Source organism: Mycobacterium hainanense (assembly GCF_041890355.1).
Classification (GTDB): Bacteria; Actinomycetota; Actinomycetes; order Mycobacteriales; family Mycobacteriaceae; genus Mycobacterium; species Mycobacterium hainanense.
Map to the genome: position 1 here is coordinate 1,250,134 of NZ_CP169059.1, position 922,746 is coordinate 2,172,879.

At 67.3% G+C, this 922,746-nt stretch carries 808 protein-coding genes, 10 tRNA genes, 3 rRNA genes, 10 pseudogenes and 2 riboswitches (1 of these 833 only partly in view); of the genes and pseudogenes, 475 read left to right on the plus strand and 356 right to left on the minus strand.

Annotated features, from left to right (window positions below):
• Positions 1-171: 171 nt before the first annotated feature.
• From ACEL92_RS06020 to ACEL92_RS06030, 3 genes are all read left to right on the plus strand, one after another.
• Positions 172-1,497, plus strand: a complete 1,326-nt coding sequence (locus tag ACEL92_RS06020; RefSeq protein WP_374026095.1) for a PPE family protein — start codon at positions 172-174, stop codon at positions 1,495-1,497.
• A gap of 102 nt (positions 1,498-1,599) precedes the next feature.
• Complete coding sequence (locus ACEL92_RS06025; protein WP_374024730.1) at positions 1,600-1,896, plus strand: WXG100 family type VII secretion target; 297 nt, start codon at positions 1,600-1,602, stop codon at positions 1,894-1,896.
• A gap of 25 nt (positions 1,897-1,921) precedes the next feature.
• Positions 1,922-2,206: a WXG100 family type VII secretion target gene (locus ACEL92_RS06030; protein WP_374024731.1), complete on the plus strand. Its 285-nt coding sequence runs from the start codon at positions 1,922-1,924 to the stop codon at positions 2,204-2,206.
• A gap of 177 nt (positions 2,207-2,383) precedes the next feature.
• On the opposite strand, the gene ACEL92_RS06035 is transcribed toward ACEL92_RS06030, so the two are convergent.
• The gene (locus ACEL92_RS06035; RefSeq protein ID WP_374024732.1) at positions 2,384-4,234 is read right to left on the minus strand and encodes a putative bifunctional diguanylate cyclase/phosphodiesterase; all 1,851 of its coding nucleotides are present in this window, start codon (positions 4,232-4,234) and stop codon (positions 2,384-2,386) included.
• Between the two features lie 316 nt (positions 4,235-4,550).
• Between ACEL92_RS06035 and ACEL92_RS06040 the strand changes: the two genes are divergently transcribed.
• The 3 genes and pseudogenes from ACEL92_RS06040 to ACEL92_RS06050 all read left to right on the plus strand — a co-directional run bounded on the left by ACEL92_RS06040 (position 4,551) and on the right by ACEL92_RS06050 (position 9,219).
• A complete protein-coding gene (locus ACEL92_RS06040) occupies positions 4,551-6,701 on the plus strand; it encodes an Rv1355c family protein (protein ID WP_374024733.1) in 2,151 nt (716 codons plus the stop codon).
• A 25-nt stretch (positions 6,702-6,726) separates the two neighbouring features.
• Positions 6,727-7,206 (plus strand): annotated as a pseudogene (locus tag ACEL92_RS06045) (GAF domain-containing protein); the annotation flags it as partial.
• A gap of 177 nt (positions 7,207-7,383) precedes the next feature.
• The gene (locus tag ACEL92_RS06050) at positions 7,384-9,219 is read left to right on the plus strand and encodes a putative bifunctional diguanylate cyclase/phosphodiesterase (RefSeq protein WP_374026096.1); all 1,836 of its coding nucleotides are present in this window, start codon (positions 7,384-7,386) and stop codon (positions 9,217-9,219) included.
• Between the two features lie 102 nt (positions 9,220-9,321).
• On the opposite strand, the gene ACEL92_RS06055 is transcribed toward ACEL92_RS06050, so the two are convergent.
• The gene (locus ACEL92_RS06055; RefSeq protein ID WP_374024734.1) at positions 9,322-10,071 is read right to left on the minus strand and encodes a hypothetical protein; all 750 of its coding nucleotides are present in this window, start codon (positions 10,069-10,071) and stop codon (positions 9,322-9,324) included.
• Positions 10,072-11,280: 1,209 nt separating this feature from the next.
• Here ACEL92_RS06055 and ACEL92_RS06060 point away from each other — a divergent pair.
• Genes ACEL92_RS06060 through ACEL92_RS06070 form a run of 3 tightly spaced genes read left to right on the plus strand, consistent with a single transcriptional unit; the run spans position 11,281 to position 13,596 of the window.
• Entirely contained in the window at positions 11,281-12,231 is a 951-nt protein-coding gene (locus ACEL92_RS06060; RefSeq protein WP_374026097.1) for a GNAT family N-acetyltransferase, read from the plus strand.
• Positions 12,228-12,914: a DUF5642 family protein gene (locus ACEL92_RS06065; protein ID WP_374026098.1), complete on the plus strand. Its 687-nt coding sequence runs from the start codon at positions 12,228-12,230 to the stop codon at positions 12,912-12,914. The genes ACEL92_RS06060 and ACEL92_RS06065 overlap by 4 nt, the downstream gene beginning before the upstream one ends.
• 28 nt (positions 12,915-12,942) lie before the next feature.
• The gene (locus ACEL92_RS06070; protein WP_374024735.1) at positions 12,943-13,596 is read left to right on the plus strand and encodes a DUF5642 family protein; all 654 of its coding nucleotides are present in this window, start codon (positions 12,943-12,945) and stop codon (positions 13,594-13,596) included.
• A 74-nt stretch (positions 13,597-13,670) separates the two neighbouring features.
• Here the strand turns inward: ACEL92_RS06070 and ACEL92_RS06075 are convergent, their stop codons facing one another.
• Positions 13,671-14,267 (minus strand): alpha-ketoglutarate-dependent dioxygenase AlkB, encoded by a 597-nt coding sequence (locus tag ACEL92_RS06075; protein WP_374024736.1) that lies wholly within the window; start codon positions 14,265-14,267, stop codon positions 13,671-13,673.
• A gap of 89 nt (positions 14,268-14,356) precedes the next feature.
• On the opposite strand from ACEL92_RS06075, the gene arcA reads away from it, so the two are divergent.
• Positions 14,357-15,571 carry an arginine deiminase gene (gene arcA / locus ACEL92_RS06080; protein WP_374024737.1) on the plus strand — a complete coding sequence of 405 codons (1,215 nt, stop codon included), beginning with the start codon at positions 14,357-14,359 and terminating at the stop codon, positions 15,569-15,571.
• A 23-nt stretch (positions 15,572-15,594) separates the two neighbouring features.
• Here the strand turns inward: arcA and ACEL92_RS06085 are convergent, their stop codons facing one another.
• Positions 15,595-17,163, minus strand: coding sequence for a dolichyl-phosphate-mannose--protein mannosyltransferase (locus ACEL92_RS06085; RefSeq protein WP_374024738.1), 1,569 nt, complete (start codon positions 17,161-17,163; stop codon positions 15,595-15,597).
• Positions 17,164-17,188: 25 nt separating this feature from the next.
• Here ACEL92_RS06085 and rsmI point away from each other — a divergent pair, with 25 nt between their 5' ends.
• Positions 17,189-18,025 (plus strand): 16S rRNA (cytidine(1402)-2'-O)-methyltransferase, encoded by an 837-nt coding sequence (gene rsmI / locus ACEL92_RS06090; RefSeq protein WP_374024739.1) that lies wholly within the window; start codon positions 17,189-17,191, stop codon positions 18,023-18,025.
• Between the two features lie 3 nt (positions 18,026-18,028).
• Here the strand turns inward: rsmI and ACEL92_RS06095 are convergent, their stop codons facing one another.
• Genes ACEL92_RS06095 through ACEL92_RS06105 form a run of 3 tightly spaced genes read right to left on the minus strand, consistent with a single transcriptional unit; the run spans position 18,029 to position 21,430 of the window.
• On the minus strand, positions 18,029-19,282 hold the full coding sequence (locus ACEL92_RS06095; protein WP_374024740.1) for an aminodeoxychorismate synthase component I: 1,254 nt from the start codon (positions 19,280-19,282) through the stop codon (positions 18,029-18,031).
• A 58-nt stretch (positions 19,283-19,340) separates the two neighbouring features.
• Complete coding sequence (locus ACEL92_RS06100; RefSeq protein WP_374024741.1) at positions 19,341-20,252, minus strand: RNA polymerase sigma-70 factor; 912 nt, start codon at positions 20,250-20,252, stop codon at positions 19,341-19,343.
• Complete coding sequence (locus ACEL92_RS06105; RefSeq protein WP_374024742.1) at positions 20,249-21,430, minus strand: NAD(P)/FAD-dependent oxidoreductase; 1,182 nt, start codon at positions 21,428-21,430, stop codon at positions 20,249-20,251. The genes ACEL92_RS06100 and ACEL92_RS06105 overlap by 4 nt, the downstream gene beginning before the upstream one ends.
• Positions 21,431-21,721: 291 nt before the next feature.
• Here ACEL92_RS06105 and ACEL92_RS06110 point away from each other — a divergent pair, with 291 nt between their 5' ends.
• From ACEL92_RS06110 to ACEL92_RS06120, 3 genes are all read left to right on the plus strand, one after another.
• The gene (locus ACEL92_RS06110; protein ID WP_374026099.1) at positions 21,722-23,323 is read left to right on the plus strand and encodes a hypothetical protein; all 1,602 of its coding nucleotides are present in this window, start codon (positions 21,722-21,724) and stop codon (positions 23,321-23,323) included.
• Between the two features lie 379 nt (positions 23,324-23,702).
• Positions 23,703-24,380, plus strand: a complete 678-nt coding sequence (locus ACEL92_RS06115) for a TetR family transcriptional regulator (RefSeq protein WP_374024743.1) — start codon at positions 23,703-23,705, stop codon at positions 24,378-24,380.
• Positions 24,381-24,514: 134 nt separating this feature from the next.
• Positions 24,515-25,216: a TetR family transcriptional regulator gene (locus ACEL92_RS06120; RefSeq protein WP_374024744.1), complete on the plus strand. Its 702-nt coding sequence runs from the start codon at positions 24,515-24,517 to the stop codon at positions 25,214-25,216.
• A 96-nt stretch (positions 25,217-25,312) separates the two neighbouring features.
• Here ACEL92_RS06120 and metG read toward each other — a convergent pair whose 3' ends face one another.
• A complete protein-coding gene (metG, locus tag ACEL92_RS06125; RefSeq protein ID WP_374024745.1) occupies positions 25,313-26,854 on the minus strand; it encodes a methionine--tRNA ligase in 1,542 nt (513 codons plus the stop codon).
• A gap of 19 nt (positions 26,855-26,873) precedes the next feature.
• Here metG and ACEL92_RS06130 point away from each other — a divergent pair, with 19 nt between their 5' ends.
• The 5 genes from ACEL92_RS06130 (at position 26,874) to ACEL92_RS06150 (ending at position 32,893) form a co-directional block, all read left to right on the plus strand.
• A complete protein-coding gene (locus ACEL92_RS06130; RefSeq protein WP_374024746.1) occupies positions 26,874-27,725 on the plus strand; it encodes a TatD family hydrolase in 852 nt (283 codons plus the stop codon).
• A 166-nt stretch (positions 27,726-27,891) separates the two neighbouring features.
• A complete protein-coding gene (locus tag ACEL92_RS06135; protein ID WP_374024747.1) occupies positions 27,892-29,019 on the plus strand; it encodes a transglycosylase family protein in 1,128 nt (375 codons plus the stop codon).
• A complete protein-coding gene (gene rsmA / locus ACEL92_RS06140; protein ID WP_374024748.1) occupies positions 28,983-29,915 on the plus strand; it encodes a 16S rRNA (adenine(1518)-N(6)/adenine(1519)-N(6))-dimethyltransferase RsmA in 933 nt (310 codons plus the stop codon). The genes ACEL92_RS06135 and rsmA overlap by 37 nt, the downstream gene beginning before the upstream one ends.
• 60 nt (positions 29,916-29,975) lie before the next feature.
• Complete coding sequence (locus ACEL92_RS06145) at positions 29,976-30,932, plus strand: 4-(cytidine 5'-diphospho)-2-C-methyl-D-erythritol kinase (protein ID WP_374024749.1); 957 nt, start codon at positions 29,976-29,978, stop codon at positions 30,930-30,932.
• A gap of 326 nt (positions 30,933-31,258) precedes the next feature.
• Positions 31,259-32,893, plus strand: a complete 1,635-nt coding sequence (locus tag ACEL92_RS06150) for a fatty acyl-AMP ligase (protein ID WP_374024750.1) — start codon at positions 31,259-31,261, stop codon at positions 32,891-32,893.
• Positions 32,894-32,943: 50 nt separating this feature from the next.
• Here ACEL92_RS06150 and pth read toward each other — a convergent pair whose 3' ends face one another.
• From pth to ACEL92_RS06190, 8 genes are all read right to left on the minus strand, one after another.
• Positions 32,944-33,519 (minus strand): aminoacyl-tRNA hydrolase, encoded by a 576-nt coding sequence (pth, locus tag ACEL92_RS06155; protein ID WP_374024751.1) that lies wholly within the window; start codon positions 33,517-33,519, stop codon positions 32,944-32,946.
• A gap of 12 nt (positions 33,520-33,531) precedes the next feature.
• Positions 33,532-34,170 (minus strand): 50S ribosomal protein L25/general stress protein Ctc, encoded by a 639-nt coding sequence (locus ACEL92_RS06160; protein WP_374024752.1) that lies wholly within the window; start codon positions 34,168-34,170, stop codon positions 33,532-33,534.
• 187 nt (positions 34,171-34,357) lie between these two features.
• Entirely contained in the window at positions 34,358-35,239 is an 882-nt protein-coding gene (locus tag ACEL92_RS06165) for an oxidoreductase (protein WP_374024753.1), read from the minus strand.
• A gap of 92 nt (positions 35,240-35,331) precedes the next feature.
• Entirely contained in the window at positions 35,332-35,982 is a 651-nt protein-coding gene (locus tag ACEL92_RS06170) for an LpqN/LpqT family lipoprotein (RefSeq protein WP_374024754.1), read from the minus strand.
• A complete protein-coding gene (gene arsC / locus ACEL92_RS06175; RefSeq protein WP_374024755.1) occupies positions 35,979-36,323 on the minus strand; it encodes an arsenate reductase (glutaredoxin) in 345 nt (114 codons plus the stop codon). The genes ACEL92_RS06170 and arsC overlap by 4 nt, the downstream gene beginning before the upstream one ends.
• A complete protein-coding gene (locus ACEL92_RS06180) occupies positions 36,324-37,304 on the minus strand; it encodes a ribose-phosphate diphosphokinase (RefSeq protein ID WP_374024756.1) in 981 nt (326 codons plus the stop codon). It abuts the gene before it with no gap.
• A 91-nt stretch (positions 37,305-37,395) separates the two neighbouring features.
• Complete coding sequence (gene glmU / locus ACEL92_RS06185) at positions 37,396-38,871, minus strand: bifunctional UDP-N-acetylglucosamine diphosphorylase/glucosamine-1-phosphate N-acetyltransferase GlmU (RefSeq protein ID WP_374024757.1); 1,476 nt, start codon at positions 38,869-38,871, stop codon at positions 37,396-37,398.
• 168 nt (positions 38,872-39,039) lie between these two features.
• A tRNA-Gln gene (locus ACEL92_RS06190) sits at positions 39,040-39,111 on the minus strand.
• Positions 39,112-39,279: 168 nt separating this feature from the next.
• Between ACEL92_RS06190 and ACEL92_RS06195 the strand changes: the two genes are divergently transcribed.
• Positions 39,280-39,873, plus strand: coding sequence for a TetR/AcrR family transcriptional regulator (locus ACEL92_RS06195; RefSeq protein WP_156670229.1), 594 nt, complete (start codon positions 39,280-39,282; stop codon positions 39,871-39,873).
• Between the two features lie 19 nt (positions 39,874-39,892).
• Here the strand turns inward: ACEL92_RS06195 and lysA (ACEL92_RS06200) are convergent, their stop codons facing one another.
• Positions 39,893-41,233 (minus strand): diaminopimelate decarboxylase, encoded by a 1,341-nt coding sequence (gene lysA / locus ACEL92_RS06200; RefSeq protein WP_374024758.1) that lies wholly within the window; start codon positions 41,231-41,233, stop codon positions 39,893-39,895.
• A gap of 107 nt (positions 41,234-41,340) precedes the next feature.
• Between lysA (ACEL92_RS06200) and mfd the strand changes: the two genes are divergently transcribed.
• From mfd to ACEL92_RS06240, 8 genes are all read left to right on the plus strand, one after another.
• Positions 41,341-45,012 carry a transcription-repair coupling factor gene (gene mfd, locus ACEL92_RS06205; RefSeq protein WP_374024759.1) on the plus strand — a complete coding sequence of 1,224 codons (3,672 nt, stop codon included), beginning with the start codon at positions 41,341-41,343 and terminating at the stop codon, positions 45,010-45,012.
• Between the two features lie 49 nt (positions 45,013-45,061).
• Positions 45,062-46,048, plus strand: coding sequence for a nucleoside triphosphate pyrophosphohydrolase (locus tag ACEL92_RS06210; protein WP_374024760.1), 987 nt, complete (start codon positions 45,062-45,064; stop codon positions 46,046-46,048).
• 143 nt (positions 46,049-46,191) lie between these two features.
• Positions 46,192-46,920, plus strand: a complete 729-nt coding sequence (locus ACEL92_RS06215; RefSeq protein WP_374026100.1) for a lytic transglycosylase domain-containing protein — start codon at positions 46,192-46,194, stop codon at positions 46,918-46,920.
• 70 nt (positions 46,921-46,990) lie between these two features.
• Positions 46,991-48,280: a phosphopyruvate hydratase gene (eno, locus tag ACEL92_RS06220; RefSeq protein ID WP_374024761.1), complete on the plus strand. Its 1,290-nt coding sequence runs from the start codon at positions 46,991-46,993 to the stop codon at positions 48,278-48,280.
• A 1-nt stretch (position 48,281) separates the two neighbouring features.
• Positions 48,282-48,956, plus strand: coding sequence for a septum formation initiator family protein (locus ACEL92_RS06225; protein ID WP_374026101.1), 675 nt, complete (start codon positions 48,282-48,284; stop codon positions 48,954-48,956).
• Positions 48,949-49,437, plus strand: a complete 489-nt coding sequence (locus ACEL92_RS06230; RefSeq protein WP_374024762.1) for a DUF501 domain-containing protein — start codon at positions 48,949-48,951, stop codon at positions 49,435-49,437. The genes ACEL92_RS06225 and ACEL92_RS06230 overlap by 8 nt, the downstream gene beginning before the upstream one ends.
• Positions 49,431-50,375, plus strand: a complete 945-nt coding sequence (locus ACEL92_RS06235; RefSeq protein WP_374024763.1) for an exopolyphosphatase — start codon at positions 49,431-49,433, stop codon at positions 50,373-50,375. Before ACEL92_RS06230 ends, ACEL92_RS06235 begins: the two co-directional genes overlap by 7 nt.
• Positions 50,376-50,612: 237 nt before the next feature.
• Positions 50,613-52,217, plus strand: coding sequence for an MFS transporter (locus ACEL92_RS06240; RefSeq protein ID WP_374026102.1), 1,605 nt, complete (start codon positions 50,613-50,615; stop codon positions 52,215-52,217).
• Positions 52,218-52,269: 52 nt separating this feature from the next.
• Here ACEL92_RS06240 and ACEL92_RS06245 read toward each other — a convergent pair whose 3' ends face one another.
• The 6 genes from ACEL92_RS06245 to kdpF are packed head-to-tail and all read right to left on the minus strand — an operon-like array spanning position 52,270 to position 60,363.
• Positions 52,270-52,950, minus strand: coding sequence for a response regulator (locus ACEL92_RS06245; RefSeq protein ID WP_374024764.1), 681 nt, complete (start codon positions 52,948-52,950; stop codon positions 52,270-52,272).
• The gene (locus ACEL92_RS06250; protein ID WP_374024765.1) at positions 52,947-55,517 is read right to left on the minus strand and encodes a DUF4118 domain-containing protein; all 2,571 of its coding nucleotides are present in this window, start codon (positions 55,515-55,517) and stop codon (positions 52,947-52,949) included. Before ACEL92_RS06250 ends, ACEL92_RS06245 begins: the two co-directional genes overlap by 4 nt.
• A gap of 11 nt (positions 55,518-55,528) precedes the next feature.
• Positions 55,529-56,452 carry a potassium-transporting ATPase subunit C gene (locus ACEL92_RS06255; protein ID WP_374024766.1) on the minus strand — a complete coding sequence of 308 codons (924 nt, stop codon included), beginning with the start codon at positions 56,450-56,452 and terminating at the stop codon, positions 55,529-55,531.
• Position 56,453: 1 nt separating this feature from the next.
• On the minus strand, positions 56,454-58,604 hold the full coding sequence (gene kdpB / locus ACEL92_RS06260) for a potassium-transporting ATPase subunit KdpB (protein ID WP_374024767.1): 2,151 nt from the start codon (positions 58,602-58,604) through the stop codon (positions 56,454-56,456).
• On the minus strand, positions 58,604-60,274 hold the full coding sequence (gene kdpA / locus ACEL92_RS06265) for a potassium-transporting ATPase subunit KdpA (RefSeq protein ID WP_374024768.1): 1,671 nt from the start codon (positions 60,272-60,274) through the stop codon (positions 58,604-58,606). Before kdpA ends, kdpB begins: the two co-directional genes overlap by 1 nt.
• On the minus strand, positions 60,274-60,363 hold the full coding sequence (gene kdpF, locus ACEL92_RS06270) for a K(+)-transporting ATPase subunit F (RefSeq protein ID WP_050790038.1): 90 nt from the start codon (positions 60,361-60,363) through the stop codon (positions 60,274-60,276). Before kdpF ends, kdpA begins: the two co-directional genes overlap by 1 nt.
• 598 nt (positions 60,364-60,961) lie before the next feature.
• On the opposite strand from kdpF, the gene ACEL92_RS06275 reads away from it, so the two are divergent.
• Positions 60,962-61,534 carry a DUF6611 family protein gene (locus tag ACEL92_RS06275; RefSeq protein ID WP_374024769.1) on the plus strand — a complete coding sequence of 191 codons (573 nt, stop codon included), beginning with the start codon at positions 60,962-60,964 and terminating at the stop codon, positions 61,532-61,534.
• A gap of 157 nt (positions 61,535-61,691) precedes the next feature.
• On the opposite strand, the gene ACEL92_RS06280 is transcribed toward ACEL92_RS06275, so the two are convergent.
• From ACEL92_RS06280 to ACEL92_RS06305, 6 genes are all read right to left on the minus strand, one after another.
• Positions 61,692-63,212 carry a sensor histidine kinase gene (locus tag ACEL92_RS06280; protein WP_374024770.1) on the minus strand — a complete coding sequence of 507 codons (1,521 nt, stop codon included), beginning with the start codon at positions 63,210-63,212 and terminating at the stop codon, positions 61,692-61,694.
• The gene (locus ACEL92_RS06285; RefSeq protein ID WP_374024771.1) at positions 63,209-63,982 is read right to left on the minus strand and encodes a response regulator transcription factor; all 774 of its coding nucleotides are present in this window, start codon (positions 63,980-63,982) and stop codon (positions 63,209-63,211) included. Before ACEL92_RS06285 ends, ACEL92_RS06280 begins: the two co-directional genes overlap by 4 nt.
• Before the next feature lie 534 nt (positions 63,983-64,516).
• Positions 64,517-64,801: a WXG100 family type VII secretion target gene (locus tag ACEL92_RS06290; RefSeq protein ID WP_046182844.1), complete on the minus strand. Its 285-nt coding sequence runs from the start codon at positions 64,799-64,801 to the stop codon at positions 64,517-64,519.
• Between the two features lie 43 nt (positions 64,802-64,844).
• Positions 64,845-65,141 carry a WXG100 family type VII secretion target gene (locus ACEL92_RS06295; protein ID WP_007168951.1) on the minus strand — a complete coding sequence of 99 codons (297 nt, stop codon included), beginning with the start codon at positions 65,139-65,141 and terminating at the stop codon, positions 64,845-64,847.
• Positions 65,142-65,303: 162 nt separating this feature from the next.
• Positions 65,304-66,464: a PPE domain-containing protein gene (locus ACEL92_RS06300; protein WP_374024772.1), complete on the minus strand. Its 1,161-nt coding sequence runs from the start codon at positions 66,462-66,464 to the stop codon at positions 65,304-65,306.
• A 58-nt stretch (positions 66,465-66,522) separates the two neighbouring features.
• Entirely contained in the window at positions 66,523-67,428 is a 906-nt protein-coding gene (locus ACEL92_RS06305; RefSeq protein ID WP_374024773.1) for a PE domain-containing protein, read from the minus strand.
• 354 nt (positions 67,429-67,782) lie between these two features.
• Here ACEL92_RS06305 and ACEL92_RS06310 point away from each other — a divergent pair.
• From ACEL92_RS06310 to ACEL92_RS06320, 3 genes are all read left to right on the plus strand, one after another.
• Positions 67,783-67,859, plus strand: a tRNA-Leu gene (locus tag ACEL92_RS06310).
• Positions 67,860-68,003: 144 nt separating this feature from the next.
• Entirely contained in the window at positions 68,004-69,233 is a 1,230-nt protein-coding gene (locus ACEL92_RS06315; protein ID WP_374024774.1) for a class I SAM-dependent methyltransferase, read from the plus strand.
• A gap of 73 nt (positions 69,234-69,306) precedes the next feature.
• Positions 69,307-70,524, plus strand: coding sequence for a class I SAM-dependent methyltransferase (locus ACEL92_RS06320; RefSeq protein WP_374024775.1), 1,218 nt, complete (start codon positions 69,307-69,309; stop codon positions 70,522-70,524).
• On the opposite strand, the gene ACEL92_RS06325 is transcribed toward ACEL92_RS06320, so the two are convergent.
• On the minus strand, positions 70,521-71,531 hold the full coding sequence (locus tag ACEL92_RS06325) for a chemotaxis protein CheB (RefSeq protein ID WP_374024776.1): 1,011 nt from the start codon (positions 71,529-71,531) through the stop codon (positions 70,521-70,523). The genes ACEL92_RS06320 and ACEL92_RS06325 overlap by 4 nt on opposite strands.
• A gap of 254 nt (positions 71,532-71,785) precedes the next feature.
• Between ACEL92_RS06325 and ACEL92_RS06330 the strand changes: the two genes are divergently transcribed.
• The 10 genes from ACEL92_RS06330 (at position 71,786) to ACEL92_RS06375 (ending at position 81,429) form a co-directional block, all read left to right on the plus strand.
• Positions 71,786-72,568, plus strand: a complete 783-nt coding sequence (locus ACEL92_RS06330; protein ID WP_374024777.1) for a hypothetical protein — start codon at positions 71,786-71,788, stop codon at positions 72,566-72,568.
• Between the two features lie 109 nt (positions 72,569-72,677).
• Complete coding sequence (locus ACEL92_RS06335) at positions 72,678-73,433, plus strand: dienelactone hydrolase family protein (RefSeq protein WP_374024778.1); 756 nt, start codon at positions 72,678-72,680, stop codon at positions 73,431-73,433.
• Between the two features lie 12 nt (positions 73,434-73,445).
• Positions 73,446-73,721, plus strand: a complete 276-nt coding sequence (locus ACEL92_RS06340) for a DUF6295 family protein (protein WP_374024779.1) — start codon at positions 73,446-73,448, stop codon at positions 73,719-73,721.
• Positions 73,718-74,488 carry a DUF427 domain-containing protein gene (locus ACEL92_RS06345; protein ID WP_374024780.1) on the plus strand — a complete coding sequence of 257 codons (771 nt, stop codon included), beginning with the start codon at positions 73,718-73,720 and terminating at the stop codon, positions 74,486-74,488. Before ACEL92_RS06340 ends, ACEL92_RS06345 begins: the two co-directional genes overlap by 4 nt.
• A 146-nt stretch (positions 74,489-74,634) precedes the next feature.
• Entirely contained in the window at positions 74,635-76,050 is a 1,416-nt protein-coding gene (locus ACEL92_RS06350) for an ammonium transporter (protein ID WP_374024781.1), read from the plus strand.
• 12 nt (positions 76,051-76,062) lie between these two features.
• Positions 76,063-76,401 (plus strand): P-II family nitrogen regulator, encoded by a 339-nt coding sequence (locus ACEL92_RS06355; RefSeq protein ID WP_374024782.1) that lies wholly within the window; start codon positions 76,063-76,065, stop codon positions 76,399-76,401.
• Positions 76,402-76,786: 385 nt separating this feature from the next.
• Entirely contained in the window at positions 76,787-77,836 is a 1,050-nt protein-coding gene (locus ACEL92_RS06360; protein ID WP_374024783.1) for a YncE family protein, read from the plus strand.
• Between the two features lie 144 nt (positions 77,837-77,980).
• Positions 77,981-79,612 carry a long-chain fatty acid--CoA ligase gene (locus ACEL92_RS06365; RefSeq protein ID WP_374024784.1) on the plus strand — a complete coding sequence of 544 codons (1,632 nt, stop codon included), beginning with the start codon at positions 77,981-77,983 and terminating at the stop codon, positions 79,610-79,612.
• 33 nt (positions 79,613-79,645) lie between these two features.
• The gene (locus tag ACEL92_RS06370) at positions 79,646-80,530 is read left to right on the plus strand and encodes a class II glutamine amidotransferase (RefSeq protein WP_374024785.1); all 885 of its coding nucleotides are present in this window, start codon (positions 79,646-79,648) and stop codon (positions 80,528-80,530) included.
• Positions 80,531-80,559: 29 nt separating this feature from the next.
• A complete protein-coding gene (locus tag ACEL92_RS06375) occupies positions 80,560-81,429 on the plus strand; it encodes a patatin-like phospholipase family protein (protein WP_374024786.1) in 870 nt (289 codons plus the stop codon).
• Positions 81,430-81,450: 21 nt separating this feature from the next.
• Here the strand turns inward: ACEL92_RS06375 and ACEL92_RS06380 are convergent, their stop codons facing one another.
• Entirely contained in the window at positions 81,451-82,530 is a 1,080-nt protein-coding gene (locus ACEL92_RS06380; protein WP_374024787.1) for a patatin-like phospholipase family protein, read from the minus strand.
• Positions 82,531-82,622: 92 nt separating this feature from the next.
• The gene (locus tag ACEL92_RS06385; protein ID WP_374024788.1) at positions 82,623-83,066 is read right to left on the minus strand and encodes a lipoprotein LpqV; all 444 of its coding nucleotides are present in this window, start codon (positions 83,064-83,066) and stop codon (positions 82,623-82,625) included.
• 112 nt (positions 83,067-83,178) lie between these two features.
• Between ACEL92_RS06385 and ACEL92_RS06390 the strand changes: the two genes are divergently transcribed.
• Both ACEL92_RS06390 and ACEL92_RS06395 read left to right on the plus strand, forming a co-directional pair.
• On the plus strand, positions 83,179-83,769 hold the full coding sequence (locus ACEL92_RS06390) for a cysteine dioxygenase family protein (protein ID WP_374024789.1): 591 nt from the start codon (positions 83,179-83,181) through the stop codon (positions 83,767-83,769).
• On the plus strand, positions 83,769-84,218 hold the full coding sequence (locus tag ACEL92_RS06395; RefSeq protein ID WP_374024790.1) for a rhodanese-like domain-containing protein: 450 nt from the start codon (positions 83,769-83,771) through the stop codon (positions 84,216-84,218). The genes ACEL92_RS06390 and ACEL92_RS06395 overlap by 1 nt, the downstream gene beginning before the upstream one ends.
• On the opposite strand, the gene ACEL92_RS06400 is transcribed toward ACEL92_RS06395, so the two are convergent.
• The 4 genes from ACEL92_RS06400 to ACEL92_RS06415 all read right to left on the minus strand — a co-directional run bounded on the left by ACEL92_RS06400 (position 84,215) and on the right by ACEL92_RS06415 (position 88,225).
• Positions 84,215-84,484, minus strand: a complete 270-nt coding sequence (locus tag ACEL92_RS06400; protein WP_374024791.1) for a hypothetical protein — start codon at positions 84,482-84,484, stop codon at positions 84,215-84,217. The two genes, ACEL92_RS06395 and ACEL92_RS06400, sit on opposite strands and share 4 nt — an antisense overlap.
• A gap of 110 nt (positions 84,485-84,594) precedes the next feature.
• On the minus strand, positions 84,595-86,373 hold the full coding sequence (locus ACEL92_RS06405) for an alpha/beta hydrolase (RefSeq protein WP_374024792.1): 1,779 nt from the start codon (positions 86,371-86,373) through the stop codon (positions 84,595-84,597).
• 9 nt (positions 86,374-86,382) lie between these two features.
• Positions 86,383-87,174 carry an enoyl-CoA hydratase gene (locus tag ACEL92_RS06410; RefSeq protein ID WP_374024793.1) on the minus strand — a complete coding sequence of 264 codons (792 nt, stop codon included), beginning with the start codon at positions 87,172-87,174 and terminating at the stop codon, positions 86,383-86,385.
• Between the two features lie 13 nt (positions 87,175-87,187).
• Complete coding sequence (locus ACEL92_RS06415) at positions 87,188-88,225, minus strand: enoyl-CoA hydratase/isomerase family protein (protein ID WP_374024794.1); 1,038 nt, start codon at positions 88,223-88,225, stop codon at positions 87,188-87,190.
• A gap of 212 nt (positions 88,226-88,437) precedes the next feature.
• Between ACEL92_RS06415 and ACEL92_RS06420 the strand changes: the two genes are divergently transcribed.
• Positions 88,438-89,295, plus strand: a complete 858-nt coding sequence (locus ACEL92_RS06420; RefSeq protein WP_374024795.1) for a Bax inhibitor-1/YccA family protein — start codon at positions 88,438-88,440, stop codon at positions 89,293-89,295.
• Positions 89,296-89,439: 144 nt separating this feature from the next.
• Here ACEL92_RS06420 and ACEL92_RS06425 read toward each other — a convergent pair whose 3' ends face one another.
• Together ACEL92_RS06425 and ACEL92_RS06430 are read right to left on the minus strand one after the other, a co-directional pair.
• Positions 89,440-90,657, minus strand: coding sequence for an acetyl-CoA C-acetyltransferase (locus ACEL92_RS06425; protein WP_374024796.1), 1,218 nt, complete (start codon positions 90,655-90,657; stop codon positions 89,440-89,442).
• A gap of 85 nt (positions 90,658-90,742) precedes the next feature.
• Positions 90,743-91,705, minus strand: coding sequence for an SGNH/GDSL hydrolase family protein (locus ACEL92_RS06430; protein ID WP_374026103.1), 963 nt, complete (start codon positions 91,703-91,705; stop codon positions 90,743-90,745).
• A 244-nt stretch (positions 91,706-91,949) separates the two neighbouring features.
• Between ACEL92_RS06430 and ACEL92_RS06435 the strand changes: the two genes are divergently transcribed.
• The 4 genes from ACEL92_RS06435 to ACEL92_RS06450 all read left to right on the plus strand — a co-directional run bounded on the left by ACEL92_RS06435 (position 91,950) and on the right by ACEL92_RS06450 (position 96,503).
• Complete coding sequence (locus ACEL92_RS06435; RefSeq protein WP_374024797.1) at positions 91,950-93,017, plus strand: alpha/beta hydrolase fold domain-containing protein; 1,068 nt, start codon at positions 91,950-91,952, stop codon at positions 93,015-93,017.
• 69 nt (positions 93,018-93,086) lie between these two features.
• Positions 93,087-94,481 carry a cystathionine beta-synthase gene (locus ACEL92_RS06440; protein ID WP_374024798.1) on the plus strand — a complete coding sequence of 465 codons (1,395 nt, stop codon included), beginning with the start codon at positions 93,087-93,089 and terminating at the stop codon, positions 94,479-94,481.
• Positions 94,482-94,583: 102 nt separating this feature from the next.
• On the plus strand, positions 94,584-95,294 hold the full coding sequence (locus tag ACEL92_RS06445) for an RDD family protein (protein ID WP_374024799.1): 711 nt from the start codon (positions 94,584-94,586) through the stop codon (positions 95,292-95,294).
• Positions 95,295-95,342: 48 nt separating this feature from the next.
• Positions 95,343-96,503, plus strand: a complete 1,161-nt coding sequence (locus ACEL92_RS06450; protein WP_374024800.1) for a cystathionine gamma-synthase — start codon at positions 95,343-95,345, stop codon at positions 96,501-96,503.
• 34 nt (positions 96,504-96,537) lie between these two features.
• On the opposite strand, the gene greA is transcribed toward ACEL92_RS06450, so the two are convergent.
• The gene (gene greA, locus ACEL92_RS06455; RefSeq protein WP_374024801.1) at positions 96,538-97,032 is read right to left on the minus strand and encodes a transcription elongation factor GreA; all 495 of its coding nucleotides are present in this window, start codon (positions 97,030-97,032) and stop codon (positions 96,538-96,540) included.
• Between the two features lie 224 nt (positions 97,033-97,256).
• Entirely contained in the window at positions 97,257-97,682 is a 426-nt protein-coding gene (locus ACEL92_RS06460) for a DUF4307 domain-containing protein (protein WP_374024802.1), read from the minus strand.
• A 115-nt stretch (positions 97,683-97,797) separates the two neighbouring features.
• On the opposite strand from ACEL92_RS06460, the gene mca reads away from it, so the two are divergent.
• The 4 genes from mca to ACEL92_RS06480 are packed head-to-tail and all read left to right on the plus strand — an operon-like array spanning position 97,798 to position 101,351.
• Complete coding sequence (mca, locus tag ACEL92_RS06465; protein WP_374024803.1) at positions 97,798-98,670, plus strand: mycothiol conjugate amidase Mca; 873 nt, start codon at positions 97,798-97,800, stop codon at positions 98,668-98,670.
• Positions 98,667-98,969 (plus strand): hypothetical protein, encoded by a 303-nt coding sequence (locus ACEL92_RS06470; RefSeq protein ID WP_374024804.1) that lies wholly within the window; start codon positions 98,667-98,669, stop codon positions 98,967-98,969. Before mca ends, ACEL92_RS06470 begins: the two co-directional genes overlap by 4 nt.
• Positions 98,956-100,968, plus strand: a complete 2,013-nt coding sequence (locus ACEL92_RS06475; protein WP_374024805.1) for a thioredoxin domain-containing protein — start codon at positions 98,956-98,958, stop codon at positions 100,966-100,968. Before ACEL92_RS06470 ends, ACEL92_RS06475 begins: the two co-directional genes overlap by 14 nt.
• Before the next feature lie 11 nt (positions 100,969-100,979).
• Positions 100,980-101,351 (plus strand): nuclear transport factor 2 family protein, encoded by a 372-nt coding sequence (locus ACEL92_RS06480; RefSeq protein WP_374024806.1) that lies wholly within the window; start codon positions 100,980-100,982, stop codon positions 101,349-101,351.
• Here the strand turns inward: ACEL92_RS06480 and ACEL92_RS06485 are convergent.
• On the minus strand, positions 101,338-102,117 hold the full coding sequence (locus ACEL92_RS06485; protein WP_374024807.1) for a hemolysin III family protein: 780 nt from the start codon (positions 102,115-102,117) through the stop codon (positions 101,338-101,340). The genes ACEL92_RS06480 and ACEL92_RS06485 overlap by 14 nt on opposite strands.
• Before the next feature lie 156 nt (positions 102,118-102,273).
• Between ACEL92_RS06485 and ACEL92_RS06490 the strand changes: the two genes are divergently transcribed.
• From ACEL92_RS06490 to ACEL92_RS06500, 3 genes are all read left to right on the plus strand, one after another.
• Positions 102,274-103,062, plus strand: coding sequence for a (2Z,6E)-farnesyl diphosphate synthase (locus ACEL92_RS06490; protein ID WP_374024808.1), 789 nt, complete (start codon positions 102,274-102,276; stop codon positions 103,060-103,062).
• Between the two features lie 174 nt (positions 103,063-103,236).
• Positions 103,237-104,607, plus strand: coding sequence for a hypothetical protein (locus ACEL92_RS06495; RefSeq protein ID WP_374024809.1), 1,371 nt, complete (start codon positions 103,237-103,239; stop codon positions 104,605-104,607).
• Positions 104,608-104,820: 213 nt separating this feature from the next.
• Positions 104,821-105,246 (plus strand): hypothetical protein, encoded by a 426-nt coding sequence (locus tag ACEL92_RS06500; RefSeq protein ID WP_374024810.1) that lies wholly within the window; start codon positions 104,821-104,823, stop codon positions 105,244-105,246.
• 3 nt (positions 105,247-105,249) lie between these two features.
• On the opposite strand, the gene coaA is transcribed toward ACEL92_RS06500, so the two are convergent.
• Positions 105,250-106,188, minus strand: a complete 939-nt coding sequence (gene coaA, locus ACEL92_RS06505) for a type I pantothenate kinase (protein ID WP_374024811.1) — start codon at positions 106,186-106,188, stop codon at positions 105,250-105,252.
• Between the two features lie 125 nt (positions 106,189-106,313).
• Here coaA and glyA point away from each other — a divergent pair, with 125 nt between their 5' ends.
• From glyA to ACEL92_RS06530, 5 genes are all read left to right on the plus strand, one after another.
• Entirely contained in the window at positions 106,314-107,594 is a 1,281-nt protein-coding gene (glyA, locus tag ACEL92_RS06510) for a serine hydroxymethyltransferase (RefSeq protein WP_374026104.1), read from the plus strand.
• An 85-nt stretch (positions 107,595-107,679) separates the two neighbouring features.
• A complete protein-coding gene (locus ACEL92_RS06515; RefSeq protein ID WP_374024812.1) occupies positions 107,680-108,507 on the plus strand; it encodes an acyl-ACP desaturase in 828 nt (275 codons plus the stop codon).
• Between the two features lie 219 nt (positions 108,508-108,726).
• Positions 108,727-110,028, plus strand: coding sequence for a PhoH family protein (locus ACEL92_RS06520; protein ID WP_055404939.1), 1,302 nt, complete (start codon positions 108,727-108,729; stop codon positions 110,026-110,028).
• An 84-nt stretch (positions 110,029-110,112) separates the two neighbouring features.
• The gene (locus tag ACEL92_RS06525) at positions 110,113-110,988 is read left to right on the plus strand and encodes a polysaccharide deacetylase family protein (RefSeq protein ID WP_374024813.1); all 876 of its coding nucleotides are present in this window, start codon (positions 110,113-110,115) and stop codon (positions 110,986-110,988) included.
• Between the two features lie 91 nt (positions 110,989-111,079).
• Complete coding sequence (locus ACEL92_RS06530; RefSeq protein ID WP_374024814.1) at positions 111,080-112,540, plus strand: adenylate/guanylate cyclase domain-containing protein; 1,461 nt, start codon at positions 111,080-111,082, stop codon at positions 112,538-112,540.
• Positions 112,541-112,556: 16 nt separating this feature from the next.
• On the opposite strand, the gene ACEL92_RS06535 is transcribed toward ACEL92_RS06530, so the two are convergent.
• From ACEL92_RS06535 to glpX, 3 genes are read right to left on the minus strand one after another with little or no spacing between them, the layout of a single operon-like run.
• Positions 112,557-113,483: a hypothetical protein gene (locus ACEL92_RS06535; protein ID WP_374024815.1), complete on the minus strand. Its 927-nt coding sequence runs from the start codon at positions 113,481-113,483 to the stop codon at positions 112,557-112,559.
• Positions 113,484-113,498: 15 nt separating this feature from the next.
• Positions 113,499-114,911: a class II fumarate hydratase gene (locus tag ACEL92_RS06540; protein WP_374024816.1), complete on the minus strand. Its 1,413-nt coding sequence runs from the start codon at positions 114,909-114,911 to the stop codon at positions 113,499-113,501.
• A gap of 26 nt (positions 114,912-114,937) precedes the next feature.
• Positions 114,938-115,990 carry a class II fructose-bisphosphatase gene (glpX, locus tag ACEL92_RS06545; RefSeq protein WP_374024817.1) on the minus strand — a complete coding sequence of 351 codons (1,053 nt, stop codon included), beginning with the start codon at positions 115,988-115,990 and terminating at the stop codon, positions 114,938-114,940.
• 55 nt (positions 115,991-116,045) lie between these two features.
• On the opposite strand from glpX, the gene ACEL92_RS06550 reads away from it, so the two are divergent.
• From ACEL92_RS06550 to ACEL92_RS06560, 3 genes are read left to right on the plus strand one after another with little or no spacing between them, the layout of a single operon-like run.
• On the plus strand, positions 116,046-116,735 hold the full coding sequence (locus tag ACEL92_RS06550) for a DUF4245 domain-containing protein (protein WP_374024818.1): 690 nt from the start codon (positions 116,046-116,048) through the stop codon (positions 116,733-116,735).
• Between the two features lie 12 nt (positions 116,736-116,747).
• Positions 116,748-117,545 carry a dienelactone hydrolase family protein gene (locus tag ACEL92_RS06555; protein ID WP_374024819.1) on the plus strand — a complete coding sequence of 266 codons (798 nt, stop codon included), beginning with the start codon at positions 116,748-116,750 and terminating at the stop codon, positions 117,543-117,545.
• Positions 117,546-117,560: 15 nt separating this feature from the next.
• Positions 117,561-119,117: a carboxylesterase/lipase family protein gene (locus ACEL92_RS06560; protein WP_374024820.1), complete on the plus strand. Its 1,557-nt coding sequence runs from the start codon at positions 117,561-117,563 to the stop codon at positions 119,115-119,117.
• A gap of 9 nt (positions 119,118-119,126) precedes the next feature.
• Here ACEL92_RS06560 and ACEL92_RS06565 read toward each other — a convergent pair whose 3' ends face one another.
• The 4 genes from ACEL92_RS06565 to ACEL92_RS06580 all read right to left on the minus strand — a co-directional run bounded on the left by ACEL92_RS06565 (position 119,127) and on the right by ACEL92_RS06580 (position 122,368).
• The gene (locus ACEL92_RS06565; RefSeq protein ID WP_374024821.1) at positions 119,127-120,245 is read right to left on the minus strand and encodes an NAD-dependent epimerase/dehydratase family protein; all 1,119 of its coding nucleotides are present in this window, start codon (positions 120,243-120,245) and stop codon (positions 119,127-119,129) included.
• 62 nt (positions 120,246-120,307) lie between these two features.
• On the minus strand, positions 120,308-120,544 hold the full coding sequence (locus ACEL92_RS06570; protein ID WP_374024822.1) for an exodeoxyribonuclease VII small subunit: 237 nt from the start codon (positions 120,542-120,544) through the stop codon (positions 120,308-120,310).
• The gene (xseA, locus tag ACEL92_RS06575; RefSeq protein ID WP_374024823.1) at positions 120,534-121,784 is read right to left on the minus strand and encodes an exodeoxyribonuclease VII large subunit; all 1,251 of its coding nucleotides are present in this window, start codon (positions 121,782-121,784) and stop codon (positions 120,534-120,536) included. The genes ACEL92_RS06570 and xseA overlap by 11 nt, the downstream gene beginning before the upstream one ends.
• Positions 121,781-122,368, minus strand: coding sequence for a lipid droplet-associated protein (locus ACEL92_RS06580; RefSeq protein ID WP_374024824.1), 588 nt, complete (start codon positions 122,366-122,368; stop codon positions 121,781-121,783). Before ACEL92_RS06580 ends, xseA begins: the two co-directional genes overlap by 4 nt.
• An 88-nt stretch (positions 122,369-122,456) precedes the next feature.
• Between ACEL92_RS06580 and ACEL92_RS06585 the strand changes: the two genes are divergently transcribed.
• A complete protein-coding gene (locus ACEL92_RS06585; RefSeq protein ID WP_374024825.1) occupies positions 122,457-123,455 on the plus strand; it encodes a 4-hydroxy-3-methylbut-2-enyl diphosphate reductase in 999 nt (332 codons plus the stop codon).
• A 22-nt stretch (positions 123,456-123,477) separates the two neighbouring features.
• On the opposite strand, the gene ACEL92_RS06590 is transcribed toward ACEL92_RS06585, so the two are convergent.
• Entirely contained in the window at positions 123,478-124,644 is a 1,167-nt protein-coding gene (locus ACEL92_RS06590; protein ID WP_374024826.1) for a DUF6542 domain-containing protein, read from the minus strand.
• Between the two features lie 142 nt (positions 124,645-124,786).
• Here ACEL92_RS06590 and ychF point away from each other — a divergent pair, with 142 nt between their 5' ends.
• The 3 genes from ychF to ACEL92_RS06605 all read left to right on the plus strand — a co-directional run bounded on the left by ychF (position 124,787) and on the right by ACEL92_RS06605 (position 127,045).
• Positions 124,787-125,884 carry a redox-regulated ATPase YchF gene (ychF, locus tag ACEL92_RS06595; protein WP_374024827.1) on the plus strand — a complete coding sequence of 366 codons (1,098 nt, stop codon included), beginning with the start codon at positions 124,787-124,789 and terminating at the stop codon, positions 125,882-125,884.
• Between the two features lie 67 nt (positions 125,885-125,951).
• Positions 125,952-126,380: a hypothetical protein gene (locus tag ACEL92_RS06600; protein WP_374024828.1), complete on the plus strand. Its 429-nt coding sequence runs from the start codon at positions 125,952-125,954 to the stop codon at positions 126,378-126,380.
• Between the two features lie 86 nt (positions 126,381-126,466).
• Complete coding sequence (locus tag ACEL92_RS06605) at positions 126,467-127,045, plus strand: dihydrofolate reductase family protein (RefSeq protein ID WP_374024829.1); 579 nt, start codon at positions 126,467-126,469, stop codon at positions 127,043-127,045.
• Positions 127,046-127,100: 55 nt separating this feature from the next.
• On the opposite strand, the gene ACEL92_RS06610 is transcribed toward ACEL92_RS06605, so the two are convergent.
• On the minus strand, positions 127,101-127,445 hold the full coding sequence (locus tag ACEL92_RS06610; protein ID WP_374024830.1) for a VOC family protein: 345 nt from the start codon (positions 127,443-127,445) through the stop codon (positions 127,101-127,103).
• A gap of 190 nt (positions 127,446-127,635) precedes the next feature.
• Here ACEL92_RS06610 and ACEL92_RS06615 point away from each other — a divergent pair, with 190 nt between their 5' ends.
• The 3 genes from ACEL92_RS06615 (at position 127,636) to ACEL92_RS06625 (ending at position 129,461) form a co-directional block, all read left to right on the plus strand.
• Complete coding sequence (locus ACEL92_RS06615) at positions 127,636-128,280, plus strand: cysteine hydrolase family protein (RefSeq protein WP_374024831.1); 645 nt, start codon at positions 127,636-127,638, stop codon at positions 128,278-128,280.
• Between the two features lie 84 nt (positions 128,281-128,364).
• Positions 128,365-128,847: an SRPBCC domain-containing protein gene (locus ACEL92_RS06620; protein ID WP_374024832.1), complete on the plus strand. Its 483-nt coding sequence runs from the start codon at positions 128,365-128,367 to the stop codon at positions 128,845-128,847.
• Between the two features lie 32 nt (positions 128,848-128,879).
• Positions 128,880-129,461: a VOC family protein gene (locus ACEL92_RS06625; RefSeq protein WP_374024833.1), complete on the plus strand. Its 582-nt coding sequence runs from the start codon at positions 128,880-128,882 to the stop codon at positions 129,459-129,461.
• A 195-nt stretch (positions 129,462-129,656) separates the two neighbouring features.
• On the opposite strand, the gene ACEL92_RS06630 is transcribed toward ACEL92_RS06625, so the two are convergent.
• Entirely contained in the window at positions 129,657-130,151 is a 495-nt protein-coding gene (locus ACEL92_RS06630; protein ID WP_374024834.1) for a nitroreductase family deazaflavin-dependent oxidoreductase, read from the minus strand.
• A 75-nt stretch (positions 130,152-130,226) separates the two neighbouring features.
• On the opposite strand from ACEL92_RS06630, the gene ACEL92_RS06635 reads away from it, so the two are divergent.
• The 5 genes from ACEL92_RS06635 to ACEL92_RS06655 all read left to right on the plus strand — a co-directional run bounded on the left by ACEL92_RS06635 (position 130,227) and on the right by ACEL92_RS06655 (position 132,879).
• The gene (locus ACEL92_RS06635) at positions 130,227-130,598 is read left to right on the plus strand and encodes a hypothetical protein (protein ID WP_374024835.1); all 372 of its coding nucleotides are present in this window, start codon (positions 130,227-130,229) and stop codon (positions 130,596-130,598) included.
• 79 nt (positions 130,599-130,677) lie between these two features.
• Positions 130,678-131,076, plus strand: coding sequence for a VOC family protein (locus tag ACEL92_RS06640; RefSeq protein WP_374024836.1), 399 nt, complete (start codon positions 130,678-130,680; stop codon positions 131,074-131,076).
• Positions 131,077-131,196: 120 nt separating this feature from the next.
• Positions 131,197-131,556 (plus strand): hypothetical protein, encoded by a 360-nt coding sequence (locus tag ACEL92_RS06645; RefSeq protein WP_374024837.1) that lies wholly within the window; start codon positions 131,197-131,199, stop codon positions 131,554-131,556.
• Between the two features lie 139 nt (positions 131,557-131,695).
• A complete protein-coding gene (locus ACEL92_RS06650; RefSeq protein WP_374024838.1) occupies positions 131,696-132,256 on the plus strand; it encodes a peptidoglycan endopeptidase in 561 nt (186 codons plus the stop codon).
• Positions 132,257-132,555: 299 nt separating this feature from the next.
• A complete protein-coding gene (locus tag ACEL92_RS06655; RefSeq protein ID WP_374024839.1) occupies positions 132,556-132,879 on the plus strand; it encodes a putative quinol monooxygenase in 324 nt (107 codons plus the stop codon).
• On the opposite strand, the gene ACEL92_RS06660 is transcribed toward ACEL92_RS06655, so the two are convergent.
• Positions 132,880-133,572: a guanylate cyclase gene (locus tag ACEL92_RS06660; RefSeq protein ID WP_374026105.1), complete on the minus strand. Its 693-nt coding sequence runs from the start codon at positions 133,570-133,572 to the stop codon at positions 132,880-132,882. It abuts the gene before it with no gap.
• Positions 133,573-133,642: 70 nt separating this feature from the next.
• Between ACEL92_RS06660 and ACEL92_RS06665 the strand changes: the two genes are divergently transcribed.
• Positions 133,643-133,852, plus strand: coding sequence for a hypothetical protein (locus ACEL92_RS06665; protein WP_163681016.1), 210 nt, complete (start codon positions 133,643-133,645; stop codon positions 133,850-133,852).
• On the opposite strand, the gene ACEL92_RS06670 is transcribed toward ACEL92_RS06665, so the two are convergent.
• Positions 133,804-134,628 carry an adenylate/guanylate cyclase domain-containing protein gene (locus tag ACEL92_RS06670; protein ID WP_374024840.1) on the minus strand — a complete coding sequence of 275 codons (825 nt, stop codon included), beginning with the start codon at positions 134,626-134,628 and terminating at the stop codon, positions 133,804-133,806. The genes ACEL92_RS06665 and ACEL92_RS06670 overlap by 49 nt on opposite strands.
• Before the next feature lie 121 nt (positions 134,629-134,749).
• Between ACEL92_RS06670 and ACEL92_RS06675 the strand changes: the two genes are divergently transcribed.
• Together ACEL92_RS06675 and gnd are read left to right on the plus strand one after the other, a co-directional pair.
• A complete protein-coding gene (locus ACEL92_RS06675) occupies positions 134,750-136,156 on the plus strand; it encodes a glucose-6-phosphate dehydrogenase (protein WP_374024841.1) in 1,407 nt (468 codons plus the stop codon).
• A gap of 15 nt (positions 136,157-136,171) precedes the next feature.
• Entirely contained in the window at positions 136,172-137,194 is a 1,023-nt protein-coding gene (gene gnd, locus ACEL92_RS06680) for a phosphogluconate dehydrogenase (NAD(+)-dependent, decarboxylating) (protein ID WP_374024842.1), read from the plus strand.
• Here the strand turns inward: gnd and ACEL92_RS06685 are convergent.
• Entirely contained in the window at positions 137,191-138,054 is an 864-nt protein-coding gene (locus tag ACEL92_RS06685) for an alpha/beta fold hydrolase (RefSeq protein ID WP_374024843.1), read from the minus strand. The genes gnd and ACEL92_RS06685 overlap by 4 nt on opposite strands.
• Positions 138,055-138,175: 121 nt before the next feature.
• On the opposite strand from ACEL92_RS06685, the gene ACEL92_RS06690 reads away from it, so the two are divergent.
• The 3 genes from ACEL92_RS06690 to ACEL92_RS06700 all read left to right on the plus strand — a co-directional run bounded on the left by ACEL92_RS06690 (position 138,176) and on the right by ACEL92_RS06700 (position 140,908).
• Complete coding sequence (locus ACEL92_RS06690) at positions 138,176-138,649, plus strand: VOC family protein (RefSeq protein WP_374024844.1); 474 nt, start codon at positions 138,176-138,178, stop codon at positions 138,647-138,649.
• A gap of 111 nt (positions 138,650-138,760) precedes the next feature.
• The gene (locus ACEL92_RS06695) at positions 138,761-139,666 is read left to right on the plus strand and encodes an alpha/beta fold hydrolase (RefSeq protein WP_374024845.1); all 906 of its coding nucleotides are present in this window, start codon (positions 138,761-138,763) and stop codon (positions 139,664-139,666) included.
• The gene (locus ACEL92_RS06700) at positions 139,667-140,908 is read left to right on the plus strand and encodes a WS/DGAT domain-containing protein (RefSeq protein WP_374024846.1); all 1,242 of its coding nucleotides are present in this window, start codon (positions 139,667-139,669) and stop codon (positions 140,906-140,908) included. It begins immediately after the preceding gene.
• Here the strand turns inward: ACEL92_RS06700 and ACEL92_RS06705 are convergent, their stop codons facing one another.
• Both ACEL92_RS06705 and ACEL92_RS06710 read right to left on the minus strand, forming a co-directional pair.
• Positions 140,909-141,523 carry a MarR family transcriptional regulator gene (locus ACEL92_RS06705; RefSeq protein ID WP_374024847.1) on the minus strand — a complete coding sequence of 205 codons (615 nt, stop codon included), beginning with the start codon at positions 141,521-141,523 and terminating at the stop codon, positions 140,909-140,911.
• Positions 141,520-143,151 carry a pyruvate, phosphate dikinase gene (locus tag ACEL92_RS06710; RefSeq protein WP_374026106.1) on the minus strand — a complete coding sequence of 544 codons (1,632 nt, stop codon included), beginning with the start codon at positions 143,149-143,151 and terminating at the stop codon, positions 141,520-141,522. Before ACEL92_RS06710 ends, ACEL92_RS06705 begins: the two co-directional genes overlap by 4 nt.
• A gap of 141 nt (positions 143,152-143,292) precedes the next feature.
• On the opposite strand from ACEL92_RS06710, the gene ACEL92_RS06715 reads away from it, so the two are divergent.
• Positions 143,293-143,802 (plus strand): DoxX family protein, encoded by a 510-nt coding sequence (locus ACEL92_RS06715; RefSeq protein WP_374024848.1) that lies wholly within the window; start codon positions 143,293-143,295, stop codon positions 143,800-143,802.
• An 80-nt stretch (positions 143,803-143,882) separates the two neighbouring features.
• Here the strand turns inward: ACEL92_RS06715 and ACEL92_RS06720 are convergent, their stop codons facing one another.
• The gene (locus ACEL92_RS06720) at positions 143,883-145,247 is read right to left on the minus strand and encodes a flavin monoamine oxidase family protein (RefSeq protein WP_374024849.1); all 1,365 of its coding nucleotides are present in this window, start codon (positions 145,245-145,247) and stop codon (positions 143,883-143,885) included.
• 118 nt (positions 145,248-145,365) lie between these two features.
• On the opposite strand from ACEL92_RS06720, the gene prpD reads away from it, so the two are divergent.
• Positions 145,366-146,874: a 2-methylcitrate dehydratase PrpD gene (gene prpD, locus ACEL92_RS06725; protein ID WP_374024850.1), complete on the plus strand. Its 1,509-nt coding sequence runs from the start codon at positions 145,366-145,368 to the stop codon at positions 146,872-146,874.
• A 117-nt stretch (positions 146,875-146,991) separates the two neighbouring features.
• Here prpD and ACEL92_RS06730 read toward each other — a convergent pair whose 3' ends face one another.
• Entirely contained in the window at positions 146,992-147,207 is a 216-nt protein-coding gene (locus ACEL92_RS06730) for a hypothetical protein (protein ID WP_374024851.1), read from the minus strand.
• 123 nt (positions 147,208-147,330) lie between these two features.
• Here ACEL92_RS06730 and ACEL92_RS06735 point away from each other — a divergent pair, with 123 nt between their 5' ends.
• Positions 147,331-149,070 (plus strand): DUF3556 domain-containing protein, encoded by a 1,740-nt coding sequence (locus ACEL92_RS06735; protein WP_374024852.1) that lies wholly within the window; start codon positions 147,331-147,333, stop codon positions 149,068-149,070.
• Positions 149,071-149,107: 37 nt separating this feature from the next.
• Here ACEL92_RS06735 and metE read toward each other — a convergent pair whose 3' ends face one another.
• The 6 genes from metE to ACEL92_RS06765 form a co-directional block, all read right to left on the minus strand.
• On the minus strand, positions 149,108-151,378 hold the full coding sequence (metE, locus tag ACEL92_RS06740; protein WP_374024853.1) for a 5-methyltetrahydropteroyltriglutamate--homocysteine S-methyltransferase: 2,271 nt from the start codon (positions 151,376-151,378) through the stop codon (positions 149,108-149,110).
• 141 nt (positions 151,379-151,519) lie between these two features.
• Positions 151,520-151,716, minus strand: a riboswitch (cobalamin riboswitch).
• 522 nt (positions 151,717-152,238) lie between these two features.
• On the minus strand, positions 152,239-152,892 hold the full coding sequence (locus ACEL92_RS06745) for an SDR family oxidoreductase (protein ID WP_374024854.1): 654 nt from the start codon (positions 152,890-152,892) through the stop codon (positions 152,239-152,241).
• A gap of 83 nt (positions 152,893-152,975) precedes the next feature.
• On the minus strand, positions 152,976-153,818 hold the full coding sequence (locus ACEL92_RS06750; protein ID WP_374024855.1) for an SDR family oxidoreductase: 843 nt from the start codon (positions 153,816-153,818) through the stop codon (positions 152,976-152,978).
• Positions 153,819-153,895: 77 nt separating this feature from the next.
• Positions 153,896-155,176, minus strand: coding sequence for a TetR/AcrR family transcriptional regulator (locus ACEL92_RS06755; protein ID WP_374024856.1), 1,281 nt, complete (start codon positions 155,174-155,176; stop codon positions 153,896-153,898).
• A 273-nt stretch (positions 155,177-155,449) separates the two neighbouring features.
• Positions 155,450-156,553: an acyl-CoA dehydrogenase family protein gene (locus ACEL92_RS06760; protein WP_374024857.1), complete on the minus strand. Its 1,104-nt coding sequence runs from the start codon at positions 156,551-156,553 to the stop codon at positions 155,450-155,452.
• A complete protein-coding gene (locus ACEL92_RS06765) occupies positions 156,550-157,695 on the minus strand; it encodes an acyl-CoA dehydrogenase family protein (protein ID WP_374024858.1) in 1,146 nt (381 codons plus the stop codon). Before ACEL92_RS06765 ends, ACEL92_RS06760 begins: the two co-directional genes overlap by 4 nt.
• 166 nt (positions 157,696-157,861) lie before the next feature.
• On the opposite strand from ACEL92_RS06765, the gene ACEL92_RS06770 reads away from it, so the two are divergent.
• From ACEL92_RS06770 to ACEL92_RS06800, 7 genes are all read left to right on the plus strand, one after another.
• On the plus strand, positions 157,862-159,553 hold the full coding sequence (locus ACEL92_RS06770; protein ID WP_374024859.1) for a nitric oxide reductase activation protein NorD: 1,692 nt from the start codon (positions 157,862-157,864) through the stop codon (positions 159,551-159,553).
• 108 nt (positions 159,554-159,661) lie between these two features.
• Positions 159,662-160,504: a CbbQ/NirQ/NorQ/GpvN family protein gene (locus tag ACEL92_RS06775; protein WP_374024860.1), complete on the plus strand. Its 843-nt coding sequence runs from the start codon at positions 159,662-159,664 to the stop codon at positions 160,502-160,504.
• Between the two features lie 84 nt (positions 160,505-160,588).
• Positions 160,589-161,707 (plus strand): ABC transporter substrate-binding protein, encoded by a 1,119-nt coding sequence (locus ACEL92_RS06780; RefSeq protein ID WP_374024861.1) that lies wholly within the window; start codon positions 160,589-160,591, stop codon positions 161,705-161,707.
• The gene (locus ACEL92_RS06785) at positions 161,707-162,843 is read left to right on the plus strand and encodes a spirocyclase AveC family protein (RefSeq protein ID WP_374024862.1); all 1,137 of its coding nucleotides are present in this window, start codon (positions 161,707-161,709) and stop codon (positions 162,841-162,843) included. Before ACEL92_RS06780 ends, ACEL92_RS06785 begins: the two co-directional genes overlap by 1 nt.
• Positions 162,836-163,825, plus strand: a complete 990-nt coding sequence (locus ACEL92_RS06790) for an SDR family oxidoreductase (protein ID WP_374024863.1) — start codon at positions 162,836-162,838, stop codon at positions 163,823-163,825. The genes ACEL92_RS06785 and ACEL92_RS06790 overlap by 8 nt, the downstream gene beginning before the upstream one ends.
• A gap of 9 nt (positions 163,826-163,834) precedes the next feature.
• Entirely contained in the window at positions 163,835-165,049 is a 1,215-nt protein-coding gene (locus ACEL92_RS06795) for a cytochrome P450 (RefSeq protein ID WP_374024864.1), read from the plus strand.
• A gap of 90 nt (positions 165,050-165,139) precedes the next feature.
• Positions 165,140-166,624 (plus strand): aldehyde dehydrogenase family protein, encoded by a 1,485-nt coding sequence (locus ACEL92_RS06800; protein WP_374024865.1) that lies wholly within the window; start codon positions 165,140-165,142, stop codon positions 166,622-166,624.
• A gap of 77 nt (positions 166,625-166,701) precedes the next feature.
• Here the strand turns inward: ACEL92_RS06800 and ACEL92_RS06805 are convergent, their stop codons facing one another.
• On the minus strand, positions 166,702-166,992 hold the full coding sequence (locus tag ACEL92_RS06805; protein ID WP_374024866.1) for a hypothetical protein: 291 nt from the start codon (positions 166,990-166,992) through the stop codon (positions 166,702-166,704).
• A 209-nt stretch (positions 166,993-167,201) separates the two neighbouring features.
• Between ACEL92_RS06805 and ACEL92_RS06810 the strand changes: the two genes are divergently transcribed.
• Positions 167,202-168,470, plus strand: coding sequence for a cytochrome P450 (locus ACEL92_RS06810; protein WP_374024867.1), 1,269 nt, complete (start codon positions 167,202-167,204; stop codon positions 168,468-168,470).
• A complete protein-coding gene (locus ACEL92_RS06815) occupies positions 168,467-169,246 on the plus strand; it encodes a lysophospholipid acyltransferase family protein (protein WP_374024868.1) in 780 nt (259 codons plus the stop codon). The genes ACEL92_RS06810 and ACEL92_RS06815 overlap by 4 nt, the downstream gene beginning before the upstream one ends.
• A gap of 10 nt (positions 169,247-169,256) precedes the next feature.
• On the opposite strand, the gene ACEL92_RS06820 is transcribed toward ACEL92_RS06815, so the two are convergent.
• Positions 169,257-170,648: a wax ester/triacylglycerol synthase family O-acyltransferase gene (locus ACEL92_RS06820; protein WP_374024869.1), complete on the minus strand. Its 1,392-nt coding sequence runs from the start codon at positions 170,646-170,648 to the stop codon at positions 169,257-169,259.
• Between the two features lie 79 nt (positions 170,649-170,727).
• Here ACEL92_RS06820 and ACEL92_RS06825 point away from each other — a divergent pair, with 79 nt between their 5' ends.
• From ACEL92_RS06825 to ACEL92_RS06835, 3 genes are all read left to right on the plus strand, one after another.
• Positions 170,728-171,378 carry a maleylpyruvate isomerase family mycothiol-dependent enzyme gene (locus ACEL92_RS06825; RefSeq protein WP_374024870.1) on the plus strand — a complete coding sequence of 217 codons (651 nt, stop codon included), beginning with the start codon at positions 170,728-170,730 and terminating at the stop codon, positions 171,376-171,378.
• Positions 171,379-171,526: 148 nt separating this feature from the next.
• Positions 171,527-172,675: an acetyl-CoA C-acyltransferase gene (locus ACEL92_RS06830; RefSeq protein ID WP_374024871.1), complete on the plus strand. Its 1,149-nt coding sequence runs from the start codon at positions 171,527-171,529 to the stop codon at positions 172,673-172,675.
• Positions 172,672-173,475 (plus strand): crotonase/enoyl-CoA hydratase family protein, encoded by an 804-nt coding sequence (locus tag ACEL92_RS06835; protein WP_374024872.1) that lies wholly within the window; start codon positions 172,672-172,674, stop codon positions 173,473-173,475. The genes ACEL92_RS06830 and ACEL92_RS06835 overlap by 4 nt, the downstream gene beginning before the upstream one ends.
• 189 nt (positions 173,476-173,664) lie before the next feature.
• Here ACEL92_RS06835 and ACEL92_RS06840 read toward each other — a convergent pair whose 3' ends face one another.
• Both ACEL92_RS06840 and ACEL92_RS06845 read right to left on the minus strand, forming a co-directional pair.
• Positions 173,665-174,681, minus strand: coding sequence for an NAD(P)/FAD-dependent oxidoreductase (locus tag ACEL92_RS06840; RefSeq protein WP_374024873.1), 1,017 nt, complete (start codon positions 174,679-174,681; stop codon positions 173,665-173,667).
• A complete protein-coding gene (locus ACEL92_RS06845) occupies positions 174,678-175,178 on the minus strand; it encodes an isoprenylcysteine carboxyl methyltransferase family protein (RefSeq protein ID WP_374024874.1) in 501 nt (166 codons plus the stop codon). The genes ACEL92_RS06840 and ACEL92_RS06845 overlap by 4 nt, the downstream gene beginning before the upstream one ends.
• Before the next feature lie 189 nt (positions 175,179-175,367).
• Here ACEL92_RS06845 and ACEL92_RS06850 point away from each other — a divergent pair, with 189 nt between their 5' ends.
• Together ACEL92_RS06850 and ACEL92_RS06855 are read left to right on the plus strand one after the other, a co-directional pair.
• Positions 175,368-176,513: an NAD(P)H-binding protein gene (locus ACEL92_RS06850; protein ID WP_374024875.1), complete on the plus strand. Its 1,146-nt coding sequence runs from the start codon at positions 175,368-175,370 to the stop codon at positions 176,511-176,513.
• Positions 176,510-177,232, plus strand: coding sequence for a lysostaphin resistance A-like protein (locus ACEL92_RS06855; protein ID WP_374024876.1), 723 nt, complete (start codon positions 176,510-176,512; stop codon positions 177,230-177,232). Before ACEL92_RS06850 ends, ACEL92_RS06855 begins: the two co-directional genes overlap by 4 nt.
• Positions 177,233-177,239: 7 nt before the next feature.
• Here ACEL92_RS06855 and ACEL92_RS06860 read toward each other — a convergent pair whose 3' ends face one another.
• Positions 177,240-178,580 (minus strand): DUF2867 domain-containing protein, encoded by a 1,341-nt coding sequence (locus tag ACEL92_RS06860; protein ID WP_374024877.1) that lies wholly within the window; start codon positions 178,578-178,580, stop codon positions 177,240-177,242.
• 85 nt (positions 178,581-178,665) lie between these two features.
• The gene (locus ACEL92_RS06865) at positions 178,666-179,475 is read right to left on the minus strand and encodes an enoyl-CoA hydratase (RefSeq protein ID WP_374024878.1); all 810 of its coding nucleotides are present in this window, start codon (positions 179,473-179,475) and stop codon (positions 178,666-178,668) included.
• A gap of 97 nt (positions 179,476-179,572) precedes the next feature.
• On the opposite strand from ACEL92_RS06865, the gene ACEL92_RS06870 reads away from it, so the two are divergent.
• A complete protein-coding gene (locus ACEL92_RS06870) occupies positions 179,573-180,667 on the plus strand; it encodes a CaiB/BaiF CoA transferase family protein (protein WP_374024879.1) in 1,095 nt (364 codons plus the stop codon).
• A gap of 44 nt (positions 180,668-180,711) precedes the next feature.
• Positions 180,712-181,464: a 3-hydroxyacyl-CoA dehydrogenase gene (locus ACEL92_RS06875; protein ID WP_374024880.1), complete on the plus strand. Its 753-nt coding sequence runs from the start codon at positions 180,712-180,714 to the stop codon at positions 181,462-181,464.
• 131 nt (positions 181,465-181,595) lie between these two features.
• On the opposite strand, the gene ACEL92_RS06880 is transcribed toward ACEL92_RS06875, so the two are convergent.
• Positions 181,596-181,718 (minus strand): hypothetical protein, encoded by a 123-nt coding sequence (locus ACEL92_RS06880; RefSeq protein ID WP_003878506.1) that lies wholly within the window; start codon positions 181,716-181,718, stop codon positions 181,596-181,598.
• A gap of 310 nt (positions 181,719-182,028) precedes the next feature.
• Here ACEL92_RS06880 and ACEL92_RS06885 point away from each other — a divergent pair, with 310 nt between their 5' ends.
• Together ACEL92_RS06885 and ACEL92_RS06890 are read left to right on the plus strand one after the other, a co-directional pair.
• Positions 182,029-184,350 carry an MMPL family transporter gene (locus ACEL92_RS06885; protein WP_374024881.1) on the plus strand — a complete coding sequence of 774 codons (2,322 nt, stop codon included), beginning with the start codon at positions 182,029-182,031 and terminating at the stop codon, positions 184,348-184,350.
• 61 nt (positions 184,351-184,411) lie between these two features.
• Positions 184,412-185,041, plus strand: coding sequence for a class I SAM-dependent methyltransferase (locus ACEL92_RS06890; protein ID WP_374024882.1), 630 nt, complete (start codon positions 184,412-184,414; stop codon positions 185,039-185,041).
• An 11-nt stretch (positions 185,042-185,052) separates the two neighbouring features.
• Here the strand turns inward: ACEL92_RS06890 and ACEL92_RS06895 are convergent, their stop codons facing one another.
• A complete protein-coding gene (locus ACEL92_RS06895; protein ID WP_374024883.1) occupies positions 185,053-185,766 on the minus strand; it encodes an NAD-dependent deacylase in 714 nt (237 codons plus the stop codon).
• 37 nt (positions 185,767-185,803) lie between these two features.
• On the opposite strand from ACEL92_RS06895, the gene ACEL92_RS06900 reads away from it, so the two are divergent.
• On the plus strand, positions 185,804-186,169 hold the full coding sequence (locus tag ACEL92_RS06900; protein WP_374024884.1) for a GntR family transcriptional regulator: 366 nt from the start codon (positions 185,804-185,806) through the stop codon (positions 186,167-186,169).
• A gap of 26 nt (positions 186,170-186,195) precedes the next feature.
• Here the strand turns inward: ACEL92_RS06900 and ACEL92_RS06905 are convergent, their stop codons facing one another.
• Positions 186,196-186,717 (minus strand): DUF1697 domain-containing protein, encoded by a 522-nt coding sequence (locus ACEL92_RS06905; RefSeq protein WP_374024885.1) that lies wholly within the window; start codon positions 186,715-186,717, stop codon positions 186,196-186,198.
• 76 nt (positions 186,718-186,793) lie between these two features.
• Here ACEL92_RS06905 and ACEL92_RS06910 point away from each other — a divergent pair, with 76 nt between their 5' ends.
• Together ACEL92_RS06910 and ACEL92_RS06915 are read left to right on the plus strand one after the other, a co-directional pair.
• Entirely contained in the window at positions 186,794-187,237 is a 444-nt protein-coding gene (locus ACEL92_RS06910; RefSeq protein WP_374024886.1) for a PPOX class F420-dependent oxidoreductase, read from the plus strand.
• A 37-nt stretch (positions 187,238-187,274) separates the two neighbouring features.
• On the plus strand, positions 187,275-187,463 hold the full coding sequence (locus tag ACEL92_RS06915) for a DUF5302 domain-containing protein (protein ID WP_374024887.1): 189 nt from the start codon (positions 187,275-187,277) through the stop codon (positions 187,461-187,463).
• Between the two features lie 34 nt (positions 187,464-187,497).
• Here the strand turns inward: ACEL92_RS06915 and ACEL92_RS06920 are convergent, their stop codons facing one another.
• On the minus strand, positions 187,498-188,031 hold the full coding sequence (locus ACEL92_RS06920) for a nuclear transport factor 2 family protein (protein WP_374024888.1): 534 nt from the start codon (positions 188,029-188,031) through the stop codon (positions 187,498-187,500).
• A gap of 88 nt (positions 188,032-188,119) precedes the next feature.
• Between ACEL92_RS06920 and ACEL92_RS06925 the strand changes: the two genes are divergently transcribed.
• Together ACEL92_RS06925 and ACEL92_RS06930 are read left to right on the plus strand one after the other, a co-directional pair.
• Positions 188,120-188,692 (plus strand): HhH-GPD-type base excision DNA repair protein, encoded by a 573-nt coding sequence (locus ACEL92_RS06925; protein WP_374026107.1) that lies wholly within the window; start codon positions 188,120-188,122, stop codon positions 188,690-188,692.
• Between the two features lie 28 nt (positions 188,693-188,720).
• Positions 188,721-188,867 (plus strand): DUF1059 domain-containing protein, encoded by a 147-nt coding sequence (locus tag ACEL92_RS06930; RefSeq protein WP_067277197.1) that lies wholly within the window; start codon positions 188,721-188,723, stop codon positions 188,865-188,867.
• A gap of 71 nt (positions 188,868-188,938) precedes the next feature.
• Here the strand turns inward: ACEL92_RS06930 and ACEL92_RS06935 are convergent, their stop codons facing one another.
• Together ACEL92_RS06935 and ACEL92_RS06940 are read right to left on the minus strand one after the other, a co-directional pair.
• Entirely contained in the window at positions 188,939-190,096 is a 1,158-nt protein-coding gene (locus tag ACEL92_RS06935; RefSeq protein ID WP_374024889.1) for a hypothetical protein, read from the minus strand.
• Positions 190,097-190,128: 32 nt separating this feature from the next.
• On the minus strand, positions 190,129-190,800 hold the full coding sequence (locus ACEL92_RS06940; protein WP_374024890.1) for a hypothetical protein: 672 nt from the start codon (positions 190,798-190,800) through the stop codon (positions 190,129-190,131).
• Between the two features lie 189 nt (positions 190,801-190,989).
• Between ACEL92_RS06940 and ACEL92_RS06945 the strand changes: the two genes are divergently transcribed.
• The gene (locus tag ACEL92_RS06945) at positions 190,990-192,234 is read left to right on the plus strand and encodes a mannosyltransferase (RefSeq protein ID WP_374026108.1); all 1,245 of its coding nucleotides are present in this window, start codon (positions 190,990-190,992) and stop codon (positions 192,232-192,234) included.
• On the opposite strand, the gene ACEL92_RS06950 is transcribed toward ACEL92_RS06945, so the two are convergent.
• Positions 192,235-192,519, minus strand: a complete 285-nt coding sequence (locus ACEL92_RS06950) for a 4a-hydroxytetrahydrobiopterin dehydratase (RefSeq protein WP_374024891.1) — start codon at positions 192,517-192,519, stop codon at positions 192,235-192,237.
• Between the two features lie 24 nt (positions 192,520-192,543).
• Here ACEL92_RS06950 and ACEL92_RS06955 point away from each other — a divergent pair, with 24 nt between their 5' ends.
• From ACEL92_RS06955 to ACEL92_RS06965, 3 genes are all read left to right on the plus strand, one after another.
• Positions 192,544-192,948 (plus strand): (deoxy)nucleoside triphosphate pyrophosphohydrolase, encoded by a 405-nt coding sequence (locus ACEL92_RS06955; RefSeq protein WP_374024892.1) that lies wholly within the window; start codon positions 192,544-192,546, stop codon positions 192,946-192,948.
• Between the two features lie 216 nt (positions 192,949-193,164).
• Complete coding sequence (gene typA / locus ACEL92_RS06960) at positions 193,165-195,054, plus strand: translational GTPase TypA (RefSeq protein ID WP_374024893.1); 1,890 nt, start codon at positions 193,165-193,167, stop codon at positions 195,052-195,054.
• A gap of 45 nt (positions 195,055-195,099) precedes the next feature.
• A complete protein-coding gene (locus ACEL92_RS06965; protein ID WP_374026109.1) occupies positions 195,100-196,989 on the plus strand; it encodes an ABC transporter family substrate-binding protein in 1,890 nt (629 codons plus the stop codon).
• Positions 196,990-197,001: 12 nt separating this feature from the next.
• On the opposite strand, the gene ACEL92_RS06970 is transcribed toward ACEL92_RS06965, so the two are convergent.
• On the minus strand, positions 197,002-197,607 hold the full coding sequence (locus tag ACEL92_RS06970; protein WP_374024894.1) for a TetR/AcrR family transcriptional regulator: 606 nt from the start codon (positions 197,605-197,607) through the stop codon (positions 197,002-197,004).
• An 80-nt stretch (positions 197,608-197,687) separates the two neighbouring features.
• On the opposite strand from ACEL92_RS06970, the gene mshB reads away from it, so the two are divergent.
• The 4 genes from mshB (at position 197,688) to ACEL92_RS06990 (ending at position 202,666) form a co-directional block, all read left to right on the plus strand.
• Entirely contained in the window at positions 197,688-198,590 is a 903-nt protein-coding gene (gene mshB, locus ACEL92_RS06975; protein ID WP_374024895.1) for an N-acetyl-1-D-myo-inositol-2-amino-2-deoxy-alpha-D-glucopyranoside deacetylase, read from the plus strand.
• A gap of 93 nt (positions 198,591-198,683) precedes the next feature.
• On the plus strand, positions 198,684-199,145 hold the full coding sequence (locus ACEL92_RS06980) for a hypothetical protein (protein ID WP_374024896.1): 462 nt from the start codon (positions 198,684-198,686) through the stop codon (positions 199,143-199,145).
• 108 nt (positions 199,146-199,253) lie between these two features.
• Positions 199,254-201,872, plus strand: coding sequence for a bifunctional FO biosynthesis protein CofGH (locus tag ACEL92_RS06985; protein ID WP_374024897.1), 2,619 nt, complete (start codon positions 199,254-199,256; stop codon positions 201,870-201,872).
• A 29-nt stretch (positions 201,873-201,901) separates the two neighbouring features.
• Positions 201,902-202,666, plus strand: a complete 765-nt coding sequence (locus tag ACEL92_RS06990; RefSeq protein ID WP_374024898.1) for a maleylpyruvate isomerase N-terminal domain-containing protein — start codon at positions 201,902-201,904, stop codon at positions 202,664-202,666.
• An 8-nt stretch (positions 202,667-202,674) separates the two neighbouring features.
• On the opposite strand, the gene ACEL92_RS06995 is transcribed toward ACEL92_RS06990, so the two are convergent.
• Positions 202,675-203,007 (minus strand): hemophore-related protein, encoded by a 333-nt coding sequence (locus tag ACEL92_RS06995; protein WP_374024899.1) that lies wholly within the window; start codon positions 203,005-203,007, stop codon positions 202,675-202,677.
• A gap of 375 nt (positions 203,008-203,382) precedes the next feature.
• Between ACEL92_RS06995 and fdxA the strand changes: the two genes are divergently transcribed.
• The 6 genes from fdxA (at position 203,383) to ACEL92_RS07025 (ending at position 210,064) form a co-directional block, all read left to right on the plus strand.
• Positions 203,383-203,709, plus strand: a complete 327-nt coding sequence (gene fdxA / locus ACEL92_RS07000) for a ferredoxin (RefSeq protein WP_374024900.1) — start codon at positions 203,383-203,385, stop codon at positions 203,707-203,709.
• A 53-nt stretch (positions 203,710-203,762) separates the two neighbouring features.
• Positions 203,763-204,848, plus strand: coding sequence for a succinyldiaminopimelate transaminase (gene dapC / locus ACEL92_RS07005; RefSeq protein WP_374026110.1), 1,086 nt, complete (start codon positions 203,763-203,765; stop codon positions 204,846-204,848).
• An 89-nt stretch (positions 204,849-204,937) separates the two neighbouring features.
• A complete protein-coding gene (locus ACEL92_RS07010) occupies positions 204,938-207,301 on the plus strand; it encodes an amino acid permease (RefSeq protein WP_374024901.1) in 2,364 nt (787 codons plus the stop codon).
• Between the two features lie 435 nt (positions 207,302-207,736).
• Complete coding sequence (gene cysC, locus ACEL92_RS07015; RefSeq protein WP_374024902.1) at positions 207,737-208,420, plus strand: adenylyl-sulfate kinase; 684 nt, start codon at positions 207,737-207,739, stop codon at positions 208,418-208,420.
• A gap of 64 nt (positions 208,421-208,484) precedes the next feature.
• On the plus strand, positions 208,485-209,750 hold the full coding sequence (gene sat, locus ACEL92_RS07020) for a sulfate adenylyltransferase (protein WP_374024903.1): 1,266 nt from the start codon (positions 208,485-208,487) through the stop codon (positions 209,748-209,750).
• Positions 209,747-210,064 (plus strand): hypothetical protein, encoded by a 318-nt coding sequence (locus ACEL92_RS07025; RefSeq protein WP_068081209.1) that lies wholly within the window; start codon positions 209,747-209,749, stop codon positions 210,062-210,064. The genes sat and ACEL92_RS07025 overlap by 4 nt, the downstream gene beginning before the upstream one ends.
• Positions 210,065-210,073: 9 nt before the next feature.
• Here the strand turns inward: ACEL92_RS07025 and fadD21 are convergent, their stop codons facing one another.
• The 3 genes from fadD21 to ACEL92_RS07040 all read right to left on the minus strand — a co-directional run bounded on the left by fadD21 (position 210,074) and on the right by ACEL92_RS07040 (position 215,587).
• Complete coding sequence (fadD21, locus tag ACEL92_RS07030; protein ID WP_374024904.1) at positions 210,074-211,813, minus strand: fatty-acid--AMP ligase FAAL21/FadD21; 1,740 nt, start codon at positions 211,811-211,813, stop codon at positions 210,074-210,076.
• Between the two features lie 136 nt (positions 211,814-211,949).
• On the minus strand, positions 211,950-213,611 hold the full coding sequence (locus ACEL92_RS07035; RefSeq protein ID WP_374024905.1) for a PPE family protein: 1,662 nt from the start codon (positions 213,609-213,611) through the stop codon (positions 211,950-211,952).
• Between the two features lie 173 nt (positions 213,612-213,784).
• Positions 213,785-213,967, minus strand: a riboswitch (cobalamin riboswitch).
• Positions 213,968-214,009: 42 nt separating this feature from the next.
• Positions 214,010-215,587 (minus strand): PucR family transcriptional regulator, encoded by a 1,578-nt coding sequence (locus ACEL92_RS07040; RefSeq protein ID WP_374024906.1) that lies wholly within the window; start codon positions 215,585-215,587, stop codon positions 214,010-214,012.
• Positions 215,588-215,668: 81 nt separating this feature from the next.
• Between ACEL92_RS07040 and pruA the strand changes: the two genes are divergently transcribed.
• From pruA to ACEL92_RS07055, 3 genes are all read left to right on the plus strand, one after another.
• Positions 215,669-217,300 (plus strand): L-glutamate gamma-semialdehyde dehydrogenase, encoded by a 1,632-nt coding sequence (gene pruA / locus ACEL92_RS07045; RefSeq protein ID WP_374024907.1) that lies wholly within the window; start codon positions 215,669-215,671, stop codon positions 217,298-217,300.
• Positions 217,300-218,262 (plus strand): proline dehydrogenase family protein, encoded by a 963-nt coding sequence (locus ACEL92_RS07050; RefSeq protein WP_374024908.1) that lies wholly within the window; start codon positions 217,300-217,302, stop codon positions 218,260-218,262. Before pruA ends, ACEL92_RS07050 begins: the two co-directional genes overlap by 1 nt.
• A 119-nt stretch (positions 218,263-218,381) precedes the next feature.
• On the plus strand, positions 218,382-219,128 hold the full coding sequence (locus ACEL92_RS07055; RefSeq protein WP_374024909.1) for an MBL fold metallo-hydrolase: 747 nt from the start codon (positions 218,382-218,384) through the stop codon (positions 219,126-219,128).
• A 47-nt stretch (positions 219,129-219,175) separates the two neighbouring features.
• Here ACEL92_RS07055 and ACEL92_RS07060 read toward each other — a convergent pair whose 3' ends face one another.
• The 5 genes from ACEL92_RS07060 to ACEL92_RS07080 all read right to left on the minus strand — a co-directional run bounded on the left by ACEL92_RS07060 (position 219,176) and on the right by ACEL92_RS07080 (position 222,473).
• A complete protein-coding gene (locus tag ACEL92_RS07060) occupies positions 219,176-219,781 on the minus strand; it encodes a TetR/AcrR family transcriptional regulator (RefSeq protein ID WP_374024910.1) in 606 nt (201 codons plus the stop codon).
• Positions 219,782-219,792: 11 nt separating this feature from the next.
• Positions 219,793-220,962, minus strand: a complete 1,170-nt coding sequence (locus tag ACEL92_RS07065) for a lipid-transfer protein (RefSeq protein ID WP_374024911.1) — start codon at positions 220,960-220,962, stop codon at positions 219,793-219,795.
• A complete protein-coding gene (locus tag ACEL92_RS07070; RefSeq protein WP_374024912.1) occupies positions 220,959-221,426 on the minus strand; it encodes a MaoC family dehydratase in 468 nt (155 codons plus the stop codon). Before ACEL92_RS07070 ends, ACEL92_RS07065 begins: the two co-directional genes overlap by 4 nt.
• 82 nt (positions 221,427-221,508) lie before the next feature.
• Positions 221,509-221,928 (minus strand): Zn-ribbon domain-containing OB-fold protein, encoded by a 420-nt coding sequence (locus tag ACEL92_RS07075; RefSeq protein ID WP_374024913.1) that lies wholly within the window; start codon positions 221,926-221,928, stop codon positions 221,509-221,511.
• Positions 221,928-222,473, minus strand: coding sequence for a MaoC family dehydratase N-terminal domain-containing protein (locus tag ACEL92_RS07080; RefSeq protein ID WP_374024914.1), 546 nt, complete (start codon positions 222,471-222,473; stop codon positions 221,928-221,930). The genes ACEL92_RS07075 and ACEL92_RS07080 overlap by 1 nt, the downstream gene beginning before the upstream one ends.
• Before the next feature lie 291 nt (positions 222,474-222,764).
• Here ACEL92_RS07080 and ACEL92_RS07085 point away from each other — a divergent pair, with 291 nt between their 5' ends.
• The 4 genes from ACEL92_RS07085 to ACEL92_RS07100 all read left to right on the plus strand — a co-directional run bounded on the left by ACEL92_RS07085 (position 222,765) and on the right by ACEL92_RS07100 (position 228,043).
• On the plus strand, positions 222,765-224,234 hold the full coding sequence (locus tag ACEL92_RS07085; protein ID WP_374024915.1) for an aldehyde dehydrogenase family protein: 1,470 nt from the start codon (positions 222,765-222,767) through the stop codon (positions 224,232-224,234).
• A gap of 68 nt (positions 224,235-224,302) precedes the next feature.
• The gene (locus ACEL92_RS07090) at positions 224,303-225,211 is read left to right on the plus strand and encodes an alpha/beta fold hydrolase (RefSeq protein ID WP_374024916.1); all 909 of its coding nucleotides are present in this window, start codon (positions 224,303-224,305) and stop codon (positions 225,209-225,211) included.
• Between the two features lie 29 nt (positions 225,212-225,240).
• On the plus strand, positions 225,241-226,662 hold the full coding sequence (locus tag ACEL92_RS07095) for an acyl-CoA synthetase (RefSeq protein ID WP_374024917.1): 1,422 nt from the start codon (positions 225,241-225,243) through the stop codon (positions 226,660-226,662).
• 85 nt (positions 226,663-226,747) lie between these two features.
• On the plus strand, positions 226,748-228,043 hold the full coding sequence (locus ACEL92_RS07100) for an MFS transporter (RefSeq protein ID WP_374026111.1): 1,296 nt from the start codon (positions 226,748-226,750) through the stop codon (positions 228,041-228,043).
• A gap of 6 nt (positions 228,044-228,049) precedes the next feature.
• On the opposite strand, the gene dapD is transcribed toward ACEL92_RS07100, so the two are convergent.
• Positions 228,050-229,003 carry a 2,3,4,5-tetrahydropyridine-2,6-dicarboxylate N-succinyltransferase gene (dapD, locus tag ACEL92_RS07105; protein ID WP_374026112.1) on the minus strand — a complete coding sequence of 318 codons (954 nt, stop codon included), beginning with the start codon at positions 229,001-229,003 and terminating at the stop codon, positions 228,050-228,052.
• Positions 229,004-229,039: 36 nt separating this feature from the next.
• Between dapD and dapE the strand changes: the two genes are divergently transcribed.
• Complete coding sequence (gene dapE / locus ACEL92_RS07110; RefSeq protein WP_374024918.1) at positions 229,040-230,104, plus strand: succinyl-diaminopimelate desuccinylase; 1,065 nt, start codon at positions 229,040-229,042, stop codon at positions 230,102-230,104.
• A 90-nt stretch (positions 230,105-230,194) separates the two neighbouring features.
• Here the strand turns inward: dapE and ACEL92_RS07115 are convergent, their stop codons facing one another.
• A complete protein-coding gene (locus ACEL92_RS07115) occupies positions 230,195-232,318 on the minus strand; it encodes an AAA family ATPase (protein WP_374024919.1) in 2,124 nt (707 codons plus the stop codon).
• Positions 232,319-232,378: 60 nt separating this feature from the next.
• Between ACEL92_RS07115 and ACEL92_RS07120 the strand changes: the two genes are divergently transcribed.
• From ACEL92_RS07120 to ACEL92_RS07150, 7 genes are all read left to right on the plus strand, one after another.
• A complete protein-coding gene (locus ACEL92_RS07120) occupies positions 232,379-232,942 on the plus strand; it encodes a TIGR00730 family Rossman fold protein (RefSeq protein WP_374024920.1) in 564 nt (187 codons plus the stop codon).
• 69 nt (positions 232,943-233,011) lie between these two features.
• Complete coding sequence (fadD6, locus tag ACEL92_RS07125) at positions 233,012-234,796, plus strand: long-chain-acyl-CoA synthetase FadD6 (protein ID WP_374024921.1); 1,785 nt, start codon at positions 233,012-233,014, stop codon at positions 234,794-234,796.
• Between the two features lie 169 nt (positions 234,797-234,965).
• On the plus strand, positions 234,966-235,790 hold the full coding sequence (gene folP / locus ACEL92_RS07130; protein ID WP_374026113.1) for a dihydropteroate synthase: 825 nt from the start codon (positions 234,966-234,968) through the stop codon (positions 235,788-235,790).
• The gene (locus ACEL92_RS07135) at positions 235,787-236,776 is read left to right on the plus strand and encodes a glucosyl-3-phosphoglycerate synthase (RefSeq protein ID WP_374024922.1); all 990 of its coding nucleotides are present in this window, start codon (positions 235,787-235,789) and stop codon (positions 236,774-236,776) included. The genes folP and ACEL92_RS07135 overlap by 4 nt, the downstream gene beginning before the upstream one ends.
• 50 nt (positions 236,777-236,826) lie before the next feature.
• Entirely contained in the window at positions 236,827-237,174 is a 348-nt protein-coding gene (locus ACEL92_RS07140; RefSeq protein WP_374024923.1) for a DivIVA domain-containing protein, read from the plus strand.
• A gap of 2 nt (positions 237,175-237,176) precedes the next feature.
• Positions 237,177-237,755 (plus strand): DNA-3-methyladenine glycosylase I, encoded by a 579-nt coding sequence (locus ACEL92_RS07145; RefSeq protein WP_374024924.1) that lies wholly within the window; start codon positions 237,177-237,179, stop codon positions 237,753-237,755.
• A gap of 193 nt (positions 237,756-237,948) precedes the next feature.
• A complete protein-coding gene (locus ACEL92_RS07150; protein ID WP_003878471.1) occupies positions 237,949-238,122 on the plus strand; it encodes a DUF3117 domain-containing protein in 174 nt (57 codons plus the stop codon).
• A 23-nt stretch (positions 238,123-238,145) separates the two neighbouring features.
• Here ACEL92_RS07150 and glgA read toward each other — a convergent pair whose 3' ends face one another.
• Positions 238,146-239,309, minus strand: a complete 1,164-nt coding sequence (glgA, locus tag ACEL92_RS07155) for a glycogen synthase (RefSeq protein WP_374024925.1) — start codon at positions 239,307-239,309, stop codon at positions 238,146-238,148.
• A 150-nt stretch (positions 239,310-239,459) separates the two neighbouring features.
• Here glgA and glgC point away from each other — a divergent pair, with 150 nt between their 5' ends.
• A complete protein-coding gene (gene glgC, locus ACEL92_RS07160; protein WP_374024926.1) occupies positions 239,460-240,674 on the plus strand; it encodes a glucose-1-phosphate adenylyltransferase in 1,215 nt (404 codons plus the stop codon).
• An 86-nt stretch (positions 240,675-240,760) separates the two neighbouring features.
• Here glgC and ACEL92_RS07165 read toward each other — a convergent pair whose 3' ends face one another.
• From ACEL92_RS07165 to ACEL92_RS07190, 6 genes are all read right to left on the minus strand, one after another.
• Complete coding sequence (locus ACEL92_RS07165; protein ID WP_374024927.1) at positions 240,761-242,443, minus strand: CocE/NonD family hydrolase; 1,683 nt, start codon at positions 242,441-242,443, stop codon at positions 240,761-240,763.
• A gap of 17 nt (positions 242,444-242,460) precedes the next feature.
• Positions 242,461-243,135 carry an isoprenylcysteine carboxylmethyltransferase family protein gene (locus ACEL92_RS07170; protein WP_374024928.1) on the minus strand — a complete coding sequence of 225 codons (675 nt, stop codon included), beginning with the start codon at positions 243,133-243,135 and terminating at the stop codon, positions 242,461-242,463.
• Positions 243,136-243,142: 7 nt separating this feature from the next.
• Positions 243,143-244,786 (minus strand): ABC transporter permease, encoded by a 1,644-nt coding sequence (locus tag ACEL92_RS07175; RefSeq protein ID WP_374024929.1) that lies wholly within the window; start codon positions 244,784-244,786, stop codon positions 243,143-243,145.
• On the minus strand, positions 244,783-245,697 hold the full coding sequence (locus ACEL92_RS07180; protein ID WP_374024930.1) for an ATP-binding cassette domain-containing protein: 915 nt from the start codon (positions 245,695-245,697) through the stop codon (positions 244,783-244,785). The genes ACEL92_RS07175 and ACEL92_RS07180 overlap by 4 nt, the downstream gene beginning before the upstream one ends.
• A complete protein-coding gene (locus ACEL92_RS07185; RefSeq protein WP_374024931.1) occupies positions 245,687-246,325 on the minus strand; it encodes a TetR family transcriptional regulator in 639 nt (212 codons plus the stop codon). Before ACEL92_RS07185 ends, ACEL92_RS07180 begins: the two co-directional genes overlap by 11 nt.
• 100 nt (positions 246,326-246,425) lie before the next feature.
• Entirely contained in the window at positions 246,426-247,094 is a 669-nt protein-coding gene (locus tag ACEL92_RS07190; protein WP_374024932.1) for an O-methyltransferase, read from the minus strand.
• Between the two features lie 202 nt (positions 247,095-247,296).
• Here ACEL92_RS07190 and sigE point away from each other — a divergent pair, with 202 nt between their 5' ends.
• From sigE to tatB, 4 genes are all read left to right on the plus strand, one after another.
• Positions 247,297-248,064, plus strand: a complete 768-nt coding sequence (sigE, locus tag ACEL92_RS07195; protein ID WP_374024933.1) for an RNA polymerase sigma factor SigE — start codon at positions 247,297-247,299, stop codon at positions 248,062-248,064.
• Positions 248,065-248,170: 106 nt separating this feature from the next.
• On the plus strand, positions 248,171-248,566 hold the full coding sequence (gene rseA, locus ACEL92_RS07200) for an anti-sigma E factor RseA (protein ID WP_374026114.1): 396 nt from the start codon (positions 248,171-248,173) through the stop codon (positions 248,564-248,566).
• A 186-nt stretch (positions 248,567-248,752) separates the two neighbouring features.
• Positions 248,753-250,267 (plus strand): S1C family serine protease, encoded by a 1,515-nt coding sequence (locus ACEL92_RS07205; protein WP_374024934.1) that lies wholly within the window; start codon positions 248,753-248,755, stop codon positions 250,265-250,267.
• Positions 250,268-250,684: a Sec-independent protein translocase protein TatB gene (tatB, locus tag ACEL92_RS07210; RefSeq protein ID WP_374024935.1), complete on the plus strand. Its 417-nt coding sequence runs from the start codon at positions 250,268-250,270 to the stop codon at positions 250,682-250,684. It begins immediately after the preceding gene.
• 49 nt (positions 250,685-250,733) lie between these two features.
• On the opposite strand, the gene ACEL92_RS07215 is transcribed toward tatB, so the two are convergent.
• The 5 genes from ACEL92_RS07215 to ACEL92_RS07235 all read right to left on the minus strand — a co-directional run bounded on the left by ACEL92_RS07215 (position 250,734) and on the right by ACEL92_RS07235 (position 255,941).
• The gene (locus ACEL92_RS07215; RefSeq protein ID WP_374024936.1) at positions 250,734-251,882 is read right to left on the minus strand and encodes an Mrp/NBP35 family ATP-binding protein; all 1,149 of its coding nucleotides are present in this window, start codon (positions 251,880-251,882) and stop codon (positions 250,734-250,736) included.
• 33 nt (positions 251,883-251,915) lie between these two features.
• The gene (locus ACEL92_RS07220; RefSeq protein WP_374024937.1) at positions 251,916-253,304 is read right to left on the minus strand and encodes a lytic transglycosylase domain-containing protein; all 1,389 of its coding nucleotides are present in this window, start codon (positions 253,302-253,304) and stop codon (positions 251,916-251,918) included.
• 105 nt (positions 253,305-253,409) lie between these two features.
• Positions 253,410-253,952, minus strand: coding sequence for a DUF1003 domain-containing protein (locus ACEL92_RS07225; protein ID WP_374024938.1), 543 nt, complete (start codon positions 253,950-253,952; stop codon positions 253,410-253,412).
• On the minus strand, positions 253,949-255,256 hold the full coding sequence (locus tag ACEL92_RS07230; protein ID WP_374024939.1) for a magnesium transporter MgtE N-terminal domain-containing protein: 1,308 nt from the start codon (positions 255,254-255,256) through the stop codon (positions 253,949-253,951). The genes ACEL92_RS07225 and ACEL92_RS07230 overlap by 4 nt, the downstream gene beginning before the upstream one ends.
• A gap of 70 nt (positions 255,257-255,326) precedes the next feature.
• On the minus strand, positions 255,327-255,941 hold the full coding sequence (locus tag ACEL92_RS07235) for a DUF4190 domain-containing protein (RefSeq protein ID WP_374024940.1): 615 nt from the start codon (positions 255,939-255,941) through the stop codon (positions 255,327-255,329).
• 161 nt (positions 255,942-256,102) lie between these two features.
• On the opposite strand from ACEL92_RS07235, the gene ACEL92_RS07240 reads away from it, so the two are divergent.
• The 6 genes from ACEL92_RS07240 to ACEL92_RS07265 are packed head-to-tail and all read left to right on the plus strand — an operon-like array spanning position 256,103 to position 261,600.
• Positions 256,103-256,630 carry a general stress protein gene (locus ACEL92_RS07240; RefSeq protein ID WP_374024941.1) on the plus strand — a complete coding sequence of 176 codons (528 nt, stop codon included), beginning with the start codon at positions 256,103-256,105 and terminating at the stop codon, positions 256,628-256,630.
• Between the two features lie 26 nt (positions 256,631-256,656).
• On the plus strand, positions 256,657-258,069 hold the full coding sequence (locus ACEL92_RS07245) for an extracellular solute-binding protein (protein ID WP_374024942.1): 1,413 nt from the start codon (positions 256,657-256,659) through the stop codon (positions 258,067-258,069).
• Positions 258,070-258,080: 11 nt separating this feature from the next.
• Positions 258,081-258,998, plus strand: coding sequence for a carbohydrate ABC transporter permease (locus tag ACEL92_RS07250; RefSeq protein ID WP_374026115.1), 918 nt, complete (start codon positions 258,081-258,083; stop codon positions 258,996-258,998).
• A complete protein-coding gene (locus ACEL92_RS07255; protein ID WP_374024943.1) occupies positions 258,988-259,827 on the plus strand; it encodes a carbohydrate ABC transporter permease in 840 nt (279 codons plus the stop codon). Before ACEL92_RS07250 ends, ACEL92_RS07255 begins: the two co-directional genes overlap by 11 nt.
• Positions 259,828-259,831: 4 nt before the next feature.
• Positions 259,832-261,010 carry an ABC transporter ATP-binding protein gene (locus ACEL92_RS07260; RefSeq protein WP_374024944.1) on the plus strand — a complete coding sequence of 393 codons (1,179 nt, stop codon included), beginning with the start codon at positions 259,832-259,834 and terminating at the stop codon, positions 261,008-261,010.
• Positions 261,007-261,600: a suppressor of fused domain protein gene (locus ACEL92_RS07265; RefSeq protein ID WP_374024945.1), complete on the plus strand. Its 594-nt coding sequence runs from the start codon at positions 261,007-261,009 to the stop codon at positions 261,598-261,600. Before ACEL92_RS07260 ends, ACEL92_RS07265 begins: the two co-directional genes overlap by 4 nt.
• A 48-nt stretch (positions 261,601-261,648) precedes the next feature.
• Here ACEL92_RS07265 and corA read toward each other — a convergent pair whose 3' ends face one another.
• Positions 261,649-262,749, minus strand: coding sequence for a magnesium/cobalt transporter CorA (corA, locus tag ACEL92_RS07270; protein WP_374026116.1), 1,101 nt, complete (start codon positions 262,747-262,749; stop codon positions 261,649-261,651).
• A 193-nt stretch (positions 262,750-262,942) separates the two neighbouring features.
• Between corA and ACEL92_RS07275 the strand changes: the two genes are divergently transcribed.
• The 3 genes from ACEL92_RS07275 (at position 262,943) to ACEL92_RS07285 (ending at position 266,064) form a co-directional block, all read left to right on the plus strand.
• A complete protein-coding gene (locus tag ACEL92_RS07275) occupies positions 262,943-263,932 on the plus strand; it encodes a malate dehydrogenase (RefSeq protein WP_374024946.1) in 990 nt (329 codons plus the stop codon).
• Between the two features lie 66 nt (positions 263,933-263,998).
• Positions 263,999-265,198 (plus strand): NADP-dependent malic enzyme, encoded by a 1,200-nt coding sequence (locus ACEL92_RS07280; RefSeq protein WP_374024947.1) that lies wholly within the window; start codon positions 263,999-264,001, stop codon positions 265,196-265,198.
• Complete coding sequence (locus ACEL92_RS07285) at positions 265,195-266,064, plus strand: glycine betaine ABC transporter substrate-binding protein (protein WP_374024948.1); 870 nt, start codon at positions 265,195-265,197, stop codon at positions 266,062-266,064. Before ACEL92_RS07280 ends, ACEL92_RS07285 begins: the two co-directional genes overlap by 4 nt.
• Before the next feature lie 134 nt (positions 266,065-266,198).
• Here ACEL92_RS07285 and ACEL92_RS07290 read toward each other — a convergent pair whose 3' ends face one another.
• The 4 genes from ACEL92_RS07290 to ACEL92_RS07305 form a co-directional block, all read right to left on the minus strand.
• Positions 266,199-267,050, minus strand: a complete 852-nt coding sequence (locus ACEL92_RS07290) for an SDR family NAD(P)-dependent oxidoreductase (RefSeq protein WP_374024949.1) — start codon at positions 267,048-267,050, stop codon at positions 266,199-266,201.
• Between the two features lie 71 nt (positions 267,051-267,121).
• A complete protein-coding gene (locus tag ACEL92_RS07295; protein ID WP_374024950.1) occupies positions 267,122-267,949 on the minus strand; it encodes an SDR family NAD(P)-dependent oxidoreductase in 828 nt (275 codons plus the stop codon).
• 138 nt (positions 267,950-268,087) lie between these two features.
• Positions 268,088-271,804 (minus strand): multifunctional oxoglutarate decarboxylase/oxoglutarate dehydrogenase thiamine pyrophosphate-binding subunit/dihydrolipoyllysine-residue succinyltransferase subunit, encoded by a 3,717-nt coding sequence (locus tag ACEL92_RS07300; protein WP_374024951.1) that lies wholly within the window; start codon positions 271,802-271,804, stop codon positions 268,088-268,090.
• Between the two features lie 193 nt (positions 271,805-271,997).
• Complete coding sequence (locus ACEL92_RS07305) at positions 271,998-272,777, minus strand: hypothetical protein (protein ID WP_374024952.1); 780 nt, start codon at positions 272,775-272,777, stop codon at positions 271,998-272,000.
• Between the two features lie 219 nt (positions 272,778-272,996).
• On the opposite strand from ACEL92_RS07305, the gene ACEL92_RS07310 reads away from it, so the two are divergent.
• A complete protein-coding gene (locus ACEL92_RS07310; RefSeq protein WP_374024953.1) occupies positions 272,997-274,889 on the plus strand; it encodes an MFS transporter in 1,893 nt (630 codons plus the stop codon).
• Here the strand turns inward: ACEL92_RS07310 and ACEL92_RS07315 are convergent.
• Both ACEL92_RS07315 and ACEL92_RS07320 read right to left on the minus strand, forming a co-directional pair.
• Complete coding sequence (locus tag ACEL92_RS07315; protein WP_374024954.1) at positions 274,886-278,305, minus strand: TM0106 family RecB-like putative nuclease; 3,420 nt, start codon at positions 278,303-278,305, stop codon at positions 274,886-274,888. The genes ACEL92_RS07310 and ACEL92_RS07315 overlap by 4 nt on opposite strands.
• 44 nt (positions 278,306-278,349) lie before the next feature.
• On the minus strand, positions 278,350-278,952 hold the full coding sequence (locus ACEL92_RS07320; RefSeq protein WP_374024955.1) for an LppP/LprE family lipoprotein: 603 nt from the start codon (positions 278,950-278,952) through the stop codon (positions 278,350-278,352).
• Positions 278,953-279,074: 122 nt separating this feature from the next.
• Here ACEL92_RS07320 and ACEL92_RS07325 point away from each other — a divergent pair, with 122 nt between their 5' ends.
• Positions 279,075-280,775, plus strand: a complete 1,701-nt coding sequence (locus ACEL92_RS07325; RefSeq protein WP_374024956.1) for a DEAD/DEAH box helicase — start codon at positions 279,075-279,077, stop codon at positions 280,773-280,775.
• A complete protein-coding gene (locus ACEL92_RS07330) occupies positions 280,772-281,911 on the plus strand; it encodes an acyltransferase family protein (protein ID WP_374024957.1) in 1,140 nt (379 codons plus the stop codon). Before ACEL92_RS07325 ends, ACEL92_RS07330 begins: the two co-directional genes overlap by 4 nt.
• A 13-nt stretch (positions 281,912-281,924) precedes the next feature.
• Here ACEL92_RS07330 and ACEL92_RS07335 read toward each other — a convergent pair whose 3' ends face one another.
• The 3 genes from ACEL92_RS07335 to ACEL92_RS07345 all read right to left on the minus strand — a co-directional run bounded on the left by ACEL92_RS07335 (position 281,925) and on the right by ACEL92_RS07345 (position 284,809).
• Positions 281,925-282,503 (minus strand): TetR/AcrR family transcriptional regulator, encoded by a 579-nt coding sequence (locus tag ACEL92_RS07335; protein ID WP_374024958.1) that lies wholly within the window; start codon positions 282,501-282,503, stop codon positions 281,925-281,927.
• The gene (locus tag ACEL92_RS07340) at positions 282,503-283,744 is read right to left on the minus strand and encodes a cytochrome P450 (RefSeq protein ID WP_374024959.1); all 1,242 of its coding nucleotides are present in this window, start codon (positions 283,742-283,744) and stop codon (positions 282,503-282,505) included. The genes ACEL92_RS07335 and ACEL92_RS07340 overlap by 1 nt, the downstream gene beginning before the upstream one ends.
• 69 nt (positions 283,745-283,813) lie before the next feature.
• Positions 283,814-284,809 carry an amidohydrolase family protein gene (locus tag ACEL92_RS07345; protein WP_374024960.1) on the minus strand — a complete coding sequence of 332 codons (996 nt, stop codon included), beginning with the start codon at positions 284,807-284,809 and terminating at the stop codon, positions 283,814-283,816.
• Positions 284,810-285,415: 606 nt separating this feature from the next.
• Between ACEL92_RS07345 and ACEL92_RS07350 the strand changes: the two genes are divergently transcribed.
• From ACEL92_RS07350 to ACEL92_RS07375, 6 genes are all read left to right on the plus strand, one after another.
• Positions 285,416-286,147, plus strand: a complete 732-nt coding sequence (locus tag ACEL92_RS07350) for an alpha/beta fold hydrolase (protein WP_374024961.1) — start codon at positions 285,416-285,418, stop codon at positions 286,145-286,147.
• Between the two features lie 160 nt (positions 286,148-286,307).
• The gene (locus ACEL92_RS07355; protein ID WP_374024962.1) at positions 286,308-287,240 is read left to right on the plus strand and encodes a ribose-phosphate pyrophosphokinase; all 933 of its coding nucleotides are present in this window, start codon (positions 286,308-286,310) and stop codon (positions 287,238-287,240) included.
• A gap of 29 nt (positions 287,241-287,269) precedes the next feature.
• Positions 287,270-288,784, plus strand: coding sequence for a nicotinate phosphoribosyltransferase (locus ACEL92_RS07360; protein WP_374024963.1), 1,515 nt, complete (start codon positions 287,270-287,272; stop codon positions 288,782-288,784).
• Complete coding sequence (locus ACEL92_RS07365; RefSeq protein WP_374024964.1) at positions 288,784-289,461, plus strand: NUDIX domain-containing protein; 678 nt, start codon at positions 288,784-288,786, stop codon at positions 289,459-289,461. Before ACEL92_RS07360 ends, ACEL92_RS07365 begins: the two co-directional genes overlap by 1 nt.
• A 68-nt stretch (positions 289,462-289,529) precedes the next feature.
• Positions 289,530-290,501 carry a hypothetical protein gene (locus ACEL92_RS07370; RefSeq protein ID WP_374024965.1) on the plus strand — a complete coding sequence of 324 codons (972 nt, stop codon included), beginning with the start codon at positions 289,530-289,532 and terminating at the stop codon, positions 290,499-290,501.
• Positions 290,502-290,608: 107 nt separating this feature from the next.
• Positions 290,609-291,100 carry a hypothetical protein gene (locus ACEL92_RS07375; protein ID WP_374024966.1) on the plus strand — a complete coding sequence of 164 codons (492 nt, stop codon included), beginning with the start codon at positions 290,609-290,611 and terminating at the stop codon, positions 291,098-291,100.
• Between the two features lie 121 nt (positions 291,101-291,221).
• Here ACEL92_RS07375 and ACEL92_RS07380 read toward each other — a convergent pair whose 3' ends face one another.
• A complete protein-coding gene (locus ACEL92_RS07380; protein ID WP_374024967.1) occupies positions 291,222-292,589 on the minus strand; it encodes an FAD-binding oxidoreductase in 1,368 nt (455 codons plus the stop codon).
• Between the two features lie 86 nt (positions 292,590-292,675).
• Positions 292,676-293,929 (minus strand): MFS transporter, encoded by a 1,254-nt coding sequence (locus ACEL92_RS07385; protein WP_374024968.1) that lies wholly within the window; start codon positions 293,927-293,929, stop codon positions 292,676-292,678.
• Between the two features lie 83 nt (positions 293,930-294,012).
• On the opposite strand from ACEL92_RS07385, the gene ACEL92_RS07390 reads away from it, so the two are divergent.
• Genes ACEL92_RS07390 through ACEL92_RS07400 form a run of 3 tightly spaced genes read left to right on the plus strand, consistent with a single transcriptional unit; the run spans position 294,013 to position 297,041 of the window.
• A complete protein-coding gene (locus ACEL92_RS07390; RefSeq protein WP_374026117.1) occupies positions 294,013-294,840 on the plus strand; it encodes a uracil-DNA glycosylase in 828 nt (275 codons plus the stop codon).
• Positions 294,837-295,967 carry an FAD-binding protein gene (locus ACEL92_RS07395; protein WP_374024969.1) on the plus strand — a complete coding sequence of 377 codons (1,131 nt, stop codon included), beginning with the start codon at positions 294,837-294,839 and terminating at the stop codon, positions 295,965-295,967. The genes ACEL92_RS07390 and ACEL92_RS07395 overlap by 4 nt, the downstream gene beginning before the upstream one ends.
• A 42-nt stretch (positions 295,968-296,009) precedes the next feature.
• Positions 296,010-297,041 carry an LLM class flavin-dependent oxidoreductase gene (locus ACEL92_RS07400; RefSeq protein WP_374024970.1) on the plus strand — a complete coding sequence of 344 codons (1,032 nt, stop codon included), beginning with the start codon at positions 296,010-296,012 and terminating at the stop codon, positions 297,039-297,041.
• Positions 297,042-297,045: 4 nt separating this feature from the next.
• On the opposite strand, the gene ACEL92_RS07405 is transcribed toward ACEL92_RS07400, so the two are convergent.
• The 3 genes from ACEL92_RS07405 to ACEL92_RS07415 all read right to left on the minus strand — a co-directional run bounded on the left by ACEL92_RS07405 (position 297,046) and on the right by ACEL92_RS07415 (position 301,941).
• The gene (locus ACEL92_RS07405) at positions 297,046-300,966 is read right to left on the minus strand and encodes a diguanylate cyclase domain-containing protein (RefSeq protein WP_374024971.1); all 3,921 of its coding nucleotides are present in this window, start codon (positions 300,964-300,966) and stop codon (positions 297,046-297,048) included.
• Between the two features lie 89 nt (positions 300,967-301,055).
• Positions 301,056-301,502, minus strand: coding sequence for a nitroreductase family deazaflavin-dependent oxidoreductase (locus ACEL92_RS07410; protein WP_374024972.1), 447 nt, complete (start codon positions 301,500-301,502; stop codon positions 301,056-301,058).
• Positions 301,503-301,512: 10 nt separating this feature from the next.
• Positions 301,513-301,941: an HIT family protein gene (locus ACEL92_RS07415; protein ID WP_374024973.1), complete on the minus strand. Its 429-nt coding sequence runs from the start codon at positions 301,939-301,941 to the stop codon at positions 301,513-301,515.
• A gap of 47 nt (positions 301,942-301,988) precedes the next feature.
• On the opposite strand from ACEL92_RS07415, the gene ACEL92_RS07420 reads away from it, so the two are divergent.
• A complete protein-coding gene (locus tag ACEL92_RS07420; protein WP_374024974.1) occupies positions 301,989-303,380 on the plus strand; it encodes an amidase in 1,392 nt (463 codons plus the stop codon).
• A 10-nt stretch (positions 303,381-303,390) separates the two neighbouring features.
• Here ACEL92_RS07420 and ACEL92_RS07425 read toward each other — a convergent pair whose 3' ends face one another.
• Entirely contained in the window at positions 303,391-303,975 is a 585-nt protein-coding gene (locus tag ACEL92_RS07425) for a DNA-deoxyinosine glycosylase (RefSeq protein WP_374024975.1), read from the minus strand.
• Between the two features lie 256 nt (positions 303,976-304,231).
• Here ACEL92_RS07425 and ACEL92_RS07430 point away from each other — a divergent pair, with 256 nt between their 5' ends.
• On the plus strand, positions 304,232-305,377 hold the full coding sequence (locus ACEL92_RS07430) for an adenylate/guanylate cyclase domain-containing protein (RefSeq protein WP_374024976.1): 1,146 nt from the start codon (positions 304,232-304,234) through the stop codon (positions 305,375-305,377).
• Positions 305,378-305,657: 280 nt separating this feature from the next.
• A complete protein-coding gene (locus ACEL92_RS07435; RefSeq protein ID WP_374024977.1) occupies positions 305,658-306,242 on the plus strand; it encodes a hypothetical protein in 585 nt (194 codons plus the stop codon).
• Positions 306,243-306,278: 36 nt separating this feature from the next.
• On the opposite strand, the gene ACEL92_RS07440 is transcribed toward ACEL92_RS07435, so the two are convergent.
• From ACEL92_RS07440 to ACEL92_RS07465, 6 genes and pseudogenes are all read right to left on the minus strand, one after another.
• Positions 306,279-308,153, minus strand: coding sequence for a serine/threonine-protein kinase PknH/PknJ (locus ACEL92_RS07440; protein ID WP_374024978.1), 1,875 nt, complete (start codon positions 308,151-308,153; stop codon positions 306,279-306,281).
• 436 nt (positions 308,154-308,589) lie between these two features.
• Positions 308,590-310,368, minus strand: a complete 1,779-nt coding sequence (locus tag ACEL92_RS07445) for a serine/threonine-protein kinase (protein ID WP_374024979.1) — start codon at positions 310,366-310,368, stop codon at positions 308,590-308,592.
• Between the two features lie 127 nt (positions 310,369-310,495).
• Positions 310,496-311,638 carry a BTAD domain-containing putative transcriptional regulator gene (locus tag ACEL92_RS07450; RefSeq protein ID WP_374024980.1) on the minus strand — a complete coding sequence of 381 codons (1,143 nt, stop codon included), beginning with the start codon at positions 311,636-311,638 and terminating at the stop codon, positions 310,496-310,498.
• 264 nt (positions 311,639-311,902) lie between these two features.
• Positions 311,903-312,600, minus strand: a pseudogene (locus tag ACEL92_RS07455) (C39 family peptidase).
• A gap of 131 nt (positions 312,601-312,731) precedes the next feature.
• On the minus strand, positions 312,732-314,630 hold the full coding sequence (locus ACEL92_RS07460) for an ABC transporter ATP-binding protein (protein WP_374024981.1): 1,899 nt from the start codon (positions 314,628-314,630) through the stop codon (positions 312,732-312,734).
• The gene (locus tag ACEL92_RS07465; RefSeq protein ID WP_374024982.1) at positions 314,627-316,384 is read right to left on the minus strand and encodes an ABC transporter ATP-binding protein; all 1,758 of its coding nucleotides are present in this window, start codon (positions 316,382-316,384) and stop codon (positions 314,627-314,629) included. Before ACEL92_RS07465 ends, ACEL92_RS07460 begins: the two co-directional genes overlap by 4 nt.
• 237 nt (positions 316,385-316,621) lie before the next feature.
• Here ACEL92_RS07465 and ACEL92_RS07470 point away from each other — a divergent pair, with 237 nt between their 5' ends.
• Together ACEL92_RS07470 and ACEL92_RS07475 are read left to right on the plus strand one after the other, a co-directional pair.
• Positions 316,622-317,125: a DUF3558 domain-containing protein gene (locus ACEL92_RS07470; protein WP_374026118.1), complete on the plus strand. Its 504-nt coding sequence runs from the start codon at positions 316,622-316,624 to the stop codon at positions 317,123-317,125.
• Positions 317,122-317,664, plus strand: coding sequence for a DUF3558 domain-containing protein (locus tag ACEL92_RS07475; RefSeq protein ID WP_374024983.1), 543 nt, complete (start codon positions 317,122-317,124; stop codon positions 317,662-317,664). The genes ACEL92_RS07470 and ACEL92_RS07475 overlap by 4 nt, the downstream gene beginning before the upstream one ends.
• A gap of 3 nt (positions 317,665-317,667) precedes the next feature.
• Here the strand turns inward: ACEL92_RS07475 and ACEL92_RS07480 are convergent, their stop codons facing one another.
• Both ACEL92_RS07480 and ACEL92_RS07485 read right to left on the minus strand, forming a co-directional pair.
• Positions 317,668-318,168, minus strand: coding sequence for a histidine phosphatase family protein (locus tag ACEL92_RS07480; protein ID WP_374024984.1), 501 nt, complete (start codon positions 318,166-318,168; stop codon positions 317,668-317,670).
• 34 nt (positions 318,169-318,202) lie between these two features.
• A complete protein-coding gene (locus ACEL92_RS07485; RefSeq protein WP_374024985.1) occupies positions 318,203-319,570 on the minus strand; it encodes an HNH endonuclease signature motif containing protein in 1,368 nt (455 codons plus the stop codon).
• Between the two features lie 239 nt (positions 319,571-319,809).
• On the opposite strand from ACEL92_RS07485, the gene ACEL92_RS07490 reads away from it, so the two are divergent.
• The 3 genes from ACEL92_RS07490 (at position 319,810) to ACEL92_RS07500 (ending at position 324,909) form a co-directional block, all read left to right on the plus strand.
• Entirely contained in the window at positions 319,810-320,961 is a 1,152-nt protein-coding gene (locus tag ACEL92_RS07490) for an exonuclease SbcCD subunit D (protein WP_374024986.1), read from the plus strand.
• On the plus strand, positions 320,958-323,579 hold the full coding sequence (locus ACEL92_RS07495) for an AAA family ATPase (protein WP_374024987.1): 2,622 nt from the start codon (positions 320,958-320,960) through the stop codon (positions 323,577-323,579). The genes ACEL92_RS07490 and ACEL92_RS07495 overlap by 4 nt, the downstream gene beginning before the upstream one ends.
• Before the next feature lie 85 nt (positions 323,580-323,664).
• Positions 323,665-324,909 carry an alpha/beta hydrolase gene (locus tag ACEL92_RS07500; protein WP_374024988.1) on the plus strand — a complete coding sequence of 415 codons (1,245 nt, stop codon included), beginning with the start codon at positions 323,665-323,667 and terminating at the stop codon, positions 324,907-324,909.
• On the opposite strand, the gene ACEL92_RS07505 is transcribed toward ACEL92_RS07500, so the two are convergent.
• The 4 genes from ACEL92_RS07505 to ACEL92_RS07520 are packed head-to-tail and all read right to left on the minus strand — an operon-like array spanning position 324,896 to position 330,291.
• Positions 324,896-326,530, minus strand: coding sequence for an ABC transporter family substrate-binding protein (locus ACEL92_RS07505; RefSeq protein WP_374026119.1), 1,635 nt, complete (start codon positions 326,528-326,530; stop codon positions 324,896-324,898). The genes ACEL92_RS07500 and ACEL92_RS07505 overlap by 14 nt on opposite strands.
• 25 nt (positions 326,531-326,555) lie before the next feature.
• Entirely contained in the window at positions 326,556-328,394 is a 1,839-nt protein-coding gene (locus ACEL92_RS07510) for a dipeptide ABC transporter ATP-binding protein (RefSeq protein WP_374024989.1), read from the minus strand.
• Positions 328,391-329,317, minus strand: a complete 927-nt coding sequence (locus ACEL92_RS07515; protein ID WP_374024990.1) for an ABC transporter permease — start codon at positions 329,315-329,317, stop codon at positions 328,391-328,393. The genes ACEL92_RS07510 and ACEL92_RS07515 overlap by 4 nt, the downstream gene beginning before the upstream one ends.
• The gene (locus tag ACEL92_RS07520; RefSeq protein ID WP_374024991.1) at positions 329,314-330,291 is read right to left on the minus strand and encodes an ABC transporter permease; all 978 of its coding nucleotides are present in this window, start codon (positions 330,289-330,291) and stop codon (positions 329,314-329,316) included. The genes ACEL92_RS07515 and ACEL92_RS07520 overlap by 4 nt, the downstream gene beginning before the upstream one ends.
• A gap of 168 nt (positions 330,292-330,459) precedes the next feature.
• Between ACEL92_RS07520 and ACEL92_RS07525 the strand changes: the two genes are divergently transcribed.
• Positions 330,460-330,951, plus strand: coding sequence for a beta-class carbonic anhydrase (locus ACEL92_RS07525; RefSeq protein WP_374024992.1), 492 nt, complete (start codon positions 330,460-330,462; stop codon positions 330,949-330,951).
• Positions 330,952-330,954: 3 nt separating this feature from the next.
• On the opposite strand, the gene ACEL92_RS07530 is transcribed toward ACEL92_RS07525, so the two are convergent.
• Entirely contained in the window at positions 330,955-331,392 is a 438-nt protein-coding gene (locus ACEL92_RS07530; protein WP_374024993.1) for a PaaI family thioesterase, read from the minus strand.
• A 185-nt stretch (positions 331,393-331,577) separates the two neighbouring features.
• On the opposite strand from ACEL92_RS07530, the gene cysD reads away from it, so the two are divergent.
• From cysD to ACEL92_RS07545, 3 genes are read left to right on the plus strand one after another with little or no spacing between them, the layout of a single operon-like run.
• Positions 331,578-332,507 (plus strand): sulfate adenylyltransferase subunit CysD, encoded by a 930-nt coding sequence (gene cysD, locus ACEL92_RS07535; RefSeq protein WP_374024994.1) that lies wholly within the window; start codon positions 331,578-331,580, stop codon positions 332,505-332,507.
• The gene (gene cysC / locus ACEL92_RS07540; protein ID WP_374024995.1) at positions 332,507-334,357 is read left to right on the plus strand and encodes an adenylyl-sulfate kinase; all 1,851 of its coding nucleotides are present in this window, start codon (positions 332,507-332,509) and stop codon (positions 334,355-334,357) included. The genes cysD and cysC (ACEL92_RS07540) overlap by 1 nt, the downstream gene beginning before the upstream one ends.
• Positions 334,358-334,404: 47 nt before the next feature.
• Positions 334,405-334,890: an RrF2 family transcriptional regulator gene (locus tag ACEL92_RS07545; RefSeq protein WP_374024996.1), complete on the plus strand. Its 486-nt coding sequence runs from the start codon at positions 334,405-334,407 to the stop codon at positions 334,888-334,890.
• 3 nt (positions 334,891-334,893) lie between these two features.
• Here ACEL92_RS07545 and ACEL92_RS07550 read toward each other — a convergent pair whose 3' ends face one another.
• Positions 334,894-335,289: a VOC family protein gene (locus tag ACEL92_RS07550; protein WP_374024997.1), complete on the minus strand. Its 396-nt coding sequence runs from the start codon at positions 335,287-335,289 to the stop codon at positions 334,894-334,896.
• A 10-nt stretch (positions 335,290-335,299) separates the two neighbouring features.
• Positions 335,300-335,713, minus strand: coding sequence for a VOC family protein (locus tag ACEL92_RS07555; RefSeq protein ID WP_374026120.1), 414 nt, complete (start codon positions 335,711-335,713; stop codon positions 335,300-335,302).
• 69 nt (positions 335,714-335,782) lie between these two features.
• Here ACEL92_RS07555 and ACEL92_RS07560 point away from each other — a divergent pair, with 69 nt between their 5' ends.
• A complete protein-coding gene (locus ACEL92_RS07560) occupies positions 335,783-336,661 on the plus strand; it encodes an LLM class flavin-dependent oxidoreductase (protein WP_374026121.1) in 879 nt (292 codons plus the stop codon).
• Positions 336,662-336,724: 63 nt separating this feature from the next.
• Here ACEL92_RS07560 and ACEL92_RS07565 read toward each other — a convergent pair whose 3' ends face one another.
• Positions 336,725-338,440, minus strand: a complete 1,716-nt coding sequence (locus tag ACEL92_RS07565) for an NAD-binding protein (RefSeq protein ID WP_374024998.1) — start codon at positions 338,438-338,440, stop codon at positions 336,725-336,727.
• Between the two features lie 162 nt (positions 338,441-338,602).
• Here ACEL92_RS07565 and ACEL92_RS07570 point away from each other — a divergent pair, with 162 nt between their 5' ends.
• The gene (locus ACEL92_RS07570; RefSeq protein ID WP_374024999.1) at positions 338,603-339,898 is read left to right on the plus strand and encodes a tetratricopeptide repeat protein; all 1,296 of its coding nucleotides are present in this window, start codon (positions 338,603-338,605) and stop codon (positions 339,896-339,898) included.
• 87 nt (positions 339,899-339,985) lie between these two features.
• The gene (locus ACEL92_RS07575) at positions 339,986-340,471 is read left to right on the plus strand and encodes an NUDIX domain-containing protein (protein WP_374026122.1); all 486 of its coding nucleotides are present in this window, start codon (positions 339,986-339,988) and stop codon (positions 340,469-340,471) included.
• A gap of 44 nt (positions 340,472-340,515) precedes the next feature.
• Here the strand turns inward: ACEL92_RS07575 and ACEL92_RS07580 are convergent, their stop codons facing one another.
• Entirely contained in the window at positions 340,516-340,839 is a 324-nt protein-coding gene (locus tag ACEL92_RS07580) for a DUF732 domain-containing protein (RefSeq protein ID WP_374025000.1), read from the minus strand.
• 138 nt (positions 340,840-340,977) lie between these two features.
• On the opposite strand from ACEL92_RS07580, the pseudogene ACEL92_RS07585 reads away from it, so the two are divergent.
• A pseudogene (locus tag ACEL92_RS07585) lies at positions 340,978-341,145 on the plus strand (hypothetical protein); the annotation flags it as partial.
• Positions 341,146-341,164: 19 nt separating this feature from the next.
• On the opposite strand, the gene ACEL92_RS07590 reads toward ACEL92_RS07585, so the two are convergent.
• Positions 341,165-341,860: a glycoside hydrolase gene (locus ACEL92_RS07590; RefSeq protein WP_374025001.1), complete on the minus strand. Its 696-nt coding sequence runs from the start codon at positions 341,858-341,860 to the stop codon at positions 341,165-341,167.
• Between the two features lie 108 nt (positions 341,861-341,968).
• Here ACEL92_RS07590 and ACEL92_RS07595 point away from each other — a divergent pair, with 108 nt between their 5' ends.
• Positions 341,969-342,469: a nitroreductase family deazaflavin-dependent oxidoreductase gene (locus ACEL92_RS07595; RefSeq protein WP_374025002.1), complete on the plus strand. Its 501-nt coding sequence runs from the start codon at positions 341,969-341,971 to the stop codon at positions 342,467-342,469.
• Between the two features lie 29 nt (positions 342,470-342,498).
• Here the strand turns inward: ACEL92_RS07595 and ACEL92_RS07600 are convergent, their stop codons facing one another.
• Positions 342,499-343,263 (minus strand): alpha/beta hydrolase family protein, encoded by a 765-nt coding sequence (locus ACEL92_RS07600; RefSeq protein WP_374025003.1) that lies wholly within the window; start codon positions 343,261-343,263, stop codon positions 342,499-342,501.
• Positions 343,264-343,350: 87 nt separating this feature from the next.
• Positions 343,351-344,130 (minus strand): alpha/beta fold hydrolase, encoded by a 780-nt coding sequence (locus tag ACEL92_RS07605; RefSeq protein WP_374025004.1) that lies wholly within the window; start codon positions 344,128-344,130, stop codon positions 343,351-343,353.
• Between the two features lie 90 nt (positions 344,131-344,220).
• On the opposite strand from ACEL92_RS07605, the gene ACEL92_RS07610 reads away from it, so the two are divergent.
• Complete coding sequence (locus tag ACEL92_RS07610; RefSeq protein ID WP_374025005.1) at positions 344,221-345,987, plus strand: GNAT family N-acetyltransferase; 1,767 nt, start codon at positions 344,221-344,223, stop codon at positions 345,985-345,987.
• Positions 345,988-346,028: 41 nt separating this feature from the next.
• Here the strand turns inward: ACEL92_RS07610 and ACEL92_RS07615 are convergent, their stop codons facing one another.
• From ACEL92_RS07615 to ACEL92_RS07625, 3 genes are read right to left on the minus strand one after another with little or no spacing between them, the layout of a single operon-like run.
• Positions 346,029-347,096 carry a zinc-binding dehydrogenase gene (locus tag ACEL92_RS07615; RefSeq protein ID WP_374025006.1) on the minus strand — a complete coding sequence of 356 codons (1,068 nt, stop codon included), beginning with the start codon at positions 347,094-347,096 and terminating at the stop codon, positions 346,029-346,031.
• Positions 347,093-347,803 (minus strand): phosphonatase-like hydrolase, encoded by a 711-nt coding sequence (locus ACEL92_RS07620; protein ID WP_374025007.1) that lies wholly within the window; start codon positions 347,801-347,803, stop codon positions 347,093-347,095. The genes ACEL92_RS07615 and ACEL92_RS07620 overlap by 4 nt, the downstream gene beginning before the upstream one ends.
• Positions 347,800-348,558 carry a GntR family transcriptional regulator gene (locus ACEL92_RS07625; RefSeq protein WP_374025008.1) on the minus strand — a complete coding sequence of 253 codons (759 nt, stop codon included), beginning with the start codon at positions 348,556-348,558 and terminating at the stop codon, positions 347,800-347,802. The genes ACEL92_RS07620 and ACEL92_RS07625 overlap by 4 nt, the downstream gene beginning before the upstream one ends.
• Before the next feature lie 164 nt (positions 348,559-348,722).
• Here ACEL92_RS07625 and ACEL92_RS07630 point away from each other — a divergent pair, with 164 nt between their 5' ends.
• Positions 348,723-350,156, plus strand: coding sequence for an MFS transporter (locus ACEL92_RS07630; protein WP_374025009.1), 1,434 nt, complete (start codon positions 348,723-348,725; stop codon positions 350,154-350,156).
• A gap of 128 nt (positions 350,157-350,284) precedes the next feature.
• Here the strand turns inward: ACEL92_RS07630 and ACEL92_RS07635 are convergent.
• Positions 350,285-350,360 (minus strand) — tRNA-Arg (locus ACEL92_RS07635).
• 115 nt (positions 350,361-350,475) lie between these two features.
• On the opposite strand from ACEL92_RS07635, the gene argS reads away from it, so the two are divergent.
• The 21 genes from argS (at position 350,476) to ACEL92_RS07740 (ending at position 372,114) form a co-directional block, all read left to right on the plus strand.
• Positions 350,476-352,128 carry an arginine--tRNA ligase gene (gene argS, locus ACEL92_RS07640; protein WP_374025010.1) on the plus strand — a complete coding sequence of 551 codons (1,653 nt, stop codon included), beginning with the start codon at positions 350,476-350,478 and terminating at the stop codon, positions 352,126-352,128.
• Positions 352,125-353,543: a diaminopimelate decarboxylase gene (lysA, locus tag ACEL92_RS07645; RefSeq protein WP_374025011.1), complete on the plus strand. Its 1,419-nt coding sequence runs from the start codon at positions 352,125-352,127 to the stop codon at positions 353,541-353,543. Before argS ends, lysA (ACEL92_RS07645) begins: the two co-directional genes overlap by 4 nt.
• Before the next feature lie 3 nt (positions 353,544-353,546).
• Entirely contained in the window at positions 353,547-354,872 is a 1,326-nt protein-coding gene (locus ACEL92_RS07650; protein ID WP_374025012.1) for a homoserine dehydrogenase, read from the plus strand.
• Complete coding sequence (thrC, locus tag ACEL92_RS07655; RefSeq protein ID WP_374025013.1) at positions 354,869-355,951, plus strand: threonine synthase; 1,083 nt, start codon at positions 354,869-354,871, stop codon at positions 355,949-355,951. The genes ACEL92_RS07650 and thrC overlap by 4 nt, the downstream gene beginning before the upstream one ends.
• 4 nt (positions 355,952-355,955) lie before the next feature.
• On the plus strand, positions 355,956-356,903 hold the full coding sequence (gene thrB, locus ACEL92_RS07660) for a homoserine kinase (protein WP_374025014.1): 948 nt from the start codon (positions 355,956-355,958) through the stop codon (positions 356,901-356,903).
• A gap of 265 nt (positions 356,904-357,168) precedes the next feature.
• On the plus strand, positions 357,169-359,031 hold the full coding sequence (gene rho, locus ACEL92_RS07665) for a transcription termination factor Rho (RefSeq protein ID WP_374025015.1): 1,863 nt from the start codon (positions 357,169-357,171) through the stop codon (positions 359,029-359,031).
• Between the two features lie 149 nt (positions 359,032-359,180).
• Complete coding sequence (gene rpmE, locus ACEL92_RS07670) at positions 359,181-359,417, plus strand: 50S ribosomal protein L31 (RefSeq protein ID WP_374025016.1); 237 nt, start codon at positions 359,181-359,183, stop codon at positions 359,415-359,417.
• Between the two features lie 101 nt (positions 359,418-359,518).
• A complete protein-coding gene (prfA, locus tag ACEL92_RS07675) occupies positions 359,519-360,592 on the plus strand; it encodes a peptide chain release factor 1 (protein WP_374025017.1) in 1,074 nt (357 codons plus the stop codon).
• Positions 360,589-361,437, plus strand: a complete 849-nt coding sequence (prmC, locus tag ACEL92_RS07680; protein WP_374025018.1) for a peptide chain release factor N(5)-glutamine methyltransferase — start codon at positions 360,589-360,591, stop codon at positions 361,435-361,437. The genes prfA and prmC overlap by 4 nt, the downstream gene beginning before the upstream one ends.
• Before the next feature lie 75 nt (positions 361,438-361,512).
• A complete protein-coding gene (locus tag ACEL92_RS07685) occupies positions 361,513-362,172 on the plus strand; it encodes an L-threonylcarbamoyladenylate synthase (protein ID WP_374025019.1) in 660 nt (219 codons plus the stop codon).
• Between the two features lie 28 nt (positions 362,173-362,200).
• Positions 362,201-363,430, plus strand: coding sequence for a glycosyltransferase family 4 protein (locus ACEL92_RS07690; RefSeq protein ID WP_374026123.1), 1,230 nt, complete (start codon positions 362,201-362,203; stop codon positions 363,428-363,430).
• 218 nt (positions 363,431-363,648) lie between these two features.
• Positions 363,649-364,134 carry an ATP synthase subunit I gene (locus tag ACEL92_RS07695; protein WP_374025020.1) on the plus strand — a complete coding sequence of 162 codons (486 nt, stop codon included), beginning with the start codon at positions 363,649-363,651 and terminating at the stop codon, positions 364,132-364,134.
• Positions 364,127-364,882 (plus strand): F0F1 ATP synthase subunit A, encoded by a 756-nt coding sequence (gene atpB, locus ACEL92_RS07700; RefSeq protein WP_374025021.1) that lies wholly within the window; start codon positions 364,127-364,129, stop codon positions 364,880-364,882. Before ACEL92_RS07695 ends, atpB begins: the two co-directional genes overlap by 8 nt.
• A gap of 84 nt (positions 364,883-364,966) precedes the next feature.
• Positions 364,967-365,215 carry a F0F1 ATP synthase subunit C gene (locus tag ACEL92_RS07705; protein ID WP_024636915.1) on the plus strand — a complete coding sequence of 83 codons (249 nt, stop codon included), beginning with the start codon at positions 364,967-364,969 and terminating at the stop codon, positions 365,213-365,215.
• Between the two features lie 9 nt (positions 365,216-365,224).
• On the plus strand, positions 365,225-365,758 hold the full coding sequence (locus tag ACEL92_RS07710) for a F0F1 ATP synthase subunit B (protein WP_374025022.1): 534 nt from the start codon (positions 365,225-365,227) through the stop codon (positions 365,756-365,758).
• Between the two features lie 6 nt (positions 365,759-365,764).
• Positions 365,765-367,105, plus strand: coding sequence for a F0F1 ATP synthase subunit B/delta (locus tag ACEL92_RS07715; protein ID WP_374025023.1), 1,341 nt, complete (start codon positions 365,765-365,767; stop codon positions 367,103-367,105).
• Positions 367,106-367,170: 65 nt separating this feature from the next.
• On the plus strand, positions 367,171-368,847 hold the full coding sequence (atpA, locus tag ACEL92_RS07720) for a F0F1 ATP synthase subunit alpha (protein WP_374025024.1): 1,677 nt from the start codon (positions 367,171-367,173) through the stop codon (positions 368,845-368,847).
• A 6-nt stretch (positions 368,848-368,853) separates the two neighbouring features.
• Positions 368,854-369,762 (plus strand): F0F1 ATP synthase subunit gamma, encoded by a 909-nt coding sequence (locus tag ACEL92_RS07725; RefSeq protein WP_374025025.1) that lies wholly within the window; start codon positions 368,854-368,856, stop codon positions 369,760-369,762.
• A 23-nt stretch (positions 369,763-369,785) separates the two neighbouring features.
• Entirely contained in the window at positions 369,786-371,252 is a 1,467-nt protein-coding gene (gene atpD / locus ACEL92_RS07730; protein ID WP_374025026.1) for a F0F1 ATP synthase subunit beta, read from the plus strand.
• Between the two features lie 35 nt (positions 371,253-371,287).
• Complete coding sequence (locus ACEL92_RS07735; protein ID WP_067747732.1) at positions 371,288-371,653, plus strand: F0F1 ATP synthase subunit epsilon; 366 nt, start codon at positions 371,288-371,290, stop codon at positions 371,651-371,653.
• Between the two features lie 17 nt (positions 371,654-371,670).
• Complete coding sequence (locus ACEL92_RS07740) at positions 371,671-372,114, plus strand: DUF2550 domain-containing protein (protein WP_067747734.1); 444 nt, start codon at positions 371,671-371,673, stop codon at positions 372,112-372,114.
• A 15-nt stretch (positions 372,115-372,129) separates the two neighbouring features.
• Here ACEL92_RS07740 and ACEL92_RS07745 read toward each other — a convergent pair whose 3' ends face one another.
• On the minus strand, positions 372,130-372,714 hold the full coding sequence (locus tag ACEL92_RS07745; RefSeq protein ID WP_374025027.1) for a cob(I)yrinic acid a,c-diamide adenosyltransferase: 585 nt from the start codon (positions 372,712-372,714) through the stop codon (positions 372,130-372,132).
• 87 nt (positions 372,715-372,801) lie between these two features.
• Between ACEL92_RS07745 and murA the strand changes: the two genes are divergently transcribed.
• The 4 genes from murA to rrf all read left to right on the plus strand — a co-directional run bounded on the left by murA (position 372,802) and on the right by rrf (position 379,530).
• Positions 372,802-374,055, plus strand: a complete 1,254-nt coding sequence (murA, locus tag ACEL92_RS07750) for a UDP-N-acetylglucosamine 1-carboxyvinyltransferase (RefSeq protein ID WP_374025028.1) — start codon at positions 372,802-372,804, stop codon at positions 374,053-374,055.
• Between the two features lie 360 nt (positions 374,056-374,415).
• A 16S ribosomal RNA gene (locus tag ACEL92_RS07755) occupies positions 374,416-375,941 on the plus strand.
• 282 nt (positions 375,942-376,223) lie between these two features.
• Positions 376,224-379,324: ribosomal RNA gene (locus ACEL92_RS07760) — 23S ribosomal RNA — on the plus strand.
• A 93-nt stretch (positions 379,325-379,417) separates the two neighbouring features.
• Positions 379,418-379,530 (plus strand): 5S ribosomal RNA (rrf, locus tag ACEL92_RS07765).
• The 16S, 23S and 5S rRNA genes sit together here, the layout of an rRNA operon.
• 59 nt (positions 379,531-379,589) lie before the next feature.
• Here the strand turns inward: rrf and ACEL92_RS07770 are convergent.
• The 3 genes from ACEL92_RS07770 to ACEL92_RS07780 all read right to left on the minus strand — a co-directional run bounded on the left by ACEL92_RS07770 (position 379,590) and on the right by ACEL92_RS07780 (position 382,530).
• Positions 379,590-380,093 carry a methylated-DNA--[protein]-cysteine S-methyltransferase gene (locus ACEL92_RS07770; RefSeq protein WP_374025029.1) on the minus strand — a complete coding sequence of 168 codons (504 nt, stop codon included), beginning with the start codon at positions 380,091-380,093 and terminating at the stop codon, positions 379,590-379,592.
• Positions 380,090-381,577 (minus strand): AlkA N-terminal domain-containing protein, encoded by a 1,488-nt coding sequence (locus ACEL92_RS07775; protein ID WP_374025030.1) that lies wholly within the window; start codon positions 381,575-381,577, stop codon positions 380,090-380,092. Before ACEL92_RS07775 ends, ACEL92_RS07770 begins: the two co-directional genes overlap by 4 nt.
• Positions 381,578-381,645: 68 nt before the next feature.
• Positions 381,646-382,530 carry a LysR family transcriptional regulator gene (locus ACEL92_RS07780; protein ID WP_374025031.1) on the minus strand — a complete coding sequence of 295 codons (885 nt, stop codon included), beginning with the start codon at positions 382,528-382,530 and terminating at the stop codon, positions 381,646-381,648.
• Between the two features lie 90 nt (positions 382,531-382,620).
• Between ACEL92_RS07780 and ACEL92_RS07785 the strand changes: the two genes are divergently transcribed.
• Positions 382,621-383,868 (plus strand): MFS transporter, encoded by a 1,248-nt coding sequence (locus ACEL92_RS07785; protein ID WP_374025032.1) that lies wholly within the window; start codon positions 382,621-382,623, stop codon positions 383,866-383,868.
• A gap of 17 nt (positions 383,869-383,885) precedes the next feature.
• Here the strand turns inward: ACEL92_RS07785 and ACEL92_RS07790 are convergent, their stop codons facing one another.
• Together ACEL92_RS07790 and ACEL92_RS07795 are read right to left on the minus strand one after the other, a co-directional pair.
• Positions 383,886-384,266: a hypothetical protein gene (locus tag ACEL92_RS07790; protein WP_374025033.1), complete on the minus strand. Its 381-nt coding sequence runs from the start codon at positions 384,264-384,266 to the stop codon at positions 383,886-383,888.
• Positions 384,267-384,335: 69 nt separating this feature from the next.
• A complete protein-coding gene (locus ACEL92_RS07795) occupies positions 384,336-385,958 on the minus strand; it encodes an adenylate/guanylate cyclase domain-containing protein (protein ID WP_374025034.1) in 1,623 nt (540 codons plus the stop codon).
• 45 nt (positions 385,959-386,003) lie between these two features.
• On the opposite strand from ACEL92_RS07795, the gene nucS reads away from it, so the two are divergent.
• Together nucS and ACEL92_RS07805 are read left to right on the plus strand one after the other, a co-directional pair.
• Complete coding sequence (gene nucS / locus ACEL92_RS07800) at positions 386,004-386,675, plus strand: endonuclease NucS (protein ID WP_374025035.1); 672 nt, start codon at positions 386,004-386,006, stop codon at positions 386,673-386,675.
• A 22-nt stretch (positions 386,676-386,697) separates the two neighbouring features.
• Positions 386,698-387,000 (plus strand): hypothetical protein, encoded by a 303-nt coding sequence (locus ACEL92_RS07805; RefSeq protein WP_374025036.1) that lies wholly within the window; start codon positions 386,698-386,700, stop codon positions 386,998-387,000.
• On the opposite strand, the gene mce is transcribed toward ACEL92_RS07805, so the two are convergent.
• Complete coding sequence (gene mce / locus ACEL92_RS07810; RefSeq protein WP_374025037.1) at positions 387,001-387,468, minus strand: methylmalonyl-CoA epimerase; 468 nt, start codon at positions 387,466-387,468, stop codon at positions 387,001-387,003.
• Between the two features lie 78 nt (positions 387,469-387,546).
• On the opposite strand from mce, the gene ACEL92_RS07815 reads away from it, so the two are divergent.
• Together ACEL92_RS07815 and ACEL92_RS07820 are read left to right on the plus strand one after the other, a co-directional pair.
• Positions 387,547-388,740 carry an acetyl-CoA C-acetyltransferase gene (locus tag ACEL92_RS07815; protein WP_374025038.1) on the plus strand — a complete coding sequence of 398 codons (1,194 nt, stop codon included), beginning with the start codon at positions 387,547-387,549 and terminating at the stop codon, positions 388,738-388,740.
• 193 nt (positions 388,741-388,933) lie between these two features.
• Complete coding sequence (locus ACEL92_RS07820; protein ID WP_374025039.1) at positions 388,934-389,857, plus strand: tetratricopeptide repeat protein; 924 nt, start codon at positions 388,934-388,936, stop codon at positions 389,855-389,857.
• A gap of 25 nt (positions 389,858-389,882) precedes the next feature.
• Here ACEL92_RS07820 and glgB read toward each other — a convergent pair whose 3' ends face one another.
• Positions 389,883-392,078, minus strand: coding sequence for a 1,4-alpha-glucan branching protein GlgB (gene glgB, locus ACEL92_RS07825; protein WP_374025040.1), 2,196 nt, complete (start codon positions 392,076-392,078; stop codon positions 389,883-389,885).
• Between the two features lies 1 nt (position 392,079).
• Positions 392,080-394,194 (minus strand): alpha-1,4-glucan--maltose-1-phosphate maltosyltransferase, encoded by a 2,115-nt coding sequence (locus ACEL92_RS07830; protein ID WP_374025041.1) that lies wholly within the window; start codon positions 394,192-394,194, stop codon positions 392,080-392,082.
• 344 nt (positions 394,195-394,538) lie between these two features.
• On the opposite strand from ACEL92_RS07830, the gene glgP reads away from it, so the two are divergent.
• A complete protein-coding gene (gene glgP / locus ACEL92_RS07835) occupies positions 394,539-397,184 on the plus strand; it encodes an alpha-glucan family phosphorylase (protein WP_374025042.1) in 2,646 nt (881 codons plus the stop codon).
• A 2-nt stretch (positions 397,185-397,186) separates the two neighbouring features.
• On the opposite strand, the gene ACEL92_RS07840 is transcribed toward glgP, so the two are convergent.
• Both ACEL92_RS07840 and ACEL92_RS07845 read right to left on the minus strand, forming a co-directional pair.
• Positions 397,187-399,181 carry an ATP-dependent DNA helicase gene (locus ACEL92_RS07840; RefSeq protein ID WP_374025043.1) on the minus strand — a complete coding sequence of 665 codons (1,995 nt, stop codon included), beginning with the start codon at positions 399,179-399,181 and terminating at the stop codon, positions 397,187-397,189.
• Between the two features lie 33 nt (positions 399,182-399,214).
• Positions 399,215-400,522 carry a nicotinate phosphoribosyltransferase gene (locus ACEL92_RS07845; RefSeq protein WP_374025044.1) on the minus strand — a complete coding sequence of 436 codons (1,308 nt, stop codon included), beginning with the start codon at positions 400,520-400,522 and terminating at the stop codon, positions 399,215-399,217.
• 67 nt (positions 400,523-400,589) lie between these two features.
• On the opposite strand from ACEL92_RS07845, the gene clpS reads away from it, so the two are divergent.
• From clpS to rdgB, 8 genes are all read left to right on the plus strand, one after another.
• Positions 400,590-400,895, plus strand: coding sequence for an ATP-dependent Clp protease adapter ClpS (gene clpS, locus ACEL92_RS07850; RefSeq protein ID WP_374025045.1), 306 nt, complete (start codon positions 400,590-400,592; stop codon positions 400,893-400,895).
• Between the two features lie 25 nt (positions 400,896-400,920).
• Complete coding sequence (locus ACEL92_RS07855) at positions 400,921-401,508, plus strand: DUF2017 domain-containing protein (protein ID WP_374025046.1); 588 nt, start codon at positions 400,921-400,923, stop codon at positions 401,506-401,508.
• On the plus strand, positions 401,505-402,548 hold the full coding sequence (locus ACEL92_RS07860) for a P1 family peptidase (protein ID WP_374025047.1): 1,044 nt from the start codon (positions 401,505-401,507) through the stop codon (positions 402,546-402,548). The genes ACEL92_RS07855 and ACEL92_RS07860 overlap by 4 nt, the downstream gene beginning before the upstream one ends.
• Before the next feature lie 27 nt (positions 402,549-402,575).
• Positions 402,576-403,256, plus strand: coding sequence for a rhomboid family intramembrane serine protease (locus tag ACEL92_RS07865; RefSeq protein ID WP_374025048.1), 681 nt, complete (start codon positions 402,576-402,578; stop codon positions 403,254-403,256).
• A complete protein-coding gene (murI, locus tag ACEL92_RS07870; protein WP_374025049.1) occupies positions 403,253-404,074 on the plus strand; it encodes a glutamate racemase in 822 nt (273 codons plus the stop codon). The genes ACEL92_RS07865 and murI overlap by 4 nt, the downstream gene beginning before the upstream one ends.
• Positions 404,075-404,147: 73 nt before the next feature.
• Entirely contained in the window at positions 404,148-404,930 is a 783-nt protein-coding gene (locus tag ACEL92_RS07875; RefSeq protein ID WP_374025050.1) for a cyclic nucleotide-degrading phosphodiesterase, read from the plus strand.
• Between the two features lie 24 nt (positions 404,931-404,954).
• On the plus strand, positions 404,955-405,734 hold the full coding sequence (rph, locus tag ACEL92_RS07880) for a ribonuclease PH (RefSeq protein ID WP_374025051.1): 780 nt from the start codon (positions 404,955-404,957) through the stop codon (positions 405,732-405,734).
• 44 nt (positions 405,735-405,778) lie between these two features.
• Positions 405,779-406,384, plus strand: a complete 606-nt coding sequence (gene rdgB, locus ACEL92_RS07885) for an RdgB/HAM1 family non-canonical purine NTP pyrophosphatase (protein WP_374025052.1) — start codon at positions 405,779-405,781, stop codon at positions 406,382-406,384.
• Positions 406,385-406,451: 67 nt separating this feature from the next.
• Here rdgB and ACEL92_RS07890 read toward each other — a convergent pair whose 3' ends face one another.
• Together ACEL92_RS07890 and ACEL92_RS07895 are read right to left on the minus strand one after the other, a co-directional pair.
• Positions 406,452-406,802: a DUF3817 domain-containing protein gene (locus tag ACEL92_RS07890; RefSeq protein WP_374025053.1), complete on the minus strand. Its 351-nt coding sequence runs from the start codon at positions 406,800-406,802 to the stop codon at positions 406,452-406,454.
• A complete protein-coding gene (locus tag ACEL92_RS07895) occupies positions 406,799-407,179 on the minus strand; it encodes a hypothetical protein (RefSeq protein ID WP_374025054.1) in 381 nt (126 codons plus the stop codon). The genes ACEL92_RS07890 and ACEL92_RS07895 overlap by 4 nt, the downstream gene beginning before the upstream one ends.
• A gap of 97 nt (positions 407,180-407,276) precedes the next feature.
• Here ACEL92_RS07895 and ACEL92_RS07900 point away from each other — a divergent pair.
• Positions 407,277-407,359: transfer RNA gene (locus ACEL92_RS07900), tRNA-Leu, on the plus strand.
• Positions 407,360-407,537: 178 nt separating this feature from the next.
• Here ACEL92_RS07900 and ACEL92_RS07905 read toward each other — a convergent pair.
• Together ACEL92_RS07905 and ACEL92_RS07910 are read right to left on the minus strand one after the other, a co-directional pair.
• Positions 407,538-407,747, minus strand: coding sequence for a hypothetical protein (locus ACEL92_RS07905; protein ID WP_374025055.1), 210 nt, complete (start codon positions 407,745-407,747; stop codon positions 407,538-407,540).
• Positions 407,748-407,755: 8 nt separating this feature from the next.
• Entirely contained in the window at positions 407,756-408,046 is a 291-nt protein-coding gene (locus ACEL92_RS07910) for a hypothetical protein (RefSeq protein WP_374025056.1), read from the minus strand.
• A gap of 337 nt (positions 408,047-408,383) precedes the next feature.
• Between ACEL92_RS07910 and ACEL92_RS07915 the strand changes: the two genes are divergently transcribed.
• Positions 408,384-408,692: a hypothetical protein gene (locus ACEL92_RS07915; protein WP_374025057.1), complete on the plus strand. Its 309-nt coding sequence runs from the start codon at positions 408,384-408,386 to the stop codon at positions 408,690-408,692.
• Here ACEL92_RS07915 and ACEL92_RS07920 read toward each other — a convergent pair.
• Positions 408,689-409,114 (minus strand): thiol-disulfide oxidoreductase DCC family protein, encoded by a 426-nt coding sequence (locus ACEL92_RS07920; RefSeq protein ID WP_374025058.1) that lies wholly within the window; start codon positions 409,112-409,114, stop codon positions 408,689-408,691. The two genes, ACEL92_RS07915 and ACEL92_RS07920, sit on opposite strands and share 4 nt — an antisense overlap.
• Before the next feature lie 155 nt (positions 409,115-409,269).
• On the opposite strand from ACEL92_RS07920, the gene ACEL92_RS07925 reads away from it, so the two are divergent.
• The 3 genes from ACEL92_RS07925 to ACEL92_RS07935 all read left to right on the plus strand — a co-directional run bounded on the left by ACEL92_RS07925 (position 409,270) and on the right by ACEL92_RS07935 (position 414,750).
• Positions 409,270-411,852, plus strand: coding sequence for an ABC transporter ATP-binding protein/permease (locus tag ACEL92_RS07925; protein WP_374025059.1), 2,583 nt, complete (start codon positions 409,270-409,272; stop codon positions 411,850-411,852).
• Positions 411,849-413,585, plus strand: a complete 1,737-nt coding sequence (locus ACEL92_RS07930) for an ABC transporter ATP-binding protein (RefSeq protein ID WP_374025060.1) — start codon at positions 411,849-411,851, stop codon at positions 413,583-413,585. The genes ACEL92_RS07925 and ACEL92_RS07930 overlap by 4 nt, the downstream gene beginning before the upstream one ends.
• 88 nt (positions 413,586-413,673) lie before the next feature.
• Positions 413,674-414,750 carry a phosphotransferase family protein gene (locus tag ACEL92_RS07935; RefSeq protein WP_374025061.1) on the plus strand — a complete coding sequence of 359 codons (1,077 nt, stop codon included), beginning with the start codon at positions 413,674-413,676 and terminating at the stop codon, positions 414,748-414,750.
• A 5-nt stretch (positions 414,751-414,755) separates the two neighbouring features.
• On the opposite strand, the gene ACEL92_RS07940 is transcribed toward ACEL92_RS07935, so the two are convergent.
• From ACEL92_RS07940 to ACEL92_RS07950, 3 genes are read right to left on the minus strand one after another with little or no spacing between them, the layout of a single operon-like run.
• Positions 414,756-415,184, minus strand: a complete 429-nt coding sequence (locus tag ACEL92_RS07940) for a pyridoxamine 5'-phosphate oxidase family protein (RefSeq protein WP_374025062.1) — start codon at positions 415,182-415,184, stop codon at positions 414,756-414,758.
• Between the two features lie 44 nt (positions 415,185-415,228).
• The gene (locus ACEL92_RS07945; protein WP_374025063.1) at positions 415,229-416,050 is read right to left on the minus strand and encodes a mycofactocin-coupled SDR family oxidoreductase; all 822 of its coding nucleotides are present in this window, start codon (positions 416,048-416,050) and stop codon (positions 415,229-415,231) included.
• Positions 416,050-417,243 carry an acyl-CoA dehydrogenase family protein gene (locus ACEL92_RS07950; protein WP_374025064.1) on the minus strand — a complete coding sequence of 398 codons (1,194 nt, stop codon included), beginning with the start codon at positions 417,241-417,243 and terminating at the stop codon, positions 416,050-416,052. Before ACEL92_RS07950 ends, ACEL92_RS07945 begins: the two co-directional genes overlap by 1 nt.
• A gap of 100 nt (positions 417,244-417,343) precedes the next feature.
• Here ACEL92_RS07950 and fabG point away from each other — a divergent pair, with 100 nt between their 5' ends.
• The 6 genes from fabG (at position 417,344) to ACEL92_RS07980 (ending at position 422,909) form a co-directional block, all read left to right on the plus strand.
• A complete protein-coding gene (gene fabG / locus ACEL92_RS07955) occupies positions 417,344-418,141 on the plus strand; it encodes a 3-oxoacyl-ACP reductase FabG (protein WP_374025065.1) in 798 nt (265 codons plus the stop codon).
• Complete coding sequence (locus ACEL92_RS07960) at positions 418,138-419,364, plus strand: acetyl-CoA C-acetyltransferase (protein ID WP_374025066.1); 1,227 nt, start codon at positions 418,138-418,140, stop codon at positions 419,362-419,364. The genes fabG and ACEL92_RS07960 overlap by 4 nt, the downstream gene beginning before the upstream one ends.
• Positions 419,365-419,429: 65 nt before the next feature.
• Positions 419,430-420,551, plus strand: a complete 1,122-nt coding sequence (locus ACEL92_RS07965; RefSeq protein ID WP_374026124.1) for a CoA transferase — start codon at positions 419,430-419,432, stop codon at positions 420,549-420,551.
• 29 nt (positions 420,552-420,580) lie between these two features.
• Positions 420,581-421,774, plus strand: coding sequence for an acyl-CoA dehydrogenase family protein (locus ACEL92_RS07970; RefSeq protein ID WP_374025067.1), 1,194 nt, complete (start codon positions 420,581-420,583; stop codon positions 421,772-421,774).
• A 2-nt stretch (positions 421,775-421,776) separates the two neighbouring features.
• Entirely contained in the window at positions 421,777-422,469 is a 693-nt protein-coding gene (locus ACEL92_RS07975) for a GntR family transcriptional regulator (protein ID WP_374025068.1), read from the plus strand.
• 77 nt (positions 422,470-422,546) lie between these two features.
• Positions 422,547-422,909 (plus strand): hypothetical protein, encoded by a 363-nt coding sequence (locus ACEL92_RS07980; protein WP_374025069.1) that lies wholly within the window; start codon positions 422,547-422,549, stop codon positions 422,907-422,909.
• Here the strand turns inward: ACEL92_RS07980 and ACEL92_RS07985 are convergent.
• The 6 genes from ACEL92_RS07985 to ACEL92_RS08010 are packed head-to-tail and all read right to left on the minus strand — an operon-like array spanning position 422,906 to position 429,928.
• Positions 422,906-424,435, minus strand: a complete 1,530-nt coding sequence (locus ACEL92_RS07985; protein WP_374025070.1) for an AMP-binding protein — start codon at positions 424,433-424,435, stop codon at positions 422,906-422,908. The genes ACEL92_RS07980 and ACEL92_RS07985 overlap by 4 nt on opposite strands.
• Positions 424,428-426,032 carry a class I adenylate-forming enzyme family protein gene (locus ACEL92_RS07990; RefSeq protein ID WP_374025071.1) on the minus strand — a complete coding sequence of 535 codons (1,605 nt, stop codon included), beginning with the start codon at positions 426,030-426,032 and terminating at the stop codon, positions 424,428-424,430. The genes ACEL92_RS07985 and ACEL92_RS07990 overlap by 8 nt, the downstream gene beginning before the upstream one ends.
• Positions 426,022-427,506 (minus strand): AMP-binding protein, encoded by a 1,485-nt coding sequence (locus ACEL92_RS07995; protein ID WP_374025072.1) that lies wholly within the window; start codon positions 427,504-427,506, stop codon positions 426,022-426,024. The genes ACEL92_RS07990 and ACEL92_RS07995 overlap by 11 nt, the downstream gene beginning before the upstream one ends.
• On the minus strand, positions 427,506-428,297 hold the full coding sequence (locus ACEL92_RS08000; protein WP_374025073.1) for an enoyl-CoA hydratase/isomerase family protein: 792 nt from the start codon (positions 428,295-428,297) through the stop codon (positions 427,506-427,508). Before ACEL92_RS08000 ends, ACEL92_RS07995 begins: the two co-directional genes overlap by 1 nt.
• Positions 428,294-429,106 (minus strand): enoyl-CoA hydratase/isomerase family protein, encoded by an 813-nt coding sequence (locus ACEL92_RS08005; RefSeq protein WP_374025074.1) that lies wholly within the window; start codon positions 429,104-429,106, stop codon positions 428,294-428,296. Before ACEL92_RS08005 ends, ACEL92_RS08000 begins: the two co-directional genes overlap by 4 nt.
• A 9-nt stretch (positions 429,107-429,115) precedes the next feature.
• Positions 429,116-429,928, minus strand: a complete 813-nt coding sequence (locus ACEL92_RS08010; protein WP_374025075.1) for an enoyl-CoA hydratase/isomerase family protein — start codon at positions 429,926-429,928, stop codon at positions 429,116-429,118.
• Between the two features lie 132 nt (positions 429,929-430,060).
• Here ACEL92_RS08010 and ACEL92_RS08015 point away from each other — a divergent pair, with 132 nt between their 5' ends.
• Both ACEL92_RS08015 and ACEL92_RS08020 read left to right on the plus strand, forming a co-directional pair.
• Positions 430,061-430,768, plus strand: a complete 708-nt coding sequence (locus tag ACEL92_RS08015; protein WP_374025076.1) for a hypothetical protein — start codon at positions 430,061-430,063, stop codon at positions 430,766-430,768.
• The gene (locus ACEL92_RS08020; RefSeq protein WP_374025077.1) at positions 430,765-431,664 is read left to right on the plus strand and encodes an enoyl-CoA hydratase/isomerase family protein; all 900 of its coding nucleotides are present in this window, start codon (positions 430,765-430,767) and stop codon (positions 431,662-431,664) included. The genes ACEL92_RS08015 and ACEL92_RS08020 overlap by 4 nt, the downstream gene beginning before the upstream one ends.
• A gap of 20 nt (positions 431,665-431,684) precedes the next feature.
• Here ACEL92_RS08020 and ACEL92_RS08025 read toward each other — a convergent pair whose 3' ends face one another.
• The gene (locus ACEL92_RS08025; protein ID WP_374025078.1) at positions 431,685-432,497 is read right to left on the minus strand and encodes a TetR/AcrR family transcriptional regulator; all 813 of its coding nucleotides are present in this window, start codon (positions 432,495-432,497) and stop codon (positions 431,685-431,687) included.
• Positions 432,498-432,718: 221 nt separating this feature from the next.
• Between ACEL92_RS08025 and ACEL92_RS08030 the strand changes: the two are divergent.
• Together ACEL92_RS08030 and ACEL92_RS08035 are read left to right on the plus strand one after the other, a co-directional pair.
• A pseudogene (locus ACEL92_RS08030) lies at positions 432,719-432,832 on the plus strand (short-chain dehydrogenase); the annotation flags it as partial.
• Positions 432,833-432,851: 19 nt separating this feature from the next.
• Positions 432,852-433,859 carry a dihydrodipicolinate synthase family protein gene (locus ACEL92_RS08035; RefSeq protein ID WP_374025079.1) on the plus strand — a complete coding sequence of 336 codons (1,008 nt, stop codon included), beginning with the start codon at positions 432,852-432,854 and terminating at the stop codon, positions 433,857-433,859.
• A gap of 88 nt (positions 433,860-433,947) precedes the next feature.
• On the opposite strand, the gene ACEL92_RS08040 is transcribed toward ACEL92_RS08035, so the two are convergent.
• The gene (locus ACEL92_RS08040) at positions 433,948-434,187 is read right to left on the minus strand and encodes a CsbD family protein (protein ID WP_374025080.1); all 240 of its coding nucleotides are present in this window, start codon (positions 434,185-434,187) and stop codon (positions 433,948-433,950) included.
• Positions 434,188-434,467: 280 nt separating this feature from the next.
• On the opposite strand from ACEL92_RS08040, the gene ACEL92_RS08045 reads away from it, so the two are divergent.
• The 6 genes from ACEL92_RS08045 to ACEL92_RS08070 are packed head-to-tail and all read left to right on the plus strand — an operon-like array spanning position 434,468 to position 441,304.
• Positions 434,468-435,310, plus strand: a complete 843-nt coding sequence (locus tag ACEL92_RS08045; RefSeq protein WP_374025081.1) for an enoyl-CoA hydratase — start codon at positions 434,468-434,470, stop codon at positions 435,308-435,310.
• A gap of 30 nt (positions 435,311-435,340) precedes the next feature.
• Positions 435,341-436,543, plus strand: coding sequence for an amidohydrolase family protein (locus tag ACEL92_RS08050; protein ID WP_374025082.1), 1,203 nt, complete (start codon positions 435,341-435,343; stop codon positions 436,541-436,543).
• Between the two features lie 13 nt (positions 436,544-436,556).
• Complete coding sequence (locus tag ACEL92_RS08055) at positions 436,557-438,224, plus strand: acyl-CoA synthetase (RefSeq protein WP_374025083.1); 1,668 nt, start codon at positions 436,557-436,559, stop codon at positions 438,222-438,224.
• Positions 438,205-439,035: an amidohydrolase family protein gene (locus tag ACEL92_RS08060; protein ID WP_374025084.1), complete on the plus strand. Its 831-nt coding sequence runs from the start codon at positions 438,205-438,207 to the stop codon at positions 439,033-439,035. Before ACEL92_RS08055 ends, ACEL92_RS08060 begins: the two co-directional genes overlap by 20 nt.
• Positions 439,036-439,037: 2 nt before the next feature.
• Complete coding sequence (locus ACEL92_RS08065; protein ID WP_374025085.1) at positions 439,038-440,096, plus strand: acyl-CoA dehydrogenase family protein; 1,059 nt, start codon at positions 439,038-439,040, stop codon at positions 440,094-440,096.
• A gap of 14 nt (positions 440,097-440,110) precedes the next feature.
• Positions 440,111-441,304: an acyl-CoA dehydrogenase family protein gene (locus ACEL92_RS08070; RefSeq protein ID WP_374025086.1), complete on the plus strand. Its 1,194-nt coding sequence runs from the start codon at positions 440,111-440,113 to the stop codon at positions 441,302-441,304.
• Between the two features lie 80 nt (positions 441,305-441,384).
• Here the strand turns inward: ACEL92_RS08070 and ACEL92_RS08075 are convergent, their stop codons facing one another.
• The 5 genes from ACEL92_RS08075 to ACEL92_RS08095 form a co-directional block, all read right to left on the minus strand.
• Entirely contained in the window at positions 441,385-442,602 is a 1,218-nt protein-coding gene (locus ACEL92_RS08075; protein WP_374026125.1) for a CaiB/BaiF CoA transferase family protein, read from the minus strand.
• Between the two features lie 23 nt (positions 442,603-442,625).
• Positions 442,626-443,822 (minus strand): cytochrome P450, encoded by a 1,197-nt coding sequence (locus ACEL92_RS08080; protein WP_374025087.1) that lies wholly within the window; start codon positions 443,820-443,822, stop codon positions 442,626-442,628.
• Between the two features lie 143 nt (positions 443,823-443,965).
• On the minus strand, positions 443,966-444,859 hold the full coding sequence (locus ACEL92_RS08085) for a 2-hydroxy-3-oxopropionate reductase (RefSeq protein WP_374025088.1): 894 nt from the start codon (positions 444,857-444,859) through the stop codon (positions 443,966-443,968).
• 52 nt (positions 444,860-444,911) lie between these two features.
• Entirely contained in the window at positions 444,912-445,871 is a 960-nt protein-coding gene (locus tag ACEL92_RS08090) for an alpha/beta fold hydrolase (RefSeq protein WP_374025089.1), read from the minus strand.
• A 99-nt stretch (positions 445,872-445,970) separates the two neighbouring features.
• Positions 445,971-446,849 (minus strand): alpha/beta fold hydrolase, encoded by an 879-nt coding sequence (locus ACEL92_RS08095; protein ID WP_374025090.1) that lies wholly within the window; start codon positions 446,847-446,849, stop codon positions 445,971-445,973.
• Positions 446,850-447,729: 880 nt separating this feature from the next.
• Here ACEL92_RS08095 and ACEL92_RS08100 point away from each other — a divergent pair.
• Entirely contained in the window at positions 447,730-448,011 is a 282-nt protein-coding gene (locus ACEL92_RS08100) for a putative quinol monooxygenase (protein WP_231977686.1), read from the plus strand.
• A 122-nt stretch (positions 448,012-448,133) separates the two neighbouring features.
• On the opposite strand, the gene ACEL92_RS08105 is transcribed toward ACEL92_RS08100, so the two are convergent.
• The 4 genes from ACEL92_RS08105 to ACEL92_RS08120 all read right to left on the minus strand — a co-directional run bounded on the left by ACEL92_RS08105 (position 448,134) and on the right by ACEL92_RS08120 (position 452,075).
• Complete coding sequence (locus tag ACEL92_RS08105; protein WP_374025091.1) at positions 448,134-448,592, minus strand: cupin domain-containing protein; 459 nt, start codon at positions 448,590-448,592, stop codon at positions 448,134-448,136.
• Between the two features lie 129 nt (positions 448,593-448,721).
• On the minus strand, positions 448,722-450,374 hold the full coding sequence (locus tag ACEL92_RS08110; RefSeq protein WP_374025092.1) for an acyl-CoA synthetase: 1,653 nt from the start codon (positions 450,372-450,374) through the stop codon (positions 448,722-448,724).
• 8 nt (positions 450,375-450,382) lie between these two features.
• Positions 450,383-451,003 carry a PaaI family thioesterase gene (locus ACEL92_RS08115; RefSeq protein ID WP_374025093.1) on the minus strand — a complete coding sequence of 207 codons (621 nt, stop codon included), beginning with the start codon at positions 451,001-451,003 and terminating at the stop codon, positions 450,383-450,385.
• A 79-nt stretch (positions 451,004-451,082) separates the two neighbouring features.
• Positions 451,083-452,075 (minus strand): Rieske 2Fe-2S domain-containing protein, encoded by a 993-nt coding sequence (locus ACEL92_RS08120; protein ID WP_374025094.1) that lies wholly within the window; start codon positions 452,073-452,075, stop codon positions 451,083-451,085.
• A gap of 177 nt (positions 452,076-452,252) precedes the next feature.
• Here ACEL92_RS08120 and ACEL92_RS08125 point away from each other — a divergent pair, with 177 nt between their 5' ends.
• Genes ACEL92_RS08125 through ACEL92_RS08135 form a run of 3 tightly spaced genes read left to right on the plus strand, consistent with a single transcriptional unit; the run spans position 452,253 to position 454,794 of the window.
• Positions 452,253-453,371 (plus strand): alpha/beta hydrolase, encoded by a 1,119-nt coding sequence (locus ACEL92_RS08125; RefSeq protein WP_374025095.1) that lies wholly within the window; start codon positions 452,253-452,255, stop codon positions 453,369-453,371.
• A complete protein-coding gene (locus ACEL92_RS08130) occupies positions 453,371-453,751 on the plus strand; it encodes a nuclear transport factor 2 family protein (RefSeq protein ID WP_374025096.1) in 381 nt (126 codons plus the stop codon). Before ACEL92_RS08125 ends, ACEL92_RS08130 begins: the two co-directional genes overlap by 1 nt.
• The gene (locus ACEL92_RS08135) at positions 453,748-454,794 is read left to right on the plus strand and encodes a TIGR03857 family LLM class F420-dependent oxidoreductase (RefSeq protein ID WP_374025097.1); all 1,047 of its coding nucleotides are present in this window, start codon (positions 453,748-453,750) and stop codon (positions 454,792-454,794) included. Before ACEL92_RS08130 ends, ACEL92_RS08135 begins: the two co-directional genes overlap by 4 nt.
• Positions 454,795-454,798: 4 nt before the next feature.
• On the opposite strand, the gene ACEL92_RS08140 is transcribed toward ACEL92_RS08135, so the two are convergent.
• Positions 454,799-456,295 carry an acyl-CoA carboxylase subunit beta gene (locus tag ACEL92_RS08140; protein ID WP_374025098.1) on the minus strand — a complete coding sequence of 499 codons (1,497 nt, stop codon included), beginning with the start codon at positions 456,293-456,295 and terminating at the stop codon, positions 454,799-454,801.
• Positions 456,296-456,436: 141 nt separating this feature from the next.
• On the opposite strand from ACEL92_RS08140, the gene ACEL92_RS08145 reads away from it, so the two are divergent.
• The 8 genes from ACEL92_RS08145 (at position 456,437) to ACEL92_RS08180 (ending at position 463,289) form a co-directional block, all read left to right on the plus strand.
• Entirely contained in the window at positions 456,437-456,568 is a 132-nt protein-coding gene (locus tag ACEL92_RS08145; protein ID WP_374025099.1) for a hypothetical protein, read from the plus strand.
• A gap of 28 nt (positions 456,569-456,596) precedes the next feature.
• Complete coding sequence (locus tag ACEL92_RS08150; protein WP_374026126.1) at positions 456,597-457,817, plus strand: cytochrome P450; 1,221 nt, start codon at positions 456,597-456,599, stop codon at positions 457,815-457,817.
• 108 nt (positions 457,818-457,925) lie between these two features.
• Positions 457,926-458,750 (plus strand): SDR family NAD(P)-dependent oxidoreductase, encoded by an 825-nt coding sequence (locus ACEL92_RS08155; RefSeq protein ID WP_374025100.1) that lies wholly within the window; start codon positions 457,926-457,928, stop codon positions 458,748-458,750.
• A 56-nt stretch (positions 458,751-458,806) separates the two neighbouring features.
• Complete coding sequence (locus ACEL92_RS08160; protein ID WP_374025101.1) at positions 458,807-459,433, plus strand: TetR/AcrR family transcriptional regulator; 627 nt, start codon at positions 458,807-458,809, stop codon at positions 459,431-459,433.
• Between the two features lie 13 nt (positions 459,434-459,446).
• Positions 459,447-460,124, plus strand: a complete 678-nt coding sequence (locus ACEL92_RS08165; protein ID WP_374025102.1) for a hypothetical protein — start codon at positions 459,447-459,449, stop codon at positions 460,122-460,124.
• A gap of 2 nt (positions 460,125-460,126) precedes the next feature.
• Positions 460,127-462,031 carry a YhgE/Pip family protein gene (locus ACEL92_RS08170; RefSeq protein ID WP_374025103.1) on the plus strand — a complete coding sequence of 635 codons (1,905 nt, stop codon included), beginning with the start codon at positions 460,127-460,129 and terminating at the stop codon, positions 462,029-462,031.
• Between the two features lie 68 nt (positions 462,032-462,099).
• Positions 462,100-462,540 (plus strand): VOC family protein, encoded by a 441-nt coding sequence (locus ACEL92_RS08175; RefSeq protein ID WP_374025104.1) that lies wholly within the window; start codon positions 462,100-462,102, stop codon positions 462,538-462,540.
• Positions 462,537-463,289 (plus strand): SDR family NAD(P)-dependent oxidoreductase, encoded by a 753-nt coding sequence (locus ACEL92_RS08180; protein ID WP_374025105.1) that lies wholly within the window; start codon positions 462,537-462,539, stop codon positions 463,287-463,289. The genes ACEL92_RS08175 and ACEL92_RS08180 overlap by 4 nt, the downstream gene beginning before the upstream one ends.
• On the opposite strand, the gene ACEL92_RS08185 is transcribed toward ACEL92_RS08180, so the two are convergent.
• Entirely contained in the window at positions 463,261-463,866 is a 606-nt protein-coding gene (locus ACEL92_RS08185; RefSeq protein ID WP_374025106.1) for a TetR/AcrR family transcriptional regulator, read from the minus strand. The genes ACEL92_RS08180 and ACEL92_RS08185 overlap by 29 nt on opposite strands.
• A 40-nt stretch (positions 463,867-463,906) precedes the next feature.
• Complete coding sequence (locus tag ACEL92_RS08190) at positions 463,907-465,304, minus strand: FAD-binding protein (RefSeq protein WP_374025107.1); 1,398 nt, start codon at positions 465,302-465,304, stop codon at positions 463,907-463,909.
• Between the two features lie 87 nt (positions 465,305-465,391).
• On the opposite strand from ACEL92_RS08190, the gene ACEL92_RS08195 reads away from it, so the two are divergent.
• A complete protein-coding gene (locus ACEL92_RS08195) occupies positions 465,392-465,928 on the plus strand; it encodes a cupin domain-containing protein (protein WP_374025108.1) in 537 nt (178 codons plus the stop codon).
• On the opposite strand, the gene ACEL92_RS08200 is transcribed toward ACEL92_RS08195, so the two are convergent.
• A complete protein-coding gene (locus tag ACEL92_RS08200; protein ID WP_374025109.1) occupies positions 465,913-467,070 on the minus strand; it encodes a Zn-dependent alcohol dehydrogenase in 1,158 nt (385 codons plus the stop codon). The two genes, ACEL92_RS08195 and ACEL92_RS08200, sit on opposite strands and share 16 nt — an antisense overlap.
• 9 nt (positions 467,071-467,079) lie before the next feature.
• On the minus strand, positions 467,080-468,306 hold the full coding sequence (locus ACEL92_RS08205; protein WP_374025110.1) for a cytochrome P450: 1,227 nt from the start codon (positions 468,304-468,306) through the stop codon (positions 467,080-467,082).
• A 150-nt stretch (positions 468,307-468,456) separates the two neighbouring features.
• Between ACEL92_RS08205 and ACEL92_RS08210 the strand changes: the two genes are divergently transcribed.
• The 9 genes from ACEL92_RS08210 to ACEL92_RS08250 all read left to right on the plus strand — a co-directional run bounded on the left by ACEL92_RS08210 (position 468,457) and on the right by ACEL92_RS08250 (position 477,056).
• On the plus strand, positions 468,457-468,816 hold the full coding sequence (locus ACEL92_RS08210) for a Rieske (2Fe-2S) protein (protein ID WP_374025111.1): 360 nt from the start codon (positions 468,457-468,459) through the stop codon (positions 468,814-468,816).
• Positions 468,813-469,859 (plus strand): amidohydrolase family protein, encoded by a 1,047-nt coding sequence (locus tag ACEL92_RS08215; RefSeq protein WP_374025112.1) that lies wholly within the window; start codon positions 468,813-468,815, stop codon positions 469,857-469,859. The genes ACEL92_RS08210 and ACEL92_RS08215 overlap by 4 nt, the downstream gene beginning before the upstream one ends.
• Complete coding sequence (locus ACEL92_RS08220) at positions 469,856-471,013, plus strand: amidohydrolase family protein (protein ID WP_374025113.1); 1,158 nt, start codon at positions 469,856-469,858, stop codon at positions 471,011-471,013. Before ACEL92_RS08215 ends, ACEL92_RS08220 begins: the two co-directional genes overlap by 4 nt.
• A gap of 141 nt (positions 471,014-471,154) precedes the next feature.
• A complete protein-coding gene (locus ACEL92_RS08225; RefSeq protein ID WP_374025114.1) occupies positions 471,155-472,126 on the plus strand; it encodes an alpha/beta hydrolase in 972 nt (323 codons plus the stop codon).
• An 89-nt stretch (positions 472,127-472,215) separates the two neighbouring features.
• Positions 472,216-473,358, plus strand: a complete 1,143-nt coding sequence (locus tag ACEL92_RS08230; RefSeq protein WP_374025115.1) for an acyl-CoA dehydrogenase family protein — start codon at positions 472,216-472,218, stop codon at positions 473,356-473,358.
• Positions 473,355-474,596, plus strand: a complete 1,242-nt coding sequence (locus tag ACEL92_RS08235; protein ID WP_374025116.1) for an acyl-CoA dehydrogenase family protein — start codon at positions 473,355-473,357, stop codon at positions 474,594-474,596. Before ACEL92_RS08230 ends, ACEL92_RS08235 begins: the two co-directional genes overlap by 4 nt.
• Before the next feature lie 148 nt (positions 474,597-474,744).
• The gene (locus tag ACEL92_RS08240; protein ID WP_374025117.1) at positions 474,745-475,248 is read left to right on the plus strand and encodes an oxidoreductase; all 504 of its coding nucleotides are present in this window, start codon (positions 474,745-474,747) and stop codon (positions 475,246-475,248) included.
• A 13-nt stretch (positions 475,249-475,261) separates the two neighbouring features.
• Positions 475,262-476,755, plus strand: coding sequence for a molybdopterin-dependent oxidoreductase (locus ACEL92_RS08245; protein WP_374025118.1), 1,494 nt, complete (start codon positions 475,262-475,264; stop codon positions 476,753-476,755).
• A 1-nt stretch (position 476,756) separates the two neighbouring features.
• On the plus strand, positions 476,757-477,056 hold the full coding sequence (locus tag ACEL92_RS08250) for a hypothetical protein (protein ID WP_374025119.1): 300 nt from the start codon (positions 476,757-476,759) through the stop codon (positions 477,054-477,056).
• Here ACEL92_RS08250 and ACEL92_RS08255 read toward each other — a convergent pair.
• A complete protein-coding gene (locus ACEL92_RS08255) occupies positions 477,019-477,396 on the minus strand; it encodes a hypothetical protein (protein WP_374025120.1) in 378 nt (125 codons plus the stop codon). The genes ACEL92_RS08250 and ACEL92_RS08255 overlap by 38 nt on opposite strands.
• Positions 477,397-477,537: 141 nt before the next feature.
• On the opposite strand from ACEL92_RS08255, the gene ACEL92_RS08260 reads away from it, so the two are divergent.
• Entirely contained in the window at positions 477,538-478,032 is a 495-nt protein-coding gene (locus ACEL92_RS08260) for a DUF421 domain-containing protein (RefSeq protein WP_374025121.1), read from the plus strand.
• 4 nt (positions 478,033-478,036) lie between these two features.
• Here ACEL92_RS08260 and ACEL92_RS08265 read toward each other — a convergent pair whose 3' ends face one another.
• Both ACEL92_RS08265 and ACEL92_RS08270 read right to left on the minus strand, forming a co-directional pair.
• Positions 478,037-479,242, minus strand: coding sequence for an amidohydrolase family protein (locus ACEL92_RS08265; protein WP_374025122.1), 1,206 nt, complete (start codon positions 479,240-479,242; stop codon positions 478,037-478,039).
• Between the two features lie 164 nt (positions 479,243-479,406).
• Positions 479,407-480,438, minus strand: a complete 1,032-nt coding sequence (locus ACEL92_RS08270; RefSeq protein ID WP_374025123.1) for a hotdog fold thioesterase — start codon at positions 480,436-480,438, stop codon at positions 479,407-479,409.
• Positions 480,439-480,635: 197 nt separating this feature from the next.
• Here ACEL92_RS08270 and ACEL92_RS08275 point away from each other — a divergent pair, with 197 nt between their 5' ends.
• The gene (locus ACEL92_RS08275; RefSeq protein WP_374025124.1) at positions 480,636-480,947 is read left to right on the plus strand and encodes a hypothetical protein; all 312 of its coding nucleotides are present in this window, start codon (positions 480,636-480,638) and stop codon (positions 480,945-480,947) included.
• A 15-nt stretch (positions 480,948-480,962) separates the two neighbouring features.
• Here the strand turns inward: ACEL92_RS08275 and ACEL92_RS08280 are convergent, their stop codons facing one another.
• Complete coding sequence (locus tag ACEL92_RS08280) at positions 480,963-482,405, minus strand: aldehyde dehydrogenase (RefSeq protein ID WP_374025125.1); 1,443 nt, start codon at positions 482,403-482,405, stop codon at positions 480,963-480,965.
• Positions 482,406-482,573: 168 nt separating this feature from the next.
• Here ACEL92_RS08280 and ACEL92_RS08285 point away from each other — a divergent pair, with 168 nt between their 5' ends.
• The 11 genes and pseudogenes from ACEL92_RS08285 to ACEL92_RS08335 all read left to right on the plus strand — a co-directional run bounded on the left by ACEL92_RS08285 (position 482,574) and on the right by ACEL92_RS08335 (position 490,617).
• Positions 482,574-483,842 carry an aromatic ring-hydroxylating dioxygenase subunit alpha gene (locus tag ACEL92_RS08285; protein WP_374025126.1) on the plus strand — a complete coding sequence of 423 codons (1,269 nt, stop codon included), beginning with the start codon at positions 482,574-482,576 and terminating at the stop codon, positions 483,840-483,842.
• Between the two features lie 5 nt (positions 483,843-483,847).
• Positions 483,848-484,177 (plus strand): hypothetical protein, encoded by a 330-nt coding sequence (locus ACEL92_RS08290; protein WP_067301890.1) that lies wholly within the window; start codon positions 483,848-483,850, stop codon positions 484,175-484,177.
• Positions 484,174-485,436, plus strand: coding sequence for an amidohydrolase family protein (locus tag ACEL92_RS08295; protein ID WP_374025127.1), 1,263 nt, complete (start codon positions 484,174-484,176; stop codon positions 485,434-485,436). The genes ACEL92_RS08290 and ACEL92_RS08295 overlap by 4 nt, the downstream gene beginning before the upstream one ends.
• Positions 485,420-485,872 carry a MarR family winged helix-turn-helix transcriptional regulator gene (locus ACEL92_RS08300; RefSeq protein ID WP_067277637.1) on the plus strand — a complete coding sequence of 151 codons (453 nt, stop codon included), beginning with the start codon at positions 485,420-485,422 and terminating at the stop codon, positions 485,870-485,872. Before ACEL92_RS08295 ends, ACEL92_RS08300 begins: the two co-directional genes overlap by 17 nt.
• 123 nt (positions 485,873-485,995) lie before the next feature.
• Positions 485,996-486,268, plus strand: a pseudogene (locus ACEL92_RS08305) (2Fe-2S iron-sulfur cluster-binding protein); the annotation flags it as partial.
• A 35-nt stretch (positions 486,269-486,303) separates the two neighbouring features.
• Positions 486,304-487,047, plus strand: a complete 744-nt coding sequence (locus ACEL92_RS08310) for an SDR family NAD(P)-dependent oxidoreductase (RefSeq protein WP_374025128.1) — start codon at positions 486,304-486,306, stop codon at positions 487,045-487,047.
• Positions 487,048-487,066: 19 nt separating this feature from the next.
• Positions 487,067-488,335, plus strand: coding sequence for an aromatic ring-hydroxylating dioxygenase subunit alpha (locus tag ACEL92_RS08315; protein ID WP_374025129.1), 1,269 nt, complete (start codon positions 487,067-487,069; stop codon positions 488,333-488,335).
• A 4-nt stretch (positions 488,336-488,339) separates the two neighbouring features.
• Positions 488,340-488,675 carry a hypothetical protein gene (locus ACEL92_RS08320; RefSeq protein ID WP_374025130.1) on the plus strand — a complete coding sequence of 112 codons (336 nt, stop codon included), beginning with the start codon at positions 488,340-488,342 and terminating at the stop codon, positions 488,673-488,675.
• A 34-nt stretch (positions 488,676-488,709) separates the two neighbouring features.
• Positions 488,710-489,555 (plus strand): TauD/TfdA dioxygenase family protein, encoded by an 846-nt coding sequence (locus ACEL92_RS08325; protein WP_374025131.1) that lies wholly within the window; start codon positions 488,710-488,712, stop codon positions 489,553-489,555.
• Positions 489,556-489,562: 7 nt separating this feature from the next.
• Positions 489,563-490,108, plus strand: coding sequence for a carboxymuconolactone decarboxylase family protein (locus ACEL92_RS08330; RefSeq protein WP_374025132.1), 546 nt, complete (start codon positions 489,563-489,565; stop codon positions 490,106-490,108).
• Between the two features lie 104 nt (positions 490,109-490,212).
• The gene (locus ACEL92_RS08335; RefSeq protein WP_374025133.1) at positions 490,213-490,617 is read left to right on the plus strand and encodes a hypothetical protein; all 405 of its coding nucleotides are present in this window, start codon (positions 490,213-490,215) and stop codon (positions 490,615-490,617) included.
• A 10-nt stretch (positions 490,618-490,627) separates the two neighbouring features.
• On the opposite strand, the gene ACEL92_RS08340 is transcribed toward ACEL92_RS08335, so the two are convergent.
• From ACEL92_RS08340 to ACEL92_RS08360, 5 genes are read right to left on the minus strand one after another with little or no spacing between them, the layout of a single operon-like run.
• On the minus strand, positions 490,628-492,124 hold the full coding sequence (locus ACEL92_RS08340; RefSeq protein WP_374025134.1) for a class I adenylate-forming enzyme family protein: 1,497 nt from the start codon (positions 492,122-492,124) through the stop codon (positions 490,628-490,630).
• Entirely contained in the window at positions 492,121-493,056 is a 936-nt protein-coding gene (locus ACEL92_RS08345; RefSeq protein WP_374025135.1) for an acyl-CoA dehydrogenase family protein, read from the minus strand. The genes ACEL92_RS08340 and ACEL92_RS08345 overlap by 4 nt, the downstream gene beginning before the upstream one ends.
• Positions 493,053-494,210: an acyl-CoA dehydrogenase family protein gene (locus ACEL92_RS08350; protein WP_374025136.1), complete on the minus strand. Its 1,158-nt coding sequence runs from the start codon at positions 494,208-494,210 to the stop codon at positions 493,053-493,055. The genes ACEL92_RS08345 and ACEL92_RS08350 overlap by 4 nt, the downstream gene beginning before the upstream one ends.
• Entirely contained in the window at positions 494,207-495,304 is a 1,098-nt protein-coding gene (locus ACEL92_RS08355) for an acyl-CoA dehydrogenase family protein (protein ID WP_374025137.1), read from the minus strand. The genes ACEL92_RS08350 and ACEL92_RS08355 overlap by 4 nt, the downstream gene beginning before the upstream one ends.
• Positions 495,301-496,374 carry an acyl-CoA dehydrogenase family protein gene (locus tag ACEL92_RS08360; RefSeq protein ID WP_374025138.1) on the minus strand — a complete coding sequence of 358 codons (1,074 nt, stop codon included), beginning with the start codon at positions 496,372-496,374 and terminating at the stop codon, positions 495,301-495,303. The genes ACEL92_RS08355 and ACEL92_RS08360 overlap by 4 nt, the downstream gene beginning before the upstream one ends.
• Before the next feature lie 79 nt (positions 496,375-496,453).
• Between ACEL92_RS08360 and ACEL92_RS08365 the strand changes: the two genes are divergently transcribed.
• Positions 496,454-497,320 carry an LLM class flavin-dependent oxidoreductase gene (locus ACEL92_RS08365; protein ID WP_374025139.1) on the plus strand — a complete coding sequence of 289 codons (867 nt, stop codon included), beginning with the start codon at positions 496,454-496,456 and terminating at the stop codon, positions 497,318-497,320.
• Here ACEL92_RS08365 and ACEL92_RS08370 read toward each other — a convergent pair.
• Both ACEL92_RS08370 and ACEL92_RS08375 read right to left on the minus strand, forming a co-directional pair.
• Positions 497,283-498,002, minus strand: coding sequence for an SDR family oxidoreductase (locus ACEL92_RS08370; protein ID WP_374025140.1), 720 nt, complete (start codon positions 498,000-498,002; stop codon positions 497,283-497,285). The genes ACEL92_RS08365 and ACEL92_RS08370 overlap by 38 nt on opposite strands.
• Positions 498,003-498,012: 10 nt before the next feature.
• Positions 498,013-498,834 (minus strand): FadR/GntR family transcriptional regulator, encoded by an 822-nt coding sequence (locus ACEL92_RS08375; RefSeq protein WP_374025141.1) that lies wholly within the window; start codon positions 498,832-498,834, stop codon positions 498,013-498,015.
• Between the two features lie 65 nt (positions 498,835-498,899).
• On the opposite strand from ACEL92_RS08375, the gene ACEL92_RS08380 reads away from it, so the two are divergent.
• Positions 498,900-501,284, plus strand: coding sequence for a CoA transferase (locus ACEL92_RS08380; protein WP_374025142.1), 2,385 nt, complete (start codon positions 498,900-498,902; stop codon positions 501,282-501,284).
• An 18-nt stretch (positions 501,285-501,302) separates the two neighbouring features.
• The gene (locus ACEL92_RS08385) at positions 501,303-501,494 is read left to right on the plus strand and encodes a ferredoxin (protein WP_067899116.1); all 192 of its coding nucleotides are present in this window, start codon (positions 501,303-501,305) and stop codon (positions 501,492-501,494) included.
• A gap of 8 nt (positions 501,495-501,502) precedes the next feature.
• Here ACEL92_RS08385 and ACEL92_RS08390 read toward each other — a convergent pair whose 3' ends face one another.
• Positions 501,503-502,741: a cytochrome P450 gene (locus ACEL92_RS08390; protein WP_374025143.1), complete on the minus strand. Its 1,239-nt coding sequence runs from the start codon at positions 502,739-502,741 to the stop codon at positions 501,503-501,505.
• A 151-nt stretch (positions 502,742-502,892) separates the two neighbouring features.
• On the opposite strand from ACEL92_RS08390, the gene ACEL92_RS08395 reads away from it, so the two are divergent.
• From ACEL92_RS08395 to ACEL92_RS08420, 6 genes are all read left to right on the plus strand, one after another.
• Positions 502,893-504,020: an aromatic ring-hydroxylating dioxygenase subunit alpha gene (locus ACEL92_RS08395; protein WP_374025144.1), complete on the plus strand. Its 1,128-nt coding sequence runs from the start codon at positions 502,893-502,895 to the stop codon at positions 504,018-504,020.
• Between the two features lie 21 nt (positions 504,021-504,041).
• Positions 504,042-505,628, plus strand: a complete 1,587-nt coding sequence (locus ACEL92_RS08400) for an AMP-binding protein (RefSeq protein ID WP_374025145.1) — start codon at positions 504,042-504,044, stop codon at positions 505,626-505,628.
• A gap of 95 nt (positions 505,629-505,723) precedes the next feature.
• Entirely contained in the window at positions 505,724-506,149 is a 426-nt protein-coding gene (locus ACEL92_RS08405; protein WP_374025146.1) for a nuclear transport factor 2 family protein, read from the plus strand.
• Positions 506,150-506,211: 62 nt separating this feature from the next.
• Positions 506,212-506,685 (plus strand): MaoC family dehydratase, encoded by a 474-nt coding sequence (locus ACEL92_RS08410; protein ID WP_374026127.1) that lies wholly within the window; start codon positions 506,212-506,214, stop codon positions 506,683-506,685.
• Complete coding sequence (locus ACEL92_RS08415) at positions 506,682-507,131, plus strand: MaoC family dehydratase (RefSeq protein ID WP_374025147.1); 450 nt, start codon at positions 506,682-506,684, stop codon at positions 507,129-507,131. The genes ACEL92_RS08410 and ACEL92_RS08415 overlap by 4 nt, the downstream gene beginning before the upstream one ends.
• Entirely contained in the window at positions 507,121-507,657 is a 537-nt protein-coding gene (locus ACEL92_RS08420; protein ID WP_374025148.1) for a maleylpyruvate isomerase family mycothiol-dependent enzyme, read from the plus strand. The genes ACEL92_RS08415 and ACEL92_RS08420 overlap by 11 nt, the downstream gene beginning before the upstream one ends.
• A gap of 103 nt (positions 507,658-507,760) precedes the next feature.
• Here ACEL92_RS08420 and ACEL92_RS08425 read toward each other — a convergent pair whose 3' ends face one another.
• Positions 507,761-509,227: an aldehyde dehydrogenase gene (locus tag ACEL92_RS08425; RefSeq protein WP_374025149.1), complete on the minus strand. Its 1,467-nt coding sequence runs from the start codon at positions 509,225-509,227 to the stop codon at positions 507,761-507,763.
• 97 nt (positions 509,228-509,324) lie between these two features.
• On the opposite strand from ACEL92_RS08425, the gene ACEL92_RS08430 reads away from it, so the two are divergent.
• Positions 509,325-510,671, plus strand: coding sequence for a lipocalin-like domain-containing protein (locus ACEL92_RS08430; protein ID WP_374025150.1), 1,347 nt, complete (start codon positions 509,325-509,327; stop codon positions 510,669-510,671).
• A 12-nt stretch (positions 510,672-510,683) separates the two neighbouring features.
• Here the strand turns inward: ACEL92_RS08430 and ACEL92_RS08435 are convergent, their stop codons facing one another.
• Positions 510,684-511,856: an aromatic ring-hydroxylating dioxygenase subunit alpha gene (locus tag ACEL92_RS08435; RefSeq protein ID WP_374025151.1), complete on the minus strand. Its 1,173-nt coding sequence runs from the start codon at positions 511,854-511,856 to the stop codon at positions 510,684-510,686.
• A gap of 40 nt (positions 511,857-511,896) precedes the next feature.
• Here ACEL92_RS08435 and ACEL92_RS08440 point away from each other — a divergent pair, with 40 nt between their 5' ends.
• From ACEL92_RS08440 to ACEL92_RS08460, 5 genes are all read left to right on the plus strand, one after another.
• A complete protein-coding gene (locus ACEL92_RS08440; RefSeq protein ID WP_374025152.1) occupies positions 511,897-512,796 on the plus strand; it encodes a MerR family transcriptional regulator in 900 nt (299 codons plus the stop codon).
• 60 nt (positions 512,797-512,856) lie between these two features.
• Positions 512,857-513,579 carry a DUF1906 domain-containing protein gene (locus ACEL92_RS08445; protein WP_374025153.1) on the plus strand — a complete coding sequence of 241 codons (723 nt, stop codon included), beginning with the start codon at positions 512,857-512,859 and terminating at the stop codon, positions 513,577-513,579.
• A gap of 540 nt (positions 513,580-514,119) precedes the next feature.
• Positions 514,120-523,353 carry a fatty acid synthase subunit beta domain-containing protein gene (locus tag ACEL92_RS08450; protein ID WP_374025154.1) on the plus strand — a complete coding sequence of 3,078 codons (9,234 nt, stop codon included), beginning with the start codon at positions 514,120-514,122 and terminating at the stop codon, positions 523,351-523,353.
• A gap of 31 nt (positions 523,354-523,384) precedes the next feature.
• Positions 523,385-523,777 carry a holo-ACP synthase gene (locus ACEL92_RS08455; RefSeq protein WP_374025155.1) on the plus strand — a complete coding sequence of 131 codons (393 nt, stop codon included), beginning with the start codon at positions 523,385-523,387 and terminating at the stop codon, positions 523,775-523,777.
• Between the two features lie 246 nt (positions 523,778-524,023).
• Positions 524,024-525,349, plus strand: a complete 1,326-nt coding sequence (locus tag ACEL92_RS08460) for a dipeptidase (protein WP_374025156.1) — start codon at positions 524,024-524,026, stop codon at positions 525,347-525,349.
• A gap of 117 nt (positions 525,350-525,466) precedes the next feature.
• On the opposite strand, the gene bcp is transcribed toward ACEL92_RS08460, so the two are convergent.
• A complete protein-coding gene (gene bcp, locus ACEL92_RS08465; protein ID WP_374025157.1) occupies positions 525,467-525,940 on the minus strand; it encodes a thioredoxin-dependent thiol peroxidase in 474 nt (157 codons plus the stop codon).
• Positions 525,941-526,038: 98 nt separating this feature from the next.
• On the opposite strand from bcp, the gene ACEL92_RS08470 reads away from it, so the two are divergent.
• Entirely contained in the window at positions 526,039-526,266 is a 228-nt protein-coding gene (locus ACEL92_RS08470) for a DUF3618 domain-containing protein (RefSeq protein WP_067760600.1), read from the plus strand.
• Positions 526,267-526,270: 4 nt separating this feature from the next.
• Here ACEL92_RS08470 and ACEL92_RS08475 read toward each other — a convergent pair whose 3' ends face one another.
• From ACEL92_RS08475 to ACEL92_RS08485, 3 genes are all read right to left on the minus strand, one after another.
• On the minus strand, positions 526,271-528,013 hold the full coding sequence (locus ACEL92_RS08475; RefSeq protein WP_374025158.1) for a DUF3556 domain-containing protein: 1,743 nt from the start codon (positions 528,011-528,013) through the stop codon (positions 526,271-526,273).
• Between the two features lie 150 nt (positions 528,014-528,163).
• Positions 528,164-528,236: transfer RNA gene (locus ACEL92_RS08480), tRNA-Lys, on the minus strand.
• A 176-nt stretch (positions 528,237-528,412) separates the two neighbouring features.
• Positions 528,413-529,651 carry a GNAT family N-acetyltransferase gene (locus tag ACEL92_RS08485; RefSeq protein WP_374025159.1) on the minus strand — a complete coding sequence of 413 codons (1,239 nt, stop codon included), beginning with the start codon at positions 529,649-529,651 and terminating at the stop codon, positions 528,413-528,415.
• Between the two features lie 279 nt (positions 529,652-529,930).
• On the opposite strand from ACEL92_RS08485, the gene ACEL92_RS08490 reads away from it, so the two are divergent.
• The 3 genes from ACEL92_RS08490 to ACEL92_RS08500 all read left to right on the plus strand — a co-directional run bounded on the left by ACEL92_RS08490 (position 529,931) and on the right by ACEL92_RS08500 (position 534,603).
• Positions 529,931-532,285, plus strand: a complete 2,355-nt coding sequence (locus ACEL92_RS08490) for an MMPL family transporter (protein WP_374025160.1) — start codon at positions 529,931-529,933, stop codon at positions 532,283-532,285.
• 65 nt (positions 532,286-532,350) lie between these two features.
• A complete protein-coding gene (locus ACEL92_RS08495; RefSeq protein WP_374025161.1) occupies positions 532,351-533,253 on the plus strand; it encodes a DMT family transporter in 903 nt (300 codons plus the stop codon).
• A 153-nt stretch (positions 533,254-533,406) separates the two neighbouring features.
• Positions 533,407-534,603 (plus strand): Ig-like domain-containing protein, encoded by a 1,197-nt coding sequence (locus ACEL92_RS08500; RefSeq protein ID WP_374025162.1) that lies wholly within the window; start codon positions 533,407-533,409, stop codon positions 534,601-534,603.
• Between the two features lie 8 nt (positions 534,604-534,611).
• Here ACEL92_RS08500 and ACEL92_RS08505 read toward each other — a convergent pair whose 3' ends face one another.
• The 3 genes from ACEL92_RS08505 to orn form a co-directional block, all read right to left on the minus strand.
• Complete coding sequence (locus ACEL92_RS08505; protein ID WP_374025163.1) at positions 534,612-535,010, minus strand: hypothetical protein; 399 nt, start codon at positions 535,008-535,010, stop codon at positions 534,612-534,614.
• Between the two features lie 89 nt (positions 535,011-535,099).
• Positions 535,100-535,175, minus strand: a tRNA-His gene (locus ACEL92_RS08510).
• 45 nt (positions 535,176-535,220) lie between these two features.
• On the minus strand, positions 535,221-535,868 hold the full coding sequence (orn, locus tag ACEL92_RS08515; protein ID WP_374025164.1) for an oligoribonuclease: 648 nt from the start codon (positions 535,866-535,868) through the stop codon (positions 535,221-535,223).
• Between the two features lie 120 nt (positions 535,869-535,988).
• On the opposite strand from orn, the gene ACEL92_RS08520 reads away from it, so the two are divergent.
• Positions 535,989-537,551 carry a helicase HerA-like domain-containing protein gene (locus ACEL92_RS08520; protein ID WP_374025165.1) on the plus strand — a complete coding sequence of 521 codons (1,563 nt, stop codon included), beginning with the start codon at positions 535,989-535,991 and terminating at the stop codon, positions 537,549-537,551.
• 3 nt (positions 537,552-537,554) lie between these two features.
• Here the strand turns inward: ACEL92_RS08520 and cmrA are convergent, their stop codons facing one another.
• Complete coding sequence (gene cmrA / locus ACEL92_RS08525) at positions 537,555-538,361, minus strand: mycolate reductase (RefSeq protein WP_374025166.1); 807 nt, start codon at positions 538,359-538,361, stop codon at positions 537,555-537,557.
• Between the two features lie 186 nt (positions 538,362-538,547).
• On the opposite strand from cmrA, the gene ACEL92_RS08530 reads away from it, so the two are divergent.
• Positions 538,548-539,888, plus strand: a complete 1,341-nt coding sequence (locus ACEL92_RS08530) for an MFS transporter (RefSeq protein ID WP_374025167.1) — start codon at positions 538,548-538,550, stop codon at positions 539,886-539,888.
• A 5-nt stretch (positions 539,889-539,893) separates the two neighbouring features.
• On the opposite strand, the gene ACEL92_RS08535 is transcribed toward ACEL92_RS08530, so the two are convergent.
• Together ACEL92_RS08535 and ACEL92_RS08540 are read right to left on the minus strand one after the other, a co-directional pair.
• Positions 539,894-540,673: an MmpS family transport accessory protein gene (locus ACEL92_RS08535; protein ID WP_374025168.1), complete on the minus strand. Its 780-nt coding sequence runs from the start codon at positions 540,671-540,673 to the stop codon at positions 539,894-539,896.
• Between the two features lie 63 nt (positions 540,674-540,736).
• Complete coding sequence (locus ACEL92_RS08540; protein ID WP_374025169.1) at positions 540,737-541,393, minus strand: TetR/AcrR family transcriptional regulator; 657 nt, start codon at positions 541,391-541,393, stop codon at positions 540,737-540,739.
• 193 nt (positions 541,394-541,586) lie between these two features.
• On the opposite strand from ACEL92_RS08540, the pseudogene ACEL92_RS08545 reads away from it, so the two are divergent.
• The 10 genes and pseudogenes from ACEL92_RS08545 to ACEL92_RS08590 form a co-directional block, all read left to right on the plus strand.
• Positions 541,587-541,850 (plus strand): annotated as a pseudogene (locus ACEL92_RS08545) (CoA-transferase); the annotation flags it as partial.
• A pseudogene (locus ACEL92_RS08550) lies at positions 541,851-541,979 on the plus strand (succinyl-CoA--3-ketoacid-CoA transferase); the annotation flags it as partial.
• Positions 541,980-541,990: 11 nt separating this feature from the next.
• Complete coding sequence (locus tag ACEL92_RS08555) at positions 541,991-543,562, plus strand: carboxyl transferase domain-containing protein (protein WP_374026128.1); 1,572 nt, start codon at positions 541,991-541,993, stop codon at positions 543,560-543,562.
• Between the two features lie 5 nt (positions 543,563-543,567).
• On the plus strand, positions 543,568-545,574 hold the full coding sequence (locus tag ACEL92_RS08560) for a biotin carboxylase N-terminal domain-containing protein (protein WP_374025170.1): 2,007 nt from the start codon (positions 543,568-543,570) through the stop codon (positions 545,572-545,574).
• Positions 545,571-546,737 (plus strand): acyl-CoA dehydrogenase family protein, encoded by a 1,167-nt coding sequence (locus ACEL92_RS08565; protein ID WP_374025171.1) that lies wholly within the window; start codon positions 545,571-545,573, stop codon positions 546,735-546,737. The genes ACEL92_RS08560 and ACEL92_RS08565 overlap by 4 nt, the downstream gene beginning before the upstream one ends.
• Entirely contained in the window at positions 546,734-547,231 is a 498-nt protein-coding gene (locus ACEL92_RS08570; RefSeq protein WP_374025172.1) for a MaoC family dehydratase, read from the plus strand. Before ACEL92_RS08565 ends, ACEL92_RS08570 begins: the two co-directional genes overlap by 4 nt.
• Positions 547,228-548,049 (plus strand): CoA ester lyase, encoded by an 822-nt coding sequence (locus ACEL92_RS08575; protein ID WP_374025173.1) that lies wholly within the window; start codon positions 547,228-547,230, stop codon positions 548,047-548,049. The genes ACEL92_RS08570 and ACEL92_RS08575 overlap by 4 nt, the downstream gene beginning before the upstream one ends.
• A 261-nt stretch (positions 548,050-548,310) precedes the next feature.
• Positions 548,311-549,402 (plus strand): pyruvate dehydrogenase (acetyl-transferring) E1 component subunit alpha, encoded by a 1,092-nt coding sequence (pdhA, locus tag ACEL92_RS08580; protein ID WP_374025174.1) that lies wholly within the window; start codon positions 548,311-548,313, stop codon positions 549,400-549,402.
• Positions 549,399-550,445, plus strand: coding sequence for a 3-methyl-2-oxobutanoate dehydrogenase subunit beta (gene bkdB / locus ACEL92_RS08585; RefSeq protein ID WP_374025175.1), 1,047 nt, complete (start codon positions 549,399-549,401; stop codon positions 550,443-550,445). Before pdhA ends, bkdB begins: the two co-directional genes overlap by 4 nt.
• Positions 550,442-551,599, plus strand: coding sequence for a dihydrolipoamide acetyltransferase family protein (locus tag ACEL92_RS08590; RefSeq protein WP_374025176.1), 1,158 nt, complete (start codon positions 550,442-550,444; stop codon positions 551,597-551,599). Before bkdB ends, ACEL92_RS08590 begins: the two co-directional genes overlap by 4 nt.
• Before the next feature lie 83 nt (positions 551,600-551,682).
• Here ACEL92_RS08590 and ACEL92_RS08595 read toward each other — a convergent pair whose 3' ends face one another.
• Together ACEL92_RS08595 and ACEL92_RS08600 are read right to left on the minus strand one after the other, a co-directional pair.
• Complete coding sequence (locus ACEL92_RS08595; RefSeq protein ID WP_374025177.1) at positions 551,683-552,453, minus strand: enoyl-CoA hydratase; 771 nt, start codon at positions 552,451-552,453, stop codon at positions 551,683-551,685.
• Between the two features lie 339 nt (positions 552,454-552,792).
• Positions 552,793-553,206 carry a hypothetical protein gene (locus ACEL92_RS08600; protein WP_374025178.1) on the minus strand — a complete coding sequence of 138 codons (414 nt, stop codon included), beginning with the start codon at positions 553,204-553,206 and terminating at the stop codon, positions 552,793-552,795.
• A 351-nt stretch (positions 553,207-553,557) separates the two neighbouring features.
• On the opposite strand from ACEL92_RS08600, the gene ACEL92_RS08605 reads away from it, so the two are divergent.
• The 3 genes from ACEL92_RS08605 to ACEL92_RS08615 all read left to right on the plus strand — a co-directional run bounded on the left by ACEL92_RS08605 (position 553,558) and on the right by ACEL92_RS08615 (position 557,045).
• Positions 553,558-554,250 (plus strand): type 1 glutamine amidotransferase domain-containing protein, encoded by a 693-nt coding sequence (locus tag ACEL92_RS08605; protein ID WP_374025179.1) that lies wholly within the window; start codon positions 553,558-553,560, stop codon positions 554,248-554,250.
• A gap of 147 nt (positions 554,251-554,397) precedes the next feature.
• The gene (locus tag ACEL92_RS08610; RefSeq protein WP_374025180.1) at positions 554,398-555,870 is read left to right on the plus strand and encodes a biotin carboxylase; all 1,473 of its coding nucleotides are present in this window, start codon (positions 554,398-554,400) and stop codon (positions 555,868-555,870) included.
• Positions 555,867-557,045 carry a serine hydrolase domain-containing protein gene (locus tag ACEL92_RS08615; protein WP_374025181.1) on the plus strand — a complete coding sequence of 393 codons (1,179 nt, stop codon included), beginning with the start codon at positions 555,867-555,869 and terminating at the stop codon, positions 557,043-557,045. Before ACEL92_RS08610 ends, ACEL92_RS08615 begins: the two co-directional genes overlap by 4 nt.
• A 9-nt stretch (positions 557,046-557,054) precedes the next feature.
• On the opposite strand, the gene ACEL92_RS08620 is transcribed toward ACEL92_RS08615, so the two are convergent.
• Positions 557,055-557,360 carry a hypothetical protein gene (locus ACEL92_RS08620; protein WP_374025182.1) on the minus strand — a complete coding sequence of 102 codons (306 nt, stop codon included), beginning with the start codon at positions 557,358-557,360 and terminating at the stop codon, positions 557,055-557,057.
• A gap of 430 nt (positions 557,361-557,790) precedes the next feature.
• On the opposite strand from ACEL92_RS08620, the gene ACEL92_RS08625 reads away from it, so the two are divergent.
• Positions 557,791-558,717 (plus strand): cyclopropane mycolic acid synthase family methyltransferase, encoded by a 927-nt coding sequence (locus tag ACEL92_RS08625; protein WP_374025183.1) that lies wholly within the window; start codon positions 557,791-557,793, stop codon positions 558,715-558,717.
• A 157-nt stretch (positions 558,718-558,874) separates the two neighbouring features.
• Here ACEL92_RS08625 and ACEL92_RS08630 read toward each other — a convergent pair.
• A tRNA-Arg gene (locus ACEL92_RS08630) sits at positions 558,875-558,948 on the minus strand.
• Between the two features lie 187 nt (positions 558,949-559,135).
• Between ACEL92_RS08630 and ACEL92_RS08635 the strand changes: the two genes are divergently transcribed.
• The 5 genes from ACEL92_RS08635 (at position 559,136) to ACEL92_RS08655 (ending at position 568,131) form a co-directional block, all read left to right on the plus strand.
• A complete protein-coding gene (locus ACEL92_RS08635) occupies positions 559,136-560,383 on the plus strand; it encodes an alpha/beta hydrolase fold domain-containing protein (protein ID WP_374025184.1) in 1,248 nt (415 codons plus the stop codon).
• A gap of 140 nt (positions 560,384-560,523) precedes the next feature.
• Positions 560,524-561,990 (plus strand): wax ester/triacylglycerol synthase family O-acyltransferase, encoded by a 1,467-nt coding sequence (locus tag ACEL92_RS08640; RefSeq protein WP_374025185.1) that lies wholly within the window; start codon positions 560,524-560,526, stop codon positions 561,988-561,990.
• Positions 561,987-563,726: an HAD-IB family hydrolase gene (locus ACEL92_RS08645; RefSeq protein ID WP_374025186.1), complete on the plus strand. Its 1,740-nt coding sequence runs from the start codon at positions 561,987-561,989 to the stop codon at positions 563,724-563,726. Before ACEL92_RS08640 ends, ACEL92_RS08645 begins: the two co-directional genes overlap by 4 nt.
• Positions 563,723-566,071, plus strand: a complete 2,349-nt coding sequence (locus ACEL92_RS08650) for a glycerol-3-phosphate 1-O-acyltransferase (protein WP_374025187.1) — start codon at positions 563,723-563,725, stop codon at positions 566,069-566,071. The genes ACEL92_RS08645 and ACEL92_RS08650 overlap by 4 nt, the downstream gene beginning before the upstream one ends.
• 29 nt (positions 566,072-566,100) lie before the next feature.
• Entirely contained in the window at positions 566,101-568,131 is a 2,031-nt protein-coding gene (locus ACEL92_RS08655; protein ID WP_374025188.1) for a cytochrome c oxidase assembly protein, read from the plus strand.
• A 48-nt stretch (positions 568,132-568,179) separates the two neighbouring features.
• Here ACEL92_RS08655 and ACEL92_RS08660 read toward each other — a convergent pair whose 3' ends face one another.
• Positions 568,180-569,424 carry an HNH endonuclease signature motif containing protein gene (locus tag ACEL92_RS08660; RefSeq protein ID WP_374025189.1) on the minus strand — a complete coding sequence of 415 codons (1,245 nt, stop codon included), beginning with the start codon at positions 569,422-569,424 and terminating at the stop codon, positions 568,180-568,182.
• Positions 569,425-569,629: 205 nt separating this feature from the next.
• Between ACEL92_RS08660 and ACEL92_RS08665 the strand changes: the two genes are divergently transcribed.
• The 5 genes from ACEL92_RS08665 to ACEL92_RS08685 all read left to right on the plus strand — a co-directional run bounded on the left by ACEL92_RS08665 (position 569,630) and on the right by ACEL92_RS08685 (position 577,889).
• Positions 569,630-570,112 (plus strand): single-stranded DNA-binding protein, encoded by a 483-nt coding sequence (locus ACEL92_RS08665; RefSeq protein WP_374025190.1) that lies wholly within the window; start codon positions 569,630-569,632, stop codon positions 570,110-570,112.
• A 78-nt stretch (positions 570,113-570,190) separates the two neighbouring features.
• Entirely contained in the window at positions 570,191-571,867 is a 1,677-nt protein-coding gene (gene ettA, locus ACEL92_RS08670) for an energy-dependent translational throttle protein EttA (protein ID WP_374025191.1), read from the plus strand.
• 111 nt (positions 571,868-571,978) lie between these two features.
• Entirely contained in the window at positions 571,979-576,817 is a 4,839-nt protein-coding gene (locus ACEL92_RS08675; protein WP_374025192.1) for an NAD-glutamate dehydrogenase, read from the plus strand.
• Complete coding sequence (locus tag ACEL92_RS08680) at positions 576,814-577,227, plus strand: acyl-CoA thioesterase (protein ID WP_374025193.1); 414 nt, start codon at positions 576,814-576,816, stop codon at positions 577,225-577,227. Before ACEL92_RS08675 ends, ACEL92_RS08680 begins: the two co-directional genes overlap by 4 nt.
• Positions 577,215-577,889 carry a hypothetical protein gene (locus tag ACEL92_RS08685; RefSeq protein ID WP_374025194.1) on the plus strand — a complete coding sequence of 225 codons (675 nt, stop codon included), beginning with the start codon at positions 577,215-577,217 and terminating at the stop codon, positions 577,887-577,889. The genes ACEL92_RS08680 and ACEL92_RS08685 overlap by 13 nt, the downstream gene beginning before the upstream one ends.
• 61 nt (positions 577,890-577,950) lie before the next feature.
• Here the strand turns inward: ACEL92_RS08685 and ACEL92_RS08690 are convergent, their stop codons facing one another.
• From ACEL92_RS08690 to ACEL92_RS08705, 4 genes are all read right to left on the minus strand, one after another.
• A complete protein-coding gene (locus ACEL92_RS08690; protein WP_374026129.1) occupies positions 577,951-578,964 on the minus strand; it encodes a pyridine nucleotide-disulfide oxidoreductase in 1,014 nt (337 codons plus the stop codon).
• 92 nt (positions 578,965-579,056) lie between these two features.
• Positions 579,057-579,677 carry a DUF5134 domain-containing protein gene (locus ACEL92_RS08695; protein ID WP_374025195.1) on the minus strand — a complete coding sequence of 207 codons (621 nt, stop codon included), beginning with the start codon at positions 579,675-579,677 and terminating at the stop codon, positions 579,057-579,059.
• A 127-nt stretch (positions 579,678-579,804) separates the two neighbouring features.
• Entirely contained in the window at positions 579,805-581,397 is a 1,593-nt protein-coding gene (locus tag ACEL92_RS08700) for an alpha-amylase family glycosyl hydrolase (protein ID WP_374025196.1), read from the minus strand.
• A complete protein-coding gene (locus ACEL92_RS08705) occupies positions 581,397-581,792 on the minus strand; it encodes a globin (RefSeq protein WP_374025197.1) in 396 nt (131 codons plus the stop codon). Before ACEL92_RS08705 ends, ACEL92_RS08700 begins: the two co-directional genes overlap by 1 nt.
• Positions 581,793-581,934: 142 nt before the next feature.
• On the opposite strand from ACEL92_RS08705, the gene ACEL92_RS08710 reads away from it, so the two are divergent.
• The 3 genes from ACEL92_RS08710 (at position 581,935) to ACEL92_RS08720 (ending at position 583,326) form a co-directional block, all read left to right on the plus strand.
• Entirely contained in the window at positions 581,935-582,582 is a 648-nt protein-coding gene (locus ACEL92_RS08710; protein ID WP_374025198.1) for an HNH endonuclease, read from the plus strand.
• Positions 582,583-582,644: 62 nt separating this feature from the next.
• On the plus strand, positions 582,645-582,872 hold the full coding sequence (locus tag ACEL92_RS08715) for a hypothetical protein (RefSeq protein ID WP_374026130.1): 228 nt from the start codon (positions 582,645-582,647) through the stop codon (positions 582,870-582,872).
• Positions 582,859-583,326, plus strand: coding sequence for a DUF5130 domain-containing protein (locus tag ACEL92_RS08720; RefSeq protein ID WP_374025199.1), 468 nt, complete (start codon positions 582,859-582,861; stop codon positions 583,324-583,326). The genes ACEL92_RS08715 and ACEL92_RS08720 overlap by 14 nt, the downstream gene beginning before the upstream one ends.
• Positions 583,327-583,347: 21 nt before the next feature.
• Here the strand turns inward: ACEL92_RS08720 and pepN are convergent, their stop codons facing one another.
• Positions 583,348-585,924: an aminopeptidase N gene (pepN, locus tag ACEL92_RS08725; RefSeq protein WP_374025200.1), complete on the minus strand. Its 2,577-nt coding sequence runs from the start codon at positions 585,922-585,924 to the stop codon at positions 583,348-583,350.
• A gap of 105 nt (positions 585,925-586,029) precedes the next feature.
• Here pepN and ACEL92_RS08730 point away from each other — a divergent pair, with 105 nt between their 5' ends.
• From ACEL92_RS08730 to ACEL92_RS08745, 4 genes are all read left to right on the plus strand, one after another.
• A complete protein-coding gene (locus ACEL92_RS08730) occupies positions 586,030-586,653 on the plus strand; it encodes an Rv2466c family mycothiol-dependent reductase (RefSeq protein WP_374025201.1) in 624 nt (207 codons plus the stop codon).
• 211 nt (positions 586,654-586,864) lie between these two features.
• On the plus strand, positions 586,865-587,344 hold the full coding sequence (locus ACEL92_RS08735) for a ribose-5-phosphate isomerase (RefSeq protein ID WP_374025202.1): 480 nt from the start codon (positions 586,865-586,867) through the stop codon (positions 587,342-587,344).
• Positions 587,345-587,347: 3 nt separating this feature from the next.
• A complete protein-coding gene (locus ACEL92_RS08740; protein WP_374025203.1) occupies positions 587,348-588,148 on the plus strand; it encodes an Fpg/Nei family DNA glycosylase in 801 nt (266 codons plus the stop codon).
• A gap of 104 nt (positions 588,149-588,252) precedes the next feature.
• Positions 588,253-588,522, plus strand: coding sequence for a hypothetical protein (locus tag ACEL92_RS08745; protein ID WP_374025204.1), 270 nt, complete (start codon positions 588,253-588,255; stop codon positions 588,520-588,522).
• A gap of 55 nt (positions 588,523-588,577) precedes the next feature.
• On the opposite strand, the gene ACEL92_RS08750 is transcribed toward ACEL92_RS08745, so the two are convergent.
• Entirely contained in the window at positions 588,578-589,768 is a 1,191-nt protein-coding gene (locus ACEL92_RS08750) for a serine hydrolase domain-containing protein (protein WP_374025205.1), read from the minus strand.
• Positions 589,769-589,801: 33 nt separating this feature from the next.
• Positions 589,802-589,872: transfer RNA gene (locus tag ACEL92_RS08755), tRNA-Gly, on the minus strand.
• Positions 589,873-590,020: 148 nt separating this feature from the next.
• Here ACEL92_RS08755 and ACEL92_RS08760 point away from each other — a divergent pair.
• From ACEL92_RS08760 to clpP2, 4 genes are all read left to right on the plus strand, one after another.
• Positions 590,021-590,097: transfer RNA gene (locus ACEL92_RS08760), tRNA-Pro, on the plus strand.
• A gap of 65 nt (positions 590,098-590,162) precedes the next feature.
• Complete coding sequence (tig, locus tag ACEL92_RS08765) at positions 590,163-591,557, plus strand: trigger factor (RefSeq protein WP_374025206.1); 1,395 nt, start codon at positions 590,163-590,165, stop codon at positions 591,555-591,557.
• 126 nt (positions 591,558-591,683) lie between these two features.
• Positions 591,684-592,274: an ATP-dependent Clp protease proteolytic subunit gene (locus ACEL92_RS08770; RefSeq protein ID WP_067275410.1), complete on the plus strand. Its 591-nt coding sequence runs from the start codon at positions 591,684-591,686 to the stop codon at positions 592,272-592,274.
• Entirely contained in the window at positions 592,271-592,912 is a 642-nt protein-coding gene (gene clpP2 / locus ACEL92_RS08775) for an ATP-dependent CLP protease proteolytic subunit ClpP2 (protein WP_067275408.1), read from the plus strand. The genes ACEL92_RS08770 and clpP2 overlap by 4 nt, the downstream gene beginning before the upstream one ends.
• 55 nt (positions 592,913-592,967) lie before the next feature.
• Here clpP2 and mmuM read toward each other — a convergent pair whose 3' ends face one another.
• Positions 592,968-593,849 carry a homocysteine S-methyltransferase gene (mmuM, locus tag ACEL92_RS08780; RefSeq protein WP_374026131.1) on the minus strand — a complete coding sequence of 294 codons (882 nt, stop codon included), beginning with the start codon at positions 593,847-593,849 and terminating at the stop codon, positions 592,968-592,970.
• 321 nt (positions 593,850-594,170) lie between these two features.
• Here mmuM and clpX point away from each other — a divergent pair, with 321 nt between their 5' ends.
• The 16 genes from clpX (at position 594,171) to proB (ending at position 615,134) form a co-directional block, all read left to right on the plus strand.
• Positions 594,171-595,451: an ATP-dependent Clp protease ATP-binding subunit ClpX gene (gene clpX, locus ACEL92_RS08785; RefSeq protein WP_055400128.1), complete on the plus strand. Its 1,281-nt coding sequence runs from the start codon at positions 594,171-594,173 to the stop codon at positions 595,449-595,451.
• 36 nt (positions 595,452-595,487) lie between these two features.
• Complete coding sequence (locus tag ACEL92_RS08790; RefSeq protein ID WP_374025207.1) at positions 595,488-596,741, plus strand: MFS transporter; 1,254 nt, start codon at positions 595,488-595,490, stop codon at positions 596,739-596,741.
• A 230-nt stretch (positions 596,742-596,971) separates the two neighbouring features.
• Positions 596,972-598,951: a 2-oxoacid:acceptor oxidoreductase subunit alpha gene (locus tag ACEL92_RS08795; RefSeq protein ID WP_374025208.1), complete on the plus strand. Its 1,980-nt coding sequence runs from the start codon at positions 596,972-596,974 to the stop codon at positions 598,949-598,951.
• Positions 598,948-600,039 (plus strand): 2-oxoacid:ferredoxin oxidoreductase subunit beta, encoded by a 1,092-nt coding sequence (locus ACEL92_RS08800; protein WP_374025209.1) that lies wholly within the window; start codon positions 598,948-598,950, stop codon positions 600,037-600,039. The genes ACEL92_RS08795 and ACEL92_RS08800 overlap by 4 nt, the downstream gene beginning before the upstream one ends.
• A gap of 1 nt (position 600,040) precedes the next feature.
• Positions 600,041-600,646: a molybdenum cofactor guanylyltransferase gene (gene mobA, locus ACEL92_RS08805; RefSeq protein WP_374025210.1), complete on the plus strand. Its 606-nt coding sequence runs from the start codon at positions 600,041-600,043 to the stop codon at positions 600,644-600,646.
• A 1,005-nt stretch (positions 600,647-601,651) separates the two neighbouring features.
• Positions 601,652-602,218, plus strand: a complete 567-nt coding sequence (locus ACEL92_RS08810; RefSeq protein ID WP_374025211.1) for a transglycosylase family protein — start codon at positions 601,652-601,654, stop codon at positions 602,216-602,218.
• A gap of 73 nt (positions 602,219-602,291) precedes the next feature.
• Positions 602,292-603,548, plus strand: a complete 1,257-nt coding sequence (locus tag ACEL92_RS08815; RefSeq protein ID WP_374025212.1) for a trans-acting enoyl reductase family protein — start codon at positions 602,292-602,294, stop codon at positions 603,546-603,548.
• A 65-nt stretch (positions 603,549-603,613) separates the two neighbouring features.
• Entirely contained in the window at positions 603,614-606,271 is a 2,658-nt protein-coding gene (locus tag ACEL92_RS08820; protein WP_374025213.1) for a valine--tRNA ligase, read from the plus strand.
• Positions 606,268-607,713 carry a folylpolyglutamate synthase/dihydrofolate synthase family protein gene (locus tag ACEL92_RS08825; protein ID WP_374025214.1) on the plus strand — a complete coding sequence of 482 codons (1,446 nt, stop codon included), beginning with the start codon at positions 606,268-606,270 and terminating at the stop codon, positions 607,711-607,713. Before ACEL92_RS08820 ends, ACEL92_RS08825 begins: the two co-directional genes overlap by 4 nt.
• Complete coding sequence (locus tag ACEL92_RS08830; RefSeq protein ID WP_374025215.1) at positions 607,710-608,060, plus strand: DUF4233 domain-containing protein; 351 nt, start codon at positions 607,710-607,712, stop codon at positions 608,058-608,060. Before ACEL92_RS08825 ends, ACEL92_RS08830 begins: the two co-directional genes overlap by 4 nt.
• A 56-nt stretch (positions 608,061-608,116) precedes the next feature.
• The gene (gene ndk, locus ACEL92_RS08835; protein WP_374025216.1) at positions 608,117-608,527 is read left to right on the plus strand and encodes a nucleoside-diphosphate kinase; all 411 of its coding nucleotides are present in this window, start codon (positions 608,117-608,119) and stop codon (positions 608,525-608,527) included.
• Positions 608,528-608,857: 330 nt separating this feature from the next.
• Positions 608,858-611,686, plus strand: coding sequence for an Rne/Rng family ribonuclease (locus ACEL92_RS08840; RefSeq protein WP_374025217.1), 2,829 nt, complete (start codon positions 608,858-608,860; stop codon positions 611,684-611,686).
• 201 nt (positions 611,687-611,887) lie between these two features.
• Positions 611,888-612,199 (plus strand): 50S ribosomal protein L21, encoded by a 312-nt coding sequence (rplU, locus tag ACEL92_RS08845; RefSeq protein WP_007169506.1) that lies wholly within the window; start codon positions 611,888-611,890, stop codon positions 612,197-612,199.
• 15 nt (positions 612,200-612,214) lie between these two features.
• Positions 612,215-612,478, plus strand: a complete 264-nt coding sequence (rpmA, locus tag ACEL92_RS08850) for a 50S ribosomal protein L27 (protein ID WP_374025218.1) — start codon at positions 612,215-612,217, stop codon at positions 612,476-612,478.
• 83 nt (positions 612,479-612,561) lie between these two features.
• The gene (gene obgE / locus ACEL92_RS08855; RefSeq protein WP_374025219.1) at positions 612,562-614,004 is read left to right on the plus strand and encodes a GTPase ObgE; all 1,443 of its coding nucleotides are present in this window, start codon (positions 612,562-612,564) and stop codon (positions 614,002-614,004) included.
• A gap of 26 nt (positions 614,005-614,030) precedes the next feature.
• Positions 614,031-615,134: a glutamate 5-kinase gene (proB, locus tag ACEL92_RS08860; RefSeq protein WP_374025220.1), complete on the plus strand. Its 1,104-nt coding sequence runs from the start codon at positions 614,031-614,033 to the stop codon at positions 615,132-615,134.
• A 5-nt stretch (positions 615,135-615,139) separates the two neighbouring features.
• On the opposite strand, the gene ACEL92_RS08865 is transcribed toward proB, so the two are convergent.
• The 3 genes from ACEL92_RS08865 to ACEL92_RS08875 form a co-directional block, all read right to left on the minus strand.
• Positions 615,140-615,559: a DUF5313 domain-containing protein gene (locus ACEL92_RS08865; RefSeq protein WP_374025221.1), complete on the minus strand. Its 420-nt coding sequence runs from the start codon at positions 615,557-615,559 to the stop codon at positions 615,140-615,142.
• Between the two features lie 23 nt (positions 615,560-615,582).
• A complete protein-coding gene (locus ACEL92_RS08870; protein ID WP_374025222.1) occupies positions 615,583-616,074 on the minus strand; it encodes a MarR family winged helix-turn-helix transcriptional regulator in 492 nt (163 codons plus the stop codon).
• Between the two features lie 68 nt (positions 616,075-616,142).
• Entirely contained in the window at positions 616,143-616,793 is a 651-nt protein-coding gene (locus ACEL92_RS08875) for a TetR/AcrR family transcriptional regulator (protein WP_374025223.1), read from the minus strand.
• Positions 616,794-616,896: 103 nt separating this feature from the next.
• On the opposite strand from ACEL92_RS08875, the gene ACEL92_RS08880 reads away from it, so the two are divergent.
• Complete coding sequence (locus tag ACEL92_RS08880; protein WP_374025224.1) at positions 616,897-618,174, plus strand: cytochrome P450; 1,278 nt, start codon at positions 616,897-616,899, stop codon at positions 618,172-618,174.
• Here ACEL92_RS08880 and ACEL92_RS08885 read toward each other — a convergent pair.
• Positions 618,171-619,019 carry an NAD-dependent deacetylase gene (locus ACEL92_RS08885; protein ID WP_374025225.1) on the minus strand — a complete coding sequence of 283 codons (849 nt, stop codon included), beginning with the start codon at positions 619,017-619,019 and terminating at the stop codon, positions 618,171-618,173. The two genes, ACEL92_RS08880 and ACEL92_RS08885, sit on opposite strands and share 4 nt — an antisense overlap.
• A gap of 75 nt (positions 619,020-619,094) precedes the next feature.
• On the opposite strand from ACEL92_RS08885, the gene ACEL92_RS08890 reads away from it, so the two are divergent.
• Entirely contained in the window at positions 619,095-619,964 is an 870-nt protein-coding gene (locus tag ACEL92_RS08890; protein WP_374025226.1) for a hypothetical protein, read from the plus strand.
• A 35-nt stretch (positions 619,965-619,999) separates the two neighbouring features.
• On the opposite strand, the gene ACEL92_RS08895 is transcribed toward ACEL92_RS08890, so the two are convergent.
• Positions 620,000-620,539 (minus strand): cysteine hydrolase family protein, encoded by a 540-nt coding sequence (locus tag ACEL92_RS08895; RefSeq protein ID WP_374025227.1) that lies wholly within the window; start codon positions 620,537-620,539, stop codon positions 620,000-620,002.
• 59 nt (positions 620,540-620,598) lie between these two features.
• On the opposite strand from ACEL92_RS08895, the gene ACEL92_RS08900 reads away from it, so the two are divergent.
• Positions 620,599-622,641 carry an NAD(+) synthase gene (locus ACEL92_RS08900; RefSeq protein ID WP_374025228.1) on the plus strand — a complete coding sequence of 681 codons (2,043 nt, stop codon included), beginning with the start codon at positions 620,599-620,601 and terminating at the stop codon, positions 622,639-622,641.
• 47 nt (positions 622,642-622,688) lie between these two features.
• On the opposite strand, the gene ACEL92_RS08905 is transcribed toward ACEL92_RS08900, so the two are convergent.
• The 3 genes from ACEL92_RS08905 to ACEL92_RS08915 form a co-directional block, all read right to left on the minus strand.
• A complete protein-coding gene (locus ACEL92_RS08905) occupies positions 622,689-623,096 on the minus strand; it encodes a hypothetical protein (RefSeq protein ID WP_374025229.1) in 408 nt (135 codons plus the stop codon).
• A 100-nt stretch (positions 623,097-623,196) separates the two neighbouring features.
• Entirely contained in the window at positions 623,197-624,075 is an 879-nt protein-coding gene (locus ACEL92_RS08910) for a ribokinase (protein WP_374026132.1), read from the minus strand.
• 64 nt (positions 624,076-624,139) lie between these two features.
• The gene (locus ACEL92_RS08915) at positions 624,140-624,391 is read right to left on the minus strand and encodes a hypothetical protein (protein ID WP_374025230.1); all 252 of its coding nucleotides are present in this window, start codon (positions 624,389-624,391) and stop codon (positions 624,140-624,142) included.
• A gap of 149 nt (positions 624,392-624,540) precedes the next feature.
• On the opposite strand from ACEL92_RS08915, the gene ACEL92_RS08920 reads away from it, so the two are divergent.
• The 10 genes from ACEL92_RS08920 (at position 624,541) to ACEL92_RS08965 (ending at position 635,392) form a co-directional block, all read left to right on the plus strand.
• Positions 624,541-626,769 carry an adenylate/guanylate cyclase domain-containing protein gene (locus tag ACEL92_RS08920; RefSeq protein WP_374025231.1) on the plus strand — a complete coding sequence of 743 codons (2,229 nt, stop codon included), beginning with the start codon at positions 624,541-624,543 and terminating at the stop codon, positions 626,767-626,769.
• The gene (locus ACEL92_RS08925; RefSeq protein WP_374025232.1) at positions 626,766-628,211 is read left to right on the plus strand and encodes a mechanosensitive ion channel domain-containing protein; all 1,446 of its coding nucleotides are present in this window, start codon (positions 626,766-626,768) and stop codon (positions 628,209-628,211) included. The genes ACEL92_RS08920 and ACEL92_RS08925 overlap by 4 nt, the downstream gene beginning before the upstream one ends.
• 106 nt (positions 628,212-628,317) lie before the next feature.
• Entirely contained in the window at positions 628,318-629,577 is a 1,260-nt protein-coding gene (locus tag ACEL92_RS08930; RefSeq protein ID WP_374025233.1) for a glutamate-5-semialdehyde dehydrogenase, read from the plus strand.
• Positions 629,578-629,613: 36 nt separating this feature from the next.
• Positions 629,614-630,489, plus strand: coding sequence for an AAA family ATPase (locus tag ACEL92_RS08935; protein WP_374025234.1), 876 nt, complete (start codon positions 629,614-629,616; stop codon positions 630,487-630,489).
• A 6-nt stretch (positions 630,490-630,495) separates the two neighbouring features.
• Positions 630,496-631,944, plus strand: coding sequence for a VWA domain-containing protein (locus ACEL92_RS08940; protein ID WP_374025235.1), 1,449 nt, complete (start codon positions 630,496-630,498; stop codon positions 631,942-631,944).
• 171 nt (positions 631,945-632,115) lie between these two features.
• Positions 632,116-632,772 (plus strand): nicotinate-nucleotide adenylyltransferase, encoded by a 657-nt coding sequence (gene nadD / locus ACEL92_RS08945; protein WP_255398626.1) that lies wholly within the window; start codon positions 632,116-632,118, stop codon positions 632,770-632,772.
• Positions 632,769-633,158 carry a ribosome silencing factor gene (gene rsfS / locus ACEL92_RS08950; protein ID WP_374025236.1) on the plus strand — a complete coding sequence of 130 codons (390 nt, stop codon included), beginning with the start codon at positions 632,769-632,771 and terminating at the stop codon, positions 633,156-633,158. The genes nadD and rsfS overlap by 4 nt, the downstream gene beginning before the upstream one ends.
• Positions 633,155-633,829, plus strand: a complete 675-nt coding sequence (gene gpgP / locus ACEL92_RS08955; RefSeq protein WP_374025237.1) for a glucosyl-3-phosphoglycerate phosphatase — start codon at positions 633,155-633,157, stop codon at positions 633,827-633,829. Before rsfS ends, gpgP begins: the two co-directional genes overlap by 4 nt.
• Positions 633,819-634,556 carry a diglucosylglycerate octanoyltransferase gene (gene octT / locus ACEL92_RS08960; protein WP_374025238.1) on the plus strand — a complete coding sequence of 246 codons (738 nt, stop codon included), beginning with the start codon at positions 633,819-633,821 and terminating at the stop codon, positions 634,554-634,556. The genes gpgP and octT overlap by 11 nt, the downstream gene beginning before the upstream one ends.
• A 2-nt stretch (positions 634,557-634,558) precedes the next feature.
• Positions 634,559-635,392 (plus strand): DegV family protein, encoded by an 834-nt coding sequence (locus ACEL92_RS08965; protein ID WP_374025239.1) that lies wholly within the window; start codon positions 634,559-634,561, stop codon positions 635,390-635,392.
• A gap of 6 nt (positions 635,393-635,398) precedes the next feature.
• On the opposite strand, the gene ACEL92_RS08970 is transcribed toward ACEL92_RS08965, so the two are convergent.
• From ACEL92_RS08970 to ACEL92_RS09005, 8 genes are all read right to left on the minus strand, one after another.
• Positions 635,399-638,308 carry an RND family transporter gene (locus tag ACEL92_RS08970; RefSeq protein WP_374025240.1) on the minus strand — a complete coding sequence of 970 codons (2,910 nt, stop codon included), beginning with the start codon at positions 638,306-638,308 and terminating at the stop codon, positions 635,399-635,401.
• Positions 638,305-638,733, minus strand: coding sequence for an MmpS family transport accessory protein (locus ACEL92_RS08975; protein WP_374025241.1), 429 nt, complete (start codon positions 638,731-638,733; stop codon positions 638,305-638,307). The genes ACEL92_RS08970 and ACEL92_RS08975 overlap by 4 nt, the downstream gene beginning before the upstream one ends.
• Positions 638,734-638,940: 207 nt before the next feature.
• A complete protein-coding gene (locus tag ACEL92_RS08980; RefSeq protein WP_374025242.1) occupies positions 638,941-639,999 on the minus strand; it encodes a dihydrodipicolinate reductase in 1,059 nt (352 codons plus the stop codon).
• A 67-nt stretch (positions 640,000-640,066) separates the two neighbouring features.
• Entirely contained in the window at positions 640,067-640,717 is a 651-nt protein-coding gene (locus ACEL92_RS08985; RefSeq protein ID WP_374025243.1) for a GAP family protein, read from the minus strand.
• Positions 640,718-640,746: 29 nt separating this feature from the next.
• The gene (locus ACEL92_RS08990; protein WP_374026133.1) at positions 640,747-642,480 is read right to left on the minus strand and encodes an AMP-binding protein; all 1,734 of its coding nucleotides are present in this window, start codon (positions 642,478-642,480) and stop codon (positions 640,747-640,749) included.
• Positions 642,481-642,498: 18 nt separating this feature from the next.
• Complete coding sequence (gene pe, locus ACEL92_RS08995; protein ID WP_374025244.1) at positions 642,499-643,617, minus strand: acyltransferase PE; 1,119 nt, start codon at positions 643,615-643,617, stop codon at positions 642,499-642,501.
• Positions 643,618-643,673: 56 nt separating this feature from the next.
• A complete protein-coding gene (locus ACEL92_RS09000) occupies positions 643,674-646,673 on the minus strand; it encodes an RND family transporter (RefSeq protein ID WP_374025245.1) in 3,000 nt (999 codons plus the stop codon).
• 141 nt (positions 646,674-646,814) lie between these two features.
• Complete coding sequence (locus ACEL92_RS09005) at positions 646,815-648,236, minus strand: condensation domain-containing protein (protein ID WP_374025246.1); 1,422 nt, start codon at positions 648,234-648,236, stop codon at positions 646,815-646,817.
• A 289-nt stretch (positions 648,237-648,525) separates the two neighbouring features.
• Between ACEL92_RS09005 and ACEL92_RS09010 the strand changes: the two genes are divergently transcribed.
• A complete protein-coding gene (locus ACEL92_RS09010) occupies positions 648,526-659,559 on the plus strand; it encodes a type I polyketide synthase (protein WP_374025247.1) in 11,034 nt (3,677 codons plus the stop codon).
• A 10-nt stretch (positions 659,560-659,569) separates the two neighbouring features.
• On the opposite strand, the gene ACEL92_RS09015 is transcribed toward ACEL92_RS09010, so the two are convergent.
• The 3 genes from ACEL92_RS09015 to ACEL92_RS09025 are packed head-to-tail and all read right to left on the minus strand — an operon-like array spanning position 659,570 to position 662,270.
• Positions 659,570-659,992 (minus strand): PPOX class F420-dependent oxidoreductase, encoded by a 423-nt coding sequence (locus tag ACEL92_RS09015; protein WP_374025248.1) that lies wholly within the window; start codon positions 659,990-659,992, stop codon positions 659,570-659,572.
• Between the two features lie 3 nt (positions 659,993-659,995).
• The gene (locus ACEL92_RS09020) at positions 659,996-661,102 is read right to left on the minus strand and encodes an acyl-CoA dehydrogenase family protein (RefSeq protein ID WP_374025249.1); all 1,107 of its coding nucleotides are present in this window, start codon (positions 661,100-661,102) and stop codon (positions 659,996-659,998) included.
• Between the two features lie 7 nt (positions 661,103-661,109).
• Entirely contained in the window at positions 661,110-662,270 is a 1,161-nt protein-coding gene (locus ACEL92_RS09025) for an acyl-CoA dehydrogenase family protein (RefSeq protein ID WP_374025250.1), read from the minus strand.
• A gap of 193 nt (positions 662,271-662,463) precedes the next feature.
• Between ACEL92_RS09025 and ACEL92_RS09030 the strand changes: the two genes are divergently transcribed.
• Genes ACEL92_RS09030 through holA form a run of 3 tightly spaced genes read left to right on the plus strand, consistent with a single transcriptional unit; the run spans position 662,464 to position 665,878 of the window.
• The gene (locus ACEL92_RS09030) at positions 662,464-663,309 is read left to right on the plus strand and encodes a ComEA family DNA-binding protein (RefSeq protein WP_374025251.1); all 846 of its coding nucleotides are present in this window, start codon (positions 662,464-662,466) and stop codon (positions 663,307-663,309) included.
• A gap of 5 nt (positions 663,310-663,314) precedes the next feature.
• Entirely contained in the window at positions 663,315-664,883 is a 1,569-nt protein-coding gene (locus ACEL92_RS09035; protein WP_374025252.1) for a ComEC/Rec2 family competence protein, read from the plus strand.
• Between the two features lie 44 nt (positions 664,884-664,927).
• Entirely contained in the window at positions 664,928-665,878 is a 951-nt protein-coding gene (holA, locus tag ACEL92_RS09040) for a DNA polymerase III subunit delta (RefSeq protein ID WP_374026134.1), read from the plus strand.
• A gap of 7 nt (positions 665,879-665,885) precedes the next feature.
• Here holA and rpsT read toward each other — a convergent pair whose 3' ends face one another.
• Positions 665,886-666,146: a 30S ribosomal protein S20 gene (gene rpsT, locus ACEL92_RS09045; protein WP_163679804.1), complete on the minus strand. Its 261-nt coding sequence runs from the start codon at positions 666,144-666,146 to the stop codon at positions 665,886-665,888.
• A gap of 145 nt (positions 666,147-666,291) precedes the next feature.
• On the opposite strand from rpsT, the gene ACEL92_RS09050 reads away from it, so the two are divergent.
• The 4 genes from ACEL92_RS09050 to ACEL92_RS09065 all read left to right on the plus strand — a co-directional run bounded on the left by ACEL92_RS09050 (position 666,292) and on the right by ACEL92_RS09065 (position 670,476).
• Positions 666,292-667,965, plus strand: a complete 1,674-nt coding sequence (locus ACEL92_RS09050) for a circularly permuted type 2 ATP-grasp protein (protein WP_374025253.1) — start codon at positions 666,292-666,294, stop codon at positions 667,963-667,965.
• Positions 667,965-668,939 carry an alpha-E domain-containing protein gene (locus ACEL92_RS09055; RefSeq protein ID WP_374025254.1) on the plus strand — a complete coding sequence of 325 codons (975 nt, stop codon included), beginning with the start codon at positions 667,965-667,967 and terminating at the stop codon, positions 668,937-668,939. The genes ACEL92_RS09050 and ACEL92_RS09055 overlap by 1 nt, the downstream gene beginning before the upstream one ends.
• A complete protein-coding gene (locus tag ACEL92_RS09060) occupies positions 668,939-669,778 on the plus strand; it encodes a transglutaminase domain-containing protein (RefSeq protein ID WP_374025255.1) in 840 nt (279 codons plus the stop codon). The genes ACEL92_RS09055 and ACEL92_RS09060 overlap by 1 nt, the downstream gene beginning before the upstream one ends.
• Before the next feature lie 122 nt (positions 669,779-669,900).
• On the plus strand, positions 669,901-670,476 hold the full coding sequence (locus tag ACEL92_RS09065) for a hypothetical protein (protein ID WP_374026135.1): 576 nt from the start codon (positions 669,901-669,903) through the stop codon (positions 670,474-670,476).
• A gap of 3 nt (positions 670,477-670,479) precedes the next feature.
• Here the strand turns inward: ACEL92_RS09065 and ACEL92_RS09070 are convergent, their stop codons facing one another.
• A complete protein-coding gene (locus tag ACEL92_RS09070; protein WP_374025256.1) occupies positions 670,480-671,319 on the minus strand; it encodes a ribonuclease Z in 840 nt (279 codons plus the stop codon).
• A gap of 198 nt (positions 671,320-671,517) precedes the next feature.
• On the opposite strand from ACEL92_RS09070, the gene ACEL92_RS09075 reads away from it, so the two are divergent.
• On the plus strand, positions 671,518-671,946 hold the full coding sequence (locus tag ACEL92_RS09075; protein ID WP_374026136.1) for a CBS domain-containing protein: 429 nt from the start codon (positions 671,518-671,520) through the stop codon (positions 671,944-671,946).
• Between the two features lie 76 nt (positions 671,947-672,022).
• Here ACEL92_RS09075 and ACEL92_RS09080 read toward each other — a convergent pair whose 3' ends face one another.
• Complete coding sequence (locus ACEL92_RS09080) at positions 672,023-672,622, minus strand: type II toxin-antitoxin system PemK/MazF family toxin (protein ID WP_374025257.1); 600 nt, start codon at positions 672,620-672,622, stop codon at positions 672,023-672,025.
• Here ACEL92_RS09080 and lepA point away from each other — a divergent pair.
• From lepA to ACEL92_RS09095, 3 genes and pseudogenes are all read left to right on the plus strand, one after another.
• A pseudogene (gene lepA / locus ACEL92_RS09085) lies at positions 672,604-674,599 on the plus strand (translation elongation factor 4). The gene ACEL92_RS09080 and the pseudogene lepA overlap by 19 nt on opposite strands.
• A gap of 2 nt (positions 674,600-674,601) precedes the next feature.
• Positions 674,602-675,390: a sensor domain-containing protein gene (locus tag ACEL92_RS09090; RefSeq protein ID WP_374025258.1), complete on the plus strand. Its 789-nt coding sequence runs from the start codon at positions 674,602-674,604 to the stop codon at positions 675,388-675,390.
• 217 nt (positions 675,391-675,607) lie between these two features.
• On the plus strand, positions 675,608-676,342 hold the full coding sequence (locus tag ACEL92_RS09095; RefSeq protein WP_374025259.1) for a sensor domain-containing protein: 735 nt from the start codon (positions 675,608-675,610) through the stop codon (positions 676,340-676,342).
• Between the two features lie 74 nt (positions 676,343-676,416).
• On the opposite strand, the gene ACEL92_RS09100 is transcribed toward ACEL92_RS09095, so the two are convergent.
• Together ACEL92_RS09100 and ACEL92_RS09105 are read right to left on the minus strand one after the other, a co-directional pair.
• Positions 676,417-678,441, minus strand: a complete 2,025-nt coding sequence (locus ACEL92_RS09100) for a glycoside hydrolase family 15 protein (RefSeq protein WP_374025260.1) — start codon at positions 678,439-678,441, stop codon at positions 676,417-676,419.
• Between the two features lie 65 nt (positions 678,442-678,506).
• A complete protein-coding gene (locus tag ACEL92_RS09105) occupies positions 678,507-678,740 on the minus strand; it encodes a hypothetical protein (protein WP_374025261.1) in 234 nt (77 codons plus the stop codon).
• Positions 678,741-678,794: 54 nt separating this feature from the next.
• Between ACEL92_RS09105 and ACEL92_RS09110 the strand changes: the two genes are divergently transcribed.
• The 5 genes from ACEL92_RS09110 (at position 678,795) to ACEL92_RS09130 (ending at position 683,132) form a co-directional block, all read left to right on the plus strand.
• The gene (locus ACEL92_RS09110; protein ID WP_066952819.1) at positions 678,795-678,989 is read left to right on the plus strand and encodes a hypothetical protein; all 195 of its coding nucleotides are present in this window, start codon (positions 678,795-678,797) and stop codon (positions 678,987-678,989) included.
• A gap of 317 nt (positions 678,990-679,306) precedes the next feature.
• A complete protein-coding gene (locus ACEL92_RS09115) occupies positions 679,307-680,335 on the plus strand; it encodes a sulfate ABC transporter substrate-binding protein (protein WP_374025262.1) in 1,029 nt (342 codons plus the stop codon).
• Positions 680,332-681,219, plus strand: a complete 888-nt coding sequence (cysT, locus tag ACEL92_RS09120; protein ID WP_374025263.1) for a sulfate ABC transporter permease subunit CysT — start codon at positions 680,332-680,334, stop codon at positions 681,217-681,219. The genes ACEL92_RS09115 and cysT overlap by 4 nt, the downstream gene beginning before the upstream one ends.
• The gene (cysW, locus tag ACEL92_RS09125) at positions 681,216-682,028 is read left to right on the plus strand and encodes a sulfate ABC transporter permease subunit CysW (RefSeq protein WP_374025264.1); all 813 of its coding nucleotides are present in this window, start codon (positions 681,216-681,218) and stop codon (positions 682,026-682,028) included. The genes cysT and cysW overlap by 4 nt, the downstream gene beginning before the upstream one ends.
• Before the next feature lie 21 nt (positions 682,029-682,049).
• Positions 682,050-683,132 (plus strand): sulfate/molybdate ABC transporter ATP-binding protein, encoded by a 1,083-nt coding sequence (locus ACEL92_RS09130; protein ID WP_374025265.1) that lies wholly within the window; start codon positions 682,050-682,052, stop codon positions 683,130-683,132.
• A gap of 13 nt (positions 683,133-683,145) precedes the next feature.
• Here the strand turns inward: ACEL92_RS09130 and ACEL92_RS09135 are convergent, their stop codons facing one another.
• The 3 genes from ACEL92_RS09135 to ACEL92_RS09145 all read right to left on the minus strand — a co-directional run bounded on the left by ACEL92_RS09135 (position 683,146) and on the right by ACEL92_RS09145 (position 685,943).
• Complete coding sequence (locus tag ACEL92_RS09135; protein ID WP_374025266.1) at positions 683,146-683,889, minus strand: phosphoadenylyl-sulfate reductase; 744 nt, start codon at positions 683,887-683,889, stop codon at positions 683,146-683,148.
• Positions 683,886-685,553 carry a nitrite/sulfite reductase gene (locus ACEL92_RS09140; RefSeq protein ID WP_374025267.1) on the minus strand — a complete coding sequence of 556 codons (1,668 nt, stop codon included), beginning with the start codon at positions 685,551-685,553 and terminating at the stop codon, positions 683,886-683,888. The genes ACEL92_RS09135 and ACEL92_RS09140 overlap by 4 nt, the downstream gene beginning before the upstream one ends.
• 108 nt (positions 685,554-685,661) lie before the next feature.
• Positions 685,662-685,943, minus strand: coding sequence for an Ms4527A family Cys-rich leader peptide (locus ACEL92_RS09145; protein ID WP_374025268.1), 282 nt, complete (start codon positions 685,941-685,943; stop codon positions 685,662-685,664).
• Between ACEL92_RS09145 and hemW the strand changes: the two genes are divergently transcribed.
• Positions 685,942-687,114, plus strand: coding sequence for a radical SAM family heme chaperone HemW (gene hemW, locus ACEL92_RS09150; protein WP_374025269.1), 1,173 nt, complete (start codon positions 685,942-685,944; stop codon positions 687,112-687,114). The genes ACEL92_RS09145 and hemW overlap by 2 nt on opposite strands.
• A gap of 3 nt (positions 687,115-687,117) precedes the next feature.
• On the opposite strand, the gene ACEL92_RS09155 is transcribed toward hemW, so the two are convergent.
• The 3 genes from ACEL92_RS09155 to ACEL92_RS09165 all read right to left on the minus strand — a co-directional run bounded on the left by ACEL92_RS09155 (position 687,118) and on the right by ACEL92_RS09165 (position 690,290).
• Positions 687,118-688,335: a sodium-dependent bicarbonate transport family permease gene (locus tag ACEL92_RS09155; RefSeq protein ID WP_374025270.1), complete on the minus strand. Its 1,218-nt coding sequence runs from the start codon at positions 688,333-688,335 to the stop codon at positions 687,118-687,120.
• A 215-nt stretch (positions 688,336-688,550) separates the two neighbouring features.
• Positions 688,551-689,786, minus strand: coding sequence for a sodium-dependent bicarbonate transport family permease (locus ACEL92_RS09160; RefSeq protein ID WP_374025271.1), 1,236 nt, complete (start codon positions 689,784-689,786; stop codon positions 688,551-688,553).
• 291 nt (positions 689,787-690,077) lie between these two features.
• Positions 690,078-690,290 (minus strand): hypothetical protein, encoded by a 213-nt coding sequence (locus ACEL92_RS09165; protein ID WP_374025272.1) that lies wholly within the window; start codon positions 690,288-690,290, stop codon positions 690,078-690,080.
• A gap of 366 nt (positions 690,291-690,656) precedes the next feature.
• Here ACEL92_RS09165 and ACEL92_RS09170 point away from each other — a divergent pair, with 366 nt between their 5' ends.
• From ACEL92_RS09170 to ACEL92_RS09180, 3 genes are all read left to right on the plus strand, one after another.
• Positions 690,657-692,009 carry a salicylate synthase gene (locus ACEL92_RS09170; protein ID WP_374025273.1) on the plus strand — a complete coding sequence of 451 codons (1,353 nt, stop codon included), beginning with the start codon at positions 690,657-690,659 and terminating at the stop codon, positions 692,007-692,009.
• 155 nt (positions 692,010-692,164) lie between these two features.
• Positions 692,165-693,181, plus strand: coding sequence for an acyl-ACP desaturase (locus tag ACEL92_RS09175; RefSeq protein ID WP_374025274.1), 1,017 nt, complete (start codon positions 692,165-692,167; stop codon positions 693,179-693,181).
• Positions 693,182-693,415: 234 nt separating this feature from the next.
• Positions 693,416-693,598 (plus strand): hypothetical protein, encoded by a 183-nt coding sequence (locus tag ACEL92_RS09180; RefSeq protein ID WP_374025275.1) that lies wholly within the window; start codon positions 693,416-693,418, stop codon positions 693,596-693,598.
• 501 nt (positions 693,599-694,099) lie between these two features.
• Here ACEL92_RS09180 and ACEL92_RS09185 read toward each other — a convergent pair.
• The 6 genes from ACEL92_RS09185 to ACEL92_RS09210 all read right to left on the minus strand — a co-directional run bounded on the left by ACEL92_RS09185 (position 694,100) and on the right by ACEL92_RS09210 (position 700,046).
• Positions 694,100-695,014: a MerR family transcriptional regulator gene (locus ACEL92_RS09185; RefSeq protein WP_374025276.1), complete on the minus strand. Its 915-nt coding sequence runs from the start codon at positions 695,012-695,014 to the stop codon at positions 694,100-694,102.
• 1 nt (position 695,015) lies between these two features.
• The gene (locus ACEL92_RS09190) at positions 695,016-696,512 is read right to left on the minus strand and encodes a flavin-containing monooxygenase (RefSeq protein WP_374026137.1); all 1,497 of its coding nucleotides are present in this window, start codon (positions 696,510-696,512) and stop codon (positions 695,016-695,018) included.
• Between the two features lie 2 nt (positions 696,513-696,514).
• Positions 696,515-697,435, minus strand: a complete 921-nt coding sequence (locus ACEL92_RS09195; protein ID WP_374025277.1) for a ferritin-like domain-containing protein — start codon at positions 697,433-697,435, stop codon at positions 696,515-696,517.
• 26 nt (positions 697,436-697,461) lie between these two features.
• Positions 697,462-698,319 carry an SDR family NAD(P)-dependent oxidoreductase gene (locus tag ACEL92_RS09200; RefSeq protein WP_374025278.1) on the minus strand — a complete coding sequence of 286 codons (858 nt, stop codon included), beginning with the start codon at positions 698,317-698,319 and terminating at the stop codon, positions 697,462-697,464.
• 2 nt (positions 698,320-698,321) lie between these two features.
• On the minus strand, positions 698,322-699,326 hold the full coding sequence (locus tag ACEL92_RS09205; RefSeq protein WP_374025279.1) for an alpha/beta hydrolase: 1,005 nt from the start codon (positions 699,324-699,326) through the stop codon (positions 698,322-698,324).
• A 273-nt stretch (positions 699,327-699,599) separates the two neighbouring features.
• Positions 699,600-700,046 (minus strand): MarR family winged helix-turn-helix transcriptional regulator, encoded by a 447-nt coding sequence (locus tag ACEL92_RS09210; RefSeq protein ID WP_374025280.1) that lies wholly within the window; start codon positions 700,044-700,046, stop codon positions 699,600-699,602.
• A gap of 341 nt (positions 700,047-700,387) precedes the next feature.
• Between ACEL92_RS09210 and ACEL92_RS09215 the strand changes: the two genes are divergently transcribed.
• Positions 700,388-701,143, plus strand: coding sequence for a zinc-binding dehydrogenase (locus tag ACEL92_RS09215; RefSeq protein WP_374025281.1), 756 nt, complete (start codon positions 700,388-700,390; stop codon positions 701,141-701,143).
• A gap of 89 nt (positions 701,144-701,232) precedes the next feature.
• Here the strand turns inward: ACEL92_RS09215 and ACEL92_RS09220 are convergent, their stop codons facing one another.
• Positions 701,233-702,093, minus strand: coding sequence for an NAD-dependent epimerase/dehydratase family protein (locus ACEL92_RS09220; protein WP_374025282.1), 861 nt, complete (start codon positions 702,091-702,093; stop codon positions 701,233-701,235).
• A gap of 102 nt (positions 702,094-702,195) precedes the next feature.
• Here ACEL92_RS09220 and ACEL92_RS09225 point away from each other — a divergent pair, with 102 nt between their 5' ends.
• Both ACEL92_RS09225 and ACEL92_RS09230 read left to right on the plus strand, forming a co-directional pair.
• Positions 702,196-703,047: a helix-turn-helix transcriptional regulator gene (locus tag ACEL92_RS09225; RefSeq protein ID WP_374025283.1), complete on the plus strand. Its 852-nt coding sequence runs from the start codon at positions 702,196-702,198 to the stop codon at positions 703,045-703,047.
• Between the two features lie 204 nt (positions 703,048-703,251).
• Positions 703,252-704,322, plus strand: a complete 1,071-nt coding sequence (locus tag ACEL92_RS09230; protein WP_374025284.1) for an NAD-dependent epimerase/dehydratase family protein — start codon at positions 703,252-703,254, stop codon at positions 704,320-704,322.
• A gap of 10 nt (positions 704,323-704,332) precedes the next feature.
• Here ACEL92_RS09230 and ACEL92_RS09235 read toward each other — a convergent pair whose 3' ends face one another.
• The 8 genes from ACEL92_RS09235 to ACEL92_RS09270 form a co-directional block, all read right to left on the minus strand.
• Entirely contained in the window at positions 704,333-705,538 is a 1,206-nt protein-coding gene (locus ACEL92_RS09235; RefSeq protein WP_374026138.1) for an alpha/beta hydrolase, read from the minus strand.
• Positions 705,539-705,704: 166 nt separating this feature from the next.
• A complete protein-coding gene (locus ACEL92_RS09240; RefSeq protein WP_374025285.1) occupies positions 705,705-707,120 on the minus strand; it encodes a wax ester/triacylglycerol synthase family O-acyltransferase in 1,416 nt (471 codons plus the stop codon).
• A 33-nt stretch (positions 707,121-707,153) separates the two neighbouring features.
• Positions 707,154-708,317: an NDMA-dependent alcohol dehydrogenase gene (locus ACEL92_RS09245; RefSeq protein WP_374025286.1), complete on the minus strand. Its 1,164-nt coding sequence runs from the start codon at positions 708,315-708,317 to the stop codon at positions 707,154-707,156.
• A 21-nt stretch (positions 708,318-708,338) separates the two neighbouring features.
• The gene (locus ACEL92_RS09250) at positions 708,339-709,811 is read right to left on the minus strand and encodes an aldehyde dehydrogenase family protein (RefSeq protein ID WP_374025287.1); all 1,473 of its coding nucleotides are present in this window, start codon (positions 709,809-709,811) and stop codon (positions 708,339-708,341) included.
• Positions 709,805-710,599, minus strand: a complete 795-nt coding sequence (locus ACEL92_RS09255) for an SDR family oxidoreductase (protein ID WP_374025288.1) — start codon at positions 710,597-710,599, stop codon at positions 709,805-709,807. The genes ACEL92_RS09250 and ACEL92_RS09255 overlap by 7 nt, the downstream gene beginning before the upstream one ends.
• On the minus strand, positions 710,592-711,872 hold the full coding sequence (locus ACEL92_RS09260) for an amidohydrolase family protein (protein WP_374025289.1): 1,281 nt from the start codon (positions 711,870-711,872) through the stop codon (positions 710,592-710,594). The genes ACEL92_RS09255 and ACEL92_RS09260 overlap by 8 nt, the downstream gene beginning before the upstream one ends.
• A 119-nt stretch (positions 711,873-711,991) precedes the next feature.
• A complete protein-coding gene (locus ACEL92_RS09265) occupies positions 711,992-712,624 on the minus strand; it encodes a TetR/AcrR family transcriptional regulator (protein WP_374025290.1) in 633 nt (210 codons plus the stop codon).
• Between the two features lie 54 nt (positions 712,625-712,678).
• Positions 712,679-713,803 carry a dihydrodipicolinate reductase gene (locus tag ACEL92_RS09270; RefSeq protein WP_374025291.1) on the minus strand — a complete coding sequence of 375 codons (1,125 nt, stop codon included), beginning with the start codon at positions 713,801-713,803 and terminating at the stop codon, positions 712,679-712,681.
• Between the two features lie 136 nt (positions 713,804-713,939).
• Here ACEL92_RS09270 and ACEL92_RS09275 point away from each other — a divergent pair, with 136 nt between their 5' ends.
• Positions 713,940-715,085: an ABC transporter substrate-binding protein gene (locus ACEL92_RS09275; protein ID WP_374025292.1), complete on the plus strand. Its 1,146-nt coding sequence runs from the start codon at positions 713,940-713,942 to the stop codon at positions 715,083-715,085.
• On the opposite strand, the gene ACEL92_RS09280 is transcribed toward ACEL92_RS09275, so the two are convergent.
• Complete coding sequence (locus tag ACEL92_RS09280) at positions 715,077-716,135, minus strand: dihydrodipicolinate synthase (protein WP_374025293.1); 1,059 nt, start codon at positions 716,133-716,135, stop codon at positions 715,077-715,079. The two genes, ACEL92_RS09275 and ACEL92_RS09280, sit on opposite strands and share 9 nt — an antisense overlap.
• A 130-nt stretch (positions 716,136-716,265) precedes the next feature.
• Here ACEL92_RS09280 and ACEL92_RS09285 point away from each other — a divergent pair, with 130 nt between their 5' ends.
• The 3 genes from ACEL92_RS09285 to ACEL92_RS09295 are packed head-to-tail and all read left to right on the plus strand — an operon-like array spanning position 716,266 to position 719,542.
• Positions 716,266-717,504: a cytochrome P450 gene (locus ACEL92_RS09285; RefSeq protein WP_374026139.1), complete on the plus strand. Its 1,239-nt coding sequence runs from the start codon at positions 716,266-716,268 to the stop codon at positions 717,502-717,504.
• Between the two features lie 12 nt (positions 717,505-717,516).
• Positions 717,517-718,581: a dihydrodipicolinate reductase gene (locus ACEL92_RS09290; RefSeq protein WP_374025294.1), complete on the plus strand. Its 1,065-nt coding sequence runs from the start codon at positions 717,517-717,519 to the stop codon at positions 718,579-718,581.
• 19 nt (positions 718,582-718,600) lie between these two features.
• Positions 718,601-719,542, plus strand: a complete 942-nt coding sequence (locus tag ACEL92_RS09295) for an SDR family NAD(P)-dependent oxidoreductase (protein ID WP_374025295.1) — start codon at positions 718,601-718,603, stop codon at positions 719,540-719,542.
• Between the two features lie 39 nt (positions 719,543-719,581).
• Here ACEL92_RS09295 and ACEL92_RS09300 read toward each other — a convergent pair whose 3' ends face one another.
• The 3 genes from ACEL92_RS09300 to ACEL92_RS09310 are packed head-to-tail and all read right to left on the minus strand — an operon-like array spanning position 719,582 to position 722,317.
• Complete coding sequence (locus ACEL92_RS09300) at positions 719,582-720,682, minus strand: dihydrodipicolinate reductase (RefSeq protein ID WP_374025296.1); 1,101 nt, start codon at positions 720,680-720,682, stop codon at positions 719,582-719,584.
• A 40-nt stretch (positions 720,683-720,722) separates the two neighbouring features.
• Positions 720,723-721,526 (minus strand): SDR family oxidoreductase, encoded by an 804-nt coding sequence (locus ACEL92_RS09305; protein WP_374025297.1) that lies wholly within the window; start codon positions 721,524-721,526, stop codon positions 720,723-720,725.
• Positions 721,527-721,558: 32 nt separating this feature from the next.
• Complete coding sequence (locus ACEL92_RS09310) at positions 721,559-722,317, minus strand: SDR family oxidoreductase (RefSeq protein WP_374026140.1); 759 nt, start codon at positions 722,315-722,317, stop codon at positions 721,559-721,561.
• Between the two features lie 122 nt (positions 722,318-722,439).
• On the opposite strand from ACEL92_RS09310, the gene ACEL92_RS09315 reads away from it, so the two are divergent.
• The 3 genes from ACEL92_RS09315 (at position 722,440) to ACEL92_RS09325 (ending at position 725,265) form a co-directional block, all read left to right on the plus strand.
• The gene (locus ACEL92_RS09315; protein WP_374025298.1) at positions 722,440-723,282 is read left to right on the plus strand and encodes an SDR family NAD(P)-dependent oxidoreductase; all 843 of its coding nucleotides are present in this window, start codon (positions 722,440-722,442) and stop codon (positions 723,280-723,282) included.
• Positions 723,283-723,380: 98 nt separating this feature from the next.
• Positions 723,381-724,445, plus strand: a complete 1,065-nt coding sequence (locus ACEL92_RS09320) for a spirocyclase AveC family protein (RefSeq protein ID WP_374025299.1) — start codon at positions 723,381-723,383, stop codon at positions 724,443-724,445.
• A gap of 58 nt (positions 724,446-724,503) precedes the next feature.
• Positions 724,504-725,265: an alpha/beta fold hydrolase gene (locus tag ACEL92_RS09325; protein ID WP_374025300.1), complete on the plus strand. Its 762-nt coding sequence runs from the start codon at positions 724,504-724,506 to the stop codon at positions 725,263-725,265.
• On the opposite strand, the gene ACEL92_RS09330 is transcribed toward ACEL92_RS09325, so the two are convergent.
• Positions 725,200-726,012, minus strand: a complete 813-nt coding sequence (locus tag ACEL92_RS09330; RefSeq protein WP_374026141.1) for a mycofactocin-coupled SDR family oxidoreductase — start codon at positions 726,010-726,012, stop codon at positions 725,200-725,202. The genes ACEL92_RS09325 and ACEL92_RS09330 overlap by 66 nt on opposite strands.
• Positions 726,013-726,119: 107 nt before the next feature.
• On the opposite strand from ACEL92_RS09330, the gene ACEL92_RS09335 reads away from it, so the two are divergent.
• Positions 726,120-726,902 (plus strand): SDR family NAD(P)-dependent oxidoreductase, encoded by a 783-nt coding sequence (locus tag ACEL92_RS09335; RefSeq protein ID WP_374025301.1) that lies wholly within the window; start codon positions 726,120-726,122, stop codon positions 726,900-726,902.
• On the opposite strand, the gene ACEL92_RS09340 is transcribed toward ACEL92_RS09335, so the two are convergent.
• Positions 726,899-727,978 (minus strand): dihydrodipicolinate reductase, encoded by a 1,080-nt coding sequence (locus tag ACEL92_RS09340; protein ID WP_374025302.1) that lies wholly within the window; start codon positions 727,976-727,978, stop codon positions 726,899-726,901. The two genes, ACEL92_RS09335 and ACEL92_RS09340, sit on opposite strands and share 4 nt — an antisense overlap.
• A 29-nt stretch (positions 727,979-728,007) precedes the next feature.
• The gene (locus ACEL92_RS09345) at positions 728,008-728,796 is read right to left on the minus strand and encodes an SDR family NAD(P)-dependent oxidoreductase (RefSeq protein ID WP_374025303.1); all 789 of its coding nucleotides are present in this window, start codon (positions 728,794-728,796) and stop codon (positions 728,008-728,010) included.
• Positions 728,797-728,907: 111 nt separating this feature from the next.
• Here ACEL92_RS09345 and ACEL92_RS09350 point away from each other — a divergent pair, with 111 nt between their 5' ends.
• A complete protein-coding gene (locus ACEL92_RS09350) occupies positions 728,908-729,348 on the plus strand; it encodes a hypothetical protein (RefSeq protein ID WP_374025304.1) in 441 nt (146 codons plus the stop codon).
• Here ACEL92_RS09350 and ACEL92_RS09355 read toward each other — a convergent pair.
• Positions 729,338-730,957: a class I adenylate-forming enzyme family protein gene (locus tag ACEL92_RS09355; RefSeq protein ID WP_374025305.1), complete on the minus strand. Its 1,620-nt coding sequence runs from the start codon at positions 730,955-730,957 to the stop codon at positions 729,338-729,340. The genes ACEL92_RS09350 and ACEL92_RS09355 overlap by 11 nt on opposite strands.
• Positions 730,958-731,070: 113 nt before the next feature.
• Here ACEL92_RS09355 and ACEL92_RS09360 point away from each other — a divergent pair, with 113 nt between their 5' ends.
• From ACEL92_RS09360 to ACEL92_RS09375, 4 genes are all read left to right on the plus strand, one after another.
• Entirely contained in the window at positions 731,071-731,601 is a 531-nt protein-coding gene (locus ACEL92_RS09360) for a nuclear transport factor 2 family protein (protein WP_374026142.1), read from the plus strand.
• A gap of 136 nt (positions 731,602-731,737) precedes the next feature.
• Positions 731,738-732,958, plus strand: coding sequence for a CaiB/BaiF CoA transferase family protein (locus tag ACEL92_RS09365; protein WP_374026143.1), 1,221 nt, complete (start codon positions 731,738-731,740; stop codon positions 732,956-732,958).
• Complete coding sequence (locus ACEL92_RS09370) at positions 732,955-734,193, plus strand: cytochrome P450 (protein ID WP_374026144.1); 1,239 nt, start codon at positions 732,955-732,957, stop codon at positions 734,191-734,193. Before ACEL92_RS09365 ends, ACEL92_RS09370 begins: the two co-directional genes overlap by 4 nt.
• Positions 734,190-734,738: a hypothetical protein gene (locus ACEL92_RS09375; RefSeq protein WP_374025306.1), complete on the plus strand. Its 549-nt coding sequence runs from the start codon at positions 734,190-734,192 to the stop codon at positions 734,736-734,738. Before ACEL92_RS09370 ends, ACEL92_RS09375 begins: the two co-directional genes overlap by 4 nt.
• 35 nt (positions 734,739-734,773) lie before the next feature.
• Here the strand turns inward: ACEL92_RS09375 and ACEL92_RS09380 are convergent, their stop codons facing one another.
• The 5 genes from ACEL92_RS09380 to ACEL92_RS09400 form a co-directional block, all read right to left on the minus strand.
• The gene (locus tag ACEL92_RS09380; RefSeq protein ID WP_374025307.1) at positions 734,774-735,898 is read right to left on the minus strand and encodes a dihydrodipicolinate reductase; all 1,125 of its coding nucleotides are present in this window, start codon (positions 735,896-735,898) and stop codon (positions 734,774-734,776) included.
• 64 nt (positions 735,899-735,962) lie between these two features.
• Positions 735,963-737,204, minus strand: coding sequence for a cytochrome P450 (locus ACEL92_RS09385; protein ID WP_374025308.1), 1,242 nt, complete (start codon positions 737,202-737,204; stop codon positions 735,963-735,965).
• A gap of 15 nt (positions 737,205-737,219) precedes the next feature.
• A complete protein-coding gene (locus tag ACEL92_RS09390; protein WP_374026145.1) occupies positions 737,220-738,173 on the minus strand; it encodes an LLM class flavin-dependent oxidoreductase in 954 nt (317 codons plus the stop codon).
• A gap of 85 nt (positions 738,174-738,258) precedes the next feature.
• Positions 738,259-738,681 carry a nuclear transport factor 2 family protein gene (locus ACEL92_RS09395; protein WP_374025309.1) on the minus strand — a complete coding sequence of 141 codons (423 nt, stop codon included), beginning with the start codon at positions 738,679-738,681 and terminating at the stop codon, positions 738,259-738,261.
• Complete coding sequence (locus ACEL92_RS09400) at positions 738,681-739,730, minus strand: zinc-binding dehydrogenase (RefSeq protein ID WP_374025310.1); 1,050 nt, start codon at positions 739,728-739,730, stop codon at positions 738,681-738,683. The genes ACEL92_RS09395 and ACEL92_RS09400 overlap by 1 nt, the downstream gene beginning before the upstream one ends.
• A 94-nt stretch (positions 739,731-739,824) precedes the next feature.
• Here ACEL92_RS09400 and ACEL92_RS09405 point away from each other — a divergent pair, with 94 nt between their 5' ends.
• Entirely contained in the window at positions 739,825-740,730 is a 906-nt protein-coding gene (locus ACEL92_RS09405; protein WP_374025311.1) for an IclR family transcriptional regulator, read from the plus strand.
• 41 nt (positions 740,731-740,771) lie between these two features.
• Here the strand turns inward: ACEL92_RS09405 and ACEL92_RS09410 are convergent, their stop codons facing one another.
• From ACEL92_RS09410 to ACEL92_RS09445, 8 genes are read right to left on the minus strand one after another with little or no spacing between them, the layout of a single operon-like run.
• Positions 740,772-741,377: a TetR/AcrR family transcriptional regulator gene (locus ACEL92_RS09410; RefSeq protein WP_374025312.1), complete on the minus strand. Its 606-nt coding sequence runs from the start codon at positions 741,375-741,377 to the stop codon at positions 740,772-740,774.
• A gap of 21 nt (positions 741,378-741,398) precedes the next feature.
• Positions 741,399-742,568: a lipid-transfer protein gene (locus ACEL92_RS09415; RefSeq protein WP_374025313.1), complete on the minus strand. Its 1,170-nt coding sequence runs from the start codon at positions 742,566-742,568 to the stop codon at positions 741,399-741,401.
• On the minus strand, positions 742,565-743,017 hold the full coding sequence (locus tag ACEL92_RS09420) for a MaoC family dehydratase (RefSeq protein ID WP_374025314.1): 453 nt from the start codon (positions 743,015-743,017) through the stop codon (positions 742,565-742,567). Before ACEL92_RS09420 ends, ACEL92_RS09415 begins: the two co-directional genes overlap by 4 nt.
• Positions 743,014-744,123, minus strand: a complete 1,110-nt coding sequence (locus ACEL92_RS09425; protein WP_374025315.1) for an acyl-CoA dehydrogenase family protein — start codon at positions 744,121-744,123, stop codon at positions 743,014-743,016. The genes ACEL92_RS09420 and ACEL92_RS09425 overlap by 4 nt, the downstream gene beginning before the upstream one ends.
• Positions 744,124-744,144: 21 nt before the next feature.
• Positions 744,145-744,558, minus strand: a complete 414-nt coding sequence (locus tag ACEL92_RS09430) for a Zn-ribbon domain-containing OB-fold protein (RefSeq protein WP_374025316.1) — start codon at positions 744,556-744,558, stop codon at positions 744,145-744,147.
• Complete coding sequence (locus ACEL92_RS09435) at positions 744,558-745,130, minus strand: MaoC family dehydratase N-terminal domain-containing protein (RefSeq protein WP_374025317.1); 573 nt, start codon at positions 745,128-745,130, stop codon at positions 744,558-744,560. Before ACEL92_RS09435 ends, ACEL92_RS09430 begins: the two co-directional genes overlap by 1 nt.
• The gene (locus tag ACEL92_RS09440) at positions 745,127-746,335 is read right to left on the minus strand and encodes an acyl-CoA dehydrogenase family protein (protein WP_374025318.1); all 1,209 of its coding nucleotides are present in this window, start codon (positions 746,333-746,335) and stop codon (positions 745,127-745,129) included. Before ACEL92_RS09440 ends, ACEL92_RS09435 begins: the two co-directional genes overlap by 4 nt.
• Positions 746,335-747,528: a cytochrome P450 gene (locus ACEL92_RS09445; RefSeq protein WP_374025319.1), complete on the minus strand. Its 1,194-nt coding sequence runs from the start codon at positions 747,526-747,528 to the stop codon at positions 746,335-746,337. The genes ACEL92_RS09440 and ACEL92_RS09445 overlap by 1 nt, the downstream gene beginning before the upstream one ends.
• Positions 747,529-747,768: 240 nt before the next feature.
• Here ACEL92_RS09445 and ACEL92_RS09450 point away from each other — a divergent pair, with 240 nt between their 5' ends.
• Both ACEL92_RS09450 and ACEL92_RS09455 read left to right on the plus strand, forming a co-directional pair.
• Positions 747,769-749,229 carry an aldehyde dehydrogenase family protein gene (locus tag ACEL92_RS09450; RefSeq protein WP_374025320.1) on the plus strand — a complete coding sequence of 487 codons (1,461 nt, stop codon included), beginning with the start codon at positions 747,769-747,771 and terminating at the stop codon, positions 749,227-749,229.
• A complete protein-coding gene (locus ACEL92_RS09455; protein WP_374025321.1) occupies positions 749,226-751,616 on the plus strand; it encodes a CaiB/BaiF CoA transferase family protein in 2,391 nt (796 codons plus the stop codon). The genes ACEL92_RS09450 and ACEL92_RS09455 overlap by 4 nt, the downstream gene beginning before the upstream one ends.
• A 44-nt stretch (positions 751,617-751,660) precedes the next feature.
• Here the strand turns inward: ACEL92_RS09455 and ACEL92_RS09460 are convergent, their stop codons facing one another.
• The 3 genes from ACEL92_RS09460 to ACEL92_RS09470 form a co-directional block, all read right to left on the minus strand.
• Positions 751,661-752,137, minus strand: coding sequence for a MaoC family dehydratase (locus ACEL92_RS09460; protein ID WP_374025322.1), 477 nt, complete (start codon positions 752,135-752,137; stop codon positions 751,661-751,663).
• Positions 752,134-753,327 carry an amidohydrolase family protein gene (locus tag ACEL92_RS09465; RefSeq protein WP_374025323.1) on the minus strand — a complete coding sequence of 398 codons (1,194 nt, stop codon included), beginning with the start codon at positions 753,325-753,327 and terminating at the stop codon, positions 752,134-752,136. Before ACEL92_RS09465 ends, ACEL92_RS09460 begins: the two co-directional genes overlap by 4 nt.
• 99 nt (positions 753,328-753,426) lie before the next feature.
• Positions 753,427-754,056 carry a cysteine hydrolase gene (locus ACEL92_RS09470; RefSeq protein WP_374025324.1) on the minus strand — a complete coding sequence of 210 codons (630 nt, stop codon included), beginning with the start codon at positions 754,054-754,056 and terminating at the stop codon, positions 753,427-753,429.
• 50 nt (positions 754,057-754,106) lie between these two features.
• Between ACEL92_RS09470 and ACEL92_RS09475 the strand changes: the two genes are divergently transcribed.
• The gene (locus ACEL92_RS09475; protein WP_374025325.1) at positions 754,107-754,544 is read left to right on the plus strand and encodes a nuclear transport factor 2 family protein; all 438 of its coding nucleotides are present in this window, start codon (positions 754,107-754,109) and stop codon (positions 754,542-754,544) included.
• A gap of 7 nt (positions 754,545-754,551) precedes the next feature.
• On the opposite strand, the gene ACEL92_RS09480 is transcribed toward ACEL92_RS09475, so the two are convergent.
• Together ACEL92_RS09480 and ACEL92_RS09485 are read right to left on the minus strand one after the other, a co-directional pair.
• Complete coding sequence (locus ACEL92_RS09480) at positions 754,552-755,454, minus strand: TIGR03619 family F420-dependent LLM class oxidoreductase (RefSeq protein ID WP_374025326.1); 903 nt, start codon at positions 755,452-755,454, stop codon at positions 754,552-754,554.
• Positions 755,451-756,566, minus strand: a complete 1,116-nt coding sequence (locus ACEL92_RS09485; RefSeq protein WP_374025327.1) for an acyl-CoA dehydrogenase family protein — start codon at positions 756,564-756,566, stop codon at positions 755,451-755,453. Before ACEL92_RS09485 ends, ACEL92_RS09480 begins: the two co-directional genes overlap by 4 nt.
• Positions 756,567-756,816: 250 nt before the next feature.
• On the opposite strand from ACEL92_RS09485, the gene ACEL92_RS09490 reads away from it, so the two are divergent.
• The 4 genes from ACEL92_RS09490 to ACEL92_RS09505 are packed head-to-tail and all read left to right on the plus strand — an operon-like array spanning position 756,817 to position 761,732.
• Positions 756,817-758,013, plus strand: a complete 1,197-nt coding sequence (locus ACEL92_RS09490) for an amidohydrolase family protein (protein ID WP_374026146.1) — start codon at positions 756,817-756,819, stop codon at positions 758,011-758,013.
• 7 nt (positions 758,014-758,020) lie between these two features.
• Positions 758,021-758,980 carry an acyl-CoA dehydrogenase family protein gene (locus ACEL92_RS09495; protein WP_374025328.1) on the plus strand — a complete coding sequence of 320 codons (960 nt, stop codon included), beginning with the start codon at positions 758,021-758,023 and terminating at the stop codon, positions 758,978-758,980.
• Positions 758,977-760,179: an acyl-CoA dehydrogenase family protein gene (locus ACEL92_RS09500; protein WP_374025329.1), complete on the plus strand. Its 1,203-nt coding sequence runs from the start codon at positions 758,977-758,979 to the stop codon at positions 760,177-760,179. Before ACEL92_RS09495 ends, ACEL92_RS09500 begins: the two co-directional genes overlap by 4 nt.
• Positions 760,176-761,732, plus strand: a complete 1,557-nt coding sequence (locus tag ACEL92_RS09505) for a class I adenylate-forming enzyme family protein (protein ID WP_374025330.1) — start codon at positions 760,176-760,178, stop codon at positions 761,730-761,732. The genes ACEL92_RS09500 and ACEL92_RS09505 overlap by 4 nt, the downstream gene beginning before the upstream one ends.
• Before the next feature lie 70 nt (positions 761,733-761,802).
• Here the strand turns inward: ACEL92_RS09505 and ACEL92_RS09510 are convergent, their stop codons facing one another.
• The 12 genes from ACEL92_RS09510 to ACEL92_RS09565 all read right to left on the minus strand — a co-directional run bounded on the left by ACEL92_RS09510 (position 761,803) and on the right by ACEL92_RS09565 (position 773,657).
• Positions 761,803-762,981: an amidohydrolase family protein gene (locus tag ACEL92_RS09510; protein ID WP_374025331.1), complete on the minus strand. Its 1,179-nt coding sequence runs from the start codon at positions 762,979-762,981 to the stop codon at positions 761,803-761,805.
• Positions 762,982-763,292: 311 nt separating this feature from the next.
• Entirely contained in the window at positions 763,293-764,180 is an 888-nt protein-coding gene (locus tag ACEL92_RS09515) for a TIGR03619 family F420-dependent LLM class oxidoreductase (protein ID WP_374025332.1), read from the minus strand.
• 6 nt (positions 764,181-764,186) lie between these two features.
• The gene (locus ACEL92_RS09520) at positions 764,187-764,945 is read right to left on the minus strand and encodes an SDR family NAD(P)-dependent oxidoreductase (protein WP_374025333.1); all 759 of its coding nucleotides are present in this window, start codon (positions 764,943-764,945) and stop codon (positions 764,187-764,189) included.
• Positions 764,942-765,529, minus strand: a complete 588-nt coding sequence (locus ACEL92_RS09525) for an SDR family oxidoreductase (protein ID WP_374025334.1) — start codon at positions 765,527-765,529, stop codon at positions 764,942-764,944. Before ACEL92_RS09525 ends, ACEL92_RS09520 begins: the two co-directional genes overlap by 4 nt.
• 29 nt (positions 765,530-765,558) lie before the next feature.
• On the minus strand, positions 765,559-765,921 hold the full coding sequence (locus ACEL92_RS09530) for a hypothetical protein (protein WP_374026147.1): 363 nt from the start codon (positions 765,919-765,921) through the stop codon (positions 765,559-765,561).
• Positions 765,922-766,018: 97 nt separating this feature from the next.
• Positions 766,019-766,678, minus strand: coding sequence for a hypothetical protein (locus ACEL92_RS09535; RefSeq protein ID WP_374025335.1), 660 nt, complete (start codon positions 766,676-766,678; stop codon positions 766,019-766,021).
• Positions 766,679-767,284: 606 nt separating this feature from the next.
• The gene (locus ACEL92_RS09540) at positions 767,285-768,736 is read right to left on the minus strand and encodes a class I adenylate-forming enzyme family protein (RefSeq protein WP_374025336.1); all 1,452 of its coding nucleotides are present in this window, start codon (positions 768,734-768,736) and stop codon (positions 767,285-767,287) included.
• Positions 768,733-769,533, minus strand: coding sequence for an enoyl-CoA hydratase/isomerase family protein (locus ACEL92_RS09545; RefSeq protein WP_374025337.1), 801 nt, complete (start codon positions 769,531-769,533; stop codon positions 768,733-768,735). Before ACEL92_RS09545 ends, ACEL92_RS09540 begins: the two co-directional genes overlap by 4 nt.
• Entirely contained in the window at positions 769,530-770,345 is an 816-nt protein-coding gene (locus ACEL92_RS09550) for an enoyl-CoA hydratase/isomerase family protein (RefSeq protein WP_374025338.1), read from the minus strand. The genes ACEL92_RS09545 and ACEL92_RS09550 overlap by 4 nt, the downstream gene beginning before the upstream one ends.
• Positions 770,342-771,589 (minus strand): acyl-CoA dehydrogenase family protein, encoded by a 1,248-nt coding sequence (locus ACEL92_RS09555; RefSeq protein WP_374026148.1) that lies wholly within the window; start codon positions 771,587-771,589, stop codon positions 770,342-770,344. The genes ACEL92_RS09550 and ACEL92_RS09555 overlap by 4 nt, the downstream gene beginning before the upstream one ends.
• A gap of 6 nt (positions 771,590-771,595) precedes the next feature.
• The gene (locus tag ACEL92_RS09560) at positions 771,596-772,402 is read right to left on the minus strand and encodes an enoyl-CoA hydratase/isomerase family protein (RefSeq protein ID WP_374025339.1); all 807 of its coding nucleotides are present in this window, start codon (positions 772,400-772,402) and stop codon (positions 771,596-771,598) included.
• A gap of 4 nt (positions 772,403-772,406) precedes the next feature.
• Positions 772,407-773,657 carry a hypothetical protein gene (locus tag ACEL92_RS09565; RefSeq protein WP_374025340.1) on the minus strand — a complete coding sequence of 417 codons (1,251 nt, stop codon included), beginning with the start codon at positions 773,655-773,657 and terminating at the stop codon, positions 772,407-772,409.
• 52 nt (positions 773,658-773,709) lie between these two features.
• Here ACEL92_RS09565 and ACEL92_RS09570 point away from each other — a divergent pair, with 52 nt between their 5' ends.
• Positions 773,710-774,537 (plus strand): enoyl-CoA hydratase/isomerase family protein, encoded by an 828-nt coding sequence (locus ACEL92_RS09570; protein WP_374025341.1) that lies wholly within the window; start codon positions 773,710-773,712, stop codon positions 774,535-774,537.
• A gap of 11 nt (positions 774,538-774,548) precedes the next feature.
• On the opposite strand, the gene ACEL92_RS09575 is transcribed toward ACEL92_RS09570, so the two are convergent.
• Positions 774,549-775,415 carry an SDR family NAD(P)-dependent oxidoreductase gene (locus ACEL92_RS09575; protein WP_374025342.1) on the minus strand — a complete coding sequence of 289 codons (867 nt, stop codon included), beginning with the start codon at positions 775,413-775,415 and terminating at the stop codon, positions 774,549-774,551.
• Positions 775,416-775,523: 108 nt separating this feature from the next.
• On the opposite strand from ACEL92_RS09575, the gene ACEL92_RS09580 reads away from it, so the two are divergent.
• A complete protein-coding gene (locus tag ACEL92_RS09580; protein WP_374026149.1) occupies positions 775,524-777,038 on the plus strand; it encodes an AMP-binding protein in 1,515 nt (504 codons plus the stop codon).
• 19 nt (positions 777,039-777,057) lie between these two features.
• Here the strand turns inward: ACEL92_RS09580 and ACEL92_RS09585 are convergent, their stop codons facing one another.
• Both ACEL92_RS09585 and ACEL92_RS09590 read right to left on the minus strand, forming a co-directional pair.
• The gene (locus tag ACEL92_RS09585) at positions 777,058-777,462 is read right to left on the minus strand and encodes a Zn-ribbon domain-containing OB-fold protein (protein WP_374025343.1); all 405 of its coding nucleotides are present in this window, start codon (positions 777,460-777,462) and stop codon (positions 777,058-777,060) included.
• The gene (locus tag ACEL92_RS09590; RefSeq protein WP_374025344.1) at positions 777,462-778,607 is read right to left on the minus strand and encodes an acetyl-CoA acetyltransferase; all 1,146 of its coding nucleotides are present in this window, start codon (positions 778,605-778,607) and stop codon (positions 777,462-777,464) included. Before ACEL92_RS09590 ends, ACEL92_RS09585 begins: the two co-directional genes overlap by 1 nt.
• Before the next feature lie 52 nt (positions 778,608-778,659).
• On the opposite strand from ACEL92_RS09590, the gene ACEL92_RS09595 reads away from it, so the two are divergent.
• From ACEL92_RS09595 to ACEL92_RS09610, 4 genes are read left to right on the plus strand one after another with little or no spacing between them, the layout of a single operon-like run.
• A complete protein-coding gene (locus tag ACEL92_RS09595; protein ID WP_374026150.1) occupies positions 778,660-779,490 on the plus strand; it encodes an HpcH/HpaI aldolase/citrate lyase family protein in 831 nt (276 codons plus the stop codon).
• 45 nt (positions 779,491-779,535) lie between these two features.
• Positions 779,536-780,654 (plus strand): TauD/TfdA family dioxygenase, encoded by a 1,119-nt coding sequence (locus tag ACEL92_RS09600; protein WP_374025345.1) that lies wholly within the window; start codon positions 779,536-779,538, stop codon positions 780,652-780,654.
• Positions 780,651-781,736 (plus strand): hydroxyacid dehydrogenase, encoded by a 1,086-nt coding sequence (locus tag ACEL92_RS09605; protein ID WP_374025346.1) that lies wholly within the window; start codon positions 780,651-780,653, stop codon positions 781,734-781,736. Before ACEL92_RS09600 ends, ACEL92_RS09605 begins: the two co-directional genes overlap by 4 nt.
• Complete coding sequence (locus ACEL92_RS09610) at positions 781,733-782,557, plus strand: enoyl-CoA hydratase/isomerase family protein (RefSeq protein ID WP_374025347.1); 825 nt, start codon at positions 781,733-781,735, stop codon at positions 782,555-782,557. The genes ACEL92_RS09605 and ACEL92_RS09610 overlap by 4 nt, the downstream gene beginning before the upstream one ends.
• 36 nt (positions 782,558-782,593) lie before the next feature.
• On the opposite strand, the gene ACEL92_RS09615 is transcribed toward ACEL92_RS09610, so the two are convergent.
• Positions 782,594-783,781, minus strand: a complete 1,188-nt coding sequence (locus ACEL92_RS09615; protein ID WP_374025348.1) for an amidohydrolase family protein — start codon at positions 783,779-783,781, stop codon at positions 782,594-782,596.
• 342 nt (positions 783,782-784,123) lie between these two features.
• On the opposite strand from ACEL92_RS09615, the gene ACEL92_RS09620 reads away from it, so the two are divergent.
• Positions 784,124-784,915 (plus strand): TetR/AcrR family transcriptional regulator, encoded by a 792-nt coding sequence (locus ACEL92_RS09620; RefSeq protein WP_374025349.1) that lies wholly within the window; start codon positions 784,124-784,126, stop codon positions 784,913-784,915.
• On the opposite strand, the gene ACEL92_RS09625 is transcribed toward ACEL92_RS09620, so the two are convergent.
• Positions 784,904-786,076, minus strand: a complete 1,173-nt coding sequence (locus ACEL92_RS09625; protein ID WP_374025350.1) for an acyl-CoA dehydrogenase family protein — start codon at positions 786,074-786,076, stop codon at positions 784,904-784,906. The two genes, ACEL92_RS09620 and ACEL92_RS09625, sit on opposite strands and share 12 nt — an antisense overlap.
• 104 nt (positions 786,077-786,180) lie before the next feature.
• On the opposite strand from ACEL92_RS09625, the gene ACEL92_RS09630 reads away from it, so the two are divergent.
• On the plus strand, positions 786,181-787,200 hold the full coding sequence (locus tag ACEL92_RS09630; protein ID WP_374026151.1) for an acyl-CoA dehydrogenase family protein: 1,020 nt from the start codon (positions 786,181-786,183) through the stop codon (positions 787,198-787,200).
• Here the strand turns inward: ACEL92_RS09630 and ACEL92_RS09635 are convergent.
• Complete coding sequence (locus tag ACEL92_RS09635) at positions 787,179-787,595, minus strand: PaaI family thioesterase (protein ID WP_374026152.1); 417 nt, start codon at positions 787,593-787,595, stop codon at positions 787,179-787,181. The genes ACEL92_RS09630 and ACEL92_RS09635 overlap by 22 nt on opposite strands.
• 38 nt (positions 787,596-787,633) lie before the next feature.
• Complete coding sequence (locus ACEL92_RS09640) at positions 787,634-788,542, minus strand: enoyl-CoA hydratase (RefSeq protein ID WP_374026153.1); 909 nt, start codon at positions 788,540-788,542, stop codon at positions 787,634-787,636.
• A 124-nt stretch (positions 788,543-788,666) separates the two neighbouring features.
• Here ACEL92_RS09640 and ACEL92_RS09645 point away from each other — a divergent pair, with 124 nt between their 5' ends.
• The 4 genes from ACEL92_RS09645 to fadD4 are packed head-to-tail and all read left to right on the plus strand — an operon-like array spanning position 788,667 to position 792,969.
• Positions 788,667-789,752 carry a dihydrodipicolinate reductase gene (locus ACEL92_RS09645; protein WP_374025351.1) on the plus strand — a complete coding sequence of 362 codons (1,086 nt, stop codon included), beginning with the start codon at positions 788,667-788,669 and terminating at the stop codon, positions 789,750-789,752.
• Positions 789,753-789,793: 41 nt separating this feature from the next.
• Complete coding sequence (locus tag ACEL92_RS09650) at positions 789,794-790,405, plus strand: nitroreductase family protein (protein WP_374026154.1); 612 nt, start codon at positions 789,794-789,796, stop codon at positions 790,403-790,405.
• 2 nt (positions 790,406-790,407) lie between these two features.
• Positions 790,408-791,340 carry a TIGR03619 family F420-dependent LLM class oxidoreductase gene (locus ACEL92_RS09655; RefSeq protein ID WP_374025352.1) on the plus strand — a complete coding sequence of 311 codons (933 nt, stop codon included), beginning with the start codon at positions 790,408-790,410 and terminating at the stop codon, positions 791,338-791,340.
• A 42-nt stretch (positions 791,341-791,382) separates the two neighbouring features.
• Positions 791,383-792,969 carry a fatty-acid--CoA ligase FadD4 gene (gene fadD4 / locus ACEL92_RS09660; RefSeq protein WP_374025353.1) on the plus strand — a complete coding sequence of 529 codons (1,587 nt, stop codon included), beginning with the start codon at positions 791,383-791,385 and terminating at the stop codon, positions 792,967-792,969.
• Here the strand turns inward: fadD4 and ACEL92_RS09665 are convergent.
• The 3 genes from ACEL92_RS09665 to ACEL92_RS09675 all read right to left on the minus strand — a co-directional run bounded on the left by ACEL92_RS09665 (position 792,908) and on the right by ACEL92_RS09675 (position 796,976).
• A complete protein-coding gene (locus ACEL92_RS09665; RefSeq protein WP_374025354.1) occupies positions 792,908-794,155 on the minus strand; it encodes a hypothetical protein in 1,248 nt (415 codons plus the stop codon). The two genes, fadD4 and ACEL92_RS09665, sit on opposite strands and share 62 nt — an antisense overlap.
• Entirely contained in the window at positions 794,152-795,501 is a 1,350-nt protein-coding gene (locus tag ACEL92_RS09670; protein WP_374026155.1) for a hypothetical protein, read from the minus strand. The genes ACEL92_RS09665 and ACEL92_RS09670 overlap by 4 nt, the downstream gene beginning before the upstream one ends.
• Positions 795,502-795,593: 92 nt before the next feature.
• Positions 795,594-796,976 carry a condensation domain-containing protein gene (locus tag ACEL92_RS09675; protein ID WP_374025355.1) on the minus strand — a complete coding sequence of 461 codons (1,383 nt, stop codon included), beginning with the start codon at positions 796,974-796,976 and terminating at the stop codon, positions 795,594-795,596.
• 1,525 nt (positions 796,977-798,501) lie between these two features.
• Between ACEL92_RS09675 and ACEL92_RS09680 the strand changes: the two genes are divergently transcribed.
• Complete coding sequence (locus ACEL92_RS09680) at positions 798,502-799,479, plus strand: GGDEF domain-containing protein (RefSeq protein ID WP_374025356.1); 978 nt, start codon at positions 798,502-798,504, stop codon at positions 799,477-799,479.
• Positions 799,480-799,497: 18 nt separating this feature from the next.
• Here ACEL92_RS09680 and ACEL92_RS09685 read toward each other — a convergent pair whose 3' ends face one another.
• A complete protein-coding gene (locus ACEL92_RS09685) occupies positions 799,498-801,174 on the minus strand; it encodes a (2,3-dihydroxybenzoyl)adenylate synthase (protein ID WP_374025357.1) in 1,677 nt (558 codons plus the stop codon).
• A 100-nt stretch (positions 801,175-801,274) separates the two neighbouring features.
• Here ACEL92_RS09685 and ACEL92_RS09690 point away from each other — a divergent pair, with 100 nt between their 5' ends.
• The 10 genes and pseudogenes from ACEL92_RS09690 to ACEL92_RS09735 all read left to right on the plus strand — a co-directional run bounded on the left by ACEL92_RS09690 (position 801,275) and on the right by ACEL92_RS09735 (position 823,645).
• Entirely contained in the window at positions 801,275-804,790 is a 3,516-nt protein-coding gene (locus ACEL92_RS09690; protein ID WP_374025358.1) for an amino acid adenylation domain-containing protein, read from the plus strand.
• A 20-nt stretch (positions 804,791-804,810) separates the two neighbouring features.
• A complete protein-coding gene (locus tag ACEL92_RS09695; protein WP_374026156.1) occupies positions 804,811-805,551 on the plus strand; it encodes a thioesterase II family protein in 741 nt (246 codons plus the stop codon).
• Positions 805,544-806,860, plus strand: coding sequence for a polyketide synthase (locus ACEL92_RS09700; RefSeq protein ID WP_374025359.1), 1,317 nt, complete (start codon positions 805,544-805,546; stop codon positions 806,858-806,860). The genes ACEL92_RS09695 and ACEL92_RS09700 overlap by 8 nt, the downstream gene beginning before the upstream one ends.
• Positions 806,860-809,896 (plus strand): annotated as a pseudogene (mbtD, locus tag ACEL92_RS09705) (mycobactin polyketide synthase MbtD). The gene ACEL92_RS09700 and the pseudogene mbtD overlap by 1 nt, the downstream one beginning before the upstream one ends.
• A complete protein-coding gene (locus tag ACEL92_RS09710; RefSeq protein WP_374025360.1) occupies positions 809,856-816,383 on the plus strand; it encodes an amino acid adenylation domain-containing protein in 6,528 nt (2,175 codons plus the stop codon). The pseudogene mbtD and the gene ACEL92_RS09710 overlap by 41 nt, the downstream one beginning before the upstream one ends.
• Positions 816,380-820,789 carry an amino acid adenylation domain-containing protein gene (locus ACEL92_RS09715; protein ID WP_374025361.1) on the plus strand — a complete coding sequence of 1,470 codons (4,410 nt, stop codon included), beginning with the start codon at positions 816,380-816,382 and terminating at the stop codon, positions 820,787-820,789. The genes ACEL92_RS09710 and ACEL92_RS09715 overlap by 4 nt, the downstream gene beginning before the upstream one ends.
• A complete protein-coding gene (gene mbtG, locus ACEL92_RS09720; RefSeq protein ID WP_374025362.1) occupies positions 820,786-822,084 on the plus strand; it encodes an NADPH-dependent L-lysine N(6)-monooxygenase MbtG in 1,299 nt (432 codons plus the stop codon). Before ACEL92_RS09715 ends, mbtG begins: the two co-directional genes overlap by 4 nt.
• Entirely contained in the window at positions 822,062-822,280 is a 219-nt protein-coding gene (locus ACEL92_RS09725) for an MbtH family protein (protein ID WP_374025363.1), read from the plus strand. The genes mbtG and ACEL92_RS09725 overlap by 23 nt, the downstream gene beginning before the upstream one ends.
• Positions 822,281-822,448: 168 nt before the next feature.
• Positions 822,449-822,964, plus strand: a complete 516-nt coding sequence (locus ACEL92_RS09730) for a hypothetical protein (protein ID WP_374025364.1) — start codon at positions 822,449-822,451, stop codon at positions 822,962-822,964.
• A 177-nt stretch (positions 822,965-823,141) separates the two neighbouring features.
• Complete coding sequence (locus tag ACEL92_RS09735) at positions 823,142-823,645, plus strand: hypothetical protein (RefSeq protein ID WP_374025365.1); 504 nt, start codon at positions 823,142-823,144, stop codon at positions 823,643-823,645.
• On the opposite strand, the gene ACEL92_RS09740 is transcribed toward ACEL92_RS09735, so the two are convergent.
• The 3 genes from ACEL92_RS09740 to ACEL92_RS09750 form a co-directional block, all read right to left on the minus strand.
• Positions 823,639-824,505, minus strand: a complete 867-nt coding sequence (locus tag ACEL92_RS09740) for a sigma-70 family RNA polymerase sigma factor (protein WP_374025366.1) — start codon at positions 824,503-824,505, stop codon at positions 823,639-823,641. The two genes, ACEL92_RS09735 and ACEL92_RS09740, sit on opposite strands and share 7 nt — an antisense overlap.
• 14 nt (positions 824,506-824,519) lie before the next feature.
• On the minus strand, positions 824,520-825,119 hold the full coding sequence (locus ACEL92_RS09745; protein WP_374025367.1) for a carboxymuconolactone decarboxylase family protein: 600 nt from the start codon (positions 825,117-825,119) through the stop codon (positions 824,520-824,522).
• Positions 825,120-825,197: 78 nt separating this feature from the next.
• Positions 825,198-825,512, minus strand: a complete 315-nt coding sequence (locus ACEL92_RS09750; RefSeq protein WP_067276378.1) for a type II toxin-antitoxin system VapB family antitoxin — start codon at positions 825,510-825,512, stop codon at positions 825,198-825,200.
• A 207-nt stretch (positions 825,513-825,719) separates the two neighbouring features.
• Between ACEL92_RS09750 and hrcA the strand changes: the two genes are divergently transcribed.
• The 3 genes from hrcA to ACEL92_RS09765 are packed head-to-tail and all read left to right on the plus strand — an operon-like array spanning position 825,720 to position 828,768.
• Complete coding sequence (hrcA, locus tag ACEL92_RS09755) at positions 825,720-826,751, plus strand: heat-inducible transcriptional repressor HrcA (protein WP_374025368.1); 1,032 nt, start codon at positions 825,720-825,722, stop codon at positions 826,749-826,751.
• A gap of 58 nt (positions 826,752-826,809) precedes the next feature.
• On the plus strand, positions 826,810-827,955 hold the full coding sequence (gene dnaJ / locus ACEL92_RS09760) for a molecular chaperone DnaJ (protein ID WP_374025369.1): 1,146 nt from the start codon (positions 826,810-826,812) through the stop codon (positions 827,953-827,955).
• 18 nt (positions 827,956-827,973) lie between these two features.
• Complete coding sequence (locus ACEL92_RS09765; RefSeq protein ID WP_374025370.1) at positions 827,974-828,768, plus strand: 16S rRNA (uracil(1498)-N(3))-methyltransferase; 795 nt, start codon at positions 827,974-827,976, stop codon at positions 828,766-828,768.
• On the opposite strand, the gene ACEL92_RS09770 is transcribed toward ACEL92_RS09765, so the two are convergent.
• Positions 828,754-829,497, minus strand: coding sequence for a maleylpyruvate isomerase family mycothiol-dependent enzyme (locus ACEL92_RS09770; protein ID WP_374025371.1), 744 nt, complete (start codon positions 829,495-829,497; stop codon positions 828,754-828,756). The genes ACEL92_RS09765 and ACEL92_RS09770 overlap by 15 nt on opposite strands.
• Before the next feature lie 105 nt (positions 829,498-829,602).
• Here ACEL92_RS09770 and ACEL92_RS09775 point away from each other — a divergent pair, with 105 nt between their 5' ends.
• The 7 genes from ACEL92_RS09775 (at position 829,603) to ACEL92_RS09805 (ending at position 836,424) form a co-directional block, all read left to right on the plus strand.
• Positions 829,603-830,217: a TetR/AcrR family transcriptional regulator gene (locus tag ACEL92_RS09775; RefSeq protein ID WP_374025372.1), complete on the plus strand. Its 615-nt coding sequence runs from the start codon at positions 829,603-829,605 to the stop codon at positions 830,215-830,217.
• 86 nt (positions 830,218-830,303) lie between these two features.
• Positions 830,304-831,359, plus strand: coding sequence for a PhoH family protein (locus ACEL92_RS09780; protein WP_374025373.1), 1,056 nt, complete (start codon positions 830,304-830,306; stop codon positions 831,357-831,359).
• 30 nt (positions 831,360-831,389) lie between these two features.
• Positions 831,390-831,923: an rRNA maturation RNase YbeY gene (gene ybeY, locus ACEL92_RS09785; RefSeq protein ID WP_067301718.1), complete on the plus strand. Its 534-nt coding sequence runs from the start codon at positions 831,390-831,392 to the stop codon at positions 831,921-831,923.
• 62 nt (positions 831,924-831,985) lie between these two features.
• The gene (locus ACEL92_RS09790; protein WP_374026157.1) at positions 831,986-833,212 is read left to right on the plus strand and encodes a hypothetical protein; all 1,227 of its coding nucleotides are present in this window, start codon (positions 831,986-831,988) and stop codon (positions 833,210-833,212) included.
• Positions 833,209-834,513 (plus strand): hemolysin family protein, encoded by a 1,305-nt coding sequence (locus ACEL92_RS09795; RefSeq protein WP_374025374.1) that lies wholly within the window; start codon positions 833,209-833,211, stop codon positions 834,511-834,513. Before ACEL92_RS09790 ends, ACEL92_RS09795 begins: the two co-directional genes overlap by 4 nt.
• A gap of 64 nt (positions 834,514-834,577) precedes the next feature.
• Positions 834,578-835,477 carry a GTPase Era gene (gene era, locus ACEL92_RS09800; protein WP_374025375.1) on the plus strand — a complete coding sequence of 300 codons (900 nt, stop codon included), beginning with the start codon at positions 834,578-834,580 and terminating at the stop codon, positions 835,475-835,477.
• 167 nt (positions 835,478-835,644) lie between these two features.
• Entirely contained in the window at positions 835,645-836,424 is a 780-nt protein-coding gene (locus ACEL92_RS09805) for an SDR family NAD(P)-dependent oxidoreductase (RefSeq protein ID WP_374025376.1), read from the plus strand.
• Between the two features lie 20 nt (positions 836,425-836,444).
• Here the strand turns inward: ACEL92_RS09805 and ACEL92_RS09810 are convergent, their stop codons facing one another.
• From ACEL92_RS09810 to ACEL92_RS09820, 3 genes are all read right to left on the minus strand, one after another.
• A complete protein-coding gene (locus ACEL92_RS09810) occupies positions 836,445-837,902 on the minus strand; it encodes an aminotransferase class I/II-fold pyridoxal phosphate-dependent enzyme (protein WP_374025377.1) in 1,458 nt (485 codons plus the stop codon).
• Positions 837,903-837,930: 28 nt separating this feature from the next.
• On the minus strand, positions 837,931-839,565 hold the full coding sequence (locus ACEL92_RS09815; RefSeq protein ID WP_374025378.1) for an ATP-dependent DNA helicase RecQ: 1,635 nt from the start codon (positions 839,563-839,565) through the stop codon (positions 837,931-837,933).
• Positions 839,566-839,649: 84 nt separating this feature from the next.
• Positions 839,650-841,149 (minus strand): amidase, encoded by a 1,500-nt coding sequence (locus ACEL92_RS09820; protein WP_374025379.1) that lies wholly within the window; start codon positions 841,147-841,149, stop codon positions 839,650-839,652.
• Between the two features lie 62 nt (positions 841,150-841,211).
• Here ACEL92_RS09820 and recO point away from each other — a divergent pair, with 62 nt between their 5' ends.
• The 3 genes from recO to ACEL92_RS09835 are packed head-to-tail and all read left to right on the plus strand — an operon-like array spanning position 841,212 to position 843,383.
• Entirely contained in the window at positions 841,212-842,012 is an 801-nt protein-coding gene (gene recO / locus ACEL92_RS09825) for a DNA repair protein RecO (protein WP_374025380.1), read from the plus strand.
• A complete protein-coding gene (locus ACEL92_RS09830) occupies positions 842,005-842,898 on the plus strand; it encodes a decaprenyl diphosphate synthase (protein WP_374025381.1) in 894 nt (297 codons plus the stop codon). The genes recO and ACEL92_RS09830 overlap by 8 nt, the downstream gene beginning before the upstream one ends.
• Positions 842,899-842,954: 56 nt before the next feature.
• Positions 842,955-843,383 carry a hypothetical protein gene (locus ACEL92_RS09835; RefSeq protein WP_374025382.1) on the plus strand — a complete coding sequence of 143 codons (429 nt, stop codon included), beginning with the start codon at positions 842,955-842,957 and terminating at the stop codon, positions 843,381-843,383.
• A gap of 4 nt (positions 843,384-843,387) precedes the next feature.
• On the opposite strand, the gene ACEL92_RS09840 is transcribed toward ACEL92_RS09835, so the two are convergent.
• From ACEL92_RS09840 to ACEL92_RS09855, 4 genes and pseudogenes are all read right to left on the minus strand, one after another.
• Positions 843,388-844,389, minus strand: a complete 1,002-nt coding sequence (locus ACEL92_RS09840) for an alpha/beta fold hydrolase (RefSeq protein ID WP_374025383.1) — start codon at positions 844,387-844,389, stop codon at positions 843,388-843,390.
• Between the two features lie 118 nt (positions 844,390-844,507).
• Positions 844,508-845,499, minus strand: a pseudogene (locus ACEL92_RS09845) (IS481 family transposase).
• A 146-nt stretch (positions 845,500-845,645) separates the two neighbouring features.
• On the minus strand, positions 845,646-846,038 hold the full coding sequence (locus tag ACEL92_RS09850) for a Fur family transcriptional regulator (RefSeq protein WP_374025384.1): 393 nt from the start codon (positions 846,036-846,038) through the stop codon (positions 845,646-845,648).
• Complete coding sequence (locus ACEL92_RS09855) at positions 846,035-846,391, minus strand: ArsR/SmtB family transcription factor (protein WP_374026158.1); 357 nt, start codon at positions 846,389-846,391, stop codon at positions 846,035-846,037. The genes ACEL92_RS09850 and ACEL92_RS09855 overlap by 4 nt, the downstream gene beginning before the upstream one ends.
• A 232-nt stretch (positions 846,392-846,623) precedes the next feature.
• Here ACEL92_RS09855 and ACEL92_RS09860 point away from each other — a divergent pair, with 232 nt between their 5' ends.
• The 3 genes from ACEL92_RS09860 to ACEL92_RS09870 all read left to right on the plus strand — a co-directional run bounded on the left by ACEL92_RS09860 (position 846,624) and on the right by ACEL92_RS09870 (position 849,968).
• Complete coding sequence (locus tag ACEL92_RS09860) at positions 846,624-848,021, plus strand: glycine--tRNA ligase (RefSeq protein ID WP_374025385.1); 1,398 nt, start codon at positions 846,624-846,626, stop codon at positions 848,019-848,021.
• A 227-nt stretch (positions 848,022-848,248) separates the two neighbouring features.
• The gene (locus ACEL92_RS09865) at positions 848,249-849,448 is read left to right on the plus strand and encodes a PPE family protein (protein ID WP_374025386.1); all 1,200 of its coding nucleotides are present in this window, start codon (positions 848,249-848,251) and stop codon (positions 849,446-849,448) included.
• A 271-nt stretch (positions 849,449-849,719) separates the two neighbouring features.
• Positions 849,720-849,968: a hypothetical protein gene (locus ACEL92_RS09870; RefSeq protein ID WP_374026159.1), complete on the plus strand. Its 249-nt coding sequence runs from the start codon at positions 849,720-849,722 to the stop codon at positions 849,966-849,968.
• 22 nt (positions 849,969-849,990) lie between these two features.
• Here ACEL92_RS09870 and ACEL92_RS09875 read toward each other — a convergent pair whose 3' ends face one another.
• Positions 849,991-851,970 carry a TPM domain-containing protein gene (locus tag ACEL92_RS09875; RefSeq protein WP_374025387.1) on the minus strand — a complete coding sequence of 660 codons (1,980 nt, stop codon included), beginning with the start codon at positions 851,968-851,970 and terminating at the stop codon, positions 849,991-849,993.
• 89 nt (positions 851,971-852,059) lie between these two features.
• Between ACEL92_RS09875 and ACEL92_RS09880 the strand changes: the two genes are divergently transcribed.
• Genes ACEL92_RS09880 through dnaG form a run of 3 tightly spaced genes read left to right on the plus strand, consistent with a single transcriptional unit; the run spans position 852,060 to position 856,011 of the window.
• Positions 852,060-853,325 carry a deoxyguanosinetriphosphate triphosphohydrolase gene (locus ACEL92_RS09880; protein ID WP_374025388.1) on the plus strand — a complete coding sequence of 422 codons (1,266 nt, stop codon included), beginning with the start codon at positions 852,060-852,062 and terminating at the stop codon, positions 853,323-853,325.
• Between the two features lie 52 nt (positions 853,326-853,377).
• Entirely contained in the window at positions 853,378-853,986 is a 609-nt protein-coding gene (locus ACEL92_RS09885) for a superoxide dismutase family protein (RefSeq protein ID WP_374025389.1), read from the plus strand.
• 30 nt (positions 853,987-854,016) lie between these two features.
• Entirely contained in the window at positions 854,017-856,011 is a 1,995-nt protein-coding gene (gene dnaG / locus ACEL92_RS09890; protein WP_374025390.1) for a DNA primase, read from the plus strand.
• Here the strand turns inward: dnaG and ACEL92_RS09895 are convergent.
• On the minus strand, positions 855,986-856,252 hold the full coding sequence (locus tag ACEL92_RS09895; protein ID WP_374025391.1) for a hypothetical protein: 267 nt from the start codon (positions 856,250-856,252) through the stop codon (positions 855,986-855,988). The two genes, dnaG and ACEL92_RS09895, sit on opposite strands and share 26 nt — an antisense overlap.
• A gap of 129 nt (positions 856,253-856,381) precedes the next feature.
• Between ACEL92_RS09895 and ACEL92_RS09900 the strand changes: the two genes are divergently transcribed.
• A tRNA-Asn gene (locus tag ACEL92_RS09900) sits at positions 856,382-856,454 on the plus strand.
• 174 nt (positions 856,455-856,628) lie between these two features.
• Here ACEL92_RS09900 and ACEL92_RS09905 read toward each other — a convergent pair.
• The 8 genes from ACEL92_RS09905 to ACEL92_RS09940 all read right to left on the minus strand — a co-directional run bounded on the left by ACEL92_RS09905 (position 856,629) and on the right by ACEL92_RS09940 (position 865,486).
• Complete coding sequence (locus ACEL92_RS09905; protein WP_374025392.1) at positions 856,629-858,275, minus strand: NAD-dependent malic enzyme; 1,647 nt, start codon at positions 858,273-858,275, stop codon at positions 856,629-856,631.
• Between the two features lie 92 nt (positions 858,276-858,367).
• A complete protein-coding gene (locus ACEL92_RS09910) occupies positions 858,368-859,753 on the minus strand; it encodes an NtaA/DmoA family FMN-dependent monooxygenase (RefSeq protein WP_374025393.1) in 1,386 nt (461 codons plus the stop codon).
• Entirely contained in the window at positions 859,750-860,871 is a 1,122-nt protein-coding gene (locus ACEL92_RS09915; protein ID WP_374025394.1) for an LLM class flavin-dependent oxidoreductase, read from the minus strand. The genes ACEL92_RS09910 and ACEL92_RS09915 overlap by 4 nt, the downstream gene beginning before the upstream one ends.
• Complete coding sequence (locus ACEL92_RS09920) at positions 860,868-861,989, minus strand: LLM class flavin-dependent oxidoreductase (protein WP_374025395.1); 1,122 nt, start codon at positions 861,987-861,989, stop codon at positions 860,868-860,870. The genes ACEL92_RS09915 and ACEL92_RS09920 overlap by 4 nt, the downstream gene beginning before the upstream one ends.
• A 153-nt stretch (positions 861,990-862,142) precedes the next feature.
• The gene (locus ACEL92_RS09925) at positions 862,143-862,562 is read right to left on the minus strand and encodes a thioredoxin family protein (protein ID WP_374025396.1); all 420 of its coding nucleotides are present in this window, start codon (positions 862,560-862,562) and stop codon (positions 862,143-862,145) included.
• A gap of 46 nt (positions 862,563-862,608) precedes the next feature.
• Positions 862,609-863,298 carry a serine O-acetyltransferase gene (gene cysE / locus ACEL92_RS09930; protein WP_374025397.1) on the minus strand — a complete coding sequence of 230 codons (690 nt, stop codon included), beginning with the start codon at positions 863,296-863,298 and terminating at the stop codon, positions 862,609-862,611.
• A gap of 3 nt (positions 863,299-863,301) precedes the next feature.
• Entirely contained in the window at positions 863,302-864,234 is a 933-nt protein-coding gene (gene cysK / locus ACEL92_RS09935; RefSeq protein ID WP_374025398.1) for a cysteine synthase A, read from the minus strand.
• On the minus strand, positions 864,221-865,486 hold the full coding sequence (locus ACEL92_RS09940; protein WP_374025399.1) for a TQXA domain-containing protein: 1,266 nt from the start codon (positions 865,484-865,486) through the stop codon (positions 864,221-864,223). Before ACEL92_RS09940 ends, cysK begins: the two co-directional genes overlap by 14 nt.
• A 370-nt stretch (positions 865,487-865,856) precedes the next feature.
• Between ACEL92_RS09940 and ACEL92_RS09945 the strand changes: the two genes are divergently transcribed.
• Together ACEL92_RS09945 and ACEL92_RS09950 are read left to right on the plus strand one after the other, a co-directional pair.
• On the plus strand, positions 865,857-866,780 hold the full coding sequence (locus ACEL92_RS09945; RefSeq protein WP_374025400.1) for a family 2A encapsulin nanocompartment shell protein: 924 nt from the start codon (positions 865,857-865,859) through the stop codon (positions 866,778-866,780).
• A complete protein-coding gene (locus tag ACEL92_RS09950; RefSeq protein WP_374025401.1) occupies positions 866,767-868,812 on the plus strand; it encodes a family 2A encapsulin nanocompartment cargo protein cysteine desulfurase in 2,046 nt (681 codons plus the stop codon). The genes ACEL92_RS09945 and ACEL92_RS09950 overlap by 14 nt, the downstream gene beginning before the upstream one ends.
• A 15-nt stretch (positions 868,813-868,827) precedes the next feature.
• Here ACEL92_RS09950 and ACEL92_RS09955 read toward each other — a convergent pair whose 3' ends face one another.
• From ACEL92_RS09955 to ACEL92_RS09965, 3 genes are all read right to left on the minus strand, one after another.
• Positions 868,828-869,946 (minus strand): YeiH family protein, encoded by a 1,119-nt coding sequence (locus ACEL92_RS09955; RefSeq protein WP_374025402.1) that lies wholly within the window; start codon positions 869,944-869,946, stop codon positions 868,828-868,830.
• Between the two features lie 4 nt (positions 869,947-869,950).
• Entirely contained in the window at positions 869,951-870,115 is a 165-nt protein-coding gene (locus ACEL92_RS09960) for a hypothetical protein (protein ID WP_374025403.1), read from the minus strand.
• Positions 870,116-870,239: 124 nt separating this feature from the next.
• Positions 870,240-871,043, minus strand: coding sequence for a Stf0 family sulfotransferase (locus tag ACEL92_RS09965; RefSeq protein WP_374025404.1), 804 nt, complete (start codon positions 871,041-871,043; stop codon positions 870,240-870,242).
• A 611-nt stretch (positions 871,044-871,654) separates the two neighbouring features.
• Here ACEL92_RS09965 and ACEL92_RS09970 point away from each other — a divergent pair.
• Genes ACEL92_RS09970 through ACEL92_RS10020 form a run of 11 tightly spaced genes read left to right on the plus strand, consistent with a single transcriptional unit; the run spans position 871,655 to position 882,477 of the window.
• Complete coding sequence (locus tag ACEL92_RS09970; protein WP_374025405.1) at positions 871,655-872,422, plus strand: MlaE family ABC transporter permease; 768 nt, start codon at positions 871,655-871,657, stop codon at positions 872,420-872,422.
• The gene (locus ACEL92_RS09975; RefSeq protein WP_374025406.1) at positions 872,419-873,267 is read left to right on the plus strand and encodes an ABC transporter permease; all 849 of its coding nucleotides are present in this window, start codon (positions 872,419-872,421) and stop codon (positions 873,265-873,267) included. The genes ACEL92_RS09970 and ACEL92_RS09975 overlap by 4 nt, the downstream gene beginning before the upstream one ends.
• Before the next feature lie 4 nt (positions 873,268-873,271).
• Positions 873,272-874,540 carry an MCE family protein gene (locus tag ACEL92_RS09980; RefSeq protein ID WP_374025407.1) on the plus strand — a complete coding sequence of 423 codons (1,269 nt, stop codon included), beginning with the start codon at positions 873,272-873,274 and terminating at the stop codon, positions 874,538-874,540.
• An 11-nt stretch (positions 874,541-874,551) separates the two neighbouring features.
• Entirely contained in the window at positions 874,552-875,565 is a 1,014-nt protein-coding gene (locus ACEL92_RS09985) for an MCE family protein (protein ID WP_374025408.1), read from the plus strand.
• A complete protein-coding gene (locus ACEL92_RS09990) occupies positions 875,562-876,740 on the plus strand; it encodes an MCE family protein (protein ID WP_374025409.1) in 1,179 nt (392 codons plus the stop codon). Before ACEL92_RS09985 ends, ACEL92_RS09990 begins: the two co-directional genes overlap by 4 nt.
• A complete protein-coding gene (locus ACEL92_RS09995) occupies positions 876,737-878,086 on the plus strand; it encodes an MCE family protein (protein WP_374025410.1) in 1,350 nt (449 codons plus the stop codon). Before ACEL92_RS09990 ends, ACEL92_RS09995 begins: the two co-directional genes overlap by 4 nt.
• Positions 878,083-879,204, plus strand: coding sequence for a virulence factor Mce family protein (locus ACEL92_RS10000; RefSeq protein ID WP_374025411.1), 1,122 nt, complete (start codon positions 878,083-878,085; stop codon positions 879,202-879,204). Before ACEL92_RS09995 ends, ACEL92_RS10000 begins: the two co-directional genes overlap by 4 nt.
• A complete protein-coding gene (locus tag ACEL92_RS10005) occupies positions 879,205-880,683 on the plus strand; it encodes an MCE family protein (RefSeq protein WP_374025412.1) in 1,479 nt (492 codons plus the stop codon).
• A 14-nt stretch (positions 880,684-880,697) separates the two neighbouring features.
• Entirely contained in the window at positions 880,698-881,354 is a 657-nt protein-coding gene (locus ACEL92_RS10010) for an Mce protein (RefSeq protein ID WP_374025413.1), read from the plus strand.
• A complete protein-coding gene (locus ACEL92_RS10015; protein WP_374025414.1) occupies positions 881,351-881,974 on the plus strand; it encodes a hypothetical protein in 624 nt (207 codons plus the stop codon). Before ACEL92_RS10010 ends, ACEL92_RS10015 begins: the two co-directional genes overlap by 4 nt.
• Before the next feature lie 11 nt (positions 881,975-881,985).
• Entirely contained in the window at positions 881,986-882,477 is a 492-nt protein-coding gene (locus tag ACEL92_RS10020) for a CAP domain-containing protein (RefSeq protein ID WP_374026160.1), read from the plus strand.
• Positions 882,478-882,569: 92 nt separating this feature from the next.
• On the opposite strand, the gene ACEL92_RS10025 is transcribed toward ACEL92_RS10020, so the two are convergent.
• From ACEL92_RS10025 to ACEL92_RS10040, 4 genes are all read right to left on the minus strand, one after another.
• Positions 882,570-883,145: a rhodanese-like domain-containing protein gene (locus tag ACEL92_RS10025; protein ID WP_374025415.1), complete on the minus strand. Its 576-nt coding sequence runs from the start codon at positions 883,143-883,145 to the stop codon at positions 882,570-882,572.
• Between the two features lie 25 nt (positions 883,146-883,170).
• On the minus strand, positions 883,171-884,517 hold the full coding sequence (locus tag ACEL92_RS10030) for a rhodanese-like domain-containing protein (RefSeq protein WP_374025416.1): 1,347 nt from the start codon (positions 884,515-884,517) through the stop codon (positions 883,171-883,173).
• A gap of 286 nt (positions 884,518-884,803) precedes the next feature.
• Complete coding sequence (locus ACEL92_RS10035) at positions 884,804-885,076, minus strand: hypothetical protein (protein WP_374026161.1); 273 nt, start codon at positions 885,074-885,076, stop codon at positions 884,804-884,806.
• Between the two features lie 145 nt (positions 885,077-885,221).
• Entirely contained in the window at positions 885,222-889,442 is a 4,221-nt protein-coding gene (locus ACEL92_RS10040; RefSeq protein ID WP_374026162.1) for a molybdopterin-dependent oxidoreductase, read from the minus strand.
• A gap of 311 nt (positions 889,443-889,753) precedes the next feature.
• On the opposite strand from ACEL92_RS10040, the gene ACEL92_RS10045 reads away from it, so the two are divergent.
• Positions 889,754-890,221 (plus strand): LppP/LprE family lipoprotein, encoded by a 468-nt coding sequence (locus tag ACEL92_RS10045; RefSeq protein ID WP_374026163.1) that lies wholly within the window; start codon positions 889,754-889,756, stop codon positions 890,219-890,221.
• 30 nt (positions 890,222-890,251) lie between these two features.
• Here ACEL92_RS10045 and ACEL92_RS10050 read toward each other — a convergent pair whose 3' ends face one another.
• From ACEL92_RS10050 to ACEL92_RS10060, 3 genes are all read right to left on the minus strand, one after another.
• Positions 890,252-892,204, minus strand: coding sequence for an acyl-CoA dehydrogenase (locus ACEL92_RS10050; protein ID WP_374025417.1), 1,953 nt, complete (start codon positions 892,202-892,204; stop codon positions 890,252-890,254).
• Positions 892,205-892,269: 65 nt separating this feature from the next.
• A complete protein-coding gene (locus ACEL92_RS10055; RefSeq protein ID WP_374025418.1) occupies positions 892,270-894,678 on the minus strand; it encodes an ATP-binding cassette domain-containing protein in 2,409 nt (802 codons plus the stop codon).
• A gap of 80 nt (positions 894,679-894,758) precedes the next feature.
• A complete protein-coding gene (locus tag ACEL92_RS10060) occupies positions 894,759-895,232 on the minus strand; it encodes a MarR family winged helix-turn-helix transcriptional regulator (protein WP_374025419.1) in 474 nt (157 codons plus the stop codon).
• Positions 895,233-895,426: 194 nt separating this feature from the next.
• Here ACEL92_RS10060 and ACEL92_RS10065 point away from each other — a divergent pair, with 194 nt between their 5' ends.
• Complete coding sequence (locus tag ACEL92_RS10065; RefSeq protein WP_374025420.1) at positions 895,427-897,397, plus strand: ATP-binding cassette domain-containing protein; 1,971 nt, start codon at positions 895,427-895,429, stop codon at positions 897,395-897,397.
• The gene (locus ACEL92_RS10070) at positions 897,394-898,245 is read left to right on the plus strand and encodes a CbiQ family ECF transporter T component (RefSeq protein ID WP_374025421.1); all 852 of its coding nucleotides are present in this window, start codon (positions 897,394-897,396) and stop codon (positions 898,243-898,245) included. Before ACEL92_RS10065 ends, ACEL92_RS10070 begins: the two co-directional genes overlap by 4 nt.
• 571 nt (positions 898,246-898,816) lie before the next feature.
• Here ACEL92_RS10070 and ACEL92_RS10075 read toward each other — a convergent pair.
• Both ACEL92_RS10075 and ACEL92_RS10080 read right to left on the minus strand, forming a co-directional pair.
• On the minus strand, positions 898,817-900,517 hold the full coding sequence (locus ACEL92_RS10075) for an alpha-keto acid decarboxylase family protein (protein ID WP_374025422.1): 1,701 nt from the start codon (positions 900,515-900,517) through the stop codon (positions 898,817-898,819).
• A 39-nt stretch (positions 900,518-900,556) separates the two neighbouring features.
• On the minus strand, positions 900,557-901,945 hold the full coding sequence (locus ACEL92_RS10080; RefSeq protein WP_374025423.1) for an NAD-dependent succinate-semialdehyde dehydrogenase: 1,389 nt from the start codon (positions 901,943-901,945) through the stop codon (positions 900,557-900,559).
• A 381-nt stretch (positions 901,946-902,326) separates the two neighbouring features.
• On the opposite strand from ACEL92_RS10080, the gene ACEL92_RS10085 reads away from it, so the two are divergent.
• Complete coding sequence (locus tag ACEL92_RS10085; protein WP_374025424.1) at positions 902,327-902,557, plus strand: hypothetical protein; 231 nt, start codon at positions 902,327-902,329, stop codon at positions 902,555-902,557.
• A gap of 75 nt (positions 902,558-902,632) precedes the next feature.
• Here the strand turns inward: ACEL92_RS10085 and ACEL92_RS10090 are convergent, their stop codons facing one another.
• Both ACEL92_RS10090 and ACEL92_RS10095 read right to left on the minus strand, forming a co-directional pair.
• A complete protein-coding gene (locus ACEL92_RS10090) occupies positions 902,633-903,604 on the minus strand; it encodes an amidohydrolase family protein (RefSeq protein WP_374025425.1) in 972 nt (323 codons plus the stop codon).
• Between the two features lie 184 nt (positions 903,605-903,788).
• Entirely contained in the window at positions 903,789-904,139 is a 351-nt protein-coding gene (locus ACEL92_RS10095; protein WP_374025426.1) for a hypothetical protein, read from the minus strand.
• 55 nt (positions 904,140-904,194) lie between these two features.
• Between ACEL92_RS10095 and ACEL92_RS10100 the strand changes: the two genes are divergently transcribed.
• A complete protein-coding gene (locus ACEL92_RS10100) occupies positions 904,195-908,001 on the plus strand; it encodes a GAF domain-containing protein (RefSeq protein WP_374025427.1) in 3,807 nt (1,268 codons plus the stop codon).
• Between the two features lie 57 nt (positions 908,002-908,058).
• On the opposite strand, the gene ACEL92_RS10105 is transcribed toward ACEL92_RS10100, so the two are convergent.
• Positions 908,059-909,387, minus strand: a complete 1,329-nt coding sequence (locus ACEL92_RS10105; RefSeq protein ID WP_374025428.1) for an NAD(P)/FAD-dependent oxidoreductase — start codon at positions 909,385-909,387, stop codon at positions 908,059-908,061.
• A 305-nt stretch (positions 909,388-909,692) separates the two neighbouring features.
• Here ACEL92_RS10105 and ACEL92_RS10110 point away from each other — a divergent pair, with 305 nt between their 5' ends.
• Entirely contained in the window at positions 909,693-910,007 is a 315-nt protein-coding gene (locus ACEL92_RS10110) for a hypothetical protein (RefSeq protein WP_374025429.1), read from the plus strand.
• Between the two features lie 42 nt (positions 910,008-910,049).
• On the opposite strand, the gene ACEL92_RS10115 is transcribed toward ACEL92_RS10110, so the two are convergent.
• Both ACEL92_RS10115 and ACEL92_RS10120 read right to left on the minus strand, forming a co-directional pair.
• Positions 910,050-912,983, minus strand: coding sequence for an RND family transporter (locus ACEL92_RS10115; RefSeq protein ID WP_374025430.1), 2,934 nt, complete (start codon positions 912,981-912,983; stop codon positions 910,050-910,052).
• Entirely contained in the window at positions 912,980-913,438 is a 459-nt protein-coding gene (locus ACEL92_RS10120; protein ID WP_374025431.1) for an MmpS family transport accessory protein, read from the minus strand. Before ACEL92_RS10120 ends, ACEL92_RS10115 begins: the two co-directional genes overlap by 4 nt.
• A 395-nt stretch (positions 913,439-913,833) precedes the next feature.
• Here ACEL92_RS10120 and ACEL92_RS10125 point away from each other — a divergent pair, with 395 nt between their 5' ends.
• Genes ACEL92_RS10125 through ACEL92_RS10145 form a run of 5 tightly spaced genes read left to right on the plus strand, consistent with a single transcriptional unit; the run spans position 913,834 to position 919,044 of the window.
• A complete protein-coding gene (locus tag ACEL92_RS10125) occupies positions 913,834-914,979 on the plus strand; it encodes a 2,3-dihydroxybiphenyl 1,2-dioxygenase (protein WP_374025432.1) in 1,146 nt (381 codons plus the stop codon).
• 39 nt (positions 914,980-915,018) lie between these two features.
• Positions 915,019-915,936 carry a fumarylacetoacetate hydrolase family protein gene (locus ACEL92_RS10130; protein ID WP_374025433.1) on the plus strand — a complete coding sequence of 306 codons (918 nt, stop codon included), beginning with the start codon at positions 915,019-915,021 and terminating at the stop codon, positions 915,934-915,936.
• A complete protein-coding gene (locus tag ACEL92_RS10135; RefSeq protein ID WP_374025434.1) occupies positions 915,933-917,516 on the plus strand; it encodes a bifunctional 3-(3-hydroxy-phenyl)propionate/3-hydroxycinnamic acid hydroxylase in 1,584 nt (527 codons plus the stop codon). Before ACEL92_RS10130 ends, ACEL92_RS10135 begins: the two co-directional genes overlap by 4 nt.
• Positions 917,513-918,409 (plus strand): hypothetical protein, encoded by an 897-nt coding sequence (locus ACEL92_RS10140; RefSeq protein WP_374025435.1) that lies wholly within the window; start codon positions 917,513-917,515, stop codon positions 918,407-918,409. The genes ACEL92_RS10135 and ACEL92_RS10140 overlap by 4 nt, the downstream gene beginning before the upstream one ends.
• A 44-nt stretch (positions 918,410-918,453) precedes the next feature.
• Positions 918,454-919,044, plus strand: coding sequence for a hypothetical protein (locus tag ACEL92_RS10145; RefSeq protein WP_374025436.1), 591 nt, complete (start codon positions 918,454-918,456; stop codon positions 919,042-919,044).
• 100 nt (positions 919,045-919,144) lie between these two features.
• On the opposite strand, the gene ACEL92_RS10150 is transcribed toward ACEL92_RS10145, so the two are convergent.
• The 3 genes from ACEL92_RS10150 to ACEL92_RS10160 all read right to left on the minus strand — a co-directional run bounded on the left by ACEL92_RS10150 (position 919,145) and on the right by ACEL92_RS10160 (position 921,178).
• On the minus strand, positions 919,145-920,269 hold the full coding sequence (locus ACEL92_RS10150; protein ID WP_374025437.1) for a PPE family protein: 1,125 nt from the start codon (positions 920,267-920,269) through the stop codon (positions 919,145-919,147).
• A gap of 14 nt (positions 920,270-920,283) precedes the next feature.
• A complete protein-coding gene (locus tag ACEL92_RS10155) occupies positions 920,284-920,583 on the minus strand; it encodes a PE family protein (RefSeq protein WP_374025438.1) in 300 nt (99 codons plus the stop codon).
• Between the two features lie 241 nt (positions 920,584-920,824).
• Complete coding sequence (locus tag ACEL92_RS10160; protein WP_374025439.1) at positions 920,825-921,178, minus strand: response regulator; 354 nt, start codon at positions 921,176-921,178, stop codon at positions 920,825-920,827.
• A gap of 212 nt (positions 921,179-921,390) precedes the next feature.
• Here ACEL92_RS10160 and ACEL92_RS10165 point away from each other — a divergent pair, with 212 nt between their 5' ends.
• Positions 921,391-922,026, plus strand: coding sequence for a sigma-70 family RNA polymerase sigma factor (locus ACEL92_RS10165; RefSeq protein ID WP_374025440.1), 636 nt, complete (start codon positions 921,391-921,393; stop codon positions 922,024-922,026).
• Between the two features lie 37 nt (positions 922,027-922,063).
• Here ACEL92_RS10165 and ACEL92_RS10170 read toward each other — a convergent pair whose 3' ends face one another.
• Positions 922,064-922,746 carry the 3' portion of a response regulator gene (locus ACEL92_RS10170; RefSeq protein WP_374025441.1) on the minus strand. It continues 10 nt past the right edge of the window, so the window shows 683 of its 693 coding nt (coding positions 11-693); its start codon lies beyond the right edge, outside the window; it ends in the stop codon at positions 922,064-922,066.

A 922,746-nucleotide genomic window follows, 5' to 3' on the forward strand; every position in this document is an offset into this window, starting at 1 on the left:
GCTCGCTTTGCGGCGGCGTGGTGGTTGGCGGATCGGTCCACCGGCGGGCCGGTCCATATTCGGTCGGTCCATGTCCGTGATGGAGGAGCGCATGTCGTTCGTGTCCACGCAGCCAAGCGCTGATCGATGATCGATTTCGCAACGCTACCCCCGGAAGTCAACTCCGGGTTGATGTATACGGGCCCAGGCGCAGGACCGATGCTGACGGCTGCGGCGGCGTGGGACGTTCTGGCCACCCAGTTGTACGCGACTGCCTCGGCATACGGTTTGGTGATTTCGGACCTCGCGGCTTTGTGGCTCGGACCGTCATCGGTAGATATGGAGACCGCCGCGGCGCCCTTTGTGACTTGGATATCCACGACTGCCGACCTGGTCGAGGCAACCGGCACGCAGGCCAAGGCGGCAGTGGCCGCGTACGAGGCGGCGTTTGCCATGACGGTGCCGCCGCCAGTGATTGCGGCCAACCGCGCACTCTTGCACATGCTTGTCGCGACAAATTGGTTCGGCCAGAACACGCCGGCGATCATGGCCACCGAAGCCCATTACATGGAAATGTGGGCCCAGGACGCGACAGCGATGTACGGCTACGCTGCGGGGGCACTGGCGGCGTGCACGCTCGCCCCCTTCACCGTTCCTCCGCTGATGACCGCCGCGGATGCCTTGGCCGCACAAGCCGGCGCGGCTCAACAGGCGGTACAGACCGCCGCCAGCACCGCGGCTCAAACGGTGTCGCAGTTGAGTTCCGTGCTGTCTACCCAGCTCAGTTCCCTGCTCTCCGGCCAGCTGAGTTCGATCATGTCCGGTCAGCTGAGCACTCTGCTGTCGGGCCAGATGGGCTCGATGATGAGCAGCCAAATGAGCTCGATGCTGTCCGGCCAGCTCGGTTCCGTGCTCTCCGGTCAGTTGGGCACCGCGGCGTATAACGTGGTGCCGGCTACCACGGCGATGGGCTCCACATCGTCGTCCACATCGCCGGCCGCATCGTGGGCCACCGCTGCGTCGTTGCCCACGGCGCTTACCTCGAGTTTGGCGTCGGGCGCCGGCACCGTCGGGTCGATGTCCACTCTGGGTATGTCCGCGGGCGCGCTCATGCAAGGTTTGGGGCCGGGCGCGAGCCTCTTCGGTGGCCATCTCCAGTCGCTGGGATTCGCCGTGGGTAACGGGATCGGCTCGGGGAGCGGTGTTTTCGGCATGTCCGGGATGAGCAGCATGCAAGTGACCGCGGGTGTGGGCCGGGCGGCCTCACTCGGCATGCTCTCGGTGCCACAGAGCTGGGCATCGACAGCCCCGGCGTTTAACCAGGTCGGCTCTGCGTTCCCGGCCGGCAGCCTCGGCGCGACACCGGCGGCCGCCCCGGCAGCGTCGCCGGGCACGCCCAACGGAATGCCGATGCCCCCGAAACCCGCCGCGGCACGCGGCAGCGACGATCCTGGACGTCCTCCACTCAAGGCTGGCTACCGCCCCACCGTGGTGCAAGAACCGGTGTACGTCGGGTAGGGAAGGGGGCCATTTGAGAGTTACTAGCCGACGGCTATGCGGCCACGCAGCCGTCTAGTCGTCACAGTCCACCAACTATCCAGAAATTAAGGAGGCAGTCAGATGCCTATGCGATTTATGACCGACCCGCACGAGATGCGGGCGATGGCAGGACGTTTCGAAGTGCACGCCCAAACGGTGGAGGACGAGGCCCGCAAGATGTGGGCGTCCTCGATGAACATCGCCGGCTCGGGCTGGAGCGGCCAGGCCCAGGCGACCTCGTACGACACCATGGGTCAGGTCAACCAGGCCTTCCGCAACATCGTCAACATGCTGCACGGGGTTCGCGATGGATTGATCCGCGATGCGAACAACTACGAGCAGCAAGAGCAGGCCTCGCAGCAAATCCTGAGCAGCTAGTTGCTTTTCACGTTAGGAGTACAAGATGACCATTAATTACCAATTCGGCGACGTTGATGCCCACGGTGCCCTGATCCGGGCGCAAGCCGCGTCGTTGGAGGCCGAGCACCAGGCCATCATCCGCGATGTCCTTGCCGCCGGGGACTTTTGGGGCGGCGCCGGGTCCATGGCGTGCCAGCAGTTCATCACCGAGTTGGGCCGCAACTTCCAGGTGATTTACGCGCAGGCCAATGCCCACGGGCAAAAGGTGCAGACGGCCGGCAGCAACATGGCCAGCACGGACAGCGCGGTGGGCTCCAGCTGGGCCTAACTTTTCAGGCCCTCTCGGATGCGGCCGGGACGGCTCAGGACTGGTGTGCTGTTGCTCGGCGATTGCCGATCACACGCCGCTCAACCATGTGCCATGCCGGTCGCCGATCGGCATGGCACATTCCCTGTCGGCCAAAACATTCCACGTAACCGACGAGCCTAACTTGACCTCACCGATCTACACGGCGTCGTGGGCAAGCAAAGGCACACTCAGGCGTCCTGCGGCCAACAGTGGAGTCATTGCGTCCGCCGCAAGGGGACGCGATAGCAAGAAGCCCTGTCCTCGGTAGCACCCGTGCCGCATCAAAGTCAAAGCGGCGGCCGCGGTTTCGACTCCTTCGGCAACCAATTGCAGGTCGAATGCCTCTGCGAGCCCGATGATCGCCCTGACGATCGCTAAATCGCTGGAATTGGAGCCTAATTCACGCACGAAAGTCGTGTCGATTTTAAGCATGTCGACGGGCAGGGACTTCAGGTGGGAGAGAACGGCGAATCCAGTGCCGAAATCGTCGATGGCGATTTGGACGCCAACTTCTTTCAGGTCGGCGAGAGTGCGCTGGGTGTTCTCGACGTCGCCGACCACGATGCGTTCAGTGATCTCCAGACACACCGAGCCGGCATCGATGTTGAACTCGGCCATGCTGTCGGCGACCGTGCGGACGAACCCGTTAGCGACCAGCTGGATCGGCGAGACATTGAGCCGGAGCATGACATCAGGTCCAAGGCCGAGTGATTGCCACTTGCTGAATTCAGCACAAGCTGTTCTGATCACCCATCGGCCCAGTTTCCCCGCGGCATTGGTCGACTCGGCGATACCGATGAACGAATCCGGTAACAGCAGCCCATGCGCTGGGTGCTGCCAGCGGACCAGCGCCTCGACGGCCAAGATCTCGCCCGTCCGCATGTCCACCTCGGGCAGATAGTGGAGGATGAGTGCGTCGCTGTCGATCACGCCACGCAAATGCAGGTCAATGTCGTTCTGCAGAGTCGTCTTGAGCGACATGTCCTGGGTGAACACCGCAACCTCGTTGCCTCCGGCCCGCTTGGCCGTCAAGGCGGCTTGATCTGCCTGGCTGACCAGGTCGCCTGCGGTGTCACGGCCCGGAATGCCGATCGCGACTCCGACGCTGACACTGCGGCTGACCAGTTCGCCTCCGATCGAAACGCTGCACTGAGTCGTCAGCTGTAGCTGTCGAGCAAGCGATATCGCCTCGTCGGCCGACATCGACTCACTCGGAACGAAGACGAACTCGTCTCCGCCGACGCGGGCGATCACGCCCGGCCCAACTTTCAAACGCAGCCGCTGGGCGAACACCCTGATGAACCAATCGCCGGCGCTATGGCCCAGGTAGTCGTTGATGGATTTCATGCGATCGACGTCTAAGTACAGCACCGCGACTGGGCCGGCTCCTGACTTCGCTAGGCGCTCGTGGAGGTGTCCCATCAACGCTCGACGATTGTGCAGATCGGTCAGATCGTCGTGCTCAGCCAGGTATTGGAGCTTGTCTTCGGCAGCAAGATGAGCCTTAAGCTGTGCGAACAAGGCGGCAACCGCCTCGAGCAGAATGAGCTCCTCCGGAGCCCAAACCCTGTCGCCGAATTTGACCAGGCCGAGCAACCCAGTGGTTATCGCTCCTCCCCAAACCAAGGGGGCCGTGGCCACCGATGGCGGCGGCAACTCCTGGCCATCCTTGGCAACCGGGCATGGGAAGCCGTCGTTGGCTGGGTCTGGACGCACCACCGCAGGCCGTCGGGCATGCTCGGTGCGCGCAAACAGCGGATTGGCGTCAGGGAAGTAGACGACGGCCAGTGGATCCGGGCTCGGATGCTCGTAACGCGGTGGCCATTCCGCGACCAGCGTCGAGACCCGGGCCTTGTGATTGTTGTGGCGCAAGAAGCCGGCATCGACGTCGAACTCCTCGACCAGTTGCGCCAACACCCGTTCGATCACGTCTTTTGCCGTGCGCGGGTTGGCCAGCATCAGCTGAGTGGCAACGGAGGTGACGACACGATCCAGCCTGCCCGACATTTATGTCCTCCTGCACGGGCGATGCCCGCGGCGCGGGCCGGGGCTATCGTATCGTTGAATGGTTCGAAGCGTCGCGGTAACGGTCATTGTTCGAGGGCGGCATCGGACCGGGTTTTCGACCAACCGAACGTCAGCGCAATGGTCTGTGCCGTCTGCAGCACGAGTGGCTTAAAGTCCCTCGATCGCCGCCGCGCTCGGGTCTGGTCGCCGCGTGCCGGGCGCCGACGTCCATTCCGTACGGCTCGAGGTTGGCGCGCCTGAACAGCGGGTCAGCAGTAGAGTTGGCGAAGACTTTTAGCCAACTGAATCATCCGGTTTGGTCACCTATCCGTCACGGGATTACGACCGAGGAGCGACCATAACTTCCTGCACCGCTCGTATTCTCGACGCCGCTAATCCTGCGGACAACGCACTATTGGAGCAACTGCGCGCTGACCCGGCCGTCGAATTCATCGACCACCACGAGCAACAACTCGATGAATTGAGGAAGCTTCGCCCGCCTCCCGATCCGGACTTGCTTGCCGAACCCTGCCGATGGGCGTACTACCCATGGCGAAGGGCCGTCGTGGCGGTCCTGGGCCCCAGGGGGTTTCGGGCGGTGCGACTGGACCGCAACAGGAATCTGATCACCACCGAGGAGCAGGCGCGGCTCGCCGAGCTGCGTATCGGGGTGGCGGGTTTGAGTGTCGGCCATATCATCGCCCACACCTTGGCCGCGCAGGGCCTCTGTGGCGAGCTTCGGCTGGCGGATTTCGATCGTCTCGAATTGTCAAATCTCAACCGGGTGCCGGCGACCCTCCTGGATCTTGGCGTGAACAAAGCCGAAATCGCCGCCCGCAGGATCGCCGAACTCGATCCGTACCTATTGGTCCGCGTCCAGGACGCCGGACTGACCGTGGAAACCATCGATGAATTCCTCGACGGCCTCGACGTTGTCGTCGAGGAATGCGATTCATTGGAAATGAAAGTCAGGGTCCGGGAAGGCGCCAGGGCACGGGGGATACCGGTGCTGATGGCCACGAGCGATCGCGGACTGCTCGACGTGGAACGCTTCGATTCGCAGCCTGATCGGCCAATCCTGCACGGTCTGCTCGGCGACTTGGATCTTGCGCGGCTGGCGGGCATGAGTAGTCGTGAGATGGTTCCCTACCTGCTGCGATTCCTCGATGCCGAGCAGTTGTCTGCCCCCATCCTGGCGTCGGCGGTGGAACTCGACCGCACACTATCCACGTGGCCACAGGTGTGCGGTGACGTCGTTGTGGGCGCCGCTGCGGTCGCCGAGGCGGTGCGCAGGATTGGATTGGGTCAAGAGTTGCGGTCGGGCCGGACGTGCGTCGACGTGGGATGGTCACTCGATCAGCTGGCCGAACCTCAAATGGTCACCGAGGCTCCCGGCCCGCCGGCCAACCAGTCAAATCTCGAATTGCCAGGGGTTTTGGGCATCATCGCTACCGCGGCCATTCGGGCGCCGTCCGCCTCCAACGCGCAACCATGGCAGGTGGAGGCCGGCCCCGACGCCGTCACCATCCGGCTGGACCCGGAACACACGTCGATGTTGGATATCGGCTTCCGCGCCAGCGCAGTCGCGTTGGGAGCGGCCCTTTTCAATGCCAGAGTTGCCGCTGCCGCGCAGAAGGTGCTCGGACCGGTGATCCTGCAAGATGGTCACGTCGGTGCGCCGTTGCAGGCAACGTTGCAACTGGCCGACGGTGATGATCCTGAACTCGCCGCCCTCTACGAATCCATGCTGGAGCGTGAAACCAACCGTCGCATCGGGACGCGGCGCCCGATCGACGCCCGGACGACCGAACTTCTGCACACCATTGCCGAGCGTGAGGGAGCCCGACTCGACCTCCTCACAGAACCCGACGAGATCGGCGAGTTGGGAGCGATTTTCGCCGCGTCGGACCGTGCCCGATACCTGACGCCGCGATTGCATGCCGAGATGGTTGCCGAGCTTAGATGGCCGACTGATTCAGCTGCGGACACGGGCATCGACGTGCTCAGTCTCGAACTCGACCGCGGTGATCTTGCGCTGATCGGCATTTTGAAGCGCCCTGACGTCATGGCTCGTCTTGCCGAGTGGAGCGCCGGGAGCGCTCTCGGCGCGGATTCTCGCGTTCGCGTGTCCACGAGTTCTGCGATAGGCGTCATCTCGGTATCGGGGAGCGACTTGATGGACTTCGCCCGCGGTGGATCCGCCGCGGAGGCGTTGTGGATCGAAGCACAGCGGGAGGGGCTTGCCGTTCAGCCCATTTCGCCGGTTTTCTTGTACGCGCGAAATGTCGATGAGCTGGCCGAGGTGTCGGTGCCGTTTGCTGAGGAACTGGACGAGTTGCGGAGACGATTTCGGCAGCTTGCCCGCACACCGCGGGACAGTTCTGTCGCGCTTGTGCTGCGATTCGCCTTCGCAGGGCCGGCGTCCGTCCGTAGCCGACGGAGCATTGAGCGCGTCCGTTTGCAGTAGCGTCAATACCCGTTACGGTGTGGGAATGCCCAGCGTGTTGGACGATCTTGTTACCGCGGCGGCCGCCGATCTGACGGCGGCCACAGCGGCCAATCATGTCGTCATCAGCGAACGGGTATTGGCCGGGTTGATCACCCATTTCGGCGTCGAGTTCGGTTTTCTTCGCCACAACGACCCCACTATCCGCGCGACCGTGCTCGTTGCTGAATGGCCGCCGCGCGACAACGTCCCTGACCCCGATCCGATCGCTGTGGTCTACTTCGCCGATGCCGACCCGGTCTTCGCGGGAGCCGAAAACCTCCAAGCGCCAGCCGTTTTGCGTTCCGATGGCGTGGACGCCGACTACCAACTCAATATCAAGGAGGCGACGGGCACCGCTGTCGGCTCACTGGCCTGCGTGCCACTACTGTCCGGAGGCATCACCACCGGAGTTCTGGGAGTCGGCGATCTTGGTGACCGCCCCTGGTCATCGGAGGAGCTCAACGCGCTCCAGGCGATCGCCACCCTGTTTGCTCAGGTGCAGGCCCGCGTGCTCGCGGAGGGGCAGACTGACCACCCGGCTGCGACCGGTGACCTGACCGGCCAGGCGGACCTCGGTCCGATTGCACGTCCCGACGAGCGACTCGCTGACGGACAGCAAAATCCCGGCCTCCGAACGGCAACAGCGGCTACCGTAGGGGGGATGCCCGGTTCGTTGGACGATTTGGTCACGGGGGCCGCCGCCGAGTTGATGGCGGCCACGGCAGCCAACCACGTCGCCGCCAGTGAACGGGTGCTCGCTGAATTGGTCACCCATTTCGGCGTGGACTTCGGCTTTCTCCGCCACAACGACCACACGATCCGCGCGACGGTACTCGTCGCATCGTGGCCACCGCGGGAAAATGTTCCCGACCCGGACCCGATCGGTGTTGTGTATTTCGCCGGTGCCGACTCGGTCTTCGCGAGGGCCGAAACGATGAAAGAGCCCGACGTGTTGCGCCCGGAGCCGGCAAACGCCGACTACCAGCAAAATATCGAGGGCGCCACGGGCGTTCCTGCGAGCTCGCTGGCCTGCGTTCCGCTGTTGTCCGGCGACCTCACTACCGGCATCTTGGGCTTCGTCAAGTTCGGTGACAGGGAATGGTTGCCAGAAGAGCTCAACGCCCTCCAGGCAATTGCCACCCTGTTCGCGCAAGTGCAGGCCCGCGTCGTCGCCGAGGAACAGATCCACTACCTCGCCGAACACGACGACCTCAGCGGCCTAGTCAACCGCAGGGCGCTGATCGCTCATCTCGACGATCGACTTACCAAGGGCGAGCCAGGCCCTGTCTCGGTTATGTTCCTCGATCTGGACCGCTTCAAGGTCGTCAACGATCAACTGGGCCAAAATGCCGGCGACCGATTCATCGAGGCTTTCGCCGCGCTGTTGCGCGACGTCAGTGACGTGCCCGCGGTTATCGCGCGCTTCGGCGGAGACGAGTTCGTCGTGGTCCCGACGGCACCGATGGATATCGACAACGCCACTGCCTTCGCTCATCGGTTGCAGAGTCAACTGCACACCCACATCTCGATCGACGGCGAGATGCTCACCCGAACGGTCAGCATCGGGATCGCCACCGGACTTCCGGGCGAGGAAACCGCCTCCGACCTGTTGCGCCGCGCCGACCAGGCCACCAGGGCGGCAAAGCGTTCCGGCGGCGCGGAAGTCGCGGCCTTCAGCCCGGAGATGGCCGCGGATGAAACTTTGCGCAACGACGTCGAATTGCGGTTGCGCGACACAATCGACAGCGGCAGCGGCGACCTGGTGCTGCATTATCTTCCGGAATTCGACATGCAGACCGGCGAGGTTCTTGGCGCCGAGGCCCTTATCCGGTGGCAACACCCGACGCGCGGGCTCCTGATGCCGGATTCGTTTATCGGCGTCGTTGAATCAATCAACCTGGCCGGGAAACTCGGCCGCCTGGTCATGCGCTCCGCATGCGCGCAGTTGGAGCTCTGGCAATCCCAGGGTGTGGGGCATGGCTCCGTGATGCGCGTGAATGTGTCGCCTGTCCAACTGGTCGCGGACGGGATCGTTGAAACCGTTGCCGCCACCCTTGACGAGTTCGGCCTCGCTGCGAGCTCGGTATGTCTGGAAATCACGGAGAGTGTCGTGGTGGCGGACATCGACGCCACCCGCAAAACGCTCACCCGCTTGAAGGACATTGGTGTGCAGATCGCCATCGACGACTTTGGTACCGGCTACAGCGCGCTGGCCTACCTGAAGACCCTCCCGGTGGACTCGCTGAAGATCGATCAAGGATTCGTCCGTGAGCTCGGCACGAATGAGAGCGACCGGGCGATCGTGCAGTCAATCGTGGCTTTGGCCAACGCCTTCGGGCTTGACGTTGTCGCCGAGGGCGTGGAGACCGTAGACGCGGCAAGGGCGTTGCTGAATTTCGGGTGCCGGCACGCACAGGGTTTCCTGCTGTCTCGGCCCTTGGACGGCGCGACAATGGGTTCGTTGCTCGCCAAGCGGGTCGTACCGATGAACTTCTAGAGACGCCGACTCTCGAATCGCTCGATTGAATTCCCCATGGCTTGCCGGTGAATTACATCTGCGCCCCTTGTGGCAGCGCAGTCGCCTATCCGGACGGGGCCATCATGCGCGTTCGTAAAAGCGGCCTTCGGCGACGTGTTGCCGGTTGAAATCCTGAGTGACGCGGGTTGTTTCTCTGAGGATCTTGGCGACCTGTTCTCGTTCTGCATGCTTTACGAAATCGCGCCGATCCCACCACATCATTTTGGTCTGGTAACGCTCGTCGGGATAAGGCGTCGCGGGAATGCTTGCAACGACGCCCCCGGATGAACGCCACCGGTTCAACACGTAGGCGGCTGCTGTCGCCATACAGAACTGAACATCGAGCAAAGCCATCATGTGGAAACCGCTGCGCGCGAGCACGGCGGTAAGACACCGGTTCTGGTCACGATCATCGCTGACCCACGCCGACTTCATCTCCAGGACGCCGAACGGCACGCGGTCGTTGATCATGTCGCGAACGGCCTGCTGGCTAGGTTGCCCCGCCCACTCGGCGACCGCATGCGAATCATCGGCCGACTGCAGTGGACCTTTGGCTCGAACCCCCGCCACCATCTTGCCGTCGCTATCCATCGCGGCCAAGAACATGATGGTGTCGGCGCCGGTGCGCAACGCGTCCTCATCCAATGCGCATTCCACTCCGTGTTTTCGGTAGCTGCGCTGCGCGCCTCGCGCATAGTCGGACCACAGGCATCGATCGATCGACGGCTGGGAAACCACGAGCGTGCAGTCGGTGTCGGGATCGTGCCAGCTGAGATTTTCTCGGAGCCGGAATCCTGCGACGGACGCAGCGGTTTGCGAGAATGCGGTCATCGGCATCCTTCGTGTCGGGGCGCCGACTCTTCGTCTCTATTTCCGGCGCCTGGGGTACCTATGGGTTGGATTGATGCCTCTCGCGAGGCCGCGACCCTGCCGGACGCTGTAGTTCGTCCCGTGGACCTTTCTTTGTGGATGTTGCACAGACTTGCGGGATCTAAACTTCCAGCGCAACTCGGCCATCATATTACAAATCGGCTGCTACTCAACTACTAAAAACGTGTTCAATAAGTATCTTTTTGCTCTCAATGCGGCGACTGCCCCGGCGTTTGTGACTTATCGGTAATATCCGACCGGGCGGTCAAAGCCGGATGGCAATGTCGACCCGTCGATGTGGTTGCTCGCCGTGACAAGTTAGTTTTCGTCAGCTGCTGAGGATGTCCAAAATTGGCTCCGCCGCCGGCGCGCCACTCTACACACAACAGTGGCGCCGCACTCCAGGACCGTCGACGGCTGTGACCTGCAGGCCGTGCGCGTGGCGGATCGGTAGTCCAGCTGGTTGTGTCGCATGAAGGCGAGCGGCAAGCAGGCGCCGCGCATCAGCTGTGGTGCATTGAGAACTTACCCGGCGCGCGCACCGGCCCACCGGGGCCGCGTATCAGAGTTGTCAGCGCACGTGCTGCTTCTCGCCCAAACCGCAGCCCTGACGGATTTGATTGCGAGACCGCTTCTTTGTCGGCATTAATGATTAGGCCACTGCGGTTATTCATCGGTTTTGAGGACGTCGCCACAAATATGTATTGGGTTGTCTCGTCTCGTCGTATCTCTCCTACACCAGCTGGTATTGTACGTGTGTTGATCGGCGGGTTTCCCCGGCGCGACCACGCAAACAGTTATTTGCCCGCCCTTTGCCCGCGTTCGCGCCAATATTTCGCAGTTCGCCGTTTGCCTGCGCGACCTCCGGTCAGGCGGGTCGCAACACTCCAGTTGGCGACCCCGCCGTGGCGTCCCCGAGGCAGGAGGTGGTCAACCGTCCAACGCGCGATATCGATGCACGGAGGTCTCGTCCTTGCCGCACTACTGCGAGAAGCCATACCCTGGGTCGGGGTCGGACCGCGAGGTGGGCGGGAGGCCTGCCGCGGGTACGCGAAGACAGGGCGGGTTCATGGCATTGCGGGCACCGCAAGGGTCCATGGTGGGTGAGCCTAGGGCACCCGGGACATCCCAGTGGCCTTGACCGGCGCGCGCGCCGACGAGCTGGCGACCATGGACATCTTCAAGGGATGTCCTACCCCCGATCTCGCGCCGTTGGCGGCGTCCCTGCAACCGCTGCGCACCGGGTCCGGCCAAGTGCTGATGAAGCAGGGCGAGCAGGCCGTTTCATTCCTGCTCATCTCGTCGGGCCTGGTCGAGATCACCCACGTTGGCGACGACGGCGTAGTAATCGTTGAGCATGCCTTCGCGGGCATGCTGATCGGGGAGATCGCGCTCCTGCGCCATATCCCGCGGACCGCGACGGTCACCACCGCCGGGCCGCTGACCGGTTGGATCGGCGACAACGACGCGTTCGTCCGCATGGTGCACATCCCCGGGGTGATGCAGCGGCTGCTGCGCACGGTGCGCCAGCGGCTTGCCGGCTTCATCACGCCGATCCCGATCCGGGTCCGCGACGGCACACACCTGATGCTGCGCCCGGTTTTGCCGGGCGACAGCGAGCGGACCGTGCACGGACACATCCAATTCTCCAGCGAGACGCTGTACCGGCGCTTCATGACGCCGCGGATGCCCACCCCGGCGCTGATGCACTACCTGTCGGAGGTCGACTACGTCGACCACTTCGTCTGGGTGGTGATCGACGGCAGCGACCCGGTGGCCGACGCGCGTTTCGTGCGTGACGAGGCCGACCGCAGCGTCGCCGAGATCGCCTTCACCGTCGCCGACGCATATCAGGGCCGGGGGATCGGTACCTTCCTGGTCGAGGCGCTGTCCATCGCCGCCCGGGTCGCCGGGGTCGAAAGGTTCTCCGCACGAATGCTTTCCGACAATCTGCCGATGCGGGCCATCATGGACCATTACGGGGCGATCTGGCAGCGCGAGGACATCGGCGTCATTACCACCGTCATCGATGTGCCGCGTCGCCGCGACCGTGGGTTCCGGCGTGAGGTGGCCGCCCAGATCGAGCACGTCGCTCGCCAGATGATCGAGGTGGTCGGCTGAACCCGTTCCGGGTCGGCCCGGTTTCCGCGCTCGCGTTGGTGGTCGCCGCGTGCGGCCACACGCCCTCACCCGTTCCCTCGCCAGCGTCCACGAAACCGCCCGCGCCGAAGGCGGTCAACCCGGCCAACATCAAGCGCGTCGTCCGCGAGCTGCCGCCCGGCTACGAGGCGGCCACGGGGATCCCCAGCGGGGCGTCCCCCCGGGTGATCTGGGGCCTCGGGCCGGAGGCGTTGGACACCCACGCCAAACCGGCGCAATGCGGGCAGCTCGCCGACCCAGGCGACGGGCGTGACCAGACGGCCCAGGGCGTGTCCGGGTCGGGCAGCGGCGGCATCGTCGACGCGGTGGTGGTGGCTTTGCCGGGGCCCACCGACCTGCCCGGCGGCGTGGTGGCCGCATGTGGTCAGTGGACGATGACCGCCGGACGCACGACAGCAACCGTGCACCTGACCGACGCCCCGCACATCGACGGCGTCCCAACCGTCGGAATGGTGGCCGACGTCAGGTCCTCGGTCGAGTCGGGCACCGAGATAGATTCGCGCACATACACCTTCACCGCCTATCTGGGCGACTTTTACGCGTTCACCACGCTCATCACCGACCCGGGCTCGGTAGTGCCCGCGCTGCCACCGCAATTCGCCGCCGACCTGCTCGTCAAAACGGTGTCCACGTTGCGCAGCTGACGCACGCCCCTTGGGTAGATTAGCCACGGTGTTCAAGGTGGCGGTCACGGTCGCGGCGGTGGGTGTGCTCGCCGGCTGCTCGTCGGGGGCGTCGACCTCGGCGAAAGTCGACATCAAGAAGGTTGCCGACGTGAAGTCGAGCTTCGGGCCCGACTTCAAAGTCACCGACATCGGCGAACGGGGGATCGATCCCAAGGTGCTGTCCGGCCGCAAGCTCCCGGAGGGGCTGACGTTCGACCCCGCCAACTGCGCGAAGGCGGCGACGGGGCCGGACATGCCGCCGGATCTGCAGGGCAACATGGCCGCGGTGTCCGCCGAGGGCAAGGGCAACCGATTCGTGGTCATCGCCGTGGAAACCTCAAAAGCCTTGCCCCTCAACGAACCCGGGAAGGACTGCGCGAAGGTCGCGTTCTCCGGGCCGCAGCTGCGCGGTGGCATAGAAGTGGTCGACGCGCCGCAGGTCGACGGGACCCACACGCTGGGAGTGCACCGCGTGCTGCAGGCGTTGGGCGCCGGCGGCCCGCGCACCGGCGAACTCTACGACTATTCGGCCCAATTCGGCGATTACCAGGTGATCGTCACGGCCAATCCGCTGGTGATCCCCGGGCAGCCGGTCGCGCCGGTCGATACGCAGCGCGCGCGCGACTTGCTGGTGAACGCGGTGAAGGCCGTCCGGACCTAGCGCGATGACGGTGAGCGCCGGGACGGCGCGATTAAGGAATCGCGCAGTCGGATCTAGCGCGATTAATATAAGGCCTACCGCACGCCGCGCGGGCGGAACTGGATGCTGATGCGTGGACCCACCGGCGCCGACGTCTTGGGCACGGCGTGCTCCCAGGTGCGTTGGCACGACCCGCCCATCACCAGGAGATCCCCGTGCGCCTGCGGCAGCCGCAACGACGGGCCGCCGCCCCGGCGCCGCATGGCGAACGTGCGGGTGGCGCCGAGGCTGATGATCGCCACCATCGTGTCCTCGGAGCTGCTGCGGCCGATGGTGTCGCCGTGCCAGGCGACGCTGTCGGAGCCGTCGCGGTAGCAGCACAACCCGACCGTCGTGAACGGCTCGCCGAGTTCGCCGGCGTAGATGTCGTTGAGCCGGCGCCGCAACCGGGCCAGCAGGGGATGCGGCGGCTCGTCGACGGTGAGGTCGTGAAAGCTCACCAGCCGGGGCACGTCGACCACCCGGTCGTACATCTGGCGGCGTTCCTCCCGCCAGGGCACCGCGGTCAGGAGGGCGTCGAGCAGCTCGTCGGCCTCGGCGAGCCACCCGGCCCGGATTTCGATAAAGGCGCCGTCACCGAGTTGCCTGCGCTCGGTGTGCTGGAACAGGGAGCCTTGTACCGCCATCTCCACGACAGCCAGTCTATCGCACACCCGTTCGATCGCCGGGCGCGCGGCGGCGGCCGTGTGCTGGGAAGGTCGACCGCGGCGCGGCTACGGTTGTGGGTGTGATCGAGCTGGGCACCGATTCCGAGGTGGGAGCGCTGCGCGTCGTCATCCTGCACCGCCCCGGCGGCGAGCTGCGACGGCTGAGTCCGCGCAACATGGATCAGCTGCTCTTCGACGGGCTTCCCTGGGTCGCCCGCGCGCAGGACGAGCACGACCAGTTCGCCGAGGTGCTGCGCTCCCGCGGCGTGGAGGTGTTGTTGTTGGCGGACCTGCTGGCCGAGGCGCTGACTCACAGCGGGGCCGCCCGGATGCAGGGCGTGGCCGCCGCGGTCGACGCCCGCAGGCTGGGAGTGCCGCTGGCGCAAGCCCTTTCGGGTTACCTTCGGGGACTCGACGCCGACAGACTGGCCCAGGTGCTGATGGCCGGCATGACGTTCAACGAGTTGCCGTCCGACATCCGGACCGACGTGTCGCTGGTGCTGCGCATGCACCAGGGCGCGGACTTCGTCATCGAGCCGTTGCCCAACCTGGTGTTCACCCGCGACTCGTCGATTTGGATCGGTCCGCGCGTGGTGATTCCCACGCTGGCGTTGCGCGCCCGGGTGCGCGAGGCGTCGCTGACCGATCTCATCTACGCCCATCACCCGCGGTTCACCGGGGTGCGGCGCGCCTACGAGTCGCGCACCGCGCCCGTCGAGGGCGGCGACGTCCTGTTGCTCGCCCCCGGTGTGATCGCCGTCGGCGTCGGTGAGCGGACCACCCCGGCGGGCGCAGAAGCGTTGGCGCGCAGCCTCTTCGACGACGACCTCGCGAGCAAGGTGCTCGCCGTGCCGATCGCCCAGCGTCGCGCGCAGATGCACCTGGATACGGTGTGCACCATGGTCGACACCGACACCGTGGTGATGTACGCCAACGTCGTCGACACGCTCTCGGCGTTCACCATCGAGCGCACCCCCGAGGGCGTTGCCATCAGCGAAGAGGCGCCGTTCCTGGAGGCCGCCGCCAAGGCGATGGAGATCGACCAGCTGCGCGTCATCGACACGGGGCTGGACCCCGTCGTCGCCGAACGGGAGCAGTGGGACGACGGCAACAACACACTGGCGTTGGCGCCCGGCGTCGTCGTCGCCTACGAGCGCAACGCGCAGACCAACGCGCGGCTGCAGGACGCGGGCATCGAGGTGCTCACCATCGCGGGCTCCGAGCTGGGCACCGGCCGCGGCGGCCCGCGGTGCATGTCCTGCCCCGTGGCCCGCGATCGGATGCGTTAGGCGACGAACGGCGCGCCAGAAAGTCAGCGCCAGCTGGGCAGCCAGATCTCCATGTCCCACGTCTGCTGCGAAATCGGCAATCCGGTGAGCACCGGGAACAACCAGGCGAAGTTGGTCACGACCACGGCCACGTAACCACAGACCGCGATCAGCCCCAGCGTGCGTCGTTCCGAGCTCGTCCCGCGGGTTCGGCCGGGCGGGTAGAGGATGTCCCCACATATCAGGGCGATGCCCATCACCAGGAACGGCCCCATCGTCGCCGCGTAGAAGAAGTACATCTGCCGGTCGATGTCGGCGAACCAGGGCAGCCACCCCGCGCAATAGCCGGTCAGCACAACGGCGTAACGCCAGTCGCGGCGGACGAACGCGCGCCAGCACGCGTAGACCAGGACCGGCACCGCCAGCCACCACATGGCCGGGGTGCCCACCAGCATCTCCGCCTTGACGCACGACTGCGCACCGCACCCGGCGACGTTCTGCTGATCGATCGCATAGAGCACCGGCCGCAACGACATCGGCCAGGCCCACGGTTTGGACTCCCACGGGTGGTAGTTGCCGGCGGCGTTGGTCAGGCTCTTGTGGAAGTCGAAAGCCTTGGCGGTGTAATGCCATAGCGACCGAATGGCATCCGGCAGCGGGACCGCCGAGTGCGGGCCGATCGACTGGCCCACCTCGTGCCGATCGATCGCCGTCTCGGACGCGAACCACGGCGCGTAACTGGCCAGGTACACCGCGAACGGGATGAGCACCAGGGCGTAAGCCGTTGGGATCAGGTCACGCCGCAACACTCCCACCCAGGGCCGGGTCACCTGGTACTGGCGCCGCGCCGCCACGTCGAACGCCAGTGACATCGCGCCGAAGAACAGCACGAAGTACAGCCCGGACCACTTTGTCCCGCAAGCCAATCCGAGCAGAACGCCCGCCAGGAAGCGCCACCATCGCACCCCGAGCCGTGGACCCCACACCGTTTCGGCGGCGCGCCCCTGCAGGAGCGCGACGTGCATGCGCTCGCGCACCTGGTCCCGGTCGACGATCAGCGCGCCGAACGCGGCGACCACGAAGAAGGTGAGGATGCCGTCGAGCAGGGCGGTCCGCGCGGTGACAAAGCTGACGCCGTCGCAGATCACCAAAATCCCGGCGATCGCGCCGACCAGCGTGGAGCGACTGATCCGCCGGACGATGCGCGTAACCAGCACAACCAGCACCACGCCCAGCAGCGCGCCGGTGAACCGCCAGCCGACGCCGTTGTATCCGAAGACCGCCTCGCCGACCGCGATCAGCTGCTTGCCGATCGGCGGATGGACCACCAGGCCGAAGCCCGGGTTGTCCTCCACCCCGTGGTTGTGCAACGCCTGCCAGGCCTGGGGGGCGTAGTGCTTCTCGTCGAAGACGGGCGTGCCGGCGTCGGTCGGCGAACCGAGGTTGAGGAACCGGCTGATCGTGGCCAGCACGGCGATCACGCCCGTCACGACCCAGCCACGAATCTGATCGGTGGGACCGAAGTCGGCCACCGGAACCATCGGCCCCGGGCTGACCACGGGCACGACACGCTCCTGGCCGGCGACCAAGGCTTCGCGGGGCGGGGCGGACATCGGTGTCGATCGTAGGCTGTCCGTCATGACCACCGGCCGCCTGTTGCTGGGCGCGACCCCCTTGGGCCAGCCGTCGGACGCCTCGCCCCGCCTGATCGACGCCCTCGCCCACGCCGACGTGGTGGCGGCCGAGGACACCCGGCGGGTGCGGATCCTGGCGAAAGCCCTGGGCGTCACCATCACCGGGCGGGTGATCAGCCTGTTCGACCGGGTCGAGGCGGCGCGGGTGGATCCCCTGATCAGCGCGCTGCAGGCCGGCGCGACGGTGCTGGTGGTCAGCGATGCCGGGATGCCGCTGATCAGCGACCCCGGCTTCCGGCTGGTCGCGGCGTGCGTGGAGGCCGGGATCCCGCTGACGTGCCTCCCCGGCCCCTCGGCGGTGATGACCGCGCTGGCCCTGTCGGGCCTGCCCGCCGAAAAGTTCTGCTTCGAAGGTTTCGCCCCCCGCAAGAAGGCCGCGCGGCGCGCCTGGCTGGACTCGCTGGTCGACGAGCGGCGCACCTGCGTGTTCTTCGAATCGCCGCGCCGGCTCGCCGCGTGTTTGCGCGACGCCGTCGACCGACTCGGCGGCGCCCGGCAGGCGGCGATCTGCCGGGAACTGACCAAGGTGCACGAGGAGGTGGTGCGCGGGTCGCTCGAGGAGCTGGCGGCGTGGGCGGACGACGGGGTGCTCGGCGAAGTCACCGTCGTGCTGGCCGGCGCCACCCCACGCGCCGACCTGCCGTCGCTGGTGGAGCAGGTGGAGGAGCTGGTCGCCGCCGGTGCGCGCGTCAAGGACGCCTGCGGCGAGGTGGCCGCCGAGCATGCCGGGGTGCGCTCGCGCCAGCTCTACGACGCGGTGCTGCAGTCGCGCCGCGCGTGAGGGTCAGCCGGCCGAGAACGCGGCCGCGATGCGGGGCTGCCCGACGATGGGCGACGCCTTGTGCAGGCATTCGGCCCACTCCGCGTCGGGGTCCGAGTCGGCGGTGATGCCGCCGCCGACCCCCAGCACGGCGCCGCCGGCGGCGTCGAACTCGACCGTGCGGATGGCGACATTCAGTTCACAGCCCGCCACAGGAGAAGCCAATCCGATTGTGCCGCAATAGATTCCGCGGCGATTCGGCTCCCACTGCGAAAGCAGTTGGCGCGCCCGGTGTTTGGGGGTCCCGGTGACCGAGGCCGGCGGGAAGGCGGCGTCCAGCAGCGCCGACGTCGGCAGTTCGGCGGGCACCCGCGCCGCCACGGTGGACACCAGGTGCCATACGCCCGGGGCACGCCGCACCACCAACAACTCGGGCACGGTCACGGTGCCGACGATCGCCACCCGGCCGAGGTCGTTGCGCACCAGGTCGACGATCATGATGTTCTCGGCGACCTCTTTTGCCGACGCCCGCAGCGCCGACGGCCACGCGTCCAGGGGCAGGGTGCCCTTGATGGGGCTGGACGTCACGAGCGTCCCGCGCCGCCGCAAGAACAACTCCGGAGACAACGACGCCACCGCGCCCCACGGCCCGGCGACGTAGGCTCCCCGCGCCGGGGACGTGCGGGCGATGCCGTCGGCGAAGAAATCCAGCGGCGCCCCGGTGATCGTCCCGGTGAACTGCGTGCACACGCACGCCTGGTAGACCTCGCCGGCGCGGATGGCCTCCAGGCAGTTGAGCACGCCGTCGCGGTGGGCGGCGCGGTCGGCCGGTTCCCAGTCGACTCGGCAGTCGCGGACCGGCGAAGGCGCAGTGGCCAGCGCGGCGGCCAGCCAGTCCGGGATGGCCGCCCCGGAAAGGCTTTCGTACCACCACTGCCCGTCCCGGTCGCGGCGCAGCACGCAGTCGGTCCAGCCGCCGGCGGCTTCGGGGATGCGGTTCGGCCGGTCGTCGGCGCCCGGATCGGGATAGGAGAGGTAACCGATCCAGCCGCCGCCCACCGTCTGCGGGTCGACGGTCTGGGGATTCTGCTGGGCGGCGAAAGCCGCGTCGAGATCGACCGGCCGTGCCGACACGCTCGGGGCGATCACCGCCAGGGAGCCGAACCAGTCACCGGTCAGCGCGGCCGGCGGCGGCAAGCCGAGGCGTGCGGTGGCGTCACCGACGGCGCGCAGCACCTGGGGTGCGGCGCCAAGGTCGCCGAGTCGGTCGATACGCACCGTCCTAGCTTGACAGAAGGGCGGGTTTTCGCACTGCGGGCGTGGTCGACGGCCGAGGTTACCCGCGGCTGACGTCTCGGGCGGTCGCCAGGGCCGCCAGCTTGTCCGGGTTGCGCGTCACGTAGAAGTTGGTGATCTTGTCGCCGGCGATCTCGAGCGTGATCACCCCTTCGAGCTGATCGCCGAGGTAGAGCAGCACGGCCGGCGCGCTGTTGCAGGTCACCATTTCCACGTGGAATTCCGCGAGCTCGGTCGCCTTGCGGATCAGGCCGACGATGGCCCGGGCCACCCGCTCGGCGCCCACCACGGGCCTGCGGGCCGCGCTCACCTTGCCGCCGCTGTCCGCCGTCCAGGTCGCGTCCGGGGCGAGCAGCGTCATCAGCGTTTGGACGTCGCCGCTGGCGGCCGTTCGCAGGAACTGGGCGGTGAGCTGCGCGTTGCGTTGCGGGTCGGCCGCGTCAAACCTCTTGCGCCGGGCCCGCACGTGTTCGCGTGCCCGGTGCGCCACCTGCCGCACCGTCGGCGCCGGCCTGCCCACCGCCTCCGCGATCTCGCCGTAGTCGAAGCCGAACACCTCGCGCAGTAGGAACACCGCTCGCTCGTCAGGGCTCAGCGTTTCCAGTAGGACCAGCATCGCCATCGAAATGGATTCCGCCAGAACGACATCCGCAGAGGGATCCTGCTCGTCGAGCAGCAGCGGCTCGGGCAGCCACGGGCCCACGTACTCCTCGCGTCGGCGCGCGCCGGCGCGCAGCGCGTTGAGCGCCTGCCGGGTCACCAGCTGGGCCAGGTAGGACTTGGTGTCGCGGACCGTGGACAGGTCGACCGCCGCCCACCGCAGATAGCTGTCCTGCAGCACATCGTCGGCCTCGGTGGCCGAGCCCAACATCTCGTAGGCGATCGTGAACAGCAGCGGCCGCAGCACGGTGAATCGTTCGGCGTGTTCACTGCCGGCGGGCGGGCGCGTCATCGCAGCGCGATCGGGGCCGGTTCCTGCGCGGGCCGCTTGCCGCCCCTGAGCCAGAGGTAGGAGCCGGGCTTGGCGGCCTCGCGCCGGATGGCCCACAGCGTGCCCTTGCAGATGGCCTCCTTGATCGACGCGGCGGTCCGGCCGCCGATCGCCAGGTTCACCGGGGTGTCGTCGGTGCGGGCCAACTGGACCGTGCCGTAGGTCCGGCCGAGGCTGATGCACTGGCCGACGAACGCCTGGCTGAGCGTGGCGGGGGCGGTTCCACAGATGCGGCTGAGCACGGTGTTGGCCGCTTGCGCGCCCAGCGGCCCGGCGGCCTGGCAGCTCATCCGCAGCGGCTGACCCGACGGCGCGGCGGCGTCACCGGCCGCGACGACGTAGGCGTTGTCGACGCTGGTCAACGTCTCGTCGGTGAGCAGCCGGCCCAGCGCGTCGGTGCTCAGGCCGCTGCGGGCGGCCAGGTCCGGGACGGCGAACCCCGCGGTCCAGATCGTCGCCGCGCTCGGCAGCACCGCGCCGTCGGTCAGCACGACCGCGTCCCAGCGCACCTCGGTCACCGTCGCCGATTCCAGCACGTTCACCCCGAAGCCGCGCAGTCGCTTGGCGACCGACCGGCGGCCGCGCCTGCTCAGCGATGGGCCGAGCGCCCCACCGCAGACCAGGGTCACCTGCCGGCCTTGTTCGGCCAGTTCGGCGGCCGTTTCGATGCCGGTCAGCCCGCCGCCGACGACGGTGAGCGGCGCGGCCGCCGGCAGGTCGGCGAGCGCGTAGCGCAACCGCTGGGCGCCCTCCAGGTCGGCTATCGGATAGGCGAAGTCGGCTACCCCGGGCACTGTCGAAGGGGTCGCGCCGGTGCTGCCGACGGCGTAGATCAGGTAGTCGTAGTCGAGCTCGGCGCCAGAAGACAACAGGACGCGCCGGGCGGTGGCGTCGATGCGCTCGACGGTGTCGACGACCAACCGGATGCCGTCGCCGAGCAGCGTGGCGTAGTCGGCGGTCGCGGCGCCGGTGTCGGCGACCAACTGGTGCAGGCGGATCCGCTCCACGAACACGGGGCGGGCGTTCACCAGCGTGATGTCGATGTCCGGACGCTGGCGAAGATGGTTCGCGGCCAGGGTCCCGGCGTATCCGCCTCCGACCACGACGACATGAAATTTCTGGGCGGCCACCTCGGTCATTGCTGTCTCCTGTTCTCACGGGCCTGATGCCCTCGAGACACCGCGGCTTCCTCGAACGTGACAGGGCCACAGATATTGTGACCGGTCTCACTGCGACGGCCGTGAGACCGGGGGACGGCCGGGTGCTGCGTGCTAGGCTGCGCTACGCCAATTCGTGACCTGCCCCGCGTCGGAGACCCGCACCAGATAACCCAGGCAGTATGGGGCCACTTCAGTGAGCATCGGCGTGTCTTGGGAGAAGTAACCGTGAAGTCGAGGAAGAGCGCGCTGGTCGCTGTCGTGTGCGCGGCGATGCTGCTGAGCGGATGCGGCGGCAGAAGCGACCCCGGGCCACTGTCGGCCATGGTCAGTCCGGCCATTCCCCCGACCGCCCAGGAAATCGGAAACCCACTGCGCGGCCAATACGAAGAGGGCATGAATCCGCTTTTCCCACAAGGAAATTCCGCGCAGCGGTACGCGGCGTGGCCGGCATCGTATGACGCCAGTTTGCGGGTCTCGTGGCGGCAATTGCAGCCCGTCGACCCGCGCACGCTGCCGCCCGACGCTCCCGACGACCTCAAGTTCGACTTCAGCGCGATCGACGACGCGCTGACAAAGCTGGGCAGCCGCAACATGCGGCTGATCCTGGGGGTGTACGCCTACAAATCGTGTTGCAACGATTCCTATCCGGGCAACACCAACATCGCGATTCCGGACTGGATCCGCTCGGCGGCCACCAGCTATCCCGCGCCGCCCACCAGTTCCGCACCGGGAGTCGCGCAGGTGGTGCCGAACTGGAACGACGCCGACTACCTCAACAACTTCGGTCAGCTGCTCGCCGCGCTCGGGCGGCGCTACGACGGCGACGAGCGGCTCAGCGTCTTCGAGTTCTCCGGGTACGGCGACTTCGGTGAGAACAGCCTCGCGTACTTGCGTGACGCGCTCGGCGCGCCAGGGCCCACGCCGGACGATAGTCAGCCGAAGTTGGGCTATTACAGCCAGTTTCGCGATCAGACCATCACCAAAGCGTCCATTGCGCAGCTGGTGGCCGCCAACGTGGGCGCGTTCCCGCACACCCAATTGGTGACGACCGCCGAGAATCCGGAGATCGTCCGCGAGTTGTTCGCCGACGACGTGACGAGGAAGCTGTCCGCGCCGGTCGGCATCCGCGCCGATTGTCTCGGCGTGCAGTCACCCCTGCCGGAATGGGCCGAGTCCAGCGACTCGCACTATGTGCGGATCAACGACGCGGCCGTCAATGCGATCAAGCAGCGGCTCACCTCGGCGCTGGTGATCAGCCAGTGGTGTCGACTGCCGAACGGGACCGACCCGCGGTCCTACTACGAGAAGGCCCTGCACGACGTGGTCCGGTATCACGTCTCAATGACGTCGAGCGCGAACTTCCCGGACCGGGACGCGGCGTCGGCGATGGATCCCAAGCTCTATCTCTTGTGGGTCAAGGCGAACACCGCCGCCGGTTACCGGTATTCGGTGGAGGCCAAGCCCGGATCACAGTCGATCCAGGGCAAGATCGCCGCCATCTCCGTCGTCTGGACCAACTACGGCTCCGCGGCGGCCACCGAACAGTGGACTCCGGGGTACAAGCTGGTCGATTTCTCGGGAGCGGTGGTCCGCACCATCGCGGGGACCGTCAACCTCAAGTCGCTGGTCCACGACGACTCCAGCCCGTCACGCGAGGAGGCCGTTCCTGAGTCCTCGACGGAATCGGTGCGCGTCGACGTGACGGGCCTGGTGCCCGGGCATTACACACTGCGGGCGTCCGTGGAATGGCAGCAGCACAAGCCGGGCGCCTCGCACGTGGTGAACTACGCGCCGATGGCGCTGGCCCGCGACGGCCGCGACGGGGCCGGCTTGTATCCAATCGCAACGCTGGACGTCCCGCGCGACTCATGAGGCCATCGGCAGTTGGTATCGAATTACCGCCTCCGACCGATGAGTCGGATGAACCGGCGTGCCCGCGGAGGTCACTGTCGAATGAATTCGACTTGAGTACAATACCGCCCATACTGCGAGTATGATAAAAATGTATTTCAAGGACTTAAGGTTTTGTTGCGCGGGTACTGGTCATCGGCGTTGAGAACTCGGGTGCGAACCACGCGAGCTCATCAACTTGGCCTCCGGGCAAGCCGGTGGGCAACTGCCCACACGGAAAGGGCGCCCCGCTCGAGGAGGCATACGTGAAGGTGAACGCGAGCGACCGCTCGACGGTCGTAGCAATAGCCAACCCGAGGCTCGACGACAGAATGACGGCCGCCTCGTCCCGACGTTGGCGATGACGACTCGACCGACTGACGGCCGCTCGGATACGACGCGGCGGCAGATCCTGCGGGCGGCTGCACAGCAGTTCGCCCGACGGCCATACCATGATGTCGGTCTCGACGAGATTCTCACCGAGGCCGATCTGACCAAAGGCGCAATGTATTTCCATTTTCGTTCCAAGCACGCGCTTGCGGTCGCGATCATCGAGACGGGGACCGCCGCGGGTAGCGTCGCGTTGGAAGAGTTGCTCTCTCGAAACATGTCCGGGCTGGAAACGTTGATCGACTTCTCCTACCAGCTGGCCTGCCAGGACCTCCGTGTCGATCTGGTCAGGGCCGGGCTGAACCTGCTCGAGTCCGTCGGTCGCTCGGCGGGGCTGGAGGAGGCGCTGTTAGACGGATGGATCAAGGCGCTCGCAGCGGTTGCCAAGAAGGCGATTGCCGATGGTGACCTCCGCAAGCAATGTAATCCACAGGATGTGGGACGCCTCGTCGTGTCGCTTCATATGGGGCTGCGGCGAACAAGCAACCTTGACGAACCTGAGCGGTTCCTGCTCGAGCTCGAGAAGCTCTGGCACCTCATGCTGACCGGCGTGCTAGAACCCGATCGGATCGACTATTTCAGCCAATTCATCAGGCGGCGCACAGCGCTGGCGATCGGTGCGGTGCCGACCGGTGAGGACTTCATGTGACAGTCCTATCGTCAGGACAGTGAGGATTGCCATGAAGGATAGTTGCTAGGCTGCATATTCTTGGCCGACTGCTCGAAGGAGCAGTGCCGAATGCGGTTAGGTCCAATCGAACTCACCCCGGAGGTGCGGTAGCGATGGCGCGTCAGGTTCGATCGGAAGCAACGCGGCAAAAGATTTTGGATGCCGCGATCGAGGTATTCGGCGAGGTCGGATACGCGGCCGCCGCTTGGGGCACGATCATCGAGCGGACCGGGATGACCAAAGGAGCGATGTACCACCATTTCGATTCGAAGGAATCACTCGCGTCCGCCATCATCGAGGCGGGTTCGGATTCGCTTCTCATGGCGTTCCGTAACGTATGTGGCTCGTCATCACCGGCGCTCGAAAACATGATCCACGGCACGTTCACGATTGCTAACGTGCTCAGTTCGGACAAGATGGCCCGCGCCGCCGAGCAATTGGCTTTCGCGTTGACCGGATTCAACGACGCGGCCACCCGATTCTACGAAGCCTGTGTAGAGCTGATGGCCGCCGAAGCATCGCGGGCAAGCGCCGAAGGGGATCTACGGCCAGACCTCGATGCGACAGCGGTGAGCGAGTCCATCGTCGGCGCCGTCCTCGGAACGCGGTTGCTGTCTAACGCGATTCCCACCGCGGACCTTTCGGCTGACCTCGTCCGGCGGACAGCTCAAGTATGGCAAATCTTGCTGGCCGGAATGGTTACCGACGTCTCGCTTCCCTACTTCCAGCAATTTCTGGTTCGCGGGACTTTGCGCTATGCCCAGCCTCCGGCGGATCCTCGAGCCGCCAATGATTTAGCGCCAGATGTCAAATGATTAATGGTCAGTGGAACCCGTTGGGGCACAACACATTGCGCCTCGACTTAGGTGCTTGATGCTCTGTTCTCTTCGATCTTCGAGCTCGATCGCGCATCACTCGATTTGGTAGCGGGGGAAGACGCCGGTGGGCGGCGGCAACACCGTGCCGGGGGCCAACCGGGTGCCGATGGCGCTGAATGCGCGCCGGTCTTCCCCCTGTCCCAATAAGTCCAGCAGCTTAGCGGCCGACTCGGGCATCACCGGTTGGATCAGCAGCGCCGCGATGCGAACCGCCTCGCACGTCGTGTAAAGCACAGTCGCGAAACGCTTCTGGTCCGCCTCCGAGTCGCTCTTGCGCAACACCCACGGCTGCTGGGCGGAGAAATATCGGTTGGCGGCGCCCAGCATCAGCCAGATCGCCTCCAACGCCAAGTGCATCGCCTGCCCGTCGAAGGCGGCGCGCACGCGGTCCAGCAGGCCGTCGGCCGTCGCCAGCAGTTCGGCGTCGTCGGCGGTGAATTCCCCGGGCGTCGGCACCACCCCGTCCAGGTTCTTGGCCACCATGGACAGCGACCGCTGCGCCAGGTTGCCCAGCTCGTTGGCGAGGTCGGTGTTGATGCGCGTGACGATGGCGTCTTCGCTGTAGCTGCCGTCCTGGCCGAAGGGCACTTCCCGCAGCAGGAAATAGCGCAACTGGTCCACGCCGAACGTCTCGGTCAGCGCCACCGGGTCGACGATGTTGCCCACCGACTTGCTCATCTTCTCGCCCCGATTGAGCAGGAACCCGTGCGCGAAAACCCGGCGCGGCAGGTCGATCCCGGCCGACATCAGAAACGCCGGCCAGTAGACGGTGTGGAATCGGATGATGTCCTTGCCGATCATGTGCAGGTCGGCGGGCCAGTAACGACGGAACATCGGCGAGTCGGTGTCGGGGTAGCCAACCCCGGTCAGGTAATTGGTCAGCGCGTCGACCCAGACGTACATGACGTGATCGGGATGGTCGGGCACTTTGACGCCCCAGTCGAACGAGGTGCGCGAGATCGACAGGTCGCGCAGGCCGCCGGAGACGAAGCTGACCACTTCGTTGCGGCGCACTTCGGGGGCGATGAAGTCCGGGTTGGCCTCGTAATGGGCCAGCAGCTTGTCGGTGTACGCCGACAGCCGGAAGAAGTAGGTCTGCTCCTCGGTCCACGTCACCGGTGTTCCGGTCTCCACGGCGACCCTGGTCCCGTCGACGATGGCGGTCTCCGATTCGACGAAGAACCGCTCGTCGCGCACCGAGTACCAACCGGCGTAGCTGTCCAGGTAGATGTCCCCGGCGGCGTCCATCCGCCGCCAGATCTCCTTAGACGCCTCGTGATGGTCGGCATCGGTGGTGCGGATGAAGCGGTCGAAGGAGATGTTGAGCTTCTCCTGCAGGCGCTGGAACACGTCGGAATTCCGCCGCGCCAGCTCCGCGGTCGGGAGGCCCTCCGCCGCCGCCGTCTCGAGCATCTTGAGGCCGTGCTCGTCGGTGCCGGTCAGGAATCGCACGTCGAACCCGTCGAGCCGCTTGAACCGCGCGATGGCGTCGGTGGCGATGTACTCGTAGGCGTGCCCGACGTGCGGATTGCCATTGGGGTAGGTGATCGCGGTGGTGACGTAGAAGGGCCTCATCGAGAGTCCACCTTATTGTGTGCGCGTGAGCTCCAACCGACGAGAACGAGAAGCGCCGCCCGCACCCGAGCCGTTGGCGCCCCTGGTCGACGCGCACACCCACCTCGACGCGTGCGGCGCGCGGGACGCTGGCGACGTGCGTGCCATCGTGGATCGCGCCGCGGCGGTCGGGGTGGGGGCGGTGGTCACCATCGCCGACGACCTGGCGTCGGCGGCGTGGGTGACCCGCGCCGCCGAATGGGATCCGCGGGTGTACGCGGCGGTGGCCCTGCACCCGACCCGCGCCGACGTGCTGGACGAGGCCGCCCGCGGCGAAATCGAGCGGCTGGTGGCGCACCCCCGGGTGGTGGCCGTCGGTGAGACCGGCCTGGACCTGTACTGGCCCGGCCGCCTCGACGGGTGCGCGCAACCGGACACCCAGCGGGAAGCCTTCGCCTGGCACATCGACCTGGCCAAGCGGTGCGGCAAACCGTTGATGATCCACAACCGGGAGGCCGACGCCGAGGTGCTGGACGTGCTGGCGGCCGAAGGTCCTCCCGACACGGTGATCTTCCACTGCTTCTCGTCGGACGCCGCGATGGCCCGCCGCTGCGTGGACGCGGGGTGGTTGCTCAGCCTGTCGGGGACGGCGAGCTTTCGAAACGCCCGCGACCTGCGGGAAGCCGTCCCGCTGATCCCACCCGAACAACTGCTGGTGGAAACCGACGCGCCCTTCTTGACGCCCCATCCATACCGCGGCGCGCCGAACGAGCCGTATTGCCTTCCCTATACTGTCCGAGCGGTCGCCGAACTGGTGGGCCGTCCCGCCGAAGAGCTGGCGCAGGCCACGACGAGCAACGCTCGGCGGGTCTATGGGCTGGCTCCCGGTTAACTCGCTGCACCGGACGATTCCGTTAACAAATTCGCGCCGGAGTTGCCCAACTTTGGCCGGTTCGTTACCGTCTTGTGATCGAAAGGGTGGGGCCTACGGGCCCTAATTTGTCGCTTGGTGCTGATTAGGTCGTTGGAGTACTTGCTGTGTTCGGGATAGACGCGCGTTGACTGTATTAACAAAACTTCATCAGACACCGTCGCCGACGTTGCGGCTTATCGTCGGAGGATTGCTCCTAGTTCTGGCGTTCGCAGGTGGATTCGCGGTCTCCGCGTGCAAGACGGTGACGCTGACCGTCGACGGCATCGCGATGCGGGTCACGACCATGAAGTCGCGGGTCATCGACATCGTGCAGGAGAACGGCTTCGCCGTCGACGAGCGTGACGACCTGTACCCCGCCGGGGACGTCAAGGTTCACGACGCCGCCAACATCGTGTTGCGCCGCAGCCGGCCCCTGCAGATCTCGCTGGACGGCCACGACACCAAGCAGGTGTGGACGACGGCATCGACCGTCGACGAGGCCCTGGCCCAACTCGCCATGACCGACACGGCCCCGGCCGCGGCCTCTCGCGCTAGCCGGGTCCCGCTGGCCGGTATGGCGCTGCCCGTCGTCAGCGCGAAGACGGTCCGCATCACCGATGGCGGCGCGACCCGCACGGTGCACCTGCCCGCGCCCAACGTCGGTGGGCTGCTGAGCGCCGCCGGCGCCCCGTTGCTCGAGGGTGACCAGGCGACGCCGAGCGCGTCGTCGCCGATCGTCGACGGCATGGAAATCCAGGTGACCCGCAACCGGATCGAGCGGGTGACCGAGCGGATGCCGTTGCAGCCGAACGCCCGTCGGGTCGAGGATCCGGACATGAACATGAGCCGCCAGGTGGTCGAAGACCCGGGCGCCCCCGGCACCCAGGACGTCACGTTCGCGGTGGCCACCGTCAATGGTGTTGAGACCGGCCGACTGCCGATCGCCAACACGGTGATCACCCCGGCTCGCGAGGCGGTCGTGCGGGTGGGCACCAAGCCCGGCACCGACGTGCCACCGGTCACCAACGGCTCCATCTGGGACGCCATCGCCGGCTGCGAGGCGGGCGGGAACTGGGCGATCAACACCGGCAACGGCTACTACGGCGGTGTGCAGTTCGACCAGGGCACCTGGGAGCGCAACGGCGGGCTGCGGTTCGCCTCACGCGCGGACCTGGCAACCCGGGAAGAGCAGATCGCCGTCGCCGAGGTGACGCGCGAGCGTCAGGGCTGGGGCGCGTGGCCCGTGTGCAGCGGAAGAGCTGGTGCGAGCTGACGATCCGGCTGCTCGGTCGCACCGAGATCAGGCGGCTTGCCAAAGAACTTGACCTTCGGCCACGGAAATCCCTCGGTCAAAACTTCGTCCACGATGCCAATACGGTCCGCCGGATCGTCTCCACTTCCGGGGTCGGCCGGTCCGACGACGTCCTGGAGGTCGGACCGGGTCTGGGCTCGCTGACGCTGGCGCTGCTGGACCGCGGCGCCACCGTCACGGCCGTCGAAATAGACCCGGTGCTGGCCGATCGGCTGCCGCAGACCGTCGCCGAGCATTCGAACAGCGAAGTGCAGCGGTTCACCGTCCTCAACCGCGACGTCTTGACCCTTCGCCGGGACGAGTTGGCGGCGCAGCCCAACGCGGTCGTCGCCAACCTGCCCTACAACGTCGCGGTGCCCGCGCTGCTGCATCTGCTCGCCGAATTCCCCTCGATTCAGACGGTGACCGTCATGGTGCAGGCAGAGGTGGCCGAACGTCTTGCCGCCGAGCCGGGCGGTAAGGACTACGGCGTGCCAAGCGTCAAAGTCCGCTACTTCGGGTCGGTGCGCCGGTGCGGCACGGTGTCACCGACGGTCTTCTGGCCGATTCCCCGTGTGTATTCCGGGCTCGTGCGCATCGACCGCTACGCCACCCCGCAGTGGCCCACCGACGAGGCCTTCCGTCGCCAGGTGTTCGAGCTGGTGGACATCGCGTTCGCGCAGCGGCGCAAGACGACCCGCAACGCGTTCGTCGAGTGGGCCGGCTCGGGCAACGAGTCGGCGAGCCGGCTGTTGGCCGCCAGCATCGACCCGGCGCGCCGCGGTGAGACCCTGTCCATCGACGACTTCGTCCGGCTGTTGCGGCGATCGAGCGAGCGGGCCGACACCGCGACCCACCAGCAGGCGTCGCCGAGCTGAAGCGCGGCGCCGCGGGCGCCGCTGCGTGTGGTTGGCCGGCGGCAGCGATAGTCTGCTGCGATGTCCGCGTCTGACGGCAATACTGCCGCGCAGTGGGTGCCCACCGGGTCGGTCACCGTGCGGGTGCCCGGGAAGGTCAACCTCTACCTCGAGGTGGGCGAGCGCCGCGAGGACGGGTATCACGAGCTGACGACCGTCTTCCAGGCCGTCTCCCTGCTCGACGAGGTGACCGTGCGCAACGCCGACGTGCTGTCGCTCGAGCTCGTCGGCGAGGGCGCCGACAAACTGCCCACCGACGAACGCAACCTCGCCTGGCAGGCCGCCGAGCTGATGGCCGAACACGTCGGCCGGGCGCCCGACGTCTCGATCATGATCGACAAAGCCATCCCCGTGGCCGGGGGGATGGCCGGCGGCAGCGCGGACGCGGCGGCGGTCCTGGTTGCCATGAACTCGCTGTGGGAACTCAACGTGCCGCGCCGCGACCTGCGCATGCTGGCCGCGCGGTTGGGCAGCGACGTCCCCTTCGCGCTGCACGGCGGCACCGCGCTGGGCACCGGCCGTGGCGAGGAGCTGGCCACCGTGTTGTCCCGCAACACCTTCCACTGGGTGCTGGCGTTCGCCGACGGCGAGTTGCTCACCCCGGCGGTGTTCGCCGAACTCGACCGCCTGCGGGGGGCGGGCGACCCGCCCCGGCTCGCCGGGCCGGGCCCGGTGCTGGCGGCCTTGGCCGCGGGCGACCCGGAGCAGCTGGCGTCGCTGCTGGGCAACGAGATGCAGGCCGCCGCGGTGAGCCTGAACCCCAAGCTGCGTCGCACGCTGCGCGCGGGCGTCCAGGCCGGCGCCCTGGCGGGCATCGTGTCCGGATCGGGCCCGACGTGCGCCTTCCTGTGCTCCTCGGCGGCCTCGGCCGTCGACGTGGGTACCGAGGTGTCCGGGGCGGGCGTCTGCCGCACGGTGCGGGTCGCCAGCGGGCCGGTGGCCGGGGCGCGCGTGGTTCCGGCTCCCACCGAAGTGTGAAAATCACCCCAAAACGCGCATTCGTTTGGGCTGAACCCTAAGAGGAGTTTAAGATGATGCGCGGTGACGGGTAGCACTGAGCAAGACCACTTATTTTCGTCGTCCGCCGGAGTCCCCGGCGGACGACTGATGCTGCGGGCCTACCAGCGCTTTTCGGGCCCGGGCCGCGCTTGTCGGGCGACCGGACGCGGGGTCGCCGGCCCATCGCCGATTCGAGATCTAACCGCTGCGCGACTGTGTTTGCGAGCCTGCTGCGAAGTGCTTCCCGGTGGGCGGAATATGAAATCTCGGGCGTTGGGGCGAGCGCCGGAACCGAGGAGGTTTGTGTGAGCAGGTTTACCGAGAAGATGTACCGCAATGCCCGCACCGTGACGACGGGCATGGTCACCGGTGAACCGCACGAACCGGTCCGCCACACGTGGGGCGAGGTCCACGAACGCGCCCGCCGCATCGCGGGCGGCCTCGCCGCCGCCGGCATCGGCCTTGGCGACGCCGTCGGTGTCCTTGCCGGCTTCCCGGTGGAGATCGCCCCGACCGCGCAGGGCCTGTGGATGCGCGGCGCCAGCCTGACGATGCTGCACCAGCCCACCCCGCGCACCGACCTGGCGGTGTGGGCCGAAGACACGATGAACGTCATCGGGATGATCGAGGCCAAGGCCGTCATCGTCTCGGAGCCCTTCCTGGTGGCCATCCCCGTGCTCGAGGAGAAGGGCATCAAGGTGCTCACCGTCGCCGACCTGCTGGCGTCGGAGCCGATCGACCCCGTCGAGGTCGGCGAGGACGACCTGGCGCTGATGCAGCTGACGTCCGGGTCCACCGGTTCCCCGAAGGCCGTCCAGATCACCCACCGCAACATCTACTCCAACGCCGAGGCGATGTTCATCGGCGCCCAATACGACGTCAACAAGGACGTCATGGTCAGCTGGCTGCCGTGCTTCCACGACATGGGCATGGTCGGGTTCCTGACCATCCCGATGTACTTCGGCGCCGAACTCGTCAAGGTCACGCCGATGGACTTCCTGCGCGACACGCTGCTGTGGGCCAAGCTCATCGACAAGTACAAGGGCACCATGACCGCGGCGCCCAACTTCGCCTACGCGCTGCTGGCCAAGCGGCTGCGCCGCAACGCCAAGCCTGGCGACTTCGACCTGTCGACCCTGCGCTTCGCGCTGTCCGGTGCCGAGCCGGTCGAACCCGCCGATGTGGAGGATCTGCTGGATGCGGGCAAGCCCTTCGGCCTGAGCCCGTCGGCGATCCTGCCGGCCTACGGCATGGCCGAGACCACGCTGGCCGTGTCGTTCTCGGAGTGCAACGCCGGCCTGGTCGTCGACGAGGTCGACGCGGACCTGCTGGCGGCGCTGCGCCGCGCGGTGCCCGCCACCAAGGGCAACACCCGCCGGCTGGCCACGCTCGGCCCGCTGCTGCAGGACCTCGAGGCGCGCATCATCGACGAGAACGGCGACGTGATGCCTGCCCGCGGCGTCGGCGTGATCGAGCTGCGCGGGGAGTCGTTGACCCCGGGCTATTTGACGATGGGTGGCTTCATCCCGGCGCAGGACGAGAACGGTTGGTATGACACCGGTGACCTCGGCTACATGACCGAGGAGGGCCACATCGTGGTGTGCGGCCGCGTCAAGGACGTCATCATCATGGCCGGCCGCAACATCTATCCCACCGACATCGAGCGGGCCGCCTGCCGCGTCGAGGGGGTGCGGCCGGGGTGCGCGGTCGCGGTGCGCCTGGACGCCGGGCACTCCCGCGAGACGTTCGCCGTCGCCGTCGAGTCCAACGCCTGGCAGGACCCGGCCGAGGTGCGCCGCATCGAGCACCAGGTCGCGCGCGAGGTGGTGTCCGAGGTCGATATGCGGCCGCGCAACGTGGTGGTGCTCGGGCCGGGCACCATCCCGAAGACGCCGTCGGGCAAGCTGCGCCGGTCCAACTCCGTCAGCCTCGTCAGCTAGGGTTTTCGGGCGCCTTCGTCCAGAAGGCCCACCTTTGGCGGCCGGGGCACCTACCAGGCGTGGACGCGGTTCTGCGCCGGCTCTAGCCCCAGCTCGACCAGCAACTCCGTCGCGTCCGCGGCCTGCTCGCAAATGGTGGGCACCTCGCCGCGTTCGGCTGCCGAGAAGTTCTCCAGCACGAAGGCCGCGGGGTCTTTGCGTCCGGGCGGTCGGCCGATCCCGATGCGGACGCGCTGAAAGTCCTTGGTGCCCAACGCGGCCGCCACCGAGCGCAGCCCGTTGTGGCCCCCCTCGCCGCCGCCGATCTTCAGCCGGATGCGGCCGAAGTCCAGGTCGAGGTCGTCGTGCACGACGATGATGTCGGCCGGCGGCACCGAGTAGAACTTCGCCAGCGGCCCGACCTGGCGGCCGGACTCGTTCATGTAGCAGCGCGGCTTGGCGACCAGGACCGAGTGCCCGGCCAACCGGCCGCTGACCACCTCGGCGCCGGAACGCTTGTGCACCTTGAATTTTGAGCCCAATCGGTCGGCGAGCAGGTCGGCCACCATGAACCCGAGGTTGTGCCGGGTGCGGGCGTAGTTGTCTCCGGGGTTGCCCAGGCCGACCACCAGCAACGGCTCGGCCACGTTGCGGTCCGCCTACTCGGTCTCTTGGGGCTCGCCGGCGTCTTCGGCCTCGGCGGTCTCGGCTTCCTCCTGCGCGGCCTCGCCCTCGAGGTCCTCGGCTGTCGGGGCGGTCACCACGTTGACCACCAGCGTCTCCGGGTCCGAGATCAGGTTCACCCCGCGCGGCAGTTCGATCTGGCCCGCGGTGATCTGAGTGCCCTCCTCGACGCCCTCGACCGACACGGTCAGCTGCTCGGGGATGGACAGGGCCTCGGCCTCGATCTCGATGGCGTTGGCCTCCTGGGTGACCAGTGCACCGGGAACGGGGTCCCCCTCGACGATGACGGTGACCTCGACGACGACCTTCTCGCCGCGGCGCACGACCAGCAGGTCGGCGTGCTCGATCGTGCGGCGGATCGGGTGGATGTCGAGCGCCTTGGTCAGCGCCAGCTGTTCCTTGCCGTCGATGTCCAGGGTCAGCACGGCGTTGGTGCCCGCGTGGCGCAGCACGGCCGCAAAGTCGTGGCCGGGCAGCTCCAGGTGCTGCGGGTCGGAGCCGTGGCCGTAGAGGACGGCGGGGATTTTGCCTTCGCGGCGGGCTCGGCGGGACGCGCCCTTGCCGGTCTCGGTTCGCACCGTGGCGGTGAGCTGGTTGCCTGCGGACTTGGCCATCGTGTCGCTCCTAATGCTGGTCGGTGGGGGCACGGCCAGGGTCGCGACAATTCGTCGGTCTCCGTCGATAACGGTGCTGGCTGGCCAGCCACCCTCGCCGTGACGCCCGGTCAGGTTAGCGCATCCGCAGCTCGGAGCGGAAATTGCGGAGGTCTGCGTGCCCGGCCGGCAGGGGCGCCGACGGGTATCAGAGCGGGAATGTGGTGCCGGTGAGCTGCTCGGACAACTCCCAGAGCGCCCGGGCCGTCGCCGGGTCCTGCGCCCGCCGGCTGCGCGCCACGGGTTGGGTGCGGCCCAGCTGGCCGAACCGCGGCCCGACGAACGTGTCGCCCGGCAGGTCCTGCGACGCCGCGTACAGCGTCTGGCGGGCGCCGAAGTCCGCGTCGGTGGCCACCACCCGGGTGACCGCCGACATCATCGCGTCGCCGAGCTTGCGGCCCGAGGCCCCCTGCAGGTTGGTGTGCGAATAGCCGGGGTGGGCGGCCAGCGCGCGCAGCGTCGCACCGGCCGAATCCAGGCGCCGCTGCAGCTCGCTGGTGAACAGCAGGTTGGCGAGCTTGGACTGGCTGTAGGCCAGCCAGGGCGAGTACCGCCGCCTCTTCCAGTTCAGGTCGTCGAGGCTGATCCGGCCCGCCCAGTGCGCCATCGATGACACGGTGACCACCCGATCGGTGAGTTTGGGTAGCAACAGGTTGGTGAGCGCGAAATGCCCCAGGTGGTTGGTGCCGATCTGGCTCTCGAAGTGGTCGATGGTCTGCGCGTAAGGCGCGGCCATGATCCCCGCGTTGTTGATCAGCACGTCGACCGTGTCGATGCCGTCGGCGAATTCGCGCACCGACGACAGGTTCTGCAGGTCGAGTGGGCGCACCTCGACCGGGCCGGTCTGGGTGCCCCGTATCTGCAGCGCGGCCTTCTCGCCCTTGCGGACGTCGCGGACCGCCATGACCAGCGTGGCGCCCCGGCCGGCGAGCGCGCGGGCGGTCACGGCGCCCAGCCCGCTGTTGGCCCCGGTGACGATCACGGTGCGCCCGGCGAACGAGGGCAGGTCTGCGGCGGTCCAGTTCGTCATGGCTGACGAGCCTAATAGGGCTCGATCGGTGATCGGGACTGTGGTTCGGGCGCCCATCACGACCATGACGGCAATCTCGGCGGGGCCCGAACTCATTTCGCCGCGACGACGAACCCTCGCATGATCGCCTCGATGTCGGTGGACTGCGCCACCGCCTCGTTGGCCAGGTCGGTGATGGTGAGCTGAACCAGGTACCGCTGCTTGGCGGGCGGCGACCCGGTGGCGATGACGATCCGGTTGAAGCTGTGCAGCCGCGTGCCGTCCAGGTCGTAGCTGCCCTGGATCATCGACGAGGGAAAGCCGTTGTAGGGCGTCGTCGAGGCGTCGAGCTGCCTGAAGTTCTCGAACAGCTGGGCGTCGTCGTTGCCGTGCTGGATCACCTGCGCGGGATCGAAATCGCCATTCAGCTTGAACACCACCAGCCTGGCGGTCGGATACTTGTTGCCCTTGGAGATCATCACGGTCTGCGGCGAGATGTGCGGATTGCTGGCCACCGACCAGCCCGGGGGCGTCGGGATCGACACCGTCAAGTCGGGCAGGTTGCCTGGCGCCACTTGCTGGCCGGTGACGCCGATGTTCTGCAGATATTGCGACAGGGGCACGGGCTTTTCGACCCGCGTCGTGGTAGTCGTGGTCGTCGGAGTCGTCGACCAGACCGATTGGTAATCAGGCGGTTTGGGTCCACACGCGACCGCGGACAGGGTCAGCGCAATGGCAGCAGCGGCGGCGGACCCACGTCTCACAGAATCTCGCGGACCGCGTCGACCGGCCGGGCCAGCCGGGTGCACTTCGGTGTGACGACGAACGGCCGCTCGATCAGAATCGGGTGTTCGACCATGGCGTCGAGCAACTCGTCATCGGTCGCATCGGCGAGATTCAGCTCGGCGTAAAGCGATTCGCGCTTGCGCACCGCCGTCCGCACGTCGATCCCGGCGTCGTTGATCATCTTCACCAGCTCGCCACGCGACGGCGGGTTCTTCAGGTACTCGACGATCGTCGGCTCGACGCCGTTGTCGCGCAACAAGTCCAGCGTCTTGCGGGACGTGCTGCACCGGGGGTTGTGGTAGATGACGGTATCGCCCATCTAGGCGTCTCCGTCGAACAGCCCCGTGACGGAGCCGTTTTCGAAGACGGCGCGAATGGTGCTGGCCAGCAGCGGCGCGATGGACAAGACCGTGAGCTGGGGGAAGCGCTTCTCCTCGCCGATCGGCAGCGTGTTGGTGACGATCACCTCGCGGGCGCCGGAGGCCGCCAGCCGCTCGGCGGCCGGGTCGGACAGCACGCCGTGGGTGGCCGCGATGATCACGTCACCGGCGCCCTCGTCGCGCAGCAACTTGACCGCGCCGGCTATGGTGCCGCCGGTGTCGATCATGTCGTCGATCAGCACGCAGGTCCTGCCCTGCACCTCGCCGACGACCCGGTTGGACACCACCTGGTTGGGCACCCGCGGGTCGCGGGTCTTGTGGATGAAGGCCAGCGGGACGCCGCCCAGCGCGTCGGCCCACTTCTCGGCGATCCGCACCCGACCCGAATCGGGGGAGACCACGACCATGTTTCCGTCCGGGTAGTTGTCCCGGATGTACCCGGTCAGCAGGTTCTGCCCGCGCATGTGGTCGACCGGCCCGTCGAAGAAGCCCTGGATCTGGTCGGTGTGCAGGTCGACGGTCACGATCCGGTCGGCGCCGGCGGTTTTGAGCAGGTCGGCGACCAGCCGCGCCGAGATCGGCTCGCGGCCGCGATGCTTCTTGTCCTGCCGGGCGTAGGGGTAGAACGGCATGACGGCGGTGATCCGCTTGGCGCTGCCCCGCTTCAGCGCGTCGATCATGATCAGCTGTTCCATCAGCCAGTCGTTCACCGGCGCCGGGGCCGACTGCAGGACGAAGGCGTCGCACCCGCGGACCGACTCGTGGAACCGGACGAAAATCTCGCCGTTGGCGAACTCGCGCGCCGTCTGAGCGGTGACGTGGACGTCAAGCTCCTTCGCGACCTGCTCGGCCAACTCCGGGTGCGCACGGCCGGAGAAGAGCATCAGGTTTTTGCGGTTGTCGGTCCAGTCGTGGCTCAACGCACTGCCCTCGCCGTTCGGATCAAAAGTGGATGGCCAATCGTACGTAGCGAATGGTACGGAAATGCGGCCGGGTTACCAGGTAGCAAAGTCACAGTGTCTGTTCGGGCTCGGACGTCTCGTGGTTGGTCTTCGTCGCCTTTTCGGCCGCTTCCGCCGCCGCGCTGCCGGGCCGTTTGCGCTGCACCCAGCCTTCGATGTTGCGTTGGGGCCCGGCGGACACCGCGAGCGCGCCCGGCGGGACGTCGTCGCGGACCACGGTTCCCGCGCCGGTGTATGCCCCGTCGCCGACCGTCACCGGGGCGACGAACATGGTGTCCGACCCGGTGCGCACGTGCGAGCCGACGGTGGTGCGGGACTTGGACGTGCCGTCGTAGTTGACGAAGACGCTGGACGCTCCGATGTTGCTGTGTTCGCCGATGTCGGCGTCGCCGACGTAGGTCAGGTGCGGAACCTTGGTGCCGGTGCCGATCGTGGAGTTCTTGGTCTCGACGAACGCGCCGAGCTTGCCGTCGTCGCCCAACACCGTGCCGGGCCGCAGGTAGGTGAAGGGCCCGACGGTGGCGCCGGCACCGATGGACGACGACGTGCCGTGGGTGCGCACCACCGACGCGCCGTCGCCGACGGTGACGTCGGTGAGTGTGGTGTCCGGGCCGACGACGCAGTGGCCCCCAAGTTGGGTGCGGCCCAGGAGCTGCGTGCCGGGGTGGATGACGCTGTCGCGACCGATCGTGACGTCGACGTCGATCCAGGTGGTCGCCGGGTCGACCACCGTCACCCCGGCCATCTGGTGGGCCGCGACGATCCGGCGGTTGAGTTCGGCGCCCAATTGCGCGAGCTGCACGCGGTTATTGACGCCGGTCACCAACGCGCTGTCATCGACGCGCTGGGCGTGGATGGCCCGCCCGTCACCGCGCAGGATGGAGATCACATCGGTCAGGTACAGCTCGTGCTGGGCGTTGTTGGAGCTCAGCCGGCTCAACGCTGAGCGCAGCGCCGCGACGTCGAAGGCGTAAACCCCGGCGTTGACCTCGCGTATTTCCCGCTGGGACGGCGTCGCGTCGGCGTGTTCCACGATCGCGGTGGCCTCGTTGTCCTGGGTGCGCAGGATGCGGCCGTAACCGGTGGGATCGTCGAGCGTCGTGGTGAGCACCGTCGCGGCGGCCGATCCCGCGTTATGTGTCGCGATCAACTCGGCCAGGGTGTCGGAGTCGAGCAGCGGCGTGTCCCCGGAGGTGACGACGACCACGCCGGCGTAGTCCTCGGGCAGCGCGGACAGGCCGCAGAGGACCGCGTGACCGGTGCCCAGCGGCCGGTCCTGCAGGGCGACCTCGATGGGGCGGCCCAGGCTGTCGGCCGACTCGTCGACCAACGGCGCGACGCGCTCGTGGTCGTGCCCGAGGACCACGACCAGGTGTTGCGGGGCGACCTTGCTGATCGCGTGCAGCAGGTGGGACAACATGCTGCGCCCGGCGATCGTGTGCAGCACCTTGGGAATGTCCGACCGCATCCGGGTGCCCGGCCCGGCCGCGAGCACCAGGACCGCGGTATCACCACGAGACGCCATCAACTCTCCTCACCCGGCTTGAACGTCGTCTTCTTGCGACGACACGCCGTTAAGCGTGGCACCACACCTGATGTCGACGCAAAGACCGCATCGGTCCAACGCGCGACCGCAGGCCCCACGTACGGGGACCGTCCCGAATAGGCCCACCCCTGGACCCAAGGAGCAAAGCTCCGTCGCCAGGACTCGAACCTGAACTCTCAGAACCAAAATCTGATGTGCTGCCGATTACACCACGACGGACCGCGAAGCCCATCGGCCCGCGCCACCAAGAGACTTTAGACGGTTCGCGGCGCGATCGCGGCGCCGAGGGAAAGACGGGCGGTTCGGTCCCGGCGAAGCTATACGCTGATTGACGTGGCTGTTCTCGACAAGGAGCCGGATAAGGAGACACGCGCGCCGCGTGCCCGGATGACCGGTACCGAACGCCGACAACAACTCATCGGCATCGCGCGCTCGCTGTTCGCCGAACGCGGATACGAGGGCACCTCGATCGAGGAGATCGCGCTGCGCGCCAACGTCTCCAAGCCGGTCGTCTACGAACACTTCGGCGGCAAGGAGGGGCTCTACGCCGTGGTCGTCGACCGCGAGATGTCGGCGCTGCTGGACGGCATCACCTCGTCGCTGACCAACAACCGGTCCCGGGTCCGCGTCGAGCGCGTCGCGCTGGCGTTGCTCACCTATGTCGAGGAGCGCACCGACGGCTTCCGGATCATGATCCGCGACTCGCCGGCCGCGATCAGCTCGGGCACCTACTCCAGCCTGCTCAACGACGCCGTCAATCAGGTCAGCTCGATCCTGGCCGGCGACTTCGCCCGCCGCGGCCTGGATCCCGAGCTGGCGCCGCTGTATGCCCAGGCGCTGGTGGGCTCGGTGTCGATGACGGCGCAGTGGTGGCTCGACACCCGGGAGCCCAAGAAGGAAGTGGTCGCCGCGCACCTGGTCAACCTGATGTGGAACGGGCTGACCCATCTGGAGGCGGACCCCAGGCTGCAAGACAGTTGATGCCGAGGGTGGCTCGCCACTAGCCGCGGTCGCGGGCCAGGAGGTCGGCGACCGTTTCGCGGCGGACCAGCTCGCGCGCGCGACCGCCGTTGACCCCGACGACGGCCGGCCGGCCGACCATGTTGTAGTTCGATGCCATGCTGTGGTGGTACGCGCCGGTGCAGGCCACGGCCAGCAGGTCCCCCGGCCGCAGGTCGGCGGGTAGCTCGATGTCCCGGGCGATTTCGTCGCCGGCTTCGCAGTGCCGGCCGACCACGGTGACGAGCTGCTTGAGGCCCAGCGGTTTCCGGTTCGCCAGTGCGATGGTGTACCGGGCGCCGTACAGCGACACCCGGGGGTTGTCGCTCATGCCGCCGTCGACGGCGACGAAGGTGCGCCCGCCGGACTGCGCCTTCACCGAGCACACCCGGTACAGGGTGACCCCGGCGCGGCCGCTGATGGCCCGGCCGGGCTCCACCACCACGCTCGGGCGGGGGAACTGCTCGGCGGCGCAGGCCTCGTCGAGCGCGTCCTCGATGACGCGGGCCAGCATGTCGAGGTCGAGTTCGCGGTCGCCGGCAACGTAAGGGATGGCGTGCCCGCCGCCGAGGTTGAGCTCGGTCAGGATGACGCCATGCCGGGCCCGGATGTCGGACATCGCGGCGATCAGCCGGTGAATCGCTTCGCCGTACAGCGCCGGGTCGGTGACCTGCGAACCGATGTGGCAGTGCAGGCCGACCAGGTCGAGGATCGGGTGCGCCAGCACCCGTTTCACCGCCTCGGCGGCGTGGCCACCGGCGAGGGTGAAGCCGAACTTCTGATCGCTGACCCCGGTCGTCACGGCGCGGTGTCCGTGAATGTCGATGTCCGGGGTCACCCGGATGAGGACCGGTTGGCGCCCGCGCGCCAGGCCGGCGAGGTAGGCGATCTCCATGTAGGAATCCAGCACCACCCGCCCGACCCCGGCGCGCACGGCCTCGCGCAGCTCGTCGGGAGACTTCGCATTGCCGTGCATGATGATCCGCACCGGGTCCACCCCGCCGGCCAGGGCGACGGCCAGCTCACCGGCTGAGCAGACGTCTATGCCGAGGCCCTCGTCGCGGGCCCAGCGAGCCACGGCGGTGGTCAGCAGCGATTTCCCGGCGTAGGCGACCTGGACGCCGCGCAGCACCTTGCGATAGCGGCGGGCCCGGCGCCGGAAGTCGGCCTCGTCGACGACGTAGGCCGGGGTTCCGAACTCGTCGGCGATATCCGCCAGGGCCACACCGCCGACGCAGAGCCTGCCTTGCTCGTCGGGGTGGGCGGTGATGGGCCAGATCGCGGGATCGAACCGCGGCGGGGCCGCGTGACCAAGCGACGGCACGATGTCGAGCAATGTCATGAAACCAACGTGAGCCCGCGCGAAGCCAAGGGCCGTCTTCCTTACGAACCCTTGACGGCGCCGGGCTCAATATTGACGAATCCTGGCGCCCCTAGAATGGATTCATCATGACCGCACCGGGGCCTGCTCGCCCAGAACCCCCGATCGCGGGGCTCGTTGAATTGGCGCTCACCGCGCCGACCTTCCAGCAACTGATCGAAAGCGCGACCGAACGACCGGCCGAGCTTCACCTGGTGGGTCCAGCCAGCGCACGGCTTTTCGTGGCCAGCGCGCTGGCGCGGTTGGGGCCTTTGCTCGTGGTCACCGCGACGGGGCGCGAAGCCGACGACCTGACCGCCGAATTGCGCGGCGTCTTCGGCGATGCCGTCGCGGCTTTTCCGTCCTGGGAGACCCTGCCGCACGAGCGATTGTCGCCGGGCGTCGACACCGTCGGCACCCGGTTGACGGTGCTGCGCAGGCTGGCGCATCCCGACGACGAGCGATTGGGCCCGCCGCTACGCGTCGTGGTGACCGCCGTGCGCTCGCTGATGCAACCGATGACGCCGGAGCTGGGCCTGGTCGAGCCGGTCACGTTCAAGGTCGGCGAGGAGATCGCCTTCTCCGACGTCGTCGCGCGACTGGTGGAGCTGGCCTACACCCGGGTCGACATGGTGGGGCGGCGCGGCGAGTTCGCGGTGCGCGGCGGGATCCTCGACGTCTTCCCGCCGACCGCCGAACACCCGGTGCGCATCGAGTTCTGGGGTGACGAGGTCAGCGAGATGCGGATGTTCGCCGTCGCCGACCAGCGCTCGATACCCGACATCGAGGTCGAAACGGTGATCGCGGTCGCCTGCCGGGAGTTGCTGCTGACCGACGAGGTGCGCGAGCGGGCGGCCGCGCTCGCCGCCCGGCACTCGGGGACCGAGCCCGCCATCACCGGCAGCGTCACCGACATGCTGGCCAAGCTGGCCGAGGGCATCGCCGTCGACGGCATGGAGGCGCTGCTGCCGGTGCTGCGCCCCGGCGAACACGTGCTGCTGACCGATCAACTGGCCGAGGGCACGCCGGTGCTGGTGTGTGACCCCGAGAAGGTGCGCACTCGCGCCGCCGACCTGATCAAGACGGGCAGCGAATTCCTCGAGGCGTCGTGGTCGGTCGCCGCCCTCGGCACCGACGCGCCCGTCGACGTGGCGCAATTCGGCGGATCGGGGTTCGCCGAACTGGACGACGTGCGCGCCGCGGCGGCGAAGTCCGGTCACCCGTGGTGGACGCTGAGCCAGTTGTCCGACGAGTCGGCGGTGGAGTTGGACATTCGGGCGGCGCCGTCGGCCCGCGGGCACCAGCAGGACATCGACGGCATCTTCGCGATGCTGCGCGCGCACGTCTCGACCGGTGGCTACGCCGCCGTCGTCGCCCCGGGCGCTGGGACCGCCCACCGGGTCGTCGAGCGGCTCGCCGACTCCGACACCCCCGCCGCCATGCTGGAACCGGACGCGGCGGACACCGGGCTCAAGCCAGGGATCGTCAGCGTGCTCAAGGGTCCGCTCCACGACGGCCTGATAATTCCGGGCCATCCCGCCAACCTGGTCGTCATCACCGAAACCGATCTGACCGGCAGCCGGGTCACCGCCGTCGAGGGCAAGCGGCTGGCGGCCAAGCGGCGCAACACCGTCGACCCGCTGGCGCTGACGGCAGGTGACCTGGTGGTGCACGACCAGCACGGCATCGGGCGGTTCGTCGAGATGACGGAGCGCACGGTCGGCGGGGCGCGGCGCGAGTATCTGGTGCTGGAGTACGCCTCGGCCAAGCGCGGGGGCGGGTCCGACAAGCTGTACGTCCCGATGGACTCGCTTGACCAGCTGTCCCGCTATGTCGGCGGCCAGGCGCCCGCATTGAGCAAGCTCGGGGGCAGCGACTGGGCCAACACCAAGACCAAGGCCCGCCGCGCGGTGCGCGAGATCGCCGGCGAGCTCGTCGCGCTCTACGCCAAGCGGCAGGCCAGCCCCGGACACGCGTTTTCCCCCGACACGCCGTGGCAGGCCGAGATGGAGGACGCGTTCGGCTTCACCGAGACCGTCGACCAGCTCACCGCCATCACCGAGGTCAAGGCCGACATGGAAAAGCCGATCCCGATGGACCGGGTGATCTGCGGCGACGTCGGCTACGGCAAGACCGAGATCGCGGTGCGGGCGGCGTTCAAGGCGGTCCAGGACGGCAAGCAGGTGGCGGTGCTGGTGCCCACGACGCTGCTGGCCGACCAGCACCTGCAGACCTTCACCGACCGGATGGCCGGCTTCCCCGTGACCGTCAAGGGGCTCTCGCGATTCACAGACAACTCCGAGTCCCGCGCCGTGATCGAGGGACTGGCCGACGGCTCGGTGGACGTCGTGATCGGCACGCACCGGCTGCTGCAGACCGGGGTGCGCTGGAAGGACCTGGGGCTGGTCGTCGTCGACGAGGAGCAGCGGTTCGGCGTCGAGCACAAGGAGCACATCAAGTCGCTGCGGACCCACGTCGACGTGTTGACCATGAGCGCCACGCCCATCCCGCGGACGCTGGAGATGAGCCTGGCCGGGATCCGCGAGATGTCGACCATCCTGACGCCGCCCGAAGAGCGTTATCCCGTGCTGACCTACGTCGGCCCGCACGACGACAAGCAGGTCGCGGCCGCCCTGCGGCGCGAGCTGCTGCGCGACGGGCAGGCGTTCTACGTGCACAACCGGGTCAGCTCGATCGACCGCGCCGCTGCGCACGTTCGCGAGCTGGTCCCAGAGGCGCGGGTGGTCGTCGCGCACGGGCAGATGCCCGAGGACCGGCTGGAACGCACCGTGCAGGGGTTCTGGAACCGCGAGTACGACATCCTGGTCTGCACGACGATCGTGGAGACCGGCCTGGACATCTCCAACGCCAACACGTTGATCGTCGAGCGCGCCGACACCTTCGGGCTCTCCCAGCTGCACCAGCTGCGCGGCCGGGTTGGCCGCAGCCGCGAGCGCGGGTACGCCTACTTCCTGTATCCGCCGCACGCGCCGCTCACCGAGACGGCCTACGACCGGCTGGCGACCATCGCGCAGAACAACGAGCTGGGCGCCGGCATGGCGGTCGCGCTCAAGGACCTCGAGATCCGCGGCGCCGGTAACGTGCTGGGCGTCGAGCAGTCCGGGCACGTCGCCGGGGTCGGGTTCGACCTGTACGTGCGGCTGGTGGGCGAGGCCGTGGAGGCCTACCGCGCGGCCGCCGACGGGCAGACGGTGACCACCGCCGAGGAGCCCAAGGACGTGCGGATCGACCTGCCGGTGGACGCGCACCTGCCGCCGGACTACATCGCCAGCGACCGGTTGCGGCTGGAGGCCTACCGGCGGCTGGCGGCGGCTTCCGACGACGCGGCCGTCGACGCCGTCGTGGAGGAACTCGTCGACCGCTACGGCGCGCTGCCGGAACCGGCCCTGCGCCTGGTGGCGGTGGCGCGGTTGCGGCTGCTGTGCCGCGCCGCCGGCATCACCGAGGTGTCCGCCCCGTCGGCGGCCACCGTGCGGCTGTCGCCGATGACGCTGCCCGATTCGGCTCAGGTGCGGCTCAAGCGGATGTATCCGTCGGCGAGCTACCGCGCCACGACCTCGACCGTGCAGGTTCCCATCCCGCGGGCCGGCGGTGTGGGGGCGGCACGCATCCGCGACGTCGAGCTGGTGCAGCTGGTGGCCAATCTGGTGACGGCGCTGCAAGGAAAACCCCAGACTGACATTGATATAACGAGTGCGTCACCTGCAGCGATGTCCGGTGAGGAGCGACAAGCGCGATGATCCGCGCCGGCGACGATGCCAAGCTAAGCGGGCGAAAGGAGCGGCGCTGATGATCGTCGTCTTGTTCGACCCGCGTCGCCCATCGCTGGTCCCGGTGGAAGCGATCGAACATCTCAGCGGCCAGGTGCAGTACACCGAGGAGATGCCCGTCGCGGTGCCCTGGTCGCTTCCGGCGGCGCGTCCGGTGCACGCCGGGGACCCCGATGATCCGGCGCCGGTGCTTCTTTCGTCCGACCCCGACCATCCCGCCGTCACCGCGCGCCTGGCCGCGGGGGCCCGGCTGATCGCCGCGCCGGAGACCCAACGCGGCGAACGACTGGTCGATGCCGTCGCGATGATGGACAAACTGCGCACCGCCGGGCCCTGGGAGAGCGAGCAGACCCACGACTCGTTGCGCCGGTTTTTGCTCGAGGAGACCTACGAACTGTTGGACGCGGTCCGCAGCGGCAGCGCCGACCAGCTGCGCGAAGAACTCGGCGACGTGTTGCTGCAGGTGCTCTTTCACGCGCGCATCGCCGAGGACGCGCCGCAGCTTCCCTTCACCATCGACGACGTTGCCGTCACGCTGATGCGCAAGCTGGGCAACCGGGTGCCGGGCGTGCTTGCGGGCCAGACCATTTCGCTGGAAGAGCAGCTGGCCCAATGGGAAGAGCGCAAGGCCGCCGAAAAGCCCCGGAAATCGGTGATGGACGACGTGCATACCGGGCAGCCGGCTTTGGCGCTGGCGCAGAAGGTGATTCAGCGTGCCGAGAAGGCCGGCGTGCCCGCCGACCTCGTACCCGCCGACATCACCTCTGTCTCGGTGTCGGCCGATGGCGACGCGGAAGGCGCGCTGCGCTCGGCGGTTCTGGAGTTCGTCGACACGGTTCGGGAAGTCGAACGGGCGATTGCCGCTGCGCGCCGCGGCATCCGCGTCCCGGACGAGTTCGACGTTGCGCCCCTCGGGGAGGTCACCGAGGAGGAGTGGCGTGCGCACTGGCCGTCGAACGAGGCGCCCGATGCGGCTGCGGCGGACGCCGCGGGGGGCGACGCGTGACCGCGAAAGCTGCTTGGAGCTAACTGATAATTATCGAAATCCTGCGCCGGAGGACCCGACGCGGCCGGGCAACACGGCAACACATGGGACGATGGTTGTGCGAAGTTGGTGCAGGGGAGTTTGAGGGAGCTTTAACCAGCATGGTGTCGCCGAGGCGTTGGTTGCGCGCGGCTGCCGTGATCGGCGCGACCGCGATGCTGATGGCCTCCAGCTGCACGTGGCAGCTCAGCCTATTCATTCCGGAGGGCGTGCCACCGCCCGCGGGAGCGCCGGTGCCGCCGGTGGACACCCACGCCAGCGGCCGCCCCGCGGACCAGCTTCGGGCCTGGGCGGAACAGCGGTCGGCGACCCTCGAGATCCCGGTGATCGCACTGGAGGCGTACGCGTACGCGGCCCGGGTCGCCGAGGTCGAAAACCCCAAGTGCCATATCGCGTGGACCACCTTGGCCGGCATCGGCCAGGTCGAGAGCCATCACGGCACCTACCGCGGCGCCCGACTGGCGCCCAACGGGGACGTGAGCCCGCCCATCCGCGGCGTCCGCCTGGACGGCAGCGGCGGCACCCTGCGCATCGTCGACAGCGCGGAACAGGTGACCGACGACGACGGGGTGGTGCGGGCCATGGGGCCGATGCAGTTCATCCCGGAGACCTGGCGGTTGTACGGTGTCGACGCCCACAACGACGGCCGCGTCAGCCCGGACAACATCGACGACGCGGCGCTCGCGGCGGCCGGTTACCTGTGTTGGCGGGGAAAGGATCTGGCGACCCCGCGCGGCTGGATCACCGCGCTGCGGGCCTACAACAACTCGGGCGTCTACGCGCGTGCGGTGCGCGACTGGGCGACCGCTTATGCGGCGGGCCACCCGCTGTAGCAGGATGTAACGGGCTTTACCTAACGGCGGCCCGAGGCCGGCACCAGCTAGGAACACAAGGAGAAACTCAGTGCCGATTATCGAGCAGGTCGGGGCCCGCGAAATCCTCGATTCCCGCGGCAACCCGACGGTCGAGGTCGAGATCGCCCTGATCGACGGGACGTTCGCCCGCGCGGCGGTGCCGTCGGGGGCGTCGACCGGCGAGCACGAGGCCGTCGAGCTGCGCGACGGCGGTGAGCGGTACGGCGGCAAGGGAGTGCACAAGGCCGTGCAAGCCGTCCTCGACGAGATCGGCCCGGCGGTGATCGGGCTCAACGCCGACGACCAGCGGTTGGTGGACCAGGCGCTGGTCGATCTGGACGGCACCCCCGACAAGTCCCGGCTGGGCGGCAACGCGATCCTGGGCGTGTCGCTGGCGGTCGCCAAGGCCGCCGCCGATTCCGCCGAGCTGCCGCTGTTCCGCTACATCGGGGGACCGAACGCGCACATCCTGCCGGTGCCGATGATGAACATCCTCAACGGCGGCGCCCACGCCGACACCGCGGTCGACATCCAGGAATTCATGGTGGCCCCGATCGGCGCCCCCAGCTTCAGTGAGGCGCTGCGCTGGGGTGCCGAGGTGTACCACTCGCTCAAGTCGGTGCTCAAGAAGCAGGGCCTGAGCACCGGCCTGGGGGACGAGGGCGGTTTCGCCCCGGACGTAGCCGGCACCACCGCGGCGCTGGACCTGATCGGCAGCGCCATCGAGGCCGCCGGGTTCAAGCTGGGGGTCGACGTGGCGCTGGCCCTGGACGCGGCGGCCACCGAGTTCTACACCGACGGCACCGGATACGCCTTCGAGGGCAGCACCCGCACTGCCGAGCAGATGGCGGAGTTCTACGCCGGGCTGCTCGGCTCCTACCCGCTGGTCTCCATCGAAGACCCGCTCTCCGAGGACGACTGGGAGGGCTGGGCGGCCCTGACGACGTCGATCGGTGACCGTGTGCAGATCGTCGGCGACGACATCTTCGTCACCAATCCCGAACGCCTCGAGGAAGGCATCGAAAAGGGCGTCGCAAATGCCTTGCTGGTCAAGGTGAATCAAATCGGCACGCTCACCGAGACGCTCGACGCCGTCGCGCTGGCCCACCACAGCGGGTACCGGACGATGATGAGCCACCGCAGCGGCGAGACCGAGGACACCACGATCGCCGACCTCGCGGTGGCCGTCGGCAGCGGGCAGATCAAGACCGGAGCGCCGGCCCGCAGCGAGCGCGTCGCCAAGTACAACCAGCTGCTGCGGATCGAGGAGGCGCTGGGCGATGCCGCCCGGTACGCCGGCGACCTGGCGTTCCCGCGTTACGCGCCGGAGGCCAAATAGCTTGCCCGGCAAGCCGGATCCAAAACGGCGCTCCCCGGCATCGCGTCCGGGGAAGGCCGGTGATCCGGTTCGGCGGCGCCGCACGGCCAAGCCGTCTTCCAAGCCGTCTTCCAAGCCGTCCGCCACCGCGAAGCAGGCCAGCCCCCGAACGGTTTTCGAGCATGTGGTCGAGCCGATCAAGCGGCAGGCCGCGGATTCGGTGGAACAGCGGTCCGAGCAACGGCTGGGCTTCACCGCCCGGCGCGCGGCGGTGCTGGCGGCGGTCGTCTGCGTGCTGACGCTGACCATCGCCGGCCCGGTACGCACTTACTTCGCGCAGCGCACCGAGATGAATCAGTTGACGGCAAGCGAAGCCGCGCTGCGCCGCCAGATCGCCGACCTGGAGCAGCGCAAGGCCAAACTGGGTGACCCGGCCTATATCGCGGCGCAGGCCCGCGAGCGGCTCGGCTTCGTGAAACCGGGCGACATCCCGTTCCAGGTTCAGCTTCCGCCGACGGCGGCTCCCAGCGAGCCGGGAGGCCAGGCGGCAAAACCCGCCAGCACTGATCCCTGGTACACGTCGCTGTGGCACACCATCGCCGACGCGCCGCACCTGCCCCCGGCCAATGTGCCGCCGCCCGAGCCCGGTCCCGCCGGTCTTGGTCCGCCGCCCAGCCCGGCGGCGCCCGGTGGTTGATCCTGCCGACCTGGAGGCCGTGGCGCGTCAGCTCGGGCGCGAGCCGCGAGGCGTGCTCGAGATCGCCTACCGCTGCCCCAGCGGCGAACCCGGTGTTGTGAAGACCGCACCGAAACTTCCTGACGGCACACCGTTTCCGACGTTGTACTACCTGACGCATCCGGTGCTCACCGCGGCCGCGAGCAGGCTGGAGACGACCGGGTTGATGCGCGAGATGTCCGAGCGATTGCGGCGTGACCCCGAACTGGCGGCCGCGTATCGGCGTGCGCACGGATCGTACTTGGCGGAACGGGACGCGATCGAGCCGCTGGGGACGACGTTCTCCGGCGGCGGGATGCCGGACCGGGTCAAGTGCCTGCACGTGCTGATCGCGCACTCGCTGGCCAAGGGGCCGGGGTGCAACCCGCTCGGCGATGAGGCGCTGGCGATCCTGGCTCCCGACCCCGCCATGGCCGGCATCCTGGTGAGGGGGCAATGGTGAGCAGGCTCGCCGGAATCGACTGCGGGACAAACTCTATCCGGTTACTGATCGCCGACGTGCGCGACGGCCGGTTGCGCGACGTGCATCGCGAGACGCGGATCGTGCGGCTGGGGCAGGGTGTCGATGCGACGGGCGAGTTCGCGCCGGAGGCGATCGCCCGGACGCGGGGCGCGCTCGCCGATTATGCCGGGCTGCTCAAGCGGCACGGCGTCGAGCGGGTGCGGATGGTGGCCACGTCGGCGGCCCGCGACGTCGCCAATCGCGATGTCTTCTTTGCGATGACGGCCGAGGTGCTGGGTGCCGTGGTGCCGGGCGCGGTGGCCGAGGTGATCACCGGCGCCGAGGAGGCCGCGCTTTCGTTTCGCGGGGCGGTCGGCGAATTAGACCCTGCCTCAGGCCCTTTCGTCGTCGTCGACCTGGGTGGCGGCTCCACCGAGATCGTGCTCGGCGCAGACGCCGTGGTGGCGAGCTACTCGGCCGACATCGGCTGCGTCCGGCTGACCGAACGCTGCCTGCACTCGGATCCGCCGACACCCGGGGAGGTGGCGGCGGCCCGGGCGCTGGTGCGCGAGCGGCTCGATGTCGCGCTGGGCGCGGTGCCCGTCGAGGGGGCGCGAACCTGGGTGGGGCTGGCCGGGACGATGACGACGCTGTCCGCGCTGGCCCACAACATGACGACGTATGACTCTGCGGCCATTCACCTTTCGCGTGTTTCGTGCGAATATCTCCTGGCGGTGTGCGAGCGGCTGATCGCCATGCCACGATCCGAGCGCGCGGCGTTGCCGCCGATGCACGAGGGGCGTGCCGACGTCATTGGCGGCGGCGCGATCGTGGTCGAGGAGTTGGCCCGCGAACTGCGCGCCCGTGCCGGCATCGACGAGCTGACGGTCAGCGAGCACGACATCCTGGACGGCATCGTGTTCTCGATCGCGCAATAGCCCGCCCCCAAATATCGCGGCGTTGGGCGCAGTCATTTCGGCGCGCGCCGAACCTGGGCAGTTGCTCTAGACTTCAACTTCTGCACGACGTGGAAGGCGTGTTATGCCAGATCTGTCCGCCCGGCCGCCCGTGATCATGACGGGCATTCCGGTTGCTGCGGCGGTACACGGCGCCAGCCAGGCCGAGCGTCGCAAGTGCGTCGAACAGACGGGTGGCCGGTTATCAGCTCTGCGGTGATGTCGGGCGACGGCCATGCCGACGGGCGACCGTCGGCATGGGCGCCGTTGCGTAATCACGTCTACCGCGGGTTGTTGATGGCGCAGCTGGGCTCCAACATTGGGACGTGGATGCAAACCGTTGCGGCTCAATGGTTTTTGGTCGAGAAGCACAGCAGCGACGTCATCGTGGCACTTGTCCAGACGGCGACCCTTGCACCGACCTTGCTTTTCGGATTGTTCGCCGGCGCACTCGCCGATCTGTTCGACCGACGTCGGTTGCTGATTCTTCTGAACACGTATGCGGTGCTGGTCGCGCTGGCGCTGGCGGTTCTGACCTTCCTCGGCCGGCTCAGCCCTACCTCGCTGCTGCTATTTACCGCGGCGATTGGCTGTGCGGCCGCCCTTACCGCCCCGGCCTGGCAGGCGATTCAGCCCGAAATTGTTCCGCGTGAGCAGATCACGGCCGCAGCGACCCTGGGTAGCGTCGCGGGAAATGCGGCCCGGGCGATCGGACCGGCACTCGGCGGCGTTGTCGTGGCTTTGGCGGGCCCTGCCGCGGTCTTTGCAATCAACGCCATCTCGTTCGCCGGAATAATCGCTGTGCTGTTGGCCTGGAAGCGACCGAAACAGCTCAGCCCCATCGAGCGAGAACACCTCGCCCAAGCCGTGATCGCCGGCCTGCGATTCGTTCGTAACGGTCCCAATATTCGTCGGATCCTGTTGCGGGCGGCGCTGTTCCTGTTTCCCGCCTCGGCGGTATTCGCTTTGCTGCCGGTGGCCGCCGCGCGCAAGTGGCACCTAACGGCCAGTGGCTACGGTGTCGCGCTGGCGGCTATGGGATTCGGTGCCATCCTCGCCGTCGTCGTTGCCGGGCGGTTGCGCGAGCGAATTTCCGACAATGTTCTGCTGGCGGCGTCGGCGGCCGCGTACGGCCTCGCGCCGCTTGCGGTGATCTGGCTGCCGTTCGCCGCGGCGACGCCATTCCTGATGCTGTCTGGGATGGCGTGGCTGATCACGTTGACAACGTTGAACGCCGCCGCGCAGCTCTCGTTGCCGCGATGGGTCATGGCACGCGGGCTGGCCCTCTATCTACTGGTCGCGACGGGCTCTCAGGCACTCGGCTCGTATGCCTGGGGCGCGATAGCCACGCGGACGGATCTGCGCACGGCGCTGCTCGGTTCCGCGGTGATGCTGGGCGCAGTTGCTCTGAGCGTCGCCGTGCTTCCGTTGCGGCCGTCGACCGGAAAGCTGAAGGTCGGCGTATCCACAGCATGGCCGACTCCGACGTTGGTGTTCGAACCCTGCCCCAACGACGGGCCGGTTCTCGTCACCGTCCGTTACCGCGTGCCCGCTGACCGCCTCGACGAATTCGTCGAGGCGATACGCGCCGTCCGACGATCGCGGCTGCGAACGGGTGGTCACACTTGGCGGCTTTATCACAGCGTCGGACAACCGGATACGCTCCTCGAAAGGTTCACCGTCGCCTCTTGGACCGAATTCGAGCGTCAACGCACCCAGCGCTGGTTGGAATTCGACGACGAGGGCGTGATGACGGCGATCGCCTACACCGTTGACTACAACCGCCAACACGAGTACTACCTTCCGGTCCGGGTACGACCATGACGGGTCTGCTCGACGCCGCCCCGGGTGCGCGCCAGGCACGCCGGGCGCACACTCACACCTCGAACCGATACCCCATGCCCGACTCGGTCAGCAAGTGCTTGGGGTGTGATGGATCGTCCTCGAGCTTGCGTCGTAGCTGCGCCAAATAGACTCGCAGGTAATGTGTTTCGGTGGCGTATGCGGGTCCCCACACCTCTTTGAGGAGCTCTTCACGGCCGACCAGCTTGCCGCGGTTGCGCACCAGCACTTCCAGCATTCCCCATTCGGTGGGGGTGAGGTGGACCTCGGCGCCGTTCTTGGTGACCTTCTTGGCCGCCAGATCGACGGTGAAGGCGTCCGTCTCGATCACCGGCTGCTCCAGCTCGGCGGCGGTGGTGTTGCGGCGGATCGCTGCCCGCAGCCGCGCCAGGAACTCGTCCATGCCAAAGGGTTTGGTGACATAGTCGTCGGCCCCGGCATCGAGCGCCTCGACCTTGTCCGACGAGTCGGTGCGCGCCGACAACACGATCACCGGCGCGGTGAGCCACCCCCGCAGGCCGGCCAGCACGTCGATGCCGGAGATGTCGGGCAGGCCCAGGTCGAGGATCACCACGTCGGGTTTGTGCTCCGCGGCGGCGCGCAGCGCGCCGGTGCCGCTGGACGCGGTGATCACCTCGTATCCGCGCACGGACAGGTTGATGCGCAGCGCCCGCAGGATCTGGGGCTCGTCGTCGATCACCAACACTCGGGTCATCGCGCCCCAGCCGTCTCGGGCGCGGCCAATTCCACGACTACCGTCAGACCGCCGCCCGGGGTGTCCCCGGCCGTGATGGTCCCGCCCATGGCTTCGACGAAGCCGCGGGCCACCGACATGCCCAGGCCCACCCCCGTGGTGTTGTCGTGATCACCGAGGCGCTGAAACGCCTCGAAGATCTGTTCCTCGGCCCCATGCGGGATGCCGGGCCCCTCGTCGATGACGTTGATCAGCACCCGATCGCCGACGCGCCCCGCGTTGACTCGGACCACGCAGTCGGGGGCGTACCGCAGCGCGTTGTCGATCAGGTTGGCCAGCACGCGTTCCAGCAGCCCCGCGTCGGCCAGCACCACGGCGTCACCGACGTCGACTTTCACCCGGTCGATCGCGGAGCGGTAGAAACCGGTGGCCCCCTTGCCGATGCTGATCAGCGCCCGTTGCACCGTTTCCTCCAGGTACACCCGGCGCACGTCGGGGTGCACCACCCCGGCGGCCAGGCGCGACGAATCGAGCAGGTTTCCCACCAGCGCGGTCAGCTGGTCGATGGACTCCTCGATGGTCGCCAGCAGTTCCGCCGTGTCCGCGGGGGAGAAGGCGACGTCCTCGGCGCGCAGGCTGGACACCGCGACCTTGGCCGCCGCCAGCGGCGTGCGCAGGTCGTGGCTGACGGCCGACAGCAGGGAACGCCGCAACTCGTCGGCCCGTACGATCGCCTCGGCCCGGCTGGCTTCCTGGGTGAGCTCGCGCTGCCGGATCAGACCCGCGGCCTGCTTGGCCACCGCGCCCAGCACCCGCCGGTCGCGGGCCGAAAGCTTTCGGCCCGCCAACAGCATCCAGAACTCGTCGTCGCCGACCTCGATCGCGGTATCGGCCGAATCGACCGTGACACACGGGTCCCGGCCTACGCAGGCGACGACCTCGCCCCGCCTGCCGCCGCCATGGTCCTCCTCGCCGGGTTCGCGCAGCATGCTGACCGCGCGTTGCGAGTAGGTCTCGCGCACCCGCTCGAGCAGGGTCTCGAGATCCGCCCCGCGCAGCACCGAGCCCGCGAACAGCGTCAGCAGCTCCGCCTCCTGCGAGGCGCGTCGGGCCTCGCGGGTGCGCTTGGCCGCGCCGTCGACCAGCACCGCCACGGCGACCGCGATCAGAAGCAGCACGAGTTCGGTGATGGCGCTGCTGGGTTCATCGATGTTGAAGCTGTGTCGCGGAGGTATCAAATAGTAGTTGAGCAACAGCCCGGACAGCACCGCCGAAAGTACAGCGGGCGCAATACCTCCCAGGAGTCCGACCAACAACACCCCGACGAAGAACAACGCGCTCTCGCCTGCGGTATCCAAGTACCGGTCCAGCACCGTAACGTTGATCGCGCAGACGACCGAGGGCACGATGATGGCCGCCAACCAGGATGCGACCCGTTGCCCCTGGCGCGACAGCGTCACCGCGCTTCGTGCGCGCTTGCCTTCGTGCTCATGGGTGACGATGTGGACATCGATCTTGCCCGACCGCTCGACCACGGTCTGTTCGATGCCTTCATCGAAGATGCGTGCCAACCGTGACCGGCGGGAGGTCCCGACGACCAACTGGGTGGCGTTGATCTCGCGGGCGAAATCGAGCAGGGTCGTAGGTATATCGTCGCCGATGACCGTGTGCACGGAGGCGTCGAGGCTGCTCGCCAGCTCGCGGATTCTATTCATCCGTGTTTCTGACACCCCGGCCAGCCCGTCACCACGGATGACATGCACCACCATCAGCTCCGCGCTGGACTTCGACGCGATTCGCGATGCCCGCCGTACCAGCGTCTCGGATCCTGCACCGCCGGCGACCGCGACCACGACCCGTTCGCGGGCCTCCCACACGTCGGTGATCTTGTTCTCTGCGCGGTATTTCACCAGCGCGGTGTCCACCTGATCGGCCAGCCACAGCAACGCCAACTCACGCAGAGCGGTGAGATTTCCGGGTCGGAAGTAATTGGACAGCGCCGCATTAATCCGTTCGGGCGCGTAGATGTTGCCGTGGGACAGCCTGCGGCGCAGCGCTTCCGGTGTGATGTCGATGAGCTCGACCTGCGCCGCCTGCCGCACGATCGAGTCGGGTATGGTCTCCTTCTGTTCTATGCCGGTGATCTGCGCGACGACGTCGTTCAGGCTCTCCAGGTGCTGGACGTTGACGGTGGATATCACCGTGATCCCCGCGTCGAGTAATTCCTCCACGTCCTGCCAGCGCTTGGGGTTTTTGCTGCCCGGCGTGTTGGTGTGCGCGAGCTCATCGACCAAGACGACTTGGGGTCGACGCGCGAGGATGGCCGGCACGTCGACCTCGGCGAAACTGGCACCACGGTATTTGAGGTACCGCGGCGGGATCATCTCGATGCCTTGAAGCAGCTCAGCGGTCTTACGGCGCCCGTGCGTCTCGATGACCGCGGCCACGACGTCTGTGCCGCGCTCTAGGCGCCGGTGTGCTTCACCGAGCATCGCATAGGTCTTGCCTACACCCGGCGCCGCGCCGAGATAGATGCGTAGCTCTCCGCGTTTGGGATGATCGTTACGGCCCCTCATGTGAACCATCATCCCTCTCGGCGCTAACTGGTGACCGGATAACGCCGATCGAGTTGCAGGTTGAGTTGCAACACGTTGACACACGGTTCACCGAAAAATCCCAGGGTGCGGCCGCTTTGATTCTGCGCCAACACTTGGCGGATCTGATCCGCGGTGACGTGTCGCGCCTTGGCCACCCTGGCGACCTGAAGGTCGGCGTAGGCCGGTGAGATGTTCGGGTCGAGTCCGCTGCCGCTCGCGGTGACGGCGTCGGCGGGCACGGCGGGGTTTGCTGGTGCGGCACCGCGGATGGGCACGATCTGACCGATCGTGTAGTCCTCGCCGTACTTCGCGCATTCGACCCGCACGCCCTCGTAAAGCGTCACGAACGGCGCCGGGGTGGCCTGACACGGCTCGTTGACGCTGACCACCCGCGTCGGATGGGTGACGTTGCCGCGGGCGTCGCGGGGCCCGATCACCGACAGCACGGCGCCCACACCGCCACCGGTGCAAAACGGTCGCGACCCGTCGACACCTTCGAGCTGGCCCACCGCTGCGCTGCGCGAACACACGGTGGTCAGCAGGCTCGGCTTGAATCCCGCATCCGAGGCGGACTTGCCCGACGCCATAAGGGCCGGATCGGCGGGCGTGTCGACGATGCTCTCGGGCCCCAGATTGCTCGCGCTCGACGCCAGCGGGTCGTAGCCGTTGCCGGCCGCCGACGGGCGGCTTTGAAAGTACTGGGGCAACGGGTTTCCGTCCTTGTCGGTGAACAGCTGGCCGATCAGCCGGCTCCCGACCGGTTTGCCGTTGGCGGTCAGGATCGATCCCTCGGCCTTGTCATGTAGTCCCGGTATCTGCGCCACCAGCCAAATGAACAGCGGGTAGGCGACGCCGGTGATCACGGTCAGCACGAGCAGGGCGCGAAAGGCCGCCCAGTGCATGCGAACAAAACTCGAGAACTTCATGTCAGGACATCCCGGGGACGAATTGGATGATCAGGTCGATCGCCTTGATTCCGATGAACGGGGCGACGATCCCGCCGAGGCCGTATACGTAGAGATTGCGGCTCAACAGTTTTGACGCGCTGCTGGGTGTGTAGCGAACCCCACGCAGCGACAGCGGGATCAGCGCCACGATGACGATCGCGTTGAAGATCACCGCTGACAGGATCGCCGACTGCGGGCTGTGCAATCGCATGATGTTGATCATGTCCAGCCCGGGAAACAGCGCGACGAACATGGCCGGGATGATCGCGAAGTACTTGGCGATGTCGTTGGCGATCGAGAAGGTGGTCAACGCGCCGCGGGTGATCAGCAGCTGCTTGCCGATCTCGACGATCTCGATGAGCTTGGTGGGGTCGGAGTCGAGGTCGACCATGTTGCCGGCCTCTTTGGCGGCCGACGTGCCGGTGTTCATCGCCACGCCGACGTCGGCCTGAGCCAGCGCCGGCGCGTCGTTGGTGCCGTCGCCGGTCATCGCGACCAGCTTGCCGCCCTCCTGTTCCCGCTTGATCAGTGCAAGCTTGTCCTCGGGTGTGGCCTCGGCGAGGAAGTCGTCGACGCCGGCCTCGTCGGCAATCGCTTTGGCGGTCAACGGGTTATCGCCGGTGATCATCACCGTCCGGATGCCCATCTTGCGCATCTCGTCGAACCGATCGCGCATGCCCTGCTTGACGACGTCCTTGAGGTGGATGACGCCCAGCACCGACGCCTCACCGTCGCGGATCTCCCCGACGACCAGCGGGGTGCCGCCGCCGGCGGAGATGCCGTCGACAAGCTCGCCGAGCTGCTGGGGAACCTTGCCGCCCTGACCGCGTACCCATTCCGCGACGGAGCTGGCCGCGCCCTTGCGCAGCTGGTGCCCGTCGATGTCCACGCCGGACATCCGCGTCGCGGCGGAGAATTCCACCCAATGGGCGTGCGCGAGCTCGCCCGGCGTGCGCGCGCGCAGCCCGAAGTGCTGCTTGGCGTAGACGACGATCGAGCGTCCCTCCGGCGTTTCGTCGGCCAGGCTCGACAACTGCGCGGCGTCGGCGAGTTGCTCGCTGCTGACCCCGTCCAGGGGGACGAAGGCGCCCGCCTGCCGGTTGCCCAGGGTGATGGTGCCGGTCTTGTCCAGCAGCAGCGTGTTGACGTCGCCCGCAGCCTCCACCGCGCGGCCCGACATGGCGAGCACGTTGCGTTGCACCAGCCGGTCCATGCCGGCGATGCCGATCGCGGACAGCAACGCGCCGATGGTGGTGGGAATCAGGCACACCAACAGCGACACCATCACGATGCCGGTGACGCCGTTGGTGTTGAGGGCCTGGGTGTCCGGGACTCCGGGATTGTTCATCTTCGAATAGATCGCCAGCGGCTGCAGCGTGGCGACGGCGAAGATGAAGATGATGGTCAGCGCGGCCAGCAGAATGTTCAGCGCGATCTCGTTGGGAGTCTTCTGCCGATTGGCGCCCTCGACGAGCGCGATCATCCGGTCGATGAAGCTCTCGCCGGGCTTCTGGGTGATTCGCACGACGATTCGGTCGCTCAGCACGGTGGTGCCGCCGGTGACCGCCGAGCGGTCGCCGCCGGATTCGCGGATCACCGGCGCCGACTCACCGGTGATGGCCGATTCGTCCACGGAGGCAATGCCTTCGACGACATCGCCATCACCCGGTATCACCTGCCCGGCCTCGACCACGACGACGTCACCCTGCTGCAGAAGTGGAGCGGCGATCTCTTCTTCGGTGATCGGCGCGCCGGGTCTCCAGTCTCGGAGCCGCCGGGCCGGGGTGTGGGTCTTCGCCCGGCGCAGTGACTCGGCCTGGGCTTTGCCTCGCCCTTCTGCGACCGCCTCGGCGAGATTCGCGAACAGCACAGTCAGCCACAGCCAGGCCACGGTCAACCACGCGAACCAGGTCGCGTCGATGATTGCGAGCACCGTGCTCCAGGCCGCGCCGATCTCGACGATGAACATCACCGGGTTGCGCCACAGGGTGCGCGGGTCGAGTTTGCGCAGCGCATCCGGCGTCGACTTCCAGAGCATCTTGGGATCAAGCAGGCCGCCCTGAACGCGTTTTGTACTGGTCGGCGACGCGGACTGAGCCTTCTCAGCCGTTTCGATGGTGGAAGCGGTCATCAGTGGATTCCTTCAGCGAGAGGCCCGAGCGCGAGCATGGGCAGGAAGGTGAGCGCAACGAGGATCAGCGTGACGCCCGCGACCATCCCGACGAACTGCGGCCGGTGGGTGGGTAGTGTCCCGGCTGATTCCGGCGTCATCCCTTGTTTCGCCAGCGAGCCGGCCAACGCGAGGACGAGCACGATGGGCAGGAATCTGCCGAAGACCATGGCCAGCCCGAGGGCGGTGTTGTACCAGTTGGTGTTGACGCTGATGCCGGCGAAGGCCGACCCGTTGTTGTTGGCGGCGGAGGTGAACGCGTACAACACCTCCGACAGGCCGTGCGGGCCGGAGTTGAGCATGCCGGCTCGTTCGCCGGGCAGGGCCATCGCGATCGCGGTGCCGGTCAGCACGATCAGCGGAGTGACCAGGAAATAGCTTGCGGCAAGCTTGATCTCGCGAGGGTTGATCTTCTTGCCGAGGTATTCCGGTGTCCGCCCAACCATCAGGCCGGCGACGAAGACGGTGATTACCGCCAGGACCAGCATGCCGTACAAACCCGAGCCGGTGCCGCCGGGGGCGACCTCGCCGAGCTGCATATTGAACATCGTGATCATCCCGCCGAGGCTGGTGTAGGAGTCGTGGAAGGAGTCGACGGCGCCGGTGGAGGTGAGTGTCGTCGAGTCGGCGAACACTGCCGAGTTGGCGACGCCAAAGCGTTGCTCTACCCCCTCCATGGCAGAGCCGACCGCGGTCGGCACCGTGCCGTGGTGCTGCAGCTGGAACCACATCATGAAGGTCACGCTTATCGCGTACAGCGAGGCCATGACGGATGCGATCGCGTAGCCCTGCTTGGTGCTGCCCACCATGCGCCCGAAGGTGCGCGGCAGCGAGAAGCTGATCACCAGCAGCAGGAAGATCTCCAGCCAGTTGGTCCACCTGGTCGGGTTCTCGAACGGGTGGGCGGAGTTCGCGTTGTAGAAGCCGCCCCCGTTGGTGCCGAGTTCCTTGATCGCCTCCTGGCTGGCCACCGGGCCGCCGGTGACGGTCTGCTGCGCGCCGCCCAGGGTGGTAACAACTTGGTCGTGCAGGTGGAAGTTCTGGATCGCCCCACCGGCGACGAGCACGATCGCGCCGACAATCGAGATCGGCAGCAGGATGCGCAGCGTGCCGCGAACCAGGTCGACCCAGAAATTCCCCAGATCACCGGTGCGCCTCCGCGCGAACCCGCGCACCAACGCGATCGCCACCGCCATGCCGACGGCCGCCGAGACGAAGTTCTGCACCGCCAGCCCGGCCATCTGCACCAGGTGACCCTGCGTGGACTCGCCCGAGTAGGCCTGCCAGTTGGTGTTGGTGACGAAGCTGACCGCGGTGTTCCACGCGAGCCCCGGGGTCATCTGGGTGGCCGGATCATGCAGGTGCAGCGGCAGTTTGCCCTGCACCAGCTGGAACACCAACAGGAACAGGATGCTGATCGACGAGAACGCCAACACGCTGCGCGCGTAACCGCCCCAGGTCTGCTCAGAGCGGGAATCGACACCGATCAGGCGATAGATCGCCCGCTCGACGTACGAATCCTTGTCCGCCGTGTAGACGCGGTACATGTAGTCGCCCAACGGCACGTGCACTGCGACCAGCGCCAGGACGAGCACCGCGACAAAGACCAGACCGGCCGTCGTCCCGCTCATCAGAACCTCTCCGGGAACAGCAGTGCGCAGCCCAGGAACAGCGCGAGCAGGACGGAAAGCACCAAACCGACGATGTTTTCGTAGCTCACAGCCGCTCGACCAACTTCTGCACCAGGCCGAGGACGGCGAACACCGCCACCGTGAGCACGACAAAGGCCAGTACGCCCATCTTGTCTCCGTTCCGCGCCGATCCGCGTGCATGCGAAAGGACCTCATCGAGTCAGCCGCAGCGCTGTTCTCGGAGGCGAGTTCAGCTTGAAATTAATTGGGGCAGGTTCGATAGGGCCTTTGGTTGACACTTTTCTTACGGTGGTCCAGGGCTCCCTTACGGTTTGTTTACGCACGTTCGTTCGAACCTGCCAGCGACTCCTGCCCGGCAACGTCCGGACCGGCGGCGGCACGCTTTCTCATCCCAGCATCGGAATGTGTTGACCGACAGGGGTTTTGAGGCGGTGAGACGAGCGGTCTCATCGAGTGAGCTGTTGGCAGAGGGCTCGCCGGAACCAGCCACAAATTGGTACGCAGCTCTTCGCGCGCCAGTGCGGCGACACCACAGAAGGTTTGGCCGGTGCTTTCACCGATCCTGCGCACCGGGTCGATTAAGGTTCCGTAAACATTGGCGCCCCGGGCGTATGGATGCCGTTGTCATCCCGGCGCGTGCCGTGCTCTCGGCGTAGACCGAAATTCATGCGTGATCGCCAACACCGGACCGTTGAACGCGGCGTTACCGAACCACCACAGGGACGAGCAGCTGCGCCGCGCTGGCCCTCGCGGCTGCTCGACGGTGACCACCTTTGGGGCTCGTATGGGGCCGCGGTCAGCCAGTACGGTGTTCGCCGCTACAACCTGATGATCTATCCGCCCGGAACCAGTACCACCGACCGGCGGTTGGCAAGGCTGTGGCGTGCATGGCCGCTAACCGCTGCCGCGCTCATGCTGTTGTGCGTCATGGTGTTTGGCAATGCAATGGATTCACCTGATACCGTGCTGACAATCGCTGCGGTTGCCTACCTGAGTATCAGCATGCTCCTGTTTTTCAGGGCCGGGCCTCCCCGTGTTCGAGCCAGGTCGATGTCGATCATCCTCATGCCCAATACGGCCGACCTGCAGGAGCTGCGCAGATACACCCAATGGCGGACGTTGGTCGACATGCTGATCAAGGCCGACCGCATGCTGGCAACTCATGCGATCTCACCGGTCGAGCATGAGGCCATCTGGTGGGATGCCTACGACCGGATGGAAGAGAACGAGCGTGTGTGATGCGCTGACACCAACCCCAGGCGTCGAGGTGTTCCGGTGTCCGTCCAATCATCAGCCCGACTAGGGAAGCGAGCCGACAACTAGCGCGCTCGTCGGAGGAAACAAGCCAATCATGGCAAAAGACCGGCCTCGGGCGAGCGTACCTGCATGTCGCGCGTCAGCGGCTGCCGGGTTTTTCGATCATCGGCAGCCGGACTCGGAAAACCGTTCTGCCCTCGGTGGATTCGGCGGTGACGGAGCCGTGGTGTGCCTTGACGATCGAACTGACGATGGCCAGACCCAGTCCGGTTCCGGTTCCATTCAGCCTCGAGCTGTCGGCGCGGGCGAAGCGTTCGAACAAGCGGGGGAGAAGCTCCGGGTCGATGCCCGGTCCGTCGTCGGCGACGGTCAGTTCCGCGCACGGCGCATCGGGACCGTCGTGGCGGCAGGTGATCGCGGTCGTGACGGTGACCCCGGGCGGGTTGTGCACCCGGGCATTGTTGAGCAGGTTGCTGACCAGCTGGTGCAACCGTGCGTGATCGCCGCGCACCCACACCGGTTCGTCGGGCAGGTCCTTCAGCCAATGGTGTGTCGGCGCCGCGACCGCTGCGTCGTTGACGGCGTTGCCGACAAGCGCGGCGAGGTCGACGTCCTCGCTTTCCAGGTCTTGCCCCTCGCCCAGGCGGGACAGCAGCAGCAGCTCGTCGACGAGCAGCGTCATTCGCCGCGCTTCTGACTCGATGCGGGCCAGCGCGTACTCGGTGGTCGGCGGCAACTCCGAACTGTCCTGGCGGGTGAGTTCGGCGTATCCCTGAATCGCGGCGAGCGGGGTCCGCAGCTCGTGGCTGGCGTCGGTGATGAATTGCCGCGTCCGCAGGTCGGACTCGGCGCGTTGCGCCAGCGCGCTATCGACGTTGTCCAGCAACCGGTTCAAGGTGTGGCCGACGATGCCGACCTCGTTCTGCTGGTTGGTGTCACGCGGCCGGACCCGGACGCTGATCCGGTGGTCGTCGTCGGCGAGCGGCATGGCGGCGACTTCCGCCGCGGTAGCCGCCAACCGGCGCAACGGCCGCAGGGTATAGCCGACGACCCACACGGTGAGTCCGGCGGTGACCATCAGCGCCGCCGCGATGAGGAGGGTGGCGGTGACCTGTTTGCGGGCAATGATTTGGTCGGCGAGGTTCAGTGACACGCCGGCGATCAACACGTCCGGTCCATCGACGTGGCTCTTGAGCCGGTAATACCCAAGGCTGCCCAGGTTCTCGGACCGTGGCGGGCCGTTTGTCCATGACTGCTCCTCGATGGCGTGGACCGCGTCGGCGGGCGCCGGGCGCGCTTCGGCTTCCGAGAACACAGCCGACCCGATCAGCGTGCCGTCGTGCAACACCACGATCAGGTTTCCCGGCGTCTGATCGGTGAACTGCAGCATCGCCTCCGACAGTGGCTTGGCGCCGCCGGCCGGATCGCGTTCGCTCCGAACGTATTTGTGGTAGGAGTGGCCCAACGCGTCCAAGGACTCAGCGACGTCGGCGTCGCTCATCGCGGTGACGTAGCCGCGCAGGCTCAGCACGGAGACGATTCCGACCGTCATCAGCACCACACTGACCACGGCGAGCACGCCCAGCAACAGCTGGCGGCGTAACGAACGGGGCAGCCACCGCGGAAGATCGCCGGACAGGGCGTCCCGGTCGCGGGTCATTCCGGGGACCGCAACATGTATCCCACGCCGCGCACCGTGTGAATCATCGGTTCCCGTCCGGAGTCGATCTTCTTCCTCAGATAAGAGATGTAGAGGTCGACGATGCTGGTGCGCCCGGCGAAGTCGTAGTTCCACACGCGGTCGAGGATCTCGCTGCGGCTCAGCGCGCGGCGCGGATTACGCATCAGGAACCGCAGCAGTTCGAACTCGGTTGAGGAGAGCGATATCTGCGTGCCGCCCCGCGTCACCTCGCGGCTGGCCGTGTCCAGCCGCAGGTCGCCGACATTGAGGTTCTCCGCCGCGGGCGGCGTCTGCTGACCGGAACGGCGCAGCAGCCCGCGCAGCCGCGCCACGAGCTCTTCCAAGCTGAACGGCTTGGTCATGTAGTCGTCGGCGCCCGCCGTCAGGCCCGTGACCCGGTCCATCACCGAATCCCGCGCGGTGAGGAAGAGCGTCGGGGTGTAGGTGTCAGATTGGCGGACGCGTTCCAGGATTCGCAGCCCGTCGACGTCCGGCAGCATGATGTCGAGCACCAGCACGTCTGGACTGACCCTGTCGAACTTGGCCATGGCCTCGCGCCCGTTGTGGGCGATGTCGACAACCCAGCCCTCGTAGTGCAGCGCCATCTTGACCAAGTTGGTTAGCGCCGGCTCGTCGTCGACCAGCAGGACCCTGATCGGCGAGCCATCGGCACGATAAATCCTGGGCAGCTGCCCGAGGATGGCCTGGCGGGGGCGCTGGCCACCCGCGTAGTCCGACATTGCGGTCATGTTCCTCCATTCTGGCAAGACCCACACCTGACTGTCACGGAGTTCATAGAGTTCTCAAATGTGCGCGGGATGGCCGCGCCGTGTAAGTCGGCTCAGATAGGGGTTCTCTAGGAGTTCGGTCGGACAGCTTGCGGTGGCCCGGTTCGCCAAAAACTTTGGGTCGCAGGGCCGTTGGCTTGTCCACGCCCACAGTCGCGGGCGATGCATCCCGAAAGCGGGGTCACCCGGGTCGACTTGGATCATTTCAACGCGCCGATATTGCCGCGGTTGGGGTCAGGCCGAAATACGTGCGCTCGGTGCAGCGGACGACGAAATGCTGCTCGCACGAAACCAATCACCAAAGTTTGCGGCTTTGAATGTGTTTCGCGGCCGACTCCGAATGGCACGGCGCGGGAAAATAAGATCAGCAAAAGCCGCCGCTCATACCGGCATGGCCGGGCGGCCGACGGCACCGCTCGCCGGTGGCGGGTAAAGCGCGAAATCGAAAGGGCCCGCACACCGTGGTGTGCGGGCCCTTCGAGCGAAGAAGCGGTGTCAGGCCCAGCTGGACCCAACGGCGCTGTCGGTGCTGGCCATGTTGCTGCCGGCGCTTTGCACCTTCTGCCCGTGGGCGTTGGCCTGCTCGTAGATCACCTGGAAGTTGCGACCCAACTGGGTGATGAACTCCTGGCAGGCCACCGAACCCGCGCCGCCCCAGAAGTCACCCGCAGCAAGCACATCGCGAACGATGGCCTGGTGCTCAGCCTCCAAAGACGCGGCCTGGGCGCGGATCAAAGCACCGTGGGCATCGACATCGCCGAACTGGTAGTTAATGGTCATTGCTTAGCTCCTTAAAGTGTTGGACAGCAGTGGTTTTCGACTGCTAGCTGCTCAGGATCTGCTGCGAGGCCTGCTCTTGCTGCTCGTAGTTGTTGGCGTCGCGGATGAGCCCGTCGCGCACTCCGTGGAGCATGTTGACGATGTTGCGGAAGGCCTGGTTCACCTGACCCATGGTGTCGTACGAGGTCGCCTGCGCCTGGCCGCTCCAGCCCGAGCCGGCGATGTTCATCGAGGACGCCCACATCTTGCGAGCCTCGTCCTCAACGGTCTGGGCGTGCACCTCGAAGCGGCCCGCCATCGCCCGCATCTCGTGCGGGTCGGTCATAAAACGAGTTGCCATGTTCTTTCTCCTTGTTTTTCCAAGCCTTCGAACTCGAAGTACTTAACAGTTGCAAATGATGCGGCGGTGGCTGCGTATCGGACAGATTACGGCCTACCGGTTAACTGATCGCCTCAAACGGGTGACATGTACCCCCTTATTTCCCGTACCGGTATTCCGACATCAGACGACAACCTGCTTGGGCATGACGACCGGCTTGAAGCCGTATCGCGGCCCGGCGCCGTAGGCACCGGCGCCCTTGGCCGCCGCCGCCATACCGGGCATGCCGGGCATCGCGGCGACGGGCTCCGCTTCGGCCGCGGCCGTCCAGCCCGAGCCCTCGAGCGGGGCGGTGGAGGAAGCCAACGACGTCGCCGGGGCGGCCGCATTCCAGCCGGCCGGCACCGACAGCCCGCCGACCGCGGAGGCCTCGCCGAGGGCCGCCGACGCTCCAGCGCCCGACACCGAGCCCACCATCGTGCCCGGCACCATTCCGCCGGCAAGCGGCGTGACGGAGTCGGTGAGCGCGAACGGGATCGACGGCACGGAGCCAAGGGTGTGCCCCAGCGACACGGCCGTCGGGATGGTGTTGCACACCCACCATGCCGCGGTGTTGACGGCGCCGTTGATGCCGTTGAACACCGACGGGGTGCCGATGAAGTTGTCGATCGACCCCAGGATTCCCGTGGTCTGGAAGGGCAGGGTGGGGGCGGCCAGGGCCGCCGCGTTCGCGGCGGGAGCCAGCGCCTGAACCGTACCGCCGGTCGAATCCGCGGCGAGCGCGGCGCTGTCCGCGGCCCCGGCGGCCGCGGGGTTGGTGGTCGACGCCAGCGGCGTCACCGGGGTCAGCACCCCCGCCGCCGCCGACGCCGCCTGGTAGGCGGCCATCGCCGCGGCGTCCTGGGCCCACATCTCGGCGTACTCCGCATCCAGCGCGGCGATCTCGGCGGCGACACCCGGGAGAATCGCCAACGGCAACAACGACGCTTGCAAAGTTCTATTCGCCACGACTACTGGTGGCGGCACCACGGCGGCATACACCGCTTCGAACGCCGCGGCCGACGCCGTGGCCTGAGCGCTGGCCTGTTCCAGCGTGGCCGCGGTCTGGGTCAGGTAGGTGATGATCGGCTGGGCCGCGGCGGCCGCAGCGGCCGAACCACCGCCCGTCCACTGCTCGCTGGTCAACAACGAGATGATCGACTCCCACTGGGTCGCCGTCGTGCTGATCTCGGCACCGAGGTTGGCGTACGCTGCCGCGGCCGCCATGAGCGGCGCGGAGCCCGCGCCGGAGTAGATGAGAGTCGAGGTGATCTCCGGCGGAATCGCTGCAAAGTCAAGAACCATTGTGTTTCCTGCTCCTTTGTCTGTTGGAATTTGAAGTCTTCGAGGAAGTGGCCGAGGGCTAGACGGTCGCCGGTTTCGGCATGACGATCGGCTTGACGCCGTAGCGGGGGGCCCCAAATCCGGCACTGTTGCGCGCGGCCGCACCCATGCCCGGCATGCCCGGAATGATTGTGCCCGTGCCGGCCTGCGGTGCGGCGGCGGTCCAGCCCACCGTCTGCAGCGGCGCGGCGCTGGTTCCCACCACCGGGGTGGCGGGCGCGGCCCACGTCGGCGGCACGGAGAGTTTGCCGACCATGGTGGCCTGGCCCGCGGCGGCCATCGGCGCTGCGCCGAGGCCGGCCATGCCGCCACCGGCCATGCCGCCCGTCATCGGTGCCGTCGTGTCGGCCAGGCCCGCCGCGCTGGCGGCCGAACCGGCGGCGTCCGAAGCGGAGGTGTCCAGCAGACCGCCACCCGCCAGACCGATGAGGTCCGAACCGGCCGAGGCCCAGTTGCCGAACCCGATGTTGCCGATGTTGGCGCCGTTACCCGACAGGCCGAAGATCCCGCCGAGCATGTTCGGGTTGGTGCCGTTGCCGGTACTGCCGAGCAGGTAGGCAAGCCAGTCGAGCGGGGTGTTCCCCGGCTGCGCGGCGGCGGCGGCGAGCGGAGAAGCGGCGTTCGACAGCGCGGCCTGGCTCGCGTTGATGGCCTCAGTGTCGCCGTAGCTGCCGGAACTGATGCCCAGGGTCTGCGCGTAATTTTCCAGCAAAGTCTGGGCCTGGGCCGCGAGGGTCTGGTACTGGGTGCCGTACGCCGTGAAGATGGCCGCCTGCTGGGCCGACACCGGGTCGGCGCCCGCGGGAGCGATCACCGTGGTCGCCGCCGCGGCGCCGGCGTTCTGCGCCGCCAGGTTGGTGTTGATCCCCGACAGCAGCTGCTCGGCAGCGAGCATCTCTTCGGTCTGAGTTGTCAGAAATGCCATCGATTGCTCCTAATGTTGGAACGAGCCGACCCCCATGCGGTGGATCGACCTGTGTGTTCGCGTAACGGCCCCTGTGCGTTGGCGTAACACTAACGACCCACGACTCCACGGTCCCGACCGAAAGCGTCAGCGTGACAGCCGTTTACGGCTTTTTAACGATGATGTCGTCAGTTTTAACACGGCCCTGTCGGGCGACATAGCCGTGTCATCTGTCATCTGCCGTACAGCCGTGGTTAAGGCGCGCGGGCGCGGATCCTAGCCCATGGCCATTGGCGCCGCACGGTGGAAATTTCGCTTGTTCGACGGGGATGCGATGTCCAAGATTGGGCGCCCGCGCGCTAGATTCGCCGCCGGGCCCCCATAGCCCAATTGGCAGAGGCAGCGGACTTAAAATCCGCCCAGTGTCGGTTCGAGTCCGACTGGGGGCACCAGCACCAAACGGCCCTATGGGCGTCGTGGGGCCGCCCCGTTGCCGCCGGCATTTGATTTGGGGCCTGGCTCTGCTCGGCGCAGTAAGTTGGTCGCACCGTAAGTTGGTCGCACCGTCGCCGATTTACGAAGGAGCCAGTGCCGACGTGACCGAGGATCCGCGGACTGACGCCGTCTCTCGGCAATACGACCGATGGGAGTATCCGCCTCCGGTCCAAGACCTCGAGGCGTGGGCGGCCAACGGCCATTGGGATTGGTTCGACCCCTCCTGGAGTCATCAAATCTTCTGGCCGGACCGGGAGTACAAACCGGACCTCGACATTCTGGTTGCCGGATGCGGCACGTCCCAGGCGGCAGCGTGTGCCTTCATGAACCGAGGCGCGAGGGTCGTGGCGATCGACGTCAGCCGGTCCGCGCTGAACCACGAGCAGTACCTGAAAGCCAAGCACGGACTCGGCAACCTCGAACTGCACCTGCTTCCGATCGAGAAGGTGAGCGAGCTTGCACTCGACTTCGACCTCATCGTGTGCAGCGGCGTGCTGCACCACATGGCGGATCCGTTGACCGGACTGAAAGCTCTCGGCGGATGCCTGCGCACGGACGGGGCGCTGGCCGTCATGCTTTATGCGAAGTATGGGCGGATCGGCGTGGAGATCCTCGAATCGGTGTTTCATGACCTGGGGCTGTCACAGGACGAAGCATCGGTCCAATTGGTCAAAGACGCGATCGCGGTGCTCCCGGCGGACCACCCCGCCAGCAGCTATGTCAGGGTCGCGCGCGACCTGCTGTCGGACGGCGGCCTCGTCGATACGTTCCTGCACGCCCGTCAGCGCAGCTACACCGTCGCGGAATGCCTGGACCTCGTCAGTGCGGCCGGACTCGCTTTCCAGGGCTGGTTTCACAAAACGCCGTATTACCCGCATGACCTTTTCCCGCCGGGGAGCAGACTTCCATCGGTACTGAGCCAATTGCCGGACGCAAAACTGTGGTCAGTGATGGAGCGCCTGCAAACGACGAACGCCACCCACTATTTCATTGCCTGCCGCCCTGATCGGCCCAAGGAGCAGTACACCGTCGATTTCTCGGACCCGGGAGCGCTCGATTACGTTCCGCTGGTGCGAACGGCGTGCCGGCTGTCCGGCGACGAAATCTTCCTGCGCGGTGTGCAACTGAAGCTCAACCCGGCCCAGCTGCCCTTCGTCCAGCGCGTCGACGGTCGCCGGACGATTCGTGAGATATGTGAATCCGTGGCACAGCTCAAAGACTTCGACCGGGGCGGCGGTGCGCAGATTCAGGAATTCGGCCACACGCTGTTTCAGGCGTTGTGGCGGTTGGACTTCCTGGCGATGGCGTTGAAGACGGAACCCACGGATTAGCACGAGCTGGACCCGACCGTCGCACCGCGCAGTAGGTTGGTCACGACCGCAACCGCGAAGGAGCCGCGCCGAAGTGACCGACGATCCGCGGAGCGACGGCGTCTCCAGCCAATACGATCGCTGGGAATACCCGCCTCCGGTGGCCGATCTGGCGGCGTGGACCACGACGCACTGGGATTGGTTCGATCCGTTCTGGGCGCACCGGGTGTTGTGGCCGAACCGGGAGTACCAACCCGACCTCGACATCCTCATCGCGGGCTGCGGAACGTTCCAGGCGGCCCTTTTCGCGTTCATGAACCGCACCGCCAAGGTGGTCGCGATCGATGTCAGCCGGTCGGCGTTGAAGCATGAGCAGTACCTGAAAGACAAGCACGGCCTGGACAACTTGGAACTGCACCTGCTGCCCATCGAAGAGGTGGCGACGCTGTCGCGCGACTTCGACCTCATCGTGTCCACGGGCGTCCTGCACCACATGGCGGATCCGTTGACGGGGCTCAAGGCGCTCGGCGGCTGCCTGCGTGCGGACGGGGCGCTGGGCGTCATGCTGTACGCGAAGTACGGCCGGATCGGCGTGGAGATGCTCGAGTCGGCGTTCCGCGACCTCGGACTCGGGCAGGACGACGCGTCGGTCCAAATGGTCAAAGAGGCGATCGCGGTGCTGCCCGCGGATCACCCCGTCCGCTCGTACCTGAAGGGCGCGCGCGATCTGGTGTCCGACGGCGCCCTGGTCGACACGTTCCTGCACAGTCGCCAGCGAAGCTACACCGTTGCGGAATGCCTGGACCTGGTCGGCGCCGCCGGATTGGTATTCCAGGGCTGGTTTCACAAGACGCCGTACTACCCACACGACGTCGTCGCGCCGGCGAGCGGGTTCCAGGCGCTGCTGAACCAGCTGCCCGATGTCCAACTGTGGTCGGTGATGGAGCGCCTGCAACCCGCGAATGCCACCCACTTCTTCATGGCGTGCCGCCCCGAACGCCCGAAAGAGCACTACGCTATCGATTTCTCGACGCCCCAGGCGCTCGACTACGTCCCGCTGTTGCGGACGGCCTGCCTGCTGTCCGGGGACGACATTCACCTGCCCGGCGCCAAACTGAAGCTCAACCCGGCCCAGCTGCCGTTCGTTCAGCAGGTGGACGGCCGTCAGACGATCCGGGAGATCATCGAGCACGTCGCCCGGCGCGGTGCCGTCGGCCCCGAAAACGCTGGTCTAGTGCGCGAATTCGGGCAAAAGCTGTTCGAGTCGCTGTGGCGTCTCGACTTTTTGGCGATGGCGCTGCACACCGCTTAGCGGTTCAAGTCTTTCCGATTCTCGGCCTTGGCCGTCAGAAGGCCCTGGCGCAACGCGGCAATGGCGTGGGCGGCCCGATTCGCCGCGACGGTGTACCCCTCGAGATCCGCTGCGCTCTCGGCGTTCTCGGCGAGACTGCTGGACAGCCGCGCCGTGTCCTTCAGGTTGCGGATCGCCCCCCAGATCGCTTCTTCGAGTTCGTCGCCGTAGGCGACGAGCAGCGCCTGGGCCGTCCATGCGTGGCCCACTTGGCAGCGGTAGGCGTTGTCGCCCACCGACATCAGAGCGCCGTTGCAGCTCGGGCACGTGTACCCGGTCGGTGGGCCCAGGTCTTCCACGCCGACGGACGCGGCGAACTGGCTGTCCATCGCGATCTGATTCTCCAACTCGAGCCGGCCGTCGGGGTCCGCCGCCTGCTCCTCGATGTCGCGGTCGGCGAGCCGCGCGAGCAGGCTGCCGATCTCCTTCGCCGCGGCCGTGTGATCGGCCAGGCCGGCCTTGATGGCGTTCTTCGGCAAGTCGGGAAACAGCGCGTCGCTCGGTTCCTGAATCACGGTGACTCCTCCCTTGGCCTGGATGGCGCGCAGGCCGGCCACGCCGTCGTCGAGCAGTCCCGACATCAGGACGCCGATCGCGCGCGGCCCATAGTCCAGAGCGACGGAACGGAAGAGCGCGTCGATCCCGGGTCGGCGACCGCTCTCCCACGGCCCGTCCGCCAGCGCCACCCGGTGATCGCGGGCGAGCAGATGGTGGTTGGGTACGGCGGCGTATATGCGGCCGGCCTCCAGCACGGCGCCGTCGAGCGCCGCGACCGCGGGCAACGGGCCGTTTCGGTCGATGATCTGGGCCAGCAGGGACGGCGCTGCACGGCTCATGTGGATGACGATTATGACCGCATACGGGAAGTCCGGCGGCATACCCGCCGCCAGTTCGCTCAACGCCTCGATGCCGCCGGCGGACGCGCCGACCGCCACCACGCCCTCAGCCAGCGTTGCCGTGCGACCCATGGCTCAACCTAGCCTTGCCCTGTCCCGGGTGACCGCTTTGCAGATCCGTTCGGCTCCAACACTGGCCCCCGCGGGGCCGCGAGCCAAGGGCCATAAGCCCTCTCCATTCCCCCGTGCGTGCGGCGGGGAAAGCAATCGGCGCCACCGGGATCGGCACCGCAGAAGCCTAAGCGGCAGGGGTCCTAGGCCGCGGACCAAATTTTCGACCCGGCCGCCGGGGGCCACGGGAATCGTCGCTCATACACTGGCCCCTCGTGGGTATGCTGTTTGGTCTTGCACCGTGGATCGTCTATTGGGTGCTCGTCGGTAACGTCCCGTTGCCTGCCGCCGCGCTGGCCGGGCTGGCCGTCGCGGCCATCGCACTGGCGATCGGAAGTCTCACCGGCAAGCCGGAGCGGACGCTCGAAATCGGTTCCGCCGCAGTGTTTGTGGTGTTGACGGGGTTGACTTTTGCGCTCGGTGACTGGTTCTCCCAGCGGTGGATGCTGCCGCTGAGCACCGCGGGGTTCCTGGTGGTGGCGCTGGTCGGCACGCTGACCGGTAAGCCGTTCGTGCGCGCGTTCGCCGCCGCGGAGCAGGCCGCAGACGTGCGCACGACCGAGCTGTTCGGGCGGACCGTCAGCGCCCTGAGCTGGATGTGGGTGGGGACTCTGGCCGTCATGACGGTGTCGTCGGCGATCCCACCGATCGTCCGGGGTGACGCGACCATGCTGGACTTCAGAACTCCGTCGTCGTACGTGTGCTACTGGCTCATTCCCTTCACGGCGTTGGGCCTGGCGGCGCTCGCGTCGCGGGTGCTGCCCGAGCGGATGCTCGCCGGGATCGACGACGTCGCGCGCGAAACCTCCTTCGTTGCCTACGACGAGGCCACCATCGACGAGCTGTACTTCCTTGCCCAGGAGCACGCGAATCGGGAGGTCGGCCCGGGGAAGGAGGCCTACGACGTGAAGGTCGGGGGCATGGGCACCCCGTTGACCGGGGACGAGTCGCGCAAGTCGTGGCCCTCGACGTACAAGGTGCGCGACAAGCGGCGCTGACGGCGCCGGGGTCTTCCGATACGTTGGGTTCCGCGGGGCGGGCCAGGACCCGCCGCACGCGCCCCGCGTCCGCGTGCGGCCCATGCGGGAGCCCCCAAGAGGAGTCGCAATGAACGCGATCAGCCCAGACGCCATCCGCGCGGAAACGATCACCATCACCGGCCACGGCGGCGACGAGATCGAGGCCTACCTCGCGACGCCGCTCGCCGAGGGGGCACGCGGCGGAGTCGTGTGGATTCATCACATGCCCGGCTATGACCGCGAGACCAAGGAGTTCGTCCGGCGCCTCGCCGTCAGCGGCTACCACGCCGCGGCCCCGAACCTCTATTCGCGTGAGGCGCCGGGCGCGTCGCCGGACGACGCGGCGGCGGCGGCGCGCGCGGCGGGCGGCGTGCCGGATGAACGCCTGGTCGGCGACGTCGCGGGCGCGGTCGAGCACCTGCGCTCATTGCCGGGCGCCAACGGCAAGTTCGGCGTCATCGGGCACTGCTCGGGCGGGCGGCACGCGTACCTGGCTGCCTGTTCGCTGCCGTTCGATGCCGCCGTGGACTGCTATGGCGCCTTCATCGTCGAGGATCCGCCGGAGGGCATGCCCAAGGCCATGAAACCGATCCTGCAGCTGGCGCCGAACCTCAGTTGCCCGCTGCTGGGCCTGTTCGGGCTCGATGACCGATTCCCGGCGCCGGCCGCGGTGGCCGCGCTCGACGACGAGCTGAACAGGCTGAACAAGCCGCACGAGTTCCACTCCTACGAGGGCGCGGGCCACTCGTTCTTCTCCGTCGACCGGCCCGCATACCGGCCCGAGGCGGCGGTCGACGGCTGGCGGCGCATCGACGCCTTCTTCGCCACCAACCTGAAAGGCTAGGTCTCGCCGGTCATGTGCACCTATCTCACCGAACACATCGGGATCGACGGCAGCGGCAAGGGCGCCACGGGATGGTTCGGCGCCAGCCGCGCGACCGTGTACCTCGACCACCCGGTCCACGCACCCTACGGCCACACGGTCAACATCGACGTGATCAATCCGGAACTCGGGCCGTCGGCGCGGGTGGCGCTGGAGCTCACCGAGGAGAGCGCCCTTGCGCTGGCCGACGCCATCCGAAGGGCGATCTCCCACGCGCCGGCCGGGCTGGCCGCCAAGGACCAGAAATGATGGCCGAGCGTGATTACCCCGAGATGGCCGTCGCGCGCGGCAGAGTCGAGCCCGCGCCGCGCCGGGTGCGGGGCTATCTCAAAGACGCGTTGGTCTTCGACACCACCTGCGCGCTTTACGTGTGGGAGGTGCCGTACTACCCGCAGTACTACATTCCGCTGGCTGATGTCCGGCAGGAGTTCCTACGTGACGAGAACCATTCGCAGAAGGTGCAATTCGGCGCCTCGCGGCTGTACTCCCTGGAGGCATCCGGCCAGACCTATCCGTCCGCCGCGCGGGTGTTCGACGCCGACGGTGGTGGCCAGGTGGCCGGGACGGTGCGATTCGAATGGAATCCGTTGCGCTGGTTCGAGGAAGACGAGCCGATCTACGGCCACCCGCGCAATCCCTATTCTCGGGTGGACGCCCTGCGGTCGCACCGGCACGTACGCGTCGAGCTGGACGGAATTGTGCTGGCCGACACCAGGTCTCCAGTCCTGCTGTTCGAAACGGGTTTACCGACAAGGTATTACATCGACCCCACCGACATCTCCTTCGAGCACCTGGAGCCCAGCGCGACGCAGACGCTGTGTCCGTACAAAGGGGTGACGTCGGGATACTGGTCCGTGCGCTCCCGCGAAGCGCTGCATCCGGACCTGGCCTGGACCTATCACTACCCGTTGCCCGCGGTCGGCCAGATCGCCGGTCTGGTGGCTTTCTACAACGAGAAACTGAATATCATCGTCGACGGTGCGGCTTTGCCGCGGCCGAAGACGCAGTTCAGCTAGAGTCCGGCAGTTACGAAATCAATTCTTAAACTGGGGAACACACAGTCGAAACATTGCCATTCGACGCTTCACCCGACTACGGCGTCATTGCGCACCGCAGCCGATTCTGAAATAGCCTATGGCTCGAATTGGGGTGTGTCGGAACCATGTTGCCCTATCCAGATTGGGTTAACCCCGGAGACAACGCCTGGCAGTTGGTGGCGGCGACTCTGGTCGGCCTGATGAGCATTCCAGGCATCGCCGTCCTGTACGGCGGAATAGTGCAGAGGAAGTGGGCCGTCAACACGATGTTGATGGCCTTCACGGGGTTCGCCCTGGTACTCGTCGTGTGGGTGCTCTGGGGCTTCAAGATGGGCTTCGGCGAGCCGCTGAAGCTGGGCCCAGGCATGCTGGCGTCGGCGGTCGGGAAGCCGCGGACGATTCTGAGCAGCAACAACCAGCAGATCGCCTATATCCCGCTGCTGGATGGCACCATGCCGTCGTTTCGATTCCCCGAGACCACGCTGGCCTACTTCCAATTCGTGTTCGCCGCGATCACCCCGTTGCTGTTTCTCGGCAGCGTAATCGGCCGGATGAGCTTCAAAGTCTGGCTGGTCTTCGTCCCGCTCTGGTCGACGTTTGCGTACTCGGTCAACGCGTTCCTGCTGTGGGGCGGCGGTTGGTGGTCACACGCCGGGGCCCTGGATTACAGCGGTGGGTACGTGATCCACCTCGCCGCCGGGACGTCCGGGTTCGTCGCGGCCGCGGTGATCGGCCCGAGACTTGTGCGCGACCGGGAACGGGCCGTGCCGAACAACCTTCCCCTGGCCGCGGTCGGTGCGGGGATTTTGTGGTTGGGCTGGAACGGATTCAACGGCGGTGACCCGTACTTCTCGGGGGCCGATGCGTCGCTGGCTGTCATCAACACCAACCTGGCGACAGCGGTGGCATTGCTCACCTGGGTGATCTGGGACATCTTCGCGAGCAAGCAGCGCAAACCCACCTTCCTCGGCGCCGTCAACGGGATGATCACCGGCCTGGTCGCCATCACGCCGGCCGCCGGATTCGTCAATAGTTTCGGTGCGATGATCATCGGCCTGGTCGCTTCGACGCTTGTCTGGTTCTCGTGGAATTACTTAGGCAGGACAAGGCTTTTCAGGAAGGTCGATGACACGCTGGGTGTGTTTCACACCCATGGTGTGGCCGGCTTGGCGGGCGGGTTGCTCGTCGGAGTGCTCGCGGACCCGCACATCGTCGAATACCTGGGCGGCAGCACCGGACAGGACGTGACCTTCTCCGGTTGGCTGTACGGTCACCATCCCAAACAGATACTCATCCAGGCCGGCGCCGCCGGCACGGTCATCGTCTGGGATGCGCTGGTGACGTTCGTCATCCTGCGGGTCCTCGGGCTCTTTATGAAGTTGCGGTTGCCCGACGAGGTTCTTGACACAGGCGACCTGGGTGCGCATGACGAAGAGGCTTACCCCGACGAAACGCTCGTCAGCGGACGGCAAATTGAGCCGTTAGCGTCAGCGCGGGCCGAGTCGGTGGGCTCCCGGACCACCGAGTCGGCCGACGACTGAGGCGGCTACGCCATGAAACTGATCACCGCGATCGTCCAGCCCTTCACCCTCGACGACGTGAGGCACGCAGTCGAAACGGCCGGGGTGCTCGGCATGACCGTTTCCGAAGTCCAGGGATACGGCAGGCAACGCGGGCACACGGAGGTGTACCGGGGCGCCGAGTACGCGGTGAACTTCGTTCCGAAGATACGGGTCGAGGTGCTCACCGACGACGAGCACGTCGAGCGACTGGTTACGGCCATCACCGGCGTCGCTCGCACCGGCAAGATCGGTGATGGAAAGGTCTGGGTTTCACCGGTGCAGAGTGTGATTCGCATCCGCAGTGGTGAGCGCGACCACGACGCGCTCTGAGGCGCGGCCGGACGTGGGTGTGATGTTTGCCTCTGGAGGTCGCCGAAGCTAAGAATCTCTTACACAGGCGGTTTCACGCGCAGCTACCGGTGTTAGCGGCGCTCGGTAAACATCCTGGCAACCAAGCTGTTTATTGTTCGCTGCCGGAAAAGTGCCTGCCGAGGGCATATCGGAGCCTTAACGGATTCTCAGGCAGCGGGTGATCCAGGTTACTGCTCGGACGATTCATCGCACTTCGGTCGGGGAACCCGTGGCTAGACTCGCTTCGAGCAGCAACGTCAGCGCCGGTCGGCGCTGAAATCCGGTTGACCGGGGGCCGTAACTGTCGTGCCACGGGCCAGCGACATTTTCCTCCGCGCCGACAAAACAGCAAAGGCGGTGCAATGTGAGCAATGTGAACGGCCGCAAGGCTTTCCACAACGACCGAGATACCTTCGAGTGCCACCATGCATCGATGGTCCAGATTCCCGGGGGAAAGGGCCCGATCAGCGACATGGGTATCAACGCGGACGGCAGCCGGCTGATCGTCGCCAATCACGGCCGCGACACCGTCTCGATCATCGACACCGATGCGCGGCGGGTGGTGCAGACCGTCACCGGCCTCGGCGAGCCCTTCACGATCGCACTCAGCGGTGGGGACGCCCCCCGCGCCTACGTCAGCAGCGCGACGGCGGCATACGACTCCGTCGACGTCGTTGACCTCGCCACGAATACGCGCGTCGCGACGCATCCGCTGGCCAACAGCGTGAGCGGCCTCGCCGTGAGCGCTGACGGCCAATTCGTCTACACCGGCCGCAACAGCGCCCGGGGAGCCGACGTCACTGTCCTGGACACCACGACGGGCGACTTCGAGGTGATCGACCTCGCCTCCGCGCCGGGCACCACCGTGGACTGTGTGTGCATCGGCCCCGACGGGCGTCAGCTCTACGCCGCCACCAACGGCCCGTCGGGCGGCCAACTGGTCGAGATCGACACCCGGCGCTCGCGCGTCGCCGGCGCCTACGAGCTCGGATTACCCATCCGCGACATTGCGCTGAGCGACGACGGCGGCACGGCCTACGTGGCCAGTTGCGGCCCCGTCGTCGGCGCGGTGCTCGACGTCATCGACACCCGAACCCGCAAGATCACCGGCACCCGCAAGCTCAGCGAGGTCGCCGGTCCGCTCACCCGCTTGGCGCTCAGCCGCGACGGGCGTCGCGCCTATCTGGTCGGCGACGACCACGTGGCGGTGGTCTGCACGCGCATGCACGACGTCATGGGTGACATCACGGCGGTGCAGCACCCGTCCTGCGTGGTGGAAAGCCCCGACGGCAGATACCTCTACATCGGCGACTACTCCGGCGTGGTCACGGTGGCGCCGATCGCCGCGGGACTGGCCGACGAGTCGACCGCCCGGCTGCCCGCGCCGGCGCAGCGGGAACCCGTACTCGCTTAGGTTGATTGCCGACGCCGCCGCCGAACGCGGGCTTAGGGTGGAGGCTGCCGGCGGCCCCGCGCCCCCGGTTCGGGATGCGGCCACCCCGCGTCTCGTGCGTTGACTTCAGGCGATGCGGCGCCGACATCCAAAGGCGGTACCTCAATGGACAGCACGATGCAGGATTTTCCGTTGACGATCACCGCGATCATGCGCCACGGCTGCGGCGTGCACGGCGCCCGCACGGTGGCCACCGCCACCGGCGACAGCTACCGGCGGGCCAGCTACCGCGAACTGGGCCAGGACGCCGCCCGGCTGGCGAACGGGTTGCGCCGCCTCGGCGTCAAGGGCGACCAGCGGGTGGCGACGTTCATGTGGAACAACGCCGAACACTTGGCGACCTACCTCGCGGTGCCCTCGATGGGGGCCGTACTGCACACCCTCAACATCCGCCTCTTCGCCGAGCAGATCGCCTACGTCGCCAACGAGGCCGAAGACCAGGTGGTGCTGGTCGACGCGTCGCTGGCCAGGTTGCTCGCGCCGGTGCTGGGCGACCTCAAGACCGTGCACACCGTGATCGTCGTGGGGGAGGGCGACACCGCCCCGTTCGAGGAATCGGGCAAGACCGTGCTGCGATATGCCGATGTGCTCGACGCCGAATCCCCCGAGTTCGGCTGGCCGGAGCTCGACGAGAAGTCCGCGGCAGCAATGTGCTACACGAGCGGCACCACCGGCAACCCGAAAGGCGTGGTCTACAGCCACCGTTCGAGCTACCTGCACACGATGGCGGCCTGCACCACCAACGGCATCGGCGTCGGCGCCGTCGACAGCGTGCTGCCGATCGTGCCGATGTTCCACGCCAACGCGTGGGGCCTGCCCTACGCGGCACTGATGGCCGGCGCCGATCTGGTGTTACCCGACTGCCACCTCGACGCCCGCTCGCTGATCCGCATGGTCGAGGACCTGCGGCCGACCGTGGCGGGCGCAGTGCCCACCATCTGGAACGACGTGTTGCATCGCCTGGAGGACGAACCCGACCACGACATGTCGTCGCTGCGGCTGGTGATCTGTGGCGGATCGGCCGTTCCGCTGTCGCTGATGCGCACCTTCGAGGAGAACCACGGCGTTCAGATCCGCCAACTGTGGGGCATGACGGAGACGTCACCGATGGCCACCATGGCGTGGCCGCCCCCGGGAACTCCTGAGGAGCAGCATTGGGCGATCCGGGCAACCCAGGGGCAGCCGATCTGCGGCGTGGAGATGCGGATCGTCGACGATGACGGCACCGTGCTGCCCAACGACGGCGAGGCCGTCGGCGAGGTGGAGGTCCGCGGCCCATGGATCGCCGCCTCCTATTACCTGACGCCCGACGACTCGAAGTTCGATTCCGGCTGGTTGCGCACCGGTGACGTGGGGCGGATCGACGAGCGCGGCTTCGTCACCCTGACCGACCGGGCCAAGGACGTCATCAAGTCCGGCGGCGAGTGGATCTCCTCGGTCGAGCTGGAGAACAGCTTGATCGGGCACCCGCACGTGATCGAGGCCGCGGTCGTCGGCGTGCCCGACGAGCGCTGGCAGGAACGGCCGCTGGCCGTCGTGGTGGCCAAGGAAGGCACCACGGTCAGCGCCGAAGATCTGCGAAAGTTCCTCGCGGAGAAAGTGGTTCGCTGGTGGCTGCCCGAGCGGTGGGCATTCGTCGAGGAGATTCCGCGCACCAGTGTGGGCAAGTATGACAAGAAGGCCATCCGGGCTCGCTACGCCGAGCATGGCTACTGGGTGGTCGAGGCCCGCGACTGAGCTCGCGAGCTGACGCTCGGTACCGTCGACACCATGTGTCGACTCTTCGGGCTCCACGCCGGGACGGACGTCTGCACCGCGACGTTTTGGTTGGTGGACGCCCCCGACAGCCTGGCCGAGCAGAGCAGGAGAAACCCGGACGGCACGGGCGTGGGCGTCTTCGACGGTCGCGGCCGGCCGCAGCTGGACAAGCAGCCCATGGCGGCCTGGCAGGACGCCGCGTTCGCCACCGAGGCCCGCGACCTGACCGGCACGACGTTCATCGCGCACGTGCGTTACGCGACGACCGGTTCCCTCGACGTGCGCAACACCCACCCCTTCCTGCAAGACGGCCGGATCTTCGCGCACAACGGCGTGCTCGAGGGGCTCGACGTGCTCGACGACCGGCTCCGCGAGGTCGGCACCGAGGATTTGGTGCTTGGCGACACCGACTCCGAGCGGGTGTTCGCGTTGATCACCGCCTCGATCCGGGCGCTCGACGGCGACGTCGCCGCGGGCCTGACCGATGCGATGAGGTGGCTCGCGGCCAACGTGCCGATCTATGCGGTCAACGTGCTGCTGAGCACGGCCACCGACATGTGGGCGCTGCGCTACCCCGAAACCCATGAGCTCTACATGTTGGACCGGTCCGACGACGCCCCCACCCAGGCCCCGACATTCGACATGCGCAGCAACCGCATTCACGCGCAGTCTGAACATCTGTGCACCCGCCCGTCGGTGCTGTTCGCCACCGAACGCATGGACGACGACCCCCGCTGGCGCCTGCTGGAGCCCGGTGAGCTGGTCCACGTCGGGGCCGCGTTGCGCGTCGACCGCCGGCTGATCCTGCCCGACCCGCCTGCCCACCTGCTGCGCCGGGCGGAGTTGAGCGCACCGGTCCAAGAGGCGCAACACGCGCTGCCGGGCGCCCGACGCTAGCCGATGCCGGCCTGGCAGAGTGGGTGGGCGTGACAACCAGACGGGCGCTTGTACTGGGCGGTGGGGGGATAGCGGGAATCGCCTGGGAGACAGGCATTTTGCGCGGCATTGCCGACGAATCACCTGCGGCGGCCGGGCTGTTGCTGGATTCCGAGGTGCTGGTGGGCACCTCCGCGGGGTCGACGGTCGCCGCGCAGATCGGGAGTGGCGCCCCGCTTGCTGAGCTCTTCGACCGGCAGGTCGCCGAGGCGTCGGCCGAGATCGACTCCGGAGTCGACGTCGAGACGATCACCGAAATGTTCCTGAAGGCCTTGGCCGAGCCCTGCGCGGACCCGTCGGACCGGACCCGGCAGCAGATGCAGCGGATCGGCGCCGTGGCGCTCGCGACCGAAACCGTTCCGCCGCCGGTGCGCCGCCGCGTCATCGCGCAGCGCTTGCCATCCCACGACTGGCCCGACCGGGCGCTGCGGGTCACCGCAATCGACGTTGCCACCGGCGAATTGACCGTTTTCGATCGCGAGTCCGGTGTCGACCTCGTCGACGCGGTGGCGGCCAGTTGCGCCGTGCCAGGGGCGTGGCCGCCGGTGGCGATCGCCGGCCGCCGCTACATGGACGGCGGGGTGGCCAGCTTGGTCAACCTCGGTGTGGCCGCCGATTGCGACGCGGCGGCGGTGCTGGTGCCCTCGGGCGCGGACACGCCGTCGCCGTTCGGCGCCGGCCCGGCCGCCGAGATCTCCGCCTTCGCCGGCGCGACGTTCGCGATGTTCGCCGACTCAGGCTCGCTGGCGGCCTTCGGGCCCAATCCGCTGGATCCCGCCTGCCGCGTCGCGTCGGCACTGGCCGGACGCGAGCAGGGCCGCCGCGAGGCCGCTGCCGTCGCGCGCTTCCTCGGCGTCTAATCCGTTGCCGCAGGGCGGTTTTCAACCCTCGATCGCGGGCGGCGCGGCGCGGTCGTTCTCGAAGGCGTCCAACGCCTCGTCCGCCAGCGCGCGACCCACGCCGATCACCTCCGCCGCACGGTGAAACTCGAGGCCCCGGCAGATCGACCGCGGAACCTCGATCAACAAGTCGGGCGGGTAGACGGCCAGCGTGTGGCGCGCCAGCGCGGCCTGGGCGATGTCGATCGTCCGGTTCATCACCTCGAAGCTGCCCAGTTTAGGGACTTCCGGTGCGGCGTCGACCAATTCACCGGCCACCTCGTCGTCGGCCGCGTTCTCTTCGACGTCCGCATCGTCCGGCCAGCTTTCCGCGTCACCGGTGGACCCGCCGAACCTGCCCAGGACCGCCCGCGCGCTCGCCCGATCGAGCAGCGAACGCGCGGCCGTGGTGTCGAGCAGCGCCGAGGTGCTGCGCACCATGCGGTTCAGCCACTCGGCGGTGACCCCGGACTCCGTGTCGCGGTTGGCGATCGCCTCGCTGCCGCTGAGGCTCACCGCGATGGTCACGTCGGCGTTGACCGCCGACAGGGGCGCCATCGGCAGCGGGTCCAGGATGCCGCCGTCGGCCAGCAGCCGCCCGTCGACCTCGTGCGGGGCGATCACGCCGGGGATGGCGATGGAGGCGCGGATCGCGGTGTCGACCGGGCCGCGCTGAAACCACACCGACTTGCCGGCCACCAGGTCGGTCGCCACCGCGGTGAAGGGGATGGGCAACTGCTCGATGGCGACCGGGCCGAGGATGTCGCGCACGGCATCGAGGATCTTCTCGGCGCGCATCACCCCTGCCGCGCTGATGGAGAAATCAAGCAGCCGCAGGATGGTGCGCTGGGTCAGGGACTTCGCCCAATCGGCGAACTCGTCGCGGCGCCCGGCCGCCTCCAGGCCGCCGACCAGGGCGCCCATCGACGAGCCCGCGATGCCCACGATCTCGTACTCCCGGGCGCGTAGCGCCTCGATCACCCCGATGTGGGCGTACCCGCGCGCCCCGCCACTGCCCAGCGCCAACGCCACCCGGGTCGGCGACGGTCGGCGTCCAACCGCTGTGGCGGGTCCGTCCGGCATCCCTTCATTCTGCGCGGCGGCACCGGCCCGCACCGGCCGGGCCGGCGGCTTTTTCTACCCGTGAATTCAATTGTCCGGGTGATTCGGACGCGCTAGCCGCATTCGTCGTTGGCGGCGGCACGCGCGGCGGTGAGCACGGCCGCCTGCCGGGCCGGCGTCAGATCCGCCCAGCGGGCGTTCCAGCTGCCCGGGGTGCCCGACGGCGCGGCCTGCAGCATCGCCAGGTAGGGCTCGAACAGCGACTGACCGGTCCTGGGCTGGGCATCCATCCAGACTTTCGCGGCGTGACAGGCCTGGTAATACTCTTCCTCGGTCGAATCCGCGGGCACGTCGACCCGGGTCGTCACGCCCGCCGGGGAAAGCCCGACGGCGCCCGGGGGAGCCGCGCCGGGGCCATTGGGAATGGTCGCCGGCCGCGTCGACGAGGACGCGGGCCGGCCGCTCGGGTGGTCAGCGGAGCATCCCGCGACCGCCAACAGACTGGCCGCCACGGCGAGCGTGCCGCACAGCAGGGGTCGACAAGCGCACCGGCGCACCCTCCCAATCTATGCAACACTGGCGGCCGTGATGGAGCGCTTCGGATTTTGCGAGTGTTGTCGGCCGTAAGACGCCGCCGCCCGTCCGATCCGTTTTCTCTGGAGCTCCCCAATGTCTGTGCCCCTCGCCGCCCCGGCTGCGTTGCGCCACGTCTCGTCCCCATCGTCGGGACCGACCCGCCTGCGGGTGCCCGACCTCATGCACGCCACCGACCAGGCCGCCGACGACGTGCTGAGCGGGCGTTGTGACCACCTGCTGCCCCCGGGCGGGATACCGCAGACGCGGCGCTGGTTCACGCGCATCCACGGCGACGAGGAACTGGATGTCTGGCTGATCAGCTGGGTGCCCGGTCACCACACCGAACTGCACGATCACGGTGGATCGCTGGGGGCGCTGACGGTGGTGTCCGGCTCGCTCAACGAATTCCGCTGGGACGGCCGCGCCCTGCGGCAGCGGCGGCTGGACGCCGGCGACCAGGCCGGGTTCCCGCTGGGCTGGGTGCACGACGTGGTGTGGGCGCCCCGGCCCGTTTCTGTGCCGGTCTCGGGCCTGGCGGGCGCCAACCGCGGGCCGGTGCGTCCGTCGCTGAGCGTGCACGCCTATTCGCCGCCGCTGACCGCGATGTCCTACTACGAGGTCACCGGCCGAAATCGGCTGCGCCGCCAGCGCACCGAGCTGACCGATCAACCGGAAGGACCGTGATGAGCCGCATCGACGTTGTGCTGAGATCCGCCCGGCGGCGCCTCCGTCGCCTTCCCGCCGCCGAAGTGCCCGACGCGCTGCGGCGTGGGGCGGTGCTCGTCGACATCCGGCCGCAGGCCCAGCGCTTCCGCGAGGGCGAGATCCCCGGCGCGCTGGTGATCGAACGCAACGTCTTGGAGTGGCGGTGCGACCCCACCAGCAAGGCCAGGCTGCCCGAGGCCGTCGGCGACGACGTCGAATGGGTGATCGTGTGCTCGGAGGGCTACACCTCCAGCCTCGCAGCCGCCGCGCTGCTGGACATCGGCCTGCACCGCGCCACCGACGTCATCGGCGGGTATCACGCCCTCGCGGGTTCCGGTGTGCTGGAACAGCTTTCCGGTTCCGCGCCGGTGGAAGCCGGTCCCGGGGTGCTCGCCAACTCCGGCACCCCGAGCCGGCGTTGGCTTTAGCCTCCACCTCCTCCGCCGCCGCCACCGTCGCAGCCGCCGCAGTAGTAGTCGGCCCCGCCGCTGCTCACCGACGGACTGGGCGTCGGCGTGGGGGCAGGTGCGGGCGTGTCCACCGAGAGGGGCGTCCGGAGCGCACCGGCCACCGCGTTCGGCGCGGTGTGTTCCGGCACGCAGAGCGCGGCCGGCGGGACCACGATCAGCGCGCCCGCCATCACGAAGTTCGGGACAGCGTTACGGAAGGCGAGAGGGCCGGCCCGAGTCGTCATTGACTGCTCCTTTCAAGGGCTCATATGCAGTTCAAATGTTTCACCGGACGGGCGGCCGATCGGTCACGTCGTTGTTACTTTCATGTAAGCCCGGCGGCGGACGTTTGCCCTCAGTCGGCATGCAGCAGCGGACGCAGCTTGGCGGTCTTGTCCGGCGTCCAGCCGGGCGGTGGCAGCACCGCCGCCCAGCCGTCGGCGACGTCGGCTACGTAGTGGTGGCCATGACCGTCGGGTACGTCCACCGCCACCGCCATGTCGGCCGACACCTGCAGGAACGTGACGACCGGAATCCAGCGCGTCTGCGGTAGCACGTCATAGCCGCGCGGCTCGTTGAGCCAGTCCGGCTTGCTGAACAACAGGTCTGGCGTCCACCAGGCGATGGGGTCCGACGCGTGCTGCAGATACACCACCCGCGGGTGATCCCACGGCGCGTTGGGGCGGGTCAAATCCTTTGCGCGGGCGACGAATCGGACATACCGCCCGTCCTGGTAGATCGGCAACCACTCCGGGGATCCATTGTCACGTGTCGACGTCAGATCGGTCCAGATGGTGTTTTTGAAGGTCGGCCCGCTGAACAACGCCCCGTCGGTGCGCGCCAGCACGTTGTTCAGGCTCAGGAACGGCGCCTCGCCCCCGAACGATCCCAGGCTCTCGCCGAACACGACCAACTTGGGCCGGTTGCCCTCGGGCATCTGGCGGATCAGCTTGTCGACGGCCTCGAAGAGCGCCTGCCCGGCGTGCCGGGCGTTTTCCTTGTCCACCAGGAACGACAGCCAGCTCGGCAGGAACGAATACTGCATGCTCACGATCGCGGTGTTGCCGTTGTACATGTATTCCAGCGCCGAGGCTTCCGCCTCGTTGATCCACCCGGTACCGGTGGTGGTGCCCACCGCGACGACGGCGCGCTGCAGCCCGCCGGTGCGCGCCAACTCCTGTGCCGCCAGCTCCGCGGAGGCCGTGATGCCCTTCGACGAGTCCAATCCGGCGTAGGCCCGGATCGGCTCGGTTGCCGGCGCTCCGTTGAACGCGGTCAGATCGGCGACATTCGGACCGCCCTCGACGAAGAGGCGGCCCTCGCGGCCCAGCGACTCCCACGACACCAGCGACTCCGGGCCGCCCGATCGCAGCGGGGTCTTCGGGGGAGCGGTGTCCGGATTCATCTCATCGTTCGCCGAGGCGAACGTGTTGTTCATGGTGCGCATCGCGAACTTGAGCACGACGCCGTTGAGCACGGTGATGGTCAGGACCACCAGGGTCACGACCACGATGGTCGCCGAGAGCCGAAACGGCACGAACCGGTCCACCTGACCGACCAGAAATCCGACCAGCCAGCGGGTGAATTGACCCAGCTCGACCACCGCGAACAACACCACCAGGGACAGCACCGCGGCCAGCGGGTAGTCGTACCACTTCAGGTGCTCCACGCCCATCAGGTTGCGCACGTCGTCCTGCCAGACGTGAAACCAGATCGCCATGAGGACCTGGCCCACCACGCCGACCGGGATCAGCACCTTCCATGCCCAGGAGGGGGCCGGTGGGCTGTGATCCTTTTCGCGCATGAACCGCACCAGCCAGACCGAAAAGACACCCAGCCCGTAGCCGATGGCGCCGGAGAGCCCGCTGACCAGCCCCTGGAACAGCGGGCCGCGGGGCAGTAGCGACGGCGTCAGCGACAGCCAGATGAAGATCACCCCGACAGCGGTGCCGGTGAACGTGTAATGCCGCACCCACCAAGGCTTTTCGGTCCATGGCAGGGTCGGGGCGCGCCCGGCTCGCGACCCGGGTGCCGGTCGCGGCGCGACGCCCGGCTTCGCGGCCGCGGGCTCCTCGACGACGTTCGCCGGGTCCTGGTCTGCCTCGGTGGGTGTCGCGGAAACCGGTTCGCTCACGGGCGCGTCCTAGCGGTGGGTGAAGTTCGGCGGGCGCTTCTCGATGAACGCCGTCATGCCCTCGGACTGGTCCTCGGTCGCGAAGGTCGAGTGGAAGAGCCGACGTTCGTAGAGAAGGCCCTCGGACAGGGTGGATTCGAACGCGCGGTTGACGGCCTCCTTGGCCATCCGGGCCGCCGAGCGTGACATCTGCGAAATGGTGGTGGCGACGGCCTTGGCCTCGGTCAGCAAATCGTCGGCCGGCACCACGCGGGAAACCAGGCCGCTGCGTTCGGCTTCGGCGGCGTCGATGGTGCGCCCGGTCAGGATGAGGTCCATGGCCTTGGCCTTACCGATGGCGCGGGTCAGGCGCTGCGAACCGCCCATGCCCGGGAGCACGCCGAGTTTGATCTCGGGCTGGCCGAACTTCGCGGTATCGGCGGCGATCAGCACGTCGCACATCATGGCGAGCTCGCAGCCGCCGCCGAGCGCGTGCCCGGCCACCGCGGCGATGGTCGGCGTGCGCACGGCGGCCAGTTTGGCCCAGGCGCCGAAGAAGTCGGCGTCGAACGCGTCGGCGAACGTCAGGCCGGCCATCTCCTTGATGTCGGCGCCGGCGGCGAATGCCTTGGCCGAACCGGTGATGATGATCGCCCCGATGCCGGGGTCGTTGTCGAGCTCGGTTGCGGCGCTGGTGACTTCGTTCATCACCTGGGTGTTCAGCGCGTTGAGCGCCTTGGGCCGGTTCAGGGTGATGGTGCCGACTCGCCCGTCGCGTTCGACCAGGATGGTTTCGTAGCTGTTGGCAGTGGGGTCTGTCATCCAAATCGCCTTTCTAGAAACTCAAGTCATCGTCGACCGGGGTGAAGTACGCCTCGACGTCGGCGGCGCTCACCGCGTCCAGCGTCGCCGGCGACCACTTCGGGTTGCGATCCTTGTCGATCAACTGCGCCCGGATGCCTTCCACCAGGTCGTGCGACCGCAGCGACGCCGACGACACCCGATAGTCTTGAACCAGAACGTCTTTCACCGTCTCGAGTTTGGCGGCGCGCCGGACGGCCTCCAGCGCCACCGACAACGAGATCGGCGAGCGGGTGGAGATCAGGTCGGCCGCGTCATTGGCCGGGCCGGCGGCGTGCCCGCGAAGCGCGGCGACGATGTCTTCGACCGTGTCCCCCGCGTAGCAATCGTCGATCCACGGGCGTTGGGCCGCAAGCTCGCTCGGCGGCGGCTCGACGGCGTGCTTGGCGAGCGCGCTTTGCACGCCATCGGCGACGACCGCCCGGGTGAACGCCTCGAGATCCGCGTGCGGCACGTAGTGGTCGGCGAATCCCATCGCGATCGCGTCGGCCCCGGAAAACGGCGTCCCGGTCAGCGCGGCGTGCAGACCCAGCCCGCCGGGCGCCCGGGACAGCAGGAACGCCCCACCCACGTCGGGGACGAAGCCGATGCCGACCTCGGGCATCGCGATCTTCGAGGTGTCGGTAACCACGCGGATGTTCGCGTGCGCGCTGACGCCGACCCCGCCGCCCATCACGATGCCGTCCATCAGCGCCACGTACGGCTTGGCGAAATCCGTGATCTGGGCGTCGAGCAGATACTCGTCGCGCCAGAATCGCCGCGCCTCGACGCCGTCCTTGCGCGCGCTGTGGTAGATGGAGACCACGTCGCCCCCGGCGCACAACCCGCGCTCCCCGGCACCGGAGAGCACCACGGCGCGCACGGCGTCGTCGTCCGCCCAGTCGGTGAGGACGGCGCGCAGCGCGTCCACCATCCGCTGATTCAGCGAGTTGATCGCCTTGGGGCGGTTGAGCGTGATCAGACCGACGTCGCCGTCGATGCGGGTGAGAACCTCATCGGATTCGTCGGTCACGCCCTAACCTCCCATCGCCGGGTCACCCTCGACGAAAAATCTAGATCGTGACGACCGGCGCCATACCTGCGGGTAAGGGTTATCTTTAACCGGACGCCAGCAGCAAAGGCTCGAGGCGCCGGAAAATGCCCAGCTCCGCTGGGAACCCGGACGGAACGCTGCTCGTTGAAATTGTGTTCGCACAGCTCGATGCCAATAGAGAGGATCCGACGGTGCGGGAGACAAGCAACCCGGTATTTCGTTCGCTGCCCAAGCAGCAGGGCGGGTACGCGCAATTCGGCAGGGGCGCGCCCCCGGCGCAGGGCTATGGCTATGGAGCCGACCCCTACGCGGCGCCCTACCAAGCTCCGTACCAGGAGGCCAGGGCTTCGCGTCCGCTGACCATCGACGACGTCGTCACCAAGACCGGCATCACGCTGGCCGTGCTGGCGGTGTCCGCTGTGGTCTCCTACTTCCTGGTGGCGTCCAACCTGGCGCTGGCGATGCCGCTGACCATGGTCGGCGCGCTCGGCGGCCTGGGGCTGGTGCTGGTCGCGACCTTCGGCCGCAAGCAGGACAGCCCGGCGATCGTGCTGAGCTACGCCGTGCTCGAGGGGCTGTTCCTGGGCGCCATCTCGTTCGTCTTCGCCAACTTCTCCGTCTCGCACGCCAACGCCGGCGCGCTGATCGGGGAGGCGGTCCTGGGCACCTTCGGGGTGTTCTTCGGCATGCTCGTCGTCTACAAGACGGGCGCCATCCGGGTGACGCCGAAGTTCACTCGGATGCTGGTCGCCGCCATGTTCGGCGTGCTGTTCCTGATGCTGGGCAACTTCGTGCTGGCCATGTTCCACGTCAACGGCGGCACCGGCCTGGGCCTGCGCAGCGGCGGCACGATCGCCATCATCTTCTCGCTGGTGTGCATCGCGATCGCCGCGTTCAGCTTCCTGATCGACTTCGACGCGGCCGACCAGATGGTGCGGGCCGGGGCGCCGGACAAGGCGGCCTGGGGCATCGCGCTGGGCCTGACCGTGACGCTGGTCTGGCTGTACATCGAAATCCTGCGTCTGCTCAGTTACCTGCAGAACGACTAGCTCCGTCAAACGAAAAGACCGGCACGCCATGGGCGTGCCGGTCTTTTCGTGCCGGGCTCCGTCGCGCGTGCGCTCACGGCGGGCCTTCTCGGCGTGTCGCAGCCATGGGCGCACGTGCGACGACCAGCCGCGGTAATAGGGCGCTCAGCTGAGCCGCTCGATGATCATCGCCATGCCCTGCCCACCACCGACACACATGGTCTCCAGGCCGAACGTCTTGTCGTGCGTCTGCAGGTTGTTGATCAACGTGGTCGCGATCCGAGCGCCGGTCATGCCGAACGGATGGCCCAGCGCGATCGCCCCGCCGGACACGTTCAGCTTGTCCTCGTCCATGCCCAGCTCGCGCGCCGAGCCCAGCACCTGAACCGCGAAGGCCTCGTTGATCTCGTAGAGGTCGATGTCGTTGATCGACATCCCCGCCCGCGCCAGCGCCTTCTTGGACGCCTCGATGGGGCCGAGCCCCATGATCTCCGGCGACAGGCCGCTGACGCCGGTGGACACGATGCGCGCCAGCGGCGTCAGGCCGAGTTCCTTGGCCTTGGTGTCGCTGGTGATCACCAGCGCTGCCGCGCCGTCGTTCAAGGGGCACGCGTTGCCCGCGGTCACCGTGCCGTTGGGCCGGAACACCGGCTTGAGCTCGCTGACCTTCTCGTAGGTGGTGCCGGCGCGCGGGCCGTCGTCGGTGGTGACGGTGGTGCCGTCGGGGAGGGTCACCGGGGTGATCTCCCGCTCGAAGAAGCCGCTCTTGATGGCCTCCTCGGCTCTGTTCTGGCTGCGCACGCCCCAGTGGTCCTGGTCCTCGCGGCTGATGCCGGTGAGGATGGCGACGTTCTCGGCGGTCTGACCCATCGCGATGTAGACGTCGGGCAGGTTCCCGTCGGCCCGCGGGTCGTGCCATTCATCGGCGCCGCCCGCCGCGGCGGCGGTCCGCTCCTGGGCCTCGTCGAACAACGGGTTCTTGGTGTCGGGCCATGAGTCGGAGTTGCCCTTGCCGAACCGGGACACGGTCTCCACGCCGGCGGAGATGAACGCATCGCCCTCGCCGGCCTTGATGGCGTGGAACGCCATCCGGGTGGTCTGCAGCGACGAGGAGCAGTACCGGTTGACGGTGGTGCCGGGCAGGAAGTCGTAGCCGAGCTCGACGGCGACGACCCGCGCCATGTTGAAGCCGGACTCGCCGCCGGGCAGGCCGCAGCCCAGGATGAGGTCGTCGATCTGATGGGGGTTGAGTGCGGGGACCTTGTCCAGCGCCGCGCGCACCATCTGGGCGGCCAGGTCGTCGGGCCGCATGGAAACCAGCGACCCCTTCATCGCGCGGCCGATCGGCGAGCGGGCGGCGGAGACAATAACGGCTTCAGGCATGACGGTTCCCTTCAAATCCCTTCCGGATTCCGGCGAGTTCGCTGTGACAAACCGTTGACTTGACGCCGACGGACTAGGGACAAATCTAGTCGTTGCCGACCGGTGGGCACGAGGACGGGGCGGGTCCAGGCGCCGGGCGCCGCCACAGCCGCGACATCACGCTGGTTCGGGTGTGCCGCTGTCCGAGCACCGGCGGGGTCGTCGACGCCGCCAATTCCAGCGGCGGGATGTCGACCTCTTCGCCCAGCCCCTCGCACAGCGCCCGCAGCAGCGCGTCGGCAGCGATCGCGTACGCGGGGGCGGACGGATGGAATCCGTCGGGCGAGAACATCACCTGGGGCGTCGACCGGAACTGCGGTGTCAGCAGCTGCCCGAGCGGTACCGGCGTGCCGCCGGCGGCCCGAACCGCTGCGGCCTGGGCGCGCGCCAGTTGCGAGCAACGCTCGTGCGCCAGCGACCGAAGCGGTTGGGGGATGGCGGTGATGACACCCAGGTCCGGGCAGGTGCCGGCAATCACCACGGCCCCGCGGGCGCGCAGTTTGCGAACGCTGAGCCCCAGCCGCTGCGCCGACTGGCTGACGCCATTGAGGGCCGTCACGTCGTTGGCGCCCACCATGATCACCGCCGCGTCCGGCGGCGCCCCGGCCACGAACATCGCATCCACCTGGCCGCACACGCCTTTCGACGTGGCGCCGACGATGGCCTTGGTGCTCAGCCGGATTCGCTTGCCGGTCTGCTCGGCGAGGCCCCGCGCGATCCGCACCCCGGGCACTTCCTCCGCGCTCACGCACCCGTACCCGGCGGCCGTGGAATCACCGAAGATCATCAAATGCAGGTCGACGGGCATGCCGCGGTGCCACCGCTCCACCGGTCCGCCACCGCGGGTGTACACCCCGTCGGCGCGCGGCGGGATGTCCCATGATTTGGGGATGACGGTGCGCGCGTGCGTGGCCTGGCCGACGAGCAGGTTGCGCGCGCCCAGATAGGCAGTTCCTGTCGAGGCGAGGGCGCCTGCGGTGGCCAGGGCGATCGCCGAACGACGGGGCACCCGCATGGTCACGGACTCCAGTTTAGATGGGCTTGCATGTTTGCGGGGTCGGCCGGCCAACAATCCGGTCACGGCCCGACTCGAAGTTGGTAACGAATCAGACTCTTTAAATGTTCTCTTAAGAAGTGGCTGTCAAGCTGAGTTCGCGGGGTTGGCTGAGCGCCTCGAGCAAACGGCTGAACCAGACGCTCAGCTGCCTCGTCACATGCTGTGTCGCACTACGACGGCGTAGGAAGTGTTGAGCATGAGCGCACCCGGTCAGGTATCCGGCTCACCCCGGACCGCCCTTCGTCCTTATCAAGTTCTCAAGGCGCGTCGCGCCGAGACGCGCCGATACGCGATGAGCGACGGCACGCCGGTCGAGGTCCTCGAATCCGGGCCCAGCGTTGCTGCGCGATTGGCCAACCTGACGTCGCGGGTGACCATCCGGCCGGTCCTGTCCGTCGGCAGCCACGTCCCCAACTTCCCCTGGCCCTGGGGCCTGATCGACCTGGCGGCCCGGGTGGTGCTGCCGGTGTCTGCCACTGTCCGTGAGACGGTGAAGCTGCCCAACGCCTCGGCGCAGCTGGTGCGAGCGCCCGGAGTGCTGCCCGCCGACGGCACCCGGCGGGTGGTCGTCTACTTCCATGGCGGCGCGTTCCTGACGTGCGGGGCGAACTCGCACGGCCGCCTGGTCGAGGCGCTGTCTCAGTTCGCCGATTCGCCGGTCCTGGTGGTCAACTACCGGCTGCTGCCCAAGCACTCGATCGGGATGGCTCTCCACGACTGCCGCGACGGCTACCAGTGGCTGCGGCTGCGGGGATACCAGCCGGATCAGATCGTGCTGGCCGGCGACTCCGCCGGCGGCTACCTGGCGCTCACGCTGGCGCAACGCCTCCAGGAGGAAGGCGAGGAGCCCGCGGCGCTGGTGATGATCTCGCCGCTGCTGCAGCTGGCTAAGGAAGACAAACAAGCTCATCCCAACATCAACACCGACGCGATGTTCTCGCACCGGGCGTTCGACGCGCTGGCCGAGCTGGTCGCCACCGCGGCCGATAAGCACAAAGTCGCGGGGAAACCCGAGCAGATCTACGAGCCGCTCGAGCACATCAAGCCCGGCCTGCCGCGAACGCTGATCCACGTCTCCGGATCCGAGGTGTTGCTGCACGACGCGCGGCTGGCGGCGAGCCGGTTGGCCGCAGTCGGGGTGCCGGCCGAGGTGCGGGTGTGGCCCGGCCAGATTCACGACTTCCAGTTGGCCGCGCCGATGGTCCCCGAGGCGGTTCGGTCGCTGCGCCAGATCGGGGACTATATCCGCGAGGCCACCGGCTAACGCAACCGCTGTGGGCGCCGAGGGGAAGCACGTCGTGCACCGCCGGAACCTGCCTGACACGATGAACGCATGCGGATCGCCCAGCACATCAGTGAGCTCATCGGCGGCACGCCGCTCGTTCGCCTGAATTCCGTCGTTCCCGAGGGCGCCGGCATTGTGGCGGCCAAGGTCGAGTACCTCAACCCCGGGGGCAGCTCGAAGGACCGGATCGCGGTCCGGATGATCGACGCCGCCGAGGCGAGCGGCCTCCTCAAGCCCGGCGGCACCATCGTCGAACCCACCTCCGGCAACACCGGCGTGGGCCTGGCGCTGGTCGCGCAGCAGCGCGGGTACAAGTGCGTGTTCGTCTGCCCCGACAAGGTCGGCGAGGACAAGCGCAACGTGCTGCTCGCCTACGGCGCCGAGGTGGTGGTCTGCCCGACGGCCGTGCCGCCCGAGCACCCGGACAGTTACTACAGCGTCTCCGACCGGCTGACCCGGGAGATCGACGGCGCCTGGAAGCCCGACCAATACGCCAACCCGGAGGGCCCGGCCAGTCACTACGCCACCACCGGCCCGGAGATCTGGGCGGACACCGACGGCAAGGTGACCCATTTCGTCGCCGGCATCGGCACCGGCGGCACGATCACCGGCGCGGGCCGCTACCTCAAGGAGGTGTCAGGGGGTGCCGTGCGGATCATCGGCGCGGACCCCGAGGGATCGGTGTATTCGGGTGGTACCGGCCGGCCCTACCTGGTCGAGGGTGTCGGGGAGGATTTCTGGCCGGACGCGTACGACCCCACGGTGCCCGACGAGATCATCGCGGTGTCCGACTCGGACTCGTTCGACATGACCAGGCGGCTGGCCCGCGAGGAGGCGATGCTCGTCGGGGGGTCGTGCGGGATGGCGGTGGTGGCCGCGCTCAAGGTCGCCGAAGAGGCCGGACCCGACGCGCTGATCGTCGTGCTGCTGCCCGACGGCGGCCGCGGCTACATGGCGAAGATCTTCAACGACGCCTGGATGTCCTCCTACGGATTCCTGCGCAGCCGCCTCGACGGGTCGACCGAACAGGCCAGGGTGGGTGACGTGCTGCGCCGCAAATCCGGCGAGCTGCCCGACCTGGTGCACACGCATCCGTCCGAGACCGTGCGCGATGCCATCGGCATCCTGCGCGAGTACGGGGTGTCCCAGATGCCCGTCGTCGGCGCCGAGCCGCCGGTGATGGCCGGCGAGGTCGCCGGCAGCGTCTCCGAGCGTGAGCTGCTGTCGGCGGTCTTCGAGGGGCGGGCCAAACTTGCCGACGCCGTCTCGCTGCACATGAGCCCGCCGCTGCCAATGATCGGCGCGGGGGAGTTGGTCGGCGCCGCCGGTAAGGCGCTGCGTGACTGGGACGCGTTGATGGTCGTCGAAGAGGGCAAACCCGTCGGGGTGATCACCCGATATGACCTGCTCGGCTTCCTCTCCGACGGGCCGCGGCGACGCTGACGACGCGGCCGTCCGGCGTGCGACGATGTCTCGCCGGGCCGCTGCGCGCTCGGGTACTGTAATGCCGCCTGGCTCAGCTGGTTCGCAGTGGAAGGGGTGCTCATGACCGATCAACCGCCGCCCGGCGGCGCCTACCCGCCTGCGCCACCGCCCGGATCACCCGGTGGTCAGGAGCCCCCGCCCGCGCCCTCGGCACCGGCCGGCAGTTCCTACCCGCCGCCCCCGCCGCCGCCCGGCGGCGGCTCCTATCCGCCTCCGCCGCCGTCCTCCGGTGGGTACGCCCCACCCCCTCCGGGACCGGCGATCCGCACGTTGCCGACCGAGTCCTACACGCCGTGGCTCAACCGGTTCCTGGCGTTCGTGATCGACATTCTCCCGTACGCCGTCGTGCACGGCATCGGCACCGGGATCCTGGTCGCCACGCAGCAGACGGCCTGCGTCACCGACGTCACGCAGTACGCCGTCAACCAGTACTGCGCGACCCAGAACTCCACCCTCGGCCTGGCCGCGCAGTGGCTGGCGTCGCTGGTGGGGCTGTTCTATCTGATCTGGAACTACGGCTACCGCCAGGGCACCACCGGGTCGAGCGTCGGCAAGTCGGTGCTGAAGTTCAAGGTGGTCAGCGAGGTCACCGGGCAGCCGATCGGATTCGGAATGTCGGTGGTGCGTTCCCTGGCGCACTTCGTCGACGCGATCATCTGCTTCATCGGTTTCCTTTTCCCGCTGTGGGATTCGAAGCGGCAAACGCTGGCGGACAAGATCATGACGACGGTCTGCCTGCCGCTCGACGGAAGCGAGCAGCAGCCGGGCTAGTCGTGCGGGCGCGGAAGCCCGGGCGGCCGTCGCCTAGGCTGATCGTCGATGAGCGCCGACCGCACCGGACACTTCACCGGACTCGCCACCAAGGCAATCCACGCCGGGTACCGGCCGGACCCGGCGACCGGGGCGGTCAACGCCCCGATCTACGCCAGCAGCACCTTCGCCCAGGACGGCGTCGGCGCCCTGCGCGGCGGGTTCGAATACGCGCGCACCGGAAACCCGACGCGCGCCGCGCTGGAGACCTCGCTCGCGGCCATCGAGGAGGGCCGCTACGGGCGGGCGTTCGGCTCGGGCATGGCCGCCACCGACTGCGCCCTGCGGGCCATCCTGCGGCCCGGCGACCACGTCATCATCCCCAACGACGCCTACGGCGGAACCTTCCGGCTGATCGACAAGGTGTTCACGCAGTGGGGCGTTCAGTACACGCCGGTCGCGCTGTCCGATGTGGACGCCGTCCGCGCGGCGATCACGCCGCGGACCCGACTGATCTGGGTGGAGACGCCGACCAACCCCCTGCTGTCCATCGCCGACATCGTGGCCCTCGCCGAAGTCGGTAACCAGTCTTCGTCGAAGGTGTTGGTGGACAACACTTTTGCCTCGCCCGCGGTGCAGCAGCCGCTGGCGCTGGGCGCCGACGTGGTGCTGCATTCGACCACCAAGTACATCGGTGGCCACTCCGACGTGGTGGGCGGCGCGCTGATCACCAACGACGCAGAGTTGGACGCGGCCTTCGCGTTCCTGCAGAACGGCGCCGGCGCGGTGCCCGGCCCGTTCGACGCCTACCTGACCATGCGGGGCCTGAAGACCCTGGTGCTGCGGATGCAGCGGCACAGCGAAAACGCCGCGGCCGTCGCGGAATTCCTGGCCGGGCATCCGGCGGTGAGCGCCGTGCTGTATCCCGGCCTGTCGGACCACCCGGGGCACCGGGTCGCCGCTCGGCAGATGCACGGGTTCGGCGGCATGGTGTCGGTGCGCATGCGCGGCGGCGCACAGGCCGCCCGGGATCTGTGCGCCCGCACCGAGGTGTTCATCCTGGCCGAATCGCTCGGGGGCGTGGAGTCGCTGATCGAGCACCCCAGCGCCATGACGCACGCATCGACGGCCGGTTCGCAACTGGAAGTGCCCGACGACCTGGTGCGGCTGTCGGTCGGCATCGAAGACGTCGCAGACCTGCTGGCCGACCTGGAACAGGCCCTGGGCTAGTTATGCCCGAAGGCGGCCACCGGGCCAGCGCCCCCTACGAGTGATAGGGCTCCGCGCTGACGAGCGTGACCTCGACGGTGTTGCCGTTGGGCACGACGTAGCTGCGGGTTTCGCCCACCTTGGCGTCGATCAGGGCGCCGCCCAGCGGGGAGTTGGGCGAGTACACCTCGAGCTTGCCGTCGTTGACGCCCTCCTGGCGGGTGGCGATCAGGAACGTCTCGGTGTCCGATTCGTCGCCGTTGTAGTAGACCTTGACCACCGAACCGGGCAACGCGACGCCGGACTGCTTGGGCGCTTCGCCGACCTTGGCGTTGTTGAGCAGGTCCTGCAGCTGACGAATGCGGGCCTCCTGCTGGCCCTGCTCCTCGCGGGCGGCATGGTAGCCGCCGTTCTCGCGCAGGTCGCCTTCTTCCCGGCGGTCGTTGATCTCCGCGGCGATGACCGGACGATTCGCGATCAACTGATCGAGCTCCGCCTTCAGCCGGTCATGTGACTCCTGGGTCAGCCACGTCACCGAAGTGTCCGTCATCTCGTCGTGCTCCTCGTGTTGTTGTCGTTCCGCGTAAGCGCGTAAGCCTGTTAAACCCCGCCGACGGAGGTATCCGGGTTCTCTCCCCGAGTGCTGCCGATCCGTTGTGCTCACGGCCTTAATGCAGCAATACACGGTCCCATCAGGAACCGTGCATTCACCCATGTTACCACCGCGCAAACATCCGATGACCCCAAATTCGCAGTTCGGCTATTGTCAGGGGCTCACGACGGCCGCAGATAGGGGGGCACTTCGGTGCCGCACCCGTAGATGTCGGCCATCGCCGGCGGTTTGCTGGACTTCACCGTGGTGGTCAGCTGCACGGTGGGCGCCTCGGCCGGCGGGACCAGCACCTCCCGCCGGCCCGTCTCGCTGCCGTCCTTCGCCCGGACCCGCACGATGCAGTCCACCGGCCGCGACGGATCGGATCGCGTCACGCTGATCGTTACCGACGCGGTCTGGTCGTCGATCAGCCGATAGCCGGCCAGTGTGCCCGTCACGGGGCTGGTCCCGAGCCGGTGGTAGCCGACGACGGCGATCAGCAGGCCGGCGGCGACCACCAGCGAGCCCAGGCCCACGATCACCCAACGCCGGGGCACCCGCGAGCGCCCGTAGCGGCTCTCGGGACGTGAGGCGGAGGTCTCGGTCATCTGTGGGTATGCCTGGATGGTCGGCTGCCGGACTCTGGCCGGCGGCATGCAACGATCTGAAGAACTGGAATTATAGGTTCGCAACCGGCGACCAGTTGACCGACAAAGGGGGCACGTGAGCGAGCTGCGGTTGATGGCGGTGCACGCCCACCCCGATGACGAGTCCAGCAAGGGAGCGGCCACCCTCGCCCGATACGCTGACGAGGGCCACCGGGTCCTGGTGGTGACGCTGACCGGCGGTGAGCGCGGCGACATCCTCAACCCGGCGATGGACCTGCCCGAGGTGCACGGCCACATCGCCGAGATCCGCCGCGACGAGATGGCGAAGGCCGCCGAGATCCTGGGGGTCGAGCACACCTGGCTCGGCTTCGTCGACTCCGGCTTGCCGCAAGGGGACCCGCCGCCGCCGCTGCCGGAAGGCTGCTTCGCACTGGTGCCCCTGGAGGAGTCGGTCGAGGCGTTGGTCCGCGTGGTCCGCGAGTTCCGCCCGCACGTGATGACGACCTACGACGAGAACGGCGGCTACCCGCATCCCGATCACATTCGCTGCCACCAGGTTTCGGTCGGCGCCTTCGAGGCGGCAGGGGACTATCGGCGTTTTCCGGACGCGGGTGAGCCGTGGACGGTGTCCAAGCTCTATTACATCCACGGGTTCCTGCGGGCCCGGATGCAATTGCTGCACGACGAGGCCCTCAAACACGGTCAGGAGCCCCCCTTCAAGAAGTGGCTCGAGCATTGGGACGCCGCGCACGACCCCTTCGAGTCCCGGGTGACGACGCGCGTCGAGTGCTCGAAGTACTTCAGCCAGCGCGATGACGCGCTGCGGGCGCACACCACCCAGATCGACCCCGAGCACGACTTCTTCGCCGCGCCCATCGAATGGCAGCAGCGGCTGTGGCCGACGGAGGAATTCGAGCTGGCGCGCTCGCGGGTCCCCGTCCGGCTGCCCGAGGACGACCTGTTCGCCGGAATCGAGAGCGACGGGTGAACCACCTCTTGGCGATGACGAGCGCGGTGGCGGACGGCGCGCCGCAGCACACCGGGCCCGACTTCGGCAAGGCCAGCCCGATCGGGCTGCTGATCGTCGTGCTGCTGCTCATCGCCACGCTGTTGCTGCTGCGGTCGATGAACCGGCAGCTGAAAAAGGTGCCCGAGTCCTTCGACCCCAAGCACCCCGAGCCCGACCAGGCCGCCGACGAGGGTACCGACGCGGTCAATGACGGGCACACTCCGGGCCAACCGAACCCTCCGGAGCGGCCCCGGGGGTCCGGCGATGAGCCCGGCTGACGCGATCACGACCAACACCCTCGGGCTGGCCACCAGCCCGTATTTGCGTCAGCACGCCGACAATCCGGTGCACTGGCAGCAGTGGACCCCGCAGGCCCTGGCGGCCGCGGCCGAGCGCGACGTGCCGATCCTGCTTTCCATCGGCTACGCGGCCTGCCACTGGTGTCACGTCATGGCCCACGAATCATTCGAGGACGACGAGGTGGCCGCCGCGATGAACGCCGGGTTCGTCTGCATCAAGGTCGACCGGGAGGAGCGCCCGGACCTCGACGCCGTCTACATGAACGCCACCGTCGCGCTGACCGGGCACGGCGGCTGGCCGATGACGTGTTTTTTGACCCCGGACGGCCGGCCCTTCTTCTGCGGCACCTACTACCCGAAAGACAGCTTTCTGCAGCTTCTTTCGGCCGTCTCCAGCACCTGGCGCCAGCGCCGTGGCGAGGTGGAGGAGGCGTCCGACGCGATCGCCGGCGAGTTGCGTGCGATGGCGGCAGGCCTTCCTTCCGGCGGCCCGGACGTCGCGCCGGCGCTGTGTGACCACGCGGTGGCCGCGGTCCTCGACGACCAGGACACCGCGCGCGGCGGCTTCGGGGGCGCGCCCAAGTTCCCGCCCTCGGCGATTCTCGAGGCGCTGTTGCGCGATCACGAGCGCACCGGTTCCCAGGCGGCGCTGGACGCGGTTGCGCGCACCGGCAACGCGATGGCCCGCGGCGGCATCTACGACCAGCTCGCCGGCGGCTTCGCCCGCTACAGTGTCGACAACGCTTGGGTGGTACCGCATTTCGAGAAGATGCTGTACGACAACGCGTTGCTGCTGCGCGCCTACGCACACTGGGCCCGGCGCACCGGGGACCCGTTGGCGCGCCGCGTCGCCGCCCAGACCGCGCGCTTTCTGCTCGACGACCTGGCCGACGGTGCCGTCTTCACGTCGTCGCTGGACGCCGACGCCGACGGCCGCGAGGGCTCGACATATGTCTGGACGCCCGAGCAGTTGACCGAGGCGCTCGGCCCCGACGACGGCCTTTGGGCCGCAACGGTTTTCGCAGTCACCGCGACCGGCACCTTCGAACACGGAACCTCGGTGCTGCAATGCCCCACCGATCCCGACGACCCGCAACGGTTGGAGCGGGTGCGGGCCGCCCTGCTGGCCGCCCGTTCGACCCGACCCCAGCCCGGGCGTGACGATAAGGTCGTCACGTCCTGGAACGGCCTGGCGATCACCGCGTTGGCCGAGGCCAGCGTCGCGTTGGCCGACCCCGAGCTGGCCCGGGCCGCGCGAGACTGCGCGACCGCACTGCTGGGTTCACACCTCGTCGACGGGCGGCTGCGGCGGGCCAGCCTGGGCGGGGTGGTCGGCGACAGCGCCGCCATCCTCGAGGACCACGCGATGCTGGCCACCGGGCTGCTTTCGCTCTATCAGCTGGACGCCGACGCCGCGTGGCTGACGGCGGCGACCGAGCTGCTCGACACCGCGCTGCGGCACTTCGCCGACCCGGAGCAACCGGGTCGCTGGTTCGATACCGCCGACGACGCCGAGCGGCTGATGGTGCGGCCCGCCGACCCGCTGGACGGCGCGACCCCGTCGGGCGCGTCCTCGGTCGCCGAGGCGCTGCTGACCGCGGCGCACCTGGTCGACGGAGAGCGCGCGGAGCGGTACCTGCGGGCCGCGCGCGAGGCGCTCGGCGCGCACTCCCTGCTGCTGGAGCGCGCGCCACGTTCGGCGGGACACTGGGTGGCCGTGGCGGAGGCGGCGGTTCGGGGGCCGCTGCAGATCGCGGTCGCCTGCGATCCGTCGCGGTCGCCGCTGCTCGCCGAGGCGCGGCGGCTGGCGCCCGGCGGGGCGATCGTCGTGGGCGGCGAGAAGGACTCGTCGGCCCTGCTGACGGGCCGCGACCGGGTGGCCGGCGCCGACGCCGCCTACGTGTGCCGCGGCCGGGTGTGCGACCTGCCGGTGACCACCGCCGCAGACCTCGCGGTGGCGCTGGCGGCGCCGCGGTAGCGTGACGTTTCATGCCGAGCGCCGAACACATCACCGACACGGTCAACCGCTACATCGAACTGGTCGCCAAGGGCGGCGCCGACGAGCTGGTCGAGCTCTACGCCGATGACGCCACGGTCGAGGATCCCGTCGGCGGCGAGGTGCACATCGGCCGCCAGGCGATCCACGGCTTCTACTCGGCGGTCAACGACGTCCAGCGCGAATGCGAGCTGGTGACGCTGCGGGTGGCCGGCAACGAGGCGGCCTTTCATTTCCGCCTGACGATCGTCGCGGGGGAGCACCGCATGGTGATCGAGCCGATCGACGTGATGGCGTTCGACGAGGACGGCAAGGTCGCTCACATGAGGGCCTACTGGTCAGCGGCCGACGTCACCCACCTGTAGCCGCCAGCCAGGCGCCGGTCCCGGTGTAGAAGACCGCGAACCACATGGCGATGTAGTGCAGGATCGCCGCGACGGCGGTGAAGGCGTGGAAGATCTCGTGGTAGCCGAACGTGCTGGGCCACGGGTCGGGCCAGCGCAGCGCGTAGAAGATTCCGCCGACGCTGTAGAACACGCCGCCGGTGGCCAGCAGCACCATCGCGGCCACACCCGCCTCGTGGAGGATCGTGGGACAGAACCACACGGCCACCCACCCGAGCACGATATAGAGGGGTACACCCAGCCAGCGCGGCGACGTCGGCCAGCACACCTTGAGCAGGATGCCCGCCGCCGCACCGCCCCAGACGATGCACTCGACCAGCATCCCCGTCTGCTGCGGCATCGCCAGGCGGGCGAACGGCGTGTAGCTGCCGGCGATGAAGACGAAGATCATCGAGTGGTCGAGCCGCTTCATCAGGTTGCGGGCGGCCGCGGACTTCCACTGCACCCGGTGGTAGGTGGCGCTGACGGCGAACATCGCCACCGTGGCCGCCGCATACACCAGCGTCGAGTGCCCAGCGCGCGGCGAGGAGACCGCCCACGACACCGACACCAGTGTCGCGCCGGTGACCACGGCCAACCACGCCGAGTAGAAGTGGATCCAGCCGCGCATGCGGGGCTTGGTTAGGACGTTGGCCGCGCTTTCGACAAGCTGTTCGACCGTGTTGCCGGGCGTGATGGCCTCGGCTCCGCGTTCTGGGCTGGCGGGTGTGCTCGTCTGGCTGCTCATATCTCCTGGGGCCTCGTCGTACAGGTCGGGAAACTGCCAGTGGCTGCTTACCCGCCACAGTAATCGGCAACCGCCGTCCAGTTGTGTCGGCACCGCGGTGAGATCGCCGGATTGGCAGGGGGGAAATTGGTGTAGCTCACAGTAGGCTCAGTCTCCGTGGAAATTATCCCGCCGCGTCTCAAAGAGCCGCTGTATCGCGTCTACGAGCTGCGGTTGCGGCAGGGCCTGGCGTCGTCCAAATCCCACCTGCCCCGCCACATCGCGGTCCTGTGCGACGGCAACCGGAGATGGGCGCGCGACGCCGGCTACACCGACGTCAGCTACGGCTACCGCATGGGAGCCACGAAAATCGCCGAGATGCTGCGCTGGTGCCAGGAGGCCGGCATCGAGATGACCACGGTCTACCTGCTGTCCACCGAGAATCTGCAGCGCGATCCCGAGGAGCTGGCCGGCCTCATCGAGATCATCACCGATGTCGTCGAGGAGATCTGCGCACCGGCCAACCGCTGGAGCGTGCGCACCGTCGGCGATCTGGAGTTGCTCGGTGAGGAACCGGCCCGGCGGTTGCGCGGCGCGGTGGAGTCGACGCCCGTCGTGGCGCCGTTCCACGTCAACGTCGCGGTGGGTTACGGCGGCCGTCGCGAGATCGTCGGCGCGGTGCGGGCGCTGCTGAGCAAGGAGCTCGCCAACGGTGCGTCCGCCGAGGAGCTCATCGACGCGGTCACCGTCGACGGCATCTCCGAAAACCTCTACACCTCAGGGCAACCCGATCCCGACCTGGTCATCCGCACCTCGGGGGAGCAGCGCCTCTCGGGGTTCCTGTTGTGGCAGAGCGCGTATTCGGAGATGTGGTTCACGGAGGCGCACTGGCCCGCATTCCGCCGGGTCGATTTTCTGCGTGCCTTGCGTGACTACAGTCAGCGGCACCGCAGGTACGGCAAGTGACGATCGCAAGCGCGGCGGAGCCGGGCGCGGCGGGTCGGCACGAATCGGATGTGACGATCGCAAGCGCGGCGGAGCCGGGCGCGGCGGGTCGGCACGAATCGGATGTGACGATCGCAAGCGCGGCGGAGCCGGGCGCGGCGGGTCGGCACGAATGGGAAGTGACAAACTAAGTTCATGGCTGCGCTGTCGGCGGTGGTGTTCACGCTGAGCGGCTGGCTCGGGTTGTACCTGCTGGCTCGCGATCCACGCAAGCCGGTTCTGGTGCTGGCGGCGATCGGGCTGTGCGGCTTCGCACTCGTGGTGGGGTTGGACGCCGTGCGGACCGTCAGCCCCGCGGACGCGCACCTGCTCAGTCGCATCGAGATCTACCTGGTGGCGATCCCCGGCGTGGCATGGTTCGCCGTGCTCGCCGAGCTGTGCCGGCCCAGCGACGGTTCGAGGGCGCGCACCCGAGAGGTGTTGCTGGTGGCCGGGGTTGCGGCGCTGACGCTGGTCGGGGCGACGCTGGCCGGCAGCGTCGACGGGCCGCTGCGCGCGGGCCATTGGCTGATGTTCGCGGCGATCTCGGTATCCACCTTCGGCGCGATGGCCGTCGCGTTGCGGCAGCCCCGCCGGCCGCGGTCGGCCGTCGGGCTCGCCGTCGTCGCGACCCTGTTCTTCGCACTGGGCAACGCCATCCTGATCATTCCGCTAGGCCTGGTGCCCAGCTGGGTGGCCCTGGCGTCGACGAGCATCGACGTCCTTTCCCTCGGGATCGCCGTCGCGCTGTGGGACGCGTTCGACGAGGGCCAGGCGCTGCGCGCCGACATGCTCCGCTCGTTCGCCGGCTCGGTGGCGGTGGCGGTGTTGTTCGGCGCCCAGGCGCTGATCGGCCTCGCGCTGACCCGTGACGACCGCGCCGCGCAGACCGCGTTGACCGCGCTGTTGTTCACCAGCCTGGGGGTCGCGATCGCCGTGCAGGTGCTCGCGGATCCGCTGGCCGGAGTCCTCGACCGGCTGGCATTCTCGAAATCGCCTGCGCTGCGCGAGGATCGGGCCGCGCTGCGCAACACCGGCGCGGCGCTGCCGTTGCGCTCGGTGCATCCGCTCGACCACGTGGACGACGCCACGTTCGCCAGGCTCACCCGCCGCGCCCTGACGCACTACGCGGACCTGAGCAAGCTGGTCGCCAGCCCGTTGACCGCGTTGCCCATCATCGACGAGCGGCTCGCCGCCCGGGGCGCACCCGACCATCCGCTGGAACGGGCCAACGAGCTCAAGGCGGTTCTCGCCGAGGCGATCGGACGGCTCAAACCGCGCGACGCGGGTGACTTCGGGACCACCGATCAGTGGCGCCACTACAACTCGCTCTACTTCCCGTACGTCGTGGGTGTGCGCGCGTATGCGCAAAACGCCACCGCCTCGGGATTGGATCCTGTCGCCCGCCAGGCCTGGCAGTGGCTGGTCACCGAGGTGCCGCAACGCTCGCTGCACAACTGGCAGAATGCCGCCGCCCGGCTGATCGCCGCCGACCTGCGGGCCCGCATCCCGGTGACCAGCGACTAGCGTCGCGCCCCTCTGTGACTGTTGGGGCTGGTGAATGCCAGGCTGGCGTCTGTCGAATAACAATCGGGATTCGGGCCCGCAACCGGGAATAGCCAGGTGAACTCGCTGGTCTGTGTTTGCGTGGCAGTAGTTGGCAGTGCCACGAGTCGATATAGCAGTGGGCCGGCGGCACGCTGATGTTCGACCCCAATCGCCATCGCGAGGAGTAATCACATGATGTATGCATCTGGCGCACCCGGTCTGGCAACCCGACCCCTGTACGACGCGACTGATTCGCTGCTGCGTTTCGCGATGCGCGCCGACGCCACCCTGACGGGACTGTGTGGTTTGGCCATCGCCTTTCTCGCCGATCCGCTTGCATCGCTGACGGGGCTGACGTCGTTGCAGGAATACAGCCTTGGCGCCCTCTTCGTGCTCAGCGGCCTGGCCGTTTTCCTCGTTGCGGCGGCGCCGAACCTGCGCCGCGTCGGCATCGGTGTCATCGTGGCCAACATCGTGTTCACGCTGGCGGCGATCGTGGCCGCGGGCGTGCTGTCGCTGTCGGCGACCGGGATTGCCGCGACGCTGGCCATCGGCCTGTACACCGCGGCGTTCGCCGGGCTGCAGTACCTGGGGGTGCGCCGGCTCGAGACGGCGTGACCGCTAGAGCTTGCGCAGCCGGAGCCGGTTGATCGAATGGTCGGCGTCCTTGCGCAGCACCAGGGTGGCCCGGGGCCGCGTGGGCAGGATGTTCTCGACCAGGTTTGGCCGGTTGATGGATCGCCAGATTTCGCGCGCCGCGACGACGGCCTTGGTGTCGTTGAGGGCGGAGTAGTGGTGGAAGTGCGATTCCGGGTCCGCGAAGGCCGTGCTGCGCAACGACAGAAACCGCGATACGTACCACTGCTCGATGTCCTCGATGCGGGCGTCCACGTACAGCGAGAAGTCGAACAGGTCCGACACCATCAGGGTCGGCCCGGTCTGCAGCACGTTGAGGCCCTCCAGGATCAAGATGTCGGGATGGCGGACCACGTGCTTGGCCCCGGGAATGATGTCGTATTTCAGGTGCGAGTAGACCGGCGCGCACGCGTAGTCGGAGCCGGACTTGACCGACGTCACGAACCGCATCAGCGCCCGGCGGTTGTAGCTTTCCGGAAAACCTTTGCGGTGCATCAGGTTTCGCCGGTCGAGTTCGGCGTTCGGGTACAGGAAGCCGTCGGTGGTCACCAGGTCGACCCTCGGGTGGTGATCCCAGCGGGCCAGCAGGGCCTGCAGCACGCGGGCGGTGGTGGATTTTCCTACCGCGACGCTGCCGGCCACGCCGATCACAAACGGCACCGGCCGGCCCGGATTCTGCTGCGGCTCGCCGAGGAACTCCGCGGTGGCGGCGAACAACCGCTGGCGGGCGGCGACCTGAAGGTGGATGAGCCGGGCCAGCGGCAGGTAGACCTCTTCCACTTCGAGGAGGTCAAGCTGCTCGCCGAGGCCGCGCAGGCCCACCAGTTCCTCTTCGGTCAGGGCCAGCGGCGTCGACATGCGAAGCGCGCGCCATTGCTTTCGGTCGAACTCCACATAGGGGCTCGGCTCGCTAAGCCGCGGCATGGTGCAAGTGTTGCAGGGGCGGACGCGCGCCCGACGGCTGGGCTGGCTAAACCGTCGCTGGATAGACTGGCCCCGTGACTGCTGCACCCGACGCCCGTCCCGCTCGCTCCGGCACAGCCTCCCTCATGTCCTCCCCGCTCGCCGAGGTCGACCCCGATATCGCCGAGCTGCTCGGCAAGGAACTGGGCCGCCAGCGCGACACGCTGGAGATGATCGCCTCGGAGAACTTCGTGCCGCGCTCGGTGCTGCAGGCCCAGGGCAGCGTGCTCACGAACAAATACGCCGAGGGTCTCCCCGGCCGGCGGTACTACGGCGGCTGCGAGTACGTGGACGTCGTGGAGAACATCGCCCGCGACCGGGCCAAGGCGCTCTTCGGTGCCGACTTCGCCAACGTGCAGCCGCATTCGGGCGCGCAGGCCAACGCGGCCGTCCTGCACGCGTTGATGACGCCGGGGGAGCGCCTGCTGGGCCTCGACCTGGCCAACGGCGGCCATTTGACGCACGGAATGAAGCTGAACTTCTCCGGCAAGCTCTACGAAACCGGTTTCTACGGCGTGGATCCCACGACGCATCTGGTCGACATGGACGCGGTGCGGGCCAAGGCCCTCGAGTTCCGCCCCAAGGTCATCATCGCGGGATGGTCGGCCTACCCGCGGATCCTCGACTTTGCGGCGTTCCGCTCGATCGCCGACGAGGTCGACGCGAAGCTCTGGGTGGACATGGCACACTTCGCGGGGCTGGTCGCCGTCGGACTGCACCCCTCGCCGGTGCCGCACGCCGACGTGGTGTCCACGACGGTGCACAAGACGCTGGGCGGCCCGCGTTCCGGCCTGATCCTGGGCAAGCAGGAGTACGCCAAGTCCATCAACTCCGCGGTGTTCCCCGGCCAGCAGGGCGGACCGCTGATGCACGTCATCGCGGGCAAGGCCGTCGCGCTCAAGATCGCCGGCACCCCCGAGTTCGCCGACCGCCAGCAGCGCACCCTGTCCGGCGCCCGCATCATCGCCGACCGGCTGACCGCGCCCGACGTCGCCAAGGCCGGCGTGTCGGTGGTCAGCGGCGGCACCGACGTCCACCTGGTGCTGGTCGACCTGCGCAACTCCCCGCTCGATGGCAAGGCCGCCGAGGACCTGCTGCACGAAATCGGCATCACGGTCAACCGCAACGCGGTCCCCAACGACCCGCGCCCGCCGATGGTGACCTCGGGCCTGCGGGTGGGGACGCCCGCGCTGGCGACCCGGGGTTTCGGGGATGCGGAGTTCACCGAGGTCGCCGACGTCATCGCCACCGCACTGGCGGCCGGCACCGCGGCCGACCTGTCCGCCCTGCGGCAGCGGGTGACCCGGCTCGCCCGTGACTTCCCGCTGTACGACGGCCTCGAGGAGTGGACGCTGGTCGACCGCTGACGCGGAGCAGGGACCAAAGTCACCAGTTGTCGCGACACGGGCCGGGCGATTTCACGAACCTGTGTATGGGAGTTACAGTAACCGCATGGCACAGAAACCTGTAGCTAACGCGCTGACCCTGGAACTGGAGCCGGTGTGCGAGGCCAACATGGACCGCCACCTCAACACCGAGGAACTCTGGTTTGCCCACGACTACGTGCCGTTCGACCGGGGCGAGAATTTCGCCTTCCTCGGTGGACGGGACTGGGAACCGTCCGACGCGACGCTGCCGCGCGAGTACACCGATGCCTGCGAGATCCTGCTGCTGCTCAAGGACAACCTGGCGGGGCATCACCGCGAACTCGTCGAGCACTTCATCCTCGAAGACTGGTGGGGCCGCTGGCTGGGCCGGTGGACCGCGGAGGAGCACCTGCACGCCATCGCGCTGCGCGAATACCTGGTGGTCACCCGCGAGGTCGACCCGACCGCCAACGAGGAGGCCCGGGTCGCCTACGTCATGAAGGGCTACCGCGCGGACACCTACACGCAGGTGGAAACCTTGGTGTACATGGCCTTCTCCGAGCGCACCTACGCCGTCTTCTGCGAGAACCTGGCCGCGAAGCTCGAGGAGCCCATCCTGGCCGGGCTCATCGACCGCATCGCGCGAGACGAGCGGCGGCACGAGCTGTTCTTCTCCAACCTGGTCGAGCACTGCCTGCAATACACCCGCGACGAGACGATCGCCGCCATCGCGGCACGCGCCGCCGACCTGCAGGTGCCCGGCGCGGACATCGACTCCTACCAGGACAAGCTGCGCAACGTCGCCGATGCGGGCATCTTCGACCAACAGCAGCTACGGCAGGCGATCTCGGATCGCATTACCGAGTGGGGTGTGGCCGACGAGCCCGCCCTCAAGCAGTTCGTCATCGGCTAGCCGATTCTCGCGCGTGAGCGCGTAGACGTCGGCGCGCCTGCGCTGCTGCGAAGCGGCGACGAGAGTAGCGTCGTTCTCGATGGTCAGCGTCATGCTCAGCTGCCAGGGCGGCACCTCCCGTCATCACAACGGAAGGACCGGCCCCGGTCCTGGTGTCGCAGTTCCCGCCGACATGCCTGTGCGGGTCCGCGCGGGCTTACCCCGCTCGAGGAGCGCTACGTGACCGAAATCCGGACCTACGTGATCGACACTTCCGTGCTGCTGTCCGACCCGTGGGCATGTAGCCGGTTCGCCGAGCACGAGGTGGTGGTCCCGCTGGTGGTGATCAGCGAACTGGAGGCCAAACGGCATCACCACGAGTTGGGGTGGTTTGCCCGTCAGGCGTTGCGGCTATTCGATGATCTCCGGCTGGTGCACGGACGCCTCGATCAGCCCATTCCTGTTGGGGCGCAGGGCGGTACGCTTCACGTTGAGCTCAACCACACCGATCCGGCGGTGCTGCCCGCGGGTTTCCGCAGCGACAACAACGACTGCCGGATTTTGAGTTGCGCCGCAAACCTCGCTGCCGAGGGCAAGCGAGTCACGTTGGTGAGCAAGGACATTCCGCTTCGCGTCAAGGCCGCCGCGGTCGGCTTGGCCGCCGACGAGTATCACGCTCAGGATGTGGTGGCCTCGGGGTGGTCGGGCATGCGCGAGATCGAGACCGCCACCGAGGACATCGACGCGCTGTTCGCCGAGGGTGAGATAGACCTGGCCGAGGCGCGGGATCTCCCCTGCCACACCGGTATCCGGCTGCTCGGCGGAAGCTCGCACGCGCTGGGCCGGGTCAACGCGGACAAGCGTGTCCAGCTGGTGCGCGGCGACCGCGAGGCGTTCGGCCTGCGCGGCCGGTCGGCCGAGCAGCGAGTGGCGCTCGACCTGCTGCTCGACGAGTCCGTGGGCATCGTGTCGCTGGGCGGCAAGGCGGGCACAGGCAAGTCGGCGCTGGCGCTGTGCGCCGGTCTGGAGGCGGTGCTGGAACGGCGGACCCAGCGCAAGGTGGTGGTCTTCCGCCCGCTCTACGCCGTCGGCGGCCAGGAGCTGGGCTACCTGCCCGGCAGCGAGAGCGAGAAGATGGGGCCCTGGGCGCAGGCGGTCTTCGACACGCTCGAAGGGCTGGCCAGCCCCGCCGTGCTGGAGGAAGTGCTCTCCCGCGGCATGCTCGAGGTGCTGCCGCTGACCCACATCCGGGGCCGCTCACTGCACGACTCGTTCGTGATCGTCGACGAGGCGCAGTCGCTGGAGCGCAACGTCCTGCTGACGGTGCTGTCCAGGCTGGGTGCCGGGTCGCGGGTGGTGCTGACCCACGACATCGCCCAGCGCGACAACCTGCGGGTCGGCCGGCACGACGGCGTCGCCGCGGTGATCGAGAAGCTCAAGGGTCACCCGCTGTTCGCCCACATCACGCTGTTGCGCAGCGAGCGGTCGCCGATCGCCGCGCTGGTCACCGAGATGCTCGAGGAGATCGCCGGCCCGCAGTGACGGCGCCCAAGGTCGACTCACCCTGAAGGCCGCACCCACGGTTGACGCCCCGATCGCGCATCCATCGGCAGGTAAACTTCGACGGTGCCGAAACGACCCGACAACCAGGCCTGGCGCTATGGGCGCATGGTGGTCGGTGTCCTCGCGGCCGTCGCGGTGCTGGTCATCGGCGGGCTCACCGGCCATGTGACCCGCGCCGACAACCTGAGCTGCTCGGTGGTCAAGTGCGTCGCGCTGACGTTTGACGACGGGCCCGGGCCGTTCGACGAGCGACTGCTGCAGGTCCTGAAGGACAACGACGCGAAAGCGACGTTCTTCCTGATCGGCAACAAGGTCGCCGCCAACCCGGCGGGCGCCAAGCGGATCGCCGATGCGGGCATGGAGATCGGCAGCCACACATGGGAGCACCCCAACATGGCGACCATCCCACCGGAAGACATCGCCCCCCAATTCGCCAAGGCCAACGACGCGATCACCGCCGCGACGGGGCGGACGCCGACGTTGTATCGCCCCGCGGGCGGGTTGTCCACCGACGCCGTCCGGCAGACCGCGGCGAAGTTCGGTCTCGCCGAAATCCTCTGGGATGTCATCCCTTTCGATTGGGCCAACGATTCGAACACGGCCGCGACGCGCTACATGCTGATGACGTACATCAAGCCGGGTTCGGTGGTGTTGTTCCACAACACCTACTCGAGCACCGTCGATTTGGTCTATCAGTTCCTCCCTGTGCTCAAGGCCAACGGCTACCGGATGGTGACGGTCAGCGAACTGCTCGGTCCGCGGGCGCCCGGTAGCAGCTACGGCAGCCGCGAGAACGGGCCACCCGTCAACCAACTGCACGACATCCCGGCGAGCGACATCCCCACCCTGCCGAACACGCCGTCGCCGAAGCCGATGCCCAACTTCCCGATCACCGACATCCCGGGCCAGAACTCGGGCGGCCCGAACAACGGTGCCTAGGCCACACTCGGGGGCGCGCGCGGCCACCTGGCTCCGTACCAGTCGGCGTCCCAGGGCGGCGGCGACAGGGCAGCGAGAGTCCTTCCGCCGCTTGGCAATTGAATACGGCAGTTACCTCGCCCTGTCCTACGTCCTGGCCGTCGTCGAGGCGGCCGCCATCTTGATCCCGCTGCGGGGCCACACGTCCGTCGGCGCCAACTCCGACTTCGCGCAAACCAACACGGCGGCCGTCGTGGGGCTCGTCCTGTCGGGCATCGTCGGCGTCGCGGTGGCCGGGATGCTGAGCGTGGCCCCGACGCTGCGCTGGTATGTCGCCGGCGCCGAACCCGACCAGGCGCAGCGGGACGCCGCGATGAAGCTGCCGGGGCGGCAGTCGGCGATCCTGTTCGGGGCCTGGGCCGTGAGCGGCGGCATCTTCATGTTGCGGAACCTGGGCGGCGGCGCGCAGCTGCTGTTGCCCATTGCGCTGGGCGTCCTGCTGGGCGGGCCGGCGGCCGCCGGCACGGCGATGCTGTTGGCGCAGCGTGTCCTGCGGCCGATCATGCGCGCGGCCACGCTGGGCTGCGAGCCGCGGATGGCCGTGCCGGGCGTGTACGCCCGGCTGGTCCTGCTGTGGTTTCTGTGCAGCGCCTTCCCCATCGGGGTGATCGCGACGCTGGTCGTCCTGCGCTCCTACGGCTGGCTGATCGAGAAGTCGACATCGCTGGATGTCCCTATCCTGGTGGTCTCGCTGGCGGCGCTGGTGCTGGGGCTGCCGACCATGATCTTGACCTCCCGATCCATCTCGGATCCGCTCGGCGAGGTCGTCGACGCGATGGCGGAGGTCGAGCACGGCCGCATCGGAACCTACGTCGGGGCCTACGAACGCTCCCAGATCGGGCGGCTGCAAACGGGTTTCAATCGCATGGTGGCCGGGCTGGCCGAGCGCGACCGGCTGCGCGACCTGTTCGGGCGCCACGTCGGGGCGGACGTCGCCCAGCGTGCCATCACCGAGGGCGCCTCGCTGTCGGGAGACGTGGTCGAGGCGGCGGTCCTCTACATCGACCTGGTGGGTTCCACGCAGCTGGCGGAAAGCCGTCCGCCCCAAGAGGTTGCCGAGATCCTCAACGACTTCTTCCGCATCGTCGTGAACGCCGTCGACGAACACCAAGGGCTGATCAACAAGTTCGTCGGCGACGCCGCGCTGGCCGTCTTCGGAGTGCCGTTGCCCATCAGCGAGCCCGCCTCGGCCGCCCTGGCGACCGCCCGCGCCCTGGGCGCCCAATTGCGGCGCCTGCCGGTCGATTTCGGCATCGGCGTCTCGGCGGGCCGAGTCTTCGCCGGCAACATCGGCGCCGAGAACCGCTACGAGTACACGGTGATCGGCGACGCGGTCAACGAGGCCGCGCGGTTGGCCGATCTCGCCAAGACCGCCGACCGACGGATCCTGTGCGCGGCAGGTGCGATCGAGCGGGCCGGGGAAGCCGAGCAGACGCATTGGGCCGAGTGCTATTCCACGGTCCTGCGGGGACGCTCGGAAGCCACCCAGGTCTCGGCGCCGGCGTCGAGCTAGCGCCCGGGAAGCCGCGTCAGGACTTGTTGACCTTGAGCGCGTCGATGATCTTGCCGATGATGGCCGCCGACGCGGCGTCACCGATCGGGGTGCTGCCGACGAAGGCGGTGACGGGCTTGGTGTCGACGGTGATCACGGTGACGGAGTCGCCCTTGACGTTGCGGCTGGTGTCGGCGATCGTGATGTCGGCGTCGACCCGAGCGGCCTTGGTTCCGTCGACGGTGATCGACGAGGACTTCGCCGGGCCGAGCGTCGGCTGCGCGTTCGCGTAGCCGGGCCCGTTGGCGAGGCACTGCAACAGCTTCGACGCCTGCGCGGTGACGTCCATGCTGGAGACGAAGTTGGTGACGCCAACCTCGGCCGTCATCATCCACTGGCTGGCCCCGGGCACTTCCTGGGCGACGCCGACGGCGCCGATCAGGTTCGGGTTCTGGTCGTCGGAGAACACCGTCCAGTTGGGCGGCACCGAGCTGGCCGGGAACGAGAGCTTGCCGGCGGCGATCGAGTCCGTCCGCGGCATCTCACCGCCGGACACGTTCGGGGTGCAGTCGGTGGCGGTCTGCTGACCCCTCGGTGCGCTGCTGGTGCTGCTCGACGTCGACGGGGCGGCGGTCTGGGACTTGCCGTGGCCGCCACCCCGCATCACGATCAGCGTCGCCACCAGTGCGATGACGGCCAGGATGACGAGGCCACCGATGATCAGCCAGGGCAGCTTGGAGCCGGGCCCGCGCGGCGGGGGCCCAGGTGGATAAGGTCCGGGCGGGAACGGCTGTCCCGGTGGCGGATACCCCTGAGGCGGGTAGGGGTAGGGGCCGGTCGGCGGATACGGTTGCGGGCCGCCCTGCGGCGGGCCACCCTGCGGCGGGCCGCCCCAATAGGGTTGTTGCCCGTAGGGGTTTCCGTAGGGCCCCTGGCCGTAGGGACCGCCCGGGGGAGTCGTCATCGCTGCAACACCCGCCTACTTCGCCGGCTTGACCTTGGCCATCGCCAAGACGTCGAGGCGGCGGTCCAGTTCTTCTTCCGAGAGCTTCTCCCCGATCAGGCCTCGGTCGATCACGGTCTGGCGGATCGTCTTGCGCTCCTTGAGGGCCTGCTTGGCCACCGCGGCGGCCTCCTCGTAGCCGATCGCCGAGTTCAGCGGCGTCACGATCGACGGCGACGACTCGGCCAGCTCCCGCAGGTGGTCGACGTTTGCCTTGAGCCCGACGATGCAGCGCTCCGCGAACAGCCTCGACACGTTCGTCAGCAGCTTGAACGACTCCAGGATGTTGCGGGCCATCATCGGGATGTAGACGTTGAGCTCGAAGGCGCCCGACAAGCCGCCAACGGCGACGGCCGCGTCGTTGCCGATCACCTGCGCGGCCACCTGCGTAACCGCTTCGGGCAGAACGGGATTCACCTTGCCCGGCATGATTGAGCTACCCGGCTGCAGGTCCGGCAGCTGGATCTCGGCCAGGCCGGTCAGCGGGCCTGAGCCCATCCAGCGGATGTCGTTGGCGATCTTGGTGAGCGACACCGCGATGGTGCGTAGCGCGCCGGACGCTTCCACCAGGCCGTCGCGCGCCGCTTGCGCTTCGAAAGAGTTGGTGGCCGTGCGCAACTCGTTGAGGCCGGTGGAGGCGATCAACGTCTCGACCACCTTGGCGCCGAAGCCGTCGGGCGCGTTGAGGCCGGTGCCCACCGCGGTGCCGCCGATCGCCAGCTCGCCCAGCCGCGGCAGCGTGGCGCGCACCCGCTCGATGCCGGCCTTGATCTGGCGGGCGTACCCACTGAATTCCTGGCCGAGCGTCACCGGGACGGCGTCCATCAGGTGCGTGCGGCCGGACTTGACCACCGTCTGCCACTCGCGGGCCTTGCTCGCCAGCGCTTCGTGCAGCACCTCGAGCGCCGGGATCAGATGGCGCACCGCGGCCTCGGTCGCCGCGATGTGGGTGGCGGTCGGGAAGGTGTCGTTGGACGACTGCGACATGTTCACGTCGTCGTTGGGGTGCACCGTGACACCGTGGGCAGCCGCGATGCTCGCGATCACCTCGTTGGTGTTCATGTTGGAGCTGGTGCCCGAACCGGTCTGGAAGACGTCGATGGGGAACTGGTCGTCGTGTTGGCCGTCGGCGATCTCGGCCGCCGCGGCGATGATCGCGTCGGCCTTCTCCGGTGCCAGCAGCCCGAGGTCCTTATTGACCTGCGCGCAGGCCCCCTTCAGCAGGCCCAGCGCGCGGATCTGGGTGCGCTCGAGGCCCCGGCCCGAGATGGGGAAGTTCTCCACCGCGCGCTGGGTCTGCGCGCGCCACAACGCCTTTGCGGGCACCCGGACCTCGCCCATGGTGTCGTGCTCGATGCGGTATTCGGTGTCGGTGGCGCTGTCGGCCATAGGTAGCAGTCCTCGCTGGTGTCGGTTCAGGGCAGGGGGTAGGCGGCGGTGCTGTCGCCGGTGAAGTCGATGGCGGAGTACTCGTTGAGCTTCGAGAGCCGGTGGTAGGCCTCGATCATCCGCACGGTGCCCGACTTCGAGCGCATCACGATCGACTGGGTGGTGCAGCCGCCGGGGTAGTACTGCACGCCCTTGAGCAGGTCGCCGCTGGTGACCCCGGTGGCGCAGAAGAACACGTTCTCGCCGGACACCAGGTCCTCGGTGGTCAGCACCTGGTCCAGGTCGTAGCCGGCGTCGATGGCCTTCTGGCGTTCGTCGTCGTCCTTCGGGGCGAGCTGCGCCTGGATGGCGCCGCCCATGCAGCGGATCGCGGCCGCGGCGATGATGCCCTCCGGGGTGCCGCCGATCCCGGCCAGCATGTCGGTGCCCGACAGGTACCGGCAGGCCGAGATGGCGCCGGCGACGTCGCCGTCGGTGATCAACCGAATGCGGGCCCCGGTGGCGCGGACGTCCTCGATCAGCTTGGCGTGCCGGGGCCGGTCCAGGATGCACACGGTCATGTCGCGCACCGACAGCGCCTTGACCTTGGCGACGGCCTTGATGTTCTCGGCGATGGGCGCGGTGATGTCGAGCACATCGGCGGCCTCGGGCCCCACGGCGATCTTGTTCATGTAGAACACCGCCGACGGGTCGAACATCGCGCCGCGGTCGGCCACCGCCAGCACGGAGATGGCGTTGGGCATGCCCTTGCTCATCAGCGTGGTGCCGTCGATCGGGTCGACGGCGAAGTCGCACTCGGGGCCGTCGCCGTTGCCGACCTCCTCGCCGTTGTAGAGCATCGGCGCGTGGTCCTTCTCGCCCTCGCCGATGACGACGACGCCGCGCATCGACACCGTGTTGACCAGCTCACGCATCGCGTCGACGGCCGCACCGTCGCCACCCTCTTTGTCGCCGCGGCCCACCCAGCGGCCCGCAGCCATGGCCCCGGCCTCGGTGACGCGCACCAGTTCCAAAGCCAGGTTGCGGTCCGGGGCTTCACGACGTGGCCGCCCGGCCGGGCGGTCGCCCTCAACTGTCATGGTTGGTGATTGTCCCAGAAGCGGATCAGTCTGCCGGAACTGGGATACTCGGGGGATGACCGAAGAGCCGCCGCTGAATGCCGAGGTAGCCGGCGAGCCGGCCCCGGCGGCCGGACCCGCTGCCAGGCCGGCCAAACCGCGGTTGCTGCAGGACGGCCGCGACATGTTCTGGTCGCTGATGCCGCTGGTGCTCGGCTGCATCTTGCTGGCCGGCCTGGTGGGGATGTGCTCGTTTCAGCCCGGCAGTCACCAGGGCGCAATCCCCTCCTACGACGCGCCGGCCGCCTTGCGGGCTGACGCCTCAACGCTCGGCTTTCCCATCCGATTGCCCCACCTGCCGGCGGGCTGGCAGGCCAACTCCGGCGGCCGCGGCGGAATCCAGGGCGGACGGATCGACCGTTCGACCGGTCAGCGGGTGAACGCGGCCACCTCGATCGTCGGCTACATCAGCCCGACCGGGATGTATCTGAGCCTGACGCAGAGCGACGCCGACGAGGACAAGCTGGTGGGGTCGATCCACCCGACGGCTTATCCGACGGGAACGGTCGACGTCGCCGGCACCACCTGGGTCGTCTACAACGGCGGCGGACAAAGCGGGGCGGACGCCGAGCCGATATGGACCGCCCGGCTCAGTGCTCCGTCCGGGGCCGCCCAAATTGCGATAACGGGCGCCGGTGATGCTGATCAATTCCGTACCCTTGCCTCGGCGACGCAATCCCAGCCGCCGCTACCGACCAGCCGATAGAAGAGGACTCGCTTGAGCGCACCCCGAGCAGATCTGTCCGGGTGGTCGGCGGCGCCGTTCAACGGCGGGGGCTATACGCATGACGTCTATCGGAAGGGCGCCGGGCCGGGGGTGTTGTTGATCCCCGAGATTCCCGGGATCCATCCGTGCGTCCTCGCCTTGGGTAACCACCTGGTGGATAACGGCTTTACCGTCGCCATACCGTCGCTGTTCGGTCAGCCCGGGAAGCCGTCAACGCTGGGCTACGCCCTTGCCACCCTCGCCCGGGCTTGCGTCACAAGGGAATTCGCGGGGTTTGCCACCAACAAGCAGCGCCCGGTTTCGGTGTTCCTGCGCGCGCTGGCCCGTGACCTCGACGCGTCGACGCCGGGCAAGGGCATCGGCGTCATCGGCCAGTGCTTCACCGGAGGTTTCGCCCTGGCCGCCGCGGTCGACCCCAGCGTGCTGGCTCCGGTGATTTCCCAACCGACCATCCCGGTGGCTTTAGGGTCCACGCGACGCCGTAACCCCGGGCTGACCGAGGCGGAATTGACCACCGTGGCCGATCGGTGCGCCAACGACGGGTTATGCGCCATCGGTCTGCGGTTCAGCGAAGACAAGATGTCGCCTGCGGACCGGTTCGTCACGCTCAAGGAGCGGCTCGGCGACGCGTTCGAGGTGATCGAAATCGATTCGAGCCCGGGCAACGAGGGTGGTTTCCGCAAGACGGCCCACTCGGTGCTGACGGACGAGGTCCGCGAAGTGGACGGCCATCCGGCGTATGAGGCCCGCAAGCGGATCGTCGAGTTCCTCACCCAGCGCCTTACTTAGGAAAGCCCCACGCGCATGACTACTACGACCGGTGACCGGGTGGTCGAAACCACCTTCGGGCCCGTTCGCGGGGTCGACGACGGCCGCGTCAGCTCGTGGAAGGGCGTCCGCTACGCCGCCCCACCCGTCGGTGCCCTGCGCTTCCGGGCGCCGCAACCCCCCGAGCGGTGGACCGAGGTCGCCGACGCCAGCCGCTACGGGCCGGCCTGCCCGCAGCCCGTGTTCCCCAACATGCCGCTCGACCTGGGCGCACCGCAGGGCGAAGACTGCCTGCGGCTGAACATCTGGGCGTCGTCTGGCACACAGCCGGGTGACCGAAAGCCCGTGATGGTGTGGCTACACGGCGGCGCCTACGTGCTGGGATCGGGCAGCCAGGTGTTCTACGACGGCCGCCGGTTGGTCGCCGGCGGCGACGTCATCGTGGTGACGCTCAACTATCGGCTGGGGGCGCTCGGCTTCCTGGACCTATCGCTGCTGGATACTGGCCGTCGGCGCTTCGACTCGAATGTCGGGCTGCACGATGTCCTGGCCGCGCTGCGCTGGGTGCGCGACAACATCGCGGCGTTCGGCGGCGACCCGGGCAGGGTTACGATCTTCGGTGAATCCGCCGGCGCGGGCCTCGTCACGACGCTGCTCGCCATCCCGGCAGCCGCGGGCCTGTTCTGTGCCGCGATCGCCCAGAGTTCCCCGGCCACATCGGTTTACGACCGCAAGCGGGCCCGCAGGGTCGCAGCGAGCCTGCTTGACAAGCTCGGCATCGCCGAGTCCGAGGCCCAGCGGTTGGCCGAGGTGCCCGACGCCGCGATCCTGTCCGCCTCCCAACAGGTGTTCGACGAGGTGCCCGTGCGCCACCCGGGCACGCTCGCTTTCGTGCCGATCGTCGACGGTGAGCTGTTACACGACTACCCGGTCAAGGTGGCGCAGGATGGCCGCTCGCACCCCGTCCCGTTGATCATCGGCACCAACAAGCATGAGGCGGCGTTGTTCCGACTGATGAGGTCGCGGCTGATGCCGATCACACCGCACGCGATCACGTCCGTGTTCTCCCAGATCGCCGCCGAGCAGCCCGACCTGCAGTTGCCGACGCCGGAAGAGATCGGCTCGGCGTACTCGCATTCGCGCCTGCGTCGCAGGGCGCTCAGCATGAGCATCGCGACCGACGTCGGGTTCCGGATGCCGTCGGTGTGGTTGGCCGAGGGACACAGTGCGGTGGCGCCGGTGTACCTGTACCGGTTCGACTATGCGACGCCGCTGCTGAAGTTGCTGCTGTTAGGGGCTGCCCATGCCACCGAATTGCCTTACGTGTGGGGCAATCTCGGGGCGCCGAAGGATCCCACGCTGAAACTGGGCGGCAGCAAGACCGCCAAGGCGGTTTCCAAGCGAATGCGGACCCGATGGACGAACTTCGCCGCGTGGTCAACGCCGGCGGGCCCCGCCGGCGAGCCGGACTGGAGGCCGTACCGGCAGAACGACCGCGCCTGCCTCCTCATCAACGCGACCGACACCGTCGCGCAGGACGTCGACGGGAAGATCCGCGCCGCGTGGGGCAGCCAGATGGTGGGTTTCCGGTAGCTGCCGGCCTCACTGCCCCCCGCTGGCCGACGCCTTCGCGGACCCAACCTCCGCTTGGCTTTTCATGCGCTGGAACATGTCGACGTAATACGGGAGGCATTGCGACATCGCTTCTTCGGTGGTGAACGGAGGTTCGTAGCCGAGGTCGCGGCGCGCCTTGGCGATCGAAAAGTAGTTGTCCAGATAAAGCCGCTCGACGGCCAGCGGCTCGAGCAGCGGCGCCGGGATGCCGAAGCGGAAATGCAGCCGCTGCCAACCGGTCATCGCCATGCGGACCATGGGGCCGTTCACCCGCACCCGGGGCCAGTTCACGCCGCAGGCCTCGACCACCGGCCGGGCGAACTCGAACATGTTGATTGGTTCGCCGTCGTTGATGAAGTACGCCTGACCGGGCGCGGTTCCGCCTGGGACCAGGTGCCTGGCGGCCAGGATGAAACCGTGAATCAGGTTGTGCACGTAGGAGTTATCCAGGCGGGCCGATTTGCGGCCGATGAGCACCTTGACGTGGCCGGCGATCACGCTTTCGAATAGTTTGCGGAACATGGTCTGGTCGCCGCGCCCCCAGATCCCGCTGGGCCGAATCGCACACGTCAGCATGCCCCCAATACCGTTCTGCGACAGCATGAATCGCTCGGCTACCACCTTCGTTTCGGTGTAGAGGTCGTTGAATCGGTTGGTGTAGGGGAGCGTCTCGTCGCCACCGGGAATGTTCTGGCCGCCCATCACGACGCTGTTGGACGACGTGTAGACGAATCGCTTCACCCCTGCCGTCTGTCCGGCGTGCACCAGATTCTCGGTGCCGCCGACGTTCACCGCGAAGCTGCGCTGCCGGTAGGCGTCGGTCACCGACGCACCGCCCATCAGCTCGATGATGGCCGCGGTATGAAACACGGTGTCGATGCCGTCCACCGCTTCCGCGCAAACGGCGGTGTCGGTGATGTCGCCCTCGAGCACCTCCAGCTGCGGGTGCTGGGGAAGCGGCGAGGGCGCGCGGTCGAACGAACGCACCCGGCACCCGCGGTCCAGGAGGGTGGTCACCAGGTTGGCGCCGACGAAGCCGGAGCCGCCGGTGACCAGGACGCGGCCGAGTTCGGTGGTCAGTGCTGCGTCAGCCATGGACGAAAGCATAACTGAAACGTGTTTCAATTTCGAAAATGGGCATGGTCGCGGCATTCATAGAGTGGCCGAATTCAGGCGTCGTCCGCTTGGCCGGCGGCCAACGCATCCTCGATGCGCTTGCGGGCACCAGCTAAATGCTCCTCGCACCGTCGAGCCAGCTCTTCACCTCTTTCCCACAGCTTCAGCGACGCGTCGAGATCCAGGCCGCCCTGCTCCAACAGCCGCACCACTTCGATCAGTTCGTCCCGGCACGCCTCGTATCCGAGTTGACTAATAGGTGTAACCGACTGCTTGTCTTCAGCGGCCATCGGTCTGCCCTTCGCTCACCGCGGCGACCGCGCCGTCGGCCACCCGCACCCGCAGCCGGCTGCCCGCCGGCGCGCCGGAGACCGACCGCAGCACCGCCGGCGGCCCTGAGTCGGGCACCGTCTGCACCACCGCGTAGCCGCGGGCCAGCGTGGCGGCGGGGCCCAGCGTCGCCAACCGCGCGCTCAGGTGGCCGACGCGCTCTGTCTCGGCGGCGGCCAGGCGGGTGACGTCGCGGCGGATCGCCGACCGGGCGCGGTGGATCTCGTCGGCGCGCGCGGTCAGTGCCGTCAGCGGCTCGGCGAGCGCCGGCCGGCTGCGGATCTGGGCCAGCGTGCGTTGCTCGCGAGACACCCAGCTGCGCAGCGCCTGCGCGCTGCGCCGGCGCAGTTCGTCGATCAGCCGGAGTTCGGCGGCGGTATCGGGAACCACCTTCTTGGCCGCGTCGGTCGGGGTGGCGGCACGCAGGTCGGCGACCAGGTCGCACAACGGGTTGTCGGGTTCGTGGCCGACGGCGCTGATCACCGGGGTCCGGCACGCCGCGATGGCGCGGCACAGCGTCTCGTCGGAGAACGGCAACAGGTCCTCCACGCTGCCACCGCCGCGGGCCACCACGATGACGTCGACCTCGGCGTGGTTGTCGAGTTCGTGCAGCGCGCCGACGATCTGCGCCACCGCGTTGGGGCCCTGGACCGCGGTGTTGCGCAGCGCGAACCGGACGCCGGGCCAGCGTGCGGTGGCCACCGTCGTCACGTCGCGCTCGGCGGCGCTCGCTCGGCCCGTGATGAGGCCGATCATGTTGGGCAGGAAGGGGATTGGTCGTTTGAGCCGGGGGTCGAAGAGCCCTTCGGCATCCAGCAGCCGACGCAGCCGATCGATGCGTGCCAGCAGTTCACCGACACCGACGGCGCGAATCTCGCTGAGCCGCAATGAAAACGTGCCGCGACCGGTGTAGAACGATGGCTTGCCACACACCACCACCTGCGTGCCCTCGGCCAATTTCACCGGCGCGTTGGCCACCAGGTCGCGCGAACACGTCACGGACAGCGACATGTCGGCGGCCGGGTCACGCAACACCATGAACACCGTCTTGGAGTCGGGCCGCGCGCTGATCTGGGCCAGCTGGCCCTCGACCCATACCGTGCCGAGCCTGTCGATCCAGCCCGCGACGCGAATGGCCACCGCGCGCACCGGAAACGGGTTCTCGGCGGAGTTCGGTTCGGACTGTGCGGCCGGGGTCACTTCGCGTTCGCGCGGGTGATCCTGTTGGCGAGCAGCGTCTGAAAAGGCGCGCGCGCCTTCGTGGCCTGCTCGTAGGCCAGCAGGGCCTCGAGTTCGTCGACGCTCAGCGATTGCAGGCGGGCCCGCAGCTGCGCCAGCGTCAGCGCCGTATAGTCCAGCTCGGCCACCACCGATGGTTGCGGAACCGACGGCGTGTCCGCCGATTTCCTGCCCTGTTTCAACGGGGCGGCATCGGACGCGGCGTCGGCGAGGGAGTACAGCGCGAACCGTCCCTCGGTACGGCGATCGCCGTCGCCGACACCGCCCTGGGCCGGGCCGGGCGCTTCGACTTCACCGGCCAGGTCCTCGTCGAAGGTCGCCCATTCCGGCTGCTCGTCCTTCGGCGGAAAGATGTTCTCCAGGGTGCTGTCGCCCTTGATCGCCAGCTCGGCGAGGTTCTGCTGAAATCGCATCACAAGGTGCGCCGCCTGACTGGCTAACGTCATGGGGTACATCAGGATGGTTTTCGGCAGCTTCATGGTCTCCTCGACGGCGACTGTCGCCGCGCCGACCAGTAGCCGAACTCCATACGGTGCAGTAGCCATGGGTCCAAGATTGCCTTAAGCGACCGCTAACTCCAAGCCCGCCGGCGCGAGCTGGCAAGCCCGTGCCGGCAGAACGTACCCTGGTGTCATGCCGCCGACTGTTGACATGGGGATTCCCGGCGCGTCCAGCTCGGTAGCCAGCGATCCAGCCCGCAAGCGAGTGCTTCTGGCCGAGCCGCGTGGTTACTGCGCGGGCGTGGATCGGGCCGTTGAGACCGTCGAACGTGCGCTGGAAAAGCACGGCGCCCCGGTGTATGTGCGCCACGAGATCGTGCACAACCGGCACGTGGTGAACACGCTGGAGCAGGCCGGCGCCGTGTTCGTCGAGGAGACCGACGAGGTGCCCGAGGGCTCCATCGTGGTGTTCTCCGCGCACGGCGTGGCGCCGACGGTGCACGCCGCGGCGGCCGAACGCAACCTGCACACCATCGACGCCACCTGCCCGCTGGTGACCAAGGTGCACAACGAGGCCAGGCGGTTCGCCCGCAACGACTACGACATCCTGCTGATCGGCCACGAGGGCCACGAGGAGGTCATCGGCACCGCCGGGGAAGCCCCCGACCACGTCCAGCTGGTGGACGGGGTCGCCGCGGTGGACAACGTGACGGTGCGAGACGAGAACAAGGTGATTTGGCTCTCCCAGACGACGCTGTCGGTCGACGAGACGATGGAAATCGTTGACCGGCTGCGGCAGCGGTTCCCCAAGCTGCAGGATCCGCCTAGCGACGACATCTGTTACGCGACGCAGAACCGGCAGGTCGCCGTCAAGGCGATGGCCCCCGAGTGCCAGCTGGTGATCGTCGTCGGGTCGCGGAATTCGTCGAACTCGGTGCGCCTGGTCGAGGTGGCGCTGGGCGGCGGCGCCGCGGCCGCCCACCTCGTCGACTGGGCAGACGACATCGACCCGGCGTGGCTGGAAGGGGTGACCACCGTGGGCGTCACCTCCGGTGCGTCAGTCCCCGAGGTCTTGGTGCGCGGCGTGCTGGAGCGGCTGGCCGATTACGGCTACGACGTGGTGCAGCCCGTTACGACCGCGCAGGAGACGCTGGTGTTCGCCCTGCCGCGCGAGATCCGGTCTCTGCTCTGACACCTCGGGCGCCGCAGGGCGCTCAGCCGTCGTATTCCCAGGACTCCGTCGGTGGCCGCTGAGACCGGCCATACGTCCGCGACCGGTTCCGGCGCTCCGGGCGACGTTCGGCCGCGGGCTCGTCGCCCGCGCGCCGGTAACGGACCTGCGAGATGGGGTGATGCGTCCCGCCGTTGCCGTTCGGTGCGGCGCGGCGTCGCCTCGGCTCGTAGGCGGGCTCGTAGCGGTCGTAGCTGTCGAATCGGCCGAACGACTCCCCGGGCTGGTCGTACGGCTCCCCGAAACGGCTGCTCCGCGGCGCGGGCCGCTCGTAAGGCCGCTCGTAGGGGTTGCGCCGGGTGCGCGGCTCCCGCCGGCCTTCACGGGGCGATTGACCCCGTGGGTCCGGGTCGGCCTCCGGCCGGGGCCGGCGGCGCGACCGGCGGGGCGATTCCGCGGCGTCGTAGTCTCGGGCGGCCGCCGAGCCCTTCCGACTGCGCCGCTCGCCTGGTTCCGCCGCGTCGTCCAGCGGTTCCCGCGTGCGCCGGGAGTGGGCTCGGGCGGAGCGGGTGGTGGACCGCTCGCCGCGCGCGGTCCGGCGGGCCCGCGCCGAGGAACCGGCCCCGCGGCTGCGCCGCGCCTTGGCGGGCGTCGCCTCCTCGGCGTCGTCCTCCCCGGCTTCCGGACGCAGGAGCGACTGCAGTTTGGCGACGAGGCCGCCGAGGACCGACGTGCCGGATTCCGCGTCGTCGGAAGTGTGCGCTTCTTCCGCGGTCGGCCGGTGTGACATCCCGAAATACCATCTGACCAGCCCGATCAGCAGCACGATGCCGGCGGTTCCCAGCATCAGCGGGAAGCGCTCGATCAGGGGATAGCCGCAGTTGATCAGCAGATCTTTGAGATGGCCGACCTTGGCGTCGTGGAACAACCAATACGCGGCGGGCACCGCGCAGAAGAGGATCAGCGGGGGCTGGATGACCGCGGTGAACAGCCCGTCCTGGCGTACCGCGAGCACCGCCGCCACGCAGCCGGCTATATAGAAGCCGGCGAAGACGTGGGTCAGCTCCTTGTGGCCGGCGTCGATTCCGTATCCGATCGCGGTGGCGGTGACGGCGAGGAGCAGAGCGGCATACCACGGCACACCTGGGATATTTGGGTGGATCGACCGGTGGGAGGCTTCCACCGTCGACGTTGCCCGCTGTCCTGACACATGTTGACCGTACCGGCAATGGGCCGAAAGCCCCGTAAATACCCTGTAGCGATCCCGGGCGTGCCACGCCCCGGAGGCCGCGAGGCGCTCGAAAGGTCCACGACGACCCTCGTTACCCGCCGACCCCTAGACTTGGCTCCCTGTGAGCCTGAGCCTGGGAATCGTGGGTCTGCCGAACGTCGGCAAGTCGACTCTGTTCAACGCGCTGACCCGCAACGACGTGGTGGCGGCCAACTATCCGTTCGCGACGATCGAACCGAACGAGGGCGTCGTTCCGCTGCCCGATCCGCGGCTGGACAAGCTGGCCGAGCTGTTCGGGTCCGAGCGCACCGTGCCGGCGCCTGTGACGTTCGTCGACATCGCCGGAATCGTGAAGGGCGCCTCGGAGGGGGCCGGTCTGGGGAACAAGTTCCTCGCCAACATCCGGGAGTGCGACGCGATCTGCCAGGTGGTTCGGGTGTTCGCCGACGACGACGTGGTGCACGTGGACGGCAAGGTCGATCCGCGCGCCGACATCGAGGTGATCGAGACCGAGCTGATCCTCGCCGACATGCAGACCCTCGAGAAGGTCGTGCCGCGGCTGGAGAAGGAAGCCCGCAACAACAAGGAACGCAAGCCGGTGCACGAGGCCGCCGTCGCCGCGGAGGCGGTGCTGGATTCGGGCAAGACACTGTTTGCGGCCGGCGTCGACGCCGCGCTGCTGCGCGAGCTGAACCTGATGACCACCAAGCCGTTTCTGTACGTGTTCAACGCCGACGAGTCCGTGTTGACGGACGATGCCCGCAAGGCCGATCTGTCCGCGATGGTCGCGCCCGCGGACGCGGTGTTCCTAGACGCGAAAATCGAGGCCGAACTGCAGGAGCTCGACGACGAGTCCGCCGCCGAACTGCTGGAGTCCATCGGGCAGACCGAACGCGGGCTCGACGCCCTGGCCCGCGCGGGCTTTCACACCCTCAGGCTGCAGACCTTCCTCACCGCGGGCCCAAAAGAGGCCCGCGCGTGGGTGATTCACCAGGGCGACACCGCGCCGAAGGCGGCGGGTGTTATCCACACCGATTTCGAAAAGGGCTTCATCAAGGCCGAGATCGTGTCCTACGACGACCTGATCGCCGCCGGTTCCATGGCTGCGGCCAAGGCCGCCGGCAAGGTCCGGATGGAGGGCAAGGACTACGTCATGGCCGACGGGGACGTGGTCGAATTCCGGTTTGGATCAACGTCTACATCGAAAGCCAAGGCATAGGCCCTTCCGGCTGGACAGGTGTCCAGTTATCGTGACCTCACGCTGATGGAAGGGAGATGGGGCAGAGATGAGCAAGGTTCCGAGCCGGGAGGCTCGCTTAGCGCACGCGTCCAAGCACGCCGATCTGTGGAATGCGGGCAAGAAGGACGAGTGGGTGGCGTCATGGCGCACCATCTGTCCCGGCGAGGTCCGCATGTTCGACCCGGTCGGCACCGAGGAGAAGCACGGTTTTGCCACCGCCACGTCGGACGCTTTCGACATGTTTCAGTCGATCCTCAGGATCAAGATGATCACGGTTCAGGTCAATGGGAACGAGATGGCGTGGGTGTGCGAGAACCACTTCGGCACCGAACCGAACGTCGGCGTTGCATACAGCATCGAGACCTTCGCCTGGGACGACGACGGAAACCTGCTCATCAAGACCTACTATCCGATGCCGGAATCGGTTGGTGGCGACGCTGACCCGTATGCCCATCTGCTGGAAGGACAGCAGTAGTCCGCGGGCCGACGGCGACGTGGTGGAGTTCCGGTTCAATGTCTAAGGCTCGATGAGTTCTGCCGATCACGCAGGTCTCTAATACCGTGGGAATCCTCTGTTACACCGCGACGGTATCTCTCGACGGCTACGCTGCCGACGCCAGCGGCGACTTCCAGTGGTCGGCCCCGAGCGATCCGGTGTTCGCCGCCCATGTCGACCGCATGGCTGAGGTGTCGACCGAAGTGTTAGGGCGGAAGACTTTTGCGCTGATGCAGTACTGGGAGACCGATCCAGAGAACGAAGAGTGGGGCTCGGCGGAACAGGAGTTCGCCCAGCGCTGGCGGGGCATCCACAAAGTGGTGGTTTCGTCGACGCTGACGCGCGAAGCGGTCGAGTCGGACCGTGTCCGTCTGGTACCCGAACTGCCCTTGGCCGAATTGAAGCGGATCGTCGCGCAGTCCGAGGGCATAGTCGAGATCTTCGGACCCACCACCGCGGCCGCTGCGATCCGAGCTGGCCTGATCGATGAGTTCCAGTTCTTCGTGGTGCCGAAGATGGTGGGCGCAGGCCTACGTGCCCTACCTGACGGTGTGCGCCAGGACCTGAGTCTCGCCGGGCACAGCGTTTTCGACGACGGCACGGCGCACCTGCGCTACCTGTCTCAACGAGACGTTGCTCGGTGACTGAGTGCGGTGGAGTTCCGGTTCGATCTGTAGCCGACTCGCGGTCCCTCGGCAATCAGGTGTGGGTGCCGACGTTTATCACCCGCCCGGACGAATCGCGGTAGAAGAAGCGGCGTACACCCCACTCCTCCGAGGACAACGGGTGCACGATGTCAAGACCGGCCGCGACGGCTGCCGCGTGGGCGGCCACGACGTCGTCAACGAAGACCGAGACGTCAGGGTTGACCGGGGCCGTCGCATCAGTGGTCATCAGACCGATCTGACGGCCGGCGTGGTCGGCGAGGAAAGCGATCCATCCCATATCCATCACAACTCGCATGCCAAGCACGGCGGCGTGTTCCTTTATTCCGATGGAGACGTCTTCGACACTCAGGATGGGGGCGATTCGTTCGATCTTCATGCCGCCACAGAAGCATCTCCACCGATCCCGGTCCAGACGCTGAACGGAAGCCGAACTTCGTGGAGTTCCGGTTCAACGTGTAGCCGTGTTCTGATCAAACGCCTGAAGTGGGTGGTGCCGGCGGCCGCTTCCCGTCTGCGACGATGTAGCCGATGGTGAAACGCCGGTCGCGAGGCGTGGGAGGTTGTTGATGGACGATTACACCGAGCCGCATTGGGGCACAGCGGCGCTCGTGGTGATTGACCTCCAACGCGATTTCCTTGATGACGGTGTTTTTCCCGTGCCCGGCACGTCGTCCGTCGTCCCGAATGTCATCGAGCTGGCCGGAGCTTTTCGATCGGCTGGGCGGCCTATCGTTCACGTTGTCCGTCTCTATGAGCCAGGCGGGTCAGACGTGGACCTCCCTCGACGTCGCGCCGTAGAGGAAGGTGCCCGGCTCGCCGTGCCGGGTTCGAGTGGCGCTGAGCCAGCAGACGGGGTCCTGCCACCTGCGGTCTCTCTTGACGCGGCGCTTCTTGCCGACGGACGCCTACAGCACGTCGGGAGCAGAGAGGTGATCATGTTCAAGCCTCGCTGGAGCGCATTTCACCGCACTCAGCTCGAGCAGTGGCTTCGCGGGGAGGGCTGCGACACGGTGCTCGTCGCCGGCTGCAACCTACCGAACTGCCCGCGTGCGACATTGTTCGATGCCAGCGAGCGAGATTTCCGAACGGCGCTCGCCACCGATGCGGTGTCGCAGATCAGTGATGAGAGGCTTGCGGATCTCGCCCGTATTGGGGTGCGGCACTACAGTACGGCGGACGTAGTTGCCGCCCTGTCGACTGTGAACCGATGATCAGGCCGATGAAATTCCGGCTCTTCTTGTCTCGGACAGCCCGCTGCTGGTTAGACCGAGGACCGCTTCGGGAGCCTTGGCCCTATGGGACGAACTGACACCGCCTCGTTGGTGATCGCTGCCCCGCTGAGTCGGGTTTACAGAGCGCTGGTGGAACCCAAGTCACTTGTCGAATGGCTTTCGCCGCAAGGGATGTGCGGGAAGTTCGACCATTTCGACGCGCGGCCCGGAGGGTCTTACCGGATGACGTTGACCTATGCCGAGCCGCCCGATGCGGGCGGCAAGTCAAGCGACGAGTCGGATGTCGTGGTTGCTCGGTTCGTCGAGATCCTGCCCGATGATCGGGTCGTGCGGGCCGTCGACTTCGAATCCGACGACCCCGCTTACGCGGGGACGATGACCATGACGTGGGCGGTTACAGCGCTGGGCGCTGAGAGCACCCGTGTCGACATCCGGGCCGATGACGTCCCACCAGGCATCTCGGCGGACGATCACGTCGACGGTCTGCGGTCGTCGTTGAGCAATCTCGCGGACTACCTGACGGGTTGTCAGGCCGATCATGTTTGACGGCACCGTCGAGAGGGAGATGAGGGGGCACGATGCGGTGGCGTGGCGTCTGTCATATTGAAATTGCCGTGTTGGACTATGACGACTCGATCGCTTTCTACGATTCGCTGTTCGGCTGGCTCGGCTACAGCAGCTTCTCGTCGCTGAACATGGAGTATCAGTCGACGTATTACATGACGCGGGGTGTCAACCCGCACAGCTACATCGGGATTCAGCCCGCCCGTACCGGAGCGAAGCTGGCACACCGCGACCAAGCGGTCGGAATCAACCACATCGCGTTATGGGCCCGGAGTAGGGGAGAGGTCGACCGTTTCCATCGTGAATTCTTGATCGGACGGGATGTCCCTGTCACCGACGAGCCGAAGGAATACCCCCAGTACTGGCCTGGCTACTACGCTGTGTTCTTCGACGACCCGCTCAATGGGATCCACTGGGAGTTGGCGTGGGTACCGAAAGTTCCTACCCCACGCCAACTTTGGTCGTTCTATCGAGCAATTCACGCTTTCGCCAGGAGTCGGCCAGACCTGGCGAACACCGTGCCAGGCGTTGTCTGGCAGGCGAGGAGAACCCTGCCTGCCCGGTACCCTGCGGCACCGGCTCCGCCTCGAAGGTAGGGCCGCCGCCCGCGCGGTTCTCGTCTCGCACCCGGGCAGGCCGGACCGACACGCCCCATCCTGCCCGAGGCCGACTATTGCCCGGCGCAACGGAATTCGCTGCACCCGTAACCCCGCAGGGCACAACGCATTTCAGCATCGGCGGCGGAGCGGTGAGCGAGCTCGGACGTGGCGGACGGGAAGCCCGTCCGCCGGCTAGCGCGATTCCAGCCGAAAGATCGGAAGGTCGCGGCCCGCGGGCGCCGCCTTGTCCCGGTACTCGGCGTATCCCGAGTAGATCCGGTTGGCCAATTCGAATAGTCGGGCGTACTCGCCGGGATCGGTGACCTGCCGCGCGGTGAAGCGCTCGCCACCGAATTCGCAGTCCGGATGCGCCTTCAAGTTGTAGTACCACTGCGGGTGTTTGGTGCCGCCGAAGTTGGAGGCCAGCAGGATGACGTCGGGACCGTCATGGAAGTAGGTGAGTTGCACCTCGCGCCTCTGACCGGACTTCGCGCCGGTGGTGACGAGCGGCGCGTTGATGATCGAGCCCATGTTGACCCGCCCGCCGGTGAGGCGGAACAGGTACGGATCGGTATGGCGTGCGATGTGGCGGGCGATGAACTGTCCCGCTCGCGAACGTCCGAAGCGAACGCTTGCCCGATACAGCGGGCCCCGGGGCTTGTGCGGGTCCACGTACCTGAGCGGCATGCCCCGACCATACTGGGCTCGGCCGCGGAAGGTTTGGGGCTTGCTTGGATTTCGGTGCCGGGAAATGCTCTAGGGATGGGTGAACGTGTGTGGCCGTGCGTCCGGGGGTTCGGGCAAGCCTTGACGGGCGGCACGTTGGCGTTGGCCGCGCTCGGGCTGGCCGGGGGCGTGGCACACGCGGCCCCGACCGCCCACTGGTGCCCGGGCACTGTCTGGGACCCGAGCTGGGGCACCGTTTACAACTGGGACTGGGGTAAGTGCCACGACTGGCAAGGCCCGGCGGGCCAGAGTTTCCCGACGGGCGCGGGGCCGTGGGGGCCGGCGCCGATATGGGCTCCACCGCCGCCGCCTCCCCCGTCGTGGGCGCCCGGGGCCAAGCTGATGTGGAACCCGACCGGGCCCGGCAACTGGGGATTCTGGAACAACGGCATCTGGACTCCGGTCTAACCCGGCGTCCTTGTCGGTGGTGCTTCGTAGCATGCCCTCGTCGCACGCGCTCGCACGTCACCGCAGCCAGGAGGGCCCAATGAAATTCGTTTCCACCCGCATCATCACCGCCGATGTCAGACGGCTCGTCGATTTCTACGAGATCGTCACCCAGGTTCCCGCGGTATGGGGCAACGAGCTTTTCGCCGAGATCGCCACGCCGGTGGGCACGCTTGCGATCGGCAGCGACAAGACGGTGCCGCTGTTTGCGGCCGGATCCGCCGAACCCGCTGCCAACCGCAGCGCGATCGTGGAATTCCTGGTCGACGACGTCGACGCGCAGTACGAGCGGCTGCGCGAACACGTGGGGGAGGTCGTGACCGAGCCGACCACCATGCCGTGGGGAAACCGCGCGCTGCTCCTGCGGGATCCGGACGGGAACCTCGTCAACCTGTTCACCCCGGTGACCGAGGAGGCCCGCGTCAAGTTCGGATTGTGATTGGCACGCGACCGCGTTGGATGACGACGTGGCGACTCACCCGGTGAGGTGACAAGGCTTCGGCCGATGCGCCTCGCGCACCCGTGCGCGCGGTGCCCTCGCGGCGTTATGGTTTAGCTCGTGGCCGTTGAGGACAGCCCCGAAACACCCTCAGAATTCGACCGCGAGGCCGACGCGCTCGATAAGCGCGAGGAGAGGCTCGAAGAGCGCGAGGCCGAAGTCAAAAGGCGTGAGTGGCTGGCGGGTAGACGGGACCGGCTCGCCGACCAGCGAGACCGCGTCGCGGACGATCGCGAGCGTCAAGCGGACGAGCGGGAGCGGCGCGCGGACGAACGCGAGGGCACGGCCGAACAGCGTGAGCGTGGCCGGCTCGAGCGCCTGGACGAACAGGCGATGCGTAAGGAGGCGACGGCCCGGCGAGAGCAGGCCAGCATCGACCGGGAGATGGCGCAAACCGAACGCGGACCCGACTACACCTGAGTCCGCGCGTTTGCTGCTGGCCGGACCCGGCGCGGCGCCACGTTTGCTAGAAGTGCGGCGGACGCCATTGTCCGCGTTGCGAATGATGTAGGCCACAAATTTTGGTGAACAATAGTTGCCATTGCTACCGTCCCCGGCCATGGTAGTACTTGCAACATTGATGTCATTGATTAATCAGGTTTCCGGGACGCCTTATATTCCGGGTGGAGATTCTCCCGCTGGAACGGATTGCTCAGGACTCGTTTCGTGGGTTGCCAACGCAGCATCCGACAGGCCAGTCTTCGGCAACCGGTTCGACACCGGAAACGAAGAAGCGGCGTTGTTGGCACGGGGTTTCCAGTACGGGACCGCCCCCAACGCGCTAGTGATCGGATGGAATGGCGGTCACACGGCCGCGACGCTGCCGGATGGGACCCCGGTCGCCAGCGGCGAACGCGGTGGCGTGCACATTGGTGGTGCGGGCGCCTATCAGGCCGGGTTCACCCACCACATGTTCCTGCCGATGCCGCCCGATGGCGACGGCGCCCTTCCTCCTCCGCCGGACGCGCCGCCCCCGCCGCCCGACGCGCCGCCCCCGCCGCCCGACGCGCCGCCGCCGCCGCCGGAGGCGCCGCCCGTGTTGGTCGACGCGGCGGCCCCGGCACCGCCCCCGCCAGCGCCGGAATTGCCGCCCGGCGATCCCGGAATTGCGAATCCTTAACGAATTGAATTCGCGAGGGATTCGATTCGGCGCACAGGTTATTTCCGCGGTATATGGCTCGGGGCTCCGACAAAGTGAAATAGCTCAGAAGTCGTCGGATTTGTGACCTAGCCCACTTGAAGCGCCGGTCGGAGCTGCCCGCGAATTGTGTGGAAACGAAGCGAAGTGTGCCTCGGGCGTCGATCCAGACGTCCGGGGCACACTTTGCTGACCCGCCTGTGGCGGACGATCGATATGCTGGCGCTGCGCCCGTGTCGAGCGGGCGCAGCTTCTCCCAGCGAGCGAGGCGGAAACCGGCCATGATCTTCATCGTCGTCAAGTTCGAGACCAAGCCCGAGTGGACGGACCGCTGGACGGATCTGGTCGCCGCGTTCACCGCGGCAACCCGCGCCGAGGACGGCAACCTGTGGTTCGAGTGGTCGCGCAGCCTGGACAACCCGGCGGAGTACGTCTTGGTGGAGGCTTTCCGTGACGACGAGGCGGGGGCGCTGCACGTCAACAGCGATCACTTCAAGCGGGCGATGCAGGAGCTGCCGCAGGCCCTCACGTCCACCCCGAAGATCATCAACCAGACCATCGACGCCACGGGATGGTCGGAACTGGGCGAGATGTCGGTCGGCTAGCTAACCGACTTCGGCTACGGTCACGGTGATTTCGCCGCCCAGTTGGTAGCCCGTCGCCAGCGGAAGCGTGTCACCGCTCCAAAACTTGCCGGGGTCGAACCAGTTCGCGTCCTTGTCCGTGTTGAGCAAACCCATTTCCTCGTAGGTGATCGCCACCGCCTCCGCGCAATAGGCGGTGGAGAGGCTCATCTTGCGTTCCTCCCGGCGACGCCGGGTCTGCTCGCGAACCTTGCTGTCCACCAACGGGATTCCCCGTACCCAGTCGTTGATGGTCGGGAGCCGGCCGCGGAACCAGCGACCGGTGAGCCGCGCGGTGGTGGGAAACGCGGTTCCGTCCATCCGCGCGATCACCCGCAGCAGCTTGTTCTCCTGCTCGCGGGTGGGGTTGGGCGTCAGCTGGCGCAGCCAGCACCGCTGCTGGTACCGCTGCGTCCACTGCAGGATGGCCTGACGCAGATCGTTGAGCTGCACGCCCCGGTGGTTGGTGCCCGTCCACAGGTCGACGAGCTTGTCGCCCAACTCGGCGTGCCAGATCAACGGCGGCAGGTCGTCGATGGCCACCGTCATACCGACGTGGTTCACCGGTGCGTTCGTCAGCGTCTGAATGGCGCGGTCGGGCCCGGAGCGGCCGCGAAACAACCAAAGATCTCCGGTGCGAGTCTCAATCAGGGCTTGATCGAGGGTCAGCGTCATGAGCGTGTCGATGCCTGTGTCCGGTTGCAAGAGCACACAAGTTAATCACAGCCCGCATACGCTGGTATTCATGCGCAGAGTGTGGAAGTGGGTTGGGCTGGCCGGCGTCGCCGGTGTCGTCGCCGGCGGCGCGCTGGTGGCTCGCGACCAACGCAAACGACGCGCCTACACCGCGGACGAGGTCCGGTCGCGGCTGCATCAGCGGCTGGCCGAGTACGACGGGGAGGGCTTTCAGTCCAGGTCGGGATCGGCCGGCGCCTCCACGGCGAACAACGAATAAGTCCCCGAGAAGCCCTTCAGTTCTACCTCGCGGCCCTTGTCGAAGTGGATGTCGTCGCACTCGGAAAGGGCGTCCCGCACAGGCTGACTCACCAAGATCTCGCCGCCCGCGGCCTGGGCCGCCACCCGCGCCGCCATCGCGACGTTGCGGCCGAACAGATCATCACCGCGGCGCACCGACCGGCCCATGTGAATACCGATTCGAACGCGAATCTCCTCGTGCCGCTTGCGTTTTGCGTCCTTGCGCAGCGCGTGCTGCAGGTCGATGCCGCACCGCACCGCCTGGTCGGCGCGGGAAAAGGCGATCATGAAGCCGTCGCCCTGGCTCTTCACCACGTGACCGGACCGTCGCTGCACCAGGTCCGACACCAGCTTGTCATGTGCGCCAATGAGTTTGACCCAGGCGCGGTCACCGATCCGCTCGTTGAGCGCGGTCGATTCCTCGATGTCGGAGAACAGGATCACCACCCGGCCGTCCGGGGTGACCTTGGCCAGGTCGGGTCGTTCCACTTCCGCCCAGTCGGCGAGATCCTCGATCGAACCGCGCACGGCGGCGCCGAAGCCTTCTTTGCGGACCACGTTGGCGGTGTTCCACACGGTCTTGAGGGCCTCCCGCCCGCCCGACAGGAGCCAGCTGCGGGTGTCGGTCCGGTGCCGCAATTCGTCGATCTCCTTGCGGCTGCGCACCAGCAACCGCGAAAGCACGGCGAGCGCGACCGCTTCGATCACGGCGATACCGGCCAAGACGTACACCGTGATATGCAGCGCATCACCCACGCAAGCATCCTGCCAAGGCGCCGACGGCTTGCGGTTGTCGGGCCTGTGTGCGGTGTCTAGTGTTAGGTCCGACCGCCGCGGGTAGTGAGTCTAAAGAGCCAACGACTTCGGAGGTGCGGGCTTGGCTGACGGCGGGGACAACTCTTCCAACAAGCTGGTGATCTTCGGCATCACCGGCGATCTGGCGCGCAAGATGACCTACCGCGCCTTATACCGACTCGAGGCCCGCAAGTTGCTCGACATCCCGATCGTCGGCGTGGCCAGTGACGACATGCCGCTCGAGAAGCTGATCGAGCGCGCCCGCGAGGCCGTCCAGGGCTCCGGCGAGGAGTTCGACGACGCAGTCTTCGACCGGCTCGCCGGCCGGCTGTCCTACCTGCACGGCGACGTCACCGACGAAGAGCTGTACGGCCGGCTCGCGAAGGAGATCGGGAAGGACTGCCGGCCGCTGTACTACCTGGAAATGCCGCCGTCCCTGTTCGCGCCGATCGTCGAAAACCTCGCCAAAGCGGACCTGCTGGAATGCAGCCGTGTCGCCGTGGAGAAGCCGTTCGGCCACGACCTGGCCTCGGCGCGCGACCTCAACGCCCGGCTGCGCGCGGTGCTCGACGAGGACCAGATCCTGCGGGTGGACCACTTCCTGGGCAAGCAACCCGTCGAGGAGCTGCAATACCTGCGGTTCGCCAACAACGCCCTGGCCAAGCTGTGGGACCGCGACAGCGTCTCCGAAATCCACATCACCATGGCCGAGGACTTCGGCATCGAGGACCGTGGCAAGTTCTACGACGCGGTGGGCACCCTGCGCGACGTCGTGCAAAACCATCTGCTGCAGGTACTCGCGCTGGTCGCGATGGAACCCCCGGTCGGTCCCAGCGCGGACGACCTGAACGACAAGAAAGCCGAGGTGTTCCGGGCGATGCCGGCCCTGGATCCGCAGCGGTGCGTGCGCGGCCAGTACCGCGGCTACACCGACGTCGACGGGGTGGCGAAGGATTCGCAAACCGAGACCTACATCGCGCTGCGGACCGAGATCGACAATTGGCGCTGGGCCGGTGTGCCGATCTTCCTGCGCGCGGGAAAGGCGCTGCCGGAGAAGGTGACCGAGGTGCGGATGTTCCTGCACCACGTTCCGGGATTCTCGTTTCTGCCGAACCGCCGGCCACCCGAGCCCAACCAGATCGTGTTGCGCATCGATCCCGACCCCGGGATGCGGTTGCAATTGTCCGCCCAGGTCGGCGATGGATGGCACGACGTCCATATGGACTCGTCGTTCGCCGAGGATCTCGGGGAAGCCGTGCGGCCCTACGAACGGCTGCTGTACGCCGCGCTCACCGGGGACCGGCAGCTGTTCGCCCGGGAAGACGCCATCGAGGAGACGTGGCGGATCGTGCAGCCCGTGCTGGACAAGCCGAGCCGCATCCACCCCTACGACCAGTGCTCGTGGGGGCCGGAGGCGGCGCAGTCACTGCTCCACGGTCATAGCAGCTGGCAAGAGCCGTGGCTGCCCAAGCGCACGTCGTCACAGTAAGGAGAACGGGAAGAGATGCAGCTCGGGATGATCGGACTCGGCCGGATGGGCGCCAACATCGTCCGGCGCGTCGCCAAGGACGGACACGAATGCGTGGTCTACGACCACAACCCCGACGCGGTCAAGGCGATGGCGGGGGAGGAGCGGACCACCGGTGTGTCGTCGCTGCAGGAGCTCGCCGAGAAGTTGACCGCACCGCGGGTGGTCTGGGTGATGGTGCCGGCCGGGACCATCACGACGGGCGTCATCGAGGAGTTGGCCAAGACGCTGGAGTCCGGCGACATCGTCATCGACGGCGGCAACTCGTACTATCGCGACGACATCAGCCACGCAAAAATTCTGTCCGAGAAGGGAATTCATCTCCTCGACTGTGGCACCAGCGGTGGCGTGTGGGGCCGGGAACGCGGCTATTGCCTGATGATCGGCGGTGACGACGAGGCCTTTCTGCACGCCGAACCCATCTTCGCCAGCGTCGCTCCCGGGGTGGAGGCGGCGCCGCGCACGCCGGGCCGGGACGGCGAGGTCGCCCGATCGGAGAAGGGTTACCTGCACTGCGGACCGTCCGGCGCCGGCCACTTCGTCAAGATGGTGCACAACGGCATCGAGTACGGCATGATGGCCTCGCTCGCCGAGGGGCTGAACATCCTGCGCAACGCCGACATCGGCAAGCACGTGCAGGAGGGTGACGCCGAAACGGCGCCGCTGTCGAATCCCGAGTTCTACCAATACGACTTCGACATCCCCGAGGTCGCCGAGGTGTGGCGCCGGGGCAGCGTCATCGGCTCCTGGCTGCTGGACCTGACCGCGATCGCGCTGCACGATTCGCCCGATCTCAAGGAGTTCTCCGGGCGGGTGTCCGACTCCGGGGAGGGGCGGTGGACCGCCATCGCGGCGATCGACGAAGGGGTGCCTTCGCCGGTGCTGACGACGGCGCTGCAGTCCCGGTTCGCCTCGCGGTCGCTCGATGACTTCGCGAACAAGGCGTTGTCGGCGATGCGCAAGCAATTCGGCGGGCACGCCGAGAAGCCGGCCAACTAGTGGCGCTTGACGAACTTCACCACGGCGTCGCTGAACGCGTCGTTGTCGTCGCCGGCCGCGGTGTGTCCGGCGTTGGACAGCTCGACGAACTCCGCGCGGGGCACCGTGGCCAGGAAGTGCCGAACGCCCTCGGGGCTCACGACGTCGGACAGCTTCCCGCGGATCAGCAAAACCGGGATCGACAGGTGCTTCGCGGCCTGCTCGAAGTTCTCCGTGCGTAACTCGGGATCGTCGCCGGGCTTGGTCATGAACGCCGGATCCCAATGCCAATACCAACGGCCGTCGCGCAGGCGCAGGTTCTTCTTCAACCCCTCGGGGCTGCGCGGCTTGTCCCGATACGGCAGGTAGGCGGCGACGGCGTCGGCGGCCTCCTCCAGCGAGTCGAAACCGTCCAGGCCGCTGATCATGAAATCGCGGATGCGGGCGCTGCCGCCCTTCTCGAATCGCGGCACCACGTCGACGAGGACCAGCCGCGTCACCTTCGCCGGCCCGGCGCGATGGGCGGCGAGGATGCCGGTCAGCCCGCCCATGCTCGCCCCGATGATCATCACCGGCCGGCCGATCGCCTCGATCACCTGCAGGACGTCGGCGGTCAGGGTCTCGACGTCGTAGTCGGCGTTGGGCGCGCGATCGCTGTCACCGTGTCCGCGGCTGTCGAGCGCCACCACGTGCAGGCCCTCGTCGGCCAGTCTTTGACCGGTGTTTTTCCACGAATGCCGGTTCTGGCCGCCACCGTGCAGCATCAGGACGCTGGGCCGGCGCGCGCCGTCGGTCCCGCGATTCCATTCGTCGGCAACCAGCCTGATCCCGCCGGCTCCGGAAAACTCGACCGTCTCGGGTGTACTGGTGACGGTGCTCATGCGACCTGACGTTACATAGCGCGTATATGCACCGTTCGCCGGGGCGACGACGCGATGAGTTTTTGTCCTGGCCGGGGTCTACCAGGACGACACCCAAGAGCCAACAAGGAGGCCGCCGCCCATGCCATCGATCACCCCGTCGTTGTGGTTCGACCACGACTTGGAGGAGGCAGCCAAGTTCTACACCTCGGTTTTCCCGAACTCCCACATCGAGGGCTTCAACCGGACCACCGAGGCCGGGCCCGGCGAACCGGGCACCGTCCTGTCCGGCAGCTTCGTGCTGGACGGCACCCGGTTCATCGGAATCAACGGCGGCCCGCACTTCCGGTTCACCGAGGCGGTGTCCTTCACCATTCACTGCAAGGATCAGGAGGAAGTCGACTACTACTGGGAGCGGCTGACCGATGGCGGCGAGGAATCGCAATGCGGCTGGTGCAAAGACCGCTTCGGCTTGAGCTGGCAGATCGTCCCGGACCGGCTGTACGAGTTGATCGGTGGTTGCGACCGGGCGCGCGCGGCGGCGGCCACGCAAGCGATGTATGGCATGCGCAAGATCGTTATCGCCGAATTGGATCGCGCAGCCGCGCAGGCATAGCGAAACTCCCTGTCCCAGCTGCGTTTTGACCGCTTCCGGCATGCGGTCGGTGCGTCGTGGACCCACACGCGTTAGGTTGGTCCGTGCGGACGCGCCGAGCAGGGAGTGAACATGGGTGAACCGGGCTGGATCGACGTGCCGAGCCCTGCCGGGAACCTGAAGGCACTCACCTGGGGGCCCGGCGACGCCCCCCTTGCGTTGTGCCTGCACGGCTTCCCCGACACGCCATACGGATTTCGCAAGATCGCGCCCCGGCTCGTGGAGGCGGGCTGGCGGGTGGTGGCCCCCTTCATGCGCGGGTACGCGCCGTCCTCGATCCCGGCCGACGGCAGCTATCACGTCGGCGCGATGATCGACGACGCCCTGCGGGTTCGTTCGGTGGCGGGGGGCACCGACGGTGACGTGGTGATCGGCCACGACTGGGGCGCGATCGCCACCACCGGCCTGGCCGCCATGCCCGACAGCCCCTTCACCAAGGCGGTGATCATGTCCGTGCCGCCGTCGGCGGCCTTTCGTCGCCGGGCCGGCGCCGGCGAGCGCGCCCGGCTGGTGGCACACCTGGCGCGCCAGCTGTTGCGCAGCTGGTACATCATGTACTTCCAATTGCCTTGGCTGCCAGAGCGTTCCGAGTCGTGGGTGCTGCCGCTGCTGTGGCGTCGCTGGTCGCCGGGATATCGGGCCGACGAGGATCTGCGCCACGTCGACGCGGCGATCGGGACCCCGGAGAGCTGGCGCGCGGCGCTGGGACCCTACCGCGCCACGATCCGCAACACCCGGCCGCCCGCGCGGTATGCCAAGCTCAACGAGCTGTGGACCGAAGAGCCCGTGTGGCCGTGCCTGTACCTGCATGGCCGCGACGACGGCTGTATGACACCGGCTTTCGCCCGCTGGGCGGAGAAGGCGTTGCCGCCGGGCAGCGAGGTGGCCATTGTCGAACATGCGGGGCACTTCCTGCAGCTCGAACAGCCTGACAAGGTCGCCGACCTGGTGCTCGGGTTCATCGGCTCGCCCGGCTGAATGGCCGCGCAGCGGATGGCCGCCGTCGATGCGCAGTTCTACTGGATGTCGGCCAAGATTCCCAGCGACGAGTTCTTGCTGTACGCGTTCGACGGCGAGCCCGCGGACTACCCGGCCGCCGTCGAACAGGTCCGCAGGAGGGCCGGCGCCGAGCCGGCGCTGACGCTGCGCGTCCGCGAGGGCAGTCCGCTGACCTACCCGCAGTGGGTGCCGGCGGCCGTCACGCCCGAGTGGGTGGTCCGCCACGACCTCGACGACCAGACATGGGCCGGCTGCCTGGCGGCCGTCGTCGCCCTCGCCGGTGACCAACTTGACGTGCGCCGGACGCCCTGGCGGCTGCACGTCTTCACCCCCGTGCGGGGCGTCCCTGGCGCGATCGGGGCGGGCTCCGTGGCGGTATTGCAGGTTCCGCATGCGCTGGCCGACGGCGCGCGAGCAGCGGCCATGGCGGCCTGGCTGTTCGGCAGGCCCGATCCGGTGCCTGCGGTGCAGCGCCTGCGTGCGGGGTTCCTGCCCTGGCGAGCCGCGCGGGCGGCGCGGGCCCACCGCCGGCTGGTGGCCGAGACCCGCGCCGGGCTACTGGCCCCCCGGCCCGGTCCGCGGCCCCTGCTGGCGACGAACGCGCGCCCCGGCGCGGTCCGTTCGGTGCGCACGCTGGTGCGACACCGCACGGACTTGCGTGGTCCCACCGTCACCGTGGGCGCGCTGTCGGCGATCTCCACGGCGCTGTCCCACCTGGTGGGCGATGCAGCCGATACGCTGGGCGCCGAAGTTCCGATGGCCAAACCCGGTGTGGCGTACGCGCACAATCACTTCGGGAATGTCGTCGTGGGCCTGCACCCGGGGCTGGGGCTCGAGGCCCGCGACGAGCGGATCGCGACGGAGCTTGCCGACGGCCGGCGCCGCTTCGCGCACCAGGCGACGCGCTACGCCGACCGGGCTTTCGCCGCGGTTCCCGCGCCCCTATTGCGCTGGGGCATAAGCCAATTCGACCCCGACATTCGTCCCACACAGGTGTCCGGCAACACCGTCGTGTCCAGCGTCAACCGCGGGGCGGCCGATCTGACCTTCGGCGGTGCCCCGGTGGTGCTGACGGCCGGCTACCCGGCGCTGTCGCCGGCGATGGGGCTGACGCACGGCGTGCACGGCATCGGCGACACCATCGCGATCAGCGTGCACGCCGCCGAGACGGCCGTTCCCGACATCGACGCGTATCTGGAGTTGCTCGACGCGGCGCTGTAGCTACTGCGCGTCGCCGGAGCGGGCCGCTTCCTCACGCGTCAGGCCGACCGCGGCGATCAGCTCCTCATGCAGCTCGAACCACACGGTGTGGTAGGAGTCGATGAGCGGCCTGGTCAGCCATGCGGTGTCCCCGCCCCGCACTTTGCCCAGCGCCGCAGCAAGTTTCGTCGAGTAGGCGTTCAGCCGGGGCAGCTGCGCCGCGGCCGCCGTGATGATCGGCTGCACGCGGGCGTGCACATCGTCGAGGCGGGCCAGCACCGCGGCGTCGTATTCCGGGTCGTCGTGGGCGTTGGGAGTGCCGCTGGGGCCGCCCTTGAGCTGCCAATCGGTCACCACGGCTTTGAAATCGGCGTTGACGGAACGAAAGTCGTCATAGGCCGCCGCGATCGCGGCCCGGTCGACGCCCCTGCGCTCCTCGTCGAGCAGCGCCGCAAGCCGGTCACGCCCGCCGGGCGTGATTCGCACCGTCGCACCGTCGGCGAGCAATCCCGCCGCGGTCAGCCGTTCGACGGTCGTCGTGACGTCGGCAAGGTCGGAGTTCAAGGTGGCGGCCAGGTCGGCGGGACGCACCCGCCCCTTCAGCCGAACCGCTTGCAGCACCGCCAATTCGCTCATCGGTCCGTCCCGTCGGCCAGGCGCAGGGCGGTCAGCATGACGATCAGCGGGGTGGCCGAGACGACGTCGGTATGCCCGTTCTTCAGCGCCGCGGCCACCGCGGCCTCGGTGTTGTCCTCCAGCCGCAAGTGGCCGCCACCGGTGTGGGCGCGCAGCGGGCTGATCCGGCGGGCGATGTCGGCGAGCTCGCGCAATTCGGGCGTGTCGTTCTCCGACCATGCGGATAGGCTCAGGTTGCCTTCGCGGACTTCGCCTTTCGCGCCGTCGACGGTGATCAGTTTACCGGCCAACGAGGCGGCCACTCCGGGGCCGCAACCCACCACGGCCACACGCCCGAGTTCCCGGCTGACCACCGCCGCGTGGCTGGCCGCGCCGCCGACCTCGGTGACGATGCCTTGCGCGGCAAGCATGCCCGAAACGTCTTCGGGCCTGGTGTGGTCGCGCACCAGGATCACCGACTCGCCCCGTTCGGCGGCATCGAGCGCCTCGTCGACGTCGGTGTAGGCCTTGCCCGACGCCACGCCCGGACAGGCCGGCAACCCTGTGGCCAAAACCTTCGCCGCCAAGCGCGTTCCCGGCTGCAGCGCGGGCATCAGCAGGGTCTGCACGTGCGCCGGCGTCACGCGCCGCAGCGTCTCGGCGTCGTCGATCAGCCCCTCGTGCCGCAGCTGCAGCGCCAGGCGCACGGCGGCCTGCGCCGACCGCTCCGCGCCCCGAGTTTGCAGCAGCCACAGCTTGCCGTCCTCGACGGTGAACTCGATCTCTTGGACGTCGGACTCGAGCCGCTCCAATCTTCGTGCGGCGTCCATCAACTCGTCGTAGACAGCCGGCTGCTCGTCGCGAAGGGCGCTGATGGGTTCGACGTCGACCGATCCGGACACCACGTCATCGCCCTGGCCCCCGGGCAGCCATTCGCCCAACGGCTCGTTGTCCCCGGTAATCGGGTTGCGTGAAATCAGCACGCCCGCACCGGAATCGGGACCGCGGTTGCCGAACACCATCGCTTGCACGACGACCGCCGTGCCGCTCTGCTCGTCGACGCCGGAATGGGCGCGGTAGGCGACCGCGCGGGGTGAGTTCCACGAGGCGAACACGGCCTCGATGCCCGCGCGCAGCTGGACGTAGGGGTCGGGGGGCACCGCCTCGTGCTCGGCTGTGCCCACGATGCGCCGATACATCCGGTCGAACCGCCGGCGGGTATCGCGGGCGAATGCCGGGGCCGTGGCGGCCAGCGCCTGCTCGGCTTCATCGTTCATGCCGAGGTCAAGGATCGTGTCCATCATGCCCGGCATCGACTGGGTTGCCCCGGAGCGCACGCTGACCAGCAGTGGATGCGGGCCCCGCCCGAACGCGCGCGAGGTCTGCGCTTCCAGCCAACCCATCCGGTCGAGCACGTCGTCCCAAATGGCGTCCATCGCCGCCCGGGGATCGGCGAGGTACCGCAGGCCCACCTCTGTGGTGATACAAAACGCGGGCGGCACCGGCAGACCGTGGCGGCGCATCGCCTCGATGCCGTGGCCCTTGTTGCCCAACAGCTCCCGCGGGTGACTCGCTGTGCCGTCCAGTAACACCACGGATTGCCCGTCAGAAGCGGCCCCTGACGTGTGACGGCGGGCACCGCGTGCGATACGAGCCGTGGTGCACCCCCTTGTGATCAGCTGTCGAAAGGCCAACGTCGGAACGCCCGCAATGTTCCCACATGGGCCGACGGAGTTAGCTGATCGGCGGTCATGTTATCCGGCCCGCCCCCATGATCTAAGTTTGCAGGTATGACTCCCTACGACGTCGGGTTACTCATCCTGCGGCTGGTACTGGGCGTGACGTTGGCCGCGCATGGCTACAACAAGTTTTTCGGCGGCGGGCGCATCCCGGGTACCGCGCGGTGGTTCGAGAGCATCGGCATGAAGCCGGGCAAGTTCCACGCCACCGTGGCCGCCACGACCGAGATGGCGGCCGGGCTGGGCCTGGCCGCCGGTCTGCTGACACCGATCCCGGCGGCGGGCTTCGTGTCGTTGATGCTGGTAGCAGCCTGGACGGTGCACCGGGCCAACGGGTTTTTCATCGTCAAGGAGGGCTGGGAATACAACTTGGTCCTGGCCGTCAGCGCGATCGCCGTGGCCACCCTGGGCGCCGGCAAGCTCAGCCTCGACTACGTCGTCTTCGGCCACAACTGGATGGACGGCTGGCGCGGCCTGTTGATCTCGTTGGTTCTCGGCCTCGCCGGCGCGATCGGCCAGTTGGTGATCTTCTACCGGCCGCCCGCTAAGCAGGCTGGTTAGCTAGGGATCCTCCTCGTCGGACGCATGTTCGAAACTGACCCGCGCCGCCAGGGAATTGACGCAAGTGATTCGGACGGGCCCTAGGCGACCGCGGCGGTCTCGGCCTCCCGGACCTCAGCGGCCGCACGCTCACCGGAGCGGATCGCGCCGTCGATCCACCCACACATGATGGCCGAGCTCTCGGTGCCGGCCCAGTGGATACGCCCACACGGCTCGCGCAGGGTATAGCCGAATTCGGTCAGCACGCCGGTCGGTGCGTGCCCGATCATCCCGCCGCCAGAGTATTGCTCGATGGTCCAGTTCTGCTCGTGGTACTCCCGCGGCGACCTCGCCTTCTCGCCGAACCGGTCGATCAACTCGCCGACGAGCGCCGCCCTTCGCTCGGCCTCGTTGAGCTTCGTCAGCCGCCGCGCCGCGCGCCCTTCGGTGATGACACACATGACGCCGGGGTCGCCGGTGTCGGTGCAGGCGTCGATCGTCAGGGTGGCTGGGGAACCCGGTGCGGCGGACTGGCCGGACAGCCCGTCCGCGCGCCAGAAGGGCTCGTCGTAGACGATCGACGTCTTGATGACCGCGCCGCTCGGCATGCGCTGGTGCAGCATCGCCCGGTCCACCGGCAGCATCGGGTCGTAGACGATCGAGGGGGCGACCGCCAGCGGTATCGCCACGATGACCCGCCGGGCGCGGATCGTCAGGTCGGCCGCTGTCACCGTCACGCCGTCGGCGTCTTGGGCGATATGGCGGACCGGTTGCGAAAAGTGCAGCGCGTCGCCCAGTTCGGCCGCGATGGGACCGTAGATGGCGCCCATTCCGCCGACCGGGCGGGCGTCCTGGGAGCCGCCCTTGCCCGAGATCGCGAACGTCAGCCCGCCCGCCGACGCCGTCTGCAGCAACCCCCACAGCAACGACGTCTCTGACGCCGCCGAGGTGTAGAGGCCGGCAAACGCCATGTCCAGCATCTCGCGGGCCTGCTTGGACATGGTGCTCTGTTCGATCCACTCCCCGACGCTGATGCGGTCCCACTCGGCCGCCTGCTTGGCATCCCAGGGGGCTTCCCGCGGAAGCGTTTTGGCCATCTTCTCGATGGACAACAAACCAACACCGAGGTTGGCGACGGCCCACGGGCTCATCGTCCAGGGGACGGTGCCGCCATAGCGGTGCTTCTTGCCGTCGACGATCATCATCGCGTCGCCGTCGTTGTGCTGCTTGTACTCGGCGACGCCGAATTCGCCCATCAGCGCGTAGATCCGGTCCTGGCCCGGTCCGATCCACGCGCCGCCGCGATCGATCCACGTGCCGTCGGGACGGTATTCGGTGAAGGTGCGGCCGCCGACCCTGTCGCGCGCCTCCAGCAAGGCCACCGAATGGCCGGCCCGTTTCAGCCGCAGGGCGGCCGTCAGACCGGCGAAACCCGCTCCGACCACGCAGTAATCGACGTCTGACACGGCCGTCTCCTCAACCTGTGTTCCGCCCCAGCAGCAAACTACACCGCGGGCGGTTCCGGTGGTGGTCGGTTAACTCAGATTTCTGCGCGCCTTCTTGCCGGCCATAAGGTGCGGATTTGTGTTGACGCATACGGTTCGCGCACGGCGCAGCTCCGACGACTTTCCCCGCGACGAGCACCTGGCGGCCAAGATCGCCGAGGTCGCCGCCGACCCGGTTGCCGTCGAGCCGGCAACCGCGGAGATGGTGGCGAACCGAATCATCGACAACGCGGCCGTCAGCGCCGCCGCCGTGCTGCGCCGGCCCGTCACGGTGGCACGGCAGCAGGCGCTGGCCCATCCGGCGCCGCGCGGGGCCAGTGTTCTCGGCGTCGACGGAACCTATTCGGCGGAGTGGGCGGCCTGGGCCAACAGCGTCGCCGTGCGCGAACTCGACTTCCACGACACGTTTTTGGCCGCCGAATACTCCCACCCCGCCGACAACATTCCCCCGCTGGTCGCGGTGGCCCAACAGCTGGGACTGCCGGGCACCGACCTGATCCGCGGCGTGGTCACCGCTTACGAAATCCAGATCGACCTGGCCCGCGGAATCTGCTTGCACGAACACAAGATTGACCACGTCGCGCATCTGGGACCGTCCGTGGCCGCCGGCATCGGGACCATGCTGCGGCTGGATACCGACACGATTTACCAGGCCGTCGGGCAGGCGCTGCACCTGACCACCAGCACCCGCCAGTCGCGCAAGGGGCTGATCTCCAGCTGGAAAGCCTTCGCCCCCGCGCACGCGGGCAAGGTTGCCATCGAGGCAGTGGATCGGGCGATGCGCGGCGAGGGATCGCCGGCGCCCATCTGGGAGGGCGAGGACGGGGTGATCGCCTGGCTGCTGGGCGGCCCCGACCGCGAGTACCGGGTGCCGCTGCCCGCTCCCGGCGAGCCCAAGCGCGCGATCCTGGACAGCTACACCAAGGAGCACTCGGCGGAATACCAGAGCCAGGCGCCGATTGACCTGGCGCGGCGGCTCCGCGACCGGATCGACGACCTCCGCGACATCTCGACCATCGTGCTGCGCACCAGCCACCACACCCATGTCGTGATCGGGACGGGCTCGGGGGATCCGCAGAAATTCGACCCGGACGCGTCGCGGGAAACGCTCGACCATTCGCTGCCCTACATCTTCGCCGTCGCGCTGCAGGATGGGAGCTGGCACCACGAGCGGTCTTATGCCGCCGAGCGGGCCCACCGGCCGGACACGGTCGAACTGTGGCACAAGATTTCGACGGTCGAGGATCCAGGGTGGACCCGCCGCTATCACTCGCCGGATCCGGCGGAGCAGGCGTTCGGGGCGCGGGCCGAGGTCACGCTGAACAGCGGGGAAGTGATCGTCGACGAGCTGGCCGTCGCGGACGCCCATCCGTTGGGTGCGCGGCCGTTCCGGCGTCCGCAGTACGTCCAGAAGTTCACCGAGCTGGCCGGCACCGTCGTGGAACCGGCTGAGCGGGAGAGGTTTTTGGCCGCGGTGGCCGCGTTGGCCGACATGCGGGCGGGCGAGCTCGGGGCGTTGAATCTTCGGGTCGACCGCGGGGTGCTCGAGCGGGCGCCGGCGATCGCACCGGGCATCTTCAGTGAGTGAAATCGCGTGTGCGTCCACGGCTTTGCGTGTGCGTCCAGGGCTGGAATCCCGGCGGTTTCTCGCCCTCAGCACACACTGGATGCCTTCGGCGCACACTTTCGACGGGGGGACCGCCGGTTAGGCGGGCCCACCGTACTGCCACACCAGGTTGTGCGCGCCGGTCATCGTGGGATTGCACCACATCGTCCGCCCGTTGGCGTCCTGGGTGGTCGCGTGCAACACCGTGCAGGAATCGCCGGGACCCGGGGTGTCGGCACCGGCGACCGCAACGGGCGAGAGGGCGGCGAACGGCGCCAGCGCCGTGGCCGATATGACGATTCGAAGCCTGCTCATGGTGGACGCCTCCTATCGGCCGCGCCGATCCGGTTTCACGGTATCCGGGGGCCGGGTCAGAGGCAAAGATTTCTTGCGCGGCTCGAGTGCCGCCGAGCTAGAACACGTTTTAATCTGACCACCATGGGATTTCTCAAGCCTGAGCTGCCACAGCTCGACATGGCCGAGTGGAACAAGGGCAGCCGTAGCGAGAAGATCCGGCCGATGGCCAAGCACTGGGCCGAGGTGGGCTTCGGCACGCCGGTCGCGCTGCACCTCTTCTACGTCGCCAAAATCCTGCTCTACATCCTCGGCGCGTGGGTGTTCGCCTCGGCCACCAGGGGACTCGGCGGCTTCACGAACGTCGCGCATTGGTGGTCGGAGCCGATCGTGTTCGAGAAGGTCGTGCTGTACACGATGCTGTTCGAGGTGATCGGGCTGGGTTGCGGCTTCGGCCCGCTGAACAACCGGTTCTTCCCGCCCATGGGCTCGATCCTGTACTGGATGCGGTTCGGCACCATCCGGCTGCCACCGTGGCCGGACCGGGTCCCGCTGACCGAGGGCACCAAGCGCAAGCCGATCGACGTGGCGCTGTACGCGCTGTTCCTGCTGGTGACGCTGAGCGCGCTGTTCGCCGACGGCACGGGCCCGATGCCAGAGCTCGGCACGAGAATCGGGTTGCTGCCGGCCTGGAAGATCGTGCTCATCCTGCTGCTGCTCGGCGTCCTCGGCCTGCGGGACAAGGTGATCTTCCTGGCCGCGCGCGGCGAGGTCTACGCCACCATGGCGGTGACGTTCCTCTTCGGCGGGGTGGACATGATCGTCGGGTCCAAGGTGGTGTTCCTGGTTATCTGGATGGGCGCCGCCACGTCGAAGCTCAACAAACACTTCCCGTTCGTGATCTCCACGATGATGTCCAACAACCCGCTGGTGCGGCCCCGCTCGCTGAAGCGGCGATTCTTCGAGAACTTCCCGGACGACCTGCGGCCCGGGCGGTTGTCGCGATGGCTGGCGCACGTGAGCACCGCCATCGAGATGCTGGTGCCGCTGCCGTTGTTCTTCTGCCACAGCGGCTGGCCCATCACCGTGGCCGCCATCGTCATGGTGTGCTTCCACCTAGGGATCCTGGTGTCGATCCCGATGGGCGTGCCGCTGGAGTGGAACGTCTTCATGATCTTCGGTGTGCTGTCGTTGTTCGTCGCGCACGCCCGCCTGGGGCTGCGCGACCTGAGGCACCCCGTGGTGGTGGCGATACTGTTCGTCGTCATCGCGGGAATCGTCGTGCTGGGCAACATGTTCCCCCGCAAGATCTCGTTTCTGCCGGGGATGCGGTACTACGCCGGTAACTGGGACACCACCCTGTGGTGCATCAAGGGATCGGCGAGCGACAAGATCGCCAGGGGCATCGTGGCGATCGCCAGCATGCCGCAGGCCCAGCTGGAGCGGTTCTATGGCAGTCCGGAGGCCGCGCAGATCCCGCTCTACATGGGATATGCGTTCCGCGGGTTCAACACTCACGGTCGTGCGCTGTTCACCCTGGCGCATCGCGCGATGGCGGGCCAGAACGAGGACGACTACGTGCTGACCGACGGCGAACGCATCTGCAGCACCGCCATCGGCTGGAACTTCGGCGACGGCCACATGCACAACGAGCAACTGATCGCCGCACTGCAGGAGCGTTGCCACTTCGAGCCGGGCGAGGTGCGAGTGGTGTTGCTCGACGCGCAGCCCATCCACAAGCAGACGCAGGCGTACCGGCTGGTGGACGCGGCGACCGGCGAGTTCGAGCGCGGCACCGTCCGGGTCGCGGACATGGTGACCCGGCAACCGTGGGCCGACGACGTTCCCGTCGAGGTGCTTACAGACGAAGCCACGCCAGCGTGACGTTCGGCGCGGAGCGCCACGCTGGCGTGACACGCGGCTAGGCCCCGGCGCGCACCTCCTGCGCCGCGGCGACCATGTTCTTCAGCGACGCGGTCACCTCGTCGGGGTTGCGGGTCTTGAGTCCGCAATCGGGGTTGACCCAAAGCCGTTCCGCGGGAACGGCTCTCAGTGCCGCGCGCAACGACTCCGCCATCTCGGCGGTGCTCGGCACCCTCGGCGAGTGGATGTCGTAGACGCCCGGCCCGACGCTGTTGGAGAAGCCGATCGCGTTGAGGTCGTCCAGCACCTCCATGTGTGAGCGCGCCGCCTCGATGGACGTGACGTCGGCGTCGAGGTCGGCAATGGCCCCGATCACCTCACCGAATTCGGAATAGCACAGGTGGGTGTGGATCTGCGTGGAGTCCGCGACGCCGGAGGTGGCCAGGCGGAAAGACCCTACCGCCCAACGCAAGTAGTCCTCCTGATCCGCCCGGCGCAGCGGCAGCAGCTCCCGCAGCGCCGGTTCGTCGACCTGAATGACGGCGATGCCCGCGGACTGCAGGTCCACGGTCTCGTCGCGGATGGCCAGCGCCACCTGGTTGGCGGTGTCGGCCAGCGGCTGATCGTCACGGACGAACGACCAGGCCAGGATCGTGACCGGACCGGTCAGCATGCCCTTCACCGGCTTGTCGGTCAGTGACTGCGCGTACTTGATCCACTCGACGGTCATCGGGTGGGTACGGATGACGTCGCCGTAGAGGATCGGCGGACGCACGCAGCGGCTGCCGTACGATTGCACCCATCCGTTGGACGTCGCGAAGAAGCCCTCCAACTGCTCGGCGAAGTATTGCACCATGTCGTTGCGCTCCGGCTCGCCATGCACCAGGACGTCGAGACCCAGCTCCTCCTGCAGCGTGATGACGTCGGCGATCTCCTTGCGCATCCGCTTCTCGTACTCCGCCTGGTCGATCTCGCCGGCCCGCAGCGCGGCGCGCGCCTTGCGGATCGCCGAGGTCTGCGGGTAGGAGCCGATGGTCGTCGTCGGCAGCGGCGGCAGGTGCAGCCGCGCTTCCTGGCTGGCGCGGCGCTGCGCAGCGTCGCCGCGGTGGGTCCCGGTGGCCACGATCGAGTCGATGCGGTCCCGCAACTCGTCGTTGTCCAACCGGGGATCGCTCCTGCGGGACGACACCGCCGCATTGGACGCCGCGATCTCGTCGGCGACGGCCTCGCGCCCGTCGCGCAGGGCGCGCGCGAGCGTCACCACCTCGGCCACCTTCTCCTGCCCGAACGCCAGCCAGCTGCGCAGCGCGTCGTCCAGATCGGTTTCGGGTTCCAGCGAATACGGCACGTGCATCGTGGAGCATGAGGTCGAAACCGCCACGGCGCCAGCCGAACCCGTCAGGGTGTCCAGTTTGCCGAGCGCCGCCTGCAGGTCGGTGCGCCAGATGTTGCGCCCGTCGACGACGCCAGCGACCAGGGTTTTGCCGGACAACTCCGGGATGCCCGCCACCGCCGCGTCGGGGCCATAGACCAGGTCGACGCCGATCGCCTCGACCGGGGTGCGGGCCAGCCCGGCCAGGGAGGCGCCGGGATCACCGAAGTAGGTCGCGACGTAGATGCCGGGCCGGTTGCCCACCTTGCCCAGGGCGTTGTAGGCGGCCTCGGCGAGCGCGGGGGCATCGGGGGAGATGTCGGTAACCAATGCCGGCTCGTCGAACTGAACCCACTGCGCGCCGTTGTCCGCGAGCAGGGGCAACAGCTCCGAGTAGATTCCCACCAGCTCCTCGAGCCGCTCGATCGGCGCGCTACCGCCGTTGACCGCCTTGCTCAACAGCAGGAACGTGATCGGCCCGATCACGACCGGCCGCGCGGGAATGCCCTGCTCGAGAGCCTCTTTCAGTTCCGAGAGCACCTTGCCGGGGTTGAGCGCGAACGTGGTCGCGGGCTCGATCTCGGGAACCAAGTAGTGGTAATTGGTGTCGAACCACTTGGTCATCTCCAGCGGCGCCACATCGGAGTTGCCGCGGGCGGCGGCGAAGTAGCGATCCAGGTCGTCGGGCACCTGCGCCGCCCGCGCCGGCAGGGCGCCGAGCATTACCGCCGTGTCCAGCATCTGGTCGTAATAGGAGAAGGTGTTCACCGGGACGGAGTCCAGCCCGGCGGCGGCGAGGCCGGCCCACATGTCGCGCCGCAACGTGGCGGCGACGGATTCCAGCTCCGAACGGCTGGTTCGTCCGGCCCAGTAGCCCTCGGTCGCGCGTTTGAGTTGGCGCTTCGGGCCGATGCGCGGGGAGCCGACGACCGTTGCGGTAAATGGTTGAGGGGTCACGATATCTTTCGTCCTTCAATCGACGGGGTGGTCACCGCCAACGGACGCAAGCCAATCCGGTCGCGGTGGCACCTGTAGGTACATAAACCGCAACCGGCGCAGCCAAACGCCCATTCCACGAGGCGATGAGCCGCCGGGCGCGGCGCGCCCGGCACAGCTGGCAGGTCTTCGGACTCGCAGGCGCGCACCGGCTGGTGCTCCTACTGGCCGTCGCTTCCCAGTCTTGCGACCAGTGCTCGGTGACGGCGGTCGTTCCTGCATACCGCTGCGGGACAGTCCCGGGCTCTCACCGGGTTCCCTCTCGCGAAGCGTTACTAACCCGCCTCGCTCGATGCCGAAGCCGCGGTGGGCGGCGACGGCAGACCAGCTGCGTAGCGGAGCTTACAGACCGTCACGGCCAAGCGGTGGCGGGCGGCCGGTTAGCGCACCCGTCATACACAGCGCGGAACCGTCCGCACTGGTACAAATGCTTCACCGCCAGAAAAGGAATCCCAACATGAAGACGAGAGTTATTGAGGTCCACGCTCGGCGCTGCGGTGGCGATTTTGGCCGCTGGCGTCATGTGGACCGCGCCACCGGCCTCGGCCGGCACGGACTTCTGCAATGGCCTCCCGCCCAAGGACGCTCACGATTGCAACTGCGGCTTCGACTTCGCCCCCGGTAGTCCGGAGCTTCAACAGTGCCTGTCGGGAAAGGCGCCTGCGCCCGCTCCCGCGCAACCTTAAGCACTGTGCGCCCTCGTCACTAGGCCCTCGGCACTGGCGGCAGCTTGGGCAGCCACAAAGACCCACGCCCCGGTCGGTTCCCGCCTCGTCGAAAAAGCCCGGACAGTCGGCAACCTTCACGCGTCTGCGCGGCGGTCAGCTTTTCAGCGCCTCGGCGATGGGCACCCCGGTCTCGTCCAAGCCGTTGTTGAAGTCGATGGTTCGTCCGACGGTCGAGTCGTCGGCCAGCGCGGCGGCCGCCACGAGGGCGACGTCGGCGCGAGACACTTCCCCCTTGCCCCTGCCCAACTCGATGCGGCCGGTGGCCGGTTCGAGCGTGAGCCGTCCCGGTCCAAGCACCGTCCAGTTCAGGCCGCTCCCGCGCAGGTGGGCGTCGGCCGCCGCCTTGGCCTCCGCGTAGGGGAAGAACGGATCGTCCTGTGGTACACCGTGATCCGGCCCTGCGCCGAAGTAGGAGACCATGACAAACCGCCTCACACCCGCCTGGGCTGCGGCGTCGATCACCCGGATGGCGGCGTCGCGGTCGACGGCGTAGGTACGCGCCGGGTCGCCACCACCGGCCCCGGCCGAGAAGACGACGGCGTCGTGCCCGGCGAGCAGGCCGGCCAGGGCATCGGTGTCGAGTCGCTCGATGTCGGCCACGACGGGCGTGGCGCCGGTGGCGGCGACGTCGTCGGTGTGGTCTGGGTTGCGGAACACCGAGCTCACCTCGTCGCCGCGGTCGCTCAGGATGCGGGCGAGCTGCAGCGCGACCTTGCCGTGGCCGCCGATGATGATGATCCGTGCCATGCCCCGACGTTACCGGCGCCGGGCGCCCGGCCAGCCGGGCGCTCGCGGCTGCGCGGAGCTACGCCGGTGGTGGCGGACCCCCGCTAGAGCTTTACGCGCCCCATGATGATGTCGATGATCGGCTTGCCCGGCGGGTAGGCGTTGGTCAGCGAGGCCATCGTGTGGCCGTAGTCCACCAGCAGCGTGATGCCGCTGATGCCGAAGGCCGCGGCGCTGTTGAGGAACGCCATCACGTCGCCCATCTGCTCCGGGGTGTGCACCTTCGAACCGGTCTCTTCGCGGTAGTCCTGCGCGAAGGTGAGCCAGAGGTCGGCGTTGGCCTGAGCCAGGGGGGTGTCGGTGGGGCCGGGGCAGATCGCGTTGATCCGGATCCCCTTCTTCAGCAGCGGGTAGCCCTGGGTCGCGACGTAGGCGTTGACGACCTTCTTGGAGAAGCCGTAGTGGATGATGCCTTCGGGTTCGTGCGCCTTGACCCACTCCTGTGCGGAGGCGAAGTCCGGCGTTGCGAGGAACTCCGTCAGCAGGTCCAGGTCGTTCTCCCAGCCCATGCCGGCGACCGAGGAGATGAAACAGATCGCCGAGCCCGAGGGCAGCTGGTTTTTCTCGAGGAGCCGGTCGATGAGGTGGCGGTGGCCGATGAAGTTGATCGCCATCAGGTCGGTTGTCCCGTCGGCGATGCCGGCGGCCGAGAACAGGGCGTGGATCGGACCGTCCAGCTGCTCGATTGCGGAGTCGATCGATGCGGGATCGCGCAGGTCCACCTGGATGGACTTGGCGACGTCGTAGTTCACCGGCGCGTAGTCCATCACGATCACTTCGGCGCCGAGTTCGGCCGCTGACTTGGCCGCGGCCGCGCCCATGCCGGTGGCGCCACCGACGACGAGAGCCCGCTTGCCGTCGTAGCGCAACCGATCGACAATAGTCATGGAAATCCCCTTCTCGTTCACTGCCAACGCGGTTCTAATCGCCCAACTGTATGGGTAACAGTTTTTTGGTTCAATACCTACCCGGTGCGAACCGCGACGCCGCGCAGAACGGTGTCGCGGACGTGCACCAGCGCCGCGCGCTTGCCGATCTCGGCGAGGATGCTCTCCGGTATCCACTGCAGGCCGATGACGCAGCGTGCCAGCATCGCGGTGGACGCGGCGTCCACACTGATTTCCCCCGACCGGATGCCTTCGGAGAGAAGCGTTTTCATCTGCCGCAGTCGGGTCGCGTATAGCCAGCCCGGGTTGGGGGTGTCCGGCGGTGATTGACGCATCCAGGCGAGTTGGATGCGGAATTCGTCGGAGAACCGATCGAGGGCATTGACGTTTACCCAGCTCAGCGCATCGAGCTTCTCGATGGGCGTGGCATCCGAGCGCAGCACGCTGACCCAGCCCGCCTCGACCTTGCGGCCGAACGATTCCATGATCGACGCGAGGAGTTCGTCCTTTGAGCCGATGACCCGGTAGACGGTGCCCGTGCCCAGGCCGGCCGCGGAGGCGATGTCGCGGATAGTGGTGGCCTCGTAGCCCTTGCGGCCGAATTCCGTTCGTGCCACCGCACGGACGTGCGCCGCCTTGTCACTGGGGTCGGCCTCGCTGTCGTCCGACCAGGTCTCGATGACGTCTCTGGCGGCCGCGAAGGCGCTGGACCGGTCCAATGCCGAGTCGGTCGGTGGACGGGTCGCCAGCCCTTGCAACATGATTCGGCAAAGCAACGCGGCCACCTGGTCCGCAGGCGACTTATGCCGCATGACGTCGAGGCCGACCTGCAGCATGGTTTGGCAGATGCGATCGGCCAGCGTGGGCAGATCGATGTCGGGTTTGATGTAGCCGCTCCACCTGCCCGCCCGCAGCGTCTGCAGCATCGCCTCCTGAATCGCCACCGGCCGTTGCTGCGTCAGCTTCATCAACTCCGGGTCCGTGCTCGGACCCTCGTAGAAGGACATCTGCAGCGCGGCGCGATGCTGCACGGCGCAGTTGGCGATGGCCGAGCCCAGCTCGGCGATCTGCTCGGGGACCGGGCGCGGGTCGGCTTTGTCCAGCTTCGCTTGCGCGGCTTGCCCGATTCGGTCCAGATCCTCCTGATAGCGGTGGATCAACTCGATGAGGATCGCCTCTTTGGATTCGAAATGGTGATAGAGGCTGCCCGGCAGAATGCCTGCGGCGTCGGCGATCTCCTGCAGGGAGGTCCGCAATCCCGACTGCGCGATCAACGAGGCCGCGGTGGTGAGGATCTCGTTGCGGCGCGTCCCCAAATCGGCTGTGGCGCCGGCTCCCGATGGCTCCGCTCTCGGCATGATCAGCCGTGCGCGCGCCCGGACGACTGCGGACTGGCACCCATTCGCATTCGTCCCTCTCACCGAACCAAATCTTTGTTAGAGGCTATCAGACCCGGCGTATCGAACGCGCTGCATAGCGGCGGTGCCACACCATTCTAAAGCGGCGGGTCGTCCCAACGGTCACACGCGCCGATCGGCCGTCGGCAGCCGCGCCGCAATGTCTGCCCGGCGCGTCCAGGTCGAGTGTTTTGGGGGCCGGGCGGGCGGCAGTGAGCAGGTACTCGATACCCATCACCGGTGCCCCCGGCTCGCAAGGCGCGCACCGAGTTCGGTGAGGTATCGATCGGGTCCACCCAGGAACGCGCTCCAGCTGAGCAGGCGTTTGAGATAGAGGTGTGCGTCGTGTTCCCAGGTGTAGCCGATCCCACCGAACACCTGGATGGCCGTGTCGCCCACCGTGGCCAGTCGACCGGCGAACGCCTTCGTCCGTACGGCGGATTGGTGCCGCTCGTCGGCGTCGGCGTTGTCGGCGGCCCACAGCGCGTGGATCACGCCGCTGCGGGCCAACTCCACGGTCTCGAACATGTCGACGCACAGGTGCTGCACCGCCTGGAACGAGCCGATCGGCTGCCCGAATTGCGTTCTGGTTTTGGCGTATTCGACGGCCGCCGTCATGACGGCTCGCGCGGCGCCGAGCGCGTCGGCTGCCGTCGCGATCAGCACGTCGTCGATCACGGCGGCGACGTCCTCCGGGTCGGCCGCGGCCAACCGCTGCGCGGGCGCTGAGTCGAGCGTGACCCGGAAACGCTTGCGGGTCCGGTCGATACCGCGCTCCGGCGCGACCGAGACACCCGGCGAGGCGGTGCGGACCGCGAAAAGCCCTTGACCGCCGTCGTCCCCGGCGAGTGCCAACAACACGTCCGCGGCTGCGACGTCGGGGACGGCGGTGATCTCGCCCCGCACGACCACGTCGCCCCCCTGCCGGCTCGCGGCCACCGAAGCGGTTTGGGCATCGAGGAAGCCGACGGTGGCGACCGTGGTGCCGTCGGAGATCCCGCTCAGCAGCTCGGCCGCGGCGTCGGTGGGCCGGAGCCGCGTCAGGGCTCGGGCGGCGGCGACCGCGGTCGACAACCATGGCCCCGGGTGCAAAGCGGCACCGAGCTCTTCGGCCACGATTCCGGCCTCGACCATCGTCATGCCGGCGCCGCCGAAAGCCTCCGGCACCAGCAGACCGGTGGTCCCGAGGCCGGCCAGGCCGCGCCACACAGCGTCGGTGACCCCGGTCGGGTCGTCGAGCAGCGGGCGCACATGGTCGGCGACGGAAGCCTTTTCGGCGAGATAACGTCGGGTGGTGTCGCGCAGGGCGACCTGCTCGTCGGAGAGTTCGAGGTTCATTTGCGCGGCAACCCGAGTACCCGCTGGGCGGTGATGTTCTTGTTGATCTGACTGGTACCGCCCGCGATGGTCAGCGAGCGCGACGTCAGGCGGTAGTTCGCCCATGGCGCGCCCGCGCCGCTCGTGCCCAGCACGTCGAAGGCCAGCGCGGCCATGTCCTGTCCGATCTCACCCCACACGGTCTTGGCGAGGCTCGCCGATCCGAAGGCGTCACCGCCATGCAGCGTGGCCGAGATCGACCGCTGGCACAGGACCTCCAGATACTTGATGCGCAGCGCGATTTCGCCGAGGCGTCGCAGCGTCACGGGGTCTTCGAGCGCGTCGGTGTGCGCGGCGATGTCGTCGGTCAATTCCTCGAGCCGCACCTGCATCTCCGCGTACAGCCGGGCGGCCCCGGCCCGCTCGTGACTGAGCGTCGTGGTGGCCACCTGCCATCCCCCGTTCAGCGGGCCGAGCAACGCGTCCGCCGGCACGCGCACGTCGTGGAAGAAGACCTCGGCGAAATCGGCATCGCCGTTGAGGGTCACCAGCGGACGGACTTCGATGCCCGGCAGTGTCATGTCAACGATCAGGCAGGAGATGCCCTTGTGCTTGGGCGCTTCGGGGTCGGTGCGCACGTAGAGCTGGCACCAGTCCGCCCGGTGCCCGAGCGACGTCCAGATCTTCTGGCCGTTGACGACGAAGTCGTCACCGTCGCGCACCGCGCGGGTACGCAGTGCGGCAAGGTCGGACCCCGCTTCCGGTTCCGACATTCCCTGACACCAGATGTCGTCGGCCCGCATCATGCGGGGGAGGAGCGTGAGCTTCTGCGACTGGGTTCCGTATTGCATGATGGCCGGCGCGATGTTGTTCAGCCCAATGATGTTGAGCGGCATCGGTGCTCGGGCACGTGTGGTTTCCTCGGTGTAGACGAGTTGCTCGAGAACCGTCGCGCCGCGGCCGCCGTATTCGCGCGGCCACGACACCGCGGCCCAGCCCGCGTCGGCCATCGTCGCGCTCCACGCGCGCAGCCTCTCGAAGGCGGCGTCATCGCGTCCGGCGGGCCGGCGGGCGGCCACCAGCTCGTCGGTCAGGTTCGTCGATAGCCAGTCGCGCAGCTCGACGCGGAACTGTTCCACTTCCGCCGGGTATGAAAAGTCCACTTTTCCTTGATTTCCTGGTGAATATGCGACCTAGCCGGACTCTACGGTTGACCGGATTGCCGGTCAACAACGGCGGCGGCGCCCACCCGATTGACTGCGGTGGCACCGGACTCTACGGTGAAACAGATATTTGGTCAACGAGGTCCAGGCGGTTCGGAGATTGAACGTGTCCACCGACGTTCGTGGTGACCGGCTGCCGGGCCTAGGCTTGCTCGCATCCGCGCTCGCGGGCCGCGCCGTGGCGGTGGCCGAACTGCGTCCGGGCGAACCGTCATGGACCGACGGCCAGATCATTCACATCGATGCGGGTGCGAGCCGTCGCCGGCAGCTCGAAGCTGTTGCCGTGCAGGCGTCGATGATCGCGGCCGGCAGCCTGGATCCGGACGTGATGCGCCGCCTGCTGCGCCATCCTCGGGTGGCCAAGCGCTACCTGGCGGTGGAGGGTCATCGCGCGCTCGTCGCCAACGCCGGCCTGTTGCCCGGTGTTCTGGCGTCCCTGGCCGACCCCGACACCGCGGGACGCAGCGACTCGCCCGCCGCTTCGCTGCGGATCGCCGTCGGGCGCTCGGCAATCGGCGCCCCCGCACCGGAATTCGGCGTGCTTCGCGCGGCGAAGGTGCTGGCCGCGTCCGCCCGGGCGGCCGAACAGGGGGACAAGGGGCAACCCGGCCACATCCCGAAAACCAGCGGTACCAACGATCTGAAAGAACTTGACGAGGGCGAAATCGACGATTCCGACAATCCCGACATGTTCACCAGCCCGGTGGGAGGGGGCGGTTTCATCGGCAAGTGGCTGAAGAAGATGCTCTCGTCGGCCCGCAAGACCGGCAGTCGCGGGGGGCAGCCGGGCGCGGACGCCCCGACGCACCGGACCAACTCCGCCAAGCGCGGGTTGCACGCGGTGACGTCGCTGGCCACCACATCGAGCGGCGACGGCGAGGTCCGGTCGGCGCCCACCGACGGCTTCACCTACCCGGAATGGGACGCCGGACGCAGGATGTACCGGCCGGGGTGGTGCACCGTGCGCGAGATCGAGGCGGAGATCAAACCGTCCGCGACGCACGCGATCGAAGCCGCCATCAGTGTGCGCCGCCCGCTGTCCCGGCTCGGCATGGGCCTGCACCGCCACCACCGGCAGCCGCAGGGCGACGACATCGACATCGACGCGGCGGTCGAGGCCCGCGTCGAGGTGCTCGCGGGTTCGGTGCCCGACGAGGCGGTGTACCTCGACAGCCTGCGGCGCCGGCGGGACCTGTCCGTGCTACTTCTGCTCGACGTCTCGGGCTCGGCCGCGGAGCCCGGCACGGTCGGGCGCACGGTGCACGAGCAACAGCGCACGGCGGTCGCCAACCTCACCGTCGCGCTGCACGACCTCGGCGACCGGGTCGCGCTCTACGCCTATTACTCGCAGGGCCGGCGCGCGGTGAACATGGTGCCGGTCAAGCGATTCGACGACCACCTCGACGCCCGAGTCATGCGCCGGCTCAACAGCCTTGAGCCGGGTGCTTATTCGCGCCTCGGCGCGGCCATCCGGCACGGGTCGGCGGTGCTGGAGGCGCGCGGCGGTACGTCGCGGCGGTTGCTGGTGGTGCTCTCCGATGGACTGGCCTACGACCACGGTTACGAGCGGCCCTACGGCGCCGCCGATGCGCGCCGCGCCTTGACCGAAGCTCGCCGTCGCGGCACCGGCTGCGTGTGCCTGACCATCGGCGCGGGTACCGACGTGCCGTCGCTGCGCCGGGTTTTCGGTAGCGCCGCGCACGCCACGATCGCCCGCCCGGACCAACTCGCGGGCGTGATCGGCCCGCTGTTCCGGTCCGCGCTGCGCTCGGCCGAGGTCCGGCGCCGAGTGTCATGACGTGGCACGAAAATCGACTGTCGAGCCTAAACGTGCTCGTCAGAGATCTTGAAACAAACATCTGTTCCGCGATAGGCTGCACTCACCGTGGGTAGCAGAGGGGAAGCTATGGCCAACGAGTCCGGGCTGGTGCACCGGAACGGCGCGATGCCCGAGGCCGAGGGCGCGCGCCCCTACTACCAGGCGGTCGGCGGCGAGGAGGCCATTTTCAAGGCGGCGTACCGCCAGGGTTTGGCCCTCGTCCTCAAGGGGCCAACGGGCTGCGGCAAGACCCGATTCGTCGAGGCGATGGCCCACGATCTGGGCCGGCCGCTGATCACGGTCGCCTGCCATGACGACCTCACTACGGCCGACCTGGTGGGTCGGTACCTGCTGCAGGGTGACGAAACGGTGTGGGTGGACGGCCCGTTGACGCGGGCGGTGCGCGAAGGCGCGATCTGTTACCTCGACGAGGTGGTGGAAGCCCGGCAGGACACCACCGTGGTCTTACATCCACTCGCGGACCACCGGCGGCAGCTGCCGATCGAGCGGCTCGGCGTTACCCTGGACGCGGCGCCCGGGTTCGGCCTGGTGGTGTCCTACAACCCCGGCTACCAGAGCGTGCTGAAAGACCTTAAGGATTCGACCCGGCAGCGAATGGTCGCCATCGAATTCGATTTTCCCGCAGCCGATGTCGAAGAGGAGATCGTCGCGCACGAGGCAGGCGTGGACGACGCCACCGCCGCGGAGCTGGTGCGGTTGGGGCAGGCCATCCGCCGATTGGAAACCGGTGGGCTGCGCGAGGTGGCATCGACCCGCGTGCTGATCGCCGCGGCCAGGCTGGTGGCAGAGGGGCTCGCCATGCGGGAGGCGGCTCGAGCCGCGATCGCGGGCCCGCTAACCGACGACGTGGCCGTGGGCAGGGCCCTGACCGAGGTGATCGAGATCTATCTGGGCGGCGCGGTCGAATGATTGACGCTGCATACGGCTGCCGCTAGGGTCTGAACAAAAATTAGGTTTGCATTGAATCGGTGCGCGTGAAGTTCGGGAGGTCCGATGTCCTACGAAAGCAGCGCTGAGCCGATCAAGGTCGGCTACCTGATGGACTTCACGCTGCCACCGGGTTTCCCCGAGGAGTTGATGGCGAGTTTCACGCGGTGCTTCGACCTGGTCTTCGAAGAAGCGCTTGAACAGGGCGTGATCGACCGCCCCGTGCGGATGATCTATCGCGAGGTCGAGGGCCTGCCCAAGGGTTCGGTCAAGGCCGTGATCGACGCGTTCGGGGAGCTTGTCGACGAAGGGTGCCTGGTGGTGTTCGGGCCACACATCACCGACAACTGCGTGCCCACCCGCGAGGCGATCGAAGAGCGGTTCAAGGTGCCGGCGATCAGCGTCACCGGCACCGACGACTGGCTGGGGGAATGGACGTTCGCGTTTCCGCAGGGCTCCATGACCGATGAGCCGATCTTCATCGCCGACCTGGTCGCCAAGCGCGGGCTCTGCGAAATCGGTGTCCTCGTCGAGCAGAACCTGATCGGCGAGAGCTATCTGAAGAATCTGCGAAGCGCCTGCCGCCGCAGAGGTATTCGCATCGTCGCGGAGGCGGCGATCGCGCAGACCGCGCAAGACATCAACGACGCCGTCCGCGCGTTGCACGAGGCCAAGGCCGAGGCGATCGTGCATCTGGGCTTCGGCTTCGGCATCGTCTTCATCAATCCCGCGCTGCAGGCGGTGAATTGGGATCCCCCGCGATTCACCACCACCGCATTCCAGAACGCCTGGGTGAACCCGATCATGTGGGACGCGTTCATGGGGTGGGTCGGGGTCGACCAGTACGACGAGGAGAATCGGCTCGGCCAGGACTTCCTCGACCGTTACGCGAAGAAGTACGACGGCAGCCGGCCCGAATATTGCGTATCGGTGGTCAACCATGACGTTGCCGCCACACTCGTCCGCGCGTTCGCCGATGCCCACCCACTCAGCCCGCGCGGGGTCAAAGAGGCATTGGAGCGGGTGAAGATGATGCCGGCCGCATCGGGCGCCCCCGGCACGCGCGTCTCCTTCGGAAAGTGGACGCGCCGCGCGTGGATGGGCGCCGGCTACCTGGTGGCGCGGACTCTGGACGCCGACGGCACCAATTCGCACCTGGTCGATCGCTTCGGAGAGGACGGCTGATGTCGACGGAACAGTCCATACCGCTTGTCGCGGAGGAGAAGTCGGCGGCCCGACCTGACAAGCGCGGCTGGGGCGGCTGGATCGCCGGCGCCGCCTTGGCGGCGTTCACGCTGTTCTTCATCGCGAACTGCCGCGTAGCCCTCGACCCGCGGGTCGCCAACCCAAACGTGCAAGGTCGGCCGCGTCCGGTGAAATTCACGTTCGGGCTGGACTACATCGGATTCCTGGACTGGGCCACCGTGGTGGCGTTGATCGTGCTGCTGTTGGTGTTCATCAGGGGCTGGCGGCGCAATCCGGGCAGCCCGGTGATGCTGATGTTCCTGTGCACCACGCTGATCGTGTGGCAGGACCCGATCATGAACTGGTCGCCGTTCGCGGTGTACAACCCCGACCTCGTTCACTGGCCGGAGTCGTGGCCGCTCGTCTCGTTGTCGCCAACGGTCGAGCCGTTCGTGGTGTTCGGCTACGTCATGTTCTACTTCGGCCCTTACTTCCCGGCAGTCTGGATTCTGCGGAAGCTACAGGCCAAATACGGGCCCGAGGCTTTTGTGTCGCGGCACCCCTTGGTGTGCCTCGGCCTGGTCACCATGGTGATCGGCTTTGTCATGGATGCGTTTTTGGAGAACACCCTCATCCACTGGGGCATGTACATCTACTCCCAGGTGATTCCGTGGGGCTCGGTGTTCACCGGCACGACCTTCCAGTTCCCGCTGATCTGGGAATCGTTCTCGGTGACCTTCGTGATGGTTCCGGCGGCGATCCTGTGCTACCGCGACGACACCGGTAAATCGGTGGCCGAGAAACTGGCCGCGAAGGCCAGGATCTTCCCCACCCGTCCGGTGCTCGGCACGTTCCTGGTGATGTTCGCCATCATCAACGTGTCCTACTTCGCCTACGGCGCGTGGTTCTGGGTCATCAAGGTCAGCCACGCGGCGACCTCGGTCGCGTGCCCCTGGCCCTACCCGGAGGCGAAAGTGTATGACCCGCAAGGCTATTACGAAAAGGCTGGTGCGCAGGGCCCGTACTCGGTCGGCATCTGGTCGACCTGGGCCAGCGGGGAGCCCAACGGGCGGCCCCATGTCGATCCTCCGCCGCCGGGTGTGGGCCCCTGCGCGACCCCGAGCGCGCATGGCTGAGCAGCGCTCCGTCGTCATCACCGGCGCGTCGCGCGGTCTGGGTTTCGCCTCGGCGGTGCGGCTGTACCGCGAAGGCTGGCGCGTGATCGCGGCGATGCGGACGCCCGATCGCGCGATGGCGTCGCTGCGCGAGGCCACCGGCGCCTGCGACGACGACGATTGGCTGGTCGGCGTGCAACTCGACCTGTTGGATCCCGCGTCGATCTCCGCGGCGGCCAAGGCCATCGAGGGGGCCGTCGGCGCTCCCTACGCTCTGGTGCACAACGCCGGAATCGCGGCCGCCGGAATGGTGGAGGAGACCGATATGGCGTTGTGGCACAGGATGTTCGAAACCAACGTCCTGGGCCCGGTTGCGCTTACCCAGGCGTTGCTGCCATCGATGCGGGCGGCCGGTCAGGGACGCATCGTCTTGGTCTCCAGTGCGGCCGGGGTGCGCGGCCAGCCGGCCACCGCGCCGTACTCCGCGGCCAAGGCCGCGCTGGAGCGGTGGGGAGAGGCCATGGCGTGTGAGATCGCGCCCTTCGGCTTGGGCGTCACCGTGTTGGTCGCCGGCGCGTACGACACCGAAATCATCACCGACGCGGGCACCACCGACGATCGCGACTTCGGCGGCCCGTACGCCCGGCTGCACAACACCATGAACACCCGCGGCCGGGCCGCGATGAAGCTCGCCAGGCCACCCGAGAAATTCACCGACGGCCTGGTGCAGGCGCTGGACGACCGGGTGCCATTCCGCCGCCGTGGCGTCGGGCCGGATGCGTCGATGCTCTTGGCGGCCAACAGGATCCTGCCGGCGTCCGGCATGCACCATGTGTCACGGGTGGTGCTGGGCATACCCAGGCAGGGTTCGATGCGGGACGGGGCGTGGCCCCTGACGGTGGGCCAGCGGGCGATGGTCGTCGCGGCGCGCGTGCTACCGCAGCCGGTGTTGCAACGCTTGGCCGCGCTGGCGGCGAAGCGCAAGGGAACTCAAGGGGACTGAGGGGAAAGTATGGAACAGTTATTCGACGACCTGGAGGACTTCGGCGCCTTCGACGACGCGGTCTCCGGGGACGTGCGCGACCCGTACACGGAGTTGGCGCGGCTGCGCCGCGAGGAGCCCATTCAGCGCCTGGACGTCTCCGGGATGCCGCACGAGGAATCCAAGCCGGTCTTCATCGTCTACCGCCACGAGGAAGCCCAGCAGATGCTGCGCGACAACGAGACGTTCTCGTCGGCGGCCGTCATCGCCGCCTTCGGGCCGGTGCTGGGGGAGCGCGTCATGCTCGGCATGGACGAACCGGTGCACGGGCGGCTGCGGTCACTGGTGTCCAAGGCGTTCTCGCAGAAGGCGTTGGCGCGCTGGGAAGATGAGCTCGTCGGACGGGTGGGCAACCGCCTGATCGACAAGTTCGCGGCGAACGGAAAGGCCGACCTGGTCAAGGAATTCACCTTCGACTACCCCAGTCAGGTCATCGCGGGCCTGCTGGGCCTGCCCGTAGAGGACTATCCCCAGTTCCAGCGGTGGTCGATCTCGTTGCTGAGTTGGATCCTGAATCCCGAGCGCGGCCTGGCCGCCTCGGTCGCGCTCTGCGACTACTTCGCACCCATCCTGGCGGCCCGCCGCGCCGAGCCGAAGGAAGATTTGATCAGCGCGCTGGCCCAGGCCGAGATCGACGGGGAAAAGCTCGAGGACGAGGAGATCTACTCGTTTCTCCGGCTGCTCCTGCCCGCCGGGGTGGAAACGACGTACCGGTCCCTGGGCAGCCTGCTGCTCGCGCTGCTCTCCGACCCCGGGCAGCTGGATGCCATCCGCGCGGACCGGTCACTACTGCCACTGGCCATCGAGGAGGGTGTGCGCTGGGAACCGCCCCTGCTGACGATCACCCGGGTGGCCACCCGCGACACCGAACTCGGTGGGGTGCCGATACCGGAGGGCTCGACCGTGATGCCGATGCTGGGGTCCGCCAACCGCCAGGAAGACCGTTACCCCGATCCGGACAGGTTCGACATCTTCCGCTCGCCCAGGGCACACCTGGGTTGGGGCCACGGCGTGCACGTCTGCCTCGGCATGCATCTGGCGCGGCTGGAAATGCGCACCGCCATCAACCTTCTGCTGGACCGCCTGCCCAACCTGCGGCTCGACCCCGACGCGGACGACCCGCACATCCGCGGGCAGGTTTTCCGTTCGCCGACGTCGGTGCCGGTGCTGTTCGACCCCCAATGACCAGGCCGGTGGGGGCCGTCGCTTGCCAATCGGCTAGGTTCCGGTAAGGCTCTCTGTAGCCTTTCAACGACGCAGAAGAGAGTGACAAACATGACCGAGGCTGTAAAGGTGCGGTTCGAGCCGAAGATGATGATCGACGGCCAGCTCGTCGACGGACAGGCCGGCACCTTCACCAACATCAATCCGGCGACCGAGGAGCCGCTCGGGGAGGTCGCCGACGCGTCCAAGGAGGACATGCACCGGGCGATCGACGCCGCGCGGCGCGCCTTCGACGAGAGCGACTGGTCGACCAACCGCGAACTGCGCAAGCGGTGCCTCCTGCAGCTGCACGAGGCCATCGAGTCGGAAAAGGAGGAGCTGCGCGAGGAGCTCATCCTCGAGGTCGGCTCGCCGCGGGCCATCACCTTCGGCCCCCAGCTGGACGCCCCACTCGAAGATGGACTGAAGTACCCGGCCAGGCTGATCGACGAGTACGCCTGGGAAACCGACCTCGGCGATAAGGTGATCAGCCTGACCGGCACGCTGACCACCCGCAAGGTCTGGCGCGAACCCGTGGGCGTGGTCGGCGCGATCGTGCCATGGAACTTCCCGTTCGAGGTCACCCTCAACAAGCTCGGCCAGGCGCTGGGCACCGGCAACACCGTGGTGCTCAAGCCGGCGCCCAACACGCCGTTCAACGCGACCCGGCTCGGTAGGCTGATCGCCGAGAAGACCGACATTCCCGCGGGCGTCGTCAACGTCGTGACGGCGTCGGATCACTTTGTCGGCGAGGAACTTACGCTCTCCCCAAAGGTCGACCTGATCTCCTTCACCGGTTCCACCGTGGTCGGCCAGCGGATCATGGAAAAGGGTGCCGCGACGATGAAGCGGCTGTTCCTGGAGCTCGGCGGCAAGTCGGCGACGATCGTGTTGGAGGACGCCGACTTCGGCGCGGCCTGCGCGATCGGCATCGCGCCCTGCATGCACGCCGGGCAGGGCTGTGCCAACCCCACCCGGATGTTGTTGCCGCGGTCCCGCTACGACGAGGGTGTGGCGATCCTCAAGAGCATCTACGAGAACGTCACGTGCGGCGACCCGCAGGATCCCGGAACCCTGTGCGGGCCGGTGATCTCGGAGGTGCAGCGCAACCGCGTGATGGGCTACATCCGCAAGGGCGTCGAGGAGGGCGCCACCGCGTTGGTCGGCGGCCCCGACGCGCCCACCGGCTTCGACAAGGGTTTCTACGTCAGGCCAACGCTTTTCACCGACGTCGACAACTCCATGACGATCGCCCAGGAGGAGATCTTCGGGCCCGTGCTGTCCGTCATCCCGTATGACGACGAGGAGGACGCGATCCGGATCGCCAACGACAGCAAGTACGGGCTGGCGGGCAACGTGATGTCCGGCTCGCTGGAGCGTTCGCTGGCGGTGGCCCGCCGGATCCGGGCCGGGTTCATGGGCGTCAACGGCGGCGCTCCGTACGGCGCCGACACGCCATTCGGCGGTTACAAGTACAGCGGGGTGGGCCGGCAGAACGGTGTCGCCGGGTTCGACCAGTACACCGAGATCAAATCGGTCGCCTATCCCGCGGTTTAGGGATCAGCGCCTCGAGATTGCCGTCATGGCTGCGGATTTGGGCTCATCCGTGACCGCGGCGGCAATCTCGGCGTGTGTCAGGTAGGCGCGACGGGCCGCTTCAGCGTGCAGACGATGCTCCACTCGAAGTAGTGGTCACCGCCCTTGTCATAGTCCTTGAAGCGGTGGGCGACCTGGGTGCGCTGCACCGACGACCCGACGATCTCCCAGCCCTGTTGTCCGTAGGCCTGCGTCAGACGGTTGGCCTCGTCCAGCACGGCTTGCAGGGATTCGTTCGTGTATGCGACGAAGGTGGTCTCCCACTGCTGGGGATACCACTTGCCGTCCGATGCCAGCCACCAACCGGGGCCCGGTGCAAGGGTGCTCACATCGGGGCACCCTACGTCGCCGAGGCTCGCGGAAAAATGGACGGCACATGACAGAGTGCCGAAGAACTGGTGTCGCGGCCGGGGAGCTCTTCCGCTGCCGAGTCGAGCCGATTGTCTTGACCTAATATTTGTTCAGCTCGTAGATTGGGAATGGAGTCCGCCGCCCGGTGCTGCGCGGTGGGCGATTGCTTGGACGCCAAGGAGTTCCGTTGAGCGATTATGAGTCGGTCGATTTCTTCACTGACCCGGCCCTGATACCGGACCCCTATCCCTATTTCGATCACCTCCGCGAGCGCTGCCCCGTGCTGCCGCGACCCGGTGCCGGCGTGGTGGCCATAACGGGGCACCAAGAGGCGCTCTCCGTGTACAAGGACCCGGCGTTCTCGTCGTGCGTCTCAGTCGCGGGCCCGTTCTCGGGGTTGCCGTTCGAGCCGCAGGGTGACGACATCGGTGCGCTGATCGAACAACACCGCTCGCAGATTCCGATGAGCGAACACATCGTAACCCAGGACCCGCCAGAGCACGCCCGCACGCGAGGCCTGCTCAGCCGTCTCCTGACGCCCAAGCGGCTCAAGGAAAACGAGGAATTCATGTGGCGGCTCGCGGATGAGCAGCTCGACGAATTCGTGTCTCGCGGCTCGTGTGAGTTTCTCGACGACTATGCGCGACCGTTCTCGGGCCTGGTGATCGCTGACCTGCTGGGAGTTCCGCCCGAAGACCACGAGGAGTTTCGGATCGCCTTCTCCGGCAAGGTCTCCGGCGGCATCGAGGACGACTCGGTGACACGGGCGCACAACCCGCTCGAGTATCTCGACGAAAAGTTCACAACCCATATCACCGAACGCCGCCGTGAGCCCCGGGACGATGTGCTGACCGAGCTCGCTCTGGCCAAGTACCCGGACGGTTCGACTCCCGAAGTCATAGACGTGGTGCGGCTCGCCACCTTTCTTTTCGCCGCCGGCCAGGAGACCACGACGAAGTTGCTGAGCTTCGGCGTTCGAATGATCGCCGAGGACCCCGAGCTGCAGGCGTTGCTCCGCCAAGACCGTAGCAAGATCCCAGCTTTCATCGAAGAGACGCTGCGCATGGAAAGCCCGGTCAAGTGTCACTTCCGCATGGCCCGCACTTCGACGACGATCGGTGACATTCCAATTTCGGCTGGCAGCACGGTGATGCTGCTGCCCGGCGCGAGCAATCGAGACGCGCGTAAGTTCGCTCAACCCGACGAATTTCGCATCGATCGGCCGAACGTCCGCGAACACGTGGCCTTCGGGCGAGGTAGCCACTCCTGCCCCGGCGCGCCGCTGGCCCGGGCCGAGGGACGCATTTCGCTCAACCGTGTGCTTGACCGGATGTCCGACATCGGCATCACCGAGGCACGACACGGGCCGGCGGGCGGCCGCCGCTATAGCTACGAACCCACGTGGCAGATGCGCGGGCTCACCGAGTTGCACCTTCGGTTCACACCGGTCGCGTGAACACGACCGAACTGGCCGGGTGGGACCCCGAGTTTACCGAGCGGCTGATCGGCGCGGTCAAACCCGTTGCCCGGAGGTGGTTTCGGTACGAAGTGCGCGGACTGGAATCGTTACCGGCGACCGGCGGCGTCCTGGTGGTGGCCAACCATTCGGGCGGCATGCTCACGCCGGATGTGCTGATCTTCGCGGCCGCCTTCTACGCGGCGTTCGGCTACGACCGACCGCTGTACACGCTCGGCCACGATGGGCTGTTCCCCGCCCCGGTGGCCGAGTGGATGGCCCGCCTGGGCGTGATTCACGCCAGCACCGAAAACGCCGCCCGTGCGCTGCGGTCAGGAGGTGTTGTGCTGGTCTTTCCCGGCGGTATCTACGATGCCTATCGGCCAACGCTGGCCGAGAACGTCATCGACTTCAACGGGCGTACTGGATATGTCAGGTGTGCCATCGACGCCGGCGCTCCCATCGTGCCGGCGGTGTCGATTGGCGGTCAGCAGAGCCAGCTGTTCCTGACGCGCGGCACCTGGCTGGCGAGGCGGCTGGGCCTGTCCCGGTTTCGGTCCGACATTCTGCCGGTGACGCTGGGTGTTCCGTTTGGCCTCAGCGTCATCGTGCCGTTCAACCTTCCGTTGCCCACCAAAATCGTCACCCAGGTGCTGCGGCCGATCGAAATCGAACGCGACCAGGATGTCTCCCGCCTCGACGCGGAAGTGCGGTCGCGGATGCAGACCGCCCTGAACCGGCTGGCCCGTCAGCGGCGGTTTCCCATCCTGGGCTGAGCCGACCTGGCTACGAATCGGAAAGTCCAGCCGCGAAGCGGATTTCGCGGAATGCGCAGACCATGGCGTCGGTCATCTCGTGGGTTTCGCCGAAGGTGCGGTCGTCGGCGATAACCGAGATGTTGAGCTGGTCGACGTAGCTCCACACGGTGATGTTGACTCCGCAGCCTGCGATCAGTGGACCGGCGGAATAGATTTCGCTGACCGGAGCGCCGGCGAATTGGCCTCGCTCGCGCGGTCCCGCGACGTTGGACACCGGAAGGTTGAACAGCCTGTTCCGGGCGTCCCGCCGGGCCAACCATCGGAAGGCGGGTGGGGCCGCGAAGGGCGGCAGGTAGGTGATCAGTCGGCCGTACAGCTCGGGCCCGAACAACTCGTTGTTCTCCTTGGCGATCGCGGTGCTGGTCGCGGTCAGCTTCACCCGCTCTAGCGGGTCGCTGATGTGCGTGGGCAGCGATACCGCCATGCCACCGAGCTCATTGCCGCTGATCCGGTGCGGCGACCTGTCCGTGCTGGCCGGGACGGACGCGACCAGGGGCCGATCTGCGCTGCCGTCGTAGCGCAACAGCAATTCGCGCAACGCGCCGGCGGCGCTCGCCATCACCACGTCGTTGACCGTAATCCCCAGGCTCCTGCTGGTCTCCCGGACTTCCGCCAGCGAGAGCGTCGCGGTCGCGAAGGTCCGCACCGGCGAGACAAGGTGGTTGATGAATGTCGCCGGCGCGTGCAACATCCGGGCGAGGTCGGGCTGCGCGCCGCGTTCCCGGGAGCGTTGGCGTAGCCGCCGCACCCCGGAAGCGGCATCCGCCATGACGCGGGGGAGCGCGGCCAATTGCTGCGCATGGTCGCGGCCCGCCGCGCGGAGCAGCTCACCTTTTGACGGCGGCACGCACGTCGTCTCGTTGTCGCGCTCGTCCTGCACCCCGCCCGGCACATCCATGATCCTGGTAAGAAGATTGGCGGAGGCCACGCCGTCGGCCAGTGCGTGGTGCAGCTTCCCGATGATGGCGAACCGGCGACCGGCGAGCCCCTCGGCAAAGTAAAACTCCCACAGCGGGTGGCCGCGGTCCAGCGGGATGGTGGCGATGTCCCCGATGACTCCGTCGAGGTCCCGGCGCAGGCCGGGGGCGGGCACTTGGACGCGCCGCAAGTGGTAGTCGAGGTCGATGTCGCAGTTCTGCAGCCACATCGGGTGGTGCAGTCGCCAGGGGATGTCGACGAGCTTGTAGCGCAACGGGTCCAGGCGGTGCAGCCGCCGTATAAAGGTGTGGCGGAAGAGCTGGAAATCGAAGTCGCCGGCGTAGTCGGTGGCATCGACGAGCGCCACCTTCAACGTGTGGGTGTGCAGATTGGGCGTCTCGCTGTACAGCAGCATGGCGTCCATGCCGTTGAGCCGCTTCACTTGACCATTATTGCCAAATGAGCCCCTGGCGCGCAGTCATATTTGAACCAAATATCTGTTCCGAGCTAGAGTGCTCCTGATGGCCGTCGACTGCCAGTACGTCTTTGCCGCCGTTGCGGACCAACGGCGTCAGATCGCGACCTTGATCGACCGCCTGGACGACGCCCAGCTGGCAACGCCCAGCCTGTGCGCCGGCTGGGATGTTGAAACGGTGGCCGCACACCTGGTCAGCGTCTTCGCCGACAGTTTCTGGGTTTTCATGGGAACAGCTCTGCGCCGTGGCGGTATGGCTCGTGCGATCGACCACCTTGCGCGCCGTCAAGCGCGGCTACCGGCGGCCGAGATTGCCGCAACCCTACGCAGGTGCGCAGATCACCCCTTGAGTCCGCCGCTGTTCGGGCCGCTCGACCCGCTCGCGGATATTTTGGTCCATAGTGGCGATATCCGGATTCCGCTCAATCTGCCGTTCGACCCCGACCCACGGCTGGCGGCGCTGGCTTTGGATTTCTTGACTGGGCCGTGGCCGTTCGGCTTCGTGCCGCTGGGTCGGCTCTGGGGCATCTCGCTGTATGCCACCGATATTGATCGGGCGTGGGGGAGGGGACGGGAAGTCCGCGGCCCCGCGACCGCCCTGATGATGACGGTCAGTGGCCGCCCCGCGCTCATGGGCCTTCTCGACGGGCCGGGGCTTCCCCTGCTCCGCCGTCGGCTACGTCGCAGGGATCAGTAGCCTACCGCCGCTCCAAGCGGTTGCGCCCGGTTGGTCTGTCGCCCCAAGGCCACCCCGCCCCGCGCCCTGCCAACGCGTTGGTTGACAATCGAGGCAAGGTTCAATTTCCCCAAACACCTGAGGTCCTAGCGTCAAAGGAGACACCACCATGGCTGAAGCCGTCATCGTCGAGGCAGTGCGCTCACCGATCGGGAAGCGCAACGGCGGATTGTCCGGTGTGCACCCGGCGGATCTGTCGGCGCAGGTGCTCAACGGTTTGGTGGACAAGGCGGGCGTCGACCCCGGCCTCGTCGACGACGTCATCTGGGGCTGCGTGATGCAGGCCGGTGAGCAGGCCCTCGACATCGGCCGCACCGCCCTGCTGGCCGCCGGCTGGCCGGAATCCGTCCCCGGTGTGACCGTCGACCGTCAGTGCGGCTCGAGCCAGCAGTCGATCCACTTCGCGGCGGCCGGTGTGGTGGCCGGGCATTACGACGTCGTCGTCGCCGGTGGGGTGGAGTCGATGTCGCGCACCCCGATGGGTTCGTCGCTGGCCAACGGCGGGCGGCCGTACCCGAAGACCTTCCTGGACCGCTACGAGGGCCAGATCCCCAACCAGGGCATCGGTGCCGAGATGATCGCCGAGCGGTGGGGATTCGACCGTACCGCGCTCGACGAGTTCTCGCTTGCCTCACACGAAAAGGCCGCTGCCGCACAGGATTCCGGCGCGTTTGACGATCAGATCGTCGGCATCAAGGACCAGGACTCGAACGTGGTGCTCAAGGATGAGGGCATCCGTCGCGGCACCCCGATGGAGAAGATGGCATCGCTGAAGCCGGCGTTCAAGGAAGACGGGGTGATCCACGCCGGCAACTCCTCGCAGATCTCCGACGGCTCGGCCGCGATCCTGTTCATGTCGGCCGAGAAGGCCAAGGAGCTCGGCCTGAAGCCGATCGCGAAGGTGCACACCGCGACCCTGGCCGGCGCCGACCCGGTGATCATGCTGACCGCGCCGATCCCCGCCACCCAGAAGGTGCTGAAGCGCTCCGGCCTGTCCATCGATGACATCGGCGCCTACGAGGTCAACGAGGCGTTCGCGCCGGTGCCGCTGGCGTGGCTGAAAGACATTGGCGCCGACGAGAAGAAGCTCAATCCCAACGGCGGCGCGATCGCGCTGGGGCACCCGCTCGGCGGCTCAGGCGCCCGCATCATGACGACGCTGCTGTACCACATGCGGGACAAGGGAATTCGCTACGGCCTGCAGACCATGTGTGAAGGTGGCGGCCAGGCCAACGCCACCATCGTGGAATTGTTGTGACCGACGTCGACACCGCGGCGCCCGGCGCGCTGACCGAGCGCCGCGGCAACGTCATGGTGATCACCATCAACCGGCCCGAGGCCCGCAACGCGATCAACGGTGCCGTCAGCATCGGCGTCGGCGACGCGCTGGAACAGGCCCAGCAGGACCGCGAGGTCCGGGCCGTGGTGATCACCGGCGCCGGCGACAAGTCCTTCTGCGCCGGGGCCGACCTGAAGGCGATCTCGCGTCGGGAGAACATCTACCACCCCGACCATCCCGAGTGGGGCTTCGCCGGTTACGTGCACCACTTCATCGACAAACCCACGATCGCGGCGGTCAACGGCACCGCACTGGGCGGCGGCACCGAGCTGGCGCTGGCCAGCGACCTGGTGGTGGCCGACGAGCGGGCCCGGTTCGGGCTGCCGGAGGTCAAGCGTGGCCTCATCGCCGCCGCGGGCGGCGTGTTCCGGATCGTGCAGCAGCTCCCGCGCAAGGTGGCGATGGAGCTGCTGCTGACCGGTGAGCCGATTACCGCGGCCGACGCCCTCGGATGGGGCCTGATCAATCAGGTGGTCGAGGAGGGCGCGGTGCTGGAAGCCGCGCTGGCGCTGGCCGCGCGGGTGACGGTGAACGCGCCGCTGTCGGTGCAGGCCAGCAAGCGCATCGCCTACGGGGTCGACGACGGCGTCATCGCCGACGAAGAGGTGGGCTGGGCGCGCACCATGACCGAGATGCGCAGCCTGCTCAGGTCCGAGGACGCCAAGGAGGGGCCGCTGGCGTTCGCCGAGAAGCGCGAACCGGTGTGGAAGGCGCGTTAGTGGCGATCGCGAGCGCGGCGAAGCCGGGCGAAGCGGGTCGCCACAGTCAGGACTAGGGCGATCGCGAGCGCGGCTTGCTTGCTGCACGCCTGGCAACCCCCGAGCGTCACGCCAGCGTGGCGCTCGGGGCCGCCAGCCACGCTGGCGTGACGCTCGACGGCCGGGCGAAGCGGGTCGCCACATTCAGGACTAGGTCGCCAGCACGTTCACCCCGCGCTGGAAGGCGCCGGGCAGCAGCGTGCACGCCGGCACGATGGCCCGGCGCCCGATCGGCGGCGCGCTGGCCAATACCAGCGCGCGGGTGAGTAGTCGATAGCTGCGGGTAATCCGTTGCCACGCAAGCTCATACGAGGACGGCGCCTCGTCGACGATGGCGGCGACGGCCGCGGCCGCTTGCTTGACCGCCAGGCTGATGCCCTCGCCCGTCAGCGCGTCCTCGTAGCCCGCCGCGTCGCCCACCAACAGCACGCGCCCCGCGACCCGGCGGGAGACCACCTGCCGCAACGGGCCGCAGCCGCGCGCCTCGCCGCGGGCGGCGCCGCCCAGCCGCTGGGCCAGGCCGGGGAACCAGGCGAGGTCGGGCCGGCCGCGCGACAGGATCGCCACGCCCACCAGCTCGGGCTCCACCGGCGTCACGTACGCCTCGCCCCAGCGCGACCAGTGCACCTCGACGAACTCCGACCACGCCGGCACCTCAAAGTGCCAGCGCACGCCGTAGCGCCGCGGCGTTCCGGCCGTCGCCGTGATCCCGACGGACCGCCTGACCGGTGAGTGCAGCCCGTCGGCCGCCACCAACCATTTCGCCCGCACGCCGGCGGCCGCCACCCCGTGAGCGTCCTGTTGCACGGTGGTCACCCGCGCCCGAAGCCATTCGGTGTCTTGCTCTTTGGCGCGCGCGGCCATCGCCGCGTGCAGCGTGGTGCGACGCACACCCCGGCCCGGGCCGGGGCGAAACCGCGCCTGGGCGCGGCGGTGTTCGCTCACGTAGGCGATTCCCCGAAACGGCATGCCGGCCGGGTCGACGCCGAGGGATGTCAGCTCGGCCAGCCCGCCGGGCATCAGGCCCTCGCCGCACGCCTTGTCGATGGGACCCTCGCGCGGGTCGGCCACGATCACCGAAAGTCCGTGCCGCCGAGCGTGTAACGCCGTGGCCAGGCCGCCCGGCCCGCCGCCGACGATCAACAAGTCGGTGTCGTAGTCGCTCACGTGTAGCCCAGCGCGGAGTTCTCGACCTGCAGTCGCACCTTGAGCAACGCCGCGTTGGCGAGGGTGAAAGCGGCCGCGGTGAGCCACGCCGTGTGCACCAATGGCAGCGCCAACCCCTCGGCCACCACTGCAACATAGTTCGGATGGTGCAGCCAGCGATAGGGACCCTGGCGCACCAGCGGCGCCCGCGGCAGCACGATGACCCGGGTGTTCCACCGCCGGCCCAGGGTGGTGATGCACCACCAGCGCAGCCCCTGGCTGAGTGCCACCACCGCCAGCATCGGCCAGCCCAGCCATCCGATGAACGGCCGGTGCAGCGCCCACGGCTCGAGAATGCAGCCGACCAGCAGTGCGGTGTGCAGCACCACCATCACCGGATAGTGTGCCTGTCCAAACTCCTTGGCGCCCTGGGCAAAAGACCACTGAGCGTTGCGCTTGGAGACCACCAGCTCCACGACGCGCTCGATGCCGACAGCCAGGACCAGCAGGTAATACATATCTCCACTATCTCTTCGAAGAGGACTTCTTTTACCCGGCTCACGATGCGGCCGCCGCGCCGGTTCACCGCCGCGAGCGTAACGGCATGGCGAATATCCGGCCCGAAAAGCGCCAAGGCGTTACGTGCGCGATCCGCGGCCCGTGCCCGCCAGGTTTGCGTTGATCGTCGCCGGGCTAGGTTGAAAGGTATGCGAATCCTCGTCACCGGGGCCACCGGATATGTCGGATCGCGGCTGGTCACGGCCCTGCTGGCGGACCGGCACCACGTCGTGGCCGCCACCCGAAACCCCGCGCGCCTCAGGCGGTTCGGATGGTTTGACGACGTCACGCCGGTGACGCTCGACGCCGCCGATCCCGTGTCGACCCGGGCGGCCTTCGCCGACGCCGGCCCCGTTGACGTGGTGTATTACCTGGTGCACGCGATCGGACAGCCCGGCTTCCGCGATGCCGACAGGGCCGCGGCCGCCAACCTGGCCGCGGCGGCCAGGGACGCCGGTGTGCGACGCATCGTTTACCTGGGCGGATTCGTGCCCGCCGACGAGGTGCTGTCCGAGCATTTGGCCAGCCGGGCCGAGGTGGCCGAGGCCCTGACCGTGCCCGACGGCCCGGAGCTGGTGTGGCTGGGCGCCGCGATGATCATCGGCGCGGGCTCGACCTCGTTCGAGATGATGCGCTACGTCGGGGACCGATTCCCCCTGCTGCCGATCCCGAGCTGGATGGACAACCCCATAGACCCGATCTCCATTCGCGACGTGTTGCACTACTTGGTCGCCGCGGCCGATCCCGACCTGTTGCCGCCGGGGGCGTACGACATCGCCGGCCCGGACACCACGTCCTACCGGGAGCTGCTCAAAACGTATGCGCGGATCTCCGGGAGGTGGCACGCCGGGCTGCCGGTCGGGAGGGTCGATACCGGGTTGGCGTCGCTGGTCACCGGCGTCGCGCTGCCGGTGCCGCCGGGGCTGGCCGGTGATCTAGTCGAGTCGCTCGACCATCCGATGGTGGCGTCCGAGAGTGACCTTCGGGATCGAGTGCCCGACCCACCCGGTGGGTTGCTCGGCGTCCAGGACGCCATTGCCCTAGCCTTGGCCGATCAGCACCATCGCCCGTCCCCGGTCAACGCCCTGGCCGACCCCCATCAGCTGGCCAACACCGATCCCGTGTGGGCCGGCGGTGACGCGCGGCGCATCCGCCATGTCGCGCGGCGGCTCACCCCACCGGTCGTGCGGCCGGCCCTGGGAGTTGTCAACCGGGTCCCGGGCCCGCTGGCCGGGGCGCTTCGAACCGGCCTTGACCTCCTGATCGCCTTGACCCCGAAGGTGCGTCCCGCATGAGCCAGTCAACCGCCCCGTCCACCACCGGCACGCTGTCCGAGCTGCGCCGGGCGCTCACCAAAGTCGCTGTGCCGCACCATGAGTCGCCCGCCGTCGTGCGCCGTCGCCGGGTCATCGTGGCCGTCACCGTGGTCGTCGGGGCCGCGGTGCTCGGGTTCTCGTTGCGGCGCCACCCGGGCGATTCGAGCTTCTACTGGCTGACCCTGGCGCTGGCGGGGGTGTGGATCGTCGGCGGGTTCTCCTCCGGGCCGCTGCACCTGGGTGGCATCTGCTGGCGTGGCCGCAATCAGCGGCCCGTCCTCACCGGGACGGGCGTCGGCCTGCTGCTGGGCGGGGTGTTCGTGGTCGGCGGGCTGATCGCCCGGGAGATCACGCCCGTCGCCGAGCTGATCACCCGGGTGCTGGAATACGCGCACCACGGGTGGTATCCGGTGATCGTGGCGATCACTCTGGTCAACGGCGTCGCGGAGGAAGTGTTCTTTCGCGGCGCGCTCTACACGGCCCTGGGCCGGTATCACCCCGTCGTGATTTCGACGATCCTCTACACGATCGCGACGCTGGCCAGCGGCAATCCCATGCTCGGTTTCGCCGCCGTCATCCTCGGGACGGTGTGCGCGTTCGAGCGCCGGGCGACCGGCGGCGTCCTGGCGCCGGTGCTCACCCACTTGGTGTGGGGGCTGATCATGGTTCTGGTGTTGCCCCCGATGTTCGGCGTCTGAGGCCGGACTACCGGGCCGAGTCGACGACGTCGCGGGCCAGCGCGCGCATCGCGGCGTTGTGCGCCGGCCGCGCGAATAACCAGTACACCCGGCCCGGGATGCCCCTCGGCACAAAGATGGATCGCTGGGTGTAGCGACTGCCGCGGCCGTCCTGCTGCGTGACCGCGATCTCGAGCCACTTTTGTCCGGGCGCCCGCTTGGTGGAGCGCAGCCGCAACAGGGTCCCCGGCGCGCGCTCCTCGACCCGCCAACCGCCCGCCCGCGAATTCACGGCGTTCTCCGCCGCCTTCCACACGTTGGCGGGTTCGACCGCGGTGTCGGCGGTGCGCACATCGGTGTAGACGATCTCGCCCGCCCAGTCCGGGTCGCTGGGCAGCGCCTCGGCCGGTTCGGAGCGCAACGACGACCACGAGGGTTCCGGGATGCCACGCGCGGCCCGGTCGAGCGCCAGTTCGACGGACCGGCGATAGCCGGTCAGGCCGCCCGGCGGCGGCTCGATGATGCCGTCGATGTCGTGGTTGCGCATCACCGCGTCGCACTCCAGCGATTCGATCAGCGGCCGCGCCAGCCCCGGCGGGATCGGCGTCACGGTCCCCACCCAGAGGCTGGCGATCGTCGGCGTCAGAAACGGCAGCACGACCAGATAGCGCCTGCCCAGCCCCGCCACGTCGGCGTAGACGCGCATCATGTCGCCGTACTCCAGCACGTCGGGTCCACCGATGTCCCAGGTGCGCGACGACCCGACGGGCGCCGTGGCCGCGGCGACCAGGTAGTAGAGCACGTCGCGCACCGCGATCGGCTGGATCTTGTTGTGCACCCATTTCGGGGTGGTCATCACCGGCAACCGGTCGGTGAGGTGCCGGATCATCTCGAACGAAGCCGACCCGGAGCCGACCACGACGCCCGCCTGCAGCACGACGGTTTCGATGCCCGAGGCGATCAGCGCGTCGCCGACCGCCGCCCGCGACTCGAGGTGCGGCGAGAGCTTGCCGCCCTCGGGATGCAGCCCGCTCAGGTACACGATGCGCCGCACGCCGGTGCGCCGCGCCGCCGTCACCACGTTGCCGACCGCGCGGGATTCCTCGTCGGCGAAATCCTTCGACGTTCCCATCGAGTGGACCAGGTAGTAGACGACGTCGATCCCGTCGAACGCCGCGACCAGGGAATCGACGTCACCCAGATCGCCGCGCGCGACCTCGGCCTGTTGCCGCCACGGCACGTCGTCCAACTTGGCCGGGTTTCGGGCCAAGGCGCGGACCCGATGACCTTCGTCCAGCAGTCGCGGGGCCAGCCGGGCGCCGACGTAGCCGGTCGCCCCGGTCACGAGACAGCGCAGCTGTCCAGCCATGGAATCTCCGTTCGTCGTCTTCCCCTTATTCGGACCCGACGACGGGGAGGATTACCGGCTCGGGCCACCCGTAAGCGCCATAGCGTCAGCGATCCGTGAAGTCCGGCGTGCGGCGCTGTTGGAAAGCGGTTGCGCCCTCGACGAAGTCGTGTGAGCGCAGCAGGACGGCCTGCCCCTCGTATTCGCGCTGCAGGGCCGGATCCAGCTGGGGGAGCGTGGCCGCGTTGATGGCCAGCTTCGTCTTGCCCAATGCCACCGCGGGGCCCGCCAACAACCGCGCGATCACCTTGTCCATCTCGGCCTCGAACGCGTCGGCCGGGTAGACCGCGCTGACCAGGCCCCAGGACAGCGCCTCGGCCGCCGGCAGGCGTTCGGGCAACAACGCCATGTGCATGGCCCGGATGCGTCCGACGGCGGCGGCGATCAGCGCCGAGGCGCCGCCGTCCGGCATCAGCCCGATCTTGGTGAAGGCGAGCATGAAAAATGCGCTGTCCGAGGCCAATACGACGTCACACGCGAGCGCCAGGGAGACACCGACACCGGCTGCCGGGCCCTGAACCGCGGCGACCACGGGATGCGGCACGGCCGCGATCGCCCGGATCAGCCGGTTGATCTCCAGCACGATCTCGTCCGGCGGGACCCCGGTGTCGGACACGTCGTCGGCGCTGATGCCCGCCCCCGAACAGAACCCGCGGCCCGCACCGCCCAGGCGCACGACCCTCACCTGCGGGTCGGTGGCCGCGCGCTCCATCGCGTCGGCGATGCCGGTAATCACCGGCACGGTCAGGGAATTGAGGCTGTCCGGCCGGTCGATGGTGACCGACAGCACGCCGTCGGACAACGTGACGGAAAGGCCTGCGACGGGCGTCAGCGTGTCGATCGCGGATTGGGGCATGGGCTCACCCTAAGTGACCGGGCTGCGCGCCCGTCGAACGCGGCTGCGAAGATGCCAACTAGAACGGGCGTCAGGGCAGACGAAAGGTCGGTAGATCGTGGCTGGACCGCTGAAGGGGCTTCGGGTCGTCGAGTTGGCCGGGATCGGACCGGGCCCGCATGCGGCGATGATCCTGGGGGATCTGGGCGCCGACGTGGTGCGCATCGATCGGCCCCCGAGGGACGGGTCCAGCCCGGGCGGGCCCGCCAAGGACGCCATGCTGCGCAACCGGCGCGTGGTGACCGTCGACTTGAAGTCCGACGAGGGGCGCGCCGTCGTGCTCCAGCTCGTCGCCAAGGCCGACGTGTTGATCGAGGGCTTCCGACCCGGTGTCACCGAGCGGCTCGGGTTGGGTCCCGAGGATTGCGCCGAAGTCAACGAGCGGCTGATCTACGCCCGGATGACCGGCTGGGGACAATCTGGCCCCCGCAGCCAACAGGCGGGCCACGACATCAACTACATCTCCCTCAACGGGATCCTGCACGCCATCGGCCGGGCGAACGAGCGGCCGGTGCCGCCGCTGAACCTGGTCGGCGACTTCGGCGGCGGCTCGATGTTCCTGCTGGTCGGGATCCTGTCCGCGTTGTGGGAGCGGCAGAACTCCGGCAAGGGTCAGGTCGTCGACGCCGCCATGGTCGACGGCTCCAGCATGCTGATCCAGATGATGTGGTCGATGCGCTCGCTGGGCATGTGGTCGGACGTGCGCGGCACCAACATGCTCGATGGCGGCGCGCCCTACTACGACACCTATGAATGCGCGGACGGGCGCTATGTCGCCGTCGGCGCCATCGAGCCGCAGTTCTACGCGGCCATGCTGGCGGGGCTCGGCCTGGATGCGGCGAACCTGCCGGCGCAGAACGACGTCGGCCGCTGGCCCGAGCTGCGCGCGGCGCTGACGGCGGCCTTCGCCGGGCACGACCGCGACCACTGGGCCAAGGTCTTCGCCGATTCCGACGCCTGCGTGACCCCGGTTTTGGCATTCGGCGAGGTGCACACGGAACCGCACATCACGGAGCGGAACACCTTCTACGAGGTGGACGGCGGCCCGCAGCCGTTGCCCGCACCGCGGTTCTCGCGCACCATCCCGGACGTGCCCCGCCCACCGGCCGCGCCGCTGCCCGACGTTCAAGCGGTGCTCGCCGACTGGGTATAGTCGCCGACCAACTGGTTGGCTGGATTCGCTAAGGAAGGACTCGCATGAAGATCAAAGACGCCGTCGCCGTCGTCACCGGGGGCGCCTCGGGCCTGGGCCTGGCCACCACCAAGCGGCTGGTCGACGCCGGCGCGCTGGTGGTGGTGATCGACCTGCGCGGCGAAGAGGCGGTCCAGGAGCTCGGCGAACGCGCCCGTTTCGTGCAGGCCGACGTCACCGACGAGACCGCCGTCGGCCAGGCGTTGGACACCGCCGAGTCGATGGGTCCGCTGCGCATCAACGTCAACTGCGCGGGCATCGGCAACGCCATCAAGACGCTGTCCAAGGACGGGCCGTTCCCGCTGGACGCCTTCAAGAAGGTGGTGGGGGTCAACCTGATCGGCACGTTCAACGTGCTGCGGCTGGCCGCCGAGCGCATCGCCAAGACGGAGCCGCTCGGCGAGGAGCGGGGCGTGATCATCAACACCGCCTCGGTGGCCGCGTTCGAGGGCCAGATCGGCCAGGCCGCCTACTCGGCGTCGAAGGGCGGCGTGGTCGGCATGACGTTGCCGATCGCCCGCGACCTGTCGCGCGAGCTGATCCGCGTGGTGACCATCGCGCCCGGGTTGTTCAAGACCCCGCTGCTGGGCTCGCTGCCCGAGGAGGCCCAGGCCTCGCTCGGCAAGCAGGTTCCGCACCCGGCCCGGCTGGGTGACCCCGACGAGTACGGCGCGCTCGCGGTGCACATCGTCGAGAACCCGATGCTCAACGGCGAGGTCATCCGCCTGGACGGCGCCATCCGCATGGCGCCCCGCTGAGGCCCTTGAACACGAAAGCCCCCCGCGCGTAGCGGGGGGCTTTCGTCCAGGAGAAAGAACTTATCGTCGGAACCATCGACTGACAGCGGGTTCGGCCATCAACAGCCGTGCGAGCATGCTCATGACGTTGCTCAGCTCGCCGCTTGCAGTTCGTCGAACTGCTCCGAGGTTTCGCCTTCCACCAGCACGTCGCCGTGGTAGAGGGCTTCGAAATCAACCTTGATGACGTCGGCACTTGTGTCGTCGATCCACATGACACTGAGCGTATGGGCCACCATTAAGGAATCTTTGAGTCACGATTCGGAAAATCGTGGCAATTTACCGGCCGGTAGGTTGTAGGCGATCTACCGCGGCGTTCAGGCCCGTGACCTGCTTACTTGCCGCACAATTTTCTGGCCGGACTCTTACCGTCGCCGCGGTTTAAAGCGCCGCGTTGAACCGTCTACCCGGTGGAATCCGTCTTAAGAACAAATCTGTTTGACGCGTGAAGACTAGCGTTGGTTGCGTTGACGCGGACACGCCGGCAGCGAGCGCGATCAGCACCGGCTGCGGAAGGGCTGAAGAATGCTGCAGGGGATCGCCCGGGTGGCCATCGCGGCGCCGCGCCGCATCATCGCGATCGGTGTCCTGGTCTTCATCGCCGCCGCGGTTTTCGGCGTCCCCGTCGCCAAGGACCTGTTGCCGGGAGGGTTTCAGGATCCGGACTCGGAGTCCGCCCGCGCGATTCAAGTGCTGACCGACAAGTTCGGGCAGAGCGGTCAGCAGATGCTGATCCTGGTGACCGCGCCCGGGGGCACCAACAGCGAGCAGGCCCGCAGCGTGGGCACCGACCTCGTCACCCAATTGCAGAAGTCGCCGTTGGTCTACAACGTCTCCTCGCCGTGGACCGTCCCGCCGCGGGCGGCCGCCGACCTGGTCAGCCGCGACGGCAAGACCGGCCTGCTCGTGGTCAACCTCAAGGGCGGCGAGAACTACGTGCAGCGCAACGCCCAGACCGTCGCGGATCAGTTCATCCACGACCGCGACGGCGTCACCGTTCGCGCCGGCGGAGCCGCGATGCAGTACGCCCAGATCAACACCCAGAACCAGGCCGACCTGGTGGTGATGGAGATGATCGCGCTGCCGTTGAGCTTCCTGATCTTGATCTGGGTGTTCGGCGGGCTACTGGCGGCGGCCTTGCCGATGGCGCTGGGCGCCCTGGCCGTCGTCGGCTCGATGACGGTGTTGCGGCTGATCACCTTCACCACCGAGGTGTCGATCTTCGCGCTGAACCTGAGCACCGCGTTGGGCCTGGCGCTGGCGATCGATTACACCCTGCTGATCGTCAGCCGCTACCGCGACGAGTTGGCCCAGGGCAGCGACCGCGAGCAGGCGCTCATCCGAACCATGGCCACCTCCGGGCGCACCGTGTTGTTCTCCGCGGTCACCGTGGCGTTGTCGATGTCGGCGACCGTGGCTTTCCCCATGTACTTCCTCAAGTCATTCGCTTACGCCGGCGTGGCAACCGTCGCGTTCGTCGCGACCGCTTCGATCGTGATCACCCCGGCCGCCATCGTGCTGCTCGGCCCGCGGCTGGACGCACTCGACGTGCGCCGGCTGCTGCGCCGGGTTTTCCGGCGACCGGAGCCGGTGCACAAGCCGGTCGAGCAGATGTTCTGGTATCGATCGACCAAGCTGGTGATGCGCCGCTGGGCACCGATCGGCCTGAGCGTCGTCGCGCTGCTGCTCTTGCTCGGGTCTCCGTTCCTCCGCGTCAAATGGGGCTTCCCCGACGACCGGGTGCTGCCGACGTCGGCGTCGTCGCACCAGGTCGGTGACCGACTGCGCAACGATTTCGCCGACGACTCCTCGACGTCCGTGCCCGTCGTGGTCCCCGACGCGCGTGGGCTGAGTCCGGCGGACCTCGACCGCTACGCCGCCGACTTGTCGCGGGTTCCCGACGTGTCGGACGTGTCGGCTCCGGGCGGAACGTTCGTCAACGGAAACCGGACGGGCCCGCCGGCCGGGGCGACCGGGCTGGCCGACGGCAGCGCCTTCCTGACCGTCAGCAGCACGGCGCCGCTGTTTTCTCCCGCGAACGACGACCAGCTCAAGCGGTTACACGGGGTGCCCGGGCCGGCGGGCCGATCCGTCGAGATGGGCGGAGTCGCCCAGGTCAACCGCGACAGCGTCGACGCGGTCACCGACCGTCTTCCGCTGGTGCTCGGGTTGATGGCCGCCATCACCTTTGCGCTGCTGTTCCTGCTCACCGGCAGCGTGCTGTTGCCCGCCAAGGCGCTGGCCTGCAACTTCTTGTCCCTCACCGCGGCGTTCGGCGCGCTGGTCTGGATCTTCCAGGAGGGGCACCTGGGCGCGCTCGGGACGACGCCGAGCGGGACGCTGGTGGCCAACATGCCGGTGCTGCTGTTTTGCATCGCCTTCGGGCTGTCGATGGACTACGAGGTGTTCCTGCTCTCCCGCATCCGCGAGTACTGGCTGGCGTCCGGGGCGGCGCGGCCGGCGCGGCCGACCGCAAAGGAGGCGCACGCCGCCAACGACGAGAGCGTCGCGCTCGGCGTCGCCCGCACCGGCCGGGTGATCACCGCGGCCGCGCTGGTGATGTCGATGTCGTTCGCCGCGCTGATCGCCGCCCACGTGTCGTTCATGCGGATGTTCGGCCTCGGCCTGGTGCTCGCCGTCTTCGCCGACGCCACGCTGGTGCGGATGGTTGTCGTGCCGGCCTTCATGCATGTGATGGGCCGGTGGAATTGGTGGGCGCCCAAGCCCCTGGCATGGCTGCACGACCGGTTCGGCATCAACGAGGGCGGACCGGTCCAGGCCGGCCACCCCGAGCCGGTCCCGGTCGACGACAAACCGCTGGGGGAGCCGGTGCCGAATATCGGTTGACGTGCCGACCGGTCTATCGGCAAGACCCCATTCTTGGCCCAGAGTCGGAAGGTTGACCTGTATGACAACGGCGGTGCACAACCCGTTCTTCGCGCGCATCTGGCCCGTCGTCGCCACCCACGAGACCGAGGCGATACGCGCCCTTCGCCGGGAGAATCTGGCCGGGTTGTCGGGGCGGGTGCTGGAAGTCGGCGCGGGCATCGGGACGAACTTTCCGCACTACCCGGAGTCGGTCCGCGAGGTGGTCGCGGTGGAGCCCGAGCCGCGGCTGGCGGCCCAGGCGCGCGCGGCGGCGGAGGTGGTGCCGGCCCGCGTCGTGGTGATGGACGAGACGGCCGAGGGCTTCACCGGCGGCGAGCCGTTCGACGCCGTGGTGTGTTCGCTGGTGTTGTGCTCGGTGCGCGACCCCGGTGCGGTGCTGCGGCGGCTCCACTCGGTGCTGCGCCCGGGCGGTGAGCTGCGCTACCTCGAGCACGTGGCGAGCGCCGGCGCCCGCGGCCGCCTGCAACGGTTCGCCGACGCAACGCTGTGGCCGCGGTTGTTCGGCAACTGCCACACCCACCGCGACACCGAGCGCGAGATCATCGACGCCGGATTCGAAGTCGACGTTTCCCGGCGCGAGTTCACCTTGCCGGCGTGGGCGCCGATGCCGGTGTCGGAACTCCTGCTGGGCCGCGCCCGCCGGCCGTAATTGCGGCGGGGCTATTTCAGCAGGGCGGGCAGCCGCTGCAGCAGCCCGGGCAGTGCCCGGCCGGCCGTCTCGCGGATGCTGATCGTCGCGTGCCGCGACAGCGGGGTGACCTCCGGGTTGACCTCGATCACGGCCGTGCCGCGGGACAGCGCCAGCTCGGCGAGCCCGGCGGCCGGGTAGACGATCGCCGACGTCCCGACCACCACCATCACATCGGCGGCCTCGGTCGCCTCGACGGCCGACTGCCACGGCCCCTCGGGCAACGGCTCACCGAACCACACGATGTCGGGGCGGATCAGGCCGCCGCAATGACAGACCGGCGGCTCCACCTCGAGCGTCGGTTCGGGCACCTTGGGCAGCGCGCCGGTGTACGGCATACCGCAACGGTCGCAACGGAATTCGAACAGGCTGCCGTGCAGGTGGTGGACCGGCACGCTCCCGGCGCGTTCGTGCAAGTCGTCGACGTTCTGGGTGATGACGCTGACCTCGGCACCGTCCTGCCAGGCGGCGATGGCGCGGTGTCCGGTGTTGGGCGCGACATCGGCGACCAGATAGTGACGCCACAGGTACCAGCCCCAGACCCGTTCGGGATTGTCGCGCCACCCTTGAGTGCTGGACAGCTCGTACGGGTCGAACCGCGCCCACAGGCCGTTCTGGTCGTCGCGGAAGGTCGGCACCCCGCTCTCCGCGGAGATCCCCGCGCCGCTCAGCACCGCTACTCGCATCCCACAAAGATAGTCGTGCGTGGGACATACTGAAGGCGTGGAGCTGCGGGATTTGCTGAAGGTCGACGTCAAGGCGGGCAAGCCGCTGTTCGACCAGCTCAGGACCCAAGTCATCGACGGCGTCCGCGCCGGCGCGCTGCCGCCCGGCACCCGGCTTCCGACCGTCCGCGAACTGGCCGGCCAGCTCGGGGTCGCGGCGAACACCGTGGCCCGCGCCTACCGGGAACTCGAGTCGGCCGCGATCGTCGAAACGCGGGGGCGCTTCGGCACTTTCATCTCCCGCTTCGACCCGACCGACGCGGCGATGGCGGCCGCCGCCAAGGAGTACGTCGAGGTGGCCCGCGCGCTGGGGCTGACCAAGTCCGACGCGATGCGCTACCTCACCAACGTGCCCGACGACTGAGCCCAATTCGCTTGACGCGCAGCGTTTTAGCGCAATACTTTGGCCAGCGTGCGCAGGTTGCGTGTCGTCGTCGACGACTTGTAGCGGGGCTTGCCCATGGTCTTCCCGATCGCGCTGTCCAGGGTGGCGCCCTTGGGCACCTGCCAATAGATCACGCCGTCGCCTTGGCTGATCTTCTCGTCGGGGCCGGCTTTCTCGCCCAGGGCGGCGAGTTCGTCGAGCACCGCGTCGTCGGCGACGAACGTGACGTAGGACTGGTAGCCGTCGACCTCGGGTTCGAAGGGGTAGTCGTCCACGACGGCGCGCACGGTTTCGAGGTCATAGACCAGCACCCACGCGTCGTAGCCGAAACTGTCACGCAGCGCGGCTTCGGCCTTCTTGCGCACCCCGGCCGCGCCGGCGGACGACTCCAGCAAGATGTTGCCGCTGGCCAGGATGGTGCGGACGTTTTTGAAACCCGCCTCGGTCAGCGCGCGCGCCACGTCGGCCATCTTGAGGTTGACGCCGCCGACGTTGACTCCGCGCAGAAAGGCCGCGTACTTGGTCATGGTCCGATTCCACCAGGGCCGCCCGGGGCGGCACGATCCGGGACCGGTCGCTGGACGCGCGACGTAGGCTGCTGGGATGGGACGCCAAGTCTTCGACGACAAGCTGCTGGCCGTGATCAGTGGGAATTCCCTCGGCGTGCTGGCGACCATCAAACGCGACGGGCGACCCCAGCTGTCCAACGTTAGCTACCACTTCGACCCGCGTGACTTGGCCGTGCGGGTGTCGATCACCGAGCCGCGGGCCAAGACCCGCAACCTGCGCCGCGACCCGCGGGCGTCGATCCTGGTCGACGCCGACGACGGGTGGTCCTACGCGGTGGCCGAGGGCACGGCCACGCTGACCCCGCCCGCGGCCGATCCCGGCGACGACACCGTCGAGGCGCTGATTGCGTTGTACCGCAACATCGCCGGGGAACACCCGGATTGGGACGAGTACCGCCGGGCGATGGTCACGGATCGGCGGGTGCTGCTGACCCTGCCGATCTCGCACGTGTACGGCATGCCGCCCGGCGTGCGGTAGCCGCCCGAGCCCGGACATCGAAGGCTACGCTGCCGGTATGGCTCAATCGAAGTCCTCCGAGGCGCCGGAATCGGACGACGACACCAAGCGCAAGTTCCGCGAGGCCCTGGACCGCAAGCTGGCCAAGTCGTCGGGCGGGTCCGATCACAAGGACAGCGGCGGCAAGCAGTCGCGGGCGCACGGCCCGGTGGAGAACCGCCGCGAGTTCCGCCGCAAGAGCGGGTGAGGATCGGCCGTCAGCCGTTGCCGCCCAACGGCGTTCAGCCTGTGGTTGACGCGAACAGGCCGATCGAGGGGTCGTCCCGGCCCGGTTTGCCGCGCAGGGCACCGCGGGTGCTGGGGTGGGAGAAGTCCACCCGGGACGGGTCGTTCCGGTATGCCCAATCCGCCACGATGGTGCGTTGGCTGAATTTCCAGCGGCCGTCGTGGCGGGCATAGCTGTCCAGATACCGACCGCCGATGACGACGTCGATGTCGTGTTCGGCGCCGGCGAAGCTGTGGAACACCAGGCAGTAGACCTCACCGCGGGCGGTGTCGCCGTCAACCACGAAGTTCGTTGTGGTGACGTTGTGTTGGGACACCCGCAGGTACGGTTCGGCCGCCTGTAACTGCGCGATGAACTGTTCGACGCCGCCCGTTGATAACGAGCCGTGGGAGTCGGTCGCCTCGGGGTGGTAGAGGTCGCGCAGCGCGTCGTAGTCGGCCCGGTCGACGGCCCGGCAATAGGCGGTGACGAGGGCGTGCAGTTCGTCGCGGGCCAGCATCAGCGCCAACCGGGCCTCGTCCACCACCACGCCACGATAACGCGGTCGTGGGTTGAGTAGTCTCCCAACAACGGCTCATCCGTCTTAGGGTGTTTAGCGGAAAGGTTGGTCGTTGACGGTGAAACTTTGGCTCGCTCAAGATCTCGAGGCCGACGCGCTGCTGGACGAGGACCCGCTGGCCCTGCTCATCGGCATGGTTCTCGATCAGCAGGTGCCCTTCGAGACCGCCTTCTGCGGTCCGAAGAAGATCGCCGACCGGATGGGCCGCTTCAGCGCCGCCGAGATCGCCGACTACGACCCCGATAAGTTCGCCGCGCTGTGCTCGGAAAAGCCTGCCATACATCGCTTTCCGGGATCGATGGCCAAACGCATCCAGGCCCTGGCCCAGATCATCGTGGACCGTTACGACGGCGACGCCTCCGGGTTGTGGACCGCCGGGGACCCCGACGGCGCGGAGCTGCTGCGCCGGATCAAGGGCCTGCCCGGGTTCGGCGAGGTCAAGGCGCAGATCTTCCTGGCACTGCTGGGCAAGCAGTACGGCGTCACGCCGAAGGGCTGGCGCGAGGCGGCGGGGCAGTTCGGCAAGGCCGGCACCCACATCTCCGTCGCCGACATCGTCGACGCCAAGTCGATGGGCAAGGTCCGGTCCTACAAGAAGCAGATGAAGGCAGCTGCCAAGGCGGCGAACTAGTTGGTGACCAGAAGGAAAGGGCGGCAACGTGAAGACACACCTGACGTGTCCATGCGGGGAAGCCATCGTCGGTAAGGACGAGGACGAGCTGGTCGAGCTGACCCAGGCTCATCTCGCCAGCGATCACCCGGGTCTCGAGTACGACCGCGACGCCATCCTGTTCATGGCGTACTAGCCGCTCGCCAGACGCGAGCGCGCGTGCCCCCGTGGGGAACACGCGCGCTCAGGGCGGGGGCAAGTGCCGGCCTACGGCACCACCGTGGAGCCGATGGTCGGCATGAACTGGCACTGCTTTTCCTTGGTGGTGACCTGCCCGAAGATAGTCGACATGATGCTGCCGGACCCGGTGTCAGCGATCGCGGTCAGCGTCGTCGGCCCGTCGGCGTTGATGTCGGTGCGCGGCTTGAGCGCAACCGTCCCCGACTTACCCGTCGTCAGGTTGACCCAGGTGACGTTCAACGGCAGCTTCTGCACCTCGGCGGGCCCGGGCGTGCCGACCGCCGTGAACACATAGGCGGTCTGCCCGGGGCCGGGCCCGGGCGTCGGGATCTTCGCCGGGCCCGCCACCGACAGCGCCGTGGCGATCGCGCTGGTGCCGTCCGCCAGGCAATTGGTGCCGATCGAGGGATACATGAAGTCCTGCGTGGGCGGGGCATCGGGGCCGAACCCGGGAGCCGCTGCGGGGGCGGCGGCGGGCGCGGGAGCCCCGTCCGGCGCCGGAGCCGGGGCCGGTGGGGCCGCGACCGGTGGGGCCGCGACCGGTGTGGGCGCCGCGACGGGTGCGACGGTGGTGCCGGGCGCCGGTGCGGAAGCGGGCGGCGCAGCGACCGACGGGGCCGCGGCCGGCGGGGCCGCCACGGGCCCCGGGCCCGCCGCGTGGGCGGGGTCGATCCCGGCCGGCAAGTGCGCCTGGGGGCCCGGTTCCACGCCCGCCGGTGCGGCGGCGGGTCCGGGGCCGGCCGCGTGGGCGGGGTCGATGCCGGTCGGCAGGTGCGCCTGCGCACCGGGTTCGACGCCCGCCGCGGGGACGTGTGGCACCGGCGCGCCGTCGGGGAGCGCCGCGCCTGGCTCGGCGGCTGGGCCGGGCGTCGTCAGGAATTGGTTCACCGACTGGGCCACGTTCCGGGACTCGCCGGGCGCGCCCTGGTTGTGGCTGAAGGCCTGCGCCGCCGCCATGAGCAGCTGCGTCGCCTGCCCGGGGTTGGTAGCGGCCTGCTGAATGATCGGGCTCAGCTGCGACAGTGCCGGCAGGCCCGGGAGTTCTTGGGTCGAATTCGGTTGCGGTGTCGCCGGGTCGGCTGCCGCGCTCGGGCAGAACCCGAACGCGGCAGCCGATGCCGTCACGACAGCGGCCAATCCTTTGGACAGATTCCAAGTGGTTGCCACGGTGTGTCCTCCGGTCATTAGGGGGTTGGCGTTGCTGTCTGGCTAATTACTCAGGGCAGGGCGGCGAGCAGCGGAGCAACCGGGTTGGCCCCGGTGGCCGGTGCGGCCGGTGCCGCCGGGGCGGCCGGCGCCGCCGGAGCCCCGGCCAGCGCCGGCAGGTCCTGCGGCAGGGTCATCTGCGCGGGCACGTTGACCGGCAGGTTGGGCAGGAACGCCGGCATGTCGACCTTCGCCTGAGGAATCTGCGGGGTCGGCGGGGTGGCGGGGGCGGTCGGCGTCGACAACCCCGGGATGGCCGGCAGTCCGGGAATGGACGACGTGGCCGGTGCGGCGGGCGCCGCGGGTGCCGGCTGCGTCAGGCCGGGGATCAGCCCCTGCAGGCCCTGCGTCGTCGACGGGGCGGAAGGCGTCGGTGCCTGCGCCAGCCCGGGGATCGACGGGACCGCCGCGGAATTCGCCGGCGACGGCGTGGCGGCCGACGGAACACCCGGGAAGGTGATGCCGGGGGCGGCCGGGGGGGCGGGCGGGGTCGCGCCGAGGGCGGTGGCGAGGTTCTGCAGGATTTGGGGCGCGTTGGCCGCCGAACTGATCAGCTGCTGCGGAATGTTCGGGATCGGCGGAGCCGGCACGGGGTCGGCGTGGGCGATACCGCCCGTGAGTAGGGCTGCGGACGAACCGGCTACGACGGCCGCTGCACGCAAGTAAGTCCAGATGGTTGGCATGACTCTCCCTGGTTGTGGATTACGGGGTCCAGGCCGAAGCTACGTTGATACTGGTGGGACTCAAGTGACACGTGTGGCATTTATTTGATCGTTATTGATACGAGTGACGGCGGTGACCGAACCCCCGCCGACCAGGCCATTGGCCGCGACGGTGTCCGCTGCGCCCGCCTGGCTCGCTAAAGTCGGCTCATCGACACCACCTCGGCTGCCACGGCGGCATCGGATCGCCGGCGGTTCGCGAGTTCGCTTCGGGCGGCCGCGCCCGCGCTGCTGCTCGCCAGCGTCGCCGCGCGGCTCGGCTGGACGTACCTGGCGCCGCACGGCGCGAACTTCGTCGACCTGCACGTCTACCTCGGCGGGGCCGCCGCCATCGACCACCCCGGGACGCTTTACAGCTACGTCTACGCCGACCAGACGCCGGACTTCCCGCTGCCGTTCACCTATCCGCCCTTCGCGGCGGTCGTGTTCTATCCGCTGAGCCTGCTGCCGTTCGGCCTGGTCGCGTTCGCCTGGCAGATCGCGACGATGGTTGCGTTGTACGGCGCGATCCGGATCAGTCAGCGCCTGATCGGCGTCGCTCCGGGCGCAGGCGCACGGCGCATGGCCACGCTGTGGACGGCGATCACCATCTGGATCGAGCCGCTGCGCAGCACCTTCGACTACGGGCAGGTCAACGTGTTGCTGATGCTCTTGGTGCTGTGGGCGGTGTTGACGACGCGGTGGTGGCTGTCGGGGCTGCTGGTCGGCGTGGCGGCCGGCATCAAGCTGACGCCCGCGATCTCGGGCGTTTATCTGGTCGGGGTGCGGCGATGGGCCGCGGCGGCATTCTCCGTCGTCGCCTTCCTCGCCACCATCGGCGTGTCGGCCTTAGTGGTCGGCGATCAGACCGGCTACTACTTCACGAGGCTGCTGGGCGACGCGCACCGAGTGGGGCCCATCGGCACTTCCTTCAACCAGTCCTGGCGAGGCGGCATCTCCCGGATCCTGGGCCACGACGCGGGTTTCGGCCCGCCGGTGCTGATCGCCATTGGCGCCACCGCGGTGGTGGTTGCCCTGGCGTGGCGAGCGCTCGACCCGACCGACCGGCTGGGCAAGTTGCTAGTGGTCGAGCTGTTCGGGCTGCTGCTGTCCCCGATCTCCTGGACCCACCACTGGGTGTGGCTGGTGCCGCTGATGGTCTGGGCGATTCACGGGCCGCCCCGCGAGCGCCCCGGCGCGCGGATCGTGGGCTGGGGCTGGCTGGCGCTCACCATCGTCGGGGTGCCGTGGCTGCTGAGCTTCGCGCAGCCGACCATCTGGCAGATCGGCCGGCCGTGGTATCTGGCCTGGGCCGGCCTGGTCTACATCGTGGCGGCCGTCGCGACGCTGCTCTGGATCGCCGGCACCGGCGAACGTCACGCTGGAGTGACGGTCGAGGATGGGGCGGACGAATAACTAGCTGCCGACGATCCCGTCGATGTCGTGCGCCATGGCGACGTCCTTCTCGGTGATCCCGCCCTCCGAGTGCGTGACCAGAGCGAAAGTGACCGTCCGCCAACGAATATCGATGTCCGGGTGATGGTCCTTGCTCTCCGCGTGCTCGCCCACCCGGCGCACCGCGTCGATGCCGGCGAGGAAACTCGGGAACTTGATCGACCGGCGCAGCGCACCGTCGGCGCGCTCCCATCCGTCGAGATCGGGCAGTGCGGCGTCCACCTGCTCATCCGTTAACACAGCCATATATCGACCGTATACCGTCTGGCCATGCCGACCCAGATCGTCGTCGCGGGCGCCGTCATCCGCCGCGCCACGGTGCTGGTGGCGCAACGCCTGCGGCCGCCCGAGTTGGCCGGCCGCTGGGAACTGCCCGGCGGCAAGGTCGCGCCGGGTGAAACGGAGCCGGAGGCGTTAGCCCGGGAGCTGGCCGAGGAGCTGGGCCTCGAGGTCGGCGACGTCGCGGTGGGCAACCGGCTGGGCGACGACGTCGCGCTGGAGGGCATGACCCTGCGGGCGTACCGCGTGCGGTTGCTCGACGGCGAGCCGCTCGCGCGGGACCATCGCGCGGTGCGCTGGGTGAGCGCGGACGAGCTGCCCGGTGTCGACTGGGTGCCGGCCGACCGCGGCTGGGTCCCTGACCTGGTGCGGGCGCTGTCCACGGCCGCCTCATAACGAGCCCGCAGCCGCGACACCAAGTGCGAATCGGGCGGCACGGCCTCGCCGCAGGGGGCTGGTAGGCGATCCGGAATGGGCGTGCGTCCCGGGCTTTCGGCGTGCGTCCTGGGCGGCGACACGCCGTGGCGGGCCACCCTGGACGCACACCGGACGACCGGCGGGGCGCACCTGCCGGTTCGCCTTTGACCGCCCCGCGCTGCCACAATCACCGACGTGCCATTCCGTAACGTCGCCATCGTCGCCCACGTCGACCACGGCAAGACCACCCTGGTGGACGCCATGCTGCGGCAGTCGGGCGCCCTGACCCACCGCGGTGACGACACCCAGGAACGCATCATGGACAGCGGTGACCTGGAAAAGGAAAAGGGCATCACCATCCTGGCCAAGAACACCGCCGTGCACCGCCGCAACCCGGATGGGACCGTCACGGTGATCAACGTCATCGACACCCCCGGGCACGCCGACTTCGGAGGTGAGGTGGAGCGCGGCCTGTCCATGGTGGACGGCGTCCTGCTGCTGGTCGACGCGTCGGAGGGGCCGCTGCCGCAGACGCGCTTCGTGCTGCGCAAGGCGCTGGCGGCGCACCTCCCGGTGATCCTCGTCGTCAACAAGACCGACCGGCCCGACGCCCGCATCGCCGAGGTCGTCGACGCCAGTCACGACCTGCTGCTCGACGTCGCATCCGACCTCGACGACGAGGCCGCCAAGGCCGCCGAGCACGCGCTGGGCCTGCCGACGCTGTACGCCTCCGGCCGCGCGGGCATCGCGAGCACCACCCAACCGGCCGACGGCGAGGTGCCGGCCGGCGACAACCTGGACCCGCTGTTCGACGTTCTGATGGAGCACATCCCGCCCCCGTCGGGGGACCCCGAGGCGCCGCTGCAGGCACTGGTGACCAACCTGGACGCGTCCGCCTTCCTCGGCCGGCTGGCCCTGATCCGCATCTACAACGGCAAGCTGCGCAAGGGCCAGCAGGTCGCGTGGATGCGTGAGGTGGACGGGGTGCCCGTCATCACCAGCGCCAAGATCACCGAGCTGCTCGCCACCGAGGGCGTCGAGCGCAGCCCCACCGACGAGGCGATCGCCGGTGACATCGTCGCGGTCGCCGGGCTGCCCGAAATCATGATCGGCGACACGCTCGCCGACCCCGACCACGCCCACGCGCTGCCCCGGATCACCGTCGACGAACCGGCGATCTCGGTGACCATCGGCACCAACACCTCGCCGCTGGCCGGCAAGTTGCCGGGCCACAAGCTGACCGCGCGCATGGTCCGCAATCGCCTCGACCAGGAGCTGGTCGGCAACGTGTCCATCCGGGTGGTGGACATCGGCCGGCCCGATGCCTGGGAGGTGCAGGGCCGCGGCGAGCTCGCCCTGGCCGTGCTGGTCGAGCAGATGCGACGGGAAGGCTTCGAGCTCACCGTCGGCAAGCCGCAGGTGGTCACCAAGACGATCGACGGCAAGCTGCACGAGCCGTTCGAGTCGATGACGATCGACTGCCCGGAGGAATTCGTCGGCGCCATCACGCAATTGATGGCCGCCCGCAAGGGCCGCATGGAGGAGATGGCCAACCACGCGGCCGGCTGGGTCCGGATGGATTTCATCGTGCCCAGCCGCGGCCTGATCGGCTTTCGCACCGACTTCCTCACCATCACCCGCGGCACCGGCATCGCCAACGCCGTCTTCGACGGCTACCGGCCGTGGGCGGGGGAGATCCGGGCCCGCCACACCGGCTCGCTGGTGTCCGATCGGTCCGGCGTCATCACGCCGTTCGCGATGATCCAGCTCGCCGACCGCGGCCAGTTCTTCGTCGAGCCCGGACAGGACACCTATGAGGGCATGGTCGTCGGAATCAACCCGCGCGCAGAGGATCTCGACATCAACGTCACCAGGGAGAAGAAGCTCACCAACATGCGCTCGTCGACCGCGGACGTGATCGAGACCCTGGCCAAGCCGCTCGAGCTGGACCTGGAACAGGCCATGGAGTTCTGCGCCCAGGACGAATGCGTCGAGGTGACCCCGGAGATCGTCCGGGTCCGCAAGGTCGAGCTGGACGCCACGACCCGGGCCCGCAGCCGGGCGCGGGCCAAGGCCCGGGGTTAATCGCGCGTGCTTGGGCGGGCTGCTGGGCAGCTGCTCGTTAGCCTGATCGGCATGCCGAGACGAGTCCGCCGTTTCTTCGTGACGGCCGGCGCGCTCCTCTCGCTGACCGGGCTGGCGCTGGCGGCGTGCACGGTCAACCCCCCGCCCGCGCCGCAGAGCACCGACACGCCGCACACCTCGCCACCGCCCCCGCCGCGACCCACCCAGATCATCATGGGCATCGACTCGATCGGCGCCGGCTTCAACCCACACCTGCTGTCCGACCTGTCGCCGGTAAACGCGGCGATCAGCGCGCTGGTGCTGCCCAGCGCCTTCAGGCCGGTGCCCGACCCCGCGACGCCCACGGGCTCGCGCTGGGAAATGGACCCCACCCTGCTGGAGTCCGCCGACGTCACCAACCAGAACCCGTTCACGGTGACCTATAAGATCCGGCCCGAGGCGCAATGGACCGACAACGCCCCCATCGCCGCCGACGACTTCTGGTACCTGTGGCGGCAGATGGTCAGTCAGCCCGGCGTCGTCGATCCCGCCGGCTACGACCTCATCACCGGTGTGCAGTCGCTGGAGGGCGGCAAGCAGGCGGTGGTCACCTTCGCCCAGCCGTATCCGTCGTGGAAAGAGCTGTTCAGCAACATCCTTCCGGCGCACATCGTCAAGGACGTGCCGGGCGGTTTCGCGGCCGGACTGGCCCGGGCGCTGCCCGTGACCGGCGGCCAGTTCCGGGTGGAGAGCATCGATCCGCAGCGTGACGAAATCCTGGTAACCCGCAACGACCGCTATTGGGGATCACCGGCCAAGCCCGCCGTCATCCTGTTCCGGCGCGCCGGGGCGCCGGCCGCGCTGGCCGATTCGGTCCGCAACGGCGATACCCAGGTGGCGCAGGTGCACGGCGGATCGGCGGCCTTCGCGCAGCTGTCCGCCATCCCGGGTGTGCGCACCGCGCGGATCGTGACGCCGCGGGTCATGCAGCTGACGTTGCGCGCCAACGAGCCCAAGCTGTCCGACGCCCAGCTGCGCAAGGCGATCCTGGGGCTGCTCGACGTCGACCTGCTCGCGGCCGTGGGTGCCGGCAGCGACAACACCGTCACGCTGGACCAGGCCCAGATCCGCGCGCCCAGCGACCCCGGCTACGAGCCGACCGCGCCGCCCGCGATGACGACCCCGGCGGCGCTGGCGCTGCTGGAGGGTGCCGGGTACAAGGTCGAGGGCAACGCGACGACGTCGCCGGCCCCGACGCCGGCGAACACCGCACCGCCCGAGGTCATCCGCGGCCGGATCAGCAAGGACGGTCAACAGCTGTCGCTGGTCATCGGCGTGGCGGCCAACGACCCGACCTCCGTCGCGGTGGCCAACACCGCCGCCGACCAGCTGCGCAACGTCGGCATCGCCGCCAGCGTGCTGGCGCTGGACCCGGTGACTCTGTATCGCGACGCGCTGAACAACAACCAGGTGGACGCGATCGTCGGCTGGCATCAGGCGGGCGGGAGCCTGGCGACGCGGCTGGCGTCGCGCTACGGCTGCCCGGCGCTGCAGGCGACGCAGGTGCCGACGTCGACGGGGCCGACGACCAATCCGCCCCCGTCGAGCGCGCCGCCGCCCACCGGGTCGAGCGCCTCCGCCACCACGCCGACGTCGTCCCCGCCCAGTCGGCCGCCGGACCCCAACGCCCTGGTGCAGGCGCCGTCGAACCTCACCGGCATCTGCGACCGCAGCGTCCAGTCGAACATCGACGCCGCGCTCAACGGCACCAAGAGCATCAACGACGTGATCACCGCGGTCGAGCCGCGGCTGTGGAACATGTCCACGGTGTTGCCGATCCTGCAGGACACCACGATCGTCGCGGCAGGCCCCAGCGTGCAGAACGTCAGCCTGACGGGCGTGGTGCCGGTCGGCATCGTCGGCGACGCCGGCCAATGGATCAAGACGGGACCCTGACGGGCCTCCCGGTCAGGCCCGCCTGGTCCGCGGCGGGATCACGGTGTCGACGATCAGCGCCAGCTCCCGTCGGTTAGGCGGCGATCCGGTCAGCAGGAAGTGCTGATTGATCAGTGCCGGGCCGATGCGCGCGGTGAGCGGGGTGATGATCTCCGGATCGAGGTCGCCCTCCTCCACGGCGGCCCGCAGGATCGCTTCGACGATCTGGAGCCGGGGAGCCACCACCGCGTCGGCGAAGATGGCCCGCATCTCGGGTTCGTGCAGGAGCTGGTTGACCGTGGCCATGCCGGGGAACGCGGTCTTGCCGGCGCAGATGTCGCGGTGCGCGGTGAAGACCGTCAGCAGGTTGTCCCGCGCCGACCGGCCGGCCCGCGCCTCGGGCAGCGGCGGCAAGGTATGGACCAGTGCGGCGTGCACCAGCTCGCACTTGGAGGCCCAGCGCCGGTACAGGGCCGCCTTTCCGGTGTGGGCGCGCGCGGCAATGCCCTCCATCGTCAGCCCGCCATACCCGACTTCGGCCAGCTCGGCCAGGGTGGCCTGATACAGCGCCCGTTCGAGGACCTCGCCCCGTCGGCGGCTCCGGCCGCCGGCCGGGGCGGTCTTGGTGAGCTGCGGCATTCCTCGATAGTAGCCGCACGCGTTCCTATTCGCGGCCCTAAGACCGCAACGGCCGGTGGCGGGCGGGTAGGGTGCCGTCCATGCCTGAGACTCCACGGCTGCTGTTCGTCCACGCGCATCCCGATGACGAGAGCCTCAGCAACGGCGCCACCATCGCCCACTACGCCGCCCGCGGGGCGGACGTGCGCGTCGTCACCTGCACACTCGGTGAGGAGGGCGAGGTCATCGGCGAGCGCTGGGCCGAGCTGGCCGTCGATCGCGCGGATCAGTTGGGGGGCTACCGGATCGGCGAGCTCACCGCCGCACTGCGTGAACTGGGCGTCCACGAACCCCACTACCTGGGCGGCGCCGGGCGCTGGCGCGACTCGGGCATGCCCGGCACACCGGGACGGCGGCGCCAGCGGTTCATCGACGCCGACGAGCGGGAGGCCGTCGGCGCGTTGGTCGCCGTCATCCGCGAGCACCGCCCCCACGTCGTCGTGACCTACGACCCGGGCGGCGGCTACGGCCACCCCGATCACGTCCACGCCCACACCGTCACCACGCGCGCCGTGGCCGCCGCAGGCGCCGACGACTTCCCGGGCGAGCCGTGGACCGTGCCGAAGTTCTACTGGTCGGTGTTCGCCACCCGTGCCTTCTTGGCGGGCATGCGCGCACTGGGCCCGGAGGATCTGCGGCCCGGGTGGATGATCGCTCCGGAGGAGGAATTCGGCTTCGGGTACGCGGACGCCGACATCGACGCCGTCGTCGAGCCCGCCGTCGCCGCGTGGGCGGCCAAGAGGGCAGCACTGGCCGCGCACGCCACCCAGGTGGTCGTCGGACCGACCGGGCGGGCCTGCGCCCTGTCGAACAACATGGCGCTGCCGATCCTGGCGGACGAACACTACGTGCTGGCCGCCGGCACGGCGGGGGAGCGCGACGAGCGCGGCTGGGAGACGGACCTGCTCGCCGGGCTCGATTTCGGCACGGTCGTCGCGCGGTAGGCTGGCGAATCAGGCAGCCACGGAAGGACTTCGCATGGACCCCGACCTGGACCCTAATCAGCAGCATTGGCAGGACCGGCTCGACAGCCTGCAATGGGTTATCGGCTCGATACTCTCCAACATCGACAGCGTTCCGACCTGACCGACACGAAGCCGCGCGCCCTCCCGATCGAAGACGGCGGCGCGACAGACCCCGCGATCCGTTTCGTTGTCCTGGCGCTGCTGGCCGTCGACGGGGTCCTTTCCGCACTGGCGGGGGCCCTGCTGCTGCCTTCCTACATCGGGTCGGTCCCGTTCCCCATCAGCGGACTGCTTTCAGGATTGGTCAACGCCGCCCTGGTGTGGGCCGCCGCGCGGTGGACCACGTCGTCGCGGCTGGCCGCGCTGCCCCTGTGGACGTGGCTGCTCACCGTGGCGGTGATCAGCATGGGCGGGCCGGCCGACGACATCATCCTGGGCGGCCGCGGCGTGATGGCCTACGGGGCGCTGCTGCTGATCGTGCTGGGGGCGGCGCCGCCGTTCTGGGTCTTGTGGCGGCGCGGCCACCGGGCCTGACGTTCGCGCGCAGGCGGGCAGGGATGTCCCCGCCTGCCGGTGCGGGCCTGACGCTACTGTTGACTGTTGCGCAGACGGGGCCCGCACGGGTCCGAGAGAAAATTTCACATGTTGGGACACGCGGATGAAATTCGATCGTGGGGAAGTTACACGAAGGTGCCGCTGACTCCGGGCGAGGAGCCTACCGCTCTTCCTAATCCTGTGGTTCCGCCAAAGACGAGCGCATCTGCGCTGCGGCGGGTGTTGCGTCGCGCCCGAGACGGCGTCGCGCTCAACGTCGACGAGGCGGCCGTCGCGATGACAGCGCGGGGAGACGACCTCGCGGATCTGTGCGCCAGCGCGGCGCGGGTACGCGATGCCGGGCTGGCGTCGGCCGGCCGGCACGGCCCCGGCGGCGGATTACCGATCACCTATTCGCGCAAGGTGTTCATCCCCGTCACCCACCTGTGCCGCGACACGTGTCACTACTGCACCTTCGTCACCGTCCCGGGCAAGCTGCGCGCGCAGGGCGCGGGCATGTATCTCGAGCCGGACGAGATCCTCGACATCGCCCGCCGCGGGGCCGAACTCGGTTGCAAGGAAGCGCTTTTCACCCTCGGTGACCGCCCCGAGGATCGGTGGCCGGAGGCGGCGCAGTGGCTCGGCGAACGAGGTTACGACTCCACGCTGTCCTACGTGCGGGCCATGGCGATCCGGGTGCTCGAAGAAACCGGGCTACTGCCACACCTGAACCCCGGCGTGATGAGTTGGTCGGAGATGGCCCGGCTCAAGCCGGTGGCGCCGTCGATGGGCATGATGCTCGAGACCACGTCGCGGCGGCTGTTCGAGACGAAAGGCCTTGCGCACTACGGCAGCCCGGACAAGGATCCCGCCGTCCGGCTTCGCACCCTGACCGACGCGGGCCGGTTGTCCATTCCGTTCACGACCGGCCTGTTGGTCGGCATCGGCGAGACGCTGACCGAACGGGCCGAGACCCTGCACGCGATCCGCAAGTCGCACAAGGAGTTCGGGCATGTTCAGGAAGTGATCGTGCAGAACTTCCGGGCCAAGGAGCACACCGCGATGGCCGGCGTGCCCGATGCGGGGATCGACGACTACCTGGCGACGGTGGCGGTCGCCCGGCTGGTGCTCGGCCCCGGCATGCGCATCCAGGCGCCGCCCAACCTGGTGTCGCCCGACGAGTGCCTGGCGCTGGTCGGCGCAGGGGTCGACGACTGGGGCGGCGTCTCACCGCTCACGCCCGATCACGTCAACCCCGAGCGGCCGTGGCCCGCGCTGGATGACCTCGCCGACATCACCGCCCGGGCCGGATACGAACTGGTTCAGCGGCTTACGGCCCAGCCGAAATACGTACAGGCGGGGGCCGCGTGGATCGACCCGCGGGTGCGCGGGCATGTGCTGGCGCTGGCCGACCCGGCGACCGGCCTGGCGCGCGACGTCAACCCGGTGGGGCTGCCCTGGCAGGAGCCCGACGACGTCGCGTCCACGGGGCGCGTCGACCTCAACGCCGCAATCGACACCGAAGGCCGCGCCACCGAAGCCCGCAGCGATCTGGACAGCGCCTTCGGCGACTGGGAGTCGATCCGCGCGCACGTGCACGAACTGGCCGCACGCGCCCCCGAGCGGATCGACACCGATGTGCTTGCCGCGCTGCGGGCGGCCGAGCGCGATCCCGCCGGCTGCAGCGACAACGAGTACCTGGCGCTGGCGACCGCCGACGGGCCGGCGCTGGAAGCCGTTGCCGCCCTTGCTAATTCGCTACGCCGCGACACAGTCGGCGACGACGTGACCTTCGTGGTGAACCGCAACATCAACTTCACCAACATCTGCTACACCGGCTGCCGGTTCTGCGCCTTCGCGCAGCGCAAGGGCGACGCCGACGCGTACTCGCTGTCGACCGACGAGGTGGCCGACCGCGCCTGGGAGGCGCACGTCCAGGGCGCCACCGAGGTGTGCATGCAGGGCGGGATCGACCCGGAGCTGCCGGTCACCGGGTATGCCGACCTGGTCCGCGCCGTCAAGGCTCGGGTGCCGTCGATGCATGTGCATGCCTTCTCGCCCATGGAGATCGCCAACGGAGTCACCAAGAGTGGGCTCAGCGTGCGCGAGTGGCTGATCAGCCTGCGCGAGGCCGGGCTGGACACCATCCCCGGCACCGCCGCCGAGATCCTGGACGACGAGGTGCGCTGGGTGCTGACCAAGGGCAAGCTGCCGACCTCGGAGTGGATCGACATCGTGACCACCGCGCACGAGGTGGGCCTGCGGTCGTCGTCGACGATGATGTACGGGCACGTCGACAGCCCACGGCACTGGGTCGCCCACCTCAACGTGCTGCGCGGGATCCAGGACCGCACCGGCGGGTTCACCGAGTTCGTGCCGCTGCCGTTCGTGCACCAGAGTTCGCCGCTGTACCTGGCCGGCGCGGCCCGCCCCGGACCCACTCACCGGGACAACCGGGCCGTGCACGCATTGGCGCGAATCATGTTGCACGGCCGCATCTCCCAGATTCAGACCAGCTGGGTGAAGCTCGGCGTCGAGCGGACCCAGGTGATGCTCAACGGCGGCGCGAACGATCTGGGCGGCACGCTGATGGAGGAGACCATCTCGCGGATGGCCGGTTCGGAACACGGGTCGGCCAAGACGGTCGAGGAGCTGACCGAGATCGCCGAAGGGATCGGGCGGCCGGCGCGGCAACGCACCACCACCTACGCCCCGCGGGCCGCTTAGCGCTCGGACGGGGCGGGTATTACGACGCCGTGAACCGACAGATCGACGACGACCGGTTCCCGGAGTGGCGCCCATTCGTGGACGCGGTGCAGCAGCGGCGGCCCGACGCCGGCACCTGGTGTGAGGCCTGGACGGTCCGCGACATCGTTATCCATCAGGCCGGAAACGCCGAGGAGATCGCCCGGGTGCTGGCCGCGCACTTGGAGGGAGAACCCGTCGGCACGCGCGGTTTCGAGGAGCGTGAGGGACCACTGCGCGCCCTGACCGACTCGGATCTGTGGGACGCGCTCTTCGACCGGATGGCCACCTTGAACCGCGTGGCGGCGGCGGCCGACGCCGTGCCACAGGACACCGACGTCGCGTGGACGGGCCGCACCATGAAGGTGCCGTGGTTCGCCGAGCACATGCGCGAGGAGCTCGTGCTGCACGGCTGGGACATCACCGGCGATGACGCGGCGGCGCGGGCGCGCCTGGCCGAGCCCTGGATGACCACCCACAGCGTCCTGGCGGTCGGAAAGCCGCTGCTGGCCAAGGGGGCCAAGCGGTTAGCGCCGGGCGAGCGTGTCGAGGCGCGGCTGCGGGTCCCCGCCGGCGACGACGTCGTTGTCAGCGGCGAGGCCGGCCGTACCGCCATCGAACTGGCCGAACCCGAGGGCCCCGCGACGCTGGAAACCGACCCGGCCGCGAGGGTCCTGTTGCTCTGGGGGCGTAGGCCCGCGGACCCGTCACGAATCTGCAGCCGCGTCGGACCGCAGACGCTGGGCCGCGTGCGCGGCCTGCTCAGCGGTTACTGAACCGGGGCTCAGAAGTTGTTACAGGTGACAGCGACTTGGTTGATGTCGTCGTAGTACTTCTGCGCCGACGGCATCGCCTGGATCTGCTGGGCCATCTGCTGGCGCTTCGGCGGCGGCGAGGCCAGGAAGCTGCGGATGTAGGACTGCGCCACGGGCGAGCTGTTCAGCTGCGCGGCGGCCGCAGGATCGGTGGCGTTGAGCGCCGCGATCACCTGTCCGTAGTTGCACGTGGTGTTGATGATCGCGTCCGTCGGGTCCGCGGATGCGATCCCGGCGCCGGCGGTCAACGCCACCGCCGCGCTACCGATCGCGACGGTCACTTTGGTCAACGACAGCCTCATGTGTGGACACCTTCCCCGTTAATGCACCGCTATCAAGGCGACGACATCTCACCCAGCGGTTGCCGTCTTCCGGTTGAGGTTACCAGGCACCACGACCGTCCTTCCATCTCAACGGTTATCGCACCACCCCGCTGGACTGCGACTATGCGCAGGTCGGCGGCCTCCGGCCGGTGTTCGCCCTTGGCGAAACGGGCCCCGGTCGCGGGCTCCGAGACTGACGGTCTTAAATCGTCTAGTTAACGGGCGTGCCGAGTGGTTGACGTGTATGTGCAACGTCTAGTATCAGTAACCGAAAGCTTTGCCCGGAGCGGCCGGAAGCACTGGGCGCGAGCCGAAGAGCAGCCCACACCGAAGTAGTACATAGAGGAGACGTCTGTGACCTACACGATCGCCGAGCCCTGTGTCGACATCAAAGACAAGGCATGTATCGAGGAGTGCCCGGTCGATTGCATCTACGAGGGCGCGCGGATGCTGTACATCCACCCCGACGAGTGCGTCGACTGCGGGGCGTGCGAGCCGGTCTGCCCCGTCGAAGCGATCTACTACGAAGACGACGTGCCCGAGCAGTGGAGCCAGTACACCCAGATCAACGCCGACTTCTTCACCGAGCTGGGGTCGCCGGGCGGCGCCGCCAAGGTCGGCTTGACCGAGAACGACCCCCAGGTGGTCAAGGACCTGCCGCCGCAGGGCGAGGGCGACTGAGCCGGCCGGTGCTGGACCAGCCCGGGGTGAGGCCGCGCGCCGCACGCGGGCGGGTGTCGGCGTCCCTGCCGGAGTTCCCGTGGGACACGCTGGCCGACGCGAAGGCGCTGGCCGCCTCCCATCCCGACGGGATCGTCGACCTGTCCGTCGGTACCCCGGTCGACCCCGTCGCGCCGGTGATCCAAGAGGCGCTCGCCGCCGGCGCTTCCGCGTCCGGGTACCCCGCCACCGCCGGCACCCCGCGACTGCGGGAAGCGGCCGTCGCCGCGCTGGCCCGCCGGTTCGGCGTTACCGGGCTGACCGAGGCCGCCGTCCTGCCCGTGATCGGCAGCAAGGAGCTCATCGCCTGGTTGCCGACGCTGCTGGGGCTGGGACCCGCCGACGTGATCGTGGTGCCCGAGCTGGCGTATCCGACTTACGAGGTCGGGGCGCGGCTGGCCGGGGCGCCGGTGTTGCGCGCCGATTCGCTGACCCAGTCGGGCCCCCAATCGCCGGCGCTGGTCTACCTGAACTCCCCGAGCAACCCCACCGGCCGCGTGCTGGGCGTCGACCACTTGCGCAAAGTGGTCGGCTGGGCGCGCGAGCGCGGCAGCGTGGTGGCCTCCGACGAGTGTTACCTGGGCCTGGGTTGGGACGCCCAACCGCTGTCGATCCTGCATCCGTCCGTGTGCGACGGCGACCACCGCGGGCTGCTCGCGATCCACTCGCTGTCGAAGAGCTCGTCGTTGGCCGGTTACCGCGCCGGTTTCGTCGCCGGTGACCCGGACCTGGTGGCCGAGCTGCTGGCGGTGCGCAAGCACGCCGGGATGATGGTGCCCACCCCGGTGCAGGCGGCCATGGTCGCGGCGCTGGACGACGACGCCCACGAGCGGGCGCAGCGCGAGCGGTACGAACGGCGGCGCACCACGTTGCTGCCTGCGCTGCGGGCGGCCGGATTCGCCGTCGACCATTCCGAAGCCGGCCTGTACCTGTGGGCCACGCGCGGCGAATCGTGCGCGGACAGCGTCGGCTGGCTGGCGGGGCGCGGCATCCTGGTGGCGCCCGGCCACTTCTACGGCCCGCGCGGCGCGCAGCACGTGCGCGTCGCGTTGACGGCCACCGACGAGCGGATCGCCGCCGCGGTGCAGCGATTGGGCTAGCCGGGCGCCGCCCGGCTGCCACCGTGGCGGCGGCGAACGTGCACAATGCATCGGAGGTGTTTCGCCCGCTCACGGTAAGGACGGTGGTCGTGACCACTTCGGCCGGCAAGCTACGCATCCCCCTTTCGGTCGGGGACATCGCCAAGCGGGTGTTCCTGGGCAAGCCGCTGGTGACCGAGGACATCGCCTCCGAGAAGTTGTCGAATCCGGTTGCGCTGGGCGCGCTTTCGCCAGACGCGGTGTCATCGGTCGCCTATGGTCCCGAGCAGATCTTGATCGAGCTGTTGCCGCACGCGGGGTTGGCCGCCTTTCTGTTGTTGTTGCCGATCACCGGTGTCATCCTGCTGATCCTGGTGCTGGTGGCCGCCTCGTATCGGCAGGTGGTCATGGCCTACACCCGGGCGGGCGGCTCCTACATCGTCGCCCGCGAGAATTTCGGGCCTCGGGTGGCGCAGATCGCCGCCGCCGCGCTGTTGATCGACTACGTGGTCACCGTCGCGGTGCAGTCGGCGGCCGGGACGGTCGCGGTGGTGTCGGCCGTCCCCGCGCTGGGCCCCTACAGCCTGGAAATCACGGTCGGTGTGGTGCTTGCCATCTGCTACGCAAACCTGCGTGGCTTGAAGGAAGCGGGCCTGCCGTTCGCGCTGGCCACCTATGCCTTCATCGGCATGGTCGGCGTGACCATCGTGGTCGGCGTCATCCGAGCGGCCCTGGGGAATCTGCCGATTTACGATCCCACGCACATGGCGGGAAGCGTGCCCGTTCACCAAGGCAACGGGCTGGTGCTGGGGGCCACGATCTTGGTGTTACTCCGAGCCTTCGCCAACGGCGGCTCGTCCCTGACGGGGGTGGAGGCCATCTCCAATACGGTCGACCACTTCCGAAAGCCGCAGGGCCGCAACGCCCGCCGAGTGCTCACCGCGATGGCCACCATCCTGGGCGTTTTGCTGGCCGGCGTCGCCTATCTGGCCCATGTCACCCACGCGACGCCGTATCTCACCGAATACCCTTCAGTGCTATCGCAGATCGGTCGCGCCGTCTTCGGCAACGGCGTGCTCGGCAACGTCTTCTACATTCTGGTCCAGGCCGCCACCGCCGCCATCCTGTTCACCGGCGCGAACACCAGTTTCAACGGGTTCCCGGCGCTGGCCAGTTTCGTCGCCGAGGACCGCTTCCTGCCGCGCCAACTCACCAAACGCGGTCATCGCCTGGTCTTCTCGAACGGCATCATCACCCTGACCGCGCTGTCGGTGCTGCTGCTGGTGGTGACCGGCGGCTCGGTCAACGCGCTGGTCCCGTTCTACGCGATCGGCGTCTTCACGGGGTTTTCGATGGCCGGCTACGGGATGACCAAACACCATTTGACGCACCGGGAACCGGGATGGCGCCGTCGCCTGGCGATCAACCTGTCCGCGGCGATCCTCTCCACGATCGTGGTGGGCATCTTCGCGGTGGCGAAGTTCACCGAGGGCGCGTGGCTGGTGGTCATCGTCTTCCCGCTGCTGGTGTTCATATTGACGCGGCTCAACCGCGAATACCGCGCCGAAGCAGCCATTCTCGAGATGTTCCGCACCGACCGCCCCGAGTTGGTGAAGTACGCGCGGCACCGGGTTTTCGTGTTCATCGACTCCGTCGACCTGGCGGTGATCGAAGCGCTGCGCTACGGCAGGGGGTTACGCGCCGACGAGCTGACCGCCGTCCACTTCATGGTGGACCCGGCCCACGCCGCCATGCTGCGAAAGCGTTGGGACCACTTCGATCTGGACACCCCGTTGCGGGTTGTCGACTGCCCGGACCGGCGGATCATCCGGGCCGCACAGCTGTTTGTCGCCAAGGCCCGCGACGAACAAGCGCGCACCAACGTGACGGTGCTGCTGCCGCGCCGGACGTACGGGCGGCTGCTGGGGCGGCTGCTGCACGACCGCACCGCGGACAAGATTTCCAGCGCGGTGAGCCTGATCCCCGACGCGGCCGCGACGATCGTGCCCTACGACGTGGAATCGCGCATCAGGGAGGCCTACCCGGACACCTTCGAGCAGCGGATCGCCGAGGAGATCGAGAAGCTCGAGGCGTGGGTTTCCCGGGGCGAGGACGAAAAGGTGGACGCCTACGAGCACCCGGAGCGGCCGCCGTCGGTCATCCTGGTGGCCGGTCTCATCTCTGGGCAACGGGCCACCGTCGAGGGACGGGTCAGCGAAGTCGAGGACGTCAACGACCGCGGGCGCACCCTGCGCGAGGTCGTCGTCGGGGACAACAGCGGGGAGATCACCATCACCTTCCGTCCCGGCCACGGCGGCGCCGACATTCAACCCGGACAGCTGTTGCGGATAACCGGGAAGCCCCGCCAGACCGGCAACCGGCCCATGTCGATGGTCGACCCGACGTATCAGGTCATCGAGGACCCCGCGGAGGCGGTCGACTCCGGTGAATCCGGAGACGCCGGCGAAGCGTAACCCCCGCCCGACTGCCCCCAAACCGAGCTGGCCTCATCGCGTTTCGCGTATTCCGCGCAGCCGGGCCGGCGATTTTCGCCGGTTCTCACGACCACCGGTGCGCTGCCGGAGAAAACGGGGCCGCCGCGCAGGCCGCGGCATCGTCGTCCCCCTACCGGCGCGACGGAGGCATTCGGCTCACCGTGGTGCTAACCATCGGCGCCCGGGCCCGGCGGCGCCTCCCGCCCGTCCCGCCCGGCGCCGCTGCAACCCGCGGCGCCCGGAGCTGGCCGAACGCCGCCGCGCGGCGGCCGCGGCACGGTGGCGGCGGCCCGGAAAACTCCTGTAAATTGGCCATCTTAAGTAACCGGCCGGTCACAGCCCGGTTTGATTGGTGAGCGATCTGGTGAAGGTCGTGGGAGGACTTCTACCGAGATCGGTGTTGAGGAGCCGAAAATGTCGAACAACATCACCTGGCACGAACACCACATCAGCCGCGACAGCCGGGAACGGCTCAACGGGCACCGAGGCTGCGTCCTGTGGTTCACGGGGCTCAGCGGCAGCGGCAAGAGCACGGTGGCCAACACCGTCGAGCAGAAGCTGTACGAGCGGGGCATCCGCAGCTACCTCCTCGACGGGGACAATGTCCGCTACGGTCTCAACGCCGGCCCGGACACCCTGGAGCCGCGCCACGGCGTGGCGTTCGCCAAGAGGTTCGGCCTGGGCTTCTCCGCCGAAGATCGCGAGGAGAACATCCGGCGCATCGGTGCCGTCTCGAAGTTGTTCTGCGAGGCCGGTGTCATCGCCTTGACGGCCTTCATCAGTCCCTACCGGCGTGACCGCGACGCGGTGCGCGAAACGCTGCTCGAAGGCGACTTTCAGGAGATCTTCATCGACACCCCCATCGAGATCTGCGAACAGCGCGATCCCAAGGGGCTCTACAAAAAGGCGCGTGCCGGCAAGATCAAGGGATTCACCGGCATCGACGACCCGTACGAGGCTCCGGTGCAACCGGAATTGCGGCTCGAGGGCGGTGCCAAGGACGCGGACACGCTGGCCGATGAGGTGATCGCCCACCTCGAGAAGGTTGGCGTCATCCCGGCGCTCGCGCGCAGCCAGGACGGCGCGGTCGGGGTTTAGGAATCGGCACGGGCGCCGGGCTGTTGGCCAGGAAAGTGTTGGACTACGAAGCAAGGGGCATCGAATGAGCTATACGGGTCACAACGACAAGCCGATCGTGGAGCGGGTGGCCACCGACAACGCGGCCGGCCGCATTCACGGCCTGGCGCGGGTGCCCATCTCGAAGGCGACGGCGCATGAGGTCATCAGCCTTTCCTACGGGTTCTTCACGCCGCTGACCGGGTTCATGGGCCGGCAGGACGTCGACACCACGCTGGACAAGTTGGCGCTGCCGGACGGGACGCTGTGGAGCATTCCGATCGTGTTCGACCTGTCCGCCAACGACATCGAGAAGCTGGGCGTCGAAGAGGGCGCGAGCGTGGTGCTGGAGTACACCGACGTTCCGATCGCCATCCTGGACGTCACCGAAATCTACGAGTACGACCTGCAGCGCCTGGCTGAGAAGACCTACGGCACAACGGATCCCCGTCATCCCGGGGTCAAGAAGACGCTGGCCTACGCGGACCGGTTCGTCGCCGGGGACGTCACGCTGATCAACGAGCCGGTGTTCAACGAGCCCTTCAAGAGCTTCTGGCTCACGCCCAGGCAGCACCAGGACTTGCTCGCGGAGAAGAACTGGACGCACGTCGTCGCGCATCAGACCCGCAACGTCCCGCACACCGGACACGAGGCGCTGATGAAGCAGGCTTGGCTGGCCGCCAACGAAGACCAGCCGGTCGACGACCTGAGCACGGGCGTGCTGGTCAACGCGATCATTGGGCAGAAGCGGGTGGGCGACTACATCGACGAGGCGATCCTGCTCACCCAGGACGAGCTCAGAAAGAGCGGATATTTCCGGGAGGACGTCCACAAGGTGACCTTCACGCTGTGGGACATGCGATACGCGGGACCGCGCGAGGCGATCTTCCACGCCATCCTGCGCACCAACCTCGGGTGCACTCACCACATGTTCGGTCGCGACCACGCGGGCGTCGGCGACTTCTACCACCCGTACGACTCGCAGAACCTCCTTCAGGAACACCGGTCGGAGTTGGGCATCAAGCCGGTGTTCCTGCGCGAGAACTGGTATTGCCCCGAGTGCCGGGAAGTGACCAACTCGGCGCTGTGCGGCCACGATTCCACGGCGCAGAGTTTCAGCGGAAGCCTGATCAGGAGCATCCTGACCGACGAGGTGAAGCCAACGCAGCAGGTGATGCGGCACGAGGTGTTCGAGGTGGTTCTCGAGGCCGCCGCCAAGTACGGCCAGGGCTCGCCGTTCGTCACCGAGGAGTACCTGGCCGACCGGCTGCCCGTGTTCACGCTGAACCCGTTGGAGGGATCCCGATCATGAGTGGCGACGCCAAGAAGATCAAGGTCAATGTCTGGATCAACGAGGAACGGCTCGAGGCGCTGGCGAAAGCGGGAATGGCCGACTCGGCGAAGGAAGCCTTCGCAGGGATGAAGCTCCTCGAGATCTACACCACGGAAGAGCAGAAGGACATTGTCCTGCAACGCTTCCCGGGATCGAAATACGACTCCGCCACCACCAAGTCCATCGAGTTGCTGCCCAAGAAGGTCAAGGACAGGCTGCTGGAGCTGTCCATCGCGCTGCACTCCACGGGTCCCGACGTGGTGGACCGCTTCCTCGCCGAATCGCAATCCTAGGCCCGGCGCTCACGCGTCGAGCCGGGTGAACTCCTGACGGCGGTACTGCTCGACGCAGGCGGCGCGCCGGATCTTGCCGCTCGTCGTGGTGGGAATCGACCCCGGCGACACCAGCACGAGGTCGGCGACATTGAGACCGTGCGAATTCGAAATCGCCGCGGTCACATCGCTTTTGACGACGTCGAACCGGCGCGACACCTCCTCGTCGGAGTCGCCGCGCTTCTTCATTTCGATGATGGCGACCAGCTTCTCGGTCTCCTCCACCGGCACGGAGATCGCCGCGACGCGGCCCCCGGTGATGCCCTGCACCGTCGACTCGATGTCCTCGGGATAGTGGTTGCGGCCGTAGACGATCAGAAGATCCTTCGTCCGGCCCACGATGAACATCTCGCCCTCGCAGACGAACCCGAGGTCGCCGGTGCGCAGCCACGGTCCCTCGGGTGTGCCCGGCGACGGGTCGGCCACGATGCCGCCGAAGGTGCGTGCGGTCTCGTCGGGCTTCTGCCAGTACCCACCGGAAACGTTCTCGCCGTGGATCCAGATCTCGCCGACCGTGCCCGCCGGGCATTCCCGGCGGGTCTCGGCGTCGACGATGCGCACCGCCGGCGATGTCGGCATGCCGTAGCTCAGGAGCGGCGAGCCGCGCTCCGGCGAGCAGCGTTGCGCGGCGCCCTCCGACAGTTTCTCGGATTCGAAGTGGACGACCCGGGGGCCGCCGCGGGTGGTGCGGCTGGTGACGTAGACGGTGGCCTCGGCCAATCCGTAGGACGGGCGCATCGCGCGCTCGTCAAAGTTGTACGGCGCGAAGCGTTTAGCGAACCGATCCAGCGTTGCGGGGTGGATGCGTTCGGCGCCGCTGACGATGCCCAGGACGCGTCCCAGGTCGACGCCCTCCAGGTCGGCGTCCTTCGTCTTGCGGACGGCCAATTCGAAGGCGAAGTTCGGGGCCGCCGACATCACCGGTGCGCCGATCGACATCGCCTGGATCCAGCGTGCCGGTCGTTGCAGGAAGGCGACCGGACTGGTCAGGTTACCGCGATAACCACCCATGATCGGCGCGATGACGCCCAGCACCAACCCCATGTCGTGGTAGAAGGGCAGCCAGGAGACGGCGGCGGTTTCGCGTGGCGGTACGCCGTTGAATTCGACGAAGTAGGCGGCCATCAGCTGCTGGAAGTTCACATGCAGGTTGCGGTGCGAGATCATCACCCCGGCCGGCAGGCGCGTCGAGCCGGACGTGTACTGCAGGTACGCCGTGCCGGGGGCACCGCTGAGTCGGATGCTCGGCGCGGAGGTGTCGTCCAAATCCAGCGCATCGACCTCGACGACGGCCGGGGTGGTGGTCGAGCCCGGCTGCTGGAGGTACTCGGTGACGGTTGCGGCGACGGCCTTCGTGGTGAGGATGACGGTGGGCGTGGTGTCGGCCAGGACAGCGCTCACCCGTTCGTCGTGTGCGCCCACCGCCGGGACGGACAGCGGCACCGCGATCAGCCCGGCATGCATCGCGCCCAGGAATGCCACGATGTAGGGCAGGCCCTGCGGGGCCAGGATCACGGCCCGGTCCCCGACGGCGCCGTGCCGCCGCACCTCGTGCGCGACGTTCAGGGTCCGCTGGTACAGCTGCGCCCACGTCAACGTCTCGGTGACGCCCGCCAAATCGTGGTCGTAGTCGGTGTACCGGAACACGATCTCGTCGGGCTGCAGACCCGCGCGTTCACGCAGCAGGGAGACCACCGACGCGTTCTGCATGCGGGTCAGGCTACCGCTCTTGCGCCGTTTGCGGACCACGGTCGCGTCAGGCCCGGCCTCCGGCCGCGGGCCGCCGCGCGCGCCCGGCCGCTCCCGGCCGCGGTTCACCGACGAGAACCGGTGTACCGCAGGCCGTTCAGGGTGCGGCCGGGCCGTGGTCCCAGGTGTGCGGCAACATCGGTGTGCGCGCGGCGCCGTCGAAGGCATCGTCGCCCAGCGCGGTCAGTCCGGCCGGCGCGGTGGCCCCATTGGCGGGTGCGGTTCCGGTGAAGCCCAGGGTTTCCGCGCCCCGATCCGAGGGGCTCGACGACGGTTCCGCGTCGAGGTATTCGTATCGACGGCCGAGTTGCCTGATATCCGCCCGCCGGCGCCGCGCCTGCGACACCTCGCGCTCGGCCTCGGCCGCCGCGGGGACCTCGACCAGGTCGGACTCAGCCGAGCGCTTCGCGCGCGCCTTTGCGCTCACCGACCCGCGGGCATCGGCCGTCAACTGGCCGACCAGGTACGCCAGACCCGGCATCGTCGCCCCGGGCGGCACCGACGGTGTCGGCGGCGGTGGGCCGGGCGTGGGCGGCGCGGGTACCGCGGCGGGCGCCGCCGCCGGCGCGGCCACGGGCGCCGGAGCCGGGCTGGGCGTGGGCGGCGGGGTCGGCGCCAGCGCCGCCGGGACGAACGACGGGTCCGCCAGAACCGGAGACACCGGGATGGCATGCAGCCCAGCCAAACCCGTCAGGCCGGCCAGACCACCGACCAGGGCGGGCACCACCAACGGAATCACCGGGATGGTCAGCAGGGGCACGATAGCCGGGATCAGCACGATCATCTGCTCGAGCAGCGTCTTGATCAACGCGATGGTGTCGGTGATGATCGTGCCGATGGCTTCGATCGCAGTGAATAACAATGTCCAGGCGATGGTCGCGGGATTGCCCGAAGCGAACGCCGCCGCGAGGTCGGCGGCGATGAACGAAAAGGTTTGCGCCAGGTAGGCGAAGTACGAACCGAAATCCATCGGATAGCCGAGGGCGAACGCGATGTTGAACGGGTTCAGGAAGCTCAGCGGGTTGCCCAGGACGGGCAGCCACGGGTCGAACCCGGAGAACAGCGCCTTGAAGAACGGGTTGTTCATCAGCAGGTCGATGAACGGCTGGATGAATCTGTTGTAGAAGTCGACGAAGCCGATCCGCTCGAGCCAGTCCAGCACGTCGTTCTGCCGGTCGGGGGGCAGCGACGACACGGAGGAAGCGGCCGCCAGCGTGTCGGCGGCCATGACCCGTGGGGCCGGCGTCGCTTCGGGGGCGGCGGCCACCGCGGCGGTGGCGACGCCCTCGTAGGCGCTCATCACGCCGGCCGCCTGGACCCACATCCGGGCGTAGTCCGCCTCGTTGAGCGCGATTGGGATGGTATTGATGCCAAAGAAATTCGTCGCCACCAGCGCGGCGTGGGTGGCGTGGTTCGCGGCCAACTCGGGCAGGGTCGGCATGGCGGCCAGGGCGGTGCAATAGGCAACGGCCGCCGCTTGCTGCTGGGCGGCCATGGCCGCGCTGTCGACACCGGCGCGCGCCAGCCACGCGAGATACGGGGTGTGCGCGGCCAGGTAGGCCTCGGCGGTCGTTCCGCCCCAGGCTCCTGCCTGCACCGCGCCCAGCAGCGCGGTCAACTCGGCGGCGGCCTGGCCGTACTCGGCGCTCAACGAGCTCCAGGTCGCCGCGGCCGCCAACAACGGGCCGGGGCCGGGTCCGCTGCCCAGTAGCGCCGAATGCACCTCGGGAGGGGAGGCCATCCAGATCGGGGCGGTCATCGACCGCTGCCTTGGGCGGTGGCCAAAGCCCTTGCCGCGGGGATCGTGCGGTCGGGTGTGGACTTGTTGTGGGCGCAGCGTCGGGGCGCCCATTCGGTGGTGGCGTCGACGGCCACCCATGCCTGGGGACGGGACATGGTGATTGACAGCTCTCTCGGGGTGCACCGCCCCGGGTCGCAGGACGCAATGACGCGAGTGTCCTGGCTCTCGGATCGCTGCTCGCCTCGCCTTCCAGCTTGTCAGCCGTGGCAGTTGAGGGTCGCTCCCCGATGACAGTGGCGGGACCGCGCCGGATTCGCACCGGCTTCCTGCATCGTCATCACCTTACGGGTGACATTGTCGCATGGGTTGCGAGTGCCGGTTGGCAAAATCCCGCCAAAGCGCCCGGCGAAGGCGCGTCAGCCGCCTTCGGTGACCCGCAGGGCCAGTGAAAACAGCAGCCTCGCCTCAGGATCGGCCAGTGACGTGTCCAACAACTTCTCGACGCGCCGGATGCGGTAGCGAACCGTGTTGGGGTGCACCCGCAACTCACGTGCGGCCGATGCGATATCGCCGAAGGCGTCCAGATACACGCGCAGCGTAGCGGCGAGGACGGGATCGTCGGCCCGCAGGCCGACGATCCGCGGGTCGGTCAAGCGCTGCTCGCGGCCGATCAGGGCGACGATCTCGTCGAGCAGGACGGTGGTGCGCGCCTCGGCCAGCGACGTCACCGGTGGAATCGAAATGGGATGCCGCGCAGCGCTGTCCAGCACGCGGTCCAGCTCGGCGCGCGCGCCGGCGATTCCGGCAAGGCCCGCAACCGGCGCGGCGATGGCGGCCCGCAGCTGCACCCCGAGCTCCGTGCGCATCGCCGCGATGGTGCCGCGGACCCACGAGGTGACGGCGCGGCTCTGCGTCTGCGGCAGCAGCACGTAGATGCGCGACCCGCGAGAGGCCACCTGGGCGTCCCGGCGAAATGCGCTGGCGCTCAGCGCCATCACGTCGGCCAGCCGGACCTGGTGCGGCGTGGCGTCCCCGGCGTCCCAGCCGACCAGCGCCGCGGCGCCGTCGGCGGTGAGACCGAGTTCGCGGGCGACCGCGTCCGCGTCGGGATCGCCGTCGACCAAGCCCAACAGCTGCTGCACCCGCCGCGCGTGGGTGGACGGCCGGGCGGCCAGCCGCGCCATGATGCGCGCGGCCAGCACGGCCGCGCCCCGCAACATCTCCTCGGCGTCGTCGGCCAGGGGAAGGCTGCCCTGCTGCACCCAGATGGTGCCGGCGAACTCCGGCGGCCGCCGCGCGTCGGGTTGGTAGATCCCGACGGCCAGCCGGGGGCGCAGACCCAACTCCGGGCGCTCGGCTACGCGGATCACCCCGTCCCCGGCCCGTAGCGCGTCGAAAATGCCCCACTGGCCGATCCATTCGAGATGCTCGGGCGGTCCCGCCCGGCCCAGGATGGACAGGCGACGCAGTTCGTCGGCTTCGTCGTTGGAGGCCGAATACGACAGCACCTGCGACTGGGCGTTCTCGATGCTGACCATGCCGTGGATGCGATCGGCCAGCGACTGCGCCAAGCCGAACAGGTCGGTGCCCGAGTCTTCCGCCGCATCGGCACGGTCGCCGTGGTGCGCCAGGACGTGGTTGACCAACTGATAGAGCCGCTCCCAGCGCGCCCGCGGCTCGACGGACACCACCGCCGCCCCGGCCCCGACCGCCGCGCTCACCAACGCGGTCGACGGCTCCTTCGCGAAGATCGCCGCGGGCACCCGCTCGCGCGCCTGCTTGGCGATCCAGCGCAACGCCTCGTCGTCGGCGACCCCCAGCAGGAAGAACACGTCGGCCGAGCCGGCGGCCGCCGCCAGCCCCAGCCGCACGTCGTCGCTGTCGATCAGAGCCGCCGAGCTCACCGGGAGGTCCAGCCCCCGCGGCGCCTCCTTCAGGCTGACCAGGGTCGCGTCCAGGGCCAGCAGCAGCTGTCCCAGCCCCACACCGGCCATTGTCCGATCGTACTACCGAATGGATCCGATATTGTCCGGTTGGCTAACTCGGGGGGTCGGCCTCGCGAGGATCCTGGCACCATGGACGCGATCACCGAAGTGCCGTTGCCGGCCAACGAGCCGGTCCACGACTATGCGCCGCACTCGCCCGAACGCAGCCGACTGCGCGGCCAATTGGCCGCGCTCGCCGACCACCCGATCGACCTCCCACACGTAATCGGCGGCAGACACCGAATGGGCGACGGCGATCGCATCGACGTCGTCCAGCCGCACCGGCATTGCGCCAAGCTGGGCACCCTGACGAATGCCGGCCACGCCGATGCCGTGGCGGCGATCGACGCCGCCACGGCCGCCAAGGCCGCCTGGGCTGCAATGCCTTTCGACGAGCGCGCGGCGGTGTTCTTGCGGGCCGCCGAGCTGCTGGCCGGGCCGTGGCGGGAGAAGATCGCCGCTGCGACGATGCTCGGCCAGTCCAAGTCCGCCTACCAGGCCGAAATCGACTCGCCCTGCGAGCAGATCGACTTCTGGCGCTTCAACGTGGCCTTCGCGCGCCAGATCCTGGCGCAGCAGCCCATCAGCGGCCCCGGCGAATGGAACCGCAGCGACTACCGCCCGCTGGACGGCTTCGTCTACGCCATCACGCCGTTCAACTTCACCTCGATCGCCGGCAACCTGCCGACCGCGCCCGCGCTGATGGGCAACACGGTGGTGTGGAAGCCGTCGATCACCCAGACGCTGTCGGCCTACCTGACCATGCAGTTGCTCGAGGCGGCCGGGTTGCCGCCCGGCGTGATCAACCTCGTCACCGGCGACGGCTTCGCGGTCTCCGACGTCGCGCTGGCCGACCCGCGGCTGGCCGGCATCCACTTCACCGGGTCGACGGCCACCTTCGCTCACCTGTGGCAGCAGGTGGGCGCCAACATCGGCCGCTACCAGAGTTATCCGCGGCTGGTGGGCGAGACCGGCGGCAAGGACTTCGTGGTGGCGCACCCCTCGGCGCGGCCGGATGTGCTGCGCACCGCGCTGATCCGCGGCGCGTTCGACTACCAGGGGCAGAAATGCTCGGCGGCGTCGCGGGCGTTCGTGCCGCGTTCGGTGTGGCGCAGGATGGGCGACGACTTCTTGGGCCAGACCGCCGCGCTGCGCTACGGCGACGTCACCGACCTGAGCAACTACGGCGGCGCGCTGATCGACAGGAAGGCGTTCGCCAAGAACGTCGACGCCATCGAGCGGGCCAAGAGCGCCGCCCACGTCACCATCGCGGTGGGCGGCGAATACGACGACAGCGTCGGCTATTTCGTGCGCCCCACGGTGCTGCTCTCCGACGACCCCACCGACGAGTCGTTCGCCACCGAGTATTTCGGTCCGCTGCTGTCGTTGCACGTGTACCCCGACGACGACTACGAACGAATCCTCGACGTCATCGACAGCGGCTCGCGGTACGCCCTGACCGGGGCGGTCATTGCCGACGACCGCGACGCCGTGCTGACCGCGCAGGAGCGCCTGCGCTTCGCGGCCGGAAACTTCTACGTCAACGACAAGCCCACCGGCGCGGTCGTCGGACGCCAGCCGTTCGGTGGCTCGCGCGGTTCGGGCACCAACGACAAGGCCGGGTCGGTGCTCAACCTGCTGCGCTGGACGTCGGCCCGCACCCTCAAGGAGACGTTCGTCCCGGCGACCGACCACACGTATCCGCACATGGCGGCCGACTGATGGCCGGCGTGTTCGCCAGTACCATCCGGCCGGCGATCATGGCCGCCAGCAGGCGACCGGGATTGCGCCGCGCCGCCGAAGGGCTGCCGGTGACCCGCCGGGTGGTGCACCGCTTCGTCCCCGGCGAGACGGTCGACAGCGCGCTGGACAGCGTTGCGGCGCTTCGCTCTTCGGGCCGCTTGGTCAGCGTCGATTACCTGGGCGAAGACGTGACCGACCCCGCCGACGCCGACGCGGCGGTGCGGGTCTATCTCGATCTGATCGGCCACTTCGCCCGGTTCGACGGCGGCACCCCCGTCCGTCCGCTCGAGGTGTCGCTGAAGTTGTCGGCGCTGGGACAGTCGATGGGGCGCGACGGGGAGAAGGTCGCCCGGGAGAACGCCCACGCGATTTGCGAGGCGGCGCAGCGGGCCGGTGTGTGGGTGACGGTGGACGCCGAAGACCACACGACGACGGATTCGACGCTGGCGATCGTGGGCGACCTGCGGGCAGACTTCCCGTGGCTCGGGGTGGCATTGCAGGCCTACCTGCGGCGCACCCTTGCCGACTGCGAGGAATTCGCGGCGGCCGGGGCGCGAATTCGGTTGTGCAAGGGCGCTTACGACGAACCGGCGGCCGTCGCCCATCGCGAGCCCGGCGCCGTCACGCAGGCCTACCTGCGCTGCCTGCGCGTGTTGATGGCCGGCTCGGGCTACCCGATGGTGGCCAGCCACGACCCGGCCATCGTCGAGGCGGTGCCCGCGCTGGCACGCGAATCCGGGCGTTCCGTAGCCGATTTCGAGTACCAGATGCTGTACGGCATCCGCGATCTCGAGCAGCGCCGGCTGGCCGAAGCGGGAAACCAGGTCCGCGTGTATGTGCCGTTCGGCACCCAGTGGTACGGCTACTTCATGCGCCGGCTGGCCGAGCGGCCCGCCAACCTGACCTTCTTTCTGCGGGCGCTGGCGCAGCGCGGACACTGAGTGTGCGTTGAGGGCTTTCAGTGTGCCGTCAGGGAGGCGACACGCCGACAATCAGCGCCCTGGCCGCACACTCGAAGCTCGCGGGGTTTTGCGCGTGAGCCGGGCGTAGCCTGTCGGCCATGAGCCTGGTCGTCGACGAGATGCCCGATCTGGGCATCACCCGGGTCTCGCGCTGGGTCTTCAACTGCTACGTCCTGCGCGGCGATGACGGCGCGGTGGTGGTCGATGCCGGGTTACCGCGGGTCGCCAGCGATCTGGCGGGGATGCTCAATCGGCTCGGCGGCACCGTGCACGCCGTGGTGGCGACGCATGGGCACAGCGACCATGTCGCCGGCGCGGCCGCAGTGGCCGCCCGCTATCCCGCCCCCATCTGGTTGCCCGCCCGCACGCTTCCTTACCTCGACGGAACGAAACCGCGTACGCCGACCCTGGGCCGGGCCGCGCGCATCTGGCCGACCCTGATGGACCAGCCGCTCGATCGCGTCGGCGTCAGCGGGTTCCTCGGCGGCGCCCGCATCGCGGGGTACGGCACGCCGGCCGGCATGCGCTGGACGGGGGAGTCGCCCCGCGGGGGACTGACCGACGGCCAGTCGCTGCCCGGCGCACCGGAGTGGACCGTCATCGACGCGGGCGGACACACCGACGACAGCGTCGCGCTGTGGAATGCCACGACCCGGACGCTGCTGTCCGGCGACGCCGTGCTGACCGTGCGCGGCAAGGTATGGCACACGCCGGAAATCGTCGACCCGGCGAGCGCCGCCGCCACCCGAAAGCGCTTGGAAGAGTTGCCGGTTGCGCATCTCTTGCCCGGCCATGGCCGGCCGGTTCACGTCACCGAAACCGTCTGGCCGGGGCAGCGGCGCTGAAGTGATAGAGCGGCCGCTGGGCGCGCGGCGGAAACAATGCCGGAGGGCTATGCGCGGCGCGGCCGCGGCCGGTCGCCCGCGAAGCCACGCACCACGTGTGCCCGCACGAACTCGGCGGCCACCTCGGGATCGTCCATGTCCCGCATCGAGGACGGCGTGCTGAAGAGCGAGAACAATATGCGCGCATACCATTCCGCGGCGGCCTCGACGTCGAGGTCCTTGCGCACCTCACCGGTGAGCCGCGCTGCCGACAGGTAGGGCGCGAAGAAGTCGACGCACTCACGCAGCAGCACGGCGGCGTCCTTGGTCAGCAGCAGACTGACCGCGTCCTCGTCGAAGTACTTCTCCGACGCGATGGACCGACGCGCCTGTGTCACGAAAACAGCGGCCTGGCTGAGCTTTTCCTCAAGCGAACCGCCCCTGTCCATGGCCTTGGACATCTCGCGGTAGAACCGCTCGGAGGCGTGTTCGGCGCACGCTTCGATGATCGCGCCCTTGTCGGAAAAGTACTCGTAGATGGTGCTGCGGGAAACGCCTGCCGTCCGAGCGATGTCGACGATCGTCGCCTTCTGCAGCCCCTGCCTGGCGAAGCAGGTGTACGCGGATTCCACGATCAGCTCGCGGGTGTCGATGCCCTGGGCCGCCTGCGTCATCACGGCACCCTCTAGTCCGAGGGCGCGAGGATCAGCCCGCTGGTGGGCACCCCGGTGCCCGACGTGACCAGGACGTGCTCGACGTTGTCGACCTGGTTGTACGACGTGCCCCGCACCTGGCGCACCCCCTCGGTGATGCCGTTCATGCCGTGGATGTAGGCCTCGCCCAGCAGCCCGCCGTTGGTGTTGATCGGGAATTCCCCACCCAACGAAAGCCGCTCGACGGTGGCGAAGTCCTTCGCCTCGCCGCGCCCGCAGAACCCGAGCTCCTCCAGCTGGGTGAACACGAACGGCGTGAAATGGTCGTAGATGAAAGCGGTTTGGATGTCCTGCGGCTTGAGACCTGAGTCCCGCCACAGCCTGTCGGCGACCACGCCCATCTCAGGCAGGCCGGTGATGTCGTCACGGTAGTAGCTCGTCATCATCTCGCCGTTGGCGGCCGCGCCCTGGGCCGCCGCGGTGATGATCGCCGGCGGCTGTCGGAGGTCGCGCGCGCGTTCGGCGCTGGTGACCACGAGCGCGACGCCGCCGTCGCTTTCCTGGCAGCAATCCAGCAGCCGCAGCACCGGTTCGACGATCCAGCGCGAATTCTGGTGGTCTTCCAGCGTTATCGGGCGCTGGTAGAACCAGGCGTCGGGATTGCGGGCCGCGTGGGTGCGGTCCACGACCGCGATGCGGCCGAAGTTTTCGTTGGTGACGCCGTACGTGGACATGTAGCGCTGGGCGTGCATCGCGACCCACGCCGCGGGGGTGAGCAATCCGAACGGCGCGTAGTGCGCCATGAACAGCGGGGTCCCCAGGTCGGTGCGCCCGCTGCCGCCGAACCGCAGGCCGGAGCGTTCGTTGAAGGCGCGCCAGCACACCACCACGTCGGCGACGCCCGTCGCGACGGCCATCGCGGCGTGCACGACGGTGCCGGCGGCCGCCCCGCCGCCGTGGTGCACGCGGGAGAAGAAGCTCAGGTCGCCGATGCCGACGTTGCGCGCGATCTCGATCTCGTCGCTGGAATCCATCGTGAAGGTGACCATGCCGTCGACGTCGCCGGGTCTCAGGCCGGCGTCGTCGAGCGCGGCGCTCACCGCCTCGCACGCCAATTGCAGTTCGCTGCGGCCGGATTCCTTGGAGAACTCGGTCTGGCCGATCCCGACGATGGCGGCGGCGCCGGGCAGCGAGCCGCTCACGCTTGGTTCCTTTCGAACGCCCCGTCGAGCAGGCTCAGGACCGCGGTGCCCGAGACGTGGTCGCCCAGGCTGTTAGACCCCTTGAAAGCCACCTCGACGAAGTTCTCACCCCCGGTGCCCTCGGTCTTCTGAGTGACGCTGCCGGTGAAGCGCAGCGGGTCGTCCGGAAAGCACGGCACGCCAAGGCGAATCGACAGATTCTTCACCATCGCCTCGGGTCCGGCCCAGTCGGTGAGGAACCGCACGCAGTAGCCGTTGGTGGTCAGGATGTTCATGAACAGGTTGGGCGAGCCCTGCTTGTTGGCGTAGTCGCGGTCGTGGTGCACGGGCATGAAGTCGCGGGTGGCGATCGCCCCGGCGACGATCATCGTCGTGGTGATCGGGACTTCGAGCGGGGTGACCTCGTCGCCGACGGAGATGTCCGCCCAGCGCAGGGTGGTGGTGCGGCTGGTGGTCGTCGTCATGGGCGTCCTTCCGGGAACGCCTCGCCGAGGTCGCGGGCGAGCTTGAAAGGGGTCTCCGGCTCTTCGGTGAAATTGAAGTCCATCAGCTCGCCTCGGTCGCCGGCCGGAATTGATGCAGCACCAGGTCCTGGAAGCCAGGACCGTCGAAACCCTGGTAATGCGCCTCAACCGGCATTCCGGTTCTCACCTCGGCCGGGTTGACGTCAGTGAGGTTGGACACCAGCCGCACGCCCTCTTCGAGTTCCACGAGCACGACGACGTAGGGATATTCGAAGAACGGGAACTTCGGCTCGTGCGGCAGCACGTAGCTGTAGACGGTGCCGCGCCCCGACGATTCGACGGTGTCCCAGTCCAAGGAACGGCAGTGCGGGCACATCGGGCGGGGTGGGTGGCGCAGCTGTCCGCATCCGCCGCAGCGCTGGATCAAAAGCTTGTTGTCCCGCAACCCATTCCAGAAGAACTCGGAGTCTCCGGTGATGGCCGGTGCCGGCCGAGTCGCCATCAGCGCTCCGGCCTGAACCGCAGCACGCGGAATCGCTGGCGCCCCAGAACTTCTCCGTTCTGGTCGGTGTAGGTGGTCAGCCAGGTCAAGAAGAAGCCGGTGCCCAGCGCCGTCTTCTTTTCCTCGGAGACCGATTCGTACACCGTCGTCGCGCTGATGATGTCACCCAGGCGCGGGTAACGCTCGATCTCGAACTCCGAGTTGGTGGCCACCGTGCTGGTGTATCCGGCCTCGTCGAGGAACCGCGTTGGGTTGCTTTTGATTTCGATGGGCGCGCCGCCACGCTCGCCGATGCCCTCCAGGATCGGCGACGGCATCGTCCAGGTCTGCAGCATCACCGGCGGCGACACGATGCCGCCGAACCGCGACTTTTCGGCGAACTCGGGGTCGAGATAGACGGGGTTCATGTCGGCCATCGCGTAGGCCCAGTGCCGGATCATCGGCTGATTGACCGGATCCGGGGCCAGCGAGGGCTTTCCGCTGCCGCCGGTCGGCCGGCCGACGAGGGCGCGCACCTTGGCGCTGACGGTTTCCGAGTCGGTCACTGTGGTGGTGTCCTCCTAGTCTGCGGTGGCGCGAAGCTCACGAGAACGAAAAGTTCGGCGCGACAAGAAAACGCGGTGAAAAGCGGTCCGCACGCGGCCTCCCGGAACAAGCGATCCGACACATTGGTGTGATGTGTCTTGCGGCCTTGTGTTTACCCTGGCGCCCCGGCCCTGTCAACACCGGTACGAAGCGCGGAAACGGTGCGCAATTGCCTGGTTGATGATTGACCCCGCCGGAGGCGTGGGTGTACACCAAGGGTTTACATGACCGACTTTCGGGTGAGGAAGCGCATGACCGAGCTGCAAACTCCGCGACCCCTCGTCGACACCTATCAGCTCTACATCGACGGGAGATGGGTCGAGCCGGCGGACGGTCGCTACGACGACATCAACCCGGCCACCGAGCAACCCATCGGCACCGCCCCCGACGCGAGCGTCGCCCAGGTCGGCGCGGCCATCGACGCCGCCCGCCGCGCGTTCGACAACGGGCCTTGGGGCCGCATGGGCCCCGACGAGCGGGCCGGGTGCCTCAACCAGCTCGGTGCGGCCCTGCTCACGCACGCGGACGAGATCTTCGCGCTGTCCCAGATCGAATGGGGCTGCGTAAGCAACGAGCGCGTGATGCAAATCGACGGCGCCGGCTACATGTCCATGCATGCCGCCCAGCTCGCCACCAAGCTGGTCGACGAGCCGGTCACCGGAATCGGAGCCGGAACGACGCTGCTGCGACACGAGCCGCTCGGCGTCGTATCGATCCTGACGCCGTGGAACTTCCCGCACTGCCTCAACGTCATGAAGGTCAACAATGCGCTGGCCGCGGGCAACACCGTCGTGCTCAAGCCGTCGCCGCTGACGCCGCTGGCCGGGCTCGCGCTGGCGCGCATCATCGACGAGGAGACCGACATCCCGCCGGGCGTGGTCAATGTCGTCACCCCGTCGGGGCTTGAGGCCGCCAAACTGCTCACCACGGATCCGCGCATCGACATGATCAGCTTCACCGGCAGCTCCGCCGTCGGGTGCGAGGTCATGCGGTCCGCGGGCGACGCCATGAAGCGGCTGCTGTTGGAGTGTGGCGGAAAGTCGGCCAGCATCATCCTCGACGACACCCAGGTGACCGACGAGATGCTGCGGCAAATGCTGTTCGATTGCTGCTCGTTGCACGCCGGGCAGGCCTGCATCCTGCACAGCCGGCTACTGCTTCCCGATTCGTTGCACGACGACATCGTCGACCGGCTCGTGGTGCTGGCCTGCGACGTCAAGGTCGGCGACCCCACGGACCCGACGGTGCAGATGGGCCCGCTCATCAGCGCCGCGCAACGCGACCGGGTGCAGGCCCACGTCGACGGGGCGGTCCGCGACGGCGCGACGCTGGCCACCGGCGGCGGTCGCCCGGCCGGCCTGGACGTCGGCTACTACTTCGAACCGACGATTCTCACCGGCGTGCAACCGGATTCGACGATCGCGCAGGAGGAAGTGTTCGGGCCGGTGCTGTCGGTGCTGCGCTACCGCGACGACGACGACGCCGTCGCGATCGCGAACAACTCGTGCTACGGGCTCTCGGGCGCCGTGTGGGGCGCCGACGTGGACCGCGCGCTCGCCGTCGCGCGGCGGATGCGAACGGGTCAGGTCGCCGTCAACGGCATCGGGCCGGGCGACGCGCCGTTCGGCGGGTTCAAGCTGAGCGGGTTCGGGCGGGAGAGCGGCGGCATCACCGGGCTGCACCAGTACATGGAGGTGAAGGCCATCGGGATCCCGGCATGACGGCTCCGATGCGAGCCCGACGTCGGTGAGCCTTTTGTAAACTGCCCGTCACATGCGAGGCTGCTGAGATGGTCATCGAGATCGCCCGCCCCAAGCTCGAAGGAAACGTCGCCGTCGGCGAGGACCGCCAGATCGGCTTCGCCGAATTCGGTGACCCGCAGGGCCGCGCGATGTTCTGGTTCCACGGAACGCCCGGCGCCCGTCGGCAGATCCCGGTCGAGGCGCGCGTCTATGCCGAGCACCACCACATCCGCCTGATCGGCCTGGACCGCCCCGGAACCGGCTCCTCGACGCCCCACCGCTATCCGAATATCCGGGCCTTCGCCGACGACCTGGGCACCATCGCCGACACACTGGGCATCGACAAGATGGCCGTCATCGGCCTGTCCGGCGGCGGCCCCTACGCGCTGGCGGCCGCCGCCGTGCTCTCCGATCGCGTCGTGGCCGCCGGCATCCTCGGCGGCGTCGCGCCGTTCCTCGGCGACGAGGGCATCACCAGCGGGCTGATGAACCTGGGCAAGCGGATCGCGCCCCTGCTGAAGCTGGGCGGCGATCCCCTGCGGATCGGCGCGAGTCTGGTCATCCGGATGATTCGACCGGTCGCGAACCCCGGGCTGCTTCTCTACGCCGCGATATCGCCCGAGGGCGACCGGCGCCTGCTGACCCGGCCGGAGTTCGGTGCGATGTTCCTCGACGACCTGCTCAACGGCAGCCGCAAACAGCTGGCGGCCCCGTTCAACGACATCATCCTGTTCACCCAGGACTGGGGATTCCGGCTCGACGAGGTCAAGGTCCCGGTCCGCTGGTGGCACGGCGACAGCGACCACATCGTGCCGTTCGCGCACGGCGAGCACGTCGTGTCCCTGCTGCCCGACTGTGAACTCATCGTGCTTCCCGGCGAGAGCCACCTCGGCGGCCTGGGCCGCGGCGAGGAGATCCTGTCCACCCTGACCAAGATCTGGGACGAGCAAGACTGACCCTCTGCGCGGCCGGGTAGCCTGCTGACGTGCTGCTGGCGTCCCTGAATCCCGCGGCGGTCAACGCCACCGACATCGACGACGCGGTGCGCATCGACGGCGCCGTGCTGAGCCGCAGCGACCTGGTTGGCGCCGCGACGTCGGTGGCCGAGCGGGTCGCCGGCGCGCAGCGGGTCGCGATCCTGGCCACGCCGACCGCGTCGACGGTGCTGGCGGTCACCGGTTGCCTGATCGCCGGCGTGCCGTTCGTCCCGGTGCCCGCCGACGTCGGCGCGGCCGAGCGCCGTCACATGCTCACCGATTCGGGGGTGCGGGCCTGGCTCGGCCCCGTCCCGGACGAGTCGCAGGGGCTGCCGCACATCCCGGTGCGGCTGCACGCCCGGTCCTGGCACCGCTACCCCGAGCCGTCGCCCGACGCCACCGCGATGATCATCTACACCTCCGGGACCACCGGGCCGCCCAAGGGGGTGGTGCTGAGCCGGCGCGCGATCGCCGCAGACGTCGACGCCCTGGCCGACGCCTGGCAGTGGACGCCCGACGACGTGCTGGTGCACGGCCTGCCGCTGTTTCACGTGCACGGGCTAGTGCTGGGGTTGCTCGGGTCGCTGCGGGTGGGAAACCGCTTCGTGCACACCGGGAAACCGACGCCGGCGAATTACGCGCAGGCGTGCTCGGATTTGGGCGGCACGCTGTTTTTCGCGGTGCCGACCGTGTGGTCGCGGGTGGTCGCGGACGAGGCCGTCGCCCGGGCGCTGCGCCCGGCGCGGCTGCTCGTTTCGGGGAGCGCGCCGCTGCCGGTGCCGGTGTTCGACCGGCTGGCCGAGCTGACCGGGCACGAGCCGGTCGAACGCTACGGCGCCTCCGAATCGCTGATCACACTGTCCACCCGCGCCGACGGCGAGCGACGTGCGGGCTGGGTGGGTTTGCCACTGGCCGGCGTGCAGACGAGGTTGCTCGACGACAACGGCGACCCGGTGCCGCACGACGGGGAAACCGTTGGGCGCCTTGAGGTTCGGGGCCCGATGATGTTCGACGGCTACCTGAACCGGCCGGATGCCACCGCGGAGGCGTTCGGCGCCGACGGCTGGTACCGCACCGGTGATGTGGCCGTCATCGACGGCGGCGGCATGCACCGCATCGTCGGCCGCGAATCGGTCGACCTGATCAAGTCGGGCGGCTACCGGATCGGTGCAGGCGAGATCGAGGCCGCGCTGCTGGGACATCCCGGGGTGCGCGAGGCCGCGGTCGTCGGAATGCCGGACCAGGATCTCGGCCAGCGGATCGTCGCGTTCCTCGTCGGCGAGGAAGGGCTGAACGCCGACGACCTGATCAACTACGTCGCGCAACAGCTTTCCGTGCACAAGCGGCCACGCGAGGTGCGCCTGGTGGACGCGCTGCCCCGCAACGCGATGGGCAAGGTGCTGAAAAAGCAGCTGCTGTCCGACGGCTGACACGCAGGAAGTTGCCAGCTCCAGCGCCGGGCGCGACCGGGAAGCTTCACCTACCGTCGTAACCGTGAACCGGCCTACCACCCCCATGCGGCGGATCGCCGCCGCCTGTCTCGTCGGCTCGGCCATCGAGTTCTACGACTTCCTGATCTACGGGACCGCGGCGGCCCTGGTGTTTCCCACCGTGTTCTTCCCGGCCCTCGGCCCGACGCTGGCCACCGTCGCCGCCATGGCGACGTTCGCGACGGCGTTCCTGTCCCGCCCGTTGGGGGCGGCCGTCTTCGGTTACTTTGGCGACCGGCTCGGCCGCAAGAAGACGCTGGTCGCCACGCTGCTGATCATGGGCGCATCGACGGTGAGCGTGGGCCTGGTCCCCAGCACGGCGTCGATCGGCATCGCGGCGCCGCTGATCCTCATCGTGCTGCGGCTGATGCAGGGGTTCGCGGTCGGCGGCGAGTGGGCGGGATCGGTGCTGCTCAGCGCCGAGTACGCCCCTACCGGCAAGCGCGGCTGGTACGGCATGTTCACCCTGCTCGGTGGCGGCACCGCCGGGATCCTCGCCAGCCTGACCTTCCTCGCCGTCAACCTCACCATGGGCGAGAACAGCTCGGCGTTCATGGCATGGGGATGGCGGGTCCCGTTCCTGATCAGCAGCGGGCTGATCGGCATCGCGTTGTACGTGCGGCTGAACATCGAAGAGACCCCGCTGTTCGTGGAGGAGAAAGCCCGCGACCTGGTGCCCAAGGCGCCGCTCGCGGAGCTGCTGCGGTTACAGCGGCGCGAGATCGTCCTCGTCGCGGGCAGCTTCCTGGGTGGTATGGGCTTCGTCTACCTGGGCAACACCTTCCTCGTCATGTACGCCCACAACCATCTGGGCTACTCGCGGAGCTTCATCTGGGGCATCGGCGCGCTGGGCGGGCTCACCAGCATGGTGTTCGTCGCGTTCTCGGCGTGGATCTCCGACCGCGTCGGCCGACGCCGGGTAATGCTCTGCGGGCTGGCGGCCTGCCTGCCGTGGGCGTTCGCGGTCATCCCGCTGCTGGACACCCGCAAGCCGGTGTTGTACGTCGTCGCCATCGTCGGCATGTTCGGCGCCGCCGCGGTGGCCAACGGTCCCACCGCGGCGTTCGTGCCCGAACTGTTCGCCACCCGCTACCGCTACAGCGGCGCGGCGGTGGCGATGAACCTGGCCGGCATCCTCGGCGCGGCGGTGCCGCCGCTGATGGCCGGCACGCTGCTGGCGACCTACGGCAGCTGGGCGATCGGGCTCATGATGGCCACCCTGGTGGTGGCCAGTTTCGTGTCCGTCTATCTGCTGCCCGAAACCAGAGGAACGACGCTCGGCGCCGCGCCGGCCGCGGAGAAAATCGCCGCGGACGCATAGCCGCGCTCAGTTGGCGTGCAGGTCCTCGTTGAGGGCGATGCCCTGACCGCCGCGGGCCACCACCTCGACGGCCCCGCTCACCGAGTTGCGCCGAAACAGCAGGTTGTTGCCGCCGGACAGCTCCAGCGCCTTCAGCAGCTGGCCGTCGGGCGTGGCCACCTTGGTGCCCGCGGTCACGTAGAGGCCGGCTTCCACGACGCAGTCGTCGCCCAGCGAGATGCCCAGCCCGGCGTTGGCGCCGAGCAGGCACCGCTTGCCGATCGAGATGACTTCGGTGCCGCCGCCGGACAACGTGCCCATGATGGATGCCCCGCCGCCGATGTCGGATCCGTCGCCCACCACCACGCCGGCCGAGATGCGGCCCTCGACCATCGACGCGCCCAGGGTGCCGGCGTTGTAGTTGACGAAGCCCTCGTGCATGACCGTGGTGCCGGGCGCCAGGTGGGCGCCCAGCCGCACCCGGTCGGCGTCGGCGATGCGCACCCCGGTCGGCACGACGTAGTCGACCATGCGCGGGAACTTATCGATGCCGTAGACGGTCACCGGCCCCTGCCGGCGCAGCCGCGCCCGGACGGCCTCGAACCCGTCGACCGCGCACGGCCCGCGGTTGGTCCACACGACATTCGTCAACACTCCGAACAGGCCGCCGGCGTTCAGCCCATGCGGCGCCACCAGCCGGTGCGACAACAGATGCAGCCGCAGGTAGGCGTCGTAGGCGTCGGCGGCCACGTCGTCGAGCGAGCCGATGACCGTCCGCACCGCGATGCTCTCGGTGCCGCGGTCGTCGTCCCGGCCGATCAGCGCCACCAGCTCCGGCGGGATGTCCGACAACGCGAGCCGCGAAGTGCCGCCGGTGCCCGATTCGGTCAGTTCCGGTGCGGGAAACCACGTGTCGAGGATCGACCCGTCGGCGGCCAGCGTTGCCAGCCCGATGCCTACAGCTCCAGTCACGGCGGTCAGGTTACTTGCCGCTCGGCAGCGGATAACCTTGGACCCGTGCTGGACTTGCGCGGGGACCCGATCGAGCTGACCGCGGCGTTGGTCGACATCCCCAGCGAATCACGAGACGAGGCGCGCCTGGCCGACGAGGTGGAGGCCGCGCTGCGCGCCCAGACGTCCGGCTTCGAGATCGTCCGCAACGGCAACGCCGTGCTGGCGCGCACCCGCCGCCAGCGGCCGTCGCGGGTCCTGCTGGCCGGGCACCTGGACACCGTCCCGGTCGCCGGCAACCTGCCCAGCCGCCGCGAGAACGGTGACCTGTACGGGTGCGGCGCCGCGGACATGAAATCCGGTGACGCGGTCTTCCTCCACCTGGCCGCGACCGTGGCAGAGCCTCTGCACGACCTGACCCTGGTGTTCTACGACTGCGAGGAAATCGACGCGGCCGCAAACGGTTTGGGCCGCATCGAGCGCGAGCTGCCCGACTGGCTGTCCGCGGACGTGGCCATCCTGGGCGAACCCACCGGCGGCTACATCGAGGCCGGCTGCCAGGGCACGCTGCGGGTCGTGATCAGCGCCGCCGGGACGCGGGCGCACTCGGCGCGGTCGTGGCTGGGCGACAACGCCATTCACAAGCTGGGCGCCGTCCTGGACCGGCTGGCCGCCTACTCCGCGCGCACCGTGGACATCGACGGCTGCGAATACCGCGAGGGCCTCTCCGCCGTCCGCATCGACGGCGGCGTGGCGGGCAACGTCATCCCCGACGCGGCCGCGGTCACGGTCAACTTCCGCTTCGCCCCCGACCGGTCCGTGGCCGCGGCGCTGCAGCACGTGCACGAGGTGTTCGACGGGCTCGACGTGCAGATCGAGCAGACCGACGCCGCCGCGGGGGCGCTGCCCGGGCTCTCCCAGCCGGCGGCCAAGGCCCTGGTCGAGGCCGCAGGGGGACAGGTCCGGGCGAAGTACGGGTGGACCGACGTCGCGCGTTTCGCCGCGCTGGGCATCCCGGCCGTCAACTTCGGCCCCGGCGATCCCAACCTCGCGCACCGGCGCGACGAGAGCGTCCCGGTCGCCAACATCACCGCCGCGGTGGACATGTTGCGCGGCTACCTCGGCGGCTGAATTTCCGCCCGCTCGTCGCCCAACGTCACGCCAGCGTGGCGCGGGACGTCGAGCGCCACGCTGGCGTGACACGCGCGAGCGAGCGGCTGGTCAGCTCCCGCACCGCTGGGCCTGCGCGGCCGCGTCCGCGGCCGCCGCGCGCATCCCCACCGCGGCCAGGTCGTCCGACACCGCCCGCAGCGCCGCACCGTCGCCGGCCGCCAGCGCCTGTGCATGGGCGAGCGCGAGCCGGCCCGTCGCACAGTCGATCTCGTCACAGAGTCGACCCAGCGGATCGGCCGCACGGGTGTCACCGAGGCGCACGGCCTCGTGCCACACGCGCATCGCCACCGCCCGCTGCCCACCGCGCTCGGCCATCCGGGCGGCGTCGCGGGCGGCGGCCACCGCACCATGCCCGTCGCGCATCGAGGCCAGCCGCCACGCCCGCGCGACGCCGAGCTCCGGCGCGAACAGCGCCGACTTGGTTCCGTGTCGGGATTCGGCCCTTCCCAATGTCTTTCCCGCGGCCGCGATATCACCCTGCTGGGCCAGGGCGGTGGCCAACAACGTCAACGACAGCGGCCCCCACGAATAACCCGTGCGTTCCAGCGTCGCGGCCGCCGGACCCAATAGCGCTGCGGCTCGGCCGAATTCACCGTCGGCGAGCAGCACGTGCGCCAGCAGCACCTCGCCGATCGCGCGGCCCGGCTGCTGCAACTCGGCGAAATCGGTGAACTGCTGGGCGAGCTCGCGGGCCGCCTCGAGCCGGCCCGCCATCAACAACGCGGTGGTCTGCCCCAGCCCGACGGTGAAACGCAGCAACCCCGGGTGTTCGGCGGCCAGGGCGCGCTGGGCCAGCGGCTCGACGTCGTCGAAACGCCCCTGCCGGGCGGCGCACAGCGCCGCAGCGCTGGCCGCCCAGGCCACCGCCTGGTCGTCCGCGTCCGGCGCCGCCAACACCTCACCGGCGACCTTCACGGCGTGTCCCACGTTGCCCGCGTTCATCGCGAAGGTGGCGCTCAGCGCGTCGAGGGTTGTGCGCGCGCCCGCGTCCGCGACGCGGTTGCGGACGGTGCGCAAAAACGCGGTGGCCCGCTCGGGCTCCCCGAGCATCCAGAACTGGTTGGCCGCGCGCAGCAGCGCCCAATCCATCAGCGCGGCTTCGGTCAACGCGGCGGGATCCAGGCCGGCCAGGACCGCGTCGGCCTCGCGGCCGCGGCCCTGCCAGCCCAGGGCGTGCGCCAGCGCCAACCGCGCCGCCAACCCGCCGGAGCGCGCCAGCGCCGAGGAGGCCAGCCGTTCGCCCAGGGCCAGATCGCCCAGCCGCAGCGCCTGCTGCGCGGCCGCCACCACCTCGGCCGTCGGCTGCGGAGCGTCGCTGTCCAGGGCCAGCGACGCCAACCGCAGCCGGTCGCTGAGGTGCCCCGGCGGTTGCTGCGACAGCAGCCGCACCAACTCGGTGCGCCGTTGTCGCGCACCCTCACCGCCGAGCGCGGCGAGCGCCCGCTCGGCGAACAGCGCGTGGGCCGTGTACACCACCGGCTCGTCCGACGCCGCGCCACGCGCCCGCGTCTCCACCGCCCCGCAATCGGTGGCCTCGCGAATCGCGTCCGCCCCGGTCAGGGCGCTCAGGTGGGCGAACGACAGCGGCTCCGCGACGGCGAGGTAGTCCAGCACCGACCGGGCGGCGGCGGGGATTTCGGCGAGGAACGCGTCGACCTCGGCCACCGTGGTCATCCCACCCGTCGGTGCGATGTCGATCCGGGGAAGCAGGCGATCGGTCCACAGCGCCGCGATGGCCTCGGGAGACGACTCGGCGCGACCGGTGACGATCAGCCTGGCCCGGCCCGCCAGCGCCAGCTGGTACACCAGGGTCGCCGACAGGATGTCCAGGGCATGCGCGTCGTCGACCACCAGCAGCAGGTCCCCCTCGTCGGGGCCGTCCAATGACGCCCGGGCGGCGCGCAACAACGCGGCCGGCTTGCCGATATCGGCGATCTCGACCAGGTGGCCGAAGGCGCCGAACGGCACCGCGCGCTCGGTCGGGGTGCCGGTGACCCAGCGGACCCGGGTGCCCGGGTGGTCGCGGCCGAACTCTTCGGCGGCCATCCGGGCCAAGGTTGACTTGCCGCAGCCGTCTGGTCCCAGGACGACCGCACCCCTGCCGGTCGCGAGCGCCGCGGCCAGCCGCTCCAGGGCCGACGCGTGCCGGGGGACGTTCCATCGAATCGGCATCGCCGGATTTTATTGCGCGCGGTATGCGGCCCGCAGCAAGCTTGGTCTACCTTTCGTTGTATGCCCCCGGAACACGAGCCAGCAGGCGAGCGGGCGGTGTGTGTGTACTGCGCGTCCGGGCCCGAACATCCCGAATTGCTCGCGGTCGCTACCGAACTCGGCGACGCCATCGCCGAGCGGGGCTGGACCCTGGTGTGGGGCGGCGGCCGGGTGTCGGCGATGGGCGCGGTGGCAACCGCGGCGCGCGCCCGCGGGGGCCGGACCGTCGGCGTCATCCCCCAGATCCTGATGCGCCGCGAAATCGCCGACACCGAGGCCGACGAGCTGATCGTCACCGAGACCATGCATGAGCGCAAGCAGGTCATGGAGGAGCGCGCCGACGCGTTCATCGTCCTGCCCGGCGGCGTCGGCACCCTGGACGAGTTGCTCGACTCGTGGACCACCGGCTACCTCGGCCTGCACGGCAAACCCATCGTCCTGCTCGATCCCCTGGGCCATTACGAAGGCCTGTGGCGCTGGCTGTGCGGGCTGCTCGACAGCGGCTACGTCTCGCAGCGGGCGATGGACCGGTTGATGCTGGTCGACAAGGTGAGCGCCGCCGTGGAGGCGTGCGCACCCGATTGAGGGCGCCGGCATTCCTGCCACCCCTACTAGGCTGTGCGCCGGGTTGTTTACGCAGAATTGAGGGATGACGTGTCGAATCACGACGGGGGAGCGCGCACGGCGGTCAAACTGACCGATATCGCGTCTCGGGCGCCGGGCTTGCTGGCCGATATGCCGGTGATCGTGCGCGGGGCTATGACCGGCCTGCTGGCCCAGCCGGGTTCGAGAAAGTCGATCGGCACGGTGTTCCAGGAGCGGGCCGCCCGCTACGGCGACCGGATCTTCCTGCGCTTCGGCGATCAGCAACTGACCTACCGCGACGCGAACGCCGCCGCCAACAGGTACGCCGCGGTGCTGGCCTCGCGGGGTGTCGGCCACGGCGACGTCGTTGCGATCATGCTGCGCAACTCGCCCAACGCGGTGCTGGCGATGCTGGCCGCCGTCAAGTGCGGCGCCGTCGCCGGGATGCTGAACTACCACCAGCGCGGCGAGGTGCTGGCGCACAGCCTGGGCCTGCTGAAGGCCAAGGTGCTGATCGCCGAAACCGATCTGGTCAGCGCGGTGGCCGAGTGCGGGGGCGCCGGCGACACCGAGACGATGACCGTGGAGGACCTGGAGCGGTTCGCCGTCAGCGCCCCGGCCACCAACCCGGCGTCGGCGTCGGCTGTCCAGGCCAAGGACACCGCGTTCTACATCTTCACCTCGGGCACGACGGGATTCCCCAAGGCCAGCGTGATGACCCACCTGCGGTGGCTGAAGGCGCTCGCGGCGTTCGGCGGCATCGGGCTGCGGCTGAAGAGCTCCGACACGCTGTACAGCTGCCTGCCGCTGTACCACAACAACGCGCTGACGGTCGCGTTGTCGTCGGTGATCAACTCCGGGGCCACGCTGGCGCTGGGCAAGTCGTTCTCGGCGTCGAAGTTCTGGGACGAGGTCATCGCCGCCGACGCGACGGCCTTCATCTACATCGGCGAGATCTGCCGCTACCTGCTCAACCAGCCGCGCAAGCCCACCGACCGCGCGCACCGGGTGCGGGTGATCGCCGGCAACGGATTGCGGCCCGAGATCTGGGACGAGTTCACGAATCGGTTCAACATCGCCCGCGTCTGCGAGTTCTACGCCTCCAGCGAGGGCAACACGGCGTTCATCAACGTGTTCAACGTGCCGCGCAGCACCGGCGTCTTCCCGATGCCGTTGGCCTACGTGGAGTACGACCCCGACACCGGTGCCCCGCTGCGCGACGACAACGGGCGGGTCCGCCGGGTGCCCCCCGGGGAGCCCGGCCTGTTGCTCAGCCCCGTCAACCGCTTGCAGCCGTTCGACGGCTACACCGACCAGGAGTCGACCGAGAAGAAGTTGGTGCGCAACGCCTTCCGCGAGGGCGACGTGTGGTTCAACTCCGGTGACGTGATGAGCCCGCAGGGCATGGGGCACGCCGCGTTCGTCGACCGCCTCGGCGACACGTTCCGGTGGAAGGGCGAGAACGTCGCCACCACCCAGGTGGAGGCCGCGCTGGCGTCCGACGAGCACGTCGAGGAGTGCACGGTCTTCGGCGTCGAGATCCCCCGCACCGGCGGTCGCGCCGGGATGGCCGCGGTCAAGCTGCGTGACGGCGCGGAGTTCGACGGCAAGTCGCTGGCGAGCGCGGTGTATGGCCAGCTGCCCGCCTACGCGCTGCCGCTGTTCGTGCGGGTGGTCGAGTCGCTCGAGCACACCACGACGTTCAAGAGCCGCAAGGTGGAACTGCGCGACCAGGCCTACGGGCCGGACATCAAGGATCCGCTGTACGTGCTGGCCGGCCGCGACGAGGGCTACGTGCCGTACTACGACGACTATCCCGACGAGGTGGCCGACGGTAAGCGGCCGAAGGGCTGAGCGTGCGCTGACGGCGACGCGCGTGCGCACACGGCGACGACACGCCTCGGCACCGCGCCGTAGCCGCACACTCGATCCCCGGGCCGCGTCCGTCGCGGCCACCGGGCACCATAGACGTGTGCAGTCGACCTTCTGCGGCCGCCCGGTCGCCGGCGATCGCCCGCTGATCATGGCGATCGTCAACCGCACCCCCGACTCGTTCTACGACAAGGGTGCGACGTTCAGCGACGAGGCCGCCCGGTCCGCCGCGCACCGGGCCGTCGCCGAGGGCGCCGACGTCATCGACGTCGGCGGCGTCAAAGCCGGACCGGGCCAGGAGGTCGACGCGGACACCGAGCTCGCCCGGTTGATCCCGTTCATCGAGTGGCTGCGCGACGCGTACCCCGACCAGCTGATCAGCGTGGACACCTGGCGCTCCGAGGTGGCCAAGGTGGCCTGCGCGGCAGGGGCGGACCTGATCAACGACACCTGGGGCGGCATCGACCCGGACCTGGCCGAGGTCGCCGCGGAGTTCGGGGCGGGCCTGGTCTGTTCGCACACCGGCGGGGCGCTGCCCCGCACGCGTCCGTTCCGGGTGAGTTACGGGACCACCACCCGCGGGGTGGTCGACGACGTCATTCGCCAGGTCACCGCCGCCGCCGAGCGCGCCGTCGCGCACGGGCTGGCCCGCGACCGGGTGCTCATCGACCCGGCCCACGACTTCGGCAAGAACACGTTCCACGGACTGCTGCTGTTGCGCCACCTGAGTGATCTTGTTAATACCGGATGGCCCGTGCTCATGGCTTTGAGTAACAAGGATTTCGTCGGGGAGACTTTGGGGGTGGAATTGACCGAGCGGCTCGAGGGCACGCTGGCGGCCACCGCGCTGGCGGCGGCCGCCGGTGCGCGGATGTTTCGCGTCCACGAGGTCGCCGCGACCCGACGGGTGCTCGAAATGGTCGCCGCGATCCAGGGGATACGCCCGCCGACGCGCACGGTCAGGGGGCTGGCATGACGGCATCCGACCTGTTCGCTGGCGACCTCACCGAAGATTCGGTGCTGGCCGCCCGGCCCGGCGACACGTGGCTGGCCGACCGCAGCTGGAACCGTCCGGGCTGGACGGTCGCCGAACTCGAGGCCGCGAAGGCGGGCCGCACTGTCTCGGTGGTGCTGCCGGCCCTCGACGAAGAAGAGACCATCGCATCGGTGATCGACAGTATCTCGCCGCTGGTCGACGGGCTGGTCGACGAGCTCATCGTGCTCGACTCCGGCTCGACGGACGACACCGAGATCCGCGCCGTCGCCGCCGGCGCCCGTGTCGTCAGCCGAGAGCAGGCGTTGCCCGAGGTGCCGACCCGGCCGGGCAAGGGCGAGGCGCTGTGGCGCTCCCTCGCGGCCACCAGCGGCGACATCGTCGTGTTCGTCGACTCCGACCTGATCGATCCGCACCCGATGTTCGTGCCGTGGCTGGTCGGCCCGCTGCTCACCGGCGACGGCATCCACCTGGTCAAGAGCTTCTACCGACGCCCGCTGCGCGTCGGCAACGTGGCGGGCGAGACCGGGGGCGGACGGGTCACGGAGCTGGTGGCCCGGCCGCTGCTCGCCGCGCTGCGCCCGGAGCTGGGCGGCATCCTGCAGCCGCTGGGCGGGGAGTACGCGGCCACCCGCGAACTGCTGGCGTCGGTGCCGTTCGCGCCGGGTTACGGCGTGGAGATCGGCCTGCTGCTTGACACCTTCGACCGGCTCGGCTTGGGGGCGATCGCCCAGGTCAACCTCGGTGTGCGCGCGCATCGCAACCGGCCGTTGGCCGAGCTGGGCGCCATGAGCCGCCAGGTCATCGCGACACTGCTCTCGCGCTGCGGCGTCCCCGACTCCGGCGTCGGGCTGACGCAGTTCTTCGTCGACGACGACGAGGGCTCCGACTTTCAGGGCTACACCCAACACACGTCGCCGGTGTCGCTGGCGGACCGGCCGCCGATGAAGGTGCTGCGGCCGCGCTAAGGCCCCGCTGCGTCATCGCGGTGTCGGTGGCATAAGGCAATATCGACGACGTGGCGTTGGTGTTGCTCTACCTGGTGGTGCTGGTGCTGGTGGCGATCGTGCTGTTCGGCGCGGCGAGTGTGCTGTTCGGACGGGGTGAGCAGCTGCCGCCCCTGCCGCGCGGGACGACCGCGACGGTGTTGCCCGCGTACGGTGTGACCGGCGCGGACGTCGATGCCGTCAAGTTCACCCAGGTGCTGCGCGGATACAAGACCAGCGAGGTGGACTGGGTGCTGGATCGGCTCGCGCGCGAGCTCGAGGCGCTGCGGGGACAGCTGGCCGCCGTGCATGCCCCCGCTGACGCCCAGGATGAACCCGAGGCCGTGGAACCCGGGGACGGCGAGGATCGTCAGGACTAGATGTGAGCGATGACGGGCTGGTTCGGTGTAGCTGGGCGGCCATCCGGCCGGGACCCGATTTCGAGATGTACCGCGACTACCACGACCAGGAGTGGGGCCGCCCGGTGCACGACGGGGTCGCGCTGTTCGAGCGGATGAGCCTGGAGGCCTTCCAGAGCGGGCTGTCGTGGCTGATCATCCTGCGCAAACGGGAGAACTTCCGGCGCGCCTTCGCCGGCTTTGATTTCGAGCGGGTCGCCGGGTACACCGACGCCGACGTGCAGCGGCTGATGGCGGACACGGGAATCGTGCGCAACCGGGCCAAGATCGACGCGACGATCGCGAACGCCCGCGCCGCCGCGGAGCTGGGAACTCCCGCCGACCTGTCGAAGCTGCTGTGGTCGTTTGCGCCGGAACCGCGCCCCCGGCCTGCTGACGGCGCCGAAATTCCCTCGGCCACCGAGGAATCGAAGGCCATGGCGCGTGAGCTCAAGCGGCGTGGGTTTCGCTTCGTCGGGCCCACCACCGCCTACGCGCTGATGCAGGCGACCGGGATGGTCGACGACCATATCCGGGGTTGTTGGGTGCCCACCCCCCGTTGAGCGCCCGGGCCGCCGACGCCCCGCTAAGCCCGCAGAACCGGGTCTTTGTTCAACTCGTGACCTGGATAGGGAACAATAGGGGGGTGATTTGGCAGTTCGATGTCGGGTGTGGCTGGAAAATCGCTGGCGGGGCATGCTCGACGCCGACCAGGTCCGCAAAGGCGGGCCGGCTCGAACCTGGAGGGAGCACTCGATGGCGGCGATGAAGCCCCGGACCGGCGACGGTCCTCTGGAAGCAACCAAGGAGGGGCGCGGCATCGTGATGCGGGTACCACTTGAGGGAGGCGGACGACTGGTCGTTGAGCTGACGCCCGACGAAGCCGCCGCCCTCGGTGACGAACTCAAGGGTGTCACGAGCTCCAGCTGAACGCGCGCCGACGGACGGCTGCGCTACGCACATACCTTTCGGTAGATGTCCAGGGTCTGCTCGGCGACATGGGACCAGGAGAAGTCCTCGACGCAGCGCTGGCGTCCCGCCTCGCCGTAGCGCTTCGCCCTCTCGGGATCCGCGACCAGCTCATTGACCGCTTCGGCCAGCCTGGCTTGATACCCGGTCGGATCGTTGGGGTCGTAATGCACCAGCGATCCGGTCACCCCGTCGGCGACCACCTCCGGTATCCCGCCGACGTCGGACGCCACCACCGCCGTCGCGCATGCCATCGCCTCGAGATTCACGATGCCCAGCGGCTCGTACACCGAGGGGCACACGAATACCATTGCCGCCGACAATATCTCGCGCAGCTCGCCGATCGGCAGCATTTCCCGGACCCAGAACACGCCGCGTCGGCTATCGGACAGCCGCGCCACCGCGGACCGCATCTCGTCGGCGATCTCCGGGGTGTCGGGCGCGCCCGCGCACAGCACCACCTGTACCTCGGGATCGAAGTGGTGCGCCGCCGCCACCAGGTGGGCGACGCCCTTCTGCCGGGTGATCCGGCCGACGAACGCCACGATGGGCCGGTCCGCGTCGACCCCGAGTTCGGCCAGCAGCGACCCGGTTTGCATCGGCCCCGCGGGGTGCCAGACCTCGGTGTCGACCCCGTTGCGGATGACGTGGACCAGGCTGGGATCCAAGGCGGGGTAGACCCGCAGGATGTCTTCGCGCATCGCGGAGCTCACCGCGATGACGGCGTCCGCGGCCTGGACGGCGGTGTGCTCCACCCACGTCGAGATGCGGTAACCGCCGCCGAGCTGCTCGGCTTTCCACGGCCGCAACGGCTCGAGCGAATGAGCGGTCAGGACGTGGGGGATGTCGTAGAGCAGGGCGGCGAGATGGCCGGCCATGCCGGTGTACCAGGTGTGCGAATGCACGACGCTGGCGGCCGACGCGGCGTTGGCCATCAACAGATCCGAGGACAACGTCGACAGCGCCGCGTTGGCGCCCTGCAGGCGCGGATCGGGCTGGTGCACGAAGGCGTTCGGCCGCGGCGCGCCCATGCAGTGCACGTCGACCGCGCACAGTCGGCGCAGTTGGGCGACCAGTTCGGTGACGTGTACACCGGCTCCCCCGTAGACCTCCGGTGGGTACTCCCGAGTCATCATCGCCACCCGCATACCCGCACCGTAGTTCGGCGTCGGCCAGGCCCGCGAGTCGGGCCGGGCAATCGGGGAGGAAACCAAACACTTTGACTCACAGCCGCGCCGCAGATCGCCAATAGAGCGATCCCTCTGGCAGCGGTTCGCGACGGCCGATAGGTTTGAACCATGAGGGAAGCGCCACACGTGCTGGGCATTGTCCTGGCCGGGGGTGAGGGCAAGCGGCTGTATCCGCTCACCGCGGACCGGGCCAAGCCCGCGGTTCCCTTCGGCGGCGCCTATCGACTGATCGACTTCGTGCTGTCCAACCTCGTCAATGCCCGCTATTTGCGGATCTGCGTTCTCACTCAGTACAAGTCACATTCACTGGACCGTCACATTTCGCAGAACTGGCGGTTGTCCGGTCTGGCCGGCGAATACATCACGCCGGTGCCCGCGCAGCAGCGCCTGGGCCCGCGCTGGTACACCGGCTCGGCCGACGCGATCTACCAATCGCTCAATCTGATCTATGACGAAGACCCTGACTACATAGTCGTTTTCGGCGCCGACCACGTTTACCGGATGGACCCCGAGCAGATGGTCCAGTACCACATCGAAAGCGGCGCAGGGGCAACGGTGGCCGGCATCCGGGTGCCGCGCGGCGAGGCTAGCGCCTTCGGCTGCATCGACGCCGACGACTCCGGCCGCATCCGCGATTTCGTGGAGAAGCCGTTGGACCCGCCGAGCGTGCCGGACGACCCCGAGTCGACATTCGTGTCGATGGGAAACTACATCTTCACCACGAAGGTCCTCATCGACGCCATCCGCGCCGACGCCGACGACGACCACTCCGATCACGACATGGGCGGTGACATCATCCCGCGACTCGTCGACGACGGGATGGCCGCGGTGTACGACTTCAACGACAACGAGGTGCCGGGTGCCACCGACCGCGACCGGGCCTATTGGCGTGACGTGGGGACGCTGGACGCGTTCTACGACGCCCACATGGACCTGGTGTCGGTGCACCCGGTGTTCAACCTCTACAACAAGCGCTGGCCGATCCGCGGTGAGTCGGAGAACCTGGCGCCGGCCAAGTTCGTCAACGGCGGATCGGCGCAGGAATCGGTCGTCGGTGCCGGCAGCATCATCTCGGCCGCCTCGGTGCGCAACTCGGTGCTGTCGTCCAACGTCGTGGTCGACGACGGCGCGATCGTCGAGGGCAGCGTGATCATGCCGGGCGCCCGGGTCGGTCGGGGTGCGGTGGTACGCCACGCGATTTTGGACAAGAACGTGGTCGTGGGCCCGGGTGAGATGGTGGGCGTGGACTTGGAGAAGGACCGGGAGCGGTTCGCGATCAGCGCCGGCGGCGTCGTCGCGGTCGGCAAGGGCGTCTGGATCTAGGCCGGCGACGACTTTTTCGCGCGCAGACGCAAACTCACGTGGCTTTGGGTTCCCCGCAAGCGGGTGGTGCCCCCAGCTCGCGCCTATTACGGGATCTCCGGGATCAGCAGGTGCGCGTCGTAGCGCGGACCCCAGCGCAGTGCGACGCGCCCGGGCGGGGAGCCGGCGTAGGCTGCGGGAAGCTGGCCGGTGAGCGGGTTCCTCGGACACAACCAGCGCCCGGCGACCACCAGCCGCAGCTGCTCACCGGCGCGGAACAGGGTCGCCGACGGGCCCAGCGCGACATGGACCTCGACCGCCTCGTGCGGGGGAACGGGCTGCGGGTCGGTGCACGCCGCGACGGGTTCCCATGGCCGCGAGAGCTCGGGGTCCAGCGCCCGCAGCGAGACCCGCTGCCACCCGGTGCTCACCCGGTCGCGGCCGTAGCCGTAGGAGCCCTCGAACCCGACGAACCGCCCGTCACGCCACTTCTCCATGCCGACGAACAGATTGGCGTCATCGCAGCCATCCAGCTCGACCCACAGTCGCGCAGCCATCGGCCCGGTCAGCTCCACATCCGTCGGCACCACCCAGGTGAAAGCGACTGCGCCGGAACGGGTTTCGAATGCAATGCCACCGTCGGCCGACGGCCGCCGGCCGATCAGCAGTCCGCCTCCAGCCAAATACATTGGCCGCCAACGGGTGCGCGCCAGCGGCCATTCGGCCTCTTCGCGAACCGCGGTGACGGTGTCGCGGTCTTCGCGGACTTCAAGGCGGAGGCTGCGCGAACCGGGCGACCCGTCCAGCGCCGCGCGGAAGAACGCCAGCTGCTCGGCCAGCGCGGGCTCGGAGTAGAACGTCGCCCACTTGCCGCCGCGATGGGTGTAGAGGCGGGCGTGGCGGGAGCTTGCGTGAGTGAACGCGCGGAGGGAGCCGCGACTGTGCAGGTTGTTGTCGGAGAAGCTGCCGCACACCAGCATCGGGACGTCGATCGCGGAGAGGTCCGGCACCAGGGATTGCCAGAATTCGTCACGCAGCGGGTGGAGGTCCTGCATCCGTTCCAGGTCGTAGGCCTGCCGGGTGGCACGTCGCACGTTGCGTGACCACATCCGGGTGAAACCCCGTTCCCGCACGCCGCCGGGAAAAGTGAGGTCGCGGTAGGCGTCGGTGAAGCCTTCCCATGGGCAGATCGCCCGCAGCGCCGGCGGCCGCAGGGCCGCGGCGGCGTACTGGCTGATCGCCAGGTACGACACCCCGAGCATGACGACCCGCCCGTCGCTCCACGGCTGCGCGGCGCTCCACTGCACCAGGTCGTAGGTGTCCTCGGCCTCCCGCCGCGACAATAGGTTTCCGGTGCCGTCGGAGTGTCCGCAGCCCCGCGAGTCGGCGTTCACCACGACGAAGCCCTGCGCGGTCCACCATGCAGGGTCGGGCGCCTCCCAACCCGTCAGCGCCGAGAAGGTCACCGGTCGCGGCTGGCGCAGTATTCGGTACTGGACGGAAAACGTCCATCCATGGCCGCGGCGCTTCGGCAGATTGTCCTTGCCATAGGGATGAATGCTCAGAACGACGGGCAGGGGCCCGGCGCCGCGAGGCCGGAAGACGTTGATCCGCAGGGCCGTTCCATCGCGGGTAGGCACGGCCACGTCACGTTCCACGCCGATGTCAGCCGGTGGCTCGGTCACCGTGACGGGCGGCTTGGCGATGCCGCGTATCCGGCTCAGCGCGTAGCGAAGGGCGCCGGGGCGACGCCACGGCCGATCTCTGCTGGGCGAGGGAGTGCGGGCCACGCGATCAGATTAGGCGGCTACCACACGCTCGGCAGCAGCCGATAGCGGACCCGTTGCGCGTAATCGCGGTATCCCGGGAGGTCCGCTTTGAGCAGCTTCTCCTCATCGAGAATGCGCAGCACCAGGATCGCGACGCCCGGGACGACCAGCAGAAGCGCCCAATAGGAGCCCAACGCCAGGGGCATGCCCACCATCATGATCACGTTCCCGGCGTACATCGGGTGCCTGACGAACCCGTAGAGTCCGTCGGAGGCGACTTTCTGGCCGCTCTCCACCGTGACCGTCGCAGCGGCATAACTGTTCTCGATGATGACGCGCATGGCGACGGCAAGGCCGGCGGCCATCAGGATGTCACCGACGACGCACAGCCAGACGGGTACCGTCGACCAGCCCATCCGATGATCGAACGCGCTGAACGCCATGACCACGAACAGAGTTCCGAAGGCGGCGGCACTGATGATCTTCTGGGCCGTCCGGGTCTCCGCCTGAGGTCCCGCATGCATGCGCCGTTGCAGCGCCGCCGGATGCTTGCGCGCCAAATAGATTGTCGGGACGATCGATACCACCGTGAACAGAGCGATGAAAACCCAGCCCTGCCAATAGTGGAAGGTGCCGGCCGGCAAGAAGAGGACCAAAGCGTAGGCGGCGATTCCGAGAATCGATGACGCCGCCAGTCGAACACCGATCTTCATGACGCTCCTAAACTCGCAAATCGCGTCGTCGAAAAGCCACGGCTCCCAGGGCGATCAGTGTGGCATCTATGACGAGCAACCACAACAGTGGCGTAACCGTGAAATCGGCGCTGACGCGCGGAATGTGGGCGAACGGCTCAAGGTCGAGCAACCACTGTGAGAACCCGGCCAAGGAACCGATCAGGTACAAGGCGACGAACCCGACCAGAACGCCCCACGCCACGGGCGTGAATCGCGGCGCGAGCCCGAACACGGCGACGGTCACCGCGCACAACAGCCAGACGGCGGGCAGCTGCACCGCCGCGCTTCCCACCACGACGGCCACCTTGCCACCGACGTCGCCGACCGCGGCGCCGTAGACGAGCCCGCCCGCCAGACCGCTGAGCAGCATTGCGACCGTGGAACCGAGCAACGCGGCCAGTACGTGGCTGGCCAGCCAGCGGGTTCGCGACACCGCGCCGGCGAGCGTCGTCTCGGCGCGTTGCGCCGCCTCCTCCTGATGCAGGCGCAGCGTCAGCGAAATCGCGAACGCGGCGGCCGCCATGCCCAGCATGGTGAACGCGACGGCGATGAAAGCCTCCGCCAGGGCGTTGGTGCCGCCCATCCGGACGACGATGTCGCGCGCGGCGGCGCTGTCGCCGAGTTCGTCCCCGATGCCATGCACCACGCTGCCCATCAGCACCCCGTAGAGGCACAGGCCCACGGTCCACAGGACGAGGGCACCGCGGTCCAGCCGCCACGCCAGCCCGAACACGTTGCCCAGTTGCGGGGCGGCGGAGCCGGGGCCGGGGCGTTCCGCAAACAGCCCGGCGCCGACGTCGCGGCCTGCCAGGAGCCGATAGGCCACCCCGGTGAGGACGACGATCGTCGCCAGATGCAGCAGCAGCACCGGCCAGCGGTCGCCAGCGTACGGCCGGACCTGCAACGACCACCCCAGCGGCGAGAGCCAGGACAGCGCGCCCGAACCGGCGTCGCCGAGAGCGCGCAGCGTGAAGGCCGCCGCCAGCACCGCGAACGCGGCACCGCGGGCGGACCGCGCGCTCGGCGACAGCTGCGCGGCCACCGCGGCGACCGCGGTGAACACCAGGCCGGAGCAGGCCAGCGCCGCGCCGAACGCGAGCGACCCCCCGGGGGCGACGTCGGTGGTGAGCAGCCCCGCCGCGCCGATCACGCCGGTCGCGACGCTGGCGCCGAAGGCCAATAGCAGGGCGGCGGTGAGGCTGGCGTAGCGCCCAACCGCGGTCGAGTCGACGAGCTCCGTCCGGCCGGCCTCCTCGTCGGCGCGGGTATGCCGGATGACGGTCAGGATGACGGCGACCGAGATCAGCAGGTGAAACATCCCGGCCTTCCAAATGCCCACCGCCCCAAGGCTGTCGTTGTAGATCTGCCCGTAGAGCGCACGCTGGGCGGGGCTCGCCATGATGGAAGCCGCGAAGCCGGCGCGCGCCGCCTGGGTGGGGTAGACCTTTTCGATGCTGCCGACGTACACCGTTGCCAGCGGCACTGAGAGCAGCAATACCCACAGCGGCAGCGAGATTCGGTCGCGCCGGAGGTAGAGCCGCAGCATGCGCAGCGTTCCCGTGAAGTTCGGCCGCCGTTGCGGGGCCGGGTGGGCCGGGCGCTGCGACCGATCCAAGGTTGCGGTGCTCATGATGCGGACACCTTGTCCGCCGTGTCGTAGTGGCGCAGGAAGAGTTCCTCGAGCGTCGGCGGCTGGCTGACGAGGCTGCGCACGCCCGCGTCGCCCAGCGCCCGGATGAGCTCCCCGAGGCTTTCGCCGTCGACCTGGGCGCGCACGGTGTTGCCTTCGACGCTGACGTCCTCAACCCCCTTGATTCGGGTGAGGTCGCCGGGGTCGCCGGTCATTTCGGCCCTGATCGAGGTGCGGCTGAGATGCCGCATCGAGTCCAGCGAGCCGCTCTCCACGGTCCTGCCGGCCCGGATGATGGTCACCCTTTCGCACAGCGCTTCGGTCTCGGCCAGGATGTGGCTGGACAACAGGATGGTCGCCCCTCGGTCACGCGCCTCGGCGACGCATTGCTGAAAAACGTTCTCCATCAACGGGTCCAGGCCGCTGCTCGGCTCGTCCAGGAGCAGCAGGCGCGCGCGCGACGAGAACGCGGAGATCAGCGAGACTTTCTGCCGGTTGCCCTTCGAATAGGTCCGCGCCTTCTTGTGGGGGTCGAGGTCGAAGCGCTCGATCAATTGCGCGCGCCGTCTTTCATCGATGCCGCCGCGCATGCGGGCCAGCATGTCGATGGTCTCGCCGCCGGTCAGCGTCGGCCACAGCGTGACATCACCCGGTACATAGGCGATCTGGCGGTGCAAGGCGACCGCGTCGGTCCACGGGTCGCCGCCCAGCAGCCGAACGCGGCCGCCGTCCGCCCTGACCAGGCCGAGCAGGACGCGGATGGTCGTCGATTTCCCGGCGCCGTTGGGGCCCAGGAAGCCATGGACCTCGCCTTCGCGCACCTTCAGGTCGAGGCCGTCGAGCGCCCGTACAGTTCCGAAGTTCTTTGTCAGACCGCGTATTTCGATGGGCGCGACATTGTCAACTGGCATGTGATCCTCCTTGATCTTCGGCGGCCAGGAATGCGTCGTACATGGCGCGGTCCACCATCAGGCCCTCGCTGTAGATCTCGAGGGCCGGCAGGATCATGTCCCGGGCATAATCGCGCAGGACCGCACGCAAATCCGTTGGTGTGTCGTGCATTTGGATGTAGAGCAGGAGGCTGCCGCCGCCGGTGATACCGAGATATCTGGCCCTGGCCTTCGGATCATGGCTGGGCTTTATGGTCCCGGCCCGCACGCCCTCGTCCAAGTACTCTTCGGCGTTGTCAATCATCCTCTGCCACAAGGTCTTCGCCAGATCGCCACCCGTCTGCATGCTGCGCACCACGTAGGCCGTCAGCGGGGCGAAGTCCTCGATTTCGGCCAGCTGCGCGAACCAGGTGGCGGGGTCGTTGGACCGCATCGCCTCCGATTTGGTGCTGCGGATCTCTTCGGCGACGTAGTCATCGCAGGCCTTGCGCAGGCCTTCCTTGGAGCCGAAGTGATGGATGACCAGCGCGGCGCTCACGCCCCCGGCTTCGGCGATGGCCCGTAGTCCCACGCCGAAGCCGTGTTGTCCGAACTGCTCGATCGCCGCGTCGCGGATTCGAGCCGTTGCGGTCAGGTCGGCTGAACGCATGTTCAGCACACTAAACGCGCGTTCAGTCACGCGTCAAGCCGGTATCGCGTCAAGAATCCGTAAAAGAGCTTCGGCTAGTGGCGGGTCGCCACCATGCCAGTCAGTCGCGCACGGCGGCCAGAATGCCGTCGCCCAGGGGCACCAGCGCGGGCGTGAGCCGCTCGTCCTCGGCGATGAGCCGTGCCGCTTCCCGTACCGCGACCACTTCGGCGTCGCGGGCGGCGGGGTCTCCGGCACGCCCGCCGAGGGCGGCCCGATGCACCACGATGACGCCGCCGGATCGCAGCAGCCGCACGCCCTCCACGACGTAATCGGGCTGGTCGACCGGGTCGGCGTCGACGAACACCAGGTCGTAGGACTCGTCGGCCAACCGGGTGAGGACCTCCTGGGCGCGGCCGCCGATCAACCGGGTGCGCGACGGCCCGATCCCGGCTTCGGAGAAAGCCTGCTTGGCGAGCCGCAGGTACTCGGGCTCGATGTCGATCGTCGTCAGGACGCCGTCGTCGCTCATGCCCGACAGCAACCAGAGCCCGCTGACCCCGGCGCCGGTGCCGACCTCCGCGACGGCCTTGCCACCGCTGAGCTTGGCCAGCAGGCTGAGCAGCGCGCCCACCGCCGGTGTCACCGCGCCAGCCCCGATGTCCACGGCGCGCTCGCGGGCGGCCGCCAGCAGCGCGTCCTCCGAGATCGACCCCTCGGCGTGCGCGAAGAGGGATTCGGCTCGACTGGGCGCCGGCTGGCCGGGGGTGTCTGCGTCGGTGCCGTCCATGCCCGCAGCGTATTCCACTCGGGTGCGCGGCCCGGCATGGCGCGCCTAAGCCGCGCCGGGACGACACGCCCGGCAAAGCCGGTGCGTTTAACTTCACCCCGCGCCGGATATCTCGTGCGCAGCGCTGGTAACGAAAAGGTTTCTCAGGCTGAGCTCAGACTGTTCATATATCGCACATACGCCCATACGCGACGGTGTCCCTATGGATCGCGGAGCGGGTGGGACCGGGAATACGGACTGGCGGCTGCGTGTTGCCGCCGGTGACGACTTGTCGCTTTGTGACAGGACGGATTCGGAGGATTTGATCATCACCACGCTCTTGGGCCCGACCAGCATGTCGCACCCGCAGGACTGCCCCACCGACGAGTGGGTGGAGCCATCCGACGGCTTGCAGGGCACCGCGGTTTTCGACGCCACCGGGGACAAGTCCACGATGCCCTCGTGGGACGAGCTGGTGCGTCAGCACGCCGACCGGGTGTACCGGCTGGCTTACCGCCTCTCGGGCAATCAGCACGACGCGGAAGACCTCACCCAGGAAACGTTCATCCGGGTTTTCCGATCGGTGCAGAACTACCAGCCGGGAACGTTCGAAGGCTGGCTGCACCGCATCACCACCAACCTCTTCCTCGACATGGTGCGGCGGCGCGCCCGCATCCGGATGGAGGCACTGCCCGAGGATTACGAGCGGGTGCCCGCCGACGAGCCGAACCCCGAGGAGATCTACCACGATGCGCGGCTCGGGCCGGACCTGCAGGCCGCCCTGGATTCGCTGCCGCCGGAATTTCGCGCCGCCGTCGTCCTGTGTGACATCGAGGGCCTTTCCTACGAGGAGATCGGGGCGACGCTGGGCGTGAAACTCGGCACCGTGCGCAGCCGCATCCACCGCGGACGTCAGGCGTTGCGCGACTACCTGGCCGCTCATCCGCAGCCGGGGACAGGCCGGGAGGCACTGCACGCCGAGCCGGCCTAGGGTTCACCCGCCCGGGCATGAGCCAGCGGTTTCGCGGTCTTGTACGCGATATTGCGCGCCCATCGCGCTACATTCGAGGGGTAGGCGCGACGAAAGGACTTAAGTGATGCCCGATCGAGGACATCTCTTCCGTCGCGCGTTCTCCTGGCTTCCCGCCCAGTTCGCCTCCCAGAGCGATGCCCCGGTCGGCGCGCCGCGCCAGTTCGGCTCCACCGAGCACCTCTCCGTCGAAGCCATTGCGGCATTCGTCGACGGTGAGCTGCGGATGAACGCGCACCTGCGGGCGGCGCATCACCTATCGCTGTGCCCGCAGTGCGCCGCCGAGGTCGACGGTCAGAGCCGCGCCCGCGCTGCGCTGCGCGATTCGCATCCGATCCGTATCCCGAGCGCGCTGCTCGGAATGCTCGCTGAGATTCCCTACGATTCGCCCGACGACGCGACCAGCCGTTCGTCCGACCGTTTTGCTGAGCGCGACGCCCGTGAGCAGCGCAAGCGCCCGTAGCTGCGCGCCTTCTGGATGAGCCCCCGTCGTTGATCCGTCCCGATTTTGCGCACCCCGGCCGCGCGCTCATGGGCGACCGGTCCCGAACCGTGGATACTAGGGTGGACACGACCACGCCGGCGTCGTGGGTATCGCCCGGTGCAGGGCCTGTCTCGAGCGCTCAAGAAGAGGATCCAAAGGGATAACGTGACCTCCGATCAAGGCAACGACAGCGGCAAAAACAGCGGCAACCGCTTAGCGCCGCGCCCCATCTCCCGTCCGCCGGTGGACCCCGCATCGCGTCAACTGTTCAGTCGTCCCGATGGACTGCGCGGCTCCTTCGTGGCCGAGCGGGTCCGCCCGCGGAAGTATCGGGACCAATCCGAGTTTTCCCCGCACGACGAGCCGGCCGATCCGGTCCTGCAGGAGGCGTTCAGCCGTCCCGTCGGAAGCTCCGACTCGCTGCAGCGCCACCCCGTCGACGCCGGCGCGCTGGCGGCCGAGAAAGACGGCGTGGAGCCCGACGAACTCGACGACCCTTGGCGCGATCCGTCGGCCGCCGCGGCGCTGGGCACCCCGGCGGTCGCCCCGGCGGGACCGCGGGGTCCGCAGGGCTACAGCGGCAAGCTCGGCGTGCGCGATGTGCTGTTCGGCGGCAAGGTGTCCTACCTGGCGTTGCTCGCCCTGCTGCTGATCGCGCTGCTCATCGGCGTCATCGGCGGGGTGATCGGCCGCAAGACGGCCGAGGTCGCCGAGGCGTTCACCACCTCGAAGGTGACCCTGTCGACCAACGGCAACGGTGAAGGCCCGGCCGGCCGGTTCGCCAAGGTGGCGGCCGCGACCGCGAACGCGGTGGTCACCATCGAGTCCAAGAGTGACCAGGAGGGCTTGCAGGGCTCGGGCGTGGTGGTCGACGGGCGCGGCTACATCATCACCAACAACCACGTGATCTCCGAGGCGGCCAACAATCCCAGCCAGTTCAAGACGACCGTGGTGTTCAACGACGGTAAGGAAGTGCCCGCCAACCTCGTCGGCCGCGACCCGAAGACCGACCTGGCGGTGCTCAAGGTTGACAACGTCGACAACCTGAGCGTCGCCCGGTTCGGTGACTCGGACAAGGTGAGCGTCGGCGACGAGGTCCTCGCGGCGGGCGCGCCGCTGGGACTGCGCAGCACCGTGACCCACGGCATCATCAGCGCGCTGCACCGTCCCGTCCCGCTGTCGGGGGAGGGCTCGGACACCGACACCGTCATCGACGCCCTGCAGACCGACGCCTCGATCAACCACGGCAACTCCGGCGGCCCGCTGATCGACATGGATTCGCAGGTGATCGGCATCAACACCGCGGGTAAGTCCTTGTCCGACAGCGCAAGCGGGTTGGGCTTCGCGATTCCCATCAACGAGGCCAAGATGGTGGCCCAGACGCTGATCAAAGACGGCAAGATCGTGCACCCGACGCTGGGCATCAGCACCCGGTCGGTGAGCAACGCGATCGCCGCCGGCGCGCAGGTCGCCAACGTGAAGGCGGGAAGCCCCGCGCAGAAGGGCGGGATTCTGGAGAACGACGTGATCGTCAAGGTCGGTAATCGCAAGGTCGCCGACGCCGACGAGTTCGTCGTGGCCGTCCGGCAGTTGACCATCGGCCAGGACGCCCCGATCGAGGTGGTCCGCGACGGTCGGCACGTCACCCTGACCGTCAAGCCGGACCCCGACGGCAGCTAGATGTTCGGCAGCCTGAGCTGGGAGCACATCCTGGTCCTCGTCGTGGTCGGGCTGGTGGTCCTCGGCCCGGAGCGGCTTCCCGGCGCGATCCGCTGGACGTCGACTGCGCTGCGGCAGGCCCGCGACTACCTGAGCGGGGTGACTACCCAGCTGCGCGAAGACCTCGGCCCCGAGTTCGACGACCTGCGCGTTCCGTTGAGCGAATTGCAGAGACTGCGGGGGATGACCCCGCGCGCCGCGCTGACCAAGCACCTGCTGGACGGCGACGATTCCTTCTTCACCGGCAACTTCGACCGGCCGGTCAACGGGACGGCGGCCACCGCGCCGGAGCCGCCGGCACCGGCCGAGGGCGTACCACCCGCTGGCGGGGCACACCACGCCCCCGGCAAGACGCCGTTCGACGCCGACGCCACCTGAGTGGCGCACGGTCGAAACCCTGCGTGCGCACTCGGGTCGTCTGGCGCTGTCAGCGTCGGGTCGGGTCCAGCCCGAGCGACACGCCCGCCAAACCGCGCCGACGCGCCGACAGCTTGTCGGCCACGCTGCGCAGTTCCTTGCCCGCCGGGGAGTCGGGGGCGCTGAGCACGATCGGGGTGCCGGAATCGCCGGCGGCCACCAGGGCCGGGTCCAACGGGATCTGGCCCAGCAGCGGGACATCGGCACCGACCGCGCGGGACAACCGCTCGGCCACCTGCCGGCCGCCGCCCTCGCCGAACACCTGCATCGTCGAACCGTCCGGCAGCGTGAGGCCCGACATGTTCTCCACCACGCCGGCGAGGCGCTGGCGAGTTTGCATCGCGATGCTGCCTGCACGCTCGGCGACCTCGGCCGCGGCCAGTTGCGGTGTGGTCACCACCATCAGCTCGGCGCCCGGGATCAGCTGGGCCACCGAGATGGCGATGTCTCCGGTGCCCGGTGGCAGGTCCAGCAACAGGACGTCCAGGTCACCCCAATAAACGTCGGCCAAGAACTGTTGCAACGCCCGGTGCAGCATCGGTCCGCGCCACACCACCGGTGTGTTGCCTTCGGTGAACTGGGCGATCGAAATCACCTTCACCTCGTGGGCGATGGGCGGCAGGATCATCGACTCGACCTGGGTGGGCCGGTCGGTGGTGCCCATCATCCGCGGGATGGAGTGGCCATGGATATCGGCGTCCAGCACGCCCACCGACAGGCCGCGGGCCGCCATCGCGGCGGCCAGGTTGACGGTGACGGTGGACTTTCCCACCCCGCCCTTGCCGGATGCGACCGCATAGACCCGGGTCAGCGAGTTCGGCTGGGCGAAGGGGATGACGGGCTCGCGGGCGTCGCCGCGTAACTGCTTACGCAGTTCGGTGCGCTGCTCGTCGTTCATGACGTCGAGGGTGACTTTCACGGCGCCCGTGCCCGGGACGTCGGAGACGGCCTGGGTGACCCGCTCGGTGATCTCGGTTTTCTTCGGGCAGGCGGCGGTGGTCAGGTAGACCTCGACGTGCACGCCGCCGTCGGGGTCGGCGTCGATGCTCTTGACCATTCCGAGTTCGGTGATCGGACGCCGTAATTCGGGGTCGATCACCTTCCCCAGTGCGGTTCGGATTGCTGCGCTCAGGTCGGCAGTGTCATGAGGGGACATCATCGCCGAGTGTAGGCGCGCTACGAGACGGGCCGGTCAGCCGCCCGCAACGGGACCCGGCGGCTTCGGCGCCGCGTTCGGCGGGCCGGCCGGTTTGGGCGCCGGCGAAGTGGAGGCCGGGGGTGCGGCCGGCGGCGGGGCCGCCTGTGGGTCAGGGGGTGGCGGCGGACCGAGCGGCGGGGCCAACGGCGTGCCCACCGGCGGCGCGCCCATCGGCGGCGGGGCCAAAGGCGTGCCCATCGGCGGCGCGGGCGGCGCACCCAGCGGCGGCGCGGGCGGCGCACCCAGCGGCTGCCCCCATGGCGGGACGGCGTTCGGCGGCGGGCTCTGGGGGCCGACGCAGATGACCGTGCAGCCGGGCAGGCGCGACGGAGCCTGCTGAGGCGTGGGGGTCATCCACGGGAACAGCGGCTGCTGACCGGGGCTCTGCGGCGAGGTGAGGTCGATCAGCGGCATTCGCGCCAGGGGGTCGTCTGACGGCAGACCGTTGATGTTCATCGGCAGGTTGGGGCCGAGTCCCTCGGCATGCTCGAGGTGCGCATCGGCGAGCGGAGGCGGCGGCCCGGTCATCGGAGGCAGGTCGACCGGAACTACGCCGGTGGCGTACGCCGAGGCCCACCCCAGCACGTTCTGCGCATACGCCATCGAGTTGTTGTAGCGCAAGATCGCGGCCATCACCTGCGACGGGTCGCGGAGGTTGAGGCCGCCGCTGCACAGGTACCGGGCGGCGGCCAGTGTGGAGTCGAAAAGGTTTTGCGGATCGGCAACGCCGTCGCCTTTGCCGTCGGAGGCGTAGCGCGCCCAGGTGCCGGGCAGGAACTGCATCGGCCCCATCGCGCGGGCGTACGTGGGGCGATTGCCTGCGCTGCTCTGAAGGATGATCTCGTTGCCCGGCAGCGTGCCGTCCAGGGCGGGCCCATAGATCGGGACGACCGCGGTGCCGCGGGCGTCAACCGCGCCGCCGCCGGCATGGCCTGACTCGATGCGCCCGATCCCGGCCAGCAGGTTCCAGCTGACGCCGCAGCCCGGGGCGGCCACGGCCATCTTCTGTTCGGCGTTGCGATACGCCGCCAGCGCGATGCTCGGAATGCCGAGCGCGCCGGGCGCATTGACGATCATCGGCTTGGGAGGTGCCGACAGGGCCGGCTCGGCGACGTGGAACGCGTTCGGCGAACGATCGATGGATACGACGGCCGGCCCCGAGAGATCGGGGACGGTGGGGGAGACCGCGGCCACCGGGGCGACGTTCGCGTGCACCGGGGGGAGTCTCTCGGGGAGGGAGGGTGCGGCTCCGCTCACGGCTCCGGCGAAGACCAGGGGAGTGATGGTGGCGACGCCGAAGGCGCGCGTGCGCGTCACCTGAAAAGCCCGTTGCCGCTCCACTGCGGCGGCCGGGCGTGCACCCCGGCGTCCCCCAATGTGCACTCGACCGTCCTAAGTATGTGAGCTGGTCAACTGCTTATCAGCCGTGAACTAGATCACCATACATAACTCTTGTGACCAGAGTGGCGCAATGGTCGGAACTGGTTCTCAACCCGATTTCTTAGGCGCGCGGTCCGCGCCGTCACCGCCCGAGGCCGCCTCGGAGTCCCCGGATTCGGAGTCCAAACCGGCCAGCAGCACGCGCAGATCTTCGAGCTCGTGACGCAGATACTCGCGGGTCACGACCTCGCCGACCGCCAGCCGGACCGCCGCGAGCTCGCGGGCCAGGAACTCGGTGTCGGCCTTGGTCTGGGCGGCGCGATGGCGGTCCTGCTCGAGCGCGACGCGGTCCCGGTTTTCCTGACGATTCTGGGCGAGCAGAATCAGCGGCGCCGCGTAGGCGGCCTGCGTGGAGAAGGCCAGGTTGAGCAGGATGAAGGGGTAGGGGTCCCAGCGCAGCCCCACAGCGAACAGGTTCACCGCGATCCACGCGAACACGATGATCGTCTGCACCAGCAGGTAGCGGCCGGTGCCGAAGAAGCGCGCGATCGATTCGGTGATCTGGCCGACGGCCTCGGGATCCAGGCGTGGTGAGTACCGGCGCGACGTCCGCGGGGTGTAGAGCCGGCGCGGGGCCGAGGACTTGCTCACGCGGATCCTCCCAGTTCCTCCAGCCGGCCGGCGGCGTCGAGCGCCTGAACATCGACCCGCCAGTCGTGCGGCAACAAGTGATCGAGCAGATCGTCCACCGTCACCGCGCCCAACAGATGGTTCTGATCGTCGAGCACCGGACCGCACACCAGGTTGTAGGCCGCCAAGTAGCGCGTCACCGCCCCCAACGGAGTCTCCGGGGTCAGGGTGAGCAGGTCGCTGTCGACGATTCCGCCCACCAGCTCGGCCGGCGGTTCGCGAAGCAGCCGTTGCAGCTGCACGCAGCCCAGGTAGCGGCCGGTGGGCGTGGCCGTGGGCGGGCGCACCACGAACACCATGGACGACAGGGCGGGGGTGAGGTCGGGGTCGCGGACCCGGGCCAGCGCCTCGGCGACCGACGTGTCGGGCGTCAACACCACCGGGTCGGAGGTCATCAGGCCGCCCGCGGTGTCCGGCGAATGCGCCAGCAGCCGGCGCACCGGCGCCGAATCGTCGGGGTCCATTCGCGTCAGCAGCATCTCGGCGTCCGTCGGATTCAGCACACCCAGCAAATCGGCGGCGTCGTCGGGATCCATCTCCTCGAGCACGTCGGCCGAGCGCTCGGTGCCCAGCTCGGACAGCACGTCGGCCTGGTCCAGCTCGGGCAATTCCTGCAGGACGTCCGCCAGCCGGTCGTCGTCGAGCGCCTTGAGCACCTCGTAGCGCCGCTTGGGCGGCAGGCCGCGGATCGCGTCGGCGACATCCACCGCCTTCCAGCCCTCGAACTGGCTCAGCAGCTGCGCCACCCCCTGGCCCGGCAGCGCCATGGCCGACGGGCTGAGCCCTTGCACGTGGTACCAATCCACCACGTGCACCGGGCCGCGCCGGCGCAGCCGCCGCTGGCTGCGCACGGCGACCCGGCTGACCATCCAGTCGCGGGTGCGCGTCTGTTCGATGCCCAGGTCCGTGATGACGACGTCCAGGCCGGCCAGCTCGGGCAGCGCGGGATCGTTGACCTTCACCTGGGTGTCGAGCACCTGGCCGATCGCCAGCACCTCGCCCGGGCGCTGTTCGAAGTGGCGCAGGGAGACGCTGCCGGTATTGAGGGTGACCGCCTCCGGCTCGATCGCGGCGACCCGGAGCATCGGGATGAAGACGCTGCGCCGCGTCGCCAGATCGACGACCAGCCCGAGGACGCGCGGTTGCTGACGCACGATGCTGATGCCGATCACGACGTCGCGGACCCGGCCGAAGGATTCGCCCAGTGGACCCAGCACCAACATCCGCGAGAGCCGGGCGATGTACACCCTGTTGACCGATGCCATGGGGAAAGCCTAGGCAGCCGCCGCCGCCGCGCCCGACGGCGGCGGCAGTGGGTCGGCTATCGCGACTCTGCTAACGCGAATGCAGCGCGAACATCATGACGATCAGGCTCACCACCAACGTCGCGATGCCGATGACGATGCCGGCCACGGCGAGGCCGTAGCCGTCCTGCTGGGTGCGCTTGATCTGATTGATCGCGACAGCGCCCAGCACGATGGCCACGATCGAGCCGATGCAGCAGCAGAACACGCCGGTGAACGACGAAATGAGCGACGCGATAGCGAACTTGTTCGTCCCCGGCTTCACGCCGCTCGGTGATCCGTAGCCGCCGAGGTAGTCCGGTGGCGGGTAGTAGCCGCCCGGGTAGGGCGGCCCGTAGCCGCCGGGCGGAGCGCCGTATTGGGCCGGCCCCGCCTGGTAGGGCGGCGCGCCATAACCCGGCGGCTGGTCATACCCGGGGGGCGGCCCATATCCGGGCGGCGGCGGGTATGGGGCGCCGTAACCGGGGTGATATTCGGTGGGATAGCCCGGCGGAGGATAGGCCGGCGGGGGATATTCGGGTGCCGCCCCCGATGCCGGCGATTCCCACGGGGTCTCTGGCGCGTGCGGGGCGTCGCCGCCGCCTGGGGATGGTTTGGCCTGGTCGTCGTGGGCGCGTTCGCCGAAGCCATCGCCGGGCGCTGTCATGCTGTTCAACCTAGCCGATGCGAAATCGGCGGATCGTCCGCGAATCGCCGCCGACCGCCGGACCGGGGGGCCCTTGTTTTCGCAGGTTGGTGAGCGGTCGCTGGATAGGCTAGGAGGGCCCGAGATGTGACGTTGCCCGTGGCGGAGGAGAATGAGCACCGATGACTAGTCCTTTCCAGCCCGGTCAAGTTCCCGGCGCGACGCCCCCGGGCGCGGCGGCGGGCCGCCGTGGCGTTCCCGGACTGCCGACGCCGCCCAAGGGCTGGCCGGTCGGGTCGTACCCCACCTACGCCGAGGCGCAGCGAGCCGTCGACTATCTCTCCGACCAGCAGTTCCCGGTCCAGCAGGTGACCATCGTCGGCGTCGACCTGATGCAGGTCGAACGCGTGACCGGCAGGCTGACGTGGCCCAAGGTGCTCGGCGGCGGGGTGCTGAGCGGGGCTTGGCTTGGGTTGTTCATCGGGCTGGTGCTCGGCTTCTTCAGCCCCAATCCGTGGGCGGCGCTGGCCACCGGCCTGGTTGCCGGGGTCTTCTTCGGGTTGATCACCTCCGCCGTGCCGTACTCGATGGCCCGCGGCACAAGGGATTTCAGCTCGACGATGCAATTGGTGGCCGGCCGCTACGACGTGCTCTGCGATCCGCAGAACGCGGAAAAGGCGCGGGACCTGTTGGCGCGCTTGGCAATTTGAGGCCGCGCGCGAGAGGTGTGAATTCAGTGTCGGATCGTCGTGGGCGCCTGCGACGGGCGGGTGTCATCGCGCTGGCGACGCTGACGATCACCGCGGCGGTGCAGGCGTGCGGGAACGCCGGAAACGGCGTGGTGATCACGTTCTTCACGCCGGCCACCGATTCGGCCGCCTTCACCGCCGTCGCCCAAGAATGCACGAAGGAACTGGCGGGCCGGTTCGCCATCCAGCACGTGAGCCTGCCCAGGGGACCCGGCGAACAACGGGTGCAGCTGGCGCGGCGTTTGAGCGCTCATGACCGTGGCCTGGACGTGATGGCGCTGGACGTGGTGTGGACCGCGGAGTTCGCCGACGCGGGTTGGGCCCTGCCGCTGTCCGACGACCCCGAAGGGCGTGCCGAGGCGGACGCCAGCGCCGACACGCTGCCGGGTCCGTTGGCGACGGCGCGTTGGAAACACCGGCTGTATGCCGCGCCCGTGATCACCAACACCGAATTGCTTTGGTACCGGCCCGATTTGGTGGAGCAGCCACCGCAAGACTGGGACGCGATGGTGGCCGAGGCCGCCCGCCTGCATGCGGAGGGCCGGCCCGCCTGGATCGCCGTGCAGGCCAACGAGGGTGAGGGCCTGGTGGTGTGGTTCAACACGCTGCTGGTCAGCGGTGGCGGCCAGGTGCTCTCCGAGGACGGCCGCCAGGTCACCTTGACCGACACCCCCGCGCACCGGGCTGCGACCGTCAACGCGCTGCGCATCCTCAAGGCGGTGGCCACCGCCCCCGGCGCCGACCCCTCGATCACCCGGACGGACGAAGGCACGGCACGGCTGGCGGTCGAACAGGGCAAGGCCGCCCTCGAGGTCAACTGGCCCTATGTGCTGGCCTCCATGCTGGAGAATGCGGTGAAGGGCGGCGTCCCGTTCCTGCCGCTGAACACTGATCCGTCGTTGGCCGGCAGCATCAACGACGTCGGGACATTCGTGCCCAGCGACGAGCAGTTCCGCATCGCCTACGCCGCCAGCCAGAAGGTCTTCGGTTTCGCGCCGTATCCCAGCGTGGCGCCGCCGCGGCCGGCCAAGGTCACCATCGGTGGGCTGAACCTGGCGGTGGCCAGCACCACCCGCCACCGCGCGCAGGCATTCGAGGCGGTGCGCTGCCTACGCAGCCTGCAAAGCCAGAAGTACGTCTCGATGGAAGGCGGCCTGCCCGCGGTGCGGACGTCGTTGTACTCGGATCCGCAGTTCCAGACCAAGTATCCGATGTACACCGTCATCCGCCGGCAGCTCACCGACGCCGCCGTGCGGCCGGCGACGCCGGTGTATCAGGCGTTGTCGCTGCGGCTGTCCGCGGCGCTGAGCCCCATCACCCGTATCGACCCGGAGCGGACCGCCGACGAGCTCACCGCGCAGGCGCAGAAGGCCATCGACGGCAAGGGGTTGCTGCCGTGACCGCCACGGCCGTGGAACCGCCGCAGGCCGCCGTCACGGCGCGGACCCGCACCCGGAACCGGTTGTCGGAGCGGCGTCTTGCCTTCGTGCTGGTCGCGCCCGCGGCGCTGTTGATGCTCGCGGTGACGGCCTACCCGATCGGCTACGCGGTGTGGCTGAGCCTGCAGCGCAACAACCTCGCCACCCCCAACGACACCGCCTTCGTCGGGCTGAGCAACTACCAGACCATCCTGACCGACCGGTATTGGTGGACCGCGCTCGCCGTAACCCTGGGCATCGCAGCGGTTTCCGTGTCGCTCGAGTTCGTCTTGGGGCTGGCGCTGGCGTTGGTGATGCACCGCACCCTGGTCGGCAAAGGGCTGGTGCGCACCGCGGTGCTCGTGCCGTACGGCATCGTCACCGTGGTCGCGTCGTACAGCTGGTACTACGCGTGGACGCCGGGCACCGGTTACCTGGCCAACCTGCTGCCACACGGGAGCGCGCCCTTGACCCAGCAGATACCGTCGCTGGGCATCGTCGTCCTCGCCGAGGTCTGGAAGACGACGCCGTTCATGTCGCTGCTGTTGTTGGCCGGGCTGGCGATGGTGCCCGAGGACCTGCTCAAGGCGGCCCAAGTCGACGGCGCCGGGCCGTGGCGGCGGCTGATGCGCGTCACCCTGCCCATCATCAAGCCGGCGGTCGTTGTCGCGTTGCTGTTCCGCACGCTGGACGCCTTCCGCATCTTCGACAACATCTACGTGCTCACCGACGGCGCCAACAACACCGATTCGGTGTCAATCCTGGGTTACGACAACCTGTTCAAGGGATTCAACGTCGGACTGGGCTCGGCGATCAGCGTGCTGATCTTCCTCTGTGTGGGCATCATCGCGTTGGTTTACATCAAGGTGTTCGGCGCGGCCGCGCCCGGCGGTGACCTCGATGGCCGTTGACCCAGGAGCGACCCGGCGGGCCGCGGTCTGGGCCGTTCTCGACGCCGTGGTGGTGGTGTACGCACTTGTGCCGGTGTTGTGGATCCTCAGTCTCTCGCTCAAGCCCACGTCAATGGTCAAGGACGGCAAACTGATTCCGTCGTCGGTGTCCTTCGAGAACTACCGCGGCATCTTCCGCGGCGACCTGTTCAGTTCGGCTCTGGTCAACTCCGTCGGAATCGGGTTGATCACCACCGCGATCGCGGTGGTGCTCGGGGCGATGGCGGCCTACGCGATCGCCCGGCTCAGCTTTCCAGGCAAGCGCGTGCTGATCGGCGCGACCCTGCTGGTCACCATGTTCCCCGCCATCTCGCTGGTCACCCCGCTGTTCAACATCGAACGCTTCGTCGGACTGTTCGACACCTGGCCGGGCCTGATCCTGCCGTACATCACATTCGCCCTGCCGCTTGCCATCTACACGTTGTCGGCGTTCTTCCGGGAGATCCCGTGGGACCTGGAGAAGGCCGCCAAAATGGACGGCGCCACACCGGCCCAGGCGTTCCGCAAGGTAATCGTCCCGCTGGCCGCGCCCGGGGTGGTGACCGCGGCCATCCTGGTGTTCATCTTCGCCTGGAACGACCTGCTGCTGGCACTGTCGCTGACCGCCACCAAGGCGGCGATCACCGCACCGGTGGCGATCGCGAACTTCGGTGGCAGTTCGCAATTCGAGGAGCCGACCGGATCGATCGCGGCCGGCGCGGTCGTGATCACGGTCCCGATCATCGTGTTTGTTCTAATCTTCCAACGGCGAATCATCGCCGGGTTGACGTCTGGCGCGGTGAAGGGATAGCGCGATGGCCGAGATTGTGCTGGACCATGTCAGCAAGAGCTACCCGGATGGCGCGATGGCGGTGAAGGACCTCAGCATCACCATCGCCGACGGCGAATTCCTCATCCTGGTAGGACCTTCGGGCTGCGGCAAGACGACGACGCTGAACATGATCGCCGGCCTCGAGGACATCTCCTCCGGAGAGCTGCGCATCGGCGGTGAGCGCGTGAACGAGAAGGCGCCCAAGGACCGCGACATCGCGATGGTCTTCCAGTCCTACGCGCTGTACCCGCACATGACCGTGCGGCAGAACATCGCGTTCCCGTTGACGCTGGCCAAGATGAAAAAGGCGGAGATCGCCCAGAAGGTGGAGGAGACCGCCAAAACCCTTGACCTGACCGAACTGCTGGACCGCAAGCCCTCCCAACTCTCAGGCGGGCAGCGACAGCGGGTCGCGATGGGCCGGGCGATCGTGCGGCACCCCAAGGCTTTCTTGATGGACGAGCCGCTGTCGAACCTGGACGCCAAGCTGCGCGTCCAGATGCGTGGCGAGATCGCCCGCCTGCAGAAGCGGCTGCGCACCACCACCGTCTACGTCACCCACGACCAGACCGAGGCGATGACGCTGGGAGATCGGGTGGTGGTGATGCACGGCGGCGTCGCGCAGCAGATCGGCACCCCGGACGAGCTCTACGAACACCCCGCCAACCTGTTCGTCGCGGGGTTCATCGGTTCACCGGCGATGAACTTCTTCCCGGCCACGTTGACCGCCATCGGGCTGAAGCTGCCCTTCGGCGAAGTGATGCTGGTACCCGAAGTCCAGCAAGTGATCTCGCGGCACCCGGCGCCGGAGAACGTCATCGTCGGGGTGCGGCCCGAGCATTTGCATGACGCCGCGCTGATCGACGGGTATCAGCGCATCCGGGCGCTCACCTTCGAGGTGAAGGTCGACTTGGTCGAGTCGCTGGGCGCCGACAAATTCGTGTACTTCTCCACCGCGGGGTGGGCCGCGCATTCCGCGCAATTGGACGAGCTGGCCGCCGAGGGCGATGCGCACGAAAACCAGTTCGTCGCAAGGGTCCCCGCGGAATCCAGGGCGGCGATGGGGCAGTCGATCGAGTTGGCGTTCGACACCACCAAGTTGGCCGTCTTCGACGCGGGCTCGGGGGCTAACCTCACCGTTGCGCCGGCCGAGGAGCGGTGACCCCGATCCTCGACCAGGTGCGAACGCACCTGCGTCGCCACTTCGCCGGCGCCGAGCCCGATTCGGCGAGCGTGACATTCCTGGGCGCCGAACCCATCGAGGTGTTACGTTTCCGCGGCGGCGACGGGTTGGTTCACTACGTGACGCTGGGCTGTTCACGCTACCCGATGACCGACCCCACGCAGCTCGTCGACGACCAGACGCGCGGACCGCGCGCCGAAGTCGTTCTGCGCCTGCGTGATCCGGGACCCGTCACCGGCATCGCGCGCAGCCTGGCGGTCCTGGCCGCAACGCCGGCGGTCGAGGGTCTGGTGCTGACCGTCGACGCGTTGGTCGATCTCGGCACGCCGCTGTGGGCGCGGGCCGCCGGACGGGTGCCGTTCACCGCGGTGTTGTTGGGGCCCAGCGATATCGAAGAACTGCCGCTAGAGCCGCCGCGCGATCCGGTGCAATTCTTCGCGGCCACTCCCATCACGGCGACCGAGGCGGCCTGGGTGCGGCTCAAGGGCGCCGAGGCCATGCGCGAGGCCTGGCGAAACGACGGGGTGGACGTGCTGAACCCCGATCGCCCCGCCGCGCAACCGCGTTGAACCGTTCGCGTTGAGCGCCCTCAATGCCCAGGCGCACGGTAAAGGTGGCTAGAGCCAGTTGTTGCGGCGGAACTGGAAGTACAGGGCCAGACAGGCCAGCGTCATCGCGGCCATGATTCCGGGGTATCCCCATGTCCAGTTCAGCTCGGGCATGAAGTGGAAGTTCATCCCGTAGATGGCGGCGACCATCGTGGGCACCGCGAGGATGCCGGCCCACGCCGCCATCTTGCGCATGTCGTTGTTCTGCTGCATCCCCACCCGGGCCAGCGCCGCCTGTATCAGCGAGTTCAGCATGTCGTCGTAACTGGAGATCTGGTCGGCGGCCTGCGATTGGTGGTCGGACACGTCGCGCAGGTAGCGGCGCACCTCTTTGGAGATGAGGTCCTTGTTCTCCACCTGAATGCGATGGAATGCCACGGACAGCGGGCTGACGCACCGGCGCAACTCGACGACCTCACGCTTGAGCAGATAGATCGGTTCGACGTCGATCTTGCTGCCCGGCGCGAACGCCACTTCCTCGATGCTGTCGATGTCGGATTCGATGAGGCTGCTCACCTGGAGATAGTGGTCCACCACGTCGTCGGCGATGGCGTGCATCACCGCGAACGGCCCCAGCCGCAACTGCTCGGGATCCGCGTCCATCCGCTTGCGCACCTCGGAGAGGCCGCCGTGTTCGCCGTGGCGCACGGTGATCACGAAGTCCTTGCCGACGAAGACCATGATCTCGCCGGTCTCAACGATCTGACGGGCTGCCACCACCGATTCGTGGGGGACGTAGGTGACCGTCTTGAGGACGAGGAACACCGTATCGTCGTAGCGCTCCAGCTTGGGTCGCTGGTGGGCGCACACGGCGTCCTCGACGGCCAGCGGGTGCATCCCGAAAAGGTCCGCGACTTCCTGCATCTCGGCGAGGTCGGGCTCGCGCAGGCCGACCCAGACGAACGCGTCGTGTCCGAGCATCTCGATCTGGCGCACTTTGTCCCGCGCGGCGGCGTAGCTGAATTTCCCGGGCAGCCGGTGGCCTTCGGCGTACACGGCGCAGTCGACCAACGTCTCGTTCGGGGAGTGCGGCTGCGGCTCGGGTTGCGGGCGCGGCTCGTGGGCGAGCGGCCGAAGCGCCTCGGGCAATGCGTCGAAACCCTGGAACACATCCACCTCCGATCGCAGCGCAGGTCTGACCAGGCGGTGCTCCATCGTACGCGTCCTGGCTTACCGAAGGGCGACGATCCGTTTGCGCGGAAAACGGTCGGGTACTGGACCGGAGGTTGGCGGCCCGCAACGGTGCGCTAGTTTCGTGCCGAGACCTGAACCTGCATGACTACTCCACAAGGAGCATTTCGACGTGAGCGCAAGTCCACTCAAGGTCGCCGTCACCGGCGCCGCCGGCCAGATCGGCTACAGCCTGTTGTTCCGCCTGGCGAGCGGCTCGCTGCTGGGCCCCGACCGCCCGATCGAGCTCAGGCTGCTCGAGATCGAGCCGGCGCTCAAGGCGCTCGAGGGTGTCGTGATGGAGCTCGACGACTGCGCGTTCCCGCTGCTGGCCGGGGTGGAGATCGGCGCGGACGCGAACAAGATCTTCGACGGTGTGAACCTGGCGCTGCTGGTCGGCGCGCGGCCGCGCGGCCCGGGCATGGAGCGCAGCGATCTGCTGGAGGCCAACGGCGCGATCTTCACCGCGCAGGGCAAGGCGCTGAACTCCGTGGCCGCCGACGACGTTCGCATCGGCGTGACCGGCAACCCGGCCAACACCAACGCGCTGATCGCGCTGAGCAACGCCCCGGACATCCCCAAGGAGCGGTTCTCCGCGCTGACCCGCCTGGACCACAACCGGGCCATCTCGCAGCTGGCCAAGAAGACCGGCGCGAAGGTGACCGACATCAAGAAGATGACGATCTGGGGCAACCACTCCGCCACCCAGTACCCCGACATTTTCCACGCCGAGGTCGGCGGCAAGAACGCCGCCGAGGTGGTCAACGACCAGAACTGGGTTGAGAACGACTTCATCCCGACGGTCGCCAAGCGCGGTGCGGCGATCATCGATGCGCGCGGCGCCTCCTCGGCCGCTTCGGCCGCGTCGGCGACCATCGACGCCGCCCGCTCGTGGCTGCTGGGCAGCCCGGACGGTGACTGGGTGTCGATGGCGGTCTTCTCCGACGGCTCCTACGGGGTGCCGGAGGGCATCGTCTCGTCGTTCCCGGTGACCACGAAGGACGGCGACTGGTCGATCGTGCAGGGACTGGACATCGATGACTTCTCCCGTGGCCGCATCGACAAGTCGACCGCCGAGCTGGTCGACGAGCGCAACGCGGTGACCGAGCTCGGTTTGATCTGATCCCGTCGCCGAACTCCCTCCCGAAAGCATTAGGCCTACTAATCGGTAGTCAGTACCCTGGGGCGCGTGTCCGAGTTGATTGAATCGATACAGACGCTCGCCGAGCATGGCGCGATCACCGACGCGGAGATCTTCGAGGCACACGTAGGCGGCAAGCTTTCCGTGGGCCCGACGGCTCCGCTGGACACCCAGCGCGCGTTGTCCATCGCCTACACCCCGGGTGTGGCGCAGGTCAGTCGCGCGATCGCCGCCGATCCCACCCAAGCCGCCCGGTACACGTGGGCCAACCGGCTGGTCGCCGTCGTCAGCGACGGCAGCGCGGTCCTGGGCCTCGGCGACATCGGACCCGCGGCGTCGCTGCCGGTGATGGAGGGCAAGTGCGCCCTGTTCCAGTCCTACGGTGGGCTGAACGCGATACCGATCGTGCTGGACACCAAGGATCCCGATGAGATCGTGGAAACCCTGGTGCGGCTGCGTCCCACGTTCGGCGCGGTCAACTTGGAGGACATCTCCGCGCCGCGCTGCTTCGAGATCGAACGGCGAGTGATCGAGGCGCTGGACTGCCCGGTGATGCACGACGACCAGCACGGCACGGCGATCGTCGCTCTGGCCGCGCTCATGGGCGCCACCAAGCTGCTCGGCCGCGACATGACGTCGCTGCGGGTGGTGGTCTCCGGCGCCGGGGCGGCGGGCGTCGCGTGCACGAATCTGCTTTTGGCGATGGGGGTTTCGGACATCACCGTGCTCGACTCGCGGGGGATCCTGCACACCGGGCGCGACGACATGAACAGCGTGAAGAGTCTGCTGGCGCAGCGCACAAACCCGGACCGTCTCACCGGCAGCATTGCCGAAGCGCTGCGGGGCGCGGATGTATTTCTCGGCGTGTCCGGGGGCGTGGTGCCCGAGGAGATGATCGCCACCATGGCGCCGAACGCGATCGTCTTCGCGCTCTCCAACCCCGACCCGGAGATCCACCCGCAGATCGCGGCCCGGTACGCCGCCGTGGTGGCCACCGGGCGCAGCGACTTCCCCAACCAGATCAACAACGTGCTGGCCTTCCCCGGAGTCTTTCGCGGAGCGCTGGATGCCGGCGCGCGCCGCATCACCGAAAAGATGATGGTGGCCGCCGCCGAGGCGATCTTCTCGGTCGTCAGCGATGACCTGGCTTCCGACCGGATCGTCCCCAGCCCGCTGGACCTGCGGGTCGGGCATGCGGTCGCCACGGCGGTGGCGCTGGCCGCAGACCCCGCAGACATCGCGGGGTGAGAAGGGGCTGGCTGGCGGTGCCGCTGGTCGCCGCCCTGCTCGCCGCGGCCGGCTGCGGCACGGATGCTGGTGAGCACCGACCCCGCCCGGAACTCGTTGTCGGCTCGGGGGCGGATGCGGAGTCGGCGCTGCTGGCCGGTGTCTATGTGGCCGCGCTGCGGTCCTACGGCTTCGCGGCGCGCGCCGAAACCGCGGACGATCCGATGGCGCGCCTGGACGCGGGCGCCTTCATGGTCGTTCCTGCCCTGACCGGACGCAAGCTGGAGCGCCTGCAGCCCGGCGCGGTGGCGATGTCCGACGCCGACGTCTATCGCGCGATGGTGGCCGCTCTACCCGAGGGCGTCGCGGCCGGTGACTACACGACAGCCGCGGAAGACAAGCCCGTGCTCCTGGTGACGGGGGCCACCGCGAAGGCGTGGGGAGGCAGCGACGTCAGCGCCGACCTGAGCACCCTGCCGAAACACTGCGCCGGCCTGGTCGTCGGAATTGTGACCGGACGCCGAGCCCCCTCAGCCGTGGGTTCCTGCCGCCTGCCGAGCCCGCGCGAGTTTCCCGACGAGACAACGATGTTCGCCGCGGTCAAGGCCGGTCAACTGACGGCGGCGTGGACGACCACCGCCGACCCCGGCCTGCCCGCCGACCTGGTCACGCTCGTCGACGGCAAGCCCGCGCTGATCCGGGCCGAGAACGTGGTGCCGCTGTATCGCCGCAACGCGCTGAGCGACCGGCAACTGCTGGCGATCAATGAAGTGGCCGGGGTGCTCGACACCGCGGCCCTGGTGGACATGCGCCGCCAGGTGGCCGGGGGAGCCGACCCGCAGGCGGTGGCGGGGGGCTGGTTGGCGGAACACCCGCTGGGGCGGTGACTGTTCCGCGCTCATCGATCGGGGTCGGGGTTGTATGGACCCCGGCTCTCTTCGCGCGATCCGCGCTCATCGACCGGGGTCGGGGTTGTATGGACCCCGGCTCTCTTCGCGCGATCCGCGCTCATCGACCGGGGTCAGCGCTTGGGGAGCAGCCTGGTCACGACGCGCTGCACGCGACCCATGACGGGCCCACTCAAGAGCCGCTCGGGTTGCGAACCGGTCAGCCGCACCACCAGGTCCATGGCCTTGACGTCCGGTCCCACCAACACCCGGGCCCTGTCCTTGCGCACGCCCGCCAGGATGACCTGCGCGGCCCGCTGCGGCGTCGTCTTGGCTTGCTGTTCCTCGAACAGCTCCGCCAGTCCGTCCTGGTCGAGACCCTCGGCGAAGATCGCGTTGCGGGCGAACCCCGTCTTCACGCCGCCCGGGTGCACGGTCGTCACCCGCACCGGGTGGCCCGCCCGGGCCATCTCCTGTCGCAGCGCCTCGGTGAAGCCGCGGACCGCGAACTTGGCCGAAACGTACGCCGCCTGCCCCGGCGCCGCGAACAGGCCGAGCGCGCTGGAAATGTTGATGAGGTGCCCGTCGCCGGAGGCGATCAGGTGCGGGAGGAACGCCTTGGTGCCGTTCACGACGCCCCAGTAGTCGACGTCCATCACCCGTTCGATGTCCTTGAACCGGCTGTCCTCGATGGACCCGACGAACGTGATGCCCGCGTTGTTATAAAGCTGGTTGACCTGGCCGAAGTGCTCACGCACCGCGTCGGCGTAAGCGAGAAAGGCCTCGCGCTCGGTCACGTTGAGGCGATCGGCTTTGACCGGTGCGCCGATGGCCTTCAGTTGTTCCTCGGTCTGCGCCAGCCCTTCGGTGTCCACGTCGCTGATTGCGAGCTTGGCACCCGCGCGGCCCAGTTCCAGGGCCAGCGCCTGGCCGATGCCCGAACCCGCGCCCGTCACGACCGCGACCTTGCCGGTGAACTCATGCATGCGGTGCTCCCTTGTGGCGGCGTGACCGCGTCGAGGCTATCCGGTATGGCGGTCCGCCGCTATGGAATCCATCACTGCTTGGGCATCAACCGGCCCATAACGGGCCCGAACAGCTGCTGGTAGTAGGGACCGGCCACCCGCACCATCACGTCCAGGAGTTTGGCGTCCGTGCCGACCAGCACCCGGGCCCGCTTCTTGCGGACGGCGTCCAGGATGACCTCGGCGGCGCGTTGCGGGCTGGTCTTGGCGAGCCGCTTGTCGAACAGCTTGGCCAGTTGTTCGGGGTCGAGCCCCTCGGCGGCGGTGGCGTTGCGGGCGATCGCGGTCTTGATGCCGCCGGGGTGCACCGTGGTCACCGCCACCGGGTGGCCGGCCGCCACCATTTCCTGTCGCAGCGCCTCGGTGAATCCCCGGACCGCGAACTTAGCCGAGTTGTAGGCCGCCTGCCCGGGCACCGCGAACAGGCCGAACACGCTGGAGACGTTGATGACGTGGCCGTCGCCGGAGGCGATCAGGTGGGGCAGGAACGCCTTGGTGCCGTTCACGACGCCCCAGAAGTCGACGTCCATCACCCGTTCGATGTCCTTGAACTGGCTGACCTCGACGTCGCCGGTGAAGGCGATGCCGGCGTTGTTGTAGATCTGGTTGACCTTGCCGAAGTGGTCGCGGACCGCGTCGGCGTAGGCCAGGAAGGCCTCGCGCTCGGTCACGTCGAGCCGGTCCGCTTTGACCTCGGCGCCGATCGCCTTCAGCCGTGCCTCGGTCTCCGCGAGGCCCTCGAGGTCGACGTCGCTGATCGCGACCTTGGCGCCCGAGCGCGCCAACTCGACCGCCAGCGCCTGCCCGATACCCGAACCAGCGCCCGTCACCACTGCGACCTTGCCGGCGAACCCCTGCATGAGCACCCTTCCTTTACGGCCCAACTGCGTCGAGGCTAGCCGGTACCGGCGGTCCCCGGTACGCGTGGGTAGGAACCCCCGCTCAGGCCCAATTGCCCGGCTCCTACTCGCGCCGTTCCGGCGCTCGTCGTCGCCGGGCTAGCGGAAGGCCGTGTCGAGGATCTCCTGCTGCTCGACCGCATGTACCTTCGACGAGCCCGACGACGGCGCCGACATCGCCCGGCGCGAGACGCGCTTGAGCCCGGTCAGCTTGTCGGGCAGCAGCTCGGGCAGCGCCAGGCCCATCGAGGGCCACGCGCCCTGGTTGGCCGGCTCCTCCTGCACCCAGAAGAACTCTTTGGCGCCCGGGTAGCGGTCCAGCGTCTCGCTGAGCCGGCGTTTGGGCAGCGGGGCGAGCTGCTCGATCCGCACGATCGCGACGTCGTCCCGGTTGTCCTTGGCCTTGCGCGCCACCAGCTCGTAGTAGATCTTGCCGCTGGTCAGCAGGATCCTGGTGACCTTGCTGCGGTCGCCGATGCCGTCCTCGTACGTCGGCTCCTCGAGCACAGAACGGAACTTGATCTCGGTGAAGTCCCGGACGTCGCTGACCGCGGCCTTGTTGCGCAGCATCGACTTGGGCGTGAACACGATCAGCGGCCGCTGCACACCGTCGAGGGCGTGCCGGCGCAATAGGTGGAAATAGTTGGACGGGGTCGACGGCATGGCGATCGTCATCGATCCTTCCGCCCACAGCTGCAGGAAGCGTTCGATGCGGCCGGAGGTGTGGTCGGGGCCCTGGCCCTCGTGGCCGTGTGGCAGCAGCAGCACCACCGACGACAGCTGGCCCCACTTGGCCTCGCCGGAGCTGATGAACTCGTCGATGATCGACTGCGCGCCGTTGACGAAGTCGCCGAATTGCGCCTCCCACAACACAAGTGCGTCCGGGTTGCCGACGGTGTAGCCGTATTCGAAGCCGACGGCGGCGTACTCCGACAACGGCGAGTCGTAGACGAGGAACTTGCCGCCGGTGGGGGTGCCGTCGGGGTTGGTGGCCAGCAGTTGCAGCGGCGTGAACTCCGCGCCGGTGTGGCGGTCGATGATCACCGAATGCCGCTGGGAGAAGGTGCCGCGCCGGGTGTCCTGGCCCGACAGCCGGACCAGCTTGCCCTCGGCCACCAGCGAACCCAGCGCCAGCAGTTCGCCGAACGCCCAGTCGATCTTGCCCTCGTAGGCCATTTCCCGGCGCTTTTCCAGCACCGGCTGCACGCGTGGGTGTGCGCTGAAGCCTTCCGGCAGGGCGAGGAACGCGTCCCCGATGCGGGACAGCAGCGCCTTGTCGACGGCGGTGGCCAGCCCCGCAGCGACGATCTGGTGTGACTCCACCGACTCGCTCGGGGCCGCGCCGTGCTTTTCCAGGTCCCGCACCTCGTTGAACACCCGCTCCAGCTGGCCCTGGTAGTCGCGCAATGCGTCTTCGGCCTCTTTCATCGAGATGTCGCCGCGGCCGATCAGCGCTTCGGTGTAGCTCTTGCGGACCCCGCGCTTGATGTCGACGACGTCGTACATGGCGGGGTTGGTCATCGACGGGTCGTCGCCTTCGTTGTGCCCGCGCTTGCGGTAGCACAGCATGTCGATGACGACGTCCTTCTTGAACTTCTGCCGGAAGTCCACCGCCAGCTTCGCCACCCACACGCAGGCTTCCGGGTCGTCGCCGTTGACGTGGAAGATCGGCGCCCCGACCATCTTGGCGACGTCGGTGCAGTACTCGCTGGACCGCGAGTATTCCGGCGCGGTGGTGAAGCCGATCTGGTTGTTGACGATGATGTGGATGGTGCCGCCGACCCGGTAGCCGGGCAGGTTCGTCAGGTTCAGCGTTTCGGCGACCACGCCCTGGCCGGCGAAGGCGGCGTCGCCGTGCAGCATCATCGGCACCACGGAGAAGGCCTTCTCGTCGCCGTCGTCGTGGGCGCCGTGGTTCAGCAGGTCCTGCTTGGCCCGCACCAGGCCCTCCAGCACCGGGTCGACGGCCTCCAGGTGCGACGGGTTTGCGGTCAGCGAGACCTGAATGTCGTTGTCGCCGAACATCTGTAGGTACACGCCGGTGGCGCCGAGGTGATACTTGACGTCACCGGAGCCGTGGGCCTGCGACGGGTTGAGGTTGCCCTCGAACTCGCTGAAGATCTGCGAGTAGGGCTTGCCCACGATGTTGGCCAGCACGTTGAGCCGGCCGCGGTGCGGCATGCCGATGACCACCTCGTCGAGGCCGTGCTCGGCGCACTGGTCGATCGCCGCGTCCATCATGGGGATCACGCTCTCCGCGCCTTCCAGCGAAAAGCGTTTCTGGCCAACGTATTTGGTCTGCAGGAACGTCTCGAATGCCTCGGCGGCGTTCAATTTGCTCAGGATGAACTTCTGCTCCGCCACCGTCGGTTTGACGTGTTTGGTCTCGACGCGTTGCTGCAGCCATTCCTGTTGCTCGGGGTCCAGGATGTGGGTGTATTCCACGCCGATGTGGCGGCAGTAGGCGTCGCGCAGCAGGCCCAGGATGTCGCGCAGCTTCTTGTACTCGCAACCGGCGAAGCCGTTGACCTTGAACACCCGATCCAGGTCCCACAGCGTCAGGCCGTGGTTGAGGATTTCCAGGTCGGGGTGGCTGCGGAACCTGCTGCCGTCCAACCGCAACGGGTCGATGTCGGCCATCAGGTGGCCGCGGTTGCGGTAGGCCGCGATCAGCTCCATCACCCGGGCGTTCTTGTCGACGATCGAGTCCGGGTTGTCGGTGCTCCAGCGGATCGGCAGATACGGGATGCTCAACTCGCGGAAGATGTCGTCCCAGAAATCGTCCGACAGCAGCATCTCGTGGATGGCACGCAGGAAGTCGCCGGACTCCGCGCCCTGGATGATCCGGTGGTCGTAGGTGGAGGTCAGCGTGATCAGCTTGCCGATGCCGAGCTCGGCGATGCGCTCCTCGCTGGCGCCCTGGAATTCGGCGGGGTACTCCATGGCGCCGACGCCGATGATGGCGCCCTGGCCGGCCATCAGCCGCGGCACTGAGTGCACGGTGCCGATGGTCCCGGGGTTGGTCAGCGAAATCGTCACGCCCGCAAAGTCTTCGGCGGTCAGCTTACCGTCGCGGGCCCGCCGGACGATGTCCTCGTAGGCGGTGACGAATTGCGCGAACCGCATGGTTTCGCAGCCCTTGATGCCGGCCACCACCAGGGAGCGCTTGCCGTCCTTGCCCTGCAGGTCGATGGCCAGGCCGAGGTTGGTGTGCGCGGGGGTGACCGCGGTGGGTTTGCCGTCGACCTCGGCGTAGTGCCGGTTCATGTTCGGGAACTGCTTGATCGCCTGCACCAGGGCGTAGCCGAGCAGGTGCGTGAAGGAGATCTTGCCGCCGCGGGTGCGCTTGAGCTGGTTGTTGATGACGATGCGGTTGTCGATGAGCAGCTTGGCCGGAACCGCGCGGACACTGGTGGCGGTCGGCACGTCCAGCGAGGCGGACATGTTCTTGACGACGGCGGCCGCCGCGCCGCGCAGCGTCTGCAGCTCGTCGCCCTCGGCCGGCGGGGGAGTCGGGGCCTTGGGTTTCGCCGGCGCGGCGACGGGAGCGCCGTTACCGGAGCTGACCGCGGGCTTGGCGGGCGCGGCGGTCTGGGTCGTGGGCCGCGCGGGCGCTGCCTGCGGGGCGCTCGCGGCGGCCTGGCCATCACCGGGGGTCGCAGCGCTCGAGGGGGATTCGCCGGTCGGCTCGGGGTTGTAGTCGACGAGGAACTCGTGCCAGCTCGGATCGACCGAGGAGGGGTCGTCGCGGAACTTGCGGTACATCTCCTCGACCAGCCATTCGTTTTGCCCGAATGGTGAACTTATGTTGCTCACGAGCGCTGTTCGCCTCAATTCCTCTGTCCTGCAAGCGCTTTTCGCAGCCGGTGCGCGGCGCCTGCACGTTTGTCGACCCCGGAGTGTGGAGCACGTCACACCAGTGGCGCTGCTCAACGTTTCCGCCCTATAAAGGCTAACCTTTCGCCAGCAATTCGCCAGGGAGACGGGGTAGGAGGGCGGGGGCCGTTCGCTAGCCGGCTTCGTGGAACGGCGGGACCAGGTGCAGCGCCCGCGGCCAGCGCACCGGCGGCGTACCGAACGCGCGGTTGGCGTTGCGGACGATCTTGCGACCGGCGAAATAGTTGCCGACGGCCCCGACCACGATTCCGATGCCCACCGGCATCAGCTTGCCGAACAGCAGGGCGCCGCGGCGCAGCGTGTACCGCTTGAGCCACGACTTGAGCAACCGCGAGTTCAGCCGCGACATTGATGACAGCGGCACCGCGGCCACGCTCTCGGAAATCCACCCGCCGTTGGTGCGGGCCGGCCCGAACAGCTGGGTGACCGCCTCTTTGCTGTTGTCCCCGACCAGCACGGACAGCACCAGGGCGCGGCGCCGTTCCCGGTGGTCGGCGGGAATCTCGTAGACCACCGCGACGGCCAGCACGAAAAACGCGGTGGCCTCCAGGAAGGTGACTGTCTCGGCGGCAGCGGCGGACAGCGCGCTCAACGTGCCGATGCCCGGGATGGTCGCCGCCGCGCCCACCGCCATGCCGCTTGCCGTGACCATGCTCACGTAGCGTTTCTCCAGCTTGGCGAGGATGTCGGCGGGGCTGCTGTTGGGATGCGCGTTGCGCAACCGGGACACGTAGGCCTCAGCGGCCGGGCCCTGGATCCGCGAGCTCCGCTCGATGACCTGCGCCAAAGCCCGGGCGGACGCCTTGGGCCGGCCGTTGGTGGGCATCGGCGTCTCATTCCCGTGCGACATCTTGAAAAACCGGTTCGAAGACCGCTTCCGTCGGGCCCGCATCTTGCCTCTCCTAAATGGCGTCCTACCAGGCTAACGTGCCCGCCGCGGAACACCGCCCGAACACGAAAGCTCGGGGGTGGTGTACCCAGGATCGGATCCGTGGCTGCCCTCAATCGCCGCAGCGGCAATAATGCAGGCTGGATGTCCGTGATGGTCCGGGGCCGATCGACCACAAGGCCCGCGCAGGCACGCATCGTCCGAAGCTGAAACGAGGTGGAGATGGCCACGGCGACGCCTCCGTCGGCCGGGGGAACCCGGCGCGCGGCGCCGAACCCACCCCACCCCAAGCGCCGGAACTTCCTCATCCAGAACTCGCCGCAATCGCAGAAGCCCTGGAACGCGCTCTGGGCGATGATGATCGGCTTTTTCATGATCATGGTCGACTCGACCATCGTCGCCATCGCGAACCCGACGATCATGACCAACTTGCAGATCGGCTACGACACGGTGATCTGGGTGACCAGCGCATACCTGCTGGGTTACGCGGTCGTCCTGCTGGTGGCCGGGCGCCTCGGCGACAGGTTCGGCCCCAAGAACATGTACCTGATCGGGCTGGTGGTGTTCACCGTCGCCTCGGTGTGGTGCGGGCTGTCGGGCAGCGCCGCCATGCTGATCGCCGCCAGGGTCGTCCAGGGGGTGGGCGCCGGGGTGCTCACGCCACAGACCCTGTCCACGATCACCCGGATCTTCCCGCCGGAGCGCCGCGGCGTCGCGGTGAGCCTGTGGGGCGCCACCGCCGGCGTCGCCAGCCTGGTGGGCCCGCTGGCCGGCGGCGTGCTGGTCGACGGGCTGGGCTGGCAGTGGATCTTCTTCGTCAACGTCCCCATCGGCGTGCTGGGGCTCGTCCTGGCGTACTGGCTGGTCCCCGCGCTGCCCACCCAGTCGCACCGGTTCGACGTGGTGGGAGTCGCGCTGTCCGGCGCGGGCATGTTCCTGATCGTGTTCGGCCTGCAGCAGGGGCAGGCCGCGCACTGGCAACCGTGGATCTGGGCGATGATCGTCGCCGGCATCGGGTTCATGACGGTGTTTGTGTTCTGGCAGTCGATGAACACCGACGAGCCGCTGATCCCCCTGGTGATCTTCGGAGACCGCGACTTCGGCCTGTGCAACGTCGGCGTGGCCATCATCTCGTTCGCCGCGACGGCGATGATGCTGCCGCTGACGTTCTACGCGCAGGCCGTCTGCGGGCTCTCGCCGACGCGTTCGGCCCTGCTGATCGCGCCGATGGCGATCGCCAACGGTGTGTTCGCGCCGATCGTCGGCAGGATGGTCGACCGATACCATCCGCGGCCGGTCCTCGGTTTCGGCTTCTCGGTGCTGGCGATCGCGCTGACCTGGCTCACGTTCGAGATGTCGCCGGCGACGCCGATCTGGCGGCTGGTGTTGCCGTTCTTCGCAACGGGCGTCGGGATGGCGTTCGTGTGGTCGCCGCTGACCGCCACCGCGACGCGCAACCTGCCGCCGAGCCTGGCGGGCGCGGGCTCGGCCGTGTACAACTCCGTGCGCCAGCTCGGCGCTGTGCTTGGCAGCGCAGGCATGGCCGCGTTCATGACCTGGCGGATCGGTGCCGAGATGCCGGCGCAGCCGTCGCCTGGCGCCGGCGGTGAGGCGCCCGCCACCCTGCAACTGCCGGAATTCCTGCGGGCCCCGTTCGCGGCCGCGATGTCGCAGTCGGTCCTGTTGCCCGCGTTCATCGCGCTGTTCGGGATCGTTGCCGCACTCTTCCTGGTCGGCTTCGCGCCGCCGGCCGCGAGCCGCCCGCCGGAGGCGGGTGACGCGGTCGACGACGACTACGACGACGACGAGTACGTCGAACTCATCCTGCTCCGCGAACCCGAGGCCACCCCCACACCGGCCGGCCGGGTCGCCCGCCCGCGCCCGTCCCCACCCGCCGCGCGGCCGATCGGGTTCGCGCACAACGGCTCTCACGTCGACGTGCGCCAGCGTCTCCGTCCGGTCACCGAGCGATCGGCGCGGGCCTACCCGCCCGCCCCCCGCAATCGGCCAGCGCCACCGCCGCGGCAGCAGAACGGCGCGCCGCGGGCTCAGCGCCCCGGCCGCGATCCCGACGACGAGCCCACCGGTTACGGCCGCCACTCCTCCGGCAACTAGGTGCTCGCCGCGCCGGTCTCCGTCAACGCCAGGAACGCGCCCAAGTCGATCAGGCCCGCGGGCGAGCCGGGCAGATACTCGGTCAGCGATTCCGAGCGCACGATGACGGCCGCGTACTGCGCGCGGCTGACGGCAACGTTGAGCCGGTTCCTGTTGAGCAAGAACGAGATTCCGCGTGGCACGGTGTCCGCGGTGGAGGCGGTCATCGAGATGAACACCACGGGCGCCTGCCCTCCCTGGAATTTGTCAACGGTGCCGACCCGGATTTCGTCGAGGCCGGCGGTGGTCAACCGCCGGCGCAGCAGCGCCACCTGCGCGTTGTAGGGCGCCAGCACCAACACGTCGGAGGCGGTCAGTGGTCGGGTACCGCGCTCGTCGGTCCAGGCCGTGCCGAGCAGGCGATCGATCTCGTCGGCGATCGCGTCGGCCTCCTCCGGGCTCTCGGTCGAATTGCCGTGGTGCTCAACGGTGATCGTCCGCACGCCGGGCGGGTAGCCGGCGAGGCACCGGGTTGCGGCGCACTCGTGCGAGCGCAGCCTGCCCTCGTAGGACAGCGCGGAGACCGCGGCGCACACCGCCGGGTGCATGCGGTAGGAGCGGTCCAGGAAATACCCGCGCTCGTCGGGCAGGGTGCGCTGGCCGTCGACCAGCCAGTCGAGCGCGGACGTGTCGACCGGGTCGGGATGGGTGCCCTGGCTCACCTGCGGCAGCTGCTGGGGATCGCCGAGCAACAGCAGGTTGGCGGCGGCCGGGGCCACGGCAATGGTGTTGGCCAGACAGAATTGACCGGCCTCGTCGATCACCAGCAGGTCGAGGGCACCCGGCGGCACCCGGGTGGCGTTCGCGAAATCCCATGCGGTTCCGCCCAGTACGCAGCCGGGGGCGTCGGCGATGAACGCCGCGTACGCGCTGCTGTCGATCTCCTGCCAGCGCGGGGCGCGGTGGTCGTTGCGTTTCTTCGCCACCCGCTGCGGGTCCAGCCCGGCGTCGATGACACAGTCCAGCAGGTTCTCCACCGCGGCATGTGATTGCGCTACAACGCCGATCCGCCAGCCATGGTCGGTGGCCAGGCGCTGGACCACGTGCGCGGCGGTGTGCGTCTTGCCGGTGCCGGGCGGCCCGTGCACGGCCAGGTACGACGAGTCCAGGTCGAGCAGGGCGGCCGTGATATCGGCCACGGTGTCGGTGCCGCGGGGCAGTGCGGAGCCGCTGCGGGTGCGCGGCGCGCGGCGCAGCAGGATGTCCACCGCGGCGTTGTGGGGCAACCGCGGCAAGCCGGCGGCCACGTCGGCGGCCGTGGATTCGATCGAATCCCGCAGCGCGGTCGTCGGGATCGGCGGGCCGGGAGTCAGGGCGAACGGGAGCTGGTGAAAGGGCTTGCCGTCGTTGCCCACTCGTTCGACGATGGTGACTTCGCTGGGCAGCGCCGGATCGTCGGCGGCGATCACCGTGGCGCGTCCGGCGGCGCGCCGGTCGGGATCCTCGGACATGCTCGGCGGGGCCGGCGGGTCGTAGAGGGCGAAGACGTCGGTCATCAGCTCACCGCGCGCCAGTTCACCGCGCAGTCGCACCCGTCGCTGCGGCTTGCGCGCGCGCGGCGGCGTATTCCAGTCCACGCTGACCGACGCGTGCTCCGCGACGAACACGTCGGTGTTGTCCGCCCATTCCTCCACGGGGAAGTTCAACCGATCGAAATGCGACCACCAGAACGGCTTGTCCTCGCGCCGGTGGTAGCCGCGCGCCGCGGCCAGCAGCGCCACCGCGGTCTGCTCGGGCGTGCGCTGACTCGCGGCGGCGTCGCCGGTGAATGTTGACAGGGTCTCCGCCAGCTGGTCGCGGTCCTCGACGGTATTGCCGCCCCGGACGGGCTGGGCGCCGATCGGCACAACGCCGGATTCGTAGGCGCGCAACATCAACCAGTTCCGCAGTTCCTGGGTCGAGCGGCAGTCGTAGTGGTTGTAGTCCTCGATCTCCTTGAGCACGGAGGCGGCGTCGTCGCCGCGCCCGTCGGCTTGCAGCTCGCAGTACCGGGCGTACGAGGTGATCGAGCCGGTGGCCGTGATGACGTCGCCGGAGCGCAGCTGCGCCCCCATGTAGAGCGGCTCGAGCGCCTTGAGGCTGAACGACTCCGCGCCCACTCGAATGCTCTTGCGGACCAGAGGGTAAAGGTCGACCAAGGTTCCGCTGCGCAGCAGCTCGTCAACCTGGTCCTCGCCAACCCCGTAGCGGCCGGCCAGCCGCAGCAACGCGGTCTTCTCGTACGGCGCGTAGTGGTAGATGTGCATGTTCGGCCGACGCTTGCGGCGCTTGGCCACCATCGCCAGGAAATCGGTCAGGGCCTTGCGTTCCTCCGCCCGGTTGTGCGCCCACATCGGCCGAAACGCGCCGGCGGGCCCGGCCTCGAGGACACCGAACAGGTATTCCAGGCCCCATTCCTTGCCGTCGACGGTCCACAGCGGGTCGCCCTCGAAGTCGAAGAACAGGTCGCCCGGGTCCGGTTCGGGAAGCAGCGCCAGCGGCTGGGGATCGACGATCTCGAACCGCGGCGTGCCGGTCTCGCGTTGGCGGACTTGAAGTCTCGCCTGGGCGGTCAACTTGCCCACCGCGGCAGGCGCCAGATCCGGCACGGGGCCGGCGTGGCGGGCCAGCCCGGTCACCGTGGTGATGCCGGCGTCGATCAGCTTGTCCCGCTGGCCCACTCGCATGCCCGCGACCAGGAGCAGGTCGTCGGTGGCACGCAGCTGCTCCGTGCACAGGGGGCACCGCAAACACGCGCCCACGCCCTCGTCGTCCCAGCGAACCGCGGCGCCGCCGGTGTGGTGCGCGTCCAGGAGCAGCTGCAACCGCGCCCGCTGGGAACGGTAAACCGGAATCAGGTCATGGACCCGATAACGCGCGACGGTTTCGTCGCCCAGGTGCAGTTCGGCCTCGGGCGCCACCGGGACGCCCGAGGCGGCCAGCGCGTCGGCGTAGGCGGCCAGCTGCAACAGCGCGGTGACCTTGGCTGAACGGGCCAGCTTGGTGTCGATGACCCGGTACTGCTCGCCGTCACGCACCAGAAAGTCGGCGAAGCCGACGAAGCGGCCGTCGAACATGGCGGCCTGATAAATCACCGGGGCGCCGGCATCGACGGCGCGCCGCGTCGCCTCTGCCGCCGCCATCAGACCCGCGGGCGTGTAGGCCGGGCGGCCGATGACCGCGACGCCATCGCCGAACTCGCCGCGCAGCCGGTCCAGTTCGCGCCGCTCGTGTTCGCTACCGAGGTCGGACGTGCGGGCGAGCAGGTCGTCGGAGACCGTGGCGGCCGGTGCCCAGCCAAGCCGCGCGTCGAAGTCCCGCAACAACGCGTACTCGCAGCGCGCGGCGGCGGCGAGGTCCGACGCGCTATAGACGATGCTGTCGCCGGTGACGAACACAGCAGCAACTGTAGGTGAGGGGACCGACGAAAACCGGGCTCCGCCTAGTGTCCCGGGGCGTTGCCGATCAGCTCGACGCCGTTGCCGTTCCAGTGGAACCGCACATCGGTGTTCAAGCCGTTGATGCCGCTGGGATAGGTCAATGCGACCGTGTCGCCGGTGGTCTGCGCCGCGTCGACGCCGTTGAACCCGTAGGTGTCGGGCACCCCCTGCGGAATGAACTGCCCGAGGTGGAACAGCACCGCCCGGGTGGTGGGATTGACGGCGTTGGTGTTGGCCTTGATGATCACCGCCGACAGCTGGGCGCACTGGTTGTAGTTGCCGGCCAGCGGCTCCGGATTCCAGGGTTGCTGGCTGCGCGGATCGCGCGGCAGCTCGGAGACCACCTTGGCGATGGTCGGGGAGGCGAGGTTGACCGCGCACGGGTCAGCCGGCGGGGCGTTACCGCCGGGCGGCGCGGCGGCGCCGGGCGGCTGGGCCGGGGCGGTGATGGACGGGGTCTCGGTCGTCGTCGTGGCCTGCGGCGTCTTGGCGACGGTGGAGTCTCCCGAACCACACCCGGTCAAGGTGATGGCGAGCAACGCGACAGCGGCCGAACCGGTCAGTGGCTCGGTACGGCGGGGTAGCGACCACAACACATCGGGCACCGTACCGTCACCGCGCGCGCGGGTGTGACAGGCATGGCCGGGGCCAGCGCGGCTGTGCTGATGATCACCGGCCGCCGCGCTCGCTCCGCTGAGCTCGCGGTCACCACTAGACTCCATGGACGATGACCCTCCCGGACAGCTCGCCCGAGGCTGCCTCGACGACGTTTGCCGACCTGCAGATCCATCCCTCCGTCCTGCGGGCGATCGCCGACGTCGGCTACGAGTCACCCACGGGCATCCAGGCCGCGACGATTCCCGCGCTGATGGCGGGCTCCGACGTCGTCGGGCTGGCGCAGACCGGCACCGGCAAGACGGCGGCGTTCGCCATCCCGATCCTGTCCAGGATCGACGTCACCAGCAAGGCGACCCAGGCGCTGGTGCTGGCGCCCACCCGGGAGTTGGCGCTGCAGGTGGCCGAGGCGTTCAGCCGCTACGGGGCCCATCTGCCCAAGATCAACGTGCTGCCGATTTACGGCGGCTCCTCCTACACCGTGCAACTGGCCGGGCTCAGACGCGGCGCCCAGGTGGTGGTCGGGACCCCCGGCCGGGTCATCGACCACCTCGAGCGCGGGACGCTGGACCTGTCGCACGTCGACTACCTGGTGCTCGACGAGGCCGACGAGATGCTCACCATGGGCTTCGCCGAAGACGTCGAACGGATCCTCTCCGAAACCCCCGAGTACAAGCAGGTCGCCCTGTTCTCCGCGACCATGCCGCCGGCCATCCGCAAGCTCACCACCAAGTACCTGCACGACCCGCTCGAGGTCACCACCAAAGCGAAAACCGCGACCGCGGAGAACATTTCGCAGCGCTACATCCAGGTCGCCGGTCCGCGCAAGATGGACGCGCTGACCCGGGTCCTGGAAGTCGAGCCGTTCGAGGCGATGATCGTCTTCGTGCGCACCAAGCAGGCCACCGAGGAGGTCGCCGAAAAGCTGAGGGCCCGAGGCTTTTCCGCGGCCGCCATCAACGGCGACATCCCGCAGGGCCAGCGCGAGCGGACCGTCGCCGCGCTCAAGGACGGCGGCATCGACATCCTGGTGGCCACCGACGTGGCCGCCCGCGGGCTCGACGTGGAGCGCATCTCGCACGTGCTCAATTACGACATCCCCCACGACACCGAGTCCTACGTGCACCGCATCGGACGCACCGGCCGGGCCGGGCGGTCGGGGACCGCCCTGCTTTTCGTGTCGCCGCGGGAGCGCCACCTGCTCAAGGCGATCGAAAAGGCAACGCGGCAAACCCTTACCGAGTCTGAGTTGCCGACCGTTGAGGACGTCAATGCCCAGCGAGTCGCTAAGTTCGCCGACTCCATCACCGACGCGCTGGGCCGGCCGGGCATCGACCTGTTCCGCAAGCTGGTCGAGGACTACGAACGCGAGCATGACGTCCCGCTGGCCGACATAGCGGCGGCGCTGGCGCTGCAGGCCCGCGACGGCGAGGAATTCCTGATGGCGCCCGAGCCGCCGCGCGAACGGCGCGAGCGGCACACCGAACGCCGCGAGCGTCCCGAAAGGCCAAGGCAGGACCGGTCATTCGCCACCTATCGGATCGCGGTCGGCAAGCGGCACAAGATCGGCCCTGGCGCGATCGTCGGCGCCATCGCCAACGAGGGTGGCCTGCATCGAAGCGATTTCGGCCACATCGCCATCGGCCCGGACTTCTCCCTGGTGGAGTTGCCGGCCAAGTTGCCCAAGTCGACGCTGAAAAAACTTGAACACACACGCATTTCGGGGGTGCTGATCAACCTTCAGCCGGATCGCTCGGCGTCCAAGCCCCGCGGCCGTGACGGACAGAAGCCCCGCAGGAAATACCCGGGATGACCCTGTCGGAAGAACAAGACGCCCAGGGCGGACTCGAACAGACCGCCCACGTCGACCGGGTGGCGTCGCTGACCGGAATTCGTGCCGTGGCAGCCCTGCTCGTCGTCGGCACGCACGCGGCCTACACCACCGGCAAGTACACGCACGGCTATTGGGGCCTGGTCGGCTCCCGGCTGGAGATCGGAGTGCCGATCTTCTTCGTGCTGTCCGGGTTCCTGCTGTTTCGGCCGTGGTTGAAATCCGCCGCAACCGGCGGGCCGCCACCGTCGCTGAGTCGCTATGCCTGGCACCGGGTTCGGCGCATCATGCCCGCCTACGTCATCACCGTGCTGTTCGCCTATGTGCTCTACCACTTCCGCGAGGCCGGACCCAACCCCGGGCACACATGGCTCGGGCTGGCGCGCAACCTGACCCTGACGCAGATCTACTGCAACGGCTACCTGGGCAAGTACCTGCATCAGGGGCTGACCCAAATGTGGAGCCTCGCGGTGGAAGCGTCCTTCTACGTGCTGCTCCCGCTGCTGGCCTACGTGCTGTTGGTACTCGTGTGCCGCCGGCGCTGGCAGCCGAGACTCCTGCTGGCGGCGCTGATCGGGCTGATGTTGATCAGCCCCGCCTGGCTCGTGCTGGTGCACACCGATCACTGGTTTCCCGACGGCGCGCGCCTGTGGCTGCCGACCTACCTGGCCTGGTTTCTCGCCGGAATGCTGCTGGCCGTCCTGCAGGCGATGGGGGTGCGGGGCTACGCGTTTGTGGCGATACCGCTGGCCGTCGTCTGCTATTTCATCGTGTCCACTCCGATCGCCGGCGCGCCCACCACGTCGCCGGCGACGCTGAGCGAGGCCTTGTTCAAGACTTGCTTCTACGCAGTCATCGCCGCGCTCGCCGTGGCGCCGCTGGCGCTGGGGGATCGGGGCTGGTACTGGCGGCTGCTGGCGACGCGGCCGATGGTGTGGTTGGGAGAGATCTCCTACGAGATCTTCCTGATCCACCTGATCACCATGGAATTCGCGATGGTCTACATCGTTCGCGCCCACGTCTACACCGGCTCGATGCTGAACCTGTTCCTGGCGACGATGGTCGTGACGATTCCGCTGGCCTGGCTACTGCACCGCTTGACGCGCGTGCGGACCTGAGCCGCCGCAGCGCCTAGCGCCGGGCGGAAACCGGGGTGACGATGGGGACGACGAACTCCTCGATCATCGCCTTCTCGTCGGCGTCGTCTCGACCGGGGAACTGCAGCAGCGAGGCGATCACCCGCACCACCCAGCGCGCCCGGCGCTCCACGACGGCCGGGTCTTCGGGCCCGAGCGAACCGACGAACGCGGCGGCCAACGCGGTGATCACCTCGGACTGCCCGGCAACCTCGGCGCCGATCGGTGGCCGGCTGACGGCGAACCACGAAGCCAACGCGCTGCTGCCGCGAACCATCCGCAGCGTGGCGGTGATGCTGGCGACAAGCCGTTCCCGGGGGTCGTCGATGCCGCCGATCTGCTCCTTGATCGCGCGGCTGAGCCGGCGTGTTTCGCGGTGCACGTAGGCGGTGCGCAGAGCCTCCCGGTTCTCGAAGTACCGGTACAGCGTGGCGCGCGAACACCCTGCGGCCCTGGCGATCTCGTTCATGCCGATCGAAGTTTGGTCGCGTTCGGTGTAAAGCTGCTCGGCCGCGTCGAGGATCCGGTCCGCGGCGGCCTCGCTGCGGTGTGCGCCCAGCCAGTCGTTGGGCATCAGGACTTCACCCGAACCGGTACGGACAGCGGGCGCCGGACGTAACTGCCGCCCGACCAGACGATCGCGGACTCGTCCACCTCGAAATCCGGGCAGCGGGTGAGCAATTCGGTAAGGGCGACCCGAGACTGCATCCGCGCCGCGGCCGCGCCCAGGCAGTGATGTGCGCCGTGGCTGAAGGTCAGGATGTTGCGCGGGCGGCGGGTGACGTCGAGTTCGCCGGCGTCCTGCCCGTATTGACGCTCGTCCCGGTTCGCCGACCCATACAACAGCAACACCTTGCGACCGGCGGGGATGGTGGTGTCGCCGATCGTCACGTCGCGGGTGGTCGTGCGGGCCAGCCCCTGCACCGGCGAGGTCAGCCGCAGCAGCTCGTCCACGGCGTCGGGCATCAGGCCGAGATTCTCGACGAGAAGCCGTCGCTGGTCGGGCCGCTGATGCAGCAAAGGCATTGAGCCGCCCAGCATCCCGGTGGTGGTGTCGTTGCCCCCGGTCACCATGGTGAACGTGAACGCCAGCACCGACAGCACGCCCGCGTTGTCGCCGTCGGCGCCCACCCCGGCGGCCACCAGATGCGAGATGGTGTCATCCTCGGGCTCGCTGCGCCGGCGCTCGATCAGGTGAGTGAAGTAGGCCATCATCGACCCGACCGCATCGCCCACCGTTTCCAGCGCCCCGGCCAGGCCGCCCTCGGTGGTATTGGCCGCGACGATCACATCGGTCCACCAGTCGAATTGCACCCGGTCCGCCTCGGGGACACCGAGGTAGTGGGCGACCACCATCGAGGGGAGCGGTTTGAACAGCTCGGTCACGATGTCGCCGCCGCCGTCGGCGCGCAGCCGCTCGATGCGCTCGACGACGAACTCGCGCACCTTGGGCTCCACCGCCTCCACCTGGCGTGGCGTGAAGCCGCGGGAGACGAGTTTGCGAAACTCGGTGTGCACCGGCGGATCCTGCATCACAAACGGTGGATTGTCTTGCAGCCCAATCATTTCCAGGTCGCCGTAGTTGACCGTCAGGCCCTGCGCAGAGGAGAACGTCTCGTGATCGCGCGCGGCGGCCCACACGTCGGCGTGCCGGGACAGCACGTAGTAGTCGTGGTCGGGCCGGTTGGGCGGGACGACGTGATGCACCGGATCGTGGTCGCGAAGCGCGCGGTACATCGGCCAGGGATCCGCCCACGTCTCGGCGGTGGCCAGCTCGAACGTGACGGGCGCCTCGTGAGACATAACTGCTGCCATGTCTCATTCGTACGACAATCAAACGCTGATGTCAACCATTCAGCAGGGAGGTCCTTGAGCCGTGATGGCTTAGATCCGCATGAGCCGCTCGGCGTTGCCGTGTGCGATGGCGTTGCGCTGCTCCTCGGTGAGGGCCGCCTCGGTAAGGAAGGCCGCGACGTCGTCGCGTACGAGGTAGGGGAAGTCCTCGGAGTGGATGATCCGCTCGGCGCCAATCTCGTTGAGCATGTAGTTCAGCTGGTTGTGGTTGTACATGCCCGACGGCGTCGCCCAGACGTGTTCGCGGTAGTACTCGCTGACTGGGCGCTCCAGTTCGACACCCCAGGCGAAGGTCTCGTCGAGTCGGTCCAGCCAGCCGCCGACCAGTTCGCCCCAGTGCCCGCTGAGGAGCTTGAGGCCGGGGTGTCGATCCAACGCTCCGGACAGGATCAGCCGCACGATGTGGATACCGGCCTCGGCGTGCCACCCGAACGCCGGACCCGCGAACAGGAAATGTGCTGCCGCGGGCCAATTCCCCGCGTAGTAGGTCGTTGACACCGGGTTCGGCGGCATCCCGGGGTGGACGTAGATGGGCAGGTCGACGTCTTCGGCGGCGGTCAGTACGGGGTCGAACCGCGGGTGGTCGAGGAATAACCCGCCGCAGGTGCCCATGACGAGGGTGCCGACGAACCCCAGTTCGTTGACGCAGCGCTTCAATTCGTCGGCCGCAGCGGCGGGGTCGTGAAGCGGGAGTGTGGCGAATCCGCGGAACCGAGTGGGGTTCTCAGCGATCTGTTGCGCGAGTGCGTCGTTGACCTTCCGGCACAGCTCGACTGCGGCGGGATGGTCTAGGCTGCTCGGGCTGTTTCCACCGTGGGATACCACCTGGATGTCAATCCCGGCTCGGTCCATGTGTGCCAGTCGGTTGCCGCCTAGTCGTTCGGCGGAATCCTGGTCGGGCATGAACCCCTGCAGGAATTTGCCGAAACCTTGATCAGGAACGATGGCCCCCGGCCCGGTGAGTTCCAGGACGCGCGTGACGGCATCGGGGTGGTGGAAATGCTCTTCAACGGTGATCACGCGCATTGTGGTTCCTTAAGTCGCTGGAGACTCTCTAGTAGACGATATCGTCTACTGTAAGAGGCTCGTGACATCAGCACAACAGAGATCGAAATCAGCCGGGAAGGTCCCGGTAGCGGGGGCGAATATGGGTAGTGCCTCGACCGGTCCCCGCCGTCCCAGGCCTCGCGCGGGCCCGGCGCCATTGCGTTATGAGCGGGGACTTAATTCATGTCGTGTCAACGGGTTTGTACTCACGGACTTCCAGCCGGGCCATGTTCGGCACGCCGGCGACCTCCCAGTCTTTGACCGTTGCGACAGGCCCGAACAGATCGGCGGGCACATCAGGCGACAACGGTTGTCCAGTTAGCACGCGGCGCGGCCAGTCCCGGTTGGCCAGCGCGGGCTTGGCCAGGGCGACGACATCGGCGGTGCCGGAGTCGACGATCGTGGCGGCGTCGCGAGGGTCGTCGAGGTGGCCGTTGGCAATGATCGATAGCCCGCTGTACTGCTTGGCAAGAGCCGCCAGCGGCCTGCTGAGCGCACCGCCATGAATGATGCCGCACCGCTATCTAGCTGTGGCACAGGCCATTACGGGCCGTTTGAGGTGCAGCCGGTGAGAAAGGAGCCATGATGGGCCGCGAATCAGCGAAGCCCGCGATCGTGCTGGTGCACGGGGCCTTCGGAGATGGGTCGATCTGGAATCGCGTGATTCAGCGGCTCCAGCACGAGGGCTATCCGGTTGTCGCCTTCGCCAACCCGCTGCAGGGGGTGGCGGTCGATGCCGCCTACCTGCCCAGCGTGACGGCAAGAATCCAACGGCCGATGATCCTGGTGGCCCATTCCTACGGCGGAGCCGTCATTACGCAGGCCGGCGCGGATGACCCCATGGTGAAGGGCTTGGTATACGCGGCCGCGGTGATGCCGGCGGTTGGCGAGGCGGCAAGCCAGTTGCTCAGCCGGTACCCAGGCAGTTCTTTCCTGACGTCAGTCGAGCAAGTCGATTACCGGCTGCCCGGCGGAACGAGCGGCTCGTATCTGCTCTATCAGCCCGACAAGTTCCACAGCCAGGTCGCCGCCGACGTGCCCGCGAGCGAGGCCGCCTTGATGGTCGCCACGCAGCGCCCGATGAACGTGGCAGCGCTGAACGAGACGGTGACGGCCGCCGCGTGGATGAGCAAGCCAAGTTGGCAAATCAGGACCCTGCAAGATCTCGCGCTTCCGGTGGCGGAACAGAAATTCGAAGCCAATCGTGCCCGTTCCCAGGTTACTGAGGTGAACTCGTCGCACGCGGTCACGGTCTCTAACCCGGACGTCGTGGTCGAGGTCATCGCAGCGGCCGCCGCGGCCCCCGCCGCGCTGTGACTGGTGTGCAGCCGGCCGTCGAATGAGCGACCGACCTAGCGGCTCTATGCGAAGTCCGCAGCGGTTTTGATTGTTCCGACGCGCAGTCTGGCAAAACGTGCGGCGGCGCCCATCCGGCCAATAAAAGTTGATTTGCGAGAAATTATGCTATGTTCACGGCATGAGCGATCACGAATACACCTTCCACGTCCTGGACCCCGACGTGCACTACGTGGAGCAGGCCTTCGAGGTGTTCGCCTACCCGATGGGCGACATCACCGTGCGCCGCAAGCCCGACGCTGAACCCGTCGACGGGACCGCCCAGGTGATGGCTGTGCACCGCAGCGCCGTCGACTGGACTCTGGTCGCGGAATGGGCGGTCCTGAGCGAAAAGATCTCGCCCGCCGCCCGGCGGGTACTGGTATTGCCGTATCTGCCGAGCGCGCGCGGCGACAAGGACACACCCAGCCCCGCGGTCATCAACGCGACACTGGCTGCTGGCACCGGGATCACCGACATGATCACCATCGACCCGCACAGCCCTGTGTGGTTAACCGCCCTGCGCGCGGCCAACCCGAACATCGCTGTCCACGAGCTTCCCTTGCCCGGCATCGTCGCGCACGCACTGACAGCTGACAGCTCGGTCCGCCACCGCGGCGTTATCAGCCCCGACAAGGGTGCTGTGCACCGCGCCGGCGACGTCGCCGCACTGCTGGGCCTTCCGCTCTACGTGGCCAACAAGAACCGGGACCCCAAGACCGGGCACCTGACCAACTACTCCTTCGACGCCGACCTGGAGCCTGGTGCCTACCTGGTCGTCGACGACATCTTTGACGGCGGCGGCACGTTCGCGCTGCTGACTGGTGCGGTGCCCGACACGGTGACGCTCGATCTGTGGGTCACCCACGGTGGGTTCACCAAGCCGAACTTTTCCGCCGATGCCCGCGCGCCCTACCGCGGCATCTACACCACCAACTCGCTGTGGTCGGCGGTCGCCGCAGGACTGCAGGACAGCCACATTCAGGTCACTGACCTGCGCCCTTGGATCGTCGAGGCAGCCACCAACCTGGCCCAGCAGCACACCCGGTTAGCCCCAGCAGCCCAGAAGCGCTGATGAGCAACGTCTTTCGAAAGGAATCCCTCATGGACACCGTCATCGACCGGGTGGTAGACACCCTGCTGGCCACCGACGCGTACAAACTCGATCACCGCCGCCAATACCCCGCCGGCACCGAGGTGGTGTTTTCCAACCTCACCGCCCGCGGCACCCGCATCCCGGGCGTGGATGTGACCGTCTTCTTCGGGCTGCAGGCACTGCTCACCGAGATCACCGCACGATGGGATGAATTTTTCGCCCTCGAAGCCGCGGGCCTAGATGAGGTGCTGGCCGAATACGACCGGGTCGTCACAGACCTGCTGGGCGCCAACGACATCGGCGTCGAGCACTTCCGCGTCCTCCACGACATCGGACACCTGCCCCTACGGGTCAAGGCATTCCGCGAGGGCGCGCTGGTGCCGCTGCGGGTGCCGTATTTCACCGTGGAGAACACCGACCCCCGGGTGTTCTGGCTGACCAACTACTTTGAGACCGAACTGTCCGCCGAACTGTGGCAGCCAATCACCTCCGCCACCATCGCCTGGCTCAACCGCAGCCTGCTCGATGAACGCGCCGAGGCCTCCGGCGACCCGGCCGCAGTCGACGTCCAAGGCCACGATTTCTCCTGCCGCGGCATGGCCGGCATCGCTGCGGGTGCGGCCAGCAGCGCGGGGCACCTGCTCAGCTTCACCGGTACCGACACCGTGCGCGCGATCCGGTTCATCGAACGCTTCTACCCCGGAGACAACGGTGTCGTGGCGGGGTCGTGCCCGGCGACCGAACACAGCGTCATGTGCGCCGGCGGCCGAGGCAACGAGTTCGATACCTTCGCACGGCTACTCGAGCTGTATCCGAGCGGCACCCTGGCGGTCGTGTCCGACACCTGGGATCTGTGGCAGGTCTGCACCGACTTCCTGCCCAGGCTCAAAGACAAGATCCTGGCCCGCGACGGCAAACTCGTGATCCGACCCGACAGCGGTGACCCCGAACTCATCCTGTGCGGCGACCCCGCCGCCCCGCAAGGCAGCCCCGCCCGACACGGTGTTGTAAATCTACTCGCCGAGGTGTTCGGCACTGTCGTCAATGGCAAGGGCTACCGAGAACTCGACCCGCACATCGGCGCGATCTACGGCGATTCCATCACCTTCGAGCGCGCGGACGCGATCACGGCCAATCTGATGCAGCAGGGATTCGCCTCCACCACAGTGGTTTTCGGCTACGGCAGCTACACCTACCAGTACCAGACCCGCGACACCTTCAAGATGGCGATGAAAGCCACCTGGGTGCAGGTCAACGACCAAGGCCGCGACATCCAGAAAGATCCGGTCACCGACGACGGCACCAAGAAATCCGCGACCGGTCGCCTGGCGGTGCGCCGGGCGGTGGACGGCCGGCCATACCTGATCGAGCACGCCACCGCCGAGCAGGAAGCCGACCAAGAACTGCAGCTGGTCTACGAGGACGGAAAACTGTTGCGGCAGAGCTCGTTCGCCGACGTGCGCGACACGCTGCGCTACGAGACCAGCCTACATCAGCGGCGAGTATCCGGAAGGGAATTCTGATGGGATCCATGCGGGAAACCAACCTCGCCTATCAAGACGGCGAACACCCCATCCACGGCACCTGGTTGTCCGTCGACGTTGTCGCGCTGACCCAGGACTCCGACGCGGTCCGGGTCGCGTTGATCACCCGCGCTGGCGAACCCCACCGCGGCGCAACGACCTTGCCCGGTGGTCTGCTTGCCGCCTGGAATCAAGAAACTGTAGAGCAAGCCGCCCGGCGGGTGGTGTCAGAGAAGGTCGGCGTCGACATCGTCGGAGGCGTCGCCATTCTCGACGTCGTCAGTGACCCCGGCCGCGATGAACGCGGACACACCGTGTCGATCGTCGTCGCCGCCCGCATCCCCGCCGACACCCCCGGTGCGGCACGCATCAACCACGTCCCCGACGAGATGCCGTTCGGGCACTCGGCGATAGTCCGAAAAGCGTTGGCCAAGATCAACACCGGATTGTTCACGGATGCCGAGCTGACCTATGCGCTGCTCGGCGAGACCACCACCATGGCGGAGGTGTTGGCGCTGGCGCGGGCCTGCGACCCGTCGGTCAGCGAGAGCGCTATAGGATCGCGGCTGCGGCGCTGCGGCCTGTACGCCCCAGATCCCGACCGCAGCCGCAAACCCGTCGTCGGCGCCGGACGCCCCGCACTGGTGTTCATCAAAACCCAGGCGGTACATACATGATCCGTAACCGGCTTTGGCTGTCCCCGATTTGGCTGCAAGTCCTGGTCCGCGGTTCGACCTTCGCAATCGTGATCGGGGCCGTCATGTGGGTGCTCTATCCGATGTTCATCTACCGGATGGGGTGGTTGCTGGCGGCTGTGTCGGTGATGGCGCTGTGCGTGGCCGCAACCGCGGCGGCGGTGTACTTTCAGCGCGCGGTGCGCCGACGCTACGTGCAGGCACTCGGTGGACTTGACCAACCAGGCGCGCTAGGTGCGCTCGAAGCATTGCGAACGGGCACAGTGCCTGACGATCCTGACGTGCTGGCCGCCGCGATCCGCGTCGGCACCCTGGCCCAGGCTTACCGACGCCAGACGACCCGGCGCCAGCGCGTCGGGCAATGGCTGGTGCCCGCGGTGTTGATCACCTGGGGAGCCGTGAACCTCTTCCGTCTCCCCGTCGTGTTCGGAGGGTTTCTCATCGCGGTCGGCCTTTGGTGGGTGTTCGGACTGCTGGCCATCGCGCGCCGGCGTCGCACGACCGACGAGAACATGCTCGCGCTACGTGCGGCCGCTCCGGACCCGGCTCAAGCCGATGACATCGACGCGGCGTCATTGCCGCGGGCGCGCACGGGGCGAACCTCGGCGACTCTCGCTGTCCTGGTTATCGCTTTTATGTCATTGGTTTGGCTGGTCGGGTACTCGCAGCCGCAGTGCAACACTGTCGGTGCCATGATGGACCTGGTGTATGACCAGCGGGCGCTGGCCGACCCGCAGAACATGACCCGCGGCGAACCCGACCTGGCCGCCTACCGAGCCTGGTCCGCCCAGCTGCATCGCTACGCCGAACAAGTCTCAGACCCCAAACTAGCGCCGGGACTTCGTCGCATTGCCGATCTGTCCGACCAGGCTGTCACCCAGTTCGCCCAGTCCCGCGACAATCTCGTCGGTGCCCGGCCCGACTACAGCCTGGCGGATCAGCAGCGGGCGTTCAGCGCCACGATGTCTGCGCTGTTCGCTGAAGAGAAAGCGGTCGGGGCCCTCTGCTTCACCCACCACTGAAGGAGCCAGCACCGAGATGGTCAACGGTGGCGATCACGGGTTAGCTGTCCGAACACAGTTCTACAACAACGCTTTACGCTTGCTGGCACATTGAAGACGGAGACCGAATGATCAAAGTACTTACGGTGTGTGCTACGGCGACGCTGCTCGTCGCATGCAGCACAAGCAACCACCCGAGCGCGGCGACCTCCTCGTCGCTCGTCACCTCGTCTGCGTCGCCTGTCCCACCAGCAGCGACATTCTCGACTGCGGTGCCCGCGGGGGTGGACAACGCCTGCGAACACGCGACACCCAGCGCTCAACAACTCACCGGGGATTGGACGGACTCCGGCGAGGTCGTCAGCACTCTCGGCGGCGACTACACCCTCAAGTCGAGCAATGGCCGAACGGGTGTGTGGAGCTACATGCCGTGGTCATCAACACCCGGCAAAAACAGCATGCCCGCCGGTGAAGAGAACCAGTGTGTGCTCTGGCTGCACTGGCAATCCCAGTCACCGATGGACCTCGTGTATGTGCCGCTAAAAGCCACCCCCGATTCCCTCGAACTGAGCTATGTGGGCCGAGGCAACACACTGCACTGGACGCGCCCGTCGGCCTAGCCCGGTCAGTGCTAACTTCAGCGACGCACCTAACGGAGGGGCGCGTGGGTGCGCCACGAAGGTTCAGAACCTACAAGTCGACATCGACTGCCCGGCCAGCCGGGGCGCTCCGGTGAGAGCATCAGATGCCCGCGCCCGGATTCAGGATGCCCGTCGGATCCAGGGCCTGCTTGATGCGCCGGTTGAGATCCATCACCTCGGGCCCGAGGTAGCCGGCCAGCCATGGCCGCTTCAGCCGGCCGACGCCGTGCTCGCCGGTGATCGTGCCGCCGAGCCCGACGGCGAGGTCCATGATTTCGCCGAACGCGAGATGGGCCCGCTCGGTCATCGCGGCGTCTGCGGGGTCGTACACGATCAGGGGGTGGGTGTTGCCGTCACCGGCGTGGGCGATCACCGAGATGGTCAGGTCACGTTCGGTCGCGATCCGCGCGATGCCGGTGACGAGTTCGGCCAATGCCGGCAGGGGCACCCCGACGTCCTCGAGCAGCAGCGACCCCTTCGCCTCCACCGCGGGAATGCAGAACCGGCGGGCCGCGACGAACGCCTCGCCCTCGTCGGGATCGTCGGTCGAAAATACCTCCGCTGCACCGCATTCCGCGAACACGGCGGCCATCACCGAAGCGTCCTCGCTGCCCGCACGCCCCCTTTCATCGGAGCCGGCCACCAGCATGGCCGCCGCGCCGCGATCCAGGTCCATGCGCAGGGTGTCCTCGACGGCGTTGATCGCCACCGAATCCATGAACTCCAGCATCGAGGGGCGCAGCCGCGCGGTGACCCCGAGAACCGCCGCGACGGCCGCCTCGACCGTCGCGAAGGAGGCCACCACGACGCTGGACGCGTTCTGCTTGGGCACCAGCCGCAGCGTGACCTCGGTGACGACGCCCAGGGTGCCCTCGCTGCCGACGAAAAGCTTTGTCAGCGAAAGCCCCGCCACGTCTTTGAGCCGGGGGCCGCCGAGCCGGACCGCCGTGCCGTTGGCCAGCACCACCTGCATGCCCAGCACATAGTCGGTGGTGACGCCGTACTTCACGCAGCACAGCCCACCGGCGTTGGTGGCGATGTTGCCGCCGATGCTGCAAATCTCGAACGACGACGGATCGGGCGGGTACCACAGGCCGTGCTCGGCGGCCGCCTTCTTGACCTCGGCGTTGAACAATCCGGGCTGACAGACCGCGGTGCGGGTCACCGGATCGACGGTGATGTCGCGCATCTTCTCCGTCGACAACACGATGCCGTTGTCCAGCGCGGTCGCCCCGCCGGACAGGCCGCTGCCGGCCCCGCGGGTCACCACCGCGACTCCGTGCGCGCACGCCCAGCGCAGCGCGGTCTGCACGTCTTCCGTGCGGCGCGGGCGGACGACGGCCAACGGTTTGCCGGCCGACGGGTCGAAGGCGCGGTCCTGGCGGTAGCCCTCGGTGACGGTCGGGTCGGTGACGACCATGCCGTCGGGCAGGCCTGCAATCAGCTCGGCCAGCGGGTCCGCGGTCACGAGGCGCTCACGGGACCGATCTTAAGGGCCCGGTTGCGCTGTACCGTCCAGCGTGCAGGAGAAGCGCAAAATCCTCGGCGAGTGACTCACGGCGGCGACTGGCGGCTGGTCTCCAACGCCGGCGCGCGGTCCAGTTCCCGCAGTGACGGCAACGTGGTCGCAACCAGCCCGATCAGCAGGATCGGCACCGCCAACGCCAGGAACGTGACCTGCAATCCGGCCGCATCGGCGAGCGGACCGGCCACCAGCAGGCCCAACGGCCCCGCGGCGTAGGTCAGGCCCGCCATCACCCCGACCACGCGGCCGCGCAGGTGATGCGGCGCCCGGGTCTGCATGACGTAGTTGTAGATGGGTTGGATCGGCCCGTACACCAGGCCGGTCACACCGCACAGCATCAGGATGATCGGCAGGGGCGGCAGGAAGGCGATGCCGACCGTGGCGGCGCCGAACGTGAGGGTCGCCGTCAGCACCGCCGTACGCCGACGGGTGTGTCTCGACAGCACCGCGTAGCCGAGCGCGCCCGCCACGCCGCCGACCGCCAGCGCCATCAAGGCCCAACCCAGCTGGGCGGGTTGGTGCCGGTCGGCGAAATACTTTGGGAACAGCACGCTTTCCATCGGCAGGTAGAGCGCGGTCACGGCCAGGTCGATGAGACCGAGCGTCCGCAGCACCCGCAGCCTCCACACGAACCGCAGTCCTTCGGCAATCCCGGACACCAGGCCGTCCGGGCGGGTCGCGTGGTGCGGTCTTCCGGCCCCCTCGAGCCGCAGCGCGCCAATCGCCAGGAGGGACAACCCGAAACAGCCCGCCGTGAACCACATGGTGTTGACGCCGCCAACCGTCGCGATCATGAGGCCGCCGATGCCCGGCCCCACCATGAATCCGAGATTGAGCACGGCCTCGTAGATGCTGTTGGTGCGGTCCAGCGACCAGTCCGCGCGGGCCGCGGCCTCCGGCAGCATCGACTGGCGTGCGGTCGTCCCCGCCGGGTCGAAGGCCGCCGCGCAGAACCCCAGCACCGCCAGCTCGACGACGTTGATCGCGTCGGCCCCCAGCAGCGAGGCGGTCAGCGGGACGGCGGCAACCGCCGCGCACGACAACGAATCGGAGACCAACGACACGCGACGACGCCCCACCAGGTCGACCGCGGTTCCCGCGACCAGCGTCGAAAGCACCAGCGGCAACGTCATCGCGGCGGCCACAAGCGACGCGTCCCGGGCGCGGTCCTGGTGCTGCAACGCCAGCCAAGGGAAGGCGATGATCGAGATGCCGGTGCCCGTCGTCGCCAACAGGGTGGCGAACAGGATCAGCAGTGCCGGGCCGCGGCTCGAATGGCTCATGGGTATCCCGGGGAGAATTTAGCCGCTGATCCGCGCCCGAACCACCGAATATTCGGGGCGTTCGGCCGGCACGCACCGGCGGACTGCAGGATGTTGATGTGCTCGTCCACCCTCGTACCGGCCAGGCGTTCGATTCTCCCGTGGTCCCCGGCACCGGTTGGCCGGGTGATCCGGCGACCCCGCAGACCCCGGTGGCCTCCGACGCCACACAGGTCGCCGCGTTTGCCGCGCGGGCCGCGTCGATCCCGGAACTCGACGCCTTGAGCAGCGTCTGCCGCGCGTGCCCGCGGCTGGTCGACTGGCGCGAGGACGTCGCCGCGCTCAAGCGCCGCGCCTTCGCCGACCAGCCGTATTGGGGCCGGCCGGTGCCGGGCTGGGGCTCGCAACGCCCGCGGCTGCTCATTGTCGGGTTGGCGCCCGCCGCGCACGGGGCCAACCGCACCGGGCGCATGTTCACCGGAGACCGGTCCGGCGATCAGCTGTACGCGGCCCTGCACCGGGCCGGGCTGGTGAACCAGCCGACCAGCGTTGATGCCGCGGATGGGTTGCGGGCCAACGGGGTTCGGATCGCCGCGCCGGTGCGGTGCGCTCCTCCGGCAAACGCCCCTACGCCGGCGGAACGGGACACCTGTTGGCCCTGGCTGGAAGCCGAATGGCGGCTGGTGTCCGAGCACGTTCGCGTCATCGTGGCTCTGGGCGGGTTCGCGTGGCAGATCGCGCTGCGCCTGCCGGGCGCGTCCGCGATGCGCAAGCCGCGGTTCGGCCACGGGGTCGTGGCGCAATTCGCGCCGGGTGTGCGGTTACTCGGCTGTTACCACCCCAGCCAACAAAACATGTTTACCGGTAGGTTGACACCAGCAATGCTCGACGACGTTTTCCGGGACGCGAAAAGGCTGGCAGGGATTAAGTGACTGACGTTCTGATTTCCGGCGCCAGTGTGGCCGGTATGACCACGGCCTATTGGCTTACGCAGCATGGCTGTTCGGTGGCCGTCGTGGAGCGCTCCCTGGGCCTCCGGCGTGGAGGTCAGGCGATCGACGTGCGAGGTCCGGCGCTGACCGTGTTGGAACGAATGTCGTTGCGGGGTGCGGCCGATGGTTTGCGCACGCGCATCCGCGGCGCGTCCGTGGTCGACCGCGACGGCAACGAGCTGTCCCGAGACACCGAATCGACACCAACCGGCGGTGTGATCGATAGTCCCGACATCGAGTTGCTCCGGGACGACCTCATCGAATTGCTCTATGACGCAACGAAACTCGGCGTCGAATATCTCTTCTACGACAGCATCGCGGCGTTGGACGACGACGGGACTGCGGTGACGGCCACCTTCGATCGGGGCGACGTTCGCAGGTTCGACTTGGTTATCGGCGCCGACGGGTTGCATTCCAACGTGCGCGGACTGGTTTTCGGTCCCGAGGAGCAGTTCATCGAGAGATTGGGCACCCATGCGGCGATCTTCACCGTGCCCAATTTCTTGGACTTGGATTACTGGCAGACCTGGCATTACGGGGACTCCACCATGGCCGGGGTATACAGCGCGCGCAACAACACCGAGGCCCGGGCCATGCTCGGCTTCATGGACCCCGACCTGCGGATCGACTATCGCGATACCGAGGCGCAATTCGCCGAACTGGATCGACGGATGGCCGACGACGGCTGGGTGCGCCCCCAATTGTTGGAGTACATGCGAGAGGCGTCGGACTTCTACTTCGACGAGATGTCGCAGATCAAAATGGACCGCTGGTCCAAGGGCAGGGTGGCGCTGGTTGGTGACGCGGGGTATTGCTGTTCGCCGTTGTCGGGACAGGGGACCAGCGTCGCGCTGCTGGGCGCCTACATCCTGGCCGGGGAGCTCAAGGCCGCAACCCAGGACGGAGTGGTCGACTACGAACTCGCCTTCACCAACTACCACAACGAGTTCAACGACTACGTCAAGCGGAACCAGTGGCTGGTCGTCGACAACATTCCCGGCGGGGCGCCGATCCCGCAGGAGGTTTTCGACCGGATCGTGAATTCAATCGATTTCAAGGACTACTGACCGGCCGGGAACGTTCCCGGGCCAAAAGGCGTTGATGCACGCGTGCGTCTTTCCGTCCTTGACCTCGTCCCGGTGCGCACCGACCAGACGACCGCAGATGCGCTGGCGGCGACAGTGCAGCTGGCGCAGGCCGCGGATCGGCTGGGTTTCACGCGCTACTGGCTCGCCGAGCACCACAACATGCCGTCTGTCGGGGCCACCAGCCCGCCGGTCCTGATCGCCTATCTGGCCGCGCAAACGACACAGCTGCGCCTGGGGTCCGGCGGCGTGATGCTGCCCAATCACGCGCCGCTGGCGGTGGCCGAGCAGTTCGCGCTGCTGGAAGCCGCCGCCCCGGGCCGCATCGACCTCGGCATCGGCCGAGCGCCCGGCTCCGACCCGGTGACCTCCTATGCGCTGCGCGGGTCCCGCGGCGACGAAGACATCGAGAACTTCCCTGAATACCTCGACGACGTCGCGGCGCTGATGAGCGCGCGCGGCGTGGTGGTGCCGCTGCGGTCGGGGGACTACCGGCTCAAGGCCACTCCGGCCGCCGCCGGTGAGCCGCGCCTGTGGTTGCTGGGCTCGTCGATGTACTCGGCGCACCTGGCCGCCGCCAAGGGCTTGCCGTACGTGTTCGCGCACCACTTCTCCGGCCAGGGGACCGAAGAGGCGCTGAAGGTCTACCGGTCGCGGTTCAAGCCGAGCGCCGTGGCCGCCGAGCCGGTGACGTTCCTGACGGTGAACGCCGCCGTCGCCGAAACCCGCGAAGAGGCAACGGCATTGATGCTGCCCAACCTGCAGATGATGGCGAAGCTGCGCACCGGCCAGCCACTCGGCCCGGTGCCGCTCGTCGAGGAGGCCGAAGGCGCTGAGCTGACGCCGCAGCAACAGCACATCGTGGACAGCGGGCTGCGGCGGGCGGTCCTCGGTACGCCCGCCGAGGCCGCCGAACAGCTGCGGGCGCTGGCGCAGCAGTTCGACGTCGACGAGGTGATGGTCAACCCCGTCGCCTCGGCCCACCGCGGCACCGACCCGGCCACCGCGCCGGCACGGGTCGCGACGCTGGAACTGCTGGCCAAGGAGTTGTTCTAGTCGGTCAGTCCGACACGGCCGACGGCTCGGAATCCGACGACCCCGCAAAGGCGCCCCTGGCGGTGATCCAGCGCCGCAGATCGTCGGGCGCCAGCGGGGGGCTATGCACCAATCCCTCGGTGATGGTGCAGCCGCAACCCCGCAGGACATTCAGGGTGACCTCGTCTTCGACCCCCTCGGCGACGACGTCGGCGCCCAGGTTGTCGGCCAAAGCCACCGTGGACTGCACGACGGCGACCGCTTGGGGATCCTGGGCGAGCCGCGCCACGAATCGCCTGTCCAGTTTTAGCTCGTCGACCGACACGTCCTGCAGCAGGGCCAGCGACGACCAGCCGGTGCCGTAGTCGTCCAGCGAGATCCGCACGCCAAGAAGTTGCAGGGCGGCGACGGTTTTGCGGGATCGCTCCGAATCGACAAGGGCGCTCTCGGTGATCTCGATGATCAGCGCCTCGGGTGGCAGGGCGTGGGTACGGAGTAGCCGCTCAATGGTGACCGCGAGGTCGAGGTCGAGCAGGTTCGTTGTCGACAGATTCACCGCAACGGTCAGCGGGATTCCCCCGTCGCGCCAGGACCGAACCTGCTCCAGCGCGAGGTTGATGGTGCGGTTGGCCACGGCGCGCATCAACCCGGCACGCTCGGCGGCTGGGATGAACTCTTCCGGCGCCAATAACCCGTGGACGGGATGCTGCCAGCGCAGCAACGCCTTCACGCTGTGGACGCCGCCGTCGTGCGCGTTGACCTTGGGCTGGTAGTGCAGTTCCAACTGATCACCGTCGATCAGCGCGGCGCGCAGCTCGCCGACGAGGTTGGGATCGTGGTCGCGATCGACCTCGAACGCGGACTCGTAAACCGCGATCCTGCTGATCGCGGACTTGGCGTGCGGGATCGCCGCCTCGGCGCGATGCAACAGTTGCTGCGGATGCTCACAGTCATCGGGGTAGAGAGCAATCGCGATGCAGGCATCGATCTGCACACTGATCGCATCGAGTTCGAATGGGACGCTCATCCCCTCGAGCAACCGGCCCGCGTAGGCACGGGCGGCCAGCAGGTCCGAACCATCGCCGAGCAGTACGGCGAATTCTTCGTCACTGACACGCGCGAGCAGCTCATCACGACCCACATAGTGCGCGAGGCGATTTGCGATGTGCCACAACAGCTCGTCACCGAAGTGACGGCCGACCGAATCGTTGATCTCGCGCAGCTTGTGGAGGTGAAGCAACAGCAGCGCGCGGTGCGACGAGGCCCTGACCGTAGGCGCCAAATCGGACAGGGAGGTCAGCGCCGTCGCCAAGGACCGCCGATTGGGCAAGGTGGTCACTTCGTCGGTCATCGCCTGCTGGTGGGCTTCGGCCAGCGCGCTGACATCCCTGAAGGTCACCGCGAACCGCGCGGCGACCGCGACGAGGCTGAACGCGGCGAGCGTCGAACCGAGCCTCGAATCGTGGCCCACGATGACCACGCCGAGGGCCAAGACGGTGCACGTCACCGGGACGACGTAGAGGCCAAGGCCGCGCCGCGACGCCGGTGCTGACGATTCACGCGCCCAGCTGGCAATCGCCACCAACAGCGACGAAGCCGGCCACAGCGCGTCAAGCGTGTTGCCTACCTGGTACGTGCCAGCTGACGTCTGAAACAGGTATGCGGTGTCGGCGAGCGCGAAACCGACCAGCCCGACAACAAGGAATCCCCAGCGAAACTTGCTGCGCCAGCTCAGGATTGGCAGCATTCCGACGGCCAGGGCCAGCAGCACGAGATCACCCCACGGGTAGACCAGACCCACCAGCACGGTAGCCGGTACCCGCGCCGCGGCGGCGTGCATGGGCCCGGCCCGCAGCGCCGCCCCCAGCGCGGCTACGGCCAACGCGCACACCAGGGAGTCGAGCCGGATCGGCACGGGAACCCGTTTCAGCCGCGAGCGCAACAACAGCAGAATCCCGGCATAGACGAACGGATAGAACGCCAGGTACTCGGGATCTGCAACGGACGGCGACTGGGCATTCGGCACCCACAACGCGTAGGCGACGTCGCCGAGGGCCGACAACGCCATGCCGGCCGCGATCAGAGACCACGCGAGCCGGTCGGTCTCGGAGCGGTATGTCCGCCACCAAATCAGCCCGGCCGCCAGCAGGTTCAAAGCGGGATATAGGACTTTGGTGAAGAAGACGCTATGGCTCGCATGCGGGAAGAGGACGCTGGTCAGCGTGAGGGTGATGACGCCGATAGTCAAGAAAGCCAGAGCGATTCGGACTCCCGTGGGTGGCCACTGAACGCCGTCAGGGCCATCCTGCGATGGCATCCGTCTCGGCGTCGTCGCATCTGGTGACGGCCGGAAAATGGGGTCGGTGCTTGTCTTGGCGCCGGCGACTGCCACCGGGGGTGCCCCGACCAGCTGCGTGGCCGAGAACGAGTACGGCAACGACAAGTCGGGCATAAAACTGCGAATGCATTGGCCACCTTCGCGTTTCGCGGTATACATGGCCAGATCCGCGTGCCGGAGGAGTTGCTCGACGTTGCAGTCCGACGCGGCTGTGGCCGCGGTGAAGCCGACACTCGGTCGGACCGTTATCGGAACGCCGTCGATCAGAATCGGGGCGTTGAACGCCTCGAGAACTCGGTGTGCCGCCGCTTGTGACTCCTCGACGGAACCTTCCAGCAGCACGGCGAATTCGTCGCCGCCGAGGCGAGCGATGACGCAGTTGTCGCCCAAGGTGGCGGTCAGCCGCCCGGCGACTCGGACCAGCAGCTCGTCGCCGGCGGGGTGGCCCAGGGCGTCGTTGACCGACTTGAAGTTGTCGAGGTCGAGGCACAGCACGCCGATGCTCGCGACATCGCAATCGCACCGGGCGACGGCCTCTTCCAATCGCTGCAGGAAATAGGCGCGATTGACCAGGCCCGTGAGGCTGTCGCGAAACGCCTCCCGCGCGACCTCGGACAGCAGGGTTTGGTTCTCCATCAACACCACGAACTGCCGGGCGAGCACCGCGGCTGTCAAGATTCCCAGCGCAATCCACAACGGTCCGTGCGCCAGCAGCTCCGCCGCGTGGTCCAATCCGACGGCGCATGCCACCAGCAGGGGCAGATAGGGCAGCCAGAGCCGGGTACGCGAACGAATTTCGTCGTCGCGCGATGCGGGCACCGCGGACTCCCCGACGCTCGAAAGCGCGGCCAGCGCGATCATGGTCAGGCCGGTCACCCGGCCCAACTCAACCGGGTCGTTGACGTGATAGCTCCCGATCCCCGTCCTGAACACCGCCGCCAGGTCGGCAATGCTGATCGTCGCCACTCCGCCGGCCAGCAGGTTGCGGCTCGGCGCGTCGCCGCGACTGCTGCGGGCCAGCATCAGTATTGCGATTGTCAGCAGGACGACGTCGTTGAAGACTTCGGGCAGCGTTGTCAGCTGTGAGCCGCTGTCCTCGCGCAGCTGCTTGTCGATGACGAAGACCCATGACACCGCGAACAGTGACGTCGCCACAATGAGCCCGTCGAGCCACAGTCGCCGCGGACTGTGACGGGACAGGCGTGACAGCAGCACCAGCGAGGCAAAGGCGCCGAGTGGCCAGCTTAGGAGCACGATCTCGGCGGTCGCGGGGTGCTTGGCATGGGCCAATTCCGGACGCACCTCGTAAACCGCCCAGATCACCTCACCGACCGCCCAGCCCACCAGGGCCGTGACCATGGCCAGCCATCCGCCCCGTTGCCGGGCGGACGCGGACCGGGCCGCGTAACCGGCACACGCCGCCGCGACCAGCAGCCACACCGCCGTTACTATTTCGTCGACCGGCCGTGTCGCGTAGCGGCCCTCCCAGTCACCGATCCAGGACGCAAGAAGCAGCATCGCCGCCAAGCCGTAGCCGCCGACGAAAAGCCAGCCGACGCGCGCGGGCAGTCCGAGGCGCCGCCACGGATTTCCCGTCCAGGGTTTCATGCCCGCTCCAGCCGATACCGCACCTGCAATGAGCAGTCAACTGTTCATTGCGTGCTAGTGGAGAATAAACCGCCGCGCGACGTTAAGGGTCACCGTCGCGTGAGTACGACGACCGGGATCGGCCGCGCCGTCTTCTTCTGGTAGGCCGCGTATCGGTCACCATTGTTCTTGTTGACGATCTGCCACAGCCGCGGGTAGTCGGGATCGTCGGGCAGCACTGCCCGGGCGGTTACCGGGAAGCGCTTTGGCCCCACGTTGATCTCCACGTTCGGATGCTTGCGCAGGTTGTGGTACCAGCCGGGTGCCCGGGGGGCGCCCGCCTTGGAGGCGACGATGAGGTAGTCGTCGCCGTCGCGCGCGTAGGTGAGCGCCGCGGTCCGGGGCTGTCCCGTCTTGGCGCCCACGGTATGGAGCAGCAGGCTCGGTACCAGCAGCAAGCGGTGGCCGATCCAGCCGTTCGACTTGCGATAGACGGTGTCGTGCAGGCGCAGGATTTGGGGCAGTAAGCCCTGCTCAACCCAGGACGGAAGTGCCATCCGCCCAGTATTACTGGCCGGCGTCGATGCGGGCCAGGGCCGAACGCAGGATTTGCGCGGTGGCATCCCGATCGGGGTCGCGCCGCAGCAGCATTCCCTTGGCGACCGACAGCTTGTCGCCGTTGCGGCGGGGCAGCACGTGCAGATGGATGTGGAACACCGTCTGGAAGGCCGCGCTGCCGTCGTTGATGGCGATGTTGGTGGCGTCGGCCAATTCCGTCGCGCGTGCGGCGCGGGCGATCCGCTGGCCAAGAGTGACCATGCCGGCCAGTGTTTCCGGGGGCGTATCGGTGAGGTCCACGCTGTGCCGCTTGGGAATCACCAGGGTGTGGCCGCGGGTGAACGGCCGAATGTCGAGGATGGCCAGGTAGTCGTCGTCTTCACAGATCCGGATGGCCGGGGCCTCGCCGGCGACAATCGCACAGAACACGCAGGACATGTCGCCCACGCTACTGGCCGGCGCGATGCGGGGGATACGCTGCCGCAGTGGACGCTCGGGACGTGGCCTTTGCCGGCGCGGCCGCTCAGGCGAGGATGCTGGCCGACGGAGAATTGACAGCTCCCGAGCTGCTCGAGATCTACCTGGACCGAATCGCGCGGATCGACAGCCAGTTGCGCTGCTACCGCGTGGTGCTCGCCGACAGCGCGCGCTACGAGGCCGCCGTCGCGCAGGACCGCCTCGACGCCGGTGAGCGGCTCCCGCTGCTCGGCGTGCCGATCGCAATTAAGGACGACGTCGACGTCGCCGGCGAGGTAACGACTTACGGCAGTGGCGGACACCGGCCGGCCGCGACGTCCGACGCGGAGGTGGTGCATCGGCTCCGTGCCGCGGGCGCCGTCATCATCGGCAAAACCAATGTGCCCGAGCTGATGATGTTCCCCTACACCGAATCGCTGACCTTCGGTGCGACCCGCAACCCCTGGAACCCCAGGCGCACCCCGGGCGGCAGCAGTGGCGGCAGCGCCGCGGCGGTGGCCGCGGGCCTCGCCCCGCTGGCGCTGGGATCCGACGGCGGCGGCTCGATTCGGATTCCGGCGATCTGGTGCGGCCTGTTCGGCGTCAAACCGCAACGAGACCGGGTGTCGTTGGAACCACACGACGATGCCTGGCACGGGCTGAGCGTCAACGGTCCGCTAGCCCGCTCGGTGCTCGATGCCGCGATGTTCCTCGATGCAACGTCGACGGTGCCGGGTCCCGAGGGAGAGTTTGTGGCCGCCGCGACTCGTGCGCCGGGGCGGCTGCGAATCGCCCTCAGTACCAAGTCCCCGACGCCGCTGCCGGTCAGGGTCGGCAAGGAGCAGCTCACGGCGGTCGAACAGGCCGGCGCGTTACTGCGCGACCTGGGCCACGAGGTGATCAACGCCGACCCCGACTATCCACCGACGGCCATCATGACCAACTACCTGCCGCGCTATCTTCGGGGCATCAGCGACGACGCCGATTCGCTACCGCACCCCGACCGCCTGGAAGGGCGCACCCGCAACCTCGCCCGCGCCGGCTCGTTCTTCTCGGACCACCGCATGACGGCCCTTCGCGAGGCGGAGCCTGCGCTGACCGCCCGGATTCAATCGATCTTCGACGACGTCGACGTCGTTCTCACGCCGGGCAACGCGACCGGCCCCTCCCGCATCGGCGCCTACCAACGCCGCGGCGCGGTGTGGACGCTGCTGGCGGTGGCCCAGCGCGTGCCCTACCAACAGGTCTGGAACCTGACCGGACAACCCGCCGCGGCCGTGCCGTGGGACTTCGATGGTGACGGCCTGCCGATCGCCGTGCAGCTGGTGGGCCGGCCGTACGACGAGGCGACCCTGCTGTCACTGGCCGCGCAGATCGAAACCGCCCGGCCGTGGGCGCACCGGCGACCGCCGGTGTCATAGCGGCCGCGCCTCATTGATTGCGCCGACCCGTTCCCCGCAAGCGGGTGTGGGTCCCTTCCACTCGGGGGGGTGTGCCCCCATCACCCGGCTTCGCCGCGCTGGCGATCGACGCGATTTCGCGCCAGGCGGCCAGCTTCGAGTGCGGCGGCACGGCGTGCGCCGGGCTCGTCGACGGTAGCCGCCGGTACTGGATCCGGTCGTCGGCCTGGGCCAGCCTGCGGTACAGCTCGGCGGCCTTGGCGCCGTTGAAGTACACCCGTGCGATAGCGGGGTATCGGGCGTACAGCTCGCCGAAGTCGTTGACCACCAAGCTTTTCGGTTCGATCGCCGCGTCCGCGCTGCCGGCTCGGCGGCATCTTTGCACCACGTCCCAGAGGGCCACACCGGCCGATTGCAGTGCGGCCAGCCGCGTCTCGTACGGCGCCGTGGCGTCGAAGCCGAACAGCTCTGCGGTGATAGGCCAGAACGCATTTCGCGGATTGGCGTAGTACTGACCGACCGCCAGGGACTGCACGCTCGGGAAGGAGCCCAGGATCAGGACCCGGGCGCGCTGGTCGATGACGGGTGGGAATCCCCGAAGCAGTGGTGCGCTCATCGCTTCACATCATGGCTGGCCGGGTCCCTTCGCGCCGACCCGCTTCGCCCGGCTTTGCCGCGCTCGCGATCGGCGGTGTTGTTTGGCGCCGACCCGCTTCGCCCGGCTTTGCCGCGCTCGCGATCGGCGGTGTTGTTTGGCGCCGACCCGCTTCGCCCGGCTTTGCCGCGCTCGCGATCGGCGGTGTTGTTTGGCGCCGACCCGCTTCGCCCGGCTTTGCCGCGCTCGCGATCGGCGCGCGTTGTACGTTGGCGAAGTGGAGGACGACGGTCACGACGGCGCCGGCCCGCACATCGAGGACCTGCTCGACGGACTCGAAGGCAGCGCACGTACCGAGCGCGCGGAATTGGTGGAGTGGCTCCTCGAGCAGGGCATCACTCCCGAAGAGATCAGGACGACCAATCCGCCACTGCTGCTGGCCACCCGCCGCCTCATCGGCGACGACGGCACCTACGTGTCCACGCGCGAGATCAGCGAGACCTACGGCATCGACCTGGGGCTGTTGCAACGAGTGCAGCGCGCGATCGGTCTGGCCCGCGTCGACGACCCGGATGCCGTCATCCACATGCGCGCCGACGGTGAAGCCGCCGCCTACGCCCAACGCTTCGTCGAGCTGGGACTGGATCCCGAACAAGTGGTGCTGGTAACGCGCGTTCTGGCCGAAGGCCTGTCCCGCGCCGCGGAAGTCATGCGCTACACGGCGCTTTCGGCGATCATGCGACCCGGCGCCACCGAGCTGGAGATCGCCAAGGCGTCGAGGGCGTTGGTGGGCGAGATCGCGCCCGAGCTCGGGCCGCTGATCCAGCACATGCTGTTCATGCAGCTGCGCCACATGATGGAGACCGAGGCGGTCAACGCCGCGGAGCGCGCCGCCGGCCAGCCGCTGCCCGGGGCGCGCCCGATCACCGTCGCCTTCGCCGACCTTGTCGGTTTCACCCGGCTCGGAGAAGTGGTGTCGGCGGAGGAACTGGGGCAGCTGGCCAACCGGCTCGCGGCGCTGGCCCGAGACATCACCGTCCCGCCCGTGCGGTTCATCAAGACGATTGGCGACGCGGTGATGTTCGTCTGCCCCGACCCGCCACCCATGCTCGACGTGGTGCTGAAGCTGGTGGACGCCGTCGACAGCGACAACAACTTCCCGCGGCTGCGGGCGGGCGTGGCCTTCGGCATGGCGGTGAGCCGGGCGGGGGACTGGTTCGGCAGCCCGGTCAACGTGGCGAGCCGGATCACCAGTGTCGCCCGACCGGGAACGGTCCTGGCGGCGGATTCGGTCTGGGAGGTGATCGGCGACACCGGCGAGTTCAACGGCTCCTTCGCCGGTGCGCGCCGCCTCAAAGGCATCAAGAACGAGGTGAAGCTGTTCCGGATTCGTCGCGGCGACGGGTCCAACGGCGAGGTCTGATCGGGATGCTGCCGACATGGGCAGGCCCGGACGACACTAGGGGGCGTTTGACTCCGTCATGCGCGGGTCCTACGCGGCCGGTTTTCTACCCTGACTTCCCGGCGCTTGGAATTGGTCGTTTCCGGGCCTGCTTCGCTACCAAAAATACAACTTTGATCAGCCCGTATCAACGGGTTTTGGGAAGCCGGACGCGCCTTATGGCCGGAGTCCCGAAGGGGCGGCCGGTTCGCCGCGGGTGAACACCATTCCATTAGTAGTGTAACGATGTAATCATGTAATTATGAAATCACATCACGCGCACGGCCGGCGCTACGGCCGACCCGGCGGCTGGCAGCAGGCCCAGCAACCCGACGCCAGCGACGCCGCGGAATGGTTCGCCGGACGGCTGCCCGAAAGCTGGTTCGACGGCGATCCGACGGTCGTGGTCGACCGCGAAGAGATCACCGTCATCGGACGGCTGCCTGAGCTCGAGGGCTCGGCGAAAGAGGAGAGCGAGGCCCGCGCCGAAGGACGTGCCTCGCGGTTCCGCGAGGAAACCCGTTCGGAGCGGATGCGCATCGCCGACGAGGCGCAGGATCGCTACGGCCGCAAGGTGTCCTGGGGCGTGGAGGTCGGCTCGAAATCCGGCCAGGAGCGAATCATGTTCACACACATCGCGGTACCGGTGATGACGCGCCTGAAGCAGCCGGAACGGCAAGTGCTCGACACGCTCGTCGACGCCGGCGTTGCCCGCTCGCGCGCCGACGCTCTCGCCTGGTCGGTCAAGCTGGTCGGCGAGCACGCCGAGGAATGGCTGGCCAAGCTGCGCAGCGCCATGTCGGCCGTCGATGACTTACGCGCGGAAGGCCCGGACCTTCAGTCGTAGGCGAGAACGACGCTGCGCCTGAGGCTTTCGGGTTCCCTACGCGTTGTCGACTTTGGCGACGATCTTGTCGACGATCTGGGTGCCCTGATCGCTGATGTGGTATCCGCACGCGTTGACGTCGACGACGACGTTGTTGGCCGCGCTCATCGCGCGTTGGCACTCCCAGCCGTCGGCGCCTTCTTGGGTGTCCAAAACGGCAAGCTTCGGCGGGTCGCCCTGAACCTGGGAAAACGTCCACCGATAAGTCTTGCCCTTGTTCGTCACGGTCACCGTCTTGCCCGCGCAGCCCTTCCACTTGCCCGCCGACGTCTCCAAGAAAGCCTTCGCCTTGTCCGCGGACGGGAAGAGGACAACGGCCTGGTTGACCCAATGGTCGTAGTTGTCACCCGGCTCCGATGACACCAGCCCGCTCACCGCTGAGTAACCGGTGCCCGAGTACACCGGGCTCTGGGTGGTGTACAGCGCCCCCTGGCAGTCCGGCTGGGACACCGTCAGCGACGAGTTGTCCATCGACTGAATCGGCTTGCCGGGTTCCATGGTTGACGATCCCATCACGGAGTTGATGTCGGAGGCGCCCAGCAGGAGCGCGCTGAGGCGCTCGGCGGGTATCGGGTCGGGTGCCGGCGCCGGCTTCGGCCGCACGGCGAACCAGATGCCCACGGCGCTGGCGGCGAGGACGACGACCAGTGCGGCGACGCCGGCGATGATGGGCCAGGGGTTGCGTCGTTTGGGTGGGGGTTGGTTCCAGGTGGGTGTGTTGGTGAATTGGTGCCGGGCCTGTGGTGGGCCGCCCCAATTGGGGCCGGTGGCTTGGTAATAGGGCGGGGTGGCCGAGGGTGGGGTGGCGGCGGGGATGGGGCCGCTTTCGGGCCGCCAGGTCGGGGTGGCGTGGGCGGGCACCGGGGTGGAACCCGGCGGGGGATTGGGCGACGAGGGTGGCGGCGTATTGGCCGCCGGGGTCGGGGGCGGCGCCATCGCGGTGTCCGCGAGGGTTCGCTGCGGGCCGAGTGTGACGGTTCCGGGCAGGGTGGCTTCTTGGCTGCGGCGCAAGATGGTGGCGGCGTGGTCTTGGTCGGGGTCGCTGAGTGCTTCGTGGGCGGCCAGGGCCAGGTCGCCGGCGCTGGCGTAGCGGTCGGCCGGCTTTTTGGCCATCCCACGAGCGATCACCGCATCGAAAGCCTTGGGGATGCCGGGGCGCAACACGGTCGGCTGGGGAATCGGATCCATCATGTGCGCGGTGACGAGGACACTGACGCTGTCGGCCCGATACGGCGGGGAGCCGGTGAGGCATTCGTAGAGCACGCAGGCCAGGGCGTAGATGTCGGCGCGGTAGGTGACCTCGGCGTTGGAAAAGCGTTCCGGGGCCATGTATTTCCACGTCCCGACCGCGGTGCCCAGTTGGGTGAGCTTTTCATCGGTGGTCGCACTGGCGATGCCGAAGTCCACCAGATAGGCGAAATCATCACGGGTGACCAGAATGTTTTGCGGTTTGACGTCGCGGTGCATCACCCCGGCGGCATGGGCGGCGTCGAGGGCCGAGGCGATCTGGGTGATGATGGCCACCGCGCGTGGCGGGGCCAGCGGGCCGAAGCGTTTGAGCACGCTGTCTAAGTCGGTGCCCTCGACCAGGCGCATCTCCAAAAACATCTGCCCGTCGATTTCGCCGTAGTCATGGATGGGCACCACGTGCGGCTCCTGCAAACGACCGGCGGTGCGGGCTTCGCGTTTCATCCGCTCCCGAAACACCGGGTCCTTGCTGAAGGTCTCCGAGAGCAGCTTGACCGCCACCGTCCACTCCTTGACGGTGTGCTCGGCCTCATAGACCTCGCCCATCCCACCCCGGCCCAACAGCCGTTTTAGGTGATACGGCCCGAAATCCGTGCCCACCCGCGAGGCCTGCTCATCACTCATCGCTGATCCTTCACACCCAACCACCACAGCACCGACACCCCACAATTGCCGCGCACACCACCTGGCCGCAACCCCACACCCAGCAACCACGACCGTAAGCCCCCACCCACCCGCACGCACCACAAACGCCGCAATCCGCACGGGCCGAGGCGCGCTTTGAGGATTCGTCAAGAATGCGGCGAGCGGGTGGGCGGACCGTTTACGGCAGAGCCACCACGAAGGGAACGCAGGTGCTGACCATGACGGGTACATACGCTGTCGTCGTGCAACGCGCCTGTTCGTATCTGGTGTATTGCGTTGGATATCGGTTGTTGTCGGTGCAACTGTGGTGTGCCGCGCCCGCGGTCAGCGGCGTCCCTCTGATGGTGAAGTTCCGCGGTTAGGCCGCCACCGACCGGTGCTCGTGAAAGCCTGTCGGCGTTGGGCTTTGATCAACTCAGCCGCCGTATTTGGTCCACCACGTATGCAGGTCCTCGATGGCGGGGGGATCACCGTAGACATCACAGAGCAGGAGTTTGGCGTCGTTGGTCCAGATGATGTTCGGGTGATTTTTGTAGGTGCCGCACGCGATGGAGCCGGCGGTCACCGTCGGGGTGCTGTCGTGGTGCCAGCCATCGGGCGACGGACCGGCGCCGGGGCAGTTGAGCAGCTGCACGGCCGCCACGTCGTCGTCGAACGCCTTCTTCAGCAGATCGGCATTGGCGAACAATCCGTAGACGGCGCGGGAAGGGCCGCCCTGGTTGGTGTTCTGGTCGCAGTCCACCATCGCCAGCGCATTCACCCAGATGCTGTTCGCCTTCGGGGTGGCGGGTGTGCAAGCGCCGTTGGGATATCCGGCGGGCAGCACGCTCAGCAGCTTGCTCTGCGGGTTGGCGGCCCGGGTCGTGGTCGTGGTGGTGTCCGTCCTGCTCGTTGTCGTGGTCGTCGTGGTGGATGTGCGGTTGGCCGCAGGGTTGCTGTCGTCGCCTCCCATGACCATCGCGATACCGATCGCGGCGATGACGAGGACGACGACCAGTGCGGCGACGCCGGCGATGATGGGCCAGGGGTTGCGTCGTTTGGGTGGGGGTTGGTTCCAGGTGGGTGTGCCGGTGAATTGGTGCCGGGCCTGTGGTGGGCCGCCCCAATTGGGGCCGGTGGCTTGGTAATAGGGCGGGGTGGCCGAGGGTGGGGTGGCGGCGGGGATGGGGCCGCTTTCGGGCCGCCAGGTCGGGGTGGCGTGGGCGGGCACCGGGGTGGAACCCGGCGGGGGATTGGGCGACGACGGTGGCGGCGTGCTGGCCGCCGGACCCGGTGACGGCGGGGGAGGCGCCATGATCGTTCCGGGCAGGGTGGCTTCTTGGCTGCGGCGCAAGATGGTGGCGGCGTGGTCTTGGTCGGGGTCGCTGAGTGCTTCGTGGGCGGCCAGGGCCAGGTCGCCGGCGCTGGCGTAGCGGTCGGCCGGCTTTTTGGCCATCCCACGAGCGATCACCGCATCGAAGCCCTTGGGGATGCCGGGGCGCAACACGGTCGGCTGGGGGATGGGGTTCATGGTGTGGGCGGTGACCAGCGCCCCAGCGCTACTCGAGGTGTAGGGCGGGGAGCCGGTGAGGCATTCGTAGAGCACGCAGGCCAGGGCGTAGATGTCGGCGCGGTAGGTGACCTCGGCGTTGGAAAAGCGTTCCGGGGCCATGTATTTCCACGTCCCGACCGCGGTGCCCAGTTGGGTGAGCTTTTCATCGGTGGTCGCACTGGCGATGCCGAAGTCCACCAGATAGGCGAAATCATCACGGGTGACCAGAATGTTTTGCGGTTTGACGTCGCGGTGCATCACCCCGGCGGCATGGGCGGCGTCGAGGGCCGAGGCGATCTGGGTGATGATGGCCACCGCGCGTGGCGGGGCCAGCGGGCCGAAGCGTTTGAGCACGCTGTCTAAGTCGGTGCCCTCGACCAGGCGCATCTCCAAAAACATCTGCCCGTCGATTTCGCCGTAGTCATGGATGGGCACCACGTGCGGCTCCTGCAAACGACCGGCGGTGCGGGCTTCGCGTTTCATCCGCTCCCGAAACACCGGGTCCTTGCTGAAGGTCTCCGAGAGCAGCTTGACCGCCACCGTCCACTCCTTGACGGTGTGCTCGGCCTCATAGACCTCGCCCATCCCACCCCGGCCCAACAGCCGTTTTAGGTGATACGGCCCGAAATCCGTGCCCACCCGCGAGGCCTGCTCATCACTCATCGCTGATCCTTCACACCCAACCACCACAGCACCGACACCCCACAATTGCCGCGCACACCACCTGGCCGCAACCCCACACCCAGCAACCGCGACTCCAATCCGCGCGGGCGGGTGATCGGCCGGGCGCCTAAACCTGGGTGTCCGCGGCGATCTGGAACGTGAACTCGTGGTCACAGATGCGGACCCGGTCGCCGTCGCGCAGCGTGGCGGCCGAGCGGATTCGCTCCCGCTGCACGTGCACGCCGTTTGACGACCGGAGGTCGTTGATGATGAAGCTGGTTCCCGTGTCGACGATGACGGCGTGGTGGCGGCTGACTTTGGGGCTGTTGAGGACGATGTCGTTGTCCGGGAGCCGCCCGATCCGGGTTGCCGCCGCTCGCAACGGATAACTGCGCCCCGACGTCTCGTGCAGGTAAGCGATCGCCTTCTGCCCGGACACCATGGTGTGTTGCTCGAGCACCGTAACCGTGTCGACGGCGGCGGTTTTGGCGGTGCGTTTCACGTCGAGCGGTTCCTGCCGCAGGATCCGCTCGTTGAGTGACCGCAGCGTCGGGCCTGGGTCGATCCCCAGTTCATCGGCGAGCGTTGTCTTGACGCGTCGATAGGCGGCTAGCGCGTCGGACTGGCGGTCGGTGAGGTAATAAGCCGTGATCAACTGGGCCCACAGCGGCTCGCGGTAGGGGTGTTCGGCGGTCAGCGCCTCCAGTTCCGTGATCACCGCGGACGCACGCCCGCAAGCGATTTCGGCCTCAGCTTTCGCGCCGTGCACCAGAATCTTTTCCTCGACAAGGGAAGTGGCGAAGGTGTCGACGAACTGGAACTCGCGTAAGTCCTCGAGCACTGGTCCGCGCCATTGCGCCAACGCGGCCGTCAGGTGCAGGCTGGCGTCTTCGAATTTGCCCGTAGCGGCCGCGTGCACGCCCGCAGTCTTCTCCGCGATGAACCGGCCGAGGTCGTAAGCGTTTTCGGCGATACTGAGCCGGTATCCCGGTGGCGCGGCCGCCAGCACCATTTTCGGGTCGAAGCCGGCAGTGCTGAGCAGCTTACGCAGATTGGACACATAGGAATGGATGCTGGCCCGTGCCCCCGACGGCGGCTCGTCGTCCCACAGGGCCGTGATGAGCCGGTCGACTCCGACCGGACTGTTGTGGTTCATCAGCAGCATGGCCAGCACCGCGCGCTGTTTCGGAGTGCCCAAGGCGACCAGGACGCCGTCGACAGTCATCTCCAACGGTCCGAGCAGACCGAATTCGAGACGTTTGTCCACCATCGCCTATCGTCCTTCCGGTCCTGCGCAGCGCAGCTGGGAATGTCCTGACTTGTCATTGTGATATCAATTGCCGCGAGTTCGGTAGTGACTCGCGAATAGTGCGCGGACGGGGCCGGGGGCGCTGGCCGTACGGCGGACGGATGAAAAGCTCTCCCCACCAGAAGAACGGGTCGTGCCCGGCTCGAACGCGGTTGCGGCTCATGGCAACACGCATACGGCGGGCAGCCGTGGGCTGCCCGCCGCGATCGACATGCGGTTATCGCCTCAGGTCGTGACGACCATCAGCTCGTTGCTCGTGTCCCACGCCTTGAGGAAGAGCGCCAGCGGGATCTGCTCGTCGCGGCCCTTGGGGTGACCGCTGTCGTTCAGGTGGACGATGTTGTAGGCAGTGTCGACGCCGGTCACCACCACCGCGTGGTCACCCATGGGGTTGCCGTTCTCGTCCTTGGTGTCGACGGGGATGTTCCAAATCATTTCGGCGTTGACGCTGACGATCACCTTGTGGCCGGTGCCCAGTTGCTGCTCGATGCCCTCGATTCCGACCGGGACGCCGACTTCGGCGGCGCGCCGCTTGCTGGTGTAGACGGCGTCGATCTTGTACTGCGCCAGCAGCGCCGGCACATCGGCGAACATGGTCCCCATGCCGTTGATCGGGTTCTTGGTGTCGGCCGGCTTGATGTAGATCGACCCGGGGTGAATCGTGCTGGGGGTGGACTGGGCCTTCTTGATGACCGCCTCCTCGGAGGGCTCCTTGCCGGTCACCTGGCCCACAACATCCGCGGCCGCCATCAGCACGCAATCGTCGTATTTCTGGTGGCGCCACCACTGGGCGGCCGCTTCGGGGTCGCCATAGGTGGCGTTCGAGGCGGCGTCGGCGGGGCCGGCCACCCCGGCATCACGGCGCCGGCCGCGATTGCGAAGACGGCGGTTTTGGCGATGTTTCCGATGTTGATGGTTCTCATGGATTGTCCTTCTCTCAGTCCGCTCCGTGGGTGGGCTTTCCCTGTGAGAGAAGGTTCCGATCTTGGCCTTTCCGTTACCTCAACGAATTCTCAACGTGACGTTGGCGGCGGCCGCAGACCGAGGCCTTGGGCTAGGCCCTGGTCATGGCGTAGTAGGCGCCCCTTCGGGCCAGCAGCTCGGCGGGGCTGCCCTGTTCAACGATCCGGCCTGCCTCTATCACGACGATGCGGTCGGCATCCCGGATGGTCGAAAGGCGATGCGCGATAATGAAACTCGTGCGATCGCGGCGAAGCTCCGACATGGCGCGGGCGATGAGCGCCTCGGTGCGGGTGTCGACGGAGCTGGTCGCCTCGTCCAGGATCAACAGCCGTGGCCGGGCGAGAAACGCTCTCGCGATGGTGATCAACTGCTTCTCTCCGGCGCTGATGTTGCCGCCGCCGCCGCTGACGCGGGTCTCGTAACCGGCGGGCAGCGTGTGCACGAACCGGTCGACATACGCCGCCTTCGCGGCCTGCACCACCTCGTCCGGGGTGGCCTCGGGCCGCCCGTAGGCGATGTTCTCCGCGATCGTGCCGTCGAAGAGCCAGGTGTCCTGCAAGACCATGCCGATCCCAGACCGCAGCGACTTCCTGCTCACCGTGGTGATGTCGACGCCGTCGACCAGGATCCGGCCGGAGTCAACGTCGTAGAACCGCATGAGCAGGTTCACCAGCGTGGTCTTGCCGGCCCCGGTCGGCCCGACGATCGCCACCGTGCTGCCCGGCTCGGCCACCATCGACAGATCCTGGATCACCGGGGTGTTCGGGCGGTAGCCGAAGCTCACGTGTTGGAACTCGACTTGTCCGGCCCCCTGCCCGGCGCCGCCGTCGGGAACCGGCGCGGGGTCCGGAGGTTCTTCGGGCTCGTCGAGCAGGTCGAACACCCGCTCCGCGCTGGCAACGCCGGACTGCAGGGTGTTGTACATTCCGGCCACCTGGCTGAGCGGGGCGTTGAACTGCCGGACGTATTGGATGAAGGCCTGGATACCGCCCAGGGTGATGTGGCCGGTGGCCACCTGCAGGCCGCCCACCACGGCGACGGCCACGTAGCCCAGGTTGCCGATGAACGACGTCGCCGGTGCGACCAGCCCGGAGAAGAACTGGGCGCCGAAGCTGGCCCGGTAAACGTCGTCGTTGTGGTCGCGGAACTGCTCGCGCGCGGCGGCCCGGTGGCCGAACGTCTTGACCACCGTGAAACCGCTATACGTCTCTTCGATGTGGGCGTTGAGGCGACCGATGCTCGTCCATTGCGCCACGAACAGGCGCTGCGCTCGGCGCGCGATAGCACGCGTCGCCACCAGCGACAGCGGCACCGTGGCCACGGTGATCAGGGCCAGCAGCGGCGAGATCGACAGCATCATCGCCAGCACGGCGACGACGGTCAAGATCGATGTCACCAGCTGGCTGATGGTCATCGACAGCGACGACTGCACGTTGTCGATGTCGTTGGTCACCCGGCTCAGCAGCTCGCCGCGCTGGCGCCCATCGAAGTACGACAGCGGCAACCGGTGGACCTTGTCCTCGACGTCGGAACGGAGGGCGACCATGGTGCGCTGCACGGTCACGTTCAGCAGCCGCGCCTGCGCCCAGATCAGCAGCGCGGAAACGAGGTACAGGCCCAACGCCAGCGCCAGGGTTCGCGCCACCGCCCCGAAGTCCACTCCTTGGCCCGGCACCACCCTCATTCCCGAGAGAAGGTCGGCGAAGGTGTTCTCGCCCCGGGCCCGGGCCGCGGCGACAGCCTGCGCCTTGGTGATCCCCACGGGCAGCTGCCGCCCGATGACGCCGTTGAACAGCAGGTCGGTGGCGTGGCCGAGGATTCTTGGGACGATGACCCCCATCGCCGTCCCGGTGACGCCCAGGCTGATCACCGCGACGCTCAGCCGGCGTTGCGGCGCGAGCCGTTTCACCAGCCGGGCGGCCGAACCCCAGAAGTCGCGGGAGCGCCCGGCAGGGGCCGGGGTCAAGCCGCGAGTGGCGGTCACGGTCATGGCGTGCCTCCGACGTGGCCCGACCGGACGGCGCTCATCGATTGCGAGTCGGCGAATTCCGCATAGGTGGCGCAGTCGGTGAGCAGCGATTCGTGCGTGCCCGTGCCCAGGAGTTTTCCGCCGTCGATGACGATCACTTGGTCAGCCTGGGCGGCGGTCGAAACCCGTTGCGTCACAACGATGACGGTGGCCTGACCCGATATCTGCCGCAGCGATGCACGTACCCGCGCGTCGGTGTGCACGTCCAGCGCGCCGAATGAGTCGTCGAAGAGATAGATCACCGGGCGGCGGATGACCGCCCGCGCGATCGCCAGTCGTTGTCGCTGACCGCCGGAGAAGTTGATTCCGCCCTGGGCCACCCGCATCGCCAGGCCGTCGTCGTGTGCGCGCACGAACCCGTCGGCGTCGGCCACGCGCAACGCTTCCCACATCTCGTCGTCGGTCGCGTCCGCCTTGCCGTACCGCAGGTTGTCCGCCACGGTCCCGGAGAACAGGTAGCCACGCTGGGGGACCAACCCGATCGCGGACCAGAGCCGCTCGGTCTGGTAGTCGCGGACATCGACGTCGTCCACCAGGACGGCGCCGCCGGTCACGTCGTAGAGCCGGCAGATCAGCGACACCAGTGTCGACTTGCCCGAACCGGTGCTGCCGACGATGGCGGTGGTGGTGCCGGGCGCTGCGGTCAGCGAGATATCTTGCAGCACAGGCCGATCGGCGCCAGGATAGGTGAATGTCGCGCCCGCCAAGCGCACCATTCCGGTGATCCCGCCGCGCGGGAACACCGGGCTCCGTGGGTCGTCGACGGCGGCCTGTGTCGAAAGAACTTCGGTGATCCGTTCGGCGCAGACGGCGGCTCGCGGCAGCACCACCAGCGTCATGGTCGCCATCAACACCGCCATCAGGATCTGGGTGAAGTAGGCCAGGAACGCGGTCAGCGAGCCGACCTGCATCTGGCCGCGGTCGATGCGCAGCCCGCCGAACCAGATCAGGGCGACACTGGACACGTTGACCGTAAGCGTGGTCACCGGCAGCATCAGCGCCTGCCAGTTGCCGGCGGTCAGCGCCGTATTGGACAGCGCGGCGTTGGCCCGGCCGAACCGCTCCCGCTCGTAGCCCTCGCGGGCGAACGCCCGGACCACCCGGACACCGGACAGCTGGTCCCGCATCACCCGGTTGATGCCGTCGATCAGGCCCTGCATCCTGCGGAACAGCGGCAGCATGTGCGACATCACCCAGTAATTGGTCACGGCCATGATGGGAACGCTGACCAGCAGCAACCAGGTCAGCGCCGCCTCCTGGTGGATGGCCATGACGATCCCGCCGATGCACATGATGGGCGCGGTGATTAGCACGGTGCTCGCGATCTGAACCAGGTACTGGATCTGGCGGACGTCGTTGGTGCTGCGTGTCAACAGCGTCGGCGCCCCGAAGCGGGCCGTCTCGTGTTCGGAGAAGGTGGTGACGTGGTCGAACATCGCCGCGCGCAGGTCGCGACCGAAGCCCATCCCGGTCTTCGAGCCGAAGTACACCGCCGCGACCGCGCACAGCACCTGCAGACCCGTGACCGAGAGCATCACCATGCCGAGCCTGCCGATGGTGGCCGTGTCACCCTTGGCGACGCCGTCGTCGATGATGGCGGCGTTGACCGTCGGCAGGTAGAGCGACGCGAGCGTGCTGATCAGCTGAAGCACCATCAGCACCGCGACCAGCCGCCGGTACGGCCGGATGTACTGGCGCAGCAGTGCCAGAAGCATTTCGTAACTGTCGCACACGCTGAGTCCCGCAGCCGCGAGCAACCGCCGAATGGGTCAACTCGGGCGCCGCGGGCGGCGGCGGGACTGAAACGCCTGCTCAGGCGCGTCGGTGGTTGACCCGCTGAGCTGCCGCTACAGTGCATCGTGTGGACCGGCAGCAGGCTGAGCAGAAGCAGGGTAGCGGTGCGGCGTAACTCGAGGGCGCTGGCCGTGGCGGCTTCAGCCTTGGCGATCCTGATGCCTACGGTTGCGGCGTGCTCCGATTCGGGGGGCAACAAACCGGGCGCGACGTCGTCGACGGCGCCGGGGAGTTCGGAGGGCCACCACGGGCCGATGTTTCCGCAGTGCGGCGGCATCAACGATCAGACGGTGGCGGAGCTGACCAAGGTGACTGGCCTGATCAACACCGCCCGAAACTCCGTCGGCTGCCAGTGGCTGGCCGGCGGCGGCATCCTCGGCCCGCACTTTTCGTTTTCCTGGTATCGCGGCAGTCCTATCGGGCGTGAACGCAAGACCGAGGAGCTGTCCCGCGCCAGCGTCGATGACATCAACATCAACGGCCATGGGGGCTTCATCGCCATCGGGAACGAGCCCAACCTGGGTGACTCGCTGTGCGAGGTGGGCATCCAATTTCAGGATGACTTCATCGAATGGTCGATCAGCTTCAGCCAGAAGCCGTTCCCGCCGCCGTGCGACATAGCCAAGGAATTGGCGCGTCAGTCGATTGCGAACTCCAAATGACCCGAAGTAGCGTCCGCGCCTTTGTCGCCGTCTTGATCACCGCGCTGGTCGTGCTGACCGGATGTTCGAGGTCCATCGCGGGCAACGCCGTGAAGGCCGGCGGTCCGACGCGCAACAACAACTCCCAGCAGCAGTACCCCAACCTGCTCAAGGAGTGCGAGGTGCTCACCAGCGACATCCTCGCCAAGACGGTGGGTGCTGACCCGCTCGACATTCAGAGCACCTTCGTCGGCGCGATCTGCCGGTGGCAGGCGGCCAACCCGGCCGGCCTGATCGACATCACCCGGTTCTGGTTCGAGCAGGGCAGCCTGAGCAACGAGCGCAAGGTCGCCGACTTCCTCAAGTACAAGGTCGAGACGCGGAACATTGCCGGGATCGATTCGATCGTGATGCGCCCCGACGACCCGAACGGCGCCTGCGGGGTGGCCAGCGACGCGGCCGGCGTGGTCGGGTGGTGGGTCAATCCTCAGGCGCCCGGCATCGACGCCTGCGGTCAGGCGCTCAAGCTGATGGAACTGACGCTGGCCACCAACTCGTAGCGGCTAGCGCGGCACCTCGAAACCGATCAGCGCGGCGCGGCCGAGTTCGAGGCGCTTCCATCCGGACGTGACCGTCAGCACGGCGATGGCCGACGTCGGAAACTTGACGGAAATGCGTTCCGCCACGGCGACATCGGTGCCAGCACCGCCGAGGCCGAGGGCCACCGCGGACATCGTCGGCTCGTGGCCGATGACGAGCAGCGTCTCGACTTGGTCGCTGACCGTGTTGATTTCCTCGATCATCGTGCCGGGGGTCGCGTCGTAGAGCCGCTCGCTGTACCGCACCGGGGCATCGATGCGCGCGGTGGCCAACGTCTGCCGGGTGCGCGCCGCGGTGGAACACAGCACGGCGTCGATGGCCGGGGCGTTGGCGCGCAGCCAGTCGCCGGCGAGGCCGGCTTCGCGGGTTCCGCGCGGCGCCAACGGCCTCTCGTGGTCGACGACGCCGGGCGGGTAGTCAGACTTCGCGTGACGCATCAACAGCAACGTGCGCTGGTCTTCCACGGAGGTCACGCTAACTAATCAGGAACGACTACCGCTATGCCGCGTCGTCATCGTCTTCGCCGGGGAGCAGTTTTTCGGGGTGGTGGAAGGTGTTGGTGCGGGGTTGGCCGCGGTCCAGGTGCGGGGGTGGGATCCATTCGGTGTCTCCCCTTGCGTTCTTGCGGGTGCTCCATCCGCCGGGTTTGAGCAGGCGGTGATGGGGTCCGCAGGCGAAGGTGAGGTCGTGGATGTCGGTGCGCCGGGTTTTGGCGTAGTCGGTGACGTGGTGAACTTCGGACAGGTAGCCGGGCACGGTGCAGCCCGGAGCCGAGCAGCCGCGGTCGTTGGCGTAGAGGACGATGCGTTGGCCGGGGGAGGCCAGCCGTTTGGTGTGGTAAAGGGCCAAGGGTTTCGCGTTGTCGAAGACGACCAGATAGTGGTGGGCGTGGCGGGCCAGCCGGATCACATCGCTCATCGGCAGTATGCTGCCGCCACCGGTCAAACCACGGCCGGCGGCGGCCTCGAGATTTTGCAGCGTCGTGGTGATGACGATCGAGGCGGGTAATCCGTTGTGGCGGCCCAACTCTCCCGAGGCGAGCAGCGCCCTGAGGCTGGCGTTGAGTGCGTCGTGGTTGCGCTGGGCGGTGCTGCGGGCGTCGCGGTCGATCGCCTCCTGGCTGGGGGCGCCGTCCACTACCGGGGTGTCGTCGAGCGGGTTGCACATGCCCGGGGCGGCCAGTTTGGCCAGCACGGCCTCCAGGGTGGCGCGCAGTTCGGGGGTGAGCAGGCCGCGCAGCTCGGACATGCCATCGGGGCCCTGCCGGCCCAGGATCAGGCCGCGGCGCCGCGCGCGCTCGGCGTCGGTGTAGCTGCCATCGGGATTCAGGCAATCGGCCACGTGGTCGGCCAGTGCGGCCAATTGCTCGGGCCGATAGTGCGTTCCGTGGGCGGCCAGGTCGGCCTCGACGGCTTGGCGGGTGGCGAAGTCCACGCAGCCGGGCAGCCGGTGAAAGAACCGACGAATCACCGCCACCTGACCGCCGCCCAGGGTGCCGGCGCGCTGGGCTGCCGCGGTGGCCGGCAGCATCGGCGCCAACGGTTCCCCGGTCAACCCGCGGCGCGGGCCCAAATCCACCGCTTCCTTGACCCGCCGTGACGCCTCGGCGCGGCTGATCAACGTCGCCTCGGCGACCGCGTGCGCCAGCGTGCCGCCTAACTCCTCGGGGGTGGCTTGATGGGCCAGGTTGTTGATCAGCGGATGCTCGAGCGCCGGCAACTGGCGGCGCACCTGCTCGCAGCGTTCCAGCATCGCCAGCTGCTGCTGCACCGTCATCGCCTCCACCGGCAACGCGCGGGCACGGGCCAACACGCAATCCAAGTCGTCAAACACCGCCTCGGCGTCGGGATGACCACTGGGACTCATACCGCCAAACTAGCCACCCCCACCGACAACAAAGCCCCCAAAACCGCCACAGACGCACACTCAAAAAATTGGCGCGAAAAAAGATTCTGCCCGCGTCCCCCGGCGCTCGCAGTGGCGCCGCCAAAAAGCGCAAATTCGCCGCTCGGAGACCTGCCGGGCGAGGTCCCGCGTCTTGTCGGTGCGCGGATCTAAGCTCGCGATGCCCTGGTAATCACGCAGTCCGAAAGGGAGCCGCCGCCATGCGATTCCTGCACACCGCCGACTGGCAGCTCGGCATGACCCGGCACTTCCTCGCCGGCGATGCTCAGCCCCGGTACTCGGCTGCCCGACGTGATGCGGTGTCCGGTCTGGGGGCGCTGGCGGCGGAGGTGGGCGCCGAATTCGTCGTGGTGTCCGGCGACGTCTTCGAACACAACCAGCTTCCCCCGCAGGTTGTCGGGCAGTCGTTAGAAGCCATGCGCGCCATCGGGGTTCCGGTCTACCTGCTGCCGGGCAACCACGACCCGCTCGATGCGTCTTCGGTGTACACCAGCGCGCTGTTCACCGCCGAACGACCGGACAACGTGGTCGTGCTCGACCAGGCCGGCGTCCATCAGGTCCGGCCCGGGCTGGAGATCGTCGCGGCGCCTTGGCGATCCAAGGCGCCGACCACCGACCTGGTCGCCGACGTTCTCGAAGGCCTCACGCCCGAACCGGTCACCCGGATCCTCGTCGCGCACGGCGGGATCGACGTCCTGGACCCGGACCGCGACAAGCCCTCCCTGATCCGGCTTGCCGCCTTGGACCAGGCGCTGGCCACCGGCGCGGTGCACTATGTCGCGCTGGGGGATAAGCATTCACGCACCAATGTCGGTGCCAGCGGCCGGATCTGGTACTCCGGATCGCCGGAAGTCACCAACTTCGACGACGTGGAATCCGACCCCGGTCATGTCCTCGTCGTGGAGATCGACGAGACCGACCCGCACCGCACCGCCTCCGTGGAATCGCGGCACGTCGGCCGGTGGCGCTTCGTCACCCTGCACCACCAGGTCGACACTCGCCGCGACATCGCCGACCTCGACCTGAACCTGGACCTGATGACCGACAAGGACCGCACCGTGGTGCGTCTGGCACTCACCGGTTCCCTGACGGTCACCGACCGTGCGGCGCTGGATTCCTGCCTGGACAAGTACGCGCGGTTGTATGCCTGGCTCGGCCTGTGGGAACGCCGCACCGATCTGGCGGTCATTCCGGCCGATGGCGAATTCAGCGATCTGGGTATCGGGGGATTCGCCGCCGCGGCGGTCGACGAGCTGGTGGCGACCGCCCGCGAGGGAGACTCCGACACCGCTGTCGACGCGCAGGCGGCGCTGGCGCTGTTGCTACGCCTCACCGACCGGGGCGCCGCATGAAGTTGCATCGCCTGACCCTGACGAATTACCGCGGCATCACGCACCGGGAGATCGAATTCCCCGACCACGGTGTCGTCGTGCTGTGCGGCGCCAACGAGATCGGCAAGTCGTCGATGATCGAGGCCTTGGACTTGCTGCTGGAGTCCAGGGACCGCTCGACGAAAAAAGAAGTCAAGCAGGTCAAGCCCACCCACAGCGACGTCGGGTCGGAGGTGAGCGCCGAATTGAGCTGCGGCCCTTATCGTTTCACCTACCGCAAGCGGTTTCACAAGAGGTGCGAAACCGAGCTGACGATCCAGGCGCCCCACCGCGAGCAGCTCACCGGCGACGAGGCGCACGAACGGGTCCGCGCGATGCTGGCCGAGACGGTGGACAGCGATCTGTGGCATGCCCAGCGGGTATTGCAATCGGCCTCGACCGCCGCGGTGGATCTGTCAGGCTGCGACGCCCTTTCGCGCGCGCTCGACGTGGCGGCCGGGGACGCCGCGGCGTTGTCCGGCACCGAGCCGTTGCTGATCGAACGCATCGACGCGGAGTACGGACGCTACTTCACCCCCACGGGGCGTCCCACGGGCGAATGGGCCGCGGCGATCGCCCGCCTGGCCGACGCCGAGGCCGCGGTCGCGGAGTGCGCGGCGGCCGTCGCCGAGGTCGACGAGCGGGTGGGTCGGCACGCGGCCCTGACGCAGCAGGTGGCCGACTTGTCCCAGCAGCGCATCGCCGCGCGCCCCCGGCTCACCGCCGCGCAGGAGGCCGCGGAAAGGGTCGCCGAACTGACCGGCCAGGCGCGCGAGGCCGAGTTGGTGGCCAAAGCGGCGGCGGCGACGAGCGCCGCGGCGACCACGGCCCGCAACTCACGCCTGCAGTTGCTTGCCGAAATCGACACTCGTACAGCGGCTGTCGCGGACGCACAGGCCCAAGCGCAAGAAGCCGCCGACGCGTGCGCGGCGGCGCGGGAGCAGGCGGAGGCCGCCGAGGCCGCGGCTCAGCAGGCCGCCGAGGCCGTCGCGGATCTGCAGTGCCGCGCCGAATCCGTCCGCCGCACGGTCGCGCAGCTCGCCGACCGTGAGGAGGCCGACCGGCTGAGCGCCCGACTGGCCAAGATCGACGCCATCCAGCGCGACCGCGACCGAGTGTGCGCGGAACTCGGCGAGATCACCATCACCGAGCAGCAGCTGCGCCGAATCGAGGGCACGGCGGCCGCGGTCGATCGCATCGGCGACCAGCTGGCGTCGACGTCGGCGGCGGTCGAGTTCACCGCCGCAGCGGACATCGAGCTGTCCATCGGTGGCGAACGGATCGCGTTGTCCGAGGGCCAGACCTGGTCCATCACGACCACCGGGCCCACCGCGGTCCAGGTCCCCGGCGTCCTGACTGCGCAGATCACCCCGGGCGCAACCACCCTCGATGTGCAGGCGAAACACGCTGCGGCGCAAGAGGAACTGGCGGCCGCGTTAGCCGAGGGACGGGTGGCCGACCTGGCCGCGGCACGCACCGCCGATCAGCATCGCCGCGAACTGCAGGGCACCCGCGACCAACTGAACGCCACGCTGGCCGGCCTGTGTGGGGATGAGGAAATCGACGAGCTGCGCTCTCGACTCGCGCTGCTGCGCGCCGCGCAACCGGTCGAGGCCGACAGCCCGGCGACGGACATCGGAGCCGCCCGCGACGAGCTCGACGCGCTTCAGACGGCCGTCCAGGCCGCGACGGCCGAATGCGACGACCGCCGCCGCAACGCCGCCGCCGTCACTGCCCGGCTCACCGAGTTGGTCACCCGCGCAACGGTTCTCGAGAACGCGCTGAAGAACCAGCGCGGCGAGCTCGACGCCGCCACCGACCGGCTGGCCCAGGAGCGGGCGTCGGCCGGTGACGACGAACTCGCGTCGGCGGCGGATGCGGCACTGCACGCGGCGCTGACCGCCGAACGTCGGCACGCCGAACTCGTGGAAGCACTCGCGACGGCAAGCCCGGACGCGGTGAACGCCGAATTACGCGCCGCAATCACCGAGACCGACCAACTGCGCGAGCGCTACGAAGAGTCCGCGCGCGCGTTGCGCGAGATCAGCATCGAACTCTCGGTGATGGGCAGCGAGGGCCGGCAGGGCAAGCTCGACGCCGCGGAAACCGAACGCGAACACGCCGCCAGCGAGCACATCCGGGTGGGCAGCCGGGCTCGGGCGGCACGGCTGCTGCGTTCCGTGATGACGCGTCACCGCGACACCACCCGACAGCGGTACGTCGAGCCCTACCGCGCCGAACTGCAACGGCTGGGCCGCCCGGTGTTCGGTCCCACGTTCGAGGTCGAGATCGACAGCGACCTCTGCATTCGCAGCCGCACGCTCAATGGCGTCACGGTGCCCTACGACTCCCTGTCGGGCGGGGCCAAGGAGCAACTCGGCATCCTGGCCCGGCTGGCCGGGGCCGCCCTGGTCGCCAAGCAGGACGCCGTTCCGGTGGTCGTCGACGACGCGCTGGGATTCACCGACCCCGACCGGCTGGCGAAGATGGGCGAGGTCTTCGACACGGTGGGCACTCACGGCCAGGTCATCGTGCTGACCTGCAGTCCCGACCGGTACGACGGCGTCAAGGGCGCCCACCGCATCGATCTCAGCGCCTAGCGCCCGCGCTGAGTTGCGTCGACCACGCCGGGCGCGGTGCCGGTCGGCAGGCCCGGCAGAATGGTGTGATGGCGGGCCGACACCGATGACCATGAACGCTAAACGGCGCCGGGTGCAGGAGAAGCTTGCGGCATTGCCCGGTGTGCGGCCCGTGCGCCGGCCGGTCTCGCCGGACAGTAGCGAAGAGTTCGACCTGTACTACGTGCGCACCGGCCGGAAGTCGGCACATCCGCTGGTCATCATCCCGGGGGGCCCTGGGGTGGCGTCGGTGCAGATGTACAAGGGGCTGCGGCGCCGCGCCGCCGCGGCCGGCCTGGACGTCATAATGATCGAACACCGCGGCGTGGGCATGTCGCGGCACGACGACTCCGGCGCGGACCTGCCCCCCGAGGCGATCACCGTGAACCAGGTCGTCGACGACATCGCCGCCGTGCTCGACGACGCCCACGTCGACTCCGCCGTCATCTACGGTGCGTCGTACGGGACCTACATCGCCTCCGGGTTCGGCGTGCGCCATCCGGGCCGGGTGCGCGCCATGATCCTCGATTCGCCGCTGCTGTCGCGGCACGACATCGTGATCGTGCGCCGCGCCATTCGCAGGCTGTTACTCAGGGGCGACAGCCCGGAAACGGCCGCGCTGGCGCCCAAAATGCGCAAACTCGTCGACGCGGGGGTGATGACCGCGGCGGCCACCCAGGTCGTCGCCACGATCTATGGCTACGGCGGCGCCGAGCTGCTCGAGCGGCAACTCGACCTGCTGCTGGACGGCCGAAAGCTGTTGTGGTGGGCCCTGTCCCGGTTCGCCACCCTGAGCAACCTGCCGTATCGCTACGAGGAAGACCTGGTCAGCCGCATCGCGTTCCGCGAACTGAACTACGCCGCCGAACCCGATGGGCTACCGCTCGATCCCGCCGTCGCGGAACGCGAAGCACGCACGCAGACAGCCACTTTCGAGGATGAACCCTATGACCTGGTGGCCGAGATGCCGCACTTTCGCTGGCCTACCGTGGTGGTCTCCGGCGGCCGCGATCTCATCACTCCGCCGGCGGTCGCCGAGCGCGAGGCCGCGCTGCTGCCCAACGTGGTGCTTTTGAAACTGCCCACCATGGCGCACAGCGCGCTCGATTTCCGCGAGCCTGCCGCGATCGCCATCGCGCTAGCTGTGTGGCGCGGAGACATCGACGGGCTCGGCGCGACAGCGCCTGCGCTCGACGCCCTTCCGGCGCGCCCCGAGCTGCGCCTGCTGTGGAAGGCGATCGGGGTGGCCGCGACCGTGGAGGGCGCCCTGCCGATCCCGGCGCCGCTGCGCCGCCGGATCAGCCACGCATGAACCCGATGGCGGTGTAGCGCAGGTCGCCGAGACCGGCGGCGCCGAAATTTGCCAGCGTGCTGCGCACGGCGACGTCGCCGGGGGACTGCGTCAGCGGCAGGCTGAACCCCTCGGCCCAGATCAGCTTGTCGAGGTCGTTGGCCAGTGCCCGCGCCTTGCCGGGATTGAGCTCCTCGAGTGTCCGCTCTATCGCCTCGTCGATCTGCGGGCTGCCGATCTTGCCGAAGTTGCTTTCCCCGGTCGACAGGTAGATCTGGCTGAGCGCCGAGAGCGGGAACGCGTCTCCGAGCCAACCGAATTGGGCCATGTCGAAATCCCCGACGTTGATGTAGTTGGTGAAGAACCCGCTGCCCGACCGGGCCACCAGTTCCAGTTTGACGCCGATCTGCGCCAGACTGTGCTGCGCGATCTGGGCGAACTGCCGGCTGCCCTGGGCGTCGTAGAACAGATCGCGGATGACAAGCTGGCGGCCGTTCTTCTCGCGGAACTGCCCGTTGAGCTTCCAACCCAGCGCGTCCAGCTCCCGCCTGGCGGCGTCCGGGTCGTAGGGGACGACCGCGCTGTTGTCCTGGTAGCCCTTCTGGCCCGCGACATAGACGTGGTTGCCCAACGCCACGGGATCACTCGTCAGTCCGTATTGGACGACCTTGGCGATGGTGCGCCGGTCGATGCCCTTGGACACCGCGAGGCGCAGCGCCTTGTCGGACAGGATGGACCCGGGCGCGCCGTTGAAGGTGAAATGGGACCAGGCGGGGGCGGGGGCACGCCGGATCGAGATTCCCTTCGTGCGCTGCGCGATGGTCAGCTGGTCGACGGTGCCGACACCGGACGCGTCGATGGTGTTGTTCTGCAACGCGGGCAGCCGCGCGGCGTCGTCGAGCACCAGGTAGGTGATGTTGTCCAGACGCGGCCGTGCGCCCCACCATTTCGGGTTGCGGGACAACACGATCCGCTGTGTCGTGCGGTCCAGCGACGTGACGATGAAGGGGCCGGCCGACGGACCCGGCCCCAGGAGTTGGGCCTTGTTGAATGCCTCCGGGGTGGCCGTCATGCTCTTGGGGAACAGCATGCCGTTACCGGCGAACATGCCGCGCCACTCGGCGTACGGCTTGGCGAAGGTGACCACGGCCTGCCGGTCGTCGACGCCCGGGGTGACCGACGCGACGCGGTCGGCGCCGCCGGGACCTGCGATCTCGAACGTCTTGTCGGCCCCGCTCAACGCGTGGATCTGGCTGGCGATGTCTTCCCAGGTGATCGGTGTGCCGTCGGACCACACGGCCCGGGGGTTGATGGTGTAGGTCACCACCTGCGGCGCGGTGCCGGTGAGTTCGACGCGGGTGAAGTAATCGGTATCGACGGTGGTCGATCCGTCCGCGCCGAGGATGAACGCACGCGGCAGGGTGGCCTTCATCATCGCGGCGACTTCGGCCGAATTGCCGTCGATGTGCAGGACGTTGAAGTTGGGCGGGAAGTCGCTGAGCGCGAGCCGCAGGCTGCCCCCGTCTTGCAGCGTGGCCGGGTCCTGCGGGTTGATGTCGCTGGTGGTGCCGATCTGGGCGTTCTGGCCGCTCTGCGGCGCCAAGTTGATGGCCGGTGAGCATCCGGAGAAGGCAAGCGCCATCACGACGAGCGCCGTCGCGGCCCGCCTAGACACGCTTGCCCGGATTCGGTTGGGGCACGGCCCCCAGCAGTCGCCGGGTGTACTCGTGCTGCGGGTTGTCGAATACCTGCTGGCTGTCGCCCTGTTCCACGATCGTGCCGGCATGCATCACCACCACCTGGTGCGCGAGGTGTTTGACCACCGAGAGGTCGTGGGAAACGAAGAGATACGACAGGCCGAACCGCTCTTGCAGGTCGAGCAGCAGGTTGATGATGCCCGCCTGGATGGAGACGTCAAGGGCGGAGACCGGTTCGTCGAGCGCCAGGATCTTCGGCTGCAGTGCCAGTGCGCGCGCGATACCGATGCGCTGCTTCTGGCCCCCCGAGAACTCGGCGGGATACCGGGCCGCGTCGGCCCGGCGCAACCCTACGATGTCGAGCAGTTCGGCGACGCGCGCGTTGGTCTCGTCCTTACCGAATCCGTTGGCCGACAACGGTTCGGCGAGTAGCTCGAACACGGGCAGCCGTGGATCCAGTGAGGCCACCGGGTCTTGGAACACAACCTGGATGTCGCGACGCAACGACCGTCGGCGCGACTCGCTCAGCGTGGCGACGTCGGCGCCGAGGACCTCGATCGATCCGGATTGGGGCGCAACGAGTTCCAGGATCTCGTGCAGGGTGGTCGACTTGCCGGAGCCGGACTCGCCGACGATGCCCAGGGTGCGACCCTGCCGCAGCTCGAAGCTGACGCCGTCGACCGCGCGGACCTCACCGACGGTGCGGCGCAACACCACGCCCTTCGTCAGTTGGAACGTCCTGACCAGATCGCGCACGCGGACGACCACCGGCGAATCGCCGGCCACCTCCCCCCGCGCGGAGGTGTTGACGCCGTAGATGTCGGCGGCGGTGCGTCCGCTGACCTGATCGGTGCGGATGCAGGCCGCCCGGTGATCCACACCGACCGGCAGCAGATCCGGTTCGGCGGTGCGGCATTCGTCGATGGCCAGCGGGCAGCGCGGCGCGAACGGACAGCCCGGCTCCAGCCCCACCAACGACGGCGGCGCGCCGGGAATGGGCACCAACCGGGTGCCCTGCACCGCGTCGAGCCGCGGCACCGAGCCCAACAGCCCTACGGTGTAGGGCATTTGGCGATCGCGGTAGAGATCGTGCACGCCGGCGGATTCGACGACCCGGCCGGCATACATCACCAGTGCCCGGTCGGCGAACTCGGCGACCACACCCAGGTCGTGGGTGATGATCAACACCCCGGCGCCGGTGATGTCGCGAGCGGTCTTGAGCACCTCGAGGATCTGCGCCTGAACGGTGACGTCCAGTGCCGTGGTCGGTTCGTCGCAGATCAGCAGATCCGGGTCGTTGGCGATCGCGATCGCGATCACCACCCGCTGGCGCTCACCACCGGAGAGCTCGTGCGGAAACGCACGGGCGCGCCGCTCCGGCTGGGCGATGCCGACCAGCTCGAGCAGTTCCACCGCGCGCCGGCGGGCGGCGTTCTTGCCCACGTTCGGCTGGTGGATCTCGATCGCCTCGGCGATCTGGTTGCCGACGGTGTAGACGGGCGTCAGCGCCGACATCGGGTCCTGGAACACCATGCCGACGGTCTTGCCGCGGAAGCGAGACATCGCGTCGTCGCCCAGGCCGAGCAACTCGGTGCCGTGCAAGCGCACCGAGCCGCGCACCCGTGCGTACTCGGGCAGCAGGCCCACCGCCGCCAGTGCCGAAACCGATTTACCCGAACCGGATTCGCCGACCATGGCCACGACTTCGCCCGGGGCGACGTCGTAGCTGATGCCGCGCACCGCGGTCACCGGTTGGTCGGCCGTCGGAAAGCTGACGGCCAGGTCGGTGACCTCCAGCAGGGCGTTCACCGGGCACCACCGCGCAGCATGCTGCTGCCTGGGTCCAGCGCGTCGCGCAGACCGTCCCCGGTCACGTTGGCGCACACCAGGATCAACACCAGCACGCCCGCCGGAAACAGGAACACCCACGGGAATGTCGTCGCGGACTGGGTGCCGTTGGCGATCAACGTGCCCAGCGAGACGTCCGGTGGCTGGATGCCGAAACCGAGGAAGCTGAGCCCAGTCTCGGCCAGGATGGCCGAGGCGACGTTGAGGGCGGCGTCGATGATCAGGATGGAGGCTACGTTGGGCACCACGTGGCGCAGGATGATGCGGCGGCTGGACACGCCCATGTACCTTGCGGCCCTGATGAATTCACGCTCGCGCAGGCTCATGGTCATGCCGCGGACCATGCGTGAGCTGATCATCCAGCCGAATCCGGCGAGCAGCAGGACCAGCATCAGGATGTTGGCCGAGCTCTTGGTTCGCGGTGTGACGATCGCGATCAGGATGAAGCTGGGCACCACCAGCAGCAGGTCGACCAACCACATCAGCGCCCGGTCTCGCCAGCCCCCGAAGTAGCCCGCGATCGATCCGACGGTGGCGGCGATGCCGGTCGAGATGACGGCCACGCAGACACCGATCAGCATCGACTTCTGCATGCCCCGCAGGATCTGCGCCAGCAAGTCCTGGCCGAGCGCGTTGGTGCCCAACCAGTGCCGGGTGTTCGGGGGTTGCAACAACGCGTCGAAATCGAGGTCGTCATAGGAGTACGGCAGCACCGCGGGCAGCGCGTAGCAGCCGACGAACAGCAGCGCCAACAGCGTCAGCGCCGCGACCGCCAACCTGTTACGCACGAACCTGCGCAGCACCAGGGTGCGGCGCGACGTGAACCCCGCCGGATTTGGGGTCGTAATCCCTTGGGCGCCATCGACTTTAGCCTCGGGCGTCATGACACCCGCACCCGGGGATCGAGGGCCGCGTAGAACACATCCGAGAGCAGACCCGCTAGCAATACCACCGTGCCGGAGAACAGCGTGATCGCGGCGATGATGTAGGTGTCCTGCGTCGCGATGCCCTGCACCAGCCATTCGCCCATGCCGTGCCAGCCGAAGATCTTCTCCACGAACACCGCGCCGGTGACCAGCCCGGCGACCCCGTAGGCGAACAGGGTGGCCAGCGGGATGAGCGCCGTGCGCAGCCCGTGTTTGACCAGCGCGCGCCGGCGGGTGAGCCCCTTGGCGCGTGCGGTGCGAATGAAATCCTGGCCCAGTACGTCGAGCATCGCGTTGCGTTGGTAACGGCTGTATCCGGCGGCGGCGGCCAACGTCAGCGTGAGCGTGGGCAGAATCAGATGTCGCAACCGGTCTACCAGCTGGTGCCAGGGGCCACCACTCACGCCGGGCGAGGTTTCCCCCGTGTAGTCGAAAAGGTGCGCGCCCAGAGCCCAGTTCACCCGCAGGGCGGCGAGGATCAACAGGTTGGCGATGACGAACGTTGGGGTGCTGAGCACGAGTAGCGCCACCATGGTGACGAGGCGGTCGCTGAGTCGGTACTGGCGGATGGCGCCCCAGGCGCCGGCCGCGATGCCAAGGATGGTGCCGGCCAGCGATCCGACGACCAGCAGCCGCAGGGTGACCCCGACCCGGCGCCAGAGGGTGGCACCGACGGGCTGTCCGGTGATGGTCTTGCCGAAGTCGCCACGCACGGCGTGCGAGGCCCACTGCGCGTAGCGGATCGGGATCGGTTTGTCCAGGTTGAGGGAGCGGGCCTTGGCGTCGATGACCGACTGCGGTGGGCGTGGGCTGCGCTGCAACAGGCTGTCCAGCGGTCTGAATGCCACCGACGTCAGGCAGAACGTCAGGAACGAGGCCAGGGCCAGCAGCACGACATAGTTGAGCAACCGGCGCGCCAAGAAACGAATCATTCCCAACCGCACCGCCCGTCTCGCATTGGGACAGGTTAACGAGCCCAGCCGGCACCGGCCCGGTGCGCCGACCGGATCCTTGTGATCCGGCTGATTTTCATGCCTCAATATTCGGTGGGCCGTTGTTAACATCCCACCGCGGTGCTGCGAACTCCCGAGGAGGCTGACGTGACGGTTACCGAGGATTACCTGGCCAACAACGCGCAATACGCCAGCACCTTTCAGGGCCCGCTGCCGATGCCGCCCGCCAAACACGTCGCGGTCGTCGCCTGCATGGACGCCCGCCTCGACGTCTACCGCGCCCTCGGCCTCAACGAGGGCGAGGCGCACGTCATCCGCAACGCCGGCGGGGTGGTCACCGACGACGTCATCCGCTCGCTGGCCATCAGTCAGCGGTTATTGGGGACGCGGGAAATCATCCTCATCCACCACACCGACTGCGGGATGCTCACCTTCACCGACGACGACTTCAAGCGCACCATTCAGGAAGAGACCGGCGTCAAGCCGCCGTGGGCCGCCGAAGCCTTCCCCGACGTGGCCGAGGACGTCCGGCAGTCGTTGCGGCGCATCGAGAACAGCCCGTTCGTCACCAAGCACGAGTCCGCGCGCGGGTTCGTCTTCGACGTCGCCACTGGGAAGCTTCAGGAAATAACGGCCTAGCACTCAGCCGACCTTGTAGGTGGCGAGGGCCTTCGCCACGAGTTTGCCTTCAGCGTCGACGATCTCGGCCTCGCAGTTCACCAGCGACCGCCCCCGCCGCAACACCCGGCCCACGCCGATCACGTCGGTGGCCCGGGCCGGCGCCATGAAGTCCAGGGCCATCGAGACGGTGACGCCCCGCAGCTCCGGGGGTGCCTGCGCGCCGCACCACGCCGCCGCCATGACGGTGACATCGGCGAGGGTGGCGATGGCGCCGCCGTGGACCATGTCACCGATCGTCACGTTGGAGGGATCCCACGGCAGCCGCAGGCGCACCTCCTGGTCGTCGAGCCGGTCGGCGACGATGCCCAGCTTCGCGACGAACGGTGATTGGGGGAGGAACTGCGCGATGACGGCGCGGCCGCTCGGAGGCGGGCCGGCCGGTGCAGAGTCGGAGGTCATCCGTTCATGTTTTCGCACCGGGCGCCGACGGCAAAAGGGTCGGCGCCGGTCTCGACCCGATGCCGGCGGATGGCCGTCGCCGGCGCCATGAGGGCGCCCACTTGACAACCGTCGCCCCGAACTGATGCTATGGAGGGCAAATCTGCCAAACTTGACCGACTCTGCCAGGTTTAACCGAGGAAGCCATGACCAGCGATCTGAAGGCGGGTCCCGCCGCCGGCCAGTACGAGCTGAGCCACCTGCGCTCGCTCGAGGCCGAGGCGATCCACATCATCCGGGAGGTGGCCGCCGAGTTCGAACGGCCGGTGCTGTTGTTCTCCGGCGGCAAGGACTCCATCGTCATGCTGCACCTGGCGCTGGGCGCGTTTCGCCCCGGGCGGTTGCCGTTCCCGGTGATGCACGTCGACACCGGCCACAACTTCGACGAGGTGATCGCGACGCGCGACGAGCTGGTCGCCGAGCATGGGGTGCGCCTGGTGATCGCCTCGGTCCAGGAGGACATCGACGCCGGCCGCGTGGTCGAGCCGAAGCAGGGACGCAACTCGATTCAGACCGTGACGCTGCTGCGCGCCATCCGGGAGAACAAGTTCGACGCGGCGTTCGGCGGGGCCCGCCGGGACGAGGAGAAGGCGCGCGCCAAGGAGCGGGTGTTCAGCTTCCGTGACGAGTTCGGTCAGTGGGACCCGAAGGCGCAGCGCCCCGAGCTGTGGAACCTGTACAACGGCCGGCACCACAAGGGCGAGCACATCCGGGCCTTTCCGCTGTCCAACTGGACCGAGTTCGACATCTGGTCTTACATCGGCGCGGAGAACATCGCGCTGCCCTCCATCTATTACGCCCACCGGCGCAAGGTGTTTCGCCGCGACGGCATGCTGCTGGCGGTCGACCGGCACATGCAGCCGCGCGACGACGAGCCGGTGTTCGAAGCGACGGTGCGTTTCCGCACCGTCGGAGACGTGACCTGCACCGGGTGTGTGGAGTCGACGGCCGCGACGGTGGAGGAGGTCATCGCCGAGACCGCGGTGTCCCGGTTGACCGAGCGCGGGGCCACCCGGGCCGACGACCGGATCTCGGAAGCCGGGATGGAAGACCGCAAACGGCAGGGGTACTTCTGATGGCCACACCCACCACGCTGCTTCGCCTGGCCACCGCGGGTTCCGTCGACGACGGCAAGTCCACGCTGATCGGCCGCCTGCTCTACGACTCCAAGGCCGTCATGGAGGACCAATGGGCGGCGGTGGAGCAGACGTCCAAGGAACGCGGCCACGACTACACCGACCTCGCACTGGTGACCGACGGCTTGCGCGCCGAGCGCGAGCAAGGCATCACCATCGACGTCGCCTACCGCTATTTCGCCACGCCCAAGCGGAAATTCATCATCGCCGACACCCCGGGCCACATCCAGTACACCCGCAACATGGTGACCGGTGCGTCGACCGCCCAGCTGGTGATTGTTCTCGTCGACGCCCGGCACGGGCTGTTGGAGCAGTCCCGCCGGCACGCCTTCCTGGCATCGCTGCTGGGCATCCAGCACATCGTGCTGGCCGTCAACAAGATGGACCTGATCGACTGGGACAAAGAGAAATTCGACGCCATCCGCGACGAATTCCACGCCTTCGCCGCCCGCCTGGATGTGCACGACGTCGCCACCATCCCGATGTCGGCGCTGCACGGCGACAACGTGGTGACCAAGTCTGACCAGACGCCCTGGTACGAGGGGCCGGCGTTGCTGTCGCACCTGGAGGAGGTCTACATCGCCGGCGACCGCAACCTGGTCGACGTGCGGTTCCCCGTCCAGTACGTCATCCGGCCGCACACCCGCGAACATCAAGACCACCGCAGCTATGCGGGCACCGTGGCCAGCGGGGTCATGCGCCCCGGTGACGAAGTCGTCGTTCTGCCGATCGGCAAGACCACCCGGATCACCGCCATCGACGGGCCGAATGGTCCTGTGGAAGAAGCCTTTCCGCCGATGGCGGTATCTATCAGCCTGGCCGACGAGATCGACATCTCGCGCGGTGATCTCATCGCCCGGACCAACAACCACCCCCGCGTCACCCAGGAATTCGACGCGACCGTGTGCTGGATGGCCGACGACGCGACGCTCGAGCCCGGGCGGGACTACGTCATCAAACACACCACCCGCACCACCCGCGCGAGGGTGACCGGGCTGGACTACCGGCTCGACGTGAACACCTTGCACCGCGACAAGGCCGCAACGGCGTTGCAGCTCAACGAACTCGGCCGCATCTCGCTGCGCACCCAGGTGCCGCTGCTGCTCGACGAGTACACCCGCAACGCCAGCACCGGATCGTTCATCCTCATCGACCCGCACACCAACGGCACGGTCGCGGCGGGCATGGTGCTGCGCGACGTCTCGGCGCAGACGGCAAGCCCGAACACCGTGCGGCACAGATCGTCGGCCGTGGCCGAGGCCCGGCCGCGGGGCAAGACGGTGTGGTTCACCGGGCTCTCGGGGTCCGGCAAGTCGTCGGTGGCCATGCTCGTCGAGCAGAAGCTCCTCGAAAAGGGCGTCGCCGCTTACGTTCTCGACGGCGACAACCTGCGCCACGGCTTGAACGCCGACCTGGGATTCAGCATGGCCGACCGCGCCGAGAACCTGCGCCGGCTGGCACATGTGGCGGCGCTGCTCGCCGACTGCGGCAATGTCGTGCTGGTGCCGGCGATCAGCCCGCTGACCGAGCAACGCGAGATGGCTCGTAATGTGCACGCCGCCGCGGGTTTCGACTTCGTCGAGGTGTTCTGCGACACCCCGATCGAAGAATGCGAGCAGCGTGATCCCAAGGGGCTGTACGCCAAGGCCCGCGCGGGCGAGATCGCACATTTCACCGGCATCGACAGCCCTTATCAACCGCCGGCGAATCCCGAGCTGCGGCTGACCCCGGAGCTCAGCGTCGAGGAGCAGGCGCAGCGGATCGTCGACCTGCTCGAATCGCGCGCTTAGCGCACGGCTGCGACTGATTGCCGCTGCCGGGTGGCACAATCCTCAGAGTGCGCATGTCGGCGAAGGCGGAGTACGCGGTACGGGCCATGGTCCAGCTCGCCACGGTCCCCGCCGGGACGTTGGTGAAGACCGACGACTTGGCCCAAGCGCAGGGCATTCCGCCGCAGTTCCTCGTCGACATCCTGACCAATCTGCGCACCGACCGCCTGGTGAGAAGCCATCGGGGCCGCGAAGGCGGCTACGAACTGGCCCGGCCCGGCAGCGAGATCAGCATCGCCGACGTGCTGCGCTGCATCGACGGGCCGCTGGCGAGCGTGCGCGACATCGGTCTGGGCGACCTGCCCTACTCGGGGCCCACCGCGGCACTCACTGACGTGTGGCGGGCGCTGCGCGCCAGCATGCGCTCGGTGCTGGAGGAGACGACGCTGGCCGACGTCGCCGCCAACGCGCTGCCGAAACACGTCGCGCAATTTGCCGACGACTACCGGACGCAGGAAAGCGCGCGGCACGGCACGCCCCGCGCCGGCGAATAGGCGCTACCGCTGGCCGCCCGACCCGTAGGGTCGGGTGAGAATCTCCATGGCATGGCCCGACGGGTCCAGGAAGTACACCCCGCGCCCGCCGTCGTTGTGGTTGATCTCGCCCGGTCGCTTGGCGCCGGGGTCCGCCCAATGCTCGAGGCCGCGTGACCGGATCTTTCCGTAGATGGTGTCGAACTCCTCCTCGGACACCAGGAAGGCGTAATGCTGCCGCGGGATCTCCGCGCCCTCGGGAGCGTCCGCGTAGTCGAGGTTGGCGCCGTGCTCGAGTTGGACAACCATGAAGTGGCCGAACGGTTTTGGGCCGGGGAGCCCGAACAACTCGGTGAGAAACTCCGCGGACTCCCGCTTGTCGCGGGAGGCGACGATGGTGTGGTTGAAACTGATGGCCATGGATTCCATCCTATTTCGGCGCGGTGAGCTCCAGGGCGATGTTGTCGGGGTCGCGGAACTGCAGGATGTAGGACGGGCCGATGTCCTTCACCGGCTCGTGCGCGATTCTCAGCTCGTCGAGATGCGCTGCCGCGGAGTCCAGTTCGTCCTTGCTGGCGACCCGGAACGCGATATGGTCGAGCCCGGCACGATCCTCGTGGAAGCGGTCGGTGGCGACCGGCCGCAGCCCTAGCAGGGTGCCACCGAGGTCGTAGATGACGCCACCGAACAGGAAGCTCAGCTGTTTGCGGGTCGCTTCGTCGGCGTTGTCGGGGACTTCCAGCAGCACCGGCCAGCCGAACACGCTCTCGTAGAACTGCCGAGATTGCTCGATATCGGTGACGGTGAGGCGAACGTGCGCGATGGAACTGCTGGTGAAACCCATCTGCTCCATGCTGCCACCTGCACCACCCAATGTTGAGCGTCATGCCAGAATCGCCGCGTGCGAATTGCGATGACGCTGCCGGTGATGGAGCCGGACTTGAACGCCGGAGTTCTTCAGGACTGGGCGCGCGCGATCGACGACGGCCCGTTCTCGTCGTTGTGCTGGGGCGAGCGCATCGCATTCGAGAACCCGGACAACCTCACCCTGCTGGGGGCGCTGGCCGCCTGGACGCGCCGGGTGCGTCTGCTGACGACGGTGATCGTGCCGCAGCTGCACGATCCGGTCATGCTGGCCAAGGCGCTCGCTACCGGGGACATGCTGTGCGGCGGCCGGCTGAGCGTGGGCGTCGGTGTGGGCGGGCGGCACGAGGACTACCACGCCGTCGGCGCCGACCCGGCGACCCAGACCATGCGCGACATGGCCGAACGCGTGGCCGTGATGAAGCGGGTGTGGGCCGGCGAAAAGCTCACCGAGTCGGTCCTGCCGGTCGGGCCCGCGCCGGTGCAGCCCGGCGGTCCGCCGCTGTTCGTCGGCAGCATCGGCCCGAAGACCATCCGCAGCGCCGCGTCCTGGGCCGCCGGACTGGCGGGGACGACGCTGGATCTGGACGTCGCCAAGCAGAACGAGTTGTTTGACGTCGCCCGCGACGCGTGGGCGCAGGCGGGCAAAGGCAAACCGCACCTGGTGACGTCGTTCTGGTTCGCGTTCGGGTCGTCCGAACAGTCCCGGGCCCAAGTGCATCGTCATCTGCGGCGCTACATGAACTGGATACCGCCGGAATACGTCGACGCCATGGCGCCGACCACCGGCTGGGCGGGCACCGAGGCACAGCTGCTGGAGGTGCTGCGCAAGTTCGAGGCCGTCGGCACCGACGAGGTACAGCTCATCCCGACGAGCTCCGACCTCGACCAGCTGAGTCGCGCGGCGGACGTGGCCGGCCGGCTCTAGGGGTCGGGTCAGGCCGATGGTGGCGACCCGCCGCGCCCGGCTCCGCCGCGCTTGCGATCGCCACTAAGCCGACGCGCGCTCCTCCCCGGCGGCGGGCTGCTGCGGCGGCTGCCCCTTGCGCAGCGTCGCCATCAACTCGCGGTAGGGGCCCACGAGGTAGACGGTGTCACCGCCGCGGAGCCAGGCGTCCCGTCGCGGATGCAGCTCGACGGGCGCGTCCTGCCGGGTGATGGCGATGACGCGGGTCTGGGTGGACAACTCGAACATCTTCAGCCCGTCGAGCTCGCTGCCGGCCGCCACGTGCATTCCGCCGACCATGAAGGAGCGCTGCCCGACCGAAAAGGTGCCCAGCACCTGCAGGCCCATCGCCGCGCCGATGAACCACGGCGCGGCCAGTTCGACGGTGGACCGGACATTCTCGAATCCGAACCGCTGCGCGACCGCGGCCCCCAGCTTCCGGTCGTACACGCGCAGCACCAGGGGAACGTCGGGCCGCACGACGTTGGGCATCACCCGCGGCCCCAACATCTCGCGCAGCACGATCCCGGTCTCGATGTTCACCATGTCATCCTGCGTCAGAACCGCCACCGCGCGGGCGTGCTCGACGCGGGCGGCCTCCAGCGTCTTGCGCAGGGTCGCGTCGCCGAAGATCACCGGCACATCGAGGTCGGCGGCCGTCGACAGGAAGCGGTTGTTCTCGTCGCGCTCGATCACCGCGACGTCGTATCCGGCCGACCTCAGATCGGCGACCACCCGGCTGCCGAACGAGCCGAGCCCTACGACGATGACGTGGTTGCGCAGATGGCGGGCCCGGCGGCGTCCGACCGAGTGGGCGAAACGCCGCGATATCAGCAGATCCGCGATGAAAGCGACCAGAAGCGCGGTGGTTGTCACGCCCGCGAACATCAACATGATGCTGTAAAGCCGCAGCCAGGTCGGCTGCTGGAGGAAGCTGAAGTCGCCATACCCCACCGTCGCGATCGTCTCGGTGCTGAAATACAGCGCGTCCAACCACGTCATCTTCGGATTCGGCTGGTAGCAGAAGCGCAGGACCACAGTCGACCCGAGCAGCAGGCACGCCGCGGCTACCAGGGCCCGCCCGAACATCGGGTTGACGTCGTCACGCAGGGCGCGGACGCCGTCGAGCGCCCGCCGCAGCCGGGACAGGCGGTAGCGCGTCACGGTCGGCCGCGGCACGTTGATGCCCCGGGCGCCCAGCTCGTCGGCGGTGCCGATCATCGCGGTCCAGTCGCCGGCGTGTACCACCAGATCACGGCCCGGGCAGGACACCACCTCGCCCGGGGTGGCGCAGTCCTCGCCATGGATCACCGCGACCGGCGCCAGGTCACCGTAAATTTCGCGCAGGGTCGCGCTGTACGGCGCCTCGGCGCCGGAGACGACGAACTCGATGCCCGCCGCCTCGAACGGGTGCACGGTGTGCGCCAGGCAGGCCTCGACGACCGAGGGCGCCGCAAGGTCGGCGACGTCCAGGATGGCTCCTGGGCGCTTGTCAGCGGCCATCGCCGTCCGCAACACGTCATTGCCCAGCCGGGCCACCACCCGCACCCGCGGGTTGGTTTTCCTTGCCAGCAACGCGATTTCGAGGTTCGTCGCGTCGTCATCGCCGACGCATATCACCGCGCGGGCGCGAGCGACCTCCGCGTGCTCGAGCTCGCCGGCGGTTGCCAGCTTGACGATGTGCACGCCGGCGTTGTTGAGTTCCTCGACGATCGTGGTCGCCAGCGCGTCGTCACCGCTGACGATGATGTGGCCGCGCATGGTTACGCACCCTTCCGGGCGTACGGCATCGCCCCACTTCTGTGACGTTGGCTTTCGTTTCTATGACTATCGGGCACCGTGCCGTTTCATGCCAGCGCCACACCGGACGCGCCGGAGGCGAGGTGAATTGCCACGAGGCCGTGCGAGGGATTCGATAGCGATATGACGCAGCCGGAATTGCCCGGGCCGCTCGCCGCCTTGACCCGGCTCATCTCGGAGCGCATCGCCGCGGCCGATTTCGCCGGGGCGTTGCCGCTGATGAACGAGCTGGTCGCCGTCTGCCGGCCGATCTTGGGGGAGCGTCACCCCAACGTCTTGGACATGAAGCTCGCGCTGGTGCACCTGCAGCTCCAGATGGGCGACCAGGCGGGCGCCTACGCCGCCCTCGAGCAGTTGGTACCCGAACTCGATGAGCTGCTGGGTCGCGATCACATCACCACGTTGACCGCACGCCACATGTTCGCGGACCGCCCGCAACGCGAAACCCAAGCCGCGTTGGCCGAGTGGTCACAACTGCTGGCCGACGAAGAACGGGTGCTGGGCCCCGAGCACCCCACCGCGCTGACGTCCAGGGACCGGGTGGCGCAGAAGCGCAAGGAGCTCGGGGACTACGCGGGCGCCATCGCCGAGGGCGAGCGGGTCGTCGCGGCCCGCCGCCGGGTGCTCGGCGAGCACCACGAGGACACCCTGGGCATGCGTATGGCGCTGGCGCAATGGCGCGGCGAATCGGCGGACGGCCCCGGCGCGGTGGCAGAGCTCGAGACGCTGGTCGAGGTCATGCGGGAAAAGCTGGGTGACGACCACCGCCACACGCTGATCGCTCGGCACACCATCGCGTTGTGGGAGCCCGAACCGGACGACTACCGCGATAAGGTCGCCACCTGGCAGGCCCTGGTCGACGACGAGGCGCGGGTCTTCGGCGACGACAATCCCATCACCGTCGCCGCCCGCGAGGAGCTGGCCAAATGGCGCGACCGTGCGCAGGAATACCGGTGGGTGACCGAGACCCGCGACCGGGTCGAAGAGGCCACCAAGCGCCGCCTGCGTGCCAAACACCAAGCCACGCAGCGCTTTTCGGACGAGGAATACCTGCGGTGCTGGCTTGCCGAGCGCGGCGCCCAATTTCCGGTGTGGGCGGGCCGTTACGGCGGTGACGCCGTGTGGGACTTCTCCCCGGAGTCCCTCGACGCGCTGGAGGAGCTCGTCATTCAGAACGGCTCGTCCCCTGAGGAGCTCCTCGACGAAGAACGCAACGCGCCGTTCGTCGATGGCGCCGTGTGGTATCTCGGGGAAGTGCTGCGCCGCGGACGGTCCCTACCGTGGCAATACACCCGCGGTGAGGCGGCGGACCCCACCGTCGGCTACGTCGACGTGTTCGATGCCCTCACCCGAGTGCTGCACTCCGTCGACCGCGGAGCCCTGCGCCGCACGTACGACCGCTTCACGGCGTCCGGGTGACCGCTCGTCCCGCGGGCCAATAGCGATACTGGGTTGGTGCCCTTCATCGAATGCGTCGCGTCCCGCGAGATTTATCGGAGCCAGTGGATGGTGCTCCGCGAAGACGACATCCGCCGCCCGGACGGCAGCCCCGGCATTTACGGCGTGGTGGACAAACCCGACTATGCGCTGGTGATGCCGTTCGATGGGCACCGCTTTCGCCTCGTCGAGCAGTTCCGCTACCCGCTCGGGGAGCGGCGGTGGGAATTCCCGCAGGGCACCGCCCCCGGCTTGGCGCACACCGAGCCGGCCGAGTTGGCCGAGCGTGAGCTGCGCGAGGAGACCGGCTTGACTGCGACGTCGTTTGAGGTGCTGGGCCGGCTCGATGTCGCTCCGGGCATGAGCAGTCAGCGCGGATGGGTATTCCTGGCGACAGGAATCGACGAGGGGGAGCCGGATCTCGAGCACGAGGAACAGGACCTGCGCAGCGCCTGGTTCGATCGCGCCGACGTCGAGCAGATGATGCGATCCGGGGTGATCGTCGACGCGCAGTCCGTCGCCGCCTACGCCCTGTTTCTCCTGCGCCAACCATGAACGATGCGGGGACCCGCCGGGTCCCCGCATCGTGGTGTGAAGTGTCAGGCCGAGGTGACGTACTGCGGGCAGTAGGCCGAGGCGGCGTCGACGGCGAACGTCTTGGAGCCCTTGGTGCTCAAGCCGGTCGCCTGCGCCACCGCGTTGATGACCTCCTTGCTCGAGTGGCCCTGATCGAGGGCATTGCAGACGGCGTGCGCGTCCTTGATGGCGACCGAGGCGCTCGGCGGGGTGATGCCATCGGCCGCCAGCTGGGCGAGGAACGCGTCGTCGACCGAACTCGCGCCGGCGGTGCCGGCGAGGCTGAGGGCGGCCAGGCCCAGGGCGGCGGTGCCGACGACGGAGGCGGTGAAACGGCGAGTGAACATCGGGGTCTCCTTGGTGCTGAGTTGTTTTCTGGTGGACGCTGGGTGCGTTGATCACAGAATCAGCACGGGGGCTTAACGGGTTCTCAACGAATTCTTGGTGCGTTGTCAGGAAAGCGTCGTCGAGCCCGCACCATGGACATGGGTGACGGCGTCCCAAAGGCCTGGGCACCCGCCCGGTCGTGGGCCTTCTACACGCCGCAGCCGGACGGCTCGTTGCGCGGCACCTGGCATACCGACATCAGCGGCGGCCCCTGCGGGGGAAGCGTCGAAATGCCCGTGGCGGCGTTTGCCGTCCGCTCCCCATGAATGTCCTTGCCGCCCAGAATTACTCCTGCGGCGCGGGCGTCATCGAGGCGATGTAGTAGACCTCGTGCCCGGTCGGGTACCCGCCGCCATTGGTGGCGATGTGGACGTGGTCGTAGTGGTTCAGCGTCTCCGAACCGAGGTCGGCGGTCCAGCTGCCCGCACCGACACCCGGGTAGATCTTCTGCCGCCAGATCACGTGGTTGATTCCCCAGCGTTTGGCGTTCGCCAGGGCATAGCCGGCGATCTGGTTGCCCAGCTCGATGCCTTCAGGGCTGGCGTGGTTCGGGATCATGACGTCGATCGCCAACCCGTTGGGATGCCAGGGCAGAGGGTCTTCCCGGTAACCGTAGATGGTGGTGATCTGCGGAAACAGCACGCTGATGGCGCGCTCCGCCCAGATCGTCTTGACCTGCAGCCTGTCCTCGGATCCGATGCCGTGCGGCAGCGCGACCTGGAATTGCTGGCCGGCGGCGGGCGGCGCGTTTGCGGTCAGCATCTCCACTTCCGCGGGCGTGGCGGTGTGTGGGGTGTTGGTGCTGAGCGGCGGGGCGGCCGCGCTGGTGGCGGCCGCGCTCGCGGGTGGCGCCGCCGGCGGGATCGGCGCGCAGCATCGCGGCTTCGCGCCCTGCGCGTACACCATGCCGGCCGACAGGACGAGCGAGGCCACGATCGCCAGCCACCGACTCCGCCCGTTGGCTAACACCTTCACGCCCACGACCAGCAGCTTAATGTTGTGGGCGACGCCCGCGGGCCGTTTTCGGCGGGTTCTTAGGGTCGGGCGAATACGCCCCACGAAATGCTCCGTCGCGTCACAATGACACCCATGTCCGGCCAGACCTTCGCCGATGCCAACGCCTTCCACCGGGTGATGCGCCGCTTCGCCTCCACGAAGGTGGGCGTGGCGCTGCTACGCCCCACGGCGCACCACCTGGACCGGTTCGTCACCGGGGTCACGGGCGGCAGAAGCAGCTTCGCCGGCGTCGCAACCGGCATCCCGGTGGTCATGCTCACCACCACCGGCGCCAAATCCGGCGAGCAGCGCACCGTCGCCGTGTATGGGATCCCGCATCCCGATGGCCTGGCCCTGATCGCATCCAACTTTGGCGGCGCCAAGCATCCCGCCTGGTATCACAACCTGAAGGCTCACCCCGAAGCGACGGTGACTATCGGCCGCGACACCTGGCATACGACGGCGCGGCTCGCCACGCCGGGCGAGCGCGACGAGATCTGGGCCAAGGGCCTCGAGCTCTATCCCGGTTGGCGCAAGTACGAAGTGCGGGCCGGCAAGCGTCACATCGAGGCGTTCGTCCTGCCGCGGAGTTGAATTCAGCTGGCCCGCAGGGATTCTGGGGGTTAATCCCCATCGCCTAGATACGCGTCGGCCCAGGCGCCGATGATGCGGCCCGCCCGGTGGGCCTGGCCGCGAGCGGTGAGGAAGTGATCCGAGCCCTCGAGCGAGACGAAGCTGCGCGGGTGCCGGGCCAAGCGGAAGATCTCGCTGGCGTTCTCGATGCCGACCGTGTTGTCGGTGGGCGAGTGCAGGATCAGCAGCGGCAGGCGCAAGCCCTTGATCTTGTCGCGCAGGTCGGCTCGCCGCACATCCTCGACGAACGCCCGCTTGAGCGTCAGCGTGCGCCCGCCGACCATCCATTCGGCGCTGCCCTCGCTCAGGCAGCGGTCGACGACTGCGTCGTAATGCTTTTCCACGTGGCTCGGGTCGACCGGCGCCGCGACCGTGACCACCGACCGCACCCCCGGCGACTGCCGGGCCGCAGCGAGCACCGCCGCACCGCCCCACGAGTGCCCGATCAGGATGTCGGCCGGCGTTCCGCGGCTGGTCATGAATTCGCACGCCCTGGCGATGTCGTCGACCTTGACGGTGAACGACCCGTCGCCCCAGTCACCCTCGGATGCGCCCAGACCCAGCGCGTCGAAGCGCAACATGCCGATGCCGTCCGCGGCCAGTTGCTTGCAGATTCTGGCCGCGGCGGGCGAGTCCTTGCCGAGCGTGAAGCCATGCGCGAACACGCCCCAGCCCCGCACCGCTCCGTCGGGCGCTTCGACGACGCCCGCCAGCTGCGCGCCCGTGGAGCCCTGGAAAGTGACACGTTCGCCCATGTGACGATCTAACCCGCCTCGGACGACGGTCGTGAGCCGACCTGCCCTCGCAGCGGGATTCGGGCCCACGTGGCGTCCGCGTACACGTCACCCTCTGCGGGCGACGTCTTGGCTCAGGATCTGGGGCCAGGTCTCGACATCGGCCGGGGTGTGCGCCACGGTGAGCGTTGCCCGCGGCATCAGTGCTGCAAGCGATTCCGCTGTCGACATCGGATGCGCCGGGTCGTCGACCCAGGCCAGGATCGTCGTCGGCACATCGATCCGTGCGACCGCTTCGCGAGCGGGCAGGTCGCTGAGAGCCGCGCCTCGAAGCAGTGACGGCAGCAGCGCGTCGGCCACATCGGGAACTGTTTCGGGCGCGCCGACTGTGGCCGGCGGCGGAGTCACCCCACGCGCCGCCGCGATGAATGCCCCGACGCCCTCGGTTTCGATGAAGTCGGCCGCAGCACGGTAGTTCGCCGCCTGCGCGGGCCGGGTTTCCCACGCGGTCGCCGGCACCATCAGCGTGAGGCCGGCAAAACGGTCCGGCTCTCGGGCAGCAGCGTGCAGCAGCGTGCCGGTACCCATGGATGGTCCCACTCCGTGCACCTGTTCGCCGGGAAACCATTTGTCGAGCAGTTGCAGAAGATCCTCGGCAAGGCTTTCCCACCGGTAATCTTGCGGGACCTTGCGCCCCGTCGACTTACCATGGCCCCGTGCGTCGTACCGCAGCAATCGGGTCCCGCTGAGCCCCCTGCCGAGGTCGAGATTGAGTACCCGGTCACGCGAGCGGCTGGAGGTAAGCCCGTGCAGCTGAACTACCGGATGACCACCTTCGTCGCTCAGTTCAACCGCGAGCTCTGCTCCGGGAACCACGAAAGTGGACATCACGCAACTCTTTTCACGACCGGCCGGCTCGCCCCGGAGCCGACCGCGTTGACCGAGCATTCAGGTTATCTGGGGCGCTAGGGTACCGCCATGCGGCTGACCAACGTGGCGCACCTGCGGCTACCGTTCGGACGACTCTGGGGCTACGACGTGTCGGTGTCTGAGCTCGGCCGGCAGCTCCCGGTGTCGTTTGACCAGCGCATACACGTCGGCGCGGGCGCACGACCCGGTTCCTGGATGGCGCTGTCCATTCGATTGCCGGCCGGGGTCAGCCGCGAGTCGTTGGCCGATGGGTGGCTGGCCGTGATCGCTCGCCACGGCACCTTACGAACGGCATTCACACCCGGCGCGGCCGGCGATCCGCAGCTGCACGAGATCGAAATTCACCCGGGCAATTGGGTAGAGCATGAGATCACTCCGGGCCAGGCAGTCAACGACGCACTGCGGGAAGTTCTCAATGCGACATGCTCGCCGTATCAGCGGCCCTCACATCGGTTGTGTGTGTTGGAGACTGCCGCCGGATTGACAGTGGTGATCGCTGCCGACCACGCGCACGTGGACATGTGGTCGATGCTGGTGATTGCCCGGGACCTGTTGTCGATGCTCGCCGACGCCCGGACCGGACGTACGTCGTCGCTGCAGCCGCCGCCGGCATTCGTCGTGCACACCCAAGCACTGTTGGACCGTCCCGCGGCACCGGACGGCGTGCGCGCGCGATGGGCGCAAATCATCAGCGACAGCGGTGGGGTGATGCCGCGGTTTCCGCTGCCGTTGGGTGAGTCCGGGCCGCATCCGGAACGCGTTGAAGTGCGTGACGTGTTCGATGTCGATGACGGCGCCGCGTTCACCGCGCAGGCCCGCAATGACGGTGTCTCGACGCTGGCACTCGCGGTGGTCGCCATGACTGCGGTGACCCGCGAGTTGGCCGGGGCGCCCCTGCGCGCGGTCTTCCCCGTGCACAGCCGATTTGAAGAAAAATGGCACGACTCGGTTGGCTGGTTCATCACCAATTCGGTCCTGGAGTCGGCGGTTGCCGAGCCGCACGCCGCGGCCGCCGCCGTCAAAGAAGCCGTGCAGCTTGGCTCCTGGCCACTGGCCGACGTACTGGCTCCGTGGGGTGGAATGCCCATCGCGCCCGGCATGTTCGCGATTTCCTGGCTGGACCAACGCAGACTTCCTGTGCGCATCGACTCGGTCGGACTCGACGCCCAGTATGTGAGCGCGAGCATTCACACCGACGACGTCATGCTCTGGTTCATCCAGGACGAGGCCGGGCTACATCTGCGATGCCGCTACCCAGATACCGCGGAGGCGCGAACCAACGTGGGGGCGTGGCTGGACCTGTTGGTGGCACGCCTACAGGCATTGGCGCAGTCCTCAGTTCGAGGATTGCTGCGGGTAGCGGACCGCACATTTCGTGTACAGCGCGCGACGCGCGAACACGTGCGGGTGATCGCCGAGCTGCTCTCCGACGACGAATTCGGCCAGGATCGTGAAGGCGCCCAACTCGAACGCTACGAGGCGGCCTACGACATCGTCGTTCGCAACCGATCCAACTATCTCGGAGTCGTCCTGAACGGTTCCGATATGGTCGTCGCGACTGTGCAATTGACCATCATTCCCGGCCTTTCCCGCGGCGGCGCCACCCGGCTGCAGATCGAGGGATTACGGGTCGCCAAAGCCGAACGCGGACAGGGCCTTGGTACTGCACTCGTCGAATGGGCACACAACTACGGCCGAGCACACGGGGCACAGCTGGCGCAGGTGACCACGGACGAGGCTCGCGAAAGGGCTCGGGCGTTCTATTCCCGGCTCGGGTACCACGCCGCCCACGTCGGGCTGAAATGCACCATCTGAGTCCGGTTATGCGCGGCGCATGGTGACGATCTAACCAAGGCCTAGGGGGCGACCGAATATCGCGGCAAGGGGCCGGGGGAGCCGACCAGCAGGCTCGCGACGTCCGCGAGCGGCCGGGGCCTGGCAACCAGGCCCGCCCACGGAAACCGGTCCCGGGTTGCGAGCAGAAAGCGCAGCGCGGCACTGAGGTGCCGCGGCTCGTAATTGTGAACCCCAAAGATCGACAGCTGTCGGCGAACGACTTGCTCGGGGTCGAGCGCGATGACGCCGTCAGGGGCGACGGAACCGGCGAGGACAGCGATGCCCTGGCCGTCCAGCGCGGCCACTCCAACCTGCAAGGCCGCCGACGAGCCGGAGAACTCCAACAAGACATCACAGCTTTCCACCTCGTGTGCCGATGCCGCGGCATCGGTGGCGCCGAATTGCCTTGCCAGCTCCCTTCTTTCGATGCTGGGATCGACCGCCGTGATCGTCGAAGCGCCAGCCAAGGCCGCAGCCGCGACGGCACAGAGTCCGAGCATGCCGACCCCTACGACGATGACCCGCCTGTCGGTCAGCGGTCCCGCGCGCTCGATCACCGCCATGACCGTCGCCGTCGCGCATGCGGCGGGAGCGGCGACGGCGTCACTGAGGTCGTCGTCGACGACCGCGATTGCCAAATTGCTTGGCAGGAACACATATTCGGCATACGAGCCGGACAACGCCCAGTCCGAGTCGACCGCCTCGTGGCCTGCCTTGCGGACGGTGCGGCATTTGGCGGTGACCCCGGCGCGGCAGCGGTCACAGGTTTGGCAGGGCAGCGTGATCGACCAGATGACGCGTTGACCGGGGTGTAGGTCATGGCCGTCGAAGTCGCGCCTGCCTGCCTGTCCGACGGCAACGATCTCGCCGACGGCCTCGTGGCCGAGGATCGACGGGCACGGTTGGACGCGACGGCCGCTGACGGTGTGCCGGTCGCTGCCGCACACGGTGGCCAGGCGCACCCGGACGAGCGCGTCGGCCGGGCCCAGTGGCGGCACCGCCACCCGCTCGACGGCGATCCGGTCACCGCCGCGCCATACTGCCGCAGCGGTGGTGACGATCCGCCGGTCGAGGGTCGTGCCGCTCATGGAGCGCTCATCGCCACCGGGCGCACGCCGAGCAGGCCGGGCAGGTCGGCCACCGACGGCAGCAGGTGGGTGTGCCGGTGGGCACCGAGTTCGTCGACGTCGCCGGCTCCCGAGAGCACCCCGACCACCATCGCGGCACCCGAGTTGGTCCCGGCTTCGAGGTCGCGGGGAGTATCTCCGGCGACCAGGACGCGCGCCACATCGGTCACGCCCAGCCGTTCCATCGCCCGAAATATCATGTAGGGCGCGGGGCGTCCGGCGGCCACATCGCTGCCGCAGACGACGGTGTCCGCCACCGCGTCGCCCATCCATCCCAGCGCCGATATCAGTGATTCGACGATGACGCGGTCGAATCCCGTTGTCAGCGCGACCTTTACACCACACTCGCGCAGCTTGGACAGCGCCTCGAGGACCCCCGGCAGCGGGTGCGGCGGGTGATCGGCATACGCGGTGCTGAGCCGGGCATGGAAATCGGTGACCACCACTTCCAGCTCCCCCGCGCTCGGGGGCGTACCGGACCGTGACGCCAGTAGTTCGCGCAGCGCTTCGTGCTTGGAGGCGCCATGCCAGCGGGCAATGTCGGCCTCCGACGGCGCCGCCCCATGGGCTCTCGCGGTCTCGGCGAGCACACGGTAGACCTGCTGACCTTCGTCGATCGTGGTCCCCGCCATGTCCAGGACCACAAGTTCGGGTGGGAAGATCGTCATGAGCTGCACTCCTTGGGGCTGGCGTTGCGGGTAAGGGCGCAGCGCGCGTCCAGGGTGTTTTCGAGGGTGAAACTGACCAGTCGCGGCAGATACCGGTCGTCGTGGTATTCAAGGACCTCGCCGTCCGGGCTTCGCGTCGTTCGCTGCTGACGCAGCAACGGAACCCCCTCGGACACACCGAGGTGCTGCGCGTCCGACGCGTCGGCGGCTACCGCATCGATCACATGCGATGCCCGGGCGAACTGCACGCCCTGCGAAAGCAGGTACGCCCACAGGGATCCCGAATCACAGTCGAAGTCGAACAGGCGCCTGCCGACGTGCTCGACGAAGACGGCGCGCTCGAGCATCGCGGGCTCGTCGTCGAGGTAGCGCAGCCGCAGCACCTCGACGACCGGCGCATCGACGTCGACGTGCAACACCGAGGCGGCGTGCTGGTCGGCCCGCCGCAGCGCCAACTCCAGGGTCCGCTGTCCTGGCCTACGGCCGATCGAGTGCGCCCACGCCGAATACGACAGCAGCGTGTCGAATGGCTGTCCGGTCGCGGCGGAGCAGACCACCGGCGGTTTGCCGCGGCCGCCGGCGATGACGCCCTCGGCGCGCAGGGTGGCCAGCGCTTGGCGCACCGGGCCGCGCGACGCGTTCCACTGTTTACACAGCCGAGACTCCGAGGGCAGCGGGGCGCCCACGACGAGTTCGCCGATGCGGATCTGTTCCCTCAGGCTGTCGGCGATGACCTCGTGCAATGCTGTTGCCACAACTTGACTATACATGTTGGTCTAGCGCGGCACTTACGAATCATCCTGTTGGTTAAGGGAATCTGAACATCTGCTGCCCAGTAGGTTCCGCTGTTGACAGTCGCTCAGCCCTTATCGGAGGGTTCTTGTAATGACAAGTCGGCGCGCTTGGAATCGGAGCCTCAATGACTGACGTCGCCAGCAACCGGAGCGTCGGGACGTCCATCGACGACGCCCAACTCGGCGTCTTCCACTTCAAGGCGGCGGCGACGGCCGGGGCGGGGTTCTTCACCGACTCCTACGACCTCAACGTCATCGGCTCGGTGACGCTGCTCGCCGCACCCGAATTCCACCTCGGCAGCGGTCAGGTCTCGATGCTGACCAGCTCGACGCTTCTCGCGGTGGCGGTGGGCGCGATGGTGTTCGGCAGGCTGGGCGACCTCTTCGGCCGCCGGCGCGTGTACGGGCTCGAGGCCGTGCTGATGATCATCGGGGCCCTGGTGTCGGCATTCGCGCCGAACTTCGCGGCATTGCTAGTGGGCCGGCTGATCCTCGGCGTGGGCATCGGCGGTGACTACCCCGCCAGCGGCGTCATCATGACCGAGTACGCCAACGCGCGAAACCGTGGCCAACTCGTCGGGATGACGTTCCTGTTCTATGTGTTCGGCCAGGTCTGCGCCTACCTGGTGAGCCTGCTGGTGCTCGCGGTCGGTGTCGACAATGGCCTGGCCTGGCGACTGATCCTTGGGCTGGGTGTCCTGCCGTCGATGCTCGTTCTCTACCAGCGCCGCCACATGCCGGAGTCGCCCCGTTGGACGGCCGAGCATGGCGACGAGCGTCGGGCGCGCCTGGACTTCGAGAAGTTCGCCGGAGCGGGCAACGAAACCTTCAGTGCGGCACCGGTTTCCAGGGTTTCGGTCGGTGGGCTGCGGTTGGCGTTGACGAATCGCAAGGTGCTCATCACCCTGGTGGGGACCGCCGGAAGCTGGTTCTTCTTCAACGTCGCGGTATATGGCAACTCGGTGAGCCAGCCGCTGCTGATCAAGACCATCAGCCCGCACGGCTCCACGCTGTCCAACATCGCGCTGAACGCCGTGCTTGTCGTCTGCTTCAGCCTGGTCGGGGCCATCGCCGGGCTCTTCGTTCTCGACCGATGGCCGCGGCGTCGACTCCAAATCGTCGGGTTCGGCTTGTGTGCGTCGGCCATGCTGCTGATCACTTCGGTGCCGAGCCTGAGCAGCGCCGTGCTGCCCTTCGGGATCGTCTTCGGTCTTTCGTTGTTCGGCATCGCGTTCGGTCCGAACTACACCACCATGCTGCTGGCCGCCGAGTCTTACCCAACCGCCGTCCGCAGCAGCTTGCACGGCCTGTCGTCGGGTGTCGCCAAGGTCGGCGCATTCGGGGGAGCGTTGGTGGTGCCGCTTGTCCTGGCGTCCTCGGGGCTGCGGGCAGTCACGCTGCTGGCGTTCGGCTGCTACATCGCGGCGATCGCGACGACGCTCCTGCTGCCCGAGCCCCGGGGCCGCGCGCTCGACGAGGTCAGCGCGGGCTTGGGGCTCAGGCCGTCTTCGAAAGTCAGGTCGCAACAACGGCTATCACCGGAGCCGCTCACCGCATGACGTGTTGAGAGCACACGCTCTTTGGACGGCGGAAGCCGTAGGGCTGGCACGAGGATCACACGTTCATCACACAGGTTCCAGGCGCAGCCCGCTCGGGACTCAGGAATCGACGTTTCCGCTGCTAGACGTGGTGCCCCCGGCAGGATTCGAACCTGCGGCCTTCTGCTCCGGAGGCAGACGCTCTATCCCCTGAGCTACGGGGGCGCATGGAGACCATGATGCGCCAGTGGGCCCAGACAGACTAACGCATCGCGGTGACCGCTCGACCACCCGCAATGGATTCGGGGCGCGGGCACGTCAGCCAATAGGATGGACGCTTGTGACCCCCGCTGACCTCGCTGAGCTGCTCAGGACCACCGCTTCCGCGGTGCTGGTCGAGCGCGGGCTGGACGCTGCCGCCCTGCCGGCGGCTGTCACGGTGGAGCGGCCGCGCAATCCCGAGCACGGCGACTACGCCAGCAACCTGGCGCTGCAGCTGGGCAAGAAGGTCGGCGCCAACCCCCGTGAACTGGCCGGCTGGCTGGCCGAGGCGCTGGCACAGGCCGACGGCGTCGCCTCGGCGGAGGTGGCCGGGCCCGGCTTCATCAACCTGCGGCTCGAGGCGTCCGCACAGGCGGTGATCGTCAACAACGTCCTCGACGCCGGTGATGAGTTTGGTCACTCCGACGCGCTGGGCGGCCACAAAATCAACCTGGAATTCGTCTCGGCCAACCCCACCGGGCCCATCCACATCGGCGGCACCCGCTGGGCCGCGGTCGGCGACGCGCTGGGCCGGCTGCTGACCACCCAGGGTGCCGACGTCCTGCGCGAGTACTACTTCAACGACCACGGAGCCCAGATCGACCGCTTCGCCAACTCGCTGATCGCCGCCGCCAAGGGGGAACCGACGCCGGAGGACGGCTATGCCGGCGCCTACATCAACGACATCGCCGCGCAGGTGTTGCAGAAGGCGCCCGACGCGCTGAGCCTGCCCGGCGCCGAGATGCACGAGACGTTCCGCGAAATCGGTGTCGACCTGATGTTCACCCACATCAAGGAGTCGCTGCACGAGTTCGGCACCGACTTCGACGTCTACACCCACGAAGACTCGATGCACACCAGCGGCCGGGTCGATCAGGCCATCGCCCGGCTGCGCCAGACCGGCAACGTCTACGAGAAGGATGGCGCAACCTGGTTGCGCACCAGCGCTTTTGGCGACGATAAGGACCGCGTCGTGATCAAGAGCGACGGCAAGCCGGCCTACATCGCGGGTGACATCGCCTACTACCTGGACAAGCGGCAGCGCGGATTCGACCTGTGCATCTACATGCTCGGCGCCGACCACCACGGCTACATCGCCCGACTCAAGGCCGTGGCCGCCGCGTTCGGTGACGACCCGGCTCACGTCGAGGTGCTGATCGGGCAGATGGTCAACCTGGTCCGCGACGGCCAACCAGTGCGGATGAGCAAGCGGGCCGGAACGGTGATCACGCTCGACGACCTGGTCGAGGCGATCGGCGTCGACGCGGCGCGCTACAGCCTGATCCGTTCCTCGGTCGACACCCCGATCGACATCGACCTGGCGCTGTGGTCGTCGGCGTCGAGCGAAAACCCGGTCTACTACGTGCAATACGCGCACGCCCGGTTGTCGGCGCTGGCCCGCAACGCCGCGGAACTGGGGTTGGTCCCCGACACCGGGCACCTCGAATTGCTCAGCCACGACAAGGAGGGCACCCTGCTGCGCAGCATCGGGGAATTCCCCCGCGTGCTGAAAACGGCGGCGTCCCTGCGGGAACCACACCGAGTGTGCCGTTACCTGGAAGACCTCGCCGGCGACTACCACCGGTTCTACGACTCGTGCCGGGTGCTGCCGCAGGGGGACGAGCAGCCCACCGACCTGCACACCGCCCGTCTGGCGCTGTGCCAGGCCACCCGGCAGGTCATCGCCAACGGACTGGCGATCCTCGGCGTCACCGCTCCGGAGCGAATGTGAACGTGCACCCCGCCGGTCCTCGGCACGCCGAAGACGCCCGGCACCCCGATAGCCCGCCGCGGCCGCAATCGCCCGACGAGCTGCTTCGGCTTGCGTCGAACGTCTGGCCGCGCAACGTCCTTCGCGATGACACCGGGGTGGCCAGCGTCGCCGGAATACCGGTCACCCAGCTCGCGCAGGAGTACGGCACCCCGCTGTTCGTCATCGACGAGGACGACTTCCGTTCCCGCTGCCGCGAACTCGCGACGGCGTTCGGCGGCGGACAGAACGTGTGCTACGCGGCCAAGGCCTTCCTGTGCACCGAGATCGCCAGGTGGGTTGACCAGGAGGGCCTGTCGCTCGACGTCTCCACCGGCGGCGAACTCGCCGTCGGCCTGCACGCCGACTTCCCCCCCGAGCGGATCACGTTCCACGGCAACAACAAATCGGTCGCGGAGCTGACCACCGCGGTCAAAGCCGGTGTCGGGCACGTCGTCCTGGACTCGATGACCGAAATCGAGCGCCTCGACGCCATCGCGGGGGAGGCGGGCATCGTCCAGGACGTCTACGTCCGCCTCACCGTCGGCGTCGAAGCGCACACGCACGAATTCATCTCCACCGCGCACGAAGATCAGAAGTTCGGGTTGTCGGTGGCCAGCGGCGCGGCGATGGCCGCGGTGCGCCGCGTGTTCGCCACCGATCATCTGCGCCTGGTGGGGCTGCACAGCCACATCGGCTCGCAGATCTTCGACGTCGACGGCTTCGAGGTCGCCGCGCACCGCGTCATCGGCCTGCTGCACCAAATCGTCGACGAATTCGGCATCGACAAGACGGGCCAGATCTCGACCGTGGATCTCGGTGGGGGACTGGGGATTTCCTACCTGGGCACCGACGACCCGCCGCCGGTGGCCGAGCTGGCGGCCAAACTGACGGCCATCGTCGCCAACGAGTCGGCGGCCGTGGGACTGCCCACCCCGCGACTGGTGGTGGAGCCCGGACGTGCCATCGCCGGGCCCGGCACCATCACGCTGTACGAGGTGGGCACCGTCAAGGACGTCGACGTGAGCAGCACGGCCCAGCGCCGCTATGTCAGCATCGACGGCGGCATGAGCGACAACATCCGCACCGCGCTCTACGACGCGCAGTACGACGCCCGGCTGGTCTCACGGGCCAGCGACGCGCCGGCGACACTGGCACGGATCGTCGGAAAGCACTGCGAGAGCGGTGACATCGTCGTCCGCGACGCGTGGGTGCCCGACGATCTGCGGCCGGGTGACCTGCTCGGGATCGCCGCGACCGGCGCGTACTGCTATTCGCTGTCGAGCCGCTACAACATGATCTGCCGTCCGGCGGTAGTGGCGGTGCGCGGGGGCCGGTCCCGCCTGATCCTGCGCCGCGAGACGGTTGACGATCTACTGAGTCTGGAAGTGAGGTGAACGGTGCCCGGTGATGAAAAGCCTGTGGGCGTAGCGGTGCTCGGGTTGGGCAACGTCGGGAGCGAAGTTGTCCGCATCATCGAGGGCAGCGCCGACGATCTCGCGGCTCGTGTCGGCGCGCCCCTGGTGTTGCGCGGCGCCGGAGTCCGGCGGGTCGCCGCCGACCGTGGCGTTCCGATCGAGTTGCTCACCGACAACGTCGAGGAACTCGTCTCCCGAGAAGACGTCGACATCGTCGTGGAGTTGATGGGGCCGGTGGAACCTGCGCGAAAGGCGATCCTGCGCGCGCTCGAGCACGGCAAGTCCGTCGTCACGGCGAATAAGGCGCTGCTGGCCACCTCCACCGGGGAGCTGGCGCAGGCCGCCGAAAACGCCCATGTCGACCTGTATTTCGAGGCCGCGGTCGCGGGCGCCATCCCGGTCATTCGCCCGCTCACCCAGTCGCTGGCGGGAGACACGGTGCTAAGGGTTGCCGGCATCGTCAACGGCACCACCAACTACATCCTGTCCGCGATGGACAGCACCGGCGCCGACTACGACACCGCCCTGGCGGAGGCGAGCGCGCTCGGCTACGCCGAAGCCGACCCCACCGCCGACGTCGAAGGCTACGATGCCGCGGCCAAGGCCGCGATCCTGGCGTCGATCGCCTTCCACACCCGGGTGACCGCCGACGACGTCTACCGCGAGGGCATCACGAAGATCACGCCGGCCGACTTCGCCTCCGCGCGGTCGCTGGGTTGCACCATCAAGCTGCTGTCCATCTGCGAGCGCGTCACCACCGAGGACGGTCAGGAACGGGTATCGGCCCGCGTCTATCCGGCGCTGGTGCCGCTGTCGCACCCGTTGGCCACTGTCAACGGTGCGTTCAACGCGGTGGTGGTCGAGGCCGAGGCCGCCGGCCGCCTGATGTTTTACGGTCAGGGCGCGGGCGGCGCGCCCACCGCGTCCGCGGTCACCGGCGACTTGGTGATGGCCGCCCGCAACCGGGTACTGGGCAGCCGCGGTCCGAAGGAATCCAAGTATGCCCAGCTTCCAGTCGCCCCAATGGGTTTCATCTCCACCCGCTACTACGTCAGCATGAACGTCGCGGACAAGCCGGGTGTGCTGTCCACGGTGGCGGCCGAATTCGCCAAACGCGAGGTGAGCATCGCCGAGGTTCGCCAGGAGGGCGTGGTGGACGAAGGCGGGCGGCGGGTGGGAGCGCGCGTCGTGGTCGTCACCCACACCGCCACAGATGCCGCGCTGTCCGAAACCGTCGATGCGCTGGCGGATCTGGATGTCGTGCAGGGTGTCACTAGTGTGCTGCGATTGGAAGAGACCGGCCAATGAGCGTCCCGCGCACCGCCGTGCACCAACCCTGGCCTGGGTTGATCGCCGCCTACCGCGACCGCCTGCCAATCGGCGACGACTGGACGCCGGTCACCTTGCTCGAGGGCGGCACCCCGCTGATCGCAGCGACGCGCCTTTCCGAAAAGACCGGCTGCACGGTGCATCTCAAGGTCGAGGGCCTCAACCCCACCGGCTCGTTCAAGGACCGGGGCATGACCATGGCGGTCACCGACGCGCTGGCGCGTGGCCAGCAGGCCGTGTTGTGTGCGTCGACCGGCAACACCTCCGCGTCGGCGGCGGCCTACGCGGCCCGCGCCGGCATCACCTGCGCGGTGCTCATCCCCCAGGGCAAGATCGCGATGGGCAAGCTGGCACAGGCGGTCATGCACGGCGCCAAGATCATTCAGATCGACGGCAACTTCGACGACTGCCTGGAGCTGGCCCGCAAGATGGCCGCGGACTTCCCGACGATCGCGCTGGTCAACTCCGTCAACCCCGTGCGCATCGAGGGGCAGAAGACGGCGGCGTTCGAGATCGTCGACGCGCTGGGCACCGCGCCGGACGTGCACGCCCTGCCGGTCGGCAACGCGGGCAACATCACCGCGTACTGGAAGGGCTACACCGAATATCACCACGACGGCGTGATCGACAAGCTGCCCCGCATGCTGGGCACCCAAGCGGCCGGCGCCGCGCCGCTGGTGCACGGCGCACCGGTCAGCCACCCCGAGACGATCGCGACCGCGATACGCATCGGTGCTCCCGCGTCCTGGGCGGCCGCCGTCAACGCGCAGCAGCAGTCCAACGGGCGGTTTTTGGCCGCCACCGACGAGGAGATCCTGGCCGCGTACCACTTGGTCGCCGAGAGCGAGGGCGTCTTCGTCGAGCCCGCATCGGCGGCCAGCATCGCCGGCCTGCTCAAGGCCGTCGACGACGGTTGGGTGGCGCGCGGCTCGACGGTGGTGTGCACGGTGACCGGCAATGGCCTCAAAGACTCCGACACGGCGCTCAGGGATATGCCAACCGTGTCCCCGCTGCCCGTCGATCCGGCGCTCGTCGTCGAGAAGCTTGGGCTCGCGTAAAGAAATGACGGCTCAATTGCTGCCCGCCGGGCTGATGGCAAGCTCCGTTGTGTCGGCGTCCAGCGCCAACCTCGGACCCGGTTTCGACAGCATCGGGCTGGCATTGAGCCTCAGCGACGAAATCGTCGTGGAGACAACCGATTCCGGATTAGTGGTCGTCGTCGAAGGCGAGGGCGCCGAGCAGGTGCCCCGGGGCCCCGAACACCTGGTGGTGCGCGCCGTCGAATGCGGGCTGCGGGCCGCGGGCGTGCGGGCCCCGGGCCTGGTTGTCCGCTGCCGCAACGCGATCCCGCACTCCCGCGGTCTCGGCTCGTCGGCGGCGGCCGTGGTCGGTGGCCTGGCAGCAGCGAACGGCCTTGTTGCACAGTCTGATTCGAAACCTCTGAGCGACGCCCAGCTGATTCAGCTGTCGTCGGAGTTCGAGGGTCATCCCGACAACGCCGCCGCCGCTGTGCTGGGCGGTGCGGTGGTGTCGTGGATCGATGCCTCCGGTGATCGGCCACGGTATTCGGCGGTGCCGCTGCGCCTGCACCCCGACATCCGCCTGTACTGCGCCATACCCCAGGAGCGCTCCCTGACCGCGGAGACCCGGGTGCTGCTGCCCGCCCAGGTGAGCCACGACGACGCCCGGTTCAACGTCAGCCGCGCCGCCTTGCTGGTGGTAGCGCTGACCGAACGCCCGGACCTGCTCATGCCGGCCACCGAAGATGTGCTGCATCAACCCCAGCGGGCGCCGGCGATGCCCGGCTCCGCGGAATATTTGCGGCTGTTCCGGCGTAATAACGTGTCAGCGACACTTTCCGGGGCGGGTCCAGCACTGATTGCGCTCAGCACAGCGCCGGAGTTACCCACGGAAGTGGTGGAGTACGGGGTCGCCCAAGGATTTGCCCTCACTGAGATGACCGCCGGCGATGGAGTTCGCTGGAGCCCGGGCGTCACAGTCTCCGGTTGATCCACGGCGCGGCCGGAGGGTTTGCTTGCTTCCAACAACGATGCGGGCTATCCTCGGTTCCGTCCAGCAATCGCAGCATCTGCATCTGCATCCATACTGCCTTGCCGCTAGGACACACCAATTCTTCTCGTGAACGAGGTTCGCCGCTTACTCCGCCGATTAAGGCGATCACCGTTGCAGAGTCGATATTTGGGCGCACTCGGCGATTTGCTGAATGCAACGAACCCCCCGGATGACCTGTTCAGCGGGGGAAGAAAGGAAATCCGTGACCGATACGGACTTGTTCACGGCTGACGCGAGCACCGACAGCAATGAGGTGTCGAACGCCGTGACCCCAGACACATCCGACGGCAAAACCAATGCCCCTGGTGGGTCACTGTCCACCATGGTGCTTCCCGAACTGCGCGCGCTGGCTAACGAAGTCGGCGTCAAGGGAACGTCGGGCATGCGCAAGAACGAACTCATCGCCGCCATCAAGGAAATCAGGGGACAGTCCAACGGGACTTCCGCCCCGGCGGCCCCCCAGCAGAGCGGCAAGTCCGACACCGCCAAGTCCGACACCGCCAAGTCCGACGCCGCCACTGCCGAAGCGCCGGCCGGCGAAGACCACCAGAACGGTTCGACCACCGAGGCGCCCCGCCGCGAACGGCGCAGCGCCTCCCGCGAGCCTGGAGCGGCCCGCAGCGGCGACGACTCCGACGGCGAGCGCCCACGCAATCGCGAGGGCGCGGCCTCCGGGGAGGAGGGCACCCGCCAAGCCGGCAAGCGCGACTCGCAAGGCGAGGAGCGCGGCCAGGATTCCGGTGGCGACCAAGGCGCTGATCAACAGGGCTCGGGCGGCCAGCAAGGTCGTGGCGGCTCGAACCAGCAAGACGACGACGGCGAGGGCCGTCAGGGCCGCCGCGGGCGCCGTTTCCGCGACCGCAGGCGTCGCGGTGAGCGGTCCGGCGAGGGCGGTGACACCGAATTGCGTGAGGACGACGTCGTGCAGCCGGTCGCCGGCATCCTTGACGTGCTCGACAATTACGCGTTCGTCCGCACCTCCGGCTACCTGGCCGGTCCGCACGACGTCTACGTCTCGATGAACATGGTGCGCAAGAACGGCCTGCGCCGCGGCGACGCGGTGACCGGCGCGGTCCGCGTACCCAAGGACGGCGAACAGCCCAACCAGCGGCAGAAGTTCAACCCGCTGGTCCGCCTGGACAGCGTCAACGGCGGTCCGGTCGAGGACGCCAAAAAGCGTCCCGACTTCAGCAAGCTGACGCCCCTGTACCCCAACCAGCGGCTGCGCCTGGAGACCACCCCTGACCGGCTGACCACGCGGGTCATCGACCTGATCATGCCGATCGGTAAGGGCCAGCGCGCCCTGATCGTCTCGCCGCCCAAGGCGGGTAAGACGACCATCCTGCAGGACATCGCCAACGCGATCACCCGCAACAACCCGGAATGCCACCTCATGGTCGTGCTCGTCGACGAGCGCCCGGAGGAGGTCACCGACATGACGCGCTCGGTCAAGGGTGAGGTCATCGCCTCGACCTTCGACCGGCCGCCGTCGGACCACACCTCGGTCGCCGAGCTGGCCATCGAACGCGCCAAGCGGCTCGTCGAGCAGGGCAAGGACGTCGTGGTGCTGCTCGACTCGATCACCCGCCTCGGCCGTGCCTACAACAACGCGTCACCCGCCTCGGGCCGGATCCTGTCCGGTGGTGTCGACTCCACCGCGCTGTACCCGCCGAAGCGATTCCTGGGTGCGGCACGAAACATCGAGGAAGGCGGATCGCTGACGATCATCGCCACCGCGATGGTCGAGACCGGCTCCACCGGTGACACGGTCATCTTCGAGGAGTTCAAGGGCACCGGTAACGCCGAGCTCAAGCTGGACCGCAAGATCTCCGAGCGACGCGTCTTCCCGGCGGTCGACGTGAACCCCTCCGGTACGCGCAAGGACGAGCTGCTGCTCTCCCCGGATGAGTTCGCGATCGTGCACAAGCTGCGCCGCGTGCTGTCGGGCCTGGATTCCCACCAGGCCATCGATCTGCTGATGTCCCAGCTGCGCAAGACGAAGAACAACTACGAGTTCCTGGTGCAGGTCTCCAAGACCACCCCGGGCTCGATGGACAACGACTAGCCGATCCACGTTGCTCGGCGGCCGGCACCGCGCCACGGCAACCTTTCGGGGCCGCCCATGCGCCGGGAATGTGCAGGGGCACCCCGTTGTTTTGGGAGACACTGGTTGACCTGGCATAATCGACGCTCGACAAGATCGAAGAGGACAGCATGAAATCTGACATTCACCCCGCTTACGGCGAGACCACCGTGCACTGCGGGTGCGGAAACACCTTCCAGACCCGCAGCACGAAGCCCGGCGGCAACATCGTCGTCGAGGTCTGCTCGCAGTGCCACCCCTTCTACACCGGCAAGCAGAAGATTCTGGACAGCGGTGGCCGGGTGGCTCGCTTTGAGAAGCGGTACGGCAAGCGCAAGGGTGCCGCCGCGGACAACACCGACAAATAGCTGCATTGCCGACGCCCGAACTGTGCACGAGAGCACAGGCCGGGCGTCGGTTCGCGTTTGCGGCAAAAAGACACGGGGGCTGAACGGGCAGGAGGTGAGATGTGACGCAGCCGGTACAGACGATTGATGTGCTGCTGGCCGAACACGCCGAACTCGAAAAACGGCTGGCGGATCCCGACCTGCACAGCAATCCCGCCGAGGCGCGCAAGGCCGGTCGCCGGTTCGCCCGGTTGGCCCCGATCGTCGCCACGTATCGCAAGCTGGAGTCCGCGCGTGGCGATCTGGAGACCGCGCGCGAATTGGCCGCCGACGACGATTCTTTCGCCGACGAGGTGACCGAACTCGAGTCGCGGGTGGCCGAATTGGACACCCAACTGACCGACATGCTGGCGCCGCGCGACCCGCACGACGCCGACGACATCGTGCTCGAGGTCAAATCCGGTGAGGGCGGCGAGGAATCCGCACTGTTTGCGGCGGATCTGGCCCGGATGTACATCCGCTACGCCGAGCGGCACGGCTGGAACGTCACCGTGCTGGACGAGACCACCTCGGATCTCGGCGGCTACAAGGACGCGACGCTGTCCATCGCCAGCAAGGGCGACTCCGCCGACGGGGTGTGGTCGCGAATGAAGTTCGAGGGCGGGGTGCACCGGGTGCAGCGCGTCCCGGTGACGGAATCCCAAGGCCGGGTGCACACTTCGGCGGCTGGCGTGCTGGTCTATCCCGAGCCCGAGGAGGTGGGCGAGGTGCAGATCGACGAGTCGGATCTGCGTATCGACGTCTACCGCTCGTCCGGCAAGGGCGGGCAGGGCGTCAACACCACCGACTCCGCGGTCCGGATCACGCATCTGCCCACCGGGATCGTGGTGACCTGCCAGAACGAACGCTCGCAGCTGCAGAACAAGACGCGCGCGCTGCAGGTGCTGGCCGCTCGCTTGCAGGCCTTGGCCGAAGAACAGGCGCTGGCCGACGCGTCGGCCGACCGGGCCAGCCAGATCCGGACCGTGGACCGCAGCGAACGGATTCGCACCTACAACTTCCCGGAGAACCGGATCACCGACCACCGGATCGGTTTCAAGGCGCACAATCTCGATCAGGTACTCGACGGCGACCTCGACGCGATGTTCGACGCGTTGAGCGCCGCCGACAAGCAATCCCGGCTGCAACAGGCATGAGTGCCGTTCGGCGCGCGATCGATTCCGCTGCGGCGACGCTCGCCGAAGCGGGAATCGCCTCCGCCCGTTGGGATGCCGAGGAGTTGGCTGCGCACGTTTCGGGGACCGAGCGCGGCCGGCTGGCCTTGCTCGACTCGCCCGGCGACGATTTCTTCTGTCGCTACCGCGATATCGTGGCCGCGCGCTCGCGGCGGGTGCCGTTGCAGCATCTCACCGGCACGGCCGCGTTCGGGCCGCTGATGCTGCGGGTCGGTCCCGGCGTCTTCATACCGCGCCCGGAAACCGAAGCCCTCTTGGCATGGGTCACTGAGCAGCGCGTCCCGGCCCGGCCCGTCATCGTCGACCTGTGCACCGGATCGGGCGCCTTGGCGGTGGCGCTGGCCCATCAGCACCCCGCGGCGCGCATCGTCGCCGTCGATGACTCGGAGGAGGCCCTCGAGTACGCGCGCCGCAACGCGGCGGGAACCGCGGTCGAACTCGTGCGGGCCGACGTCACCGCGCCCGGCCTGCTGCCCGAACTGCACGGCGGTGTCGACATGGTGGTGGCCAACCCGCCCTATGTCCCCGACGCCGCACCCGTGGAACCCGAAGTGGCCCAACATGATCCACTCCACGCCGTGTTCGGCGGCCCGGATGGGATGGCGGTGATCGCCCCGATCGTCGAGCTCGCCGGCCGTTGGCTGCGCCCGGGCGGCGTCTTCGCCGTCGAACATGACGACGCCACGGCGGCGAAGACCGTCGAATTGGTCGGGGGGACAAAGCTTTTCGAAGATGTGACGGAGCACAAAGATCTGGCCGGCCGACCGAGATTCGTGACGGCCCGCAGACAGGATCGGCGCACATGAGTCGCGTCGCGACGATGCAGAGCGCGGCGATGAGGTGGGGGCACCTCCCGCCGGCGATGAGGAGGAGCGGCGCACATGAGTGAGGTCTTCGACTGTGCAGATCCCGACCAGCGGTCGCGCGGAATCGCGTCGGCGGTGGGCGCCATCAAGGGTGGCCGCCTGGTCGTCATGCCGACGGACACCGTCTACGGCATCGGCGCCGATGCCTTCAACAGCGCCGCGGTGACGGCCCTCCTCTCGGCGAAGGGACGCGGCCGGGACATGCCGGTCGGGGTGCTGGTCGGCTCCTGGCACACCATCGAGGGCCTCGTCTACACCGTGCCGAGCGGGGCGCGCGACCTCATTCGTGCGTTCTGGCCGGGTGCGCTGAGCCTGGTGGTGACGCAGGCCCCGTCGCTGCAGTGGGACCTCGGCGACGCCCGCGGCACCGTGATGCTGCGGATGCCGCTGCACCCGGTGGCGATCGAGTTGTTGCGCGAGGTGGGGCCCATGGCGGTATCCAGTGCGAACGTCTCCGGCCGGCCGCCCGCCGTGGACGCCAACGAGGCCCGCAATCAGCTCGGTGACCTCGTCGACGTCTATCTCGACGCGGGGACCGCCGAGCAGCAGGCGGCTTCGACGATCGTCGACCTGACCGGTGCCGCCCCGCGCATCCTGCGACCGGGTCCGGTGAGCGCCGAACGGATCGCCGAAGTGCTCGGGGTGGATCCCGAAAGTCTGACCGTCCAGGCCTAACCGGAGCGGTTCTCTCATTGCCAGGTTGGTGCAGTACGGTCTCGACGTGTCCAGCGACCCGGCCAGCGACGTAGCAAACCTCGCCAATGGCCTGCTCGCCCTGGCTGACCGGGGCGCAGGTGTCCCACTGCGCGAGCTCGCCCTCGTGGGTCTGACCGCCGCGATCATCACCTACTTCGCGACCGGTCCCGTGCGGGTGCTCGCCACCCGGCTGGGCGCGGTCGCGTACCCGCGGGAACGCGACGTGCACGTGACCCCGACGCCGCGCATGGGCGGGCTGGCGATGTTCGTCGGCGTCATCTCGGCCGTCTTCCTGGCGTCGCAGCTTCCGGCGCTCACTCGCGGGTTCGTCTATTCGACGGGCATGCCCGCGGTGCTGGTGGCCGGCGCGGTGATCATGGGCATCGGGCTCATCGACGACCGGTGGGGCCTGGACGCCCTGACGAAGTTCGCCGGCCAAATCACCGCGGCCAGCGTGCTGGTCACCATGGGCGTGGCCTGGAGCGTCCTCTACATCCCGATCGGCGGTGTCGGCACCATCGTGCTGGACCAGGCCTCGTCGATCCTGCTCACGCTGGCGCTGACGGTGTCCATCGTGAACGCGATGAACTTCGTCGACGGGCTGGACGGGCTGGCCGCCGGGCTCGGGCTGATCACCGCGCTGGCCATCTGCATATTCTCCGTCGGCCTGCTGCGCGACCATGGCGGCGACGTCCTCTTCTACCCGCCCGCCGTGATCTCCGTGGTGCTCGCGGGGGCCTGTCTGGGCTTCCTGCCGCACAACTTCCACCGCGCCAAGATCTTCATGGGCGATTCCGGCTCGATGCTGATCGGGCTGATGCTCGCCGCGGCCTCGACCACCGCCGCAGGCCCTGTCTCGCAGAACGCCTACGGTGCGCGCGATGTGTTCGCCCTGTTGTCGCCGTTCCTACTGGTAGTCGCGGTGATGTTCGTGCCGATGCTGGATCTGCTGCTGGCGATCGTGCGCCGAACCCGCGCGGGCCGCAGCGCGTTCAGCCCCGACAAGATGCACCTGCACCACCGTTTGCTGCAGATCGGACATTCCCACCGGCGGGTGGTGTTGCTGATCTATCTCTGGGTGGGCATCGTCGCGTTCGGTGCGGCCAGCACGATTTTCTTCAATCCGCGCGACACCGCCGCGGTGATGCTGGGCGCCATCTTGGTCGCGGGCATCGCCACCGCGATCCCGCTCATGCGCCGCCGGGACGAGTACGACGACGAGGGCTACGACAGCTAGTAGTAGTGGGGTTTGCCGTATGGTACGGTGCAGGTAGAAGCCCAAAAAGCCGCACAGGTTGCCGGTCCGTCGGACGCCGTTCCGATCGGGTCGGTTGAGGACTCGCGTCGGGAGATACCCCTTGGGTTGATCCGCTGTGACGTGCGATACGCTCGGCGGGCCACCGATCAGTCGGTCGGGGGACTCCCGCACTACCAACTTGGGATTGAGGTGCTGCAGTGACGACACCAGCGCAGGACGCGCCGTTGGTGTTCCCCTCTGTTGCGTTCCGGCCGGTCCGCCTGTTGGTACTCAGCATCGCCGTCACCGCGGTGGCCGTCGTCGCCGCCGAGCTGACCGGTCACCTGATGGTCGGGGTGTTCTTCGGTGTCGGGTTGCTGCTGGGTTTGCTCAACGCCCTTCTGGTGCGTCGCTCCGTCGCGTCGATCACCGCCAAAGAGCATCCGATGAAAAGCACGATGGCGCTGAATTCGGCCACCCGGCTGGCCGTCATCACCGTGATCGGGCTGATCATCGCCTACATCTTCCGGCCCGCGGGCCTGGGCGTCGTGTTCGGCTTGGCGCTGTTCCAGGTCTTGCTGGTGGCATCGACGGCTCTTCCGGTCTGGAAGAAGCTGCGCGCCGGCGACTGGGCGGACGACTCCGCGGGCGGCGCGATGGCGGGATCGGAAGGAACGGAAGGAAAGAACAGCACCGATGACTGACACGACGTTCCTGGCCGCGGCGATCGAAGTTGGCGAGCACAACCAAGCCAAATGGCTCGGGCTGACCGTCAATACCGACACGATCCTGTCGACCGCGATCGCTGCGGTGATCGTCCTGGCGCTGGCCTTCTTCCTGCGCGCGAAGATCACGTCGACCGGCGTCCCCAGCGGCGTGCAGTTGTTCTGGGAAGCCATCACCGTCCAGATGCGCGATCAGATCGAGAGCGCGGTCGGGATGCGGATCGCGCCGTTCGTATTGCCTTTGGCAGTCACCATTTTCGTGTTCATCCTGATCTCCAACTGGCTGTCGGTGCTTCCGCTGCAATACACGGACAAGTCCGGGCACACCACTGAGCTGCTGAAGTCGGCGGCCGCAGACATCAACTACGTTCTCGCCTTGGCTCTCTTCGTATTCGTCTGCTACCACGTGGCGGGCATCTGGCGCCGCGGCATCGTCGGTCACCCGCTCGCCGTGCTCAAGGGCCACGTGGCGTTTCTGGCGCCGATCAACCTCGTCGAGGAGCTCGCCAAGCCGATCTCGTTGTCGCTCCGACTTTTCGGCAACATCTTCGCCGGCGGCATCCTGGTCGCGCTGATCGCGCTCTTCCCGCCGTACATCATGTGGGCTCCCAACGCCATCTGGAAGGCCTTCGACCTCTTCGTCGGGGCGATCCAGGCGTTCATTTTCTCGATCCTGACGATCCTGTACTTCAGCCAGGCCATGGAGATCGAGGAACATCATGACTGAGACCACCATGTATCGCTTTGTCCCACACACCATTACAGAGGCCTGGTAGACCGCTACCAGCTATCAAGGAGGATAAGAATGGCTCTGGACCCCCAAGTCGCTGCCGCTGCGCTCATCGGCGGTGGACTCATCATGGGCGGTGGCGCGATCGGCGCCGGTATCGGTGACGGTATTGCCGGTAACGCCCTGGTCTCCGGCATCGCCCGGCAGCCCGAGGCGCAAGGTCGGCTGTTCACGCCGTTCTTCATCACCGTCGGTCTGGTCGAGGCCGCCTACTTCATCAACCTGGCCTTCATGGCGCTGTTCGTCTTCGCCACACCCGTCGGCACCTAGTTCGCTGTGATGGGTGACGCGAGTCTGAGCGTCCTGGCATCCAGCCAGGTGATGGCCGAGGGAGGCAACAACTTCCTCGTCCCCAACGGCACGTTCTTCTTTGTGCTGGCCATCTTCCTGATCGTGCTGGCCGTCATCGGCACCTTCGTGGTGCCGCCGGTCATGCGGGTGTTGCGCGAGCGCGACAACATGGTTGCCAAGACGGCCGCCGACAACAAGAAGGCGACCGAGCAGTTCGACGCCGCCAAGGCTGACTATGAGGAAGCCCTGACGGAGGCCCGGGTTCAGGCGTCGTCGTTGCGCGACAATGCCCGCGCCGAAGGCCGTAAGGTGGTCGAAGACGCGCGCGCCCGTGCCGAGCAGCAGGTGATGTCGACGTTGCAAATGGCATCCGAGCAATTGAAGCGGGAGAGAGACGCCGTGGAACTGGATCTGCGCGCCAATGTGGCCGGCATGTCGGCGAGGCTGGCCAGCCGGATCCTCGGCGTCGAGGTGGCCCCGGCCACCACGGCCACGTCCGCAACCGGGAAATCTGGACGGTAATCGCGCATGTCGACATTCATCGGGCAGTTGATCGGATTCGCGGCCATCGTGCTTCTGGTCGTGCGGTACGTCGTGCCGCCGGTGCGTCGGCTGATGGCCGCTCGTCAGGAGGCCGTGCGCCAGCAGCTGAAAGACTCTGCGGCAGCGGCCGATCGGCTCAAAGAGTCGACCACGGCTCACAGCAACGCCGTGGAATCCGCCAAGTCCGAGGCCGAGCGGCTCGTGGAAGAAGCCAAGACCGACGCCGGGCGCATTGCCGAGCAGTTCCGGATCCAGGCCGACGCGGAATCCGAACGCATCACCACGCAGGGCGGTCGCCAGGTCGACCTGCTGCGGACGCAGCTCAGCCGCCAGCTCCGCCTCGAGCTCGGTCACGAGGCGGTGCGCCAGGCGGGCGAGTTGGTGCGGAACTATGTCGCCGACCCGGAGCAGCAGTCCGGCACCGTCGATCGATTCCTGGACGACCTCGAAGCGATGGCTCCGGCGCCCGCGGACGTCGAGTACCCACTGTTGGCGAAGATGCGCTCCGCCAGTCGGGTGGCAGTGGCCGGCCTGACCGAGCGGTTCGGCGACATCGTTAAAAACCTTGACAACAAAGCGCTTACCAACCTCTCGTCCGAGCTTGTCTCGGTAGCCGAAATGCTGGACCGGGAGATCGTCGTCACCCGTTACCTGACCGTGCCCGCCGAAGACGCGGCCCCCCGCGTCCGGCTGATCGAGCGCCTGGTCTCGGGCAAGGTCTCCGACGCTACGCTCGACGTCCTGCGCCTGGCCGTATCCGAACGCTGGTCGGCCAACTCCGATTTGGGTGACGCGATCGAGCACATCTCGCGGCAGGCGTTGCTGGAAGTCGCCGAACGGGAAAACAGGGTCGACGACGTCGAAGACCAGCTCTTCCGGTTCGCCCGCATCCTGGACGCGCAGCCACGACTCGCCATCCTGTTGGGCGACTACGGCGTGCCCGTGGAAGGCCGGATCGACCTGCTACGCAAGGTGCTTGACAGCGCCAGCGGCAGGGTCGACCCGATCGTCGTGGCGCTGTTGACCCAGACCGTCCAACTGCTTCGGGGCGAGTCGGCCGAGGACGCCATCCAGTTCCTGGCGAAAGTCGCGGTGGCACGCCGCGGCGAGATCGTGGCGCAGGTCAGCGCGGCCGCCGAACTCAGCGACTCCCAGCGGTCTCGCCTCACCGACGTGCTCGGCCGCATCTACGGTCATCCGGTGACGGTGCAGCTGCAGATCTCCGAGGAACTCCTGGGTGGCCTGCTCATCTCCGTGGCGGACGAAGTGATTGACGGGACACTCGCTTCTCGCCTCGCCGCAGCCCAGGCCCAATTGCCCGACTGACCCGACCGCTTCCACAAACCCTTTCCAATACGCGATACCAAGACCAAGTAGGAAGACGAAAAGCCATGGCCGAGTTGACAATCTCCGCTGATGACATCCAGAGCGCCATCGAGGAGTACGTAGGCTCTTTCACCTCCGACACCTCCCGCGAAGAGGTCGGCACCGTCGTCGAGGCCGGCGACGGCATCGCGCACGTCGAAGGCCTGCCCTCCGTCATGACCCAGGAGCTGCTCGAGTTCCCGGGCGGAGTCCTCGGCGTCGCGCTGAACCTCGACGAGCACAGCGTCGGCGCGGTGATCCTGGGTGACTTCGAGAAAATCGAAGAGGGGCAGCAGGTCAAGCGCACCGGCGAGGTGCTGTCGGTTCCTGTCGGCGACGCCTTCCTGGGTCGCGTCGTCAACCCACTCGGTCACCCCATCGACGGTCGCGGAGACATCGACACCGACATCCGCCGCGCCCTGGAGATCCAGGCGCCGTCCGTGGTGCAGCGGCAAAGCGTCAGCGAGCCGCTGCAGACCGGCATCAAGGCCATCGACGCGATGACCCCGATCGGTCGCGGCCAGCGGCAGCTGATCATCGGTGACCGCAAAACCGGCAAGACCGCCGTCTGCGTCGATACGATCCTCAACCAGCGCGAGAACTGGGAGAGCGGCGACGAGAAGAAGCAGGTCCGCTGCGTCTACGTGGCGATCGGCCAAAAGGGCACCACGATCGCCTCGGTCCGGCGGGCGCTCGAAGAGGGTGGAGCGATGGACTACACCACCATCGTCGCGGCCCCGGCTTCCGATTCCGCCGGCTTCAAATGGCTTGCGCCGTACACCGGTTCGGCGATCGCCCAGCACTGGATGTACGACGGCAAGCACGTGCTGATCGTCTTCGATGACCTGAGCAAGCAGGCCGAGGCGTACCGCGCGATCTCGCTGCTGCTGCGCCGCCCGCCGGGCCGCGAGGCCTACCCCGGTGATGTGTTCTACCTGCACTCGCGGCTGCTGGAGCGCTGCGCGAAGCTTTCCGACGACCTCGGGGGCGGCTCGCTGACCGGTCTGCCGATCATCGAGACGAAGGCCAACGACATCTCGGCCTACATCCCAACCAACGTCATCTCGATCACCGACGGGCAGTGCTTCCTGGAATCCGATTTGTTCAACCAGGGTGTGCGTCCCGCCATCAACGTCGGCGTGTCGGTGTCCCGCGTGGGTGGTGCGGCGCAGATCAAGGCCATGAAAGAGGTGGCAGGCTCGCTGCGTCTGGACCTGTCGCAATACCGCGAGCTGGAATCGTTCGCGGCCTTCGCCTCGGACCTGGATGCGACGTCGAAGGCCCAGTTGGAGCGCGGGGAGCGGCTGGTCGAGTTGCTCAAGCAACCGCAGTACCAGCCCATGCCCGTTGAGGAGCAGGTGGTTTCGATCTTCCTGGGCACCGGCGGTCACCTCGACTCCGTGCCCGTGGAGGACGTCAGGCGCTTCGAAACCGAACTGCTGGACCACATGCGGGCTTCGGAGGAGAGCTTCCTGGCCGGTGTCCGCGACAGCGGCAAGCTCTCCGAGGAGGGCGAAAACCAGCTCACCGAGATCATCAACAACTTCAAGAAGGGCTTCGCGGCCACGGGCGGTGGCTCGGTGGTGCCCGACGAGCATGTCGAGCCCTTGAACGAAGAGGACCTCGAAAAGGAGTCGGTCCAGGTCAAGAAGGAGAGGCCGAAGGACACGAAGGACTCCAAGAACGGCAAGGACAAGAAGTAGCTAACAATGGCTGCCACACTTCGCGAACTACGCGGGCGGATTCGCTCGGCGGGGTCGATCAAGAAGATCACCAAGGCCCAGGAGATGATTGCGACATCGCGCATCGGCAAGGCGCAGGCCCGGCTCGAAGCGGCTAGGCCCTACGCGTTTCAGATCACCGCGATGCTGACCACGCTGTCGTCCGAAGCCGCCCTGGATCACCCGTTGTTGGTCGAACGGGAAGAACCCAAACGGGCCGGCGTGCTGGTGGTGTCCTCCGACCGCGGACTGTGCGGGGCGTACAACTCCAGCATCTTCCGTCGGGCCGAGGAGCTGTTCTCGCTGCTGAGGGAGGAAGGCAAGACGCCGGTCGTCTACACCGTTGGCCGGAAGGCGCAGAACTACTTTAGGTTCCGCAACTGGGACATCACCGACTCGTGGACCGGCTTCTCCGAGCAACCCAAGTACGAGAACGCCGTGGAGATCGCCGACACCTTGGTCGATGCGTTCATGAAGGGCGCCGGTGACGACGAGTCGGCGGACGACCAGGGCGTCGACGAACTGCACATCGTCTACTCGGAGTTCAAGTCGATGATGTCTCAGGCCGCGGCGGCCCACCGCATCGCTCCGCTGGTCGTGGAGTACGTCGAGGACACCGAGGAACTGCACACGTTGTATTCGTTCGAGCCGGACGCGACAACGCTTTTCGAGTCGCTGCTGCCGCGGTACGTGACGACCCGCGTCTACGCCGCGCTGCTCGAATCGGCGGCATCGGAGCTCGCGTCGCGACAGCGAGCGATGAAGTCCGCTACCGACAACGCGGACGACCTGATCAAGGAACTGACGCTGATGGCGAACCGCGAGCGGCAGGCTCAGATCACCCAAGAGATCAGCGAAATCGTCGGTGGTGCAAACGCACTCGCCGACGCTCAGTAGCACACGAGGAAGAGAAAAAGAACATGGCTGCTGCTACCGGAACCCAAGAGAAGACCGAGAAGTCCACCAACTCCGAGACGAGCGGCCGCGTGGTGCGGATCACCGGTCCCGTGGTTGACGTCGAGTTCCCGCGTGGATCCGTGCCGGAACTGTTCAACGCGCTCAACGCCGAGATCACGTTCGAGGAACTGAAGAAGACCCTGACGCTCGAGGTCGCACAGCACCTCGGCGACAACCTGGTCCGCACGATCTCGTTGCAGCCCACCGACGGCCTGGTCCGCGGCGTCGAGGTGACCGACAGCGGCAAGCCGATCTCGGTGCCGGTCGGCCAGGACGTCAAGGGTCACGTCTTCAACGCGCTGGGCGACTGCCTGGACAAGCCCGGTTACGGCGAGGACTTCGAGCACTGGTCGATCCACCGCAAGCCGCCGGCCTTCGAGGAGCTCGAGCCCCGCACCGAAATGCTCGAGACCGGGCTCAAGGTTGTCGACTTGCTGACCCCGTACGTGCGAGGCGGAAAGATCGCGCTGTTCGGTGGCGCCGGCGTGGGCAAGACGGTGTTGATCCAGGAGATGATCAACCGTATCGCCCGAAACTTCGGTGGTACTTCGGTTTTCGCCGGCGTGGGGGAGCGCACCCGCGAGGGCAACGACCTGTGGGTCGAGCTCAAAGAGGCCGACGTGCTCAAGGACACCGCGCTGGTGTTCGGTCAGATGGACGAGCCGCCCGGCACCCGTATGCGGGTGGCCCTGTCGGCGCTGACGATGGCCGAGTGGTTCCGCGACGAAGCCGGCCAGGACGTACTGCTGTTCATCGACAACATCTTCCGATTCACCCAGGCAGGATCCGAGGTCTCCACGCTGCTCGGCCGGATGCCGTCCGCGGTGGGCTACCAGCCCACGCTGGCTGATGAGATGGGTGAGCTGCAGGAGCGCATCACCTCGACGCGGGGCAAGTCGATCACGTCCATGCAAGCGGTCTACGTGCCCGCCGACGACTACACCGACCCGGCGCCGGCGACCACTTTCGCGCACCTGGACGCAACCACCGAGCTGTCGCGTTCGGTGTTCTCCAAGGGCATCTTCCCCGCGGTGGACCCGCTGGCATCGAGCTCGACCATCCTGGACCCGAGTGTCGTCGGTGACGAGCACTACCGCGTCGCTCAGGAAGTCATCCGGATCCTGCAGCGCTACAAGGACCTTCAGGACATCATCGCCATCCTCGGTATCGACGAGTTGTCAGAAGAGGACAAGCAGCTGGTGCAGCGCGCGCGCCGCATCGAGCGGTTCCTCTCGCAGAACATGATGGCGGCCGAGCAGTTCACCGGCCAGCCGGGTTCGACCGTGCCGCTGAAGGAGACCATCGAGGCGTTCGACCGCCTGACCAAGGGCGACTTCGACCACATCCCGGAGCAGGCCTTCTTCCTGATCGGCGGCCTGGACGACCTGGCGAAGAAAGCCGAAAGCTTCGGCGCCAAGTTGGACTCCTGAGGACTGAGCGCTAAGGCTCTGAAAGGCTCTGTGGCATGGCCGAATTGAACGTCGAAATAGTCGCCGTCGACCGCAAGATCTGGTCGGGTGAGGCAACGTTCTTATTCACCCGGACCACCGTCGGCGAGATCGGTATCCTGCCCCGGCACATCCCGGTCGTGGCCCAGTTGGTCGACGACGCGATGGTGCGCGTCGAGCGCGAAGGCGAAGACGATCTGCGGGTCGCCATCGAAGGCGGGTTCCTTTCGGTCACCGAGGAGACGGTGACCGTACTGGCGGAGTCCGCCGCGTTCGAGTCCGAGATCGACGAAAGCGCCGCCCGGGAGGATTCGGAGTCCGACGACCCCCGCATCGCGGCGCGCGGGCGCGGCAGATTGCGCGCCGTCGGCGCGATCGACTAGGCGCTTCGGACAAGACGATGAGCGCGCCCATGGTCGGCATGGTCGTGCTCGTTGTCGTTTTGGCGGGCGCGGTTGTCGCGCTGAGCTATCGGTTGTGGAAGCTGCGCCAGGGCGGCACCGCGGGGATCATGCGCGACATTCCCGCGGTAGGTGGCCACGGCTGGCGGCACGGCGTGATTCGCTACCGCGGCGGTGAGGCCGCGTTCTACCGGCTCTCCAGCCTGCGTTTGTGGCCGGACCGTCGACTCAGCCGCAGGGGCGTCGAAATCGTGGCCCGGCGCGCACCGCGCGGGGACGAATTCGACATCATGACCGACGAGATCGTCGTGGTGGAACTGCGCGACACGACCCAGGACCGCCGGACCGGATATGAAATCGCGCTGGACAAGGGCGCGTTGACGGCCTTCCTGTCGTGGCTGGAGTCCCGCCCGTCGCCGCGCGCTCGTCGTCGCAGCGTCTAGGCCTCGGGCGGCAAGCTAACTCGCACTCGGCGCGCCGCCGCCCGGTTTCCACAGGACGTCGCCGTCGGGGTTCGCCGCGCGCGCGAGGATGAAAAGCAGATCCGAGAGGCGGTTCAAATACTTCGCCGGCAGGACGTTGACCTGCTGCGGCGCGGCATCGACGGCCGCCCACGCCGATCGTTCCGCGCGACGGACGATCGTGCGGGCGACGTGCAGCAGCGCCGATAACGGCGAACCCCCAGGCAGCACAAAGGAATTCAGCGCAGGCAGGTCTTCGTTATATTTGTCACACCAGGCCTCGAGCCGGTCGATGTAGGGCTGGGTGACCCGAAGCGGGGGATGCTCGGGGTTCGGTACCACCGGCGTCGACAGGTCCGCGCCGGCGTCGAACAGGTCGTTCTGGATCTGTCGCAGCACGCCGGCCGTCTCCTCGTCGGGCTGACCCAAGGCGATCGCCACGCCGATCGCCGAGTTCGCCTCGTCACAATCCGCGTAGGCCACCAGGCGGGGATCGTTCTTGGAGACCCGCGAAAAGTCGCTCAATCCGGTCGTTCCGTCGTCACCGGTCCGGGTATAGATGCGGGTCAGGTGTATCGCCATGAGCACGACGGTACTGCGGCGCGCGGCGGCGCGGCGCCTCGGCTCGGCTGACTGACAACCCGATACCGCTTCACTAGACTGACGCGGGTGGCAGAGCGATTCGTGGTGACCGGCGGCAACCGGTTGTCCGGCGAAGTCGCAGTGGGGGGCGCCAAGAACAGCGTGCTCAAGCTGATGGCCGCGGCGCTGTTGGCCGAAGGCACCAGCACCATCACCAACTGCCCCGACATCCTCGATGTGCCGTTGATGGCCGAGGTGTTGCGCGGCTTGGGCGCCACCGTCGAGCTCGACGGCGATGTCGCCCGGATCACCTCGCCGGACGAGCCGAAATACGACGCCGATTTTGCGGCGGTGCGCCAGTTCCGGGCGTCGGTCTGTGTGCTCGGGCCGCTGGTCGGCCGGTGCAAGCGGGCCCGGGTCGCACTCCCGGGCGGTGACGCGATCGGATCTCGGCCGCTCGACATGCATCAGGCCGGCCTGCGCCAGCTGGGCGCGCAGTGCAACATCGAGCACGGTTGCGTTGTCGCCCAGGCCGACACGTTGCGCGGCGCCGAGATCCAGCTCGAGTTCCCCTCGGTGGGAGCCACCGAAAACATCCTGATGGCCGCCGTGTTGGCCGAGGGAGTCACCACGATCCACAACGCCGCGCGCGAACCCGACGTCGTGGACCTGTGCACCATGCTGAATCAGATGGGCGCGCAGGTCGATGGCGCCGGTTCGCCGACGATGACCATCACCGGCGTCCCGCGGCTACACCCCACCGAGCATCGCGTGATCGGGGACCGCATCGTCGCCGCCACCTGGGGCATCGCCGCCGCGATGACCCGGGGCGACATCTCCGTCACGGGCGTCGACCCGGCCCACCTTCAGGTGGTGCTGCACAAGTTGCACGACGCCGGCGCGACGGTCACCCAAACGGACAACAGCTTCCGGATCACCCAGTACGAGCGCCCCAAGGCCGTCAACGTCGCGACCTTGCCGTTCCCCGGGTTTCCCACCGACCTGCAACCGATGGCGATCGCGCTGGCGTCGATCGCCGACGGGACGTCGATGATCACGGAAAACGTCTTCGAGGCGCGGTTCCGTTTCGTCGAAGAAATGATCCGGCTGGGTGCCGACGCCCGCACGGACGGCCACCATGCCGTCGTCCGGGGCCTACCGCAATTGTCCAGCGCCCCCGTGTGGTGCTCCGATATCCGGGCCGGTGCCGGCCTGGTCTTGGCGGGGCTCGTCGCCGACGGCGACACCGAGGTTCACGACGTCTTTCACATCGATCGCGGCTACCCGTTGTTCGTCGAAAACCTGGCGATTTTGGGAGCGGAGATCGAGCGGGTAGAGTAACCAAAGTCAGTGCCCCGCAGGGGCGGTCGCCACACCAGGCGACCGACACCCCGGGCTCTTGACTCCCTCGCTGGATTGGTACTAGCCTGGCACGGCTGCTCCCGAAACGGTCTGCAGAAGACCAAAACTGGGAGTTGACTCCACTGCCGGACCTGTATTAAGCTGGCAGGGTTGCCCCAAAACGGGCGAAACAAGTGTTGTTTGAGAACTCAATAGTGTGTTTGGTCTTTATTATTTGTTGTTGTTTTTTTGGCCATACCTAGCACTCCCCGTGTGTGGGTATGGCAATTTTGATGCCAGTTATTGGCGTCTTGTCAGGTATCTCTGATTTGAAATTCACCTCGTTCTGCGAGGAGATTTTGTTTGGAGAGTTTGATCCTGGCTCAGGACGAACGCTGGCGGCGTGCTTAACACATGCAAGTCGAACGGAAAGGCCCTTCGGGGTACTCGAGTGGCGAACGGGTGAGTAACACGTGGGCAATCTGCCCTGCACTTCGGGATAAGCCTGGGAAACTGGGTCTAATACCGGATAGGACCACTTGGCGCATGCCTTGTGGTGGAAAGCTTTTGCGGTGTGGGATGGGCCCGCGGCCTATCAGCTAGTTGGTGGGGTGATGGCCTACCAAGGCGACGACGGGTAGCCGGCCTGAGAGGGTGTCCGGCCACACTGGGACTGAGATACGGCCCAGACTCCTACGGGAGGCAGCAGTGGGGAATATTGCACAATGGGCGCAAGCCTGATGCAGCGACGCCGCGTGGGGGATGACGGCCTTCGGGTTGTAAACCTCTTTCACCATCGACGAAGGCTCACTTCGTGAGTTGACGGTAGGTGGAGAAGAAGCACCGGCCAACTACGTGCCAGCAGCCGCGGTAATACGTAGGGTGCGAGCGTTGTCCGGAATTACTGGGCGTAAAGAGCTCGTAGGTGGTTTGTCGCGTTGTTCGTGAAATCTCACGGCTTAACTGTGAGCGTGCGGGCGATACGGGCAGACTAGAGTACTGCAGGGGAGACTGGAATTCCTGGTGTAGCGGTGGAATGCGCAGATATCAGGAGGAACACCGGTGGCGAAGGCGGGTCTCTGGGCAGTAACTGACGCTGAGGAGCGAAAGCGTGGGGAGCGAACAGGATTAGATACCCTGGTAGTCCACGCCGTAAACGGTGGGTACTAGGTGTGGGTTTCCTTCCTTGGGATCCGTGCCGTAGCTAACGCATTAAGTACCCCGCCTGGGGAGTACGGCCGCAAGGCTAAAACTCAAAGGAATTGACGGGGGCCCGCACAAGCGGCGGAGCATGTGGATTAATTCGATGCAACGCGAAGAACCTTACCTGGGTTTGACATGCACAGGACGCGTCTAGAGATAGGCGTTCCCTTGTGGCCTGTGTGCAGGTGGTGCATGGCTGTCGTCAGCTCGTGTCGTGAGATGTTGGGTTAAGTCCCGCAACGAGCGCAACCCTTGTCTCATGTTGCCAGCGGGTAATGCCGGGGACTCGTGAGAGACTGCCGGGGTCAACTCGGAGGAAGGTGGGGATGACGTCAAGTCATCATGCCCCTTATGTCCAGGGCTTCACACATGCTACAATGGCCGGTACAAAGGGCTGCGATGCCGCAAGGTTAAGCGAATCCTTTTAAAGCCGGTCTCAGTTCGGATCGGGGTCTGCAACTCGACCCCGTGAAGTCGGAGTCGCTAGTAATCGCAGATCAGCAACGCTGCGGTGAATACGTTCCCGGGCCTTGTACACACCGCCCGTCACGTCATGAAAGTCGGTAACACCCGAAGCCAGTGGCCTAACCCTTGGGAGGGAGCTGTCGAAGGTGGGATCGGCGATTGGGACGAAGTCGTAACAAGGTAGCCGTACCGGAAGGTGCGGCTGGATCACCTCCTTTCTAAGGAGCACCACGAAAAGCACTCCAATTGGTGGGGTGCGAGCCGTGAGGGGTCCTCGCCTGTAGTGGGCGGGGGCCGGGTGCACAACAGCAAATGATTGCCAGACACACTATTGGGCCCTGAGACAACACTCGGCCAGTCCGTGTGGTGTCCCTCCATCTTGGTGGTGGGGTGTGGTGTTTGAGTATTGGATAGTGGTTGCGAGCATCTAGACGGATGCGTTGCCGGCAACGGTGGCGTGTTCGTTGAAATGTGTAATTTCTTTTATAACTCTTGTGTGTAAGTAAGTGTTTAAGGGCGCATGGTGGATGCCTTGGCATCGAGAGCCGATGAAGGACGTGGGAGGCTGCGATATGCCTCGGGGAGCTGTCAACCGAGCATTGATCCGAGGATTTCCGAATGGGGAAACCCAGCACGAGTGATGTCGTGTTACCCGTATCTGAATATATAGGGTGCGGGAGGTAACGCGGGGAAGTGAAACATCTCAGTACCCGTAGGAGAAGAAAACAATTGTGATTCCGTCAGTAGTGGCGAGCGAACGCGGAACAGGCTAAACCGCATGCATGGATAACCGGGTAGGGGTTGTGTGTGCGGGGTTGTGGGATTGATATGTCTCAGCTCTACCTGGCTGAGGGGTAGTCAGAAAGTGTCGTGGTTAGCGGAAGTGGCCTGGGACGGCCCGCCGTAGACGGTGAAAGCCCGGTACGCGAAAACCCGGCACCTGCCTTATATCAACACCCGAGTAGCAGCGGGCCCGTGGAATCTGCTGTGAATCTGCCGGGACCACCCGGTAAGCCTAAATACTTCTCGATGACCGATAGCGGATTAGTACCGTGAGGGAATGGTGAAAAGTACCCCGGGAGGGGAGTGAAAGAGTACCTGAAACCGTGTGCCTACAATCCGTCAGAGCCTCCTTATGGGGTGATGGCGTGCCTTTTGAAGAATGAGCCTGCGAGTCAGGGACACGTCGCGAGGTTAACCCGTGCGGGGTAGCCGCAGCGAAAGCGAGTCTGAATAGGGCGCATCCCCTTTGGGGTGTAGTGGCGTGTTCTGGACCCGAAGCGGAGTGATCTACCCATGGCCAGGGTGAAGCGCGGGTAAGACCGCGTGGAGGCCCGAACCCACTTAGGTTGAAGACTGAGGGGATGAGCTGTGGGTAGGGGTGAAAGGCCAATCAAACTCCGTGATAGCTGGTTCTCCCCGAAATGCATTTAGGTGCAGCGTTACGTGTTTCACCACGGAGGTAGAGCTACTGGATGGCCGATGGGCCCTACTAGGTTACTGACGTCAGCCAAACTCCGAATGCCGTGGTGTATAGCGTGGCAGTGAGACGGCGGGGGATAAGCTCCGTACGTCGAGAGGGAAACAGCCCAGATCGCCGGCTAAGGCCCCTAAGCGTGTGCTAAGTGGAAAAGGATGTGCAGTCGCAGAGACAACCAGGAGGTTGGCTTAGAAGCAGCCACCCTTGAAAGAGTGCGTAATAGCTCACTGGTCAAGTGATTGTGCGCCGATAATGTAGCGGGGCTCAAGCACACCGCCGAAGCCGCGGCAACCGTAAGGTTGGGTAGGGGAGCGTCCCCCATGCAGCGAAGCCACCGGGTAACCGTGTGGTGGAGTTTGGGGGAGTGAGAATGCAGGCATGAGTAGCGATAAGGCAAGTGAGAACCTTGCCCGCCGTAAGACCAAGGGTTCCTGGGCCAGGCCAGTCCGCCCAGGGTGAGTCGGGACCTAAGGCGAGGCCGACAGGCGTAGTCGATGGACAACGGGTTGATATTCCCGTACCCGTGTGTGGGCGTCCCTGACGAATCAGCGGTACTAACCACCCAAAACCGGATCGACCATTCCCCTTCGGGGGCATGGAGTTTCGGGGCTGCGTGGGACCTTCGCTGGTAGTAGTCAAGCAATGGGGTGACGCAGGAAGGTAGCCGTACCAGTCAGTGGTAATACTGGGGCAAGCCTGTAGGGAGAGCGATAGGCAAATCCGTCGCTCATTAATCCTGAGAGGTGATGCATAGCCGGTTGAGGTGAATTCGGTGATCCTCTGCTGCCAAGAAAAGCCTCTAGCGAGCACACACACGGCCCGTACCCCAAACCGACACAGGTGGTCAGGTAGAGCATACCAAGGCGTACGAGATAACTATGGTTAAGGAACTCGGCAAAATGCCCCCGTAACTTCGGGAGAAGGGGGGCCGGAATACCGTGAACACCCTTGCGGTGGGAGCGGGATTCGGCCGCAGAAACCAGTGGGTAGCGACTGTTTACTAAAAACACAGGTCCGTGCGAAGTCGCAAGACGATGTATACGGACTGACGCCTGCCCGGTGCTGGAAGGTTAAGAGGACCCGTTAACCGTAAGGTGAAGCGGAGAATTTAAGCCCCAGTAAACGGCGGTGGTAACTATAACCATCCTAAGGTAGCGAAATTCCTTGTCGGGTAAGTTCCGACCTGCACGAATGGCGTAACGACTTCCCAACTGTCTCAACCATAGACTCGGCGAAATTGCACTACGAGTAAAGATGCTCGTTACGCGCGGCAGGACGAAAAGACCCCGGGACCTTCACTACAACTTGGTATTGGTGTTCGGTACGGTTTGTGTAGGATAGGTGGGAGACTGTGAAACCCCAACGCCAGTTGGGGCGGAGTCGTTGTTGAAATACCACTCTGATCGTATTGGACACCTAACGTCGAACCCTTATCGGGTTCACGGACAGTGCCTGGCGGGTAGTTTAACTGGGGCGGTTGCCTCCTAAAATGTAACGGAGGCGCCCAAAGGTTCCCTCAACCTGGACGGCAATCAGGTGTTGAGTGTAAGTGCACAAGGGAGCTTGACTGCGAGACTTACAAGTCAAGCAGGGACGAAAGTCGGGACTAGTGATCCGGCACCCCCGAGTGGAAGGGGTGTCGCTCAACGGATAAAAGGTACCCCGGGGATAACAGGCTGATCTTCCCCAAGAGTCCATATCGACGGGATGGTTTGGCACCTCGATGTCGGCTCGTCGCATCCTGGGGCTGGAGCAGGTCCCAAGGGTTGGGCTGTTCGCCCATTAAAGCGGCACGCGAGCTGGGTTTAGAACGTCGTGAGACAGTTCGGTCTCTATCCGCCGCGCGCGTCAGAAACTTGAGGAAACCTGTCCCTAGTACGAGAGGACCGGGACGGACGAACCTCTGGTATACCAGTTGTCCCACCAGGGGCACCGCTGGATAGCCACGTTCGGACAGGATAACCGCTGAAAGCATCTAAGCGGGAAACCTTCTCCAAGATCAGGTTTCTCACCCTTTTAGAGGGATAAGGCCCCCCGCAGACCACGGGATTGATAGGCCAGACCTGGAAGCTCAGTAATGAGTGCAGGGAACTGGCACTAACCGGCCGAAAACTTACCAACACACACTCGCAACCACTGTTCAGTCCCAGCGACTATTTGTCGCGGGACGCTCTGAACACCACACCCCCCACCGAAACCAAATTTAAATAGAGTTACGGCGGCCACAGCGACAGGGAAACGCCCGGTCCCATTCCGAACCCGGAAGCTAAGCCTGTCAGCGCCGATGATACTGCCCTCTCGGGTGGAAAAGTAGGACACCGCCGAACATACACAAAAACACCCCCGGCAACGGGGGTGTTTTTGCATTTGCGGACAACGCCTATTCCTAATCGAACAATGTCAAAGCCGCATTCTCCGATACGCGTTTCTTCTCCAATGCGAGCAGGGTTCGCTTGCGGTCGAGCCCGCCGCCGTAGCCGGTAAGGCTTCCGTTGGCGCCGATGACGCGGTGACAGGGAACGACAATCGCGATGGGATTGTGGCCGTTCGCCAGTCCGACGGCGCGCGCGGAACCCGGGGCCCCGATCTGTTCCGCGATCTCTCCGTAGGACCTGGTTTCGCCGTACGGAATTGTCTGAAGCGCCTTCCAGACGCGCCGTTGGAATTCGGAGCCGCGAAGCTCGAAGTCGAAGTCGAACTCGATGCGTTCGCCGGCGAAATAGGCGTTCAATTGCTCGGTGGCCTCGTTGAATGCCGCGGCGTTCGGTGCCCAATTGGTGCGGCTGGGTTCGTAGGTCTGGTCGACCATTCGAAGCATGGTCAGCACCGAGTCCTGACCGGCGAGGGTCAGCGGCCCGATCGGGCTGTCGATGGTGCGGTACTCGATCATGCGACCTCCTGTGGTGGCCATTGGTTAACCGGATGTTCGAGGGTGGTCCAGAGGTACTGGGTGGCATACGAGCGCCAGGGGCGCCACCGGGCGCCGTGCGCGACCAGGGTCCGTTCTTCGGTCGGCAAGCCCAACTGCTTGGCGGCCAACCGCAGGCCAAGGTCCGTGACGGGGAAGGCATCCGGGTCGCCGAGGCCGCGCATCGCAATCACCTCCGCGGTCCAAGGGCCCACACCGGGTAGCTCCAGCAGCCGGCTGCGGGCGGCTTCCCAGTCGCTCCCACTGTCCAGGACGATACTGCGGTCGGCGAGGGCGGCGACCAATGCGCTCAGGGTTCGTTGCCTGGCCTTGGGGACCGCCAGGTGGATGGGGTCGATCTCGGCGAGCTGCTCGACGGACGGGAAGGTACGGGTCAGCCCACCGTCGGGATCGGCGATCGGCCGCCCGTAGGCCGCGACCAAGCGACCAGCGTGGGTTCTGGCCGCCTTCGTCGACACCTGCTGGCCGAGCACTGCGCGCACGGCGAGCTCCGCCTCGTCGACCGTACGTGGAATGCGCTGTCCGGGAGCCTTTCCCACGACCGGACGCAGGTGCGGGTCGCCGGACAGGGCGTCGTCCACCGCCTCGGGATCGGCGTCGAGGTCCAGGAGTCGGCGGCAGCGGGCGATCGCGGTGGTCAGGTCGCGGAAGTCGTCGAGCACCAGCACGCAGCGGACGTGATCGACGGCCGGCGTCAGCGTGGCGACGGCGCTGCCGAACGGAAGACGCAGGCTCCGCCGATACGCACCATCGCGTATCTCCTCACACCCTGGCACGGCGCTGGCGGCCAGGTGGCCGAAGACGCCCTCGTAGGCGAACGGGGTGCGGACCGGCAATCGCAGGCACACCGCCCCCGGCGAAGCGGTGCCGGTCCCGGCCCGGGCCGCCGCCCGACGGCGCAGCTCCGTCGGTGTGCTCTCGAAGACCGACCGAACGGTGTCATTGAACTGCCGGATGCTGGAAAACCCCGACGCGAACGCGATGTCCCCGAATGGCAGGCCGGTGGTCTCGACAAGCAGGCGGGCCGTCTGCGCCCGCTGGGCGCGGGCCAGCGCGAGCGGCCCCGCGCCGACCTCGGCCTGCAACAGCCTCTCCAGCTGGCGGGTGGTGTAGCCGAGGTGCGCTGCCAGGCCGCCGACGCCTTCGCGATCCACGGTCCCGTCGGCGATCAGCCGCATCGTCCGGGCGACGACGTCGCCCCGCACATTCCATTCCGGCGACCCGGGCGAGGCGTCGGGGCGGCACCGCTTACACGCCCGGAATCCGGCCCGCTGAGCGGCGGCCGCGGTCGGGTAGAAGCGCACGTTGCGGGCGAACGGCGGCCGAACCGGGCAACTGGGCCGGCAATAGATGCGGGTGGTCAGCACCGCCGTGACGAACCAGCCGTCGAACCGGGCGTCCTTGGACTGGACGGCGCGGTAGCAGCGTTCGAAGTCGTCGTGCACGCTTGTAAGACTTACACCCGCCCGGTGACAAAACTGGCGGGAAAGCGACATGGCAGTGGGGCGCTGTCCTAGGGGCCGTCGTGCCGCACTGCTGCGGCGGCCGCGATGAAGTCGCGGGCCGGGCGAGACAGCGGGCGGCCCGAATCCCAGATCATCCCCACGTCGCGGTACGCGTCGGCGTCGGCCAGTGGCAGCACGCTCAGCCCCGGCGCGTAGTCGCTGCCGTCGATAGGCATCAGGCCGACGCCCAGCCCGGCGGCCACCAGGCCCGCGGTTGTGGTGAGGTTCGCCGCCTCCAGCACGATCCGCGGCTGAAACTGCGCCGCGGCGCAAAGCTCGTCGAGCAGCCGCCGCATGCCGAATCCCGGGTGCATGGCCACGACGGGCTCGTCGGCCAGATCGGTCATGGACACCGCCGCACTGCCTTCGAATCGATGGGAGCGTGGCACGGCGACACCGAGCCGCTGTCGAAACAGGCTGCGCCAGGCCAGAGTTGGCCGCCGCGGACGCGGCGACACCACCCCGACGTCGATACGCCCGGCCAGCACCAGATCGCCGATCGATTCGGCGGCGCCCTCTTCCAGCGCGAAGGCGACGCGCGGTGATGACTCCCTGAACCGCGCGATCAAGCGCGGCACCACCGTCGCCCCGAACGAGCCGAGAAAGCCCACCCGGATCTCGCTGACGGCCGGGTTCGCCAAGTCGTCAATCGCCCGCCTGGCGGAGTCGAGTTCAAGCTGTGCCCGCCGGGCGTGCTCGTAGAAGATCCGGCCATAGGTGTTGAGGGACAGGCGCTTGCCCCGGCGATCGAACAGCGCCACTCCCAACCGCCGCTCGAGACGGGCGAGCATTCGGGTGAGCGTCGGCTGGGCCATGCGGAGCTGCTCGGCGGCCGCCGTGACGTGCTCCAGCTCCGCGAGTGTGACGAACCACTCGTAATCATTGCTCGCCACGCGAAGGCCCTTCGTTTATGTCTGGAGAGCATATTAATCCATCGAATAATTCATTTCCTTTGTATCGCTGCATCGCGCAGGATGAATTGCATGCCCCAGCGCCCCTCCACCGCCATCGCACACCGGGCCGGGACCCGCGGGTACCGGCGATTGACCGCGGCGCTGTGCGGTGCCGGTCTGGCCAGTTTTGCCGCGATGTACTGCACCCAGGCGCTTCTGCCTGCGCTGTCGGCGTCCTATCGGATCGGTCCGGCGGCGGCGGCTCTCACGGTCTCATTGACCACGGGGGTGCTGGCCGTTTGCATCATTCCCGCCAGCATCCTGTCCGAGCGCTACGGGCGCATCACTGTGATGTTGACCTCGGGGGTGGCGTCGAGCGTGATCGGCCTGGTGTTGCCGTTCAGCCCGACGCTCAGCGTGCTGCTCGTCGGACGGGCGGTGCAGGGCGCCGCCCTGGCCGGGATCCCCGCCGTCGCGATGGCGTTCCTGGCCGAGGAGGTACACGCCTCCTCGCTCGGATCGGCGATGGGCCGCTACATCGCCGGAACGACGATCGGCGGGTTGGCCGGTCGACTCGTCCCGTCGCTGGTGATCGAGGCGAGTAATTGGCGGGTCGCGCTGCTGGTGTGTTCCCTGACGACCCTGGCCGGGACTGCGGTTTTCGCCGTCCTGGTGCCCAGGTCTCAGTTCTTCCAGCCGAAGAAGACGAGCGTGGCGGCCAGCGCGCGCAACCTCGCGGCGCATTTGCGAAACCCGTTGCTGCTGAAGCTCTTCGCGGTCGGTTTTGTGCTGATGGGTGGATTTGTGACGGTCTACAACTACCTCGGCTACCGACTGACCGGGCAGCCTTTCGGCCTGGCACCGTCGGTCGTGGGCCTGCTGTTCCTGCTGTACCTGGTCGGCACCTGGACCTCGGTGGTGGCGGGGCGGCTCGCCGACCGCAAGGGACGCCCACTCGCCCTAGGCGTCGCCTTGCCGGTTACAGTGACGGGCCTGCTGCTGACCGTCCCGCACACCCTGGCCGCGGTGGTGGTGGGTGTCGGCGTCTTCACCGGTGGTTTCTTCGCCGCGCACACGGTAGCCAGCGGTTGGGTGGGCGCGGTGGCACAGCGCGACCGCGCGGAGGCGTCGGCGCTGTATCTGTTCAGCTACTACCTGGGCGGATCGGTGGCCGGCGTGTTCGGCGGCCTCGTGTACGGCGGCGGCGGCTGGCCTGCGACCGTCGGTTTCGTCGCCGCGCTGCTGGTGGCCGGTTCATGCCTGGTGGCGTCGTTGGTGCGGGAGAGCGGCTCCCGCACCAACAACCACCTCGTTGCCGAGTTGGCCACGGTTGATTGAGCGTCCGGGAGACGCGGTTACGGGCCGGGAGGGGTTCCGACGCAGACGCCACCGGCGCAGGCCCCCGCGCCGCCGGGTCCGGCGGACGCGCCCGCGCCCGGCACACCCGCGCTCGCCCCACCGGGTCCCGCGCCGGCGCCCGAGCCACCCGGGCCGGCGGTGGTGGCGCCGCCGGGTCCGGTCTCGGGTCCGCCGCCCGGTCCGGCCGGGGTCGTCGCCGCCGGCGCCGTCGTGGTGACGCTGGCCGGCGTCGTGACGGTGGTGGTGACGGTCGAAGTCGACGTCGGGTTCTTGTTGTTGTTGCCTGAGCTGCAGCCTGCGGTCAACGAACTCAAGGCAATCGCCGCGGCGATTCCCGCGGCGACGGAAACACGCCGCGCGGTTCCACTACCGGTCATGTCAACACCAATCTCTTTGAGGGGCGATGTCCTTAGTCCCGTTACCCACTCGGGTCGGAAATCAATCCATCAGGACGCGCCTGCGGTCCCGGCGGGCATAGCAAGTTGAGTGGGGCGTTCGTGTCCGCGTAGCGTCACCGTCTCGCCCAAAGCCCAACGGTCGCGCTCGTTCTCGCTCGCACCATCCAGGGCATCGGCCGTCGCAAGGATCCGACCCGGGTACGACTTGGCGAGCTCGCACAGGCGGGCCGCCTCGTTGACCGGCCCGCCGATGACGGTGTACTCGAAGCGTTCCCGGGCGCCGACGTTCCCGGCGACCACTTGCCCCGCCGCCACGCCGATACCGGCTTGGCACTCCGGCATTTCGTCGGCGAGCCGCTCGGCGATGGCGCGCGCGGCGGTCAACGCCTGGTCTTCCGGATGGTCGAGATGGTTGGGGGCCCCGAAGATGGCCAGGGTCGCGTCGCCCTCGAACTTGTTGACCAGACCGCAGTGTCGGTCCACTTCCTCGACCACGATGCTGAAGAATCGATTGAGCACCGAAACGACTTCGGCCGGAGGCCGGCTGGTCACCAGTTGGGTGGAACCGACGATGTCGATGAATACGACTGCTACATGGCGTTCTTCGCCGCCCAGCTTCGGTCGCTCGCGTTCCGCGGCGAGGGCGACCTCGCGTCCGACGTGTCGGCCGAAAAGGTCGCGCACGCGTTCACGCTCGCGCAGCCCGTCCACCATCGCGTTGAATCCGCGTTGCAGCTCACCGAGTTCGGTGCCGTCAAAGACGACGAGATCGCCCCGCAGATCACCGCGCTCGACGCGGCGCAACGCCGCGCGGACCACGCGAACTGGAGTTGCGGTGAGCCAGGCCAAGATCCACATCAAGAGGCAACCGAAGATCAGCGTGGCGAAGCACACGATGAGCACGCCGACGGCGAACTGGGTCTGGGTCAGATTCCGCAGCAAGATCTCGAACGCGGCCAGCAGGGCGATGCCGATGACGGGCACACCCGAACCCAGGAACCAGACCATCATCGTCCGGCCCATGATGCCCGCCGACAACCGCCGCGGCGGGGGACCGGCCTCGAGTGCCTGAGCGGCCACCGGCCGCAACGCGAACTCGGCCAGCAGATAGCTAGCGGTGGCCACCAGAATCCCGCCGAAACCCACGGCGACGACGAAGCGCGGGATGAACATCGTATTGATCAGGCCGTAGAGGGCCGTCAGCACGACCGTCCCGATGCCCCAGAGGATGAGGTCGAAGCGGGCGATCCCCCACGGGGCCATAAAGGTGTTGCGCTCGTCCTCGCTGGTCGGGGTGCGCTCGTCGATCGCCCATCGCAACGCGAGCACCGTCCGGCGCGTGATCCAGTAGGTGCCCACCGCCAGGGCCAGGGCGATGTAGGCCGGCACGACCCCGAAGGTGAGCCACCCCGGTGCGTCCTCAAACACGCTCGGTTCGGGAACCGCGACCGCCACGATCAGCATCACCGCGGCGATACCGATGAGGTTCGCCCCCAGAACCAGCACGGTCATGATGACCTGGATGCGAATGCGACGACGCTGCTGGCTTTCGGAGACCCGCCCCAGCAGCAGGGAGCCGTACTCAGGGGTCTCCGGCAGCCGGCCGCTCTGACGCGTGACCGTCTCGAGCACCCGCCCGATGCGTTTCGCCAAGCTCTGCGTGGCCGACATGGTGGCGTCAGCCTAATTTGTGGGCCACGCTCTAAGGTGAGTCGGGTGCGTCTAGTGATCGCCCAGTGCACTGTGGACTACGTCGGCCGGCTCACCGCGCATCTTCCGTCGGCCCGGCGGCTGCTGCTGTTCAAGGCCGACGGATCGGTCAGCGTGCATGCCGATGACCGCGCCTACAAGCCGTTGAATTGGATGAGCCCGCCGTGCTGGCTGACCGAGGAGCCCGGTGAGCAGGCACCCGTGTGGGTGGTGCAGAACAAGGCCGGCGAACAACTGCGCATCACCGTCGAGGATGTCGAGCACGACTCCAGTCACGACCTGGGGGTGGACCCGGGGCTGGTCAAGGACGGGGTGGAAGCCCACCTGCAGGCGCTGCTCGCCGAGCACGTGCAACTGCTCGGCGAGGGCTACACGCTGGTTCGTCGCGAATACATGACGGCCATCGGGCCGGTCGACCTGCTCTGCCGGGACGAACAGGGCGGTTCGGTCGCGGTGGAGATCAAGCGGCGCGGCGAGATCGACGGGGTCGAGCAGCTGACCCGCTACCTCGAGTTGCTCAACCGCGACAGCGTGCTCGCGCCGGTGAAGGGCGTGTTCGCCGCCCAGCAGATCAGGCCGCAGGCGCGCACATTGGCGACGGACCGCGGGATCCGTTGTGTCACATTGGACTACGACAAGATGCGCGGGATGGACAGCGACGAATACCGGCTGTTCTGAGCCGCCCGGCTAGGAGAAACGCATGGCCCGGCGCCGCACACCGCCACGCCGGCGGTGGCAGTCGTCGCCGCCACCGGCGTCACGCCGGGTGGAGATCGGGCCCGACGGCCTCGAGTACGAGGTCCGCCCAGTCGCAGCCGCCCGTGCGGTCAAGACCTACCGCTGTCCGGGTTGTGATCACGAAATTCGCGTCGGCACCGCACATCTGGTGGTGTGGCCGACGAGCACCGGGGGAGGCCCAGGACTAGTCGAAGATCGGCGGCACTGGCATACCCCGTGCTGGAACCACCGCGCTACGCGGGGTCCGACCCGCAAGTGGTCCTGATCAGGCGGCCTGTTCGACCAGCTCGATGAGGACGCCGCCGGCGTCCTTGGGGTGGATGAAGTTGATCCGCGAGTTTGCCGTGCCACGGCGCGGCGCGTCGTAGACGAGCCGGATGCCCTGCGAGCGCAGGTGCTCGACCACGCTGTCCAGGTCGCTCACGCGAACCGCCATCTGCTGGAGGCCGGGTCCGCGCTTGTCGAGGAACTTGGCGATGGTCGAGGAGTCGTCGATAGGGGCCATCAGCTGGATTTGCGCGGTACCGGTCGGGGCGCCGCGCACGGCCAGCATGGCTTCGCGGATTCCCTGGTCCTCGTTGACTTCCTCGTGCACCAGGATCATGCCGAGGTGGTCGTGATACCACGCGATTGCCGCGTCCAAGTCGGCGACTGCGATGCCGACGTGATCGATCGCCGTCACCAGCTCGGTGGCCAGGACCTGACGGGCGTCAACTTGATCGGTCGTCATCACATAAAGGTAACCTGGCGGCAAAGATCGCGCTTCTCCGGGACGCCGGATCGGCCGTCCACGGATCCTTGGGAGGTTGTTATGACGACATCGGTGATCGTTGCTGGAGCGCGCACGCCGATCGGCAAGTTGATGGGTTCGCTGAAGGACTTTTCGGCCAGCGATCTGGGTGCCATCGCGATCGCCGGCGCGCTGGAGAAAGCTTTTCCAAATGAGGAAGTGCCCGGGCGACTGGTCGAGTACGTGATCATGGGCCAGGTGCTGACGGCCGGCGCCGGCCAGATGCCCGCGCGCCAGGCGGCCGTAGCGGCCGGCATTGGCTGGGACGTCCCGGCGCTGACGATCAACAAGATGTGCCTCTCCGGGATCGATGCCATCGCGCTCGCTGACCAGCTAATTCGAGCCGGTGAGTTCGACGTGGTGGTGGCCGGTGGGCAGGAGTCGATGACCAAGGCGCCGCATTTGCTGATGGACAGCCGGGCGGGCTACAAGTACGGCGACGTCACGGTGCTCGACCACATGGCCTACGACGGTCTGCACGACGTGTTCACCGACCAGCCGATGGGCGCGCTCACCGAGCAGCGCAACGACGTCGACCAGTTCACCCGCGCCGAGCAGGACGAGTTCGCTGCGCGGTCGCATCAGAAGGCGGCCGCGGCGTGGAAGGACGGCGTCTTCGCCGACGAGGTCGTTCCGGTCAACATCCCGCAGCGCAAGGGGGATCCGCTGCAGTTCACCGAGGACGAGGGGATTCGCGCCAACACCACCGCCGAGTCCCTGGCCGGCCTCAAGCCGGCCTTCCGCAAGGACGGCACCATCACCGCCGGTTCGGCGTCGCAGATCTCCGATGGGGCCGCGGCCGTGGTGGTGATGAACAAGGCCAAGGCGGAGGAGCTGGGGCTGACCTGGTTGGTCGAGATCGGTGCACACGGCGTGGTCGCCGGACCGGACTCCACCCTGCAGTCGCAGCCGGCCAACGCGATCAAGAAAGCGCTCGCCCGCGAGGGCATCACCGTGGACCAGCTCGACGTCGTTGAAATCAACGAGGCGTTTTCCGCTGTCGCGCTGGCCTCGACCCGCGAACTCGGCGTCGATCCCGAGATTGTCAACGTCAACGGCGGCGCGATCGCCGTCGGGCACCCCATCGGGATGTCGGGCGCGCGGATCACGCTGCATGCCGCACTGGAACTGGCCCGCCGTGGGTCCGGCTACGGCGTCGCGGCCCTGTGCGGCGCGGGCGGGCAGGGCGACGCACTGATCCTGCGGGCAAAGTGAGGCCGACCCAGAAAGCGGGTTTGCTGAGGCCTCGCCGACGTTGCTGGGACGGCACGCGTGGGCAGTTTTGTGATCTTCGTCATATCGGACCTCGCGGCCACCTCGGCGCGCGATTTTCGGGCCGCCGCGGCGTGCCCGCGGGTCCGCGCCACCGGGTGGATGGGTCACCGACGCTCATGACAAACTTGACGGCGTGACGCGTCCGCGACCCTCGATCGGCCCCGCGATGGCCGGCGCTGTCGACCTGTCCGGCCTCAAGCAGCGGGCCCAGCAGCAACCGCCGGGCGGCGGGACCGGTGGCGGCGCAATGTCGGCCGCCGAAGGCGGCCCCGGAGTCACCGCGATCACCGAGGCCAATTTCGAGCCCGAGGTCCTGCTGCGGTCCGAGGAAGTGCCCGTGGTGGTGCTGCTGTGGTCCCCGCGCAGCGACGCGTGCGTCCAGCTGTTGGACACGTTGGCCGGGATAGCCGCCCAGGACAACGGACAGTGGTCGCTGGGCACGGTCAACGTCGACGTGGCTCCCAGGGTGGCCCAGATATTCGGTGTGGACGCGGTGCCCACCGTCGTGGCTTTGGCCGCCGGGCAGCCGATTTCGAGTTTCCAGGGCATGCAGCCGCCGGAGCAATTGCGCGGCTGGCTGGACCAAATTCTTTCCGCGACGGCCGGGAAGCTCAGGGGCCCAGGCGGTTCCGCGGCTGCCGACGAGGTCGACCCCGAGCTGGCCGCCGCCCGCGAGCAGCTGGAGGCCGGCGACTTCGAGGGCGCCCGGGGGGCGTATCAAGCGATCCTCGACGCCAATCCGAGCAGCGCCGAAGCTAAGGGCGCGATCCGGCAGATCGACTTCCTCATGCGCGCGACCGCGCATCCGCCGGACGTCGTGGTCACCGCCGATGCGGCACCAAAGGACATCGACGCGGCATTCGCGGCCGCCGACGTCGAAATCCTCAACCAGGACGTGAGCGCGGCGTTCGGCCGCCTGATCGCGTTGGTGCGCAGCACATCCGGGGACGAGCGCACCCGGGTGCGCACCCGGCTGATCGAACTTTTCGACCTGTTCGATCCCGCCGATCCCGAGGTTGTCGCCGGGCGGCGCAACCTCGCGAACGCGCTCTACTGACGTTCGCGGTGAGGCGAAGGCCGGATTACTCGGGCTCGAGCCACAGGGCGGAGTTGGGCGGCAGCACCAGCACCGCCGAGGCGGGACGCCCATGCCACGGGTCCTCGGTGGCGTCCACGCCGCCCATGTTGCCAATGCCGGTGCCGTTGTAATCGGTGGCGTCGGTGTTGAGCACCTCGCGCCAGCGACCGGCGGACGGCAGTCCGAGCCGGTAGCCGCTGTGCTCGCTGCCCGCGAAGTTGAAGATGCACGCCATGACGGATCCGTCGCTGCCATACCGCAGGAAGCTGAGCACATTGTTGGCCGAGTCGTTGGCGTCGATCCAGGAATATCCGTCGGGGACGGTGTCCTGGCTCCACAGCGCCGGGTGGCTGCGGTAGATGGCGTTGATGTCGCGCACCAGCCGCGCGACGCCGTTCGAGAACCCTTGCTCGTCGAGCTGCCACCAGTCCAAGCCGCGTTCCTCGGACCATTCGGCGCGCTGGCCGAATTCCTGGCCCATGAACAGCAATTGCTTGCCGGGGTGCGCCCACTGATAGGCGAGCAGGCTGCGCAGCCCGGCGGCCTTGACGTGGTTGTTGCCCGGCATCCGGCCCCACAGGGTGCCCTTGCCGTGCACCACCTCGTCGTGGCTGATCGGCAGCACGTAGTTCTCGCTGAACGCATACAGCATCGAGAACGTCATCTCGTGGTGGTGGTAGTTGCGGTAGATCGGGTCACGGCTGATGTAGTCGAGCGTGTCGTGCATCCAGCCCATGTTCCACTTCATCGAAAAGCCCAGGCCGCCAAGGTTGGTCGGGCGCGTGACCCCCGGCCACGACGTCGATTCCTCGGCGATGGTGACGATGCCCGGGGCGCTCTTGTGCACCGTGGCGTTCATCTCCTGCAGGAACTGCACCGCCTCCAGGTTCTCCCGGCCGCCGTAGATATTGGGTGTCCAACCGCCCTCGGGACGCGAGTAGTCCAGGTACAGCATGGAAGCGACGGCGTCGACCCGTAGCCCGTCGATGTGATACTCCTCGAGCCAGTACAAGGCGTTGGCCACCAGGAAGTTACGTACCTCGGCGCGTCCGAAGTCGAAAACGTAAGTGCCCCAGTCGAGTTGCTCACCACGCTTAGGATCGGCGTGTTCATAGAGCGGGGTACCGTCGAACCGTCCCAGCGCCCAGGCATCCTTCGGGAAGTGTGCCGGCACCCAGTCCACGATGACGCCGATGCCGGCGTTGTGCAGGGCGTCGACCAGCGCCCGGAATTCGTCGGGTGTGCCGAATCGCGACGTCGGCGCGTAGTACGACGTCACCTGATAACCCCACGATCCGGCGAACGGGTGCTCGGCGACGGGTAGCAGCTCCACGTGGGTGAAGCCGTGCTCCACCACGTAATTCGTCAGCTCCTCGGCGAGCTGCCGGTAACCCAGCCCCGGGCGCCACGAGCCGAGGTGCACCTCGTAGGTGCTCATCGGCTCGAACACCGGATTGCGTTGGGCGCGCTGCTCCATCCATTCGGCGTCCTGCCAGGTGTACGTGCTGCGCGTGACGCGGGAGGCGGTGTGCGGTGGCACTTCGGTGGCGAAGGCCATCGGGTCGGCCCGCTCGGTGACGACGCCGTCCGCGCCGTGCACGCGAAACTTGTACAGACCGTCGACCGGGAAGTCCGGCCAGAACAGCTCCCACACCCCCGACGAGCCAAGCGAGCGCATGGGGGCGTCGCTGCCGGTCCAGCCGTTGAATTCGCCGATCAGGCTGACGCCCTTGGCGTTGGGCGCCCACACCGCGAACGACACGCCGTTGACCACACCGTCGGCCGTGGTGAACGAGCGGGGATGCGCGCCAAGGGCTTCCCAGAGCCGCTCGTGTCGACCCTCGCCGAACAGGAAGAGGTCGACCTCGCCCAGCGTGGGCAGGAAGCGGTACGCGTCGGCGACCGTGTACGGGTCGGCGCCCTCGTATCGGATCTGCAGCCGGTAGTCGATCAGGTTGGTGAACGGCAGGACCGTGGCGAACAAGCCGGATTCGATGTGCTCCAACGGAAACCGGTCGTCTCCGACGAGGGCGACCACCTCGGTCGCATGCGGGCGGAACGCCCGGATGACGGTGTGGTCGCCGTACTCGTGGGCGCCCAGGATGCCGTGCGGGTTGTGGTGCGTGCCGGCCAGCAGGCGGGCCAGGTCGGTCGGTTCGGGCGCCAGGTGCGTCCTGGCCAGTTGGTCGGCTTGGCTCATGTCACAATCCCTCCGGTCCGTTCGGTGGCCTGCGGAGCAGCTTCATCCGCGAGTCCTGCGGGATGAGTGGCATGTTGATCACATGCGCGACCGCCCGCGCAGGGTCGATGCGAACGTAGTTTGCTTGCCCCCATTGGAATTCTTGGCCGGTGATTTCGTCGCGCACCCAAAATCGTTCGTAGGGCTCCATACCCAAAGCCGCCATGTCCAAAAACAGCGTGGCTTCCTCGGCGCCGAACGCGTTGAGCGTCACCACTACCAACACGCAGTCGCCGGTCGCCGGGTCGAACTTGCTGTAGGCCAGCAATGCGTCGTTGTCCACGGCGTGGAAGTGGATGGTGCGCAGCTGCTGCAGCGCCGGATGCAGCCGGCGAATCGAGTTGAGCAGCGTGATGAAGGGCTCCAGCGAGCGTCCCTCGGCCAGCGCACCCGCGAAGTCGCGGGGCCGCAGTTCGTATTTCTCCGAGTCCAGGTACTCCTCGCTGCCTTCCCGCACCGCGCGGTGTTCGAACAGCTCGTACCCCGAATACACACCCCACGCCGGGCCCATGGTCGCCGCCAACACCGCGCGGATGGCGAACATGCCGGGGCCGTTGTGCTGCAAGATGGCGTGCAGGATGTCGGGCGTGTTCACGAACAGGTTCGGCCGCCGAAAGTCCGCGGCGGCGGCGATGGCGTTGCCGAACTCGGTGAGTTCCTGCTTTGCGGTGCGCCAGGTGAAGTAGCTGTAGGACTGGGTGAACCCGAGTTTGGCCAGGCCGTACTGCCGGGCAGGCGGCGTGAACGCTTCCGAAAGGAACAGCACGTCGGGATCGACGCCCTTCACCTGGGCGATCAGCCAGGCCCAAAAGTTCGGCGGTTTCGTGTGCGGATTGTCCACACGAAAGAACTTGACGCCGTGGTCCACCCAGTACCGGACGACGCGCAACACCTCGTCGTAGAGGCCCGCCGGGTCGTTGTCGAAGTTCAGCGGATAGATGTCCTGATACTTCTTTGGCGGGTTCTCCGCGTAGGCGATGGTGCCGTCGGGCAACTCTGTAAACCACTCGCGGTGGTCGCGCGCCCACGGGTGGTCCGGCGCGCACTGGAGCGCCAGGTCCAAAGAGACCTCCATGCCCAGATCGCGCACCGCGGCGACGAAGGCGTCGAAATCCTCGATGGTGCCCAACTTCGGGTGGACGGCGTCGTGGCCGCCTTCGTCGCTGCCGATCGCCCACGGGGAGCCCACGTCTGAAGGCCCGGCGGTCGGAGAGTTGTTGCGTCCCTTGCGATGTATCTTGCCGATCGGGTGGATCGGCGGCAGGTATACGACGTCGAATCCCATCGCCGCAATGCGCGGCAGCTGTGCGGCCGCCGTGGCGAATGTGCCGTGCACGGGCTTGCCGTCGGCGTCCCAACCGCCGGTCGAGCGGGGGAACATCTCGTACCAGGAGCCGAAGCGGGCCAGGGGCCGGTCCACCCAGACGCCGTATTGCTCGCCGCGGGTGAGCAGATCGCGCAACGGATACTCGGCCAGGACCTCGTCGATTTCGGGCCCCAGGGCCAACGCGGTCCGGGTGACGGGGTCACCGGGAGTGCGCAACGCCGCGGCGGCGGCCAGCAGCGGGTCGCGCTTCGCGCGCGGAACCCCCGTCGCGGCGCGCTCGAACAGGGCGGCCCCGACCAGCAGGTCGTTGGACAGTTCCGTCTCGCCCTGGCCGGCCTCGAGCTTGGCGATCAGGCCATGCCGCCAGGAGTCGATGGGGTCGCCCCAGCCGTCCACTCGGAAGGTCCACAGGCCGACCCGGTCGGGCGTGAATTGCCCGTGGAAGACGTACGGCTCGAGGCCCAACGTCATCGGCAGCAGCAGTGGTTTCACCCGCTGCTGATCCACCACGCCGTCGATTTCCGTCGCGGCCTTGACGGGGGCCTGAACCGCTTTGATTCGGCGGGTTTCCGTTACCTGCGGATAACGCGGCCCGAGGTAACGCACGACCAGCGTCGCCGCCACGGCCTCGTGGCCTTCCCGCCAGACCGCGGCGCTGACCGGGACAATCTCACCCACCACGGCCTTGGCGGGATACGCGCCGCATGAAACGACGGGTTGGACGTTATCGATCTCGACACGACCAGGCACAACACTCCGTTCCGATTTGCCGTTCCTCCCGGCCCGAGGTCTCGGGCACGGAGTCGCCGGCGGTTTCCGACTAGCCGACTCCTGCTCGGTCCGCTTCCTCGGACTCGGACCGCATCGAGAGTCGGCTGGTTCCGATTGTGTGCGGGCATACCGTTTGTGCTCCGTCGCGGCATGCCTTTTGTCTGGCGAAAACTTCCTGTCGTGGGGGACTTCCTCTGCGGGGAAGCGCCGTTGCGGCCCCAATAACTAACCGATACCCACCCTAGTGTCCGGTCACACCCCCGGCGGAAAAGCCGTCGACCGTCGTCGTGCGCGGGGCGAAATCCTCAGTAAGGTAAGGATGCGTGAAAGCCCTCCGCCGCTTTACCGTCCGTGCTCACCTTCCCGAACGGCTGGCCGCGCTGGACCAGTTGTCGACCAACTTGCGATGGTCATGGGACAAGCCGACCCAGGACCTGTTTGCGACTGTGGACGTGGACCTGTGGGAGCGGTGCGGGTCCGATCCGGTGGCATTGCTGGGCGCGGTGAATCCGGCACGCCTTGACGAGTTGGCGCTCGACGAAAACTTCCTCGGCCGGCTCGACGAGCTGGCCGCCGATCTGACCGATTACCTGTCCCGGCCGCTGTGGTATCAGCAACAGCAGGCCGACGGTGTGGCGATGCCGACGGCCATCGCCTATTTCTCGATGGAGTTCGGCGTCGCCGAGGTGCTGCCGAATTACTCGGGCGGTTTGGGCATCCTCGCCGGGGACCACCTGAAGTCCGCCTCCGACCTCGGGGTGCCGCTGGTGGCGGTGGGCCTGTACTACCGGTCCGGGTACTTCCGTCAGTCGCTGACCGCGGACGGGTGGCAGAACGAGACCTACCCGTCGCTCGACCCGCAGGGGTTGCCGTTGCGGCTGCTCACCGACGCCACCGGGGATCCCGTGCTGGTCGAGCTGACCCTTCCCGACTCCGCCCAGCTGCACGCGCGAATCTGGGTCGCCCAGGTGGGGCGGGTTCCTCTGCTCCTGCTGGACTCCGACGTCCCGGAGAACGAGCACGACCTGCGCAGCATCACCGACCGACTGTACGGCGGCGACCAGGAACACCGGATGCGTCAGGAGCTGCTGGCCGGCATCGGCGGGGTGCGGGCGATCCGTGCCTTCACCGCCGTTGAAGGACTGCCCGCGCCCGAGGTGTTCCACATGAACGAGGGGCACGCCGGCTTCCTCGGTGCGGAGCGCATCCGCGAGTTGATGACCGATGCCGGGCTCGACTTCGACACCGCGCTGGCCGTCGTGCGTTCCAGCACGGTGTTCACCACCCACACTCCGGTGCCCGCCGGCATCGACCGGTTCCCGATCGACATGGTCCGGCTCTACTTCGACGGGCGTGTCGAGGACGACCCGGGGAAGAAGCCGGAGAAAGCCGGTGGCAGGACCGCGCCCGCGTTGCTGCCAGGCGTTCCGACCGCCCGCATACTCGACCTCGGCGCCGAGGACGACCCGACCAAATTCAACATGGCGCACATGGGATTGCGGCTGGCGCAGCGGGCCAACGGCGTCTCGCTGCTGCACGGTGAGGTCAGCCGGGCCATGTTCAACGAGCTGTGGCCCGGCTTCGACTCGGACGAGGTGCCGATCGGGTCCATCACCAACGGAGTGCACGCGCGCACCTGGGCGGCGCCGCAATGGTTGCAGTTGGGGCGTGAACTGTCCGGTTCCGATTCGTTCGGCGATCCGGGCGTCTGGCTGCGGCTGAATGAGGTTGATGCGGGCCATCTCTGGTGGATCCGCTCGCAACTGCGCTCGTCGCTGGTCGAGGACGTCCGGCGGAGGCTGCGCAAATCCTGGCTCGAACGCGGTGCGTCCGACGCCGAACTAGGCTGGATCACAACGGCATTCGATCCCAACGTGCTCACCATCGGGTTCGCCCGGCGGGTGCCGACCTACAAGCGGCTGACGCTGATGCTGCGCGACCCGGAGCGGCTCGAGCGCCTGCTGCTCGACGAGGACCGGCCCATCCAGCTGATCGTCGCCGGCAAGTCGCACCCCGCCGACGACGGCGGTAAGGCGTTGATCCAGCAGGTGGTGCGCTTCGCCGACCGCCCGCAGGTGCGCCATCGCATCGCCTTTTTGCCCGACTACGACATGTCCATGGCCCGGCATCTCTATTGGGGATGCGACGTCTGGCTGAACAACCCGCTGCGGCCGCTGGAGGCCTGCGGCACCTCCGGGATGAAGAGCGCGCTCAACGGCGGGCTGAACCTGTCCATCCGCGACGGCTGGTGGGACGAATGGTACGACGGCGAAAACGGTTGGGAGATACCGTCCGCCGACGGCGTGGCCGACGAGGCCCGCCGCGACGACCTGGAGGCCAGCGCGCTCTACGACCTGTTGGAACAGGCGGTCGCCCCCAAGTTCTACGAACGCGACGAACACGGCGTGCCGCCACGGTGGATCGAGATGGTGCGGCACACGTTGCAAACGCTCGGACCCAAGGTGCTGGCCTCGCGCATGGTGCGCGACTACGTGGAGCGGTACTACACCGACGCCGCTCACTCGTTGCGCAGGACCGTCGGGCCCGCCGAGGACGGCGAGGACGGCGGTGCATTCGGCGCCGCGCGCGAGGTGGCCACCTACCGTCGGCGCGCCGAAGAGGCGTGGCCGAAGATCACGATCACCGACGTGGACAGCACCGGGCTGCCCGACTCGCCGGTGCTCGGCTCCAAGCTGACGCTGACCGCCACCGTGGCTCTGGACGGGCTGGCGCCCGACGAGGTCACGGTTCAAGGGGTGGTGGGCCGGGTGGACGCCAGCGACGCGCTGCTGGACCCGGTCACCGTCGAAATGTCCTACACCGGGACCGCCGAGGGCGGCAACCAGGTGTTCTCGACGACGCTGTCGTTGCCGCTGGCCGGGGCGGTCGGGTACACGGTCCGGGTGCTGCCCCATCACCCGATGCTCGCGTCCAGCGCCGAACTCGGCCTGGTCACCCTGGCCCGCTGAGCTCAGGCGGGCTGGCTTTCGGAGGCGGTGCGCAGCCGCTGCAGCGCGGCGCGGACCTGGGCCGGGTCGGTGGTCTGCCAGAACGGCGGCAGCGACGCGCACAAGTAGCCGCCGTAGCCGGCCGTCACCATCCGCGAGTCCAGCACCGCGACCACTCCGCGGTCGGTGACGCGCCGTAGGAGCCGGCCCGAGCCCTGTGCCAGCAGCAGAGCGGCGTGGCTGGCGGCGACGGCCATGAAACCGTTGCCGCCGCGCGCAGTCACCGCGCGTTGGCGCGCGCCCAACAGCGGGTCGTCCGGCCGGGGAAACGGGATGCGATCGATGAGCACCAGCGACAGCGACGGACCCGGCACGTCGACGCCCTGCCAGAGCGACAGGGTGCCAAACAGCGAGGTCTGCGCGTCGGCGCTGAACTGCTCGACCAGCGCGGAGGTGCTGTCGTCGCCCTGGCACAGCACCGGCGTCCGCAACCGCTGACGCATGGCCTCCGCGGCGGCCCGCGCGGCCCGCATCGACGAGAACAATCCCAGGGTCCGCCCGCCCGCCGCGGTGATCAGCTCTTCGATCTCGGTCAGCTGCTCGGCCGAACCCGTGCCGTCCCGGCCCGGTGGCGGCAGGTGGGCGGCGACGTAGAGGATCCCGGACTTGGCGTGGTGGAATGGCGAGCCGACGTCGATGCCGCGCAAGCCGGCATCCCCGGTGTCCGCGGCGGTCAGGCCCCACGCCTCCGCCATCGCGTCGAACGACCCGCCGATGGCCAGGGTCGCCGACGTCAACACCGTGGTGGAACGGGAGAACACCCGGTCGCGCAGCAGCGCCGCGACCGATAGCGGCGCCACCCGTAGCACCGGGCGCATGGCGCCCCTGTTGTCCTCGTGATCCAGCCACACCACGTCGGTGCGGTCGGGAATCGCCGGGGCGAACGACGTGAGGACGCGCGAGGCGGTGTCGGAAATTTCGCTGAGCGCCGCCACCGCTTCGGCCCGGGCTGCGGCGGCTTTCGCGTCGCTCGTGCTGTCGATCGCCGAGCGTGCCGCTCCCGCCGCGTCGCGCAGCGCGGTCAGGTAGGTCGCCAGCTCGTCGTCGAGGCGGTCGATGCGGCCCGGGGTGGCCTCGTGAATCGCCGCGGCGAAGTTGGCCGTCGCCGCCTCCAGGCGTTGCGTCAGTTCGGGATTCACCAACCGGGCGATCCGGCGCGCCGCCACGCCCAGGGCGGCCGGCGCCAGCTCGGCGGTGGCCACCGAGGTCACCCGGTCGACCAACTCGTGGGCCTCGTCCACCACCAGCAACTCGTGCTCGGGTAGCACCGACGATTCGGCGACGGCGTCGATGGCGAGCAGCGCGTGGTTGGTCACCACGATGTCGGCGGCCCCCGCCCGGCCCCGCGCCCGCTCGGAGAAGCACTCGGCGCCGAAGGGGCAACGCGCGACGCCCAGGCATTCCCGCGCCGAAACGCTGACCTGCGACCACGATCGGTCTGGCACACCGGGTTTCAGATCGTCGCGGTCGCCGGAGTCGGTCGTCGACGCCCAGGCGGTGAGACGTTGTACGTCGCGGCCCAAGGCGGTCGCCGCCATAGGATCGAAGAGCTCCTCCTGCGGCCGGCCGCCGACGTCGTCCTCGGCCTCGGCGCCGCCGTTGTGAATCTTATTCAGGCACAGATAGTTTCGGCGGCCCTTGAGCAGCGCGAATTGCGGGCGACGGGGGAGCGCATCGGCGAGCGAATCGATGAGCCGGGGCAGATCGCGGTCGACGAGCTGGCGCTGCAGGGCGATGGTGGCGGTGGACACCACGACGGGCGAGTCGTCGTCGATGGCGCGCAGGATCGCCGGCACCAGATACGCCAGCGACTTTCCGGTGCCGGTACCGGCCTGCACGACCAGATGCTCGCCGGTGGCGAACGCCCGCGCGACGGCGTCGGCCATCTGTTGTTGGCCGCTGCGCTCGCTGCCGCCGAGCGCGGCCACGGCGACGGCCAGCAACTCCGGCACGGACACTTCGGACGTGGCTACCTCTTTTGCTCTGCGGTGCTACGGGGCGGGGATCTGCGTCGTCGAGATCGCGGGCTCGCCCTGCGACAGGTTCAAACCCTCCCACGGCAGACTGCGCAGCCCGGAAGCTACCAGCTCGCGCGCCGCGGCCACATTCGGTTTGGCCACCAATTCGCCGCCGCGCACCAGCGGGACGGTCAACGCCCGAGACGGCTCGGTGACCCGGGGCGGGCGGCCCGCCGGATACACCACCTCCTCGGTGACGGTGCCCGACGAGCGCGTCAGGCGCAGCGCCTCCTTGCGACCGCCGCGGGATTCCTTGTGGCTGCTGCGCTTCTGCACCGGCATGCCGTCCACTTCGACCAGCTTGTAGACCATGTTCGCCGTCGGCGCGCCCGAACCCGTCACGAGCGACGTGCCGACGCCGTAGCTGTCGACCGGTTCGGCCCCCAAGGCGGCGATGGAGAACTCGTCGAGGTCGCCGGAGACCACGATGCGGGTCCTGGTGGCGCCTAGCCCGTCGAGCTGATCGCGGACCTGGCGGGTCAGCACCCCCAACTCGCCGGAGTCGATGCGCACCGCCCCGAGCGACTCCCCGGCCGCCGCCACGGCATTGGCCACGCCGGTCGTCACGTCATAGGTGTCCACCAGCAGCGTGGTGCCGGCGCCCAGCGCGTCGACCTGAGCGCGGAATGCCGCCAGTTCGGTCACTTCGACGGGTTCGCCGCTGGCGTGCAGCATCGTGAACGCGTGCGCCGAGGTGCCCTCCGCGGGGATGCCGTATCGGCGCTGGGCCTCGAGGTTGGAGGACGCGGCGAAGCCGGCGATGTAGGCGGCGCGTGCCGCGGCGACGGCCGCGTGCTCGTGGGTTCGCCGCGACCCCATCTCGATCACTGGGCGGTCCCTGGCCGCGCTCACCATCCGCGCCGCCGCCGACGCGACCGCCGTGTCGTGATTGAAGATCGACAGCGCCAGCGTCTCGAGCACGACGCACTCGGCGAACGTGCCGGTCACGGACAGCACCGGCGAATTGGGGAAGTACAGCTCTCCCTCGGCGTAGCCGTCGATGTCGCCGCCGAATCGGAAATCGCGCAAGTAGCGCAACGTATCTGGATCGAGGAATTCCCCCAGCAACTGGCACGCCTCCTCGCCGAAGCCGAATTGCGGCAACGCCTCGAGCAGCCGCCCGGTGCCGCACACCACGCCGTAACGGCGGCCCTCGGGGAGCCGGCGTGCGAACAGTTCGAAGGTCGTCGTGCGCTCGGCGGTGCCGTCTCGCAGCGCCGCCGCCAGCATCGTCAACTCGTACTTGTCGGTAAGCAGCCCAGTTACGACCGGGTCATTCATTCCATAACGGTATCGGCTGCCATCGGGGGCTCGGAAACCTCATCTCACCCTCGGTATCGTGTAAGCCATGGTTGTAATGTCAGCGCCCACTAAGCCGGGCACTACAGGACAACGCGAGTCCGCCCCGGTAGACAGCACGGCGAGTCCGTGGGTCACGATCGTGTGGGATGACCCGGTCAACCTGATGACCTACGTGACGTATGTGTTCCAGAAGTTGTTCGGTTATAGCGAGCCGCACGCCACCAAGTTGATGTTGCAGGTACACAACGAAGGCAGGGCGGTGGTGTCGGCCGGCAGCAGGGAATCCATGGAAGTCGACGTGTCCAAGCTGCACGCCGCCGGTTTGTGGGCGACGCTGCAGCAGGATCGGTAATCCTCGAGGGCCTCGGCGATTACCCGTGCGCAAATGGAAGCGCGTCGAGACCGCGGCGGGTCCCCGTTTTCGGTCCGCACTGGCGGCTCACGAGGCCGCCCTGTTGAAAAACCTGGCTACGGCCATGGTCGGATTGCTCGATGAGCGTGAATCTGCATCTCCCGCAGACGAACTCGAGGAGATCACCGGCATCAAGACCGGAAACAGTGAGCCGCCGAGGGATCCGACCTTGCGACGACTGCTGCCCGACTTCTTCCACCCGGACGACGATGACCCCTCGGGCCCCGACGTCGCGGACAGGCTCAACGCCGCGCTGCGCAGCCTGCACGAGCCCGAGATCATCGGCGCCAAACGCCTTGCCGCGCAGCGGTTGTTGGATACCGTTCCCGAGGGCGGCGGCCGGTTCGACCTGGGCGAGGAGGACGCGAACGCCTGGGTCGCGGCGGTCAACGACATCCGGTTGAGTTTGGGGGTCATGCTCGACGTGGGGCCGGAAGGGCCGGAGCGCCTGCCCACTGACCACCCGCTGGCTGTCCACTTCGACGTCTACCAGTGGCTCACGGTCCTCCAGGAATACCTCGTTCTGGTGCTCATGGGGAAGCCTGGAGGATGAACGCCATTACCGACGTGGGGGGCATCCGCGTCGGGCACTACCAACGACTCGACCCCGACGCGGCCATGGGCACCGGGTGGGCCTCCGGCGTCACGGTGGTGCTGACGCCGCCGGGCACCGTCGGCGCGGTGGACTGCCGCGGCGGCGCGCCCGGTACCCGGGAGACCGACCTGCTCGACCCCGCCAACACCGTCCGGTACATCGACGCGGTGTTGCTCGCCGGCGGCAGCGCCTACGGTCTGGCGGCCGGCGACGGCATCATGCGCTGGCTGGAAGAACGGGACCGCGGCGTGGCGATGGACGGCGGGGTGGTGCCCATCGTCCCCGGCGCGGTGATCTTCGATCTGCCGGTCGGCGGCTGGGGCTGTCGCCCCACCGCGGAGTTCGGCTATCTGGCCTGTGAAGCGGCCGTCGAGGGCGAGGGTGCGCCGGCGGTCGGCAGCGTCGGCGCCGGCGTCGGCGCGCGGGCCGGAGTGCTCAAGGGCGGCGTGGGGACGGCCTCGACGAGGCTGCCGTGCGGGGTGACCGTCGGCGCCGTCGTCGTGGTGAACTCCGCCGGCGACGTCGCCGACCGGGCCACCGGCCTGCCGTGGATGGCGGACTTGATTGAGGAGTTCGGGCTGCGGCCACCGCCGGCGGATCAGATCGACGCCCTCGCGCAGTTGCCCACCGGGGCGAGCCCTCTGGAGAACCCGCTCAACACCGTCATCGGGGTGGTCGCGACCGACGCGGCGCTCGGCCCGGGCGCATGCCGCCGCGTCGCCGTCGCCGCCCAGGACGGGCTGGCCCGCGCCATCCGCCCGGCACACACCCCGTACGACGGGGACACGGTCTTCGCGCTGGCGACCGGGGCGGTCGAGGTGCCACCCGCGGCCGACTCGCCAGCCTCGTTCTCGCCGGAGATGCGGCTCGCGGCCGAGGTGGGCGCGGCGGCGGCCGACTGCGTGGCGCGGGCGGTGCTGGTCGGCGTGTTCGCCGCGGACGCAGTGGCGGGGATACCGACCTATCGCGGCCTATTGCCGGGCGCGTTCGCCCGATGAGGAGTTCGCCGCCGGTAACCTGCAGCCATGGGTAAGACGACGCCGAAGGGACGACCCGGCGCGCCCGCGGGCCAGGCGAAGCGGCCCCCATGGATGGTGGGCGGGGCCACGGTCCTCACGTTCGTCGCACTGCTCTACGTCATCGAGCTCATCGATCAGCTGACGCGGCATTCGCTCGACGAAAACGGGATCAGGCCGCTCGAGGCCGACGGGCTGTGGGGGATCGTCTTCGCCCCGGTTTTGCACGCCAACTGGCAGCATTTGATGGCCAACACGATCCCGCTTTTGGTGCTGGGTTTCCTGATGACGCTAGCGGGGCTGAGCCGGTTCGTCTGGGCCACGGCGATCGTGTGGATCCTCGGCGGTTTCGGCACCTGGCTGATCGGCAACGTGGGCAGCTCGTGCGGGCCGACCGACCACATCGGGGCCTCCGGCCTGATCTTCGGCTGGCTGGCCTTCCTGCTCGTGTTCGGGATCTTTGTGCGCAGGTTCGCCGACATCGCGATCGGATTGGTGGTGTTGTTCGCGTACGGCGGCGTGCTGCTGGGCGCCATGCCGGTACTGGGCCGGTGTGGCGGCGTGTCATGGCAGGGCCACCTGTGCGGCGCGGTCGCCGGTGTCGTCGCGGCGTATTGGTTGTCGGCGCCGGAACGCAAGGCCCGCGCGAAGAGAAAAGCCGGCGCCGTGACGCCGCGCGCCAAGACATGAGCTCGCCGTTGCCGTTGGCGCCCGTCGGGGTCTTCGACTCCGGCGTCGGGGGACTGACCGTCGCGCGGGCCATCATCGACCAGCTGCCCGACGAGGACATCATCTACGTCGGCGACACCGGCCACGGGCCATACGGTCCGCTCACCATCCCCGAGGTCCGCGCGCATGCGCTGGCCATCGGCGACGACCTGGTGGGCCGCGGGGTCAAGGCGTTGGTGATCGCCTGCAACACGGCGTCGGCGGCCTGCCTGCGGGACGCCCGCGAGCGTTACGACGTGCCGGTCGTGGAGGTGATCCTGCCGGCGGTCCGCCGCGCGGTCGCCACGACGCGCAACGGTCGCATCGGCGTCATCGGCACGCGGGCGACGATCAACTCGCACGCCTACCAGGACGCGTTCGCCGCCGCCCGCGACACCGAGATCACCGCGGTGGCCTGCCCGCGCTTCGTCGACTTCGTCGAGCGCGGGGTGACCAGTGGCCGCCAGGTGCTCGGGCTGGCCGAGGGCTACCTGGAGCCGCTGCAGCGCGCCCAGGTCGACACCTTGGTGCTCGGGTGCACGCACTACCCGCTGCTGTCCGGGTTGATCCAGCTGGCGATGGGCGAGCACGTGACGCTGGTGTCCAGCGCCGAGGAAACCGCCAAGGAGGTACTGCGGGTGCTCACCGAGCGCGATCTGCTGCGGCCGCATGACGCGCCGACCGCGACTCGGGTCTTCGAAGCCACCGGCGATCCCGAGGCCTTCACCAAGTTGGCGGCCCGATTCCTGGGTCCGGCGGTGACCGGTGTGCAACCCGTCCACCACGTGCGGATCGAGTAGCGCCCATGACGAGATTCTCATCACACGAATGCGGCCATGTTTTCGTCACGGTCGCATCGGGCATGGCACAGTAGTGTCCGTGCGAATAACCGTGCTCGGCTGCTCGGGCAGCGTGGTGGGGCCGGATTCGCCTGCGTCGGGATATCTGCTCCGGGCACCGGACACTCCGCCGTTGGTCATCGACTTCGGCGGCGGCGTATTGGGCGCGCTGCAGCGCTTCGCCGACCCCGCCTCCGTGCACGTGCTGTTGTCGCATCTGCACGCCGACCACTGCCTCGATCTGCCCGGCCTGTTCGTGTGGCGGCGCTATCACCCCTCGCGCCCCGGCGGCAAGGCGTTGTTGTACGGCCCCGGTGACACCTGGTCCCGGCTGGGGGCCGCCTCGTCACCGTATGGGGGCGAAATCGACGACTGCTCGGACATTTTCGACGTCCGGCACTGGGTCGACGGCGAACCGGTGACATTCGGGTCGCTCACGGTGACGCCGCGGGTGGTGGCGCACCCGACGGAGTCCTACGGCATGAGGATCACCGATTCCACCGGCGCCTCGTTCGTCTACAGCGGTGACACCGGGATGTGTGATCAGCTGGTCGAGCTGGCTCGTGACGCCGACGTCTTCCTCTGCGAAGCCTCGTGGACGCACTCGCCGGATCGGCCGCCCGCTTTGCACCTGTCGGGCACCGAGGCCGGCAGGACGGCCGCGCAGGCCGGTGTCCGCGAGCTGCTACTCACCCACATCCCGCCGTGGACCTCGCGTGAGGACGTGATCAGCGAGGCCAAGGCCGAGTTCGACGGCCCCGTGCACGCGGTCGTGTGCGGGGAAACGTTCGACATCCGCCGCTCTGAAAGGGTCTGAGCTCCCCGCGTTAGGGTTGGCGTCGTGACCAGACGAGAAGACGGCCGCCTCGACGACGAGCTTCGCCACGTAGTCATCACCCGCGGGTTCACCGACCACCCGGCGGGGTCGGTGCTGATCGAATTCGGCCACACCAAGGTCATGTGCACCGCCAGCGTCACCGAGGGCGTGCCACGCTGGCGCAAGGGGTCGGGTCTGGGGTGGCTGACCGCGGAGTACGCGATGCTGCCGTCGGCCACCCACACGCGCTCCGACCGCGAGGCCGTGAAGGGACGGCTGTCCGGCCGCACCCAGGAGATCAGCCGGCTCATCGGCCGATCGCTGCGGGCCTGCATCGACCTGGCGGCGTTGGGGGAGAACACCATCGCCGTCGACTGCGACGTGCTGCAGGCCGACGGCGGCACCCGCACCGCCGCCATCACGGGCGCCTTCGTCGCGCTCTCCGACGCGGTGACCTACCTGGCGGCGGCCGGCAAGCTGTCCGACCCCCGGCCGCTGTCGTGCGCGATCGCGGCGGTCAGCGTAGGGGTGGTCGACGGCCGGATCCGGGTGGACCTGCCCTACGAGGAAGACTCGCGGGCCGAGGTCGACATGAACGTCGTCGCCACCGACACCGGGACCCTGGTGGAGGTGCAGGGAACCGGCGAGGGTGCGACCTTCCCGCGTTCGACTTTGGACAAGCTGCTCGACGTGGCGCTGGCCGCCTGCGACAAGTTGTTCGCCGCCCAGCGCGAGGCGCTGGCCCTGCCGTACCCGGGCGAGCTGCCCGAGGGCGCTCCGCGGCCGAAGGCGTTCGGCAGCTGACCGTGCCAGATGGTGATGACCCGCGGCGCCCGGCTTCGCCGCGCTTGCGGTCATCACGCCTCCTGGTCGCCAGCCGGAACTGCAAGAAACTGGCCGAGCTGCGCCGGGTGCTCGACGCGGCCGGCCTGACGGGGTTGACGCTGGTGTCTCTGGACGACGTGCCCGCTTTCGACGAGGCGCCCGAGACGGGCGCCACTTTTGAGGACAACGCGTTGGCCAAGGCGCGCGATGCGTTCGCCGCGACGGGTCTGGTCTCGGTCGCCGACGACTCCGGTCTGGAGGTGGCCGCGTTGAACGGGATGCCCGGCGTCCTCTCGGCGCGCTGGTCGGGCAACCACGGCGACGACGCCGCCAACACCGCGCTGCTGCTGGCGCAATTGCGCGACGTGCCCGACGACCGGCGCGGCGCGGCGTTCGTGTCCGCCTGTGCCCTGGCCGGGCCGCGAGGGGAGGTCGTCGTCCGCGGCGAGTGGCCCGGAAGCATCGCGCGGGAACCGCGGGGCGACGGCGGCTTCGGCTACGACCCGGTCTTCCTTCCGGACGGCTCGGACCGCACCGCGGCGGAGCTCAGCCCCGAAGAGAAGGATGCGGTCTCCCATCGCGGTCGCGCGCTGGCGCTGCTGGTGCCGGCGCTGCGCGACCTGCCCTAGGGCCCGCCGAGTGTGAAGCCGGCCGCACGTCCGGCTGCGAGTGTGAAGCTCGCCGCGCGCTCGAGCCCTACAGCCCGAAGCGGACCTTCACGTCCCTGGTCTGGAAGTGCTCGACGATGATGCCCACCAGCGGGATGGTCCCGGCGAGCAACACACCGATCGTCTTGGCAATCGGCCACCGCACCTTGATCGCCAGATTGAAGGCGGCCAGGACGTAGATGAAGTAGACCCAACCGTGGACCACCTCGATCCAGCGGATCTCGTGGTGGAAGGCGACGTGCGAGACGATTTCGTAGCACAGCGCGATCAACCACAGGCCCGTCGTCCACGCCATGATCCGGTAGCCCAGCAACGCGGTGCGGATCTTCTCGACGGGAAATGTAGACGCGGGCGCGCCGGGCGTCTCCGGTGTGGTCATGCGATGGTCCTGTTCTGTTGTTCGGTGTCTTGTTTGGCAAGCTCGGCCAGGTAGGCGTTGTACTCCGCCAGCGCCGGGTCGTCGGAGGGGGGCTGCATCGGCTTGGGCCGCTCGGGCAGCAGGCCGGCGGGTATCTCGGTGAGGGCCGAGTCGTGGCGGGGCTCCGGCGGCATCTCTTCGTAGCGCACGTATTTGCGGTACGCGTAGACGCAGAACCAGGCGAACAGCGGCCACTGCAGCGCGTAGCCGAGGTTCTGGAACGTGCCCGAGACCGACTGGAACCGGGTCCACTGCCACCAGCCCAGCGCCAGGCAACCGCAGGCCGCGACGATCACCAAGGCGATCAGCGCGGGCCTGCGACGATGCGTAACGGACACCCCTTGACGGTACCGCTCACGATTTGGGTCCGACGAATTCGTCGAGGCGCGCCACTGCGGGGTCGGTTCGCGAACTGAGCGGTACGATCGGCAGGCTGCGGGCGTGGCGAAATGGCATACGCGCCGGCTTTAGGTGCCGGTGCTCGAGAGAGCGTGAGGGTTCGAGTCCCTCCGCCCGCACTGATGCGGGTGGAGTGTCTGTGCAGCTAGATCGCGGTGGTCATGTTTACTAGCTAACTCTCTGGCCGGCCCGTGGCCGCACTGGCTACCACTTGCGACTAACTTAGGCGAGTCACAGTTGCCCAAAGGCGACCCGCTCAACTAACTCAGACGCACGCGACGATCTGCCTTTTCCTTTCTACCCGGAAACCTTGGGCACCGGAACCTTCGTTTCCTTTGCCATCTTCCGAATGTCCGCAACGTTCATGGTCTCCGAAGTCATCATCGCGGGGTCGATCTGCGATACAAACTGACCCGCTTTCGGTGTGAGCATCGCAGTCTTCTCGCCGTTCACTGTCACCAACGCATGAATATTCCCGTTTGCGTCATGATGCGCGAAAGTCTTCATTCTTCCTCCTATTTGCTGATGACGCTCGATGCTACGTTGTAGCCTGGTATATAGCTGTTCCCAACATTTTTCACATTGAAGAACACCTGTCGTCCAGTCGCGCCATCGACCTTCGTATAGATGGTCTCCACGATTAGCTCACGATCTGGTTCCCCGGACCCATAAACCGCATGCGCCATCAGATCGACGACGTCTCCGAAGTCAAATGGCCACGCGAACCAACTGTGCGTTTCGCCGGGAGCCATTTCGTTGCCCTCCGTCGACGTCCATCCGAAGTCCCAATACTCAACGTTTGCCATGACTCGTCAACCTGCTTTCCTTCAAGACCCGTTTTCAACAGCGGACCCGTAAATCTTCGCCTGCGACGTACGGGACGACATGAGTAATTCACTACCCGAATCGGTAACAGGCAGCAGCCCGACGCGTGCGTCGGCGACACGGCAGCAAGCACGCTGGCGCACACGCGGTGGACGATCAGCGGCGGCCGCGATCGCGAGCGCGGTCCGACATCAGCACCCCGACCAGGTAGCTGAACAGGGTTCGAGTCCCTCCGCCCGCACCATTGGTTGGCCTTCGCCAGGCGTTAAACCCTCCGTGCGGGGTACGTGCAAGTGCACGGGACACGAGGGAGACACCATGGCCACCGGAAACGACGAAGCCATCACCGCGAACGATGTCAAGGACGCGGAACGTAAAGCCGCAAAGGCGCGCGAACGCGCCGCGCAGGCCGGCCTGTCGGCGGCCCGCAGTTTTGAGGAATCGGCCCTGCAGCACGAACGTGTCGCGCAGGTCCAAGACCAAACGGTCGAGCAGGGCGCGTCTCATCAGGAGCCACATCGGAAATCGGCCGCCAAGCACCGCGAGGCGGCATCCCACGACCGCAAGCTGGCCGAGCTCAAGCGAAAAGAATCCGAGGCGGACCTGGCGCTCGACGCCGATTACTAGGCCTCTACGAACCGAGCGCGAACCTCCGGCGGCGGTAGCGGACACGTGTCGTACTTGCCGAAGATGCGGTAGCGGACGGCGGCGATCCTGTCGTAGAGCCAGTCGCGCAGGGGAGTCGGGATGACTCGGGCCGCCTTGAGGAGTTTCCACGGGCCGCCAAGGTAGTCCACCACCCGCAGCGCCGCCGCGGATCGGACGGCAACGCGTTCTCCCGGCTGTTCGGGTTCGTCGACGAACACCACGGAGTCCACGTCTTTGATGGCCGGGTGCCGGGCAAAGACGTCCCGCGCGAAGTCGCTGTCTAGGGCCGCGAAGCGCAGCGTGCCATGGGGATCGAACCGAAGTATCGTCCGCACCGCCGCGTTGCACACGCCGCAGACCCCGTCGTAGAGCAATACCGGCGGAACCGATTCACCGCTCACCTCACCAGGCTACCGATCCAGCTCCGGCAACCCGGGTTTGACCTTTGGTAAGGCAACCCTTAGTTTGTGGCGGTAGCGTATTCAGCGAGGGGTCCGTCCGCCCGTCCGTTCGCTGAGGTCGTCGCGGAGGTGAACGACGCGAGAAAGGACCGTTGATGGCACGCGGATTCTCCGGTGTGATGCTGCGAAGCTTCGGTGCTCGCGACCACGCCGCGACGGTGCTCGAAACCGTGCGAATCGCACCGCATTTCGTACGGGTGCGGATGACGTCGCCGACACTGTTCGAGGACGTGGATGCCGAACCCGCCGCCTGGCTGCGGTTCTGGTTTCCCGACCCGGACGGGTCCAACACCGAGTTCCAGCGCGCCTACACCATCTCCGAAGCCGACGTCCCCAGTGGCCGCTTCGCGGTCGACATCGTCCTGCACGAGCCCGCCGGCCCGGCGTCGAAGTGGGCACGCACCGTCGAACCCGGCGCGACGATCGCCGTCATGGCGCTGATGGGATCGTCGCGGTTCGACGTGCCCGACGAGCAGCCGGCCGGCTACCTGCTGATCGGTGACTCGGCGTCGATCCCCGGCATGAACGGGATCATCGGAGTCGTCCCCGACGACGTGCCGATCGAGATGTACCTCGAGCAACACGACGACCACGATGTCCTGATCCCGATCGCGCCGCACCCCCGCTTGCGAGTGCACTGGGTGGCCCGCCGCGACGAGAAATCCCTTGCCGCGGCGATCGAGAACCGCGACTGGTCCAACTGGTACGCGTGGGCCACCCCCGAGGCAACGGCTCTCAAGCATGTCCGCACGCGGCTGCGCGACGAGTTCGGCTTCCCCAAGTCCGAGATACACGCCCAGGCCTACTGGAGCGCCGGCCGGGCGATGGGCACCCGCCGCGGCGACGAACCGGAAGTCACCAACGCCGTTGCCCAGGAAACGATTTCGCCGCAACTTCCCGCCCAGGAGACCGCCCCCGCCGCACGCGGCCGTTGGCGCGCCCAGGCGGCCGGCCGGTTGCTCGGGCCGCTGCGCTGGGCCCTGATCCTTTCCGGTGTGCTGCAGGCCGTGATCACGGTGGTCCAGCTGGCGCCGTTCGTGCTGCTCGTCGAGCTGGCCCGCCTGCTGGTGGCCGGGGCGCCCGCATCCCGGCTCTGGGACGTCGGGATCGCGGCCGTCGCGCTGCTGGGAACGGGCACCGTCCTCGGCGCTGCGCTCACGCTGTGGCTGCACGTCGTCGACGCGCGGTTCGCCGCCGACCTGCGGTCGCGGTTGCTGCGCAAGCTATCTCGCTTGCCGCTGGGCTGGTTCACCGCGCGCGGCTCGGGCTCGATCAAGCAGCTGTTGCAGGACGACACGCTGTCGCTGCACTACCTGGTCACCCACGCCATCCCGGACGCGGTCGCGGCGATCATCGCCCCGGTGGCCGTGCTGGTCTACCTGTTCGTCGTCGACTGGCGGGTGGCGCTCGTGCTGTTCCTGCCCGTACTGGTGTATCTGGTGTTGACGTCGTCGCTCACGATTCAGTCGGGCCCGCGCATCCCGCAATCGCAACGCTGGGCCGAGAGGATGAGCGGAGAGGCCGGCGCCTACCTGGAGGGTCAGCCGGTCATCCGCGTCTTCGGCGGCGCGGCCGCATCCAGCTTCCGGCGCCGCCTCGACGAATACATCGATTTCCTCGTCTCCTGGCAGCGACCGTTGGCGGGTAAGAAGACGCTGATGGACCTGGTCACCCGGCCGTCGACCTTCTTGTGGCTGATCGTCCTCACCGGCACCCTGCTCATCGTCACCGGGCGGATGGATGCGGTCAATCTGCTGCCGTTCCTGTTGCTGGGCACCACATTCGGCGCGCGCTTGCTGGGGATCGCGTACGGGGTGGGCGGCATCAGCGCCGGCATGTTAGCCGCCCGGCGCCTGCAGAACACGCTCGACGAGCCCGAACTCGCCCTGCAACCGCAAGACCAGTTTCAAGACTCGTCGGGCACGGTGGTGTTCGAGGAAGTCAGCTTCGGCTATCGCCCGGGAGTGCCGGTGATCCGCGACGTGTCCCTGACGCTGCGGCCCGGCACGGTCACCGCGCTCGTCGGCCCGTCAGGGTCGGGCAAGTCCACGTTGGCCGCCTTGCTGGCCCGCTTCCACGACGTCGAACAGGGTGCGATTCGCGTTGGGGGGCAAGATATCCGGTCGATGACCGCCGACGAGCTCTACGCGAAGGTCGGCTTCGTGTTGCAGGAGACGCAACTGGTGCACGGTACCGTCGCGGAGAACATCGCGCTGGCAGTCCCGGACGCCACCGCGGCGCAAATCCAGGAGGCGGCGCGCCAGGCTCAGATCCACGATCGCATCATGCGATTGCCGGACGGCTACGACACCGTGCTGGGCGCGGGAACGGGGTTGTCGGGCGGCGAACGCCAGCGGCTCACCATCGCCCGGGCAATCCTGGCGGACACCCCGATCCTGATCCTCGACGAGGCCACCGCGTTCGCCGACCCCGAGTCGGAATACCTTGTGCAGCAAGCACTTAACCGGCTGACCCGCGACCGCACCGTCCTGGTGATCGCCCACCGCCTGCACACGATCACCGGGGCCGACCAGATCGTCGTGCTCGACCACGGCCGGATCGCCGAACGCGGCACGCACGACGAGTTGCTGGCCACCGACGGCCGATACCGGCGGCTGTGGGAAGGCGGCCGGCGGGACCCGGTCTCGGCCACCTCGGTGCAGGAGGGGACGCGATGATTCGCACCTGGATTGCCCTGGTGCCCGCCGATCACCGGGCCAAGGTCTTCGCCTACACCGCGCTCGCCCTGCTGTCCGTGGCGGTGCGGGCGGCGGCCACCGTCCTGCTGGTGCCGCTGGTGGGCGCCCTGTTCGGCGACCCGCACCGCGCGCTGGGCTGGCTCGGCTGGCTCACGGCCGCCACCATCGTCGGATGGGTGATCGACACCGCGACGGCGCGGATCGGCTTCGACCTCGGGTTCGCCGTCCTGGACCACAGCCAGCACGACGTGGCGGACCGGTTGCCCGGGGTGCGGCTGGACTGGTTCACCGCCGAGCACACCGCGACGGCGCGCCAGGCGATCGCCGCCACCGGACCCGAACTGGTCGGCCTCGTCGTCAATCTGCTGACGCCGCTGCTCTCCGCTGTCCTGCTGCCCGCGGCCATCGCGGTCGCCCTACTCCCGATTTCGTGGCAGCTCGCCGCCGCCGCGCTCTGCGGCGTGCCGCTGCTTTTGGGTGCGCTGTGGGGCTCGGCCCGACTGACGCGGCGTGCCGACGCCGCGGCCGACGAAGCCAACAGCGCGCTCACCGAGCGGATCATCGAATTCGCCCGCACCCAGCAGGCGCTGCGGGCCGCACGAAGGGTCGAACCGGCGCGCAGCCTGGTCGGCGATGCGCTGGCCGCGCAACACGGGGCGACCATGCGGTTGCTGTCCATGCAGGTTCCGGGTCAGCTGCTGTTCAGCCTCGCCAGCCAGCTGTCGCTCATCCTGCTGGCGGGGGCGACCGCGGCGCTGACGGTCGAGAAGGCCGTGTCGGTGCCCGAGGCCGTCGCCCTGATCGTCGTGATCGTGCGCTACCTCGAACCGTTCACCACGATCAGCGAATTGGCGCCTGCCTTGGAAAGCACCCGCGCCACGCTCGATCGCATCCGTTCTGTGCTCACGGCGCCACTGATGAACTCCGGTGCCGCCACGCTGCCCGCCACCGCGGCGGCTCCCCGCATCGAGTTCGACGACGTCGAGTTCCGGTATGCCGGTGCGACCGCGCCGGTGCTCGACGGGGTGAGCTTCACCCTGGCGCCGGGCAGCACGACCGCGATCGTCGGACCGTCCGGATCGGGCAAGAGCACCATCCTGGCGCTGATCGCCGGACTGCACGAACCGACCCGCGGCCGGGTCCTGATCGACGGCGTCGACGCCGCAACGCTTGATGCCGAGGCCCGCCGGGCGGCGAGCAGCGTCGTGTTCCAGCACCCATACCTGTTCCACGGGTCGATCCGTGACAACGTGTTCGCCGGCGATCCCGGCGCCGGCGATGACCAATTCAAGCGTGCCGTGGCCCTCGCCCGCGTCGACGAGCTCATCGGCCGGTTGCCCGACGGCGCCGACGCGATCGTCGGCGAAGCCGGCTCGGCGCTGTCGGGGGGCGAACGCCAACGGGTCAGCATCGCGCGGGCGCTGCTCAAGCCGTCGCCGATACTGCTGGTCGACGAGGCGACCAGCGCTTTGGATACTGAGAACGAGGCCGCGGTGGTCGACGCGCTGACACTCGATCCGCGGTCGCGGACCCAGGTGATCGTCGCGCACCGGTTGGCCAGCATCGGTCACGCGGACCGAGTGCTGTTCCTCGACGACGGTCGGGTGATCGAGGACGGAACGGTCGGCGAATTGCTCGCGGCGGGTGGACGTTTCGACGAGTTCTGGCGGCAGCAGCACGAGGCCGCCGAATGGCGCATTCTCGCCGACTAATCTGAAGCAGTTTGACCGCAACTCTTGCGGTATGCCTTACAGTTTGTCAGTCGGACGGAGCCGTCCGGGTACAGGAGGCGCGCTGTTCATGAGTGCTGTGGTGTCGATTCCGCGGTATCCCGCCGACGTAACCCCGGAATGGTTGTCAGCCGCGCTGAGCGGACGGGGCACCCCCGTCGTGGTCACCGACGTGAACGTGGCCGCGATCGGCACGGGGCAGACCGGTGCGACCTACCGGGTGACCGCCCGCTACGCGACCGACCCCGGCGAACTTCCGCAAACCTTCGTCATCAAGCTGCCGTCGCAGGACGACACCGTGCGTGACCGGGTCGTCATCGGATATCGCAGCGAGTGCGCCTTCTATTCGTCCGTGGCGGAGCGGGTGCAGGTGCCGACGCCACAGTGCTTCTATTCCGAGATCACCTACGACGCAATGGACTTCGCGTTGCTGCTCGCCGATCAGGCGCCGGCTGTGCAGGGCGATCAGCTCGCGGGCTGCGGTGAAACCGAGGCGCGCCTGGCCGTCACCGCCCTCGCCGGCCTGCACGCGCCCAGCTGGTGCGATCCGTGCTGGCTCGATTTCCCGGGCATCGCATTCGGCAGGCCGGACGAAGCCGGCGCGGGCGGCATGGGCGAGGTGGCGAAGATGAGTGCCGACATCACGCTCGACAAGCTGGGCGACCGGATGAGCGCCGAAGACCGCGAGACATTCAGCGCCGCAATGGCTCTGGTGACGCCGTGGTTACTCTCCGAGTACGACCGCTTCGCCCTGCTGCACGGCGACTACCGCCTGGACAACCTGCTATTCGATCCGGGCCGAACCCGGGTCAGCGTGGTCGACTGGCAGACGCTCGGCGTGGGGCTGCCGGCAAGGGATCTGGCGTATTTCACCGCTACCAGCCTCAAATCCCAGCTGCGCGCGCGCATCGAGGAAGGGCTCGTCGCCGACTACCATGGCGCGCTGTTGGCGTACGGCGTCACCGGCTACGACCGCGAAACGTGTTGGCGTGATTACCGGCTCGGGGTGTTGCAGGCACCCCTGATCTCGGCGCTGGGTTTCGCGTTCGCCGCCGCCACCGAGCGTGGCGACGACATGGTGCTGACCATGCTCGGCCGCGGCTGTCAAGCGATCCGCGAGCTGGGAACGCTGGAACTAATCAGCTGAGACCCCTACAGGTCGCCGGTGAAGTCCGCGCTGAGCCAGCGATCGGGGCGGATGGTGAACAGCACCTCTTCGACGCCCTCCATGCTGTGGATGAAGGCGCGGCCCCCCTCCTCGCCGAGGTAACGAATGGCGATGGCCAACGCGACGTCGGTCGGCGCCGGATTGGTGGTGTCGACGATCGTGCCCTCGACCACCACGTACTGATACGGCGGCTCCTCGCGCTGAACGACCAGCGTCACCTTGCCGGCTCGTTCGATCAGCCGCGCCTTCCGGGTCGATGCGCCTGTCATGATCTGCACGTCGCCGCCCGGCGTGTAGGTGTACCAGATCGGCACGCTGGCCGGTGGCCGATCATCCTCGGCGTCGACGGACAGCACGGCGACGTGCGGCGCGGCAAGAAACTCCTGACGTTCGCTTTCGGTGAAGTGCCTCATGTGCCCTGCAATCCCACAACCCGGGTCATCTATTCCCCCGTTGGTCAGTACTGGGTCGAGCCCTGATCGACCGGGATCCGGGCAGCGGTGATCTTGCGCGACTCGTCGCTGGCCAGCCAGCACACGGTGTCGGCGATCTCCTCCGGCTCGGCAATCCAGTCGGGCAGGAACGGGGTGAGCACGTTGGACAACTGCGGGTTGGTCTCCATGGCCTTGCCCACCGCGGCGGCCATGTCGCCCGCGCCCATCGGCGTGTTCACCGGCCCGGGGTGCACGCTGTTGACCCGGATCGAATGCTTGCCCAGCTCGGCGGCGAAGGCCCGGGCCATCCCGGTGACGGCGTGCTTGCTGGCGGTGTAGTGCACCATGAACGGCTGCATCTTCATGCCGGCCGCGGAGCTGATCAAAATGATCGAGCCGCCGCGGCCGCCTTCGATGATCTTGTCCGCGCCGGCCATCACGGTGTTCCAGGTGCCGGTCACGTTGATGTCCATCACGTCGCGGAAGTCCTCCGGCGTGATCTCGTTCCATGGCTGCGGGGCGGCGACGCCGGCGTTGGCGACGATGATGTCCAGTCGCCCCAGCGCGGCGACACCCGCGTCGACGGCCCGGCGAAGCGCCTCGAAGTCGCGGGTATCGACGACCGAGGCGATGATCCGCTGGTTGGTTTCTTCGACCAGGCGAACGGTCTCGTCAAGGTCGTCGGGAGTCGCCGGGTCGTAGGGCACGCAGGACGGCAGCTTGCCGGCGATGTCGACGGCGATGATGTCGGCGCCCTCGCGCGCCAGCCGAACCGCGTGCGCGCGGCCCTGACCGCGGGCGGCCCCGGTGATGAATGCGACTTTGCCTGCGAGCTTTCCTGCCATCACCGCTCCTTCGTTGAGGTCGTGCGCTGCGCCGCTTTGACGAGGTTTGATCCGATAATCAAACGCTGAATCTCGCTGGTGCCCTCGTAGAGCCGCAGCAGCCGCACGTCGCGGTAGATGCGCTCGACGGGGACGCCGTGCATGTAGCCGCTGCCGCCGTGCACCTGCACCGCGAGATCCGCCACGTTGCCGGCCATTTCGGTGCAGAACAGCTTGGCCGCCGACGGCGCGACCCTGCGGTCCTCGCCGGAGACCCAGAGCCGCGCGGCCTCGCGCACCAGCGCGCGGCCGGCGAGCACCCCGGTCTGCTGGTCGGCGAGCATCGCCTGAACCAACTGGAACTGTCCGATCGGCGTGCCGCCCTGCGTCGCGGTGGCGGCGTAGGAGACGGATTCGTCCAGCGCGCGTTGTGCGGCGCCCACGGCCAGGGCCGCGATGTGCACCCGGCCCCGCGCCAGCGAGGTCATCGCCGCGCGATAGCCGATGTCTTCGCTGCCCCCGATCAGTGCGCCGCCCTCGACCCGGACGTCGTCGAAGCTGACGTCGGCGGTCCACGCGCCTTCCTGGCCCATCTTGGCGTCCTTGGTGCCGACTTCGACGCCCGGCGCGTCCGCGGGGACCAGGAATACGGCGATCCCAGGCCCCTGGTCGTCGGCCGGCCGGGTGCGCGCGAACACCACGAACAGGTCGGCGACGGGCGCGTTGGTGATGAACCGCTTCTGCCCGGAAATCACCCAATCACCTTGGTCGCGAACGGCTTTGGTTCGCAGCCCGGCCGGGTTCGATCCGGCGCCCGGCTCGGTCAACGCAAAGGAGGCGACGACGTCGCCGGAGGCCATCGATTCGAGCCAACGGGCCTTCTGCTCGTCGGTGCCGAAGCCGACCAGCACCTGGCCGGCGATGCCGTTGTTGGTGCCGAACATCGAGCGCAATGCCAGCGAGGTGTACCCCAATTCCATTGCCAGTTCGACATCTTGCATCAAGTTCAGGCCGAGACCGCCCCACTGCTGCGGGACCGCGTACCCGAATAGCCCCATCTTCTTGGCCTGCTCACGCAGGTCGTCGGGTACCCGATCCTCGGTGAGGATCTCCTGTTCGCGGGGGACCACGGCCGTGCGAACGAAGTGACGGGTCTGGGCCAGGATTTCCCGGAAATCGTCGTCGGAGACCTCGGGCGGGTCGGCGGTGGTCATAGGCGAACGCTCCATTGTTGGCAGTGGCGGATATCTCAGCCGCGTGCGGCCGGCCGGCCCGGGGTGGGAACCCGGCGCCGGAGCAGATCCTATATGAAATATGATATTCGACGGCCGGGGCGTCCCCGGGGCCAAAGCACAGGGAGGCGGGAATCAGGTGTCGATGCTGACAGGTCAGACCGCGGTGATCACCGGCGGTGCGCAGGGACTGGGTCTGGCCATCGCGGAACGCTTTGTCGCCGAGGGCGCGCGAGTTGTCCTGGGCGACGTCAATCTCGAAGAAACCCAGGTGGTCGCGAAGCAGTTGGGCGGCGACGACGTCGCGGTCGCGGTCCGCTGCGACGTCACGCAGGCGGCCGACGTCGAGACCCTGATTCAGACCGCCGTCGAGCGTTTCGGCGGCCTCGACATCATGGTCAACAACGCCGGGATCACCCGGGACGCGACGATGCGCAAAATGACCGAGGAGCAGTTCGATCAGGTCATCGCCGTGCATCTGAAGGGGACCTGGAACGGGACCCGGCTGGCCGCCGCCGTCATGCGGGAAAACAAGCGGGGCGTCATCATCAACATGTCCTCGGTGTCGGGGAAGGTCGGCATGGTCGGCCAGACCAACTACTCGGCCGCCAAGGCCGGCATCGTCGGCATGACCAAGGCGGCCGCCAAAGAATTGGCCTACCTGGGCGTCCGGGTGAACGCGATCGCCCCCGGTCTGATCCGCTCCGCGATGACGGAGGCTATGCCGCAACGCATTTGGGATTCCAAGGTTGCCGAGGTGCCGATGGGTCGGGCCGGCGAACCGAGCGAGGTCGCCAGCGTGGCGCTGTTCCTGGCGTCCGACCTGTCCTCGTACATGACCGGCACCGTCATGGAGATCACCGGCGGCCGGCATCTATGAGCGCGATGCGCGAGACCGTCATCTGTGAACCCGTCCGGACCCCGATCGGACGCTATGGCGGCGTGTTCAAGTCGCTGACCGCCGTCGACCTGGGCGTCGCCGCCCTGAAGGGGCTCCTCGAACGAACCGGAATCTCGCCCGACGCGGTGCAGGACGTCATCCTCGGCCACTGCTACCCCAGCAGTGAGGCGCCGGCGATCGGCCGGGTGGTGGCGCTGGATGCCGGGCTGCCGGTCACGGTCCCCGGAATGCAGGTCGACCGCCGCTGCGGGTCGGGCCTGCAGGCGGTGATCCAGGCGTGCCTGCAAGTGGGCAACGGCGATCACGACCTCGTCGTCGCCGGCGGCTGCGAAAGCATGAGCAATGTCGCGTTCTATTCCACCGACATGCGGTGGGGCGGCGCGCGAACCGGCGTCCGGGTGCACGACGGGCTGGCACGTGGCCGGACCACCGCCGGTGGCCGGCACCACCCGGTGCCCGGCGGCATGCTGGAGACGGCCGAGAATCTGCGCCGCCAGTACGGCATTCCTCGGCTGGAGCAAGACGAGCTGGCCGTGCGGTCCCACCAGCGCGCGGTGGCCGCGCAGAAGGACGGCGTGTTGGCCGAGGAGATCATTGCGGTCCCGGTGCGCACTCGCCATGGCGAGGAGCTGATCGATACCGACGAACATCCGCGCGCCGACACCTCGGTCGAGTCGTTGGGCAAGCTCAAACCCGTGCTCGCAGAAGAGGATCCGGAGGCGACGGTCACCGCAGGCAACGCCAGTGGACAGAACGATGCGGCGTCGATGTGTGTGGTGACCACGCCGGAGAAGGCACGCGAATGCGGCCTTACGCCTCTGGTGCGGCTGGTGTCGTGGGGGCTGGCCGGCGTGGCGCCCCACATCATGGGCATCGGCCCGGTGCCGGCCACCGAGGCGGCCCTGGCCAAGGCCGGCCTGCGGCTGTCCGACATCGACCTGATCGAACTCAACGAAGCCTTTGCCGCGCAAGCGCTCGCGGTGATGCGCGAATGGAATTTCGGCGCCGCCGATCACGAGCGGACCAACGTACACGGATCGGGGATCTCCCTGGGTCACCCGGTCGGCGCGACGGGTGGGCGGATGCTGGCCACGCTTGCGCGCGAGCTCAACCGCCGCGAGGCGCGCTACGGGTTGGAGACCATGTGCATCGGTGGCGGCCAGGGTTCCGCCGCGGTGTTCGAGCGGGTCGCCTCGACGTGACCGGCCCGCTGAGCGGCCTCACCGTCGTGGAGGTGTCCAGCTTCGTCGCCGCCCCGCTATGCGGCATGACGCTGGGTCAGCTGGGCGCCGAAGTGATCAGAGTCGACCCGATCGGCGGTGCCTCCGACGTCCGGCGCTGGCCGTTGGCGGCGGACGGCACATCGATCTACTGGACCGGCCTGAACAAGGGAAAGAGTTCGGCCACCATCGATTTGCGCTCGCCGGACGGGCAGGAACTGGTCCAGCGGCTCATCGTCGAGGGAGACGGTGTGGTGGTGACGAACGCGGCCGGGCTGTCCTGGCTCGGCCACGACGTGTTGGCCGCCAAGCGTCCCGACGTCATCCACGTCCAGCTGCTCGGTCGCGGCGACGGTTCCACCGGCGTGGATTACACGGTCAACGCCGGCATCGGGTTCCCGCTCGTCACCGGTCCCCCCGATCACGCCGGACCGATCAATCACGTGCTGCCGGCCTGGGACGTGTGCTGCGGCCTGTACGCCGCGCTGGCCGTCGTCACCGCCGTCCGGCGGCGGGACGAATCCGGGTTGGGCGCGCGGATCACCCTGGCGCTGGAGGATGTCGCGCTGGCCACCGCCGGCAACCTGGGGCTGTTGACCGAGCCGCAGGTGACCGGCACCCAGCGGCAACGCCTGGGCAACGCCATCTTCGGCCAGTACGGGCAGGACTTCACCAGTGGCGACGGCGCCAGGTTCATGGTGGTCACCCTGACCCGCAGGCACTTTCGTGATCTGGTCGACGTGACCGGCACCGGCGCCGCGGTGTCGGCGCTCGCCGAGGCGCTGGGCGTCGACTTCGACTCCGAGGGCGACCGTTACCGGTACCGCGACGTCCTGTCCGGCCTGTTCGCCACCTGGTTCGGCGATCACTCGGCCGACGAGGTCACGACCACGCTGTCGAAGACCACGGTGCTCTTCGAGCGCTACCGGACGTTCGCGGAGGTCGCCGCTGGGCCCAAGGTGACCGCCAACCCCGTGTTTTCCCGGTTACACCAACCCGGTCTGGGCGACTACTTGGCCGCCGGGCTGCCGGTCGCGTTCGACGGCGAACACCGCGCCAGTGCGCCCGCGCCCGCCCTGGGGCAAGACACCGTCGAGGTTCTCGAGCGCCGCCTGGGTTTGACATCGGCCGACATCGGACGGCTCACGGACGCGAACACGATCGACTAGCGCAGAAACCCGAAACCGAAAGACGACGCATGACCAGACTCGCACAGACTCTCGGGCTGACCGAATTCCAGACCGAAATCATCGCCGCAGTGCGGCAATTCGTCGAGAAGGAGGTCATCCCCAACGCCGCTGAGCTCGAACGCGGTGACACCTACCCGCAGCACATCGTCGACCAGATGCGCGAGATGGGCCTGTTCGGGTTGATGATTCCCCAGGAGTACGGCGGCCTGGGGGAGTCGCTGCTGACCTACGCGCTGTGCGTCGAAGAGCTGGCCCGCGGCTGGATGAGCGTGTCCGGCGTGCTCAACACGCACTTCATCGTGGCGTACATGCTGCGCCAGCACGGCACCGACGCGCAGCAGCAGCGGTTCCTGCCGCGCATGGCGACCGGTGAGACGCGGGGCGCCTTCTCGATGTCCGAGCCGGAGCTGGGCTCCGACGTCGCCGCGATCCGCACCAGGGCCCAGCGCAATCCGGATGGCAACTACACGATCAACGGTCAGAAGATGTGGCTGACCAACGGCGCCACCTCCACGTTGGTGGCCGTTTTGGTGCGCACGGACGAAGGCTCGGACAGGGCACACCGCAATTTGACCGCGTTCCTGGTCGAGAAGCCGGTCGGCTTCGGCGAAGTCGTTCCCGGGCTGCAGATACCGGGCAAGATCGACAAGCTGGGCTACAAAGGCATCGACACGACGGAGATGATTTTCGACGACTACCACGCCAGCGCCGACGACGTCCTCGGCGGCACCACCGGGCAGGGCTTCTTCCAGATGATGGACGGCATCGAGGTCGGCCGGGTCAACGTATCGGCGCGTGCCTGCGGCGTCGGCATTCGCGCCTTTGAGCTCGCGGTCCGCTACGCGCAACAGCGACACACCTTTGGCAAGCCCATCGCCGAGCATCAGGCGATCGCATTCCAGCTGGCCGAGATGGCCACCAAAGTCGAGGCGGCGCACCTGATGATGGTCAACGCGGCGCGGCTGAAGGATTCGGGGGAGCGCAACGACGTCGCGGCGGGGATGGCCAAATACCTGTGCAGCGAATACTGCACCGAGGTCACCCAGCAGAGTTTCCGGATCCATGGCGGCTACGGCTATTCCAAGGAATACGAGATCGAGCGGCTGATGCGGGATGCGCCGTTCCTGCTGATCGGCGAGGGCACCAGCGAAATTCAGAAGAACATCATCAGCAAGCGGCTGCTTGCCGAGTACCAGGTGTAGCCATGACGGTTCCGGATTTCGCCGCGCGGCCGCAACTCTCTGACGACGTCGCGCGCTTGATCCGCCAGCGGATCTTCGATGGCAGCTACGTCGCGGGGTCTTACGTCCGGCTGGATCAACTTGCCGCCGAGCTGGGCATCAGTGTCACACCGGTGCGGGAAGCGCTGTTTGCCCTTCGCGCCGAAGGCCTGATCGACCAACGGCCCCGGCGGGGCTTCATGGTGTTACCGGTGACCGGGCGCGACGTCACCGACGTCGCGAACGTGCAGGCCCACGTCGGCGGCGAACTCGCTGCCCGGGCCGCGATCAACATCACCGATGACCAACTGCGCGAACTCAAACAGATCCAGGCGGAGCTCGAAGACGCCTACGCCGGTGACGACGACGAGCGGACGGTGCGACTCAACCATCAGTTCCACCGGGCCATCAACGTCGCCGCCGACTCCCCGAAATTGGCTCAGCTGATGTCCCAGATCACCCGTTACGCACCGGAATCGGTGTTTCCCGCCATCGAGGGCTGGCCGGAGCAGTCGATGAGGGACCACCGCCGGATCCTGTCCGCGCTGAAGAAACGCGATGAGGAGCTCGCCCGCGCGGCGATGTCACAGCATCTCGCAGCGGGCGCGGTCCCCTTGATCGACCACCTCACCGCGCGTGGCGTGGTCGTCGACGGGGGCGGTCCGGCGTCGGGCTAACTGTTGTTTCCCGCGCCTGCCTCGGCATATTCTGCCGGGAGGGGGCAACGACAGATAGCGACATATAGCGAGGAACAGTGCCCCGAGCGATCCGCACGTCGGCCATCTTCGGTGTGGCCGTGGTCGCGATAGCTCTCGCGCCGCCGGCCGTCGCCGACCCACTCGACCCGATCCCCGGCAACGGTGTCTTTGTCGTGGGCCCCGACATCGCACCGGGCCTCTACCACACGGGTGGCTCGGGATCGGCCTTCGGGGTCTGGATCAACAACGTGCCCACCCAGGACTCGATGTGCTCGTGGTTCACCTACAGCACGCCCGATGCGAATAAGGAGCATGTGCTTCAGACGAACACCTCGATCGGCCCGATGTACGCGAACATCAACACGGCGGTCAAGGCGTTCGAGTCGCAGAACTGTCAACCCTGGACGCGGGTTTCCTAGGATCGCTGCGTCTCGATCAGCATCTCCCGCAGTCGGCGGGCGTCCACCTTGCCGGTGCCTCCGCGCGGGACACGGTCATCGGATTCGAGCAACAGCCATGCCGTCGGTATCTTGAACGCGCTCAGCAACTTTCGCGCACAACGACTCAGGTGATCGGCGGACACTGCCCGGTCACACACCACGGCCGCGCCCACCCGTTGACCCGTGGGTCCCGGCACACTGGTGACGAAGGCGCTGCGGACGCCTTCGATGGTGCGCAGCACCTGTTCCACCTCGCTGGGATACACGGTGGCGCCGCTGACCTTGAACATGTCGTCGGAGCGCCCGTGGTAGAACAGGAACCCTCCCGCGTCGAGGCGGCCCAGGTCGCCGGTGGGGTAGAAGCCGTCGACGGTGAATATCTCTTCTCGGCTGCGGCCGCAGATGCCCCGCAGTGTGTGCGGACCCCGAATCTGGATCATGCCCACCGTGCCCGGGGGTACGCACTCGCCGCTGTCGACGTCGACGATGCGAACCTCCATGCCCGGGAAGGGCTTTCCGCAGCTACCCCAGGCCGGCGCGGGCATGTCGGTGTCGGCGGCGTAGCCGCAGTAAGGGCCGAACGCCTCGGTCATGCCGAACAATGTGGCCCGTGCGCCGGGCTGCGCCCGCTGTGCGGGCGGAAGCAGCGCCTGCAGGCTCCCCGGCCGCAGGGCCGACAGGTCGGCGCCGAGGGTGGCGGTGTGCCGGGCAAGCGCCTCGGCCTGGTCGGGCCAGCCGCGGAACAGCGTCACGCGCTCGGCCTCCAGCAGCCGCAACGTGGTCTCGGGCCGCGGTATCTCCTCGGTCACCAGGGTGGCGCCGGCCAGCAGCGTCGACAGGATCCCGCTGCCGAAACCGCCCACCCAGAAGAACGGCATCGGCAGATACAGCCGGCTGTCGGCGGTGATGCGACGCGCGGCCAGACCGGACCGCACGGCTCCCAGGGCGCTGCCGTGAGAGTGCATGACTCCCTTGGGCGCCCCGCTGCTGCCGGAGGTGAACATGATGATCAACGGGTCGGCGGCGGTGACCGCGGCCGTCATGGCGTCGACGAGCCGGCGGGCCCGACCGCCGGCGACGGCATCGGCGAGCCGGCCGGCGGGCCAGACCTGGCGCAGGGCGGGAAGTTCGGTCCGCGGCGCCATATCGTCGAGGTAGCGGTGCCCGCGGAACTCCTCGACGCTGATCAGGAATTGCACCGCGGCGACCCGCAATTGCGCGGCCAGTTCGCCCGCGGCGAGCAGGGTGCTCAGCGGAACCAGCACGGCGCCGACGCGGGTCAGGGCGAGCGCCACCTCCACCCAGCGGGCACCGTTGGGCATGATCAGCCCGACCCGGGTGCCCTTGGTGACGCCGGCTTCGATGAAGACCGCGGCGAGATCCCTTGTCGCCGCGTCCAGTTGGCGGTAATCGGTCCGCGCGCTCGGGTCGATCACCATGGGCTTGTCGCCGTAGAGCGCGGCCCGTGAACGCACCAATTCGTCGATGGTTGTCCCGTCAGCCATCGAGCAGCTTCCTCAGTTGCCGCCGGTCGACTTTGCCGCTGGAGAGCAGCGGCAACTTGTCCCGTGACAGGGCGAGGAACCGCCGGGGGATCTTGTATGCCGACAACTCCGCCTTCAGCCGGTCGCGCAGCGCCGCCTCGTCGAAGGCGGCGCCGTCGGGCACGACCACGACGGCCCCCACCAGCTGCCCGCGCCGTGGGTCCGGGACGCCCACGACGTGCGCCGTCAACCCGCCGGTGACTTTGGCGATTGCCCTTTCCACCTCGTCGGCCGAGACATTGGCGCCCGCCGTCTTGATCATCGTGTTGAGCCGGCCGACGTAATAGAAGAACCCGTCGGCGTCGGTGCGCACCAAATCCCCGGTGTGGAACCAACCGTCGGCGTCGAAGCAGTCCTCCCGACTGCGTCGGTAGTAGCGCTGCATCACGTACGGTCCCCGAATGCAGAGTTCCCCGACCTCGTCGGCGCCGACTGCTCGTCCGGTTTCGGTGTCGACGATCGTGGTGTCGAAGCCGGGCGCCGGCTTGCCGAACGATCCCCGCCTGGTCTCGGGTTGATCGGTTTCGTCGTCGCTGATCAGCACGACGCTGCCGGCTTCCGTCATGCCCAGCATGTTGTGCCGCAGCTCGGGATCGGCCGGTCGAACCTCGGGCGCCATGATGGGGTAGAGGTTGCCGCGCCGCATCGACGACAGATCTCGGCGCGCGAAGGTCGGATGGTCGGCCAGGTGCGCGATGCCGGCGCTGAAGCCGTTGGTCAGGGTGGGCCTTTCGGTTTCCAGCAGGTCGAGCGTCTGCCCGGCATCCTCGGCGTTCGAGCACACGAGCGTGGAGCCGGCGATCAAGGTGGCGAGCAGTCCGAAGGCGAGGCCGCCGATCCAGAAGAACGGCGAATTGCAGAACAGCTTGTCCTCGGCCGTCAAACCACGAATGTCGTTGAGGTTGCGCTGGTGTTCCAGCAGCGCGCCGTGCGTGTGCACGACACCCTTGGGGGTGCTGCTGGAGCCCGACGTGTACACGATGGCCAGGGGATCGCAGCCCCGCACATCAGCTTGTGTCGCCGCCAGCAGCTGGGGGCTTACGGTATCGGCCAGCCGGTAGAACCGGTCGATGTCTCGGACTCGCCGCCCCGCACCGCGGTGGTAGCTGATGCCGACGTGCCGCAGTTGCGGGGCGGACGGGACCATGAGCCGGCAGTCGGATTCGAAATCGGGGTCCGACAGCACCTGCCCGAGCCGTTGCACGTAGTCGTGAGTGCGGAAAGACGAGGCGCTCAAGAGGATTTCGACATCGCTCTCGAGCAGCTGTTGGTGCATCTCATGGGCGGTCACGAAGGTGGAGAAGGGAACCACCACGGCGCCGATTCGCGCCGCAGCCAGCATCGCGATGACGAATTCCGAGCCGTTGGGGTAGAGCAAGCCGACATGAGTGCCCTTGCCCGCGCCGGCCGCGATCAGCCCGCGGGCCAGATTGGCCGAACGGGCCTCGGCTTGGCCATAACTGATGCGGTCGCGGTCGCAGACGAGCAGCGGATGTTCTGGGCGCGCACGGGCCCGCTGCGTCAGGACCTCGGCGACCGTCGCGCCGTCACCGGGCATGGTCACCGTGGGGGGCGGCGGCGCCGAAGAAACGCCGGACCGCACCCAAGTCGGCCTTGCCCGACGGGGTCCGCGGGATGGCATCGACGATTGCTATCTCGGTGGGAATCTCATAGCGCGCCAACCTGGTTCGGAGGTATTTCATGAGCGCGTCGACGGACGCGGGCCCGCGCAGTTCCACCATGGCGACCGGCGTCGCCCCGAGACGGTCGTCGGACCGGCCGACCACCGCCGCACCCGCCACCGCGGGGTGGCTCTCCAGGGCGGTGCGGACGTCGTCGGGCATCACCTTGAATCCACCGCGGATGATCGCCTGGTCCGCGCGCCCGACGATCCAGACGAAGCCGTCCGCGTCGATACGCCCCATGTCCGTGGTCCGCATCCACTGCGCCGACGGCCCAAGCTGGGCCGGCTTGACCTCGAGTAGGCCGACCTGGTCGGCCCCCAGCGGCCTGCCATCGTCCGCGACCACCCGCAGCTGCGCACCCGGGTTGGCGCGCCCGACGCTGCCCCGTTTGGCGGCCCAATGCCGTTGGTAATCCGGCAACGTCCAGCCGGCGACACCGCCACCGAATTCCGTTGCCGCGTAAGAGGTGAGCACGGGAATCCCGTATTTGGCGGTGAAGGCGTCGGCATCGTCGGCCGTCAGCGGGGCCGTGCCGCAGGTGACGGCACGGATGCTCTCCAGATCGGCCGGCGGCACGTTCGAATGCAACACCGTGCGCAGGGCCGCCGGGACCAGTGAGACGGTGCGCGGCCGGTGCCTGCGCACCGCGTCGACCCAGGCGTTCAGCTCGAAACGTTCGAGCAGCGCGAAAGGCCGTGCGTCGGCGATGCATTGCAGCACGCGGAACACCCCGCCGATGTGCACCAGCGGCGAGTTGACGATTGCGACGCCGCGACGGAGCTCGGTGGGCGCCGGGGCGCGGTCGGGTGCGGCGCCCATGACGCTTCGTGCCAGCATGTCGTAGCCGAGGTCGATCCTTTTGGGCGGGCCCGTCGTACCGCTGGTCAACATCCGCACCGCGACCCCGCTCCGCGGGTGGCCCTCGGGCGCAAAAGGAGTCGTCGAGCGAGCGGCCGGTGAACCGCCCAACCGGCCCGAAATCGGCACCGTCGTCGCGTCGCTCGTCGAGGGCAGCAGTGTCGTCAGATCGTCGCTTTCCCCGACGATCATCGGCAGCCGCAGTCCGGCAACGTCGGCCCTGGTGCGCTCGTCGCCGCGAGCCGGGTTGATCACGACGACCGTTCCGCCGCCCAGCAGCACCCCGAGGAACGCGGCCACCTGACCGGGCCGGTTGCGCAGCAGCATCCCGATGTCGGGCCCGCGCTCGGCGGCCAGGCAGGCAACGCGCTGAGCCATGGCGCCGACGGCGTCCCAGGAGATCCATTGGCCGTCATACTCGATCGCGTGCGCGTCGGGCTGCAGGCCGAGGACATCAGCGATGCGTTGGCTGAGCGGGTGGGCGGGCATCAGCGGGTCTTCGGGGTACGCGCCGCAGCGCCGCCGTCCGCCTGGTGGGCGGCGAGTTCGGCGGTGCCGAGCGGATTGCCCAACCGGGTATAGATCAGCCCCTGCTCGAGGGCCGCCCGATACGGCTTGTCGAGCGACTCCCAAATCGCCTTCACCGTGCCCTGAGTCGCGGTCGGGGGCTTCGCGGCGATGGCCGCGGCGATCTCTCGCGCGCGGTCCCAAAGCCGTTCTGGGGGCACCACCTCCGAGACCAAGCCGATTCGCAGCGCGGTGTCGGCACCGACCCGCTCGTCGTTGCCCATCAGCGCGATGCGCAAGGTCTCGCCCAGGCCGATGCGCCTCATCAAACCGATCGGTTCCAGGGCACAGACCAGGCCGGCCGACACGTGCGAGTCGAAGAACGTGGCATCCTCCGAGCAGATGACCACGTCCGATTCGTTGATGAAGTAGAACGCCCCCGCGGTGCACATGCCCTGAACGGCGCACACGACGGGCTTCCACATCTTCTGCCACTTGGGGCTGAGCGACTCGCCGGGATCCTCGTGGTTCCAGATGTTGTCGGGCTGGCCGTAGGGCGTTTTGATATCCAGCCCGGCGCTGAACGCACGGTCGCCGGCCGCCCTCAGCACAACCGCGTTAACCGAGTCGTCGAGCTTGACCGTGCGCCAGGCGTGGGCCATCTCCTCACACATGGTGCGGTTGAACGCGTTCAGCTGCCCGGGGCGGTTCAGCGTGATGGTCGCGACCCGGTCGGCCTCGTCGACCTCGAGCAGGATGGTCTCGAACGTCATCGACATTGCCAATCCGGTTTGCGTTTCTCCACGAAGGCCTTGGGCCCTTCGGCGGCGTCCTCGGTGCGCAAGACGCGCTCGCGGAACGTCTCGGCCATGATCTCGGCTTCGTGCAGCGGAACATTGAGGCCCTTGACGATGGCCAGCCGGGTCCCCCGAACCGCCAGCGGCGCATTGGAGTTGACGATGTCGGCGATCTCGCGGGCCCGCTCGAGGAGCCGGTCGTGCTCGACGACCTCGCTGATCAAACCGAGCTCGTAGGCGCGCCCCGCGCTCATTCGCTCGTGCTTGCCCATCAGCGCCATGCGCAGGGCGATCGATCGGGGCAGCACGCGCGACACCCGCACCATCTCGCGTCCGGCGACTAGCCCGATGCTCACGTGCGGATCGAAGAAGGTGGCTTGTTCCGAGGCGATCACGATGTCCGACGTGGTGACCCAGTCCATGCCGGCGCCGCAGCACAGCCCGTTGACCGCGGTCAGCACGGGCTTGGCGGCCGTACGAAACGGCGGGGTGCCCTCCTGTGGTGCCTCCCATTGGTCGTAGGTCGACAGGTACGGGCGCTCGTAGATCACCTTGCCGTCCTCGGGAATGGCCTTGACGTCGGCGCCCGTGCAGAACGCGCGACCAGTGCCGGTCACGATGGTCAGCCATACCTTGTCGTCGTTCTCGGCCTCGTCGTAGGCGGCCCGCAGTTCGGTGATCATGTGCGGGCTCAGCGCGTTGAGGGCGTCCGGGCGGTTCAGCGTGATGGTGGCGGTGTGCCCGTCGACGTCGTAGTTGATGGTGTCGTACGAGTCAGTTGGCATCCTTCTCCCTCATCTGCCCTGGAATTTCGGTGCGCGTCGCTGCCGAAAGGCTGTCAAGCCCTCCTTGAAATCTGCTGTCCGGCAGGATAATTCGAGGTTGAACAGCTCCTGGGTCATCGATTGGCTCAGCGTCGCGTGCTGGCCGAAGCTCAGCGCCTGCTTGGCCAGTCCCACCGCCACCGTCGGCCCGGAGGCCAGCCGCTCGAGCAGCTCCCCGGCGGCGTCGTCCAGCCCGTCGGGGCTCACCGCCTGGTGAATCAATCCCCAGTCGGCCGCGTCGACGGCGCCGACCTTCTCGCCCAGCAGCAGCATTCGCCTCGCCCGCGCCAGGCCGACCAGCCGGGGCAGCAGCCAGCTGGCGCCCGAATCGGGGCTGAAGCCGCGGTCCACGAACGGCTCCCAGAACACCGCGTCGGTGGCGGCGATCGTGAAATCGGCGGCCAGCGCGAGGTTGCAGCCGAACCCCGCGGCCCATCCCCGCACGCTGCACAGCACCGGCAGCTGGATGGTCGCGAGGAGTTCGATCACGCGGTGGGCGCCGTGAGGGATCCGCCGCACGAGATCGCCGGTGCGGGGCCGTCCCCGGTCGTTGGTGGCGACCCAGTCCACGCCGGCGCAGAAGTCGTCACCGCCGCGGATGTGGACCGCCCTGAGTGCATCGTCGGTGGCGGCAGCCGTCAGCGCGTCCACCAAAGATCCAATCATCGCTTCGTTCAACGAGTTACGACGGGACGGACGATCAAGCGTTAGTCGCAACACGGCGCCGTCCCGGTGCACTGTCACCGAACCGTCGGCACCGGCCGCGTCGGCCCCATGACTCACCGTGGACTCCGGCCTTTCTGCCGATACGGTTACCCATACAGTAGGCAATACGATTGATACGCTGTATAAGTTAGCAGGGTACGCTGCCGCCGGAAATAACCGGCCCGGAAACCCAAGCGAAAAGAGACGAGCATGGCCGTGCAGGAGGGCGAACCCCAGCGGCGGGCCGCAGCCGAGTCGACGCGCACCGGCGACCCGAGGTTCGGTGAGGCTCCCCTGGCGCAAACCGTGGCCGCCGCCGGCGCCATGCGGCGCCTCAGCTCACTGCTGGTCTCAATCGAACACCCCCACCCCTCGGTCGACACCATGCTGGAGAAGTTCGCGGAGTGGGAGCGCGAGTTGTCCGCCGTGGCGCCGAAGGACAACGCGCCACGGATCGGTGAGCTCCCCGACGACCCCCGGCGCGTCTATCTCAACCATGCCACCGACATCGGCGCCTACAACCCGTGCTTTCCGGAGTACCGGTTCGACGGCCTCGATGCCGAGAGGGCGAACGGGCGAGTCAACTTTCCCTTGGTCTACGAGGGCCCGCCGGGATTGGTGCACGGGGGCTTTCTGGGCGTTTTCTTCGACTGTGTCATTCAGCACCACAATTGCGTCACCGGCCTGTCCGGGAAAACCCGGTCGCTCGCGGTGACGTTTCGCCGGCCGACACCGGTGTTGACCGAGCTGCGGTTCGACATCGCTCGCTCGCAGATCGAACGCGGGATCGCATCGACGGCGCGGCTGCTGCTCGACGACGAAGTGCTCTGCACCGGTGAGGTGAACACGTTGGCCTCACGGCCAGAAAACCTGGCCGGGTTTGAATTCGGCAGGCGGCGAAAGGAGTCCGATCGATGACTGCCCTGAACACCTCGGACGATCGCGTGCTGTTCGAGGTGGACCCCGATCGCCGCATCGCCACGATCACGCTGAACAATCCGGCGCAGCGCAATTCCTACGACGCCGCGATGCGAGAGGCGGTCGCCCGATGCCTGGACCGAGTGGCCGAAGACGACGACTTGACGGTGGTGCTTCTGCGCGGAGGAGGGGGCGTTTTCTCCACCGGGGCCGATATGAACAACGCGTACGGCTGGTACGGCAAGCCGGGTCCAACCGACGGTGACGATGCGTCTGCCAAGCGTCGCCCCAGCCAGCGCCGGCGACTCACGGTGGATCGCAAGTCTTTTGGGTTCTACCACAACTTCATGGGCTTCCCGAAGGTCACGGTGGGCGAGATCGCCGGCTATGCGCTGGGCGGCGGCTTCGAGATGGCGCTGATGACTGACATCTCGGTGATAGCCCGCGACACCAAGATCGGGATGCCGGCGACCCGCTTTCTCGGTCCCGCGCTCGGCAGCCTGCACATGTTCTTTCACCGGCTGGGACCGGTGCTGGCCCGGCGACTGCTGCTGACCGGTGACGTCATCGAGGCGGGCGAACTGGAGCATCTCGGAATCTTCACCGACACATGCGATTCCGCCGCGGTGCCCGCCCGGGCACGGTACTGGGCCGAGAAGGCGGCGAAGATGCCCGCCGACGGAGTGGTCATCGCCAAGGAGGCGTTCCGCCTCGTCGAACAGAGTCAGGCATACCAGGGCGAGGAAGTGGCCAGCTATCTCTTTCACGCCTTCGGCACCAATCTGCAATTCGGGCCGGGGGAGTTCAACTTCGTCAAGACCCGCGCGCAGCACGGAACCAAGGAAGCGTTCCGGCTCCGCGACGAATACTTCGACGTGCCCGAACCCGAGGCTTGATAAGCCGATTCGACGCCGGGCTAGCGGGCGGCCGGCGCCTTGGTCCGCGCGCGCGATCCGGGCGCCTTCGCCGCCTTGCGCGCTCTTGACGGCGCCGCCTTGCCGCCTTTCGCGCCCTTGCCCTCCTCGATCAACCGGCTGGCGTGATCGAGGATGCAGCCAAGGCCGTACTCGAAGTTGGTCTCGTCGGGTGCGCCGATCCGGTGACCGATCCGGCTCACCTGGGCCAGCAGCGGGGTCTTCTCGGGGTCGATGGCGACGGCGTCCTCGATGGCACGCGCGCCCTCATCGGTGGACTGGTTCTTTTCGTAGAGCCGCTGCAGCACCACCGATCCGCGCACGTGCACCGAAACCGCCGAGTAGGTGTCGAAGGCATCCTCCGGCGTCAGGCCGGCTTCGACCAGGTTGGCGATGGCCTTCTCCATCTCCTCGGCGCCCAGCCGCGCCGCCTTCGGGCTGAGCGCGGCGCGAATCAGAATCAGGTCGCACAGAATTGGGTTGCCCATGAACGTTTTCCGCATCAGGCGTGCATGGTTGCGCAACGTCTCGCGCCAATCGCTGGCCTCGACGTACGGAGTGGCGAACACATACTTGCTCAACGCGCGATCGGTCATCGCGTTGAGCAGATCGTCCTTCTTGCGGAAGTACCAGTAGATGCTGGTGACGCCGACGCCGAGATGTTTGCCCAGCAGCGGCATGCTCAAGTTGTCGATCGACACTTGCTCCGCGAGTTCGAATGCGCCAGTGATGATGTCATCGGGATTGATGGATCCGCGTTCACGTCGTTGACGCTTGTCGGCGGTAGCCTGCTTTGCCACTACGGGCACCTCCATCACGATGTATCCTGTGCATGCGGTCGGAGAGCCGTGCCAACTCACCTGCGCATACGTGGGCGTGTCGCCGCTCGACGATGGCCGTCAACCGGGCTTCCGTGCGCTTTTCCATCTGCTACTGTAATACCTATCGTAGGCTTTTTGGTAACGAAGGCTGGGCGCGCGAAGGTGACCGGGCACACGCCGTTGACCGAGTCATCCGATAGTCCACGGGATTTGCCATGGATCTAGGCCTGGCGAATGCCGCAACGGTTGTCGTCGGTGGTAGCCGCGGGATGGGTTTGGCGGCGTCGCGTTGCCTCGCCGATGACAGTACCCAGATCCAAACGCTCGGCTGAGGAGAAGGGGTCGATTGTGGCGACGGCAAGCGAGGCGCGCGCATGGGCGCGCGGGGCACTGCGGGGGATCGGCGACTCCCTCTACACCCCGTTCTGCGGTCCCGACGGCGACGACATCGACTGGGAGGCATATCGGACGCTGGTCCGCTACTGCGTCGGCGACCTCGGACACCCGATGCTTTGGTGCACCAGCGGGCTGTCCGAATTCTGGTCATTGACCCTCGATGAGCGAAAGCGCTTGCTGGAGGTGGCAATTGAAGAGGGCCGCGCCGCCAACCCCGACGTTGTCGTGCAGGCGTGCACGGCGGCGATGTCCGCGAAGGACTGTCTGGACCTGACGCTGCACGCCCAGGAGGCCGGCGCCGACATCGTGTATATCCAGACGCCGATGATGGAGGCGCACGGCGGCGAGGGTGTGTTGCGATTCTTCAAATACATCGCTTCGCGCACCGACATCGCCCTGGGCATGTTCAACTCGCCGTCCTCCGGCTACGTGCTGACCGCGGCTGAAAGCGCGCGGATCTACGACGAGGTGCCGGCGGTGTGCGCCACCAAAGAGGGCGCCTTCCGGCCGGCCAGCAGCCGTCTGCTGCACCAGCTGGCGCCGGGCCTGGTGCTGTGGGAGTGCGACAAGACGGTGTACCGCGCGGGATGGCTACGTGACGGGATCGTCTGCCCGGCGCAGCTAGGAACCACGGGCTACCTGTTCGAGACGCCGCAGCGGCGATTGTTTTCTCAGTATTGGGATCTGGTGCAAAGCGACAAATTGCTGGAGGCGATGGACTTCGGCCGCGACTCGGGCCTGGACCAGTTCGACCTCGACGTCGGATCGTGGTGGACGTGCTACCCCGGGCGGCCCGACTACTTCACCCATTGGGGCGGCGCGTTCAAGTACGCCGCGTCGCTGCTGGGTTTGCCGATCGGCGCCTATCCGCGTTCGCGGCCGCCGCAAGCGGAGCTGCCGCCCGAAGCCAAGTCGCAGATCGAGAACGCGTATCGCCGCCTCGGGCTCCTCGCAGCGTAGTGTTTCGGCAAAAGGATTGTGCCTCAAATCGATTGACGAGCAAGGCCCGGCCACCAGCCGGTGACCGGGCCTTGCCGCTTCGTTCTTCTTAGTTTTGTTCGGCCTTCTCGCGCGCCTCCGCGGCCTTCGCCTTTCCGCGTGCCTTCTCGGCCGCGGCTTCCTTCTTCGCCGCGCTGCGCTGCGCGTCGGCCTTGTCCTGCTGCGCCTGACCCTCGTTGACCAGGTCGTTGCGGCCGATGATCGTCCCGACGATCTCCTTGGCCTTTCCGAAGACGGCCTCGACGATGCCCTGGATGGCCTCGATCGGGCCGCTCTTGATGTCCACCATGGCGTTTCCCTCCCTGCTAGTGGGTATCTTTCTTCGCTTTCCCAAATCGTGGGCCGCAGGAAACGTGGTGGGGACGTGGTCCTCGCCACACTGCGGGATACGAGCTCATCCGCGGTCGGACACACCGCGGTCGACGACTCGGTTCAGTAAGTGGAAACGCGCTGTTCGGCCCGGGTTCGCGGGGGTGTGGCGGCGGTTGTGGAAAACGGTACCGATAGGTATACAGTATGCGTACAAATGTCGCGGATTCGTTGGCGATCGTGAGGAGGTACGGGGGTAGATGTCCCGCAGCGACGGCGCTTCCGAGGACGCAGTGCTCTACGAGGCCACCGCCAGCGGCGTCGCGATTCTGACCTTCAACCGTCCGGACCGGCTCAACGCCTGGGGCCCAGACATCGCCGCCGGGTTCTACTCCGCGATCGACCGCGCCGAACAGGATCCGGCCGTCCGGGTGATCGTGCTGACCGGGCGGGGCAAGGGATTCTGCGCCGGCGCATATCTGGGCACGCGGAGTTCCGCACCGAGCTACGGCGACACGATTGAGAAGGCCAAGCAGACCGACCTCGCGGACTTGGTCGGCGAACGCCCACCGCATTTCGTGACCACATTGCGCAAGCCCGTGATCGCCGCCATCAACGGCGCGTGTGTCGGCATCGGCCTGACTGAGGCGCTCATGTGCGATATCCGGTTCGCGGCCGCCGGCGCGAAATTCGCCGCGGTCTTCGCCCGCCGCGGACTGATCGCCGAGTTCGGCATCTCCTGGATCCTGCCGCGCCTCACCACGTGGGGCGTCGCCCTGGATCTGCTGCTCAGTGGCCGCACTTTCCTCGCCGAAGAGGCAGCCGAGCTCGGGCTTGTCAAAGAAGTGCTCCCGCCCGAGGATTTGATGAAGCGAGCGCTGGACTACGCCGAGGACATCGCCCGCAACTGTTCGCCGGCCTCCATGGAAGTGATCAAACGGCAGGTGTACGGCGACGCGACTCGCGACGTCGTCGACGCCACCTCGCGCGCCGAGGCGTTGCTGCTCGAAGCGATGCCGCGGCCGGACGTCATCGAAGGCATCACCAGCTTCCTCGAGAAGCGCGCCCCGCAATTTCCCTCACTCAACTCCACCGACGCATAGCGCTCGCCGGTAACGCCGGAAAGGAAGATCATGGCCAGTTTGGGTTACCAGGCGATCGACGTCGACAACCACTACTACGAGCCCCTGGACGCGTTCACCCGCCACCTCGACAGGGCGTTCAAGAGCCGCGGCGTCCAGATGGTCACCCAGGGCAAGCGCACACTGGCCGTGATCGGCGGTCGGGTCAACCACTTCGTGCCGAACCCCACCTTCGATCCGATCATCGTGCCGGGTTGCCTGGATCTGTTGTTCCGCGGGGAGATTCCCGAAGGTGTGGACCCGGCGTCGCTGATGAAGGTCGAACGCCTCGCAGACCACCCGGAATACCAGAACCGCGACGCCCGGGTCGCGGTGATGGACACCCAGGACATCGAAACCGTATTCATGCTGCCGACTTTCGCGTGCGGGGTCGAGGAGGCGCTCAAGGGAGACATCGAGGCGACGATGGCGTCGGTCCACGCGTTCAACCTGTGGCTCGACGAGGACTGGGGTTTCGACCGGCCCGATCACCGCATCATCGCCGCGCCGATCATCTCGCTGGCCGACCCGCACAAGGCGCTGGAAGAGGTGGAGTTCGTGTTGGGCCGCGGCGCCAAGCTGGTGCTGGTGCGCCCGGCGCCGGTGCCCGGCTTGGTCAAGCCGCGCTCGTTGGGGCATCCCAGCCATGACCCGGTGTGGGCGCGGCTGGCCGAGGCCGGAGTCCCGGTCGGATTCCACCTCAGCGACAGCGGCTATCTGCACATCGCGGCGGCGTGGGGCGGCAAGGCCACGTTCGAGGGGTTCGGAGCGAAGGATCCACTGGACAACGTGCTCCTCGACGACCGTGCCATCCACGACACGATGGCCTCGATGATCGTGCACGGCGTGTTCACCCGCCATCCCAAGCTCAAGGCGGTCAGCATCGAGAACGGCTCCTACTTCGTCCATCGGCTGATCAAGCGGCTGAAGAAGGCGGCCAACACCCAGCCCCGCAACTTTCCCGAGGATCCGGTGGAGCAGTTGCGCAACAACGTCTGGATCGCCCCCTACTACGAGGACGACCTGAGCGAGCTGGCCCGTGTGATTGGTATCGACAAGATCTTGTTCGGTTCCGACTGGCCGCACGGCGAGGGTCTCGAGACGCCGCTCTCGTTCGCCGAGGAGCTCACCGGCTTCAGCGAAGCTGATATTCGGAAGGTGATGCGCGACAACGCCCTTGACTTGCTCGGCGTTCCGGTCGCCTCGGCCGTCTAGCCGCGCAGCAACTATGAGCGAATGGACCGTGGGCGCCGTTCTGGACGCCATCGCCGACGTCGTGCCCGACCGCCTGATGACCGTGTGCGGAGACCGCAAGAGCACGTTCGCCGAATCAGCACGCCGCACCAACCGATTGGCGAACTATCTCGAGGACAAGGGTTTCGGCGTCTACGCCCCGCGTGCTGAGCTGCAACGCTGGGAGTGCGGTCAGGACCGGATCGCGCTCATCATGTACAACGACCTTTACCCCGACATGGTGGTCGGCTGCCTCAAGGCGCGCACCGTCCCGGTCAACGTGAATCACCACTACTCCCCTCGGGAGATTCACGAGCTGCTCGACTACGTGCGCCCCCGGGGCATCATCTACCACCGCTCGCTGGGCGCCCGGTTCGCCGACGTGTTGCCCCCGATCGGGACCGAGTTGCTGATATCCATCGACGACGGCAGCACCGTTCCCCAACTGCCGAAGGCCATCTCGCTCGACGAGGTCCTGGCCGCCGCCAGCCCCAACCGTGAAGATGCGGGTTCCCCGGACGACCTCATCATGATGTGCACCGGCGGGACGACCGGACGCCCGAAGGGCGTGCTGTGGCGACAGAGCGACATGTACGTGTCGTCAATGGTGGGCGCCGACCACGACAGCGTCACCGAGATCCACGACAAGGTCGCCGGGGGAGGCCAGCCATGGTTCGCCGTCTCTCCGCTCATGCACGCGGCCGGCATGTGGACCGCCTTCGCCGCGCTTTGCGCCGGCCTGCCGGTGGTGCTCTACGACGACCGCAACAAGCTCGACGTACGGTCGGTGTGGGAAACCGCTGAGCGGGAGAAGGTGGGCATGATGACCATGGTGGGCGACGCGTACGCCGCGCCGCTGATCGAGGAGCTGCGCGCGCGTTCCTATGACCTCTCCTCGTTGCAGGCGATCGGCACCGGCGGGGCCGCCACCAACGCGAAACATAAACGCGCACTGATGGAATGCCTGCCACACATCACCATCATCGAGGGCTACGGGTCTTCTGAGAGCGGGAACATGGCGTTCGGTCACAGCCGGGAAGGCAACGCCAGCGAGACGTTCCAGCCCAGGGAGGGGGCCACCGTCGTGTCGGCCGACCGCAGCCGGTTTCTGCGACCGGGTGAGCGGGAGGTCGGCTGGGCCGCCAGGACCGGCCGCATCCCGCTCGGTTACTTCGGCGACCCCGAGGCCACGCAGCGGACCTTTCCGGAGATCGACGGCCGGCGGGTGGTGGTACCCGGTGACCGCGCAGCGCTGGAGGCCGACGGCACCATCCGCTTGTTCGGCCGCGACTCGCTGGTCGTGAACACCGGCGGCGAAAAGGTTTTCGTCGAAGAGGTCGAGGCGGTGCTGCGCGCGCAGCCGGGCGTCGTCGACGCCCTGGTGGTGGGGCGGCCCAGCGAGCGGTGGGGAGAGGAGGTCGTCGCGCTCGTCGCGACCCACCCCGATGCCCACCTCGGCCGGGACGCTCTGTACGCCGCGTGCGCGACCCAACTGGCGCACTTCAAGGCGCCCAAGGCCTTCCTCTTCGTCGACCGGATCGAACGCCTCGGCAATGGCAAGCCCAACTACCGATGGGCCAAAGAACGAGCCACTCAGTGTGATCCGGCGACTGCGCTGGTCCCATCCGATCCCGAAGGAAGTCATGAACACCAAAGCGATTGACTGCCTGGTGAACGTCCACTTCGGGGAAGCTGAATCTCAGCCGACGTGGATGCTCAAGGTCAGGGACGACTACTTCAAGGGTCCCGAGTCGATGTTCGCCCCGGTCGACCTCTCCGAGCTGCTCGCCGAGATGGACGAACAGGGGGTACAAAAGGCGATCCTCATGGATTCGCTCGCCAACCCGTCAACTACCGCGCGCAAATTCGTCGAGGCCAAGCCCGAGCGGTTCGCGCTGGCCATGGGCGGTGTCAACCTGCTGCGCCCAGTGCGGTCGCTGCGCGAGCTGACCTCCGCCGCGGCCGACCTCCCGGTCGCGTACGCCGTTGTGGGGCCCAGCTTTTGGGGTGACGGCCAATACCCGCCCAGCGACGCCGTGTACTACCCGCTGTACGCCAAGTGCGCGGAACTGGACCTGCCCCTCTGCATCAACACCGGCATTCCCGGACCGCCCATACCCGGCGAGGTTCAGCACCCCATGCACCTGGACCGGGTGTGCGTGCGCTTTCCCGAGCTACGACTGTGCATGATTCACGGCGCCGACCCGTGGTGGGACGTCGCGATCCGGTTGTTGCTCAAGTATGCGAACCTGCGCCTCATGACGTCGGCGTGGTCACCCAAGCGGCTGCCGGAGAGCCTGCTGCACTACATGCGCACCCGGGGTCCCAACAAGGTGATCTACGCGTCGGACTGGCCGGTGCTGCCGATGCGCCGGGTCATCCCCGAGGCACACGCGCTGGATCTACCCGCCGAGGTGCTGGATAACTACCTTTACAACAACGCGCGAGACTTCTTCTTCGGGAAGGACGAGTAACGATGGACCGCTTCGAACTACGCAGGCTGGATTACAGCCTGTCCGAGGACCACGTCGCCCTGCAGGCGGCCTACAAGCAGTTCTTCAAGACCCACTGCCCGATCGAAACGGTCCGTGCCGCAGAGCAATCCGGTTTCGACAAGAGCCTCTGGGAGAGGTTGTGCGGGATGGGAGCCACCACAATGGCGTTGCCGGAGTCGTGCGGCGGTGACGGCGCCACCCTGGTCGATCTCACCCTGGTGGCCGAGGAGATCGGCCGGTCCCTCGCGCCGGTCCCGTGGATCGACCACGTCTGCACCGCGCGGCTCCTAGCGCGTCTCGGTGCGCTGGGTGCGGGCGTCGCCGGGGTAGCCGAGGGCGAACAGTTGGCCGCCCTCGACCCGCGAATCGACGACGGTAGGGGCCCGCGGTTGATCCCCTCGGGGTCGATCGCCGACCACGTCGTTGTGCGCGACGGGGACCAGGTCGTGCGCCTGACCTTCGGCACCCGGCCGGCGAAGGTCGACAACATCGGCCGGCTACCCATGGCCTGGGTGGACCCCGCCGCGGCCGACACCCGCGACGTTGTTGCCGAGGGGCCCGAAGCGCTGGCCGCTTACCGGCTGGCCCTCGATGAGTGGCGGCTGCTGACCGCCGCGGCGCTCGTCGGGCTGGTGGAGGAGACCATGACCATCGCGGCCGAGTTCGCTAAGACGCGCTACACGTTGGGCGTGCCCATCTCCACCTTGCAGGCGATCTCGCACCCGCTCGCGAACATGGCCATCACCGTGCAAGGCGGCCGGAATCTGGCGCGACGCGCCGCCTGGTTCCTGGACAATGAACCCGACGAACGACCTGAATTGGCGCCCTCCGCATTCGTTTTCATGGCCGAGGAGGCCGCCAGGGCGGCGACGATGGCGGTCCACATTCAAGGCGGCCTAGGCGTTTCGGCCGAAGCCGCGGCGACGGCGTATCTGGTGCGCGCCCGGGGCTGGCCGCTGGCCGGCGGCGATCCGGGCGCGACGGCACAACGGGTGGCGGAGATCGTGGCCGCCCGCGAGGGCGCGGCGCAACCGGCCTAGGAAGGAGCGGCACAGTGGATTTCTCGCGCGTCGAACTGTCCGACGAGGACGAGGCGTTCCGCGACGAAGCGCGGAACTTTCTGGCCACGCACATGACCGAGGAGATCAGACGCCGGGACCGGGAAACGGGTGACAACTTCGACGAGGGCCTGCACCTGAAACTCGGAGCCGCAGGCTATTTGGCGGCCGAGTGGAAACCGGAATCCGACGGCGGATTCAGCCGGGTGCGGCGCCGTATCTGGGAGTTGGAGAAGCGGCGCGCACACGTTCCCTGGGTGACCTGGGGAACCACCGCGATGGTGGCCCGTTCGGTGGACAGATTCGGGTCGGCGCAGTTGCGCGACGAGGTGTTGCCGAAGGTCTTCAGCGGCGAGGTGAGGCTGTGCCTCGGCTACACCGAGCCCGAAGGCGGCTCCGACATCGCCACCTGCAAGACCCGCGCGGTCCGCGACGGCGACGGGTGGATCATCAACGGCTCCAAGATGTTCACTACCGGTGCGCACAACTGCCAGTACGTCTTTTTGATCACCAACACCGACCCGCAGGCGCCGAAGCACAAGAGCCTGACCATGTTCCTGGTGCCGCTGGATTCGCCGGGCATCGAAATCCAGGGCCTCCGCACCGTGGACGGCGATCGGACCAACATCGTCTACTACAGCGACGTCCGCGTGGACGACAAGTACCGGCTGGGCGAGGTCAACGGCGGCTGGACGGTGCTGCGGGAACCGCTCAACGTCGAACACGGCGCCGTCGCCGCTGCCCCCGACGGGCTCCAGGACACATCAATCATGATGCACCAGGCCGGGTTTCTATCTCAGGCGGTGGATAAGGCGGCGGCGAGCGTGGCGCGGCCAGACGGCGACGGTCGCCGGCTCGTCGACGACAAGTCGGTCGCGTACCGGCTGGGCCGCTGCGTCGCCCGGCTGGAGACGGCGCTGGCCACTCCGAGCATCTTCGGCCGGGTCGCCATCGCGCAAACCATGCGCGACATCTCCCCGGAACTCATGGACATCCTCGGCGCCGCCTCGACGCTGCCCTTTGGGACCGAAGGCGCCGCCGACGACGGCAGCGCCGAATACGTCTACCGATTCGCTCCGCTGGTCGGCATCTATGGCGGCACGCTGGAGGTATTCCGCAACATGATCGCGCAGTACATGTTGGGTTTGGGCAAGCCGGCGTACGCGCCGCCGGTCAAGAAAGTCGATTGATAGCGCGTCGAACGTGCACTCAGTGCGAGAAATCGGCCAAATCTTCGCCGTGAGTGCACGTTCGGCGAAGTTTCAGGCCGTCATGCAATGGCTCCCGACTCCTTCAGTTCCTCGATGCGGTCCCAATCCATGCCCAGCTCCATCAGCACCAGCTCGGTGTGCTCGGAGGCCTGCGGTGCCCGCGTGGTCACCAGCGGCTCGTGGTTGAACTGCACCGGGCCGCGCACCACGCGGAAAGGCTTTCCGCCGCTGGCGAGCTCGACCTCGCTGACCATGTCGTTGGCCAGGGCCTGCTCGTCTTCGACCAGGTCGAGCAGGCTCTGGAACGGCGCCCACTGGCCCTTCATCGTCTTCAGGTGTTGCCGCCAATACTCGAAGGGCTTGCCGGCGACGGCCTTTGCGATCAGCTCGGCCGCCGCGCTGGCGTTCTGAATGAGCGGCAGCACATCGGAGAAGCGGGGATCGTCGGCCGCCTCCGGGATGCCGAGATGCTCGAATGTGTCTCGGATCAAGCCGGTCGGGCTGATGATGCACAGGTTGATGGTGCCGCCGTCGGAGGTTTCGTAGTTGCCCATGAAGGGGTTCACCGACATCGCGCCCGCGGCGCCCGGCATCGGGGTGCGCATCACCTGTCCGGTCTCCATGCCCTGCGTCACGCTCGCTCCCGCCGCCCACCAGGCGGTGCTCAGCAATGACACGTCGAGCTCGACGGCTTCGCCGGTGCGCTCGCGATGCAGCAATGCCGCCGAGATGCCGCCGGCGATGAACATGCCGCCGATGGAGTCACCGAACGCTGGAATGCCCTGCCCCAGTGCGCCACCCAGCTCCTCCGGGGTCAGCGCGTACCCGATGCCGCTGCGCGTCCAGAACGCCGTGCCGTCGTAGCCACCCACGTCACGCTCGGCGCCCTTGTCGCCGTACGCCGAACCTCGCGCGTAGACGATGTTCGGGTTCACCGCGCGAATGTGCTCCACGTCGAACCTGTGCTTCTGCCGCTGCGCCGGCATGTAGTTGGTGAGGAACACGTCCGCGGTCTTGGCCAGCTCGTAGATCACCTCCTGGCCGCCCGGCGTCGAGACGTCGATCCCGACACTGCGCTTGCCCCGGTTGGGATGTTCCATCAGCGGATGCCGCTCCGGATCGAGTTGGATGCCACCCATGTTGATGAAGCCGCGTTGGGTGTCGCCGCGCAGCGGGTGTTCGACCTTGATGACGTCCGCGCCCCAGTCCGCGAGGATCGCCCCCGCCGCCGGGACGAACGTGAATTGCGCGAGTTCCAGGACCCGGAAGCCCGACATGACTTTGACCATTTTCTCAGACCCTACTTTGCGTCGAACGTCACGGGAAGCGAAGTCGGCGAACGGAACGGCTGGCCGTGGATGTGGGGGTCGCCCTCGGTCAGCAAGCTGACGTTGGTCACTCGATCCAGCAGGCACTCGAGGGCGACGCGGGTTTCCAACCGCGCGAGGTGCAGGCCCAGACAGGTGTGCTCACCGGCGGCGAACGAAATGTGCGGCACGTGCTTGCGGAAGATGTCGAATTCCTCCGAACGCTCCCAGCGCCGCTCGTCGCGGTTCGCGGACCCGATGCACACGCCGATCACCGACCGCGCCGGGATCTCGACGCCTTCGAGTTCGGTGTCCTCGGTGGTGAAGCGTTGCACGGTGGTCAGCGGTGTCTCGTAACGCAGCCCCTCCTCGATGGCCTGCGGGAGCAGCTCGCGGTCGTCCTGCACCGCAACGAACTGGTCCGGATGGGTGAGCAGTAGGTAGAGCAGGTTCCCCGACGAGCGGTACGTGGTCTCCAACCCGGCCGGCAACAGCAGCCGCAGGAAGGAGTAAATGGCTTCGTCGCTTAGCTTTTCGCCGTCGATCTCCGCGGTGACCAGGTCACCGATGATGTCTTCGGTGGGTTCGGATTTGCGTTGTTCGATCTGCTCGACGAAGTAGTCCTTGAGCGCCGCCGACGCCTCGAAGGCGCGTTCGTAGTCGACGTGGTAGCTGATCAGTTGCACGGCGCGCTTGCGGAAGGTCGGCAGGTCGTCGGCGGGCAACCCGAGCAGCCGTGCGATGACGCGGGTGGGAAATTCGAAGGTGAAGTTGCGGACCAGGTCGGCTTCGCCGGTATCGATGAACTCGTCGATCAGCGCGTTGCAGATGGGCCGGACGATGGTGTTCTCCCAGCGGGCCAGCGCCTTGGATTTGAAAGCGGCGGAGACAAGGTTGCGGTGGTCGCGATGCTTCTTGCCTTCCATCGCCAGGATGGTCGGCCCCATGAAGAGCCCGATCGTCTTGTCGTATGGCGCGGAGCTGAAAGTCCGGCCGTCGCGGAAGACCGTGTTCACCGCATCGAAGGACACCGCGGAGTACTCCCGCCTGGGCCTCAGCGACTCGGGCGTCTTGGAATAGTCCATCACCGTCCCGCGGAACACCCCGGATTCGTGACGCTTGTGGGCGAAGAACGGGTAGGGATCGCGCAGGCTGACGGTCTCGTTACTGCTGCGAACGTCGGTCGTCACGTAGCACTCCAGCATCTCCAGCAGGAACGGGGCAGGCCTTGCGTAAAATCGTACTGTAATTCTTACAGTAGGCAATATTGGCGGGCCGCCGATGCGGCCCCGCGGAAGTCAGCGGCGACTGCCGAGGTGCCCGGGATGCGGACTCAGGCGCTATCCCTTACCTCTCGACCGCAGAGCCGTTCAACTCCGCGCAGGAGTGCGGAGTGGTCGAGGCTTCCGTCACCGTTGGCCCGGGCGGCGGCCACGAGTTGAGCAACGAGGGAACCGACAGGGCTGATGGCGCCGACGTTGCGCGCTGCCTCGGCGAAGATGCCGAGGTCTTTGTGGTGCAGGTCTATGCGGAAGCCTGGAGCGAAAGACCTGCTCAACATGTTGTGGGCTTTCTGATCAAGTACCGCTGATCCGGCGAGGCCTGCGCTGAGGACGTCGATCGCCGCGTGAGTGTCCACACCATGCGCTTCGAGGAAGACGAGCGCTTCGGCGAGAAGTTGGATGTTGCCCGCGACGATGAGCTGGTTGGCGGCTTTCAACGTCTGTCCTGAGCCGCAGGGCCCGACGAGTGCGGCGTGGGCGCCGACCGCTTGCAGCACCGGTTGCGCCGCCGCGAAGTCCTCGGGGCTGCCGCCCACCATGATCGAGAGTTCGGCGTTGATGGCACCAACCTGGCCGCCCGAGACCGGGGCGTCGATCATCCGGAGGCCGCGCTGGCGCGCCCGGCTGGATAGCGCGCGCGTGACGTCGGGCCGAATGCTGGAAAAGTCGATGATCAGCGCACCCGGTTGGGCATTCTCGAAAACTCCACCGTCGTCGGTCAGCACGGCTTCGACGTCGGGGGAGTCGGGCAGCATGAGGGCGACGGTGTCGGCGTGCTGGACCGCGTCGGCGATGGACTCGGCGGCAACACCGCCGGCGGCGACGAGGTCGGAAGCTCGGTGAGGCGATCGGTTGTATCCGACCACGTGATAACCCGCGCGGACGAGATTGACCGCCATGGGACTGCCCATGATTCCGAGACCGATGAAGGCGACCGCACTCACTAGGACCCTCGCTTTTTCTGTGATTCAACCGATTCGGAGTGGCAGACCCGGGTCAGGTGCGAAAGAAGCTCACTAATGCCGCGGCGGTCTCGTCGGGCAGCGTTTCGGGGATGAAATGTCCCGAAGGCAGCGTCATCGTGGTGACAGTTGCAGCACACTGGGCTTGCCAGAGGACGTGAGCGTCGAAAAGGCGGTGCACTGCTCCGTTCTCAGCGGTCAGAACCTGTGTGTCGCAGGCGATCCGATGTCCGCGATCGCGACTGCGTTGATCGTGTTCGAGGTCGATGCCAGCGCTGGCCCGGTAGTCCTCGGCGGTGCTGTGTAGCGTTTCGGGAGTGCAGAAGGCGCGTTCGTACTCGGCAATCACATCGCGTTCAAGGTAGTCGTCGTTCCCGCCTGATAGTTGTCGCAGCACGATGGCGAGGTAAGCGGCCGGGTTGCCTCCGATGAGAAGTTCGGGCAGTGGGGCGGCCTGAATGAGCAGGAACCAGTGAAAGTAGGCGGTCGCGAACTCTTGGTTGGTGGCCCTATACATGTCGAGGGTAGGGGCTATGTCGATTAGAGACAGCTTCCGGACTCGCTGTGGGTGGTCCAGCGCCAGGCGGGCCGCAACGCGCGCCCCGCGGTCGTGCCCACAGAGGTAAAACGACTCTCGGCCCAGTTGATCCACGACCGCGACGAGGTCGTTGGCCATGGTCCGCTTGCTGTAATTGCTGTGATCGGGTAACCCGACCGGTTTGGCGGAGGCGCCGTAGCCGCGGAGGTCGGGTATGACCAGGAAGTAGCGGTCCCGCAGCCGGTCGGCGATGTGGCGCCACATCAGGTGGGTCTCGGGGTAGCCGTGCACGAGCAGTAGTGCGGGTCCGTCAGGGTTGCCGCCCCACCGGGCGTAGATGGCCGTTCCGTCGATATCGAAGGTACCGACGTCGAACCCGGAGAACCAGCGCGAATCCGGTTGTTCGACAGCGTGTTTTGGGCCTAGGTGGTCGCCGGGTTGGGCGTTGTCGACCACGTTCAGTGCGGCTCAGCGAGTAGAACCGACGATCTCATGACGATGGCCCTTTCGTGAGTGATGCGAGCTGCGAAACCGGGATTTCGGTGTGGCCGATGGTCACCGGCTGATGTGTTCCAGCAGGCGCTTGGACCAGGTGTCAGGCGACTCGAGTGGGCTGAAATGGCCGCAGTTGTCGAGGTATTCGAGGGTGAAGTCTGCGTAGAAGTCATCGAGGGTGTCGCTCCATGCCTGCGGAAACAGCGGGTCCTGGTCGGGCCACAAGATGGTGATGGGCTTGGAGAACCTGCCGTCGCGGGCCGGTGTTGTCTCGTTTGCGTAGTAGGTGATCGGGTTGCCTTCAGGGTTGCGGAACCACAGCACACCGGCCAGGAAAGCTCCTGGTGCTGAATGGTTGTCGGTCAAGTGGTCCAGGAGGTCGTCGACAACGGTCGATCCGGGCGCCGACCAGTTCACGAGGTTCTCCTTAAGTGCAGCGCGGACAGCCTCGGGCTTGCCGTCGATGATTTCTTCGACCAGCTCGGATTTGTAAAAGATTGCGTGCACGAACGCGTTCACCGCGTCCTCTTCAAGGATCCGTCGCCCAACACCGAGGGTGGGCGGCGCAATGACCAGTGACCGCACCAGGTCGGGTCGGGTCGCAGCGATCGTCTGCGCGGTGAAGCTGCCGATGTCGTATCCACCTAGCACCGCGTTGCTGATACCCAGCTCTTCGAGCAGGGCGATGACGCCGCCGACCTGGCGGCTGAGAGCGTAGGCGGTTGGGTCCTCTAGGTGCTTGTCCGACTTGCCGTAGCCGCGCAAGTCGATGGCTGTGACGTCGGCGTGCGCCACGAGCTGGGGGATGACCTTGGAGTACTCCCGGTGGTCGCCGGGGTTGCCATGAATCAGGACGACCGGGACACCTTGCCCGGAGCGCTCGTAATAGAGCTTGAACCCATCGTGTTCGGTCGAGTAGGGCACGGAACTTTCCTCCATTCAGCGCACCAGCGCCGCCGCGATCGACGCGCCCCGCGACGGTGCCACCACGAAAAGGATCTATTAGGAACCGGTCTCGGATCCCACCAGTGATCGTACGAGCCGCCACCGAGGTCTGCTCGCTTTTCTGGCTGGAATCGATCGCTGTCCGACTCGTTTGCCCGTTATGTTGCCTTCCGGGCGCTGGCGTCCGGACCACCCGGTTGCCGGTGGTCTCGCCGACGCATACGGCCAGGTTACCCAGCGGGTAACCAGCCCATGAGCAGTCGCGCCCGGGCCGTCGTCAACCCAATGTCACTCCACGGATACCATGGCCGCGCTCATCGCCCAATGCAGGTACTCGGAGCGTTCTGGTTGGTCGACGGGTCGGTGTTGAGGACGATGGCCATTGCCGAAGATCTCCTTCCACCTCATTGGCGACCTGCCTGGTGCGTGGTTCGCCGAGACACTCATCGCCGGAAGCGAATTCCCGCGTCTACGCTCGTTTTGCAGGCGGCTGAGTGCCAACCACGACGCGATCGATATCGGAACGCGCGACGATACGTCGCAGACTCCCCGGTCCCGAGACCATACGTGCCGGCCTTAACTGTTCCCCGCCTTGAGCAGGACGCGGTCGATAATCAGCGCATTCTGGCGGAGAAGGGTAATCTCAGGGTGCCCGTGCCCGTGCCCGTGCCCGTGCCCGGAACGGGCGACGCGAGCTCTCGGTTCCGATGCCGAGGCCGCGTTCTCGAAGGTCTGCGACATTGTCACGGTCTGGGCTATCGAAAACTCTTGCCACTGGATTGCAGAGGAACAACCCGAGACACACGTGCTGCGTTCGCGCGAATTCATCGACTCAGCCGATAGCAACCCGAAGGGCGGGTAAGGAATGATCATCTTGAACGTTTTCTTCGACGTGGCTCAGGAGCACGAAGCCAACTTCCTGAAACTGTTGAACCACATGGTGATCGAGTCCAATAAGGAAGTCGGTTGCAGCCTTTATCAACTATGGCGCAACGCCCACGATCCGTACAGCTACGTCCTCGTCGAACACTGGGCCTCGCAGGAGAGCCTGACCGCCCACGGCAAGACACCCCACTGGACCAATTTCAACGAGACTGTTAACGGATACCTCAAATCTGACTACGAGGAGCATCATTACCACGAAATTCCACGCTGAGCCCGAGCGTGCGAGCCTATTAAGAACGAGCCGCCGAGCCGCTGGGCCCGCAACGCCATCGCCGAGTGATTCACGCAGGACCTCTCCGAACGGAGCGAACGTCGAGTGTTCGAGTTCGCCGGTCAAAGCGCGTACAACGCCGGCAGGTTAACGACGATCGCCTCCTGGCTACTCCGGGCAATGACTAACTCTGCCGGCGTGTTCGGGTCGGGATTCTCCTCACGATGCGGCAGATGCGGTGGGACGAACACGTAATCGCCTGGGTCAGTCCGGACCCGAACCTCACCCTCGCCATCGAAGAAAACAAACTCTGGGTGCCCGCTGCGGACGTAGATCATCGTCTCAGAATCACCGTGGTGATGGTTGGCCGAGACGCTGCCGGGCGAGGCGACGGTCTCTCCCATCCACAGCTTCTGGCTGCCGACTGTGGATCCACTCAACGCAGCGAAGCGCTGCATGCCGTCGGTTTGCGCCGTGGTCGCATCGAGTTCGGTTGATTTGACGTGGCGCACGCGATTTTGTGGCACGCGATGCGTGGGATCGGGTGCGAGATCGGGATGGAATCCGTCGAGGCCGGCCATGGACCTTAGCCTAGACCTGTACCGGGTCCAACAGGGGTCCGTCGGGGACGAATTCAGGAGAATCATCGATCATCTCAAGTCAGCGCAGATACATCTGCAGAGAGTAGCTTCCTCATCAACCCTCGCCGGTCAGCCGTTGACCGCCTGCTCGCGCGCCCACCGGTAGTCCGCCTTGCCCGACGGGCTGCGCTCGATCGCCGCCCGGAACACGATCGCCTTGGGGAGCTTGTACCGGGCCAGCGATTGCCCGGCGTGGGCGACCAACTCGTCGGCGTCCGCGCGTGCGCCCTGGGCCAGGGCGACCACGGCGACGACCTCCTGGCCCCACCGCTCGCTGGGCCGCCCGGCGACCACCACGTCGGCCACCGCCGGGTGGGACGCGATCGCGGTCTCGACCTCCTCGACGAAGATCTTCTCGCCGCCCGAGTTGATCGTCACCGAATCGCGGCCGAGCAGTTCGATCTTGCCATCGGGATGGTGGCGTGCCCGGTCGCCGGGGATCGCATATCGCACCCCGTCGATGACGGGAAATGTCTTGGCGGTCTTGGCCGCATCGCCCTTGTAGCCCAGTGGGACGTAACCGCGTTGGGCCAGCCAGCCCATGCAGTCGTGGCCCGGCTCCAGGATGGTCGTCAGATCCTCGGCCGCCACGAACGTGTCCGGGCCGGCGTTGAAGATGCCCGTCGACACCGCCCCGGAAGTGGACATGTGGTGCATCTGCGCGCCGGTCTCCGAGGACCCGACACCGTCGACCACGATCGCGTTCGGCAGGACTTCGATCAACCGTTGCTTGACGAACGGGGTGAGCAACGCGCCCCCATTGGCCACCACGGCAAGCGACGACACGTCCGCGATGCCCTTCTCGATCGCGGCGACCAACGGGCGTGCCATCGCGTCACCGACCACAGTCACCACGCTCACGCGCTCGCGCTCGATGGTGCGGACCACCTCCTCGGCGTCGAGACGATCGACGACCGAAGGGAAGACGACGGATTGCCCGGTCGTAATCGCCGTCATCACGCTCCACTGGGCCGCGCCGTGCATCAGCGGGGGCAGGATCATCAACTTGGTGCCGGAGCCCGCGAGCACATTGGCCGCGATCTCGTCGACGGACCCGAACGGCTCGCCGGTCATCAGGTTGCGGCCGCCGAAAGAGGTCATGAAGATGTCGTGCTGGCGCCACAGCACGCCTTTGGGCATTCCCGTCGTCCCGCCGGTGTACAGGACGTAGAGGTCGTCGGGTGAATGCTGCACCGGTGGCGGTTCGGGTACGCAGGACGCGAGGGCGCTCTCGTAATCCACTGCGCCGTAGATCAAGTCGTTGCCGGAGTCGTCGGCGATCTGAATTAGAACCCGCAGCTGCGGGAGGTCCGGCAGGATTTCGGCCACCCGTGGCGCGAACGCGGCGTGGTAGATCAGCGCGGTCGCCCCCGAATCCGCCAACAGATATTGCAGCTCGCTCTTGACGTAGCGAAAGTTGACGTTGAACGGGGCGACTCGGGCTCCGAAGGTGCCCAGTAGCGCCTCGACGAATTCGTTTCCGTTATAGGCGTAAATGCCGAGGAGGTCCTGGCCGGTCTCATGGCCGGGGAGGCCGGAGCGTTCGGTGTGGCACCCGAGCCCGCGGGAATGCAGGTATGACGCGAGCCGGTGCGACCGCTCGATCACCCGTGCATAGCTGTATCGCCGTTCACCCTGGATCAGCAGCTCCCGGTCGGGAATCGCGGCCGCAACGGCCGCCGTGACGGCGGGGACCGTGAATTGTGTTGCTGTGTCAGACATCAGGCCTCTCAGGGCTGGTGGGGAAGGAGACGGACCATCAGGCCGTTGGCCTCGGTGAGCAGCGTGCCATCAGCGGCCGTCATCGTAGCGGAGATGAAGATCTTCCTGCCCTCGATGTCGGTGATGTGTCCGTGGGCGGTGAGCGGCTCGTTGATCGGCGTGATATTGCGGTAGTCGACATGCAGGTAGGCGGTGCGGGTCGGGGGAGTGCCGGCGGTAGAGACCACCATGCCGAACAGCCAGTCGTAGAACAGCGGGATCATGCCGCCGTGCACGGCGTTGTTTCCGCCGACATGGGCGCGGGTGAAGTGTCCCGCCATTGTGACGCCATCGGGACCGGATTCCGTGATGCTCCAGGGTGGCAGGAGCGGATGGCCCAGGCCGGGCAGCTCGATGACGCGGCCCGCCGGCGCCATGCCCTCGGGCACCTGGTGACCGTCCAGCAGGGCGCAGGCGTCTTCGACGAGCCGTGCCGCGCCGGTCCATGCCGAGGCGTCCGGATTGCTGGCGAGGGTCAGATCCTGCAGGCGGCGCGTCGCGGCGACGAACCGGCCCAGCCCGGGCGGCGCGTGTTCGGCCGGCCTGATGTCGGGAAATCCGCCGCGAACACCCGGTGTGGTGTCCGTCATCGCGGCGTCCACATGCTCAGCAGCGCGTCGGGGGTGGTGATGGTCGCGAGCAGCGAGACGGTGTTAGCCAACTTCGGTGTCATGCCGGCACTTCGTAAAACTGTTTGGCCCACTTCCGGAGCGCCATATAGCCTTTCGCGTCGACCTTAGATAGCGCCGGATTCTCAACGTATTTCTGATAACGCCAGATCTGCAGATCGTCGAACACGGTGGACAGGAACTGCTTCTCGATGATGTCGCGCAGCTTGCCTTGCGGTACGTCGCCGGTGTTGCCGGGGACCCGCGGCCACCAGATCGAGTAGAACAAGTCCGAACACCCGTCGTCGACCGGCGTGCAGGCGAAGATCAGCCGATGATTCTGCGCCCCCTCGAAGACGCTGATCGCCCCGCCCAGGCCGAACAGGTGGCTGTGGAACCGCAGCGCCAGATCCTCCGGGTTGTCGCTGCGCGTGTCGGGCCACCCCGCGACGAACTGCCACTCGTGATCGACGACCTTGTAGTCCAGCACCCGCGGGGTCACCGTGGCGTGGTGCACGTATTCGAAATGGGCGCTGTCAGGGGCGTTCTCCGCGACAATCTGCGGATGCACCGGTTCGCGCTCCGCGCGCCGGGAGAACTCCGGGTACGCGCGGTAGTAGGCCGCGGAGTCGGTCTCGAACTGCGGAAACTTCTTGAAGATGTCCGGCATCTCCCACTGCGGCTCCTTGCCGTCCGGCTGATGCCAGATAAACACGCAGTCGTATTGCTCGCGCACCGGGTACACCCGCAACCGCAGCGCGCGGTTGGGGCGATCCGGTTGATAGGGGATGTATCGGTTGGTGCCGTCCGGGCCCCAGCGCCAGCCGTGGAAGGGGCACTCGACGCAGTCGCCCAGCACCTTGCCGCCGTGGCCGAGGTGGGCGCCGAGGTGTTTGCAATGGGCTTCGAGAACATGCAGCTCGCCGGAGTCGTCGCGGTACGCGACCAGGTCCTCACCGAAGTATTTCAGCGGCCGCACCTCGCCGACGGGGAACTCGGGAGACCATCCGACCATGAACCACCCGGTGACCTTCCAGGTGAAGGGCACTTTCACGCTAAAGACTCCGATCGCCCGATACTAAATCCGTTACAGTATAGATTTCAGCAGTCCGGCCCGTGCACGGCAAGGAGTGAAGTGACTCAGACCGCCCCGTTGGTCGCGCCGACGGTGCCGATGGACCGGCCTCGCAACGGGTGGTACACCAGCTGGAAGCTGGCCTAGGTGAGTGCCATGTCAAGGGTGACGCGTGGACTGGGGATAGCCAGGGAGGCGACCCGCGAGCTCGGCATGCTGTTGCCCCGGACGGTGGCCGGCCTTAACGAATCGACCGGCTGGGCCCCGGTGTCGCCGCGGGGCGTGCGGCAGTTCGGTGAGGTCATGCTGGACGAGCTTGTGCTGAGCGGCTTTTCGCTACTCGGCGGCAGTCCGGAGGCGCTGCGACCGCTGGCCGGCTGCACGGCCGCAGCCGAGGAGTTGGCCGCGTTAGGCATCGACCGGGCGCACGGGGAACCGATGCCGCTGCGCGCAACCTCGTTGCAGCGGCGACGCATCGGCAATTTGGCGTACGAGCGGATGGCGTTCGAGCACGATCCGGCGTTGCCGACAACGCTGCAAGCCGCGGGCCTGGGCGGTCCGGCCAGGGCGGTGGTGCATTTGTGCCGGCACACCGACGGCCCAAGACCGTGGCTGATCTGGGTGCACGGCGCCGGTCAAGGCGGCACCGAAGACCTGCTGCTGACTCGCATCGGCCGGATACATCACCAGTTGGGATTCAACGTCGCCTTGCCGGTGCAGCCCGGTCACGGTTGCCGGCGCCGGGAATGGCCCGCCTACCCCGACATGGACCCCTTGGGCAACGTCGCCGGCATGATGCGCTCGGTGTCGGAGATCCGCGCGGTGGTGCGGTGGGCACAACCACAGGCGAGTGCGGTTGTGGTGGCCGGTGTCTCGATGGGCACTCCGGTCGCGGCGCTGGTATCCCACCTGGAGAGGCAGATCGATGCGGTGGCGCTGTATACCCCGATCCTGGGGCTGAATGCGATGATCGCGCGACACTTGGGGCGCTGGGGATCGTCGCGGGCCGGATTCCGCGACCTGCTGGCCTCCCCGGAGGTGGGGAAGCTGACCTCGGTGATCGACCCGTTGCGGGTGGATCCGGCACCGCCGCCGCATCGCCGGCTGATCGTCGGGGCCTGGCACGACCGGATGGCGATGCGCGACCCCGCGGTCGAATTGCAGCAGCGCTGGGGTGGCCAGCTCTACTGGTATGACGGCAGCCACGTGGGGCACATCTTCTCCCGGCGGGTGCAGAAGGTAACCGACCGGTTCCTGCGCGAGGTGGCCGGCTGATGGCGGCTCCGCGCTCGGCGCGTGAGGTGGTCGAGCTCTACAACTTGGTCGTGTGGAACCAGCAGAACCTGACCCTGGCCGAGGAGCTGTTCGCCGACAAGGTGATTCGGCACGGGGTGGGCGAGGCGCACACCCTCACCCGCGAACAGGCGGTCAGCCGGGTCAGGGACGTCTGGGCGATGTTCGACACCTTGCGCTTCGATCTGAACGTCGTCGCCGCCGGCGACGACGGCGAGCACGTCGCCATCGTCTACGACTCGTCGATGACCACCGAGGACGGCACCAAGACGAACGTCGCCAGCATCGAAGTCTTCCGCGTCATCGACGGGAAGATCACCGAGGTCTGGAATTGCGGCTATCAGCAAGGAGTTTGGACTTGAGCGAGCGCACTCTCGATGAATTGGGCTACTACCTGCTGGCCGGCGCCGGCGGGGAGGGTCCGGCGACGCTGCTCGACGAGGCCCGCCGCGGCGAGCAGCTCGGCTTCGGCACCGCGTTCATCTCCGAACGCTGGAACGTCAAAGAGGCGTCATCGCTGACGGGGGCCGCGTGCGCCGTGACGACCCGCATGCAGATCGCCACCGCGGCAACCAATCACAACACCCGCCACCCGCTGATCACCGGATCGTGGGCCACGACCATGCACCGGCTCTCCGGCGGGCGCTTCACGCTCGGAATCGGCCGGGGCATCGCGGCGATCTATGGCGCGTTCGGCATCCCGGCCGTCACGACCGCGCAAATGGAGGACTGGGCCCAGGTCATGCGCCGCCTGTGGCACGGCGAACTGATCTTCAACCACGACGGGCCGATGGGCAAGTACCCGATCCTGTTCCTCGACCCGGATTTCAACGAGGACATCCGGTTGGCGCTGGTGGCTTTCGGGCCCAAGACCCTCGACCTCGGGGGCAGGGTCTTCGACGACGTCATTTTGCACACCTACTTCACGCCCGAGACGCTGCAGCGGTGTGTCAAGACCGTCAAGTCGGCGGCCGAGAAGGCCGGCCGCGACCCGGACAGCGTGCGGGTGTGGTCGTGCTTCGCCACGGTCGGTGACCACCTTCCCGAACAGCTGCGGCTGAAGAAGACCGTCGCGCGCCTGGCCACCTATCTGCAGGGGTACGGCGATCTGCTGGTGCGGACGAACGATTGGGATTCGGCTGTGCTGCAACGCTTCCGGGAAGACCACGTGGTGACGTCGATCGCCGGCGGGATCGACCACAAGGCCACGCCCGGGCAGATCGAGCACATCGCGACGCTCATCCCCGACGAGTGGCTGGAACCGTCGGCCACCGGATCCGCCCAGCAATGCGCGGACCGCATCCGCACGGAATTCGACTACGGGGCCGACGCGGTGATCATGCACGGTGCCACGCCCGACGAACTGGAGCCCGTGGTCGCGGCCTACCGGGCCGGCGCCGCTTAGCCCGCTAGGGCAGGATGACGGTCCGGCTCACCGGCTCCGCCGCGGCCTGCCGGCTGGACAGCCCGCGAAGCAGAGCACCGAGTAAGGCATCACGCGTCTCGCGGGGATCGATGAGTTCGTCGAATCCCAGATGCTCGGCCGAGCGATAGGACGCCTGCAACTCGGCGTCGCGCAGCTTCGCGGTGATGTCCTCACCGGCGTGCGTCGCCCGGCCCAGCGCCGCGGCGCTCATGGCGCCCATGGTCGCGCCCGGGTAAGCGAACGTCGCGCTCTGGTGGTCGAAACCCAACAGCGACATGACCATCGAGCCGAATCCGTATGCCTTCCGCAGGGTGACGTGCAGCTTGACCGTGGTCGCCGCCGTCTGCGCGGCGAACATTCGAGCACCGGCGCGCAGCACGCCGCTGCGCTCGGACCGACTGCCGGGCAGCATGCCGGGGTTGTCGGCAAGGAACACCAGCGGCAGGTGAAACGAGTCGGCCACCATGATGAAATGTGCCGCCTTGTCGGCCGCGTCGGCGTCGATGGAGCCGGCGAGCACGTTGGGCTGATTCGCGACGACCGCGACCGGGTGGCCACCGAGATGGGCCAACGCGCAGAGTATCGCCTTGCCATACTGCGGTTGCACCTCGAACCAGTCGGGCCGGTCGAAGACCACGTCGAGCACGGCGCGCATGTCGTAGACGCGGCGGTTGTCGCGGGAGACGATGTCGAGCAGTTCGGGCGTCGCGCGCGGCTCGCTGTCCTCGTCCGGCGGCAGCTGCGCCGGGTACGACCACGCGCTCGGCGGGAAATACGACAGGTAGCGCCGAATGTCGGCGATCACTGCTTCGTCGTCCTCGGCGATGTTGTGGATCACCCCGCTCGGCACGGCGGTGCCGGGCCCGCCGAGGTCCTCCTTCGAGATCTCTTCTCCGGTGGACTCTTTGACCACCGGGGGCCCCGCGGTGAAGATCGCGCCCTGGTGGCTCATGATCCGGAAGTCGCAGACCGGGGCGACGAGGGCGCCGTGTCCGGCCGACGGGCCGAGCACGGCGGCGACGGTCGGTACCCGCCCCGAGCACTGCGCCTGGGCGAGCAGGTCGGTGGGGGCGCGGCCGTAATGTCCACCGCCAGGGCGAAAGCCGGCGCCTTCGAGGAGCATCACCAGGGGAACCTTGTCGCGCAGCGCGAGTTCGGCAATGCGGTAGCGCTTCGAGTTGCCGCCGGGACCGATGCTGCCGGCCATGGTGGTGAAGTCCTCCGCCCCCAGCATCACCGGTGAACCGTTGATCAACCCGGAGCCGACGACCAGCCCGTCGGCCGCGATGTCGCCTCCGACCAGCGTGCCGATTTCGCGAAAGGTCCCCGGGTCAAGGAGCCGCTCGATGCGCGCCCGGGCGTCGAGCTTGCCCTTGCCGCGGTGCTTGTCGAGCCGTTCCGGACCACCCATACCCCACGCGTGCCGGCGCCGACGGTCGAGGTCGTCGAGCGTCTCCTGCCAATCGGGAGGTTTCGTCATGCTTCTTTCCTACCTTCGCGGGTTTCGAGGCGCGCGCCTGGTCGATGGTGGCGATCTCGCTGCGCCCGGCAACGCCGCGCTTGTGATCTCCACCAGATCTGCAGGGTCACATACTGGATTGCTTACTGTAAAGTTACCCGCATGGCTAACCGTCCTCGCCTCAAGATCGACGGGGGCATCCCAATCAACTGGTCCGCGCGGCCGATGGGCTACGACGGCGGATGGACGCCCGAAGCCAGTTACGACCCGTCCCTGCCGCTGCGGCCGCGATGAAGGAGTTTCGCCAGTGAGCACCACCACGATGGACGACGCCGGGAAGTTGTTGGCCGACCCGCTGGCGTACACCGACGAGAAGCGGCTGCACGCCGCGCTGGCTCACCTGCGCGCGACCGCGCCGGTGTCGCGGGTCGAGGTGCCGGACTACAAGCCGTTCTGGGCGATTACCAAGCACGCCGACATCATGGACATCGAACGCGAGAACATGCTGTTCACCAACTGGCCCCGGCCCGTGCTGACCACCGCCGAGGGCGACGAGCTCCAGGCCGCGGCCGGCGTCCGCACCCTGATCCACCTGGACGACCCGCAGCACCGGGTGGTGCGCGCGATCGGTTCGGATTGGTTCCGTCCAAAGGCCATGCGCGCGTTGAAGATGCGCGTCGACGAGCTGGCCAAGATCTACGTCGACAAAATGCTGGCCGTCGGGCCCGAATGTGACTTCGTCCAGCAGGTCGCCGTCAACTATCCGCTGTACGTGATCATGTCGCTGCTGGGGATCCCGGAGGCCGACTTCGCCCGCATGCTCAAGCTCACCCAGGAGTTGTTCGGCAGTGACGACTCGGAGTTCAAGCGCGGCAACTCCAACGAGGACCAGATCCCGGCGCTGCTCGACATGTTCAGTTACTTCAACGGGGTCACCGAGGCACGCCGCGAACATCCGACCGAGGACCTCGCCTCCGCGATCGCTAACGCCCGCGTCGACGGGGAACCGCTGTCGGACATCGACACGGTGTCCTACTACCTGATCGTGGCCACCGCCGGTCACGACACCACCAGCGCAACCATCTCCGGTGGGCTGCAGGCGCTGATCGAAAATCCCGACCAGCTCGAGCGGCTGCAGGGCAACCTTGATCTGATGCCGCTGGCCACCGAGGAGATGATTCGCTGGGTCACCCCCGTCAAGGAATTCATGCGCACGGCGGCCGAAGACACCACCGTGCGCGGGGTGCCCATCGCGGCCGGGGATTCACTGCTGCTGTCCTACGTGTCGGGCAACCGGGACGAGGATGTCTTCACCGACCCGTTCCGCTTCGATGTGGGGCGCGACCCCAACAAGCACCTGGCCTTTGGCTACGGCGTGCACTTCTGCATGGGCGCCGCGCTGGCCCGCATGGAGGTCAACAGCTTCTTCACCGAGCTGTTGCCAAGGCTCAAATCCATTGAGCTGAACGGTGATCCGGAGTTGGTCGCCACCACGTTCGTCGGCGGTCTCAAGCACCTGCCCGTGCGTTACTCGCTGGTCTGAGTGGGGTTCAGCTCGCCACCCCTGTGAGGCCGGCTGCGGCGACGTCGACGCCGGAGAGAGCGGCCCGCTTACGGCGAGATCGCTACACTCCCCGTGGAGGGTCTCGCAATGACGCGCAGGACGATCGTCATCACAGGTGCCAGCGACGGCATCGGCGCGGCTGCGGCTCGTCGCCTCAGCCGCACCGGCGACCAGATCGTCGTGGTGGGCCGCTCCCAAACCAAGACCGCCGCGGTGGCCACCGAACTGAACGCGGACTACTTCGTCGTCGATTACGCCGACCTGTCCCAGGTGCGGGCCCTGGCGGACAAGATGCGTTCGCAATACCCGCGCATCGACGTGTTGCTCAACAACGCGGGCAGGATGGCCAGCAAGATCGAGCTGACGCCCGACGGCTACGAACGCACCTATCAGGTCAACTACCTGGCGCCGTTTTTGTTGACCACCCAATTGCTGGATGTGCTGATGGAGTCCCGCGCCACGATCGTCAACACCACCAGCTCGTCGCACAAGCTGATCTTCCGTGCCACCGTCGACGACCTGGAGAACACCGCCAGCCGCCGGCCGGCCGCGGCGTACGCGTTGTCAAAGCTCGCAATCGTGTTGTTCACCAAGGAATTACACCGTCGCTGCCACGCCGGCGGCCTTTCCGCCGCGGCCGTGCATCCCGGCAACGTCAACTCCAACATCGGCATTGCCTCGGGTTCGCGATTTCTCGTATTCATGCAGCGGTACACCCCCGCGGTGCTCTTCATCTCGACCCCGGACCAGGGCGCCGAGCAATTGGTGTGGCTCGCGTCCAGCGCGCCGGGTGCCGAATGGACGCCCGGCGAGTACTACGCGAAACACAAGGTCGCCACAGCCAGTCGACTGGCGGACGATCCGCGATTGGCCGCCGAACTGTGGGAGCGCACCGCGGCCAAGTTCGGCTGACGCCCTGACCGACGTGATATTCGATACTGAGTAGTATCCAACCGATACTGGCGGGTATGCTGCTGGACATGTCTCCTGTCAAGCCGCGCCGAACGCGCCCCACTCGCGACGAGGTTCGCGACCGGATCCTGGATGCGGCGTCCAAGGTGTTCGCGGCCGAGGGTTTCGCCGGCGCCACCATCGACGCGATCGGTCAGGCCGCGGGCTTCACCAAGGGCGCGGTCTACTCCAACTTCGAGTCGAAGGACGAGCTGTTCCTGGCCCTGCTCGACCGAGAGTTCGAGCAGCGCGGCGAACAGATCGCGATAGCGCTGGACCGCAGCGACGGTGACACCGCCGCGGCCGCGCGCGAGGTGAGCCGGTCGGTGCTCGACTCGGTCCGCGACCATTCCGACTACTACGTGCTGCTCGTCGAGTACTGGCTGCGCGCCCAGCGCGATCCGCAGCTTCGGGAACGCCTGATCGAGCGCCGCCGCGCCGCGGCCGACCAGGCGCTGCACATCGTCGAATCGACCGACACGGTGCCGGGCGACCGGCGGCTGACCGACATCGCCCAGCTCGTCGTCACCCTCAACCTGGGCGTCGCGATGGAAGAGGTGCTGCGCCCGGGAACCATCAACCCCGATCTGCTCGCGAAACTAGTCACCGCACTGCTGGAATCGATTCCGGTTTCCGGCGATTAGGGAAAGCCACACCATGGACACCAAAGACGAACCGGACAACATCGCACCGGTAATCGTCGCCGCCGGACTGGGGGTCGACGGTGAGCACGGGCCGCTGTTCTCGGGGGTCGACCTGGCCCTGACGCCGGGGTTTCATGCCATTCAGATGCCCGGGGGTCCGGGCCAGACAACGCTGCTGCTGACACTCGCGGGACGATTCAAACCGAGCCACGGCATGCTGAGCGTGCTCGGCGAAACAACCGCGCGCGCGATCCGCCGGCACTGCTCGATCGCGGCGTTCGACGACATCGACGACCTCGAGGAATCGGTGACCGTGGGAACGGTGTTCGCCGAGCAACTTCGGTGGCTGGCGCCGTGGTATTCATCGGTGCCGGCGCAATCGGGTTCGACCGAGCTGTCCGAGGTGTTCGGCGAAATACCTCCGCCGTCCCACGACACCTACATCGTTGAATTGTCAGACCTGGAACTGTTTTTGCTGCGAATCACCCTGGCGCTGCTGTCGAAGCGTCCAATCTTGGTGGTCGGCGACCTGGAACAGGTTCGTGACAATTCCCGGCGGGCGCTCGCCGCCGACAGGCTCGGTGTGATCGCCAAGCAGCGCACGGTGGTCGTCGGGGTGACCAACCCGCTCGGCATGGACGCGCCCGACCACGAACTACACGATCACCGCATTCTGACCGGAGAGGACTGAAGATGCTGGCTGGACTCGCCTTCGGCTCGGAAATCAAGCGTTTCGGCCGCAGCCGCCTGACGCGCGTGGCCATCGTCGTGCTGATGCTACTGCCCCTGGTGTACGGGGCGTTGTACCTCTGGGCGTTCTGGGATCCCTTCGGCCACACCAACAAGATGCCGGTGGCGCTGGTCAACTCCGACCGTGGCGCCGTCGTGTCCGGGCAGCAATTCAATGCCGGCGCGGAGATCGCCAAGAGCCTCACCGCGGACGGCGGGTTGGACTGGCACGTCGTGGACTTGGCCGAAGCGCGCAACGGAGTCGACCACGGCAAGTACTACTTCATGGTCGAGTTGCCGCCGGACTTCAGCGCGGCAATCGCATCACCGGTGACCGGGCAACCCAAGAAGGCCGACCTGATCGCCGTCTACAACGACGCCAACAACTACATCTCGACGAGTATCGGTCGCACCGCCATCGACCAGGTCCTCAACGCCGTATCCAGCCGGATTTCGGGCCAAGCCGTCAATCAGGTGCTGTCGATCGTGGTTTCGTCGGGATCCGGTATCAAGCAGGCCGCCGACGGGGCCGCTCAACTCGACGACGGCGCCGGTCAGCTGGTGTCCGGTCTGGACAACGCCCGGTCCGGCTCGGCATCACTTGCCGCCGGCGCCAAGCAACTGTCGGACGGAATCGACCAGGCCACCGACCCGCTGCTCGCGGTGGCCAAGGCGGTGTCGCAAATCGGCGGCAGCACGCAGCAACTGCAACAGGGCGCAACCGCGCTGCAGCAGGCCAACGACCAGATCGGCACCATCGCCGCGGCACAGGACGGCGCAGCGGATGCGCTGTCGCCGGTGATCGATCAGCTCGCCGCGCGTCAGGATCCGTTGGCGAACAACCTGCGCGGCATCCAGGATCAGCTGCGGGGCCATCAGTTCACGCCACAAATCCGGCAGCATCTCACCGACGCGCAAAACGCCGCGATCGCGATGACCTCCGGCCTGCGCACGCCCGGTAGCCCGCTGGGTTCGGCCCTCGACCAGGTCGGCAACAAAGGGCAGGAGCTGACGAACAAGCTCACCCAGCTCCGTGACGGGGCCCAGCAGGTGGCCACCGGCAACGCCGAGTTGGCAAGCGGCATAGTCAAGCTCGACGACGGGGCACACCAACTCAAGGGGGGGTCGGCCGAGCTGGCCGGCAGGCTCGCCCAGGGGGCCAACCAGCTGCCCAACTGGACGACCGAGCAAAAGGACGCCGTCGCCGACACCATCGGCGGTCCGGTGCAGCTCGAAGCCTCGCACGAGAACGCCGCACCCAACTTCGGCACCGGGATGGCGCCGTTCTTCCTCACGCTCGCCTTGTTCTTCGGTGCCTTGGTGCTGTGGATGGTGTTGCGGCCCTTGCAGAGTCGCGCGATCGCCGCGGAAGTTCTGGCGATTCGCGTGGTGCTCGCGAGCTACCTGCCTGCCGCCGCGATCGCGGTATTCCAAGCGATCATTCTTTACTGCGTGGTCCGGTTCGCCCTCGGCGTGCACGCCGTGCATCCGGTCGCGATGCTGGGGTTCATGATGCTGATCTCCGGCGCCTTCGTGGCCGCCACGCAGGCCATCAACGCGCTGGTCGGCCCGGCGGTCGGGCGTGTGCTGATCATGGCCCTGCTGATGCTGCAGCTCGTCAGCGCGGGCGGCCTGTATCCCGTGGAAACCACGTCACGGCCCTTCCAGGTGCTGCACCGCTTCGACCCGATGACCTACGGCGTCAACGGGCTCCGCCAGCTCATCCTCGGCGGCATCGACGCACGACTATGGCAGGCGATCATCGTGCTGGTCGGGATAACGGCTGCCGCACTGGCGATCTCCTGTCTGTGCGCGCGAAGAGATCGGGTCTGGAATCTCAGCAGGCTCATCCCTGCGATCAAGATGTAGGCATTCGTTCCGCGTCGACGATCGACGTTGCATGATGGTGGGCAAGCTCCGCGATCGAGAGGAAGCCCATGTTAGGTGTGCACCATTCGGCAATTTGCACCTCCGATGTCGAACGGTCGCTTCGATTCTGGTGCGACGGCCTGGGACTGAGCCAGTTGATGGATTACGACTTCGTCGGCGATTGGCCAGAACTGTTCGGCGCCGGGAGTGATCGGCTGCGATCGGTATTTCTCGGCGATCCGCAGACATCGGGCGGCGGGTTTGTCGAACTGGTGGAGTTGGCCGGTGCCCTTGAGGCACTGCCGGACTCGACCGCGTTACGGCACGGGTTCATGTTGCTCTCACTGCAGCGTGAAGTCGACGAGACGCTCGCCGCTCTGGCCGCATTGGGTTTCACCGACGGCGTGCGGCGCATCGACGTCGTGGCCCCGGACGGAAGGACCGTCGCGATGGCGGTGATCGAAGCGCCGGACGGCGTACTTGTCGAGCTGATCGGGCGCGCGAAATGAGCACCGCCCTGGTGACCGGCGGGGCGTCCGGAATCGGATTCGAAGTGGTTGCTCGGTTACGCGCCGTTGGTCACGACGTCGTGGTGTGGGATCTCGCCGATGCCGACATCGCTTGCGATGTCAGCGATTCGGATGCGGTGACGGCGGCGATGGACCAAACCGTGCGCGAGCACGGCGTGCCGACGCGGGTGGTGACCTGCGCGGGAATCGGTGCGTCGGGCTTGCTCACCGAGCAGTCGCCCGCCGACTGGCGACGAGTGCTGGAAGTCAACCTCACCGGTACCTGGCTGACGCTTCGGGCGGCCGCCCGAGTCATGATCGACGGGGGAGGGGGCGGTTCTCTGGTCGCGGTCTCCAGCATCAGCGGGACGATCGCCGATCGCGATATGGGCGCGTACTGCGTGTCGAAAGCCGGGGTGGACATGCTGGTGAAGGTCGCAGCAGTGGAGTGGGGTGCCCACGGCATCCGGGTCAACGCGGTGGGGCCCGGCGTCACCCGAACCCCGATGCTGCCCAACCCCGAACAACTGCCCGGCTGGGTCGAGGGCATGTCCGAACGCACGGCCCTGGGCGGGCTGGGAGCGGCCACGGACGTGGCCGGGGCCATCGTCGGTGTGCTCGAATTGCCTTGGGTGACCGGTCAGGTCGTGCACGCCGACGGTGGTCTGGGCCTGCACAGCCCGATCGACGCCTACTGCCAAGTGCAGCGATTGCGCAGGCTCAGCCGGCCCGACCCAGCATCAGCGTGACCTGGCGCAGCAGCGCGGTCCGAAATTTGTCCGCCGTCGGGTTCCGAAAGTGCAAGGTCCGAGGCACCATGGCGCCGGCAAGCCAGACCAGCACCAGGTCGACGACCTCGTCGGGGCTGGCGATCGGCGCGAAGGCCCCCGAGTCGCGGCCCTCGGTCACCGCTTTGACGAACGGCGCGCGGTAGCGCGCCCAACCCTCCTCGCTGTAGTCACGCAATTCCGCATCGCGCATGCTGGACCGCCAGACCTCAAGCAGCAATTGATGATTGCTCACCGGAGTGTTGAGATTTCGATCGATCATGGTGACCAGGCGATTCCACGGATCCCGCTCCGCCTCGGCGACGGCCTCAAGCGCGACCGCCTCTACTTCGGTGGCGTGCCTGATGGCCTCGATGAGCATGTCCTCACGCGACCCGAAGTAGTTTTGCAGCGTGCTGATGGCCACACCGCTGGCCGCCGAGACATCGGCGAAGCGGGTGTTCTCGTACCCGCGTTCGGCCAGAACGGTTGCGACCGTCTCGGTCACCTCGATTCGACGCGCTCCGCCCGCCCGGCGAGTTCGCCGCTGCATAGTCATGGCTGTATGGTACGGCTATACCGACAGTTTGCGATCGCATTCACGCCGCGCCGTGGGGCGGGATGTTGTGGTTGAGCCGAAACCTGTTGTGCGGGTCGTAATTCGTCTTGACCACCCTGAGCCTGTCGTATACCTCGGGATCGTAGGCCTTCCGCGCGCGTTCCTCGGTCGCGTCGCTGGGGCCCTGAAAACTGGGGCTAGCCATCTCGTGGAGCCACGGCTTCAGCGCTGTGAGAAGCTCGGCACCACACTGCATGTGGTGCACCGGTTCGCGCCCGGGCGGCACGACGGTCAGACCGAAGAGGGCAAAGGCGGCGTCCCGCGCACCAACGGCGTTGGGGAAAGGCGCCGGCCTGCCGAACGCGCCTTGCAGGTGTCGGATGTCAACGATGTTGATGGGACTGCCGGAGTCCGGGCCGACGACATCGACGATCGCGGCGACGGTGTCTTGGGTCAGCTCCCGGAGCAGGCCGAAGTGTTCGACCGCGGCCGAGGGATCCGTTGGATCATTGCTGATCGACGCGAATTCGGTGTAGGGCATGCTACGGACGGTGTCCGCCAGCGCGGGCGTGACCCGGCGCATCGGATCGATCAGCCGGGCCCCGACAGCGCCATCTCCGGCGAAGGAGACGCGCAGTGAGATGGTCAGCTGCCCCTGCATGAAGGGCGGAAGGCCGGGCAGGGGAGGCAGATTCAGCAGAGCCAGGCTGGTCGTCAGCTCGTTGGGCGCCGTGGCCGTGAGCTCCCGGTAGGCGTCCAGTACCTGCCGGGCGTGCCGGCCCGAGTAGAAGATGGATCCCGCGTAGAGCGTCGTCACGGGAAAGAGGGAGAACTCCATCGCCGTCACGACCCCGAAGTTGCCCTTGCCGCCCAGCAATGCGCCGAATAGGTCGGCTTCGGAGTGCGGGGACACCCGGCGCAGCCGGCCGTCGCCGGTGACCACGTCGATGCGGGTGACATGGTCGGCGGCCCAACCGTATTTGCGTCCCATCGTCAGGCTGGCGCCGCCACTGAGGGTGTAGCCGACGACGCCGACGCCGGGCGAGGACCCGGGCAGCGGAGACAGTCCGTACTCGGCGGCGGCTTCCACCAGCGCGCCGAACCGCACTCCGGCGTCGACTCGCGCCAAGCGGGTGTCGGCGTTGATCGCGATGCCGGACATCCTTCTCGTGGTGATCATCAGCGTGTCGCCGTCGGCGGCGAGCGATGGTCCGTGCCCGGTATTGAGGACGGCGATCTTGAGGCCGTGGCGCGCCGCGAACCTCACCGCCGTCGACACATCGCCGGCACTGGCCGCGCCCACCACGACCGCGGGCCGATGCTGCACCGCCGTGTTGAAGACCGCCACTTCCTGCGCGTAGCCCAGGGTCCTTTCCGTCTCGACCGGGCCCTGTACGGCCGCTTGCAGTTCAGAGAGTTCGGCGCTCCACGATGCCATGGCAGTCCTTTCGATAGGTACCATGATACGGTATCACCATACCGATTGCTCGATCGGCGGTTATGGGCCAGATCACAAGAAGCGAGGGTGCGGGTGTATCGGGGAACGCGACGCGGGTGGCGCAGACCAGAGCGGCATGAGGACGAATTCGCCGGAGCGATAGTCCGGAATCTCATCTCCTCGGCGGCCCTGCTTGCGATCGCGGCATGGCTCGCCTGCGCGCTGATCGGATCCGGGCAAAAAGCACCCACCGGCGTCGACTACGAAGTGGTAGCGCAAACCTCAACCGAGGGAAGAACATTCGTGGTTCGCGATACCACGATTGCCCCCGGTGGTGCCATAGGTTGGCACTGGCATCCAGGCACCGTCATCGCGGTGGTGAAGCAAGGTACCTTGTACCACAATGGCAACGACTGCACCGTCGATGGCATCTACCGGCCCGGCGACTCGTTCATCGAGCCCAGTGGCCCCGCCCATGTGCACGATGGCCGCAATCACGGAACGACTCCGGTAGTGCTCGAGTTGCTGTTGATCGATCCGGTGGGCACGTCACCCGCGGAGCCCACTGACCCACCGCGAGCCTGCAAATGGCGTCGACCGGCGATGCTTCACTCGATCCCGTAATCGATGATGCCCCTGACGATCTTTCCGTTCCGGAGATCGTCGTAGGCGTCGTTGATTTCGTCGAGGCGATAGCGCCGGGTGATCATCTCGTCGAGCTGGAGCTGCCCGGTCTCATAGAGCCGGGCCAGCCGGAAGACGTCGGCCCTCGGGTTGCAGGAACCGAACACGGTGCCGGCCAGCGTCTTGTTCATCAGGATGAAGTCCTGCAGATCGATCTTGACTGACGAGGTCATCTGCGAGGTCATCCCCGTGAGCACACAGGTCCCGCCCTTGCGGGTGAGCTTCACCGCGTCGCGCACATCCGTCGGCGTGATCAGCGACGGCGAAACCACGACCGCATCGGCCATCACGCCATAGGTCAACCCACGCACCAGGTCCAGCGCCTCTTCCGCCGTCGCGGCGGTGTGGGTGGCGCCGAACTGCAAAGCCGACTTCTGTTTGAATTCAACGGGATCCACCGCGACGATCTGCGCGGCACCACCGACCCGGGCGCCCTGAACCGCGCCGGTGCCGATGCCGCCGACCCCGATCACGACGACGGTATCGCCCACCCGCATGTTGGAACGGTTGGCCACCGAGCCGAACCCGGTCGGGATGGCACAGGACAACAGGGCGCTCGGCGCAAGTGGCAGATGGGGCTCGATCTTCACAAGCGAATTTGTCGACACGACAGTATGTTTGGCGAACGCGCCAACTTTGGCGATGTGGCCCAACGGCTTGCCCTCGGCGGTGTGGTGGCGGAAGGTACCGTCGGTCGGCATGCCGGGCGTCATGACGCTGGCCCCCATGTCGCAGATGTACTCCATGCCGCTGGCGCACCAGCGGCACTGCCCGCACACCGCGACGAACGACATCACGACGTGATCGCCGGGCTCGAATTCGGTGACACCGTCCCCGACTTGACGCACGATGCCCGAGCCCTCGTGACCACCGATGGTCGGGAACATGGTCGGCAGCCCGAGCTTCCGCAGCGTCTCGTTGGGCGCAGCCATGTCGCCCTTGAGGATGTGGTCGTCCGAATGGCACAGGCCAGCGGCGGCCATCTCGACCAGAACTTCCCCCGCCCGGGGCGCGTCGAGCTCGAATTCCTCGACGGACCACGGGCCGCCGACGTCGTGCAGGATCGCTCCTCTAGTTTTCAAGCGGCTCCCCTATGCGGCCGGAGAGAAGGTGACGGGAAGTTTGTTGGGGGAGCGGAAGGTAAGCCCGACGATCTTGGACTCCAAACCGGTCCCGTCATCGGCCACGAAGGCCAGCTCCTTGACGCGATCGAACAGGCTGTTCAGCATGACCTGCGTCTCGAGTCGCGCCAGATGCATGCCGAGGCACATGTGTATGCCGCCGGCGAACGCGATGTGCGCCTGGCGCGGCCGGCGGATGTCGAAGGTGTTGGGATCGGCCCAGCGGCCCTCGTCGCGGTTGGCCGAGCCAATGCACATGTCGATCTGCGCGTCGGCGGGGATTGTCTTGCCGCCGATTTCGACCTCTTCGGTCGTGGTCCGCATGACCATGGTCAGCGGGGTTTCATAGCGCAGGCCCTCTTCGATGGCCATCGGGATCAGCGACCTGTCCTGGTAGACGAGCGCCAACTGCTCCGGATGGGTCAGCAGCAGGTAGAGCAGGTTGCCCGACGAACGGTAGGTGGTCTCCAGTCCGGCCGGCAAGAGCAGGCGCAAAAACGCGATGATGGCCTCGTCGCTGAGCTTCTCGCCGTCGATTTCGGCGGCCACCAGGTCCCCGATGATGTCATCGGTGCGCTTGCGCCGCCGTTGCTCGACCTGATCGAGGAAGTAGCCGTGCAACTCCGCGGCGGCGTTGAGCCCGGCGACGATGTCGGTGGGGATGGAGATGAGGTCGAGGGACAACCGTCGGAAGAGGTCGAGATCCTCAGGGGGCAGCCCGAGGAGCGTGGAGATGATCCGGGTGGGGAACTCGAACGTCACCGCCTTGACGAGGTCGGCCTGCCCGTCGTTTTTGATTTCATCGACCAGTTGGTCGCACACCGGTCCGATGACCGACGGCTCCCAGCGTTCCAGTGCGGTGGCGCGGAAGGCCTTGGCCACCAGGTTGCGGTGATCGTGGTGTTCTTTGCCGCCCATCGCCAGGATGGTATGGCCCATCACCAAGCCGATCGTCTCGTCGTACTTGTGGGAGCTGAAAATCCGGTCGTCGCGGAACGCCTGGAACAGGGGGTCGTAACCGAACAGCACCCACTCGTCCTTCGGTCGCAGTTCTTCCGGCATCTGCGAGTGGTCCGCCAGGGCGCCGTGCCACACCGGTTCCGTGCGCCGCATGTACTCGAAGAACGGGTAGGGGCTGCTCTCGCCGGTGAAGTCGAGGGTGACGGGCTGGTTGGCGTTATCGGTGCTGAGCGTCATCAGCGCTCCTCCTGAGCAGCCGGTAAGCGGATGGGTACGGCGGGAATATCGCTATCATAGTATAAATAGCAAGTAAGCCCAACGGGCTTGTCGTGGTTACCGTAACGGGCACAGTATTGATGCTGCGTGGCGTCGAAGGCGGTGAGGCAAATGCCCGAGCGGCGATTCGTATGCGCGCTGGACGAGCTGCCGCCCGGCGAGATGAAGCTGGTCGACGTCGGCAAATTCGGTGTCGGCGTGTACAACGTGCGCGGCGAGCTTTACGCGATCGTCAACTACTGCTCTCACGAGGGCGCCCCGTTGTGCCTGGGTTTGATCGGCGGCACCAACGAGTTCGCCCCGGACGAACCTGGCGGGCTGCGCCGCGTCCGCGACGGTCAAATCGTCCGATGCCCTTGGCACAACTGGGAATTCGACATCACCACCGGGCAAAACCTCGCCGACCCCACGCGCCGCGTCCGCACCTACCCGGTCGACGTCACCGACGGGGAGGTGTACCTGACCGCATGAACCCCACGATCATTGACGCCAATGTGCAACCGCATTTCCGCTACAACGCGGAGATCAGGCGCTATCTGCCCCCGGCCCACCAGTTGCGCTCGATTCCCGACGTCGAACAGCAGTGGTACCAGGCGCCCGGCGGCGACTACCGGCACGACCTCTACGGGGAGCACTACCCGGGATCGGATCCGGAGACGGTCGGCCGGCACCTGTCCGAACACGGTGTCGAGTACGCCATTCTCAACCCGATGACCCGCGGCAACATCGCCGACTATCTGCTCAACAGCCGCATCTGCGCGGCGGTCAACGATTGGCTGCTCGACCGTTGGCTCGAGCCGGACTCCGCGGACCGGTTCCGGGGCACCATCCGCGTCAACCCGGAAGACCCCAAGGGCGCCGTCGCGGAAATCGAGCGGCTGGCCGATCACCCCAAACTGGTGCAGGTCGGCGTCCCGATGCAGTCTCGCGAGCCGTACGGCAAACCGATGTTCGAGCCGATCTGGGAGGCCGCCGCCGCCCATGGCCTACCGGTTGCGGTGCACATCAACGGCGGCAACGGCGTCGACTATCCGCCGACTTTCGCCGGGCACGCCCACACTTATCCGGGATACGCGGCGTTCATGCCGCTGAACTACTTCGTGCACCTGGCCACCCTGATCGTCGAGGGCGTGTTCGGCAGGCATCCCGGCCTCCGGTTCGTTTTCGCCGACGGTGGTTACGACATCCTCACCCCGTTGATCTGGCGGCTCGACACCTTCTGGGTTTCGATGCGCGATCAGACCCCATGGGTGGACCGCTATCCCAGCGAATACCTGCCCGGCCACGTCCGGTTCTGCTCCTCGGCGTTCGACGGGCCGACCGACGCCGCCGACGCGCAGCGCTGGATGGAGTTCACCGGCAAGTCCGACCTGCTGATGTACGGGTCGGCGTATCCGCACTGGTCCACGTCGCCACCCGAGAGTGTCGCCGACGGCCTCGGCGCCTCTCAGCGCGACAAGGTGCTGTGGCGAAACGCCAGCGAGCTGTACGGATTGAAGGAGCGTGTCCGATGACGACAATCGAGCGGGTCGACTCCGCTGACTCGTTTAGGGGTCAAGAAGACGAAATAGCGGTCACCATCGTCGACACCGACGTGCACCCGCTGCCCGTCTCGACCGAGGTGCTCAAGTCGTACGCGGCGCCCGAATGGGTGGACAAGATTTGGCCAACCGGCAACGCCGTTGCCCCGGTGCCCCATTTTTACGACACACCCGACTCGTACAAGACGATGTCGCTGCGGCTGGACGCCGCGCCGCCCAACGGTGGAGTCGCGGGCAGCGACCCGGAATTCGCCGCCAAGCAGTTGCTGCTCGACGCCGGCGTCAGCATCGCGACGCTGGAACCGATGTGCGACGCCCAACTGCCCCAAGCCGAACACGCTCTGAAATCCGCCTACAACGACTGGCTCGCCGACGTCTGGCTGGACAAGAACAACCGGCACGGCCGGTGGCGCGGATCGATCAGCGTCAGCGCCCAGACGCCCGAGCACGCGGCGCGCGAGGTCGAACGCTGGGCGGGGCACCCGTACATGGCCCAGGTGCTGATGACGCCCCAGACGCGCGGGATCCCCTTCGGCAACCCGCATTTCGACCCGCTCTACGAAGCAGCAGCGCGCAACGGATTCCCAGTGGCCACGCATTTGATGGGGCAGACGCCCTTCGAGCTCATCCCGCTGTATCCGGTTGGCAATCCGGCACATTGGCACGACTTCTTCGCGTCCTGGCCCCTGCTCTACGTCTCGCACCTGATGAGCATGGTGTTCGACGGCGCGTTCGACCGTCACCCCGACCTGCGGGTGGTGTTCGTCGAAGGCGGCTTCACGTGGGCGATGCCGGTCATGTCGCGGATGGACCGCATCTGGGAGGCCCGCCGCGGCGACCTGCCGCACGTGCGCCGCCGCCCGTCGGAGTATGTGCGCGAACATGTTCGGTTCACCACCCAGCCGCTGGAGGACACCGACACCGTGCAGTTCCGGGAGTACCTGGAGATGATGGACCTAGGCGACAACCTGATGTTCTCGACGGACTACCCGCACTGGAGCTACGACGCGCCGTCCTACGCGATCAACCGGTTGCCGGCCGACCAGCGCGAGCGGATCATGCGCGGCAACGCGACCGCGCTGTATGGGCTACCGGCGACGGTCAAGGCGCTCCCCGGAGAACGCTGAGTCGGGGCCAACGGCCCCAGCACCAGCGACACGCACCTCGTTTTTCACCGCACCGAATCACAGGTCTACCTTGAAAAGAAGGTTTCCGGCACGTCCCGCGCCGCGACCGAACAAGCCGACGAGCCCGGAAGCTGAGAGGGTATGACACAGACGAATCTGACGCGCCCGCAGGGCCTTACCCGAATCGACCCGGTGCTCCGGGAGGCCGCCACCGCACTGGGCGTCGTCGAATTCCGCTCCGAGACGCTGCCCGCCGAACGCGAACGCGCCAGCCGGCTCGCCGCCGAGCGTGCCGCGGCAGTCGACACCGCCGACGTGGCCATCGAGAGCCGCACCATCACCGGCCCGGGCGGTCACCAGCTCGATCTTCGTCTTTACCGGGGTCCCAACCTCGATCGGGCCGAGGCGGGCTCCCCCCTCGTCCTGTACGCCCACGGCGGAGCCTTCGTGACCGGAAACCTGGACACCGATCACGCGCACTGCGTGGAGCTGGCCAGGGAAGGCGGTTGCCTGCTGATATCGGTCGACTATCGGCTCGCGCCGGAGCATCCCTGCCCGGCGGCGTTGGACGACGTCGAGGCCGGCTTCTACTACGCCATCCGCAATTGCGCCGAGCTGAACGTGGACGTCAACCGCATCGCGGTGATGGGACGCGACGCCGGTGCCGCGCTGGTCGCGGGCCTGAGCCAGCGCATGTTCGATGACGAAGGCCCGCCGATCCTGGTGCAGATTCTGCACCAGCCGATGCTCGACTCCGACGCCACCCAGTCGCGGCGCGAGTTCCAGCGCACGCCTGGTCTCAACGGGCCGGCGGTGAGCCGGGCATGGGGTCATTACCTCGGGCACGCGAGCGCCAACGGTCAACACGTACCCGCACACCGGGCCAACCTCGAGGGCCTACCGCCCACCTTCATCAGCTGCGCGGAGATCGATCCGTGCCGCGACGAAGCCATCGACTACGCGAACAGGCTGTTGCATGCCTACGTGCACACCGAATTGCATGTGATCGCAGCGGCATTCAACGGCTTCGACTCGTTGGTTCCCGATTGGGTTGTTTCTCAGGAGAACCGGGCGCTGCACGCGCGCTCGCTGCGCCGTGTGTTCGCCATGTAGCGGTGCGTTATCGAGGGAACTCCGGTAGCTCTTACCGTAGCGCTCGTTGCTAGGATCGAAACGCCGGCGATTCCTCCACGAGAGGCACCATGACGACACTCGACTCTCCCGAAAAGACGCTGTTTACCTCGACAACACAAGCCTTCCTGGAGAAGGAAGCGCCGTTGCGCCGCGTGCGCGAGCTGCACGCCGCGGGGGAGTCCTTCGATCCGGCGTGGTGGCGGCGCGCCGCGGACCTCGGTTGGACGAGCCTGCTGGTCCCCGAGGAGTTGGGCGGCGGCAGCGTTTCGGACAGCGGTTTGGCGGATCTGGCGCTGGTCGCCGAGCAGCTCGGCAAAACCGTGGCGCCGGGACCCTTGTATCCGGTTAGTGTCGTGCTGGCCGCCCTCGTCGAGTGCGCGGACCGGCAGCCGCACGTCGCCACCATCGAGGCGTTGATGTCCGGCGAAACCGTGGCGTCGTGGGCGGTTTCGGAGCCCGGCCGCGGGTGGGCTCCGCTGGACCCGTCGGTGACGGCCACCCCCACCGATTCCGGCTACCGGATCGACGGCAGCAAGGATCGGGTCGAGGCGGGCGCGCAGAGCGCGGTGCTGCTGGTGGTGGCGCGTTGCGGTGACGAGATCCGCCAATTCCTGGTCCCGACGGATGCGCCGGGTGTCACGATCGTCCCGCAACAGTCGGTCGACATGGTCAAGCAATACGCCCGGGTGCGGTTCGACGGCGTCGTGGTGGAGCGATCCGCGGCGGTCGGCACCGCCGCCGAAACGGCCGCGCTCGTCGAGCGGCAGGGGCAGATCGCGCAGATCCTGCAGTGCGCCGAGGTGGTCGGCATCCTGCAGACGGTGTTCGACCTGACCGTGCAATGGGCGCTGGATCGGCACACCTTCGGGCGGCCACTGGCGTCCTACCAGGCCCTCAAGCACAAGTTCGCCGACATGAAGCTGTGGCTGGAAGCGTGCCGCGCCACCACGGCCGCCGCGGTCGCCGACGTCGCGGCCCATTCACCCGGGGCGGGCCTGTCGGCCAGCATCGCCAAATCCTACGTGGGTGAGATGGCCGGCCAGATCGTCCAGGCTTGCGTGCAGATGCACGGCGGCATCGGCGTCACCTGGGAGCACGACCTGCATCTGTATCTGCGCCGGGTCACGTTGTACCGCTCCATGTTCGGGACGCCGGAGGAACACAACCTGCGGGTGTACGAACACGAGAAGGCGGGTCGTTGCAACCCATGACGACCGAATCCGTTGCCGACTTCGCGGCCCGGGCCAGGGTATGGCTGGCGGACAACATGCCTCCCATCGACCCGGAGTCGCCCCCGCCCGCCCCGCGCGACGACGAACGCTCCTGGCTTCGGGCCCGCGAACTCCAAAAGCGGTTGTACGAAGGCGGATTCGCCGGGATCTGCTTTCCCCGCGAGTACGGTGGCCTCGGGCTTGACTACGAGTATCAGCAGGCCTTCGACGCGGAATCCCTCGCCTACGAGATGCCGCTGATTCTCAACACCCCCACGTTCACGATCTGCTGTGCCACGCTGCTCGACACCGGCAGCGAGGAGCAAAAGAAGCGGCATATTGCCGCGGCGCTGCGCGGTGACGAGGTGCTGGTGCAGTTGTTGTCGGAGCCCAGCGGGGGATCCGACCTGGCCGGGGTCCTCACCCGGGCCGAACGTCACGGCGACCGCTGGGTCCTCAACGGCGCCAAGACGTGGAGCACGAGCGCGTTCGCCGCCGACTACGGGCTGTGCCTGGCCCGCACCAATTGGGACGTGCCCAAGCACGAGGGTTTGACCATGTTCCTGGTGCCCATCGCTCACCCGGGAATCACCCTTCGCCGCATCACGATGCTGAGCGGTTCCACCGAGTTCTGCGAGGAGTTCCTCGACGGGGTGGACGTCGGCGACAACGCCGTCGTCGGGGAGGTCGACGGGGGTTGGGCGGTGGCGTCGCGCCAGCTGTACCACGAGCGTCGCGCGGTGGGGCAGGGCTCCGAGTTCGCCAGCGGAAGCGGCAGCGAGGGCGGCAACACCGTTCCCGTTGACTTCGTGAGCCTGATCGAGAAGACCGGCCAGGCCGGTGACCAACGCGTGGAGCAGCTGGCCGGCCGGGCGCTGGTGCAGCGTGCGGTGGCCGAGCAGCTGATCGGCCACGTCTACCGCAGCGTCCGGGACGGCGTGCTGCCGCCCGCCGGTGGCACCCTCATCAGGCTGTTCCACGCCGAGACCGTGTTCGTCAATGTCGACACCGCCATGGCGATCGCGGGAAGCGCCGGCGTTGTCGGTGAGCCCGGCGAAGGCCTGGAAACCGGGCTGCGCTACCTATCCCGCCAGACCGTCGCGATGGGCGGTGGCACCACGGAGATGGCTCGCAACGTCATCGGCGAGCGGGTGCTGGGCTTCCCACGCGAGTTCGCGGCCGACCGCGGTGTGCCGTTCAAGCAGGTGCGGCACGGCCAGCGTTCCGATCGCCCCTAGCCTTCCGCGACGAGATTCTCGGCGAGCCCACCGGCGACGGGTAGCTGCACCAGCGACAGACAGGCGTGCGGTCGTTCCCTGTTGAGGTCGAGGTCAAAGAATTAAACCAGGTTTGTTTGTATTTACTCAGTAGGGGTATCACGCGCCCATGGTCAATGTCGTCCCAGCGCGGTTGACCGCGCTCTGGCGAAGCATCTGGTCCGCACCGGTGCTCGCCTTCAACGGTTGGGTCGCCTTCGACCTGCCGCGAACGGTGACCGCGCTGGGTGGCGGGCTGCTGGTGGGCTTGGTGGCCGTCCACGCCTACGTCTTCGCCACGCTCTCGCCTGCGGCACCCTGGTACTTCGCCGTCTATGCGGCCCTGCTGGTGATCGGTTGCCTGTCCGCGGTGACGGCGATGGTCTTTGCCCTCAAACCCCGAGTGCCAGAGGCTGGCTGGTACGTCGGGAGTTTGCTCAGCCTGGCCTTTCTCACCGTCTACCTGATCAGCCGACGGGTCACCCTGCCCGGGCTCGACGCGGTGACGGGCCGATGGGATTACGCCCCGGGCACATTCGCCTTTGGGTTCGCCGCCGCCTTCCTCGCGGTGCACGCGACCGTGTTGTCGGGGGTCAACGTGGCCTACCCGCAACGGCAACAGTGGTACGACTGAGGAGAGCTCAGGCATGACGACGCTCGACTACCCGGCGTGGCTGCGAGTCGACCACTGGCTCAACGTCCTGTTTGTCACGCTGATCATCCGCAGCGGCATCGAGATCCTCAGCACGCACCCCAAGTTGTATTGGCACGACGACAGCAAACCCGGCAGCGAATGGGCGCGCTTCACCCGCAAAGTGATGCCCCGCCACCGGCTGTACGACACCCTCGACGAAGAAGAGTCCTACAGCTCGTTGATCGCATTGCCCGGTCACAAGAAATTGGGCATGGGGCGCCATTGGCACTTCTTTTCGGTGATCGGCTGGGTCCTGCTCGGACTGTCGTACTACGTCCTGCTTTTCGCGACGGGTCAATGGCATCGGTACTGGCCCTATTCATGGTCGATCTTTTCCGAAGCCGCCAACGACATCGTCACCTACATGTCGTTCAACCTGCCGCCGCTGCTCCCCGGCGAGCCGTTCGACGCCATTCAGAAGCTGACCTATGCCGGCGTCGTTTTCATCCTCGCGCCCTTCCAGATCATGACCGGGGCGGCGCAGTCACCTGCGATCGAGGCGCGCTTCCCGTGGTACGTCCGGATGTGGGGCGGCCGGCAGTGGGCCCGAAGCCTGCATTTCCTGGGGTTGCTTGCCTTCGTGGCGTTCATCGTGATCCACCTGTCGATGGTCTTCTTTTGGGGCTGGGGTCGAATGACGGCGTCGATCATCTTCGGCTCCGTTCGCAACATCAACTGGGCGACGGCGCTGTCGCTGATGATCATCGGCGCGATCATCGCCGTCCATGTCGCGGCCACCCGATGGAGCCTTCGCCATCCCACTCAAGTGCATCGCATCCTCGGCGCCGTGGTCACCCGCGTCCGGCTGCTCTTGCTGCGCCCGCTGAACTCGCGGCAGGACTACCCGGTACGCAAGTTGACCAAAGATCACCGAGTCAACGGAAAGCCGCCTGCCAGCACCGAATACAAGGTGATGGCGGTCCACAACTTCGTCGACTGGCGGCTACCGGTCGGCGGACTCGTGGAGAACCCGGTGACCTTGGACCTGGCCGCACTGCGGACGCTCGCCGAGCGGCAAACGCAGCGGACGATGCACAACTGCGTGCAGGGCTGGACCAGCATCGGCGAGTGGAGCGGAATTTCGCTGGCTAAGCTGGCGGATCTCGTAAAGCCGCTGCCGCAGGCCAAGTACATCTGTTTTCTCAGCATGCAGGACACCGGGCGTGACGAACCCGCGGCGGAGACACCGGGGGGCCAGTTTTACGAAGTGATGGACCTCGAACTCGCCTACAAGCCGCAGACGCTCCTGGCATACGAGATGAACGGCCGGCCGTTGCCCATCAAGCATGGTGCTCCACTGCGGCTGCGGGTGGAGACGCAGGTCGGTTTCAAGATGGTGAAGTGGATCAACGGGATCGAGTTCGTCAACGACTATTCCGGCATCGGTCACGGCCTGGGCGGGTGGCGTGAGGACCACGTGCACTACGACAAGGACGTGGAGATTTGACATGACCGACCACGACCCGACCGTGCGGCCGGAGCTCATCGAGCTGAATTCCGCTGCGCGGCATCGCGTGCTGGAAAATGTCGCCGCCAAAGGGGGCCACTGCGATCGGTGCGGCGGCACCGACTTCGACGTCGGCCACGCCCTGTACCTTGGATTCCTGTTCCTCAACGAGGACGACGACGCGTACATGGTGGCGCTGACATGTCGCAATCCGGATTGTTCGAAGCCGCGCACCGGGATCGTGTTGCCGGAGAACGGTTTTCTCAATGACGGCGCTTCGCGGGACGCGACCGCATCCTGAGACGACGCCGCTCCTTGGCCGTCGCGGCCCTATCGTCCGATAGCAGAGGGCGCGGCAGTCCCAACCGCTCGGCCAGATCGGAAACCCTGCGGAGGTCCGCGCACAGCGATTCGAACCGGTGCCGGTCCGCGTCGTCGAGCAGGCCGAGGGAGCTGTAATGGAGCAGCCGGGGCAGTCGGCCCGCCAGTGCCGCACCCCAGCGGACGCTGAAGTCGTAGATCTCGCCCTCGTCGACCGGATCGTTCCGCCCCAGCGTTTCGAGTGCCTGGATCTGGTCGGCAAGGAGTTCGACGTCGGCGTCAATCGTGACCGGCGCCCGGTCCTCCGATGCCACGCTCATCTGTGCTCCCATCGGTCTCACCGCCGATCGCACATCGACAGCGTGTCGTATACCCGGCGCCGGTCGTTTACACGCGACATCCGCGGGTACCGCCGGTCGCGGGGCGGTCCCGCTGACCGCGTCAACGCAAGGAGCAGTGCGATGGGTGACCTACTGCTGCAGTTTTACAATGGATGGCGCCCGGCGGCCTACGCGGCACTCAAGGCGCTCGCGTTGTTCATCACCGCCGCAGCCGCTTTCCGGCTCATGCTGCGACGCACCATCGCCGAATTCACGCCGTTCGACTGGGTCACCGCGGTCGCGGTCGGCGCCATCGTCGGACGCACGGCGACGGCCGCCGACACGTCATGGCTTACCGGGGTCGCCGCCCTGCTCACCCTGATCGGCGCCCACGACCTGGTTGCGCGCCTGCGCTTCAAGCCGTGGGTGCGCCGCCTCGTCGACCCACCGGTACGGGTGTTGATCAGCGACGGCGAAGTGGACGAGAGAAACCTCAAGCGGTGCAGGCTAACTCGGGGAGATCTGGACGCGATACTGCGCCAACACGGTCACCGAACTCCCGAACACGTCCGCCTCGCCTTGTTCGAGACCAAGGGTGTTGTCTCCGTCATCGCCGACGGTGACCCCGCCGAGTGACCAATCAGGCGGAGACGGGTTTCTTCGCCGGCGCGGAAACCTTCATCAGTTTCATCAGGTTGCCGCCCATGATCTTGGCGATGTCCGTCTCGTCGAAGTCGGTCAGCTCGTCAACGAAGGAGATCGGGTCCTTCAGGCCTTCGGGGTGCGGCCAGTCGGAGCCGAACAACACCCGGTCCGTGCCGACCATCTTGACGATCTCGGTGAACCGGTCCTCCCAGAACGGGGTGATGTAGACACAGCGCTTGAACGCCTCGATCGGGTCTTCGCTGAACGCCTGCGGCATCTTCTTGTAGACGCCCTTGAGGCCCTTGAACAGGTCCGGCACCCAGTCGGCGCCGTTCTCGATGGACAGGATCCGCAGCTCGGGGTTGCGGGAGAGCGCGCCGTGGCACACCAGGGCGCCCATCGCGTCGAGGATCGGCCGGTGGCCCATCACGAAGCTGCGGAACGGGGTCGGCTTGAACGGCAGGAACTCGTCGCCCGGTTCCCACACATTGGCGAATTCGGAGTAGCCGCTGTCCGAGGCGTGCATCGACACGGGGATCTCGGCCCGGATGCACGCCTGCCAGAACGGGTCGAACTCCTCGAGGCCGAACGACCTGCTGCCCTTGTATCCGGGCACCGGCGCCGGGCGCACCAGGACGGTGCGGGCGCCGCGCTCGAGGACCCATTCGAGTTCTTCGAGCGCGCGGTCGACGATCGGCAGCGTGATCACCGGGGTGGCGAAGATGCGGTCGGAGTAGTTGAACGACCACTGCTCGTACATCCACTGGTTGAGCGCGTGGATGACGTCGTGCGTCATCTCCGGGTCGTCCTTCATGCGCTCCTCGACCAGGCTGGCCAGGGTCGGGAACATCAGGGCGTAGTCGATGCCGAGCTCGTCCATGACCTCGAGCCGCGCGCCGGGTTCGCGGAAGGCGGGGATGGCCTTCATCGGCTCGCCCAGGATCTCGCGGTAGCTCTTGCCCTGCGCGCCGTTGCGGAAGTAGTCCTCCTGGGCCCCGGGCCGCGCCACCACCTCGAACGTCGGGTTGGGGATGTACTCGCTGATGTGGCCGCGCACCACGATCTTGGTGCGGCCGCGGACCTGCACGTAATCGATGACGCGCTTGCGATTCTCCGGCAGGAACTTGGTCAGCGCCTCCTGCGGCTCGTACATGTGGTTGTCCGCGTCGAACACGGGGAAGGAAAGCTCGCGAGACGGCATGGCGATCTCCTCGGGAGAAATCTCGGGTTCTCAGTAGGTGGTAATGACGTTACCACTTTGGCCTCGTCGCGTGTAGCGCCCGCCGGGATCGCTCGCCACGCCGGTCACGCTGGCGTGACGCTCGACGTCGACTGCCACGCTGGTGCGACGTCCGGTGCGGCCGGCTAGGCGTTCGGCCAGTCGGGGAGCGCCGGCGTCGTTCCGTTGATGACGGCGAAGTTCACGGTCGCCGTCGCGACCAGCTCGTCGTCGGCGTCGCCGTAGATGTCGACCTGCATCACCATGGCCCGCCGCCCGGACCGCAGCATCCGGGGCACCGCGTATGCGGAGCCCTGCCGGATCGGCCGCAGGTAACGAACGAAGAGGTCCGCGGTCGTCATCGTGGTGTCCGCCTGCAGGTAGCCCAGCCCGAACTGGCCGCCCGCCACATCGACGAGCGTCGCGATCAGGCCGCCCTGCAACGCGCCGGAAGTGTTGACGACGGCCGGGCTGACCGGCATCGTCATCGCGAACTCGCCGTTGCGGGTCCCCGGCCGCACGCCGATCTGGGCGAACAGCTCGGCCAGCGACGGCGAGCTCGATTCTTCGTCGCTGTCGCGGATGCCCAGGGCGCGACTGCAGAACTCATACAGTTGGCCGACATCGACCGGCGCACCGTTCAATTCCGTTCCCAGCCAATGCAATCGCTGCGCGCCCATCACGGTCTGCATGACGATGGCGGCCGCCGCCCCGACGTCCAGCCCCGGGTTGAAGACCCCCTCGGTGATGCCCTGCCCCACGATGTCGTGGATCAGTCGATGCAAGGGCGAGAGCACCCGGGCGTAATCGCGGGGACGGGTCTCGGCCAGATGCTGGTTGTAGAGGGTCAGCGCGCGGTTGAGACTGTCTTGGGTGCTCGATTCGGGCTGTTGGCTGATCCGGTCGATCACCAGCTTGAGCGCCGCGGTGCTGTCCAGCCCGTCGGTCTCGGCGCGCCAGGCCTGAACCGATTGGGCGATGGTCCGGTCGAACAGCGCCAGCAGCAACTCGTCCTTGGTGCTGAAATGCTGGTAGAAGGCGCGCAGCGAGGTCTTGGACCGGGCGACGACCTCCTGCACGGTGAAATCGGTGCGTCCGGTTTCGCCCAAGATCTCGACCGCCGTCTTGATGAAGCGGTCGCCACGGGTCACTTCGACGTCGTCGCCAAGGTCTGCCATGAGCGCTTCGTCCCCTTCCTCGGCGCGGTGCTCGCGCTATGAGAATGAGGTTACCGCGAGCCCGCAGGGCATCGGAGGAGCCAGAGCCACCGGGCGGCACACGTTTCCGGCCGGCGCGGTGGCGCGGCGCGTCGTCGCCGCGGCTTTGCTGGAAGAATCTGCTCTACCAGCCACGATTCGGGGATTAGGCTGCTGGAATGGCGGTGAGCGAGTCCATCCGGACCCCGATCCTCACGGGCGGCAAGTACGGACGGATTGAGTTGGCGGGCATCAGCAACGAGGAAATCCACAGAATGTGGGAACGGTTGCACCCCTTGGCGCCCGAAGAATTTGCCAAGCGCGCGCTACGCGCCGTGTTGCGTGGAGACGCGATCATCGTGGTTCCCGCGTGGTGGAAGGCGTTTTGGTACCTTGAGCGGCTCTCGCCGGCATTGTCGATGCGGGCCGCCAAAAGCATGCTCAAGCGCGCTCGAGGAATGGAGCGCGCCTCGGCACCGTCGGCGGGTTGACGATCGGCCTGACGGTTACGGCGAAACCGCGATGGATTTCGTCTCCAGATAGCTGTCGATGCCCTCAGGCCCCAGTTCGCGACCGTATCCGCTGCCCTTGACTCCGCCGAAGGGGGCGAAGGGGTCCATGGTGTAGCCCTGGTTTACCCCAAGGGTGCCGCTGCGCACCCGCGCGGCTATCGACAACGCGCGGTCGGTGTCGCTGGTCCACACCGATCCGGCAAGCCCGTAGTCGGAGTCGTTGGCGATCGCGACCGCATCGTCCTCGTCGCCGTAGGGGATGACGGTAATCACGGGGCCGAAGATCTCTTCGCGGGCGATCCGCATGGTGTTGTCGGCGGAAGCGAACAGGGTGGGCACGACGTACCAGCCGCGGTCAAGTCCGTCGGGCATCTCGGTCCCGCCGGTGACCAGCCGCGCGCCTTCGTCCTGGCCGGCGCGGATGTAATCGCGCACGCGCTGCTGTTGGCGGCGTGAGACGAGCGGGCCCAGCTGGGTGCCGGGATCGGTGGGATCGCCGACCCGCAGGGCGGTCATCTCGGCGGCGAGCGCGTCGACGTACTCGTCTTGGTGTTGGCGGGGGACCAGGACGCGGGTCAAGGCATTGCAGATCTGGCCGCTGTTCGACAGGCTGGCCGATCGGACGCCGGCGGCGACCACCTCGGGCGCGGCATCGTCGAGGATGATGGCCGCCGATTTGCCCCCCAGCTCGAGGCTCACCTTCGTGAGGTTCGCCGCACAGGCGGCCGCGACGGCCCGCCCCGCCGCCGTCGATCCCGTGAACGACACCTTGTCCACCCCGTGGTGGGATACCAGGACTTGACCGACGGTGCTGTCGCCGGGCAACACGCTGACCACGCCGGGGGGTAGCTCGATCTGTTCCAGCATCTCGGCCAAAAGGACTGCGTCCAGCGGGGATTCGGGCGCGGGCTTGAGCACAACGGCGCAGCCGGCGAGCAGTGCGGGCACCAGTTTGGTGGCAATGAGGAATTGCGGCATGTTCCACGGCACGATCGCGGCGACCACGCCGACGGGTTGCTTGTGGACCTGCACGTCGGTGCCGAAGAAGCCGCGGCGCGTCTCCTGCCACGTATGCCGCTCGGCCAGGTCGCAGAACGCGCGCATCATCATCGCCGGCAGCCCGACCTGGGCGCGTTTCGAAAAGGTGATGGGAGCGCCGATTTCGGCCGTGATGACCTCGGCCATTTCCCCGCGCCGCTGGTCGTAGGCGTCGGCGAGTCGCCGCACCGCCGCAATCCGCTCGGCCGGCTCCGTCCGGCCCCAGGGCCCCTCGAGCGCCGCGCGGGCGGCGCGGATCGCCGCGTCGACGTCCGCCGGTCCGGCGGCAGCCACTTCGGCGATGGGTTCCTCGGTGTGCGGGGAGATGACTTCGAACGCCTCCGCGTGCGAGTGCACGAAGCGGCCCGGCGCGATCCGCGCCCCGAGGTCTTGACTCATCGAGGACTCCCCTTCGGCAGTATCAACTACTTGCGATTATGCGGTCGAGCATATACCGTCGGGCCGGGCGGAGCCCCTACGGGATCGCCGAAACCGGCGCCTGCGCGGTCATTCGGAGTGAACCCGCCGTCGGCGGCCCGTGTGAGTTCGGATCGAATAGGAGCAGTCATGGCTCGATTCCCCAAGCCGCCGGAGGGCAGCTGGACGCAGCACTACCCCGAGCTGGGAACGGGACCGGTCTCATACGAAGACTCCATCAGCCCGGAGATCTACGAGTTGGAACGCGAGGCCATCTTCAAGCGCGCGTGGCTCAATGTCGGCCGGGTTGAACAACTTTCGCGCGCCGGTAGCTATTTCACCAAAGAGCTGAAAGCCGTCAACACCTCGATCATTCTGGTGCGCACGAAATTGGGGGCGGTCAAGGCCTATCACAACGTATGTCGTCACCGCGGAAACAAACTGGTGTGGAACGACATGCCGCTCGAGGAGACCAGCGGGCTGTGCCGCCAATTCACCTGCAAATACCACGCCTGGCGGTACGACCTGGACGGCAACCTGACATTCGTGCAGCAGGAGGATGAATTCTTCGACCTCGACAAGAGTCGCTACGGGCTGGTGCCGGTCCACTGCGACGTGTGGGCAGGGTTCATCTTCGTCAACTTCGCCAAGGAGCCCGAACAGTCGTTACGCGAATTCCTCGGGCCGATGATCACCGCACTCGAGGGCTATCCGTTCGACAAGATGACCTCGCGCTGGCACTACCGCTCGGAAGTGAAGGCGAACTGGAAGCTCTACATGGACGCGTTCCAGGAGTTCTATCACGCGCCGGTGCTGCACGCGAACCAGTCACCCACCGCGTACTCAAAAGCGGCCGCGGAGGCCGGGTTTGAGGCCCCGCATTACCGATTGGAAGGCCCGCACCGTTTGGTCAGCACGTCGGGTGTGCGGGCGTGGGAGATGTCGGCGGAGATGCGCAAGCCGATCGAGGACATCTGCCGAAGTGGGCTGTTCGGCCCTTGGGACAAGCCGGATCTTGGCGACATGCCCACCGGGCTCAACCCGGCGAAATGCGACCCGTGGGGGCTGGACTCCTTCCAGCTGTTCCCCAACTTCGTGATCCTGTTCTGGGGCCAGGGCTGGTACCTGACCTACCATTACTGGCCGACCTCGTACAACTCCCACATCTTCGAGGGCACGCTGTACTTTCCGCAGCCACGCACCCCCAGTGAACGCGTCGCCCAGGAACTCGCGGCCGTCTCGTTCAAGGAATACGGCCTGCAGGACGCCAACACGCTCGAGGCGACACAGAGCATGATCGAGTCCCAGGTCCTCGACCGGTTCCTGCTCTGCGATCAGGAAATCCTGATCCGGCATCTGCACAAAGAGACGGCGGCGTGGATCGATCGCTATCGCCACACGGCTACGGCGGGGGTGTGACCGCGATGTCCTCCATGCTGCCAAGCGAATTCGCGGACCTGGAGCAATTCTCGGACTGGTGCCTGCCTTCCGAACCCGAACGCTACGCCAAGAGGTTGGCGAGCACGATGACCGAGATGAAGGCCTTCTACGACGCCATCACGCCGCGGGCCGAAGAGGCGCTCACCTACTGCGACAAGTTCTCCCTCGACGATCTGCCCGACGACGTACTGAATCTCATGCACCTGCTGTATTCGATGATCATGGTGTCGTTTCCGGTGGAGTGCTGGAAGCAACCACGGGTGCCCGACTCCGGTGCGTCCACCCTGGACTGCGTGTCCGAGCCCGTTCCGTGACCACCGTCCTGCGGGCGGCGCGGTGGGCCGACGTGGTCGACGGCCAGGTTCGCTCACCGGCGCTCGTGGTGGTCGAGGGCGAGCGCATCGCCGCCATCAATCCCGAAGGCGGCGTGCCGGATTGGGCCACCTTCATCGACCTGGGCGACGTCACGCTGCTGCCGGGCCTGATGGACATGGAACTCAACCTGCTGATCGGCGGCCCCGGCGGACCCGAAGGTTTGCCGTCACCGATGCACGGTGTCCAAGACGACCCGGCCTATCGCACCCTGCGTGGTGCGGTCAATGCGCGCACCACGCTGGAGGCGGGTTTCACCACTGTGCGGAACCTGGGCCTGATGGTCAAGACCGGTGGCTACCTGCTCGACGTGGCGCTGCAGCGCGCCATCGACCAGGGCTGGCACGTCGGCCCTCGCATCTATCCCGCCGGCCACGCCGTCACCCCCTACGGCGGGCACCTGGACCCGACGGTGTTTCAACGGCTCGCGCCCGGCATCATGCCGCTTTCAATAGCGGAGGGGATCGCCAACGGCGTCCCCGACGTGATCGCCTGTGTCCGCTATCAGATCCGTCACGGTGCGAAGCTGATCAAGGTATCGGCGTCGGGCGGCGTCATGTCGCACAGCACCGCCCCGGGCGCCCAGCAGTACTCCGACGCCGAGTTCGTCGCGATTGCCGACGAAGCCCACCGGGCCGGGGTGCGGGTGGCGGCGCACGCCGTCGGCGACAGCGCGGTCCAGGCCTGCATCCGTGCCGGGATCGACTGCATCGAACACGGCTTCCTGGCCAGCGACGAGACGATCCAGATGATGGTCGACCACGGCACCTTCCTGGTCTCCACCACGTACCTGACCGAGGCGATGGCGATCGATCGGATCGCACCGGAGCTGCGCAGGAAAGCCGAAGAGGTGTTCCCGCGGGCGAAAGCCATGCTGCCCAAGGCGATCGCCGCCGGCGTGCGGATCGCGTGCGGCACCGACGCGCCGGCGATCCCGCACGGCCAGAACGCCAAGGAGCTGGGCGCGCTGGTGAGTCGCGGCATGACGCCGATGCAGGCGATCCGGGCGGCCACCGTGGTGGCCGCGGAACTCGTCGACGCCGACGGCGACCTCGGCCGGCTGGCACCCGGTTACCTCGCCGACATCATCGCGGTGCCCGGCGATCCCTCCCGGGACATCGACGCCACACTTGAGGTGTCGTTCGTCATGAAGGGCGGCGAGATCTTCAAGCATGGAGGCGGCGATGGAACTCACCGATAACATCCTGTGGCTGCTCAAGCAGGCCTTCTATTACTCGCTGACCACCATCAACGACGCGATGCGCGTGCATGGCGTCAGCACCGCCCAGATCGGCGTGTTGCGCCAACTCGCCAACGAGCCCGGCCTTTCGGGCGCCGACCTGGCCCGGCGGCTCCTGATCAGCCCCCAAGGGGTTCAGCTCGCGCTGACCGCCCTGGAACGCCGCGGCCTGGTGGAACGAAAACGCGATCCCCAGCACGGCCGCATCCTGCAGGCCTATCTCACGGTGGAGGGTCGCAACGTCGCGGCGACCGTCGTCAACGACGCGATCGCCGCTCACGAGGAGGTGTTCGGCGTCCTGAGCAAGCAGGAGCAGCAGACGCTGCGTGAACTGTTGGGCCGCGTTGTTGAAAAGGGCACCGGCCATGAGCTTTTCAACGACCACGTCGAGGACTGACACGAAAGCCGTCCGGGTATCTCTAGTACTTGATATTAATGGCAAGTAGTTGATATTGTCGGGGAGATGTCAGAACCCACTGCGGCAGCCGGGGCGGGGCCGCGCAACGGCGACGGGGTCGTGACCGAGGAAGTGACCATAGTGCTGGACCGGCGCACCACCACGGTGCCCTACAGTGCGGGCGACACCTTGTTGCAGACCGCCCGCATGGCGGGTTTGGCCGCGCCGTCGTCGTGCGAGACGGGTTCCTGCGCAACGTGTATGGCCCGCTTGACGCAGGGAAGCGCCCGGATGCTCAACAACGACGCGCTGGACGAGGACGAGGTAAACGAGGGCTGGGTGCTCACCTGTCAGGCGTTGCCGACCAGCCGCACGGTGCACGTCGTCTACGAGTGAATGGACGGGAGAACAACCGCAATGGAGCGGAGTCGATGAGCCGGGTGGCCGTGGTGACGGGCGGCGCCTCGGGCATGGGCGAGGCCACCTGCCACGAACTGGGCCGGCGCGGGCACAAGATCGCGGTCCTCGACGTCAATGAGCAAGCCGCGCAACGCGTTACCGAAGACTTGCGCGCCGAGGGTGTCACCGCGATCGGCGTCGGCGCCGATGTCACCGACCGGCCGGCGTTGGAGCAGGCTTTCGCCAAGGTGCGTAGCGAGCTAGGTGCGGTCACGGTGTTGGTGACCAGTGCGGGGCAGTTCGCTTACTCCGCCTTCGCCGAGATCACCGCCGAATCGTGGGCGCGGATCATCGACGTCAATCTGACCGGCACGTTTCATTGCTGTCAGATCGCGCTGCCCGACATGGTCGACGCCAGCTGGGGCAGGATCGTGATGATCTCGTCATCGAGCGCTCAGCGCGGCTCTCCGTTCGCCGCCCACTACGCGGCTTCGAAAGGCGGGGTGATCACGTTGACCAAGTCACTTGCCCGCGAGTACGCGCCCTACGGGATCACGGTCAACAACGTCCCGCCGTCGGGGATCGAAACGCCGATGCAGCATCAGGGTCAGGCCGCCGGCTATCTGCCCTCCAACGAGCAGATCGCGGCCAACATCCCGCTGGGCTACCTGGGCACGGGGGCGGACATCGCCGCGGCGGTGGGGTTCCTGTGCACGGAGGAGGCACGTTTCATCACCGGGCAGGTGCTGGGCGTCAACGGCGGAGCGGTGATGTGACGGCGATCAGGAGGTACAGATGACGCGATCGGGGCGGCCCGCTGAGGGCTCCTGGACCGAACACTATCCCGACCTGGGCACCGGTCCGGTGTCGTTCAGCGACTCCACGTCGCCGAAGTTCTACGCCCTCGAACGCGAGGCAATCTTCAAACGCGCCTGGCTGAACGTCGCGCGGGTCGAGGAGCTGCCCCGCGCGGGCAGCTATCTCACCAAAGAGCTCGAGGTGGTCGGCACGTCGGTCATCGTGGTGAAGGGGCGAGACGAGCGCATCCGCGCCTTCTACAACGTCTGCCGGCACCGGGGAAACAAGCTGGTGTGGAACGACTTTCCCGATCAAGAAACGCGAGGCACCTGCCGCCAATTCACCTGCAAGTATCACGGATGGCGCTACGACCTCGAGGGAGCCCTGAAATTCGTACAGCAAGAAGGCGAATTCTTCGACCTCGACCGGTCGGAGTACGGGCTGCGGCCCGTGCCCTGTGACGTCTGGAATGGGTTCGTGTTCATCAACTTCGACCCCGAACCGCGCCAGACCCTGCGAGAGTTCCTCGGGCCGATGGTCACGGGGCTTGACGGATACCCCTTCCACAAACTGACCGAACGCTACGAGTGGGTAGCACACAACAACAGCAACTGGAAGATCTTCGCCGACGCGTTCCAGGAGTACTACCACGTACCTTCCCTGCATCCGCAACAAGTGCCCCCCGATGTGCGGGACCCCAACGCCGGTTTCACCTGTGGGCATTTCCAGCTCGACGGTCCGCATCGGTTGGTATCGACCGCCGGGCGTCGGCGCTGGTTGCTGCCGCCGGAGTACATGTATCCGATCGAGCGGGCCACCCAGAGCGGACTGGTCGGACCCTGGCGCACACCGGATCTCGGCCCGCTGCCCCCTGGCCTCAACCCCGGCGGCATCGAGCCCTGGGGCATCAGCAATTTCCAGATCTTCCCCAACATCGAGATCTTGATCTACGGCGGCTGGTATCTGCTGTATCGGTACTGGCCCACCTCGCACAACACGCATCGCTTCGAGGCGTATACGTACTTCCACCCCGCCGGCAGTGTGCGCGAGCGGATCGAGCACGAGGTGGCGGCCGTGGTGCTCAAGGAGTTCGCCCTGCAGGACGCGGGGATGCTGGGCGGCACCCAGGCCGCGCTGGAGTACGGCATCGTCGACGAGTTCCCGCTCAACGACCAAGAAATCCTGGTACGCCACCTGCACAAGGTCGTCGTCGACTGGGTCGCCGCCTACCAACGCGAACGCGCGTCCGAACCGGCGGGGGTGTGAGCCGATGTCAGATGCCATGCTGCCCAGCGCATTTGCCGAATTGGAAAAATACGCCCAGCGGTGGTGTCTGGCCACCGAGACCGAACGCTGGAACGCGCGGATGGCCGCCACGATGCCCGAGATGCACGAGTTCTACGACGCGTTCTTCCCGCGCCTCGAAGAGGCCATCGAATACTGCGACAAGTTCCCGCTCGACAATCTGCCCGATGACGCACTGAACCTGCTGCACATGATCTATTCGTTGATCATGGTCGCGATGGCGGTGGAGATCATGCACCAACCCGCGCCCGTCAGCGCCGCCGACGCGGTCATGATCCGCACGGTCGAGCCGGCGCCCTGAGCATAGGACGCACTTTCATCAGGAAGGACAGGCCATGAGTCTGCTCACCATCAACAAGCTCACCGCCTCCGTCGGCGCGGAAGTCACCGGACTGGATCCGGCCCGCCTGGCGTCTGGCGACCCGGTCGGTCAGGCCGTCCTGGATGCGTTGGAGGACAACGGCGTTCTGGTCTTCCGTGGTCTGCAGCTCGCCCCGGAGGTGCAGGTCGGCTTCTGTCGGCTGCTGGGCGAGGTCGACCACTCTGCCGACGGTCATCACCCGGTCGCCGGCATCTACCCCATCACGTTGAACCCGGCCAAGAACTCCTCGGCGGAAATCCTGAAGGCCACGTTCGACTGGCACATCGATGGTTGTACGCCGCTCGGCGACGAGTGCCCCCAGAAGGCCACCGTGCTGTCGGCCGTGCAAGTCGCCGAATGGGGCGGGGAAACGGAATTCGCCAACTCTTATGCCGCCTACGAAGAACTGACCGACGAAGAGAAGGAGCGCTTCGCCTCGCTTCGGGTCGTGCATTCGCTGGAGGCCTCTCAGCGCCGCGCCCACCCCCAAGCCGGCCCGGAGCAGGTGGCTCGCTGGCGGTCTCGGCGCACCCATGAACACCCGCTGGTCTGGACGCATCGCAGTGGCCGTAAATCGCTGGTGCTGGGCGCCTCGGCGGACTACGTCGTGGGGATGGATCTCGACGAGGGCAGGGCCCTGCTCCAGCAGCTGCTCGACCGCGCCACCGTGGCCGAGAAGGTGTACAGCCACCACTGGTCAGTGGGGGACACCGTCATCTGGGACAACCGCGGCGTGTTGCACCGCGCGGCCCCCTACGACCCCGCCTCGCCGCGTGAGATGCTGCGCACGACCGTGCTCGGCGACGAGCCGATCCAATAGCGGCGCAATGACGGAAGCGCGCCCAGTTCGTCTGACGCCGTTGCCGGCCGGGGAGTGGGATGATCGCGCCCGGGCGTCGTTGTCCTCGTTGATTCCCGCGGAGCGGGCCAACCCCGGGGGCGCGGGCAACGTCTTGGCGACCCTGGTGCGCCACCCGGATCTCACCCGCGCGTATCTACCTTTCAACGCCTACCTGCTGAGGGACTCGACGTTGTCGCTTAGGGTTCGAGAGGTCGCGCTGCTGCGGGTGGTGTCGCGCGGCGAGTGCGAATACCTCTGGGATCACCACGTTCCGATCGCCGAGCGAGCCGGTTTGAGTGCACAGGACATCAGCGCGATCAGATCCGGCGTGGCCGCCGACGGCGTGGACGGGACGGTCGTGGGTGCCGTCGACGAGTTGATGGAGCACCACACCATCACCCAGCCCACGTGGGACGAGTTGGGCCGGGTGTTCAGCGACCAGCAACGCATGGACCTGGTCTTCACCATCGGCGGTTACCTGCTGCTGGCGTTGGCCGTCAACACCCTTGGCGTGCAGAACGAGCATTCGTGAGCGTTCAGGCTCTCGTGGACACGCACACGAACACCGATAGAAGACCAGAGAATCGCCCCCGGCGGACCCCGCTATGGCAGGGTTGGCGTGTGTTGAGAAAAGGATTGACCGCAGCGGCAACCGCGTTGGGCTGCACCGGTGCCGTGGTCCTGTCGACGGTCGCCCCGCCGGCTGCCGCCGAACCGGACAACTACGTGGCCTTCCTGTCGCCATCGCGCAACATCAGCTGCGAGATCGACTACCAGCGCCACGGCATCCCCGACGGGGCATTCTGCTTCAGCATCACCCCGCCGCAATCGGTGACCATGGATCCCGCCGGCGTCCTGTCGCGCTGCAGCGGTGAGGGTTGTCTGGCCAACCCGCCCGAAGGCACGCCAAGCCTCGGCTACGGAAACACCGCTGGAGCCGGGCCGTTCAGCTGCCGGTCCGAGACGGACGGCGTGACGTGCACCGTGACCTCGGGGCGCGGCTTCACCATATCCAACGCCGGGATAACGGCCGTAGGCTGACTTTCGGCTTTCAGCCGCCGCGGGCCTCGATCATGGCCGAGCGGTTGACCTTGGTCGCCGCGGTGCGGGGAATCGCGTCGACGAATTCCACCGTCTTGGGCGCCTTGTAGTGGGCGAGCCGGCTCTTCGCGTACTCGATCACCTGATCCTCGGTGAGCACCGCGCCGTCGGCCGGCTGCACCACCGCGTGCACCCGGCGTCCCCACTGCGGGTCGGCGAGTCCGATGACGACGACATCGGCGATGTCGGGATGGCCCGCCAGAGCCGATTCCACTTCCGCCGGAAACACATTCGCGCCGCCCGTGACGATCATGTCGACCCGGCGGTCGACGATGTAGAGGTAGCCGTCCTCGTCCAGGTAGCCGATGTCGCCGGCGGAGCGGAAGCCGTCTTCGGTGGTCGGTAGCGGCGCCGCGCCGCCGACATAGCGCGATCCCGCGCTCATCGGTGCGCGCAGGTAGATCTCGCCGTGCGCGCCGGGGCCGAGCGGTGTGGTTCCGGCGTCGAGGATCCGGATCTCGGTCTCCCGGAAGCCCCGGCCGACGCTACCCGGATGAGCGAGCCACTCGTCGCCCCGCAACGCGGTGAGCCCGAGGTTCTCGGTCATGCCGTACGCCGACACGATCTGCTCTGGGCTCAACAGCTCGAACCAGGTGTGCATGAGCGACGGCGGCATCACCGCGGCGCCCTGCAGGATGAACACGATGCTGGACAAGTCGCGCTGCCGCACGTCGGGCCGGGCCGCGATGCGCGCCAGCATGGTTGGCGTGGCCGTGAAGTTGGTGATCCGAAAACGTTCGATGACATCCAAAGCCAGTGCGGCGTCGAACTTTTCGAGTATCACCAGATGGTCGCCGGCCAGCAGGAAGGAGAAGGTGGCGAAGCCGTTGGTGTGGTACATCGGCGCGGGCACCATGATGGTCTGCGGCTGAGCCACGGGCGTCCAGTTGGACAGGAAGGGCTCGCCGTGTTGTGGGGTCCACAGCGATGGCGCCAGGCTCAGGATGACTTTCGGGATGCCGGTCGAACCGCTGCTACAGATTCCGTTGACGTTGGGGGAGACGGCCTCAGGCATTGCGTCGGCGGACTCGGCACCCGCCTGGTCCTCCAGCCGCCACCGGCTCACCTCGTCGACGACGACGGCGGGGTCGATCACCTCGCGTACCCGGTCGCGCTCCCATTCGGGCAGGTCCCAGTGCATGGGAACCGGAACGGCGCCGATCTTCCAGCAGCCCAGCGTGGCCAGGACCAGGTGTACCGAGTTCGGGATCGCCAGCGCGACAAGGGAACCGGTTCCGGCGCCGTTGGCCGCAAGCGCGCGACCCCACTGGTTGGCGCGGGCGTCGAGCTCACCGAACGTCAGCGACTGCGCGGTGCCGTCGAGGGCGACGATGGTGACCCCGGTGTCGGCCCCGCGCTCCTCGGCGAGCTGACGAAGCTTGGCGCCGAACGGGATTCCCTCCGCTAACGGGTTGGCCGCCACTTCGGCCGACGCGGGTTCGGTCACGCTGATACCGGCCCGCTGAACAGCGTCTCCAGGGAACCGTCCGCGACACTGGGAATCAGCCGCAGCGCGAGCGCCTCGGCGCCCAGCGGCAAGCGGATCAGCGGTTGCGCGTGCCGGTCGAGCACGCTGATGTCCGACTCGTCGCAGAAGCCCAGGGCGCCGAGCAGCTGGTGGGAGGTGCGCAGCACCTGACGCGCGGTGTCGGAAGCCTTGAGCCGCAGCACGAGTGCGTCCGCCGAGCGGACCTGTATCGGTAGCGACTCCGGCCGGCAGATGGTGTATTTGGCCAACTCGTGCAGCCCCCGCACGGCGACGACGGCCTCCGCGACGGCGAACCTGACGGCCTGGAAATCCGCGAGCGGCTTACCGAACTGCACGCGGGCGCGCACATGATCGGTGACGATCTGCAGCGCCTGCTGCACCGATCCCAGAATCCGCCATGATCCCAGCACGAGATGAAGATTAACGTCGTCGGTGGGGATGGTTCCACCGGGTGCGCCGAGAGAAGCGGGTACCAGGAACGGCCCGAGTTTGGCGCTGGTCCGCGACGCCAGCTTTAGGTGGTAGCGGTTCCCGTCCAAGTCGGCGGCGATCCAGTCACCCGGCAGGTCGCCGTGGTCGATCCGCGGCGCCTCGGGGTTGACCAGGGCAAGGCGGGCGCCGTCGACCGCGAGCAACTCCTCGACGAGGGGATAGGGCAACACCACCGCGCCGGCGGCCCGGCACAACACGGCGGCGGCCAGCAGGTCGTCGGGCGCGGACCGGACATCGAGCTCGAACGCGCCGACCTCGCGGAGGGCCTCGCGCGCAGCGTCCCGGATGCCGTCGTCGGTCTCGGCGCGCAACGCCGCCTGCGGCCCGCCCAGCCGCGCGAACCGTTTGGCCGCGACCGCGGCGAAGTCGCTGATGTCTTGCGGCAGATCAGTTTTCACCGATGTTCTCCCAACACGTCACGGGCCACCAACATCTTCTGCACTTCGATGGTGCCCGACGCCACGGTGGCGGCCTGGGCGTACCGCCAATGGTCTTCGATCGCCCCGTGCAGCGCGGCGCCGCTGCCGCTATCCAGCGCTATCGGGCCCAGCACGTCGAAGAGCAGCTCGGCGACCTGCTGGTCGCACGTGGTGGTGGCGATGCGGGCGGCACTGGCCGCGGCACCCGCGGCCGGATCGTCTTGCAACGACACCGCCCGGTAGGCCAGCATCCGGGCCACCCGAAGATCGACGAGCGCCCGAACCCACCGGGAGCGCAGCGACTCGGGCAGCGCGGACCAGTCGTCGCCGAGCTCGGTGCGCATCCGGTCGAGCAACGATTCGCAGCGCGCGTAGCGGGCGATGCCGACGCGCTCGAATGCCAGCGCCTCGCGCATGACCCGCCAGCCGTCGCCGACCTCGCCGAGGACCTCGCCGGGAAACGCCTGCACGTCGTCGAGGAACATCTCGTTGAGGTGATGCGGGCCCAGCATGGACCCGATCGGCCGGACGGTGAAGCCGGGACGGTCCATCGGAATCAGAAATAGGGTGAGCCGCTTGGGCTTTGGGGCCTCGGGGTCGGTGCATGCGGCCAGCACGCACCAGGACGCCATCAGCGCATAGGAGGTCCACACCTTCTGGCCGGTGATGCGCCAACCGTCCCCGTCCGGCACGGCGCGGGTGCGCAACGAGGCAAGGTCGGTGCCGGCCTCCGGCTCGGAGAAACCCTGGCACCAGATCACGTCGCCGGCGGCGATGGCGGCCAGGTGCTTGGCCTTCTGATCTGCCGTCCCGTATCGCATCAGCGCGGGGCCGACCCAGTTGATGCCCATGTATTGGGGGCCGCGCGGCTCGTGCTGGGCCCACATCTCCTCGCGCAGCACCGTCTGCTGCCAGACAGAACCACCGCCGCCGCCATGCTCTTTCGGCCACGCCAGCGCCAGCAGGCCCTCGGCCGCCAGCAGTTTGCAGAACGTCTCGGTGGTGGCCAGATCCCTGGGGTTCTCGGTGCAGGCGCCCAGGAAATCGGCGGGGATGTGGTTGGCCACCAGCTCGCGCAGGTGGTTGCGCAGTTGTGCGGCGTCGTCGCCGAGGTCGTAATCCATCGTTGTCATCCCTTCGGCAGCCCGAGCACCCGCTCGGCGATGATGTTGCGCTGGACCTCCGATGTCCCGCCGTAGATGGTCGCGGCGAGCGCGTCCTGGCGTTCGAAGAGCAGATCCGGGTCGCTCAGCGATTGCATTCCTTGCGCGGCGGCGGCGAGCTCCCAAACCCGCTGCAAGGTAACGGATCCGAGCAGCTTCATGGTGTCGGCTTCGGGGCTCGGCCGCCCGGCCAGTTCGTTGCCCAGGGCACGGTACCCGGTGGCCCGCAACGCCTCCGCGTCGGCAAGCAGGGAGCCGAGTTCGGTGCAGATGTCCGCGGTCGGCTGCGCCCTGCGCACCGACTCGAGCCCACGCTTGATCTCGACCCAGTTCATGATCCAGATCATCTGGCGTTCATGGTGCAGCGACGACAGGGCGACATTCCACCCGCCGTGTAACGGCCCCAGCAGGTTGTCCGCCGGCACCTCGACGTCGTCGAGAAAGACCTCGCAGAACGTCTCGTCGGAGATCGACGCCATCCGGATCGGTTCGACCCGCACCCCCGGCGAGTGCAGATCGAGGATCAGGCAGGAAATCCCGCGGTGCTTCGGCGCCTCGGGGTCGGTGCGGGCATACAGCGTGCACCACCGCGACTCATGGGCTTGGGTGGTCCAGATCTTGTGCCCGTTGACCCGAAAGCCGTCCCCGTCGCGGTCGGCGCGGGTGCGCAGGCCGGCGAAGTCCGACCCGGCTTCCGGTTCCGACATGCCCAGCGCCCACCACTCGTCGCCGCGCAGCAGCGGGACCAGCAATCGCTCGATCTGGGCCGGGGTGCCGAACTGACGAATGCCGGGCGCGGCGACGTTGGGACCCGCGATGTTCGGCAGCTTGGGCGCCGAGCGCAGCGCCGCCTCGAGCCGGATCTCCATCGCGTCGCGCAGGCCCAGCGATCGACCCCCGTGTTCTCCGGGCCAGGTGGGCTGGAGCCACCCGGCCTCGAAGGCGGCGCGTTGGTAATCGCGTCGCAGGGTCAGGTCCCAGCGGTATTCGCGGTAGTTGTCGTAATAGTCGGTCGGCAGAAAGCCCGTCAGCCAGCTGCCGAACTCGTCGACCACCCCGGTCATGCCGCGCCTCCCGCGAACCGCCGGCCGACCTCGTGGTAGAGGGCGCGGCTGTCGCCCAGCATCGCGGCGGCCTGCCAGGCGTGCCGGACGTAAAGGTGGGCGTCGTGCTCCCAGGTCTGCCCGAGCGCGCCGTGCACCTGGACCGCGACCTTCGCGCAGTTGGCGGCCGCGTCGCCGGCCGCCGCTTTGGCGAGCGCCGCGGTGGTCCACGCCTGCGCGGGCGCCGTGGTCGGGTCGGCCAGCCGAGCGGCCGCGGCGTGGGTGAGACCGCGGGCGCGCTCCAACCCGACGTAGTTGTCGGCCAGCGCGTGCTTGATGCCCTGGAACGCGCCGATCGGCGAGCCGAACTGGCGGCGTGTCTTCGCGTGTTCGACGGCCCGGTTCAAGGCGGCGCTCGCCGTGCCGACCAGGTCGGCGGCCGCGGCCACCAACGGCGTCGTCAACGCCCGGTCGGGATCAACCGGTGCGGCGACCAACGGCTCGGCGTCGACTTCGACGTCTGCCAGCGGCTGCGCGGGGTCGGTCGACTCGCCGGGGATGACCGTCACCCCGTCGCCGCAGCGTGCGACCGCGACCACGGTGCCGTCGGGAGCGGTGTCGGCCCGCGCCAGCGTGACGAGCAGCTCGGCGCGCGACAGGTTGGGGACCGCGACCGCTCGCCCGCGCAGGCGTCCGGCGCGCAGCGTCATCGGCGCCCCGGGCAGCCGAGATCCTTTGGCGTGCACGGCCAGGGTGGCGACCACACCGCCGGCGATATCGTCGAGAACCGCGTCGAGGCCCGCTCCCCGCAATGCGCCGGCGGCCAGGCCGACACTGCTCAACAGCGGGATCGGCGCGATGGCGGCACCGCATTCCTCGAGCACCACCGCGAGCTCAACCGGTCCGTAGTCGCCCGCCCCCGGGGCGGCCAGTTCCGTCCAGCCGAGGTCGACGACGGTCTTCCACAGCGTGCGCCACCGCTCGGGATCCGTCATCGCCTGCCGGGCGGAGTCGGGCGGGCACTCGGTACGCAAAATGTCGCGCACGGTGTCGCGCAGCGACAGCTGCTCCGCGTTCAATCCAACATCCATAAGACCCCTAACATAATAAAAATAGTAAACTAGCGGCCCTGGTCCGCAATCGCACGGGAATAGACGTTGAGGTGGGTGCATGGTCGAGTGGTATTTGTTCCTGCCGCAGGTGCGGATGTCGGCGGCCGACATCGTCGAGCGGGCCCGCCACGCGGAGGGCAGCGGCTTCGACGGCATGGCGTTCATCGACCATCTCGAGGCGCCGGGGCTGCCCGACGAAAGCATCTGGGAGGCAATGGGCATTGCCAGCTGGGTGGCGGCCAGGACGGAGCGGCTGCGGATCGGCCACCTGGTGCTGTGTGACGCGTTTCGCCACCCCGCCGTGCTGGCCAAACAAGCCGTCACCCTGTCGGACGCATCCGAAGGCCGGTTCGATCTGGGGCTGGGTGCGGGCTCCTGGCCCACAGAGTTCGCCAGATTCGCTGTGGGCCAGCAGGATCCGAAGGCCAGGGTCGCACAACTCGGGCGTCATCTGGAGCTGATCCGAGGGTACTGGGGCGACGGGACGGGGGAGAACGCGCAGTCCCCGCGCAGGTCCCATCCGATACCCCTGATCCTCGGCGGAACGGGACCGAGAATGATGGAACTCGTTCGTAGGCATGCGGATTGGTGGAATGTGCCGGCAAACCACCTCGACCGGCTGCCCAAGCTGGCCCCCGAAGCGGGGTCCGCCCGGGTATCGATCCAGCAGATGGTGGGATTTGTCCGGACTGGCAGCGATCCCGAGGCGGTCCGCGAGGTGAGCGTTCGGAGATTCGGAAACCTGGGCTCGGGCCTCGTCTGCGGCGACGCCGACGAGCTGATCGGCCACTTCGGCGGCCTGGCCGCTCAGGGGGTTGAGCGGTTCTACGTGTGGTTCGCCGACTTCGCGAAGCGCGAATCCCTGCAGGAATTCGGTGAATCGGTGATCAAGGCGTTCCCTGGCGGCGCCGCCGCGCTTCGGTAGGGACGACCGGCGGCCGGGCGAACGGCCCGCGCCGCACCGCGCTGAGCCGGACCTCCGGCAGGTCGACGGATGGGTCGACGGTGTCCAGCCACGCGACGGCGTCCGCGACGTCGGACACCCGAATCGCGTACATCTCGAAGGGGACGTCCTGCAGCATCTCGGTTTCCACCGGGCCCGGCGTCACGAGGTGCACGGCGATGCCGTCGCGGTCGACCTCCAGCGCCAGGGCGCGGGCGAACGCGTTCATGCCCGCCTTGGACGCCGAGTAGGCGGTGCGGGCCAGCATCGGTTCGTGCGCCGCCGACGACGAAATGAACACAAACCGCGAACCCGCGCGCATCCTCGGCAACGCGGCGGAGGTGACCACGAAGCACGAGTCCAGGTTGGCCGAGATGATGGTGCGCCACTGCTCGAAGGTCTGCTTGCGCGCGTACGTTCCGCCCAGCGTGCCCGCCGCATGGACCACCAGGTCGATCCTCTCCAAAGCGCTTGCGGCCGCGGCGAACCCGTCCGGATCCGAGGCATCGGCCACCACGTGACGTCCGCCGATCTCCTCGGCGGCGGCGCGCAACGGAGCCTCGCGGCGCGCCGCCAGCACTACGTCGTAACCGAGTTCGACCAACTTGCGACCGCACGCTTTGCCGATCCCGCCGCTGCCGCCGGTGACCAATGCGGTTCTCAAGGGGCGCCTCTTACGGTTGCCGGAAATCCCGTTGCCGCGACAAAGCCTGCGGCGACAGCGCGTGGATACGTTGGTCGTGCCGATCGGAGAGCACGTACGTCTGAGTGTCGGCGAGATGGCGACCCGCGATACGCCGCGCCCGGTCGACGTCGCCCTCCGCGATGGTCTCGGTCAGCTTGACGTGCGTGCCGAGGACGGCTCGGCGTTGAGCCAGCGAGGGGTAGGTGCCGCGTGCCGCGCTTTCGTCCGCCCACTGTTGTTCGTGGCTGGTCCACAGCGTCTCCAAGCTGCCGACCACCGCGATGATGGTGTGGTTTCCGCAGCCGCGCACCACGAGATCGTGGAATTCCCGACCGATTTCGGTGAACAGCGCGCCGTCCTCGATGTTTTCGGCCATCGCGTCGTTCACCCGGTTGAGTTCCGGGACCAAGGTGTCCGCGCGGTCTGGCCGCCGGGCGGCCAGCGCGGCGCAGGCGGGCTCGAGTTCCTGCAACGCCATTCCGAGGTCGGCGACCGCGACCGACTCGCTCTGCAGCAGGAGCCCGAGCATGTACGCGGCGCTGGTCTTCGCCGGCGCGTGCACGACCGCGCCGCCGCGGTTGCCCCGGCGGACCGACACCAGGCCCTCGGTCTCGAGAATGCGCAGCGCCTCGCGCAGCGAAACCAAGCTCACGTTGAACTGCTCGACGAGCACCTCTTGCCGCGGCAAGAGGTCGCCGTCCGCCAGGTCGCCGTTGATGATCTGGCGGCGCAACTCGTCGGCTACGATCTCAGCGATCCGCGGCGCCGACAATCGGCGACCGGCGTCGCGCCCAATTCCCAAGTCGGTCATCCGATCCTCGAAACCAATCAATTCGCTGGCTTAGCTATTTTAGCAGTAATGGTATAAATAGCCGCGTGAGGCGCGAGCCCGACAGCCGACCGACACCGCTTGACGGATTGCGTGTCGTCGAGATCAGTGACCGCATCGCCGGCGGTTACTGCGGGAAGCTGCTGGCCGACGCCGGCGCGCAGGTGCGCAAAATCGAACCGCCGCAGGGTGATTGGCTCCGCACCTACTCCGCCACCCGGTCGCCGCTGACGGACGGGCAGAGTTCGCCGTTTTTCGCCTACCTCAACGCCGGCAAGCGCAGCGTGACCTGCACGCCCGGTTCCGCACGGTTTTCCGCGGAACTGGCCGCGGCGGACGTGGTGGTGATCACGGCCGGGCGCGAGCGGGCCGCGTCGCTGGGCGTCGAGCCGCAGCTCCTGCTGGCCGCGGCTCCGTGCGCGGTCATCGTCACGATCTCCGACTTCGGCTGGACCGGACCGTACGCCGGTCGGGCCGCCAGCGAATTCACCCTGCAGGCGTGGGCCGGCTCGCCCGGATTCCGCGGTGATCCCGCCGGCCCGCCGATCTCCATCGGCGGCGACCTGGGGGAGTACATGGGCGGCGTGTATGCCGCGTTCGGCGTGCTGGCCGTGTGTCGCCGCGTCGAACGCGGCGGGCCCGGCGAGCATCTGGACCTGTCCATGCTCGAGGCGTTGACCGCGATGCAGAGCAGCGAGTGGCTGCACTCGCAGCTGCTGCGGGTGCCCCCGATCCGCCGCACGCTCGAAGTGCCGTCCATCGAGCCCGCCAGGGACGGCTACGTCGGGATCACCATGGTCACCGGCCAGCAGTGGCTCGATTTCGTCGCGATGGTCGAATGCCCGCAGCTCGAGGAGATCGAACAGCTCCGCTTCCAGATCGGCCGGTGGGCCTACCGCGACCTGATCCGCGAACAGATCGGTCCCTGGCTGGCCGAACGGACCGTCGCGGAGATCGTCGAGCTCGGCCAACTGTTCCGGTTGCCCATCGCGGCGCTGGGCAACGGATCCACGATCCGGGACATGGAGTACGTGACGCAGCGCGGCGTTTTTGTGGACAACCCCGCCGGTTTTCACCAACCCCGGGCGCCGTGGCTGATGTCGGCGTGCGCGCCCGCCCCACCGGGCGTCACTCCCGCTCTCGGTGAGGCCAACAACGAAAGCCCTTGGGCCCCAAGGGAAATTGCTCCCGCGTCGTCGGCGACGGAATTGCCCCTGGCCGGCGTGCGCATCGTCGACCTGACCGCATTCTGGGCCGGTCCCGCGGCGACCCACTTGCTGGCCGCGTTCGGCGCCGACGTCGTCAAGGTCGAATCGATACAGCGGCCCGACGGCATTCGGTACTCGGGCGGCATGCGCACCGACGTCGACGATTGGTGGGAGTACGGCTGGGTGTTCCAGGCCATGAACACCAACAAGCGTTCCGTCACACTGGATTTGGGCTCCGACGACGGGCGGCGCCTGTTCACCGAGCTGGCCGCCGGCGCGGACGTGGTGATCGAGAACTTCTCACCGCGGGTCATGGAACAGTTCGGCCTGACCGCCGAGGTGCTGCTGGAGGTCAACCCCAAGCTCGTGGTCGCGAGGATGCCCGCCTTCGGGCTGGACGGCCCGTGGCGGGACCGGGTCGGATTCGCGCCCACCATGGAGCAGATCGCCGGCCTGGCGTGGGTGACCGGATTGCCCGACACCCCGCCGGTCACACCGCGCGGGGCGTGCGACCCGCTGGCCGGCGTGCACGCCGCGTTCGCGGTGCTGGCCGCGCTGAACTTCGCCGAACGCACCGGCTCGGGCCAGCTGGTCGAGCTGCCGATGCTCGAGACGGTGCTGAACGCCACCGCGATACAGGCGATCGAATCCGAGGTCTTCGGGACGACGCTGACCCGGCGGGGCAATCGCGGTTTCGGCGACGCGATCCAGAACATCTATCGCTGCGCCGGGGAAGACGATTGGATCGCCGTCACCGTGGGCGACGACCGGCAGTGGGGTGCGCTGGCCGAGCTGATGGATCGGCCGGTGTGGTGTGACGAGGGGGTGTCCACCGTCGCCGGGCGGCGGCAGCGGGCCGACGACATCGACCGCCGGCTGGCGGAGTGGTTCGGGCGGCAACCCCTTGAGCCGACGGTGGAGCGATTGGCCGCCGCAGGCATACCCGCCGCGCCGGTAGTGTCGCCGTCGTTGGTCACCGACAATCCCCAACTGCGTCACCGGGGTTTCTTGGAGACCCTGCACCATCCCAGCACCGGGGCGGGGCTCTACCCCTGCCCACCGTTCGCGCGGCTGGGCGGCCAAAAAAAGTGGCTGCTGCGGCCGCCACCGCGGTTGGGCGAGCACAATGAGGACATACTGCGTGATCGGTGCGGGCTGACCGACGAAGAACTGAAGCGCCTCGCGACCAGCGGGGTGATCGGGACCCGACCCAAGGGCCTGTAGAGAAGTGGAGGGCATCTGATGCGCGTGACGGTTGACGAAAACCTCTGTGAGGCCAACGGTTTCTGCGAGTCGCTGGCGCCGGAAGTCTTCGAACTGGGCGACGAGGACGTGGTGCAGATCGCGGAGGGCCCCGTGCCGCCCCGGCTGGAGATCGACGTGCGCGCCGCGGTGGACCAGTGTCCCAAGGCCGCGCTGCGGCTGATCGACTGACCTGAGCCCTAGCGCCGCTCGGTCAGCGAGATCGGCATCTCGTCGTAGATCGACATGTTCGTCACCAGGTTCGGAAACGCCACCGTGGCCGGCCCGATCGCGATGTCGTCGCAGCGCAGCAACAGCTCGTCGAACACCGCGCGGAGTTCCGCGCGCGCGAGCATCGCACCGAGGCAGTGGTGCGGTCCGCCCCCGCCGAACGCCACGTGCGGATTGGGTTGACGGCCGATGTCAAACGTGAACGGCGAGGAGAACGCCTCCTCGTCGCGGTTGGCCGAACGCAGCATCGACACCACCCGCTCGCCCTTGGCGATGCGCTGGCCGTCCATCTCGACATCGACCTTGGCCGTGCGCGTCCAGTAGGCCACCGGGGACGCCCAGCGCAGCACCTCCTCGACCGCGGTCGGGCGCACCCCTTCGTCCGCCCGATACCGCTCGATCTGCTCGGGGTTAGCCAGGAAGGCTTGCAGCCCGATCGCCAGGGCGTTCTTGGTGGTGTCGCTACCCGCGAAAGCCAGGACGAAGAAGAAGAATTCGAGTTCGTTGGGGGGCAACCTGAATTCCACACCGTCGTCGCCGGTGATCACCGCCGACGCCAGGGTGCTCCAGATGTCGTCGGTGGGATTACGGCGCTTCTCGGCGGTCAACTCCATGGCGTAGTCGAACACCGAGGCAAAGAGTTCGAGTTCCACCTGCCCGGTCGGTCGGGCTTCGGGCGCAAGCGCCTTCAAAATTCGGTCGAAGAGGTCGAAGACGCGGGGGCGGTCCTCCTCCGGGATCCCGATGATGTCGCCGATCACGGTCATCGGCAGGGCGTCGGCGACGTCGGAGATCCAATCGCCACCGCGCGCGGCGAGCAGGTCATCGATCATCCGCGCCGCACGCGCGCGGATGCCGGCCTCCAGCTTGGCGATCGCTCGCGGATTGAACGCGTTGGAAATCAGCTTGCGGCGCTTGTTCAGGTCCGGGGGGTCCAGCGTGATGATCGTCGGCGACGACGAGAACATGGCGACCGGCTGGATCAGCGGCCCGTCGGCCGCAGTGAACGAGTCGGTGTCGCGGTGCAGCCGAACGGCGTGCCGGTGTTTGGTCGCCACCCAGAAATCCCGGCGCACCGTCTTGGCGACGCCGGGCGTCAGTTCGTGTCGGAACAGCGGCCGGCTGTGCCGCAACTCCGCGAACACGTCGTCCGGAAAGCCGTTGCGCCACAGCGCGAAGTCGGAGAGGTCCACTGCCGCAGCCGTCATCTTCAAACCCCGCTCTGCCGGACGCGTTTGGTGTCGCGTTGACGTTCAATGCTTAAAATAGTAAAAATAGACCTTGTCGTCGAACCGCGGTGAGTGAAGGGCGGCCCAATTGCGCTCGGCTCGCCTGGGCCGTGCGGGATATGGAGAGCTCGTGACGCATACAATTTCGGACCCGGCGGCGGAGTCGGCCGGAGATCCCTCGGAACGCGAGTTCGGGCAGTCCGGCATCGCGCTGTCGACCTACCGGTTCCCGACGGGCTGGTTCATCGTTGCCTTCGGCTCCGACGTCGCCGCCGGTCAGGTCAAGCGTGCCCACTACTTCGGTGAGGAACTCGTCATTTTCCGCACCGAGTCCGGCCGGGTGCATGTGATGGACGCCTACTGCCAGCACCTCGGCGCCAATTTGGGCGTCGGCGGCACTGTGGAAGGCGACAACATCGTCTGCCCCTGGCACGGTTGGCGCTGGCGCGGTGACGGCACCAATGCGCTGATTCCCTACAGCAAGATCGGTTGCAAGAACAACGTCCGCATCCGCACCTACCCGACCGTGGAGTGGTACGGCTTCATCCTCGCCTGGCACGAGCGCCACGGTCGGGCGCCGTACTGGCAGCCGCCCGTGCTGCCCGAACTGGAAACCAACGAGTATTACCCGCTGCACCCGCGCACGCAGATGGTCAACCGGGTGAAGGTGCACCCGCAGATGATCATCGAGAACGCCGCCGACCCGTACCACGTGCAATACGTGCACAAGGCCGCCAATCCGGCAACCACCGCGTCGTTCGAGGTCTCCGGCTACCACCTGCACGCAACCGTCAACGCCCATTTCGGCGGTGGCCGCGCGTCGACTTGGCTGACTCCCAACGGGCCGGTCGACGCCAAGATCATCTACGACAACTACTCCCTGGGGCTGGGCGTCGTCCGGTTCCCGAGCGAGCTGGTGGCCACCGTCCAGGTCACCGGGCAGACGCCGGTCGACGAGGACTACACCGATTACTTCTATACACAGGCGTCGGTCCGCGAGCCGGGTGACCCAGGAGACGTGCCGACCGGTCGCGCGGCGAAATTCCTGGCGCTGCAACAAGAAGTCATCAAACAGGACTTCTTCACGTGGGAGAACATGAAGTACCTGGAGAAGCCGAACCTGGCTCCCGAAGAGGCGCACGACTACGCGGCCCTTCGCCGCTGGGCGCACCGCTTCTACCCGGGCGCGCAACCGTCGCCGTCCGACTTCGGTTACACCGCAGCCGGTGAGCCCGATCCGGCGGCCGCGAAAGCCTAATCGGAAGTCCCTGGAGGCCTGATGTGCCCCGACCGGAGCGGACCTCTTGGGCCCTCCGATTTCGGCGTGGAGAGTTTCACCGTGCCGGCCGTGCTCGACCGGCGCGCCGAGCAGTATCCCGACCGGGTGATGATGTCGATCGCCGGCGTCGACGTCACCTTCGAGCAGATGCGGCAACGGTCCTGTGCGGCGGCGAACCTGCTCGCGGACTTCGGCGTTGGCGCCGGTGACTGCGTGGCGCTGTTCACCGGGACATGCCCGGAATGGGTCTACTACTGGCTGGGCGCGGCGCGCCTCGGCGCGGTGAGCGCGGCAGTCAACGCCGCGAACAAGGGAGACTTCCTGCTGCACGCCCTGCGGCTGTCGCAGGCCAAGGTGATCCTCACCGACGCCGAGCGGCGGCCTCGGGTCGAGCTGGTTGCCGGCGCGCTGGACGTCACGCCAACCCTTGTGCTGCAAGACGATTCACTCAAGGTGGCGTTGAACCGCGGGGCTGGACGGCCGGCCCCCGAGGCGCGCGCCACGCCGGGGGAGGTGGGTGCGCTGTTCTTCACGTCCGGCACCACCGGCCCGTCCAAAGCGGTCGCAACGACGTGGCATTACCTGTTCACCGTGGCCGCGACGGTCGCGTCGGCCTGGGAATTGCGCGCCGGGGAGGTGCTGTGGACGGCGATGCCGCTGTTTCACCTTAGCGCGGCGCCCAGCGTGTTGGCCCCGATGCTGCTCGGCGCGACGACCGTGCTGGCGGAGGCGTTTCACCCCGGCCGGGTGTGGGACGACATCCGCGCGCGCAATGCCGTCGGCTTCGCCGGCGCCGGCGCCATGGTGTCGATGCTGCACAACCTGCCCCCGGATCCCCGGGACACCCAGCTGCCACTGCGGTTCATCTCCGCGGCGCCGATCGATGCCAAGGCGTATCGCGCCATCGAAGAGCGTTACGGCTGCCGGATCGTCACGATGTACGGGATGACCGAGGCGTTCCCGATCGCCGTCAAGGCCCTGGCCGACGATGGGGTACCCGGGACATCGGGCCGGCCGAATCCAAGCTTCGACGTGCGCATCGTCGACGAAGCCGGCGATCCGTTGCCCGCCGGCGCGGTGGGCGAGATCGCCTGCCGGGCCCGGTATCCGGGCGTGATGAGCGAAGGTTATGTCGGCGAAGGCTCCCGGGTGGTTCCCCACCAGGACTGGTTCCGCACCGGCGACCTCGGCAGGCTCGACGCCGAAGGCAACCTGACCTACGTCGACCGCCGCAAGGATGCGCTGCGCAGGCGGGGAGAAAACGTTTCCTCGACCGAAGTCGAGGCCGTCGTCATGAGCCATCCGTCCGTGGCCGAGGCCGCCGCGGTCGGGGTGCCCAGTGCATTGGGCGAAGACGACATCCTGCTGGTACTGACGCTGCGGCCGGGAGCCGCAGTGGATTACACCGAGCTACTCGACTTCTGCGCGGCCCGGATGCCGTACTTCTGTGTGCCGCGGTTCGTGGAGACCGTCAGCGAACTTCCGAAGAACGTCATCGGGCGGGTACGCAAGGACCTGTTGCGCGAGCGGGGGGTGACTCAGGGGGCGTGGGACCGTGAAGCTCAGGGCTATATCGTTAGCCGGTAAGTTACGTTAATGTTACGTAATCGTCGGAAAGTTACTTTAATGTTACGTACGTCCGCTCGTTGGCAGTCGTTTCCCGGAAGAATCTGGAGACCGCAATGACCATGTCCTATCAGGAACAGCAAATGCTGCAGGCCGCCACGGGCCGCGCTGCCATCCTCAACCTGAATGCCCGGCACAACCGGGCTTACTCCGACGGCGATCGCGAGCGCTGGATCGCTACGTTCCGCCACTCCGGGGCGACCTACCACCGCGACGGCGACACGTTCGACGACCTGCGCGCGGCGTTCGACGGCGGCGACGGGCAACGGCTGGTCACCGTCGATCACGAGATCCGCGTCGACGGGGTCAACGCGACGCAGCAGTGCGTCGCCGTGCTTTTCGCCGCCATGTACGGCGACACCACGCTGCGGGCCACCGGGATCTTCCGGGACACGCTGATCTACGAGCGTGGCGGCTGGTACTTCACTTCCCGTACCCTGCAATGGGATTCGGTGCCCAGTAGGCACCCGCTCGTTATGTGAGCGGCGTGGATCCCGACCTCAGTTACCAGCTGGCCTTCGGCACCTACGAAGACGCGCTGCGGATGGTAGGCGCGACCAGCGAGCCGCGCACCGCGGCCACAGCGGTCAGCGGCGCGCGCATCCAGTTGTTTGCCGCGATGGTCCACGACCGCAATCGTTCTTACTGGGACGCCGAGTTCGCGAATCGGACGTGGGGCGGGCTGCTGGCGCCGCCGGCCCTGTTGATGGGGTGGCTGATCCCTCCGCCGTGGCAGCCGCAGGGCGGGCCGCCGGCGGCGTCCCTGGTGTTGCGGGTGCCGTTGCCGGGCACCACGTTCATCAACGCGGCCAACGACGTCGAGTTCCTGGAACCCATCGTCGAAGGAGATGTACTCACCGTAGTCGAGGAACTGGTGTCGGTGTCGCCGGAGAAGCGGACGCGGCTGGGCGTGGGCCATTTCGTCGAGACGCTGGAGACCTATCGTCGTCAGGACCGGACGGTGGTCGCCACCTGCCGCAACACGTTGTTCCGCTTCACTCCGGGGGCATCCCCGTGACCGGCGACGGCCTGGACTTCGACGAGATCACCGTCCCTGTCGACCTGCCCGAGGTGGTCGACCACATCAGTTACCAGCGTGTGGTCGAGAATGCCGGAGCGACGTGGGACTACTTTCCGGGCCATTTCGACCCGGAATATGCACGGCGCCAGGGCAATCCGACCATCTACGTCAACACGATGCACCTGGCCGGCTTCGCTGACCGAGTCGCGACCGATTGGGCGGGCTCGAGCAGTCGCGTGGTGCGCCGCTCCCTGCGGTTGACGGGTTCGGTCTACGCGGGTGACACGATGATCGGTCGGGGACGCGCGGTGGCCAAGCGTCGCGACGACTCGGTGGACCCGCCCCGTTGCCTCGTGGACATCGAGATTCAGGTGACCAATCAGCACGGCGCGCTGTGCTGCCCGGTCGAGCTCACCCTGCAGGTGCCCGCAAGTGGCCGATGACGAGGTAGCCGCGCTGCATCTCGCGGTCTGCCGACGGTTCGGCAAGGCCGTTCGATCGGCGCATGGCAGGTGGGATCGTCGCTCCCCGTGCGAAGAGTGGGATGCGCGCGGAGTGCTCGAGCACGTGATCGGTTTCCATGACGTACTTGTGTTGCGTCCCTTGAACCTGAAGCCGGACCGACCGCGAGACGATCCCCAGGCGCGATGGCAACTGACCTACGACGCGCTGACGGCGGCCGTCGAATCCGGCAGAGTGAGTCAGCTGGATGAGTACAGGTTGATGCCGAACCTGACCCGCGATGTCCTGGTGCACACGTGGGATCTCGCCCGCGCGGTGGGGGCGGATGATCGGTTGGATCCCACATGGTGCGGGCGGATGTACGACTGCCTACCCGCGGACCCGCGGGCCTTGAGCTCCTCGGGAATGTTCGGTGTTCCGATGGCTGTGCCTGACGAAAGCGACATGCAGGCAATGCTTCTCGCGCGGCTCGGCCGTGACCCGGCATGGCGACCGGAGACGGCGTAGCGATGGCTGCAACCATAAGACGGGTTCGGATTTTGATATCGCCGGTGATATCGCAAACGGGAATCGCCATATGCCCCGATCTTGGGCAGAGCACTGACGGCGGTTATAGCGGTGGCAGCTGCCCTTTGCACACCAACGTTTGGAGCTCGACGTATTCGTCAAGGCCCTCGGGGCCGAACTCGCGACCGATGCCCGACTGCTTGAAGCCCCCGAACGGGGCGCCGATGTCGAGCGTGTACATGTTGATGCCGTAGGTGCCGGTCCGCACACCGGCCGCGATCTCCATGCCGTGTGCGATGTCGGAAGTCCACACCGAACCGGCCAAACCGTAGTCGGTCTCGTTGGCGATGCGGATCGCGTCGTCCTCGTCGCGGTAGCGCAGCACCGTCAACACCGGGCCGAAGATCTCCTCCCGGGCGATGCGCATGTCGTTGGTGGCGTCGGCGAACAGCGTCGGCCGCACATACCAGCCGCGGTCCGACGGGCTGTCCTGGCCGCCGAGCACGACGCGGGCCCCCTCGGCCTGGCCGGACCTGATGTAGTCCTGCACACGTCGTTGTTGCCGTTGCGCGACAAGGGGTCCGATGTCGGTGGCGTCATCGGCGGGATCGCCCACCTGGAGGGCCGACATCATCTCGGCCAACGCGTCGACGACCTCGTCGTGTCGCCGGTCGCTGACCAGTATGCGGGTCTGGGCGACGCAGGCCTGGCCGTTGTTCATCAGGCCGGCGGTTTTCAGTCCGGCGACGGTCTTGCCAATGTCGGCGTCGTCGAGAATGATCGCCGCCGACTTGCCGCCCAGTTCCAGGCTCACGCGCTTGAGTTGCTCGCCGCACAGGGCGGCGATGCGGCGGCCGACGGCGCTCGAGCCGGTGAACGCGATCTTGTCCACGCCCCGATGACGCACCAGCGCCTCGCCGATCTCCGGGCCGCCGGGCAGCACCGAGACCACCCCTTCAGGTAGGTCGAGCTGCTCGATCATCTCCGCCAACCACAAAGCGTCCAAAGGTGTTTCGGGCGCAGGCTTGATGATCACGGTGCACCCCGCGATCAACGCCGGGATCAGCTTGGGCATGATCAGGAACTGCGGCACGTTCCACGGGACGATCGCACCGACCACCCCGACCGGGGCCCGGCGCAGGTGCACTTCGCCGAGCACGCCCTGGCGGCGTTCCTGCCACGGAAAGTCGCGGGCGGCGGCCAGTGACAGGTGGATAAGCGTCGCCGCGGCCGCCGCCTGGCCCAGCCGGCTGAAGCTGCGCGGGGAGCCCATCTCGTCGGTGATCAGGTCGGCCATCCCCTCGATGTGGCCGGCGTAGATCGTGGCGAGCTGCTCGACCTTGGCCATGCGCTCGGCGTGGGTCATCCGCGGCCACGGGCCGTGGTCGAAGGCGTGTCGCGCGGCGGCGACGGCCGCTTCGACGTCCTCCGGCCCGGCCACCTGGACGTGCCCGACCGGTTCTTCGGAGTGCGGGGAGATGACGGCGAGCTGTTGAGGGTTCACGGGCTTGCGCCACTGCCCCCCGATGAAGAGTTCGCTGTAGGACCGGTGGTCGGCAATTGCTGTCATCGGGCACTTCCTCGAGGGGTTTGGCGCGCGCACATGGCACAGTGACCGTGATTTCGCTATTGACGCTAACATAGCGAAAAAAGCAGCGAGGCCCGATATGACCAGCGATTGGCGCAGTTACCCGTTCCAGTTGGTACCCGGCGACAGCCAGCTGGACTTCCCCGCCGCAGAGGGCGAACACCCGGACCAGGAATCGGACACCTGGTTCATCGCCGGGCAGCTCGACGCCGCCGAGACCGGTCGGTCGTTTGCCTTTCTCACCATCTTCAACAAGAACCGGCCCGGCGGCACCGTGGTCGCGGACTTCTACACGCTGGCGCTGTTCGATCTCGACACCGGTGACTACGGCACCTACACCGACTACGACATGCCGCCGGCCAACATGGAGCCCGGCGCGCAGCGCAAGCTGAGCCTGGCGCCAGGCTACCTGGACATCCACTACTCGAGCGGAGCCGGCACCGCGTCGTGGACCACGTGCCGGGATGCCGACGGGGGGTTGCTGCCCTACACCTACCGCGTCAGCCTGGTCGGCGAGGACCAGTCGGGCCGCCCCATGCGCCTGGATCTGGCCGTAACGCCCACCCGCGCACCGACACCGGTGGGTGCCTCGACGTACAACGGGAAGATCTGTTGCTTCGGCCAGACCGAGACCTACTCGTACTTCCAGACCGGCATGGCGATGACGGGCACGCTGCGCTGGGGCGACGTCGTCGAACAGGTTTCCGGCAGCAGCGGGCACATCGACCGGCAGTGGTTCCCGAAGTACGCCGGCGGCGGCGGGACCGGGGGAGACCCGCGGGCCCGGTCCCACGAATGGCGCACGATCAACTTCGACAACGGCGTGGATCTGAGCATCTGGCGGCAGTTCGACCGCACCGATGGCAATGCGCTGCAGCCGTTTACCGGAGTGACGATGAGTCATCCCGACCCGGCCATTCCACCGGAGTGTGCCGAAGACGTCGAGGTGACGGTCAGCAGCTATGTGCGATGGCCGGAGGCGGTGCAGCCGTTGGTGCGGCCGCATGCGGCCGCACGGTACATGCCGGACCGCCACCGGATCACCTGCCGCACCATGCAATTGGACATCGTCGGCGAGCCGCTGGTGCCCGTGCCCGCGCACGGCCTGCCCATCGAATACATGGAGGGTCCGTACCGCTACAGCGGGACCCTATGGGGCAAACCCGTGACCGGCTTTGCGTTCAACGAGCGCTCGCTGGCCCTGTACCGGGACTGGGAGTTGGTCGACGTGCTGGCCACCACCGTCGCGAACATGGAACCCGCCGACCGGGACCTGCAGATGGCCGCGGGTCTACTGGTGCAGCTGTTGGCCCGGGGACGCCGACAGGAAGCGGTGGGACTGTTGACCACGGTGCGTGCGGCCCAAAGCGAAGCGCTGGCAACACTATTGGACGACCTTGTGGCGGCGCTCTCCGTCGCCGGTTGAGGGGCCGCGGATTTACCGCCCCGACGCGGCGCCGTCCCCGGCGAGCGCCCGGGCCCACGCGATGTGGCGATGCTGCAGCCCGGGTTCGTTGCGGCCGAACACCAAGTGGTCGCGAGCGCCCGACTCGAGGTTGGCCTGCAGACCCTCGACCAGCCGGTAGTCCTCGTCGCGCACGGTGGCGTGCGCGTAGTCGAAGACGGCCTGCGCGCCGGCGGCCACCGATTCCTCGGACAGGTCCAGCGGTGTCGAATTCTGATGCACGGTGATCGATCTTCCCGGTCGGTCGGCGGGGTAGATCCGGAACAGCTCGCCGTTGGCGATGGTGACCGACAGCACGATGTTCGGGAACAGCGCGTAGATGACGACCATGTTCTGCAACGGATCCCACTGCCCTTCGGCGACCTCGTCCAGGCCCAGGATCGTGTTGAGCGGGAAGATCAACCGGTGGTGCGGACCGAAGGCGTCGAAGACCGTGCAATTGCTGCGGGCGATCGTGGCGAAGGTCTTCTGGTGCACCGTGGCGAAATGATAGTTCTCCGAGAATGTGTCGACCGCGAGCTTCCAATTGATCGGGCAGTCGAGCACCTTCTCGCCCAGAGGTGACCAGCGCCCGATGCCCCAGGAATCGAGCTCGGCGGCCAGCGGGCTCAGGTGTGTGGCGACGTCCAGGGGGGTGCCGGGATCCAGTGCGATCCAAAGGAATCCGGCGAACTCGGCGGCCGGGAGTTCGGTCAGGCCGTCGCCCGGCTTCGCCGCGCTTGCGATCGCCGCGTTGGGAAACCCCTCGCGACCGGGCAGGCCGACCAAGCGGCCGGTGTTGTCGTAGGTCCACGCGTGGTACGGGCAGGTGAATCGCTTCGCGCTGCCGCATCCCGTCGCCACTTGCGATTGGCGGTGCAGGCAGACGTTGTTGAACGCCTTGACCGATCCGTCGGCCGTCCGGGTCAGCAGGATGGACCGGTCCATCACCGTCTTGGTGCAGTACGCGCCGGGGGCGGGCAGCTCCGAGGCATAGCCGACCAACTGGGGACTGGCCATCACCATGGCGCGGTCGCGCTCGTGACGCTCCGTCGAGGTGTAGTCCCGCGCCTCGACCCGGTGCTCCTGCGGGGCGAGATCGGTGGTCTTGTCGCGCGCCAACTTCAAGGCCCGGCGGGTGAGATCGATCAGCTGGTCGCGTTCCATCTGATCAGTACAGACCTTGCCACAGTTGTAAGGTCAAGGAGTGGCTGAGCAGTTGCTGATCGGCGACGTCACGGCCCTGACCGGGATCGCTTCCGGTCGCATCCGCCACTACGAGAAAATCGGCTTGCTGCGCGCCGAGCATCTGTCCAACGGGTATCGCGTCTTCGGGGTGGAGCAGGTGCTCGACCTGTTGCGCATCGATTTGATGAGAAGTCTCGGCGTCAGCATCAACGACATCCAGCGGCTGATCGCGGGTGGGCGCACCACGTTGGCTGGTGTGCTCGACGAGCACCGGACGTTGTTGGTGCGTCAGCGCGACCGGCTGGACCAGCTGATCGCGGCCATCGACCGATCCCGCGCCGCCACCGATTGCCCCGCCGAAGACGTCAACGAGGACATCCTGCGCAGGCTGGCGACCACCCACCGCGACAGCATCGGGGTCATCGGGCGGCTCAGCGCGCCGCTGCCCGAGCCCGTCACCGCCATGTACGCCGACCTGTTCCGGGAGTGGGACCTGCCGGTTCCGGTGCTCTTCGGGCAGATGGTCCTGCCGGCGGCGGCCAGCAAGCTGCTGGCGGAATTGGCCGAGACACCGGGACGCCAGGTGCTGTTCGACCGGTTGCGCAACCTCGCCGGCGACGTGATCAAGTTGGCCGACCACGGCGCGGCGACGCAGCTTGCCCAGCGCTGGATCGACGAGCAGATCGCCGACCCGCTGCCCGACGACGTGGTCGGCGTGCTGCGCGCCGTGCAACCGTCGTTGGAGCGCGACCCGGTGATCGTGCAGGGATTCCGCGCCTGGGCGGGATCGATCAACCCGGCCGCCGCCCGCTTCCTTGACGAGATCGCCCGGTTGACCGCTGACCGCGGCCTGGACGCGGTGAGCGTGATCGTGCTGCCCACGGTGACGCCACCCCAAACCCAGAGCGCGGCACTGTGATGCAGATGTGACCAGTGTGGTCAATGTGTTAGATGGGGTTACTGTCGTACTCTGTCGCTTGTGTCCTCGGTTTCGCGACGTGACCTGCTCAGACTGGCGGCCGCGACCCCGGCCTTGGTGGGCCTGGGCGTCGCGGGCGCGTCCGTGGGATCAGCACCGGCGTCGGCGTCGCTCGGCACCCTGTTGGACTACGCGGCCGGCGTCATTCCGGCCAGCCAGATCTGGGCGGCCGGAGCCGTGGGTTCGATCAGGTACGTGTCGGACCGGCGACCCGGCGGCAACTGGATGTTGGGCAAGCCGATCCAGGTCGCCGAGGCGCGCGACCTCAACAGCAACGGGCTGAAAATCGTTTCCTGTTACCAGTACGGCAAGGGCAACACCGCGGACTGGCTCGGCGGAGCCAACGCGGGGCTCCAGCACGCGCAGCGCGGGATGCAGCTGCACGCCGCCGCCGGCGGCCCCGCCAGCGCGCCGATCTACGCCTCCATCGACGACGACCCCTCTTACGACCAGTACAAACAGCTGATCGCGCCCTATCTGCGCTCCTGGGAGTCGGTGATCGGTCATCAGCGCACAGGTGTGTACGCCAATTCGAAGACGATCGACTGGGCGCTGCACGACGGGTTGGGCTCCTACTTCTGGCAGCACAACTGGGGATCACCCAAGGGATTCACCCACCCGGCCGCCCATTTACATCAGGTCGAGATCGACAAACGCAGCGTCGGCGGGGTCGGGGTCGACGTCAACGAGATCCTCAAGCCGCAATTCGGCCAGTGGTCCTAGCCGACCCATTCCTTCACCGGTCGCCGCGGGGCCGCGTCTCTTAGAGATCCCAGCAAACACTCGTTCGCTCATTCTTCGCGGCGGCGGGCGCGAATTCCGCCCGAGCGGCACGGCCCAGCCGGGCTCCGCGCGGCTCGGCGGCTCGAAATTTTTACATAACGATTACATAACAAAACTGCTTTGATCAGCGCAGTTATAGCTACTCGACCGTAACCACCTGCATGCAGCAGGTTTGTTCGCCGCGCCCGCGCCGCCGATTCGGGCAGGTGTTACCCACGACACGGTTACCCATGCGTAGAACTCACCAGTAACCAATCACCACGCAAAACGGGGGTCGATCCTTATGCCACTCTTAGTACAGCCGATGCAGTCCGCCGCGCCGCTCGCCACGGTCGCCCACCCGACACGACACCGGTCAGACGGATTTTCGGCCGCGATTCGATGCGGAATCGACGGAGTCTCTAGAGTTCCTGTCCCCTTCGGACCGGCTGAAGGCACTGACACGTAAGACGTACATGACGCATTGAGGGAGATACAGACGTGACGATCCACGAGCACGACCGGGTGTCCGCAGAGCGCGATCCGAACGGGCCGCACACCGCCCACGCTCTGGTCGACCGTCTGACGGCCGGCGAGCCGTACGCCGTCGCGTTCGGCGGCCAGGGCAGCGCCTGGCTGGAGACCCTCGAAGAGCTGGTGTCGTCGGCCGGGATCGAGTCCGAGCTGGCAACGCTGGTCGGTGAGGTGGAGCTGCTGCTCGAGCCGGTGGCCAAAGAGCTGGTGGTGGTGCGCCCGATCGGTTTCGAACCACTCACCTGGGTGCGGGCGCTCGCGGCGGAGGACCCCGTCCCGTCCGAGAAGCACCTGACCTCGGCCGCGGTGTCGATCCCCGGCGTGCTGCTCACCCAGATCGCCGCCGTGCGCGCGCTGGCGCGCCAAGGCATGGACCTGACCGACACCCCGCCGGTGGCCGTGGCGGGGCACTCGCAAGGGGTGCTCGCGGTCGAGGCGCTCAAGGCCGCCGGTACCCGCGACGCCGAGCTGCTCGCGATGGCCCAGCTGATCGGCGCGGCCGGGACGCTGGTCGCCCGTCGGCGCGGGATCTCCGTGCTCGGCGACCGCCCGCCGATGGTGTCGGTGACCAACGCCGACCCCGAGCGCATCGGCCGCTTGCTCGACGACTTCGCGCAGGACGTCCGCACCGTATTGCCGCCGGTGCTGTCCATCCGCAACGGCCGGCGTTCGGTCGTCATCACCGGCACACCCGAACAGCTGTCCCGGTTCGAGCTGTACTGCCAGCAGATCTCCGAAAAGGAAGAGGCCGACCGCAAGAACAAGCTGCGCGGTGGGGACGTCTTCGCGCCGGTCTTCGACCCGGTGCAAGTGGAGGTCGGCTTCCATACGCCCCGGTTGGCCGACGGCATCGACATCGTCGGCGGCTGGGCCGAGAAGGTGGGGCTCGACGTCACGCTGGCTCGCGAGCTGACCGAGTCCATCCTGGTGCGTCGCGTCGACTGGGTCGAAGAGATCGGCCGGGTGCACGACGCCGGCGCGCGCTGGATCCTCGACTTGGGGCCCGGGGACATCCTGACCCGGCTGACCGCGCCGGTGATCCGCGGCCTGGGCGTCGGCATCGTGCCCGCCGCGACCCGCGGCGGGCAGCGCAACCTCTTCACCGTCGGCGCCGTCCCCGAGGTGGCGCGGGCGTGGTCCACCTACGCGCCCACCGTCGTTCGCCTTCCCGACGGCCGGGTCAAGCTCTCGACGAAGTTCACCCGGTTGACCGGACGTTCGCCGATCCTGCTCGCGGGCATGACCCCGACCACCGTCGACGCCAAGATCGTCGCCGCCGCGGCCAACGCGGGCCACTGGGCGGAGCTGGCCGGTGGCGGGCAGGTCACCGAGGAAATCTTCGCCGCCCGCATCGCCGAGCTAGCCACGCTGCTCGAGCCGGGCCGCACCTATCAGTTCAACGCCTTGTTCCTCGACCCGTACCTATGGAAGCTGCAGGTCGGCGGAAAGCGCCTGGTGCAGAAGGCGCGTCAGTCCGGGGCGGCGATCGACGGCCTGGTGATCAGCGCCGGCATCCCGGACCTCGAGGACGCCGTTGAGCTGATCGAGGAGCTGGGCGACGTCGGCATCAGTCACGTGGTGTTCAAGCCCGGCACGGTCGAGCAGATCCGCTCGGTCATCCGCATCGCGACCGAGGTGCCCACCAAGCCGGTGATCATGCACATCGAGGGTGGGCGCGCCGGCGGCCACCACTCCTGGGAAGACCTCGACGACCTGCTGCTGGCAACGTATTCCGAGCTGCGGGCGCGCCCCAACATCACCGTCTGCGTCGGCGGCGGTATCGGCACCCCCGAGCGGGCGGCCGAGTACCTGTCCGGGCGCTGGGCACAGCCGTACGGATTCCCGCTGATGCCCATCGACGGCATCCTGGTCGGCACCGCGGCGATGGCGACCAAGGAGGCCACCACGTCGCCCTCGGTCAAGCGGATGCTGGTCGAGACGCAGGGCACCGACCAGTGGGTGGGCGCCGGAAAAGCCGTGGGCGGCATGGCTTCCAGCCGCAGTCAACTGGGTGCCGACATCCACGAGATCGACAACAGCGCCTCGCGGTGCGGGCGGCTCCTCGACGAGGTCGCCGGTGACGCGGAGGCCGTGGCCGCTCGCCGCGACGAGATCATCGCGGCGATGGCCAACACGGCCAAGCCGTACTTCGGCGACGTCGCCGACATGACCTACCTGCAGTGGCTACGGCGCTACGTCGAACTGGCCATCGGGGAGGGCAACTCCACCGCCGACACCGCCGCACCGGGCAGCCCCTGGCTGGCCGACACCTGGCGCGACCGGTTCCAGCAGATGCTGCAGCGCGCCGAAGCCCGTTTGCACGCAAACGATTCCGGCCCGATCGAGACCCTGTTCAACGATGCCGCTCTGCTGGAACGGCCGGACGACGCGATCGCCGCGCTGCGTGCGCACTACCCCGACGCCGACACCGTGCAGCTGCACCCGGCCGACGTCCCCTTCTTCGTCACCCTGTGCAAGACGCCGGGTAAGCCGGTCAACTTCGTGCCGGTCATCGACAAGGACGTGCGGCGCTGGTGGCGCAGCGACTCGCTGTGGCAGGCGCACGACGCCCGCTACGACGCCGACCAGGTGTGCATCATCCCGGGCACCGCGGCCGTGGCCGGCATCACCCGGATGGACGAACCCGTCGGCGAGTTGCTGGACCGCTTCGAGCAGGCCGCCATCGACGAGGTGCTGTCCTCCAACGGGCAGCCCCGCGCCGTCGCGTCGCGTCGACTGGGTCGCCAGGACGTGACCGGACCGCTCGCCGTGGTGCTGGACGCCCCCGACGTGCAGTGGGCCGGCCGCACCGCGACCAACCCGGTGCACCGGATCGCCGACCCGGGCGATTGGCTCGTGCATCCAGGCCCCGAAGGGCCCGAAAGCCGCCGCGCCACACACTCGTCCACCGGTGCTCGGCTCGAGGTCATCGGCGATCGAGTGGTGCTCAGCGTCCCGATATCGGGAACCTGGATCGACATCCCGTTCAGCCTGCCGGCCAACACGGTTGACGGCGGCACTCCCGTGGTGTCCACCGAGGACGCCGCCACCGCCATGCGCGCCGTCCTGGCGATCGCCGCCGGCGTCGACGGGCCGGAACTCCTGCCCGCGGTCGTCGACGGCACGGCCACCGCGTCGGTGGGCTGGGACCCCGAGCGGGTCGCCGATCACACCGGGGTCACCGCCACCTTCGGCGAGCCGCTGGCGCCCGGCCTCACCACCGTGCCCGACGCGCTGGTCGGCCTGTGCTGGCCCGCGGTCTTCGCGGCGATCGGCTCGGCGGTCACCGACGCCGGCATCCCGGTCGTCGAGGGCCTGCTGAGCCTCGTGCACCTGGACCACGCCGCCCACCTGGTCGGCGTGCTGCCCAAGGTCGCGGCCGAATTGGCAATCAGTGCAACGGCTTCCCCGGCCGTCGACACGGACATGGGCCGGGTGCTCCGGGTCGCGGTGACGATCGCCGGTGCCGACGGCGCGACCATCGCCCGTCTCGACGAGCGCTTCGCGATCCTGGGCCGCACGGGCGCGGCCGAGCTCACCGATCCGGTGCGGGCCGGCGGGGCGGTGTCTCCGAACGCGACCGACACCCCGCGTCGCCGCCGCCGCGACGTCCGGCTGACCGCCCCGGTCGACATGCGACCGTTCGCCGTGGTGTCCGGTGACCACAATCCGATCCACACCGACCGCGCGGCGGCCCTGCTGGCCGGCCTGGAATCGCCGATCGTGCACGGCATGTGGCTGTCGGCCGCGGCGCAGCACGCGGTGACCGCCACCGACGGCCAGGCGCGCCCACCGGCGCGGCTGATCGGCTGGACCGCGCGATTCCTGGGCATGGTGCGCCCCGGTGACGAGGTCGACTTCCGCGTCGAGCGCGTCGGAATCGACCAGGGCGCAGAGGTTTTGGAAGTCGCGGCCCGAATCGGGTCCGACCTGGTGATGTCGGCGACCGCACGCCTTGCCGCCCCGCACACGGTGTACGCCTTCCCCGGCCAGGGGATCCAGCACAAGGGCATGGGCATGGACGTCCGTGCCCGGTCGAAGGCCGCCCGCAAGGTGTGGGACAAGGCGGACAAGTTCACCCGCGACACGCTGGGCTTCTCGGTGCTGCACGTGGTGCGCGACAACCCGACCAGCATCATCGCCAGCGGTGTGCACTACAACCACCCCGAGGGCGTGTTGTATCTGACGCAGTTCACCCAGGTCGCGATGGCGACCGTGGCCGCGGCCCAGGTCGCCGAGATGCGCGAGCAGGGTGCCTTCGTCGAAGGTGCGATCGCCTGTGGCCACTCGGTCGGGGAGTACACCGCGCTGGCCTGCGTGACAGGCATCTACGAGCTGGAAGCGTTGCTGGAGACGGTGTTTCACCGGGGTTCGAAGATGCACGACATCGTGCCCCGCGACGAGTTGGGCCGCTCGAACTACCGGCTGGCCGCCATCCGGCCGTCGCAGATCGACCTGCCCGACGACGAGGTGCCCGGCTTCGTGGCCGAAATCGCCGAGCGCACCGGGGAATTCCTGGAGATCGTGAACTTCAACCTGCGCGGTTCGCAGTACGCGATCGCCGGCACCGTCCGCGGCCTCGAGGAGCTGGAGGCCGAGGTGGAGCGGCGCCGCGAGCTCACCGGCGGCAAGCGTTCGTTCATCCTGGTGCCGGGCATCGACGTGCCATTCCACTCGCGGGTGCTGCGCGTCGGGGTGGCGGAGTTCCGCCGCTCGCTGGAGCGGGTGATGCCGCGCGACAAGGACCCCGACGTCATCATCGGGCGCTACATCCCGAACCTGGTTCCGCGCCCGTTCACCCTGGACCGTGACTTCATTCAGGAGATCCGGGATCTGGTGCCGGCCGAGCCGCTCGACCCGATCCTCGCCGACTACGACACCTGGCTGACCGAGCGCCGCAACGAGATGGCGCGCATCGTCTTGATCGAGCTGCTGGCCTGGCAGTTCGCCAGCCCCGTGCGTTGGATCGAAACCCAGGACCTGCTGTTCACCGAGGAGGCGGCCGGCGGTCTGGGTGTGGAGCGCTTCGTCGAGATCGGTGTGAAGTCGGCGCCGACCGTCGCCGGACTGGCCACCAACACCCTCAAGCTGCCCGAATACGCCCACAGCACAGTCGAAGTGCTCAACGCCGAGCGCGACGCCGCGGTGCTGTTCGCCACCGACACCGACCCCGAGCCGGAGGCGGAGGCCGACGAACCGGCCGAAGCGCCGCAGGCTTCCGATGCCCCGGCGGCGGCCGCGCCGGCCGCCCCTGCGCCGTCGGCCGCACCTTCGGGCCCCCGGCCCGACGACATCGCGTTCGACGCCGCCGACGCCACCCTGGCGTTGATCGCACTGTCGGCCAAGATGCGCATCGACCAGATCGAGCAGCTCGACTCCATCGAGTCGATCACCGACGGCGCCTCGTCGCGGCGCAACCAGTTGCTGGTCGACCTCGGGTCGGAGTTGAACCTGGGCGCCATCGACGGCGCCGCCGAGGCCGACCTGGCGGGCCTGCGGTCGCAGGTCACGAAGCTGGCCCGCACCTACAAGCCCTTCGGCCCGGTGCTTTCCGACGCGATCAACGACCAGCTGCGCACCGTGCTGGGTCCCTCGGGCAAGCGGCCCGGCGCGATCGCCGAGCGGGTGAGGAAGACGTGGGAGCTCGGTGACGGCTGGGCCAAGCACGTCACGGTGGAAGTGGCGCTGGGCACCCGCGAGGGCACCAGCGTCCGCGGGGGCGCCATGGGCCACCTGCACGAGGGCGCGCTGGCCGACGCCGCGTCGGTCGACAAGGTCATCGACGCCGCCGTCGCCTCCGTGGCCGCGCGCCGCGGGATCGCCGTGGCGCTGCCCTCCTCGGGTGGCGGCGGCGGTGCGACCGTCGACGCGGCCGCGTTGAGCGAATTCACCGACCAGATCACCGGCCGCGACGGTGTGCTCGCCTCTGCGGCCCGCCTGATCCTGGGCCAGCTCGGCCACGACGACCCGGTGAGTGCGCCGCCGGCGGCCACCGACGCCGAGCTGATCGACCTGGTCACCGCCGAACTGGGCGCGGACTGGCCACGTTTGGTGGCGCCGGCGTTCGACGCCAAAAAGGCCGTCGTGTTCGACGACCGATGGGCCAGCGCCCGGGAGGATCTGGTCAAGCTCTGGCTGACCGACGAGGGTGAGATCGACGCCCAGTGGAAGAGCCTGTCCGAAAGGTTCGAGGGCGCAGGCCATGTCGTCGCGACCCAGGCCACCTGGTGGCAGGGCAAGTCGCTGGCCGCCGGCCGCCAGATCCACGCCTCACTGTATGGCCGCATCGCGGCCGGTGCCGAGAACCCCGACCTCGGCCCGTACAGCAGCGAAGTGGCCGTGGTGACGGGCGCTTCGAAGGGCTCGATCGCCGCGTCGGTCGTCGCGCGACTGCTCGACGGTGGAGCCACAGTCATCGCCACGACGTCGAAGCTCGACGACGAACGGCTGGCGTTCTACCGCGGCCTGTATCGCGACCACGCCCGTTACGGCGCGGCGCTGTGGGTGGTCGCCGCCAACATGGCGTCCTACTCCGACATTGACGCACTGGTGGAATGGATCGGCACCGAGCAGACCGAAAGCCTTGGACCACAATCCATTCACATCAGGGACGCGCAGACCCCGACGCTGCTCTTCCCGTTCGCGGCGCCGCGCGTCGCCGGGGACCTCTCGGAGGCCGGTTCGCGCTCCGAGATGGAGATGAAGGTTCTGCTCTGGGCGGTGCAGCGGTTGATCGGTGGGCTGTCCAAGATCGGTGCCGAGCGTGACATCGCGTCGCGGCTGCACGTGGTGTTGCCCGGATCGCCCAACCGCGGCATGTTCGGCGGGGACGGCGCCTACGGCGAGGCCAAGTCGGCGCTGGACGCGCTGGTGACTCGCTGGCATGCCGAATCCTCTTGGGCCGCAAGGGTCAGCCTCGCGCACGCGCTGATCGGCTGGACCCGCGGCACCGGGCTGATGGGCCACAACGACGCGATCGTCGAGGCCGTCGAGGAGGCCGGCGTCACCACGTATTCCACCGAGCAGATGGCGGGCATGCTGCTGGACCTCTGCGACGTCGAGTCCAAGGTGGCGGCGGCCGGGGCGCCGATCAAGGCCGACCTGACTGGTGGCCTCGCCGAGGCCAACCTCGACATGGCCGAGCTGGCCGCCAAGGCGCGCGAGCAGGCCACGTCGAGCGAGCAGCTATCGGAAGACGTTGCCGCCGAAGGCACCATCGCGGCGTTGCCGTCCCCGCCGCGGGCCGTCAAGCCGGCGCCGCCGCCGGAATGGGCCGACCTGGACGTCGACCCGGCCGACCTGGTGGTCATCGTCGGCGGCGCCGAGATCGGCCCGTACGGTTCGTCACGCACCCGGTTCGAGATGGAGGTCGACAACCAGCTGTCGGCGGCCGGCGTCCTCGAGCTGGCCTGGACCACCGGGCTGGTTCGCTGGGAGGACGACCCCCAACCCGGTTGGTACGACACCGAATCCGGTGACCTGGTCGACGAGACCGAACTGGTCGAGCGCTACCACGACATCGTCGTCGAGCGGGTCGGCATTCGCGAGTTCGTCGACGACGGCGCGATCGACCCCGACCACGCGTCGCCGCTGCTGGTGTCGGTGTTCTTGGACAAGGACTTCTCCTTCGTGGTGTCCTCGGAGGCCGACGCTCGCGCCTTCGTCGAATTCGACCCCGAGCACACGGTCGTGCGGCCGGTGCCCGACTCCAGCGACTGGCAGGTGATCCGCAAGGCGGGCACCGAGATTCGGGTGCCGCGCAAGACCAAGCTGTCGCGGGTCGTCGGCGCGCAGGTCCCCACCGGGTTCGATCCGACCGTGTTCGGCATCAGCCAAGACATGGCCAGCTCGACCGACCGGGTGGCGCTGTGGAACATCGTCGCGACCGTCGACGCGTTCCTGTCGTCGGGGTTCACCCCGACCGAGTTGATGCGGTGGGTGCACCCGGGCCTGGTGGCCAGCACGCAGGGCACCGGCATGGGCGGCATGACGTCGATGCAGACCATGTATCACGGCAACCTGCTCGGCCGGAACAAGCCGAATGACATCCTGCAGGAAGTGTTGCCCAACGTCGTTGCCGCACACGTCATTCAGAGCTACGTGGGCAGCTACGGCGCCATGATCCACCCGGTCGGCGCGTGCGCCACCGCGGCGGTGTCGGTCGAGGAGGGCGTCGACAAGATCCGCCTCGGCAAGGCCGAACTGGTGGTCGCCGGCGGATTCGACGACCTGACGCTGGAAGCCATCATCGGCTTCGGTGACATGGCCGCGACCGCCGACACGTCCATGATGCGGGGCCGGGGCATCCACGACTCGAAGTTCTCCCGGCCCAACGACCGGCGCCGGCTCGGCTTCGTCGAGGCGCAGGGCGGCGGCACCATCCTGCTCGCCCGGGGCGACCTGGCGCTCAAGATGGGCCTGCCCGTCTTGGCCGTGGTGGCTTACGCGCAGTCGTTCGCCGACGGCGTGCACAGTTCGATTCCGGCGCCGGGCCTGGGTGCCCTGGGCGCCGGTCGGGGCGGGAAAGACTCGCAGCTGGCGCGGGCCCTCGGCAAGCTCGGCGTGGGCGCCGACGACATCGCGGTGATCTCCAAGCACGACACCTCGACGCTGGCCAACGATCCCAACGAGACCGAGCTGCACGAGCGGCTGGCCGACTCGCTGGGCCGCTCCGCGGGCGCCCCGCTGTTCGTGGTGTCGCAGAAGAGCCTCACCGGCCACGCCAAGGGCGGCGCGGCGGTGTTCCAGATGATGGGGTTGTGCCAGATGCTGCGCGACGGGGTGATCCCGCCCAACCGCAGCCTGGACTGCGTCGACGACGAACTGGCCGGTTCGGCGCACTTCGTCTGGGTGCGGGAGACGCTGCGGCTGGGGGAGAAGTTCCCGCTCAAGGCCGGGCTGTTGACCAGCCTCGGATTCGGCCACGTGTCCGGCCTGGTGGCGCTGGTGCACCCGCAGGCGTTCATCGCGTCGCTCGATGCCGATCAGCGCGCGGACTATCAGCGGCGTGCGGAGGCGCGGCTGCTGGTGGGTCAGCGACGGTTGGCCTCGGCCATCGCCGGCGGCGCGCCGTTGTACGAGCGGCCGGCGGACCGTCGTTTCAGCCATGACGCTCCGGAGAAGCGTCAGGAGGCAGCGATGCTGCTGGACCCGGCATCCCGATTGGGTGAGGGTGAGGCCTACGAGGTCTCGGCCGGATGACGTCTTCGACCGTCCGTTAGCCTGGCGTCCCATGGGAATTGTCGGTGTGGGGATCGACGTCGTCTCCATCCCTGATTTCGCCGAGCAGGTCGATCAGCCGGGAACCGTCTTCTCCGAGACATTCACCCCAGGTGAGCGCCGGGACGCCTCGGACAAGAGTTCGTTCGCGGCGCGCCACCTTGCGGCCCGCTGGGCCGCGAAGGAGGCGGTGATCAAGGCGTGGTCGGGGTCCCGGTTCGCCCAGCGGCCAGTGCTGCCCGAGGACATCCACCGCGACATCGAGGTGGTGACCGACATGTGGGGGCGGCCCCGGGTGCGGCTGAGCGGCGACATCGCCAAGCATCTGGCGGATGTGACGATTCACGTGTCGCTGACGCATGAGGGAGACACCGCGGCCGCGGTGGCGATCCTGGAGACGGCCTGAGCGCTTACGCCGAGCGCTTACGCCGAGCGTCACGCCAGCGTGGCTGTCGACGCAGGGGGTCACGCTAGTGTGACGCTCGCGAGCGCGAGGTGCCCCCAGCTCGACGCCCGGGGGCGCACCCGGTCGGCGCAACCCGACTAGCCTCGAGATCATGAGCATGACACCGTCGCCGGCCGTGGGGCTTATGGACGAATTCACGCCGGTTTTCCTACCCAGCCCCCACGCTCGGCGTCCGAGGACAGCGGCATGAGCGATCTTGTCGAGCGCGTCCGCGAGCTGTTGCCGTCGGTGCGCCGCGACCTCGAAGACCTGGTGCGCATCGAATCGGTGTGGGCCGACCCGGGCCGCCGCGACGAGGTGCACCGCAGTGCGCGGGCGGTGGCGGACCTGTTGGCGCAGGCCGGTTTTGGCGATGTACGGATCGTCAGCGAGGGCGGCGCGCCGGCCGTCATCGCACGCCATCCCGCGCCGCCGGGCGCGCCCACCGTGCTGCTGTATGCCCACCACGACGTCCAGCCCGAAGGCGACGCGGGCCAGTGGTCGTCGCCGCCCTTCGAGCCCACCGAACGCGGCGGGCGGCTCTACGGCCGCGGCAGCGCGGACGACAAGGCCGGTATCGCAACGCATTTGGCCGCCTTCAGGGCGCACGGCGGTCAACCGCCGGTCGGTGTGACCGTCTTCGTCGAGGGCGAAGAGGAATCCGGCTCGCCGTCCCTGGGCCGGTTGCTGGCCGCCCACCGCGACGCGCTGGCCGCCGACGTCATCGTCATCGCCGACTCGGACAACTGGAGCACCGACGTTCCGGCGCTGACGGTTTCGCTGCGTGGCCTGGTCGACTGCGTGGTCGAGGTCGCCACGCTCGATCACGGCCTACACTCCGGTATCTGGGGTGGGGTGGTGCCCGACGCGCTGAGCGTCCTGGTGCGGCTGCTGGCCAGTCTGCACGACGACGACGGCAACGTGGCCGTCGCAGGTCTGCACGAAAGTACCGCCGCCGCGGTGGATTACCCGCCCGAGCGGGTGCGCGCCGAATCCGGCCTGCTGGACGGGGTATCCGAGATCGGTTCGGGCTCGGCGCCGCAGCGGCTGTGGGCCAAACCGGCGATCACGGTCATCGGCATCGACACCACGCCCATCGAGAAGGCATCGAACACGCTGATTCCGCGGGCCCGGGCGAAGATCAGCATGCGGGTCGCCCCCGGCGGCGACGCCGAGGCCCACCTGAACGCGTTGACGTCGCACCTGCGAGAGCACGCGCCGTGGGGCGCGCACGTCACCGTCACCCGCGGCGACGTCGGCGAGCCCTACGCCATCGACGCCAACGGGCCGGTCTACGAGGCCGCACGGGCGGCCTTCCGGCAGGCGTGGGGCACCGAACCCATCGACATGGGCATGGGCGGCTCCATCCCATTCATCGCCGAGTTCGCCGATGCGTTCCCGCAAGCCAAGATCCTGGTCACCGGCGTCGAGGATCCCGGCACCCAGGCACACAGCATCAACGAGAGCCTGCACCTCGGTGTGCTGGAACGCGCCGCGATCGCCGAGGCGCTGCTGTTGGCCAACCTGGCCTAGCGGCGCTCCGGACCAACCGCAATACCCCCGCTGGGATACGTCCGCGTCCACGGCTAAATGATCCGCCGTGGCCGGTGCGGAGTGCAATCGCCGGTGAGTTCGCCCGGCGTCGGCGGGTCAGACCGACAGGTCGCGCCGCAGTTTGGCGACGTGGCCGGTCGCCTTCACGTTGTACTGCGCGAGCGCGATCTTGCCCTTCTCGTCCACCACGAAGGTGGAGCGGATCACGCCCTGGACCGTCTTGCCGTACATCTGCTTCTCGCCGTAGGCGCCCCAGGCCGCCAGCACCTTGCGCTCGGGATCCGATAGCAGCGGGAACGTCAGCTTCTCGGCGTCGCGGAACTTGGCCAGCTTCTCCGGCTTGTCGGGGGAGATGCCGATGACGTCGAGGCCGGCGTCGCTGAGTTCGTGCAGGTTGTCGCGGAAGTCGCAGGCCTGCTTGGTGCAGCCCGGTGTCGAAGCCGCCGGGTAGAAGTACACGATGACGCGACGCCCCTTGTAGTCGGCCAGCGACACCTTGTTGCCGTCGGCGTCGGGCAGGCTGAAGGCGGGCGCTTTGTCGCCCGGCGCAAGCCGCGTGGTCTCGGCCAATTTCTGGGCCCCTTTCTGTTTACCGGAGCGTTGGGGTTATCGCCAGCTGATCTAGGGTAGTGCGTCAGGTGCATCAGGCCGATTGGGAGGACAGACACGTGGCGGACCGGGACCCCGAGGCCATCAAGCGGGACATCGACGTCGCCCGCGACCAGCTGGCGGCTACCGTCGACTCGCTCGCCGTGCGGGCCAACCCGCGCCGCCTGGCCGATGACCTCAAGGTTCGGGTTATCGCCTTCGTAAAAAAGCCCGCGGTGACGGTGTCGCTGGCCGGCGTCGGTGTCCTCGTCGTGGTGGTGGTGGTGCACCGCGTCCGCAACCGCTGACCCGTCAGGTCATGCCGGCGCCGGTGCCGCTTTGAACGTGCACCGGAATGTCGTCGGCCCAGGGCTGCGCCGTGACCATGTCGTCGACGTCGACATAGCCGCGCTCGAATTCGCCAGTCGCCGCGTCGACCAGCCGGTATTCCTGGCGCTGGATGTGGATGGGCTGCGCGTCCAGGATCACCACGCGCACATCGCCGGGCTCGAAATGGCAGCGCTGCTGTAGCGCCTCGATGAGGCACTCGTTGTGCATGTGCCCGTCGCCGAAGTTCCAGCCCAGCACCATCGAGCACAGGACCTCGCCCTCGCACAGGTTGTAGTCGTCCTCGTCGTAGCCGGCCAGCGCGCGGTGCACCAGGGTGAACAGCGCGCGGCCGTGGGTGTTCATCCCGCGGAACGCCATCGCCAGGTGCAGCGGGACCAGGGTGTCCTCCTTGGAGCCGTAGAGGCGTTCGAGCTGCAGGTGTTGCATCGGCCCGAGCGCGCGCGAGCCGGTGCGGAACTTCTCGTCGACCGACGGCTTGACGCACCACACCGTGGTGTCCCAGTTGCCGGCGTAATAGCGCATGCCCGGCAGGAAGGACACCTTGCGCGGGTAAAGGTTGCCGACCACCACGACACCGGCGATGACGACGAACAGGATCGCCACCGGCACCGGGTTGTCCAGGTCGGACAATCCGAGGCGAGCGTGCGCGACGAACAGCGACAGCACCCCGAAGATCATGAACACGTTCCACTCCAGCGGCACCCCCATCGGGAAGGCCAGCAGGATGTTCAGGTGGAAGACGATCATCACGAACGCGGCGATGGCCGTCGGCCAGCCGCCGTGCGAGAAGAGCAGCGCCAGCGGCACCAGGCCTTCCACGGCGGTGGAGAAGTGCGCGATGAAACCCGCCAGCGCGCTGGGCCGTAGGTCGTCCGGATAGCGCTTGAACATCGACCGCTTGAGCGCCCCGGACGGGATGAACGGGTTGTTCGCCAGCATGGTCGAGATGACGAATGGGAAGTGCCGGTTGAGTTTTGACGTGGCCGCCCCCAGCCAGATGACCATGAAGACCACCTTGGCCGCGATGACGGAGTCCGCGCCGGAGAACAGGAAGACCAGCGCCAGCGGCGCGTAGACCTCACCGCGAGCGGCCAGGAAGATCACCTTGTCGCGCAGGCCGATAACGGCCAGCACCGCCAGGATCGCGACGGTGTGCCATGGCGCCAGCACACCAACCTCGGTGTGCAGGGCCGGAATTGGGCCGGTGCCGTCGGACACCAGCGCGACGGAGAGCAGCGCCAGGAGCGCGCCGTAGAGGATGGCGTCGATCGGGCTGCGGACGCTGCCCTTGGTCAGCGGCACCCGGTCGGGCCATGGGGGCAGCCGGATGGTGCCGGGCCGCAACCAATACAGGATGGAGCCCATCGGCGGGAAGTAGCGGCCGGCCAGTGGCCCGAAGCAGCAGCCGAGGCCGACGACTTCGAACAGCATCGTGTACAGCACGGCCTTCTCGAACACGATCGGTTCCGACCACCACGCGGCCACGCCGGCGAAGCTGCCGATGCCCGTCGTGCACCACCCGAACACCCACCCGCCGAGGATGTAGAGCGCGATCTTCACGCCGTACATGACATGCATCACCAGCGGGGTGCCGAACCCGTTCTCGGCGATGTGGCGCACCATCGGAACGATCCGCTGGGCGCGGGGTTGCTTGCTCCATTCGGCCACGTCGACGACGGGCAGATTCGGCTGGATGAACCCCATTGCAGCTCCTTCGGCACGGCTCGTTCCACGGGGCACTCGCTGTGAAGGAGAAGCTACCTGCAGCCACATTCGTGCGGCAGCCGAATTACGCGGAAAAAAGCCGGGCCGGCTCAATTGGCGGGCGAAGAACTTCCTGGGATTTTTCTGAAGTGCGCCGTCAGGGTTTCGAACCCCGGACCCGCTGATTAAGAGTCAGCTGCTCTACCAACTGAGCTAACGGCGCTTTCGGCGGTCAAGACCGCGTACGCGACAATAACAGGCGTCCCGTCGCGAAGTGAAATCCCCCGATCTTTTCCAGCATAGCCACGACCGCGCGGGCCGGCCGCTGGTGGTGGACCGGTCAACGGGAGTGCCGCCGAACTTGCCCCGCGAAATGGCCTGCGGCCGTTGAACTCAACTTTAGAAAAGCGTTCCGCAGTACGGCGCCCGGTCGGTGCCGAAGGCGGCGTCGAGTTCGCGCAGCGCGCCGGGACGCAGTTCGGTGATGCGGTCCGCGCGGAACAGCTCGCGGGCCCGGTAAGCGCCCATGTAAGTCGTCGCCAAGTCGGCCAGTGAGATCTTGATGTCAGCGGGCCCGTCGTGCGGCGTGCACTTGCCCGCGCCGTCCCGCGTCTGGAGCAGGAACTGCCCCCCGGCGAGGTTGAGCGGGTCGGCGACGTCCAGCACGACGTCGGCATCGGCACTGTACTCACGGGCGCTGAGCACTTCGGGCACGTCGTTGATGCGCGCCCAGAGGAAATCGCTGATCCCTTTGGTCCGAGCGGCGCGCGGATTGCGCAGCTTGAGCGGCAGCGGGTCGTCGCGCGGTACCTCGATCTCTATGCGGTCGAACATGTCCAGAAACAGCAACGTCTGAAGCAGTTCGGTATGCGCTTCGTCGGTGATCGGGCAGAAGTCCTCGACGATTACCGTGCCGAAGGGTGGCTGGAAGGTGTGGTGCGGCTGATCGGCGATCCGATAGGTCAGGAAGCCGTCCGGGTGGACCGTGTGATACAGGGCGGACCGGTCGCCGCGCTGCGTCGGCCTGTCCTCCAAATAGTCCTCCCACCAAGCGCTGTTGCGCGCCACCGCCCCGGGGGTGACGTCGCACCAGCGCTCATAGATTTCCGGCAGGAGACGTCGTGCGCGGGCGGCGTTCACCTCGCGGGCCCGGTTGGTACTGGGCGCGGCCCGCAGTTTTGCCGCGCGCCGCTCGATCACGTAAGTGTGGCCGTGCGTCGCCACGCCGGCGCCGAAACCGTCGTAAATCCCGGTCTGGGTCGGGACACCGCAGACGATCGGGTAACCGCGATCCAGCAGAATCCCCAGCCCCTGCGCGCTGAGCTGGGCCCAAATTCCCTTGCCCTGATGCGTCGAGGCGACCGAGATCATCGTTAACCACGCAGCCCGCAGGCTGATGCCGCCCGGAACGGTCAGCCGCGACGGGTAGATGATGGAGGTGCCGACCGGAAACCGGTCCTGCGGATCGGAGACATCTTCCGCAATCAGTATGTCTTCCAGCGAAACTCGGCGCTTCCAGGCTTCGACTGTGCGCGAATCCACCGGGTCGCCGAACGTGCGCGCCTGGTTCTCATACAGAGCCAGCCAGTCATCTTCGGTTGGGTGCCTAATCGCGATGGCTTTGTCCGTCGTGTTCATCGCTCATCCAATCCGACACTGGTCCAACCGAACCGGCGCCGTGCATACCGAGTTCTCCTAGTACCGCGCCACTCCCGACCGATACCCGACGACCGGTACATCAAACGCAGTTCTAGATTAATGGTGTTAGAACGCCTGCGCTTATGCGCATGTGAGTGGCGATGGTCACTCGCAGCCGCGACCGTCTCCCGGAGGCGACACCAATTCGGTGCGGCGGGCGTCAGGCGGCCCCCGGCCGGGTATAGGCATGGGCCGGGGCTAGCGCAGAAAGGGCCACAGATGCTGCAAGCAATCACCCGTCTCGCCATCGCCGCCCCGCGACGCATCATCGGGATCGCCGTCCTGGTGCTGGTCGCAGCCGCGGCCTTCGGTCTGCCGGTGATCAACAGCTTGTCGGGGGGCGGTTTCCAGGACCCCACCTCGGAATCTTCCCGGGCCACCGAGGTCCTGCGAAACAAGTTCAACGAGACCGATCAGCAGATGCTCATCGTCGTCACCGCCCCGGCTGGCGTGCAGAGCAGCCAGGCCCGTGACGTCGGGACCGACATCGCCAACCGCCTCAAAACGTCGCCGTGGGTGCTGAACGTTTCCTCGGCGTGGACCTCGCCGCCCCAAACCGCCGCCCAGCTGGTCAGCAAGGACCACAAGTCCGGAATGATCGTCGCCGGCCTGAAAGGCGGGGAGAACGACGCCCAGAAGTACGCCAGTGCGTTGACCGACGAACTGGTGCACGACCGCGAGGGTGTCACCGTGCGCGCGGGCGGCATGGCTGTGGCGTATGCCCAGATCAATGACCAGAACGAGCGTGACCTGCTGTTGATGGAGTCGATCGCGATTCCGCTGAGCTTCGCGGTGCTGGTGTGGGTGCTCGGCGGCGTGATCGCGGCGGCGCTGCCGATCACGCTGGGCGCCCTGGCCATCGTCTGCACCATGTCGGTCTTGCGGCTGATCACGTTCGCCACCGACGTGTCGACGTACGCGCTGGATCTCAGCATCGCGATGGGCCTTGCCCTGGCGATCGACTACAACCTGCTGATCATCAGCCGCTTCCGCGAGGAGCTGGCGCGCAGCGGCGACCGGGACCGGGCGCTGATCCGCACCATGGCCACCGCCGGCCGCACGGTGCTGTTCTCGGCGACCACCGTCGGGCTGTCGATGGCGGTGATGGCGGTGTTCCCCATGTACTTCTTGAAGTCGTCGGCCTACACCATCGTGGCCACTGCGGCCATCGTCGCGCTGGCGGCCGTCGTGGTCACCCCAGCCGCGATCGCGCTACTGGGCCCCCGGCTGGACGCGATGGACGCCCGCCGCGTGATGCACCGCGTCTTGCATGGGCAGCGGTCGTTCCGTGATCACGCGCACCGGCCGCTCCAAGACCAGTTCTGGTACCGGTCCACCAGGTTCGTGTTGCGCCACGCCCTGCCGGTCGGTCTGAGCGTGGTCGCCTTGCTGCTGTTGTTGGGCGTCCCCTTCCTCGGCGTGAAGTGGGGCTTCCCGGACGAGCGGGTGTTGCCCCGGTCGGCGTCGTCCCGTCAGGTCGCCGACATGTTGGACCACGACTTCGCCAACGGGTTCGGAACGGGCGTCACCATCGTGGTTCCCGACGCGCGCGGTGTGACCCCGGCCGACCTCGAGCGTTACGCCGCCGACCTGTCGCGAGTGCCCGACGTGTCCGCCGTCAGCGCGCCGACAGGAACGTTCGTCGCGGGCAACCGGGTGGGTCCGGCCGCCGCGGCGACCGGGGTGGCCAACGGCGCTGCGTTCCTGTCCGTCACGAGCTCCGCGCCGCTGTATTCGCAGGCCTCCAACACTCAGCTGGACCGATTGCACCAGGTCGCCGGGCCGGCCGGACATCCCGTGGAGATGACGGGCCTGTCTCAGATCAACCGCGACAGCGTCAACGCGATAACCACGCGGCTGCCCCTGGTCTTCGCTTTGATCGCCCTGGTCACCTTCGCGCTTCTGTTCTTGCTCACCGGGAGCGCGGTCCTGCCGCTGCAGGCGCTGGTGTGCAACGTGCTGTCGTTGACGGCCGCGTTCGGCGCCATGGTGTGGATCTTTCAAGACGGGAATCTCGGTGCGCTGGGCACGACGCCCAACGGCACGTTGAACGCCAACATCCCGGTGTTGTTGTTCTGCATCGCGTTCGGGCTGGCGATGGATTACGAGGTGTTCCTGGTGTCCCGGATCCACGAGTACTGGCTTGCCTCGTTAGCCATCGAGGACACACCGCCGAGCCCCGCCGAAGCGCGCGCCGCCACCGACGAGAGCACGGCCTTGGGCATCGCGGGGATCGGGCGGGTGGTCACCACCGCCGCGGTGGTGATGTCGATCTCGTTCGCCGCACTGATCCCGGCTCACGTGTCGTTCATGCGGATGCTTGGCCTCGGCCTGACGCTCGCGGTGCTGGCCGACGCCACCCTGGTGCGAATGGTGTTGGTGCCGGCCTTCTTTCACGCACTCGGCCGGTGGACCTGGTGGGCGCCCAGACCGTTGGAGTGGCTGCGGAATCGGTCGGCCACCGGTGAGGACGCGGCGGCGGAGGTGGGCCGGCGGCGCTGGGCCGCCGACGCGCCCGAGTCGGCACGACCGATGATCAGGAGATGGCCGACCAAAGCGGCTGACCGTGGCTGACGCACGACCTTCGCTGCTGCCCGCCGGCCTTCGCGGCTGACTTCCGACATCGACGGAGAACTTTCATGGCCCACACGGAGATCGCCGCGGTGCTGGCGCTGAGTTCGGCGCTGTGCGTCGCGACCGGTGACGTTCTGCAGCAACGGGCGGCGCATTGCGTCGAGGACAAGTCGATTGGTCACGTCGGATTGTTCGCCAGCCTGCTGCGCAACGGGCGGTGGTGGTGGGGTGCGGCGCTGCTCGTCATGAGCGTCGGCCTGCAGGCCGCCGCTCTGGGCCAGGGTTCGGTGCTCTTGGTGCAGGCGCTGCTCATGTGCTCGCTGCTATTTGCGCTGCCGATCAACGCCAGGCTGTTTCATCGAAAGATGACCGGCGCGGAGTGGACGTGGGCCGGGCTGTTGACCGTCGCCGTGACCGTGGTCGTCGTCGTCGGCAATCCGCGGCCCGGTCACTCGTCCGCGTCGCTGGCAACCTGGGCCTTGGTGGCCGTGGTGCTGGGCCCGCTGCTGGTCGGCTGCGTCGCGGCGGGGCGGATTTGGGGTGGCACCGCGGCCGCGGCGCTATTCGCCTTCGTCTCCGGTTCCCTGTGGGGCGTCTTCGCCGTGCTCGCCAAGGTGGTTGTCGCTCGACTCGACGACGGCCCCTGGGCCGTCGCCCGCACCCCCGAGCTGTACGCCGCGATCCTCGTCACGCTGGGCGGCGTGGTGTGGAGCCAGGCGGCATTCCGGGCCGGCCCGCTGACCGCGTCGATGCCCACCCTGCAGGTGGCGCAGCCGGTGGTGGCGGTGGCGCTGGGGGTCGTCGTCCTGGGCGAGACGCTGGACACGGGCAGCGTGAGGACGATCGCCCTGGCGGCGGCGGTGCTGGTGATGGCGGCGGCCATCGTCAAGCTCGCCCGCGTCGAGGCCGTGAATACCAGCGATCGGGTCGAGGCGGAGCTGCACGACAAGCTCAGCCAGCCGGCGTAATTACACCGCCGCAGCGTGGCGTAAACCGGCCGCGCGACACCGGCGGGGCGGCCGGTTGAGTCGCCATACATGCCGCCAAAAACCTATTACAATTCATGCACTGTTCTGGTCAGCGGTGACCAACTGGGTGAATGTCTCACGGAAAGTCACTCGATGACGCCTTTGCGCAAACGACGATCGTGGCTGGCCGCCGCGATCGCTTCGGTTGCTGTGTTCGGCGTCGCTTGCGGTGGCAACCCTACCGCGGCCCCGGCGAACGTGATCTCCGACAAGGGCACCCCATTCGCTGACCTGCTCGTCCCGAAGCTGACCTCCACGGTGACCGACGGCGCCGTCGGCGTCACGGTCGACGCTCCTGTGACGGTCAGCGTCGCCGACGGCGTTCTCGCGTCGGTGACCATGGTCAACGAGAACGGCAGGTCCATCAGCGGCCAGCTCAGCCCCGACGGACTGCGCTGGTCGACCACCGAGCAACTCGGCTACAACAGGCGCTACACCTTGAGCGTGAAAGCGCTGGGCATGGGGGGCGCGGCGAGTCGGCAGATGACCTTCCAAACTTCTTCGCCCGCGCACCTGACGATGCCCTACGTCGCCCCGGGCGACGGCGAGGTGGTGGGCATCGGCGAGCCGGTGGCGATCCGGTTCGACGAGAACATCGCGGACCGCGCCGCCGCGCAGAAAGCCATCAAGATCACCACCAACCCGCCCGTCGAGGGCGCGTTCTACTGGCTCAACAATCGCGAAGTGCGTTGGCGCCCCGAGCATTTCTGGAAATCCGGAACGGCCATCGACGTGGCGGTCAACACCTACGGCGTCGACCTGGGTGACGGAATGTTCGGTGAGGACAACGTCAAGACCCACTTCACCATTGGCGACGAGGTCATTTCCACCGCCGACGACACCACCAAGACGGTGACCGTGCGCGTCAACGGTGAGGTGGTCAAGACCATGCCCACGTCGATGGGCAAGGACAGCACCCCGACGGACAACGGCTTCTACATCATCGGCGGCCGGTTCAAGCACATCATCATGGACTCGTCCACCTACGGCGTTCCGGTCAACTCGCCCAACGGATATCGCACCGAAGTGGATTGGGCCACACAGATGTCCTATAGCGGCGTCTTCGTGCACTCCGCGCCGTGGTCGGTCGGCGCCCAGGGCCACACCAACACCAGCCATGGGTGCCTGAACGTGAGTCCCAGCAACGCCGAGTGGTTCTACGACCACAGCAAGGCCGGCGACATCGTCGAGGTCATCAACACGGTGGGGCCGACACTGCCGGGCACCGAGGGCCTCGGCGACTGGAACATTCCCTGGCCGCAGTGGAAAGCCGGCAACGCCAACACCTGACGTGCGGTTCAGTCCACCTTGTGCCAGGCCGCACAGTTTCTGGTCATGAATGCGCGATCGGTGGGCAGGATCTGCACCACCTGCGGGCCGTCGTTGACGTTGTTGTCGATGATGTCGTTGGTGTCCAGGCTGCGCAGCCTCGCCCAATAGCACCCGTATTTCCCCGCGCTGCGGTAAGTGCCCGGTGCGATGTCGGTGCCGACCATGAACGTGCCGTCCGACTCGATGGTCGTCTTCGGACCCGGCGCGGGCGGCGGCGCGGCGGTCACCGTCACCGTCTTGGTCTCTGCCGGCACCGTCGACGTGACGGTGGTCGCCGTGCCATTCGAACCACCGCAGCCGGCGAACACGGCAGCGCAGCCCGCGATCGCCGCGTTCAGGGGGAGGCGATGACGCTTCGGGGGCACGGCGCGCTTCCCTCCCGGTTAGGGTGCAATCGCGTTGCGTGGGCCGAAACGACCCGGCGGTCGGGAAGCAGCCATGGCTTCCGGCCGATTGGGGTGGCTGACGGGACTCGAACCCGCGACACCCAGGATCACAACCTGGTGCTCTACCAGCTGAACTACAGCCACCATCGCCGCCGGCGGCCTCGAGGCCATCGAGCGGCGACGTCGATACTAGCCGGTCGGTGGCTCGGCGGCCGAATCGATTTGGCCTTGGCCGTTGCCGTCGCCCTCCAGTTCGGCGACCACGGCCTCGATCTCGCTGGTAGGAGGTCCCGGCGGGGAGACGAACGCCGTCCGCCGGTAGAACTGCAGCTCGCGGATCGATTCGTGAATGTCGGCCAGCGCGCGGTGCGCCAGGCCCTTGACCGGCTGGCCGAAGTAGATCCGCGGATACCAGCGCCGGCAGAGCTCCTTGATCGAGCTCACGTCGATCATCCGATAATGCAGGAACGAATCCAGAGCCGGCATGTCACGGGCGATGAACGCGCGATCGGTGGCGATGGAATTGCCCGCCAGCGGCGCCGTCTTGGGTTGCTTGACGTGCTTGCCGACGTAATCGAGCACCATCGCCTCGGCGGTCGCCAGGTCGACGGTCGACGCCCGCACCTCGTCGATCAGCCCTGAACGCGTGTGCATTTCGGTGACCACCTCGATCATCGACGACAATGCCGCGTCGTCGGCGTGGATCACCACGTCGACGCCGTCGCCCAGAACGTTCAGATCGGCGTCGGTGACCAGGGCCGCGATTTCGATCAACTTGTCCGAGCCGAGGTCGAGCCCCGTCATCTCGCAGTCGATCCACACCAACTCGTCTCGCACAGCGCTCAGACTAGGCCCACGCGGCGCTCGCGCTGGCCATCGCCCCTAATTGCGCCGGAGAAGTAGTGTGAGCGTTGCCGGACCGCATGCTCAAACCACTGGGAACGGGGGCGCAGCACCATGAGCACCGAATCCGCTGAAACACCCGCGCGCCGGGTCGCCAACGGGTACGCCTTCGACGGGCAGGCACTCGAATTGGGCACGGTCGTCGTCGACGGCACCGTCGACCCCGCGGCGCAGATTCGCATCCCGTTGGCCACCATCAACCGGCACGGCCTGGTGGCCGGTGCGACCGGAACCGGGAAGACCAAGACGCTGCAGCTGATCGCCGAACAACTCAGCGCGGCGGGCGTGGCGGTGATGATGGCCGACGTCAAGGGCGACCTGTCGGGTCTGGCCCGGCCGGGCGAGGCCAACGACAAGACCGCCGCGCGCGCCAAAGACACTGGCGACGACTGGGTGGCCACCGGATTTCCGGTCGAGTTCTTGTCGCTGGGCACCGGGGGACTCGGCGTGCCGGTCCGCGCGACGGTGGCCAGCTTCGGACCGGTTCTACTGTCGAAAGTGTTGGGGCTCAACGCCACTCAAGAATCGACGCTGGGGCTGATCTTCCACTGGGCCCAGCAGGCCAGCCGTCCGTTGGTCACCCTGGGTGACCTGCGCGGCGTGATCAGCCATCTGACGAGCGACGAGGGCAAGGCCGATCTGAAAGACCTGGGCGGCGTTTCGCCGACGACGGCGGGCGTCATCCTGCGGGCGCTCGTCAACCTCGCCGGCGAGGGCGGCGACACGTTTTTCGGCGAGCCGAAGCTCGATCCCCAGGACCTGCTGCGCGTCGACGACCGGGGCCACGGCATCATCTCGCTGCTCGAGTTCAGTGGCCAGTCGCTGCGTCCCGTTATCTTCTCCACGTTTCTGATGTGGGTGCTCGCGGACTTGTTCGCGGTGCTGCCCGAAGTCGGCGACATCGACAAGCCCAAGCTGGTCTTCTTCTTCGACGAGGCGCACCTGCTGTTCGCCGACGCCTCCAAGGCGTTCCTCGAGCAGGTCGAGCAGACCGTCAAGCTGATCCGCTCCAAGGGCGTCGGGGTGTTTTTCTGCACGCAGCTGCCCACCGACCTGCCCAACGATGTGCTCTCGCAGCTCGGTGCCCGGATCCAGCACGCGCTGCGGGCGTTTACCCCCGACGATCAGCAGGCCCTGAGCAAGACCGTGCGGACCTATCCGAAAACCGATGTCTACGAGCTGGAATCGGCGCTGACGTCGCTGGGCATCGGGGAGGCCGTGGTCACCGTGCTGTCCGAGAAGGGCGCACCCACTCCCGTCGCGTGGACGCGCATGCGCGTGCCCCGGTCGCTGATGGCCTCGATCGGAAACGAGGAGATCGCGGCCGCGGCGAAAGCCAGTCCGCTGCAACAGAAGTACGGCCAGACGATTGAGCGACCGGCCCCGCCCCAGGCCGGCGCGCCGGATCGGCAGACCCAGCCGCCGCAGGCCCAGTCCGACTACCCGCCGGTCCCGGCGAACGAGCCGCCACCGCCGATGCCGCAGCCGGCGGAGCCGAAAGGCCCCGCCATGTGGGAGGAGGTGCTGAGCAACCCGACGGTGAAAAGCGGCATCAACACGGCAATACGCGAAATCACCAAGAACATCTTCGGTACCGGCCGTCGCCGCCGAAAGTAAGGGCTAGCTGCCGCCGAGCTTCTTGTAGAAGCGGCCGACGATGGGCGCGACGATAGCGCGCGGCGCGTAGCCGCTGGCCACCGACATGGCCTTCGACGTCAGGCCCGGAACCACCCGCATCTTGTTGCGCGCCAAGGCATCCAGCGACACCTGAGCGGTGTGTTCGGTGGAGATCCACAGGAATTCGGGCACCATCCGTTCGACCAGCGACCGTTCGGCGTCGTCGGGGAGGTCGGTGCGCACTGGTCCGGGCGCCAGCAGCGTGACGTGCACACCCGAGTGGCGCAACTCACCGCGCAGCGACTCGCTGAAGGTGTTCGCGAACGCCTTGCTGGCCGCATAGGTGGCGTTGTACGGAATCGGCGAATTGCCGGCCGCCGAGCCGGAAATCAGGATACCGCCGGCCTTTCGTTCGACCATGCCGGGCAGCACCGCCAACGTAAGGTCATGCACGCCCAGCACATTTAGCTGCAGCTGGGCTTTCTCCCCTGCGGGATTCAGCGTGGCCACCGGACCGAAGGTCGCGGTGCCGGCATTGGCGCACAGGATCGAAATGGGTCGGGCGGCCAGCTCCTCGCACAACTTCGCCCGTTCCCCGGGATCGGCAAGGTCGGCGGGTCGCACGTCGACTGTGACGCGGTACTTGTCGCTCAGCCGGTCGGCCAGCTCGTTGAGCAGGTCTTCGCGTCGCGCCGTGACGATCAGGCTGTGTCCGCGGGCGGCCAGTTCGGTGGCCAGCGCCTCGCCGATGTTCTGCGAGGCTCCGGTCACCACGGCACGCGCGTCTGGGTTGGGAGCGGGGATCGGCATGAGCCAATCGTAGACAGCGAGCGCGGCGGAGCCGGGCGCGGCGGGTCGGCTGCGAAACAAATTGCAGCGATCGCGAGCGCGGCGGAGCCGGGCGCGGCGGGTCGGCTGCGAAACAAATTGCAGCGATCGCGAGCGCGGCGGAGCCGGGCGCGGCGGGTCGGCTGCGAAACAAATAGAGTGCCGGGCATGGGCCAGCCGTCGTCACGTTCACTCATGCCGGTGCCATCCCGGGTGGTGGCGTGGGCGCTCTGGGACTGCGGTTCCACCGGCCTGAACGCAATCGTGGCAACCTTCGTCTTCTCGGTGTATCTGACCAGCAGCGTGGGGGTGGGCATCTCCGGTGGCACCCCGCCGGCGAGCTGGTTGGGGCGCGCCGCCGCGATTGCCGGCTTGACGGTCGCGGTGCTGGCACCGGCCGTCGGTGTCTGGGTGGAGTCCCCGCATCGCCGGCGGGTGGCCTTGAGCGTGTTGACCGCGTTGGCCGTCGCGCTGACGTGCGCGATGTTCTTCATCCACGAGCGCCCCGGCTACCTGTGGGCCGGGCTGGTGTTGATGGGGGCGACGGCGGCCTGCGGCGACCTGGCCAGCGTCCCGTATAACGCGATGCTGCGCCAACTTTCGACGCCGCAGACCGCCGGCCGCATTTCCGGGCTGGGCTGGGCGGCCGGTTACGTCGGCAGCGTCCTGCTGCTGCTCGTGGTCTACAGCGGGTTCATTTCCGGGAAGGGCGGCGGGCCGGATGCGACCCGCGGGTTCTTGCGGGTGTCCATTCACGACGGCCTCTACGTTCGGGAGGCGATGCTGGTCGCGGCGGCTTGGCTGGCGGTCTTTGCCCTGCCGCTACTGTTTGTCGCGCATCGGCTTCCCGACTCGGCCGAGGTGTACGAGCCGACGAGCATGCTCGGCGGCTATCGCAAGCTGTGGACCGAGGTCTCCGCCGAGTGGCGGCGAGACCGAAACCTGGTCTACTTCCTGGTCGCCAGCGCGCTTTTCCGCGACGGTCTGGCGGCGATCTTCGCCTTCGGCGCTGTGCTCGGCGTCAACGTGTACGGCATCTCGCAGGGCGACGTGCTGGTGTTCGGGGTGGTGGCCAGCGTGGTGGCGGCGGTGGGTGCGGTGCTGGGCGGGTTCGTCGACCACCGGGTCGGGTCGAAACCCGTCATCGTGGCGTCGCTCGCCGCGATCCTCGTCCTGGGCATCAGTCTGATGCTGCTGTCGGGGCCGGTGGCGTTCTGGATCTGCGGGCTACTGCTGTGCATGTTCATCGGACCGTCGCAGTCGTCCTCGCGCGCCCTGCTGCTGCAGATGGCCAAACACGGCAGGGAAGGCGTCGCCTTCGGCCTCTACACGATGACCGGGCGGGCGGTGGCGTTCGTCGCGCCTTGGCTGTTCTCGGTATTCGTGGACATATTCGGCGCCGTGCGCGCGGGTCTGGGCGGTATCTCGGTGGTGCTACTCGCCGGTCTGCTGGCCATGCTGGCGGTCCGGGTTCCGGCACGCGGCGCTCTCGTGGCCGAACGGTCGTAAGGCGCTCAACCCCGCGAGTCGCAGATCGTCAGGCCCACGCCGACGCGCTTGCTCATCTGGACACCGTCGACGGTGACCGAGCACGTGACGTTGTGGCCGATGTTGACGATCGTGACGTTGGCCGGGTGCGCGGCCGTCTTGGCCAGGCTGACCTCTTTGGTCCAGGGCAGCGCGACGTTGAATTCGGTTTGGATCAGATCGCCGGTGTCGATGTACATGATGCTGATCGCCCGGCCGTCGCCTGCCACGCTGTAGACGATGTCCTGCATCGCGGCCGGGCCGGTGGACTCGGTGGGTGTCGGAGAGCCGCCGGTGGGCGGCACCGGGGCCGGAAGGCTCGGCGTCGACGTGCGTGTCGACGGGCTCGGCACCGCCGGAGTCGTCTCCGGCATGGCGGGCAGCGGCGGGACGGCGGTCTGAGTCTTGATCGCGTCGTTCACCAGCACCAGGGCAATGACCAGGGCGACCACCAGCAGCACGGCCGCGCCGGCGACGATCCATAGCCACCGCGGCGGAGGTTTCGGGCCGTCCGGCGGTGGGGGAGCCGAACCCGGGGGTTGTCCCGACGGCGGCATCTCGTGCTGCCAGTACGCCGGCAACTCTTTGGTGGTGTTGGCGTCGCCCATCTGGGCCGCCCACGGCGGAGCCGGCCCGCCGTAGGTGGGCGCGTAGGGCGCCTGATCGGCATAGGCGGGGTCGGCGGGGGAATACCACGGGCCCTGCGGCCCCGGTCCCGGCAGGGAGGGGCTGAACCGCTCGGTGGGACGTGAATCGTTCATGTCCACCTCATGGATTGCAGAGTACCTGCGCCGGGCGCCCGAATGGCGAATCACCTCACCAGCGGTGACTCAGGGGCACTGGTTCCCGGCGGCCAGCGCGGCGACGGTCATCGCCCGCATGACGGCACGTGACCGAGCGGTGCGGGCCGACTTGCTGCGCGATGTGTCGGGCGATTTCATGCTGTGCGGCGTCGAATTGAGGAGGCCGAAGACCGCATGGGCCGCCAGCCGGGCATCGGCCTCGGCCAGGTCCGGGTCCAGCTCGCGCAGCACCGCGACCCACACCTCGACGTACTGGCGTTGCGCTTTGCGCACCTGCTTTTCGGCCGCTCCGGGCAGGTGCGCGAGGTCGCGATCCTGGATTCGGATGAGGTCGGGCTCACCGAACGCGAAGTCCAGGTGGAAATCGATCAGCCCGTCCAGCGCCGTGGCCGCGTCGGAACTGCGGGCCCGTACCTCCCGGGCGCCCGCGAGCAGCCGCGCGCTGATGCCCACCAGCAGCTCGACCAGCAGCGACTCCTTGTTGGGAAAGTGGCGGTAGATGGCGGGGCCGCTCACACCGGCGGCGGCACCGATGTCTTCCAGCCGCACGGCAAGGAAGCCGCGCTCGGCGAACAGGCGTTCGGCGGCCGCCAGCAGCTGCAGGCGCCGGTCGGATTTCAACTGGCTGCGTCGATTTGGCGCATCCGGGGGGCCCGGCTGGCCGTCCGAGGTGGACGTTGTCATGACGAATCCCCGTCCAGTTGGTTAATCGTCACTAACTTAGCATGACCCTTCAACCGGTTAACCTGCCTCAATAGTGGCGACGGCCTGATGTTGTCGTCCCTGGACCGGCGGGATCGACGATGGTATTGTCACCGTGAGTTAATGAGCATTAACTCAAAACCCCCGCCCCGACGGCAAGGAGGCTGCTGCGGCTATGGACAAGATGGTGGCCTCTCCTAACGCGGCCGCTGACGCCGTTGCCGACATAGCCGACGGGTCGTCCCTGGCGGTCGGGGGTTTCGGGTTCTGCGGCATTCCCGAAACCTTGATCGCCGCCCCGGTCGACACCGGCGTCCGCGACGTGGAGACGGTGTCCCACAACTGCGGCGGCTACGGCGTCGGACTGGAGGCGCTGTTGCACCACAAGCGAATTCGCCGCGCCGTCGCCTCGTACTTCGGCGACAAGAAGGAATTCGCGTTGGCCGTCATCGACGTATGCGATGACGGTTTGCACTTGGTCGGGACCGCCCCCGGCGTCTCGGCCGACGAGGTGCGTGACAAGACCGCACCGCCGCTTGTGCCGGCGAGGACCGGGAGGCATTCGTGAGTTCAGCTGTGATGGCCGCGCCATCGTTTGCCGACGAGCATCGCCGGCTGGTAGCCGAGTTGAACGCCAAGTTGGCGGCGGTGGCGCTGGGCGGCAACGAACGCGCCCGCGAACGGCACGTCAGCCGCGGCAAGCTGCTGCCGCGCGAGCGGGTGGATCGACTGCTCGACCCGGGCAGCCCGTTTTTGGAGTTGGCCCCGCTGGCCGCCAACGGCATGTACGACGACGAATCCCCGGGCGCCGGAATCATCACCGGGATCGGGCGGGTGTCGGGGCGAGAGTGCGTGATCGTCGCCAACGACGCGACGGTCAAGGGCGGCACCTACTACCCGATGACCGTCAAGAAGCACCTGCGCGCACAGGAAGTCGCGCTGCAGAATCGCCTGCCGTGCATCTACCTGGTGGACTCCGGTGGCGCTTTCCTGCCCCGCCAGGACGAGGTGTTTCCCGATCGCGAGCATTTCGGCCGGATCTTCTACAACCAGGCGACCATGAGCGCCAAGGAGATTCCCCAGGTGGCCGCGGTCCTCGGTTCGTGCACGGCGGGCGGTGCCTACGTTCCGGCCATGAGCGACGAGGCCGTCATCGTGCGCGAGCAGGGGACAATCTTCCTCGGCGGTCCGCCCCTGGTGAAGGCCGCCACCGGCGAGGTCGTCTCGGCCGAGGACCTCGGCGGCGGTGACCTGCACTCGCGGGTTTCCGGGGTCACCGACCACCTCGCCGACGACGACGAACACGCGCTGCGCATCGTGCGGGCCATCGCCGCGACCTTCGGCCCGCGCGGGCCAAGCCAGTGGGACGTCCGGCCCGCGGTCGAGCCCAGGCATCCGCAGAGCGAGCTCTACGATGTGGTGCCCCCGGATCCGCGGGTGCCCTACGACGTGCACGAGGTCATCGTGCGGCTGGTGGACGGTGGCGAATTCAGCGAATTCAAGGCCAACTACGGCAAGACGCTGGTGACCGCGTTCGCCCGCATCCACGGACACCCGGTCGGGATCGTCGCCAACAACGGCGTCCTGTTCGGCGAATCCGCCTTGAAGGGCGCTCATTTCATCGAGCTGTGCGACAAACGCAAGATCCCGCTGCTGTTTTTGCAGAACATCGCCGGCTTCATGGTCGGCCGCGACTACGAGGCCGGGGGCATCGCCAAGCACGGCGCCAAGATGGTGACCGCCGTGGCCTGCTCCCGGGTGCCCAAGCTCACGGTCGTCATCGGCGGATCCTATGGCGCGGGCAACTATTCGATGTGCGGGCGAGCGTACTCCCCGCGCTTCCTGTGGATGTGGCCCAACGCCCGGATCTCGGTCATGGGCGGTGAACAGGCGGCCTCGGTGCTGGCGACGGTGCGCGGCGAGCAGCTCGCCGCGGCCGGCAAACCGTGGCCGCCCGACGAAGAGGAGGCGTTCAAGGCGCCCATCCGCGCGCAATACGAAGACCAGGGCAACCCGTACTATTCGACCGCCCGCCTGTGGGACGACGGCATCATCGATCCCGCCGACACCAGAACCGTTGTCGGGCTTGCTCTTTCGGTATGCGCCCACGCACCGCTAGATCCGGTTTCCTACGGCGTCTTCCGGATGTGATGACCATGTTCGAGACCGTCTTGGTGGCCAACCGCGGCGAGATCGCGGTCCGAGTGATGCGCACCCTGCGCCGGCTGGGTATCCGATCGGTCGCGGTGTACAGCGACCCCGACGCCAACGCCCGCCATGTCCTGGAGGCCGACACCGCCGTTCGCCTGGGCCCCGCCGCCGCGCGGGAGAGCTACCTTGACATCGGCAAGGTGCTCGATGCGGCGGCGCGCACCGGTGCCCAGGCAATCCATCCTGGCTACGGATTCCTCTCCGAGAACGCCGAGTTCGCCGCCGCCTGCGAGCGGGCCGGTGTGGTGTTCCTCGGGCCGCCGCCGCGCGCCATCCAGGTGATGGGCGACAAGATCACCGCCAAGAACGCGGTCGCCGCCTTCGACGTGCCGGTGGTTCCCGGCGTGGCCAAGCCGGGGCTGAGCGACGACGAGTTGGTGGCGGCCGCAGAAGTAGTCGGCTATCCGGTGCTGATCAAGCCCTCGGCGGGCGGCGGCGGCAAGGGCATGCGCTTGGTGGACGACCCGAGCCGGCTGCGCGACGCGCTGGTGGGCGCGCGACGGGAGGCTGCCGCGTCGTTCGGTGACGACACCCTGTTTTTAGAGCGATTTGTCCTGCGCCCCAGGCACATTGAAGTGCAGGTGCTCGCCGACACGCACGGCAACGTGGTGCACCTGGGCGAGCGCGAGTGCAGCCTGCAGCGGCGCCACCAGAAGGTGATCGAGGAGGCGCCGTCGCCCTTGCTCGACCCGCAGACACGCGCACGTATCGGGGCGGCGGCGTGCAACACCGCCCGCAGCGTCGATTACGTGGGCGCGGGCACGGTGGAGTTCATCGTCTCCGCCGACCGGCCGGACGAATTCTTCTTCATGGAGATGAACACTCGCCTGCAGGTGGAACACCCTGTCACCGAGGCTATTACCGGCCTGGACCTGGTGGAGTGGCAGCTGCGGGTGGCCGCGGGCGAGAAACTGGGGTTCGCGCAGGACGACCTCGAACTGCGGGGCCACGCGATCGAGGCCCGGGTGTACGCCGAGGATCCGGCGCGGGGATTCCTCCCCACCGGCGGCACGGTACTGCAGGTATCCGAACCGTCGGGCGCCGGCGTGCGGGTCGACTCGTCCCTGCTGGCGGGCACGGTGGTCGGTAGTGATTACGACCCGATGCTGAGCAAGGTGATCGCCTACGGCGAGGACCGCGACGAGGCGCTCGCGAAACTCGATGCGGCCCTGGCGCGGACCGCAATCCTGGGCGTGCAGACCAACATCGAATTCCTTCGGTTCCTGCTCGCTGACGAGCGAGTCCGCGCCGGCGACCTTGACACGGCGCTGCTGGACGAGCGGGTCGCGGACTTCGCGCCGCTGCCGGCGCCCGACGACGTGCTCGCCGCCGGGGGGCTGTACCGCCAGTGGGCGCTGGACCGTCGCGCCGCGGGCGACCCCTGGGCCGTGCCGACCGGATGGCGGGTCGGGGGTGCGCCCGCGCCCGTGCGAACCGAGATGCAGACCCCGCTGCCCAGCGACACCGTGTCGGTTTGGGGACCACCCGCCGACGCCAGGGTGCAGGTCGGTGCGGGCCAGATCCAATCCGCCGCCGCGCAAGTCGACGGCGACCGCATGCACGTCACGCTGGACGGCGTGCGTCGCGAATACCGCTGGGCCGAGGCCGACCGTCACCTGTGGATCGCCGACGACCGCGGAGCATGGCACCTGCGCGAGGCCGAGGAACACAAGATTCACCGCGCGGCCGGCACGCAGCAGGCCGAGATCCTCAGCCCCATGCCCGGCAGCGTGATCGCGGTCCAGGCCGCCTCCGGCGCCGAGGTGTCCGAGGGCGACGTGGTGGTGGTAGTGGAGGCGATGAAGATGGAACACTCGCTGCCCGCGCCGGTTTCGGGACGAGTGGAAGTCTTGGTGTCCGTCGGCGACCAGGTCACCGTCGACCAGGTACTGGCCCGGCTGGTGCCGCGAGAGCCCGAAGAAGCAGTAGAAGCGAGTAAGGACGAAACATGACGACATCCATTACCGCGGGAACGTTACCCAAGGAATACGAGGATCTTCGCGACACGGTTGGCGAGTTCGCGCGCACCGTGGTCGCGCCCGTCTCGGCCAAACACGACGAAGAGCACAGCTTCCCGTACGAAGTCGTCGCCAAAATGGGCGAGATGGGATTGTTCGGCCTGCCGTTCCCCGAGGAGTACGGCGGCATGGGCGGTGACTACTTCGCCCTGTCGCTGGCGCTCGAGGAACTCGGCAAGGTCGACCAGTCGGTGGCGATCACCTTGGAGGCCGGCGTCAGCCTGGGCGCGATGCCGATCTACCGATTCGGCTCCGAGGAGCAGAAAAGCAGATGGCTACCGGATCTGACGGCCGGCCGGGCCCTGGCCGCCTTCGGGCTCACCGAGCCGGGTGCCGGTTCCGACGCGGGCGCCACCCGGACGACGGCCCGCCTCGACGACGGCGAGTGGGTGATCAACGGCAGCAAGCAATTCATCACCAACTCCGGCACCGACATCACGAAACTGGTCACCGTCACCGCCGTCACGGGAACGATCGGTGACGGCAAGAAGGAGATCTCGACGATCATCGTGCCCAACGGCACACCGGGATTCACCGTCGAACCCGTCTACAGCAAGGTCGGCTGGAACGCCTCGGACACCCACCCATTGAGCTTCGCCGACGCCCGCGTGCCGGAGGAGAACCTCCTCGGCCCCCGCGGCACCGGCTACGCGAACTTCCTGTCCATCCTCGACGAGGGCCGCATCGCGATCGCCGCGCTCGCGACCGGCGCCGCCCAGGGCTGCGTGGACGAGAGCGTCAAGTACGCCACGCAACGCCAGTCCTTCGGCCAGCCGATCGGCTCCTACCAGGCCATCAGCTTCAAGATCGCGCGGATGGAAGCCCGCGCCCACGTCGCCCGCACCGCGTATTACGATGCGGCCGCAAAGATGTTGGCGGGCAAGCCCTTCAAGAAGGAGGCGGCGATCGCGAAGATGATCGCGTCGGAAGCGGCCATGGACAACGCGCGCGACGCCACCCAGATCCACGGCGGCTACGGCTTCATGAACGAGTACCCGGTGGCCCGGCACTACCGCGACAGCAAGATCCTCGAGATCGGTGAGGGGACCACCGAGGTGCAGCTGATGCTCATCGCGCGATCGCTGGGGCTGTCATGACCGAAGGCAAGTCGATCATCCAGCGGGGCCTGTGGTTCGAGGAATTCGAGATCGGCACGGCCTACCTGCACCGGCCGGGCCGCACCGTCACCGAGGCCGACAACGTCTTGTTCACCACGCTCACGATGAACACCCAGTCACTGCACCTGGATGCGGCGTGGGCCGCAGAGCAGCCGGGCTTTCGGGGCGAGCGGTTGGTGAACTCGATGTTCACCCTGTCCACGTTGGTCGGGCTGTCCGTCTCGCAGCTGACGCTGGGCACCATCGTCGCGAACCTGGGCTTCTCCGAGGTGTCGTTCCCCAAACCGGTCTTCCACGGCGACACCCTGTACGCCGAGACCGTCTGCACCGGCAAGCGCGAGTCCAAGAGCCGGCCGGGGGAAGGGATCGTCACCCTCGAGCACACGGGACGCAACCAGCACGGCGACGTCGTGGCGCGTGCGGTGCGGACCACGCTGGTGCAGAAGCGGCCAGACACGGAGGAGTCGCGATGAACCTGCACGCCGCCGGCCCGGGCTGGCTGTTCTGCCCGGCCGACCGTCCCGAGCGGTTCGCCAAGGCCGCGGCCGCGGCCGACGTGGTGATCCTCGACCTCGAGGACGGCGTCGCCGAGGCGGATAAGCCGGCCGCGCGCAAGGCGCTGCGCGAGACCCCGCTGGATCCCGAGCGCACCGTGGTGCGCGTCAACGCGGCCGGCACCGAGGAGCACCGCCGCGACCTGGACGCCCTGGCCGAGACTCCCTACACGACCGTGATGCTCGCCAAGACGGAATCGGCCGAGCAGGTTTCGGCGCTGGCGCCGCGCAACGTCGTCGCGCTGATCGAGACGCCCCGCGGTGCGGTCTTCAGCACCGAGATCGCCGCCGCCCAGGGGACGGTCGCCATGATGTGGGGTGCCGAGGACCTCGTCGCGGCCCTGGGCGGCAGCTCGAGCCGCCTGGCGGACGGCACCTACCGCGACTTCGCCCGCCACGTCCGGTCGACGGTCCTGCTGGCGGCGTCCACTTTCGGCCGGGCCGCCCTGGACGCGGTGCATCTGGACATCCACGATGTCGAAGGCTTGCGGGCCGAAGCCACCGACGCCGTCGCCGTGGGTTTCCACGGGACCGTCTGCATCCACCCGACCCAGATCCCCGTCGTGCGCGACGCCTACCGTCCCAGCGAGGAGAAACTCGACTGGGCGCGAAGGGTATTGGATGCGGCGCGCACCGAGCGTGGCGTATTCGCGTTCGAGGGTCAGATGGTGGACTCGCCGGTGCTCAAGCACGCGGAAATGCTGGTGCGCAGGGCGGGGCGGTCCGCCGACGGATGAAAACCGCGAAAGCACTATCACCGGCGGCATTCGGAAGTCGCCTACCGGTGTCTGCGGCCAACCCAGCCGGGCCGCGGTGCCGCCGGGCACGCGACACGTTCGCGATCACCGCGGTCTCCTCTCATCCGAGCGCATAATGGTGAGTACGCCAGTGTCGCGGCGAGCGAAGCCTTTCGGGTAGCTGGCGATCGACTTCGGCTCGCGATAGGTCCCGGCTGAGCTTCTGCTGTGACCCTGCGGCACCGAGGTAGGGAGACGGTTATGGCGACGGTGCCCCAATTGCCGATGACCGTCGACCTCGATCCCGTGCAACTCGTCGCCGCCGACGGCGTACCGACCCAAGAACGCCGGTACGGCCGCGACCTTCCGGCCGAGACGTTGTGCTGGCTCTACGAAATGATGGTGGTCACTCGCGAGCTGGACACCGAATTCGTCAACCTGAAACGCCAGGGGGAGTTGGCGCTGTTCGCGTCGTGCCGCGGTCAGGAGGCCGCCCAGGTGGGTGCGACGGCCTGTCTGCGCAAGACGGACTGGCTGTTTCCGCAATACCGGGAGCTCGGTGCCTACCTGGTGCGCGGCATCCCGCCCGGGCACGTCGGCGCGGTCTGGCGCGGAACCTGGCATGGCGGACTGGAATTCACCAAGAAATGCTGCGCCCCGACCGCGATCCCGATCGGCACCCAGACCCTGCACGCCGTCGGCGCCGCGATGGCCGCCCAACGTCTCGGCGAGGATTCGGTGACGGTGGCCTTCCTCGGCGACGGCGCCACCAGCGTCGGGGACGTGCACGAGGCGCTGAACTTCGCGGCCGTGTTCGCCACGCCCTGCGTGTTCTTCGTGCAGAACAACCAGTGGGCCATCTCGGTGCCCATCCACAAGCAGACCGCGGCACCTTCCATCGCGCACAAGGCAATCGGCTACGGCATGCCGGGAATCCGGGTGGACGGCAACGATGTGCTGGCCTGCTACGCGGTGATGGCCGAGGCCGCCGCCCGCGCCCGGACCGGCGGTGGGCCGACCTTGATCGAGGCGGTCACCTACCGGCTCGGACCGCACACCACCTCCGACGATCCCAGCCGCTACCGGTCCCAGGAGGAGGTGGACCGGTGGGCCGCGCTCGACCCGATCCCGCGCTATCGAACCTACCTTCAGCACCAGGGACTGTGGTCGAACCGCTTGGAGGACCGGGTCGCCGCGCGCGCCCAACGGATGCGCGCGGAACTGCGTGACGCGGTGTTCGGCGCACCGGATTTCGACATCGACGAGGTGTTCACCACGGTCTACGCCGAGATGACGCCCGGGCTGGAGTCGCAACGCCAACAGCTGCGAACCGAACTGGGGAGGCGTGAATGACTCAGCTCGCCGATCGCCCGGCCAGCTCCGACGAAACCCTCACCGCCCCAGCGTGCGTCGTCGCGCAGTCGCTGACCATGGTGCAGGCGCTCAACCGTGCGCTGCGCGACGCGATGGCCGCCGACGACCGGGTGCTGGTGTTCGGCGAGGACGTCGCGGTCGAAGGGGGAGTGTTCCGGGTAACCGAAGGGCTGGGCGAAACGTTCGGCGAGAAGCGCTGTTTCGACACTCCGCTGGCCGAATCGGCCATCATCGGGATCGCGGTGGGGCTGGCGCTTCGCGGCTTCGTGCCGGTGCCGGAGATCCAGTTCGACGGGTTCTCCTACCCGGCCTTCGATCAGGTCGTCAGCCACCTGGCGAAGTACCGCACCCGCACCCGCGGCGAGATCAGCATGCCGGTGACGGTGCGGATCCCGTCTTTCGGTGGCATCGGTGCGGCCGAACATCATTCGGACTCCACCGAGTCGTATTGGGCCCACACCGCCGGCCTGAAAGTGGTGGTTCCGTCCAGCCCGGCGGACGCGTACTGGCTGCTTCGCCACGCGATCGCGTGTCCGGACCCGGTGATGTTCCTCGAGCCGAAGCGCCGCTATCAGGTGCGGGGCACGGTAGACACCGGGCGGCCCGAACCGCCGATCGGCCGGGCGATGGTGCGCCGATCCGGCTCCGATGTCACCGTCGTGACCTATGGCAGCTTGGTCAGCACCGCGGTGGCCGCCGCGGAAGAGGCTCAGCGGCAACGTGGTTGGAGCCTCGAGGTCATCGATCTGCGCTCACTCGTGCCGCTGGACTTCGATACCGTCGCGGCGTCGATTCGCCGGACGGGGCGTTGCGTGGTGATGCACGAGGGGCCGCGCAGCCTGGGATACGGTGCCGGATTGGCCGCCAGGATTCAAGAGGACATGTTCTACGAGCTCGAGGCGCCGGTGCTGCGCGCCTGCGGATTTGACACGCCTTACCCGCCGGCCCGATTGGAGCGATTCTGGTTGCCCGGCCCCGACCGGCTGCTGGATTGCGTCGAGCGTGCGCTGGAGTTGCCATGAGCGCCGAGATCAAGGAATTCCGGGTTCCCGACCTCGGTGAGGGCTTGCAGGAAGTGACGGTGACGCACTGGAACGTCGCCGCGGGCGACGACGTCGAACTCAACCAGGTGTTGTGTTCGGTGGAGACCGCCAAGGCCGAGGTCGAGCTCCCCAGCCCCTACGCCGGGCGAATCATCGAAACACGCGGCGCCGAAGGCGATGTGCTCGAGGTGGGGGCGGTGCTGGTTCGCATCGACACCACACCGGTCAATGGGGACGTCCCTCCGACGGCAGCGACGGTGCCCACGCTTGTCGGCTACGGGGCGGACGACGGCATCGACGCCAGCCGACGGACCGGCCGCCCGCGCGCCGCCCCTCCGGCGCGCAAACTGGCCAAGGAACTGATGGTCGACCTGCGCTCGCTGCAGCGCGATCCCGACAGCATCATCACTCGCGCGGACGTGCTGGCGGCGGCCGACCAAAACGGGTCCGACGTTCGGCCGGTCCGCGGCGTGCAGGCCCGAATGGCCGAGAAGATGACGTTGTCGCAGAGGGAGATCCCGGCCGCCAAAGTCAGCGTCGCGGTTGACTGCACCGAACTCTTGCGGCTGGCGGACCTAACGGCCTCAGGCCAGAAGATCACGCCGTTCGTCCTGACCATGCGGCTGTTGCTGATTGCCCTGCGGCGCAACGAGATTCTCAACTCGACATGGGTCGACTCGCCCGCCGGCCCACAGGTTCGCATTCACCGGCGGGTGCATCTGGGGTTCGCAGTGGCCACGCCGCGGGGCCTGCTGGTCCCGGTGATCACCGACGCACACGACAAGAGCACCCGCGAACTGGCAAGTCGCGCGGCTGAATTGGTCGGCGGTGCCCGGGCGGGCACGCTGACGCCGGCGGAGTTGCACGGCTCCACCTTCACCGTCACCAACTTCGGGGCGCTGGGCGCCGACGACGGCGTCCCGGTGATCAACCATCCCGAAGCCGCCATCCTGGGGATGGGCGCCATCAAACCTCGCCCGGTCGCCGTCGATGATCAGGTCGTGGTGCGCCCGACGATGACACTGACGTGCGTCTTCGATCACCGCGTCGCCGACGGCGCCCAGGCGGCCCAGTTCCTCACCGAGCTACGGGATTTGGTCGAGTCACCGATGACCGCGTTGCTCGACCTCTAAGAGCTCGGGGGTGCGGCGGCACGAGAACAGGCCGCAATTGAAGCTGGACGCGCGCGAAGGCGGGGGCGGAACCTGCGACGGCGCTACCGGCGTTGCGCCGCGGCCAGACGCTGAGCGAATTCCGGCGACTGGATGGAGTACGCCTGCGGACCGAGCTCCGTGCGCATGGCGAAGACGTGCTGCTCGTGATCCAGCGACCCCGGGCTGATGGTCGCGCGCATCGTCGCCTTCGTCGCCAACACCACCTCGCGCGGGGCGGCCGCGGGTCCGGCGGCCAACTCCAGCGCCGCGGCGACCGGATCGTCGGCGACGGTGAGCGCCAAGCCGTGGTGCACCGCGGCCTCGGCGTCGAAACGCATGCCGAAGAGCAAGGCTGCGCGGGCGACCTGGGGGCCCACCACCCGCTGCAGCATCCAGGTCGCGCCCCCGCCGGGGTGCAATCCCAGCTTTTGGAATCGGGCGTCGAACAGGGCGCCCGGGCCCGCGATGCGCACGTCGGCGGCCAAGGCAAGGTTCAGGCCCGCCCCGACGGCCGCGCCGTTGACGGCGGCGATAGTGGGCAGCCGGCAGGCGCCGATTGCCATGAATCCGTCGTAGAGCTGCTGTAGGCCCGTTTCGGCTTTCTCGCCGCCCGCAGCGCCGAGCGCGCTGAGGTCCGCGCCGGCACAGAAGGCCTTGCCGGCCCCGGTGATCACCACGGCGTGCACGTCGGGATCGGCCTCAGCCCGCTCCACGGCCGCGCGCAGGCGCGCCGACATTTCGGCGGTCACCGCGTTGCGCCGGTCGGGGTCGTTGACGGTGATGAGCGCGACGCGATTGTCGACGGTTGACAAGACCAGGTCGGATTGGACCATCGGGCACCTCCGCGGCTTGGGTTTGACGGGTCCGGGCGACGCCCGAAAGCTGCGCCGTCGGCTGTGACTCCGCGGCAGGGTTAGGGTACTGCGCGTCGCGCGCACCGACGGTAGCCGGTGTGCCCCCTGCGGCGCCCGGGTCAATTAACGAAATCGCAATGCGTCTGCCCTCGAGGAGATTTGCTAACGCTGCCCAGTCGAGTTCCAAAGAATGGTGCTGCAACGCGAATGCGTTTTCGTCGGGCGGTGAGCTTCAATCGCGGGGGCTTGATTACACGCAGATAATTAAGCGGCTCATGGCGAAACTGCCCCGGCGCTCTAATCGCCGCCGGTTTTCGGTCACCCAGCCTCGGGTCGCGCCAACTTCTTCGCCAGCTGATCGAGCGCCGCTTGGCGACGTCGCACCGCGCAGGCGCGTTGGTCCCGCAGCGTCCCCTGCATCACCGTGTCCGGCAACCTGTCGTACCGCAACCTAGTGTTCGCGTAGTGGATTGCGGCATCGATCATTTCGATGTAATGCTCCGCCTCATCGACGGCGCAAGTGCCCTCGATGCGCTGGACCTCATCCCAACACGGATACGTCGAGTACCTGGCATCGAGCCGCTGCTGCGCTACCTGAAGACCGAAGTACCGACGCCAATCTCGGCTCAGCCACCCCCGCGTCTTGACCTCGACTTTGATCCTATTCCCAAGGCCAGCTACGAACCTTGGTTCTCCAACTCGCACCACCGGTTGCCAGTCGTCCGACGTCACATCGACCACCCCTCGAATAGAGACGCCCTAAGTCATGATCCCCCTGCAGGCGTCATCTGCTCGCACGACACGCCAATTGTTATTCCCCAGTCGCCTAATTGGCAAACGCTGGGCAACAACGCGCACCCCTGAATTTGTTAAGTGTCGTTTACGCCGCCGTGTTTTCCTGCGCCGCCACCGGTGCGAGAGGCCGCCGAGAAACTTTTGAGAATCCCCTAAGCGCCGCCCCCCACGCTGATCCCGGGCCTAGGGGGCCCATGGCTTCGATCGCGGTTGGCGGTTGCACGCCGGCCATCGGATGGACGAGGCTGGGCGGAGTCGATCCGGTGCGCACTGACGAGGGGATTCCCGATGGCGAAAGTTCTGTTTGTCGTGACCGGCGCGAGTTACTGGAGCCTCAAGGACGGCACGCGGCATCCGACCGGCTATTGGGCCGAGGAATTCGCGGCTCCGTACCGCGAGCTCACTGACGCCGGTCACCAAATCGTGGTTGCCACGCCGAAAGGCGTTGTGCCGCACGTGGATGTGATGAGTCTGCGCCCATCGATGGCCGGCAGCGAAGAGATCGCCCAGGAGCTCGAGGAGATCCTGCGATCGGCTGAGGAACTGCGCTGCCCCATCGAGTTGGCCAACGCCCGTCTCGAGGACTACGACGCCGTTTACTATCCGGGCGGCCACGGCCCGATGGAGGACCTGTGGCGGGACGCGGACTCCGGTCGCTTACTGACCGCAGCGCTGGCGTCCGGCAAGCCGCTGGCCATCGTCTGCCACGCCCCGGTCGCCATGCTGGCCACTCGGCGAAACGGGGTCTCACCGTTCGCCGGCTACAAGGTCACGGCCTTCACCAACGATGAGGAGGACGCCGTCGGGCTGCGGGCGAAGGCGCCATGGACCGCCGAGGACGAGCTGGTGAAGATGGGTGTCGACTTCTCGCGCGGTGAACTCTGGAAGCCCTACACGTTGAAAGACCGCAATCTGTTCACGGGCCAAAACCCCGCCTCCGCTGGGCCTTTGGCGAAAGAGTTAATGAAGGAACTCGGCTAGTGCAGTACCGGTTCCACGGGGCGCCCCGGGCGCTCCACTTTCGCGTGGCCGTGCGCGGGTCCACACTTGGGGAATGACGGTATGTGATTGCAACACCGGCACGCCGACCACGCCCTTGCCGGAGGCGTCGGCGTCGGCGCGGGTGGCGTGATCGTGCCGGAGCCGCAGCGGCGCGGCCCGCTGAACGGCCTTTCGGACGTACGCGCGTTCTTCCACACCAACAAGGTGCCCCTGTTCTTTATCTCGCCGACCCCGTTCAACCTGCTCGGCGTTGACCGCTGGATCCGAAACTTCTTCTACCTCACCTACTTTGACTCTTTCGAGGGCACCCACTCACGCGTGTTCGTGCCCCGGCGGCGTGACCGCCGTGATTTCGACTCCATGGACGAGGTGTGCAGCCACCTGCTGTCCGACCCGGAAACTCTTGAGTTCATCGCGGGCAAAGGCCCCGGCGGCAAGTGCTGCTTTGTGATGATGAACGAGGAAATCCAGGCCCTCGCGCGGGCGGCCGGCCTCGAGGTCATGCATCCGCCGATCGAGCTGCGCCAGCGCCTGGGGTCAAAGATCGTCATGACGCGCCTGGCCAACGAGGCGGGCGTACCCAGTGTGCCGCACGCGATCGGCCGTGTCGGCTCTTACGACGAACTGCTGACGCTCGCGCAGAATGCCGGATTGGGTGACGACCTCGTCATCTCGATCGCCTACGGCGCCGCCGGCAGCGGGACGTTCTTTGTGCACGGTCAGCGCGACTGGGACGAGCATGCCGGCGAGCTGACCTCGCAGCAAGAAATCAAAGTCATGAAGCGCATCCGCAATGTCGAGGTGTGCCTCGAGGGCGCCGTGACCCGTCATGGCACCGTGGTCGGCCCCGCAATGACGAGCCTTGTCGGTTATTCGGAGCTGACTCCGAGCCGGGGCAGCTGGTGTGGCAACGACATCTGGCGCGAGGTGCTGCCGCCCGCCCAGACCCACGCCGCGCGTGCAATGGTGTCGAAGCTGGGCGACGTGATGCGCCGCGAGGGTTACCTCGGCTACTTCGAGGTGGACCTTCTGCATGACCTCGACTCCGATGAGCTCTACCTCGGCGAGGTGAACCCGCGCTTGAGCGGCGCCAGCCCGATGACGAACCTGACCACAGAGGCCTACGCCGACATTCCGCTGTTCCTCTTCCACCTGCTCGAGTACATGGATGTGGAGTACGAGCTCGACATCGACGAAATCAACTCGCGCTGGGAGCGGGGCTATGGCGAAGACGAGGTCTGGGGCCAGGTGATCATCACGGAGACGTCGCCGGATATCGAGATCTTCACCGCGACGCCACGCACCGGGGTGTGGCGCATAGACGACGACGGCCGGGTCTCCTTTTCGCGGACCGCCAACGACTGGGCCACGCTGCTCGACGGCTCTGAGGCCTTCTACCTTCGGGTCGCGGCGCCCGGCGACTTACGTTCCGAGGGTGCTCAGCTGGGCGTGCTGGTCACTCGCTCACACCTGCAGACCGACGACTATCACCTCAGCGAACGCTGCCAGCGTTGGGTGAAGGGCATGAAGGCGAAGTTCGTCTCGACGCCCCTGACGCCCGCCGCGCCGATCGTCTCTCGGCTCGTCGCGCGCGCGTGAGCGCCCCGGCCGGTATCTCCCTGGACAACTGGCTGTCGGCGCCCTATTCGCATTGGTCGTTTCAGCACGTCGAAGACTTCGTGCCGACGGCCGTGATCCCGCGCGGGTCCGGGCCGGTCGCGGCGTTGCCCGCGGCCGGCGCCCCCGTCGCGGAGATCGCCGTGGCCAGCACCGACGGGTCGGCCACCACCGTCGGCGCGGTGATGGCCGCCACGGCCACCGACGGGTGGGCCGTCGCCCACCACGGGTCACTGGTGGTCGAGCAGTACCTGCACGGCATGGCGGCCGACACCCGGCACCTGTTGTTCTCGGTGAGCAAGTCGCTGGTGGGCGCCGTCGTCGGCGCGCTGCATGAGGCCGGCGCGATCGAGCTTGGCGCGCCCGTCACGGCCTACGTTCCCGAGTTGGCGAACTGCGGTTACGCCGGCGCGACGGCACGCCACCTGCTGGACATGAGGTCGGGCATCAAGTTCTCCGAAAACTACGACGATCCGGCCGCCGAGATACACCTACTCGACCAGGCAATGGGGTGGGCGCCGAGGCGAAGCCCGGAGGCTCCGGCCACGCTGCGCGACTTCCTGCTGACCTTGCGGCGGAAGTCGGCGCACGGCGGACCGTTCGAATACCGCTCGTGCGAAACGGACGTGCTGGGCTGGATCTGCGAGGCGGCCGGCGGTCAACGCATGCCGGACCTGATGTCGGAACTCCTGTGGAGCCGCATCGGCGCCGAGCGCGACGCCACCATCGCCGTCGATTCCGCCGGCACCGGCTTTTTCGACGGCGGCGTCAACGCCTGCCTCACCGACCTGATCCGGTTCGGTTCGCTGTTCCTGCGCGACGGTGTGTCGTTGACGGGCCAACAAGTGGTGCCGGCGGCGTGGCTCGCCGACACCTTCGACGGCGGACCCGACTCGCGTGAGGCGTTCGCCGCCAGCCCCGACCACGACACCGATCTGCCCGGCGGGATGTACCGCAACCAGATGTGGTTCCCGTACCCGGGCGCCAATGTTGTGTTGTGCCTTGGCATGTGCGGCCAGATGGTCTACGTCAATCGCGCCGCGGAGGTCGTCGCCGCCAAGGTGTCCACCCAGGCCCACTCCCGCGAGCCGCACATGTTGGACACGCTGCGCGCATTCGATGCGGTGGCGAACCAACTGGCCGGAGTCGCCGGTTAGCTGGCCGCGTCAGGTGTGGATGATCCAGCCCGCTTCGGTGTAGGGCGCGGGATGCGAGGGATCGTTGACCGTGATGTACAGGTCCCCGGCCGTGGGCATCGCGAAGCCGACGAATCCATGAGTGGTCTGGCCGTCATGCAGCCCGCCCGTTTGCAGCGGGGGCATCATGTCGAGCCTCTGGAAGTCGACCGCAAGCGTCGCAGGCTCGGGCGCGTTGTCGGGCTGGGTCATCGGCTGGTTTCCGCCGCCGTATCCGGCGAACATGTATTTCCGGTCAAATGCGAAGAACCGGTGGGACGTCGCGGTGATAGTCATTTCCACCACGTTGCACCCGACACCGGACGCCGGATTCGCAAAATGAGAGGCGCACCCTGGCGCTAACCACGATGCGCTGTTGATGGTGATGTCGGCGGTCGCGCCGTCGGCGGCCCGCACATGCACGGGCACGCCCAGCTGACCGATCGGAAACGGTGGATTCTCGGGTACGGGGTCAGCCGAACTGATGGGACACGTGCATGCGGCAATCGCCACGGCGACCGCCGGTGCGGCAATGACAGATTTCGCGCGCACCCTGGACGGTTACCCGCGGCGCGGCCGCACCAAAACGCCTCCGACCAGTTGGCGGGCCGCCGAAAGTTCGACCTCGGGAGGGCAGACGCTTCTGCCTAGAATTTTGTGGGTAAGGATCACTTCGACACCGGAAAATTGGTCATCCGTATCCGCAGGGAAGTTAGGGGCGTTGTCGATGTCCGCTCAGCCGAACGCGGGAAGCGCACACCTGAAGCCGCCGGTCGAGAAGGTCCGGTCGCACTACGACAAGTCGAACGAGTTCTTCAAGCTCTGGCTCGACCCGTCGATGACCTACAGCTGCGCCTACTTCGACGAGGATCCGGACCCGCAGAATCTCACCAAGACGCTCGAAGAGGCGCAGTACGCCAAGCGCAAGCTCGCGCTGGACAAGCTGAACCTCGAGCCCGGCATGACGCTGCTCGACATCGGCTGCGGCTGGGGTTCGACGATGCGGCACGCGGTGACCGAGTACGACGTCAACGTCATCGGCCTCACACTCAGTGAGAACCAGTACGCACACGACGTCGAGAAGTTCAACGAGATCGACAGTCCCCGCCGCATGGAGGTGCGGATCCAGGGCTGGGAGGAATTTCCCGACGAACCGATTGACCGGATCGTGTCGCTGGGTGCGTTCGAGCACTTCGCCGACGGCGCGGGCGATGCCGGATACGAGCGGTACGCCGTCTTCTTCAAGAAGTTCTACGACCTGCTGCCCGACGACGGCAGGATGTTGCTGCACACGATCGTGGTGCCGACCACCGAGGAGGTCAACGCGCTCGGCTTGAAGACCACGATGACCCTGTTGAGATTCATCAGCTTCATCCTCAAGGAGATCTTCCCGGGCGGCAGGTTGCCCCAGGTTCACCAGATCGACCGGTATGCGACCGAGGCGGGCTTCAACATCGAGCGCCATCACTTCATCGGCAAGAACTACGTTCCGACGTTGACGACCTGGGCCGACGCGCTCGAGGCGCACAAGGAAGAGGCGATCGCGTTGAAGGGGCAGGAGACCTACGACATCTACATGCACTACCTGCGGGGCTGCTCGGACCTCTTCCGCGACGGCTACACCAACGTCTGTCAGTTCACGATGGTCAAGTAGCCGGCCGCTGGGTGGTCACGTCGACGGTGTCGCTCAACTCCCTCATCCAGGGTGTCAAGGATCAGGCGAAACCGGTGTAAAGGATCAACCGAAACACTGTCAGGCATCACCCGACGGTGAAATGTCCAGCATCAGCCGAAGTCATACACAGACTGAGCGCCCCCGGCACGACTCGAACGTGCGACCTAGGGATTAGAAGGCCCTTGCTCTATCCACCTGAGCTACGGAGGCAATGTGCAGGTCAGTCTATTCCAACGGCGTGTCGCGACACGACTCGCCGCCGCGGCGCGCGCGAAAAGCGTTCCGGCACCGCATATATCGGCTATGGTTGGGACCCTCGACACACGTACAACACCGGCCGGTCATCGGCCGTTTACCGCAACGGGGCGTGTGCAGAACGTCGAGGGGTGGCGTCGTTATGAGCGTGACCATGCACCTGACTTCACGGTGCTCGTGGGCTAGTAACCAGGCGGCACGCCTGGCGGCCGACGCGATGGATGCGTACCGGGCCGGCACGCTGTTGCTGCGCGGCTCACCGTTCGCGCTGGGGTGTCTCGCCGGCTGGCTATCCACGGAGTTTCCCCCGCACGTCCTGACCGGCCACGCGCTGTCGCGGGTGTCGCACCCGTCCATCGGCCGCGTCGGCGCCAGCTGGGCGGCGCAGCGGGCGGATCGGGCCCTCACCTTCGCGCTCGAGGAGTCCTTCGGCCCGGACTTCCGCGAGCAGGTACGCCACCCGGGCGCCGCCGCGCCCGTCTGCGCCCCCCGCGGCGGCGTGTTGGGCCGGCCGGGGCCGCACCGTCGGTATGCGGCGCAGACCTCGAACATCTCCTACGGTCCGGGCGGCCGCGACAACCTGCTCGACGTCTGGCGGCGCCACGACCTCGCACCGGGGCGGCGGGCGCCGGTGTTGATCCAGGTCCCCGGCGGGGCGTGGACCGTCGGCGACAAACGGGTGCAGGCCTACACGCTGATGAGCCGGATGGCCGAACTCGGCTGGATCTGTGTCTCGATCAACTACTGCAAGAGCCCGCGTTCCACGTTTCCCGCGCACCTCATCGACGTGAAGAGGGCCATCGCGTGGGTCCGCCAGAACATCGCCGACTACGGCGGCGACCCGGACTTCATCGCGATCACCGGCGGGTCGGCGGGCGGACACCTGGCCTCCCTGGCGGCGCTCACCCCGAACGACCCGGCATTTCAGCCCGGATTCGAAGACGCCGACACGACGGTCCACGCCGTCGCGCCCTACTACGGCGTCTACGACTTCACCGACTTCGACAACATGCACCCGTTGATGCTGCCGTTCCTGGAGCAGTTCGTGCTCAAGGCCCGCTACGGCGCCCAGCCCGAGCGGTTCGAGGCGGCGTCGCCGGTGTCCTACGTGCACAGCGAAGCGCCGCCGTTCTTCGTCCTGCACGGCGAGAAGGACGAATTGGTCCCCAGCGGCCAGGCCCGGGCCTTCTGCGGGGCGCTGCGCGCGGCCGGCGCCGCGACCGTCGCCCACGCCGAGCTCGCCAACGCGCACCACGCGTTCGACATCGTCTCCACGGTTCGATCGCGGCTGGCCGCCGACGCCGTCGCCGATTTCCTGGGCATCATCTATGGCCGCCGCGTCAGCTCGCTGCTGGATACGGTGCCGCTGACCGCCACGTCGGCCAGCTGAGCTGCTACCGCCTCACGGCCCCGACCGCTCCTTTCACCAGCGCGGCAACCCGACTAGCGTTGTGGTGGCAATGGGTTGGGTGGGACCTAGGCAGGAGGCTTGATCGACGGTGACGAGGTTGGCGCGTCGGGCGGATGGCGATGACTGAGTCCGAGGTCGTGAAGTTGTCCGACCAGCTGGGGCCGGTCGACTATCTGATGCATCGGGGTGAAGCGAATCCCCGGACCCGGTCGGGGATCATGGCGCTCGAGCTACTCGACACCACGCCCGACTGGGACACGTTCCTGACGCGGTTCGAAAACGCCTCCCGACGGGTGTTGCGGCTACGGCAGAAGGTGGTCGTACCGACGCTGCCGACGGCGTCACCGCGCTGGGTGGTGGACCCCGACTTCAACCTCGAATTTCATGTGCGCCGAATCCGGGTGGCCGAACCCGGCACGCTGCGCGACGTGTTCAACCTCGCCGAGGTGATCCTGCAGTCGCCGATGGACATCTCCAGGCCGCTGTGGACGGCCACCCTGGTCGAGGGTTTGGCCGACGGAAAGGCGGCGACCCTGCTGCACGTCAGCCACGCCGTTACCGACGGTGTAGGCGGGGTGCAGATGTTCGCCGAAATCTATGACCTCGAACGTGATCCGCCGGCCAAACCGACGCCCCCGCTGCCCATCCCGCAGGATCTCACGTCGAACGACCTGATGCGGCAAGGCATTAACCATCTACCCACCGCCGTTGTCGGCGGCGTCCTGAGCGCCGTGTCCGGCGCGGTCTCGGCGGCCGGACGGGCGATCCTGGAACCGGGCGCCACCGTGTCCGGGATCGTCGGTTACGCGATGTCGGGGATGCGGGTGCTCAACCGGGCGGCCGAGCCGTCGCCGCTGTTGCGCCGCCGCAGCCTGGCCACCCGCACCGAAGCGATCGACATCCCGCTGTCGGACCTGCACCGCGCCGCCAAAGCTGGTGGGGGATCGATTAACGACGCCTACCTCGCCGGGCTGTGCGGCGCCCTGCGGCGCTACCACGAGGCACTCGGCGTGCCGATCAGCACTTTGCCCATGGCGGTCCCGGTGAACCTGCGGGCCGACGCCGATACGGCCGGCGGCAACCGATTCACCGGTGTCAACCTGGCCGCGCCCGTCGGCACGGTCGATCCGGTCTCGCGGATGAAAAAGATTCGCGCGCAAATGACGCAGCGCCGCGACGAGCCGGCGATGAACATCATCGGTTCGGTCGCACCGCTGCTCAGCGTCCTGCCCACCGCCGTCCTCGAGGGCATCACCGGCTCGGTGATCGGCTCCGACGTACAGGCCAGCAACGTCCCGGTATACCCCGGCGACACCTACATCGCCGGTGCAAAGGTGTTGCGGCAGTACGGCATCGGCCCGCTGCCCGGCGTCGCGATGATGGTGGTGCTGATCTCGCGGGGCGGCTGGTGCACCATCACCGTGCGCTACGACAGGGCGTCGGTGCGTAACGAACCGCTGTTCGCCCAATGCCTGCTGGAGGGCTTCGACGAAATCCTGGCCCTGGCCGGTGATTCGGCGTCCCGTGCGGTGCCCGCCTCGTTCACCGAACCGGCGACCTCGGCACGGACGGCGTCGGGCTCATGAGCGTCGCGAAAGACCAGGGAGCCGACGGCGGAACGACCGGGGACATGAGGTTGCCGGGTTCGGTCGCCGAAATCATGGCCAGCCCACCGGGGCCCAAGATCGGGGCATTCTTCGACCTGGACGGGACGCTGGTGGCCGGGTTCACCGCCGTGATCCTCACCCAGGAGCGGCTGCTGCGCCGCGACATGGGGGTGGGCGAACTGCTCGGCATGGTCCAGGCCGGCCTGAGCCACACGCTCGGGCGCATCGAGTTCGAGGACCTCATCGGCAAAGCCGCCGCCGCGTTGGCCGGTCGCCTGCTCGACGACCTCGAGGAGATCGGCGAGCGGCTGTTCGTGCAGCGGATCGAGTCCCGGATCTACCCGGAGATGCGCGAGCTGGTGCGCGCGCACGTGGCGCGCGGGCACACCGTGGTGCTCAGCTCGTCGGCGCTGACGATCCAGGTCAACCCGGTGGCGCGGTTCCTCGGCATCACCAACATGCTCACCAACAAATTCGAGACCACCGAAGACGGCATCCTCACCGGCGGCGTGCAGAAACCGATCCTGTGGGGTCCCGGCAAAGCCGCTGCGGTGCAACGGTTTGCGGCCGAGAACGGCATCGACCTGAAGGACAGCTACTTCTACGCCGACGGGGACGAGGACGTCGCCCTGATGTATTTGGTCGGCAACCCGCGCCCGACCAACCCCGAGGGCAAGATGGCGGCGGTGGCCAAGCGCCGCGGCTGGCCGATCCTGCGGTTCAACAGCCGCGGCCCGGTGGGCCTGCGGCGCCAGCTGCGCACCCTGGCCGGATTCGGTTCGATGTTTCCGGTCGCCGCCGGTGCCGTGGGCATCGGCGTGCTGACCCGCAATCGGCGCCGCGGTGTCAACTTCTTCACCTCGACCTTCTCGCAGCTGTCGCTGGCGATCGCCGGCGTGCAGCTCAACGTCATCGGCCAGGAGAACCTGACCGCGCAGCGGCCGGCGGTGTTCATCTTCAATCACCGCAACCAGGTCGACCCGGTGATCGCCGGAGCGCTGGTGCGCGACAACTGGATCGGCGTGGGCAAGAAGGAGCTGCAGAAGGACCCGATCATGGGCACGCTCGGCAAGCTGCTCGACGGGGTGTTCATCGACCGGGACGATCCCGCCGCGGCCATGGAGACGATGCACGAGGTCGAAGACCGTGCCAGGAAGGGGCTTTCGATCGTGATCGCCCCGGAAGGCACCCGGGTCGACACCACCGAAGTCGGGCCGTTCAAGAAGGGGCCGTTCCGCCTCGCCATGGCGGCCGGGATTCCGATCGTCCCGATCGTGATCCGCAACGCGGAGCTCGTCGCCGCCAGGAACTCCACCGTCATCAACCCCGGCACGGTTGATATCGCGGTGTTCCCGCCCATCTCGGTGCAGGACTGGACCGTCGAGAACCTGCCCGAGCGCATCGCCGAGGTCCGGCAGCTGTATCTGGACACGCTGGCCAATTGGCCGATCGACGCGCTGCCCGAGGTCGACCTCTACGCAGAGAAGAAGGCCGCGGCGAAGGCGAAGACCCCGGCGAAAAAGACTGCGGCCAAAGCCGTTTCGAAGGCGCCGGCAAAGAGCGCGTCGGCAAAGAAGGCCGCCGCGAAACCGAAGCCGGCCAAGGCGAATCCTCACGAGTCCCAGGCTGTCCTCAAAGATGGTGAGGCGCAACGGCCCGCGCAGGCGGCCGCCGGTGCCGAGCCGCCGGAATCCCCGCCCGAAGGGCGGCCGTGACCGAACCGGCCGCGGATACCACCGCGGTCCTCACCGGCCAAGACTCGCTGGTATTGGCGTCCATGGCGTCGCCGGTGGAGAGGGAACTGGTGACGGCCTGGATGGCGCAACAGCGCGCCGACCGGCCCGAGGCGAGGTTCGACGTCCTGGAACTGCCGCCGCCCAACGCGCCGGCCGGTGCGCTCGCCGCGCTGATCGAGCAACTCGAGGCGGCCAACGACGACCGCGCGGTCGTGCCGGTGCGGGTGTTCTGGTTGCCGCCGCCCAATCGCGGCAGGATCGCGAAGCTGGCCGGACTGCTGCCGGGCCGGGATCCCTACCACCCCAACGAACGTCAGCAACTGCAGATCATGCGCAACGCGCCCCAGCGGGCGCGGGTGGTGGCCGGGGAACCGGCCAAGGTCTCCGAACTGCGCCAGCAGTGGCGCGAGACCACCGTCGGGGAGAACTCGTGTGACTTCGCCCGGTTCGTCATCCGCCGCGCGCTGCTGGCGCTGGAACGCGTCGAGTACCGAATCTTGGGGCCGCAGTACAAATCTCCGCGGCTGGTGAAGCCGGAGATCTTGGAGTCCAGCCGATTTCGCGCCGGGCTGAAAAAGATCCCCGGCGCCACCGTCGAGGAAGCGGGCGCGATGCTCGACGAACTCGCCACCGGCTGGAGCCGGGTGTCGGTCGACCTGGTCGGTGTCCTGGGGAGGGCGCTCAGCCGTGGATTCGACCCCGAGATCGACTACGACGAATACCAGGTCGCTGCGATGCGCGCCGCCCTGGAAACCCACCCCGCGGTGCTGCTGTTCTCGCACCGCTCCTACATCGACGGCGCCGTGGTGCCCGTGGCGATGCAGGATAACCGGCTCCCACCCGTGCACGTGTTCGCCGGAATCAACCTGGCATTCGGGGCGATGGGTCCGCTGTTGCGCCGGTCCGGCGTCATCTTCATCCGCCGCAACATCGGCGACAACCCGCTCTACAAATACGTGCTGCGCGAATACGTCGGCTACATCGTCGAAAAGCGGTTCAACCTGAGTTGGTCCATCGAGGGCACGCGCTCGCGCACCGGCAAGATGCTGCCCCCGAAACTCGGCCTGCTCTCCTACGTCGCCGACGCGTACCTGGACGGGCGCAGCGAAGACATCCTCCTGCAGCCGGTGTCCATCAGCTTCGACCAGCTGCACGAGACCGCCGAGTACGCGGCCTACGCCCGTGGTGGTGAGAAGACGCCCGAAGGCGTGGGCTGGCTCTACAACTTCATCCGCGCGCAGGGCGAGCGCAACTACGGCAAGATCTACGTCCGCTTCCCCGAAGCCGTCTCGATGCGCCAGTACCTGGGCCCGACGAACGGCCCCCTGGCCCACGACCCGGACGCCAAAAGGCTTGCGCTGCAGAAGATGTCGTTCGAGGTTGCCTGGCGGATATTGCAGGCGACGCCGGTGACGGCCACCGGTCTGGTGTGCGCGCTGCTGCTGACGACCCGCGGCGCGGCGTTGACGCTCGGTCAGCTGCACCACACCCTGCAGGATTCGCTGGACTATCTGGAACGCAAGCACACCCCGATGTCGACGAGTGCGTTGCGGCTGCGCTCGCGCGACGGGGTGCGGGCGGCGGTCGACGCCTTGTCCAACGGGCACCCGATCACCCGGGTCGACGGTGGCCGCGAGCCGGTGTGGCGCATCGCCCCGGACGAGCAGCACGCGGCCGCGTTCTACCGCAACTCGCTGATCCACGCGTTCCTCGAGACCTCGATAGTCGAGCTGGCGCTGGCGCATGCGCGGCACGTCGAGGGCGACCGCATGCAGGCCTTCTGGGATCAGGCGATGCGGCTGCGCGACCTGTTGAAGTTCGACTTCTACTTCGCGGACTCTGCGGCGTTTCGGGAAAACATCGCCGAAGAGATGGCCTGGCAAGACGATTGGGAGGCCCACGTCGCGGCGGGTGGCGATGAGATCGACGCGCTGTTGTTCGCCAAGCGGCCGCTGATGGCTGACGCGATGCTGCGGGTGTTCTTCGAGGCCTACGAGATTGTCGCCGACGTGCTGCGCGACGCGCCCGCCGACGTCGGCCAGAAGGAGTTGACGGAGTCGGCGCTGGGCGTCGGTCGCCAGTACGTGGCGCAGACGAGGGTCCGCAGCAGCGAATCCGTGTCGACGCTGTTGTTCGCCACCGCGTATCAAGTCATCGCCGACCAGGATCTGGTCGGCCCCGGCCCGGATCTCGTCGAACGTCGGAACGCGTTCCGGGAGGAACTGCGGGCCATCCTGCGGGACTCCGATTACATCGGGCGGATCGCGCGCGACCAGTTCGTCGCGCGCGAGGCCAAGGCCCGCGAGGAGCGCCTGGCTCGGTAGTCGCGGGTCCACGCCCATACCCTGGCTGTATGACGGTCGACCGGTCCGTGACCACACCCCGCGCGCTGGTGTGGCCGATGCTGGTCGGCGTCGCGGTGCTGGCGGGCTGCACGGCGGCCGGCATCGGGGCGCTGTCGCTCGCCGATGCGCTGACCGCCACCGGGCTGCCTGACCCGGGCCCGACGACCACGTTGGGGTTGCCGTTCGTCAGGGCGGCGGGGGAGATCGCCGCGGTGCTGGCCGTCGGGTCATTCCTGTTCGCGGCCTTTCTGGTGCCACCGCAACGCAGCGGCGTCCTGGACGCCGATGGGTACCGGGCGCTTCGGTTGGGGACGGTGGCGTCCGGGGTTTGGGCGGTGTGCGCGGCGCTGCTGGTGCCGCTGACCATCTCGGACGTCTCGGGTCGACCGTTGGTGGCGCTGCTCAACCCGGCGCGGATCTGGTCGGTGGCCGGGCTGGTCACCACCGCCTCCGCGTGGCGCTGGACCGCGGCGCTCGCCGCGCTGGTGATGCTCGCGAGCCTGTCGGTGCTGCGCTGGTCGTGGACGCCGCTGCTGTTCGCCGGCTCGTTGCTCACCCTGCTGCCGCTGGGACTGACCGGCCACTCATCGGCCGGCGGGTCACACGATTTGGCGACCAACAGCCTGCTTATCCACCTCGTGGCCGCGGGCGTCTGGGCCGGCGGCCTGCTCGCATTGGCGGCCTACGGGCTGCGCGGAGGGGGACACATCGCACTGGCGGCCCGCCGGTTCTCCGCGATCGCGCTGTGGTGCTGGGTCGCGATGGCGCTCAGCGGTGTGATGAACGCCGTGGTACGCGTGCCGCTCGGGGACCTGGTCACCACCGAGTACGGGCGCTTGGTGATCGCCAAGTTTGTCGCGCTGTGCGCGCTCGGGGTCATCGGCTGGCGTCAGCGGCGCATCGCGGTTGCGCGGCTGCAAGCCGACGCCACCGATCGCGGGGCGCGCCGCGCCCTGCTGACGCTGGCGCTCGCCGAGGCCGCGGTCTTCGGCCTCACCTTCGGCGTCGCCGTCGGGCTGGGTCGTACCCCGCCGCCACCGCCGCCGAGCCGGCTGCCCTCGATTCCCGAAGCGGAGATCGGCTACGACTTCAACGGCCCGCCCACCGCGGTGCGCATCCTGTTCGACTGGCGGTTCGACTTGATCTTCGGCAGCGCCGCGATTGTCGTCGCGGCGCTCTACCTGGCCGCCGTGGTGCGTCTGCGCCGCCGCGGCGACGCCTGGCCGCCGGGCCGTACGGCGTCCTGGCTGCTGGGCTGCCTGGCGTTGCTGTTCGTCACCTCCTCGGGCGTCGGTCGCTACATGCCGGCGATGTTCAGCGTCCACATGGTCGCCCACATGGGCTTGTCGATGCTGGTGCCGATCCTGCTGGTGCTCGGTGCACCGGTGAGCCTGGCCCTGCGCGCGCTGCCCGCCGCCGGCCGAGACGACCCGCCCGGCATGCGGGAATGGCTGCTGGCCGCGCTGCACAGCCGCCTATCGCGGTTCCTCACCAACCCGGTGGTCGCCACCCTGCTGTTCGTCGCCGGCTTCTACGGGCTGTATTTGTCCAACCTGTTCGACATCGCCGTCGGCAGTCACGCGGGCCATCTCGCGATGAACGTCCACTTCCTGCTCAGCGGCTACCTCTTCTACTGGATCGTCATCGGCGTCGATCCCACCCCGCGGCCCATTCCGCCGCTGGCCAAGGTGGGTGTGGTGTTCGCGTCGTTGCCGCTGCACGCGTTCTTCGGGGTGGTGCTGATGGGCACCCGCAGGGTGCTCGGCGCCGACTATTACCGCTCGCTCGGTCTGACCTGGCATACCGACCTGCTGGGTGACCAGCGGCTGGGCGGCGGCATCGCCTGGGCGGCCGGCGAACTGCCCCTGGTGATCGTGATGCTGGCGCTGCTGGTGCAGTGGGCGCGCAGCGACGACCGCACCGCCCGACGGCTGGACCGGGCAGCCGACCGCGACGACGACGCCGAGCTGGTCGCCTACAACGCGATGCTGGCGGAGCTGGCGCGCCGTGACACGCCGGGACATGCCAAGCCGCGGTGATCGGGTGCTGCAGTTGCTAGGCGCGAGCAGCTTGACGGCGCCCCGTTGCTAGTTCGTGGACGGTGGTGGTTGGGGTTGGAAGGGGTCGTACCACCACCAGTCGGCGCGTTCGCCGAGGGGTCCCGGGCACGGGGGGACGGTGGGCGGCGGTTGGGTGGGTGGGCGCGCCAGCGATCCCGCGCTCAGTGTGCGGCCGGCGCTGTCGGTGACGGTCAGGGCGTCGGCGGGCCCGGTGATGGTGATGCCGCCGGAGTGGTGCAGCCGGTGGTGATACGGGCAGACCAGCACGAGGTTGGCCAACTCGGTGGCACCGCCGTCTTCCCAGTGTCGGATGTGGTGGGCGTGCAGACCGCGGGTGGCACCACAGCCGGGCACCGCGCACGTGCGGTCGCGGTGTTCGAGTGCGCGGCGCAGGCGTCGGCTGATCAGGCGGGTGGTTCGGCCGGCGCCAATAGGCTGGCCGTCGCGGTGGAACCACACTTCACAGGTGGCATCGCAGGTCAGGTAGCGGCGTTCGGCGTCGGTCAGCAGCGGACCCAGGTGCAGCGCCGCGGTGCGTGTTTCAGCGTCGACGTGCACCACCACGGTGGTGTGCTGCCCGTGCGGCCGGCGGGCCGCCTCGGCGTCCCAGCCGGTCTCGACCAGGCGCAGGAAGGCCTCGAGGGTGCCCGGCAGCGGCGGCGCGCTGGCTGACCCACCGTCGGCGCGGTCATGTTTCCACTCGGCGATCAGCGCGTCCCGATGAGACCCTAAGGCGGCGTCGAATTTGGCGGCGTCTAAGTGGGAAAGCGCGATCCGCCAATAGGTGAAGTCCTCATCACAGGTCTTGGTGATCGAGGGGTGCGGCTGCGGCCGGGACTGGGGTTCAGGTCGCGGTTCCAACTTGACCGCGGTGCGCAGCTGATTGACCGTGGCCACCTGCGCCAACTGCGCATAGTGCGCATCAGAGCCCTCACCGGCACGTGCGGCGATGACACCGACCTGATCCAGCGACAGCCGCCCCTCCCGCATCCCTTGGGCACAGCGCGGGAACTCCTCGACCCGGCGCGCAACGGTGGCAATCGTGTGCGCGGTGGTCGACGACAAACCCAGCTTCCAGGCCACCAACGCCGCCACCGAGCGCGCGCCGGTCATGCCGCACAGCTCATCACGCTCGATCTCGGCGACCAGGTCCACGATGCGCCCATCAATCGCATTGCGCTGACCGGCCAACTCCGCCAACTCCTCAAACACCACCTCCAAACGCTCTTTGGGGCTCACCGCCACAGAGCCCGAAGATGCTGTCGAGGACATGACCCCATCATCGCAGCGCGGTACGACAAGTCTCGAACGCACGATCCGCGCTGGATCTGCCCGGCGGATTACTCCACAGTCCCGCCTCTTTCCACAGTGCCGCCAGCCGAGACCCAGTGTGGGCCCTTTTTGCGCACCGTCCGTCGGTTGCGGCGAGCTCAATGGTCACCACACCAGAGAAATGCAACCGAGAAGGGATCAGCCAATGTTTGAAACACCGCTTACGGTCGTCGGACACATCGTCACCAACCCCGAACGGCGACAGGTCGGCACGCAGGAGGTGATCAAGTTCCGCGTCGCCAGCAATTCGCGGCGGCGCACGGCCGACGGCGGCTGGGAGCCGGGCAACTCGCTGTTCATCAACGTCAACTGCTGGGGCAAGTTGGTCACCGGCGTGGGCGCCGCGCTGGGCAAGGGCGCACCTGTGATCGTGGTGGGCCACGTGTACACCAGCGAGTACGAAGATCGCGACGGCAACCGCCGCTCGTCACTGGAGATGCGTGCCACCTCCGTCGGGCCCGATGTGTCGCGCGCGATCGTGCGCATCGAGCGACCCGGGTACGCCGGCCCCACTTCCGACGATGCCACCAAGCCGCCCGCGGATGCGGCCGGCGCCGCTGGTGAGGAGGCCGATCGCGACGGCAGCGGCGAGTCCGCCGAACCGGGACCGCTGGCCATGTCGGCTTAGCTGCGGAATCGGGCCCCCCGGGTGATGCCTAGGATGGTCGCGAGAACTCTCTCGAGACCAGAAAGGCATGACCGCGGCATGGCTGAGTTCATCTACACGATGAAAAAGGTCCGCAAGGCGCACGGCGACAAGGTGATCCTGGACGACGTCACGTTGAGCTTCTATCCGGGAGCCAAGATCGGTGTCGTCGGCCCCAACGGTGCCGGCAAGTCGAGCGTCTTGCGGATCATGGCCGGGCTGGACAAGCCGAACAACGGCGAGGCCTTCCTGGCCACCGGCGCCACCGTCGGCATCCTGCAGCAGGAGCCACCGCTGAACGAAGAGAAGACGGTGCGCGGGAACGTCGAGGAGGGGCTCGGCGAGATCAAGGTCAAGTTGGACCGGTTCAACGAGGTCGCCGAACTGATGGCCACGGACTACTCCGACGAGTTGATGGAGGAGATGGGCCGGCTGCAGGAGGAGCTCGACCACGCCGACGCGTGGGACCTCGACTCGCAGCTCGAGCAGGCCATGGACGCCCTGCGCTGCCCGCCGCCGGACGAGCCGGTGACGAACCTGTCCGGTGGTGAGCGGCGCCGCGTGGCATTGTGCAAGCTGCTGTTGTCCAAGCCCGACCTGTTGTTGCTCGACGAACCGACCAACCACCTCGACGCCGAAAGCGTGCAGTGGCTCGAACAGCACCTGGCCGCCTACGCCGGCGCGGTGTTGGCGGTGACCCACGACCGGTACTTCCTGGACAACGTGGCCCAGTGGATCCTCGAGCTCGACCGCGGTCGCGCGTATCCCTACGAGGGCAACTACTCGACCTATCTCGAGAAGAAGGCGGAGCGCCTGTCGGTGCAGGGTCGCAAGGACGCCAAGCTGCAGAAGCGGCTGACCGAGGAGCTGGCCTGGGTGCGGTCGGGGGCCAAGGCCCGCCAGGCCAAGAGCAAAGCGCGGCTGCAGCGGTATGAGGAGATGGCCGCCGAGGCGGAAAAGACGCGCAAGCTGGACTTCGAGGAGATCCAGATCCCGGTCGGGCCGCGGCTGGGCAACGTCGTTGTCGAGGTGGAGCACCTGGACAAGGGCTTCGGCGGCCGCACGCTGATCAAGGATCTGTCCTTCACCCTGCCCCGCAACGGCATCGTGGGCGTCATCGGTCCCAACGGCGTCGGAAAGACGACCCTGTTCAAGACGATCGTGGGACTTGAACAGCCCGACAGCGGGACGGTGAAGGTCGGCGAGACCGTCAAGCTCAGCTACGTCGACCAGTCCCGCGCCGGCATCGACCCCAAGAAGACCGTGTGGGAAGTGGTCTCCGACGGCCTCGACTACATCGAGGTCGGCCAGAACGAGATCCCCTCGCGCGCCTACGTCTCCGCGTTCGGGTTCAAGGGGCCCGACCAGCAGAAGCCCGCCGGCGTGCTTTCCGGCGGCGAGCGCAACCGGCTGAACCTGGCGCTCACCCTCAAAGAGGGTGGCAACCTGATTCTGCTCGACGAGCCCACGAACGACCTCGACGTCGAGACGCTCGGTTCGCTGGAGAACGCCCTGGAGAAGTTCCCGGGCTGCGCGGTGGTGATCTCCCACGATCGCTGGTTCCTGGACCGCACGTGCACGCACATCCTGGCCTGGGAGGGCGACGACGACAACGAGGCCAAGTGGTTCTGGTTCGAGGGCAACTTCGGCGCCTACGAGGAGAACAAGGTCGCACGGCTCGGGGTCGACGCGGCGCGACCACACAGAGTGACCCACCGGAAGCTCACGCGCGACTAGTGTCAGCCTCGCAGCCCCGCAGTGCAGGGCCCGGAGGGCCGCTGGGGGGCCATCCCCGGAGAGTGGGCGGTTGAGCACAGTGGCATCGGTCACGAGTTGGGAGCCATCGGCATGACGATCGATCCCGGACCCAAGCACGCCGTCACGCCGTGGACCGCGTTCACCGACCAGGACGACATTCCGGATTGGATCACAAAGGCTTACATCGAGAGCTATCGCGGCCCGCACGGCAACGAACCCGGGGCGGCGGATTCCGGTCCGATCGACCTGGCCGTGCCGACCTCCATCGTCACCCCCGCCATGCTGGGCGCCCACTATCGGCTGGGCCAGCACCGTCCCGCCGGGGAGAGCCGGGTCGCGGTCTACCCCCCGGACGATCCGGCCGGCTTAGGGCCGGCGTTGCAGGTTGTCACCGACCACGGCGGCATGCTGTTGGACTCGGTCACCGTGCTGCTGCACCGGCTCGGCGTGCCCTACGCCGCCATCATGACGCCGGTGTTCGAGGTGCACCGCAATCCGGACGGCGACCTGGTCGGCGTCGAACCCAAACCTCCCGGCGCACCGCCATACGTCGGCGAAGCGTGGATACACGTGCAGCTGCTGCCCTCCGTCGACACCAAGGGCCTCGTCGAGGTCGAGCGGCTGCTGCCCAAGGTCCTCTCGGACGTGCAGCAGGTCGCCACCGACGCGGGCGCGTTGATCGCCGCCCTCAGCGGCCTGGCCGCGGACGTCGAAACCAACGCGAACGGCCACTTCTCGGCCCCCGACCGCGACGACGTCGCGGCCCTGCTGCGCTGGCTGGGCAACGGTAACTTCCTGCTGCTGGGCTACCAGCGATGCCGCGTGCACGAGGGCTTGGTCTCGGGTGACGGCTCACCCGGCCTGGGTGTCCTGCGCACCCGCACTGGTTCCCGCCCACGGCTGACCGATGACGACAAGCTGCTGGTGCTCGCGCAGTCCGTCGTAGGCAGCTACCTGCGGTACGGCGCCTACCCGTACGCGGTCGCGGTGCGGGAGAAGGTCGACGACGGAGTCGTCGAGCATCGCTTCGTCGGGCTGTTCACCGTCGCCGCCATGAATGCCGACGTTCTGGAGATCCCTACGGTGTCGACCCGGGTTCGCGACGCGCTCGCCCTCGCCGAGAGCGACCCGATCCATCCCGCCCAACTGTTACTCGATGTCATCCAAACCGTCCCGCGCTCAGAGCTTTTCACGCTCAGCGCCGAGCGGCTCTTAGCGATGGCCAAAGCGGTGGTGGACTTGGGATCCCAACGGCGGGCGTTGTTGTTCCTGCGCGCCGATCGGCTCCAATACTTCGTGTCCTGCCTTGTCTATCTGCCCCGCGACCGCTACACCACCCAGGTGCGGCTGCAGATCGAAGACATCCTGATCCGCGAGTTCGGTGGCACCCGGCTCGAGTTCACCGCGCGAGTCAGCGAATCACCTTGGGCCCTGATGCATTTCATGGTGCGGCTGCCCGAAGAAGCCGCACCCGTCGACGTCTCCGAGGACAACCGGGTGCGCATCCAGGGGTTGCTGAGCGAGGCCGCGCGGACCTGGACCGACCGGTTGCTCGGCGCGGCCGCGGACAGCGGCGTCGAGCAGGCCGACGTCGAGCACTACGCGACGGCCTTCTCCGAGGTCTACAAGCAGGCCGTCACCCCGGCCGACGCCATCGACCACATCGCCATCATCGAAGGGCTGCAAGACGATTCGGTCAAGCTAGTGTTCTCCGAACGCGGCGAGGATGGCGCCCCCCAGCTGACCTGGTTCCTGGGTGGGCGCACCGCCTCGCTGAGCCAGCTGTTGCCGATGCTGCAGAGCATGGGCGTGGTGGTGCTCGAGGAGCGGCCGTTCACCGTGATCCGCCCGGACGGGCTGCCGGTATGGATCTACCAGTTCAAGATCTCGACCCACCCCACCATCGCGCCTGCGACCACGGCGGAAGAGCGCGAGGCGACGGCACAGCGATTCGCCGATGCCGTCACTGCGATCTGGGAGGGCCGGGTCGAAATCGACCGGTTCAACGAGCTGGTCATGCGCGCGCGACTGACCTGGCAGCAGGTCGTGCTGCTGCGTGCCTACGCGAAATACCTGCGCCAGGCGGGCTTTCCCTACAGCCAGTCCTACATCGAGTCGGTGCTCAACGAGCACCCCTCCACCGCGCGATCATTGGTCACGCTGTTCGAGGCGCTTTTCGACCCGCGCCCGTCGGGTCCGTCGAGGAATCGTGACGCACAAGCGGCGGCGGCCGCCGTCGCCGCCGACATCGACGCGCTGATGAGCCTGGACACCGACCGCATCCTGCGGGCGTTCGCGTCGCTGGTGCAGGCGACGTTGCGTACCAATTACTTTGTGACGCGGGAGGGTTCGGCCCGCGCCCGAAACGTGCTGGCCCTCAAGCTCGACGCCCAACTGATCGACGAGCTGCCGCTGCCGCGGCCCAAATACGAGATCTTCGTCTACTCACCCCGCGTCGAGGGCGTGCACCTGCGGTTCGGCCCCGTGGCACGCGGCGGGCTGCGGTGGTCGGACCGCCGCGACGATTTCCGTACCGAGATCCTCGGCCTGGTCAAGGCGCAGGCGGTCAAGAACGCCGTCATCGTGCCGGTCGGCGCCAAGGGCGGCTTCGTCGTCAAGAGGCCGCCGCTGGCGACCGGTGACCAGGCGGAGGACCGCGACGCCACCCGCGCCGAGGGCGTCGCCTGCTACAAGCTGTTCATCTCCGGGCTGCTCGACGTCACCGACAACGTCGACCACAAGACGAAGAAGGTCAGCCCGCCGCCCGAGGTGATCCGGCGCGACGGCGACGACGCCTACCTGGTGGTGGCCGCGGACAAGGGCACCGCCACCTTCTCCGACATCGCCAACGACGTCGCAAAGTCTTACGGATTCTGGTTGGGTGACGCGTTCGCCTCCGGCGGATCGGTGGGTTACGACCACAAGGCCATGGGCATCACCGCCAAGGGCGCGTGGGAGGCCGTCAAGCGCCACTTCCGGGAGATGGGCGTCGACACCCAATCCGAGGACTTCACCGTCGTGGGCGTCGGCGACATGAGCGGCGATGTGTTCGGCAACGGCATGCTGCTGTCCAAACACATCAGGCTGATCGCCGCCTTCGATCACCGGCACGTGTTCCTCGACCCCGACCCCGACCCCGCGGCCTCGTGGGACGAACGTCGGCGGATGTTCGACCTGCCGCGGTCCAGCTGGGACGACTACGACAAGTCACTGATCAGCGAGGGCGGCGGGGTGTACAGCCGCGAGCACAAATCCATCCCGGTCAGCCCGCAGGTGCGCGACGCCTTGGGCATCGACGGCGACGTCACCGAAATGGCGCCGCCCAATCTGATCAAGGCGATCCTGCAGGCGCCGGTCGACCTGCTGTTCAACGGGGGCATCGGCACGTACATCAAGGCCGAGTCGGAGTCCGACGCCGACGTCGGCGACCGTGCCAACGATCCCGTGCGGGTGAACGCAAGCCAGGTGCGCGCCAAGGTGATCGGGGAAGGCGGGAACCTGGGGGTGACGGCCCTGGGACGCGTCGAGTTCGACCTGGCGGGCGGGCGCATCAACACCGACGCAATGGACAACTCCGCCGGGGTGGACTGCTCGGACCACGAGGTCAACATCAAGATCCTGATCGATTCGCTGGTAACGGCCAGCCGGGTCGACCCCGACGAGCGCAAAGAGCTGCTGGAGTCGATGACCGACGAGGTCGCGCAGTTGGTGCTCACCGACAACGAGGACCAGAACGACCTGATCGGCACCAGCCGCGCCAACGCCGCCAGCCTGCTGCCGGTGCACGGCAGGCAGATTCAGTACCTGGTCGACGAGCGGGGGCTCAACCGCGAACTGGAAGCGTTGCCATCAGAGAAGGAAATCGATCGTCGGTGCGAGGCCGGCATCGGGCTCACCTCGCCCGAGCTGTGCACCCTGATGGCGCACGTCAAACTCGGGCTCAAAGAGGAGATGCTGAACACCGAGCTGACCGAGCAGGACGTGTTCGCATCCCGTTTGCCCCAGTACTTCCCGACGCCGTTGCGGGAACGGTTCACCCCGGAGATCCGCACCCACCAGCTGCGGCGCGAGATCGTCACCACCATGCTGATCAACGACCTGGTCGACACCGCGGGCATCAGCTACGCCTTCCGGATCGTCGAGGACGTCGGCGTGAGCCCGGTCGACGCGGTGCGCACCTACGTCGCCACCGACGCGATCTTCGGCGTGGGCGAGATCTGGCGTCGGATCCGCGCGGCGAACCTGCCGGTCGCCATGTCGGACCGGCTCACGCTGGACACCCGACGGCTGATCGACCGCGCCGGCCGCTGGCTGCTCAACTACCGCCCGCAGCCGCTGGCCGTCGGCGCCGAGATCAACCGGTTCGCCGCGAAGGTCAAAGACCTCACGCCCCGGATGTCGGAGTGGTTGCGCGGCGACGATAAGGCGATCGTCGAGAAGGAGGCCGCCGAGTTCTCGTCGCAGGGCGCGCCCGAGGACTTGGCCTACATGATCGCCGCGGGTCTGTACCGCTTCAGCCTGCTCGACATCATCGACATCGCCGACATCAACGACATCGACGCCGCCGAGGTCGCGGACACCTACTTCGCCCTGATGGACCGGCTGGGCACCGACGGCCTGCTGACGGCGGTCTCCGAGCTGCCCCGCAATGACCGATGGCATTCGTTGGCGCGCTTGGCGATTCGCGACGACATCTACGCCTCGCTGCGATCGTTGTGCTTCGACGTGCTCGCGGTGGGGGAGCCCGACGAGAGCGGCGAGGAGAAGATCGCCGAGTGGGAACACCTGTCGGCGTCCAGGGTGGAGCGGGCCCGCCGCACCCTCCTCGAAATCCAAGAAAGCGGGGAGAAGGATCTTGCGACACTCTCGGTGGCCGCGCGCCAGATCCGGCGCATGACCCGAACCAGCGGGAGAGGATCCTCGAGTTGACCGTCGGCTTCGTAGCCCCCGTACCGGTGCGCTGGTCGGACATCGACATGTACCAGCACGTCAACCACGCGACCATGGTCACGATTCTGGAGGAGGCCCGGGTCCAGTTCCTGCGCGAAGCGTTCGAGGTCGACATCTTGACCATCGGGCTGCTGATCGCCGAAGTCAAGGTGACCTACAAAGGTCAACTGCGCCTGGTCGATTCGCCGCTGCAGGTGACGATGTGGACCAAACGGTTGCGGGCGGTGGACTTCACGCTGGGCTACGAAGTGCGGTCGGTCAGCGCCGATCCCGAATCCAAGCCCGCCGTCGTCGCCGAGTCGCAGCTGGCCGCCGTTCATATCGAGGAGGAGCGCTTGGTGCGGCTCTCCCCGCACCATCGGGAGTATCTGCAACGGTGGATTCGGTAGTAGTTGACCGCGGGCTCTGGTTGGGGCCAGCCGAGCGGGCCGCCCAGCGCAGGGATCTGGCCGCCTTCGTCGACTACGCGCTGCGCCTGGACGACGCCGCCGTCATTCGGCTTCGCACACGATCGGCCGGCCTGCTGACGGCCTGGGTGGCAACGGGTTTCGACGTCCTGGCCAGCCGGGTGGTCGGTGGCGAGGTGCGGCCCGAGGATCTGTCGGTGGGCGCGGACGCCCTGGCGCGCGGCCTGTCCGCGATGGACGACTCGGGCTACGTCGACCCCGGCTTCGCGATGGATTCCGCATGGCGCGGGGCGCTGCCCCCGGACTCCGGCTTCACGCACCTCGACGACATTCCCGCCCGGGTGATGCTCGACCTCGCGCAGCGCGGGGCGCAACTCGCCAAACAGCACGGCAGTTCGCACGGTCCGCCGGTGTCGCTGCTCGACCAGGAGGTCGTTCAGGTGAGCTCGCCGGGTGGCAGCGTGGGACTGCCGATGCGATGTGTGTTCGCCTTGACCGCAATGGGTTTCCTGCCGCAATCGGCCGAGGCCGTCGGCGCCGACGAGATGATCCGCGTCCGGATTTTGCCGACCTGGTTGCGCCTCGACGCCCGGTTCGGCTCGGTGTACCGGCGCCGCGGCGATCCGGCGCTGCTGTTGAGCTGACCCCGGATGACCGGCGGCCGTCCGAATCATCCTGAGGCAAATGCGGTCGTCGGGTGAGACGTCAGGTGCCGTAGACCATCCACAACGGCAGAACCGCGTCCAGGTAATCCATGAACTTCTTGAGGCCAACGCGGTATTGCCCGTAGCCGTAGGGGTCTTCGGCGTACTCGGGGAATGCGATGCCCAGCCCGAACAGGCCGGGGGCCAGGATTCCGTTCATCCGGTTGTAGGGCAGCGGTCCCCACTGGGGTGTCCGGGGCAGCTTTCGCGGCTCGAAACCGACGGTGTAGACGACGCGGTCGCACTCGGCGAGCTTCTCGTCGAATTCCGGGCTGGAAAGCCGGCACCTCTCCAGCCGTTCCGGGTACACCCCGTCGATGTTTTCCCGGGCCCACACGGCGGCTCGTCCCTTGAGGCCCGTGTCGTCAAAGAGGATCCAATCATCCAGGTAGACAGCGTACTTGAGGGGGCTGCGGTAGAAATTGATCACTTTGGCGACCGGAAGGCGCAGCAGGTGCGGGAGCGCGATCATCGACGAGTGTGACGAGCCGAAGACGCCGACCGTCGCGCCTTCGAGCGGCACCCCGGCGAGCTTATCGGCGTCGAGCACGACCTCGACCGGAATCTCGTCGAGGGGATAGTCCAGGCTCTTGGGCACCGCGCCGACCGCGAGGACCACGTTGTCCGACGTGACTTCCGAGTCCTGTGTCTCGATTCGCCACTGTCGCCGTTGCAGCGACAGGGTGCTGGCGGTCGTTTCGAAGGCGTGCACCCGCTCGCGCAAGTGGCCGGTGACCCACACCAGCGGGTCGGCGACCAGGGCGAGGGCGCAGGTCTCGTCGGGGTCGACTTCGGCCAGCGGTGTAGGCGGGGCTTCCGAAAACCGAAAGGCCGCAGAACCGTTCAAGAAGCTCAGGAATGTTCCGGCGATGGTGTTGCTGGACACCGACCGCCACTTGCCGCCCAAGTCTCCCACGGCGAAGGCTGGATCGATCCAGGCGATCTTGTCGGGCGGTACGCCCTGATCGAGCAGCCGCCCCACCGCCGCGATTCCCGCGGGTCCGGCTCCGATCACTGTCCACGAGTAGGTCGCCATGTACTAGGTATAGAGGAGCGACAGGCCAGGCGCTCCATCGGAAACTTGGCGCCGTCGTTCGAGCGGTCTGCTCACACGATGTCGGCGAACATCAACGCCGTGCCTGCGGCGGTGACCGTCTGGGCCGCGAATTGCGTGTGGGTGAGTCGAACCGCGCGCGGCATCAGGCTCGTCCAGCGTCGGGCCATCCAGCGATAGGCCCAGTAGATCGCCACCGCGGCGAACCCCACTGCCGCGGTCCAGTTCAGCGCGCCGGCCCAGTCGGGCATCTGATGCGTTGCGTGCTGCATGCCGGACGCGCCCGCATGTGCGGGCATGGCCATCGCCTCGCCGCCCGAGTGCGCGGACCCGCCCGGCAGGCTGCCCTTCATCGACCCGTACATCCACGCCATCGCCACCATCATCACGGCGTAGTAGTAATTCGTGACCCGGCCATCGACGGCCAGGGGCGCGCGCCCGACGATGCCGACAAACCAGGCGCCGCCAAGCAGGAAGCACGTCGTCGCCGCGATGGTCGGAAGGGTCATCCCCACGCCCCAGGCCATCAAGATCATCGCGGCCGACATCGCGAGGTGTAGCACCTGGCTGACCATGTCGGTCCAGCACTTGCGTTGGACCACAAGGAAATACGCATAGGCAAGAAAGCTGACGGCGAACAACGCCGTCACCACCCATCGCAACGTGTTATCCACCGACCCGCCTCTCGCGGGTGGGCTCCGTCTCGGCCATGGCCCGACAGTACCCCCACCGGGTATACCATTCGCGAGCGACACCCCGAACGTTATGCGAAAGCGACTGCCCGGCCGCGCCTTTGGGCGCTCAGGCCAGCCAGGCTGCGGCGTCGGGTGCCAGTTTGCCGTCGACCAGCGGGGCGCTGGCCACGAGGAGTTCTCCCGGCGGCAGTGGGATGGGTCGGCTGCCGGCGTTCACCGCACACACCGCCCCGCCGCCGCGGCGGAAGATCAGCGCATCGCGCGGCGCGTCCAGCCACTCGAGCTCCCCGCCGTCGAATTCGGCGCGCTCCTTGCGCAATCTGATGATGTGCTGGAAGAACGAGAAGGTCGATTCGGGGTCCGCGACCTGCTTTTCGACGGTCAGCGCCGCCCATTCCGGGGGCATCGGTAACCAGGTGTCCGGCGTGGAGGAGAACCCGAATGGCGGCGCGTCGCCCGACCACGGGATCGGTACCCGGCACTTGTCGCGGCCGCGCTCGGTGTGCCCGGAGCGTTCCCACGTCGGGTCCTGCAGCACCTCGTCGGGCAGCACCACATCCGGCAGCCCCAGCTCCTCGCCGTTGTAGACGAACACCGCACCCGGCAGCGCCAGCATCACCATCACCATGGCGCGCGCCCTGCGCAGCCCCAGCTCGCCGCCGCCGTACCGGGTCACCTCGCGCCCCACGTCGTGGTTGGACAGCGTCCACGTCGGTGTCGCGTTCTCGATCGCGGTGGCCGCCAACGAGTTCTGAATGGCGTCGTGGATTTCGGTCGCGTCGAAATCGATCTTGGTCAGCCGGAAGTTGAAGCCGAGATGAAGCTCGTCGGGTCGCAGGTACTCGGCCCACCGGACGTTGTCCATGACCCAGACCTCGCCGATGGTCACCGCCCCGGGGTAGTCATCGACGATCGATCGGATGCCGCGGTGGATCTCGTGCACGCTCGGGTGGTTGAAGCGCGGGTCGTCATCGCTGTGGTGCAAGACCTTGATGTCGTCGCGCGCGTCGGGCAGGTCGGCCGGCTTGGCCATCCCGTGCGCGACGTCGATGCGGAAGCCGTCGACGCCACGCTCCAGCCAAAACCGCAACGTCTTCTCGAAGTCGTCGAAGACGTCCGGGTGTTCCCAGTTCAGGTCCGGCTGCTCGGCGTCGAACAGGTGTAGGTACCACTGGCCCGGATTGCCGTCCGGTTCGACCACCCGCGTCCAGGCCGGCCCGCCGAACACCGACGTCCAGTTGTTCGGTGGCAGTTCGCCCTGGGCGCCGCGCCCGTCGCGGAAGAAGTAGCGCTCCCGCGCGTCGGTGCCCGGGCCGGCCGCCAGCGCGGCCTGAAACCACGGATGCGCCGAACTGCTGTGGTTGGGCACCACGTCCATGGTGATCTTGATGCCCCGCTCGTGGGCCGCCGCCACCAGCCGCTCGAATGCCGCCATCCCGCCGAACAGCGGGTCGATGTCGCGCGGATCCGCGACGTCGTAGCCATGGTCGGCCATCGGCGACACGGTGACCGGGTTGAGCCAGATCGCGTCGACGCCGAGCCGCTCCAGGTGTCCCAGTCGAGCCGTCAGACCGTCCAGATCGCCGACACCGTCGCCGTCACTGTCGGCGAAAGACCGCGGATACACCTGATAGAACACCGCGTTTGACCACCACGGCCTGGAGTTCATTCCACCCCGCTCAGTTTCGTGGGCCGACATCACAAAGCCGCGTTGACCAGCGAGTGCGCAGCCATCTCAAGGTAATCGAGCAACTGGCGCCGGTGCTCGTCGTCGAGGGTCTCCGAGTCGATCGAGGCGACGGCGATGTGCATGCAGCGCAGCCAGGCGTCGCGCTCGATGGGAGTGATCCGGAAGGGGACGTGACGCATCCGCAACCGGGGATGGCCGCGCTGGTCGGAGTAGGTGCGCGGGCCGCCCCAGTACTGCTCGAGGAACATCCGCAACCGCTCCTCGGCGCCCGCCAGGTCGTCTTCCGGGTAGATCTGGCGCAGGATCTCGTCCTCGGCGACCTGGGCGTAAAAGCGGGACACGATCGCACGGAACGTGTCGGCACCGCCGACGGCGTCATAGAAGGACTGGGGCTCGGAATCCATCGCCTCCATTGTGGTCCATCGCGTCGGCGCCGGGCCGCGCCGGGCCGACGGTGCTCCCGGTGTTCACCCGCACGACATGCCGTTCACCTGCAATAGGGGTGCGATTGGCGGCGAATCATGGTGGACTATCCGCGGAGGATCTATGGCGCAGGGCAAAAGACGCCGCAGCCACCGCAGTTCCGGTGCCGCGGCAGGGTTAACCGGGCCCCCAACCGCGTCGTCCCTGCATAGCGTCGATACCCATCCCCCCGCCCGCCAAGACACCGCTTCCGTGTGGAGTCGCCGGCGGGTGTTGCTGCTGAATTCCACCTACGAGCCGCTGACCGCGCTGCCGATGCGCAGGGCCATCGTGATGGTGATCTGCGGGAAGGCCGACGTGGTGCACCACGACCCGGCCGGGCCCGTGATCCACTCGGCCACCAGCTCGATCGTCGTGCCCTCGGTGATCCAGCTGCGGTCTTATGTGCGCGTCCCCTACCGGGCCCGGGTCCCGATGACCCGCGCCGCGCTCATGCACCGGGACCGGTTCTGCTGCGCCTACTGCGGGGCGAAGGCCGACACGGTCGATCACGTGGTGCCCCGCAGCCGCGGCGGCGACCACTCCTGGGAGAACTGCGTCGCGTGCTGCTCGACCTGCAACCACCGCAAGGGCGACAAGCTGCTGACCGAACTCGGCTGGGCGCTGCGCCGGACGCCGCTGCCGCCGACGGGGCAGCACTGGCGGCTGCTGTCGACGGTCAAGGAGCTCGATCCGGCCTGGGCGCGTTACCTCGGCGAAGGCGCGGCCTGAGCAATCTCGTGTCCGAGTGCCGACGAATCACGGCGTGAGATACGGTTTTCGTCGTGAGCCTTCTGCAGATTCACCTGTACTTCATCGGGATACCGTTGCTCCTGGTGGTCGTCCTGTCGCTGCTGATCTGGTCCCGTAAGGGACCGCACCCGGCGAGCTACAAGCTGGGGGAGAAGTGGACGCACCCGCCGATCCTGTGGGCGGCCACGGACGAAGACGTCGGCCACGCGCACGGCGGGCACGGCGGACACGAATTCTCAGTCGGAGGTGGCGCGAGTGGCACGTGGTGAGGTAGCGACGATCGAGCCCGACGAGCTGCCCAACGGCTGGGTGATCACCACCAGCGGGCGCCTCTCCGGGGTCACCGAGCCCGGCGAGCTGTCGGTTCATTTCCCGTTTTCGATCAAGGAACTCGTCGCCATCGACGACGCGCTGAAGTTCGGCTCGCGGGCATCGAAGGCGAGGTTCGCCATCTACCTCGGCGACCTGGGCGCCGACACCGCCGCCCGCGCGCGCGAGATCCTGGCCAAGGTGCCCACGCCGGACGACGCCGTGCTGCTGGCCGTCTCGCCCGACCAGAAGGTCATCGAGGTGGTTTATGGCTCGCAGGTCCGCGGCCGCGGCGCCGAGTCGTCGGCGCCGCTGGGCGTGGCAGCCGCGTCCTCGGCGTTCGAGCGCGGTGACCTGGTCGACGGCCTGATCAGCGCGATCCGCGTCATGAGCGCGGGAATCTCCCCCGCCTAGAGGCGGGTCGCCGCCGTCGGTCTAGTCGGCCGCGTCGAACGTGCGCGCCCGCAGGGCCCGCTTCACGCCGGCCTGGCCTTCGAGAACCAGCCGCCGTAACGCCGGGGGCACCTCCGGGTCGGACAGGAACTTGTCGGCGGCCGCGATGCCGGCCTCGCTGATGTTCCAGTGCGGGTATAGGCCGATCACCACCGTTTGCGCGACTTCGCTGGACCGCCGCGCCCACACGCCCGGGATCGCCTCGAAGTAGCGATCCGTGAACGGTGCGAGCAGCTCGTGCTGTCCGGGCGGGGCGAACCCCGCGATGATGGCGCGGGCAGTGATGTTGGCCAGGGTGTCGTCCTCGATCACCGTGGTCCAGGCCTCCTCCTTCACCTGCGCCTGCGGCCGCGCCGTCGCCGCCTGGGCCCCGTGCCGCTTGCCGGCGGCGGTGGGGTCGCGCCGCACCTCCGCGTCGATGAAGGGTGTCGCCGCCCCGTCGGCGTCGATCTCGCCGGCACTGGCGAGCGCCGTCACGATCCGCCAGCGCAGGTCGGTGTCGATCTCGAGGCCTGCCAACCCGAGATCCGCCGGGTCGTGGTCGAGCAGGTCCGCCAGCGTCACGACGTGCCGGGTCGACAGCACCGACGAGCACAGCGTGTTGACGAAGGCGAGTTGATGATCCGAACCGGGCTCGGCCGCGCGCGCAAGCTCCAGCAGCCGGTCGGCGAACTGCGGCCACCCGTGCTCGTGCGCCCAGCCCGGCTCGGCGTAGGAGGCCAGCGCCGTCTGCGCCTGCAGCAGCAGCCGCTGCGCAACCCCGACCTCGGTTTCGGCGTGCACGCCGCCTGAGACCAGGGCCACGAAGTCGCGGGCGCGCAGCTCGGCTTCACGCGTCATCTCCCACGCCGCCGACCACACCAGCGAACGCGGCAGCGGCTCGGCGATATCGGCTATCCGCGCCAGCGCCGTCTGCAGCGACTCGCCGTCCAGGCGCAGCGAGCAATATGTCAGGTCGTCATCGTTGACCAGAACCAGCTGGCCGCGTGAAACACCAACCAGCGCAGGCACTTCCGTGACGGCATCTTCGACGTCGAGCTCTTCGCGCCGCACCCGCACCAGCTTGCCGGCCCCGTCGTCGTCGTAGATCCCGATCGCCAGCCGATGCACCCGCGTCTCGCCGGCCCCCGGGGCTGCCCCGCTCTGCGTCACCGCGAACCGGGTGAACCTGCCCTCGGCGTCGACCTCGAAATCCGGCCGCAGCGTGTTCAAGCCGGTCGTCTTCAACCACTGCTGGCCCCAGTCGGACAGGTCCCGGCCCGACGCCTTCTCGAGCGCGGCCACCAGGTCGTCGAAGGTGGCGTTGCCGAACGCGTGGCTGCGGAAGTAGTCGCGCAGCCCGGCCAGGAAATGCTCCAGCCCGACGTAGGCCACGAGCTGCTTGAGCACGGAGGCGCCCTTGGCGTAGGTGATGCCGTCGAAGTTCACCTCAACCGCGGCCAGGTCAGGGATGTCGGCGGCGATCGGATGCGTCGACGGCAACTGGTCCTGGCGGTACGCCCACGACTTCTCGACGGTGGCGAAAGTCGTCCATGCCTCGGTGAATTCGGTGGCCTCCGCCTGGCAGAGCACCGACGCGAACGTCGCGAACGACTCGTTGAGCCACAGGTCGTCCCACCAGGTCATGGTGACCAGGTCCCCGAACCACATGTGCGCCATCTCGTGCAGCACGGTCTCGGCGCGCCGCTCGTAGGAGGCCCGGGTCACCTTGCTCCGAAAGACGTAGTCCTCCAGAAAGGTCACCGCCCCCGCGTTTTCCATTGCGCCGGCGTTGAATTCGGGAACGAAGAGCTGATCGTATTTGCCGAACGCGTACGGCAGCCCGAAGTTCTTGTGGTAGAAGCCGAAGCCCTGCTTGGTTTGGGTGAAGAGCCGCTCGGCGTCCATGTGGGGCGCCAGGGATTCCCGGCAGAAGATGCCCAGCGGGATCTCCCCGTGTTCGTCGGTGTACGTGTCTTTCCACTCGGCGTACGGGCCGGCGATCAGGGCCACCAGGTAGGTGCTCATCCGCGGAGTGGTGGCGAAGGTGTGCGTGCCGTCCTGAACGGACACCGTCGCGCCGTTGGAGATCACCTTCCAGTGCTTGGGTGCGGTCACCTGCAGGTCGAACGTTGCCTTGAGGTCGGGCTGGTCGAAGCAGGCGAACATGCGCTTGGCGTCGGCGGTTTCGAATTGCGAGTACAGGTACGTTTCGTTGTCGACCGGATCGACGAAGCGATGCAGGCCCTCGCCGGTATTGGAGTAGCGGCAGTCGGCGTCGACCTCCAGGACGTTGCGGTTCTCGAGGCCGAGCAACGGGACGCCCGTCGATTCGTCGTATCCGGACACATCCAATCGGCGGCCGTTGAGCGTGGCGGCGCGCACCGTTTCGGCCGCGAGGTCTATGTAGGTGTCGGCGCCGGGAAGCGCATCGAACACCACCGTGGTCGTGGACCGGAAGGTGCGTTCGCCCGGATTTCCGCTGCCGTCGGTGACATCGAGCTGGATCCGGTAGCTGTCGACGGTGATCAGGGCCGCGCGTTCGACGGCCTGGTCCCGGGTGAGGTTAGGAAGGGCCACGCGTCCAACTTACGTGCCCGGTCCGCATCCCGGGCACTGCGGGAACAGGGGCGGGGCGCCTACGGTTGTGCTGAACGGTGTGTTGACCGACGAGAGGATTGCGCCATGCCTGACAACGCTCCCGGGAAAGACCAAGCCGATTTCTGGTTCGATCCGCTGTGCCCGTGGTGCTGGATCACATCGCGCTGGATCCTCGAGGTGGAGAAGGTCCGCGACATCGAAGTGCACTTCCACGTCATGAGCCTCGCCATCCTCAACGAGAACCGCGAAGGGCTGCCCGATAAGTATCGCGAGATGATGAAGAACGCCTGGGGTCCGGTTCGGGTCGCGATCGCCGCCGAGCAGGCCCATGGGGCCGGGGTGCTGGACCCGCTGTACACGGCGATGGGCACCCGGATTCACAACGAGGACAACAAGAACCTCGAAGAGGTCATCAAGCTGTCGCTGGCCGACGCCGGCCTGCCTGCGGAACTCGCCGAGGCCGCCACCAGCGACGCCTACGACGACGCCCTGCGCAAGAGCCACCACGCCGGCATGGACGCGGTTGGCGACGACGTCGGCACGCCGACCATCCACGTCAACGGTGTGGCGTTCTTCGGCCCGGTGCTCTCGAAGATCCCGCGCGGCGAAGAGGCCGGCAAGCTGTGGGACGCGTCGGTAACCTTCGCGTCGTACCCGCACTTCTTCGAACTCAAGCGGACCCGCACCGAGAAGCCCGAATTCGACTGAGTCGTCTGGCGGCGACCCGCGCGCCCGGCTGTGCCGCGCTTGCGATCGCCGCGAGTCGTCTGGCGGCGACCCGCGCGCCCGGCTGTGCCGCGCTTGCGATCGCCGCGAGTCGTCTGGCGGCGACCCGCGGCGCCCGGCTGTGCCGCGCTTGCGATCGCCGCGAGTCGTCTGGCGGCGACCCGCCGCGCACGGCTGTGTAAGGATGGCGGGCATGCGCGTCTACCTCGGCTCTGACCACGCCGGATTCGAGCTCAAGCAGCACATCATTTCCCACCTCAAAGAGTCCGGGCACGAGCCAATCGATTGCGGCGCCTTCACCTATGACGCCGACGACGACTACCCGGCGTTCTGCATCGCCGCCGCGACGCGCGCGGTGGCCGACCCGGACAGCCTCGGCATCGTGCTGGGCGGGTCGGGCAATGGCGAGCAGATCGCGGCCAACAAGGTTCCCGGGGCGCGTTGCGCGCTGGCCTGGAGTGTCGAGACGGCGACGCTGGCCCGCGAGCACAACAACGCCCAGCTGATCGGGATCGGCGGCCGCATGCACACCGTCGAGGAAGCGTTGGCCATCGTGGACGCCTTCCTGAGCGCGCAATGGTCGAAAGCCGAACGCCACCAACGGCGTATCGACATCCTCGCCGAATACGAACGCACCCACCAGGCGCCGCCTGTGCCTGGCGCGCCCGCGTAAGCCATGCCCGAAGGGCATACCCTGCACCGGCTGGCCCGGCTGCACCAACGCCGCTTCGGCGGCGCGCCCGTTGCGGTGTCGAGTCCGCAGGGCCGCTTCGCCGACTCGGCCGTGGTGGACGGCCGCGTGCTGCGCCGCACCAGTGTGTGGGGCAAGCACCTCTTCCACCACTACGACGGCGGGCCGATCGTGCACGTCCATCTCGGCCTGTACGGCGCCTTCACCGAATGGCCACGCGAGGGGGCGGTCCTGCCGGAACCGGTCGGGCAGGTGCGGATGCGCATGGTCGGCGCCGACTACGGCACCGACTTGCGGGGACCGACCGTCTGCGAAGTGATCGATGAGGGCCGGGTCTCCGACGTCCTGGCAAAGCTTGGCCCCGACCCGTTGCGCAACGATGCCGACCCGTCCTGGGCGTGGAACCGAATCACGAAGTCGCGCAGGCCTATCGGCGCCTTGTTGATGGACCAAACCGTCGTCGCGGGGGTGGGCAATGTCTACCGCAACGAGCTGCTCTACCGCCACAACATCGATCCGTTCCGCCCGGGCCGAGACGTCGGCGAAGCGGAGTTCGATGCGGCGTGGACCGATCTGGTGGCGCTGATGAAGGTCGGCTTCCGCCGCGGGAAAATCGTGGTCGTACGGCCCGAGCACGACCACGGCCCGCCGTCGTATCGCGTGGGACGGCCCCGGACATACGTGTACCGGCGCGCCGGCGAGGCCTGCCGGGTCTGCGGGGACTCGATCCGCACGGCCGTCTTGGAAGGCCGCAACGTGTTCTGGTGCCCGACCTGCCAGAAGTGAGGCCGCGTCGGTCGGCGCGACTCTTTCTCAAGAAACGTTCGCGTCCACTGTTTAGGCACGCCGGCCACCGGGGTATTGGTTAGGTTATGAAAACAATTCCTCGTTTGGCCGCAACGGCCCTCGCGATCGGCGGGTTGGGGCTGGCGGGCTTGGGCGTCGCAACCGAAGCGGCAGCGCATCCCGGACCCTTGCCGCAGTGGTGCCCGGGTGAGTACTGGGACCCGGGCTGGGGCAACAACTGGGACTGGAACAGCTGCCACGACTGGCGTGGCGGGCCACCCGGACCCCCGGGTTGGGGACACCCGGGTCCGCCACCGCCTCCTGGGCCGTGGGGTCCGCCGGGGCCGCCCGGGCCCCCCGGCTGGCACCCCTGATCCGCACCACGTCAAACGCGCCCCGCCGAACCGGCGGGGCGCGTTTTCACGAGCGCTAGATGACCCCGAGCGCCTTGTAGACCTCGTTGCTCAGGGCGAGGCTGCGCGGGTCGGCGTTCGCTTTGGTGGCGTCGAAGCGGTTCATCACGTAGGCGTAGCCGATCCGGTGTTCCAGATCGACGAAACCGAAGGAGCCGCCCAGGCCGCCGTGGCCGAAGATCCGGGGGTTGGGCCCGTTGACGCACCGCTGGTTGAGCATGTAGCCCAGGCCCCACCCGTGGTCGGCCACCCGCGGCCCCAACACCAGATCGGTGTCCAGCCCGCCCTGACATTTCCGCACCACGTCCATGTGCTCGCGGCTGAGCACCTTCTCCTGCGCCAGCGCGTTGTAGAACGTCGCCAAGCCCAGGGCCGAGACCTGCCCGTTGGTCCCCGGGAACTCGAGTTCGCGCCACAGCTGCAGGTCGTGCGAGCCGAGCTCGTCGTCGGGGGCGAAGCCCATCGAGATCGACAGCGCGGCCTTGGGGTGTTCCGTCAGGCTGGTCGGGTAGCCGGGGGCCTGCGCATCGGCCAGCAGATCTCGGGCGTGCGGCTTGTTGACGCGCTCGGCGCACCGGCGTTGTTCGGCCAGCGACAAACCGATGTGGACGTCGGCGCCGACCGGTTCGGCGATCTCGGTGCGCAAGTACTGGCCGATGGTGCGGCCGGTCACCCGCCGGAACACCTCGCCGAGGATGAAGCCGAAGGTGGTCATGTGGTAGCCCTGCGCGGTGCCCGGCTCCCAATACGGTTCGGCGGCGGCCAGCTGTGCGCAGACGAAGTCCCAGTCGGCGACGTCCTCCCAGCGCAGCCGGGTACGGGGGCCGATGACGCCCGAGCGGTGGCTCATCACCATCGCCAGCGTGATGTCCTGTTTGCCCGCCTGGCCGAACTCGGGCCAGTAGTGGGCCACCGGGGCCTGCAGGTCCAGCTCGCCGCGGTCGGCCAGCTGGTGGACGCAGGTGGCCGACAGGCCCTTGGTGCCGGACAACACCGTGGTCAGGGTGTCTTGCCGCCAGGGCCGCCTGCGGGCGGCGTCGGCCCAGCCGCCCCAGAGATTGACCACGAGCGTGCCGTCGACCCACACAGCGACGGCCGCGCCGACTTCATCGCCAACTAAGAAATTGCGCCCGAATGCGTGGCGCACTCCAACGAAGTCCGACGCGCATGAGCCTTGGATTGCCGCGTCCGTTTTTAGGTCGCTCATGGCGCCTTTCCTTGGAGCAGATCCTTGATCCGGAGCGGGCGACGGGAATCGAACCCGCGTAGCTAGTTTGGAAGACTAGGGCTCTACCATTGAGCTACGCCCGCATGTGTTAGTCGAGCGTGACTGTAGCTGTCGACGAAGATCAAATCTAATCGACGCGGTCTTGTGATCGCTCCGTGAGGGTCTGCTAGGTCGTCGCAAAGCCTGTGGCCAACCCGGCGCTGCGGGGCCTTAGGATCATCGAGGTCAGCGCGGGGTGTAGCGCAGCTTGGTAGCGCATCCGCTTTGGGAGCGGAAGGCCGCAGGTTCAAATCCTGTCACCCCGACCAGCACGACCCGTGCCGCATGCACACGGCCCACCGAACGCCAGGAACGACCACCGAGGAGCACCCCCGTGAAGAGCACCATCGAGCAGCTGAGCCCCACCCGGGTCCGCATCAACGTGGAGGTGCCGTTCGCCGAACTCGAGCCCGACTTCCAGCGCGCCTATCGGGAGCTGGCCAAGCAGGTGCGGCTGCCCGGCTTCCGCCCCGGCAAGGCGCCGGCGAAGTTGCTGGAAGCCCGGTTCGGCCGCGAGGCCTTGCTCGACCAGGTCGTCAACGAGGCGTTGCCGGCACGCTACGGGCAGGCCGTCGTGGAGTCGGAAGTGCAGCCCCTCGGCCAGCCCGAGATCGAGGTGACCAAGAAGGAGTACGGCCAGGAGCTGGCGTTCACCGCCGAGGTCGACGTCCGCCCGAAGATCGAACTCCCCGACCTGAGTGCGCTGACCATCTCGGTGGATCCGGTCGAGGTCAGTGACGACGACGTCGCCGCCGAGTTGGAGTCGCTGCGCGCCCGGTTCGGCACCCTGACCGGGGTCGACCGGCCCGTCGCCGACGGCGATTTCGTCTCGATCGACCTGTCGGCCACCATCGACGGCGAAGAGGTGCCGGGGGCCTCCGCCGAAGGCCTGTCCCACGAGGTCGGATCGGGCCGGCTGATCGCGGGTCTCGATGACGCCCTGATCGGTTTGTCGGTGGACGAGTCCCGGGAGTTCACCGCGCAGCTGGCGGCCGGCGAACATGCCGGGCAGGACGCGCAGGTAACGGTCACCGTCAAGTCGATCAAGCAGCGCGAGCTTCCCGAGCCCGACGACGAGTTCGCCCAACTGGCCAGCGAGTTCGACACCATCGAGGAGCTGCGGTCCAACCTGCGCGACCAGGTGGCGCGCGTGAAGCGCGCCCAGCAGGCCGACCAGATCCGCAACGCCGCGCTGGACACGCTCCTCGAGCAGGTCGACGTGCCGCTTCCCGAGGCTATCGTGCAGGCGCAGTACGACAGCACCATTCATGGTGCGCTGCACGGCCTCGACCACGACGAGGCCAAGCTGGAAGAGGCGCTCGCCGGGCAGGGCAAGACCCGCGAAGAGTTCGAGAGCGAGACGCGCACCGCCGCGGAGACGGACGTCAGGAGGCAGCTCCTGCTGGACGCGCTGGCCGACGAGCTCGAGGTGCAGGTGGGGCAGGACGACCTGACCGAGCGGTTGGTGGCGACGTCTCGGCAGTACGGCATCGAGCCGCAGCAGCTACTGGGCTACCTGCAGGAGAACAACCAGCTGCCGGCGATGTTCGCCGACGTGCGCCGCGGGCTGGCCATCGCCGAGGTGGTGCGCGCGGCGACGGTCACCGACACCAACGGCAACACCATCGACACCGATGAGTTCTTCGGCAAGCGCTCGGAGGAGGACGCCGAGGCCGAGGACGCCGACGACGTGCTGGAAACCGAAGGTTCCGACGACGAGGCGGAGTGACCCGGCTTGACGCTGTGAGCGAAAGCGCCGATTGAGGGGGAGCGTGGGCGCGAAACAGCGGGCTCGGTTGGTTAGTGTCGGTGAATAGAAGAACTCGAGAAAGCAGGTAACCCAGTCGTGTCTGACATGCGTTCGCCCTCGCAGGGGCTCAACCTCACGGACTCGGTCTATGAGCGCTTGCTCTCCGAGCGCATCATCTTCCTGGGTTCGGAGGTGAACGACGAGGTCGCCAACCGGCTGTGCGCGCAGATCCTGTTGCTCGCCGCCGAGGACTCCGACAAAGACATCTCGCTGTACATCAACTCTCCGGGCGGATCGATCAGCGCCGGCATGGCCATCTACGACACCATGGTGCTGGCGCCGTGCGACATCGCCACCTACGCGATGGGCATGGCGGCCTCAATGGGCGAGTTTCTGCTCGCGGCCGGCACCAAGGGCAAGCGCTTCGCGCTGCCGCACGCGCGCATCCTGATGCACCAGCCGCTGGGCGGGGTGACGGGCAGCGCGGCCGACATCGCCATCCAGGCCGAGCAGTTTCACGTCATCAAGAAGGAGATGTTCCGGCTGAACGCCGAATTCACCGGGCAGTCGATCGAACGCATCGAGGCCGATTCCGACCGCGACCGCTGGTTCACCGCCCAGGAGGCCCTCGAATACGGGTTCGTCGACCACATCATCACCCGCGCCGCCCACATCACCAACGGAGAAGCCCAGTGAGCACCCAGCACCCCATCCAGCCGCAGGCGCGCTACATCCTGCCGTCGTTCATCGAGCACTCGAGCTTCGGCGTCAAGGAGTCCAACCCCTACAACAAGCTGTTCGAGGAGCGCATCATCTTCCTCGGCGTCCAGGTCGACGACGCCTCGGCGAACGACATCATGGCGCAGCTGCTGGTGTTGGAGTCGCTGGACCCCGACCGCGACATCACCATGTACATCAACTCGCCCGGCGGCGGCTTCACCTCGCTGATGGCGATCTACGACACCATGCAGTACGTGCGCGCCGACATCCAGACCGTATGCCTGGGTCAGGCCGCCTCGGCGGCGGCGGTGCTCCTGGCCGCCGGCACTCCCGGCAAGCGGATGGCGCTGCCCAACGCCCGGGTGTTGATCCACCAGCCGTCGCTGCAGGGCGTCATCCAGGGCCAGTTCTCCGACCTGGAGATCCAGGCCGCCGAGATCGAGCGGATGCGCACGCTGATGGAGACCACGCTGGCCCGCCACACCGGTAAGGACGCCGCGACGGTCCGCAAGGACACCGACCGGGACAAGATCCTGACCGCGGAAGAGGCCAAGGACTACGGGATCATCGACACCGTCCTCGAGTACCGGAAGCTGTCCGCGCAGACGGCGTAGGACATGTCGCCGAGCGTGTACTGACGGCGACTTTCCGCCCGAAATTTCGCCGTAATTACACGTTCGGCGGCAGGGCTGTCGCTAGCGCCGCGATGTCCGCCGGCCCCACCCGGCAGCACCCGCCGACGACGCGCGCGCCGGCCTCCACCCATTGCCGCGCAAGGTCGGCGCTGAACCGCGACGGCCCCACCCATCCGCGGCCGTCCCATGATTCGCCGCTGTTCGGATACACGATCACCGGCTTGCCGATGGTCGAAGCCATCCCGATCGCGGGCAGCACGTCCTCGGGTGCACAGCAATTGACGCCGACCGCGACGATCTCCGGCACCCCGGCGGCGACGGCGAACGCCTCCGCCAGCGGTTGGCCGGCCCGGGTCCTGGCGCCGTCGATGGTGTAGCTCAGCCAGGCCGGCGCGCCGACCGAGGCGACCAGATCGACCAGCGCCTCGGCCTCGTCGATGTCGGGCACGGTCTCACACGCGAGCACGTCGGCGCCCGAGTCGACCAGGACTTCCAGCCGCGGCCGGTGCCACCGCCGCAGAGCCGCCACCGAGAGGCCGTAGCGGCCCCGGTATTCCGATCCGTCGGCCAGCGCCGCGCCGTACGGGCCGACCGAGGCGGCGACCAGCAGCCCGGCCGCGCCGACCTCGTCGCGGGCGGTCTTCGCCAGGTCGACGCTGCGGCGCAGCAGTCCGGCGGCCCCGTTCCGGTCGATCCCGCGGGACGCGAAGCCCTCGAACGACGCCTGATAGCTCGCCGTCGTCGCGATCGTGGCGCCGGCGCGGTAGTAGCCGGCGTGCACGGCGACGATTTCGCGGGGATCGTCCGCCAACAACCTCGCCGACCACAACGCGTCGGAGAGGTCGTGACCGCGCGCCTGCAACTCGGTGGCCAAACCACCGTCGCTGATCAGTACCGATCCGCTGATCAGAGCCATTCCCACCCGGCCACTGTAGGGTGTTTTCTTGGGGATCTGCCCGCGCTTCGGTGGGGTCGGCATCCCCGGCGGAAGTGGGAATCGGTCGGCGCACCAGCCTCGGTCGGGTTACGACCGCGACACGCCAAAGACACGCAAAGCGCGTCTTTCGCGAGTGGCGGGCGCCGTCTGGCTATATGTTTCATCAAGACGGACATGCATGAATACCACCGACGCGATTCGGCCTTAATGGTCGCGTCGGGCCCGATCTAGCGGGTAGCGTCGGGGGATACATGCGGCACAGCTAGACGAACGGCGAAAAGGAAGTAGGCCCTCAGCACCATGGCGCGCATCGGAGACGGCGGTGACCTGCTGAAGTGCTCGTTCTGCGGGAAGAGCCAAAAGCAGGTCAAGAAGCTCATTGCTGGTCCCGGTGTGTACATCTGCGATGAGTGCATCGACCTTTGCAACGAGATCATCGAAGAGGAGTTGGCCGACGCCGACGACGTCAAACTCGATGAACTGCCCAAGCCGGTGGAAATCCGGGAGTTCTTGGAGGGCTATGTCATTGGGCAGGACACCGCCAAGCGGACCCTGGCCGTCGCCGTTTACAACCACTACAAGCGCATCCAGGCGGGGGAGAAGGGTCGTGACTCCCGGCACGAGCCGGTCGAGCTGACCAAGTCCAACATCCTCATGCTCGGCCCCACCGGCTGCGGCAAAACCTACCTGGCCCAGACGCTCGCCAAGATGCTCAACGTGCCGTTCGCCATCGCCGACGCCACCGCGCTGACCGAAGCCGGATATGTCGGCGAGGACGTGGAAAACATTCTGCTCAAACTGATTCAGGCCGCCGACTACGACGTCAAACGGGCCGAAACCGGCATCATCTACATCGACGAGGTGGACAAGATCGCCCGCAAGAGCGAGAACCCCTCGATCACCCGTGACGTCTCCGGTGAGGGCGTCCAACAGGCCCTGCTGAAAATCCTGGAGGGCACGCAGGCGTCGGTTCCCCCGCAGGGCGGACGCAAGCACCCGCACCAGGAGTTCATCCAGATCGACACGACCAACGTGTTGTTCATCGTTGCGGGGGCGTTCGCCGGCCTGGAGAAGATCATCTACGAGCGCGTCGGCAAGCGGGGGCTGGGCTTCGGCGCCGAGGTGCGCTCGAAGGCCGAGATCGACACCACCGACCATTTCGCCGAGGTCATGCCCGAAGACCTGATCAAGTTCGGCCTGATCCCCGAGTTCATCGGGCGGTTGCCGGTGGTCGCCTCGGTGACCAATCTGGACCGGGAATCGTTGGTCAAGATCCTGTCCGAGCCGAAGAACGCTCTGGTCAAGCAGTACACCCGGCTGTTCGAGATGGACGGCGTCGAGCTGGAATTCACCGACGACGCGCTGGAGGCTATCGCCGATCAGGCCATCCACCGCGGTACGGGTGCCCGTGGCCTGCGCGCCATCATGGAAGAGGTCCTGCTGCCGGTGATGTATGACATCCCGAGCCGCGACGACGTCGCCAAGGTCGTGGTGACCAAGGAGACCGTGCAGGACAACGTGCTGCCGACGATCGTGCCGCGCAAGCCGTCGCGCACCGAGCGCCGCGACAAGAGCGCCTGACACTCGGCCGGCCGCGCATTTGGGTACTAGATCCCCATGCCGGCCGCCGCTGAGACCGACAGCCCAGTACCGCGCCGGCTGACTCGTGCGCTGGACCTGCTCAATTTCCTGCTCGCCGACGTGCGCGACGGGCTGGGACCCTACCTGTCGATCTACCTGTTGCTGGCCCACCACTGGGACCAGGCGTCAATCGGGTTCGTCATGGCGGTCGGGGGGATCGGGGCTATCGTCGCGCAGGCGCCGGCCGGCGCGTTGGTGGACCGCAGCACGGCCAAGCGGGCGCTGATCATCGGCGGCGCGTTGACCGTCACCGCCGGTTCGTTGGCCATGCCGTTGTTCCCCGGCCTCTACTCGATCTCGGTGTTGCAAGCCCTGACCGGCATCGCCGGCTCCGTCTTCGCTCCGGCGCTGGCCGCAATCACCCTGGGCGTCGTGGGACCCCGCAACTTCTCCCGCCGGATCGGACGCAACGAGTCGTTCAACCACGCGGGCAACGCGTCGGCCGCCGCCATCACCGGCGGACTGGCCTACTTCTTCGGGCCGGTGGTGGTGTTCTGGGTGCTCGCGGTCATGGCGGCCACCAGTGTGCTTGCGGCGCTGCGGATTCCGGGCGACGCGATCGACCACGACGTCGCCCGCGGCATGGATCACGTACCGGGCGGGCCGCACGAGACACCGTCGCGGCTCGCGGCGCTGCTGCACAACCGCAGGCTGATGATCTTCGCCGCGACCGTCGTCGCCTTCCACTTCGCGAACGCGGCGATGCTGCCGCTGGTCGGCCAGCTGCTGGCGCTGCACAACAAGGACGTCGGCACGGCGCTGATGGCCGGTTGCATCGTGGCCGCGCAGCTGGTCATGGTGCCGGTGGCCTACCTGGCCGGGGCCAAGGCCGATTCGTGGGGGCGCAAGCCGATCTTCCTGATCGGCTTCGCGGTGCTGGCCGCCCGCGGATTCCTTTACACCGTCTCGGGCAACCCGTACTGGTTGGTCGGGGTGCAGCTGCTGGACGGCGTCGGCGCCGGCGTGTTCGGGGCGCTGTTTCCTTTAGTGGTCCAGGACGTCACGCACGGCAGCGGCCGGTTCAACGTCAGCCTGGGCGCGGTGACCGCCGCGACCGGGATCGGCGCCGCGGTGTCCAACCTCGTTGCGGGCTGGATCGTGGTGGCCGCCGGCTACAACGCGGCCTTCGCGTTCCTGGGAGCGCTCGCGGCCGCCGGCCTGATCTTGTACCTGGTCGCGATGCCGGAAACGGCGGCAAAGGGGCTCGGTGTCGCCGCCCCGCCGGGGTGACGAATAACACAGTTTTTTGCCTGAGGCTTATCATTCCCGCCCTGACTTCGGCTTTTTACACTGAACCTTCCATCTGTAATGCACCGGAGACGCTCATACACCCCTTAGAGAAGTGCCATAATTGGTACTTGCAGTGACACACAGCTCGAGGGCGCGGGACGCCACTTCTTGGCGCGTAACCTAAAACTCCAGCGAAGTGCCTATCCGGATAACGAATGGAAGGCGGATACGTGGATCCGAACGGCAGCGGAGCCGGGTCTGATTCTCACAACGGGTCGTCCCGGGGAGGGTCAGCTCGCCGAAACGGATCCGACCGTCAGCGCCTGGAACAAGTCGTCATCCGCTTCGCCGGGGACTCCGGCGACGGCATGCAGCTGACCGGTGACCGGTTCACCTCCGAGGCAGCGCTTTTCGGTAACGACCTGGCGACCCAGCCGAACTATCCCGCCGAAATCCGCGCCCCTGCAGGCACCCTGCCCGGGGTCTCGTCCTTCCAGATCCAGATCGCCGACTACGACATCCTGACCGCCGGTGACCGCCCGGACGTCCTCGTCGCGATGAACCCGGCCGCCCTCAAGGCCAACGTCGGCGACCTGCCCCGCGGCGGCATGGTGATCGCGAACTCCGACGAGTTCACCAAGCGCAATCTGACCAAGGTGGGTTACGTCACGAACCCCCTCGAGTCCGACGAGTTGTCCGACTATGTCGTGCATTCCGTCGCCATGACCACCCTGACGCTCGGCGCGGTGGAGGCGATCGGCGCGTCGAAGAAGGACGGCCAGCGCGCCAAGAACATGTTCGCGCTCGGCCTGCTGTCCTGGATGTACGGCCGGCCCATCGAGACCAGTGAGAAGTTCATCCGGGAGAAGTTCGCCCGCAAGCCCGACGTAGCGGAAGCAAATGTGTTGGCCCTCAAGGCGGGCTGGAACTACGGCGAGACGACCGAGGCGTTCGGCACCACCTACGAGGTTTCCCGGGCGACGCTGCCTTCCGGCGAATACCGGCAGATCTCCGGCAACACCGCGATGGCCTACGGCATCGTCGCGGCGGGTCAGTTGGCCGGCATCCAGGTGGTGCTCGGCAGCTACCCGATCACGCCGGCGTCGGACATCCTGCACGAGCTGTCCAAGCACAAGAACTTCAACGTGATCACTTTCCAGGCCGAGGACGAGATCGGCGGCATCTGCGCCGCGATCGGCGCCTCCTACGGCGGTGCGCTCGGCGTCACGAGCACGTCGGGTCCCGGGATCTCGCTGAAGTCCGAAGCGCTGGGCCTTGCGGTGATGACCGAATTGCCGTTGCTGGTCATTGACGTTCAGCGCGGCGGCCCCTCGACGGGCCTACCCACCAAGACCGAGCAGGCCGACCTGCTGCAGGCGCTGTACGGCCGCAACGGGGAGTCACCGGTTGCCGTGTTGGCGCCGCGCTCGCCGTCCGACTGCTTCGAAACCGCGATCGAGGCCGTGCGCATCGCGGTCTCGTACCACACGCCGGTGATCCTGTTGTCCGACGGCGCGATCGCCAACGGTTCGGAGCCGTGGCGGATTCCGGACGTCGGCACGCTGCAGCCGATCAAGCACATCTTCGCCAAGCCGGACGAGCCTTTCCAGCCGTACAACCGTGACCCCGAGACGCTCGCTCGCCAATTCGCCGTTCCGGGCACTCCCGGCCTCGAGCACCGCATCGGCGGCCTGGAAGCGGCGAACGGTTCGGGTGCCATCTCCTACGAGCCGGTCAACCACGACCTGATGGTCCGGTTGCGGCAGGCCAAGATTGACGGCATCTCGGTTCCCGATCTCGAGGTCGACGACCCGACCGGGGACGCGGAGTTGCTGCTGATCGGCTGGGGCAGTTCGTACGGCCCGATCGGTGAGGCGTGCCGGCGCGCGCGACGCAAGGGCGTCAAGGTGGCGCACGCGCACCTGCGCTACCTGAATCCGTTCCCGGCGAACCTGGGCGAGGTGCTGCGTCGCTACCCGAAGGTGGTGTGCCCGGAGATGAACCTCGGCCAGCTGGCGCTGCTGCTTCGCGGCAAGTACCTGGTCGACGTGCAATCGGTCAGCAAGGTCCAAGGTGTCGCGTTTTTGGCGGACGAGATCGGTCGCGTCATCCGCGCGGCGATCGGCGGGACGCTGGCCGAAATCGAGCAAGACAAGACCATGGTCGCCAGAATGGCGGCAGCAACGGTTGGAGCGGGAGCTAGCGAATGACCGACCTGATGGGAAATCTGGCGGGCAGCGATCTCGGGCTGACGCCGAGGTTGAAGAAGAACGACGGCGTGCCCACGACGGATCAGCCGCAGAAAGGCAAGGACTTCACCAGTGATCAAGAGGTCCGCTGGTGCCCCGGGTGCGGTGACTACGTCATCCTCAACACCATTCGCAACTTCCTGCCCGAGCTGGGGCTGCGCCGCGAGAACATCGTGTTCGTCAGCGGCATCGGCTGCTCGAGCCGCTTCCCCTACTACCTGGAGACCTACGGCTTCCACTCGATCCACGGCCGCGCACCGGCGATTGCCACCGGTCTGGCGCTGGCCCGTGAGGACCTGTCGGTGTGGGTGGTCACCGGTGATGGCGACGCGCTGTCGATCGGCGGCAACCACCTGATCCACGCGCTGCGCCGCAACGTCAACATCACGATCCTGCTGTTCAACAACCGGATTTACGGGCTGACCAAGGGCCAGTACTCGCCCACGTCGGAGGTCGGCAAGGTCACCAAGTCGACCCCCATGGGGTCGCTGGACCACCCGTTCAACCCCGTGTCGCTGGCGTTGGGCGCCGAGGCGACGTTCGTCGGCCGCGCCCTGGACTCCGACCGCAACGGCCTCACCGAGGTGTTGCGCGCCGCGGCCGAGCACCGCGGTGCCGCCTTGGTCGAAATACTGCAGGACTGCCCGATTTTCAACGACGGATCCTTCGACGTGCTGCGCAAGGAGGGCGCCGAGGAGCGGGTGATCAACATCCGCCACGGTGAGCCGATCACCTTCGGCGCCGACGGCGAATACTGCGTCGTGAAGTCCGGATTCGGTCTCGAGTTCGCCAAGACCGCCGACGTCTCCGTCGACGAGATCATGGTGCACGACGCGCACACCGACGACTCGGCCTACGCGTTCGCGCTGTCCCGGCTGTCCGATCAGAATCTCGACCACACCGTGCTCGGCATCTTCCGGGACGTCAGCCGGCCCACCTATGACGACGCGGCGCGCTCCCAGGTGCAGGCCGCGCGGGCCTCGAAGCCGTTCGACGACGCCGCTCTGCAATCATTGCTGCGTGGCCGCGACACCTGGACCGTCGACTGACGTGAGCGAAACGATTTCTCTGGCCGGGGTCGTCCTGGCCGGCGGCGCCTCGCAGCGCATGGGCCGCGACAAGGCCAACCTCCCGATCCCCCCATCCGCCGGATCCGGCGCGACCACAATGGTCGAGCATGTCGTCGGCGTCCTCCGACAGCGCTGCGACCCGGTGCTCGTCATGGCCGCCCAAGGTCAGCCCCTGCCCGAACTGCAGGCTCGGGTGATGCGCGACGAACTGCGTGGGCTCGGGCCGCTGCCGGCCACGGGGCGGGCGCTGCGGGCGGCTGCCGACGCCGGGGCCCGGCTCGCCTTCGTCTGCGCCGTCGACATGCCTTTCCTGGCAGTCGAACTCATCGACGATCTCGCCCGCCGGGCGCTGGAAACCGGCGCGGAGGTGGTGCTGCCGTGGGACGGCCAGGACCACTACCTTGCCGCGGTGTACCGGACCGACCTGGCCGACCGCGCCGACGCGTTGGTGGCCGCCGGCGAGCGCAAGATGCGGGCCCTGGTGGACGCGTCGGACGCCCAGCGCATTGTGACGTCGGATTCGCGGTCGCTGACCAACGTCAACACCGACGCCGAGCTACGCGCCCTCGCGCAGTCCCGCAGCTGACCCGCTCCGCGCGCCAGCCGCGAGCGGCTCAATTGCGCGAGAATTCGCCAGTGAATTCGACAAAAGAACTAGTTCTGCTTTCCGCTTAAACAATGGTGGTCCGAGGGTGGAAGCTATTTCCGTAGGCGCTTGTGATCTGTTGGGGCGCCGCAGGTTTCGTTTGGGCTGCCGCCACTTCTGGGGGCGGCGGTTGCGTCAGCGCATTCACGCCGCCCCGTCATGTCATAGGCCGTGGGCAAATCGGTCGGGTGAAACCGTACGGCGCAGCGGCGCCGCCCGGTCATGACGGTGGCGTGGCCATTGATGCGCCGCGATTTTCCGGGCATTCGCCGTGAAGTGTTGCGCTGGAACAGAACTGAGTAATTCTCAGATCGCGCGTCGACTGCTGCACCGGCCGCGCTGCGCGCTATTGGATCCGCGCCAGTTAGCCAGCAGCACAACGTAATTCATCCGACGAATCGGCGTGGCGTGCGACATACGTCCGTAACTTGTTGTAGGGTGCGCTGCTTCGCGACACTGGCGCCAGTTCATCAAGGCCGCAATGTCTCAAAGCCTGGCGGCGCAAACACGTGGGCCAGTTCACAAAATGGGCGTGATTCGGCTCACGATTTGAAAGCGATTGCGATTGCGGGGTACCCGCCGGGATCGTTTGGCTGACCTGCCAATATGGCGGGGGGATTGCGCTGTGATCACCCCGTTACCGAAACGAGATATCCGCTTTCCGAAGATGACGAATGCGGCTGGGTCTCGTACGGTCCCTGTTAGCCCGAAACGGGTTACGGAAGAGTAACTAAAAACAGAATCACGGACCCGCGTGTGAGCGGGGCCGCGGACGGCCAAGGCGCGTCCGTGGCCGGCGGCAGCAGTCCGCCGGGCGACTTGAGCCCACCGCTGTCGTGCCAGGACAAGCCGGCACGCCCCGAAGCAGGTTTCCGCACCAACCAAAAACCGTCAGCCCACCCCGTGGGCTTGCTTTGGCGCGCGCGCACCGCGAAAGGAAAGATATTGAAGAACGTCCGTAAGACGCTCGTTCTCGCCGCGGTCACGGGCACCCTCGTGACCATCCCTTCGGCCACCGCCACCGCGGAGCCGACGGGCTTCGACCCCAACATGGCGCCCGCCGGGGCCCCGGACGCGCCCCCGCCGCCCCCGGCCCCGGACGCGCCCCCGCCCCCGGCGCCGGATGCTCCGCCGCCCCCGGCCCCGGATGCCCCGCCGGCTCCGGACGCGCCCCCGCCGCCCCCGGCCCCGGACGCCCCGCCGCCGGCACCCGCGGGCTTCGACCCCAACCTGCCGCCGCCTCCGGGCCCGGAAGCCCCGCCGCCTCCGCCGGTCCGGGCGTACAGCGTGAACTGGGACGCCATCGCGCAGTGCGAGTCGGGTGGCAACTGGGGAATCAGCACCGGTAACGGCTTCTCCGGTGGCCTGCAGTTCACCCCGAGCACCTGGCGCTCCAACGGCGGGTCGGGCTCTCCCGCCGGCGCGAGCCGTGAGGAGCAGATTCGGGTGGCCGAGAATGTGCTGCACTCGCAGGGCATCGGCGCCTGGCCGGTCTGCGGCCGCCGCGGCTGACCACCGCATTCATAAGTGATGCCGGGCCTTGGGCCCGGCATCACTTATCTGCGGGTCCGGTAGCGTCGGGCCCGTGACCGCAACGCCGCGCGAGTTCGACGTCGTGTTGTACGGGGCGACCGGCTTCGTCGGGAAGTTGACCGCCGAATACCTGACACGTACGGGTCCGGATACGCGGGTGGCGCTGGCCGGCAGGTCGACCGAGCGGCTGCGCGCTGTGCGCGACGCGCTCGGCGAGAACGCGCGGTCGTGGCCGCTGATCGCCGCCGACGCCTCATCGCCGTCGACGCTCAACGAGATGGCGGCCCGCACTCAGGTCGTCATCACCACGGTCGGCCCTTACACCCGCTACGGGCTGCCGCTGGTGGCCGCCTGCGCCGCGGCGGGCACCGACTACGCCGACCTGACCGGCGAACCGCCCTTCATCCGCGACAGCATCGACCAGTACCACAAGCAGGCCGCCGACACCGGCGCCCGCATCGTGCACGCGTGCGGATTCGATTCCGTTCCCTCGGACCTCACGGTGTACGCGCTGTACCTCGCCGCCCGCGACGACGGCGCGGGCGAGCTTGCCCAGACGGATTTCGTCGTGCGCTCCCTGTCCGGCGGACTGTCCGGCGGCACCCTCGCCTCGTTGCTCGAAGTTCTCGACGCCGCCTCCGGGGATCCCGACGTCCGGCGCCAGCTGGCCGACCCCTACACGCTGAGCAGCGACCGTGCCGCCGAACCGGAGCTGGGCCGCCAGCCGGATCTGCCCTGGCGCCGTGGTCGCGAGATCGCTCCCGAACTGGCCGGCCTGTGGACCGGCGGATTCATGATGGCGCCGGCCAACACGCGAATCGTCCGGCGTAGCAATGCCTTACTGGACTGGGCTTACGGCCGGCGGTTCCGCTACACCGAAAGCATGAGCCTGGGGTCATCGCCGCTGGCGCCGGTGGGATCCGCCGTCTTGAGCGGCGTGGGCAACGCGAGCATGGAGCTGGGCAGCCGCTACTTCAAACTGTTGCCGCGTCGGTTGGTGGAGCGCGTCATCCCGAAGCCCGGCACCGGACCCAGCGCGGCGGTCCGCGAGCGCGGCCATTACCGCGTCGAGACCTACACCACCACGACCAGCGGCGCCCGTTGCGTGGCTCGCATGGAACAACGCGGAGACCCCGGTTATAAGGCGACCTCCGTCTTGTTGGGGGAGTGCGGCCTTGCCCTCGCGTTCGACCGCGACAAGCTCACGGACCTGCGCGGGGTACTCACCCCCGCGGCCGCCATGGGCGACGCGCTGCTGGGCAGGTTCCCCGCCGCGGGTGTGACGCTGCGCGTGGACCGACTGGCATAGTGAGCTGACTCACCGGCGATTTGGGCACTTACATCGTGGTGAACGGCGCTCCCTAGAATTGACGGGTGACCGTCAGCCGCAGCCCCGCCACCGACCTGCCGAAGTCGTGGGATCCCGCTGCGGCCGAAGGCGCGATCTACCAGAAGTGGCTTGACGCGGGCTACTTCGAGGCCGACCCGACCAGCGCCAAACCCGGGTACTCCATCGTGCTGCCGCCGCCGAACGTCACCGGCAGCCTGCACATGGGCCACGCTCTGGAACACACCATGATGGACGCCTTGACGCGCCGTAAGCGCATGCAGGGGTACGAGGTGCTGTGGCAGCCCGGCATGGACCACGCGGGTATCGCGACCCAGACGGTGGTCGAAAAGCAGCTCGCGGTCGACGGCAAGACCAAGGAGGACTTCGGCCGGGAGCTGTTCGTCGACAAGGTGTGGGACTGGAAGCGCGAGTCCGGCGGCGCCATCGGCGGCCAGATGCGCCGGCTCGGCGACGGGGTGGCCTGGAGCCGCGACCGGTTCACCATGGACGAGGGCCTGTCGCGGGCGGTGCGCACCATCTTCAAGCGGCTCTACGACGCCGGGCTGATCTATCGGGCCGAGCGGCTGGTCAACTGGTCGCCGGAGCTGCAGACGGCGCTGTCCGACATCGAGGTGATCCACGAAGAGGTCGAAGGCGAACTGGTGTCGTTCCGCTACGGCTCGCTCGACGACTCGCAACCCCACATCGTGGTCGCCACCACCCGGGTGGAGACGATGCTCGGCGACACCGCCGTCGCGGTCCACCCCGACGACGCGCGCTACCGCCACCTGGTCGGCACCACCCTGCCGCACCCCTTCGTGGATCGGCAGCTGCTCATCGTCGCCGACGAGCACGTCGATCCCGAATTCGGCACCGGTGCAGTGAAAGTCACGCCCGCCCACGACCCGAACGACTTCGAGATCGGCCTGCGGCACCGGCTGCCGATGATCTCCATCATGGACGCCAAGGGCCGGATATCCGACACCGGAACACAATTCGACGGCATGGACCGCTTCGAGGCCCGGGTCGCGGTGCGCGAGGCGCTGGCCGCACAGGGCCGGGTGATCGAGGAGAAGCGCCCCTACCTGCACAGCGTCGGGCATTCCGAGCGCAGCGGCGAGCCGATCGAGCCGCGGCTGTCGCTGCAATGGTGGGTGCGGGTGGAATCGCTGGCCAAGGCCGCCGGCGACGCGGTCCGCAACGGCGACACCGTGATTCACCCCGCCAGCCTGGAGCCGCGCTGGTTCGCCTGGGTCGACGACATGCACGACTGGTGCATCTCGCGGCAGCTGTGGTGGGGCCACCGCATCCCGATCTGGTACGGGCCCAACGGGGAGCAGGTGTGCGTCGGCCCCGACGAGACGCCGCCGGAGGGCTGGGAGCAGGACCCCGACGTGCTGGACACCTGGTTCTCGTCGGCGCTGTGGCCGTTTTCCACGCTGGGCTGGCCGGAGAAGACTCCGGAGCTGGAAAAGTTCTACCCGACAAGCGTTTTGGTCACCGGATACGACATCTTGTTCTTCTGGGTGGCGCGGATGATGATGTTCGGCACATTCGTGGGAGGCGACGACGCCATCACCCTCGACGGCCGACGAGGCCCGCAGGTGCCGTTCACCGACGTTTTCCTGCATGGGCTGATCCGCGACGAATCCGGCCGCAAGATGAGCAAATCCAAGGGCAATGTCATCGACCCGCTGGACTGGGTGGACATGTTCGGGGCGGATGCGCTGAGGTTCACGCTGGCCCGCGGCGCCAGCCCCGGCGGTGATCTGGCCGTCGGCGAGGACGCCGTGCGCGCGTCGCGCAACTTCTGCACCAAGCTGTTCAACGCCACCCGTTACGCCTTGCTGAACGGTGCTCGGCCCGCGCCGCTGCCGGCGCGTGACGAGCTGACCGATGCGGACCGCTGGATCCTGGGACGGCTGGAAGAGGTTCGCGCCGAAGTCGATTCGGCGCTCGACAGTTACGAGTTCAGCCGCGCCTGCGAAGCGCTCTACCACTTCGCGTGGGACGAATTCTGCGACTGGTACGTCGAATTGGCCAAGACGCAGCTGGCCGAGGGGAACACGCACACCACCGCCGTGCTTGCCGCCGTCCTGGACACCCTGTTGCGCTTGCTGCACCCCGTCATCCCGTTTCTCACCGAGGCGTTGTGGCAAGCGCTGACCAACCAGGAGTCGCTGGTGGTGGCCGACTGGCCCCAGCCGTCGGGCATCGAACTGGATCCCGTTGCGGTACAACGGATCATCGACATGCAGCGGTTGGTCACCGAGGTCCGCCGGTTCCGCAGCGACCAGGGCCTGGCAGACCGGCAGAAAGTGCCGGCCCGGCTGGGCGGGGTGGACGACGCGGACCTGAGCGCCCAGGTGGCCGCGGTGAAGTCGCTGGCGTGGCTCACCGCGCCGGGCGACGATTTCGAGCCGTCGGTGTCGCTGGAGGTGCGGCTCGGCCCCAACATGGACAGCACGGTCGTCGTCGAACTCGACACCTCGGGCACCATCGACGTGGCGGCGGAACGTCGCCGCCTGGAGAAAGACCTCGCCGCGGCGCAGAAGGAATTGGCTTCCACCACCGCCAAATTGGCCAACGAGGACTTCCTGGCCAAGGCCCCGCCGAACGTCGTCGGCAAGATCCGCGACCGCCAGCGCGTGGCCCAGGACGAAACCGACCGGATCACCGCGCGGCTGGCCGGGCTGCGGTGAGCGAGTCCTCCGACTGGTCCGAGCCCGGGGAACCCACCAGCCTGGCCCCGACTCCCGACGAGATCGCCTCGCTGTTGCAGGTTGAACACCTGCTGGACCAACGCTGGCCGGAGACGAAGATCGAGCCGAGCCTGACCAGGATCAGCGCGGTGCTGGACCTGCTGGGCTCACCGCAGCTGGCCTATCCCTCGATCCATATCGCCGGCACCAACGGCAAGACCTCGGTCGCGCGCATGGTCGACGCGCTGGTGACCGCGCTGCACCGGCGCACCGGGCGGACCACCAGCCCGCACCTGCAATCGGCGGTGGAGCGCATCGCGATCGACGGACGCCCCATCACCCCGGCGCAGTACGTCGCGACGTACCGGGAGATCGAGCCCTTCGTGCAGATGATCGACGCGCAGTCGCAAGCCGCCGGGGGGCCTGCGATGAGCAAGTTCGAGGTGTTGACCGCGATGGCGTTCGCCGCGTTCGCCGACGCGCCCGTTGACGTCGCGGTCGTCGAGGTCGGCATGGGCGGACGGTGGGACGCCACCAACGTCGTCAACGCGCCGGTGGCCGTCATCACCCCGGTGGGCATCGACCACGTCGAATACCTGGGAAACGACCTCGCCGGCATCGCCGGCGAGAAGGCAGGGATCATCACCAAAGCCCCGGATGGCGCACCGGATACCGTCGCCGTCATCGCGCGCCAGGCGCCCGAGGCGATGGAGGTGCTGCTGGCCCAGACGGTGCGCGCCGACGCCGCGGTGGCCCGCGAGGATTCGGAGTTCGCGGTCCTGGGCCGCCAGGTCGCGATCGGTGGACAGGTTCTCGAGCTGCAGGGCCTCGGTGGGGTGTACTCCGACATTTACCTACCGCTGCACGGTGAACACCAGGCGCACAACGCGGCGGTGGCGCTCGCGGCGGTGGAGGCCTTCTTCGGCGCCGGCGCTCAGCGCCAGCTCGACGTCGAGGCGGTGCGGGCCGGATTCGCCGCCGTCACCAGCCCCGGCCGGCTCGAGCGGATGCGCAGCGCGCCCACCGTGTTCATCGACGCCGCGCACAATCCCGCCGGCGCGGCCGCGCTGGCGCACACGCTGAGCGACGAGTTCGACTTCCGCTACCTGGTCGGCGTGCTCAGCGTGCTGGCCGACAAGGATGTCAACGGCATCCTTGCCGCGCTCGAACCGGTGCTGGACTCGGTCGTCGTGACCCACAACGGTTCGCCGCGAGCGCTCGACGTCGAGTCGCTGGCGCTGGCGGCCACCGAGCGCTTCGGGCCGGAACGGGTCATCTCGGCCGAGAACCTACGCGACGCCATCGAGGCCGCGACCGCGCTGGTCGACGACGCGACGCTGGACGCGGACGCGGAGGCGTTCTCCGGCACCGGGATCGTCATCACCGGCTCGGTCGTCACCGCCGGGGCGGCGCGGACCCTGTTCGGCCGTGATCCGGAATGACCGACCGAAACGGGGCTGACCCCTGGAAGAGCTTCGGCGCGGTGATGGCCGCGACGCTCTTCCTCGAGGCGGTCGTCGTGTTGCTGGCGATTCCGGTGGTGGGCGCGGTGGGCGGCGGGCTGACACCGGTTTCGCTGGGCTATCTGATCGGTGTGGCCGCGCTGCTGATCCTGCTCGGCGGGGTGCAGCGCAAACCCTGGGCGATCTGGGCGAACCTGGGTGTTCAGGTGGTCCTGCTCGCCGGCTTCGCGGTGTACCCGGGCGTGGGATTCATCGGGGTGCTGTTCACCGGCTTGTGGGCCGTGATCGCGTACTTCCGCGCCGAGGTGCTGCGCCGTCAGCGGTAGCGCCCGCCGCGGTCGTCGCCCGACCCATCGCCGCCCGGTTCTGTACGCTGTGCGCCGTGACCGAACGGACCCTCGTACTGATCAAGCCGGACGGCGTCGAGCGGCAGCTGATAGGGGAAATCCTCAACCGCATCGAGCGCAAGGGCCTGACCATCGCCGCGCTGGAGCTTCGGCGCGTCGGCGAGGACCTGGCCGCCGAGCATTACGCCGAGCACGAGGGCAAGCCCTTCTTCGGATCCCTGCTGGAGTTCATCACCTCGGGACCCGTGGTGGCCGCGATCGTCGAGGGAACGCGGGCGATCGCCGCGTTTCGGCAGCTCGCGGGTGGTACCGACCCGGTGGAGAAGGCCACCCCGGGGACGATCCGCGGCGATTTCGGGCTGGAGACGCAGTTCAACCTGGTGCACGGGTCCGATTCCACGGAGTCCGCGAAGCGGGAAATCGCGCTCTGGTTTCCCGACGCCTAGCGGCCCAGCTAACGACGCCGGGCGGCCTCGACGGGGGCGCGTTTGCTCAGGGGCGGTTGGGCTCGCCGAGTGATGTGGGATACTGACGGAGGGTGAACGTCGCCGGACCGGTGTCGGACACCCGAATGAAGACTTAGACAAGCGCGACCATCGCCATCCCGCGTTGGTGCGCGGCATGTCAGGCCGTCATTCAGCACGGCGCCGAGTGCGTTCCCCGCGAACCGCTCGGGGCGAGACCATCACAAGTCCGGGAGAAGTCCACCCGGGCCCATAGCGAAGCCCTCGCGTGGCCGCGTCGCAAGGACGCGCCCGGGGGCTTGAGGAGAATACGTGGTAGACGGTGCACCATCCACAGAGTCATCCGAAGAGCCGACACGGCACGACGAACTGCCGGACCGTCTGAGAGTTCATTCGCTGGCACGAACGCTGGGAACCACCAGTAAACGGGTGCTGGACGCGCTGAGCGCGCTCGACGGCCGGATTCGCAGCGCGCATTCCACCGTGGACCGCGCGGACGCGGTCCGCGTCCGCGACCTGCTGGCGGCCCAACCCGATCCCGGCGCGGATGCCGCCGACGCGACCGCAACCGGCGAACAGGCCGAGGAACCCGAATCCCGGTTGATGCTGGCCGCCCCGGAGAACGCCGCCGAACGGCCGCATTACATGCCGCTGTTCGTCGCGCCGCAGCCGATGCAGGCGGACGAAGCGGACGGGAACGTCGACTCCGACCCCGACTCCGACGATTCCGACACCGACGACGAAGACGACGAACAGGCCGATCGCCCGGCCAACCGGCGGCGGCGGCGTGGCCGTCGCGGTCGTGGCCGCGGCCGCGGCGAGCAGGGCGGGCCCGACGGCCAGAACGACGCCGGCGACGACGACGAGCCGCAGCAGCGGGGCCAAAAGGCGGGCCGGGGCGACTCCTCCGACACCGACGACGAGGATGGCGACGACTCGGACGACTCGGACGACTCGGACACCGGTGACGACGGTTCGGCGGAGGGCGCCAGCCGACGCCGCCGCAGGCGCCGGCGCCGCAAATCGGGCTCGAGTGACGATGGTGACGAAAACTCATCGCCGGACGACCCGCCGAACACGGTGGTGCACGAGCGAGCGCCGCGCAACGGCAAGAACGACGGCGGCAACGGCTCGTCGAACGCCGAGATCAAGGGCATCGACGGCTCCACCCGACTGGAAGCCAAGCGGCAACGCCGCCGGGACGGCCGCGACGCCGGCCGGCGCCGCCCACCGGTCCTCACCGAGGCCGAGTTCCTGGCCCGCCGCGAGGCCGTCGAGCGGATCATGGTCGTGCGCGACCGGGTCCGCACCGAGCCGCCGCATCAGGGGGCCCGGTACACCCAGATCGCGGTCCTCGAAGACGGCATCGTCGTCGAGCACTTCGTGACGTCGGCCGCGTCCGCCTCGTTGGTGGGCAACATTTACCTCGGGATCGTGCAGAACGTCCTGCCGTCGATGGAGGCGGCGTTCGTCGACATCGGCCGCGGCCGCAACGGCGTGCTCTACGCCGGCGAGGTCAACTGGGAAGCCGCGGGACTGGGCGGGTCGGACCGCAAGATCGAGCAGGCCCTCAAACCGGGTGACTACGTCGTGGTCCAGGTCAGCAAGGACCCGGTCGGCCACAAGGGCGCCCGGCTGACCACCCAGGTGTCGCTGGCCGGCCGGTATCTCGTCTACGTGCCCGGCGCGTCCTCGACCGGGATCAGCCGCAAGCTGCCCGACACCGAACGCCAACGGCTCAAGGAGATCCTGCGCGAGGTCGTGCCCTCCGATGCCGGGGTGATCATCCGCACCGCGTCCGAGGGCGTCAAAGAGGACGACATCCGCAACGACGTCACCCGACTGCAGGAACGCTGGAAGCAGATCGAGGCCAAGGCCGCCGAGATCACCGAGAAGGCCGCCGGCGCCGCCGTCGCGCTCTACGAAGAGCCGGACGTGCTGGTCAAGGTCATCCGCGACCTGTTCAACGAGGACTTCGCCGGCCTGATCGTGTCCGGTGACGAGGCGTGGACCACCATCACCGACTATGTGAATTCCGTTGCGCCCGACCTGGTTTCGAAGCTGAGTAAGTACGAGCCGCCCAGCGGTCCCGAGGGACAGGCCGGCCCGGACGTGTTCGCCGTGCATCGCATCGACGAACAACTCGCCAAGGCGATGGAGCGCAAGGTGTGGCTGCCGTCGGGCGGCACGCTGGTGATCGACCGGACCGAGGCCATGACGGTGGTCGACGTCAACACCGGCAAGTTCACCGGCTCCGGCGGAAACCTCGAGCAGACCGTGACCAAGAACAATCTGGAGGCGGCCGAGGAGATCGTGCGCCAACTGCGCTTGCGCGACATCGGCGGCATCGTGGTCATCGACTTCATCGACATGGTCCTCGAGTCCAACCGCGACCTGGTGTTGCGACGGCTGACCGAGGCGCTCGCCCGCGACCGCACCCGCCATCAGGTTTCCGAGGTGACGTCGCTGGGCTTGGTCCAGCTGACCCGCAAGCGGTTGGGAACCGGGTTGATCGAAGCCTTCTCCACGTCGTGCACCCACTGCGGCGGCCGAGGGATCCTGCTGCACACCGACCCGGTGGACTCGGCCCCCTCGAACGGGCGCAAGTCCGAGTCCGGTGGCCGCCGGGGCAGGCGCTCCAAGAAGAACCGCGCCGAAGAGCCGGTGGTGGCCAAGGTGCCCGCGCACGCTCCCGGCGAGCACCCGATGTTCAAGGCGATGGCCGCCGGCGGGTCCACCCAGAACGGCCCCGATGAGGAGGAATCCGACGAGTCCGCCGAGGAAGCGGTCGACCAGCCCGACGAGCGGCAGCACCGGGACGTGGCCGACCTCGAGGACGCCGATCAGGGGGACTTCGAGGAATCCGACGACGACACCGACGACGACACTGACGAAGACGCCGACGACGAGTCTGACGACGACCTCGACGAGGACGACGAGGACGACGACGAGGACCTCGACGACGAGGAAGACCTCGGCGACGAGGACGACGAGCTGGAAATGGACGATGACGACCTGGACGTCGAGGACGACTCCGATGACTCCGACGAGGGGCCCGTCAGCGCCGGACCGGGGTTCGGCCGTCCGCGGCGGCGGCGCGCGGCGGGCAGGCCGGCGGGCCCGCCGATCCATGCGGACTGACCCGGGCGGTTTGACCCTTTAGCCGCTGGTCAAGTAGCCTAGGACAGTTGTCGCCAGGCCGTTTGGACTTTGGCCGGCGACAGCGGGGCTTCCGGGCAGTCGGCGCGGACCCGCAACCCAGACCCACCACGCGCACGCCGGTGGCTCGCGCGCGAAGAGCCGAAGAACCGGCTCAGCAGAGGAAAGAAGGCAGGAGTAACGATGGCGACCTACGCAATCGTCAAGACGGGCGGCAAGCAGTACAAGGTCGCCGTCGGGGACGTGGTCAAGGTCGAGAAGCTCGACTCCGACCCGGGTGCGAACGTCTCGCTGCCCGTCACGCTGGTCGTGGACGGCGCGAAGGTGACCACCGACGCCGCGGCGCTGGCCAAGGTGGCGGTGACCGGCGAGGTGCTCGAGCACACCAAGGGACCCAAGATCCGTATCCACAAATTCAGGAACAAGACCGGCTACCACAAGCGTCAGGGCCACCGTCAGCAGCTGACGGTCCTGAAGGTGACCGGGATCAAGTAGCGGGAGGCGACAGACATGGCACACAAGAAGGGTGCGTCCAGCTCGCGCAACGGTCGCGACTCCGCTGCTCAGCGGCTGGGCGTGAAGCGGTTCGGCGGCCAGATCGTCAAGGCGGGCGAGATCATCGTTCGCCAGCGCGGCACCAAGTTCCACCCCGGTCTGAACGTTGGGCGTGGCGGCGACGACACATTGTTCGCCAAGGCTGCCGGAGCCGTCGAGTTCGGCATCAAGCGCGGCCGCAAAACCGTCAACATCGTCGCGGCCGGGCAGGCCGACTGAGCTTGGCGAGCGTGCGGTCACTGCGATAATTCGAGGCGAATCTCGCAGCAGCACGTTCGGCGAGTTCGAAGGGCTGGTATCCGATGCCTCGATTTGTCGATCGGGTCGTCATTCACGCGCGCGCGGGTTCCGGTGGTAACGGCTGCGCGTCGGTCCATCGCGAGAAATTCAAGCCGCTGGGCGGTCCCGACGGCGGCAACGGCGGGCGCGGCGGCAGCATCGTGTTCGTGGTCGACCCGCAGGTGCACACCTTGCTGGACTTCCATTTCCATCCGCACGTCACCGCGCCGTCGGGCAAGCAGGGGATGGGCAACAACCGCGACGGGGCGGCGGGCGCGGACTTGGAAGTCAAAGTTCCCGACGGCACCGTCGTATTGGACGAGAACGGCAGGCTCCTGGCGGATCTGGTCGGTGCGGGCACCCGCTTCGAAGCCGCGGCCGGCGGCCGCGGCGGCCTGGGCAACGCGGCGCTGGCGTCACGAGCCCGCAAGGCCCCCGGCTTCGCGCTGCTCGGCGAGGAGGGCGAAACCCGGGACCTGACGCTGGAACTCAAGACCGTCGCCGACGCGGGTCTGATCGGGTTTCCCTCGGCCGGGAAATCGTCACTGGTGTCGGCGATCTCGGCGGCCAAGCCCAAGATCGCCGACTACCCGTTCACCACGCTGGTGCCCAACCTAGGTGTGGTGTCGGCGGGCGAGCACACGTTCACCGTCGCCGACGTTCCCGGCCTGATTCCCGGTGCATCGCAGGGCCGCGGTCTGGGCCTCGATTTCCTTCGGCACATCGAGCGCTGCGCCGTGCTGGTGCACGTCGTCGACTGCGCCACCGCTGAGCCCGGCCGCGACCCCATTTCCGACATCGACGCGCTGGAAGCCGAACTCGCCGCCTATAGGCCTACCCTGCAAGGGGATACGACGCTGGGCGACCTCGCCGAGCGGCCACGGGCGGTGGTGCTCAACAAGATCGACGTGCCCGAGGCCCGCGAGCTCGCCGAGTTCGTTCGCGACGAGATCGCCGAGCGCGGCTGGCCGGTGTTCCTGGTGTCGACCGTATCCCGAGAAGGACTGCAGCCCTTGGTGTTCGGCCTTTGGCGGATAATCTCGGAATACCAAGCCGCCCAGCCGGAGATCGTGCCGCGGCGGCCGGTGATCCGTCCGGTCCCCGTCGACGACAGCGGCTTCTCCGTCGAGCCGGACGGCGAAGGCGGCTTCGTAGTCAGCGGTGCCCGACCCCAGCGGTGGGTCCGGCAGACCAACTTCGACAACGACGAAGCCGTCGGCTATCTCGCCGACCGCCTGGCCCGCCTCGGCGTCGAGGACGAACTGCTGCGGCTGGGGGCACAACCCGGGTGCGCGGTGACCATCGGGGACATGACGTTCGACTGGGAGCCGCAAACTCCCGCGGGACAACACGTGGCGATGTCGGGGAGAGGCACCGATGTGCGGCTGGAGCGCAGCGAGCGCACCGGCGCCTCGGAGCGCAAGGCGGCCCGGCGTCAGCGTCGCGAGCGCGGTGACGAGTCGTGACCGGCGGCGACGATGCAGTGGGGAGAGTGACAGCTCATCGTGAGGCCATCCGGACCGCCCGCAGCCTGGTGGTCAAGATCGGGACCAACGCGCTGACCACCGATTCCGGGGTGTTCGATGCCGGCCGGTTGGCCGGGCTGGCGGACGCCATCGAGTCGCGCATGAAGGCGGGCACCGACGTCGTCATCGTCTCGTCGGGCGCCATCGCGGCCGGCATCGAGCCGCTCGGATTGGCCCGCCGCCCCAAGGATTTGGCCACCAAGCAGGCCGCGGCCAGCGTCGGTCAGGTGGCCTTGGTGAACGCGTGGAGCGCGGCGTTCGCGCGGTACGGCCGCACGGTGGGACAGGTGCTGCTGACCGCGCACGACATCTCCATGCGGGCGCAGCACACCAACGCCCAGCGCACCCTGGACCGGTTGCGCGCCTTGCACGCGGTGGCGATCGTCAACGAGAACGACACGGTGGCCACCAACGAGATTCGGTTCGGCGACAACGACCGGTTGTCGGCGCTGGTGGCTCACCTGGTCGGCGCCGAAGCCCTGGTGCTGCTCTCCGACATCGACGGTCTGTACGACTCCGATCCCCGAAAGACCAAGGGCGCCCGGTTCATCGGGGAAGTCTCCGGTGCGGCGGATCTGTCCGGTGTGGTCGCCGGCCCGGGCAGCGACCTGGGAACCGGAGGAATGGTGTCCAAGATGTCGTCGGCGTTGCTGGCCGCCGACGCCGGGGTGCCCGTCCTGTTGGCCGCGGCGTCCGACGCCGCCGCCGCGCTCACCGACGCCTCGGTCGGCACGGTCTTCGCCGCACGGCCCGCCCGGATGTCGGCCCGCCGGTTCTGGGTGCGGTATGCCGCCGAAGCGGCCGGCGCGCTGACCCTCGACGAGGGCGCGGTGCGCGCGGTCGTAGACCAGCGTCGTTCGCTGTTGGCGGCCGGTATCACCGCCGTGTCGGGCCGGTTCTACGCGGGGGACGTCGTCGAATTGCGCGACCCGGGCGCCGCCATGGTGGCCCGGGGCGTGGTGGCCTATGACGCCACCGAACTGGCGACCATGATCGGCCGGTCGACCTCGGAGCTGCCCGGCGAACTCCGTCGGCCCGCGGTGCACGCCGACGACCTCGTGGCGGTGTAGCGCGCCTAGCTGAACGGGTTGCTGTTGTCCTGCCAGGCCGCCGACTCGGGACGCGGCCCGAAACGGCGGGCGTAGTCCTCATGCATCTTCGCTTGCTTCTTGTTCTTGATCACGTCGACCAGATTCGGGTCGAGGCCATGCTGCGCCAGCCGGTGCCGACGCCAAACCTTGTTCAGCGCAAGCGAGATCAGCAGTGCCCAGATGTAGAGCGGCGCCGTCATCTCGGAATGCACGTACAGCGAGGCGGGCAGCAGCCAGAACGGTGCGAGAACGAACAGCGGCGGGATGGCCCACCGAATCATGTGCCGGCGCACGGCTCCCGGGCCGGCCAGGTCGTTGGCCACCCAGGTGCGCATCGAGCTGGGCAGGCATCGACCGTACGAGTAGGCAATGTATTGCCAGACGTTCGGCTTGGTGGCGGTCATGGTGGCTCCTACGGGCGGACGGGTCAGGACTGTAATGCGCCCGCTGCCAGGGCGGCCGTGTTGATGCGGGTAAGCACTTGGTGCAGGTGCTGAAGCTCACCGATGTCGACGCCCAGGCGCTCGACCACGGCGGGCGGAATCTTGAGCGCACGTCGACGCAAAGCGGTGCCGCTCGGGGTGAGCCTCACCTCGGTGGAACGCTCGTCGACCGCGCTTCGGGTACGGGTGATCAAGCCGAGCGCTTCCAGGCGCTTGAGCATCGGCGACAGCGTGGCGGAATCCATCTGCAATGTGGTCGCGATGTCCTTGACCGACAGCGGTTTCGGCCGTGCCCCCGCGGCCTTCTGGTGGTCCCAAAGGGCAAGCATCACCAGGTACTGGGGGTGGGTCAGGCCCAACGGCTCCAGTAGCGGCCGGTAAACCGCCAAAACGGCCCGGTTGGTCACGCTCAGCGCGAAACAGACCTGCTGTTCGAGGGAAAGCGGGTCGATCTCCGGCGCGGCCAGCGATGCCATAATTGCAGGGTAGGCGAATAGTTAGGGTCTTAACTATATCGGGTTCGTCACACCCGGCCATTCGTGCATCACCGATCCGAGATGGGCTTGAGATATAGTGCGCCCCAGACGATTTCGGTCAGCGTGGCGGCAAGTTCGCCGTCGTAACCCGCGGACGCGGTCGGCAGGTTCTGTTGGCACGCGCGCTCAACCATCCACGTCAGCGCGCTGGCGGTGGTGGCCGCGGACAACTCCGGCCGAATCGAGCCATCGGCCTGACCGCTTTCGATCACCCGGGTCATCCGCCCGGTGACAGCGGTCAACAGGTTGCGATAGGTCGCCGCGACCAGCGGGTCATACCCGGCCATCTCGTTGAGGGCGACCAACACCGGTTGGTGACGCCGGTAGCTGGCGATGATGCCGTCCATCGCGGCGCGGACGTCGCCAGGATCGTGCCGGGTGGCCACGCTCCACCAGCGGTCCGCGCTGTCGGCGAGGTCGGCGAACACCTGGTTGGCCAGGCGGCGCAGTAAGTGCCCCTTGTCCTCGAAGTAGATGTAGAAGCTTGCGCGCGAAATGCCGGCCGCGCTCGAGAGCCGGTCCACGCTGAGCTCGGTGAAACTGGCGCCGTCGCGCATCAGGCGCTCGGTGGCGTCCAGCAGTCGGCGCTCGATCTGTTCCCTCCGCTGCTGCCGCTCCTGTTCGCGGTTGGCCTGCGGCTTGCGGGTGACGGACGGCATTTCTCCAGCATAGAGGGTTTTTGGACAACTTGACTAGACACTATGTCTGGGAATAGTGTCGCTGACAGTCTGTGATCGAGGTCATATGCAACGGAGGTTCGCCATGACCGTGATGACCGGGACGTCGGGCAGCGAAAAGCCTGGCCGCCCCTACGACCCCATCGACCTGTCCTCCCGCGCGTTTTGGTCGACGACGGCGGCCGACCGGGAACGGTCGTTCGCGGTGCTGCGGGCCGAGCGCCCGGTTAGCTGGCACCCGCCGGTCGAGGACGCGCTGATGCCCGATCCCGACGATCCGGGCTACTGGGCCGTCACCCGGCGGGCCGATATCGCCACGGTCAGCCGTAACAACGAGGTGTTCCTGTCGGGCCAGGGCGTGATGTTCGAGAACGTCCCGGTGGAACTGCTCGAAGCGTCCCAGTCGTTCCTGGCGATGGACCCGCCGCGGCACACCAAGCTGCGCAAGCTGGTCAGCGCCGCGTTCACCCCGCGCCAGATCCGTCGCGTCGAGGATTCCATCCGGGCGAACGCGAACGCGATCGTCAAGGAGCTGCGCGACGCCGGCAGCGGCGCGGACTTCGTCGAGCACTGCGCCAAGCAACTGCCGATCCGCACCTTGTCGGACATGGTGGGCATCCCGGAATCGGAGCGAGAGCGGGTGGCGCACGCTGCCGACGCGCTGGTGTCCTGGGCCGACCCCCTCTACCTCGACGGTCGCCACCCGCTGGAGGTTCTGCTCGAAAACCAGGGCTACCTGCACCAAATCGCCGGCGCACTCGCCGCCGAGCGCCGCGGTCATCCCGGCGACGACCTGTTCAGCAGCCTGGTGAACGCCGAGGTCGACGGTGACCGGCTGACCGATTCGGAGGTGGCCGCTTTCTTTGTGCTGCTCTCCGTGGCCGCCAACGACACCACCCGCCAGACCACCAGTCACGCGATGAAGGCTCTGACCGACTTCGGAGATCAGCGAGCCTGGCTGCTGGAGGATTTCGACAACCGGATAGGAACGGCCGTCGAGGAATTCGTCCGGTGGGCCAGTCCCGTCATGACCTTCCGCCGAACCGCGGCAACGGATTTCGAGCTCGGCGACCAGACGATCCGGGCGGGGGAGAAGGTGGTGATGTTCTATCCGTCCGGCAATTGGGACACCGAGGTGTTCGACCATCCGGAGCGATTGGACCTGAGCCGCAGTCCCAACCCGCACGTCGGCTTCGGCGGCGGCGGGCTGCACTTTTGCCTCGGCGCCCATGTGGCCAGGGCGCAGCTGCGGGCCATCTTCGCCGAGCTGTTGCGGCAGCTGCCGGACATCCAGGCGGGCGACCCCGCTTACGTGGCGGGCAATTTCGTCCACGCCATCCGCAGCATGCCGTGCACGTTCTAAAGCACTGCGAGCGGCGACAACTCGTCAACGAGCAACGTCAGCAGCTCGGAGCAGCCGCCGTCGACCTTGACGGTGGCCAGATGATCCCCCCGGGTGGGGCCGCGGTTGACGATGGCGATCGGCGTGCCCCGCGTGGCGGCGTGGCGCACGAACCGGTAGCCGGAGAACACGGTGAGCGAGGAGCCCGCGACCAGTAGCGCGTCGGCTTCGTCCACCAGCGAATACGCTCGGTCGACAACCGCTTTGGCCACGCTCTCACCGAAGTAGACGATGTCTGGTTTGAGCATGCCGCCGCAGCTCGGGCAGTCGAGGTAGCGGAACGAGGTGGTGTCGGCGACGACGGCGTCGGCGTCGGGGGCGACCGCCAGACCGCCGACCGCCTCGGCGCGTTCGATGAATCCCGGGTTGAGCGCTTCCAGCTCACCGGCCAGCGCGGCGCGGCTCATGGTGTGTCCGCAGCCCAGGCACACCACCTGCGCATAGGTGCCGTGCAGGTTGACGACGTTGACGCTGCCTGCCTTGGTGTGCAGCAGGTCGACGTTCTGGGTGATCAACCCGGTCACCACCGAAGCGCGCTCGAGCGCGGCCAACGCGCGGTGCCCGGCGTTGGGCAGCGTGTCGTCCATGTGTCGCCAGCCGACGTGGTTGCGCGCCCAGTAACGCTGCCGGAACGCCGGATCCGAGGTGAACTGGCGGATCGTCATGGGGTTGCTGGGCGGCGAATCGGGCCCGCGGTAATCGGGAATGCCGGAGTCGGTGGAAAGACCGGCGCCCGTCAGCACCGCGATCCGGCGACCGGCCAGCAACGCGACCAGCTCCGGCGATTCGGCGCAGCGGGTGGTCATCTCTTTCAGAGTACGGGTCATCGAGACGCTTCCCGTGAGAGGCGGCGACCGGGCGCGATGTGGTTGATTGGTCCCATGGCCACAGCCGCCGAGCACGCTGCTGAGCAGGTCGCTTCGGTGCGGGAGAACCCGATGGCGCGGTGGGCGCTGCTGCGGTCCCTCTACGAGGCGCCGCCCGGCTGGGACGACCGGCATCTGCCCTACCGGCGCGCCGCGCTGGCTTTCATGCGCTGGGAGTTGCGCCGCGGAGTGCTGAACCCCGCGGACGCTGCGGCGCCGGGAAGTCCCTGGTGGCGGGCGGTCAACGACCGGCTCTTGCGCGACTCCGCCGAAGCGCGGGCCCACGTGCTCGGGCTGGGCGGCCCCATATCCTCGTCAAGCGTCGCCGACTCGGTGACCTTCATCCGCCAACCGTCGGTGCGCACGTGGTACCGGGCTCACAACGCGATCGTCGTGCGGGCCTACCTGGATAACCGTGAACTGGCCGAGGGGGAATCGCGCGTCGAGCGCTTCTTCATCAACCTGGTACTGGTACGGGTGCTCTTCGCGCACGCGTTGGTGGCCGCGCCACGGTTGGCGCTGGGTTGGCTGGCACCGCTTGGACCGAGGCTGGGCGACCCCCGCCTGGCGGTCACCGGCATCTTCTTGCAGCTGTCGCGGGTGCTGCCGGACCGTTATCCGCTGCGTGAGGACCTCGAGTGGTACGTCGGCCGGGCAAACGGATTCGGCCGCCTGCTCGACCTCGGTGTCATCGCGCCCCGACTCGACGCGCTGTATTCCTGGTCCGCGAGCGAATTGTCGATTCCCGAACTCGCGCCGCTGATCCGCGGCGGCGTGCCCGCTTACGCGTGGGACAGCGGCGACGTCGGGCCGTGGGGTTCACCACCGAGGCTGACGGCGCGAGTGGCCCGACGGGTGCTCCCGCCACCGAAATGCGCCGCCTGATCGGTAACAATCCCGCCACTGCGGGTGCGCGCCGACTAACCCAGGCAGTCCGCGGCCGTGGTGATCTCCGCCGACATGTTCTTTTCCATCATCTTGCACGCCGCCTCGGCCAGCCGGGCGTCGATGCCGGCCACGGCGTCGGTCGGGATGACGACGGGAAAGTGGCGCACGTAGGCGTCGAGTGCGGTGTAGAGGATGCACTGCTCGGTGACCTGACCGGCGATGACCAGCCGCTTGGTCTCCAGCCGGTTCAACAGATACGCCAGCGCGGTCGCGTAGAAGGCGCTGTGCCGCACCTTGGTCAACACGCGGCAGTCCCCGGCCGGCACGATCGGCTTCACCAGATCCGGGCGGGCGCCGTCGAGCGCGGAGCCGACGATGTCGGAGAACTGGGCGGCGAAATCGCCGTAGTTGTCGTTGACGTAGATCAGGTCCACGTCGTCGGATTCCCGTGCGCGCCGGACCAAATCGGCCAGCGGGTCGATGATCTTGCCGACATTGGGTATTAGTTCCTCAGCATCGGGATGCTGATAGGTGTTCATCATGTCGACCACCACCACGGCAGTATCGCTCATGATGGAGGGGATACCCGGCGGCCGCGGGTTGACACCGGTCAGGCGACAATGGAAGGGCGATGGACTTTTACAACGCTTACAGCCAGGGCTTTGTCCGGGTGGCCGCGTGCACCCATCACACTACGATCGGCGATCCGGCGGCCAACGCCGAGTCCGTCCTGGGGCTGGCGCGCGAATGCCACGACGACGGCGTCGCGGTGGCGGTGTTCCCCGAGCTGACGCTGTCCGGGTATTCGATCGAGGACATCGTGATGCAAGACCTCTTGCTCGACGATGTGAAGACCGCCATCGAGAGCATCGTCGCGTCCTCGACCGATCTGCTGCCAATCCTGGTCGTCGGCGCGCCGCTGCGGTACCGGCATCGCATCTACAACACCGCGGTGGTGATTCACCGCGGCGCCGTGCTGGGTGTAGTGCCGAAGTCCTACCTGCCCACCTACCGCGAGTTCTACGAGCGCCGCCAGATCGCCCCTGGCGATGACGAGCGCGGCACCATCCGGATCTGCGACGCCGACGTCCCGTTCGGCGCCGACCTGCTATTTGCCGCCTCCGACATCCCCGGCTTCGTGCTGCATGTCGAGATCTGTGAGGACATGTTCGTGCCGATCCCGCCGAGTGCGGAGGCGGCGCTGGCAGGCGCGACGGTGCTGGCCAACCTGTCCGGCAGTCCCATCACCATCGGCCGCGCCGAGGACCGCTGCCTGCTGGCCCGCTCGGCGTCGGCGCGCTGCCTGGCCGCCTACGTCTACGCCGCCGCGGGCGAGGGCGAGTCGACCACAGACCTGGCCTGGGACGGCCAGACCATGGTGTGGGAGAACGGTGAACTGCTGGCCTCGTCCGAGCGCTTCCCGAAAGGGGAGCGACGCAGCGTCGCCGACGTCGACCTCGACCTGCTGCGCTCGGAACGCCTGCGCATGGGGACATTCGACGACAACCGGCGCCACCACCGCGGGGCGGCCGAGTCGTTCCGGCGTGTCGACTTCCGGCTGGACCCTCCGGACGGCGACCTCGGATTGCGCCGCGACGTCGAGCGTTTCCCGTTCGTTCCGGCCAATCGCGAACGCCTGGAACAGGATTGCTACGAGGCCTACAACATCCAGGTCGCCGGGCTCGAGCAGCGGCTGCGCGCGCTGAACTACCCGAAGATCGTCATCGGGATCTCCGGCGGCCTGGACTCGACGCACGCGCTGATCGTCGCCGCGCGCGCGATGGATCGGGAAGGGCGGCCGCGCAGCGACATTCTGGCGTTCACGCTGCCGGGTTTCGCCACGGGCGATCGCACCAAACGCAACGCCATCGAGCTGTGTCGCGCGCTCGGGGTCACATTCTCCGAGATCGACATCACCGAGACCGCGATGGTGATGTTCTCCGAGATCGGCCACCCCTTCGGGCGCGGCGAGAAGGTCTACGACGTCACCTTCGAGAACGTCCAGGCGGGGCTGCGCACCGACTACCTCTTCCGGCTGGCCAACCAGCGCGGCGGCATCGTGCTCGGCACCGGCGACCTCTCCGAGATCGGGCTGGGCTGGTCGACCTACGGGGTGGGCGACCAGATGTCGCACTACAACGTCAACGGCGGTGTCCCCAAGACGCTGATCCAGCACCTGATCCGCTGGGTGATTTCGTCCGGTCAGTTCGAATCCGACGTCACCGACGTGCTGCAGTCGGTGCTGGACACCGAGATCTCCCCGGAACTCGTCCCGAAAGGCGAAGAGGAGGAGTTGCAGAGCAGCGAGGACAAGGTCGGACCCTATGCGCTGCAGGACTTCTCGCTGTTTCACGTGCTGCGATACGGGTTCCGGCCCTCGAAGATCGCGTTTCTGGCATGGCACGCGTGGAGCGACCCGGAACGTGGCAACTGGCCGCCGGGATTCCCCGAGGACAAGCGACCGACGTACTCGCTGAAGGAAATTCGGCATTGGCTCGGCGTCTTCGTGCAGCGCTTCTACTCGTTCAGCCAATTCAAGCGCTCGGCATTGCCCAACGGCCCGAAGGTGTCGCACGGCGGCGCGCTGTCGCCGCGCGGTGATTGGCGAGCCCCCTCGGACATGTCCGCGCGCATCTGGCTCGACGAGATCGACCGCCAAGTGCCCGAGGAATAGCGCGCTGCGGGCCCGCCCGGGATGCCCCGGACGGGCCCGAGCCCGGCTCACGCCCTCGCGCGGCGCCAGCCCTGATATTGCAGCTCCGCGAACACCAGCGTGTACGCCCCGGCCGCCAGGTTCAGCGCGACCCCGGCAGAGGTCAACGGGAAGACGTCCGTGAGCACCAACACCACGGCGGCCACCGTGTAGAGCAGGTTGGCGATGATGACGCCCATGCCGGCGCGGCGCACCGACGGCAGGCTGGCTAGCCCGAACACGACCACGCCGTAGCCGATCAAGAACGCGCCCATCGCGTACTCGAACGCCTTCGTGGTGCCCGAGAGCTCGGCGAGCCGGCCGGCGAGCGGGATGCCGGCCAGGCCGACCAGGCCGCTGATGGCGGCGTCGGCGCGCATGGCGAGGCGCAGCAGGCCGTCCCGGGTGCCGGTGCGATCAATCGTGGTGGCGGACATGAGGTTCCTTTCTCGATGGCTGATAGCGATCGCCACCGACGTTGCCCCCGAACCACTGCCAGATCCACGCCAGACGCTGCCAACTGCTGCCAACCGCAGGTCAGGACAGTGATTGGAGCGCCGCGTCTATTGCCTCGGTGTCCGGGGCGCAGTCGCCGGCGCCACGCGTCAGGGTTGCCAGCGCGCCCGCGGCGCAGGCGCGCCGCAACGCGCGCAGCCGCTCGTCGGGCGAACCCGGACGGGGCGGCCAGCTTCCCGCGAGCACACCGGCGAATACGTCCCCGGCCCCGGTGGTGTCCACGGCGGCCACCTCCGGAGCGGGCACCGCAAAATCTCCGTCGACGCCCACATACCGCGCGCCGCGGCGACCCAGCGTGGTCACCAGGTGATCGGGGCGCCAGGGCCACTCGTCGGCCTCGGCCTCATTGGCGACGACCACGTCCGCCAGGGCGGCCAGCTCGGACAGCGAACTGGGGTCCTGCCCGGAAGGTGAGGCGTTGACGACGACGACCGCGCCGGCGGAACGGGCCAGCCGTGCCGCGGTCGCGGCCGCCCGTACCGGAATTTCCAGCTGCGTCAATAACACGTCGCAGTCGCTGATGGCGCTGCGCGCGGCGGCGTGGTCCAGCGTCAGGCGCGCGTTCGCCCCCGGCGCGACCACGATGGTGTTCTCGGCGTCGGCATCGACGACGACGATCGCCGTGCCGCTCGGCCCGGGCACCGCGGCGGTGCCGTCCAGATCCACTCCGTTGTCGAGCAGGTGGGTGCGTAACCGCGCGGCGGCCTGGTCGTCGCCTACCGCTCCGACGAATCGCACCCGCGTGCCCGCACGCGCCGCCGCCACCGCCTGATTGCCGCCCTTGCCGCCCGGTGCGGAGGTCAACGACGACGCCAGCACCGTCTGGCCGGGGCGGGGGAGAGTATCGACGCGCAGCGACAGGTCCAGGTTCACGCTGCCGACCACACAGACTCGCGTCATTACGTCGACGTCAGCCGATGGCACGGACGAAACCTGCTGCGGCTCAGCCGTTTTGGCGCGGGCATCAGCATCCGCAGTCCTCGCCGCGCCACGCCTGGACGTCCTCGCGGACCGCGACACCGGCGATGCCGCGGCCGACCGTCGGGCCCGGCCGCCAGCCGCCCGGCCACGCGGCGATGACGGCCGGCGTCACTAGCATCGCCGCGGACTGCGCGGCGCACAGACGGTTCTGGGTTTCGGCGTCGCGATCGGCTCCCCGGATGGTTGCGACGCCGGTGGCGCCGCAACCATAGCCGTCCGCGCAAGGGTCGCTCATAACGCCAAGGATAGGTGCAGTCCGCCGGGTTGCTGAAGGTCCGAGCGTTCTTCGCCTCGAACGCTTTGCCGCAATCGCCCATATCGCGAGACGCGCGCGCTAGTGTGCTGCGTGAGCGATGCTGCCTGTCCGAGGAGGGGCGAAGTCGAGTGACATCGAGCGAGCTACGCGACGCTGAGTCGGCTTCGCAGAACGCACCGGCGCCCGACCCGGCCGAAACGGTTGTGACGCAAGTGAGCGAGCCCCGCACCGGCCGGAAGTTTCGCCGGCGTCGGCTCTTCCGGATCGGGCTGCAATCCAAGCTCCTGTTGATGCTGCTGTTGTGCAGCGTCCTGTCCATCGGGGTGATCGCCTTCATCGGGGCGTCGTCGGGCCGCAACGCGTTGCGCCAGGTCGAATCCGAGCGGCTCACCGAGCTGCGCGAGTCCCAGGGGCGGCAGGTGCAGTCGCTGTTCAAAGAGGTCACCAATTCCCTGATCGTCTACAGCGGCGGCTTCAGCATCGTCGAGGCGACCACGGCGTTCACCGACGGCTTCGCGCAGTTGTCCAACGCGACGATCACGCCGGCCCAGCAGCAGTCCCTCGTCAACTATTACGACAACGCCATGATCAAGCCGATCAAACGCATCACCGGCGAGGAACTCGATCGCAACGCTATTTTCCCGAGTTCCAACGCGCAGAAGTACCTTCAGGCCAACTACACCGCGCAATTCCCGTCGATCGCCGAGGCGAGGAGGGTGCAGGACGCGGGCGACGGCAGCGCGTGGTCGGCGGCCAACGCCCGCTACGGCTTTTACATGCGTGACATCGTCAACCGGTTCGAATACCCGGATGCGCTGTTGCTGGACATGCAGGGCAACGTCGTGTTCTCGGTGAACAAGGGCCCAGACCTGGGCACCAACATCCTGACCGGCCCGTATCGCGAATCCAATCTGCGGGACGCATACCAAAAGGCCTTGCGCTCCAACGATCTCAACTTCGTCTGGATCACCGACTTCCAGCCGTACCAGCCGCAACTCGATACCCCGACCGCGTGGGTGGTGTCACCGGTGGGGATGAACGGCAAGTTCAACGGCGTGATGGCGCTCCCATTGCCGATCTCGAAGATCAACAAGATCATGACCGCCGACAAACATTGGGAAGCCGCCGGAATGGGCCCGGCAACGGAGACGTACCTGGCCGGTCCCGATGACCTGATGCGTTCCGACTCAAGGCTTTTCCTTGAGGATCCAGCTGAGTACAAGCGCGAGGCGGTGGCTTCCGGAACCCCGCCCGACGTCGTGGAGGAAGCGATCCGCCTCGGTGGCACGACGCTGGTGCAGCCGGTCCCGACCGCGGGTCTTCGCGCCGCCCAACGCGGACAGACCGGAGTCGTCAGCGCCACAGACTATCTGGGCAACAGGGAGCTGGAGGCCTACGCCCCGCTGACCGTGCCGAACTCCGACCTGCACTGGTCAATCCTGGCGACCCGTGACAACTCCGATGCCTTCGCGCGCCTCGGCCGGTTCAGCCGGACGCTCGTGCTGGCGGTGTCGATCATGATCTTCGCCATCTGCGTGGCGTCGATGGTGCTGGCTCAGGTGATGCTGCGCCCGATCCGTCGGCTGCAGGCCGGCACGCAGAAGATCAGCTCCGGTGACTACGAGGTCAACATCCCGGTGCAGACGCGCGACGAAATCGGGGAATTGACTGCGGCTTTCAACGAGATGAGCCGCAACCTGGCGATCAAGGAGGAGTTGCTCAACGAACAGCGCCGGGAAAACGACCGCTTGCTGCTGGCGCTGATGCCCGAGTCCGTCGTCCAGCGATATCGCGAAGGCCAAGAGACCATCGCGGAAGAACACCAGGACGTGGCCGTCATCTTCGCCGAGATCGTCGGACTCGACGAAGTGTCCGCCGACCTGTCCGGCGACGAGCTGGTGGGCATCGTCGACGAACTGTTCCGGCAGTTCGACTCGGCCGCCGAATCTCTCGGCGTCGAACGTATCCGCACCTTCCACAACGGCTACCTCGCCAGCTGCGGCGTGGTGACCCCGCGGCTGGACAGCATCCACCGAAGCGTCGACTTCGCGCTCGAGATGCGCCACATCATCGAGCGGTTCAACGGCCAAACCGGTCACGAGTTGCGCCTTCGCGTGGGGATCAGCACCGGCAACGTCATCAGCGGGCTGGTCGGCCGCTCGGGGCTCGTCTATGACATGTGGGGCGCCGCGGTGAGCCTCGCCTACCAAATGCAAAGCGGCTCAGACCAATCGGGCGTCTACGTCACATCGCAGGTGTATGAGGCGATGCGTGACGTGCGCCAGTTCGCTCCTGCAGGCACCATCTCGGTCGGGGGTACCGATCAGGCGATCTACCGGTTGGCGGAGCGATCATGAACCTCTTCGAATCGTCGTGGTTCTACTGGGCGATCGGGGTCGCGGTCGGATTCCCGGTCTGCCTGATCCTGCTCACCGAGTTGCACCGCACGCTGGTCCGACGGCGAAGCCACCTGGCCAGGCAGGTAAGCCTGCTGCGCAACTATCTGCTGCCGCTGGGTGCGCTGCTGCTCCTGGTCGTCAAGGCTTCGCAGATTCCGGCCGGGGAAGGCTCCGTGCGGATCCTCACCACGGTGTTCGGGGTTCTGGTGCTGGTGTTGGTGCTCTCCGCGCTGAATGCCACCGTGTTCGAGGGCGCCCCCGCAGAAAGCTGGCGCAAGCGGTTGCCCGCCATCTTCATCGACGTCGCCCGCTTCGGAGTCATCGGCGTCGGGCTGGCGGTGATGCTCTCCTACATCTGGGGCGTCCGGATCGGCGGCCTGTTCACCGCCCTGGGCATCACCTCGGTGGTCATCGGCCTGATGCTGCAGAACTCGGTCGGTCAGGTCGTTTCCGGCTTGTTCATGCTGTTCGAGCAGCCGTTCCGGATCAATGACTGGCTGGACACCGGTACCACGCGGGGACGCGTCGTCGAAGTGAACTGGCGGTCCGTCCACATCGACACCGGCAGCGGCATCCGCATCATGCCCAACTCGATGCTGGCCAGCACCTCGTTCACGAACCTGAGTCGCCCGTCGCGCGCATACGACTGCGCGATCACCACGAAGTTCGCCGCCGGCGATTCCCCGGACAAGGTGTGCGCCATGCTGACGCGGGTCGCCGGGGCGCTGCCGGCCCGCAAACCCGAGGTGTTGCCCACCACGGTTGCGCTGGGCGGCGCCGAGTACCGCACCACCATCCGGCTCATGTCGCCCGCCGACGCGGAAACCACCGAAGCCACCTTCCTGCGCTGGGTCTGGTACGCCGCGCGGCGGGCGCGCCTGCGGCTGGATGGTGCCGACGACAACTACTCCACCAGGCCGCGCGTGGAGAAAGCGCTGCGCACGGTGGTCGCCCCGGCCCTGCGGCTGAGCCACACCGATCAGCAATCGCTGGTGCCGTACGCCAAGCTCGTCCGCTACGGTGCCGACGAAATCATCGAGTCCGCCGGTCAGGTGTCCTCCGGCATCACCTTCCTGGTCGCCGGCCGGGTTCGGTTGACGGCGACGACCGAAGACGGGTCGGTGGTGCCGGCCAGCATCCTCGACGAAGGATCGTTCCTTGGCCTGACGGCGCTGACCCGTCAACCCAACCTGGCCGGCGCGTACGCGCTGGACGAGGTGACGGCGCTGCAGATCGACCGTGAGCACCTCGAGCACCTGGTGATGCGTAAACCGTTGCTGCTCCAAGACTTAGGGCGACTGATCGAGGAGCGGCAGACCAAGGTGCGAGAGGTGGCCCGCCGCGACCGGCTCGGGCATGCCGGCGTCGCGCCACGAGAACCGGCGAAACCGCAGCGCTGACCCGCCGCCGCTGGAAAATTTCGGTGGTGGCGCGTTACGTGGAAAGCGACTGGCGTAATACCCGGGCCGCCGCGCTCGCCCGGCTAACGCCCGATACCCTGGTTCAATGAGTCTGCAAGCACCCTCGCTTCCTGACTTGCGCCGCGAGGTCCATAACGCCGCTCGCCGCGCCCGGGTCGCCTCCCGCGTCCTGGCATTGTTGCCGACGGTGGCCAAGGACCAGGCGCTACGCTCCGCGGCCGACGCGATAGCGGCGCACACCGATCTGATTCTCTCCGCCAATGCCGAAGATCTCAGCGCGGCCGAAGCCGCCGGCACCCCGACGGCGATGCTCGACCGGCTGGCGCTGGACGCCAAACGCGTGGAGGGGATCGCCGCCGGCCTGCGCCAGGTCGCCGGTTTGCCCGACCCGGTCGGGGAGGTGCTGCGCGGTTACACCCTGCCCAACGGTTTGCATCTGCGGCAACAGCGCGTGCCGCTCGGCGTCGTCGGCATGATCTATGAGGGCAGGCCCAACGTCACCGTCGACGCCTTTGGTCTGGCGCTCAAGTCGGGCAATGCAGTGCTGTTGCGAGGAAGTTCCTCGGCGGCGCGGTCGAATCAGGCGCTGGTGCAGGTGCTGCGCGCCTCGCTGGTCAGTGAGGACCTGCCCGCCGATGCGGTGCAACTGCTTTCGGCGGCCGATCGCGCCACCGTGACGCACTTGATTCAGGCCCGCGGCCTGGTGGACGTGGTGATTCCCCGCGGTGGAGCGAGCCTGATCAACGCGGTGGTTCGCGACGCGCAGGTGCCCACCATCGAGACGGGTGTCGGCAACTGTCACGTGTACGTGCACGAGGGAGCCGACTTAGACCTCGCGGAACGAATCCTGCTGAACTCCAAGACCCGCCGACCTAGCGTCTGCAACGCCGCCGAGACGCTGTTGGTGGATGCCGCGATCGCCAAGAAGGCGCTGCCCCGGTTGCTGGCCGCTCTCGAGAATGCGGGCGTGACCGTACACGGCGGGGTTTCGGCGGACGCCGCGGAGGACGACCTGCGCCGTGAGTACCTGTCGATGGACATCGCCGTCGCGGTGGTGGACGGCATCGACGCCGCGATCGCTCACATCAACGAGTACGGGACCGGGCACACCGAGGCGATCGTGACCAGCAATATGGCTGCGGCCCAACGGTTTAGCGAGGGCGTCGACGCCGCCGCGGTGATGGTCAACGCTTCGACGGCGTTCACCGACGGTGAGCAATTCGGCTTCGGCGCCGAAATCGGGATCTCCACCCAGAAATTGCATGCGCGCGGCCCGATGGGCCTGCCGGAGTTGACCTCGACCAAGTGGATTGCGTGGGGTGACGGGCAAGTCCGGCCCGCCTGACAACGCGAAGAAAAATGCTTTAGGAGAACCCAGACAGTGAGTGTGCCCGCCCGGCCCAGGCCGTTGTTCGCCGACATCGACGACGTCTCGCGACGGTTGGCCGAGACCGGTTACCTGCCCGACACCGCCACCGCCACCGCCGTGTTCCTGGCCGACCGGCTCGGCAAGCCGTTGCTGGTGGAGGGCCCCGCCGGTGTCGGCAAGACCGAGCTGGCCCGCGCCGTCGCCCAGGCGACCGATTCGGGGCTGGTGCGCCTGCAGTGCTACGAGGGGGTGGACGAGGCACGCGCCCTGTACGAGTGGAACCACGCCAAGCAGATCCTGCGCATCCAGGCCGGCTCTGGCGAATGGGAGCAAACCAAGGACGACGTGTTCAGCGAGGAGTTTCTGCTGCAGCGGCCGCTGCTCACCGCCATTCGGCGCACCGAGCCCACCGTGCTGCTGATCGACGAGACCGACAAGGCCGACATCGAGATCGAGGGCCTGCTGCTCGAGGTGCTGTCCGACTTCGCGGTGACGGTCCCCGAACTGGGCACGATCACCGCGGAGCGGACGCCGTTCGTCGTGCTGACCTCTAACGCGACCCGGGAGTTGTCCGAGGCCCTCAAGCGTCGCTGCCTGTTCTTGCACATCGACTTTCCCAGTCCCGAACTGGAGCGCCGCATCCTGTTGTCGCGCGTGCCCGAGTTGCCCCAGCACCTCGCCGATGAGCTGGTGCGCATCATCGGCGTGCTGCGCGGCATGCAACTCAAGAAGGTGCCGTCCATCGCCGAGACCATCGACTGGGGTCGCACCCTGCTGGCGCTGGGCCTGGACACCATCGACGACGCCGTCGTTGCCGCCACGTTGGGCGTCGTGCTCAAGCATCAATCCGATCAGCAGCGCGCAAGCGGCGAGCTCCGGTTGAACTAGGAACCCATGGCCCCCCGCCGCATCCGCCCCACCCGGCCGCTCGCCCCGCACGGGCTGCCGGGCCACCTGGTGGGCTTCGTCGAAGCTCTTCGCGGGGTTGGCATTTCGGTAGGACCGTCCGAGACGGTGGACGCCGGTCGGGTGATGGCGACCCTGGGCCTGGGCGACCGTGAGGTGCTGCGCGAGGGCATCGCCTGCGCCGTGCTGCGCCAACCCGACCACCGCGACACTTACGACGCCATGTTCGACCTGTGGTTCCCGGCGGCGCTGGGTGCACGCGCGGTGGTCACCGACGAAGGAGCCGACGGGCCGCAGGGCGACGACTCGTTGCCGCCCGACGACGTCGAGGCGATGCGGCAGATGCTGCTGGACCTGCTCAACGAGAACCCCGACCTCGCCGACATGGACGAGCGCCTCGTCGCGATGATCGCCCGCATCGTGGAGGCCTACGGCAAGTACAGTTCCAGCCGCGGGCCCTCGTTCTCCTCCTACCAGGCGCTCAAGGCGATGGCGCTGGACGAATTGGAGGGCAAGCTGCTGGCGGGGCTGCTCGCCCCGTACGGCGACGAGCCCACGCCCACCCAAGAGCAGATTGCCAAAGCCATGGCCGCACAACGTATTTCGCAGTTGCGCAAGCTGGTCGACGCCGAGACCAAACGGCGCACCGCCGAACAACTCGGCCGCGATCACGTCCAGATGTACGGCATTCCACAGCTTTCGGAGAACGTCGAGTTCCTGCGCGCCTCGGGCGAACAGCTGCGCCAGATGCAACGGGTCGTTGCGCCGCTGGCCCGCACGCTGGCCACCCGGCTCGCGGCCCGGCGGCGGCGGTCGCGCGCGGGCGTGATCGACCTGCGCAAGACACTGCGCAAGTCGATGTCGACCGGCGGCGTGCCGATCGACGTGGTGCTGGCCAAGCCACGCCCGGCCCGGCCGGAACTGGTGGTGCTGTGCGACGTGTCCGGATCGGTGGCAGGTTTCAGCCACTTCACCCTGCTGCTGGTAAACGCCCTGCGCCAGCAGTTTTCGCGCGTCCGGGTCTTCGCCTTCATCGACACCACCGACGAGGTGACGCACATGTTCTCCCCGGATGCCGATCTGGCCGTGGCGATCCAGCGGATCACCCGGGAGGCCGGTGTGTTCAGCCGCGACGGGCATTCCGACTACGGCAACGCGTTCGCGTCGTTCATGCAGGCGTTCCCCAACGTGCTGTCGCCACGCAGCTCGCTGCTGGTGCTCGGCGACGGGCGCACCAACTACCGCAATCCGGAGACCGAGCTGCTGTCCCACATGGTGACCGCCAGCCGGCACGCGCACTGGCTCAATCCCGAGCCCAAGCATCTGTGGGGCAGCGGCGACTCGGCCGTGCCGCGCTACCAAGAGGTCATCACGATGCACGAATGCCGGTCGGCCAAGCAGTTGGCCGCAGTGATCGACCAGTTGCTGCCGGTCTAGGCGCGGTTGCCGCGTCGCCCGCGTTCCCCCGCGTCACGCCAGCGTGACTGCGCGAGGCGAGAGTCACGCCAGCGTGACACTCGGCGGAGTGTGCTGTGGCTGCTGTGGCCGCTGCGACGGAATGGGGCGCCATCGCCGGCTCAAGTAAGCTGGCAAATCGTGCAAAAGGAGCTGCGCAGGCTGGGTGTGATGGGTGGGACATTCGATCCCATCCATTACGGGCACCTGGTTGCCGCCAGCGAGGTCGCCGACCTGTTCGACCTCGACGAAGTGGTCTTCGTGCCCAGCGGGCAGCCCTGGCAAAAAGACCGGCACGTTTCCGCGGCGGAGGACCGGTACCTGATGACGGTGATCGCCACCGCGTCCAACCCGCGCTTCTCGGTGAGCCGGGTCGACATCGACCGCGCCGGGCCCACCTACACCAAGGACACCCTGCGGGATCTGCACGCACTCAACCCGGATTCGCAGCTGTACTTCATCACCGGCGCCGACGCGCTCGCCTCCATCCTCTCGTGGCAGGGCTGGCAGGAGATGTTCGACCTGGCGCGATTCGTCGGCGTCAGCCGGCCCGGATATGAGCTCCGGCGCGAACACATCACCGGTGTGCTGGGCGAGCTGGCCGAGGATGTGCTGACGCTCGTCGAGATCCCCGCGCTGGCCATCTCGTCGACCGATTGCCGGCTGCGCGCCGAACAGCACCGGCCCCTGTGGTACCTGATGCCCGACGGAGTCGTGCAATACGTCTCCAAGCGCCGGCTGTACCGCGCCGGCGAACACTCGAAGGACACCGTGAGCCGATCAACCCTGCCCGCCGGGAACAACACATGAGCGCCACGCAGGAGGCCATCGACATGGCGACCGTGGCCGCCGGCGCGGCCGCCTCGAAGCTGGCCGACGACGTCATCGTGATCGACGTGTCGGGCCAGCTGGTCATCACCGACTGCTTCGTGATCGCATCGGGGTCCAACGAGCGGCAGGTCAACGCCATCGTCGACGAGGTCGAGGAGAAGATGCGCAAGGCGGGCTACAAGCCCGCGCGCCGGGAGGGCACCCGGGAGGGCCGCTGGACGCTGCTGGACTACCGCGACATCGTCGTGCACATCCAGCACCAGGATGACCGCGACTTCTACGCCCTGGACCGGTTGTGGGGAGACTGCCCCGTGGTGCACGTGGACCTGACCGACGAACCCGACGACTCGACGGGCACGCCATGACGATTCGTCGACTGATCATGTTGCGGCACGGGCAAACCGAGTACAACGCCGGTAGCAGGATGCAGGGGCAGCTGGATTCCCAACTCAGCGAGCTCGGCCGCGCCCAGGCGATAGCCGCCGCCGAGGTCCTCGGCAAGCTGCAGCCGTTGCTGATCGTGTCGTCGGATCTGCATCGCGCCTACGACACCGCGGTCAGGCTGGGGGAGCGGACCGGCCTGCCGATCCGGGTGGACGAGCGGTTGCGTGAAACCCACCTCGGTGACTGGCAGGGACTGACGCACACCGACGTCGACGCGCAGGCTCCGGGCGCCCGGCTGGCCTGGCGCGAGGACGCCACCTGGGCGCCGCACGGCGGCGAGAGTCGCGTCGACGTGGCCGCCCGCAGCGTGCCGCTGGTCGCCGAGCTGGTGTCCGGTGAACCGGAGTGGGGTGACCCCCAGCACGCCGATCGGCCGGTGGTGCTGGTGGCCCACGGCGGCCTGATCGCCGCGCTGTCGGCCGCGCTGCTGAAACTTCCGGTCGCCAACTGGCCGGTGCTGGGCGGCATGGGAAATGCCAGCTGGGTTCAGCTTTCCGGTCACTCCGACGAGCAATCCGCGGGTTTGGACGACATCCGCTGGCGTCTCGACGTGTGGAACGCTTCGGCGCAGGTGTCCAACGATGTCCTCTGAGGCGCGTCCGACGCTGCTGATCTTCGCCGACTCCCTGGCGTACTACGGGCCCACCGGCGGCCTGCCCGCCGATGATCCCCGCATTTGGCCGAACATCGTTGCCAGCCAATTGGATTGGGATGTCGAACTCATCGGTCGCATCGGCTGGACCTGTCGTGACGTCTGGTGGGCGGCCACGCAGGACCCGCGCGCCTGGGCGGCTCTGCCCCGGGCGGGCGCCGTCGTCTTCGCCACCGGCGGCATGGATTCGCTGCCGTCGGTGCTGCCGACCGCGCTACGAGAACTCATCCGCTACGTGCGGCCGCCGCGCTTGCGGCGCTGGGTCCGCGACGGCTACGGCTGGCTACAACCCCGGCTCTCACCGGTCGCCAGGCCGGCGCTGCCGCCGCACCTGAGCGTCGAATACCTCGAACTAACCCGCGCCGCAATCGATTTCAACCGTCCCGGGATTCCGATGGTGGCGTCGCTGCCCTCGGTGCACATCGCCGACACCTACGGCCGGGCCCACCACGGCCGCGCGGGAACGGCGGCGGCGATCACCGAGTGGGCGCAGACCCACGATGTGCCCCTCGTCGACTTGAAAGCCGCCGTCGCCGAACAGATCATGTCCGGCCGGGGCAATCCCGACGGCATCCACTGGAATTTCCAAGCGCACCAGGCGGTTGCCGAACTGATGCTCAAGGCGCTGGCCGAAGCTGGCGTGGTGGCCGAGAAACCGCACGGCTGACCATGCCCGTCGTTGTGGTGACCGACGCGTCGGCGCGCTTGCCCGCCGACCTACTCGACAAGTGGGCGATTCGCGTTGTCCCGCTGCACATTCTGCTCGACGGCGTCGATCTGCGTGACGGTGTGGACCAGATCCCCGACGACATCTACCAGCGCTACGCGACCACCGCGGCGGCCACTCCCGCCGAACTGGCCGACGCGTATCAGCAGGCGCTGGCCGACAGCGGCGGAGACGGCGTGGTGGCGGTGCACATTTCGTCCGCGCTGTCGGGCACCTGCGCCGCCGCCCAACGGACGGCCGCGGACCTGGACGCTCACGTGCGGGTCGTCGACTCGAAGTCGACCGCGATGGGCACCGGCTTCGTCGCGCTGGCGGCCGCGCGGGTGGCGGCCGCGGGCGGCGACCTTGACGCGGTCGCCGAGGCGGCGAATTCGGCTGCGCGCCAGACCCATGCGTTCATGGTGGTGCATCGATTGGACAACCTGCGCCGCAGCGGGCGGATCGGCGGGGCCAAGGCGTGGCTGGGCACCGCGCTGGCGCTCAAGCCGTTGCTGCGCATCGACGACGGGAAACTCGTACTGGCGCAACGGGTGCGCACCGTGAGCCACGCGACGGAGGCGATGATCGACCGGGTCTGCGAGGTCGCCGGCGACGGCCCCGCCGCCCTGGCGGTGCATCACGTCGCCAACCCGGACGGCGCCATGGAGGTGGCCGCGACCCTGGCGCGGCGGTTACCGGCCTGCGAGCCCGCGATCATCACCCCGTTGGGTCCGGTGCTGGCGCTTCACGTCGGCGCGGGAGCCGTCGCCGTCGTCGTGCAGCTCCCGACGGCCTGAGACGCCTCAGACGGCGGCTGCCACCACCGGCCGCCGCGCGTTGTCGCCCCGCGGATGCACGACTTGCGGCCACCAGAACCAACGGCCCAGCAGCGTCGCGATCGACGGCATCAGCAACGTGCGCACGACAAGCGTGTCGAGCAGCAGACCGATGCACACCGTCGAACCGAACTGCCCCAGCACCCGCAAGTCGCTGCCCAACATGGCCGCCATGGTGAACGCGAACACCAGACCCGCCGCGGTCACCACCCCGCCGGTACCCGCCATCGACCGGATGATTCCCGTCTTGAGGCCGGCATGGATCTCTTCTTTGAAGCGGGAGACCAGCAACAGGTTGTAGTCGGATCCGACGGCCAGCAAGATGATCACGGACAGCGCCATCACGATCCAGTGGATCCTGATGCCGAACAGGTCCTGCCAAATCAGCACGGACAGACCGAACGACGCCGCGATCGAGCTGGCCGCGGTGCCGACGATGACCAACGCGGCCACCACGCTGCGGGTGAGCAGCAGCATGATCATGAAGATCAGCGTCAGGGCGGACACCACGGCGATCATCAGGTCGTACTTTTCGCCGTCGGCCATGTCTTTGAACGTCGCGGCGGTCCCGCCCAGATAGACCCGGGCGTCGGACAGCGACGACTGCTTGAGACCCTCCTGCGCGGCGGTGCGTTCGGCGTCGACTTGCGCGATGCCCTCGGGCGACATCGGGTCGCCCTGGTGCGTGATGAAGAATCGCGCCGATTTACCGTCCGGCGACAAGAACATTCGAAGGCCGGTCTGAAAGTCCGGGTTGTCGAAGGCCTCGGGCGGCAGGTAGAAGAAGTCGTCGTTCTTCGATGCGTCGAAGCTTTGACCCATCACGATCGAGGTGTTGCTCATCGCCTCCATCTGGTCGATCATCGCCTTGAACGTCTGATACAGCGTCAGCGTGATGCCCCGGGTGGTCTTCAGCGTGGTGATCAGCGTGGGGAACAGCGCATTCAGGTCATGGGTGGCCTTGGCGGTGTGCGCGATGTCGGCTGTCAGATAGTGGAATTGCTCGGCGAGCTGGTCGAACCCGTCGAACGTGTCGAACAGCGAGCGCAGCCCGATGCACACGGGAATGTCGTAGCAGTGCCGCTCCCAGTAGAAGATGCTGCGTATCGGCCGGAAGGTGTCGTCGAAATCCGCGATGTGGTCACGCAGGGTGTCGGTGATCTGCGACGTCACCGCGGTGGTCTTCGCGCTGTCGTCGGCGGCGTTGGCCAAGTCCAGCGACACCTCGTATTGGCGTTGCGTGGTTTCGATCTGGGTCTGCAGGTCGTCGGCCATCCGGAGGATGTCGGCGATGCGTTCCTTGAGGAAGCTCATGTTTTGCATCGTCGTCTGACTCTGGACGCTGTTCTGAAACGGTATGGAGCTGTGCTGGATCGGAATGCCCAGTGGCCGGGTGATGTCCTGGACCATGGCGATGCCCAGCGTGCGCATCTCGTTTTTGGCCACCCGGTCCAGCACCAGCATGTCGGCGGGGTTTCGCATGTCATGGTCGGATTCGACCATCAACAGGTCCGGGTTCATCCGTGCCTCGGAGAAATGCCGGTTCGCGGCCTCTTGTCCTTGATTAGACGGCGCCGACAAAGGCAGGTAATGGCGGTCGTTGTAGCTCGTGTGGAAGCTTGGCAGGGCGATCATGCCGACCAGCACAACCGCGGCGCTGACGGCCAAAACCGGTGCCGGCCAACGTACTACGGCGGTACCCACCCGGCGCCACAGCCGGCCACGCTTGGCCTGCCTCTCGAACAGGTGGAAGCGGCTGCCGACGAAGACCACCGCGGGCCCCAGCGTGACGCCGGCCAGCACCACGACGATCATGCCGATCGCCACCGGCGCACCCATGGTGTTGAACCACGGGAGCCGCGAGAAACTGAGGCAATAGGTCGCACCCGCGATCGTCAGGCCGGACCCCAAGACGACCGGTGCGACACTTTTGAATGTGGTGTAGTACGCGGTTTCTCGGTCCTCGCCCGCGGCCAACGCCTCCTGATAGCGGCCGATCAGGAAGATGCCGTAGTCCGTCCCCGCGGCGATCGCCAACATGGTCAGGATGTTGGCGGCGAAGGTGGTGAGCCCGAACGCGTTGTGGTACGCCAGAACCGCGACGACCCCCCGCGAACACGCCAGCGCGACAAAGGTCATGAACAGCTGCACCAGCGTGGTGACGATGGACCGGTAGACCAGCAGCAACATGATCGCGATGGCGCCGAGGGTGAACAGCGTGATCTTGGCCAGGCTGGCGTTACCGATGATGTGCATATCGTCGGACAGCGCGGCGGGGCCCGTGACGTAGGCCTTCACGCCGGGCGGCGCCTTGTTCTCCTCGATCACCTTGCGGACCGCGTCCACGGACTCGTTGGCCAGCGTGGTGCCCTGGTTACCGGCGAGGTTCACCTGCACGTAGGCGCTCTTGGCGTCGGCGCTCTGTGCACCCGCGGCCGTCAGTCGGTCGCCCCAGAAGTCCTGAATGTGCTGAATGTGCTTGGGGTCCTGGCGGAGTTGCCGAATCAGCTTGTCGTAGTACTGGTGCGCGTCGGGACCTAGGGGTTGCTGGCCCTCCAACACGATCATCACCGTGCTGTTGGAGTCGAATTCGTGGAAGTTGTGGCCCAGGCGCATCATCGCCTTCATCGACGGCGCGTCCAGCGGTGTCATCGGCGCCGAGTGGGCTTCACCGACTTTTTCCAGTGTCGGAACGATGACGTTCACCAGGACCGTCACGAACAACCAGACCAGAATGATCGGCACAGCGAAGATGCGGATCGCGTGCGGCAGGTACGGGCGGTGGCCCCGCTCGGCCTTGGACAGGCCCTTGCTGTTGATCGGGCCGGTGTCGGCGGCGCTCAGGTCACGTTGGGTTTCGTTGCTCGTGTTGCTCATGCGGACTTCACCAGGCAGAAGGTCTGGGCGTTGTGGCCGTCGGAACTCCGCTGTTCGCGCACGACGCCGTCCACGGTGATCTTGCAGCTGATTTCACCGCTGTCGCTTTGCGCCATGATGTTCGCGCTGACCGACGGCAAGGTCGTCGAGATGGTGGTCGACCACGGCAGCGGCGCCGCGTTCACCTGGTGGGTGTTGGCATTCTCGTCCCAATAGTTGATGTTCGCGGTGGCCCCGGGTGGCCCGGTGATGTCGTAGACGACGACCTTCGGGTTGAACTGCACGATTTCGATCCCCTTGCCGGCGTTCGCGTTGAGGTCTTGAGAGCCGAAAATCTTGTGGAGGCGCGACACAATCAATGCCGAGACGGCCAGGACGACCACCAATACCAGCGGTATCCACGCCCGCTTGAGCACACGGGTCACGGTGCCAGTACGTGGACCCGAGCCTGGACTAGCCACCACCTGACCGCCTTCCGATTGCCCGCCGTCCGGGCATTGCCGCAAAGCTCACCTATGTCGTCGACGACACCGCTGTCTCCCGACTATTTGCTCAGCTAAGCACTCTAAACCTTAGTGCACGCAAGCGTTCCTCCGGGGCCCTTCGATGTGGTTAACCGCATATGGTGCGGCCTAGCGGGCCACGCGGCCGGTGACCGGCGGGAGATCGGCCAGGGTGACGATCCCGGGCTCGGCGGCTACCACGGCCGGGACCGCATTAGTGACCGGCATCGCCGTGTAGATCATTCCCAATCCCATGAATCCTGGCTCCGTCCAATCCTTGGGCGGCAGGCAATGCAGGACGGTGCGCATGTTGGGCAGCCCGAACACCTGGATGACGTGGCCGTGCTCCAACGGTTTGGGCGGCACCACATGACTGCCCATGGTCCAGTTGAACCCGACGCTGACGACGTTGCGGTCACCCTCCCAGCCGCGGTGGTAGCCATAGACGCCGCCCACCGTTCCCGCGGGAATCGTCATGAAGCCCAGATCGGAATCCCCGGTGGCGGGGGTGAAGGTGACGTCGAACGTCATCCGGTCCAGCTTCGCCCCGATCGCGTCGGCCATCATGGCGGCCGATTCGGCGAAGACCTCGCTTTCGCGTCGCACGCTTTCCGCCAGCCCAGGAGTATCAGGGTCCTGCGAAAAGCCCATTGCCGTTTGGGTTTCCGCGGATTCGTACGTCGAGCAGTCCACCGACTCGGTGATGCGGATCTCGTCGACGCGTTCGCAGGCGCCGGACAGGACCATGCCCACCATGTTGGTCATGCCCGGGTGCGCGCCGCTGCCGAAGATCGTCGAACCGCCTCGCTTGCAGGCGTCCGCGATCCGCTCGCGGTCCTCGGGCGTCTGCTTGCCCCCAGTGATCCAGGCCGCGCTGGAGCAGACGTTGACGCCGGATTCCAGCAACCGCACCAGCTCATCGACGTTGGGCCACAACGGGTTATAGCAACAGGCGTCGGCGCCCAGCGCAAGCAGCGCGTCGATGTCGTTCGTCGCCTGCACGCCCGTCGGTTCCGGCCAGCCGGCCAGCTCGGCCGCATCCACTCCGACCTTGTCCGCGCCGTGTGCATACACCCCGACCAGTTCCATGTCCGGCCTGCCGATGATGGCGTGCAGCGAGCGTCGCCCGATGTTCCCGGTGGTCCATTGGATGACGCGGATCCGACGTTCGGTGCTGGTGGTGCTCATGCTGGCTCCTTTGCCGCTGCGGTTGGACTCATTATTAGTCAGCGATTACGCGCCGTCTGAGAAAGGGTCAAAGCCCCGCCACGCCGAGCGCGAGCACCACACACCCGACCGCGGCCAGCACGACGGCCACGTCAAGGCGGCGACGCGATCGAACCCAGTTGTGCAGCGCCGCCACCGAAGTTGCGGTTGCCTTGGGCGCCAGTAGATAAGCCAGCAGCGGCAACTCCACGAGCGCGAAGGCCACGACGTTGAACAGCAAGAGCACGGCTAGTTGCGTCAGGACTGCGGTGCCGGAGGCCAGGATGACGGCCAGCGCGGCGAGATAGTCGACCGACGGCAACGCGATCCCCAGACCGGCGATTCCGGCGGCGGACAACGAATGTCCGCTGAGCAATCGTCGAGCGGGCGTCGCCATTCTTGTCGCGCGCGCCCCCAACCGCGCGGGGACGTCGACAGCCACGACGACCGCGATCAGCAGCGCGAGGAACCCGATCAGAATTTGAACCTTAGGCAACGCGCAGTGGGCGGACCCCAGCAAGGTGCGCCGAAAGACGAACAGGACAACCACGCCCACCGTCATTCCCATTGCGTAGCCGCCGGCCAGAAACGCAAGCAGTTGCAGCACCGGTCTCGGCCTGTTCAGCATGAGAACCGTCATGCCGATCCGGAAAGGTTCGAGACTGACGGCGACCGCCATCAGCAGGACAGTGACCAGCATTGCCATTCTCCGGCGAGCCCCGACCGGGCTTAGGCGTCCAAGCGCGCGAATCGGTGCTGGCTGTACTGCTCGATGCAGGCAGCGCGCCGGATCTTCCCACTGGTGGTGGTGGGAATCGAGCCGGGCGGGACCAGGACGAGGTCCCCGACATTCACGCCGTGCGCATTGGAGATGGCGGAGGTGACGTCGGCCCTGACGGAGTCCAACCAGCGCATCGCCTCCTCGTCGGCGTCGCCGGGCTTCTTGACCTCGATGACGGTGACGAGTTTCTCGGTACTGTTCACCGGAACCGATATCGCCGCGACCCGGCCACCGGTGATCTCCTGGACCGTCGCCTCGATGTCTTCCGGGTAGTGGTTACGCCCGCGGATGATGAGCAGATCCTTGATGCGGCCGACGATGAACAGCTCACCGGAATAAATGAAACCGAGGTCGCCGGTTTTCAGCCAGGGTCCGTCGGGAGTGCCGGGGGACGGGTCGACGAGCGTTGCGCCGAAGCAGGTCTGCTCCTCCGGCGGTTTGTTCCAGTAGCCCTCGGCCACGTTGGCGCCATGCACCCAGATCTCGCCGACCGACCCCGGCGGGCACTCGCGGTTCGTGTCGCAGTCGACGATTCGCAGCGTGGGCGATTGCGGCACGCTGTACTTCACCAGCGCGGCGCCTGTCCCCGCACACCGCCGCGCCCGACCCGCGGCCAGCTCGTCGAGGTCGAAATGAACCGTCGACGAGTCACCCCAGGTGCCATTCGCCACGAAGACGGTTGCTTCGGCCAAGCCGTAGGAAGGACGCAGCATGTCGTCCCGAAAATTGAAGTGAGCAAATCGGTCGACGAAGCGGTTCAAAGTGGCCGGCTCGACGCGTTCGGCACCGCTGATGATGCCCAGCACACCCGACAGGTCAAGCCCGGCGAGGTCCCCGTCACTTGTTTTGCGAGCCGCCAGGTCGAAGGCGAAGTTGGGCGCCGCCGACCAAGAAGACGGATTCTCGGCCAGGGATCGCATCCATCTGGCCGGCCTTTCCAGGAAGGCAACCGGGCTCATCAGCTCGCCGCGATAGCCGCCCAGGATCGGCGCGCACACCCCCAGCACCAAGCCCATGTCATGGTAAAACGGCAACCACGACACCATCGTGGCGTTCGTTGGAGCCTTGGCATGTGGTGGCGCGAAGAAGCTGCGCATCAACTGCTCGAAATTTACCTGCAGGTTACGGTGCGAGATGGTCACGCCCGTAGGTGTGCGGGTCGAGCCCGAGCTGTACTGCAAGTACGCGATGCTGGGCAGATCAGCGGTCGGGACGCCGCGTCCGCCGGCTACGTCGAGATTCATCGAATCGACTTCGACGATCTTGGGCACGTCTTCCATGCGCGTTTGATCGACGTATTCCGCCACGTCTTCCGCGACGTCGGACGTGGTGAGGACGACCGAGGGCGACGTATCGGCAAGGACCGCGGCTATCCGCTCGTGACTCGAACCGCGATGCGGCAGTGGGAGCGGGACCGCGATGAGCCCGGCCTGCATGGACCCCAGGAAGGCCGCGATGTAATCGAGGCCCTGGGGGGCCAGGATCACCGCCCGGTCTCCGATCGACCCGTGCGGGCCTAGTTCTTGCGCCACATTGAGAGTTCGGCGGGCCAGTTGCGACCAGGTGAGGCTGTCCGGAACACCCGCCCAGTCGTCCTCGTAGCGGGTGAAGGTGTACGCCACGTCGTCGGGCCGCATGCTGGCACGTCCGTGCAACATGGACAGAATCGTTGGTTGAGACAGTTGAGACATAGGCGCGTGTCAGCCGGCGCCGTGGGACAACACGGACGTGGCGCCGCTGAGGATTTGGGAAAACGGGTCGGCGCCGCCGCCGAAGGTCGCCTGGTTGGCCGGCGCGGTGACTTCCGCTGGGTCGAAGCCGTGCGCCGGGTCCACCTGGACCGGAGCGGTCGCCGGGTCGTCGTTTCGCGAGTAACCCGCGTTCACCCGGGGGATCAGGATTGCGTCCAGCTTGTTCAACGTGTCCTCCGGTATCCCGATGTATTTCAGCGGCATGACCAGCGGAAGGTGCTGTTCGGGGACCATGATCGTGGTGTCTTTGGCGCCGCGGGAGTTGATGGTCGTCCTGATGTTCTGCGGCGGCACCATGCTCGGGTTGGTGAAGGCCACCGCGGTGTGACCCGTGGCGAGGCCTAGCAGCGTGTTGGCGAGGGCGAACATGTTGTCCGGCCGGTCCGGGAAGTCCGCGATCGAGTCGTACGCGGCCACGAACCGGTTTGTGTCGTACTGGCTCTCATACGGCGGTGGCATGGTGTAGTCGAGCGCGGGAACGACGCTGCCGACTCCGAACACGGAGGTCAAAAAGCTCTGACCGAAGGCGTGACGCCCGATGGGGTCGCCGAACGTGGCGAAGTTCAGTTTGTCCGGCGGGGGAGCTGTCGGGTCGTTGGCCAGTCTGGCCTGCTCGCCGTCGACCACGAACCCGCCCTCGGATAAGCCGATCGCCGTGCCGGGGCGACCGGTTCTGATCGCCGCATCGAGATTGTTCACTCCCACGTCGACCGACTCGCCGACGCTGGGGCCGTCGAGGCCCAGGCCGGGGAACAGATCATCGCCGACTTTGCCGATGCCCGGGAAGAGTCGCTCCAGCACGTGGCCCTGAACCTGGCCTGCCGGGTAGCGGACGATCTCTCGCTTCTGGCCGGGGAACCACTGGGCGCCCTCCTGGCGGATGTATTCGTCGTAAGGGATGCCAAGCACGTGAGCGCCGCCGAGGGCGAAGGCGGTTTGGTCACCCGGCGCCCCGGGGGTCGGGGGACCACCGATCGGTGTGTCGTCGGCCGTCGCGGTGACAACGCCGAAAAATCCTGTGGCGCCGACAGTTACCAGCACCGTGACTCCTGCGAGTAGTTTCTTCATCCCTACTCCTGACCGCTTGAATCGTTTCGTAGTCTCACACACCTCATGTGCGCGCGCTAATTGGGCTGCGGCTCGGCGCGTCGGACCGGTGCCCGCCGTAGCCCCGCTCGTGACGGCCACCAGTTCGCCGATCCCACCAGCGCAGCGATGGCGGGAACGGTGATGGTGCGCACCAGAAAGGTGTCCAGCAAAATTCCGGCACCGATCACGAAGCCGCCCTGGACCACGGTGCTGATGCTGGAAAACAGCAGGCCGCACATGGAGGCGGCAAAGATAAGACCTGCCGCGGTGATTACGCCGCCGGTGGAACCCAAAGTGCGAATGATGCCGTAACGCATGCTGTTTGGCGATTCATCACGCATTCGCGAAACGAGCAGCATGTTGTAGTCGGCTCCCACCGCGACCAACACCACAAACGCCAGCGGGGGCACACTCCAATGCAGCTGTTGGCCGAGGAGGTACTGAAACACCAGGACGCCGATGCCCACCGCTGACAAGTACGAAACAACCACCGAAGCGACCAGATACAGCGGGGCGACTATCGCGCGCAGCAGCGCGATCAACGTGAGCAGCACGACGAGGAGGGTCACCGCGATGATGAACCTGATGTCATGTTGGTAGTAGTCGCGGGTGTCCTTCAACCCTACGGTGTATCCGGCCATCGATACGTCGGCGTCCGCCAACGCGGTGTTCGGTTGCGCTCCCCGAGCCGCCGAGGTGATCGCATTGACCTGGTCCATGGCTTCGGTGCTGAAGGGGTTGAGTTTGGTCTGAACCAGATACCGCACCGAGTGCCCGTCCGGCGAAATGAAGACCTTGGCCGCCTTCTGGAACTCCTCCAAATGCAGCAGCTGGGGCGGGATGTTGAAGCCGGCCATTGCGGGCTGCGCCGCATCCCGCTTCAGCGATAACAGAAACGCCGCGGACTCACTGAGCCCCGCACCGAGCTGTTTGACTTGGTCGACGAGCTGAGCCACTGCGTCGGCCACTTGCCGGCTCCCACCGGCGAGTCGGTCGGCGCCGTCCTGCACGCTGCTCAAGTTCGCTTGCAGGCCACCGGGTTTGTCCATCCCCATGGAGTGCATCACCTTGGTGAGCTTTCCCAAGGCGGCACGCACGCGATCCGTCGAGGCTTTCAGTGCCCGCTTGTCCTGATAATCCTGCAGTTGATGGGCCAAATCGTTGATCGCGTCGAGGTCTGCTTGGTCGCGTGAGCCAACCAGCTGCTCGAAGGTCCCCCGGGTGGCGCTGCACGATTGATCGGCATCGCAGATCGGGTTGCCCTGCAGCGCCATCAGTACCGGGCCTATCCAGGCGAACACGTTCTTGGCCGCCGAAAAATTCCAGCCCATCGTGTTGCTGAGCGAGTTGACATGGTCGACGAGTTGGGCCGCGATGTCGACCTGCTTGACCAGAGCGTCGCCGCTGTACTGGGCTTTCGCCGACGAGAAGGCATTTTGCAATTCCTCCAAGCTGGCAGCCAGCTGGCTGACCTGGCCGCGGACATCGCCGAGGCTGTTCGCCAGCGTGCCGGCCCCGGCGACCAGCCGGTTGAGGTCGCCTGCGTGGCCGTTGATCTGGGTGGATCCGTCGGCCAGGAGGGCGCCGATCGCGCCGGCCTGATAGGTGGCCCTGAACTGTTCTGGCACGTTTCCGGTGGGACGCGTAATACCGCTGACCGCAGCGACATTCGGCAGTTGGCTGACTCGATCCGCCATCTGCTCCAAGTCCGCAAGGGCCTTCGGCGTGCGGAGGTCATGCGGTGATCGGACGAGGATGTATTCCGGGATGGACTGGTTCACCGGGAAATGGCGATCCAGCGCGGCATATCCGATGGAGCTCGGAGCGGATGAGCGCAAGGCCTTGCGATCGTCGTAGTTGTAGCGCACCAAGCCGGCGCAGCTGGCCAGGATGATCAACACGAGCACACTGACAAGCAGATTGACCGTGGGCCGCCGCACGATGCGGATGCCCGAGCGCCTCCAGAACCTGGCGCTGAGTTCGCGTCGTGGCTTGACCCACCCACGTGGTCCCGCGAGCACCAAAATTGCCGGTAGCAGCGTCACCGCGGCCAGGAATGCTACGCCGATCCCGATCGCCGACGACGCCCCGACGGTTTTGAAGACCCCCATTCGAGCGAAGCTTATGAGAAGAAACGTGATCCCGACGGTGGCGGCCGATGCGCCGATCACCTTCCCGATCGAGATCATTGCGCCCTTGACCGCCTGATCGGGATCCGCGCCGGACCGCAAATGGTCGTGATAGCGGCTGATCAGAAAGACCGCGTAGTCCGTTCCTGCGCCGGCCATGATGGCGCTCAGAAACACGATGGACTGGTTTGAGACGCCCGAGCCGGTCAACTGGGAGTAGCCCGCCACCACCGCCTGAGCGATCACCAGGGACGTCCCGATGGTCAGCAGCGGGAGCAGCATGGTGACCGCGCTGCGGTAGATCACCAACAGGACGATGAGCACAAGAACGGCGATGGCAAGCTCGATCGGGAGGCGATCGCGATCGCCCGCCACCGTGAGGTCGGCGACGGTGGCGGCGGGGCCGGTGACGTTCGCGGTCAGCGACGTTCCCGCGACCTCGCGTTTGACGATGTCGCCGACCCGATTGAATGCGGCGTAGGACTGCGGGGTGCCCAACTCGCCGGCAACCCCGACCGGCAACACCCAAGCTTTGCGATCCTTGCTGGTCACGACCGAGCGCAGCGGCGGGCTGCTGACGAAGTCCTGCACCATCGAAACATCTCGGGTGTCCTGGTGCAGCGCCTCCACCAGCTTGCGGTAAGTGGCTTCGTCGCTGGGCCCAAGGCCCTTGTCGTCGGTGAGGACCACCAGCAAAAGGTCTTCTGAGCCGGACTCGTGGAATGCCTGGGTCATCTTTTGGGCGGTGACGCTCGACGGTGCATCGGCGGGCAAGATGGCGAGTGGATGCTTCTGGGCCATCTCGCTCAGGGATGGCAATGTCAGCGGTAGCGCGACCGCAACCGCAACCCAGAGCCCGACCACCACCCAGGGCCAGCGCACCACCAATTCAGCCAACCGTCGCATGTCGCCCTCGTTCCCGGTCGGCGCAGTCATGTGCGCCCGCCGGCGACGCTCGCCGACGCTGTGTCAAGCCGCGCGAACTCCTCGGGTGTCCGGCCGGAACTCGCGCTTGCAGATAGGCCCTAGCCATCGAGTGGCTCCACGCTACGCGACGCGTCCCCAGTGCCCGCTACCGGCGACCCGCCCGCACACAGACTTCATCGCCGACATGTAACGCGAAACTGATTTCTCGGCGACCGGGTTGTCGGGATGCATGATCGCCATGACCGTGCCCTCGCCGTACCGGAATATATAAATGGTCAATTGGTATGAATAGCGGCCGTCGGGATAAATTCCGATATTGTCCGCCAGGCCCAGGTCGGCTGCGGCCAGAATGGCGTTGAGTGGGGCGGCGCCGCCGTGGAAAAAGTTGGAGACCGGAAAGTTTGGCTGCGGCCAGCTCAACCACGGCGCTAATTCCAATGCGCGGTAGTAGGGCACCCTCGCCATGTCCAGACTGGAATCGAAAGAAGTCTGCGCGGCCCACGCGGCGTCGCCGAACGAGGCCGCGGCTATGGGCACGGTGATCGGAATCAGGCCGGTAAACCAGCCCTGGGTCATGAAATTGTCGGCGCCTGTCCGGGAGTCCCTGGGGGTAAGCCCGTAATACGTGAGTGCGCCGGTGAACTCGTGCTCGAGCAGGGCGAAGCACGCGAACAAACCGCCGACGAAGCGCGCGCCGGCCGCCGCACAGGCTGATTCGAACCGTTCTGTCTGCGCCGCGTCCATCAGAAGTTCGGAGGCCATGGCGCTGCTGCTGGACTCCAACGGATTACCGAGTGGGAGTGGAAATTCCGGGAAACCGCCATTGTTGTTCTCGGCGAAATCAATCCATGCGCGCACCTCGGGCGAATCCACGGTCAAGGTGGACGTGTACTCGCGCTCGCGAATGCAGAAATCGTCGAAGCTGCCGGCATCGGGAAGAACGAGGGCCTCACCGCCTCCGCTCAACGCGGTGTACATTCCATTGGCCTCCATCATCGTGGTGCCGATCAACGTCGCGTCTCCGTGGACGTGATCCATGGCGGCAAAAAACGTGAAATGGGCCTCGCTCTGGACAATCCCGAAGGTGAAGCAGCCCCACTCCAGTGGGTTCGGGATGGCGACGACGTGAGCGTGCACTTCGTCAACCGTCATCTGGCCGAAATTGACCGGCTCGAATTCGATATCCGCGGGATCGCTGGTGGTGTGCCTGACAAACTCTCCGTCACCGGTGTGCTCGAACCAACTGCGGAACGTGTCATGCCGGCGCAAATAAGTATTGACGGCGTGGTTCATGGCTGCGACATCGCACTTCCCAGGCACTTGACAGGTCGCGATGATTTGGCGGGAGAAATTGAGCCCCGCGGCCGTCCGCTCACAGTAGTTACGAAGATGTTGGCGTTGCATGTAGCTGACCGGGACGGAACTGACCGGCGCTTGGCGGACCTTCGCTCTGGCCGCGGCTGTTGGGTGCCAAGAGGTGACCGAGCCCGCGGTCAACGTCCAGTCATCGAGTGCGCCGACCGTAATCTTCCCGATTCGCAAAAGTACGTCCTCCTCGGTTTGACCGGCTCCGTCCGACCACGTTGGCGACACCAAGATAACCCTCTCCGCGAGCGGCGTCGCCGGGTGCGCCGATCAAGGCCTACACTCTGACGGATCCGGTGGGCCGTTGTTCGATCGAGCGGCCGGGAGGGGACCTAGGGCGGCGGCTGCAAGGCTGTCACGCGGTGCGGGCGCTGCGACTGCAGTGCCGGTATTCGGAGATGGTTCTTCGAGCGCGCAACCGGCCTCCCGCAGGAACCCATCGCGACCGGCCAAGGAGGACAAGCGCATGGCATCTGTCGAAGGTCTAAATCAGCGGTCAGGGGGTTTTGCGGTCGTCGGCTACGCGGCGCGTTTTCCGGGTGCCGCGGATGCGGACGAGTTCTGGGATGTGTTGCGGCAGGGCCGGGACGCGATATCGGAGGTGCCGAAGGACCGGTGGGACGTTGACGAGTTCTTCGACCCGGAACCCGGGACGCCCGGCAAGGTCGTCACCCGTCGTGCGGGTTTCGTCGACGACGTAACGGGTTTCGACGCGCCGTTCTTCGGTATGTCGGCGCGCGAGGTCAGAATGATGGACCCGCAGCACCGGATCTTGTTGGAGACGGCATGGCGCGCGGTGGAGCACTCAGGCATCGCGCCCACGGCTCTGGCCAACACCAACACGGGTGTCTTCGTCGGCTTGGCCACGCACGACTACCTCGGAATGGCATCCGACGAATTGACCTACCCCGAGATCGAGGCCTACATGGCCATCGGGACGTCTAACGCCGCGGCCGCGGGCCGGATCAGCTACCGCTTGGGGCTGCAGGGCCCCGCGGTCTCCGTCGACACGGCGTGCAGCTCGTCGCTGGTGGCGATCCATCAGGCGTGCCAAGCGCTTCGGCTCGGCGAATGCGACCTCGCGCTGGCCGGCGGTGCCAACGTGCTGCTCACCCCGGCGACCATGATCACCTTCTCCAGCGCGCAGATGCTCGCGCCGGACGGCCGGTGCAAGACCTTCGACGCGGCCGCCGACGGCTATGTGCGCGGCGAGGGATGCGGCGTTATCGTGATCAAGCGCCTCGAGGACGCGATTCGCGACGGCGACCGGATTCGGGCCGTGATCCGCGGCAGCGCGATCAATCAGGACGGCGCATCGGGTGGGTTGACGGTGCCCAATGGTGTTGCGCAGCAAAGGGTCATCGCCGACGCGCTGAAGCGTGCCGACCTCGAACCCCGCGACGTCGGGTATCTGGAAGCGCACGGCACCGGTACATCATTGGGCGACCCCATTGAGGCGCAGGCCGCGGGCGAAGTGCTCGGCGCAGGACGCGACCCCGCCCAGCCGCTGCTGATGGGTTCGGTGAAGACCAACATCGGGCACCTGGAAGCCGCCGCGGGCATCGCCGGTGTGATCAAAGTGATCCTCTCGCTCGAGAACGAGTTGCTGCCTCAGCACCTGCACTTTGAGAACCCGTCGCCCCACATTCCGTGGGACCGGCTTGCGGTAAAGGTCGTCAAGGAGGCCACCGCCTGGGAACGCAACGGGCGGCCCCGCATCGCGGGAGTCAGCTCGTTTGGTTTCGCCGGGACGAACGCTCACGTCATTCTCGAGGAGGCGCCCGAGCCGACGTCCCCCTCGGCTCCGGTTCCGGCCGAGCAGCCCAGGGACGCAAGGCTGTTCAGCATCCTTCCGCTCTCGGCACGAACGCCCGCCGCGCTGGTCCGCCTCGCCGACAACTACCGCAGCTGGTGGAGCGAGCACCCGGAGGCGAGCCTGGCGGACGTGTGCTTCACCGCCGGGGCCGGGCGAGCGCATCAGGAGCAGCGGGCCGCGTTGGTGGTCGACTCCAGGGAGTCCGCCATGGAGCTACTCGGCGCACTCGCGGACGACCGCCCGGCACCGGGTCTGTTCCGCGGAGAATCTCGTGACGCGCCGAAGACTGCGTGGCTGTTCACCGGTCAAGGCAGCCAGTATCCCGGGATGGCCCGCGAGCTGTTCGACACCGAGCCGGTGTTCGCACAGACGCTGAATCGTTGCGCTGCCGCGGTCGCTGATGTTCTCGAAAAGCCGTTACTGGAAGTCATTTTCGACGTAGACAGTCCGGACGGCGAAGCGACGCTGCAACTGACCTCTTACGCACAACCCGCGCTGTTCGCGGTCGAGATGGGCCTGGCCCGGCTCTGGCAGTCGTGGGGTTTCGAGCCGGATGTGGTGCTGGGCCACAGCGTCGGCCAGTATTCGGCGGCCTGCGTCGCTGGCGTCTTGAGCCTCGAGGACGGCGCCCTGCTGATCGCCGAACGCGGACGTCTCTTCGGAACTCTGCCTACCGGGGGGCGGATGGTCGCGATGTTCACCGCCGCCGAGCGCGTCGAGCGCCTGACCGACGAGTTTCCGAGCCTCTCGGTCGCGGCCTACAACGGCGCCAACACCGTTTTGTCCGGACCCGCTGCGGATCTGGAGCAGGCCGTGGCTCGAATGGCGGCCGACGGTGTGCGGTGTGACTGGCTGGACACCAGCCACGCGTTCCATTCGGCGCTGCTGGACCCGATCCTGGACGAATTCGAATCGTATGCGGGGCGGTTCAATTTCGAGACGCCGCAACGGCTTTTGATCGACAACCGCTCCGGTGCCGCGCTCGGACGCAGCGTGAAGCTCGATGGCGCCTATTGGCGCCGCCACGCGCGGCAACCGGTGGAGTTCGCCAAGAGTGTGCGCACCCTTGCCGAGCTGGACTGCAAGGTGTTGCTCGAGATCGGACCGCGACCGGTGCTCACCGCCGCAGCCCTTGCCGCATGGCCCGACCCGGCCACCGCGCCGAAGGCAATCACGTCGCTGCGCCGAAACACCGCCGACCACCGGCAGATCACCGAAGCCGTCGCCGACGCGTATGTTTTGGGCCACCTGCCCGACTTTGACGCTTTACGGCGGCCGCACGCCCGAAAGCTCGACCTGCCGACCTATCCGTTCGAGCACCGTCAATATTGGTTCCGGGACGATCGGGCGTGCGACAGCATCGACGGCTTGGATCACGCCGGCCAACCACGGCCCGGTGCCGAGCGCACCCAGGCCGTCCGCCTCCTCGAGGACGGCCGGCTCGAGGAACTCGCGGCCCTACTCGACGGTGCGAGCGCCGATCAGCAGACCCTGGATGTGCTGGCCAAGCTTGCGGCGCAACACAACCAAGAGCGCACGAGCGCGTCCATCGCGGACGACCGCTACGAGATCCGCTGGGACAAATCGCCCGCCGCGCTTTCCCGCGCTGGGGCGGCCGGGGAATCGACCTGGGTCGTCGTCGGGGACGACACCGACGCCGTTCGGCCGTTGGTCGATGTGCTGGTTGCCCATAACCACCAACACCGGGTCGTCGGGCTGCCGATGTCGGACGCGGACGAAGATCAGCTCGCGCAGGTCTTGCGCGCTGCCGCAGCAGAGAATTCGACGCTTCGGATCGTGCATGTCGCGGCCCTGGAGGCCGGGACCACACCGTCGATGCGGTCACTGCTGCGGATGCAACACCGGATCCTTGGGGGAACGCGGCGCCTCTTTCGGGCCGCGGTCTCCGCGCAACTGCGCAGTCCTATCTGGGTCGTGACCCGCTGCGCACAGCGAGTTGTCGACGCGGACACCGTGGCGCCGCAGCAGAGCTGCCTGTGGGGATTCGGTCGTGCCGCGGCGCTGGAGTTTCCGCACTTGTGGGGCGGCCTTGCCGATCTGGGCGCAGGCACCGCCGACGAATGGTCCCAGCTCGTCAACCGGATCACGACGCCCCCCGGCTCGGCGATCAGGGAAGACCAGCTCGCGCTGCGTGGTCAGGCGGTCTACGTTCCCCGGTTGGTTCGGCGCACCGAGCCGCCGGGCGCCACGGTGCTTCAACTACGCGACGACGCAACGTATTTGGTAACCGGTGGGCTGGGTGCGATCGGGCTGGAGATCGCCGGGTACCTGGCCGCGCAGGGCGCGGGGAATCTGGTGTTGACCAGCCGGCGGGCACCAAGCCCTGCCACGCAACAGCGCATCGACGCACTGTGCGAACAGCACGGCTGCCAGGTCCGAGTGGTCGCTGCCGATGTTGCCGATGCGCACGACGTCGCGCGCCTGCTGGCGGGTGTGCAGGCGGAGCTGCCAACGCTGGCCGGCATCGTTCACGCTGCGGGCGAGATCGGTACCACCCCGCTCAGCGACCTGGAGGACGCCGAGGTGGATCGCGTCTTCGCCGGCAAGGTCTGGGGCGCTTGGCATTTGAGCGAAGCGGCGGCTGATCTCGCGCTCGACTTCTTCGTCAGCACGTCCTCGATCGCCTCGGTGTGGGGCGGATTCGGCCAGACCGCCTACGGCGCGGCGAACGCCTTTCTCGACGGGCTGGCCTGGCGCCTGCGCGAGCAGGGGGTCCCCGGTTTCAGCGTCAATTTCGGTCCGTGGTCGGCGGGTATGGCTGACGCGGAATCGCGTGCGCGGCTGGATCAGCGAGGGATCCGGACGTTGTCACCCGCCGACGCACTCGCGGGTCTGGCCGACGTCCTTGCGGGCACTGCATCGCATGGCCGCGCACAGGAAGTCGTGGCGCGCATCGACTGGGCGCGCTTCTTGCCGCTCTACCAGCAGGCGGGTAGGCGGGCGTTGTTGGCGGAGTTGGAGCGCGAGGCGCCCTCTCCTGAGCCCGCTTTGGCGCCGGCCGGACAGACCCCGTTGGTCGAGCGGCTTACCGCCGCCCCGGTGCAGCAGCGCAAGAAACTTCTCACCGACTATCTGCGTGACGCCGTAGCGGAGGTGACGCGCGTCGACGCCGCGGAGATCCGCGAGGACGCGGGTTTCTTCGACCTCGGCATGGATTCGCTGATGGCCGTGGAATTACGGCGCCGCATCGAGCAGGGGGTGGGCAAGGACATTCCGGCCACCCTGGCGATGGATCACCCGCGGTTGTCCGACGTGGCCGACTACCTGCTCGGGGACGTGCTCGAGCTCACCGACCAGGCCAAACCGGCCCCGCGGCCAGCGTCACCGGTGACAGCACGCAGCGATGAACCGATCGCGGTGGTTGCGGTGTCATGCCGTTTCCCCGGCGCGCCCGACCCGGAAGCCTTCTGGGAGCTGCTGTTCGAGGGAGTCGATGCGATCCGGGAGGTGCCGGAGGACCGATTCGACATCGACGAGTTCTACGACCCGGATCCGGAGACGCCGGGCAAGACCTACACGCGGTTCGGCGGATTTCTCGACGGAATCGACGGATTCGATCCCGAATTCTTCGGCATCTCCCCGCGGGAGGCTGTCTGGATCGAGCCGCAACAGCGGTTGATGCTCGAGACGGTATGGGAGGGTCTCGAACGCGCCGGCTACTCACCGGCGTCGCTGCGGGGCAGCCGAACCGGCATCTTCGCCGGCGTGGCCGCCAACGAATATGCGCATCTGCTGTCGTCGGAGTCGATCGACAAGATCGAGCCGCACTTCATCACCGGCAATGCGCTCAATGCCATCTCCGGTCGGGTTGCCTTCGCGCTGGGGCTCGAGGGGCCGGCCATGGCCGTCGACACCGCATGCAGCTCGGCGCTGGTGGCGGTCCATCAGGCCGTCCATGCACTGCGCTCCGGTGATTGCGACATGGCGCTGGCGGGCGGGGTGAACGTCCTGCTTTCTCCGGTGACGGTCATCGCCGCCTCCCGCGCGCGGATGCTTTCCCCCGTCGGGCGATGCAAGACGTTCGACGCCTCCGCCGACGGTTACGTGCGCAGTGAAGGCTGTGGGATTCTCGTACTCAAACGACTGAGCGACGCCGAGCGCGACGGCGACCGGATCTGCGCGGTCATTTCCGGCAGCGCGGTCAACCAAGATGGGGCTTCCAGTGGTTTGACGGTGCCCAACGGTGGTGCGCAGCAACGGCTCATCGGGACAGCGCTGACTCGCGCCGGTTGGGCCGGCGGTGACGTCGACTACCTCGAGGCGCATGGGACGGGTACGCCGCTGGGTGACCCGATCGAGGTGCAGGCGGCCGCGGCCGCCTACGGTGTCGGGCGTGATGCCGACCGGCCGCTGCTGATGGGATCGGTGAAGACGAATATCGGGCACACGGAATCGGCTTCGGGCGCAGCGGGTTTGATCAAGGTCGTGTTGTCGTTGCAGCACGGGGTGCTGCCGCAAAGCCTGCACTTCGAGCAGCCGTCCCCGCACATACCGTGGGACTCACTGCCCGTGCGGGTCGTGGATAAGGCCCTGCCGTGGCAGACCAACGGCAGACCCCGGCGCGCCGGCGTGAGCTCCTTCGGATTCACCGGCACCAATGCGCACGTGCTGGTCGAGGAGGCTCCGACACGAGCCACACCCGCCGACGAAGACCTCGCCGACGACGTCGCGGCGAAGTCGGCGGAAGCTCGGGCCGAACAGGTAGAGGTGCTGGCCCTGTCCGCGCGGTCACCGGAAGCACTGGCGGCACTGGCGCTGCGTTACCAGAACTGGCTCAGCGACCACCCGGATGCGGACCTCGCCGAGTTGTGCGTTACCGCAGGAGCGGGCCGTTCACACTTCGAACACCGCGCGGCGCTGGTCGTGGATTCTGTCGAGGGTGCGCGCGAGGCCTTGGCCGAATTGGCCGAGAACCGGCTGCGGCCCGGTGTCGTTCGTGGCGAGCACGCACACCACCCGACGACGGCGTGGTTGTTCACCGGCCAGGGCAGCCAGTATCCGGGGATGGCGTGTGAGTTGTTCCACACCGAGCCCGTTTTCGCCGAAACCGTGACGCGTTGTGCGGACGCGGTCAGTGACATACTGCCGCATCCATTGCTCGAGGTGCTGTTCGCCACCGATCGTGAAACCGGCGGCGAAGCCGGAGCAAGGCTGCGGCACACGTCGTTTGCGCAGCCAGCGCTTTTCGCGGTCGAGATGGGCCTGGCCCGGCTGTGGCAGTCCTGGGGCATCGAACCCGATGTGGTGTTGGGGCACAGCGTGGGTCAATACGCGGCCGCTTGTGTGGCGGGCGTGTTCAGCCTCGAGGACGGCGCCCGGCTGATGGCCGAGCGCGGCCGGATGTTCGGCAGCCTGCCCGACGGTGGGCGGATGCTGGCGGTGTTCGCCGACGCCAAACGCGTCGAGGAGGTGGCCGGCGAATTCCCGCGGGTGTCGGTCGCCGCCTACAACGGGCCCAACACCGTGCTTTCGGGTCCGGGTGAAGATCTGGAACCTATCGTCGCCACGTTCGGTGCGGAGGGGATCCGTTGCACCTGGCTGCAGACGAGCCACGCCTTCCACTCAGAACTGCTGGATCCGGTGCTCGACGAATTCGAGTCGTACGCAGCGCAATTGCCGGCCGCCGCCCCGACGATGCCGCTGGTCTGCAACCGGACCGGCGCGGTGCTCACCGCCCAGACGCCGCTCGACGCTCAATACTGGCGGCGGCATTCCCGGCAGCCGGTCCAGTTCGCCGAGAGCGTGCGCACGGTGGCGGCACTTGGCTGCTCCGTGTTGATGGAGATCGGACCGCAGCCCGTGCTGACCGCGGCAGCGGTGCAGGTCTGGCCGGAGCATCTGGCCGCGCCGCGAGCAATCGTCTCACTGCGGAAGGGCGTCGGCGACCGGCGTCAGATCGCCGACGCCTTGGCCGCCGCGTACGTCGGCGGCCACCTCCCCAATTTCGCTGCGGTGCATGGTCAGCCGCATCGCAGACTGGAATTGCCCACCTATCCGTTCCAGCGCCGCCGGTTCTGGCCCAAGACGTCCAGCGTCTCGGTGGACGGTCCGGCGGTATCCGGAATCCTCGGTAATGTGAAAGACCTCGCCTCCGGCGATTCCGTCTACACCAGCAGATTGTCCGTCAAGTCGCAGCCGTGGCTGTCCGACCACGTGATCTATGGCACCGTCGTCGTACCCGGAGCGACATACGCGGCGATGGCGCTGGCCGCGGTCGGTGCGCCGGCACGAGTGAAGGACGTCTTTTTCTACGAGCCGATCATCCTGCCGGAGAAGAGCTCTCGCGAGGTGCAGCTGACCTTGCATCCGCGGCAGGACGGCGGTGAATCCAAGTTCCAAGTGCACAGCCGCCCGTACGGTGAACGCGGTGCCGAGTGGTCCTTGAACGCTGAAGGCACCGTCGTGAGCGGCATGGCGGACGACACTGACGGACTTGTCTGCGATGAAGCGGTTCCGCTCGACGAAGCGATCGAGCGATTGAACCGCATGCGTCCGCAGGAGTTGTTCGAGACCTTCGCCGACTTGGAATTGGCATGGGGGCCCACCTGGTCGGGTTCCCTGAAGTCACTGTGGCTCGGTGAGCGCGAGGCCATCGGCGACATCGTCGTCGGAGAAGAGCTCGCCGAACACCTTGGGACCGAGCCGATGCACCCAGTGCTGATGGACTTGTGCACCGGAGTGGCCTTCCCGGCGTTCCCGGCACTTCTGGCAGCCGAACAGGGCGTCAACGACCTGTTCCTGCCGCTGCGGTACGGGCAGGTGGCGCTGCGGGAGAAGATGCCTCGACGGTTCTACTGCCGCGCAAGGTGGCACGAGAGCGCGCTCGACAGCGAAACGCAGGTCTTCGATCTCGATTACGTCGATCGGGATGGCCGTCACCTGGGCGGGATTCGCGAGTTCACCGTCAAGCGGGCACCGCGCGAGGCGCTTCTTCGTGGCCTCGGCGGCGATGCCACCCGGCTGCTCTACACCCTCGGCTGGCACGAGGTGGCAACGCCTGAGCCGACCGAAGGCACCGAGAACGGCACCTGGTTGATCGCCGGATTCGACGAACTGGCAGCCAACGTGCCCGGCTGCATCCCGTTCGACCGCAGCACCGATCCGGAGCCCTTAGGGGAACTCCTCACTGCGGCGCATGAGCGTGGAGTGCCCGTCTGCGGCGTCGTCTGGCGCAGCATGGGATGCCATGAAGGAGAGTCGAGTGTTGGCGCCGCCGCGCGCGTCGAGACTGAAATCGCCAACCTGCTGAGCGCCGTACACGCTTCGCAACGCGGTGACGTGAAACTGCCCAACGGGCTGTGGATCGTCACCGAGCGGGCGGTAGCGACCGAGTCCGGCGAACCGGTCGACCCGGTGCAGGCCGCGCTGTGGGGCTTCGGGCGCACCACGATCAACGAGGAACCGGCGCTGCGCTGCAGGCTGATCGATTGCGACGGATCGCAGGAGGCGGTTGTGGTGCTGGCCGGCTTGTTGGCCAGCCCGCCGGACGAGCCGGAACTCGCGCTGCGACAAGGAAAACTGCTGGCTTCCCGCCTCCTGCCCTGGGCGCGCAGCGGTCACCTGGCGGTGCCTCGTTCGACCGACTACATCCTTGCGCCCACCGAACGCGGTGCGATCGACAACCTTCGGCTGACCGAGACGAACGTCCCACCACCGGATGAGGGCTACGTGCAGGTTCGGGTGGAGGCGGCGGGCCTCAACTTCCGCGATGTGCTCAATGTTCTGGGCCTCTACCCGGGCGATCCCGGGCCGATCGGTGGTGACTTCGCGGGCATCGTCACGCAGTTGGGTGGCGGCGTCAGCGGACTCGAGGTGGGCCAACGTGTGTACGGGTTCATGCAGGGCGCGTTTTCCAGCCGGTTCAACGTGCCGGCCCAGTTGTTGGCGCGGATTCCGGACGGAGTGAGTGCGGTCGACGCGGCCACGATTCCCGCCGCGGCGCTGACGGTCCGGCTCGCGTTCGACTGGGCAGATCTCAAGCCCGGTGACCGAGTGCTCATCCACGCCGCCAGCGGTGGCGTGGGGCTGGCTGCCATCCAGCTTGCCCAGCGCCACGGCGCCGTCGTCTTCGCCACCGCCAGCACCTACAAGCGAGCGACGCTACGCAAACTGGGTGTGGAGTACGTCTACGACTCGCGCACAACCGATTTCGCCGACCAGATCCTCGCAGACACCGACGGCGCAGGTGTCGACGTGGTGCTCAACAGCCTGACCAACGAGGGCTTCATCGAAGCGACCGTACGGGCCACCGCCCGTAATGGCCGCTTCGCGGAGATCGCCAAGCGCGACATTTGGACTCCCGAACAGATGGCGCAGGCCCGTCCCGACATCGCCTATGAGATCGTCGCGCTGGACACCGTGACCTTCCAAGAGCCCGAGCGCATCCGCGGGTTACTGACCGAGGTGTCCGACGGGTTGGCCAAGGGCGACTGGACGCCCCTGCCCGCCGAGATCTACCCGGTGACCGAGGCCAGGACGGCGTTCCGCCGGATGCAGCAAGCCCGGCACATCGGCAAGATCGTGCTGCAGATGCCGAATCCGCTTCAGCCGCGGGTGGATCGAAGCTACCTGATCACCGGTGGACTCGGTGCCATCGGCCTGCACACGGCGTCGTTCCTGGCCCAGCGTGGCGCCGGCGACCTCGTGTTGACCAGCCGACGCGCGCCCGATGCGGACGCGCAACGGCGGATTGACGAGATCGCCGAGCTCTACAGGTGCCGCGTCCACGTCTTCACCGCTGACGTCGGCGACGAGTCCGAGGTGGCGCGGCTGCTGGATCGGATCCGTGCGGAATTGCCGCCGCTCGCCGGGGTGGTGCATCTGGCCGGCGTGCTCGACGATGCGCTGCTGTCCCAGCAGAACCTGGAGCGATTCCGAACAACGTTGGTGCCCAAGGCGTTCGGGGCCGGGCATTTGGACCGCTTGACCAAGGACGACGATCTGGACTTCTTCATCGTGTCCTCCTCGGTGTCGAGCCTGTTCGGTTCGCCCGGTCAGTCCAACTACGCGACGGCCAACGCGTTTCTCGACGGGCTGGTCGCGCGGAGAAGGGCGCAAGGTCTGCCGGCCACCGGTGTCAACTTCGGTCCGTGGGCTCAGGGCGGCATGGCGTCCTCGGAGGCGGCGACCGCCAATATCAGTGCCCAGGGCCTGATTCCGCTGGAACCGCCGGCCGCGCTCGGTGCACTCGCCGAGATCGTCGCCAATGGAACCGGCCAGGCCACCGTCATCAAGGCCAATTGGCAGCGCGCCGCGAAGGTGCTGGGCGGTTCGCGCCCACCGATCCTCGACCTCGTCTTGCCGAGTGCGATCGGGGAGGTGACCGGCGACAGTGAGTTGCTCAAGCAGCTGATGGAGGTGCCGGTGCCGCAGCGCGCCGGCTTCGTGACCGAATTCCTTCAGCGCGAGGTGCAGAACTTTTTGCGGCTGGCGCAACCGCCGGCCGCAAGCAGCCGGTTCCTGGATCTGGGCACGGATTCGCTGATGGCGATCGAGCTACGCAACCGGCTGCACAGTCAGTTCGGCGGCAAGTTCACGATCAACGCGACCGCGGTGTTCGACTATCCGACCATCGGGGGGCTCGCCGAATACCTGGTGGGTCAGCTGCCCGACGCGGAATCAGAGCCGAGTCCGGGACCGGTCGCGGCTCCCGAGCCGAGCTGATGTGCGGCGGTCAGTCGCTGATGTCGAAACCGGCGATGACCTTGGTCGGGCGCACCCGCACGACCAGTTCGCCGGGAACGGCGTTGCGGCGGCCGAATTCTTCGGCACGGTCGGCGCCCATGTACCGCGCGCCGGTCCGGGTGGCGATTTTCAGCACGTCGGCGGGGTCCTCACCGACCCCGGCGACGCCCTGCACCTGAACGAACGAATACGGCGGATGGGGATCGTCGACGCAGATCACCGTTCGTGGATCACGCGCCAGGGCACGGCCTTTCGATGTGTCACGGCCCGTGGTGAACGCCAGCTGCCCATCGTCGACGACGAACCACACCGGCGCCACCAGCGGTCGGCCGTCGGCGGCGACGTAACCGAGCATGCCGGTACGGGTGCCGGCTGACAGGAACTCAACGACTCTGTCGGACAGCGCCGCCATTAGCTAGAGCCGGGCCAAGTCGTAGTCGCCGATGTGGTCGATCAGATTGTGCAGGTGGTCGCCGGAGGTACCCAAGGTGTGCTCGATGGCGGTGAGCCGGGCCGCGTAGTGGGCGACCGGGTATTCGGCGGTCACGCCGATTCCGCCGTGCAGCTGGATCGACTCCTGGGCGATGTGCCGGCCCGAGCGGCCGATCTGCAACTTGGCGCGCGAGGCGATCACCGGGTCCAGGTTGCCGTCGGCGATCGACATCGACGCGTAGAGGCTCATGCTGCGGGCCATTTCCAGCGAGACGTACATGTCGGCGGCGCGCTGGGTGAGTGCCTGGAATTTGTTGAGCGTGACCCCGAACTGCTTGCGGGTCTTCAGGTAATCGGTGGTCAGTCGCAGCGCTTCCTCCATCGCCCCGACCGCTTCGGCGCACAGCCCCGACTGGATGCGGATGATCGCGCCGCGGATGGCCTGCGCCGCGTCGGCCGCTTCCCCCAAGGGTTCGGCCACGACGGAGTCCAGGTCGACCTGCGCGCCGCGTTGTCCGTCGAACGTCGGGTAGGGGTGCCGCGTCACCGCGGCCGCGTCGACCAGGAACAGGCCGGTGCCGCCGTCCGGCAGGGCGGCGCTTACCACCAAGGTGTCGGCGGAGTCGCCGGCGAGCACCGGGTTCTTCCGGCCGCTGATCGTCCACGAATCACCTTGCCGCACAGCCTTGGTGGTGACGTCGGCGGAGGGTTTGCGCCGGCCCGGTTCCAGGTGGGCGAACGCCAGCAACCGCTGCCCGCCCGCGACCTCGTCGAGCAGTTGCTTCTGCTCCTCGCTGCCCAGCTCGGCGATCAGCGCGCCGGGCCCGAGCGCGGCATGCAGGACCGGTTCTGGGGCGAGTCGGCGTCCGACCTCGGTGAGCACGACCGCGATCTCGATCTGGCCCGACTCGTCGGGGTCGAAGCCGAGGCCGAGGATGCCGGTGTCGGCGAGCTGACTCCACACCTCACGGCTCCACCCGAGATCGGTGTCGATGATCTTGTTGCGGCTTTCCGGGTCGTAGGCGCGCGCCAGCAGCTCGCGGGTTGTGTCGCGGAGCAGGCCCTGCTCGTCGCTCAGCTGAAAATCCATGGCTGCCTCACAATCCCAGAATGGTGGACGCGATGATGTTGCGTTGCACTTCGTTGCTGCCGCCGTAGATCGACGTCTTGCGGTAGTTGAGGTAATGGGGCGCACTGTGCTGCGCCCAGGACGGCGACGAGATGTCCTCGCCGTCGGCGGGCAGCGCGTCCGGCCCGGCCACCTCGACGAGCAGTTCGGTGGCCACCTGTTGCAGTTGGCTGCCGCGCAGCTTGAGCACCGACGACGCGGGGTTGGGCTGTCCGTTCGCGGAGTCGGTGACCACCCGCGACTGGGTGAGTTCCAGTGCCAGCAGCTCGTTTTCGGCCTCGGCCAGCCGCGCCGCGAACAGGGGGTCTTCGAGCACCCCGGTGGCGGCGGCGTGCTTCTTCACCTCGGCGAGGCGCACCTTGGTCCGCCCCACGCCCGCGATGCCGGTGCGCTCGTTGCCCAGCAGGAACTTCGCGTATGTCCAGCCCTTATTCTCTTCTCCGACAAGCTGATTCGCCGGTACGCGGACGTCTTCGAAGAAGATCTCGTTGACCTCGTGGCCGCCGTCGATCGTCTTGATGGGCCGCAGCGTCACACCCGGCGTCTTCATGTCGAAGAGCAGGAACGAGATGCCGGCCTGACGCTTGGGTGCCTGCGGGTCGGTGCGCACCAGGCAGAAGATCCAGTCCGCGTACTGACCCAGCGTGGTCCAGGTCTTCTGGCCGTTGACGACGTAGCTGTCGCCGTCCCGCACCGCGGTGGTGCGCAGCGACGCCAGGTCCGAACCCGCCTCCGGCTCGGAGAAGCCCTGGCACCACCAGATGTCGAGGCTGGCCGTCGGCGGCAGGAAGCGCTGTTTGACTTCCTCCGAGCCGAATTCGGCGATCACCGGGCCGACCATCTTGGTGTTGAAGTTCAGCGGCTCGGGGACGCACGCCAGTTGCATCTCGTCGGCCCAGATCTGGTGCTGAGTGGGCGTCCAGTCCTTGCCGCCCCACTCGACCGGCCAGTTCGGCACCGCAAGGCCGTGCTCGTGCAGGATCTTGTGGCTGGTGACGATGTCGTCGTGCTTCACTTCCGCCGAGCCCTTGCGCACCCGCTCGCGCAGCTCTTCCGGGATCTTCGTGGTGTAGATGGTGCGGAGTTCGTCGCGGAACGCGGCTTCCTCCGGTGTGAGCGCCAGTTGCACGGCGGCCTCCTGTCGTCGGGGGTGAACGTGACTACCAGCGTCGGATGGGTGCCCGGTTCTGGCGATGCGTTCCTGGTTCCATAGTGACCCATCGCGTGGAGCGGTTGTGCACAGCCTCGGTTTAATCCACAGCCGCCGGTCGCGGCGCCGTCCGCGGCGCCGATCCGGCGCGGGGCACACCTACGGTCGGCGCATGCGGACAGAACTTCCCGCCGAGCGCCTCCAGCGGCGACTCGGTGCCGAACCGGACGCCGAGCCCGACGGCGCGCAGTGGACGTCGCCGGGGGAGGCCGCGGACGAGGACCAGAATTCGCTGCTGCCACGATGGCTGCCCGATGCGGCCCCGGACCGGGGGTGGATCGCCAGGCTGCGCGCGGACCCGGGGCGAGCCGGTGCCATCGGTCTGGCGATCGTGGCCGCTCTAGCCGTCCTGGTCACGGTGTTCACGCTGCTGCGGGACCGGCCCGCGCCGGTGATGTCGGCCAAGCTGCCGCCGGTGGAGAAGGCGTCGACGGTCGGCCCCAAGCCGTCGGCCGGCCCCAACCCGGGCCCCGACCGGCCCGTGGTGGTGAGCGTGGTGGGCCTGGTGCACAGCCCCGGTTTGGTCACCCTGGCACCGGGCGCGCGGGTCGCCGACGCGCTGCAGGCCGCGGGCGGTGCGGTGAACGGGGCGGACACCGTGGGCCTGAACATGGCGCGCCCGCTCGGCGATGGCGAGCAGATCGTCGTGGGGCTGGTGCCCGCCCCGGGGCAGCCGACGGCGTTGGGCAGCTCGGTGGCCGCGGGTTCGACGCCGACGTCGAAGCCGCCGCGGCCGGGGACTGGCTCGGTCAAGCCGAAGACCGGCGAGACCCTCGACCTGAACACCGCGACGGCCCAGGACTTGGACGCGCTGCCCGGCGTAGGGCCGGTCACCGCGGCGGCGATCGTGGCCTGGCGGCAGGCCAACGGCAAATTCACCAGCGTCGACCAGCTCGCCGATGTCGACGGCATCGGCCCGGCGCGCCTGGAGAAGCTGCGCGCCCTCGTCCGTGTCTGACACTTGTGCACCGGCCCGGCGCCATTGAATCGGGCGCGCGCATTGATGCGCGCCTGCTGCCGGCGGCGTTCACCTGCTGGGTGGTGACCGCCGCCGGCATCTGGTGGCCGATAGGCCGGGCGGTGGCGGCGTGCTGCCTGGTGTTGGCCGCCGGCGCCGGCGCGCTGGTCTGGCGCACCGCGTTTCGACCGGAAGAATCCGGCCGGTTGCGGGCCGTCGCCGTCGGCCTGCTCGCGGTCGGCGTCACCGGCGCGGGATTCGGCTTGGCGGTCGCGTTGCGCGCCGAAGCGGTGGAGCGCCACCCCATCACCGCGGCGTTCGGGACTGCCACCCCGGTGACGGTCACCCCTAGCGAGAGCCCGGTGTCATTGGGCCGCGGGCGACTCGTGTTTCGGGCCACGCTGCAGCGCCTGCGCGACGACCAGATCTCCGGCCGGGTGGTCGTCTTCGCGCGCGCCCAGGATTTCGAATCGAACGCCGATGGGCTGATGGTGGGCCGGCCGGTGCGGTTCACCGCGCGGATCGGGCACCCGACCCGCCGCGACCTCACCGTCGCGGTGCTCAACGCGTCGGGCCGCCCCGTCATGGGCACGGCGGGGGCCGTGCAGCGGGCGGCCCACACGGTGCGTGGCCGTTTCGCCGCCGCGGTGCACGGCACGCTGCCCGCCGAGCAGGCGGCGATGCTGCCCGCCCTGGTCCTGGGTGACACCTCGGCGGTCACCGCCGAGACCGACCGCGATTTTCGGGCGGCGGGCATGACGCACCTGATGGCGGTCTCGGGCGCCAATGTGACCATCGTCTGCGGGGCCGTGTTGTTCTCGGCGCGCGTGATCGGACCTCGGGCGGCTGTCGTCCTCGCCGGCCTGGCCCTCGTCGCGTTCGTGTTCGTCGTGCAACCGACGGCGAGCGTCCTGCGGGCCGCCGTGATGGGCGCCGCCGCGCTGGCCGGCATCCTGACCTCGCGGCGCCGCCAGGCCATCCCGGCGTTGTGCGCCACCGTGCTGGGCTTGCTCGCATTGGCCCCAGAACTGGCCGTCGACGTGGGCTTCGCGCTGTCGGTGGCCGCGACCGCTGCGCTGGTGGTCATCGCGCCGGGCTGGTCGCGGCGCTTGATGGGGAGAGGCTGCCCCAAGGCGCTGGCCGACGCGCTGGCGATCGCCGCGGCGGCGCACGTGGTGACCGCCCCGCTGGTGGCGGGCATCTCCGGGCGGGTCAGCCTGGTCGCGGTCGCGGCCAATCTCGGGGCGGCACCGGTGATAGCGCCGATCACCGTGCTGGGCAGCGCGGCGGCCGTGTTGAGCGTGCCGTGGCCGTCCGGGGCCCAGTTGTTGATCCGTTTCACCGGCCCCGAGCTGTGGTGGGTGGTGCGGGTGGCCCGGTGGTCGGCCGGCGCCCCGGCGGCGACGGTGCCCGTACCGTCCGGCGTGCCGGGGGTGCTGCTGGTCGCCGGGGTGACCGTGCTGATCGTCGTGGTGGTCGCCCGGCGAAGGGGAAGGCGCTGGCTCGGCGCCGCGGCCGTCGTCTGCGCGCTGGCTTGGTGGATGTCCAGCCTGCTGGATCCCGGGGTGGTCTAGTCGGTCGGTCGTGACACCATCGAGGGGTGAGCGAGGATTCGCCGTTGCACCTGGTCCTGGGAGACGAGGAACTGCTGGTCGAGCGAGCGGTGGCCGACGTGTTGCGGTCGGCGCGCCAGCGGGCCGGCGTCGAGGACATTCCCGTCAGCCGCATGCGGGCGGGCGACGTCAGCACCTACGAGCTCGCCGAACTGCTGAGCCCATCCCTGTTCGGCGACGAGCGGATCGTCGTGCTGGAGGCGGCCGCGGAAGCGGGCAAGGAGGCGGCCGCGGTGATCGCCTCCGCCGCGGCCGACGTTCCGCTGGGCACGATGCTGGTGGTGGTCCACTCGGGCGGCGGGCGGGCCAAGGCGCTGGCCACCGAGCTGCAGTCGCTCGGCGCCATCGTGCATCCGTGCGCGCGGATCACGAAGGTCAGCGAGCGGGTCGACTTCGTCCGCAAGGAGTTTCGCGCGCTGCGGGTCAAGGTCGACGAGGAGACGGTGACCGCCATGCTGGACGCGGTCGGCTCCGACGTGCGGGAGCTCGCGGCGGCCTGTTCGCAGTTGGTCGCCGACACCGGCGGCGTCGTCGACGCCGCCGCGGTCCGCCGTTACCACAGCGGCAAGGCCGAGGTGAAGGGGTTCGACATCGCGGACAAGGCGGTGGCCGGCGACGTCGCGGGTGCCGCCGAGGCGCTGCGCTGGGCGATGCTGCGCGGTGAGCCGCTGGTGGTGCTCGCCGACGCGCTGGCCGAAGCCATCCACACGATCGGGCGGGTCGGGCCCCTGTCGGGCGACCCCTATCGGCTCGCGTCGCAGCTGGGCATGCCGCCGTGGCGGGTGCAGAAGGCCCAGAAGCAGGCCCGGCATTGGTCGCGCGACAGCGTCGCGGCGGCGATAAAGGTGGTGGCGACGCTCAACGCCAACGTCAAGGGCGCCGTGGCGGACGCCGACTACGCGCTGGAGTCGGCGGTCAGGACGGTGGCCGAGCTGGCCGCCAATCGAAACCGGTGAGCGGGGCTCAGAGCTTGTTGAGCGCGCGCGCCAGGGCCGACTTCTTATTGGCCGCCTGATTCTTGTGGATCACGCCCTTGCTGGCCGCTTTGTCCAGCTTGCGGGTGGTCGCCGCCAGCAACTCGGTGGCCTTGTCTTTGTCGCCGGCGTGGGCGGCCTCGCGGAACGCGCGGACGGCGGTGCGAAGCGACGACTTCACCGACTTGTTGCGCAGTCGAGCGCGCTCGTTGGTGCGATTGCGCTTCTGCTGCGACTTGATGTTGGCCACGCTTTAGTTCCTTCTGCGATTCGACGTCTGCTTAGGTGCCGGATACCACCACGGCGACTGCCCAGGTTATCAGTCGGTTACGTTTTCTCCCAAAACGGGAACCCGTGGCCTGCCGTAAAGTCAATTTGAGGCAGCATCTAAAAACGTGAGTCTTCCGAGCCAGCTTGAGGAAACCAGGGGGAGTTTGCGCGCCGCGCGCACCGAGCGCATTTTCGGCGGCTACAACACGTCGTCCGATGTGTACGCGATGGCCTTCGACGAGATGTTCGATGCGCAGGGCGCCGTGCGGGGACCCTACAAGGGCATCTACGCCGAGCTCGCCCCATCGGACGCCTCGGAGCTCAAGGCGCGCGCCGACGCGCTGGGCCGCGCGTTCATCGACCAGGGCATCACGTTCTCGCTGTCGGGGCAGGAGCGGCCGTTTCCGCTCGACCTGGTTCCACGGGTGATCTCCGCCGCCGAATGGAGCCGGTTGGAGCGCGGCATCATCCAGCGCGTCAAGGCGCTCGAGATGTATCTCGACGACATCTACGGCGACCAGGAGATTCTCAACGACGACATCATCCCGCGCCGCCTGATCACCTCCTGCGAGCATTTCCACCGCGAGGCGATGGGCATCGTCCCACCCAACGGCGTGCGCATCCACGTCGCCGGCATCGACCTGATCCGCGACGAGAAGGGGAACTTCCGCGTCCTCGAGGACAACCTGCGTTCGCCCTCCGGGGTGTCGTACGTCATGGAGAACCGGCGGACCATGGCCCGCGTCTTCCCAAATCTGTTCGCCACCCATCGGGTGCGTGCGGTCGACGACTACGCGTCCCACCTGCTGCGTGCCCTGCGCAATTCCGCGGCCACCAACGAGGCCGACCCCACGGTGGTGGTGCTGACCCCCGGTGTGTACAACTCGGCCTACTTCGAGCACTCGCTGCTGGCCCGCCAGATGGGCGTCGAGCTCGTGGAAGGCCGCGACCTGTTCTGCCGGGACAACCAGGTGTACATGCGGACGACCGACGGCGAGGTGCAGGTCGACGTCATCTACCGGCGCATCGACGACGCCTTCCTGGACCCGCTTCAGTTCCGGGCCGACTCGGTGCTCGGCGTGGCCGGCCTGGTCAACGCCGCGCGCGCCGGCAACGTCGTCGTCTCCAGCGCCATCGGCAACGGTGTCGGCGACGACAAGCTCGTCTACACCTACGTGCCGACCATGATCGAGTACTACCTGGGTGAGAAGCCGCTGCTGGCCAACGTCGAGACCTACCGCTGCTGGCTCGACGACGAACGCGAAGAGGTGCTGGACCGGATCGACGAGTTGGTGCTCAAGCCGGTCGAAGGGTCCGGCGGTTACGGCATCGTCTTCGGGCCGGAAGCCTCCGAGAAGGAGCTGGCCACCGTCGCCAAGAAGGTTCGCGACGACCCGCGCAGCTGGATCGCCCAGCCGATGATGGAGCTGTCGACCGTGCCGACGCAGATCGGGAACACGCTCGCGCCCCGATACGTCGACCTGCGGCCGTTCGCGGTCAACGACGGCGACGACGTGTGGGTATTGCCCGGCGGGTTGACCCGCGTGGCCCTGGTCGAGGGCTCGCGGGTGGTCAACTCCAGCCAGGGCGGTGGCTCGAAGGACACCTGGGTGCTGGCGTCGCGGACCTCGGCCGGCGACCACGAGCTCCGCGCCGCGGAAGTGGTGCGCTCGCTGCCGGAGTCGATGCCCGACCCGGAAGTGGACGGCGCGCCGCGGCTGACGCAGACCCAGTCGCTGACCAAGGAATCGCCGCAGGAACAGCAGCTTCAGCAACAGCAGCGGCGGAAGAGGCGCTGATGCTGGCCCGCAACGCCGAAGCGCTGTTCTGGATCGGTCGCTATGTCGAGCGCGCCGACGACACCGCCCGCATCCTCGACGTGGTGCTGCACCAGCTGCTCGAGGATTCCAGCGTCGACCCCGACCAAGCGTCTCGGCTGCTGTTGCGGGTGCTCGGGATCGATCCCCCGAGCCATGACCTGGACGTCTGGTCTTTGACCGACCTGGTCGCCTTCAGCACCAATGCATCGGGCGGTTCGTCGATCGTCGACGCGATCACGGCGGCGCGCGAAAACGCGAAGTCGGCGCGGGAGGTCACATCCAGCGAAATCTGGGAGTGCCTCAACGGCACCTACCACGCCCTCGCTGAACGCGAACGCGCCGCCAAACGCCTTGGGCCCCATGAATTCTTGTCCTACATCGAGGGGCGGGCGGCGATGTTCGCCGGGCTGGCCGACTCGACGTTGTCACGCGACGACGGGTACCGCTTCATGGTGCTGGGCCGTGCGATCGAGCGGATCGACATGACGGTGCGGCTGTTGCTTTCGCGGGTAGGGGACAGCGCGTCGTCCCCGGCTTGGGTGACGTTGCTGCGTTCCGCGGGCGCGCACGACACCTACCTGCGCACGTATCGCGGCGTGCTGGACGCAAGCCGCGTGGTCGAGTTCATGCTGCTCGACCGGCTGTTCCCGCGGTCGGTGTTCTATTCGCTGCGGCTGGCCGAACACAACCTCGACGAACTGCTGCACAACCGGCAGAGCCGGATCGGGGCCACCGGGGAGGCGCAGCGGCTGCTCGGGCAGGCCCGCAGCGAGCTGGAGTTCGTGCAACCGGGCGTGCTGCTGGAGTCGCTGGAGAGCCGCTTGGCCGGGCTGCAGCGAACCTGTCGCGACGTCGGAGAAGCGTTGTCGGTGCAGTATTTTCACGTCACTCCGTGGGTGGCGTGGTCGGACGCCGCCGACCGCCGGCTGGTCAGCAGGCAGGGGGACAACTGATGTGGCGGCTGCGGGTGGTGCACACCACCGGATACGCCTACCAGTCGGCGGTGACCGCCTCCTACAACGAGGCGCGGTTGACCCCACGGTCGAACACCAGACAGAACGTCATCCTCAATCGCGTCGAAACGATCCCGGCGACCCGGTCCTACCGCTACATCGACTATTGGGGCACCGCAGTGACGGCGTTCGATCTACACGCACCGCACACCGATCTCACCGTGACGTCGTCCTCGGTGGTCGAGACCGAGCAGCCGGAACCGGCGGTGACCGACATCGGCTGGGACGATCTGCGATCCGACGCGGTGATCGATCGGTTCGACGAGTTGCTGCGCCCCACCGCGCACACCCCGGCAAGCAAAAGGGTTGCCTCCGTGGCCAAGAAGATCGCTAAGTCACACCAGCCCGCCGAGGCCGTCGCCGCCGCGGCGCACTGGGTGCGCGGCGAGCTGGACTACCTGCCGGGCACCACCAGCGTGCACTCGTCGGGGCTGGACGCGTTGAACGCGGGCAAAGGTGTCTGCCAGGACTTCGTGCACTTGTCGCTGATGTTGTTGCGCGCCATGGGAATTCCGGCGCACTACGTGTCGGGTTACCTGCACCCCAAGCGCCACGCCGTCGTCGGGGACACGGTCGACGGGCGTAGCCACGCCTGGATTCAGGCGTGGACCGGGGGGTGGTGGAGCTACGACCCGACCAACGAGACCGAGATCTCCGAGCAGTACGTCAGCGTGGGCGCCGGCCGCGACTACACCGACGTCCCTCCCCTGAAGGGCATCTACTCCGGTGAGGGCGCGACCGATCTCGACGTCGTCGTGGAGGTCACCCGGCTCGCTTAGCCGCGCGGCCATAGCGTGCAGGCATGAACGACACCGCGCGCCGGCCCACGGGATTTTCGTTGCCGCTGCTTTCGGCGCTGTGCGTGGCACTGCTTTTCGGCGGGATCGCCGTGGGGGTCGGTCTGGGCGGCGTGATGCCGTTGCCGTACGGCCCAACGGCCGCCGTAGTGGCCTACGTCCAGGCGCAGCCGGTCGCCGTGCGCGTCATCGCCGTGACCGCGTTCGCGTCGTCGGTCCCGTTGGCGGCCTACGCCGCGACGGTCGGCGTCCGGTTGCGGCGCCTCGGGGCGGCCGGTACGGGAGCGGCGACCGCGCTCACCGGGGGAATCTTGGCCGCCGGGGCGCTGGGGTTGTGCGGGTTGCTGGCCTGGCCGCTGTCGCAACCCGAAGTGGCCGGGGATGCGACCTTCGTTCGGGCCCTGTACTTGCTGGTGTTCCTCGTCGGCGGGCCGGGGCACATCGTCGCCCTGGGTCTCATGGTGGCCGCGATGGCGGCAACCTCGTTGAACCTGGGGGTGCTGTCGAGGCCGGTCGCCTGGGCCGGCCTGGTAACCGCGGCCCTCGCCGAAGCGGCGGTGGGGGTGTTGATCTGGCCGGATCTGGGCGTGATCCTGCCGATCGCGCGGGTGCTGGCGTTGTCTTGGCTGGTGCTCGCCGGGGCGCTGTTACCGTTGCGGCGCAACGACATTCGCCATTAGGAGTTACGGCGCGTCGATCTCGACACGATGCAGGTCGTCGCCGAGCTCGATGCGCCCGGCGAACCGCGAGGCCGCCAGCGCCCGCCACTGTTCCTCTTGGCCCGGCACCAGCGCCGGCACGTAGTGCGTCATGACGAGGGTCCCGACGCCCGCGCGGGCGGCGGTTTCCGCCGCTTCTTCGACCGAGGAGTGGTAGTCGCAGATGTCCTGCAGGCGCTGTTGCGGGATGTTGCGGACGATGTCCTTGCGGATCACGGTATGCACCAGCGCGCCGGCTCCGGTCGCCAGCTCGTCGAGGCCGGCGCAGGGCACGGTGTCCCCGGCGAGCACCACCGACGCCGTGCCGTAGTCGAGCCGGAACCCGACGGTCGGCGCCACCGGTCGATGATCGGTCGGCGCGACGCGGATCGACACGCCATCGCGGTCCCACACCGCCCCGTCGGTGCATTCGTGCACCTCGACCGCCGGCGGCGCGTTCAGGTCGGCGTGGTGGGCGAGTCGGTAGGAGATGTCGTGGCGGAACGCGTGCAGCGTGGCCTCGACCGTTTCCGCCGTCCCGGCCGGTCCGATGATCGGCAGCGGCGCGGGGTCGGGTGCGAAGGTGCTGATCCAGCGGGTGATCAGCACATCACCGAGGTCTCCGATGTGGTCGCTGTGCAGGTGGGTGATCAGCAGCGCCGACAATCCCGCCGCGCCCACACCGACCGCCGCCGCGCGCTGCAACACGCCCCGCCCGCAGTCGACCAGAAACACCTGTCCGCCGGCCCGCACCAGAGTCGACGGCCCGGCGCGGTTGGGGTCGGGGATCGGGCTTCCCGTCCCGAGCAGCGTGATCTCGATCATCGCCCCTATCTTGCAAGGCGCGAGCCCGCTCAGTGGCCCAATCGGGCGATCGACCCGCCGCCCGCCCCGCGCACCGGTTTCGAACGCCGACGTCAGGGTATGGACACGGATCGGCTACCGGATCTCGTCGTGGCTTTTCCGCCGCGCGAGTTAGCCGTAGCCTGGTGTGAAGCCGATCACAACCAGCTGGAGGCCTTGATGCGGATAGCAGACGTCTTGCGGAACAAGGGCGCGGCGGTGGTGACCATCAATCCCGAGGCGACGGTCAAAGAGCTGCTCGCCGGCCTCGCCGAGCAGAACATCGGTGCCATGGTCGTGGTGGGCGACGAGGGTGTCGTCGGCATCGTCTCCGAGCGCGACGTCGTGCGGCAGCTGCACACCCATGGCGCCAGCGTGCTGTCGCGGCCGATTTCGAAGATCATGACCGCCACCGTCGCCACCTGCACGAAAACCGACACGGTGGACTCGCTGAGCGTGCTGATGACGAAGAACCGGGTGCGGCACGTCCCGGTGCTCGACGGCAAGAAGCTGATCGGGATCGTCAGCATCGGCGACGTGGTGAAGACACGCATGGAAGAACTCGAGGCCGAGCACCAGCAGCTGCAGTCCTACATCACCCAGGGCTGAGCGCGGCCTCGCCGAACGTGCACTCAGCGGGCAAATTCGCCCTGCGCTGTCTGGTTGTTGCACGCTCGTCGCGGCGTTAGCTCCACGAGTAGTCGGCCCGCAACCGCTCGGCCACCAGGTCGAAGATCTCCCGATCCAGGATCGCGCCCTCGCGGCGGATGCTTTCTTCCGGCACGTCGAGCACCCGGTCCAGCCGAACCCAGCTCGGCCTGCCCTCGTAATCCCACGCCCCCGAACCGATCCCGATCCAGTCCCGGTCCTGCGCGTGGCGCTCCTGGCTGGACACCATCAACCCCAGCAACACGCGGCGGTCCCGCCCCACGACAAGTACGGGCCGGTCCTTGCCGCGGGTGGGGTCATCCTCGTAGACCACCCACGTCCAGACGATCTCGCCGGGATCGGCTCGACCGTCGAGGTCGGGGGCATAGACCAGCTTGCGCGCCCGCTGGGCGGTGGGGAAGCTCGTGCTGGTCACCGGGCGGCCCGCGGTGACGGCGGGCGGTTGCGGCGCGGCTGCCGCGATGACGCTCGCGGTGATCTTCACGGCCTGCTGCAGCTCCCGCAGCACCGTCTGCGAGTTCTGCACGTGCCGGGCCAGCCGTGGGGCCCGATCGAAGACCAGGTTCTCGGCAAACCGCTGGAACGTCTTCCACTGGGATTTGCGGGCAGACGCCATATTCGCAGCATAGACGCGAGCGCGCGGGTGCGATTGTGTCCAACTAGGTCTCGGGCAGCCCGCCTAGATACCCTGGACATACCAACTCAGCCGGCGTTGACGCCGCCGCAAGCATGTGCAGACCAGGAGATTCCCATCAGCAGTTTCGCCGACAAGACCTTCACCGCGCCGGCGCAGATTCGGAACTTCTGCATCATCGCCCACATCGACCATGGCAAGTCCACGCTGGCGGACCGGATGCTTCAGCTCACCGGCGTCGTCGACGAGCGATCGATGCGTGCACAGTACCTGGACCGGATGGACATCGAGCGCGAGCGCGGGATCACCATCAAGGCGCAGAACGTCCGGTTGCCCTGGAAGGTCGGTGACGAGGAATACGTCCTGCACCTGATCGACACCCCGGGGCACGTCGACTTCACCTACGAGGTGTCGCGGGCGCTGGAGGCGTGCGAGGGGGCGGTGCTGCTGGTCGACGCCGCCCAGGGCATCGAGGCGCAGACGCTGGCGAACCTGTACCTGGCGCTGGACCGCGACCTGCACATCATTCCGGTGCTCAACAAGATCGACCTGCCGGCGGCCGATCCGGACCGCTACGCGGGCGAGATCGCCCACATCATCGGGTGTGAGCCCGGCGACGTGCTGCGGGTGTCCGGCAAGACCGGTGAGGGCGTCGCCGACCTGCTCGACCACGTCGTGCGGGAGGTGCCGCATCCGCAAGGCGACGCCGACGCGCCCACCCGCGCGATGATCTTCGACTCCGTCTACGACATCTACCGCGGCGTGGTGACCTACGTCCGGGTGATGGACGGCAAGATCGTCCCACGGGAACGCATCCTGATGATGTCGACCGGCGCCACCCACGAGCTGCTCGAGGTGGGCATCGTCTCGCCCGAACCGAAGGCCAGCGCGGGACTGGGCGTGGGCGAGGTGGGCTACCTGATCACGGGTGTGAAGGACGTCCGCCAGTCCAAGGTCGGTGACACGGTGACGACGGCCCGACACGGCGCTACAGAGGCGCTGACGGGATACCGCGAACCCAAGCCGATGGTCTACTCGGGCCTGTATCCGGTGGACGGCTCCGATTACCCGGTTCTGCGCGACGCCCTGGACAAGCTGCAGCTCAACGACGCGGCGCTGACCTACGAGCCGGAAACGTCGGTGGCGCTGGGTTTTGGCTTCCGATGCGGATTCCTGGGCCTGCTGCACATGGAGATCACCCGCGAGCGCCTGGAGCGCGAGTTCGACCTCGACCTGATCTCCACGTCGCCCAACGTCGTCTACCGGGTGATCAAGGAGGATGACACCGAGATCGTGGTGACCAATCCGTCGGACTGGCCCGAGGGCAAGGTGCGCACGGTGTACGAACCGGTCGTCAAGACCACCATCATCGCGCCCAGCGAATTCATCGGCACCATCATGGAGCTGTGCCAGTCGCGCCGCGGCGAGTTGGGCGGCATGGACTACTTGTCGCCCGAGCGGGTCGAGTTGCGCTACACGATGCCGCTCGGCGAGATCATCTTCGACTTCTTCGACTCGCTGAAGTCGCGCACGCGCGGCTACGCCAGCCTCGACTACGAGGAGGCCGGCGAGCAGGAGGCCCAGCTGGTCAAGGTCGACATCCTGTTGCAGGGCGAAGCCGTCGACGCGTTCAGTGCGATCGTGCACAAGGATTCGGCGTTCGCCTACGGCAACAAAATGACCACCAAGCTCAAAGAGCTGATTCCCCGCCAGCAGTTCGAGGTGCCGGTGCAGGCGGCCATCGGCTCGAAAATCATTGCGCGCGAGAATATCCGGGCTATCCGTAAGGACGTGCTGTCCAAGTGTTACGGCGGCGACATCACCCGCAAACGCAAACTGCTGGAAAAGCAAAAGGAAGGCAAGAAGCGGATGAAGACCATCGGGCGGGTGGACGTGCCGCAGGAAGCGTTCGTTGCGGCGCTGTCCACGGACGCCGCCGGCGACAAGGGAAAGAAGTAGCCGTGCCGGGGACGCGTGCCGGCGGTGTGGTTGGTGTCTGCCTGCTGGCCGTCGCGCTCGCCACCGGCTGCACGGTCGACGGCACCGCGCGGCCCGCGCCGAATCTGAAACCCCACCCGGTCACCGGGCAACCAGTCAAGCAGGTGCTCCTCGACGACGCCGAGCTGTCGAAGCTGCTGGGGCAGTCGTTTGGAAGCAAGAATGAACTCCCGGCGCGGTTCGGCGGTCCCGAGGTGTTGCCGCCGGCGTTCGGCGCGGTATCGCCCGCCAACTGCATCGGTGTCACGTCGATGATGGTGATGGACGCCTACCGATCCGCCGACGTGAAGAATGCGGCGCGGGAGACGTGGTGGAACCAGCGCGGGCCGGCGAAGGTGATCAGCGTCGCCGAGGGCGTGGTCGCACTGTCCAGCGCCGGCGGGGCGGCCGCCCTGTTCCAACAGTTCGCGCAGCAGTGGCGCGACTGCGAGGGTACGACCGTGACCATCGGGCGCCCCAGCATCATCACCGACCGCCCCGCGATCGTCTTCTCGAACACCATCTCCGAGGTGCGGGTCTCCGAATCTGTGCTGGCCGCGACAGTGGCGATCGACACCCAATTGCCCGGCATACCGTCGAGTGGGCCCAGGCCCGAGGCGCGCGCCATCGGCGTGCGGGGGAACTGCCTCGTCGAAGTCGAGGTGGCGTTCTTCAATTCGACGCGCTCGTCGGACGAGGGGTCCGGCGATGTGCACCGCAGCGCCATCGACATCGCGCACGCGATGATGGACAAGGTCAGCGGGCTGAGCTGACCGGCACCTGCCACAAACCTGGGACTTCTCTGGGGTTGCGCTGTGCTTGAGCGTGGGCGACGGCTTCGCTGCGCCGCCAAGCCTAAGCTCGGGCGGAGTGGGAGGTAGCCGGAAGCGCATGGGAAGTAGTTGCCGCACCGAAGTGCCCCCCGCTGCGCTGGTCGCCACGATGTCGGGTAGACCCCGCCATCGGCGACGACGTAGGTGCGCAGCGCTTTTGGTCACGCTGCTTTCGGCCACGAGCTGTTCCATCACGATCGGCGGCGCGGCGCGGCCACCGGCGAACCTGACGCCGCGATTCCTCGACGGGCAGACCCTTGAGCGGGTGCTCCTCGGCCAGAGCGCGCTATCCCGCATTGTCAGGCAGCCCGTGGAACTCGACCCGGGTTTCCCGCCGCTTGTCGGCGGCCCCGAGACGTTCGGCGTCGCGCGGCCGGAGGGATCCGAAAGCTGCCTCGGGGTGGCCGTGATGATGCGGGCGGGCGCCTACCGGTCGGCGAACGTCAAAGCCGTTGCGTTCTCCACGTGGCGGCCCACCGCCGCTTCCGGCGCGGCGGTGACCCGGGTGCAACAGGCCGCCATCAGCCTGCCCACCGCGCACGAGGCCTACGCCCTCTTCTCGACGATCTCGGGGCAGTGGCAGGAATGCGATGGAAAGGCGGTTCCCATCTCGGGCGGCAGTCTGCCGCTGGAAGTGAAAGTCAGTCGCGTGCAGAGCGCGAGTTCTGTTGTCGCGGCGACCATTTCGATGCAATGGAACGTGCCGGCGTCGTTCTCGCCCCCAGCGCTTCCCGCCGAGCGGGCCGTCGGGGTGCGGGACAATTGCCTCATCGAAGTCGAGGTCGATTTCGTGGACACCTCGAGCGCAGCCCAAGACGGGCCGGCCGACGCGAACGCCAGGGCGCTCGACATCGCGCAAGTCATGCGGGACAAAGTGAGCGCGCTGAGCTGAGTCGTGCCGCCGCGGGGCTGATGGCGGCGACCCGCTTCGCCCGGCCTGACGGCCGCGCTTGCGATCGCCGCGCCTTACATCGGCGCGTTGGCGGGCTGGAACACCCCCGAGCCGTCGGATTCCTCCTCGGCGCGGATCACGTGCACCACCGCGTTGATCAGCGCCAGGTGGGTGAACGCCTGCGGGAAGTTGCCCAGGTGCCGGCCGGTGCGGGGCTCGATCTCCTCGGCGTAGAGGTGCAGTGGGCTGGCGTAGGACAGCAGGCGCTCGCACAGCCGCTTCGCCCGCGCCACCTCGCCGATCTCCACCAGCGCCGACACCAGCCAGAACGAGCAGATCGTGAACGTGCCTTCCTCGCCGGATAGCCCGTCGTCGGTCTCCTCCACCCGGTAGCGCAGCACCAGCCCTTCCGAGGTGAGTTCGTTGGCGATGGCCAACACCGTATTGCGCACCCGCGGATCGTCGGGCGGCAGGAACCGGGTCAGCACCACCAGCAGCAGCGAGGCGTCCAGCGCGTCGCTGCCGTAGCGCTGGGTGAACACCCCGCGAGCATCCACCCCGTGCTGCAGGATGTCCTCCTTGATCTCCTCGGCGATCGCCCGCCATTGCTGCGCGTAGCTCTTCTCGCCCTGCCGTTCGGCCAGCTTCGCCCCGCGGTCGAGCGCGACCCAGCACATCACCTTCGACGAGGTGAAATGCTGCGGCTCGCCGCGGACCTCCCAGATGCCCCGGTCGGGTTCGCGCCAGTGCTTGATGGCCTCTTCCACCTGCTTCTTGAGCACCGGCCACAGCGTCTCGGGCACCTGCTCGCGCGACTTGGCGTGCAGGTAAAAGGAGTCGAGGATGGAACCCCAGATGTCGTGCTGTACCTGGTCGTAAGCGCCGTTGCCGATGCGCACCGGGCGCGCGTGGTCGTAACCGGACAGGTGATGGAGTTCCTCCTCCACCAGGCTGCGTTCGCCGCCCACGCCGTACATCACCTGCAGCGGGTGCCGCTCGTTGCTGTTGGCGCCGGAGACATCGGCGATGAACGCAAAGAAGTCATCGGCCTCGCGGTCCAGTCCGAGAGTGTAAAGACCCCACAGCGCGAATGTGGAGTCGCGCACCCACGCGTAGCGGTAGTCCCAATTGCGTTCCCCCTGAGGGGTTTCCGGAAGCGACGTGGTGCTGGCCGCCAGCAGTGCCCCGGTGGGCGAGTACGTCAATCCCTTCAGCGTGAGCGCGCTGCGCTGCAAGTACGCCCGCCAGGGGTGGTCGGGGAAGTTGCCGATGTTGATCCACTGCCGCCAGCATTCGGTGGTCTGCCACATCTTGTCGGCGGCCTCTTCGTAGGTCTGCGGCGCCGGGTGCTTCGTCCAGCTCAGCGCGACGAACACGTCGTCGCCCTCTTTCATCCGGGTGCGCGCCCGCGCTTCGCGGCCCTCCAGGCCGATCCGCAAGTTGGTGGTGAGCCGCAGCGTCGGGTGGGCGTCGGGCTGCTTGGTCGCCCGGGCCACCGCCTCGCCGTACGCGTTCGCCGAGTACTCCCAGGTGGCACCGACGCGGTGGTAGTCGAACGCGGGCTCGCAGCTCATCATCAGCTCGACCGTGCCGCTGACGCAGCGCACAGTGCGCAGCAGGATGTGCTCAGCGTCCCAGTCCATCGGGGTGCGGCGATGCGTCCTCGACCGGCGCTCGATGTCGTGCCAGGGCCCCATCACCAGCGCGTCGCGCACGATCAGCCACCCCGTGTGGGTCTGCCAGGTGGTCTCCATGATCAGGCTGCCCGGCAGGTAGCGGCGGGCCGAGGGCACCGAGACGCCGTAGGGGCCCAGCCGGAAATGGCCGGCGCTGCGGTCCAGGATCGCGCCGAACACGCTGGGGGAGTCCGGCCGGGGCACGCACAGCCATTCGACGGACCCGGCGGGGGAGATCAGGCACGTCGTCTCCCAGTCCGACAGGAACGCGTAGTCGGCGATCGGCGGAAACGGGTTCCGCAGTGCTGCGCTGGCGGCAAGGGGCGCCGGCGCGCTGAAGTCGATGGGTGACGGCAGCGGCGCCGGGGCCGTTGCAAATGCCTCCTCGGGCATGGCGTCGTCGGGCTGGGCGTGCAGGACCATCCCGACATCATCATCTGTTGAGCGGTCCCCCGTCCATTCTTTCGCCGACGTGGCGCCACTCTGTATCAACCGCGGCGGCGGGCGAACCTCGGGGCGTGCTCGGGCAACGGGCCGATTGCGACGAGGTAGCCGACCAGCCGGCGCAGGGGTGTGGATCGGCCCACCAGCCGCACACCGCGCGGCGAGCGGTCGTCGTTCCCGGCCACCGCCGCGGCGATCACGTTGGCATGGATTCCCCGTTGCGCGGCCTGGAGCAGCGCGGTGGGCAGCCAGCGGCGCGCCTGCGGCGGGGCGGACATGCGCCGATCTTGGCACATTGGAATTCCGCTGCAGGGCCGAATAGGGTGAGCCGCGTGACGGCGTTCCTGAATTGGTGGGACGGCAATGAGCTGTGGCTTTCCGGGCTCGCATTCGTGCTCCAGGCCATGGTGGTGATGCCGGTCGTGCTGGTGGTGGCGGCGGTCACCGCCGGGCTGCTCGACGGCCTGCTCGGCAAGAGCATCGCTCTGATGCGCCGTGCCCGGCACGCCGGCGAGGCGCCCGGATAACCCGCATGCCTCGGTCACACGTGACATTGATTCTGGTCGCGCTCGTGGTGCTGGTGATCGTCGCGTGGTGGGTGACGCACTGAGCGCGGGCCGCCCGCTCGCCCCTCGCGCGGTGGCGGGCCTGCCGATTTTTGTTACGCTTCCCGCCATGCATGTGACCTCTGGTGTGGAGCGCCATGTCTTCATGCGCTGTTGTCGCTGACTGCCAAACCCGTGTGCGGTCTGGTATGGGTTCGTGAGGTCTTTCCCTCCGTTCAAAGGCGCCTTTCCGCAGCAACGGGACCACCGTCCGTAAGTCCCCGTACTGGAAGGCCCGAATGCTCCACCACATCGCAAGGCGCTGGCGACCGGTGACCCTCTTCGCCCTCGTGGCCGTCATCGCGGGGTGTAGCGGTGGGCCCAGTGACGTCGTGGGCGGGAGCGGCCCCAACAACGCGCACACGAGCATCACCCTCGTCGCCTATTCGGTCCCAGAACCCGGGTGGAGCAAGGTGATTCCCGCATTCAATGCCGCCGAGGAGGGCAAGAGCGTCCAGGTGATCACTTCCTACGGGGCTTCCGGCGACCAATCCCGCGGCGTCGTCGACGGCAAGCCCGCGGACGTCGTGAACTTTTCGGTCGAGCCGGACATCGCCCGGCTGGTGAAGGCGGGCAAGGTCTCCAAAGACTGGAATGCGGACGCCACGAAGGGAATTCCGTTCGGGTCGGTGGTGACCCTGGTGGTGCGCAAGGGCAATCCGAAGAACATCAGGGACTGGGACGACCTGCTGCGGCCGGGCGTGGAGGTCATCACACCCAGTCCGCTGAGCTCGGGATCGGCCAAGTGGAACCTGCTGGCGCCGTACGCGGTCAAGAGCGAGGGCGGCAGCAACGCCCAGGCCGGGGTCGAGTTCATCAGCAAGCTGGTGCATGAACACGTCAAGCTGCGTCCCGGTTCGGGCAGGGAAGCCACCGATGTTTTCGTCCAGGGCAGTGGCGACGTGTTGATCAGTTACGAGAACGAGGCGATCGCCACCGAGCGAGCGGGTAAGCCGGTCGAGCACATCAACCCGCCGCAGACGTTCAAGATCGAGAACCCGGTGGCGGTGGTGACCACCAGTCCCCACCTCGACGCCGCGGTCGCGTTCAAGAACTTCCAATACACCGCCGCCGCGCAGAAGGTATGGGCGCAGGCCGGTTTTCGGCCCGTCGATCCGGCCGTCGCCGCCGAATTCCGTGACCAGTTCCCGGTGCCGGCGAAACTATGGACGATCGCCGACCTCGGCGGCTGGACGCCCGTCGATCCGCAGCTGTTCGACAAGAGCACCGGCAGCATCACCAAGATCTACACGCAGGCCACCGGATGACGGCCGCCATCACGCCTGACCCCCAGGCGATCAGGCCCGAGCTCGGCCAGCCCGCCGGTGACGCCGGGCGCGGGCCGGTGAAGGCGCGGCGCGCCCGCGGCACCACGTCGCTCCGGGTGGGCGTGGCGACCTTGTGGCTGTCGGTGATCGTGCTGCTGCCGCTGGCCGCGATCGCGTGGCAGGCCGCCGGCGGCGGCTGGCACGCCTTCTGGTTGGCGGTCACCTCCAACGCGGCGTTGGAGTCGTTCCGGGTGACGCTGACCATTTCCGCAGGGGTCACCCTGGCTAACCTGGTGTTCGGCCTGGTAATCGCCTGGGTGCTGGTGCGCGACGACTTCGTCGGCAAGCGGCTCGTCGACGCGATCATCGATCTGCCGTTCGCGCTGCCCACCATTGTCGCCAGCCTGGTGATGCTGGCCCTCTACGGCAACAACAGCCCGGTGGGTTTGCACCTGCAACACACGGCGTGGGGTGTGGCGGTGGCGCTGGCCTTCGTCACGCTGCCCTTCGTGGTGCGCGCGGTGCAGCCGGTGCTGCTGGAAATCGATCGTGAGACCGAGGAGGCGGCGGCGTCGCTCGGCGCCAGCGGACCGAAGATCTTCACGTCGGTGCTGTTGCCGTCGCTGACGCCGTCGTTGTTGTCCGGTGCGGGGCTGGCGTTCTCGCGTGCGATCGGCGAGTTCGGTTCGGTCGTGCTGATCGGGGGCGCGGTGCCGGGCAAGACGGAGGTTTCGTCGCAATGGATACGGACACTGATCGAGAACGATGACCGCACCGGTGCCGCCGCCATCTCCATCGTGTTGCTGTCCATCTCATTCGTGGTGCTGTTCATCCTGCGCATCGTGGGCGGGCGCGCGGCCAAGCGTGAGGAGTTGGCCCCGTGACGTCATCGCGCAGGGTTCGCTACCTGATCCGATTCGTGGCGCTGGCATACATTTTCGTGTTGCTCGTCGTCCCGGTGGCCTTGATCCTATGGCGGACTTTCCGGCCGGGCTTGGGCCAGTTCTTCGACTGGGTCAGCACGCCGGCGGCGATCTCGGCGCTGAACCTGACCTTGCTGGTCGTCGCCATCGTGGTGCCACTGAACGTGGTGTTCGGCATCCCCACCGCTTTGGTGCTGGCGCGCAACCGTTTTCGCGGTAAGGGCGTGTTGCAGGCGGTCATCGACCTGCCGTTCGCGGTGTCGCCCGTCGTCGTGGGTGTCGCCCTGATCCTGTTGTGGGGATCGGCCGGCGCGTTCGGCTTCGTCGAAAAGGACCTCGGGTTCAAGATCATCTTCGGGCTGCCCGGCATCGTGTTGGCCAGCATCTTCGTCACCCTGCCGTTCGTGGTGCGCGAGGTGGAGCCGGTTCTGCACGAATTGGGTACCGACCAGGAAGAGGCGGCCGCGACGCTGGGATCGGGCTGGTGGCAGACCTTTTGGCGAATCACCCTGCCATCCATCCGGTGGGGTTTGACCTACGGCATCGTATTGACCGTCGCCCGCACTCTCGGCGAATACGGCGCCGTCATCATCGTGTCGTCGAACCTGCCGGGTAAGTCCCAGACGTTGACGCTGCTGGTCTCGGATCGGTATAACCGCGGGGCCGAGTACGGCGCCTACGCGCTGTCGACGTTGTTGATGGGCGTTGCGGTGCTGGTGCTGATCTTCCAGGTGGTTCTGGACCTTCGCCGGGCACGGGCGGACAGATAGGCTCGACATGGAGACTCGTAGATGACCGACAGGGACAACCCGGACCACGCCATCATCGTGCGGAACGCCAACAAGCGCTACGGCGACTTCGTGGCGCTAGACCACGTCGACTTCGTCGTACCGTCCGGCTCGTTGACGGCACTGCTGGGTCCCAGCGGCTCGGGCAAGTCGACCCTGTTGCGCGCCATCGCGGGGCTCGACCAGCCCGACAGCGGGACGATCACGATCAACGGCCATGACGTCACGCGGGTCCCGCCGCAGCGACGCGGCATCGGGTTCGTGTTCCAGCACTACGCGGCGTTCAAGCACCTGACCGTTCGCGACAACGTGGCGTACGGACTCAAGATCCGCAAGCGGCCCAAGGCGGAGGTCAAGGCCAAGGTCGACAACCTCCTGGAAGTCGTGGGGCTGAGCGGCTTTCAGAACCGTTATCCCAATCAGCTGTCCGGTGGTCAGCGACAGCGGATGGCGCTGGCCCGGGCGCTGGCGGTCGACCCCCAGGTGCTGCTGCTCGATGAGCCGTTCGGTGCGCTGGATGCCAAGGTGCGGGAGGACCTGCGCGCGTGGTTACGCCGGCTGCATGACGAGGTGCACGTCACCACGGTCCTGGTCACCCACGACCAGGCGGAGGCGCTGGACGTCGCCGACCGGATCGCCGTGCTGAATCACGGCCGCATCGAGCAGGTGGGATCGCCGACCGAGGTCTACGACGCCCCGAAGACGGCCTTCGTCATGTCGTTCCTCGGAGCGGTGTCCACCTTGAACGGCAATCTGGTTCGCCCCCACGACATCCGGGTGGGCCGCAACCCCGAGATGGCCATCGCGGGCGGCGACGGCACCGCCGAGTCGATCGGGGTGGTGCGCGCCACGGTCGATCGCGTTGTCGTCCTGGGGTTCGAGGTGCGAGTGGAATTGACCAGCGCCGCCACCGGGGGCCTCTTCACCGCTCAGATCACCCGCGGCGACGCCGAGGCCCTGGCCCTACGCGAGGGCGACACCGTCTACGTGCGCGCCACGCGGATGCCGTCGCTTCCCGCTGAGGACGCCACCGACAGCGCCGGCCGTCCCGGCCAGAATCAGAAGACCACGCTGACGTCCGCGTGACCCGAGGCTGCGGTCAGGAGGCGTGCAGCCCGCACTCGGTCTTGGACAGCCCCTGCCAACGCCCACTGCGCGGGTCGGCCCCCGCGAGCGGCTTGGCCGTGCACGGGGCGCAGCCGATCGACGGATACCCGTCGTAGACAAGCGGATTGACCAGCACACCGTGCTCGTCGATGTAGTTCTGCATGTCCTCGTCGGTCCACGTCGCCAGCGGATTGATCTTCACCAGCTTGAAGCCCTCGTCGAAACCGATCACCGGAGCGTTGGCCCGCGTCGCCGCCTCGCTTCGCCGTAAACCGGTCACCCAGGCCGAGTATCCACTCAGGGCCCTGCGCAGCGGCACGACCTTACGCAGCCGGCAGCACTCGCCCGGATCCCGGGAGAACAGGTCCTTGCCCAGCAGCTGGTCCTGCTCGGCCACCGTCTGTTCCGGGGTGATGTTGAGCACGTGGATGTCGTACACCGACTCCACCGCGTCCCGGGTTCCGATGGTCTCGGCGAAGTGGTAACCGGTGTCGAGGAAGACCACCGGGACTCCGGGCCGGACCTTCGAGGCCAGGTCGATCAACACGGCCTCCTGCATGCTGGAGGTCAGCACGTAGTTGCAGGTGGCCCAGCCGCGGGGCCCGTTGACCCCGCCGAAGGTCTCATCCGTCCAGCGCAACACCTCGATGGCGCTGGCGCCCTGAAGCTCCGCGGCGCCACGCGCCGCAAGCTCCCGCAGTTCCGCTTCGCTTCGTTTCGTCGCCTGTCCACTCATCGCAAATCGTCCTCATCCGCCCGAATCGCCCACTGCGCGAAGCGTTCTCCCGCACTGCGGTGTTTGATGAAGTTCCGTACCACCCGGTCGATGTAGTCGCCCAGCTCGTCGCTGGTCACCTTGTGCTGGCGCAACTTCCGCCCGAATCCGCTGTCCAGCCCGAGGCTGCCGCCCAGGTGCACCTGAAAGCCCTCTACCGAGCCCCCGTGACCGTCGTCCACCATTTGGCCCTTGAAGCCGATGTCGGCCACTTGAATTCGCGCGCACGAGTTCGGACAACCGTTGATGTTGACCGTGATCGGCACGTCGAGCGAAGAGTTGATGTCCTCGAGGCGGCGCTCCAGCTCCGGCACCAAGACCTGCGCCTTACCGCGGGTCTCGGCGAACGACAACTTGCAGTACTCGATCCCCGTGCAGGCCATCAGGTTCCGGCGCCAATGGGACGGTTTGGCCTGCAGTCCGAGCGCCTCGAGCCCGGCGAGCACCTCGTCGAGTTTGTCGTCGGCGATGTCGAGGATGACCAGCTTCTGGTACGGGGTGAACCGGATCCGGTCCGAGCCGGCCCTGTCCATCAGGTCGGCCACCGACGAGAGGATGGACCCCGAGACCCGTCCCGCGATCGGTGCCGCGCCGACGGCGTTGAGGCCGTTCTTGAGCCGCTGCACCCCGATGTGATCGATCGGATGCTTGAGCGGTTCGGGGGCCGGGCCGTCGATCAGCGGCCGCTTGAGGTACTCGGTCTCGAGAATTTCACGAAACTTGCCGATGCCCCAGTCCTTGATCAGGAACTTCAGCCGGGCCTTCGAGCGCAGCCGCCGGTAACCGTAGTCGCGGAATATCGACGTCACGGCCGCCCAGACCTCGGGTACCTCGTTCAGCGGCACCCAGGCGCCGACCCGCTGGGCCAGCATCGGGTTGGTGGACAGACCGCCGCCGACCCAGAGGTCCAGGCCGGGCCCATGCTCGGGATGGTTGACCCCGATGAAGGCGATGTCGTTGATCTCGTGCGCGACATCCTGCAGGCCGGAGATCGCTGTCTTGTACTTGCGCGGCAGGTCGGCGAAGTCGGGCTTGCCGATGTAGCGGCGCACGATCTCATCGATCGCCCAGGTGGGGTCGAGCACCTCGTCGCGGGACTCCCCGGCCAGCGGTGAACCCAGGATCACGCGGGGGCAGTCGCCGCACGCCTCGGCGGTTTGCAGGCCCACCTCCGCGAGCCGCCGCCAGATCTCGGGGACGTTTTCGACCTCGATCCAGTGCATCTGCACGTTCTGCCGGTCGGAGATGTCGGCGGTGTCGCGGCCGAACTCCGTCGAGATCTGGCCGACCGTGCGCAACGCCGCGGCCGACAGGGCGCCGCCGTCGCAGCGCACCCGCATCATGAAGTACTTGGCTTCCAGCAGATCGGCGTTCTCGTCACCGGTGAACGTGCCGTCGTAGCCCTGTTCGCGCTGGGTGTAGAGCCCCCACCAGCGGAAGCGGCCGCGCAGATCGCTCTTGTCGATACTGTCGAAGCCGGCCTTGGCGTAGATGCTCTCGATGCGTTCGCGCACCTCGAGCGGGGCGCCGGCATGCTTCATCTCTTCGTTGGGGTTGAGCGGTTCCCGATCTCCCAGCGCCCACTGGCCCTCGTTACGGGGCTTGGCGGGACGGGCTGTGGTCATCTCGGAGGTCTCCTTCGAACATCGCAGGCATGAAAGCGCAGCTCACCGGTGGTATCGGCGGCGCAGATCCGATGCCAGCTGGACGTACAGGTGGGCGGGTCTACGACATCAAGGGAGACAGCAACAGCTGCATACACGCTTGAGATCAATGTGCCGCCGCGCCACGAGCGCAATGCGAAGGCTGGGCTGAGCGACGGTCACGTTCCCCATTGTGCCATGCCCTCCGGGCGGCCACGTAACCAGGTCAAATATCGGCTCACGGTGAGCGGAATTCCCGATTAAGCTGGTCGCCCGGGTAAGAAAACCCAGGAAACCCCCGCGGGCCGCCGGTCGGGGTGACCCAAATCGACCCCGCGGCCGGGTACCGCGCACCGTGGGATCATTTGGCATGGCACTTCGCGAGGAAGCCGTCGAGCTGCCCGACCTGCAGCCCGTACCCGGGCGGTCGTTCGGGATCTACATCCACGTCCCGTTCTGCATAACCCGTTGCGGCTACTGCGATTTCAACACGTACACCCCGGCCGAGCTGGGCGGAGTGAATCCCGACGCCTGGCTGGCGGCGCTGCGGACGGAGTTGAAGCTGGCGGCCGAGCGGCTTTCCGGGCCGACGGTGAACACGGTGTTCGTCGGGGGAGGGACGCCGTCACTGCTGGGTGGGGCCCGCGTGGCGTCGGTGTTGGACATGGTGCGCGAGCATTTCGCGCTGGCCGCCGATGCCGAAATCACCACCGAGGCCAACCCGGAGTCGGCCTGGCCGGACTTTTTCGACGCCATCCGCGCGGCGGGTTACACGCGGGTCTCGCTGGGCATGCAATCGGTCTCACCGCGAGTGCTGGGCGTTCTCGACCGCATTCACACGCCGAATCGATCGGCGGCCGCCGCCCGCGAAGCGCTGGACGCCGGCTTCGAGCACGTCAGCCTCGACCTGATCTATGGCACGCCGGGCGAATCCGATGAGGACCTGCTGCGCTCGGTCGACACGGCGATCGACACCGGCGTCGACCACGTGTCCGCCTACGCCCTGGTCGTCGAGGAAGGCACCGCGCTGGCCCGACGAGTCCGGCGCGGCGAACTCGCGGCCCCCGACGACGACGTGCTGGCACACCGCTACGAGCTGGTCGACGCCCGGCTCTTTGAAGCCGGAATGTCTTGGTACGAGGTGTCCAACTGGGCGCGCCCCGGCGGCGAATGCCGACACAACCTCGGCTACTGGGACGGTGGCCAGTGGTGGGGTGCGGGACCGGGAGCCCATGGCTACGTCGGCGCCACCCGGTGGTGGAACGTCAAGCACCCCAACGCTTACGCGGAAAGGCTGGCCGTCGGCGCGTTGCCGGTCGGGGGATTCGAGCGGCTGGACTCCGACGCCTTGCACACCGAAGACGTGCTTTTGAAAACCCGTCTGCGCCGGGGTCTTCCGCGTGATGTGCTGAGCTCCGCCGAAGGGGAGCGCGCCGAAGGTGCGGTCGCCGACGGATTGCTGGTGGCCGATGCCGATCGGTTCATCCTGACGCCGCGCGGCCGGTTGCTGGCCGACGCGGTGGTGCGCACCGTGTTGGGATAGTCCTCAGCTGGCTGGGAACCAATGCGCGACTGCGCGATTGATCTCGATGTACAGCGGGATCCCGATGGTGACGGTGTAGGAGAAGGTCAGACCGAGTGCGGCCGCCAGCGGCAAGGTCGGGCTGGCCTCGGGAATTCCCAGCCGCTGCACCGCGGGCAGGGTGATGTAGGACGCCGCACTGCACAGCACCGCGAACAGGACGTAGGTGCCCGGCTGGAAGTGCGTGTCGGTCAGGTTGGCGTAGGCGTAGGCGGCCAGGATGCCCAGTGTCGCAAACAGGTTGGGCGCCAACAGGCCGAAGGCGATGAACCCGCCCCCCGCGAACTTCAGATCCCGTAGCTTGCGCGACGCCGTCATGCCCATCTCGAGGAGGAACAGGCAGAGCACGCCCTGGAACGCGGCGACGAAAAGCTCGTTCTGGTCGTGCACAACCTTCTGGCCCTGCAGCGCGCTGATGAACCCGATGGCGATCCCGCCGACGAGCAGGATGAGCCCGGGGTTGAGGAACACTTCCTGCAATATCGCGCGCGACATCAACGGCGCCTTCTCGCGCTGCGGGGTGCTCGGGTACCACTCGGCGTGCTCCTGCTTTTCCAGCGAGAACTCCAGCTCCTCCTCGAGTCCGCGCTCGACCCGGTCACCGACGCCCTCAGCCTGGGCGGCCGCGCCGGGACCGACCCTGGCGGGGGCCGCGTATCCCGGCTCGTCAGGCATGTACCCGGCTTCGTCCATCCCCCGGTGTCGCAACCGGGCCACCAGGTACAGGGCCACCAGGCAGCCGGGAATCTCCATGAACGCCAGCAGAACCGGCATGTAGGCGTCGAAGGCGATCTTCACACTGGTCAGGACGGCGACGCAGGTGGCGAAGGCGCCCGCCGAGTCCGACCCGTAATAGCCGGCGACCGTCGCCCTGTCGACTCGTCGCAGCCGCGTCAGGTACCGCAGCAGGATGTAGGTGAGCACACCGATCAGGAAGTTCAACACCAAGCCCAGTACGACGAATCCGGCGATGTTGTCGATGTCGGCCGGCTTCACTTTGGCCAGTTCTTCGCCGCCCTGCCAGCCGATGGCCACCAGCAGGTACATCGTCAAACCCTGGTAGATCACGTACGGGAATTCGAACCGCACCTTGAGGATCGGGATGAGGAACCCGAAGTAGAAGAACAGCAGGAGCGGCTTGAACAGATTGTGGATGAGGTTCTGCCACATCTCGTAAAGCACGGGCGCCTCCTGGCGACGCAGTTCGGCCCAGCGGGTGGCAGCAAGCGACTCGCGGCGTCCCCGAACCTAGTGGAAACTCGCAGGCTTGAGGGAGTCGTCTCAACCCGTCTTTACGAATAATTAACAACGGGCCCGATTGGGGCCCGGGGACGAGCCGTCAAAGGAACTGTCACGCACGATAATTCGCCGGGCCGGTCACCGCGTGGCCGGCGAATCTAAAACCAGTGGGCGACCAGCCGGTTGACCTCGATGTACAGCGGGATCCCGATGGTGACGTTGTAGGAGAACGTCAAACCGAGGGATGCGGCAAGCGGCAGGGTGGGGCTGGCCTCCGGGATCGCCAGTCGCTGGACCGCCGGGACGGCGATGTAGGACGCCGCGCCGCACAGCACCGCGAAAAGTACGTAGGTGCCCGGCTTGAAATCGGCGTGGGTGAGCGACGAGTAGCTGTGGGCGATCAAAATCCCCAGCGGGGCAAAGATATTCGGCGCCAACAGACCGAAGAAGATGAACCCGATTCCCGCGGTGCGCAGGTCCTTCAACTTCCTGGAGGCCGTCATGCCCATCTCGAGCAAAAACAAACACAGCACGCCCTGGAACGCCATGACGAAGAACCTGTCGTCGTCGGCGACCACCTTCTGCCCCTGCAACCCACTGACCAGGCCGATGATGATTCCCCCGATGAGCAGGACCAGACCCGGGTTGAGGAACACCTCTTGGAACAGCTCCCGCGAGAAGATCGGCGCTCGCTTGCCCGTCGGGCGGGGCGGGCTCGGGGCGGGCTCCCAATCCGGGTGGTCGAGCTTCTCCAGGGAAAACTCCAGCTCCTCCTCGATGCCGCGTTCGTGCTCGGCCTCGAGGCTCTGGCCGTGCGGCGGCTTGGCCGCGGTGCCGGGTCCCACTGAAACCCGCACCGGAGCCGTGTAGCCCGGTTCGTCGACCATGTTCCCCGCCGCGTCCATGCCGCGGTGACGCAGCCGCGCCACCAGGTATAGGGCCACCAGGCAGCCGGGAATCTCCATGACCGCCAACATGACCGGCATGTAAGCGTTGAAGGCCATTCCGACGGCCGTCAGCACGGCCACGCAGGTGGCGAAGGTTCCCGCGGAGTCTGACCCGTAATAGCCGGCGACGGTCGCTCGGTCGATTCGTCGAAGGGAGGTCAGCCAACTCAGCAACAGGTAGGCAAGGCCGCCGATCACGAAGTTGAGCACGAAGCCCAAGACCATGAAGCCCACGATGACCCCGATGCTGCCCGCGCTGATCTTGGCGAGCTCTTCACCCCCGTGCCAGCCGATGGCCAGCAGCAGGTACATGGTCAAACCCTGATAGATCACGTACGGGAATTCGAAGCGCACCTTCAGAATCGGAATGAGAAAGCCGAAGTAGAAGAACAGCAGGAGCGGTTTGAAGAGGTTGTGGGTGAAGTTCTGCCAAAACTCTTGCAGCATTTGATGCCTCCCTCGATGAGTGCGGTGATCAGGGAAAGCACCGTCGCGCAAGCGAAGCCACCACGAACATCCCGACGACCGTGGAAAACCTATCCCCGGCGATGTCAAACCGCCACTCGGATGCAAAGTATGAAGTGCAGGCGTGTCGAATCGATGCAGGCGTGGCGGCGGCAGGCAAAACCGCAGGTCAGAGGCTCGCTGTCCGCGGCCTTCCGGCCGCGCGGCTCTGGCGCGGAGAGCGTGGATTTGGTGGGAATATGCTGTGCATTTGCTGTGTGGTGAGCACAGGAATCAACGGGCCGACGAAATAGCGGAGGGCCTGACCCCGACGCCCTTTTTGCGGTGCGTCACCGACAGCCATGCCGTCGGCGAGTAGTAGGTGGTGATTTCCTCCAGGCCGTCTACCCGTGAGACCGCGAGCACACCGGTCTCTTGGTTGATCTCGAGCTCATCACTCTCGCTGCCCTGGATCTCTTCGCCGTTCGCTAGCCGGATCACGAACATGGCGTCGCTCTCGGATCAAGCACGAGCCTCTCCACCAAAGTTCACCGCCACTCCTTCACTCACGCCGCAGGGAGCGCCACCGCGTCCATTAAATCTCTCGGCCAGCGCATTCGCACGGTCTCGGCCCCGAATTCAGGAGAAGCCACGTCGGTCTGGCCACGGTGTGCTGCGATGGTGCGGGCTCGCTGCGGGTCGTCTACCTGCGGTAAGTAGCAGCGGTCCGGGAGATGGTGGTTCGATCTGCGCCATGAGCGGTACAGGCCGGCGCCTTAGCTCCACGAAGGTTTTAGCATCATCGACCGGATTTGCCGGCCGTCGCGGGACAGGTTGCGTGTTCTTAGATAGGTTAGGCTACATTTACTAACCGTGACCGAGGTCAGCGTTCAGACGAGTTCTGCCGGCTCCACGTCAGCGCCGATTCCGCTCCCCGCACACGTGCATCCGGCCGACCTGGTCGCCGAGCTGGCCAGGCGGTTGCCGGAACAGGCCGGCGAGGAGTACCTGGTCTACGAGTGCGGCGGGCAATGGGTGCTGGCCGGCGGTGTGCGCGCGATGATCGAGCTCGACAGCCACGAGGTGCGGGTCGTCCGGGACGGCGTGATCCAGCGCCAACAGTGGTCGGGGCGGCCCGGGCCGGTCCTGGGTGAAGCCGTCGACAGGCTGTTGCTGGAGACCGATCAGCTCTTCGGTTGGATCGCCTTCGAGTTCGGCGTCTACCGGTATGGGCTGCAGCAACGGCTGGCCCCGCGAACCCCGTTGGCCCGCGTGTTCTGGCCGCGCACTCGCATTGTGGTGACGCGGGAACAGGTCCAGTTGTGGGGCGCGACCGCGGCGCACCGCGACACGGTCCTCGGCTTGTTGGCCGACGGCCTACCCGAGGTGCGCGCGGCGCGCCCCGTCGACGTGATCGCCGACCCGTCCAATTATCGCGGCCGGGTGGCATCAGCCGTTGGGGAGATTGCGGGGGGCCGCTATCACAAAGTGATCCTGTCCCGGTCTCTGGAAGTTCCTTTCCCCCTGGACTTCCCGTCCACTTACCGGCTCGGTCGTCGTCACAACACCCCGGTGCGGTCGTTCTTGTTGCGGCTGGGCGGAATTCGCGCCGTCGGTTACAGCCCCGAACTTGTCGCGGCGGTCCACGATGACGGCATCGTGGTGACCGAGCCGTTGGCGGGCACCCGCGCGCTGGGTCGCGGTGTGGCGCGCGACCGGCAGGCCCGCGACGACCTGGAATCCAACTCCAAAGAGATTGTGGAACATGCGATTTCGGTTCGCAGCTCGCTGCAGGAGATGACCGAGATCGCCGAACCCGGCAGCGCGGTGGTGACGGACTTCATGACGGTGCGCGAGCGCGGCAGCGTGCAGCACCTCGGCTCAACGGTCAGCGGGCGGCTAGGTCCGTCGAATGACCGGATGGACGCGCTGGAAGCGCTTTTCCCGGCGGTCACCGCGTCGGGTATCCCGAAGGCGGGCGGCGTCGAAGCGATCCTGCGCCTCGACGAGGGCCCGCGCGGGCTGTATTCGGGGGCGGTCGTGATGTTTTCGGCCGACGGCGGCCTGGACGCTGCGCTGACGCTGCGCGCGGCGTACGAACGCGACGGCAAGACGTGGTTGCGCGCGGGGGCGGGGATCATCGAAGAGTCCACGCCCGAGCGCGAATTCGAAGAGACCTGCGAAAAGCTGTCGACCCTCGCGCCCTATCTGGTCGCGCGGCAGTAATACCCGTCCGCTCCCTCGCGTGCCGCTGTAAGCGGCCCTTGGCGTAGGGGACCTTTGGCCCTAGTTGGTCGAGTTTCTCGCATGGCATCTTTGTGTAACCGAATGACACAGATACATTGCGCGTTACTTGACGGCACACATAACTGGAGGGCTTCGTGTCTAAGGACCTGACTAACCTGCAGCTACTCCACGAGCTCGAGCCCGTGGTCGAGGGCCTGCTCAACCGCCACCTGGCGATGTTCAAAGAGTGGAATCCGCACGACTACGTCCCGTGGTCGGACGGCAAGAACTTCTTCGCGGCCGACGGTCAGGACTGGGAACCTGGGCAGAGTCGGCTCCCGGACGTCGCGCAGGTGGCGATGGTTCAGAACCTGCTGACCGAGGACAATTTGCCCTCTTATCACCGCGAGATCGCGATGAACTTCAGCATGGACGGCCCGTGGGGTCAGTGGGTCAACAGGTGGACGGCCGAGGAGGCTCGGCACAGCACGGCGCTGCGTGACTACCTGGTGGTCACCCGCGCCGTCGACCCGGTGGCGCTGGAGCGGCTACGGCTCGAGCAGATGACCAGGGGCTTCAGCCCCGGGCAGAATCAGCAGGGCGACATGTTTGCCGAAAGCCTGTTCGACTCGGTCATGTACGTCTCGTTTCAGGAGCTGGCGACGCGCGTCTCGCACCGGAACACCGGTAAAGCGTCGCAAGAACCCATCGCCGAGCAGCTGATGGCCCGCGTCTCGCACGACGAGAACCTGCACATGATCTTCTACCGGGACGTCAGCGCGGCGGGCCTGGACATTGCCCCGAATCAGGCGATGAAGTCGGTGCACAAGATCTTGCGCAACTTCAAGATGCCGGGCTTCACGGTGCCGGAATTCCGGCGCAAGGCGGTGATCATTGCCGTCGGCGGCGTGTACGACCCACGTATTCACCTCGACGAGGTGGTGATGCCCGTGCTCAGGAAGTGGCGCATCTTCGAACGCGAGGACTTCACCGGCGACGCCGCGCGGATGCGCGACGATCTCGCTGTGCTGGTCAAGGAGCTCGAGCAGGCCTCCGACAAGTTCGACGAATCCAAGCAGCGCTATCTCGAGCGTGAGGCCCGCAAAACCGAAAGAATCACGGCCAGCAAGGTGCTTCGAACCGAAGGCACGCTGACGCTGAGCGGCCACTGAACAGGTCGTGATGACCGACCGGCGTGACCCGCTCGGCATTCACCTGTTTCGAACAGCTGGTCATTCCCGGCGTCAGTTTCACCCGGTCCGCTCGCCCCTGGCCGGCCACGGCCTCGGCGTGCGTCACGACGCGTTGCGACCCCCGCCGTCCGCGTCGGCGAGTCTGAACGTTTGAAACCAGGGTGGTCGGGGAATTCCTCGATCCCCCTCATAGCGTGAAGATCAGGAAGTTCCATGCTTAGCGCACGTATCGACCGCCTCAAGGAAGATTGGTTCCTTTTCCTGGGCAAGCTGGCGGCTTTGTCTACACCGCAATTAGGCATCATCTACGGCTTTCGCGACCGAATAGAAGTCCCAGTGCGCGAAGTCCGTCACGGGGCGCAACGGGTGGTTCAGTCGTCAAGGCTGATCGCCTAGCCGGTTGCCGCGCTCAGTTGGCCACGGCCTTTAGCCGGTAAGTACCTCCGGTAAGTACCTGGAGTCGGGCTGTTGCGCGCCGTCCCAACCCTGGGATGCCGTGGTCCTGGCGGCGAGCGGGCACCCCGCGCCGAGGTGCCCGTCAACCGTCAAAAAGCGAGGGAAAGCGTGGTGCTGTAGAAGCAGCCAGATGTCGTGAGCATGATGGATGCGGCGCACGAAGTGGCCACCAAGAGGCGCTTCAACACGCGCCTGTCAATCTTGCGCATTGCTCAATCTCCTTCAGTTGTAAGCGATTGGCAACAGCGTCCAACTGCTGCCATACTGTCATCCTGTAATGACGGGATAATACATACTTCCGGTCTGGACTCTAGGGATTAATTAGACTTTTGTCTAGTAGTAGCTGCCCACATCGACTCTGTTGCCGTCACGCAGCGGAATGCGCGGTAATCTCCGGTCCTGGAAATGATGGATCCGGCACCGACAGGTCGAGGGCGCTCGTTAGGCGGAGGAAGTCGACTCGAGATAGTCGGCGAGTATCCGGCTCACCAGTGACTCGATATTCGACTCGATCGACGACGCGAGCGTCGCGGTGACCGTCGCCACGGCCTGCGTCCGGAAGCGCACCAGCATCGTGATCAGCTCGGCGATTTCGGCGTCCGCCGGAAGAGGCTCGCCTGGCCTGATGCGGTCCAGCACGTGCTCGGCGCCGGCACGCACCAGCATGTCGCTGATCTTGTCGATCTCGGGCACGATCTGCTCGTGCAGATCAACGAGCTTCTCCAATTTGACGCCGTAGCCACGGATTTCGTTGAATGCCTCGATCAGTTTCGGACGGGTGACTGTGGCGCGCGGGCCATCGACCCGGATGACCTGCAGCGCCACCAGCCGGTCGAACGCCTCCCGGTCGTCAACGAGTCGCTGCGCGTCGAGCAGTGGCATGGTCTCGGGCTTCTCGGTGGTCCAGGTGCCCACGATGGCCGTCTCCAGGCCCAGCACGTCACCCAGGTTCTTGCCTTCTTCCCAGGCGCTGAGCATTTCCCGCACGTGCGCGATGTTGTATCCACGGTCGAGCATCGAGGTGATCAACCGCAGTCGGGTGAGGTGGGTGTCGTTGAACAGCGCGATGCGGCCCACGCGCAACGGCGGAGGAAGCAGTCCGCGGTCGCGGTAGACCCGGATATTGCGCGTGGTCGTGCCCGCCAGCCGGGCGAGGTCGTCGATCCGGTACTCACCGGATGTCGGAACGCCTTGCGGGTGTCGGGCCGCCGCGTCGAACAGTTGCGAGACCGCCGTCTCGATCAATTGCCGGTACTCCCGCGACTGGCGCCGGACCCGCTTGGGCGCACGCAGCACGTTGTGCAGCACGCTGGCGATACTGCCGGGTTCGGGTCTCGAGGAACGGTCGGGTGCCATGTCAGCCCGAGGCGGCGGCAAGCGCCTGGGCATCACGCGCCACCACTTGGTAGTCCCCGTAGCGGAAATCCCTCATCTGGCGAAGATACTGCGTCGCGAAGCCGGGGTACATCGACCCGTTGTATCCGTCCTTGGTGAGGTACCAGCTGCGGCAACCGGACATCCACGTCGTCCTCGTGAGGCGGCGCTGAATGCTGTCATTGTGGCGGCGCTGAACCTCTTCGCGCACATCGAGGCAACGCAGGTCGTTGTCGAGAATGGCGGTGATGCCGCGCACCGCGTACTCCAGCTGACCCTCGATGTAGACCAGCAGCGAGTTGTGACCGGGCCCGGAGTTGGGCCCGGTCATGACGAACAGGTTCGGGTAGCCGTGCACGCTGATGCTCTTGTAAGCCTGTGCGCCGTCGGCCCATTCGGTGGCCAGCGACCGACCGCCCAGCCCGGTGACCGGGAAGGGCGGACCGGTCAGGTGCACGTCATAACCGGTGGCGAACACGATGCAGTCGAGGTGATGTTCGATGCCGTCGCTGGTGCGGATGCCGGCCGGGCTCAACGTGGCGATCGGCCAGTCGATCAACTTGCAGTTGTCGCGCTGGAGGGCGGGGTAGTACTCGCTGGACACCAGCATGCGTTTGCAGCCCGGGCGGAAGTCCGGCGTCAGCTGCCGCCGCAACCACGGGTCTTTCACCTGGGCGCGCAGGTGGGCGCGGCCGAGCCGGGCGACCAGCGACGTGAGCGGGGTGTCCCACACCAGCGCCGTCGCGCTGGCCTCGTGGCCCCAGTACAGCGCTTGGCGCGCAAGCTGTTGGGTGGCAGGGACTTTGGCGAACAAGGATTGCACGGCCGGCGGGGTGGCGACGTCCAACCTCGGCAGCACCCAGCACGCCGTGCGCTGGAACACCTTGACGAACCCGGCGCGCTTCACCAACTCGGGCACGATCTGAATGGCGCTCGCGCCGGTGCCGATCACCGCGACGCGCTTGCCGGTGAAGTCGTAGTTGTGGTCCCAGCGTGCGCTGTGGACCTTGTGTCCGCGGTAGCTGTCCAGGCCCCGGATGTCGGGGAAGCTGACGTCCGACAGCGGGCCGGAGGCCAGCACGACGGTGCGGGCGCGAAACTTCTTGCGGTTCTTTGTGGTCGCGGTCCAGACGCCGGCTGCCTCGTCGAAGGCCAGGTCCTTGACTTCGTGGCCGAACTTGATCCGGCTACGAATGTCGAACCTGTCCGCCATGTCCTCGAGGTGCCGGTATATCTCCGGAGCGGGGGAGTAGGTGCGTGACCAGGTCGGGTTCTTGACGAAGGAGTACGAGTACAGCAGCGACGGGACATCGCAGCTGGCACCCGGATACGTTGTGTCGCGCCAGGTTCCGCCGACACGGTCGGCGCGCTCCAGCATCACGATGTCGTCGATACCGGCTTCCGCCAGGCGGATCGCCGCTCCCAGTCCGGTGAAGCCTGCCCCGATGATGAGTGCCGCATGAGCGCGGTTGTTCGCCATGGTCACGCCGCCGGCTCGTGGGTGAGTTCTCCAACCCAACTCGGCACCGACGGAAGCAGGGGCCGTGGATATCGGTCGGACAGCCACACCATCGAATTCGCCAGCAAGTGATACGGGTGGCGTGGATTTGTGACCACTGCAGCGTAGCGCCTCAGGAAACGATAAGTCGGTACCCGCCTGGTACGTTCGCCGCGATCACCAAGTTCTTTGAATCGCTTCACTGCCCGGTAAAGCCGCTCTGGCTCCATGCCCATGGCGATGATCTCGTTGCGGATCCTATTGATCAGTGGTGCGCCCATGATCGCGCCGATGATCAGACCCGGTGTGGCATTGTGGCCGACGAAGTCGATCAGTAACCGCCGGATCTTCGCGTGCCCGATCAGGTCGAGAACTTCGAAATCGACGACCAGATAGCGTGATTCGTCATTGTTGATCTTCTCGAAAACCTGGTGGCAAAGGGGGTCGTGCACCTCGTCGAGGAGGAATTTCAACAGGGCGCCGTCTAGTGCGACTTCGAGCATGGGAATGACGGTGCCGAGCAGAGACAACGGCATGTCGTCGGCCCAGCGGTCCAACCAGTCGATCGCCAGTCGGATGTTCACGTTCGGCTCGGGGATCTCACCGTCCTCGAGCATGCCCCAGCGCTTCATCAGCGCCAGTTCAGCGTTGGCGTGGCGCTGCTCCTCGGCGTGGAAGTAGCGATAGATCTCGGCGATGGTCGGTGTGGGCGCCTTCTTCGCCAGCGCCGCGAAGCCCCTGGCGCCGATGTTCTCGATCCAGCACAGGTCGGCCATGAACGCCTTGAGCTGTGGCCGCTGTTCATCTGTGATCATTTCGGCGCCGGGGGCGTCCCAGTCGATGTCGGCGAGCGCCCACTGCCGGTCTTTGATCTTGGCGAGCATGGCTTCCATATCGATGGCCACAGCGGCCCTCCTTCGTCGTCGGGTAATCAGGGCAGGTTGATGCGGGACACCAGACCGGCGGCACGCGTATACAACTGCGGTGCAAGGCGCTTGACGTTCCAGCCGATCTTGGCGTCGAGTTGCGGCATGCAGTACAGGTCGCCGCGGTCGTGTGTGTCGAGGCAGATCCGTGCGACCTTGTCAGCCGAGAATCCGGTCCAGCGCATCAACTTGTTGGCCAACTCGCTGGACTCCTCGCTGATGCGGCCGGACTCGACGATGTTGGTCTTGACGAAGGTCGGACACAGCACGGTGACTCGCACCCCGGTGCCGGCTAATTCGGCGGCGAGGGTTTCCGAGAGCGACAGGACCCCGGCCTTGCTGACGTTGTAGGCGGCCATGCCCGGGGCCGCTCCGAACGCCGCAGCGGAGGCGACGTTGATGATGCCGCGAGCAGGGTGCGACCGACCGGCTTCCCGCAGGATGGGGGTGAAGACGTGGCAGCCATGGATCGGTCCCCATAGGTTGATGTCCAAGGTCCAGACCCAATCGTCGAGGGGCGCATCGCCGATGGCGGCGCCGCCGGCGCCGACGCCGGCGTTGTTGATCACCAGCGTGGGCGGCCCCGAAAACCAGGCGCGTGATTGCTCGGCAAGCGCCTGTACATCCTCGAATGTTGAGACATCGCAACGGATTGCCACCGCCTTGGCACCCCGTTGGGTGATCGCGTCGGCCGTCCGCTGCGCGGCGGCCTCGTCGATGTCGCTGCACACCACCGCGCCACCACGCTTGCCCAGTTCGACGGCGAAGGCGGCACCGATACCGCTTCCGGCGCCGGTCACCACCGCCGAAGCGCCGTGGCTGGTCTTCGACCGGTTGAGCAGTCTGTCTACGGGGCCGAACATGGTCAGTGGACCTCCTCGGTCGCGGCGCGGGCATCCTGCAGGGCGTGCGCGATGAACCGCGCGACGTAGGCCATGGCCTTGGCGGCTTCGGGCGTCATCCGCGGCAACGCCTGGAAGACGTGCACCTGGTGGGGCCAGATTTGCAGTTCGCATCGGCCACCGGCGGTGCGGATGTCGGCGGCAAGCTGGCGCGCATCCTCCTGCAGCATCTCGGCACCACCGGCCTGGATCAGGGTAGGCGGGAGCGCGGCGCCGCCGGCGACATCGAGCGTCAGCCGTTCGTGGGTGAGCTCGATGCCGCTGTGGTACAGGCCGACCAGGCGGACCGCGCTCGCCGCCCGGGTGGCGGGATCGGGCCGAATCCGTTCGCGCGCCACTGACAGCTCGAACGTGAGGTCGTACAGCGGAGAGAGCAGCACCATGGCGGCGGGGTGATCGACCTCTGGCTGCAGCAGCAAGTCCACCGACAGGTGACCGCCCGCCGAATCACCGGCGATCACAACCTGTTTCGGTGGCACACCGCAGGTGTTGACCAGCCAGTCCCAGCCCGCGCGGACGTCGTCGGCTGCGGTGGGGAAGCGATGCTTTGGGGCGAGTCGGTAATCGATGCTGAATACCGGCAGCCCGGTCAGGGCCGACAGCCAGGAGGTCAAGCGGCGGTGCGTCTTTGGCGAACATACGGCGTATCCGCTGCCGTGCAGATAGTAGATCGCACCCTCGGTGATTGACGACCGTTCGGTCTCGCTGGTGGGTGTTCGCGGTCCATAAACCCATTCACCCTTGACCCGTCGGCCGTCGGGCAGGGTGGTATCGACCGATTCGACGCGCGTGCCCGCCAGCGATGGCCCGAACGCTCCCATGATGCCTGCGATGATCTGGCGCGACAGCCACAAACCCCATGCACGATCGGGCGGGATCATGCCGGTGATCGGCCGCAGAGTGTAAGCACTTATCGCCGCCGCCGCACGGGACTGCAGTGACCCGCGAGCCGGAACACCGTCCGCCATGGAACGCAGTCAATCCCAAATGGTGACATTAGTCAATGTCAGATGTTGCGGCCGGCCGGATCGCACCGCCGGAGCGGTGTGTAGGTCTTCACCCAACATGGCGGAGCCGCCACGAAGACGAGAATCCTGTGAGTTGACCAAGGTTGCGATCCGCCTTGGCGCCACGCGATGGCTATCGGGCTTAAGCTGCTGGACTTGCGAAATACGCTGTACCTCAACGGTATTGGGGTGGCGTGGCAGATTCCAAGCAGACGGCGCTGCCCTTTCGTGCGATCAGTTGTGGTGGCGCTGCGCGAGCGCTTTGGTCAGCAGCCCGGTGAGTCGTTGCTGCTCGTTGATGCTCAAATGTGCGAGCAAGGGGGCGATCCGCTCAGCCACTGAGGCGGTGATCTGGCGCTCCAGGTGGCGGGACTGGGCAGTCAGACTCACCCGCACCGAGCGGCCGTCGAGGGGGTCACAGGCCTTGGCAACCAGCCCGCGCTGGGCGGCACGGTCGATTAGTCCACTCATCGTGGAGCGCTCGAGCCCCGTGTAGTTTGCGAGGTCGGCCATCGTCGGCTCACGATCACGCAGGATGCCCAGGACCCTCAGTTGCGTCAGCGACAGATCGTGTTCGGCCGCTACTTCCGTAAGTACAGCCATCAACGCAAAAGACATTTGCACCAGTGCATCTCGCAGCTCGTCGAGACGACGCTGGGTTGGAGAACTGTCCGGGATCATAGTCCGCACCCTACACGATAAAGATTCGTATTGCGAACTATAATAGTTCGCCTTACCATCTAAAGACGGTCAGCGCAGTCACCGCGGCCGCCGTGCAGATCCGCATGGAGACCCGACTACGTGTGCATTCCGCTTCATGCGGATCAGAAAGGGCAAGGAACACCATGAAAGCCGCAGTTGTCAGCGCATTCGATGACCCTCCCCGCTACGACGACTTCCCTGATCCCGAGGCCGCACATAACGGTGAAATAGTCGTCGACGTTGTCGCGGCCGCGCTACATCCGCGCGTGCGTTCCCAAGCGAATGGATCGCACTACAGCAGCACCGGAAAGTTACCGCTAGTGCCGGGCATCGACGCGGTGGTCCGCGACGCGAAGGGCAAGCTCTACTACGCCCTGCTCGATGACACCATATACGGCACGATGGCCCAGCGCACGGTCATCGAAAAAGACCGCAGCGTGGCGTTGCCTAAAGACGCTGATCCAATCGCGGTGGCGGCCACCATGAATCCCGCCATGTCGTCATGGGTCGCGCTGCGACATCGCATCAGCTTCAAACGGGGATCGAGCGTTCTCATCCTCGGCGCAACGGGCAACGCCGGACGCGCGGCGATCCAGGTCGCCAAACGCTTCGGCGCCAAACACGTCATTGCAGCTGGCCGCAATGTCGAGCGGCTCAGTGAACTCGCTGCGCTCGGCGCCGACCGCGTGCTCACTCTGGACCAACTCTGTACGGCCGGCGACGTCGATGTCGTCATCGACTACCTCTGGGGACAACCCAGCGCCAAAGGCATAGTCGACGTGCTCACGCACCGCCGTGACCGCGGCAAAGACCTCGTCTGGATCGAAGTCGGCTCGATGGCCGGGTCAAGCACCGAGATCGCCTCGGCCGCACTGCGGTCCACGCGCCTGCAGATCGTCGGAAGCGGCGTCGGCTCAGTGCCCGGCCACGACTTCCGTAAAGAAGTCCCTAAGATCGCCCAAGCCATCACCGCAGGAGCATTCGACATCCGCACCCGCACGATCCCACTCAGCGACGTCACCACCGCATGGACAGAAACGCTCGGCGCGGACCAGCGGATTGTCTTTCTGCCCTAACTGAAAGACGTTGTCTTTCATCTTCCCGAGATACCTGGTGTGCCGGTGGGAAAGATATGGGCGGGCATCACATTTCGCACACGGTTGGGTTAAAGTGCGCCGGCCTCCGCTGCGTGGGTTACCGTCGGATAGAGAGGGCGAAAGCCAAGCTCACGGCGGATTCGCGCCGTGCTCACAGTGTGCTGCCATGGCGAGGGGTCCGCGAAGGGCGACACTATTTGGTCTGGCCTTTCCGCGTGCTCGGGTAGCCGAAGGTTGTGCAGTTGGTAGATCTCGTAGAGGGTCATCGGAGCGTCGTCGCACAGGTTGTAGGTCCGGCCGCCGACGCCTTCCGCGCGGAGGGCTCGCAGCAGTGCCTGGCTCACGTCGGCGTGGTGAGCGGTAGGCAACCGTTGGTGCAACGGCCGGGCCGCGAGCATCGCGGCCGCGTCGGCGACGTGCGGGTCGCCGTCACCGTAAACGAACGGCAGCCGGACGATCCGCAAGTCCAACCCACGCTGATGGTGCAGCGAACGAAGCCGATTCTCGACCTCAACCTTAGCGGCGGGATAGGGGTGCAGGTCGGTGCCCACCGGGTCATCCTCGGTCGCCGGCCGGCCATAGTCGCAGCCGTCATACACCTGATTGGTGCTGGTGTAGACGAATTTAGTGATTCCCGCATCCAGCGCTGCGTTGGCTAGTCCGGCGGTGCCGGCGATGTCCGTCTCTGCCATTTCCTCGGCCGAGAAGGTCCGAAATGAGCTGGCGATGTGGACGATAGCGGTGACTCCGTCAAGCGAGTCGCGCACGGCCGCCTCGTCGCGCAGATCAGCGACGGCGATGTGAGCCCCCACCGGGATTGGGCTCGCACTGTTGCGCACGAGCAGCCGAACGGGCTCGCCCGCCGCATGCATCCGCCTGGCGAATCGACTACCTACTTTGCCTGTTGCGCCTGTAATCAGTGTGGTCATGCATACGACTGTGCGGTCGATCGATCACCGGCGGCAGAGACCTGTTGAGGCTGGGACTGACGATCCCTGGCTGAGCTGCCGGATCGAGGCCAGGATGGAGCGATGGACGCTACGAACCTGGCCGACTTCCTGCGCCGCCGACGGGCCGCACTGCAGCCAGAGGCTGTCGGCCTGCCGGCCGGTCGGCGGCGTCGGACGCCAGGCCTGCGACGTGAGGAGATCGCCGCTCTGGCCGGCATGTCGTGCGACTACTACACCCGGCTGGAGCAGGCCCGCGGTCCTCGCCCGTCCCGCCAGTTGCTGGCCGCACTGGCCCGCGCGCTGCGGCTGACCGACGACGAGCGGGATCACCTGTTCCATTTGGTCGGCGAGGAGGCGCCGCGGCTAGGCCGCAGCTCCGACCATGTACGGCCCGGTGTGCTGCGGTTGCTGGACCGTCTTCGCGACCTGCCCGCCACCGTTGTCGACGACCTCGGGTTCATACTGGCGTGGACGCCCACGGCCGAGGCGTTGGTGGGCACCGACTTCAGCGCGTTGTCGGACGCCGATCGCAACGTGAATGTGCTCTTCTTCTGCCGCGGACCGTCCGGTCACAACCCGTTTAGGCAAGCCGATCATCTGGCGACGGCCCGCAGCCACGTCGCCAACCTTCGGGCAGCCGTAGCGACTCATCCCGCCGACCCGCGCGGCGCCGAACTGGTCCGCCGGCTGCGGGCCGGCAGTGCTGAATTCGACCGACTGTGGGACGAGCATGAGGTGTCCGTACGCCGTTCCTCGACCAAAGTGTTCGTCCATCAAGAGATCGGCGAAATCGAGTTGGACTGCGAGATGTTCCATCTACCCGAAGTCGGTCAGAAACTCATCGTCCATACTGCTGAGCCGGGCAGCAGCGCCGCGCAGGCCCTCGAGCTGCTTCGGGTACTCGGCCTTGATCGCATCCAAACCACCGGCTAAAAAAACCATTTTCAGGCATTCCAAGAGGCCACGTCGGCACGACGGGGCGGCAGGGCGATTGCGGAAACGACCATACTCATTAATGAGAATATATGCATCCGCCAGCGCTGCATGAACCTCGCCCGGTCGCGTGCCCCCGGTGTCATGTGCTTGCATGGCGTGCACCCTTGCGGAGGGAGGGCGGGATGGGAGATGGTTTTGTCTATGCCGGACAGAGTGCTTGTCACCGGAGCGCTGGGCCTCGTCGGGCGCTACACGGTGAACGAATTGTCTTCTCGCGGAGCCGACGTGGTGGCCACCGACCTCGACACCAAGCGGAACCGCAAGGCCGCTCGGCAGTTCGCGGCTGACGTCGACGTCCGCTTTGCCGACCTGACCGACGCCGCTGCCGTAGGCAGGCTCGTCGCGGCCGTCCAGCCGAGCGTGGTGGTGCATCTCGCGGCGGTGATTCCGCCGGTGTGCTATCGAAATGTCCGGGTCGCACGGGCGGTCAACGTCGGTGCGACAGCGACGTTGGTCGATGCCGCCCGGCAACTTCCTAACCGCCCCCGCTTTGTACAGGCTTCCAGTGTGGCCGTTTACGGTGCACGTAATCCACATCGCGGTGACGACCTACTCACCGATTCGACGCCGCTTCGCGCCTCTGACTGCTACGGCCAGCACAAGATTGAGGCGGAGGCGGTAGTGCGCAGTTCGTCACTGCCGTGGGTCATACTCCGGCTGGGCGCAATCATCTCCACCGATCTGCGCGCGATGACGGTGGGAGCTGATCAGTTGTTCATGGAGTGGAGCTTTCCCGTCGACGGACGAATCACCACGGTCGACGTTCGCGACGTCGCCGCCGCCTTCGCGTCGGCGACAACCGCGGACGTGGTGGGCCGTACGCTTTTGATCGCCGGTGACCGATCACACCGCCAGCTGCAGGGAGATGTCGGGCCGGCGCTGGTGGCGGCGTTGGGGCTTGGGGGTGCCTATCCCCGCGGACGGGTGGGCGACCCCGATGACGACGACGAATGGTTCGTCTGTGACTGGATGGAAACGGAGCCCGCCGAGGAAGCACTGGCATTTCAGAACCACCCGTGGCCGCACATGCTTGACGAAATTCGCGCCCGGGTCGGGCTTCTCCGCTTTCCGCTGCGGGCGCTGGTGCCTGTCCTTCGGCCGATGCTTGCACGGCGGTCTCCCTATCACGGAGCGCCAGGGCATTTCGCGGAGCCGTGGCGCACGATACGCAGCCGATGGCCGGAGTCGGTCCCGGACAACGAATCCGTGTAGCGGGCCGGCGTTAACCGGCAAGCGACTTGGTGCACTCCAGGTAGATCGCGTCCAGGAACCGACCGACCGCGGAACAGGTGACACCGGTGCGGGCGCCGTCGATGAGATCGAACCCGTGTTGAGCGCCCGGCAATTCGAGGTATCCCGTGAACGACGACGATCGCGAACGCAATTCACGGATGAAGTCACGCGCCTGCTCGACCGGGATGACGGAGTCCCCGCTGCCGTGAACGACCATCATCGGCGGAGCGCCTTCACCGATCCGTGCGATAGGGGATGCGTTGCGGAACACCGCGGGCGCATTACGTTGCGTCTGCCTGACGATCAGATTCTCCAGGAACCCCATGAAGCGGTCGCGTTCCGGTGTTGACCGATCCTCCCAGTCGTAGCGTCCGTATAACGACACCGCCGCATCGACTCTTGTGTCGATTCCGCCTTGTTCGCAATCGAATACGGCATCGCCCGGACTGAGCGCCGCAAGGGTGGCCAGATGGCCGCCCGCCGAGGCGCCGGCAATAGCGACGAAGCCCGGATCGCCACCGAAGGTGCTCACGTTCGCGCGAGCCCACGCGATGGCAGCTTTGACGTCCATGATGTGACGCGGCCAGCGGTGTCGCGGTGAGACGCGGTAGTCGATGGCCAGGCACAGCCAACCGCGTTCGGCGAGATGAGCCAACAACGTATGGCCCTGATAACGTCGGCTGCCGTGCAGCCATGCCCCACCGGGCACGTATATCAAGGTGGGTGCCGGCCTAACGGGTGCTTCGCGGGCGCGCCAGACGTCGAGCACCTGGGAACGATCCGGGCCGTAGGAAACGTCGGCCTGGTAAACGTATCGTCGACGCAAATCGGGTCGGTCGAACAAAGGTGGTCGGCGCGTCGGGAGTGGCCACTCCGTTCGGTCGTCTCGTGCCAAGCCGCTGAGTGAGGTCTCGCACGCCGTTACCGCGTCTTGGTGGGAGTATCGCTGCCGCAACCGAGGTGTGTCGGACGGCTTCGAACGCGTTGCTGCTTCGAGGAATCCGGGAATTTGTCGATACATCCATGCGCCCATTGCGGCGGCGTCGGCAAGCGGCTGCAGTTGTGTCCCTACGCCGGGAAGCCGTGGCATGGTCTTGCTGACAGCTGTCAAGTATGCGGTGGGTGCCGTGACCAAGAACAATTCGGCGATACGGCGGGTCGAATTACTGCGGGACTGACGCGGGGTTCGCCTCATCGTCACTACCGTACTCCGTCGTTGGACCCACTGCTCGAAAAATTTCGCAGCAATAGGGTGTTTCGTCACTCGCTGCGATCGCATCGGGAGCGCCCTTCCGTGCGTCAAGGCGTTGGCTCGCGCTTACGCGGGGCCGGACCGATGCCGTCACGGCGAGCGGCGCCTGCTAGGGAGCCATCACTCCCGGAATTGCGGAAAGCGTCGACGAGAGTCCGGCGGCGCAGCGGATGGTTACGAAGTCGTCAACCATTGCCTCGGTCAGTTCATGTGGATCCCCGGGGGTAAGTCCGTCGGCGAGCACCGAGATGCTGAGCTGGTCGACATAACTCCATACCGTGATGTTCAAGCCGCTGCCCACGGTCAGCGGGCCCACCGAGTAGATCTCGGAGACGATCCTGTTGTTCAATTGGCCACGCTCACGCGGCCCCATCACATTGGAGATCGGCAGCGTGAAGATCTTGTTTCGCGAACTGCGGCGCGCAAGATACCTAAACAACGCGGCTGCTGGAGCGGGCGGCAGGTATTCGGACCACCGGCAGACGAGCTCGGGGCCCAGCAGCCGATGGTTCTCTTTGGCGGTGCTGGCGGCCGCGCGAGCGGCATACACCCGCTTGATGGGATCGTCGACATCACTTGCCAGCGGTACGAGCATGCCGCTGAACCGATTCCCGAAGAGCCGGTCCGGCGAGACGTCGAAGCTCACCGGCACCGACGCCAGCAGCGGCTCGTCCGCGTCGCCGTCGTAGCGCTGCCGCAGAGCGCGCAACCCACCCGCGGAAATCGCGAGAACCAGATCGTTGATGGTCACGCCGAGCTGAGAAGCCGTCTCCTTGACGTCGCGCAACGGTAGCGCCGCCGTGGCGAAACGCCTTGTGGCGTCGAGCTTGTGGTTGATGAAGGAGGGGGGAGGTGTGAATGGCCACGCCAGTTCCGGTGACAATCGCCGCTTGCTCGCGCGAACCCGTCGCAGGCCGTCAGCGGTGTACCGGACCGCCGAGGGCAGACGCCCCACCTGCCGCAGATGATCACCCAGCGCCGACACGACGAGCGCCGTGCGAGACGGCACCGGCTCTGTCGGGTAACCGTCGCGTTCGTCATCCAAAGCGAGGCCGGGATCCATCCCCTTTGCCAAGAGGTTCGCCGCTGCCACACCGTCGGCGAGTGCGTGGTGGATCTTTCCGACGACCGCCACCCTGTTGTCGGCAAGACCCTCGAGCAGGTAGAGCTCCCATAGTGGTCTGCTGCGATCCAACGGCGTGCTCGCTATTTCGCCGACCACCTCGTCCACCTGACGCCGGCCGCCGGGGCTCGCCACCTGGACCGCCCTGACGTGGTAGTCCAAATCTATTTCGACATTTTCCCGCCACATCGGGTGATGGAATTTGAAGGGAATGTCGATCAGTTCGAACCGGAACGGATCCAACTTGTAAAGCCGTCGGGCGATCACTTGGCGGAACTGTTCGATGCCGTAATGCTCTTCATCGGTTGCCAGGTCCAGAACGGCGACCTTGATAGTGTGCATGTGCACGGTCGGAGTCTCCGAGTACAACATCGACGCATCCCAACCGCTGAGTCGAATCACGGTACCCTCCCCGAAGTGCGTTGATAGCCGTGTCTACTCGAAGGCGATGACGCCGCGAATGTTCTTGCCGGCGCGAAGGTCTTTCATGGCCTCGTTGATGTCGTCGAGCTTGTACTTCTGAGTGACCAGCTCGTCCAGTTTGATCAGGCCTGCCTCGTACATGGATAGCAGCTTGGGCATGGCTTCGCGCGGGTTCATCTCGCCGTAGAGCGCCCCTTTGAAGGTCTTGCAGGAGTTGACCATGTCGCCGAGCATCATCGGCACCATCATGTCGGTGATCTTGGCCATCCCCGTTAGCACGCAGGTTCCGCCCTTGCGCAACAACATCATCGCCGTAAAGATCAGGTCTGCGGGCACCACCCCGGGGGTGAGAACGACGCGATCGGCCATGACTCCCCAGGTGATCTCCTTGACCAGTTCCACTGCCGCACCGGCATCGACAGCGGTGTGGGTTGCGCCGAACGTCGGCGCGATCTGACGTTTGAATTCGTTGGGGTCGATGGCGACGATGTGCTTGGCGCCCGCGACCTTGGCGCCCTGCACCGCGTTCATGCCGATTCCGCCGACGCCAATCACAACGACCGTGTCGCCCGCTCGCGTACCTGCCGCGACGGATCCCGAGCCGAATCCCGTTGTCACACCGCAGGACACCAGTGACGCGGCCTCCAGGGGGATCCAATCATTCACTTTCACCAGCGAGCGCTCGGATGCCACCACGTACTCGGAGAAGGTGCCGACCTGCATCATCGCCATCAGGTCCTCGTCACCGAGGTGCCGACGCCGGGTGCCGTCGGTGGTCATTGCCTTGCTGTAGATGTCGGAGCCAATGTCGCACAGGTATGTGTGCCCGGTCGCGCACCACCGGCAGCTGCCGCAGGCAGGCAGGAACGAGATCGCCACATGGTCACCAGGTTTGAGGGTCTTCACCTCGGGACCGACCGCTTCGACCACGCCGGAGCCCTCGTGGCCGCCGAGCATCGGGAACCACTCGGGCACCGAAATGCCGGACGCCCGCATCATTTCTTCCATCTCGGCCGTCGGCACACTGTCGCCGGTATAGAAGTGCTCGTCAGAATGGCAGATGCCGGCATAGGCCATCTTGACCAGAACCTCGCCGGCGTGTGGAGGATCGAGCTCGACGTCGGTGACTTCCCAATCGATACCGACGCCGCGCAACACCGCTGCTTTGGACTTCATTGTCGCTTCTTTCGTTGGGAGTCAGGCGGCCGGCCAGCCGACGGTCTTTGTCTCGGTGAAGATTTCGAGTCCTTCGATGCCGCATTGCCGGCCGACGCCGGACTGCTTGTAGCCGCCGAACGGGGCGTCGGCGCCGTACCAGAGGCCGCCGTTGATTCCGAGCGTCCCGGTTCTGATGCGGCTCGCCACGGACTTCGCGCGGTCGAGGTCATTGGCGAACACGACGCCGGACAGGCCATAGATCGAATCGTTCGCGATCCGCACTGCATCCTCGTCGCCGTCGAACCCGATGACCGACAGCACCGGCCCGAAGATTTCCTCCTGCGCGATGGTCATCTTGTTGTCGACATTCGCAAACACCGTTGGCTCTACGAAGTAGCCCTTCGGAAGATGCTTGGGCACACCGCCGCCGGTGACCAGCCGGGCACCTTCCTGCTTGCCCTTCTCGATGTAACCGAGCACCCGATCTTGCTGCTTCTTGGAAACCAACGGGCCCTGCAGCACCGAGGGATCGGTGGGGTCGCCGTATTTGTTTTTCTCCATTGCAGCCGTGACGATCTCGACGGCTTCGTCGTAGCGCGAGTTGGGAACGAGCAGGCGGGTGGGCATCGCGCAGCCCTGCCCGGCGTGCATGCAGATGAATGCGCTGCCACCCACCGGCCCGCTGATGTCTCCGTCCTCGTCGAGAACCAGGTACACGGACTTGCCGCCGAGCTCGAGAAACGTTGGCTTGACGGTTTCGGCGGCGGCGGCCATTATGCGCCTGCCGGTGGCCGTCGAACCGGTGAACGCCACCATATCGACCAGTGGCGACGTCGAAATCACCTCGCCGACAAGGTGATCAGACGATGGCACGACGTTGATGACGCCGGGCGGGATGTCGGTCTGCTCGGCGATGATTCGACCGATCCTGGTGGCGTTCCAGGGTGTGTCCGGGGCGGGCTTGAGCACGCACGTGTTGCCCATAGCGAGGATGGGACCGATCTTATTGAGGATGATCTCGAAGGGAAAATTCCAGGGGGTGATGACGCCGACGACACCGATGGGTTCCTTCCACACCTCCCGGGCGGTCAGGCTGCCCATGCCGAACGCGTCCTTGTCGGGAAGCGACCGCTTCCAGGTGAATTCGCTGATCATGTCGGCAGGCCAGGAGAGGGCCTCCTTGAGGGGTACGTCGAGCTGCGGTCCATAGGTGGATAACACGGGACAGCCGACTTCGGCGACCAGTTCGGCTCGCAAGTCCTCGCGTTCGGCTTCCAGCGCCGCCTGCAGCTGCCGGAGGCCGGCGGCCCGCGCCTCGCCGTCGCGCGACCACTCGGTATTGTCGAACGCGTGCCGCGCCGCGGCGATCGCACGCTCCATGTCGGCGCGTGTCCCGTCGCTGGTGGTGCCCAGGACCTCCTCTGTCGCCGGGTTGATGTTCTCGAAGTGCCGCCCGGTCTCGGATTCGACGAGCTTCCCATCGATCAACATTCGCGGTTCGTGGTTCACCATTTGCGAAGTACCTTCACTGCGTCGGAGGTGCGCGGGGCAAGGGTTAGGTAGGGGATGAAACTGCTGTTGCCGCAACGGATCACGGAGTTGACTACATCGGTCAGATGCTCGACGTCAATCAACCCGCCAAGCATGTACTTGTTCTCCATCCAATATCGGATGGCCGTCTCCAACGCGTCGGGATCCCAGGCCTTGTTGAACTCGGTCTGCGCGTCACCGCTGCCGCCGAGACTGTCACCCACCGCGAGGCGGGTGAAGCCGATCTCCGGATGTTCGATGCGCCACGCCTCGACGAGCTTGTCGAGAGCGCCCTTGGTCACGGCGTAGGCTCCGAGCAATGGCCACGGAGTCGTGTAGGACGCACTGAGCGAGGACAGGTATACGGCCGATCCCGCCGAGGCAGCGAGGTGTGGCGCGGCGGCGGCGGTGACGAGCGAAGCGCCGGTCACGTTGGTGGCGAACAGCTGCGCCCATTGTCCCGCCGTCATCTCGCGCAGTGGCGCGAGCACGCCCATGCCGGTGGTGTAGACCAGGGCATCAAGACCGCCCAGCGCGCCGACCACTTCGGACATCGCGTCGTGGCAGGTGTCGGAAATGGTGACGTCGCACGCCACCGCCACGGCTCCGTTGCCCGCTTCCTTGGCCGCGTCGACCAGCTTGTCGTATCGACGCGCCAACAACGCGACGTGCGCGCCCCGGCGTGCGAGCCCGATTCCGATGCACCGGCCCAGACCGGAGGAGGCGCCCACGACCGCGACTCGCAACGGCCGTTGTTCGTTGTCAGACATCGAGCTTGGCGCTCATAGTGCCGAGGGTCGCGCCCGCGGTGCGTTCGAACCGGCCATGGTCGAAGCTACGGATCTCGACATCGTGGTCACCGGCTTCGGCGCGCAGCGCGCCGACCGTGCATCGTTCTCGGGTGCGGTGCTGGAACGGGTCGAATGAGTACCAACGGCATGCGTTCTCATACGTGATCTTGTTGATCTCGTCGTCGGGGAGGTCGACCATGACCAGGGCAAGCTCCTCGGGTGCCGCTGGCCACGACGAGTCGGAGTGCGGGTAGTCACACTCCCAGGCGATGTTGTCGATGCCGATGTCGTGGCGGAGTTTGATTCCGATCGGATCGGCGATGAAGCAGGTCAGAAAGCGTTCCCGGAACACCTCACTGGGCAGTCTGTTTCCGAAGTCCTGACCGGTCCACAGGTGATGCATTTCGTAGGTTCGGTCGAGTCGGTCGACGAAGTAGGGGATCCAGCCGGTGCCGCCCTCGGAAAGTGCGAAGCGGACGTCCGGGAACTTCTTGATGACGCGCGACCACAACAGGTCGGCGGCCGCCGAGCACACATTCATCGGCTGCAGCGTGATCATGACGTCGACGGGCGCGTTGTCGGCGGTCATGGTGATCTTGCCGGAGGAGCCCAAGTGGACCGAGAGCACCGTGTTGGTGTCCGACAGCGCCCGCCACATCGGATCCCAGTACTCGTCGTGGAAGCTCGGGAAGCCGAGCGTGGCGGGGTTCTCGGTGAAGGTGACCGAGTGGCAGCCTTTGTCGGCGTTGCGGCGGATCTCTTTGGCGCACAATTCGGGATCCCACAACACGGGCAGCCCCATGGGCAAGAAGCGCCCAGGATACGAGCCGCACCAGTCGTCGATGTGCCAGTCGTTATATGCCTGGGTGACGGCGAGGGCGAGGTCCTTGTCGGGGTGGGTGGCGAACAGCCGGCCCGCGAAGCCGGGGAAAGACGGGAAACACATCGATCCCAGCACACCGCCGGCGTTCATGTCCTTGATCCGCTCATGGATGTCGTAGCATCCCGGGCGCATTTCGTCGAAGGCGGTCGGCTCGACGCCGTATTCCTCGCGTGGGCGACCCGCCACAGCGTTCAGGCCGATGTTGGGGATGATGGCATCGTTGAACGTCCATACTTCCGAGCCATCGGGTCGGCGGATGACCCGGGGCGCCGCGTCCGCGTACTTGCTTGGAAGCCTGCCGTCGAACAGGTTCGGCGGCTCCACCAAATGGTCGTCGACGCTCACCAAGATCATGTCTTCGGGCTGCATGGGTCTCCTTGGGCACAGAGGTTGAGAACGAGGCTATCAGCTAGGCGGAGGAACTATTTCGATTTCCGGAAATATGCATTTCCATAACGGCGGCGGCCTCCATGAGTTGGCTTCAACGATCAGCGCCGCAGCATCGTGTGAGGGTCGACGGCAAAAGAGAGCAGGAGCCGGTCGAGGATCTTGGCGGCCCGACGACGCGCCCTATGGGGGTTCGCGGAGTGCGCGACCAGAAGCGAGGCCTCCTCGAGCGCGGCGACAAGCATGTGCGTCAGCTCCCCGACGGGTTGGTCGTCGATGATGCCCTCGGCGATCGCTTCGCGGACCACCTCGTTGATGAGGGCGATGCTGTTGCCCTCCTGGATTTCACGAAGGGTCTGCCAGCCCAGTACCACCGGGCCGTCGACGAGTATCACCCGCTGCACCGCGGGTTCCTGTGCGGCTTCGAGAAATCCGTGCAATCCGCGCGTGAGTCGCTCCCAGGCGTCCGCGCCCGGCGGGGGGGCGGCGATGGACCGGAGCGTCAGATCGTTCTCGACATCTTCGAATACGGCTCGAAACAGCTCGGCCTTGTCCTTGAAGTGGTGATAGAAGGCGCCGCGCGTCCCGACGCCCGACCTGGTCACGATGTCACTGATGCTCGTGTTGAAAAACCCGCGTTCAACGAACAGGTCGCGACCCGCGTCGATCAGGTCGCGGCGGGTCTGCTCGCCCCGGGCGCGTCGATCCTCGTCCGCCCCGCCACGCTTCGCCATGCCGACGATCTTAGCAACCTGCAGCTTGAATGTTGAAGGCCGGCCGGGGCTGTCTCAGCGCACGATCCCGCGAACGGTCATCAGACCTAGTTCGGCGTGGGACTTGAAGCCCGGCGGGGCGTCGCAGATTGCGGGGATGGAGTTCACCGGTTCCATCGCGGTCCAGGCGTAGCCGATGTAGCCGGGCTTCGCGTGCTCTCGGGCTTGCTGGCTGCCCCGCAGGATCAGCTCGGTTCCTGGGTCGCCCTCGATCACCACGCGGTAGTGGTAATACGGCTCCCAATCAGGCTTCGGGTCGATGGCGTCGTGTTCGATGAACGAGTAGAGCTCGTGCAGCGTGATGAACGGCCTGCCGTCCACCCACGCCGTCCAGAGGTGGTGCTGGGATGCAACGGTGCCCTCCTTGATGACACCCTTGAGACCCGGCATGTCCATGTCCGGCGTCCCCTCGTAGGGGATGTCGCGGGTGGCGGTGCCCAGCTCCACATCCGTCGTGAACTTCTCTACCGTTTTGCCCAGTCCCTCGACGACCATGGTCAGGGACTGCGCGAACAACGACCACGCGTCCTGGAAGAGATTGCCCTCCGCGAACTCGGCCGGGGTCTTGCCGAAACCCATCTCGTCCAAATACTTCAACGTGTCCTTGTTGAAGTTCACCGCCTCGTAGATGTGGATGTGGTCGGTCTTGCCGACGATCCGCGCCAGCGTCAGAACGAGCAAGTCCGCCGCGTATCCGGGGTGGATTCCGCCTCCGTGGAACGAGGTACCGCCGTCTTGGCACGCCGCCTCGATCTTTTCGATGTCCGCACTGTTGGTTTCGGTCCGATGCCACCAGGCTCCGCCCGAGGCGACGACGCTCTTTCCGCCGCGCAGCAGGCGGCAGATCTCGTCGACGTCGGACCAGAGTGGCGCGTAGAACACGCAGTCGGCGTCGAGGGCCTCCAGTGCTGCCTTGTCGGTAGTTGCCAGCACGCCGATCGGTGCCACCCCGACGAGCTCACCCGCGTCTTTGCCGACCTTTTCCGGACGATTGCAGAGCACTCCGACGACTTCGTAGAGGGGGTTATGGGCGAAGTGGCGCAGCGCCAGCGTCCCGACATTGCCCATGCCCCACTGGATCACGCGATACTTCTTCTCGACAGCCTGCGTGCGGGATTCCAGCGGTGATGCGAGCGTCATTGCGTCTCCTTCGGGCGGCCCCCCTCGCAACGTACACCCCGAAAGGGCAGATATGCCGGTTACGGAAACCGCCGTTTCCGGTTCGCGGATACGGATGGCATCGGCCCGGACAACCTTCATCCGGTATGTTGCCGCTATGCCAGACGACGAGGTTCGCGCATACGGGTCGGTTGCTCCCCTGAAAGTCGGCCTGCTGAACGACTATCCGACTACCGGGGACACCGACAACGACAGCCTCGACGCGCTGCGCCTGGTGATGGACGAAGCCGTCTCGTCCGGGCTGGTCGATCGGCCGATCGAACTCTGCATGCGCAACGTGGTCGGCTTGCCCAACGGTACCTACGCCGCGGTGGAGAGGGCCTTCGACGAGCTGGTGGCCGAGGGCTGTCTGGCCATCTACGGCCCGTGGGTATCGGACAATGTGGTGCCGCTGCGTTCCCACGTCGAGGCCACCGCTCGCGTTCCGATCGTCACCCTGTCGGGGTCGGAGGGTGCGCTGGGCGAGTGGTGCTTCGCGCTGAACAACGGCTCGATGCCCGAGGAGCCGGTTATGCTCGCCGCGGTGATGATCGGGGATGGCCGCTCGCGGATCGCCATCGCCTACGAGTCGTCGTTGATCGGCAAGGAGTACCTCGCGTTCGCCCAGCGGGCCTACGATGTCGCGGGCCTGAAAATTGTTGGCACCGTCGCGATTCCCCAGGTGGAGGCCGACAAGTCTGAGGCGGTTGCTGCGCTGCGCGCAGCCACCCCCGACGCTCTGGTGCACGTGGGATTTGGGCACGGCCTGTGGGGGTTTACCGACGCGCTGCTGGCGGCGGGCTGGGACCCCCCGCGGTACACCACGACGGCCTTCGAAATGGCGCACATCAACGCGGAATGGAGTCGACAGCTGTCCGGCTGGATCGGTCTGGACAGCTACGACGAGCGCAACACCGTCGGTCAGGCCTTCCTGGACCGCTTCGAGGCCAGATACGGCCGTCGGCCCGCACATTCCATGCCCGGGCTGTCGCACGACGCGGCCACCGTGATCGTGCGCGGCCTCGCGGCGGCGCGCCCGCTCACCGGGGAGGGAGTGAAGAACGGGATCGAGCAGGTCAAGCTCATCCCCTCGGCCAGCGGCGCCCCCGGGACATTCTTGCGGTTCGGCCGGTTCATCCGGCAGGGCTGGATGGGATCCGATTATCTCGTTGCCCGCAGGGTGTTACCGGACGGCAGCGCGCACGTCTTCCACGCGGCGCCGAGCGACCACATCGCCCGCGCGGTCGCGCGCGCCTCACGCTAGTTGGATCGCGCCGAATACCGGTGCGGTCACGATGCCGGGCGGTTGGGCAAGCACGTACGGAATCGCGCGAATCGCGCCCATCGCGATCATCAGGTGGCCCGGCATGGCGTGCTGGCCGGGTTGCGCCGAGCCATCGAACCCCACGTCGAGCTGGAGTTCGAAGCTCGGCTGCCCTTTGATGACCGCGCGGATCAGGGGCGCCTTCTCGCCGGGCGCCAGCGGTGCCATATTCCACTGGGGAAGGTCGCGGGTGAGCACCCACTCCTCGTGGATGGCCAGCAGCGGGCGCCCCGACCAGTGACCGGTCCACGAGAACCGCTGCCCGACAACCGTTCCCGCCTCGATCGTCCCCGCGAGGACCTCGATGTCATGGGGCAGCGTGGTCGCGTCGACCGTCACGTCGATGCGCGACAGGCTGATCCCGAGGACGTCGGCGGTGGCGTTGAGTGCCTGGCGGTAGGCCATGTCGAGCTTTTTGATGATCGGGGAATCGACGCTGACGTCTTCGGGCGGCCTGCCCATCCCCATCAGGTCGACAAGCATCGGCCGGCTGTCGACGGCTGACACGTCGGTGGCCTCGTAGAGGTCGATCCGGTCGATCGTCTTGCTCAACCCCGTCACCGTGGCGACGAGGCGCTCGAACATGAACCCAGGGTTCTCGCCCGCGGCGTGGAACCGCGAACCGCCCCGCCGGCAGGCGTCGATGAACGCCGATTCGGTCTCCGCGCCGTAACTGGGCAAGTGGTTGTACGACGTGGTCGTGATGACGGTGCTGCCGGCGGCCAACAGGCGGCAGATGTCCGCGGCGTTCGTCTCGATGGCGTGTGCCTTGCTGGCCGTGTGCACGACGACGTCGGCGCCCAATGCGACGATCTCGTCCTTGTCCGCCGTGGCGATCACGCCGGTCGTCGGCGGGAGACCACAAAGCGCGCCCGCGTCGAGCCCTGTTTTCGCCGGGTCGTAGACCAGGACTCCCACCAGCAGATAACGGGGATTCTCGATAAGCTCTTGCAGGGCGGCCCGGCCCACGGCGCCGGTTGCCCACTGCACGACTCGAATAACCAATCGGACGCTCCAGGTTGCGCTTTCGCGATGTTGCAGAGCTTCTGGTTCATTCAACCTACATCATGTAGTTTTGCAACCGACAATATGTAGGTTGATGGGGCTGATGAGGTGGCGAGTGGCGGAGCCGACGGTTAAAGACAACATCGACCAGCGCATCCGCGAGGCGCAGGAGAAGTTCAACGCTGGGATGGGCGCCGACGGCGACGCGACCCCGTACCCGCTGCTGCGCGAGTTGCGTCAAAAGGCGCCCGTTCACCCCGGCTGGCCGGAGATGGGCGTCCCGCGTGACGGGCCCGACGGCAAGCAGACGTTCACGGCGTACGCGTTCGATGCCGTCAAGGCCGTGTTCACCGACAACATCACTTTCAGCACCCGCATCTACGAGGATATGGTGCGGCCGCTGCAGGGGCCGACGATCCTGGAGATGCAGGAGCCCGAGCATGCGGTCTACCGCCGCCTGCACGAATTCGCCTTCGCCAAGTCCTCGATGAAACGTTGGGACTCCGAACTGGTGGGGCCGCTGGTCGATCGCACGATCGCGAAGTTCCGCGACGACAAGCGTGCCGACTTGGTCGACGCAATCTTCATGCCCATCCCGGTGCGGATCATCGCTGCCCTTCTCGGATTGCCGGAATCGGATGTCGGCGAGTTTCACCGGCTGGCGATCGACCTGCTCGGCTTTCGCGGGGACATGGAAACCGCGATGAAGGCGTCGGCCGAGATGAAGGAGTACTTCATCGGCGTGCTGGCCGACCGGCGCAAGTCGCCGAAGGACGACATGGTGACCATTTTGTCGCAGGCCGAAATCGACGGCGTCAAGATGTCGGACGAGCAGATCTACGGATTCATGCGCAATCTCCTGCCCGCCGGGGCGGAGACCACGTCTCGATCGACAGCGAGCCTCGCGCTGGCCCTGTTGACCCACACCGACCAACTCGACGCCGTGCGCGCCGACCGCAGCCTGTTGTCCCAGGCGATCGAGGAGGGCATCCGGTGGGAGACGCCGCTGCTGAATTTCATCCGGGAGGTCAGCACCGACACCAAATTCTTCGGGCTCAAGATCCCGAAAGGATCAACGATGATGGTGAACCTCGGTAGCGCCAATCATGACGAGACGCGTTGGCCGGACCCGGAGTCCTTCAACATCTTCCGCGAGCGCAAGCCGCACATCGGGTTCGGACACGGTGCCCACTTATGCCTGGGGATGCACTTGGCGCGGCTGGAGAGCACCAAGTTCTTCAACGCGATCTTCGACCAACTTCCAGGCCTGCGGCTCGATCCCGACGCCCCGCCGCCCTATGTGAGCGGCACGATGTTCCGTTCGCCGCCGCGGCTGGACGTGGTATGGGATTGAGGTTTGCCTGATATGACTCGAGTGATCCAATGGGCAACCGGGGTGACCGGCATGATGTCGCTGCGACACGTCTTGGGCCGGTCGGACCTGGAACTGGTCGCCGTGCGGGTGTACGACCCGGCCAAAGCCGGGCTTGACGCGGGCACCCTGTGCGGGGCTCCCGATGCGGGCGTGCTGACCTCTGCCGAGCGGGACGCCGTCATCGCTACCGACGCCGATGTGGTGCTCTACATGGGCAAGGTGGAGACCGACACGCCCGGCTGCTTCGCCGACGTCTGCGATCTTTTGGCGTCGGGCAAGAACGTGGTGGCCACGGGCAGCCGGTTCGTGCATCCCCGCTCGCTGCACGAATCGCTGGCCGACGGAATTGAAAGCGCTTGTCGTGCGGGCGGTTCGTCATTTCTCGGGCTCGGCCTCTATCCGGGCTTCGTCGGCGAGTCGGTGGCACCGATCTTGTCCCGGCTCACCGAGCGCGCCGACCGGATCAATGTGCGGGAGGTGCTGAACTACTCGACCTACGCCAGCCATGATCTGATTTTCAACGCGATGGGCTTCGGCCATGCGCCGGACGACACCACCCCGTTGCTGACCAACACCGACTACGCGGCAAGCGCATGGATCGGCAGCGCGACGGTGCTTGCGCAGGCCCTCGGGCTTGAGATTCGCTCCGTCGAGGGATTCCGGGAAGTCGTGACGACGCCCCGCGCGCTAACGGTGGCGGCCGGCGAGATTCCCGCGGGAACCGTGGGCGCCATGCGATTTGGTGTGGAGGTCGACTGCGGCGAGACCACGCTCGCCGTCGAGCACCTCACCAGGATGGACGACGATCTGGCCCCCGACTGGCCGACGGCGATCGGTTATGCGGTGACTTTCGAGGGCACGCCCAATATGAGTTTTCATCTCGTGATCGGCTCGCATGAGGAGGATCACGCCGAGCAAGGCTGCCTGGCCACTGCCATGCACGCCATCAACGCAATCCCGGCCGTGATCGCGGCTGAGCCGGGGCTATACGACCTTTCGACTATCACCCCGTTTGTCGCGCACTGGACCGAACGCGGCGCGGTTCCCACGACGTAGCCGCCTGCAGGAGGCCCCATTGATCTCGTTCGCCGATCGCGTCGTTCTGGTGACCGGCGGTGCCCGCGGCCTCGGCGAGGCGTATTGCCATGAATTTGCCCATCGTGGAGCCGCCGTGGTGGTCCACGACAACGGTGCCGAAACCGACGGCAGTGGAGGCGATCCGGGCCCGGCTAAAGACGTCGCCGCCGCGATTCGCGCCGCGGGGGGACAGGCGGTGGCGTGCGCCTCGGACGCCAGCGCCGAACAAGGGGGGCAGGACGCGGTCGACCTGGCCGTCCGCGAATTCGGACGATTGGACGCGATCGTCGCCAACGCCGGCATCATCCACGACGACCCGCTGCCGGACTGGCCGACCGAACGCTTCGAGGCGTTGCTGCGCCACCACGTGTTGGCCGCCTTTCACGTCATCCGACCGGGTTTCGCGGTGATGCGGGACGCCGGATACGGCCGACTGGTGTTCGTTTCCTCCGCAGCGGGGGTCTTCGGGCAGCCGGGGTTGACGGGATACGCCACCGCCAAGACGGGGATGCTTGGATTGATGAACGTCGCCGCGCTCGAGGGTGCGGCGTACGGCATACATGCCAACGCCATCATGCCGATGGGCGACACGCGGATGGCCACGGCACTGATGGGGGAGGCGGGCCGGACGGCCGACGCTCGGGCCTTTTTGGAGACGCTGCGGCTCGATCAAGTGGCACCGGTCGTGGCCTACCTGGCCAGTGAGAGCTGCACGCTGACACACCGGGTTCTGAGCGCTTTCCGTGGCCGGGTGGCCGCGTTGCAGATCGGTGTGACCCGTGGCTGGTTCGCCCCCGACGGTTCCTTCGACGCCGAGGACGTCGCGGCCAATCTCGACCGTATCCTCGATCCGTCGGGGTTGTTCGTGCCTGGCAGCATCTTTGACGAAATGGAGTGTGTTTTCGCGGCGGCTCCTGTCGAGTCGCAGGCGAGTCCCTGACCGGTCCGGTCGGCGGCCCTCGGCGAAACGGCCTTGACGTCAATCTGTGATGACTATGGGTCCGTCACCGAAACCCGTATAGCTGCGGATTAGCGGCAGATCGGCCATGGTGGCGAAACCCGCTGGTGCAGCGCAGATTGCGGGTATGGCATTGACGACCTGCAGCGCAACGGCGACCAGACCGGCCCGCACATGCTCTTCGACCGAGGCCGGTCGCGAAAAGCTGGCCAGGCAGAAGAAATGCACGCGCATAGACGGATCGCCTTCAAACGTGAGGGTCCAGCCGTCATCCGGTGTGGGCCAATGCTTGGGGTACTCGCCGCCGACCGTCCACAGCGTCTCGAACTCGATGATCGGCTCGCCGCGACGGTTCCCCACAAAGTTCCACCGCTGGCCCGCCGTGGTGCCGGCCCGGACCTGGTGGTTGAAGATCTCGAAGTTCTTGGTGGCCGGCACCGCGTCGACAGTGACCGTGACATCGTCGATGGCAGCGTTCAAGGTGTCGGCGATAAACCAGATCTGCTGGGTGAACAGGGCGGTGTTGAACGTCAGGAACTCGTTGGCCGTCGGGGTGATGTCCTCGGTGGGTCGTCCGAACCACATTCCGTCGAAGGTTATTTCGGTGCTCTCCCAGAGCGACCAGTCGGCGCGCTCCTGCAGAGTGAACCTGTCGATGGAGCGACTCATACCGGATAGCGCGAGCGGCAACACACCGGACAGGTTGCCCGGGTTGAGGCCGCTGGCGTGGATTGTGCTGTTGCCCTTGTGGCAGGCGGCCAACAGCCGTCGACGGTTGGCGTCGCCGATGCGCTGCGGGTGGAAAAGGAATGACACGGTCGCAACATTCTTGCCCGTCTCCAGGAGTGCGCACACATCGTCGAGGCTGGTGAACGACGGCGCATAGAGGACGACGTCGGCGTCCATCGCGAGAATCTCAGCGACATCGGTGGTTGCCCTTACGCCGACCGGGTTCCGGCCCACGAGCGTGCCCACGTCGACGCCGTTCTTTGAATCGGAGTACACCCGCGCTCCGACAAGTTCGAGGTCGGTCCGGTGGTCGAGGATCGTCTTGACCATCTCTGTGCCCACGGCGCCGGTCGCCCACTGAATGACCCGAAGGGGCCGGGAACTCGCGGTCAACTTCTCAACTCCGTCCAGGGTCCGGTGCGTGGCCGTGACGTCAGATGAAATCCGACCCACCGTCGACGTTGACGGTTGCCCCCGTCACATAGCCATTGCGTCGCGACGCCAGATAAGTGGTGACGGACGCGATCTCCTCGGGCAAGCCGGCGCGACCGATGTCGCACGGATGGCCGTAAGTCTTCTCGACCCACGTCATCACGTCCTTCGGATCCGACGCGTCCAGCCCGTCGGCGGCCAGCACATCGCGCAGGGTCTGGGTGAAGCTCGCCGTCACAATGGTCCCCGGACAAACACAGTTCACAAGAATGCCTTCGGCTCCAAGGCTTTTGGATAGGTTCTTGGTGAAGCTCGAGAGCGCCGATTTGGCTGCCGTGTAGGCGACCAGACGCGGGCTCTGTCGTTGGATCGAGTGCGCAGAGAGGGTGACGATGCGAGCCCACTCGGCCGATCTCAGCAGCGGCAATGCGCTCCTGACTGAGCGCACGGCGGACAGCGTTCCGAGATCGAAAGCAGCGTGCCAATCTTCGTCGTCGAGGTCGTCGAATGCGCCCGCGTTCGGGCCGACCGTGTGCACCAAGACGTTCAGGGAGTGCCAGGCGTCACCAACGGCTGCGAACGCCGCCGCAATGGAATCAGCGTCGGCCATGTCGACGCTGATCGGGAGTACCTCCGGGGCGCCGGCGCAACGGATCTGCTCGGCGGCCGAGTCCAGCGCCGCCCGGCCGCGGGCCATGATCGCCACGGATGCACCCTCGGCCCCAAGGCTCTCCGCGATCGCCAGCCCCATCCCCTTGCTACCGCCGGTCACGACCGCCGTCGCACCCTCTAAACCGAGATCCATTCAGTCGTCCGCCCTTCGCGGTTCGGTAATCATCACCGATTCTTGCCGATTCGCGGAGCAAGATGCACGATTTCGCTGACGACGGTGGGGTTCGCGCGTGAGATGGCGATCAGGGACAGCATCGCGTTGGCCACATCGTCCACCGTTGACATCTCATCGGGAATCTGGCCCGCGCGCGCCCAGGCCCGGTATAGATCGGCCAGCAGATCGCGGTCGGCGCCGCGCAGGATCTCAGTGTCACAAGTGGGACCAACGCTAACCCGGATCACGGCCAGCTCGGGATGCTCGGCCCGCCAAGAGCGCAAGATCTCATCGAGCGCGGCCTTGCTTGCGTGGTAGGCCGCCACACCGGCGCGGGGGCGGCCGACATCGTGGCTTGATGCGACGACGACCGTGGCGTTATCAGTCAAGTGAGGCAGAGCCGCCCGCAGCATATGGGAGGCCCCGACGGCGTTGACGGCGTACGAATGCAGCCAGGTCTCAACATCGGTGTCTTCGATCAGCACGAAGGGCACCACGGCGCTGGTAAACACCACGGCGTCCAGCTTGCCCAAGTTCGCGGCGACATCATCGATGACGGTCTCCACGGCCCGCGGGTCGGAAACGTCCAGTTCATATGCCGACCCGTGCAGCCGATCGGCCAGTGCCGAGAGGAGGTCAACTCGCCGTGCGGCGAGCGCGACATGAGCTCCCCTGGAGTGGGCGGCGATTGCCAGCGCCTGTCCGATGCCGGAGGACGCTCCGATGATCAGCATCCGCGTCCCCGCGATGTTGGAGTGCCGGTCGCTCATAGCCCGCTTCCTCTGGCCGAATCCGTCGTCACTGAAGGTTAGCCGCAATTCTCGCATGTGAGAATCAATATTCCCGTCGAGGCTGGAACGTCGGCGCTTCGGCAACAAATACAGGAGGCGGAATGATCGACTACACGGGCAAGGTGGTGCTTGTCACCGGCGGTGGCGCGGGCATCGGGCTCGCCACGGCGACGGCCTTCGCCGACCTGGGCGCGTCGGTCGTCGCGCTCGAGGTCGACCCGGCGCGAACGCAGGAACTGCGCAGCAAACTCGGCGATCGGGGACTCGTAGTCACGGGCGACGCCACCGAGGCGGCCGATGTGTCGGCGCTCGCCGACACCGTTGGCAGTCGGTACGGGCGTCTCGACGCGTTGGTGAACAATGTCGGTCACTTCGTGACGCGGCCGACACCTTTCGAGCGGCTCACGGACGACCAGATCGACGACATATATCGGGTGAACCTCAAGCACATCTTCCTGGTCAGCCGTGTCATGTTGCCCCTGCTGCGTGCCGCCGCCGGTGGCGCAAGCATCACGAACGTCTCGTCGATCGAGGGTTTCCGGGGCATACCGCAGTTCGCGGTGTACGGAGCCTTCAAGGCGGCGGTGACCGGCTTTACGATGAGCCTCGCCCTCGAGCTGGGCCCAGAGGGCATCCGGGTGAACGCCGTGGCGCCGGAAACCACTGATAGTGCCCAGGTCCCGCTGGACCGCATGATTCACCCATCGCAGCGCCACAATATTCCGCGCTGGATTCCGCTGGGTCGCTTCGGGACCCCGCAGGACATCGCTGGCTGCGTGCTGTTTCTCGCCAGCCCGCTCGCCGCGTGGGTGTCGGGGACCGTGGTGCATGCCGACGGTGGTGCGTTGGCCGCCTCCGGTTGGTATCGCGACGACCGTGGCGCGTGGACGAACATGCCCGTCATCAAGGGCAACAGCGCAAGACCCGCCGAGGCGTCGGGCTGAAGTTGGATCAACCCCTTGCAAAGGCTGTTTGTGCCCGCCGATAACGCATATTCTCATCGGATCAGGCTTTCGGACTTGTGAGGATGTCAGGGTTTGGCATGACGAACACGGTTGGCACCAGCCCCGTCTCCGGGTCCGCAGAGCCCGTTCGGGTCGGCGGTTCGCCGCCGTTGTCCACCGCGGGATGGGCATGCTTCATCGTCGGATACCTGGCGTTCGCGCTCGCGACCGTTGCGACAATGCAATCGGGCACACACGGGGATCCGCGCACCACCAACCCCAACCCGGGGAGCGCACCATATCCACCGTTCCTCGGGTTCGACAACTGGCCGCTCGTGGTCGCGTTGAGCTCCGTTCCGATGGCCATCGGACTGATCGCTACGCTGGTGTGGCTGTCGGCGAGGCAACGCAAGGTGCATTGGACGGTGGTGATCGCGTTCGCGGGGCTGATCACCGGCGCCCTGGATCCATTGGCCAACTGGGCAACGTTCGCGAACTTCGACCCGCGGATGTTGCACTTCCCGATGTCATGGCCGTACGTGAACATCTCGCCGAACCTGGAACCCGCGCTGTCCTTCCTAGGGGGTTACGCGGCGTACTACTTGCTGACCGGTCTGGGGATTCTGCAACTGCACGATCGACTCCTCAAGCCAATAATCCGGCCCATGAGCTGGCCGGCGCGCCATCGGCTTGCCGCGGTCTTTCTCGGAGCGTTCGTCATCGCCTTACCGCTCAACGGAGTTGTCCAGTTCACCTGGATGAGGTTCGGCATCTTCTACTACACCGAGGCGGTCGGACCGACGGTGCAGATCGGCCACATTCACTTCCCGCTCATCATGGCGGTCTACGACTCGTTCATATTCGCGATGGTCGCCGTGATGTGCGTCCGGGACCAAGAAGGCGAACTGGTGCTGATCAACCGGATCGCCCGCAGGCTACCGGCGCGACCGGGCCGCGACAGACTGACGATGACGCGCCAGCTCCTGGTATCTGTTTCGGTGGGGCTCGTGTCTTTCGCCGTACCGCTGGCGATACTGGCGGGGCTGCGTACCGCGGGCCTGTCCAAGCCCGCGTACGAGCAGAACCCGTATCCGAACATCAAGGTCTACGACCCTTACGGCCATCTCGAGAAGTCGGGCAAACCGGGACCCTTCTACAAGTGAGCCACACCGAACAAGTATTGCGAACACGGGGATAGGGAGCCGAAGGGAGCCGCAGCATATGACGCTGTTCGCGCTGCTGCACGGCGGGCTGCATGACGGCTCGTGCTGGGACAGGGTCGCCGTGGAGCTCAAGCGGCGTGGTCATCGGGTCGTCGCGCCGGATCTGCCGGTCGATGATGACTCCGCGGGTGCCCTGGAATGGGCGCGCGTGGCGATCGGCGCGATCGAGGGAGCCCGGGTCTTTGCCGCGTCCCCCGACACCGTCGAGGATGTTGTCGTCGTGGCACATTCGCTGTCGGGACTCTGCGCACCGGTCATTGCCACGCTCCACCCGGTGCGAAGAATGGTCTTCGTCGGTGGCCTACTGCCCGTGCCCGGACAGTCGTTCGCCGACCACCTGGCCGCCAACCCCGATGCGATCTCCTTTCCGGAGCCGCAAGAACACGGCGGCGGACCGTTCGGGCTGTCTTGGGAGGCGGTGCGGGAAGGCTTCTATCATGACTGCCCAGAAGCACTGGGGCGCAAAGCGTTCAATGAATTGCGACACCAATCCTTCACGGTGTTCATCGAACGTTGTCCGATCGACCGCTGGCCCGACACGCCCTCGGACTACGTGCTCATGCGCGACGACCGCGCGGTCGGCGAGTCCTGGGCCCGACGCAATGCGGTCGACCGGATCGGGGCTCGCGTCATCGAGTTGGACGGTGGCCACTCGCCGTTTTTTGCCCGACCCGCCGAACTGAGCGCCGTCCTGCTACGCCTGGGCGACCCCGACATCGACGGAAATCGCCGCGGCCGTTACGAATCTCGACTCGTCTGAGGCCAGCCACGCGACCGCGTTGGCGACATCCTCGGGCATCGTCACCGCATTCGGAATGAGTTGCTTGCTGAAGCCGTACTGGGGATGCGAATAGGACTCCGCTGCCTCCTGCATCGCTTCGATCATCCGCCCGCTACCCATGGGTGTTGCGACCGATCCGGGATGAAGGCTGTTCACCCGGATGTCGTAGCGGCCGAGTTCGACCGCAAATGAGCGGGCGAGTCCGGTCACGCCGTGCTTGCTTGCGGTGTACGCCACCATGAAGGGCTCCACTTTCACTCCGGCCACTGATCCGATGAGGATGATCGACCCGCCACGTCCGCCGGCGATGATGTGCTTCGCGCCGGCCATGACCGTGTTCCAGGTCCCGACCAGGTTGATGTTGATGGTGTCCTGAAAGTCGTTGGGGGAGACGCGGTCCCAGGGAGCAGGACAACAGATGCCGGCATTGGCGACGATCACGTCGAGCCTGCCGAGTTCGGCTACCCCTTTGTCGACGGCTGCGCACAGGGCGTCATGGTCGCGAGTGTCGACGATCGCGGTGACGGCGCGCCTGCCGTTGGCGGTGACGAGCTCGGCGGTCTCCGCCAGATCCTCGGGAGTGGCCGAATCGTAGGGAACACTTGGTGGCAGGGGGCCGGCCAGATCGACGAGGATGGCGTCGGCGCCGTCGGCGCTCAACCGAACGGCGTGAGCCCGGCCTTGGCCCCGAGCGGCCCCGGTGATGAGTACAACCTTGCCGCTCATGTCTGCCACACGGGTACGGTACATCACCGCGTTGGTCCTGAGAACTTCCTTTACCCATTCGCGAGAACTAGTATTCTGCTGCCGACACTCAAAGGAGGCGGGGTCGCATGGGCGTACTTGACGGTCAGACGGCATTCATCCTGGGGGCGTCAGCCGGAATCGCCCAGGCGAGCGCCAAGCTGTTCGCCGCCGACGGCGCGGCGCTGTACCTTCTGGGGAGATCGAGCAAGCGCCTGGACGCGGCTCGCGACAGCATCCTCGCCGCAGTTCCGGATGCCGAAATTATCGTCAAGAAGGGCGATCCCGAAGACGAGGCCACCGTCGCGGCGGCCGCCCAGGCGGCCCATGACATCAAGGGCCGACTGGACATCGTCTTGGGCACGGTGGCCATCGGAGGCACGGGTCCGCTGATCGAGCAAGACCTCGAAACCTTCACCAACTTCGTGATGGGTAATTTGCGGTCGAACTTCCTGGCATTGCGCTACTCCGCCCCGCTGATGACGAATGGCGGTTCGATCGTCTTCATCTCGTCGACCTCGTCCAAAATCCCGATGGAGGGTCTTGGGCACTACTCGGCTGGCAAGGCCGCACTCGAGATGATGATCCGGGTCGCGGCATCGGAGCTGGGTCCCAAGGGAATTCGCGTCAATGCCGTGCGGCCGGGTTTGACTGAGGCCGCCACGACACAGGGCTATATTCACCTGGAAGAGCTGACCAGCAGCTTCCTCGAACGCGTCCCGTTGGGCCGCCTCGGGGTGTCTGACGATATCGCCCCTGGCGTCCGTTACCTGGCGGGACCCGAGTCGAGTTGGATGACCGGGCAAAGCTTTGCGATCGACGGCGGCAACGAGGTCCGGGGCGCTCCTCGCGGCCCGATGTTCACCGTCTAGCTCAAATCCAAAGCATTGCGGGGCGCGGTGATGGGCAGGTCCAGCGACGTCGCGATGCCCGGTGCCGCATCGATGACGTACGGGATTGCGTTGACCACACGCATGGCCGTCGCCTGCATAGCATCGTCGTTCGCTGACTGCGCGGTCGGTTCGGTACCGAACCGAAGATCGCAATGGATGTGTGGCTCGCCCTCGATGACGATGCGGTATGTGCCGTGCGGTGCTGACGCCCACTCTGGTGCCAGATCGGGCGCCATGCGGTTGATGTGTTCGATGATGATCACCGGATGGCCGTTGACCACCCCGGTCGTCTCGGCGCGCACCGCCCCACAGGTGCCTGCTGGGATCAACCCGCACGCGACGTGGAGGTCGCGTGGCGTGACCACACGCTCGTAGCGTTCTGTCACTTCGTCGAGTTCGACGCCAAGGGCTCGTGCCACCAGACCGATAGGTGGACCCCACGCGAACCGCTGTGCGCCCTCCAGCTCGAGCAGCGGCGTGAAGTCCAGCGGACGACCGAAGCCCATCGCGTCGAACATCGAGTACTCGTTGGGGTAGGCCGAGTAGTCGAAGATCTCCTGCGCGCGGACCGACCGGATGGTGTTGGACAATGTCGACAGCATGACGGCGAACTGATCGCCGGCGAATCCGGGTTCGATCCCCGAGGTGTATATGGTGACGCCTCCGGCCAGCGCTGCCGCTCGCACTTGGTCTGCCAAATCGGGAATCCATCTGTCGGGAAACATCATTCCCGGTGTGTTGGTCGTAACGACATTGATGCCGGCCTTCAGCAGACGGACATAGTCGGGAACTGCGGCCGCATCCATGTCGGCACCCAAAGCCGCGTAGACCACGCAGTCGGGCTTGAGCCTGATGATGTCGTCCAGGTCGGCGGTGGTCGTCACACCGATAGGGCCCAGCCCGACAATGTCGCCGGCATCGCGACCTGTCTTTTCTGGGCTGTGTACCCATACACCGACCAGGTCGAGGTGTGCGCGCCGGTGGATGGCTCGCAATGCGATGCTTCCGACGCCGCCCGTTGATATTACGGCGACGCGTAAAACCTTCTCTGCCATGCTAGTACTCCTTTGACGGGCCTGTCCGGCTACAGATCGGGGATGGGCAGAGAGGAATTCGGGCCCTGAAGGCCGCCGTCGACAATGAAGGTCGAGTTCGTCGCGTAGCAATCGCGGGTGCACAGGTACAACGTCAGCCGACCGAGGTCTGCGACGTCACCGATACGATGCAGCGGCGTCAGCTCCTTCAGTTTCTCTTCGGAGCCCGGCATCAGGTCGAAGCTCGACTGCAGCCCGGTGGTCATAAACGCGCCCAGAGCGATCGCATTGACCCGAATCTTGGGCGCAAGCTCCTGCGCCATGGCTCGGGTCAGGGCCTCGAGCCCACCCTTGGCAACCGAGTAGGGCAGCAATCCCCGGATCCCGAATCGGCCCGCTCCTGAGGAGATGTTGACGATCGAGCCGCGGCCCACCGCCAACATGTGCGGCACGGCCAGTTGGCTCATGGTGAACGCGGAAGTGACGCAATAGTCGAACGTCTCCCGGAGGTTGTCGTCGGTCAGGCCCAGAAATGGGCCAAAAGTTGCGAAACCGACGTTGTTGACCAAGATGTCGATGCGGCCAAATTTGTCGACAGTGGTCTGGACGACGCGCTCGCTGTCGGCGCGTTGCAGTGCGTCGGCGGTGACCGCGAGGCCTTTGCCGCCCGACTTCTCGATCTCGTCGAACGTCTGCTCGACTTCAGACGAGGTCCGCGCCGTACCAACGACCGTGGCACCGGCTTCGGCGAGTACCTTGGCGATACCCTCGCCGACGCCGCGCCCCGCACCGGTGACAATTGCGACCTGACCCTCTAGGTTGAACTGTTCGAGTGCCACGAAGCGCCTCTCCGCCGGGACGTGTGGGTATGCAGCCGCGAATCTACCCCAATGAGAATAATTATTTCCGATAACTGAAATCTGCCTTTATGCGCTCGTAGAGTCTTTGGCATGTCAGCCCCGCTGCCTCAGTTGCACCACGTTGTGTTCGCGATCGGACTCGAGCGGCTCGACCGTGCTGCCGATTACCTGAGCGCCCTAGGCTTTAGGTTCCAGGCTTTCGAGCTCGAGCACCTTGGTTTGCAGGTTCGCCTCGACTGGGACCGCGGGTTCGAGCTCATCGCCCCCACGGCCGCGGCGCCAACGGACGCTGGCACCGCGGCGGACTTCCTCGCGCGCAACGGCGACGGACTGTTCTCCGTCATCGTGCGCACGGCGGATTGCGCTGCGGGCGAGCACATCGCCGCGAGGTACGGCGCCAAGTCCGACTTCCGGCAGCGGCACGAAGGCGAGGGATTCGAGTTGACCGAAGTCAAGCTGGAGCCGTTATTCGGCATCCCGTTGACACTGATGACGACGAATATGGCCGACGGGCAGCCGGTTAGCCCCTAGCCGAGCGCAACTGTCCGCTGAGTTGCTGCGCCAGCTCCGACTTCTTGACCTTGCCGGTCGCGGTGAACGGAAGGTCTCGCTTGGCGGTGACCCAGATGTACTTCGGAACCTTGTACGCCGACAGCCGGTCGCGCAGTTGAACCCGCAAAGACTCTGGGTCGAGTGCGGATTCGCCCCGTGGCACCACCGCCGCTGCGACCACCGTTCCGTGCTCAGTGCTCTCCGCTCCGACCACATAAGCCTCGAGCACACCGTCGCAGTCGGCCAGTGCCCGTTCGACTTCGCTGGGTGTGACGTTGGTGCCACCGCCGGTCTTGATCAGGTCACCCAACCGTCCGGTGAACTTGATCCAACCGTCGTCGTACTCGATGCCGCAGTCGCCCGTTCGGTAGTAGCCGTCCGGCGTGAACACGTCCTCGCGCTCACACTTGTGCAGCCGCTGCATCAACGAGTACCCGCGCACCCAGATTTCCCCCGACGAGCCCAGGGGCGCAGGCAGTCCGGTGTCCGTGTCGACCAGCAGGTGGTGTAACCCGTCGATTGATACGCCACCCGTCTCGGATCGATCGGGCGGTTGAGGCAGATAAGGGTCGACCCCGATGTGGTTGCCGCACAACTCCGTCATTCCCAGCGCGTTGGGGCCCCGCGGTCGACGTTCGGGCGGCACCATTGCGGGCATGCTCGTGCGTTGCACGCTGCTCAGATCGCGTGCGCAGAAGTCAGGATGCTCGGCCAGTGATTTCCCTTGCTGCGGCCAGCCGAGCGTGATGGTGGCGCGGTGACGCTCGATGAGTTCCAGCGCCTCGGCGGCGTCGAATGCCGGTTGTGTGATTAGGGTTGCTCCGTGGTGGATCACCGCGTGCAAGCCGGTGATCAACCCGCCCACCCAGAAAAAGGGCATAGCCGTGAACATCACGGAATCGTGGCTGACGCCGTAGCTGAAGGTGAGGTTATAGGTGTGGCGGACCAGCGTGCCATGGGTGTGCACAGGTCCTTTCGGGTCACCGGTACTGCCTGAGGTGTAGATGATCATCACCTCGTCGGCCGGGGTCACACACGATTCCACGTCGACGAGAAAGTCTGCGTCGGCGGCCGGCAGCGCGCCGTCGGCGTGGATCCTCGTCGTCCAGGCCCGATCGGACGGTCCCCACACCGCGACCGTCCGCAGGAAGGGGGCCTTGCGGACCATGATGCGGCCTGGCCGGTCTTGACCGGCGAGCCCCGGCAGTGCATCTTCCAGCCGGGTCAAAAAGTCGTGATTGCGGAACCGCGGCCACGCCAAGATCGCGTTCAGGTCCGCATGGCGGGCGGTCCAGGCCAGTTCGGACGCCTTGTAGAAGGTGTTAAGCGGAACAGCGACCGCACCGATGCGTGTAGTGGCGAACCACGCCAGTGCCCAGTCGACGCTGTTGGGCATCAGGATTCCGACATGGTCACCCTTGCTGACGCCCTGCCCCAAGAGGGCGGCGGCCAAGGCGGCTGAACGCCGGTCGAGATCGGCGTAGGACAATCGCCGCCCGTCGGCGATGAGGAATGGTCTGTCGCCGAAACGCGCCGCGCAAAACCTCACCAGCGCAGGGATCGTGGGCAGGATCGTCGGAAAGGGCATGAGCGCAGAATAGTAGCCTTTCCGAAAACCGAGAACACCGGTTCTCATTTGGCGATTTAGCCTACAATACCGCGATGGCCACAGGGTTGAAGAGTTCTACCGCCGACGACCGGTTGGACCGAGTTGAGTCGAGCCTCGCAATCAGTCAGTTACCCGGCAAGTATGCGATGGCCCTCGATGCCCGTGATCTCGACGCATTGGTGGCGTTGTTCGTCGACGATGTCGACGCGGGCGCCGAGGGGCGCGGCAGGGATGCGTTGAAGCGCTGGTATGACCGCGTGCTCCGGCGGTTCTACCGCAGCATCCACCTGATCTGCGGTCACCAGTTTAACTTCGTCGACGCCGATCATGCGACCGGAGCGATTTACTGCCGCGCCGAACACGAGGACGGCGACGGATGGTATGTGATCACCATGCGCTACGACGATGTCTATGAGCGCCGTAACGGCCAGTGGTGTTTCGTGAAGCGGCGGGAGCACCCCTGGTACTCCGTCGATGTGACGGAGCGCCCGGGGCCCGAGTTCATGCGCTGGCCGACTGACGTTCGGTTGCGCGCGGCCATGCCCCAACGGATGCCGACCTGGCGGGCCTTTTGGGCCGACGGCGATCCGGGACTTCCCGAACGGCTGTCGGCGTGCCCGTGAGGCTCGGTCATCCTGGCCGGCCTGCGGTTTACAAGTTCAATGGAAACTGACATTCTCGGCTGTGTAAGCAGGCGTTTCCGCCGTTGCTAGGCTGTCGGTAGACCCGCATCCGTCCCATCGCGACCAGGAGGCCGTCATTTCCGTCGACAAAGTACTCAGCGGTGTCCGCGTGCTCGAGGTTGCCGCGTGGACCTTCGTGCCGTCGGCCGGCGCCGTGCTGGCGGAATGGGGAGCCGAGGTCATCAAGGTCGAGCCGCGCGAGGGAGGAGACCCGCAACGCGGCCTCGTCACGATGGGCATCGTCGACGAGGGCGGCGGCGCCGTCAACTACATGATCGAGATACCCAATCGGGGCAAGAAGTCCATCGGCGTCGACCTGAGTACTCCCGGTGGCCAAGATGTCATCCGCAAGCTCGCGGCCACGTGCGACGTGTTCCTCACCAGCTACCTACCAAGCCGCCGCAAGAAAATGGGCATCGACGTGGACGACATCAGGGCCGCCAACCCTAACATCGTCTACGTGCGCGGGTCGGGCCACGGCCCGAAGGGGCCCGACGCCGACAAGCCCGGCTATGACGGCGTCTCTTACTGGGCGCGCGGCGGCATCGCCACCATGCTTACCGAGGACGCCGAGGAATTGGTGCGCTCACGACCCGCCTTCGGCGACCTGCTCGGCGGAATGACGATCGCTGGGGGTATCGCGGCCGCGCTGTACCGAAAGGCGACCACCGGTCAGGGATCGGTGGTGGATGTCTCCCTCCTCGGGCTTGCGGCTTGGAACCTCAGCCCCGACATCGCAGTGAGCCAGATTCATGGCGGCGGCGCGGTGCCGAGCTGGCGTCACGCCGACGCGCCCAATCCGTTGGTCGGGACCTACCGCACCAAAGACGATCGCTACGTCCAGCTGATGATGTTGCAATTGGACAAGTTCTATGCGGAAGCGATGCGCGCCATCGGCCTACCCGAGCTCGTCGATGATGCGCGATTTGCCGATGCGGCAACGCGATTCGCCAACCGGGCGGAACTCATCTCGCTGATGGACGAAGCGTTTGCCCAACGCACACTCGCCGAATGGCGTGAGGCGCTCGCAGGCCTCTCCGGCGCGTGGGGGGTGGTGCAGACACCGGGGGAGGTGTGCCACGACCCGGCGGTGACCGCAAATGGCTATATCGCCAACACGACGACGATGAACGGTTCGCCGTACGCGCTGCCCACCAACCCCGTGCAATTCGACGAACAGGCCGTCACCCCTTCTGGGGCCCCCGAGCACGGCCAGCACACAGAGGAGGTGCTGATGGAAGCGGGCCTGGATTGGGACACCATCGAAGCCTACAAAGAGGCCGGAGCGATTCTGTGACTCCTACTACGCCACAGCAGGTCTCGGAAGGCCACGTCGAATTCGATCCCTTCTCTGAAGATTTCTTCAACGGGGCGTACGACACCTACCGACGCCTGCGCGACAGTGCCCCCGTGTACTACAACCCGAAGTGGGATTTCTGGGCACTGACCCGCTACGACGACGTGGCGCCCGCTACCAAGGACCACGAAACCTATTCGTCGGCAAAGGGTGCGACGCTGGATATGGTCCAGGCGCACGATGACGCGATACCAGTGCCCAAAGTGATCATCTCGATGGATCCACCCGAGCACCAGAAGATGCGCAGGCTGGTGAGCAACGTATTCACGCCGCGCGCCATCGCGGCGTTGGAAGACATGGTGCGCGAGAAGGTTTACGAACGCGTCGACGCGCTCGATCCGTCGTCGTTCGACGTGGTGGCCGATTTCTCGGCGTTGTTCCCGAATGAGGTCATCACCACCATGCTCGGAGTGCCCAAGCAGGATCGCGACCAGATCCGCATTTGGCTTGATCTGCTGCTTGAACGCCACCCGGGTGGGATCGCCACCACCGCCGCGGGCCGGGAAGCCTCGATGAAAACCGGGCTTTACTATTACGACCTCGTGCAGCAGCGCCGCGCCGAACCTCGTGACGACATGATCAGTCGGCTCATCGAGACGGAGATCGAGCGGGACGGGCAGGTGGAGAAGCTCACCGACGTTGATATCACCGGATTTGCGACCATGCTTGGGGGAGCGGGCGCCGAGACGGTGACCAAACTCGTCGGCAACGCCATGGTAGCCTTCGCCGACTTTCCGGATCAGTGGCAGAAGTTGCAGAAGGATCGCAGTAAGGTGCCCGCCGCCATCGAAGAACTGTTGCGCTACGAGGCGCCCTCGCAGTACCAGGTACGCACTGCCACCCGCGATGTGACCTTGCACGGCAGCACCATTCCCGCAGGCAGCGCAGTACTGCTCGTCACGGGCTCGGCGACCCGCGACGAACGGATGTTCCCCGATCCCGACCGGCTGGACATCGACCGGGAGCGAAGGATGGGCTTCAACCTCGCGTTCGGGTATGGCGTGCACAGTTGCTTGGGGGCTGCGCTGGCGAGGATGGAGAGCCGCATCGCGCTCGAGGCGCTGCTCGATCTCCTCCCTGACTATGAAGTCGACCGCGGCGGACTGCGGCGGGTGGCGATGGCCAACGTTTGCGGGTGGTCCAATGTGCCCGTGCGCAGGAAGCAGGGGGCATGACCTCCGATCGAGTTGCCCTGCACCACAGGCTGGCCCACTCAAAATGGGAGACGTACGCTACGGCCCCGGAAACGAAAAAGATCAGCTACGGCGAGGAGTGGGTCTACGCACCAGACGCCGTAATGATGTGCCCGTTGTTTAACGGCGGCGCCGATCACGTGATGGCCGATCTGGCCTCCGAAGAGGTTCTCGCGACCATGCAGGAGTACGCGCCCGACGGCGACATGCTCACTTGCGAATTCCGCATGTGGTGGAAGCACATGCCGGACTTTCGAATCATCACCCCGTTCGAGTGCACCTCTGCCGATTGGGGGTTCGCAGTCCGCGACACCTACGCGGGAACGCTGGCCGACGGCACGGTGCTCCAGCTTCACGAATGGGATTACGTATGGACCAACGACGAGGGCCACATCACTCGTTGGGACTGGTTCGTCGATTCCCGGGAATGGTACCCCTTCGTCGACCTTATCGGCCTCGATCGCGACAGCCTGACGTATCAGGCCTACACCCTGAACTTCCTGCGCAAAGGCAGCATTGTCGGCTGAGGTCTGGCGCGTTGATATGGTCGTCGACCGCGCCATCAGTGGGTCGCGGTGTAAGGGAGAGATCTAGTTCGTGATTGCCTGCTCACGACTGCTGGACCCGCCAAGGGATAGCCAAGCACGCCAGGTGCCGCGTCTACGACCTCCGGTATGGAGTTGACCGCAGCCAGCGCTGTCACCGCGACACCCGGATTGACCCGATCCGAGGGCGATTGCTCGAAGTACAGCTCCAAACACATGCTGGGCTGTCCCTCGACCCGGATGACCATGCCACCTTGGTTCTCCCTCGACGGCCTCGGCCATCGCTGCGGCCAGGGTGTGGAACTTACCGTTGCAAAATACTGCACCGCGACCACTCGCCGACCATTGATGACGCCGGCGAGCTGCCACCGGTGCGCGCAAATCGTTCCCTCCGGAATCACGCCGATTGCAGTTTCGAGATCCGTTGGTGCGAGCAATGTTTCCCAATCAAGCTCAACTCCCTCTAGCTCCAGGCCGAGAATGTCGGCGATGTAGCGCACCACGGTCTCCCAATCGTGGTTGACCTTGCCCGACGCGATTCGAGCGGGCACGTGCCCGTTCGGCTTTCCGAAACCCATGGATTCGTGCAGGACGTCCCAGACGGGATAGGACTTGTCGAGGTCGATCGCGTATTCGTCCATTCGGTAGGACTCGACGGTTCCGGCGCCGGCAAGCAGGGCGGTAGGGATGTTCAGACTGATGAAGCCCGGCTCGGCGCCGGTGGCGTAAAACGTCGAATTACCCTTCGCTGCTGCGGCTTCCACGGCCGCGCGCCACTCCGGCGGCGCCGCGGGTGGGTAGACCATCGGGATCGTCGAGATCGTCACGACGTTGATCCCCGCCTCAAGATAGGTGACGATGTCGGCGATTGCGTCGTGCTCGCGCCGGACGGCGGTGGCACAGTAGGTAACACAGTCGGGAGCGAGAGCCAGCACTGCGTCGAGATCGTCGGTTGCCGATATACCGATATCCGTTCCGCCACAAAGGCGCCCCGCGTCGACTCCAGCCTTCTCGGGCGTGGACACTTTCACTCCGACGAGTTCCAGTGCCGGATCATCGATGATTGCCCGGAGTGCCTCCTTCCCGGTCAGTCCCGTACCTACGTGAACAACGCGATACCTTCCAGATTTCTCAGTTGCCACCGTTCAATCTCCTATGTCGTTTTGCCAGGAGCACGACATCATCGTGCTCCACGGTTACGGCGGATCATTGCGCTACCGCACGCACGGGTACGCGTCCCCAGCCGAAGACATTCGGCATCTTGACCCGTTGCAGGCCCGCGACGTCTACCTCGAACTCGGGGATCAAGTCCAACAGTGCATCGATGGCAATACGTCCCTCCATGCGCGCCAGTGCGGCGCCGAGACAGCTATGAATTCCGTAGCCGAATCCCAGGTTGTGGCCGGAGTGCCGACGAGTGATGTCGAAGCGATCCGGATCGACGAACGCACGCTCATCCCTGGTGGCCGAACCATTGATGAGCATCACCGGCTTGTGCTTGGGTATCACCGTGCCATGAAGCTCGACATCGACTTTGCTCCAACGGATGTCGTATTGCGATGGCCCCTCATAACGCAGCAGTTCTTCGAAGGCGGCTGGGATGAGGCTTCGGTCGCGCCGTAATGCCTGCCATTGGTCCTGATGTCGTGCAAACACCACTGCGGCGCTGGCGACCAGCTTGGTCACCGTCTCGGCGCCCGCACCGCCGAGCATCGACGCAAAGGCCGAAATCTCCGTGTCGTCGAGGCGAGTCATGGTGCCGTCGTCGCGTTCGACCTCGACCTGGGTGAGCCGCGAAATCATGTCGTCCTGCGGGTTGGCGCGTTTCTCGACGACAAGGTCGTAGTAGTACCTCCACATGGTCACCGCCGCCTCGCGGCCGTGCGGCGTCGTGCTGATGTTTCCCGGCTCGCGTTCCAGCAGTGCGTCGAGCCAGTGCCGGATCTGCTGGCGACCGTCCGGCGGCACTCCCAACATCGTGGTGATGATCTCGACGGGGAACAGCGCCGAGAAGTCCTCGACCATGTCGAACGACGCCACATTGATGGTTTGCGCGATTGTGTCGATCACCTTCCGGATCATCGGCTCGAGCTTGGCGATCGCACGCGGGGTAAAAACCTTGTTTACCAGCGACCGCATTCTGGTGTGCTGCGGAGGGTCCATCATGATGATCACCCCGTGCGGGACCATCGCGTCAGGATCGATGAAATGATCGAGGGTCACACCCTTCGCCGAGGAATACGTTTCGTGATCACGCATTGCGGGCGCGACATCCTCATAGCGGGAAAGGGCCCAGAAGTCGTACTGCGTGCTGTGGTAGACCGGCGCCCGATCGCGTAGTTGGCGGTAAGTCTCGAACGGATCGTTGAAGAATTCGTCCGAGAAGGGGTCGAAGTGAACCGATCCCAAACACGTGCCTACTTCCGCCGCGCCCCCGTCAACGCTCATCTCGTGTCCTTTCGACTACTGCAGCTCGGCGAATCTCTTCAAGTAGGGCCATGCGATCGCGGGCGGTATCCCGCCGCATAGGGGCGAGATGTTGAACATTTCACCGGCTGCGATGCGCTTCCGCGCTTCGTCGGCGGAGAGGATCACGTGCGACGACGTGTTGCGGAGCTCGTCGATGGTCGTGGCGGTGGTGATGTTGGCGGACACGGCGTTGTCGGGGTTCCACTCCGAGTAGGCCATTGCGTCGTGCAGGAGGTACTTGCCGATCTCGTCCCACGCCGCGTCGACGTCGTCGGCGACGAAGCAGTTGGTCGCGGCGTCACGGTCGGGGATGAGGACAAGCCCGGGCTCGAATCCGTTCTCGCGGCATGCTTTTTCGTAGGCTTCCCGCATTCCGGCCACTCCGCCATTCGCAAGCAACCCGAGACCATTGCGTCCAGCGCGCCGGGCTGCTGCCAGGCTGGCACCGCCCCAGCTCATCATCGGACCTTCCGGCGTGCGCGGTCGTGGGGTGACCTTCATTCGCCTGCCGCCGTGTTCGATCTCTTCGCCGGCCAGGAGGCGGCGTAGCAGGCCGAGCTTCTCGTCGGCCAGCCTGCCGCGATCGGACATGGAGAGTCCGAAGTGGGCGTATTCCTCAGCGCGATATCCGATTCCGAACACGTAGGTCGCTCTGCCCGCGCTGATGTGATCCAGTACGGCGATGTCCTCGGCCAGCCGCGCCGGGTCGTAGAAGGGGAGCAAAATCGTCAGGTTCAGCATCAGTTGCTTCGTGCGAGCGGCAATTGCCGCGCCGAGCAGCAATGGCGACGGCAGATAGCCGTCGTCTGCGCAGTGGTGTTCGCACAGCACGACGGCGATACAGCCATGCTGCTCGGCCCATGCCGACATCTCGATAGCCGCGGCGTACAACTCGGTGGGCGGCGCGCCGATGGAGGGTGCTCGCATGTCGAATCGAAGGGTGAACACAGCCGTGTCTAACCCCGCTGCCGTGCGTCGGAACCCATGACTTCGGCACTTGCCTGCATGATCAGGCGAACCACTTCGTTGCGTGTCATGGATTTGAAAAGTATCCATGAGTGCCCGTCACCGCGGCGAGCCGAACCGAGGTGTAGGTACGACTGTCGATCCGCCAGCCATCTGCTGTGCGGACGGCGTGGTCATCGTAGTAACCGACGGGGTTCGCGCCCGAGCCGTCCTCCATCAGGATCAGCGCGTCGACGTAGGTGCGCATCGTCGCGGTGTCGCCGTCTACTGCTATGGCCTGGTTGGTCATTCGATGCATCGTGTGCGCCGCGCCGACGTGGGCTGCCTCCATAAACTGTGCAACCTCTGCGCCACCGGTCCACTGGCCGACCACACCGTAGTCGACGCGCGCATCCTCGGTGAACACTGTCGTGAGAAGCCAGTATTGCTTGCTGTCGATTGCGGTTGCGTACCGGACGGTGAGGTCGAAAAGGTCGTCGCGGTCCGGCATCAGAGGTCACCGTTCGGGTGAATCACGACGCGGGGTGGCCCTTCGGAGCGCCGCGCCGCCTCCAGTGCGGCGGGCACCTCGTCGAGGCCGATGATCTTGCCGACGCTGGGCAGCGGGTCCAGCTTTCCCTCGACGACCGCGTCCAGGACGCCGTACCAGTCCTGCGGCAGCGGCCCTCCGCCGAACTGCAGAGTGAGGCCGTTTCGGGTGGCTGTGGTGATGTCGAGGGTGTCGCCGCTGTACCAGCCGCCCGCGCAATAGATGCGTGACGAGAACTCGGCCTCCGCGACAAGCTTGTCGATGAGGCCCGCAGCACCAACGCATTCGAACACCACGGCGGAACCGGCCAGGTGGCGTTCGGCACGAACATTGCGGAAGACCTCGAACACCGACTGCTGTGCGGGGTCGACCAGAACATGGGCGCCGAAGCCGGAGCGGGCCAGTTCCCGGCGCTCGGCGCTGAAGTCGGACACGATGATCGGATCAACCCCCCGCGCGCTCAGCGCAGCGACCGCGGATAGCCCGATGGCACCCGCGCCGACGACGATCGGGATCTCGCCGGGCTGCAGGTTCGAGGCGCGGACGTAGAACTCGCCGACCGCGAAGGCGTCGACCACGGCGACCGCATCGCTGGACACCGAACCTTGTATCACCCTCGCCGTTGCCTCGGGTACCACGACCAACTCGCCGAAACTGCCCTGCGCCTGGGGGTGCTGTCCGATGATGCGTAGACCCCCGGCGCCACCGTCCACCAACCGGATCGGCATCGACGTCACCCGGGCCCCGATCGGGAAGGCATCGCTGCACCCGGGGCCGTGGCCGATCACTTCACCCACGAATTCGTGACCCATGACGATGTCGCGGTCGGGGTCGTAGAGCGACCGACCCGTCGCATCATCGATCGCCAACTCCGGATGGTCCATGAAGTGCACATCGGACGCGCAAATCGCGGTGCTGAGGGTCTTGAGCAGTAAATCACCCTGCCCGGCAACGGGATCGGGGGTTTCGCGAACCGTCAGCTCACCGCCTCGCAGCACTACGGCGCGCACCGCACTCACATCCTCGTGGCATAATCTCTATTATTAGAGAATTGTTTATCCGAATATTGAGTCGACCGTAGAATGCGGCGCGAGGGGAGTCAAGATGCGCGGGGTCACTTCAGCGCCGGCCGAGCGCGTCCTCGATGTCGTTGAATTGCTCAGCAGGCCGGAAACTGGCGGGCACCGCTTTTCCGACGTCGCTCGCGAGCTCGGTCTTTCTCAGGCCACGGCACACTCCATACTCAAGACCCTGTGCGACCGCGGTTGGGCCACGCGGGATCCCATTTCCAAGAAGTTCGACCTTGGCCCCGCTGTGGCCCTGATCGCGCAGCGGTTGGAAGCCGCGCGCCCACTTCTGGCTGTCGCTCGCGAAGCCATTCGCCGTCTCGCTGATGCAACCGGCGCGCCGGCCTCGGTAGTTGAGCGCACTGGAGAGGAACTGGTGATTACCGCGTTCGAAACTCCCGACGGATCTGCCAAACCGGTCGCTTCCCTCGAGCGCATCCCGTATGCCCCGCCGTTCGGGATCGCTTGTGCTGCTTGGGATATCCCAAGCGAACAGGAATCGTGGATTCAGCGCGGCGCGGCAGGGGACACCGGGTTGGCGGAGCGTCTTCGCGCAGTGTTGGCTCAGACGCGAGAACGCGGATATGACGTCGATTGGATGACCCCGGCGTTGGCGCAGGCGGCTCACGCGATCGAAACGTTGTCTACCGAGACAGTGCCCCACAATCTGCGTTCCGTCGTTGACCAACTGCGAGTCGAATTCATCTCGGCGAACCTGCTATCCGGCGACAGCGCACGCGATCCGCTCCCGGTTGCCACAGTCTCCGCGCCCGTCCTGGACGAGAAGGGGCGGGTGCGACTCATTCTTGGATTCCACCCGCTACGCGCCATGACGATGAGCGAAATTCATGCTGCGGCACAACCGCTCCTGCGCGAGATTGATCGGGTGGGAGGCCACAGAGTGCCATCTCCCGACGGCGCCCGCGCCACGGCGACGTCCTAGCCGGCGAACATGGCGTTGCCCAAGGTACGTCATCTCATGAATTACGCACTGCTACGTTTGCCTCGGTCACCGACGAATCCCCGAACGACGTATGCGCGGACGAACTCGGCCACGGCGTCGTCGTGGCCGTCGAGATGAGGTGATGGTGTGGTGAACAATGAGAACAGTATTCGCGCAAACCACTCCGACGCCGATCGAACGTCGAGGTCGCTGCGGATCTCACCGGTCAATCTCGCCGCCGAGATGTAGGGCGTGAAAAATTCGCCACATTCCCGGAGGAGGGTTGATGAGTTCTTGGTCAACATCAAGTTGACCTGTTCTTCATCGAAATAAGACTCGTGTTCCACGACTCGGCGGGCCTGGGTGACGAAGACCGCTGCGCGGACCAGCTTTTGCTCCAAAGTACTTCCGCCCTCCCTGTCGATGGCGGTTGCCAACTTGCGATAAAAGCTCTGTGAGGCCGCTTCCGCGCACGTCTCGACAATCGCCTCCTTGTCCCGGAAGTACTCATAGAACGTGCTTCGGGAAACATTCGCGGCGCGAGCGATATCGACGATCGTCGTCTTTCGCAACCCACGGGTTCGGAAGCAGGCGAACGCAGCCCAGATGAGAGCCGCGCGGGTATCGACCGCGCTAGCCCGTGTCATCGGCCGCCCTGCCCTACGCGTTCAGCGGTCGGGAGCGAGGATCAAACCGCTGGTCGGAACGCCGGTACCCGACGTGACGAGCACGTGTTCGACGTTGTCCACTTGGTTGTGCGACGTTCCGCGCACCTGACGGACGCCCTCGGTAATGCCGTTCATGCCATGGATATAGGCCTCGCCGAGGAGTCCACCGTTGGTGTTGATAGGCATGCGGCCCCCGAGTGAGAGCTCGTCGACCGAGACGAAATCCTTGGCCTCGCCGCGACCGCAAAATCCCAGCTCTTCGAGTTGCGTGAACACGAACGGTGTGAAGTGGTCGTAGAGGAACGCCATCGATATGTCCTGCGGTTTGAGGCCGGAATCCCGCCACAGCTTGTCTCCCACGACGCCCATCTCGGGCAGGCCGGTGATCTCCTCACGGTAGTAACTCGTCATCACCTCGCCGTCATAGGCGGCGCCTTGAGCGGCGGCCGTGATGAGGGCGGGGGGCTGGGGCAAGTCCCGGGCCCGCTCGACGCTCGTCACGACCATCGCAACGCCGCCGTCGCTTTCCTGACAGCAGTCGAGCAGCCGCAGCACCGGCTCGATGATCCAGCGCGATTGCTGGTGCTGCTCAAGGGTTATCGGCTTACCGTAGAACCAGGCGTCGGGGTTCTTTGCGGCGTGCTTGCGGTCGATGACCGAAATCTTGCCGAAATCGGCGTTTGTCACCCCATAGGTCGTCATGTACCGCTGGGCGTGCAAGGCGACCCAGGCGGCCGGTGTCATGAAGCCGAAGGGCGCATAGGGCGCCATCCACAGCGGTGTCACGCCGGGCTGGCGCCCGGCACCGCCGAAGCGGAAGCCGGAGCGCTCGTTGAACGCGCGGTAGCACACCACCGCTTCCGCCACTCCCGTCGCGACCGCCATCGCGGCCTGCATCACCGTGCCCGCGGCCGCCCCACCACCGTGGGGAACGCGGGTGAAGAACGTCAGGTCGCGGATGCCGACATTCCGGGCAACCTCGATCTCCTCGTTCTCGTCGACGCTGAACGTCACCATGCCGTCAATGTCGGTGGGCCGCAGGCCGGCGTCGCGGATCGCGGCGATGACCGCCTCACAGGCGAGCTGCATCTCGGTCCGACCCGATTCCTTGGAGAACTCGGTCTGGCCGATCCCGGCGAGCGCCGTCTTGCCGCCGATGCCGTCGCTCATGCATTCACACCTTGGAGCAGGCTGAGCACCGCGGTCCCCGAGACGTGGTCGCCAAGGCTGTTGGTGCCCTTGAAGGTAACCTCGATAAGTCCTTCGCCGTCGGTCTTGGACTTGTCCGTGACGGAACCCGTGAATCGCAGCGGATCGTTCGGGTATGCCGGTACGCCGAGGCGGATGGAAAGCCTCTTGATCATCGCCTCGGGGCCCGCCCAGTCGTGCAGGAATTTCACGCACAGACCGTTGGTCGTGAGGATGTTCAGAAAGATGTCTTTGGACCCTTGGGAGTTCGCGAAATCCCGGTCGTGGTGCACCGGCATGTAATCGCGGGATGCGATGGCGCCGGCGACGATCAGGGTGGTGGTCACCGGAACTTCCAGCGGGGTGACTTCGTCGCCGACGTTGATGGAGTTCCACGCCAGCGTGGTGGTGCGGTCGACGGTGGAGGTCATTCGATTCCTTCCGGGTATGCGGCGCCGAGGCGGGCGAGTTGTTGGGAGGCCGAGCCGAGCAAAAGCTCGATCTGCTTGGCCCACAGGAAATAACGGTGCAGTGGATACGTGATGTCGATGCCCATGCCGCCGTGGACTTGCTGGGCGGACGCGACGACCCGCGCTCCGGCTTCAGCCGCCCAGAACTTCGCGATCGCTGCTTCGCGGCTCGCCGGTCGGCCCTCGGCCATCAGCCACGCGGCATGCCAGGTGGTCCAGCGGATCGCCTCGACGTCGATGAACGCATCGGCCAGTCGTTGCTGTACGGCCTGGAACGAGCCGATCGGCCTACCGAACTGCTCCCGTTCGCTGGTGTAGGACGCGGCGATCTTCAGGGCTCGTTCGGTCACGCCGACCTGTAGCGCGCACAGCCCGATCAGGGCCCTGGTGTACAACAAACCGACTGCGTCCGCGGCGCCGGGCCCGTTCAGCCGGTGGCCAAGGGCGCCGGCGAGTTCGACGTCGGCGTGGGGCTCAGCATTGGTAGTACTTGCGGGCGTGACCGTGAGGCCGTTCGTTGCGGTCTCGACGACAAAGAGGGCAGGGCCGTCATCGGCCTGGGCCGAAACCACGATGGCGTCGGCAAGCTGCGCCGCGGGTACGAGTTCCTTGCTGCCGTCCAAGACCCAGGCGTCGCCGTCGGCGCGCGCGATCGTGCGTGGCGCCGTCGGGTCGGAGTTGCCCGGTTCGGCGAGGGCGGCGGTGAGAATCACACCGCCGTCCGCGACCTTCGGCAGGTATCGCTGCTGAATCGCTGAATCACCATGGCGCGCAATGGTATCCGCGCCCAGCACGAGGGTCGCGTAGACGGGGACCGGCGCTACGCTCCAGCCGACTTCGGCGAGCAGCACGCCGAGTTCCAGGAATCCGCCGCCGCTGCCGCCGACGGACTCGGGCAACGCGATACCCAGCAAGTCCGACGATGCCAGCTCGCGCCACAGCTCTGGGTCGTAACGAACCTCGCCCGATTCCAGATCGGCGAGATGCTCGGTGGGGCAGCGGTGTTCGAAGAGCTGGCGGGCGACCTTGCCGACCGTCTCTTGTTCTTCGGTAAAGGAGAAATCCATGCTCGCGTGCTGCCTTGTCTGTCAGGGCGCAGGCCGGAACTGGTGCAACACCAGCTCGTCACCGCTCGGGATGGCTTCGAACTTCTCGTAAAAGACCTCGACAGGCAGCCCGACCTTGATGGCGGCGGGCTCGATATCGCACAGGTTCGACACGATGCGTACCCCTTCGTCGAGCTCGATCAGGGCGACCACGTAGGGGTATTGGAGGAATGGCAGTGGGGGATACTGCGGCATCACAAAGCTGTAAACCGTTCCGCGCCCGGTCGATTCGACGGCATCCCAGTTGAGTGATTGGCAGTTACCGCACATGGGGCGGGGCGGAACCCGCAACGTCTTGCAGTCTGTGCACCGCTGAATCAGCAGCTTGTGGTCTTTGAGGCCCGACCAGAAGAATTCGGTGTCCGGACTTATCGACGGAGCTAGTCTGGTCGCCATCAGTCCCCTGCCTTTCGGGCGGGGGCCCCACCCGTCTTGAATCGCAGCGTGCGGAACCGCTGGCGGCCGATCACTTCGCCGTTCTGATCGCGATAGGTCGTGATCCAGGTGACGAAGTAACCATTGCCCATCGCCGTCTTCTTCTCGTCCGAAATCGTCTCGAACACCGTTTCGGCCGTGATGTCATCGCCGACCCGCGGGTATCGCTCGATCTCGAACTCGGAGTTGGTGGCCACCGTCCCGGTGTAGCCGGCGTCGGCGAGGAACTGCAGTGGGTTTTCCTTGAGCACCACGGGAACGCCGCCACGTTCGTGGATTCCGGCGAGCGTGGGGGGCGCCATTGTCCATGATTGCAGCATGACCGGGGGCGAGACGATGCCGCCGTAGCGAGAGGAGGCGGCGAACTCCGGGTCCAGATAGGCCGGGTTCATATCGTCGAGCGCGTACGCCCAGTGCCGGATCATCGCCGCGTTCACCGGATCTGGCGCCTTGACCGGTTGTCCGGAACTGATCGGTTGGCCGATGAGCGCATCGAGGCGTTCGCGCAGCTCATCCCTCGTGGTCTCGGTCATCGGTTGGAGCTTCCTTTCTCAGATGCGCTGGCCCGCATGTCCCGGGGGGCGCGCGGCATCCCGAGACCGGCCATGGCGATGATGTCGCGTTGGAGCTCGTTGGCTCCGCCGCCGAACGTGTTGATGACCGCGAGGCGGTACGCGCTTTCCAGCTCGCCCTTGAGTGGGGCCGCCGAGTCTTTGCGGACACCGGCCTGCCCAACAACGTCGAGCAGTTCGCGGGCTACCTGTTGGGTGAGCTCGGTGCCGAATACTTTCGCCGCGGAGGCCTCGCCCATCCCGAGGGCGCCGGAGCTCAGCGTCGTGTTTACGCGCAGGTTCAGCAGTCGATAGGCCGCGACCTGTGCTTCCACCCGCGCCAGGGCCTGCTGCACCCAGGGCTGGTCGATGACCATGCCGTCGTCGAGCGGCGTCGTCGACGCCCATTTGAGCGTGCTGTTGAACAGCGGTTCCAGGGCACCGAGGTTGCCGAGCGCGGCCCGTTCCAGGTTGAGCTGGTTGGTCACCAGCGTCCAACCTTGGTTTTCGCCGAGCACGATGGCGCTCTCGGGGACGCGGACGTCGTCGTAGAAGGTGTAGTAGGTGGACACGCCCGGCATGGTGTGCAGCGGCTTCCAGGAGAACCCCGGTGAGTCGGTGGGCACGATGAAAAGTGTTATGCCCTTGTGTTTCTTGGCGTTCGGGTCGGTACGTGCCGCCAGCCAGATGTAGTCGGCGAACTCGGCACCGCTGGTGAACATCTTCGAACCGTTGATGACGAACTCATCCCCGTCGCGCACCGCCGTGGTACGCAGCGACGCGAGATCGCTGCCGGCACCAGGCTCCGAATAGCCGATGGCAAAATCGACGGTGCCTTTGAGGATCGCGGGGAGAAACTTGGCCTTCTGCTGTTCGGTGCCGTACTGGATCAGCGTGGGACCGACGGTGTTGAGGGTGATCATCGGCAGCGGGGCGTTGACCCTGCGCGCTTCCTCGGCGAAGATGTACTGCTCGAGCGCACTTAGCCCGCCCCCGCCGTACTCGACCGGCCACGCGACGCCGAGCAGGCCGGCCTCACCGAGCGCGCGCCTGCATTCCGCGATCGCGGCGCCTCCCTCGGCGAGGTTGCCGACGGCGGCGCGGCGCTCGGGGGTCATCACCGCCTCGAGTCGGGTCCGGTAATCCTTGCGAAGTTGCTCCTGTTCGGGTGTGTAGTCGAAATCCATCAGATCCCCGCTCCCAACCGGATCGGCATGCGTTTTACGCCGGGCACCATCGTGGCGCGCAGCCGCGACACGTCGCCGGTGAGCTCGATCGTCGGGAAGGCACCCAGCAGAACCTCGAACATCACCCTGGCCTCCAGGCGGGCCAGTTGCGCACCCAGGCAGGCGTGCTCTCCGGCGCCGAATGCAATGTGGGGGTTGGGGTTACGGGTGATGTCGAACTCCTCGCTGGAGGGTCCGAATATTTCTTCGTCGCGGTTGGCGGAGCCGTAGAGCATGACGACGGTGTCGCCGGCCTTGATCCGCTGACCGCGGATCTCGACATCCTCAGTGGCTTGCCGGGCCATGTGCGTGACCGGGCTGGTGAATCGCAGCATCTCTTCGACCGCGCAGGGCAGCAGCGACGGGTCCGATCGCAGCAGCGCGAACTGATCGGGATGGTCGATCAGGGCCAGCGTGCCCAGCGCGATGAGGTTGCGGGTGGTTTCGTTGCCGGCGACCAACAGCAAGAAAGAGAAGTTGAGCAGGTCCTCGTCGGTGAGGCGCTCGCCGTCGACCTCGGCCGCGGCCAGGATGCTCAGCAGGTCGTCCTGCCCGGTGACCTCACCGGAGCGACGTGCGGCGATGAGTTTGGTGAAGTACTCGTACAGCTCGGCGAGCGCGACCATCGAGTCGAGTTCTATGTCGGGGTCGGCCGTGCCAACCGCGGCGTCCGACCAGGTGCGGAATTGCTCCCAGTCTTCGGGGGGCGCTCCAAGCATCTCGGCGATCATCCGAGTGGGTAGCGGAGCGGCGATTTCCTCCGCAAACTCGTAGTCCCGCGACGGGTCCACACCGTCGATGATGCCCTTGACGATCTGTCGCACCTTGGGTTCGAGCAACTGCACCTGGCGGCGGGTGAAGCCGGAGTTGATGAGCTTGCGAAGCTGTCGGTGGCGCGGGGGATCGGTGAAAATGAGATTCCCCTCCTGAACCGGTTCTGGTTGGGCGGGGTCCGGGATCGAAATGCCCTTGGTGGACGAGAAGGTCAGTGGGTGGCCCGAGACATAGCGAATGTCCTCGTACTTCAACAGCGCCCAGAAATTGGTGACGTCATTCCACACGACGGGCGTTGTGTTGCGAAGCTCCCGGTAGGCCGGGTACGGGTCGCCGGCATAGAAATCGGGTGAGTGTAAGGGAACAGTAGTTACGGGCACACTACGCCTTCCTCGACGCTGAGAGCTGGTCGGACAGATTAGAAAAGAATGTCCGTTTCCAAGGTGTCTACCGCAGACGCGAGCCGTCTGTCAATCTGCGCGTATGTGCTGAAAAAACGACGTCAATTGGTCATTGTCCCGATCCGGCGGGTTGTGTACACGCAGTCAAAGTATGTAAGTTCTCGTGAGGCGTCGCCCGCGCCGTACCGCGGGCAAGCGGCCAGGGAAGGCAGGCGGATGATGGCTGGGTCTCGGTCCCTCCTCGACGCTGAGGGGCACTACATCGGCGGGCGGTGGACCGACCCGGACAACGGGCGTTACGACGTCATCAACCCGGCGACCGAGGCGGTGATCGGAACGGCGCCCGATGCCAGCGTGGCGCAGGTCGAGCAGGCGATCGCTGCGGCGAGGACTGCCTTCGACACGGGCCCGTGGCCGGCGGCCGACCCCGCCGAGCGCGCGCGATGCCTGCAACAGCTCAGCGACGCATTGCTGGCCAGGGGCGAGGAGCTCTACGCCCTGGCGCAGGCCGAGTGGGGGTGTTCGGCAAACGAGCGGCTGATTCACGTGGACGGCCCGGTATTCATGGTTGGTCACGCCGCTGAGCTGGCACTCGAACCCAGCGAGGCGCCATTGGAGGCGTGGGGTGCCGCGGGCACCACGCTGTTGCGCTACGAACCGCTCGGGGTGGTGGCGGCGATGACGCCGTGGAACTTCCCGCACACCCTCAACGTCATGAAATTGGGAGCGGCGCTTGCTGCCGGGAATACGCTGGTGCTCAAGCCGTCGCCTCTGACGCCGCTGGCAGGGCTCGCCCTCGCTCGAATCATTCACGAAGACACCGACATTCCGCCAGGTGTAGTAAACGTGGTGACACCGACCAGCGTCGAGGCCAGCAGAATCCTGACCCTGGATCCCAGGGTCGACATGGTCAGTTTCACCGGCAGCTCGGTCGTCGGCCGTGATGTGATGGCTGGCGCGGCGACCACGATGAAGCGCATCTTGCTCGAGTGTGGCGGAAAATCGGCGACCATCCTGCTTCCCGACGTCGACGTCGGCGACGACTTGATGGAGCGGCTACTGTTCGAGGGCTGCACGATGCACGCCGGTCAGGCCTGCATCCTCAATAGCAGGCTGCTGCTGCCTGACGGGATCTACGACGACGTGGTGGACCGACTCGCCGCGCTGGCGCGGGCCGTCGTGATCGGCGATCCGGTCGATCCGACCGTCACCATGGGACCTTTGATCAGTCGCGAGCACCTCGATCGCGTCGAGGGTTTCGTCAAGCGCGCTGAAGGCGACGGTGCGACAGTGGTGGCGGGGGGAGCTCGTCCGAAGGATCTGACCAGTGGCTTCTACTTCGAGCCGACGATCCTGACCGATGTCTCGGCCAACTCTTACATCGCACAGGAGGAGGTGTTCGGACCGGTCCTCACGGTGCTGCGGTACCGCGATGACGACGACGCGGTGGCCATCGCCAACAACTCTGCCTACGGGCTCGGTGGTGCGGTGTGGGGAAGCGACATCGATCGTGCGGTGGGCATTGCCCGCCGAATCCGGACGGGGCAGGTGTCGATCAACGGCACGATCCCCGGGGACGCGCCGTTCGGTGGCTTCAAGCAGAGTGGGATCGGCCGGGAGGGCGGTGTGATGGGACTGCGGGCGTACATGGAGCCGAAGGCTATCGGGATACCCGCGTGAACCGGCCGCTGACGGGATTGCGCGTCGTCGAACTTGCCTCCGAGATCGCGGGGCCCTATTGCACGAAGTTGCTTGTTGACCTGGGCGCCGACGTGTGCAAGATCGAGCCGCCGGAGGGCGACCCGTTGCGCCGTTGGGGCCCGTCCCCCTCAGCGGATCCGGCACAAAGCGGCCTGTTCGAGTATCTGAACGCCGGAAAGCGCGGCATTACAGCCGATCTCGGCCACGAAAGTGGCCTCGCGACGGTCCACGAATCGATCTCGACGGCGGATGTGCTCGTCGAGGACTTGCCGGCAGGGTCGACTGGCCGCTTGGAGTGGGGCCTTGACTCGGAGACCCTTGGCCGGATCAACCCGAAGCTTGTCGTCGTCCGAATCTCGAGCTTCGGCCAAGAGGGGCCGCTGCGCGATCGCGTGACGACTCCATTGACCCTGCAGGCGGCCGCGGGATGGGTCAATGTGCGCGATCCCGGCCGGGCTCCAGTACAGGCGGGTGCCCGGATCCCGGAATACATCGCGGGCTCGTATGCTGCCCTCGGCGCGCTGACGGCCCTGCGGATCGCGGCGGCCGGAACGAACAGGCCCGTCGAGGTTGACGTCTCGATGTTCGAGTCGTTGCTGTCGACCCTGCCTTACCCCATGCTGATGGCGGCTCGACTCAAAAGCCTTGGCCTGCCGACGAATTCCAAAGCCGCACCGATGCTGGGGATCGTGCGGGCGGCCGATGGCTGGATCGGCATCAACTGCCTGACCGGTCAGCACTGGCTGGACGTGTGCGCCATGGTCGGGCTGCCGGAGTTCGGCGAACATCAACTCGCGATCATGCTCGGTGGGCCCGAGCGCGAAGATTTTTTTGCCAAGGCGCAGCCGTTTCTCGATTCGATGACCGTCGCCGACCTGGTCGAGCTGAGTCAGGCCATGCGGATACCCGCCGCCCCGGTCACCGAAGGCGACACCATCCTCGCCTGTCCGCAATACGCCGAGCGAGCATTTTTCATCGAGGCGGCCGGCGACACATCGCAATTCACCAGACCCGGAGCGCCGTTTCGGTTTTCGAAGACACCGGTCCCGCCACCGCTGCCCGCTCCGGTCCTGGGACGAGACGACCAGGGCGCCTGGGGCGAGCGCGCCGCACGCCGCCGGGATGACGACGTCCCCAATGTCGCTCTGCCGTTCGCCGGGTTGAAGGTGTTCGACCTGAGCACCTTCTGGGCGGGCGCGTATCTGACCTGCTACCTCGGCGCTTTCGGGGCCGACGTTGTGAAGGTCGAGTCCATCCAGCGCCCCGACGGCCACCGCTACTCCGGATCATTACTGCGCGAAGGGGACGACTGGTACGAACGCGGACCACTGTGGCAGGGAACCAATCTCAACAAACGCGACATCACCCTTGACCTCACTTCTGCCGCCGGCCGCGAGTTGGCCCTGCGACTGGCCGCCGAAGCCGACGTGGTAGTGGAGAATTTCTCCCCGCGCGTGGTTGAGCAGTTCGGGCTCGACTACGAGTCCATCGCGAAGATCAATCCCGACGTGATCATGGTGCGGATGCCCGGATTCGGCTTGGACGGACCGTGGCGCGACTATGTGGGTTGGGCGCTCAACATCGAACAGGTGTCGGGGATGTCGGCCGTCACCGGTTACCCGGATGGCCCGCCGTGCAATCTGCAGGGCCCCGCCGATCCCATCGCCGGCGTACATGCCTGTGTGGCGTTGCTTGCCGCGCTCGAGCACCGGCGGTCCACCGGTGAAGGCCAGCTCATCGAGGTCGCGCAGATCGAGGTTGGTGCTGCGGTGACCGCCGAGCCCGTGATCGAGTATTCGCTGACGGGCAGGGTGCGGCCGCGCGAGGGAAACCGCCACCGCGTATACGCCCAAGGCGTCTATCCGACGGCTCTCACCGACGAATGGGTCGCGATCTCCGTGCGCAACGACGATGATTGGATTGCGTTGCTGGGCGCCATCGATCGCGACGAACTGCGAGACGACCCGCGATTCGCGACTTCGGAAGCTCGCCGGCAATACCACGACGAATTCGACGAGGTGGTCGCGAGTTGGACGTGCGGGCGACCCGCCGAGGACCTGGTGGCAACGCTTGTCCGGCATCGCGTCCCAGCCGAGCGATTGCTTACGGCCGACGAGATGTATGACGTCGAGCAGCTCGATGCCCGCGGTTTCTATCAGGATTTAACCCACCCGATCAGTGGGCGACAGAGGTTTCCCGGCTGGCCTTTCCAGATTTCGCCGGGCCCTGCGCACCATCACCGGACTGCGGCGCCGACACTCGGTCAGCACAACGCCGAGGTGCTTGGAGCGCTTGGACTGCCCGATGCGGAGATCACCGCGTTGCGCGAGCAAAGCGTCATAGGGCAACGCCTACTCAACGCGTAGTGCCGTTGCCCTCTGCCCGGATGGTGGCCTCGTGCGTTGTGTGGTCAGGCGTCGACCATCGCCGCGATCGTGTCGACGACGCATGCCGGCCGATCGGTTCCCTCGACTTCGACCGTGACACGCACCGTGGCTCGTCCGCCCTTGTCGGTGCGCTCGACCTTCAGCAGCTCCGCCCCGGCCCGAATCCGCGAGTCGACCGGTACCGGTGCGGGGAACCGTAGCTTGTCCGAGCCGTAGTTCACCTGCATGGCCAGGCCCGTCACCTTGTAGATCTGTTGCACCAGGATGGGCACCAGCGACAACGTCAAGTAGCCGTGTGCGATGGTCTTGCCGTAGGGACCGGTGGCCGCCCTCTGCGGGTCGACATGGATCCACTGATGGTCGCCCGTCGCCTCGGCGAACAGGTCGATCTCCTGCTGCGTGACCCGGCGCCAGTCGCTGTAACCAAGGTGTTCGCCCACGTGAGCCTCGAAGTCGGCGATCCCGTCGTACACCTTTGGATACGTGGGCGCCTGGGTCATGCCGCGACCTTCAGCTTCAAATGCTCAATAGCGTTGCCGCCCATGATCTTCGCCTTGGCCGATTCCGAGACGCCGTCAAGCCGGTCGACAAAGCTCAGCGGGTCGCCGATGCCCTCGGGGTGGGGGAAGTCGGAGCCGAACATCACGTGGTCCTCGCCCATGATGTCGATGATGCCCTTGATGTCGTCCTCGAGGAATGGGTGGATGTAGATGTTGCGCTTGAACACCTCGACGGGATGCTCGTCGAACTCCTTGGGCATGATCTTGTAGGCGGTGTTGAGCTGCTCGAGCAGGTTGCGCACCCAGCCGCTGCCGTTTTCGACGCAGAAGATCTTCAGATCCGGGAAACGTGACAGGGCGCCATGGCAGATCATCGCGGCCAAGGTGTCCTCGATGGCCCGGTGGCCCATGACGACCTCGCGTAGCGCGCTTGGCTTGAAGGACAGGTACTCGTCACCACCCTCCCACTCCATCAGGTGCTTTTGGTAGCCGCTGTCGGAGGCGTGCATGGTGACTGGGATGCCGGCGTTGACGACCTCTTCCCAAAATGGATCGAACTCGGGCAGGCCCATGGATCGCGAGCCGCCGAAGCGGCTGGGCACCGGTGCGGGCCGAACCAGGAATGTTTTCATACCCCGCTCGAGGCCCCAGTGCAGCTCCCTGATCGCCTCGTCCACCATCGGCAGGCAGATCACGGGGGTCGCGAAGATCCGGTCGTGGTAGTTGAACGTCCAGTGTTCGTGCATCCACTCGTTGAGGGCGTGGATTATGGCGTGGGTGAGGACCACATCGTCGGTGGTGCGCTCCTCGATGAGGCTGGCGAGGGTCGGGTACATGACGCACTGGTCGAGACCCAGCTCGTCCATCAGCTCCAGTCGGGGGGCGGGCGACTGGTAGGCGGGGATGACATCCATTGCCTCGCCGATGAATTCGCGGAAGTTCAGACCTTCGGGGTTCTTCCCCAGGAAGTAGTCCTCGGCGCTGCCCGGCCTGGCCACCCGTGCGAATGTCGGGTTCGGGATCATGTGGCTGATGCGGTCCTTGACGACGAGCTTGGGACGGCCATTGACCTCGACGTAACCGACCTTTCCGCGGTGCTCCTTCGGGAGGTACTTGGTGAGCGCGTCCGTCGTCTCGTACATGTGGTTGTCGATGTCGAAAACCGGATAGGGCAGGGAACGGGAAGACACGGGACTTTCCTCCTGAGCAGCGAATATGATCATTTACGCTATGTGAGAACGACGTTATCATCATCGCCGCGTAACATCCAGGCGGGGTGGTGTGATCCGTCAGGTCAACGCTTTCCACGCATCGACAACCGCACCGGACGTGGTTACCGTGGCCAACAGCGACAGCGTGTTGTCGATGACCGCATCCGCGTACTCCCGCGGGAATCCGCTGACCGCATCGCGTGGCAACACGAACTGGTACCCCCGGTTGACCGCGTCCATGACAAAATTCGTGATAGCCACGTTGACCGAAACACCCACCCCCACAATCGTCTTGACACCCAGGTTGCGCAGTACAGAGTCGAGATCTGTCCCGCACATGGGGCCGACGCCGTGGATGCGAGTGAGCACGAGGTCGGTATCGGCGGGGCCCAACTGGGGCAGCACCGATGCCCCGGCGCTGCCGGGCGTGAGGTCGACGGGGAAGGACTTGCCGGCCGCGAACAGCCGCGCGTTCGTGTTGGAGCCGCGACCGTCCGCGCGCCGCTGGATGAGACAGTGCACGACCGTGACGCCGGCCGTCCTGGCGGCCTCGACCAAGGTGACGATGTTGGGCACGGCCTCGCGTTGGGCTTCTTCGGCGAGCAGTGGCAGGCCGGCCTGCGGCCCTATCACCCCGCCCTGGCATTCCTGGGTGACCAGCGCTGTGGTGGCGGGATCGATCAGGTCTTTCAGGCTTGGTTGCGGCATGAGAATAGACGTTATCGTGTCGCGTTAGGAAATTTTCGACAGGAGGATCGATGGAGGCGTGGGAGCTCGAGGTTCGGGAGTCGGTGCGGCAGACGTTGGCTGACTACACAGCGGCCACAGATAGATTCGATCTTCGCGCCCTGGCGGCATGCTTCGGCGACGACGGTGTGCTGGAATTCACCGGAGGCGCCCAGCCGCTGACGGGACCCGCGGAGATCGAGGCGGGTCTCGGCGCCGCTGTGACGCAGCCGGGACAACCGGGGCGGCCGGCGCCGACGCATGTCCGCCACCACGTCTCCAGCATCCGGTTCGGGTCGGTGGCTCGCGACAGGGTCGAGGTCAGCAGTTACTTCGCCGTCCACACCGACATCGGGCTCGACCACTGGGGCCGGTACCGCGACGTACTGGCACCCGTCAAGGGTCGGTGGTTGTTCGCCCATCGCCGGATCATTGTGGACGCCTTCGCCGCCGCCAGCCTGATGGCCTGACAACGCGTCACCCCGTGATGAACTCGTCGGCGAAGGCCCGGGAGCGGTCGATGAGTTCGGCCCGGTCGGTGCCGGCCGGCGCGATGGTGAGCCAGGTGACCCCGGCCTCCTCCAGCCGGGCGATGGTCGCGTGACGTTCGTCGGCCGACTTGCTGTCGTCCAACAAGTTTCCCGCCGAGAAGCAGATGTCCAGCGGTGCGGTGCGGCCGATCTCGGCTGCGTACTGCTTGGCCCAATCGATGGCGAGCTGCAACTCGTCGATCGTCGAGATTTCCGCGGTGCGCGACGCCGCTGCGTAGCCGAACGTATTGAACGGCGCCCAACCCTGAGCGCGCGACACCGCCCGGCGAACCGCCGCCTTGCTGTTGCCGCCGACCCAAACCGGGGGTGGACTCGCGGGCAGCGGGCGCAGCCGGACACCGCGGGCAGCGAACGACGTTCCGTCATAGGCGAGGTCTTCGCCGGTGAGCACCTTGGCCAGCACATCGAGCGCCTCATCGAGCAGGGCGCCGCGGTTGTCGAAATCGACTCCCAGGGCTTTGAATTCGGGCTTCAGGTATCCCGCGGCGGTGCCGAGGATCAGCCGCCCCCCGGATAGCACAGCGAGGCTTTGGATCGATTTGGCGCCGAGGAACGGGTTGCGGTAGGCGGCGATGTACACGTTGGTCAGCAGCTTGACATCGGTCGTTGCGGCGGCGGCGAACGCCAACGCGACGAACGGGTCAAGGGCGTGGTGCCCGCCGTGGTCGAGCCACTTCGCGTCTGGTGCGGGGTGGTCGGTGACATGGACCGCGTGGAACCCGCTTGCCTCGGCCGCGCGCGCGACGTCGGCAATGGCATCGGCAGTCACGAATTCGGCTACCGCCTCGACGCGCTGGGTCGGCAATTCGAGGGAGAAAGAAACGGTCACGAGGGTCCTTTCGTTGCGGAGACGAGCGTGGCCAGGCGTTGGGCGTGATAGTCCGGGTCACCAAAGATCAATTGGGTGGCCTTGGCGCGGCGGACGAAAAGATGGGCGTCGTGTTCCCAGGTGAAGCCGATACCGCCGTGGATGCGCATGTTGTCGAGCGCGACGTGCAGAAAGGCTTCCGAACACACCAATTTCGCGACCGATGCGGTGGTCGGAAGGTCGTCGGTGTGAGCGACCTCCGCCGCATGCGACACCGCCGACCGCGCACCCTCAACCTGAACCAGCATGTCCGCGCACCGATGCTTGATGGCCTGGAAACTGCCGATTGGCCGGCCGAACTGGATTCGATGCTTGGCGTAGTCGACGGCCATGTCGAGGCAGCGCTGCGCCGCACCGACCTGTTCTGCCGCCAGCGCCACGATCGCGAGGTCGCACGTGCGCGCCAGGAAGTTCCCCGCGGCCCCCTCCGCGCCGATCAACGCTGCCTGGGCGCCGCGAAACTCCAGGCGGGCGACCTTACGCGTGCGGTCGAGTCCGGCCAGCGGCGTGCGGTGCACCCCCTCTGCCCCGGCTTGAATCGCCAGCAACGAGATGCCGGACTCGGTGTTGGCCGCGACAAGGATGACGTCCGCGGTGTGACCATCGATCACCAGTGCTGCCTCACCGTGGATCCGGTAGATCGCGCCGCTGCGATCGGCCCGCAGCGCCACGGCGGCGGGGTCCCAGGCGTCAAGGCGGCCGTTGAGGACCAGCGTCGCGGTGGTGGAGCCGTCGACGAACCCGGGGACGAACTCTCCCGCCGCGGCATCATCGCCGCTGGCGAGGACGGCCTGGGTCGCCAGGGCCACGGTGGCGAAAAAGGGGGAGCACAGCAGCGCGCGCCCCATTTCCTCGAAGACCACCGCCAACTCGGCCAGGCCAGCACCCGCCCCGCCCCACTGCTCGGGAACGCCGATGCCATGCAGGCCCAACTCACCGGCCATCTGGCGCCACGACGTCTCGTCGTAGCCGGTGTCCGTGACCATCAATTTGCGCACGGTCTCGCTGGGCGATGCGACCGTCAGGTAGTCGCGCACGACGCTGCGCAGCTCGTCGAGCTCACTGCTGGGCACGGGCGGCCTTCCCGCTCGGCCGTGTCGGGGAGTCGGGGCAGATCGATAGATGCACTGCCGCCTGCCCGATCCCGTTGTCCGCCAGGGGTTGTGAAGGTGCCATGTCTCCTCGGTGCGGTCGCGGCGGAGCCGGCGCGACCTGCTGCTCAAGCGCTTCGGCCATCCGGCCCGGGATAGCCATTGCCGCATCAGGATAGTATGTTTTTTGAAAATAGAGAATTTGCATTCTCATGTGAAGGGAAGCGACGCGGTGACGACGAAACTCGATTACGGCATCTTTGACTGCGATACCCACTGCTACGAGACCCGGGATGCGTTCACCCGCTATCTGCCCGAGAAGTTCCGGGACCGGGCGATCACCACCGTGCGCGGGGCGGACGGCGTCGAGGTGATCCTGGCGGGGCATCGTGTCGCCACCTTCAACAGCGAGGGTGGTCTGGGTCTGGACGTCGCTTACCGGCCCGGCTCACTCAAGGAGATGCTCAAGCAGATGGGATCGGGCAACCCTGAGGAGTCCTACGAGCCGCAGCCCATGCAACCGGAGTTCGTCGAGCGCGCCGCACGCCTGGCCGTCATGGCGGACCAGAACATCGAGCGTATGGTCATCTATCCAAGCGGTATGGCGCTGGCGGCCGAACACTATGTCGATGACACCCCGGCGCTGTATGCGAATCTGCGCTCGTTCAACCGATGGTTTGACGAGGAATGGGGCTTCAACTACGAAGACAGGATCTACGCGACTGCGCTGATGTCGTTGCGCGACTTGGATTCTGCGATCGCAGAGACGGAGGCGATCATCGCCCAAGGTGCAAAGTTCGTGCTGCTGCCGACGGGGCCGGCCTATGGCCGGTCGCCGGGCGACCCGTACTTCGACCCCGTTTATGCACGCCTGCAGGAGGCCGGCTGCGTCCTGGTGTTTCACATCATGCCGTTCTGGTACTTCAATGCGATCTCGCCCGCGTGGGGACAGAACCCCGACCCGGCCTCGTGGCACATGTCGGCGTGGCAGTGGATGAACATCTACGGGCAGCGGCCGATCGAAGAGACCTTGTCCGCCCTCATCTTCGACAACCTCTTTGGCCGCTTCCCGGGGCTGAAAGTCCTCGTCGCCGAGCACGGGGCGGAATGGGTGCCGTTCTTCGTCCGGCACATGGACAAGAGCCGCGGCATGGGCCGCAACGGTCCGTGGATCGGCGGCAAGTTGACGGAGCGCCCGTCGGCGATCTTCCGCCGCCACGTCCGCGTCGTGCCGTATCCCGAGGACGACATCCCCGCGGTCGTCGCGGGTCTGGGTTACGACGACTGCCTGGTGATGGGCTCGGATTACCCGCACGCCGAAGGCCTGGCCGTGCCGGCCGAGTTCGCCAAGCTGCTCGATCCGCTCGACGATGCCGCCAAGCGGCGGATCATGCGCGACAACGCCGACCAGCTGCTCACGCGCAGCTAACAGCCCGATGGCAGACGAGGACGTCGACCTCGACCTGTTGAGAGCGTCGGCGCGAGAGTTTCTGGCCGAACGCGGCGATAGGGGAACGGTCAAGGACCTTGCGGCGATGGACTGGACCGGGCTGCTCGTCGATGAGGCGATGGGCGGTGCCGGATGGCGTCCGGTCGAGGCCTGCGTCGTGGCCGAGGAGCTCGGGCGATCGCAGGACGGGTCGGCGTGGTTCGGGACCACGATGGGTGCCGCGGCACTCGCCTCCGCGCCGGAGGACGTCAGGGAGCAGTGGCTGCCGGGCCTGCTCGCCGGCACCGCGACGGCCGGCTTCGCCACCCTGGGCGAGGCCGCGCGGGTCCTTCGCGGCGACCAGGTGGACATCGTCGTTATGCTGCGAGACAACGGAATTCACCTCTTGTGCGACCTGGATCGCGACCGGTTCGAGCTGGACGCCGATCTGCTGGACGTGACGAGAACGGCGTGGCGAATCGACGTGACGGGCGCGCCCAGCGCGTTGATCGGTTCTCTCGAACGGGCCGACGAGTTGATCGCCGTGGCTCGGTTGCTTGTTGCAGCCGACTCCGTGGGTGCGGTGTCGATGACCCTTGAACGGTTGACGGCATACCTCAAGGAGCGCATCGCGTTCGGGGCACCGATTGCGAGCTTTCAGGCGGTTCAGCACCGGCTCGTGGAACTGCTTGTCTTCGAGGTCAAGGCGCGCGCAGTCATCATGAGGGCGGCGCGGGCAGTCGCTTCGGCCGACGAAAGGGCGACTTTGCTGACGGCGGCGGCGCACGCGTTCGTCGCGGCGAAGGCCACCGCCGCCGTCGACGAGTGCATGCAATTGTCGGGGGGAATCGGCTTTACGTGGGAGTATCCGCTGCACCACGAGCTGCGTCGCGCCTTCACCAACGGTCATCTGGTAGGTACGGCACGCTCGAGTCGGGCGCTGATGGCGGAGGTGTCGGGTTGGTGAGCGTATTTGGGAACCGGCCCACCGATGCGCAGCTGGCCGACTTCAGAGACCGGGTCAGGGCGCACATCGCCCAACATGCACCGCCGATCGAAGCGCGCGAAGGCCACCGGGCGCCCGAGACTCCCGAACAAGAAGCCCTGCTGCGCGCGTGGTTCGCCAGCCTCTTCGAGGCGGGGCTAGCCGGCGCGGACTGGCCGGTCGAATACGGCGGTCGCGCCGACCACCACCCGCTGCACGATCGCATCGTGAGCGAGGAAATCCTGCGTGCCCGCGCTCCACGTCCGGTGGACCAGGTAAACCTCGCCGCGCACGTGCTCCTGCACTTCGGATCCGACGAGCAAAAGCGGCGGCTGCTGCCACCCATCCGGCGCAGCGAACAGGTCTGGTGCCAGCTGCTCAGTGAACCCGATGCCGGTAGCGATATCGCCGCAGTGCGCAGCCGCGGTGTGCGCCAAGCCGATGGCGGCTGGCTCATCGACGGACAAAAGACTTGGATCACCGACGGGCACTGGGCCGACATGGGCCTCGCCCTGATCCGCACCGACCCGGCGTCGTCGCGCCACCACGGCCTATCGGTGTTTGCCGTGCCGCTGTCCGCGGACGGTGTCGAGATCCGCCCGATCCGCACGATCGGTGACGCCATCGAGGTCAACGAGGTCTTCCTGACGGGAGTCAGGCTTGGAGCTCAGAGCCTGATCGGGGAAGTGGGGCAGGGCTGGTCGATCATCATGGCGGGCCTGGACTTTGAACGATTCGGCATTGGCGGCAACGTCATCCTGCTCGAACTGTTGATCGACGATGTGGTGACCGTGGCCAATTACTCGCTCATCGACGGCGCGCCCGCGCTGGACTCGGGCGACATCCGCCAGCAGGTCGCCGAGTTGGCCGTCGAGGTCGAAGTGGCCAAGGCGTTCATCGACGATCACGTGGAACGGCTGACGGCGGGGGACGAAAAGCCCGGAGACGGCTCGATCGCGAAGTTAAGCTTTGCCGAGACCTACCACCGTGTCGCGGCGTACGGCGCGGCGCTGGCGGCGGATGTGACGGTCATCGGTCGGGGAGGCGATGACGTGCGGCAGGCCAAAGAGCGGTTGCGCGAATGCTGGCTGTGGTCGCGCGCGTACACGATATCGGGTGGCAGCTCGGAGATGATGCGCAACATCCTCGCCAAGCGCAGACTGCACTTGCCGAGCCGGTGACCAGCCATCCCGTCGCGCATACGTACTGGTCGCTGATCGAGGCCGCCGCTCGGGCGCACCCCGACCGGGTGGTCCTCGTCGACGACTACGGGCGGAAGCTGTCCAGCGCGCAGCTGCGTGAGGCCGCCTTGACGTGTGCGGCGGCCCTGGCGGAGCGCGGTATCGGCCTGGGCACCGTGGTGTCATGGCAGCTGCCGAGCACGCTCGAGACGATGGTCGTCATGGCGGCGCTGGCGCGGCTTGGTGCGGTCCAGAACCCGGTGCTGCCGATCTGGCGCGAGAGTGAGTTGCGTTTCGTTACAGCACAACTTGCGACCGAGGTGCTCATCGTGCCGGGAATGTGGCGTAACTTCGACCACGCCGCGCTCGCGCACCGCCTCGCCCGTGAGAGGCCGATGTCTGTCATGGTTGTCGACCACGACGCGCCCATCGCCGACGGGCTTCGGCTACCGGCCGGCGATCCGCGGTTGCTGCCTCCGCCACCGGGTGACACCGAGGACCCGCGCTGGATCTACTATTCGTCGGGCACGACGGCCGCACCAAAAGGTGCGCGGCACTGTGACCGCTCCGTGATTGCCGGCTCGGCGGGAGTGGTCGGCATCGTCGGGGCGTCCAGTAAGGACGTCAACCCCATCGCGTTTCCGGTTTCGCATATCGGAGGCGCCGCCATGCTCGCCGCGGCCCTGCGTACCGGCATGCGGCTGGTGCTATTCGACGCCTTCGATCCGGTCGAGACCCCGATCGCCATCGCGGCGCATCGCCCGACGCTGCTGGGCAGTGCGACCCCGTTCTTCGTCGCATTCATGGCGGCCCAGCGCGCACATGGCGCCGAGCCGCTGTTTCCCGATCTGCGGGGGTGCGTCGGCGGTGGTGCGCCTATCACCCCCGAGTTGGGTCGTGAGGTGCGGCAGGTATTTTCAGTCAACGGCGTGGCCAATTCCTGGGGCCTAACAGAGTTCCCGGTCGCCACTTCCCAGGCACCGAACGGTCCTGCGGAGCTGTTGGATCACACCGTGGGCAAACCGGTTGCGGGGGTCGCGGTACGCGTCGTCGACGAATCCGAGCGGCAAGTCGGGTGTGGCGTGGAGGGGGAGCTGCGGCTCAAGGGGCCGCCGTGTTTCCTGGGCTACGTCGACGAGTCCTTGGATGCCCAGGCGTTCGACGACGACGGATGGTTCCGCACAGGCGATCTCGGCCGCATCGATGACGAAGGCAACGTCACCGTGACGGGGCGGATCAAGGATGCGATCATCCGCAATGCCGAGAACATCTCGGCGCTCGAGATCGAAGGCGTGCTGGCCAGCCACCCGGCGGTGTCCGACGTGGCGGTCATCGGCGTACCCGATGAGCGGACCGGTGAACAGGTCTGCGCCGTCGTCGTCACTCGCCCGGGCGCGGCGGTGACGCTCTCCTCGATTTTCGAACATTGCCAGGCCCGAGGGCTGAGCAAGCACAAGACGCCCGAAAGACTCGAGATCGTCAATGCGCTTCCGCGCAACCTCACCGGCAAGGTGCTCAAGACCGCACTACGGAGCCGGTTCGGGAGCCGATGAGACACAGACCAAATTGAAAAGGTGCACAGCGGAATTGAGTTTCACTCACCCACCTGATTACGGAGGTTGCCTAGACGCCGATGAGCTCCTTGAGGTTGCCGCCCATCACTCGCGCCGTGATGGGCGCGGGGAGGTTGTCGAGCTCCTTAACGAAGTCCCCGGGCGCGGCCAATCCCTCGGGATGCGGGTAGTCCGAGCCGAACATCACCCGCTCCGCACCGAGGATGTCAATGAGGTGTGACATGTCTTCCTCGTGGAACGGGTTCACCCACACGTGCCTGCGGAAGACATCACCCGGGTGCTCGCCGAATTCGCGCGGCTTCTTGCGGTAGACCCGATCGAATGCATCCATCAGGCGCTGAGCCCACGACCCACCGTTCTCGACGACGCCGATGCGCAGGCCGGGAAATCGCTCGAACACCCCGTGGGCAATGAACGCCGCGAGCGTGTCGAAGATGTGGCGGCTCTCCTCGTAGATGAATCCGCGAAACTTCGTCAGCTGGAAGCCCTGGAACTCGTCACCACCCTCCCAATCGGAAAGGTAGCGGTCGTAACCGGAGTCGGAGTTGTGCATCTGGACCGAAATGCCCGACGACTCGACGAGCCGCCAGAAGTCGTCGAACTCGGGTAGCGCCGGCGAGCGGGACGTGCCGTCTTCCCGCGGTACGGGCGCAGGTCGGATCAGCACCGTCTTAGCCCCGTTTTCCAGGCACCACTCGAGTTCTGCGACGCCGCTGGTGGGATCGTTGAGCGAGATCGCCGGGACCGGAAAGATACGGTCCTTGAAGTTGAACGTCCAGTCCTCAAGCAGCCAGCGGTTGAAGGCATGGGTAACCGCGTGGGTGAGCTCGGTGTCGCACTTGGTCCGTTCCTCAAGCATGCCCGCCGTGGTCGGAAACATCAGCGCGCCGTCAACGCCCTGGCGGTCCATCAACGCCAGGCGCAGGTCGGGACGTCGGAACTCGTCCGGACAGCGAATCGGCTCGGCCAGCTCGCGCAGCGTCTTGCCCTCCGGGTTGATCCCGCGGTAGTAATCGGCCCAGGCGCCGGGAGTGGGAATCACCTCGTAGGTGGGGTTGGGTATGGTCTCGGTGATGACGCCGAGGATCTGCAGCTTCTTGCGGCCATTGATATCGACGAACTTCAATGCTTCGGAATACTTCTCCGGCAGGTATCGCGTGTAGGCGTCGATCGTCTCGTACATGTGATTGTCCGCGTCCCACACTTCGAAGGCCTTGGGCTGGGGCATTGTGGTTCCTTTCGAGACACTGTCAAGGTCGCCGAAACGCGGCTGGAGCTTCGTTGACGTCCACGCAGCTGTCGGGAGCGCATCGAACGACAACGCCACTATCCTAAATAGAGAGTGCACATTCTCGCACCAAACTACTGAGAACAGCCGCCGATGGCAAGGTCGACCCGAGAGGCCCGCCTCCGCCAGCAAGCGGTTCCTGGGACGGCCGGCGCGGCAACGGCATGCTGGAACGATCCAGGGCGAGAGAAAGCCTTCCGACGCTCGATCAAATTCGATAAGTGACCGGCCGACGAGAGTGATGTCCCGATTCACTCCCGCGTCGCGGTCGCGACTTCCTGTAGGCGGTCGATCACCAGTCGCGGTTCGTCGCCGGGGACGAGGACTTGCACATGATCGATGCCCAGTCGACGGTAGGCGACACACGTTTCGGACAATGATCGAGCGTCGGAATAGGCAGTCGAAGCGACCTTGTACAGGCTCGCCGCCGATCTGCCTTGTGCGTCGGCGAACCGGTTCAGGGTCGCGATGAGTTCGGCCAGCCGGCCCGCGGACGTCGGCGCAGAAATCCAGCCGTCTCCGATACGCACTGCCCGGTCGAGCGCCGTATCGGAGTGGCCGCCCACCAGGATCGGAATGGGTCGTTGAGCGGGCTGCGGGCGCGGATCCATCGGTGCGAAATCATAGAACCGCCCGTGGAACTCGACATAGGGATCGGCCGCGCACCAGAGCGTCCGCAAGACCGCGATGTGTTCCTCGCTGCGGGCACCCCGGCGGTCCCATGGCATGCCCATCGCCGTTGCCTCCTCCTTCAACCACCCGACGCCCACGCCGTAGACGAGGCGGCCGCCCGAGAACGCGTCGAGCGACGCGAGCTGCTTGGCGTTGACGATCGGATTACGAAGGGGGAGCACGGAAATCGATGATCCGAGCCCGACGCTGTTCGTGAAGCCTGCTACCCAACTGAGCGTGGTGATCAGCTCAAAATTTGGGGCGAGATTTTCCGAGAGCCAACCGTCGGCGACGGGCGTTGGCTTACGGCCGAGCACATATGGCGAGTCGGTGTGACGGGGCAGGACGAGATGGTCGACCGCCCAAAGCCTGTCGATACCGCAGCCCTCGGCAGTCTGAGCGAAGTCGCGGATGAAGGACGGCGATGCATGTGGGCCGCTGTGGGGGAGGACGAGGCCGATTTCCACGAGTTCCTAGAGGTTGGTGAAGTGGCCGCCGTCGACCCCGATGGTCTGGCCGGTGAGGTATCGGGCACGCGGGCCCACGAGGAACGTGACGGCCGAACCGATGTCGTTCTGCGGATCGCCGATGCGGCCCAGTGGGATCCGCCGTGCGAGCCGCTCCTCCATTGCGGGCTCTGCTTCGATGGCCGCGGTCATCGCGGGCGAATAGGCGAGCGGCGAGATGACGTTGACGGTGATGCCGTGAGCCCCCCATTCGCGTGCCAGGCTTTTGGCGAAGCCCCGCAGTGCTCCTTTCACCGTGGCGTACAACGGTAGTGTGGCGCTCCCCTCGATACCGGCGGGCGAGGTCATCACCAAGAAGCTCCCCGCCCGTTCGCGCAGCGCCCCGAAGGCCGCGCTCGCGCAGTGATAGGCACCGGTCACCGAGACGCCGATGTGGTCCTGCCACAACGCCTCGTCGACATCCTGGAGGCGGTGCGGCTGGCTCGATGCGTTGCTTGTGGCGTTGTGGATCAGCGCATCGAGGCGCCCAGTGCCGTTCACTGCGGCCTCGACAGCGCCGACGACGGAGTCCGGGACGGTGACATCACAGCGGACCCAGCTGGCCCGATGTCCGCTCTCCACGAGTTCGGCGGCGATGGCTCTTCCGTTTTCCGATCGGGTGGCGATGAAGACATGCGCGCCGTCGAGCGCGAGGGCGCGGGCGATTCCGTGCCCCACGCCGCCCCCGGCTCCGGTGACCAACACCGTGTAATCGTCGATCGTCATGGGAGCATCACGGCTCCGCCGTCGACAATGACGGTTTCGCCGACGAGACCCGTGACTTCCCGCCTGAGGAGGAATCGTGTCGTCTCGACTATCGATTCGATGAGCGCGTCATCGTCCTGACGCGCGGCCGCGGTCACGTGGCCGGCCGATGCGCTCAGCCGGGGCGCGAAAAGATGAAGCGGGGCGGCGATCATATTGACGATGAGGTTCTGAGATGCCCATTGGCGAGCAGCGGACTTGGCCATCGCGCGGATTCCCTCGAGTGCGGTGGTGTAGGGGACGAGGCCTGGCGCCCCGGTCATTCCGATGGACGGCAGCACCAGGACGATGCGCCCTCCCTTGTGGCGCATCGAGGAATACGAGCGTTGGAACGCATTCAGCGCCTGTCGCATCGGATGCTCCGCGAATCGGTGCCAGTCTGTTGCACTCAAAGCGCCGACGGGGCTCGGTTCGAGTGACGGATCGACGCCGACCACGATGACAACGTGGTCGGAGGTCGGCTGAGTCGGTTCGTCGACGTCGTGGACGACTGATTTGAGACGTGCTGCGATCGCCCACGAGATGGCATCACTGCGCCCGATCACGTGCGGAGCTGTCATGGTTTTACACCGACCTACGGTGTTGGAACCGAGGACGCCTTCGCCTGCCGTGCGATTCGCTCATCGTGGATCTTCACCAGTTCGCGGAAACCGATTCGGTTGTACCGCGGGTGAGGTTGGACTCCCCAGTCGTCCTTCGCGGTATGCTGCCCAGCCGCTTCGGGGGCGCCGCCGAAGGGCGGACCGCCGAGGGGATAGGGCTGCTTGCACTCGAGGGTGTCGTTGGAGTACCGCACCTTGAGCAATTCGCTGCAGATCTCGGTGAGTGACAGCGTGGGCCACCCGTACCAGACCGCAATCACCGGTACGGTAAGCGATCCCTCGATCACCAATCCGAACAGGCAGACGAACAATCCTCGCCTGAGCCACTTGTGCATTCGCGCCCACGTCGATGTCGTGCCGGGCGGCAGCGACTCGGCCGATGCGCTTGCGTCCGCGATTGATTCAGACACCGTAGTCCTTTCGGGAGATCGGTCAGTCGGAGAAGATTTCCCGGTTGACCGTGTGCAGATAGGGGATAGCGAGGAACGGCGTTATGTAAAAGACGTTGTAGGCCCACCAGGCCAGCACGGGCAGGCCGACGGCCGCATATCGGACATCGGCGTACAACGTCATGTTGAAGATGTAGCCGGTCCACACCACCACGCCGAACCAGCACGTCACGATCATCCACTGGTGGCCCCAGCGCTTCATCTGCAGGAAACCGATCGCCGCGGCCATCCGCATGGGAAAGGCGATGAGGACGCAGACGAGAACCCACGCCTTCTCGCCCGGAGCACCGGCACCTCCGATCCAGAGTTCGTTGTAGTGCCAGAAATATCCCCCGTCCATCAGGTTCCCCCACGCGGTGAACACGGTGCGGGTGATCAGGGCGTGATTGGCGAATAGGTCGAGCGCCCAGCCGATGCTGTTCAGGGCCGCGTCCAGGATGATGACGTAGCCGATGAGCGTGACCATCAAGGGACGCACGGAGAGACCCTCGCGTTGGGCATTGCGCAACAGGTACAAGCCACGCAGGAAGAGCGGGAGCCCGAACACGCCGAGCACGAGAGTCCCCATCAGGGCCGTGCCTGCGATCAGCCAGAGGTCCGCTTGTCGTTGTGCCTGACGGCTCTGTTGGTCGTGTTCGTTCAAAGTCGCTGCCGCGAAGTGAGACCCACCGTCGCTGCGGCGTGACCTTGCAGAGGGCAATCGCATGGGCCTACCAATCTCTTGTCAGCAACATCGAGAGCTGGATGAGAAACATCGTCAGTAACAGGCCGTATATCCAGACCTGGAAAACGATGAGCCCGCGTCTGCGTCGGCGATCCTGTTCGTCCACCGGGGTGATTCCTCCTTGATCTTCGGATACCGGCGAGGCATGCCGACCGTGACGATCCACTGCAAGCGCCATTCGGCCTGCTCGGGATTCATCTGGCCGGGCGGGAAGCCATCGCGGCGGTTAAAACGTGCCGATGTTCGACATCATCCAGTAGAAGAACGCGACCAGTGCGCACATGGCTCCCCAGGTGACGGCCATCCGCACGATTTCTTCGATCACACCCGGTGCTCCCATCTTCGCAGGCCAGCTATCGGAAATATCAATTTCCGTAAGATGCTAGCAGCATTATCAATTGCGAGAATTTACGTTGTCCAGCGGTGCCGGACCAGCCGAGCTGTGACTCCTGACAGTCGGAACGAGTTAGGGGATGGCGTCGCCGCCACCGACCTTGCTTCGGCGATTCCGAGCCCGCCTGAGCTTCACACGTCGGCCATGGCGGTGAGTTCGCGCTTGACCACCTTGCCGACGTCGTTGCGGGGCAGCCGGTCGATGAACACGAATCGCACGGGTACGCGGTACGGCGTCAGCCGTTCCCGGCACCAGGCGGTGAGGCTCTCCTCGGTCACTGTGTCATCACCGCGCACGACGAACGCCCACGGCACCTCGCCGAGCCGCTCGTCGGGGACGCCCACGACGGCGGCTTCCCGCACACCCCCGGCGCCGAGAATGACGTCTTCTACGGTGCCCGGGAAGACCTTGAGGCCGCCGCGGTTGATCATGTCCGACACCCGGCCGTCCAGCCACAGAAACCCGTCGTCGTCAAACCAGCCCAGGTCGCCGGTGTGGAACCAGCCGTCGTCGGTCAGCCGGTCGAGGAAGGCCGGATCGATGTTGCGGGCCGCTGTGGTCGGCGTGCGCACCATCACCTCGTCGTCGGCAATGGTCACGTCGATGCCTGGCAGCGGCCGTCCCACGGATCCGAGTTTGCTCTCGCCCCACTCGCGGGCGTCGGCGGCCGACCAGCCCACCACCTCGCCGCCGAGCTCGGTCTGCCCGTACGAGTTGAGCACGAGCACACCGAACTTGTCCCTGAACCGGGCCGCTTGAACGGGCGACAGGGGAGCGGTGATCGACCGCACGATCCTCAGGGGCGATAAGTCCGTGACCGAGTCGTCGTGCAGCACCATGGTGAGCGCCGCGGGCGGTAGCACCGTGGATCGCAGTTGGTGCCGCCGAATCAGCGCGGCGAAATCCGCCGCGGAAAATCGCTCCATCAGCACCACGCCCGAACCCGCCCGGAACGCGAACAGCACCTGGTAGATGCCGGCCCACAACGATAACGACAGCGGCACAAGGTTCGGCATCGGTGCGCGCTTCGGGGCTTCCGTCGCAGTTTTGGTGCCACGCAGTTTTGCCAACAGTCGGTCGATCAGATCGAGCACCGTGGTGTGGCGAAGTGGCACCGGCTTCGGGGGACCCGTCGTACCGGAGGTGAACTGCAGCAGCGCCACATCGGCGTCGTAGCACCGCGCATCGGCCGGCTGGTCGCATTGTCCCGCCGTCGACCATGCCAACGCGTCACCGATGATGACGGGGATCTGAAACGTCGAAAACCGATGTGCGAGACCGGGCGTCGTGATGACGGCGACGGGGCGCAATGTCTTCAACTGGGCCACGACCTCGACGTCGGCCGCCCTCGGGTTCAGCGGTGTGTACACCCCACCGGCTCGCCAGGTGCCGAACAGCGCGGCGACGGTGGTTGCGTCATTGGGCAGCATGGCGGCCACAACCTGCCCCGTTGTCAGTCCACCTTGGGTGAGCACCGCGCCGAGTTGGTCGGCACTGGCCGTCAGCTCGTCGCGCGACACCTCAGCACCGAGCATGTGCACCGCGATCTCGGGCAGGCCGCCCAGCAGGTCGGTGAGATTCACGAATCCGCCTCCAACGGAGCCCATTTGGGACTTCGCTTCTCCGCGAAGGCAAGGGGGCCCTCGTTCTGGTCAGGGTGTCCCCACATCGACGTCAGGTGCTTGGCGCCTTGCCGGCACGCGTCGGTCAGGCCGGATTCGAGTGCGCCCCACAACGCACGCTTGGTAGCGCGCATCGCCGCCGGCGAGTTCCTGGCGATCTTCTCGGCGAGCTCCTGGGCGACCTCGCGCAGCTTTTCCGGCGGGTCGACGACTTGACTGATCATGCCGAGCTGGTACGCACGCTGGGCGCTGAGCCGTTCGTGGCTACCCACCAGGGCCATCCGCAGTACCGCCTCGGCCGGCATCTTGCGCATCAGGGCGATGGTTTCCAAGGCGCTGACCTGGCCGATCGAGACGTGCGGATCGACGAAGCTCGCATTCGACGACGCGATGACGATGTCGGCGTCGGCCACCCAGTGCAGCCCGCCGCCGGCGCACACCCCGTTGACGGCCGTGATGACCGGCTTCTCGACGTTGCAGTGCCACGCCGTCAACTTGAGGTCTAGTGTGCGCATCGTCTCCTGGAACTGCAGCACGGCCTCACCGTCGAGCTCCTCGACGTCGGCGCCTACCTGAAATGCTCGCCCGTTGCCGGTGTGCACGATGACGCGAACGTCGGGGTCGGCATTCAATTCCGCCCAGGCTTTGGGAAATTCCGCACGCATCACGACGTCGTAGGCATTGAGCCGGTCCGGCCGGTCGTTGATGATCCAGCCCACCGGCCCGCGCCGCTCGACGACCAGTCTCCGGTATGTCATGAAGCCTCCGCGGCGTTCGACGGCGGTTGCCAGCGCGGCGTGCGCTTCTCGCGCCACGCCCGGGCGCCCTCGGCGTGATCGGGATGATTACGCAGCCGCCAGATTTCGTCAGCGGCATCCTCACGCGCCTGTGTCATACCGACTTCCAAGCAACGCCATAGGGCCTTTTTGCTGGCGCGCAACGCGGTCGGGGAATTCGCGGCGATCGCGGTGGCGAGCCGACCCGCCGCCGCGCGGAGCTGATCGGCGGGTACCACTTCGGACAAGATGCCCAATTCGTAGGCCCGTTGCGCCGAGATACGTTCGCCTTTGCCGCTCAACGCCATTCGGGTGATCGCCTCCATCGGCGACTTGCGAAGTAGCGTGATCGCCTCGTAGGCGACGGCCTGACCAAGCGACACGTGCGGGTCGACGAACGAGGCGCGCTCGGCCGCGATCACGATGTCGGCGTCGGCCACCAGGTGCAGGCCGCCGCCCGCGCAGACGCCATTCACGGCCGCGATCACGGGCTTCCACACACCGCAGTGCCACGACGAGATCTTCAGCTCGGCATCCCGGGTCCGACGTGAATGCCGGCGCATCGCCTCCTTGTTGCGCGCCACCTGCACCACGTCCATGCCCGTGCAGAACGCATTGCCGTTGGCCGTGTTGACGATCACCCGGACGGCGGGATCGTTTTCGAGGTCGGCCCAGGCCCTCTCGAGCTCGTCGAGCATCAACGAGTCGAAGGCGTTGCCCGCGTCCGGCCTGTTCAGGATGAGCCAGCCGACACCGCCGGACTTCTCCAATACCAACCGCTGGTTGGTGCTCACGAGCGCGGGATGTCCTTCCAGGGCTTCCCCTTCCAGGGATCCGGTTCCTTGGGTAGCCCCAGCACGCGCTCGCCGAGGATGTTTTTGTTGATATCGGTGGTGCCGCCCTCGGTGCCGTTCGCGAGGCTGCGCAGCATGCCGTGGACGTCTCGCGGCAGGGCGTCCGGGTCGTCCGTGGCCTGCCAGGCGACCGCGTCGGTGCCCAGCAGGTTCACCATGAGGTCCTGGATTTGCTGGTTGAGCGTGGCCTGATGCACCTTGCCGATCGAGGACGCGGCTCCCGGCGACTGCCCGGCCGAAAGTGCCGCCTTGACACGATCATTGGTCCAGCCGCGGATCTGCTCCTGCGCCCACAACCGCATGATCTTGTTCCGGATGACCGGGTCATCCCACCGGCCGGTCTCTCGCGCCAGCGCTATCAGGCGATCAGTGCCGGAGCCGCCGAGGCGCCCCATGCCTCCCGACCCGGAGCCCGAAACCATCTGCCGCTCACTGGACAACGTCGATGCGCTGACCCGCCACCCGTCGTTGACCTCGCCCACCCGGTGCGTGTCAGGGACCCGGGCCTTGTCAATGAAGACCTCGTTGAACTCCGCCTCGCCGGTGATCTGACGCAATGGTCGCACCTCGACGCCGGGTTGATGCATGTCGAGCAGGAAGTAGGTGATGCCCTTGTGCTTGGGCGCCTCCGGATCGGTTCTGGCAAGCAGGATCGCGAAGTCAGCCTCGTCGGCCCATGTGGTCCAAACCTTTTGGCCCGAGATCACCCAGTCGTGCGCGTCCCGGACGGCCCGCGTTGCCAACGAGGCGAGGTCGGACCCGGCGCCGGGCTCGCTGAAGAGCTGGCACCACTTCTCCTCGTTGCGCACGATCGGCGGCAGGAACCGTAGCCGCTGCTCTTCGGTGCCGTGGCTGAACAACGCTGCGGCGGCGTTGTTGAGTCCCAGGGGATTCAGCCGGGACAGCCGCAGGGGACGCAGCACCCGATCGATCGCCCGGGCGACCTCGTTGCCGATACCCAGACCGCCATATTCGCGCGCCCAGGTCGGCACGACAAGACCGCTCGCGGCGAAGACTGGATACCACTGCCGGTAGTCCGCGGGACTGCGCACCGCACGCAGGGCAGCGGGACCCTCCGCGGCGGCGATGCGCCAGGAGGCCGGTACCTCGGCATCGACCCATTGTTCGACAGCCGCGACGGCCTCAGCGGCGCTGGTGGCCTCGGTGATAGGCAGCGGCGTCATGGTCATCTAGCGCCCTTGAAACTTCGCTTCACGTCGGTCGCGGAAGGCCGCCAGGCCCTCTTTGAAATCGTCACTACGACTGGACAACTCGAGCGCCATCGCCTCGTTATGCAGGTGACGGTCCAGGTCGAGCCCGTTGCCGCTCTGCAGCAGCCACTTGGTGAGGCCCAGCGCCACCGTGGGTGCGTCGGCAAGGCCCGCGATCAATTCGTTTGCGGCCGTTTCCAGTTCACCGACAGGTACCGCGGCGTGAATGAGGCCCCACTCGGCCGCGGTGGATCCGGAGATCTCCTTGCCGAGCATCAGGAGCTCCCGGGTGCGGACCAGGCCGACGAGCCGCGGCAGAAGCCAGGCCGCGCCGCTGTCGGGGGTGAAGCCGCGGGCCATGAAGGGTTCCCAGAACCGCGCGTCCTCGGCGGCGACGCAGAAGTCGGAAGCCAGCGCAATGTGAAACCCGAGACCGGCGGCCCAGCCCCGCACCACCGAGACGATGGGCACCTGAGTCTCGAGCATCAACGGGATGAGCCGATTCGCTTTGTTGGGCAGCCGGCGCTGTGTGCTGCCCACCCTCGGCTTTCGCTCGGAGCGGGTGTTGTTGGCGATCAGGTCGGACCCGGCGCAGAAGTCAGGCCCCGCGGCGTCGACCCTGATGACACGGACTGACTCGTCGACACCCGCGGCGGCGAAATGCGCGATCATCGCGTCGAGCATTACGTCGTTGACCGCGTTGCGGCGATCGGCACGCTCGAAGCTCAGGTGCAAGATCGCGCCTTCTTGTTCGGCCCTGAGGCCCGCGACGCTGTCGTATGTCATGTGCTCAGGCTTCGGCGAATCGCGCCGACACGGCGGTGAGCAGGTCTGAGAGGTTGCTTGCCCCGCCGGGTGGATCGGGTAACCGGACGGGTCCGTGTTCGCGGCTGGGCAGCAGGATCGTGGCGTTCCCCGGCGCCGTGATCTGGCCACGGTGGTTTGTCGCCGCCAGCTCGAGATCGACTGCCGGCCGATTGTCCTCGGCGAGATACTTGCGGACCACCTTTCCGGTGATGGTATGCAGATCGCCCACGTAGTTGAAGAGCCGGAACTCGCACCCGAGCTTCCACAGCCAGCCGTCGTCGCCCATCCAATCGGTGCACAGGTGGATAAGCCACGTCTCACGCATCCGGCCGTAGTCGAAGGTGGTGGGGTTCCCGGCATTGCGGGCCGCCTCCGGTTCCCAGTGCACACGCTGCTGCGCATCGGGCACACCGTATTCGTTGGGCGTGTAGAAACGGGGAATGCGCTGCCGATTGCGCCATGCCAGCCGCAGGGGCCGCACCCCATACATCCCGGTCCCCATGCCGACGTGCCAGCAGACCATGTCGGTGACCGTCAGCGGGCCTTTGGTCAAGGTGCCGATGTCGTCACCCTCGTCGACGTCCTCCCACCATCGCGGTTCGGCGCCACGCGCTGCTTCGCGCGCGTATCTGTCGTCCAATTCCGCGATTTCGTCCGGCGTCCACGACTTCAGCTCGACGGCCTCGTACTTCTTGCGCCCGCGCGCCTTACTGCGCTCGGTGCGGATCATGTTGCGGTACTGCGCGCCCAAAATGACGCCCTCGTCGTCGCGGAACACCTGCGCCGACCACTCGTGGACGGCCCGATCGGCGAATTCGCTGCTCTTGTCCAGCGCCGCGACCAGAGCGTTGCGCCGGAAGACGCGATGATTGGCACGCAGCGGCGCCCACCACTCGCGCGACGAGGATGCGTAGAAGGCATGGACGCCGCGCAGGGGGTCACCCTTGGTCAACGCTCGGTCTTGTTCGGAGAGCGTGGTCACCTCGTCCTCGCCTATCAGGGTGTCGCCCCCGACGAGCGCGGGCGGCGCGATCGACTCACCCCACACGGATTTGGCGGCGTACTCCGGGTCGGTCCACAGCGGGTTGGCGTCGCCGTAGCTCTCCGCCACGTGGCGGAAGCAGTCTTCATTGGGTCTGAGGTAGTGCGGCGGCTGAGTGTGCGGAACCGCGATGCCGATGGTGGCACGCAACCGGGCCAACCCCTCGTCGGTAATCTGACCGGTTTCCGGCATGGAAATTAAGATACCCGAAAAGCGGAAACGCCGTTAACGCAGGGATGGGGATATGAGCGAGCAAGCATCAGGCATCGTGGCAGCCGTCGGTGAGGACGCGGTAATGCGAATCACCATCGACCGCGCTGATGTCGGAAATTCGTTGTCGCCCTTGGCCCGCGAGGCACTCACCGATGCGTTGATCCTCGCCAACGACCGACCCGACGTCCGCGCCGTGCTGTTGAGCGCAACCGGTGACCGCCATTTCTGTGCCGGTGCGGGCTTGACGTCCCCGACGGCGAACGCTGACACACAACCAAAACCCCTCTCGGACAAGCGGCCCGGCGATATCGCTCGCATGCTGCAGCAAGGCTGGCAGCGACTGATTGCGTCGATATTGGACTGCGATAAACCCGTGGTGGCCGCTGTCAACGGCACGGCTGCCGGTGCCGGCGCCAGCTTGGTGCTGGCAGCCGATCTGGTCGTCATGTCAGCGCGGGCCAAGCTTGTGGAGGCGTTTGTGCGCCGGGGGATCCTTCCCGACTCGGGGGCCGTCCACCTGCTGACGAGAATTGTCGGTCTGCGCAAGGCGACCGAACTGTTGATGCTCGGTGAACCGGTCGATGCCGCCACCTGCGAGAAGCTCGGGTTGGTCAATCGGGTGACCGCACCGGAAGACACCCACGCGGTCGCCGAAGAACTCGCGGTACGGCTGGCCGCGGGCCCGACGGTGATGCTGGCCCTGACCAAACGGTTGTTGTCGGTGTCGTCGGAGTCGGATCGACACCGCGCGTTCGAGCAGGAGGCCTGGGCACAGGAGGTGGTGTCACGCACCCTGGACCTCCAAGAGGGCCTTGCGTCGTTCGCCGAACGCAGAGAGCCCAAGTTTCTCGGTCGTTGACCGTCCGCGTGTTAGGCCGCGGTGGGTCCGCCGCGAATGGTGAACGTGGCGCTGTCGTCGATCTCGTCGATCGACGATGCGACCGACTCCGCAGTCAAGGACGTGTCCTCGATTCCCTTGGTCACGCCGATGAACACGCGTGACACCTTCCCGGCACCGACCGAGTAGATATGGGCGGTTCGGTCACAGGACCGATGGCAGAGGTAGATCACCACCGGAGTGACGAGCTCGGGATGCATGGCCTTGCCGGCCTCCCCCATGATGTCCTCGGTCATCCGCGTCCGCGCGATGGGGGCGATGGCGTTGATCGCGATGCCATTGCGGGCCCCCTCGATGGCGAGGACGTGCATCATGCCGACGAGGCCCATCTTCGCGGCGCCGTAGTTTGCCTGACCGAAATTGCCGAAAAGCCCGGTGCCGGAAGTTGTCTGAACGATTCGACCGTAATTCTGCGCCCGCATGATCGGCCACACCGCCCGTGTCACATTGAAGGCGCCGGCCAGGTGTACCGCTATGACCGCGTCGACCTGCTCGGCGGTCATGTTCTTGAACGCTGCGTCGCGCAGAATTCCCGCGTTGTTGACCAGAATGTCCACCTGACCGAAGGCGTCCATCGCCGCCGCGACGATCGCCGCGCCGCCCTCCTCGGTGGCCACCGAGTCACCGTTGGCGATCGCGGTGCCGCCCGCGGCTGTGATCTCGTTGACGACGGCTTGGGCGGCCGACGTCGACGCGCCGCTGCCGTCCACGCTGCTGCCCAGGTCGTTCACCACGACTCGGGCGCCACGCCGGGCGAGCTCGAGGGCGTGACAGCGGCCAAGCCCGCCACCGGCACCGGTGACGATGGCAACCTGATTATCGAAAGTCATTGACTGCATGGGTGAGAGGTTACATTTACTGAATCGAGAGCAGTAATTTGCATCGGAGGGACATCCATGACCGGCCCGACTGAATTGCTGCGGCATGCGCAGCGGCGTGCCGAAGCGCTGCGGCACCGCTACCGCGCGGCCGGCTTCTGGACCGGGGACCCGGTTGACATGGTGCGGTCCGTTGCCGCGCGGCATCCGGGCCGCCCCGCCGTGGTGGACCGAGGCGCACAGCTCACTTACGGCGAGCTGGACAAGCGCATTGATTCGGCCGCCCTGGCCATGGCCGACGCCGGCGCCGTCCGGGGCAGCGCGATTGTCTTGGTGGTCGGTAACGACGTGGACTCGGTGGTCGCGGTCCACGCGGCGCTGCGGGTGGACGCGCTGGTCCTGCTGGTACCGCGCAGCGCGGGGCCCAAGCAACTCGCCGACATCATCGCCCGCACCCGAGCGCGGGTCGGCGCGGCGCCCAACTGGACCACGATCAGCCAGCCGGAACTATCCGGGCTTTGTCGTTGGATCGAACTTGGCGACGGTGACCGCGTGGGCTCGCCACGCCCTGCGCGGCCCGCCGACGAACCATCCTTCGTGCTCTACACCTCGGGTACGACGTCTCGGCCCAAGGGTGTGATCCACTCGCTGAGCACATTGGCCAAGGCTTCGACGAACTACGTCGCGGCAGCAGGTCTGGGCGCAGAAGACCGGATCTTTTTGATCAGCCCGCTGGCATCGGTCACCGGGGTAGTGCAAGGGTTGTTCATCGGTCCGATGCTCGCGATACCGGTGATCCTCGAGGACCGTTGGGACCCGTCAGCGACCTGCGACCTCCTGGTCACCTCCGGCGCGACGTGGTACGGCGGCCCGGACCGATTGCTCGACCGCATACTCGACGAGGCCGCTGCGCGCGATGCCGCCGTCCCGCTGCGCGCGGTCTATCTGGGTGGCACGACGCTGGACCGGCGGATCGTCGAACGCGTCGAACGCGATTTCGGCATCGTCGTCATGCGCGCGTACGGGTCCTCGGAAGTGCCGGTCAGCACGTCCGGTCTGAGGGATGAACCGCGGATCGTGCGCCATGCCGATGACGGAGTGCCGCTCGCGGACGTCGACGTCCGCATCGGATCCGCAGCCGAACCCACCGAGTGCTGCATCAAGGGTCCGCACACTTTCCTCGGTTATACCGATGCCGCCGACGACGAGCTGGCGTTCGACGGCGAGTGGTTCCGCACCGGCGACGTGGCGGAGATCGTCGCCGGGCGGGTGCGCATCGTCGGCCGGATCAAGGACATCGTGATCCGCAACGGCCTGAAGATCCCGGCGGCCGAAGTGGAGGAGGCCGTGTCGCGGATAGCTGGGGTCCGCGAATGTGCCGCCTACGCGGTTGCCGACGACACCACCGGGGAGCGGCTGGCCATGGCGATCGTCCTCGAGCCCGACGTCGAGATGACACTGGCCGAGGTCGCCGAAGCTCTCCTCTCCGAAGGGCTGCCGAAATACAAACTGCCAGAGGAGCTGGTGTTGTGGGACGAGCCGCTGCCCGTCAATGCCAACGGCAAGATCGACCGCACCAAGCTCGACGCACGATCGGCCGGACGCCGGCGGCTGATCGCCGACCGCCTGGCGACCGCGGGCTGACGGGCGCGGTCAACGGATCCTAGGCGGTTGCGGGCCGGAATACCGGCACGACGAATCCGTCGTCGTCTTCGCGGAAAGCGATCACCAGATCCAGGTCTGCGCGCAGGCCTTCGACAGCACAGTCCTCCAGGACCGTCATCAGCCGTGGTCCCTCCTCGAGGTCCACCATGGCCAATACGTAGGGAGTGCGGGTGTCGAAGGGCGCGGCGTTCTGGCGGATGACGCTCCAGGTGTACAGCCGCGCGCGCCCGGTGGCCGGCGCCAACTCGACGTCCTCGCACCAACAGTGCGGGCAGAAGGGCCGTGCGTACAGCGAGGCCTGGCCGCATGAGCGGCAATGGTTGACCATCAGTCTCCGTCCTTGTATGGCGGTCCACCAGGCTTGGCCGTCGGTGTCGATCGTGGGCCGATCGGGCGCGGTCATCACTGCCTCCCGAGAATCATCGTGGCGCTGTGGGTGAAGAAGCCACCCATCGCGTGGACGCAGGCCAGACTGGCCCCGCTCACTTGGCGCGGTCCGCACTCGCCCCGCAACTGCCGGACCGCCTCGACCATGAGAAACATCCCTCGCATACCGGGGTGGCAGGAGGCCAGCCCGCCTCCGTCGGTGTTGGTTGGGAGCGCCCCGCCCGGGCGCAGCGCTCCGGACGCGATGAACGGCCCCCCTTCGCCCTTGGCGCAGAAGCCGAGATCTTCCACGGTCAGCAGGACGGTGGAGGTGAAGGAGTCGTAGAGCTGGCACACATCGATGTCAGCCGGGTTGACGCCCGCCTGCGCGAATGCCCGAGGACCCGAGCGGGCGGCGGCCGACGTCGTGAAATCGGGCCACTGGCTCATGCTCACGTGGGATGTCGCGTCGGCCGCCCCGAGAATCCAGACCGGCTCTTTCGCACAATCCATCGCCACCCGTTCGCTCGCAAGGACGACCGCGCCGCCGCCGTCGGTGCGCAGGCACACGTGCTTGGCGGTGAACGGGTCGGCCAGCATAGGCGCGGCCTCGACGTCCGCGACGGTGATGCGGTCGCGCTCGAACGCGTCCTCGTTCATGGCGGCCCACTCGTGCGCGGCGACGGCGACTTCCGCCAATTGTTCGACGGTCGTGCCGAATTCGATCATGTGTCGCCTGGCCGCCATGGCGTACTTGGCGATCAACGTCGCCCCGTAAGGCGCCTCGTACTGCAGGGCGCCGCCGGTGCCCATCACGGCCGCGGACGCGCGGGCTCGGCGCTTGACGTCCGAGCGCGCGGTGGACCCGTAGGTCAGCAGGGCGACCTCGATTTCGCCCGCCGCGATCGCGGCCGCGGCGTGACTCGCCATCACTTCCCACGAGGATCCTCCGACATTGGTCGCGTCGACCCAGTCGGGTTGCAGGCCGAGATACTCGCTGACTTCGACCGGTGGAAGTAACGCCCCGTGGGCGCCGAACCCGTCGATGTCTTGCTTCGTCAGGCCGGCATCGGTGACCGCGCGCCGCGAGGACTGCGCCATCAGCGCCATGGCGGTCTTGTCGGGAACCCGGCCGCAGTCGGAAAGGGCTGCGCCCACGATGGCGACGCGATTCGACGGCATAGCTCATGGTTATCACACCGTCACGTCCTCGATAACGGCAGTTCGCAGAAATATGGAAACCGCATTCTCGTTCGGCTACCGTGAGCCTATGACGACGGCGCTGCGCGACGCCCTGCGCGGAGAATCGCTTGTGCTGTGCCTGGCTCTGCTCAACTCACGCACCCCCGACGTTCCCGCGGTTGCGGCGGCATGCGGGTACGACGCCGTGTATGTCGATCTCGAACACACATCCACGTCGCTGGAAAGCGCACAGATGCTTTGCATGAGCGCACTTGGAGCGGGGATCTCGGGCCTGGTGCGGGTGCCGTCGCACGACCCTAGCGTCATTGCACGAGTATTGGATGGTGGGGCGGTAGGAGTCATTGTGCCGCACATAAATTCAAAATCCGAGGCGGAGGCCATCGTCCACGCCGCGCGGTTTCCGCCGATCGGGCATCGGTCGATTTCGGGTCCGAATGCGCTCAGTGGATTCCAGCAACTTGCGCCGTCGGAATTGGTGGAGGTGCTCGAACGGCGCACGGTGGTTGCCGTGATGGTCGAGACCCCGCAAGCCGTGGATGCGGCCGAATCCATCGCCGCAGTCGAAGGTATCGACATGATCCTCGTCGGACCGAGCGATCTGACCGCCGAAATGGGCATCCACGGGCAGTATGAGAATCCCCATTTCCATAGTGCAGTAGAATCGGTGGCGGCGGCTTGTCGTAGTCACGGCGTGGCGCTCGGGATGGCCGGAATAAAGTCCCTTGAACTGCTCAGTCGGTTCGTGGGACTGGGATTGCGATTCATCTCGGCGGGGACTGACATCGGGATGATGACGGAGGCGGCCTCAAAGCGCGCAGAAGCGCTCCGCGGGCTGGACGAGTCACCGCGGGAACCGACTTGACTAAAGACCAACAGCTGAAGTGAGCCAACCCATCAGGAGGACCGGATGCCGACAGCCATCTACACCGAACCCGTCACCGACACGATGGCGTGGACTGGAGCCGACTTCACCAGCAAGGAGGACTTCGCCTTCGACCTGTCGGCCCGCAACGTGGCTGCGCTGCAATCGATCCTGGCCAAGACAGCACACAAGGACCGGGATGACATCACGCCCGAGGACGCTCGGCACCCGGACCTCGATGACGATCTGGCCCGGCTCTACCGGGATGTGATGTTCGGCAAGGGACTGGCGTGCGTCCGCGGGTTTCCCGTCGAGCAACACTCGATCGAGGAACTCGAACGAATCTACTGGGCGTTCTGCACCCACCTCGGCTATCTCGTTTCGAACAACTCCTTCGGTCACCGGATGGTGCGCGTGCAGGAGGAAATCTTGCCAGGTGGCGTGCAACCGGCCCGTGGAACCAAGTCCCGGGCCGAGTTGGCCATGCACAACGACGCCGCCGACATCCTGGCGCTGCTGTGCGTGTATCCGGCGGCGCAGGGCGGGGAGAGCCAGTTCGCCAGCGGCCCCGCGGCACACAACCGGGTTCTCGCGGAACGGCCGGATCTACTCGAAGTGCTCTACCGGGGCTTTCCGCATCATCGGCGCAGTGAACAGCCCGACGACCAGCCCGATGTGACGCCCTACGACGTTCCCGTCTTCTCTCAAATCGACGGACGGATCTGCATCAACTTCACCTACAGCAGCATCCTGCCCGCGATGCACGCCTTGGGCCGCGAGTTCACGCCGGAGGAGGTCGAAGCGGTGGATTTGCTGCGCAACATCCTGGTCGAGCAGCAGGTCGAGTTCCGACTGGAATCCGGTGAGGCCGCAGTAGCCAACAATTTCGCGATGTGCCATTCACGGTCCGACTTCGTCAGCAGCAACGACCCGAAGAAGGCGCGCTGCTTCCTGCGGGCGTGGATGGAGGTGCCGCGCGAAGACCGCCGGTTGCCGATCGGCCGCGAATATTTCCACATGGAGAACAAAGACCTGCGTCTCGGGTACGACGTCGTGGAGGGCCGAGACGGCACGATCGCCCGCAACGACTACAAGAACGTCAACGCCGAACTGGCCGACATGTTCAAGGCGGCTCAGGCGAAGCCCAAAGTCCAGAACACGTGAGCGTTCGTCCGCGCCTGGTTTACGAGCGGTGGACGGATCCCGTCGCCGGCGAGATTCTCGAAGGTTCCGACGTCGACCTGGTCAAGCTCGACTTGACTGCGCCCGACGCCCAGAGCTGGGCCGCCTTGGAGTCGGCGCACGGCTACCAGGTGGCCACCCGCACCGACGTGGCCGGATACGCCGACGGTGCACAGTGGCTGGCCGGGCCGGCTTTGCTGCGGCGGTGCGAGAAGCTTCTCGCCGTGTGCTCTGCGGGCGCAGGGTACGACGTCATCGATGTGGACGCGTGCACGCGCGCCGGAGTTGCGGTGTGCAACAACTCCGGGCCGGGCGCGGAGGCGGTCGCCGAGCATGCGCTCGGTTTCATGCTCGACCTGGCCAAGAAGATCACGGTCGCCGACCGGATGCTGCGAGCCGGCCCCCTGAGCGACCGAATGGCGTTGCGGGGCAGCCAGTTGGCGGGCAAGACACTCGGCGTCATCGGGCTCGGGGCAATCGGCGGGCGCCTGGTTGAGCTGTGCGCGCCGTTCGACATGGAGGTCCTGGTCTTCGACCCCTACCTCGACGAGGTGAGCGCGCAAGCACGTGGGGTGCGAGTCGTCGCGCTTGCCGAACTCCTCGAGCGCGCCGACTTCGTCCAGGTGACCTGCCCGCTGACCAGCGAGACCGAGGGGCTGATCGGCAGCGAACAATTTGCGGCGATGAAGCCGTCCGCATTCTTCATCACCACGGCGCGCGGACCCGTCCATGACGAAGCCGCATTGCTCGAGGCGCTCACCAGCGGAGGCATCGCCGGGGCGGGCCTGGACGTGTTCCACCAGGAACCACCGCGCCAGGATAATCCGCTGCTGCATATCGAAAACGTGGTTGCGACACCACATACCGCGGGCATCACGGTCGAGGCTGCGCGCGATATCGCAGTTGCCACGGCCACGCAGTGGCAGGCGATTTTCGACGGCGGCATGCCGCCACGGCTGCTGAATCCCGATGTCTGGCCTCGCTTCTGCGACCGATTTCAAGACATATTCGGATTTCGTCCCAACGCCACAACCGCTTTGGAGAGCGGGGGTCGGCTGAGGTGACTCAATACGAAACGATCGATGTCGAGGTGCGGGATCACACCGCGTGCGTGACGCTCAACCGCCCCGAGGTGCTCAATGCGATCAACGACGAGATGATCGCCGAACTATCGATCGCCTACTCGGAAATCGAACGATCCCAGGACATTTGGACGGTGATCATCACCGGCGCCGGGCGCGCCCTGTGCGTCGGAGCGGACGTCAACAAAGCGGCCGACCACGACATGGAGAACGCGGCAGGAATCGACAATCAGGGCGAGCCGATCCTTAGCTCGATGCGACAGTGGGACGCACCCCAGGAGGCGACGCCGCCTTGGCTGCAGATGACCAAGCCAATCATCTGTGCCGTCAACGGCATTGCCTGCGGAGCGGGACTGGACCTGGTGACGACGGCGGACATCACCGTCGCGTCGGAGCGCGCGACGTTGATGGATCCGCATGTCAGCATCGGCGTGACGTCCGGGCGCGAAGGGGTGCGGCTTGCCCGGATCCTGCCGCTGCCGGTCGCGATGCGGTTGATCTTGATGGGCAAGCACGAGCGACTCGACGCCCAGCGCGCCTACGACCTGGGTATCTTCACCGAGCTGGTGGCACACGACTCATTGCTGGCCCGAGCGTGGGAGATCGCCGACATCGTCAATTCCAATGCACCACTGGCGGTGCGAGGTTCGCGAATGGCCGTGCGCAAGGGGCTCACGCTACCGATCTATGAGGCCGAGCTGCTCGCCGAGAACTATCGCATGAAGGTCGCGTTGACCAAGGATGCCATCGAGGGACCGCGGGCCTTTCTCGAGAAACGCAAGCCGGATTGGAAGGCTTTGTAATACCCCCGAGGCCCGGACCCAAATTCCGGGCAGGCGTCACACCATGCCGAAGAAGGTTTTCGCGTTGGTGGACAACACCTTCCGCTTCGTCTCCTCGTCCAGGCCCTCCGTCGCCTTGTTGGCGACCTCGAGACTCCTGGGCCAGTTGGTGTCGTTGTGGGGGTAGTCGGTCTCGAACATCAGCTGCTCTGGACCGACGAGATCGAGAATGCGGAACGCGACCGGGTCGCCGAAGGTGGAGAAGTAAACCCGCCCGGGCACCTGGCTGCTCGGCGGTTCGGTCAGCAGGGGGTGGATGCCGCCCCAGGCCCGACGGTCTTCCCACACCTCGTCGACGCGTTGCAGGTAGTAGGGGATCCAGCCGGCCTGCGCCTCGGCGAACGCGATCTTGAGGTCCGGAAACTGGACGAGCTTGGCGGAGAACAGCCAGTCGACCAAGGCGATCGTGCAGTTGACCGCCATCAGCGCGCTGGTGACCACGTGCGGAGAGTCGGGCGAGGACTTCGTGAGCGACGAACTCGACCCGATGTGCAGCATGATGCCCACGTGGTTGCGCTCACAGGCGGCGAAGAACGGGTCCCAGTAGCCGCTATGGATGGACGGCAGATCGAGACGGCTGGGTAGCTCCGAGAAGCACACCGCGCGCATCCCTTTGGCGGCAACCCTTTCGACCTCTCTGGCGGCGAGCTCGACGTCCCACAAGGGGATGATGCCCAGCGGGATCAGCCGCCCGTTCGAGCTACCGCCCCATTCGTCGATCTGGAAGTCGTTGTAGGCCTCGACGCACAGTCTGGCGAGTTCCTTGTCTTTGCCGTACAGGAACCGTTGACCGCAGAAGCGGACCAGCGTGTTGGGGAAGCAGGCGGAGGCCTCGATGCCGGCGATGTCCATGTCCGCGAGCCGGTCCGCTGGACGGAAGCAGCCCGGGCGCATCTCGTCGTAGGTGATCGGGTCGGTGCTGAGCTCGTCGAGGTCGTAGCCGGCGGCGGCGCTGATCAGTGGGATCGGGATGACCGCATCCTCATAACGCCAGATATCCGCGTCACGGCCGTCGGCGTCCTCGACGAATGCGACATCGGAAGTGACGCTGGGATCCATGCGCCCCTTGGTGCGGACGATCCGTGGCCCGATGTCGCGGTAGCGCTCCGGCAGCCTGCTTGTCCACAGATCGGCCGGCTCCACCAGGTGGTCGTCCGGCGACACGATCAGAATGTCTGCACTCAACGCTGCACTCCTTCGACGGGCCGCGGCTTCACATCACGACGCACTGATTCGCAAATGAGAATCATCGTTTCCACGGTACCGCATGCGATTCGGCACGAGGTATCCGGGACGCAGGGAAGGCTGCGCCTGCGCGAGCGTGGACCTATGCGAGCGGCACCGATACGGCGCACCAGAAAGCCGGGCGTGGGCGGGGCGGGCGGAAAGCCTTCTACGCCATCGTGCCGTGGGCGCCCGCCCAAGGTTCTCGGCGACCGAAAACCAGTAATTACGCAAAGTGACAATCAACATACACGTGCATGTAGGACGCGCGTTTTCTCTGCGTGCGGGTATTCTGGTGGCATTATGCCTACGAAGAAGCCCGCCGGCCGGCAGATCGAAAGCGGCCTGGAACTGGTTGACAACGACGTCGAGGTGCCCGGCACCTGGCAGCAACGCACGATCGAACGGCGCCTCAGCACAGCGCGGGCCCGCGCCCTCGCCCGCAGCTCGCGGTTTCTGGCCACCGCCTTGGAATTGGTGGAGGAATCGGGAAAGGCCGACTTCACGATCCAGACGCTCATCGACAGGTCGAACCTGAGCTTGCGAGCGTTCTACCAACACTTCGCGGGTAAAGAAGAACTCCTGTTGGCGCTCTACGAGAACGTCACAAGTCAGTTCACCGAGAATATCCGGCAGGAGGTCGCCGCGGCCGACGGCCCGATGGAGCAACTCGAGGCCTTCTGCCGAGGGGTGCTTTCTCGCGCGGAATCCTCGGAAGCCGTCGGTGGCCGGGTCATGACGATCTACAACCTCAGCCTGGAGATCGAGCGTCCGGACGACTTCGCCAAAGTGTGGGAGCCCCACCAGAAGCTGCTGACGAAGATCATCACCTCGTGCGCCCGGGCCGGCCTGGTGCGCACGGACATGAGCCCCGCGCAGCTGACCACATTGCTGAATACCACGCTCACCGCACTCGCGCAGATCGGGGTCTTCCATCTAGGCGGCGGCAAGGGCCCCAAGCTGACGGAGGACCAGTTGTGGGCGTGGTGCAAACAGGCCGTCACGCCGCCCGTCGACGGCATCGGGGCCGGGGCGGCGCGCAAAGCGGCGCCACGGGCGACCTCGGCGCGCCGGGTCAAGAAGTTAACGGGGTAACCCGAGTCCTCGCTGCGCGATGATCGACCTCTGGATCTCGCTGGTGCCCGCGTAGATCGTGGTGCCCAGCGAAAACCGCAGCGAGTGTTCAAACCGCCCGTGCTCCGGCGCGGTCGGCTCGAGATAGCTGCGCAAGCCGTCGGCGCCGACCAGTTCGACCATGTCCTGGCTGGCCCGTTCGAGCGCCTCGGTGCTGAACACCTTGGACATTGGACCCTCGGCCACCGGTATGTCGCCCTGTTCGTGCATCCATACGCACCGTCGCTGCAGCAGCATCGACACCTCGGTCTCCATGGCGATTCGGGCAAGTCGGCGCCGGACATCGGCATTGGCGATGGCCGGTGCGCCATCGTCGGATCGGGTGCTGGTGGCCCAGTGTTCGGCATGATCTAACAGCCGAACGAGGTGCGGGCCCCACCCGGATGCGTGCTCGTACTGCAGCGAAAGTCCGAGCACCTCCCAGCCGCCGTCGATTTCACCGATTCGCCACTCGTCTCCGACGCGGACATCGCTGTAGAACGTTATGTTGGTCCGCTCTCCGGAAAGGGTCCAGACCGCCTGTGCCTCAAAGCCATCCGAGGCGCAAGGCACGAGAAACATCGTCAGGCCTTTGTGCTTGGGCTTGTCGGGGCTGGTGCGTGCGAGCAGAAATATGAAATCGGCGATGTGACCGTTCGTGGTGAACATCTTGGAGCCGTTGATCACCCATTCCGCTTCGTCGCCCGATCCGTCGCGGACGGCCTTGGTGGCAGCCGCCGCAACGTCCGACCCACATTCGGGTTCGGTGAAGCCGAGCGCGATGGTGATGTCGCCGTTGATGGCCCCGGTCAGGATACGATCCTTCAGCTCAGGGGTGCCGATCTCGCGGATGATCGACGCCACCATTCGCGTCGTTTCGGAGAGGTACACCGGCGCGTCATAGCGCATGAGCTCCTCTTTGAGGACCTGCTCGTCCCACGCGTTGCGGTTCTGTCCGCCCAATTCGACGGGCCAGCCCGGGGCGAAGTACCCCTGGTCGACGAGGCCCTTGGCGAACCCGTCGTCGTGTGCGACGCCGCTGCGGTAGATGCGCTCCTCGAGCTCGGGGCGCAACACGTCGCGAAGGTGCTTGCGGACGCCGTCGCGGAACGCCGCGGTGTCGGCGTCGAGGTGAAAATGCATAAAGCGTGGCCAATCTGTCGTCGTATGCATCCCGGACCGGGCGATTGGTAATGCTAATCTCAAATCTGAGAGTAACCATATCCGCACGTGAGGGACTGACCGTCGTGGACCTGAGCTTAACGAGCGAACAGCGCCAACTGGTGGATTCTTTCGCCGCACTGTTCACGCGCGAGTCGACCTCCGAGCGCATCCGGGCGGCTGAGCCGTCCGGCTTCGATCTCAAGCTGTGGAAGGCGCTGCTCGAGGTAGGTGCGGTTGAGATGGCGGTCGACGAGGCTGCCGGAGGATGGGGCGCCTCGGTGCTTGACCTTGCATTGATCGCCGAACAATGGGGCCGCGCGCTCGCTTCCGCACCCGTCATCGAAGCGCAAGTCGCCGCCTGGACCCTCGCCGAAGCCGGCGAGACCGGCGCCGGGTTGCTGAGCGAGGTCCTGGCAGGCGAACGACTGGCTACGTTCGCGCCACGCCCCGCATGCGACGGGAGGTTGAGTCTGGTGCCGGCGGGGGCGGTGGCAGACTACGTGATCGCCCTGTCGAACGGGCGGCTGCTGGCAGCGCCGGTCGCACACAACCGCACCTCGGTGGGCAACCTGGCGTCAATGCCGCTGGCCGACATCGCGATTGGGGATGATTCCGTCGTGCTCGCCGACGGCGCCGGGGCGCGCGAATTGTTCTCGCGCGCGCTTGATCTGTGGCTGGCGATGACCGCCGTCGCGTTGGCCGGCGCCGCCACGAGGGCCGTCGAGATCGGCGTCGACTACGCCAAACGACGCCACGCCTTCGGCGCCGCAATCGGTTCCTTCCAAGCCGTGTCTCACCCACTGGCCGACAGCGCCACCGCCGCCGACGGGGCCAGATTGCTCGGACTGAAGGCGGCCTGCGCCTTCGCCGACGAGCCCGACCGCGTTCGCGAACTGGCCGCCATGGCCTTCGCGTTCGCCTACGAGACGGCGCGGGACGCGACGCGGCGCAGCCTGCACATCCACGGCGGATACGGGTTCGGTATGGAGAGTGACATCCAGTTGTACTACCGCCGGGTCCGCGGCTGGGCAATGGTTTTCGGCGATCCCGCGACCGCATTGGACCGCGTCGCCGACGCGCGCTACGGCGCAGCTGCCGGCTGACCCGGACCGCGAGGAACCAGGATTGCGAAGCTAAGGGTCGCCCGTGCGGCGAGCCGGTCCCGACCGACGTCAAATACGTCGACACCGACCACGATCATCCGCTTCCCAGCGCGCAGCAGAGTGGCACACGCACGGGCGGGCCCCTCGACGATAGGCGCCAGGAAATGGATCGACATGTCTGCGGTGCCCGCACCGCCACCGTCACCCGCGTGCTTGACGGCAAGTCGGCCCCCGGCCACGTCGATGAGTGTGGCGACCAATCCGCCCTGCAGCGCTCCGCGGTAGTTCACCAGGTCCGGCCGGTTGTGCAGGTCGACGACGACCGACTCGTGGGTGTCGACAACGTCGTAGAACGGCAGCTGGGCGAACAGGTGACCGGGAATGGTCACCCCCATCGGTTGTGGCGCCGGCTGATCGGACGACGCTTCGGCGGTCACGCGTCCGACCGGACCTGGTCCTTGACCGCCAGGACAACCGGGGGAGCGGTCCGCCAATTGGGTACGCCTTGAGCCTCGCCAGCAGTGGGAATCTTGTCCTCGCGGATCTGCGCCCAATGAGAGTGATTCAGTTGGTGCAACGAGAAACATGATTGCAGCGCGTTGTAGAAACCCATGTTGTCGACCGACTGGTTCACCGATTCCTTGATCAGCAGGGCCGCCATCGTGGGCACTTTGGCGATGCGCCTTGCCAGTTCGAGCGTTCGCTCGGGCAACTCGTCGCGCTTGAAGATCTTGCTGACCATGCCGAGGCGGTAGGCCTCTTCGATGCCGATCGCATCGCCGGTGAGCATGAGTTCCTTGGTGCGCCGGGGACCGAACTCCCAGGGGTGGCCGAAGTACTCCATCCCGCACATGCCCAACCGCGTACCGACCACGTCGGCGAAGCGCACTTCTTCGCTTCCGACGATGAGGTCACACGCCCAGATCAGCATGAGTCCCGCCGAGAACACATCGCCGTGCACCTGCGCGATGGTGATTTTGCGGAGGTTGCGCCACCGAAGGTTGTTCTGAAAGAAATAGTGCCATTCCTGCAGCATGGTTCTCTCCGCACCGTCGCGGGTCCCACCGTTGATCGTCACGGAGGGATGCTGGCCCGGGCCCGGGGTGAACTCAGCGCGCGCTTGCGCCGAACCGATATCGTGACCGGACGAGAACATTGGCCCCTCGCCGGCGAGGATGACCACGCGGACGGTGTCGTCGGCCTCCGCCCGTGCAAACGCCTCGTCGAGTTCGACCAGCATGCCGCGGTTCTGGGCGTTGCGCTGTTCGGGGCGGTTCAGCGAAATCCGGACGATCATGCCGTCGTCGAAGGTTTCCCACTTCAAGAATTCGTAATCGTGCAGCACCGGCCCCGCTCCTCATCCAGTCGGTAATGGTGTTATCTCTATATGAGAAGATATGTTCTCACGCGTTGGCCTATGACGGCCGGAAGGGGTGCCGATGGCGGCCGGTCAACGAAAGCCACGAGTGATTCTTTGGGGGCCGGGTCAGGTGGGTGTCGGCGCGCTGCGCGCCCTCATCGCGCACCCGGGGCTGGAGTTGGCCGCCGTGGTCGTCCACGCCGAAGCCAAGGACGGCAAGGACGCGGGTGACCTGTGTGGAATGCCGGCGACCGGTGTCGTTGCCACACGCGATATCGGTGCCGCCTTATCGACGGACGCGGACGTGGTGGCCTATTTCGCCTCGGGGGACTACCGCTACCACGAGGCGGCGCAGGACATCGCGCGCTGCCTGCGTTCGGGCAAGGATGTGGTATGCACCTCGCTGGTGCCGATGTGCTATCCGCCCGCCGCGGACAAGGAAACGGTCGAACTTCTCGAGGAGGCGTGCGCCCAGGGCGGCACCAGCTTCTTCAACAGTGGTGTGGACCCTGGGTGGGCCAACGACGTGATTGCGCTGACCATGACAGGCTTCAGCAGTCGCGTCGACAGCATCACCATGCTCGAGATACTGGACTATGGGCCCATCAACCAGCCCGACATCATGTTCGACTTCATGGGTTTCGGCTGCCGCCCCGACCATCCGGCGCCGCTGTTCGACGCCGAGCGCCTCGCCGCATTGTGGGCACCAATCGTGCACCTCGTTGCCGACGGCGTCGGCCTACCGCTCGATTGCGTCGAGACAACCATTGAGAAGTGGGTCGCCACAACCCGATACGAGGTGGCGTCGGGGTGGATCGAGCCTGGCACCGTGGGCGGCATGCGATTCAAACTGGCCGGAATGGTGGGCGGCGAGGAGCGTGTGACGCTCGAACACGTCACTCGCATGGGTGCGGACGCCGCACCGGATTGGCCACGCCACCCGTCGCCGCACGGCGGCTACCGGGTCGTCGTCGACGGTCTTCCCACGTACACCGTGGACATCGAGATGCATGGCCGCGGGAACAACATGCGCGGCCTGACCTACGCGACGGTAATGCGCGAACTGAACGCTATTCCCGCCGTGATGGCCGCGCCGCCCGGCTTGCTGTCGACCCTCGATCTGCCGCTGGTGACCGGCCCGGTGCGCGGCGGGACCTGGCGAGGCGTGCTGCCTGCGAAGGGGCAGCCGTGAGCGAGAACACCGCGCAGACGTCAGAGGACGTATGGGAGGTTATGCGCACCGCGTCGGCGGTCCGGCGCTACCGCGACGAACCCGTCTCGGATGCGATGATCGAAACCTGCCTGCGGGCGGCGAGCTGGGCGCCCTCCGGAGGCAATCAGCAGCCGTGGAAGTTCGTCGTATTGCACTCGAGCAGCTTGCGCGACGTCATCACCGCTGCGGCGCGTAAGACGTGGGAAATAATGACCGATTTCTACCGCATTTCCGTGCCCGACGAGCGGGCCGACGACTCCAAGTCCCGTGTGCTGAGAACGATGGCCGAACACATGAGCGTCGGCGGCGACGCACCCGTGCTCGTGCTGTTCTGTGTCCAGCCGCAGCGGGGAACCACCGAACTCCAGCAGGGCGGCTCGATTTTTCCCGCCGTGCAGAACTTCTTGCTCGCGGCTCGCGCGCAAGGCCTCGGCGCCGCGATCACCCTGTGGCACGGGTCGTGTGAGGATCAGCTGCGGTCCATGGTTGGTATTCCCGACGACTGGAAAATCGCTACGCTACTGACAGTCGGTTGGCCCAAGGGCGGACACCACCCGGTGCGGCGCAAACCGCTGGAAGAGGTTGCGGCGATCGATCATTGGGACCGGCCTTGGAGTAAGACAAGGAAGTGACGGTGCGTAAGCCGGAGATCTCGTTGTACCTGCGGACCTTTACCGATGGCCCACAACATGATTGGCGCCTTACGCTGGCATCGGCGCGGGCGATGGACGTGGCGGGTATCGACCGTGTCGTCGTCTCCGACCATGTGGTGTTCGGCGAGAGCCTGGACGCATACGCCGATCCTTCGGTGGGAGGTGCGCGTGGCGGCCGCCAACCCACCGGCCCCGACGGCAGCTGGCTTGAACCCCTCATCGTCCTGACGGCGATCGCTGCCACCACCGAGCGGATCCGACTCGGGACGTCAATACTGCTGGCCGCACTGCGGCGGCCTGCGGTCCTGGCCAAACAGCTCGCGACGCTCGACGTGCTCTCCGGCGGACGCGTCGATCTCGGCGTCGGGGTGGGTTGGCAACGGGAGGAATACGAGGCCACCGGACTGTCTTTCGCTCAGCGTGGGCGGCTGCTGGATCACACGTTGGAAGTTTGCAAGACGCTGTGGACCGAGCGGCGCGCTTCATATCACTCGCCCGAACTGTCCTTCGACGCGATCCATCAGATGCCGAAACCGGTGCAATCCGGTGGTGTGCCGTGTTGGATCAGTGGGACGGTGAACGGCGCCGTCGCACGGCGAATCGCGCGATTCGGCAGCGGCTGGATTCCTTGGGGCTCGGCATTTGACGACCTTCCCACCGCGATAAAGATGATGAAGGACCGGGTATCCGCCTTCGGCGGTGACGCCGACAATCTGCAAGTTCAAGGTGCCGCACGCGCCGTGAAGGGCGACGGCGGATCGATCGACTACCCCGCATCGGTAGCGTCGGTACCGGCGCTGGTCGCCGCAGGTGTCACCGATGTCCGCTTCACGGTGACGGTGCCCGAGGACGGCGAGCAAGCAGTCGAGGTCCTGTCGCCGCTCGTGACGGCGTTCCGCGACGTCACGAGCTGATGCACCGACGTCGTCAGATGAAGCGGGAATCGATGGTGCAGCATGCAATTGCGTGATCACGCCAGATCGGCGAAACCCGCTGTTATCCTTCATCCTTCAGGGACGGTTGTGAGCTTCGCGGACCTCGAAGCCGGGGCGAACAGGCTCGCACACTTCTTGCGACGTTCGGGGATGCTGGTCGGGGACACCGTCGCGATCCTCATGGAAAACAACGAGCACATCCACACAGCGATGTGGGCGGCCAGGCGCAGTGGTTTGTACTACACGCTGGTCAACACCAACCTGAATCACTCCGAGATCGCGTACGTGATGGCAGACAGTGGCGCGAAGGCGATCGTCTCCTCGCGGGCAATGCGGGACGCCTGCCGCGAACTGTCCGACCGGCTCGGGGACGGCCTCCCAACAGTGGCGTTGATGGCCGACGACGACCTCCGCGGCTGGCGGCGCTACCCCGAATGCGTGGCCCCCGAACCCTCGACGCCCATCACCGATGAGTGTGACGGCCAGCTCCTGCAATACTCCGCGGGCAGCACCGGGCGTCCCAAGGGCATCCGTCGACCGCTGAAATCGCCGAACTCCGGCCTGTCGAGTTTGTCGACACCCGTCTTCGAAGCGCTCGGGGTAAGCCGCGACTCGGTCTACTTGAGTCCCGCCCCCACCTACCATACTGCGCCGGCCATGTGGACCATGGCGGCGCAAGCCGTCGGCGCGACAATGGTTCTCATGGAGAAGTTCGACGCCGAGCAGGCCCTCGCATGCATAGAGAAATACGGCGTGACGCATGCGCAGTTTGTGCCGACGATGTTTGTCCGGATGCTACGGCTGCCCCAAGAGATCAAGACGCGCTACGACCTCTCCACGTTGCGGCGAGTCGTCCATGCCGCTGCGCCATGCCCGCCCGAGATCAAGCGCCAGATGATCGACTGGTGGGGCCCGATCGTGGACGAGTACTACGGGTCATCCGAGGGCGCCGGTATCTCGTTCATCCGCGCCGACGAGTGGCTTGCCCACCCGGGATCGGTGGGCAAGCCCATGCTGGGCACGCCGCACATCCTCGACGACGAGGGCCGCGAGCTCGCACCCGGGCAGGTCGGTGAGATCTATTACGAGGGCGGTTATCCCTTCGAGTACCTCAACGACGAAGCGCAGACGGCCGCCGCGCGCAGTGCGCAAGGATGGGTCACCGTGGGCGACGTCGGTTATCTCGACGAAGAGGGCTACCTGTATCTCACCGATCGCCGCAATCACATGATCATCTCCGGCGGGGTGAACATTTATCCTCAGGAGACCGAGAACCGTCTCATCGGCCACCCACTGGTGGTCGACGCCGCCGTGTTCGGCGTGCCCGACCCGGTGATGGGGCAGTCGGTGACCGCCGTCGTGCAATTGGCGGATCCCGCTCTGGCATCCGGGGAACTCGCCGACGAGCTGATCGCGTGGCTGCGGAATCGCATGGCGCACTACAAGTGTCCCCGCAGGCTGTACTTCGATGCGAACCTTCCGCGCAGCGATGCCGGCAAGCTGTACAAGCGGGAGCTGATCAAGAAGTATGCCTCTGGCCTCGGGGCTAGGCCATCAGGGGACCGCCGAAGCCCGGGACCGTGCCCACCGGGATCAGCGCGAGGATGACGGCGAGAAGAGTGAAGGATCGCAACGCTTTTGGCGTGAGCTCGCTCTCGATCTCCGGCCGGCCCGCCGCGAAGAGGATGAACACCACGCCGACGTCGAACGTCACGATCGTCAGCCAGCGGGTCCAGTCATAGCCGGTCAGGAAAACCGGACAGATCAACAGCAGAGCGCCGACGACCCACGTCATCCGGCCCCGCAGCGCCTCGATGAACGTTCCCGGCGGCACGCCCGATACTGCGCTGAGCCCCCACATGGTCAGCACGAGCGCACCGGAGCCGAATATGAGGGAGACCGTGAGACCGAGCATCCCGATGTGGCCGACGGCGCGGACGGCGTCGCCGATTCCGTTGTCGTAGTTCGGCATCACGTTGCGGCATACCCAGTCGTGGTAGTCCGTCCGAATGGGTTGCCCGTCAACAACATAGCGCAGCAGCGAGGTCGGGGACGTGACGGTGGCAAACGGGTTGGACATCACGCGATGGGGAACCGATGCACACAGTTGAGCCGCGATGTCGTGGCGGCCGAATGCCGCCACGGCAGCCGTCGTGCAGACTCCCGGCGTCACCGCCAGGAGGGTTCCCAGGCCCCGACCGTTTCCCAGTGAACCGCCCAGGGCGATGATCGCCAGCACGGCCCCGAGCGCGAACTGCAGGCCGATCGCCTCGTGCACCAGCGTCAACGCCGCGATCGCGGTGCCGTAGGCCGCGCACCATGCCATCGCGATCTTGTGGGAACGCGTCAACACCAACGCGGAAGAGAAGAGCGCCAGCGCCGCCCCGCCGAACAGGTCCGGCCGAGCCGAATACGCGGCGAACGGGACACCGAAGGGCAGCAACGGGATCAGCAGCGCGACCATCAGCCGCCGCTCGGAGCGACGGCGACCGAAGAGCACCACACCCGCGACCGCTGCCAGGCCGCACAGATAGACCGCCGTCGACAGCCACCGCAGACCGAGCGCGACCGCGAAGTAGTGCCCAGGGACCAAGCGAACCAGTTCACCGGCGAGCCCGCGGCGCACGAACCCGTGCGTGTAGTCGGCGGCATAGTACGACATCCAGTACATGTCGAGCGGAACGATCTTGATCGCGAACCACAGCACGACCAGGGCCCAAACCGCGATCGCGGCGGCGCCAACCGCGTACCTGTGGCGGTATGCGCGTCGGTTCGGCTCGACGTCCAGGTTCACCGCGCGGTCCGGCCGGCGTAGACGGTGGTGGCGGACAGCTGCAGGTCGGCCAGCGCGCGACACGCGAGCTCGCGGGCGGCCGCCGCACTGTCCGCCCCGCTTCGGCAGGCGATGACGTTGATAAACCGGCTACCGTTGAATGTCCCTGTGCTGCAGAACAGTTGGCCCTGGTTTCGCTCGATGCGGCGGTGGGTGACGCCCTGCTCGGCCAGCCGGATGCAGACCTCGGCCGCGTCGTCACCGTCGATGCGACCCACGGCGGGATCCAGATCACCCAGGTTCGAGCAGCCGACCGGCAGTTGCCCGGTCGACATGGCAACGCCCTCGGCGCGCCGGACCAGCCATCGTGGCGTGAACGGAATGAGCGGCAATCCGGCGAGCATTTCGTTGGGGTGCCGCCGCAGCGACGTCAGCTGTCTTTTGACATCCGCACGCACGGTGCTCAGGTCGACGGCCGCCGCCGCGCCGTCGACGGTCAGCGTGATGGAGGTCAACGCGTTCGCGCGGTCGTCATCGGGAGTGCGATCGCTGACGGGCAGGACGACCGTCACCGAGTTTCCGTCGGCAAGCACCCTGCCCATCCGGTGAGCCAGCCGCGCCGCGAACGCGACGAACAGCGCGTTGCTGCTTCCGTTGAGGCCACGCGCGCGGGCTTCCCATGCCGCGGCGTCGGTTTGCAGCGTGACCGATGGGAGCGCCGTGTGCGCGTCCTCGGCAGGCGAGCGCGGTCCGGACCGCGGCCCCACCGGCGGGCCCATTTGGCCAGGTGACGCCTTGAGCAAAATCGCCAGCGTCGCGATCAGCGCGCGCAGGACCGCCGGCACGGCGTTAACCGCATCGGCCAGGTCCTCGAAGGCGGTCCGCAGCCGGCTGCGTGAATTGGGTTGCGGGTAGTCAAGTTTGCGATTCTGCCCCTTGACCGCCTCCGTTATCGCCGCGATGAGGCCGAGCCCGTCAACCACACAGTGCGACGCCACCAAGGTGACCGCCGCACCGCCACCCTGAAACGGCTGCACACCCAGGTGAAAAGTCGGGCCGAACTCGGGATCGACGGGCACCTGCGCCCGTTTTTCGACCCACGCACCGAGTTCCGAGGGGGGTCGGCGCGGTTCCAGCGCGATATCGGGTGAGCCGCGGTCGGCCACCCAGCGGTGACGCCCGAACGGCAGCGGCGAGCGCTCGATCCGCCGTCCGAGCACACCCGCAGCCAGATTGGTCTGGAAGATCCGCAATTGGTCGGCATTCACGTCGCGTTCGTAAACCCACGTGCATTGCACCGTACTGCCCTGACCGGTTGCCCGCAGCCGTAAGAAAGCGGCCTGGTCCAGCAATGCCAGCCTCGGCACCGCAACCACGGCTTGCTCGCGGTGCACCCCTCCATCACGTCTGCGTTGCCGGTTGCCGATGCCGGGACGTCGAGCGGGAGAACGTAAATCCATCAGGCGCGGGTGTACAACCCGGCGTCGCACACTCGCGTGAATTCGGCACGCAACGTCTCGACGTAGCGCTGGACGGATTCGCGCGCGACGTCGGTCCCCGGGTAAGCGACCACCAGTTGTGTCCCGTCGTGCATGCGATTGACCCACATGCACACCGTCTCCGACAGCCGGTTGTCTCCCCAGATACCGGCGCGCAACCCGTCGAAGTAATCACCGAACGGCAGCTTGCGGATGTCGATGAAGGACAACATCGGGACGGGTCGGTCCGGCACCTCGATCTGATCGTGGGTTGTCTCGAGCAGGTGGTAATAGGGCACCGCGCCGAGCGCCGTGTTCGCGTCGAACGATGCCTGGGCGGCGCTGACCACCTGGTCGAACGACGCACCGGCAGTAGGGATCGCCAAGGGGACGAAACTGGCCAGCCAACCGACCGCGGCGGCGTGGGCGGGGTCCCGGCGGTTGTCGAACGGGGTGAGCCCAAAGTAGGTGGGCGCGCCGGTCAACCGATGCTCGGCCAGGGCGGCGCAGGCGAACACCCCGCCACTGAAGCGTGCTCCCGCGGCGCGACACGCCGCCTCGAATCGCCGGCCTTGGTCGTCATCGATGAGGTCGAACACGTCAATGGCCCCCGGCGTATCGGCGCGTGTTTCGCCCAATTCCAGGGGAAACCGGGGCAGCAGCCCATTGTTCGCCGCGAGAAACGCCCGCCAACGCTGAATTTCGGGCGAATCGGTATCCAAGCTCGCGGTATAAGCACGTTGCCGCGCGCTGAATTCGCGATGGCTGGGTGCGGGTATCGGCACAATTGGCGACTTCTGCAGCGCGGCGAAGTACGCCGTCTGGATGTCCAGGAAAATCACGCCGGCCGACATGCCGTCGGCGCGCAAGTGATCGACGGCAATGTAGATGGTGAAACGGTCTACACCCTGGATGACTCCAAAGCTAAAGCAGTCCCATTGGAGCGGATCGGGCGTATCGAGAATCAGTTTGCGAATCTGGTGTGAGGCCATTTCCCCCAGATCCGCTGGTGCGAGCGTGATGTCATCCGGTTCGGCAATAACATAGCGAACCACCTCGTCGCTGTCATCGAAAGCGAATCGGTCATGATAGGTGTCGTGCCGCCGCACATGGTTGTTCAGGGCATGGGTCATCGCCTCGATGTCGCAGACGCCCAGAATCTCCCAGGCTCCTATGCACAATCGCGGGATATCGCGCCCGCGGCTGACCTGGCGTCGGTAATACCGAAGATGCTGCGACTGTTGGTAGCTGACGGCCGCCGGATGATATTGCGCTTCGGCTGCCTGCTCGTAGGTCTTAGCGGTGGGTAACCACGATACGACCGTGCCCTCGGCTGTCCAGTCGTCAACGGTGCCCAGGAACATGCGCGACCTTTCTCCCATCTGTAGGCGACGCCGGTCCGGATGACCTTAACGTGCCCCTGCCTGAGTTGCCGAGTACCTTCGAGTGCCGACGCACTTGTGCTTGGCGCTAGCTGCGCCGTTCGCGTACAAGTGATTTGGATCACCATGGTTTGAGTGGGCGCAGCGAATTCTGCCAGGTAAGTCGAATCGCCGACGCGTAGCTCGTCGTGCGGCGCACTCATAATCACTCCCGCTTGGGCGCGACAATCGGACAAGATCGAAGAGAATCGCGTCCGATCGCCATCGTCTTTCCGTACAAGAGGTAGCCACAACACAGATCGACTAATTCGCGCGCGGCTAACTCCGACTACTGCTCACACAAGCTTTACTTCGACGCCACGGCCCGATCTGTCGAATCATCCCACGATAGCGAGCGCTATCTTGGCGATGCATTCGTGCCACCCCTGACTTCGGGAAAAGGCGCCGCGGTCACCATATCTCAGGTTCGTGTACCGCGGAACAGTACCGGCACTAAAATCTTGGTGCACCGATAATCCGGCCGATGACGACGTATCCGAAAGGCGAAACGGGCCCATGGTCGCCGCCGAAAGTCCCTGCTAAAATCCCGCGGCGAAGTCAACTCACGCTCGACGCTGACTGTCGCCATGCCCGTCGCGGTCACATTGCGCGGCAACACCTTTGCGTTCGACCGCAGCAGATGGCCCAGGTCGTCACCGCCAAAACCCAGGAACGTGGGTTGATAGCTTCTCACCGCCCCGAGCGCATGGGCTCCAGCCCGCGAGCAGGCGGCGCGCCGACCGGCATGGGACTGCGGTCGCGGCCGCCCAGTTTGGGCTGGCGCCAACAGGTCTGGTTTCTGGTGTCGCAACCCTCGCAGTTGCAATGCAATTGGCGTGGCAAGCGCAGATCCCCGAGGGTCACGCTCGCGGTCGACACGGGTGGCGCGTTAGGCAGCGCCGCGCCGGCCTGCGGCCATCCCGATCCGGTCGAGATCATGCGGCGGTGCGCAGGACGTGTGGCCGGACGCGTGGGCCGATCCTGCAGTCGAACGCACCGGGTTACTAAAGGCGCGGACGGTGCTGGAACGGGGACGCCGCCCCGGATCACGGGGCCGCCGCGCGAGGCACAACGCGCCGACAACCTCGGGCCGGCGTGACCGGGGAGCCGGGGTCGTGATCGCCGGGCGCCAAATCTCCGCCAGGCATCGGCCGGCGTTCCGGCCCTTGCATCCGGCAGGCGTGCCCCGCGTCCTCCGCCAGATAATTGACGCCTCAGTAGAGGTTTACCGTGGACCGAACCGGAATCGCACTTCTTCTGCCATCTTCATTCCAGATCTGATCTACTGAGCCGATCGGGTCCAAGGCAAACCACTCGGCAATTCGTCGCCCTTTGTAGGGCGACGCCCTCCTCGGAGGTACGGCGACTGATGTCACGCCTGATGTCTTGGTGGCGCCAGCCGGACCAATACGATTGGATCAGCACTTTCCTGCGCCAGCGCGGCGGACTGCGCACGGCGCAGAAGATCATGGCTGTCGTCGCCGGGTTGGCGACGCTGGTGCCGCTGACCGTTCTGTCCATCGAAAAGCGCCCAAGCACCGGTGCTGTGATCGCCGGTGGGTTCACCGCCGCGTTCACGTTCGTGATGACCATTTTCTGGCTGGCACGCTGGCCGAGCCGCAGGCAGTCCAAGGCCGCCGTCGTGATCGGTGTCATGTGCATCGGGGGCTGGAGCCTCGTCCAGCCTGCAGCGGCCCTGGCCGCGCTGGCCTGCACGCCCCTGGCCGTCACGGGGGCCTACATCGCGATATTCCACCGCGCCAAGCTGATGCTGCTCAACGCGGTGGTGGGCATCCCAATCACCATCACTGCGGTGCTGCGACTGGTCCGCGAGGCGAACGTCGCCGTGGCGGTTTCCACATTCTGGCTGATCATTTTTGTTAATTGTTCCGTTCCGCTCGCCGTGTGGGGTATGTCGCGCGCCGTGGGAATGTATGCGCGCCGGGCCGAGGAGGATGCCCTCACCGGATTGCTGAATCGGCGGGCGTTCACCGAAACCGTCGGCAACCTCTTGGCCGATCCGCCGCTGATGCACACGCATCTGGCTGTGCTCATGGTCGACCTGGACAACTTCAAACGCATCAACGACACTCACGGCCATTCGGTGGGCGACCATGCGTTGCGGGAAGTCGCGGGGCTGCTGCGCGAACACGCGCCCACCGACGCGGCAATCTGCCGCGCCGGTGGCGAGGAATTTCTGGTCGCGATGACCTGCTCGGTGTCGGAGGTGGCGCCGCTGGCCGCGCGGATCTGCACGGCGATTGCCGGGCTTTCTCAGCGGGTCACTGCCAGCGTCGGTACGGCCAGTGTCGAGCTGCGCCTCCTCCGCAGAGTCGACGTCGCGACCCGTCTCGAAGAACTCATCACGACTGCGGACAGCGCAATGTATGACGCGAAGCGCAGCGGGGGGAACCGTGCCCATCACAGTGCGCGGGTCAAGATCTAACCGCCCGGCCGCTGCGGTCTAGTCGGTTCGGCCGGCTGTTGCGGTGGCGTTCGTTGCGCCGATCCGCTCAGCGATCGCCTTCTTGTCTACCTTGCCGATCGGTGTGGTCGGTAGTGCTGTCATCGCGACCAGCACATCGGGCCGGGCATGGGCGGCCACGCCACGCTGGTCGAGATGCGCGTTGAGCTCCGCCAGTGTCAGCCCCGGTTCGGTGAAGACCACCGCGGCGCAGATTTTTTCGCCCAGGTATGAGTCGGGCAGCGGCACCGCTGCCGCGGAGAAGACAGACGGGTGGCTGAGCATCTGCTCCTCGAGGTCCGCGGCGGAGATGGTCTCGCCGCCCCGGCAGATCACATCCTTGACCCGGCCGGTGACGGTCAGGTACCCGTCGAGTCGGATCCGGACCAGGTCACCGCTGCGGAAGAAGCCGTCGGGGTCGAAGCAGCGCTCGTTGTCGCGCTCGGCGCGGTAATAGCCGTTGAGCGTGTACGGTCCGCGCACCAGCAGTTCGCCTTCCTCGCCTGGCGCCACCGCTTCGCCGTCCGCGTCGACCACTCGCAACTCGTCCGCCACGCACAGCGGCCGCCCCTGGGTGTGGTCGACGACCTCGGGCGGATCGTCCGGACGGGTGTAATTGAGCAGCCCCTCCGCCATCCCAAACACCTGCTGCAGACCCGGAGTCAACGCGGCGCGGATCAGGCGGGCGTCGTCGGGCTCCAGTTTTGCCCCGCCAACTTGCAAGAGCCGCAGGGACTTAGGTGTCACCGGCTCCCACTCGCAGGCCTGCGCCCACAGTTTGGCCAGGGCCGGCACCAGAGCGGTGACTGTGACGCCGTGGCGTTCGATGGCGGCGAAGGCGGCCTCCGGGCTCGGATCGGTGCCGAACACGGTGGTGGCGCCCACCGTCATGGCACCGAGCAGCCCGGGGCAGGCCAGCGGGAAGTTGTGGCCCGCCGACAGCACCACCAGACAGACGTCGTCGGCGGTGAGCCGGCAGACCTGCGCGCTGGCGGTCGCGTTGAACACGTAGTCATCGTGGGTGCGGGGGATGAGCTTGGGAGTGCCGGTGGTGCCGCCTGAAACGAGAAGCAGGGCAGGCCATCCCGGGTCGGCCAGCGGCGCCGGGGGCGGGGCGGTGGCTTGATCGCAGAGGCGCGCCCACAAGGTGAATGACCCCGGATCGCCATCGACGATGACGTGCTCGAGCGTCGGATGGTCGGCGACGAGCTCGCGCGCCATGGCACGGTAATCGAAACCGTTCGCCGTGTCAGTGATCACCAACGCGGTGGCCTGGCTGACGTTGGCGAAGTGCCGCAATTCGGCCGCCCGGTGGCCGGGCAGGCACATCACCGGGATGGCGCCCGCCCGCAGCAGCCCGAAGAGCGCCACCGCGAACTGGCAACCATTCGGCAGTTGCAACAGCACCCGGTCGCCTCGCCGGATACCCAGCGCCCGCAGCCCCGCTGCGGCGCGTCCGGCGTGGTCGTCGAGCTGCGCATAGCTCAAGCCGGCGCCGTCCGTGGCGTCGAGCACGGCCATCCGGTCGGGCCAGCGCTGCGCGCCGTCGCTGAGGATGGTGTCCAAAGTCCTGCCCACCCAGTAGCCGGCCGCCCGATAGGCGGCGGCGCGGTCGGCGGGGAACGGCACGAACCCATCGAGGGCCCCGGCCGGGGGTTGCCGTGTGTTGGCGGTCATCGAGGTCCTCAGACGGGGGGCGTAGTAGCGGCGATCCGTGAGCAAGGATAGGGTAACCTCCACAACTTAGGGCAGCCTGTGCTAATTCAGGGAGGGTTTCGTGGTGCGTGCCTCGGCGCGCTCGGCAGACAACGTCCGGGCAGAGGTAGCCGAACTGCTGGGCGTCGGTATCGACGACGTCCACCCAAGCACCAATCTCATCGGTCAGGGCCTGGACTCCATTCGGATGATGACCCTGGCGGGCCGCTGGCGCCGTCAGGGCGTCGCCGTCGATTTCGCCACGCTGGCCGAAACGCCCACGGTCGAGGCCTGGGCCGAGCTGGTGACCGCCGAGGCGCCGGCCGAACCGGCCGACCCGGAGGCTTCCCCCGAGGCGGCCACGGCCACCGGCGACCCGTTCCCGCTGGCCCCGATGCAGCACGCGATGTGGATCGGCCGCCAGGACAACCAGCAGCTGGGTGGGGTGGCCGGACACCTCTATGTGGAATTCGACGGCGGGCCCGTCGATCCCGCGCGGCTGCGCGCGGCCGCCACCGAGCTGGCGCGGCGCCACCCCATGCTGCGGGTGGAGTTCCTGCCCGACGGCACCCAGCGCATCGGGGCAGCCGGTCGCGAGTTCCCGGTTGCGGTCGAGGACCTGCGCCACCTGGACGCCACGGGGGTCGAGCGGCGGCTGGCCGCCATCCGCGACGCCAAATCGCACCAGCAGCTCGACGCCGCGGTGCTCGAGCTCTCCCTGACGCTGCTGCCGGCGCAACGCTCGCGGCTGCACGTCGATCTGGACATGCAGGCCGCCGATGCGATGAGCTATCGCACGCTGATGGCCGACCTCGCCGCCCTGTACACCGGTCACGATCTGCCCGCACTGAATTACACCTACCGGCAGTACCGCCGCGCGATCGAGGCCGAAGAGGCGCGGCCGCACCCGGCCCGCGACACGGCCCGGGAGTGGTGGGCGCAGCGCATCCCGCAGCTCCCGGACCCGCCGGCGCTCCCCACCACCGGCGACCGTGGTTCGCGCAGGAGCACCCGGGTCTGGCACTGGCTGGACCCCGAAACCCGCGACGCCCTGTTCAGCCACGCGCAGGCCCGCGGCATCACTCCCGCGATGACGCTGGCCGCCTCCTTCGCCAACGCCCTGGCGCGCTGGTCGACCACCGCACGCTTCCTGCTCAACGTGCCCCTGTTCGGCCGCCAGCCGTTGCACTCCGACGTCGACGCGTTGGTCGGCGATTTCACCTCGTCGCTGCTGCTGGACGTCGACCTCACCGGCGCGCGCACCCCGGCGGCGCGCGCGGGGGCGGTGCAGCAGGCGATGCGGTCCGCCGCCGCCCACTCCGCCTATCCCGGGCTGTCGGTCCTGCGGGACCTCGGCCGCCATCGCGGCACGCAGGTGCTGGCGCCGGTGGTCTTCACCAGCGCGCTGGGGCTCGGCGAGTTGTTCAGCCGCGACGTCACCGCCCAATTCGGCAACCCCACGTGGATCATCTCCCAGGGCCCGCAGGTGCTGCTCGACGCTCAGGTCACCGAGTTCGACGGCGGTGTGTTGGTGAATTGGGATGTCCGCGAAGGGGTTTTCGCCCCCGGTGTCATCGACGCCATGTTCGCCTACCACATCGACGAATTGCTCAGGCTGGCCTCCGCCGACGACAGCTGGGAAGCGATTGGGCCGCCGCCGCTGCCGGATGCCCAGCGCGCGGTGCGCGACGCGGCCAACTGCCGCACCGCCGAGCCCAGTGGAGAAGCGTTGCACGACGGGTTCTTTCGGCAAGCCGAGCAACGCCCCGACGCGCCCGCGATATTCGCCAGCTCGGGCGAGCTCAGCTACGCGCAGCTGCGCGATCAGGCGCTGGCGGTGGCCGCCGCATTGCGCGCGGCGGGTGTGGCCGCCGGCGACACGGTCGCGGTGGTGGGCCCCAAGTCCGCCGAGCAAGTGCCCGCGCTGCTGGGCATCCTGAGCATCGGCGCGGTTTACCTGCCGATCGGCGTCGACCAGCCACGCGACCGCGCTGAGCGCATCGTGCACACCGGCGCCGTGCGCCTGGCCGTGGTGTGCGGTGGGCAGCGGCTGGGCCTGCCGGTGCTCGAGCTCTGCCTTGCCGATGTGCTGTGCGACGCCCCCACCACCACCGAGATCAGCGCGGCCCGAGTCGATCCCGCCGAATTGGCCTACGTCTTGTTCACCTCGGGCTCGACCGGGGAGCCCAAGGGAGTCGAGGTGACGCACGACGCCGCGATGAACACCGTGGAGTTCATCGCCCGCCATTTCGACATCGGCCCCGCGGATCGATGCCTGGCTCTGTCCACGCTCGAGGGCGACATCTCGGTGATGGACATCTTCGTAACTTTAAGGACGGGTGGGTCGATCGTGGTGGTCGACGAAGCACAGCGCCGCGACCCCGACGCCTGGGCGCGGCTCATCGACTTCCACCAGGTCACCGTGCTGCACTTCATGCCCGGGTGGCTGGAGATGCTGGTCGAAGTGGGCCGCGGCCGGCTGTCTTCCGTGCGGGTGATCCCCACCGGGGGTGACTGGGTGCGCCCGGAGTTGGCCCGCCGGCTGCGGGCCGAGGCGCCCAACCTGCGGTTCGCCGGTCTGGGCGGCGCGACCGAAACCCCGGTCCACAACACAATTTTCGAGGTGACCGATCTTGACGAGCTGCCGACTCATTGGACCGCTCTGCCCTACGGGGTCCCGCTGACCAACAACGCCTGCCGCGTCGTCAACGAGGCGGGTGACGACTGCCCGGACTGGGTCGCCGGCGAGCTGTGGGTATCCGGCCGCGGCGTCGCGCGGGGCTACCGCGGGCGGCCCGATCTCACCGCGCAGCGCTTCGTCGAGCACGCGGGACGCAGGTGGTACCGCACCGGCGACCTGGCCAGGTATTGGCCCGACGGCACACTCGAGTTCGTCGGCCGCGCCGATCACCGGGTCAAAATCAGCGGATATCGCGTGGAACTCGGTGAGATCGAGGCCGCGTTGCGCCGCCTACCCGGAGTGGGCATAGCGGTGGCCGCCCTGCTTCCTGGTCCCGGCGGCTCGGACATCCTGGCCGCCGCCGTGTGCCCCGACAGCTCCAGCGGTGACGAGCTGAGCGCTGAGCGGCTCGCGGGTCTGATGGCCGAACTCGTGCCCGCACACATGATTCCGCGTCACTTCGCGTTGGTGGAGCGGATCCCGTTCACCAACGCAGGCAAGATCGACCGCCGCGCCGTCGCACGAGACCTGGGCGCGGCGGTGTCGGTGGCCGAGCAGCCCGGCTACCGCGCCCCGGCGACGCCGCTGGAATCCGCCCTTGCCACGCTCCTCGGTGACCTGCTCGGCACGGAGCGGGTGGGTCTCGATGACGACTTTTTCGCGCTCGGCGGCGATTCAGTGCTCGCCACCCAGGCCGTGGGCCGTATTCGTACCTGGCTGGACACCCCGAATGTCATGGTCGCCGACATCTTCGCCACCAGGACCGTAGCGGCACTGGCGAGACTGCTCACCGAACGCGAGCGGGACGACGCGCGGCTGGACCAGGTTGCCGAGCTGTACCTCGAAGTCATCAACCTGGACGCCGACGCGGTGCTGTCGGCGAGTCGCCACACCCCTAAACCCGAGACAGCGCAATGACATCCGACCCCGTGCTGAGCATGCCAACGGAATTCGCATCCTGGATCAAGCGGGTGCCCGGTCGGAACGTGAGCCGGCCCGCTCAGGCGACCGTCGTGTTTCCGCACGCCGGCGCCGCCGCCGCGAGCTATCGCCCGGTGGCGGCCGCGCTGGCTTCCGGTGGGGACGTCTACATCGTGCAGTACCCGCAGCGCGCGGACCGGCTCAGTCACCCGGCCCCCGACACCGTGCACGACCTCGCCCAGGGCCTGTTCGACGCGGGGCCGTGGAGCCGCGTCGCGCCCCTTCGGCTGTTCGGCCACAGCATGGGCGCGGTCGTGGCGTTCGAGTTCGCCAGGATCGCCGAATCCCACGACACCGCCGTGCAGCGCCTGTGGGTCTCGGCCGGTCCCGCGCCGTCCGCGGTCGCCGCGATGCCGCAGCTCCCCACAACCGACGACGGATTGCTCGCCGACATCGCCGATCTCGGCGGCACCGACCCCGAACTGCTCGCCGACGAAGAATTCGCCGAGCTGTTGACCACCGCGGTGCGCGCCGACTACCAAGCGATCAATCGCTACGAATGCGCACCCGGCGTGCGCATCCGGGCAGGCATCCGGGTATTAGGGGCGCGCGACGACCACCGCGTCGATCCGGCCGTGCTGCGGCTCTGGCAGAACCACACCGCGGGCGACTTCGAATTGTTCTTATACGACGGCGGCCATTTTTATCTCAACGAACACGTCGACGCCGTGGCCGAACGGGTGAACACCGATGTCTGACAACCGGTGCGACGGCACGTCCGATCCCGTCGTGATCGTCGGCATGGCCCTCGAAGCGCCCGGCGGCATCGACACCGCCGAGAAATACTGGGAGTTGTTGGCGCGCGGACGCGAGGCGCTCGGTCCGTTCCCCACCGACCGCGGCTGGCAGGTCAACGAACTGCTCGCCGGATCGCGGCGCAGCGGCTTCAAGGAAATCCATGACCGCGGTGGATTCCTCTCGGGCGCAACAACCTTCGACCCTGAGTTCTTCGGCATCTCGCCGCGGGAAGCCATCGCCATGGACCCCCAGCAACGCGTCGTGCTCCGCGTCTCCTGGCGCGCGCTGGAGAACAGCGGCATCAATCCGGACGACCTGGCCGGGCACGACGTGGGCTGCTTCGTCGGCGCATCAGCCACCGGGTACGGGCCGCAGATGGCCAACTTTTCCCAGCACAGCGGCCACCTGCTCGCCGGGACCGCGCTGAGCGTGATCTCCGGCCGGGTCGCCTACACGCTCGGGTTGGCCGGGCCCGCCCTGACGGTGGACTCATCGTGTGCGTCCGCGCTGGCCGCGTTCCATGTCGCGGTGCGATCGGTCCAGAACGGCGACTGCGACCTGGCGTTGGCCGGCGGGGTGAACGTGCTGGGCTCGCCCGGGTTCTTCGTAGAGTTCTCCAAACAACACGCGCTCTCCGACGACGGCCACTGCCGCCCCTACAGCGCGCAGGCCAGCGGAACGGTATGGGCCGAGGGGGCGGCGATGTTTGTGCTGCAACGCAAATCGGCCGCGCTGCGCGCCGGCCACGAGGTGGTGGCCGAGGTCCGCGCCACCGCGGTCAACCAGGACGGCCGCAGCGCCGGGCTCAGTGCCCCCAGCGGTGAGGCCCAGCTCCGCCTGTTCCGGCGTGCCATGACGCTGGCGGGCGTTCGGCCGGACGAGGTCGGCATGGTCGAGGGCCACGGCACCGGTACTCGCCTCGGCGACCGCACGGAACTGCGGTCGCTGGCGCAAACCTACGGCGACACGACGCCCGGTGGGGGAGCGCTGCTCGGCTCGGTGAAGTCGAACGTTGGGCACGCCCTGGCAGCCAGCGGGGCGCTCGGGCTGGCCAAGGTGATGGTCGCGGCCGAACACGGTGCCATCCCACCGACCCTGCACGCGGCGGACCCGAGCCCCGAAATCGACTGGGAAAGCCAAGGATTGCGCTTGGCGAAGACCCTGACCCCGTGGCCCGCGGTCGGCGGGCAACGGATCGCGGCCACTTCGGCGTTCGGCATCGCCGGCACCAACGCACACGTGATCGTGTCCCTCCCCGAGGTCGCGTGATGCTCACATCTTCACTGCCCGACGGTCGCATCCCCGTGTTGCTCACCGCGCACGACGAAGAGTTGATCGTCAACGATGCCGAAGCGATCCTGGGTTATCTGGGCCGGACTGACGCGGACACAGCGGCGATAGCGTCGAGCCTGCTGCGTCTGCGGCGGGTGCGGCGGCACCGCGCGGTGCTCCGGGCGGCCGACCGCGCCGAGCTCGCCGGCGGGCTGTCGGCCCTGGCCCGCGGCGAAGAGCACCCGCTGGTCACCCGGTCGTCGGCGGGGGTTGCCCCGTGCATCGCGTTCGTGTTTCCCGGCCAGGGCAACCAATGGCAATCGATGGGCGCCGAAGCCTACCAACGACTTCCGGCATACCGGGCCGAGGCCGACCGATGTGCGCGGGCCTTCCTTGACGCGGGACTGCCCTCGCCGCTGCCCTACCTGATCGAAGACCTCGACCGCACCTGGTCGCGGACGGAAATCCAGGGAGCACAATTCACCCACGCGATCAGCCTGGCCCAGGAGTGGCGATTCCACGGCGTGCTCCCCGCAATCACCATCGGCCACAGCCTCGGCGAGGTCGTGGCGGCGTACGTGGCCGGAACGATTACGTTGCCCGACGCCGTCGCGCTGGTCGGGGCCCGCGCCGCCATCGTCGACCAATTGGCGGGTCAATACGCCATGGTGGTGCTGGGTGCCGGCGTCGACCAGGCCGAGTCCCTCATCGGGGAAACCCCGGGCTGGCTGGAAGTTTCGGCTGTCAACGGCCCTTCGTCAACGGTGGTGTCGGGAGACCACGACGCCGCGGCGGCCGTCGTACGGCTGGCGCGCCAACGGGGGATGTTCACCCACCAGCTGTCCGTGGACTACCCCGGGCACACCAGCGTCCTGCGGCCGTTGCGCGCGCAGTTGACCGAGCTTGTTCCCCGCTCGGCGTTTCAGGACAGCCCGGTCAGATTCGTCGGCTCGACCTTCGGTGGTGAGGTCGGCAGCGGCGTGGGCTTCGCCCAGTATTGGTATGAAAACCTTTGCAACACGGTGCGTTTCGATCAGGCGGTGACCACAGCTCGACACCTGGGGGCCACCACGTTCATCGAAATGTCCGCACATCCCTCGCTGCTGTATCCGCTCGCGGACCTGGTCGATGAGCGGACCAGCGTGGTCGTCGGCTCGGGACACCGCGAGGGCGCCATCACCGACGTGCTGGCGAAGAACATCGCGACCGTGGCGACCGCCGACCCCGGCTGCCAGTGGGCGAATACCATCCCCGGCGGTGTCCGCAGGCCGCTGCGCGGGTTCCCCAACGCGCCCATGCGGGCGGTGCACCTCTGGGCCGCTCCCGAGCCGCTGATCGACACGGCGCCCACCGCGTCGCCCACCGTCGCGGTCGAGGCCTGGCAGCCAGCGACCCCGTCGAACGCGGCGGGCGGCGACATCGGATTCTTCGGCGCCGGCGCGCAGGACGCGTTGACGCAGCGCCTGATCGATGCCGTTGGTGCGCAAGGCGGTTGCCGGGTGGTCGCGCCGCAGGAGGCCGAGATCGTCGCCGTCATCGCCCCCGGACTCGACGAGCGGGATCCCATGGCGGCGATCGAGCAGATCGCTCGCCGGCCGGACGCGGGTCTACCCGACTACGCCGCCCTGATCGGCCCGCGCTGCCGGGCCGTCTGGTTGCTCACCGCCAGCGCGGAAAACGTCGATCCCGGCGGTGTCGACGCGTCGCCGGCGCAGGCGGCGCTGGCCGCGATGCATCGCAGCGTCGGTTTCGAATTCACCGACCAGGCCTTCGGGCATCTCGACCTGCCGGGCCGGGACCTCGACGCGGGGACGGCGCGCGCCGTCGTCGACGTGCTGCTGGGTGACGCGGCCGAAATGGCACTGCGCGGAAGTGCAGTGCCACGGCCATACGTCCGAACATTCCGGGACTGCCGCGATTCGGTGACTAAAAGGCCGCTGGATGTCGCCGCGCTGGACAACGTGGTGATCACCGGAGGCAGCGGCGCCATCGGCCTGCAGTATGCGCGGTACTGCGTCGAGCGCGGGGCGCGGACGGTCACGCTGCTGAGCCGCAACGGCCTCAACCACACCGCGCTGCGCCGGCTCACCGAAGGTCACGACACCGAGGTACGCGTCTTGCGCTGCGACATCACCGACCCGGGCGCGGTGGCCGCGGCCGCCAGCCACGCCGGCGCGGACGGGGCGTCGTTGCTGATCCATACCGCCGGGATCGCCCAGACACGCTCCCGCGCCGACTTGACCGGAACCGACGTGGCGGCGGTGTGTGCCGCCAAGGTGCGTGGCCTGGCCCTGCTGGCCGAGATGTGGCCGCTGCGTCCGGAGTGCCGAATCCTGGCCTGCTCGTCGGTCTTCGGAGTCTGGGGCGGTTACCACCACGCCGCTTATGCCGCCTCCAACCGGATGCTGGACGTGTTGGCCGCCCAGCTGCGCGCCCGGGGCCACGACTGCGTGGCGATCCGGTGGGGACTCTGGCAGGCCGCGGGCGTCGTGGGCGCCGACGAGATCACCCGCACCGAACGCTCCGGATTGATCGCGATGACGCCCGAGGCGGCGATCGAGGCCGCCCTGCACCGCTATGACGGTGATCCGCTGATCTTCGACGCGGACTTCGACCGGCTCGCGGTGTTCTTCGAAAGCCAGGGGATGCCAATGCCGTTCAGCGCGGCGCAAAGCGGCGGGGGAGAGGGCAATTCCGTCACCAGGCCGTTGGCCGAGGTGGTGCGCGCCGAACTCGCCGCGACACTGCATCTGGACGACTCGATCTCGATCGATCCGAGCGCACCGCTCATCGACGTCGGGGTGGACTCGTTGCTCGCACTCGATCTGCGTAAGCGGCTGCGCCGGACGGTCGGACGCTCCGTTCCCGTCGCTCGCATGCTCGGCGGCATCACCCTCAACGAACTGATCGACGCGCTGCGCGCCGGCTCGACCGAGCCGCCGGAAGGCGCACGACCCGACGTTCGCGAAGCCAGAAAGGTTGGACTCCCCGCGTGACGGAAACCACCGGAGTGGGCGCACGGCTCGACGATGAGCGCCTGGAATTGTTGCGCCGCAAGATCACCGAACGCGGCCTGGCCAGGCCGGCCACCGGAGCGTCGGTGGCAACCCACGAACAGCCGCGCATGTCCGTCGGACAGCACCGGATGTGGTTCGTGCAGTCGGTGGACCCCGACAGCGCGCTGCTCAACGTCTGCGTCTCCTACCGCATCACCGGCACGGTCGACACCGAACGGTTGCGGCGCGCGGTCGACGCCGTCGCGGCACGGCACGCCGTACTACACACGACGTATGACACCGGCGCCGACGGCGACCCATATCCGGTCATCCGCAAGGAATTACGGCCGGAGTGGGCCGAGCACGACCTGTTGGGGCTGACGGATCAGGCCCGGCGATTACGGCTGGACGTGCTGGCGCAACGCGACTTTCGCAAGCCCTTCGACCTTTCCACCGATTCACCCCTGCGGGTGACCGTGGCCCGGCTTTCGGCCGACGAGCTGATGCTGTTGATCACCGCCCACCACATTGCCTGGGACGACGCCTCGTGGGCACCGTTTTTCGCCGACCTGACACGCGCATACGTCGATCCGGACGGCTTCGGCGACGAGCCCCCGCAGGCGGCCCCACCGCCGGACGACGCCACGGATCCCGCCGCGGACTACGACTACTGGCGAAGCCAGATGGCGAACCTCCCGGATCCCCTTGAGCTTCCGGGCCCCAACGGATCGGTGGTGCCAAGCACGTGGCGCGCCCAACGCGCCACGACGCCGTTGCCGGCGGCCACCGTCGACCGGGCGGCCGCGCTGGCGCGCGAGACCGGCGCCACCCCGTACATGGTGCTGATGGCCGCCTTCGCCGCGCTGGTGCACCGCTACACCCAGGCAACCGACTTCCTGATCGCCGCTCCGGTGCTCAACCGCGGCGTCGGAACCGAATCGGCGATCGGGTACTACGGCAACACCGTGGTGATTCGGCTGCGGCCGGGGCCCCACCAGACTTTCCGAGAGCTGGTGGCCGAAACTCGGGACCGCGCGGTGGGCGCCTTCGCCCATTCGCGCGCCGACCTGGACTGGCTGGTGCGCGAATCCAACCCCGATCGCCGCCATGGCGCCGACAGGATGACGCGGTTGAGCTTCGGGCAGCGTCAGCCCGACGGCGCGGGCTTCTGCCCGCCCGGGGTGCGGTGCACGCGCGCAGAGTTGCGCGGTCAATTCAACCAGCTGCCACTGAGTTTCATGGTCGAGCTGGACCGCTCGGCCGGCGGGTTGGTCGAAGCCGAGTACCTGGTCGAGGTGCTGGATCGGCAGCTGGTGGACCAGCTGCTGCGGCACTACGCCGTGTTGCTGGACGACGCGCTGGCAAACCCCGACACGGCGCTGTCGGCGTGCGCGCTGATGGGCACCGACGACGCCGAGTGGCTGCGCCGAGCCTCGACCGGTGAAAAGTTCGAAACCCCGGCCAGCACCTTGCCGGCGCTGGTCACCCGCCGCGCCAAGTCGTCGCCCGGCGCCACCGCCGTCGTGTACGAGGGCCGCGAGTACACCTACCGCGAGATCGACGAAGAGTCGAACCGCTTGGCGCACTGGCTGATCGAGCAGGGTGTCGGCACAGAGGACCGCGTCGCGGTGTTGCTGGACAAGTCACCCGAACTGGTCGTCACCGCGTTGGGCGTGCTGAAGGCCGGGGCGGTCTACCTGCCGGTGGATCCCACCTACCCCGAGGACCGGCTGAGCTTCATCCTCGGCGATGCCGACGCCAAACTCGTGCTGCGCGAACCCGTTTCCGGGCTGCTGGGGTACCCGGCCACCCCGCCCGCCGAGCTGATCCGGCCGCTGACCCCGGACAACACCGCCTACCTGATCTACACCTCGGGTTCGACCGGGCTGCCCAAGGGCGTGCCAGTGCCCCACGCACCGATCGCCGAGTACTTCGTCTGGTTCGGTGACGAGTACCGCGTCGATGAGACCGACCGGCTGTTGCAGGTCGCGTCGCCGAGCTTCGACGTGTCGATGGGAGAGATCTTCGGCACGTTGATCATGGGCGCCCGGCTGGTGATCCCGCGGCCCGACGGACTGCGCGACATCGGCTACCTGACGGATCTGCTGAGCCGCGAAGGCATCACCTCGATGCATTTCGTGCCGTCGCTACTCGGCCTTTTCCTCTCGCTCCCCGGCGTCAGCCAGTGGCGCACCCTGCGCCGCGTGCCCATCGGCGGGGAGGCGTTGCCGGGCGAGATCGCCGACAAGTTCCATGCCACTTTCGATGCGCTGTTGTACAACTTTTACGGCCCCACCGAAACCGTGGTCAACTGCACCAGCTACCCGGTGGAAGGGGCCCAAGGAACCCGGGTGGTGCCCATCGGGCGCCCGAAGATCAACACGCAGGTCCACCTGCTCGACAACGCGCTGCGCCCGGTTCCCGCGGGGGTGATCGGCGAGATATACATCGGGGGAACGCATGTCGCGCACGGTTACCACCGCAGGCCTGGGCTGACCGCCGAGCGATTCGTCGCCGACCCGTTCACCCCGGGCGGCCGGTTGTACCGCTCGGGCGACCTTGCCCGCCGCAACGCCGACGGCGACATCGAGTTCGTGGGCCGTGCCGACGAACAGGTCAAGATTCGCGGCTTCCGCATCGAGCTGGGCGAGGTCGCCGCCGCCATCTCGGTCGACCCCAGCGTGGGGCAAGCGGTGGTGCTGGCCATGGACCTGCCTCGGTTGGGCAAGAGCCTGGTGGGATATGTCACGCCGGCGCCGGGCGGCGGCCCGGAAAGCGTTGACGTCGAACGGATCCGCACCCGGGTGGCCGCGGCGCTCCCGGACTACATGACGCCGGCCGCCTATGTGGCTCTTGACGAAATCCCGATCACGGCGCACGGCAAGATCGACCGCGCCGCGCTGCCCCAACCGCAGATCGCCGCGGCCGCCGCATACCGCGATCCGGCCACTCCCACCGAACGTCGCATCGCCGCACTGTTTTCCGCGCTGCTCGGTCACGACCGAGTGGGGGTCGACGACTCGTTCTTCGACTTGGGCGGCCACTCGCTGGTGGCCACGAGACTGGTCGCCGCGATCCGGTCCGACTTTGGCGTGGAGGTCGGCATCCGCGACGTCTTCGAACTGGCGACGGTGGGCGCGTTGGCCGAGCGGGTCGACCAACTGAGTGCGGGCGAGCTCAGGCAGCCGCGGCCCAAGCTGATCGCGACCGCCCACGACGAGCCCATGCCCCTGTCGGCCTCCCAGCTGCGCAGCTGGTTCGCCTACCGCGTGGACGGGCCCGGCTGGGTCAACAACATCCCCTTTGCCGCGAAACTGAGTGGGCCCTGGGACATCGACGCCTTGGTCGCCGCCATCGGCGACGTCGTCGACCGGCACGAGATCCTGCGCACCTCCTACGTGGAGTTGGATGGCGTGCCGTATCAAGTGGTCGGGTCCGCGGCCCAGGTCTCCGTACGCCGCGCAACCGGGCCCGATCAGGCCTGGCTGCAGCGAGAATTGGACACCGAGCGCCGGCACTGCTTCGAGCTGGACCGCGAATTGCCAATTCGGGTCGCGGTACTGCGCACCGCCGATGACGCGTCCGAGCAGGTGCTGTCGCTGGTGGTCCACCACATCGCCTCCGACCACTGGTCGGCCGGGGTGCTGTTCGCCGACGTCATGACCGCCTACCGGGCGCGGCGGGCCGGGGAAGTCCCGGCGTGGGCGCCGCTGCGGGTGCAGTATGCCGACTACGCGGCGTGGCAGGGGGAGTTCCTCGGCGACACGAGCGGCCAGGAGTCTCCTCTCGCCGCCGAGCAGCGGGAGTACTGGAACCGCCAGCTAGCCGGGCTGCCCGAGGACACCGGTCTGCGGCCCGACTTTCCGCGCCAGCGGGTGCCCAGCGGTGAGGGCGATTCCGTGGACTTCTGTATCGATGCGGCCACGCGCGCCAGACTCGCCGAGTTGTCCCGCGAGCTGGGCATCACCGAATTCATGTTGCTGCAAACGGCAGTCGCCGTGGTGCTACACAAAGCGGGTGGTGGGCTCGACATCCCGTTGGGCACCCCGGTCGCCGGGCGCACCGAGGCCGAGTTGGACCAGCTCATCGGGTTTTTCGTCAACATCTTGGTGCTGCGCAATGACCTGACCGGTAACCCGACCCTGCGCGAGTTGCTGGCTCGCGCAAGGGAAACGGCGCTGGCGGCCTACGCCCATCAGGACCTGCCGTTCGACCGCGTGGTCGACAGCGTCAACCCGGTGCGTTCGCTGTCGCGCAACCCGCTGTTCCAGGTGGTGGTCCACGTCCGTGACCATCTGCCGGCGACGCGGGTGATCGAGCAAGCCACCGATGGCGGCGAGCAGGACACGGTATTCACCTCGCTGGACCCGGTGTTCGACATGGCGCACGCCGACCTCAGTGTCAACTTCTTCGGCACCGACGGCTCGGGCGGAGTCGGATACAACGGCAGTCTGATCTTCCGCACCGAGTTGTACCGCAGGGCCACGATCGAGCGGTTGGCGGGGTGGCTGACCCGGGTGGTCGCCGGCTTTGCCGACAACGTCGATCAGAGTTTGCGAGAGGTTCAGCTGACCGACGCCGCCCAGCGGCGCCGCCTGCTGGAGCATTGGAGCCGCGGCGAGCGGCCGCCGCACGACCGGCCACGCACCATTCCGGAACTGCTGGAGCCCAGCCGGGGCTGGGGGACCGATCGGATCGCGGTGCGCTGCGGCGGTCAACAGACCGATTACCCTGAGCTGCACCGCATTTCGGACAACTTGGCGGCGCTGCTCGCGGCGCACGGCGTTGGACCGGGATCATTGGTCGGGTTGTCGACACGGCGCGGCATCGACCTGGTGGTGGCGCTGGTCGCCATCATGAAGGCGGGCGGTGGTTACTTCCCCATCGATCCGGGCTATCCGCCGGCGCGCAAACAGTTCATGCTCGACGACGTGCGGCCACGGGTCGTGCTGGCCACCGCCGAAGCGGCGGCCACCGTCCCCGAAGTCCCTGGTGTCGCGGTGCTTTCACTTGATGACCCGCAGGTGCGGGCCGCAGTGGAGAACGGGGACGTGGCTCGGCGGGAACTCATTCGGCCGCACCCCGACGACCCGATGTTCTTGGTCTTCACGTCCGGATCCACCGGCAAGCCGAAGGGCGCGGTGGGTACCCATCGCTCGATGGCCGCCCGGCTGGACTGGCAGCTGCGGCACTACCCGCCGAGGACGGACGACGTCCGGCTGGCGCAGGCCTCGATCACGTTCCTTGAGGGCGGCATGGAGATGCTGGCCGGCCTGGCGGCAGGGGCCACGATGATCCTCGCCGACGACGCCGAACACCGTGACCCCGAAGCCCTCGGCGAGTTGATGAATCGTCACGCGGTCGCGCAGGTGACCGCGGTGCCAAGCCTGGTCTCCGTCCTGGTGGACAGCTCGCCCGACGCGGTGCGGGCGCTGTCCAGGTTGGTGTGCGGCGGAGAACCGGTGAGCGCGTCGCTGCTGCTCCGGCTCGCGACCGTGTGCGCCGGCGCGGACATCGAGCTGTTGAACAACATCGGTTCCACCGAAACGTCCGGCGCGGTATCACGCGGTCGGCTGGCACCGCCGAATCCACTGGTGGGCAAGCCGGTTCCTGGGGCGGACGCATACCTGCTCGACGACGGCCTGCGGCCGGTGCCGGTTGGCGTCGTCGGCGAACTCTATTACGCCGGGGATCAGTTGGCGCGGGGCTACTGGAAGCGGCCAGCGCTGACCGCCAGCCGGTTCGTGGCCAACCCCTTTGCGTTCGAGCCGGGTTCACGTCTGTACCGCAGCGGTGACCTCGCCCGCTGGACCGAGGACGGCCAACTGGAATTCGTCGGACGCTCCGACCACCAGGTCCAGGTGCGTGGTTTCCGGGTGGAGTTGGCCGAGGTCGAGGCGGCGCTGGCGGGGGTCGATGGCGTCGCCGCCGCCGCCGCGCGTACCTGGGAGGTGCACGGTGGCATCTCGCTCGCCGGATACGTTGTGCCGCAACGGCCGATGGTCGACGACGCCGAGAAGGCCTCGTTCGCATCGGAGGTGCGCGCCGCGATCAGCGCGACGCTGCCCGGCTATATGATTCCGTCGTCGTTGACCGTCCTGGACGCGCTGCCCAAGACCGAGTCGGGCAAGCTGAATCGGCCGGGGTTGCCGCGGCCCGCGGTCACCACCGGCGGACAGACGGAGCCGTCGCGCACCGACACCGAGCGGGCACTGGCCAAGGTGTTCGCCGAACTGCTGTCGACGCCCGAGGTGGGCCGCTTCGACGACTTCTTCGCCCTGGGCGGGGACAGCATCCTGTCGGTGCAGCTCGCCTCGCGGGCGCGGGCCGCCGGCCTGGCCGTCAGCCCACGGATGATCTTCGAGAACCCGACGGTGCAGCAGCTGGCGGCCGCTCTCGACGGGCTAAACGACACCGATCACACCGACGCCCGGTTCGAGCCGATGAGCACCTCCGGCCTCTCGGCCGACGACTTGGCCGCGGTGACACAGCTTTGGTCGTCGTCGCGCGACGGCACGCCATGACGGCTACCAGGGACGTCGCGCCCGACATCGAGGACGTGATGGCGCTGAGCCCGCTGCAAGAGGGCTTGTATTCGCTGACCACGCTCGCCGAATTCGCCGACGGCGACGCCGACGATCCATACGTGATCGGCATGGCCGCCGACATCTCCGGTGCGCTCGACGTCGCGTTGTTACGCGATTGCGCGTCAAAGATGTTGGAGCGACACCCCAACCTGCGCGCCAGCTTCTTCAGCCGAGGGATCGCCCGTCCGGTGCAGATCGTGCCGTCGCGGGTCGACCTGCCGTGGCGTATCGTCGCCGCGGCACCCGAGGATGTGCAGGCGCTGGAGGCCGGTGAACGCCGGCGCCCGTTCGACCTGGAGCGCGGTCCGGCGATCCGCTTCCTGCTCATCGAACTCCCATGTGCGCGATGGCGTTTGGTGCTCACCGCCCACCACATCGTGATCGACGGCTGGTCGATGCCGGTGTTCGTCAACGAGATGATGACCCTGTACCAGGCCGGCGGCGACCCGTCCGCGCTGCCCGCCCGGCCGCGGCCATACCGTGACTACATCGGCTGGCTGGCGAGCCGCGATCTAAAGGCCAGTCAACAGGTCTGGCGCGAACATCTGGCCGGCCTTCCCGGCCCCACCCTGCTGTCGGCGGCGCTCGGCTCGGCGGAAGACCGGCGGACCGGGCTGCCCCGGACCACCGAGCTGCGCCTGCCGGCCGCGGCCACCGCGCGGTTGGTGAACGAGACCCGGTCCCACGGCATCACCGTCAACACCTTGATGCAAATGGCGTGGGCGCTGGTGTTGTCCAGGCTGACCGACGCCCATGACGTGGTCTTCGGGGTCACGGTCTCCGGGCGGCCACCCGAACTGACCGGCGTGGAGACCATGATCGGGCTGTTCATCAACACCGTTCCCATGCGGGTGCGGCTCGACCCGGCCGCGAGCGTCGGCGAGCAATGCCGCACGGTGCAGCGCGACGCCGCGCTGCTGCGCGAGCACGGCTATCTCGGGCATGCCCAGCTGCGCGCGCTCGGCGGCGTCGGGGAGATGTTCGACACCCTGCTGGTCTACGAGAACTTTCCCCTGGACGGGCTGACCGCCGGCGCTGAATTGGCCGCCGGCGGTGCGACATTCCGGCCGTCGGCCCTGCAAACCCTGTCCCACTTCCCGATCACCGTCGCCGCACACATGGAACGCGGCGAGCTGGTGGTGCTGGTCGAGGTCATCGACGGTGCGCTAGGCGCCGTCCCCGCCGCGGCTTTCGGCCGGCGGGTGCTGACCGCCGCCGAACGGCTGCTGCAGGGTTGGGAGCGGCCGCTGCGCCAGGTCAGCGTGCTCTTCGACGACGAAACGGCCCCGCTGCGCGGCGCGGCCCCGACCACCCCGTCGGCGATCGGCATCCACACCAGGTTCGCCCACGTCGCAGCCAAGAACCCGGACAGTCTCGCGATCAGCTGGGCGGGCGGCACACTGAGCTACCGCGAACTGGACGCCCTCGCCAACGGCCTGGCCGCCCACCTCGCCGACCGCGGGGTGCGGCCCCAAACCCCGGTGGCCATCCGGCTTCCCCGGGGACCGCACTACATCGTCGCGATGCTCGCCGTCCTCAAAGCCGGCGGCACGTGCGTGCCAATGGAGCCGGGGACCCCACCCGAACGGGTGGAATCGATCCTGCGTCAATCCGGCGCCGCGATCGTGCTCGACGAAGAGGCGCCGGTGCCCGGCGAACGGCCCGGCGCCGACTTCCGCCCCGCCGAGGCGTCGCCGGGCCAGGCGGCCTACGTCGTCTTCACCTCGGGTACCACGGGAGAACCCAAGGGCGTCATCGGAACTCACGCGGCGCTATGCGCTTACGCCGACGACCACCTGCACAACGTGTTGCGGCCCGCGGCCGCCCGGCTGGGCCGACCGCTGCGTATCGCGCACGGGTGGTCGTTCGCGTTCGACGCCGCCTGGCAGCCGTTGGTCGCGCTGCTCGACGGTCACGCCGTGCACGTCGTGGACGAGCACACGCAGACCGACGCCGAGGCGCTGGTCGAGGCGATCGCCGACCATGGCATCGACATGATCGACACCACCCCGTCGATGTTTGCCCAACTCACCGCCTGCGGTTTGCTGAGCACGGTGCCCCTCGCGGTGCTCGCGCTGGGCGGGGAAGCGCTTGGCAAGCCCGCCTGGAGCCTCATCCGCGCCGAGTGTGCGCGCACAGGCATGGCCGCATACAACTGCTATGGCCCCACTGAAACGACGGTCGAGGCGGTGGTCGCCGCCATCGTGGACCATCACGAGCCGTCGATCGGGCGGCCGACCCTGCATACCCGCGGCTACGTGCTGGACTCCGCGCTGCGACCGGTGCCATGCGGGGCGACCGGCGAGCTGTATCTGGCCGGCGCCCAGCTGGCCCGCGGTTATCTCGGCCGTGCCGCCGAGACCAGCCACCGGTTCGTCGCCGATCCGTTCGCGACCGGTGAACGCATGTACCGCACAGGCGATTTGGTGCGTCGGGGCGTCGACGGCTCCCTGGGATACGTGGGCCGGGCCGACGCCCAGGTCAAGATCCGCGGATATCGCGTCGAGCCGGGCGAGATCGCGGCCGCGCTCGAGTCGCATCCCGGTGTCCGGCATGCGGGTGTTCTGGTGCGCCGGGACCAAGGGGCCGCCCGGTTGACCGCGTACGTGGTGGTTGCGGATGCGGCGCCGCGGGCGCCGTCGGCGGCCGAGCTGCGTGGCATGCTCGGTGCCCGGTTGCCGCGCTACATGATCCCTCAGCGCATCGTCACGGTCGACGAGATCCCCTTGACGGTCAACGGCAAGCTGGACGAGGCCGCGCTCAGCGCCTCCGACACCGCCGAGGCGGCACCCGCCGAGGCCGACCCTGCCACGCCGACCGAAGCAGCACTGGCCGACCTTCTCTCGGAGATTCTCCATGAACCGCGAGTCGACGTCGCCGCGGATTTCCTGCAGCTGGGCCTGGACAGCATCACGGCCCTTTCAGTGGTGCAGGCGGCCCGGGCGCGGGGAATTGCGCTGCGCGCCAGGCTCATCCTCGAGTGCGCCAACGTCCGCGAGTTGGCGGAGGCGATCGACTCCGAAACGATCTCTGCCGCAAGCGATGTCGACGACGACGCCGGGCCCATGCCGGTGCTGCCCAACGGCCGCTGGCTCTACGAATTCGGGGAGCCGCGCCGCCTGGCGCAGACCGAGGCCATCCGGTTGCCCGACAACGTCACCCGCGAGCAGCTGGACGCCGCGCTGGCCGGCATCGTGAACGCCCACGCGGTGCTGCGCGCCCGCCTGGACCGGGCCGCCGCGACCCTGGTTCCGGCACCGGACGCCGGCACCGTCCCCATCGACGAGGTTGCGGTCTCCGACGACCTGCAGGCGGTGATCCCCGCACACGCCGCGCGGGCCGTCGACCGTCTCGACCCGGAACGGGGGAGGATGCTGGCCGCGGTGTGGCTTCGCGGCCCGACCGGGCCGAGCGTCCTGCTGCTGGCCGCCCACGTCCTGGCGATGGATCCGGCGTCCTGGCGGGTAGTCCTCGGCGAATTAGACGCCGCTCTAGCGGCTTTGACCACCGGGCACTCGCCCGCGCCGATCCGCGAACACACCACCTACCGGCGCTGGGCCGCCGCGCTCATCGAGCGCGCTCAACGGCTGGACACCGTGCAGTTCTGGGCCACCCAGTCCGACGGCGACGATCCCCGGCTCGGCGCCCGACGGGTCGATCCGCGTCACGACCGCGCCCGCGATCTGAACGTCCGCATGATTGCCACCGACGCCGACATCACTCGCCGGCTGCTGAACACTGGCCTGCCGATGCCGACCCTGCTGATCACCGCCACGGCGGCGACGGTCACGCGGTGGCGACAGTCCCGCGATCAGGACACGCCACCGCCCCTGCTGGCGCTCGAAACACACGGGCGCGCCGACGCTCTCGTCGACGATCGGGGCGCGCACACCATCGACACCGGCGACACCGTCGGGCTGCTGAGCTCCATCTACCCGCTGCGGGTGCCGTCGGCCGATCCGCGAACCGTGGGGGAGTTGCTGGCGGCGATCCCGGGCGACGGGCTGGACTACGGTTTGCTGCGCTACCTGCGTACCGACACCGCCGAGCGACTCGCCCCCCTGCGCGGGCCGCAGCTGCTGCTCAACTACCTCGGCACCGTCCACGCCCACCGCGGCGCCGCGCTGACGGTGGAGCGCGAGCTGCTGGCCGGGGTGTCGCCGCAGCCCGAGCCGGAACTCGCGGTCCGCCACGAGCTCACCATCGTGGCCGCGATGCTGACCTTCGACGGACAACAGGTGCTCGCCGCGCAATGGCGCACCCTGCCCGACATTCTCAGTGACGCCGATGTGGCTGAGCTGCAACACCTTTGGATCGATTCGCTGCGGGAGATGGCCACATGAGCACACTTGCGATCCTCGGCGCGGGGGCCAAAGCGGTCGCGGTCGCGGCCAAGGCTTCCGCGTTGCGCGACATGGGCGTCGATGCCCCTGAGGTGATCGCCGTCGAACGCATCGGCGTCGCGGCCAACTGGCAGGCGAGCGGCGGTTGGACCGACGGGGCGCACCGGCTGGGCACCAGCCCGGAAAAGGACGTCGGGTTCCCGTACCGCTCGGCGCTGGTGCCCCGCCGCAACGCCGAGCTCGACGAGCGGATGACCCGCTACAGCTGGCAGTCCTACCTGATCGCCACCGCGTCGTTCGCCGAGTGGATCGACCGCGGCCGCCCGGCGCCGACCCATCGCAAGTGGAGCCAATACCTGGGCTGGGTAGCCGACCAGGTCGGCCTCAACGTGGTGCACGGTGAGGTGGAACGGCTGGCCGTCAGCGGCGAGCAATGGGCCCTGCATACCCACGAGACCACCGTGCAAGCCGATGCCTTGATGATCACCGGGCCCGGCCAGGCCGAGAAATCGTTGCTGCCCGGCAATCCCCGCATGCTGTCGATCGCTCAGTTCTGGGACCGCGCCGCGGGCCACGACCGGATCAACGCCGAACGGGTGGCCGTGATCGGCGGCGGCGAGACCGCGGCGTCGATGCTCAACGAGCTGTTCCGGCACCGGGTTTCGACCATCACCGTCATCTCGCCGCAGGTGACGCTGTTCACCCGCGGAGAAAGCTTCTTCGAGAACTCGCTGTTCTCCGACCCCACCGACTGGAGCGCACTGACGCTGGCCGAACGCCGCGACGCGTTGGCCCGCACCGACCGCGGCGTGTTCTCGGCGAACGTGCAGGAGGCCCTGCTCGCCGACGACCGCATCCGACACCTGCGCGGCCGGGTGGCCCACGCGGTGGGCCGCGACGGGCAGATCCGGCTGACCCTGTCGACCAACCGGGGCAGTGAACACCTCGAGACGGTGCACGGTTTCGACCTCGTCATCGACGGTTCCGGCGCCGACTCACTGTGGTTCACATCGTTGTTCGGCCAGGACGTGCTGGACCTGCTTGAGCTGGGCCTCGGCGGACCGCTGACCGCCGACCGCCTGCAGGAGGCGATCGGCTACGACCTGGCCGTCAGCGACGTCACACCCAAGTTGTTCCTACCGAACCTTTCCGGTTTGACGCAGGGGCCGGGATTTCCCAACCTCAGCTGCTTGGGATTGTTGTCAGACCGGGTATTGGGATCCACGGTGGGTTCGGTCGGCCCCTCCAAGCACACGACGACAAGGAGACGCGATGAGCATCAACCCCTTCGATGACGAGAACGGCACCTTCTTCGTCCTCGTCAATGACGAGGAACAACACAGCCTGTGGCCGAGCTTCGCCGACAAACCGGCCGGGTGGCAAGTGGTCTACGGCGAGGCGAGCCGCGCGGAATGTCTCGAGTACATCGAACAGAACTGGACCGACATCCGGCCGAAGAGTCTGAAGGAATCGATCGAGCGACGCACGTAACGGGCGGCGGCGCGCGGCCGTAGCGTCGCCGTACCGTGACCGGCCCGAGACACAATTGCCGGTCACACCATGCACACTTACACGTACTACACCGTGGTCACGCGGAACCCTGTGGGGGACAAGATCGTCGAGATCCCACCAGGGTGCTTGCGTATCGAAGGGGGAACCGTGAAAAGCATGAAGAGTATTGCCACCGGCGTGGCGGCGTTCGCCGTCGTAGGGGGAGCCGCCGGTGGCGTTTTCGTCGCGGCACCGATGGACCCGGTGCGGTTGGCCGCGCTCGGTGTGCCGTTGCCGCAAGACCCACCACCGCCGCCGCCGGCCCCGGGCGCCCTGCCGACGCCGGAGCAGCTGACGAACCTGTGCAACCAGGCCACCGACCCGGGCGTCTCGTACACCACCAAGAACAACCTGGTCGAAAACGGCATCAGCCCCGACGAGGGCCACGTTGCCGACCACGATCTGCGAAAGGCCTACCGCAACGGCAACTTTCCAGAGACGTTCGCCGTGACGAACATCGCGCCGGCCGGCCCGAACATGGCCCAGGCCGACGTGGCCATCTCCGGTCCGAGGTTCGCCGGGCCGGTCGAGAAGCACTTGGTCTTCGTCAACCAAGGCGGCAACTGGATCCTGCAGCACGACGCCGCTATCGCCCTGATTCAAGCGGCGACCGCGACGAACTAGCCCGGCCCGAATTCTGGGCCGCCACACAGCTGGGGCACAGGTTCCGCCTGTTGTCTTCACATGGCGTGGCCGTAACGTAGCCGTGCCGAGAGGCGAAACAACAGGAGTAGCAGGCGCACTGACACCACGCCCGATGCGTGGATCGTTTAACCAGACGCGCCCGTCGAAGGGGGAACCATGAAAACCGTCAAGTTGCTCGCCACCAGCGCGGCAGCCTTCGCCGTCATCGGGGGTGCGGCCGCCGGCGCGGTCTCCATCGCGCCTTCGATGGATCAGCTGCGGCTGGCCTCGTTCGGTGCGCCGTTACCGCAGGATCCCGCTCCGGTCGCGGCCGCCGACTTGCCGACCGCCGATCAGCTGACCGGTGTGCTGAACAGCCTGGCCGACCCGAGCGTCTCTTTCTCCAGCAAGAGCAACCTGGTTCAGGGTGGCATCAGTGGTATGGAGGCGCACGTCGCCGACAAGAAGCTGCAGAAGGCGGCCAAGAACGGCGACCTGCCCCTGTCGTTCGGCGTCACCAACATCCAGCCGGCCGCGGCCGGTTCGGCCACCGCTGACGTCGCGGTCTCCGGTCCGAAGCTGACCTCCCCGGTGACGCAGAACGTCACGTTCGTCAACCAGGGCGGCTGGGTGCTGTCGCGGGCGTCGGCGATGGAGTTGCTGCAGGCCGCCGGTCAGTGATCGGCACGCAGCGCACCCAGGTCTGACTTGGCGATGCGCACGGGGTCGGCCAGCACGTCGATCGAGGCGACCACGCCGTCGCGCACGACGAAACCCATGATCGCCGTCGCCCGCCCGGCGACGAAGATCACCGCGCCGGCCGCCCCGTTGACCGTCGCGGCGCGCACCTCGCGGTCGGGGCCCGCGTAGCCGCGGGCCAGCCTGGCCACGGCGGGTGCTCCCTCGGCGCGGAAGCCGGCGGTGCCCCGGCCGAAGTCGCCGCGCAGCACCACGTCGGGATGCAGCACCGCCACCAGGCGGTCGAAGTCGCCGCTGCGGCCCGCCGCGAAGAACGCGTCGACGGCCTCCCGCTGGGCGGTCACGTCGCCGTCGGGGGCCGGGTCGGCCTCTTCGATGCGCCGCCGTGCCCGGCTGGCCAGCTTGCGGGTGGCCTCCGGGGTCCGGCCGACGATGGGCGCGATCTGGTCGAATGGCACGGCGAACGCGTCGTGCAACACGAACGCCAGGCGCTGCTCCGGCGGCAACGTATCCAGCACCACGAACAACGCCAGCCCGACGGCGTCGGCCAGCATCGCGCGGTGTTCGGGGTCGAACTCGCCGTCGGCTTCCACGATCGGGTCCGGCAAGACGGCGGCGGGTTCCTCGCGTCCCCGGGCCCGGCGGTCGCGCAGCATGTTCAAGCAGATGCGGGCCACCACGGTGGTCAGCCAGGCTTCGAGGTTGGCGATACCGTCGGCCGGCCTGCCGCTCAGCCGCAGCCACGCCTCCTGCACGGCGTCCTGGGCGTCGTCGATCGAGCCCAGCATGCGGTAGGCGATGGCGCCGAGCTGGGGGCGCGCCGCCTCGAAACGCGCCGTCATCGACGCATCCACGGTCACGTGGCACCGGGTGTCTCGGGCACGGCACAGACCCGGTCGCCCGAAAAGCCGGGCGAGCCGATCCCCAGCGCGAGGTTGAAGCGGGCCCGCAAGTTGCCCAGCGTGATGACGTGGGTGAGCCCGACGAGCTGGGCGGTGTCGAAATGCGCGCGCAGCGCATCGAAAAGCTCGTCGCTGACTTCGACGGGGGTGCGGCTGATCGCGGTGGCGTACTCGAGGATCAGCTTGTCGACTTCGGAGAAGCACGCGGCATTCCGGTAGTCGGCAAGCGCGAGCAATTCCTCGTCGGTGATGCCCCACCGACGGGCGATCTGTGAACCCAGGTCGATGCAGTACTCGCAGCCCACCGTCGTCGCAGCCTTGAGCTCCGCGAGCGCGCGGTCGCGGGGGCTCAGGATGTCCAGCTTCGACTCGGCCTGCTCAAGCCTGCCGTACGCGTTGAGCAGCCGGGGGATGTGTGCGTATATCCGCAGCGGTTCCAGCATCCCGGCCGTTTCGAGCCCGGTCATCTGGGCCAGCTTGCGCTTGGTGAAGAAGAAGGCGATCTTGGCGCCCAGACCGGCATCACGGTCGGACACCACTGGCAACCGGGACATGGCGATCCTCCTAGCGAGTTGCGGTGTGAACCAACGTCCTCACTAAGTCGACACCCGGCGGCGCGAAAACGTGACCGGCTACCTCGGCGGCCCCGGCGCCATGTCCATGTCGAACACCCGCGCGTGCAGCACCGTGCGGTTTCGCAGTGCCGCGCGGACCGCCCGGTGCAGCCCATCTTCGAGATAGGTGACGCCCCTCCACCGCACCGCGTGCGGAAACAGGTCGCCGTAGAACGTGGAGTCCTCCGACAGCAGGCGGTCCAGGGCGAGCACCGTCGTCGTGGTGACCAACTCGTCGAGCCGGATCTGCTGCGGCGGAATCTGGGCCCAGTCCCGGTATGACAGCCCATGCTCGGGGTACGGCTTGCCTTCGCGCACGCCCTTGAAAATCATGGCCCGATCTTTCCCGATGCGCTGCCATCACCCGACCGGTTCATGCTGGACAGGCTAACCGGAACAACCGTCGCCAGCACCGAAGCGCCCCTAATCGCCACGGGCGCCACCGACTGCCCGCCGCCGCCCGGCTGCTGGTAACCCGTGAGCGCGGCTCGCGACCCGTAAAATAGACCCGGTCAGCGCGGTGCAGGGAGGTGACAGCGAGTGGGAAGTGCCGACGATCGGCGTTTCGAGGTGTTGCGTGCCATCGTCGCCGATTTCGTTGCCACCAAGGAGCCCATCGGTTCCAAGACGTTGGTGGAGCGCCATAACCTGGGCGTCTCGTCCGCGACCGTCCGCAACGACATGGCGGTGCTGGAGGCCGAGGGTTACATCACCCAGCCCCACACCAGTTCCGGGCGCGTGCCCACGGAGAAGGGCTACCGCGAGTTCGTCGACCGCCTGCACGACGTCAAGCCGCTGTCCTCCGCCGAGCGCAGCGCGATCCTGAGCTTCCTGGAATCCGGGGTCGACCTGGACGACGCGCTGCGCCGGGCGGTGCGGCTGCTGGCCCAGCTGACCCGCCAGGTGGCGGTGGTGCAGTACCCGACGCTGACGTCGTCCACCGTGCGCCACCTGGAAGTGATCGCGCTGACGCCGGCCCGCCTGCTGATGGTCGTCATCACCGACACCGGTCGGGTGGATCAGCGCATCGTCGAACTCGGTGACGTCATCGACGACCACCAGCTGTCCCAGCTTCGGGAGATGCTCGGGCAGGCGTTGATCGGCAAGAAGCTTTCGGCGGCCTCGATCGCGGTCGCCGACCTGGCCGGGCAACTCCGCGCGCCGGACGGCCTGGGCGACGCCGTCGGCCGCTCGGCGACGGTGTTGCTGGAGTCGTTGGTGGAACACACCGAAGAACGCTTGCTGATGGGCGGGACCGCCAACCTGACGCGCAACGCCGCCGATTTCGGCGGCTCGCTGCGCTCGATCCTGGAGGCGCTCGAGGAGCAGGTGGTGGTGCTGCGGTTGCTGGCGGCCCAGCAGGAAGCCGGTAAGGTGACGGTGCGCATCGGCCATGAGACGGCCGCCGAGCAAATGGCGGGCACCTCGATGGTGACCACCGCCTACGGCACCCCCGACACCGTGTTCGGCGGAATGGGTGTGCTGGGGCCCACCCGGATGGACTATCCGGGAACTATCGCCAGCGTCGCCGCGGTTGCCCTTTATATCGGCGAAGTCCTGGGTGCTCGATGAACGCGCACCCGCGGTGCGCGCAGGCGCGGGATAAGGATCAGGTTTAGGAGAGTCAGGCGTGGCACGCGACTATTACGGGCTGCTCGGGGTGAGCAGAAACGCCAGCGATGCGGAGATCAAGCGCGCATACCGCAAGCTGGCGCGCGAACTCCATCCCGACGTGAACCCGGACGAGGCCGCGCAGGCGAAGTTCAAGGAGATCAGCGTCGCCTACGAGGTGCTCAGCGACCCGGAGAAGCGACGCATCGTCGATCTGGGCGGTGACCCGATGGAAAACGCCGCCGCGGGCGGCGGGTTCGGCGGCGGCTTCGGCGGCCTGGGCGACGTCTTCGAAGCGTTCTTCGGCGGCGGCTTCAGCGCCGGCACTTCCTCGCGCGGTCCGATCGGCCGGGTGCGGCCGGGCTCGGACTCGCTGCTGCGGATGCGGCTCGACCTCGAAGAGTGCGCCACCGGGGTGACCAAGCAGGTCACCGTCGACACGGCGGTGTTGTGTGACCGCTGCCAGGGCAAGGGCACCAACGGCGACTCGGTGCCGGTCCCGTGCGACACGTGCGGCGGCCGCGGCGAGGTCCAGACGGTGCAGCGGTCGCTGCTCGGTCAGGTGATGACCTCCCGGCCGTGTCCCACCTGCCGCGGCGTCGGCGTCGTCATCCCCGATCCCTGCCATCAGTGCATGGGCGACGGCCGGGTCCGTGCCCGCCGTGAGATCAGCGTCAAGATCCCCGCCGGGGTCGGCGACGGCATGCGGGTTCGGCTCGCCGCCCAGGGTGAGGTCGGACCCGGGGGAGGGCCGGCCGGCGACCTGTATGTCGAGGTTCACGAGCAGGCCCACGACGTCTTCGTGCGCGAGGGCGATGATCTGCACTGCACGGTGTCGGTGCCGATGATCGACGCGGCGCTGGGCGCCACGGTCACCATCGACGCCATCCTGGACGGCCTCAGCGAGGTTACCGTTCCGCCTGGCACCCAACCGAATTCGGTCATCACGCTGCGGGGCCGCGGGATGCCGCACCTGCGGTCGGGCACCCGGGGCGACCTGCACGTGCACGTCGAGGTGGTCGTGCCCACCCGGCTGGACCACCACGACACCGAACTGCTGCGTGAGCTGAAGGCCCGGCGCAGCCGCGACGTTCCCGAGGTCCGCTCGACGCACGCCGGTGGCGGGCTGTTCAGCCGTTTGCGCGAAACCTTCACCGGGCGCTAGCCGCCGGGGCCCCCGCACATGGTGGCGACGCTGTTCTACGTCGACGCACTGCCCGAAACCGGCGCGCTGGCCGTCGTGGACGGCGACGAAGGCTTCCACGCCGCCGCCGTGCGCCGGATCCGTCCCGGCGAACAGTTGATGCTCGGCGACGGCACCGGCGGCCTCGCCCTCTGCGAGGTTGAGCACGCCGGGCGCGACGGGCTGCGGGCGCGGGTGCTGGGGCGCTGGAGCGTCGAGCCCGGTCGCCCGGCGGTGACCGTGGTGCAGGCCCTGCCTAAGTCCGATCGCTCGGAGCTGGCCATCGAATTGGCCACCGAAGCGGGCGCCGACGCGTTCGTCGCCTGGCAGGCGGACCGGTGCGTGGCCAACTGGCAGGGTGCCCGCGTGGACAAGGGCCTGCGCCGCTGGCGCGCCGTAGCCCGTTCGGCGGCGCGGCAATCGCGCCGGGCGCACATCCCGCCCGTGGCGGGCGTGGTGTCCACCGCGGCGCTGATCCAACGGGTCCGCGACGAGGTCGCGGCCGGGTCGTCGGTGCTTTGCCTGTACGAGTCGGCGACCGAGCGGCTCGCGGATCACCATGTCGGCCAATCGGATTCGGTGTTGCTGGTGATCGGACCCGAGGGCGGCATCGCTCCGGACGAGATCGCCGCGTTGACCGCGGCGGGCGCGGTGGCCGTCCGGCTGGGTCCGCAGGTGTTGCGGACGTCGACCGCGGCCGCGGTGGCGTTGGGTGCGATCGGCGTGCTCACGCCCCGATGGGACGTTGCCGGCTTGGACGGTGGTGGAGGCGACGCCGCTTCAGAAAACGCTTAGCTGGCGCGCGATCTCGAGGGTCGCTCGGTCTCCGCGCGCTTGCACCCCGAGGGCTTCCCACTTTCCGCGTTGACTGACCCACCGGACGAAAGCGTCGGCGCCGGAAGTGATGTCGGCGGTCACGTCCCCGTCGCCGAAGCGCAGCGTGCGCGTGCAACCTCCGGTCAGGCGAATCTCCACCGCGCCATCGATGCGCCCGAGCAGGGCGGCGTTTTGCTGGGGCAGCGCCGCCTCGATCCAATCGACGGTGGGTTCCAGCCGCAGTTCGTCGGAGGCCGGCGGCTCCGCCCGCAGCGGGCCGCGTGGCTGCAAGAGGTCGTGCCTGATGTGTACGTATTGCTCGAAGGCGAACGCCGTGGGTATCACCGACGCGGGATAGGTCCCGACGTCCCCGAGCGGCACCTCGAAGTCCTGGCTTTCGGCCGCGGCGAGGACCTCGAGGCCCTTCAAGCTGACCGCCTCGTAATCGTCGACGATTTCTCGGGAGGTCATCCCGCGCCGTGCCTCGACGTACAGGTCCGCAGCCCGTTCCGCGGGCAAGCCGCCGGGATCGGGCAACTGCGACGGGTCGACGGCCAGCCAGAAACTGCACGCCATGTGGGACACGACGTCTCGCACCGACCAGCCCGGGCAGCCGCTCGCTTGTGCCCAGTCGGATTCTTCTAGGAGGGGGAGAATCGCCAGCAGCGCCGCGCGGTCCGCCTCGATGGCCCGTATCGCTGAACTCATCTCACCGTGTCCCTTCCGTGGTTCGGCCATCTCGCTGCTATCTTGAGAGCGAGATTCATACAGTATGTATGAAGTTACATACAGTATGTATGAAAGGCAACAAGTTTGAACGACGAACGTCGCACCCAGGCGGAGCGCTCCGCGGAGACACGGGAGGCGCTGGTGGCCGCGGCGCGGCCCTTGTTCGCGGCCAACGGCTTCTCGGAGGTGGCTCTCGAGGCGATCGTGCGATCGGCGGGCGTGACCCGTGGCGCGCTATACCATCACTTCGCCGACAAGACCGAGCTGTTCGCGACCGTGTTCGAGCGAGTCGAGGCGGAGGTCGCCGCCCGCATGGCCGAGGCCATCGCGGCGGCCGGCGAAACCGACGCCATCGAGGTCATGCGATTGGGCGCCGCTTTCTGGCTGGACGCCTGCTCCGATCCCGAAATCCAGCGCATCGCCCTGGTGGACGCGCCTGCGGTGCTCGGTTGGACGCGGTGGACCGAAATCGGCAACCGCTACAACGTCGGCTTGGTGCGGGCGCTGCTTGCCAGCGCTGTCGAGACCGGCCGCATACCGCCGCAACCCATCGAAGCGACCGCGCTGACGATGCTTGGCGCCATGCGCGAGGCCACCCTCTACGTGGCGAGGGCGGACGATCGTGACACGGCGCGCCGGGAAGCCGGCGCGGTCATCGACCGGTTGATCCGAGCCCTTACCGCAAGCGACGGTGACTAGAAGGCTGACCATCAGGGGGCCCGGGCGTAGACTTAGGCAGCCGAGCAAACCACCGACAAGCCGAGAAAGCAGGCATCGAGAGCCACGTGACGCCCCGCGAGACCAGCGCTGTTGACGCAGCCGGAGGCCTCCAGGCCAACGCCCAAGTACGCAGCAGCATCGATGTTCCGCCCGATGTCGTCGTCGGCTTGTTGGGCTCGGCGGACGAAAACCTCCGGGCGCTCGAGCGCAGCCTCAACGCCGATCTGCATGTGCGTGGTAATGCCGTGACGGTCTCGGGCGAGCCGGCCGACGTCGCGCTCGCCGAGCGGGCGATTTCCGAGCTGGTCGCGATCGTCGCCAACGGTCAGCCGCTGACGCCGGAGGTGGTCCGCCACAGCGTCGCCATGCTGACCGGCGCCGACAACGAGTCCCCGGCCGAAGTGCTCACCCTGGACATCCTGTCGCGGCGCGGCAAGACGATCCGGCCCAAGACGCTCAACCAGAAGCGTTACGTCGACGCGATCGACGCCAACACGATCGTCTTCGGGGTCGGCCCGGCCGGTACCGGCAAGACGTACCTGGCGATGGCCAAGGCGGTCAGCGCGCTGCAAACCAAACAGGTGAACCGCATCATCCTCACCCGGCCGGCGGTGGAAGCCGGTGAGCGCCTTGGCTTCCTGCCGGGGACATTGAGTGAGAAGATCGACCCGTATCTGCGGCCGCTGTATGACGCGCTCTACGACATGATGGATCCCGAGCTGATCCCGAAGCTGATGTCGGCCGGGGTCATCGAGGTGGCGCCGCTGGCCTACATGCGCGGTCGCACCCTGAATTCGGCCTTCATCGTGCTCGACGAGGCGCAGAACACCACCGCCGAGCAGATGAAGATGTTCCTCACGCGGCTCGGCTTCGGATCGAAAATGGTGATCACCGGGGACATCACCCAGGTGGACCTGCCCGGCGGCGCGCGGTCGGGGCTGCGCTCGGCGATCGAGATCCTGGACAGCGTGGAGGACATCCATATCGCGGAGCTCACCAGTGTGGACGTGGTGCGCCACCGGCTGGTCTCCGAAATCGTGGACGCCTACGCGAGATTCGAAGAGCCCGGATTGGCCAACCGGGCCGCCCGTCGGGCGTCGGGTTCCCGTGGACGCCGGTGATGAAGGCTGCGAGTGGTTGATGGGCGTCTTATGAGCATCGAGGTATCCAACGAGTCGGGCATCGACGTTTCCGAAACCGAATTGATCAGCGTCGCACGGTTTGTCATCGCCAAGATGGACGTAAACCCGGCCGCCGAGCTGTCGATGGTGCTGCTGGACACCGCGGCGATGGCCGACCTGCACATGCGGTGGATGGACCTGCCCGGGCCGACGGACGTGATGAGTTTCCCCATGGACGAGCTCGAGCCGGGGGGCCGGCCCGACGCGCCGGAGCCGGGACCGTCGATGCTGGGCGACATCGTGCTGTGCCCGGAATTCGCGGCCGGGCAGGCCGACGCGGCGGGCCACACCCTGGGCCACGAGCTGGCGCTGTTGACCATCCATGGTGTGCTGCACCTGTTGGGTTACGACCACGGCGAGCCGGACGAGGAAAAAGAGATGTTCGCCCTGCAGGACCGGTTGCTCGAAGAATGGGTCGCCGAGCAGGTCCAGGCCTACCACCAGGATCGCCAGCAGGAGCGGGATCGCCAATTGCTGGACAAGTCAAGGTATTTCGACAATTGAGCCCACAGAAACTACTCGGGATCGCGGCTGCGGCCGCCATCGCCCTGACACCGATCTCGGTGATGGCCACCACGATCGGTGTGGCGGAGGCGGCTCCGTGCGCCGGCGGCGGCGCGAACCCGACCAGCTGCAACTGGTGTCAGTACCTGGTGGCGCAGTATCACACCTCGAACGTGTGCTCCCAGGACGCGCCGCCCCGCCGGGTTCAGCCGCCGCCCAGCCCGGTGCAGGTTCCCGTGGTCCCGCCGTACGAACCGCCCAGCACGGTGCCGGTGCAGGCCCCGCCGCTCATCCCCCCGCCGAACCTGCCGCCCGCCAACACCGTTCCGACGATCAATCCGCCGGGCCCGGACGCGTCGAGAAATGTGTCGGTGGTGGCGCCGCCCCGGGGGCTCGACGTCCCGGCCCAGGCGGTCGCGGCGGCCAAGGCCGCACCGCCGACCCGGGTCAATCCCGCCGACCCCCCGAAACCGCCGAAGCAGATCGACTTCGACCAGCGGGTGCAGAACGTCGTCAGCACCCATCGGGAGAACGTCGACGTCCTGAAGGTCGACAACCAGCGGCTGGTGCGGCCCCGGCACTGGGACTACGTCGACTACGACGACGCCTTCCGCCGGCCGGCCCTGTTCAACCCGCTGAACCAGGCAATGACGTTCCGCTACTCCTACAACGGCGGCGACCGGGAGGCGTACCTGCCGCCCGGTGCCCGGATCGTGCTGGACGCGGCCACCGTCGGCGTGGTCCCCTTCACGGGGGTCGGTGACGGATGGGTGGTCTCGGGCAGCTTCTACGGCGGAGGCTCCTTGCCACCGGAAGGCCTCAACGGTCCGCCGCCGCCGGACTACAAACCACCCCAGCCGCCGAAGGTGTACCAGAACGTGTTGGTCGCGGTCCCCGCCGTCAACCAGACGTTGGAGGTCGGCCGGGTGTCGGTCGTGGGCCGCGACGAGAGCCAACCCGGGGGCAGCCAAGACGTCTTCCTGCTCGACGACTCCACGTTGGCCTGGGGTCAGACCAACGACTCCAGCAGCAGTAGCGCCCAGATCAGCGTGACCAAGACGCAGTCGCTGCCGCACGCCGGCCCGACCGACGACGGCAGCTTCCTGGTGGTGCTCGCCGTCCGACCGCACGAGGAGCCCACCCAACCCGCCCAGCCCTGGTGGCCCTCGGCGCTGGGCTACGGGGCACTGGGGGTCGTGGTGTGCCTCGCCGCCTGGGCGCTCAACCGCAAGCGGAGCGACGACCAGGTAGGACAACCTGTCACCACGTCGAGGTCTTCCGGCAATTGACCGGTCTGTCTTGGCTGCTCGGCGCGATGGCGCTGATCGCTATCGGCGGGCTGTTCGCCGCGATCGACGCGGCCATCAGCACGGTGTCGCTCGCCCGGGTCCAGGAGCTCGTGCGCGAGGAACGGCCCGGCGCAGTGTCGCTGTCGGAGGTGATGGCCGAGCGACCGCGCTACATCAATCTGGTTGTCCTGCTGCGGATTGCCTGCGAAATCACCGCGACCGTGTTGCTGGTGCTGTTCCTGTACGACAACTTCGGTCTCACCTGGGCGCTGTTCGGCGCCGCGGCCACCATGGTGGTCATCAGTTTCGTCGTCATCGGGGTCGGCCCGCGCACCCTCGGCCGTCAGCACGCGTATTCCATCTCGTTGACGACAGCCGTTCCCCTGCGGCTGATGTCGTGGTTATTGATGCCGCTCAGCCGGCTGTTGGTGGTCCTGGGTAATGCGCTGACGCCCGGCCGCGGCTTGCGCAACGGGCCGTTCGCGTCCGAGATCGAGCTACGCGAAGTCGTCGACCTGGCCCAACAGCGCGGTGTCGTCGCCGCCGACGAGCGCCGGATGATCGAGTCCGTATTCGAACTCGGTGACACCCCGGCCCGCGAGGTGATGGTGCCGCGCACCGAGATGATCTGGATCGAAAGCGACAAGCTGGCCAGTCAGGCGTTGAACCTGGCGGTGCGCAGCGGGCATTCGCGCCTCCCGGTGATCGGGGAGAACGTCGACGACATCGTCGGGGTCGTCTACCTGAAAGACCTTGTCCAGCAGAGCTTTCTCTCGGGTGACGGTGGCCGGGGCATCACCGTGGCCCAGGTGATGCGTCCGGCGGTGTTCGTGCCGGATTCCAAGCCGCTGGATACGCTGCTGCGCGAGATGCAGCGCGACCGCAACCACATGGCCCTGCTGGTCGACGAGTACGGCGCGATAGCCGGCCTGGTGACCATCGAGGATGTGCTGGAGGAGATCGTCGGCGAGATCGCCGACGAGTACGATCAGGCGGAGACGGCTCCGGTAGAAGAGTTGGGCGACAAGCGGTTCCGCGTGTCGGCGCGATTGCCAATCGAAGACCTCGGTGAGCTGTACGGGGTGGAGTTCGACGACGACCTCGACGTCGACACCGTGGGCGGCCTGCTCGCCCTGGAGCTGGGCCGGGTTCCGCTCCCCGGAGCCGAGGTGGTCTCGCATGGGCTGCGGCTGCAAGCCGAGGGCGGCACCGATCACCGCGGACGGGTCCGGGTCGGCACGGTCCTGCTGAGCCCGGTCGAGCCGGAGTCCAACGGCTCCGATGGAGAGAACCCCTCGTGACGCCGAGCGCCCGGTCCCCGCAAACAGGCGGCTCGCGTCCAGTAGCGCGTGCCCGGTCGGCAAAATGACCGAATTCCGTTCCGGTTTCGTGTGTTTGGTCGGAAGGCCGAACACCGGCAAGTCGACGTTGACCAACGCGCTCGTCGGCACCAAGGTGGCGATCACCTCGACCCGGCCGCAAACCACCCGCCACACTATTCGCGGCATTGTGCACCGGGACGACTTCCAGATCATCCTGGTGGACACGCCGGGCCTGCACCGGCCGCGCACTCTGCTGGGCAAGCGGCTCAACGACCTGGTGCGCGACACCTACGCCGAAGTCGACGTGATCGGCCTGTGCATCCCGGCCGATGAGGCGATCGGTCCGGGGGACAGGTGGATCGTCGACCAAATCCGTTCGACCGCACCGAAGACGACGCTGGTCGCGATCGTGACCAAGATCGACAAGGTGGCCAAAGACCGGGTGGCCGCCCAGCTGCTCGCGGTCAGTGACCTGGTGGGCGACTCCGCAGAGATCGTCCCGGTGTCGGCGGCAACCGGGGCGCAGGTGGACGTGTTGATCGACGTGCTGGCCGGGGCGCTGCCCGCCGGTCCGGCGTACTACCCCGACGGTGAGCTGACCGACGAACCCGAGGAAGTGCTGATGGCGGAGCTCATCCGCGAGGCCGCGCTGGAAGGCATTCGCGACGAGCTGCCGCATTCGCTGGCCGTTGTCATCGACGAGGTCAGCCCGCGGGCGGACCGCGACGACCTGATCGACGTGCACGCGCTGCTCTACGTCGAGCGCGACAGCCAAAAGGGAATCATCATCGGCAAGGGCGGGACCCGGCTGCGCCAGGTCGGCACGGCGGCGCGCGGCCAGATCGAGAAGTTGCTGGGTACCAAGGTCTACTTGGACCTGCGGGTGAAGGTCGCCAAGAACTGGCAGAGCGACCCTAAACAGCTTGGTCGGCTTGGCTTCTGAAGTCATGAAGGTTTTCCCGCAGCGCGAGCGGGTAGGCGGTGCCCATGACATTTCAAGTGACCGAAGTCCAGACGAGGGTCAGCCGGTAGCAGTAGCGGAATGACATACCGCTACTTGGCTTTTCCTCGTGCGAGTTTGATGGCATCGGCGACGGGTAGCCGTCGCGTATGACCCAAGCACAGTTAGCGTTAGTGACCGGCGCGTCCAGTGGTATTGGGCTCGAACTGGCCAAGCAGTTCGCCCAACACGGCTACGACCTGGTCGTCGCCGCCGATGACGACGCCATCAGGGATGTACCGGACAAATTGTCCCGGTGGAGTTCCACCGTGCAGCCGATACAGGTGGACCTCCGCACCCCAGAGGGGGTGGAGCACTTGTACCAGAGCACGATTGACGGCGATCGCGTGTTGGCGGCCGCGGCGCTGAACGCCGGCATCGGACGTGGCGAGATGTTCCTCAAGAGCGAGCTCGCCGACGACCTGAGCATCGTCGACCTCAACGTGCGCTCGACGGTCCACCTCGCCAAGCTGGTCCTGCGCGACATGGCAAACCGCAACACGGGCAAGGTCCTGTTCACGTCGTCCATCGCGTCCCAGATGCCCGGCTCGTATCAGCCGGTGTACAACGCGTCGAAGTCGTTCGTTCAATCGTTCGCCGAAGCGCTCCAGGACGAATTGCGTGACACCGCAATCACTGTCACGGCGCTGATGCCCGGGCCGACGGACACCAACTTCTTTGCACGCGCCAAAATGGTGGAGTCCCTGATGGGCAAGGGGCCTAAGGACGACCCCGCCAAGGTCGCGCGGCAAGGGTTCGAGGCGTTGATGCGCGGTGAGCAGAAGATCATCGCCGGTTCGGTCCTCGTCAAGGCCATGGGGGCGGCCAACCATCTGCTGCCCGACAGCGTCAAAGCCGTTGGCAACCGGATAATGTCGCGCCCGCGCTAGACCAACGGCGGCGACCTGCGCTAGGCAAGCACGCGGATGGTTCGCAGCGATTGATCCGCCGCATCGGGAACGTTCATGCCGGCGCGTACACCGGAACCCAGGTAGTCCAGCACTGCGTCGTTGAGCCGCTCGCCGGGCACCACCGCGGGAATCCCCGGCGGATACGGCGTGCACTGTTCGGCGGCAACGCGGCCCGCTGCCTTCTCGATGGGAACCTGCTCGACGCGCCCGAAGAATGCGTCGCGCGGCAGGCAGACCGTTTCCAGCTGCAGCTGCTCGGGCGACGGCAAATCGATGGGCGGCGGCGGGTCGACGTTGTCGGCGGCCTTGCGCCAGGCGGCAAGCGCATCCGTGAGGCGGCTCGCGGTTTCCTTGTCGTCGGCCATAGACAACGTCGCCAGAATGCGGCGATGATCGCTCATCCCGGTGTCGATGTGCGCGTGCTCGCGCAGCCAGTCGTGGGCCTGATAACCGGAGGTGCCCGTCGCCGACACGTCCATCAACACTTGCATCCGATCCAAGTCGTGGGACGCCTGTACGCCGAGCAATTCGTCGTCGAGCACCAACACGTCGGGGATGTTTTCAACGTCCTGACGCAGCTGGCACGCGAGATCCAAAGCACTGCCGAGCAATTCGTGTCCGCGCTGCACCATTTGGCGCCGCCACCCGTCCATGGCGGCATACACCAGCACGTTGGGGCTGGTGGTCATCAACAGGTCGGCGCATGCCGATAGGCGGTCCTGATCGATCAGGTCGCCCTGCACGTGAAATACGGAGCCCTGCTCGAAGCCGGCGCCCATCTTGTGGATGCTGACCACGCACACGTCCGCGCCGGCATCCATCGCCCAGGTCGGCAGATTCTCGTGGAAGGGCAGGTGCGCGCCCCAGGCCTCGTCGATGATCAACGGTTTGCCGCGCGCGTGGCAGACCTCGGCGATGCCGGCGATGTCGGCGCACGTGCCGTACGGGCTGGGGCTGACGATGAGGGCACCGGCGGCGTCGGGGTGCTTTGCCCAGGTCTCTTCCACCTGCTGGGGTGACGGTGGATGCGAGAGATGATGCTCGGCGTCCCAGCGGGGAGTAATCCACCGGGGTTGCACTCCCGAAAAGATCAGCCCCGCCACGATCGACTTGTGGCTGTCCCGGCCCACCAGCAGGCTGCCGTCGCCACCGGCCACGGCCATCATCGCCGCCTTGACCGACAGGGAGCTGCCGCAGGTGGAGAACCAGGCGATGTCGGCGCCCACGGCCTCGGCCATCAGGTCTTCGGCGCGTTTGAGGTATTGCTGGCTGGTCCTGCGGTCGTCCAGCCCTCCGCTGGCCAGTACGTCGTCGGCGAACGGCTCGCGGCCCAGCACCGCCAGGACCCGTTCGTCGGTGCCGCGGCCCTGTCGGTGACCAGGCGGCGTGAACCCGTATCTGTTCTTCTGGCGGTAATCGACCAGCGCATCTAACAGTGGAGCATCAGATTGGTCCATGGCGAAGGAGTACCCGCCTTGCTACCGGCTATGCGACCGCCCCGCTGACCTCGAGCAACCCGTGTTCGCGTACCGCCGCCATCGACAATGTGCGGTAGCCGAATTCGTCGAAAAGGACGGTGACGCGGTCGCGGTCGCCACCGATCACCACGCCGCGTCCCCATTCCCGATGCCGCACGGCGGCGTCCATGGGTAACGCGGCTTGCTCCACGCCGACGTCGTCGGGCCGTTCCGCCGCGAGGCATCGGTCACAATTTCCGCACGGACCCGCTAACCGCTCCCCGAAGTATGCGAGCAGGAAAACCCTTCGGCACGAGCGTGTTTCGGCGTATCCGCGCATCATCTCGATTCGGCTAAGGTTAACCCGTTCGCGGAGTTCGGCTGCCTGCACCGCTTCGGCGACGGCGGCGTCGGTCGGCAGGCGCGTGCGCAGGAAGCCCTTGCGGGTGGAGCGGATCGTACCGGCCTCCTCGAGCAGGTTGACTGCGTTGGTCAACGCGCGCCCGCGGACGTCGAGCCGGCCCCGCAGGTCTTTCAGTCGCGTCGGGTGCGATTCGTCCAGCGCGCCATAGACCGCCGCGAGCTGCTGTTCGTCGGGGTGGCCGGCGGAGAAAAAGCGTGCCAGGCCTAGGTCTTCGGGACGGTAGAACAGTAGCGCCAGCGCGTCGGCACCGTCGCGGCCGGCTCGGCCGATCTGCTGGTAGTAGCTGTCCAACGAGTCGGGCACCGACGCATGCGCGACGAAGCGCACGTTCGGCTTGTCGATGCCCATGCCGAACGCCGACGTCGCCACCACGACCTCATACTCGTCGTCGCGGAACCCGGCGTGTACCGCGTCACGCTCGGTGGTTTTCATTCCGGCATGGTAGTTCGCAGTGACGATGCCCTTGGTGCGCAACTCTTCTGCGTAGGACTCGGCTTCCTTGCGGGTGGCCACATACAGCAGGCCTGGGGTCGGAAGTCCTGGCATGGCCTCGAGCACCGCCGACCGTTTCGCGTCGGCATCGAGGTGGCGCTCGACGACCAACCGCAGATTCGGCCGGTCGAAACTCCCGACGACGACCGCCGGATCGCGTAACCCAAGCCGGTCGACGATGTCACGGCGCACTACTACGGAGGCGGTCGCCGTCAGGGCGACGATCGGGATCGACTCGCCCAGCCGCCGGAAAACGTCGGCCAGTCGCCGATAATCGGGCCGGAAGTCGTGTCCCCACGCCGACACGCAATGCGCCTCATCGACGACGATCATGGAGACCTGCGCTCCCGATAGTCGGTTGACCACGTCGTCGTTCCCCAGCTGTTCGGGGGAGACGAAGACGAAATCGGCGTCGCCCCGTTCGATGGACTCCCAGCCGCGCCGAAGCTGCCCGGCGCGCAGGGCGGAGTTGATGGCGACGGCCGTTCCGGCGCCGCTGGCTTCGAGGGCGGCAATCTGGTCTTCCTGCAACGCGATCAGGGGCGAAACGACCAACGTCGCTCCGTCTGTGAGGAGCGAGGGCACTTGGTAGATCGCCGATTTGCCCGACCCGGTCGGCAGCACGGCGAGCACGTCGCGGCCGTGCAGCACCGCGCGCATCGCCGCGCGCTGGTCGTCGGTCAGGCGTTCCCAGCCGAAGTGCCTATGCGCTACCGCATCCAGGTCCAGGCCGTCGGATCGTTGCACTGCGGTCAACTACCCGGCGCGGGTGTGGACAAACCCGAAGCCGCTCAAGCGAAGTCAACTTCCGACGATGTGCGGCTTACTGTTTCACCTTCGTGGCGGCGGGGTACCGGCCACCGGCGGCGTGCCCGTTTCGGCGTTCCACCACACCGTCGGCTGTTTGGTCGACCACCCGCACACGGCCTCCAGCTCGGCGGCCAGCGAGATCAGCATGCCCTCGCTGTTGGCCGGTCCCATCAGTTGCACCCCGATCGGCAACCCTTCGGAAGTGAACCCGGCCGGCACGTTGATCGACGGCCAACCCAGCACGTTCCATGGGAACGTCAGCGGGCACGCGGCGATCATCGCGCGGTCGGTGCCGAAGCTGCTCAACCGGTCGAAGGCGCGGGCCAGCGGTGGCGGTTGGGCGGTCGTCGGGGCCAGGACGACGTCGACGATGTCGAAGATCGAACCCACCCGACGCTGGGCGGCCGCCTCGTGCCGCCGTGCGGTGCGCAGGATCGCCTGACCCAGCACGTGGCCCATGCGCAGGTTGGCCACAGTGCGGGGGTCGAGGATCACCCCGTCGCCCAATCGCTCCTCCCAGTCCCGCAGGCCGGCGGTGGACCGGGCGAGGAAGTCCCACGACAGCCGCAGGCCGTAGTCGGGATTGCCGGGGACGACCGTGTGACCGAGCAACTCGAGTTGCTTGGCCACGGCCCGCGTGGCGGCCAGGATTTCCGGGTGCAGTTTGGGCCGGAACCCGGTGTAGGGGAATCGGGTCGACAGCGCGATGTTGAGCGGGCCGGGCGCGATACCGACGTAGTCGGACGCGGTGATCGGGGGCGGCTTGTGCCGGTCGCCGTCGACGTTGCCCGACGCGGCGTCGAGCACCAACGCGGCATCGGCCACCGTGCGGGCCAGCACGCCATTGACCGTGATGCCGTTGAACGCATCGGGCAACGGCCAGGTGGAGATGCGCCCGCGCTGCGGCTTGATGCCCACCAGGTGCGTCCAGGCGGCCGGGATGCGGATGCTGCCGGCACCGTCGGAGCCGAGCGCCGCGGTGACCAGCCCCGCCGCCACCGCGGCCGCGCTGCCCCCGGACGAGCCGCCCGGGGTGTGCCGGCGCGACCAGGGGTTGCGGGTGTGCCCGAAGCCGGGGCCGCTGGTGAACGGCCACTGGCCAAGCTCACAGGTGTTGGTCTTGCCGACGATCACCGCGCCGGCGGCCTTGAGGCGGCGAACCACCTCGGCGTCGTGGGTGGCGGGCGGGACGTAGCCCTCGGTGCCGTAGGCCGTCGGCACTCCAGCAACGTCGACGTCGTCTTTGACCGCGATCGGGATGCCGAGCAACGGCGCCGTGTCCCCGGCCGCCCGCCGCCGGTCGGCCGCCGCCGCGGCGGCCAGCGCCGATTCGGTGAGCACCACGCGGAAGGCGTTCAACGTCGGTTGGCTCGCGTGGATGGCGTGCAGGGACCGGCGCACCAGTGTGACCGATGTCACGGAACGGCTGGCCAGCTGATAGAGCAGGTCAGTCAGTGTCGGCAGGCGCTGGCCGCTGGATCCGAAAACGGACCCAGGACCTGACTCGGAAGCGCCAATCACGGGGTACGAGACTAATCGGCGCGGATACCAGCATTGTCGCGGTGGGGTGCAAAACTATGGTGATGCGGCTGTATCGAGACCGGGCTGTGGTTTTGCGCCAGCACAAGCTCGGCGAAGCCGACCGGATCGTCACCTTGCTCACCCGCGATCACGGCTTGGTTCGCGCGGTGGCGAAGGGTGTTCGTCGCACCCGCAGCAAATTCGGCGCACGGCTGGAGCCGTTCGCGCACATCGACGCGCAACTGCATCCCGGCCGCAATCTCGACATTGTCACCCAGGTGGTCTCGATCGACGCGTTCGCCACCGACATCGTCAGCGACTACGGCCGCTATACCTGCGGGTGCGCGATGCTGGAAACCGCTGAACGCCTCGCCGGTGAGGAGCGGGCCCCCGCCCCGGCCCTGCATCGGCTCACGGTGAGCGCGCTGCGGGCGGTGGCCGACGGCCGCCGGTCCCGGGACCTGCTGCTGGACGCCTACCTGCTGCGGGCCATGGGCATCGCCGGATGGGCGCCGGCGCTCAACGAGTGCGCGCGGTGCGCCACACCGGGGCCGCACCGGGCGTTTCATGTCGGCGCCGGGGGCAGCGTCTGCGGTCACTGCCGTCCGGCCGGTTCGACGACGCCGCCGCCGGGCGTGCTGGACCTGATGTCCGCGCTGCACGATGGTGATTGGGAGTTCGCCGAAAAGGCCACGCAATCGCATCGCAGCTACGTCAGCGGGCTGGTGGCCGCGCATCTGCAATGGCACCTGGAGCGGCAGCTCAAAACGTTGCCATTGGTGGAACGCGCGTATCACGTCGACCGCACCATCGCCGAACGACGCGCAGCAGCGCTGATCGAGCAGGATTTGGACTGTGGCTAGCCGGGCCGAGCGGAAGCTGGCCTCCGCCGTCTTCCCGCAGCTGCCTCCCGCCCCCGACGACTATCCGGTCTTCCCCGACAGGTCGACTTGGCCGGTGGTGTTCCCCGAGCTGCCGCCTGCTCCTGGCGGCGGTCCGAGCCGGCCGCCACAGCACATCTCGAAAGCGGCGGCGCCCCGGATCCCGGCCGATCGATTGCCCAACCATGTCGCGATCGTGATGGACGGCAACGGCCGGTGGGCCACTCAACGCGGATTGACCCGTACCGACGGCCACAAGGCGGGTGAAGCGGTCGTCATCGACATCGTTTGTGGCGCCATCGAAATCGGGATCAAGTGGCTCAGCCTCTACGCCTTCTCCACCGAAAACTGGAAGCGTTCACCCGATGAAGTACGCTTCCTCATGGGTTTCAACCGCGACGTGGTGCGCATGCGTCGCGTGAACCTCAAGACCATCGGGGTCAAGATCCGTTGGGTGGGGTCGCGTCCACGCCTGTGGCGCAGCGTGATCAATGAATTGGCGGTCGCGGAAGAGATGACGAAGGACAACGACGTCATCACCGTCAACTACTGCGTCAACTACGGTGGCCGCGCCGAAATCGCCGAGGCCACAAAAGAAATCGCGCGCTTGGCGGCCGCCGGCCGGCTGAACCCGGAGCGCGTCACCGAGGCGACGGTGGCGCAGCACCTGCAGCGACCAGACATCCCCGACGTCGACCTATTCTTGCGGAGCTCGGGGGAGCAGCGGTCCAGCAATTTCATGTTGTGGCAGGCCGCCTATGCCGAGTACATCTTCCAGGACAAACTGTGGCCCGACTACGACCGACGCGACCTGTGGGCGGCGTGTGAGGAATACGCCTCTCGCAACAGAAGATTCGGGAGCGCATAGTGGGGACCGGAAGCGCGGCGGAGCCGGGCGCATCGGGTCCTGACGAGGAGGATCCGATGCCATCACTGCAGGAACGTCTGGGGTCGGTGCTCGGCGAAGTCCTTCCGGTCGAAGAGGAAACCGACGGGGCGCTGACCGTCCGTCACGGGGGGACCATCGCCTCATTACGGGTGGTGAACATCGCCGACGACCTCGACCTGGTGTCGCTGACCCAGGTCGTGGCGTGGGATCTGCCGCTCACCAAGAAGGTCAGCGATCAGGTCGCCAGGCAGGCCCGTGAGAGCAACTTCGGCAGTGTGACGCTCGTCGAGAAGGTCAATGAGAAAGCCGTGCAACGCAATTCGGGCAAAGGCGCGGCCAAAAGTGCTGACGTGATGCTGCGCTACAACTTTCCCGGCGGCGGCCTGACCGACGACGCCCTGCGCACTCTGGTTCTGCTGGTGCTGGATTCGGGCGCCGGGATCCGTCGCGCATTGACGGGTTAGTGCTTTAGGACACCGCCGATTCGGTTAGCGCGACGGCTACCGGTCCCCGGGCGTTTTCCCCGACGTGGGTCTGCAGCAACGAGGCCAGGAGGCCTTGGTCGTGCAGCGCCGGTCGCGTCGAGTCCACGAACCGCTCGACGACCTCGACGAAGCGATCCGGGTCGTCCCTGAACGGCATGTGCCCGGCGTTTTCGAAGACGTCCAAGCGTGACCCGGGCATCGCCTCGTGGGCTATCCGGGCGTGTTCCACCGGGATCACCAAGTCGTCCTCGCCCCAGATCACCTGCACCGGAATGGGTTGCGCGAGATAACTTCGGTCCAGCATGGTGACGAATTGACCGCGTCCGTCCACCACCGAACGCAAGGTGCGCGCGAACGCCGACAATGCGCGCGGGTCCCGGAAGCCCTCGAGCAGATTCAGCGCGTCGACGACGTCGTGCCCGAGGTTGGTGGGGCCCAGCACGGTGGCCATGGCACGCCCGAACAGTCGGATCGTGGGCATCACGCCCGGCATGCGCAGCATGGCCAGGGCCTCGCTGCCCAACGGCATCGCCGCCAACCGCAGGGCCGCGCTGACCTCCTGGGCCACGCCACCGCTGCTGACCAGGACGATGCGCTCTACCAGTTGCGGGTACTGATAGGCGAATTGCATTGCGACACCGCCACCGAACGAATGCCCGACCACGGTGACGCGGTCGATGCCGAGCGCGGCAAGCAGGTCGCGCATGCCGTTCGCGAAGGCCGCCAACGAGTAGTCGGCGCGAGGTTTGTCGGACTCCCCGTGGCCGAGCAGATCCGGCGCGATGACCGTGAACCGCCGTGCGAGTTTGGCGTGTACCGGCTCCCATGCCGTGGACTTGTCACCGACGCCGTGAATCAGGAGAAGAGCAGGTCCCGACCCGGCGACCCGGAAGGCGCGTCGGTACCCGTGGATGGTGCGGAATTGCAGTGCCGGAGCCTCGACGTCGCGTACCGGCCGCAGATGGGGTGATGGGTGGTTCCGCATGGTGCTCTCACTTCCCTAGAGTTCCTGCTTGTCTCGGCCCGTGGGCCACTCATGGGTAGGAGCACGCGGCGGGCGCGTGTCGGACACTTTTTTGGCGGCTTTTTTCAGCCGTGCCGGGTTAGGTGTACTGCCCAGGCAGGTTGGTCAACCGTGTGATGGGTGGGACCTTTCCGATCGCTGAGTGTTGCCGGTGGTGATTGTAGGTGTGCAGCCAAGCCGGTAGGGCTGAGCGGCGGGTGCGTTCATTGGGGTAGTGCCTGGTAAAGGCCCATTCGGCGGCCATGGTGCGGTGGAATCTTTCGATTTTGCCGTTGGTCTGGGGACGGTAGGGCCTCGTCCGCTTGTGGAGAATGTTGAGTTCAGTGCAGGCGGCCTGCCAGGCGCGAGAGCGGTAGTAGGAGCCGTTGTCGGACAAGACGCTTGCGACGAGGACCCCGCGGGCTGCGAACCAATCCACCGCGCGACGTAGCACCGCGATGGCTGTTTGTGCGGTCTCGTCGTCGTGGATCTCGGCGTAAGCGACCCGGGAGTGGTCATCGATGACGGTATGGACAAAGGCATGTCCTAACAGCACGTCACGGTGTCGGTTGCGGGGCACATCCGGGGTTGCGGCGCGGTTCTTCTTGCCTTGGCCACGGCCAACGAATCGCCAACCCCCACCGGTGGGAATGTTGCCGAGCTTTTTGACATCGACATGGACCAGTGCACCAGGAAGATCATGTTCGTAGCGACGGATCGGCTCGCCAGTGCGGATATCGATGTGCGACAACCGGTTCAGCCGGCAGCGCACTAGCACCGCGTGCACCGTGGACGCCGACATCGACAACCTTGAGGCGATGGCGATCGTGAGAGTCGGTGCCGCCACCGCAACTCCACAATCCGGCGCACCATCACCTGCGACGTGCGATTCGGACTGTGATGAGGCCGGCTGGACCGATCGCTCATCCCGGTGGCACCCATCGCCGCGTACCGCGATGCCCAGCGTTTGGCGGTCGGCCAGGACACGTGAAAATACTCGGCGGCCCGAGAAATCGGCCAGCCCTCTTCAACGACACGGCGCGCGAGCAACAACCGCCCGCGCGGAGTCAAAACGGCATTAGCGTGGACCACGAAGGTCTCCTGTTCGTTGTGGGTGCAGTGGTAGCAGCTCCACTCCACGACAGGAGACCTTCACCCATCAACGACCGCTACAGCGTGTCGTCACACTTCCTCAACCAACCTGCCTGGGCAGTACAGTTAGGCCGGCTCGGGTCAACCTAGGCCCCGCACTGTGAACAAGTGCCGAAGATCTCGATGGTGTGGCTGACCTCGGAGTAGCCGTGCTTGGCGGCGACTTGCGCCGCCCACTCCTCGACCTCGTGGTCGCCGACTTCGATGGTGGAACCACAGCTGCGACAGACCAGATGGTGATGGTGGTGTTCGGAACACCTGCGGTAGACCGACTCACCGGTGTCGGTCCGCAGCGTGTCGACCAGTCCCGCCGCCGCCATGGATTGCAGTGTCCGGTAGACGGTGGTCAGCCCGATGTTCTCACCGCGACGGCGCAGCTCGTCGTGCAATTCCTGCGCCGAGCGGAAGTCGTCGAGCGTCTCCATCAGCGTCGAAATCGCCGCGCGCTGCCGGGTCGACCGGACACTCGCGCCGGTCAAAGCGTGTCCTCGCTCGCGTGCGCAACCGCGTCCACCACGATGTGCGCCAGGTGGTGGTCGGCAAGCCGGTACAGCACCTCGCGACCGGAGCGTTCGCCGGCGACGACGCCGGCGGCCTTGAGAATCTTCAGGTGCTGGCTCACCAGCGGCTGCGGCACTCCGAGCGCGTCGACCAGCTCGTGCACGCAGCGGTGGGATTCGCGCAGCTGCAGCACGATGGCGATCCGCACGGGTGCGGCCAGGGCTCGCAGCAGCTCGCCGGCGGCATCGAGGATCTCGCGCGGCGGCGGCACGGGGTAATCGGTCAGCGCGCCGGACCGGGTTCCGCCGTGCTCGTGGGCCACGACGCTCATGTCACCAGCGGTGGTGGGCATGGGGGAGGGGGACATCGTCATGGAGAGAGTCATCACCTCGGAAAAGTGCCAGGTCGTGGGCGGATCGGCCGGGAGGTCTCGCGGGCGGCCAAATTCCACTGTCACATGCGTGATGACGCATGTCAAAGACCGCGGCGCCGATCGTTACCATGACTGGTGCTCTGCGTGCGGCGGTCGATCGCCGCGCGCGCCGCTCAAACCCGGAAAGGGAGTGCACCACGCCGTGGCGTCCGTCATCGACACCGTAGTGAACCTGGCCAAACGGCGGGGCTTCGTCTTTCCCTCGGGCGAGATCTACGGCGGCACCCGCTCGGCGTGGGACTACGGCCCGCTTGGAGTGGAGTTCAAGGAGAACATCAAACGGCAGTGGTGGCGGTCGGTGGTGACCGGCCGAGATGACGTCGTGGGAATCGATTCATCGATCATCCTGCCGCGACAGGTCTGGGTGGCGTCCGGCCATGTCGAGGTCTTCCATGACCCGCTGGTCGAGTGCCTGAACTGCCACCACCGGCATCGTCAGGACCATCTGCGGGAGGCTTACGCGGCCAAGAAGGGGATCGACGACGCCGACACGGTGCCGATGACCGAGATCGTCTGTCCAGATTGCGGCACCAAGGGGCAGTGGACGGAGCCGCGCGAGTTCAACATGATGCTGAAAACCCACCTCGGGCCCATCGAGACCGAGGAGGGGCTGCACTATCTGCGTCCGGAGACCGCGCAGGGCATCTTCGTCAACTTCGCCAACGTCGTCACCACGGCCCGTAAGAAGCCCCCCTTCGGTATCGGCCAGATCGGCAAGAGCTTTCGCAACGAGATCACGCCGGGCAACTTCATATTCCGAACGCGCGAATTCGAGCAAATGGAAATGGAGTTCTTTGTGGAGCCTTCTACCGCGAAGGAATGGCACCAGTATTGGATCGACACCCGGCTGCAATGGTATGTCGACCTGGGTATCGATCCGGAGAATCTGCGGCTCTTCGAGCACCCCGCCGAGAAGCTTTCGCATTACTCCGATCGCACCGTCGACATCGAGTACAAGTTCGGGTTCGCCGGCAACCCCTGGGGCGAGCTGGAAGGCGTCGCAAACCGTACCGATTTCGATTTGTCGACGCACGCAAAGCATTCCGGCGCCGACCTGTCCTACTACGACCAAGTCACCGACACGCGCTACACCCCGTATGTCATCGAACCGGCCGCCGGCCTGACGCGCTCCTTCATGGCGTTTTTGATCGACGCCTACACCGAGGACCAGGCCCCGAACGCCAAGGGCGTCATGGAGAAGCGCACGCTGCTCCGGCTGGACCCGCGGCTGGCTCCGGTCAAAGCCGCGGTGCTGCCGCTGTCCCGGCACGCCGACTTGAGCCCCAAGGCTCGTGATCTCGCCGCCGAATTGCGGACCTGCTGGAACATCGATTTCGACGACGCGGGCGCGATCGGGCGCCGCTACCGGCGCCAGGACGAGGTCGGGACGCCGTTCTGCGTGACCGTGGATTTCGATTCCCTGGAAGACAACGCAGTCACTGTGCGTCAGCGCGACGACATGACACAAGAGCGCGTCCCGATGAACGCCGTGGCCGACTATCTGGCCGCTCGGCTGAAGGGGTGCTAACCAGCGCCGACGCCACGCTTGTTCGCATTCTCATGGCACCTGTCCGGCTAGTCGGCGCGGCCGCCACGCCGACGTATTAAACGTTTGATAAAAAGCTGCTTCTGGGTAGCCGATTGCCTTAGGCTCGTAAAGCGAATGTTGCTCACGTGTGTAGTCGGCATGGGTGGGTGTCGGGTTCGTGTGCGTGTAGTGGGTGCCGTTGACTCGGTCGGTGGGTTGGGGATGTCGTGATTCCAGCTTTTCTTTTCTTCCCCCCCGAGATCAACTCTGCGCTGATGTATGGCGGCGCCGGACCCGGCCCATTGTTGACGGCGGCCGCGGCCTGGGAAGCATTGGCGGCCGACTTGGCGTCCGCCGCGGCGTCGTTCGAGTCGGTCGTGACGGGCGTGGCCTCCGGTCCCTGGACCGGTCCGTCTTCGGCGGCGATGCTGGCGGCATCGACGCCCTATCTGCAGTGGCTGATCTCGGCGGCGGGGCAAGCCGAGATGGCGGCCGCCCAGGCGTCCGCGGCGGCGGCGGCCTACGAGGCGGCGTTCATGGCCACGGTGCCCACCCCGGCGGTCCTGGCGAACCGCATCCGGTTGCTCGCGCTGATCGCGACGAATTTCTTCGGCCAGAACACCCCGGCGATCGCGATGACCGAAATCGAGTACATGGAGATGTGGGCCCAGGATGTGGCCGCCATGGTGGGCTATCACATCGAGGCGCAAACAGTCGCGGCGACGCTGCCGGCGTTCAGCGTCCCGCCAACGCTCCTGAGCGGATTGGCGAGCTTGGTGACGGCGCCGCTGAGCTTCGTGTCCCAGGCTTTCGGGGCCTTGGGCACCGCATTCGTGTCGGAGCTGCAGTCGGTGCTGGGGGCGTTCTTCCCCGGCCTCTCGTCGGTGACGTCGTTGCTGTCGTCGATGCCGGTGACGACGATGACCGCGCTGGCGCCGATCGGGATGTACCCGGCGAGCGCACTGATGTCTCCGATGATGGTGCTGGCCCACAGCGCGGGACCCGTCGCGCCTGCGGCGGCCGGCGTCACCGCGGTGGCCGCGGAAGCGCCGCAGGCCGTCGCGGGCGGCGTCCAAGGGCTGCAGTCGGCCGGCGGGTTGGGCGTTGCGACCGCTGGGTTGGGCACTGCGCGGTTCGTAGGGTCGATCACCGTCCCGCCGACCTGGGAGGGGTCGATGCCGGTGCCGGCGGTCCTGACCAGTCTTGCCGTGCCGGCCCTGGGCGCCCAGCTGCCGACGCCGATCGCGACCGGGGGAACGTCGTCCGCGTCATCCACGGCCGCAGGTTCCACCCCTGCCATGGCGATGGCGGTGGAAGATCGGGGCGCCGAGGACAAGAAGACCGACAAACGAGGGCGCCGCGGCGGCGAGAATCCACACGTAGTGCAGTCGCGGCCGAAGGTGGTGCCGCGCACGAAGGGCGGCTAGGGCGGCACCGAATTTATTTCCATCAGCGCCCGTTTATTCGCGTCGGCCCACCCTCTGTGGCTCGGGCCCGGACCTGGGCGTACGCTCCCCATAAGCAAATGCACGCTTTTCCGGTATTTGTTTCAGATTTGGCTTACGATGTGGCTGCTTGGATGTTATTGGGTTCGGCCACAGCGTCCGACAAACGGCTGTGGAAGGGGGCAACATGCTTTTGCCTCTTGGTCCGCCGCTACCAGATGACTCGGTGTCGGCGGTTCGGGGTGAGTCGGGGATGCTCGGTGGCCTGTCGGTTCCGCTCAAGTGGGGCGTGGCCGTGCCGCCGGATGACTACGACCACTGGGCACCGAAGCCGGATGTGAGCGCCGACGCCGGCGACACGGTAGCCGACGTCCCGGCTCCGGCCGTGGTCGCGGACCCCAATCAGTGGAACGACTGGCAGCGGTGGGAAGGCGAGACCGAACCCCACTTCGAAATCCCACGCACCGGCGGTGTGATACCGCATTCACCGGCCGCCGGCTGACCGCTGGCCGCACGCGAGCGGCTCAGAATCGGCCGCCGCCACCCATGAAGCCGCCCCCTCCCGACGAGCCGCCGAATGACGTCGGACTCCAGCCGCCGGACCCTCCCCGCATGCCTCCACCGAGCACATTGCCGATGATGATTCCGCCCAGCATCGCGCCCATGTCGCTGCCGCTGCCACGGGTGAAGGTGCGCTGAGCCGATTGCACGTCGGCGTTGGCCAACGCCTGTGCCTGGGCGGCCAGCGTCGACGCCGCGTTGGCGTGGGAGATCGCTTCGGTCGGGTTGGTTGCCCGCTTGTCCCGTGCGGCCTGCAGGTGCCGCTGACCTTCGGCGAGCCGGGTCCTGGCCTCCGGACCGACGCTACCGCGGCGGGTGTCGATGTAGTCGGAGACCGCCCGTACCCGGGACTCCGCGGTGAACAACGCCTGCTCCAAGGACCGGTTGAGCTGCTCCGCGGCGGCCTGCTCTTGGGCCAGAGTCACCAGCAGACCGTTGAGGTCGGCATCCGCCTTGGCCAACTGCGCGAACGCGCCCAGCGGGTCGGTGGATGCCAAGGCCCGCGCGACGTCGACTGCCCGGGCGGCCGCATCGCGCGCCGCGATCAGGCCGGTGTGCGCGGGCGTGGCAGGACGCGCTTTCTGCAGGAACTCGTTGGCGCGCTTGATGTCCGCCTGAATGACGGCCATGGTCGACGGCAGCCGATCGATGGCGTGTTGGATGTCGGTGGCCGCATTGTCCACCGAGTCGAGCAGAGCCCGCGCCTGTCCGAGCGCGGACTCGGCGGCACGGATGGCGTCCACCAAACCGGCCTGCCGGCCGCTGACGGCTTGGGCGGCCAGATCCCTTGCTGTGCTGATGTTGCGGTCGGCGAATGCGAGCCGCTCCTTGGCCGCCGTGACGTTGCCGGACACCGAAGTCAATGCGGCAGCATCGAATTGGTCATGCAACTCGGCCAGCCGCTGCTCTGAAGGGTCGATGCGGGAGGTGAGCTCGACGTATTGCTGGGTGAGCCCGTCGAGGCGCGACGATGCGTTGATCACCAGATCGCGCAGGTTCTCGAACGCTTCGGCTTGGGACTCCAATTCGCGGTCCGCGCGCGCCGCCGACACGACTACCCGGGTGAGCAGCTCGCGGCGCTGCCCGGGCGTCTCGGGCATGCTGTCGTCGAGCTGCTGGCGGACCGTGAATGCTTGGGAGAGGGCGGCTTTGGCGTTGTCCAGTGCATTAGTGAACGGCTGGGTCCGGTCCGCCCCGAACTCGGCGATCGCCAGGTCGAGTTCATTCGAGCTGGTTCGAACGGCGTTGTCGACATCCACCACCAGCTCGCGGGACAGGTCATCGAGGGCTTGCAGGGGCACGGCGGCCAGCGCTTGTGAGTCGGTGGGGTCAACCCGCCGGGCCGCGGCCAATCCGGCCGCGCGCCGTCGGCGACCGCGGTATCGCATGACCAACAGCAAGGCCGCCAGGGCGAGGAGAATGGCGGCCAGCGTGATCAGCAGGGCCACCCGCCCCGACGAGCCGGGCGACACGTTGAGCCCGTTCGCCGCCGCGACCGCTGCGCCGCTCCAGTCGCCGTTGTGCAGCGCGGGTTCGATTTTATTGTGCCGCAAGTCATCGACCTGATGTGCGGTGACGTTCTTGACGGTCGACGGCACCAGGAACGCGTACGCGCGGCCGGTGGTCGCGACGGCCAGCAGGGCGTCGTAGTTGCCCAGATCGCTGGAACGCATCGTGTTCTGTGCCCAGTTCAGCGCGCTCTGTCCGGAGAAGTCGTCGACGTAGACCACCCACAGCCTGATGTGGCGATCCGTATACAGCCTGTCCACCGCCGACGTCACCGCGGCGCGCCCGGAGTCCGACAGGACGCCCGCGTTGTCGGTGACGTAACCCGCCAACCGGAAGGGCGGTTGCGCGCCGGCCGTGGGGGCCACGAGCAGGCCGCCGCCCAGACCGATCGCCAGGATCATCGCGATCACGCCGAGCAGGCGAGCAGTGCGCATGACGCCAATTTAGCCCCGCGACAACGCGGCCAAATGGCGGTGCACGGCAGCGGTCCTTTGCCCGGCATTCCCTGGCAGACTGTGCGTCGGTGACCACGAATCGGCAAGACCCATACGACGACTTCGACCGTCAACGGCGGGTACGCGAAGCGCCGAAGACTGCCGGTTTGCCGGGAACGGAAGGCCAGCACCGCAGCGATTTCGCCCGGGACCGTGCCCGGGTGCTGCACAGCGCCGCGTTGCGGCGGTTGGCCGACAAGACTCAGGTTGTCGGGCCGCGCGAAGGTGACACGCCGCGGACCCGGTTGACGCATTCACTGGAGGTCGCCCAGATCGGTCGGGGGATGGCGGTCGGCTTGGGCTGTGACCTTGACCTGGTTGAGCTGGCCGGCCTGGCCCACGATATCGGCCATCCGCCCTACGGGCACAACGGCGAGCGGGCTCTCGATGAGGTCGCCGCCGACCACGGCGGTTTTGAGGGCAACGCCCAGAATTTTCGCATCCTGACCAGCCTCGAGCCGAAAGTGCTTGACGAGCAAGGCAATAGCGCGGGGCTGAACCTGACCCGCGCATCCCTGGACGCGGTCACCAAATATCCGTGGTTCCGTCGTGGACAACAGCGCAAGTTCGGGTTCTACGACGAGGACCGGGAGCCAGCGGCCTGGGTGCGCGCCGGCGCGCCGGAGGGCCGAATGTGCCTGGAAGCGCAGGTGATGGACTGGGCCGACGACATCGCGTATTCGGTGCACGATGTCGAGGACGGTGTCGTCTCTCAGCGCATCGATCTGCGCGTGCTGGCCGACGACGACGAGGCGGCCGCGCTCGCCAAACTGGGCGAGAGCGAATTCTCCAGGGTCAGCGCCGACGACTTCATGGCCGCCGCGGGGCGGCTCTCCGGACTGCCGGTGGTCGCCGCGGTCGGCAAGTACGACGCCACCCTCGCGGCGTCGGTGGCGCTCAAGCGGCTCACCAGCGAACTGGTCGGCAGATTCGCCTCGGCGGCCATCGCCACAACACGCGCCGCGGCCGGTCCAGGGCCGCTGGTGCGCTACCGCGCCGACTTGCTGGTGCCCGACCTGGTGCGCGCCGAGGTCGCCCTCCTGAAAATCCTGGCGCTGCAGTTCATCATGTCCGATCCGCGCCATCTGGGCACCCAGGCCCTGCAGCGCGAACGGATCCGCCGGGTGGCGCAATGGCTGTATTTCGGGGCGCCGCAGACGCTCGACCCGGTCTTCGCCGCGGCGTTCACCACCGCGGCCGACGACCGCGCCCGGCTCCGGGTCATCGTCGACCAGATCGCCTCGTACACCGAGGGGCGGCTGGAACGCATCGACGCGCGCCAGGCCACCGGTTAGCCGCCAGTCATCCCTCGGCAGCGCCGTCGCCACCGCGGACTAGGCTCCGCTCATGACCAAATTCAGCGGTATCGCCACCCTCGCGGTGGGGCTTCCCGTCGTCGCCATGACCGCCTGCAGCTCACCCCAACATGCGAGCACCCAGCCCGGCACCACCCCTGCCGTCAAGAGCGCCCCGCCGGCGTCGTCGGGCGAGACGACGACCCCGGCGCCCAACGGCGAATCGCTCAGCGCGCAATTGAAGACGCCGGACGGGCGGTCCGTCGCCACGGCGACGTTCGACTTCACCGGCGGGTACGTCACCGTCACGGTCAAGACGGTGGCCGGCGGCATCCTGTCGCCGGGCTTCCACGGCCTGCACATCCACGAGATCGGCAAGTGCGAGCCCAACTCCGTCGCCCCGACCGGTGGCCCGCCCGGCAACTTCCTGTCCGCCGGCGGCCACTACAACGCGCCCGGGCACACCGGCAAGCCCGAGAGCGGCGACCTGACCTCGCTCGAGGTGCGTTCGGACGGCTCGGCCTACCTGGTCACCACCACCGATTCCTTCACCAGGGACGTCCTCGTGGGCGGCCAGGGCAAAGCCTTGATGCTGCACGGCGCCGAAGACACCGACAACGCCATGGAACGGGTGGCATGCGGCGTCATCGGAACCGGATAGCCGGCCGGCTGCGCGCTCTAGACTGAGCCGATGTCCAGCCCGGCAGGTTCGTGGGGTCACCACCCGCGCGCGGGGGACGATGATGCCCGGCCGAGGGGCCGGGGCCGGATTCCCGATCGGGACATCGCCGCCATTCGCGAGCGGGTCCGCATCGACGAAGTCATCGGTGACTATGTCCAATTGCGGCGCGCCGGTGCCGATTCCCTCAAGGGGCTGTGTCCCTTTCACGACGAGAAGTCGCCGTCGTTCCACGTTCGCCCCAACCACGGACACTTTCACTGCTTCGGCTGCGGCGAAGGCGGCGACGTCTACGCGTTCATCCAGAAGATCGAACACGTCACCTTCGTCGAGGCGGTCGAGCTGCTCGCTGACCGGATCGGCCACACCATCAGCTACACCGGGCCGGCGACCAGCGTGCAGCGCGATCGCGGGAGCCGCAGCAGACTGGTCGCGGCCAACGCGGCCGCGGCGGAGTTCTACGCCGCGGCGCTAGAATCTGACGAGGCCGCGCCGGCCCGCCAGTATCTGACGGAGCGGAATTTCGACGCGGAGGCGGCCCGCCGCTTCGGCTGCGGATTCGCCCCGTCGGGATGGGACTCGCTGACGAAACATCTGGTGCGCAAGGGTTTCGAGTTCAAGGAGCTGGAAGCGGCCGGCCTCTCGCGGCAGGGCCGCCGCGGCCCGATCGACCGCTTTCACCGCCGGTTGCTGTGGCCGATTCGCACCGCGGCCGGCGAGGTGATCGGGTTCGGCGCCCGCCGGTTGTTCGACGACGATCCGATGGAAGCCAAGTACATCAACACGCCCGAGACGTTGCTGTATAAGAAATCGTCGGTGATGTTCGGTATCGATCTGGCCAAGCGCGACATCGCCAAGGGGCATCAGGCGGTCGTCGTCGAGGGCTACACCGACGTGATGGCCATGCATCTGGCCGGAGTCACCACCGCGGTGGCGTCCTGCGGCACCGCGTTCGGCGACGAGCATCTGGCGATGCTGCGCCGGCTGATGATGGACGACAGTTTCTTCCGCGGCGAGCTGATCTACGTTTTCGACGGTGACGCGGCCGGGCGCGCGGCGGCGCTCAAGGCCTTCGGCGGTGAGCAGAACCTCGCCGGACAGTCGTTCGTCGCGGTCGCCCCGGACGGCATGGATCCCTGCGACCTGCGGTTGAGATCGGGCGACGGCGCGCTGCGCGACCTGGTGGCGCGGCGCACCCCCTTGTTCGAATTCGCGATCCGCACCGCGATAGCCGAGATGGATCTGGACAGCGCCGAGGGCAGGGTGGCCGCGCTGCGGCGCTGCGTGCCGATGGTGAGCCAGATCAAAGACCCCACGCTGCGCGACGAGTACGCCCGCCAGCTCGCGGGCTGGGTCGGCTGGGACGACGTGGCCCAGGTCGTCGACCGGGTGCGCAGCCAGGCCAAGAAGGCCCCGGCCCCGGCCCGGGGCTCGGCCCCCAGTGCCCCCCGCCGCCCCGCGCAGCAGTCCCGGGCCGCGGCCGCGACCCCTGCGGCCCGCCCCGCCGCCACGCGCCCGGACCCGCGCGACCCGACCCTGTGGCCGCAGCGCGAGGCGCTCAAGTCCGCGTTGCAGTACCCGGCACTGGCCGGTCCGGTATTCGACACGCTGACGGTCGAGAGCTTCACCCATCCCGGCTATGCCGCCGTGCGCGCGGCCATCGAGGCCGCCGGCGGAACGTCGAGCGGCGTCACCGGGGGGCAGTGGATCGATGCGGTGCGCCAGCGGGCGGGATCGGACCTGACCGCGGGGCTGATCAGCGAGCTGGGTGTGGAGGCCGTCCAGGTGGACGACGAGAAGCTACCGCGCTACATCGCGGGCGTGCTGGCCCGATTGCAGGAGGTCTGGATGGGCCGGCAGATCGCCGAGGTGAAGTCCAAGCTGCAGCGCATGTCGCCGATCGAGCAGGGCGACGAGTACCACGCGCTGTTCGGCGATCTGGTCGCGATGGAGGCCTACCGGCGCAGCCTGCTGGAACAGGCTAGCGGCGACGATCTGACGATGTGAGGGCCTCGTCGGCCGCCCGCTCCATGATGGCCGTCTGGTCGTCGATGTCGGCGACGGTCACAAAGCCGGCGTCGGGGGAGATCCGATTCGCGACCTTGCGGCGCCCCCCTTCGATCATCGACTTGGCCACGGGACTGCTGGTCAGCGCCCGATAGGTGCCGACGATCTGCTCGTAGCGGCGGCGCCCCGCCTTCGAGCCCAGCACGTAACCCAGTCCGAGCACCACGACATACCGGATCAAAAGCGTTCCTCCCGACTATCGACCATCCCATCCTGCCTCACGCGGCCCGGTGCGTGCGCGCCCGATCCGTCCCTGTCCAGTTGGGTGCGGTTATGCCAGTACGCTAGAGTCGTCCCGCGATCGTGTTGATCCCCTGTAGCTCAATTGGCAGAGCGTTCGGCTGTTAACCGATAGGTTCCTGGTTCGAGTCCAGGCGGGGGAGCAAGGTTGAGACGCAGTGTCCGGCGCTCCCCGTTGGCGACGGTGGCGGCAGCGGTGACTGGTTTTAGAAGATCCCCAGCGTCGAGCCGGTAAATCTGCAGACAAAGCGCGAGTGCAGGCCCGCGGGGTTACAGCCTCAGCCGAACGACCCCGGGGACGCCACACCGGAGGGCCGCTAGTCGTACGCCGGGGTCCACACCGCGTCGAGGACGGCCTGGCGCGGGTCGGCGTGCGTTCGCGTCGCCACCTGGTCAGTGACGGCGGCGTGATAGACGGCTTCGGCGACCGCCGTCGAAATGGCGCGCAAGTCCTTGACGTCAGGCAGCAACGAGTCCCCCGGATGGGACGGGCTCGCCTGTTCCACAACGGCTTTCGCGGCGGCCTGCAGCATTGCCTTGGTGAGCAGCCGCGCCCCGGCCACGATCATGCCCAGTCCGATTCCGGGGAACACCAGCACGTTGTTGGCCTGCCCGATCGTGTAGGTGGTGCCGTCGAATTCGATCGGCGCGACGGGGGTGCCGGTGGTGATCAGCGCCTTGCCGTCGGACCACTGCAGCACGTCGGCCGGCATGGCTTCCATCCGCGAGGTCGGATTGGACAGCGGGAAGATCATCGGGCGATCGCAGGACGCGGTCATGGCCTGCACGACCTTCTCGGTGAAGGCGCCGAACACGGTCGAAGAGCCCAGCAGGATGGAGGGGGAGGCCAGCTTGATGGCGTCCACCAAGCCCACCCGGTTCCCGGGAGCCACACCGAGCTCGGCACGGTTCTTCGCATAGGGCACCTGGAAATCCCGCAGATCGTCCATGTCGTCGAACAGCAGGCCCTGCCTGTCGATCGGCCAAATCTGCCCCGTGGCCTGCTCGAGGGACGCACCGTCGGCCACCATGGCGTCGCGGATCTGGTCGGCCACCCCGATCCCGGCGGTCCCGGCCCCGAAGACGATCACCCGCTGGTCGCGCATCGGCACCCCAGTGAGATGGCACCCGCCGTACACCGCCGCCACCACCACCGCGCCAGTGCCCTGGATGTCGTCGTTGAACACGCAGTACTTTTCGCCGTAGTCGTGCAGGATCCGTCGCGCGTTCAACGGCCCGAAGTCCTCGAAATGCAGGATCGCCCGCGGGAAGAGTCGGTGCGCGATTTCGATGTAGCGGTTGACGAACCCGTCGTACTCCTCGCCGCGGGCTCGCGCGTGCCGGTTGCCCAGATAGAACGGGTCCTGCAGCAGCTGTTCGTTGTTGGTGCCGACGTCGAGGGAGACCGCGATGCAGCGGCGCGGGTCGATGCCACCGCCGGCGGTGTAGAGCGCCAACTTGCCCACCGCGATCTGGATGCCGCCGACGCCCCAGTCGCCGATGCCCAGGATGGCCTCGGCGTCCGTGCACACGATCAGGTCCACGTCGTCGGGTTCCAGCCCGAAAGTTTCGAAGGCAGCCTCGATGTCGTCGGGCTCGTCGATGCTCAGAAAAAGCCCCCGCTGTCCGCGGTATTCGTCCGAGAACCGTTGAATGGCCTCTCCGACGGTCGGCGTGTAGACCACCGGCATCAGCTCGGGCAGATGATCTTCCAGCACCTTGTAGTAGAGCAGCTCGTGGCGGTAATGCAACTGCTCCAATAACAGGTTGCGGCCCAGATCCGTTGCCAGGCTTTGCAATTGATGCCATACCCGGTCTGCCTGTTCGTCGAGCGTCAGCACCGCCGACGGAAGTCGTCCGGTCAGCCCCAGCTGCCGCCGCTGCTCATGGGTGAAGCCGACTCCCCGGTTCAGGCTCGGCGCCGCCAGCGCCGGCGGTATCCGCGGCGCGTGCGCGTCGTACATCGCTACCCCACCTCCGGTGACTGGGCCCTCTAGGCCAACCGTAGCGTCGATCGCGGTGAACGCATCTTGAAAAGCGTTTGAAGCGCGGGTCGTCAGCCGCCGACCGCTACGCCCGGCCGACCGCCGGACCAGCCCGACACCGGCCGCAGGCCCAGGTGCTCGCGGAGCGTCGTGCCACGGTAGTCGGTGCGGAAGCTACCGCGTTCCTGCAACAGTGGCACCACCTTGTCGACGAATTCGTCGAGGCCGCGTGGCGTCAGGTGTGGCACCAGGATGAAGCCGTCGCAGGCATCCAACTGCACATGGCGATCGATCTCGTCGGCCACCTGCGCCGGTGTCCCGACGAACTGCTGGCGACTCGTTACCTCGATGATCAGCTGCCGGATCGACAGGTTCTCGGCCTGCGCGCGGGCCCGCCACGTCGCAGCGACGGTCTTCGGATCACCATGTCGGACGCGCCCCCGGGTGATATCGGGATTTTCGACCGGCTCAACGTCGGGGAGCGGACCGTCGGGATCGTAGGCGGACAGATCGGTTCCCCAGACCTGCTCCAAGAACGCGATCGCCGTCGGGCCGCTGACCTGTTGCTCGCGGATGTGACGCGCGTTGTCCTCCGCCTCTTCCGGGGTGTCGCCGAGCGCGAACGTCGCGCCCGGCAGGACTTTCAGTTGGTCGGGGTCCCGCCCGTACGCGGCGGCCCGGTTCTTGACGTCGGCGTAGTAGCGCTGACCCGCCTCCAGCGATCCGTGCAGCGTGAACAGGGCATCGGCGTGCCGGGCGCCGAAGTCGCGGCCATCGGTGGAGTCACCGGCCTGCAGCAGCACCGGATGGCCCTGCGGGCCGGCGGGAAGCGAGGCCACGCCGCGGACATCGAACTGCGCGCCGTGGTGTTCGACGGGGTGGATCCGGGCGGGGTCGGCGTAGATGCCGGCGTCGACGTCGGCGACCACCGCGTCGGGCGACCAGCCGTCCCAGAACCGCCGGGCGACGGTGATGAATTCCTCGGCCCGCTTGTAGCGGTCGGCGTGGTTGAGGAACCCTCCGCGGCGGAAGTTCTCTCCGGTGAACGCGTCGGAAGAGGTGACCATGTTCCACGCCGCGCGGCCGTCGGAGAGGTGATCCAAGGTCGCGAATTGCCTTGCCACTTCGTATGGTTCGTTGAAGGTGGTGTTGATGGTCCCGGCCAGACCGAGCCGATCGGTGACCGCGGCCAGGGCGGCCAGCACGGTGAAGGTGTCGGGCCTGCCCACCACGTCGAGGTCGTGAATCTTGCCGCGGTGTTCGCGCAGCCGCAGCCCTTCGGCCAGGAAGAAAAAGTCGAACAGACCGCGCTCGGCGGTTCGGGCCAGGTGCACGAACGATTCGAACGCGATCTGGCTGCCGGCGTCCGGATCGGACCACACGGTGGTGTTGTTGACCCCGGGAAAGTGCGCGCCGAGGATAATCTGCTTGCGGCGCTTAACAGTTCGTGCGCTCATCCGGTCAGCCCCCAGCGCTTGGCGATCAGCTCGTGCGAGCGCAGCCGGTCGGCGTGCCGGTGCGTGACGGATGTGATCACGAGTTCGTCGGCGCCGGTCACCCGGCGCAGCAATTCCAGCCGATCGGCGACCTCGTCCGGATTGCCGACGAATTGCGTTGCGGTGCGGTCGGCCACCAGCTTGCGTTCGTCGTCGGTGAGGGGTTCGCAGAGGTCGGGATCCGGGTAGGGGATGGCGCCCTGCCCGCTTCGGATGGAGTAGACCCAGTGCCCATAGCTTGACGCGAGGTGGCGCGCGGTGGCGCTGTCCTCGGCGACCACGACGTCGGCCGAGACCACCACGTAGGGCCTGGCCAGCCGGGCGGACGGCCGGAACGCTTCGCGGTAGGCGCCGATTGCGTCCAGTGCGGTGCCCGGGGTGATGTGGTAACTGGCGACGAACGGCAGCCCGTGTGCTCCGGCGACCTCGGCGCTCTGCCCCCGGGTGCTGCCGAAGATCCACGGCGTCAGCTGGCCGTCTTCGCCCGGAACGGCATGCAGGTCTTGCCCATTGACTGTGTACGTACCGTCGAGCAGCGCTTCGATGTCAGTGAGCTGATCGGCGAAGTCGGGCGGTGCCGCGCATGGCTGGGTGAGCACCGAAGCCTGGGCGCGGAAGCGTTCGCTTTTCATCAGCAGCGTCGGGTCAAAGGGCGGGGGAATGACCAGACCGTCGACTTCGCGCCATGGCTGTGGCGTGGGCGGAGGTGCCGGCGGCGGCGACGTTGCGGCTTCCTTGCGCCGCTGCCCCGATCGGCCCAGGCCCATGTCGATGCGACCCGGATACAGCGCATCGAGAATGCCGAAGCTCTCCACGACCGCGACCGCCGTGGTGTGGCCGATCTGCACCGCGGCCGAGCCGACGCGGATGTGGTCGGTGGCCGCGGCGATCTGGCCGATCAGCACCGTCGGGGACGAGCTGGCCACCGAGACGAAGTGATGTTCGGCGAGCCAGTACCGCTTGTAACCCCATCGTTCGGCGTGCTGGGCGAGGTCGATCGTGTTGCGCAGCGCCGTCGCAGCGTCGCACCCGGCGCTGATCGGGGACAGGTCCAGGATGGACAGCGGGGTGACGGTCACTGCGCCACCGCCGCGTAGCGGTTGGGTGCGGGGGCCAATTCGAGCCGCTGGCGCAGTGTTTCGCCGTCGCGGTAGGCGGTGCGGAACACCCCGGCGCGTTGCAGGGCCGGCACCAGCTCGTCGACGATCAGGGGGAGGTCGATCGCGTTGACCGCGGGCCGCAGCCGCACACCGTCGACGCCGGCGTCTTTCCAGCGAAGCAGTAGTTCAGCCAATTGGCCTGCGCCGCCCGCGAACACGTGCGCGTCGGAGGAGATGGCGGCGGCGGGCGTCAGTGGGTCTTCGGCCAGCGCGACCACCAGGTCGGCGTACACCTTGAGCGCACGACCCGTCGCGCGCTCCGCTTGGGCGACGTCGCGCAAGATTGAGCGCAGCGAGTCGTCGTCGTGCGGGGTGATCAGCACGACGTCGGCGCCGGCGGCAGCGAACTCGTAGACGCGTGACGCGTGCGCCAGCGCCAGCACCACCGGTTGGCCCTGCGGCGGCCTCGGGGTGATGGACGGGCCCTTGACCGAGAAGTACTTGCCGGCAAAGTCGATGTAGTGCAACTTGTCGCGGTCGATGTACCGCCCGGTGGCCACGTCACGGATGACCGCGTCGTCCTCCCAGCTGTCCCAGAGCCGCCGTGCCACCTCCACGGCGTCGGCGGCCTCGTCGAACAGTTCGTCGGCCTCGATGCGGGCCCGCCGCCCGAACAGCGCGGCCTCGTGCGCCGTGGCGCTCACCCGCACCTGCCAGCCCGCCCGGCCGTGCGAGATATGGTCCAGCGTCGCAATCGCTTTCGATACGTGGAAGGGTTCGGTGTGGGTGACGGTCGCGACGGGAACCAAACCGATGTGTGTGGTGACCGGCGCGATGCGCGCGGCGACCAGCACGGCATCCGCGCGTCCGGCGAGCCGCCGCGGGGATATCTCGGGCCGCCGCCCCGGCTGAACGTCGAACGAGTCGTCGATGGTCAGGAAGTCGAGCAGGCCCCGCTCCGCGACGGCGGCCAGGGCGCCCCAGTACCGACCGCCGAGGTGTCCGCCGCCAGTGGCGTTGTGGGCGAAGGCGTATCGCCAGGCGTGTGGGTGCCAGCCGTAGCCGTCCAGCCCCACGGCCACATGTAGCTCGGTCATGGCACGCCTTCCGATTCGTTGCTAACCCACTGTGCAACGCTCGGGGTGACAATGCATTCCATGGCCGCATTAAGTTCACCGTGAGTAATACTTCGCCGAGCTCACGCCCCAGGCGCGGGCGGAAACACGTTCGATGACTTGGTGATTGGAGGGCTAGGCCAATAGCGGCTGCAATGCCGTCCGCAAGTCCGCGGCCTTGGGCACCCCGGCGCTACGGTAGCGTTGGCGGCCCTGGGCGTCGAAGATCAATGTGGTCGGCAGCGACAGCACCGACAGGCGTTTCGCTGCCGCCGGGTTGGCGTCGATGTCGATCTCAACGTGCGACACGTCCGGAAGATCGGCGCACACTTGCTCGACCACGCGGCGCACCGAAGCGCACGGGCCACACCATGTCGCGCTGAAGTGCACGACCGTCGGTCCCGTCTGAGCCAAGCCGAGGTCGGTGGTGTCTACGTGCGCGTCGGCGGCGGCTTCCCGCAAGACACCCGACCGCCGATTGATCAGAGCGCCGACCGCGCCGGTACCCGCCAGCGTCCCGATGATCGCCGTCGCGGCTATCGCCACCGTGCTCATGCGCTACTCCGCGAATCCTGCATGGGCTGTCGCAAATGGAGCTGTCTCAAATGGAGAAGTCCTCGCCATGCCAAACTCCGGCTTCGGGGGGGCGGATCACGCGGCCGGTCTCCGAGCCTTGGACGCGGGCCTCGAGTTCGGACACCCTGGTGAGCAGTGACTGCAGGCTGACGCCGACGAGATCCGGCATCATCGAGTCGTCCGGGCCGCCCCGCCCGGGGCGGCTGCGGCTGATGACTTGCCCGGGGACCCCGATGACCACGGCGCTCGAGGGAACCTCTTTCACCACTACGGCGTTGGCGCCGATCCGGCTGTCGTCACCAATTTTGATCGCGCCCAGAACCTTGGCGCCCGCGCCGATAACCACGCGGTCACCGATCGTGGGGTGCCGTTTACCTGTGTCCTTGCCGCTGCCGCCGAGCGTGACGCCGTGGTAGATGGTCACGTCCTCACCGACCTCCGCCGTCTCTCCGATGACCACGCCGGTCGCATGGTCGATGAAGAGTCCTGGGCCTAGGACGGCACCGGGGTGAATCTCTACTCCGGTCAGGATGCGGGTGAGCTCCCCAAGGATCCGCGCCAGCACCTTGGCCCCGCGGTTCCACAACCAGTGACTGATCCGGTGCCCCCAGATCGCGTGCACACCCGGGTATGCGAAAACCACCTGCAGCGTGGAAGGTGCGGCCGGATCTCGCTCCTTGGCCGCCTGTATGTCGCGCCGGATGGCTGCAAGCATGGGTCAATCCGCCAAATCGGCGAACAGTGGCGTGCTCAGGTAGCGCTCCCCGAAGCTGGGCAATACCACCACGACGAGCTTGCCGGTGTTTTCAGGACGCCGAGCCACCTCCAGGGCGGCGGCGACCGCCGCACCGGAGGAAATGCCGACGAGCAGACCCTCTTCCCGCGCCAACCGCCGCGCGAGGTTGATCGCGTCCTCGTTCTCGACTTGGATGACCTCGTCGACCAGATCCATCTCGAGCACGGGCGGGATGAACCCGGCGCCGATGCCCTGGATGGGGTGGGGCCCCTTCTGCCCGCCGGACAGGACCGGCGACGCGGACGGCTCCACGGCGACGAACCGAACCGACGGCTTGCGTTCCTTGATGACCTCAGCGACACCGGTGATGGTCCCGCCGGTACCGACGCCGGCGACGAAGAAGTCGATCTTGCCCTCGGTGTCGCGCCACACCTCTTCTGCGGTGGTCTTGCGGTGGATGGCCGGATTCGCCGGGTTCTCGAATTGTTGAGGAACGAAATAGCGTTGGTCGCTCTTGGCCAGTTCCTCGGCCTTGGCGATGGCCCCGGCCATGCCCTCGGCGCCCGGCGTCAGGACGAGTTCTGCACCGAAGGCGCGCAACAACATCCGTCGCTCGTTGCTCATCGTGTCGGGCATGGTCAGCACGCACCGGTAGCCGCGCGCGGCGCAGACCATCGCCAGCGCGATGCCGGTGTTCCCGCTCGTCGGCTCGAGGATGATCGTGTCCGGTTTGATCAGGCCGGCCTGCTCGGCCGCATCGATCATCGCCACGCCGATGCGGTCCTTCACGCTGTTGGCCGGGTTGAAAAATTCAAGCTTGGCGACCACGTCGGCGACCGCCCCTTCAGTCACCCGGTTCAGCCGGACCAGGGGGGTGTTTCCGATCAGCTGGGTGACGTTTTCAGCAATGCTCACAGACGCCATCCCAGCGGATGTCGAAGTGGATTGCAACGTTGGTCGGTGTGGCGAGGGCGACTGGAGTGAATCCATGGTGCGCTCCCTCCGCTGCCACCCCCGTCAGCACGCGCCCGTTGAGGTGCCGTGACGTTGCGCTGAGCGTTGTCTTGAAGGTGCCCGGCGCTGGTCGCAGGTAGAAGTCGACGTCCGGTTGGATCTCCCCCTCGATGGGGGCTCCGTCCGCGCCGACGAGCGTTTGACCGTCATTCACGTTGAGCTCCATGGGGGTTCGCACTCGAAAGGGGCCGACGAGACCCGAGTCGGCGACTGCGTGCCCGGCGATCAGCTGCGGCTCATCGATTTCACGCAACGCGGTGCTCGCACCCGCGAGCAAATAGTTGTACAGATGCACGACCCGATCGGAGTTCCGGTAATGCCGCGCGCCCGTCAGCCAGAACCCGACATGGCCGACGGGAGGCGTACCCGTCTGCCCCGCCGCGATCAGGCGGTAGTAGCGGTAACCGCGGCCGCGGTGGCCGTGACTGCTGACCGCCAGGGTGCTGCCCACACCAAGAGGGCGCCGGTAGTGTCCCTTGCCGGGGTTTGTGGTCAGTCGTGATCCCGAAACATCTTGCCAGTCAACCCCATTGGCTGATTTCTGCAGCCTCACCGTGACCGAGTCATTCGTGGTCGTCCACAACGTGTAACCCCCAAGTTGGGGCTCGCCGTCGAATTCGAAGGTGAGGACCGGTCCGGGTCCGCGTTTCACGCCGACGGGGACGTTCAACGGTTGGGTGTCCAGAACCAGGCCATTGGTGAACCACCAGATCGCGGCCTGGGTTGCCGCGATGGCCTCGTGCTCGCTGATGTTCGCCGCGCCGAGCGGGTAGCCGGCTGCACGCAGCTGTCGGCTCAGCTCATCGGCGGTGATCATGGGAAAGGAGTGGCGGAGGATCCAGTCGACTTGGGCTTCGCACGCGCGGTGTCGCAGGTGGGGCAGTGCCGACCAGCTCCCTGGGCGGTAGCGCGACGGAAGGTGTGGCGCAATCCCGCTGAAGTCCAAGGAGTAGGCCCGCAGATTGGGATGGAGCCGGATCAGATCGGTGCGCACGGCGGTGCCGTCGGCGAACACGATCCGCTCCACGGTGTGGGAGTAGGTCCCGCCGCGATAGCGGGTCATGGCGGGGAGTTCGGCGACCGGGCGCACCGAGATGCGCCGGCGAGTCCGCACCCGTGTCAGGGCGCGGTCGCGTATGGACAACACTGTCATGGGTTGTTGTGCTTCCTGGATGAATTCGTCGGTGACGCATTTGTGCGTGCGGGCTGAACGCAACCCGTCGACGGGAAAAACGCGCGACGATTAGAACGTCAAAAGGGTCCGGGTCAGGAATCAACAACAGCGACAACAGTCCACGGCAAGGCGGCGCGGGTTCGCGAGGCGCAGCTGTGCAGCGTGGTACATGTGCCCCACTATAGGGCATGATTCGACGGGACATTGGTCGACCAGAAAAGGGCACTTCGCCAGGTTGAAAAAACCTCGGTGAGTCTTACACTTGCCTCGGCTCGGCGCCGAGCCCTCATCGGCCACTGTGTCTCGGTACGGCCTCGACCCGGTCTTAGACCAAGACGGAAGGAAAACGATGACGTCGGCTCAGAGCGAGTCCCAGGCACTTGGCGACCTTGGTGCCAGGCAGCTTGCGAACGCGACAAAGACGGTTCCGCAACTCTCCACCATCACTCCGCGCTGGCTGCTGCACCTGCTCAGTTGGGTGCCCGTGGAGGCCGGTATTTACCGGGTGAACCGCGTGGTGAACCCCGAGAACGTCGCCGTCAAGGCCGAGGCCGGTGCGGGGACGGACGAACCGTTGCCCGAGACGTTCGTCGACTACGAGACCAGCCCGCGCGAGTACACGCTTCGCAGCATCTCCACGCTGCTCGACGTCAGCACCAGGGTCTCCGACCTGTACTCGAGCCCGCACGACCAGATCACCCAGCAGCTGCGGCTGACGATCGAGACGATTAAGGAACGCCAGGAGTACGAGCTGATCAACAGCCCGGAGTACGGGTTACTCGCGCAGGCGACACCGGAGCAGACGATCCAAACGCTCGCCGGCGCGCCGACGCCCGACGACCTCGACGCTTTGATCACCCGCGTCTGGAAGACGCCGAGCTTCTTCTTGACTCACCCGCTGGGTATCGCGGCGTTCGGCCGTGAGGCCACCTATCGCGGCGTTCCCCCGGTGGTGGTGAGCCTGTTCGGCGCGCAGTTCATCACCTGGCGTGGCATCCCGCTGATCCCGTCGGACAAGGTGCCGGTGGAAGACGGCAAGACCAAGTTCATCCTGGTTCGCACCGGGGAAGAACGCCAGGGCGTGGTGGGTCTTTTCCAGCCGGGCCTGGTCGGCGAGCAGGCGCCCGGCCTCTCGGTGCGATTCACCGGCATCAACCAGCAGGCGATCGCGACCTACCTGGTCACCCTCTATACGTCGCTGGCCGTGCTCACCGACGATGCGCTGGGCGTGCTTGATGGCGCCGCCGTGGACCAGTTCCATGAGTACAAGTGAGTACCGCGCGGTAGACGCCGAAAGCGACCTGCCCATCAGCGCCGCGGAAATCGCGGCGCTGGCCAGCCAGCTGTATGCGGCGAGCATCCGGCCGGGTCCGGACAGCCCTCCGCAGTCCGTGCCGGTCGCGCCGCGTGGCAGCGTGCCGGACACGACTGCTGCCACATCGGCGGGGCAGACCGCGGCGGGCGCCGCAGACGTTTACCCAACACCGGCGCCAGCGCTCGGTGTCGCTGACACCTACGTGCCGGCCCCGACGTCTTATCAACCCGAGCCGCCGCCGCAGACGGTGCCGGTTGCCCCGCGAGGCAACGCGCCCGACACCACCGCCGGCACGTCGGCGGGTCATGCGGCGGCGGGCGTCGCGGACGTCTATCCGGCGCCGGTGCCGGCACTGGGCCTCACGGACATTTATGTGCCCGCCCCGACGTCCCCGGAACCCGAAGCGCCCCCGCAGACGGTGCCGGTGGCGCCCCGCGGCAACGTCCCTGGTACTACGGCCGCGCCGTCGACCGGTCAGCCCATCGGTGATCTGAGCGCTTTCGCCGTGCCGACCCAGGGCATCGTGCCGACGGTGCCAGGCGTGCTGGCCGGCTCCGCGCCGACCGGCCCGGTGAGTCAGCAGACTTCGAGCGCGTTCGCGCCGTACGCGGCGCCGTTTGTGTTGCCCGAGGTGCCGTCGGTCGGCGATCGGGGCCGGTCTCATGCGGCACCCGCGACACCGCACACGCCGGCCGGCGACGAGCACAACTACTACTTCTTGACCGCTGCGGAGACGGTGCCGCGGCTGCCCGACGAGCACGAGGTGTTCGACGTCAACGCGATCCGGGCAGATTTCCCGATCTTGAAGGAAGTCGTCAACGGAAAGCCGTTGATCTGGTTCGACAACGCGGCGACCACCCAGAAGCCGCTGGTGGTGATCGACCGGCTGTCACACTTCTACGCGCACGAGAACTCCAACATCCACCGCGCGGCACATGAATTGGCGGCCCGCGCCACCGATGCGTACGAAGAGGCCCGCGACACCGTGGCCGATTTCATCGGCGCTCCCAGCTCCGAGAACATCGTTTTCGTGCGCGGCACCACCGAAGCCATCAACCTGGTGGCGCACGCCTGGGGCGCAAAGCATCTGCAACCAGGCGACGAAATCGTCATCACCCACCTCGAACACCACGCCAATATCGTTCCCTGGCAACTCATTTCGCAGAAGACCGGAGCGATCCTGAAGGTCGCGCCGATCGACGACGCCGGCAACCTGTTGCTGAGCGAATTCGAGGAACTGCTCGGCCCTCGGACGAAGCTGGTGGCCGCCAGCCAGGTGTCCAATGCGCTGGGCACCGTGGTCCCGGTGGACAAGATCGTGGAATTGGGTCATCGCTATGGGGCACGGGTGCTGATCGATGCGGCTCAATCGATTCAGCATGTGCCCGTTGATGTTTCCGAGCTCGGCGCCGATTTCCTGGTGTTCTCCGGACATAAGATCTACGGCCCCACCGGAATTGGTGCGCTCTACGGTACCGAGGAGGCGCTGACGGAGACGCCGCCGTGGCAGGGCGGCGGTCACATGATTGCCGACGTGACGATCGAACGCTCGCTATATCAGGGGCCGCCGACCAAGTTCGAGGCCGGCACCGGCAACATCGCCGACGCGGTTGGGCTGACCGAGGCGCTGCGCTATGTGCAGCGGTTGGGCATCGAACGCATCGCCGCCTACGAGCATTCGTTGCTGGAGTACGCGACGCCGCGCCTCGCCGACATTCCGGGTGTCCGGTTGGTGGGCACCGCGACCGAGAAGGCCAGCGTGCTGTCCTTCGTGCTCGCGGGACACGAGCCGCTCGAAGTGGGCAAGGCGCTCAACGCGGAAGGTATCGCGGTCCGCGCCGGGCATCACTGCGCCCAGCCCGCGCTCCGGCGGTTGGGGCTGGAGGCCACCGTCCGCCCGTCGTTCGCGTTCTACAACACGTTCGAGGAGATCGACGTCTTCCTCAGCGCGGTGCGCAGGATCGCCGAGGGCGGCACCAACGTCGGCTGACGGCCCACCCAGGGCCTAAGTGCCCGTGTACCAACCCAACACGCGCGATGTCAGCAATACGATGCCCAGCGAGACCGCGGCGACGACGGTGAGTCCGATGACCGCCACCACCAGCGGTCGCCAGCCGGTGCGCGCGATCTGGCGGATGTCGGTGTTAAGTCCCACGCCGGCGAAGGTCAGCAGGAACGCCCATTTCGACACGTTGGCGAGGTTCGCGGTCTGGCCTTTGGTCAGCCAGCCTGCGGTCGCGATCGCGGAGACCACCAGGAACCCGAGCACGAACTTGGGGAACTTCGCCCAGACGAACGCGGCTTTGGCCTTTGCGCCGGGCGCGATCTCATCGGCCTGGCCACGCGCGGCCCAGTACAGGGCGAAGCCCAGGACCACGAATCCGATCAGCGCGTTACGGGTCGACTTCACCAGCACCGCGATCTTGCCGGCATGGTCGGAGTACAGGTAGCCGGTGGCCGTGGTCTCGGCGGTGTTGTCCACCGAAAGGCCGGCCCAGAGGCCGAATTCGTGATCCGTCAGTCCGATCGCATGCCCTAGCGGAGGCAGCACGAACAGCGACACCGCGCCCAAGGCCAGGATCGCCGCGATCGCGTAGCTGACATCGGAGTTGCGGGCCCGGATAGCGCCCTTGGCCGCCACAATGGCCGATACCCCGCAGATGGACGTTCCGATTGCCAGCAGTGAGCCGAGCTTGCCCGACAGCCCGAACGCGCGCGCCACGACGATGATGATTGTTCCAGCGATCGTCATGTCCACCAGAATCTGGACCAGGCTGATGCCGCCCAGTTTGGCGATGACGCCCAACACGAAACGCGAACCCAGCGCCACGATCCCGACCTTGAGCCAGAATTCGTAGGTCAGCACACCGGGCCGAAAGATCGGGTGCAGGCCGATGGTGTTGGTGATCAGCAGCCCAATCACGATGGCCCACAAGACATATTCGATGTCGGGGACGGTCCAGTGGTGGTGCTTGGCCAGCCCGTTCCACCAGACCTGGGCGTACTTACCCAGCAGTCCGACCCCGATCAGAAGGAGGATGCCCGGCACATAGTCGACCGGGCGGGTGCTGGTGAAAGTGGCCTCGACGGACGTTTCGTCGGGCTCGGCGCGAATTGTGCTCACGCGATCACCACGGAATCTTCGGGAGCACGTTGGCCACCGCCAGCGCGACGATCACGCCGGCCACCGCGGTCGCCCACCAGTCCACCGATATCGAGCCCAGCCGCGCGGGCCAGCCGGGTCGCTGTCCCGCTTCTTCCTCGCGTCCGTCATTCGGACCGCCCTCACCCACGATGATTGCTCCTCGTCCACTACGGCGGCCATGGATGCCACATTCTGCTGAATAGTGACTTCTCGCCGCGTGGCGACCAAGTGATTGGCTCGTCCTGAATCTAGGTGCCTGAGTCCTGCCGTGGTCAGGTCGGCAGGCCGAGATTCTCGGCATCTGCACGGTACCGGTCCGCCCACTCGTCCGAGCGCTGGTCGGCCTGGCGTTCCAGTACCGGCTCGGGGGCCAGTCGTGGGTCGAGTCCGAGAGCCTCGAGTATGGAGGCCACGACCTGAGTCAGGTTGCGCCACAACACCGGGTACGGGATCTCCATCGGTTTGACGCCCTCGTCGGCGAACCAATTCCGCCAGCCCTCATTTTGGGCGCGCAGCATGGTGACGACGTGCGCGATCGCGCCGGCGTGATAGGTGGCGCGCGCATCGCGAGCCGGGTCCGGCCTGCCTCGCCACACCCGCGTCTGCACCGCTCGCCAGAACGACACCGCCTGCGAAATCACATCGGGCCGATGCACATAGATGAAGAGCGGCTCTTCGCCCACCACGTCGGTGATGGCGGCCAGAAGACCGTCGCCGCTGCGATTTGGGAGATTCTTCGCGCGGTTGAGCAAGAGTGGCGTCTGGTTCCACATCAGCTTGCCGCCCCACACGCCGTTCGGTGTCCTGCCGACCGTCCGGATGTAGTCGCGCCAGATCTCGGGCGGCGCGAGGTCCGGTGTCCCGGGGTCAAGCGGGTCGAGCAGGCTCAGTATCGATTCGTCCTCCACCCCGGCGAACCACTCGCGCGGCTGTGGGGCCTGGCTGGTGGCCGGCAGGTATTGAAAGAACTCCTGCGGTTCGCCGGCGACACCGGTCGCGCGCAGCGACTCGACCAGCAGCGTGCTGCCGCTCCGTTGGGACGCCAACACCAGGTAGGAAGACGGGGTATCGGTCACCCGAGTAAGCGTATCCGGGCGGAAATGCCGTTGCTATCGGTGCTTTTAGCCTCATGCTGAAGCTAACCCTTGCTTTGAGCGCCGATAATCCGAACCGTGTCGTCTGGCGGCGATAGCCGACCGGGACGGTGGCCGTGGGCGTTCAACTGAGTTGTTGGCAACGGAAAACTCGTCAAGCGACGAGCGGCCATTCCGCGTCCCCGCTGTCGAGTCGTCCGACGAAATTCGTGACATGCAACGCATGCTGGCCGGGCCGCCGCCGCGCGCCACCGGCCCGGAACCCCGGGTTCGAACTGAGTCGCTGAGCGAACGACATTCAGCGCCATCCTGGGGTTTCTTCGATTCTCGCGTGCCGGGTGTGCAGACGGCACGAGTCCTCCGCGAGCGTTACTCGCGCTGGCCAATTTAGCTTCGTGTTGATTCCAACCCTGACGCGGTATTGGGTTTGCCCGTAAATTCCCGCGTGATCTAGGTGCGCAAACTGACACCGCAGTCGGCGTGTAAAAACAACCGGTGCTTTCGCGTCGGCTCATTGCCGGCGCATTAATTGCATTACGAGAATGGAACACAGGATTGGGCCAGATGGACGTCGGTCGGGCGGAGCGAACCTTGTGAACGGCTCCACGATCGCGAAGCCCATGAATGCGTTGGGCGAGTTCTTCCTACTCAGCGCCCAAGCGCTGATCGCCGCGGTGCGGGGTCCGTGGGCGTGGCGGGAGTTGCTGGAGCAGATCTGGTTCGTCGCGCGGGTGTCCATCTTCCCGACGATCATGCTGTCGATCCCGTACACGGTCCTCATCGTGTTCGTCCTGAACATCTTGCTGGTCGAAATCGGAGCCGGTGATCTGTCCGGCGCCGGTGCGGGTTTGGCGTCGGTGACGCAGGTCGGGCCCGTCGTCACGGCGATGGTCGTCTCTGGGGCTGGGTCGACAGCGATGTGCGCCGACCTGGGCGCCCGCACCATCCGCGAGGAAATCGACGCGATGAAGGTAATCGGCGTCGATCCCATTCAGGCCCTGGTGGTTCCCCGCATCATCGCCGCAACATTCGTCGCGGTCCTGCTCTACTCGGTGGTCGCGGTCACCGGGCTGGCCGGCAGCTACGTCTTCGTGGTCTTCGTTCAGCACGTCACGCCCGGGGCGTTCGTCGCGGGAATGACGCTCGTCACGGGGCTGCCCCAGGTGGTGACGTCGCTGATCAAGGCAACCCTGTTCGGATTGTCGGCGGGGCTGATCGCCTGCTACAAGGGCCTGTCGGTGGGCGGCGGTCCCACCGGCGTCGGCAATGCCGTGAACGAGACCGTGGTCTTTTCCTTCATGGCGCTGTTTTTCATCAACATCATCCTCACGGCGCTCGGCGTGAAGGTCACCGCGAAATGACCGACGCACCGCGGGACCCCTCGTGGATCGTCAACTTTGGCCCACGGCTAACCGACTACGCACGCAAGCTCGGTGAACAGACCGCGTTCTACGGGCAATCCCTGGCCAACATCATCGACGCGGTACGACGCTATCCGGGCGAGCTACTCCGGCTGATTGCCGAGATGGGCATGGGCACAGGGGCTTTGGCGGTCATCGGGGGCACCGTTGGCATCATCGGCTTCCTCACCCTGACCACCGGCGCCCTGGTCGCGGTGCAGGGCTACGACACGCTGTCCAACGTCGGAGTCGAGGCGCTGACCGGGTTCCTGTCGGCCTTCCTCAACGTTCGGATGATCGCGCCGTGCACCGCCGGCCTGGCCCTGGCGGCCACGATCGGCGCCGGCGCGACCGCACAACTGGGGGCGATGCGGATCAACGAGGAGATCGATGCGCTGGAGGTGATGGGTATCCGCGCCATCACGTATTTGTCGTCGACGCGGATCATCGCCGGCATCCTGGTCGTCATCCCGCTCTACGCCGTCGCGGTGCTGATGTCGTTCATCGCGGCCAAGTTCCTGACGATCTACAGCTACGGCCAGTCGCGCGGGGTGTACGAGCACTACTTTTCCACGTTCTTGCGTCCCACCGACTTGTTCTGGTCGTTTCTGGCGGCGCTCACCATGGCGACGGGCGTCATGGTTGTGCACACGTATTACGGTTTCACCGCGACAGGTGGTCCCGCGGGGGTGGGGGAGGCTGTCGGGCGTTCGGTGCGGTCATCGATGATCGTCACGGCGTTTGTCTGCCTGGCGATTTCGTTGTCCGTCTACGGACAGTCCGGCAACTTCAACCTGTCGGGATGACGGCATGAGCAATCACAGGGAGAGCGGGCTGGGGCAACGGAATCGGGTCCGGCGCAGCAGGATCGACCCGATCTGGTGGGCGCCGACCCTGTTCATCCTCGTGGCGGCGATTATCGCGTTGACCGCGGGGGCGTTCTCCGGCAAATTCCAGGAGTCGATCCCGCTGACTCTGGTGTCGGAGCGGGCCGGGCTCGTGATGGAGCAGGGCGCCAAGGTCAAGCTGCGCGGCGTGCAGGTCGGCCAGGTGGCCTCGATCGGCACCGACGTGAAAGCGGCTCAGCTGCAGCTCAAGATGCAGCCCGGCCCGTTCAAATATCTGCCGAGCAACCTCGAGGCGGAGATCAAGTCGACGACGGCCTTTGGGTCCAAGTACGTCGACTTGATCGTGCCCGAACACCCCAGCCCGACACCGCTGAAACCCGGCGCGGTGCTGCGCTCACGCAATGTGACGGTCGAGGTCAACACCGTGTTCGAGAACCTCCAATCGGTGGTCCACGCGATCGATCCGGCGAAGCTCAATGCGATCTTGTCGGCCTTCTCGGAAGCGTTGCGCGGCAAGGGCGAGCGGCTCGGCCAGGCCATCACCGGGGCGAACGATGTGTTGCTGACTGTCAATCCCCGCATGGACACCATCGACAAGGACTGGAGGCTGTTCGGCAAGACGACGGCGATCTATTCCGGTGTGGCCCAGAATATTTTGTCGATCCTGGACTCGGCGGCGACGACCAGCAACACGCTGACCGAAAACCAACGGTCGCTTGACGCGCTGTTGTTGTCGGCGGTCGGCTTGAGCCAGACCGGCATCAACGTCATCGGCAGGAACGAATCCAACATTGTGCGGTCGATCAACCTTCTCGACCCGACGACGGCGCTGCTGAACAAATATTCGCCGACCTTCACCTGCTTGTTCCAGGGCTCGCAATGGTACGTGGACCACGGCGGGCGGGATGCATTGGGCGGCAACGGATATTCGGTGATCTTGGATGCCGGGCTACTGTTCGGTGACGATCCGTACCGGTACCCCAAACACCTGCCGAAGACCAATGCCACTGGTGGCCCGGGCGGCAAGCCCAGCTGTGGGTCGCTGCCCGACCCGAGTGCCAACTTCCCGGTGCGAGCGCTGGTCACCGACACCGGGTGGGGTGCCGCCCCGAACGAGATCCGCACCAACATGGCGACCGGCAATCCATGGTGGGCGAACTGGTTCCCGACCACGAAGAACCCGCCGGAAGCGCCGCGCTACTTCTACCGTGGGGGACAACCGCCGCCGTGAAAAGACGAAAGATGTCCGCCATCGTCGTGCGCATCGTGGCCTTCACCGCGGTGTGCGCGATGTTCACGTTCACGCTGGTCGCCGTCTTCGGCCAGTTTCGATTCGAGGACCGCACCGGTTACCAGGCGGTGTTCACGAACATCTCGGGTCTGAAGTCCGGCAACTTCGTCCGCATCGCGGGGGTCGAGGTCGGCAAGGTCGGTGATCTGCACCTGCAGCGCGACGGCACCGTCACCATCGGTTTCTCGGTGGACAAGGGCGTGCGCCTCACCGAGGGGACGAAAGTCGCTGTGCGCTACGAGAACCTGATCGGCGATCGTTACCTCGCCCTCGAAGAGGGCCCTGGCGCGCGCCGGCTTCCGCCGGGTGCGACGATCCCGTTGGCGCGGACGTCCCCGGCGCTGGACATCGATGCGCTGATCGGCGGGTTCCGGCCGTTGTTTCGGGCGTTGGACCCCGATCAGGTCAACGCGCTGTCCGGTCAGCTGCTCCGCATATTTCAGGGTCAAGGCGGAACCGTCGCCTCGGTACTCGCCCAGACCTCGGTGCTGACTTCGACATTGGCCGGGCGCAGCGAGCTCATCACCGAGCTGATCACGAACTTGAACACCGTGTTGCACACCTTTGCCGTCCGCGACCGCGAGTTCTCCGACGGTCTGGACAAGCTGTCCCAGTTCGTGAATGGCTTGGCGCAGCGCAAAGATGACATCTCCACCGGACTGGCCTACGTCAATGCGGCGGCGGGATCGGTCACTGATCTGCTCGTCCAGGCCCGCCAGCCGATCAAGGACGTCGTGCACGAGACGGATCGCATGTCCGCGCAGGTGCTGTCCGACCGTGATTATGTCGACAACCTGCTCAAACAGCTTCCCGATATCTACCAAGTTCTGGCCCGACAAGGCCTCAACGGCGACTACTTCGGCTTCTACTTCTGCGAGGTCTTGATGAAAGTCAACGGAAAGGGGGGCAACCCGATCTTCATCAAGCTGTTCGGCCAGCCGAGCGGGCGGTGCACGCCCCAATGACCAAGTCCAAAACCAAAGCCGGCAGGCGAAGCCCTTGGAAGATCGGCGCGATGGGTGTCTTCATCTTGGCGTGCGTTACCGTCGCGGCCTTCAACTACGAAAAGTTGCCATTCATCAAGAACACCAACGATTACGCGGCCTACTTCTCGGAGGCCGGCGGCATCCGGGCGGGTAACTCGGTGCGGGTTTCCGGCATGGGCGTCGGGAGGGTCACCGGCATCAAATTAGAAGGCACCAAGGTTCGAGTCAGCTTCACCGTCCGCAACTTCATCACGTTGGGGGACCGCACGGAAGCCGCGATCAAGACCGAAACCATATTGGGCGCAAAGATGCTCGAGCTGACATCGCGGGGGGAGGGGAAACTGTCTGGCACCATCCCGCTGGAACGGACCCATTCGCCCTATGACCTTCCCGATGCGCTCGGGGATTTGACGACCGAAATCAGCGGGCTGGACACCGCGCAGTTATCCTCTGCGTTAACCACTTTGGCGGATACCTTCAGGCAGACGCCGTCGCAGGTCAGGCCCGCGCTGGAAGGCGTGGCCCGATTCTCCGAAACGCTGAACAACCGCGATGTCCAGTTGCGCAGCTTACTGGGGAACGCGAACAAGGTCTCGACGGTGCTGGGCCGACGCAGCCAACAGATCGCGGCGCTGGTGGCGGACTCGAACGCGCTGCTGGCCGCGCTGTTGGACGAACGCGATTCCATCGACGCGCTGATGAACAACCTCACCGCGGTGTCACATCAGGTTTCGGGGCTCGTCAACGACAACAGGTCGCAGCTAAAGCCCGCCCTCGACAAGCTGAACGGCGTGCTCGAGGTCCTCGACAATCGCAAACAGGACATTCAGGCGAGCCTGCCCAAGTTCAAACGCTACGCGATGTCCTTCGGCGAATGCCTGGGCTCGGGCCCGTTTTTCAAGGCCTATGTGGCGAACCTGATCCCGGGTCAGATCAGCGGGCCGACGATCGACGCCCGCATGTACAACCGGTTCCTGGACCCCGAGCAGAAGCTGCCTTCGGAGTCGGTGGACCCGCCGACCGGTACGCCGCCCGTGCCGCCGGAGCAAGCGCCGCACCCGATTTGGTCCCAGCCCCCGTCGCCGGGTCCGGCGCCGGGCCCGCCGCCCGCGCCCGAGCCGGCGCCCGCGAATGGCCAACTAGGGGGACAGTGAACATCAGCCGCCGCACTCTGCAACGACTGACCGCTCTCAGCCTGGTCGGCACCCTCGCCGTGGCTTCGTTCCTGGTCGGCTCGAAGCTGTGGAAGCAGGTCGAAAGGAATACCTACACGGCGTATTTCACGGAAGCCAACGGCTTGTTCGTCGGCGACGACGTGCGCATCCTCGGCGTCACCGTAGGCGTGATCGACAAGATCGAGCCGCAACCCGACAGCTCAAAGGTGACCTTCTCCGTCGACAAGCAATACGCCGTCCCCGCCGACGCACGCGCGGCGATCCTGTCCCCGTCGCTGGTTACTCCGCGGGCCGTCCAACTCGTTCCCGCCTATGCGGGCGGTCCCAAGCTGAGCCCCGGCGCGTCGATCCCGCTCGGCCGCACCGCCGTACCGGTCGAATGGGATGACTTTCGCAAGCAGTTGGAGAAACTGACCGAGGCGTTGCAGCCGACCTCCCCGGACGGGGTGAATTCCCTCGGCGAAGTCATCAACTCCACCGCCGACAACGTGCGAGGCCAGGGCGACACCGCCCGCGACACCGTGATCAAGCTGTCCGCCGCGATCTCCGCACTCGGCGATCACGCCGACGACATCTTCAGCACCGTGCGTAATTTGCAGCTGCTGGTCTCCGCCCTGTCGTCCAGCAGTGATCTTCTGGCCTCGTTCAACCAGAATCTGTCCACCGTCACGACGCTGCTCACGAACACACCCAATGAAATCGCCAATGCGGTGAAGGGTCTCGACGGCGCGCTGACCGATTTGCGCGACTTCCTGGCCGAGAATCGGGAAGCCATGGGCGTGACGTTCGATCGGCTGGCCTCCGTCACGACCGCGTTGAACGACAGCCGCATGGACATCAAGCAAATCCTGCACATCGCCCCGACGGTGTTCCAGAACTTCCTGAACATCTACCAGCCTGCGCAAAGCGCGATGACCGGCATCATCGCGCTGAACAACTTCGCCGACATCCCGCAGTGGATCTGCAGCTCGATCGAAGCGGCGTCCCGGGCCCGGCTGGACCGGGTGTCCAAGCTGTGCTTGCAGTACATCAACCCGATCATCAAAAACCGGTTGTACAACTACATTCCGGCGGGGCTCAACCCATTTGTCGGCACCCAGGCACGCCCCAGTGAGATCACCTACAGCGAGGATTGGCTCCGGCCCGGCTATACGCCTCCGGCGCCGCCGCCCGACGCGCCTCCGCCGCCGCCGCCCGCCGCGCCGACGCCTCCGGCCGCCGAAGCACCACCCGCGGAAGCGCCGCCGCCACCGCCCGCGCCGAGCGGCACGGTCAACTCGACGCAAGTGTTGCGGGATCTGATGCTCCCGGCGGGCGCCTCATGAGGCGCGTGATGGTCGCGGCGCTCATCCCGGCCTGCCTCGCCGTGCTGTCCGGATGTGGCTGGAAGGGGCTGAACTCGTTCACCCTTCCGGGCACGTCCGGCCACGGCCCCGGCGCCTACACGATCCAGGCCCAAATGCCCGATGTCGTCACGATTCAGGAGAACACCCGGGTTCGGGTCGATGACGTCAACGTCGGCAATGTGACCAAGATCCAGTTGCAGGATTGGCACGCGCTTGTCACCATGCGCATCAACGGTGATGTTCACCTGCCGGCCAACGCGACCGCCAAGCTGGGGCAGACCAGCCTGCTCGGCTCGATGCATATCGAACTCGCGGCGCCCAAGGACGAACCGCCGGTCGGCCAACTGAAAGACGGTGCGCTCATCCCGCTGTCACACGCGAGCATGTACCCAACCACCGAGCAAACCCTGGCGTCCGTCTCGATCCTGCTCAACGGCGGCGGAATTGGGCAGCTGCAGGAGATCACGCAGGCGATCGCGAAGGCGTTCGCCGGGCGCGAGAACGACATGCGCAGCCTGTTGCGCCAACTGGACGAGTTCATCGCCCGGACCAACGACCAGACCGACGACATCATCACCGCGGCCGAGAACCTCAATTCGCTGGTCGGTCAGTTCGCCGACAAGGATCCGGTAGTCGACAAGGCGCTGACGACCGTGCCGAAAGCGCTGAAGGTGCTGGCCGACGAACGCACGAAAATCGCCGACGCGATCGACCAGCTCGGCAAGTTCAGCGCCATCGCGGCCGACACCGTGCGCCAGAGCAAGGAATCGCTGGTCAACAACTTGCGCAATATCGCGCCGGTGCTGCGGTCGCTTGCGGACGCGGGACCGTCGCTGACCAAAGGGCTTGATGGTTTGGTGGCCTACCCGTGGCCGGCGTCGACGGCGAGGAATTGGTTCCGCGGTGACTACGCCAACCTCACCCTGATCGTCGATCTCACGTTGAGCCGCCTCGACACCGGTTTCTTCACCGGTTCCCGGTGGGAGGGCAACCTCACCCAGCTCGAGCTGCAGTGGGGACGGACGATCGGGATGCAGCCCAGCCCCGCCACCGCGGGCAACCCCCTGACCTATCCATACCACTTCGGGGGGTACTGAATGCTGCGTCTGAATCGTCGAACGTGGATACAGCTGTCGATCCTGTCGCTGGTGACGGTCCTGTCTTGTGGCGCAATGGCTTTCAATTACATGAAGCTGCCCGAAACGCTTTTCGGGATCGGGGAGTACGTCGTCACCGTCGACCTGCCCGAGTCGGGCGGGCTGTACCAGACCTCCGTGGTCACCTACCGCGGCACCGATGTCGGTCAGGTCAAGTCGGTCGATGTGACCGCGACCGGGGTTCGCGCGGTGCTCGCGATCCGGTCCGGCGTCAAGGTGCCCGCCGACGTCCAGGCGTCGGTGCACAGCCGCTCGGCCATCGGCGAGCAATACATCGAGCTGACCCCCCAGCCCGGTAAGGGCGGCGATCACGGTCGCGCGCTGCGAGCGGGTGATGTCATCCCGGCCGGCCGAGTCGACGTTCCCGTCGACATCGGACACCTGCTCGATGTGACCAACCGTGCGCTGCAGGCGATTCCGCGCGACAACCTGCGCACCGTGGTGAACGAGACGGATCGGGCGGTCGGTGGCCTCGGGCCCGAACTGTCTCGAATCGTCGACGGGTCGGCGGCCCTGGCCATCGCCGGGGGGCAGACGGTCGGGCCGCTTGCCGCATTGATCGACCAGACGCCTCCGGTTCTCGACTCTCAGATCCAAACGTCGTATTCGATTGCCCGGTGGGCGAGTCGAACCGCGGCGATCACCGCCCAGTTCAAGGCGCAGGACGCCGCCGTCCGGGATCTGTTGACGCAGGGGACCAATGGGGTCGAGGAAAGCCGTGCGTTGCTCGATCGGGTGTCGCCGGCCCTTCCGGTGCTGTTTGCGAACCTGGTCAGCCTGGGCGACATCGCCGTCGTCTACCGGCATGACATCGAACAACTTCTGGTGCTGTTCCCCCAGGGCATCGCGGCGATGGCCGCAATCGTCGTGCCCAGCTCGAACACCAAACAGGAGTACCGGGGCGCACAGCTGGACTTCAACCTCAACATCAATCTGCCACCGCCGTGCACGACGGGATACCTGCCGCCGACTCAGCGCCGGTCGCCGGCCAACGTGGACGCGCCCGACCGGCCCGCCGCGGATCTCTTCTGCCGCGTGCCGCAGGATTCGGAGTTCAACGTTCGCGGGGTCCGCAACATCCCGTGTGAGAGCAAGCCGTGGAAACGCGCGCCCACGGTCGAATTGTGCGAGAGCGACGAAGAATACGTGCCGCTCAACGATGGCTACAACTGGAAGGGTGACCCGAACGCCACCTACAGCGGGCAGGGCGTTCCGATGTATCCGCCGGGACAGGATCCGCGACTTCCACCCCCGCGGGGCACTGCGCCGCCGGCGCCCGCGCCGCCGCCGCTCGCCGTCGCGACGTATGACCCGGCCAACGGCGACTACATAGGCCCTGACGGGCGTCGCTACACAGAATTCGACCTGGCGCACCCGCGTGCCAAGAACTGGCAGTCACTTCTAGTGCCGCCGGCCTAAGCAGAAGGAGAAAGATGGCTGAAGATGCCAAGAAGCACGAAGCCGCCGATGTCACCGAGGAATTCAGCGAATCGACGGCGGCCGACGACGGCGATATCGCCGAACAGGCCGACCAGGCCGACGGCACCGCTGAGGACCTAGCGGGTGCGCGGAACCGGCTCGCCCGCATACGGCAGCGGGTAATCCCGCGGCTATCGCACACTGGGCAGGCGTTGGTGGCCGGCGCCCTCGTCGTGACGGTGCTGGCGGGATTGACCGGTTGGCTCGGCTTCCGGGCCTACCAGAAGCACGAGGTACAAGCGCGGCGCGATCTGTTCGTTCAGGTGGCGCGTCAGGGTGCGGTAAACCTCACCACCATCAACTACACGGAGGTCGATGCCGACGTGCAGCGCATCATCGATCTGGCCACCGGAGCCTTCCGAGAAGACTTCGAGCAGCGGTCCAAGCCGTTCATCGAGGTCGTCAAGGCGGCGCAATCGAAATCAGAAGGCACCGTGACCGATGCCGGCCTCGAGTCGCAGCGCGGCGATGCGGCCCAGGTCCTGGTCGCGGTGGCGGTGAAGTCGCGGACCGCCGCGGGCGAGGAGGCGCCGCGGGAGTGGCGCATGCGGATCGAGGTCCGGTCGGCCGGTGACGACGCCAAGGTGTCGAACGTGGTGTTCGTGCCATGACGACGTTGAGTGAAACCCAAACGCACGACGAGGAACTGGTCGACGCCCAGGACTCGGCGACGCCCGAGGAATCAGACGCTGTCGCCATCGAGGAGGGCTCTGACGACGACCCCGGCACGACGCGGGCAAGGCCACCGATCGCGTGGTCCCGCGTTGTCGCGTTCGCGGTGCTGCCCGCCTTGGCGTTCCTGCTGGCGCTCGGCGCGGGCTACCTCAAGTGGGTGGTGGCTTCGTCCGATGACCACGCGCGAGTGCGAGCGGAATCGGTGCGGGCCGCGAGCGAAGACGCCGTCGCCCTGCTTTCGTACAAGGCGGATTCGGTGGATAAGGATCTGGCCGCCGCACGCGAGCGATTGACGGGGGAGTTCAAGGACGCCTACACGGAGCTCACCCGCCAGGTGGTCATTCCGGGGGCCAAGGAAAAGCACATCAGCGCGGTCGCCAAGGTCAGTGCCGCAGCGCCGGTTTCCGTGACGGCCAACCACGCCGTGGTCTTGTTGTACGTCAACCAGACCGTCACGATCGGGGAGGGCGCTCCCACCGACACACAGCCGGTCATCCGGGTGGCGTTGGAGAAAGTCAACGGCCGATGGCTGGTTTCGCATTTCGACCCGGTGTGAGCGCAGTGGTCATGATCGGATGGATACGCGCGCTCCCCGCGGCTGTGCTTCTCGTCGTGCCGGTGCTGCTGGCGCCCGCAAGCGCGCACGCCGACAACAAGCGGCTCAACAGCGCCGTCGTCTCCGCCGTCTACACACTGCAACACCAGGCGGGCTGCACTAACGACGTCATCAGGGACAACGCGCTGACACTGGCCGCTCAGTGGCATGCCGACGACATGATGAACAACCGAAACATCAATGACGACACCGGGTCCGATGGGTCGACGCCGCAGGACCGGGCCAACGCCGCCGGGTTCCGCGGCAAAGCGTCCGAAACCATCGCGATCAACCCGGCCATCGCCATCAGCAGCCTGGAACTGGTCAACCAGTGGTATTACAACCCCGACGATATGGCGATCATCCGCGACTGCGCGAACAGCTCCATGGGGGTGTGGTCGGAGAACAGCATGGACCGCAGCGTGGTGGTGGCGATGTACGGACAACCGGCACCCCTTCGATGACGGGTCTCCCGGCGGTCTTCGTGGCGAATCAGCTACGGCGGCAACGCGATTCAGACGATCTCCATCGAGGTGCAATGAGACGCGCGGGCCAGTCAGTCCCGGAGCTGGGACAGCACCTTGTTGACGTTGGAGGTCGCGCCGCGGTTATACGGCAGTTTTGACAGCGCCGTTGCCATGGCGCACGTGTCGCTGAGCGCGGCGAACGTCAGGCCCCCGCCGATCGCGGCGGCTACCCACTTGAGCCGTGGCACCGCGACGCTGCCCAGGACGGACGACAGCACCACCGATCCGGCGAGCAGACGAACCTGACGCTCGAGGTCCCACCGCTGCTTGCCGCGGTCGACGTCGAAGCCTTGGCCCTCCCAATCGGTGATCCCCTTTTCGAGGACCCGCCCGCTGGTCAATCCGGCGTTGCGCAATAGCGCCTGCGCTTTGGTCGAACGTTGTCCGGAACGGCACACCAGCACGACGTCGTCTTGCCCGAGACGCCGGGCGACTTCCTCGCCGTGCCGATCCAATACGTCGAGGGGGACGTTGAGGGACCCGGCGATGTGCGCGGTCTCGAACTCCGCGGGGGTCCGGACGTCGACCAGCCGTGGGGCGTTGGATGACTCGATCAGCCTGCGCAACTCGGTCGAGGTGATCGCGTCGGTGGTCGGTGCGTTCATGATCTACTCCCGGTGCTGAGTGATGTCAGGGCGTTGTGATCCCGAGCTTTTCGGCGTTGCCGTACTCGTCATCGATGAGTACGACGTCCCGATCTTGGCGGTCGACCAGCGCGGCCGCGATCGACGCGCGGTACCCGCTGGCGCAATGGATCCATAACTCGCGGTCCTGGGGAAGCTCGCCGATGCGCCGAGGCAGGTCGTGCAAGGCGATGTTGATCGCGGCGCGGACGTGGCCGCTGTTGAACTCGCCGGGCTGGCGCACGTCGAGCACGATGACGCGGCCGTCGTCGAGCGTATCGACGAGGTCCTCGAAGCTCGCGACGCGATAGCTCCGCAGCCCAGTTCCGGCAGCGAGCGCACGGATGTCGCCGGTGGCGCTCCCGGTCAGCCGATCGACGCCGATGCGGGACAGTTCACGCTGGGCCTCCGCCACCTGTCCGGCATCCTCGCCGATCAGGGTCAACGGCGCACCCCACGTGTAAAGCCAGCCAAGGTAATTGACGAAAGACCCGGAGAACTCGAAGCCATACGTTCCCGCCAGGTGCCCTGCGGCGAAGGCCGTTCGCTTGCGCAAGTCCACAACCCATTCGCCGGCGTCGATCCGAGCGCGGAGCTCCTCGGGGTTTACGGGCGCGATGGGCGACAAGTCCGCAGCGGTGGGACCGGCCCGGTTGATCACGCCCATGTGCGCGTAATAGGCGGGGTACGCCGAGAGTTCGGCAAGCAGTTCGTCGACATAGTCCTGCTCGCTCTGGGTCAGCGCCGGGTTGATGTCGCGTTCATCGCCGATGGTCGACTCGTCGCTGTCAGTGGCTGCGGGCGAACAGAAGCTTCCGAAACCGTGGGTGGGGTAGACCGCCGTCGTCGCGGGCAGCTCATCGGCGAGTCGGCGGACCGAACGATACTGCAGGCGAGTGAGTTCCGCGGCATGCTCTTCGCCGGACAGGTCCGTCCTGCCCGTGCTGCCGAACAGCAACGATCCGCCGGTGAAGACGCCGACGGTTTGGCCCGCCTCGTCCCGGAGCGCGTAGCTGGTGTGGTGGTGGGTGTGCCCGGGCGTGGACAACGCCTCCAGGTGGAGACCGCCGGTATTGATGTGGTCCCCGTCGTTGATGCGCTGATGCGGGAAGTCGACCTCTTCGCCGGCGGGAATTACGTATTGGGCGCCGGTGGCGTCGGCGAGCGCCAAGCCACCGGTGACGTAATCATTGTGGATGTGGGTCTCTAGCACATGGGTGATGCGCAGATCGCCGGCGAGTTGCAGTACGCGGTCGATGTCGCGCTGCGGGTCGATCACGACGGCGACCGCGCCGTCGCTCACCAGATAACTGCGATCGCCCAACCCTGAGGTTTCGATAATCGAGACGTCCACCATGGTGCTTCGAATCGCCTCCATTTGGGCCTAGAACTGACCCCCCAAACGTAGCCGCCAGCAAACCCGCCTAAACGTGATGCGAGGCGTCCCCTTTGGCGGCGGTTGACAAGTTCGAAGCCACGACGCCGCGCGTCCAGCGGGTTTACGCACCGTTTCACGGCGTCAGGACGGCGCCTGCGCCGAACGCGTGCCGCAAACTCTTTGAACGTGGCATTCCGCAGTATTTTCGACCGCGGTGATTTCTATTCGCAGCACGTTTGCGGCCGCACAGCGCGCGGGCGCTCTACCGACTGGACATCGAGTCGGCGTCGCCCGGATAGACCCGTCGCCCGTCGGCCGCGAAGTCGCAGGCGCACCATTGGCCCCGGTCCTGCGACCAGCGAAGCTGTGTGCCGCGCTTGCGCATCAAGTGCTGCTTGTACACCTTGTCGCGTTGCTGCGGCGAGAACGCGAAGTCCAAGTTGATCGGCAACCCGGCCCAGTCGACCTGGTCGCCCGGTTGATCGTCGCCCACGCCGCGCCGCAGCCGGCACTGCAGCGGGCAGGAGGCCCGCACGGCGTTTTCGAGGGGCCCGTCAAAATCCAGAGCCACTGCTTCCCTCCTCGGCGCGACCAATGACTGAATCGTCCAGCGAGGTTGTTTCAGTGGCAGGTGCGTGACGTTTCCGTCGTATTACGAGTCGGGCGAAACCCCGGGGGGCCTAGTAGACGTCGCGGTGGTAGCGCTTGTCGGCGCTCAACGACCGGACGTACTCCTTCGCCGCGTCGAGGTCGAGGCCGCCGTGTTCGGCCGCCAGCTCGCAGAGCGCGCGGTCGACGTCTTTGGCCATCGGATCGGCGGTCCCGCAGACGTAGAGCTGCGCCCCGTCCTGCAGCCAGCGCCACAGCTCCGCGCCGCGGTTGCGCATCAGGTGTTGCACGTAGATCTTGTCGCGCTGGTCCCGCGAGAACGCCAGGTCCAGCTCGGTGAGCAGCCCGTCGGCGCGCATCTGCTCGATCTCGTCGCGGTAGTAGTAGTCGGTGGCGGCGTGCTGCTCGCCGAAGAACAGCCAGTTGGGACCGGTGTGCCCGAGCGCGCGTCGTTCCTGCAGGAACCCGCGGAACGGCGCGATGCCGGTGCCCGGCCCGATCATGATCATCGGCGTATCGGGGTCGCGCGGAGGCCGGAAATGCCTCGACGGCTGCAGATAAACGGCGACGCGATCGCCGGGGGAGCGGTCGGCGAGGTAGGTCGAGCACACCCCCCGGCGCGGGACGCCCTGGAAGTTGTAGCGCACCGGCGAGACGGTCAGGTGGACCTCTTGAGGACATTCCTTGGGGCTCGACGAGATCGAATACAGCCGCGGCTGAAGGCGTTTGAGGACCCTGAGCCACTCGTGGGCCGAGGCGGAGACCGGATGCTGCGCCAACAGGTCGATCGCCTGCCGGCCCCACGTCCAATTGTTCAGAGCGGCCTTGTTTTCCGGCCTCAGCAGCTCGGCGAGCTTCCGGTCGCCGGTGCGCTCCTGGACGAACCGCACCAGATCGCGGCTGATGTGGGCGATCTCGATTCGCTCGGTGAGTGCCGAGCGCAACGACATCAGACCGTGCTCGCCGACCTCGACCGGGGTCTGACCGTCCAGGCCCGTTACGGACAGCCATTCATCGACCAGTTGGTCGCTGTTGCGCGGCCACACCCCGAGTGCATCACCGGCCTCATAGGTGATCGTGCCCTCGGGCAGGCGAAACACCAGCTGTCGCACGTCCTTCGCCGACTCCGGCCGGCCCAGCTTGATGTTCCGGGCCATGTCGGTGATCAGGGGATGCTTCTTGCTGTACCCGGCCGTCTTGGACCCGTCGGCCGGCCGGATTGGGGCGGCGACCACGGAGGTGGCCGCCACCGGGGCGGCCCCGTCGTGGCCCACCGGTGCGGGCGTGTGGGACAGCGCCTCGATGACACCGTCGAGCCACCTCGCCGCGGCGTCGTGGTAGTCGGGTTCGCAGTCGACCCGCTCGACGATGCGGGTCGCGCCGAGCTGGGCCAGCCGCTCGTCGAGCTTGCGCCCATGACCGCAGAAGTCGTCATAGTTGGAGTCACCCAGCGCCAGCACCGCGTAGCGGGTGGCGGTGAATCGTGGTGCGGTGTCTGAGGTGAGCGCCCGCCAGAGACCGGTGCCGTTGTCGGGCGGCTCGCCGTCGCCGGTGGTGCTGGTGACTAGCAGCAGCTGCCGCGTCGTCGGCAGTTCGGTCACCGGGAAGTCGTCCATGCTGTGCAGTGCGACGGGCAGGTTCTTCTCGCCCAGCCGCGCCGCGACCTCGGCGGCGAGCTCCTCCGCGTTGCCGGTCTGCGATGCCCACAGCACGACGACGGGCGACCGTTCGGCGGGGTTGGCTTCCGGCGGTCCGGTATTCGGTTCCTTGACCGCCGGGGCCGGCGTTGCCCGGGGCGCGTCCTCGCGCGAGAACAAGCCCGCGAGCAGGCCATCCACCCACAGCCGGGTGCCCGAGTCGAAGGGGGCGCTCGAGGGCAGGGTCGGCACGCCGGACGCGCGTCGACCCGCATCCGACCGAAGCGCGGTCAGCATCCCGGCGAGATAGGAGCGGCCGAGCTCATCGAATTCCGGCACGGGCTTTGTTGCCACGCCGAGCAACTCGGCGAGGGCATCGACCTGTGAGACGCTGATTTCCGGTACCTCCGTGGGCGCGGGAGCTGGTGCTTGGGCATCCGCCGACGGCTTCGGAGCAGTGGCCTGAGGTGCCACGGGCACGGCGACTTTCGCCAATGCGACGGCGCACGCTTTGAATTCCGGTTGGTTCGAGATCGGGTCCACCGCGTCGTTGGTGACCGCGTTGATCGCCAGGTATTCGCCGAAGACGTCGTTCCAGTGGAACGGCGCGAAGCAGTTGCCGGGCCGCACCCGGTCGCTGATCGCGGCGGGCAGCACGGCGCGACCGCGCCGGGAAGCGATTTCGATCGCGTCACCCTCGGCGATCTGCAGCCGTGCCGCGTCGTCGGGGTGCACTTCGACGAACGGCCCGGGGTTGAGCTTGTTGAGCTTGGCGACCTTGCCGGTCTTGGTCATCGTGTGCCACTGGTGCGGCAGGCGACCGGTGTTCAACAGGAACGGGTAGTCGTCGTCGGGCATCTCTTCGGGCGGCAGGTGCGGGCGGGCGAAGAACACCGCGCGGCCGCTCTCGGTGGGGAAGGCCAACCGCGGACTGCTGCCGTCGTCGCGGACCAGCCGGGCCTGACTGACGCCGTCGTTGAGGTAGCGAATGGGGTTGCGATCGCTGGCGCTATCGGGCGCGCACGGCCACTGCAGCGGGCCCCGACGCAGCCGCTCGTAGCTGACGCCCCGCAGGTCGTAGCCCGTCTTCGGGTTCGAGAACCGTTTGATCTCCTCGAAGACTTCCTCGGCGCAGTTGTAGCTGAAAGCGTCCGAAAACCCCATCGCGCACGCGATCCGCGCGATGAGCTGCCAGTCGGGCATCGCATCGCCGGGCGCGGTGACCGCGGGTTGGAACAGCGTCATGTTGCGCTCGGAGTTGACCATCACGCCCTCGGCTTCCGACCACAGGGCCGCAGGCAGGAGCACGTCGGCGTATTCGTTGGTCTCGGTTTCTGCGAAGGCGTCCTGGGCGATCACCAACTCGGCGCGCTCCAGACCGGCCAGCACCGTCTTGCGATTGGCAACGGAGGCAACGGGATTGGTGCAGACGATCCAGCACGCCTTGATGTCGCCGTCGGCCATCCGAGAGAACATGTCGACGGTGCCGGTGCCGACGTCGGTGCGCAGCGTTCCCCGCGGGATGCCCCACTGGTCTTCGGTGAAGGCGCGGTCGGCCGCGGACAGCACGGAGCGCTGCCCGGGCAATCCCGGTCCCATGTAACCCATTTCGCGGCCGCCCATCGCATTGGGCTGGCCGGTGAGTGAGAAGGGGCCGCTGCCGGGTTTGCAGATCGTGCCGGTGGCCAGGTGCAGATTGCAGATCGCGTTGGTATTCCAGGTGCCGTGCGTGCTCTGGTTGAGGCCCATGGTCCAGCAGCTCATGAAATTCTCGGCCTCGCCGATCATCCTGGCCGCCGCGCGGATGTCGTCCTGGGGAATGCCGGTGATCTCGCTGACCGTGTCGGGGGTGTACTGCTGAAGGAAGCTGGGCATCACCTCCCACCCCTCGGTGAACTCGGCGATGAAGCCGGGATCGGTGTGCCCATTCTCGACGATTAGGTGCAGCAGCCCGTTGAGCAGGGCGAGATCGGAACCGGGGGCGATCTGGAGGAATAGGTCGGCCTTTTCCGCGGTCGCGGTGCGGCGCGGATCGACCACGATCAGTTTGGCCCCGGCCTTGGCGCGTTCCATCATCCGCAAGAAGAGGATGGGATGGCAGTCGGCCATGTTCGCGCCGATGACGAAGAAGACGTCGGCGCGTTCGAAGTCTTGGTACGAGCCCGGCGGTCCGTCGGCGCCCAGCGAGAGCTTGTAGCCCGAACCCGCACTGGCCATGCACAGCCGTGAGTTCGACTCGATCTGGTTGGTGCCGATGAAGCCCTTGGTCAGCTTGTTCGCCAGGTACTGCGCCTCGATGGACATCTGCCCCGACACATACATGGCAAAGGAATCCGGGCCATGCTCGTCGATGATGGCGCGTAACCGCCGGGCGGTCTGAGCGATCGCGCGCTCGATATCGACGGGCTCCAGGGGCTCGCCACGGTCGGCGCGCAGGTGCGCCGATTCCAGCCGTCCGGGTGCCTTCAACAAGTCCGACGTGGTGGTGCCCTTGGTGCACAACCGGCCGAAGTTGGCCGGATGTTGTTTGCTCCCAACCGACTTCCCGATGTGGCGCCGGCCGCTCTCGGGATCGGTTGTGACCTGCAACACCATTCCGCAGCCGACGCCGCAGTACGCGCACACGGTGTTCACGGCATCGTTGTTTGACGCCATGGACTCGGTGGACACGCCTACTTCCCTCCATTGAGCACAACGGGTTTATGTGAATGGTGCGACGAGGATGTTTCAGCACCGGGTATCGGGAGTTTCCCGCGTTTTACGGCTTCCTCTCACCGGCCCAAGCGTGTCCGTGAACTGTCGGAAATGCCGTATAACCCCAGGTCAGAGCGGGTCATCGTCGACCCGCCGGCCCGGGTCAAGGCTACCCGTGGGGCCCGATGCTTTACCCATCAGAACGGGGTCTCGGACCAAACAAACGGGACATTCACAGCCTTCGCTAAGCTCACCGAGTGCGTCAGCTGATTGTGATCCTGGTGGTCCTGCTGGCCTCCGGTTGCGGCGGGCACCAAACCAGTTCGCCGCCGGCCTCATCCGAGAAGTGCAAGGACTCCGACGGGCCGACGCCCGACACCGTCCAGCGGGCCATCGCATCCGTGCCCATCTCCGTCGCTGGCAGCAGTTGGGTGGAAATCGCTCGGGGACATGCCAAGAAGTGCCGGCTGTACTGGGTGCAGATCATCCCGACCATCGCCAGCGAGTCCACCGGGCAGCAGTTGCTGTTCTTCGATCACAACACGCCGCTCGGCGCGGCCACCCCAAATCCCAAGCCGTACATCACCGTCTTACCGCCGGCCGACGACACCGTTGCGGTTCAATATCAATGGCTGAAGGGCAACGACCAGCCGTGCTGTCCCAGCGGTAGCGGCACGGTGAAATTCGGGATCGGCCCGGACGGCAAGCTGAAGGCGCTCGGCCCGATCCCGAATCAATAGGGTTGTGTCACAGCGTGAACGAGCGGCGCCTCAGTCCGCGACGGCGTCGGTCAGGTTCTCCGGATGCAGCATCTCGGCGTAGCGCAGCTGCTCCGGTATCCCGAAACCGTCGACGAGCGTCTCCGCGTGCGGTCGCAGCGCGCGGCACCGGTCGTTGATGCCGCGGGTGACTGCCTTGGCCCGCTCAGTGGACAGGTACCGGTGTTCGATGTACCACGCCTTGTCGTCCTCGATGACCGACAGCGCGTACAGATCGCAAAGGACGCCGAGCAGTTCGCGAGTCTCCTCGTGCGGGCAGGCGTCGATGCCGGCGACGAACGCCTCGAGCACCACCCGGTCGATGTGCGCGGACGCCGCGTGTAAGACGTGGTCCTGCACCGCGTTGAACGCGTCGAACTCCGACATCTCTTTGGACTTGGCCTGCAGCCGACGGGCCACGGACGCCAGCAGATATTCCTCGCGGTCCTCGAACATCTTGATCTGCGTACCGCGGTTGAAAAGACTGCCCTCTTCCTCACTGTCCTGCCGGGCATCCACGATCGTTTGGATAATCGTCTCTGCCGCAGTCCGTTTCACGACGCGCTCGCCCACGGTGTTGGCGGCGAAACGCACCCACTCGACCGGGCTCATGCTGCGGATGTCGTCGGCGTAGGCCGTCAGCAGCTCCTTGGCCACCAACTGCGTCAGCACGTGGTTGTCGCCCTCGAACGTGGTGAACACGTCGGTGTCGCCGCGCAGCGCGACCAATCGGTTCTCGGCCATGTACCCCGCGCCGCCGCAGGCCTCGCGCGCCTCCTGAATCGCCCGCGAGGCGTGCCAGGTGTTGGCCGCCTTCAGCCCGGCGGCACGCGCCTCCAACTCGCGCTGCTCGTCGGCGTCCACCGCGTCCGCGGTCTGGATGTCGTGGCACCTGCCGACCAGTTCGTTCTGGGCGAACTGCAGCGCGTACGACTTCGCGATCAACGGGAACAGCCGGCGCTGGTGCACCAGGTAGTCCATGATCAGCACCTCGGACTCGTCATTGGGCGCGCTGAACTGCTTACGCTGCAACGCATATCGCGTCGCGATATCAAGCGCGACGCGGGCGGCGGCGCCGGCGCTGCCGCCCACCGTGATCCGCCCGCGCACCAATGTGCCCAGCATGGTGAAGAACCGGCGGTTGGTGTTCTCGATGGGCGAGCTGTAGGTGCCGTCCGGCGCCACGTCGCCGTATTTGTTGAGCAGGTTCACCCGCGGGACCCGGACGTGGTCGAAGACGATGCGGCCGTTGTCCACACCGGGCAGGCCGCCTTTGTACTCGCAGTCCGACGTTGTCACGCCGGGCATGTCGTTGCCCTCCGCGTCGCGAATCGGCACCAGCAGGCAGTGCACGCCGTGGTTGACCGGTTTGCCGTCCTCGGTCGTGATCAACTGGGCGAACACCGCTGCCATGGTGGCCGTTTCGGCCGCGCCGCCGATGTAATCCTTGCGGGCCGTCGGGGTCGGGGAGTCGATGATGAACTCCTCCGTGGCAGGGTCGTAGGTGGCGGTGGTCTCCAGTGACTGAACGTCGCTGCCGTGTCCGGTCTCGGTCATCGCAAAGCAGCCCCGCAATTCGAGGCTGATGATTTTCTTCACGTATGCCTCGTGGTGGCGCTCGGTGCCCAGATTTTCGACGGCACCGCCGAACAGCCCCCACTGGACACCGGCCTTCACCATCAGCGACAGATCCGACATGGCGAGCATCTCGATCATCGTGATCGCCGCGCCGATGTCACCGGTGCCGCCGTGCTCCTTGCGGAAGTTGTCGGCCGCGGCACCGAAGGCGGCCATGATCCTCATCTGCTCGGCCACCTTGGTGCGCGCAATCACGGTGTTAGGGGTGTAGTGCGGCCGGAAGAGCTCCTCGCTCATGGTGGAGCGCAGCATGTTCCTCGTGTCGCGCCAACGCCCGTCGAGAGCGTTGCGCAGCTGGTCGGCAATGGTGGTGGTCTCTGGCGCCATAACCCGACGGTATCTCGCGGTTCTCGTCGCCGGTATAACAACCCGATCCCAATCGGCGGTGCCGGTCAGCGACGACCCAGTTCCTGTTGTTCCTGCTGCGCTGACTGCGCGGCTTGGCGTTGCGGAGGCCGCAACCGGTAGAGGGTAAAGCCGGCCGCCACGGTGCCGAGCAGAACGAGCATCCCCATGTCGAACAACCACCAGCCGCTGTAGTGCGTCCACGACTGGCAGTCGGCGGCCAAGGGGTCGACCCGGCGCAGGTTGGCCGTGGACGCCGACGCGGCGAAGCCCCAGCGGGCGGGCACGAGCCAGGAGATCTGCTGCAAGCCCCACTTACTCACCAGTTGAACGAGGCTTCCGTTGAAGAGCGCGGAGGCCAGGATCACCGGCAACAGCAGCGGCAGGACCTCGCTCAGCGACTTGCCCAGGCTCGACAAGGCGAGCCCGACGACCGCGGACACCATGGCCGTCACCGCCACGCTCACATAGAGCTCGACGGTGGCGTTGTGCAGCAGGGCGGCGCCACCCGCCGGTCCGCCCTTGGCGGCGATGACGATGGCGAACACGATGGCCGTCAGGATCGCCGCCGCGAGGCTGAACACCAGGATCTTGGCGGCCAGATAGGCCGCGCTCGACAGGCCGAGCGCCTGCTCGCGGCGGAAGATGCGACGCTCGCGCACCACGGCGCGGATCGTGAGCGCGGTGCCGATGATCACCGCGGCGATGTTGATCGCGGCGAGGATCTCGATGGCTTCGTGGGGGTGAGGGTCGCCGGCATGGGGCCGGGTCAGCCCCGAATCGCCAGGAATGAGCAGCGCCAGGCCCGCCAGCACGAACGGCAGGAGCACCAGGAACACAACGTAGAGTCGGTCGGCCAGGAGCAGCCGGGCGTCGCGGCGGGCCAGCAGCCGGACCTGCCGTCCCAGCGGGGCTTCGGCCGGGGGCGGCGCCGGTGGGGCGATCTCGGGCGGCGTGCGAGCCGCCGGTGGCTGGGCTCGAAACGCGCGGTGGGTTCCGTGGGGGTCGGCATTCACCCGTTCCAGCACTTGCGACCAGTCGGCGGTGCCCAGCCGGGATTCGACCTGCGCGGGCGGCCCCAGGAACGCAGTCGTGCCGGCTGAGGTCAGCACCAGCACCTCGTCGCACAGGTCGAGGTTCGCCAACGAGGTTTGCGATGACATGGCCGCCACCACCACGCAGCCGATCTCGGCCTGGCGCCGCAGCATCGCCATGACGTGACGTTGTTGCTCCGCATCCAGGCCGGCGGTTGGCTCGTCGACGACGAGCAGCGTCGGCCGGGTGAGGAGCTCGACGGCCAGCGCGGCGCACCGTCGCAGCTCGGGTGAAAGCTTGCCGATCCGGGTGGACCGGTGATCCGAGAGATCCAGTTCCTCGAGGACCTGACTGACCACGCGGTCGCGCTGCTCGGGTGAGATGTCCTGCGGCAGGCGCAGTTCGGCGGTGTACCCCAACGCCCTTTCTACGGTGAGCTGCCGGTGCAAGCGGTCCTCGGGCGAGACGATGCCGATGCGGGTGCGCATGGACGCCGGGTCCGCGTGCACGTCGTGGCCGTCGACGGTGACGCGCCCGGAGCTGGGTTGCCTGGTCCCGGCGAGCAACCCGAGCAGGGCGGAGTTGCGGGTGGCCGACGGCCCGACGACGGCGGTGAACATGCCCGGACGCGCCGAGAATGAGATGCCCGACACGATGTCGCGCCCGTCGACCGTCAGTCCGAGTTGGTATGCGGTCACCCCGAGGGTGCGGGCCTCGGCTTTGAGCGGCAATCGATAGGTGGAGTTCCCGGTTTCCGCTGCGCCGACGGCCGGACGCGGGACGCGGAATTTCGAGGTGATCATCCGCTCGATGAGGCCCGGACCCTTCGCCTGTGCATCCGCCACTGGGACCGGCTGGACGGGCGGCTGAACCGGCGGTGCCGGCTGTGGATGGGCGGCAGGTTCGGCCGCCGGCGGCTGCGGCGGCAGCACCCGCATGCGCTGCGTGTCGCGCTCGGTCGGGGCCCGCAGGTTCGGATCGCTCGGGCGAGCGGGTTGCGGCGGGGCGGGAGGAGGAGGCGGGGACTGCCGCGGCGGGTAGGCAGGCGGTCGAGGCGGCGCCTGCCGGGGCGGACCGGCCGGCTGGGCGATTTCGAAAACCAGCCGGGGACCGCGCTGCGGATCACCGATGCTGATCGCCTGACCATTGTGGATGGTGACCGTCGAGGCGCGTGCGCCATCCACGAAGATGCCGTTGTGGCTCAGGTCGATCGCCATCCACTGGGTGCCCGCGAATCGCAGCACCACTTCGGGGCGGGGCGCCGGGGGCGGTGAGGCGGTGGTTCCGAGGCGCTCCAGGGCGATATCGCTGCCCGGGCCGTAGCCGACGATCACGTCGCGACCGGGGGAGAAGTCGAAGCGCGCAGACCCGACCCACACGGTCAACGGGGAGGCTCTGAAACCGGAAGCCTCGGGCCGCATGGCCGCCACCTTTCCTCACACCGGTCGAATCGACTTAGTGTCTACCCGCCGGCCCTCGTCCATCCACGTGGGTGCGCCCGTCAGAGCGCGTTGCGCCGCCCCGCCAGCGACGCATTGTCGAGAAGCCGGCGTAACACCTCGACCGCGTCGGTCAGCACCTGGCGGTCGCCGGGCTCGAGCAACGCGAGTTGCGGTTCGATGGCGGCGGCGCGGTCGGCGCGAACCGCGTTGAGCGTGCGCTTGCCCTGCGGGGTGATGCGGATCCGGACGGCGCGGGCGTCCCCCGGGTCGACGGTTCGGGTGACCAGGCCGGCGTCCTCGAGCCGGCGCACCTGCGTCGTCATGGTCGGCTGTGAGCAGTGATCGACCGCGGCGAGGTCGCCGATCCGGGCCTCGCCGTGGGCTTCGATGGAGGCGAGCAGCCTGGCCTGCGCCGCCGGCAGCGGCATCTGGATGCGCTGGGTGGCCAGCCGGTTGAGCCGCGCCACCACGGCGAGCAGATCCGCTCCCAGCTGCTGGGCCTCGATGTTTGCGGTGTCGACAACTCTGTCCATGTGTCCATAGTTCCATAGCTTTGCTAAGCGAGGCGAGTGACGGCCGGGTCCGATCGGCGCGGGAGTGTCGAGTGTGACGAACCGAGTTGAGGCCGCGGCCTGGCAGAATCAGTGAAGTGAAAGTCCGCCGCCCCGTCCGTGCGCGCCGTCGGGGCGGACCTTTACACCCGGCCGAACTAGCACAGGCCTCGGTCATGGGGGCGCTTTGCGCGGTGATCGCGATCATCGCCGGCGTTATCCCGTTCGCCCAAGGATTGGCGCTGCTGGGCACGGTGCCGATGGGCCTGCTCTCGTACCGTTACCGACTGCGTGTGCTGCTGGCCGCGACGTTTGCGGCCGGAATGATCGCCTTTCTCATCTCCGGGGTCGGCGGCTTCGTGACGGTCGTCAACTGCTCCTACATCGGCGGCTTGACCGGTTTCGTCAAGCGCAGGGGCAGGGGCACACCCACCGTCCTCGTCTTATCCCTGATCGTCGGGGTCGCCGTCGCCGGCGCCACCGTCGGTGCGTTGTCGGTGCTGAATCGGTTGCGGCATCTGATCTTTGAGGTGATGTCGGCCAACGTGGATGGTCTGGTCGCCTTCCTGGGCAGGGTGAATCTGCGCTGGCTCGGCGCCGACGTAAAGCGGTGCTTCGAATTCGGGCTGCATTACTGGCCGTGGCTGATGCTCGGCTACGTCACCTATGGGGTCATCGTGTCGTCGTTGATCGGTTGGTGGGCCCTTTCTCGCCTGCTGGACCGGATGGGCAGGGTTCCGGATGTGCACAAGCTCGACGCACCGGACGAGCCTCCCGACGCCGCCATCGGCCCCGTTCCGGTGCGGCTGGACAAGGTGCGGTTCCGCTACCCCAATGCCAAGCAAGACGCCTTGCGTGAGCTGAGTCTGGAACTCCAGGTCGGCGAACATGTCGCCGTGATCGGCGCCAACGGCTCGGGCAAGACCACGTTGACGCTCATCTTGGCGGGCAGGCAACCGACGTCGGGCACCGTGCAGCGCCCGGGTGCGGTGGGTCTCGGCATGGTGGGCGGCACGGCGCTGGTCCTGCAGCACCCGAAGAGCCAGGTCTTGGGAACCCGCGTCGCCGATGATGTGGTGTGGGGCCTGCCCCCGGGAACCGAGGTCGACGTCGAGCATTTGCTGCGGGAAGTCGGTCTTGGCGGTTTCGCCGAGCGCGATACCGGCGGCCTGTCCGGCGGCGAACTGCAACGCCTCGCTCTGGCCGCGGCGCTGGCGCGGGAACCGGCGCTCCTGATCGCCGACGAGTTCACCAGCATGGTCGATCAGAGGGGCCGTGAGGTCCTGTTGAACGTGCTGTCCGGCCTTCCCAAGCGGCATCGGACCGCCCTGGTACACATCACGCATTTCGACAACGAGGCCGCGTCGGCGGACCGGACCATCAACCTCAGCGATTCCCCGGATAACACCGGCATGGTGGAGACGGTGCCGGCCCCGCTGCCGGCCACCGCGGTCAGGCGCGGGCCGAGCAAGCCCGTGCTGGAAATCGTTGGGGTCAGCCACGAATACAACAGCGGGACGCCGTGGGCGAAGGCCGCGCTGCGCGACATCAACTTCGTCGTGGAACAAGGCGACGGAATTCTGATTCATGGTGGCAACGGCTCGGGCAAATCGACGCTGGCGTGGATCATGGCCGGACTCACGGTTCCCACGGTCGGCGCCTGCCTGCTCGACGGAGAGCCGATCCGGGATCACGTCGGCGCGGTGGCGTTGTCGTTTCAGACCGCCAGGCTGCAATTGATGCGCAGCCACGTCGGCCTGGAAGTTGCTTCCGTGGCGGGCTTTTCGCCCCGTGACGAAGGTCGGGTGACCGCCGCCCTGGCTGCGGTCGGGCTGGAGCCCACGATGGGCAAGCGACGCATCGACCAGCTCAGCGGCGGCCAGATGAGACGGGTGGTGCTCGCCGGACTGCTGGCGTGCTCGCCGCGCGTCCTGATCCTCGACGAGCCGCTGGCCGGGCTGGACGTCGGGAGCCAGCGCGGCCTGCTGCGTCTGCTGGCGGACCTGCGCCGTCACCGGGGTCTGACCGTAGTCGTCATCTCGCACGACTTCGTGGGGTTGGAAGCCGTCTGCCCGCGAACCCTGCACGTGCAGAACGGCGCGCTGCAGACGGTGTCTGCCACCGCCTCGGCGGGGGGCGGGTCATGACCGCACCCTCGTCCTCCACGCGCAGCAAGGAGCGGCGCACTGCTCGCCCGGTGGTGCTGTTGGTTCCGGTGCCCGGCGGGTCCGCGATCCACAGCTTGTGGGCCGGCACCAAGCTGCTCGTGGTGTTCGGTGTCGCCGTGTTGCTGACCTTCTACCCCGGTTGGGTCACGATTGGTTCGGTGGCCGCGTTGGTGATGACGGCGATCTGGATCGCCCACATTCCCCGCGGTGCGCTTCCGTCGATCCCGCGCTGGCTGTGGATCCTCATCGCGTTGGGTTTCGTGACGGCCGCGGTGGCCGGCGGTAGTCCGGTCGTGACGATCGCCGGGGTCCACTTGGGGCTCGGCGGGGCATTGAACTTCCTGCGGATCACCGCGTTGTCCCTCGTTTTGCTTGGGCTGGGGGCGATGGTGTCCTGGACCACCAATGTCGCCGAAATCGCCCCGGCGCTAGCGGTTTTGGGCCGCCCGCTCAAGCTGGTGCGGATCCCGGTTGACGAGTGGGCGGTGGCCCTCGCTCTGGCGCTGCGCGCCTTCCCGTTGCTGATCGAGGAATTTCAGGTGCTCTACGCCGCTCGTCGATTGCGGCCCAACCATATGGCACCGACTCGCAAGGCGCGGGTCAAGCAGACGGCCGGCAACTCGATCGATTTGGTCGCCGCCGCCGTCGTGGTGACGTTGCGCCGTGCCGACGAGATGGGTGACGCGATCACCGCCCGCGGCGGCATCGGCCAACTATCGGCCGCCCCGGCCCGGCCGAAAATGGCCGACTGGTTGACGCTCGCGGTGACCATCGCGGTGGGCGGTGCCGCGGTCGCGGTCGAGACGATATTCCACCTGACTCGCTGATCGTCCGACGTGACGGCCGTGCTCGGTCGCTGAGTCGCGCCAGCCACCTCGGCCCGGCCTGGAGGATGAGGCGGTCGATGAAGTCAATATCGCCGGCGATAGCTCAGTCGTGACTTGGCTCGTGGTGGGAATGCCGCACGACGTCCGGCACGCACCAGCCAGGAGATCCTCCGCCATGCCTGCTGGCAGGTAGCGAATTTCCCGGCTAGTGGGCCCCGTTGATGGGGGCTAGCCGCGGCGACAGCGCCGTCGTCGAGGGCGAGTCTGAAAACATCGAGCAAGATGCGCAAGGCTCTTGCACCTAACGGGAGATGACGTCATGACAGCGATGTATGGCCTGTTCGCGATCGTCCCGATTGTGTGGGGCTGCGCGGGCTATGTGCTGGTGTCTCACCCGGGCACCGCGGAGACCAGTGAATCCCGCGGCCTGCCAACGTAATCGAGCTCGCCCGCACGGTTACGCCGTGATGATTGGCAGCGAGCCAGGCGTACGCGAGGGGAGGGTACCGGCAGCATCATGCGCGTCGTGGCGCGCTGCCGGTCGGCCCACCTATCGACGGAGTATCTTCCGTCAGAACCGCGGATCCGGGCGCGAATTGACCCGTGCCACCTTTGATCCCCAGGAGATCAACTCGGGGCTGGCGTCGTCGTTGGGGATCTGGCACTCGATCAGCACCGGGCCGCCCTTGTGAGCGTGGGCCTTCTCGATCGCGTCGGCCAATTCCGCTGCGGTGGTTGCCCTCAGCCCTAGACCGCCGCCGTCCTCGGCGTTGAACGCGTCGACCAGCCCGGCATAGTCCCAGTTCTTGTAGTAGTTGTAGGGACCGTCGTGGATCGCCGACTCGATCACGTAGCCGCGGTTGTTGACCAGGAACATAAGGGTTTCCTGGTGGTGGCGGATCATGTTCGAAACCTCTTGGGCCGTCAACTGAAACGACCCGTCACCGATCACCGACACCAGCCGGCGGTCGTCCTCCAGGCCCATTGCGTAGCCGAAACTGGCGGGAACCGACCAGCCGATCGAGCCCCACTGCATCTCGATCTCGAACCGTGCGCCGCCCGGCAGCCGGGTGTACATGCCGTTCAGCCAAGAGTCGCCGGTCTCCACCAACAGGGTGGTGCTGGAGTCCAGTTCGTCCTCGATCTGGCGCCACATTTCGACCCGGCTCAGCGGCGCCGAAGGGTCGGCGGGCCCCGGACGCGGCGCCGCCGATGCCGTGCCCCGCAGGCGCTTGTACTGCGTCAGGGTGGCGTCGTTGGCCTGCACCTTCTTCGCGAGGTCGCTCAAAAAGTCGGCCAGCGCGACTCCGGTGAACTCGGCGTCGGGGAACCGCACCACCCGGGGCTCGGCGTTGATCATCCGGTTGCGCGGCGGCATCGCGCTGTAGCCGACCGTCGTGTAGTCGTTGAACACCGGACCGGCGGCCACGACCAGGTCGGACCAGTCGACGATGGCCTGGCACTGCGGACTGCTCACCTCGCCCCAGTAGATCCCGGCGTATTGCGGGTGGTCCTCGGGGAAGAAGCCTTTGGCGTTCGGCATGACCGCCACCGCGCAGCCCAGTGCCTCGGCCAGTTCCCGGAAGGCGTCGATCGCGCCGTATGCGCGCAGGTGCACGCCCGCCAGCAGGATCGGCTTCTTCGCCTGGCCGATGAGGTCGGTGGCCCGCGCGACCGCGTCGGCCAACGTCCGCGCGTTGCTCGGCTCCCACGCCGGCAGTTCCGAGAACGGCGCCGGTGCCGCACACCGCGCAGCCGACAGGTTGCACGGAATCTCGATGTAGGCGGGCTTGCGCTCGCGCAACGCGGTGCTGATCGCGTAATCGATCATGGCGGGCGCGTTGTCGGGGTGCTGGATGCGCACCGCCGCGCAGGTCACCTGGCGGAAGACCTCGTATTGCGCGGTGAAGTCGTGCGTGCCGACCGTGTGGTGCAGGATGTGGTTCTCACCCGCGTCGTTGGTGTTGGGGCTCGAGGACACCATGATCACCGGCAGGCGTTCGGCGTGGGCGCCCGCCACCCCGTTCAGCGCCGAGTACGCCCCGACGTTGAACGTGGTGAGCACGGCGCCGACGCCGTTCACCCGGGCGTAGCCCTCGGCCGCGTAGGCGGCGTTGAGCTCGTTGCAGCAGCCGATCTGCTGGACGTTCTCGTTTTCCAGCAGCTCGTCGAGCAGCACGAGGTTGTAGTCCCCGGGGACCATGAAGTAGTGCTTGAGCCCGATCTGCTCGAACCGGGCCGCCAGGTACTTACCCACGGTGAAGTCAGCCATGATTGTGTTCCTTTTGCGTTGAGTCACTGGGGATTTGGATTACTCGGGCGCGTCGATCGGCACGACGTTGATCAGCTTCTTGTTGACGAACTCCGCGATGCCGATGCCCGACAGTTCGTGCCCATAGCCCGACAGCTTGACCCCACCGAAGGGCAGGTCCGGCTTGGTCCAGGTGGGGTGGTTGACGAACACCATGCCGGTCTCGATCCGCTTGGCGACCTCGACTCCGCGCTCGGGGTCCTGGGTGAACACCGAGCCGCCGAGCCCGAAGTGCGAGTCGTTGGCGATCCGCACGGCGTCGTCCTCGCTGGTGGCGCGGAAGAACAGCGCGACCGGGCCGAAGAATTCCTGGTAGTAAGCCGGGTTGTCGGGGGTGAGATCGGTCAGGATCGTCGGCTGCACGAAGGCACCCGTGGTGGGCACCGGTTCGCCGAGCGGGATGGCCGTCGCCCCCGCTTCGACCGCGGCCTTGATCTTCGCGTTCAGCTCGTCGGCGGCACCCTGGCTCGACATCGGCGGCAGGGTGGTGGCCTCGTCGAAGGGGTCCCCGGCCTTGAGCTCGGCCAGTGCGGCGGAGAACCTCTCCAGAAATTCGTCGGCGAGCTCCTCGGCGACGATGATCCGTTTGGAGGCCACGCAGCATTGACCGCCGTTGTTCATCCGGCCCCACACCGCCCACGGCACGGTCTTGTCCAGGTCGGCGTCGTCCAGCACGATCAGCGCGTCCGAGCCGCCCAGCTCCATGGTGGACTTCTTGAGGTTCTTGCCGGCCCGTGCCGCGACGACGCTACCGGCGCCCTCGCTGCCGGTCAGCGACACGCCCCGCACCCGCGGGTCGTCGATCAGCGTGTTGATCTGCTCTTTGGTCGCAAAGAGGTTGGTGTAGGCGCCTTCCGGGAAGCCGGCCTCGAGCAGCAGCCGCTCGAACGCCGCCGCGGCCTGCGGGACGTTGGAGGCGTGCTTGACCATGACGACGTTGCCGGCCATCAGGTTTGGCGCCGCCACACGCGCCAGCTGGTAGAAGGGGAAGTTCCACGGCTGCACGCCCAGGATCACGCCGAGCGGCTCGCTGACGAGCATCGCGTTGTCGTTGACGCTGATGGTGTCGATGCGTTCGGGCGCCAGGAACTTCTCGGCGTTGTCGGCGTAGTAGGCGAAGATGTGCGCGCTGAGCGCCACCTCGCCCAGGCTCTCCTTGTAGAGCTTGCCCATCTCCAGCGTGAGCAGGCGGGCGAACTCGTCGGGCCGTTCCGTGAGGATGGCCGCCGCACGCTTGCACAGCGCGGCCCGCTGGGCGTAGGAAGTCTGGCTCCAGGACTCAAACGTCTTCTGCGCCTGGTCGAGCAGGTTCATCGCCTCGGCATCGGTCAGGTCGTCGAAGGTGGCGACGACCTCGTTGTTGAACGGGTTGACGGTCCGGTATGCCATGGTGTGCCCTTCCAATTGTCTGCGAGCGGCTCCTGACCGCTGCCCGGGTTGGTAACTTCTTTTTCTGCACGCGATTACGCGCAGGTTTTGCTGTCGCGTGGTTGATCTCAGAATGCGGGCGCCGCAGGGCCTTGTCGTTCACGCCACCGGCAAATGGATATACCTGCCAGCAGTAAAGTTGGCCGTTGCGGTGGCTTTCTGACGGACCGTCAGTATTGCGTTGGTTTACAACGTGTTTGGACGCGTGCCCGAAAAGGCCGTGTCGGGAGCATGTTTGGTGGCTGGCCGGTATGCGGGTTGGCGGCTGGCGTACAGCGCTTCGGCGTCGATCATCGCCACACTTGTGGCAAGCGTGTCCAAACGTGAAAGGACGGACGGAACATGAAGAACCTCAGAATCGCTTTGTCCGCGGCCTGGTTGGCGTTGGCCGGTCTTGGCCTGGCCCCGCTGCTGGGAGCCTCGGCGGGTCCGAGTCTCGCCGACTGCCCCCAGGGTTGGTACTGGGACAACTACCGGCAGAACTGCCTGCCGCCCGGTCTGCCCAAGGATCCCCCGAATGGATGCCTCACCGGGGACGGTACTCACCTCAGTGGGACCATCTGCGTCAATTGATCTCCCCGTGACTGAAAGGTCTGTGCGCGTGGGGCTTTGAGCCGAGCATCATTATGGTGCGGCGCGCCGACTGGCTCAGTGGATGAGCCGTGGCAGCAGCCGGTGCGCGTTCGCGGTCGTCACCGCCGGCCAGCTGGCTGTGCCGGCGGGTCCGGGCATGTTTGTGAAGGCGGCCGTGTGAAGCTCCGCGATGGGCGCCGGTGTCCACGGGTAGTCGCTGCCATACAGAAGGCGATCGGTGTCGATCAGGCTCAACAACGCCGGAATCTGGCGGGGAAACGCGCTGCCGGCGGTGTCGTAGTAAAGACGCCGCAGCAGCGTGATCGCGTCGCTCGAACCATTGTCGACGTGTCCAGCCAGCTTCATGAACCCATTGACCCGGTCGGCGACCACCGGCAGCGCACCGCCGCAGTGGGGAACGATCACCTGAAGCCGGGAGTGGCGCTCGAAGGTGCCGGCGAACAACATGTCGGTGATCGTGCGTGCGGTGTCGAAGATGAACTCGATCATGGGGCGCGGCCGGCCGAGCGCGGTCTGCTGCCAGCACGCCGGCGAGGTGGGATGGATCAGGACGACGGCGCCGCGGCGGTCGAGTTCGGCGAAGATGGGCTCCAGGCGCGCGTCACCGAGGTAGAGGCCGGCGAAGTTGGTCTCGAGGATGATGCCGTCGGCGCCCAAAGAGTCGAAAGCGTAGGTCATTTCGGCTAGTCCACCGTCGACGTCAGGCAGCGGGAGGGTGGCGAACAAGCCAAAGCGGCCGGGATGGTCGCGCACAACGTCCGACGCGTATTCGTTGAGCCGGCGCGCCAATACGCGCGCGGCGGCGTCGTCACCGAAGTGCACACCGGGCGAAGAGACGGACAGTATCGCCGTGTCGATGCCGGAACGATCCATCAGCTGCAGGTGCGTTTCCGCCGACCAGCTAGGCCAGCTCGGCATGCCGTCGGGCAGGCGATGTCCGGCGGCGCTGGCCAGGTCGGTGTACCAGTCCGTGACGAAATGGGCGTGGACGTCGACGAAACCGGGACGGCGGGAATCACTTACCATCTGTGCTCACTTGCGGTCGACGCCCCGGGTCAGGCAGTCGAACATCGCGACGCGGCACAGGTGCCGAGACGCTCGAAGAACGCCCTGAACTCGGGCAGCGTCCAGAACAGCTCGACATGGCTGACAAAAGGGGGATCAAGACGAGCCGGTTGGGCCCATCGCCGAACCACTTGATGCGCAAGGCTCAAATCGCCGCAGGGCGCGTACGACGTTTCCGCCACCGGACGAGCGTACTGCCGTAGGCGTTAGCCGTCATCACATCTTCGGCATCGCGCAGGGGCATGCGATAACGCCGCGGCATTTTCGGAGAACTCTGCCAGGTGTGCTGGTCGGCTTCGCCGCTGCGTGGTGGCAAGGGCGAGGCGCGATAAGCGAACTGGAAAAAAGCAACGGTGGGGCCTTTGCTGAACGCCCGAACGATACATACTGAACAGATGTCGCCCAGACGTCGGCGCGCCGCCCGCACGTCATCGGTTACGCCTTCGAGAGCGTCAGTTTGGCTGAGGGCAGTTCCGCCGCCCGCGGTTGCGGTCACCGCCGCGGCTGGCTGCTCCGTCGTCGCGGCAGCGCTGGTCGTTCTCCTCAAGCAAGTGGCGCCGGAGGACCCGACCGGGACGATCTACGCGGTTTTGTTGTGCCTGGTCCTCATCGGCGCCGCCGTCGCCGCCGTCGCCGCCGCAACCGGTCGCGGGAGAGTCAGCAACGGATCGGACGAGAGCCCTCACCGAGTGGAACAGTTCTTCGAACTTACTTCAGATCTCATGGTCATCTCCGATCAGGGCAAATTGCTCAAGGTCAATCCGGCCTTCGAAAAGACGCTGGGTTACACGATGGACGAATTGGTCGCTGCCCCATTCCAATTGGTGCCGCCGGAAGACATGGATCGGCTCCGCGAGCCGATAAAAGAGCTGACCGATGGCCGTGGGCCGGTTCGTTTCGAAAACCGGGCGATCAGCCGCGATGGTTCTTCGCGGTGGATCGAATGGAGTGTCGCGCCGCACCACGGGTTGTATTACGCCGTTGGCCGCGATGTCACTGTGCAACGCGAGGAAGAAGAGCAACTCCGCGAAATCCGGACGATGCTCGAGGCCAGCCAGGAGCGGCTGCGTGCCAGCCGGGACCGCCTGCGCCGGCTCGCCCGGCATCAGACGGCGCTGCGTCGGGTGGCCGAACTGGTCGCCGGCGATGCGGAGCCTGCTGACGTGTTCAACGCCGTGGCCGAGGAGATGGCCAATGTTCTGGGCGTCTACAACGCGACGGTGGGTCGCTACGAAGGCGATGACGTCGTCATTGCGGCGCTTGGACGTCCGGAGATCGACCTGCCCAATCCGCCGGCGGTGGGCGAGCGGTTTCCGCTGGACGGCGACGACGTCGCTGCGATCATCCGGCGCACGGGACGGCCCGCTCGGGTGGACAGCCACGAGCACGCGGTGGGTGCTTCGGCGGCACGCCTGCGGCAGATGGGGATCCGATCGATGGTTGGCGTCCCGATCATGGTCGGTGAACAACTGTGGGGGGTGGCCGCCGTCGCCTCGCGGTCCGATCCACTGCCGGCCGACACCGAGGTGGGCATCGCCGACTTCGCCGATCTGGTTACGACCGCGATCGCCACTGCGGCGGCGCGTGAACAACTGAATTTGAGCCGCGGCAGCTTGCGCGAGCTCGCTCGACGCCAATCGGCGTTGCGCCGGGTGGCGGAACTGGTCGCGCGCGAGGCGCAGCCGGCAGCAGTGTTTCACGCGGTCGCGGAGGAGATCGCCAGCATTCTCGACGTCCACAATGCGACGGTGGTCCGCTACGACGGCGACGCGACCATCGTGGAGGCCGTCGCGCGCGCTGACTCTGGGATGCCGAACCTTCCGGTGGTCGGGGAACGGTTCGTGATGGAGGGGGACAACATCGCCCTGATGGTTCGGCGAGACGGTCGGCCGGCGCGAATCGATGACTATGAGCACGCTTCGGGCGCGTGGGCCGAGCGGATCCGTGCGGGCGGCCTTCAATCAGTCGTTGGTGTGCCCATCGTTGTTGGCTCACATGTGTGGGGAGTGCTGGCGGTCGCGTCGCGGACGACGCCCATGCCTCCCGAAACCGAAGCCCGCATGGCCGATTTCGCCGACCTGGTCGCCACCGCGATCGCCAACGCGGCTACCAGGGACCAGCTTCGGGCAAGCCGCGACAATTTGCGCGACCTCGCCCGACACCAGACGGCGCTGCGGCGGGTGGCCGAACTGGTGGCGCGCGAGGCGCCACCTCGCCAGGTGTTCCGGGCGGTGGCCGAGGAAACCGCGGGCTGCCTGGACGTCCACAACACGACCGTCGGCCGGTTCGATGACGATGCCATCGTCATCGAGGCTCTTGGCCGCGCCGAGCCGGAACTGCCGAACCCGCCGGCGATCGGTGAGCGGTTCCCCGTGACCGGCGACCACATCGGGCCAGTCATCCGCCGCACCGGTCGGCCCGCGCGAATGGACAGCCACGACCATGCGGCGGGCGAGACGGCCGCACGCATTCGCGATGCCGGGGTGCGGTGCATGGTGGGCGTACCCATCACCGTCGGGGCACAGGTGTGGGGCGTGCTTGCCGCGGCGTCGCGCGATGAGCCGCTGCCGCCCGACACCGAGGCGCGCATGGCCGATTTCGCGGATTTGGTCGCCACGTCGATTGCGAACGCCGCCACCAGGTTTGAGCTTCACGCCAGCCGTGACAGCCTGCGCGACCTCGCTCGACAGCAGACGGCGTTGCGCATGGTGGCCGAACTCGTCGCCCGCGAGGCGCCGCCCGCCGAGGTCTTCAACGCGGTCGCCGAGCAGCTGGGGGAATGCCTGGACGTCTACAACACGACCGTGATTCGTTTCGACGGTGATGACATCGTCGTGGAGGCAGTCGGGCGCGTGGAGGAGTTGGACATGAGCGCGCCGACGGCCGGCCAGCGTTTCTCGCTGGGTGGGGACCACGTTGCGCCGATGGTGCTGCGCACCGGCAGGCCCGCCCGCATGGACACCCACGACAGCGCCGCCGGCTCGACGGCCGCGTTCATCCGTGAGCTCGGCATCCAATCCATGGTCGCGGTCCCCGTCGTCGTCGGTGGACATGTCTGGGGTGCGGTCGGCGTGGCGTCGCGAACGGAACCATTGCCGCCCGACACCGAATCGCGCATGGCGGACTTCGCGGATCTGGTGGGCACCTCGATTGCCAACGCCGCCACCAGATCTGCGTTGCAGGCGAGCCGCGACAGCCTGCGCGAGCTCGCCGACAACCTGAGCGTGCTGGCCAGGCAGCAGGCCGCGTTGCGGCGCGTGGCGACGTTGGTCGCGCAAGGGGTCAGCCCGACGGAGGTGTTCTCGGCGGTGGCCGAGGAGATGGCCGAGTGCTTGAACGTCGGCAGCGCCGAGGTGCTCCGTTTCGAGGACGACGGCGCGGCGATCGTCGTCGCCGCCTCCCATGCGGCGCCCGGAGTGGCACATCTGGAGGCGGGGGAGCGCCTGAGCACCGAGGGTGACAACGTCGCCGCGAGGGTGTTGCATACGCGGCTCGCGGCGCGGATGGACAGCTGGGTGGGCGCCACCGGCCCCATTGCCGAACGCGTCCGCGAGTTGGGTGTCCGGTCCCGCGTCGGAGCCCCGATCGTGGTGGATGAGCGGCTGTGGGGGCTGGCCGTGGTGGCCACCACCGAAGGTGATCCGCTGCCGCCCGATACCGAGGCGCGCATCGTTGAGTTCGCCGAACTGGTGGCGACGGCGATCGCGGCCGCGACCACCCGCGCGGAGCTGATCGCCTCGCGGGCCCGGATCGTGGCGGCCGCCGACGACGCCCGTCGCCGCCTGGAACGAGACATCCACGACGGAGCACAGCAACGGCTCGTCGCCCTGGGCATGAAACTCCGTCTCGCGCAGGAGTCGGTGCCACCCGAATCCGATGCCCTCAAACACGATCTATCCGAAGCGGTTTCGGGTTTGACCGACGTATTCACCGAGCTGCAGGAGATTTCCCGGGGCATCCATCCGGCGGTGCTGTCGACCGGCGGCCTGTCTGCGGCGCTCAAGACGCTGGCCCGTCGCTCGTCGGTGCCCGTCGACCTCGACGTCGCGATTGACCACCGGTTGCCGGAGTCGGTCGAGGTCGCCGTGTACTACGTGGTCGCGGAGGCTTTGACCAACGCCGCCAAGCACGCTCAAGCATCCGAGGTGAGGGTGCGGGCGCACGCCGACGACACCAACCTCACCTTGCTCATCTCGGACGACGGCGTCGGCGGGGCAGACTCGGGTAAGGGCTCCGGGCTGATCGGCCTCAAGGACCGCATCGAGGTGCTGGGCGGCTGGATGCGTGTCGCCAGCCCCGTGGGAGGGGGCACGGCCCTCGACATCACCATCCCGCGCCACACCAACCAAGCCGAATGAGTGTAAAGCGCTGCGAAGCAAGGATTCTGAACGGCAGAGGCAGGAAATCTGCCCGTCTCAAGTCGCCGCAACCAGGTCTTCCAGATGCTGAGACGTCACGCTGGCGGTGGCCTGCCGCTCGGTGATCGTCAGTTGGCCGCGACGCGTGCTCAGGAACGTCAGGATCCACGAGACCAGTGTCGTCGTCCGGCTTTTGAAGTCCACCAGGTACACCAGGTGCAGGAACAGCCAAGCCAACCAGGCGACGAACCCGCCGAACTCGATCGGGCCGACCTTGGCCACCGCCGAGCACCGCGACACCGTGGCCATCGATCCTTTGTCGAAGTAGGTGAACGGTCGGCGTCCGGCGGGATTGGCGCCCTTGAGTTCCGCTTTGATCACTTTCGCCACGTACTTGGCGCCCTGGATCGCACCCTGGGCCATGCCCGGCACACCTTCCACGCAGGCCATGTCGCCGATCACGAACACGTTCGGATGACCCGGAATCGACAAGTCCGGCAAGACCTTGACGCGTCCGGCGCGGTCGATCTCGGTCGCGGACTGGTCGGCGATGTCTCGGCCCAACGGGCTGGCGGATACGCCCGCCGACCACACCTTGCATTGCGATTCGATGCGCCGAACGGTCCCATCAGCGTCCTTGACCATCAGGCCACTGTGGTCGACGTCGGTAACGACCGTGCCCAACTGAACCTCGACCCCCATCTTCTGCAGCCGGTCTTGGGCCTTCCTGCTCAGTTTGGGTCCCATCGGTCGAAGCAGCGCATCGCCGGCGTCCAGCAGGATCACTCGCGCCGTGGCGGAGTCGACGTTGCGGAACGAGCCTTTCAGCGTCTCGCGGGCCAATTCGGCGATCTGACCCGCCATCTCCACACCCGTCGGACCGCCACCCACGACGGTGAAGGTCAACAGCCGCTGCCGGTGCGCCGGATCGCTGGTTAGCTCCGCCTGTTCAAACGCCCCGAGGATGCGGCCACGCAACTCCAGCGCGTCGTCGATGGTCTTCATGCCGGGGGCGAACTCGGCGAAATGGTCGTTGCCGAAGTAGGATTGGCCCGCCCCCGCCGCGACGATCAACGTGTCGTACTCGCACATGTAGCGACGCCCCAGCACCTCGGAAAGCACGCGGCGGCCTTCGAGGTCGATGTGGACCACGTTGCCCAACAACACTTTGGCGTTCTTCTGCCCCCGCAGGATCACCCGGGTGGCGGGGGCGATTTCGCCCTCCGAGATGATGCCGGTCGCCACTTGGTACAGCAGGGGCTGGAACAGGTGGTGCTGGGTGCGCGCGATCATCGTGACGTCGACGGAAGCGTGTTTGAGCGCCTTGACGGCGGTCAGCCCGCCGAACCCGGAACCGATCACGACAACGCGATGCTGTTGTTCCATTGGCACTTCACTTCCTTCGGTACATTTTCTGCCGCCATTTCTTGTGCGGCCCGCCGCACACTCGAGCTTGAATGCGCGGCCGGCCGCACACTCGGCGACAAGGATCGCGTCCGCTCTGGGTCAATGATCGAGATGCACGATGCAAAACGCATCACCGCCAGCACCCATGACCGCCTGCGGAAAACCGGCGGTGGCTCCTACCGGCTAGTGCGAACCCATCGGAGCGCGGCTGATTCGGGTATCCGCCGCGCGAACGGATGCCGCCGCGGTGGTTGACGACAGCGACGGAGGGTACATGCATCGGCATGACCCCGCGTCCCGATGCGTCGGATGCCGTCCAGCCCGAAACGGCCGAAACGGCCGACTCGTTCGACGCCGTGGTGTCGACATGGGCCGAGCAGGTGCGATGTGAAAGCGCGTACGGGTGCGAGCGGCCGGCGAGTTGGCTCGCACTGCGTCACCGGCCCTGCGGTGGTCATCAGCCGGTGTGCACCGTCCACTACCGCAAGTGGGTGCGGGCCTGTTCGGCCAGAATCGCCCGCTCCGGCCGAATGAAATGCATCTACTGCGGGCAGAATTTCAAGACCGCCGAACAGTGCATCCATTTCCGGCCCCTGTGAGCCTTGGGCGGCGTGAGCTCCGGCGGCCGCATCACGGCTGCTTCACAGCGGCGGAACGGCCGCCGGCCGAGCTCCGGCCGCGGCCCTGGGCCGGCTCAGCACCCGCTGCGGCCACCAGAACCATGGGCCAAGGATTCGGGCGATCGGCATGACGAGGCACAGCCGCATGATGAACATGTCGAAGACCAGTCCGATCGCGATGGTCGACCCGGCCTGCCCGATGTTCTTCACGTCGCTGGAAAGCAGCGCCAGCATCGTGCCGGCGAGGACCAGAGCCGCAGTGACCGCCACGCTCAGGGAGCCCGCGATCGCGCGGATCATGCCGGTCGCGATACCGGCGTCGAGCTCTTCCCGGTACCGGGACAGCAGCAGCAGGTTGTAGTCGCAACCCACGCCCACAAGCACAATGAACGCGATGGGGACGTTCAGCCAATGCAGTTGGGTGCCGAGCAACGTCTCCCAGATCAGGGACGCCAAGCCCAATGAACCAGCGAACGACAGCACGACGATGATCAGCACCAATATCGAACCGACCAGTGCCCTGGTGATGACCAGCACGATGACGAACACCAGCCCGAACGTCGCCAGCATCATCAGGATGAGGTCGTTGTGGGAGAAGTCCTCGACGTCGCGGTAGGTCGGTGAGGCACCCGCCATGTCCAATTTCGCGTTCGACAGCGCCGTTTGCTTGATGGCCTCGTGTGCGGCGGCCGTTGCATTCCTCGACTGCTGAATTCCGGCCGGGCTCATCGCCTCGCCCTCGTGGAAAACCATGAAGCGCGCGCCTTTTCCGTCCGGAGTCATGAAGAACTCGAGACCGACCTTGAAATTCTCGGTTTCGAGCGACTCTGGCGGCAGAAAGAAGAAGTCGTCGTTCTTCGCGTTGTCGAATGCCTGCGCCATGTCGATCATCGGATGAATCATGACTTCCATCTGCGGAATCATGGCGTGCAGAGTGCTTTGCGTACTCAGTGTCAGCGACTGCATCGCCCGCATTTCGTTGACCATCGTTCCCATGTGTTCGGCCATGGCGTGCATCAGGGGAACCATCTGCGGAGTGACCGTGTCGATGATGGCGAGGCCCTTCACCAAGTTGCCGAGCTGCTCGCTCACCTGGTCGACGTTGTCGACCGTCTCGGTCAACGACCGGAGGGCCCAGCAGATCGGGATGTCGTAACAGTGCCTCTCCCAGTACAGGTAGCCGCGCAGCGGCCGGAAGAAGTCGTCGACGTTCGCGAGGTTGTCTCGGACTTCGTCGGTGATCGCTCGCATTTGTTCGGTCGCCTCGCGGGAGATGTGAGTGCCACCGGTCAGCTGGCTGGTGAGATCCGTAAGCCGGCCGGTGAGCTGTTCAAGCTGGGTGGTTTCGTCGATGAGCTTGCCCATGTGATCCGCCGTCGTGTCGATGTCGGCGACCCGATCCTTGAAGAAGGCGAGGTTCTCGCCGACCTTGGTTCCCACCGACCCCATGGAGTAGGGAAGTGAAGCGTGTTCAAGGGGCCGGCCGTTGGGCCGGGTGATGCCCTGCACCATGGAGATGCCGGGAACCCGCAGGATGGTCTTGGCGATCCGGTCCAGGGAGATCAGGTCGGTCGTGTTGCGCATGTCGTGATCCGCGCTGACGTAGAGGTTGTCGACGGACAACTGGCTCTTCGGGAAGTGCCGGTCTGAGGCCGCGTAGCCTTCCACCGACTCGACCGTCGCGGGCGCGAAGTCCCGGTCGTTGTAACTCACCTTGTAGGTGGCGAGATTCATCACGCAGAGCGGGACGACGAGGACGGCGACGAAGATGAATGCGGCAGGCCACCGGGTGATGGCGGTCCCGAGTCGGCGCCACATCGGGCTGGTCGGGCTGATTCGCTGCAACCATTTGATGCGGCCCCCCAGCGCAAGCATCGCGGGCCCCAGGGTGAGGGCGGCAACGACCGCCACGACCATCCCCACGAAGCAGGGCGGCCCTAGGGTGCGGAAGTAGTTGAGTTTGGTCAGGCTGAGGCAAAGCGTCGACCCGGAGATCGCCATGCCCGAACCGAGGATGACGTGCTGCGTGTTCGCGACCGACTCGTAGTAGGCAGATTCCTTGTCGTGACCCGCCCGGCGTGCCTCGTTGTATCGACCGATGAAAAAGATCCCGTAGTCGGTGGCGACGCCCAGTACCAGGGCCACCAGCATGTTCATCGCGAACGACGAAATGCCCAGGACGTGCAGACCGACGAGGAACGAGACGACGCCGCGCGCCGTCGCCAGGATGAGGAGCACACCCACCAGCGGGATGAGGGCTCGGGCGAACGAACGGTAGGCGAGCAGCAGCATGACGATGATGACGATCACCGACACGATCGTGAGCGTGAACATGCTGGCGTCGGCGGCGTCGAGCGTGTCGGTGTTGAGTGCGGCCGGTCCGGTCACGTAGGTGTTGAGGCCTTGCGGTTTCGGGACCTTGGCCACGATGTCCCGGATGGCGTCGATCGACCGGCTCGAGGTGGCATCGCCGGTGTCGCCCGTCGGGCGGACGGTCAGCGTGGCCGCCTCGGCGTCGGCGCTCTGCTGTCCCGACTTCGTCACCGGCTTGCCCCACAGGTCCAGCAGGGACTGGACGTGCTGTTTGTCGTTGCGCAGGCGGCGGACCACTTCGTCGTAGAACTGACGGTCCTGGTCGCCAAGCTTGCGGCCCCGGGTCTCGAAAAGAATGACGACCGCGCTCGTGTAGTCGGACTCCTTGAACGCGCTGCCCTGCACGAGCGCGGCCTGCGACGATGGGGAGTCCCGGGGGACCAACGCCTTAGCATTGGCCTTGGTGTTCTCCTCGATGGAGGGGACGAACACGTTCACCACGATGCCCAGCAGCACCCAGAACGCGACGATCGGCACTGCGAACTGGCGGCACAGCCTCGCAAGGAGGGGTCGCTTGACCGGTTCGTAGGCCGGGACCGGTTCTTCGGTCTCGATGGGCCCGGTGGGTGCGTCGTCGTTCATGCCGCGGTCACCGTGCACGCGACAGCGGCGCTCTGGTGGGACACGAGGTGCTCATCACGGACCTTGCCGTCGACGAGGATGCGACACCCGGCGGAGTCCCCGTCGACCTGCATGACGAGGCTCAGCGTCGCCGAGGGCGACATCGTCGTCTCCGAAACCGACCAGGGCAGCGCTGTCAGCCGGACTTCGATCGGCTGGCTGTCGAGGTTGGCGTACACCACCTTGCCGCCCCCGCCGAGCGTGCCGAACGCCTCGTAGGTGACGTTCTTGGGGTTGATTTCGACGACCGTGGCCGGCAGGGAATTCGTCGTGGCCGGATGGCTGATGGCTTCGCTGTTGGTTCGGACGGTGTTGACGCCGTAGGCGACGACCGCGAGGACGCCGATAATGACGAGGGGCCGCCAAAGCTTCTCGAGGACGCCTGTGTTGTTTCGCCCTTTGCGTCTAGCGCTCATGCCGATCCTCCTCCGGATCGTTCACCACGTGCGCACTATTGGAGGCAAGCCTCCAAGGCGGGTCTTTTCGACCTTTGCTCGACCGTCAGATTCGGTTGTGTGTGTGCATAGTAAACGCTAAAAAACAATGAGCGCTACCAGATTTAGTTGCGCAATCTAACGGCGTTTCTCGGGGGCATCGGCTCGTGTCCCAATGGGGTGCGTTGTAATCCATCCCAAAGGTGACGAATAGTCGGAAACCGCGAATACCCGCTAGCAGGGTATGCCGATTGCCGTCAGCGGCAAGGACAAGCGGTCACGACAACGCCATGCTTGATGGCGAGTGCGGCACATCGACGTTTGCGCCGCAAAAACCTTGCCAATCCATGCCTTTCATCTTGCCTGAGGAGCGAGCAATGACCGACCAACTCATCGGTGCCCATAACGGGCTGCACACAGAGCAGGGCGCCCTGCCGGGTGAACACCCCGGACGCTGCGCCAACCCGGTCATCAAGGTCCACGACGTCATCTGGCTGGAGTTCGAGAAGCCCGACCTGAAGAAGGCCGAGGAATTCGCGGTGGCATTCGGGTTCAGCGTCGCGCTGCGCACCGACGACGAGTTGCACCTGCGCGGCAGTGACGCCGGTGCGCCGTGTGTGCTGATCCGCCGCGGCGCGCGGTCGCGGTTCGTCGGCCCCGCCTTCGTGGCGGCCGATTACTCCGACCTGCTGCGGTTGGCCGGCGCGACCGGGACGACGGTGCGGCCGCTGCCCGTGACCCTCGGTGGGGTGGCGATCGACCTCGTCGACCCGAGCGGCATTCCCGTGAAGGTGGTTTCGGGGGTCCACGAGTTCGAGGAGTTGCCCTCGCATCAGCCGCACGTGTTCAACTTCGGCCCCAGCCGCCAGACCGTCCGCGCCAACTCCACCCAGCGGCCCCCGCGCGTGCCCGCCACGGTGCAGCGGCTCGGGCACATCGTGTTGCAGACCCCGAAGTACATCGAGGCGCTGAACTGGTACCTGGACCACCTGGGGCTGATCGTCAGCGACTTCTGCTACTACCCGGGGCAGCGTGAGCGCGGACCGGTCATGAGCTTCATCCGCTGCGACCGCGGCTCGGTCCCGGCCGACCACCACACGCTGGCCATGGCGTTGGGTCCGACCCATCGCTACGTCCACTCGGCCTACCAAGTGTGCGACCTGGACGCGCTGGCCGCCGGCGGCGAATTCCTGCGCGAGCAAGGGTATTTCCGTTCCTGGGGCATCGGCCGGCACATCCAGGGCAGTCAACTGTTCGACTACTGGCGCGATCCGGAGGGTGACTTCCTGGTCGAGCACTACGCCGACGGTGACATGTTCGACAACACGTTGGAGCCGGGCTGGGCGCCGCTGACGGCCTCAGGCCTGTACCAGTGGGGCCCGCCGCCGAGTAAGGACTTCCTTGGCGTCGGCACACCGAAAGAGACCGCGCGCGAGGTGGCTTTGATGCTCGACGCGTTGCGCCACGACAACGAGTTTGACCTGTCGGCGCTGCGCGGGCTGTTCAGCGTAGCCAATTCGTAATACCCACAACCCAACCCACTGAAAGTTAGGAATTTTCCGATGACGATCTCCATCCTGCGCACCGACGACTCATGGTGGGTGCAGACGCCCACTGGTGCCGCCCGCATCCGCACCGACGCGGCGACCACCGGCGAGCTGCTGGCGGACCGCGCGGCCATCGACCTGGCCGTCCGTTCGACCGACACCGTGCCAGTTGAAGGCCTGAAGGTGGTCTCGCCGGTCACGACTCCGTGCCGCGTGGTGGCCCAGGCCACCAACTACGCCTCGCACGTGCGCGACGTCGGCCGTGACCCGGCGAAGACTCCGCTGACCTTCTTCCGCAAGGCCTCCGGCTCCGTCGCGGGCCCGTTCGACGACATCGTCAAGCCGCCCCACGTCAAGCTGCTCGACTACGAGGTGGAGATCGGCCTGCTGATCGGGCGTGAGCTGCCGGTGGGCACCGAGGTGACCGAGGCCAACCTGGCCGAGTTCGTCCACGGGCTGCTGGTGACCAATGACGTCTCGGCACGCGACGTCCAGATGACCAAAGCCCAGTTTTACGAGTCGAAGTCGTATCCGACCTTCACTCCAGTCGGGCCCGCGCTGGTGCTGGTCGACGCCGACGAACTCAAGCGCTTCGGCGATCTGCGGGTAACGTTGAAGGTCAACGGCGAAGTGCGGCAGAACATGGTCGTCGAGGGCGACATGCTCTTCTCGCCGGTGCAGGCGCTGCAGGCGCTGACGAAGTTCCAGAAGCTCGACGCCGGCGACATCGTGCTGACCGGCACGCCGGTCGGCACCGCGATCACCGCGCGCGGCGTCGAGAACCCGCACCAAGCCGACATCGCGACCTTCCTTGCCGCGCAGGCAAAGAATCCCAACTACCTGCATCACGGGGACGTCGTGGAGGCCACGGTGGCCACCGACGACGGCGCCATCGACCTCGGGACGCAACGCAACAAGGTGGTTTACGCATGAACGCGCAGTCCAACGGCGCCGCGGCGTCCCTGCCGGACTTCGTGCCGGTGATCATCGTCGGCGCCGGCCCGACCGGCATCACGGCGGCCACCTTGCTGGGCCAGTACGGCATCCCGGTGCTGGTGCTCGACCGGCACGAATCCGTCTACCCGTTGCCCCGCGCGGTGCACGCCGACGACGAGATCTACCGGATTCTGGCTCGCCTGGGCGTGGGTGACGAGTTCGCCGCCCACCGGCGCCCCGCGCACGGTCTCCGTCTGCTGGACAAGGAGTTTCGGGTGCTGGCGGAGCTGAAGCGCAGCACCGAGCCCAGCGCCAACGGCTACCCTCAGATGAACATGTTCGACCAGCCGGAGCTGGAAGCGATGATGCGCACCAACCTCAAGCGCTACCCGCGCGTCACGCTGCACGGTGACGTCGAGGTCACCAGCGTCACCCAGAACAAGCACGGCCGCGTGCGGGTGAGCTTTCTCGACCGGGTGCGCGGCGGCGAACAGTCGGTCGAGGCACAGTACGTGCTGGGCTGTGACGGCGCCAACAGCACGGTCCGCGCGTCAATCGGCTCGCACATGTACGGGCTGCCGTTCCAGCAGGAGTGGATCGTCATCGACGTCGACACCGACGCCGACCTCGACCAGTGGGAGGGCTGCCATCAGCTGTGCAGTCTGGAGCGCGCCGGCACCTACATGCGGGTCGGCGAGACCCGGTACCGCTGGGAGTTCCGGCTTCTCGATGGGGAGAGCGCCGCGGACTACCAGACCATCGAGCAGATCGAGCCGTTGATCAAGCCGTGGCTGGGCGGCGTGCCGGCGGACCAGTTGCGCCTGGTGCGCGTCACCGCGTACACCTTCCGCGCGCAGGTCGCCAGCAGCTGGCGCGACCGTAACGTGTTCGTGCTCGGTGACGCCGCCCACCTGACACCGCCGTTCGTCGGCCAGGGCATGGCGGCTGGCCTGCGCGATGCGCTGAACTTGACCTGGAAAGTGGCTGGGGTGCTTGGCAGTTCGCTGCCGGAAAGTGTGCTGGACACCTACGAGCAGGAACGCAAGGCGCACGCGGCCGCCATGATCATGATGGCCGTGTCGGTCGGAGCGGCGATGACGGGCGGCGGGACGACCGGCGACCTCGTCCGCAAGGTGGTGTTCCCGCGGCTGCAGAACCTACGCCTGCCGGGCACCCGCACCAGCGCCGCCGACGGCGTAGCGCCCGGGTTGCACCGGTCGGAGATGGTCGTCAAGTCCCGTGTGCCGGGGGGGTTGGCGGGCACGCTGTGCCCCAACCCGGTGCTGCGCGACGGCCTGCGCCTCGACCAGCTCGTCGGCAACCGCTTCGCGCTGGTGACGTCGGCGTGGTTGAGCCCCGCGCAACATAAGGAGCTCGACAGCCGCGGGGCCGTCGTGGTCTCCGTCTCGCGCGAGAGCCAACTCGGTCGCTGGCTGAAGCAAGGCCGGGCAACCGGGGCCATCGTGCGACCCGATGGCGCGGTCATGCAGGCGGGTAAGGAGATTCGGGCTCTGTGCGACGCGGTGCCGTCATTTTCCGCCGGCCGGGAGATCGAAGCCGAAGGGGACGGCCGATGACCGACTTGTTGGTGCTCAACGACGGCAAGCAGGAAATCCAGGCGGTGTCGCTGGACGGCAGCCGCGTGCGGACCCTCGTCACCGGGCTCGACGAGAGGCCCGACGGCCTCATCGTCGACGAGTCCCGTGGCCACATCTACTGGACGAACATGGGCGCCGCCGATCCCGGCGGCGGCCCGCGTTCGGAGGCTGCATACGTCCGCAACGGGTCACTGGAACGCGCCGACCTCGACGGGGGCAACCGCGTCACGATCGTTCCGCGCGGGGCGTTCACGACGGGCAAGCAGCTCGCCGCCGATTTCGACGCGGGCGTGCTGTACTGGTGCGACCGCGAGGGCATGCAGGTGTTGACCTGCAACCTCGACGGCAGCGACCTGCGTGCGCTCGTGGTGCCGGCGGTCGGCGAGGATGCGGCGCGCACCATCGCCAACCACTGCGTGGGCGTCGCCGTCGACCTCGATAACCGCCTGCTGTATTGGACTCAAAAGGGTGCCCCAAAGGCCGGGGAAGGCAGGATATTCCGGGCCCCGCTCGACCTGCCGGCCGGAGTCAGCCCCGGGCACCGTGACGACATCGAACTGCTTTGGAAGGACCTGCCCGAGCCGATCGACCTGCACCTGTCGGAAGCCACCACGCTGGTGTGGACTGACCGCGGCGCCGAACCCGACGGAAACACCCTCAACCGGGCGAGGGTACAGCCGGTGGTCGGCACCCCGGAAATCCTGTCGGGGGGATACCACGAGGCGATCGGCATCGCGGCGTTGTCCGACTCGGAGTTCTACGTCGGCGACCTCGGTGGCAGCATCCGCTACGTCAATCTCGACACCGGCGTCGACACCGAGCTGCTGCAGTTGGGCTACGGTCTCACGGGCCTCGCGCTCGCCGAGCTCTGATCGGCGAGCGCGAGTCCCACGACCCCGTGGGCTGGGAGACGGAAATGAGTGACTGGATCGCTTTCTGGCACAACCTGACACCCGGGCAAGGGACGCTGCTCGGCGGCGCCTTCGTCGTCCTCGCGGGAGTCATTGCGTTCGGCACGGGTGCACTCGATCGGCGTTCGGAGCACAAGCGCTTCCACTACGAGGAAATGAAAGCGCTTTACGTTGAGGCCCTGCGGATCGGGCGGGACTTGGAAATTCTCAAGCCGCTTCCGCCGGAGGTCCGCAGGGAAGTGCTGACCGAGAAGGCCGAGGCGATCGACAGGGTGATCAGCGAGCTCGCGTTGACCGGCAACTACCGCACCGCCGACCTCGCGATCGCCTACGCCTACCAACAGTCCGTGCAACTCGGCGAGTGGGTGCGACAGGTCGAAGCCGACAAACATATGACGGAGCGGCTTCAGGTGTGGCTGGACAACATGCCCGAAGCTCAGCGAGCCGCACTGAAATCTTTCGAGGAAATGCGGATCGACCGCAGGGACGTGGTTCAGGCGGTACGCAAGGAACTGGGCCTCTACGTTCCGGTGTGGTCGCGGTATCGGCGTGCGCTGCGGGACGGCATCGTGGACCGGCAGTTCCCGCTGAACTGACACGCCCGTCAGTCGAATCGGTTCGCGTGACAGCGTCGTCCGGTCAGTGCGGCGGCCCGGGTGCAGGCGACCATCCAAATGAATGCGCTCGAGACCGTCGCTACCCGATGTATTTCTGAGGCGGAAGCATGTTCGGCCGCATCAAGGACTGCAGTGTCGTCCCTTCCGCCGTCACAGCCTTGCCTCGCGGCGCCGACCAGGGGGCCAGGTTTGCCGGTGCGCTCGCGACACCGAGCGGTGGGGCCACCCCGCTGAGGTCGGTCTCGCTGACGACGTTCACCGGTAACGCTCTGGGGAGCAGAGCATTTGCGGAGGGTGGGCTCCCCCAGGCAGACGGCACCGACAGGGCTCCGACGGTGGCCGCGCGCCCGACACCCGCAGACACCGCACCCGCGATCGGATAGGGGCCAAGCGCTGACCCCAGCGTGGCTGCCACTTTGCTCAGGTTGGCGCCCATTTCGGTCAATGCTGTCGCCGTCGAGTCCGCTGCTGCCGCACTTGAATGCGTGAATAGGGAGGCCGCCGACAAGATGGTGGATGGGACCGTTGCGAACGCGCTGATCCCGGAGTTCACGGTATCGGGTTCCAGGGCCTTGTTTATGTTGGCGAGAATCTGCTGGATGATCGTGTCGGTCGAGGGACCGGTCGAATTCGCGGTGGAGTTGGCCACCGCGGCGGTTTGTGCCCCCAAACCGGCCGGATTGGTGTTTTGTTGCGGTGGCGTGAACGGCTTAAGTCTCATGGCGGCGGCCGACGACCCGGCGTAGCCGTACATCGCAGCCGCGTCCTGTGCCCACATTTCGGCGTAGTACGCCTCGGTGGTCATGATTGCGGGGGTGTTGACGCCCAAGAAGTTGGTGGCGACAAGCATCGCCAGCTGCGCTCGGTTCGCCGCGATCACCGGCGGGGGGACGGTGGCCGCGAACGCCGCCTCGAACGCCGACGCCGCGGCGCGGGCCTGGGTGGCCGCCTGTTCGGCCTCCGATGCGGCGGCGCGCATCCAGGTCACGTATGTCGCCGCGGCGGTGGCCATCGACAGCGATGACGGTCCGCGCCAACCTTTTTCGGTGAGCCCGGCTATGATCGAGGCGTATGAGACCGCCCCGGAATGAAGCTCAGCGGCTGCTGTCTCCCATGCGGTCGCGGCTTCGAGCAGCGGCCCCGACCCGGCTCCCGCGTACATGCGGCCGCTGTTGATCTCGGGCGGCAGCGCTTGAAAGTCCATACGGGATACCGTTTTCAGCGAGCTGCGGCCGCATTGGCGACCTCGGTGAGGGCGTACGAGCCGGCAGACGCTTGCAAGGTGGCGACGAACATCTGGTGAATCACGGCTGCCTGCGCGCCGAGGTCCTGGAAGAGCGCCCCGTGGGCCGCGAACGCGTCCGCAACCAGCGCGGAAACCTCATCGGCCGCAGCGGGTATCAGCCCGATCGTGGGATCGGACACCGCGGCATTCATGGCGGTCACCGCCATACCGACTGCGGTCAGATGTTCTGCGGCCACCGACAAATCCTCCGGCTGTGTGGTGACGAACGACATCGAAACTCCCAGTGCGTTATTCGGTCCGGCTGCGAAATCACCGACTGGCGACCTCAACACCTAGCATCGTCGTGGTACCGGCTGGTGTCGTCGGCGCTAGCGGCCCACCGGGATTCCGGCTAGCAGGAATACTTTTGGCGAACGGGATCGGCCCATCAAGTTGGCACGGGGGACCTCAACGGAAGGCTCGCCTAGGCGCCGCAACAGCCGTTGCGGAGAGTGGCAGGGCGCGAAGCTGCCGCTAGCCCGCGAGCCCGAGGGCGCCGCGGATGGCATCACCAGACAAGTCGGCCTTCGGAATGAAGGCCAGAGCCGAACTGGTGGAGACCAACTCGGCGAAATCCTCCTCGGCATGCGTGGAGATCAAGATCGTTGGCACCTGCGCGCCCGACTCATCCCGGTGCAGGCATTCGACGATGTCGAAACCGCTCGACTCGCCGAGATCGATATCGATGAGTGCCACGTCGGGCCTCAACTCCTGAACGCGCCGCAGCCCCTCTGTGAAAGACGTGGCCACCGCCACCACGCTTATTCCCTGGCGATCAAGCAATTGCGCCGCCGCCTCGAGGAAATCCCGACTGTCGTCGACAATCACGCAGCTCGTCCGCCGGTCAGTATGCACGAGTTCAGTGTGCGTCAGTCGCCGACCCGTCGCATGGAAGCTAGCAGGAAAATCCGTTCCCCTCCGGCTCGCGCTTCCGGTCACCTGGCACGCGTGGGTGGGTGATAACCGGAACCCGCGACGGCTGCCACCGGTGCAGACGGGACCCGGTTCAGCGGCAAAGGTGGACATGGCGCCGGACAGGCGTGAGCCGCGACAGGAAAGGTTGCATGATGACTCTGCCAGAGCAATCGACCGCCGGAGCCCTCTCGACCGCCGAATTCGAACAACGGGTAACGCCGCGGGTTGCTGACCTGTACCGCCGGGCCATGCGGCTGACAACTCAGCATGCCGACGCTGAAGACCTCGTCCAGGACACCTTGGTCAAGGCCTTCGCGGCGTTCGACTCGTTTCAGTCGGGGACAGACATAGGCGCTTGGCTGTATCGGATCCTGATCAACACCCACATCAGTAACTATCGAAAGGTCCAACGGCGTCCGACATTGCAGTCGACGGATCGCATCACGGATGCGCAACTGATGACGAGCGCGGCCCATTCATCGAAGGGTATGCCGTCAGCGGAGGACCAGGTGCTGAGGCGCCTCGGCCACCCTGAGGTCGTCGCCGCAATGCGGGCCCTTCCCGAGCAGTCCAGGTTGGCGGTCTATTACGCGGACATCGCGGGTCTGAGCTGCCGGGAAATCGCGGCGTTGATGGGCACTCCAATTGGAACAGTGGTGTCGCGTCTCCATCGCGGACGGCACCGACTGCGGTGGTTACTCGCCGAGGAGGACTGCAGCACAGGCCACGGTGACACCGGGCGGCAAGCTCAGATCGCGTGAGTCGTTGCGCGCCGGCATCATTCAGGACAGGCCCGCTTCAGCGGGAGTCCAGGAACGTGATCACTGCCCGCACGCGACGGTGATCGTCATCGGTTTCCGATAGGCCCAATTTGGTGAGAATACTGCGCACATGCTTCTCCACCGTGCCCTCGGTGACCCATAGCCGTCGCGCGATTCCGGCGTTCGAACGGCCCTCGGCCATCAGCTCGAGGACCTCCAGCTCCCGCGGCGACAGCGCCGCCAACGGGTCGTTCCGGCGCTGTCCGGACACCAGTTCTTGAACAACCGCCGGGTCAACCACCGACGCGCCCTTGGCGATCCGTTGCAGGGTGTCGACAAAATCGGCGACGTCGGTGACGCGGCTCTTGAGCAGATATCCGATGCCGCTGCCACTGGCCAACAGCTCCATCGCATGCTCGACGTCGACATAGGCGGACAGCACCAGGATCCCCGTGCCGGGTAACTCCTCCCGGATCGCGCGAGCGGCCTCGAGGCCCTCGGTGGTATGGGTGGGCGGCATCCGGATGTCTACGACGACCACATCGGGATTGGCTTTTCGTACCAACGCGAGTAACTCGACGGCGTTGCCGACCTGCCCGACCACGCTGAATCCGGATCGGTCCAGCAGGCTGGCCAGGCCCTCGCGTAGCAGGGTCTCGTCGTCGGCCACCACCGCGCGCAACTGCGCCGGCGTCGTCCCAGCCTCGGCGGTGGTTGGTT

Excerpts from the sequence above, each read along its gene's own strand:
- ACEL92_RS07925 (WP_374025059.1), top strand. The coding sequence starts at position 409,270 with ATGGCACGCGGATTCTCCGGTGTGATGCTGCGAAGCTTCGGTGCTCGC.
- gpgP (WP_374025237.1), top strand. The coding sequence starts at position 633,155 with ATGACGATTCGTCGACTGATCATGTTGCGGCACGGGCAAACCGAGTAC.
- ACEL92_RS10110 (WP_374025429.1), top strand. The coding sequence starts at position 909,693 with ATGACCCCGCGTCCCGATGCGTCGGATGCCGTCCAGCCCGAAACGGCC.
- ACEL92_RS06850 (WP_374024875.1), top strand. The coding sequence starts at position 175,368 with ATGCGAATCCTCGTCACCGGGGCCACCGGATATGTCGGATCGCGGCTG.
- cysC (WP_374024995.1), top strand. The coding sequence starts at position 332,507 with ATGGCCACACCCACCACGCTGCTTCGCCTGGCCACCGCGGGTTCCGTC.
- ACEL92_RS09565 (WP_374025340.1), bottom strand. The coding sequence starts at position 773,657 with ATGCCGGAAACCGGTCAGATTACCGACGAGGGGTTGGCCCGGTTGCGT.
- rpmE (WP_374025016.1), top strand. The coding sequence starts at position 359,181 with ATGAAATCTGACATTCACCCCGCTTACGGCGAGACCACCGTGCACTGC.
- ACEL92_RS08555 (WP_374026128.1), top strand. The coding sequence starts at position 541,991 with ATGGCCGCGCCATCGTTTGCCGACGAGCATCGCCGGCTGGTAGCCGAG.
- ACEL92_RS08045 (WP_374025081.1), top strand. The coding sequence starts at position 434,468 with ATGTCCCGCAGCGACGGCGCTTCCGAGGACGCAGTGCTCTACGAGGCC.
- mmuM (WP_374026131.1), bottom strand. The coding sequence starts at position 593,849 with ATGGCTCTGATCAGCGGATCGGTACTGATCAGCGACGGTGGTTTGGCC.
- ACEL92_RS07715 (WP_374025023.1), top strand. The coding sequence starts at position 365,765 with ATGTCGACATTCATCGGGCAGTTGATCGGATTCGCGGCCATCGTGCTT.
- ACEL92_RS08790 (WP_374025207.1), top strand. The coding sequence starts at position 595,488 with ATGCCGGCCGCCGCTGAGACCGACAGCCCAGTACCGCGCCGGCTGACT.
- ACEL92_RS09940 (WP_374025399.1), bottom strand. The coding sequence starts at position 865,486 with ATGACAGTGTTGTCCATACGCGACCGCGCCCTGACACGGGTGCGGACT.
- ACEL92_RS09140 (WP_374025267.1), bottom strand. The coding sequence starts at position 685,553 with ATGACCACAGCCCGTCCCGCCAAGCCCCGTAACGAGGGCCAGTGGGCG.
- ACEL92_RS09920 (WP_374025395.1), bottom strand. The coding sequence starts at position 861,989 with ATGACCGAGCTACATGTGGCCGTGGGGCTGGACGGCTACGGCTGGCAC.
- ACEL92_RS07945 (WP_374025063.1), bottom strand. The coding sequence starts at position 416,050 with ATGGCAGGAAAGCTCGCAGGCAAAGTCGCATTCATCACCGGGGCCGCC.
- ACEL92_RS08895 (WP_374025227.1), bottom strand. The coding sequence starts at position 620,539 with ATGAGCGATACTGCCGTGGTGGTGGTCGACATGATGAACACCTATCAG.
- sigE (WP_374024933.1), top strand. The coding sequence starts at position 247,297 with ATGGATCGCGGAGCGGGTGGGACCGGGAATACGGACTGGCGGCTGCGT.
- ACEL92_RS07795 (WP_374025034.1), bottom strand. The coding sequence starts at position 385,958 with ATGTCGGCCACGCAGAGCTTGGCGAAACGCATCGGGCGGGTGCTCGAG.
- ACEL92_RS08425 (WP_374025149.1), bottom strand. The coding sequence starts at position 509,227 with ATGACAGCAATTGCCGACCACCGGTCCTACAGCGAACTCTTCATCGGG.
- ACEL92_RS08165 (WP_374025102.1), top strand. The coding sequence starts at position 459,447 with ATGGACACCAAAGACGAACCGGACAACATCGCACCGGTAATCGTCGCC.
- ACEL92_RS07785 (WP_374025032.1), top strand. The coding sequence starts at position 382,621 with ATGCCCCAGCGCCCCTCCACCGCCATCGCACACCGGGCCGGGACCCGC.
- ACEL92_RS07985 (WP_374025070.1), bottom strand. The coding sequence starts at position 424,435 with ATGGCTGACGGGACAACCATCGACGAATTGGTGCGTTCACGGGCCGCG.
- ACEL92_RS07630 (WP_374025009.1), top strand. The coding sequence starts at position 348,723 with ATGACTGACGTCGCCAGCAACCGGAGCGTCGGGACGTCCATCGACGAC.
- ACEL92_RS07310 (WP_374024953.1), top strand. The coding sequence starts at position 272,997 with ATGGCCACGGCGACGCCTCCGTCGGCCGGGGGAACCCGGCGCGCGGCG.
- ACEL92_RS08205 (WP_374025110.1), bottom strand. The coding sequence starts at position 468,306 with ATGACGCTCAGCACCGATAACGCCAACCAGCCCGTCACCCTCGACTTC.
- ACEL92_RS10085 (WP_374025424.1), top strand. The coding sequence starts at position 902,327 with ATGAAGAACCTCAGAATCGCTTTGTCCGCGGCCTGGTTGGCGTTGGCC.
- ACEL92_RS07460 (WP_374024981.1), bottom strand. The coding sequence starts at position 314,630 with ATGACCGTGACCGCCACTCGCGGCTTGACCCCGGCCCCTGCCGGGCGC.
- ACEL92_RS09015 (WP_374025248.1), bottom strand. The coding sequence starts at position 659,992 with ATGGCGGCGCTGTCCGACAGAGTCGTTGAGTTCCTGTCAGCCGGCACC.
- ACEL92_RS06790 (WP_374024863.1), top strand. The coding sequence starts at position 162,836 with ATGGCTGAGCAGCGCTCCGTCGTCATCACCGGCGCGTCGCGCGGTCTG.
- ACEL92_RS08870 (WP_374025222.1), bottom strand. The coding sequence starts at position 616,074 with ATGGCATCGCTGGCCGCGCCGGAGATCGACCCGCTTTCCCTCGAACAG.
- ACEL92_RS06120 (WP_374024744.1), top strand. The coding sequence starts at position 24,515 with ATGGCGCGTCAGGTTCGATCGGAAGCAACGCGGCAAAAGATTTTGGAT.
- ACEL92_RS09770 (WP_374025371.1), bottom strand. The coding sequence starts at position 829,497 with ATGAGTTCAGCGATACGGGCCATCGAGGCGGACCGCGCGGCGCTGCTG.
- ACEL92_RS08970 (WP_374025240.1), bottom strand. The coding sequence starts at position 638,308 with ATGAGCAACACGAGCAACGAAACCCAACGTGACCTGAGCGCCGCCGAC.
- ACEL92_RS06160 (WP_374024752.1), bottom strand. The coding sequence starts at position 34,170 with ATGGCCAAGTCCGCAGGCAACCAGCTCACCGCCACGGTGCGAACCGAG.
- ACEL92_RS09590 (WP_374025344.1), bottom strand. The coding sequence starts at position 778,607 with ATGCCGTCGAATCGCGTCGCCATCGTGGGCGCAGCCCTTTCCGACTGC.
- ACEL92_RS07405 (WP_374024971.1), bottom strand. The coding sequence starts at position 300,966 with ATGAAACCCTGGACGGGAAATCCGTGGCGGCGCCTCGGACTGCCCGCG.
- ACEL92_RS08660 (WP_374025189.1), bottom strand. The coding sequence starts at position 569,424 with ATGTCCTCGACAGCATCTTCGGGCTCTGTGGCGGTGAGCCCCAAAGAG.
- ACEL92_RS07040 (WP_374024906.1), bottom strand. The coding sequence starts at position 215,587 with ATGGCCGGTGTGGGGCTGGGACAGCTGCTGCTGGCCCTGGACGCGACC.
- ACEL92_RS07620 (WP_374025007.1), bottom strand. The coding sequence starts at position 347,803 with ATGACGATCTTCCCACCCGAACTTGTGGTCCTGGACATGGCGGGGACC.
- fadD21 (WP_374024904.1), bottom strand. The coding sequence starts at position 211,813 with ATGCAGAACGCGTCGGTGGTCTCCCTGCTGCGTGAACGCGCGGGTCTG.
- ACEL92_RS08490 (WP_374025160.1), top strand. The coding sequence starts at position 529,931 with ATGCTGCAAGCAATCACCCGTCTCGCCATCGCCGCCCCGCGACGCATC.
- ACEL92_RS08170 (WP_374025103.1), top strand. The coding sequence starts at position 460,127 with ATGCTGGCTGGACTCGCCTTCGGCTCGGAAATCAAGCGTTTCGGCCGC.
- ACEL92_RS10150 (WP_374025437.1), bottom strand. The coding sequence starts at position 920,269 with ATGGACTTTCAAGCGCTGCCGCCCGAGATCAACAGCGGCCGCATGTAC.
- ACEL92_RS08675 (WP_374025192.1), top strand. The coding sequence starts at position 571,979 with ATGACGATCGATCCCGGACCCAAGCACGCCGTCACGCCGTGGACCGCG.
- ACEL92_RS08180 (WP_374025105.1), top strand. The coding sequence starts at position 462,537 with ATGAGCACCGCCCTGGTGACCGGCGGGGCGTCCGGAATCGGATTCGAA.
- ACEL92_RS06450 (WP_374024800.1), top strand. The coding sequence starts at position 95,343 with ATGAGCGCCGACCGCACCGGACACTTCACCGGACTCGCCACCAAGGCA.
- coaA (WP_374024811.1), bottom strand. The coding sequence starts at position 106,188 with ATGCCGCGGCTTAGCGAGCCGAGCCCCTATGTGGAGTTCGACCGAAAG.
- ACEL92_RS06395 (WP_374024790.1), top strand. The coding sequence starts at position 83,769 with ATGAGCCGCATCGACGTTGTGCTGAGATCCGCCCGGCGGCGCCTCCGT.
- ACEL92_RS09320 (WP_374025299.1), top strand. The coding sequence starts at position 723,381 with ATGACGAACACGGTTGGCACCAGCCCCGTCTCCGGGTCCGCAGAGCCC.
- ACEL92_RS08275 (WP_374025124.1), top strand. The coding sequence starts at position 480,636 with ATGGCGGTGAGCGAGTCCATCCGGACCCCGATCCTCACGGGCGGCAAG.
- ACEL92_RS06745 (WP_374024854.1), bottom strand. The coding sequence starts at position 152,892 with ATGGCACGGATCATCATCATCGGCGGCCACGGCAAGGTCGCGCTGCAG.
- ACEL92_RS06480 (WP_374024806.1), top strand. The coding sequence starts at position 100,980 with ATGCCGAGCGCCGAACACATCACCGACACGGTCAACCGCTACATCGAA.
- ACEL92_RS07890 (WP_374025053.1), bottom strand. The coding sequence starts at position 406,802 with ATGACCACACCGGAGACGCCCGGCGCGCCCGCGTCTACATTTCCCGTC.
- ACEL92_RS07120 (WP_374024920.1), top strand. The coding sequence starts at position 232,379 with ATGCCCCCGGAACACGAGCCAGCAGGCGAGCGGGCGGTGTGTGTGTAC.
- ACEL92_RS08400 (WP_374025145.1), top strand. The coding sequence starts at position 504,042 with ATGTGCCCCGACCGGAGCGGACCTCTTGGGCCCTCCGATTTCGGCGTG.
- ACEL92_RS09470 (WP_374025324.1), bottom strand. The coding sequence starts at position 754,056 with ATGCCGCAACCAAGCCTGAAAGACCTGATCGATCCCGCCACCACAGCG.
- ACEL92_RS06795 (WP_374024864.1), top strand. The coding sequence starts at position 163,835 with ATGGAACAGTTATTCGACGACCTGGAGGACTTCGGCGCCTTCGACGAC.
- ACEL92_RS09700 (WP_374025359.1), top strand. The coding sequence starts at position 805,544 with ATGTCTGACAACCGGTGCGACGGCACGTCCGATCCCGTCGTGATCGTC.
- ACEL92_RS08800 (WP_374025209.1), top strand. The coding sequence starts at position 598,948 with ATGACCGACCTGATGGGAAATCTGGCGGGCAGCGATCTCGGGCTGACG.
- ACEL92_RS10000 (WP_374025411.1), top strand. The coding sequence starts at position 878,083 with ATGAGGCGCGTGATGGTCGCGGCGCTCATCCCGGCCTGCCTCGCCGTG.
- ACEL92_RS09030 (WP_374025251.1), top strand. The coding sequence starts at position 662,464 with ATGCGGACAGAACTTCCCGCCGAGCGCCTCCAGCGGCGACTCGGTGCC.
- ACEL92_RS09235 (WP_374026138.1), bottom strand. The coding sequence starts at position 705,538 with ATGAGGCGAACCCCGCGTCAGTCCCGCAGTAATTCGACCCGCCGTATC.
- glgC (WP_374024926.1), top strand. The coding sequence starts at position 239,460 with ATGAGGGAAGCGCCACACGTGCTGGGCATTGTCCTGGCCGGGGGTGAG.
- ACEL92_RS09340 (WP_374025302.1), bottom strand. The coding sequence starts at position 727,978 with ATGGCAGAGAAGGTTTTACGCGTCGCCGTAATATCAACGGGCGGCGTC.
- ACEL92_RS09875 (WP_374025387.1), bottom strand. The coding sequence starts at position 851,970 with ATGCGCACTGCTCGCCTGCTCGGCGTGATCGCGATGATCCTGGCGATC.
- glpX (WP_374024817.1), bottom strand. The coding sequence starts at position 115,990 with ATGACAGTTGAGGGCGACCGCCCGGCCGGGCGGCCACGTCGTGAAGCC.
- ACEL92_RS08575 (WP_374025173.1), top strand. The coding sequence starts at position 547,228 with ATGAACCTGCACGCCGCCGGCCCGGGCTGGCTGTTCTGCCCGGCCGAC.
- kdpB (WP_374024767.1), bottom strand. The coding sequence starts at position 58,604 with ATGACCGCTTCCACCATCGAAACGGCTGAGAAGGCTCAGTCCGCGTCG.
- ACEL92_RS08520 (WP_374025165.1), top strand. The coding sequence starts at position 535,989 with ATGAGCACCGAATCCGCTGAAACACCCGCGCGCCGGGTCGCCAACGGG.
- ACEL92_RS08875 (WP_374025223.1), bottom strand. The coding sequence starts at position 616,793 with ATGCCGTCCGTCACCCGCAAGCCGCAGGCCAACCGCGAACAGGAGCGG.
- ACEL92_RS06940 (WP_374024890.1), bottom strand. The coding sequence starts at position 190,800 with ATGCCAACCATCTGGACTTACTTGCGTGCAGCGGCCGTCGTAGCCGGT.
- ACEL92_RS09415 (WP_374025313.1), bottom strand. The coding sequence starts at position 742,568 with ATGAGCGACGGCATCGGCGGCAAGACGGCGCTCGCCGGGATCGGCCAG.
- ACEL92_RS09560 (WP_374025339.1), bottom strand. The coding sequence starts at position 772,402 with ATGACATACGACAGCGTCGCGGGCCTCAGGGCCGAACAAGAAGGCGCG.
- ACEL92_RS07530 (WP_374024993.1), bottom strand. The coding sequence starts at position 331,392 with ATGACCTCCGACTCTGCACCGGCCGGCCCGCCTCCGAGCGGCCGCGCC.
- ACEL92_RS09810 (WP_374025377.1), bottom strand. The coding sequence starts at position 837,902 with ATGGACCAATCTGATGCTCCACTGTTAGATGCGCTGGTCGATTACCGC.
- ACEL92_RS06050 (WP_374026096.1), top strand. The coding sequence starts at position 7,384 with ATGCCCGGTTCGTTGGACGATTTGGTCACGGGGGCCGCCGCCGAGTTG.
- ACEL92_RS08260 (WP_374025121.1), top strand. The coding sequence starts at position 477,538 with ATGGGTGACCTACTGCTGCAGTTTTACAATGGATGGCGCCCGGCGGCC.
- ACEL92_RS07975 (WP_374025068.1), top strand. The coding sequence starts at position 421,777 with ATGACGGTTCCGGATTTCGCCGCGCGGCCGCAACTCTCTGACGACGTC.
- ACEL92_RS08710 (WP_374025198.1), top strand. The coding sequence starts at position 581,935 with ATGGCGCAGGGCAAAAGACGCCGCAGCCACCGCAGTTCCGGTGCCGCG.
- ACEL92_RS09130 (WP_374025265.1), top strand. The coding sequence starts at position 682,050 with ATGACCGACAGGGACAACCCGGACCACGCCATCATCGTGCGGAACGCC.
- ybeY (WP_067301718.1), top strand. The coding sequence starts at position 831,390 with ATGAGCATCGAGGTATCCAACGAGTCGGGCATCGACGTTTCCGAAACC.
- ACEL92_RS09315 (WP_374025298.1), top strand. The coding sequence starts at position 722,440 with ATGATCGACTACACGGGCAAGGTGGTGCTTGTCACCGGCGGTGGCGCG.
- clpX (WP_055400128.1), top strand. The coding sequence starts at position 594,171 with ATGGCGCGCATCGGAGACGGCGGTGACCTGCTGAAGTGCTCGTTCTGC.
- ACEL92_RS08320 (WP_374025130.1), top strand. The coding sequence starts at position 488,340 with ATGTCAGATGCCATGCTGCCCAGCGCATTTGCCGAATTGGAAAAATAC.
- ACEL92_RS09460 (WP_374025322.1), bottom strand. The coding sequence starts at position 752,137 with ATGACCCAGGCGCCCACGTATCCAAAGGTGTACGACGGGATCGCCGAC.
- ACEL92_RS08925 (WP_374025232.1), top strand. The coding sequence starts at position 626,766 with ATGAACCTCTTCGAATCGTCGTGGTTCTACTGGGCGATCGGGGTCGCG.
- ACEL92_RS08865 (WP_374025221.1), bottom strand. The coding sequence starts at position 615,559 with ATGACCGCCACCAAGCCGAACGTCTGGCAATACATTGCCTACTCGTAC.
- ACEL92_RS06980 (WP_374024896.1), top strand. The coding sequence starts at position 198,684 with ATGGGTTATCGGCTCGATACTCTCCAACATCGACAGCGTTCCGACCTG.
- ACEL92_RS06325 (WP_374024776.1), bottom strand. The coding sequence starts at position 71,531 with ATGGGTCGCACGGCAACGCTGGCTGAGGGCGTGGTGGCGGTCGGCGCG.
- ACEL92_RS06800 (WP_374024865.1), top strand. The coding sequence starts at position 165,140 with ATGACCGAGGCTGTAAAGGTGCGGTTCGAGCCGAAGATGATGATCGAC.
- ACEL92_RS09985 (WP_374025408.1), top strand. The coding sequence starts at position 874,552 with ATGTCCGCCATCGTCGTGCGCATCGTGGCCTTCACCGCGGTGTGCGCG.
- rsmI (WP_374024739.1), top strand. The coding sequence starts at position 17,189 with ATGACCACCGGCCGCCTGTTGCTGGGCGCGACCCCCTTGGGCCAGCCG.
- ACEL92_RS08040 (WP_374025080.1), bottom strand. The coding sequence starts at position 434,187 with ATGGTGGACATCAAGAGCGGCCCGATCGAGGCCATCCAGGGCATCGTC.
- ACEL92_RS06755 (WP_374024856.1), bottom strand. The coding sequence starts at position 155,176 with ATGCCGAGAGCGGAGCCATCGGGAGCCGGCGCCACAGCCGATTTGGGG.
- ACEL92_RS07440 (WP_374024978.1), bottom strand. The coding sequence starts at position 308,153 with ATGAGTGATGAGCAGGCCTCGCGGGTGGGCACGGATTTCGGGCCGTAT.
- ACEL92_RS08210 (WP_374025111.1), top strand. The coding sequence starts at position 468,457 with ATGCCCGAGCGGCGATTCGTATGCGCGCTGGACGAGCTGCCGCCCGGC.
- ACEL92_RS07685 (WP_374025019.1), top strand. The coding sequence starts at position 361,513 with ATGAGTGAGGTCTTCGACTGTGCAGATCCCGACCAGCGGTCGCGCGGA.
- ACEL92_RS10005 (WP_374025412.1), top strand. The coding sequence starts at position 879,205 with ATGCTGCGTCTGAATCGTCGAACGTGGATACAGCTGTCGATCCTGTCG.
- ACEL92_RS09325 (WP_374025300.1), top strand. The coding sequence starts at position 724,504 with ATGACGCTGTTCGCGCTGCTGCACGGCGGGCTGCATGACGGCTCGTGC.
- ACEL92_RS08145 (WP_374025099.1), top strand. The coding sequence starts at position 456,437 with ATGGCTAACCGTCCTCGCCTCAAGATCGACGGGGGCATCCCAATCAAC.
- ACEL92_RS06880 (WP_003878506.1), bottom strand. The coding sequence starts at position 181,718 with ATGTGGATCGACGACACAAGTGCCGACGTCATCAAGGTTGATTTCGAA.
- ACEL92_RS10125 (WP_374025432.1), top strand. The coding sequence starts at position 913,834 with ATGACCGACCAACTCATCGGTGCCCATAACGGGCTGCACACAGAGCAG.
- ACEL92_RS07185 (WP_374024931.1), bottom strand. The coding sequence starts at position 246,325 with ATGCGTTCAGCCGACCTGACCGCAACGGCTCGAATCCGCGACGCGGCG.
- ACEL92_RS08325 (WP_374025131.1), top strand. The coding sequence starts at position 488,710 with ATGAGTCTGCTCACCATCAACAAGCTCACCGCCTCCGTCGGCGCGGAA.
- ACEL92_RS09910 (WP_374025393.1), bottom strand. The coding sequence starts at position 859,753 with ATGAGCGCACGAACTGTTAAGCGCCGCAAGCAGATTATCCTCGGCGCG.
- ACEL92_RS06390 (WP_374024789.1), top strand. The coding sequence starts at position 83,179 with ATGTCTGTGCCCCTCGCCGCCCCGGCTGCGTTGCGCCACGTCTCGTCC.
- ACEL92_RS08245 (WP_374025118.1), top strand. The coding sequence starts at position 475,262 with ATGACGACGCTCGACTACCCGGCGTGGCTGCGAGTCGACCACTGGCTC.
- ACEL92_RS09230 (WP_374025284.1), top strand. The coding sequence starts at position 703,252 with ATGCCGGACAGAGTGCTTGTCACCGGAGCGCTGGGCCTCGTCGGGCGC.
- ACEL92_RS08495 (WP_374025161.1), top strand. The coding sequence starts at position 532,351 with ATGGCCCACACGGAGATCGCCGCGGTGCTGGCGCTGAGTTCGGCGCTG.
- ACEL92_RS09420 (WP_374025314.1), bottom strand. The coding sequence starts at position 743,017 with ATGACCTCCACCGTCGACCGCACCACCACGCTGGCGTGGAACTCCATC.
- ACEL92_RS07340 (WP_374024959.1), bottom strand. The coding sequence starts at position 283,744 with ATGGCAGCAGTTATGTCTCACGAGGCGCCCGTCACGTTCGAGCTGGCC.
- rplU (WP_007169506.1), top strand. The coding sequence starts at position 611,888 with ATGGCGACCTACGCAATCGTCAAGACGGGCGGCAAGCAGTACAAGGTC.
- ACEL92_RS07170 (WP_374024928.1), bottom strand. The coding sequence starts at position 243,135 with ATGAAGATCGGTGTTCGACTGGCGGCGTCATCGATTCTCGGAATCGCC.
- ACEL92_RS06105 (WP_374024742.1), bottom strand. The coding sequence starts at position 21,430 with ATGACCGAGGTGGCCGCCCAGAAATTTCATGTCGTCGTGGTCGGAGGC.
- ACEL92_RS07070 (WP_374024912.1), bottom strand. The coding sequence starts at position 221,426 with ATGACGACGACCACCAGCCGCACCACCACCCTGCGCTGGGCGGACATC.
- thrC (WP_374025013.1), top strand. The coding sequence starts at position 354,869 with ATGAGCGTCCCGCGCACCGCCGTGCACCAACCCTGGCCTGGGTTGATC.
- ACEL92_RS07385 (WP_374024968.1), bottom strand. The coding sequence starts at position 293,929 with ATGAGCCATTCGAGCCGCGGCCCGGCACTGCTGATCCTGTTCGCCACC.
- ACEL92_RS06700 (WP_374024846.1), top strand. The coding sequence starts at position 139,667 with ATGGCCGCGCAGCGGATGGCCGCCGTCGATGCGCAGTTCTACTGGATG.
- ACEL92_RS08365 (WP_374025139.1), top strand. The coding sequence starts at position 496,454 with ATGGTCGAGTGGTATTTGTTCCTGCCGCAGGTGCGGATGTCGGCGGCC.
- cysT (WP_374025263.1), top strand. The coding sequence starts at position 680,332 with ATGACGGCCGCCATCACGCCTGACCCCCAGGCGATCAGGCCCGAGCTC.
- ACEL92_RS10065 (WP_374025420.1), top strand. The coding sequence starts at position 895,427 with ATGGGGGCGCTTTGCGCGGTGATCGCGATCATCGCCGGCGTTATCCCG.
- rpmA (WP_374025218.1), top strand. The coding sequence starts at position 612,215 with ATGGCACACAAGAAGGGTGCGTCCAGCTCGCGCAACGGTCGCGACTCC.
- hemW (WP_374025269.1), top strand. The coding sequence starts at position 685,942 with ATGGCACTTCGCGAGGAAGCCGTCGAGCTGCCCGACCTGCAGCCCGTA.
- ACEL92_RS06685 (WP_374024843.1), bottom strand. The coding sequence starts at position 138,054 with ATGAGCACCGTCACCAGTACACCCGAGACGGTCGAGTTTTCCGGAGCC.
- ACEL92_RS09530 (WP_374026147.1), bottom strand. The coding sequence starts at position 765,921 with ATGCACAAGTGGCTCAGGCGAGGATTGTTCGTCTGCCTGTTCGGATTG.
- ACEL92_RS09635 (WP_374026152.1), bottom strand. The coding sequence starts at position 787,595 with ATGGGGGTGACCATTCCCGGTCACCTGTTCGCCCAGCTGCCGTTCTAC.
- clpS (WP_374025045.1), top strand. The coding sequence starts at position 400,590 with ATGGTTGTAATGTCAGCGCCCACTAAGCCGGGCACTACAGGACAACGC.
- ACEL92_RS06240 (WP_374026102.1), top strand. The coding sequence starts at position 50,613 with ATGTCGGGCGACGGCCATGCCGACGGGCGACCGTCGGCATGGGCGCCG.
- ACEL92_RS07605 (WP_374025004.1), bottom strand. The coding sequence starts at position 344,130 with ATGTCCACTTTCGTGGTTCCCGGAGCAGAGCTCGCGGTTGAACTGAGC.
- ACEL92_RS08105 (WP_374025091.1), bottom strand. The coding sequence starts at position 448,592 with ATGGCCGGCCTCGACGGATTCCATCCCGATCTCGCACCCGATCCCACG.
- ACEL92_RS06500 (WP_374024810.1), top strand. The coding sequence starts at position 104,821 with ATGATGTATGCATCTGGCGCACCCGGTCTGGCAACCCGACCCCTGTAC.
- ACEL92_RS09245 (WP_374025286.1), bottom strand. The coding sequence starts at position 708,317 with ATGAAGTCCAAAGCAGCGGTGTTGCGCGGCGTCGGTATCGATTGGGAA.
- thrB (WP_374025014.1), top strand. The coding sequence starts at position 355,956 with ATGACGGCTCAATTGCTGCCCGCCGGGCTGATGGCAAGCTCCGTTGTG.
- ACEL92_RS07745 (WP_374025027.1), bottom strand. The coding sequence starts at position 372,714 with ATGGCGATACACCTGACCCGCATCTATACCCGGACCGGTGACGACGGA.
- ACEL92_RS09855 (WP_374026158.1), bottom strand. The coding sequence starts at position 846,391 with ATGAGCGTCGTGGCCCACGAGCACGGCGGAACCCGGTCCGGCGCGCTG.
- ACEL92_RS09355 (WP_374025305.1), bottom strand. The coding sequence starts at position 730,957 with ATGCCCTTTCCGACGATCCTGCCCACGATCCCTGCGCTGGTGAGGTTT.
- era (WP_374025375.1), top strand. The coding sequence starts at position 834,578 with ATGACCGAATTCCGTTCCGGTTTCGTGTGTTTGGTCGGAAGGCCGAAC.
- ACEL92_RS08270 (WP_374025123.1), bottom strand. The coding sequence starts at position 480,438 with ATGGCAGACCTTGGCGACGACGTCGAAGTGACCCGTGGCGACCGCTTC.
- ACEL92_RS08910 (WP_374026132.1), bottom strand. The coding sequence starts at position 624,075 with ATGACGCGAGTCTGTGTGGTCGGCAGCGTGAACCTGGACCTGTCGCTG.
- ACEL92_RS07990 (WP_374025071.1), bottom strand. The coding sequence starts at position 426,032 with ATGCCCGGTGACGGCGCGACGGTCGCCGAGGTCCTGACGCAGCGGGCC.
- ACEL92_RS07345 (WP_374024960.1), bottom strand. The coding sequence starts at position 284,809 with ATGCGCGTGATCACCGTTGAAGAGCATTTCCACCACCCCGATGCCGTC.
- ACEL92_RS06865 (WP_374024878.1), bottom strand. The coding sequence starts at position 179,475 with ATGCCCCAATCCGCGATCGACACGCTGACGCCCGTCGCAGGCCTTTCC.
- ACEL92_RS07735 (WP_067747732.1), top strand. The coding sequence starts at position 371,288 with ATGGCCGAATTGAACGTCGAAATAGTCGCCGTCGACCGCAAGATCTGG.
- ACEL92_RS06855 (WP_374024876.1), top strand. The coding sequence starts at position 176,510 with ATGAGCCAGTCAACCGCCCCGTCCACCACCGGCACGCTGTCCGAGCTG.
- ACEL92_RS08115 (WP_374025093.1), bottom strand. The coding sequence starts at position 451,003 with ATGACGGACACCACACCGGGTGTTCGCGGCGGATTTCCCGACATCAGG.
- ACEL92_RS06380 (WP_374024787.1), bottom strand. The coding sequence starts at position 82,530 with ATGCCGGACGGACCCGCCACAGCGGTTGGACGCCGACCGTCGCCGACC.
- ACEL92_RS09990 (WP_374025409.1), top strand. The coding sequence starts at position 875,562 with ATGACCAAGTCCAAAACCAAAGCCGGCAGGCGAAGCCCTTGGAAGATC.
- ACEL92_RS08915 (WP_374025230.1), bottom strand. The coding sequence starts at position 624,391 with ATGAGCGACCCTTGCGCGGACGGCTATGGTTGCGGCGCCACCGGCGTC.
- ACEL92_RS06830 (WP_374024871.1), top strand. The coding sequence starts at position 171,527 with ATGGCTGAAGCCGTCATCGTCGAGGCAGTGCGCTCACCGATCGGGAAG.
- ACEL92_RS09980 (WP_374025407.1), top strand. The coding sequence starts at position 873,272 with ATGAGCAATCACAGGGAGAGCGGGCTGGGGCAACGGAATCGGGTCCGG.
- ACEL92_RS06690 (WP_374024844.1), top strand. The coding sequence starts at position 138,176 with ATGCCATCGATCACCCCGTCGTTGTGGTTCGACCACGACTTGGAGGAG.
- ACEL92_RS07860 (WP_374025047.1), top strand. The coding sequence starts at position 401,505 with ATGAACGCCATTACCGACGTGGGGGGCATCCGCGTCGGGCACTACCAA.
- ACEL92_RS06410 (WP_374024793.1), bottom strand. The coding sequence starts at position 87,174 with ATGACAGACCCCACTGCCAACAGCTACGAAACCATCCTGGTCGAACGC.
- greA (WP_374024801.1), bottom strand. The coding sequence starts at position 97,032 with ATGACGGACACTTCGGTGACGTGGCTGACCCAGGAGTCACATGACCGG.
- ACEL92_RS06535 (WP_374024815.1), bottom strand. The coding sequence starts at position 113,483 with ATGACGACTCCCCCGGGCGGTCCCTACGGCCAGGGGCCCTACGGAAAC.
- ACEL92_RS09600 (WP_374025345.1), top strand. The coding sequence starts at position 779,536 with ATGCCGACAGCCATCTACACCGAACCCGTCACCGACACGATGGCGTGG.
- ACEL92_RS08655 (WP_374025188.1), top strand. The coding sequence starts at position 566,101 with ATGACGGTCGACCGGTCCGTGACCACACCCCGCGCGCTGGTGTGGCCG.
- ACEL92_RS08265 (WP_374025122.1), bottom strand. The coding sequence starts at position 479,242 with ATGCCGTCTCGCGAGCTTTCCTTCCCCGTGTTCGACGCGGACAACCAC.
- ACEL92_RS08980 (WP_374025242.1), bottom strand. The coding sequence starts at position 639,999 with ATGAGCACCACCAGCACCGAACGTCGGATCCGCGTCATCCAATGGACC.
- ACEL92_RS06110 (WP_374026099.1), top strand. The coding sequence starts at position 21,722 with ATGCTGCTGAGCGGATGCGGCGGCAGAAGCGACCCCGGGCCACTGTCG.
- ACEL92_RS07935 (WP_374025061.1), top strand. The coding sequence starts at position 413,674 with ATGAGTGCTGTGGTGTCGATTCCGCGGTATCCCGCCGACGTAACCCCG.
- ACEL92_RS06660 (WP_374026105.1), bottom strand. The coding sequence starts at position 133,572 with ATGACGCTGACCCTCGATCAAGCCCTGATTGAGACTCGCACCGGAGAT.
- ACEL92_RS07500 (WP_374024988.1), top strand. The coding sequence starts at position 323,665 with ATGACCATGAACGCTAAACGGCGCCGGGTGCAGGAGAAGCTTGCGGCA.
- ACEL92_RS09265 (WP_374025290.1), bottom strand. The coding sequence starts at position 712,624 with ATGGCGAAGCGTGGCGGGGCGGACGAGGATCGACGCGCCCGGGGCGAG.
- ACEL92_RS07485 (WP_374024985.1), bottom strand. The coding sequence starts at position 319,570 with ATGAGTCCCAGTGGTCATCCCGACGCCGAGGCGGTGTTTGACGACTTG.
- ACEL92_RS09555 (WP_374026148.1), bottom strand. The coding sequence starts at position 771,589 with ATGACGCCGCTGCCTATCACCGAGGCCACCAGCGCCGCTGAGGCCGTC.
- ACEL92_RS06245 (WP_374024764.1), bottom strand. The coding sequence starts at position 52,950 with ATGACCCGAGTGTTGGTGATCGACGACGAGCCCCAGATCCTGCGGGCG.
- ACEL92_RS06890 (WP_374024882.1), top strand. The coding sequence starts at position 184,412 with ATGACAACGGCGGTGCACAACCCGTTCTTCGCGCGCATCTGGCCCGTC.
- ACEL92_RS06285 (WP_374024771.1), bottom strand. The coding sequence starts at position 63,982 with ATGACCGCAATGTCGGACTACGCGGGTGGCCAGCGCCCCCGCCAGGCC.
- ACEL92_RS08005 (WP_374025074.1), bottom strand. The coding sequence starts at position 429,106 with ATGCCAACTGACTCGTACGACACCATCAACTACGACGTCGACGGGCAC.
- ACEL92_RS10020 (WP_374026160.1), top strand. The coding sequence starts at position 881,986 with ATGATCGGATGGATACGCGCGCTCCCCGCGGCTGTGCTTCTCGTCGTG.
- ACEL92_RS10055 (WP_374025418.1), bottom strand. The coding sequence starts at position 894,678 with ATGCGGCCCGAGGCTTCCGGTTTCAGAGCCTCCCCGTTGACCGTGTGG.
- ACEL92_RS06195 (WP_156670229.1), top strand. The coding sequence starts at position 39,280 with ATGACCGGTACCGAACGCCGACAACAACTCATCGGCATCGCGCGCTCG.
- ACEL92_RS09070 (WP_374025256.1), bottom strand. The coding sequence starts at position 671,319 with ATGATCGAGATCACGCTGCTCGGGACGGGAAGCCCGATCCCCGACCCC.
- ACEL92_RS07550 (WP_374024997.1), bottom strand. The coding sequence starts at position 335,289 with ATGGCCATCAGTTTCAACCACACCATCGTCGCCTCCCGCGACAAGCGG.
- ACEL92_RS07410 (WP_374024972.1), bottom strand. The coding sequence starts at position 301,502 with ATGGCACTTCCGTCCTGGGTTGAGCAGGGCTTACTGCCCCAAATCCTG.
- ACEL92_RS06970 (WP_374024894.1), bottom strand. The coding sequence starts at position 197,607 with ATGCCGCAGCTCACCAAGACCGCCCCGGCCGGCGGCCGGAGCCGCCGA.
- pdhA (WP_374025174.1), top strand. The coding sequence starts at position 548,311 with ATGGCGACGGTGCCCCAATTGCCGATGACCGTCGACCTCGATCCCGTG.
- ACEL92_RS08075 (WP_374026125.1), bottom strand. The coding sequence starts at position 442,602 with ATGTCGGGCTTCCGGGTCCTGGAACTCGCGCAATTCACGTTCGTCCCG.
- ACEL92_RS09060 (WP_374025255.1), top strand. The coding sequence starts at position 668,939 with ATGTGGCGGCTGCGGGTGGTGCACACCACCGGATACGCCTACCAGTCG.
- ACEL92_RS07115 (WP_374024919.1), bottom strand. The coding sequence starts at position 232,318 with ATGCCGATTCGATGGAACGTCCCCCGGCACGCGTCGGCCCTGGAGCGG.
- ACEL92_RS10120 (WP_374025431.1), bottom strand. The coding sequence starts at position 913,438 with ATGAGCGCTAGACGCAAAGGGCGAAACAACACAGGCGTCCTCGAGAAG.
- rseA (WP_374026114.1), top strand. The coding sequence starts at position 248,171 with ATGCCCGATCGAGGACATCTCTTCCGTCGCGCGTTCTCCTGGCTTCCC.
- ACEL92_RS08880 (WP_374025224.1), top strand. The coding sequence starts at position 616,897 with ATGACCGTGATGACCGGGACGTCGGGCAGCGAAAAGCCTGGCCGCCCC.
- ACEL92_RS07520 (WP_374024991.1), bottom strand. The coding sequence starts at position 330,291 with ATGATTCGTTTCTTGGCGCGCCGGTTGCTCAACTATGTCGTGCTGCTG.
- ACEL92_RS07560 (WP_374026121.1), top strand. The coding sequence starts at position 335,783 with ATGACGCTGCCGGTGATGGAGCCGGACTTGAACGCCGGAGTTCTTCAG.
- ettA (WP_374025191.1), top strand. The coding sequence starts at position 570,191 with ATGGCTGAGTTCATCTACACGATGAAAAAGGTCCGCAAGGCGCACGGC.
- ACEL92_RS07965 (WP_374026124.1), top strand. The coding sequence starts at position 419,430 with ATGACGCTGGGTCAGCTGGGCGCCGAAGTGATCAGAGTCGACCCGATC.
- ACEL92_RS06615 (WP_374024831.1), top strand. The coding sequence starts at position 127,636 with ATGGACGATTACACCGAGCCGCATTGGGGCACAGCGGCGCTCGTGGTG.
- ACEL92_RS09165 (WP_374025272.1), bottom strand. The coding sequence starts at position 690,290 with ATGTTCGTGATCCGGCTAGCGAACGGCGAAGAGATCCAGGGCAGCGAG.
- ACEL92_RS06425 (WP_374024796.1), bottom strand. The coding sequence starts at position 90,657 with ATGCCTGAAGCCGTTATTGTCTCCGCCGCCCGCTCGCCGATCGGCCGC.
- ACEL92_RS07445 (WP_374024979.1), bottom strand. The coding sequence starts at position 310,368 with ATGAGTGATGAGCAGGCCTCGCGGGTGGGCACGGATTTCGGGCCGTAT.
- ACEL92_RS07905 (WP_374025055.1), bottom strand. The coding sequence starts at position 407,747 with ATGAAGACTTTCGCGCATCATGACGCAAACGGGAATATTCATGCGTTG.
- ACEL92_RS06030 (WP_374024731.1), top strand. The coding sequence starts at position 1,922 with ATGACCATTAATTACCAATTCGGCGACGTTGATGCCCACGGTGCCCTG.
- ACEL92_RS09055 (WP_374025254.1), top strand. The coding sequence starts at position 667,965 with ATGCTGGCCCGCAACGCCGAAGCGCTGTTCTGGATCGGTCGCTATGTC.
- ACEL92_RS07570 (WP_374024999.1), top strand. The coding sequence starts at position 338,603 with ATGACGCAGCCGGAATTGCCCGGGCCGCTCGCCGCCTTGACCCGGCTC.
- ACEL92_RS09375 (WP_374025306.1), top strand. The coding sequence starts at position 734,190 with ATGACCTCCGATCGAGTTGCCCTGCACCACAGGCTGGCCCACTCAAAA.
- ACEL92_RS10050 (WP_374025417.1), bottom strand. The coding sequence starts at position 892,204 with ATGGCGCCAGAGACCACCACCATTGCCGACCAGCTGCGCAACGCTCTC.
- ACEL92_RS07515 (WP_374024990.1), bottom strand. The coding sequence starts at position 329,317 with ATGACGCCCGAGGCTAAAGTCGATGGCGCCCAAGGGATTACGACCCCA.
- ACEL92_RS08740 (WP_374025203.1), top strand. The coding sequence starts at position 587,348 with ATGCCCGAAGGGCATACCCTGCACCGGCTGGCCCGGCTGCACCAACGC.
- prmC (WP_374025018.1), top strand. The coding sequence starts at position 360,589 with ATGAGTGCCGTTCGGCGCGCGATCGATTCCGCTGCGGCGACGCTCGCC.
- ACEL92_RS10145 (WP_374025436.1), top strand. The coding sequence starts at position 918,454 with ATGAGTGACTGGATCGCTTTCTGGCACAACCTGACACCCGGGCAAGGG.
- ACEL92_RS08830 (WP_374025215.1), top strand. The coding sequence starts at position 607,710 with ATGACCGACCGAAACGGGGCTGACCCCTGGAAGAGCTTCGGCGCGGTG.
- ACEL92_RS08430 (WP_374025150.1), top strand. The coding sequence starts at position 509,325 with ATGACCAGCGATTGGCGCAGTTACCCGTTCCAGTTGGTACCCGGCGAC.
- tatB (WP_374024935.1), top strand. The coding sequence starts at position 250,268 with ATGTTCGGCAGCCTGAGCTGGGAGCACATCCTGGTCCTCGTCGTGGTC.
- ACEL92_RS07505 (WP_374026119.1), bottom strand. The coding sequence starts at position 326,530 with ATGGCGCTTGCCTTCTCCGGATGCTCACCGGCCATCAACTTGGCGCCG.
- ACEL92_RS06610 (WP_374024830.1), bottom strand. The coding sequence starts at position 127,445 with ATGAAGATCGAACGAATCGCCCCCATCCTGAGTGTCGAAGACGTCTCC.
- ACEL92_RS06035 (WP_374024732.1), bottom strand. The coding sequence starts at position 4,234 with ATGTCGGGCAGGCTGGATCGTGTCGTCACCTCCGTTGCCACTCAGCTG.
- ACEL92_RS09440 (WP_374025318.1), bottom strand. The coding sequence starts at position 746,335 with ATGGATTTCGACTACACACCCGAACAGGAGCAACTTCGCAAGGATTAC.
- ACEL92_RS08055 (WP_374025083.1), top strand. The coding sequence starts at position 436,557 with ATGAGCGAATGGACCGTGGGCGCCGTTCTGGACGCCATCGCCGACGTC.
- ACEL92_RS09570 (WP_374025341.1), top strand. The coding sequence starts at position 773,710 with ATGAGCGAGCAAGCATCAGGCATCGTGGCAGCCGTCGGTGAGGACGCG.
- ACEL92_RS08435 (WP_374025151.1), bottom strand. The coding sequence starts at position 511,856 with ATGGAACGCGACCAGCTGATCGATCTCACCCGCCGGGCCTTGAAGTTG.
- ACEL92_RS06340 (WP_374024779.1), top strand. The coding sequence starts at position 73,446 with ATGTGCACCTATCTCACCGAACACATCGGGATCGACGGCAGCGGCAAG.
- ACEL92_RS08350 (WP_374025136.1), bottom strand. The coding sequence starts at position 494,210 with ATGACAACGATGGATTACGACCTCGGCGACGACGCCGCACAACTGCGC.
- ACEL92_RS07360 (WP_374024963.1), top strand. The coding sequence starts at position 287,270 with ATGGACACCGTCATCGACCGGGTGGTAGACACCCTGCTGGCCACCGAC.
- ACEL92_RS07580 (WP_374025000.1), bottom strand. The coding sequence starts at position 340,839 with ATGTTCACTCGCCGTTTCACCGCCTCCGTCGTCGGCACCGCCGCCCTG.
- obgE (WP_374025219.1), top strand. The coding sequence starts at position 612,562 with ATGCCTCGATTTGTCGATCGGGTCGTCATTCACGCGCGCGCGGGTTCC.
- ACEL92_RS06025 (WP_374024730.1), top strand. The coding sequence starts at position 1,600 with ATGCCTATGCGATTTATGACCGACCCGCACGAGATGCGGGCGATGGCA.
- ACEL92_RS06885 (WP_374024881.1), top strand. The coding sequence starts at position 182,029 with ATGCTGCAGGGGATCGCCCGGGTGGCCATCGCGGCGCCGCGCCGCATC.
- ACEL92_RS08230 (WP_374025115.1), top strand. The coding sequence starts at position 472,216 with ATGACGACACTCGACTCTCCCGAAAAGACGCTGTTTACCTCGACAACA.
- ACEL92_RS09520 (WP_374025333.1), bottom strand. The coding sequence starts at position 764,945 with ATGACGATCGACGATTACACGGTGTTGGTCACCGGAGCCGGGGGCGGC.
- ACEL92_RS07495 (WP_374024987.1), top strand. The coding sequence starts at position 320,958 with ATGAAGTTGCATCGCCTGACCCTGACGAATTACCGCGGCATCACGCAC.
- ACEL92_RS07350 (WP_374024961.1), top strand. The coding sequence starts at position 285,416 with ATGGGCCGCGAATCAGCGAAGCCCGCGATCGTGCTGGTGCACGGGGCC.
- ACEL92_RS10025 (WP_374025415.1), bottom strand. The coding sequence starts at position 883,145 with ATGAACGCACCGACCACCGACGCGATCACCTCGACCGAGTTGCGCAGG.
- ACEL92_RS08625 (WP_374025183.1), top strand. The coding sequence starts at position 557,791 with ATGTCCGCTCAGCCGAACGCGGGAAGCGCACACCTGAAGCCGCCGGTC.
- ACEL92_RS08940 (WP_374025235.1), top strand. The coding sequence starts at position 630,496 with ATGGCCCCCCGCCGCATCCGCCCCACCCGGCCGCTCGCCCCGCACGGG.
- ACEL92_RS06350 (WP_374024781.1), top strand. The coding sequence starts at position 74,635 with ATGTTGCCCTATCCAGATTGGGTTAACCCCGGAGACAACGCCTGGCAG.
- ACEL92_RS06735 (WP_374024852.1), top strand. The coding sequence starts at position 147,331 with ATGGGATTTCTCAAGCCTGAGCTGCCACAGCTCGACATGGCCGAGTGG.
- ACEL92_RS08930 (WP_374025233.1), top strand. The coding sequence starts at position 628,318 with ATGAGTCTGCAAGCACCCTCGCTTCCTGACTTGCGCCGCGAGGTCCAT.
- ACEL92_RS08410 (WP_374026127.1), top strand. The coding sequence starts at position 506,212 with ATGGTAGGCGCGACCAGCGAGCCGCGCACCGCGGCCACAGCGGTCAGC.
- ACEL92_RS07865 (WP_374025048.1), top strand. The coding sequence starts at position 402,576 with ATGGGTAAGACGACGCCGAAGGGACGACCCGGCGCGCCCGCGGGCCAG.
- ACEL92_RS06915 (WP_374024887.1), top strand. The coding sequence starts at position 187,275 with ATGGCTCAATCGAAGTCCTCCGAGGCGCCGGAATCGGACGACGACACC.
- ACEL92_RS07950 (WP_374025064.1), bottom strand. The coding sequence starts at position 417,243 with ATGACCACCGCCGACCCGCCCGAGGTCTCCGACGACGATTTCCGGGAA.
- ACEL92_RS08485 (WP_374025159.1), bottom strand. The coding sequence starts at position 529,651 with ATGAACACGACGGACAAAGCCATCGCGATTAGGCACCCAACCGAAGAT.
- ACEL92_RS06085 (WP_374024738.1), bottom strand. The coding sequence starts at position 17,163 with ATGTCCGCCCCGCCCCGCGAAGCCTTGGTCGCCGGCCAGGAGCGTGTC.
- ACEL92_RS07790 (WP_374025033.1), bottom strand. The coding sequence starts at position 384,266 with ATGACCGGTAGTGGAACCGCGCGGCGTGTTTCCGTCGCCGCGGGAATC.
- ACEL92_RS07335 (WP_374024958.1), bottom strand. The coding sequence starts at position 282,503 with ATGCCCAACGACTGGCTGGGCGCACACCGCAGCGAGGCCGCCGCGGAC.
- ACEL92_RS08215 (WP_374025112.1), top strand. The coding sequence starts at position 468,813 with ATGAACCCCACGATCATTGACGCCAATGTGCAACCGCATTTCCGCTAC.
- ACEL92_RS06435 (WP_374024797.1), top strand. The coding sequence starts at position 91,950 with ATGAGCGCACCCGGTCAGGTATCCGGCTCACCCCGGACCGCCCTTCGT.
- ACEL92_RS09675 (WP_374025355.1), bottom strand. The coding sequence starts at position 796,976 with ATGTTCCTGGGCACCGTTGACGACTGGACAGCCGAGGGCACGGTCGTA.
- mshB (WP_374024895.1), top strand. The coding sequence starts at position 197,688 with ATGCCTGAGACTCCACGGCTGCTGTTCGTCCACGCGCATCCCGATGAC.
- ACEL92_RS10075 (WP_374025422.1), bottom strand. The coding sequence starts at position 900,517 with ATGGCTGACTTCACCGTGGGTAAGTACCTGGCGGCCCGGTTCGAGCAG.
- ACEL92_RS09160 (WP_374025271.1), bottom strand. The coding sequence starts at position 689,786 with ATGCTGCAAGAGTTTTGGCAGAACTTCACCCACAACCTCTTCAAACCG.
- ACEL92_RS08885 (WP_374025225.1), bottom strand. The coding sequence starts at position 619,019 with ATGACCACCCGCTGCGCCGAATCGCCGGAGCTGGTCGCGTTGCTGGCC.
- ACEL92_RS10040 (WP_374026162.1), bottom strand. The coding sequence starts at position 889,442 with ATGGCGTCAAACAACGATGCCGTGAACACCGTGTGCGCGTACTGCGGC.
- ACEL92_RS10070 (WP_374025421.1), top strand. The coding sequence starts at position 897,394 with ATGACCGCACCCTCGTCCTCCACGCGCAGCAAGGAGCGGCGCACTGCT.
- ACEL92_RS06580 (WP_374024824.1), bottom strand. The coding sequence starts at position 122,368 with ATGGCTACTGCACCGTATGGAGTTCGGCTACTGGTCGGCGCGGCGACA.
- ACEL92_RS09335 (WP_374025301.1), top strand. The coding sequence starts at position 726,120 with ATGGGCGTACTTGACGGTCAGACGGCATTCATCCTGGGGGCGTCAGCC.
- ACEL92_RS08300 (WP_067277637.1), top strand. The coding sequence starts at position 485,420 with ATGGAACTCACCGATAACATCCTGTGGCTGCTCAAGCAGGCCTTCTAT.
- ACEL92_RS06440 (WP_374024798.1), top strand. The coding sequence starts at position 93,087 with ATGCGGATCGCCCAGCACATCAGTGAGCTCATCGGCGGCACGCCGCTC.
- ACEL92_RS09885 (WP_374025389.1), top strand. The coding sequence starts at position 853,378 with ATGACCAAATTCAGCGGTATCGCCACCCTCGCGGTGGGGCTTCCCGTC.
- ACEL92_RS09950 (WP_374025401.1), top strand. The coding sequence starts at position 866,767 with ATGAGTACAAGTGAGTACCGCGCGGTAGACGCCGAAAGCGACCTGCCC.
- ACEL92_RS07465 (WP_374024982.1), bottom strand. The coding sequence starts at position 316,384 with ATGCTTCTGGCACTGCTGCGCCAGTACATCCGGCCGTACCGGCGGCTG.
- ACEL92_RS07425 (WP_374024975.1), bottom strand. The coding sequence starts at position 303,975 with ATGAGCGCACCACTGCTTCGGGGATTCCCACCCGTCATCGACCAGCGC.
- ACEL92_RS09475 (WP_374025325.1), top strand. The coding sequence starts at position 754,107 with ATGGAGGCGTGGGAGCTCGAGGTTCGGGAGTCGGTGCGGCAGACGTTG.
- ACEL92_RS06495 (WP_374024809.1), top strand. The coding sequence starts at position 103,237 with ATGGCTGCGCTGTCGGCGGTGGTGTTCACGCTGAGCGGCTGGCTCGGG.
- ACEL92_RS09975 (WP_374025406.1), top strand. The coding sequence starts at position 872,419 with ATGACCGACGCACCGCGGGACCCCTCGTGGATCGTCAACTTTGGCCCA.
- ACEL92_RS08540 (WP_374025169.1), bottom strand. The coding sequence starts at position 541,393 with ATGACAACGTCCACCTCGGACGGCCAGCCGGGCCCCCCGGATGCGCCA.
- ACEL92_RS06485 (WP_374024807.1), bottom strand. The coding sequence starts at position 102,117 with ATGAGCAGCCAGACGAGCACACCCGCCAGCCCAGAACGCGGAGCCGAG.
- ACEL92_RS06560 (WP_374024820.1), top strand. The coding sequence starts at position 117,561 with ATGACTACTACGACCGGTGACCGGGTGGTCGAAACCACCTTCGGGCCC.
- ACEL92_RS08460 (WP_374025156.1), top strand. The coding sequence starts at position 524,024 with ATGAGCGATCTTGTCGAGCGCGTCCGCGAGCTGTTGCCGTCGGTGCGC.
- ACEL92_RS09290 (WP_374025294.1), top strand. The coding sequence starts at position 717,517 with ATGACTCGAGTGATCCAATGGGCAACCGGGGTGACCGGCATGATGTCG.
- ACEL92_RS09105 (WP_374025261.1), bottom strand. The coding sequence starts at position 678,740 with ATGTCCGCCCCGCCGCAGGCGCGCCGCTGGCTGCCCACCGCGCTGCTC.
- ACEL92_RS06895 (WP_374024883.1), bottom strand. The coding sequence starts at position 185,766 with ATGCGAGTAGCGGTGCTGAGCGGCGCGGGGATCTCCGCGGAGAGCGGG.
- ACEL92_RS06115 (WP_374024743.1), top strand. The coding sequence starts at position 23,703 with ATGACGACTCGACCGACTGACGGCCGCTCGGATACGACGCGGCGGCAG.
- ACEL92_RS06730 (WP_374024851.1), bottom strand. The coding sequence starts at position 147,207 with ATGAGCAGGCTTCGAATCGTCATATCGGCCACGGCGCTGGCGCCGTTC.
- ACEL92_RS06875 (WP_374024880.1), top strand. The coding sequence starts at position 180,712 with ATGAAGATCAAAGACGCCGTCGCCGTCGTCACCGGGGGCGCCTCGGGC.
- mbtG (WP_374025362.1), top strand. The coding sequence starts at position 820,786 with ATGAGCACACTTGCGATCCTCGGCGCGGGGGCCAAAGCGGTCGCGGTC.
- ACEL92_RS07075 (WP_374024913.1), bottom strand. The coding sequence starts at position 221,928 with ATGGCGACTCGGCCGGCACCGGCCATCACCGGAGACTCCGAGTTCTTC.
- ACEL92_RS06335 (WP_374024778.1), top strand. The coding sequence starts at position 72,678 with ATGAACGCGATCAGCCCAGACGCCATCCGCGCGGAAACGATCACCATC.
- ACEL92_RS06775 (WP_374024860.1), top strand. The coding sequence starts at position 159,662 with ATGGCCAACGAGTCCGGGCTGGTGCACCGGAACGGCGCGATGCCCGAG.
- ACEL92_RS09210 (WP_374025280.1), bottom strand. The coding sequence starts at position 700,046 with ATGATCCCGGACAGTTCTCCAACCCAGCGTCGTCTCGACGAGCTGCGA.
- ACEL92_RS08360 (WP_374025138.1), bottom strand. The coding sequence starts at position 496,374 with ATGGATGTTGGATTGAACGCGGAGCAGCTGTCGCTGCGCGACACCGTG.
- ACEL92_RS10130 (WP_374025433.1), top strand. The coding sequence starts at position 915,019 with ATGACGATCTCCATCCTGCGCACCGACGACTCATGGTGGGTGCAGACG.
- ACEL92_RS07930 (WP_374025060.1), top strand. The coding sequence starts at position 411,849 with ATGATTCGCACCTGGATTGCCCTGGTGCCCGCCGATCACCGGGCCAAG.
- ACEL92_RS06650 (WP_374024838.1), top strand. The coding sequence starts at position 131,696 with ATGGTAGTACTTGCAACATTGATGTCATTGATTAATCAGGTTTCCGGG.
- ACEL92_RS10015 (WP_374025414.1), top strand. The coding sequence starts at position 881,351 with ATGACGACGTTGAGTGAAACCCAAACGCACGACGAGGAACTGGTCGAC.
- ACEL92_RS09010 (WP_374025247.1), top strand. The coding sequence starts at position 648,526 with ATGGCATCTGTCGAAGGTCTAAATCAGCGGTCAGGGGGTTTTGCGGTC.
- ACEL92_RS06715 (WP_374024848.1), top strand. The coding sequence starts at position 143,293 with ATGACTCCCTACGACGTCGGGTTACTCATCCTGCGGCTGGTACTGGGC.
- ACEL92_RS06760 (WP_374024857.1), bottom strand. The coding sequence starts at position 156,553 with ATGAACCTCGAACTCTCCGACGAGCAGGTCGCCCTGCGCGACACCACC.
- ACEL92_RS07610 (WP_374025005.1), top strand. The coding sequence starts at position 344,221 with ATGCGGCTGACCAACGTGGCGCACCTGCGGCTACCGTTCGGACGACTC.
- ACEL92_RS08160 (WP_374025101.1), top strand. The coding sequence starts at position 458,807 with ATGCTGCTGGACATGTCTCCTGTCAAGCCGCGCCGAACGCGCCCCACT.
- ACEL92_RS09650 (WP_374026154.1), top strand. The coding sequence starts at position 789,794 with ATGCGCACCGCGTCGGCGGTCCGGCGCTACCGCGACGAACCCGTCTCG.
- ACEL92_RS07615 (WP_374025006.1), bottom strand. The coding sequence starts at position 347,096 with ATGAGCGGCACGACCCTCGACCGGCGGATCGTCACCACCGCTGCGGCA.
- ACEL92_RS06060 (WP_374026097.1), top strand. The coding sequence starts at position 11,281 with ATGGACATCTTCAAGGGATGTCCTACCCCCGATCTCGCGCCGTTGGCG.
- ACEL92_RS07970 (WP_374025067.1), top strand. The coding sequence starts at position 420,581 with ATGACCAGACTCGCACAGACTCTCGGGCTGACCGAATTCCAGACCGAA.
- ACEL92_RS09180 (WP_374025275.1), top strand. The coding sequence starts at position 693,416 with ATGCTTAGCGCACGTATCGACCGCCTCAAGGAAGATTGGTTCCTTTTC.
- ACEL92_RS08060 (WP_374025084.1), top strand. The coding sequence starts at position 438,205 with ATGAACACCAAAGCGATTGACTGCCTGGTGAACGTCCACTTCGGGGAA.
- ACEL92_RS06860 (WP_374024877.1), bottom strand. The coding sequence starts at position 178,580 with ATGGCTGGACAGCTGCGCTGTCTCGTGACCGGGGCGACCGGCTACGTC.
- ACEL92_RS06935 (WP_374024889.1), bottom strand. The coding sequence starts at position 190,096 with ATGACCGGAGGACACACCGTGGCAACCACTTGGAATCTGTCCAAAGGA.
- ACEL92_RS07050 (WP_374024908.1), top strand. The coding sequence starts at position 217,300 with ATGGCCGGCGTGTTCGCCAGTACCATCCGGCCGGCGATCATGGCCGCC.
- ACEL92_RS08635 (WP_374025184.1), top strand. The coding sequence starts at position 559,136 with ATGAGCGTGACCATGCACCTGACTTCACGGTGCTCGTGGGCTAGTAAC.
- ACEL92_RS08620 (WP_374025182.1), bottom strand. The coding sequence starts at position 557,360 with ATGACTATCACCGCGACGTCCCACCGGTTCTTCGCATTTGACCGGAAA.
- ACEL92_RS07355 (WP_374024962.1), top strand. The coding sequence starts at position 286,308 with ATGAGCGATCACGAATACACCTTCCACGTCCTGGACCCCGACGTGCAC.
- ACEL92_RS07255 (WP_374024943.1), top strand. The coding sequence starts at position 258,988 with ATGGCCGTTGACCCAGGAGCGACCCGGCGGGCCGCGGTCTGGGCCGTT.
- ACEL92_RS09135 (WP_374025266.1), bottom strand. The coding sequence starts at position 683,889 with ATGAGTGGACAGGCGACGAAACGAAGCGAAGCGGAACTGCGGGAGCTT.
- ACEL92_RS09220 (WP_374025282.1), bottom strand. The coding sequence starts at position 702,093 with ATGACCACACTGATTACAGGCGCAACAGGCAAAGTAGGTAGTCGATTC.
- ACEL92_RS08605 (WP_374025179.1), top strand. The coding sequence starts at position 553,558 with ATGGCGAAAGTTCTGTTTGTCGTGACCGGCGCGAGTTACTGGAGCCTC.
- ACEL92_RS06290 (WP_046182844.1), bottom strand. The coding sequence starts at position 64,801 with ATGACCATTAACTACCAGTTCGGCGATGTCGATGCCCACGGTGCTTTG.
- ACEL92_RS09430 (WP_374025316.1), bottom strand. The coding sequence starts at position 744,558 with ATGGCGACCAGACTAGCTCCGTCGATAAGTCCGGACACCGAATTCTTC.
- ACEL92_RS06145 (WP_374024749.1), top strand. The coding sequence starts at position 29,976 with ATGTCCGCGTCTGACGGCAATACTGCCGCGCAGTGGGTGCCCACCGGG.
- ACEL92_RS09075 (WP_374026136.1), top strand. The coding sequence starts at position 671,518 with ATGCGGATAGCAGACGTCTTGCGGAACAAGGGCGCGGCGGTGGTGACC.
- ACEL92_RS08240 (WP_374025117.1), top strand. The coding sequence starts at position 474,745 with ATGGTCAATGTCGTCCCAGCGCGGTTGACCGCGCTCTGGCGAAGCATC.
- ACEL92_RS06950 (WP_374024891.1), bottom strand. The coding sequence starts at position 192,519 with ATGGCTGTGTTAACGGATGAGCAGGTGGACGCCGCACTGCCCGATCTC.
- ACEL92_RS07215 (WP_374024936.1), bottom strand. The coding sequence starts at position 251,882 with ATGATGTCCCCTCATGACACTGCCGACCTGAGCGCAGCAATCCGAACC.
- ACEL92_RS07295 (WP_374024950.1), bottom strand. The coding sequence starts at position 267,949 with ATGCAGGGGTTCGCCGGCAAGGTCGCAGTGGTGACGGGCGCTGGTTCG.
- ACEL92_RS08020 (WP_374025077.1), top strand. The coding sequence starts at position 430,765 with ATGACTGCCCTGAACACCTCGGACGATCGCGTGCTGTTCGAGGTGGAC.
- ACEL92_RS09200 (WP_374025278.1), bottom strand. The coding sequence starts at position 698,319 with ATGTTCGGCCCCGTAGACAGACTGCTCAACCGGTCGAAGACCAGCCAC.
- ACEL92_RS09575 (WP_374025342.1), bottom strand. The coding sequence starts at position 775,415 with ATGCAGTCAATGACTTTCGATAATCAGGTTGCCATCGTCACCGGTGCC.
- ACEL92_RS06600 (WP_374024828.1), top strand. The coding sequence starts at position 125,952 with ATGAGCAAGGTTCCGAGCCGGGAGGCTCGCTTAGCGCACGCGTCCAAG.
- recO (WP_374025380.1), top strand. The coding sequence starts at position 841,212 with ATGCGGCTGTATCGAGACCGGGCTGTGGTTTTGCGCCAGCACAAGCTC.
- ACEL92_RS09425 (WP_374025315.1), bottom strand. The coding sequence starts at position 744,123 with ATGGATTTCTCCTTTACCGAAGAACAAGAGACGGTCGGCAAGGTCGCC.
- ACEL92_RS09225 (WP_374025283.1), top strand. The coding sequence starts at position 702,196 with ATGGACGCTACGAACCTGGCCGACTTCCTGCGCCGCCGACGGGCCGCA.
- ACEL92_RS09595 (WP_374026150.1), top strand. The coding sequence starts at position 778,660 with ATGGAAACCGCATTCTCGTTCGGCTACCGTGAGCCTATGACGACGGCG.
- ACEL92_RS07035 (WP_374024905.1), bottom strand. The coding sequence starts at position 213,611 with ATGACCGCCCCGATCTGGATGGCCTCCCCTCCCGAGGTGCATTCGGCG.
- ACEL92_RS06295 (WP_007168951.1), bottom strand. The coding sequence starts at position 65,141 with ATGGCAACTCGTTTTATGACCGACCCGCACGAGATGCGGGCGATGGCG.
- ACEL92_RS08455 (WP_374025155.1), top strand. The coding sequence starts at position 523,385 with ATGGGAATTGTCGGTGTGGGGATCGACGTCGTCTCCATCCCTGATTTC.
- ACEL92_RS06620 (WP_374024832.1), top strand. The coding sequence starts at position 128,365 with ATGGGACGAACTGACACCGCCTCGTTGGTGATCGCTGCCCCGCTGAGT.
- ACEL92_RS10140 (WP_374025435.1), top strand. The coding sequence starts at position 917,513 with ATGACCGACTTGTTGGTGCTCAACGACGGCAAGCAGGAAATCCAGGCG.
- ACEL92_RS06235 (WP_374024763.1), top strand. The coding sequence starts at position 49,431 with ATGGTGAGCAGGCTCGCCGGAATCGACTGCGGGACAAACTCTATCCGG.
- ACEL92_RS08125 (WP_374025095.1), top strand. The coding sequence starts at position 452,253 with ATGTCAAGGGTGACGCGTGGACTGGGGATAGCCAGGGAGGCGACCCGC.
- ACEL92_RS08890 (WP_374025226.1), top strand. The coding sequence starts at position 619,095 with ATGGCCACAGCCGCCGAGCACGCTGCTGAGCAGGTCGCTTCGGTGCGG.
- ACEL92_RS08570 (WP_374025172.1), top strand. The coding sequence starts at position 546,734 with ATGACCGAAGGCAAGTCGATCATCCAGCGGGGCCTGTGGTTCGAGGAA.
- ACEL92_RS08290 (WP_067301890.1), top strand. The coding sequence starts at position 483,848 with ATGTCCTCCATGCTGCCAAGCGAATTCGCGGACCTGGAGCAATTCTCG.
- ACEL92_RS09620 (WP_374025349.1), top strand. The coding sequence starts at position 784,124 with ATGCCTACGAAGAAGCCCGCCGGCCGGCAGATCGAAAGCGGCCTGGAA.
- ACEL92_RS06370 (WP_374024785.1), top strand. The coding sequence starts at position 79,646 with ATGTGTCGACTCTTCGGGCTCCACGCCGGGACGGACGTCTGCACCGCG.
- ACEL92_RS07415 (WP_374024973.1), bottom strand. The coding sequence starts at position 301,941 with ATGTCCTGCGTGTTCTGTGCGATTGTCGCCGGCGAGGCCCCGGCCATC.
- ACEL92_RS07135 (WP_374024922.1), top strand. The coding sequence starts at position 235,787 with ATGACGGCATCCGACCTGTTCGCTGGCGACCTCACCGAAGATTCGGTG.
- dnaG (WP_374025390.1), top strand. The coding sequence starts at position 854,017 with ATGTCCAGCCCGGCAGGTTCGTGGGGTCACCACCCGCGCGCGGGGGAC.
- ACEL92_RS06565 (WP_374024821.1), bottom strand. The coding sequence starts at position 120,245 with ATGCTTTCGTCCATGGCTGACGCAGCACTGACCACCGAACTCGGCCGC.
- ACEL92_RS08190 (WP_374025107.1), bottom strand. The coding sequence starts at position 465,304 with ATGGCATCGTGGAGCGCCGAACTCTCTGAACTGCAAGCGGCCGTACAG.
- ACEL92_RS09350 (WP_374025304.1), top strand. The coding sequence starts at position 728,908 with ATGTCAGCCCCGCTGCCTCAGTTGCACCACGTTGTGTTCGCGATCGGA.
- ACEL92_RS09115 (WP_374025262.1), top strand. The coding sequence starts at position 679,307 with ATGCTCCACCACATCGCAAGGCGCTGGCGACCGGTGACCCTCTTCGCC.
- ACEL92_RS06985 (WP_374024897.1), top strand. The coding sequence starts at position 199,254 with ATGTTGGGACACGCGGATGAAATTCGATCGTGGGGAAGTTACACGAAG.
- ACEL92_RS08590 (WP_374025176.1), top strand. The coding sequence starts at position 550,442 with ATGAGCGCCGAGATCAAGGAATTCCGGGTTCCCGACCTCGGTGAGGGC.
- ACEL92_RS09695 (WP_374026156.1), top strand. The coding sequence starts at position 804,811 with ATGCCAACGGAATTCGCATCCTGGATCAAGCGGGTGCCCGGTCGGAAC.
- ACEL92_RS06655 (WP_374024839.1), top strand. The coding sequence starts at position 132,556 with ATGATCTTCATCGTCGTCAAGTTCGAGACCAAGCCCGAGTGGACGGAC.
- ACEL92_RS06905 (WP_374024885.1), bottom strand. The coding sequence starts at position 186,717 with ATGACCAAGTACGCGGCCTTTCTGCGCGGAGTCAACGTCGGCGGCGTC.
- ACEL92_RS08355 (WP_374025137.1), bottom strand. The coding sequence starts at position 495,304 with ATGACCGGGGTGGTCGACGAGTTCGGCAGCTGGCTGACGGGCTTTCTG.
- ACEL92_RS09685 (WP_374025357.1), bottom strand. The coding sequence starts at position 801,174 with ATGACCGCCAACACACGGCAACCCCCGGCCGGGGCCCTCGATGGGTTC.
- ACEL92_RS06585 (WP_374024825.1), top strand. The coding sequence starts at position 122,457 with ATGCCGCCGACTGTTGACATGGGGATTCCCGGCGCGTCCAGCTCGGTA.
- ACEL92_RS06300 (WP_374024772.1), bottom strand. The coding sequence starts at position 66,464 with ATGGTTCTTGACTTTGCAGCGATTCCGCCGGAGATCACCTCGACTCTC.
- ACEL92_RS07055 (WP_374024909.1), top strand. The coding sequence starts at position 218,382 with ATGAGCCTGGTCGTCGACGAGATGCCCGATCTGGGCATCACCCGGGTC.
- ACEL92_RS08310 (WP_374025128.1), top strand. The coding sequence starts at position 486,304 with ATGAGCCGGGTGGCCGTGGTGACGGGCGGCGCCTCGGGCATGGGCGAG.
- ACEL92_RS06705 (WP_374024847.1), bottom strand. The coding sequence starts at position 141,523 with ATGAGCGAATTGGCGGTGCTGCAAGCGGTTCGGCTGAAGGGGCGGGTG.
- ACEL92_RS09395 (WP_374025309.1), bottom strand. The coding sequence starts at position 738,681 with ATGCCGGACCGCGACGACCTTTTCGACCTCACCGTCCGGTACGCAACC.
- ACEL92_RS10105 (WP_374025428.1), bottom strand. The coding sequence starts at position 909,387 with ATGGAACAACAGCATCGCGTTGTCGTGATCGGTTCCGGGTTCGGCGGG.
- ACEL92_RS08000 (WP_374025073.1), bottom strand. The coding sequence starts at position 428,297 with ATGACGTTCGAGACCATCCTGCTCGAGGTCGACGAGGCCGACCGGGTC.
- ACEL92_RS08140 (WP_374025098.1), bottom strand. The coding sequence starts at position 456,295 with ATGACGAAACCTCCCGATTGGCAGGAGACGCTCGACGACCTCGACCGT.
- ACEL92_RS09765 (WP_374025370.1), top strand. The coding sequence starts at position 827,974 with ATGGTGGCGACGCTGTTCTACGTCGACGCACTGCCCGAAACCGGCGCG.
- ACEL92_RS09925 (WP_374025396.1), bottom strand. The coding sequence starts at position 862,562 with ATGAGCACGGTGGCGATAGCCGCGACGGCGATCATCGGGACGCTGGCG.
- metG (WP_374024745.1), bottom strand. The coding sequence starts at position 26,854 with ATGAGGCCCTTCTACGTCACCACCGCGATCACCTACCCCAATGGCAAT.
- ACEL92_RS09260 (WP_374025289.1), bottom strand. The coding sequence starts at position 711,872 with ATGCAGCCCGAAGACATGATCTTGGTGAGCGTCGACGACCATTTGGTG.
- ACEL92_RS09020 (WP_374025249.1), bottom strand. The coding sequence starts at position 661,102 with ATGGATTTTCAGCTGAGCGACGAGCAGGGCCTGCTCCGCGACACAACC.
- ACEL92_RS09945 (WP_374025400.1), top strand. The coding sequence starts at position 865,857 with ATGACGTCGGCTCAGAGCGAGTCCCAGGCACTTGGCGACCTTGGTGCC.
- ACEL92_RS09450 (WP_374025320.1), top strand. The coding sequence starts at position 747,769 with ATGGCTGGGTCTCGGTCCCTCCTCGACGCTGAGGGGCACTACATCGGC.
- ACEL92_RS09790 (WP_374026157.1), top strand. The coding sequence starts at position 831,986 with ATGGCCACCACGATCGGTGTGGCGGAGGCGGCTCCGTGCGCCGGCGGC.
- ACEL92_RS06445 (WP_374024799.1), top strand. The coding sequence starts at position 94,584 with ATGACCGATCAACCGCCGCCCGGCGGCGCCTACCCGCCTGCGCCACCG.
- ACEL92_RS07085 (WP_374024915.1), top strand. The coding sequence starts at position 222,765 with ATGACCGAGCTGCAAACTCCGCGACCCCTCGTCGACACCTATCAGCTC.
- ACEL92_RS09435 (WP_374025317.1), bottom strand. The coding sequence starts at position 745,130 with ATGACCGAGACCACGAGGGATGAGCTGCGCGAACGCCTCGATGCGCTC.
- ACEL92_RS06910 (WP_374024886.1), top strand. The coding sequence starts at position 186,794 with ATGGGACGCCAAGTCTTCGACGACAAGCTGCTGGCCGTGATCAGTGGG.
- ACEL92_RS07025 (WP_068081209.1), top strand. The coding sequence starts at position 209,747 with ATGAGTGGCGACGCCAAGAAGATCAAGGTCAATGTCTGGATCAACGAG.
- ACEL92_RS08640 (WP_374025185.1), top strand. The coding sequence starts at position 560,524 with ATGACTGAGTCCGAGGTCGTGAAGTTGTCCGACCAGCTGGGGCCGGTC.
- ACEL92_RS06165 (WP_374024753.1), bottom strand. The coding sequence starts at position 35,239 with ATGACGAACTGGACCGCCGCAGACCTGCCCTCGTTCGCCGGGCGCACC.
- ACEL92_RS07555 (WP_374026120.1), bottom strand. The coding sequence starts at position 335,713 with ATGGGTTTCACCAGCAGTTCCATCGCGCACGTTCGCCTCACCGTCACC.
- ACEL92_RS08015 (WP_374025076.1), top strand. The coding sequence starts at position 430,061 with ATGGCCGTGCAGGAGGGCGAACCCCAGCGGCGGGCCGCAGCCGAGTCG.
- ACEL92_RS07235 (WP_374024940.1), bottom strand. The coding sequence starts at position 255,941 with ATGACAGCGCCCGGCGATGGCTTCGGCGAACGCGCCCACGACGACCAG.
- ACEL92_RS06515 (WP_374024812.1), top strand. The coding sequence starts at position 107,680 with ATGGCACAGAAACCTGTAGCTAACGCGCTGACCCTGGAACTGGAGCCG.
- ACEL92_RS09740 (WP_374025366.1), bottom strand. The coding sequence starts at position 824,505 with ATGACGGCGCGTTTCGAGGCGGCGCGCCCCCAGCTCGGCGCCATCGCC.
- ACEL92_RS07290 (WP_374024949.1), bottom strand. The coding sequence starts at position 267,050 with ATGCATGAGTTCACCGGCAAGGTCGCGGTCGTGACGGGCGCGGGTTCG.
- ACEL92_RS08730 (WP_374025201.1), top strand. The coding sequence starts at position 586,030 with ATGCCTGACAACGCTCCCGGGAAAGACCAAGCCGATTTCTGGTTCGAT.
- ACEL92_RS09725 (WP_374025363.1), top strand. The coding sequence starts at position 822,062 with ATGAGCATCAACCCCTTCGATGACGAGAACGGCACCTTCTTCGTCCTC.
- ACEL92_RS06750 (WP_374024855.1), bottom strand. The coding sequence starts at position 153,818 with ATGACTATTGTCGATCGGTTGCGCTACGACGGCAAGCGGGCTCTCGTC.
- ACEL92_RS06540 (WP_374024816.1), bottom strand. The coding sequence starts at position 114,911 with ATGGCCGACAGCGCCACCGACACCGAATACCGCATCGAGCACGACACC.
- ACEL92_RS07815 (WP_374025038.1), top strand. The coding sequence starts at position 387,547 with ATGACGACATCGGTGATCGTTGCTGGAGCGCGCACGCCGATCGGCAAG.
- ACEL92_RS07710 (WP_374025022.1), top strand. The coding sequence starts at position 365,225 with ATGGGTGACGCGAGTCTGAGCGTCCTGGCATCCAGCCAGGTGATGGCC.
- ACEL92_RS09680 (WP_374025356.1), top strand. The coding sequence starts at position 798,502 with ATGGCTGTCGTCGCCGGGTTGGCGACGCTGGTGCCGCTGACCGTTCTG.
- pruA (WP_374024907.1), top strand. The coding sequence starts at position 215,669 with ATGGACGCGATCACCGAAGTGCCGTTGCCGGCCAACGAGCCGGTCCAC.
- ACEL92_RS08330 (WP_374025132.1), top strand. The coding sequence starts at position 489,563 with ATGACGGAAGCGCGCCCAGTTCGTCTGACGCCGTTGCCGGCCGGGGAG.
- ACEL92_RS10155 (WP_374025438.1), bottom strand. The coding sequence starts at position 920,583 with ATGTCGTTCGTCACCACACAGCCGGAGGATTTGTCGGTGGCCGCAGAA.
- ACEL92_RS08375 (WP_374025141.1), bottom strand. The coding sequence starts at position 498,834 with ATGACCGACTTGGGAATTGGGCGCGACGCCGGTCGCCGATTGTCGGCG.
- ACEL92_RS10060 (WP_374025419.1), bottom strand. The coding sequence starts at position 895,232 with ATGGACAGAGTTGTCGACACCGCAAACATCGAGGCCCAGCAGCTGGGA.
- ACEL92_RS06345 (WP_374024780.1), top strand. The coding sequence starts at position 73,718 with ATGATGGCCGAGCGTGATTACCCCGAGATGGCCGTCGCGCGCGGCAGA.
- ACEL92_RS06825 (WP_374024870.1), top strand. The coding sequence starts at position 170,728 with ATGGCCGTCGACTGCCAGTACGTCTTTGCCGCCGTTGCGGACCAACGG.
- ACEL92_RS09000 (WP_374025245.1), bottom strand. The coding sequence starts at position 646,673 with ATGCGACGGTTGGCTGAATTGGTGGTGCGCTGGCCCTGGGTGGTGGTC.
- ACEL92_RS07100 (WP_374026111.1), top strand. The coding sequence starts at position 226,748 with ATGCGGCGGATCGCCGCCGCCTGTCTCGTCGGCTCGGCCATCGAGTTC.
- cmrA (WP_374025166.1), bottom strand. The coding sequence starts at position 538,361 with ATGCCGATCCCCGCTCCCAACCCAGACGCGCGTGCCGTGGTGACCGGA.
- glgB (WP_374025040.1), bottom strand. The coding sequence starts at position 392,078 with ATGAGCCAAGCCGACCAACTGGCCAGGACGCACCTGGCGCCCGAACCG.
- ACEL92_RS09840 (WP_374025383.1), bottom strand. The coding sequence starts at position 844,389 with ATGCGGAACCACCCATCACCCCATCTGCGGCCGGTACGCGACGTCGAG.
- ACEL92_RS08900 (WP_374025228.1), top strand. The coding sequence starts at position 620,599 with ATGGACTTTTACAACGCTTACAGCCAGGGCTTTGTCCGGGTGGCCGCG.
- ACEL92_RS09905 (WP_374025392.1), bottom strand. The coding sequence starts at position 858,275 with ATGTACGACGCGCACGCGCCGCGGATACCGCCGGCGCTGGCGGCGCCG.
- ACEL92_RS06995 (WP_374024899.1), bottom strand. The coding sequence starts at position 203,007 with ATGAGGCTGTCGTTGACCAAAGTGACCGTCGCGATCGGTAGCGCGGCG.
- ACEL92_RS07845 (WP_374025044.1), bottom strand. The coding sequence starts at position 400,522 with ATGAATGACCCGGTCGTAACTGGGCTGCTTACCGACAAGTACGAGTTG.
- ACEL92_RS07940 (WP_374025062.1), bottom strand. The coding sequence starts at position 415,184 with ATGAGGCACTTCACCGAAAGCGAACGTCAGGAGTTTCTTGCCGCGCCG.
- ACEL92_RS07435 (WP_374024977.1), top strand. The coding sequence starts at position 305,658 with ATGAAATCACATCACGCGCACGGCCGGCGCTACGGCCGACCCGGCGGC.
- lysA (WP_374024758.1), bottom strand. The coding sequence starts at position 41,233 with ATGACATTGCTCGACATCGTGCCGTCGCTTGGTCACGCGGCCCCGCCG.
- ACEL92_RS07090 (WP_374024916.1), top strand. The coding sequence starts at position 224,303 with ATGGTCATCGAGATCGCCCGCCCCAAGCTCGAAGGAAACGTCGCCGTC.
- ACEL92_RS07595 (WP_374025002.1), top strand. The coding sequence starts at position 341,969 with ATGTCCGGCCAGACCTTCGCCGATGCCAACGCCTTCCACCGGGTGATG.
- ACEL92_RS08175 (WP_374025104.1), top strand. The coding sequence starts at position 462,100 with ATGTTAGGTGTGCACCATTCGGCAATTTGCACCTCCGATGTCGAACGG.
- ACEL92_RS06635 (WP_374024835.1), top strand. The coding sequence starts at position 130,227 with ATGGGTGAACGTGTGTGGCCGTGCGTCCGGGGGTTCGGGCAAGCCTTG.
- ACEL92_RS08150 (WP_374026126.1), top strand. The coding sequence starts at position 456,597 with ATGGACGACGCCGGGAAGTTGTTGGCCGACCCGCTGGCGTACACCGAC.
- ACEL92_RS08280 (WP_374025125.1), bottom strand. The coding sequence starts at position 482,405 with ATGAGTCAAGACCTCGGGGCGCGGATCGCGCCGGGCCGCTTCGTGCAC.
- ACEL92_RS09510 (WP_374025331.1), bottom strand. The coding sequence starts at position 762,981 with ATGCCCCAGCCCAAGGCCTTCGAAGTGTGGGACGCGGACAATCACATG.
- pe (WP_374025244.1), bottom strand. The coding sequence starts at position 643,617 with ATGAAGAAACTACTCGCAGGAGTCACGGTGCTGGTAACTGTCGGCGCC.
- ACEL92_RS06625 (WP_374024833.1), top strand. The coding sequence starts at position 128,880 with ATGCGGTGGCGTGGCGTCTGTCATATTGAAATTGCCGTGTTGGACTAT.
- ACEL92_RS09310 (WP_374026140.1), bottom strand. The coding sequence starts at position 722,317 with ATGAGCGACCGGCACTCCAACATCGCGGGGACGCGGATGCTGATCATC.
- ACEL92_RS06280 (WP_374024770.1), bottom strand. The coding sequence starts at position 63,212 with ATGACCCGCGACCGGGACGCCCTGTCCGGCGATCTTCCGCGGTGGCTG.
- ACEL92_RS09410 (WP_374025312.1), bottom strand. The coding sequence starts at position 741,377 with ATGACACGGGCTAGCGCGGTCGATACCCGCGCGGCTCTCATCTGGGCT.
- ACEL92_RS08185 (WP_374025106.1), bottom strand. The coding sequence starts at position 463,866 with ATGACTATGCAGCGGCGAACTCGCCGGGCGGGCGGAGCGCGTCGAATC.
- ACEL92_RS06780 (WP_374024861.1), top strand. The coding sequence starts at position 160,589 with ATGTCCTACGAAAGCAGCGCTGAGCCGATCAAGGTCGGCTACCTGATG.
- ACEL92_RS06570 (WP_374024822.1), bottom strand. The coding sequence starts at position 120,544 with ATGGCCGCTGAAGACAAGCAGTCGGTTACACCTATTAGTCAACTCGGA.
- ACEL92_RS08220 (WP_374025113.1), top strand. The coding sequence starts at position 469,856 with ATGACGACAATCGAGCGGGTCGACTCCGCTGACTCGTTTAGGGGTCAA.
- ACEL92_RS08130 (WP_374025096.1), top strand. The coding sequence starts at position 453,371 with ATGGCGGCTCCGCGCTCGGCGCGTGAGGTGGTCGAGCTCTACAACTTG.
- ACEL92_RS07770 (WP_374025029.1), bottom strand. The coding sequence starts at position 380,093 with ATGATCGAGTACCGCACCATCGACAGCCCGATCGGGCCGCTGACCCTC.
- ACEL92_RS06365 (WP_374024784.1), top strand. The coding sequence starts at position 77,981 with ATGGACAGCACGATGCAGGATTTTCCGTTGACGATCACCGCGATCATG.
- ACEL92_RS09205 (WP_374025279.1), bottom strand. The coding sequence starts at position 699,326 with ATGGCGGACGGTGTTCCGGCTCGCGGGTCACTGCAGTCCCGTGCGGCG.
- ACEL92_RS08065 (WP_374025085.1), top strand. The coding sequence starts at position 439,038 with ATGGACCGCTTCGAACTACGCAGGCTGGATTACAGCCTGTCCGAGGAC.
- ACEL92_RS09100 (WP_374025260.1), bottom strand. The coding sequence starts at position 678,441 with ATGGTCCTGCACGCCCAGCCCGACGACGCCATGCCCGAGGAGGCATTT.
- ACEL92_RS08225 (WP_374025114.1), top strand. The coding sequence starts at position 471,155 with ATGACACAGACGAATCTGACGCGCCCGCAGGGCCTTACCCGAATCGAC.
- ACEL92_RS06210 (WP_374024760.1), top strand. The coding sequence starts at position 45,062 with ATGATCGTCGTCTTGTTCGACCCGCGTCGCCCATCGCTGGTCCCGGTG.
- folP (WP_374026113.1), top strand. The coding sequence starts at position 234,966 with ATGGCGATCGTCAACCGCACCCCCGACTCGTTCTACGACAAGGGTGCG.
- ACEL92_RS07910 (WP_374025056.1), bottom strand. The coding sequence starts at position 408,046 with ATGGCAAACGTTGAGTATTGGGACTTCGGATGGACGTCGACGGAGGGC.
- ACEL92_RS07190 (WP_374024932.1), bottom strand. The coding sequence starts at position 247,094 with ATGGACGGCACCGACGCAGACACCCCCGGCCAGCCGGCGCCCAGTCGA.
- ACEL92_RS06355 (WP_374024782.1), top strand. The coding sequence starts at position 76,063 with ATGAAACTGATCACCGCGATCGTCCAGCCCTTCACCCTCGACGACGTG.
- cysD (WP_374024994.1), top strand. The coding sequence starts at position 331,578 with ATGACCAGCGATCTGAAGGCGGGTCCCGCCGCCGGCCAGTACGAGCTG.
- ACEL92_RS06845 (WP_374024874.1), bottom strand. The coding sequence starts at position 175,178 with ATGTATTACCTGCTGGTCCTGGCTGTCGGCATCGAGCGCGTCGTGGAG.
- ACEL92_RS09185 (WP_374025276.1), bottom strand. The coding sequence starts at position 695,014 with ATGGCACCCGACCGTTCCTCGAGACCCGAACCCGGCAGTATCGCCAGC.
- ACEL92_RS09145 (WP_374025268.1), bottom strand. The coding sequence starts at position 685,943 with ATGCCAAATGATCCCACGGTGCGCGGTACCCGGCCGCGGGGTCGATTT.
- ACEL92_RS08985 (WP_374025243.1), bottom strand. The coding sequence starts at position 640,717 with ATGCTGGTCACTGTCCTGCTGATGGCGGTCGCCGTCAGTCTCGAACCT.
- ACEL92_RS09080 (WP_374025257.1), bottom strand. The coding sequence starts at position 672,622 with ATGGCGTCTGCCCGCAAATCCCAGTGGAAGACGTTCCAGCGGTTTGCC.
- ACEL92_RS07915 (WP_374025057.1), top strand. The coding sequence starts at position 408,384 with ATGGCCACCGGAAACGACGAAGCCATCACCGCGAACGATGTCAAGGAC.
- ACEL92_RS07960 (WP_374025066.1), top strand. The coding sequence starts at position 418,138 with ATGAGCGCGATGCGCGAGACCGTCATCTGTGAACCCGTCCGGACCCCG.
- fabG (WP_374025065.1), top strand. The coding sequence starts at position 417,344 with ATGATATTCGACGGCCGGGGCGTCCCCGGGGCCAAAGCACAGGGAGGC.
- ACEL92_RS06630 (WP_374024834.1), bottom strand. The coding sequence starts at position 130,151 with ATGCCGCTCAGGTACGTGGACCCGCACAAGCCCCGGGGCCCGCTGTAT.
- ACEL92_RS08110 (WP_374025092.1), bottom strand. The coding sequence starts at position 450,374 with ATGTCTGACACAGCAACACAATTCACGGTCCCCGCCGTCACGGCGGCC.
- ACEL92_RS08285 (WP_374025126.1), top strand. The coding sequence starts at position 482,574 with ATGGCTCGATTCCCCAAGCCGCCGGAGGGCAGCTGGACGCAGCACTAC.
- ACEL92_RS07450 (WP_374024980.1), bottom strand. The coding sequence starts at position 311,638 with ATGGTGGACAAACGTCTCGAATTCGGTCTGCTCGGACCGTTGGAGATG.
- arsC (WP_374024755.1), bottom strand. The coding sequence starts at position 36,323 with ATGGGCGATACCGTCATCTACCACAACCCCCGGTGCAGCACGTCCCGC.
- ACEL92_RS08250 (WP_374025119.1), top strand. The coding sequence starts at position 476,757 with ATGACCGACCACGACCCGACCGTGCGGCCGGAGCTCATCGAGCTGAAT.
- atpD (WP_374025026.1), top strand. The coding sequence starts at position 369,786 with ATGGCTGCTGCTACCGGAACCCAAGAGAAGACCGAGAAGTCCACCAAC.
- ACEL92_RS07260 (WP_374024944.1), top strand. The coding sequence starts at position 259,832 with ATGGCCGAGATTGTGCTGGACCATGTCAGCAAGAGCTACCCGGATGGC.
- ACEL92_RS06640 (WP_374024836.1), top strand. The coding sequence starts at position 130,678 with ATGAAATTCGTTTCCACCCGCATCATCACCGCCGATGTCAGACGGCTC.
- ACEL92_RS08025 (WP_374025078.1), bottom strand. The coding sequence starts at position 432,497 with ATGGAGGTGCCCGTAGTGGCAAAGCAGGCTACCGCCGACAAGCGTCAA.
- ACEL92_RS06305 (WP_374024773.1), bottom strand. The coding sequence starts at position 67,428 with ATGGCATTTCTGACAACTCAGACCGAAGAGATGCTCGCTGCCGAGCAG.
- ACEL92_RS06785 (WP_374024862.1), top strand. The coding sequence starts at position 161,707 with ATGTCGACGGAACAGTCCATACCGCTTGTCGCGGAGGAGAAGTCGGCG.
- ACEL92_RS09385 (WP_374025308.1), bottom strand. The coding sequence starts at position 737,204 with ATGAGCGTTGACGGGGGCGCGGCGGAAGTAGGCACGTGTTTGGGATCG.
- ACEL92_RS08155 (WP_374025100.1), top strand. The coding sequence starts at position 457,926 with ATGACGCGCAGGACGATCGTCATCACAGGTGCCAGCGACGGCATCGGC.
- ACEL92_RS09275 (WP_374025292.1), top strand. The coding sequence starts at position 713,940 with ATGCCAGACGACGAGGTTCGCGCATACGGGTCGGTTGCTCCCCTGAAA.
- cysE (WP_374025397.1), bottom strand. The coding sequence starts at position 863,298 with ATGCTTGCAGCCATCCGGCGCGACATACAGGCGGCCAAGGAGCGAGAT.
- ACEL92_RS07330 (WP_374024957.1), top strand. The coding sequence starts at position 280,772 with ATGACCCTGTCGGAAGAACAAGACGCCCAGGGCGGACTCGAACAGACC.
- ACEL92_RS08500 (WP_374025162.1), top strand. The coding sequence starts at position 533,407 with ATGACGCCTTTGCGCAAACGACGATCGTGGCTGGCCGCCGCGATCGCT.
- ACEL92_RS09495 (WP_374025328.1), top strand. The coding sequence starts at position 758,021 with ATGGCAGACGAGGACGTCGACCTCGACCTGTTGAGAGCGTCGGCGCGA.
- ACEL92_RS09835 (WP_374025382.1), top strand. The coding sequence starts at position 842,955 with ATGCCATCACTGCAGGAACGTCTGGGGTCGGTGCTCGGCGAAGTCCTT.
- ACEL92_RS07475 (WP_374024983.1), top strand. The coding sequence starts at position 317,122 with ATGACCCGAAGTAGCGTCCGCGCCTTTGTCGCCGTCTTGATCACCGCG.
- ACEL92_RS07240 (WP_374024941.1), top strand. The coding sequence starts at position 256,103 with ATGACTAGTCCTTTCCAGCCCGGTCAAGTTCCCGGCGCGACGCCCCCG.
- ACEL92_RS07490 (WP_374024986.1), top strand. The coding sequence starts at position 319,810 with ATGCGATTCCTGCACACCGCCGACTGGCAGCTCGGCATGACCCGGCAC.
- ACEL92_RS09190 (WP_374026137.1), bottom strand. The coding sequence starts at position 696,512 with ATGGCGAACAACCGCGCTCATGCGGCACTCATCATCGGGGCAGGCTTC.
- ACEL92_RS06475 (WP_374024805.1), top strand. The coding sequence starts at position 98,956 with ATGAGCCCGGCTGACGCGATCACGACCAACACCCTCGGGCTGGCCACC.
- ACEL92_RS08965 (WP_374025239.1), top strand. The coding sequence starts at position 634,559 with ATGCCCGTCGTTGTGGTGACCGACGCGTCGGCGCGCTTGCCCGCCGAC.
- ACEL92_RS07365 (WP_374024964.1), top strand. The coding sequence starts at position 288,784 with ATGGGATCCATGCGGGAAACCAACCTCGCCTATCAAGACGGCGAACAC.
- ACEL92_RS08750 (WP_374025205.1), bottom strand. The coding sequence starts at position 589,768 with ATGAGCGACCTAAAAACGGACGCGGCAATCCAAGGCTCATGCGCGTCG.
- sat (WP_374024903.1), top strand. The coding sequence starts at position 208,485 with ATGAGCTATACGGGTCACAACGACAAGCCGATCGTGGAGCGGGTGGCC.
- ACEL92_RS07805 (WP_374025036.1), top strand. The coding sequence starts at position 386,698 with ATGGCCCGGCGCCGCACACCGCCACGCCGGCGGTGGCAGTCGTCGCCG.
- ACEL92_RS07740 (WP_067747734.1), top strand. The coding sequence starts at position 371,671 with ATGAGCGCGCCCATGGTCGGCATGGTCGTGCTCGTTGTCGTTTTGGCG.
- mfd (WP_374024759.1), top strand. The coding sequence starts at position 41,341 with ATGACCGCACCGGGGCCTGCTCGCCCAGAACCCCCGATCGCGGGGCTC.
- ACEL92_RS07150 (WP_003878471.1), top strand. The coding sequence starts at position 237,949 with ATGGCGGCGATGAAGCCCCGGACCGGCGACGGTCCTCTGGAAGCAACC.
- ACEL92_RS08770 (WP_067275410.1), top strand. The coding sequence starts at position 591,684 with ATGCGTTCGCCCTCGCAGGGGCTCAACCTCACGGACTCGGTCTATGAG.
- ACEL92_RS06550 (WP_374024818.1), top strand. The coding sequence starts at position 116,046 with ATGACCGAAGAGCCGCCGCTGAATGCCGAGGTAGCCGGCGAGCCGGCC.
- atpA (WP_374025024.1), top strand. The coding sequence starts at position 367,171 with ATGGCCGAGTTGACAATCTCCGCTGATGACATCCAGAGCGCCATCGAG.
- ACEL92_RS06250 (WP_374024765.1), bottom strand. The coding sequence starts at position 55,517 with ATGATGGTTCACATGAGGGGCCGTAACGATCATCCCAAACGCGGAGAG.
- ACEL92_RS09750 (WP_067276378.1), bottom strand. The coding sequence starts at position 825,512 with ATGATTTTCAAGGGCGTGCGCGAAGGCAAGCCGTACCCCGAGCATGGG.
- ACEL92_RS08050 (WP_374025082.1), top strand. The coding sequence starts at position 435,341 with ATGGCCAGTTTGGGTTACCAGGCGATCGACGTCGACAACCACTACTAC.
- ACEL92_RS09585 (WP_374025343.1), bottom strand. The coding sequence starts at position 777,462 with ATGACCGCGCCCGATCGGCCCACGATCGACACCGACGGCCAAGCCTGG.
- ACEL92_RS08705 (WP_374025197.1), bottom strand. The coding sequence starts at position 581,792 with ATGGATTCCGAGCCCCAGTCCTTCTATGACGCCGTCGGCGGTGCCGAC.
- ACEL92_RS08565 (WP_374025171.1), top strand. The coding sequence starts at position 545,571 with ATGACGACATCCATTACCGCGGGAACGTTACCCAAGGAATACGAGGAT.
- ACEL92_RS08390 (WP_374025143.1), bottom strand. The coding sequence starts at position 502,741 with ATGACGGCTGCGGCAGTGGACCTCTCCGACTTCGCGCTGTGGCGCAAC.
- octT (WP_374025238.1), top strand. The coding sequence starts at position 633,819 with ATGTCCTCTGAGGCGCGTCCGACGCTGCTGATCTTCGCCGACTCCCTG.
- ACEL92_RS07305 (WP_374024952.1), bottom strand. The coding sequence starts at position 272,777 with ATGCGGGCCCGACGGAAGCGGTCTTCGAACCGGTTTTTCAAGATGTCG.
- glyA (WP_374026104.1), top strand. The coding sequence starts at position 106,314 with ATGTCCTCCCCGCTCGCCGAGGTCGACCCCGATATCGCCGAGCTGCTC.
- ACEL92_RS06255 (WP_374024766.1), bottom strand. The coding sequence starts at position 56,452 with ATGAAGTTCTCGAGTTTTGTTCGCATGCACTGGGCGGCCTTTCGCGCC.
- ACEL92_RS08315 (WP_374025129.1), top strand. The coding sequence starts at position 487,067 with ATGACGCGATCGGGGCGGCCCGCTGAGGGCTCCTGGACCGAACACTAT.
- ACEL92_RS09735 (WP_374025365.1), top strand. The coding sequence starts at position 823,142 with ATGAAAACCGTCAAGTTGCTCGCCACCAGCGCGGCAGCCTTCGCCGTC.
- ACEL92_RS06400 (WP_374024791.1), bottom strand. The coding sequence starts at position 84,484 with ATGACGACTCGGGCCGGCCCTCTCGCCTTCCGTAACGCTGTCCCGAAC.
- ACEL92_RS10080 (WP_374025423.1), bottom strand. The coding sequence starts at position 901,945 with ATGGCATACCGGACCGTCAACCCGTTCAACAACGAGGTCGTCGCCACC.
- ACEL92_RS06100 (WP_374024741.1), bottom strand. The coding sequence starts at position 20,252 with ATGACGCGCCCGCCCGCCGGCAGTGAACACGCCGAACGATTCACCGTG.
- ACEL92_RS09330 (WP_374026141.1), bottom strand. The coding sequence starts at position 726,012 with ATGAGCGGCAAGGTTGTACTCATCACCGGGGCCGCTCGGGGCCAAGGC.
- bkdB (WP_374025175.1), top strand. The coding sequence starts at position 549,399 with ATGACTCAGCTCGCCGATCGCCCGGCCAGCTCCGACGAAACCCTCACC.
- ACEL92_RS06955 (WP_374024892.1), top strand. The coding sequence starts at position 192,544 with ATGCCGACCCAGATCGTCGTCGCGGGCGCCGTCATCCGCCGCGCCACG.
- murI (WP_374025049.1), top strand. The coding sequence starts at position 403,253 with ATGAGCTCGCCGTTGCCGTTGGCGCCCGTCGGGGTCTTCGACTCCGGC.
- ACEL92_RS06665 (WP_163681016.1), top strand. The coding sequence starts at position 133,643 with ATGCGCAGAGTGTGGAAGTGGGTTGGGCTGGCCGGCGTCGCCGGTGTC.
- ACEL92_RS06020 (WP_374026095.1), top strand. The coding sequence starts at position 172 with ATGTATACGGGCCCAGGCGCAGGACCGATGCTGACGGCTGCGGCGGCG.
- ACEL92_RS08560 (WP_374025170.1), top strand. The coding sequence starts at position 543,568 with ATGTTCGAGACCGTCTTGGTGGCCAACCGCGGCGAGATCGCGGTCCGA.
- glgA (WP_374024925.1), bottom strand. The coding sequence starts at position 239,309 with ATGCGGGTGGCGATGATGACTCGGGAGTACCCACCGGAGGTCTACGGG.
- ACEL92_RS07995 (WP_374025072.1), bottom strand. The coding sequence starts at position 427,506 with ATGCCCGCCCACCCGCTCAGCCAACGCATCGCTGATGTCCTCGGCCTG.
- ACEL92_RS08595 (WP_374025177.1), bottom strand. The coding sequence starts at position 552,453 with ATGGTCCAATCCGACCTGGTCTTGTCAACCGTCGACAATCGCGTCGCG.
- rsfS (WP_374025236.1), top strand. The coding sequence starts at position 632,769 with ATGAGCGCCACGCAGGAGGCCATCGACATGGCGACCGTGGCCGCCGGC.
- ACEL92_RS08095 (WP_374025090.1), bottom strand. The coding sequence starts at position 446,849 with ATGGAGGAAAGTTCCGTGCCCTACTCGACCGAACACGATGGGTTCAAG.
- ACEL92_RS06695 (WP_374024845.1), top strand. The coding sequence starts at position 138,761 with ATGGGTGAACCGGGCTGGATCGACGTGCCGAGCCCTGCCGGGAACCTG.
- ACEL92_RS07230 (WP_374024939.1), bottom strand. The coding sequence starts at position 255,256 with ATGGCATCGGTCAACAGGGTGTACATCGCCCGGCTCTCGCGGATGTTG.
- ACEL92_RS08255 (WP_374025120.1), bottom strand. The coding sequence starts at position 477,396 with ATGAGCGTGGCATCGGAGGACCGGGCGCCGGTCACGATTGACGCCGAC.
- ACEL92_RS08405 (WP_374025146.1), top strand. The coding sequence starts at position 505,724 with ATGACCATGTCCTATCAGGAACAGCAAATGCTGCAGGCCGCCACGGGC.
- ACEL92_RS08235 (WP_374025116.1), top strand. The coding sequence starts at position 473,355 with ATGACGACCGAATCCGTTGCCGACTTCGCGGCCCGGGCCAGGGTATGG.
- ACEL92_RS09545 (WP_374025337.1), bottom strand. The coding sequence starts at position 769,533 with ATGACATACCGGAGACTGGTCGTCGAGCGGCGCGGGCCGGTGGGCTGG.
- gnd (WP_374024842.1), top strand. The coding sequence starts at position 136,172 with ATGCAGCTCGGGATGATCGGACTCGGCCGGATGGGCGCCAACATCGTC.
- ACEL92_RS07725 (WP_374025025.1), top strand. The coding sequence starts at position 368,854 with ATGGCTGCCACACTTCGCGAACTACGCGGGCGGATTCGCTCGGCGGGG.
- ACEL92_RS10115 (WP_374025430.1), bottom strand. The coding sequence starts at position 912,983 with ATGAACGACGACGCACCCACCGGGCCCATCGAGACCGAAGAACCGGTC.
- kdpA (WP_374024768.1), bottom strand. The coding sequence starts at position 60,274 with ATGAGCGGGACGACGGCCGGTCTGGTCTTTGTCGCGGTGCTCGTCCTG.
- ACEL92_RS06460 (WP_374024802.1), bottom strand. The coding sequence starts at position 97,682 with ATGACCGAGACCTCCGCCTCACGTCCCGAGAGCCGCTACGGGCGCTCG.
- ACEL92_RS07325 (WP_374024956.1), top strand. The coding sequence starts at position 279,075 with ATGACCCTCCCGGACAGCTCGCCCGAGGCTGCCTCGACGACGTTTGCC.
- ACEL92_RS09715 (WP_374025361.1), top strand. The coding sequence starts at position 816,380 with ATGACGGCTACCAGGGACGTCGCGCCCGACATCGAGGACGTGATGGCG.
- ACEL92_RS07375 (WP_374024966.1), top strand. The coding sequence starts at position 290,609 with ATGATCAAAGTACTTACGGTGTGTGCTACGGCGACGCTGCTCGTCGCA.
- fadD4 (WP_374025353.1), top strand. The coding sequence starts at position 791,383 with ATGCAATTGCGTGATCACGCCAGATCGGCGAAACCCGCTGTTATCCTT.
- ACEL92_RS10135 (WP_374025434.1), top strand. The coding sequence starts at position 915,933 with ATGAACGCGCAGTCCAACGGCGCCGCGGCGTCCCTGCCGGACTTCGTG.
- ACEL92_RS08700 (WP_374025196.1), bottom strand. The coding sequence starts at position 581,397 with ATGTCGGCCCACGAAACTGAGCGGGGTGGAATGAACTCCAGGCCGTGG.
- ACEL92_RS07060 (WP_374024910.1), bottom strand. The coding sequence starts at position 219,781 with ATGACGCAGGCGGCCCAGGGCATCGACACCCGCGAGCTGATCGTGGAA.
- ACEL92_RS07175 (WP_374024929.1), bottom strand. The coding sequence starts at position 244,786 with ATGAGCACCGCAACCTTGGATCGGTCGCAGCGCCCGGCCCACCCGGCC.
- ACEL92_RS09270 (WP_374025291.1), bottom strand. The coding sequence starts at position 713,803 with ATGACGCTCGCATCACCGCTGGAATCCCGCACGCAGGCTGTCGAGAAG.
- ACEL92_RS10010 (WP_374025413.1), top strand. The coding sequence starts at position 880,698 with ATGGCTGAAGATGCCAAGAAGCACGAAGCCGCCGATGTCACCGAGGAA.
- ACEL92_RS07180 (WP_374024930.1), bottom strand. The coding sequence starts at position 245,697 with ATGCCAGTTGACAATGTCGCGCCCATCGAAATACGCGGTCTGACAAAG.
- ACEL92_RS08735 (WP_374025202.1), top strand. The coding sequence starts at position 586,865 with ATGCGCGTCTACCTCGGCTCTGACCACGCCGGATTCGAGCTCAAGCAG.
- ACEL92_RS09805 (WP_374025376.1), top strand. The coding sequence starts at position 835,645 with ATGACCCAAGCACAGTTAGCGTTAGTGACCGGCGCGTCCAGTGGTATT.
- ACEL92_RS06275 (WP_374024769.1), top strand. The coding sequence starts at position 60,962 with ATGCGTGATCGCCAACACCGGACCGTTGAACGCGGCGTTACCGAACCA.
- ACEL92_RS07565 (WP_374024998.1), bottom strand. The coding sequence starts at position 338,440 with ATGCGCGGCCACATCATCGTCAGCGGTGACGACGCGCTGGCGACCACG.
- ACEL92_RS09305 (WP_374025297.1), bottom strand. The coding sequence starts at position 721,526 with ATGGATCTCGGTTTAGAGGGTGCGACGGCGGTCGTGACCGGCGGTAGC.
- ACEL92_RS09625 (WP_374025350.1), bottom strand. The coding sequence starts at position 786,076 with ATGCATTTTCACCTCGACGCCGACACCGCGGCGTTCCGCGACGGCGTC.
- ACEL92_RS08645 (WP_374025186.1), top strand. The coding sequence starts at position 561,987 with ATGAGCGTCGCGAAAGACCAGGGAGCCGACGGCGGAACGACCGGGGAC.
- ACEL92_RS09870 (WP_374026159.1), top strand. The coding sequence starts at position 849,720 with ATGCTCGGTGGCCTGTCGGTTCCGCTCAAGTGGGGCGTGGCCGTGCCG.
- ACEL92_RS09250 (WP_374025287.1), bottom strand. The coding sequence starts at position 709,811 with ATGGTGAACCACGAACCGCGAATGTTGATCGATGGGAAGCTCGTCGAA.
- ACEL92_RS07600 (WP_374025003.1), bottom strand. The coding sequence starts at position 343,263 with ATGGGCGAACGTGTCACTTTCCAGGGCTCCACGGGCGCGCAGCTGGCG.
- ACEL92_RS08665 (WP_374025190.1), top strand. The coding sequence starts at position 569,630 with ATGTTTGAAACACCGCTTACGGTCGTCGGACACATCGTCACCAACCCC.
- ACEL92_RS09255 (WP_374025288.1), bottom strand. The coding sequence starts at position 710,599 with ATGTCTGACAACGAACAACGGCCGTTGCGAGTCGCGGTCGTGGGCGCC.
- glmU (WP_374024757.1), bottom strand. The coding sequence starts at position 38,871 with ATGGCGTCTCGTGGTGATACCGCGGTCCTGGTGCTCGCGGCCGGGCCG.
- cysC (WP_374024902.1), top strand. The coding sequence starts at position 207,737 with ATGTCGAACAACATCACCTGGCACGAACACCACATCAGCCGCGACAGC.
- atpB (WP_374025021.1), top strand. The coding sequence starts at position 364,127 with ATGACTGACACGACGTTCCTGGCCGCGGCGATCGAAGTTGGCGAGCAC.
- ACEL92_RS08530 (WP_374025167.1), top strand. The coding sequence starts at position 538,548 with ATGGGCCAGCCGTCGTCACGTTCACTCATGCCGGTGCCATCCCGGGTG.
- ACEL92_RS07470 (WP_374026118.1), top strand. The coding sequence starts at position 316,622 with ATGCCTACGGTTGCGGCGTGCTCCGATTCGGGGGGCAACAAACCGGGC.
- ACEL92_RS08385 (WP_067899116.1), top strand. The coding sequence starts at position 501,303 with ATGCGCGTGACGGTTGACGAAAACCTCTGTGAGGCCAACGGTTTCTGC.
- ACEL92_RS10090 (WP_374025425.1), bottom strand. The coding sequence starts at position 903,604 with ATGGTAAGTGATTCCCGCCGTCCCGGTTTCGTCGACGTCCACGCCCAT.
- ACEL92_RS06055 (WP_374024734.1), bottom strand. The coding sequence starts at position 10,071 with ATGACCGCATTCTCGCAAACCGCTGCGTCCGTCGCAGGATTCCGGCTC.
- ACEL92_RS07575 (WP_374026122.1), top strand. The coding sequence starts at position 339,986 with ATGGTGCTCCGCGAAGACGACATCCGCCGCCCGGACGGCAGCCCCGGC.
- ACEL92_RS09745 (WP_374025367.1), bottom strand. The coding sequence starts at position 825,119 with ATGTCCCGGTTGCCAGTGGTGTCCGACCGTGATGCCGGTCTGGGCGCC.
- ACEL92_RS08475 (WP_374025158.1), bottom strand. The coding sequence starts at position 528,013 with ATGGGGTTCATCCAGCCGAATCTGCCCGTCGTCGACGTGGCCGAATGG.
- ACEL92_RS08905 (WP_374025229.1), bottom strand. The coding sequence starts at position 623,096 with ATGTCCGCCACCACGATTGATCGCACCGGCACCCGGGACGGCCTGCTG.
- ACEL92_RS09405 (WP_374025311.1), top strand. The coding sequence starts at position 739,825 with ATGCGCGGGGTCACTTCAGCGCCGGCCGAGCGCGTCCTCGATGTCGTT.